Origin of the sequence: Bradyrhizobium genosp. P (assembly GCF_049949265.1) — a bacterium.
In the GTDB taxonomy this organism is placed as follows: domain Bacteria; phylum Pseudomonadota; class Alphaproteobacteria; order Rhizobiales; family Xanthobacteraceae; genus Bradyrhizobium.
Map to the genome: position 1 here is coordinate 5,034,876 of NZ_CP188195.1, position 895,475 is coordinate 5,930,350.

General features: G+C 63.0%; 840 protein-coding genes, 9 tRNA genes and 31 pseudogenes (2 of these 880 cut by a window edge). 402 read left to right on the forward strand and 478 right to left on the reverse strand.

Annotation, left to right across the window (positions count from 1 at the left end; genetic code table 11):
• Nucleotides 1-156: the start of an ABC transporter substrate-binding protein gene (locus ACP2YO_RS24375; RefSeq protein WP_426433633.1), read on the reverse strand. It extends 1,185 nt beyond the left edge of the window; only the first 156 of its 1,341 coding nucleotides appear in the window; its start codon is at nt 154-156; its stop codon lies beyond the left edge, outside the window.
• 400 nt (nt 157-556) lie between these two features.
• Between ACP2YO_RS24375 and ACP2YO_RS24380 the strand changes: the two genes are divergently transcribed.
• Nucleotides 557-1,303, forward strand: a complete 747-nt coding sequence (locus tag ACP2YO_RS24380) for a Spy/CpxP family protein refolding chaperone (RefSeq protein WP_426443301.1) — start codon at nt 557-559, stop codon at nt 1,301-1,303.
• 267 nt (nt 1,304-1,570) lie between these two features.
• Here ACP2YO_RS24380 and ACP2YO_RS24385 read toward each other — a convergent pair whose 3' ends face one another.
• From ACP2YO_RS24385 to ACP2YO_RS24395, 3 genes are read right to left on the reverse strand one after another with little or no spacing between them, the layout of a single operon-like run.
• Nucleotides 1,571-1,972, reverse strand: coding sequence for a VOC family protein (locus tag ACP2YO_RS24385; protein ID WP_426433635.1), 402 nt, complete (start codon nt 1,970-1,972; stop codon nt 1,571-1,573).
• Between the two features lie 24 nt (nt 1,973-1,996).
• Complete coding sequence (locus tag ACP2YO_RS24390) at nt 1,997-3,184, reverse strand: acyl-CoA dehydrogenase family protein (RefSeq protein WP_426433637.1); 1,188 nt, start codon at nt 3,182-3,184, stop codon at nt 1,997-1,999.
• 10 nt (nt 3,185-3,194) lie between these two features.
• Nucleotides 3,195-4,601, reverse strand: coding sequence for an MFS transporter (locus tag ACP2YO_RS24395; RefSeq protein WP_426433639.1), 1,407 nt, complete (start codon nt 4,599-4,601; stop codon nt 3,195-3,197).
• Nucleotides 4,602-4,862: 261 nt separating this feature from the next.
• On the opposite strand from ACP2YO_RS24395, the gene ACP2YO_RS24400 reads away from it, so the two are divergent.
• The gene (locus tag ACP2YO_RS24400; RefSeq protein ID WP_426433641.1) at nt 4,863-5,114 is read left to right on the forward strand and encodes a PilZ domain-containing protein; all 252 of its coding nucleotides are present in this window, start codon (nt 4,863-4,865) and stop codon (nt 5,112-5,114) included.
• Nucleotides 5,115-5,277: 163 nt separating this feature from the next.
• Here ACP2YO_RS24400 and ACP2YO_RS24405 read toward each other — a convergent pair whose 3' ends face one another.
• On the reverse strand, nt 5,278-7,347 hold the full coding sequence (locus ACP2YO_RS24405) for an ATP-dependent helicase (protein WP_426433643.1): 2,070 nt from the start codon (nt 7,345-7,347) through the stop codon (nt 5,278-5,280).
• Between the two features lie 125 nt (nt 7,348-7,472).
• On the opposite strand from ACP2YO_RS24405, the gene ACP2YO_RS24410 reads away from it, so the two are divergent.
• Nucleotides 7,473-7,730, forward strand: a complete 258-nt coding sequence (locus tag ACP2YO_RS24410; protein WP_426433645.1) for a hypothetical protein — start codon at nt 7,473-7,475, stop codon at nt 7,728-7,730.
• Nucleotides 7,731-7,900: 170 nt separating this feature from the next.
• Here the strand turns inward: ACP2YO_RS24410 and ACP2YO_RS24415 are convergent, their stop codons facing one another.
• Both ACP2YO_RS24415 and ACP2YO_RS24420 read right to left on the reverse strand, forming a co-directional pair.
• Nucleotides 7,901-8,155 carry a hypothetical protein gene (locus ACP2YO_RS24415; protein WP_426433647.1) on the reverse strand — a complete coding sequence of 85 codons (255 nt, stop codon included), beginning with the start codon at nt 8,153-8,155 and terminating at the stop codon, nt 7,901-7,903.
• Between the two features lie 48 nt (nt 8,156-8,203).
• On the reverse strand, nt 8,204-8,404 hold the full coding sequence (locus tag ACP2YO_RS24420; RefSeq protein WP_426433649.1) for a DUF3072 domain-containing protein: 201 nt from the start codon (nt 8,402-8,404) through the stop codon (nt 8,204-8,206).
• A gap of 61 nt (nt 8,405-8,465) precedes the next feature.
• On the opposite strand from ACP2YO_RS24420, the gene ACP2YO_RS24425 reads away from it, so the two are divergent.
• The 5 genes from ACP2YO_RS24425 to ACP2YO_RS24445 all read left to right on the forward strand — a co-directional run bounded on the left by ACP2YO_RS24425 (nt 8,466) and on the right by ACP2YO_RS24445 (nt 18,661).
• Nucleotides 8,466-8,771: a hypothetical protein gene (locus ACP2YO_RS24425; protein WP_426433650.1), complete on the forward strand. Its 306-nt coding sequence runs from the start codon at nt 8,466-8,468 to the stop codon at nt 8,769-8,771.
• 170 nt (nt 8,772-8,941) lie between these two features.
• Nucleotides 8,942-9,124 carry a hypothetical protein gene (locus tag ACP2YO_RS24430; RefSeq protein ID WP_426433652.1) on the forward strand — a complete coding sequence of 61 codons (183 nt, stop codon included), beginning with the start codon at nt 8,942-8,944 and terminating at the stop codon, nt 9,122-9,124.
• Nucleotides 9,125-9,429: 305 nt separating this feature from the next.
• Entirely contained in the window at nt 9,430-15,612 is a 6,183-nt protein-coding gene (locus ACP2YO_RS24435) for a HAMP domain-containing protein (RefSeq protein WP_426443302.1), read from the forward strand.
• 16 nt (nt 15,613-15,628) lie between these two features.
• Nucleotides 15,629-17,122, forward strand: a complete 1,494-nt coding sequence (locus ACP2YO_RS24440) for a sensor histidine kinase (RefSeq protein ID WP_426443303.1) — start codon at nt 15,629-15,631, stop codon at nt 17,120-17,122.
• Between the two features lie 195 nt (nt 17,123-17,317).
• On the forward strand, nt 17,318-18,661 hold the full coding sequence (locus tag ACP2YO_RS24445) for a PQQ-dependent sugar dehydrogenase (RefSeq protein WP_426433654.1): 1,344 nt from the start codon (nt 17,318-17,320) through the stop codon (nt 18,659-18,661).
• Between the two features lie 26 nt (nt 18,662-18,687).
• Here ACP2YO_RS24445 and ACP2YO_RS24450 read toward each other — a convergent pair whose 3' ends face one another.
• The 5 genes from ACP2YO_RS24450 to ACP2YO_RS24470 form a co-directional block, all read right to left on the reverse strand.
• Nucleotides 18,688-19,560, reverse strand: coding sequence for an ABC transporter ATP-binding protein (locus tag ACP2YO_RS24450; protein ID WP_426433656.1), 873 nt, complete (start codon nt 19,558-19,560; stop codon nt 18,688-18,690).
• Nucleotides 19,557-20,357 carry an ABC transporter permease gene (locus ACP2YO_RS24455; RefSeq protein WP_426443304.1) on the reverse strand — a complete coding sequence of 267 codons (801 nt, stop codon included), beginning with the start codon at nt 20,355-20,357 and terminating at the stop codon, nt 19,557-19,559. Before ACP2YO_RS24455 ends, ACP2YO_RS24450 begins: the two co-directional genes overlap by 4 nt.
• A gap of 98 nt (nt 20,358-20,455) precedes the next feature.
• Nucleotides 20,456-21,877: an ABC transporter substrate-binding protein gene (locus ACP2YO_RS24460; protein WP_426433658.1), complete on the reverse strand. Its 1,422-nt coding sequence runs from the start codon at nt 21,875-21,877 to the stop codon at nt 20,456-20,458.
• Nucleotides 21,878-22,042: 165 nt separating this feature from the next.
• Nucleotides 22,043-22,822 (reverse strand): Crp/Fnr family transcriptional regulator, encoded by a 780-nt coding sequence (locus ACP2YO_RS24465; protein ID WP_426433660.1) that lies wholly within the window; start codon nt 22,820-22,822, stop codon nt 22,043-22,045.
• Nucleotides 22,823-22,936: 114 nt separating this feature from the next.
• Nucleotides 22,937-23,236 carry a gamma-butyrobetaine hydroxylase-like domain-containing protein gene (locus ACP2YO_RS24470; RefSeq protein WP_426443305.1) on the reverse strand — a complete coding sequence of 100 codons (300 nt, stop codon included), beginning with the start codon at nt 23,234-23,236 and terminating at the stop codon, nt 22,937-22,939.
• Nucleotides 23,237-23,557: 321 nt separating this feature from the next.
• Between ACP2YO_RS24470 and ACP2YO_RS24475 the strand changes: the two genes are divergently transcribed.
• From ACP2YO_RS24475 to fdxA, 4 genes are read left to right on the forward strand one after another with little or no spacing between them, the layout of a single operon-like run.
• Nucleotides 23,558-25,300 (forward strand): fumarate reductase/succinate dehydrogenase flavoprotein subunit, encoded by a 1,743-nt coding sequence (locus tag ACP2YO_RS24475; RefSeq protein WP_426433662.1) that lies wholly within the window; start codon nt 23,558-23,560, stop codon nt 25,298-25,300.
• Between the two features lie 30 nt (nt 25,301-25,330).
• Nucleotides 25,331-25,564 (forward strand): 4Fe-4S dicluster domain-containing protein, encoded by a 234-nt coding sequence (locus tag ACP2YO_RS24480; RefSeq protein WP_426433664.1) that lies wholly within the window; start codon nt 25,331-25,333, stop codon nt 25,562-25,564.
• A 2-nt stretch (nt 25,565-25,566) separates the two neighbouring features.
• Nucleotides 25,567-26,544, forward strand: coding sequence for a HEAT repeat domain-containing protein (locus tag ACP2YO_RS24485; RefSeq protein WP_426433666.1), 978 nt, complete (start codon nt 25,567-25,569; stop codon nt 26,542-26,544).
• A 1-nt stretch (nt 26,545) separates the two neighbouring features.
• A complete protein-coding gene (fdxA, locus tag ACP2YO_RS24490) occupies nt 26,546-26,884 on the forward strand; it encodes a ferredoxin FdxA (RefSeq protein ID WP_426433668.1) in 339 nt (112 codons plus the stop codon).
• Between the two features lie 40 nt (nt 26,885-26,924).
• Here the strand turns inward: fdxA and ACP2YO_RS24495 are convergent, their stop codons facing one another.
• The 3 genes from ACP2YO_RS24495 to ACP2YO_RS24505 all read right to left on the reverse strand — a co-directional run bounded on the left by ACP2YO_RS24495 (nt 26,925) and on the right by ACP2YO_RS24505 (nt 28,062).
• Complete coding sequence (locus ACP2YO_RS24495; protein ID WP_426433670.1) at nt 26,925-27,182, reverse strand: hypothetical protein; 258 nt, start codon at nt 27,180-27,182, stop codon at nt 26,925-26,927.
• Nucleotides 27,183-27,347: 165 nt separating this feature from the next.
• Nucleotides 27,348-27,509, reverse strand: coding sequence for a hypothetical protein (locus ACP2YO_RS24500; protein ID WP_426433672.1), 162 nt, complete (start codon nt 27,507-27,509; stop codon nt 27,348-27,350).
• 76 nt (nt 27,510-27,585) lie between these two features.
• A complete protein-coding gene (locus ACP2YO_RS24505) occupies nt 27,586-28,062 on the reverse strand; it encodes a winged helix-turn-helix transcriptional regulator (protein WP_426433674.1) in 477 nt (158 codons plus the stop codon).
• Nucleotides 28,063-28,215: 153 nt separating this feature from the next.
• Here ACP2YO_RS24505 and ACP2YO_RS24510 point away from each other — a divergent pair, with 153 nt between their 5' ends.
• Nucleotides 28,216-29,136: an alpha/beta fold hydrolase gene (locus tag ACP2YO_RS24510; protein ID WP_426433676.1), complete on the forward strand. Its 921-nt coding sequence runs from the start codon at nt 28,216-28,218 to the stop codon at nt 29,134-29,136.
• A 40-nt stretch (nt 29,137-29,176) separates the two neighbouring features.
• On the opposite strand, the gene ACP2YO_RS24515 is transcribed toward ACP2YO_RS24510, so the two are convergent.
• Nucleotides 29,177-29,266: transfer RNA gene (locus tag ACP2YO_RS24515), tRNA-Ser, on the reverse strand.
• Complete coding sequence (locus ACP2YO_RS24520; RefSeq protein WP_426433678.1) at nt 29,244-29,756, reverse strand: hypothetical protein; 513 nt, start codon at nt 29,754-29,756, stop codon at nt 29,244-29,246. Before ACP2YO_RS24520 ends, ACP2YO_RS24515 begins: the two co-directional genes overlap by 23 nt.
• A gap of 206 nt (nt 29,757-29,962) precedes the next feature.
• Between ACP2YO_RS24520 and ACP2YO_RS24525 the strand changes: the two genes are divergently transcribed.
• The 8 genes from ACP2YO_RS24525 (at nt 29,963) to ACP2YO_RS24560 (ending at nt 33,515) form a co-directional block, all read left to right on the forward strand.
• The gene (locus ACP2YO_RS24525; RefSeq protein ID WP_426433680.1) at nt 29,963-30,307 is read left to right on the forward strand and encodes a hypothetical protein; all 345 of its coding nucleotides are present in this window, start codon (nt 29,963-29,965) and stop codon (nt 30,305-30,307) included.
• A gap of 87 nt (nt 30,308-30,394) precedes the next feature.
• On the forward strand, nt 30,395-30,541 hold the full coding sequence (locus ACP2YO_RS24530; RefSeq protein WP_426433682.1) for a hypothetical protein: 147 nt from the start codon (nt 30,395-30,397) through the stop codon (nt 30,539-30,541).
• A gap of 13 nt (nt 30,542-30,554) precedes the next feature.
• Nucleotides 30,555-30,731 (forward strand): hypothetical protein, encoded by a 177-nt coding sequence (locus tag ACP2YO_RS24535; protein WP_426433684.1) that lies wholly within the window; start codon nt 30,555-30,557, stop codon nt 30,729-30,731.
• A gap of 1 nt (nt 30,732) precedes the next feature.
• Complete coding sequence (locus ACP2YO_RS24540) at nt 30,733-30,939, forward strand: hypothetical protein (RefSeq protein WP_426433686.1); 207 nt, start codon at nt 30,733-30,735, stop codon at nt 30,937-30,939.
• Between the two features lie 113 nt (nt 30,940-31,052).
• Nucleotides 31,053-31,574: a hypothetical protein gene (locus ACP2YO_RS24545; RefSeq protein ID WP_426433688.1), complete on the forward strand. Its 522-nt coding sequence runs from the start codon at nt 31,053-31,055 to the stop codon at nt 31,572-31,574.
• A complete protein-coding gene (locus tag ACP2YO_RS24550) occupies nt 31,565-31,750 on the forward strand; it encodes a hypothetical protein (RefSeq protein ID WP_426433690.1) in 186 nt (61 codons plus the stop codon). The genes ACP2YO_RS24545 and ACP2YO_RS24550 overlap by 10 nt, the downstream gene beginning before the upstream one ends.
• Complete coding sequence (locus tag ACP2YO_RS24555; RefSeq protein WP_426433692.1) at nt 31,750-32,241, forward strand: hypothetical protein; 492 nt, start codon at nt 31,750-31,752, stop codon at nt 32,239-32,241. The genes ACP2YO_RS24550 and ACP2YO_RS24555 overlap by 1 nt, the downstream gene beginning before the upstream one ends.
• Nucleotides 32,242-32,414: 173 nt before the next feature.
• On the forward strand, nt 32,415-33,515 hold the full coding sequence (locus ACP2YO_RS24560) for a RelA/SpoT domain-containing protein (protein WP_426433694.1): 1,101 nt from the start codon (nt 32,415-32,417) through the stop codon (nt 33,513-33,515).
• Nucleotides 33,516-34,035: 520 nt separating this feature from the next.
• On the opposite strand, the gene ACP2YO_RS24565 is transcribed toward ACP2YO_RS24560, so the two are convergent.
• The 4 genes from ACP2YO_RS24565 to ACP2YO_RS24580 all read right to left on the reverse strand — a co-directional run bounded on the left by ACP2YO_RS24565 (nt 34,036) and on the right by ACP2YO_RS24580 (nt 36,755).
• Nucleotides 34,036-34,665, reverse strand: a complete 630-nt coding sequence (locus ACP2YO_RS24565; RefSeq protein ID WP_426433696.1) for an SGNH/GDSL hydrolase family protein — start codon at nt 34,663-34,665, stop codon at nt 34,036-34,038.
• Nucleotides 34,666-34,748: 83 nt separating this feature from the next.
• Nucleotides 34,749-35,024, reverse strand: coding sequence for a hypothetical protein (locus tag ACP2YO_RS24570; RefSeq protein ID WP_426433698.1), 276 nt, complete (start codon nt 35,022-35,024; stop codon nt 34,749-34,751).
• 474 nt (nt 35,025-35,498) lie between these two features.
• Nucleotides 35,499-36,137 (reverse strand): Rha family transcriptional regulator, encoded by a 639-nt coding sequence (locus ACP2YO_RS24575; RefSeq protein ID WP_426433700.1) that lies wholly within the window; start codon nt 36,135-36,137, stop codon nt 35,499-35,501.
• A gap of 465 nt (nt 36,138-36,602) precedes the next feature.
• Nucleotides 36,603-36,755, reverse strand: coding sequence for a hypothetical protein (locus ACP2YO_RS24580; protein WP_426433702.1), 153 nt, complete (start codon nt 36,753-36,755; stop codon nt 36,603-36,605).
• Between the two features lie 352 nt (nt 36,756-37,107).
• On the opposite strand from ACP2YO_RS24580, the gene ACP2YO_RS24585 reads away from it, so the two are divergent.
• Complete coding sequence (locus ACP2YO_RS24585) at nt 37,108-37,344, forward strand: hypothetical protein (protein WP_426433704.1); 237 nt, start codon at nt 37,108-37,110, stop codon at nt 37,342-37,344.
• Nucleotides 37,345-37,394: 50 nt separating this feature from the next.
• On the opposite strand, the gene ACP2YO_RS24590 is transcribed toward ACP2YO_RS24585, so the two are convergent.
• On the reverse strand, nt 37,395-37,697 hold the full coding sequence (locus ACP2YO_RS24590) for a hypothetical protein (protein ID WP_426433706.1): 303 nt from the start codon (nt 37,695-37,697) through the stop codon (nt 37,395-37,397).
• Nucleotides 37,698-39,150: 1,453 nt separating this feature from the next.
• Nucleotides 39,151-39,408: a hypothetical protein gene (locus tag ACP2YO_RS24595; RefSeq protein ID WP_426433708.1), complete on the reverse strand. Its 258-nt coding sequence runs from the start codon at nt 39,406-39,408 to the stop codon at nt 39,151-39,153.
• A 520-nt stretch (nt 39,409-39,928) separates the two neighbouring features.
• On the opposite strand from ACP2YO_RS24595, the gene ACP2YO_RS24600 reads away from it, so the two are divergent.
• Together ACP2YO_RS24600 and ACP2YO_RS24605 are read left to right on the forward strand one after the other, a co-directional pair.
• Nucleotides 39,929-40,741 (forward strand): FkbM family methyltransferase, encoded by an 813-nt coding sequence (locus ACP2YO_RS24600; RefSeq protein ID WP_426443306.1) that lies wholly within the window; start codon nt 39,929-39,931, stop codon nt 40,739-40,741.
• Between the two features lie 785 nt (nt 40,742-41,526).
• The gene (locus tag ACP2YO_RS24605; RefSeq protein ID WP_426433710.1) at nt 41,527-42,459 is read left to right on the forward strand and encodes a septal ring lytic transglycosylase RlpA family protein; all 933 of its coding nucleotides are present in this window, start codon (nt 41,527-41,529) and stop codon (nt 42,457-42,459) included.
• Nucleotides 42,460-42,477: 18 nt separating this feature from the next.
• Here ACP2YO_RS24605 and ACP2YO_RS24610 read toward each other — a convergent pair whose 3' ends face one another.
• Nucleotides 42,478-43,413 carry an alpha/beta fold hydrolase gene (locus ACP2YO_RS24610; RefSeq protein WP_426433712.1) on the reverse strand — a complete coding sequence of 312 codons (936 nt, stop codon included), beginning with the start codon at nt 43,411-43,413 and terminating at the stop codon, nt 42,478-42,480.
• A gap of 163 nt (nt 43,414-43,576) precedes the next feature.
• Here ACP2YO_RS24610 and ACP2YO_RS24615 point away from each other — a divergent pair, with 163 nt between their 5' ends.
• The 8 genes from ACP2YO_RS24615 (at nt 43,577) to ACP2YO_RS24650 (ending at nt 51,503) form a co-directional block, all read left to right on the forward strand.
• Complete coding sequence (locus ACP2YO_RS24615; protein ID WP_426433714.1) at nt 43,577-44,836, forward strand: D-alanyl-D-alanine carboxypeptidase family protein; 1,260 nt, start codon at nt 43,577-43,579, stop codon at nt 44,834-44,836.
• A gap of 1 nt (nt 44,837) precedes the next feature.
• Nucleotides 44,838-45,524 (forward strand): dTMP kinase, encoded by a 687-nt coding sequence (tmk, locus tag ACP2YO_RS24620; protein WP_426433716.1) that lies wholly within the window; start codon nt 44,838-44,840, stop codon nt 45,522-45,524.
• Complete coding sequence (locus ACP2YO_RS24625) at nt 45,521-46,561, forward strand: DNA polymerase III subunit delta' (protein ID WP_426433718.1); 1,041 nt, start codon at nt 45,521-45,523, stop codon at nt 46,559-46,561. Before tmk ends, ACP2YO_RS24625 begins: the two co-directional genes overlap by 4 nt.
• A gap of 57 nt (nt 46,562-46,618) precedes the next feature.
• Nucleotides 46,619-48,571 (forward strand): methionine--tRNA ligase, encoded by a 1,953-nt coding sequence (gene metG, locus ACP2YO_RS24630; protein ID WP_426433720.1) that lies wholly within the window; start codon nt 46,619-46,621, stop codon nt 48,569-48,571.
• Between the two features lie 14 nt (nt 48,572-48,585).
• A complete protein-coding gene (locus ACP2YO_RS24635) occupies nt 48,586-49,377 on the forward strand; it encodes a TatD family hydrolase (protein WP_426433721.1) in 792 nt (263 codons plus the stop codon).
• The gene (locus ACP2YO_RS24640; RefSeq protein ID WP_426433723.1) at nt 49,374-50,180 is read left to right on the forward strand and encodes an MBL fold metallo-hydrolase; all 807 of its coding nucleotides are present in this window, start codon (nt 49,374-49,376) and stop codon (nt 50,178-50,180) included. The genes ACP2YO_RS24635 and ACP2YO_RS24640 overlap by 4 nt, the downstream gene beginning before the upstream one ends.
• Before the next feature lie 116 nt (nt 50,181-50,296).
• The gene (locus ACP2YO_RS24645; protein ID WP_426433725.1) at nt 50,297-51,055 is read left to right on the forward strand and encodes a nitroreductase family protein; all 759 of its coding nucleotides are present in this window, start codon (nt 50,297-50,299) and stop codon (nt 51,053-51,055) included.
• The gene (locus ACP2YO_RS24650) at nt 51,036-51,503 is read left to right on the forward strand and encodes a MarR family winged helix-turn-helix transcriptional regulator (RefSeq protein WP_426433727.1); all 468 of its coding nucleotides are present in this window, start codon (nt 51,036-51,038) and stop codon (nt 51,501-51,503) included. Before ACP2YO_RS24645 ends, ACP2YO_RS24650 begins: the two co-directional genes overlap by 20 nt.
• 7 nt (nt 51,504-51,510) lie before the next feature.
• Here the strand turns inward: ACP2YO_RS24650 and ACP2YO_RS24655 are convergent, their stop codons facing one another.
• From ACP2YO_RS24655 to ACP2YO_RS24670, 4 genes are all read right to left on the reverse strand, one after another.
• The gene (locus ACP2YO_RS24655; protein WP_426433729.1) at nt 51,511-53,160 is read right to left on the reverse strand and encodes an acyl-CoA synthetase; all 1,650 of its coding nucleotides are present in this window, start codon (nt 53,158-53,160) and stop codon (nt 51,511-51,513) included.
• 24 nt (nt 53,161-53,184) lie between these two features.
• The gene (locus ACP2YO_RS24660) at nt 53,185-55,068 is read right to left on the reverse strand and encodes a TRAP transporter large permease subunit (protein WP_426433731.1); all 1,884 of its coding nucleotides are present in this window, start codon (nt 55,066-55,068) and stop codon (nt 53,185-53,187) included.
• Between the two features lie 22 nt (nt 55,069-55,090).
• Complete coding sequence (locus tag ACP2YO_RS24665; protein WP_426433733.1) at nt 55,091-56,110, reverse strand: TRAP transporter substrate-binding protein; 1,020 nt, start codon at nt 56,108-56,110, stop codon at nt 55,091-55,093.
• A gap of 281 nt (nt 56,111-56,391) precedes the next feature.
• The gene (locus ACP2YO_RS24670) at nt 56,392-57,198 is read right to left on the reverse strand and encodes an enoyl-CoA hydratase/isomerase family protein (protein ID WP_426433735.1); all 807 of its coding nucleotides are present in this window, start codon (nt 57,196-57,198) and stop codon (nt 56,392-56,394) included.
• A gap of 88 nt (nt 57,199-57,286) precedes the next feature.
• Here ACP2YO_RS24670 and nthA point away from each other — a divergent pair, with 88 nt between their 5' ends.
• The 4 genes from nthA (at nt 57,287) to ACP2YO_RS24690 (ending at nt 60,503) form a co-directional block, all read left to right on the forward strand.
• Complete coding sequence (gene nthA, locus ACP2YO_RS24675; protein ID WP_426433737.1) at nt 57,287-57,922, forward strand: nitrile hydratase subunit alpha; 636 nt, start codon at nt 57,287-57,289, stop codon at nt 57,920-57,922.
• A complete protein-coding gene (nthB, locus tag ACP2YO_RS24680; protein ID WP_426433739.1) occupies nt 57,919-58,578 on the forward strand; it encodes a nitrile hydratase subunit beta in 660 nt (219 codons plus the stop codon). Before nthA ends, nthB begins: the two co-directional genes overlap by 4 nt.
• Nucleotides 58,578-58,955 carry a nitrile hydratase accessory protein gene (locus ACP2YO_RS24685; RefSeq protein ID WP_426433741.1) on the forward strand — a complete coding sequence of 126 codons (378 nt, stop codon included), beginning with the start codon at nt 58,578-58,580 and terminating at the stop codon, nt 58,953-58,955. Before nthB ends, ACP2YO_RS24685 begins: the two co-directional genes overlap by 1 nt.
• A gap of 333 nt (nt 58,956-59,288) precedes the next feature.
• Nucleotides 59,289-60,503 (forward strand): acyltransferase family protein, encoded by a 1,215-nt coding sequence (locus ACP2YO_RS24690; RefSeq protein WP_426433743.1) that lies wholly within the window; start codon nt 59,289-59,291, stop codon nt 60,501-60,503.
• A 120-nt stretch (nt 60,504-60,623) separates the two neighbouring features.
• Here the strand turns inward: ACP2YO_RS24690 and queC are convergent, their stop codons facing one another.
• Complete coding sequence (queC, locus tag ACP2YO_RS24695) at nt 60,624-61,343, reverse strand: 7-cyano-7-deazaguanine synthase QueC (RefSeq protein WP_426433745.1); 720 nt, start codon at nt 61,341-61,343, stop codon at nt 60,624-60,626.
• Between the two features lie 128 nt (nt 61,344-61,471).
• Here queC and mazG point away from each other — a divergent pair, with 128 nt between their 5' ends.
• Nucleotides 61,472-62,326: a nucleoside triphosphate pyrophosphohydrolase gene (gene mazG / locus ACP2YO_RS24700; protein ID WP_426433747.1), complete on the forward strand. Its 855-nt coding sequence runs from the start codon at nt 61,472-61,474 to the stop codon at nt 62,324-62,326.
• A gap of 172 nt (nt 62,327-62,498) precedes the next feature.
• On the opposite strand, the gene mgtE is transcribed toward mazG, so the two are convergent.
• The 8 genes from mgtE to dusB all read right to left on the reverse strand — a co-directional run bounded on the left by mgtE (nt 62,499) and on the right by dusB (nt 73,679).
• Complete coding sequence (mgtE, locus tag ACP2YO_RS24705; protein WP_426433749.1) at nt 62,499-63,869, reverse strand: magnesium transporter; 1,371 nt, start codon at nt 63,867-63,869, stop codon at nt 62,499-62,501.
• Nucleotides 63,870-64,074: 205 nt separating this feature from the next.
• On the reverse strand, nt 64,075-65,469 hold the full coding sequence (hflX, locus tag ACP2YO_RS24710; RefSeq protein ID WP_426433751.1) for a GTPase HflX: 1,395 nt from the start codon (nt 65,467-65,469) through the stop codon (nt 64,075-64,077).
• A gap of 11 nt (nt 65,470-65,480) precedes the next feature.
• A complete protein-coding gene (gene hfq / locus ACP2YO_RS24715; protein WP_006020546.1) occupies nt 65,481-65,729 on the reverse strand; it encodes an RNA chaperone Hfq in 249 nt (82 codons plus the stop codon).
• A gap of 412 nt (nt 65,730-66,141) precedes the next feature.
• Nucleotides 66,142-67,512 (reverse strand): sigma-54-dependent transcriptional regulator, encoded by a 1,371-nt coding sequence (locus ACP2YO_RS24720; protein WP_426433753.1) that lies wholly within the window; start codon nt 67,510-67,512, stop codon nt 66,142-66,144.
• 18 nt (nt 67,513-67,530) lie between these two features.
• A complete protein-coding gene (locus ACP2YO_RS24725; RefSeq protein ID WP_426433755.1) occupies nt 67,531-69,912 on the reverse strand; it encodes an ATP-binding protein in 2,382 nt (793 codons plus the stop codon).
• A 144-nt stretch (nt 69,913-70,056) separates the two neighbouring features.
• On the reverse strand, nt 70,057-71,499 hold the full coding sequence (gene ntrC / locus ACP2YO_RS24730) for a nitrogen regulation protein NR(I) (RefSeq protein ID WP_426433757.1): 1,443 nt from the start codon (nt 71,497-71,499) through the stop codon (nt 70,057-70,059).
• A gap of 9 nt (nt 71,500-71,508) precedes the next feature.
• Entirely contained in the window at nt 71,509-72,681 is a 1,173-nt protein-coding gene (locus ACP2YO_RS24735; protein WP_426433759.1) for a two-component system sensor histidine kinase NtrB, read from the reverse strand.
• A complete protein-coding gene (gene dusB, locus ACP2YO_RS24740; protein WP_426443307.1) occupies nt 72,678-73,679 on the reverse strand; it encodes a tRNA dihydrouridine synthase DusB in 1,002 nt (333 codons plus the stop codon). Before dusB ends, ACP2YO_RS24735 begins: the two co-directional genes overlap by 4 nt.
• A 287-nt stretch (nt 73,680-73,966) precedes the next feature.
• Between dusB and ACP2YO_RS24745 the strand changes: the two genes are divergently transcribed.
• The 3 genes and pseudogenes from ACP2YO_RS24745 (at nt 73,967) to ACP2YO_RS24755 (ending at nt 76,289) form a co-directional block, all read left to right on the forward strand.
• The gene (locus ACP2YO_RS24745; RefSeq protein ID WP_426433761.1) at nt 73,967-75,178 is read left to right on the forward strand and encodes a bifunctional 2-C-methyl-D-erythritol 4-phosphate cytidylyltransferase/2-C-methyl-D-erythritol 2,4-cyclodiphosphate synthase; all 1,212 of its coding nucleotides are present in this window, start codon (nt 73,967-73,969) and stop codon (nt 75,176-75,178) included.
• Between the two features lies 1 nt (nt 75,179).
• Nucleotides 75,180-75,779: a CinA family protein gene (locus ACP2YO_RS24750; RefSeq protein WP_426433763.1), complete on the forward strand. Its 600-nt coding sequence runs from the start codon at nt 75,180-75,182 to the stop codon at nt 75,777-75,779.
• A 140-nt stretch (nt 75,780-75,919) separates the two neighbouring features.
• Nucleotides 75,920-76,289 (forward strand): annotated as a pseudogene (locus ACP2YO_RS24755) (BA14K family protein).
• 101 nt (nt 76,290-76,390) lie between these two features.
• Here ACP2YO_RS24755 and ACP2YO_RS24760 read toward each other — a convergent pair.
• The 3 genes from ACP2YO_RS24760 to lipA form a co-directional block, all read right to left on the reverse strand.
• On the reverse strand, nt 76,391-76,858 hold the full coding sequence (locus ACP2YO_RS24760) for a type II toxin-antitoxin system RatA family toxin (RefSeq protein ID WP_426433765.1): 468 nt from the start codon (nt 76,856-76,858) through the stop codon (nt 76,391-76,393).
• Nucleotides 76,858-77,097 (reverse strand): hypothetical protein, encoded by a 240-nt coding sequence (locus tag ACP2YO_RS24765; protein WP_426433767.1) that lies wholly within the window; start codon nt 77,095-77,097, stop codon nt 76,858-76,860. Before ACP2YO_RS24765 ends, ACP2YO_RS24760 begins: the two co-directional genes overlap by 1 nt.
• Before the next feature lie 65 nt (nt 77,098-77,162).
• Nucleotides 77,163-78,125 (reverse strand): lipoyl synthase, encoded by a 963-nt coding sequence (gene lipA / locus ACP2YO_RS24770; protein WP_426433769.1) that lies wholly within the window; start codon nt 78,123-78,125, stop codon nt 77,163-77,165.
• Between the two features lie 132 nt (nt 78,126-78,257).
• On the opposite strand from lipA, the gene ACP2YO_RS24775 reads away from it, so the two are divergent.
• Entirely contained in the window at nt 78,258-78,863 is a 606-nt protein-coding gene (locus ACP2YO_RS24775) for a DNA-3-methyladenine glycosylase (RefSeq protein ID WP_426433771.1), read from the forward strand.
• A gap of 43 nt (nt 78,864-78,906) precedes the next feature.
• Here the strand turns inward: ACP2YO_RS24775 and ACP2YO_RS24780 are convergent, their stop codons facing one another.
• The 5 genes from ACP2YO_RS24780 to ACP2YO_RS24800 form a co-directional block, all read right to left on the reverse strand.
• Nucleotides 78,907-81,774 carry a valine--tRNA ligase gene (locus tag ACP2YO_RS24780; protein WP_426433773.1) on the reverse strand — a complete coding sequence of 956 codons (2,868 nt, stop codon included), beginning with the start codon at nt 81,772-81,774 and terminating at the stop codon, nt 78,907-78,909.
• 158 nt (nt 81,775-81,932) lie between these two features.
• Nucleotides 81,933-82,646, reverse strand: a complete 714-nt coding sequence (locus tag ACP2YO_RS24785) for a PopZ family protein (RefSeq protein ID WP_426433775.1) — start codon at nt 82,644-82,646, stop codon at nt 81,933-81,935.
• A gap of 353 nt (nt 82,647-82,999) precedes the next feature.
• Entirely contained in the window at nt 83,000-84,382 is a 1,383-nt protein-coding gene (locus ACP2YO_RS24790; protein WP_426443308.1) for a TolC family outer membrane protein, read from the reverse strand.
• A 212-nt stretch (nt 84,383-84,594) separates the two neighbouring features.
• Entirely contained in the window at nt 84,595-85,260 is a 666-nt protein-coding gene (locus ACP2YO_RS24795; protein ID WP_426433777.1) for a protein-L-isoaspartate O-methyltransferase family protein, read from the reverse strand.
• A 129-nt stretch (nt 85,261-85,389) separates the two neighbouring features.
• Entirely contained in the window at nt 85,390-85,572 is a 183-nt protein-coding gene (locus tag ACP2YO_RS24800) for a hypothetical protein (protein WP_426433779.1), read from the reverse strand.
• A gap of 291 nt (nt 85,573-85,863) precedes the next feature.
• Here ACP2YO_RS24800 and ACP2YO_RS24805 point away from each other — a divergent pair, with 291 nt between their 5' ends.
• The gene (locus ACP2YO_RS24805) at nt 85,864-87,150 is read left to right on the forward strand and encodes a tyrosine-type recombinase/integrase (RefSeq protein WP_426433781.1); all 1,287 of its coding nucleotides are present in this window, start codon (nt 85,864-85,866) and stop codon (nt 87,148-87,150) included.
• A 482-nt stretch (nt 87,151-87,632) separates the two neighbouring features.
• Entirely contained in the window at nt 87,633-87,800 is a 168-nt protein-coding gene (locus ACP2YO_RS24810) for a hypothetical protein (RefSeq protein WP_426433783.1), read from the forward strand.
• 87 nt (nt 87,801-87,887) lie between these two features.
• Here ACP2YO_RS24810 and ACP2YO_RS24815 read toward each other — a convergent pair whose 3' ends face one another.
• Both ACP2YO_RS24815 and ACP2YO_RS24820 read right to left on the reverse strand, forming a co-directional pair.
• A complete protein-coding gene (locus tag ACP2YO_RS24815) occupies nt 87,888-88,394 on the reverse strand; it encodes a hypothetical protein (protein WP_426433785.1) in 507 nt (168 codons plus the stop codon).
• An 840-nt stretch (nt 88,395-89,234) separates the two neighbouring features.
• On the reverse strand, nt 89,235-89,435 hold the full coding sequence (locus ACP2YO_RS24820; RefSeq protein ID WP_426433787.1) for a hypothetical protein: 201 nt from the start codon (nt 89,433-89,435) through the stop codon (nt 89,235-89,237).
• A 42-nt stretch (nt 89,436-89,477) separates the two neighbouring features.
• Here ACP2YO_RS24820 and ACP2YO_RS24825 point away from each other — a divergent pair, with 42 nt between their 5' ends.
• Nucleotides 89,478-89,963: a hypothetical protein gene (locus tag ACP2YO_RS24825; RefSeq protein ID WP_426433789.1), complete on the forward strand. Its 486-nt coding sequence runs from the start codon at nt 89,478-89,480 to the stop codon at nt 89,961-89,963.
• Nucleotides 89,964-90,084: 121 nt separating this feature from the next.
• Here ACP2YO_RS24825 and ACP2YO_RS24830 read toward each other — a convergent pair whose 3' ends face one another.
• Nucleotides 90,085-90,603 carry a hypothetical protein gene (locus tag ACP2YO_RS24830; RefSeq protein WP_426433791.1) on the reverse strand — a complete coding sequence of 173 codons (519 nt, stop codon included), beginning with the start codon at nt 90,601-90,603 and terminating at the stop codon, nt 90,085-90,087.
• A 193-nt stretch (nt 90,604-90,796) separates the two neighbouring features.
• Here ACP2YO_RS24830 and ACP2YO_RS24835 point away from each other — a divergent pair, with 193 nt between their 5' ends.
• The 7 genes from ACP2YO_RS24835 (at nt 90,797) to ACP2YO_RS24865 (ending at nt 96,653) form a co-directional block, all read left to right on the forward strand.
• Nucleotides 90,797-91,384: a hypothetical protein gene (locus tag ACP2YO_RS24835; RefSeq protein WP_426433793.1), complete on the forward strand. Its 588-nt coding sequence runs from the start codon at nt 90,797-90,799 to the stop codon at nt 91,382-91,384.
• A 506-nt stretch (nt 91,385-91,890) separates the two neighbouring features.
• The gene (locus ACP2YO_RS24840; protein ID WP_426433795.1) at nt 91,891-92,277 is read left to right on the forward strand and encodes a transposase; all 387 of its coding nucleotides are present in this window, start codon (nt 91,891-91,893) and stop codon (nt 92,275-92,277) included.
• Nucleotides 92,274-92,618: an IS66 family insertion sequence element accessory protein TnpB gene (gene tnpB, locus ACP2YO_RS24845; protein ID WP_426433797.1), complete on the forward strand. Its 345-nt coding sequence runs from the start codon at nt 92,274-92,276 to the stop codon at nt 92,616-92,618. Before ACP2YO_RS24840 ends, tnpB begins: the two co-directional genes overlap by 4 nt.
• 73 nt (nt 92,619-92,691) lie before the next feature.
• Nucleotides 92,692-94,296, forward strand: coding sequence for an IS66 family transposase (gene tnpC / locus ACP2YO_RS24850; protein WP_426443309.1), 1,605 nt, complete (start codon nt 92,692-92,694; stop codon nt 94,294-94,296).
• Nucleotides 94,297-94,803: 507 nt separating this feature from the next.
• A complete protein-coding gene (locus ACP2YO_RS24855) occupies nt 94,804-95,136 on the forward strand; it encodes a hypothetical protein (RefSeq protein WP_426433799.1) in 333 nt (110 codons plus the stop codon).
• A gap of 293 nt (nt 95,137-95,429) precedes the next feature.
• Complete coding sequence (locus ACP2YO_RS24860; protein ID WP_426433801.1) at nt 95,430-96,179, forward strand: SGNH/GDSL hydrolase family protein; 750 nt, start codon at nt 95,430-95,432, stop codon at nt 96,177-96,179.
• 57 nt (nt 96,180-96,236) lie between these two features.
• Nucleotides 96,237-96,653, forward strand: a complete 417-nt coding sequence (locus tag ACP2YO_RS24865) for a hypothetical protein (protein WP_426433803.1) — start codon at nt 96,237-96,239, stop codon at nt 96,651-96,653.
• Between the two features lie 502 nt (nt 96,654-97,155).
• Here the strand turns inward: ACP2YO_RS24865 and ACP2YO_RS24870 are convergent.
• The 16 genes and pseudogenes from ACP2YO_RS24870 to ACP2YO_RS24945 form a co-directional block, all read right to left on the reverse strand.
• Nucleotides 97,156-97,431, reverse strand: coding sequence for a hypothetical protein (locus ACP2YO_RS24870; RefSeq protein ID WP_426433805.1), 276 nt, complete (start codon nt 97,429-97,431; stop codon nt 97,156-97,158).
• A gap of 271 nt (nt 97,432-97,702) precedes the next feature.
• Complete coding sequence (locus tag ACP2YO_RS24875; RefSeq protein ID WP_426433807.1) at nt 97,703-98,053, reverse strand: P27 family phage terminase small subunit; 351 nt, start codon at nt 98,051-98,053, stop codon at nt 97,703-97,705.
• A 112-nt stretch (nt 98,054-98,165) separates the two neighbouring features.
• Nucleotides 98,166-98,429: pseudogene (locus ACP2YO_RS24880) on the reverse strand (ISAs1 family transposase); the annotation flags it as partial.
• Between the two features lie 264 nt (nt 98,430-98,693).
• A complete protein-coding gene (gene istB, locus ACP2YO_RS24885; RefSeq protein ID WP_426433809.1) occupies nt 98,694-99,437 on the reverse strand; it encodes an IS21-like element helper ATPase IstB in 744 nt (247 codons plus the stop codon).
• A gap of 11 nt (nt 99,438-99,448) precedes the next feature.
• Nucleotides 99,449-100,987, reverse strand: coding sequence for an IS21 family transposase (gene istA / locus ACP2YO_RS24890; protein ID WP_426443134.1), 1,539 nt, complete (start codon nt 100,985-100,987; stop codon nt 99,449-99,451).
• A 204-nt stretch (nt 100,988-101,191) separates the two neighbouring features.
• Nucleotides 101,192-102,028, reverse strand: a pseudogene (locus tag ACP2YO_RS24895) (ISAs1 family transposase); the annotation flags it as partial.
• A 216-nt stretch (nt 102,029-102,244) separates the two neighbouring features.
• Entirely contained in the window at nt 102,245-103,879 is a 1,635-nt protein-coding gene (locus ACP2YO_RS24900; RefSeq protein ID WP_426433811.1) for an AAA family ATPase, read from the reverse strand.
• Nucleotides 103,876-104,043 carry a hypothetical protein gene (locus tag ACP2YO_RS24905; protein WP_426433813.1) on the reverse strand — a complete coding sequence of 56 codons (168 nt, stop codon included), beginning with the start codon at nt 104,041-104,043 and terminating at the stop codon, nt 103,876-103,878. Before ACP2YO_RS24905 ends, ACP2YO_RS24900 begins: the two co-directional genes overlap by 4 nt.
• A gap of 138 nt (nt 104,044-104,181) precedes the next feature.
• Nucleotides 104,182-104,415: a helix-turn-helix transcriptional regulator gene (locus tag ACP2YO_RS24910; RefSeq protein ID WP_426433815.1), complete on the reverse strand. Its 234-nt coding sequence runs from the start codon at nt 104,413-104,415 to the stop codon at nt 104,182-104,184.
• A gap of 384 nt (nt 104,416-104,799) precedes the next feature.
• Nucleotides 104,800-104,874 (reverse strand) — tRNA-Asn (locus ACP2YO_RS24915).
• 268 nt (nt 104,875-105,142) lie between these two features.
• Entirely contained in the window at nt 105,143-105,526 is a 384-nt protein-coding gene (locus tag ACP2YO_RS24920; RefSeq protein ID WP_426433817.1) for a RidA family protein, read from the reverse strand.
• Between the two features lie 22 nt (nt 105,527-105,548).
• Nucleotides 105,549-107,904: pseudogene (locus ACP2YO_RS24925) on the reverse strand (acetamidase/formamidase family protein).
• Nucleotides 107,905-108,029: 125 nt separating this feature from the next.
• Complete coding sequence (locus ACP2YO_RS24930) at nt 108,030-109,271, reverse strand: acetamidase/formamidase family protein (RefSeq protein ID WP_426433819.1); 1,242 nt, start codon at nt 109,269-109,271, stop codon at nt 108,030-108,032.
• Between the two features lie 49 nt (nt 109,272-109,320).
• Nucleotides 109,321-110,949: an amino acid ABC transporter permease/ATP-binding protein gene (locus ACP2YO_RS24935; protein ID WP_426433821.1), complete on the reverse strand. Its 1,629-nt coding sequence runs from the start codon at nt 110,947-110,949 to the stop codon at nt 109,321-109,323.
• On the reverse strand, nt 110,949-111,848 hold the full coding sequence (locus ACP2YO_RS24940) for an ABC transporter substrate-binding protein (protein ID WP_426433823.1): 900 nt from the start codon (nt 111,846-111,848) through the stop codon (nt 110,949-110,951). Before ACP2YO_RS24940 ends, ACP2YO_RS24935 begins: the two co-directional genes overlap by 1 nt.
• A 188-nt stretch (nt 111,849-112,036) precedes the next feature.
• Nucleotides 112,037-112,294 (reverse strand): hypothetical protein, encoded by a 258-nt coding sequence (locus tag ACP2YO_RS24945; RefSeq protein WP_426433825.1) that lies wholly within the window; start codon nt 112,292-112,294, stop codon nt 112,037-112,039.
• Nucleotides 112,295-112,550: 256 nt separating this feature from the next.
• Here ACP2YO_RS24945 and ACP2YO_RS24950 point away from each other — a divergent pair, with 256 nt between their 5' ends.
• The gene (locus tag ACP2YO_RS24950; RefSeq protein WP_426433827.1) at nt 112,551-112,733 is read left to right on the forward strand and encodes a hypothetical protein; all 183 of its coding nucleotides are present in this window, start codon (nt 112,551-112,553) and stop codon (nt 112,731-112,733) included.
• Between the two features lie 43 nt (nt 112,734-112,776).
• On the opposite strand, the gene ACP2YO_RS24955 is transcribed toward ACP2YO_RS24950, so the two are convergent.
• The 3 genes and pseudogenes from ACP2YO_RS24955 to ACP2YO_RS24965 form a co-directional block, all read right to left on the reverse strand.
• Nucleotides 112,777-112,850 (reverse strand) — tRNA-Cys (locus ACP2YO_RS24955).
• A gap of 54 nt (nt 112,851-112,904) precedes the next feature.
• Nucleotides 112,905-113,636: a tRNA-uridine aminocarboxypropyltransferase gene (locus tag ACP2YO_RS24960; protein ID WP_426433829.1), complete on the reverse strand. Its 732-nt coding sequence runs from the start codon at nt 113,634-113,636 to the stop codon at nt 112,905-112,907.
• A gap of 35 nt (nt 113,637-113,671) precedes the next feature.
• Nucleotides 113,672-114,172, reverse strand: a pseudogene (locus tag ACP2YO_RS24965) (efflux RND transporter permease subunit); the annotation flags it as partial.
• Between the two features lie 9 nt (nt 114,173-114,181).
• Here ACP2YO_RS24965 and ACP2YO_RS24970 point away from each other — a divergent pair.
• From ACP2YO_RS24970 to ACP2YO_RS24980, 3 genes are read left to right on the forward strand one after another with little or no spacing between them, the layout of a single operon-like run.
• A complete protein-coding gene (locus tag ACP2YO_RS24970; RefSeq protein WP_426433830.1) occupies nt 114,182-114,361 on the forward strand; it encodes a DUF2177 family protein in 180 nt (59 codons plus the stop codon).
• The gene (locus ACP2YO_RS24975; RefSeq protein WP_426433832.1) at nt 114,358-114,780 is read left to right on the forward strand and encodes a class I SAM-dependent methyltransferase; all 423 of its coding nucleotides are present in this window, start codon (nt 114,358-114,360) and stop codon (nt 114,778-114,780) included. Before ACP2YO_RS24970 ends, ACP2YO_RS24975 begins: the two co-directional genes overlap by 4 nt.
• 46 nt (nt 114,781-114,826) lie before the next feature.
• Nucleotides 114,827-115,861: a cysteine synthase A gene (locus ACP2YO_RS24980; RefSeq protein WP_426433834.1), complete on the forward strand. Its 1,035-nt coding sequence runs from the start codon at nt 114,827-114,829 to the stop codon at nt 115,859-115,861.
• A gap of 67 nt (nt 115,862-115,928) precedes the next feature.
• Here the strand turns inward: ACP2YO_RS24980 and ACP2YO_RS24985 are convergent, their stop codons facing one another.
• The 4 genes from ACP2YO_RS24985 to ACP2YO_RS25000 are packed head-to-tail and all read right to left on the reverse strand — an operon-like array spanning nt 115,929 to nt 120,445.
• Nucleotides 115,929-116,669, reverse strand: a complete 741-nt coding sequence (locus ACP2YO_RS24985; RefSeq protein ID WP_426433836.1) for an amino acid ABC transporter ATP-binding protein — start codon at nt 116,667-116,669, stop codon at nt 115,929-115,931.
• 11 nt (nt 116,670-116,680) lie between these two features.
• A complete protein-coding gene (locus ACP2YO_RS24990) occupies nt 116,681-118,201 on the reverse strand; it encodes an amino acid ABC transporter permease (protein WP_426433838.1) in 1,521 nt (506 codons plus the stop codon).
• Nucleotides 118,198-119,403, reverse strand: coding sequence for an amino acid ABC transporter permease (locus ACP2YO_RS24995; protein ID WP_426433839.1), 1,206 nt, complete (start codon nt 119,401-119,403; stop codon nt 118,198-118,200). Before ACP2YO_RS24995 ends, ACP2YO_RS24990 begins: the two co-directional genes overlap by 4 nt.
• A 25-nt stretch (nt 119,404-119,428) precedes the next feature.
• Nucleotides 119,429-120,445, reverse strand: coding sequence for an amino acid ABC transporter substrate-binding protein (locus ACP2YO_RS25000; protein WP_426433840.1), 1,017 nt, complete (start codon nt 120,443-120,445; stop codon nt 119,429-119,431).
• A gap of 318 nt (nt 120,446-120,763) precedes the next feature.
• On the opposite strand from ACP2YO_RS25000, the gene metC reads away from it, so the two are divergent.
• From metC to ACP2YO_RS25025, 5 genes are all read left to right on the forward strand, one after another.
• Nucleotides 120,764-121,960 (forward strand): cystathionine beta-lyase, encoded by a 1,197-nt coding sequence (gene metC, locus ACP2YO_RS25005; RefSeq protein ID WP_426433841.1) that lies wholly within the window; start codon nt 120,764-120,766, stop codon nt 121,958-121,960.
• A 282-nt stretch (nt 121,961-122,242) separates the two neighbouring features.
• Nucleotides 122,243-123,046 carry a Flp pilus assembly protein CpaB gene (gene cpaB / locus ACP2YO_RS25010; protein WP_426433842.1) on the forward strand — a complete coding sequence of 268 codons (804 nt, stop codon included), beginning with the start codon at nt 122,243-122,245 and terminating at the stop codon, nt 123,044-123,046.
• A 16-nt stretch (nt 123,047-123,062) separates the two neighbouring features.
• Complete coding sequence (locus ACP2YO_RS25015; RefSeq protein ID WP_426443310.1) at nt 123,063-124,538, forward strand: type II and III secretion system protein family protein; 1,476 nt, start codon at nt 123,063-123,065, stop codon at nt 124,536-124,538.
• 27 nt (nt 124,539-124,565) lie between these two features.
• Entirely contained in the window at nt 124,566-125,306 is a 741-nt protein-coding gene (locus ACP2YO_RS25020) for a CpaD family pilus assembly protein (RefSeq protein WP_426433843.1), read from the forward strand.
• On the forward strand, nt 125,303-126,574 hold the full coding sequence (locus ACP2YO_RS25025; RefSeq protein ID WP_426433844.1) for an AAA family ATPase: 1,272 nt from the start codon (nt 125,303-125,305) through the stop codon (nt 126,572-126,574). The genes ACP2YO_RS25020 and ACP2YO_RS25025 overlap by 4 nt, the downstream gene beginning before the upstream one ends.
• A gap of 34 nt (nt 126,575-126,608) precedes the next feature.
• Here the strand turns inward: ACP2YO_RS25025 and ACP2YO_RS25030 are convergent, their stop codons facing one another.
• From ACP2YO_RS25030 to ACP2YO_RS25040, 3 genes are all read right to left on the reverse strand, one after another.
• Nucleotides 126,609-127,433 (reverse strand): tetratricopeptide repeat protein, encoded by an 825-nt coding sequence (locus ACP2YO_RS25030; protein ID WP_426433845.1) that lies wholly within the window; start codon nt 127,431-127,433, stop codon nt 126,609-126,611.
• Between the two features lie 170 nt (nt 127,434-127,603).
• Nucleotides 127,604-127,852, reverse strand: a complete 249-nt coding sequence (locus ACP2YO_RS25035) for a PilZ domain-containing protein (RefSeq protein ID WP_426433846.1) — start codon at nt 127,850-127,852, stop codon at nt 127,604-127,606.
• 212 nt (nt 127,853-128,064) lie between these two features.
• Complete coding sequence (locus ACP2YO_RS25040) at nt 128,065-129,027, reverse strand: M23 family metallopeptidase (protein WP_426433847.1); 963 nt, start codon at nt 129,025-129,027, stop codon at nt 128,065-128,067.
• Nucleotides 129,028-129,396: 369 nt separating this feature from the next.
• On the opposite strand from ACP2YO_RS25040, the gene ACP2YO_RS25045 reads away from it, so the two are divergent.
• Nucleotides 129,397-129,927 carry a hypothetical protein gene (locus tag ACP2YO_RS25045; RefSeq protein ID WP_426433848.1) on the forward strand — a complete coding sequence of 177 codons (531 nt, stop codon included), beginning with the start codon at nt 129,397-129,399 and terminating at the stop codon, nt 129,925-129,927.
• Between the two features lie 136 nt (nt 129,928-130,063).
• Here ACP2YO_RS25045 and ACP2YO_RS25050 read toward each other — a convergent pair whose 3' ends face one another.
• The 6 genes from ACP2YO_RS25050 to ACP2YO_RS25075 form a co-directional block, all read right to left on the reverse strand.
• On the reverse strand, nt 130,064-130,399 hold the full coding sequence (locus tag ACP2YO_RS25050) for a lipid-A-disaccharide synthase N-terminal domain-containing protein (protein WP_426433849.1): 336 nt from the start codon (nt 130,397-130,399) through the stop codon (nt 130,064-130,066).
• On the reverse strand, nt 130,399-131,196 hold the full coding sequence (locus tag ACP2YO_RS25055) for a glycosyltransferase family 2 protein (protein WP_426433850.1): 798 nt from the start codon (nt 131,194-131,196) through the stop codon (nt 130,399-130,401). The genes ACP2YO_RS25050 and ACP2YO_RS25055 overlap by 1 nt, the downstream gene beginning before the upstream one ends.
• A 67-nt stretch (nt 131,197-131,263) precedes the next feature.
• Complete coding sequence (locus ACP2YO_RS25060; protein WP_426433851.1) at nt 131,264-132,103, reverse strand: phosphatase PAP2 family protein; 840 nt, start codon at nt 132,101-132,103, stop codon at nt 131,264-131,266.
• Between the two features lie 7 nt (nt 132,104-132,110).
• The gene (locus tag ACP2YO_RS25065; protein ID WP_426433852.1) at nt 132,111-133,775 is read right to left on the reverse strand and encodes an ArnT family glycosyltransferase; all 1,665 of its coding nucleotides are present in this window, start codon (nt 133,773-133,775) and stop codon (nt 132,111-132,113) included.
• A 142-nt stretch (nt 133,776-133,917) separates the two neighbouring features.
• Entirely contained in the window at nt 133,918-135,975 is a 2,058-nt protein-coding gene (gene pbpC, locus ACP2YO_RS25070) for a penicillin-binding protein 1C (protein WP_426443311.1), read from the reverse strand.
• Between the two features lie 53 nt (nt 135,976-136,028).
• Nucleotides 136,029-141,245, reverse strand: a complete 5,217-nt coding sequence (locus ACP2YO_RS25075) for an alpha-2-macroglobulin family protein (RefSeq protein ID WP_426433853.1) — start codon at nt 141,243-141,245, stop codon at nt 136,029-136,031.
• 279 nt (nt 141,246-141,524) lie between these two features.
• Here ACP2YO_RS25075 and ACP2YO_RS25080 point away from each other — a divergent pair.
• Nucleotides 141,525-141,601, forward strand: a tRNA-Arg gene (locus tag ACP2YO_RS25080).
• A 134-nt stretch (nt 141,602-141,735) separates the two neighbouring features.
• Nucleotides 141,736-142,458 (forward strand): hypothetical protein, encoded by a 723-nt coding sequence (locus ACP2YO_RS25085; RefSeq protein ID WP_426433854.1) that lies wholly within the window; start codon nt 141,736-141,738, stop codon nt 142,456-142,458.
• A gap of 349 nt (nt 142,459-142,807) precedes the next feature.
• Here ACP2YO_RS25085 and ACP2YO_RS25090 read toward each other — a convergent pair whose 3' ends face one another.
• The 3 genes from ACP2YO_RS25090 to ACP2YO_RS25100 form a co-directional block, all read right to left on the reverse strand.
• The gene (locus ACP2YO_RS25090; RefSeq protein ID WP_426433855.1) at nt 142,808-143,278 is read right to left on the reverse strand and encodes a hypothetical protein; all 471 of its coding nucleotides are present in this window, start codon (nt 143,276-143,278) and stop codon (nt 142,808-142,810) included.
• 265 nt (nt 143,279-143,543) lie between these two features.
• Entirely contained in the window at nt 143,544-144,332 is a 789-nt protein-coding gene (locus ACP2YO_RS25095; RefSeq protein WP_426433856.1) for a hypothetical protein, read from the reverse strand.
• 81 nt (nt 144,333-144,413) lie between these two features.
• Nucleotides 144,414-144,707: a hypothetical protein gene (locus ACP2YO_RS25100; protein ID WP_426433857.1), complete on the reverse strand. Its 294-nt coding sequence runs from the start codon at nt 144,705-144,707 to the stop codon at nt 144,414-144,416.
• Nucleotides 144,708-144,848: 141 nt separating this feature from the next.
• On the opposite strand from ACP2YO_RS25100, the gene ACP2YO_RS25105 reads away from it, so the two are divergent.
• The 7 genes and pseudogenes from ACP2YO_RS25105 (at nt 144,849) to ACP2YO_RS25135 (ending at nt 147,391) form a co-directional block, all read left to right on the forward strand.
• Complete coding sequence (locus tag ACP2YO_RS25105) at nt 144,849-145,262, forward strand: hypothetical protein (RefSeq protein WP_426433858.1); 414 nt, start codon at nt 144,849-144,851, stop codon at nt 145,260-145,262.
• 24 nt (nt 145,263-145,286) lie between these two features.
• Nucleotides 145,287-145,601, forward strand: a complete 315-nt coding sequence (locus ACP2YO_RS25110; protein ID WP_426433859.1) for a hypothetical protein — start codon at nt 145,287-145,289, stop codon at nt 145,599-145,601.
• Nucleotides 145,601-145,718: pseudogene (locus ACP2YO_RS25115) on the forward strand (SOS response-associated peptidase); the annotation flags it as partial. The gene ACP2YO_RS25110 and the pseudogene ACP2YO_RS25115, both read left to right, overlap by 1 nt.
• 426 nt (nt 145,719-146,144) lie before the next feature.
• Nucleotides 146,145-146,345, forward strand: a complete 201-nt coding sequence (locus ACP2YO_RS25120; RefSeq protein ID WP_426433860.1) for a hypothetical protein — start codon at nt 146,145-146,147, stop codon at nt 146,343-146,345.
• A 157-nt stretch (nt 146,346-146,502) separates the two neighbouring features.
• The gene (locus tag ACP2YO_RS25125) at nt 146,503-146,658 is read left to right on the forward strand and encodes a hypothetical protein (RefSeq protein ID WP_426433861.1); all 156 of its coding nucleotides are present in this window, start codon (nt 146,503-146,505) and stop codon (nt 146,656-146,658) included.
• A gap of 119 nt (nt 146,659-146,777) precedes the next feature.
• Nucleotides 146,778-147,065 (forward strand): hypothetical protein, encoded by a 288-nt coding sequence (locus ACP2YO_RS25130; RefSeq protein WP_426433862.1) that lies wholly within the window; start codon nt 146,778-146,780, stop codon nt 147,063-147,065.
• Nucleotides 147,062-147,391 (forward strand): SOS response-associated peptidase family protein, encoded by a 330-nt coding sequence (locus tag ACP2YO_RS25135; RefSeq protein ID WP_426443312.1) that lies wholly within the window; start codon nt 147,062-147,064, stop codon nt 147,389-147,391. The genes ACP2YO_RS25130 and ACP2YO_RS25135 overlap by 4 nt, the downstream gene beginning before the upstream one ends.
• A 134-nt stretch (nt 147,392-147,525) precedes the next feature.
• On the opposite strand, the gene ACP2YO_RS25140 is transcribed toward ACP2YO_RS25135, so the two are convergent.
• Together ACP2YO_RS25140 and ACP2YO_RS25145 are read right to left on the reverse strand one after the other, a co-directional pair.
• On the reverse strand, nt 147,526-148,878 hold the full coding sequence (locus ACP2YO_RS25140) for a transposase (protein WP_426433863.1): 1,353 nt from the start codon (nt 148,876-148,878) through the stop codon (nt 147,526-147,528).
• A gap of 557 nt (nt 148,879-149,435) precedes the next feature.
• Entirely contained in the window at nt 149,436-150,734 is a 1,299-nt protein-coding gene (locus tag ACP2YO_RS25145; RefSeq protein WP_426433864.1) for an AlbA family DNA-binding domain-containing protein, read from the reverse strand.
• A gap of 358 nt (nt 150,735-151,092) precedes the next feature.
• On the opposite strand from ACP2YO_RS25145, the gene ACP2YO_RS25150 reads away from it, so the two are divergent.
• Both ACP2YO_RS25150 and ACP2YO_RS25155 read left to right on the forward strand, forming a co-directional pair.
• A complete protein-coding gene (locus ACP2YO_RS25150) occupies nt 151,093-151,953 on the forward strand; it encodes a phosphotransferase (protein ID WP_426433865.1) in 861 nt (286 codons plus the stop codon).
• A 64-nt stretch (nt 151,954-152,017) separates the two neighbouring features.
• Nucleotides 152,018-152,659: a hypothetical protein gene (locus tag ACP2YO_RS25155; RefSeq protein ID WP_426433866.1), complete on the forward strand. Its 642-nt coding sequence runs from the start codon at nt 152,018-152,020 to the stop codon at nt 152,657-152,659.
• Here the strand turns inward: ACP2YO_RS25155 and ACP2YO_RS25160 are convergent.
• A complete protein-coding gene (locus ACP2YO_RS25160) occupies nt 152,604-153,371 on the reverse strand; it encodes a hypothetical protein (protein ID WP_426433867.1) in 768 nt (255 codons plus the stop codon). The two genes, ACP2YO_RS25155 and ACP2YO_RS25160, sit on opposite strands and share 56 nt — an antisense overlap.
• A gap of 123 nt (nt 153,372-153,494) precedes the next feature.
• Here ACP2YO_RS25160 and ACP2YO_RS25165 point away from each other — a divergent pair, with 123 nt between their 5' ends.
• Nucleotides 153,495-153,626, forward strand: a complete 132-nt coding sequence (locus ACP2YO_RS25165; RefSeq protein ID WP_426433868.1) for a hypothetical protein — start codon at nt 153,495-153,497, stop codon at nt 153,624-153,626.
• A 26-nt stretch (nt 153,627-153,652) separates the two neighbouring features.
• On the opposite strand, the gene ACP2YO_RS25170 is transcribed toward ACP2YO_RS25165, so the two are convergent.
• The 4 genes from ACP2YO_RS25170 to ACP2YO_RS25185 form a co-directional block, all read right to left on the reverse strand.
• Nucleotides 153,653-154,645 carry a hypothetical protein gene (locus ACP2YO_RS25170; protein WP_426433869.1) on the reverse strand — a complete coding sequence of 331 codons (993 nt, stop codon included), beginning with the start codon at nt 154,643-154,645 and terminating at the stop codon, nt 153,653-153,655.
• Complete coding sequence (locus ACP2YO_RS25175) at nt 154,623-155,042, reverse strand: hypothetical protein (RefSeq protein WP_426433870.1); 420 nt, start codon at nt 155,040-155,042, stop codon at nt 154,623-154,625. The genes ACP2YO_RS25170 and ACP2YO_RS25175 overlap by 23 nt, the downstream gene beginning before the upstream one ends.
• Before the next feature lie 286 nt (nt 155,043-155,328).
• Complete coding sequence (locus tag ACP2YO_RS25180) at nt 155,329-158,619, reverse strand: hypothetical protein (RefSeq protein WP_426433871.1); 3,291 nt, start codon at nt 158,617-158,619, stop codon at nt 155,329-155,331.
• 88 nt (nt 158,620-158,707) lie between these two features.
• The gene (locus tag ACP2YO_RS25185; protein WP_426433872.1) at nt 158,708-158,935 is read right to left on the reverse strand and encodes a hypothetical protein; all 228 of its coding nucleotides are present in this window, start codon (nt 158,933-158,935) and stop codon (nt 158,708-158,710) included.
• 126 nt (nt 158,936-159,061) lie between these two features.
• Here ACP2YO_RS25185 and ACP2YO_RS25190 point away from each other — a divergent pair, with 126 nt between their 5' ends.
• The 4 genes from ACP2YO_RS25190 (at nt 159,062) to ACP2YO_RS25205 (ending at nt 161,682) form a co-directional block, all read left to right on the forward strand.
• Complete coding sequence (locus tag ACP2YO_RS25190; protein WP_426433873.1) at nt 159,062-159,748, forward strand: hypothetical protein; 687 nt, start codon at nt 159,062-159,064, stop codon at nt 159,746-159,748.
• On the forward strand, nt 159,745-160,083 hold the full coding sequence (locus tag ACP2YO_RS25195; RefSeq protein ID WP_426433874.1) for a hypothetical protein: 339 nt from the start codon (nt 159,745-159,747) through the stop codon (nt 160,081-160,083). Before ACP2YO_RS25190 ends, ACP2YO_RS25195 begins: the two co-directional genes overlap by 4 nt.
• A complete protein-coding gene (locus ACP2YO_RS25200; RefSeq protein WP_426433875.1) occupies nt 160,049-161,140 on the forward strand; it encodes a tyrosine-type recombinase/integrase in 1,092 nt (363 codons plus the stop codon). The genes ACP2YO_RS25195 and ACP2YO_RS25200 overlap by 35 nt, the downstream gene beginning before the upstream one ends.
• Nucleotides 161,141-161,388: 248 nt before the next feature.
• Nucleotides 161,389-161,682: a hypothetical protein gene (locus tag ACP2YO_RS25205; RefSeq protein ID WP_426433876.1), complete on the forward strand. Its 294-nt coding sequence runs from the start codon at nt 161,389-161,391 to the stop codon at nt 161,680-161,682.
• A 448-nt stretch (nt 161,683-162,130) separates the two neighbouring features.
• On the opposite strand, the gene ACP2YO_RS25210 is transcribed toward ACP2YO_RS25205, so the two are convergent.
• Together ACP2YO_RS25210 and ACP2YO_RS25215 are read right to left on the reverse strand one after the other, a co-directional pair.
• Nucleotides 162,131-162,748: a hypothetical protein gene (locus ACP2YO_RS25210; RefSeq protein ID WP_426433877.1), complete on the reverse strand. Its 618-nt coding sequence runs from the start codon at nt 162,746-162,748 to the stop codon at nt 162,131-162,133.
• A 154-nt stretch (nt 162,749-162,902) separates the two neighbouring features.
• A complete protein-coding gene (locus ACP2YO_RS25215; protein ID WP_426433878.1) occupies nt 162,903-163,115 on the reverse strand; it encodes a hypothetical protein in 213 nt (70 codons plus the stop codon).
• A 212-nt stretch (nt 163,116-163,327) separates the two neighbouring features.
• Here ACP2YO_RS25215 and ACP2YO_RS25220 point away from each other — a divergent pair, with 212 nt between their 5' ends.
• Both ACP2YO_RS25220 and ACP2YO_RS25225 read left to right on the forward strand, forming a co-directional pair.
• Nucleotides 163,328-163,633 carry a hypothetical protein gene (locus tag ACP2YO_RS25220; protein WP_426433879.1) on the forward strand — a complete coding sequence of 102 codons (306 nt, stop codon included), beginning with the start codon at nt 163,328-163,330 and terminating at the stop codon, nt 163,631-163,633.
• 329 nt (nt 163,634-163,962) lie between these two features.
• On the forward strand, nt 163,963-164,178 hold the full coding sequence (locus ACP2YO_RS25225; protein WP_426433880.1) for a hypothetical protein: 216 nt from the start codon (nt 163,963-163,965) through the stop codon (nt 164,176-164,178).
• 126 nt (nt 164,179-164,304) lie between these two features.
• Here the strand turns inward: ACP2YO_RS25225 and ACP2YO_RS25230 are convergent, their stop codons facing one another.
• The 4 genes from ACP2YO_RS25230 to ACP2YO_RS25245 all read right to left on the reverse strand — a co-directional run bounded on the left by ACP2YO_RS25230 (nt 164,305) and on the right by ACP2YO_RS25245 (nt 167,322).
• Nucleotides 164,305-164,940: a 2-dehydro-3-deoxy-6-phosphogalactonate aldolase gene (locus ACP2YO_RS25230; RefSeq protein ID WP_426433881.1), complete on the reverse strand. Its 636-nt coding sequence runs from the start codon at nt 164,938-164,940 to the stop codon at nt 164,305-164,307.
• Nucleotides 164,941-164,950: 10 nt separating this feature from the next.
• Nucleotides 164,951-165,865, reverse strand: a complete 915-nt coding sequence (locus ACP2YO_RS25235; RefSeq protein ID WP_426433882.1) for a 2-dehydro-3-deoxygalactonokinase — start codon at nt 165,863-165,865, stop codon at nt 164,951-164,953.
• A 726-nt stretch (nt 165,866-166,591) separates the two neighbouring features.
• Nucleotides 166,592-166,990 carry a hypothetical protein gene (locus tag ACP2YO_RS25240; protein ID WP_426433883.1) on the reverse strand — a complete coding sequence of 133 codons (399 nt, stop codon included), beginning with the start codon at nt 166,988-166,990 and terminating at the stop codon, nt 166,592-166,594.
• A 116-nt stretch (nt 166,991-167,106) separates the two neighbouring features.
• Complete coding sequence (locus ACP2YO_RS25245) at nt 167,107-167,322, reverse strand: hypothetical protein (RefSeq protein ID WP_426433884.1); 216 nt, start codon at nt 167,320-167,322, stop codon at nt 167,107-167,109.
• A 194-nt stretch (nt 167,323-167,516) separates the two neighbouring features.
• Here ACP2YO_RS25245 and ACP2YO_RS25250 point away from each other — a divergent pair, with 194 nt between their 5' ends.
• Entirely contained in the window at nt 167,517-167,690 is a 174-nt protein-coding gene (locus ACP2YO_RS25250) for a hypothetical protein (protein ID WP_426433885.1), read from the forward strand.
• A 23-nt stretch (nt 167,691-167,713) separates the two neighbouring features.
• Here ACP2YO_RS25250 and ACP2YO_RS25255 read toward each other — a convergent pair whose 3' ends face one another.
• Both ACP2YO_RS25255 and ACP2YO_RS25260 read right to left on the reverse strand, forming a co-directional pair.
• Nucleotides 167,714-167,962, reverse strand: a complete 249-nt coding sequence (locus ACP2YO_RS25255; protein ID WP_426433886.1) for a hypothetical protein — start codon at nt 167,960-167,962, stop codon at nt 167,714-167,716.
• A gap of 132 nt (nt 167,963-168,094) precedes the next feature.
• Nucleotides 168,095-168,271 carry a hypothetical protein gene (locus ACP2YO_RS25260; RefSeq protein WP_426433887.1) on the reverse strand — a complete coding sequence of 59 codons (177 nt, stop codon included), beginning with the start codon at nt 168,269-168,271 and terminating at the stop codon, nt 168,095-168,097.
• A gap of 187 nt (nt 168,272-168,458) precedes the next feature.
• On the opposite strand from ACP2YO_RS25260, the gene ACP2YO_RS25265 reads away from it, so the two are divergent.
• Both ACP2YO_RS25265 and ACP2YO_RS25270 read left to right on the forward strand, forming a co-directional pair.
• Nucleotides 168,459-168,698 carry a hypothetical protein gene (locus ACP2YO_RS25265; RefSeq protein ID WP_426433888.1) on the forward strand — a complete coding sequence of 80 codons (240 nt, stop codon included), beginning with the start codon at nt 168,459-168,461 and terminating at the stop codon, nt 168,696-168,698.
• A gap of 204 nt (nt 168,699-168,902) precedes the next feature.
• A complete protein-coding gene (locus ACP2YO_RS25270) occupies nt 168,903-169,259 on the forward strand; it encodes a DUF6481 family protein (RefSeq protein WP_426433889.1) in 357 nt (118 codons plus the stop codon).
• Between the two features lie 59 nt (nt 169,260-169,318).
• Here ACP2YO_RS25270 and ACP2YO_RS25275 read toward each other — a convergent pair whose 3' ends face one another.
• Nucleotides 169,319-169,564, reverse strand: a complete 246-nt coding sequence (locus ACP2YO_RS25275; protein ID WP_426433890.1) for a pentapeptide MXKDX repeat protein — start codon at nt 169,562-169,564, stop codon at nt 169,319-169,321.
• Between the two features lie 349 nt (nt 169,565-169,913).
• Here ACP2YO_RS25275 and dctP point away from each other — a divergent pair, with 349 nt between their 5' ends.
• Genes dctP through ACP2YO_RS25290 form a run of 3 tightly spaced genes read left to right on the forward strand, consistent with a single transcriptional unit; the run spans nt 169,914 to nt 172,842 of the window.
• Nucleotides 169,914-170,936: a TRAP transporter substrate-binding protein DctP gene (gene dctP / locus ACP2YO_RS25280; RefSeq protein ID WP_426433891.1), complete on the forward strand. Its 1,023-nt coding sequence runs from the start codon at nt 169,914-169,916 to the stop codon at nt 170,934-170,936.
• Nucleotides 170,933-171,487 (forward strand): TRAP transporter small permease, encoded by a 555-nt coding sequence (locus ACP2YO_RS25285; RefSeq protein ID WP_426433892.1) that lies wholly within the window; start codon nt 170,933-170,935, stop codon nt 171,485-171,487. Before dctP ends, ACP2YO_RS25285 begins: the two co-directional genes overlap by 4 nt.
• Nucleotides 171,484-172,842 (forward strand): TRAP transporter large permease, encoded by a 1,359-nt coding sequence (locus ACP2YO_RS25290; RefSeq protein ID WP_426433893.1) that lies wholly within the window; start codon nt 171,484-171,486, stop codon nt 172,840-172,842. Before ACP2YO_RS25285 ends, ACP2YO_RS25290 begins: the two co-directional genes overlap by 4 nt.
• A gap of 43 nt (nt 172,843-172,885) precedes the next feature.
• Here ACP2YO_RS25290 and ACP2YO_RS25295 read toward each other — a convergent pair whose 3' ends face one another.
• The 4 genes from ACP2YO_RS25295 to ACP2YO_RS25310 form a co-directional block, all read right to left on the reverse strand.
• Nucleotides 172,886-173,803 (reverse strand): hydroxymethylglutaryl-CoA lyase, encoded by a 918-nt coding sequence (locus ACP2YO_RS25295; protein WP_426433894.1) that lies wholly within the window; start codon nt 173,801-173,803, stop codon nt 172,886-172,888.
• The gene (locus ACP2YO_RS25300) at nt 173,800-175,806 is read right to left on the reverse strand and encodes an acetyl/propionyl/methylcrotonyl-CoA carboxylase subunit alpha (RefSeq protein WP_426433895.1); all 2,007 of its coding nucleotides are present in this window, start codon (nt 175,804-175,806) and stop codon (nt 173,800-173,802) included. The genes ACP2YO_RS25295 and ACP2YO_RS25300 overlap by 4 nt, the downstream gene beginning before the upstream one ends.
• Nucleotides 175,807-175,808: 2 nt before the next feature.
• Nucleotides 175,809-177,413, reverse strand: coding sequence for a carboxyl transferase domain-containing protein (locus ACP2YO_RS25305; protein WP_426433896.1), 1,605 nt, complete (start codon nt 177,411-177,413; stop codon nt 175,809-175,811).
• Between the two features lie 219 nt (nt 177,414-177,632).
• The gene (locus ACP2YO_RS25310) at nt 177,633-178,805 is read right to left on the reverse strand and encodes an isovaleryl-CoA dehydrogenase (RefSeq protein ID WP_426433897.1); all 1,173 of its coding nucleotides are present in this window, start codon (nt 178,803-178,805) and stop codon (nt 177,633-177,635) included.
• Nucleotides 178,806-178,997: 192 nt separating this feature from the next.
• Here ACP2YO_RS25310 and ACP2YO_RS25315 point away from each other — a divergent pair, with 192 nt between their 5' ends.
• Both ACP2YO_RS25315 and ACP2YO_RS25320 read left to right on the forward strand, forming a co-directional pair.
• The gene (locus tag ACP2YO_RS25315; protein WP_426433898.1) at nt 178,998-179,654 is read left to right on the forward strand and encodes a TetR/AcrR family transcriptional regulator; all 657 of its coding nucleotides are present in this window, start codon (nt 178,998-179,000) and stop codon (nt 179,652-179,654) included.
• The gene (locus ACP2YO_RS25320) at nt 179,651-180,148 is read left to right on the forward strand and encodes an Lrp/AsnC family transcriptional regulator (protein ID WP_426433899.1); all 498 of its coding nucleotides are present in this window, start codon (nt 179,651-179,653) and stop codon (nt 180,146-180,148) included. Before ACP2YO_RS25315 ends, ACP2YO_RS25320 begins: the two co-directional genes overlap by 4 nt.
• Before the next feature lie 53 nt (nt 180,149-180,201).
• Here the strand turns inward: ACP2YO_RS25320 and ACP2YO_RS25325 are convergent, their stop codons facing one another.
• A complete protein-coding gene (locus ACP2YO_RS25325) occupies nt 180,202-180,507 on the reverse strand; it encodes an ETC complex I subunit (protein ID WP_426433900.1) in 306 nt (101 codons plus the stop codon).
• Nucleotides 180,508-180,737: 230 nt separating this feature from the next.
• Between ACP2YO_RS25325 and ACP2YO_RS25330 the strand changes: the two genes are divergently transcribed.
• A complete protein-coding gene (locus tag ACP2YO_RS25330; RefSeq protein ID WP_426433901.1) occupies nt 180,738-181,913 on the forward strand; it encodes an OpgC domain-containing protein in 1,176 nt (391 codons plus the stop codon).
• A gap of 40 nt (nt 181,914-181,953) precedes the next feature.
• On the opposite strand, the gene ACP2YO_RS25335 is transcribed toward ACP2YO_RS25330, so the two are convergent.
• Together ACP2YO_RS25335 and ACP2YO_RS25340 are read right to left on the reverse strand one after the other, a co-directional pair.
• Nucleotides 181,954-182,844, reverse strand: coding sequence for a VOC family protein (locus ACP2YO_RS25335; RefSeq protein WP_426433902.1), 891 nt, complete (start codon nt 182,842-182,844; stop codon nt 181,954-181,956).
• Nucleotides 182,834-182,956, reverse strand: a complete 123-nt coding sequence (locus ACP2YO_RS25340; RefSeq protein ID WP_426433903.1) for a hypothetical protein — start codon at nt 182,954-182,956, stop codon at nt 182,834-182,836. Before ACP2YO_RS25340 ends, ACP2YO_RS25335 begins: the two co-directional genes overlap by 11 nt.
• 206 nt (nt 182,957-183,162) lie before the next feature.
• On the opposite strand from ACP2YO_RS25340, the gene ACP2YO_RS25345 reads away from it, so the two are divergent.
• The 3 genes from ACP2YO_RS25345 (at nt 183,163) to ACP2YO_RS25355 (ending at nt 187,566) form a co-directional block, all read left to right on the forward strand.
• Nucleotides 183,163-183,507 carry a hypothetical protein gene (locus tag ACP2YO_RS25345; protein ID WP_426433904.1) on the forward strand — a complete coding sequence of 115 codons (345 nt, stop codon included), beginning with the start codon at nt 183,163-183,165 and terminating at the stop codon, nt 183,505-183,507.
• A 211-nt stretch (nt 183,508-183,718) separates the two neighbouring features.
• Nucleotides 183,719-185,974, forward strand: coding sequence for a TOMM precursor leader peptide-binding protein (locus tag ACP2YO_RS25350; protein ID WP_426433905.1), 2,256 nt, complete (start codon nt 183,719-183,721; stop codon nt 185,972-185,974).
• A 137-nt stretch (nt 185,975-186,111) separates the two neighbouring features.
• The gene (locus tag ACP2YO_RS25355) at nt 186,112-187,566 is read left to right on the forward strand and encodes a SagB/ThcOx family dehydrogenase (RefSeq protein WP_426433906.1); all 1,455 of its coding nucleotides are present in this window, start codon (nt 186,112-186,114) and stop codon (nt 187,564-187,566) included.
• Between the two features lie 24 nt (nt 187,567-187,590).
• Here ACP2YO_RS25355 and ACP2YO_RS25360 read toward each other — a convergent pair whose 3' ends face one another.
• From ACP2YO_RS25360 to ACP2YO_RS25430, 15 genes are all read right to left on the reverse strand, one after another.
• Nucleotides 187,591-188,367: a cyclase family protein gene (locus ACP2YO_RS25360; protein WP_426433907.1), complete on the reverse strand. Its 777-nt coding sequence runs from the start codon at nt 188,365-188,367 to the stop codon at nt 187,591-187,593.
• Nucleotides 188,368-188,835: 468 nt separating this feature from the next.
• The gene (locus tag ACP2YO_RS25365) at nt 188,836-189,072 is read right to left on the reverse strand and encodes a hypothetical protein (protein ID WP_426433908.1); all 237 of its coding nucleotides are present in this window, start codon (nt 189,070-189,072) and stop codon (nt 188,836-188,838) included.
• A 282-nt stretch (nt 189,073-189,354) separates the two neighbouring features.
• Nucleotides 189,355-189,480 carry a hypothetical protein gene (locus tag ACP2YO_RS25370; RefSeq protein WP_426433909.1) on the reverse strand — a complete coding sequence of 42 codons (126 nt, stop codon included), beginning with the start codon at nt 189,478-189,480 and terminating at the stop codon, nt 189,355-189,357.
• Nucleotides 189,481-189,493: 13 nt separating this feature from the next.
• The gene (locus ACP2YO_RS25375) at nt 189,494-190,264 is read right to left on the reverse strand and encodes a hypothetical protein (RefSeq protein ID WP_426433910.1); all 771 of its coding nucleotides are present in this window, start codon (nt 190,262-190,264) and stop codon (nt 189,494-189,496) included.
• 44 nt (nt 190,265-190,308) lie between these two features.
• Nucleotides 190,309-190,527, reverse strand: a complete 219-nt coding sequence (locus tag ACP2YO_RS25380; RefSeq protein ID WP_426433911.1) for a cold shock domain-containing protein — start codon at nt 190,525-190,527, stop codon at nt 190,309-190,311.
• On the reverse strand, nt 190,527-191,048 hold the full coding sequence (locus ACP2YO_RS25385; protein ID WP_426433912.1) for a hypothetical protein: 522 nt from the start codon (nt 191,046-191,048) through the stop codon (nt 190,527-190,529). Before ACP2YO_RS25385 ends, ACP2YO_RS25380 begins: the two co-directional genes overlap by 1 nt.
• 246 nt (nt 191,049-191,294) lie before the next feature.
• Nucleotides 191,295-192,254, reverse strand: a complete 960-nt coding sequence (locus tag ACP2YO_RS25390; protein ID WP_426433913.1) for a hypothetical protein — start codon at nt 192,252-192,254, stop codon at nt 191,295-191,297.
• A 326-nt stretch (nt 192,255-192,580) separates the two neighbouring features.
• Nucleotides 192,581-193,780 carry an AAA family ATPase gene (locus ACP2YO_RS25395; protein ID WP_426433914.1) on the reverse strand — a complete coding sequence of 400 codons (1,200 nt, stop codon included), beginning with the start codon at nt 193,778-193,780 and terminating at the stop codon, nt 192,581-192,583.
• A complete protein-coding gene (locus ACP2YO_RS25400) occupies nt 193,758-194,027 on the reverse strand; it encodes a hypothetical protein (RefSeq protein ID WP_426433915.1) in 270 nt (89 codons plus the stop codon). The genes ACP2YO_RS25395 and ACP2YO_RS25400 overlap by 23 nt, the downstream gene beginning before the upstream one ends.
• Nucleotides 194,028-194,530: 503 nt before the next feature.
• Nucleotides 194,531-194,737, reverse strand: coding sequence for a helix-turn-helix transcriptional regulator (locus tag ACP2YO_RS25405; RefSeq protein ID WP_426433916.1), 207 nt, complete (start codon nt 194,735-194,737; stop codon nt 194,531-194,533).
• A 350-nt stretch (nt 194,738-195,087) separates the two neighbouring features.
• Nucleotides 195,088-195,164 (reverse strand) — tRNA-Pro (locus ACP2YO_RS25410).
• Between the two features lie 66 nt (nt 195,165-195,230).
• Nucleotides 195,231-195,710, reverse strand: coding sequence for a DUF192 domain-containing protein (locus tag ACP2YO_RS25415; protein WP_426433917.1), 480 nt, complete (start codon nt 195,708-195,710; stop codon nt 195,231-195,233).
• A gap of 131 nt (nt 195,711-195,841) precedes the next feature.
• Nucleotides 195,842-196,504 carry a cold-shock protein gene (locus ACP2YO_RS25420; protein WP_426433918.1) on the reverse strand — a complete coding sequence of 221 codons (663 nt, stop codon included), beginning with the start codon at nt 196,502-196,504 and terminating at the stop codon, nt 195,842-195,844.
• A 199-nt stretch (nt 196,505-196,703) separates the two neighbouring features.
• A complete protein-coding gene (locus tag ACP2YO_RS25425; RefSeq protein WP_426443313.1) occupies nt 196,704-197,465 on the reverse strand; it encodes an SIR2 family NAD-dependent protein deacylase in 762 nt (253 codons plus the stop codon).
• A 100-nt stretch (nt 197,466-197,565) separates the two neighbouring features.
• Nucleotides 197,566-197,802: a hypothetical protein gene (locus ACP2YO_RS25430; protein WP_426433919.1), complete on the reverse strand. Its 237-nt coding sequence runs from the start codon at nt 197,800-197,802 to the stop codon at nt 197,566-197,568.
• Between the two features lie 169 nt (nt 197,803-197,971).
• Here ACP2YO_RS25430 and ACP2YO_RS25435 point away from each other — a divergent pair, with 169 nt between their 5' ends.
• The gene (locus ACP2YO_RS25435) at nt 197,972-198,133 is read left to right on the forward strand and encodes a hypothetical protein (RefSeq protein WP_426433920.1); all 162 of its coding nucleotides are present in this window, start codon (nt 197,972-197,974) and stop codon (nt 198,131-198,133) included.
• 111 nt (nt 198,134-198,244) lie between these two features.
• On the opposite strand, the gene ACP2YO_RS25440 is transcribed toward ACP2YO_RS25435, so the two are convergent.
• Together ACP2YO_RS25440 and ACP2YO_RS25445 are read right to left on the reverse strand one after the other, a co-directional pair.
• Entirely contained in the window at nt 198,245-198,544 is a 300-nt protein-coding gene (locus ACP2YO_RS25440) for a hypothetical protein (protein WP_426433921.1), read from the reverse strand.
• Nucleotides 198,545-199,347: 803 nt separating this feature from the next.
• On the reverse strand, nt 199,348-199,695 hold the full coding sequence (locus tag ACP2YO_RS25445; protein ID WP_426433922.1) for a GrlR family regulatory protein: 348 nt from the start codon (nt 199,693-199,695) through the stop codon (nt 199,348-199,350).
• A gap of 337 nt (nt 199,696-200,032) precedes the next feature.
• On the opposite strand from ACP2YO_RS25445, the gene ACP2YO_RS25450 reads away from it, so the two are divergent.
• Nucleotides 200,033-200,485, forward strand: a complete 453-nt coding sequence (locus ACP2YO_RS25450) for a VOC family protein (RefSeq protein ID WP_426433923.1) — start codon at nt 200,033-200,035, stop codon at nt 200,483-200,485.
• A gap of 369 nt (nt 200,486-200,854) precedes the next feature.
• Nucleotides 200,855-201,498, forward strand: a pseudogene (locus ACP2YO_RS25455) (glutathione S-transferase family protein).
• Nucleotides 201,499-201,516: 18 nt separating this feature from the next.
• On the opposite strand, the gene ACP2YO_RS25460 reads toward ACP2YO_RS25455, so the two are convergent.
• Nucleotides 201,517-201,789, reverse strand: coding sequence for a porin (locus ACP2YO_RS25460; protein ID WP_426433924.1), 273 nt, complete (start codon nt 201,787-201,789; stop codon nt 201,517-201,519).
• A 20-nt stretch (nt 201,790-201,809) separates the two neighbouring features.
• Entirely contained in the window at nt 201,810-202,067 is a 258-nt protein-coding gene (locus ACP2YO_RS25465) for a PilZ domain-containing protein (RefSeq protein WP_426433925.1), read from the reverse strand.
• A gap of 236 nt (nt 202,068-202,303) precedes the next feature.
• Here ACP2YO_RS25465 and ACP2YO_RS25470 point away from each other — a divergent pair.
• From ACP2YO_RS25470 to ACP2YO_RS25480, 3 genes are all read left to right on the forward strand, one after another.
• Nucleotides 202,304-202,378: transfer RNA gene (locus ACP2YO_RS25470), tRNA-Glu, on the forward strand.
• A gap of 638 nt (nt 202,379-203,016) precedes the next feature.
• Nucleotides 203,017-203,223, forward strand: a complete 207-nt coding sequence (locus ACP2YO_RS25475) for a hypothetical protein (RefSeq protein ID WP_426433926.1) — start codon at nt 203,017-203,019, stop codon at nt 203,221-203,223.
• A complete protein-coding gene (locus ACP2YO_RS25480; protein ID WP_426433927.1) occupies nt 203,220-203,429 on the forward strand; it encodes a hypothetical protein in 210 nt (69 codons plus the stop codon). The genes ACP2YO_RS25475 and ACP2YO_RS25480 overlap by 4 nt, the downstream gene beginning before the upstream one ends.
• A gap of 1,828 nt (nt 203,430-205,257) precedes the next feature.
• On the opposite strand, the gene ACP2YO_RS25485 is transcribed toward ACP2YO_RS25480, so the two are convergent.
• Complete coding sequence (locus tag ACP2YO_RS25485) at nt 205,258-205,398, reverse strand: hypothetical protein (protein WP_426433928.1); 141 nt, start codon at nt 205,396-205,398, stop codon at nt 205,258-205,260.
• A gap of 10 nt (nt 205,399-205,408) precedes the next feature.
• The gene (locus tag ACP2YO_RS25490) at nt 205,409-205,603 is read right to left on the reverse strand and encodes a hypothetical protein (RefSeq protein ID WP_426433929.1); all 195 of its coding nucleotides are present in this window, start codon (nt 205,601-205,603) and stop codon (nt 205,409-205,411) included.
• A 394-nt stretch (nt 205,604-205,997) separates the two neighbouring features.
• Here ACP2YO_RS25490 and ACP2YO_RS25495 point away from each other — a divergent pair, with 394 nt between their 5' ends.
• Nucleotides 205,998-206,411 (forward strand): hypothetical protein, encoded by a 414-nt coding sequence (locus ACP2YO_RS25495; protein ID WP_426433930.1) that lies wholly within the window; start codon nt 205,998-206,000, stop codon nt 206,409-206,411.
• 135 nt (nt 206,412-206,546) lie between these two features.
• On the opposite strand, the gene ACP2YO_RS25500 is transcribed toward ACP2YO_RS25495, so the two are convergent.
• Nucleotides 206,547-207,368 carry a tyrosine-type recombinase/integrase gene (locus ACP2YO_RS25500; RefSeq protein ID WP_426433931.1) on the reverse strand — a complete coding sequence of 274 codons (822 nt, stop codon included), beginning with the start codon at nt 207,366-207,368 and terminating at the stop codon, nt 206,547-206,549.
• Nucleotides 207,368-207,661, reverse strand: a complete 294-nt coding sequence (locus tag ACP2YO_RS25505) for a hypothetical protein (protein WP_426433932.1) — start codon at nt 207,659-207,661, stop codon at nt 207,368-207,370. The genes ACP2YO_RS25500 and ACP2YO_RS25505 overlap by 1 nt, the downstream gene beginning before the upstream one ends.
• 923 nt (nt 207,662-208,584) lie before the next feature.
• Between ACP2YO_RS25505 and ACP2YO_RS25510 the strand changes: the two genes are divergently transcribed.
• Together ACP2YO_RS25510 and ACP2YO_RS25515 are read left to right on the forward strand one after the other, a co-directional pair.
• Nucleotides 208,585-209,271 carry a hypothetical protein gene (locus tag ACP2YO_RS25510; RefSeq protein ID WP_426433933.1) on the forward strand — a complete coding sequence of 229 codons (687 nt, stop codon included), beginning with the start codon at nt 208,585-208,587 and terminating at the stop codon, nt 209,269-209,271.
• A 542-nt stretch (nt 209,272-209,813) separates the two neighbouring features.
• Nucleotides 209,814-211,238: a hypothetical protein gene (locus tag ACP2YO_RS25515; RefSeq protein WP_426433934.1), complete on the forward strand. Its 1,425-nt coding sequence runs from the start codon at nt 209,814-209,816 to the stop codon at nt 211,236-211,238.
• 36 nt (nt 211,239-211,274) lie between these two features.
• Here the strand turns inward: ACP2YO_RS25515 and ACP2YO_RS25520 are convergent, their stop codons facing one another.
• A complete protein-coding gene (locus ACP2YO_RS25520) occupies nt 211,275-211,622 on the reverse strand; it encodes a hypothetical protein (protein WP_426433935.1) in 348 nt (115 codons plus the stop codon).
• Nucleotides 211,623-211,753: 131 nt separating this feature from the next.
• Between ACP2YO_RS25520 and ACP2YO_RS25525 the strand changes: the two genes are divergently transcribed.
• Entirely contained in the window at nt 211,754-213,004 is a 1,251-nt protein-coding gene (locus tag ACP2YO_RS25525) for a Zn-dependent hydrolase (protein ID WP_426433936.1), read from the forward strand.
• Nucleotides 213,005-213,020: 16 nt separating this feature from the next.
• Here the strand turns inward: ACP2YO_RS25525 and ACP2YO_RS25530 are convergent, their stop codons facing one another.
• Nucleotides 213,021-213,239, reverse strand: a complete 219-nt coding sequence (locus tag ACP2YO_RS25530; RefSeq protein WP_426433937.1) for a DUF2061 domain-containing protein — start codon at nt 213,237-213,239, stop codon at nt 213,021-213,023.
• A gap of 186 nt (nt 213,240-213,425) precedes the next feature.
• Here ACP2YO_RS25530 and ACP2YO_RS25535 point away from each other — a divergent pair, with 186 nt between their 5' ends.
• From ACP2YO_RS25535 to ACP2YO_RS25545, 3 genes are all read left to right on the forward strand, one after another.
• The gene (locus ACP2YO_RS25535) at nt 213,426-214,463 is read left to right on the forward strand and encodes a PrsW family glutamic-type intramembrane protease (protein WP_426433938.1); all 1,038 of its coding nucleotides are present in this window, start codon (nt 213,426-213,428) and stop codon (nt 214,461-214,463) included.
• A 137-nt stretch (nt 214,464-214,600) separates the two neighbouring features.
• A complete protein-coding gene (locus ACP2YO_RS25540) occupies nt 214,601-215,176 on the forward strand; it encodes an HdeD family acid-resistance protein (protein ID WP_426433939.1) in 576 nt (191 codons plus the stop codon).
• Between the two features lie 234 nt (nt 215,177-215,410).
• A complete protein-coding gene (locus tag ACP2YO_RS25545) occupies nt 215,411-216,496 on the forward strand; it encodes a 3-deoxy-7-phosphoheptulonate synthase (RefSeq protein ID WP_426433940.1) in 1,086 nt (361 codons plus the stop codon).
• An 82-nt stretch (nt 216,497-216,578) separates the two neighbouring features.
• Here ACP2YO_RS25545 and ACP2YO_RS25550 read toward each other — a convergent pair whose 3' ends face one another.
• The 3 genes from ACP2YO_RS25550 to epmA all read right to left on the reverse strand — a co-directional run bounded on the left by ACP2YO_RS25550 (nt 216,579) and on the right by epmA (nt 219,168).
• Nucleotides 216,579-216,836: a hypothetical protein gene (locus tag ACP2YO_RS25550; RefSeq protein ID WP_426433941.1), complete on the reverse strand. Its 258-nt coding sequence runs from the start codon at nt 216,834-216,836 to the stop codon at nt 216,579-216,581.
• 191 nt (nt 216,837-217,027) lie between these two features.
• Nucleotides 217,028-218,119, reverse strand: a complete 1,092-nt coding sequence (locus ACP2YO_RS25555) for a lysine-2,3-aminomutase-like protein (RefSeq protein ID WP_426433942.1) — start codon at nt 218,117-218,119, stop codon at nt 217,028-217,030.
• Entirely contained in the window at nt 218,116-219,168 is a 1,053-nt protein-coding gene (gene epmA, locus ACP2YO_RS25560) for an EF-P lysine aminoacylase EpmA (RefSeq protein ID WP_426433943.1), read from the reverse strand. Before epmA ends, ACP2YO_RS25555 begins: the two co-directional genes overlap by 4 nt.
• A gap of 399 nt (nt 219,169-219,567) precedes the next feature.
• Here epmA and efp point away from each other — a divergent pair, with 399 nt between their 5' ends.
• The 3 genes from efp (at nt 219,568) to ACP2YO_RS25575 (ending at nt 223,576) form a co-directional block, all read left to right on the forward strand.
• Nucleotides 219,568-220,134 carry an elongation factor P gene (gene efp, locus ACP2YO_RS25565; RefSeq protein ID WP_426433944.1) on the forward strand — a complete coding sequence of 189 codons (567 nt, stop codon included), beginning with the start codon at nt 219,568-219,570 and terminating at the stop codon, nt 220,132-220,134.
• Between the two features lie 42 nt (nt 220,135-220,176).
• On the forward strand, nt 220,177-221,760 hold the full coding sequence (locus tag ACP2YO_RS25570; RefSeq protein ID WP_426433945.1) for a M23 family peptidase: 1,584 nt from the start codon (nt 220,177-220,179) through the stop codon (nt 221,758-221,760).
• Nucleotides 221,761-222,172: 412 nt separating this feature from the next.
• On the forward strand, nt 222,173-223,576 hold the full coding sequence (locus tag ACP2YO_RS25575; RefSeq protein WP_426433946.1) for an MFS transporter: 1,404 nt from the start codon (nt 222,173-222,175) through the stop codon (nt 223,574-223,576).
• A gap of 18 nt (nt 223,577-223,594) precedes the next feature.
• Here ACP2YO_RS25575 and ACP2YO_RS25580 read toward each other — a convergent pair whose 3' ends face one another.
• Complete coding sequence (locus ACP2YO_RS25580) at nt 223,595-224,104, reverse strand: cupin domain-containing protein (protein ID WP_426433947.1); 510 nt, start codon at nt 224,102-224,104, stop codon at nt 223,595-223,597.
• A 35-nt stretch (nt 224,105-224,139) separates the two neighbouring features.
• Nucleotides 224,140-224,619, reverse strand: a complete 480-nt coding sequence (locus ACP2YO_RS25585) for a carboxymuconolactone decarboxylase family protein (RefSeq protein ID WP_426433948.1) — start codon at nt 224,617-224,619, stop codon at nt 224,140-224,142.
• Nucleotides 224,620-224,723: 104 nt separating this feature from the next.
• On the opposite strand from ACP2YO_RS25585, the gene ACP2YO_RS25590 reads away from it, so the two are divergent.
• Together ACP2YO_RS25590 and ACP2YO_RS25595 are read left to right on the forward strand one after the other, a co-directional pair.
• Nucleotides 224,724-225,287 (forward strand): MarR family winged helix-turn-helix transcriptional regulator, encoded by a 564-nt coding sequence (locus ACP2YO_RS25590; protein WP_426443314.1) that lies wholly within the window; start codon nt 224,724-224,726, stop codon nt 225,285-225,287.
• A gap of 14 nt (nt 225,288-225,301) precedes the next feature.
• Nucleotides 225,302-226,534, forward strand: coding sequence for a lytic murein transglycosylase (locus ACP2YO_RS25595; RefSeq protein ID WP_426433949.1), 1,233 nt, complete (start codon nt 225,302-225,304; stop codon nt 226,532-226,534).
• A gap of 44 nt (nt 226,535-226,578) precedes the next feature.
• Here ACP2YO_RS25595 and ACP2YO_RS25600 read toward each other — a convergent pair whose 3' ends face one another.
• The 10 genes from ACP2YO_RS25600 to ACP2YO_RS25645 all read right to left on the reverse strand — a co-directional run bounded on the left by ACP2YO_RS25600 (nt 226,579) and on the right by ACP2YO_RS25645 (nt 238,156).
• On the reverse strand, nt 226,579-226,824 hold the full coding sequence (locus ACP2YO_RS25600; protein ID WP_426433950.1) for a hypothetical protein: 246 nt from the start codon (nt 226,822-226,824) through the stop codon (nt 226,579-226,581).
• Nucleotides 226,825-227,224: 400 nt separating this feature from the next.
• Nucleotides 227,225-228,173, reverse strand: a protein-coding gene (locus ACP2YO_RS25605; RefSeq protein ID WP_426433951.1) for an IS630 family transposase whose coding sequence is annotated in 2 segments (ribosomal slippage) — nt 227,225-227,836 and nt 227,838-228,173 — 948 coding nt in all. Because the reading frame shifts where the segments join, the coding sequence is not laid out codon by codon here.
• Between the two features lie 119 nt (nt 228,174-228,292).
• Nucleotides 228,293-229,537: an ABC transporter substrate-binding protein gene (locus ACP2YO_RS25610; protein ID WP_426433952.1), complete on the reverse strand. Its 1,245-nt coding sequence runs from the start codon at nt 229,535-229,537 to the stop codon at nt 228,293-228,295.
• Between the two features lie 890 nt (nt 229,538-230,427).
• Complete coding sequence (locus tag ACP2YO_RS25615; protein WP_426433953.1) at nt 230,428-231,237, reverse strand: SDR family NAD(P)-dependent oxidoreductase; 810 nt, start codon at nt 231,235-231,237, stop codon at nt 230,428-230,430.
• An 18-nt stretch (nt 231,238-231,255) separates the two neighbouring features.
• Nucleotides 231,256-233,097: a single-stranded-DNA-specific exonuclease RecJ gene (gene recJ / locus ACP2YO_RS25620; protein WP_426433954.1), complete on the reverse strand. Its 1,842-nt coding sequence runs from the start codon at nt 233,095-233,097 to the stop codon at nt 231,256-231,258.
• Between the two features lie 54 nt (nt 233,098-233,151).
• On the reverse strand, nt 233,152-233,871 hold the full coding sequence (locus tag ACP2YO_RS25625; protein ID WP_426433955.1) for a haloacid dehalogenase type II: 720 nt from the start codon (nt 233,869-233,871) through the stop codon (nt 233,152-233,154).
• Between the two features lie 149 nt (nt 233,872-234,020).
• Entirely contained in the window at nt 234,021-235,019 is a 999-nt protein-coding gene (gene glpX / locus ACP2YO_RS25630; RefSeq protein ID WP_426433956.1) for a class II fructose-bisphosphatase, read from the reverse strand.
• 82 nt (nt 235,020-235,101) lie between these two features.
• On the reverse strand, nt 235,102-236,421 hold the full coding sequence (locus ACP2YO_RS25635; RefSeq protein ID WP_426433957.1) for a homoserine dehydrogenase: 1,320 nt from the start codon (nt 236,419-236,421) through the stop codon (nt 235,102-235,104).
• Between the two features lie 21 nt (nt 236,422-236,442).
• Entirely contained in the window at nt 236,443-237,663 is a 1,221-nt protein-coding gene (locus ACP2YO_RS25640; RefSeq protein WP_426433958.1) for an LL-diaminopimelate aminotransferase, read from the reverse strand.
• A gap of 214 nt (nt 237,664-237,877) precedes the next feature.
• The gene (locus ACP2YO_RS25645; RefSeq protein ID WP_426433959.1) at nt 237,878-238,156 is read right to left on the reverse strand and encodes a hypothetical protein; all 279 of its coding nucleotides are present in this window, start codon (nt 238,154-238,156) and stop codon (nt 237,878-237,880) included.
• Between the two features lie 291 nt (nt 238,157-238,447).
• Between ACP2YO_RS25645 and ACP2YO_RS25650 the strand changes: the two genes are divergently transcribed.
• Nucleotides 238,448-240,256, forward strand: coding sequence for a PHA/PHB synthase family protein (locus tag ACP2YO_RS25650; protein WP_426433960.1), 1,809 nt, complete (start codon nt 238,448-238,450; stop codon nt 240,254-240,256).
• 74 nt (nt 240,257-240,330) lie between these two features.
• A complete protein-coding gene (locus tag ACP2YO_RS25655; RefSeq protein ID WP_426433961.1) occupies nt 240,331-240,729 on the forward strand; it encodes an MAPEG family protein in 399 nt (132 codons plus the stop codon).
• Between the two features lie 43 nt (nt 240,730-240,772).
• Here ACP2YO_RS25655 and ACP2YO_RS25660 read toward each other — a convergent pair whose 3' ends face one another.
• From ACP2YO_RS25660 to ACP2YO_RS25680, 5 genes are all read right to left on the reverse strand, one after another.
• On the reverse strand, nt 240,773-241,366 hold the full coding sequence (locus ACP2YO_RS25660; protein WP_426433962.1) for a class I SAM-dependent methyltransferase: 594 nt from the start codon (nt 241,364-241,366) through the stop codon (nt 240,773-240,775).
• A 14-nt stretch (nt 241,367-241,380) separates the two neighbouring features.
• Nucleotides 241,381-242,427 carry an N-acetyl-gamma-glutamyl-phosphate reductase gene (gene argC, locus ACP2YO_RS25665; protein ID WP_426433963.1) on the reverse strand — a complete coding sequence of 349 codons (1,047 nt, stop codon included), beginning with the start codon at nt 242,425-242,427 and terminating at the stop codon, nt 241,381-241,383.
• On the reverse strand, nt 242,427-243,098 hold the full coding sequence (locus ACP2YO_RS25670) for an FMN-binding negative transcriptional regulator (RefSeq protein ID WP_426433964.1): 672 nt from the start codon (nt 243,096-243,098) through the stop codon (nt 242,427-242,429). The genes argC and ACP2YO_RS25670 overlap by 1 nt, the downstream gene beginning before the upstream one ends.
• A 313-nt stretch (nt 243,099-243,411) precedes the next feature.
• Entirely contained in the window at nt 243,412-244,401 is a 990-nt protein-coding gene (locus ACP2YO_RS25675) for an MBL fold metallo-hydrolase (protein ID WP_426433965.1), read from the reverse strand.
• A 90-nt stretch (nt 244,402-244,491) separates the two neighbouring features.
• The gene (locus ACP2YO_RS25680; protein WP_426433966.1) at nt 244,492-245,022 is read right to left on the reverse strand and encodes a DedA family protein; all 531 of its coding nucleotides are present in this window, start codon (nt 245,020-245,022) and stop codon (nt 244,492-244,494) included.
• Nucleotides 245,023-245,211: 189 nt separating this feature from the next.
• Here ACP2YO_RS25680 and ACP2YO_RS25685 point away from each other — a divergent pair, with 189 nt between their 5' ends.
• From ACP2YO_RS25685 to ACP2YO_RS25705, 5 genes are all read left to right on the forward strand, one after another.
• A complete protein-coding gene (locus tag ACP2YO_RS25685) occupies nt 245,212-245,478 on the forward strand; it encodes a hypothetical protein (protein WP_426433967.1) in 267 nt (88 codons plus the stop codon).
• A 238-nt stretch (nt 245,479-245,716) separates the two neighbouring features.
• On the forward strand, nt 245,717-247,777 hold the full coding sequence (gene parE, locus ACP2YO_RS25690) for a DNA topoisomerase IV subunit B (RefSeq protein WP_426433968.1): 2,061 nt from the start codon (nt 245,717-245,719) through the stop codon (nt 247,775-247,777).
• A gap of 229 nt (nt 247,778-248,006) precedes the next feature.
• Nucleotides 248,007-248,789: an outer membrane protein gene (locus tag ACP2YO_RS25695; protein ID WP_426433969.1), complete on the forward strand. Its 783-nt coding sequence runs from the start codon at nt 248,007-248,009 to the stop codon at nt 248,787-248,789.
• 201 nt (nt 248,790-248,990) lie between these two features.
• Nucleotides 248,991-249,176, forward strand: coding sequence for a hypothetical protein (locus tag ACP2YO_RS25700; protein ID WP_426433970.1), 186 nt, complete (start codon nt 248,991-248,993; stop codon nt 249,174-249,176).
• 43 nt (nt 249,177-249,219) lie between these two features.
• Nucleotides 249,220-249,990: an SDR family NAD(P)-dependent oxidoreductase gene (locus tag ACP2YO_RS25705; protein WP_426433971.1), complete on the forward strand. Its 771-nt coding sequence runs from the start codon at nt 249,220-249,222 to the stop codon at nt 249,988-249,990.
• 62 nt (nt 249,991-250,052) lie between these two features.
• On the opposite strand, the gene ACP2YO_RS25710 is transcribed toward ACP2YO_RS25705, so the two are convergent.
• The 3 genes from ACP2YO_RS25710 to ACP2YO_RS25720 all read right to left on the reverse strand — a co-directional run bounded on the left by ACP2YO_RS25710 (nt 250,053) and on the right by ACP2YO_RS25720 (nt 253,852).
• Entirely contained in the window at nt 250,053-250,829 is a 777-nt protein-coding gene (locus ACP2YO_RS25710; protein ID WP_426433972.1) for an outer membrane protein, read from the reverse strand.
• Nucleotides 250,830-251,031: 202 nt separating this feature from the next.
• Complete coding sequence (locus ACP2YO_RS25715; RefSeq protein ID WP_426433973.1) at nt 251,032-252,282, reverse strand: FAD-dependent oxidoreductase; 1,251 nt, start codon at nt 252,280-252,282, stop codon at nt 251,032-251,034.
• A gap of 70 nt (nt 252,283-252,352) precedes the next feature.
• A complete protein-coding gene (locus ACP2YO_RS25720) occupies nt 252,353-253,852 on the reverse strand; it encodes a caspase family protein (protein ID WP_426433974.1) in 1,500 nt (499 codons plus the stop codon).
• Nucleotides 253,853-254,207: 355 nt separating this feature from the next.
• Here ACP2YO_RS25720 and ACP2YO_RS25725 point away from each other — a divergent pair, with 355 nt between their 5' ends.
• Nucleotides 254,208-255,695: a DEAD/DEAH box helicase gene (locus ACP2YO_RS25725; RefSeq protein WP_426433975.1), complete on the forward strand. Its 1,488-nt coding sequence runs from the start codon at nt 254,208-254,210 to the stop codon at nt 255,693-255,695.
• A 131-nt stretch (nt 255,696-255,826) separates the two neighbouring features.
• Here the strand turns inward: ACP2YO_RS25725 and ACP2YO_RS25730 are convergent, their stop codons facing one another.
• Complete coding sequence (locus ACP2YO_RS25730; protein WP_426433976.1) at nt 255,827-256,402, reverse strand: DUF308 domain-containing protein; 576 nt, start codon at nt 256,400-256,402, stop codon at nt 255,827-255,829.
• A gap of 65 nt (nt 256,403-256,467) precedes the next feature.
• On the reverse strand, nt 256,468-257,079 hold the full coding sequence (locus ACP2YO_RS25735) for a TetR/AcrR family transcriptional regulator (protein ID WP_426433977.1): 612 nt from the start codon (nt 257,077-257,079) through the stop codon (nt 256,468-256,470).
• A gap of 295 nt (nt 257,080-257,374) precedes the next feature.
• On the opposite strand from ACP2YO_RS25735, the gene ACP2YO_RS25740 reads away from it, so the two are divergent.
• Nucleotides 257,375-258,442, forward strand: a complete 1,068-nt coding sequence (locus ACP2YO_RS25740) for a GGDEF domain-containing protein (RefSeq protein ID WP_426433978.1) — start codon at nt 257,375-257,377, stop codon at nt 258,440-258,442.
• Nucleotides 258,443-258,609: 167 nt separating this feature from the next.
• Here ACP2YO_RS25740 and ACP2YO_RS25745 read toward each other — a convergent pair.
• From ACP2YO_RS25745 to ACP2YO_RS25785, 9 genes and pseudogenes are all read right to left on the reverse strand, one after another.
• A pseudogene (locus tag ACP2YO_RS25745) lies at nt 258,610-258,699 on the reverse strand (TfoX/Sxy family protein); the annotation flags it as partial.
• A 30-nt stretch (nt 258,700-258,729) separates the two neighbouring features.
• Complete coding sequence (locus ACP2YO_RS25750) at nt 258,730-259,119, reverse strand: HesB/IscA family protein (RefSeq protein ID WP_426443315.1); 390 nt, start codon at nt 259,117-259,119, stop codon at nt 258,730-258,732.
• Between the two features lie 65 nt (nt 259,120-259,184).
• On the reverse strand, nt 259,185-259,556 hold the full coding sequence (locus ACP2YO_RS25755) for an SUF system Fe-S cluster assembly protein (RefSeq protein ID WP_426433979.1): 372 nt from the start codon (nt 259,554-259,556) through the stop codon (nt 259,185-259,187).
• Entirely contained in the window at nt 259,553-260,800 is a 1,248-nt protein-coding gene (locus ACP2YO_RS25760; RefSeq protein WP_426433980.1) for a cysteine desulfurase, read from the reverse strand. The genes ACP2YO_RS25755 and ACP2YO_RS25760 overlap by 4 nt, the downstream gene beginning before the upstream one ends.
• Nucleotides 260,797-262,119 (reverse strand): Fe-S cluster assembly protein SufD, encoded by a 1,323-nt coding sequence (sufD, locus tag ACP2YO_RS25765; RefSeq protein WP_426433981.1) that lies wholly within the window; start codon nt 262,117-262,119, stop codon nt 260,797-260,799. The genes ACP2YO_RS25760 and sufD overlap by 4 nt, the downstream gene beginning before the upstream one ends.
• A 17-nt stretch (nt 262,120-262,136) precedes the next feature.
• A complete protein-coding gene (sufC, locus tag ACP2YO_RS25770) occupies nt 262,137-262,889 on the reverse strand; it encodes a Fe-S cluster assembly ATPase SufC (RefSeq protein WP_426433982.1) in 753 nt (250 codons plus the stop codon).
• A 59-nt stretch (nt 262,890-262,948) separates the two neighbouring features.
• A complete protein-coding gene (gene sufB / locus ACP2YO_RS25775) occupies nt 262,949-264,445 on the reverse strand; it encodes a Fe-S cluster assembly protein SufB (protein ID WP_426433983.1) in 1,497 nt (498 codons plus the stop codon).
• Between the two features lie 94 nt (nt 264,446-264,539).
• Nucleotides 264,540-265,697 (reverse strand): cysteine desulfurase family protein, encoded by a 1,158-nt coding sequence (locus tag ACP2YO_RS25780; protein WP_426433984.1) that lies wholly within the window; start codon nt 265,695-265,697, stop codon nt 264,540-264,542.
• A gap of 34 nt (nt 265,698-265,731) precedes the next feature.
• Nucleotides 265,732-266,937 carry an acyltransferase family protein gene (locus ACP2YO_RS25785; protein WP_426433985.1) on the reverse strand — a complete coding sequence of 402 codons (1,206 nt, stop codon included), beginning with the start codon at nt 266,935-266,937 and terminating at the stop codon, nt 265,732-265,734.
• A gap of 31 nt (nt 266,938-266,968) precedes the next feature.
• On the opposite strand from ACP2YO_RS25785, the gene ACP2YO_RS25790 reads away from it, so the two are divergent.
• Both ACP2YO_RS25790 and ACP2YO_RS25795 read left to right on the forward strand, forming a co-directional pair.
• Entirely contained in the window at nt 266,969-267,913 is a 945-nt protein-coding gene (locus tag ACP2YO_RS25790; protein ID WP_426433986.1) for a LytTR family DNA-binding domain-containing protein, read from the forward strand.
• A 294-nt stretch (nt 267,914-268,207) separates the two neighbouring features.
• Complete coding sequence (locus ACP2YO_RS25795; RefSeq protein ID WP_066508026.1) at nt 268,208-268,855, forward strand: alpha/beta hydrolase; 648 nt, start codon at nt 268,208-268,210, stop codon at nt 268,853-268,855.
• A gap of 50 nt (nt 268,856-268,905) precedes the next feature.
• On the opposite strand, the gene ACP2YO_RS25800 is transcribed toward ACP2YO_RS25795, so the two are convergent.
• Nucleotides 268,906-269,583 carry a glutathione S-transferase family protein gene (locus ACP2YO_RS25800; protein WP_426433987.1) on the reverse strand — a complete coding sequence of 226 codons (678 nt, stop codon included), beginning with the start codon at nt 269,581-269,583 and terminating at the stop codon, nt 268,906-268,908.
• Nucleotides 269,584-269,665: 82 nt separating this feature from the next.
• Nucleotides 269,666-270,769 carry an anhydro-N-acetylmuramic acid kinase gene (locus ACP2YO_RS25805; RefSeq protein ID WP_426433988.1) on the reverse strand — a complete coding sequence of 368 codons (1,104 nt, stop codon included), beginning with the start codon at nt 270,767-270,769 and terminating at the stop codon, nt 269,666-269,668.
• 150 nt (nt 270,770-270,919) lie between these two features.
• Between ACP2YO_RS25805 and tyrS the strand changes: the two genes are divergently transcribed.
• The 7 genes from tyrS (at nt 270,920) to ACP2YO_RS25840 (ending at nt 279,947) form a co-directional block, all read left to right on the forward strand.
• The gene (tyrS, locus tag ACP2YO_RS25810) at nt 270,920-272,173 is read left to right on the forward strand and encodes a tyrosine--tRNA ligase (RefSeq protein ID WP_426433989.1); all 1,254 of its coding nucleotides are present in this window, start codon (nt 270,920-270,922) and stop codon (nt 272,171-272,173) included.
• Nucleotides 272,174-272,228: 55 nt separating this feature from the next.
• Nucleotides 272,229-273,473: an MFS transporter gene (locus ACP2YO_RS25815; protein WP_426433990.1), complete on the forward strand. Its 1,245-nt coding sequence runs from the start codon at nt 272,229-272,231 to the stop codon at nt 273,471-273,473.
• Nucleotides 273,474-273,629: 156 nt separating this feature from the next.
• Nucleotides 273,630-275,012 carry an MFS transporter gene (locus ACP2YO_RS25820; RefSeq protein WP_426433991.1) on the forward strand — a complete coding sequence of 461 codons (1,383 nt, stop codon included), beginning with the start codon at nt 273,630-273,632 and terminating at the stop codon, nt 275,010-275,012.
• A 515-nt stretch (nt 275,013-275,527) separates the two neighbouring features.
• Nucleotides 275,528-276,988 carry a hypothetical protein gene (locus ACP2YO_RS25825; RefSeq protein ID WP_426433992.1) on the forward strand — a complete coding sequence of 487 codons (1,461 nt, stop codon included), beginning with the start codon at nt 275,528-275,530 and terminating at the stop codon, nt 276,986-276,988.
• 58 nt (nt 276,989-277,046) lie between these two features.
• Complete coding sequence (locus tag ACP2YO_RS25830) at nt 277,047-277,817, forward strand: hypothetical protein (protein ID WP_426433993.1); 771 nt, start codon at nt 277,047-277,049, stop codon at nt 277,815-277,817.
• 4 nt (nt 277,818-277,821) lie between these two features.
• Nucleotides 277,822-278,835: a hypothetical protein gene (locus tag ACP2YO_RS25835; RefSeq protein ID WP_426433994.1), complete on the forward strand. Its 1,014-nt coding sequence runs from the start codon at nt 277,822-277,824 to the stop codon at nt 278,833-278,835.
• A 23-nt stretch (nt 278,836-278,858) separates the two neighbouring features.
• The gene (locus tag ACP2YO_RS25840; protein WP_426433995.1) at nt 278,859-279,947 is read left to right on the forward strand and encodes a hypothetical protein; all 1,089 of its coding nucleotides are present in this window, start codon (nt 278,859-278,861) and stop codon (nt 279,945-279,947) included.
• A 154-nt stretch (nt 279,948-280,101) separates the two neighbouring features.
• Here ACP2YO_RS25840 and ACP2YO_RS25845 read toward each other — a convergent pair whose 3' ends face one another.
• Nucleotides 280,102-283,788: a DUF3971 domain-containing protein gene (locus tag ACP2YO_RS25845; protein ID WP_426433996.1), complete on the reverse strand. Its 3,687-nt coding sequence runs from the start codon at nt 283,786-283,788 to the stop codon at nt 280,102-280,104.
• 228 nt (nt 283,789-284,016) lie between these two features.
• On the opposite strand from ACP2YO_RS25845, the gene ACP2YO_RS25850 reads away from it, so the two are divergent.
• Together ACP2YO_RS25850 and ACP2YO_RS25855 are read left to right on the forward strand one after the other, a co-directional pair.
• Nucleotides 284,017-284,721, forward strand: coding sequence for a redoxin domain-containing protein (locus tag ACP2YO_RS25850; RefSeq protein ID WP_426433997.1), 705 nt, complete (start codon nt 284,017-284,019; stop codon nt 284,719-284,721).
• 99 nt (nt 284,722-284,820) lie between these two features.
• Nucleotides 284,821-286,185, forward strand: coding sequence for a peptidoglycan DD-metalloendopeptidase family protein (locus tag ACP2YO_RS25855; RefSeq protein ID WP_426433998.1), 1,365 nt, complete (start codon nt 284,821-284,823; stop codon nt 286,183-286,185).
• A 318-nt stretch (nt 286,186-286,503) separates the two neighbouring features.
• Here ACP2YO_RS25855 and ACP2YO_RS25860 read toward each other — a convergent pair whose 3' ends face one another.
• A complete protein-coding gene (locus ACP2YO_RS25860) occupies nt 286,504-287,739 on the reverse strand; it encodes an ABC transporter substrate-binding protein (protein ID WP_426433999.1) in 1,236 nt (411 codons plus the stop codon).
• A gap of 160 nt (nt 287,740-287,899) precedes the next feature.
• On the opposite strand from ACP2YO_RS25860, the gene ACP2YO_RS25865 reads away from it, so the two are divergent.
• Complete coding sequence (locus ACP2YO_RS25865; RefSeq protein ID WP_426434000.1) at nt 287,900-290,053, forward strand: carbamoyltransferase C-terminal domain-containing protein; 2,154 nt, start codon at nt 287,900-287,902, stop codon at nt 290,051-290,053.
• Nucleotides 290,054-290,091: 38 nt separating this feature from the next.
• Here ACP2YO_RS25865 and ACP2YO_RS25870 read toward each other — a convergent pair whose 3' ends face one another.
• The 4 genes from ACP2YO_RS25870 to ACP2YO_RS25885 all read right to left on the reverse strand — a co-directional run bounded on the left by ACP2YO_RS25870 (nt 290,092) and on the right by ACP2YO_RS25885 (nt 296,264).
• Nucleotides 290,092-290,961, reverse strand: coding sequence for an NAD(P)-dependent oxidoreductase (locus ACP2YO_RS25870; RefSeq protein WP_426434001.1), 870 nt, complete (start codon nt 290,959-290,961; stop codon nt 290,092-290,094).
• A 3-nt stretch (nt 290,962-290,964) separates the two neighbouring features.
• Nucleotides 290,965-292,096, reverse strand: a protein-coding gene (gene prfB / locus ACP2YO_RS25875) for a peptide chain release factor 2 (RefSeq protein WP_426434002.1) whose coding sequence is annotated in 2 segments (ribosomal slippage) — nt 290,965-292,026 and nt 292,028-292,096 — 1,131 coding nt in all. Because the reading frame shifts where the segments join, the coding sequence is not laid out codon by codon here.
• 106 nt (nt 292,097-292,202) lie between these two features.
• Nucleotides 292,203-294,686: a penicillin-binding protein 1A gene (locus ACP2YO_RS25880; RefSeq protein ID WP_426434003.1), complete on the reverse strand. Its 2,484-nt coding sequence runs from the start codon at nt 294,684-294,686 to the stop codon at nt 292,203-292,205.
• Nucleotides 294,687-294,926: 240 nt separating this feature from the next.
• Nucleotides 294,927-296,264, reverse strand: coding sequence for an N-acetylmuramoyl-L-alanine amidase (locus tag ACP2YO_RS25885; protein ID WP_426434004.1), 1,338 nt, complete (start codon nt 296,262-296,264; stop codon nt 294,927-294,929).
• Nucleotides 296,265-296,966: 702 nt separating this feature from the next.
• Between ACP2YO_RS25885 and ACP2YO_RS25890 the strand changes: the two genes are divergently transcribed.
• Together ACP2YO_RS25890 and ACP2YO_RS25895 are read left to right on the forward strand one after the other, a co-directional pair.
• A complete protein-coding gene (locus ACP2YO_RS25890) occupies nt 296,967-300,089 on the forward strand; it encodes an Rne/Rng family ribonuclease (RefSeq protein WP_426434005.1) in 3,123 nt (1,040 codons plus the stop codon).
• A gap of 65 nt (nt 300,090-300,154) precedes the next feature.
• Nucleotides 300,155-301,388, forward strand: a pseudogene (locus ACP2YO_RS25895) (NAD(P)/FAD-dependent oxidoreductase).
• A gap of 10 nt (nt 301,389-301,398) precedes the next feature.
• On the opposite strand, the gene ACP2YO_RS25900 reads toward ACP2YO_RS25895, so the two are convergent.
• Entirely contained in the window at nt 301,399-302,586 is a 1,188-nt protein-coding gene (locus tag ACP2YO_RS25900) for a pyridoxal phosphate-dependent aminotransferase (RefSeq protein WP_426434006.1), read from the reverse strand.
• A gap of 225 nt (nt 302,587-302,811) precedes the next feature.
• Here ACP2YO_RS25900 and ACP2YO_RS25905 point away from each other — a divergent pair, with 225 nt between their 5' ends.
• From ACP2YO_RS25905 to ACP2YO_RS25945, 9 genes are all read left to right on the forward strand, one after another.
• Nucleotides 302,812-304,218: a M48 family metalloprotease gene (locus ACP2YO_RS25905; RefSeq protein WP_426434007.1), complete on the forward strand. Its 1,407-nt coding sequence runs from the start codon at nt 302,812-302,814 to the stop codon at nt 304,216-304,218.
• An 87-nt stretch (nt 304,219-304,305) separates the two neighbouring features.
• Complete coding sequence (locus ACP2YO_RS25910) at nt 304,306-305,073, forward strand: DsbA family protein (protein WP_426434008.1); 768 nt, start codon at nt 304,306-304,308, stop codon at nt 305,071-305,073.
• A gap of 229 nt (nt 305,074-305,302) precedes the next feature.
• The gene (locus ACP2YO_RS25915; protein WP_426434009.1) at nt 305,303-306,145 is read left to right on the forward strand and encodes a DUF1236 domain-containing protein; all 843 of its coding nucleotides are present in this window, start codon (nt 305,303-305,305) and stop codon (nt 306,143-306,145) included.
• A gap of 288 nt (nt 306,146-306,433) precedes the next feature.
• Nucleotides 306,434-306,919 (forward strand): type II 3-dehydroquinate dehydratase, encoded by a 486-nt coding sequence (aroQ, locus tag ACP2YO_RS25920; RefSeq protein ID WP_426434010.1) that lies wholly within the window; start codon nt 306,434-306,436, stop codon nt 306,917-306,919.
• 51 nt (nt 306,920-306,970) lie between these two features.
• Entirely contained in the window at nt 306,971-307,465 is a 495-nt protein-coding gene (gene accB / locus ACP2YO_RS25925) for an acetyl-CoA carboxylase biotin carboxyl carrier protein (protein ID WP_426434011.1), read from the forward strand.
• A 25-nt stretch (nt 307,466-307,490) separates the two neighbouring features.
• Complete coding sequence (accC, locus tag ACP2YO_RS25930; RefSeq protein ID WP_426434012.1) at nt 307,491-308,849, forward strand: acetyl-CoA carboxylase biotin carboxylase subunit; 1,359 nt, start codon at nt 307,491-307,493, stop codon at nt 308,847-308,849.
• A 100-nt stretch (nt 308,850-308,949) separates the two neighbouring features.
• The gene (locus tag ACP2YO_RS25935) at nt 308,950-310,482 is read left to right on the forward strand and encodes a sensor histidine kinase (RefSeq protein WP_426434013.1); all 1,533 of its coding nucleotides are present in this window, start codon (nt 308,950-308,952) and stop codon (nt 310,480-310,482) included.
• Nucleotides 310,479-310,919, forward strand: coding sequence for a response regulator (locus tag ACP2YO_RS25940; RefSeq protein ID WP_426434014.1), 441 nt, complete (start codon nt 310,479-310,481; stop codon nt 310,917-310,919). The genes ACP2YO_RS25935 and ACP2YO_RS25940 overlap by 4 nt, the downstream gene beginning before the upstream one ends.
• Nucleotides 310,916-312,001, forward strand: coding sequence for a sensor histidine kinase (locus ACP2YO_RS25945; RefSeq protein WP_426434015.1), 1,086 nt, complete (start codon nt 310,916-310,918; stop codon nt 311,999-312,001). Before ACP2YO_RS25940 ends, ACP2YO_RS25945 begins: the two co-directional genes overlap by 4 nt.
• 23 nt (nt 312,002-312,024) lie before the next feature.
• Here ACP2YO_RS25945 and ACP2YO_RS25950 read toward each other — a convergent pair whose 3' ends face one another.
• The 7 genes from ACP2YO_RS25950 to ACP2YO_RS25980 all read right to left on the reverse strand — a co-directional run bounded on the left by ACP2YO_RS25950 (nt 312,025) and on the right by ACP2YO_RS25980 (nt 323,512).
• Entirely contained in the window at nt 312,025-312,351 is a 327-nt protein-coding gene (locus ACP2YO_RS25950; protein ID WP_426434016.1) for a BA14K family protein, read from the reverse strand.
• Between the two features lie 11 nt (nt 312,352-312,362).
• Complete coding sequence (locus tag ACP2YO_RS25955) at nt 312,363-312,677, reverse strand: hypothetical protein (RefSeq protein WP_426434017.1); 315 nt, start codon at nt 312,675-312,677, stop codon at nt 312,363-312,365.
• A gap of 8 nt (nt 312,678-312,685) precedes the next feature.
• On the reverse strand, nt 312,686-314,146 hold the full coding sequence (locus ACP2YO_RS25960) for an efflux transporter outer membrane subunit (protein ID WP_426434018.1): 1,461 nt from the start codon (nt 314,144-314,146) through the stop codon (nt 312,686-312,688).
• Nucleotides 314,147-314,179: 33 nt separating this feature from the next.
• Nucleotides 314,180-317,464, reverse strand: a complete 3,285-nt coding sequence (locus ACP2YO_RS25965; RefSeq protein ID WP_426434019.1) for an efflux RND transporter permease subunit — start codon at nt 317,462-317,464, stop codon at nt 314,180-314,182.
• 3 nt (nt 317,465-317,467) lie between these two features.
• Nucleotides 317,468-320,575 (reverse strand): MdtB/MuxB family multidrug efflux RND transporter permease subunit, encoded by a 3,108-nt coding sequence (locus tag ACP2YO_RS25970; RefSeq protein WP_426434020.1) that lies wholly within the window; start codon nt 320,573-320,575, stop codon nt 317,468-317,470.
• Nucleotides 320,572-321,885: an efflux RND transporter periplasmic adaptor subunit gene (locus ACP2YO_RS25975; RefSeq protein ID WP_426434021.1), complete on the reverse strand. Its 1,314-nt coding sequence runs from the start codon at nt 321,883-321,885 to the stop codon at nt 320,572-320,574. The genes ACP2YO_RS25970 and ACP2YO_RS25975 overlap by 4 nt, the downstream gene beginning before the upstream one ends.
• Before the next feature lie 181 nt (nt 321,886-322,066).
• On the reverse strand, nt 322,067-323,512 hold the full coding sequence (locus tag ACP2YO_RS25980; RefSeq protein WP_426434022.1) for a DASS family sodium-coupled anion symporter: 1,446 nt from the start codon (nt 323,510-323,512) through the stop codon (nt 322,067-322,069).
• Nucleotides 323,513-323,729: 217 nt separating this feature from the next.
• Between ACP2YO_RS25980 and aat the strand changes: the two genes are divergently transcribed.
• Complete coding sequence (aat, locus tag ACP2YO_RS25985) at nt 323,730-324,410, forward strand: leucyl/phenylalanyl-tRNA--protein transferase (protein WP_426434023.1); 681 nt, start codon at nt 323,730-323,732, stop codon at nt 324,408-324,410.
• On the opposite strand, the gene ACP2YO_RS25990 is transcribed toward aat, so the two are convergent.
• Nucleotides 324,407-325,411, reverse strand: coding sequence for a DUF2155 domain-containing protein (locus ACP2YO_RS25990; protein ID WP_426434024.1), 1,005 nt, complete (start codon nt 325,409-325,411; stop codon nt 324,407-324,409). The genes aat and ACP2YO_RS25990 overlap by 4 nt on opposite strands.
• 233 nt (nt 325,412-325,644) lie before the next feature.
• On the opposite strand from ACP2YO_RS25990, the gene ACP2YO_RS25995 reads away from it, so the two are divergent.
• The 4 genes from ACP2YO_RS25995 (at nt 325,645) to ACP2YO_RS26010 (ending at nt 329,316) form a co-directional block, all read left to right on the forward strand.
• A complete protein-coding gene (locus tag ACP2YO_RS25995) occupies nt 325,645-326,424 on the forward strand; it encodes an SDR family NAD(P)-dependent oxidoreductase (protein ID WP_426434025.1) in 780 nt (259 codons plus the stop codon).
• 33 nt (nt 326,425-326,457) lie between these two features.
• Nucleotides 326,458-327,399, forward strand: a complete 942-nt coding sequence (locus tag ACP2YO_RS26000; RefSeq protein WP_426434026.1) for an alpha/beta hydrolase — start codon at nt 326,458-326,460, stop codon at nt 327,397-327,399.
• A 124-nt stretch (nt 327,400-327,523) separates the two neighbouring features.
• The gene (locus ACP2YO_RS26005) at nt 327,524-328,747 is read left to right on the forward strand and encodes a citrate transporter (RefSeq protein ID WP_426434027.1); all 1,224 of its coding nucleotides are present in this window, start codon (nt 327,524-327,526) and stop codon (nt 328,745-328,747) included.
• A 110-nt stretch (nt 328,748-328,857) separates the two neighbouring features.
• Nucleotides 328,858-329,316, forward strand: a complete 459-nt coding sequence (locus ACP2YO_RS26010; protein ID WP_426434028.1) for an AtzH-like domain-containing protein — start codon at nt 328,858-328,860, stop codon at nt 329,314-329,316.
• A 94-nt stretch (nt 329,317-329,410) separates the two neighbouring features.
• On the opposite strand, the gene ACP2YO_RS26015 is transcribed toward ACP2YO_RS26010, so the two are convergent.
• Nucleotides 329,411-330,349, reverse strand: a complete 939-nt coding sequence (locus ACP2YO_RS26015; protein ID WP_426434029.1) for a GlxA family transcriptional regulator — start codon at nt 330,347-330,349, stop codon at nt 329,411-329,413.
• Between the two features lie 109 nt (nt 330,350-330,458).
• Between ACP2YO_RS26015 and ACP2YO_RS26020 the strand changes: the two genes are divergently transcribed.
• A complete protein-coding gene (locus tag ACP2YO_RS26020) occupies nt 330,459-331,148 on the forward strand; it encodes a DJ-1/PfpI family protein (protein ID WP_426434030.1) in 690 nt (229 codons plus the stop codon).
• Between the two features lie 425 nt (nt 331,149-331,573).
• Here ACP2YO_RS26020 and ACP2YO_RS26025 read toward each other — a convergent pair whose 3' ends face one another.
• The gene (locus ACP2YO_RS26025) at nt 331,574-331,984 is read right to left on the reverse strand and encodes an NADH:ubiquinone oxidoreductase subunit NDUFA12 (protein ID WP_426434031.1); all 411 of its coding nucleotides are present in this window, start codon (nt 331,982-331,984) and stop codon (nt 331,574-331,576) included.
• Nucleotides 331,985-332,263: 279 nt separating this feature from the next.
• Between ACP2YO_RS26025 and ACP2YO_RS26030 the strand changes: the two genes are divergently transcribed.
• From ACP2YO_RS26030 to ACP2YO_RS26040, 3 genes are all read left to right on the forward strand, one after another.
• Complete coding sequence (locus ACP2YO_RS26030) at nt 332,264-332,851, forward strand: BA14K family protein (RefSeq protein WP_426434032.1); 588 nt, start codon at nt 332,264-332,266, stop codon at nt 332,849-332,851.
• A 498-nt stretch (nt 332,852-333,349) separates the two neighbouring features.
• Entirely contained in the window at nt 333,350-333,754 is a 405-nt protein-coding gene (locus ACP2YO_RS26035; protein ID WP_426434033.1) for a response regulator, read from the forward strand.
• Between the two features lie 18 nt (nt 333,755-333,772).
• Nucleotides 333,773-336,010 (forward strand): CHASE3 domain-containing protein, encoded by a 2,238-nt coding sequence (locus tag ACP2YO_RS26040; protein WP_426434034.1) that lies wholly within the window; start codon nt 333,773-333,775, stop codon nt 336,008-336,010.
• Nucleotides 336,011-336,032: 22 nt separating this feature from the next.
• Here ACP2YO_RS26040 and ACP2YO_RS26045 read toward each other — a convergent pair whose 3' ends face one another.
• The 4 genes from ACP2YO_RS26045 to ACP2YO_RS26060 all read right to left on the reverse strand — a co-directional run bounded on the left by ACP2YO_RS26045 (nt 336,033) and on the right by ACP2YO_RS26060 (nt 338,256).
• On the reverse strand, nt 336,033-336,449 hold the full coding sequence (locus ACP2YO_RS26045) for a GFA family protein (protein ID WP_426434035.1): 417 nt from the start codon (nt 336,447-336,449) through the stop codon (nt 336,033-336,035).
• 67 nt (nt 336,450-336,516) lie between these two features.
• Nucleotides 336,517-336,981, reverse strand: a complete 465-nt coding sequence (locus ACP2YO_RS26050; RefSeq protein WP_426434036.1) for an SRPBCC family protein — start codon at nt 336,979-336,981, stop codon at nt 336,517-336,519.
• Nucleotides 336,978-337,307: an ArsR/SmtB family transcription factor gene (locus ACP2YO_RS26055; RefSeq protein WP_426434037.1), complete on the reverse strand. Its 330-nt coding sequence runs from the start codon at nt 337,305-337,307 to the stop codon at nt 336,978-336,980. The genes ACP2YO_RS26050 and ACP2YO_RS26055 overlap by 4 nt, the downstream gene beginning before the upstream one ends.
• A gap of 55 nt (nt 337,308-337,362) precedes the next feature.
• Nucleotides 337,363-338,256, reverse strand: a complete 894-nt coding sequence (locus ACP2YO_RS26060; RefSeq protein WP_426434038.1) for a DMT family transporter — start codon at nt 338,254-338,256, stop codon at nt 337,363-337,365.
• 820 nt (nt 338,257-339,076) lie between these two features.
• On the opposite strand from ACP2YO_RS26060, the gene ACP2YO_RS26065 reads away from it, so the two are divergent.
• The 6 genes from ACP2YO_RS26065 (at nt 339,077) to ACP2YO_RS26090 (ending at nt 348,426) form a co-directional block, all read left to right on the forward strand.
• Nucleotides 339,077-342,880 (forward strand): vitamin B12-dependent ribonucleotide reductase, encoded by a 3,804-nt coding sequence (locus ACP2YO_RS26065; protein WP_426434039.1) that lies wholly within the window; start codon nt 339,077-339,079, stop codon nt 342,878-342,880.
• A gap of 359 nt (nt 342,881-343,239) precedes the next feature.
• Nucleotides 343,240-343,446 carry a DUF2188 domain-containing protein gene (locus ACP2YO_RS26070; protein ID WP_426434040.1) on the forward strand — a complete coding sequence of 69 codons (207 nt, stop codon included), beginning with the start codon at nt 343,240-343,242 and terminating at the stop codon, nt 343,444-343,446.
• Nucleotides 343,447-343,524: 78 nt separating this feature from the next.
• Entirely contained in the window at nt 343,525-344,301 is a 777-nt protein-coding gene (locus tag ACP2YO_RS26075) for an ImmA/IrrE family metallo-endopeptidase (RefSeq protein ID WP_426434041.1), read from the forward strand.
• Between the two features lie 161 nt (nt 344,302-344,462).
• Nucleotides 344,463-345,071 (forward strand): DUF6338 family protein, encoded by a 609-nt coding sequence (locus tag ACP2YO_RS26080; RefSeq protein ID WP_426434042.1) that lies wholly within the window; start codon nt 344,463-344,465, stop codon nt 345,069-345,071.
• 2 nt (nt 345,072-345,073) lie between these two features.
• Nucleotides 345,074-345,253 (forward strand): hypothetical protein, encoded by a 180-nt coding sequence (locus tag ACP2YO_RS26085; protein ID WP_426434043.1) that lies wholly within the window; start codon nt 345,074-345,076, stop codon nt 345,251-345,253.
• A 77-nt stretch (nt 345,254-345,330) separates the two neighbouring features.
• Nucleotides 345,331-348,426 carry a DEAD/DEAH box helicase gene (locus tag ACP2YO_RS26090; RefSeq protein ID WP_426434044.1) on the forward strand — a complete coding sequence of 1,032 codons (3,096 nt, stop codon included), beginning with the start codon at nt 345,331-345,333 and terminating at the stop codon, nt 348,424-348,426.
• Between the two features lie 16 nt (nt 348,427-348,442).
• On the opposite strand, the gene ACP2YO_RS26095 is transcribed toward ACP2YO_RS26090, so the two are convergent.
• The 10 genes from ACP2YO_RS26095 to ACP2YO_RS26140 all read right to left on the reverse strand — a co-directional run bounded on the left by ACP2YO_RS26095 (nt 348,443) and on the right by ACP2YO_RS26140 (nt 355,528).
• Nucleotides 348,443-348,826: a hypothetical protein gene (locus ACP2YO_RS26095; protein WP_426434045.1), complete on the reverse strand. Its 384-nt coding sequence runs from the start codon at nt 348,824-348,826 to the stop codon at nt 348,443-348,445.
• Nucleotides 348,799-349,074 (reverse strand): hypothetical protein, encoded by a 276-nt coding sequence (locus ACP2YO_RS26100; RefSeq protein WP_426434046.1) that lies wholly within the window; start codon nt 349,072-349,074, stop codon nt 348,799-348,801. The genes ACP2YO_RS26095 and ACP2YO_RS26100 overlap by 28 nt, the downstream gene beginning before the upstream one ends.
• Nucleotides 349,061-349,426, reverse strand: a complete 366-nt coding sequence (locus ACP2YO_RS26105) for a hypothetical protein (protein WP_426434047.1) — start codon at nt 349,424-349,426, stop codon at nt 349,061-349,063. Before ACP2YO_RS26105 ends, ACP2YO_RS26100 begins: the two co-directional genes overlap by 14 nt.
• 18 nt (nt 349,427-349,444) lie before the next feature.
• Nucleotides 349,445-350,206 carry an IS5 family transposase gene (locus ACP2YO_RS26110; protein WP_426434048.1) on the reverse strand — a complete coding sequence of 254 codons (762 nt, stop codon included), beginning with the start codon at nt 350,204-350,206 and terminating at the stop codon, nt 349,445-349,447.
• A 283-nt stretch (nt 350,207-350,489) separates the two neighbouring features.
• A complete protein-coding gene (gene ltrA, locus ACP2YO_RS26115; RefSeq protein ID WP_426434049.1) occupies nt 350,490-351,728 on the reverse strand; it encodes a group II intron reverse transcriptase/maturase in 1,239 nt (412 codons plus the stop codon).
• Between the two features lie 609 nt (nt 351,729-352,337).
• Nucleotides 352,338-352,505 (reverse strand): hypothetical protein, encoded by a 168-nt coding sequence (locus ACP2YO_RS26120; protein ID WP_426434050.1) that lies wholly within the window; start codon nt 352,503-352,505, stop codon nt 352,338-352,340.
• Complete coding sequence (locus ACP2YO_RS26125; protein WP_426434051.1) at nt 352,502-353,410, reverse strand: DMT family transporter; 909 nt, start codon at nt 353,408-353,410, stop codon at nt 352,502-352,504. The genes ACP2YO_RS26120 and ACP2YO_RS26125 overlap by 4 nt, the downstream gene beginning before the upstream one ends.
• A gap of 291 nt (nt 353,411-353,701) precedes the next feature.
• Nucleotides 353,702-354,157, reverse strand: a complete 456-nt coding sequence (locus ACP2YO_RS26130) for a MaoC family dehydratase (RefSeq protein ID WP_195804748.1) — start codon at nt 354,155-354,157, stop codon at nt 353,702-353,704.
• Between the two features lie 208 nt (nt 354,158-354,365).
• A complete protein-coding gene (locus tag ACP2YO_RS26135) occupies nt 354,366-354,929 on the reverse strand; it encodes a GNAT family N-acetyltransferase (RefSeq protein WP_195798937.1) in 564 nt (187 codons plus the stop codon).
• A gap of 170 nt (nt 354,930-355,099) precedes the next feature.
• Nucleotides 355,100-355,528 carry a PaaI family thioesterase gene (locus ACP2YO_RS26140; RefSeq protein ID WP_246791307.1) on the reverse strand — a complete coding sequence of 143 codons (429 nt, stop codon included), beginning with the start codon at nt 355,526-355,528 and terminating at the stop codon, nt 355,100-355,102.
• 593 nt (nt 355,529-356,121) lie between these two features.
• Here ACP2YO_RS26140 and ACP2YO_RS26145 point away from each other — a divergent pair.
• Entirely contained in the window at nt 356,122-356,433 is a 312-nt protein-coding gene (locus ACP2YO_RS26145; RefSeq protein WP_195798936.1) for an EthD family reductase, read from the forward strand.
• Between the two features lie 140 nt (nt 356,434-356,573).
• Nucleotides 356,574-357,269 (forward strand): winged helix-turn-helix transcriptional regulator, encoded by a 696-nt coding sequence (locus ACP2YO_RS26150; protein WP_027532145.1) that lies wholly within the window; start codon nt 356,574-356,576, stop codon nt 357,267-357,269.
• A gap of 601 nt (nt 357,270-357,870) precedes the next feature.
• On the opposite strand, the gene ACP2YO_RS26155 is transcribed toward ACP2YO_RS26150, so the two are convergent.
• The gene (locus ACP2YO_RS26155; RefSeq protein WP_426434052.1) at nt 357,871-358,317 is read right to left on the reverse strand and encodes a hypothetical protein; all 447 of its coding nucleotides are present in this window, start codon (nt 358,315-358,317) and stop codon (nt 357,871-357,873) included.
• 491 nt (nt 358,318-358,808) lie between these two features.
• Between ACP2YO_RS26155 and ACP2YO_RS26160 the strand changes: the two genes are divergently transcribed.
• Complete coding sequence (locus tag ACP2YO_RS26160; RefSeq protein WP_426434053.1) at nt 358,809-359,165, forward strand: hypothetical protein; 357 nt, start codon at nt 358,809-358,811, stop codon at nt 359,163-359,165.
• A gap of 30 nt (nt 359,166-359,195) precedes the next feature.
• On the opposite strand, the gene ACP2YO_RS26165 is transcribed toward ACP2YO_RS26160, so the two are convergent.
• A complete protein-coding gene (locus ACP2YO_RS26165; RefSeq protein ID WP_426434054.1) occupies nt 359,196-359,981 on the reverse strand; it encodes a protein kinase domain-containing protein in 786 nt (261 codons plus the stop codon).
• A gap of 260 nt (nt 359,982-360,241) precedes the next feature.
• Here ACP2YO_RS26165 and ACP2YO_RS26170 point away from each other — a divergent pair, with 260 nt between their 5' ends.
• Genes ACP2YO_RS26170 through ACP2YO_RS26180 form a run of 3 tightly spaced genes read left to right on the forward strand, consistent with a single transcriptional unit; the run spans nt 360,242 to nt 363,430 of the window.
• The gene (locus ACP2YO_RS26170) at nt 360,242-360,748 is read left to right on the forward strand and encodes a hypothetical protein (RefSeq protein ID WP_426434055.1); all 507 of its coding nucleotides are present in this window, start codon (nt 360,242-360,244) and stop codon (nt 360,746-360,748) included.
• Entirely contained in the window at nt 360,748-361,764 is a 1,017-nt protein-coding gene (locus tag ACP2YO_RS26175; protein WP_426434056.1) for an SIR2 family protein, read from the forward strand. The genes ACP2YO_RS26170 and ACP2YO_RS26175 overlap by 1 nt, the downstream gene beginning before the upstream one ends.
• A gap of 7 nt (nt 361,765-361,771) precedes the next feature.
• Nucleotides 361,772-363,430 (forward strand): hypothetical protein, encoded by a 1,659-nt coding sequence (locus ACP2YO_RS26180; protein WP_426434057.1) that lies wholly within the window; start codon nt 361,772-361,774, stop codon nt 363,428-363,430.
• A gap of 98 nt (nt 363,431-363,528) precedes the next feature.
• Here the strand turns inward: ACP2YO_RS26180 and ACP2YO_RS26185 are convergent, their stop codons facing one another.
• Nucleotides 363,529-364,095, reverse strand: a complete 567-nt coding sequence (locus ACP2YO_RS26185; protein ID WP_426434058.1) for a transcriptional regulator — start codon at nt 364,093-364,095, stop codon at nt 363,529-363,531.
• Nucleotides 364,096-364,488: 393 nt separating this feature from the next.
• Nucleotides 364,489-366,339 carry a DUF7380 domain-containing protein gene (locus tag ACP2YO_RS26190; protein WP_426434059.1) on the reverse strand — a complete coding sequence of 617 codons (1,851 nt, stop codon included), beginning with the start codon at nt 366,337-366,339 and terminating at the stop codon, nt 364,489-364,491.
• Nucleotides 366,340-366,766: 427 nt separating this feature from the next.
• Here ACP2YO_RS26190 and ACP2YO_RS26195 point away from each other — a divergent pair, with 427 nt between their 5' ends.
• The 6 genes from ACP2YO_RS26195 (at nt 366,767) to ACP2YO_RS26220 (ending at nt 373,356) form a co-directional block, all read left to right on the forward strand.
• A complete protein-coding gene (locus ACP2YO_RS26195; protein WP_426434060.1) occupies nt 366,767-367,912 on the forward strand; it encodes a patatin-like phospholipase family protein in 1,146 nt (381 codons plus the stop codon).
• A gap of 77 nt (nt 367,913-367,989) precedes the next feature.
• Nucleotides 367,990-368,970 carry a cyclic GMP-AMP synthase DncV-like nucleotidyltransferase gene (locus ACP2YO_RS26200; RefSeq protein WP_426434061.1) on the forward strand — a complete coding sequence of 327 codons (981 nt, stop codon included), beginning with the start codon at nt 367,990-367,992 and terminating at the stop codon, nt 368,968-368,970.
• On the forward strand, nt 368,963-370,750 hold the full coding sequence (locus ACP2YO_RS26205) for a ThiF family adenylyltransferase (protein WP_426434062.1): 1,788 nt from the start codon (nt 368,963-368,965) through the stop codon (nt 370,748-370,750). The genes ACP2YO_RS26200 and ACP2YO_RS26205 overlap by 8 nt, the downstream gene beginning before the upstream one ends.
• Nucleotides 370,747-371,226 (forward strand): Mov34/MPN/PAD-1 family protein, encoded by a 480-nt coding sequence (locus ACP2YO_RS26210; protein WP_426434063.1) that lies wholly within the window; start codon nt 370,747-370,749, stop codon nt 371,224-371,226. The genes ACP2YO_RS26205 and ACP2YO_RS26210 overlap by 4 nt, the downstream gene beginning before the upstream one ends.
• 224 nt (nt 371,227-371,450) lie before the next feature.
• Entirely contained in the window at nt 371,451-372,110 is a 660-nt protein-coding gene (locus tag ACP2YO_RS26215; RefSeq protein ID WP_426434064.1) for a hypothetical protein, read from the forward strand.
• Between the two features lie 250 nt (nt 372,111-372,360).
• A complete protein-coding gene (locus tag ACP2YO_RS26220) occupies nt 372,361-373,356 on the forward strand; it encodes a hypothetical protein (RefSeq protein WP_426434065.1) in 996 nt (331 codons plus the stop codon).
• A gap of 60 nt (nt 373,357-373,416) precedes the next feature.
• Here the strand turns inward: ACP2YO_RS26220 and ACP2YO_RS26225 are convergent, their stop codons facing one another.
• The 3 genes and pseudogenes from ACP2YO_RS26225 to ACP2YO_RS26235 all read right to left on the reverse strand — a co-directional run bounded on the left by ACP2YO_RS26225 (nt 373,417) and on the right by ACP2YO_RS26235 (nt 375,047).
• On the reverse strand, nt 373,417-373,854 hold the full coding sequence (locus ACP2YO_RS26225) for an SPASM domain-containing protein (protein ID WP_426443316.1): 438 nt from the start codon (nt 373,852-373,854) through the stop codon (nt 373,417-373,419).
• A 363-nt stretch (nt 373,855-374,217) separates the two neighbouring features.
• A pseudogene (locus ACP2YO_RS26230) lies at nt 374,218-374,556 on the reverse strand (radical SAM protein); the annotation flags it as partial.
• Between the two features lie 284 nt (nt 374,557-374,840).
• A complete protein-coding gene (locus ACP2YO_RS26235; protein WP_426434066.1) occupies nt 374,841-375,047 on the reverse strand; it encodes a hypothetical protein in 207 nt (68 codons plus the stop codon).
• Between the two features lie 506 nt (nt 375,048-375,553).
• Here ACP2YO_RS26235 and ACP2YO_RS26240 point away from each other — a divergent pair.
• On the forward strand, nt 375,554-375,910 hold the full coding sequence (locus ACP2YO_RS26240; RefSeq protein ID WP_426434067.1) for a hypothetical protein: 357 nt from the start codon (nt 375,554-375,556) through the stop codon (nt 375,908-375,910).
• Between the two features lie 269 nt (nt 375,911-376,179).
• Here ACP2YO_RS26240 and ACP2YO_RS26245 read toward each other — a convergent pair whose 3' ends face one another.
• Nucleotides 376,180-376,383, reverse strand: a complete 204-nt coding sequence (locus ACP2YO_RS26245; protein ID WP_426434068.1) for a hypothetical protein — start codon at nt 376,381-376,383, stop codon at nt 376,180-376,182.
• On the opposite strand from ACP2YO_RS26245, the gene tkt reads away from it, so the two are divergent.
• The 6 genes from tkt (at nt 376,382) to ACP2YO_RS26275 (ending at nt 381,031) form a co-directional block, all read left to right on the forward strand.
• Nucleotides 376,382-378,427 (forward strand): transketolase, encoded by a 2,046-nt coding sequence (tkt, locus tag ACP2YO_RS26250; RefSeq protein ID WP_426434069.1) that lies wholly within the window; start codon nt 376,382-376,384, stop codon nt 378,425-378,427. The two genes, ACP2YO_RS26245 and tkt, sit on opposite strands and share 2 nt — an antisense overlap.
• A gap of 20 nt (nt 378,428-378,447) precedes the next feature.
• Nucleotides 378,448-378,660, forward strand: a complete 213-nt coding sequence (locus ACP2YO_RS26255; protein ID WP_426434070.1) for a hypothetical protein — start codon at nt 378,448-378,450, stop codon at nt 378,658-378,660.
• A gap of 51 nt (nt 378,661-378,711) precedes the next feature.
• A complete protein-coding gene (locus ACP2YO_RS26260; protein ID WP_426434071.1) occupies nt 378,712-379,155 on the forward strand; it encodes a DUF1810 domain-containing protein in 444 nt (147 codons plus the stop codon).
• A gap of 56 nt (nt 379,156-379,211) precedes the next feature.
• Entirely contained in the window at nt 379,212-380,018 is an 807-nt protein-coding gene (locus ACP2YO_RS26265; RefSeq protein ID WP_426434072.1) for an EcsC family protein, read from the forward strand.
• A 98-nt stretch (nt 380,019-380,116) separates the two neighbouring features.
• Nucleotides 380,117-380,323 (forward strand): hypothetical protein, encoded by a 207-nt coding sequence (locus ACP2YO_RS26270; protein WP_426434073.1) that lies wholly within the window; start codon nt 380,117-380,119, stop codon nt 380,321-380,323.
• Nucleotides 380,324-380,356: 33 nt separating this feature from the next.
• A complete protein-coding gene (locus tag ACP2YO_RS26275; RefSeq protein WP_426434074.1) occupies nt 380,357-381,031 on the forward strand; it encodes an SGNH/GDSL hydrolase family protein in 675 nt (224 codons plus the stop codon).
• Here the strand turns inward: ACP2YO_RS26275 and ACP2YO_RS26280 are convergent.
• Nucleotides 381,028-381,750: a hypothetical protein gene (locus tag ACP2YO_RS26280; RefSeq protein ID WP_426434075.1), complete on the reverse strand. Its 723-nt coding sequence runs from the start codon at nt 381,748-381,750 to the stop codon at nt 381,028-381,030. The genes ACP2YO_RS26275 and ACP2YO_RS26280 overlap by 4 nt on opposite strands.
• Nucleotides 381,751-382,677: 927 nt before the next feature.
• Between ACP2YO_RS26280 and ACP2YO_RS26285 the strand changes: the two genes are divergently transcribed.
• The 8 genes from ACP2YO_RS26285 to ACP2YO_RS26320 all read left to right on the forward strand — a co-directional run bounded on the left by ACP2YO_RS26285 (nt 382,678) and on the right by ACP2YO_RS26320 (nt 395,522).
• Nucleotides 382,678-384,381: an Eco57I restriction-modification methylase domain-containing protein gene (locus tag ACP2YO_RS26285; RefSeq protein ID WP_426434076.1), complete on the forward strand. Its 1,704-nt coding sequence runs from the start codon at nt 382,678-382,680 to the stop codon at nt 384,379-384,381.
• Nucleotides 384,378-386,042, forward strand: coding sequence for a hypothetical protein (locus ACP2YO_RS26290; RefSeq protein WP_426434077.1), 1,665 nt, complete (start codon nt 384,378-384,380; stop codon nt 386,040-386,042). The genes ACP2YO_RS26285 and ACP2YO_RS26290 overlap by 4 nt, the downstream gene beginning before the upstream one ends.
• Nucleotides 385,927-387,081 (forward strand): hypothetical protein, encoded by a 1,155-nt coding sequence (locus ACP2YO_RS26295; protein WP_426434078.1) that lies wholly within the window; start codon nt 385,927-385,929, stop codon nt 387,079-387,081. The genes ACP2YO_RS26290 and ACP2YO_RS26295 overlap by 116 nt, the downstream gene beginning before the upstream one ends.
• The gene (locus ACP2YO_RS26300; protein ID WP_426434079.1) at nt 387,074-388,381 is read left to right on the forward strand and encodes a hypothetical protein; all 1,308 of its coding nucleotides are present in this window, start codon (nt 387,074-387,076) and stop codon (nt 388,379-388,381) included. Before ACP2YO_RS26295 ends, ACP2YO_RS26300 begins: the two co-directional genes overlap by 8 nt.
• Complete coding sequence (locus tag ACP2YO_RS26305) at nt 388,341-391,298, forward strand: DEAD/DEAH box helicase (protein WP_426434080.1); 2,958 nt, start codon at nt 388,341-388,343, stop codon at nt 391,296-391,298. The genes ACP2YO_RS26300 and ACP2YO_RS26305 overlap by 41 nt, the downstream gene beginning before the upstream one ends.
• Nucleotides 391,298-393,538: a hypothetical protein gene (locus ACP2YO_RS26310; protein ID WP_426434081.1), complete on the forward strand. Its 2,241-nt coding sequence runs from the start codon at nt 391,298-391,300 to the stop codon at nt 393,536-393,538. Before ACP2YO_RS26305 ends, ACP2YO_RS26310 begins: the two co-directional genes overlap by 1 nt.
• On the forward strand, nt 393,538-394,365 hold the full coding sequence (locus ACP2YO_RS26315) for a hypothetical protein (protein WP_426434082.1): 828 nt from the start codon (nt 393,538-393,540) through the stop codon (nt 394,363-394,365). The genes ACP2YO_RS26310 and ACP2YO_RS26315 overlap by 1 nt, the downstream gene beginning before the upstream one ends.
• Before the next feature lie 425 nt (nt 394,366-394,790).
• Nucleotides 394,791-395,522, forward strand: coding sequence for a hypothetical protein (locus tag ACP2YO_RS26320; protein ID WP_426434083.1), 732 nt, complete (start codon nt 394,791-394,793; stop codon nt 395,520-395,522).
• A 750-nt stretch (nt 395,523-396,272) separates the two neighbouring features.
• Here ACP2YO_RS26320 and ACP2YO_RS26325 read toward each other — a convergent pair.
• Nucleotides 396,273-397,298 (reverse strand): restriction endonuclease, encoded by a 1,026-nt coding sequence (locus ACP2YO_RS26325; protein ID WP_426434084.1) that lies wholly within the window; start codon nt 397,296-397,298, stop codon nt 396,273-396,275.
• 233 nt (nt 397,299-397,531) lie between these two features.
• A complete protein-coding gene (locus ACP2YO_RS26330) occupies nt 397,532-400,816 on the reverse strand; it encodes a sacsin N-terminal ATP-binding-like domain-containing protein (protein ID WP_426434085.1) in 3,285 nt (1,094 codons plus the stop codon).
• Between the two features lie 286 nt (nt 400,817-401,102).
• Between ACP2YO_RS26330 and ACP2YO_RS26335 the strand changes: the two genes are divergently transcribed.
• Nucleotides 401,103-401,312 carry a hypothetical protein gene (locus tag ACP2YO_RS26335; RefSeq protein ID WP_426434086.1) on the forward strand — a complete coding sequence of 70 codons (210 nt, stop codon included), beginning with the start codon at nt 401,103-401,105 and terminating at the stop codon, nt 401,310-401,312.
• Nucleotides 401,313-401,457: 145 nt separating this feature from the next.
• Here ACP2YO_RS26335 and ACP2YO_RS26340 read toward each other — a convergent pair whose 3' ends face one another.
• From ACP2YO_RS26340 to ACP2YO_RS26360, 5 genes and pseudogenes are all read right to left on the reverse strand, one after another.
• Nucleotides 401,458-401,673, reverse strand: coding sequence for a hypothetical protein (locus ACP2YO_RS26340; protein ID WP_426434087.1), 216 nt, complete (start codon nt 401,671-401,673; stop codon nt 401,458-401,460).
• Nucleotides 401,674-401,699: 26 nt separating this feature from the next.
• Nucleotides 401,700-401,933, reverse strand: coding sequence for a hypothetical protein (locus ACP2YO_RS26345; RefSeq protein WP_426434088.1), 234 nt, complete (start codon nt 401,931-401,933; stop codon nt 401,700-401,702).
• A 219-nt stretch (nt 401,934-402,152) separates the two neighbouring features.
• Entirely contained in the window at nt 402,153-403,109 is a 957-nt protein-coding gene (locus ACP2YO_RS26350) for a L,D-transpeptidase family protein (protein WP_426443317.1), read from the reverse strand.
• Between the two features lie 163 nt (nt 403,110-403,272).
• Nucleotides 403,273-403,507 (reverse strand): annotated as a pseudogene (locus ACP2YO_RS26355) (Ku protein); the annotation flags it as partial.
• Nucleotides 403,508-403,832: 325 nt separating this feature from the next.
• A complete protein-coding gene (locus tag ACP2YO_RS26360; protein ID WP_426434089.1) occupies nt 403,833-404,231 on the reverse strand; it encodes a hypothetical protein in 399 nt (132 codons plus the stop codon).
• Between the two features lie 323 nt (nt 404,232-404,554).
• Here ACP2YO_RS26360 and ACP2YO_RS26365 point away from each other — a divergent pair, with 323 nt between their 5' ends.
• The 11 genes from ACP2YO_RS26365 to ACP2YO_RS26415 all read left to right on the forward strand — a co-directional run bounded on the left by ACP2YO_RS26365 (nt 404,555) and on the right by ACP2YO_RS26415 (nt 417,119).
• Nucleotides 404,555-405,316 carry a hypothetical protein gene (locus ACP2YO_RS26365; RefSeq protein ID WP_426434090.1) on the forward strand — a complete coding sequence of 254 codons (762 nt, stop codon included), beginning with the start codon at nt 404,555-404,557 and terminating at the stop codon, nt 405,314-405,316.
• Between the two features lie 696 nt (nt 405,317-406,012).
• Nucleotides 406,013-406,549 carry a hypothetical protein gene (locus tag ACP2YO_RS26370; protein ID WP_426434091.1) on the forward strand — a complete coding sequence of 179 codons (537 nt, stop codon included), beginning with the start codon at nt 406,013-406,015 and terminating at the stop codon, nt 406,547-406,549.
• Entirely contained in the window at nt 406,542-407,066 is a 525-nt protein-coding gene (locus ACP2YO_RS26375; protein WP_426434092.1) for a hypothetical protein, read from the forward strand. Before ACP2YO_RS26370 ends, ACP2YO_RS26375 begins: the two co-directional genes overlap by 8 nt.
• A 367-nt stretch (nt 407,067-407,433) precedes the next feature.
• Complete coding sequence (locus ACP2YO_RS26380; RefSeq protein WP_426434093.1) at nt 407,434-407,850, forward strand: hypothetical protein; 417 nt, start codon at nt 407,434-407,436, stop codon at nt 407,848-407,850.
• A gap of 92 nt (nt 407,851-407,942) precedes the next feature.
• Nucleotides 407,943-409,769, forward strand: coding sequence for an AAA family ATPase (locus ACP2YO_RS26385; RefSeq protein ID WP_426434094.1), 1,827 nt, complete (start codon nt 407,943-407,945; stop codon nt 409,767-409,769).
• A gap of 329 nt (nt 409,770-410,098) precedes the next feature.
• Nucleotides 410,099-410,779 carry a hypothetical protein gene (locus ACP2YO_RS26390; protein WP_426434095.1) on the forward strand — a complete coding sequence of 227 codons (681 nt, stop codon included), beginning with the start codon at nt 410,099-410,101 and terminating at the stop codon, nt 410,777-410,779.
• A 375-nt stretch (nt 410,780-411,154) separates the two neighbouring features.
• On the forward strand, nt 411,155-412,018 hold the full coding sequence (locus ACP2YO_RS26395) for a TnsA endonuclease N-terminal domain-containing protein (protein WP_426434096.1): 864 nt from the start codon (nt 411,155-411,157) through the stop codon (nt 412,016-412,018).
• Nucleotides 412,015-414,189 carry a hypothetical protein gene (locus ACP2YO_RS26400; protein WP_426434097.1) on the forward strand — a complete coding sequence of 725 codons (2,175 nt, stop codon included), beginning with the start codon at nt 412,015-412,017 and terminating at the stop codon, nt 414,187-414,189. The genes ACP2YO_RS26395 and ACP2YO_RS26400 overlap by 4 nt, the downstream gene beginning before the upstream one ends.
• Nucleotides 414,186-414,473 (forward strand): Mu transposase C-terminal domain-containing protein, encoded by a 288-nt coding sequence (locus ACP2YO_RS26405; protein ID WP_426434098.1) that lies wholly within the window; start codon nt 414,186-414,188, stop codon nt 414,471-414,473. The genes ACP2YO_RS26400 and ACP2YO_RS26405 overlap by 4 nt, the downstream gene beginning before the upstream one ends.
• Nucleotides 414,470-415,579: a TniB family NTP-binding protein gene (locus ACP2YO_RS26410; protein ID WP_426434099.1), complete on the forward strand. Its 1,110-nt coding sequence runs from the start codon at nt 414,470-414,472 to the stop codon at nt 415,577-415,579. Before ACP2YO_RS26405 ends, ACP2YO_RS26410 begins: the two co-directional genes overlap by 4 nt.
• 1 nt (nt 415,580) lies before the next feature.
• On the forward strand, nt 415,581-417,119 hold the full coding sequence (locus ACP2YO_RS26415) for a TniQ family protein (RefSeq protein ID WP_426434100.1): 1,539 nt from the start codon (nt 415,581-415,583) through the stop codon (nt 417,117-417,119).
• 959 nt (nt 417,120-418,078) lie between these two features.
• Here the strand turns inward: ACP2YO_RS26415 and ACP2YO_RS26420 are convergent.
• Complete coding sequence (locus tag ACP2YO_RS26420) at nt 418,079-418,798, reverse strand: transporter substrate-binding domain-containing protein (RefSeq protein WP_426434101.1); 720 nt, start codon at nt 418,796-418,798, stop codon at nt 418,079-418,081.
• A 36-nt stretch (nt 418,799-418,834) separates the two neighbouring features.
• Nucleotides 418,835-420,031, reverse strand: a complete 1,197-nt coding sequence (locus tag ACP2YO_RS26425) for a pyridoxal phosphate-dependent aminotransferase (RefSeq protein ID WP_426434102.1) — start codon at nt 420,029-420,031, stop codon at nt 418,835-418,837.
• Nucleotides 420,032-420,178: 147 nt separating this feature from the next.
• On the opposite strand from ACP2YO_RS26425, the gene ACP2YO_RS26430 reads away from it, so the two are divergent.
• Complete coding sequence (locus tag ACP2YO_RS26430; RefSeq protein WP_426434103.1) at nt 420,179-421,606, forward strand: PLP-dependent aminotransferase family protein; 1,428 nt, start codon at nt 420,179-420,181, stop codon at nt 421,604-421,606.
• Nucleotides 421,607-421,952: 346 nt separating this feature from the next.
• Here ACP2YO_RS26430 and ACP2YO_RS26435 read toward each other — a convergent pair whose 3' ends face one another.
• Nucleotides 421,953-422,999: an acyl-CoA desaturase gene (locus tag ACP2YO_RS26435; RefSeq protein ID WP_426434104.1), complete on the reverse strand. Its 1,047-nt coding sequence runs from the start codon at nt 422,997-422,999 to the stop codon at nt 421,953-421,955.
• A 539-nt stretch (nt 423,000-423,538) separates the two neighbouring features.
• Here ACP2YO_RS26435 and ACP2YO_RS26440 point away from each other — a divergent pair.
• Nucleotides 423,539-425,206 (forward strand): multicopper oxidase family protein, encoded by a 1,668-nt coding sequence (locus ACP2YO_RS26440; protein ID WP_426434105.1) that lies wholly within the window; start codon nt 423,539-423,541, stop codon nt 425,204-425,206.
• Complete coding sequence (locus ACP2YO_RS26445; protein ID WP_426434106.1) at nt 425,203-427,371, forward strand: alkaline phosphatase family protein; 2,169 nt, start codon at nt 425,203-425,205, stop codon at nt 427,369-427,371. The genes ACP2YO_RS26440 and ACP2YO_RS26445 overlap by 4 nt, the downstream gene beginning before the upstream one ends.
• Before the next feature lie 85 nt (nt 427,372-427,456).
• Here ACP2YO_RS26445 and ACP2YO_RS26450 read toward each other — a convergent pair whose 3' ends face one another.
• The 3 genes from ACP2YO_RS26450 to ACP2YO_RS26460 form a co-directional block, all read right to left on the reverse strand.
• Nucleotides 427,457-428,092, reverse strand: a complete 636-nt coding sequence (locus ACP2YO_RS26450) for a hypothetical protein (protein ID WP_426434107.1) — start codon at nt 428,090-428,092, stop codon at nt 427,457-427,459.
• 203 nt (nt 428,093-428,295) lie between these two features.
• On the reverse strand, nt 428,296-429,054 hold the full coding sequence (locus tag ACP2YO_RS26455; protein WP_426434108.1) for an ROK family protein: 759 nt from the start codon (nt 429,052-429,054) through the stop codon (nt 428,296-428,298).
• An 83-nt stretch (nt 429,055-429,137) separates the two neighbouring features.
• Nucleotides 429,138-429,398 carry a PepSY domain-containing protein gene (locus tag ACP2YO_RS26460; RefSeq protein WP_426434109.1) on the reverse strand — a complete coding sequence of 87 codons (261 nt, stop codon included), beginning with the start codon at nt 429,396-429,398 and terminating at the stop codon, nt 429,138-429,140.
• Nucleotides 429,399-429,777: 379 nt separating this feature from the next.
• Here ACP2YO_RS26460 and ACP2YO_RS26465 point away from each other — a divergent pair, with 379 nt between their 5' ends.
• Nucleotides 429,778-430,791, forward strand: coding sequence for an IS5 family transposase (locus tag ACP2YO_RS26465; protein ID WP_426434110.1), 1,014 nt, complete (start codon nt 429,778-429,780; stop codon nt 430,789-430,791).
• Between the two features lie 521 nt (nt 430,792-431,312).
• On the opposite strand, the gene ACP2YO_RS26470 is transcribed toward ACP2YO_RS26465, so the two are convergent.
• Both ACP2YO_RS26470 and ACP2YO_RS26475 read right to left on the reverse strand, forming a co-directional pair.
• Nucleotides 431,313-432,719, reverse strand: a complete 1,407-nt coding sequence (locus ACP2YO_RS26470) for an adenylate/guanylate cyclase domain-containing protein (RefSeq protein WP_426434111.1) — start codon at nt 432,717-432,719, stop codon at nt 431,313-431,315.
• A gap of 548 nt (nt 432,720-433,267) precedes the next feature.
• Nucleotides 433,268-434,188 carry a DMT family transporter gene (locus ACP2YO_RS26475; protein ID WP_426434112.1) on the reverse strand — a complete coding sequence of 307 codons (921 nt, stop codon included), beginning with the start codon at nt 434,186-434,188 and terminating at the stop codon, nt 433,268-433,270.
• Between the two features lie 145 nt (nt 434,189-434,333).
• Between ACP2YO_RS26475 and ACP2YO_RS26480 the strand changes: the two genes are divergently transcribed.
• The 5 genes from ACP2YO_RS26480 (at nt 434,334) to ACP2YO_RS26500 (ending at nt 436,737) form a co-directional block, all read left to right on the forward strand.
• Nucleotides 434,334-434,507, forward strand: a complete 174-nt coding sequence (locus tag ACP2YO_RS26480) for a hypothetical protein (protein ID WP_197086828.1) — start codon at nt 434,334-434,336, stop codon at nt 434,505-434,507.
• 15 nt (nt 434,508-434,522) lie between these two features.
• On the forward strand, nt 434,523-435,392 hold the full coding sequence (pdxY, locus tag ACP2YO_RS26485; protein WP_426434113.1) for a pyridoxal kinase PdxY: 870 nt from the start codon (nt 434,523-434,525) through the stop codon (nt 435,390-435,392).
• 7 nt (nt 435,393-435,399) lie between these two features.
• Entirely contained in the window at nt 435,400-435,744 is a 345-nt protein-coding gene (locus ACP2YO_RS26490; protein ID WP_426434114.1) for a tRNA-binding protein, read from the forward strand.
• 138 nt (nt 435,745-435,882) lie between these two features.
• Nucleotides 435,883-436,113, forward strand: coding sequence for a DUF6894 family protein (locus ACP2YO_RS26495; RefSeq protein ID WP_426434115.1), 231 nt, complete (start codon nt 435,883-435,885; stop codon nt 436,111-436,113).
• A 378-nt stretch (nt 436,114-436,491) separates the two neighbouring features.
• A complete protein-coding gene (locus ACP2YO_RS26500; protein WP_426434116.1) occupies nt 436,492-436,737 on the forward strand; it encodes a DUF6894 family protein in 246 nt (81 codons plus the stop codon).
• On the opposite strand, the gene ACP2YO_RS26505 is transcribed toward ACP2YO_RS26500, so the two are convergent.
• The 4 genes from ACP2YO_RS26505 to ACP2YO_RS26520 all read right to left on the reverse strand — a co-directional run bounded on the left by ACP2YO_RS26505 (nt 436,734) and on the right by ACP2YO_RS26520 (nt 439,049).
• On the reverse strand, nt 436,734-437,609 hold the full coding sequence (locus ACP2YO_RS26505; RefSeq protein WP_426434117.1) for an SDR family oxidoreductase: 876 nt from the start codon (nt 437,607-437,609) through the stop codon (nt 436,734-436,736). The two genes, ACP2YO_RS26500 and ACP2YO_RS26505, sit on opposite strands and share 4 nt — an antisense overlap.
• A gap of 197 nt (nt 437,610-437,806) precedes the next feature.
• Complete coding sequence (locus ACP2YO_RS26510) at nt 437,807-437,992, reverse strand: hypothetical protein (RefSeq protein WP_426434118.1); 186 nt, start codon at nt 437,990-437,992, stop codon at nt 437,807-437,809.
• Nucleotides 437,993-438,100: 108 nt separating this feature from the next.
• The gene (locus tag ACP2YO_RS26515) at nt 438,101-438,280 is read right to left on the reverse strand and encodes a hypothetical protein (RefSeq protein ID WP_044541853.1); all 180 of its coding nucleotides are present in this window, start codon (nt 438,278-438,280) and stop codon (nt 438,101-438,103) included.
• Between the two features lie 184 nt (nt 438,281-438,464).
• Complete coding sequence (locus ACP2YO_RS26520) at nt 438,465-439,049, reverse strand: septal ring lytic transglycosylase RlpA family protein (RefSeq protein WP_426434119.1); 585 nt, start codon at nt 439,047-439,049, stop codon at nt 438,465-438,467.
• A gap of 368 nt (nt 439,050-439,417) precedes the next feature.
• On the opposite strand from ACP2YO_RS26520, the gene ACP2YO_RS26525 reads away from it, so the two are divergent.
• Entirely contained in the window at nt 439,418-440,458 is a 1,041-nt protein-coding gene (locus ACP2YO_RS26525) for a hypothetical protein (protein ID WP_426434120.1), read from the forward strand.
• A gap of 68 nt (nt 440,459-440,526) precedes the next feature.
• Here ACP2YO_RS26525 and ACP2YO_RS26530 read toward each other — a convergent pair whose 3' ends face one another.
• The 3 genes from ACP2YO_RS26530 to ACP2YO_RS26540 form a co-directional block, all read right to left on the reverse strand.
• Nucleotides 440,527-441,156, reverse strand: a complete 630-nt coding sequence (locus ACP2YO_RS26530) for a L,D-transpeptidase (RefSeq protein ID WP_426434121.1) — start codon at nt 441,154-441,156, stop codon at nt 440,527-440,529.
• Nucleotides 441,157-441,386: 230 nt separating this feature from the next.
• Complete coding sequence (locus ACP2YO_RS26535) at nt 441,387-442,169, reverse strand: SDR family NAD(P)-dependent oxidoreductase (protein ID WP_426434122.1); 783 nt, start codon at nt 442,167-442,169, stop codon at nt 441,387-441,389.
• Nucleotides 442,170-442,203: 34 nt separating this feature from the next.
• A complete protein-coding gene (locus ACP2YO_RS26540; RefSeq protein WP_426434123.1) occupies nt 442,204-442,794 on the reverse strand; it encodes an NADPH-dependent FMN reductase in 591 nt (196 codons plus the stop codon).
• 184 nt (nt 442,795-442,978) lie between these two features.
• Here ACP2YO_RS26540 and ACP2YO_RS26545 point away from each other — a divergent pair, with 184 nt between their 5' ends.
• Both ACP2YO_RS26545 and ACP2YO_RS26550 read left to right on the forward strand, forming a co-directional pair.
• Nucleotides 442,979-443,224 (forward strand): hypothetical protein, encoded by a 246-nt coding sequence (locus tag ACP2YO_RS26545; protein ID WP_426434124.1) that lies wholly within the window; start codon nt 442,979-442,981, stop codon nt 443,222-443,224.
• Between the two features lie 171 nt (nt 443,225-443,395).
• Complete coding sequence (locus tag ACP2YO_RS26550) at nt 443,396-445,477, forward strand: methyl-accepting chemotaxis protein (RefSeq protein ID WP_426434125.1); 2,082 nt, start codon at nt 443,396-443,398, stop codon at nt 445,475-445,477.
• Nucleotides 445,478-445,519: 42 nt separating this feature from the next.
• On the opposite strand, the gene ACP2YO_RS26555 is transcribed toward ACP2YO_RS26550, so the two are convergent.
• The 3 genes from ACP2YO_RS26555 to ACP2YO_RS26565 form a co-directional block, all read right to left on the reverse strand.
• Nucleotides 445,520-446,683: an acyl-CoA dehydrogenase family protein gene (locus tag ACP2YO_RS26555; RefSeq protein WP_426434126.1), complete on the reverse strand. Its 1,164-nt coding sequence runs from the start codon at nt 446,681-446,683 to the stop codon at nt 445,520-445,522.
• A gap of 133 nt (nt 446,684-446,816) precedes the next feature.
• Complete coding sequence (locus ACP2YO_RS26560) at nt 446,817-447,722, reverse strand: alpha/beta hydrolase family protein (RefSeq protein ID WP_426434127.1); 906 nt, start codon at nt 447,720-447,722, stop codon at nt 446,817-446,819.
• Between the two features lie 34 nt (nt 447,723-447,756).
• Nucleotides 447,757-448,434, reverse strand: a complete 678-nt coding sequence (locus tag ACP2YO_RS26565) for a nitroreductase (RefSeq protein ID WP_426434128.1) — start codon at nt 448,432-448,434, stop codon at nt 447,757-447,759.
• Between the two features lie 151 nt (nt 448,435-448,585).
• On the opposite strand from ACP2YO_RS26565, the gene ACP2YO_RS26570 reads away from it, so the two are divergent.
• On the forward strand, nt 448,586-448,834 hold the full coding sequence (locus ACP2YO_RS26570; protein ID WP_426434129.1) for a hypothetical protein: 249 nt from the start codon (nt 448,586-448,588) through the stop codon (nt 448,832-448,834).
• A 135-nt stretch (nt 448,835-448,969) separates the two neighbouring features.
• Here the strand turns inward: ACP2YO_RS26570 and ACP2YO_RS26575 are convergent, their stop codons facing one another.
• Nucleotides 448,970-449,215 (reverse strand): PilZ domain-containing protein, encoded by a 246-nt coding sequence (locus ACP2YO_RS26575; RefSeq protein ID WP_426443318.1) that lies wholly within the window; start codon nt 449,213-449,215, stop codon nt 448,970-448,972.
• Between the two features lie 118 nt (nt 449,216-449,333).
• Complete coding sequence (locus ACP2YO_RS26580) at nt 449,334-450,278, reverse strand: helix-turn-helix domain-containing protein (RefSeq protein WP_426434130.1); 945 nt, start codon at nt 450,276-450,278, stop codon at nt 449,334-449,336.
• Between the two features lie 391 nt (nt 450,279-450,669).
• Between ACP2YO_RS26580 and ACP2YO_RS26585 the strand changes: the two are divergent.
• The 3 genes and pseudogenes from ACP2YO_RS26585 to ACP2YO_RS26595 all read left to right on the forward strand — a co-directional run bounded on the left by ACP2YO_RS26585 (nt 450,670) and on the right by ACP2YO_RS26595 (nt 452,239).
• Nucleotides 450,670-451,709, forward strand: a pseudogene (locus tag ACP2YO_RS26585) (DUF2336 domain-containing protein).
• Nucleotides 451,709-452,011 (forward strand): PilZ domain-containing protein, encoded by a 303-nt coding sequence (locus ACP2YO_RS26590; RefSeq protein ID WP_426434131.1) that lies wholly within the window; start codon nt 451,709-451,711, stop codon nt 452,009-452,011. Before ACP2YO_RS26585 ends, ACP2YO_RS26590 begins: the two are co-directional and overlap by 1 nt.
• Before the next feature lie 36 nt (nt 452,012-452,047).
• Nucleotides 452,048-452,239, forward strand: a complete 192-nt coding sequence (locus ACP2YO_RS26595) for a hypothetical protein (RefSeq protein ID WP_426434132.1) — start codon at nt 452,048-452,050, stop codon at nt 452,237-452,239.
• A gap of 103 nt (nt 452,240-452,342) precedes the next feature.
• Here ACP2YO_RS26595 and ACP2YO_RS26600 read toward each other — a convergent pair whose 3' ends face one another.
• Nucleotides 452,343-453,218, reverse strand: a complete 876-nt coding sequence (locus tag ACP2YO_RS26600) for an MBL fold metallo-hydrolase (RefSeq protein WP_426434133.1) — start codon at nt 453,216-453,218, stop codon at nt 452,343-452,345.
• A gap of 167 nt (nt 453,219-453,385) precedes the next feature.
• Between ACP2YO_RS26600 and ACP2YO_RS26605 the strand changes: the two genes are divergently transcribed.
• Nucleotides 453,386-454,018: a DapH/DapD/GlmU-related protein gene (locus tag ACP2YO_RS26605; RefSeq protein ID WP_426434134.1), complete on the forward strand. Its 633-nt coding sequence runs from the start codon at nt 453,386-453,388 to the stop codon at nt 454,016-454,018.
• A gap of 31 nt (nt 454,019-454,049) precedes the next feature.
• Here the strand turns inward: ACP2YO_RS26605 and ACP2YO_RS26610 are convergent, their stop codons facing one another.
• Nucleotides 454,050-455,672, reverse strand: a complete 1,623-nt coding sequence (locus ACP2YO_RS26610; protein WP_426434135.1) for an ABC-F family ATP-binding cassette domain-containing protein — start codon at nt 455,670-455,672, stop codon at nt 454,050-454,052.
• A 159-nt stretch (nt 455,673-455,831) separates the two neighbouring features.
• On the opposite strand from ACP2YO_RS26610, the gene ACP2YO_RS26615 reads away from it, so the two are divergent.
• Nucleotides 455,832-456,275 (forward strand): DMT family transporter, encoded by a 444-nt coding sequence (locus tag ACP2YO_RS26615; protein ID WP_426434136.1) that lies wholly within the window; start codon nt 455,832-455,834, stop codon nt 456,273-456,275.
• A gap of 20 nt (nt 456,276-456,295) precedes the next feature.
• On the opposite strand, the gene ACP2YO_RS26620 is transcribed toward ACP2YO_RS26615, so the two are convergent.
• From ACP2YO_RS26620 to ACP2YO_RS26635, 4 genes are all read right to left on the reverse strand, one after another.
• Complete coding sequence (locus ACP2YO_RS26620) at nt 456,296-457,114, reverse strand: tetratricopeptide repeat protein (protein ID WP_426434137.1); 819 nt, start codon at nt 457,112-457,114, stop codon at nt 456,296-456,298.
• Between the two features lie 32 nt (nt 457,115-457,146).
• Nucleotides 457,147-457,833 carry a substrate-binding domain-containing protein gene (locus tag ACP2YO_RS26625; RefSeq protein ID WP_426434138.1) on the reverse strand — a complete coding sequence of 229 codons (687 nt, stop codon included), beginning with the start codon at nt 457,831-457,833 and terminating at the stop codon, nt 457,147-457,149.
• A 5-nt stretch (nt 457,834-457,838) separates the two neighbouring features.
• Nucleotides 457,839-458,543 (reverse strand): GrlR family regulatory protein, encoded by a 705-nt coding sequence (locus ACP2YO_RS26630; protein ID WP_426434139.1) that lies wholly within the window; start codon nt 458,541-458,543, stop codon nt 457,839-457,841.
• 181 nt (nt 458,544-458,724) lie between these two features.
• Nucleotides 458,725-459,759, reverse strand: coding sequence for a glutamine synthetase beta-grasp domain-containing protein (locus ACP2YO_RS26635; protein WP_426434140.1), 1,035 nt, complete (start codon nt 459,757-459,759; stop codon nt 458,725-458,727).
• A gap of 543 nt (nt 459,760-460,302) precedes the next feature.
• Between ACP2YO_RS26635 and ACP2YO_RS26640 the strand changes: the two genes are divergently transcribed.
• Nucleotides 460,303-460,503, forward strand: a complete 201-nt coding sequence (locus ACP2YO_RS26640) for a DUF2735 domain-containing protein (protein WP_426434141.1) — start codon at nt 460,303-460,305, stop codon at nt 460,501-460,503.
• A 238-nt stretch (nt 460,504-460,741) separates the two neighbouring features.
• On the forward strand, nt 460,742-461,488 hold the full coding sequence (locus ACP2YO_RS26645; RefSeq protein ID WP_426434142.1) for a tyrosine-protein phosphatase: 747 nt from the start codon (nt 460,742-460,744) through the stop codon (nt 461,486-461,488).
• 4 nt (nt 461,489-461,492) lie between these two features.
• On the opposite strand, the gene ACP2YO_RS26650 is transcribed toward ACP2YO_RS26645, so the two are convergent.
• Both ACP2YO_RS26650 and ACP2YO_RS26655 read right to left on the reverse strand, forming a co-directional pair.
• Entirely contained in the window at nt 461,493-461,690 is a 198-nt protein-coding gene (locus tag ACP2YO_RS26650) for a hypothetical protein (RefSeq protein ID WP_044588360.1), read from the reverse strand.
• 102 nt (nt 461,691-461,792) lie between these two features.
• Nucleotides 461,793-462,491: an SGNH/GDSL hydrolase family protein gene (locus tag ACP2YO_RS26655; protein WP_426434143.1), complete on the reverse strand. Its 699-nt coding sequence runs from the start codon at nt 462,489-462,491 to the stop codon at nt 461,793-461,795.
• 124 nt (nt 462,492-462,615) lie between these two features.
• Between ACP2YO_RS26655 and fabG (ACP2YO_RS26660) the strand changes: the two genes are divergently transcribed.
• A complete protein-coding gene (gene fabG / locus ACP2YO_RS26660) occupies nt 462,616-463,296 on the forward strand; it encodes a 3-oxoacyl-ACP reductase FabG (RefSeq protein ID WP_426434144.1) in 681 nt (226 codons plus the stop codon).
• A gap of 256 nt (nt 463,297-463,552) precedes the next feature.
• Nucleotides 463,553-463,806, forward strand: a pseudogene (locus ACP2YO_RS26665) (hypothetical protein).
• Between the two features lie 31 nt (nt 463,807-463,837).
• Here ACP2YO_RS26665 and ACP2YO_RS26670 read toward each other — a convergent pair.
• The gene (locus tag ACP2YO_RS26670; protein ID WP_426434145.1) at nt 463,838-464,146 is read right to left on the reverse strand and encodes a hypothetical protein; all 309 of its coding nucleotides are present in this window, start codon (nt 464,144-464,146) and stop codon (nt 463,838-463,840) included.
• A 52-nt stretch (nt 464,147-464,198) separates the two neighbouring features.
• Nucleotides 464,199-464,543, reverse strand: a complete 345-nt coding sequence (locus ACP2YO_RS26675) for a hypothetical protein (protein ID WP_426434146.1) — start codon at nt 464,541-464,543, stop codon at nt 464,199-464,201.
• A gap of 140 nt (nt 464,544-464,683) precedes the next feature.
• Here ACP2YO_RS26675 and ACP2YO_RS26680 point away from each other — a divergent pair, with 140 nt between their 5' ends.
• The 3 genes from ACP2YO_RS26680 to ACP2YO_RS26690 all read left to right on the forward strand — a co-directional run bounded on the left by ACP2YO_RS26680 (nt 464,684) and on the right by ACP2YO_RS26690 (nt 466,082).
• A complete protein-coding gene (locus tag ACP2YO_RS26680; RefSeq protein WP_426434147.1) occupies nt 464,684-465,370 on the forward strand; it encodes a DUF2161 domain-containing phosphodiesterase in 687 nt (228 codons plus the stop codon).
• A gap of 20 nt (nt 465,371-465,390) precedes the next feature.
• Nucleotides 465,391-465,702, forward strand: a complete 312-nt coding sequence (locus tag ACP2YO_RS26685; RefSeq protein ID WP_426434148.1) for a putative quinol monooxygenase — start codon at nt 465,391-465,393, stop codon at nt 465,700-465,702.
• Nucleotides 465,703-465,779: 77 nt separating this feature from the next.
• Complete coding sequence (locus tag ACP2YO_RS26690) at nt 465,780-466,082, forward strand: hypothetical protein (RefSeq protein WP_426434149.1); 303 nt, start codon at nt 465,780-465,782, stop codon at nt 466,080-466,082.
• 175 nt (nt 466,083-466,257) lie between these two features.
• Here ACP2YO_RS26690 and ACP2YO_RS26695 read toward each other — a convergent pair whose 3' ends face one another.
• Nucleotides 466,258-466,875 carry an N-acetyltransferase family protein gene (locus ACP2YO_RS26695; protein WP_426434150.1) on the reverse strand — a complete coding sequence of 206 codons (618 nt, stop codon included), beginning with the start codon at nt 466,873-466,875 and terminating at the stop codon, nt 466,258-466,260.
• Nucleotides 466,876-467,019: 144 nt separating this feature from the next.
• Nucleotides 467,020-467,418: a PaaI family thioesterase gene (locus ACP2YO_RS26700; protein WP_426434151.1), complete on the reverse strand. Its 399-nt coding sequence runs from the start codon at nt 467,416-467,418 to the stop codon at nt 467,020-467,022.
• Nucleotides 467,419-467,560: 142 nt separating this feature from the next.
• On the opposite strand from ACP2YO_RS26700, the gene ACP2YO_RS26705 reads away from it, so the two are divergent.
• Complete coding sequence (locus tag ACP2YO_RS26705; RefSeq protein WP_426434152.1) at nt 467,561-468,349, forward strand: cobalamin-binding protein; 789 nt, start codon at nt 467,561-467,563, stop codon at nt 468,347-468,349.
• Between the two features lie 90 nt (nt 468,350-468,439).
• Here the strand turns inward: ACP2YO_RS26705 and ACP2YO_RS26710 are convergent, their stop codons facing one another.
• Together ACP2YO_RS26710 and ACP2YO_RS26715 are read right to left on the reverse strand one after the other, a co-directional pair.
• Nucleotides 468,440-469,717 carry an ArgE/DapE family deacylase gene (locus tag ACP2YO_RS26710; protein WP_426434153.1) on the reverse strand — a complete coding sequence of 426 codons (1,278 nt, stop codon included), beginning with the start codon at nt 469,715-469,717 and terminating at the stop codon, nt 468,440-468,442.
• Nucleotides 469,718-469,772: 55 nt separating this feature from the next.
• On the reverse strand, nt 469,773-470,498 hold the full coding sequence (locus tag ACP2YO_RS26715) for a pyridoxamine 5'-phosphate oxidase family protein (RefSeq protein WP_426434154.1): 726 nt from the start codon (nt 470,496-470,498) through the stop codon (nt 469,773-469,775).
• Between the two features lie 73 nt (nt 470,499-470,571).
• Here ACP2YO_RS26715 and ACP2YO_RS26720 point away from each other — a divergent pair, with 73 nt between their 5' ends.
• The 3 genes from ACP2YO_RS26720 to ACP2YO_RS26730 are packed head-to-tail and all read left to right on the forward strand — an operon-like array spanning nt 470,572 to nt 472,585.
• Nucleotides 470,572-472,128, forward strand: coding sequence for a PLP-dependent aminotransferase family protein (locus tag ACP2YO_RS26720; protein ID WP_426434155.1), 1,557 nt, complete (start codon nt 470,572-470,574; stop codon nt 472,126-472,128).
• 44 nt (nt 472,129-472,172) lie between these two features.
• Nucleotides 472,173-472,322: a hypothetical protein gene (locus ACP2YO_RS26725; protein WP_426434156.1), complete on the forward strand. Its 150-nt coding sequence runs from the start codon at nt 472,173-472,175 to the stop codon at nt 472,320-472,322.
• A gap of 11 nt (nt 472,323-472,333) precedes the next feature.
• On the forward strand, nt 472,334-472,585 hold the full coding sequence (locus tag ACP2YO_RS26730; RefSeq protein ID WP_426434157.1) for a DUF6719 family protein: 252 nt from the start codon (nt 472,334-472,336) through the stop codon (nt 472,583-472,585).
• Between the two features lie 66 nt (nt 472,586-472,651).
• On the opposite strand, the gene ACP2YO_RS26735 is transcribed toward ACP2YO_RS26730, so the two are convergent.
• Both ACP2YO_RS26735 and ACP2YO_RS26740 read right to left on the reverse strand, forming a co-directional pair.
• Nucleotides 472,652-473,053, reverse strand: a complete 402-nt coding sequence (locus tag ACP2YO_RS26735) for a hypothetical protein (protein WP_426434158.1) — start codon at nt 473,051-473,053, stop codon at nt 472,652-472,654.
• A 42-nt stretch (nt 473,054-473,095) separates the two neighbouring features.
• Nucleotides 473,096-473,437, reverse strand: a complete 342-nt coding sequence (locus ACP2YO_RS26740) for a hypothetical protein (RefSeq protein WP_426434159.1) — start codon at nt 473,435-473,437, stop codon at nt 473,096-473,098.
• Nucleotides 473,438-473,639: 202 nt separating this feature from the next.
• On the opposite strand from ACP2YO_RS26740, the gene ACP2YO_RS26745 reads away from it, so the two are divergent.
• A complete protein-coding gene (locus ACP2YO_RS26745; RefSeq protein WP_426434160.1) occupies nt 473,640-473,873 on the forward strand; it encodes a hypothetical protein in 234 nt (77 codons plus the stop codon).
• A 43-nt stretch (nt 473,874-473,916) separates the two neighbouring features.
• On the opposite strand, the gene ACP2YO_RS26750 is transcribed toward ACP2YO_RS26745, so the two are convergent.
• Entirely contained in the window at nt 473,917-474,474 is a 558-nt protein-coding gene (locus ACP2YO_RS26750) for a CreA family protein (protein WP_426434161.1), read from the reverse strand.
• 225 nt (nt 474,475-474,699) lie between these two features.
• Here ACP2YO_RS26750 and ACP2YO_RS26755 point away from each other — a divergent pair, with 225 nt between their 5' ends.
• The 4 genes from ACP2YO_RS26755 (at nt 474,700) to ACP2YO_RS26770 (ending at nt 478,940) form a co-directional block, all read left to right on the forward strand.
• Nucleotides 474,700-476,508, forward strand: a complete 1,809-nt coding sequence (locus ACP2YO_RS26755; protein ID WP_426434162.1) for a L,D-transpeptidase family protein — start codon at nt 474,700-474,702, stop codon at nt 476,506-476,508.
• Nucleotides 476,509-476,616: 108 nt separating this feature from the next.
• Entirely contained in the window at nt 476,617-477,186 is a 570-nt protein-coding gene (locus tag ACP2YO_RS26760; RefSeq protein WP_426443319.1) for a glutathione peroxidase, read from the forward strand.
• 162 nt (nt 477,187-477,348) lie between these two features.
• Nucleotides 477,349-478,344, forward strand: a complete 996-nt coding sequence (locus ACP2YO_RS26765; protein ID WP_426434163.1) for a polysaccharide deacetylase family protein — start codon at nt 477,349-477,351, stop codon at nt 478,342-478,344.
• Nucleotides 478,345-478,367: 23 nt separating this feature from the next.
• The gene (locus ACP2YO_RS26770) at nt 478,368-478,940 is read left to right on the forward strand and encodes a dihydrofolate reductase (protein WP_426434164.1); all 573 of its coding nucleotides are present in this window, start codon (nt 478,368-478,370) and stop codon (nt 478,938-478,940) included.
• Here the strand turns inward: ACP2YO_RS26770 and ACP2YO_RS26775 are convergent.
• On the reverse strand, nt 478,925-479,377 hold the full coding sequence (locus tag ACP2YO_RS26775; RefSeq protein ID WP_426434165.1) for a DoxX family protein: 453 nt from the start codon (nt 479,375-479,377) through the stop codon (nt 478,925-478,927). The two genes, ACP2YO_RS26770 and ACP2YO_RS26775, sit on opposite strands and share 16 nt — an antisense overlap.
• Before the next feature lie 100 nt (nt 479,378-479,477).
• The gene (locus ACP2YO_RS26780) at nt 479,478-481,787 is read right to left on the reverse strand and encodes an NADP-dependent malic enzyme (protein WP_426434166.1); all 2,310 of its coding nucleotides are present in this window, start codon (nt 481,785-481,787) and stop codon (nt 479,478-479,480) included.
• 239 nt (nt 481,788-482,026) lie between these two features.
• On the opposite strand from ACP2YO_RS26780, the gene ACP2YO_RS26785 reads away from it, so the two are divergent.
• Nucleotides 482,027-484,009: a hypothetical protein gene (locus ACP2YO_RS26785; protein WP_426434167.1), complete on the forward strand. Its 1,983-nt coding sequence runs from the start codon at nt 482,027-482,029 to the stop codon at nt 484,007-484,009.
• Nucleotides 484,010-484,120: 111 nt separating this feature from the next.
• Here the strand turns inward: ACP2YO_RS26785 and aspS are convergent, their stop codons facing one another.
• Entirely contained in the window at nt 484,121-485,896 is a 1,776-nt protein-coding gene (gene aspS, locus ACP2YO_RS26790) for an aspartate--tRNA ligase (protein WP_426434168.1), read from the reverse strand.
• Nucleotides 485,897-486,089: 193 nt separating this feature from the next.
• Between aspS and ACP2YO_RS26795 the strand changes: the two genes are divergently transcribed.
• A complete protein-coding gene (locus ACP2YO_RS26795; protein ID WP_426434169.1) occupies nt 486,090-487,568 on the forward strand; it encodes a protein adenylyltransferase SelO in 1,479 nt (492 codons plus the stop codon).
• 424 nt (nt 487,569-487,992) lie between these two features.
• On the opposite strand, the pseudogene ACP2YO_RS26800 reads toward ACP2YO_RS26795, so the two are convergent.
• A pseudogene (locus tag ACP2YO_RS26800) lies at nt 487,993-488,277 on the reverse strand (multicopper oxidase domain-containing protein); the annotation flags it as partial.
• A gap of 388 nt (nt 488,278-488,665) precedes the next feature.
• Here ACP2YO_RS26800 and ACP2YO_RS26805 point away from each other — a divergent pair.
• The 4 genes from ACP2YO_RS26805 to rnd all read left to right on the forward strand — a co-directional run bounded on the left by ACP2YO_RS26805 (nt 488,666) and on the right by rnd (nt 494,324).
• A complete protein-coding gene (locus tag ACP2YO_RS26805) occupies nt 488,666-490,117 on the forward strand; it encodes a multicopper oxidase family protein (protein WP_426434170.1) in 1,452 nt (483 codons plus the stop codon).
• Nucleotides 490,118-490,120: 3 nt separating this feature from the next.
• Entirely contained in the window at nt 490,121-491,341 is a 1,221-nt protein-coding gene (chrA, locus tag ACP2YO_RS26810; RefSeq protein ID WP_426434171.1) for a chromate efflux transporter, read from the forward strand.
• A 107-nt stretch (nt 491,342-491,448) separates the two neighbouring features.
• Nucleotides 491,449-492,573: an acyltransferase family protein gene (locus ACP2YO_RS26815; RefSeq protein ID WP_426434172.1), complete on the forward strand. Its 1,125-nt coding sequence runs from the start codon at nt 491,449-491,451 to the stop codon at nt 492,571-492,573.
• A gap of 602 nt (nt 492,574-493,175) precedes the next feature.
• Complete coding sequence (gene rnd / locus ACP2YO_RS26820; RefSeq protein WP_426434173.1) at nt 493,176-494,324, forward strand: ribonuclease D; 1,149 nt, start codon at nt 493,176-493,178, stop codon at nt 494,322-494,324.
• A gap of 1 nt (nt 494,325) precedes the next feature.
• Here the strand turns inward: rnd and ACP2YO_RS26825 are convergent, their stop codons facing one another.
• On the reverse strand, nt 494,326-495,510 hold the full coding sequence (locus ACP2YO_RS26825) for an autotransporter outer membrane beta-barrel domain-containing protein (RefSeq protein WP_426434174.1): 1,185 nt from the start codon (nt 495,508-495,510) through the stop codon (nt 494,326-494,328).
• 471 nt (nt 495,511-495,981) lie between these two features.
• Here ACP2YO_RS26825 and ACP2YO_RS26830 point away from each other — a divergent pair, with 471 nt between their 5' ends.
• Nucleotides 495,982-496,185, forward strand: coding sequence for a cold-shock protein (locus ACP2YO_RS26830; protein WP_024581497.1), 204 nt, complete (start codon nt 495,982-495,984; stop codon nt 496,183-496,185).
• Nucleotides 496,186-496,268: 83 nt separating this feature from the next.
• Here the strand turns inward: ACP2YO_RS26830 and purN are convergent, their stop codons facing one another.
• Both purN and purM read right to left on the reverse strand, forming a co-directional pair.
• Complete coding sequence (gene purN, locus ACP2YO_RS26835; RefSeq protein ID WP_426434175.1) at nt 496,269-496,922, reverse strand: phosphoribosylglycinamide formyltransferase; 654 nt, start codon at nt 496,920-496,922, stop codon at nt 496,269-496,271.
• Nucleotides 496,919-498,004 (reverse strand): phosphoribosylformylglycinamidine cyclo-ligase, encoded by a 1,086-nt coding sequence (gene purM, locus ACP2YO_RS26840; protein ID WP_426434176.1) that lies wholly within the window; start codon nt 498,002-498,004, stop codon nt 496,919-496,921. The genes purN and purM overlap by 4 nt, the downstream gene beginning before the upstream one ends.
• Before the next feature lie 159 nt (nt 498,005-498,163).
• On the opposite strand from purM, the gene ACP2YO_RS26845 reads away from it, so the two are divergent.
• The 4 genes from ACP2YO_RS26845 (at nt 498,164) to ppx (ending at nt 503,384) form a co-directional block, all read left to right on the forward strand.
• Entirely contained in the window at nt 498,164-498,706 is a 543-nt protein-coding gene (locus tag ACP2YO_RS26845; RefSeq protein WP_426434177.1) for a CDP-alcohol phosphatidyltransferase family protein, read from the forward strand.
• A 141-nt stretch (nt 498,707-498,847) separates the two neighbouring features.
• Nucleotides 498,848-499,525 carry a chromosomal replication initiator DnaA gene (locus ACP2YO_RS26850; protein ID WP_426434178.1) on the forward strand — a complete coding sequence of 226 codons (678 nt, stop codon included), beginning with the start codon at nt 498,848-498,850 and terminating at the stop codon, nt 499,523-499,525.
• 136 nt (nt 499,526-499,661) lie between these two features.
• Complete coding sequence (locus ACP2YO_RS26855) at nt 499,662-501,869, forward strand: RNA degradosome polyphosphate kinase (protein WP_426434179.1); 2,208 nt, start codon at nt 499,662-499,664, stop codon at nt 501,867-501,869.
• A gap of 12 nt (nt 501,870-501,881) precedes the next feature.
• Nucleotides 501,882-503,384, forward strand: a complete 1,503-nt coding sequence (ppx, locus tag ACP2YO_RS26860) for an exopolyphosphatase (RefSeq protein ID WP_426434180.1) — start codon at nt 501,882-501,884, stop codon at nt 503,382-503,384.
• A 4-nt stretch (nt 503,385-503,388) separates the two neighbouring features.
• Here the strand turns inward: ppx and ACP2YO_RS26865 are convergent, their stop codons facing one another.
• Together ACP2YO_RS26865 and ndk are read right to left on the reverse strand one after the other, a co-directional pair.
• A complete protein-coding gene (locus ACP2YO_RS26865) occupies nt 503,389-504,228 on the reverse strand; it encodes a TerC family protein (protein ID WP_426434181.1) in 840 nt (279 codons plus the stop codon).
• Nucleotides 504,229-504,341: 113 nt separating this feature from the next.
• Nucleotides 504,342-504,764 carry a nucleoside-diphosphate kinase gene (ndk, locus tag ACP2YO_RS26870; RefSeq protein WP_426434182.1) on the reverse strand — a complete coding sequence of 141 codons (423 nt, stop codon included), beginning with the start codon at nt 504,762-504,764 and terminating at the stop codon, nt 504,342-504,344.
• 341 nt (nt 504,765-505,105) lie between these two features.
• On the opposite strand from ndk, the gene ACP2YO_RS26875 reads away from it, so the two are divergent.
• The 3 genes from ACP2YO_RS26875 (at nt 505,106) to ACP2YO_RS26885 (ending at nt 507,744) form a co-directional block, all read left to right on the forward strand.
• Nucleotides 505,106-505,372, forward strand: a complete 267-nt coding sequence (locus ACP2YO_RS26875; RefSeq protein ID WP_426434183.1) for a sulfur globule protein precursor — start codon at nt 505,106-505,108, stop codon at nt 505,370-505,372.
• A 205-nt stretch (nt 505,373-505,577) separates the two neighbouring features.
• Complete coding sequence (locus tag ACP2YO_RS26880) at nt 505,578-505,754, forward strand: hypothetical protein (protein WP_426434184.1); 177 nt, start codon at nt 505,578-505,580, stop codon at nt 505,752-505,754.
• Nucleotides 505,755-505,881: 127 nt separating this feature from the next.
• Nucleotides 505,882-507,744: an ABC-F family ATP-binding cassette domain-containing protein gene (locus ACP2YO_RS26885; protein WP_426434185.1), complete on the forward strand. Its 1,863-nt coding sequence runs from the start codon at nt 505,882-505,884 to the stop codon at nt 507,742-507,744.
• A 61-nt stretch (nt 507,745-507,805) separates the two neighbouring features.
• Here ACP2YO_RS26885 and ACP2YO_RS26890 read toward each other — a convergent pair whose 3' ends face one another.
• The 3 genes from ACP2YO_RS26890 to ACP2YO_RS26900 all read right to left on the reverse strand — a co-directional run bounded on the left by ACP2YO_RS26890 (nt 507,806) and on the right by ACP2YO_RS26900 (nt 510,451).
• Nucleotides 507,806-508,378, reverse strand: a complete 573-nt coding sequence (locus ACP2YO_RS26890) for a hypothetical protein (protein WP_426434186.1) — start codon at nt 508,376-508,378, stop codon at nt 507,806-507,808.
• 102 nt (nt 508,379-508,480) lie between these two features.
• Nucleotides 508,481-508,933, reverse strand: a complete 453-nt coding sequence (locus ACP2YO_RS26895; RefSeq protein WP_426434187.1) for a DNA polymerase III subunit chi — start codon at nt 508,931-508,933, stop codon at nt 508,481-508,483.
• Between the two features lie 15 nt (nt 508,934-508,948).
• Nucleotides 508,949-510,451 carry a leucyl aminopeptidase gene (locus ACP2YO_RS26900; protein ID WP_426434188.1) on the reverse strand — a complete coding sequence of 501 codons (1,503 nt, stop codon included), beginning with the start codon at nt 510,449-510,451 and terminating at the stop codon, nt 508,949-508,951.
• A gap of 349 nt (nt 510,452-510,800) precedes the next feature.
• Between ACP2YO_RS26900 and lptF the strand changes: the two genes are divergently transcribed.
• From lptF to ACP2YO_RS26945, 9 genes are all read left to right on the forward strand, one after another.
• Complete coding sequence (gene lptF, locus ACP2YO_RS26905) at nt 510,801-511,967, forward strand: LPS export ABC transporter permease LptF (protein ID WP_426434189.1); 1,167 nt, start codon at nt 510,801-510,803, stop codon at nt 511,965-511,967.
• The gene (lptG, locus tag ACP2YO_RS26910) at nt 511,964-513,061 is read left to right on the forward strand and encodes an LPS export ABC transporter permease LptG (protein ID WP_426434190.1); all 1,098 of its coding nucleotides are present in this window, start codon (nt 511,964-511,966) and stop codon (nt 513,059-513,061) included. Before lptF ends, lptG begins: the two co-directional genes overlap by 4 nt.
• Nucleotides 513,062-513,174: 113 nt before the next feature.
• A complete protein-coding gene (locus ACP2YO_RS26915; protein ID WP_426443320.1) occupies nt 513,175-515,547 on the forward strand; it encodes an LPS-assembly protein LptD in 2,373 nt (790 codons plus the stop codon).
• A 71-nt stretch (nt 515,548-515,618) separates the two neighbouring features.
• Nucleotides 515,619-516,566, forward strand: a complete 948-nt coding sequence (locus tag ACP2YO_RS26920; protein ID WP_426434191.1) for a peptidylprolyl isomerase — start codon at nt 515,619-515,621, stop codon at nt 516,564-516,566.
• Nucleotides 516,567-516,583: 17 nt separating this feature from the next.
• Complete coding sequence (pdxA, locus tag ACP2YO_RS26925; RefSeq protein ID WP_426434192.1) at nt 516,584-517,585, forward strand: 4-hydroxythreonine-4-phosphate dehydrogenase PdxA; 1,002 nt, start codon at nt 516,584-516,586, stop codon at nt 517,583-517,585.
• Nucleotides 517,586-518,440, forward strand: coding sequence for a 16S rRNA (adenine(1518)-N(6)/adenine(1519)-N(6))-dimethyltransferase RsmA (gene rsmA, locus ACP2YO_RS26930; protein WP_426434193.1), 855 nt, complete (start codon nt 517,586-517,588; stop codon nt 518,438-518,440).
• A 19-nt stretch (nt 518,441-518,459) separates the two neighbouring features.
• Entirely contained in the window at nt 518,460-519,518 is a 1,059-nt protein-coding gene (locus tag ACP2YO_RS26935; protein ID WP_426434194.1) for an alcohol dehydrogenase, read from the forward strand.
• Between the two features lie 45 nt (nt 519,519-519,563).
• A complete protein-coding gene (locus ACP2YO_RS26940) occupies nt 519,564-520,772 on the forward strand; it encodes an ABC transporter substrate-binding protein (RefSeq protein WP_426434195.1) in 1,209 nt (402 codons plus the stop codon).
• A 197-nt stretch (nt 520,773-520,969) separates the two neighbouring features.
• Entirely contained in the window at nt 520,970-521,950 is a 981-nt protein-coding gene (locus ACP2YO_RS26945; protein WP_426434196.1) for a hypothetical protein, read from the forward strand.
• A 5-nt stretch (nt 521,951-521,955) separates the two neighbouring features.
• On the opposite strand, the gene gmk is transcribed toward ACP2YO_RS26945, so the two are convergent.
• The 9 genes from gmk to ACP2YO_RS26990 all read right to left on the reverse strand — a co-directional run bounded on the left by gmk (nt 521,956) and on the right by ACP2YO_RS26990 (nt 530,537).
• Nucleotides 521,956-522,609, reverse strand: a complete 654-nt coding sequence (gmk, locus tag ACP2YO_RS26950; protein WP_426434197.1) for a guanylate kinase — start codon at nt 522,607-522,609, stop codon at nt 521,956-521,958.
• 3 nt (nt 522,610-522,612) lie between these two features.
• Nucleotides 522,613-523,500, reverse strand: coding sequence for a YicC/YloC family endoribonuclease (locus ACP2YO_RS26955; RefSeq protein ID WP_426434198.1), 888 nt, complete (start codon nt 523,498-523,500; stop codon nt 522,613-522,615).
• A gap of 126 nt (nt 523,501-523,626) precedes the next feature.
• A complete protein-coding gene (gene mltG / locus ACP2YO_RS26960; protein ID WP_426434199.1) occupies nt 523,627-524,886 on the reverse strand; it encodes an endolytic transglycosylase MltG in 1,260 nt (419 codons plus the stop codon).
• A 125-nt stretch (nt 524,887-525,011) separates the two neighbouring features.
• Entirely contained in the window at nt 525,012-526,277 is a 1,266-nt protein-coding gene (gene fabF, locus ACP2YO_RS26965; RefSeq protein WP_426434200.1) for a beta-ketoacyl-ACP synthase II, read from the reverse strand.
• 96 nt (nt 526,278-526,373) lie between these two features.
• The gene (locus tag ACP2YO_RS26970) at nt 526,374-526,613 is read right to left on the reverse strand and encodes an acyl carrier protein (protein WP_011441358.1); all 240 of its coding nucleotides are present in this window, start codon (nt 526,611-526,613) and stop codon (nt 526,374-526,376) included.
• Between the two features lie 288 nt (nt 526,614-526,901).
• On the reverse strand, nt 526,902-527,639 hold the full coding sequence (gene fabG, locus ACP2YO_RS26975) for a 3-oxoacyl-[acyl-carrier-protein] reductase (RefSeq protein WP_426434201.1): 738 nt from the start codon (nt 527,637-527,639) through the stop codon (nt 526,902-526,904).
• 20 nt (nt 527,640-527,659) lie between these two features.
• On the reverse strand, nt 527,660-528,613 hold the full coding sequence (gene fabD / locus ACP2YO_RS26980) for an ACP S-malonyltransferase (protein WP_426434202.1): 954 nt from the start codon (nt 528,611-528,613) through the stop codon (nt 527,660-527,662).
• Nucleotides 528,614-528,810: 197 nt separating this feature from the next.
• The gene (locus tag ACP2YO_RS26985) at nt 528,811-529,836 is read right to left on the reverse strand and encodes a fatty acid desaturase family protein (protein ID WP_426434203.1); all 1,026 of its coding nucleotides are present in this window, start codon (nt 529,834-529,836) and stop codon (nt 528,811-528,813) included.
• Nucleotides 529,833-530,537: a TetR/AcrR family transcriptional regulator C-terminal domain-containing protein gene (locus ACP2YO_RS26990; RefSeq protein ID WP_426434204.1), complete on the reverse strand. Its 705-nt coding sequence runs from the start codon at nt 530,535-530,537 to the stop codon at nt 529,833-529,835. The genes ACP2YO_RS26985 and ACP2YO_RS26990 overlap by 4 nt, the downstream gene beginning before the upstream one ends.
• Nucleotides 530,538-530,886: 349 nt before the next feature.
• Between ACP2YO_RS26990 and rpsF the strand changes: the two genes are divergently transcribed.
• The 4 genes from rpsF to rplI all read left to right on the forward strand — a co-directional run bounded on the left by rpsF (nt 530,887) and on the right by rplI (nt 533,336).
• Complete coding sequence (gene rpsF, locus ACP2YO_RS26995; protein ID WP_426434205.1) at nt 530,887-531,360, forward strand: 30S ribosomal protein S6; 474 nt, start codon at nt 530,887-530,889, stop codon at nt 531,358-531,360.
• A gap of 6 nt (nt 531,361-531,366) precedes the next feature.
• Nucleotides 531,367-531,606 (forward strand): 30S ribosomal protein S18, encoded by a 240-nt coding sequence (rpsR, locus tag ACP2YO_RS27000; RefSeq protein ID WP_044536455.1) that lies wholly within the window; start codon nt 531,367-531,369, stop codon nt 531,604-531,606.
• Between the two features lie 116 nt (nt 531,607-531,722).
• Nucleotides 531,723-532,682 carry a DUF2232 domain-containing protein gene (locus ACP2YO_RS27005; RefSeq protein WP_426434206.1) on the forward strand — a complete coding sequence of 320 codons (960 nt, stop codon included), beginning with the start codon at nt 531,723-531,725 and terminating at the stop codon, nt 532,680-532,682.
• A gap of 51 nt (nt 532,683-532,733) precedes the next feature.
• Nucleotides 532,734-533,336, forward strand: coding sequence for a 50S ribosomal protein L9 (gene rplI / locus ACP2YO_RS27010; RefSeq protein WP_426434207.1), 603 nt, complete (start codon nt 532,734-532,736; stop codon nt 533,334-533,336).
• A 39-nt stretch (nt 533,337-533,375) separates the two neighbouring features.
• Here rplI and ACP2YO_RS27015 read toward each other — a convergent pair whose 3' ends face one another.
• From ACP2YO_RS27015 to ACP2YO_RS27025, 3 genes are all read right to left on the reverse strand, one after another.
• Nucleotides 533,376-533,837 (reverse strand): PaaI family thioesterase, encoded by a 462-nt coding sequence (locus ACP2YO_RS27015; RefSeq protein ID WP_426434208.1) that lies wholly within the window; start codon nt 533,835-533,837, stop codon nt 533,376-533,378.
• On the reverse strand, nt 533,834-534,439 hold the full coding sequence (locus ACP2YO_RS27020) for a TetR/AcrR family transcriptional regulator (protein WP_426434209.1): 606 nt from the start codon (nt 534,437-534,439) through the stop codon (nt 533,834-533,836). The genes ACP2YO_RS27015 and ACP2YO_RS27020 overlap by 4 nt, the downstream gene beginning before the upstream one ends.
• A gap of 91 nt (nt 534,440-534,530) precedes the next feature.
• Nucleotides 534,531-535,526 (reverse strand): hypothetical protein, encoded by a 996-nt coding sequence (locus ACP2YO_RS27025; RefSeq protein WP_426434210.1) that lies wholly within the window; start codon nt 535,524-535,526, stop codon nt 534,531-534,533.
• Between the two features lie 255 nt (nt 535,527-535,781).
• Here ACP2YO_RS27025 and ACP2YO_RS27030 point away from each other — a divergent pair, with 255 nt between their 5' ends.
• Nucleotides 535,782-537,035, forward strand: a complete 1,254-nt coding sequence (locus ACP2YO_RS27030) for a class I SAM-dependent methyltransferase (protein ID WP_426434211.1) — start codon at nt 535,782-535,784, stop codon at nt 537,033-537,035.
• A gap of 125 nt (nt 537,036-537,160) precedes the next feature.
• On the opposite strand, the gene ACP2YO_RS27035 is transcribed toward ACP2YO_RS27030, so the two are convergent.
• Entirely contained in the window at nt 537,161-537,382 is a 222-nt protein-coding gene (locus tag ACP2YO_RS27035; protein WP_426434212.1) for a hypothetical protein, read from the reverse strand.
• A 133-nt stretch (nt 537,383-537,515) separates the two neighbouring features.
• On the opposite strand from ACP2YO_RS27035, the gene ACP2YO_RS27040 reads away from it, so the two are divergent.
• The 5 genes from ACP2YO_RS27040 (at nt 537,516) to ACP2YO_RS27060 (ending at nt 542,632) form a co-directional block, all read left to right on the forward strand.
• Nucleotides 537,516-537,638: a hypothetical protein gene (locus ACP2YO_RS27040; RefSeq protein WP_426434213.1), complete on the forward strand. Its 123-nt coding sequence runs from the start codon at nt 537,516-537,518 to the stop codon at nt 537,636-537,638.
• Nucleotides 537,639-537,926: 288 nt separating this feature from the next.
• Nucleotides 537,927-539,429, forward strand: a complete 1,503-nt coding sequence (locus ACP2YO_RS27045; protein ID WP_426434214.1) for a replicative DNA helicase — start codon at nt 537,927-537,929, stop codon at nt 539,427-539,429.
• A gap of 48 nt (nt 539,430-539,477) precedes the next feature.
• Nucleotides 539,478-540,749: an alanine racemase gene (alr, locus tag ACP2YO_RS27050; RefSeq protein WP_426434215.1), complete on the forward strand. Its 1,272-nt coding sequence runs from the start codon at nt 539,478-539,480 to the stop codon at nt 540,747-540,749.
• A gap of 27 nt (nt 540,750-540,776) precedes the next feature.
• Nucleotides 540,777-541,550, forward strand: a complete 774-nt coding sequence (locus ACP2YO_RS27055; protein WP_426434216.1) for an exodeoxyribonuclease III — start codon at nt 540,777-540,779, stop codon at nt 541,548-541,550.
• Nucleotides 541,551-541,906: 356 nt separating this feature from the next.
• On the forward strand, nt 541,907-542,632 hold the full coding sequence (locus ACP2YO_RS27060; protein WP_426434217.1) for a sulfite exporter TauE/SafE family protein: 726 nt from the start codon (nt 541,907-541,909) through the stop codon (nt 542,630-542,632).
• 17 nt (nt 542,633-542,649) lie between these two features.
• Here the strand turns inward: ACP2YO_RS27060 and ACP2YO_RS27065 are convergent, their stop codons facing one another.
• The gene (locus ACP2YO_RS27065; RefSeq protein ID WP_426434218.1) at nt 542,650-544,095 is read right to left on the reverse strand and encodes a DUF5107 domain-containing protein; all 1,446 of its coding nucleotides are present in this window, start codon (nt 544,093-544,095) and stop codon (nt 542,650-542,652) included.
• A 272-nt stretch (nt 544,096-544,367) separates the two neighbouring features.
• Here ACP2YO_RS27065 and ACP2YO_RS27070 point away from each other — a divergent pair, with 272 nt between their 5' ends.
• A complete protein-coding gene (locus tag ACP2YO_RS27070) occupies nt 544,368-545,195 on the forward strand; it encodes a three-Cys-motif partner protein TcmP (protein WP_426434219.1) in 828 nt (275 codons plus the stop codon).
• Between the two features lie 2 nt (nt 545,196-545,197).
• Here the strand turns inward: ACP2YO_RS27070 and ACP2YO_RS27075 are convergent, their stop codons facing one another.
• Nucleotides 545,198-545,950 carry a DUF5131 family protein gene (locus ACP2YO_RS27075; protein ID WP_426434220.1) on the reverse strand — a complete coding sequence of 251 codons (753 nt, stop codon included), beginning with the start codon at nt 545,948-545,950 and terminating at the stop codon, nt 545,198-545,200.
• Between the two features lie 200 nt (nt 545,951-546,150).
• Between ACP2YO_RS27075 and radA the strand changes: the two genes are divergently transcribed.
• The 3 genes from radA (at nt 546,151) to purF (ending at nt 550,013) form a co-directional block, all read left to right on the forward strand.
• Nucleotides 546,151-547,632 carry a DNA repair protein RadA gene (gene radA, locus ACP2YO_RS27080; protein ID WP_426434221.1) on the forward strand — a complete coding sequence of 494 codons (1,482 nt, stop codon included), beginning with the start codon at nt 546,151-546,153 and terminating at the stop codon, nt 547,630-547,632.
• A gap of 171 nt (nt 547,633-547,803) precedes the next feature.
• Nucleotides 547,804-548,433, forward strand: coding sequence for a CvpA family protein (locus ACP2YO_RS27085; protein WP_426443321.1), 630 nt, complete (start codon nt 547,804-547,806; stop codon nt 548,431-548,433).
• A 35-nt stretch (nt 548,434-548,468) separates the two neighbouring features.
• Nucleotides 548,469-550,013 (forward strand): amidophosphoribosyltransferase, encoded by a 1,545-nt coding sequence (purF, locus tag ACP2YO_RS27090; protein ID WP_426434222.1) that lies wholly within the window; start codon nt 548,469-548,471, stop codon nt 550,011-550,013.
• 290 nt (nt 550,014-550,303) lie between these two features.
• Here the strand turns inward: purF and ACP2YO_RS27095 are convergent, their stop codons facing one another.
• Nucleotides 550,304-551,344 carry an IS110 family transposase gene (locus tag ACP2YO_RS27095; RefSeq protein WP_426434223.1) on the reverse strand — a complete coding sequence of 347 codons (1,041 nt, stop codon included), beginning with the start codon at nt 551,342-551,344 and terminating at the stop codon, nt 550,304-550,306.
• A 193-nt stretch (nt 551,345-551,537) separates the two neighbouring features.
• Here ACP2YO_RS27095 and ACP2YO_RS27100 point away from each other — a divergent pair, with 193 nt between their 5' ends.
• The 3 genes from ACP2YO_RS27100 (at nt 551,538) to ACP2YO_RS27110 (ending at nt 554,979) form a co-directional block, all read left to right on the forward strand.
• Complete coding sequence (locus ACP2YO_RS27100; protein WP_426434224.1) at nt 551,538-552,278, forward strand: SDR family NAD(P)-dependent oxidoreductase; 741 nt, start codon at nt 551,538-551,540, stop codon at nt 552,276-552,278.
• Between the two features lie 190 nt (nt 552,279-552,468).
• Nucleotides 552,469-553,605, forward strand: a complete 1,137-nt coding sequence (locus tag ACP2YO_RS27105; protein WP_426434225.1) for a hypothetical protein — start codon at nt 552,469-552,471, stop codon at nt 553,603-553,605.
• 147 nt (nt 553,606-553,752) lie between these two features.
• Nucleotides 553,753-554,979, forward strand: a complete 1,227-nt coding sequence (locus tag ACP2YO_RS27110; RefSeq protein ID WP_426434226.1) for an ABC transporter substrate-binding protein — start codon at nt 553,753-553,755, stop codon at nt 554,977-554,979.
• A gap of 233 nt (nt 554,980-555,212) precedes the next feature.
• Here ACP2YO_RS27110 and ACP2YO_RS27115 read toward each other — a convergent pair whose 3' ends face one another.
• Genes ACP2YO_RS27115 through ACP2YO_RS27130 form a run of 4 tightly spaced genes read right to left on the reverse strand, consistent with a single transcriptional unit; the run spans nt 555,213 to nt 559,178 of the window.
• Entirely contained in the window at nt 555,213-556,460 is a 1,248-nt protein-coding gene (locus ACP2YO_RS27115) for a TCR/Tet family MFS transporter (protein ID WP_426434227.1), read from the reverse strand.
• Nucleotides 556,457-557,845: a ribosome biogenesis GTPase Der gene (gene der / locus ACP2YO_RS27120; RefSeq protein ID WP_426434228.1), complete on the reverse strand. Its 1,389-nt coding sequence runs from the start codon at nt 557,843-557,845 to the stop codon at nt 556,457-556,459. Before der ends, ACP2YO_RS27115 begins: the two co-directional genes overlap by 4 nt.
• Before the next feature lie 54 nt (nt 557,846-557,899).
• Nucleotides 557,900-558,490 (reverse strand): hypothetical protein, encoded by a 591-nt coding sequence (locus ACP2YO_RS27125; RefSeq protein ID WP_426434229.1) that lies wholly within the window; start codon nt 558,488-558,490, stop codon nt 557,900-557,902.
• Nucleotides 558,491-558,524: 34 nt separating this feature from the next.
• Complete coding sequence (locus ACP2YO_RS27130; RefSeq protein ID WP_426434230.1) at nt 558,525-559,178, reverse strand: tetratricopeptide repeat protein; 654 nt, start codon at nt 559,176-559,178, stop codon at nt 558,525-558,527.
• A 299-nt stretch (nt 559,179-559,477) separates the two neighbouring features.
• Here ACP2YO_RS27130 and ACP2YO_RS27135 point away from each other — a divergent pair, with 299 nt between their 5' ends.
• A complete protein-coding gene (locus tag ACP2YO_RS27135; protein WP_426434231.1) occupies nt 559,478-559,738 on the forward strand; it encodes a hypothetical protein in 261 nt (86 codons plus the stop codon).
• Here ACP2YO_RS27135 and ACP2YO_RS27140 read toward each other — a convergent pair.
• From ACP2YO_RS27140 to ACP2YO_RS27160, 5 genes are all read right to left on the reverse strand, one after another.
• Nucleotides 559,735-561,342, reverse strand: coding sequence for a class I adenylate-forming enzyme family protein (locus ACP2YO_RS27140; RefSeq protein ID WP_426434232.1), 1,608 nt, complete (start codon nt 561,340-561,342; stop codon nt 559,735-559,737). The two genes, ACP2YO_RS27135 and ACP2YO_RS27140, sit on opposite strands and share 4 nt — an antisense overlap.
• A gap of 22 nt (nt 561,343-561,364) precedes the next feature.
• Nucleotides 561,365-562,186, reverse strand: a complete 822-nt coding sequence (panB, locus tag ACP2YO_RS27145; RefSeq protein WP_426434233.1) for a 3-methyl-2-oxobutanoate hydroxymethyltransferase — start codon at nt 562,184-562,186, stop codon at nt 561,365-561,367.
• A 2-nt stretch (nt 562,187-562,188) separates the two neighbouring features.
• Entirely contained in the window at nt 562,189-562,773 is a 585-nt protein-coding gene (locus ACP2YO_RS27150) for an NnrU family protein (RefSeq protein ID WP_426434234.1), read from the reverse strand.
• Nucleotides 562,774-562,854: 81 nt separating this feature from the next.
• On the reverse strand, nt 562,855-563,466 hold the full coding sequence (locus ACP2YO_RS27155) for a hypothetical protein (RefSeq protein ID WP_426434235.1): 612 nt from the start codon (nt 563,464-563,466) through the stop codon (nt 562,855-562,857).
• Between the two features lie 213 nt (nt 563,467-563,679).
• Nucleotides 563,680-565,299, reverse strand: coding sequence for a peptide chain release factor 3 (locus ACP2YO_RS27160; RefSeq protein WP_426434236.1), 1,620 nt, complete (start codon nt 565,297-565,299; stop codon nt 563,680-563,682).
• 146 nt (nt 565,300-565,445) lie between these two features.
• Here ACP2YO_RS27160 and sugE point away from each other — a divergent pair, with 146 nt between their 5' ends.
• On the forward strand, nt 565,446-565,760 hold the full coding sequence (sugE, locus tag ACP2YO_RS27165) for a quaternary ammonium compound efflux SMR transporter SugE (protein WP_426434237.1): 315 nt from the start codon (nt 565,446-565,448) through the stop codon (nt 565,758-565,760).
• Between the two features lie 32 nt (nt 565,761-565,792).
• Here the strand turns inward: sugE and ACP2YO_RS27170 are convergent, their stop codons facing one another.
• From ACP2YO_RS27170 to ACP2YO_RS27190, 5 genes are all read right to left on the reverse strand, one after another.
• The gene (locus ACP2YO_RS27170) at nt 565,793-566,761 is read right to left on the reverse strand and encodes a branched-chain amino acid ABC transporter permease (RefSeq protein WP_426434238.1); all 969 of its coding nucleotides are present in this window, start codon (nt 566,759-566,761) and stop codon (nt 565,793-565,795) included.
• A 1-nt stretch (nt 566,762) separates the two neighbouring features.
• The gene (locus ACP2YO_RS27175; RefSeq protein WP_426434239.1) at nt 566,763-567,626 is read right to left on the reverse strand and encodes a branched-chain amino acid ABC transporter permease; all 864 of its coding nucleotides are present in this window, start codon (nt 567,624-567,626) and stop codon (nt 566,763-566,765) included.
• Nucleotides 567,627-567,690: 64 nt separating this feature from the next.
• Nucleotides 567,691-568,914, reverse strand: coding sequence for an ABC transporter substrate-binding protein (locus ACP2YO_RS27180; protein WP_426434240.1), 1,224 nt, complete (start codon nt 568,912-568,914; stop codon nt 567,691-567,693).
• Nucleotides 568,915-568,944: 30 nt separating this feature from the next.
• Nucleotides 568,945-569,688: an ABC transporter ATP-binding protein gene (locus ACP2YO_RS27185; RefSeq protein ID WP_426434241.1), complete on the reverse strand. Its 744-nt coding sequence runs from the start codon at nt 569,686-569,688 to the stop codon at nt 568,945-568,947.
• Nucleotides 569,681-570,436, reverse strand: a complete 756-nt coding sequence (locus tag ACP2YO_RS27190; protein ID WP_426434242.1) for an ABC transporter ATP-binding protein — start codon at nt 570,434-570,436, stop codon at nt 569,681-569,683. The genes ACP2YO_RS27185 and ACP2YO_RS27190 overlap by 8 nt, the downstream gene beginning before the upstream one ends.
• 341 nt (nt 570,437-570,777) lie before the next feature.
• Between ACP2YO_RS27190 and ACP2YO_RS27195 the strand changes: the two genes are divergently transcribed.
• Nucleotides 570,778-571,380: a PAS domain-containing protein gene (locus tag ACP2YO_RS27195; RefSeq protein ID WP_426434243.1), complete on the forward strand. Its 603-nt coding sequence runs from the start codon at nt 570,778-570,780 to the stop codon at nt 571,378-571,380.
• Between the two features lie 3 nt (nt 571,381-571,383).
• Complete coding sequence (locus ACP2YO_RS27200; protein WP_426434244.1) at nt 571,384-572,001, forward strand: hypothetical protein; 618 nt, start codon at nt 571,384-571,386, stop codon at nt 571,999-572,001.
• On the opposite strand, the gene ACP2YO_RS27205 is transcribed toward ACP2YO_RS27200, so the two are convergent.
• The 4 genes from ACP2YO_RS27205 to ACP2YO_RS27220 all read right to left on the reverse strand — a co-directional run bounded on the left by ACP2YO_RS27205 (nt 571,994) and on the right by ACP2YO_RS27220 (nt 575,632).
• Nucleotides 571,994-572,365 (reverse strand): ArsC family reductase, encoded by a 372-nt coding sequence (locus tag ACP2YO_RS27205; RefSeq protein ID WP_426434245.1) that lies wholly within the window; start codon nt 572,363-572,365, stop codon nt 571,994-571,996. The two genes, ACP2YO_RS27200 and ACP2YO_RS27205, sit on opposite strands and share 8 nt — an antisense overlap.
• Before the next feature lie 104 nt (nt 572,366-572,469).
• Nucleotides 572,470-573,516, reverse strand: a complete 1,047-nt coding sequence (locus ACP2YO_RS27210) for an alpha/beta fold hydrolase (RefSeq protein WP_426434246.1) — start codon at nt 573,514-573,516, stop codon at nt 572,470-572,472.
• Nucleotides 573,517-573,555: 39 nt separating this feature from the next.
• Nucleotides 573,556-574,884: a dicarboxylate/amino acid:cation symporter gene (locus tag ACP2YO_RS27215; RefSeq protein ID WP_426434247.1), complete on the reverse strand. Its 1,329-nt coding sequence runs from the start codon at nt 574,882-574,884 to the stop codon at nt 573,556-573,558.
• Nucleotides 574,885-574,927: 43 nt separating this feature from the next.
• On the reverse strand, nt 574,928-575,632 hold the full coding sequence (locus ACP2YO_RS27220) for a glutathione S-transferase family protein (RefSeq protein ID WP_426434248.1): 705 nt from the start codon (nt 575,630-575,632) through the stop codon (nt 574,928-574,930).
• A gap of 136 nt (nt 575,633-575,768) precedes the next feature.
• On the opposite strand from ACP2YO_RS27220, the gene ACP2YO_RS27225 reads away from it, so the two are divergent.
• Nucleotides 575,769-576,638, forward strand: a complete 870-nt coding sequence (locus tag ACP2YO_RS27225; protein ID WP_426434249.1) for an SDR family oxidoreductase — start codon at nt 575,769-575,771, stop codon at nt 576,636-576,638.
• 107 nt (nt 576,639-576,745) lie between these two features.
• Here ACP2YO_RS27225 and ACP2YO_RS27230 read toward each other — a convergent pair whose 3' ends face one another.
• A complete protein-coding gene (locus ACP2YO_RS27230; protein WP_092113334.1) occupies nt 576,746-577,090 on the reverse strand; it encodes a Lin0512 family protein in 345 nt (114 codons plus the stop codon).
• 1,455 nt (nt 577,091-578,545) lie between these two features.
• On the opposite strand from ACP2YO_RS27230, the pseudogene ACP2YO_RS27235 reads away from it, so the two are divergent.
• Nucleotides 578,546-579,870 (forward strand): annotated as a pseudogene (locus ACP2YO_RS27235) (TROVE domain-containing protein).
• A 160-nt stretch (nt 579,871-580,030) separates the two neighbouring features.
• The gene (locus tag ACP2YO_RS27240; RefSeq protein ID WP_426434250.1) at nt 580,031-581,947 is read left to right on the forward strand and encodes a right-handed parallel beta-helix repeat-containing protein; all 1,917 of its coding nucleotides are present in this window, start codon (nt 580,031-580,033) and stop codon (nt 581,945-581,947) included.
• Nucleotides 581,948-581,976: 29 nt separating this feature from the next.
• Here ACP2YO_RS27240 and ACP2YO_RS27245 read toward each other — a convergent pair whose 3' ends face one another.
• From ACP2YO_RS27245 to ACP2YO_RS27255, 3 genes are all read right to left on the reverse strand, one after another.
• A complete protein-coding gene (locus tag ACP2YO_RS27245; protein ID WP_426434251.1) occupies nt 581,977-582,669 on the reverse strand; it encodes a GNAT family N-acetyltransferase in 693 nt (230 codons plus the stop codon).
• Between the two features lie 76 nt (nt 582,670-582,745).
• A complete protein-coding gene (locus ACP2YO_RS27250; protein WP_426434252.1) occupies nt 582,746-583,393 on the reverse strand; it encodes an O-methyltransferase in 648 nt (215 codons plus the stop codon).
• Nucleotides 583,394-583,419: 26 nt separating this feature from the next.
• Nucleotides 583,420-584,040 carry a PadR family transcriptional regulator gene (locus tag ACP2YO_RS27255; protein ID WP_426434253.1) on the reverse strand — a complete coding sequence of 207 codons (621 nt, stop codon included), beginning with the start codon at nt 584,038-584,040 and terminating at the stop codon, nt 583,420-583,422.
• A 195-nt stretch (nt 584,041-584,235) separates the two neighbouring features.
• On the opposite strand from ACP2YO_RS27255, the gene ACP2YO_RS27260 reads away from it, so the two are divergent.
• Nucleotides 584,236-584,631: an MmcQ/YjbR family DNA-binding protein gene (locus ACP2YO_RS27260; protein ID WP_426443322.1), complete on the forward strand. Its 396-nt coding sequence runs from the start codon at nt 584,236-584,238 to the stop codon at nt 584,629-584,631.
• Here ACP2YO_RS27260 and ACP2YO_RS27265 read toward each other — a convergent pair.
• Nucleotides 584,618-585,583, reverse strand: a complete 966-nt coding sequence (locus tag ACP2YO_RS27265) for a GlxA family transcriptional regulator (protein WP_426434254.1) — start codon at nt 585,581-585,583, stop codon at nt 584,618-584,620. The genes ACP2YO_RS27260 and ACP2YO_RS27265 overlap by 14 nt on opposite strands.
• A gap of 240 nt (nt 585,584-585,823) precedes the next feature.
• Here ACP2YO_RS27265 and ACP2YO_RS27270 point away from each other — a divergent pair, with 240 nt between their 5' ends.
• Both ACP2YO_RS27270 and ACP2YO_RS27275 read left to right on the forward strand, forming a co-directional pair.
• Complete coding sequence (locus ACP2YO_RS27270) at nt 585,824-586,465, forward strand: HD domain-containing protein (RefSeq protein WP_426434255.1); 642 nt, start codon at nt 585,824-585,826, stop codon at nt 586,463-586,465.
• A gap of 30 nt (nt 586,466-586,495) precedes the next feature.
• Complete coding sequence (locus tag ACP2YO_RS27275) at nt 586,496-586,663, forward strand: hypothetical protein (RefSeq protein ID WP_426434256.1); 168 nt, start codon at nt 586,496-586,498, stop codon at nt 586,661-586,663.
• Between the two features lie 44 nt (nt 586,664-586,707).
• On the opposite strand, the gene ACP2YO_RS27280 is transcribed toward ACP2YO_RS27275, so the two are convergent.
• Both ACP2YO_RS27280 and ACP2YO_RS27285 read right to left on the reverse strand, forming a co-directional pair.
• On the reverse strand, nt 586,708-587,277 hold the full coding sequence (locus ACP2YO_RS27280) for a histidine phosphatase family protein (RefSeq protein WP_426434257.1): 570 nt from the start codon (nt 587,275-587,277) through the stop codon (nt 586,708-586,710).
• 185 nt (nt 587,278-587,462) lie between these two features.
• Nucleotides 587,463-587,914, reverse strand: a pseudogene (locus tag ACP2YO_RS27285) (SRPBCC family protein).
• A gap of 76 nt (nt 587,915-587,990) precedes the next feature.
• Here ACP2YO_RS27285 and ACP2YO_RS27290 point away from each other — a divergent pair.
• On the forward strand, nt 587,991-589,082 hold the full coding sequence (locus ACP2YO_RS27290; protein WP_426434258.1) for an adenylate/guanylate cyclase domain-containing protein: 1,092 nt from the start codon (nt 587,991-587,993) through the stop codon (nt 589,080-589,082).
• A 5-nt stretch (nt 589,083-589,087) separates the two neighbouring features.
• Here ACP2YO_RS27290 and ACP2YO_RS27295 read toward each other — a convergent pair whose 3' ends face one another.
• Nucleotides 589,088-589,345 carry a hypothetical protein gene (locus tag ACP2YO_RS27295; RefSeq protein WP_426434259.1) on the reverse strand — a complete coding sequence of 86 codons (258 nt, stop codon included), beginning with the start codon at nt 589,343-589,345 and terminating at the stop codon, nt 589,088-589,090.
• Nucleotides 589,346-589,434: 89 nt separating this feature from the next.
• Between ACP2YO_RS27295 and ACP2YO_RS27300 the strand changes: the two genes are divergently transcribed.
• Nucleotides 589,435-590,655: a helix-turn-helix domain-containing protein gene (locus tag ACP2YO_RS27300; protein WP_426434260.1), complete on the forward strand. Its 1,221-nt coding sequence runs from the start codon at nt 589,435-589,437 to the stop codon at nt 590,653-590,655.
• Between the two features lie 34 nt (nt 590,656-590,689).
• Complete coding sequence (locus tag ACP2YO_RS27305; protein WP_426434261.1) at nt 590,690-591,334, forward strand: DUF5074 domain-containing protein; 645 nt, start codon at nt 590,690-590,692, stop codon at nt 591,332-591,334.
• Nucleotides 591,335-591,382: 48 nt separating this feature from the next.
• On the opposite strand, the gene ACP2YO_RS27310 is transcribed toward ACP2YO_RS27305, so the two are convergent.
• Nucleotides 591,383-592,603 (reverse strand): MFS transporter, encoded by a 1,221-nt coding sequence (locus ACP2YO_RS27310; protein ID WP_426434262.1) that lies wholly within the window; start codon nt 592,601-592,603, stop codon nt 591,383-591,385.
• Between the two features lie 532 nt (nt 592,604-593,135).
• Here ACP2YO_RS27310 and ACP2YO_RS27315 point away from each other — a divergent pair.
• The 3 genes from ACP2YO_RS27315 (at nt 593,136) to ACP2YO_RS27325 (ending at nt 594,652) form a co-directional block, all read left to right on the forward strand.
• Nucleotides 593,136-594,476 (forward strand): RtcB family protein, encoded by a 1,341-nt coding sequence (locus ACP2YO_RS27315; RefSeq protein ID WP_426434263.1) that lies wholly within the window; start codon nt 593,136-593,138, stop codon nt 594,474-594,476.
• Nucleotides 594,477-594,504: 28 nt separating this feature from the next.
• A tRNA-OTHER gene (locus ACP2YO_RS27320) sits at nt 594,505-594,575 on the forward strand.
• Between the two features lie 2 nt (nt 594,576-594,577).
• Nucleotides 594,578-594,652: transfer RNA gene (locus ACP2YO_RS27325), tRNA-Cys, on the forward strand.
• Between the two features lie 13 nt (nt 594,653-594,665).
• On the opposite strand, the gene ACP2YO_RS27330 is transcribed toward ACP2YO_RS27325, so the two are convergent.
• The 3 genes and pseudogenes from ACP2YO_RS27330 to ACP2YO_RS27340 all read right to left on the reverse strand — a co-directional run.
• Nucleotides 594,666-595,217, reverse strand: a complete 552-nt coding sequence (locus tag ACP2YO_RS27330) for a carboxymuconolactone decarboxylase family protein (RefSeq protein ID WP_426434264.1) — start codon at nt 595,215-595,217, stop codon at nt 594,666-594,668.
• 145 nt (nt 595,218-595,362) lie between these two features.
• A complete protein-coding gene (locus ACP2YO_RS27335) occupies nt 595,363-595,704 on the reverse strand; it encodes an EF-hand domain-containing protein (protein WP_426434265.1) in 342 nt (113 codons plus the stop codon).
• Between the two features lie 336 nt (nt 595,705-596,040).
• Nucleotides 596,041-596,301: pseudogene (locus ACP2YO_RS27340) on the reverse strand (transcriptional regulator, SarA/Rot family); the annotation flags it as partial.
• A gap of 53 nt (nt 596,302-596,354) precedes the next feature.
• Between ACP2YO_RS27340 and ACP2YO_RS27345 the strand changes: the two are divergent.
• Complete coding sequence (locus ACP2YO_RS27345; protein WP_426434266.1) at nt 596,355-596,756, forward strand: Ohr family peroxiredoxin; 402 nt, start codon at nt 596,355-596,357, stop codon at nt 596,754-596,756.
• A gap of 115 nt (nt 596,757-596,871) precedes the next feature.
• Nucleotides 596,872-597,291, forward strand: a complete 420-nt coding sequence (locus ACP2YO_RS27350) for a cupin domain-containing protein (RefSeq protein WP_426434267.1) — start codon at nt 596,872-596,874, stop codon at nt 597,289-597,291.
• Here ACP2YO_RS27350 and ACP2YO_RS27355 read toward each other — a convergent pair.
• Together ACP2YO_RS27355 and ACP2YO_RS27360 are read right to left on the reverse strand one after the other, a co-directional pair.
• The gene (locus ACP2YO_RS27355) at nt 597,246-597,560 is read right to left on the reverse strand and encodes a hypothetical protein (RefSeq protein WP_426434268.1); all 315 of its coding nucleotides are present in this window, start codon (nt 597,558-597,560) and stop codon (nt 597,246-597,248) included. The genes ACP2YO_RS27350 and ACP2YO_RS27355 overlap by 46 nt on opposite strands.
• A 51-nt stretch (nt 597,561-597,611) precedes the next feature.
• The gene (locus ACP2YO_RS27360; RefSeq protein ID WP_426434269.1) at nt 597,612-598,157 is read right to left on the reverse strand and encodes an N-acetyltransferase family protein; all 546 of its coding nucleotides are present in this window, start codon (nt 598,155-598,157) and stop codon (nt 597,612-597,614) included.
• 100 nt (nt 598,158-598,257) lie between these two features.
• On the opposite strand from ACP2YO_RS27360, the gene ACP2YO_RS27365 reads away from it, so the two are divergent.
• A complete protein-coding gene (locus ACP2YO_RS27365; protein WP_426434270.1) occupies nt 598,258-599,157 on the forward strand; it encodes a LysR family transcriptional regulator in 900 nt (299 codons plus the stop codon).
• A 28-nt stretch (nt 599,158-599,185) separates the two neighbouring features.
• Here the strand turns inward: ACP2YO_RS27365 and ACP2YO_RS27370 are convergent, their stop codons facing one another.
• The gene (locus tag ACP2YO_RS27370) at nt 599,186-599,992 is read right to left on the reverse strand and encodes a DUF899 domain-containing protein (RefSeq protein ID WP_426434271.1); all 807 of its coding nucleotides are present in this window, start codon (nt 599,990-599,992) and stop codon (nt 599,186-599,188) included.
• A 214-nt stretch (nt 599,993-600,206) separates the two neighbouring features.
• Between ACP2YO_RS27370 and ACP2YO_RS27375 the strand changes: the two genes are divergently transcribed.
• The 3 genes from ACP2YO_RS27375 to ACP2YO_RS27385 all read left to right on the forward strand — a co-directional run bounded on the left by ACP2YO_RS27375 (nt 600,207) and on the right by ACP2YO_RS27385 (nt 603,329).
• Complete coding sequence (locus ACP2YO_RS27375; RefSeq protein WP_426434272.1) at nt 600,207-600,713, forward strand: MarR family winged helix-turn-helix transcriptional regulator; 507 nt, start codon at nt 600,207-600,209, stop codon at nt 600,711-600,713.
• Complete coding sequence (locus ACP2YO_RS27380) at nt 600,710-601,567, forward strand: DMT family transporter (RefSeq protein WP_426434273.1); 858 nt, start codon at nt 600,710-600,712, stop codon at nt 601,565-601,567. Before ACP2YO_RS27375 ends, ACP2YO_RS27380 begins: the two co-directional genes overlap by 4 nt.
• A gap of 151 nt (nt 601,568-601,718) precedes the next feature.
• On the forward strand, nt 601,719-603,329 hold the full coding sequence (locus ACP2YO_RS27385; RefSeq protein WP_426434274.1) for a tetratricopeptide repeat protein: 1,611 nt from the start codon (nt 601,719-601,721) through the stop codon (nt 603,327-603,329).
• Here the strand turns inward: ACP2YO_RS27385 and ACP2YO_RS27390 are convergent.
• Nucleotides 603,290-604,423 (reverse strand): IS630 family transposase, encoded by a 1,134-nt coding sequence (locus ACP2YO_RS27390; RefSeq protein ID WP_426434275.1) that lies wholly within the window; start codon nt 604,421-604,423, stop codon nt 603,290-603,292. The two genes, ACP2YO_RS27385 and ACP2YO_RS27390, sit on opposite strands and share 40 nt — an antisense overlap.
• Before the next feature lie 113 nt (nt 604,424-604,536).
• Between ACP2YO_RS27390 and ACP2YO_RS27395 the strand changes: the two genes are divergently transcribed.
• On the forward strand, nt 604,537-604,743 hold the full coding sequence (locus ACP2YO_RS27395; protein WP_426434276.1) for a LexA family protein: 207 nt from the start codon (nt 604,537-604,539) through the stop codon (nt 604,741-604,743).
• A gap of 56 nt (nt 604,744-604,799) precedes the next feature.
• Here ACP2YO_RS27395 and ACP2YO_RS27400 read toward each other — a convergent pair whose 3' ends face one another.
• Nucleotides 604,800-605,624 carry a class I SAM-dependent methyltransferase gene (locus ACP2YO_RS27400; protein ID WP_426434277.1) on the reverse strand — a complete coding sequence of 275 codons (825 nt, stop codon included), beginning with the start codon at nt 605,622-605,624 and terminating at the stop codon, nt 604,800-604,802.
• 101 nt (nt 605,625-605,725) lie between these two features.
• On the opposite strand from ACP2YO_RS27400, the gene ACP2YO_RS27405 reads away from it, so the two are divergent.
• Nucleotides 605,726-606,670: a LysR substrate-binding domain-containing protein gene (locus tag ACP2YO_RS27405; protein ID WP_426434278.1), complete on the forward strand. Its 945-nt coding sequence runs from the start codon at nt 605,726-605,728 to the stop codon at nt 606,668-606,670.
• A 15-nt stretch (nt 606,671-606,685) separates the two neighbouring features.
• On the opposite strand, the pseudogene ACP2YO_RS27410 reads toward ACP2YO_RS27405, so the two are convergent.
• Nucleotides 606,686-606,874: pseudogene (locus ACP2YO_RS27410) on the reverse strand (6-aminohexanoate hydrolase); the annotation flags it as partial.
• Between the two features lie 324 nt (nt 606,875-607,198).
• Between ACP2YO_RS27410 and ACP2YO_RS27415 the strand changes: the two are divergent.
• The 3 genes from ACP2YO_RS27415 to ACP2YO_RS27425 all read left to right on the forward strand — a co-directional run bounded on the left by ACP2YO_RS27415 (nt 607,199) and on the right by ACP2YO_RS27425 (nt 609,633).
• On the forward strand, nt 607,199-608,071 hold the full coding sequence (locus ACP2YO_RS27415; RefSeq protein ID WP_426443323.1) for a bifunctional helix-turn-helix transcriptional regulator/GNAT family N-acetyltransferase: 873 nt from the start codon (nt 607,199-607,201) through the stop codon (nt 608,069-608,071).
• A 63-nt stretch (nt 608,072-608,134) separates the two neighbouring features.
• A complete protein-coding gene (locus tag ACP2YO_RS27420; protein WP_426434279.1) occupies nt 608,135-608,632 on the forward strand; it encodes a peptide deformylase in 498 nt (165 codons plus the stop codon).
• 362 nt (nt 608,633-608,994) lie between these two features.
• Nucleotides 608,995-609,633, forward strand: a complete 639-nt coding sequence (locus ACP2YO_RS27425) for a glutathione S-transferase family protein (protein WP_426434280.1) — start codon at nt 608,995-608,997, stop codon at nt 609,631-609,633.
• A 233-nt stretch (nt 609,634-609,866) separates the two neighbouring features.
• On the opposite strand, the gene ACP2YO_RS27430 is transcribed toward ACP2YO_RS27425, so the two are convergent.
• Nucleotides 609,867-610,763, reverse strand: a complete 897-nt coding sequence (locus ACP2YO_RS27430; protein ID WP_426434281.1) for a LysR family transcriptional regulator — start codon at nt 610,761-610,763, stop codon at nt 609,867-609,869.
• 286 nt (nt 610,764-611,049) lie between these two features.
• On the opposite strand from ACP2YO_RS27430, the gene ACP2YO_RS27435 reads away from it, so the two are divergent.
• Both ACP2YO_RS27435 and ACP2YO_RS27440 read left to right on the forward strand, forming a co-directional pair.
• On the forward strand, nt 611,050-611,784 hold the full coding sequence (locus tag ACP2YO_RS27435) for an SDR family NAD(P)-dependent oxidoreductase (RefSeq protein ID WP_426434282.1): 735 nt from the start codon (nt 611,050-611,052) through the stop codon (nt 611,782-611,784).
• A gap of 39 nt (nt 611,785-611,823) precedes the next feature.
• A complete protein-coding gene (locus tag ACP2YO_RS27440) occupies nt 611,824-612,423 on the forward strand; it encodes an NADPH-dependent F420 reductase (protein ID WP_426434283.1) in 600 nt (199 codons plus the stop codon).
• A 587-nt stretch (nt 612,424-613,010) separates the two neighbouring features.
• Here the strand turns inward: ACP2YO_RS27440 and ACP2YO_RS27445 are convergent.
• The 3 genes from ACP2YO_RS27445 to ACP2YO_RS27455 form a co-directional block, all read right to left on the reverse strand.
• Nucleotides 613,011-613,235 (reverse strand): hypothetical protein, encoded by a 225-nt coding sequence (locus ACP2YO_RS27445; RefSeq protein ID WP_426434284.1) that lies wholly within the window; start codon nt 613,233-613,235, stop codon nt 613,011-613,013.
• Between the two features lie 195 nt (nt 613,236-613,430).
• Nucleotides 613,431-613,727, reverse strand: coding sequence for a hypothetical protein (locus ACP2YO_RS27450; RefSeq protein ID WP_426434285.1), 297 nt, complete (start codon nt 613,725-613,727; stop codon nt 613,431-613,433).
• Nucleotides 613,728-614,831: 1,104 nt separating this feature from the next.
• A complete protein-coding gene (locus ACP2YO_RS27455) occupies nt 614,832-615,278 on the reverse strand; it encodes a hypothetical protein (RefSeq protein ID WP_426434286.1) in 447 nt (148 codons plus the stop codon).
• Between the two features lie 293 nt (nt 615,279-615,571).
• Between ACP2YO_RS27455 and ACP2YO_RS27460 the strand changes: the two genes are divergently transcribed.
• Together ACP2YO_RS27460 and ACP2YO_RS27465 are read left to right on the forward strand one after the other, a co-directional pair.
• A complete protein-coding gene (locus tag ACP2YO_RS27460) occupies nt 615,572-615,781 on the forward strand; it encodes a hypothetical protein (protein ID WP_426434287.1) in 210 nt (69 codons plus the stop codon).
• A 1,312-nt stretch (nt 615,782-617,093) separates the two neighbouring features.
• A complete protein-coding gene (locus ACP2YO_RS27465; protein ID WP_426434288.1) occupies nt 617,094-617,777 on the forward strand; it encodes a helix-turn-helix domain-containing protein in 684 nt (227 codons plus the stop codon).
• Between the two features lie 733 nt (nt 617,778-618,510).
• Here ACP2YO_RS27465 and ACP2YO_RS27470 read toward each other — a convergent pair.
• The gene (locus ACP2YO_RS27470; RefSeq protein WP_426434289.1) at nt 618,511-618,846 is read right to left on the reverse strand and encodes an alpha/beta hydrolase; all 336 of its coding nucleotides are present in this window, start codon (nt 618,844-618,846) and stop codon (nt 618,511-618,513) included.
• A gap of 163 nt (nt 618,847-619,009) precedes the next feature.
• Here ACP2YO_RS27470 and ACP2YO_RS27475 point away from each other — a divergent pair, with 163 nt between their 5' ends.
• The 4 genes and pseudogenes from ACP2YO_RS27475 (at nt 619,010) to ACP2YO_RS27490 (ending at nt 622,092) form a co-directional block, all read left to right on the forward strand.
• Nucleotides 619,010-619,198 carry a hypothetical protein gene (locus ACP2YO_RS27475; protein WP_426434290.1) on the forward strand — a complete coding sequence of 63 codons (189 nt, stop codon included), beginning with the start codon at nt 619,010-619,012 and terminating at the stop codon, nt 619,196-619,198.
• 645 nt (nt 619,199-619,843) lie between these two features.
• Nucleotides 619,844-620,629: a hypothetical protein gene (locus ACP2YO_RS27480; protein WP_426434291.1), complete on the forward strand. Its 786-nt coding sequence runs from the start codon at nt 619,844-619,846 to the stop codon at nt 620,627-620,629.
• A 56-nt stretch (nt 620,630-620,685) separates the two neighbouring features.
• Nucleotides 620,686-620,805: pseudogene (locus ACP2YO_RS27485) on the forward strand (SOS response-associated peptidase); the annotation flags it as partial.
• Between the two features lie 723 nt (nt 620,806-621,528).
• The gene (locus ACP2YO_RS27490; RefSeq protein WP_426434292.1) at nt 621,529-622,092 is read left to right on the forward strand and encodes an alpha/beta fold hydrolase; all 564 of its coding nucleotides are present in this window, start codon (nt 621,529-621,531) and stop codon (nt 622,090-622,092) included.
• A 211-nt stretch (nt 622,093-622,303) separates the two neighbouring features.
• Here ACP2YO_RS27490 and ltrA (ACP2YO_RS27495) read toward each other — a convergent pair whose 3' ends face one another.
• Nucleotides 622,304-623,542, reverse strand: a complete 1,239-nt coding sequence (gene ltrA / locus ACP2YO_RS27495) for a group II intron reverse transcriptase/maturase (RefSeq protein ID WP_426434049.1) — start codon at nt 623,540-623,542, stop codon at nt 622,304-622,306.
• A 635-nt stretch (nt 623,543-624,177) separates the two neighbouring features.
• Nucleotides 624,178-625,773 carry an EAL domain-containing protein gene (locus ACP2YO_RS27500; protein WP_426434293.1) on the reverse strand — a complete coding sequence of 532 codons (1,596 nt, stop codon included), beginning with the start codon at nt 625,771-625,773 and terminating at the stop codon, nt 624,178-624,180.
• A 722-nt stretch (nt 625,774-626,495) separates the two neighbouring features.
• Here ACP2YO_RS27500 and cax point away from each other — a divergent pair.
• Nucleotides 626,496-627,596, forward strand: coding sequence for a calcium/proton exchanger (gene cax / locus ACP2YO_RS27505; RefSeq protein ID WP_426434294.1), 1,101 nt, complete (start codon nt 626,496-626,498; stop codon nt 627,594-627,596).
• Nucleotides 627,597-628,448: 852 nt separating this feature from the next.
• Here the strand turns inward: cax and ACP2YO_RS27510 are convergent.
• The 4 genes from ACP2YO_RS27510 to ACP2YO_RS27525 all read right to left on the reverse strand — a co-directional run bounded on the left by ACP2YO_RS27510 (nt 628,449) and on the right by ACP2YO_RS27525 (nt 629,868).
• A complete protein-coding gene (locus ACP2YO_RS27510; protein ID WP_426434295.1) occupies nt 628,449-628,658 on the reverse strand; it encodes a hypothetical protein in 210 nt (69 codons plus the stop codon).
• A gap of 19 nt (nt 628,659-628,677) precedes the next feature.
• Nucleotides 628,678-629,289 (reverse strand): hypothetical protein, encoded by a 612-nt coding sequence (locus tag ACP2YO_RS27515; RefSeq protein ID WP_426434296.1) that lies wholly within the window; start codon nt 629,287-629,289, stop codon nt 628,678-628,680.
• 170 nt (nt 629,290-629,459) lie between these two features.
• Complete coding sequence (locus ACP2YO_RS27520; RefSeq protein ID WP_426434297.1) at nt 629,460-629,582, reverse strand: hypothetical protein; 123 nt, start codon at nt 629,580-629,582, stop codon at nt 629,460-629,462.
• A gap of 25 nt (nt 629,583-629,607) precedes the next feature.
• Nucleotides 629,608-629,868: a hypothetical protein gene (locus tag ACP2YO_RS27525; protein WP_426434298.1), complete on the reverse strand. Its 261-nt coding sequence runs from the start codon at nt 629,866-629,868 to the stop codon at nt 629,608-629,610.
• Between the two features lie 233 nt (nt 629,869-630,101).
• Between ACP2YO_RS27525 and istA (ACP2YO_RS27530) the strand changes: the two genes are divergently transcribed.
• Both istA (ACP2YO_RS27530) and ACP2YO_RS27535 read left to right on the forward strand, forming a co-directional pair.
• Entirely contained in the window at nt 630,102-631,640 is a 1,539-nt protein-coding gene (gene istA, locus ACP2YO_RS27530) for an IS21 family transposase (RefSeq protein WP_426443134.1), read from the forward strand.
• 245 nt (nt 631,641-631,885) lie between these two features.
• Nucleotides 631,886-633,286, forward strand: coding sequence for an IS1182 family transposase (locus tag ACP2YO_RS27535; RefSeq protein WP_426439645.1), 1,401 nt, complete (start codon nt 631,886-631,888; stop codon nt 633,284-633,286).
• Between the two features lie 148 nt (nt 633,287-633,434).
• Here ACP2YO_RS27535 and ACP2YO_RS27540 read toward each other — a convergent pair whose 3' ends face one another.
• Together ACP2YO_RS27540 and guaA are read right to left on the reverse strand one after the other, a co-directional pair.
• Entirely contained in the window at nt 633,435-633,626 is a 192-nt protein-coding gene (locus ACP2YO_RS27540) for a hypothetical protein (RefSeq protein ID WP_426434299.1), read from the reverse strand.
• Nucleotides 633,627-634,859: 1,233 nt separating this feature from the next.
• Nucleotides 634,860-636,455 carry a glutamine-hydrolyzing GMP synthase gene (guaA, locus tag ACP2YO_RS27545; protein ID WP_426434300.1) on the reverse strand — a complete coding sequence of 532 codons (1,596 nt, stop codon included), beginning with the start codon at nt 636,453-636,455 and terminating at the stop codon, nt 634,860-634,862.
• Nucleotides 636,456-636,572: 117 nt separating this feature from the next.
• Between guaA and ACP2YO_RS27550 the strand changes: the two are divergent.
• Nucleotides 636,573-636,857: pseudogene (locus ACP2YO_RS27550) on the forward strand (DHCW motif cupin fold protein); the annotation flags it as partial.
• A 161-nt stretch (nt 636,858-637,018) separates the two neighbouring features.
• On the opposite strand, the gene ACP2YO_RS27555 reads toward ACP2YO_RS27550, so the two are convergent.
• Nucleotides 637,019-637,471, reverse strand: a complete 453-nt coding sequence (locus ACP2YO_RS27555) for a winged helix-turn-helix transcriptional regulator (protein WP_426434301.1) — start codon at nt 637,469-637,471, stop codon at nt 637,019-637,021.
• A gap of 108 nt (nt 637,472-637,579) precedes the next feature.
• Here ACP2YO_RS27555 and ACP2YO_RS27560 point away from each other — a divergent pair, with 108 nt between their 5' ends.
• Nucleotides 637,580-638,845 (forward strand): MFS transporter, encoded by a 1,266-nt coding sequence (locus ACP2YO_RS27560; RefSeq protein ID WP_426443324.1) that lies wholly within the window; start codon nt 637,580-637,582, stop codon nt 638,843-638,845.
• A 140-nt stretch (nt 638,846-638,985) separates the two neighbouring features.
• Here the strand turns inward: ACP2YO_RS27560 and ACP2YO_RS27565 are convergent, their stop codons facing one another.
• Together ACP2YO_RS27565 and ACP2YO_RS27570 are read right to left on the reverse strand one after the other, a co-directional pair.
• Nucleotides 638,986-640,284, reverse strand: a complete 1,299-nt coding sequence (locus tag ACP2YO_RS27565) for an RsmB/NOP family class I SAM-dependent RNA methyltransferase (protein ID WP_426434302.1) — start codon at nt 640,282-640,284, stop codon at nt 638,986-638,988.
• 22 nt (nt 640,285-640,306) lie between these two features.
• Complete coding sequence (locus ACP2YO_RS27570; protein WP_426434303.1) at nt 640,307-640,720, reverse strand: MAPEG family protein; 414 nt, start codon at nt 640,718-640,720, stop codon at nt 640,307-640,309.
• Between the two features lie 160 nt (nt 640,721-640,880).
• Here ACP2YO_RS27570 and ACP2YO_RS27575 point away from each other — a divergent pair, with 160 nt between their 5' ends.
• Both ACP2YO_RS27575 and ACP2YO_RS27580 read left to right on the forward strand, forming a co-directional pair.
• Entirely contained in the window at nt 640,881-641,285 is a 405-nt protein-coding gene (locus ACP2YO_RS27575; RefSeq protein ID WP_426434304.1) for a hypothetical protein, read from the forward strand.
• 64 nt (nt 641,286-641,349) lie between these two features.
• Nucleotides 641,350-642,189 (forward strand): metallophosphoesterase family protein, encoded by an 840-nt coding sequence (locus tag ACP2YO_RS27580; RefSeq protein ID WP_426434305.1) that lies wholly within the window; start codon nt 641,350-641,352, stop codon nt 642,187-642,189.
• Nucleotides 642,190-642,214: 25 nt separating this feature from the next.
• Here ACP2YO_RS27580 and ACP2YO_RS27585 read toward each other — a convergent pair whose 3' ends face one another.
• The 4 genes from ACP2YO_RS27585 to ACP2YO_RS27600 all read right to left on the reverse strand — a co-directional run bounded on the left by ACP2YO_RS27585 (nt 642,215) and on the right by ACP2YO_RS27600 (nt 645,818).
• The gene (locus ACP2YO_RS27585) at nt 642,215-642,463 is read right to left on the reverse strand and encodes a hypothetical protein (RefSeq protein ID WP_426434306.1); all 249 of its coding nucleotides are present in this window, start codon (nt 642,461-642,463) and stop codon (nt 642,215-642,217) included.
• 157 nt (nt 642,464-642,620) lie between these two features.
• On the reverse strand, nt 642,621-643,667 hold the full coding sequence (locus ACP2YO_RS27590; RefSeq protein WP_426434307.1) for an NADP-dependent oxidoreductase: 1,047 nt from the start codon (nt 643,665-643,667) through the stop codon (nt 642,621-642,623).
• A 211-nt stretch (nt 643,668-643,878) separates the two neighbouring features.
• Nucleotides 643,879-645,369: an IMP dehydrogenase gene (gene guaB / locus ACP2YO_RS27595; RefSeq protein ID WP_426434308.1), complete on the reverse strand. Its 1,491-nt coding sequence runs from the start codon at nt 645,367-645,369 to the stop codon at nt 643,879-643,881.
• Between the two features lie 203 nt (nt 645,370-645,572).
• On the reverse strand, nt 645,573-645,818 hold the full coding sequence (locus ACP2YO_RS27600) for a hypothetical protein (RefSeq protein WP_426434309.1): 246 nt from the start codon (nt 645,816-645,818) through the stop codon (nt 645,573-645,575).
• Nucleotides 645,819-645,963: 145 nt separating this feature from the next.
• Between ACP2YO_RS27600 and ACP2YO_RS27605 the strand changes: the two genes are divergently transcribed.
• A complete protein-coding gene (locus ACP2YO_RS27605; protein ID WP_426434310.1) occupies nt 645,964-647,451 on the forward strand; it encodes a DHA2 family efflux MFS transporter permease subunit in 1,488 nt (495 codons plus the stop codon).
• Between the two features lie 114 nt (nt 647,452-647,565).
• Here the strand turns inward: ACP2YO_RS27605 and ACP2YO_RS27610 are convergent, their stop codons facing one another.
• A complete protein-coding gene (locus tag ACP2YO_RS27610) occupies nt 647,566-648,267 on the reverse strand; it encodes an RlmE family RNA methyltransferase (protein ID WP_426434311.1) in 702 nt (233 codons plus the stop codon).
• 214 nt (nt 648,268-648,481) lie between these two features.
• The gene (locus ACP2YO_RS27615) at nt 648,482-649,525 is read right to left on the reverse strand and encodes a Ppx/GppA phosphatase family protein (RefSeq protein ID WP_426434312.1); all 1,044 of its coding nucleotides are present in this window, start codon (nt 649,523-649,525) and stop codon (nt 648,482-648,484) included.
• A 200-nt stretch (nt 649,526-649,725) separates the two neighbouring features.
• Here ACP2YO_RS27615 and ACP2YO_RS27620 point away from each other — a divergent pair, with 200 nt between their 5' ends.
• Complete coding sequence (locus ACP2YO_RS27620; RefSeq protein ID WP_426434313.1) at nt 649,726-652,098, forward strand: xanthine dehydrogenase family protein molybdopterin-binding subunit; 2,373 nt, start codon at nt 649,726-649,728, stop codon at nt 652,096-652,098.
• 269 nt (nt 652,099-652,367) lie between these two features.
• On the opposite strand, the gene ACP2YO_RS27625 is transcribed toward ACP2YO_RS27620, so the two are convergent.
• Nucleotides 652,368-652,976 (reverse strand): 2-hydroxychromene-2-carboxylate isomerase, encoded by a 609-nt coding sequence (locus ACP2YO_RS27625; RefSeq protein WP_426434314.1) that lies wholly within the window; start codon nt 652,974-652,976, stop codon nt 652,368-652,370.
• 2 nt (nt 652,977-652,978) lie between these two features.
• Nucleotides 652,979-653,776 (reverse strand): hypothetical protein, encoded by a 798-nt coding sequence (locus ACP2YO_RS27630; protein WP_426434315.1) that lies wholly within the window; start codon nt 653,774-653,776, stop codon nt 652,979-652,981.
• A 135-nt stretch (nt 653,777-653,911) separates the two neighbouring features.
• Here ACP2YO_RS27630 and ACP2YO_RS27635 point away from each other — a divergent pair, with 135 nt between their 5' ends.
• The 3 genes from ACP2YO_RS27635 (at nt 653,912) to ACP2YO_RS27645 (ending at nt 657,440) form a co-directional block, all read left to right on the forward strand.
• Entirely contained in the window at nt 653,912-654,421 is a 510-nt protein-coding gene (locus ACP2YO_RS27635) for a YaiI/YqxD family protein (protein ID WP_426434316.1), read from the forward strand.
• Nucleotides 654,422-654,428: 7 nt separating this feature from the next.
• Complete coding sequence (locus ACP2YO_RS27640; RefSeq protein ID WP_426434317.1) at nt 654,429-656,237, forward strand: ABC-F family ATP-binding cassette domain-containing protein; 1,809 nt, start codon at nt 654,429-654,431, stop codon at nt 656,235-656,237.
• A 123-nt stretch (nt 656,238-656,360) separates the two neighbouring features.
• Nucleotides 656,361-657,440: a D-TA family PLP-dependent enzyme gene (locus ACP2YO_RS27645; RefSeq protein ID WP_426434318.1), complete on the forward strand. Its 1,080-nt coding sequence runs from the start codon at nt 656,361-656,363 to the stop codon at nt 657,438-657,440.
• A 92-nt stretch (nt 657,441-657,532) separates the two neighbouring features.
• On the opposite strand, the gene ACP2YO_RS27650 is transcribed toward ACP2YO_RS27645, so the two are convergent.
• The 8 genes from ACP2YO_RS27650 to ACP2YO_RS27685 form a co-directional block, all read right to left on the reverse strand.
• Nucleotides 657,533-658,750, reverse strand: a complete 1,218-nt coding sequence (locus tag ACP2YO_RS27650) for an NAD(P)/FAD-dependent oxidoreductase (protein WP_426434319.1) — start codon at nt 658,748-658,750, stop codon at nt 657,533-657,535.
• Nucleotides 658,750-659,667: an SDR family NAD(P)-dependent oxidoreductase gene (locus ACP2YO_RS27655; protein ID WP_426434320.1), complete on the reverse strand. Its 918-nt coding sequence runs from the start codon at nt 659,665-659,667 to the stop codon at nt 658,750-658,752. The genes ACP2YO_RS27650 and ACP2YO_RS27655 overlap by 1 nt, the downstream gene beginning before the upstream one ends.
• Nucleotides 659,668-659,790: 123 nt before the next feature.
• On the reverse strand, nt 659,791-660,270 hold the full coding sequence (locus ACP2YO_RS27660) for a MaoC family dehydratase (protein WP_426434321.1): 480 nt from the start codon (nt 660,268-660,270) through the stop codon (nt 659,791-659,793).
• 4 nt (nt 660,271-660,274) lie between these two features.
• A complete protein-coding gene (locus tag ACP2YO_RS27665) occupies nt 660,275-662,005 on the reverse strand; it encodes an AMP-binding protein (protein ID WP_426434322.1) in 1,731 nt (576 codons plus the stop codon).
• Nucleotides 662,006-662,157: 152 nt separating this feature from the next.
• Complete coding sequence (gene mmsB, locus ACP2YO_RS27670) at nt 662,158-663,045, reverse strand: 3-hydroxyisobutyrate dehydrogenase (protein ID WP_426434323.1); 888 nt, start codon at nt 663,043-663,045, stop codon at nt 662,158-662,160.
• Between the two features lie 25 nt (nt 663,046-663,070).
• Nucleotides 663,071-664,153 carry an enoyl-CoA hydratase/isomerase family protein gene (locus tag ACP2YO_RS27675; protein WP_426434324.1) on the reverse strand — a complete coding sequence of 361 codons (1,083 nt, stop codon included), beginning with the start codon at nt 664,151-664,153 and terminating at the stop codon, nt 663,071-663,073.
• On the reverse strand, nt 664,150-665,295 hold the full coding sequence (locus ACP2YO_RS27680; protein ID WP_426443325.1) for an isobutyryl-CoA dehydrogenase: 1,146 nt from the start codon (nt 665,293-665,295) through the stop codon (nt 664,150-664,152). The genes ACP2YO_RS27675 and ACP2YO_RS27680 overlap by 4 nt, the downstream gene beginning before the upstream one ends.
• 121 nt (nt 665,296-665,416) lie before the next feature.
• Nucleotides 665,417-666,913, reverse strand: a complete 1,497-nt coding sequence (locus ACP2YO_RS27685; protein ID WP_426434325.1) for a CoA-acylating methylmalonate-semialdehyde dehydrogenase — start codon at nt 666,911-666,913, stop codon at nt 665,417-665,419.
• Nucleotides 666,914-667,033: 120 nt separating this feature from the next.
• Here ACP2YO_RS27685 and ACP2YO_RS27690 point away from each other — a divergent pair, with 120 nt between their 5' ends.
• Complete coding sequence (locus tag ACP2YO_RS27690) at nt 667,034-667,948, forward strand: LysR family transcriptional regulator (RefSeq protein WP_426434326.1); 915 nt, start codon at nt 667,034-667,036, stop codon at nt 667,946-667,948.
• Between the two features lie 38 nt (nt 667,949-667,986).
• Here the strand turns inward: ACP2YO_RS27690 and ACP2YO_RS27695 are convergent, their stop codons facing one another.
• A complete protein-coding gene (locus ACP2YO_RS27695; protein ID WP_426434327.1) occupies nt 667,987-668,598 on the reverse strand; it encodes a TetR/AcrR family transcriptional regulator in 612 nt (203 codons plus the stop codon).
• Between the two features lie 60 nt (nt 668,599-668,658).
• On the reverse strand, nt 668,659-669,222 hold the full coding sequence (locus ACP2YO_RS27700; RefSeq protein WP_426434328.1) for a PaaI family thioesterase: 564 nt from the start codon (nt 669,220-669,222) through the stop codon (nt 668,659-668,661).
• 125 nt (nt 669,223-669,347) lie between these two features.
• Here ACP2YO_RS27700 and ACP2YO_RS27705 point away from each other — a divergent pair, with 125 nt between their 5' ends.
• On the forward strand, nt 669,348-670,118 hold the full coding sequence (locus ACP2YO_RS27705; protein WP_426434329.1) for an enoyl-CoA hydratase: 771 nt from the start codon (nt 669,348-669,350) through the stop codon (nt 670,116-670,118).
• 667 nt (nt 670,119-670,785) lie between these two features.
• Nucleotides 670,786-673,064 (forward strand): annotated as a pseudogene (locus ACP2YO_RS27710) (FdhF/YdeP family oxidoreductase).
• Between the two features lie 508 nt (nt 673,065-673,572).
• On the opposite strand, the gene ACP2YO_RS27715 reads toward ACP2YO_RS27710, so the two are convergent.
• From ACP2YO_RS27715 to ACP2YO_RS27725, 3 genes are all read right to left on the reverse strand, one after another.
• The gene (locus ACP2YO_RS27715) at nt 673,573-674,835 is read right to left on the reverse strand and encodes an MFS transporter (protein ID WP_426434330.1); all 1,263 of its coding nucleotides are present in this window, start codon (nt 674,833-674,835) and stop codon (nt 673,573-673,575) included.
• 290 nt (nt 674,836-675,125) lie between these two features.
• On the reverse strand, nt 675,126-675,668 hold the full coding sequence (locus ACP2YO_RS27720; protein WP_426434331.1) for a DUF1330 domain-containing protein: 543 nt from the start codon (nt 675,666-675,668) through the stop codon (nt 675,126-675,128).
• Between the two features lie 7 nt (nt 675,669-675,675).
• Complete coding sequence (locus ACP2YO_RS27725; protein WP_426434332.1) at nt 675,676-676,122, reverse strand: GYD domain-containing protein; 447 nt, start codon at nt 676,120-676,122, stop codon at nt 675,676-675,678.
• A 648-nt stretch (nt 676,123-676,770) separates the two neighbouring features.
• Here ACP2YO_RS27725 and ACP2YO_RS27730 point away from each other — a divergent pair.
• Nucleotides 676,771-677,967 carry an acetyl-CoA C-acyltransferase gene (locus ACP2YO_RS27730; protein ID WP_426434333.1) on the forward strand — a complete coding sequence of 399 codons (1,197 nt, stop codon included), beginning with the start codon at nt 676,771-676,773 and terminating at the stop codon, nt 677,965-677,967.
• Between the two features lie 424 nt (nt 677,968-678,391).
• A complete protein-coding gene (locus ACP2YO_RS27735; protein WP_426434334.1) occupies nt 678,392-679,690 on the forward strand; it encodes an MFS transporter in 1,299 nt (432 codons plus the stop codon).
• Between the two features lie 57 nt (nt 679,691-679,747).
• Here the strand turns inward: ACP2YO_RS27735 and ACP2YO_RS27740 are convergent, their stop codons facing one another.
• Entirely contained in the window at nt 679,748-680,530 is a 783-nt protein-coding gene (locus ACP2YO_RS27740) for an acetoacetate decarboxylase (protein WP_426434335.1), read from the reverse strand.
• Between the two features lie 230 nt (nt 680,531-680,760).
• Here ACP2YO_RS27740 and ACP2YO_RS27745 point away from each other — a divergent pair, with 230 nt between their 5' ends.
• Entirely contained in the window at nt 680,761-681,924 is a 1,164-nt protein-coding gene (locus ACP2YO_RS27745) for a patatin-like phospholipase family protein (RefSeq protein ID WP_426434336.1), read from the forward strand.
• A 95-nt stretch (nt 681,925-682,019) separates the two neighbouring features.
• On the opposite strand, the gene ACP2YO_RS27750 is transcribed toward ACP2YO_RS27745, so the two are convergent.
• Nucleotides 682,020-683,579 carry an acyl-CoA carboxylase subunit beta gene (locus ACP2YO_RS27750; protein WP_426434337.1) on the reverse strand — a complete coding sequence of 520 codons (1,560 nt, stop codon included), beginning with the start codon at nt 683,577-683,579 and terminating at the stop codon, nt 682,020-682,022.
• The gene (locus tag ACP2YO_RS27755) at nt 683,509-684,483 is read right to left on the reverse strand and encodes an IclR family transcriptional regulator (protein ID WP_426434338.1); all 975 of its coding nucleotides are present in this window, start codon (nt 684,481-684,483) and stop codon (nt 683,509-683,511) included. The genes ACP2YO_RS27750 and ACP2YO_RS27755 overlap by 71 nt, the downstream gene beginning before the upstream one ends.
• A gap of 130 nt (nt 684,484-684,613) precedes the next feature.
• Between ACP2YO_RS27755 and ACP2YO_RS27760 the strand changes: the two genes are divergently transcribed.
• Nucleotides 684,614-684,835: an acetyl-CoA carboxylase biotin carboxyl carrier protein subunit gene (locus ACP2YO_RS27760; protein ID WP_426434339.1), complete on the forward strand. Its 222-nt coding sequence runs from the start codon at nt 684,614-684,616 to the stop codon at nt 684,833-684,835.
• Nucleotides 684,836-685,126: 291 nt separating this feature from the next.
• Entirely contained in the window at nt 685,127-686,986 is a 1,860-nt protein-coding gene (gene glsA, locus ACP2YO_RS27765) for a glutaminase A (protein ID WP_426434340.1), read from the forward strand.
• 209 nt (nt 686,987-687,195) lie between these two features.
• On the opposite strand, the gene ACP2YO_RS27770 is transcribed toward glsA, so the two are convergent.
• The 14 genes from ACP2YO_RS27770 to ACP2YO_RS27835 all read right to left on the reverse strand — a co-directional run bounded on the left by ACP2YO_RS27770 (nt 687,196) and on the right by ACP2YO_RS27835 (nt 700,689).
• Complete coding sequence (locus ACP2YO_RS27770) at nt 687,196-687,723, reverse strand: carboxymuconolactone decarboxylase family protein (protein ID WP_426434341.1); 528 nt, start codon at nt 687,721-687,723, stop codon at nt 687,196-687,198.
• A 457-nt stretch (nt 687,724-688,180) separates the two neighbouring features.
• Nucleotides 688,181-688,540 (reverse strand): Zn-ribbon domain-containing OB-fold protein, encoded by a 360-nt coding sequence (locus tag ACP2YO_RS27775; protein ID WP_426434342.1) that lies wholly within the window; start codon nt 688,538-688,540, stop codon nt 688,181-688,183.
• On the reverse strand, nt 688,537-689,673 hold the full coding sequence (locus ACP2YO_RS27780) for a thiolase family protein (RefSeq protein WP_426434343.1): 1,137 nt from the start codon (nt 689,671-689,673) through the stop codon (nt 688,537-688,539). Before ACP2YO_RS27780 ends, ACP2YO_RS27775 begins: the two co-directional genes overlap by 4 nt.
• A 1-nt stretch (nt 689,674) precedes the next feature.
• Nucleotides 689,675-690,841 carry an acyl-CoA dehydrogenase family protein gene (locus ACP2YO_RS27785; RefSeq protein ID WP_426434344.1) on the reverse strand — a complete coding sequence of 389 codons (1,167 nt, stop codon included), beginning with the start codon at nt 690,839-690,841 and terminating at the stop codon, nt 689,675-689,677.
• Between the two features lie 11 nt (nt 690,842-690,852).
• The gene (locus ACP2YO_RS27790) at nt 690,853-692,055 is read right to left on the reverse strand and encodes a CaiB/BaiF CoA transferase family protein (protein ID WP_426434345.1); all 1,203 of its coding nucleotides are present in this window, start codon (nt 692,053-692,055) and stop codon (nt 690,853-690,855) included.
• Between the two features lie 139 nt (nt 692,056-692,194).
• A complete protein-coding gene (locus tag ACP2YO_RS27795; protein ID WP_426434346.1) occupies nt 692,195-692,395 on the reverse strand; it encodes a hypothetical protein in 201 nt (66 codons plus the stop codon).
• Between the two features lie 73 nt (nt 692,396-692,468).
• A complete protein-coding gene (locus ACP2YO_RS27800) occupies nt 692,469-693,638 on the reverse strand; it encodes an acetyl-CoA acetyltransferase (protein WP_426434347.1) in 1,170 nt (389 codons plus the stop codon).
• A 43-nt stretch (nt 693,639-693,681) separates the two neighbouring features.
• Nucleotides 693,682-694,332: a bifunctional 4-hydroxy-2-oxoglutarate aldolase/2-dehydro-3-deoxy-phosphogluconate aldolase gene (gene eda / locus ACP2YO_RS27805; protein WP_426434348.1), complete on the reverse strand. Its 651-nt coding sequence runs from the start codon at nt 694,330-694,332 to the stop codon at nt 693,682-693,684.
• Entirely contained in the window at nt 694,329-695,279 is a 951-nt protein-coding gene (locus tag ACP2YO_RS27810; RefSeq protein WP_426434349.1) for a sugar kinase, read from the reverse strand. The genes eda and ACP2YO_RS27810 overlap by 4 nt, the downstream gene beginning before the upstream one ends.
• A 29-nt stretch (nt 695,280-695,308) precedes the next feature.
• On the reverse strand, nt 695,309-696,295 hold the full coding sequence (gene denD / locus ACP2YO_RS27815) for a D-erythronate dehydrogenase (protein WP_426434350.1): 987 nt from the start codon (nt 696,293-696,295) through the stop codon (nt 695,309-695,311).
• Nucleotides 696,296-696,372: 77 nt separating this feature from the next.
• Entirely contained in the window at nt 696,373-697,248 is an 876-nt protein-coding gene (locus ACP2YO_RS27820; RefSeq protein ID WP_426434351.1) for a carbohydrate ABC transporter permease, read from the reverse strand.
• Between the two features lie 2 nt (nt 697,249-697,250).
• Nucleotides 697,251-698,150 (reverse strand): carbohydrate ABC transporter permease, encoded by a 900-nt coding sequence (locus ACP2YO_RS27825; RefSeq protein ID WP_426443326.1) that lies wholly within the window; start codon nt 698,148-698,150, stop codon nt 697,251-697,253.
• A 115-nt stretch (nt 698,151-698,265) separates the two neighbouring features.
• A complete protein-coding gene (locus tag ACP2YO_RS27830) occupies nt 698,266-699,579 on the reverse strand; it encodes an ABC transporter substrate-binding protein (protein ID WP_426434352.1) in 1,314 nt (437 codons plus the stop codon).
• A 48-nt stretch (nt 699,580-699,627) separates the two neighbouring features.
• Nucleotides 699,628-700,689: an ABC transporter ATP-binding protein gene (locus ACP2YO_RS27835; RefSeq protein WP_426434353.1), complete on the reverse strand. Its 1,062-nt coding sequence runs from the start codon at nt 700,687-700,689 to the stop codon at nt 699,628-699,630.
• Between the two features lie 207 nt (nt 700,690-700,896).
• On the opposite strand from ACP2YO_RS27835, the gene ACP2YO_RS27840 reads away from it, so the two are divergent.
• From ACP2YO_RS27840 to ACP2YO_RS27875, 8 genes are all read left to right on the forward strand, one after another.
• Nucleotides 700,897-701,925, forward strand: a complete 1,029-nt coding sequence (locus tag ACP2YO_RS27840; RefSeq protein ID WP_426434354.1) for a LacI family DNA-binding transcriptional regulator — start codon at nt 700,897-700,899, stop codon at nt 701,923-701,925.
• Between the two features lie 201 nt (nt 701,926-702,126).
• Nucleotides 702,127-703,995: an IlvD/Edd family dehydratase gene (locus tag ACP2YO_RS27845; protein WP_426434355.1), complete on the forward strand. Its 1,869-nt coding sequence runs from the start codon at nt 702,127-702,129 to the stop codon at nt 703,993-703,995.
• Between the two features lie 123 nt (nt 703,996-704,118).
• A complete protein-coding gene (locus tag ACP2YO_RS27850) occupies nt 704,119-704,853 on the forward strand; it encodes an SDR family oxidoreductase (RefSeq protein ID WP_426434356.1) in 735 nt (244 codons plus the stop codon).
• Between the two features lie 13 nt (nt 704,854-704,866).
• Nucleotides 704,867-705,613: an SDR family NAD(P)-dependent oxidoreductase gene (locus ACP2YO_RS27855; RefSeq protein ID WP_426434357.1), complete on the forward strand. Its 747-nt coding sequence runs from the start codon at nt 704,867-704,869 to the stop codon at nt 705,611-705,613.
• Nucleotides 705,614-705,627: 14 nt separating this feature from the next.
• On the forward strand, nt 705,628-706,050 hold the full coding sequence (locus ACP2YO_RS27860) for a GFA family protein (protein WP_426434358.1): 423 nt from the start codon (nt 705,628-705,630) through the stop codon (nt 706,048-706,050).
• A gap of 54 nt (nt 706,051-706,104) precedes the next feature.
• Complete coding sequence (locus tag ACP2YO_RS27865) at nt 706,105-706,785, forward strand: site-2 protease family protein (RefSeq protein WP_426434359.1); 681 nt, start codon at nt 706,105-706,107, stop codon at nt 706,783-706,785.
• Between the two features lie 97 nt (nt 706,786-706,882).
• Nucleotides 706,883-707,284 carry a hypothetical protein gene (locus ACP2YO_RS27870; protein ID WP_426443327.1) on the forward strand — a complete coding sequence of 134 codons (402 nt, stop codon included), beginning with the start codon at nt 706,883-706,885 and terminating at the stop codon, nt 707,282-707,284.
• 326 nt (nt 707,285-707,610) lie between these two features.
• Nucleotides 707,611-708,831, forward strand: coding sequence for an ABC transporter substrate-binding protein (locus ACP2YO_RS27875; RefSeq protein WP_426434360.1), 1,221 nt, complete (start codon nt 707,611-707,613; stop codon nt 708,829-708,831).
• A 97-nt stretch (nt 708,832-708,928) separates the two neighbouring features.
• Here the strand turns inward: ACP2YO_RS27875 and ACP2YO_RS27880 are convergent, their stop codons facing one another.
• From ACP2YO_RS27880 to ACP2YO_RS27915, 8 genes are all read right to left on the reverse strand, one after another.
• Nucleotides 708,929-709,720 (reverse strand): TonB family protein, encoded by a 792-nt coding sequence (locus ACP2YO_RS27880; RefSeq protein ID WP_426434361.1) that lies wholly within the window; start codon nt 709,718-709,720, stop codon nt 708,929-708,931.
• A 15-nt stretch (nt 709,721-709,735) separates the two neighbouring features.
• Nucleotides 709,736-710,215, reverse strand: a complete 480-nt coding sequence (gene exbD, locus ACP2YO_RS27885) for a TonB system transport protein ExbD (RefSeq protein WP_426434362.1) — start codon at nt 710,213-710,215, stop codon at nt 709,736-709,738.
• Between the two features lie 3 nt (nt 710,216-710,218).
• Nucleotides 710,219-711,235: a tonB-system energizer ExbB gene (exbB, locus tag ACP2YO_RS27890; RefSeq protein WP_426434363.1), complete on the reverse strand. Its 1,017-nt coding sequence runs from the start codon at nt 711,233-711,235 to the stop codon at nt 710,219-710,221.
• A gap of 119 nt (nt 711,236-711,354) precedes the next feature.
• Entirely contained in the window at nt 711,355-711,771 is a 417-nt protein-coding gene (locus ACP2YO_RS27895) for a DUF2946 domain-containing protein (RefSeq protein WP_426434364.1), read from the reverse strand.
• A gap of 103 nt (nt 711,772-711,874) precedes the next feature.
• Entirely contained in the window at nt 711,875-712,564 is a 690-nt protein-coding gene (locus ACP2YO_RS27900) for a Fe2+-dependent dioxygenase (RefSeq protein WP_426434365.1), read from the reverse strand.
• Nucleotides 712,565-712,575: 11 nt separating this feature from the next.
• Nucleotides 712,576-715,146, reverse strand: coding sequence for a TonB-dependent receptor domain-containing protein (locus ACP2YO_RS27905; RefSeq protein WP_426434366.1), 2,571 nt, complete (start codon nt 715,144-715,146; stop codon nt 712,576-712,578).
• A gap of 259 nt (nt 715,147-715,405) precedes the next feature.
• Nucleotides 715,406-715,645 carry a hypothetical protein gene (locus ACP2YO_RS27910; RefSeq protein ID WP_426434367.1) on the reverse strand — a complete coding sequence of 80 codons (240 nt, stop codon included), beginning with the start codon at nt 715,643-715,645 and terminating at the stop codon, nt 715,406-715,408.
• 124 nt (nt 715,646-715,769) lie between these two features.
• Nucleotides 715,770-716,231, reverse strand: coding sequence for a MarR family winged helix-turn-helix transcriptional regulator (locus ACP2YO_RS27915; RefSeq protein ID WP_426443328.1), 462 nt, complete (start codon nt 716,229-716,231; stop codon nt 715,770-715,772).
• A gap of 181 nt (nt 716,232-716,412) precedes the next feature.
• Between ACP2YO_RS27915 and ACP2YO_RS27920 the strand changes: the two genes are divergently transcribed.
• Genes ACP2YO_RS27920 through ACP2YO_RS27930 form a run of 3 tightly spaced genes read left to right on the forward strand, consistent with a single transcriptional unit; the run spans nt 716,413 to nt 721,355 of the window.
• Nucleotides 716,413-717,594: an efflux RND transporter periplasmic adaptor subunit gene (locus ACP2YO_RS27920; protein WP_426434368.1), complete on the forward strand. Its 1,182-nt coding sequence runs from the start codon at nt 716,413-716,415 to the stop codon at nt 717,592-717,594.
• Complete coding sequence (locus tag ACP2YO_RS27925; RefSeq protein WP_426434369.1) at nt 717,591-720,737, forward strand: efflux RND transporter permease subunit; 3,147 nt, start codon at nt 717,591-717,593, stop codon at nt 720,735-720,737. Before ACP2YO_RS27920 ends, ACP2YO_RS27925 begins: the two co-directional genes overlap by 4 nt.
• 57 nt (nt 720,738-720,794) lie before the next feature.
• Nucleotides 720,795-721,355 carry an invasion associated locus B family protein gene (locus ACP2YO_RS27930; RefSeq protein WP_426434370.1) on the forward strand — a complete coding sequence of 187 codons (561 nt, stop codon included), beginning with the start codon at nt 720,795-720,797 and terminating at the stop codon, nt 721,353-721,355.
• Between the two features lie 162 nt (nt 721,356-721,517).
• On the opposite strand, the gene ACP2YO_RS27935 is transcribed toward ACP2YO_RS27930, so the two are convergent.
• The 6 genes from ACP2YO_RS27935 to ACP2YO_RS27960 all read right to left on the reverse strand — a co-directional run bounded on the left by ACP2YO_RS27935 (nt 721,518) and on the right by ACP2YO_RS27960 (nt 727,864).
• Nucleotides 721,518-722,228, reverse strand: a complete 711-nt coding sequence (locus tag ACP2YO_RS27935) for an ABC transporter ATP-binding protein (RefSeq protein WP_426434371.1) — start codon at nt 722,226-722,228, stop codon at nt 721,518-721,520.
• A gap of 83 nt (nt 722,229-722,311) precedes the next feature.
• Nucleotides 722,312-723,082, reverse strand: coding sequence for an ABC transporter ATP-binding protein (locus ACP2YO_RS27940; protein WP_426434372.1), 771 nt, complete (start codon nt 723,080-723,082; stop codon nt 722,312-722,314).
• Nucleotides 723,072-724,058 (reverse strand): branched-chain amino acid ABC transporter permease, encoded by a 987-nt coding sequence (locus ACP2YO_RS27945; protein ID WP_426434373.1) that lies wholly within the window; start codon nt 724,056-724,058, stop codon nt 723,072-723,074. Before ACP2YO_RS27945 ends, ACP2YO_RS27940 begins: the two co-directional genes overlap by 11 nt.
• Before the next feature lie 8 nt (nt 724,059-724,066).
• Entirely contained in the window at nt 724,067-724,930 is an 864-nt protein-coding gene (locus ACP2YO_RS27950; protein WP_426434374.1) for a branched-chain amino acid ABC transporter permease, read from the reverse strand.
• 83 nt (nt 724,931-725,013) lie between these two features.
• A complete protein-coding gene (locus ACP2YO_RS27955) occupies nt 725,014-726,270 on the reverse strand; it encodes an ABC transporter substrate-binding protein (protein ID WP_426434375.1) in 1,257 nt (418 codons plus the stop codon).
• Between the two features lie 247 nt (nt 726,271-726,517).
• Nucleotides 726,518-727,864, reverse strand: coding sequence for a transporter substrate-binding domain-containing protein (locus ACP2YO_RS27960; protein ID WP_426434376.1), 1,347 nt, complete (start codon nt 727,862-727,864; stop codon nt 726,518-726,520).
• Between the two features lie 130 nt (nt 727,865-727,994).
• On the opposite strand from ACP2YO_RS27960, the gene ACP2YO_RS27965 reads away from it, so the two are divergent.
• Nucleotides 727,995-728,068, forward strand: a tRNA-Gln gene (locus ACP2YO_RS27965).
• Between the two features lie 101 nt (nt 728,069-728,169).
• Here ACP2YO_RS27965 and cyoD read toward each other — a convergent pair.
• The 6 genes and pseudogenes from cyoD to ACP2YO_RS27995 form a co-directional block, all read right to left on the reverse strand.
• Nucleotides 728,170-728,559 (reverse strand): cytochrome o ubiquinol oxidase subunit IV, encoded by a 390-nt coding sequence (gene cyoD, locus ACP2YO_RS27970; protein WP_426434377.1) that lies wholly within the window; start codon nt 728,557-728,559, stop codon nt 728,170-728,172.
• Entirely contained in the window at nt 728,559-729,197 is a 639-nt protein-coding gene (cyoC, locus tag ACP2YO_RS27975) for a cytochrome o ubiquinol oxidase subunit III (RefSeq protein WP_426434378.1), read from the reverse strand. The genes cyoD and cyoC overlap by 1 nt, the downstream gene beginning before the upstream one ends.
• Entirely contained in the window at nt 729,197-731,191 is a 1,995-nt protein-coding gene (gene cyoB, locus ACP2YO_RS27980; RefSeq protein WP_426434379.1) for a cytochrome o ubiquinol oxidase subunit I, read from the reverse strand. Before cyoB ends, cyoC begins: the two co-directional genes overlap by 1 nt.
• Entirely contained in the window at nt 731,191-732,012 is an 822-nt protein-coding gene (gene cyoA / locus ACP2YO_RS27985) for a ubiquinol oxidase subunit II (RefSeq protein WP_426434380.1), read from the reverse strand. The genes cyoB and cyoA overlap by 1 nt, the downstream gene beginning before the upstream one ends.
• Before the next feature lie 190 nt (nt 732,013-732,202).
• Nucleotides 732,203-733,523, reverse strand: a pseudogene (locus tag ACP2YO_RS27990) (PQQ-dependent sugar dehydrogenase).
• A 26-nt stretch (nt 733,524-733,549) separates the two neighbouring features.
• Nucleotides 733,550-734,026, reverse strand: coding sequence for a DUF2231 domain-containing protein (locus tag ACP2YO_RS27995; protein ID WP_426434381.1), 477 nt, complete (start codon nt 734,024-734,026; stop codon nt 733,550-733,552).
• A 361-nt stretch (nt 734,027-734,387) separates the two neighbouring features.
• Between ACP2YO_RS27995 and ACP2YO_RS28000 the strand changes: the two are divergent.
• A pseudogene (locus tag ACP2YO_RS28000) lies at nt 734,388-734,837 on the forward strand (MFS transporter); the annotation flags it as partial.
• A gap of 30 nt (nt 734,838-734,867) precedes the next feature.
• Here the strand turns inward: ACP2YO_RS28000 and ACP2YO_RS28005 are convergent.
• On the reverse strand, nt 734,868-737,360 hold the full coding sequence (locus ACP2YO_RS28005) for a penicillin-binding protein 1A (protein WP_426434382.1): 2,493 nt from the start codon (nt 737,358-737,360) through the stop codon (nt 734,868-734,870).
• Between the two features lie 324 nt (nt 737,361-737,684).
• Between ACP2YO_RS28005 and ACP2YO_RS28010 the strand changes: the two genes are divergently transcribed.
• Nucleotides 737,685-738,113 (forward strand): hypothetical protein, encoded by a 429-nt coding sequence (locus tag ACP2YO_RS28010; protein ID WP_426434383.1) that lies wholly within the window; start codon nt 737,685-737,687, stop codon nt 738,111-738,113.
• Nucleotides 738,114-738,145: 32 nt separating this feature from the next.
• On the opposite strand, the pseudogene ggt reads toward ACP2YO_RS28010, so the two are convergent.
• The 8 genes and pseudogenes from ggt to ACP2YO_RS28050 form a co-directional block, all read right to left on the reverse strand.
• Nucleotides 738,146-739,640, reverse strand: a pseudogene (gene ggt / locus ACP2YO_RS28015) (gamma-glutamyltransferase).
• A gap of 239 nt (nt 739,641-739,879) precedes the next feature.
• Nucleotides 739,880-740,337: pseudogene (locus tag ACP2YO_RS28020) on the reverse strand (ATP-binding cassette domain-containing protein); the annotation flags it as partial.
• Between the two features lie 69 nt (nt 740,338-740,406).
• Nucleotides 740,407-740,712, reverse strand: a complete 306-nt coding sequence (locus ACP2YO_RS28025) for a BA14K family protein (RefSeq protein WP_426434384.1) — start codon at nt 740,710-740,712, stop codon at nt 740,407-740,409.
• A 167-nt stretch (nt 740,713-740,879) separates the two neighbouring features.
• Entirely contained in the window at nt 740,880-741,425 is a 546-nt protein-coding gene (locus tag ACP2YO_RS28030; RefSeq protein WP_426434385.1) for a c-type cytochrome, read from the reverse strand.
• Entirely contained in the window at nt 741,412-742,689 is a 1,278-nt protein-coding gene (gene soxC, locus ACP2YO_RS28035) for a sulfite dehydrogenase (RefSeq protein WP_426434386.1), read from the reverse strand. Before soxC ends, ACP2YO_RS28030 begins: the two co-directional genes overlap by 14 nt.
• Before the next feature lie 126 nt (nt 742,690-742,815).
• Complete coding sequence (locus ACP2YO_RS28040; RefSeq protein WP_426434387.1) at nt 742,816-743,772, reverse strand: catechol 2,3-dioxygenase; 957 nt, start codon at nt 743,770-743,772, stop codon at nt 742,816-742,818.
• Nucleotides 743,773-743,931: 159 nt separating this feature from the next.
• On the reverse strand, nt 743,932-744,117 hold the full coding sequence (locus tag ACP2YO_RS28045; RefSeq protein WP_426434388.1) for a hypothetical protein: 186 nt from the start codon (nt 744,115-744,117) through the stop codon (nt 743,932-743,934).
• Nucleotides 744,118-744,213: 96 nt separating this feature from the next.
• Nucleotides 744,214-745,950: pseudogene (locus tag ACP2YO_RS28050) on the reverse strand (putative bifunctional diguanylate cyclase/phosphodiesterase); the annotation flags it as partial.
• Between the two features lie 262 nt (nt 745,951-746,212).
• Between ACP2YO_RS28050 and ACP2YO_RS28055 the strand changes: the two are divergent.
• The 4 genes from ACP2YO_RS28055 (at nt 746,213) to ACP2YO_RS28070 (ending at nt 749,416) form a co-directional block, all read left to right on the forward strand.
• Nucleotides 746,213-746,392, forward strand: coding sequence for a hypothetical protein (locus tag ACP2YO_RS28055; protein ID WP_426434389.1), 180 nt, complete (start codon nt 746,213-746,215; stop codon nt 746,390-746,392).
• A 166-nt stretch (nt 746,393-746,558) separates the two neighbouring features.
• Entirely contained in the window at nt 746,559-748,253 is a 1,695-nt protein-coding gene (locus ACP2YO_RS28060) for an ATP-binding protein (protein WP_426443329.1), read from the forward strand.
• A gap of 83 nt (nt 748,254-748,336) precedes the next feature.
• Nucleotides 748,337-748,915 (forward strand): peroxidase-related enzyme, encoded by a 579-nt coding sequence (locus ACP2YO_RS28065; RefSeq protein WP_426434390.1) that lies wholly within the window; start codon nt 748,337-748,339, stop codon nt 748,913-748,915.
• A gap of 3 nt (nt 748,916-748,918) precedes the next feature.
• Entirely contained in the window at nt 748,919-749,416 is a 498-nt protein-coding gene (locus tag ACP2YO_RS28070; RefSeq protein WP_426434391.1) for an MgtC/SapB family protein, read from the forward strand.
• On the opposite strand, the gene ACP2YO_RS28075 is transcribed toward ACP2YO_RS28070, so the two are convergent.
• Nucleotides 749,417-750,043 carry a ParB-like protein gene (locus ACP2YO_RS28075; protein ID WP_426434392.1) on the reverse strand — a complete coding sequence of 209 codons (627 nt, stop codon included), beginning with the start codon at nt 750,041-750,043 and terminating at the stop codon, nt 749,417-749,419.
• A 103-nt stretch (nt 750,044-750,146) separates the two neighbouring features.
• On the opposite strand from ACP2YO_RS28075, the gene ACP2YO_RS28080 reads away from it, so the two are divergent.
• The 7 genes from ACP2YO_RS28080 to ACP2YO_RS28110 all read left to right on the forward strand — a co-directional run bounded on the left by ACP2YO_RS28080 (nt 750,147) and on the right by ACP2YO_RS28110 (nt 755,881).
• The gene (locus tag ACP2YO_RS28080) at nt 750,147-751,028 is read left to right on the forward strand and encodes an ion channel (RefSeq protein WP_426434393.1); all 882 of its coding nucleotides are present in this window, start codon (nt 750,147-750,149) and stop codon (nt 751,026-751,028) included.
• An 87-nt stretch (nt 751,029-751,115) separates the two neighbouring features.
• Nucleotides 751,116-751,397, forward strand: a complete 282-nt coding sequence (locus ACP2YO_RS28085; RefSeq protein ID WP_426443330.1) for a hypothetical protein — start codon at nt 751,116-751,118, stop codon at nt 751,395-751,397.
• Nucleotides 751,398-751,638: 241 nt separating this feature from the next.
• A complete protein-coding gene (locus tag ACP2YO_RS28090) occupies nt 751,639-751,944 on the forward strand; it encodes an acyl carrier protein (RefSeq protein WP_426434394.1) in 306 nt (101 codons plus the stop codon).
• A gap of 9 nt (nt 751,945-751,953) precedes the next feature.
• A complete protein-coding gene (locus ACP2YO_RS28095; RefSeq protein ID WP_426434395.1) occupies nt 751,954-752,427 on the forward strand; it encodes a 3-hydroxyacyl-ACP dehydratase FabZ family protein in 474 nt (157 codons plus the stop codon).
• A gap of 8 nt (nt 752,428-752,435) precedes the next feature.
• Nucleotides 752,436-753,620, forward strand: a complete 1,185-nt coding sequence (locus tag ACP2YO_RS28100) for a beta-ketoacyl-ACP synthase (RefSeq protein ID WP_426434396.1) — start codon at nt 752,436-752,438, stop codon at nt 753,618-753,620.
• A 27-nt stretch (nt 753,621-753,647) separates the two neighbouring features.
• The gene (locus ACP2YO_RS28105; protein WP_426434397.1) at nt 753,648-754,925 is read left to right on the forward strand and encodes a beta-ketoacyl-ACP synthase; all 1,278 of its coding nucleotides are present in this window, start codon (nt 753,648-753,650) and stop codon (nt 754,923-754,925) included.
• Between the two features lie 20 nt (nt 754,926-754,945).
• Nucleotides 754,946-755,881 (forward strand): lipid A biosynthesis lauroyl acyltransferase, encoded by a 936-nt coding sequence (locus tag ACP2YO_RS28110; protein WP_426434398.1) that lies wholly within the window; start codon nt 754,946-754,948, stop codon nt 755,879-755,881.
• A gap of 9 nt (nt 755,882-755,890) precedes the next feature.
• Here ACP2YO_RS28110 and ACP2YO_RS28115 read toward each other — a convergent pair whose 3' ends face one another.
• From ACP2YO_RS28115 to ACP2YO_RS28145, 7 genes are all read right to left on the reverse strand, one after another.
• Nucleotides 755,891-756,997 (reverse strand): polyamine ABC transporter substrate-binding protein, encoded by a 1,107-nt coding sequence (locus ACP2YO_RS28115; RefSeq protein ID WP_426434399.1) that lies wholly within the window; start codon nt 756,995-756,997, stop codon nt 755,891-755,893.
• 2 nt (nt 756,998-756,999) lie between these two features.
• Complete coding sequence (locus ACP2YO_RS28120) at nt 757,000-758,169, reverse strand: aminotransferase (protein WP_426434400.1); 1,170 nt, start codon at nt 758,167-758,169, stop codon at nt 757,000-757,002.
• Between the two features lie 8 nt (nt 758,170-758,177).
• A complete protein-coding gene (locus ACP2YO_RS28125) occupies nt 758,178-758,480 on the reverse strand; it encodes a rhodanese-like domain-containing protein (protein ID WP_426443331.1) in 303 nt (100 codons plus the stop codon).
• A 158-nt stretch (nt 758,481-758,638) separates the two neighbouring features.
• Entirely contained in the window at nt 758,639-760,564 is a 1,926-nt protein-coding gene (locus tag ACP2YO_RS28130) for a potassium transporter Kup (protein ID WP_426434401.1), read from the reverse strand.
• Between the two features lie 154 nt (nt 760,565-760,718).
• On the reverse strand, nt 760,719-762,617 hold the full coding sequence (locus ACP2YO_RS28135; RefSeq protein WP_426434402.1) for a potassium transporter Kup: 1,899 nt from the start codon (nt 762,615-762,617) through the stop codon (nt 760,719-760,721).
• 112 nt (nt 762,618-762,729) lie between these two features.
• A complete protein-coding gene (locus ACP2YO_RS28140) occupies nt 762,730-763,560 on the reverse strand; it encodes an OmpA/MotB family protein (protein WP_426434403.1) in 831 nt (276 codons plus the stop codon).
• Between the two features lie 34 nt (nt 763,561-763,594).
• Nucleotides 763,595-764,368, reverse strand: a complete 774-nt coding sequence (locus ACP2YO_RS28145; protein ID WP_426434404.1) for a motility protein A — start codon at nt 764,366-764,368, stop codon at nt 763,595-763,597.
• 275 nt (nt 764,369-764,643) lie between these two features.
• On the opposite strand from ACP2YO_RS28145, the gene ACP2YO_RS28150 reads away from it, so the two are divergent.
• Nucleotides 764,644-765,621, forward strand: coding sequence for an NADPH:quinone oxidoreductase family protein (locus tag ACP2YO_RS28150; protein WP_426434405.1), 978 nt, complete (start codon nt 764,644-764,646; stop codon nt 765,619-765,621).
• Between the two features lie 983 nt (nt 765,622-766,604).
• Nucleotides 766,605-766,838, forward strand: a complete 234-nt coding sequence (locus ACP2YO_RS28155) for a hypothetical protein (protein ID WP_426434406.1) — start codon at nt 766,605-766,607, stop codon at nt 766,836-766,838.
• Between the two features lie 185 nt (nt 766,839-767,023).
• On the opposite strand, the gene ACP2YO_RS28160 is transcribed toward ACP2YO_RS28155, so the two are convergent.
• The 9 genes from ACP2YO_RS28160 to ACP2YO_RS28200 all read right to left on the reverse strand — a co-directional run bounded on the left by ACP2YO_RS28160 (nt 767,024) and on the right by ACP2YO_RS28200 (nt 776,889).
• A complete protein-coding gene (locus ACP2YO_RS28160; RefSeq protein WP_426434407.1) occupies nt 767,024-768,208 on the reverse strand; it encodes a cytochrome P450 in 1,185 nt (394 codons plus the stop codon).
• A 504-nt stretch (nt 768,209-768,712) separates the two neighbouring features.
• The gene (locus ACP2YO_RS28165) at nt 768,713-769,447 is read right to left on the reverse strand and encodes a hypothetical protein (RefSeq protein ID WP_426434408.1); all 735 of its coding nucleotides are present in this window, start codon (nt 769,445-769,447) and stop codon (nt 768,713-768,715) included.
• 469 nt (nt 769,448-769,916) lie between these two features.
• Nucleotides 769,917-770,606, reverse strand: coding sequence for a GntR family transcriptional regulator (locus tag ACP2YO_RS28170; RefSeq protein ID WP_426434409.1), 690 nt, complete (start codon nt 770,604-770,606; stop codon nt 769,917-769,919).
• A 58-nt stretch (nt 770,607-770,664) separates the two neighbouring features.
• Entirely contained in the window at nt 770,665-771,408 is a 744-nt protein-coding gene (locus tag ACP2YO_RS28175) for an aspartate/glutamate racemase family protein (RefSeq protein ID WP_426434410.1), read from the reverse strand.
• Nucleotides 771,409-771,420: 12 nt separating this feature from the next.
• Nucleotides 771,421-772,689: an NAD(P)/FAD-dependent oxidoreductase gene (locus tag ACP2YO_RS28180; protein WP_426434411.1), complete on the reverse strand. Its 1,269-nt coding sequence runs from the start codon at nt 772,687-772,689 to the stop codon at nt 771,421-771,423.
• Nucleotides 772,689-774,353, reverse strand: a complete 1,665-nt coding sequence (locus ACP2YO_RS28185; RefSeq protein ID WP_426434412.1) for a thiamine pyrophosphate-binding protein — start codon at nt 774,351-774,353, stop codon at nt 772,689-772,691. The genes ACP2YO_RS28180 and ACP2YO_RS28185 overlap by 1 nt, the downstream gene beginning before the upstream one ends.
• Nucleotides 774,350-775,576, reverse strand: coding sequence for a pyridoxal phosphate-dependent aminotransferase (locus ACP2YO_RS28190; RefSeq protein ID WP_426434413.1), 1,227 nt, complete (start codon nt 775,574-775,576; stop codon nt 774,350-774,352). Before ACP2YO_RS28190 ends, ACP2YO_RS28185 begins: the two co-directional genes overlap by 4 nt.
• A 16-nt stretch (nt 775,577-775,592) precedes the next feature.
• Nucleotides 775,593-775,946 (reverse strand): RidA family protein, encoded by a 354-nt coding sequence (locus ACP2YO_RS28195; RefSeq protein ID WP_426434414.1) that lies wholly within the window; start codon nt 775,944-775,946, stop codon nt 775,593-775,595.
• A 25-nt stretch (nt 775,947-775,971) separates the two neighbouring features.
• Nucleotides 775,972-776,889, reverse strand: a complete 918-nt coding sequence (locus tag ACP2YO_RS28200) for an NAD(P)-dependent oxidoreductase (protein WP_426434415.1) — start codon at nt 776,887-776,889, stop codon at nt 775,972-775,974.
• A 294-nt stretch (nt 776,890-777,183) separates the two neighbouring features.
• Between ACP2YO_RS28200 and ACP2YO_RS28205 the strand changes: the two genes are divergently transcribed.
• The 3 genes from ACP2YO_RS28205 to ACP2YO_RS28215 are packed head-to-tail and all read left to right on the forward strand — an operon-like array spanning nt 777,184 to nt 779,460.
• Nucleotides 777,184-778,023 carry a transporter substrate-binding domain-containing protein gene (locus ACP2YO_RS28205; RefSeq protein ID WP_426434416.1) on the forward strand — a complete coding sequence of 280 codons (840 nt, stop codon included), beginning with the start codon at nt 777,184-777,186 and terminating at the stop codon, nt 778,021-778,023.
• Nucleotides 778,024-778,030: 7 nt separating this feature from the next.
• Nucleotides 778,031-778,693: an amino acid ABC transporter permease gene (locus tag ACP2YO_RS28210; protein ID WP_426434417.1), complete on the forward strand. Its 663-nt coding sequence runs from the start codon at nt 778,031-778,033 to the stop codon at nt 778,691-778,693.
• Nucleotides 778,690-779,460, forward strand: coding sequence for an amino acid ABC transporter ATP-binding protein (locus ACP2YO_RS28215; protein ID WP_426434418.1), 771 nt, complete (start codon nt 778,690-778,692; stop codon nt 779,458-779,460). Before ACP2YO_RS28210 ends, ACP2YO_RS28215 begins: the two co-directional genes overlap by 4 nt.
• A 19-nt stretch (nt 779,461-779,479) precedes the next feature.
• On the opposite strand, the pseudogene ACP2YO_RS28220 reads toward ACP2YO_RS28215, so the two are convergent.
• From ACP2YO_RS28220 to ACP2YO_RS28240, 5 genes and pseudogenes are all read right to left on the reverse strand, one after another.
• Nucleotides 779,480-780,268 (reverse strand): annotated as a pseudogene (locus tag ACP2YO_RS28220) (acyl-CoA dehydrogenase family protein); the annotation flags it as partial.
• Nucleotides 780,269-780,281: 13 nt separating this feature from the next.
• The gene (locus ACP2YO_RS28225; RefSeq protein ID WP_426434419.1) at nt 780,282-781,109 is read right to left on the reverse strand and encodes an SDR family NAD(P)-dependent oxidoreductase; all 828 of its coding nucleotides are present in this window, start codon (nt 781,107-781,109) and stop codon (nt 780,282-780,284) included.
• A 229-nt stretch (nt 781,110-781,338) separates the two neighbouring features.
• Complete coding sequence (locus ACP2YO_RS28230) at nt 781,339-781,746, reverse strand: MaoC family dehydratase (RefSeq protein ID WP_426434420.1); 408 nt, start codon at nt 781,744-781,746, stop codon at nt 781,339-781,341.
• Entirely contained in the window at nt 781,743-782,198 is a 456-nt protein-coding gene (locus tag ACP2YO_RS28235) for a MaoC family dehydratase N-terminal domain-containing protein (RefSeq protein WP_426434421.1), read from the reverse strand. The genes ACP2YO_RS28230 and ACP2YO_RS28235 overlap by 4 nt, the downstream gene beginning before the upstream one ends.
• A 7-nt stretch (nt 782,199-782,205) precedes the next feature.
• On the reverse strand, nt 782,206-783,390 hold the full coding sequence (locus ACP2YO_RS28240; protein WP_426434422.1) for a lipid-transfer protein: 1,185 nt from the start codon (nt 783,388-783,390) through the stop codon (nt 782,206-782,208).
• Nucleotides 783,391-783,486: 96 nt separating this feature from the next.
• On the opposite strand from ACP2YO_RS28240, the gene ACP2YO_RS28245 reads away from it, so the two are divergent.
• Nucleotides 783,487-784,272 (forward strand): TetR/AcrR family transcriptional regulator, encoded by a 786-nt coding sequence (locus ACP2YO_RS28245; protein ID WP_426434423.1) that lies wholly within the window; start codon nt 783,487-783,489, stop codon nt 784,270-784,272.
• Nucleotides 784,202-785,758, forward strand: coding sequence for an acyl-CoA synthetase (locus ACP2YO_RS28250; RefSeq protein ID WP_426434424.1), 1,557 nt, complete (start codon nt 784,202-784,204; stop codon nt 785,756-785,758). The genes ACP2YO_RS28245 and ACP2YO_RS28250 overlap by 71 nt, the downstream gene beginning before the upstream one ends.
• Nucleotides 785,759-785,938: 180 nt before the next feature.
• Here the strand turns inward: ACP2YO_RS28250 and ACP2YO_RS28255 are convergent, their stop codons facing one another.
• From ACP2YO_RS28255 to ACP2YO_RS28265, 3 genes are read right to left on the reverse strand one after another with little or no spacing between them, the layout of a single operon-like run.
• Complete coding sequence (locus ACP2YO_RS28255; protein ID WP_426434425.1) at nt 785,939-786,670, reverse strand: SDR family NAD(P)-dependent oxidoreductase; 732 nt, start codon at nt 786,668-786,670, stop codon at nt 785,939-785,941.
• Nucleotides 786,663-788,045: a class I adenylate-forming enzyme family protein gene (locus ACP2YO_RS28260; RefSeq protein ID WP_426434426.1), complete on the reverse strand. Its 1,383-nt coding sequence runs from the start codon at nt 788,043-788,045 to the stop codon at nt 786,663-786,665. The genes ACP2YO_RS28255 and ACP2YO_RS28260 overlap by 8 nt, the downstream gene beginning before the upstream one ends.
• Nucleotides 788,032-788,277 (reverse strand): phosphopantetheine-binding protein, encoded by a 246-nt coding sequence (locus ACP2YO_RS28265; protein ID WP_426434427.1) that lies wholly within the window; start codon nt 788,275-788,277, stop codon nt 788,032-788,034. Before ACP2YO_RS28265 ends, ACP2YO_RS28260 begins: the two co-directional genes overlap by 14 nt.
• A 100-nt stretch (nt 788,278-788,377) precedes the next feature.
• Here ACP2YO_RS28265 and ACP2YO_RS28270 point away from each other — a divergent pair, with 100 nt between their 5' ends.
• Complete coding sequence (locus ACP2YO_RS28270) at nt 788,378-789,253, forward strand: acyl-CoA acyltransferase (RefSeq protein ID WP_426434428.1); 876 nt, start codon at nt 788,378-788,380, stop codon at nt 789,251-789,253.
• 9 nt (nt 789,254-789,262) lie between these two features.
• Here the strand turns inward: ACP2YO_RS28270 and ACP2YO_RS28275 are convergent, their stop codons facing one another.
• Complete coding sequence (locus ACP2YO_RS28275) at nt 789,263-791,065, reverse strand: long-chain-acyl-CoA synthetase (protein ID WP_426443332.1); 1,803 nt, start codon at nt 791,063-791,065, stop codon at nt 789,263-789,265.
• Nucleotides 791,066-791,301: 236 nt separating this feature from the next.
• Here ACP2YO_RS28275 and ACP2YO_RS28280 point away from each other — a divergent pair, with 236 nt between their 5' ends.
• A complete protein-coding gene (locus ACP2YO_RS28280) occupies nt 791,302-792,285 on the forward strand; it encodes a Bug family tripartite tricarboxylate transporter substrate binding protein (protein ID WP_426434429.1) in 984 nt (327 codons plus the stop codon).
• Between the two features lie 18 nt (nt 792,286-792,303).
• Here ACP2YO_RS28280 and ACP2YO_RS28285 read toward each other — a convergent pair whose 3' ends face one another.
• From ACP2YO_RS28285 to ACP2YO_RS28305, 5 genes are all read right to left on the reverse strand, one after another.
• Complete coding sequence (locus tag ACP2YO_RS28285; protein ID WP_426434430.1) at nt 792,304-793,125, reverse strand: SDR family NAD(P)-dependent oxidoreductase; 822 nt, start codon at nt 793,123-793,125, stop codon at nt 792,304-792,306.
• A 273-nt stretch (nt 793,126-793,398) separates the two neighbouring features.
• On the reverse strand, nt 793,399-794,118 hold the full coding sequence (locus ACP2YO_RS28290; protein WP_426434431.1) for an RraA family protein: 720 nt from the start codon (nt 794,116-794,118) through the stop codon (nt 793,399-793,401).
• 273 nt (nt 794,119-794,391) lie between these two features.
• Nucleotides 794,392-795,291: a CDP-alcohol phosphatidyltransferase family protein gene (locus ACP2YO_RS28295; protein WP_426434432.1), complete on the reverse strand. Its 900-nt coding sequence runs from the start codon at nt 795,289-795,291 to the stop codon at nt 794,392-794,394.
• Nucleotides 795,292-795,370: 79 nt separating this feature from the next.
• Nucleotides 795,371-796,069, reverse strand: a complete 699-nt coding sequence (locus ACP2YO_RS28300; RefSeq protein ID WP_426434433.1) for a phosphatidylserine decarboxylase — start codon at nt 796,067-796,069, stop codon at nt 795,371-795,373.
• A 53-nt stretch (nt 796,070-796,122) separates the two neighbouring features.
• Nucleotides 796,123-798,111 carry an ABCB family ABC transporter ATP-binding protein/permease gene (locus ACP2YO_RS28305; protein WP_426434434.1) on the reverse strand — a complete coding sequence of 663 codons (1,989 nt, stop codon included), beginning with the start codon at nt 798,109-798,111 and terminating at the stop codon, nt 796,123-796,125.
• 213 nt (nt 798,112-798,324) lie between these two features.
• On the opposite strand from ACP2YO_RS28305, the gene ACP2YO_RS28310 reads away from it, so the two are divergent.
• Entirely contained in the window at nt 798,325-798,960 is a 636-nt protein-coding gene (locus ACP2YO_RS28310; protein WP_426434435.1) for a TIGR00730 family Rossman fold protein, read from the forward strand.
• Nucleotides 798,961-799,038: 78 nt separating this feature from the next.
• Here the strand turns inward: ACP2YO_RS28310 and ACP2YO_RS28315 are convergent, their stop codons facing one another.
• From ACP2YO_RS28315 to cysS, 5 genes are all read right to left on the reverse strand, one after another.
• Nucleotides 799,039-800,076, reverse strand: coding sequence for a GMP reductase (locus ACP2YO_RS28315; protein WP_426434436.1), 1,038 nt, complete (start codon nt 800,074-800,076; stop codon nt 799,039-799,041).
• 87 nt (nt 800,077-800,163) lie between these two features.
• Complete coding sequence (locus ACP2YO_RS28320; RefSeq protein ID WP_426434437.1) at nt 800,164-800,541, reverse strand: VOC family protein; 378 nt, start codon at nt 800,539-800,541, stop codon at nt 800,164-800,166.
• A gap of 130 nt (nt 800,542-800,671) precedes the next feature.
• Nucleotides 800,672-802,270, reverse strand: coding sequence for a citramalate synthase (cimA, locus tag ACP2YO_RS28325; protein ID WP_426434438.1), 1,599 nt, complete (start codon nt 802,268-802,270; stop codon nt 800,672-800,674).
• A complete protein-coding gene (locus ACP2YO_RS28330; RefSeq protein WP_426434439.1) occupies nt 802,267-802,773 on the reverse strand; it encodes a GNAT family N-acetyltransferase in 507 nt (168 codons plus the stop codon). Before ACP2YO_RS28330 ends, cimA begins: the two co-directional genes overlap by 4 nt.
• A complete protein-coding gene (gene cysS, locus ACP2YO_RS28335; protein WP_426434440.1) occupies nt 802,770-804,170 on the reverse strand; it encodes a cysteine--tRNA ligase in 1,401 nt (466 codons plus the stop codon). The genes ACP2YO_RS28330 and cysS overlap by 4 nt, the downstream gene beginning before the upstream one ends.
• A gap of 294 nt (nt 804,171-804,464) precedes the next feature.
• Between cysS and ACP2YO_RS28340 the strand changes: the two genes are divergently transcribed.
• Both ACP2YO_RS28340 and ACP2YO_RS28345 read left to right on the forward strand, forming a co-directional pair.
• A complete protein-coding gene (locus ACP2YO_RS28340) occupies nt 804,465-804,773 on the forward strand; it encodes a hypothetical protein (RefSeq protein WP_426434441.1) in 309 nt (102 codons plus the stop codon).
• A gap of 249 nt (nt 804,774-805,022) precedes the next feature.
• A complete protein-coding gene (locus ACP2YO_RS28345) occupies nt 805,023-806,126 on the forward strand; it encodes a DUF2865 domain-containing protein (protein WP_426434442.1) in 1,104 nt (367 codons plus the stop codon).
• Nucleotides 806,127-806,129: 3 nt separating this feature from the next.
• Here ACP2YO_RS28345 and ACP2YO_RS28350 read toward each other — a convergent pair whose 3' ends face one another.
• The 3 genes from ACP2YO_RS28350 to ACP2YO_RS28360 are packed head-to-tail and all read right to left on the reverse strand — an operon-like array spanning nt 806,130 to nt 809,670.
• Nucleotides 806,130-807,881: an NAD+ synthase gene (locus ACP2YO_RS28350; RefSeq protein ID WP_426434443.1), complete on the reverse strand. Its 1,752-nt coding sequence runs from the start codon at nt 807,879-807,881 to the stop codon at nt 806,130-806,132.
• A gap of 44 nt (nt 807,882-807,925) precedes the next feature.
• Nucleotides 807,926-808,279: a diacylglycerol kinase gene (locus ACP2YO_RS28355; protein WP_426434444.1), complete on the reverse strand. Its 354-nt coding sequence runs from the start codon at nt 808,277-808,279 to the stop codon at nt 807,926-807,928.
• Nucleotides 808,280-808,281: 2 nt separating this feature from the next.
• Nucleotides 808,282-809,670: a class II 3-deoxy-7-phosphoheptulonate synthase gene (locus ACP2YO_RS28360; protein ID WP_426434445.1), complete on the reverse strand. Its 1,389-nt coding sequence runs from the start codon at nt 809,668-809,670 to the stop codon at nt 808,282-808,284.
• A 151-nt stretch (nt 809,671-809,821) separates the two neighbouring features.
• Here ACP2YO_RS28360 and ACP2YO_RS28365 point away from each other — a divergent pair, with 151 nt between their 5' ends.
• Entirely contained in the window at nt 809,822-810,742 is a 921-nt protein-coding gene (locus tag ACP2YO_RS28365; RefSeq protein ID WP_426434446.1) for an alpha/beta fold hydrolase, read from the forward strand.
• 307 nt (nt 810,743-811,049) lie between these two features.
• Here ACP2YO_RS28365 and ACP2YO_RS28370 read toward each other — a convergent pair whose 3' ends face one another.
• From ACP2YO_RS28370 to ACP2YO_RS28400, 7 genes are all read right to left on the reverse strand, one after another.
• Nucleotides 811,050-812,090: an IS110 family transposase gene (locus tag ACP2YO_RS28370; protein ID WP_426434447.1), complete on the reverse strand. Its 1,041-nt coding sequence runs from the start codon at nt 812,088-812,090 to the stop codon at nt 811,050-811,052.
• Between the two features lie 702 nt (nt 812,091-812,792).
• On the reverse strand, nt 812,793-813,146 hold the full coding sequence (locus tag ACP2YO_RS28375) for a cupin domain-containing protein (RefSeq protein WP_426434448.1): 354 nt from the start codon (nt 813,144-813,146) through the stop codon (nt 812,793-812,795).
• A gap of 202 nt (nt 813,147-813,348) precedes the next feature.
• Nucleotides 813,349-813,546: a DUF2934 domain-containing protein gene (locus ACP2YO_RS28380; protein WP_426434449.1), complete on the reverse strand. Its 198-nt coding sequence runs from the start codon at nt 813,544-813,546 to the stop codon at nt 813,349-813,351.
• A gap of 328 nt (nt 813,547-813,874) precedes the next feature.
• Complete coding sequence (gor, locus tag ACP2YO_RS28385; protein ID WP_426434450.1) at nt 813,875-815,260, reverse strand: glutathione-disulfide reductase; 1,386 nt, start codon at nt 815,258-815,260, stop codon at nt 813,875-813,877.
• 53 nt (nt 815,261-815,313) lie between these two features.
• Complete coding sequence (locus tag ACP2YO_RS28390) at nt 815,314-815,850, reverse strand: DUF2059 domain-containing protein (RefSeq protein ID WP_426434451.1); 537 nt, start codon at nt 815,848-815,850, stop codon at nt 815,314-815,316.
• Between the two features lie 22 nt (nt 815,851-815,872).
• The gene (gene rpiA, locus ACP2YO_RS28395; RefSeq protein WP_426434452.1) at nt 815,873-816,571 is read right to left on the reverse strand and encodes a ribose-5-phosphate isomerase RpiA; all 699 of its coding nucleotides are present in this window, start codon (nt 816,569-816,571) and stop codon (nt 815,873-815,875) included.
• 69 nt (nt 816,572-816,640) lie between these two features.
• Nucleotides 816,641-816,874, reverse strand: a complete 234-nt coding sequence (locus tag ACP2YO_RS28400) for a hypothetical protein (RefSeq protein ID WP_426434453.1) — start codon at nt 816,872-816,874, stop codon at nt 816,641-816,643.
• Between ACP2YO_RS28400 and gph the strand changes: the two genes are divergently transcribed.
• The 5 genes from gph (at nt 816,873) to ACP2YO_RS28425 (ending at nt 821,942) form a co-directional block, all read left to right on the forward strand.
• Nucleotides 816,873-817,553 (forward strand): phosphoglycolate phosphatase, encoded by a 681-nt coding sequence (gene gph, locus ACP2YO_RS28405; protein ID WP_426434454.1) that lies wholly within the window; start codon nt 816,873-816,875, stop codon nt 817,551-817,553. The two genes, ACP2YO_RS28400 and gph, sit on opposite strands and share 2 nt — an antisense overlap.
• 163 nt (nt 817,554-817,716) lie before the next feature.
• Entirely contained in the window at nt 817,717-818,229 is a 513-nt protein-coding gene (locus tag ACP2YO_RS28410) for a hypothetical protein (RefSeq protein WP_426434455.1), read from the forward strand.
• Nucleotides 818,230-818,408: 179 nt separating this feature from the next.
• Entirely contained in the window at nt 818,409-819,443 is a 1,035-nt protein-coding gene (moaA, locus tag ACP2YO_RS28415) for a GTP 3',8-cyclase MoaA (RefSeq protein ID WP_426434456.1), read from the forward strand.
• 355 nt (nt 819,444-819,798) lie between these two features.
• Entirely contained in the window at nt 819,799-820,338 is a 540-nt protein-coding gene (locus ACP2YO_RS28420; protein WP_426434457.1) for a TRAP transporter small permease subunit, read from the forward strand.
• The gene (locus tag ACP2YO_RS28425) at nt 820,335-821,942 is read left to right on the forward strand and encodes a TRAP transporter large permease (RefSeq protein ID WP_426434458.1); all 1,608 of its coding nucleotides are present in this window, start codon (nt 820,335-820,337) and stop codon (nt 821,940-821,942) included. Before ACP2YO_RS28420 ends, ACP2YO_RS28425 begins: the two co-directional genes overlap by 4 nt.
• A gap of 74 nt (nt 821,943-822,016) precedes the next feature.
• Here the strand turns inward: ACP2YO_RS28425 and ACP2YO_RS28430 are convergent, their stop codons facing one another.
• Complete coding sequence (locus ACP2YO_RS28430; protein WP_426434459.1) at nt 822,017-823,012, reverse strand: hypothetical protein; 996 nt, start codon at nt 823,010-823,012, stop codon at nt 822,017-822,019.
• A 59-nt stretch (nt 823,013-823,071) separates the two neighbouring features.
• On the reverse strand, nt 823,072-823,956 hold the full coding sequence (locus ACP2YO_RS28435) for a metal ABC transporter substrate-binding protein (RefSeq protein WP_426443333.1): 885 nt from the start codon (nt 823,954-823,956) through the stop codon (nt 823,072-823,074).
• 252 nt (nt 823,957-824,208) lie between these two features.
• Between ACP2YO_RS28435 and ACP2YO_RS28440 the strand changes: the two genes are divergently transcribed.
• Complete coding sequence (locus tag ACP2YO_RS28440; protein WP_426434460.1) at nt 824,209-825,180, forward strand: CobW family GTP-binding protein; 972 nt, start codon at nt 824,209-824,211, stop codon at nt 825,178-825,180.
• A gap of 10 nt (nt 825,181-825,190) precedes the next feature.
• On the forward strand, nt 825,191-825,331 hold the full coding sequence (locus ACP2YO_RS28445) for a hypothetical protein (protein ID WP_426434461.1): 141 nt from the start codon (nt 825,191-825,193) through the stop codon (nt 825,329-825,331).
• 181 nt (nt 825,332-825,512) lie between these two features.
• On the opposite strand, the gene ACP2YO_RS28450 is transcribed toward ACP2YO_RS28445, so the two are convergent.
• Nucleotides 825,513-825,731: a hypothetical protein gene (locus tag ACP2YO_RS28450; protein ID WP_426434462.1), complete on the reverse strand. Its 219-nt coding sequence runs from the start codon at nt 825,729-825,731 to the stop codon at nt 825,513-825,515.
• A 369-nt stretch (nt 825,732-826,100) separates the two neighbouring features.
• On the opposite strand from ACP2YO_RS28450, the gene ACP2YO_RS28455 reads away from it, so the two are divergent.
• Both ACP2YO_RS28455 and ACP2YO_RS28460 read left to right on the forward strand, forming a co-directional pair.
• Nucleotides 826,101-826,742 (forward strand): DUF1007 family protein, encoded by a 642-nt coding sequence (locus ACP2YO_RS28455; RefSeq protein WP_426434463.1) that lies wholly within the window; start codon nt 826,101-826,103, stop codon nt 826,740-826,742.
• Nucleotides 826,739-827,869, forward strand: coding sequence for a nickel/cobalt transporter (locus ACP2YO_RS28460; RefSeq protein WP_426434464.1), 1,131 nt, complete (start codon nt 826,739-826,741; stop codon nt 827,867-827,869). The genes ACP2YO_RS28455 and ACP2YO_RS28460 overlap by 4 nt, the downstream gene beginning before the upstream one ends.
• Nucleotides 827,870-828,091: 222 nt before the next feature.
• On the opposite strand, the gene ACP2YO_RS28465 is transcribed toward ACP2YO_RS28460, so the two are convergent.
• Both ACP2YO_RS28465 and ACP2YO_RS28470 read right to left on the reverse strand, forming a co-directional pair.
• Nucleotides 828,092-829,852, reverse strand: a complete 1,761-nt coding sequence (locus tag ACP2YO_RS28465) for an adenylate/guanylate cyclase domain-containing protein (protein WP_426434465.1) — start codon at nt 829,850-829,852, stop codon at nt 828,092-828,094.
• 190 nt (nt 829,853-830,042) lie between these two features.
• Complete coding sequence (locus tag ACP2YO_RS28470) at nt 830,043-831,374, reverse strand: sensor histidine kinase (RefSeq protein ID WP_426434466.1); 1,332 nt, start codon at nt 831,372-831,374, stop codon at nt 830,043-830,045.
• A 274-nt stretch (nt 831,375-831,648) separates the two neighbouring features.
• Here ACP2YO_RS28470 and ACP2YO_RS28475 point away from each other — a divergent pair, with 274 nt between their 5' ends.
• On the forward strand, nt 831,649-831,879 hold the full coding sequence (locus tag ACP2YO_RS28475; protein WP_426434467.1) for a hypothetical protein: 231 nt from the start codon (nt 831,649-831,651) through the stop codon (nt 831,877-831,879).
• 17 nt (nt 831,880-831,896) lie between these two features.
• On the opposite strand, the gene ACP2YO_RS28480 is transcribed toward ACP2YO_RS28475, so the two are convergent.
• Nucleotides 831,897-832,571 carry a response regulator transcription factor gene (locus ACP2YO_RS28480; RefSeq protein ID WP_426434468.1) on the reverse strand — a complete coding sequence of 225 codons (675 nt, stop codon included), beginning with the start codon at nt 832,569-832,571 and terminating at the stop codon, nt 831,897-831,899.
• A 402-nt stretch (nt 832,572-832,973) separates the two neighbouring features.
• Between ACP2YO_RS28480 and ACP2YO_RS28485 the strand changes: the two genes are divergently transcribed.
• Genes ACP2YO_RS28485 through ACP2YO_RS28500 form a run of 4 tightly spaced genes read left to right on the forward strand, consistent with a single transcriptional unit; the run spans nt 832,974 to nt 839,305 of the window.
• Nucleotides 832,974-834,161, forward strand: coding sequence for an efflux RND transporter periplasmic adaptor subunit (locus ACP2YO_RS28485; protein ID WP_426434469.1), 1,188 nt, complete (start codon nt 832,974-832,976; stop codon nt 834,159-834,161).
• 55 nt (nt 834,162-834,216) lie between these two features.
• Entirely contained in the window at nt 834,217-837,465 is a 3,249-nt protein-coding gene (locus ACP2YO_RS28490) for an efflux RND transporter permease subunit (protein ID WP_426434470.1), read from the forward strand.
• 14 nt (nt 837,466-837,479) lie between these two features.
• Nucleotides 837,480-839,063, forward strand: a complete 1,584-nt coding sequence (locus tag ACP2YO_RS28495) for an efflux transporter outer membrane subunit (RefSeq protein WP_426434471.1) — start codon at nt 837,480-837,482, stop codon at nt 839,061-839,063.
• Between the two features lie 41 nt (nt 839,064-839,104).
• Nucleotides 839,105-839,305, forward strand: a complete 201-nt coding sequence (locus ACP2YO_RS28500) for a hypothetical protein (protein ID WP_426434472.1) — start codon at nt 839,105-839,107, stop codon at nt 839,303-839,305.
• A gap of 194 nt (nt 839,306-839,499) precedes the next feature.
• Here the strand turns inward: ACP2YO_RS28500 and ACP2YO_RS28505 are convergent, their stop codons facing one another.
• The 5 genes from ACP2YO_RS28505 to ACP2YO_RS28525 all read right to left on the reverse strand — a co-directional run bounded on the left by ACP2YO_RS28505 (nt 839,500) and on the right by ACP2YO_RS28525 (nt 844,367).
• Nucleotides 839,500-840,588 carry a TRAP transporter substrate-binding protein gene (locus tag ACP2YO_RS28505; RefSeq protein WP_426434473.1) on the reverse strand — a complete coding sequence of 363 codons (1,089 nt, stop codon included), beginning with the start codon at nt 840,586-840,588 and terminating at the stop codon, nt 839,500-839,502.
• Nucleotides 840,589-840,896: 308 nt separating this feature from the next.
• On the reverse strand, nt 840,897-841,985 hold the full coding sequence (locus tag ACP2YO_RS28510; protein ID WP_426434474.1) for a TRAP transporter substrate-binding protein: 1,089 nt from the start codon (nt 841,983-841,985) through the stop codon (nt 840,897-840,899).
• A gap of 300 nt (nt 841,986-842,285) precedes the next feature.
• Nucleotides 842,286-842,537: a hypothetical protein gene (locus ACP2YO_RS28515; protein WP_426434475.1), complete on the reverse strand. Its 252-nt coding sequence runs from the start codon at nt 842,535-842,537 to the stop codon at nt 842,286-842,288.
• A gap of 198 nt (nt 842,538-842,735) precedes the next feature.
• Entirely contained in the window at nt 842,736-843,872 is a 1,137-nt protein-coding gene (locus tag ACP2YO_RS28520; protein WP_426434476.1) for an Mrp/NBP35 family ATP-binding protein, read from the reverse strand.
• 57 nt (nt 843,873-843,929) lie between these two features.
• Nucleotides 843,930-844,367: a VOC family protein gene (locus ACP2YO_RS28525; protein ID WP_426434477.1), complete on the reverse strand. Its 438-nt coding sequence runs from the start codon at nt 844,365-844,367 to the stop codon at nt 843,930-843,932.
• A 202-nt stretch (nt 844,368-844,569) separates the two neighbouring features.
• Here ACP2YO_RS28525 and ACP2YO_RS28530 point away from each other — a divergent pair, with 202 nt between their 5' ends.
• The 4 genes from ACP2YO_RS28530 to ACP2YO_RS28545 all read left to right on the forward strand — a co-directional run bounded on the left by ACP2YO_RS28530 (nt 844,570) and on the right by ACP2YO_RS28545 (nt 848,240).
• Nucleotides 844,570-845,442 carry an NAD(P)-dependent oxidoreductase gene (locus ACP2YO_RS28530; protein ID WP_426434478.1) on the forward strand — a complete coding sequence of 291 codons (873 nt, stop codon included), beginning with the start codon at nt 844,570-844,572 and terminating at the stop codon, nt 845,440-845,442.
• Between the two features lie 163 nt (nt 845,443-845,605).
• Nucleotides 845,606-847,201, forward strand: coding sequence for a sensor histidine kinase (locus tag ACP2YO_RS28535; RefSeq protein ID WP_426434479.1), 1,596 nt, complete (start codon nt 845,606-845,608; stop codon nt 847,199-847,201).
• Between the two features lie 132 nt (nt 847,202-847,333).
• On the forward strand, nt 847,334-847,537 hold the full coding sequence (locus ACP2YO_RS28540) for a DUF1289 domain-containing protein (RefSeq protein WP_426434480.1): 204 nt from the start codon (nt 847,334-847,336) through the stop codon (nt 847,535-847,537).
• 124 nt (nt 847,538-847,661) lie between these two features.
• A complete protein-coding gene (locus ACP2YO_RS28545; protein ID WP_426434481.1) occupies nt 847,662-848,240 on the forward strand; it encodes a TIGR02281 family clan AA aspartic protease in 579 nt (192 codons plus the stop codon).
• Nucleotides 848,241-848,690: 450 nt separating this feature from the next.
• On the opposite strand, the gene ACP2YO_RS28550 is transcribed toward ACP2YO_RS28545, so the two are convergent.
• The 11 genes and pseudogenes from ACP2YO_RS28550 to ACP2YO_RS28600 form a co-directional block, all read right to left on the reverse strand.
• Nucleotides 848,691-849,416, reverse strand: coding sequence for an ABC transporter ATP-binding protein (locus tag ACP2YO_RS28550; RefSeq protein WP_426434482.1), 726 nt, complete (start codon nt 849,414-849,416; stop codon nt 848,691-848,693).
• Nucleotides 849,413-850,156: an ABC transporter ATP-binding protein gene (locus ACP2YO_RS28555; protein WP_426434483.1), complete on the reverse strand. Its 744-nt coding sequence runs from the start codon at nt 850,154-850,156 to the stop codon at nt 849,413-849,415. The genes ACP2YO_RS28550 and ACP2YO_RS28555 overlap by 4 nt, the downstream gene beginning before the upstream one ends.
• 2 nt (nt 850,157-850,158) lie before the next feature.
• Nucleotides 850,159-851,160 (reverse strand): branched-chain amino acid ABC transporter permease, encoded by a 1,002-nt coding sequence (locus ACP2YO_RS28560; protein WP_426434484.1) that lies wholly within the window; start codon nt 851,158-851,160, stop codon nt 850,159-850,161.
• On the reverse strand, nt 851,157-852,026 hold the full coding sequence (locus ACP2YO_RS28565; protein WP_426434485.1) for a branched-chain amino acid ABC transporter permease: 870 nt from the start codon (nt 852,024-852,026) through the stop codon (nt 851,157-851,159). The genes ACP2YO_RS28560 and ACP2YO_RS28565 overlap by 4 nt, the downstream gene beginning before the upstream one ends.
• Nucleotides 852,027-852,165: 139 nt before the next feature.
• The gene (locus tag ACP2YO_RS28570) at nt 852,166-853,416 is read right to left on the reverse strand and encodes an ABC transporter substrate-binding protein (RefSeq protein ID WP_426434486.1); all 1,251 of its coding nucleotides are present in this window, start codon (nt 853,414-853,416) and stop codon (nt 852,166-852,168) included.
• A 379-nt stretch (nt 853,417-853,795) separates the two neighbouring features.
• Nucleotides 853,796-854,722 carry a cytochrome c oxidase assembly protein gene (locus tag ACP2YO_RS28575; RefSeq protein WP_426434487.1) on the reverse strand — a complete coding sequence of 309 codons (927 nt, stop codon included), beginning with the start codon at nt 854,720-854,722 and terminating at the stop codon, nt 853,796-853,798.
• A 156-nt stretch (nt 854,723-854,878) separates the two neighbouring features.
• Nucleotides 854,879-855,838 carry a tRNA dihydrouridine(20/20a) synthase DusA gene (gene dusA / locus ACP2YO_RS28580; RefSeq protein ID WP_426434488.1) on the reverse strand — a complete coding sequence of 320 codons (960 nt, stop codon included), beginning with the start codon at nt 855,836-855,838 and terminating at the stop codon, nt 854,879-854,881.
• A 669-nt stretch (nt 855,839-856,507) separates the two neighbouring features.
• Nucleotides 856,508-857,485: a PstS family phosphate ABC transporter substrate-binding protein gene (locus tag ACP2YO_RS28585; protein WP_426434489.1), complete on the reverse strand. Its 978-nt coding sequence runs from the start codon at nt 857,483-857,485 to the stop codon at nt 856,508-856,510.
• 231 nt (nt 857,486-857,716) lie between these two features.
• Nucleotides 857,717-858,894: pseudogene (locus tag ACP2YO_RS28590) on the reverse strand (MFS transporter).
• 2 nt (nt 858,895-858,896) lie between these two features.
• Nucleotides 858,897-860,119 (reverse strand): annotated as a pseudogene (locus tag ACP2YO_RS28595) (NAD(P)-binding protein).
• 49 nt (nt 860,120-860,168) lie between these two features.
• Entirely contained in the window at nt 860,169-860,486 is a 318-nt protein-coding gene (locus ACP2YO_RS28600) for an ArsR/SmtB family transcription factor (protein ID WP_426443334.1), read from the reverse strand.
• A gap of 92 nt (nt 860,487-860,578) precedes the next feature.
• Here ACP2YO_RS28600 and ACP2YO_RS28605 point away from each other — a divergent pair, with 92 nt between their 5' ends.
• Nucleotides 860,579-860,743: a DUF1330 domain-containing protein gene (locus ACP2YO_RS28605; protein ID WP_426434490.1), complete on the forward strand. Its 165-nt coding sequence runs from the start codon at nt 860,579-860,581 to the stop codon at nt 860,741-860,743.
• On the opposite strand, the pseudogene ACP2YO_RS28610 reads toward ACP2YO_RS28605, so the two are convergent.
• The 3 genes and pseudogenes from ACP2YO_RS28610 to ACP2YO_RS28620 form a co-directional block, all read right to left on the reverse strand.
• Nucleotides 860,697-861,411, reverse strand: a pseudogene (locus tag ACP2YO_RS28610) (sulfite exporter TauE/SafE family protein). The gene ACP2YO_RS28605 and the pseudogene ACP2YO_RS28610 overlap by 47 nt on opposite strands.
• A gap of 226 nt (nt 861,412-861,637) precedes the next feature.
• Nucleotides 861,638-862,462, reverse strand: coding sequence for a substrate-binding domain-containing protein (locus ACP2YO_RS28615; RefSeq protein ID WP_426434491.1), 825 nt, complete (start codon nt 862,460-862,462; stop codon nt 861,638-861,640).
• Entirely contained in the window at nt 862,459-863,148 is a 690-nt protein-coding gene (locus ACP2YO_RS28620; protein WP_426434492.1) for an ABC transporter permease, read from the reverse strand. Before ACP2YO_RS28620 ends, ACP2YO_RS28615 begins: the two co-directional genes overlap by 4 nt.
• Before the next feature lie 302 nt (nt 863,149-863,450).
• Between ACP2YO_RS28620 and ACP2YO_RS28625 the strand changes: the two genes are divergently transcribed.
• The 7 genes from ACP2YO_RS28625 to glp all read left to right on the forward strand — a co-directional run bounded on the left by ACP2YO_RS28625 (nt 863,451) and on the right by glp (nt 872,068).
• Nucleotides 863,451-863,816, forward strand: a complete 366-nt coding sequence (locus tag ACP2YO_RS28625; protein WP_426434493.1) for an ArsR/SmtB family transcription factor — start codon at nt 863,451-863,453, stop codon at nt 863,814-863,816.
• 56 nt (nt 863,817-863,872) lie between these two features.
• Complete coding sequence (locus tag ACP2YO_RS28630; RefSeq protein ID WP_426434494.1) at nt 863,873-864,754, forward strand: PhnD/SsuA/transferrin family substrate-binding protein; 882 nt, start codon at nt 863,873-863,875, stop codon at nt 864,752-864,754.
• 66 nt (nt 864,755-864,820) lie between these two features.
• A complete protein-coding gene (locus tag ACP2YO_RS28635) occupies nt 864,821-866,194 on the forward strand; it encodes an ATP-binding protein (RefSeq protein ID WP_426434495.1) in 1,374 nt (457 codons plus the stop codon).
• Nucleotides 866,184-867,500 carry a sigma-54-dependent transcriptional regulator gene (locus ACP2YO_RS28640; RefSeq protein ID WP_426434496.1) on the forward strand — a complete coding sequence of 439 codons (1,317 nt, stop codon included), beginning with the start codon at nt 866,184-866,186 and terminating at the stop codon, nt 867,498-867,500. Before ACP2YO_RS28635 ends, ACP2YO_RS28640 begins: the two co-directional genes overlap by 11 nt.
• A gap of 226 nt (nt 867,501-867,726) precedes the next feature.
• A complete protein-coding gene (locus ACP2YO_RS28645; RefSeq protein ID WP_426434497.1) occupies nt 867,727-868,248 on the forward strand; it encodes an arsenate reductase (azurin) small subunit in 522 nt (173 codons plus the stop codon).
• A gap of 13 nt (nt 868,249-868,261) precedes the next feature.
• Nucleotides 868,262-870,724, forward strand: a complete 2,463-nt coding sequence (locus ACP2YO_RS28650) for an arsenate reductase (azurin) large subunit (RefSeq protein WP_426434498.1) — start codon at nt 868,262-868,264, stop codon at nt 870,722-870,724.
• A gap of 57 nt (nt 870,725-870,781) precedes the next feature.
• Entirely contained in the window at nt 870,782-872,068 is a 1,287-nt protein-coding gene (gene glp, locus ACP2YO_RS28655; protein ID WP_426434499.1) for a gephyrin-like molybdotransferase Glp, read from the forward strand.
• Between the two features lie 45 nt (nt 872,069-872,113).
• Here the strand turns inward: glp and ACP2YO_RS28660 are convergent, their stop codons facing one another.
• The gene (locus ACP2YO_RS28660) at nt 872,114-872,986 is read right to left on the reverse strand and encodes a metalloregulator ArsR/SmtB family transcription factor (protein ID WP_426434500.1); all 873 of its coding nucleotides are present in this window, start codon (nt 872,984-872,986) and stop codon (nt 872,114-872,116) included.
• Between the two features lie 287 nt (nt 872,987-873,273).
• Complete coding sequence (gene pstS, locus ACP2YO_RS28665; RefSeq protein ID WP_426434501.1) at nt 873,274-874,290, reverse strand: phosphate ABC transporter substrate-binding protein PstS; 1,017 nt, start codon at nt 874,288-874,290, stop codon at nt 873,274-873,276.
• A 160-nt stretch (nt 874,291-874,450) separates the two neighbouring features.
• Between pstS and ACP2YO_RS28670 the strand changes: the two genes are divergently transcribed.
• From ACP2YO_RS28670 to ACP2YO_RS28700, 7 genes are all read left to right on the forward strand, one after another.
• Entirely contained in the window at nt 874,451-874,984 is a 534-nt protein-coding gene (locus ACP2YO_RS28670) for an arsenate reductase ArsC (RefSeq protein ID WP_426434502.1), read from the forward strand.
• A gap of 11 nt (nt 874,985-874,995) precedes the next feature.
• On the forward strand, nt 874,996-876,039 hold the full coding sequence (locus ACP2YO_RS28675; RefSeq protein WP_426434503.1) for an ArsJ-associated glyceraldehyde-3-phosphate dehydrogenase: 1,044 nt from the start codon (nt 874,996-874,998) through the stop codon (nt 876,037-876,039).
• On the forward strand, nt 876,036-877,301 hold the full coding sequence (gene arsJ / locus ACP2YO_RS28680) for an organoarsenical effux MFS transporter ArsJ (protein ID WP_426434504.1): 1,266 nt from the start codon (nt 876,036-876,038) through the stop codon (nt 877,299-877,301). Before ACP2YO_RS28675 ends, arsJ begins: the two co-directional genes overlap by 4 nt.
• 19 nt (nt 877,302-877,320) lie before the next feature.
• Nucleotides 877,321-877,620 (forward strand): hypothetical protein, encoded by a 300-nt coding sequence (locus ACP2YO_RS28685; protein ID WP_426434505.1) that lies wholly within the window; start codon nt 877,321-877,323, stop codon nt 877,618-877,620.
• A gap of 161 nt (nt 877,621-877,781) precedes the next feature.
• Nucleotides 877,782-878,477: an aquaporin gene (locus tag ACP2YO_RS28690; RefSeq protein WP_426434506.1), complete on the forward strand. Its 696-nt coding sequence runs from the start codon at nt 877,782-877,784 to the stop codon at nt 878,475-878,477.
• Nucleotides 878,474-878,872: an arsenate reductase (glutaredoxin) gene (gene arsC, locus ACP2YO_RS28695; protein ID WP_426434507.1), complete on the forward strand. Its 399-nt coding sequence runs from the start codon at nt 878,474-878,476 to the stop codon at nt 878,870-878,872. The genes ACP2YO_RS28690 and arsC overlap by 4 nt, the downstream gene beginning before the upstream one ends.
• Nucleotides 878,865-879,236 (forward strand): hypothetical protein, encoded by a 372-nt coding sequence (locus ACP2YO_RS28700; RefSeq protein ID WP_426434508.1) that lies wholly within the window; start codon nt 878,865-878,867, stop codon nt 879,234-879,236. Before arsC ends, ACP2YO_RS28700 begins: the two co-directional genes overlap by 8 nt.
• A 255-nt stretch (nt 879,237-879,491) precedes the next feature.
• On the opposite strand, the gene ACP2YO_RS28705 is transcribed toward ACP2YO_RS28700, so the two are convergent.
• Both ACP2YO_RS28705 and ACP2YO_RS28710 read right to left on the reverse strand, forming a co-directional pair.
• A complete protein-coding gene (locus tag ACP2YO_RS28705) occupies nt 879,492-881,381 on the reverse strand; it encodes an AMP-binding protein (RefSeq protein WP_426434509.1) in 1,890 nt (629 codons plus the stop codon).
• Nucleotides 881,382-881,495: 114 nt separating this feature from the next.
• Complete coding sequence (locus ACP2YO_RS28710; protein ID WP_426434510.1) at nt 881,496-882,299, reverse strand: SDR family NAD(P)-dependent oxidoreductase; 804 nt, start codon at nt 882,297-882,299, stop codon at nt 881,496-881,498.
• A 483-nt stretch (nt 882,300-882,782) separates the two neighbouring features.
• Here ACP2YO_RS28710 and ACP2YO_RS28715 point away from each other — a divergent pair, with 483 nt between their 5' ends.
• From ACP2YO_RS28715 to ACP2YO_RS28730, 4 genes and pseudogenes are all read left to right on the forward strand, one after another.
• Nucleotides 882,783-883,559 carry an enoyl-CoA hydratase/isomerase family protein gene (locus tag ACP2YO_RS28715; protein ID WP_426434511.1) on the forward strand — a complete coding sequence of 259 codons (777 nt, stop codon included), beginning with the start codon at nt 882,783-882,785 and terminating at the stop codon, nt 883,557-883,559.
• A gap of 547 nt (nt 883,560-884,106) precedes the next feature.
• A complete protein-coding gene (locus ACP2YO_RS28720; RefSeq protein WP_426434512.1) occupies nt 884,107-885,768 on the forward strand; it encodes a GMC family oxidoreductase in 1,662 nt (553 codons plus the stop codon).
• A gap of 46 nt (nt 885,769-885,814) precedes the next feature.
• A complete protein-coding gene (locus tag ACP2YO_RS28725) occupies nt 885,815-886,786 on the forward strand; it encodes an alpha/beta fold hydrolase (protein ID WP_426443335.1) in 972 nt (323 codons plus the stop codon).
• Nucleotides 886,787-887,007: 221 nt separating this feature from the next.
• A pseudogene (locus ACP2YO_RS28730) lies at nt 887,008-887,397 on the forward strand ((R)-mandelonitrile lyase); the annotation flags it as partial.
• Nucleotides 887,398-887,845: 448 nt separating this feature from the next.
• On the opposite strand, the gene ACP2YO_RS28735 reads toward ACP2YO_RS28730, so the two are convergent.
• Entirely contained in the window at nt 887,846-888,877 is a 1,032-nt protein-coding gene (locus ACP2YO_RS28735; protein ID WP_426434513.1) for a helix-turn-helix domain-containing protein, read from the reverse strand.
• A gap of 424 nt (nt 888,878-889,301) precedes the next feature.
• Between ACP2YO_RS28735 and budA the strand changes: the two genes are divergently transcribed.
• Nucleotides 889,302-890,105 (forward strand): acetolactate decarboxylase, encoded by an 804-nt coding sequence (gene budA, locus ACP2YO_RS28740; protein WP_426434514.1) that lies wholly within the window; start codon nt 889,302-889,304, stop codon nt 890,103-890,105.
• 208 nt (nt 890,106-890,313) lie between these two features.
• On the opposite strand, the gene ACP2YO_RS28745 is transcribed toward budA, so the two are convergent.
• Complete coding sequence (locus ACP2YO_RS28745; RefSeq protein WP_426434515.1) at nt 890,314-891,396, reverse strand: amidohydrolase family protein; 1,083 nt, start codon at nt 891,394-891,396, stop codon at nt 890,314-890,316.
• 438 nt (nt 891,397-891,834) lie between these two features.
• On the opposite strand from ACP2YO_RS28745, the gene ACP2YO_RS28750 reads away from it, so the two are divergent.
• Both ACP2YO_RS28750 and ACP2YO_RS28755 read left to right on the forward strand, forming a co-directional pair.
• Entirely contained in the window at nt 891,835-892,329 is a 495-nt protein-coding gene (locus tag ACP2YO_RS28750; protein ID WP_426434516.1) for a DUF3455 domain-containing protein, read from the forward strand.
• A gap of 293 nt (nt 892,330-892,622) precedes the next feature.
• Nucleotides 892,623-892,904 (forward strand): hypothetical protein, encoded by a 282-nt coding sequence (locus ACP2YO_RS28755; protein WP_426434517.1) that lies wholly within the window; start codon nt 892,623-892,625, stop codon nt 892,902-892,904.
• Nucleotides 892,905-893,304: 400 nt separating this feature from the next.
• Here the strand turns inward: ACP2YO_RS28755 and ACP2YO_RS28760 are convergent, their stop codons facing one another.
• The 3 genes from ACP2YO_RS28760 to ilvC form a co-directional block, all read right to left on the reverse strand.
• A complete protein-coding gene (locus tag ACP2YO_RS28760; RefSeq protein ID WP_426434518.1) occupies nt 893,305-894,606 on the reverse strand; it encodes an MFS transporter in 1,302 nt (433 codons plus the stop codon).
• Nucleotides 894,607-894,974: 368 nt separating this feature from the next.
• A complete protein-coding gene (locus ACP2YO_RS28765; protein ID WP_426434519.1) occupies nt 894,975-895,109 on the reverse strand; it encodes a hypothetical protein in 135 nt (44 codons plus the stop codon).
• A 244-nt stretch (nt 895,110-895,353) separates the two neighbouring features.
• On the reverse strand, nt 895,354-895,475 hold the 3' end of the coding sequence (ilvC, locus tag ACP2YO_RS28770) for a ketol-acid reductoisomerase (protein ID WP_426443336.1). It continues 898 nt past the right edge of the window; the window shows 122 of its 1,020 coding nt (coding positions 899-1,020); its start codon lies beyond the right edge, outside the window — the gene reads right to left on this strand; the stop codon is at nt 895,354-895,356.

Here is an 895,475-nt window from a genome sequence, read left to right on the forward strand (position 1 = left end):
GGCGTCGTTCGCGCCGGGCACCCAGTGATCCCAGAAGCCGATCGACAGCTTTCCGGCAGCGTAGGCACCACGCACATACGGAGCGGTGATGAGCGCGGCCGATGACAGCGCCGTTGCAGCAACAAATTGTCGTCGTGAAAGCTTCCTCCGTGACATGGCGTTCCCTCCCTGGTGAGCCAACGGACAAAAGACTATGGAAATCCCGATGTTATGTTTTTGTGCGTCGCGTTTTCGCGGCAGCGTGAGATTTCATTGTTGCCGATCAGAACAGAATTGCCGGCGTCTGTCGAGAAACCAGATGCTTACGCACCTAGAACTAACGTTGTGGTCAAATCTCGGGCAGCGCGTTTCGTGCGATCCTGCCTTCCGGCGATCTGCAAACATCTTTTGTGACTATGCTGCGTTGCACGCTTGCGACGGGGTGAACTCCCATCGCGCGGACTGCGCGGTTGAGCCGCAGGATGGAAACGATAAAGTCCTGTTACGTCGACGCGTATCCTCGCCCCGCATGGACTCAACTAAACTCAAAACCACCATCGATCATGGAGATCCGATAATGCCCAGCCCGGTAGCGAAGATGCGTGTGCGGTGGAAACTGTGCGTCGCGCTTGGGGCGGCCGCCATCATGCTGCTCGCCGTGCCCCATATCGTCGATGCGCAAATCGTGCAGGGTGTCCAGAACGGGGCACGTGAGGGCAACAAGGCGGCCGGACCGGTCGGCGGTGTCTTGGGCGGCGCCATCGGCGGTGTGGTCGGGGTGGTGACCGGCGTGACAGGTGTGTTCACCGGCAACAACGCCAACCCCAATGCTGCCAACGGCAAGAATCCGCCGTCCCAGCCGGGTGCGCCGGGTGACAAGCAGGGCGCCAAGGGCACCAAGTCGGCCAAAGCCAAGGACAAGGGTGGAAAGCAGGCCGCCGTCCTGACCCAGGAGGGGGCGCCGCAGTTGACGGCCGAGCAGATCGTCGCCAACAGCGACGGCAATATCGAGCGGATCAAGAAGGAGCTGAACCTGACGCCGGATCAGGAGAAGCAGTGGGCCGGTTTCAACAGCGCGATGCACTATCTCGGCCACAACGGCGCCGACCGCCTCAACCTGCGCATCGCGCGTGCCCAGCGCGATCCGCCCGACGACATCATCGAGCAGATGCGCAATGAGGCCCAATTCCTCAACGACCGCGCGGTTGATCAGCGCAACGTCGCCGACGCGGCGGAGCCGTTGTATGCGAGCCTCGACGACAAGCAGAAACAAATCTTCATCAATGAAATGGTCCACCTCAGCCACGAACGCGGGCTCGATTGACGATCCATCGGCGGCGAAGTGGGGACGAATAGCCGGGCCGCCTGGCCCTGGGGTAGGTTAAAGGCGCGGCACCCGGCTATTCTGCCGCAGCGGCGCGGCCCGGCCAATTCGTCATTCAATGTTGAAGAAAAGCGGACCGGATCGCGCCCGAGTGATGGCCGAGTCGAGGCCTTGTCGGGAACCCGGTGACGCGGGCGGCGCACGCTGATCGATCGGCGCTGGGCCGTCCGATCCGTCGCGCGAACGCCGTGTCCCAGCGATGGCCGTTCAGGTCTTCGAAAAGTTCAACTCCACGCCGACGCCATCGGGGTCATAGAGGAATATCTGGATATCGCCGGTGCGCGGCACGATCTGCTCACGGAATTTGACGTGCCTCGCCTGTAGCCGCTTGCGCAGGCCATCGACGTCGGTGGCGGCGAAGGCGATATGGTCGAGGCGGCCGGTGTCCTCATATTTCTTCTCGGTGCCGCGCACCACGATGCCGTCGCGCGGCTTGCGGGTGCCCATCAGATGGACGGTCGCCTGGCCTCCCGAGTAGAGCCAGTAGCCGGGGAAATCGAGCGGCGGGCGATCGCCATTCTCGAGCCCGAGCACGTCGCAATAGAACTCCCTGGTCTTCTCGAGATCCTGTGGCTCGATGGTGAAATGCTGCAGTCCGCCCAATGGCATGGTTGTTCTCCTTGATGTCCTGGATTAGACGAAGGCGAGATCGGCCTCGGCGCCCAGCATCCAGGCGCCGACGGTTTCGAAATGGCTGAGCCGGCCCTGCAGTTGCTGGGTCACGGTATGGATGTCGCGGAAGCGCCGCTCGAGCGGATGGCCATCGAAGATCGCGGTGGCGCCGGCGGCATTGTAGGCGAAATCGACGGCCTCCCTTGCCTTGTGAATGGCATGCGTCGCCGCCATCCGGATGGTCATGCGCTGCGCGACCGTGATGCTGTCGCCCGCAACCAGATCCTTCCAGATGTCGGCCATCGATTGCAGCAGGAAAGCGCGGGCGGAGCGCAGGTTGACCTCGGCCTGAGCCAGGCCCGACTGCACCACCGCATTGTCGCGGATCGGGCTCTTCATGCCGCGCGGCACCTTGTTGCGGGCGACGTCGATGAAAGTGTCGAGCGCGCTGCGCGCTATGCCGCAGGCCACCCCGGCAAAGCCGACCTGATAGCAGGTGTGGTTGCTCATCCGGTACAGCGGACCATCCTCGCGGCACTCGCGGTCGAACTCGCGGGTGATCGAATGATCGGAGCGAACGAAGAAGTCATTCAGCGCGAATTGATCGCTGGCGGTGCCGCGCAAGCCGACCGTGTTCCAGATGTCGGTCCATTCGACGTCTTCGGACCGCACCAGCATGGTGCGTTCGGCCTGTTCGCCATTGGCGTCGCGGAAGGGCGAACCGTCCGCTGCATAGATCGGGCAGTGCGCGCCGAGCCAGGTGGCGTGCCGGCCGCCTGACGCGAACGACCAGACCCCAGTGACGCGGTAGCCGCCTTCGCACGCGATCGCCTTGACCCTCGGGCCGGGGCCCCAGGCGAGCACCGCGCGCGGATCGGCAAAGATCTCCTGCGCGACCGGCAGGTCGAGATAGGCCGCCGACATCGCGCAGCCGCCGGCCTGGCTCAGGCACCATGCCGTCGAGGCGTCGGCCTTGGCGATGCTCTCGATGACGTGGAAGAAGGTCACGGGATCGGTCTCGATCCCGTTCGACGAGCGCGGCAGGAGCAGCCGGAACAATCCGGCCGCGTGCAGCCGGTCGAGCAGATCAGGCGGCAGTCGGCGCGTCGTCTCGATATCGTTGGAGGCGGCTGCAACTGCGCCCCTGACCGCCTCGGCAAGGGCGATCACGTCCTGATCGCCCGCAAGTTCCAGTGAAGATGCACTCATACCGCGTCCTCTAGGCTTGCTTGACCTTCGCGGGGGCCACGACGTCTGCGGCCCCGGTCAGTTCCTTGTCGATCTGCTCGATCGACTTGCCCCGGGTCTCGAGGCCAAAGAAGTAGTAGACGGCGCCCGCCATCAGGAACCAGCAGCCGAGATAGACGAAGGCGGTCGGGATCTGTGTCAGCGGCACGTCCGGCTTGAGGTAGTTGTTCGAGCCGACGATCAGGGCAAGGCCGACCGGACCGATGATCTTGCCGATACCGCCGAAGCCATAGGCCGAGCCCATGCCCGAGGTACGCAGATGCGAAGGCCAGACCTCCGCCGCATAGGGGCCGACGATCGCAAAGCCGCCATCGGCGAAGAAGAACGCGGCAGCCAGCAGCAGCCAGAAGGCGGACATGCCGAACAGCGTCGTGTCGTAGTGATAGCCGGCGATGATCGTAAGCGCACCCGCGCCGAAGCCGAGCAGGCCACCGGCGGTGCGGCGTCCCAACAGCTCCGAGAAATAGGCGAACGAGATGCGGCCGACGAAGCCGGAGATGCTGAGCAGGACCATCATCCTGGAGGCTTCCTGCGGCGAAACCTTGAGGAGCAGCACGAACAGCGAGGGCGCCCACAGCGTGATGCCGTAGACGCCGGTCTGTGCGCCGGCATTGCCAAGCCAGGAGACGATCAGGCTGCGGGGATATTTGAACAGCTCGAGCCAGTTCGACTTGATGATCGGACCGGCATCGGCCGCGCTCGGCAGCGGCAGCTCGGAGGGCTGCATCTGCAGCGCCCAGGCGAGCGACTTGCGGGCCTCCTCGTAGCGTCCCTGCCGGCACAGCCAGCGCGGCGACTCCGGAACCCACAGACGAACCAGCAGCACCAGCAGCGACGGCAACACCCCGATTGCAAACAGCAGCCGCCATTGGTCACTCCCTATCGTACCGCCGAGCACGGCGCCGAGTCCGACGCCGAGCGGGATCACGCAGGTGACGAGCCCGCCGACCCAGCCCCGCTTGTGCGAGGGCATGAACTCCTGGACCAGCGGCAGGTCTACGCAATAGAGCCCGCCGACCCCGGTGCCGACGAAAAAGCGCAGGACGGTCAGATAGACCCAGCCATTGTCGGGCGTAAAATAGAGCAGGCCGGTCGCGATCGAGAAGTTCAGCACCGTGCCGATGAACACGATCCGGCGGCCGATCCGGTCGGCAAGCCAGCCCCAGAGATAGGCGCCGAGGATCGCGCCGACGCCGGAACTCATCAGCACCGTGGCCGACTGGCCGAACGTGAGTTTCCAGGGCCCGACCAGGAAGGCGAGCACGAAGCCGATCAGGAAGTAGTCGAAGAATTCCAGCGCGTCGCCGATGATGGCGGCAGCAAGGATCTTGATCTGGTTCCCGGTCAGAGTCGTCCGGCGATCGAGAATCTCGAACATGGCGTCTCCCCTCGGCGCCTGTTCATTTTTGTCCCGAGCGGGCGTCGCGCCGCCGCACCGCTGATCAGGCAAGGCTATCCTTCCGGTGTCGCGATCGGCAAGCCCGGGCTTGCGCGGGGCTCATCTGCGCGCGGACGATACGGCGCAGCCTTACTGCCGCGCACAAATCGTGGTGCGAAAGCCCGGCGCGATAGGCCGGAGCCGTTGACTAATCCGGGCCAGTCGCCAAGCCTGCGCGAAGACGTTCGAGGGCTGGGTGGGATGGACGAGAAGCGCAAGCATCCGCGAACCGAGGTCAACGAACCCGGCTATGTCTCGTCGGGTGGCTCGGTCATGCCTTGCGTCATCGTGAACATCTCGGCTGAAGGGGCCGCGATCGAAGTCGAGAACCCGGCTTTCGTGCCCCATCGCTTTCGCCTGGTGACGGCGAATGACGCCTCTGAAGTCTACGAGTGCCGGGTGATCTGGACTAAGAAGACCCGGATCGGCGTCAGTTTCGTGGATACGCCTTGAGATCAGCGGGCCGGCAGGAACGGCCAGGCGAACAAAAAGACGGCTCCAGCGCGTCCTCAGGATTACGCGCTGGAGCCGTCTGGGATGGCCGTTTGCCGATTACGAACGTCGCTTCAACTCCGCCGCGGCAAGTTCGTTCCGGCCTTCCGAATTTTTAGGGAGGTCAGCGCCACATGCCGCGCATCCTGGCGCGGATGTCGATCGGTGGGGCGCGGTTGGCCGACGAGGGGCCTGAGGCGGACGCGCGAGGCCAGGTGGTGCGCTCGAACATCGGCAGCAGCCGGTCCGGGATGAAACGGGTGCGCGCGGCGTACATGTGGCGATCGCCCCTGGCGGCCTGGCCATGGACGAAGAAGCGCTGCGGCACCAGAAGGTGCAGATCGTCCTTGGCGCGTGTCATGGCGACATAGAGCAGGCGTCGTTCCTCTTCGAGTTCCGCTGACGTGCCGGCGCCGAGATCGGACGGCATGCAACCGTCGACGACATTGAGCACGTAGACGGACTTCCATTCCTGCCCCTTGGCGGAGTGGATCGTCGACAGGATCAGGTAGTCCTCGTCCAGCAGCGGCACGCCGGCCTGGTCGCTGGTCGCGTCCGGCGGATCGAGCGTGAGCTCGGTAAGGAAGCGCTCACGCGACGAATAACCCGCGGCAATCTGCTCAAGCTGGATCAGGTCGGCGCGGCGGACCTCGCTGTCCTCGTGGATGCGGTCGAGATGCGGCTCGTACCACAGCCGCGCGCGTTCGATGTCGACGGGCCATTCCGAATAGCGGAGGTTTTCGATCGCCTGCACGAACAGCCGCCAGTCATCGCCGGCGCGGGGCGGCGAGGGCAGCGAGGCGAGCGCGGCGATCGGATCGGCGGCCTCCGCCATGCGGTCGAGCACGCGCTGCGCCGAGGCCGGACCGACTCCCGGCAGCAGATGCAGGACGCGAAAACCGGCAACGCGGTCGCGCGGATTGGCGACGAAGCGCAATAGCGACAGCACGTCCTTGACATGCGCGGCGTCGAGGAATTTGAGGCCGCCGAATTTCACGAACGGGATGTTGCGGCGAGTCAGTTCGACCTCCAGCGCTCCGCTGTGCGAGGAGGTGCGAAACAGCACCGCCTGATGCTTCAGCAGCGCACCTTCCTCACGATTGGCCAACACCTGCTCGACCACGTAGCGGGCCTGATCGGCCTCGTCACGGATCGCGACGAGCTGCGGCTGGCGGGTCGAGGCACGGTCGGTCCACAGGTTCTTCGTGAAGCGTTCCTTGGCAAGCGAGATCACGCCGTTGGCGGCCGACAGGATCGGTTGGGTCGAGCGATAGTTGCGGTCGAGCGTGACGATCTCGGCGGCCGGGCTGAATTGATTGGGAAAGTCGAGGATGTTGCGCACGGTCGCGGCGCGGAAGGAATAGATCGACTGCGCGTCGTCGCCCACCACGGTGAGCCCGCGGCCGGCGGGCTTGAGCGCCAGCAGGATCGAGGACTGCAGCCGGTTGGTGTCCTGATATTCGTCGACCATCACGTGATCGAAGCGGCCGCCGATCTCCTCCGCCAGGGCTGCGTCGGTGACCATCTGCGCCCAGTAGAGCAGGAGGTCGTCGTAATCGAGCACGTTCTGCTGCTGCTTGGTCTCGACGTAAGTTGCGAACAGTTGCTTCAATTCGCTGGCCCAGCCCGCGCACCAGGGGAAGAACTGGCCCAGCACCGTTTCGATCGGCATTTCCGTGTTTACACAGCGCGAATAGATCGCAAGGCAGCTGCCCTTGGTCGGAAACCGGCTTTCGGTTCTGGAGAAGCCAAGGTCGTGGCGGACCAGATTCATCAGATCGGCGGAGTCTTCGCGGTCGTGGATCGTGAAGGCGGGATCGAGCCCGATGCGCTCTGAGAATTCGCGCAACAGCCGCGCGCCGATACCGTGAAACGTGCCGGCCCAATTCAGCGCATCCGTCATCACCGAGGCCTTGTCGCCGAGCACGCGCCGCGCGATGCGCTCGACGCGACCCGACATTTCGGCGGCGGCGCGCCGCGAGAAAGTCATCAACAGGATGCGGCGCGGATCGGCGCCGGCGACAATTAGATGGGCGACGCGGTGGGCGAGGGTGTTGGTCTTGCCCGAGCCTGCGCCCGCGATCACCAGCAGCGGCGCGCCAATGGTTCCCTCCGTCCCGACGCCGTGCTCGACCGCGCGGCGCTGTTCGGGATTGAGCGAATCCAGATAGGTTGTGTTGGCAATATCAGGCACGAATCACCCCCGCCTGACGCTAACAGACATGAAGCTAACAGACATGGCGGCGATTGGGACCGATGCGCCGGCGTGGGACGCAGAAATTAGATTGACATTAACGTGGCGCGCGGCACAACCGCGCCATGGGTGATGTATCCACTTCCGACACGCCGCTGAAGGCGACATTCAAGCTGCGGCTGAACGGCGAGACGGCGACGCTTGCGACCGTAGGCCAGGCCTATCGCTTCATCACCAATCTCAGCGCGGTCGAGTGGATGGAGTTCCGGACCTTGCACGGTGATGCCGTCAGCGCGCTCGAGCGGGCGGCCGGCGACGCCATGCTGACGGTGCAGGCGACCAACGCACTGCGCATGCTGTTCGTCCGCGCCAAGCTGCTCTGAATGACTCACAAAGAAATGGGCCGCCTTGGCCCTCCGAGGCGGCCCCAGATGGCGGCAGAAGCGCGATCAGCTTCGAGCCGTGATGTGTACCGCCGTTACCTTGTTTGCGGCCATGACGAAAACGGCCATACGAAACGGCGGTCGATTCGGCTGTAGCAGCAACACCACAGTCAGAGGCCGCCGTCGTCGAGCAGCCGATCGTAGAGCAAAGCCGACCTCAGGTTCATGGTTGCGATCTTGAGGTAGCGCGCCTCGCGCATGGCGTTGTTGAACATCATAATTGCGGTCTTCCAGTGCGACCGTTCGCGCTGGTCCGCGTTCAGCGCGGACAAATAGTCCGCAGCGTCACCGACCGTCTCAAGCGTCCGCCCATTCTTCAATGCGATCGAGAACGCAAGCGGCGATCGCCTCTCCAGTTCCAGCACGTGATGCCCCCCGGGGCAGACGCTGCCCGCGGCCGTGGCGTAGGCGCTTCAGAACGAGTACGCCAGTGCGATCTCCGCCTTCAGGGCGCTGATCCGCCGCTCGGCTTCCTCGAATGTCAGGTCGCGCGCATACTGCCTGGGCTGGTAGGCTTCCTCGGCGAGGCTCCTTAGCCGGGCGGCCTGGGCACGGGTCATCTGCCCGCCGAGACGCTCCGCAACCCCGCCGAATTTCACCGCTGCCATGCTCATGGTTCACCTCGTTGGTCCTATGTTGTATTGACAATATGTTCTATTTTTGTTCTAACACGCCATGGACAACAAGATCAATGAAATTCGACGCAAGATCAGCGCTTTGCGGGCCGAAATGACCTTGATCGAGGCTGCGATCCGGGATCAGATTAATCACGACCTCGACTGCAGCGAGGCATCGTATCGGCTGATGGCGATGCGGGCTGAGGTCGCCGAACTGATCGGCCATTGGAAGGCCGCCGGCGGCGGCGATCGGCTGCCGACCGTCCGCGAACGCCTGAGCCGAAGCCATGCGGAGCGTCCCGTCGCGAAGACGACGCCGAACAAAGACAAGTCCGGGCCGAGCCGCACCAACGTCCGGCTCTGACCGCACAAACTGCAATCAAGAGTTGCGCCACGTCGCATCGGCCGGCATTACCGCGGTTTCCGATCGGGAACCGAGGCGCGGGATCGGCATTGCCTCTGGGTAAGCCGTCGAACTCCATTGCACTGTCCAACGCAATGATCGCCGATCCGACCGCTCCAACGCGGCCATCGATGAATGACGATCGCAGTCCGCTCCTGACGCTGATGTCCTGCATCGGCTGCAGCGTGACGATGCGGCTCGAAGCCTGCTCCCCCGACAGCGAGGGCAAGGACATCCTTCAGTACCGCTGCGGTGAGTGCGGCCGGATCGAGCGGGTACATCTGGTCCGGCGAACCTGGCCACGTCGCTGCTAAACTCGATCGCGCGATAAAGTTCCACCGAATTGGAACTTTATCGTTCGACCGTGGTTATGTCCTGTTCGGCTTTCATCGAGATCATTCATACCGATTTCTCGCTTGATTAGATCACGGGCAGTCATTCTTATGGTTTTGCCGGTTCGCGCGAGTTTGCAGATTCGCCTCCGGTGTGCAGGGGAATTTCCATGACCGATCTCGGCTCCGCACCGCGCGCTCGCACCGAAGGTCGCCGCGCCAAACCACCAAACGGAAATAACGGAAATGCCAATTCCTCGCAGGACCTGCTGCAGTCGCTGCAGGCGATGCGCGCGGGCGATTTTTCGGTTCGCATGCGCGGCGACTATCTCGGTGTCGAGGGCAAGATCGCCGACGCCTTCAACGAGATCGCCGCCGCCAATGAGCGGATGGCCCAGCAGCTCGCGCGCGTCGGCCAGGTCGTCGGCCGCGAGGGACAGACCCGCCAGCGCGTCAACTTCGGGCTCGCCAGCGGCTCCTGGGCCGACATGGAAAGCTCGGTCAACACGCTGATCGACGATCTGCTGTGGCCGACCCGCGAGGTCACCCGTGCGGTCGCCGCGGTGGCGCAGGGCGACCTGCTGCAGACCGTGCAGCTCGATGTCGAGGGCAGGCCGCTGCGCGGCGAATTCCTGCAGTCAGCCAACATCGTCAACACGATGATCAAGCAGCTCTCGGTGTTCACCTCCGAGGTGACGCGCGTGGCGCGCGAGGTCGGCACCGAAGGCAAGCTCGGCGGCCAGGCCCAGGTGCCGGAAGTGACCGGCGTCTGGAAGGACCTGACCGAGAGCGTGAACTCGATGGCCAATAATCTGACCGGCCAGGTCCGCAACATCGCCGAGGTCACGATCGCGGTCGCCAATGGCGACTTGTCCAAGAAGATCACGGTCGACGTCCGCGGCGAAATCCTGCAGCTGAAGGAGGCCATCAACACGATGGTCGATCAGCTTCGCTCCTTCGCTTCGGAAGTGACGCGCGTGGCGCGCGAGGTCGGTACCGACGGCAAGCTCGGCGGCCAGGCGATCGTGCCCGGCGTGGCCGGCACCTGGAAGGATCTGACCGACTCCGTGAACGCGATGTGCGGCAACCTGACCGCTCAGGTGCGCAACATTGCCAACGTGACCACGGCGGTGGCGCGCGGCGACCTCTCGCGCAAGATCACGGTCGATGTGCGCGGCGAAATCCTCGAGTTGAAAGACACCATCAACACGATGGTGGACCAGCTCAATTCCTTTGCCTCGGAAGTGACGCGCGTGGCGCGCGAGGTCGGCACCGAGGGCAAGCTCGGCGGCCAGGCCCAGGTCCCCGGCGTGGCCGGCACCTGGAAGGACTTGACCGACAACGTCAACTTCATGGCCTCGAACCTGACCGCGCAGGTCCGCAACATCGCCGACGTCGCGACCGCGATCGCCGGCGGCGACCTGTCAAAGAAGATCACCGTGAACGTGTCGGGCGAGATCCTTCAACTGAAGGAAACGCTCAACACGATGGTCGACCAGCTCAACGCCTTCGCCTCCGAAGTGACGCGCGTGGCGCGCGAGGTCGGCACCGAAGGCAAGCTTGGCGGCCAGGCCAACGTGCTCGGCGTCGCCGGCACCTGGAAGGATTTGACCGAAAGCGTCAACTCAATGGCGTCGAACCTGACCGCGCAGGTCCGCAACATCGCCGAGGTGACGACGGCGGTTGCCGGCGGCGACCTGTCCAAGAAGATCACGGTCGACGTCCGCGGCGAAATCCTCGAGCTCAAGGACACCATCAACACGATGGTGGACCAGCTCAACGCCTTCGCCGGCGAGGTGACGCGCGTGGCGCGCGAGGTCGGCACCGAAGGCAAGCTCGGCGGCCAGGCGCTGGTGCGCGGCGTGGCCGGCACCTGGAAAGACCTGACCGACAGCGTCAACTCGATGGCCTCGAACTTGACCGGTCAGGTGCGCAACATCGCCGAGGTCGCGACCGCCGTGGCGAAGGGCGACCTGTCGAAGAAGATCACGGTGAATGTGTCGGGCGAAATCCTTCAGCTGAAGGAGACCCTCAATACGATGGTCGACCAGCTCAACGCCTTCGCCGGCGAAGTGACGCGCGTGGCGCGCGAGGTTGGCACCGACGGCAAGCTGGGTGGCCAGGCCCAGGTCACCGGCGTGGCCGGCACCTGGAAGGACCTGACCGACAGCGTCAACTCGATGGCGGGTAACCTGACAGCGCAGGTCCGCAATATCGCGGAAGTGGCGACCGCCATCGCCGGCGGCGACCTGTCTCGCAAGATCACGGTCGACGTCCGCGGCGAGATCCTTCAGCTGAAGGAAACGCTGAACACGATGGTGGACCAGCTCAACCGCTTTGCGGGTGAGGTGACGCGCGTGGCGCGCGAGGTCGGCACCGAGGGACGACTGGGCGGCCAGGCCAATGTGCCCGGCGTCGCCGGCACCTGGAAGGATTTGACCGACAGCGTCAACTCCATGGCCGGCAACCTCACGGCGCAAGTCCGCAACATCGCCGAGGTCACCACGGCCGTGGCGCGCGGCGACCTGTCGCGCAAGATCACCGTCGACGTGAAGGGCGAAATCCTCGAGCTGAAGAACACCATCAACACTATGGTGGATCAGCTCAACGCCTTCGCCGGCGAGGTGACGCGCGTCGCGCGTGAGGTCGGCACCGAAGGCAAGCTCGGCGGACAGGCCGAGGTGCCCGGTGTGGCCGGCACCTGGAAAGACCTCACCGACAACGTCAACTTCATGGCCTCGAACCTGACGGCGCAAGTCCGCAACATCGCCGAGGTCGCGACCGCCATCGCCGGCGGCGACCTGTCCAAGAAGATCACGGTGGACGTGCGCGGCGAGATCCTGCTGCTCAAGGACACCTTGAATACGATGGTCGAGCAGCTTCGCTCGTTCGCCGCCGAAGTGACGCGCGTGGCGCGCGAGGTCGGCACCGAGGGCCGGCTGGGCGGTCAGGCGGTAGTGCCTGGCGTCGGCGGCACCTGGAAGGACCTGACCGACAACGTCAACCTGCTGGCGGCCAACCTCACCACACAGGTCCGCAATATCGCCGAGGTCACCACGGCCGTGGCGCGCGGCGACCTGTCGCGCAAGATCACCGTCGACGTGAAGGGCGAAATCCTCGAGCTGAAGAACACCATCAACACCATGGTGGACCAACTCAACGCCTTCGCCGGCGAGGTCACCCGTGTCGCGCGCGAGGTCGGCACCGAAGGCAAGCTCGGCGGACAGGCCGAGGTGCCCGGCGTCGCGGGCACCTGGAAAGACCTGACCGACACCGTCAACGTGATGGCGGCCAACCTGACCGAGCAGGTGCGCGGCATCGTCAAGGTGGTGACCGCGGTCGCCGACGGCGACCTGAAGCAAAATCTAACAGTGAAGTCGAAGGGCGAGGTGGCCGCGCTCGCCGACACCATCAACAACATGACGGAGACGCTTGCGACCTTCGCCGACCAGGTGACCAGCGTGGCGCGCGAAGTGGGCGTCGAGGGCCGGCTCGGCGGTCAGGCCAATGTGCCCGGCGCGGCCGGCACCTGGAAGGACCTGACCGGCAACGTCAACCTGCTTGCGGCGAACCTGACATCCCAGGTACGCGCCATCGCGGAAGTGGCGACCGCCGTGACCAAGGGCGACCTGACGCGATCGATCCAGGTCGACGTCCGTGGCGAGGTGGCGGAGCTCAAGGACAACATCAACACCATGATCGGCAACCTCCGTCTCACCACGGAGCGCAACACCGAGCAGGACTGGCTGAAGACCAATCTGGCGCGCTTCACCAACATGCTTCAGGGACAGCGCGACCTCGCGACCGTGGGCCGCTTGCTGCTGACCGAGCTTGCGCCACTGATCAACGCCCATATGGGCGTGATCTATCAGGTCGACAATCCGGAGAGTCCGCAACTGCGGCTGCTGTCGGCCTACGCCAATGACACCACCAATCCGCATCCGCAGATCGTGCAGTTTGGCGAGGGGCTGATCGGGCAATGCGCGCTCGACAAGCGCCAGCGCTTCGTCTCGGACATTCCCGGCGATGCCGTGCCGATCAATTCGGCGTTGATACGGGTCATGCCGAAGAATCTGGTCGTGTTTCCGGTGCTGTTCGAGACCCAGGTCAAGGCCGTGATCGAGCTGTCCACGATCGCGTCCTTCACGACGTCGCAAATCACCTTCCTCGAACAGTTGACCGACAGCATCGGCATCGTACTCAACAGCATCGAGGCGACGATGCAGACCGAAGCTCTGCTCAAACAGTCGCAGCAGCTCGCCGGCGAACTTCAGACCCAGCAGAAGGAACTGCAGCAGACCAACGATCAGCTCGAGCAGAAGGCCCAGCAGCTCGCTGAGCGCAACGTCGACGTCGAACGCAAGAACCAGGAAATCGAACAGGCGCGTCGCGCGCTGGAAGAGAAGGCGACCGAGTTGTCGCTGACATCGAAATACAAGTCCGAGTTCCTCGCCAACATGTCGCACGAGCTGCGGACGCCGCTGAATTCGATCCTGATCCTCGGCCAGCAGCTTACCGAAAACGCCGATGGCAATCTGACCGGCAAGCAGGTCGAGTTCGCCCGCACTATTCATGGCGCTGGCACCGACTTGCTCAACCTGATCACCGATATCCTCGATCTCTCCAAGATCGAGTCGGGCACCGTGACGGTCGACGCAGAGGAGATCCTCACGTCGAGCCTGCTCGAGACGGTGGGGCGGCCGTTCCGGCACGAGGCGGAGAACCGCCATCTCTCGTTCGGCATTGATGTCGACGGCAACCTCGCGCGCAGCATGGTCACCGACTCCAAGCGGCTGCAGCAAGTGCTCAAGAACTTGTTGTCGAACGCGTTCAAGTTCACGGCCGAGGGCGGCGTGAAGATGACCGTGTCGGGCGCCATCGGCGGGTGGAGCGCCGAGCATCCGATTCTCAACACCGCGCCCGCGGTCGTGGCCTTCGAGGTGACGGATACCGGCATCGGCATTCCCCAGGACAAGCAGAAGCTGATCTTCGAGGCGTTTCAGCAAGCCGATGCCGGCACCAGCCGCAAATACGGTGGCACCGGCCTTGGCCTTGCCATCAGCCGCGAACTCGCGAGCCTGCTCGGCGGCGAGATCCATCTGCGCAGCGCGCCCGGCAAGGGCAGCACGTTCACGCTATACCTGCCGCTGAAATATTCCGGACCGACCGTGGCGCTTCGTCCGCAGGCCTCGTCGATGGCAATGCCGCACACGGCGGCCCCGTCGCTGCAGGCGTCGTCCACGCAGGAGCGCGTGATCGAGCAGCTGGCGGACGACCGGCTCGATCTCGAACCCGGTGACACACTTCTGTTGATCGTCGAGGACGATCCACACTATGCGCGGGTTCTGGTCGATCTGGCACGTGACAAGGGCTTCAAGGTGCTGGTTGCAAACCACGGCGGGGAGGCGCTCGACCTCGCCAAGCAGTTCCAGCCGAGTGCGGTCTCGCTGGACGTGTTCCTGCCTGACATGCTCGGCTGGACGGTGCTGAGCCAGCTCAAGCACAATCCGCTGACCCGTCACATTCCGGTCCAGATCATCACCCTCGACGAAGACCGGCAGCACGCGCTGGCTCGCGGTGCGTTCTCCTTCGTCAACAAGCCGACCACGACCGAAGGCGTCAGCGCGGCGCTCTCGCAGATCAAGGAATACGCGAGGCCGCGCCGCAAGCGCCTGCTGATCGTCGAGGATAATGCTGCGGAACAGCTCAGCATCAGGGAACTGCTCGGACACGCGGACATCGAGATCCTCACCAGCGACACCGGAGCAGGGGCATTGACGACGCTGCGCGAACATCCCTGTGATTGCGTCGTGCTCGATCTGCGATTGCCCGACATGAGCGGTTTCGAGGTGCTCGACCATATTCGCAAGGACGACACGCTTTCGAATGTTCCTGTCGTGGTGTTCACGGGACGGGAACTTTCGGCGGAGGAGGATGCGGAACTTCACACCATGGCGCGGAGCATCGTCGTCAAGGGCGTTGAATCGCCGGAACGGCTGCTCGATGAAACGTCACTGTTCCTGCACCGTGTGATCACGGAATTGCCCGTCGAAAAACAGAGGATGCTGGAAAAGCTCAATAGTTCCGACGAGGATCTCATTGGCAAGACGGCACTGCTGGTCGACGACGACGCCCGCAACATCTTCGCGCTCTCCAGCGTGCTGGAGCGGCGCGGTATGAAAGTGCTGACTGCGACAACCGGTCACGAGGCGATCTCACTGGTCGAGTCCAATTCGAGGATCGCGATCGTCCTGATGGACATCATGATGCCGCAGATGGACGGTTACCAGACCATCGGCGCGATCAGGCAGAACTCAGCGTTTGCGCGGCTGCCGATCATTGCGCTGACGGCGAAGGCGATGAAGGGCGACCGCGAGAAATGCCTGGAGGCGGGCGCATCCGACTATCTGGCAAAACCCGTCAACACCGAGCAACTGCTGCTCGCCATCCGCATGTGGCTTCACCGCTGATCGGCGATCGATAATGATGGACCACGAAAAGATCAACATTCTTCTGGTCGATGATCAGCCGGCCAAGCTGCTGGCTTACGAGGTCATCCTGAAGGAGCTCGGCGAGAACCTTGTCGTCGCATCGTCGGGCCGCGACGCGCTCGAATTCCTGCTCAAGAACGAAGTCGCGGTCATCCTGGTCGACGTCTGCATGCCCGAGCTCGACGGCTTCGAGCTCGCGGCGATGATCCGTGAGCATCCGCGTTTCCAGAAAACCGCGATGATCTTCATCTCGGCGATCCAGGTCAGCGATATCGACCGGCTTCGCGGCTATGAGATGGGCGCCGTCGACTATGTTCCGGTTCCGGTCGTACCGGAAGTGCTGCGCGCCAAGATCCGCGTGTTCGCCGAACTCTACCGCAAGACCCGCCAACTGGAGCGTCTCAACGCCGAGCTTGAAGATCGCGTGCGTGCGCGCACCGCCGAGCTCGAGCAGTCGACCACGCGCCTCGTCGAAAGTGAAGCCCGTCGCAGCATGGCGATCGCGGCGGGCAAGATGGGGTCGTGGGACTGGGACTGGGTCAACGGTGACTGGATGTGGGACGAGGGCCAGTACAGGATCTTCGGCGTCGATCCCAAGTCCTTCAAACTATCGTCCGACAATATCCAGCGGCTGTTTCACCCCGAGGACGTTGACGAACTTCGGCAGGCCTGGGCCGGCTTTGGCCACGGCATGACGTCATATGAAGCCGAATTCCGGGTGATGCGGCCGGATGGCGAAGTCCGCTGGTGCGTCGGGACGGCCGCGGCCACCAGCGACAGGAACGGCAAGGTGGTGCGGGTGAGCGGCGTGACCGTCGATATCACCGAGCGCAAGCGAGCCGAAGAGCGCCAGAGCCTCCTGACCCGGGAAGTCGATCATCGCGCCAAGAACGCGCTTGCGCTCGCGCAATCAATCGTGCGGCTGACACGCGCGCAGAACATGAACGCCTATGTGCAGGCGGTCGAAGGGCGCATTACCGCACTGGCACGGGTCCATACCGTGCTGTCGCTGTCGAGCTGGCAGGGCGCCGAGATCCGGCGGCTGGTGACCGAGGAAATCGCGCCCTATTTCGAGGCCGGGCAGATCCAGATCGAGGGTGGCGAGGTGCAGTTACAGCCCGCGACTGCGCAAACGTTGGCATTGGCGCTGCACGAGCTCGTCACCAACTCCGCCAAATATGGCAGCCTGTCAGCATTGCCAGGCCGGCTCGCGATCACCTGGGAAGTGCAGGACGAAACGTTGATCCTGGCTTGGGTGGAATCCCGTGGCCCCAAGGTGACCAAGCCGACGCAAAAGGGGTTCGGCACACGAAGCGTCATCGCGAGCATCGAGACGCAGCTTGGCGGACAGGCGGATTTCGATTGGCGGACAGAAGGTCTGATCTGCCGCCTGACCGTTCCTCTCAAGGCCGCCATCCCGGAAGGCGCGACCTACCGCGATCTGGCAAAACCTGAGCGCCAGCCTGGGCACAGTTCCCGAGCCGTGTAGCGATCTCATTTAACTGCAATCGAGCATTGGACCTCGCGGTTAAGAGGTCAACACCAGCGCTTGCCATCCTCGAGCGAACGCCGCGGACGGCGCCTCCACGAGGACATTAAGCCGCAGACGACATTGTGAAGGGAGCCGGCGGCAAATCTGCGCTACCAACGGCCGCAACGACGACGCAATCGCGCGAGAACCAGCATGCGAGGACTGAGCTTTGCGGGCACGAGCATTTTCGTCATCGCGCTCGCTGTGCTGGCCATCGGGCGGTCGAGTGCCGAGCCGGTGTTGAAGGGCACGGAGGCCTTTGGCGACTGGCAGCGCGACAAGCCTGGCACCATCAGGTTGATCACGCCGCAAGACTTGCCGAAGCCCGGCGCCACGGCCTCCAGCAGCAATGCGTCTCGCGTCGTGCCGAGACCGGAATCCGCCGTTCCGCAGGTGCCGGCAGGGTTCAAGATCGAGCTGTTTGCTGCGGGGCTCAGCGGCCCGCGGATCATGCGCACCGCGCCGAACGGAGACATCTTTGTCGCTGAAACCGGGCCCGGCCGCATCCGCATTTTGCGCAGCGCCGACGGCGCCATCAAACCGGTAACCAACGAAATCTACGCCGGCGGCTTGAACAAGCCGTTCGGTATTGCGTTCTTCCCGAGCGGAGACAATCCGCAATGGCTCTACGTCGCCAACACGGACAGCGTCGTCCGCTTCGCCTATCGCAACGGCGACCTCAAGGCGTCGGGGAAACCGGAGACGATCGTTGCCAATCTTCCGCACGGCTACGGCCATTCCACGCGCGACATCGTGTTCACGCCTGACGACAAGCGGATGCTGGTATCGGTCGGTTCCGCCGGTAACGCCGGCGAGGGGCTGGGCCGGCCGGCCGAAGGCATCGAAGCCTGGACCCGTGATCGCGCGCTCGGCGCCGCCTGGGGCTCTGAAACCGATCGCGCCGCCGTGCTCAGCTTCGATCCCGACGGCAAGAAACAGAAACTGTTCGCGACTGGCATCCGCAATTGCGTGGGACTGGCGATCCAGCCCGGGACCGGCACGCCATGGTGCTCGACCAACGAGCGCGACGGCCGCGGCGACAATTTGGTGCCGGACTATGTAACGCGCGTGCGCGAAGGCGCGTTCTACGGATGGCCGTGGTACTACATCGGCGCCAACGAAGATCCTGCACATGTCGGCGAGCGTCCCGACCTGAAGGACAAGGTGACGATCCCCGACGTTCTGTTGCAGCCACACTCGGCCTCGCTCGGCCTGACCTTCTACACCGGAAGCAACTTTCCGCCCGACTACCGCGGCGATGCCTTCGCGGCCGAGCATGGCTCGTGGAATCGATCCAAGCGGACCGGCTACAAGGTCATCCGCATCCGCATGAAGGTTGGCGCGCCGACCGGAGAATATGAGGATTTCGTCACCGGCTTCGTCGTCGCCGACAATAAGGTCTGGGGACGTCCGGTCGGCATTACCGTGGCACACGACGGCGCGCTGCTTGTCTCGGAAGACGGCAACGGCACGATCTGGCGCATCAGCCACAATTAGACGAACCCCAGCGGCGTCGCCGATGCCTAGATCACGTCGGCCAGTGACTGGCCATGCAGCTCGATGTTGAGGCCCTGCATGCCGAGATCGCTGATCTCGCCGCCCATTGCCTTAAGGCTTTCCTCGCGGATCAGCGACATCAGCCCGCGCCGCAAGGCGAGGAATTCCGAGGACATCATCATCGACTGTTGCCGCGGCCGTTCCAGCGGAATCGGAATCTCGGCCTTGATCGAGCCCGGACGCGCCGTCATGCAGTAGACGCGGTCGGACAGGAAGATCGCTTCGTCGATGTCGTGGGTGACGAACAAGACCGAGATCTTCAGCCGCTGCCACATGTTGGTGAGGATCTGCTGCATGATGACGCGCGTCTGCGCGTCGAGTGCGCCGAACGGCTCATCCAGCAGCAACACCTTGGGTCCGGTTGCGAGCGCGCGGACGATGCCGACGCGCTGCTTCATGCCGCCGGACAGCCGCTCCGGATAGTGCTTCTCGAACGCCTCAAGGCCGGCAAGCCCGAGCAGGGTGCGTGCCGCGCGTTCGCGCTGCGACCGTTCCATGCCGCGCATTTTCAGGCCGAATTCGACATTTTCCCGCACCGTCTTCCATGGGAACAGCGAATATTGCTGGAACACCATGCCGCGCTCCGCGCTCGGTCCCTTGACCGGCTCGCCATCGACCGTGATGGTGCCTTCGGTCGGCTTCAGGAAGCCCGCGACCGCGTTCAGGAACGTCGACTTGCCGCAGCCCGAGGGACCCACGATCGAGACGAACTCGCCGGGATTGACATGGATATCCGTGTTGGTGACTGCCGCGACGGAGCCGTCGAGCGTCTCGTAGCTCAACGCAAAGTTCTTGACCTCGATGCGACCACGGACGGGTCTGGTCTCAATCTCGCTCATGTGCGCCCCCAGGGCATAGCGAGCCGTCCAACGGCCCGGATCAGCAAACTCGACGCGAGCCCAAGCACGCCGATCGCGATCATGCCGAGTGCGATATCGGGATACTGGACCAGCGAATACGCTTCCCAGGTGAAGTAGCCAATGCCGTATTGGCCGGAGATCATCTCGGCGGCGATCAGCGAGACCCAAGCGACGCCCATGCCGATCGTCAGCCCGGTGAAGATGTGCGGCAGCGAGGCTGGGAAATAGACCTCGCGGAAGATTGAGGCCTCCTTCGCGCCGAGGCACCGCGCGGCCCGCACCAGCACCGGATCGACCAGCGTCATGCCGTGCAGTGTGTTGACCAGGATCGGGAAGAACGAGCCGAGGAACGTGATGAAGATGATGCTCTGCTCGTTGGTCGGCCATAGCATGATAGCCATCGGCACCCAGGCAATCGCGGGAATCGGACGCAACACTTCCGAGACCGGGAAGACTACCTCATGCACCAGCTTGAAGCGGCCCATCACCAGACCAAGCGGCACGCCGACCAGCGCGGCCAGCGAAAAGCCGAGCAGGATGCGACGGCAACTCAGCACGATGTGCATCAGGAATTGGGGCTCGTGGATCGCTCTGGCGAAGCTGTCATAGACGGCGAGCGGCGAGGGCACGTTGGTGAAACGGACGAAGAACACGACGCGGTATTTGGTCAGGAGATGCCACGCGAGCAGGAACACCATGAGCGACGCGATGCCGATCAACGTCGCGCGGATCCGATCCCTGTTAAGCCGGTACCAGCGGCCGGCGAGCACGCCCATGCTGGCCGTGGCGGCAACGGGCGCTGGAGCCGGCGGCTCCGTCGCAGTCGCCGTAACCACGGCGGGTTCCTCCTGGCGGACAAGTGCGGGGCTGCTGCTCACGTCTTGCCTCCGCCGACCGCCGATTTCACCGCGTCCTCGAATCCCAGGACCTTGCCGCCGCTCTTGGCGGCATAGGCTTCGGCGTCCTTCTTCAGGAGGAACGGCGCAATGTCGCCGCCGCCGACCGCAAAGAAGGCCTGGTCGGCGAACAGCTTGATTCCGCGTGTGGTGTCGAAGACGTAGGTAACGTTGATCTTCTTGCCCTTGGCCTTGAAGTCAGCATAGGCGCCGAGCGTGCAACTGGCGCTGGAGAACGGCAGGATGCCTTCGCCATCGACCCAGACCTCGCCGGATTTGCGCGGTTCAGTGACCGGCTTCTTGCAGAAGGTGTCCTCACCTGAAAGCTCATAGTTCTGCGTGCTGGCGAGCTGCGCGTCGTAGTCGAGCTTCAACTCGGCATAGGCCTTGCGGACGTAGGAATCGTCGACCCATTTCTTCGGATCGAACTCCTTCATGCGCCCCAGATTCTGCAGTACTTTTACGTCGGTCGCGGCGGCATCGATCAAGGCCGGCTTGATGGTCGGATCGGTCGTCATGTTGCCGCTCGGGCCGAGGAAGATGTAGACTACTTCCTTGTTGATACCGGTCCACTCCTGGATCTTCTCGGCAGCCTGTTTCGGGTCTGCGCGCAGCCACTGATTGGCCGCTATGATTGCCTTGATGTAGGCAACCACGACCTCCGGATATTTTTCGGCGAAGTCGGAGCGCACGACCACGCCATGCCAGGTCGGCAGGTTGGTTTCGACGCCGTCAAAGATTTTTCGCGCGTAGCCACGGAACGGCAGCAGCTCGGCGAACGGAACGAAGTCGGCATGCGCGTCGATCTTCTTTTCCTGCAGATTGGTCGAACCGACCTCAGGGCTCTGGCTGACAAGCTGGAAGAAATCGGACGGATAGCCGCGGTCCTGCATCGCCTTCAGCACCATGCCGTGCGCCGCCGAACCGAAGGGAACGCTGACCAGCTTGCCCTTCAAATCGGACAGTTCGTAGTAGGGCGAATCCTTGTGGACGACGATGCCATTGCCCGAGCCCGACATGCTGTAGGCGGCGACCGCGATCAGGCGGCTTTTGCTCTCCGGATTGTTCTCGAAGGTGAAGCCGTTGACGACGAGCGGATAGTCGCCCATCGCGCCGAATTGCAACTTGTTGGCCATCATGCCGTTGGTGACGGGCGGACCGGAGGTGAAGTTCTGCCATTCCAGTTCGAACTTGATGTTGGCGTATTTGCCTGACGTCGGCAGGTATTTCTCGAGCAGATGCAGTTGCCGGATCACGACGCCCGTGGTCACCGTATTGGTCGTGGTGTCCTGGGTGCCGATCCCGATGGTGACGGTCTCCGCGGCCGCGGGGCCGGCAAACATCAGGGCCAGGGCGGTCGCCGACAGCGCGATCGCGCGTGCTGGTACATGGCGGAGCATTCTCATCCTCGCTCGGTTGGATATGCTGATGCCGCCATGATTGGTTGACCCGGTGATCTGGGCAAACGCGGACTTGTCCTCACGGTCGATTAGTTGCCGGGAAAGGGCCGATGCACACCTGTTGGGCAGATTTGCTGCAGGACGCCAATCGGATGAGCACAGGAGTTAGTCTGCCGCCTGACCGCGCATCTCCTCCAGCACATCGGGCCGGCAGACCACGATCTGCGAACGCTTGGTCAGCACGACCTGCTTGTCCTGCATCCGCTTCAGGCTGATCGTGACCCATTGCCTGGTGGCACCGACCATGTGGGCGATATCCGCGTGCGTGAAGGCCGCTGCGATCAGCCTGCCATCGGGATCCTCGACGCCATAGAGGTCCATCAGGTGCAGCAGGAGATGCGCCAGGCGCTGGGTGATCGAACGCGTTCCCAGCATCTGGGCGAGCGCCGAATAGCATTTGCCCTTGAATGTCAGACCCTCGATCAGACCGATTGCCAGATTGGGGATTTCGGCGGCGAGCGTCCGCAGCTCGCGTCCCGGAAGCTGCACGACGGCGCAATTGCTGGCGGCAACGCCGGACCATTGATGCGTGCCGCCCTCGAACACTTCCGGCCCACCAACGAAGTTTCCGACATGCCAATAGGCCAGCGTGATCTCGCGCCCGAGCGGCGAGATGTAGAACACGCGGACGCGGCCGCTCTCGATCAGATAGATGCCGTCATGCTTGGCGCCCTGGCTGAACAAGGTCTGTCCGCGATTGAGCACCTTGCGGCGGCCCGACTTGAGCACGAGTTCACGTTCGCGCAGCGTCAGCTTATCCATCAGCGGTGGCGGGCCGCCGATGGCCTGCTGATTCTCGGTGAGCAGCAGCGAGGTGCCGCCGGGTGTTTTGGCGGTGCCGGGGGGCACGCCGCCGCTGATAGCATTGGCTGCCTGGAGCAACATGACCTGCCTCCGGATCATCTGGAATTGATCCAAAGAGCAGCAAGCTTCATGCCAGACCAAAGGGGGCGAACCACCTCAACGCGAACTAGGAAGACGGCTGAAAGGCCAGCGAAATCAAAGGCTGGCGAGATCGAGAAGGTAGCTCTTCGGATAGATCCCGCGGTTATGGCCGTCCGAGAAGGCGATGTTCAATCCGTAGCCGAGATCGGCCACCTCGACGATGGCGAGGCCCGGAAAACCCAGAGGGAAGCGGTCGTCAAAGCGGGCGCGAAGACAATGTGCGCACTTGCAGGCTGTCCGCAATGTTTCCGCCGACAGCGTGACGCTCTCGCCAAGAGATGTGGCCATGGACAACGAATCCAGCTCGGGACTGACCTCATAGCCTGTCAAAGTCGGTGCCACCGTCATCGTCATCATCTCCACGCGCACAAAATAGGAGAGGAGCGACTGCTGCGATAGCAACTAATTGCGCACAGGACTCAAATAACAAGGACTCGGTTGCGGCGGACCAATCGTGGAGAACGACAGGCCATGAGACTCATGGTGCGGAGGACAAACTCACTTCGCGCGCCCCGAACACGCGAACCGAACTTGCTGTTTTGTTGTTCAACCGGCTGGCTCCGAATTGATCAATTGAACCAAACCTCGCCATTCTCTCGTCAGTGACAACTAATTGCTATCGCACGAGGCAACGCTGAACAAAGCTGCTGCCACGTTGCGAACCAGGAGCTGATGATGGCAATGGACGAGATAGTCGATGGAATGTCGGAGGTTTCCTGCGACGTGCTGGTGATCGGCGGCGGCACCGCCGGTCCGATGGCGGCGTTGAAGGCGAAGCTGAAGAATCCGAAGGCCAACGTCGTTCTGCTCGAGAAGGCGAACGTCAAGCGATCCGGCGCGATCTCGATGGGCATGGACGGGCTGAACAACGCCGTCATTCCCGGCTACGCGACGCCTGAGCAGTACACCAAGGAAATCACCATTGCCAACGACGGCATCGTCGACCAGAAGGCGGTCTATAAATACGCACAGAACTGCTACGGGATCATCGAGGAGCTCGACAGCTTCGGCATCCGTTTCCTCAAGAACGAGAACGGCGACTACGCGGTCAAGAAGGTGCACCACATCGGCACCTATGTGCTACCGATGCCGAATGGCGATACCGTGAAGAAGGCATTGTACCGGCAACTCCGCCGCGCGCGCATCCTGATCTCCAACCGCTACATGGCAACGCGCCTGCTGACTTCGAGCGATGGCCGCGTTGCCGGCGCGATCAGCGTCAACACACGGACCGCCGAATTGCTGGTGATCAAGGCCAAGGCCGTGATCCTCTGCATGGGCGCGGCCGGCCGTCTCGGTCTGCCGACGTCGGGCTACATGTTCGGCACCTACGAGAACGCGGCCAATTCCGGCGACGGTTACGCGATGGCCTATCATGCGGGCGCCGCGCTCGCGAACCTCGAATGCTTCCAGATCAACCCGCTGATCAAGGACTACAACGGCCCGGCCTGCGCCTATGTGGCCGGCCCGTTCGGCGCCTATACCGCCAATAATGAGGGCTCGCGTTTCATTGAGTGCGATTACTGGTCGGGCCAGATGATGCTCGAATTCTACAACGAGCTGTTGTCCGGCAAGGGACCGGTGTTCCTGCAACTCAACCATTTGCACGAGAAGACGATCGAGGAGATCGAATCGACGCTGCACAAGGTCGAGCGACCGACGCGTGGCCTGTTCCAGAAGGGACGAGGCAACGACTACCGCAAGGAGTCGATCGAAATGCACATCTCCGAAATCGGCTTTTGTTCCGGCCACAGTGCTTCCGGCGTCTTTGTCGACGATTTCGCCCGCACCACCGTGCCGGGCCTTTACGCCGCCGGCGACATGGCGAGCGTGCCGCACAATTACATGCTCGGCGCCTTCACCAACGGCGCGGTCGCGGGCACCGATGCGATGGAGTTCGCCGACAATCACGACTTCGCGGATTTCGATGCTGCCGATGTCGTACGCGAGCGCGACCGCGTGATGGCACCGACCAAACGCGACGACGGCATCCCGCCGAACCAGATCGAGTACAAGGCGCGCCGGCTGGTGAACGACTATCTGCAGCCGCCGAAAGTCACCCGCAAGTTCGAGCTCGGTCAGCGCCGCCTCGCCGAAGTGCGTGACGACATGGAGCAGCGCATGATCGCGCGCAACTCCCACGAACTGCTGCGCGCGCTGGAGACCCAATCGATCCTGGATTGCGCCGACATGGCGGCACATGCCTCGCTCTACCGCGAGGAAAGCCGCTGGGGCCTCTATCACCTGCGCACGGATTTTCCGGAGAAGGACAACGAGAACTGGTTCTGCCACACGCTGCTGAGCAAGAGGGACGGCCGTATGACCAGTGAGAAACGTGACGTGCAGCCTTATGTGGTGCCGATCGCGGATGACGAGAAGGACCTCTACGACAAGCAGCGCATCCGCGCCACCGCGTGACGTCAGCCCAAACCGACAGGAGATTGAACGATGCCGCTTGCAACCTATCAGACCTCGGTGCCCGTCGTCGTCGTCGACGCCAAATGCATTGCCGACAAGGGCTGCACCGTCTGCGTCGACGTCTGCCCGCTCGACGTGCTCCGCATCAGCGACATGACCGGCAAGGCCTACATGGCCTATGACGAGTGCTGGTACTGCATGCCCTGCGAAGCGGACTGCCCGACCGGCGCCGTGACCGTCAACATTCCCTATCTGTTGAGGTGATCATGTCGAGCCCGTTCGAATCCTACGACGACCTCGACGATGCCGACGAGCGGCTGCAGGCCGCGGACCCGGCCGAGCGGCGCGTTGCGATCATCGCGCTCGGCCATTCCGGGGATCCGGCCGCCGTCGGGCATCTCGCCGGCATGGTCTCCGATCCGGATGCCGGCGTGCGCCAGCAGGTGGCGATGGCGCTCGGTGAATTCGACGGGCCGGAGAGCGCAATCGCGCTGGTGCAGTTACTGGTCGACCCTGAAAGAATCGTGGCATCAGCCGCGGCCGACAGCCTGGCCGAGCTGAAAGACCCGGTCTGTGCGGACGCCATCCTGCCGCTGGTCAGGCACAGCCACGCCTTCGTCCGGATGGGCGCACTGCGAAGCTTAAAGGAACTGCGGCGCAAGGACACGCTGAAGCCCGCGCTCGAGGCACTGCAGGATAGCGACGCCGCCGTGCGCGTCCAGGCAATCGGCGTGATTGGCTTCCTCAAGCTGGAGGAGTCGATTCCGGCGCTGACCGCGTCGATCAACGACCCCGACGCCCATGTCAGGCGCGCGGCAGTCAGCGCGCTGGCCTTCTCGCAGATGAAATCCGCGGCCGAGTCGATCACCCGAGCGCTCAAGGATGACGACTGGATGGTGCGCGAGATGGCGGCCGAGACCTTGGGGCTCAACGCCAACGGTTCGATCGCCGCAGATCAGCTGATCGAGGCCCTCGCGGACGGATTCTGGCAGGTGCGCCTGAAATCGATCCGCAGCCTCGGCAAGATGAAGATCGACCGCGCGGTGCGTCCGATCGGTGGCTGCATCACCCACGAGCAGGCCAATCTGCGTAAGGAGGCGGCAGCTGCGCTCGGTGAGATCGCTGACCCCGCCGGCGAGCCGTACCTTGCTTTGGTCGCGGGCGACACTGATCCTGAAGTGCGCAAGAACTCGCGCTGGGCGTTGCAGCAGATCGCCGCCCGGAAGGCGAGGGCGGGCACCTGAGATGACCTATGTCGTCACCGAAGCCTGCGTGAAGTGCAAATACACCGACTGCGTCGAGGTGTGTCCGGTCGATTGCTTCTACGAGGGCGAGAACATGCTCGTGATCCATCCCGACGAGTGCATCGACTGCGGGGTGTGCGAGCCCGAATGTCCGGCTGACGCGATCAAGCCGGACACCAAGCAGGGGCTCGAGCCCTGGCTCGCGCTCAACGCCAAATTCGCAGGCCTCTGGCCGAACATCTCCGACCGGAAGGAGCCGCCCGCGGATGCCGACGACTTCCAGGGCGTGGACGGCAAGTTCGAGAAGTTCTTCAGCGAGACCGCGGGCTCAGGCACCTGACGGCAGGTTCGCACCCGAGTGCGAAGCTGAACGCGGATCGCTAGCCCTGGCCATCCTTGAGGCCGTATTCCTCGTAGATGGCGAGGGGATTGGTGTCGGGGAATAGCCTGCACTTGGCCTGTGCGAGATGAAGTGTGACGGCGCCGGCCTCGCATCTGGCCGTCAGGAGCTTCCGGACATCATCCATATGCGCGCGCGGCTGATGCTTCGGCGGAAGCTGCTCGAGCGCAACCAGGGCCGTGGACAAGGCCTCGGTCACCACCCACTCGTCGTGTCCCGTAATTCCCTTTCTCGGCATCACCACACCTCCCGCACCTTGGCGCGCGACATTGTAGCGCACGGAAGGCGGGGGCTGTCATCAGCCAACATGGTCAGGGTGCCGGGAACAGCACGATGTTCGCTGCTCGTAAATGATGCAGGGGGCGGAACTTGGCCGGGCAGTCTGCGCTGGCGGCGAACGCGGCTACGCCGCCACCGCGCCGGTGAGCGACACGCTCAAAATCCGCCACTTCGACGTGTCGAAGAAATAGGTGGCCTTGATGTGCGCGGACGCTGAATCGGGGGCCTGAATCACCGTGTGGAATTTCCGCGTTCCATCACTCAGCGAAATCCGGAATGTCTGCATTGGTCGAACCCTCCACGGCTGGAGCCTGCGGCAACGAGGGTTAATATTTGGTTGTCGACGGAAACGTGCGCGGTGATCACGCCGAATGTTTTTCCGTCTCGGACGATGCCGGCGGCAAACGCACGAATGTATCCTCGGCGCCGAGGATGCGTCCGTCTTGCGCACGAAGCTCCAGCCGTCGGACCGGCAGGCCGGCTTTCTTGTCGATGAGCAGCACATGCGCCTCGTCAGGCTCGAAGAAGAAGTCCTCGCCCCATTGCCGGAGCGCGACAAGGAGGGGAAACAGGCCGCGTCCCTTTTCGGTCAGCACGTACTCCTGGTAGGGGCCGCCGTCGGGAGCAGGCACCGTCTCCATGATGCCATGTGCCAGGAGATTACGGAGCCGGGCCGAGAGGATGTTCTTGGCAAGCCCCAGGCTCTTTTGAAACTCCCCGAATCGTCGCAGTCCATCGAAGGCATCTCGCACGATCAGCAGCGACCACCAGTCGCCGATTGCGTCGAGCGGCCGTGCCACGCCGCATAGGGAGTCCTTGTGGCTCACTCTCTTGGCCATTGCGATCCGCCTGCCGTTGCTCGTTTCGAGTTCTGACTGCCCTCCGTGACGGCCAGCCGGTTGCCACCGTCCTCGACAAATATCGGTTGCAAACTAAAACCTCAAGCAGTAGATGGCGGTTTCAAATTAAAACCACTCACCGTGAGAGCCGCCATGATCCCATCCGAAGCCACATTCGACGGCACGTTTCCGTTCGCGCCGCATTTCACCCGAGCTCCCGGCTTCCAGATGCACTATGCCGACGAGGGGCCGCGGGACTGCGAGGTCGTGCTCTGCCTGCACGGCGAACCGACCTGGGGTTATCTGTTTCGTCGCCTGATCCCGATCTTGAGCACAACCCACCGTGTGGTCGTTCCGGATCACATGGGTTTCGGCAAGAGCGAGACGCCGGCGCATCGGAGCTACTGGCTGCAGGACCACATCGATAATCTGGAGACGTTCGTTCTTGCGCTCGACCTCACCGATATCACTCTCGTGATGCATGATTTCGGTGGCCCGGTCGGCATGGGGCTGGCGGCCCGGCGTCCCGATCGTATCCGCCGCGTCATCTCGGCGAACGGGCCGACGCCGTTCGGCCAGAAGGATCTGTTCGATCGGCTGACGACCAATGCGCTCGTCTCGCCGTGGTTTCAGTGGATCGCAAAGGCTGCGGCAAGCGGTGACCTCGATCCGGTGCTCGGGCAGCTCGGCTTCAACATCCTGAGCACGCTCAAACTCAACGGCTTTGAGAACAACGCCGTCATCGCCGATGCGTGGCTCGCGGCCTACGGCGCGCCGTTCGCGACTCCGGCGGACTGCCTGGGCGCGATCGGATGGGCGAAGGGTTTTGCAACCGGCGCGCACCAATTCGAGACGCCCGATCCCGCCGCCGATCGTGCGATCCGCGGCAAGCCCGGGCTCGCCATCTGGGGCGAGGCGGACCGCACGCTCCAGGGAGAGCAGTTCCTGCCGCTGTTTTCCGAGATCTTTCCGGCCGCACCGGTGAGGCGCCTTGCGGGTGTTGGGCATTACTGTTTTGAGGACGCCCCGGAGGCTGTCGGCAGCTTGATCGCGGACTTCATTCGTCAGACCTGATCGCCGACGGGGTCGTGTGAGGGCGCGGACGGTGAACGAATGGCGGAAGGGGTGGGATTCGAACCCACGGTACCCTTGCGGGCACGCCGGTTTTCAAGACCGGTGCCTTAAACCACTCGGCCACCCTTCCTTCGCAGGAATGTCAGGCACTTAGCGCAGGGGGCGGTCGAACGCAACGCGAACTTGGACCCACGTTGGACCCAAAGCCTATTTTCCCATAAGCCAAGGGCAAAGGCAGCGATGGCGGTCGTAACCAACTCGTTGGCCTTCTTCGACCGCTTCCGCTTGGCATAGTTGCGCAATAGGACTGCGGGATCATCGCCGATCCGCTGGGCCACGGTGTGTACCGGAATGCCGGCGTCGAGTAGGGCGGTCGAGTGAATGCCCCGAAGATCGTGAAACCTGGTCTTCCCGAAGCTGGGCAGGTCGGCCTTTCGGGCCTGCTCGCGCACATAGTCAGTCCGGCGCGCAAATTCCTTTGAGAAGTTGCGTGGGTTACGGGGCTTGGTGAAATCGAAATCTCCGCCGGGATCGGGAAGAGCCGGGAATATCAAGGCACCTGCGCGCAGCCTGATCAGCGAGAGGTCGACCTCGGCGCCGTCCGGTATCACCTGCACCATCGGGCGCACCTGCGCCGGCGCCAGCGGCTTCGCAGCCGGGTCGGGACTTCCATGAGGCCAATCCCCGATCGGTAGGGCATAGCCCCGCCCGTGAGCAGCGCGAAGCTGCGGCGGCACGTGCGGGAGAAGCGCCGCAACCCGCCGGCACCGATCCAGCCGCGGCGCCGGAGCACAGCGCCGAGAAGCTGAAGGTCGGCAAGTACGAGGTGTCGGAAGCCGATCTCGCGACGATGCTGGACCGCCAGTCGCAGGATGATCTCCGCAAGGCCACGCTCCCAGCCTCGCCCAGTGACTACAAGCTCGATCTCCCCGCGGACCTCAAGCTGCCGGGCGGGGTCGAGTATAAGCTGGACGCCAACAATCCCAGCCTGACCGCCTTGAAAAACTGGGCCCACGGAAAGGGGTTCGATCAGGCGACCCTTTCGGAAATTCTCGGCATCTACGCGACCCATGAGGCGCAGAATAACGCCGCGCTCGCCGCCCGGGCTCGCGAAGAAGTCGCCAAGGCCGGCGTGAATGCGCCGCAGCGGGTCGACGCCGTGACGAAGTAGATCACCGTCGAGGTTGGCACCGCCGACGCCAAGCCGATCTGCGCCACGATCGTCACCGACGCACATCTGCGCTTCTACGAAAAGCTGATGCACAAGGCCTCCTCGCAGGGTGCCGCAAGCTTCTCGCAGCAGCACCGCGCCGCGCCCGAAGCGGGCATTCCCGGTTTCGAGAAGATGAGTTTCGAGCAGAAGCGCTATGCGCAGGACCAGCAGGCGGCGCGCCGTGCTCGCTAGGGAGACCTGAAAAATGAAGATCATCCGAACCTCAGCGCCGCCGCCTCCGAAGGAGCGCTCCATCATGCGGTTTGATCCTCCGGCCGCTCCGAAGGTTCGGCCGATGTCGCCGGCCGCTCCGAAGCAGGCGGACCAACTCGATCAGCGCGACCCGGCTGGCGGCATCGATCCGCAGCAGCAGATCTTCTGACGTGGCAACCACCTTCACGCTCAAAATTGATTTGGCTGGCCACGAGCAGCCGCACGCGCCCCAAGCCCATCGCCGGCTGGTCGCGCAGATGCTTGATCAAGCCCGGCAAAGCCTCACGAGTAGCAACACGATGCGCGGAGAGTTGACGATCGCAGCTCCGGGCATGCCGACCAAGACGTTGGGCGGGTGGGAGTTTGTGGACGAATGACCGAGGCGTGTGCGCCCATGCGCAACGGGCGGCGCTTCGCGACCGTCTGGAGCCTTCCACCGAACATCGCGCGGGCATCCGCGTCGCGTGAAGCCAAGCCGCCGCTGCTCGTGGTGAGCGACAGCCCGCCGCCAAACGATCCTGCACCGCCTGGCGCTGAATTCATCGCTGTTGAGGTTACGTCGTATTCGGAATTGATCGCCGGCCTCCGTCAGAAGCTTGCTGCTTTGGGAATTCGCTATTTGGACTTTGACGAGCTTGCAGGCCTTCCCCTCGGAATGACCGGGAAAGCCCTCGGTCCATCTGAGGTGAAGGGGCTCGGAGCCAGAAAATTGTTCGATGCGATCCGGGCCGCTGGCCTTCGGATCAGGCTCGAGGAAGACCCCGAACAGACTGCGAAGATGTCCGAGCGCATCGCCGAAAACTACAATCCGCGGCAGCCGAAGCAGGCGCGGCCGAACAACCGAAACTATGCGCCCAGCGCCTCGTTGATCGACCGCGTCCTACAGCATCTGTCGAACAACACGCCCGGCGGCCTCAAGCTTCTCAATGACGCAGCAAAAACAGCCCGCTCAAATTGGGCGCGCCATGCCTGGCAAGCGCGACACCCGGAAGGGCCAACATCATGTTCGTGATCGACAATGAAACGCTGCTGCGCCGCGATGCGGTCCTGCGACAACTTGAAGGCAAGGCAGCCGTCACCCTTGTCGACGTGATAGCGGCGAGCAAGGTCATCGACTTCGCCGCAGCCCGCGCGCGCCGGCAGCCGGCACCGCACCCTCGCGTGAATAAAACCGACGGGGCGGCCTGATGAGCGCGAGCGAAAATTCCGAAATCAGTCGCCCCAAACCCATATCCGCCAAGGTGCGCGAGGCGATCACGTCGATGGTGACCGGCGACGCGAAGACCATCACGGCCGCCGCCGAGAAGGTAGGGCTGAGCCGGGAACATCTCAGCAGGGAATTGAGCAAGCCCCACATTGACGCCTTCCTGCAGCAGAAGGTGCGCCGCAATCTTGCTGTCGCGACGACGCGGGCGGGAGCCGTAAAGGTCGACCTGCTCGACTCCGACAACGCCATGGTCCGCGATCGCGCCAGTTCGTTTGTGCTCGGCCTCGCCGGCATCGCTCCAGCCTCAACGCCGAGCGTCAACGTCAGCATCGAGGTGAAGGCCGGATACGTCATCGACCTAAGGGATGACCATGATATGCCGCCAAAGGTCATCGACCCCCCGCGCGTCATCGGTCCCGAGCCGATGCGTCAAATCGAGCATGAGACGCAGGGCATTTCATCGACGCGGTGAATGATGGCGCGCCAGTGATCGAGATCGCGAAGGGCGGGAACGCCTGACGCAGGCTCGATGATCGCGACAATCAACATGAGCGTCTTCCGGTTTTAAGCAAACGCTCATCGGCCAACGGCCGGACCTATCAGAAACACCATACCGGCCTTGGGACTTGAGATGAAACTGGAGCTATGCGTGCTCAGACGGCCGGTGCTACCGTGAGTAGCGCGGTTGATTCGATATCGCGATGCGTCGAATTGCGGCGCCTTCATAGGGAGGGGCCTGATGATGATGATTTATGGCTTCCTGAAATGGCTTGGGCAGTTCCAAAACACGCTAAGAAACGGGTCAACTGGGCTGGGCAGATACTCGTCGTTGAGCCACCGGAATTCGTATTCGTCGAGGGCGCCGACGATGACGACCTCGAAGTAAACCAAGACTATTACGCTTGGTCGCAGGAGTATTACGCCGCCCTCGATATCATCAATAATTGGCGCTCTTCGCGCAATTTTCCGCTTAATACGTTCCATATCGGACTAAAGCGAAGGGCCAAGATTATTGATCCGACCGCTATTACCGCTCAGCGAATTAAGCGACTAGCGTCAATCGAGTCGAAGCTGGCTAGATTCCCGACCATGACTCTATCGCAGATGCAGGACATCGGGGGATGTCGCGCCATCGTATCGGAGGCGCGTGATGTGTCGCGGCTCTACGAGAGCTACACTGAAAGCGATCTCAAGCACGCCTTGGCCCAGACTGACAATTATATCGATAACCCGAAGGATTCGGGATATCGCGGGATGCATTTGATCTATCGGTATTACTCCGATAGACGTCAGGATTACAACTCTCTGAAAATCGAGATGCAGCTGCGCTCAAAGCTACAGCATGCTTGGGCCACCGCGGTTGAGACGGTCGGTGCATTCGTCAAGCAGGCTCTTAAATCGAGCGTGGGCGAGCAGGAATGGCTTCGTTTCTTCTCACTGATGGGCGGCGCATTAGCGTTCATGGAAAATACCGCGCCGGTACCTGGCGTTCCCAATGCCTATTCCGATTTAGTTGAAGAGCTACGCGATTACGCGAAAAAACTTGAAGTGTTCAGTCGGCTACAAGCATTTGGCGCGGCTCTCAAGCATTATGAAGGCCTGCAATCCAAAAACGATCACTACTATCTGCTTGAGGTCAATCACACCACACGGCTGCTCAATGTCAGCGGTTTCAAAAGGGATGAATCGGACAAGGCAACTGCAAAATATTTGGAAGTTGAGAAAAAGATAAAAGGTGAGATCTGATGCAGTTCTCGTTTCAGTCGATTCAATGAATTCATTGCGGCAGGCATACCCGAATTACTTCTTAGACACCGGCGTCTTTCTCGCTGTGATGCAGGATATTCTTTCCCCTCCCAAGGTGGCGGCTAAGGGAAAGGTCAAAACAGCTGACACATAGGGCGTTTTGCTTCGTTGATACGATCTTCTTAGATGCCTTGGCCCAGTCGAGCCTGGTTTTCACGACCCCTCATCATTGTCCGAGCACATTCCAAAACCCCCGCGGCAACCGCGGCACCTCTCCATCGTCGGACTTGTTGCAGGCCGGGCAAGGCGCGCCGGCGCCGCCGCAAGTGCAGGCATGCGGACCGGTCCATGGCTGGTCCTGATCGTTCTCACAGACCCAGCCGGTATCCTCGCAACAGATGCAGCGCGCCGTCATGGCAGCGACCTCATCTGCTCGAACAGCTCTTTAACCTCGCTCAGCCGCAGCTTGGTGCCGGCGGGCATGTGGTCCAGCAGCATGTGCCGCGTGCGGACCGCGATCTCACGCATTGCATTCCTTGGAGATCGCCGCTTCGAGCGCGGGCAACCAGGTCTTGTAGCCTTCGGCCGTAAAGTGCTTGCCATCCGACATCTTGGATCCGGATGGCAGTTGAGGGTCGACAAATCGAACGCCGCGAGTCGCCGCGGCTGCCCCGATCGCCGCGTTGGTCTGCGCATCGGCGACCGCGACGGCCATCGGTGGCCTCGTCGATACGAGTTTGACCGTGTCGATGAGGTCGCCGAAATCGCGTTGCGCCGCCGACGATCCGATATCATTCGCCCCAACGGTGAGGACCACCAGGAACGCACCATTCCCGCCGAGCAGGCGGGTGGCCAGCCGGCTTGCTTCCTGAATGGTCTGGCCGCCAACGCCAGCGTTGATGACGGGATGTCCGCAAAGTTGCCTGGGAAGAGGGGCCATTTCGGTCACGCTGTCGCCGAGCACGACGATAGGCGCGGCTGCGTCCGCGAGCGAGGCGCGTATGATGAATTCGCGCACGTCGGCGTGATCGTGAAAGGTATGTTGAGACACCTCGCCAAAGCGTTTGCGCACCCTCTGCAGCTCAGAGAAGGAAGCTACAAAGCCGATCAGAAATACCGTGGCCAGAATCCATGGGAGCGCGCGACGCATGACGCTCCAACTACCATTACGTGCGCAACTCTAGCAACATGCAGCCGCTAGGCCAAAGGAAGCAGGCCAGGGGGCAGCACGCTTCAGCCGACGCCCTTGGCGAAGTTAATCACCTCGCCCCAGTCCAACCGGGTGTCGACCCAACCGACTCTGCCGCAGCCGGTGCGCGCGAGATGCGCCGAGATGTCGTACCAGTCCCATTCCGGCAGATCGGCAAGCTCGAGCCGGCCGTTGTGGTGACAGTTCACGCAATAGACCAGCACCGACTTGAACTGTTTGCCCGACCCAGCGGTGGCCTTACGGTCGACGGGGCCGGTCCAGTAGCGGAGGAAGTGAGCGGGCTTGCGGCGCCAGGGCATGGCGCATGAGAACGCCGCTCGCCGCGGTGCGCAAATTATCAATCCCTTGAGGCTCGGAACGGCGGCGAGCTACTGCGCGTCGTGCCGGATCTCATCAGCTCCGCAGACGCCCGCTCCTGGGCGGCCCGGTAATAGTTCGCTGCGAGCAGTCGGAATGCTTCTCGGGCATCTGCCAACGTACAGCGCTCGGCCTGCTGGAGACAGGTCTGCTCCATCTGCCTGAAGTATTCCTGGCGCGATTGTCCTGCCATCGCTCGCAACTCCCCAATACTCCGCGCACCGTAATATAATACCAAAACGATATGAAGGTTATTTTGTGGGCACCCGAAGAACGCCTGCTAGGCACGAGGTGCCGGGCTAATCCGAACAAGCGGGAGCTGAGAACGGCAACGAACTACTGCGCGTCGTGGGTGTGGATGACTCTGCTCCAAAGAAAACCCGCCGGTTAGGGCGGGTCCTGGAGCGGCTTGGCGCCTATTGGACGGCACCAGGCTCTTTGCTGAATACGTCAGCCGAGGGGATCATGCCCACAAGAGGTAACGGCGCGTCGATGAGATTCCGATAGCTCAGCGCGACATGTCGGACCACCCTCAGCTGATCCGCCGGGTTGGTGATGCTCCGGGCTTCGAGCTGGAGGGTAATTGCGCCCTCGATCTGTATGACCGTATTCAGTTGCTCGGTGGTCAGATGATCGCGGAGGTTCGCCTTCGGCGCCAGCCCCCACCGTTTGCGCAGCTTGGCGGCGGTGCCGCCGTACAGGATCTCGTATATGGCGTCGGTGTTGTTGGTGTAGTGGAACCACTCCGTTGCGCCATGCTCCTTGTACGAATCGGTCGCCGCAACCCGGATTGTCTTCGACCTTCCCCTGGTTTCGGCGTGGATGATCGCTTTCTTCCGAAGCTCAGCCTCCATAAAATTGAAGGCCTGGATATATCGTTCGCGCCAGAACGCCGCCTTCGTTCCACTAAAGCCCATCACCAGCATCGTGAATCCGTCGCGGGTCATCCGAAACATAGGCATTTGTCGGTTCTGCACGGTGGGATATGAGGAGGCCTCAAAATTGAGGGCTCTAAATTCATCAGAGCATTCAAGGGCTTCTATCGCGCGAAGCACATTGTAATGGATCTTGTCGAAATGGTGAGCTACGTCGAGCGAGCTTACGTAGAGTTTGTCCTTTGAACTCCAAGAGGCTCATCGCGTCGAACATCGTGATTTGTTTCGGCTTCGTCTCTGCGTTGGTCATCGTCGCATCTCCTGTAGATGCGACCACGAATTGCTGGACATTCTACGCAGCGGCTGTAAAACAACTCTTGTTAGGGGAGCCGGTCACAGCTTCGTGGCCTGGGTTTCAAATTTGAAGAGCGGACCATTTCGCAGATGGGCCGCTCTTCGGCTTTATGGCACCCTGATTCGGACGCCACGCTCAATTTACCTCATCGTGACTCGCCCGCCATGCACGTCGCGTGCAGCCCCTGCCTTATGCACAGCCAGGAAGCTTAATAGTTCATCAATATCCGCTGGCAGGACCTCGATCTTGGCGGTTGTAGCCCTCCTGCTGCATCCGTGGTTTACCGGGCTCTAGAGCAGCCGATAGCCCATGCCTCCGATCGGTCCCTTGGCGTCCCAATTGAAGTTCGGCCGGACGTCGGCTCCAGGATTGCCGCAGGCACGACAGACGAAGCGCAGCTCGAGGTCGGATAGCCTCACATCGTCCGGCCAGCGGTCCGCCATGAGCGCGACCGAGTGGCTGCACCGATGGTCCGTGCAGTAAATCAGACGGCCCGCACGCCCATTGAGCGCATCTCTCCGAACGTGATTTTCTGAGCTGGCATAGCCCATCAGAGCGACGCTGGCTCGCGAGCGCAAATTATCAATCCCTCGTGGATCGGAACGGCGGCGAGCTACTGCGCGTCGTAGGTGTGGATAAAGCTCGTCGTTGACCGTTGGTGCGCGCCAATCCGGCGGCGCAGTCACAACACCGCGCGCTCCTGGCAAGATCGTATTAACCAGACTCAGCCAAGCTAGATTTAGACATGCGGTCGCAGACGCCAGAAAGGCATCGGGCCATTCGTGGAGACGTGCAGTGGATTACAGCGCGTTCACCGATGCCAGCCTGAAGATGATGTACGAGGCGGTCCGAGGTGCGATCGCAGCGGACGACGAATTCGAGGCCTATGGCGAAGAGCCAAAGTTTCGAGCCCGCACCACTCCCGAGTGGAGGCGACACGCTCGCGATCTCGAATCCGAAATGTTGAAGCGTGGATTATCGATCGACATCATCGACTGGACAAACGGGCAGGCGGAGTTGCCGCTGGCGTAGAACGCCGGTCCCGATCATCTACTCCGGGAACCTTGGTCGGAGACGGGACGTCAAAGCAACGAAGTCGGATCCACTTCATCCACATTAACCAGAAAGACCACGGCGCGATCTCGTGTTGTATTCCGCGCGTCGTAGTAGCGCACCCTTTCGTCTGCATGAGCCAGGCGGATGCGAAGAACTGAGTAATCATCGCAAAGAGGTTTGCCGCTCGAATGAAGGGATTTGAGTTTGGCTTGAACCCTCTCGTCTACAAAAAAGGCCTCTGCCTCGAGATATTTTTTGGCAGCGATAGCTACGATCGGCATACGGTCAGCCTCGACGACAAAAACAGAAATTGAAAAAGTCTCGCTCACTTCTTCGCCTTCAACCCGATCTCGACTAGCCGGCGGATTGCTTCGGAGCGCGCCGGCGTGTCTGCCTGGGCGCCGGCCCATTTGTCGACTGCGGCTCCCACCTCCGGGGGTAAGCGCACGGCTGAAACAGGATGGACACCGCCAACCTTCTTAGGTCGTCCGCGCGATTTTTTGTTTACAGAAATTGATTTCTTCATATTTTCAGTTTACAAAAATTCGAGCCGAGTTGGAAGGTGCAACTTCCCCTCGGCTCTAACCCGAGCCACAAAGGAGTGGATATCCAAATGACCCGAGCTGATCGCGTGCATAGCACGCCACCCACAAGCACGTCTGCAATCCTCGAAGCCAATCCACATCAGGACGGCCCAGCAGAGTCCGCCGACTCATTTTCCTGCCAACCCGCTACCCGACACCGGGCCGAGGAAAGGCCCCTTGGTGACTCTCCCAAGCCCGCTGGCGGCCTGTCGCGCCGTCTCTCAACGGGCCCTCGAGCAGATCGGGGGTGCGGCATGAGCAAAGCTGGTGAATCTCAATCTCGTTGGAGCGAAGCCGAAATAACTTGCGCCCGTAACTTGTTTGCCGAGAAGCAGCCAGATTCTGAATTCCGGCGCATTCTCGGGCGCACAAAAGCAACCTCCCGAGCCAAGCTTTTTCGTAATGATCGCGATCCAAATCACGTTCCGGTCGCGCTCGGACCGCGGAAATTCGCGCCGCCTGAGCCTCGCCACGAGGTTTCGGCGGACCAGTGGGCGCAGGCGAGTTGGAGACTGAATGCGCCTCGTACCCTCTCGGCGTGGCTGTGCGGCGATCCTGCACCGGGGCAAAGCGCCCTCGATAAGCGGTTAGGAGGTCCCAGGTGAAGCGCCGTCGCCGATCGCACCGAACTCGCAACCGGCAGAGGCTCGCGGCACATGCCAGACGGCTGAGGCGGTGACTAAGCAACGAGGCGGGGCCTTCGGTCCGCGCTCACGCCGTCGGTAACGGCCTCAAGCCCGCCGGTTCAACTCGGCGGGTTTCCTTCTGGGCTTTGAGGGAAGCGCCCAGCGGTTGATCCGGCTTTTCAGGCTGATGCTTTTCGGGCTTGGCCGCCTGCGCCGGTCGCGCAAATCTGGCGGCCCACCGCTGTTCGAACTTTCTTTGCAGGTCCCGAGGAACGTCGCACATAACCCACCTCCGGGTTCGCCACTCGACGGGGCCTTAACGCGCGGGGCGCTCTAAAGGTCCCTAAGCGGGGGCGCCCGCCATTGCCCGCCCGCCTCGCAGAGCCCCCAATCCAAAGCCGCGCCGGCGATCGTCCCGCTAGTCCCAAAAAGTTACGCCGCCGGGCTCGAAATACACTGTCCCGGTGGCGCCCTGTTTCAATCTGGGTCCCTGCAATCCCAGGGCCTCAATCCCTGCAACGTCGATGCCCCAACCGTATGACAGCCCGGCGGGGTGATCGGCGGGCGGGTCTTTAATCCGTCCTGAAGATCGCTGCAGAGTCGTAGACCGGCCGCGTTCCCCATCCGGGGAGGGGACGCTGAGTATTTTTGGTCGGCCTTACCTCGTAGCCATCCTGGCCGAAGTGAGACAAGGCTTCGTCCACGACGTCCTGGAACGCGACCCAGCTATCAGTGTTCGCATCCACCGGCTCGATTCTAAAGGCTCGCTCGCTGAGGCGCGTTGCCTTGTGTGCCGGAGATCCTCTGCTCAGACCTTCAAAGTAGCTCATTTTGGATTTCCATCTGCATTGGAGCGACCTGATTGTGGATGCTGCGCGCGATACCAGGCCGCGAAGGCCGGAGTTGTCCTGCAAGAACTTCGCCACAGCCTCGTCCGGCATCTGGCCTGACAGCATGATCGCGCCGCGCTTTTGCCTTTGGACCCAACCTTGGACCCAAACGGCGCAGAACTGGATTGAACCAGTTAGATTAGCTGGACTGAGGGAAAAGGGGATAAGCGCCGGAAAACCCAACACGATCAGACCAGATGAAACGGGGCCTTACGGTCCCGTTCGTCTTTCAAGACCGGTGCCTTAAACCACTCGGCCACCCTTCCTAACCAATATTTTCAAGTGCATAGCGCATGTTCCAAACAGAACAAACAGCAAAATTGGCACCCGATCGGCACCCTGGCGATTCAGCGCCGCGTTGATCGCCGCTGCCGCCTTGCCATCGTCCTTTCTGAACAAATGGGATAGATGCGCAAGTCATATCTGGTTCGGCTGCCCGAGGCGCTTCGAAATCGTGACCATGATCCACGTCGGCCTTATTCCGCCACGATATCCCAATCAATTACGTCCAATCGCTTTCAGGGTGCCGATCAAACTATCCGACCATCTTGGGACGATCGTTTTCATCCTATCAGGACGATCAGATATGAACCCCCAGCTCATCTACGACGTAGGCGTCCATAACGGCGACGACGCCGCTTACTATCTCCACAAGGGCTATAAAGTAGTCGGAGTAGAAGCTAATCCGGAGATAGTCGCCATCTTGCAAAAGCGTTTTGCGGCTCAAATCGCCGACGGCGCGCTTCAACTCGTCGATGTTGGCGTCGCGGAAGAAGAAGGCGAACTGGACTTTTACGTTTGCAACGAGTCCTCGGATTGGAGTTCCTTTAATCCGAACAAGGCCGCAACCGGCGGCAAGACCAATAAGGCTATCAAAGTCAGGACAGCCAAGTTCTTATCGATTCTGCAGGAATACGGCGTGCCGTACTACTGCAAGATTGATATCGAGGGTAACGACAGCATCTGCCTGCAAGGCATCGACCCGCAGGATAAGCCCGCGTACTTGTCGATCGAAATGTCGCATGCGCACGGAGATCGCGATCTCAATAATTTACAGCAGTTAGGGTACCGCCGTTTCAAGATTCTGAGCCAGGCGAACTTTGCCCCAGCCAACCCGCGGGTCGATAGAGTTGCTCGCAGCCTGCCTCGGCAAATAACCTGGCGAATGAGACGGCTTGAAGGGAAATTGCTCGGCAAATTCCGCGATGGGCCATGGGATTTCAAGATGGGAAGTTCCGGGCCATTGGAGACGATCTACCAGGTCGCTGGATGACACCCGACCAGGCGCTAAAGATCTGGCGCTCGCTTCACGATTTGGACAAACGTCACGCGGGGGGCAATTGGTTCGATATCCATGCCGCAGCCTAGCGAGCAGCCGTCTTATCGACCGGCCGGCGCTCCCCCTTGCACCGGATCGCTCAGCTAAACGCGAAGGCCAGCAAGCTCGAGCACAGCAGCACAAGGCTCGCTGCGGTCAGCGTCAGGAAGCCGTCGGAGACAAAATCGTGACTGCGCATGATACACCTGCCTGATCCGATGCTCGTCCGAATTGATTAAAGCTTTCCGAACAGTCGCTCCTGGAAAGAGGTGACGCGTCTTTCCACCTCGGCGGGCCCTCAGGCCCGGTATCGATAGCCTTCCACGGCATGAGCCAAAAAGATGGCTGCACTGACCAGGCCCATAACCGCTGTAACCGTCTCGATCATCGCAAACGTTCCTTTGCGCCCCACGCGGAAGAGAGAACGATTACAGGCTTGCACAGTCAAAAAGATTCAATTGTTGGAATCGAGATCACCCCCCGACTGATGATTTGCTGCAACAGTGTGTCTGATCGCGGGACAGCGGACGTCAAGACAGCCAAGCCTCACACGGTGAAAACTCCGTAGATCAACGGAGGGAGGGACAACCAACCATTCACCACGGCGCGGCTCACCCCATTTCCGCCGTGTTTCGGTTGCGGTATCTTCACTCTCCGGTGCGGAGGTGGGCTGCATCGTGACGAGATGGATGCATATGCCCCGGAGTAGGCGGGCGTCCGGCAGAGTGGTACTTGGGGCAATGGGGACTAGACGGCCAGATTCGATCGTCCGGACGGCGCGCGGCGCCGTCGCCGTGGCCACGTGCCTCGTCCTCGCCAATTGCGCCTCGTCGAACCAGTTCGCGAGCCGCGTCGATCCCAAATACGGCGTCTCCTCGAGCCCGCGGGTTGTGGCGTTCGGCGATCCCGTGCCGAAGGGCGGCGGCACCTACCGGGTCGGCAAGCCCTATGTGGTCGGCGGAGTTACCTATGTACCGGAAGAGGACGTCAATTACCGCGCCGAAGGCATGGCGTCCTGGTACGGCGACGATTTCCACGGCCGCCTGACCGCCAATGGCGAGGTGTTCGACATGGGGTCGCTGACAGCGGCCCATCCGACCTTGCCAATGCCGAGCTATGCCCGTGTCACCAATCTCAGTAACGGCAAATCGCTTGTCGTCCGCGTCAATGATCGCGGCCCATATCACGGCAATCGCCTCATCGACGTCTCGAACAAAGCCGCTGAACTGCTTGAATTCAAAGGCAATGGCGTTGCTCGCGTCCGCGTCGAATATGTCGGCCGGGCACCGCTCGAAGGCTCCGACGACCGCCAACTGATTGCGACCCTGCGCACCGGCACGCCGGCGCCGTCGCCGTCGATGGTACGGGTCGCCTCGGCGCGGCCGTTCGTGCCGGATGTGTCCTCATCGGCTCGCCGGATCCGCGGTGACGTTCCGATGCCCGAAGGCAGGCCGTACAGCCTCGGCAATACCTCGGCCGACTACGCCTCGACCACGGCGACGTCCGAAATGTCCGCTTCAAGCCGCTCGCGAGGCCGTGTCCTGAACAATCCGCGGGAAGTGTCCTACGAGGGCAACGCACAGTATGCCGCGACCCCGAGCCCTGCCTCGGCCAATGTGCCGATCGACGCACGCGGCCCGGCCGAGGTCCTGAGCGGGCGCGGGCTCTACTGAATCAGGCACTTCGTCTGATTACTTGAGAAAAGCGATCAGGGCCGCATTGACCTCGTCGGGCCGTTCCTGCTCGATCCAGTGACCGGCGCCCTCGATGATCAGCTTCTGCTTCAGGTCCGGCAGCACGCGCTCCATGTCGGCGAGCCGTTTGGCGCCGATTAGCCCCGTGATCACGGCGTCGTTTGATCCCGCGATGAACAGCGAGGGTTGATGGATCTGCGCGTCCTGCCAGGGCGCCGTCAGCTCCCAGTTGCGGTCGAGGTTGCGGTACCAGTTCAGGCCGCCGCGGAAGCCGGACTGCGCATAGCCGGCCGTGAACTCGGCGATATCGGCTTCGGTGAGCCAGGCCGGCAACGGCCGGCCGCCCGGCAGATTACCGAGGAAGCCCTTCGCCTCATCGACGAACATCGCGCTTGGGTCGGATACGCCGCGCCCGAGCACCAGGCGCATGGTGTGGGCAATGTCGCGTTCGAACTCGGCTTCCGCGACGCCTGGTGGCTGGAAGTACTGCCAATAGAAATTGGTGATGCCGCTCTCGCGAAGGGTCTGCAGTGGCCGCCCGCGTCCCCGGAATGGCGGCGGAACACTGAGGCCGGCGACCTTGGTGAAGATATCCGGCCGGAAGAGCGCGGCATGCCAGGCCACCGGCGCGCCCCAGTCGTGGCCGACGATCACGGCCTGCTTTTCACCGAGTGCGGCCACCAGCGCGACCATGTCGCCGACCGTATCGAAGATCGTATAGGCGCCGATGTCGGCCGGCGCGCTGGTCCGGCCGAAGCCACGCATATCGGGGGCGGCCACCCGAAAGCCGGCGGCCGCAAGCGCGGCGATCTGGTGCCGCCAGGAATAGGACAGTTCCGGCCAGCCATGGCAGAGCAGGACCAGTGGGCCTTGCCCCGCTTCACGGACGAAGATGTCGATGCCGTTGGCGGAGATGGTGCGTGAGGAAGACATCGCGTTTCCGCCTTGTTTGCCGGTTTTGGTGTCATACGGCTCATTCCAAAGATATGGACGTTCAGCGCGCTCAGCAATCCAACCCGGCCGTGCATAAGCGCAAATACCTCAGTTGTTTGCGGTACTTCTACCTGTTAGAACGCAGCCTTTCAGGACATCGCTGATGGCAGCCCAGACCGCAGTTTCCCGCACGTTCGCCGCTCGCGCCGGGCGTTGCTGGCGCGGCCTGGTCGCGGCCGTCGTGGTGCTCGCCGTCGGCTGCGGCGGGGTTGTTTATGCCGCGAACAACAGCGTCCAGGGCGCCAAGAAGGAAGAGGGCGGCTTCGACGGCGATGCTCCGACCGCCATCCTGGTCGAGGCCACCAGCGGCAGCGTGTTGTTCGAGAAGAACGCCGACGAACTGCGCGCGCCGTCCAGCATGATGAAGCTGATGACGGCCGAGGTGGTGTTCAACGCCATCAAGAACGGCGAAATCAAGCTCACGGACGAGTACCGGATCAGCGAGAACGCCTGGCGCCGGGGCGGGGCGCCGTCCGGTACCTCCACGATGTTCGCGGCAATCAACAGCAAGGTCTCCGTCGACGACCTTCTGCATGGTGCGATCATCCCGAGCGGCAACGACGCCTGCATCGCGCTAGCCGAAGGCATCGCCGGCAACGAGCACACTTTCGCAACGGACTTCATGACCAAGCGCGCACGCGAGCTAGGCATGACCAAATCGACGTTCGGCAATTCCAACGGGCTGCCCGATCCCAGCAACAAGATGACGGTGCGGGAACTCGCGATCCTGGCGCGCTACGTCATCCAGACCTATCCCGACAGGTACAAGCTGTTCGGCGAGAAGGAGTTCACCTGGAACAAGATCCGCCAGCAGAACCGCAATCCGTTGCTGAACGCGATGCCTGGCGCCGACGGATTGAAGACCGGCTACACCAAGGAGGGGGGCTACGGCATGGTCGGCTCGGCCGTACAGAACGACACAAGGCTGATCGTCGTCGTCAACGGTCTCGAGGATTCCGAGGATCGTGCCATTGAAGCCAAGAAGATGCTGGAATGGGGCTTCCGCAGTTTTGAAGCCCGGACGCTGATCGCGGCCAATCAGCCGGTCGGCTACGCCCGGGTGTTCGGCGGCGACAGCCGCTCGGTGAAGCTCGTCAGCCCCGATCCGATCAAGGTGATGGTATCCAAGAATGGCAATGACAAGCTCCTCGCGCGTGTAATCTACAGCGGCCCCGTCAAGGCGCCGATCGCGGCCGGTCAGAAGATCGGCGTGGTCAGGGTCTGGCGCGGCGCCAATGTAGCGATGGAGGCGCCGGTGTTTGCGGCGGACGCCGTCGGCACCGGATCGACGATGCGCCGTGCACTCGACGGCGTCCAGGAACTCGTTATTGGCATGTTCCGGGCCGGTGCCGAGAAGCTCTGACATGGCGGAAACAGCAGTCAAACGGCCGAGCTTGCGCGGTCGCTTCATCACCTTCGAGGGGGGTGAAGGGTCGGGGAAATCAACCCAGATCCGCAAGCTGGCCGAACGTCTCGACACCGCCAAGCTGCGCGCCATCGTGACTCGCGAGCCCGGTGGCTCGCCAGGCGCCGAAATCATTCGGCACCTTGTGCTGTCGGGGATGGGCAAGCTGCTCGGGCCCGACGCCGAGACGCTGCTGTTTGCCGCCGCGCGCGACGATCATGTCCGTACCCTGATCCTGCCCGCGCTCAACCAGGGCGTCTGGGTGCTGTGCGACCGCTTCTTCGATTCCACGCGCGTCTATCAGGGCCGGCTCGGGCAGGTGCTGCCCGGCCTGCTCAATGCCATGCAGCGCGTCACGATCGGGGATCTCAAGCCCGACCTGACCATCATTCTCGACGTGCCAGTCGAGGTCGGCCTGCAACGCGCCGCCGCGCGCCGCGGCAACGCCGCAGCCGATCGTTTCGAGGCGGAGGACGTCAAGTTCCATCAGGACCTGCGTGACGCCTACCGGCAGATCGCAGCGGAAGACCCGCAGCGCTGCGTGCTGATCGATGCCACGGCCGACCCTGACACGGTTGCATCGAAGGTCTGGGCCGCGCTGCGCGAGCACGTGTTGACGTTAAAAGCGGCGGCAAGTTCGGCATGAGCGCGCGCAAGGTCGAACAGGAGATTGCGGTCCGGCATCCGCGCGAGACGTCGGACCTGTTCGGGCATCGCGAGGCGGAAAGCACCTTGCTCAACGCCTATCGCGGCGGGCGCATTCCTCATGCCTGGCTGATCGGCGGCGCGCAGGGGATCGGCAAGGCGACGCTGGCCTATCGCATGGCGCGGTTCGTGCTGGCGTTCCGCAGTCCGACGGCGTCCCAGGTGCAGCAGGCGCCGACATTGCGCGTTGATCCGGCCGACCATGTGGCGCGGCAGATCACCGCCGGTGCACATGGCGGACTGTTGGTGCTGGAGCGAGGGCTCAACGATCGTGGCGTGATGCGGACCGTCATCACGGTCGACGAAACCCGCGAGACCATCTCGTTCTTCGGCTCGACCGCCGCGGTCGACGGCTGGCGCGTCTGCATCGTCGACACCGTCGACGAACTCAATCCGAACGCCGCGAATGCGCTGCTGAAGATCCTCGAGGAGCCGCCGCAGCAATCGCTGTTTCTGCTGGTCAGCCACGCGCCGTCACGGGTGCTGCCGACCATCCTGTCCCGCTGCCGCAAATTGCTGCTGCGGCCGCTGGAGACGGACGACGTCGTACGTAGCGCTGCCACCGCGACCGATATCGCGGCCGACGATCCCGCACTGCTCGAAGCCGCGGCGGCCTCGGAAGGTAGCGTGGGGCGGACGCTATCGCTGCTCGGCGGCGATGCGCTCAAGCTGCAGCAGCGCACCGCTGCGCTGCTCGCGACGCTTCCCAAGGTCGATCCGCGCGAATTGCACGCGCTTGGTGACGCACTCGGCATCAGCGACCGCGTCGCGCTCGCCGCCTTCATCGACGGCATCGATCGCTGGATCAGCGACAAGATGCACACCGGCGACGCCAATGCCAATCTGCCGCGCCTTGCACGGCTGGCGGAGGTATGGGAAAAGATCGTCCGCGCCGCGCGCGATACCGAGGCCTACAATCTGGAGCGCAAGCCGCTGGTTTTCTCGGTGTTTTCGATGCTTGCGGACGCAACCCGATAGACGCTCCGTCTGACCTCTATCCCGACAAACTTGTTTTGATCTGCAAAGGAATCCGTGGTGGCGACCGCCAAGAAGAAATCGTCGAAGCAGAAATCGTCGAAGAAGAAAGCCAAAAAGACGAAGACGTCGACAGTTCGCGCGACCGGGAAAAAGGCCGCAGCCAAGTCGCGCCCAGCGAAGAAGAACAAGCGCGTCGTCAAGAAGGCCAAAAAGGCAAAGGCCGCCAAGAAGGCCGTCAAAAAATCGACGGCTAAGAACGCTCCCAGGAAGACATCAAAGAAGGTCGCGAAGAAAGCCGTCAAGAAAGCTGACAAGGTTACGCCGAAGGCAGCAACCGCGAAGGCTGCTGCGCCGGTGGCCGCGAAGCCGGCTCCGCCGAAGGCTCCTGCCGCCAAGAAGGCCCCGAAAGCCACCCCGGCGCCGAAGCACGCCAAGCCTGCAGCGGCGCTCACATCAGCGCCGGCCGCCGATCGCGGCAACATCTTCTACATCACGACTGCGATCGCCTATCCGAACGGCCAGCCCCACATCGGCCACGCCTACGAGGCGATCGCGACCGACGCGCTGGCACGCTTCCAGCGGCTCGACGGCAAGGACGTATTCTTCCTGACCGGCACGGACGAGCACGGGCAGAAGATGATCCAGACCGCGCAGGGTGAAGGCCTGACGCCGCTCGAACTCGCCACCCGCAACGCCGCGCGTTTCAAGCAGATGGACGAACGGCTCAACGTGTCGTTCGATCGCTTCATCCGCACCTCGGAAGAGCAGCATCATCGCTCGAGCCAGGCGATCTGGCAGCGGATGGCCGACAATGGCGACATCTATATCGATAGCTATGCCGGCTGGTACTCGGTGCGCGACGAGGCTTATTATGCCGAGGATGAGACAGTCGTCGGCGAGGACAATGTCCGTCGCGGTCCGCAGGGTACGCCGGTCGAGTGGGTCGAGGAGAAGAGCTACTTCTTCAAGCTTTCGGCCTACCAGGACAAGCTGTTGCAGCTCTATGAAAACCAGCCTGACTTCGTCGGCCCGGACTCGCGCCGCAACGAAGTCATGAGCTTCGTGAGGGGCGGCCTGAAGGATCTCTCGATCTCGCGCACCACCTTCGATTGGGGCGTCAAGGTCCCCAATGACCCCGAGCACGTGATGTATGTCTGGGTCGACGCCCTGACCAACTACATCACCGGCGTCGGTCACCCCGACGAGAATGATGCGAACTGGCGTTACTGGCCAGCCGACGTGCATATCATCGGCAAGGACATCATCCGCTTCCACGCCGTGTACTGGCCGGCGTTTCTGATGTCGGCCGGCATCGCTGTGCAGAAGCGCGTCTACGCACATGGCTTCCTGTTCAGCAGGGGCGAGAAGATGTCGAAATCAGTCGGCAACGTCGTCGACCCATTCAATCTGGCCGAGCAGTACGGCGTCGACCAGGTGCGCTATTTCTTCCTGCGCGAGGTGCCGTTCGGGCAGGACGGTAACTACAACCATGAGGCCATCGTCGCGCGCATCAATGCCGACCTTGCCAATGATTTCGGCAATCTGGCACAGCGCTCATTGTCGATGATCGCAAAGCAACTCGGCGGCGTGTTGCCGGAGCCTGGCGAGTTCAGCGATAGCGACAAGGCGATCCTGGCGCAGGCCGATGCGATGCTGGAGGCGTCGCGGTCAGCGATGGCGACGCAGCAGATCCATCAATGGCTCAACACGGTCTGGGCGGTGGTCGCCGAAGCCAACCGTTATTTCGCGGGCGAGGCACCATGGGCGCTCGCGAAGACCGATCCTGTCAGGCAGAAGACGGTGCTCTATGTGACGGCCGAAATCGTGCGCCAGATCGCGATCCTGGCGCAACCGGTGATGCCGTCCTCCTGTGCCAGGATGCTCGACAGCCTCGGCATTCCCGAGCAATCGCGCAGCTTTGCGGCACTTGGCGAACGGATCAAGCCAGGCACAATTTTGCCGGCACCGGTCGGCGTGTTCCCGCGCTACGTGGAACCGAAGACCGAATAGGCGGTTCGGACATCATGCTGGTCGACAGTCACTGCCACCTGGATTTTCCTGACTTCGCCGACGATCTCGATGGGATCGTCGGTCGCGCCGAGACGGCCGGGATCGGCCGTATCGTCACGATCTCGACGCGCGTGAAGCGGCTCGGCGGGCTGCTTGCGATCGCCGAGCGCTTTCCGAATGTCTACTGCTCCGTCGGTACCCATCCGCATCATGCCGATGAAGAGGACGGCATTCCCGCCAGCGAGTTGATCGAGCTCACGAAACATCCGAAGGTCGTCGCGCTTGGCGAGGCCGGGCTCGACTATTTCTACGAACATGGCTCGCCCGAGGCGCAGGAACGCGGCTTTCGCGCCCATATCGCCGCAGCTCGCGCCACAGGCCTGCCGCTTGTCATCCATACCCGCGAGGCTGACGAGGATTGCGGCCGCATCCTCGAAGACGAAATGGCGAAGGGACCGTTCGAGGCTGTCCTGCATTGCTATACCGGTGGGCGCGAGCTTGCGATGAAGGCGATCTCGCTCGGGCTGTCGATTTCTTTCACGGGCATCCTGACCTTCAAGAAATCGGACGCGTTGCGCGCGCTGGCGGCTGAGTTGCCTGCCGATCGCATCATGGTCGAGACCGACGCGCCGTATCTCGCGCCGGGCAAATTCCGCGGCAAACGCAACGAGCCGTCCTATGTTGTCGAGGTCGCCAAGGTGCTGGCGGAAACGCGCGGCGTCTCGCTGGAGGAGATTTCGCGGCAGACTACCGAAAATTTCTTCCGGCTGTTCTCGAAAGTGCCGGCGTCGAAGGTTGCTGCATGACACTGACATTGACCATTCTCGGCTGCGGATCCTCGGCCGGCGTACCGCGGCCGGCGCTGGGCTGGGGCGCATGCGATCCCAATAATCCCAGGAACCGGCGCCGCCGCTGCTCGATGATGGCCGAGCGTACGACGGAGCAGGGCACCACACGTGTCGTGATCGACACCGCGCCCGACCTGCGGGAGCAGTTGATCGACGCTGATGTCGAACACATCGACGCGGCGTTCCTGACGCATGAGCATGCCGATCAGACCCATGGTATCGACGATCTGCGCTCGGTCGTGCTGCACCAGCGCCGCCGTATTCCGGTCTACTTCAACATGTCGACCGGCAAGGACATCATGGCCCGGTTTTCGTATTGCTTTATCTCTCCCGAAGGCAGCGACTATCCGCCAATCCTGACCCGGCATTCGATCGAGGCCGGCGAGAGCCGGACGATCGAAGGGAAGGGGGGACCGCTCGAACTCACCGCGTTCCTGGTCCGGCATGGCAATATCCCCGCACTCGGCTACCGCATTGGCGACGCCGCCTACACGCCCGACCTGCACGACATCCCCGAGGAGAGCTGGCCGGCGTTGCAAGATCTCGATCTCTGGATCGTCGACGCCTTGCGCTATGCGCCCCATCCCAGCCATTTCAGCCTCAGTGACGCACTGTCATGGATCGATCGCTTCAAGCCAAGGCGGGCGGTCCTTACCAATCTGCACTCCGACCTCGACTACGAGGTGCTGCAGCAGTCGCTGCCGGCCGGCGTGATCCCGGCCTATGACGGTATGCGCCTGACGCTCGACCAGGCGGGCTGAACACCTCAACAACGGCAAGCTCAATCAATCGGGCCGCGCATGAGGCGTGGCGGTCCCGCGTTGACTTTCTGCGGGGTTGGCATATCGTTATGATCATAACAATAAGGGAGGATCACATGACGGGAGCCGTGGCGAGGCACGATTTCACCGATCGCACGCGATACGACGCGCTGATGGACGTCGTGAAGAACCGACTGACGACGCGAGCATTCGACTCCAGCTACGTGATGCCCGCGGAGCATTACGACATGATCCTGGAGGCGGCGCGGCATGCGCCGTCAGGCGCGAATGCCCAGCCGTGGCACTTCATTGCCGTCACCGATCAGGACCTGAAGAACAAGATCACGGAGTATTTCCGTGAAGAGCAGGTCATGCGTGCCCGGCTCAAGATGAAGTTTCCGACCCCCGACTATCGCGGGCTGGCATCCGCCCCCGGGTTCATCGTCGTCGCCAGCGACTTCCGCTGGGTCAAGGCGTTTCCGGTCCTCAACGACGGGTCCGAGCTCGACAAGATGTACAAGGAGAATGCCGAGCGGATCCTGCTCCAGAGCGTGGCCGCCGCCACGATGTCTGCGCATCTGGCCGCCGCGGCGCTCGGATATAACGTCTGGTGGGTCACCGCGATCGGCCAGGAGAAGGCGCAGCAGGCCATGAAGCCGCTGCTCGGCATTCCCGCGGAGCTATCGGTGCTCGACATCATGTGCTTCGGTCCGCCTGCGAAGGCGCCCTACAAGCGCTGGAAGAAGAGCCTGGCCGACATCAGCAACTGGAACAGGTTCGATGCCTCGCACTTCATGACCGAAGCCCAGATCGACGAATGGGTTTCGACCACGCGCCACAAGGTGATGTACCGGGATGCCGAGAACGTCGACTAAATCAGCCGCACCGGCCGGGCGCGCCGCGTCAGACTACCGGCTGGAGGACCAGGTCGGATTCCTGCTGCGCCGTGCCTACCAGCGCGCGTCGTCCAATCTGGTCGACCGCATCGGGGCCCACGACTTGACGGCTCCGCAATTTGCAACACTGGCCCGGCTCTACGAGCGCGGGGCGCTGTCGCAGAACCTGCTTGGCCGGCTCGTCGCGATGGAGCCCGCCAACATCAGGGATGTCGTGCTGCGGCTGAAGAAGCGGCGCCTCGTTGCGACCCGACGCGATCCGACCGATAAACGGCTGATCCTGATTGATCTGACGTCCGCCGGGGTTTCGCTGGTCGAGCAATTGCTTCCGATCGAAATCGAGTGCACCGCAAAGACGCTGGCGCCGTTCAGCGCCGACGAGAGAAGGCTGCTCTACGACTTGCTCACCCGGTTGGCCGACGGCTGAGAGCCTCTCACGTGGTAATCGCCTTCGCCGAGCCCACCTCGTTGCGCAGCAGGAATTTCTGGATCTTGCCGGTCGAGGTCTTCGGGATCGCGCCGAATACGACCGATTTGGGTGTCTTGAAGCCCGGCATATGCTCGCGGCAATAGGCGATGATCTCGGCCTCGGTTGCCTTGGCGCCGTCCTTCAGCTCGAGGAAGGCGCAGGGCACTTCGCCCCATTTCGGGTCCGGCTTTGCCACGACAGCCGCGAACAGCACGGCTGGATGTCTGTAGAGGACGTCCTCGACCTCAACGGAGGAGACATTCTCGCCGCCGGAGATGATGATGTCCTTGGACCGGTCCTTGATGATGACGTAGCCGTGCTCGTCGAGCACGCCGAGATCGCCGGTGTGAAACCAGCCGCCGGCGAAAGCGTCCTGCGTCGCCTTCTCGTTCTTCAAATAGCCCTTCATCACGATGTTGCCGCGGAACATGACCTCGCCGATGGTCCGGCCATCGCGCGGCACCTCTCGCATGGTCTCGGGATCGAGCACCGTGACGCCTTCCTGCAGCGGATAGGAGACGCCCTGGCGCCGCTTCAACTGTGCGCGCTGGTCGGCTGACAACTCGTCCCAGCCTGGCTGCTCGGCGCAGACGGAGGCGGGGCCATAGACCTCGGTCAGGCCGTAGACATGGGTCAATTTGATGCCGATACGTTCGGCGCCCTCGAGCACCGCGACCGGCGGCGCCGCACCGGCGATCAGCCCGACCACGGACTTTGCCTTGTCATCCTTGGGGGCATCAGGCGCATTGATCAGCGTGTTGTAGACGATCGGCGCACCGCACATGTGGGTGACGCTGTGCTGCGGGATCAGCTCGAAGATCTTTGCCGGATCGACCTTGCGCAGGCAGACGTTGACGCCGGCGGTCGCCGCCACGGTCCAGGGGAAGCACCAGCCGTTGCAATGAAACATCGGTAGCGTCCAGAGATAGACCGGATGCTGGCCGAGATTGCCGGCCAGGATGTTGCTGACCGCGTTCAGATACGCGCCGCGATGGTGCGTCACCACGCCCTTGGGATTGCCCGTCGTGCCGGAGGTGTAGCTCAGCGCGATCGCATCCCATTCGTCGGCCGGTGGCCGTTCGACGAATGCCGGATCGCCTTGCGCGACCGCCGTCTCGTACTCGATCTCGCCGATCCGCTTGCCGCCAGGAAACGCTGCATCATCGACGTCGACGACGAACGGCTTTGCGCCCTTCATCAACGTCAAGGCTTCCGCGATCACGGCGGAAAATTCGGGATCGACAAGGATCATCCTGGCGCCGCCATGCTCGAGCTGGAACGCGATCGACGCCGCGTCCAGACGGATGTTCAGCGCGTTCAGCACCGCGCCGGCCATCGGCACCGCGAAATGGAGCTCGTTCATCGCCGGGAGGTTCGGCAGCATCGCGGCAACCGTGTCGCCATAGCCGATGCCGCGCCCCCCGAGCCAGGACGCAAAGCGCCTGCAGCGCTCGTAGGTCTGCTTCCAGGTGAAGCTGCGGCCTTCGTAGAGCGTGCTGACATGGTCGGGATAGACGGCGGCCGAGCGCGCCAAGAAGCTCAGCGGGGTCAGCGGCACGTAATTGGCCGGCGTCTTGTCCAGCCCGATCGAGTACTGGTTTTGAGCTGCACTCATGGCTCTATCCCATCTGCAAGGTGCTTAGAGGAATCCAATCGATATCCACGGGAAGATGGCGACGATGATCAGGCCGATCAACAGCGCCAGCATGTAACCCCAGATCGGCCGGATACCCTCAGCCGGATCGACGCGCCCGATGGCGCAGGCGGCATAATAGCCGACGCCGAACGGCGGCGCGAATAATCCGATGCCCATCGCCAGGATGATGATCATGGCGTAGTGCACCTCGTGGACGCCGACCTGCCGTGCGATCGGAAACAGCAGCGGTCCGAACAGCACGATCGCAGGTATCCCCTCGAGCACGCTGCCGAGGATCACGAAGGCCAGGATCGAGACCGCGATGAAGCTCGCCGAGCCGCCGGGCAGCCCGGTCATCGAGGCCGCCAGCGCACGCGAGAAACCGGACTGGGTCAGGCCCCAGGCCATGCCGGTCGCGGTGCCAATGATGAAGAGGATGGCGCCCGACAGGCAGGCGGTTTCGATCAGCATCGGCAACAGCCTCCGCCATTTGAATTGGCGGTAGATCAGGAGCCCGATGACGAGTGCGTAAACGATGCCGATGGTCGAAACCTCGGTCGCGGTCGCGATGCCTTCGACCACCGCGTAACGGATCACGAAGGGCAGCGCCAATGCGGGCAGGGCGAATATGAACGCCTGCCCGATCTCGCCAGCCTTGGCACGCTTGACGTGGCTGAGATCCTCGCCGCGGTAGCGCCACCACACCAGCGTCGACAGTGTAATGGCCAGCACGACGCCCGGCAGCAGGCCGCCGGTGAACAGCGCCGAGATCGAGACGCCGGTCACCGAGCCGATGGTGATCAGCACCAAACTCGGCGGAATGGTTTCGGTCTGCGCGCCGGTGGCCGCGAGCAGGGCGACGAGGTCGCCCGATCTCGCACCGCGCTGCTTCATCTCCGGAAACAGAACGGGTGCGACCGCCGCCATGTCCGCGGCCTTCGATCCCGAGATGCCCGACACCAGGTACATGGCGCCGACCAGCACATAATGCAGGCCGCCGCGGACATGCCCCAGCAGGCTGGCAAGGAACGCGACCATGGCGCGCGCCATGCCGGTCATCTCGATCAGCAGGCCGAGGAACACGAACAGCGGCACCGAGAGCAGGATCAGATGGCTCATGCCCTCATCCATCCGGCCGACCAGCACCATCAGCGGTGTCCGCGTGGTCAGCGCGAGATAGCCGAAGATCGCCATGCCGAAGGCAAAGCCGATCGGCGCGCCGGCGAAGACGCAGAAAGCAACCACGCCGACGAAGAAGATGACCAGGTTGAGATTGCCGAGCGGACGCAGCAAGGGCTGCGCGAGCCAGAACAGCCCGATCAACACCGCGACCGTGAGCGCGGCCATCAGCAAGGTCTTGACATCGCCGACCCGCGCCAGACGCAACAGCGCAAACAGCGCCATCAGGCAGGTGCCGATCGGCAACGCTGCCGCCCGCCAAGTGTTGGAAATCTGCAGCGCCGGCGTCGTGATGAAGCTTTCCTCGTAGGCGTATTCGTACGCAGGCCGCAGGATCATGATCAGGAACGCCAGCGCCGCGCAGGTCGCGACGACGTCGAGATAGGCCCACAGCCTGGGTCCCGCGCTCGCGACCAGCGCCGTCATGCGCATATGCTCGCCGCGCCGGAACGCCACTGCGGAGCCCAGCATGGCGAGCCACAGGAACAGGATCGAGGCCAGTTCGTCGGACCAGATCAGCGGCGAATGCAGCACGTAGCGCGAGATCACGCCGGCGAACAGGATCACGACTTCGGCGACGACCAGGATCGCCGCCGGGATCTCCACCAGCATCCCGAGGGCGGCCTCGATGGACCCGAGAACGGAGCGGCGGCGAGGGGGCTGGGACGCCTCGCCGGCCACGGCCGGCGTCATCTCGACATGGGCCATGACAAGACTCCTGCCTGACCGATCAGGACAGCTTGCCGACGGACTTTTCCAGCAGCTCCCACGCCTTCTCGCCGTACTTGCCCTTCCACTCGGCGTAGAAGCCGGCGGCGCGGAGCTTGTCGCGGAACGGTGCGACCTCGGGCTGGTTGAAGACCAGGCCCTTGCCGGTGAGTTCCTGCTTGACCGTGGCGTTGAGCTTCTCGGTGTCCTCGCGCTCCCTAAGTGCCGCCGCATTGACGTTCTTGGTGACGATGGCGCGGATATCGTCCGGCAGCGCCTGCCAGGCACGGCGGTTCATCAGGAACCAGAAGCCGTCCCACATATGGTTGGTCAGCGAGCAGTATTTCTGGACCTCGTACAGCTTCGCCGCCGAGATCAGCGCCAGCGGGTTTTCCTGGCCTTCAACGATCTTGGTCTGCAGCGCCGAATAAACCTCGCTGAAATTGATCGAGGCGGGCGAGGCGTCGAACGCCTTGAACATCGAGGTCCACAGCGGCGACACCGGCACGCGGATCTTGAAACCCTTGAAATCATCGGGCCCGGTGATCGGCTTGGTCGACGACGTGGTCTGGCGGAAACCATTGTCCCAGATCTTGTCCATCACCTCGAGACCGGCCTTGTTGATCTCGCCGCGCACGTAAGCGCCGAGGTCGCCATCCATGGCCTTCCAGACCGTGGGATAATCCGGGAACGCAAACCCGATGCCGTTGATCGAGGCCGCCGGCACCAGGGTCGCCAGGATCAGGCCCGACAGCGTGAAAAACTCGACGCCGCCGGAACGCACCTGGCTCAGCATGTCGGTATCGGAGCCGAGCTGGCTGTTCGGGAACACCTGCAGATCGAACCGTCCTTTGGTTTCGGTCTTGATCGCAGCCGCCATCTCCCGGGCGCGCGCCACGAACGGATGCGACTCCGGCAGGTTGTTGGCGAACTTGTAGCTGAACTCGGCGGTCTGGGCGCGCGCGACGAATGGCGCGCCAACGCCGCCCAGGACGGCAGATGCGGCGGAGACCTTCAGCAGCGTGCGTCGTGAAAAGCTCATTGGTTTCTCCCTCGAGAGGCTTGTTGTTCTTGTGAGATGCCAATCCTATACGGACCTGACGCCGCGGGGTCACCAGCGATCTCTATTCGTGGCAGCGCTTATTGCAGCGTCCGTACGCCGCGGCAATATGGGCTTTCAGATTGTAGATATAAATATTCCATAATATACCTTATGCGAATTAGAGATATCGGCGCGGGGACGACAATCAGGCTGACCCCTTACGGCCAGATCGCGTTCAGAAGCTCCGCCAGCCTGGCGTCCCTTCGATTGCACTGCCGACTTCAGCGCCCTCTGAAGCGTGGTTTTCGCCGCGCCAGGAACGCCTCGACGCCCTCCTTATGATCGTCCGTCAAGCTTGCGAGCGCGAACTGGTCGAGGTCCATATGGCCAGCGAGATCGTCCAGCGCATGCGCGAGCCGATTGACGGTCAGCTTGGTCATCGCAACCGAGATCGGCGGCTGCGCGGCGATCTTGGCCGCAAGCGCCATCGCGGCCTCAACCGATTTGCCTGGAGCGGCCACCTGCTCCACCAGCCCCCACTCGTAGGCCTGCTCGGCTGAAATCCGATCGTCGGCCAGGATCACCGCCTGCTTGGTACGCGCCGGCCCAATCAGATGCAGCATGCGCGGCACGCTCTGCCAGCTCATGTTCATGCCGAGCCCGATCTCCGGCACGCGCATATGGGCGTCGCGCGCCATGATGCGGAAATCCAGCGCCACCGCGAGCGCTACGCCGCCGCCGACACAGAAGCCTTCGATGGCGCCGATCGAGACCTGTTCCATCTCCTGCCAGGCGCGCGTCAGCCGCGGCCCGAGTTTCAAATGCCGGCGCAGCGCGCCCAGATCCATGGTCTGACGCGAACGTCCTTCAGCATCCTTCAGATCGAAGCCGGCGCTGAACGATTTGGCGCCGCCGGTCAGCACGACGACCGAGGTTCCACCGTCATCCTCAAAGCTGCGCGCGGCGTCGGTGAGCTGGCGCAGCGCATCGGGCGACAGCGCGTTGATGCCGTCGCCGCGGTCGAAGCGCACCACGGCGATGCGGCCTTCGGGCCCAAGGCCCTTCTCGATCGTCACATAGTCCGCCATCAAATACCTCCCCTGCTCGCGCCGTTTTGTAGAATGCCGGCAAACCCTTGCCTCGACATAGCACGGCTTCTTCGCCTATCCTGCCCACATGAGCGGACATGATCACGACCATCATCACCACGATCACGACCATTCCGAGTTATCGGAGACCGAACTGCGCGTGCGCGCGCTGGAATCGATCCTGACCGAGAAGGGTTATGTCGAGCCGGCCGCGCTGGACGCCATTGTGCAGGCCTACGAGACGCGGATCGGCCCGCATAACGGCGCTCAGGTCGTTGCCAAGGCGTGGACCGATCCTGCCTTCAAGAAAGCGTTGCTCGCAGACGCCACCAAGGCGGTCGGCACGCTCGGCCATGTCAGCAGGGTCGGCGACCATCTCGTCGCGGTCGAGAATACGCCTGATCGTCACAACATGGTCGTGTGCACGCTCTGCTCCTGTTACCCCTGGGAAATGCTGGGACTGCCACCGGTCTGGTACAAGGCCTCGCCCTATCGCTCGCGCGCGGTCAAGGACCCGCGTGGCGTGCTCGCTGATTTCGACGTGAGCCTGCCGAAGGAGACCGAACTCCGGGTTTGGGATTCGACCGCGGAGACACGCTTTCTGGTGCTGCCGATGCGGCCCGAAGGCACCGAGGGCTGGAGCGAGCAGCAGCTCGCCGAACTGGTGACGCGCGATTCCATGATCGGTACCGGATTTCCGAGGAAGCCGGGAGCGCCGTCTTGAACGGCGTGCACGACATGGGCGGCATGGACGGGTTCGGCAAGGTCGAACCCGAGCCGAACGAGCCGATGTTCCACGAAGTGTGGGAATCGCGGGTGCTGGCCATGGTGCGCGCGATGGGCGCGGCCGGCGCCTTCAACATCGACGCCTCGCGATTCTATCGCGAGACCCTGCCGCCGGACGTCTATCTGTCGAGCTCCTATTACAAGAAATGGCTGCTCGGGCTTGAGGACCTGCTGCTCGACAGAGGCTTTATCGCCAAGGAGGACGTCGCCGCCGGACATGCGGTGATGCCGGCCAAGCCGCTCACGCCCGGCAAGCTTTCCGTCAGCGACGTCGAACGCACGATGGTGCGTGGCAAGTTCGGCCGCTCCGCGCCGGCGCCTGCAAGGTTCAAGGCCGGCGACAAGGTGCGCGCAAAGAATATCCATCCCGCCACCCACACGCGGCTGCCGCGCTACGTGCGCGGCCATATCGGCGTCGTCGAGCGTGACCATGGCTGCCACGTCTTTCCGGACACGGCGGCGAACGACGCCGGCGAGCACCCGCAATGGCTCTACACCGTGGTGTTCGACGGGCGTGAACTCTGGGGGCCGGACTCCGATCCGACGATCAAAATCTCGATCGATGCGTTCGAGCCCTATCTGGAGCCCGCGTGATGGACACAGCCGCCGCCGGCCGCGCCGCCAAGGCCGTGCCGGGTGTTCCGCGCGATGAAGAAGGCCCGGTGTTCCGTGCGCCTTGGGAAGCTCAGGCGTTTGCGATGGCGCTGTCGCTTCATGACCGTGGCCTGTTCACCTGGAGCGAATGGGCCGCAGCCCTCGCCGAACAGATCAAGCGTGCGCAAGCCGCGGGCGATCCCGACACCGGCGAGACCTATTACCAGCACTGGCTGGCCACGCTCGAGCAACTCGTCGCCGCCAAGGGCGTGACGACGCTCGAGACGCTGCACCGCTACCGCGACGCCTGGGACCACGCCGCCGACCGCACGCCGCACGGCAAGCCGATCGAGCTGACGCCGGCGGATTTCGAATAGTCGCATCCCTCCTCCATCATTGCGCGACCGTTGGCCCCTCGCGATGACGCCGGGATCACGTTCCGATTTACGCTTCATACAGCGATAGAGCACGCATTGACGTTCTCGCGACATCCGCGAGACGCATATGCATCTTGCGAATTTTTGCCTGCCACTGGGGCGTCAGGACCACACGACTTCACCGTCCGCCTTGGCGCATGTCGGGCAAATCAGTGCTGGACGCCCTGATCTGAAGGCGGATGGAGCCCATCGGTAGACGGTCGAGGCAAGGCTTTGTTAGCTAACTTGCCACACACTCGATGCCTTTCGTAACCGGGGTCATCGAGCCGTCCCATGCCTGCCTCCCGCATGTCTTATCTCGACGGCCTTCGCGGCATCGCGGCGCTCAACGTCGCCTTGTCGCATTTTGTGATGGCCTTCGATTTCGCAATTTACACCGGGCGCCCCGAACATGCGCAGGGCTCCTGGGAAGTCGCGCTTTCGGCCTACCCGTTTCTGTTCGTCGCGGCGGGCGGCAATTATGCGGTCTGCATCTTCCTCGCGCTGTCAGGATTCGTTCTCGCCAAATCGTTCCAGGGCAGCGATTTGTCGGCGGTTGCGCTGGTCGTGAAGCGTACACTCCGGCTCGGGCTTCCAGTGCTCGCGGCGAGCCTGTTCGGCTGGTTCATCCTGTCGTCAGGACTTGCATTCAACCACGACGCGGCCGCGATTACGCGCTCGACCTGGCTGTCGGGCCAGTTCACGCAACAGCCCAGTCTCGCCGATGCTCTGCTTCAGGCGTGGAACAGCCTGTTGGGCATACCGACGCGCACGAACTCGTATAATTCCGTGCTTTGGACGATGCCGACCGAATTTCTCGGATCGCTTCTGCTGATCGGGATGTTCTCCACGCGCTTGCCGGCCAATCGGCCGCGGTGGGCGGGACTGATCATGCTTGTGCTGGGCACCACGCTCGCGCGCGCCTACATCTCGGTGGTTCTGTTCGGGGCCGCGTTGTATCTTCTCGACGCCCCACGTTTCGCGGCGCGCCTGCGATGGCGGCCGGTCCTTCTGGCATTTATCCTCGCGTTGGGAACGGTCCCGCTCAGCATTGAGCGGTGGCCGATCTGGGACGCGCTGCTCTCGATCACGGCGCTTGTTCCGTTCATTCCGATCATCGCGCCGGGCTTGACTTTTCAGGCCGACGCCTCGATCTGGCACGCGATGTCAGCGGTGATGCTTGTCGCTCTGATCACCGGCTGGCCCGCGGCACAGCGTCTGCTGGCGACGCCGGCCGGCCAGTACCTCGGCCGCATCTCGTTCCCGCTCTATCTGGCGCACATCCCGGTGCTGTTCTCGGTGGCGTGTTCCGTCTTCCTGGTCGCCCATGCCGCGGGGCTTTCCTATGGCACTTCCACCCTGATCAGCCTCACCGCCTATGTGCCGTCGTTCTTGCTCGCGGCCATGCTGTTGGAGAAGGCGGTGGATGAGCCGTCGATACGGCTGGCCGCGAGAGCTGCGAACGCACTCTCCGAGCCGGTCGCGAGGCCAGCAGTGCCGACGGCGTAAGACCGCGGCACGTGTCACGCACTTGCCTTATGCGCACGCGTCACCTGCGCATGGCCGGAATTACTTCGGCCATCGCCGGCGCTCGCATAACGGAGGCATGTCCTTTGCGACCCTCGCGCGCTAGCCGCGCACCTGCGCCGCATATTCCCGCCAGCCCTTCGCCCGCAGCGCGCAGGCCGGGCATTCGCCGCAGCCGTAACCCCAATCGTGCTGCTTGCCGCGCTCACCAAGATAGCAGGTGTGGGAGTGCTCGCGGATCAGGTCGACCAGCCCTGCCCCGCCGAGTTCATCGGCCAGCCGCCAGGTCGCAGCCTTGTCGAGCCACATCAGCGGCGTGTGTAGTTCGAAGTCCTTGGCCATGCCGAGATTGAGCGCCGACTGCAGCGCCTTGATGGTCTCGTCACGGCAATCAGGATAGCCGGAATAATCGGTCTCGCACATGCCGCCGATGATGTGGCGGATGCCGCGGCGATAGGCGAGCGCCGCCGCGAAGGTGAGGAATACGAGATTGCGGCCGGGCACGAAGGTATTCGGCAAGCCGTCCGCGCCCATCGCGATCGCAACGTCGCGGGTCAGCGCGGTGTCGGAGACCTCGGACAAGGTCGGAATCGCGAGCGTATGGCTGTCGCCGAGTTTCGCGGCCCAGTCCGGCCGCAGCGATGTGATGCCGGACAACAGGCGGTCGCGGCATTCGAGTTCGATCGCATGGCGCTGGCCATAGGCAAAACCCAGCATCTCGACGCGGGCAAAGCGCTGCAGGGCCCAGGCCAGGCAAGTGGTGGAATCCTGGCCGCCGGAAAACAGCACCAGCGCGGTCTCGGAATTGATCTGATCGCTCATGAGACGCGATTTAGCACCCTATTTCGCCGTGGCCAATCGGTGGACAGCGCCTCGATTTCGGCGCGTTTGGCTGGGATCGGCGGGGCCGTTTTGGCATAACATTTGTGCCTCTTACACTCCGGTGCCCGATGACCCCTTCCCGCGATATTTCCCGCCTGATCGAGATCATGGCCGCGCTGCGCACGCCGGTGACGGGCTGCCCCTGGGACCTGGAGCAGAATTTCGCGACCATCGCCCCCTATACGATCGAGGAGGCCTACGAGGTGGCCGATGCGATCACGCGGGGCGATTTCGAGGATCTTCGCGACGAGCTCGGCGATCTGCTGCTGCAGGTGGTCTATCACGCCCGCATGGCCGAAGAGCAGAATGCCTTTGCGTTCGGCGACGTCGTCCAGGCGATCACAACGAAGATGATCCGCCGGCATCCGCACGTCTTTGCCGACAAGGACGGCAACATCCAGCCCGCCGGCGTCAAGAGCGCCTGGGAGCGCATCAAGGCCGAAGAAAAGGCCGAACGCGCGGCGCGGCGGCCACCGGAGGAGACCGCGCACACCTCGTTGCTCGCAAGCGTCAAGGCCGGTCTCCCGGCGCTAACGCGCGCCATGGAGCTGCAGCGCAAGGCCTCCACCGTCGGCTTCGACTGGAACGATCCCCGTGCCGTGCTCGCCAAGATCCGCGAGGAGGCCGACGAGATCGAAGCCGCGCTCGACCGTAACGACAGGACGGAGATTGCCGAAGAAACCGGCGACCTGATGTTCGCGCTGGTCAACCTCGCCCGGCACGTCGGCGCCGATCCGGACACAGTGCTGCGCGGCACCAATGCAAAATTCGAGCGGCGCTTTGCCTATATCGAAAAGGCGCTGGCCGCCCGCGGCCGTTCGCTCGACGATGCATCGTTGGACGAAATGGACGCGCTGTGGAATGAGGCGAAGGTCGCAACCACCGCTGTCGTCCCTGCGAAAGCAGGGACCCATACCGCGTGATCTATCGATCAGCTGGCGGTGCTAGTCCCGCGCTTAGGTACGGGCACTTCAAGATAAGGCCGCTCGGAACGCCGAATGTGCACAACAACCGAGGCCGGTGGTTATGGGTCCCTGCTTTCGCAGGGACGACAGTGAGTTTGTGGACTCGGGCGTACCCCTTGCTCACAGATACTCATAGCAGCGTGCCGCGCAGGATCACGGCCGCGACGCCGAAGTAGATGACGAGGCCGGTGACATCGACCAGCGTCGCCACGAAGGGCGCTGATGCGCTCGCGGGGTCGAACCCGATCCGCTTCAGGATGAACGGCAGCATCGATCCTGAGAGCGATCCGAAGGTCACGATGCCGACCAGGGCGGCGCCGACCGTGGCGGCCACCAGGCCCCAATGCGGACCGTAATCGAAGATGCCCAGCGTCTGCCAGAGCGTGATCCTGAGCATGCCGATGAGGCCGAGGATGGCGCCGAGCGCGATGCCCGTCGGCAGTTCGCGCAAGGCCACCCGCCACCAGTCGCGCAAACGGAGCTCGTGCAAGGCCAGCGCGCGGATCAGCAGCGAGGTTGCCTGCGACCCCGAATTGCCGCCCGAGCTCATGATCAGCGGAATGAACAGGGTCAGGACGATCGCCTTCTCCAACTCGCTCTGGAACGTCTGCATGGCGCTCGCAGTCAGCATTTCCGAGAGGAACAGCGCGCAGAGCCAGCCGCCGCGCTTCTTGATCATCTCGAGGAAGCTGATCCGCAAATAGGGCTCGTCGAGCGCTTCCATGCCGCCGAATTTCTGGGCGTCCTCGGTCAATTCCTCGACGATGGTGTCGATCACGTCGTCGACCGTGACAATACCGAGGATATGGCCCGGACCATCGACGACCGCGATCGCGAGCAGATCGTACCGGGAGATCAGCCGTGCCGCCTCCATGCGGTCGGCTTCCGGCGAGATCATCAGCGGACGCCGCGCCGGTGCGGCGGTCAGGACGTTGGCGTGGGGGTCGGCGGAGATCAGACGCCGCAGCGGCACGGCCTGGATCAGAGTCCTCTTCACCGGATCGACCACGAAGATCGAGTAGACGGTCTCGCGGGTGCGCTCGACCATGCGGATATGATGCAGAACCTCGGCGATGGTCCAGGTCGACGGCACGCTCACGAACTCGGTGGTCATGATGCTACCAGCGCTGCGTTCCGGATAGGCCAGCAGCGTCGAGATGGTGGCCCTTGTGTCCGGATTGAGCCGGTTCAGCAAGGTGGTCCGGAGCGGCTCGATCAGCTCCTTGAAGATGTCGGCGGCGCGGTCATCGGAAACGCCGGACAGCAGGGAAACCGCGGTGTCCGTTGGCAGCTCGGCAATGATCTCGCAGGTATTGTCGAGCCCGGGCAGGTCGAGGACCTCGATCGCGCGCTCGGCCGGCAGCGACTGCAGCATCCTGGCGGCGGCCACGGGCTCCTGCGCATTGAGGGCTTCGACGATGTCCGGCGCCCGCTCGTGGGCGAGATCCCCGTGCGGGCCCTCTTGCGTCCCACTGGTTACGACTTCGCCGGAGTTCTGCATCGATCACCCTTGTCTTTGCGCCCAGCAGCGCAATGAACCAAGGCGACGGTAAATTCAAACGGAAAGTGCGGCAGACGGTCGCAAGCCGGCCGTGTCCTGGCGCGGTCGCATTCCAGCAATTGCAGCCCGGCTGAACCTGACTGGTCAAGGCTACCTATCGAGAAGCCTACGTATCGAGACTATGCGTCGAGACCACGCGTCAAGGCTAAGCGTCGCACGGGATGGCGCCGAACCGTGACATCACGATGTCGCGCTTGGTTTCGTCGACGCGGACGGTCATGTCGAAGCGCTCGCCGTGCAGCTCCTTGTTCAGCACCTCGGCATTGCGGTGCAGCCAGCTGATGCCGGCGCCATCGGAGGCGTCGATCGTGAGGTTCAGGGTGATGCGCTTGGCCGCGAGCCGGTCCTCGATCGCGGTCAGCAGCGCATCGATCCCCTCGCCCGTGGCGGCGGAGACGAGGAAGCACGGCCGCTCCGGCGGGCGGCGCGCGGCGATGTTGCGCAAATTGTCGCGCTCCTCGGGATCGAAGCGGTCGATCTTGTTCCAGACCTCGATGATGCGCTGGCCGCCGTCGGCGTCGGGATCGATGCCGAGTTGGCGCAGCACCGCCTCGACGTCGCGCTCCTGCGCTTCCGCATCCTCATGCGAGATGTCGCGGACATGCAGGATGATGTCGGCCTCCAGCACCTCCTCCAGCGTGGCGCGGAACGCGGCTACAAGCTGCGTCGGCAGATTGGAGATGAAGCCGACCGTATCCGACAACATCGCCTTGCCGCCGTGCGGCAGGTTGAGCGAGCGCAAGGTCGGATCGAGCGTGGCGAACAGCATGTCGGCGGCCTGTACGTCGGCGCGGGTCAGCCGGTTGAACAGGGTCGACTTGCCGGCATTGGTGTAGCCGACCAGCGCCACCACGCGGTACGGCACGCGCTGCCGTCCGGCGCGGTGCAGCCGCCGCGTCGCCTGCACCTTCTTCAGCTCGTTCTCGAGCCGCGTAATGCGGTCGCCGATCAGCCGGCGGTCGGCCTCGATCTGGGTCTCGCCGGGACCGCCCATGAAGCCGAAGCCGCCGCGCTGGCGCTCGAGGTGGGTCCAGGACCGCACCAGCCGGCTGCGCTGGTAGTTGAGATGGGCAAGCTCGACCTGCAGCGCGCCTTCCTTGGTCTTGGCGCGGCGGCCGAAGATTTCCAGGATCAGGCCGGTGCGGTCGAGCACCTTGGTGCTCCAGGCCTTCTCGAGGTTGCGCTGCTGGATCGGCGACAACGCGCAATCCATCACCACCAGCTCGACAGCATTGCTGGCGACGAGACCGTTGATTTCCTCGACCTTGCCTTTGCCGAGAAAGGTAGCCGGGCGGAGCTGGCTGATCGGCGCGACGACCTGCTCCACCACCTCAAGGTCGATGGCGCGCGCGAGCCCCGCGGCTTCCTCGATCCGCGCTTCATAGTCGCGGATAGACGAATCCGATTGCGCATCGCCGTCGCCGCGGCGCGTGCGCAAATAGGGGCCGATGACGATCACCCGCCCGGTGCTGCCGTCCCCCGCCGACCCAAGCCGAGACTTGGGACGGTCGGCGCCCCCTTCACGGTTGAAGGGTTCCAATCAGTTCACTCTCAAGCCGGTGCATCCTCGCCGCCTTCGAACAACTGGATCGGAGCGCCAGGCATGATGGTCGAGATCGCGTGCTTGTAGACAAGTTGCGAATGACCGTCGCGCCGGAGCAGCAGGCAGAAATTGTCGAACCAGGTGACAATCCCCTGCAGCTTTACTCCGTTGACCAGAAATATCGTCAGCGGTGTTTTGGTCTTACGAACGTGATTAAGGAAGGTGTCTTGTAGATTTTGTGCGCGGTCTGCCGCCATTGTTTTTGTCCCGCAAGCTTGTGCTTCTTTTTTATTGAACCGGTGTGGCTCTCTGACGGAGCCTCCTCCGGCTGTCCACCTGCCCTGAGATCCCCCTCTGGCAGGTGTAACGGTAGGATTAGAGGCCACGCGCGCTTTTTAGGCAAGCCGGTTCAGGCGCCAGTCCGTATGAACACGGTGGCGATTCTAAGAAAGTGCGGGGAAAGAGATGATTATTCTCAGTTTGGTGGATAAGTCGCCCCTTGCCCGGCCAAACCGCGTTTGACCGGCCATCCGCCGAAAATGCCATGAGGACAATACGGGCCGCTGGAGCGGCCTACCGGAACAGGCCATTGCCACTCGTCGATGACGTCTTGGGTTCAAAGAAGGCCTTTTTCAAAGAAGGCGTTCTTCTAAACAAAGGCCTTGGGGGTCAACCGACCCCCAGCGCCTTCAGCTTGCGATGCAGCGCCGAGCGCTCCATGCCGACGAACTCCGCGGTGCGCGAGATGTTGCCGGAGAAGCGGCTGATCTGGGCGATCAGATAATCACGCTCGAACACCTCACGCGCCTCGCGCAACGGCAGGCCCATAATGTGCTCGCCATTGTTGGAGGTCGGCATCGCGGGCACCATCGAGCCGACGTCCTGCGGCAGCATGTCGGCGGTGATGATCGCCTCCGGCCCGCCGCCGGCCAGGATCATCACCCGCTCGACATTGTTGCGGAGCTGGCGGACGTTGCCGGGCCAGACATGCGATTGCAGCACCGCCATCGCGTCCTGTCCGATCTGCCGTTTCGGCAACCCGGTCGCGCCCGAGATCTGGTCCATGAAGTAGTCGATCAATTCGGGGATATCCTCGCGCCGCTCCGACAGCGGCGGCACCCGGATCGGGACCACCGAAAGACGGTGGTAGAGGTCCTCGCGGAAATGGCCGGCGGCGATCTCCTCCTCGAGATTGCGCGCGGTCGAGGAGACGATGCGGACGTCGACATGCACCTTGGCGGTGCCGCCCTGGCGCTGGAAGGTCTGGTCGACCAGCACGCGCAGGATCTTGTTCTGGGTCTCCCGCGGCATGTCGGCGATCTCGTCGATGAACAGCGTGCCGCCATGGGCCTCCTCGAGCGCCCCCGGCTTGCGCTGCTGCTCAGCGCTCGATCCTTCGATGCCGAACAGCTCGAGCTCCATCCTCTCCGGCGTGATCGCCGCCGCATTGATGACCACGAACGGCCCCTCGGCGCGGCCCGAGGCATGGTGCAGGGTGCGCGCCGCAAGCTCCTTGCCGGAGCCGGAAGGCCCGACGATCAGGATGCGGCTGTTGGCCTTGGCAGCGCGGTCGATGGTCTGGCGAAGCTGGTTCATACAGGCTGAGCGGCCGGTGAGAACGCTAGCCGCGGGAGCGAGTTGCTTGAGTTCCTTCACCTCCCGCTTGAGCCGGGAGGTCTCCAGCGCCCGGGTCGCGACCAGGATCAGGCGGTCCGACTTGAAGGGCTTTTCGATGAAGTCGTAGGCACCGCGCTTGATCGCGGCAACGGCGGTTTCGATGTTTCCGTGTCCGGAGATCATCACCACGGGTAGATCGGCATTGTCCTTCTTGATCTGTTCGAGCAGTTGCAGCCCGTCCAGCTTGGAGCCCTGCAGCCAGATGTCGAGGAAGACCAGCTGCGGACGGCGGTTGGCAATCTCGGCCAACGCCGAATCGCTGTCGCGCGCGGTGCGGGTGCCAAAACCCTCATCGTCCAGGATTCCCGCAACGAGGTCGCGAATATCAGCCTCGTCGTCGACAATAAGAATGTCACTTGCCATGGGGTTACGCCTGCCTTGTCAATCGCCCGTTGCGGCTTTGATTCTTGGTTCATCGTTGGTCGCTTGTGCCGGGTCGCTGGTCGGCTCCCCCGACGGATTTTTTTCAGTACCTGGTTCGATCGCCTCCGGCTTCACGTCCGGTGCGTGCTCCCTATCGCCGGGCTTGTTATCGTCAGGTTCGGCCGCCTTCCCGGTCACGGCAAAGCGCAGCCGCATCCAGGCGCCGCGCTGGCCCTCGCGGAAGTCGGATGCATCCTTGAGTTCGATGCGGCCGCCATGGTCTTCCAGGACGCGGCCGACGATCGCGAGCCCAAGCCCGGTGCCCTTGGCCCGCGTCGTGACATAAGGCTCGAGCAGGCGCGAGCGGGCGACCTTGGGTAGCCCAATGCCGTTGTCGACGACGTCGATGAGGATGTCGTCGTTCTCGCGCTGGGCGACAACATCGATGCGGCCCTTGCCAAGCTCGTCGGCCGGGACCTGCTCGATCGCTTCCGTCGCGTTCTTGATGATGTTGGTCAGCGCCTGCGAGATCAGTCGGCGGTCAAACTGCGCAGGCAGCGGGTCTTGCTTGATGTCCGCTTCGATGTCGAGATCGGGATGGCCGACCTTCATCAGGAATACCGCCTGCTTGACCACGTCGGCGACGTCCTCGCCTTCCATCACCGGCTTGGGCATCCGCGCAAAGCGCGAGAATTCATCGACCATCCGCCTGATGTCGTCGACCTGGCGCACGATGGTGTCGGTGCACTGCTCGAAGATCGACTTGTCCTTCGGCTCGGTGATGGTCTTGCCGAACTTGCGGCGAATACGCTCGGCGGAGAGCTGGATCGGGGTCAGCGGGTTCTTGATCTCGTGGGCGATGCGGCGGGCGACGTCGCCCCAGGCCGAGGTGCGCTGCGCCGACACCAGCTCGGTGATGTCGTCCAGCGTGATGATGTAGCTGTCGCGGGCGTGGCTGGTCTGCTCGGCCGAAATCCGCACCGACAGGTTCCGCTCATGATCATCGCGGTTGATGGTGATCTGGCCCTGCACCAGCCGCTGGGTCCCTTCCCGCGCGGTCTTCATCATGTCGTCGAGCTCGGGCAGCACCTCCGACAGCGGGTGGTCCAGCGTTTCGGATTCGGCGTGCCCGATCAGCTTCTCGGCCGAACGATTGAGGATGCCGATGCTGCCGGAAGCGTCGACGCCGATGATGCCGGCGCTCGCCGAGGACAGCACCGCCTCGATGAAGCGGCGGCGACTGTCGATCAACTCGCTGGCGTTGACGAGCTCGTCGCGCTGGGTGCGGAGCTCCTGCGTCATGTTGTTGAAGGTCTGACCAAGCTGGGCGAGATCGCCCTCGGATCTGACCACGGGCACCTGCACATGCAGATCGCCGGTCGAGACCTGGTTGGCCGCACTCATGATGTTGCGGATCGGCTCGACCAGCCGGTTGGCGAAATTGAGACCGATCAGCACCGAGGCCATCAGGATGGTCAGCGCGATCACCGCGAACATCAGCGCGAAGGTGACCTGGATGCCGAGCCGGCGGGATTCCGTCTGGGCATATTCGGCGACACTCGCCTGGGTTTGTTTCAGCTGGCCAATGACACGCGGATCGAGGACGCGCGCGACATAGAGGAAGGTGTCGTTAAAGCCCCGCAAGCGAACCACCGCCGCAACGTAATTCTGCTCCGGGAAGACCGATATTTCCGGCTTGTTCTCGGCGACGTTGTCGAGCAATTCCTTCGGCGGAGTCACAAAGGACTGCGTCATTTCGATGTCGGCGTTCTGCAGAATGTTGCTGTCCTTGTCGAGCAGCATCGCTCCGGTCAGGTTGCGGGCAGCCGCGCCCACCGTCAGCAACTCCTGAAATGTGCGCCGATCCTGGTCGTAGATCACCCGCGCATTGGAGAGATCGTTGGCCATCGAGAGGATGTCGCCATTGATCAGTTGCGCGTGCTCGTAGGTATAGGCGCGTGCCACGCTCAGCGAATTTTGGATCGCTTCCCGCGTCGGCCCCGAAAACAGCCGGTCGAGGCCGCGGTCAAGGGTGACGTTGGCGATAATGGCAACCAGCACCGCCGGCAGCACCGCGACGATGGAGAACAGGCTGACGATCTGCACATGCAGCCGCGCCGCCGCCCTGCCCCGCCGCCGGGCTTGCAGCACCTTCCAGACCTCCGGGATGATGATCCCGACCAGCAGCAGGATGATCGCCGCGTTGATCAGCAGCAGCGAGTAGACGACCTGCTTGGTCGGTTCGACCGGGGTTAGGCCGCTCAGAACCACAAAGGTGAGGGACGCCGACAGCAGCGCCGTGACCGCCGCAAATGGCGCCAGCCACCTGCGCAAGGGAAACCCCCTCGGCTCGGCCGGCGACGTATCTGACGTTGAAACCGTGGTCTCTGCGCTGGTCATTCCGGCGATGGATCTGAAGGCCTTCGTTCCGCTGAATTAGCGGACTGATGCAATCATATCACAATGTTGCCGAATTGCGACATTTCCACGGCGTGAGGCCAATGTCCCCAGAGCCAATTTACGATGGTACCTGCGTCCGCCGGGCTATCCGCCGCTCCGGTAGACCTGGATATCCAGATCGCGGATCTTCTTGCGCAGCGTGTTGCGGTTCAGGCCGAGCAGATCGGCGGCCCGGATCTGGTTGCCGCGGGTGGCTGCCAGTGCGGCAGTCAGCAGCGGGACCTCGATCTCCTTGAGGATGCGGTGATAGAGCCCCGGCGGCGGCACGCCGTTCGGGAAGCCGGAGAAGTGCGAGGACAGATAGGCCTCGACCGCACCGCCCAGATTGTCGACACCGACCGTGGCATTGCCGCCGGAGGCGACGGCCGGCGGCGCCAGTTCGCCGTCGATCACCGATGAGGTGATAACGTCCTGCGGGTAGAGCGCGGCCAAACGACGCGCCAGGTTTTCCAGCTCGCGGACGTTGCCCGGCCAGCGGTGCTGCTTGAGCCGTTCCAGCGCCTGGCCGTCGAGCTTCTTCGGCGGCAGGCCGTCCTTCTCGGCAAGCGAGAAGAAATGCCTGATCAGATCGGGTAGATCCTCGATGCGCTCGCGCAACGGCGGCAATCGCAGCGGCACCACGTTGAGGCGGAAGAACAGGTCCTCGCGGAACAGGCCCTGCTGGATCAGTATGCGCAGATCCTTGTTGGAGGCGGCGACGATGCGGACGTCGGTCTTGATCGGGGTGCGGCCGCCGACCGTGGTGTATTCGCCCTGCTGCAGCACGCGCAAGAGACGGGTTTGCGCCTCCATCGGCATGTCGCCGATTTCGTCGAGGAACAGCGTGCCGCCTTCGGCCTGCTCGAAGCGGCCCGAGGCGCGGGTGTTGGCGCCGGTGAACGCACCGCGCTCATGGCCGAACAGTTCGGACTCGATGAGGTCGCGCGGGATCGCCGCCATGTTGACCGCGACGAACGGACCGTTGCGGCGCTTGCCGTAATCGTGCAGCGCGCGGGCGACCAGTTCCTTGCCGGTACCCGACTCACCCGAGATCATCACGGTCAGATCGGTCTGCATCAGCCGCGCCAGCACGCGGTAGATCTCCTGCATCGCCGGCGAGCGGCCGACCAGCGGAATTGAATCGAATTCGGAATCATCGGCGGGATTGGCCACCCGCTCCTTCGGTTCGGCCAGCGCACGGCCGACGATGGTGATCAGCTCCTTCAGGTCGAACGGCTTCGGCAAATATTCGTAGGCGCCGCGCTCCGAGGCGCGGATCGCCGTCATGAAGGTGTTCTGCGCACTCATGACGATGACCGGCAAATTGGGCCGCATCTTCTTGATCCGCGGCAACAGGTCGAATGCGTTCTCGTCCGGCATCACCACGTCGGTGATGACGAGATCGCCCTCGCCCTGGCTGACCCAGCGCCACAGCGTCGCGGCGTTACCGGTCAGGCGTACCTCGTAACCGGCGCGCGAGAGTGCCTGGTTCAGGACGGTCCGGATGGCGGTGTCGTCGTCAGCGACAAGTATGCTACCTGCGGGCATTGGTGTTCCTCATCGTGCATTCTGAGCGGCAGGCGACGGCGTACCCGGAACGTCATCGCGGTTGCTGTGGTCATGCTTGGCGGCGCTGTACATAGGCATCAGAACGCGGAACGTGGTCTTCCGTGGCTGTGACTCGCATTCGATGATGCCGCCGTGATCGCCGACGATCTTGGCGACCAGCGCAAGTCCGAGGCCGCTGCCGGTCTGCTTGGTGGTGACGAAGGGATCGAACAGATTGGGCAGCAGATCTTCCGGCACGCCCGAGCCGTTGTCCTTGACGCAGAATTCGAGCGGCAGCGAAACCCGCGATTTCTTGCCGGGGACAGACAGTCTCACACCCGGACGGAACGCCGTGGTGAGCTGGATCTCCGCATCGCTTCCGAGATCGGCAACCGCTTCGGCCGCGTTCTTCACCAGATTGAGGAACACCTGGATCAACTGGTCCTGATTGGCGAGCACCGGCGGCAGCGACGGATCATAATCCTCGATGAAGCGGACGTTGCGAGCGAAACCGGATTGCGCCAGGCGTTTGACGTGGTCGAGCACGGAATGGATGTTGACCGGCCCGCGCGCCACCGGCCGGTCGTCGCCGAACACTTCCATGCGGTCGACCAGCGTGACGATGCGGTCCGCCTCGTCGCAGATCAGCCGCGTCAGCAGCCGGTCTTCGGAGGACGCTTGCTGCTCCAGCAACTGTGCGGCGCCGCGGATTCCGGACAGCGGATTCTTGATCTCGTGGGCGAGCATCGCGGCCAGCGCGATCACCGAGCGCGCCGCGCTGCGATGGGTCAGCTGGCGGTCCATCTTGTCGGCGATGGTGCGCTCCTGCAGCATCACCACGATGTGGCCGGGGCGCTCGGTCAAGGGCGCGACGTGCAGATCGACCTGGCGATCGCCGCCGATGCGCGGCGTACCCAGATCGACCTTGTATTCGTTGACCGGCGACCCCGAGGTCCGCACCTGCTCGATCAACGCCAACAGGGGGCTGCCGAACGGTACTAGTTCCTTCAGCGACTGCCGGCGCAGGAACTGCGTCGATATCTCGAAGAAGGATTCGGCGGCGATGTTGGCATCGACGATCCGTCCGTCGGGCGCCACCAGCAGCACCGGATTGGGCAGTGCATTGAGGATCGCCTCACCGTCGGTGGGCACGGGACGGCGATGTTCAGCGGCTGACGTCATGCGGCAGCACTCCAGGCAAAATCGTCGTAGGCATGTTCGAGCGACCGATGCACGCTGGACGGTTCGTCTGATGTCAGGATCTTCTGCCGCCAGCCTTTCAGCGTCGCCGCCGGTGCGCGGCTGCAGGCGGCCGCGGTCTCGAGCGCCCAGCCGAGATGCTTGCGCGCATGCCTGAGCCCGATCCGCACGCCATAATGGCTGCAGACCTCGTCGTAGAGTGCGCGGATATGGTTGAGCTGCACGGCGAGATCAGGCGCAGCTTCGACGATCCCCGTTTCCAGGCGGCGCCCGATTTGACCGGGCAGCCAGGGCTGCCCCTGTGCACCACGGCCGATCATCACGGCATCCGCACCCGACTTCTCGAGCGCCGAGACGGCCTTGTCGAATGAGGTGATGTCGCCATTGACGACAACGGGGATCGCGACGGCGTCCTTCACCGCGCGCACCGCATTCCAGTCCGCCTCGCCCTTGTAGAACTGACAGCGGGTGCGGCCATGCACGGTGATCATCTGCACGCCGGCGGCCTCAGCGCGGCGGGCCAGGTCCGGTGCATTCAGCAAGCGTTCGTCCCAGCCGAGCCGCATCTTCAGCGTTACTGGCACCTTCACCGCCGATATCGTTGCCTCGATCAGCGTCGCGGCATGGTCGAGGTCGCGCATCAGCGCGGAGCCCGACTGGCCCCCGGTCACGTGGCGTGCCGGACATCCCATGTTGATATCGATAATGTCGGCGCCGGCGCCTTCGGCGATCCGTGCGCCCTCGGCCATCCAGCGGGTCTCGCAGCCCGCGAGTTGAACCACGTGCGGCCCGATTCCCGCCGCCTCGCAGCGCAGCTTCGACATCGGCCTGCCGTTGACCAGGTCGTCGCTGGCGGTCATCTCCGAGACCACAAGACCCGCGCCAAGCACGGCTGCGAGTCGCCGGAAAGGCGCGTCGGTCACGCCGGACATGGGCGCGAGGACAACCCGGTTGAGGATAGCAATATTGCCTATCTTCAATGGGTTACGAGGAATACTTTGCACGCCGGTCACGGCCGTCTCGTCGTTCTGTCGACCACGCCATTGCAGCCGATGTCGTACATGTTGCGCACAAATCTTGTGCAGTCAAGTTTCATGCCTACAGTTTAGACAATTCTAGCATTTGTGCAAGTGCACTGCAACAAAAACTGCTTTTCCCACAGTCATCTGGAAATGCTCTGTTCTTGCACAGCGGTCATGGTAAGGGGCTCTGCGCGGCGGCCTGCCGCCCCTTTCCTCATCCGCAATTCGTCTGACACTGGTTCAAAATGCCGAAGCCCGAGCGTACCGCAGCCATTCTTGTCGCAGCCGGGCGCGGATTGCGCGCCGGCGCAGGTGGGCCGAAGCAATACCGGACGATCGGCGGACAGACCGTGATCTACCGCGCGATGGAGGCTTTCTCCGGGCATCACGACGTGTTTGCCGTTCAGCCCGTGGTCAATCCCGATGACACGGCACTCTTCCAGGAGGCGATTGCTGGCTTGCGTCACCAGGCGCCCACCCCCGGCGGCGCGACCCGCCAGGCCTCCGTGCATGCCGGGCTTGAAGCGCTTGCGGCCGAGAAGCCGGACATCGTGCTGATCCATGACGCCGCGCGGCCCTTCGTTACCCCTGCCGTGATCTCGCGTGCGATCGCCGCCGCCGGCCGCACCGGTGCGGCGATCCCGGTGGTCCCCGTCACCGATACGATCAAGGTCGCCGGCGCGAACGGCGACGTCGAGGCGACCCCGGAGCGCGCGCGTCTAAGGATCGCGCAGACGCCGCAGGCGTTTCGTTTCGACGTGATATTGGAGGCGCATCGCCGCGCCGCGCGCGAGGGCCGCTCCGATTTCACCGACGATGCGGCGCTGGCGGAATGGGCGGGATTGACGGTTGCGACATTTGAAGGTGATCCTGCCAACATGAAACTCACCACACCCGAGGACTTCGTGCGCGAGGAAGCGCGGCTGGCGAGCCAGCTCGGCGACATCAGGACCGGCACCGGCTACGACGTGCACGCCTTCGGCGAGGGCGACCATCTGATGATCTGCGGCGTGCGCGTGGCACACAGTAAAGGCTTCCTGGCCCATTCCGATGGCGACGTCGGACTCCATGCGCTGGTCGACGCCATCCTCGGGGCGCTGGCCGATGGCGATATCGGCTCGCACTTCCCGCCGAGCGACGCCAGGTGGAAGGGTGCCTCCTCCGACCAGTTCCTCAACTATGCCGTTGAGCGCGTCACCGCGCGCGGCGGGCGCATCGCCAACCTCGAAGTGACGCTGATCTGCGAGCGGCCGAAGATCGGCCCGCTGCGCGACACCATGCGAGCCAGGATCGCGGAGATCTCCGGCGTCCATATCTCGCGCGTGGCCGTCAAGGCGACGACCAGCGAGCGGCTCGGCTTCACCGGCCGCGAGGAAGGCATCGCGGCAACCGCGAGCGCGACGATCCGTCTTCCGTGGAGCGATAAAGGTTGGGACGATAAAGGCGGGGGCGCATAACATGGGCGGCAGCGACGCTCGTGCCCTCTCCCGCTCGCTGCTCGACCTGTGCCGGATGCGCAAACTGACCATCGCCACGGCCGAATCCTGCACCGGCGGCCTGGTCGCCGGCGCACTCACCGACATTCCCGGCTCGTCCGACGTGATCGACCGCGGTTTTGTCACTTATTCAAACGAGGCCAAACGGGTGATGCTCGGCGTCAAGGTAGCAACGCTCGAGACATTCGGCGCGGTCAGCAAGGAGACCGCGACCGCGATGGCGATCGGCGCGTTGGAGAAAGCCGGCGTCGACCTTGCGGTCTCCATCACCGGCATCGCCGGCCCCGGCGGCGCGACGCCAGGCAAGCCTGTGGGGCTGGTGCACTTCGCCGTCGCCGCACGCGACGGGCGCATCGTTCACCGCGAGCAGCGCTTTGGCGCGATCGGCCGCAGCGCGGTTCGCCAGCGCTCGGTGGTCGAAGCCTTGCGCATGCTGATGGAACTGGCGCGTCCGCCGCAAGCCGCTAAACCTCGTCGAGAGGCTGTCAGCCGATTACGGCCGCGGGTTGCCCGTTCGCCGCGAAGCCATGTAGCGAAACGCCGGCGGCCGCCGCGTGGATGAGTTGCGTGTGATGAGTCGTCTGCGGCGAATCCCATAGTGCCGTATGTCAACTGCGACGCTGTGACGCCCGTTGAGACGGAACACGGACATGGCTCGGCCGTTTTCCCTTGTTCCAACGACAATCCCACAACAAGGAGAAAATGATGAAGTTGGGAAGTTTGGTCGTGGCCGCCATCACCACCAGCGCCATGACCCTGTCGGCAGTTGCTCCCTCGCTCGGCGCACCGCTCGCTCCGGCGCCGTTGCAGGATCAATCCGCATCGGTCCAGCAGGTGCAGTATCGCCACACCGCGCTACGGTTACCGTGGCGGATATGGCCACCGCCATGGTGGTGGAAACGGCGCCGCCATCATCGGCGGTCTGGCGGCCGGTGCGATCATCGGCGGCGCGATCGCCGCGAGCCAGGCCAAGGCCAACAACGACGCCTATTGCTCCCAGCGTTTCCGCTCCTACGATCCCGGGTCAGGCACCTATCTCTCCAGCAGCGGCGGACGTCGTCCCTGCCCGTAGCCGGGTTTCTCATAGAGATCGTCATTCCGGGGTATCGCGCAGCGATGAATCCGGAATCTCGAGATTCCGGGTTCGATGCTTCGCATCGCCCGGAATGACGGCTAGGTCGACACAGCAGGCTTTCCATAGACCTGATCCGCCCGCTTCTCGAACGCTGCTGCGAACCGCCCAAAAGCGGCGTCGAACATCGAACCCATCAGCATCGCCAGCATCCGGCTCTTGAATTCGTAGGTGAGGTAGAAGCCGACATCGGAATCGGTCTCCGACTTCGGCTCGAAGGTCCAGCGGTTCTCGAGATTGCTGAACGGCCCCCGCAGATACTCGACCAGGATCTTCAGGTTGGGACGGTCGAGCGTCACCTTGCTGGTGAAGGTTTCCCGCACCAGCTTGAACGATACGGTCATGTCGGCCACGACGACCTCGGTGCCATCCTCCTTCGGCGTGCGCTGGCGGATTTTCAGCGAATGGCACAGCGGCACGAATTCCGGATAACGCTCGACGTCGGCGACCAGATCGAACATTTGCGGCGCGGTGTGGCGAACCCGTCGCTTGCTTGAGAATTGCGGCATCAGTGGATACTCGCACGATTCTGCTCGAGCGCGAGATCGTTCAGGTAACCGTCCGCCCGGGCCCGATCGGTGAAGCACAGCAGCGATTGATCGGCGCGCAGGCCCTGGAAATAGGCGAGCAGTGTCGGACAGAACAACCCGTCGATCGACACGATCGAGATGCCCGTGAGACCGGATAGCCGCCGCGCAAACGTCGACTTGCCGGACCCCGACGATCCCATGACCAGAACGCGTTGCATTGGTTCGATCCGGGTCTAGAGCATGATCCGGAAAAGTGTGAAGCGGTTTTCCGAAAAGATCATGCTCAAACAACGCCTCGCGCCACGCGCGCCGCCTGCAGCTTGGCAAAATCCTCGCCGGCGTGATGCGACGAGCGGGTCAGCGGGCTCGCCGACACCATCAGGAAGCCCTTGGTATAGGCGACACGCTCATAGCCCGCGAATTCGTCAGGGGTCACGTAGCGCATCACGGCATGATGCTTGCGCGTCGGCTGCAGATACTGGCCGATGGTCAGGAAGTCGACATCGGCCGAGCGCAGATCGTCCATTACCTGCAACACCTCGTGCCGCTGTTCGCCGAGGCCGACCATGATGCCGGATTTGGTGAAGATGGTCGGATCGATCTCCTTGACTCGCTGCAACAGCCGGATCGAGTGGAAATAGCGCGCGCCGGGACGAACCGTCAGGTAGCCCGACGGCACGGTCTCCAGATTGTGGTTGAACACGTCGGGCTTGGCCGCGACCACGCGCTCCAGCGCGCCTTCCTTGCGCAGGAAGTCCGGCGTCAGGATCTCGATCGTGGTGGTCGGGCAGCGCGCGCGGATAGCGCGGATGGCCTGCGCGAAATGCTCCGCGCCGCCATCGGCGAGATCGTCGCGGTCGACCGACGTGATGACGATGTGGGCTAGCCCCAGCTTGAAGGTCGCTTCGGCGACATGCTCCGGTTCGGAAAGGTCGAGCGCGCCGGGCATGCCGGTCTTGACGTTGCAGAACGCGCAGGCCCGCGTACAGGTGTCCCCCATGATCATGAAGGTGGCGTGCTTCTTGTCCCAGCATTCGCCGATATTGGGGCAGCCCGCCTCCTCGCAGACCGTGACGAGGCCGTTCTCCTTCACGATCTTGCGGGTGTCGGCATAGCCGCGCGTGTTCGGTGCGCGGACCCGGATCCAGTCCGGCTTCGGCGGCGAGACAGCGTCCGGCCGGTTCACCTTTTCGGGGTGACGCGGGCGCAACGGGGTCGTGGAAATGGTATCGACGATGGTGACCATAGGTGCCTGCAAGTCGCGAGAGAGCTTAGCTAATCCGTGTTGGCGCGGCCCGCAACCCGGCTCGTAAAGCCTATCAGAGTGTGCACTATATTGGCACCCTTGGTGCCGTTCCGTCCCGATTCTCACCTCAAAATGGCTCAAAAACCCAAATCGACCACGCCGGCCGCGCCACGGCTCGGCAAGCCGCTGAAACGCTCGTTCTTCGACCGCAGCGTCCATGAGGTTGCGCCCGACCTGATCGGCGCGACGTTCCTGGTCGACGGCGTCGGCGGCATCATCGTCGAGGTCGAAGCCTACCATCACACCGAGCCGGCCGCCCATTCGTACCGCGGACCGACCCCGCGCAATCAGGTGATGTTCGGCCCGCCGGGCTTTTCCTACGTCTACCGCTCCTACGGCATCCACTGGTGCGTCAACTTCGTCTGCGAGCAAGCCGGCTCGGCGAGCGCCGTGCTGATCCGCGCGCTGGAGCCGACCCACGGCCTGGCGGCGATGCGGCGGCGGCGCGGCGTGGGTGACGAACACGCGCTGTGCTCCGGCCCAGGCAAGCTCTGCGAGGCGCTCGGCGTTACGATTGCCCACAGCGAGTTGCCGCTCGACCGCCCGCCGATCGCGCTCTACGCGCGGACCGAAACGCCCGAGATTGCCACCGGGGTGCGGATCGGCCTCACCAAAGCCGTCGACCTGCCCTGGCGCTACGGCGTGAAGGGATCGAAATTCCTCAGCAAGCGGTTTTGAGGATCAGACCTTGCGATGGCGGACGGCCTCGCCGCCGCTGACCCTATGACGCCTGCTTCAACCGCTCCAGCGCCTCGACGATCCTGGCCTTGCGCGCAACGGCCGCCTCGCGCTTTTCCTTCTCTTCCTCGACGATCTCTTCCGGCGCATTGGCGACGAATTTCTCGTTGGAGAGTTTTGCGTCGACGCGCTTGATGTCGGCGTCGGCCTTGGCGGCTTCCTTTTCCAACCGCGCGCGTTCGGCGGCGAGATCGATCACGCCTTTCAGCGGCAGCGAAACGACTTCGCCGCGCACCACGACCTGGACCGCGCCTTCCGGCGGACGATCGGCGAAGGAGATATCGGATAGCCGTGCCAGACGCTTGATGGTGTCGCTCCAGCGCTGCGCGCGATCCCGGGTCTCGTCGGAGGCGTCAGATATCACCAGCGGCGTCAGCGTCGACGGCGGGATATTCATTTCCGCCTTCACCGAGCGCATCGCGGTGACGAGGTCGACCACCCAGCCGATCTCGGCCTCGGCCGCCGGATCGCTGAAATCGTCGGCCGCGGGTTCAATCGAAACGGGCGGGATGATCTCGCCGTTCGGGCCGGCCATCGCCATCGCGGCCAATTGCTCGGCGCTGACAGCGCTCGCCTTGCGCGGCCAGGGCGCGAGCACCAGCAGGCCGTCACGCTTGGCGGTCACCGCCCATAGCTCCTCGGAGATGAAGGGCATGAACGGATGCAGCAGCTTCAGGATCTCGTCGCGCGCCCAGGCGATCATGGCGCGGGTCTCGGACTTGGCCGCGCTCTCCTCGCCCATCAGCACAGGTTTTGCGAGTTCGACCTGCCAGTCGCAGAACACGTTCAGCACAAAGCGGTAGATCGCGCCTGCGGCCTCGTTGAAGCGATGCTGTTCGATCGCCTCGGTCACCTCGCGGGTAACGCGGAAGGTCTCGTGCGCGATCCAGCGGTTCAACGTCTCCTGCGCGCCCTTCGGATCGAAATCATCCGGCTTCACGCATTCGTTCATCTCGGCGAAGCGGCAGGCGTTCCAGAGCTTGGTTGCGAAGTTGCGGTTGATCTCGACCAGATGCGGCGACAGGCGGATGTCGTGACCTTGGGCGGCCTCGCGCGTCAGCGCAAAGCGCAGCGCGTCGGCGCCGTACTCGTCGATTACGCCGAGCGGGTCGATGACGTTGCCCTTCGACTTCGACATCTTGGCGCCCTTTTCGTCCCGGACCAGGCGATGGATGTAGACGGTCGAGAACGGCGCCTCCTTCATGAAATGAAGACCCATCATCATCATCCGGGCGACCCAGAAGAAGATGATGTCGAAGCCCGTCACCAGCGTGTTGGTCGGGTAATAGCGCGTCACCTCCGGCGTGTCGTCCGGCCAGCCGAGCGTCGAGAACGGCCACAGAGCGGACGAGAACCAGGTGTCGAGCACGTCTTCATCTCTGGCGATAAATCCCTCACGCTTGGCCGGGTCGAGCGCCATCTCATGGCCCTGCTCCGGTGTGATGACCTCCTGCTCGACGTAATAACCGAGCGCATTGCCGACCGCCTCGTCCTCGGTCTCGGCGACGAACACCTTGCCGTCGGGCCCGTACCAGGCGGGAATCTGATGGCCCCACCAGAGCTGGCGTGAGATGCACCAGGGCTGGATGTTCTCCATCCACTCGAAATAGGTCTTTCCCCAGTTCTCCGGCACGAACGTTGTTTCGCCTGAGCGCACCGCTGCCATCGCGGGCGCGGCAAGCGTCTTGGCGTCGACGTACCACTGGTCGGTCAGATAGGGCTCAATCACGACGCCGGAGCGGTCGCCATGCGGCACCATGTGGGTGTTCGGTTCGATCCGCTCGAGAAATCCGAAATCGTCCAGCCGCGCCACGATCTTCTTGCGGGCGGCGAAGCGCTCGATCTGGTGAAACTCCGCGGCAAGCTGCGAGGCTCCCTCGGGGAGGCCGCGCAGATAGTCCTCATTGTCGACTAGGTTGAGGCAAGCCTCCCGGTCGAGCACGCTGATCTGCGGCAGGCCGTGGCGCCTGCCGATCTCGAAATCGTTGAAGTCGTGCGCCGGCGTCACCTTGACCGCGCCCGAGCCCTTCTCCGGATCGGAATAATCGTCGGCGACGATCGGAATCCTGCGGCCGACCAGCGGCAGGATGACGTGCTGGCCGACCAGATCGGTGTAGCGCTCGTCGTCAGGATGCACCGCGACCGCGGTGTCGCCGAGCATGGTCTCGGGACGCGTGGTCGCGACCACGATGAAGGTCTTCGGATCATCGGGGCTGAACGTCCTGCCCTCGATCGGATAGCGCAGGTACCAGAGGCTGCCTTTGACCTCGACCTGCTGCACTTCGAGATCGGAGATCGCGGTGAGCAGCTTCGGGTCCCAATTGACCAGCCGCTTGTCCTTGTAGATCAGCCCCTCGCGATGCAGCTCGACGAACACCTTGACGACGGCGCGCGACAGGCCCTCGTCCATGGTGAAGCGCTCGCGCGACCAGTCGCAGGACGCCCCCAGGCGCTTCAACTGATTGACGATGGTGCCGCCGCTCTCCGCCTTCCACTGCCAGACCCGTTCGAGGAACTTGGCGCGGCCCATCTCGCGCCGGCCCGGTTCCTGGCGTTCCATCAACTGGCGCTCGACCACCATCTGGGTCGCGATGCCCGCGTGGTCGGTGCCGGGCTGCCACAGCACGTCGCGACCGCGCATCCGCTCGAAGCGGCACAGGATGTCCTGCAGCGTGTTGTTGAGGGCGTGGCCCATGTGCAGCGAGCCCGTCACGTTTGGCGGCGGGATCACGATGGTGAACGGCGCGGCGTCCTTGCGCTCGGGCCGTCCGGCCTTGAACGCGCCGCTCTCCTCCCAGATGCGGGACATCCGGCTCTCGATATCGGCGGGCTGGTAGTTTTTCTCGATCATGACGATGCGTTGTTGACCCTGGAAACGGCTAGAAAGCCGCCGGAACGCACCAAGTCAACCTGACCGATACGCCGAAGCGGCGAATTATGGCAATTCTGGGTGGCTGAATGAGGGCCGCGGGATCGGCCCTCAGAGAGGCCCCACAGGCCCTTTGGGGGCTACCGGCCGCGGGAAACCCGCTCGATCTCGGCCTTGACGATGCGCTCGACCAGCCCAGGCAAATTGTCGTCGAGCCAGGATTTCAGCATCGGCCGCAGCATCTCCTTGACCAGGTCTTCGAGCGTCCGCGCATTGTTGCTGAGCACGGTGTTGGCCAGCGAGTTGAACGCGGATTCGACCGCCCGCATGGTCGTGCCGGAGATGATCGGCGGCGCCGGCGCGGTTTCGATCGGCGGCGGCTCATAGGACGGTTGCCGGTTCAGCGACCTCGCAGCAGCCGATTCCGTGAATTCAACATCGTCCTGCGGCTCGACCTTCCGGAACGACGGCGCGGGTGCCGGGTCCGGCAATGCCATGTCGTCGGTGAGTTCGAACACGTCGCCATCCGGCTGCGGCGGCCTGATCTCCGCCGCGGGGGTCGCCTCTTCGAGGCTGGCCAACAGCGAATCGATATCGTCCTGGTTGTTGCTTGCAGTGGGCGCCGGCGGTTTCGGCGCGGGCGCAGCGGCGGCCTTCGCGGCTGGCGCCGCCGCCGGAGGGCTCTTCATCGCGGCTTTGGCAGGCTGTGGAGGCTCGACCTTTGGCGGCGGTGCGGTAACCGCCGCAGGTTTTTCGGCGGCGGCCGGCTTCGCCTCGTCGTCGGCAATGATGCGACGGATGGACGCCAGAATCTCCTCCATCGAGGGCTCTTGGACCTTCGCAGGTTGCGTCATCGCCGACTCCACATCGAAACCATTTTACACCAAGCCCCAGAGGATTCGTCGGTTCCGGTAATGCGGGCCGAGATTTTCGTCGCTCGCGCCCGACTTGTCCCCAGATCAAGCCCACCGAATGCTTCGCGCGGGCTCGTGTCGCCCAGGACAGCTCCAGACAACAGCTCCAGACAACAGCTCCAGACATTTGGCGCCGCATCCAGCCACGCCATAGGCCTCGTCGCGAATCGCTTTGCTGCCCCACAAAACGGTATGTCAGGGCAATTATCGATTGCAAGCAAACGGGCCTAGTCTGTGGTCCTGATTGACTCAGAACTGCAGACTAGGCCCGGCAAGCGACGTTGATGTGGCGATTAGCGGCCGTCGGGCGTGCGCACACCGGCCCAGCTGTCACGAACCTGCTGATAGTGCACGCTCGGATCGTAGACGTTGGTCTTCAGATTGAGCACCTGCGGCGACAGCCGGCCGATCGCGCTCAGCACGTTGTAGGACGCGACAACGCGGTCGTGCTGCGCGGTCACCAGCGCGTTGCGGGCGTTGACAAGCGCTTGCTGCGCGTTCAGCACGTCGAGCGTGGTGCGCTGGCCGGCCTTGGCCTCTTCCCTGACGCCGTTCAGCGCGATCTCGGACGCGGTCACCTGCGACTGCGCCGACGTCACCTGCGCCTTGCCGGCGACCAGCTGGCCCCACGCGGTAACGACGTTGGCGCGGGCCTGATCCCGCGTCTGTTCCAGCACCAGACGCTGCTGCGCCAGCGATTCCTTGGACTGCCGGATCAGCGAGTATTCAGTCCCGCCCTGATAGATCGGCACCGTCACATTAACCGTCGCCGCCGCAGTGAAGAGGCGGTTCACCGACAACTGCGACTGGTAGCCTTCACTCACCGCCGCCTGCAACCCAACGGTCGGGAGCAGCGCGCCTTCGGCAACCTTCTGCTGCAGGAAGTTGACGTCGACGCCGAACATCGCGGCCGTCACGCTCGGGTTCTGGGTCAGGCTGAGATCCACGGCGGCGGGAAGCGTCGCCGGCAGGAAACGATCGACCGGCGAGCCCGGCGCAAGATTGTCCGGTTCGTTGCCGATGATGCGGCGGAAGTTCGATCGCGTCGTCGTGAGATTCGACTCCGCGGTCAGCTGCTGGGTTCTGCCGGCCGCGAGTTGCGCCTCGGATTGCGCGACGTCGGTCCGCGTCACTTCGCCGACATTGAAACGGTCCTGGGTCTGCTTCAGCGTCTGCTCGAGCACGCGGGTGTTGCTGCGCTGGACTTCGACGATTGCGGCGTCGCGGAGATAGTCCATATAGATGGTGGCCGCGTTCAAAATCACGGTCTGCTCAAGCACGCGCAATCCCTCGCGCGCAGACGAGACCTGGCTTTCGGCCGCGCGCACCTTGGGCGCGTTCTGCGCGTTGAACAGCGACTGGTTCACCGTCAGGCCTGCACTGGCCGGATTTTGGGTTCCGTGAATCGATGACTTGCTGCCCGTCAACTCCTCGTCGCCATATTGATATCCACCGCTTACAGTCACCGATGCCCTAGGACGGTAGCCCGAGAGCGCCTGCGGAACGTTTTCGTCCGTGGACCGCACCAGCGCACGCTGGGCGTTGAGCTGGGGATTGTTCTGGTAGGACCGCACCAGCGCGGCCTCGATAGTATCGGCGAGAACGGGCACCGGGCCCATCTCCGCCAACAGAAGGACCGCAATCGCAGCCGCGGTGACAACCTTCACCCCACTCATCCCCAGTAATCCATTCATTTTGTAGTCGCCGGCTCCATGAACACGGGCCGGCGCAGTTTCAGACGAAGTGAGTCCTGCCTCACCTTAGTCCGCAGCTAAGTGCAACGGAACCACCCCGCAATGAAACGCGGTGGAAAGTGTTCACATGGGGCAAACGGGCCACACTTCTGATTCAGAACCGGATTTTATCAGCCGCTGCAGCGCACTACCGATCAGAAGACGAAGCTGGGGAGCCGTTCCAATCCGGGCAAAATGGGGGCCGTGGCGTCGAACAATTCGCGATGTCCGAAATCCCCATGGGAATGGGTTACGAGGCTGGCGCGCGGCGGCTGCTCGAGGGCGAAGACGCCGACCAGCCGGCCGCCTTCCTTGAGCTGGCCGTACAGGCCGGTCGGGACGACCTCGGTAGCGCCGTTAAGGACGATCACGTCAAACGGCGCTCCCGACGCATCGCCATCGGCTGCCGGTGCGTTTTTCACGCCGACATTCTGGATGCCGAGCTGGGCGAGCACGGCACTGGCCTTGGCCGCCAAGGCCGGATCGCTCTCGGTCGCACTCACCTGCCCGGCGAACCGCGCCACCACCGCGGCGGCGTACCCGGTCGCGCAACCCACCACCAGCACCCGGTCGGTTTCCTGGATCTCGGCCGCCTGCAGCATTTTGGCGAGCACCGCAGGCTGGATCAGGCAGCGCTTGACCGCACCGTCCTCGGCGACGTCGAGATCGAGATCGAGATAGGCCAGTGCCTGCTTGCCGTCAGGCACGAAGGCCTCGCGCGGCACCATCAACATGGCATCAAGGATTCGCTCATCGGTGACGTCGCTCGGACGCACCTGACCATCGACCATGAACTGGCGCGCGGTCGAAAAACCGGACATTAGCGGGACCCTGCAAGTCGCGCGGCGTTGCCGCTGGAGGAGCTAGAAGAGGGCCATGTTTTGGAACAAGCTCCGCCAAAACGCAACACGCCGTTGGCGCGGGGCGAGCGCCCCGCACGTCGCGTCGGCCTACTCGATCGTGACGGCGAGCCGGCCGATCAGCCGCGCCACTTCATCGAGATGTTCAGAATCATGTTCCTCGACGGCCTTCGCCAGGCGGCGCACGCATTCATCGTCGCTGATCTCGGGAGTGTCGTTGGGAACGAGGGTCGGCTGCGACAGCATCGTCAGGTCGATCAGGTTCACGGACATGCAAAATCACCTCTCAAAACCCGGCGAGGCGCAGCGTCGAGGGCGATTACGTCGATTTGGCGACTAATTTTACCTATCAGGCGCGGACCACGAGCTTGTGATGGGCAATCCAGACTATCGATGGGGCCAGAACTGGCTCCCCGGGCTGGATTTTATTCCTTGTCCATAGTGTTTTTAGCGACAACACAAGATACTGATATCGTTGATATTAAATCAGTTCATTGATCATGCTGTCCATAGCGGTTACTGCTAGCGCATACCCTAAAGTGGGGAAAATGGGGGAAGCTGGCGATGGGGATCCACACTCTAAATGCACTCACAGTGAAGTCGATTGCAGCTAGCAAGGCAACCAAGCTGCGCGACGGCGGCGGCCTCTGGCTGGTGACGAAAGGCAAAGGCCGCTACTGGATTTTCGATTACACTTTTGGCGGAAAGCGGCGCCAAATGGGTGTTGGGCCGCTCCACACCGTAGGCCTCGCCGAGGCTCGCCAGAAGGCCGAGCGCGCGCGCGATCTAATCCGTCAGGGCGTAGACCCGATTGAACGCCGTGCCGTTGCGGCCATCGAGGCGGCTAAGGTGCAGGCCAACATTCTGACGTTCGGCGCTTATGCTGACGGCTATGTCGACGCGGCCGTGAAGGCTGGACGCTGGCGCGGCGCGAAGACCGAAGATCGGTGGCGGAACGTGCTTACCAACCATGCCGCCCTGATCCGGCCCAAGCCGCTCGCCGACATCGGCGTCACCGAAGTTCTGTCAGTTGTCAGGCCGCTTTGGGGCGCGAAGCAGGAAACTGCTCAGAAGCTTCGTGAGGCGATCGAGCGAGTCCTCGATGCAGCCAAGGTTGAAGGCCTTCGCAGCGGCGACAATCCCGCCGCCTGGCGGGGTAACCTCGAGCACGTTCTTCACAAGCCAGACGCCCTCACCCGGGTCACCAACCACCCGGCCATGCCGTGGCGAAGCCTGCCAAGCGCAATGGCTAAGGTCCGCAGCGTGGGGACAATCGGGGCCGCAGCGCTTGAATTCTGTATCCTCACCGCTTCCCGGCCGGGGATGGTACGGCATGCCGTCTGGTCTGAAGTCGACCTTGGCGCCTCTCTTTGGCTCGTACCCCCGCGCCGCATGAAGTCTGGCAAGGAACACCGAGTCCCCCTCTCCGCTCGGGCTTTGGCGATCGTCACCGACATGAAGGCGAAGCGGTTCAACGATTACGTTTTCCCGCGGTTCAAAGCCAAGCGGCCGATGTCGGAGAACACCATGGCCAAGGCGTTCGCCGAGAGCGGCGGCAACGGCTTCACCGTCCACGGCACAGCCCGGTCCTCTTTCCGCGACTGGGTGACTGAGGCAACTCAGTTCGACGGCGATCTTGCTGAGATGGCGCTCGCCCACGCGGTCGGTGATGCGACCTCAAGGTTAGCATCCGGTACACCTCAAGAGCCTACGCGCGGTCGGACGCGCTGGAGAAGCGGCGGGCGCTCATGGATGATTGGAGCGTCCACTGTGCTAGCGAGCCGCGGAAGTAAGACCGGTGCGCGGCCGGCGGCTGAGGGCAGTGGCCGTCTAGTGGAAGGGCGCGACTAACGCGCAGACTGCGGCGACAACTAAAAGTGCCCAAAGAGATGCTGAAACTAGATCAAACGATCCCGTGTTTCCGCCATCCCGTACTAAATCGAAGTGCCACGATTTCTGGTCGTCCCTGTAGGTGTGAAGGCGCATCGAAACACTCCTTCTTCGCAGACTGTGCCACCAATCCGCGACCGGCACGCTAGTTCCCCCCTCGATGAGGTTCGCGATGCAATTTCATGTTCGCTCGCAGGCGCTCTCCCTGTCGGAAGTCGGCTGGGCGCCGTCAGGCATGGGCAGATCTGATTTTAGAAGGCGCGCGGCAGACGGCTGATCTGCTCGTGGGGCCACGGGGGTAAGGACTCCCGCGGCCCGGCGGGGTTTGGGGGACCGTAGTTCTACGGTCTAAGGTACTGATTTGATTTATGTGTTGCCTAGTTCACAAAACAGGAACGTAATGTGTCATATACATGACAGGCGATAGCGATGGAGGTTACCCCATGCTTGCCGAACAGTTCTTTCTCAATTTGGAAACGATCATCTCCCACGCCACTGACTCCGAACCGGCCAACTACCCGGATGGAGCACCCAAGGTGAGAAGCAAAGCGAAGCACATTCCGGTCAAATTGCCGGAAGTCCCGCCGGCAACAAAATCACTGCAGCACTGACGGAAAATAGAACACTCCGCCATTGCTGACGGGGTGCCTCGGCGCGGGCTTGATGGGTACCAAGCAATGACTGGCCGCCAAGCTGGGTTATTCCGCTGCCTGAGCCAGGACCACATCCGCCGAATCCTTGGGAGCGCTGCGCGAGCGCGGGTACTTGAGTGGAGCATCCGGGAAAAGCTTGGAGGCCAGTCGGCTGTCGCAAAAATCATCGAGCTTGAACTCGCGGCGGTCGAGTCCGTGCGTCCGTTCGATCCAAGCAGCCAATCCAGCCGCCCGGCGCCCCATGCGCTCTGACAACTCGTAAAGCTCTTCTTTGGAAGGAGTGCTGTTTTCGTCGAAGTTGTCGGCCTCACAGTGCAGAAAAACGGCCTGCGCGAGTGCCTCCATCGCGGTCGTCGGACGAATGAACGACGTGCTGCGCATGACCTCGTACATTCCTTCGTACTCAGCCCCGCCCTTTCTGGGGGCGAGGTTGTCCTTGTGTTGGAACGTCATCCACAGGTCGCGAAACAGGGCAAGCATCCCCATTCCGGTGGACTGTGGGGTCGCGGATTTCTTGGATGTGGTTTTTGCTTTAGTGTTGATGGTAGCCATGGCGCAGAAGATCCTTTCGCGCTGAGGTTAGGGCCGGTGCGAGATGACAGTCTTGCACCGGCCTGAATTTATGCTAACATAAAATCATGGCTAGTCAAGATAAAAAGATAGCAAAAAAGCGAGGACGTCCCGCTACGGGGACTAGCCCCACAGTTGGCGTCAGGATGCCTCTGGATCTTTTGGCCGACCTAGAGGAATGGCGCGCCTCTCAACGCCCTATCCCAAGCGTACCCGCCGCCATAAGGGCGCTGGTCCGCAAGGCGCTGCGTTAGGCCCTAGACAACTGGCGCCGTACGCGACCCACCCGGCCGGCCTGAAGCGATCCGGCGGGCACGTTGATATCGGATTGAGGACAAAAAAATAGCGGGATTCAAAACGCGAGGATTTCTGGTGCTGCGGATATTATTGAAGACGGGAATCGGGCTTACGAGCCTCGCTGCAGCCGGTTGCTGGCTGATAGCTTCAATAGCCAGGGCTCCAAAGGTCCCTAAATCACCCCCTCAGTACACCGAAGGGTCGTTCCGGGAGGACGAAGGAAAACAGCTCGCCGCAGATCTGCGACTACAAAGTTGGTGGAATTCGGTAGCAGCAGGATGCGCTACAGTTGCAGCCATTCTTTCTGCGATAGACGCGTTTTTCTAGCCGTCCGCGCTCGGCACACCAATCCCAAAATCCTAGTTGCCCTCCCCGCCTCCCGCGATCTACAGTTGAGACGGGCTTTGGGGGATTTCAATGAGACTATTTAAACGCAAAGAGAGCTGGGAACGCACGTTCCGGCTGCGAAGCAACTACGGCGTTTCAAAAGGATTTATGGCCGCACTTTTTTGGCTCTGAGGTGGGTCAGGGCTGCTGTTCAATGCCGGCACGCTGTTCGGGCTCACCGGCAATATTGGCGCCGGAACGTCGGCCTATCTGACGGCAACCTGTCTCGTCTGGATAGGCGGCATGGTGTTGTTCGGTCTCGGCGCCCTGCTCTCTCATACAGACTTTGACGGTGAACGGCCTGTGCAGGCTGATACGGGTGACATTCGGATAGCTCAATGAGGCTGCCGAAGCTCATTACTCGCTGGAAACGGAGACAATATGGACGTGGAAGCGATCGGAAGACCAGAGCAACTAGCCAACTTGCGGTCAGGACAATGCTTTTTTTTCGATTCAGGGTACGGACCGCGGCTCGGAATGCTTTCGCAAGATGAGAGCAATAATGGCTTTCTCGTTTTTGGAAAGCCCGATGAGGATGATCGAGGTCCATGGGTGATTACCGGCGGCCTGCCCCAAACCCTACTGGTGGTCGACGACATTCGTATAAGGACTGATTGGACCAGTCTAGAGAGCGGTGCCGCAGTTGATCTCGGCTCAATAACCAGCGCAGCAGGAAGCTTTTACATGAGGGCTGCGCTGCGAGGAATCGAGACAGCCACAATCAATCTCGTTAGCGGTCTGCTAGAACAGATTCCGTCGAGCGGCGCAGTATTCCACTACACTCGATGGGGCGCGGGGATCATCAGGGATAACAAGTGGCTGTCTCTCGTCGAGTTTCCGTTTAAGAATCCGCCTTCAAGCGACTAGTTGCAATTCGCCGCGACACGCCGCTGGGTGCAACGATCGGCGCGCTACTCGCCTTCGCAATCTACACGCCGCTGGCGATAGGGGCTGTCGGCTGTCGAAAGCTCGACGATCCGATTGGTCGTCATCCTTGCTGTTCTTTGAGCTTGTCATACAGCGGTTCGCAGCCCTGAAGTGTTAGGGAGACGGCCCCTCGCAAGCAGTAAAGGATCGCCGGAATTCCGCCTAGGCCGAGCCAATTGACGTTCTGCGCTGCTCTCAATGCGTCTGAGTCTGGCTCATTTTTGTGTTCTAGGCCTGCATAGTTTCGGACATAATTAATCGCGTCTTTCACCGTTACATCTGTGCCCCTAACCTGCATAAGCGGATGCTTCAGAAATTCGGCCAAATTCATTGTTTTGATAATTTCTGGAGTTGATGGGTGTATCTTCGGATCGTAGTTGATCCTCATTTCGGGGTCAGAATAAATAACGAAACGGAATTTCAGCCGCGTCTTGCGGTTGGCAAGATGAATGAGTGGCGGATCCAGCAAAATTCTACGTAGAGGGCCAACAGATTCGAAAAGATTTTCTTGGGTAGGATTGTCGTGACACTGGACCAACTTCTTATAGTTATAAATGAACAACGCTTCAGGAGTGAACATGACTAGCTCCGCCAAGGGTTGGTCGAGATTGGTTTGCAAGGCTAACGCAAACGACTAGGGCTCACCACCGTAGTTCCCCAGTAGCCACCAGCCGCGTCCGAGCCGAAATGCACCCCATCCGATCTTAATGCATAATTAACGGGGTGGTTACACGCTAAACAGTCTACCTGCACGTGAACAAGCGTTGCTAGTCATGACCGAAAGCGACCTGAAGGCCAAGTTAGACTCGCTCGCTCCCAATGAGACGTTCGATCTCAGTGATCGTGCCTTCGCGGAGATTTTTCCAGGCGGTTCAGACACGCATGCGCGCGAAGCCCTGTGGCACATCGCAACACGCCTAGAGTGCTTATTTGAAAACGGCGGCTCGGAGCACACCGTGCGATTTATCAAGGTAGCGAGAGAGCCAATTTCAGAGAGCGACCGCAAGGCGATTGACCTGTACTATGAATACACAGGTTCGGAAGTCCATCGGCTTTATCCACGGAGCGATGTCGACCGAAGGAGATGGATGGATTCCAAGGACTGGTACAAAAAGGAAAATGTCCCGCTGATAGCTGGCCTGGTCGGGTTCGGTGCAGCAGCGGTCTTACTTACCCCGTTTGGGTGGATCGGTGGCGCGGGCGTTGCTGCGGCGTTTGGCTTCAACAAGCTCAAGAGAGAATGGCGCAAGGAGCGCACGCTAGCTGCATACGGCCGAACCTTCATATTTGACAGGAAGGGGGCCGTAATATGGGCGACTATAGACTCGGGCTTCGGTAGATCGGTGAGCCACAACACATGACATTGAAGCAAAAAGTCCTCAACTGGAATGCAACGTGGAAGTTGTCCGGAGCCGCACCCGAGTGGTGGAAGCGAGTGGCAATTGCGGTGGTGCTTTGGATTTCGCCACCCCATCTGGAAGAATGACCTTCTGAGCAGGCTACTCAAATCCAACCGATCATTTTTCTTTCCTTCCGCGCCCCTACGCGACCTCGCTCGCAACGACCCGCAACCCGCCCCAGCGGCTTCATATGGTCTGCATATGGTCTGCTCCTGAAATTTGACCGCGCACCTAAATTTTGGCCTTCACGCCGTCTTGCCGCCCGAATCGGAATCGTCAATGGGCGCGGTCGGGGCACCAGCGCGTGCTGTCCCGGCATCAAGGCGGTCATGGTCAACTCACAGCTACCCCATGGCCTCGGACGGGGGATCTCTCGTAAGCGTGTAGGTCATCCCACGTAGCGGATGATGTTCGATTGTCAGAGAATCTCCTGGTGATTTGTCCCAGGAGTTCATGAGAGCGAACATATGTCTGATACCAAGAATTTCGAAGTTATCACAGCGGCGGCCGAGCGGCTTTCGGTGAGTCCCGGGCGGAGCTACCGCACCTGGTCGCGGGAGGAGAAGGATCGCATCGTCGGGGAAACGTTTGCGCCGGGGGCGAACGTGTCGGCGATAGCGCGCTGTCATGGGATCGATCCATCGCAGTTGTTTGCGTGGCGACGCAAGGCGCTGGCCTCGGGAATGGTGGCGCCGCTCTCTGGGGCGCGAGACCGAGCGGTTAAGTTCGCGCGCTTTGAGACCATGGCGGGGGAGATGGTGGAAATCGTCATCGGCGATGTCGTGGTGCGCGTTGGTGGAGATGTGGAGGCGGGGCGGCTTGCTGCTGTGATCCGGGCGGTTCGGCAGGCATGATCCCGGCGGGTGTTCAGGTTTACGTGGCCAGCACGCCGGTCGACTTCCGCAAGGGAGCCACGGGTTTGATGGCGCTGGTTCGAGATGGTGGGGCCGACCCCTTCAGCGGAGCACTGTACGTGTTCCGTTCGAAAAGGGCGGATCGGATCAAGGCGGTTTGGTGGGACGGCAGCGGGGTATGCCTGTTTGCCAAGACTCTCGAGGAGTCAAAGTTCTGCTGGCCGAGGATTGCGCCGACCCGGGTGCAGCTGAACCATGCGCAGTTGCTCGCGCTGATTGACGGGCTGGACTGGACGAAGGTGCGTCCGGTGGTTGTGAAGCGCCCAGAAACGGTAGGCTGACAAGCTGCGGCGAATTGAATCAGGGTGCTGAAAAGTTTGGAAGAGTGGCGGCGACTCTGCTGTGATGGCGACGATGACGACGCCCGTTACAGAGCTCCCGACGACGCTTGCCGAAGCCCACGCGCTGATCGTCGCCTTGGCGGAAGAGCGGGCGGCGATCGAGGCCGAGAACAGCCGCATTGCCGCTGCAAACACCGATCTTACGGCGATCAACAAGGCCGCCGATGCGCGGATCGTGGAGCTGACGGCGATCGTCAAAATGCTGGAGCGCACGCTTTACGGCACGCGCTCGGAACGCTTGCGCAGCGACAAGCTGAGCACGGAGCAGATCGCCTTCGTGTTCGAGGAGATTGAGACCGGCGTGTCGGCGGTTGAAGCCGAACTGGCCAAGGCTGGCGGCAAGGACATGCCGAAACGCGTGCCGCGGCCGCGCAAGGAGTTCGGGGCGCATCTGGAGCGGGTGGAGATCGTCATCGAGCCGGAGGTTCCTGCCGGGTGCGAGGGGCTGGAGAAGGTGCTGATCGGCGAGGACGTGTCGAAGCGGCTGGATGTGACGCCGGCGAAGTTCCGCGTGATCGTCACGCGCCGCCCGAAATACGCCTATCGCAACCGCGACGGCGTGGTACAGGCGCCAGCGCCTGCCCATTTGATCGAGAGCGGCCTTCCGACTGAAGCGCTTCTGGCCCAGATTGCCGTCTCCAAATATGCGGACGGGCTGCCGCTTTACCGGCAGGAAGCGATCTACGCCCGCGATCGGGTCGAGCTGGACCGCTCGTTGATGGCGCAGTGGATGGGCAAGGTCGGCTTCGAATTGCAGCCGCTGGCCGACTATGTGCTGGAAAAGGTCAAGCAAGGCGAACGGATCTTCGCCGATGAGACGACCCTGCCAACGCTCGCTCCCGGATCCGGCAAGACGCAAAAGGCCTGGCTGTGGGCTTATGCCCGTGACGACCGGCCGTTTGGCGGCATCGGTCCACCGATGGTCGCTTATCGCTTCGAGGACAGCCGTGGCGGCGAATGCGTCGAGCGCCATCTGGCAGGCTTTGCTGGCATCCTCCAGGTCGATGGCTATGCCGCCTATAATCGGCTCGCCAGGTCGGCGGGCGCCAACGAGGGAGTGCGGCTTGCAGCGTGCTTTGCCCACGTCAGGAGACGGTTCTACGAGCTTCACGTCAACGAGAGCTCGCGCCTGGCGACACAGACCGTCACCACCATGGTCGAGCTGTGGGAGATCGAGGCCGATATCCGCGGCCAGGATCCTGAGACGCGGCTGAATGCGCGCCAGCAAAGGTCCGCCCCCATCGTTGCGGCGCTGTTCGATCTGTGGGAGAAGGAGCTGCCGCGTCTGTCCGGCAAATCCAAGCTCGCCGAGGCGATCCGCTATGCCACATCCAGACGCGCCGCACTCGAGCGCTTTCTGAGCGACGGTCGTATCGAGATCAACTCCAATATCGTCGAGCGGACCATCAGACCCCAGGCAATCACAAGAAAAAATGCGCTCTTCGCGGGTAGCCCTGGTGGCGGCCGCTCCTGGGCGACCATCGCTACGCTTCTGCAGACCGCCAAAATGAACGACGTCGATCCACTCGCCTGGCTCACGCAAACGCTCGAGCGCATCGCGAACCGGTGGCCGATCACTCAGATCGATGCCCTCATGCCGTGGAACTTCAGAGCCTGAACGGCTTCGGCTACACGCTTACGATCTCTCGACTGGTGACGGAGAGCCCGACAGCCTTAACGGCCATCGGGCTCTCCGTTCATTCGCTCACGCCAGCACCCGCCTAGCCTTCGCGTCCCTGACCGTAGCAACAATCTGCCCTGGTAGAAGCGCGTCCCGCTTGGCCAACTCAGCCTTGAGGGCCGCGAGCGTCTGTGCGTCCGCGCTGCCATGGATGGTAATAATTGCTGCCGGCGTTGACGGTGACGCTACCGCCGCTGCGATTTTCCCGGACCGGACCGAATTTCAGCCAAGATCCACCAACCCGCGTCACACATCCGCTAATCGCCAAAACGGCGAGCAGCGCCCGGCCGGAACCAAAGTACGCTTGGCCTGTTAGTCGTGGTCACGCCATTACGGGGAACTCTTATGACTGAACCCTTGACGCCCGCCGATGCTCGGCCGCGATCGGCGCTCCCATTGCTCGTGGCCTTTCTCGCCCTCGTCGTCGCTGGTGGAGCGCTTTGGATGAGCTACAGCAGCGCAAAAAGGTCTACCACTCCGCAAGAACATGCCGAGGTAACGCCGCCTCCAGACCCGGCGATTGACCAAATCAAGCAAACTTTGTCGTCGCTTCAGCAGTCCGTGCACGCGGTTCAATCGGATCAGCAGAAGCTGGAGCAGAAGCTGTCTGCTCAGATTAACGACATCCAGCAGAAGCAAGGCGATTCAAAGCTGCTGTCCGACCAACTAGGTGCGCTCAGTGCGCGAGTTGACTCGCTGGAATCCGCAAAAGCTGAGGCACCCGCTGCGCCGCAACCAGCTCCAACCCAGCAAAGGGCTCGACGTACCAGGCGATAGACCGACATCATAGCAAGACTGCACGATGCATCGCATCCTCTAACTCGACCTTTGGATACGCCGTCAACAGATGCTGGCGCCAGTTATCTTGGCGGTATCGGCGGCGAACTCCTTCGGGCGCCCCTTCCCGACACGACCACGCTTTGACGCCTTCTTAGTTTCGGTACAATTTGTTTCACTACTCTCTTTTCTCAGCTTGGACCTGCTCCCAAATTTCCTGTCGCGCCGGCTGGCGCTGCCTTTCGCAAGGTCGGGGATCTGGGAGATTAGTCGCACGTCTAGTTGCACCACGCATGCGCTCTCGCTATGCCAACATCATGAGGGCGGCGCAAATCATCCTTGGTGTCACGTTAGGTACCACGATATTGGCGTTGGGCGTCACTCTCGCTCAACTGAGACAGACCAAGGCTGAACTAAAGCACCAGGCGAGCACTGGTACGCACGCCCAGATTCGCCAGTGGGTGATCAGGCAGCATCTGATGAGAGCCAAAGATAGCCCTGTCATAGTTCTAGGTGACAGCATCACCGAGGCTGCACCATTGCCTCCAAGCATTTGCGGTCACGTCGTCATCAACGCGGGTGTGGGCGGTGCTAGCGTTGCGAGTACGCTCGCTGCATTTCCGTCCATCTTAGGCGAAGCTCGCAATGGCGAGCAAGGTGGCACGCAAGCGGCACTGATCGTGACGGCACTGGGCACCAATGATGCATACCCAACCACATCGGAGAGCACGTTCCGTGCGAATTATGCACACCTCTTGGAGATTGCGGGGCAACACGCGCAGCACCTAGCTGTTGCTGGTGTGCCCTCGATTGATCCTAAGGGTGCACTTACCGTCGACGCTGGATTGAGCGCGCATGTAGCGGACGGACTCAACAATGCGCTGCCTGCGGTTGCTGCGAGTGCTCATGCGTCGTTTATTGATATGCGAGGTGAAGAGATGAGCACGAATGATGGAGTTCATCTGTCACCCGCAGGTTACGAGCGATGGGCAAGCGTGATGGCTCTCGGCATGGAAAAGGCACTAGAGTGCGCTTCCGATTAGCTGAAGACACGGTAGCCGGGGCAACGCAACATCGTTAAACTTTTACAGGTTGAGGAAATGGGACACACAACTTTACGTGCGATGAAGGCGCCGCAAATACTTTTGGGAGAGGAATTCAATATGGCCGCGCTGGGTGCTTTACTTTTTCTTGTCGGCGTAATCTCGGTGATCTATCCGCTGCGATTCCTCATGATTCCAAACCGGATAGTGGCACTTGGCCTGGTAGTCGTGTCATTCGTGATCATCGGCGCCTCGACCCCATCCGCTACCAATAAGACCGCCAATGCCCCGGCGAAGCCGGTCTATACAAGTAGCGGTGGCTGCAAGACCGACGTCAACGGCGACATGAAGTGCTCGCACTCAACAGAGACAAACTTGTTCGGGTCAACAACCCGATCGACCTCCGAAATGAAATGCGGTCAGAATCGCGTCACGCTCGCCTATGAGTGCAAATCAGAGTCGAGTGCCTACTAACCGGGCCGCACCGTCAATCGTGGCGAATGGTGGCAGGTCGCACGCGGGGTTGCGCACGAAGTTCGGTGTGCTAAACCGCGCTCCTAACAATTGAGGAGCGCCGATTTGGCCAAGCAGAAAAAAGCAATTCGCCGCGTGTGGACGAAGGATGATGTCAAGGAACTGAGATCACATTCGAAAGCGCGGACTCCTGTCACAAAGATATCAAAGCTGACCAAGCGCACGGTGGGTTCCCTAAGGCAGAAGGCCCTATCATTGGGCGTCGGCCTGGGTCATCAACGTTAGTGGAAGGGGAGTGCCCCTCCTGCGCTACAAATTAGTTTGGCTTCAGGGCCTTCGTGGCCCGACGCCTGAAATCTGGTCACCTGACTACTTCGATCTCTATCGAAAGCGTTCGGAGCCGCAAATTTTGTCTACCCACGATTTAACGGACTCTGAGCGCCGTGAGCCGCTGGACAGCCTCGCCCGGAAGTTTCCTCCGCAGGAACTGTACTAACCCAGCCTAAGGCCTGGACTCCCCCATCTCCTCCAGCAGACGCGCCCGCAGTTCGAGCGCGGCGTCGATTGGCTCAGTGTCGCAGCCAATCAGCGAATGCGGCTCGCGATCCAACGGGCAAGCGCGGAATTTCGACCGGCCGAGCGCGGCGGCAAGCCGGATCTTGATGTTGCGAAGTTCGTACGGATCTCTAGTGTCGAGGCCCTGCCTGAACAGCGCGACCGCTTCTGGCGTTATTTGCGGAGAGCGACGCCGCCTGTCTCGTCTCAATCGGGCAGGCATCAGCGAGGCGGTCCGAACTCGGTAAGTGCCCACGGTGGCCCGTAGCGGCCTGGGCCATTTGGGTTTCGGATGGCATAATCCTCAAGAAACGCGCGACCAAACCGCAGCCAGGCAGCACGCGCCTCCTCGCGATCGGGTCGGCCGTCCTTATCTATCGCTATCCCGGCGTAGCGCAGGTCGGAAAAGCCGTCGTATCCTGTCTCGAATACTTCTTGCCAATCATCGAGGCTGGTCGACGGCTTGCGCCTGTCCGCTCGTTTTCGAACAGGCATTAGCGGCGGTTCCCGTAGTCGGCGGTGCGTGGCATTCGCGGCGCCTCCGGGCCATCGGCACCGTCCAAGGCAAGCTCGCGGATCAGGCGGGCGAAAGAGATCCGGGCATTTTGCAGAATACCGACTTCCGGCCGCTCTTTTGGTTGGCCGAAGCGATCGAGAAAAGTCTGACCGTCGCGGTCGAGGACTTCCCGCGCGGTCTGCGCCTGATCCCAACTCTCTGCGGCAAGCGCGAGCAATCGAATGTGGTGCCCATCAAGTTCGTAGTCGCTGACAACCGTATCGAACCACTTTCGAGTAGGGGTGCGAAGGTGTTTCGGTGCAGATGGCGCACCGGTTGGTTTGGCCATCTGGCCCTCCAAATTTTTGTTGAACCGGGGCAGGCCCCATGCGCGTTCGTGTTGGCGGCCGGTCTGGGACGCGGCAATGCCCACACTTTGAGTCGCCCCCCCAGGGGCAGGGCTATCGCATGTGGCCGAGGAGTTCAAAAAGGAAGGCATCGTTCCATCCGGCGCGTTTGAGCTTGCCGCGCAGGGAGACTGTGGTGTCTGGGTGAGCCTGGGCGACGTTGAGGGCCAGGCGGCGAAGCACGGCCAGATTGGCCGGTCCGTTGTCTTTGCGATTGCGAGCAAGATCCTCGTCGAGGGTGACGTCGAGCGGCCAGTGAAGGCTATTTTCGATGCCCCAATGAGCGCGGACGATGCGCAGGACCTCTTTGCGGCTATAGGTGCAGATTCCGATGATCTCGCCCGGGTGTACCGATTTGATCTCGCCCAGGATTCCGAGATGATCTCGCCCACTATTCCAATTTGATGTCGCCCGGGGCGCGAGGCGTTCTGGCTGTCTGGTTTCTGGCATCGGCGAAGCCGCGAGGTCAACCTTGAATCACGGCTTGAAGTCTTCGTTGTCTGTTGCTGCATCTGCTGTGGGCATGTGGGCAACGCACTTCGCGTTGTCCAAGCGCAGCGGCATGTCCACAGCGCCACGGGTTCAGGCCTTCCGGCCGGGTTTGCGGGTTCGCCGCATGCTCTCGCCGTTGAGGTCGATGCGGTGGGCGTTGTGGACCAGGCGGTCGAGGACGGCGTCGGCGTAAGTGGGGTCGCCGATCAGCGCGTGCCATTGATCCACCGGGAGCTGGCTGGTGACGATGGTGGAGCGGCGACCGTAGCGGTCCTCGAGGATCTCCAGGAGGTCGTGGCGGGCCGTGGCATCGAGCGGTTCGAGGCCCCAGTCGTCGAGGATGAGCAGATCGACGCGGCCAAGCGCCCGCAGCAGACGGGAGTGGCGGCCGTCGCCGCGCGCCAAAGCGAGATCGGTGAACAGCCGGGGTGCGCGCTGATAGAGCACAGAGCGATTGTCGCGGCAGGCCTTGTTGCCGAGCGCCGAGGCGAGCCAGCTCTTGCCGACGCCGGAGGGCCCGCAGATCAAAAGGTTGACGTGGTCGTCGATCCATCCGCCTTCGACCAGCATCGTCAAGAGACTGCGGTCGAGGCCGCGCGGGGTGCGATAGTCGATGTCCTCGATGCAGGCCTGCTGGCGCAGCTTGGCGTATTGCAGCCGCTTCGACAGTCGCTTGTCGCGCCGCAATGACGCTTCGCGTTCGAGCAGGAGGGCAAGCCATTCGGCGTGGCCGAGGCTTGCGGCCTCGCCGCCGGCTTCGATGTCGGCAAAGGCCTTGGCCATGCCGTGAAGGCCGAGCGTGTGGAGTTGATCGAGAGTCGGATGATTGAGCAAGACGTGATCTCCTAGTTGTAGTAGCGCGGCCCGCGGATGTTGGGATGAAGGATCGGCGCGTCGTCCGCGGAGCGCTTGGGTGAAGGACGCCGATCGAGATTGTTGGCGAGGATCGACTTGACCGAGCCGTAGGTGCGTGCGCCGATGTCGATCGCCCGCGCGGCGGCGGCATCGAGCCGCTCGTGCCCGTAGGATCGGGCAAGCCGGATGATGCCGAGACAGGCGCGGAAACCCTGTTCCGGATGCGCGCGCTCGTCGAGGATCAGGTCGCAGAGCGCGGCGGTGGCCGGCCCGATCGAGGCTGCGTCCTTGCGGATACGCTCGATGGTCCAGCCGGCGTAGCGCCGATGACTGGAGGCCATGTGCTCCGGCACGGTCGTATGCTTGTGGTTGCCGCTCATGCGCTGATGCGCGGCGATCCGCTCGCCCTTGTGGAAAATCTCGACGGTGCGGGCGGTGAAGCGAACCTCGACCTCGACGCGGACGAAGCGATGCGGAACGCTGTAGTAATGCGCCTCGACCTCGACGTGATAATCGATGCTGACCCGGCAGATCCGCCACTCGGCGAACACGTAAGGGCTCTGCGGCAAGGCCTTTAGCGCGGGCCGGTCGATCTCCTCCAACAGCTTGCGGCGGGTGATGCCGAGCCGTCGGATCGGCCGCTCCTCGTTGAGCCGTATGAGCAGTTCGGCGATCGCCGCGTTGACCTCGGCGAGGCTGTGGAAGATGCGGTGGCGCAGCCGCCCAAGCAGCCAGCGCTCGACCATGAGGACCGCCTGCTCGACCTTCGCCTTGTCCCTCGGCCGTCGCGGTCTGGCCGGCAGAATGGCGATGCCGTAATGCGCCGCCATGTCGGCGTAGCTGCGGTTGATCTGCGGATCGTAGAGGCAGGCCTTGATCACTGCGGTTTTGGTGTTGTCCGGCACCAGCAGCGCCGGCACGCCACCGATCGCCTCGAAGGCGCCGACGTGGCCGCCGATCCAGTCGGCGAGCCCCTGCGTCCAGGTCGCCTGCGCGTAGGTGAAGCTCGATGCGCCGAGCACCGCGACGAAAATTTGCGCGGTGCGCCGCTCGCCGGTCAGCCGGTCGATCACGACCGGCACGCCGTCGCCGGCATAGTCGACGAACAGCTTGTCGCCGGCTGCATGCGACTGGCGCATCGTGACCGACAGCCGGCCTTCCCAGGTGCGGTAGAGTTCGCAGAAACGCGAATAGCGATACCCGCCGGGTTCGCCCGCGATGTACTCCTCCCACAGGATCGACAGCGTCACGTGCTTGCGCCGCAGCTCGCGGTGCACCGCCGCCCAGTCCGGCTCGGATTGCCGGCGATGGCCCCGCCGGGTGCCAGAACCGGCGCCGCCCCCCGCGAACAGCCGGGCCTCCAGGACAGGATCCGTCAGGTCATCGCTCAACGGCCAGGTCAAGCCCGCCGCCTCGAACCGGCGGATCGTCAAACGCACCGTCGACGGCGCCGTTCCCAACCGCCGCGCAATCTCACGGGTCGGCATCCCGGCCGACTTCAATCTGATCACATCGCGCACATGGCGCATCGCAAACCTCTCCGTCGGCATCCAGGTCCCCTTCGCAAAGCCGAAAGGCGGGACCGTAGCGGAGCCAGAAGAGGCCTCGTCACCCCCGGGCGACATCATCCCGGAATGGTGGGCGAGATCATCTCGGAATGGCGGGCGAGATCAAATCGGAACGGTGGGCGACATCATTCCGGAATGGTGGGCGACATCGAGCGGAATCAGCATATAGGGGCGGCTCATCAGGAAGTAGCGCTCGACCGTGTCGTCCTGGCCCCGCTTGCTGGTGATGCGGGCAACAGCTTTGAGGCCTGGAAAGTCGTGCTTCCTGGCCATGTCGGGAGCCGGTGCAACGAGAGCAACACGCTTTTCGTTGCGTCCATGTTCAGCGTCTTTGGTGGTGAGCGAGGTCTTGCCCTTGCGTTTGGCGGCGCGGATTGCGGCTTTGGCATCCTCCAACAGAGTAGGCTGGTTCGCCTTCACCGCCAGCACGTAGTCGCCGCCCCGTTCCACGATCGCCTTGGCCATCGCGCGGTGGCAATGCAGGGCGTCGGCTGTGACCACGCAGCCCTTGAGCTGCAGAAGCGCAAGCAACTGCAGGGCGCCATCGGCTTCGTTGTTGTTCGGCGCCAGCACATTGGCGAGCGCCATGCGCGTCTGCGCCGCCCAGGCGGTCACCATCACCGGCGGCATGTGGCTCTTGCCGCGTTCGTAGCCGCGCCGCAACGCTTTGCCGTCGAGCGCGATCACCCCGCGTGGCCGCTTGATCTTCGCGCCTTGCGCAAAGGCCTTCATGAAGCGCCGAAACGCGACCTCAAACGCCTTCGGGTCAAGCATCCGGAACACCCGACTGAATGTGTCGTGGCTCGGCAGACCGTTCTTAAGCTCCAGCACATCCTGCCAAAGATAGGCCTTCATCCGGGCAAACAGCGCCATGTCGGTGCAACTCGTCGCCCCGCACAGCGTCGCCATCAGCGCGAGGAACAATATCTCGGTCAGGTCATGCAGCGCGTTGTCGGCCCGCGGGTCGGGCAACTCCGAAAAGCATTCCGCAAATCTCTGCATCGGCTGCTCCCTCAAGATCAGGAGCTATCCTCAGAATCCTTTTCTTCCGATTTGGCAACTACTTGCAGGCACGCACATGCGATTCCCCTGCCCTTTAGGGACCCTAAAGGGGGGGGTGGTAGAGGTTGAGCACGTAGCGCGCGCAACTACTTACAAGGGGGGTTGCGCAAGGTTGCGCAGGGTTGCGCAAATTGAAATTTCGGAGGCGATGATTTTTTAAATTGCAACCTCAACGTGCTCAAATGGCTTTCGTTTTAAATGGTCTATGCGGGAGATCTTTACCAGCCGGCCGAGCGCAATCAGGGCGTCGAGAATTGCCTGGACGCGCGTCCTCTCGGCCGTCATCCTCTTGCCGTCGTCCAGACCGATCTCGAGAACGTTGGCGATCTCATTCCCAGCCCAGTTCGTCGACTGGTAATTGTACCGACACTCTCGATTCCTGATGCCGACCAGGATGGCGTCAATCTGCCACTGCTCGATCCCGGCAAGGGCCATCTCCGCACGCTCCTCAGGAGACGCGTCTGGAGCCATCCACCGCTTGACGGCAGGCGCAAATTCCTGAGGCCTGAACGGGCCGTCGCCGTTCCCCAGAGGCACGTTTTCGATGTGATACCAGGCGCCCGCGCCGACCTTGGATAAATTCCCCTTGTCGATCACCGCGTTAAAATACTCGCGACGCAATAACTCTGGGATATTCCACCTCTTGGCCTGCTCTTCGGTCAGCGGATTGATAACGCGCACGATACGCGCCTTGTCCTTTAAGGCACCCCCACCACGGCCTGAATTCGCGGTGACTGGGCCGTCAGACTTCACAACGTGGTGCGCGAGATCAATCGCGCAATTCAGCTTGTCGGCTATCGTAACCCAGAGAGTTGCAACTTGCTGGATCGCCCCGTTGTCGTTCTCGCTTACCCCGTGGGTCGAGACGAAAGGGTCGATAATAATAGCGTCGGGCTGGAATTCTCCACCTACCTGAGCGATCCCCTCGACCACGGGATGATTTATCCGGAAGCCAGTCCTTTTATCTTCCGTCGCAACTACAAAGTTAAACTCGCGGCCACTCGACCACATGAGCCGGTCACCGACATCATCATTAGTAATGCGGTGCAATGCTGCGGCGGTCTCAAATTGGCGCTGGATAAGGTCTGGCGGATCCTCGGTGTTTATATACCAAACTCGAATTTTCTTCTTGTGCCCGACACCCAGTAGATCTCGGCCGGTCACCATGTCCAAAGCTTCAGCAACAAGCAACAATGACTTACCACCACCGCCCGGAGCAAACAGAGTCGAGATGTATTTCCTGACTCGGGTTTTCCCGTACACGAATTCGAGTTGCGGAAGGGTATTTGCACCCATCAGCTTCAAGATCGTTGTCTTGGGGCGGCCATCGCCGGTCGCGTTGTCGTTGGCTGCGACGGGCGACAGGAATGTGTGCATCACCGGGCCGTGCTGCTGGCCATCGTCGTAGTCAGAGCAAATCCGCTCGCCTATAACTTCGCGCACTGTCGCGAGCCCGAATTGCGGATGCTCTACACGGTCTCCAACCGTGAACGGGTTGCCATTGGTGGTCGTGTCAACGGTCTTAGTCGCGAGTACAGTCATTGGTGCATTGGTGCGATGGCTCGTCAATTTGAGTTGGGAAATAGTTGCCTCGGCAATCTGCGCGACTATTGCCGGCGAGAACGAGCATGTTCGGCCACGGTCTGAATTTTGGCCGAACGCGCGATATGTTCCGTCACCAGCCTGAGAGACGCGGATCCCGAATAGTTTGGCACCGTCGATTAGCTCAATGTCGACATGCGCCAGTGTGCTGCCGCCAGGCGGTGCCGGACGGACGGTCAAGATCCTCATTCGTAAATCCTCTCTTCACAGCGCCGCGTGATTCCGCAGATCACGCGCTCGCCGTCTGTCGCGTAGAACACGCGCTCCTCGCGGACGATCACGCGATCTCTCGGCGGATCGTATGGCTGATAGCGCCGCTTAAAATCTGCAACGATCTGCTGTCCTACGGTCACGTTGTCCTCCGCAGTTGAAGTGGTACCTAGTAGTAATATTTTTCTGCCCGAGCACTAAAGCGCGCAGCAACGAAAATATGTTTGGGGTTGCGCCCTCTGGCGCGGTGCCACCTGGCAAAGGCCAGTCGTGCGGGAGTGTTAGGCGGCTACCGCCGCCTTGGCGTTATCGTTGGCGCCACGCGCAGCGATGCGCGCGGAGATCCATTCACTGACTTCAGATTTAACGAATGCAACTCGTCGGTCTCCGAGCGGGACAGCCTCGGGAAAGCGCCCCTCGCTGCGGTATCTGTTCAGCATCGTGCGCGACAGCGAAGTGAGCGCGCATGCGGTCTTCATCGAGACGAGGCATGGCTCGCTTGAGGACGGATTCATAATGTGAGCTTCTGGGATTAATTGCGCTATTCGGCGCGTGGCACCTGCTGCCCATCGGGCCAGTCGTGCTCGCTATTACCTCGGCTCGGGGCCGATGACCGACAAGGCGCCGGTCAGGCTGCCACGGGTGCGCCCACGAATCGCACAAGTCGCCATGGTGTGAACCATACCACATATTGACCATACCGCAACCCAAAACCCGTACATCTGGTAGATTCATTTTTCCGGCACCCAGATATTGCGCCCAAGCCTCCATCAATTCACGCCAAGGCATCCCCTCGCTCAAGGCAATTGGAGTGCGTGCAAAGCGGGGAGACAAAGCGGGGAAGCGTTTTTCGTGTTTTGAAAAAGCGCAATAAAATCAATTCTTTAAGGCAAGCCAATTGGCTCCCCGGGCTGGATTCGAACCAGCGACCATTCGATTAACAGTCGAATGCTCTACCGCTGAGCTACCGAGGAATAGGCGAAACATCTGTTCGCGCGGGCAGCGTATAACAAAGCCTTCCTGCCTTGCAAAGAACCAAATGGCGCCTCCAGCCCAACTTAACAGGGAGCGGAAAGCCGCCGCGGCGCAATGGCTTGCAGGATTTTGGGCGCAAATCGGTGGGGCAACCGGCCTGCCCGGCCATTTACGTTGCGGCGGACTATGAGAAACGGCGCGATGATTCTCCGCCGCGCGACGTCATGAAATCCTGCTGGCAGTCGGCCGCAGAGCGGCGGGAGACCGTCACGGCCTCCGGCACACCAGATCGATCTCGATCAGCGCGTCATAGGCGAGCCCGGTGACGCCGATGCAGGTTCGCGCCGGCAGGCGATCCGGTGGGAAGAACGCCCGGTAGGTCTCGTTCATCGCGGCATAATCTTCCTTGAAACGCGTCAGATAGATCCGCGACATCACGATGTGCTCGAGGCCGAGATCGAGGCCCGCGAGCACGACACGCAAATTCTCCATCACGGCCCTGGTCTGGGCGACGATCCCCTCCGGCAGCACGCCCGGTGCCGACGGCGTATCCGGCATCTGACCGGTCACAAACACGAAACCGTCCGTCTCCACGGCATGGCTGAAGGGCGCGACGGGTTTTGGCCCGCCTGCAATCATGTGGAATTTCACTATCGATCTCCGCTTTATGCGATCAGCCGCCGCTGAACAGCCGTTTGCTCAGGATAGCATGCACGCCCCAATTGCCATCGACCACCTGGGTGACGCCGAAGTCGACCGCCGCGGACATCAGTGCGATCGCCTCATCCTCGCTCAGTCCTCTGACGCTCATCAGGAAGCGGCGCATCTTCCGGAACGCATCCTTCATCGCGAGATCGAGCGAGGACGTTGTATAGACCTCACTCTGCCCCTTCGCCCCGAACTCGGCGAGATAGTTCGGATGGCTGAACCCGGTCAGCACCCAATCTGTCTCGGTCTCGATCAGGGGATAGCTGAGGTCGGCAAAGGGCTGCCCGGTGTGATTGGCTTTCTTGTGCAGGATCACCTGGAACGTCCCCGTCATCGAGCATTCGATCGCGGTGCCGCTGAGTTCGCCGTCGCCCTGCGCCGCATGGGGATCGCCGACCGAGAGCAGCGCGCCCGGCACCGACACGGGTAGATAGACGGCCGAGCCCTTGCCGAGCCGCCAATTGTCGAGATTGCCGCCAAAGTAGGACGGCGGCACCGAGTTCGACGAAATCGACCTCGCGCGGCGCCACCGCGATCACGCCGAAATGCGGCCGCAGCGGAATACGGATACCGTCAAGCACCGCATGGCGGCGCTTGACGCTGCCCGTCGCGACGGGAACGCCGGGATAATCATAGGTGGTGTGCACCACGCCAAACGGGTCGATCTGCGGCTCCCAGCGATAGGAATAGAGCGCACGGGCATGCGGTGCGGCATCCTGATCGAGATCGGCGCCGGCAAATATCTCGTAGATCGTCACAACCTCCCGCGGCTTCGGACCGGCGAGGAATTCGTTGTAGTGATAACCCCACCAAGCCGCGACGCCGGAGCCGAACACGCGGCCCTCAAACTGTGGATTGCGGCTTGGCCGCGGCACGATGTCGAGGATACGCACCTCGAGGACGTCGCCGGGTTGCGCATCCTTGACCGCGATCGGGCCTGTGCAAATGTGCACCCCGAACCCCTCGCCCGCGCCACGCCCGAACACCGATGCATCCATCGGCCCTGCGCCGCGCCGATCGACGTTCTTCCGCTCACCGGTCCAGCCGAAGACGCTTTCGGCACCGGGATCGCCTGATATCATCCGGTCCGGATCATCAGAGGCATGCTGCGTCAGTGTCTCGATCGTGACCGTATCGCCAGAACCGATCTCGGCCTGCGGCGAGAGCGTCCGGCTGAAATAACCCCAATGCACCCGCGACGCTTCGATCGCGATGTAATGGTGGGTTTGTGCGGCGTAACCGGCATCGTTAGCAGCATCAGTCCTGGAAACCAGCGCTGTCCGCTTCGCGGTGGCCGCCGGCTGATGCACGCGCAATTGCGCGAGTGCATCCAGCGGCCAACCGCGTTGTCCCGCCGGCGTCGAGGCCGGCGCTGCGCGCTCGGCCTCCTGCTGCCGGAATTCGCGGGGCGGCAGGCCGAAGCGGTGACGAAACGTGCGGCTGAAATGCGCGGAATCGGCGAAGCCGTAGCGATAGGCAATCTCGGAAATCGACTGGTGCGCTTCTGCCGGATTGGACAGGTCGGCCCAGGCGCGCTGCAACCGGCGCTCGCGAACATAATGGGTGAAATTGTCGCCGACACCTTCGAACAGTTTTTGTAAGTAGCGTTCGGAAATGCCTTCGGCTTGCGCGACGCTGGCCGGTGCAAGATCGGGATCGTCGAGCCGGCGTTCGATGGCTTGGCAAATCCTGTGCAGAATCGCGGCCTGCGACGCGGTATGGCGCGCGTCGGGAGCGGCACCCGCGAGTTGATGCGCGATGGTCAGCAGCAGATCGGCCATCGCCTGCGCAACCGTTGCCCACTCGACGTCGCTGAGCATCTCCAGCGTGCGTGCAGTGGCATCCAGCATGCGTGAGAAGATGTCCGCCAGCCCACCCGGCGCGACCACGCGCGCCTCGCCAAACCGCAGCTTGCCGGGGATCCGGCCGTGCAGCGCTTCCGGCGTCACCGACAGCACGATGGCCCGCATGTCGCGCTGAAACACGACGCTGCAATCCCCGCATCTGGGCAACAGCAGGAGATGTCCGACCGGCACGATGCGGTGGCTGCCGCCATGCCGCAGGATGACGCCGTCGTCGATGGGCAGCAGCGCGATCGGCAAGCCGTCGGCGACTTGCGGCAATGGAGCGACGGTCTGCGACCCTGCGGCAATCCGGGTCAGCGCAATCCCGGGCGCACCGCGGTGCAAGGCGGTGGCATGACCGTCGTAGGAAGTCCCTGCCAAGTCCGGTTGCAGGCCGACCGCGCCCAGCACGTCCCGCCACGCCTCCGGACGGTCGTCCCGTGCATAGGATTCGCTCGTGAACGGACGGAAGTTCATCGCATCGCCCCAATCGGGACCGATCGAAGCAACCCGCGTGCCAGACAAGCCTGTTCCTCCGTCCAAATCGGCGGCGTCAAATCGACGCCAAACGCGGCAGTCAAAACAGGACGTGATTCAATGTCTTAGTCACATCTGAATACTTTTTTCCGGATCGTGCCGTGGACGCCCCAATTGGCATCCACGACTTGGGTGACGCCGAAATCAGCGCCCACCGACATCAAGGAGATCGCCTCATCCTCGCTCAGGCGATGGACCGTCATCAGGAACCTGCGCAGCTTGCGGAACGCGTCGCGCATGGCGCGGTCGAGGCTCGAATGGCTGGCGATCTCGGTCTGTGCGTTCGCACCGAGTTCGGCGAGATAGTTCGGATAGGTGAATCCGTACACCGACCAGGCCTGCTCGGTTTCGAGCATCGGGTGGGTCAGCCCTTCGAGGCTGGTGCCACCGAGATCGTTCTTCTTGTGCAGGACAAACTCGAAATCTCCGGTCAGCGAGGTCTCGATCGCGGTACCGCCGAGCTCACTGTCGCCCTGGGCGGCATGGGGGTCGCCGACCGAGAAAAACGCCCCGGGAACGGCAACCGGATAATACATCCGCGCGCCCTTCCCGATCCGCCAGTCGTCGATGTTGCCGCCGGTGTAACTCGGTGGGATCGAGCTGACGAAATCCGCTTCCGACGGCGCCAGGCCCATGGTGCCGAAATGCAGCCGCGCCGGAACCTTGACGCCGGTCAGGATATTCTCGCGCTTGCGGATCGTTCCGTGATCGACCCGCACGCCGGGATAATCGATGCTCGCATGCACGATGCCATCGGGATCGGTCTGCGGCGTCCAGACGTAGTTATAGACGGCCTTGGCGAACGGTTCGCCCGATGTATCGAGCTCGAAGATGGTGACGACCTCGCGCGGCTTCGGTTCCTCGATCAGGTCGTGGTAGTGAAAGCCCCAGTTCGCCGCGACATTGGAGCCGAAGCAGCGGCCGGCGTGGCACGCGCTGCAACTCGGCCGTGGCCTGATGTCGAGGATGCGCACTTCGAGGACATCGCCCGGTTCGGCATTCTCGATCGCGACCGGACCGGTCAGCAAGTGCACGCCGATGCCTTCGCCGGAGCCGCGGATGAACGGCCCCTCGGTCGGGCCGGAGCCGCGCCGCGCGACGGCCTTGTGCTCACGCGTCCAGTGAAACACGCTTTCGGCGCCCGGATCATCAGCGATCATGCGCTCGTAATCGTCGTTGGCGTGATGGGTCAGCGTTTCGATCGTGGCGCGGTCGCCCGTGCGCAGCGTCAGCGCAGGCTGGACCTTCTTGCTGAAATAGCCCCAGTGAACGGTCGCCGGCGAAACCGGCAGGTTGAAGTGCTTCATGCAAGAGCCTCTTCGATCGATCGGAATATCTGGTCGTAGCCTGTCGAATTCATCTCACTGTCTCCGCCGTTTTCTCGGCGTCCATCATGCTGAGGAAACGCGCCGTAACGGGGTTGCGCGGGTTGGACAGCACCTCGTGCGCCGGTCCTTCCTCCAGGATGGCGCCGCCATTGAGGAAGGCGACTCGGTCAGCCACCTCGTCGGCGAAACGGATCTGGTGGGTCGAGATGATCATGGTGAGCCCATCGTCGACAGCGAGCCGCCGGATCACTTCGAGCACCTCGTTGACGAGTTCGGGGTCGAGCGCAGACGTCGGTTCGTCCAGCAGCAGCACGCTCGGATTTGGCGCGAGCGCGCGTGCAATCGCGACCCGCTGCTGCTGGCCGCCGGACAGATGGCGCGGCAGCGCATCCGCGCGATGGCTCAGGCCAACGCGGTCGAGCAGCTCGCGCGCCCGGCGGTCGGCGTCGACCCGGGTCATGCCATGCACCCAGCGCAGCGGGCCCGCAACGTTCTCCCTGGCCGTCAAATGGCTGAACAGATTGAACTGCTGGAACACCATCCCGACGCCGACGCTGGCGCGCTCATTGGCCACCGCGCGCGGCGACAGCGCCTTGCCGTGTTCCGAGAAGCCAAGGCGGCGGCCACCGACACGAACCGTGCCGGCGTCCCAATCCTCGAGATGGTTGATGCAGCGAAGCAGCGTGCTCTTTCCGGAGCCGCTCGGCCCGAGCAGGGCCACGACCTCGCCGACCCGTACCGTCATGTCGAGGCCGGCGAGCACGGCCTGTGTGCCATAGCGCTTGGCGAGCCCGCTGACTTCGACCGCGACGTTGTTGCGCGCAATGGTGGCGGCGCGCCGGGCGCGATCCTCTCGCGTCAAGGCTCGCGCCGGCGGCAGCGGGATATCCGGCTGCATCGCGACGCCGACATCGACGGCCGGCGCGTTTTTCTCGGCCAGTTCGAGCTTGCTGGCGACGTCAACACGACGCCAGGGCAGATAGTCGGCGAGCTTGCGCTCGCGCGAGGTACGGTCAAGATCGAGCCGCCGCTCCAACGCAAGCTGGATCACACTCACCGCGCCCGTCAGCACGAGATACAGCAGGCCCGAGGCAAAGAAGATCGAGAAGAAATCGAAGGTCGAGGATGCAAGCTGGGTGCTGCGCAGGGTCAATTCCTGCACCGCGATCACGGATGCGAGCGAAGAATTCTTCAGCGCACTGACGGTCTCGTTGCCGAAGGCCGGGATCATGGTGCGGATCGCCTGCGGGGCGATCACCCGCCGCATCAGCACAGACGGCGTCATACCGAGCGCCTGCCCGGCGGCGAGCTGCCCGCGATCGACGCCGAGCACGCCCGCGCGCAGCATCTCGGCGATGAAGGGAGCTTCATTGCAGGCAAGCGCGAGACCGGCCGCGAGAATCGCCGGCAGCTTGATGCCGATGTGCGGCAGCGCATCGTAGGCGAACACCATCTGCAGGATCAGCGGTGTCCCACGGAAGATCACGGTGTAGCCCCGTGCGAACGCTGCCAATAGCCAAAAGCGGCTGAGCTGCATCCACGCGAGAATCAATCCGAGGATCAGTCCGCCGCACAGCCCGAGCGCGGTCACCTGAAGCGTGACCTCGATACCCTCGAGCAGATACGGCAGACTAAGGTAGTGAGCGAACAGCGACATCAATTGACCATCAGAAGGCCCGGTTCCTTGAGGTTATTGGGATCGAGCTCCCACTTCTTGAGCAGTGCCGCCTGGTCGCCGGACTTGTAGATCTCCATCATCACGGCCATCACGGCCTCACGGAATTTCGGCTTGTCCTTCGGCACGGCGACGCCGACCGAATAGGGAATCGTGACCGCGATCGCCTTTTCGAGCTTGTCGGGATAGGCCTTCACGGCGTTATCGACCGTGTTGACGTCGTTGACATAGGTGTCGGCGCGGCCGGCGAGGATAGCCTGGATGCAATTAGCGTTGTTGTCATAGAGCTGCAGCGTCGGCTCCGGCTTGCCGGCGGCCTTGCACTGGGGAATCAGCGCCTGCACCAGCGGGACCTCGACGAAGCCGGTGTTCTCGGCGGCCGCGGCGCCGCACAGCGACAGATTGATGCCGTTGATGCCCTTCGGATTGCCCTTGGCGACCAGCACACCGTCGAACACCTTCGAATAGGTGATGAAATCGGCCGCCTTGGCCCGCTCTTCGGTGGCATAGATGTCCGAGATGACGATGTCGGCCTGCCCGCTCGCCAGCGTGGTGAGCAGCGCTGCGAAGGTCACCGCCTTGTAGGTCAGCTTGAAGCCGAGGCATTCGCCGATCTCCTCGCCGAGATCGATATCGAAGCCGACATATTTGCTGGGATCCTTCGGATCGATCGCTTCATAGCCTGGTGTATGCGGGTTGATGGCATTGACCAGCATCTTGCCTTTCCAGTCCGGATATTTCGCCTGCAAGGCGGCGCATCCGGCAGGCGCAGCTTGCGCGGCGACCGGCGTCAGAAGCCCGGCGGCGACGATTGCGCCCAAAACGGTCAAGCGCACTGAACGTGACGAGCGTCGTGCTTCCTCACAAAGCGATTTCTGCATGTTGGCAGCTCCTTCGAATCTGTCATGGCGAGGGCCATGTTCCAAAACCCGAGGGAAAGGCTACGAGGAACCGCGTCGGGAAAGCTTGTCCCGGGACGTACAAAAAATTGGATCAGCGGGGCCTGCGAATTGGGCAGGCCTGCCCAAGATTCATTCGCAACGCCGGCCAATCTCCGGGCAAGCCATCATCACTGCTCGAACAGCGCCGCGCAGGCCGGGCTCAAATTCGCCTTCTGCCGGCGAAGGCAGGCGGTGATGGCGCGGACGTTGGGGATTTCGCCGGCGCAGAGGCGATAGACATCCGGCGTGCACGCCTTGCGCTGCTCGGGGGTGCCCGGCTCAGCCAACGCCGCCCCGCTTGCGAACAACGTCAGCAGAAGGCCGAGAGCGGATGCGCGACGGGCATGACGCTCGATCGACGATATCTGCTCGAAGCTTTGCTTCATGGTCACGTCTCCCTAAAATCGTTGCGATGCTGGCCGCGAGTGCGGCACGTCAGGGAATTACGCGAACCGTTTTTTGTAGAATGTGATTTTTCTCACACGAAGTCCGGTCAGCCGGACGTAAATTCCGAATGGGGTCAGCAGCAATTCATTAACCTGGGCCGGGCGTCGGCGCTCTTTAGCTAAAATTCGAACGATCGGTTCAATCCACCCACAAGACAGTTTTGCAACCATGCGCTCTCGAACCCCGGAGAGCGCGATGAGCGAAGTCGAATTTGATCTGTTGTTGGACGCCGTGCGAACGGCCGTTGCGCCCATTTCCGAGGAGGTATTTTTGGCCCAGCCCCAGCCCCGAATCCAGCCACCGCCGCGCGCTGCGAACGACAATCGCGCGCCTTGGCCGCTGGTCCCGTTTCCTGAAGGCTGGTATGCCGCCTGCTAAGGCAGCTTCTCATCGATTGGCCGCAAACCGTTGATGAGACAAGTGGAGGCCACGACCAGAATTGAACTGGTGTACACGGTTTTGCAGACCGTTGCGTAACCACTCCGCCACGTGGCCCCACGGGCCGCACTCATATACGGCCTCTCCCCGATAGGCAACCAAGCCGGAGGCTTAGCCCTTCCGGCGCCGGCGGTAATCCTTCTTCTTCGGTTTCGGCGCCAGTTCCGGCATTTTCGCCTGAATCTCCCGAAATCTCGCCAGCATCCGCTCAAAGCTGGCAATCAGCGTTTCCGCGATATCCGGCCGCCTCTCGATCCCTGCCAGCAGCATCGCCGCCGCCTCGATCGTGGACAGGCCGTCGCGCCGCGGTTCCCGGCGCAGATTGCCATAGCGCGAGGGACGTTTGGGACCGAGAATCACCCGCTGGCACTTCAGCATCCAGGCATTGCGCCACCACAGCGCCTTGGCCTGGCTCCAGGTGCCGTCGAGCAGCACGATGCCCTGGATATCGCCGAGGATGGCGCGCTGCCCGGGCTCGACTTCCCCCTTGCGGTTGATGGCGACGATCTCGGCATCGGTCTCGAGGTCCTCGACCTTGGCAGACCCGAGATAGAGCACGGCCCAGCGCGAGGGATCGGCCACTGGCCGACCGAGCGCCTTTGCCAGGCTGGGCCATGACAGGCCGATCCTGACCACGGCGTTCTTGAAATGCCGTGCGGTCAGCCGCGCGGTGCCAAGTCCCCTGTCCTGCTCTTGCGGATGTTGCAGGATCAGCAGCGAGATGCGGCTCTCGATCGGCGTGACGCTGTCGCAGATGCACAGCGGCAGCGGCTTGCCGCAATGCGGGCATTCCGCGACTTCTTCGGTGATCACGCCTGGGTCGGATTCGGTCGGTTGGGACATCGGTCCGCTATACGCCTCGCAACGGCCAATTGAAACTATTCCGCCGGTGCCTGGACCGCTGATGGCGCTGAATGCTGGCGCAGCCGGTCGATCAGGAGATAGATCACCGGCGTCGTGTAGAGGGTGAGGATCTGCGACACGAACAGGCCGCCGATGATGGTGATGCCGAGCGGACGGCGCAGCTCGGTGCCTGGCCCTGAGGCAATCACCAGCGGGATGCCGGCGAACAGCGCGGCCATCGTCGTCATCAGAATGGGTCGGAAGCGCGCCTGGCAGGCCTCGAAGATCGCGTCCCGCGACGACAATCCCTGATGGCGCTCCGCGTCCAGCGCGAAATCGACCATCATGATGCCGTTCTTCTTGACGATGCCGATCAACAGGATAATTCCGACGAAGGCGATCACCGTCAGCGGCGTCTTGGTGACCAGCAGCGCCCCGAGACCGGCCGAGGGCAAGGTCGAGATGATCGTGATCGGATGCGCCAGGCTCTCATAGAGCACGCCGAGCACGATATACATCGCGATCAGCGCGCCCAGACCCCCACAATGATCTATCCCTACGCCTACCTGTCGACGCTCGCGGTCTTCGTGCTTTGCGATATGGTCCGGCTTGGGACCATGGCGAGCCGACCATACCGTCCGACGGTCGGCGACATCCTGTTGGCTTACGTCAACTTGCCTCCAGCAATTGCCTTCTACCTATCGGAATCGTTGAGCGCGAAGTGAAGAACTCCGGACTACGGCTTGTTTCGTCGGTGTTCTTTGCCGACGGCTACGCGCGCACCCTTGCAGAATGGCACGGCCGGTTCATGGATGCGTGGCCGGAGATCGAAGCACTCGGCTTCGACCTCCGCTTCAAGCGGATGTGGGAATACTACCTCGCCTATGCAGGCTCGGTTTTGAGATCGCTGCCCTCAATGTGGGGCTGTACAAGGTCGAGCGATCGTCCTGAGTTGATCGCATCAGGGGTGATCGACGATTTGATGCGGAACGGCGATTTGCAGCAAGATTTGGCCAGATCGCAGCGCTCGCTCAAAACAATCTTCCATTATGCTCTGGCCTACGTAGCAGACTGGCTAACGCAGGTTGTCCCGCCAATTTCGCCGCAATGCAAAAGCCTTCCCCTTTTGCGATGGGCACACTAATTTCCGGCAGAAGCACAACACCGACCGGCAAGAGAATACCCCCGACATGATATTCAACAAAGACGTCATCGAAGCGATCGGCAACACGCCACTGATCAAGCTGAACCGCGCGTCCGAACTGACCGGCTGCACCATTCTCGGCAAGGCCGAGTTCATGAATCCCGGCCAGTCGGTCAAGGACCGCGCCGGCAAATGGATGATCCTGGAAGCCGAGAAGCGGGGTGAACTCAAGCCGGGCGGGCTCGTGGTCGAGTCGACTGCGGGCAATACCGGCATTGGACTGGCAGTCGTCGCGAGCGCGCGCGGCTATCGCACCCTGATCGTCATTCCGGAGACCCAGAGCCAGGAAAAGAAGGACTTCCTGCGACTGTGCGGCGCCGAGCTCGTGGAGGCTCCGGCACTGCCCTTCTCCAACCCGAACAACTACCAGCATCTCGGCAAGCGGCTTGCCGATCAACTCCGCAAGAACGAGCCGAACGGCGTCCTGTTCGCCGACCAGTGGAACAACCTCGACAACGCCAAGGCGCACTACGAATCCACCGGCCCCGAGATCTGGGAGCAGACCGGCGGCAAGCTGGACGGCTTCATCTGCTCCGTCGGCAGCGGCGGCACCCTCGCCGGCATCAGCCGGTATCTGAAGGAGGAGAACCCAAACATCACGACCGCCTGCGCCGATCCACGCGGTGCCGCGATGTACGAGCTGTTCAAGCACGGCGAGCCCAAGGTGACGCCGGGCGGCTCGATCACCGAGGGCATCGGGCTTGGCCGCATCACCCCGATCATCGAGACCGCGAAGGTCGACGATGCGTTCCTGATCCCCGACGAGGAAGCGGTGCCGGTGATCTACGAATTGCTCGAGCACGAGGGACTGTGCCTTGGTGGCTCGACCGGCATCAACGTCGCCGGAGCCATTCGGCTCGCCAGGAAGCTCGGCCCCGGCAAGACCATCGTCACGATCCTCTGCGACTCCGGCGGCCGCTATCAGTCAAAGCTGTTCAATCCGGATTTCATGCGCTCGAAGAACCTGCCGGTGCCGGAATGGCTCGAGAAGCGCACCAAGATCGAGCTGCCGTTCGTTTGAGGCGCGAATAGCGAATGGTGAGTAGCGAATAGCAAAATCCATTCGCCATTCGCTACGCCCTATTCGCTCATCTCAGAATCTGACTCAAGAACAGCTTCGACCGTGCGTGCTGCGGGTTGGCGAAGAATTCCTGCGGCGTGTTGGACTCGATGATCTGGCCGGCGTCCATGAACACGACGCGGTTGGCGACCTCGCGGGCAAAGCCCATTTCGTGGGTCACGACCAGCATGGTCATGCCCTCCTTGGCGAGATCGACCATGGTGTCGAGCACTTCCTTGACCATTTCCGGATCGAGTGCCGAGGTCGGCTCGTCGAACAGCATCACCTTGGGATTCATGGTCAGCGCGCGGGCGATTGCGACGCGCTGCTGCTGACCGCCCGACATCTGGCCGGGAAACTTGTTAGCCTGATGGGGGATCTTGACGCGCTCGAGGAACTTCATCGCGGCCGCCTCGGCATCCTTCTTCGGGATGTTGCGCACCCAGATTGGCGCCAGCGTGCAATTGTCGAGCACGGTCAGATGCGGAAACAGATTAAAGCTCTGGAACACCATGCCGACTTCGCGGCGAACCTCGTCGACGCGGCGCAGGTTCGGGCCGAGATCGATGCCATCGACGACGATCTCGCCTTCCTGGAATTCCTCCAGAGCGTTGATGCAACGGATCAGGGTCGACTTGCCCGAGCCTGATGGGCCGCAAATCACGATGCGCTCGCCCTTGCCGACACCGAGGTTGATGTCGCGCAGCACGTGGAAGTCGCCGTACCACTTGTTGAGGCTGGAGATGTTGACGATCGGATCGGTGGACATAGTAACCCTGTTCAGTTGCGGCGATGGGCGTTGAGCCGGTTTTCGACGAAGAGCGAGTAGCGCGACATTCCAAAGCAGAACACGAAGTAGATCATGCCGGCGAAGGCGAAGCCCGTGAACGCCGTCGTCGGCGTGGTCCAGATCGGATCGGAGAACGACGCGCGCAACGAGCCCAGCAGATCGAACAGCGCGACGATCGACACCAGCGACGTATCCTTGAACAGCGAGATGAAACTGCCGACGATGCCCGGAATGACGTAGCGCAGCGCCTGCGGCAACACGATGAGCGACGTCGTCTTCCACCACGACAGGCCCAAAGCAGATGCGGCCTCCGCCTGCCCGCGCGCTACCGCCGCGAGGCCACCGCGGATCACCTCGGCCATATAGGCGCCCGTAAACAGCGCCACGCCGATCAGGGCACGCAACAGGCCGTCCACGGTGAAATTGCCCGGCACGAACAGCGGCAGCATGTAGGTCGCGAAGAACAGAACCGTGATCAGCGGCACGCCGCGCCAGAATTCGATGAAGGTGATCGAGAATATCCGGATCAGCGGGATGGTCGAGCGGCGGCCCAGTGCAAGTGCGATCCCGATCGGCATCGAGGCGACAATGCCGGTGATGGCGATGACCAGCGTCACCAGAAGGCCACCCCACAGCCGCGTATCGACCAGCGGAAACCCGCCGCGATCGAGCCCCATCAGCTTGATGACGACAGCCAATCCGGCAAACGTCACCAGGCTGCCGATCAACGACCTGCGGCCGGTCCGGACGCCGCCGCCGAGGACAAACAGAGCAACGGAGACGATCACGGCCGTGACGAGAAAATCGCTCCAGAGCGGCTGTGACGAGAGCTGCATCTGATCACGGAGCCAAGTCAGCGGAAAGACCAGCCAATGGATCAAAAGGCCGATCAGGACGATCAGCTTGCCGATCACCCACAGCAGCGGACCGATCGCCGAGGTCTGGCTGACGTTAACCAGGGCCTTACCCGCGTCACTGATGCTCTGCTCGAACAGTTGCAGCAGGCCGGCCGTCCAGCTCACGCCGAAGCCGGCGAAGCCGCCGCCATGCAGCAGGAAGAATGCCACCACCGGAAACGCGAAGAAGAACAGGCCGGAGTTCAGGCCCTTGGCCGGCAGGCGCGGAATCAGCAGCGGCAGCAGCAGCACGGCACCCAGCAGAAAGGTCAGGTTGACGCGCCAGCGCTGGGCTTCCGGATAGAACCCATAGATCAGCTGTGTCAGCTTCGCATGGATGTAGGGCCAGCAGGCGCCGACCTCGTGTCCCGCCTTCTCGGCGAGGCAAGCGGTGCGGTCCTTGCCGATCCAGACCGCGTCGACCAGCAGGAACTTGAGCGCCGGGATGATGATGTACCAGAGCAGCAACAGCCCGAGGATCGTGAGCAGGATGTTGCCCGGCGAGTTCAGGAGGCGCGTACGCACGAAGCCGACGAAGCCGGTGGTCTTCGTCGGCGCCGGACGCTCGGGCACCAGATCCTGCCGAACGTAGGACGCCGCCGTGATGTCCGTCATGCCGCCAGGCTCCGGTTGATGCGCCAGCCATAGATGCTCATGACGGCGCTCGTCGTCAGCGAGAGCAGCAGGTAGACGCCCATCGTCATCGCGATGATCTCGATGGCCTGCCCGGTCTGGCTCACGGCGGTGCCGGCAAAGACCGACACAAGATCCGGATAGCCGATGGCGACCGCAAGCGACGAGTTCTTGGTGAGATTGAGGTACTGGTTGGTCAGCGGCGGCACGATGACGCGCATCGCCTGCGGCACCACGATCAGCCGCAACGTTGTGCCGCGGCTCAAGCCAAGAGACGAACCCGCCTCCATCTGTCCCTTGTGGACCGATATGATGCCGGCGCGGACGATCTCGGCGATGAAGGCCGCCGTGTAGGTCGACAACGCCACCGTCAGCGCAACGAATTCGGGGATGACCCCAGCGCCGCCGGCGAAGTTGAAGCCCTTCAGCTGCGGGAGCTCGAAGGTGAACGGCCGGCCGAAGACCAGCATCGTGACCAGCGGCAGGCCGACGACGAGACCCAGCACATACGGCCAGATCCGGATCATCTGTCCCCGCTGGAACAGTGCGCGCCGCGCGTAGCGCCGCAAGCCCAGCGCCGCAAGGATACCGACCGCGAGCGCGACCAGGAACGGATCGAGCCCCGGCTCACTGATCGGCCGCGGCACGATCAGGCCGCGATTGTTGAGGAAGAACGTACTGAAGATCGAGATGCTCTGCCGCGGCGCCGGCAGCGCCGCCAGCACCGCGAGATACCAGAACAGGATCTGGAACAAGAGCGGCAGGTTCCGGATGATCTCGACATAGATGCCGCCGATCCGCGACAGCAGCCAGTTCGGCGACAACCGGCAGAGCGCCACCGCAAATCCGATCGCGGTGGCGAAGACAATTCCGATCACCGAGACCACCAGCGTGTTCAACAGGCCGACGAAGAACACCCGCCAGTAGGTATCGGAATTGTTGTAGGCGATCAGGCTCTGACTGACGTCAAAGCCCGCATTGTAGTTGAGGAAGCCGAACCCCGACGCAATGTGCTGGGTTTGCAGGTTTGCGTGGGCGTTCGCCACGATCTCATAGGCGATCCACGCCAGGATCGCGGCGAAGCCAATCTGGACGGCCAACCCGTTCCAGCCGGCCTTGCCACCAAGCGCACGCTTCAGCCTGAGGACAAATTGCAGCGGGGGTTTTCGGGGCGCGATGCTCATCGCTGCAGCCGTTGGCTCGGACCGATCAGCGGATCGGAGGCGCGTACTGGATCCCGCCCTTGTTCCAGAGATTGTTGACGCCACGGGCGATTCCGAGCGGCGATCCGGTGCCGACATTGCGCTCGAAGGTTTCGCCGTAATTGCCGACCGCCTTCACGATGCGCACCACCCAGTCCTTGGTGAGGCCGAGCTGTTCGCCGAGATTGCCGTCGGTGCCCAGCACCCGCTTCATCTCCGGCTTGTCGGATTTGAGCATCGCATCGACGTTCTGCTGGGTGATGCCGAGCTCCTCGGCGTTGATCATCGCGAACAGTGTCCATTTCACGATGTCGAACCACTGGTCGTCGCCGTGGCGCACCATCGGCCCCAGCGGTTCCTTGGAGATGATTTCCGGAAGCACGATGTGATCGGCGGGGTTCGCGAGCTTCAGCCGGCTGGCATAGAGCCCGGAGGCGTCGTCGGTGAAGACGTCGCAGCGTCCGGATTCATAGGCCTTGACCGCTTCGTCAATGCTGCCGAACGCGATCACCTCGTACTTCATGTTGTTGCCCTTGAAGAAGTCGGCGAGGTTCTGTTCCGTCGTGGTGCCGGTCTGCACGCAGACCGAGGCGCTGTTCAGCTCGAGCGCCGAATTGACCTTGAGCGACTTCTTCACCATGAAGCCCTGCCCGTCATAATAGGTCACGCCGGTGAAATTGGCGCCGAGCGAGGTGTCGCGCGACACCGTCCAGGTGGTATTGCGCGACAGCACGTCGATTTCGCCGGATTGCAGCGCCGTGAAGCGATCCTTGGCCGACAGCGGCACGAACTTGATCTTGGTCGGGTCGTCGAGCACCGCGGCGGCAATCGCCCGGCAGACGTCGACGTCGATCCCGGTCCAGTTCCCCTTGTCATCGGGTGATGAAAATCCTGGCAGGCCCTGGCTGACGCCACAGGACAGCATGCCCCGGTCCTTGATGGTTTTGAGGGTTTGTGCCGAAGCGGCCTGAACCGACAGGGCAGCGGCGGCAGCAAGGGTGAGAGCCAGGGAAACGCGTTTCATGCGGGGGCCTTTCAAGGTCGTCCGTGGACGTTGCTTTTGATCGCCTGGCGCTCACGGGCCAACCCCATGATCCCCTGCAGCAAAAAATGCTGGTCTGACCGGCAGTTTGACGTGCAAAATGGTCAGGCAAAGGATCGAAGGTCGCGGCAGGCCCCTCAACGTGCGGCGACTGGTAGTTGCGGCGCATCACATAGCGACTGGCGAGCCGGGTCAAGGGGTTGACGTGCGTCTTCTGCGTCTTGTTAGTAACACCCCCCGGCGCGACCCCGTCCTCCCGACGTGTGGCGGCCGCGGCAAAAAGTCTAACGGCTGCGACCCATGACCTCCTCCGACGGCTCCGCCCCCTCCTATCAGCAACATCCCGCAACCCGGCTGGTCACGGCCGGCCGTGACACCAAGGCCCAAAAAGGCTTCGTCAATCCGCCGGTGTTCCATGGCTCGACCGTGCTCTATCCAACCGCCGAAGATCTCCACGCCCATCGCGGCGAATTCACCTATGGCCGCCACGGCAGCCCAACCACCCGGGCGCTGCAGGATGTGCTGATGGCGCTGGAAGGGCCGCAATGCGCCGGCGTCGGCCTTGCGCCGTCCGGGCTGGCTGCCATCAGCACCACCCTGCTCGCGGTGCTGAAGGCCGGCGACCATTTGCTGGTCTGCGACAACGTCTACCGGCCCACGCGCAATTTCTGCACCGGCATGCTGGCGCGCTACGGGATCGAGACCACGTATTTTGATCCCCTGGCCGGCGCCGGTATCGAAACGCTGTTCAAGCCCAACACCCGCGCAGTGCTGGTCGAGGCGCCCGGCTCGCAATCCTTCGAGATGCCCGACGTCCCCGCGATCTCGGCCGTGGCCCATGCCCGCGGCGCGCTCATGATCGACGACAACACCTGGGCGACCCCGCTCTATCACCGCTCGCTCGAGCAGGGCGTCGACATCAGCATGCAGGCCGCGACCAAATATATCGGCGGCCATTCCGACATCATGTTCGGCACCATCTCGGCCAACGCAAAGGCGTGGCCTCTGGTCTCGGAAGGCATCCGCCTGCTCGGCGTTTGCACTGGTCCCGACGACGTCTATCTCGCGCTGCGCGGCGTCCGCACGCTGTCGGTGCGGCTCGCACAGCACCACCGCTCCGCGCTCGACATGGCGCGCTGGCTTGCGTTGCGGCCGGAAGTCGACCGCGTGCTGCATCCTGGCCTCGAAACCGATCCCGGGCACGCCATCTGGAAGCGCGACTTCACCGGCGCTTCCGGCCTGTTCAGCATCGTCCTGAAGCCGGTGCCGCAAGAAGCGGTCAACGCCCTGCTCAACACGGTCAGGCTATTCGGCATGGGCTTTTCCTGGGGCGGCTTCGAGAGCCTCGTCGTCCCGTTCGATTGCAACGACTATCGCACCGCCACCAAATGGGCGCCGGGTGGCCCGGCGCTGCGGCTGCATATCGGGCTCGAGAGTGTCGACGACCTCAAGGCCGACCTCGATCGCGGATTTGCGGCGCTGAAAGCCGCGCTCTGATCCGCGCGCGTTGCGGAGGCGTTAGACGATATTAACCACGGCTGCGCTGCGCGACTTCGCATCGTGATCGGCGCTTCGCGCGTCGATCACAGACCGCCCCCGCGATTTTGCGGGATTGCGACGATGCCGATAACCCGCCGTTCACCATCCCCACCAATCCATTGATCCGCCAAGCCGGCTGGCAAGTTCCCTTACACCTTTGCTGCCGTAGTCATGCTCCCGGGAAGGGCTGTCCGCACCGCAGGTGCGACCGCCGGCTGGCAAAGGCATTCAGACAATCGCATGAAGACGGCACGCATCGTGGTCCTGGCCATCGCCGGCGTCGCAGGCCTCGCGGCCACGTATCTCGCAAGCAGAACCGACAACAACAAACCGGCTCCTGTCGCGACGGTCGTCCAGCTTCCGACCGTCGAGGTGCTGGTGGCCAGGTCCGACATCGGCCTCGGTCAGACGGTCAAGCCGGAAGACGTGCAATGGCAGCGCTGGCCGGCTGAAACCGCGAGCAACGGCTTCATGCGCCAAGACGCCAATGCCGACGCCATGAAGGAGGTCATCGGCGCGATCGCGCGCGCCCCCTTCATCGTGGGCGAACCAATCCGCGAGCAGAAGCTGGTCAAAGCCAACGGCTCCGGCTTCATGGCCGCGATCCTGCCCTCCGGCATGCGGGCGATCTCCACGGAAATCACACCGGAGACCGGCGCCGGCGGATTCATCCTGCCCAACGACCGTGTCGACGTAATCCTGTCCAAACGCGACAAGAATCCCGATCGCGCCGGTTCCGACACCGTCACCACCGAAACGCTGCTGACCAATATCCGCGTGCTCGCGATCGACCAGGCTCCGAAGGAGAAAGACGGCAGCAACTCCCTCGTCGGCAGGACGGCAACCCTTGAACTCAAGCCCGAGCAGGCCGAGACGCTCGCCCGCGCCCGGCAGAGCGGCACCCTGACGCTGGCGCTGCGCAGCATTGCCGACGTCAACAACAATGCGGTCGAGACCGCGACCAACGAACAGGCCCCGAAGCGGGGCGAGAGCATCAGTGTGGTTCGCTTCGGCATCCTCAGCTCTCAGACGACACAGAAGTGATGTGGGGGACTTCGATATGATGTGGGGTGCAAAACAACTGACAGGGCGGACCGGGCTGGTTCGCTTGCTGTCGTTTTCGGCGGTCGCAGCACTAACGCTGGTCCCTACGCTGCCTGCGGCCATCGCGGCAGATTCGGACAAGACCGCTGATGTCGCCGTGACGGACAGCATTCCGGTCAAGACGCGCTTTGTTTCACTCGGCGTCGGCAAGTCGGTGGTGGTCGACCTGCCGCGCGAGGCCAAGGACGTTCTGGTCGCCGACCCCAAGATCGCCAACGCGGTGATCCGCTCGGCGCAGCGCGCCTACATCATCGGCGCCGCCGTCGGCCAGACCAATGTGGTGTTCTTCGACGCCGACGGTGGGCAGGTCGCCTCCTACGACATCGCGATCAAGCGCGATCTCAACGGCATGCGCGCCGCGCTGAAGCAGATGCTGCCGGGCGTCCAGATCGAAGGTGTCGGCGACAGCGTGGTGCTGACCGGCTCGGTGTCGAGCCCGGTCGAAGCCCAGCAGGCCGGCGACATCGCGGCAAAACTGGTCGGCAGCGCCGACAAGGTCGTCAATTCGATCGTGGTGCGCGGCCGCGACCAGGTGATGCTGAAGGTCACCGTCGCCGAAGTGCGACGCGACGTCGTCAAGCAATTGGGCGTCGATCTCGGGGCCAGCATGAACTACGGCACCGCGGCGGTAGTTTTCAACAACAGCAATCCTTTCACCGCAAACAACGGCCCACTGGTCTCGGGCAACGGATTGAGTACGTCGGCACTGACCAAGGCGGGTCTGCCTTCGGTGACCGCGACATTGCGCGCAATGGAGAGCGCCGGCGTGGTGCGGACTCTCGCGGAGCCGAATCTCACGGCAATCTCCGGCGAGTCCGCGACGTTCGTTTCAGGTGGCGAGTTTCCGATTCCGACCGGGGTAACCTGCCAAACGACGACGTCGGGCACGATTGGAAACTGCGTCCAGACGGTCAGCTTCAAGAAATTCGGCATCTCGCTCAATTTCACGCCGGTGGTTCTGTCGGAAGGTCGGATCAGCCTGAAGGTGATGACCGAAGTGTCCGAGGTCTCAATGGACAATGCTTTGACCGGTGGTCAGGGCGGAACGACGATTCCCTCGATCAAGACCCGTCGCGCTGACACCACCCTGGAGGTCCCCTCCGGCGGCTCGATCGCGATGGCGGGTTTGATCCAGAAGCAAACCAAGCAGGCCGTCAACGGAATGCCCGGTGTGGACCAGATCCCGATCTTTGGACAGCTCTTCAGGAGCCAGGACTTCGTCAACGACGAGACCGAACTGATGGTCATCGTGACGCCCTATGTGGTGCGTGCCGTTGCGCAGAAAGATCTGTCCCGTCCGGATGACGGATTTGCTCCAGCCTCCGACGCTCAGTCGGCGCTGCTCGCGCGCATCAATCACATCTATGGCGTCGCCGCTCGTGCCGAGCCGATCGGGGCCACGCCGGTCAATTTCGGCTTCATCATCGACTGACAAGGGCCTTGGGTTGGGGGACGCAAGATGACACGCAATACACAAACCGGGCACATCGGAACGCTGCTGCTGTTCGGGGCTCTCGTGGTCACGGCGACCGCGCTCGGCGGCTGCAACACCACGACCCCTGACGTCGTGACCGGGACCGTGCCCGACGACTATCGACAGCGCCATCCGATCGCGGTCACCGAAGGCGAGCAGTCCATCGTCGTGTTCATCGGCCACGCCCGCGGCAACCTGACCGAGACGCAGCGCGACGACGTCATGGGATTGGCCCGCAGCTGGCGCCGCGAAGGCACCGGGTCGATCGCCGTCGACGTGCCGGCGGATACGCCGAACTCGCGCGCCGCGCAGTCGGTGTACCAGGAGATCCGCGGACTGCTGGCGTCGATGGGCGTGCCCGCCCACGCCATCACCAAGCGGATCTACCACACCGACGATCCTCGCGCGCTCGCCACCGTCCGCCTGAGCTATCCCAAGATGGCAGCGGTCGCCGGTCCGTGCGGGCTGTGGCCGGCCGATCTCGGTCCCAATCTGTACGATCCCGCCTACAACGAGAACAAGGAATATTACAATTTCGGCTGCGCCACCCAGCGCAACCTGGCGGCGATGATCGACAATCCGTCCGACCTCGAACAACCGCGCAGCGAGACCGCCGTCTATGCGCCGCGCCGCGCCATCGCGTTCGACAAATACCGCAAGGGCGTCGCCACCACGACCATCTACCCCGAAACCGACAAGGCCAAACTGAGCGACGCAGGCAAATGAGCGCCCAATCACACGACGAGCAACCGCACGCCAACGATTACATCGCGCCGGCGCCGCGCATTTCGGTGCAGGCCTTCTGCGCCAGTGTCGCGACCGCCGCGACGGCACGCGCCGCTGCCGAGGACCGCCGGCTCGCCAAGGCTCACCTCTCCGTCCATATGGGCGGCATCGCCGCAGCGGTCGATACCTATCACAAGGCTCCGACGCCCAACGTCATTGTGCTTGAGACCGAGCCGGACAAGGATTTCCTCGGCGGCCTCGACGATCTCGCCGGGGTCTGCGATCCCGGCACGCGCGTCGTCGTGCTCGGCAGTCCGAGCGATGTCGCCCCCTATCGCGAACTGGTGCGCCGCGGCGTCAACGACTACGTCGTCGGACCGGTTCAGGTGCTCGATATCGTGCGCTCGATCTGCAGCCTGTTCTCGGCGTCGGAAGCCGTCTCGGTCGGCCGCCTGATCGCGGTCGCCGGAGCCAAGGGCGGCGTCGGCGCATCGACCGTTGCCCACAACGTCGCCTGGGCCATCGCGCGGGATATCGGCCTCGACTCCGTCGTCGTCGATCTCGACCTCGCCTTCGGTACTGCCGGCCTCGATTACAACCAGGATCCGGTGCAGGGCATCGCCAACGCGGTGTTCTCGCCGGAACGGCCCGATACCGCCTACATGGAGCGCCTGCTCTCCAAATGCGGCGACCATCTCAGCCTGCTGGCGGCGCCGGCTACCCTCGATCAGGTCTACGATTTCGGGGCCAACGCGTTCGATGCGATCTTCGACACCATGCGCATGGCCACGTCCTGCATCGTGCTCGACGTCCCGCATCAATGGACCGCCTGGACCAAGCGCGCCCTGGTCGGCGCCGACGACATCCTGATCGTCGCCGAACCTGACCTCGCCAACATGCGCAACGCCAAGAACATGATGACCATGCTGAAGGCGTCGCGCCCAAATGACCGGCCGCCGCTGTACTGCCTCAACCAGGTCGGCATGCCGAAGCGCCCGGAAATCGAGGTCAAGGACTTCGCCAAGACGATCGAGAGCCAGCCGATCGCGACCATTCCGTTCGACTGCCGGCTGTTCGGTGAGGCCGCCAATAACGGCCAGATGATCGCGGAAGTGTCCGCGCGTCACCGCACCACCAAGACCTTCCTGCAGATCGCGCAGCGCCTGACCGGCCGTCCCGACCTCGCCGAACAGCGCGAGTCGTTCCTGTCGCCGATCCTCAAGAAACTGCAGTCGCGTCGCGACGACGGACGCCGGGCCGCGGGATAATCACCGCCGGTTCCGGCGATGTAGCCTCGAAAGCCTAGTCGTTGTGGCGGCTGGCGATCGGAATTTTGTCGGAGTCGGTCCGGCCGCCATCCTTGCGCGACAGAAGCCTCTTCAGCACGGCGACGTTGGCCACGCCCTCATCCGGCGGCAAATCGGCCTTCATGATGGTTTCGGCCTCGGGCTCGCGGCCCTGCAGGCCGACCACGACGGCCAGATTGGTTCGCAAACGCATGTCGCCGGGCGCGTGCGCCCGGGCACGGCGCAGCGTCTCCTCCGCCTTCGGCAGGTCCTTCGACAGCAGGTAGGACAGGCCGAGATTGGAGAGCACCGAAGCCTCGTCCGGCCTGATCTTCAACGCACTCGCGTAGTATTGCCGCGCCTCGTCATGGCGATCGAGCTGATCGAGCACGGCGCCCTGCGCGGACAGGATTCGCCAGTCCGGATCTTCCGGGGTGTGAGCGCGCCCGAGCACGTCGAAGGCCTGCTGGAAATTGCCATTGTCCGCGAGCGCGCGTCCGTAGCCTGCGAGCAGCGCCTTGTTGTTGGGCTGGGCAAGCACCGCCTGCTCCATCACGGCAACCGCCTGCGCCTGCTGGCCGGTGACGCGCAACGCCTTGGCGTATTTCACCGCGGCGTCGACGTCTTTCGGGTTGGCACGGACCCGGTCGCGGTAAGTCTCAAGGTCGCTCCGGGGATCGGCGGAGGCCTGGCTGGACTCCGCCTTGTCGCCCAATGACCCAGTGATGTCAGATGGTCCCGACGTCTGGCACGCGGACAGCCCGATCAGCAGGATCGCCGCCGCGGCCACACCGGCGAGACGGCTCGCACGGCTTATTTGTCGGGATGATTTCTTGGACATCAACGGAGACTCGGAACAGCGAAGGTTCCGGGATGCTCACAGCTTAACCCTAAGTTCGGGTTAAGTTTGGCATTATGTCGCCGTCATACCAATCCGGCCGCGATCACCGGGCGACCCACCGTGATGGTAAGCCGGCCGCTTTTGCGCGCGTCCTGGCATCGAGCCTGCGATCAGTCGACGAACTGGGCACCGAATTCGTGCCCGATCCGCCAGGCCAGACGGCATTGGCGCGGCTGGCTGCCGGAAGAGAGAATAATGGTGAACTCCTCCGGAATCTCGAGATATTCGGCGATCACCTTGACGCCGCCGGACGAGATATCGGTAATCATGCAGTCACGCGGCAGAGAGCCCGTCCCCATCTGAATCTTGGCGACACTTCGGCACACGCGGCGTTCGCTCTTGCGGCGATTTGCAAACATCCTGATCCCCAAGCCTTTGTTGGACAATCTTCGTTGCATCAGTGATAGCGGGGAAAGATTGGGAACTGCCTAGCGGAATGTCTCGCAATTGAGCGGTTGTCTTTCAGCTTCATTTACCGCCGGAGCCCTCCCGTGCTCGAAGCCGCCGGCGAGACCGCGGCCGATCGCGTCAGTCGTCGCCGACCATCGGAACCGGTTGCACTGTGGGATCGCTACGTGGGCGGTTGATGTTCGGAGCCGGAATGGCGCGGTGGAAACGCGGAGGCAGCAGCGAGTTGATCGATGCTGTCGCGATGGCGATCGAAGGCGTCACGGAGATCCCCCTGCAGCACCCGACCGCCTGACAATTTCATCCGGAGAGGATCGACGTTGCGGCCGTTGATCCGCACCTCATAATAGAGATGCGGTCCGGTCGAGAGCCCGGTCGATCCGACATAGGCGATGGTCTGTCCCTGGCGAACGCGGTCGCCAACCTTCAGCCCGTGCGGGACACCAGCGATGTGGGCATAGGTGGTCTCATAGCCACGGTCGTGGAGCACCCTTACATATTTCCCGTAACCGCGTTCGTATCCTACGGTCTCGATGGCGCCGGCGCCCGCTGCCGCAATCGGCGAACCGTAAGGCGCCGCAAAATCGACGCCCTCATGGAACCGGCGGTCACCCAGGATCGGATGAATACGCCAACCGAAACCGTCGCCGAGGCGGCCGCTGACGACCGGCTTGCGCAACAGAAACCTGGTGATGGAATGTCCGTCATCGTCGTAGAAATCCGAGCTGCCATCGTCCGGCGCCGTGAAGCGGTAATACCGCCGCGTCTGCCCGCCCGCCGTCAAATCGACGAAGACCAGTTCGGGTTGGCCAAGTTCGTTGGAGGCATAGATAATCTTGGCCACGTCAGCACCGCCAAGCGGCCCGTCGAGGTCGAAATCGCGGCTGCACAGGCGCGTGAATTCAGCAACGATCGCCTCGTCGACGTGATTTGAGCGTGCAAGCGCGTTAAGCCCGTCACGCAGCGTTTCGCCAGAGACAGACTGTGTGTCGACCGAATCGCGCAGCAATCGCTCGGTCCGCGAGGCGATGTCCGGCTGATCCGGTACGATCGCCTGGTATTGGCCGGCATCCGAGCGACCGACAGCGACAACGCTGGAATCGGCTCGTTCGATTGATACTTTCAAGATGTGGCTGGGCTCCAGGCCGGAGTCCCCGTTCTGTTCGATGACTGTGATTTTCTCGCCACCAGACAGGGTATCTCGGCCGCCTGGCCACGGAAAAGCCGCCAGGATGGCCGGCTCGTCCTCGGTTCCCGCGGCCACCGCGCTCAGAATGGCGGACAGCGTGTCTCCGCTTCTGGCGACAACGACATGTCGACGCGTATCAGACGAGGGAGGCGACTCCGGAAGGACGGTTACGTTGAGTGCCCCCTCGATGGAAGACAGCGGCTGCGGCGCGTCTTCATCGCCAGCATAAGAGCTGACGTTGTTCGGCAGTTCGCGGCGTGACGGGCCGACGCGTATAATGGCCGGCAATTGCGAAAGCAGCGACCCTTGCTGGCTGGCGTCCTGGCTGTTCTCGCCATCTCTCGACGCCTCGCCATGATCTTCCGGTTGTGGATCGGGATCGATCTCAGCGAGCCGCGCCGACACGCGTGTAAACGGGCGGACCGAGCCGGCATCACTCAGTTGCTCAATCCTGATCGCGGAAGCACCGTCCCTGCCGCCGGACCTCCGATCCAACCGGTCACCGCGCCGCTCCTCATCGACAACCTGCCGCGTGAAGCGCTGAAAGGAAACGATCGGCGACATCGCGAATTGAGCGCGGCTGCCAAGTGCTACGCGAATCGCTCCACTCAGCAAGGCTACAGCGGCAACCCCCATCAGAATTGTGCCGGCCATCGAACGGAAGCTAATCGTTCGCCGATCTGGCAGCGCGCTTTCGCCGGTCAGCGGCGGCTCGTCACCCAACAGGACCCCACCCAAGTTCCTCGAATACACGTTCGCTCACCAGCCGCTCACCATCCCGCCGCAGGCGATCGCCGCCTCCCCAGCGGCCTGATCGTCCGCGACGAACCGTCATGACAGATGGCATGCTCGCTGAGGCGATTGTTTGACCGTCGGTCCAATTCGGTCGCAATTGAGGCTGTGCCGATCAATGCCGGCGGTACAGGGAATCCAAAGAAGGCTCGTGTGCCCGCTTGCCGGAGGTCCACGAGGATCAACGGTCGACTGCCTTCGCCTTGCCGCGATTCTTCACGATCAGCATGATGTTGCGGATATATATCAAGGTGGCGAGGCCCTGGCCGAGGATGATCACCGGCTCGCGCTTGGCGAGGCCGTAGACCAGCGTCATCAACCCGCCGCCCATCGAGAAGAACCAGAACGCCATCGGCACCACGCTCTGCCCGGCACGTTCGCTGGAGATCCACTGCACCAGGAAGCGCGCGGTGAACAGCAATTGCGCGACGAGGCCGAACGCCAGCCAGAAATCGAACTTGGCGACGAACACGTCGTACAAATAGGCGTTGAGCGCCTGGCCGTATTGAATCAGCATCACCTTACCTCGGTTACAGCAGGCGCTTCAGCGACGACCGGCACTTCGGTGACATCCGTCACTTCAGTGACGGCCGGCGTCGGCTTCTTGCGGCGGATCAGCCACCACACGCCCATGAGATCCATGATCCCGATCCAGAGCCGGTCGAAGAACCCGTAATTCGACACGCCGGAATGGCGCGGACGGTCAACGACATCGACATAGGCGATCTCGAACCCCTCGCGGCGGACCAGCGCCGGAAGGAAGCGGTGCAGGCCGTCGAAATAGGGCATCGACAGGAACACCTCGCGCGGAAAGGCCTTCAATCCGCAGCCGGTGTCGCGGGTGCCGTCGCTCAAGATCGCGCCGCGCACCACGTTGGCGATGCGCGACTGCATTTTCTTGAAGCCGGTGTCCTTGCGGCCTACCCGCTGGCCCGCGGCTAGGCCGACATGGCCGCCTCCGCTCTCGACCGCCGAGATCAGGTCAGGCAGGAACGCCGGATTGTTCTGTCCGTCACCGTCGAGCGTCGCCACGATCAGCCCACGCGCGGCACGTACCCCGCTACGCACCGCTGCGGATTGGCCTGATGACACGGCGTGGCGAAGTTGCCTGAGATTGGGCCGCTGCGCCATGATCGCGACCAGCCGCTCGGAGGTGGTGTCGGTCGAGCCGTCATTGACGTAGACCATCTCATAGACCCAGCGGCCGTCGAGCGCCGCCGCGATCTCGGCAATCAGCGGCGCGATATTGTCCTCCTCGTTGCGCACCGGCACGACGATGGAAACGGCGACCGGCGTCTGGTCGGGAGCAGGCAATTCGGCACTCGTGGTTGGTGTTGTCAGCGGTTGGAACCGGCCCGATCGGCGCGCCGGGCGATCGCTTTTATGGGGCGAAGGCGCTCCTCGCAACCCTTTTGAGGCGCCCTTCCGTGGGCCCGGCCAACGGCACGATGGTGCCATCGCCACCGATGGCGAAACCAAGGCGGCGGGCGGCGAACCAATAGCGCACGGCCATGGCGCCGATCACGCCGAGCAACGCGCCCGCCACCACATCGCTCGGATGATGGGCGAGCAGCACGAGCCGCGTCGCGATAATCACGAGCGCATAGACGAGCATGACCACGCGCGTCCGCGGCCAAACCGCGGATACCGCAAATGCCAGTGCGAACGCGGTGATCGAATGTCCCGACGGAAAGCTCGAATAGGCTTCGGTGCCCGCGAAATGCTGGAAGTTGAAGGCATTGGCCTTGCCGCCGACAAAGGGTCGGCCGCGGCCCACCATCCATTTGATCAGTTCGCCCACAGCGACCGACAACGCCACCGACAGAAACAGATATTGCAGTCGCGTTCCGAGGCCGAGCAATGTCGCGCGCGCCACGCCGCGTAGCGCCGGCACCGTCAATGCGACCACGATCAGCAAGACACCGAGCGCCCACAACACATGCGAGTCCTTGCCGAAATCGGTCAGGATGCGCGCCCACCAGAGGCTCGGCGTGCCACGCGGTGGCATCAAGCCGATCTCCTCGACATCGAAGGCGTACATCAGCGTGGCGATCACGGCACCGATGATGACGACGAGCAGGAGCACGTGGCGTGCCGAGCGCCGCGCCGCCTCCGCCCGGCGCGAATGCGACGGCGCGCGCACTAGCTGGGCGAACGAGAGCCAGACCAGCGTCAGCAGTCTGCCGAAATAATTCGCGGAGTCCGGGCTTGCTAGCGGCATCGGCAAGTTATTCCGTCCCTTCGGAGCGGAAGATCGCGATCGAGACCGCCTTGCCTTGCGAGATATTGTAGCCCTCGATGCGCTCCGGTGCGTTATAGCGCAGCCCGATTGCTTCGGCACGCTGAACGAAGGCACGCTCCGAGCGCTGCTCGACCAACGCAAAACGGCAAGAGCCCTGCCCCAGGAAATCGGCGGCCCCTGATCCGTCCGTGAGCAGCGTCGAGGTATCAGTCATGAACACGAGGCTCGGCTCGAGGAAGCCGGCCGCTGCGGCTTTCGGACCGACGCAGGTCACGTTACGCAGCGCGCGCGCAACTTCCTGGCTCGGAAACATCGTCGTGAGCCGCGGCAACACCACGCCATAGGTGCCGGCCGCCATCAGCGCCGCCGCGATCACGGCATTGAGCAGCGAGCGCTCGGCGCGGCTGTCCTCGAACAGCCACCAGGCGATCAGCCCGAACACCATCGCGACCGCGAACAACGGCCACGCCGGAAACACCGGCTGATGGATCGCCTTGATCGCACCGACGATCACCAACACCGCGCCGAGCGCAGGGATCGCAAACCACCAGGCTGCGCCGCGCACCAGCCAGGAGGAGCGCGACAGCACGCGCCGTTCCAACGCGCCCGCGGTCAGGATCGCGATCGCCGGATAGAGCGGCAGCACGTAATGCGGCAGCTTGGTCAGAACAGCCTCGAACACGATCCAGGACGGAACGAGCCAGGCCAGCAGAAACTGCGCGCCGGGCTCCCGCCGCGCGCGCCAGATCGCAGGTGCGGCCATGCCGGCGAGCGGCGCGCCGGGCCAGAACGTGATCCAGAACAGGAGCAGATAGACCCCGGGCGGCGCGCCGTGGGATTCCTGCGCCCCGAACTTGCTCAGCATGTCGCCGCCGACCGAGTTGGCGAAGAAGGCATCGCCGGCGCGCAGGAAGATCAGAACGAACCAGGGCAGCACCAGCACCAGCATCCACGTCAGCCCCCAGACCGGGCGCATGCGCCAGAACCATGCGGCGGATTTGTCGAGGAACGCGAGCACCGCGATCGCAAGCGCGACGAACATCAGGATCAGCGGACCCTTGAGCAGGATGCCGCCCGCCAGTGCCGTCCAGAAGATCGCAGGCGGCCCCCATGGCGGACGGGCTGGGTCCTCGCCGCGCTGCCAGGACAAATAGACCCGCGCCATCGCGCCCATCGCCGCGGTGACCGTGAGCAGCAGCATCGCGTCCGTCTTGGCAAGTCGCGCCTCGACCCCGAGCAGCACGCAGCTTGCCATCATCAAGGCGGCCAGCACCGCGCCCTGTCGTGTGACGAAGGCAAGCGCGGTCCAATAGGTCAGCAGCACCGCGCCGATGGCGCCGATCAGCGACGGCACACGGTAGACCCAGATGCGCACCTGGGCGCGTTGCAGCCCGAGCGCGGATGCGGTCTTCAGCGTTGCCGCCTGCAGCCAGTAGATACCAACCGGCTTCTTGTAGCGGACATCGTCCTGGAAGCGGATGTCGACGAAATCGCCGCTTTCGACCATCTGCTTGGTCGCCTGGGCAAAGCGCACCTCGTCGCGGTCAATCGGCGGGATGGTGAAAAAGCCCGGCAGGAACAGCACCAGGCAGGTCAGCGTCAGGAACAGGACCGAACGCCAATGGCTGGCGGTGGCGAACTCGAACGCCATGAACAACCTGCGGTTCGAATGCGCAGGTTTTACAGACGGTTGCCCTGCTCCAAAGCGCCGGGGTTGGAGGCCATCCACCATGGGTTTCGCATACGATGAAACCGCAGCGCAAACAACCATGCAGTTCCGCTTTCCCGCGCCATCATTGCACGCGGATCACAACGGTATCCGCGGCGCCCGTCGCGTCGATCACAGTCACCCTGGCAAAGCCCGGTCCGGGAGGATCGATCAGGCGCTGGCGCCGGCTGTCGATGTCCCCGGCTGAGACACCATTGACAAGCACCGTCAGCGGCAGCACGCCGCCGGCGACCTTGACCGGCATCGCCGCAAAGCGGCCATCTTCCGAATGGTCGACGTCGATGCGCGAGCCGTTCAGCGGGAACTGGATGTGCGGCGCCTGATCGCTGCCGCTGCGAACGAGTTCGCCGAGCGGGCGGAAGCGCCGCAACGGCAGCGGCAGCTTGGCATTGCTCGCGACCAGCACGCCCCGCGGTGGCTTGGGCAGCGCCGCCGGCATCTTGCCGGTGCGCGCGAAGGCATCGAACAGGATCGGCGCTGCGGCGGAGCGGCCGACCAGACCCGGCACCGGCGCGCCGTCCGGACGGCCGACCCAGACGCCGATGGTGATACGGCCGTCGAAGCCGACCGACCAGGCGTCGCGATAGCCGTAGCTGGTGCCGGTCTTGAACGCGATCCGGCCGTGCACGCCGTTCTCCGGCGGCGGTGTGCCGAGCAGGACGTTGCCGACCTGCCAGGCTGCCACCTGATCCATCAGCCGCATGGATTCGCGGTCGTCTTTGGCCTGCACGATCTCGCGCAGCGGCTTCGTGGCGCCGAGCCGCGCCAGCCCGCTATAAAGCTGCGCCAGATCCTGCAGCGTCACGCCGACACCACCGAGCCCCATCGCAAGGCCCGGCACCTCGTCCTTCGGTAGCACGAGATCGGCTCCGGCCTGTTTCAGCCGCGACGCCAGACGGCTTGCACCGACGCGGTCGAGCAACTCGATCGCCGGCACGTTGAGCGAGAATTGCAGCGCCCTGCGCACCGGCACGGTGCCCTGGAACGTCATGTCGAAATTTTCCGGCGCGTAGGTGCCGAAACGGATCGGTCGATCCTCGATCAGGCTGTCCGGGTGGACAAAGCCATCCTCGAAGGCGAGGCCATAGATGAACGGCTTCAGCGTCGAGCCGGGCGAGCGTACCGCGCGGGTCATGTCGACCTGGCCTGCCCGCCGCTCATCGAAATAATCGGCCGAGCCGACCCGTGCGAGCACGTCGCCGGTCGCGTTGTCGACGGCAATGATCGCGACCGAGACGTCCGGCCCCTGCGCGATCGCGCGATCGCGTGCCAGCGCCTCGAGGTTCTTCTGCAGCGTGGCATCGAGCGTCAGCTTGATGACAGGTTGGTCCTTCATGTTCGTAACCGCCTGATCGGCGGAATGCGGCGCCAGGATCGGGATCTGGTTGCGCATCTTCGGCACCGGCACGGCCTTGGCCTGCGCCGCATCCTCGGTCGACACCGCGCCGTCCTCGACCATGCGGTCGAGCACACGGTCGCGCGCGATGTGGGCGGCTTGCGGATAGCGGTCGAGCCGCCGCCGCTCAGGCGATTGCGGCAGCGCCACCAGCAGCGCGGCTTCCGCGAGCGACAGCCGTTTCGGCTCCTTGCCGAAATACCCAATCGAGGCGGCGCGCACGCCCTCGAGATTGCCGCCGAACGGCGCCAGCGCGAGGTAGAGATTGAGGATCTGGTCCTTGGAGAGCTGCCGCTCCAACTCGACCGCGCGCACCATCTGCCGCAGCTTGGCGTAGATCGAGCGCTGGTGGCGCGGCTCCATCAGCCGCGCAAGCTGCATCGTGATGGTCGAGCCGCCGGAGACGATGTGGCCACGGGTGAGAAGCTGGAACGCGGCGCGCGAGAGCGCCAGCGGATCGACGCCGTGATGCTCGTAGAAGCGCTTGTCCTCATAGGCGAACAGCAGTTTCAGATAGCCGGGATCGACCGCGGTCTTGGCGTCAACCGGCAACCGCCAGCGCCCGTCCGCCATCGCATAGGCGCGCAGCAGCTTGCCGTTGCGGTCGATGACCGTGGTCGAGACCTGCTCCGCTTGCGCCAATGGCAGCGGTCCGAGCGAGACGACCCATGTGACGAACACGCTGGTGACGACGACAGCAACGACGACAGCAATGACCGCCGCCATCTTGATCCACTGCCAGCGCGTCGCGTGCGCTGACACTATCGTCCCCGCCTCGCTCATTTCGCCGACTGCACCTCGACGGTGCCGGTGCCGGTGCGGCCGTAGCGCGAGGGATTGTACATGTCCTCGACATAGGCCTGCGGCAGCACGTATTTGCCCGGCGACACCGCGCGCACGACATAGGCGACCGTGAACACCGACTTGTCGTTGGCGGCGCGGTCGATCGCCGCGGTGAAGCGGTCGTCGCGGAACTGGGTGTCCTTGGGCTCGACGCCGTCCTCGATCCAGTCCAGCGTGCCGGAATCGCCTGACGACACCAGATGCGGGTTATCGATCTCGAGCCCGGCCGGGAGATAGTCGGCCACCATGATGTGCCCGAATTCCGGCTTGGCCTCTGTGACCTTCAGCACCACCGCGAAGCGATCGTTCTGTTTGGCCTTGGACACGTCTGCCGGCTTGCCGTCGAGCGTGAAATAGCTGCGCTCGATCTTGAAGCCGTTGGAGGCTGCGGGCTCCGGCGTGACCGGCGAGCCCGGCACCGAGACCACCGCCTGCACCGGTGCGTCGCCGGTGTTGGTGATCTTGAGCGGCTGGCCCGTCATCTCCTCGGCCTTGTAGCTGCGATAGACTGCGGTCTTGACCGATTGGCCGTTGATGTCGAGCCCCATCGTCTCCTTGGCGAGCGCACGCGCCGCCAGCACCATCCACGCATTCTCCTGCGTCGAGGTGTAGGGGGAGAGTCCCCGCGCCGCTTCGACCCGCAGTACGGCCTGCGTCAGCGTCGCGCGCGGCGCGTTGCCTTCGCCGGCGAGCGAGACCAATGCGGCGGCATCGCGCAGCGCCGAGCCATAGTCGACGCGGCCGAACTCGAGCACCGGTTTCGGGTTCAGCGCATCGAGCGCCGCGCCGTAGACCCGCTCGGCCCTCGCCTTGTCGCCGACCAGCGCCAGCGCAGCGGCCAGTTGCGCCTTGGAGATCGGCGTCGCCAGATTGTTCAGCTTGGTGTCGGCGAGATAGCGCAGATCGCCGATCGGGGCTGCGCCATTGCGCGCGAGCACGTAGAGGCCGTAGGCCAGATCGCGGCCGCCGTCCTTCTCCGGTTCGTTGGCGTTGACCACCGAGTTCCTGACACGGTCGAGCGCGCTCTTGAACAACACGTCCGGCACCGCAAAGCCCTTTTCGCGGGCTCGGGTCAGGAAGTCCGTCACATAGGCATCGAGCCAGGCGTCGTCGCCGCCGGCCGACCACAGGCCGAACGAGCCGTTGGAGCCCTGTCGTGCCAGCAGCCGATCGATCGCATCGCGGATGCGCTGGTCGACGGCGGTATCCATCGCGAGATGGGCGCCGGCGGCGAGATCGTTGACATAGAGCAGCGGCAGCGCGCGGCTGGTGATCTGCTCGGAGCAGCCATAGGGGTAGCGGTCGAGCGCTTGCAGGATGCTCGCGGCATCGAGCGCGGTCGACAGGCTCGCCGAGATCGAGACGCTGCCGGTGCCCGGGACGAGGTCGGAGAACATGTCCGACGTCAGGGTCAGGCTCTCGCCCTTCGCCAGCGTGCGGATCGAGCGGCGCGCCAGCACCTGGGTCGCCGGCTTGACGTCGAGCGCATAGTGCCGCGCCAGCATCAGCCCGTTCGGGCCGGATATGTCGACGTCGAACTCGGCGCGTCCGGCGCCACCGGCTTCGAGGCCGAGCGCCAGCAACGAGCGCTGCTTGGCGGCAAGCTTGACGGTCGTGGCCGGGTTGCCCGAGACCTTGACCGGGCCCGACGCCTTGACGCTGACGACATAGTCGCCGGCGGCGCCTTCGACATTGTCGATGTCCATGCTCATGGTGCCCTTGTCACCCGTGAGCAGAAAGCGCGGCAGCGTCGCGGTCAGCACGATCGGATCGCGCACGGTCACGTCGGTCGTGGCGCGGCCGAGCTTGGTCGCGCTCCACGCCACCGCCATCACCCGCGCCGTGCCGGCGAATTCGGGGATGTCGAAGCTCACCTCGGCGGTGCCGTCGGGGCCGACCGTGACAATGCCGGAATAGAGCGCCAGCGGTTTCTGCGTCGGCGGCGAGCCCTGCAGCTCGCCACCGGCGTCGCCTCCACTCCTGATCTGGCCGATGGTGCCCTGCATGCCGTCGATCAATTGCCCATAGAGGTCGCGGATCTCGGCAGTCAGACGGCGCTGGCCGAGATAGTAATCGTCAGGCGCCGGCGGCTTGTAGTTGGTCAGGTTGAGGATGCCGACATCGACCGCGGCCAACACCACCTTGGCGTCCTCGCCCGGATTGAGCCCGCCGAGCTTTACGGGGATCTTCAAGGTCGAACCCGGCCGCACCAGCGCTGGCGGAGATAGCTCGACCGAAAGCGTGCGGGTCTTCTTGTCGATGCCGAACCATTTCAGGCCGATGGCGCGGCCGGGCATGCGCCCGGCGGCGGCATCGAGCGGACGGCGCAGCGTCGTCATCACATAGGCGCCAGTGCCCCAGTCCTTGCCGACGGGAAGCTTGACCTGCTGGGTACCTTCCTTGACCTCTACGCTCTGGGTCATCAGCAGGCGATCGCCGAGCACGTAGACCGAGAGCTTGCCGGCCGTGCGCGTATTGACCGTAACGGTCATGGTGTCGCCGGATGCGTATTCCGGCCGGTCGATCGAGGTCTCCAGCAGATCAGGCGTATCGGCGCTGCCGTCGGAATACCAGCCGACGTCGAACTGCACCGAGGTCAGCGGGCCGTCGGCATCGGTCGATTTGACATCGAGCCGGTAGCGACCGGGCTGCGGCTGGAACGTCAGTCGCATCGCCTTGTCGGCCGCCAGGGTCACGTCGCCATCGGCGACGCGCTTGGTCGATTTGACCGGCTCATAGTCCCACGACGAGTTCTGCCGGTACCACTGGTAGCGCGACTCCAGCTTCAACAGCTCGTAGCGCAGCCCGTCGCGCGGCAATTGCTTGCCGTCGGGGGCGACGAACACGACGTCGAATTCAGCCTTGCCGCCCTCGGCGACGCTCTTGTCACCGAACAGCGGCTTGACGCCGATCAGCGCGGTCGCGGGCGCCACCGGGAGTACGATCTTGCGCTCGACCGAGCGGCCACCGGTCTCCGCCATGCGGATGAAGATCTGGGCCTCTTGCGGCCGGGTCGAGGTCGGCGGCTTATCGAGCTTCACCGGGAAGGTCGCCGCGCCATTGGCGTCCGCTTCGGGGAGGTCCTCGATCGGGGTCCGCTCGTTGCTCGCAGTCTGCTCGTCGTCGACGCCGAATTGGTAGCCGGGATAGCCCGGCCGGCCAGCGGCCGCCGGTGCGACCAGCATGTCGCCTTCGAGCTGTAGACCGGAGGCCGGTGCGCCATACAGGAAATGGCCGTTGACCTGAAGTTCCACCGGAACTTCAGCCTTGATCAGCTTGTCCTTGGCAGTGAGGTCGAATTCGATCCGCTCGGGGATGTAATCCTCGACCATGAAGGTGGTCTCGCCGACCGAATTGCCCTTCGGATCGGTGAACACCCGGACCCGCCAGGTGCCCGACGGCACCGCCGAGTTCAGCGCCACCGACAAACTCCTCCCGCCGGCGCCCTGGTCCGGCAACACGGCGCGGCGGAACTCGACGCCGTCGGGCCGCTCGATCACCATGGTCAGCGGGGTTCCGGTCAGGGCATTGCCCTGCCCGTCGCGCAGCAGCGCGGTGAGATAGACGGTTTCGTTGGAGCGGTAGACGCCGCGCTCGGCATAGACGAAGGCGTCCGCGCCGGTCGGGATCGCCCTTCCAGCGACGCCGCGATCGGTGAGGTCGAAGGCGTTAGACTTCAGGCTGAGAAACGCATAGTCGGCCTTCTCGCTGGTGACCGTCAGCAGCGCCGGCGACAGCCCGCCCTCGCCACGCGCCAGCCCGGATTCGAACAGCACATGGCCGGCCGCGTCGGATTTGCGGGTCGCCAGAATCTCGTTGTTGCGGGCGACCAGCTTCACCTCGGCATTCGCGACCGGCTCGGTCGAGGCCAACGAGTTGACGAAGACGTGGATACCGTCATTGCCGGAGAACGCCGACAGGCCCATGTCTGAGACGATGAACCATTGCGTCGCCAGCGAGGCGTCGTCGTCGCTGCCCGGCCCCTTGGCGGCCGCGGTCATCACATAGACACCCGGAGCGAGGTCGCCGAGCGCCTGGTCGACCGGGAACGCGGTGACGACGTCCTGGTTCAACGTGGTCGCGGTCGCGAGCTCGCCGGACCAAACCTTGACGCCGCGCTGGTCGCCGAGGTCGGAGAGCTGGTAGCGGCTCAGCGAACTCTGGAAGTCGCTATCGATCACCGTGTTGATCAGGTTGCGGTCGCCGATCCGGAACACGTCGATCGTCACCGCCGGCGTGTTGACGCTGACCACCGGGATACCGCGCTGTCCGATCCGCGGCAGCACATAGGCCCGTCCGGTGAAGCGCACGAAGGGCTTGCGGTCGCGGACATAGATGTTGAACTCGGCCGATTTCGGCAAGCTCTCCTTGACGCTGGACGGCAGCCCGGCGCGCAGATTGATGTTGTAGCGCTCGCCATGCTTCAGCCCGTCGACGCAGAGCTGCTTGTCCTCCGCCGATAGTGCCGGCTTGTCGGTGCCGGCCAGCGCGAGGAACGGCGCGAAGTCGACCCGCTTGGCGAGGTCCTCCGAGAACTGGAAGCAGGCCCGCGGCGAGGCGGAGTCGGAATCCACGCTGTAATCGAGCAGCCGGAAGCCGTGCTCGTCGCGCATCTTCTCATACTGGCCGCGCACGTCTGCGACCTCGCGCAGGTCGAGCGACAGGCGCAGCGCATCCAGCGCCGGCCGCCACAGCTTGCGCTCCGACAGCGCTCTTCCGAGCACAGCCAGCGCATCGGCCTCCTCGCCCTGGTTTCCGGCACGCTGATAGGCGATATAGGCCGCGGTCGAGGCGCGCTCCATCAGGAAGGTCTGTTCGCTGGAGCTCGCCGAGCGGATCTGGAAGATGGTTTTCGCCAGCCGCAGCCAGTTGGCGCCGTCCTCCGGCGTCGTAGCGGCGATCTGGCCGAGGATCTGCAGGCCGGAGCGGAAATCGTTGCGCCTGAACGCGGCATCGGCATCGGTCTTGAGCGTCGTCGCTGATTTGTTGACGGCCCCCGCCTCGGTCTTGATCTGGGCCTCGAGCTTGATCGCGGAATCAGCGAGGTCGTCGCGCTTGAACGCCTTGTCCGCGGCCTGGGCCACGCCAACACCAAGGCTGAGGCCAAGCGCCAGCGCGGCGCAAAATGCTGCGGCACGAATCAAACCGACCATGATGGAGCTCCCTGGGCCGCGGGCTTCAGCCGCGTGACAGACAAAAATGCGCGAAAAGGTGACGGAGTGAAGGCGTCAAGATGAACGAACAAGAATGTCGCAGCTCGCATGGCCATATCATCCCTCGCCCGCCCGGCGCCGGACCGGCGCAGCAAGCCGCCTGGCGGACCGCCTCGCACGGTCCCCCACTCGCCTTAGTCGCTTGCCCCCAAATTTCGGTTCGGACGGGCTTGGCAGAAAAGCGGATTTTTCATATTGGCGGTGCTAGAAGACGGCGACGATCCCGTAGCTCAACTGGACAGAGTAGCGGATTTCTACTCCGCGGGTTGCAGGTTCGAATCCTGCCGGGATCGCCAAAGACTTTTTTTATATTTAACTTCAATTACTTAAGTGCAGCATGTCTAACTTTTCAGGATGGTTAGACAACGGCCGCGAAAATCAGATAGCACCCTCATATGATCGACTTGCATTCGACAACCGAGGATGAGTCGTGAACGAAAATAATCGCGCGACACGATCGATTCCATATCGACAGCACCGAGTATTGTTGATCGCCCTATCCTCGCTGTCAGGAGCGGTCACTGCTGGCGCGATGATGACAAGCCTCGGCATTGGCGGCAGCGTCAGGTCAGGATTGATTGGCTTGATTGGTACGCTTGTCGGCAGCGGCATTAGCTTCGGCGCCGTGGCGTTTCACGATGACAGGCGTCAAGCGAACGAGATCAAGGCTATGGAAGCAAGTCTCTATGCCGAGATCGTCGATCGAGTTGCACGATGCGCCAACGATTACATCAAACCATGGAGGAATTTCACGAGAAGGATAGAAAGTGAAGACGCCAAATTTCTACCGTCACTCCCGCTGGTGCTGCCCGCTGTAGCGGGGAAGCTCGGATTGCTCGACGCTGAGATACTGCTCGCCGTGACACAGTTTTATTTTCGCCTCTCTGTTCTAAGAGACGCAATCGAGCTTGTTTCGAAGGAGCCTAAGACGAGTGAAGAATTCCGCTTGCAGCGCGTTGAAATGATCCAAAAACGATTGCTCAGTTGTTTCGGTCCGGCTCTCCGTTCAATGGAATTGCTCGGTGTAGCGGACTACAAAAAGTTCGATCAAGAAGCCGTCAGAGTGTACCCTCATCTAAAAGAGGAGCCGGGTGATTTGCGCCAAATAATCAAGAGATTTGCTGACTTGGCGGCGGAGAAAGATATCGTCTGAAAAGGTAACGAAAAATATCAATCAACGAGCCGTGGCGTAAAACCAACGCCATCCCAGCGCCTCGGCGCGGCGCCCAGGGATGCGTTCGAACCGGCGGCTGGGCTGGCCCCGCTTGTTGCGGCGAATGGTGACAAGAGTTCTCAGGGTGACGATCGCCATGGCTTTAGGCCGGCCGGGATTGGCGGCGATAAGGACGTGTCTGTATCAGCAGCTTTCTTGCGGCTTGGTGCAGCATAGGCGACCACACTGGACCATCGGATGTTCATCAAGCCAAGTTCTGTATCAACAACCACAAACTCCCCTCCGTCGTGCGCAAAGGCTCTTTGAACCGGAACGGAGACGTGACCGTCTACGACATCTGCCTCGGTCCGTTTGTGGTTCCAGAGAAATTCTTTTTGATCATGAAATGACATCCCGCCGACGTAGACTGCCTCCGATCTCTCGACATTTCCTGCCCATGCTTTGGTGCAGGCTGATCAATGCGATCGATTTCGCTGATCCGAAATAACTGCCCCCGAGAGATGGTGGAGGCCTTTAGCACGTCGGCCTGCGCGAGAAGGCGAATAGCTGTCTTCTTGCTAGTCTCTGAGAGAGCGGATTCGAGAAAGCCTAGTACCGCGCTGGCGCCAAACACCCACTCGGGCGATCCAATAAATCCCAATCCGGTCGATACCCCGCCGAGACCCTTTGCTGCCTCCGCACGCATCGCAGCGATCTTCGCGAGTTCGTCGGCAGGATAAAGTCTAATTCCATGTACCTTCAACATTTGTCCTGAAGGGAGTAGGAGCACAATGTGTTCTGAGGAGTCCTGAGCAATCAAGTGGTTCTCCAATGCGGTAAAAAAGGCGCTTTAGATTACGGCCAACACAATCAGGCGCGCGAACATACTAGCAATCGCCCAATTCCGTTAATGCCGACCTGATCTCGGCAACATCGGTCCGCGTCAGGGTGCGGCAGCCGCGCCGCGACCGCGACGGCACCGCGAGCATGCGGGGGCGCGGCGGCAGGATCAGCGAGCGGAGGGCGATGCGGCCGATAGTGGTGAGCGCCGTGGCACAGTTCAGCGAGAGAGCATCCTATTAATGTTACCGCACAATACAAACACCGCCGGAGGCAATCCGGTGCTTTTGGCATTCCGCTAAAGTCCAGAAAATTCCTAATACGTGTCCGTTCTTTTCAAGCGTTGCCGAATCTGAGGGCAAGCGGTCGAGATTCGCCAGCTCGTAATCGAGACATTTCGACATCGTCTCATAAGACGGAGGTTTTGCGCGCTCCGCGACCTTAACGCACGCGTCAGCAAGTTCACGCGGCACGACCGGGAGAGTATAGATCACCTTTTCATACATCTCCTCCTCGAAGACAAGACACTCTCGGTGCCAAAACTCAAAGCTCTGGTCTTCGATTTTCTTAAGTGCCACTTTGTCTCCATCAAGTGTCCTCAACAACCCAGCCTCACTTTCCGCAGTTCCAGTTGCATCCCATTGTTCACGGCTGCAACGACGGATGGAAATCTCGTTGGTTGCTTCCCTCCTTTGAGCGACCTCTGGCTGCGCGGAAGTCGCGTGTTCTGGCGTCGGTTCAGTTGTTGGCTGAACACTTGGCGGCTCGGATCGTTGGGGGGGCGCGGCAGCGCTCAAAGGCACATAGTCCGGGTGCTCCTTGCAATCTTCCGTCCCAAAGCAAGAGGGACGCGCCTTAGCGGCGTCTCCGTTCGACGCAGTTGCGGAGACTTGGCGCTGCGGCGACGGTTCGGTTGCTGTCGCGACGTTGGGCGGCGTCGATAGGTGCGTCCAGATAAAGTACAGAAAGAGGGAGGGAATAACGATAAACCAAGGAAAAGGATTGCGTCCCTTCTGGGGGGCATGACCACTCATTAAAAAATTTCCCTGCGGCGGCCAGCGTGCTGGAAGTTTTCGGATCGTCACTTGCAATTACTTCAAAATATTCCTCTGAAGCTAACCTATTCCAGCAATCTCCGCCAGCGCAGCTCTGATCTCAGCCTCGATCTCGGCAACATCAGCCCGTGACAGATGTAGCAATCGCGCCGCGACCCGGCTCGGCACGGCGAGCATACCAGCGCGCACCGTCCGTAGAATCCCGGACCACTCGGCCTCGACGGCGGCGGCCTCGACCAGTTCGCCGCGCAACCGGGCTGCCTTTAGTCGGTTCAAATCGGCCTTGGGCTGCCGCGAGCCGGGCACGCTGTTTGGACGCTTCAGCGAGCGCCGGAGTGCGGCCGGTCCACCCATGGTGCGGTTTCATCCTCAAAATTTTGCAACGGCCGTCCGCAATTGCCCCTCCATCCCACGACGTGCAGTAGCAGTCCCGCGCATCAATCCCCAACGGATTGATAATTTGCACCGCCGTCAACGCTACGCTTTCATGCGGTCATGGGCACCAAATCACGGGAGACCATCTACGGCGGCTCGGTCCGGGCATCAGCCGAGCAGGCCGCTGAGGCGCGCAGGGTAGCCGACCGTCTAGCTTGCGAAGCCTGGAACAAACGCATGCTCGCCTTCCAAGGGCCAGCGCAGCCATCTCCGGCACTGGGCGACGCGCTCAACGCTGATTATAAGTATCTTGAGGTGAAGTGCCTCGGGTGTGAGACGCATCAGACGGTCGCGCTGGATATCGTGCGCCGACCAAAGGCGACGCCGATCCACGAGCTGGAGCGCTACATGCGCTGCAAGGATTGTTCTGAGGTTCGGGGGTACCCATACAAGCGCAGCCATCTCGTGGCGCTGCGGCCGACGAAGATTTCTGCTAGTAATCCGCCGTCAACATGTTGGCCGGGGAAGCGATAATTTTAAACCCATTGGGAGGCGACAATGAAGAGTTTGGACGTTCAGGACCTCTTGGAATATTCACGCGCCGCAGTAGCAGTTTTACGCACCCTCCAGATCAAAGATGCCACGATGAGCTATTCGGACTTTGCCAGGGCCATCGGCCTGATCGAAAGCCCAGAGGAGAAATGGCAGCCATGGCATCGCCAACAGACCGAAGCGATATTGAAAGCAACTGCCGCTATTGAGCAGAAAGCAGGCAAGAAACTGATGAAACTAGAGTACAAGCGGATCGTTAACAAGATCACTGGACGGTCAGGTGGCGGCATTTCTAAGCAGAGCGCCATCGTTACAACCTGATGTGCAACCCCTATTCAATCACCAACCAACCAAGCCGCCATCCTGGCGCTCTTCCGCGTGATCAATCGCCACGTCGACAACTTGCAGCCGATGTGTCCGGGCATCGTCATGGACCATCCCAGCTAATGAAGCCGATGGTGAGGCGGATGACCTCCGCTCATTTGCTCCAGTCGTTGCTCTAGCTGCTCGTTGAGAAGCATCAGCGCTCTAAGCGCAGTGCGCAGATCACCGTCGCAAGCGGCGACGATCTCGTCAACCGCCAGTTCGTAGTACTGATCAAGAGCAGAGTTGGTGCGTAGGCGTGACATGCGAACAACATACAAACAGAAATCTGTGGATGGTGCGCAAGCGCGTGCATTTTCCCCGCAATTCACAAGTCACGCGGCTTGCACCTTGGTTTGTTTCCGTTTCCAGAACCGCGAAAACTCAAGCGGCAGGCGTTGCACATTTACAACCCGCGCGGACATCCGAGATACTAAGCTGATCGGTCGAGACCGAATTTAATTGACGCCGCTTACTTCAATACAATTTTGCGGGTGAGAAATGTTTGATGTCTATCGCAACGATAAACGTGACTTGCTCGTCCTTAGCAAAGGCTCCGAGATACCCGTGCTTGGCCCTCGGAGCAAATGGCGCAAGAGTAGAAAAAGAGTTCACAAGGTCAGCGACGAGATCAGGTCAGCCGTTCAAAGGCAAGGCTATTACGTCCGGAGCTTGCGGGCCGTCGGCAAAGAGTTGATCTAGGTCGAGTGCGTCGGCGGCTGGTGTCCTTAATATGTAACCTCTACAGCATCACCACCAACCAAGAAGCCCTGCGTGGCTTGCACCGTAATGTCGAGCGGGTGTTTAATCCTGACCGTAAGGATCATCACTGGGGGAAACGGAAGCTAAAGAGGGATCAATGATGATGCCACACAATACTGCCGACATCGCCGCGTACATCGTCGAGCTGACAGAACGAACACCGGCAAAAGATCGAACGATGGAATATTTCGACAGCGCCGTCGAGCGCAAATTCCCCGGTCTCGATCTTGATCAGCTTCAGCGGCGAAATTGAAGGCGGCTGGGCGATGACCGCGTCAAATTTGATCCAATTCATTGGGGCGGATTTCAGAGGTCGGTAATAACTTCACGCCAAGGTTCTCCAATCCACTGGGGCAGCACCGGAGGATCGCAATGAAACACCACCATCATTTGGAGGCGCACGCGCATACCGCGCCAAGGGGCATGTCGATAGAAGCAAAGAAGATCACCGCGCTGGTCGCAGGGCTTCGCAAGTCCGTTTCCGATATCGACAAGGAACGCGCGCGGGCCAAGGACGCTTCCGATCCGGCACTCATGATCACTCTGGATACACGCCGCAACAATCTATTGGTTACTGTTGCCGCGTTTGAAGACCGTCTGTCAGCTATTCAAGGATTGCTTAAACTGAACCGGCGACACGTTGCGCATCGAATGCACTGACAGCATTTCTCGTCGCGCTGAACGACGACCGACCCTTGTTCGCGTTCGCGGGCATCTGGACGACGTTCAACGGAGATCGCGGCACCAAGTCCAAGCCAGTGCCGGGACCACATCAGGTCAATGGTTTTCTCACGACATCCCCGAACGCAATCGTCGAGCCGATCCATCCGAAGGCCATGCCGGTGATTCTGACGACCGACGAGGAGCGTGATGTTTGGATGCGCGCGCCATGGGATGAGGCGAAGGCGTTGCAGCGGCCATTGCCGGATGACGCACTCAAAGTTGTCATGAGAGGCGCGGACAAGGAGGATCGGACGGCAGATTAACGGGCCTTCGGGGAGAAAGCGGACATGCGAAGACCTGTCGGCCATGTCGCCGAATGACCGATTTTGTTGAAAAAGACCGGAAGTAATTCGTCGCAATGACGAGTACTGATGCAGGCGAACGGCTCCGGCTGTTCTTATGCGAGCCTCGGAGTGGGTATCGGGATCAGCTTGGCCATCTTTCGAAGGTTCTGGGCGGTGGCTGCGAGGATGAACTCATCTCGGGCTCCGTTTGGGCCTCGTAAACGTAGACGGTCGAGCCTGAGAATGCGCTTGAGGTGCGCGAACAGCATCTCGATCTTTTTGCGGAGCCGACGCGAGGTGCCTCCTTCCCACGAGCCTGCGATCTGGCGGGCCATGTCGCGAGCGCCCTCATAGATTGAGCGCGGCACCCTCCGTGAAGGCTGCTTGGGGCAACACCGGGATTTCAGTGCGCACCGATCGCAATCGCGCTTGCTGGCCATGTAAAGCATCGTGGCGCCATCATTCACCAGCGTTCCCGTCGTGGTGAGTACGTTGCCGCTGGGACAGCGGTACACGTCACCTGCGTGGTCATAGGTGAAGTCCTCGCGCGAGAATATCCCGTCTGTGCGGACCGACTTGTCGAACACTGTGACGTGTGGCTCGATGCCGTGCTCGTAGACTAACCATCCGAGCATCTCGGCCGAGCCATAGCCGCTGTCGCCAAGGAGTTGGCTCGGATAGAGATCGAACCGTTCGAGCGAGCGCTCAATCATGCGCTTGGCGGCCAAGACCTCAGCCTGCCGGATTGCTGTTGTCGCTTCGACATCGACGATGATCGCATTCTCGATGTCGATCAGGTAGTTCGTCGAGTAGGCGAAGAAGGCTTGGCCGCCGTGCGCTCCCGTCCAGCGCGCCGCCGGATCGGAGGGCGACACAAACTTCGGGGTAACCTCAGTCGCCGCGCCGAAGGCGGCATCGTCGAGGGCAGCCAGATACTCATCGATGGCTCGTCCAGTAGCCTCAGCCGGAAGCCCCTTGTCACCTTCGATCCCCTTCTGTCGATTGGCATCGGCTTTGATCAGGCTCGCATCGACTGCAAATCCGTCCCCACCGACCAGCCGCTCCCTGATGCAGCGGCGCAAGACGCTCTCGAACACACGACGAAACAGATCACTCTGCCGGAAGCGGCCATGCCTGTTCTTGGAGAACGTCGAGTGATCCGGCACCGTCCCATCCAGGCCGAGCCGGCAGAACCACCGGTAGCCCAAATTGAGATGAACCTCATCGCACAGTCGCCGCTCCGATCGGATGCCAAAGCAGTAACCGATCAAGAGCATCCGGATCATGAGCTCGGGATCGATCGAAGGTCGACCGATACTGCTGTAGAAAGGCGCCAGGTCCTGCCTGACCTGATCAAGGTCGACAAATCTATCGATCGACCGGAGCAAGTGGTCGCTGGGGATATGCCTTTCGAGCGAGAACTCATAGAACAACGCAGCCTGTTCGACTTGCCGATGCCCCATCATGATCTTCAGTCCTGCCAATTAGACAGACTGAATCACTGATACCCCTGCGTCGCAACAGCCGTCTTTTTCAACAGAATCGGCCCATACCTGACGTGACCTTAGACGCAGCCAACGTCCGCTCTTAGTACACGGATGACGCTGCATGTGCACGGTAGAACGAGCCCGCAATTCTCCGGTATTGAAGCAGCACCATCAATCGCTAGGATCGCTTTCCGCGGCCTTGGGACCCACCAAGTCCCTGGGTTGAGGGGTGATATTGTCAAAGGAAGAACTCGCCAAAGACGCGGTGGAAATATTCCGGCTTCTACGCGCGCTTCGCGCGATCAGAGACCGGGCGGGAAGACAGCACGTCGTCGAGGTGGTCGAAGCGATGGCGGAGAGCCGAGCGGCACCTGACGATAAAGCCGGTATCGAACGACCCGATTAAGATCGTCGGTCAACCAACTCAATGGTCGTGGTAGCGATTGTGTATCTGCAATGCGGCACGGTCGCCCTCTGCCCCCCATCAATCCCTCCGCAATCCCTATTCAAGCACCGCGCGGACCACGCCCAAGCCCTCAAGGCAGCTTTATCTCAGGCCAGGTTACGCCTAACTCCCACGATGGGTGATAACCGCCCAAATTCCATACGTCTTTGTCCACGGTCATCATTAGCTCGTCGAACGTTTGCGCGTCGCCGATCTCGTAACGTGGGAACGTCGTGCTGCTCACAGGGATTAGAGCGCGAGGCGAAGTCGCGTAACCGATAGTGAGAAGCGGGTCCGAGGTCATCAACTCGACCTCTAGACCAAACTGCTGAACAGGCCGAGAGTTGGCTGCTCTGATCAAAGCCGCAGCATGAACGACACAGGCGACGTTCCAGTGCAACTCCCTCATGTCGAGGTGCCCGTGACGTGGTCTGCCCTTTTCGGGCTGCTTCTGCCAGACGAAACGCTCAATAAGCCCCTCGCTAGTTACCCGGTCAAGTCCAAGACTGTTGGTGCCCTTGAACTCTCGCTCGACAGCCCTGAGCCGAGGTTGCCACACTCGGGTTGTATCAAGGTCCTGCCACCAAAGCTGGCGGATTTGTCCAGTACCGTCGAATGGACGTGTCTCGATTTGATTCAACCACGGTTGTTTCGAAATGTCCGTGAGCGCGAAAGGAGAAAGGGGCCGCGCCGTGACACGGAGCGCCCAGAACCCGACCCACACCCTCGTCGCTCCATGCTCAGTGTCGATGCCTTGGACGCCGATGTATGGATGTGAACGTTGGTGTTCGTGGGGTATCCACGAATGAAATCGGTAGCTGCTCTGCTCAAAGGATTTCTCCGTATCTGCCGCCGAGCGAGTTTTTTGGCGCACCATCTCTTGGATTTCGAGCATGCTCATCGGCTCGGCGCGGTCGTTTCGCCTGACGTAGCAGTGTTTACTCTGTGTGTGCCGATGCGGCGCGAGGTAAGATTCAAGCGTTCGCATTATGATTACGCCGCTCGTGCCATCCTTCTCCGTCACGACCCCCTCGCATTCAAATACCGGCAACTTGGGCTCTACCCGATCGCTGACGGCCTGATGCAATCTAGCCGCCGCTTCCTTGCAGCGGGGGATAGGAAACAGCGGCGGCTTCGCTCGCTTCGTTGCTCCGTCCTCGCCGATACCGACGATGAGCGTCCCACCTAATGTGTTAGCGAAGGCAATGATCTCCTCTGCCAACTCCTCCTTCGCGTCTTCTCCTAGCTTCCCGCCAGTCATCCACGGGTCTGCCCCCTTCTTGGCAGGAAGACCGCGCTTCAACTCGAAGTCTATGGTTTCGGCCGCTTCATCCTCAATGACAGCACGTACTTCGGATGCGACGACTTCTGAGAGGCGTGTGGGAAACATCATTCACCGAATAGTTTGTTATAGCTCAAGATATCGAATCGAACGTTTGAAAGTTGCGATCGTTGCCGGTGACATCAACCTCTGTAGGCTGGCGAATATTGTCGAAGCGCTCGCAATAGAAACGCAATCGCGCTCCAATTTCGCTTTCAATCGGTGCAGCTTCTCGAATTTTTACCTAACGGCTCTCGATGTACGGCGTCTCAGAATAAAGATCAATCTTTCCAAGAAGCGAGTATAAGGATGCCAGCCGTGCATGAAGAACTCAAACTTGGCTAACGTTTCGCCGAGCGCACAGCATCTGGCCGCTAAGTAGGCACTAACCGACCGGACTGAGATCGCTGGACCCCCAGGGAGAACAATGGGCCAATCGCATACCCCACGAGAGGCCGCAGCAGCCAAAGCCGTCGTTCGACTAAGTCACCGCCTTCGCCTCGACCGTGCTTACCCCAATCCCTTGCCCTTGCCCACCCGAAGGCGCATCGCTTTCCAGATTGCGCCACATGTCGTCGCGCGAGCCATTTCCAACGAAGGCAACGCCTTGACCTATATGCGGCAAGAGTTAGACGTCGCACGTTACCTCCTCAAAAATGGTGCCCCAGTTGTCGGACCAAGCGCTGAACTGCCGGAGTGCCCCCACATCGAGGGCGGCTTTGTTTTCACGTTCTGGGAGTTCGTCAAGGATTTGAACGCAGCCGAAGACAATGCCGAGCACGTCGCACTTGCGGCGGATGCGCTGCGACGCGTCCACGAGGGCCTCAATGGGTTTCGGAGCGAGTGGTCGTTGCCGAAATTCTCGGTGCCAATTAACAATTGCCATGACCTGCTGATGCAGGCGGCGTTGACTGGACTCCATGAACGAGATCGCTCTTTCCTGGTGAGTACCTTCGACCATCTTCGCGCTTCAGCGGACAGCCTGTCGATGGACATGAGGCCGATCCACGGCGACGCTCACCTTGGAAATGTGTTCATCACCGCGGATGGCGCGCGCTGGAACGATCTTGAAGATGTCTGCTGCGGTCCACGCGAGTGGGATGTGAGCTGGTTTTACAAGAAAAACGATCTAGCTGTGTTCGAGCCGCTTAACCGCGAGCTTGTCTCGACGCTCCACTACATGCGTAAACTGTGTACAGTTGTCTGGTCTTATCAATCGAATGACCTCGAAAGGCACAAGGCGGCGGAGTGTATTCTCGCGTACCTCAAACAGTCGCGTCTTTTTTGATCCCTTAGAATATCATGATCAACGGCTAGTCTTGAATGCTTTGCACGGCTAAGCGATGGTACAGATGATCGACCTCCAGTCGTTGTGTTCTAAGTTCGCCGCGTCCGTAAAGCGCGGCGACGTTGAGATATACAACGAGTTCAGTCTACAGCATGAGCTAGGCATCTTCCTTCGGACGGAGATTGCGGGCAACAAGGTTCAATTCGAGCGCAACGTCAGTTTCTTTTTCCGCTCGGACGGGCAACCGTTCACGAAGAGAGAGATCGACATCGTCGTCTACTCTCCCAACAAGAGCGATTTGTTGGCAGCCATTGAGTTGAAATATCCTCGCAACGGCCAGTACCCGGAGCAGATGTTCAGCTTTTGTAAGGACATCGCCTTTTGCGAGGAGTTAAGGCGAAGTGGATTTCAGTTTGCTGCTACGGTCATCTTTGCTGACGACCCTCTTTTCTACAAAGGCCCATCCGCCGGCATTTATGGGTATTTCAGAGGCCAAAGGTCGCTTACAGGCGCGATCAAGAAACCCACCGGAAAGCAGCGAGAGGAAGTCACCCTGGCTGGAAAGTATGTCGTGCACTGGAAGCCTGTCACAGGCAGTTTAATGTACACTGTCGTCGAAGCGTCGGCGATCCGAGCACCCGAAGGGAAACTCAGCGCGATTGCAGCTTGGCTATCGCGCGCGCGAGATCGGTTCGACGGGGTGTAAATGACGCAATCGAGCCAATCACACTCTCGCACGAAAGCGGCTCGCGGCCAGCTCGCGCTGGCGCCAATCGAACTCGGCGCTGATGCTCAGCCGCCGCCACCTTCCGCGCCAACACATCCGAGATGACCTCATCGATCTCAGCGCCATCCAACGTGCGGTTCATGCGCAGCGCGGTGCTCAACACGATCAGGACATCGCCATAAGGCATCAGTAAATCGCGCGTGGCGACATCGCAGTGTGCGATCAACGTGTCGATTGCTTGCTCGCTGTGGCAGATCAGCAGGGCAAGCTCGCGGGCCTGCCGGAGATCATCGGCCGGCGGCTCGGGCTCGCCTTCCAGCAATATACGTTCAGCCGCGCGACCGGCCATCAGCTCGACAATCTGACCATAAACGCTGCCGAAAATATCTTCGACCGAGCCGTGATCCTCGCCAGCTTTGGGCATCATCGGCGCAAGGGTCTCGCGGATGTGTGTGGCATCGCCAGTACCATCCTTCAGTGCTTCCATGTGACCTTCACCCCAAACACGGCCGTCATAACCGGGACCGGGATCGACGGTCGCGCCGCCGAGAGAATGACCGAGCAGTCGGGCCGCGACGGCATGCCCAGCCTCGTGCACAGAAATTCGCACATCGGCCTCATACGTGCGGCCGGGCACGGGGCATTCCTGCCCATCATCGTATTCGTCGGAAGGGGCAACTTGATCATTCATAGGCATTCTCCTTGCGGCCACCACGCATCGCGACGAAACGTGGTGGCCGCTCTGCCGGCGGTCCCTTCGCCGAACTGTTACGAACGCTTGCTCATGCGCTCGACCATGCGCTGGCGGGCGCGCATGCGGATCACCGAGGTTTCGCGTTGGGTGCGCGGCATCGCGCGTCGCATCAACCGAGCAATGGAAGCCGGCATACGATTCGCATTGTCCCGGTCGATGATCCAACCATCGATGCGCGACGAGACCTCGTGAGGACTCCAGCCCGGAGGGCCTTTCATTTAATAGCGACCTCGCGATTGATTGTTGACAAAGCCCGGTCCTCGATCAATCGGCTCGAACTCGATGGAATCCGAAACGGTGACCGGGTCCCGCGTGCTAACCGCATCGGCAGCGTCCAGATCGAAACACTGGCGCGGATCAGGATGCTTCGGCCAAGAGTTCAACAGCTTACGGCGCCGCGGATCAGTGACTTCAGCGCCGACGTTGAGTTTCAATGCGCGCTCCGCCAGATCAGGAGGTAAATCGACATCGCTAAATCGACGGACGACGCGCTGGAAGCCGGTCTCGGGGTCGATAAATTTGATGTCGCGCATCGCGAAGAGCCGCGCGAGTGGCAGCTTCGGCTCGGGCACAGAGGCCGACGCCGGAGCCCGCTCGCGCGGGATCGGCGCATCGCCACTCTTGATACGATCCGCTGTAAAGAGCAGTTCTTGCGCGACGAATGCGCCGGCAGCTTCGACCTGACCAACCGCGTTCCGGACATAGTCACTCATCTGCTGGCTCTCGAAATGCCAGTCACCGACATGCATCAAGGCGTCGGCGAGTGCGCGGCCGGCCTGTAGGAAGGTCGGCAGCGCCTCATTGATCACCGCAACCCGACGCGTCACCTTCTCGGCGACCTGTGCGCGTTCAACAGCTGCACGCTCGGCCGTAAGCTTCGCTTCGGCGTCCGCAACCCGCTTCTGCTGTGCCGTGAGGGCGACCTCCCAGCCGCTCAACTTCGAGGTACAGCTATCGAATTCGGCCTGAAGTTCCGCCGCATGCCGTTCATCGGCGATATCACCTTCGAGCGCATGCTCAAGGCGCGCCGCGTTGGCCTTCGCCAGTTCCGCTTGTGCAGCCGAGCGCTTCTCGGACAGCACCTCGGCGCGGTTGCGCGACGACGCGAGATCGGCTTCCAGCTGTTCAATCATGGTCGTCTTTCGCTTGAAAATTCTCATGGCCGTACGATAACGGGATTTGGCGCAATCACTGTGCGGTTGCTGCCGCATCCTGGGCGATTTGATCTCGCTTCTGCCGTGCCAGCCGCATCTCCGCGGATTTTTTGGCTCGCGTCTCGCAAGCAAGGCGAGAGGGCAAGCCCTTGTTCCGCTCGACCCATTCCAGCAGCCGTCGCAGGCTGAACAAGCAGATGCCGCCGCGGCGAATGCCGAGCGGGAATCCTTCAGTGGCAGCGGCTTCGAACCACCGAACCGCCGTGTCCGCTGATTTGCCAATAACGAAGCCGGCTTCATCCGACGACAACATGTCGGCGTCACCAGCATCGACCCAATCGCCTGGGTGCGGATGCCGCGGCGGCATTGCCGCAACCCGCTGCAATATGCTCGCCACCTGTTGCAAAGTGTTCGCCTGTTCGGTCAGAAGATCGGCGATATCGTTGTCGGTCATAGGGATATGTTCTCACGCATTAAACCGTGTAAAAAAATAACGCCTGATCAATGGCTTAGGCGAACGCTGGCGCTGGGACTATGGATCGCGTCCGCGAGACCCACATAGGCGGCCGCAGGTTCCAGGACCCCAGACGGGGAATGCTGGGAAAGAGGGGAATGTTGAAGCAGCAAAAAACACTCCCACCCTTGATCGCCGTTCCTCCTTTCCATTTTTTCCTTCTCAAAATGTCAGGCTGTAAACTTTCCCCTCTTCCCCCCTTTTCCCCCGCTCACCGAGCGATCGATCAGAACGGATCGGGTTCGAAGTCGTCAGGCGAAGCGGAAACCGCCCTCTCCTCTGCGTCTTCCTGCTGCACTTCGACCCTGTAGGCGTTCTCTTGGTGGCCTGCCACCTTGCGCAGGACGGCGACGACATCGCCGTCGATCCATGTGGGCCGGTCCGTCAGGTTCTTCTGAAACAGCTTGCCAATACCCCGGACGGTGAGCTTGTCGATCGGCTTGTCAGTCAGTTCAGCGAGCGCGTCGGCGAGTTCCTGCGCGCGTTCTGCGCTTTCCTCGACGAACGCGTTTGCCGCGTCCAGGGCCAACTTCACTTGGCGCGCCGTGAACGGCTTATCGCGCCAACGCTTTCGTAAGATGCTCAGCACACGGGACGCTGTAGTCGCTTCCTGATCGTCGGCCTCGCCCGCCCGCAGCAGCTCCGAAGAGTTGAAATTGATACCGAGCAAGCCCGCGGCATACTCCACCGGCCACCCGATCGAGGTCCACCAGACCTTGAAGCGAGTCTTGGCGATCTGATCCTTGGGTCGTTGCGAGGCGCCGCCAATCAGGATCGTATAGAAAGCACGCAGGATTTTTGCGCGGTTCGCCTGGCTCCAACTCAACGGATCAGGGTGAACAAAGGATCGATTTTCTGGGTCCGGACGGTCCACCTTCAATGCAATGACGAACGACCGGCTCGCCATCTCGCCGAGCGGCGCGATCGAGTTACCGGTAAAAATCTGGATAGTAGTGGACGCGACGCACTCCACTTTAGAAACACCCAACACGCGGTCGGACGTTTCCGTCGCAGTAAGCGCAGCCTCGATATGCGGGCAACTAATGTTCGAGCCCCGAGCAATGTTGTCCCAGACCAGCGTGGCAACGCCCTGCCGGAGATATGAAAACACGGCCTTTTTCCGCTCCTCCACGCTGTCGGACCAGTTCGCCGCAGTGGCGCGTCGTCCCAGAACAGCAGCGATGATCATGCCAACCAATGTCGTTTTTCCGCCTCCACGCTGGCCAGCAGTCACGAAAAACGCGGGCCGCTCAGGCAACAACGCCCGCTGCAGGATGGTGAGCGCCAGCAGAACCGCCACACACTTGCCTGCCGGGTCGAGCGCAACGTCAACGAGCCAGTCGTTGAGTAAAAATTTGAGCGCATCTTTGATGTTCTCCTCTGTCGGAGGGGTCGTCGGCACGCACGAGCGCAGCACCGGATCGATGCGATGAAACAATCCAGTCTTCCGATCGAGACCGACGCCATCGATCACGCGGCCTGACGGCATCACCAAAGGTGAAGTATTGATTGCGTGAGCGACGGGTATCGCGCTGCTAGGATACTCCATCAGCGCCTTAATAAACGGCGCCGGCAGACATGCAAAATAAGGGCTGTTCTCCCTATTCCTCGCGGTCCAGCACACGAAGTTTTCAACGAGCAGTTCAGTACCCGTCGCGGTCAGTTCAACAAACACGGGCTCCGCAGGCGGTTCAATGATTTCGGCTTCATCATTGAGGGAATTTGCGCCGTCAGACGTAAGCAGATGCAGAGCCCACGGCTGCTTATATTCCACTCGCACCAGAGCGCCCACAGCATTCCGCATCGGCGGTTCATCGCCCTTCGCCTCTGCCAGAACCTCGTCAAGGAACGACACGACCGGCGTAAGTTCTCCATCCGGCTCGGGGCGCGGCCGGACAATCCGGCCTTCAGCTTCGGCCTCCATGGAAGCCTGGTTGGCCTGGACCGCTCGGGTGTTCTGCTCCTTCCTAACTCGGTCCTTGATCGGTTTTTCGCGAACGCCAGTGGTCTTCGACACCAGCTTAACAAAGGCGGAAAGCTCGTCTTCCTCGATCTCGGTTCGACTCAAAATCTCCATCGCGTGATCAACTGTGGCGTCAGCGATCTGCTCGAAAGCTGCTTTTGCAGCCTTAAGATCATACTTGAGTGAATAGATGCTGCGCCCATGGGCAAAGCTATGGATGATCAAGTCACCTTCGGTTCCCATCATGACAAGCGCTTTGCATCGGCCGTAGACGATCCCTTCCATCGGGTCAGCCAACGTTTCGCCAACATAGCGATCGGGATCGGCCAGGACCGCTCCGACGTTGACCGAGCCGATGTGATCAAATTCCAGTTCGACATCGGGGAAAAGCACGCCTTTGTGTCGCGCAGCGACCAGCCGTCGCGCAGTGACAAGCGGCAACCCGGACGCCTTTGAGATTTTCTCTGCAAGTTCACCATCGTGTTTCGTGCGAACCTCGCGCGCAGCCTTATCCAGCGCATTCACACTTTTGTCTTTCGCTTCAGCGAGACGGTGGCGCTCGTATTTACTGAGCGGAGGCCCAGCCCGCACCGTATCGATAGCGACTCCGTCGAAAGCAGCAGGCTGGCGTTTGGTCTGATCCTGCGCCAACGGCGCGACGAGGCGGGGTGCCCCTTCGAAGCACAGGCGCTCACCCGAGCCGACCATGCGATCCACGATGGAACGGTCGAGCAACTGGCCGGCCTTACCGACCATGTGCCAGCCGAAGCCGTTCAACCAACAACGATCGTGGAGCGCTTTGAGGAACCGGTCGATGTCGCCGCCATCTTTAACAAGCACGAAATGATGTGCGCCATTCGAACCAACAATCTGGTCGTTGGTGTCAGTCCGATAGAGGCCGGCGCTCGTGCTGGCTCGGCTGACTCGCGCAGCGCGGGCAAGCTCCGGCGCAACCGACAGGAGCGCGGCCCACATGCCGCCCATCGCGTCGATCTTTGTCTTCAAGTCGTCGGTCATGCCTTTGCTGTCAAAGTCGATCAAAGCCCAAGCGGCAACGCCAGGCAGATAGTCGATGTACCCCTGCGCACGGGCGATGGCCCCCTTCGTCTTGGGGAGATGAGCCTTCGTGGTAACCTTAACGCGGCTCGCGAGGACAGACTTCAAGGCACCAAGTGCGAGCGCCTGGTCGGAACGGCAATTCGCCACGATCTCCGCCAGCGCCGCCGCAGTCGGGACGAACGCGCGTTCAGCCGTGCCGACGGCCATTCGGCATTCCGATCCGTCGCTATGGACCTTACCGTCATTCGTCAGCGAGATAAGCTTCGACATCAGCGCCGGCACATCACGTTTGGTGATCAGCGTGATCTGCGGCTTCATCGTTTCGCCGGCTGATGCCTTGCTGGCCTCAGGTTCAGCACCGGTCGGTTCACCGTTCAGCGGATTGGGATCGAGCGCGTTCGCAGGCACCAACGGCTCGCAGCCAGAGGCAATCACGCGGCGCATCAAATCGCCGCCGGCTTGCGAATAACAATCTTCAGGAATATTCTGCTGCATAACGGCTCCCATCGCCGTGTTAAAAAATGAAAACCCGCTCTCTGGTCGCGCTTAGAGCGGGTTTTCGCGTGTTTGGAGGATGACGCGCTTAGCGGCACGGAGGATCGCTGGACGACTTCGGCGGAGGGCGACCCTCGCGCAGAATCTTCTCCCACGCGGCCGCAGGCACGCGCAGCAGCCGGCCGAAGCTGACGGTCGGGATTTCGCCACGCTCGGCAGCAGCGTAAGCGCCATTGCGGCCCAGGCAAGCCATCCGACCGGCCTCGGGCACGCTGTAAGTCAGCGGCTTGTCATTGTTTTCTTTGAGTTTTTTCATGATACGCTCCATCCCTTTTTGTCTTGGATTATTCAAGACAATACCTGCCCCGCCTTGACTGGCGCAATTGAGGCGTCTAGGTTTGCGTAAGATTGTTAAGACAATTAATTTCCGGCAGGAGGAACGATGACTTCGCGAAAAGTGCGGCCGGCGAAGAAGCGACGAGGTCCTGCCCCGAGGGGTGACTACGCGGGCAAGGCCAAAACCATCAACACGCGAGCTACGCCGGAATTGCGGGACTGGCTCGAAAAAGCCGCGAAAAAGAGCGGCCGTTCGTTGTCGCAGGAAATCGAAACTCGATTGCGCCGGACCTTCCGGGAGGAAGCGGACCTCGCCAAGGAATTTGGCAGCGCCGACGCTGCGCGCGTTTTTCGAGCCATCGCTGTCACGCTGGATATGATCCGGAACCCTGAGAATCCGGACGCGGACTGGCTTCATGATCCTTACGCTTTCGCGCTTGCTTCGGACGCCATCCATCAGATTCTCTATCTGGTGCGGCCTAGGGAAGCGACGAACCCGTTCCTTGCTTATGCGTTCAATGCCGAAGTTAACCCGGCGGAAGTCGCCAGCCAGGAGTGGCGCGACATTGCAAATTCGGACCCGACGCTGCCGTTGGACAACAGTTTGACCTTTAAGCAATGGTTCGCGAGGCACCTCAAGAACACAATTCCTGAAATCGTCGAACGCGCCGGCGAAAGAGCCAACGCGCCAAAAGAAGGAGAGCGCTTGTTTGACGAACCGCCGACGGCTGAAGAAGAGGCTGCGGTGAATCAGTTCTTATCGCGAACCCTGTCGAAGCGAGCTAAGAAGTGAAGGACATTGTCGAGAAAGACCGATGGCAGGCATTCATTCGGTTTGCCGAAAATGGCTGCGTCTCGGATCGCGAGATCGAACGCGATTATGATCCGTGGGCCGCGACCCGGCCGACGAAGCCTAAGCGCTCGCGCAAGCGTCGAATGACAATCGCGCGAACCATGCGACAAGCAAGCGAGGCCGGTGTCGCCGTCGGCAGCGCGACCATGCACGCTGACGGCAGCGTCACGCTGATGTTTGGCGCGCCCTCGCCTGCTGAGAAATCGGAGAAGATCAACCCTTGGGATAAGGTGCTTAAACGTGCCCCGAGCAAAGTCACCCTTGTCAAACGTTAAGCGGTTTTACGACCGTCATGGCAAGTTGCGGCAGGCCTTTCGCGTCAAGGGCCGCAAGCTGGTCCCCCTGTCCGGCAAGTACGGCAGCCCCGAATTCATGGCGGCATATCAAGCCGCCTATTATGACGCGTTCGGCGGCCCTGCCCCGACGCTCGCTGTTGTCCCCAAAACGGTCCGGCGCCCGGTTGACGCCGAAGGCACCATCGACTGGTTGGTCACGCAATATCTGAACTCCGATATGTTTGACGGTCTCTCGATCGACACCAAGAACGGTCGCCGACGTGCGCTTGAAGGCTTTCGCGCAGACCATGGCGCCGAACCTTATGGTGAACTTCAGCCACAGCACATCATCGCGCTGATGGACGACATACCCGGCGGCGCGCATCCTAAGCGAAACTGGCTCAAGCACATCTCGGGCATGTTCCTATTCGCCGAGGAAAAGCGATATCGGATCGACAACCCCTGCCGTGGTTTCAAGCGACCGAAGGCTCCGAAGACGGACGGCTTCCACACTTGGACGGACCGCGAGATTGCGCAGTATCGCGCGCACTGGCCTTATGGCACGGTCCCGCGCCTCGTGATGGAATTGGCCGTTGAGACCTCGGCCCGCCGCGGCGACGTTACCCGCCTCGGTCCCGAGCAGATGGCGAACGGACGGTTTGAATTCCAGCACAACAAGAACGGCGTGGACGTGTCGTTCCCGGTGAGTGACGAATTGCACCGGGCCATCAGCGCCATGCCCAAGACGAACTACGGGACCTTCCTGCATACCAAGGTGGGCGATCCCCGGTCAGCAAAGGCCCTCGGCGGCGATTTCCGCAAATGGTGCGACAAGGCCCGATTGCCGACGCATTGTGGATTGCATGGCCTGCGGAAAGGCTGCTTGCGGATTCTCGCAGAAGCCGGGTGTAACATTCTGGAACTGCAATCCCGCAGCGGCCACCTGACCTTGAGCGAGCTGCAAAAATATATCGACAAGGCCGATAAGCGGTTTGCCGCCGACCGAGCCGCCGAGAAGGTCAAAGCGCATCGCGCGGGCGACCGTAAGGTCGCCTGAACATCACAACCACAAAAGAGCCGCCCTCAGGGCGGCTTTTTTGTTCTCCAAATGGTTAGACAACGGTTCGAATTCCGTTTTGTATTCGTACATGCCTTAAGGCAGGTTAGACAACGTAAGTCATTGATCTCTTATGGGTCTAAATCCTGCCGGGATTGTCATCGCCATGCGTTTAGCCGATTTTTGATCGATTGTTGCTTCGTCAAGGGCCTGGCCCACAGGCTTGGCGCCGACATTTCAAGGCTGTCATGGAAGATTCCGTCCAGATCACTTGCACGCGCTGCAAGAACGTTTTTCGCGATCGGGCCAAGCGGCTGCAGAACGGCTATTCGCGTCAGTGTCCCGCCTGCGAGGTCGTCCTGTTCTTCGACGAAGATTCCCACGACCCGAACATCAAGCGGATGATGCGAACGGCCAAGCGCCTGCGGAAGGAATTGCGTGAGAGCGAAGCCACGCGCCCGAGAAAGGCTCCGGCCGCTGCCCGAACGTCGAGCTCCCGCTCACGATCTAACCCACGGGAGACGGAAGCAGACGACGACTAAGCTTGCGCTCCGACAGGTAAGGCGCCGGAGCGGACCAGCCATCGCTAATCGCCTTCCCCGTAGTGGGTGGCTTGATCCATCCATTGGCGCGTCGCCTCATCGCTCCAGCCGGGGACAGCCACGCGAGGCGCCGAGGCCGCATCCGTAGGCGGCCGCGGACCCGGACGTGCTGCCGCCGGCTGGCGTGTGCGGGGATGATGCACCGTTGCAGCGGTCGCAGAAGCGCACAGCATGAACAACAGGCCAAGTGCCACGACAGAACGCATCGTATTTGCTCCAAACGGTCGAGTTGCCTGCGGCGAGCAAGATAGCTGTGGATCTGACTGACAAGTCAACACAGGAAGCCGGCCGGGAGATGTCCGCTCCGCACCAGCCCTATATGGGGATTACGTAGCACTGCACCTAGCCCAACGCCTCCAATGGACTGTCGATGCTTGGCCATCTCCGGTTACGCAAAGGGATCGAGACCCTTCTGTCGGCAGAGGGTCGGGACGCGCGCGGGATCCCGCTCGGCGCCGTCGGAGCCCGTCGCGGCAATCGCGCCGCCCGTCACGACGCCGTTTTCGATGATGATCGACGCCAGGAATGGCTGCATCCCCCGGTAGGCGCCCTTGCCGTTCCGCACATTGAGCTGAGCGCAGTAATCGAGGGATTGCCGGCCTTCGCCGGGGACCAGGGGAATTCTGGTCCACGTGAATTTCACGCCGTCGGGATTGCTCAGGCTGGCCGAGAACGCATCAGCCAGCGTGGCCCGTTCGGAGACGGTCAAGTCTCGCATAGGTGTTTCTGCCGGCGTTGCCGGCGCGAGCGGCGACATTGGGGACGCGGTCACCTCGGGTGTCGACGCATATTCGGTGGTGGTCGCCGCACACCCGGAGAGGCCAAGAAGCAGGACCAATGCAGCAACCGCCTTTACTGCATGCCGCACCCTGGACACACGCACGCAGCCTCCAAAGCCCGGCAGCACGCCCGGCCGGGATGATCTGTGGCAGGCCATTCGCCTTGACGGATCGATGATGCCGACGGTCAGTCTTTGTTCCAGTTTCCGTTTTGCCGGATCCACCAACCCGACGAACCACTGAGTCCCGAAAACGAGGGCGAGTATCGCATCGCCAGCACCTGCCCGCGGAAGGCGGCGCGGCCCCCAAGACCGGCACGTGAGCACGCCTTATCGCAGCCGCATGGGAGCGGCCCGCGTGACCAGCCGGAAGGCGAGATTATTACCAATGCCAATGCGAGATGATGCTCAAGCCGGGATTGTCAGATGCGCGGCGCAGGGAATGCTGGCTCGCCTCCGGATCAGGCAGAGACATCAACGCCAGAAACCCGGCGGCGACGACGAAAAATGTCAGACCGGTACGTACCATAATCAATTCGTCCTCAAAAAAAGCAGGCCTTATCACGACCCCGTGCGGCAAGGCTTCCGCCTGCATCGGAACCCGCTCGGGGGCATCCTATCGCTCCAATCGCGATAGAGTAATACGAAACCACGGTGACAGTACACTGGACAGTGCCTGGAATGAGCACCTTGCCGTCCGGCGTGTTCGAACGGCAACAATTCCGGCAAGAAGGACCTGTAAAGAAGAGGCCATGTATTGGCTTGCGTGGCTGCACTTTTAGGCCTCCAGGAGCGACCGAGGACATCATGCGGAACCTGAACACCGTCGTGACCAAGCTGAACGATCGATTGCTGAGGCTGGAGGGCGAATTGTTCGTCCTGCGATCGATCGCCAGAGCCGCCCTAACGGCCGGTGACGAGCCCGCCGCCCGAACCCGCACGTTGCTGGAGGGCGCCAGGCTTGCGCTCACCGACGAGGCCGAACGACCACTGGATTCTGCGACCGAGAAATACGTCGCAGCCGCGATCGCGATGGTCGACGAGTTGCTCGAGCATCCCCGCGAGGCCGCACCGCTGTTCAGGGTGATCGACGGCGGCCGACGGGACGATTGAGCATACTGAGATAAGGTCGAACTGGAACGGTGCCGAAGGTTCACCTCTCCCTTGGGAGAGGTCGATTTGCGCAGCAAATCGGGTGAGGGGTTACAGCCTATCGAGAAGCAAGAGCCCTCACCCGACGCTTCGCGCCGACTTCTCCCCGGCGGGGAGAGGTGAACCGAAACCGCCGCGAACCAATTCGACCAAAACTCATCTCGCTTTAGCGCGATCACACGATCGGCACGCATCTGGTGCGATGAAATGCCGGCGGGTTAACCGGCGCTTAAGCTTCACATCACACCTTCAAGAACGATCATCCTTCGACATTGTGAGAAGCCCACAAGATGCCTGTCGTTCTGGAAGTGCGAGATAGCCTGAACCAATTGCTTCCCAAGTATGGCTTCACCCTCGACCCCGGCGGACCCGACGATTACACGGACCTTGCGAGGATCATTCTGCATACCGTGCGCGATAGTGACTGGCGTGCCCACAAGGTGCAGTTTTCGGTCGGCGGACGACCGGTTGGCACCGCGACCTACCGTTCTGGCGACGCCGCCTAAGACTTGCGCTGCATTCGGCGACTGCCTAAAGCGCGATGAGATTGGGTTGAATCGTCATCGCGCTTTAGCTCCTCAGTTTGAGCATGATCTTTCGGAAAACCGCTTCACACTTTTCCGGATCATGCTCTAGCCTGCACCCTGCACGGCCCTGTCATACGCCTCGATCGTCACTTTCGCGCGCGTGACGATCTCAGCAGCCGTCATGCCCGGCTTGTACAGGCTGCTGCCGAGGCCGAACGCATGAATCCCCGCCTTCACATACTCGGCAAAATTTGTCTCGGAGACGCCGCCGACGGCGGCGATCATCAGGTCCGGCGGCAGCACGGCGCGGATGGCGGTGATGCCGGACGGCCCAAGCACACTCGCCGGAAAGAATTTCAGGCCCGCGGCTCCCGCCCTCACCGCCAGCAATGCCTCGGTCGGCGAGAACACGCCGGGCAGCGTGACTATTGAACGCTCTCGCGCGCGCGCCAGCACATCGGCATCGACGTTCGGGGACACCATCAGCCGGCCGCCGACGTCATGGAGACGGTCGACCTGATCAGCCGTCAGCACGGTGCCCGCGCCGATCAGGACATCGGCAGGTGCGCGCTTCACAGCCAACTCGATCGAACGAAACGGCTCCGGCGAATTCAGCGGGATCTCGATGGCCGTCATGCCAGCCTCGATCAGCGCGCTGACGATGCCGTCGGCCTCGTCCGGCCGCACACCGCGCAGGATCGCGACCAGCGGGCGCTTCATCGGGGGAAACGGAATGCTCATGGTTGATCCTTCACATCGTCCAAATCGCCGCCGCGGCCCTGGACAGACCACGACGCACCGCCTCCTCAGCATCGACCGAGTTGAGCGGGATAGAAAGGCTTTCGAGGGCCGGGTGATAGAGCCGCTGCAGCCGTCCCGAGGCAATCAGGGTGACGGCGGTTCGCGGCCCTTGTCCGGCGAGCCCCGCCGCCAGTTCGAGGCCGATCAACGTGCCCGAGATCGTCTCGCGCGCGGCCGATGCGCTGCCGCCGAACAGAAGCTGCCGTGATCGCACCCGAAACAGCAGGTTGGCGGCGAGCGCCGGCGCGGCAAAGGCTTCCGCGACCGCCGACGTGAAGGCATCGGTATCCACGGCGTCGTCGGCGCCATTGACGGCATGCGACAGGATCGTGTCGCTGACAACGGCGCTGAACAGCTCTCCGGTCATGAAGGTCGCAAAGCGCTCGACCGCGCCGCCGTGCACGCGGACCCACTTCGAATGCGTTCCCGGCATGCACACGACGGCCTCATCAGCCGCATCCAGGCCGAGCGCACCGAGCAACTGGGTTTCCTCGCCGCGCATCACGTCGGGTGCGGTAGCATCGCGCTGCGCGATCCCCGGCAGGATCCGGATGTCGCGCGCCTGGTCGGGGACGACAACGGCGCGGTCGAGGATATCGGCAAGGCGCGCCGGCGTGTCGACGTAACCGGCCTCGACCCAACCCTGCCGCGCGCCGGCCATGCCGCAGATCACGACCGGCAGATCGGCCGTCGCAGCGAGCGCGTCGAGATGCGACTGCAGCACGGCCGCAAAGCCGGCTTTGGCGGCCGCCATCATGCCCTCGTCGCTGCGGCGTTCGCCGAGGATGCCGCCGGCACGATCCATCAGCCAGAGCCGGAAGCTGCTGGTTCCCCAGTCGACCGCGACATAGGAAGCTTCGGTCATAGAGTTGCGTCCCACAATCACCAGTTTTCGCGCTTCGACGGCATCGTATCCACCGCGATAAAGCCGTTCAATTCATCGTGCAAGGTCATCGTGCAAGGCAACTTACGCGAATGAAACCCGTCATCCGACCCGACCGGTAGATCAATTCTGTTTCACATTTCCCTCGCCGAACTCTCGATCATTGATTTGCCCGACGGCGCAAGCCCTCTCGTGAAAAATATTTCGGTTTATACGAACGGAAACTCAGTGTATGAATGTGCCCGTCCCACCCGAGTGAGGGGCGAGCGCACGTCACGAACGCGCGGTGGGATGCGGTGGACGCCGATTGCGCAACAGACGAGTGCGCATGAAGCGGACGGTGAAGTCGTGTGGTTCCGACACCCCAGTGGCAGGTGTCTCTCCGCAAGAGCCCAAGGGCCCTCGCGGATGACGGTGACAAGCAAGCCTGGTCTCGCCGGGGAGAGCACGAAGTAAGCCGTAACCCATCGCGCAGGGAAAGCCGGAGTTCCCGGTTACACCTGTGGTCCTACCCCGGTGCTTTTTGTTGCACCGGGCCCATGGGTGCGATCGGCACCCGGCTTTCCCTGCGCCCTCTGCAAGATGAGAGGGCAAACGAAATGCAAAACTCGGGCAAATCATGTCGCGAGAATGCGCGCTCACATCCTCATCGCTGTTTGACAGTTAAATCCCCACCGCATCATTGCGAGCCGCGCAGCGCCGCGGCACTCAGCGCTTATCGAACGGGATGTACTGCTGGTATTCCTTCGGCACGGAGCTGCGATAACGCGCCGGCACGGTACCGCGATCGATCGAGCGGTCGATCTCCTGCTGCCGTGTCATCCGCTTGGCGGGCTTCCTGCTCTTCTTGACCGCAGGCTTCTCGGTCGCAGTGGCTGCGGCCGGCGCCGGCGTCGATGCCGCAGGCGGCGTTGCGGTGGTGGCAGCGGGAGACGTGGCGGCGGGAGGTGTGGCAGCGGGAGGCGCGGCAGCCGCCGGCGGCGCGCTGGCAGCCGCGGGAGGCGCGTCGGTCGCAGGCGCCGCGGTTTGGGCCGAAGCGATGCTTGCAGGCACCGAGATCAACGCAATCAGGGCCGTCGCGGCCATTATTCGAGAAAGCTTTTGCATCTGAAAACTCCAAAGCAGGCCAAGGTTCGCCATAAGGTTCGCCATAACGCGCGCGCCCGTGAAATGCCCGCAGGCTACATCAGCCCGCTGCTCGCGTCAGTGAATGCGCGGATCAATTATTGCGCGCCTTTCAGCGTACAAGAGGTCGTGCACGTCGTTACGTTACCGTGGTCACACTTGATGCAAGCGTTGACGCACTGGTCCATGACCTTGGGATTGAACTGGCTGTAGAGATTGGCGGTGCAGGCGTTGGTCGATCCCGTAACCTCGGTATCGGACCAGCAACCGGACAGGGCAAGCGCCGCGGCACCCAGAATGGCGACCTTGCGCATATGGCCTCCCGCCATGTTCCACCGCAGTAACCTTGACCGGTTACGTTAAGTTCCAGTTTCAATTGCGACCTTATCCGGAAGCAGTATTGCTTATCCACCGGATACTTCCCCAAGGTCCGGGCCCACACCGGCAAGGCCGTCAGGCGATTCTGCCTGGCGGCCTTGTTGCCTAACAATGCGAGGATACAGAGACGATGGCCCGAAAGCCGCGCTGGTCATTCAAGGAGGACCGCCGACTGATGGAACTTGCACGCTCCTCGAAGTCGCTCGAGGACGTCGCCAGGGCCACCGGGCGCTCGCCGGACCGAATCAAGAAGATGGCGATGCGCCTCGGCCTGTCGATCAAGTCGCGAGCCGCCAAGAAGTAAATCGCGGACGGGCGGTACCGGCGCTAGTTTTCCGGCGGGGGGCAGTCGTCCTTGGCCCGCACCGGAATCGCCCCGGTCACGGTGTCGCCGGTGCGGGTGCAGGTGGTGAGCACGAAGGCAACCCGGCTGCATTGCCAATCCGGGCCGAGCGCGGCGCTGGAAACCGGCTCAGGCGACATCACGTTCCAGGACAGCAGCGCCGCCGCTCCAGCAGATGCCACGACCGCCGCGGCCAGCGCGACGCCCTTCCGGGACCACAGCTTGGACTTCATGGCTCGGTTCCTGTCGATGCCTGCGGTCGGCGCGCCCTGCTCCCGCGTGATCGGGATCACAATCCGGGCCGCGCCTGGCGGGCTGCCCCGCCCGCTTCATGTGGGATCCATACCGCACTGCCGCAAGAACCGTCAGCGTGCTGGCTCGATCACGTTACAGTTGGTGCGGCCCGACATCAGGCAGTCCTGCAGCTTGCTCGCCGCCGTCAGGTCATGGGCGAGCCAGAGGCCGACCGCGAGCATTACCGCCGCCACCAACAGTCCCACCAGCGCGCCGCGGCGGCCGCCTCCCTCGTCGGAATTGCTCATGCTCGCATCGGTTCCAAATCACGCCGGCGCTCATCATGGCGGCTTTGCACGGTTGCGTGCGATCAATTCTGCAACAGTCGCGCAATTAAATGCCGAGCCGCCGGCAGCCAGGCCGCTATTCCGTTGCACGCTGCGTCCGCTTGCGAAAAACTGCTGCTTCAGCGAGCGCGTGCAGCGGGGCGTGCCAATGAGCGAACAAGAAACCATCTACGACCACCATCGCTACCGGCGTTTGCTGTCGGAAGCCGTTGACGAGACCAGCCGGCAGCGGCTGATCGACCTGCTGGTGCAGGAAAAGGCGCGCGACAGGCTGGAGGCGCAACGGGCCTCCGACCGGGCCGCGATGACGGCCGATACGGTCGCCAAGGTCCTGGGCTCGAAGGTCCTGGGCCTGAATGGGCGGCGCGAACAGTTCCAGCGTGGTTAGAATTTTCGGCGAATCGCGTCGGTGCCGGCTCACGCTAGCCGACGCGCCCAATAGCATCAATTTCGGGCAATTTGCGGTTCACTCATATCTCCCCTGCTCTGCCGCCCTCGTTCAAGGCTGGCATTTTCCGCGGGCTTCACCTATTGAGACGGCGGACTGAATCCCATCCCCATCACCTGAACAGAAAGCAGCAAGGCTTCCTCTATGAGTGGCTTCAAGGAACCCGGTTTTGCCGACCGCCAGAAAGCGGCCCAGCTGGCGCGGCAGCAGATCCTCAACAAGTTTCGCACCCAGCCGGGGCCTGATGATCCGGCTGTGAAGGCGCGCGCCGAGGAGCGCGCGGCGACCGCCGAACGGCGCGCCAAGGCCAAGGAGGCCCGCGAGGCCGAGAAGGCCGAACAGAAGCGCCTCGAGGAAGAGGCCGCGGCGGCCGAGGCCGCCCGGATCGCCCACGAAAAGGAAGAGGAAGCTGCGAGGCTCGCCGCAGACGAGGCCGACCAGAAGGCCAAGCGCGACGCCCGTTACGCCGCCCGCAAGGAGCGCGGCAAGAAGAAGCGGTAGGCGAATATGCGTCAGGCCCGCCATAATGGCGGGCCTGACGATGATGGCACGGCGACGGATCAGTTCTTCTTCATGGCGTCGTCTTTCTTCATCGCCCCGTCATCCTTCTTCATGGCGTCGTCCTTCTTCATCATGCCATCGTCTTTCTTCATGGCATCCTTGGACGTGGCATCCTTGGACATCGTGTCCTCTTTTTTCATCCCGTCGTCCTTGCCCATCTTGTCCTGAGCGAATGCGGCGGGAGCGAGCACAAGGCTCAGCGAGAGGAGCGCGGCGGAGAGGCCGATGCAGGTCTTGGTGGTCATGGTGGTTCCTTGTGGTCGAATGTGAACGCGACGACTGCCGCTATCTGATCAACGCACGCGGACCATCCGACGTTACCTCAATAACAAACTCTTGAACTGCGGTGCCGCGCGCATCCGGATGATCCCCAGCGCGCAAGAGTTTACAGCGGTTGAACGACGGCGCCGCGTCGTCGGGCCGCAGTGTGCGCCGCGGCAAGCTCGGGACTTGCGCGGGACTTGCCGTCGTGCGTCCGCTCGCACTATCAGGGCGCCTCGAACTATCAGACTAGAGAAGATTCACGCCAAGACCGGCTATGGTGCGCCAAGCGCCGGCCTAACAGCCACTCAAGAAGCTCTTTGGGGAAGAACAATGCTCACACGCCGCCACGTCCTCGCTTCCGCCCTCGCCGCGCCGGCCATCCTGCGGATGGGCACAGGCACCGCGCATGCCGCGACCACGCTGAAGATCTCGCACCAGTTCCCTGGCGGCACGATCGACAAGGGCGACTTCCGCGACCGTCTCTGCCGGATGTTCGCAGCCGAGGTAACAAAACGATCGGGCGGCGAGCTTGCGGCCGAGGTCTATCCGAACTCCTCGCTGATCAAGACCAACGCGCAGTTCTCGGCGATGCGCAAGGGCGCGCTGGATCTCAGCCTGTATCCGATGCCCTATGCCGGCGGTGAACTTCCCGAGACCAATATCGGCCTGATGCCGGGCCTCGTCACGACCTACGACCAGGGCTTGCGCTGGAAGAAGGAGCCGGTCGGCAAGATGCTGTCCGATTTCCTCGCAGACAAGGGCATCCTGCTGATCTCCTGGGTCTGGCAGGCCGGCGGCGTCGCCAGCCGCTCCAGACCGCTGGTGGCGCCGGAAGACGCCAAGGGGCTGAAGGTCCGCGGCGGCTCGCGCGAAATGGACATGGTGCTGCAAACCGCCGGCGCTGCGGTGCTGTCGGTGCCGTCGAACGAGATCTATGCGGCAATGCAGACGGGCGCCTGCGACGCCGGCATCACCTCCTCGACCAGCCTGATCTCGTTCCGGCTCGAGGAGATCGCAAAGTCGCTGACCTCGGGCGCCGGCGCGTCCTATTGGTTCATGCTGGAGCCGCTGATGATGTCGAAGGCGATCTTCGACAAGCTGCCGAAGAACCAGCAGGACATTATCCTGGCGGTCGGCGAGGAGCTGGAAGGCTTCGGCCGCAAGGGCGCGCAAGACGACGACGCCGAGGTTGCCAAGGTCTATGAGAAGGCCGGCGCCAAGGTCAGCGCACTGGACGCGGCCACCGTCGGCAAATGGCGCGACATCGCGCGCGACACCGCTTGGAAGGACTATGGTGCCAAGACGCCGACGGCAGCGAACCTGCTGAAACTCGCAAGCGACGTCGCCGCATGATGCATGGTCCGATCACGGATCAACCCGAAAGCGCGAGCGCTGTCAGCGGCAACGCCGCCGTGGCGGTGCTCGCGCGCGCACTTTCCATCTGCAACAACGTCATCGTGGTGTTCGCTGCGATTGCCCTGATCGCGGCGTGCGTCATCCTGAGCTATAGCGTGCTCGGGCGTGCCGTCTTCCACATGGCGAACTACTGGCAGGACGAGGCCGCCGTGTTCCTTTTGGTCGGCGCCACCTTCATGAGCTCGGCCTATGTGCAGAGCCAGCGCGGCCATGTCAGCATCGAGGCGTTCGTGGGTTTGCTCTCACCCAGAGCGAACGCCATCCGGCTCTGGCTGGTCGATGTCGCGAGCTTCACGTTCTGTTGCTTCTTCGCCTGGAAGTCCTGGACGCTGACGCAGGAGGCCTATGTCGATGGCCAGGTCTCCAACTCGATGTGGTCGCCGCCGCTTGCGATCCCCTATGGGCTGATGGCGCTCGGCATGACCCTGCTCTGTGTGCAGCTCCTGCTGCAGATCATTACCCCGCTGATCGGCGGCGCCCGCCGATGAGCGTCCTTGGAATCGGCATCTCCTACGGGCTTGCCACCCTGCTCGCGATGTTTTCAGGCATGCCGATCGCATTCGCACTGGGTGCGGTCGCCGTCGTGTTCATGGCGATCTACATGCCGGCCGCCTCGCTCGATACGGTGACGCAGAACGTCTACGAGGAGATGGCCTCGATCACGCTACTGTCGATCCCGCTGTTCATCCTGAAAGGTGCCGCGATCGGCAAATCCCGCGCCGGTCAGGATCTCTATTCGGCGCTGCACGCCTGGCTGCATCGCGTGCCCGGCGGTCTCGGCGTCGCCAACGTATTCGCCTGCGCGCTGTTCGCGGCGATGGCGGGCTCCTCGCCTGCGACCTGCTCGGCGATCGGCTCGGCCGGCATCCCCGAGATGCGCAAGCGCGGTTACTCCGGCGGCTTTGCCGCCGGCATCATCGCGGCCGGCGGCACGCTCGGCATCTTGCTGCCGCCGTCGATCACGATGATCCTGTTTGCGGTCGCGGCCGAAAAATCGCTGGGACGGCTGTTCCTCGCCGGCATCGGCCCCGGACTGCTGCTGGTGACGCTGTTCGGGGCCTACGCGGTGTTCCGCTTCCGCAAGGAATATGCCGCCGCTCGCGCCGTCTACGACGCGACCGGCAAGGACGCCGCGATCCTGCAGCACGACGAGTTCACCATGGCTGAACGTTTCAGTGCGCTGCCGCGCGTGCTTCCGTTCGTGCTTCTCTTGACCGGTGTGATGATCGCACTCTATGGCGGCTACGCGACCCCGTCGGAAACCGCAGGCCTCGGCGGCTTGCTGGCGCTCGCACTGATCGCGGTGATCTACAGCGTGTGGCGACCAAGCGACCTGTCGCCGATTCTGAGATCGACCATCCGCGAATCCACCATGCTGATGATGATCATCGGCATGTCGCTGCTCTATTCCTATGTGATGAGCTATTTGCACATCTCGCAGTCGGCGGCGGAAGCGATCGTTGCCATGCACCTGCCACGCTGGGAGCTCTTGTTCTCGATTCTGGTGATGGTGATCGTGCTCGGTTTCTTCCTGCCGCCGGTCTCGATCATCCTGATGACTGCCCCGATCGTGCTGCCGCCGCTCCGCGCCGCCAATTTCGACATCATCTGGTTCGGCATCGTCATGACCATCGTGATGGAGATGGGCCTGATCCACCCGCCGGTCGGCCTGAACATCTTCGTCATCCGCAACGTGGCGCCCGACATTCCCCTCAGCGAGGTGATCTGGGGCACGCTGCCGTTCGTGCTGCTGATGATGTTCGCAGTGCTGATGCTGTGCTTCTTCCCGGAGATTTCGACCTGGTTGCCGAACCTCGTGATGGGGCCGGACGGGAGCCGGTAGATCGGCGAGTGGCGAATAGGGAGTGGCGAATAGACTCCATTCGCTATTCGCTACTCACCATTCGCTTGCGTTTGGCGTTCAGTGCACTCGCGACGCGGCTCACCGGCGGACGACCTAGTAGTTCGGCCATCTCATTCGTGGCGGCGAGAAGCTTCTCCATATCGACGCCAGTCCTGATCCCCATGCCTTCGAGCATGTACACGACATCCTCGGTCGCGACATTGCCGGTCGCGCCGGGCGCATACGGACAACCACCGAGGCCACCGGCGGCGCAATCGATGACCCGGACGCCCTCCTCCATGCCGGCGTAGAGGTTGGCGAGCGCCTGGCCATATGTATCATGGAAGTGCATGGCAAGGTTGGTAGTTGGAATCTCCGAGGCGACAGCTCGCAGCATCTGCCTGGCCTTGAGCGGCGTGCCGACGCCGATGGTGTCGCCGAGCGATATCTCGTAGCAACCGAGATCCCACAGCGTCATGGCGAGATCGGCGACCGCCTTCGGCTTGATCTCGCCGTCGAAGGGACACCCCAGAACGCAGGAAACATAGCCGCGGACCTTGACGCCATCGGCCTTGGCGCGCGCAAGGACCGGCTTAAACCGTTCGATGGACTCTGCAATCGAGCAATTGATATTGGCGCGCGAAAAACCTTCAGATGCGGCCGCGAACACGGAAACGACTTCGGCGCCGGCCCCGCGCGCGGCGTCATAGCCCTTCTCGTTCGGGACCAACACGTGGAATTCCGCGCCCTTGACGTGGCTGACGCCGCGCAGCACCTGATCCGAGCCCGCCATCTGCGGGATCGCTCTGGGCGAAACAAAAGCGCCGACCTCGACGGTGGTGAGCCCGGCCGCAACCAGCGCCTCGACGAACGCAACGCGCGCATCGACGCTGACCGGCGTCTTCTCGTTTTGGAGGCCGTCGCGCGGCCCCATCTCGATGATGCGAACCTGCTCGCTCATGATGCCGCGGCCTCGACCTCAGCAAGCTCGACGCCCTCGCCGACGATATCGCCGACCTTGCATTTGAGCTTCTTCAGCACGCCCGCGTAGGGCGCGCGCAAGGTCTGCTCCATCTTCATGACTTCGAGCGTGAGGATCGGCGCGCCCTTCTCCAGCGTCGCGCCTTCCTCGGCAAGCAGGGCCACCACGGTGCCCGGCAGCGGTGCGACGATCTTGTCTTCGCCGGCCTGCTCCTCGCTCTCGCCGCCGAACGGGTCGATCCAGTGCAGGTCGAAGCGGCCGTTGCGGGTTCGCAGATAGAGTTCGTGGCCTTCGAGGACCGAGGCGACGCGAGATTTGAGGCCATTCAGCGTCACGTCGAAGCCACTGTCGTCGAGCGATGAGATGGTGAAGGCCAGCTCATGCCCGCCGACAGACATGGTCGATGACCCGCTGCCGTAGTGCAGCGTGACGGTCTGCTCGGCGCCGTGGCCTTGCCGGAACGAGAAGACGCGTTGGCGGCGGCCGACCGGCATCCAGCCGAAGGTCTGCCAGGGCGAATTGACGTCGCTCCGTGCGGCTTTCTGCTCGTCGTTGATGATGGCGGCCACCGCCGCGCAAAGCTCGAACTCGCCCGTGGCGCCCTTCTCGGCGGTCAGGTTCTTCAGCTCGCGCTCGATGAAACCGGTATCGATCTTGTTGGCCCTGACGTCGGGATGCGTCACCAGCGCCGACAGGAACGGGATGTTGGTGACGATGCCGCGGACATCGGTCTGCTCCAGCCCGCGGTGGAGCTTCTCGATCGCGCCCTCGCGCGTCGGCGCCCACGCGATCACCTTGGCCAGCATCGCGTCATAGTAAGGCGACACGGCGTCGCCGCTGCGATAGCCAGCATCGATGCGCAGGCCGTCACCTTCCGCCGGTGTCCGCCATGTCTTGATGCGGCCGACCGACGGCATGAAGTTCTTCTGCGGGTTCTCGGCGTAGACGCGGGCCTCGATGGCGTGGCCGTTGAGCTTGATTTCGGCCTGCTTCAGCGGCAGCGCCTCGCCAAAGGCTGTGCGGAGCTGCCATTCGACGAGATCGATGCCGGTGATCAACTCGGTGACGGGATGTTCGACCTGCAGGCGCGTGTTCATCTCGATGAAGAACACGTCGTTGCCGTCGGACACGAATTCAATGGTGCCGGCGCCGACATAGTTGACTGCCCCGGCGGCCTTGCGCGCGGCCTCACAAACAGCTTCGCGTTGGCTGGCATTCAGCGTCGGCGACGGCGCCTCCTCGATCACCTTCTGATGCCGCCGCTGCAGCGTGCATTCGCGCTCCCAGAGCGAGAGCAGATTGCCGTGGCTGTCGCCGATAATCTGCACCTCGATATGCCGAGGATTCTGGACGTATTTCTCGATCAGCATGCGATCGTCGCCGAACGCCGCCTTGGCCTCGCGCTTGGCGCTGACGATCGCAGCCGATAATTCCGCCGCCGAGTTGACCACGCGCATGCCACGGCCGCCGCCGCCAGCGGAAGCCTTCACCAGCACCGGGAAACCGACTCGGTTGGCCGCGTCTGCAAGGGTCGCCTCGTCCTGGGCCGCGCCGTGATAGCCCGGCACCAGCGGCACGCCGGCCTTCTCCATCAACGCCTTGGAGCCCGACTTCGAGCCCATCGCCGTCATCATCTCGGCGGTCGGGCCGACGAACACCAGTCCGGCCTCGAGGCAGGCTTGGGCGAATTCGGCGTTCTCCGAGAGAAAGCCGTAGCCGGGATGCACGGCCTCGGCGCCGGTCTCGCGCGCCGCCGCGATCACGCGTTCGATGTTGAGGTAGCTGTCGCGCGCCCGCGCGGGGCCAAGCAGCACGGCCTCGTCAGCGAGCGCGACATGCAGGGCGTCGCGGTCGGCTTCCGAATAGACGGCAATGGTGCGCAGCCCCATCCGGCGCGCACTACGGATGACACGGCAGGCGATCTCGCCGCGGTTGGCGATCAGAAGCGTCCCGAAGCGCCGGTAGAGTTTTGAGCGGTCCATGGTCACATCCTGAACAAGCCGAATTTCGTCGGTTCGATCGGCGCATTGGCGGCGGCCGACAGGCCTAGCCCGAGCACCAGCCGCGTATCGGCCGGATCGATCACGCCGTCGTCCCAGAGCCGCGCGGTGGCATAATAAGGATTGCCCTGGCTCTCATACTGGGCGCGGATCGGGCTGCGGAACTTGTCCTCCTCCTCCGCCGACCAGGCCTCGCCCTTGGCCTCGATATTGTCGCGGCGGACCTGGCTCAACACCATCGATGCCTGCTCGCCGCCCATCACGGAGATGCGCGCGTTCGGCCACAGCCACAGGAAGCGCGGACTATAGGCCCGGCCGCACATGCCATAATTGCCGGCACCGTAGGAGCCGCCGATCACGACGGTGAATTTCGGCACGCCGGCAGTGGCAACCGCCGTCACCAGCTTGGCGCCGTCGCGCGCGATGCCGCCGGCCTCGTACTTCTTGCCGACCATGAAGCCCGTGATGTTCTGCAAGAACACCAGCGGAATGCCGCGTTGGCAGCACAGTTCGATAAAATGCGTGCCCTTCAGCGAGCTCTCGCTGAACAGGATGCCGTTGTTGGCGATGATGCCGACCGGATAGCCCCAGATATGAGCGAAGCCGCAGATGAGCGTGGTGCCGTAGAGCTTCTTGAATTCGTCGAATTCGGAGCCGTCGACGATCCGCGCGATGATGTCGTGCACGTCGAACGGCTTGCGGCCGTCGGCGGAAACCACGCCGTAGATTTCCTCGGCCGGAAACAGCGGCTGCTGGGGCGCGCGCATGTTGAGCGCCGCGCGGGTCGGCGGCTTCAGGGTGCCGACGATGCGCCGCGCGATGCCGATCGCATGGGCATCGTTCTGGGCGTAGTGGTCGGTCACGCCCGACTGCCGCGAATGGACGTCGGCGCCACCGAGTTCCTCGGCCGTGACAACCTCGCCGGTCGCAGCCTTCACCAGCGGCGGACCGCCGAGGAAGATGGTGCCCTGGTTGCGCACGATGATGCTCTCGTCCGACATGGCAGGCACATAGGCGCCGCCGGCGGTGCAGGAGCCCATCACGATCGCGACCTGCGGAATGCCCTGTGCGGACATCTGCGCCTGGTTGTAGAAGATGCGGCCGAAATGCCGCTCGTCGGGGAAGATCTCGTCCTGCAGCGGCAGGAATGCGCCGCCGGAATCGACCATGTAAACGCAAGGCAGATTGTTCTGCCGCGCAATGTCCTGGGCACGCAGGTGCTTCTTCACCGTCATCGGGTAGTACGTGCCGCCCTTGATGGTGGCGTCGTTGGCGACGATGATGCATTCGCGCCCCGAGATGCGCCCCACCCCTGTCACGACGCTCGCCGAATGCACGTCGCCGCCATAGAGGCCGTTGGCGGCGAGCGGCGACAACTCCAGGAATGCGGTGCCGGGATCGACCAGAAGATCGACGCGATCGCGCGCCAGCATCTTGCCGCGCGAGGTGTGCCGGTTGCGCGAGGCCTCGCCCCCGCCGCCGGCGACCTGATTGAGCTTGTCGCGGAGGTCCGCGACCAGGCCGCGCATCACCTCGGCGTTGCGGGCAAATTCTTGGGATGTGGGATCGATCGTCGAATGAAGCGGCATGTGCGTTGCACGTCTCGTTGGGGTGGCCGATTTGCGAAAAGGTACCGGCGCCGAGGCCTCAAGTCACCTCGCCCCGCCTGCGGGGAGAGGTCGGATCGCATCGAAAGATGCGATCCGGGTGAGGGGGAGCCTCCGCGAAGATCTCTACCACCGTTGATGCGGTGACAGCCCCTCACCCCACCCTCTCCCCGCGAAGAGCGGGGCGAGGGAGAGGAAACACTACGCCGTCTTCGCGAACAGCTCGCGGCCGATCAGCATGCGGCGGATCTCGCTGGTGCCAGCGCCGATCTCGTAGAGTTTTGCGTCGCGCAGCAGACGGCCCGTCGGGTAGTCGTTGATGTAGCCGTTGCCACCGAGCAGCTGGATCGCATCCAGCGCGCATTGGGTGGCCTTCTCGGCGGCATAGAGGATCGCGCCGGCGGCGTCTTCGCGCGTTGTCTCGCCGCGGTCGCAGGCTTTCGCCACCGCATAGACATAGGCACGTGAGGCATTCATCGTGGTGTACATGTCGGCGAGCTTGCCCTGCACCAATTGGAATGCGCCGATCGGCTCGCCGAACTGCTTGCGCTCATGGACGTACGGCAGCACCACGTCCATGCAGGCCTGCATGATGCCGATCGGGCCCGCCGCCAGCACCGCGCGCTCATAGTCCAGCCCGCTCATCAGGACGTTGACGCCGCGGCCGACCTCGGAGAGCACGTTCTCCTCGGGCACCTCGCAATCCTCGAACACCAATTCGCAGGTGTCGGAGCCGCGCATGCCGAGCTTGTCGAGCTTCTGCGCAGTTGAGAACCCCTTCATGCCTTTTTCAATGATGAAGGCGGTGATGCCGCGTGGGCCTGCATTCGGATCGCTCTTGGCATAGACCACCAGCGTCTCGGCGACCGGACCGTTGGTGATCCACATCTTGTTGCCGTTGAGCACAAAGCGGTCGCCCTTCTTCTCGGCGCGGGTCTTCATCGAGACCACGTCGGAGCCGGCTGACGGCTCGGACATCGCGAGGGCGCCGACATGTTCGCCCGAGATCAGTTTCGGCAGATATTTGCGTTTCTGGGCCTCGTTGCCGTTGCGGCGGATCTGGTTGACGCAGAGGTTGGAATGCGCGCCGTAGGCCAGCCCGACCGAGGCCGAGGCGCGCGAGATCTCCTCCACCGCGATGCAGTGCTCGAGATAGCCGAGGCCCGAGCCGCCGTACTCCTCCTCGACCGTGATGCCGTGCAGTCCGAGCGCGCCGATCTTGGGCCAGAGGTCGCGCGGAAACTGATTGCTGCGGTCGATCTCGGCGGCTCGCGGGGCGATCTCGTTGGATGAGAAATCATGCACCGTCTCGCGGATCGCATCCGCGGTTTCGCCAAGGTCGAAATTGAAGACTGCCGCCCGGTTCGAGGCCATGATCCCTCCCAAGGATTCATCTTGCAATTAAACGATCATACGTTTTTTTATTCCCGTCGCAAGCGGTTCTGCTATAGTTCGCGCGTGAATTCCGCAGCGCATTAAATCTACTTGGATTTTGTGCGATAAACATACGGTCGTTTGCTTGTTTCCAGTCGATCCTGACAAGCCAACACCCATCCGAGGCCTCCGATGGCACGCACAATCGGCTCACACGGCCCTACGACGCTGGAGGCAATCCGCAAGGCTGGCGTGCGCCTGATCTTCGAACGCGGTTACGACGCGATGAGCCTGCGCGACCTCGCGGCCGAGGTCGGCATCCAGGCCGGCTCGCTCTACAATCATATCTCAACCAAGCAGGAATTGCTGTTCGATCTGGTGCAGGACCATATCAACGATTTGCTGCGCCAGCTCGACCTCGCTCTGGCGGGCAAGACCGATCCGGTCGAGAAGCTGCGGATTTTCGTCGCCTTCCACGTCACCTACCACATGACCCGCAAGCGCGAGGTCTTCATCGCCAATTCCGAGCTCCGCAGCCTGGAGCCGAAGAACTACGGCGTGGTCGTGGCACTGCGCGGCGCCTATGAGCAGCGGCTGGCACAGATCCTCGCCGACGGGGTATCCGAAGGCGTCTTCGATGTCGTCGACGTCCAGGTCGCCACCTTCGCCATCATCGCGCTGTTGACCGGGCTCTGCACCTGGTACCGCCCCGGGGGCCGGTTGACCAAGGAGGCGATTGTCGCGGCCCATGAGAAGCTGGTGCTATCAGGGGTAGCACCGCAGGCCGTGCCCGGCGATATCAGCAAGGGCGGGAGCCGACGGAGCATCCTGGCCGGTGAGCACCCGTGACGGAGCGTCACCAGCTCGACGACATCGACCTGAAGATCCTGTCCGAGCTGCAGCAGGACGGCCGGATCAGGATCAACGAACTCGCCGCCCGTGTCGGCATCACCGCCCCACCCTGTCTCCGCCGTGTCAGGGCCCTGCGCAGCCTCGGCGTGATCCAGGCGATCCGTGCCACGCTCGACGAACGGCTGCTCGGTTATGAGGTGACGACCTTCGTCCTGATCCAGCTCGATAGCCAGAACCTGGCCGCGATCGAGGCATTCGAGGCCGCCATTGCCGCTGTGCCGCGCTACCTGCAATGCTGGCGGATCTCGGGGGACGCCGACTTCATGCTCAAATGCGTCGCACCTGATGTCAACGACATGCGCCGGCAGCTCCTGCAATTCACAGGTCTGCCCAATGTGCGTAAAATCAGAAGTTTTCCGGTGCTCGGCGTCTCCAAGGACGCCCCGCTGCCGATTCCAGGCAGTCTCGCCGTTCCGAACCTCGCAACCTGATCGCCCCCCGGGCAGTCCCTCGTCGGTCCAAGGACCTAGTGCGTCCAAGGAGCCTAGTGCGTCCAAGGCTCCCAGCGACGGAACGCGAAATTATCCGCATAAGCGATCTGGCGGTGCGCCGAATCCTTCGGCTCGATCACCTTGTAGGCGACGCCCTTCCGCTCGCAATAGGCAATCGCCTCCTCCTTGGTCTCGAAACGGAGCGTTAGCTGCTGCTTCATATCGCCGGATGAGGTCCAGCCCATCAGCGGCTCGACCGTCCGCGGCTGCTCCGGTTCGTAGTCCAGTTGCCATTCCTTGGTCTTGGCACGTCCCGATTGCATCGCGTTTTTGGCGGGCTTAAAAATGCATGCGGTCATGGATGGTCGGGCCCCGTAGGAAGGTGCAACATGGAAGCGATTGAAGGAAACCGCCGGGACAGTATAGAGACACCGTTCAGGGACTTGATCGGTGATTCCCTGTCCTCGGAAGGTACCTTCACCGGACCGGTATAGTCATTCTGCTAGGCTGTGACAATCTGGGCCTCGGGACCGTTCCGCCTACGCGGCGAGGCCTTTTCGAATGCATCACCTCGAAGAAGCGGGACCCCATGGAAATTCACGCTCACCTGCCCGAAAAAGGACGTGACCTCCGGCTCGATCTGTTCCGCGGGATAGCGAACTGGGCGATCTACCTCGATCACATCCCCGACAATATCGTGAACTGGCTCACGACGCGGAATTACGGTTTCAGCGACGCCGCCGACCTCTTCGTCTTCATCTCGGGCTACACGGCCTCGTTCGTCTATGCCCGCATGATGATGGAGCGCGGCTTCATCGTCGGCGCCACGCGGCTGACCAAGCGGGTCTGGCAGCTCTACGTCGCCCACATCATCCTGTTCGTGATCTACATCGCCTCGATCAGCTATCTGGCGCTGCGCTTCGGCGATTCCGAGATGATCAACGAGTTCAACGTCGCCGGCCTCGTCGACAATGCGACCGAGACGCTGCGGCAGGGACTTTTCCTGAAGTTCAAGCCGGTCAATCTCGACGTGCTGCCGCTCTACATCGTGCTGATGGGCCTGTTTCCGCCGGTGCTGTGGTTCATGCTGCGGCAGCCGAACTGGACCATGCTGGCCTCGATCGTGCTGTGGCTGGTCGCGCGGCAGACCGGCTGGAACTTGCCGGCCTACCCGGCCGGCACCTGGTACTTCAATCCATACTGCTGGCAGGTGCTGTTCGTGTTCGGCTCATGGTGCGCGATGGGCGGCGCACGCCAGAACATGCACATCATCAACTCGCGCTACACGCTTTGGTTCTGCGTCGCCTATCTGATTTTCGCGTTGATCATGACGATGGCGGGGCGCTTTCCGGACAGCCTTGGTGCCATGTTCCCGCATTGGCTCTATGCGGAGTTCAACCCGAACGACAAGACCAACCTTGCGCCCTATCGGTTCCTGCACTTCGTGGTCATCACCGTGATGGTGATCCGCTTCATCCCGAAGGACTGGTCGGCGCTGGAGTGGAAGGTGTTCGATCCGGTGATCGTGTGCGGCCAGCAATCGCTCGCGGTATTCTGTGTCGGCGTGTTCCTGTCCTTTGTCGGACATTTCGAGCTGTCGATGAGTTCGGGCTCGCTGTTCGCTCAGATCTTCGTCAGCGTCTCCGGCATCGCGATCATGACGATCGTGGCCTATTACATCTCCTGGTCGAAGCGGCAGGATAAGCCGATCAAGCCGCCGGCAGCGGCAGCCAAACCGTCGGCAGCTTCTGCCAAGGCGGCCTGACTAAAGGCCGCCTGATCAAAGGCCGCCTGACGAAACGGCCTCACTTGCCCGGCGGCCGGCCCTTGCCGGCCGGCCGGTCGCTGCGCCACCTGCCTTGCGACGAGATCCCGTCCCAGGAGCTGGTCCAGCGATATTCGGCGGCCGGTGCCTCCGCTATGCTGTCCTGATTTCGCGCTCCCTGCAGGGCAAATGTAGCGCCCTGCGGGTCGAGACAACGAACGATCCAGCTGCCGTCGGGCAGCTCCAGCGGGCCCTCGTAAATTCGTCCGCCGCCGGTCTTCACCCGCAGCATGGCGGCGTCGACGTCGTCGACGTTGAAATAGTAAAGCCAGAACGGGATCGCCTCGATCGGCCGCTTGTTGAAGATTCCGCCGGCCATCCGCCCGCCGACCGAGAACAACTGATAGGGTTCGGTGGCGGGGACATCGGCCTCAGCCTGCCGCCAGCCAAAGACGTCGCTGTAGAAGGTGAAGGCCTTGCGCCAGTCGGCAGCCAGCAATTCATGCCAGCCGACGCGCGAGGGCGCATCGAGGTCGGCGACTGGTTGCGGTGTGACCTCGAGACCACTGACCAGTCCAAACGTCGCCCGTTGCGGATCCGCGACGATCGAGATACGGCCGATGTTGGTGCCGGTCGGCGGCACATAGACGGCGCCGCCAAGCTTTTGGATTCGGCCGACGGTCGCGTCGATGTCGTCGACGCCGACATAGCCGATCCATCTCGGCATCGCTCCCTGCCGTCTGCCTTCTTCCGGCAGCTCCATCAGGCCGCTTCGCGGGACCTCGCCCGAAGTAAACAGAGTGTAAAGAAGCTCGGGTGTGGAAATGTCCTTCACTTCCCAGCCCAGCACGCCGCCGTAGAAGGTGCTGGCGCCTGCCACGTCCGTGGTCAGCAGTTCGTACCAGGCAAAGCTCGCGCCATCACCCCGCATGCGGATTCCTCGCTTCGTCCCCAGGGTAATCGCAGTGCAGCATGAGCTTTTCGCGCAGCTTGAAATTGTCGATGAAGGCCGCGTCACAGCACCGGCCGCTGATCTCGTTCATCAAGATGAACCCCAGCATGAACAAGAGGATGAACGCACGATGAACAGCATGAATGCATCACGAAACGTCGCGCGACAGCATAGCGAGTCTTGCATGGTCAGATCGTGCAGCGTACAAATACGCAGGGTGGACTCGAGACTTCAGTTTTATCAGGAATGGAGGATGCGACTATGCCACGGGTGAAGCAAGCCCCCAAGCGGAAGCGTGTGACCAAGGCCGCCGTGCCCGCGTTGGGTGCAGCCGGATTGACTCTCTCACTGGTGGGAAGTGCGTCCGCATCGGCAGTGCCGGCGGCGGACCTGCCGCAAACTCATAACTATGGACCGACACAGGCCATCACGCTCGGCGAAGAAGAAATCGCCGACGTCAGCCTGGCGACGTTCCATCTGTTCGACAAGGAACAGGCCGGAGGCCTTATTCAGGAAGCGCGCGGCTGCGGCGGCTGCCGCGGTTGTCGTGGTTGCCGCGGTTGCCGCGGTTGCCGATGCGGCGGCTGCGCCGGTTGCGGCGGCGGCTGCTGCCTGTCGTGGGGCGCCTGCCGCATCTGCTAAGCCAGACAGCATCGCGTTGACCAACATCAATCGTCATGGCCGGGTTCGACACAGGTCGACCCGGCCATTTCATGTTGTCGCCCCTTGATGTTGGTCAATGTGTCATTGCGCGGCTCGCCTTGAGCGCAGCGCGGGACGTTGAGCTCAGCACCTCTTGAGTTCAACCCTCCCCTTCGAAAAAATCGGCCGCAAGCTGTACAGGAACGCTTCTTTGTCCAGAAAATCCGCTCCGCATGCCAACAAGGACGTTTTGCAGTTCGCACCGAATTTCACGGCCTATGTGCTGCCTCCCGATGTCGTCTGCCTGTATTCCGAAGACCGCAAATTCTTTCTGCATGGCGAGCTCTATTGCGCGCTTGCGTCCGCAATCGGCACCAACGGAATCAGCCTCGCCAAGCTCGTCAGCGAGCTCGGGCGAAAATTTCCGTCTGACAAAATCGACGAAGCCATCAAGCGACTACTCGAGCGCGGCTATGTGATCTCGAAATCGCCAACGCGCGGCAGCGCCGTGGAGGGGTTTTGGGCGACCCTCGGCCTGCCCAGCGGGGTCGCCGAGCAAAACCTTCAGAACTGCCGCGTGCGGCTTGAAACGATCGACGTCAGGGGCGCTGCCGAATTGAGCAAGGCGCTGCAGGATCTGGGCGTCCGTGTCGTCAAGACCTCGCCCGACCTCACGGTCACGCTGGTGAACGATTATCTCGATCGGCGGCTGGTTGAACGCAACCAGGAACGCGCGTCCAGCAGGTCTCCCTGGCTGCTGGTCCAGCCTTCCGGCGTGTTTCCCCTGGTCGGCCCCGTCTTCAACCCGGGCGAGACCGCGTGCTGGACCTGCCTGTTCGATCGGATGATCCGCAACCGCGAGGTCAAGGGATTCCTCGATCGCGGCGGAGCCAAGGCCGTCGCCCTCTCTCCGCTCGTGCAGCACACGGTCGGGCAAAGCGCCGTCCAGTTTGCGGCGATCGAGATCGCCAAGGCGATCGCCAGCGGCTTCCGTACCGATCTGCGCAATCACATCGTGAGCCTCGACCTGTTGGGCTCGACGATTGCCAGACACTACGTGGCAGCCCGCCCGCAATGTCCGACCTGTGGCAGCAAGAAGCTGCAAAATCCGCGGCGCGCACCGCAGCCGATCGAATTGGGGCCGGGCGCCAAGCTCTTCATGACCAGCGGCGGCTACCGCACCGTGTCGTCGCGCTCCACGGTGGCGCGGTTCAAGAAGCATGTCAGCCCACTCACCGGCGTGGTGACGCGGCTGGAGCGGATCGAAGTCGATCTGCCGATGAACACCAATTTCTACGCCCAGCATAATTTTTCCGCGCCGGCGCAAAGCGTCGACCAGCTCCGCTCGGGATTGAGCGGCGGCAGTTTCGGCAAGGGCAGCACCGCCGAGCAAGGCGAAGCCAGCGCGCTGATGGAAGCGATCGAGCGCTATTCCGGAATCTTCCAGGGCGACGAGATCCGGGCGCGAAAGCGCTTCACCGACTTTCCGTCTGATGATGCGATCCGTCCCAACGACATCCTGCAGTTCAGCGACGAGCAATACCGCACTCGGGCTCCGCACAACCACGATGACTCCCATCACACTCAACCGGCGCCGGAGCCGTTCGATCCGTCCGCGCGGATCGAATGGTCGCCGGTCTGGTCGCTGCGCGACAAGCGCTTCAGATACATTCCGACCAGCCTGTTGTATTTCTTCCATGATGAGCCAGGGGCCATCTTCGCCGCCGATTCCAACGGCTGTGCGGCCGGCAATACGCGCGAGGAAGCGATCGTCCAGGGCTTCCTCGAACTGATGGAGCGCGATGCTTACGCGATCTGGTGGTACAACCGATCGCAACGGGCCGAAGTCGATCTCAGCCAGTTCGACGATTCCTATGTCCGCGATCTCAAGACCCAACTCGAGGATTCCGGCCGCCGGCTCTGGGTGCTCGATATCACCAGCGATCTCGGCATTCCAACGCACGTCGCGATCGTGCACTGGATGCAGAACGGACAGGAAAACATCGAGTTCGGGTCCGGCTCTCATTTTGATCCCCGCATTGCATTGCTGCGGTCGTTGACGGAGCTGAACCAGTTCCTTTCCATCGGACTGATGGGCGGCGGCAGTGGCGAGAAGCCGAGCCTTGATGGCATCAATCCGCTGCGGCTCGAGCAATATCCATTCCTGATTCCAGGCGCGAACCCGATCATCCCCCCGGCCGCCGCATCAAACGTGCCGCTCGATAACACGCGCGCGCAGGTCGATGCCTGCGTCGACATCGCCGCGCGTGCCGGCATGGATTTCCTCGTCCTCGATCAGACCCGGCCGGACGTCGAGGTTCCCGTGGTCCGGGTGATCGTTCCCGGCATGCGTCATTTCTATCGCCGCTTCGGGCCGGGACGGCTCTATGATGTGCCGGTCAAGCTTGGATTGCGCAATCGTCCGTCGCTGGAAAGCGAACTGACGCCATTCCTGCCGCATACGTAAAGCATGATCCGGAAAAGTGTGAAGCGGCTTTCCCTCGCGACAAACGCGTAGCGTTTGCGCGGAGATCATGCTCAAACAAGGAGCCAAAGCGCGATGACGATTCAACGAAACCTCATCGCGCTTTAGGTGATACTGGCGTGCGCGCGCCTAAGAAAAAGAAATCGCAACCCGCCGCGCCACCGATCCTGTTCGCGCGGCTCAACGCGCAGGTCGTTCTCGAAGCGCTGGCCGACGGGAATGTAGCGGCCCATGTCGACGGCTATGCCGAGCCGCTGGGAACGTTCAGCACCGCGGCAGCAGAGCGCGCCAGAAGATTGCGAGAAGGCCTGGCTCTCCCTTCGCCTGAAGGCGATGCGATCGAGCGAGATGTCGAGCGCTTGATCCGGCAATTGGCGCGGCGCGGCCTCGTGGAATACGGCCTGCGACGCGCACACGGTAGCGATGATTTGGTGGTGATCGAACCGCAGATCCCAGACTACTGGCCGCAGACGCCAAAACTTGGCGATACCACAACGATCGCGCTGTCGCGCTTCGCATACTTGCGGCGGCGCGGCACCGAGATGGTTCTGGAATCACCGCGGGCCGGGGCGCTGTTCAGGATTTGCGATCCAGCAATTGCGGCCCTGCTCGCGATCCTCGCGACCCCGCAGAAGATCAGCCGCATCCGGCGCCGGGATGACTATCCGGGACCGGCCTTGCTCGCGCTGCTGCTGGATTGCCAGATCCTCTTCACGATCGACACGGCAAAACCCGATGCTCTCCGGCAAGCGGAGGGAGATGACGGTCTTGTGCTCTGGGATTTTCACGACCTGCTGTTTCATGCCCGCAGCACGGAAGGCCGGCAGGCCAATCCGCTGGGCGGCCTCTATCCGCACACCGGCCTGATCGCGCCGCTGCCGGCGGTGCGCCCGGCCTGGCCGGGCAAGGTCGTCAAGTTGCAGCAGTTCGACGGGGGCGCCTCGCCGCTCGAAAAACTGCTGCAGGAACGGCATTCGATGCGGGATTTCGACGATGAGAGGCCGGTCACGCTGGCCGAGCTTTCGATGTTTCTCAACGGCGTCGCGCGTATCAGGTCGAGATGGAGCAGCCAGCTCGAATTCGCCGACAACGGTCCTGATATCGAATACACCGGCAGGCCTTATCCCGGGGCGGGCAGCGCCTACGAGCTTGAGCTCTATCTGGCGGTTGCGAATTGCGACGGCCTGGCGCCGGGGTTCTATCACTATGACGCCGATGCGCACGCACTGGCGGCGATCGACGTGCACCCGCACCAGTTCGACGCCATGTTGCAAAGCGCAGAATTCGCCATGGACGCGGCTTCACGGCCGCAGATCCTGATCACGATCGCGGCGCGCTTTGGCCGGATCTCCTGGAAGTACAGCGCCATCGCCTATGCGCTGATCCTCAAGGATGCCGGCGTCCTGACCCAGACGCTGTACCTGATGGCAACCGATCTCGGGCTCGGCGGCTGTGCGATCGGCACCACCAATATCGATCTGTTCGCGAAGATGACCGGGCTGGACTTTCACGTCGAGGGGCCGGTCGGCCAGTTCGCGTTGGGGCGCGGCGGGGAGCCGCCGCCTGCCGGATAGCCCCCTCGCACCCCGTCACGTGACCTAGCCATCAAGGATAGCGACCGCCCTCGTCCAACCGGCGGAGGCGCGCTCGATCTTCACCGGGAAGCACGACACCATGAAGCCGGTCGATGGCAGCTGCTCCAGATTGTGCAGCTTCTCGATGTGGCAGTAGCCGATGTGCCGCCCGGCCTTGTGCCCCTCCCAGATCAGGCTCGCATCCCCGGTCTCGGCATATTTCTTCGCGGTGTAGACGAACGGCGCGTCCCAGCTCCAGCCATCGATGCCGGTCAGCCGCACACCGCGCTCGAGCAGATACATCGTCGCCTCGTAGCCCATGCCGCAGCCGGAGGTGACGTAATCGGGCCTGCCGTATTTGGCGCCGGCGCTGGTGTTGACGACGACGATCTCGAGCGGCGACAGCGTATGGCCGATGCGCTTCAGTTCGGCCTCGACATCATTGGCCGTCGCGACGTAACCGTCGGGCAGATGCCGGAAGTCGAGCTTCACGCCGGGCTGAAAACACCATTCCAGCGGCACTTCATCGATAGTCCAGGACCGCTCACCGCGGTTCATCGTGGGATGGAAGTGCCAGGGCGCATCGAGATGCGTGCCGTTGTGGGTGGAGAGCGAGACCTGCTCGACCGCCCAGCCCTGGCCGTCCGGCAGATCCTCGGCCTTCAGGCCGTCGAAGAATTGCAGCATGCGCGGCAGACCCTGCTGGTGGTCGATGTACTGGACGGTCGGGTGATTACCCGGCGGATCGGCGGGCACGTCATTCTGCAGGGGAACCGAGATATCGATCAGTTTGCGCACCATGGTGTCTCCTCGCCGATTGTTCTTTTGGGGCCCCACCCTGCCAGCCCGCTTGCTCGATCGGCAAGCCACATCCATTCGATTACCAGGTGCCCCGGCGTCAGCACCCAACCCGTCCGCGCTGCGGCAAGCAGCTGAGAATACTTGCTTTCCCTTGAACCTTTCCGGCCGCAAGCGCGACCAACGTACACTGGGGATTTAAGGGCCCAGTAATTCGCGCGGCGTCGTCTGGACGATTATATTCCGTTCAGACGGCGCTGTTGCATTTCACGATACAATCTCTAGTTTATCGCAATGCCGGCAGCGCTGGCCCTTAAATCCCGATTGCTGCCGACAGAAAACCCCGCGCCGCCTTGCGGGGTTTTCCTTGTGGGGATGCCGCAGGTACGCGCTGCTCTCTGGGGGCAGTAGGTTCCAAGCAATCGCCGGGGAAATCGTCGGGGCAGATCAGTTAGCCAAATTGCCGGATGGCTACGTCAACAAAATTGCCGGGATGATGATGAAGCCCTTGGCGTTATAGTCGACTTTGAGGCCCTCTTCCTCAAACTTGCTGAGCAGCTTCGGCGTCGGCACGATGCCGTCCCAGTTGCTGCCTTCGAATTTGTGGCAAATCATCTGCTTATTCCATCCTTGCACCACGCGGCCGTCATACACTCCGGCGCGCTTTCCGAATTCAAACATCTGATCGCAGACGAAGCACCGATACATGCTTTTCGCTCCGTGCAATAAACCCTGAACGGTATCTTCGAAACTCGAACAGGGACATCAAGACCGGCTTGCTCAAGAAGAAGTTCCAGTGCGGCACGCTGACTGTCTTGGTAATCGTGCGGACCAACAATGATCGATCTGATCGGAAGCTTCACTTTCTTGTCGAACATCGTTTTTGGTCGTTCGTAAAGAGCGATATACGGAATAATTTGGCTCGACGAGCGTGATCTAAATTTGATCGGCTTGATCGCTCTCTTTTCATTCTCTTCAGAAGCCCTCGGCCTATTGCACAGCGCAGCTCACGGCTCGGCTCAGTGGCCTGAGTTTTTTTAGTTCCGCTTTTTGTTTCTCAAGCGCAACTGCGGCTTCTTCGAGCAATGCAGCCGTTGATCTATTCTTCTTGGTCATCAGAAATCTCCTACTAAATCAAATTTTGATAATTTGCCGGAAGACGATTACTTGGAATTTTGCTGCCATCGCAGAGGCCTTTTTCAACCGCGTCGTTGACAAGCATTTTTAACGGGCTTGACGTTTCGGCGAGATCGCCAAATGCGGTAATGTTTAGTGTTCTTAGATGACGGCGCCACTCAACCCCGCTCAGCCTCAAATCATTGACGAAGTCATATTGAGCTGCCAACGCGGAATTCAGCGTCAGAGCGGCATCTACGATATCAAGCGCAATATTTTCGTATTCCTTGGCGCGCAGTGCCACCACCTGCTTTGAGTGCTCCTGCCTCGCCCTTTCGATTTCTGGCGCGAGCAAATTAAGAGATTCGGTAATAGCCGCTTGCTCGCTCGCAATCTGGTTATATCGAGCCTCATGCTTCCACGATGGCACGATGGGAGCGATTTCTTCCTTGGGCTCGGGAACGAGATCGCCAACGAGCTTCCGCACGGCCTCTGCCCGCAGCCGCTCAGCATCAGTTGGCTCGGGCTTTTTGGGCGGGGGCTGGTTTTCGGTCGCCCAATTGCTGTTGCGGGCGGCTTCTGCGCCAAGGCTTTCCGTCACGCTGTATTTCACCACACGGTCATGGTTGAACGTGGTCACGTGCGTCGTCATGTTGCCGCCAATCTCGGCACGAAGCTCATCAGAGCGGGCGCGTAGTGCGGCGTTACGCTGCAGGAGGCTGCTATAGTGTGGGGACAGTTTGTCGATAGGATCTTGCGTTGTTAGCTCAGACTTTTTTGGCAAAGTGATTTGCTCCTAATAGTTTGTGTGGATGGGTAGGTTAATGGTTATGCGCTGGGTTCAAACACAGCGACGTCAGCCGCATTGCGCCTGCCGCCTTCGTGCTCCGTGATCCGGAAACTCAGCGGCACACCGATTTTCGGGAACGGAATTCCGACTGCTGTCAGCTGCTCAAGCTTCACGAAAACGTCGTTGCCGCCATCGTCCGGCTGGATGAAGCCAAAGCCGTGCAACAGATTAAAATCTGCAAGCCTGCCGATCGGCATTACTTCGTCCCCTTCAGCATGTGATCGACATCAGCCACCGACTTCCCGGCAAGCTCGCTAGCGATTGCGAATAGCGTTGAGCCGCTAACGCTGACGAGCCGGTCGACGGTTTCCACTTCGGGCAGATCGCCGAACACTGAAGTACGCATTCCGTCAGCGGTCATCACGGAAAGCACTGCATACGGATGATCGGTACAGTGCAACTCCAGCGATGAAAACTTTGGCGGCAACGCGTCAGGTCGCGATAAGGCGTGGGCCAACGCTTCCTCGAAGATGATTTCGTTCGGACCCACCAGCTTGCCGAAACGGGTGACGGCGTTCGGTGCGGCAGACAGGCCCTCGTCGCAGATGGCGACGATCATCATTCTCGCGGCCTCGATCGGCGAGACGTCGGCCCATGGCGGCCCCGAGCTAGTGTGAACGAGGCCGGCCTCGGCTAACCGTTGCGTGAGGTTGGCCAGGCGCGTCGGCCGCACGCCAAGCCGTCGAGCGGCCAGGCTTGAGAATTCGCTTTTGCGCACGGCCTTAGCCCGCGCTCACGGTGACGACGCCCGCGTTATCAGAATCCATTTGATGTTTCCTAAATTTCAGAAATTGTGAGATTGACGGCAAACTAAGCCGGCGCGCAGCGGCATCACGGCTCAATGGCCGCGAAAAAGGACGCCGGCCGAAACCGGCGCCAGGCGGGAGCGCGCAGGCTACAAATTGCAGCCTTCAATAAGTTACGTTCCGAAGCGCCCCGGAGGCAGCACTCCGACCAGAATAATTTACGCTGCCTGCTTTTGCGCATCTGCAAGCGCGCTGAGTGCCCTATCCTGCGCCCTCACCGCCCGTTGCTCGGCCGCCTTGCTGTTGCCCCAACCGCGTTTGGCAGCGATCTCGCGCGCCGTCATGCCATCAAGGGAGTCGCCCAACACGGCCGCGTTATCGCCAAGGCTGGCCCCGATCTTGGGCGCGTCCATGGCCGCAACGATTGCGTTTTCTGCGGCGTCGGGAGCGCCGACAAACGATCCCTCAGTGGCAAGGGCGTTCCTTTTGGTCTTGCCGGCCAGAAAGGATGCACCGCGCGCAACTACTGTCGGGCAATGCTCGGCGGGCGCCAGGCCAACGGTGCGGCGTGCTGCGTCGAATGCGTGCCGGTAGCCAATCCCGAGGCGATCTATCTCCCTACGGCGCATATCGCAGTGGCCGCCCATCGCATCAAGCATGTGGGCGTGGCGCATGCGCCAATAATCGGCGCCGCCGCTGTTGCGCTCGACGTATGTTGACCGCTCCAGAAAGCCCCCAGAACCGCGCAGGGACAGGTGCTGGGCGCTCTCCTCTGCCAACTCGGTTAGTGACCTTCGGCGAGATCCTTTGCTCTGCCGGTAGCCCTCACGCGCGGGAAACCACCGTTCCTCACCATCCTCGGCTAGGACAGCGTCGCCCTTGGCATCGTGCGCGCGCCAGGCCGTAATCCTGCCTCGGCTATCGAACCTTAGGCCGATGTTGCCGGTAGGATCCGGTTTCATACAGGCGCGGGCGATCTCGCCTTCGGTCGGGCGGATTTCGTAAACAGTATCGATCCCGTAACCCTCTGCCACGTCCTCATTGTCGGCATGCTGCGATACCTGATCCGGCCCGGAGAAACGGACCAGGTTGCCAAGGTCTCCGTACCGCCCCGCGCGGCGCAGGCGTGTGATGATCGGCGCGGTATGGTGGTCGGCGTTGTCGTTATCGTGTTTCAATGGTGGCTCCGGAGATGTGCTGGGCCGTCTTGGTGCGGCTCTAATGGGAGAATGGTACGACGGGCGCAACGCGTGGCGTGCGCGCATTGGTTTGGGTTGGCCGCTACCGTGTACCCCTGCTACAGGCGCGTACTGGTGGCCGCTGTGGTGCAGGGGGCGCCTTGAATGCAGAGACAAAAAATGAGGGCGATTATGGTTGGTTCATTGAAGCACGGGTCGTCGCCGGTAATGGGCAGAGTTCGGGATGCCCCCTGTCCCATGGTCAGCCGGTGACGCTCAGTGTACCCCGGTCAGACCGGTCCAAGTGATCAGAATCTAGATTCTAACTATCCTCTCTCTTCTTCATTCTGATCACTCTTACCTAAATATAGTGTCGAGGGACTCTGATCGGTTGGACCACTATGACCGGGGTACAGGTAAGAGTATGTCCCATAGCCGTCTTTCACGACTTCGCCGGCCTTCACCATCTTGAGCAACAGGTGGTTGACGTTGTTTACCTTCATGCCAGCGGCCTCGGCGATCTCTTTGGGAGATAGCTTGGAACGGTAGTTCCCAAGTGCCTCAATGATCTTGCGCCGCTCGTCGGAACGCTTCACGTCATCCGCATTGCCGAGCACGGACCACTTACCACCGTCGAACTTGAGGGCTTTCTCCACCTCCTCCACGTCGCGGCCTCGGCCATATAGCTTGGGTCCGTCTGCGGAGCGGTCCAACACCATGATTGAGTCGGCCGCACCGGTGAGGCCATTGGTTCCCGATATCATTTCGAGTGGGTCGCTGGCCTCCATTTTGCGGACGTGCGTCACCACCACAACGGCAAGCCGGTGCGCGCCGGCATATTGTTGCAGCGGCGAGAGAGCGGCGTAGTCCGCCGCATAGGAGTCCTGGTTACGTCCCTTCGGGGGTCGCACCATGGCGAGTGTGTCCACTACGATAAGGCGCGGATCCTCAGCGCGGGTGCGCCAAGTGTCCAACGCTTCAATCAACCCCTCACCGATTTTCGGCGCCTCGGTCAGAAGCGACAGACGGGACAAGTCGGGCCGCAGTGATTTCAGCCTTGGCAACACTACTCGAAGGCGGTCCTGTAAGCGGCGCTGGTTGTCCTCAAGGGCGAGATAAAATGCGTCACCTTGTTCGCATCTAGCACCGAGCGATAAACCACCGCTCGCCACCGCGACTACCCAGTCTAACGCTAGCCACGATTTGCCAAGTTTTGGCCGTCCCCCAAGGATGGTCAGACCTTCCGCGACGTAGCCCGGAATGACATATTTGATCGGCTCGAATTCCAGACCAAGCAACGTCTGCGCGTCGATGAATGCGGACGGCCGGTTGTCATTGGCCGGTGCGATCTCGACCTCAACAAGCTCGCGTGCGGCGATGGACTGCCTCACAATCCTGAGGATCTCGGGATCGATCTCTTCAAAGGCCGGCGAATCTACGGTCATGCCAATAGGTGGCAGCGTCGTAGGATCTTTGTAGACGAATGGAGTCGCTGTGAAGGGCTTATCGGGCTGCGAGGCGCGCATTGTGCGAAGGTCCGTTCATGGTCATAAATTTCAGGGTAGCGTTGGCAATGGCTTCGATCGCATCGCGATCGAACGCACATGTCCGGCCATGGTCGTTGCTGAGTCCAAACACTCTGAACGAACCGTCTGGAGCGCGCGACACGCGCAGACCGTAGAGTCTGATGCCGGGATCAAATTCTATATCGACATGAGCGATAGCACCTGCAGCCGCACCAGGCCGGGGCGGGCGCAGTTCAATAATTCTCATCTGAATCCTTAAATGTTAGGCAGCGGCGAGGATGATCAAAAGACGACCGGCACCATGAACGGCGCCCCGAGAACGGGATGGGGCTCGAACCTGACATCCCACTGAGGTTTGGGCTTTGGAGCTTGCTGTTGCGGCTTGCTCTTTGTAGTCACGGACTGAGTCTGCATCACGTCCCCCATCGGTTGGCGTATATAGAGTCAGTGGAGTTTTTGCTGGCCTCCACTAAACGGGACGCGAAAAATATGTTGGGGTTGCGCCTTTGGCGCGGTGGCACTCGGCGGGGGGTGGTCGTGCTAGGCGATCCTTGAGTAGCCAAAGGGCCTTGGCTCGGGTTCGCAATTGGATGATGTCGCTCACGCCGCCACCTCCGGCTTGGTGTTGTCGTTGGCGCCGCGAGCGTCGATGCGCGCGGTGGAGCGGGTCGGATGGATAAGATTCGCAATGTGAGATTCCCCAATTAGGGGGGTGACGAGGTATCTCGCCTCGGCCTTGGCCGGTGCGCTCTAGGCGGCCGGCACGTTATCGTTGGCGTCCCAGGTCGATGTCCGCCGCCGCGACAGGATCCAGGCGTCCACATCTTCCGCGCCGTACTTGATGGTGCGGCCGATTTTGAAAAATGCAGGCCCCGTACCGTCGCATCGGCGCTTGGCGAGCGTAGACCGCGACAGGCCGGTCAGGTCGGCGACCTGTTCTAATGTGAGAAGATTCAAGGTGGGCTCCCGAGGGGGAGAAGAGACTGCACCCCGGCTAAAGCCAGTCAGCGCGCCCCGGTTGCGGGTGTTGCCGCTCGTTGCCCGGGTTTATAGCCAGTAGTACGGATTGTTGGCGGTGACACTAAATGCCGCCGCAAATTATTTTTGGTGTCCGTTCGATGCCTGAAGATAGTACGGTCAGACGCAAGCGGTAAAGGGCGGGTGAGACCTATGTCTACCGGAAGGTCTGCCAGATGCATCGTCCAAGGAACATGTATTCCGAGCACCGATTGGACGCCCGGTGGCTACCCGGTGGCGATTCTTTAAATTTGTGGATTTGAGCTTTTGCGCTAAGTAATTGATTTTATTGGTCGGGGCAGCTGGATTCGAACCAACGACCTGCAGTACCCAAAACTGCCGCGCTACCAGGCTGCGCTATACCCCGAGGTTTCCGAGAAGCCATGTCGATACACGCATAAACCGGCGCCAGCAAGGCACCGGTTCAGGCCATTCAATGCCCGTTGAACAGCGGATGCCCGACCCGGTCGCCGGGCCGGATGCCGTATTTCTGCGCGGTCCCCGCCACCACCTCCAGCACGCCCTTCGCCAGCCCGCGCGACGGGATGATCCTGGTCGACAATGGCTCGGTGTTCTCGGCGATCCGCAGGATGCGGCCATCGGCGCGGATGAAGATCATGTCGAGCGAGACATAGGTGTTCTTCATCCACATCGACACTTCCTGCTCCGGCGAGAAGTCGAACAGCATGCCTTTGCTGTCCGCCAGCTCCTTGCGGTACATCAGGCCGGTTTCCTTCTCCTGCTCCGTGGTCGCCATCTCTACCGAGAACACGTGGACGCCTGATTTGGTCACGATCTCGAGCGGCGCGAAGGTTGCGGCCTGCGCGCCGGTACCGGCCAGCGCGCCGAACACGACGACGAGCGAGGCCAATAGCCACGGGCGAAGGCGCCCAACGATGCGATCGAGATTCATGCAGAGATACTCACGCCAGAGAAATTTTCCGGCGGACCGTAACCCGGCGATTGCGCCAAATGCCAGAGCCTTGCAGGCAGCCCGGCGACTCACATTTCCGTCAGGGATGACCGAACGGAGGCGTGTCGGGGCTAGTGCGACGACAGCGCCGACGCACCGCTCTCGGGGTGAATTTCGGCCGCCATCATGCCCTTGGAGCCGGGCCCGAAGCGCACCAGTACATACTGGCCGGGACGCAGCTCGGTCATGCCGAAGCGGCGCAGCGTCTCCATATGGACGAAGATGTCAGGCGATCCCTCCCCGCAGGTCAGGAAGCCGAAGCCACGCAGCCGGTTGAACCACTTGACCTGGGCGCGCTCGAGCCCGCTGGTCGCGGTGACCGTGACGTGAGTCCGCGGCGGCAGCATCTGCGCCGGATGGATCGCGGTCGACTCGTCCATCGAGACGATGCGGAAGGCCTGGTAGCCCTTGGCGCGCTGCACACATTCGACGACGAGGCGCGCACCTTCATAGGCGGTCTGATATCCGTCGCGCCGCAGCACCGTCACGTGCAGCAGCACGTCCGGCCAGCCATTGTCGGGAACGATGAAGCCGTAGCCCTTGGAGGCGTCGAACCATTTGATGACGCCGGCGATTTCAACGAGATTGGCCGCCGCATCGCCAAGGCCGGAGAAGGCCTCGATCGCCGGGTCGCGCGGCATGCCGCTCGCATATTCACCCGGTCCAAGTCTGCTTTGTCCTGACGCACCCGGCGGTCCGCCGAGCTTCTTGGACTCAAATCCGTCCGACCCCATGACCCCGGACCCCACACATCAATTGTAATTTGCCGTCGCTGCGGCGAAGCTTCAACACGCTGCTATCCGACCAACTCACGATAACACTGCGCGAATCTCTCGAATCAAAAGATAACACTCCCGCCTGCGGCGCATAGCTAAAAAAACGAATCTGCCGGGAACTATGAACAGGCTTGCACAGCCGCGAATCAAATAGGCATCAGTTACCTACGAACGGACCGAGCGCCTCACCGATGTCGTGGCGGATCACGAGATCGGCAATTTCGTCCTGATCGGTCGGCTCGTTGTTGATGATCACGAGCCGCGCGCCGCAGTTCTTCGCCATCATCGGAAAGCCCGCAGCCGGCCACACCACCAGCGACGATCCGATCGCCAGAAACAGACCGCAATGCTGCGCGAGTTCCGTCGCACGGTGCATCTCGTCTTCCGGCATCGCCTGCCCGAACGAGATCGTCGCGGTCTTGACGGGATCACCGCAGTCCGCACAGTCGGGCGCACTGCCGCTTGCGTCGAAGCGCCGCTTCACCCACGACAGATCGTACGCCTTGGCGCAGCCGATGCAGCGCGCATAGGTCGTGTTGCCATGAAGTTCGATGACGTCATCGGCCTTGAAGCCCGACGCCTGTTGCAAATTGTCGATGTTCTGGGTGATGATGCCGGGAACCTTGCCGGCACGATAGAGTGCGGCAAGTGCGCGGTGCCCGCGACCGGGCATAGCCGCCGCGAAGGTCGGTTCCATCGCGAAGCGGCGCCGCCATGACTCGTCGCGCGCGTCCTGGCTGGCGACAAATTCGTCGAACGGGATCGGCCGGTTGCGGGTCCAGATCCCGCCGGGCGATCGAAAGTCGGGAATACCGCACTCCGTGGAGATGCCGGCTCCGGTAAAGGGAACGATGGAGGACGCCTCGGCGATCATGTTGCCGAGTTGCTCGACGCCGCTACGCAAGTCCTTTGCAATCACGTCTTTTGCAATCACTGGAAATTGTCCGGTTGGCGGCGCCGACTATAGCACGGTTCAACCGGTCGTGAGATCGAAGCGCGGCGGCGACGCTCCGCATCCATCACGCCGCTTTGGCGACCTGCTCCTTCGGCGGATCGACCTCGTCGCTCTTCCTGACCTTGGCGATCGGCGCCGCCGGCAGTTTCTTCGCCGGCCTTGCATACTGCGCGACCTTGAGAAGCTCGGCTTCGAGTTCCGCCTGCCGCGCGGCAACTTTCTCGTAAAGCTTTTCGGTCGCCTGATCGCGCAGGCTTGCGAGTTCTTCGATGCTCAATGCGTCCAGATCGATCTTTGCCATCGCGGCCTCCCGTTTTCTTTTGGCTAGCGGGAAGCGGTGCGAGCGACAAGGCGGCGCGGACCTGATCCACCGCCTTCGCTTCATCACATTCCTGCAACGCCCGTTCCGCATTGGCGCCCAAATCGCGCACGCCTATGCGCACGGGATAGGACCACAAGCAGGATGAGCGATGACCGAGACGGAAGACAGCCTCGTGCGGGAGCGCGAAGAGATCGCGGCGCGCATTGCCAGCTTCAAGGCGACGCAGGAAAGATTTGAACGCGAACGTCAGGAATATTACGCCAGCACGCTCGGCGAAGCCTGGAGCGGATTTCAGCGCAAGAGAGCTTAGCGCTTAGCGCAAGACAGCTTGCTGGCGCGCGACCGATGCATAGCGCGGGAATTAAAGCGCGACGAGTGTGCAATTGAAAAGCCCGGAGCGATATGCTCCGGGCTCGTCTCGTCACCAGTGACGATAATAGTAGCGGTGCCGATAATACGGACCGCCGTAGTAGGCATACGGTCCGGCACCGTAGTAGCGCGGACCATACGCGTATCCCGGATAATAGCCGCCCCCGTAATAGGGTCCGTAGCCATAGCCATATCCATAAGGTCCGTAGGCGCCCGCAACGCCAGCCGCGATCGCGCCCGCCGCCAGACCGAACGCCAAGCCGGGACCGATACCGCGCGCTTGCGCCGGCGCGCTCAACGTCGTTGCGCCAACCGTCGCGACCGCCGCCAGAACCACCAATGCCTTTCTCATGTACAACCTCCTCGCATTGTTCGGCGTGTAAACGCACGTCCCTGGCGTTGGTTGCAAATCGGCCCAACGGCCTACCGCACGACCCGCGGATCGGATTCTGAACGCGGTATCTTCCGACCTCAGGTACCGCAGCCATGCGATAGCGCAGGTCTACCATCAGTTAGCGCCGGAACAAAAAGACAACCTACGGGTTTAGAGTCGCCGCGAAGCGAGGTTGGCGTCATGCCAGCATGGATGGAACTGCTGCTGAATGTGATGGCCTTTGCCGGCTTCGTCGGCATTGCGACGTATCACAAACATCCGAACGGGAAGCTGCCGGACTGAATAGTCGGCGGCGGCGTTGCCAATTGGCCTTGTGCTAATTGGCCTTGTACTAATTGGCCTTGTGAGGGTCGCCCGCGGTGCGGACCAGCCTGTCCGCCTTCACCAGTACATGGTCCGTTTCTGGCTGCGGCCGGAGCCAAAAGCTGATCGTCACAAAGACCGCGCACAACAGCAGTCCCACCACCAGGACGCGTCGGTGGGTCGGTCGATCCGCACTATGAAACGAAGGCATCATGGCTGTCACCCGCAGCCATCTGTAACGCAACCAGAAGTCGGTGCAACGCGATCCTGCGCTTAACCTAACTGAATAGGGTTATCGCCGCTGCGAAAACGGATCATTGGCATGCGCCGAGGCTGAAAGTCATCCACCACCTTATCCAGATGTTATCCGCAGCAAATCCACAGCCCTGCAAATCGCATTTGCCGAGCAGATTCGGGATCTTGCTGCGCAGCAATCCACAGGCGGGCGGGCGCCGCGGTCAGGCCTCCGCAAGCCACTTCAGGGTGGCCCGGAAACTCAGGCTGCGCGTCCCCACCAGCACGGTGCCGAACGCATCCGCGCCATCAGTTCCGAACGTGCCGGAAAAGCCGCTGTTGACCTCCTGCCCGCCCGACAGCGGCCGGACGAACGGATCCGGAAACGGCGTGTGCTGGTTGGTGCGGAGATGCCCCTTCCAGGTTCCGTCTCCGACCGTGTAGGCGCCGACCGACCAGAAGTGTGGACCACCGCCGATCAGGAGGCCATCGCGCAGGATCAGGATGCCGCTGTCCTGGCCCTTCACGCCATCCGTCATGTACATGTGAACCGAGTAAAGTCCGTTCCTCATCGCTCTCGTCGCCAGCTTCCGGTTGCAGCATTATGACGCGAACCGGGGCGGTTCGCGAGCGGGGCTCCTTGCGGCGATTTTGCACAATCGACAGGGCACCGGTCCGCTGACGACGTGGTACCGCCCGAATCTATATACGGAACGTTAAGTCCCGCGGTGCGCCGCGGGGCGATCACGTCGGGGCTGACGGCCGGAAAGCGAGCTCTGTCCTAATCGTGACCGCACCGGCACCGCGCAAGCACCGCGACACCCTGCCATGACACCCCGTTTGCTGCTATTGAGTGCCCCGAACCGCTCAACCAGACCGTCCCCAGAAAACGCCAGGGAGCCAACAACCATGCGCTATCTCCACACCATGCTGCGCGTCCGCAGCCTCGAGCCGGCGATCAAGTTCTATCAAGACGCGCTGGGGCTGCAGGAAGTGCGCCGCATCGACAACGAGAAGGCCCGCTTCACGCTGGTGTTTCTCTGCGCGCCCGAGGATCTCCACTTGCTCAAGGCGCAGCCGCAGGCCCGCGGCGCACCGCTGGTCGAACTCACCTACAATTGGGACGAGGAGAAGTACGGCGAGGACCGTTATTTCGGCCACCTCGCCTACGAGGTCGATGACATCTATGCGACCTGCGAGAAGCTGATGAAGATGGGCGTCACCATCAATCGTCCGCCGCGCGACGGCAACATGGCCTTCGTCCGCTCGCCCGACCTGCACTCGATCGAGCTGTTGCAGAAGGGCGACCCGAAGCCGCCGGCGGAGCCGTGGACCTCGATGCCGAACACCGGTCACTGGTGAGCTCCGAACAAATTCCTCCGCTGTTTTCGAGCCTGAATAGCGCGCCTTGTATCCATGCGATACCCGGTCCGGATTCACGTTAGGAACCTGATGCTCCCCCGTGACGTTGCCCTTCCATCATGGAGGAGACGACAATGGGAAGAGGACTTTTGCTTTGGCTTTTGGGTGTGCCGATCCCGGTGATCATCCTGTTGTGGTTGTTCTTCGGTCGCTGAATTCGGTTAACCGCTCAGCGCGCTCAGACAACCGACTGAGGTGCAAGAGGCCCTGTCGTTCCGCGGCGGGGCCTCTTTTTTGCACTCGGTACAATTCACCCCGCGCTTTTCCTGCGACACTCCGCTAAGAACGCCGGCAACAGCGGAGAAACGCGTGACTGACAGCAAGCAGCAACTGACGATCTGGGGCCGGGCCAATTCGGTCAACGTGCAGAAAGTGCTCTGGTGCCTGGCCGAGCTCGACCTGCCCTATCAGCGCATCGATGCCGGCATGCAGTTCGGCCAGAACGATCAGCCCGAATATCTTGCGATGAATCCGAATGGCCGCGTGCCGACGCTGGTCGACGGCGACTACGTGTTGTGGGAATCCAATTCGGTAATGCGCTATCTCTGCATGGCCTATGGCGAACGCTCCCCGATCTATCCGCAATCACCGCAGGCGCGCGCCGCGGTCGACCGCTGGCTCGACTGGACGCTGTCGACGCTGCAGCCGGTCGATCGCCCGGTGTTCTGGGCGCGGTGCGCACGCCGCCGGAGAAGCGCGACATGGTGCAGATCCAGAAGGACGTCGACGCGGAAGCCGTGGTGTGGGGCGTTATCGAGGCCCAGGTCGCAACTCGCCGCTTCGTCGAGGGAGATCATTTCACCATCGCTGACGTCGCGATCGGTGCCTTCGCGCGGCGCTGGCTCGGCGTCGACGGCATGAGCAAGCCGAAGCTGCCCAATCTGGAGCGCTGGTTTGGCGAGATCGCGCAGCGGCCGGGATTCGTCCGCTTCGTCGCGCCGCCGATATCCTAAGCCGCAGGCTGGGATCAATCAGCGCCGGGCGGACATGCCTCCATCCACCCGGATGCTGCCGCCAAGCTTGACGCAGGTGTCGGTACCCTCAAGCTTGACGAAGCCCGGTCCGAGCGACGCGCAGGGATTGCTCCGCGCCGTGGTTTTCGATGGCAACGCTTTGCCGGCATCGGTTGGTGTCTGAAGATTCAAGCGGTTGCCCTGCTGGGCGAAAGCGGCAGCTGGAAGCAACACGGCGATGATGGCGAAGGATGTTTTCCGCATCACGCCTTTTATCGCGCGGCGCCCCAACAGACTAGCTCACGAACCGGCTAGCTCACGAATTTGACGCCGCAGGTCTTGCCGCGGCGCCAGACCACTTCGCAGGCCCGACCGGTGCGGGCGTCACGCGAGAATGCCAGCCGCAGCCTGGCGGGCAGCGTGTTGTTGTCTTCGACCGTGATCTTGGCGCCCGACGGCGAGATGTCCTCGACCATGCAGGGCCGCGCGGCAAATCCGCCATCCAGCGTGATCCAACCGGATTGGCGCAACGATTTGCGCACTTCGCGTTTCTTGGTCCCGAAAGCCATCACATCATCCCCAAGGCTCAGCCCTACAGCCGGTAGCTTTACAAAGGGTTGCGGAATCGTCGCGGGTTGCAGCGATCGACGGTCGCGGCAACGGCGCCGGCAAGCCGGTAAAAGGCCCCCCTGAGCGCTTGCCCACCCGGCCAATCGCCACTATACGTTCGCCCGTCGCAGCCGTTGACCGGCTGTGGCCGGGCCGGCGCATCTCACGGGTAACGTATTGATCTGCCGGGAGTTTTGCTCCCTTCGTCTATCGGTTAGGACGCCACCCTTTCACGGTGGAGAGAGCGGTTCGATTCCGCTAGGGAGCGCCATATATATCAATGGCTTGCTCCATCATCCCGCGCAGTGTCCAACAAGTGTCCCATAAACGGGTGTGGACACGCATGATGATCACTGCTTTCCGAAGCCGCCTTAATGGAAACGACCCCAGCGCGGTCGGGCGCGCCGAGGTCGCCATTCCAATGCTCCCGACGGGGTTGGGGAGCGCATGCCGGGAGCAGAGGATCGATTCCTAGCTACTCCGGTTTGTTCCACGGCCCCGCCAGGACTCTGGCGAGGCCGCTGGTGCGGTTTGGCCCGTGCGTGCTCTCGCCCGACCATCGCGGCGGCCTGCACATTGCTCTTGTGAAAGCTCGGGCAAGGAACGGTACTGGCCTGTTTTAACCCCTAGTGGCCTAGTTTGATTTTGACCGTGGCCTGAATTGGTTAGGCCGCGCTCTCAGTAAGACTACCGAGGTGGATAGCTGACCCTACGTCCATATCAAGGAATTTTGTCCCCGCGAACGAACAGCGAAGACCCGAGTTCTCAATGGAGTTCCGAGATCGCGCGGTGGAACGAGGTTTCTGTCCAAACGTTACTAGACATCACCGCGCCGCCCTATGGCTACTATCGGTGATGAGAACGCCCCCGAGTTAGCGCTCCCGCCCAACACTAGCAGGGAGTAGCGCTATGACGAGGCGGCGTCAACTCCGTACCAAGCACAATCAATCACTGGAAGAACGTCTGGCTGATGAGGCAATGCGCCTGCGGGTGCATGCCGATCTGCTTCCGCTTGGCCCCGAGCATGAGGCCATCGTGAAGAAAGGCCGGCAGGCGGACACCACCGCACACTTGAATGAATGGCTGACATCGCCGGGACTGCGACGGGCCCAATGAGCCAAAAGCAACCATTGGCTACCATCATCGTGTCGAATCCGTCGGCCTTCTCGGGCCGAGGCTACGGGATCATCCTCGAATATGCTGATGACGATGCCGCCTTGAGGGCGGCTCAAAAGATTGCTTCAGAAACGGGCCGTAGGGTTACAGTACACGACGAATCTGCGCGACTGATCGGAACCATTCCCGCATCCACGATCCATTGAGGTAAAGGCCGCCGGTGCTGGCCGCCTCTTTCATTATTTGCTCCCCACTTCGCGGCGCCGGCGAGCGAGGAACCAACGCTGATCGCGAGAGTCGAATCCTTACTCTCGGTCCCAGCCCCCAAAGCCCAACCGAGAGAAAACCCTCCACACCGGGTTGGCGGCCTTCGGCGTTCTCCTATCCCGAGCGCCGGGGGTCGTTTGATCACCGTCGGCTTGCGCCGCACCTGGCATGACCCCTGCTGATAGTCAGGTTCTGGGAATTACAGTCCCCCAGTTTGAGACAGGGCGCCGCCGGGACAGTGTATTTCGAGCCCGGCGGCGTATCTTTTGGGACTGGCGAGACAGCCGCCGGCGGTGAGCCGCAGCCGTTGCCTATTCTGTTTCCGATGCGATCGCCGACGGCGCTTCATTGGCAAAGGCCCCTCTTTTGGAACGCCCCGCCATGACTCGGCCGCCTGCTGGTGGCATGTGGCCCCCCGGTCGGGAGTAGCCTAATTTGAATTTAACGGTCAGGTGGCTACGTTACAGGCATGCCATTCGACAGACGAGCGGGAATCGAGACCAGGCTCGCGCGATACCGCCTCGTAGAGCAGCGGCTCGCTGCGGAGCCTGACGCTGCCTCTAACTCTGAATTGAGAGGCTACGCCGAATCATTGTTGATCTAGAACAGCAACTTATTGAACTGGACGGAAAGTGACACCGCCGGCTGGAGCCGCTTCCCAAGCGGAGAACCTTGATGAGCGTGGCAGACGATATCCGGCGCGAGCTGAGATCAAATCCGGGTCAGACTGAATGCGAGCTGGCCGAGCGTCTATTCGGCAAAAGCGGCACCCAGCAACGGATCAACCCGACGTGCCGCAAGCTGGTCGATCGAGGCTGGCTGGTTCGGCAGGGAAAAGGCGGTCCGCTAGATCCATTCACTTATCATCTGCCACAGCGATCGAGGGGGAACGTGGAGCCGTAGCCCCGCGCGTTGCTCTCTCAGCCCGCCGTCGCTCAAGCCCTGTTTTCACAAGTGAACCGACGCTTTTGGCACCGGCTTTGCGCCCGCCGATGTTCTGATGCCGCGATTATCCACCGCTCATCCACAGGTTGGGAGAAACGGATCATGATCGAACACCGTGAATCCCCGCTTCTCCGGTTGTAGTGCGTCTCATTTTCGCAACGCTCGGAGGTTTCATTAACGTTGGACCGCAATTTAGACTCCACTCGACTGCAATGCTGCCTCATTGTAAACTTCGGAGTTCGAGGGGGGCGTTGATGAGTGAAAAGCCAAAAAGGGTCCAAACTGCCACGATGAAGCGAAGGGCGCTCAGACCAAAATTGACCGGAACAACGGCGCAGACAAAGGCGCGGAGCCCGAAGGTCCGCGCCTCGCTTGTCTCACCGCCTCAGCCGCCTGGCATGTGCCGCTAGCCGCTGCCGGTTACGCTTTCGAAGACGTCGACGGCGTTTCATTGGCCGGGCTCCTGGCCGCTCCTACGATCGAGAGCGCTACGCCTCGGCGCCGGATCATGGCACAGCCACGCTGTCAGCGTTCGCGGCGCAAAAGCACGGTGGTTGGCGTCGTCCCAAGCCGACTTCGGAATGACGATGCGCATCTCGACAAGGCATGATGGGAGTTTCACCATCTGCGTCCGCGTTCGCACCCCCGGAATCTGGGCGCTGATCCTTGCCACGCGGGCGAATGCACACCGCTTGGATCGCCCGAGCTGTTTCCTGAACTCGGCGTCGGAAGCTCTGCGTGCCATCAACGCCCAGGCAAGCTCTGTCTCCGCCTCGCTCCAATGAGATTTGCCAGCGCGGTGACGACATGGTCCCAGTGGAATCAGAAAAAACCAACGACGGACGACAGGTCGACGGCCAGAGTGAGCGCCGCAACCAGCGACAGCAATAAGCCGATCGTGCAGAACAGGATGATCGGAACGAGTTCGTGACGAATCAGCCTCGAGATGTAGACGTGTTTCACGTCGGTGCCCTCAATTGACAAGATCGTCAGGCGATGCGGTCGAGGGTTCGGGCGGGCTCATGCAGTTCTCTTCTTTCGAACGAGCTTCGCGACGACGCTCAAAGTATTGCCTCAGCCACAATCCGAGATCGGAAGAGCGGCGAAGCTGAGCATTGAATAGAACTTGGTCCAAATCCTGAAAGCTTGTGCGATTGTCTTCCGACATTGCTTTGCTCCAAAGCTAATTCGGTAGAGACTTTAAGGTTGTCTGCTGCTCACGACCTCAAAACGACACCACAGACACATCAAAGCCGCTCAGAAATGTTTGCCGTGAGTCGAAACATGCGTAGGCGCCAATCAGTAAAACAGTGACGGCCCAAATAGCCAGAATGACCTCGACCTTTTTAAATTGAAGGAAGCCGTAGGCGGTCAAGTATGTGTGGGATGATGGGATGTGATGCTTGGTTGCAATAGTAGTGGGCATGGAAAAGGGCTCCGTTCGAAATGCGGCGGGAAAGAGCCTACGCGCGAAAAGCGCCGACCGATATGATCTATCTCACATTGCGCGTTCTCCGCTTTCGCTTCTGTCAAGCACAACGCGTGCCAATCTCGAGAGTGGCATGACGGCGCGCTGCATCTGTTCCGAGGATACGGGCTGGGTCTGTGAGAACCACCAGGACCAGTCTTGGACCGGTCCCCACGCCTGCGGCGGCGCCGGCGCCGGCGCCTCGCAACTTCAGCACCGCGGGCTCAATACAAAGGTCGCGAAATTCGGGAAAACCATTTCGCGGCCGTACCTCGCCGTGCCCGATCTCGAACGCAGTCTCGAGACGGCTATTCAGCAGTCGCTTTTGTTGATGAGCAATGGGGCCCGATCGAGGAGGCTCGGGCTTGTCGACCAAGCCATCTTTATTTTCGACCAGAAAGCGATGCACCGCGATTCCGACAGCCCACGGATCGATGGGGTCTTCGTAGGCGGGGCTATCGTTGCGCCGGTGTGCAAGGTGCTCCTCGGCGCCGGTGGAGAGCCCTGACAGGGCGCTGGCCAACGTATACAGGGCCGCCTCAAGGCGCTCGATTTCTTCTCGTAGGTTTGCCTTCTATTCGGCCGTTGCAGCGAGAGTAAATAATCGTTCGTCGCAGCGAGCACTCTAGCTTTCACGCGTCCTTTATTTTGAGGAACGGCGCTTAAGATTTGCTCCATCTGGGCTTCGCTGAAGCGATCCAAGCTCATTGGCCACCGAGAGGCGCAACGTTGCCCTGTTCGATCGCGCCAAACTTCGGCGCGCCGGCGCGGATCGCATCAGCCACGTAGCTCGGCGCCAAGTGGCCGTAATGCTTTTCGACCATGCGTCTTCGGTCAGGTGGATGTGGCGCGATTTGCTCGACTTGGATTTCCGGATCGCCACGGTGCCCGAATTGTGACTGAAGTCCGTCACGCGCAGAGTGATCAGTTCGCCGTAGCGCGCGCCTGTCTCAAGGCCTCCCCTGGCCAAGCGTCGGAAATCGACCGCAGAGACGTTGAGAAAACGCACGACCTCGGCAATCTCGAGATACCGCACGCGCGCGGCGTCAACTCCCTTGAATGGCTCAACCGCGCGCCATGCCGCATCGGTCAACGTCTTCCGCTCCCGCCATGCCTTATTCAGTGCAGCCTTGAGGACGGTCAGGATTCGGTTTGAGGTCGACTTGCGACGACGTTGGTGCTCCTCCGGATCGGTGATCTCCTTGAAGCGCTGCTCCTCGCCCTTCTTCACCCGGATGCGCGCGCCTGCCCTGGCAAGGGCATGGTGCCAGCTCTCGATCCTGTCCTTTGTCAGGTCCTTGACTTCGATGTCGCCGAACTCGGGCAAGATGAACGTGTCCGCGGCATACCGGCTGAACTGCGCCGACTTGCGCTTGGCCTCAAGAAATTCGATGTACGCATTGACGGCCGCCTTCACCGTAAGTGGCCCCGTCTTCCCGGCCGCTGTGTTGGCGCGATCGACCATCAACTCGCGCGCTTGGCCTGGGCCTGCGAGAAGCTGAGGATCTTGACGCCGTCGGCGTCTGACAAGTCATCAGCCGGCCCGATCGTCTCGACCTCGTACTTTTGATCGCCGACGTAGCTGCGCACCACCCAGCTACCGGCGCCGCTCTTGAGCCGGCGGTAGCCGATATGAAGCCCCTCCTCCATCACGCGGTAGTGAGGCTTTCCGCGCGGTGGCAGGCGTCGGCGGGCCTCTCGTTTTTCCAGATTCGCATCGCGGACTGTGCGGCCATATGCCACCGCCGAAAGGATCAAAAATGCGTCGTGGCAGGATTCGTTGAATAAATTCAGCTATTTGGACAGGAGTGGATCGCCATGGACGTCTTCTTATCTCTTTCACGGTGGAGAGAGCGGTTCGATTCCGCTAGGGAGCGCCATCGCGCGACCCTCCCTGAAAAATTCGACATAATACCAATAGGTTAAAGATACGGCCCAAACTGTGTTGTACAGTTTGTTGCACGTTGCACAGCGGAAAAGACTTGCTTGTTCTTGTCTTGTTCTCTCTGCTAAGATTTTGGGGCATGGAACACCATCCGACTCTGCTATCTGGTATCTGGCGGCGACTGCAAGGCGCTGAGAAAAGAACTTGGCCGCGCTCGCGCGATGACGACCATCCTCGCCGAGCGATCGATCGACACGCTGCCGTACGCCGCGCGCGGTCGACGTTGCCGCCCTGCCCCACGTCGCGACGACGCTAGCGCAGGGATCCGTCCAACCGCAACTCCCGAGTGCATGCCTGTCTCTGAGGGCGCTCGCCGAGCGCGCGGCTTTTTCCCGAGCGCCACGTTGATTAACCCGTGGTTCTACGACTGTTAAATTCACAACTTTCACGCGAACGTATACAGAATCGAGGACGGGAAAATGTTTTGGATTCTGCATGCTGCCGTTTTGGCGGCGTGGTCAGTCTGCCTTTTCAAGTGGGCTTATCGCAAAGGTTACAGCGCGGGGCACCAGGGCGGCTTGGATGCCGCGTTCAGGTTACTCGACAAAAGCAGCTAGCTGGGCCGCAGACGATGCAGCGGAAATATTGGCTAGTGTTTGCCTGCGCAGTGCCAATTTACTTTGCCTTGGCGACCTGGCTGTCACTCAGACAGGCCCCTCGGCTCGTGGTGCCCGATGCTCGTGGGGAGCGACATGCACTGATGCGACCGTTTATCCCGTTCAATTCCGCGTTTGCGATGACAAGCGTCGATCCATGGTTCGGCGATCTTGCTGACGCGGGCAGGGAACAGGACAACTCGCCTATCATCCTCTACGAGGATGACAAACCGCTCGGCCCCGCTCACACCACGCCCCATTCCGACATCAGCGCGATCGGCCTCGGTCGCTTTTCCCACTGGAAAGGCAATTATTCCGTTTTTGTGTTCTCCTCCAGCGATAACACCGACCCGCGCACCAACGGCCGCAGTTATTGGGCGGTGAAACCGCCAGCACGGGATTCCGGAATCGAGCCGAACGTGCCGGGAGAAAAGTATCATCTCGTTCGACCGTTCAATCACCTCGGAAAATCGCATGTTGCCGTCATAGCCAAGGATCTATGGTTTTCGGACGTCGCAGATGTTGCCGGACAATTCGATTCAAGCTCGCCCGTCCTCATCTATGAGGACGGCAAGCTGCTCGGACCGGCTCACAGCACGCCACATTCCACGATCAGCGACCTTGGCCTTGGTCGCTTTTCGCATTGGAGGAGCGGTGAAACGTCGATGTTCGTATTCTCGTCGAGCAATAATAGTGACCCGGAAACCAACGGCCGCAGTTATTGGGTGGTCAAGCCGGATCAGGCGCGTCAGGCGTGGAGCGGATCGGCCTGCCAGGACTGCAACAACCCCGGTGAAGACGAGAGGCGGCTACCTCCGCAGGACTGAATAAATTCGACCAGGAACGAAGAGACGGCCCAGCCTCCGATCCTGCGATCGGCGCCTGGCGGGGATCGATCGGGAATTCCCAACAAGCGATCAGCGCTTCGACGCAATCGACCAGAAACTCGATCGCCAGTTCGAGCAGTCGCGTCTCTGGCCGCCACGAATAGCTAAACCCTCGCCAAGGTCTACCTCTCGGCACTTTCGGACATGTCGAGCGCACTGTCCAATCGGGGAGCACCACCGCGATAGGCCATCCCCAAGTTTGCCCCGATTTTTCAATGGCTTGCGATAGCAAATGAATCGGTACGGATTATTGCGGGATGCGCCAACAGTTCACAATTGTTAAGGTGCGGTCCCGCCCGGAACACCGTAAAAATCTGCTCTGGATGTTCCCGATTCGCGGATCCGACCCGCGGCTCCCACCTCAACCCGCCCCTCACCTGACCTGCGACTTCCTCATAATGAACGACATTGACGACCATCGACAAGGGGTAGCGTGGTTGCACCCGCCTATGAAAAGGCCATGCCGGCGATCCTGAGCACCGATGAAGAGCGCAACCAACACCGTGCCGCGGCGTAGCAACCTCAACAGCTGGTCCCGCCAACTCGAAGACCCGATCTCCTTGCCCGAGCGTACGCCGCTCGATTCGAAGCGACCCCAGGTCGAAACGTTGACGCGGGCCGTCCTCCTGCTCGCCTTCTTCGGACTGTTGTTTTTTTCCTTCTACAAGGTCTCGTGGATCCAGCCGCTATTCCACGTCGGCTTCAGCGATCGGTGGCTCGCGCTCGCCGTCGTGCCGGTTTGCCTGACCATCGCAATCGGAGCTGCGTTCGTTTTCGCCCGCTTCAGCTTCGGCTATCTGGTCGGCTTCTATCTCTTTGTGATGATGGCGGGCTACTTCTGGCTCAATGCCTTCAGCCTGCTCGACTACGATCACCATCAGGCCCTCATCGCATCAGCGATTTCGATCGTGCTGTTTCTTCTGCCTACTTTGATGGTCCGCGGGGATATCATCCGGCCAGAGCTCTCGGCCGGGGTTTTGAATCGAGCCCCCGACGTCATTCTCGCAATTTCGGTCATCGTGTTGATTTGGTGCGCGCTTGACAACTTCCACATCATCGGCTTCGACGAAATGGAGAAATACAGGGCCATGATCGCCCGCCCGCGCGCTGCTGAATATGCGATAGGCAATATCAACGGCGCCTTGATTCCGTTTGCGCTGGCCTGCGCCTTCATGCGCGACCGGAAGTGGATCGTGGCGGCACTTTGCGTCGTGTCGCTCGCATACTATCCGGTGACGTTCACCAAAACCGCGATCCTCACCGCGCCATTCGTCGTCTTTGTCGCGGCGGTGTCGTTGCGGTTTGAGGCACGGATCGTCGTGATTCTGTCTCTCATGGTACCGCTGATGATCGGGCTCGCAGCGATCGGCGGCAGCGCCAAGCAAGACATCAACTCGTTCCGCCAGATCGTGTTTGGTGTCATGGATTTCCGGTTGCTGGCGATACCGGCGATTTCACTCGATCACTATTTCGATTTCTTCCAGCATCATCCGCACACCTATTTCTGTCAGGTGTCGTTCCTGAAACCCCTGATGACGTGCCCCTACTCCGACCAGCTCGGCGCCCTGATGGCAAACGAGTATCACATCGGCAGCATGAATGCGTCGCTGTTCGCGACGGAGGGCGTTGCGTCGGTTGGACCGCTATGGATGCCGCTGTCCGCGTTGGTCTGCGGGCTGCTCATCGGGGTCGGCAACAAGGTTGCCGCAGGGCTGCCTGTGCGCTTCGTCCTGATTTCCGGCGCGATCGTCCCACACACGCTGTTGAACGTGCCGCTATCGACCACGTTCCTGTCGAACGGATTGGCGCTGTTGATATTGCTCTGGTGGATAACACCGCGCGATCAGGCGACCGATGCCAATGCGATCGTTTCGCCAAATCCCTCTGCGCCAAGTCCCCCTGCGTGAGGGGCGATCTCGCGCCGGGCGAGGTGCGATAACCCGCTAATGATTGGCGACGCTGGCCACTTCCTGGCGGTCGCTCGGCTGCGCGGCCGGCTTGAGGCAGGTGCTGCAGATCACGAGTTTCCGTGCCAGTTGAGCGTCGTCGTCAGCGGTCCGCGGCTGCTGGCTATCCGTCGATTGCGCGACAGCCGGCGAGGCGTTCCGCGCATGCCGTTGCGGCGGCGGAAGGTCGGGATCCCGTCCGGCGCCGTCCCAGGCCAGCGGCCCCGGCGCGGTCGGCGCCGCGGTGCCCATCATTCCGTACTGCGCGTATTGCGCACAGGCACCAAGCGAGATCGGCAGAAGCAGGACCGCGGCCTTGCCCGCCCAGTTCCCGAACGAAGACATGTTCACACTCTCACGCTACTGATGCTGAGACCTAAAAGCAGAACCGCTAAGAAATCGTTTGCCCTGTTGACCGATCGCCGCATCCGGTAAAGACGGTATCGGGGCACAAGCGGCGAAACAGGAGCCCGATCATGTCTGACACCAACGGTCGCTTCGATGGCAGGCGTGTGCTCGCAGACCTCAACGCGCTGCGGGCCTTCGGCGCCTACAAGACCGGTGTGCACAAGCCGACATTTTCGGACGCCCACATCGGCTCGCTCGACTGGCTCGCGCAGCGGCTCCCCGACGCAGGTCTGATCGCGACGATCGACGGGATCGGCAACGTCCTCGGCAGCAGTGCAAAGGCCGGACCGAAGCTGCTCGCGGGCTCGCATCTCGAAAGCCAGAACCATGCGGGCTGGCTCGATGGCCCGCTTGGCGTCATCTATGCGCTAGAAGCCGCGCGCGTGCTCAACTCCGATCCTAGTGTGAACGGCGCGATCGAGGTGGCGGCTTGGTGCGACGAGGAAGGGCATTTCGGCCACTTCCTCGGCAGCCGCTCCTATGTTGGTGCGGTGAGCGAAGCCGACATCGATGCCGCGCGCGACCGCAGCAGCGATCGCACGATGCGGCAGGCGCTGCATGAAACCGGGTTAGCCGGCCGCCCACGCCTGCAGGTCGAGCCGGGACGCCACCTCGGCTATGTCGAGGCCCATATCGAGCAGGGCGAGGCGCTCGAGAGCAGCGGCCTCAAGATCGGCGTCGTGACCTCGATCGTCGGAATCTGGCAATACCGCATCGCATTCACCGGCGAGCAGAACCACGCCGGCACCACGCGGATGGCAATCCGCAAGGACGCGGGTCTCGCGCTCGCGAGATTCTGCGTCGCGATCGACGACAGCTTCCCTGCCCTGTGCGGACCGCGCACGGTGTGGACCACGGGCCGCATCACGCTGGACCCCGGCGCGCCGAGCATCATTCCGGGGGGCGCCGAGATGCTGTTCCAGATCCGCGACGATGATCCCGATGTGGTCGCGCGGCTCGAGGCGCATCTGCACCGGATGGCGGCCGACGTCACGGCATTGGGCCGCTGCGGCGTCGAGGTCGAGCGTATCAGAACCGGTGTTCCCGCGATGATGAATGCCGCGTTCCAGGATGCGATCGAGGCCGCGAGCTCAGGCTTTGCCGGCGGCAAATCGGTGCGAATGCCCAGCGGCGCCGGGCACGACGCCCAGGTCCTTGCCACCATCATGCCGGCAGCCATGCTGTTCGTGCCGTCGATCGGTGGAATCAGCCATCACTGGAGCGAAAACACCGACGACGCCGACATCGTCACGGGCGCCCAGGTCTTTGTCGAAACCTGCCGCCGCTTGCTAGCGCAAGGGGCCGCTGCGCCGCGCTGATCGCTGATCTCAAATCTCAGGCGCGTCGTCCAAACGGAACCACCGCCCAGACGCGCTCATGCGCGTAATACCAGGCGATCTTGGTGACGATTTCGAGCCCGGCGATCGAGCCTGCGATCGCGACCTTGCCGGTCATGAACCAACTGATCGCAAAAGTGTCGAGGGTTCCCAACGTCCGCCAGCTCACGGCCTTGAGAATCGACCGCGCATGAGTCTCCGCTCCACGTAACAGCACCCGGCAACGCCTCCCGTTTAATCAGCAAAGCACATCTACCACGCCGTCTATCGTGCCGCTTGATCATCGCGCTTTAGCCGACCACAGCAAAACGTGAGTTCCGAATACAGGTCCACCGCGACGGACCGTCTTGCAAAGCGCTGGATTTATGGCCATTTTCGTCCAAAGCGAGGTCAGATTTCGTTTATGTGGTTGCTTGGGTCACTTCCGACTGTGATTGGCGTTGCCGCCATCGCACCTGCGTTGCTGGTGCTCTGGCTCGTAATTGCTGCCGACGAGCGCCCCGGGCCACCCGCGCAGGTGTGGCTCGCCTTCGTGCTCGGCGCCGCCAGTATTTCATTGCTGGGTCTGGCGCGGGTGCCGTTCAACGCGCTGCTCGCGATTCCCGGCAATCCCTGGATGACGCAGGCGGTTCGCGCCCTGTTCGGGGTCGCGGCGCCTGAAGAGATCGTCAAGGTCCTCGTCATCGTCGCGATCTCGACGCGGCGCCGTGCCTTCGCCGACCCGATGGATACGGTGGTCTATGGCGCAGCCGCCGGACTTGGCTTTGCCGCCTATGAGAACCTCGCCTATCTCGTCCAGCACAAGGACATGTGGCGCGCGCTCGCTGCGTTGCGCAGCGTCCTGACCGTACCCTTTCATGGTTCACTCGGCGTCATCGCCGGCGCCTATCTTGCGATCGCGCGCTCTGGTGGTGCGCTCGGCGCGCACCGGCATAACCGCGACTGGGCGCGTATCTCGAGCTGGGCGCTCGTGCTGTTCGCGCCGATCGCGCTGCACGCGGCGTTCGATTTTCCGCTCCTTACGCTGCAGCGTAATCCGGACCTCGGTTCGACCACACGGCTGCTGCTGGGGTCGGCGAGTGTGCTGATCGGCTTCTCCTCGATCGGCTTTGCCATAAGGCTGGTACGGCGGGTCGGCAGGCATCACGCGCCGCGCACCGTGCTGGCGCGCGAGCGGCTCAGCCAGTTGCGGCGAATGTGGGCGCTGCTGCTGATCGGCGGCGGCGCAGGCTTTGCCGGTGTCGCCTTCCTGCTCACCTCGCTCCATCACTGGTACGTCAATCCCGAGCGCAATGCCTCGTTCATCCTGGTCCCGATCGGCTTTACGTCGATCCTGATCGGTCTTGCGCTGCTGATCGCAACCACTGCGGTCTACTTTCTCGGCCGCAACCGGATGCGCACGGCGCCCCACGGCTTTTCGTCGGCACCGGGTCAGAGCTAAAGCGTTTTCAAGCGAAGTGGATACCGGTTCGCGTGAAGAAAACGCGTCAAAACTAAAATCTAGAGCCCCGTTCCAATTCCATCGGAACGGAAGCGGCTCTAGGATAGATATTGCGCTCAGGTACCGGGAGAACCGCGATGACCCTTTCCAACGACCTCGACAAGCTGAAGTCGGAGTTGAGCGCCGCGGTCAAGCAGCACTGGAAGGCCTTCCTGTTCGAGGGCATCCTGCTGGTGATCCTCGGCATCGCGGCAGTTATCGTACCGCCGCTGGCGAGCCTCGCCATCACCATCGTCCTCGGCTGGATGTTCCTGATCTCTGGCATCGGCGGGCTGATCGTGACGTTCTGGGCGCGCAACATGCCAGGTTTCTGGTGGTCGCTGATCTCGGCCGCCCTTGCCGTCCTCGCCGGCCTGGTGCTGTTGGCGCGACCCGTCCAGGGCGTGCTGACGCTGACCATCGTGGTCGGCGCCTATTTCGTCGCCGAGGGCGTCGCCACCATCATGTACGCGCTGGAGCATCGCCGCGAATTGTCCGGGCGCTGGTCGTGGCTGCTGATCGCCGGCCTGATGGATATCCTGATCGCGTTCTTCATCATCGCCGGCCTGCCGGGCTCGGCGGAATGGGCGCTCGGTCTGCTGGTCGGCCTCAATCTGATGTTCGGCGGCGCCACCCTGATCGGCATGGCGCTCGCGGCGCGCAGCACCTCATGACCAGATGGATTCGGCGCAGTCGGATTTTGGGTGACAAGCCAAAATCCGTACGCTATAGAGCCGCCCCATGATCACCGTCGCCACCAGCTACTATTGGTACTTTAGCTACGACAGCTCGCTGGCGGCAGGAGGATCACGCTCAATCTAAAGAATTGCAGCATACATCCGAACCAAGCCGCCAGACCTGGCGGCTTTTTTTGTGCCGGCAGGTCCCAATCCCAAGAGGAGCCAGCCGTGTTGAGCACAACAGACGATCTTCGGATCAAGGAACTGAAAGAGCTGAGTACGCCCGAAGAGGTGATGCGGGAGGTCCCGCGCACCCTGACGGCGACTCGGATCGTGATGGGCGCCCGCAACGCCATCCACGCGATCCTGCACGGAACCGATGACCGCCTCCTGGTCGTCGTCGGCCCCTGCTCGATCCACGACCCCGCCGCGGCCGTCGACTACGCCGAGCGCCTCGTCGCCTTGCGCGAGCAGCTCGCCGACCGGCTCGAGATCGTGATGCGCGTCTATTTCGAGAAGCCGCGCACCACCGTCGGCTGGAAAGGCCTGATCAACGATCCCGATCTCGACGGCAGCTTCGACATCAACAAGGGACTGCGCCTGGCCCGCAGCGTGCTGTCGGCGGTGAATAATCTCGGCCTGCCGGCCGGCACCGAATTCCTCGACATGACCACGCCGCAATATATCGCCGATCTCGTCTCGTGGGCGGCGATCGGTGCACGCACCACCGAGAGCCAGATCCATCGCGAGCTGGCGTCGGGATTGTCCTGCCCGGTCGGCTTCAAGAACGGCACCGACGGCGACGTGCGGATCGCGGCGGACGCGGTGAAGTCGGCGTCCCACCCGCACCATTTCATGGCGGTCACCAAGGGCGGCCGATCGGCGATTGCCGCAACCAGCGGCAACGAGGACTGCCACGTCATCCTGCGCGGCGGCCGTACGCCGAACTATGATGCCGCAAGCGTCGAAGCGGCCTCGGGCGAGCTCGGCCGCGCCGGCGTCGCAGCGCGCCTGATGATCGATACCAGCCACGCCAACTCAAGCAAGAAGCCGGAGAACCAGCCGCTGGTGGCCGCCGACATCGCTCGCCAAATCGCGGGCGGCGAAGCGCGCATCGTCGGGGCGATGATCGAGAGCAATCTGGTCGCCGGTCGCCAGGACGTCGTGCCTGATACGCCGCTGACCTATGGCCAGAGCATCACCGACGGCTGCATCGACTGGGATACGACGGTTGCGGTGCTGAATCAGCTAGCGGACGCCGTGGACGCCAGGCGAAGCGCGCGAGGTGGCGGCCTGAAGGAACTCACAGCCTGACGCGGCAAGATGGATTGAGCATTGGATTGAGCGCAAGCAGCGGGGCGCGGGATGTCGCGCTCCGCCTGCCATCTGCCACCGCTCAGCAGCCGCGGCAGATGCTCTTGATCTTCTTGTCGAGCGCGGCGTCTTCCTTGTTCGCCGCGTCGTTCGGATTGCTCAGATTCTTTTCGCTCGGCACCTCGTCGGCCCGCGGCTGACGGTGGCCGACCGGCGCCGGGAGCAGCTGGCCGCCCTTCTGCGCGGTGGACGATCCGCCCTGCGCCCATGCCTGTTGGACCAGGATTTGGGGCACCCCAACCGCAACCACCAATGCCATCGACAAAACTGTTTTCCGCATCTCGCGTCTCCGCTTCTCAGCCCTTTTTATCGCGCCCGTTCCGGGACATCGATGGTCGCGCGGTCGCGCCGCCCCTGTGCTACGCAATCCTGCACCTTCCGTATATCCGCCGCAGCGCCAAGTAGCCAGATTCCCGCGACGACCCAGTGTCACAAAGAATCGGGGCTCTTGCCCTCCGTCCACGGCCCGGCTTACGTTTCAGGCGGATAGACGTGAACGTCACCACAATAATCGACAATACGATACGGCCGTTCCACGATATCTTCACGTTCGCGGGAAATCGGCTGTGACAAATAGGTCGGCCCGATCGGCGCCTTGCCATGGCCGCCCGGAATGTCGAGCACATAATCCGGCTGGCACAGGCCCGAGACGCGCCCGCGCAGGGCGCGCATCAACGCCTGCCCGGCTTCGATCGTGGTACGCAGATGCGCGGTGCCCGGCGCGAGATCGCCGTGATGCAGGTAATAGGGCTTGATCCGGCACTCGACGAACGCCCGCATCAAGGCTACCAGCGTGGCGGAGTCATCATTGACCCCGCGGAGCAGCACGGACTGGCTGACCAGGGGTATCCCGGCGTCCGCGAGGCGCGCGCAGGCTGCGCGAGCCGTCCCGGACAGTTCGCGCGGGTGGTTGGCGTGGATCGCGATCCAGGTCGTCGCGCCGTCGCAGCGCAGCGCCGCGATCATGTCGGCATTGATGCGCTGCGGATCAGCGATAGGCACCCTTGTATGGATGCGGATGATCTTCACATGCTCGATCGCGGCGAGGTCGGACATGATCTCCAACAGTCTTCGCGGTGACAGCATCAAGGGATCGCCGCCGGTCAGGATGACTTCCCAGACCTCGGGGCGCGCGCGGATGTAGTCCAGCGCCGCGCGATAGGCGTCCTCCGACAGGGCCGTGGCCTTGCCCGGACCGACCATTTCGCGGCGGAAGCAGAACCGGCAATACACCGCGCAGACATGGACGAGCTTGAACAGCACCCGGTCGGGATAGCGATGCACGATCCCCGGCACCGGCGAATGCGCGTCGTCGCCGATCGGGTCGGCCATCTCGCCGGGCTGCTCAACAAGCTCTTCGGCGCTCGGCACGAACTGCCGCGCGATTGGATCGTCTGGATCGGCCGCATCTATCAGCGCGACAAGCTCCGGCGTCACCGCGACCGCGTAGCGCGCCGCCACTTTCTCCAGCTCGGCCAGCGCCGAGGCCGGCGCAAGACCGGCTTCGACCAACTCGCGCGGCTGGCGCAGCGTCGCTGCCAGTTTGGGATCGATCCTGTTCATGTCTCTCCTGCAGGCGGTGTCCAGACCACCTGATCAATCCGGGGCGCGCCGCTTGCCAGCATCACCAGCCGGTCGAAACCGAGCGCAACGCCGCTCGCCTCCGGCATCTGGCCGACCGCGGCGAGGAAATCCTCGTCGATCGGATAGCGCTCGCCGTAACGGCGGGCCTTCTCATCCATATCAGCGGTGAAACGATGGCGCTGCTCGGCGGCGTCGGTCAACTCGCCAAAGCCATTGGCGAGCTCGACGCCGCAGGCATAGACCTCGAAGCGCTCCGCCACCCGCGGATCGCCAGCCTTGGTGCGCGCCAGCGCCGCTTCCGGCGACGGATATTCGAACAGCACCGTCAGGCGGCCCTGTCCCAGATTGGGCTCGACATGCTCGACCAGCACCTTGCTGAAGATATCCGACCAGGTGTCGTCATCGGCGATCCGCACCCGCCCGCCCGCGGCCGACGCCAGCGCCGCGCGATCGCCCTCATCGCCGGCGATTGTGGCCAGCAGGTCGATGCCGGCAAAGCGCTGGAAGGCCGCGGCCACCGTCACCAGCTCCGGCTCGGCGAACGGATCGGCCGTCCTGCCGCGGAATGAGAACCGCCCGATCCCGGTCGCCTGCGCGGCGTGGGCGATCACGACGATGGTGTCGGCCATGATGACGTCATAGCCCGCATTGGCGCGGTACCATTCCAGCATGGTGAATTCGGGCAAATGCAGATCGCCGCGCTCGCGGTCGCGGAACACCCGGGCGAACTCGTAGATCTTCGGCTCACCGGCCGCGAGCAGCTTCTTGCAGGCGAACTCCGGCGAGGTGCGCAGATAGCGCGTCGCATGTGAGCCGTCGGCCTGGATCAGGTCCGTGCGGAGAGCATGAAGATGCGTCTCGTTGCCCGGCGAGACCTGGAGGATTCCGGTCTCGACTTCGGCAAAACCCTGCTCCTCGAACCAGGCCCTGAGCGCCTTCGTGATCGCGCGTCGCGCCAGCAGGAACGGTTTGCGGTCGGCATAGCGCGCCGGCGTCCACCAGGGAGAGGAATGGCTTTGCCCAGTCATGACCGCGTAGCCTCCGGTCCTTTGGAATCGACATCAACAAACCCGCCATCCTGTTTAAGAAACAAGTGCAAGCCATTGAAATTCAGCCGATTGATGGCTGCCATAGTCTGACATCTCGTGGGAACGCGCTGGAATTCGTCCCTTCATGTCGAAAGACGCCCGCCTTGTCCATGCGCGCGACCGGCTGAACCTCGCCGGCGGTCCGCGCATCTCGTGCGGACGTCGGGTGCAGATAGGCACGGATCGGGCCGACCGGAACGGTTGGCAACCTGCCGAAATTAGCCGCAAAAGGCTGGCATCTCAGGGACAAATCAGTATGTTGCAGCCCGAAATCGCCGCTATGGCCGAGGGGCTGCCATCCGGTTTGCATCCCCGGCCGTCAAATTCAGGAAAACACCTTTGAAAGTCATCGCCAGCTCTATCCGCAAGGGCAATATCATCGAGCAGGACGGCAAGCTCTATGTGGTCTTGTCCGCCGAAAACATTCACCCGGGCAAGGGCACCCCGGTCAGCCAGATCGAAATGCGCCGCATCGGCGACGGGGTGAAAGTCTCGGAGCGCTACAAGACCACCGATCAGGTCGAGAAGGCCACCGTCGAGGACCACAATTACAATTACCTCTACGAAGACGGCGACGGCTTCCACTTCATGAACGCCGAGAATTACGACCAGGTCCAGGTCTCCAAGGAGATCGTCGGAACGTCGGCGCCCTATCTGCAGGAAAACATGACCGTGAAGCTGTCGATGCACGACGGCAATCCGGTCTCGATCCAGTTGCCCCAGCGCGTGACGCTGGAAGTGAAGGAGACCGAGCCGGTGACAAAGGGCCAGACCGCCTCCTCCTCCTACAAGCCCGCGATCCTCTCCAATGGCGTGCGCACCGGCGTGCCGCCGCATGTTGCCGCCGGCACCCGCATCGTTGTCATGACCGAGGATGGTTCCTACGTTGAACGCGCCAAGGATTGAGCGCAATCTCCCTGGTGATTTGGGGATGGGCCGGGGGCTGCATTGAACAGGAAGGTTGTCAGCTTCGTCAGTTGCTGGCTGGCAGCCCTGCTCTTGCCCCTGCCCGGCGCTTTTGCCGACGAGTTCAGGACGCCGTCGATCTCGGCCATGCGGGTCGAATGGCGCGCCGTGCTCGACCAGCTACGGCTGGAGATCAACGCCCAGCCGGACATCGCCCAAAACTTCACGTTCGCCGGCCAGCGCCGCGTCCCGGCCTCCGATCCACGTTCGACGCCCGCTTTGGTGCAGTTGAGCGCGGTGACGTCAGCGATCTTCCCCGGCATCGCGCGAAGCCCCATTCCGGTGCTGCTGCCGTTCGACACCGCAAGCTATCTCGATGCCCGACGCGGAGGTGCGCCGGACAGTCTGTCGTTGCAGCGCTATCAGGCCGACTTTCGCCCCGCCGATTTCTTCAGTGCCGGCGCGTCCGGCTATGACGCCGTGTTCTCGCTCGAACCGGGCGCCGGCGACGGCATGCCGCCGCGGATCTTTGCAAAGCCGGTCGAGGTGTCAATCTCAGGCTCGATCCTGGTCTACGATCTGGCCGACCGGCTTGGCGGCAAGGGCGAACCGGTCAAGACGCTGGCCACCCAATTCCCCGACATGCGGCGCTTCATCCGGGAAGGCTATGTCCGCTATGCCTTCACCCGCTTCGGCATTCCCTATGTCGTGTCGATCCAGTGCCTCGACAGCACCCCGCGCCCGAAGCGGCTGGCCTGCCGCGAGGCTTATCCCGTCGCCGAACGCTTCCTGAAGGCATTGCGGATCGACGGCGGACAGCCGTCGCGGCCGCGCAGCGACATCGCTTCCGATATCGCCGAACGGCCCGCGGCGCTGTCGCCCGATTTCACCTATCACCCGAGCGGCGACATCATCGCCAACAGTGGCGGGCGCAAGCAGGGCGGCCACGCCGATTTCACCGCCTATTCGCAGATCCGCTTTCCGCTCGAGAAGGTGCCGGCCTTCGCGCACTCGCAGTCGTTCGCCAAGCGCAAGTCGGACGGGCCTGCCGACAGCTATCCCTGGCAGGACAATTTCTGCGAGGCGCGCAGTTTTGAGGTCGGACAATGCGCCAGCGGCTACGGCCATCAGGGCCAGGATATCAAACCCGGCGCCTGTCCGGCGGACAGCAAGGATGGCTGCGGTCCGAGGCAGCAGGCGGTCGTCGCGGTGCGCGACGGCATCGTGATCCGCTCGCCGCAGCAGCAGGCCGCTGCGTTGCAGGTCAACACAAGCACCGAGCATATCCGCTTCCGCTACATGCACATGAACCCGTCTGCGATGGACGCCGACGGCCTGCTCAACGGACGCCGTGTCGCCGAGGGCGAGAAGATCGGCGTGGTCTCGAATTATCTCGATCACCCCAACGGCACGTCGCGGCACCTGCATTTCGACGTGCAGCTGTTCACGCGCGACGGCTGGCTGTGGGTCAATCCCTACACCACGCTGGTGTCGGCCTATGAGCGGCTGATCCGCGGCCGCGGCCGCGAGATCGGGCCGGAGCCCGGCCCCGCAGCCGCCGTGGCCCATGCCCTGCCCGAGGACGTGCTGCGCCATCTCGACACCCAGGAGGGTGGCGGCAATTAGCGCGCATCACACGTCTTGGGATCGTCGGATCCTCAAAGCCTGAACAAACTCTCCGCATTGCCATGCGCGATCCGTGCACGGTCAACGGCGGAGACCGGAATCTGGTCCAGGAACGCGCGTGCCTTGGCCATCGAGGCGTAAGAGGTCGCGGCCCGGGCCATCGAGGAAGCCCGGCGTGGCGAAATGTTCTTCAAGCGTGATGGTGCGCATGGCCTCGATGCTCCACTGCTGTCGGATACCGAAGCTCCCAATGCTCGGGACGAATGGTGGCGATTTTCCGAACGAACCCCAAAGCGGACCACCGCACCGGGTGCACTGCCGCAATTCCGTTTCCTCCGATGTGATGAGTCGCCCCGATGACGGTGCGCGCGTACCCTGTGTCCCTCACCTATAAAAAAATACGGGAGGCCCAATGACGACAATCGACCAGCCCGCTCAAGGGCGCGCCGCGGATATCCTCGCCCGCCTGGATCGGCTCCCGGGCACGCGACATGTCTGGACGTTGATCACGCTGCTCTCGCTCGGCGGCATGTTCGAACTCTACGATCTGTTCATGACCGCTTATGTCGTCCCCGGTCTGATGAAGGCAGGATTGCTCAAGGACGTGTCCATCAGCATCTTCGCCGGACCGGCACTGTTTGTCGCCGCGACCTTCACCGGCCTGTTCATCGGCACCTGTGCGTTCGGCTATGCCGCGGACAGATACGGACGCCGGACGATCTTCACCTATTCGATGCTGTGGTACAGCGCGGCGACATTCGTGATGGCGTTCCAGGATACAGGTCTTGGCGTCAGCCTGTGGCGGCTGATTGCCGGCATCGGCATCGGCGTGGAACTGGTCACGATCGATACTTACGTGTCGGAACTTGTGCCCAAATCGATGCGCGGCCGCGCCTTCGCCTTCAATCAGGGCGTCATGTTCGCGGTGGTGCCGATCGTGGCCTTCATTGCCTACAAACTGGTGCCGATCAGCCCGTTCGGCATCGACGGTTGGCGGTGGGTGGTCTTGATTGGCTCAACCGGCGCCCTGTTTGTCTGGTTCATCCGCCGCTCGGTCCCGGAGAGCCCGCGCTGGCTCATCAATCAGGGACGGCTCGACGAGGCTGACGCGGTCACCACCGCGATCGAGGCGAAAGTCCGACGCGATCTCAATGGCGCGGCACTGGCGACGCCGGGAAGCCATGCCGTGGAGAAAGCCGAGCCGCTGGGACGCTTTGCCGAAATCTTTGAATCACGCTACCGCGGCCGCACCTTCATGCTGATGGTCTTCCAGTTCTTCCAGACCTTCGGTTTCTATGGCTTCGCGGCCTGGGTGCCGACGCTGATCGCGCAACAGACCGGCGTCAATGTCAGCGCAAGCCTGCTCTATTCATTCATCATCGCGATCGCCAACCCATTCGGTCCGTGGCTTGCGATGAGCTTCGCCGACAAGTTCGAGCGGAAGTGGCAGCTGGTCGCCGCCGCCTGCTGCATCGGCATCTTCGGAATAATGTTCTCGTTTCAAAGCGCGATGCCGCTGCTGATCCTGTTCGGCGTGCTGATCACGCTGTCGAACAACATCCTGTCCTACTCGTTCCACAATTATCAGGCCGAGCTGTTCCCGGCGCGGATACGGGCGCGCGCCGTAGGCTTCACCTACTCCCTGAGCCGGCTCAGCGCGATCTTTGCGAGCTTCATCATCGGCTTCTTCCTGCAAACCGCGGGCACCAAGGGCGTCTTCGGATTGATCGCGGGCGCCATGGTCGTCGTGGTCATCGCCATCTCGGTATGGGGCCCGCGCACGCTCGATCGTGAGCTTGAGGAGATCTCGGGATGAGGTAAACCGCCGGCTCAGCTATTCGAGCATCGTGGTCAGCTGCGCGCCCTCGTCCGCCACGAACACCGCGATCAGTTCCGCCGGCTCGGTGCTGCTGGCATTGGCCGAGACGACGTGGGTAGAACCCGGCGGCTCGAAGAAGGACTGACCGACGGTGAAGGTCTCGACCGGCCCGCCGCCGAGCTGGGAGCGGATTTCGCCCTTGGTGATGTAGGCCGTCACCGAACCGGCGTGGCGATGCGGCGGCGTGAAGCCGCCGGGTCCGTACGACACGCGGACCACCGTGACGCGCTTGCCGGGCACATTCGGCAACGCGTGCGAGGTGATGATTTCGACCTTGTTGAGTGCCGATCCCTCCGCGTTCGCAGCGGCGCAGAGCGGCACGATGGCCGAGGAGATCGCGTCCATCGAGATCGGCAACGCCTTGCCGATCGCAAAAGCGCAAGCGAGCCCCGCAACGATTGCGAGCGAGACCGGCCGCGGCGGCCGGACCAATGGAAGAGACAGTGTCGCAGCTATCGACGTCATCGGTTGTTCTCCCTGTTGTTGTTCAAATCCGCCTCTCAAGACGCGGCCGCATTTGCCGCATGCTTACGCGCCGGCGGCGTCCAGCGATAGGCGGCGCCGAACCGGTTCCAGACATTGATCGAGGCGATCGCCGAGGTGAGATAAGTCAGCTCCTGCTCGGAGAATTCCGCGGTTGCCTGCGCATAGACCTCGTCGCTGACGCCGTTCGGAAGCAACGTCAGCGCTTCGGTCCAGGCCAGCGCTGCTCGCTCGCGCGCCGAAAACTGCGGCGCCTCGCGCCACACCACCACGAGGTTGAGCTTGTCCGCGGCAATGCCGAGGCTCTCGCTCTGCAGGATGTGATACTGCACGCAAAAGGCGCAGCCGTTGATCTGCGAGGCGCGTATCTTGACCAGCTCGATCAGTTGCTTGTCGAGGCCGGCCTTCGCCGCGAATTGCCCGAGTGAACGCACGGCGGCGAACACATCAGGCGCGAGCTTCTCGAAATCGGCGTATTCCTTGCGAGCGTGTGACATCGGGTTGGCCTCATATTATCAGAACACTGATATCTTATAAGAGTACTGATATGGTCAGCAAGACCAGGCGATCGAAGAAGGTGAGATCAGGCGGCATGGCCGAAATGCGAAAACACGGAAAATCCGGCGCCGCCGGAAAAAAGCCCGCGAAGCGCCGGACCCGAAAAAAGCCCGCGGCCGGTCGAAAAGCGGTCGCGGTAGATCGCGCCCTCGCCGTCCCGCCGCCGCCCGGCGAGGGCAAACGCGGCGAGCAGGGCTACCTCGGCTATCTGCTCCGCCAGGCCCAGGCCGCCTCGCGGCTCTCGATGGAACGCGCGCTCGCGCGCCTCGGCGTCACCACGCCGCAATTCGTCGTCCTCACCATGCTGAAGGCCTATCCAGGGCTGTCCGGTGCCGATCTGGCGCGGGTTTCGATCCTGACGCCGCAGACCGTCGGCGTGATCATCCGCAACCTCGAGCGCGACGGCGCGATCCGCAAGACGCCGCACCCGGTCCACGGCCGGGCGCTGCAGTGGACGCTGACCCGGCGTGGAAGGCGGCTGCTCGACCAATGCCGCCGCCATGCCAAGACGCTGGAGCGGCGGCTGGCCGCCAGCCTCACGCCCAGGGCGGAACGCGTGATCAGGCGCTGGCTATCAAAAATCGCCACAGATTTGCAGGATAGCTAGCGCATGATCCGGAAATGAAACAGCCTGATTCTCCGAGATCCCCTGCCCGCCGCGTTGTCCTGAAAACAGGGCTTGCGGCCGCTGCGGTGCTCGCCCATCCGCTCGGCGCGCTGGCGGCTGCACCTGCCGGCTTCGACCAGTGGCGTGAGAATTTTCACGGTCGCGCGCTGGCCAAGGGCATTTCGGAGGCGACCTGGAACCGCTGCATGGCGCGGGTCGAGCCGGACATGAGCGTGTTCAAGCAGATGCGCAACCAGCCTGAATTCCACGAGCAGATCTGGCAGTACATCAACCGGCGTGTCTCCGACTGGCGTATCATCCACGGCCGCGAGGCGTTGAAGAAGAACGAAGCGCTGTTTGGCCGGATCGAGCGCGATTTCGGCGTCGAGCGCGGCACGCTGCTCGCGCTGTGGGGCGTTGAATCCGCCTATGGCGATCCGCTGGTGCAGCGGAACCACATGACGCCGGTGTTTCCCTCGCTCGCCGCGCTCGCCTGGAACGAGCCGCGCCGCAAGGCCTATTGGGAGACCGAGCTGATCAACGCGATGAAGATCGTCCAGCGCGGCTGGAGCACGCCCGAGGAGATGAACGGCTCCTGGGCCGGCGCGATGGGGCATTCGCAATGGATGCCGGAGGTGTGGCTCAATGTCGGCTTCGATTATGACGGCGACGGCAAGGTCTCGCCGTTCGGGCGGCCCGACGACGCCCTCGCATCGACCGCGAAATATCTGCTCAATCGCGGCAAGTATCACCGCGGCGAGCATTGGGGCTACGAGGTTCGGGCGCCGGGCGGCTCAAGCGGCAACCGCAGCTACGCGGCGTGGGCAGGCGCCGGCGTGACGCGTGCCAACGGCCAACCGTTCCCGCAGCCGAATGCGTCAGCGCAGCTCTGGATTCCGGAGGCCGGCGGGCCGGCGTTTCTGCTAGGACCGAACTTCTATTCCGTGAAGAGCTACAATCCGTCGATGAATTACGCGCTGGCGATCTGCCATCTCGGCGATCGCTGCCTCGGCGGCCCCGACTTCATCCAGCCCTTCCCCGGCTCAGAGCGCATCCTGACGCTGCCCGAGGTGCAGGAGATGCAGACCCGGCTCACAAAAGCCGGCTTCGACACCGGCGGCACCGACGGCCGTGTCGGCAACGACACCATGCAGGCGATCAAGGACTACCAGACCAAGATGGGCCTGTTGCCCGCCGACGGTTATGGCGGCCTCAAGGTGCTGGCACGGTTGCGCCAGGGCGGATAGCGCAGCGGCATCGCGAACTGACGCTTCTACGATCTACCGCTTTGTCATCTGTTTGCCTTGGACGAGCTTTGGGGCGGCGCGATCCGAACCCCATGCAGGGCCAGTGTTTCAATCATGCGATTCATGAGGCCGGAGGCTTTCGCCTCCTCAATGAACTCGTTGATGTACGCCAGCTGCCCCTCGTGTCCTTTCGGCACGGCCACCGCGGAGTAGAAATCGGCAAAACCATCGCTCAAAACATGGGAACCCGGTAGCGTCGCGGATTGGGCGATCAGGCTGGGCCGGTTCAATGCAACCGCGTTGACGCCCCGGTCCGCAGCAGCTCATTGGCGGCGGCAATGCTGTCGGTCCGGACCAATTCAGCTCGCTTGAGCACGCGGGTCAATTGCAGATCCGACGTATCGCCGCGCGCGACGCCGATCCGAACCCCCGGTTGATCCGCGTCCGCCAAGCGCCCTCATGAAATCAACGAAGCATTGTGCAAATGGTGATTGAGCGGATCGTGCGGTCGTCAGGGAATTGCAGCGCTGAAACGACAGCGTAGGGGCAGCGCCGGCCAATCCAGGCGCTGTTTTATCTGATCAGGGATGCAACCAAATGTTGCAGCACTCCCGACCGAAGCGCAATCCTTAAAACGGACATCGTCGGCAGCTTGGGCAGCCAGTCAACGCGTCATAACCCTAGAGCGTTTCACGATTTGGCGGAAGCATAACCTGCGTTGGCGAAATAGTTGCTGCATTCGCGGGGCTGGATAGTTGCAACAAGGTCGCCGATGTGACGCCAAGTGTCTTCGAGGGTGCGCTTCTGGGCGATGCGCATCCAATGCTTGATTTTAGCAAAGGCCTGCTCGATCGGATTGAGGTCTGGTGAGTAAGGCGGCAGATACCAGAGCCTGGCGCCGGCGCCGCGGATGGCGCGGCGCAGAGCGGCCGACTTATGGCTGCCGAGATTGTCCATGATGACGATGTCGCCCGGCTTGAGAACGGGGATGAGCTGCTGTTCGACGTAAGCTCGGAAGCACTCGCCGTTGATTGGCCCATCGAAGACGCAAGGGGCCGTGAGGCCATCGCAACGCAGAGCGCCGAGAAAGGTCAGCGTTCGCCAGTGGCCGTGCGGGGCAAAACCTCCCACTCGCTCGCCCTTCGGTCCCCATCCGCGCAGCGGGGCCATGCTGGTTTTGATCCAGGTCTCATCGATGAAAACCAGGCGCTGGGGATCCAGGCTGGCCTGCCATGACCGCCAGCGTCGCCTCCGACGCGCAACGTCAGCGCGGGCTTGCTCGAGGGCGAACAGCGTTTTTTTTGAATCGCAGCCCTTCGCGCCGCAGGAATGTCCAGACCGCATTGTGAGAGACCTTGACCCCGCGCGCAGCGAGTTCGTCCTTCAACTTGTGCAGCGTCAGATGCGGTGTCTGGCGAATCCGCTCTTTGATGAACGCGCGGTGCGGTTCCAGCACCGGCTTCCGGTGCCCGCCCATTTTGCCCGGCGCCACTGAGCCGGTCGCCCGGTAGCGCTGCGACCACTTCACTACAGAGGACACTGCAACACCAAACCGTGCCGCCACTATACGGCAGCTCTCGCCAGTTGCCACCGCTGCCACCACGCGCTCTCGCAGGTCATTGGAAAGAGGTCGGCCCATCAGATGCTGGCCCCCAGCCCAGCCAGCATCTTGAATCACAAACCGCCCCTCAGGGGAATCCCTCCCAATTCATCCTAGCCATGAACCGCTCTAGTGGACTACGTCACGCCTGGCCGCGACTATCCCTTCATCGGCCAGATCGCCTCCGCGACCGCGGCCTGCGGCGGAAAAATGGTGACGAACTTGCCGCCTACATATTGCAGCAGCACCGGGTCGGCGTCGTTGTTCTGGCCCATCTCGTCGAACTTGATGCGCCGCCAGGGCATGATGGTCTGCTCCCCCGGAATGTCGGTTGCGGCCAGCGCGTCGCGGATCTTCGCACCCTCGGTCGATTTGGCGCGGTTGATTGCGTCCGCCAGCACCAGAAGGGCCATGAATTCGCGCGAGGTGAGATCGTTGAAATCCTTGCCGGACTTTTGCTTGAACATGGCGTTGATGGTGCCGACCATCGGCCGCTTGGTCGCAAGATCCAGCGAGAAGGTGCTGCGCGAGATCAGGTTCTCGAGCTTGTCGCCAACCGCGTCATAGAGTGCCTTGTCGGAGAAGCCACCGTCCTGCGCCACGATCGCGTTCGCACTGTAGCCGAGTTCGGCCATGGTCTTGATCAGGAGAATGCCATCCGTGGTGTAGCTGGACGGCATCAGCACGTCGACATTGGCGGCCTTGAGCTGCTGCACCTCGGCCGAAAGCGAAGGCGTGTTGGAGCGGTACTTGATGTCGGCCACGATCTTGTAGCCGCGCTCGGCCGCAAGCTTGGCCTGCGCGTTGCCGGAGTCGGTGCCGAAGATCGTATCCTCGTGGAACAGCGACAGCGTCTCGATCCTGGTGCCTTTCTTCTTCATCGCATCGAAGAAGTCGAACATCGCCGCCGAATACATCTCGTCATGCGGTGCTGGGCGGAAGAAGTATTTCAGGCCGCGCCGGTGCAAATTCGGCGAGGAGTTTTCGGCGGAGACAAACGGAATCTGGTAACGCTCGCAGATCTGGCTGACGGTGACGGCAACAGCGCTTTGATAGGTGCCGATGACCGCGCAGACGTTTTCCTGGGTGATCAGGCGCTCGGCCTCGGCGCGACCTTTCTGCGGATCGGATTGATGATCGGCAAAGATCATTTGCAGCCTTGCGCCGCCGAGCCCCGGCAGGCCCGTGCCCTTCGCCAGCGGCAAGTCGAAATTATAGTCGTTGTTGATGATCTCGGCCGCGGTCTCGAACGCTCTTTGTGCGTCGACACCGGTCTGGGCGTTCGCGCCCGACAGCGGGTAAGTGAATCCGATCCGTACGTCGCCGGCGTTCTGCGCCGACGCGGGAAAAGTACTGGCGACAAGCGCTGCCGCGCCGCCCAAAAGAACCGTTCTGCGATCCATGATGTTTCACCTGTCCTCGTCCAAGCGATTCAGACAAACATGCGTCAGTCCACCAAATAGCCTTGCTCGCGGTCGCGCCGCCGTAAGGATGCAGACTGCTCCCTGCAATTCATGTGCCGTGCGGGGTCTGGAGGATGCGAGGGCTCATCAACCTCGCTAGGCGCAATCACTGATTTGCCCGACGAGGCAACCCCTCGCGTCAAAAATATTTCTATTTATCCGAAGCGCAACTCAGTGTATGAATCCGCCTGTCCCACCCGATTGAGGGGCGAGCGCACGTCACGAACGCGCGGTGGGATGCGGTGGACGCGGATTGCGCAACAGACGAGTGCGCATGAGGCGGACGGCGAAGTCGTGCAGGCCTGACGCCCTAGTGGCAGGTGTCCTGTCAGCGAGAGACTGAGGTCTCTTGCTGACGGCGGTGACAAGCAAGCCCAGTCTCACCGGGGAGAGCACGTATAAGCCGTAACCCATCGCGCAGGGAAAGCCGGAGTTCCCGGTTACACCTGTGGTCCTACCCCGGTGCTTTTTGTTGCACCGGGCCCATGGGTGCGATCGGCACCCGGCTTTCCCTGCGCCCTCTTCAAGATGAGAGGGCAAACGAAATCCAAAGCTCGGACAAATCATGTCGCGAGAACGCGCAGCCACACCCCACCGCTGTCATCGCCCGCGAAAGCGGGCGACCCAGTACGCCGCGGCCCATCAACTCAATCACAACCGTCTCTGGAATACTGGATCGCCCGGTCAAGCCGGGCGACGACACCGCAGCTAGCCGCTTGAGACCCGAATCCAACCGTCATTGCGAGCGAAGCGAAGCAATCCATCTCTCCGGTTGCGGTGGAATGAATTGCTTCGTCGCTATCGCTCCTTGCAACGACGAACGAAGGCGCTCACGCCCGCCGCATCACGCCGCCGGCATTCATGCCGCCGTCGATCACGAGCTCGGTGCCGGTCACATAGCGCGACGCATCCGAGGCCAGATACAGCACGCCCTGCGCGATCTCCATCGCCTGCCCTGCACGCGCCAGCGGAGTCGCGAATTTCGCACGCTCCTCGGGATCAATCGGCGCGTTCTGGCCGGCACCGGTGGCGCCGGTCGGAATCTTGCCCCAGATCGGCGTATCGATGATGCCGGGATGCACCGAGTTGACGCGGATGCCGTCGCCGATCTGGGCGCACTCCATCGCGATCGACTTGGCAAACAGACGCACGCCACCCTTGGTCGCGCTGTAGCCGGACAGGTTCGCCGCGCCGCGCAGGCCCGCCAGCGACGACATCATGATGATCGAGCCGCCGCCATGCTTGCGCATCAGCGGCAGGCAGTGCTTCACCGACAGGAACACGCCGTCGAGATTGATCGCGGTCTGCCGCCGCCAATCCTTCAGCGTCATGTCGACGATCGAGGGCACCGCGATACCGATGCCGGCGTTCGAGACCATGACATCGAGGCGGCCAAACCGTTTGCCGATCTCTGCAACGATTTCGGCCCAGCGCTCCTCGCTGGTGACGTCCTGCTGCAGGAAGGTCACATCACCGCCGGCCTTCTTGAGTCGCGCCGCGAGCTCCGGTCCACTCAACTCGTCGATATCGGTCGCGACAACCATCGCGCCTTCTTGGGCGAGCAATTCCACGATCGCCGCGCCGATACCCGACGCGCCTCCGGTCACCAGCGCGACCTTGCCCTGAACCTGTCCAGACATTTTCACTCCCAATTTTTCTTATCGGATGACCGCCGGGCCCTGATCCGGCACCGCGACATCGTGCACACGGAATTGCACACGTTCGGTGCCTTGCCAACGGTCGACCGCGAGAGAGCCCGCCACATGCAATTGCTGACCGCGATTTTGCGTCAAGGCGTTACCGAGCTTCTGCCCGATCGAGCGGAATGCGATACCGTTGACGATGGAACCGTCGCCGGACTTGAAGCGCAGCCGCAAATGCGCCTGCCCGACCTCATCGGCATAGACCAGCTGATGCGACGGCAGCGCGATCACCGGCTCCGGATTGGCGCTGCCGAAGGGCCCGGCGCGATTGAGCGTTGCGGCAAATTCCGGCGTCACCGCGCGCGCGCTTACCGCGCCGTCGATGAACAGCTCGTTCTCGTGGCGCGAATTGGCCACGTCGGCGGCGAGCGCGTTCTCCAGGAAGGCGCGGAATTCGGCGAGCTTCTCCTTGCGCAAGGTCACGCCGGCCGCCATCGCGTGGCCGCCGCCCTTCATCAGGAGGCCATCGTGCACCGCCTGCCGCACCGCCTTGCCGATATCGACGCCGCCGATCGAGCGGCCCGAGCCGGTGCCGATGCCGCCCGGCTCGAGCGCGATCGCAAACGCCGGCCGCGCGAATTTCTCCTTCAGCCGCGCCGCCACCAGGCCGACCACGCCGGGATGCCAGCCTTCGGCTGCGGTGACGATCACCGCGCCCTTGTCCTCGAGCCCGAGCGAGGCCAGCGCCTCGGCCTCGGCCTGCGCCTCGGCCGCCTGCTCGATCAGGCGCCGCTCGCCGTTGAGGCGGTCGAGTTCGGCCGCGATCCGTGCAGCCTCGGAGACATCGCCCTCGAGCAGCAGGCGGACGCCGAGATCGGCGCGCCCGATGCGGCCGCCGGCGTTGATGCGCGGCCCGAGCATGAAGCCGAGATGCCAGGCTTCGGGCGGGCCATTGAGCCGCGCCACATCCATCAGCGCGGTATGGCCGACATGGTCGCGCCGGCGCATCGCGATCAGACCCTTGGCCACGAAGGCGCGATTGAGCCCGGTCAGCGGCGCGACGTCGGCGACAGTACCAAGTGCGACATGATGCAGCATGCCGAGCAGATCCGGCTCCGGCCTCTCGCTGGTCCAGAACCCGCGCTGGCGCAGGTCGCGATTCACGGCCACCAGTGTCACCAGCACGAGGCCGACGGCCGCGAGATGGCCGAGCCCGGAAAGGTCGTCGGCGCGGTTCGGATTGACGAGCGCGTCAACCACGGGAATCTCGTCGCCGGTCTGATGGTGATCGATGACGACGACCGACATCCCGAGCCTCTTTGCTTCCGCCAACGGCTCGATGCTCGTGGTGCCGCAGTCGACGGTGACAAGCAACGTTGCGCCCTTCGCCGCCAGCGCGCGCACCGCGTCGGTGTTCGGTCCGTAGCCTTCGAAGATGCGGTCGGGAATGTAAATCAGCGGATCGAGCCCGCAATGGCGCAAATGCCAGGCGAGCAACGCCGCCGAGGTCGCGCCGTCGACGTCATAGTCGCCGAAGATCGCGACCTTTTCGCCGCGCACCGCGGCATCCGCGATGCGTTTGGCCGCAGCCTCCATGTCGGTCACGGTGTGGGGATCGGGCATCAGCTTGCGGATGGTTGGATCGAGGAAATCCTGTACAGCATCGAGCTCGACGCCCCGCCCCGCCAGCACCCGCGCCAGCATCTCCGGCAATTGATAGCGCTGGACGATGGCAAGCGCCCGCGCCGCGCCGCGCGCATCCAGCCGGTCGCGCCAGAGTTTTCCGGTCAACGACCGCGCCACGCCGAGAAACGCCGGCGGCGCCTCGACGGGGAATGCGGATGCGTGGAGTGTCATGATCCCTTCCAGCCAGGCCGGAATCGTAGCGCTTTAATGAGTCGCAGGCCAGCGCTAGCAGCCCATTCGGTCGGCTATCCCACCGAAATCCTTGGCAACGACGTCCCAGTCGCCCTTGGCCTCGAAATCGTACTTCTGCAGGGGGCCGTATTCGGTCGGGCGCGCCACGAAGGCCGTCTTCAGGCCGAGTTTCTGCGCGGCCTTGAGGTCGTGATTATGCGCAGCCGCCATCATCACCTGCTCCGGCGCCAGGCAGAGCAGCTTGGCGGCACCGAGATAGGTCTCCGGATCGGGCTTGTAGTGCTCGAACAGCTCGGCCGACATGATCAAATCCCACGGCAGGCCGGCGAACTTCGCCATGTCGGTGAGCAGCGCGACGTTGCCGTTCGACAGCGGCGAGATGATGTATTTCGTCTTCAGCCGCGTCAGGCCCGCGACGCTGTCGGACCACGGATGCAGGCGGTGCCAGCCCATCGTCAGATGGTGCAGGTCGGCTTCGGTCAGCCCCTTGATTTCCTGCTGCGCGACCAGCTTCTCCAGCGACTGACGGTGCAACGTGTCGAGGATGACATAGCCGTTTTGCGGATTCTTCCGCACTTCGTCCATCGAGGCGGCATAGACCGCGCGCCAGCCATCGACCAGAGCGGTCCAGTCGGCCTTGATGCCTGATGTCTCCGACCATTTGGCGAAATCGTTGATCAGGCTGGTGCGCCAGTCGACCACGGTTCCGAACACGTCGAAGACGATCGCCTTGACCCCGGAAATATCTGACATGGTCGTCTCCCTGTTTCTTATTGTTGTCTGTCATCCCGTCGTTCCGGGATGGTGCGCAGCACCAGACCCGGAACCTCGAGATTTCTCAGATGTGCAATCGCACATCAAAGTTCGCATCTGACGATGCGCCCCCGAATGACGCTGTCCGCCTAGTCGAGATGGAATTTCTCGAGCTGACGATGCTCGGCCTTGATGTAGCGCACGGTGCCGGTGACGGAACGCATCACGACCGTTTCGGTCTCGATCACGTCCTTCTTGAACTTCACGCCAGAGAGCAGCGAACCTGTCGTGACGCCGGTCGCGGCGAACAGGCAGTCGCCCCTTGCCAGGTCCTCGATGCCGTAGATCATCTTCGGGTCGGTCACGCCCATCTTGTGCGCGCGTTCACGCTTCTCCTCGCTGTCGAGGATCAGGCGACATTGCATCTGGCCGCCGATGCAGCGCAGCGCCACTGCCGCGAGCACGCCCTCGGGCGCGCCGCCGGTGCCGATATACATGTCGACACCGGTATCATCGGGGGTCGCGCAGTGAATGACGCCGGCGACATCGCCATCCGTGATCAGACGCACCGCAGCACCCGTCGAGCGCACGCTGTTGATGATGTCGGCGTGACGCGGACGGTCGAGCACCAGCACGGTGATGGCGGAGGGATCGACGCCCTTCGCCTTGGCGAGACGGCGGACGTTATCGTGCGGCGGGGCGTCGAGCTCGATCACGTTCTTGGCAAAGCCCGGACCGATCGCGATCTTCTGCATGTAGACGTCGGGCGCATGCAGCAGCGTGCCGCCGTCGGCCATCGCCATGGTGGCGATCGAGCCGGGCATGTTCTTGGCGCAGAGCGTGGTGCCTTCGAGCGGATCGACCGCGATGTCGACCCTCGGACCGGCATTGAGCCCGACCTTCTCGCCGATGAAAAGCATCGGCGCCTCGTCGCGCTCGCCCTCGCCGATTACGATCGTGCCTTCGATCGGCAGCTTGTTGAGCTCGCGCCGCATCGCGTCGACCGCGGCCTTGTCGGCGGCCTTTTCCTGGCCGTGGCCGCGCAGCCGCGCGGCCGACACTGCCGCGCGCTCCGTCACCCGCACGATTTCAAGCGTCAGGATGCGCTCGAGCAACATCTGCGGCGGGACGGAAATATGGGTCGACATGGCGTGCTCCTTAAGCCTTGCGGACGGGTCATCCTGCCCGCACCGCATCAATCATTTCGCGCCCGACCCGTTCGGCCGCGCGCTAGTTTTTCTCGATCCGGATCACCTGCGGCCGGCCGCTGATGACCTTGTCGCGCTGCACTGCGGCCAACGCGCGATGCACCGCATCCTCGCTGGTCGCATAGGTAATCAAAATGACCGGAACTGGTGAAGGTTTTTTGGCCGCACCGTTCACATCAACGCCATCCGGATGCCGCTGCACGATGGATTCCAGTGATATCTTCTGTTCCGCGAGCCGGGTGGCGATAGTTGCGGCAGTACCTGCCAGATCACGCGCCATGAGGCGGATATAATAGCCACCCTCGTGACGTTCCATCGGCGCCTTGATGGTGTCGCGCAACCGCTCCACCGGACGCCCGAACGGCTTGGCCCGGATGCCGCGTGCGACATCGGCGATGTCGGCGACCACGGCGGAGGCGGTTGCTGCACTGCCCGCGCCGGGGCCGACCAGTGTGATCGGAGGAATGCCCTCGCCGTCGATCGTCACCGCATTGGTGACGCCCATCACCTGGGCGATCGACGACGATTTCGGCACCATGGTCGGATGCACGCGCTGCTCGATTCCCTTGGCGGTGCGCACGGCCACGCCGAGCAGCTTGACGCGGTAGCCGAGTTCTTCGGCGGCGCGCAGATCCTCCGGCGTGATCGAGGAGATGCCTTCGACATAGACGGCGCTTTGCGCGACCTTGGTCCCGAAGGCGAGGCTGGCCAGGATCGCAAGCTTCTGTGCGGTGTCGTGACCGTCGACGTCAAAGGACGGATTGGCTTCGGCGTAGCCGAGGCGCTGGGCATCCTTGAGACACTCGGCGAACGACAGGCCCTCCTGCTCCATCCGCGTCAGGATGTAGTTGCAGGTGCCGTTGAGGATGCCATAGACGCGATTGATACTGGTACCGGCCAGCCCCTCGCGCAGCGTCTTGACGACCGGGATGGCGGCACCAACGGCGGCCTCGAAATTCAACGCACCGCCATGGCTCTCCGCAGCGTGCGCGAGACGCAGGCCATGCTTGGCGATCAGCGCCTTGTTGGCGGTGACGACGGATTTGCCGGCCTTCAACGCGGTCTCGATCGCGGCGAAAGCGGGATCGCCGGCGCCGCCCATCAATTCGACGAAGCAGTCGATATTGGGATCCTCGGCGAGCGCCTGCGGGCTCTTGGCCCATTCGACGCCGCGCAGGTCGAGGCCGCGCTTCTTGGCTTTGGAGCGCGCGGTGACGGCAACGACGCGTACGCCGCGGCCACAGCGCTCGGACAGCACGCGTCCCTGCGCTTCGATCAGGCGGACGACATCGGCACCGACGGTGCCGAGCCCCGCTATGCCCACTTTCAGCGGTGCGACCATGAGATTAAGGACCTGGAGGGATTAGCGTCGATTGGCGAGAGGAACCACGTTGTGCAACGTTTCGATGCCGCTTTCAAGGAAGCGGCGCACGCCGCGCGCGGCCTGCCGGATCCGCTGTTCGTTCTCCACCATCGCGATGCGGACAAAACCTTCGCCATGCTCGCCGAAGGCGACGCCGGGCGATACCACGACGCCGGATTTCTCCACCAGCAGCGTTGCGAACTGCATGCTGCCGACGGCCTCGAATTCCTTCGGCAGCGGCGCCCAGGCAAACATCGAGGCCTGCGGCGGCGGAATCTCCCAGCCGGCACGGCCGAACGATTCCACCAGCGCATCGCGGCGCTTCCGGTAGGTATCGCGCATCTCGCGGATGCAGTCGTCGGGGCCATTGAGCGCTGCGGTCGCCGCCACCTGTACCGGCGTGAAGGCGCCGTAATCGAGATAGGATTTCACGCGCGCGAGTGCTGCGATGATGCGGTCGTTGCCGACCGCAAAGCCCATACGCCAGCCAGCCATCGAGAACGTCTTCGACATCGAGGTGAATTCGACGGTGACATCGATCGCGCCGGGCACCTGCAGCACCGACGGCGGCGGATTGTTGTCGTCGAAATAGACCTCGGCGTAGGCGAGATCCGACAGGATGAAGATGTCGTGCTTCTTCGCGAACGCGACGAGGTCCTTGTAGAAATCGAGGTCCGCGACATAGGCGGTCGGGTTCGACGGATAGCAGACGATCAGCGCGATCGGCTTCGGGATCGAATGGACGATCGCCCGCTCGACGGCTTCGAAGAATTGCGGCGTCGGCTCCGAAGGCACCGAACGAATCACGCCACCCGCCATCAGGAAGCCGAAGGCATGGATCGGATAGCTCGGATTGGGACACAGCACCACGTCGCCCGGCGCGGTGATCGCCTGCGCAACGTTGGCAAACCCTTCCTTCGAGCCGAGGGTGGCAACGACCTGCGTGTCCGGACTGAGTTTGACGCCGAAACGGCGCGCATAATAGGCGGCCTGGGCCTTGCGCAGGCCGTTGATGCCGCGCGAGGCCGAGTAGCGGTCGGTCCGCGGCTTGCCGAGTGTTTCCTTCAGTTTCTCGATCACATGGGCCGGGGTCGGCAGGTCCGGGTTCCCCATCCCCATATCGATGATGTCGGCCCCGGCATTGCGCGCGGCCGCCTTGGCCTGGTTGACCTTTTCGAAGACGTAAGGCGGCAGACGGCGAATGCGGTAAAAATCTTCCATGGGACCCTTGCTCCGACAACCGGCACGCCAAAATCGACCCCCTCGCCGATGTCCTGAAGCTGGACTCGGCTTCGTTCAGAACTCACACCAAATCAATGACTTAGAGCGAATTCAGGTGCACAGATCGGGGGTCGGCGACCGGATATGCGGTTGAATTGAGGTTCTTTTAGCACGGACACCCGGCCGCGCCAGCCGTAGATGCCCTTCTCGAGGCTTACTTGCCCGATCCATTCTGGGCCGCGGCGGTCTCCTGGCGGTCCCGCGCGGCCTTCAGCTCGGCCTCGAGCTTGGCCTGGTCGGCAGGCTTCATCGCCTGTTCGCTGCGGTCGGGCGGTAGATCGTGAACCGGCAGGTAGCCGGTTGGCTCCTTCCGCGCAGGCGTGTCGGCTACCCCGGGCAAATCCGCAACCGTGCTCGCGCAACCGCTCAGCGTCGCCATCGACGCGAGCAAGATTGCGGCTGCAAGGCCCCTCATCATCCGATCAATCGGCATCCGCCGAAAAGTCCCCAACAAGCTGGCGCACAAGGCGCACATCGCCGACACGGGTCGCACTGGTACGAGCCTTGCAGCATCCCCGCTGCGCTAATTCTCGCTTTGGCCGTTCAAACCATTGTCGCCCGAAACGATTAAAGCAGGAACACCAAATGCGACCCCTGAGGCTTCAATATGTCAGAACTAATATTTTTTTGTCGCAGTGCAACAGAGAGAAACATCGGATTTTGACCTGTTGTCATTCCGCACCGCGCGATGACGTCCACGAAACGAAGCGATAATGTCCCTGAGATGAGCAACGTCAGTACTGAAGCCCAGGCCGCCCCCAAATTCAACGCCGAAGCGTTCGCTATGAACATCGCCCGTGCGATGGAAAGCAGCGGTCAGGCGCTTGCGGCCTATCTGAAGCCGCGCCAGACCGGTGAAGTCCGCGACAAGCCCCCGAACGAGCTCGGCGAGGTCATCAAGACCTTCAGCGTGATCGCCGAATACTGGCTGTCCGACAAGGAGCGCGCTTCTGATCTGCAGACCAAGCTAGGCAAGGAATATCTTGATCTCTGGGGCGCGGCGGTCCGCCGCATGGCCGGCGAAGCCGATGCCAAGCCGGCCATCGAGCCGGCACCGCGCGACAAGCGCTTCCAGGACCCCGAGTGGAAGTCGAACCAGTTCTTCGACTTCGTGCTTCAGCTCTACTTGCTCACGTCGAAATGGGCGCAGGAGCTGGTTCACAATGCCGACGGGATCGATCCGCACACCCGCAAGAAGGCAGAATTCTACGTCCAGCAAATCGCCAATGCGCTCGCGCCGTCGAATTTCGTCCTGACCAATCCGGAACTGCTGCGCACGACCGTCGAATCCAGCGGCGATAATCTGGTTCGCGGCATGAAGATGCTGGCCGAGGATATCGAGGCCGGCCACGGCACGTTGCGCATCCGCCAGTCCGATCCAAGCAATCTTCAGGTCGGCGTCAACATGGCGACGACACCGGGCAAGGTGATCTACCAGAACGCGCTGATGCAGCTGATCCAGTATTCGCCGGCAACGGAAAGCGTGCTGCGCACGCCGCTCCTGATCGTGCCGCCGTGGATCAACAAGTTCTACATCCTCGATCTCCGGCCCGAGAAATCCTACGTCAAATGGTGCGTCGACCAGGGCATCACGGTGTTCGTGATCTCATGGGTCAATCCGGACAAGGAGCTCGGCAAGAAGACCTGGGCCGACTACATGACCGAAGGCCCGCTTACCGCGATGGACGTGATCGAGAAGATCACCGGCGAGATGAAGGTTCACACCGCCGGCTATTGCGTCGGCGGCACCATGCTTGCCTCGACGCTGGCCTATCTCGCGGAGAAGCGCCGCCAGCGGGTGACCTCGGCGACGTTCTTTGCAGCGCAGGTCGACTTTACCCAGGCGGGCGATCTCCTGGTGTTCGTCGACGAAGACCAGATCTCGGCGCTGGAACGCGACATGCAGGAATCCGGCGTGCTCGAGGGCAGCAAGATGGCGATGGCCTTCAACATGCTGCGCTCGAACGACCTGATCTGGTCCTACGTCGTGAACAACTATCTGAAGGGCCAGCCGCCCTCCTCGTTCGACCTGCTGCACTGGAACTCGGATGCGACCCGGATGCCGGCGTCGAATCACTCCTACTATCTGCGCAACTGCTACCTGGAGAACCGGCTGTCGACCGGCACGATGGTGCTCGACAACACGCTGCTCGATCTGTCGAAGGTCAAGGTTCCGGTCTACAACCTCGCCACGCGCGAGGACCACATCGCGCCGGCGGAATCGGTGCTTTACGGTTCGCAGTTCTTCGGCGGCCCGGTGAAATATGTGCTGTCCGGCTCCGGCCATATCGCGGGCGTGGTCAATCCGCCGGCGTCGAAGAAGTATCAGTACTGGACCAATGACAACATCAAGGACGTCAAGCTTGCCGACTGGCTGAAGAACGCCGAGGAGCACAAGGGCTCGTGGTGGCCCGACTGGCGGGAATGGCTGGAAAACCTCGATGCCGAGAAGGTCTCGGCCCGCGCGGTGGGCTCGCCCGACGTGCCACCACTCGAAGATGCCCCAGGCAGCTATGTCCGCGTCCGCGCGTAGCGCGCGGCCGCCCTCTCCGCTATAAGCAGATCGTCCCGGCGGGTCGGGAATCGAAATCAGTTGAGGGGGAGACGATGACGCGTGAACTGTTCTGGCTGTCGCTGACGGTGATCCTGACCGGACTGCTGTGGGTCCCCTATGTCCTCAACCGCTGCCAGGTCCGCGGCCTCGGTGGCGCCATGGCCAATCCCGCGCGCAATGCCAAGCCGCATGCAGAATGGGCAACGCGGCTGATGTTCGCCCACGACAATGCCGTCGAGAACCTCGTCGTGTTCGCGCCCTTGGTGCTGATCCTCAACGCGGCCGACTATTCAACCAAATGGACCGTGCTGGCCTGCGCCGTCTATTTCTGGGCCCGCGTCGCGCATCTGATCGTCTACACGCTCGGCCTGCCGGTGTTCCGCACGCTGGCGTTCACGGTCGGCTTCATCGCCCAGGCCGTACTGGCACTGGCGATCTTCAAGATCGTCTGAGCTTGCGAATTCCCGCCGGCCGCGGCAACAGCCGCGCCGGCCCCTACCCGGCGCCCTTTCGCACCACGACATGCAGCATGGTCGCAGGTGCCTCGTCAAAGCTCTTGATCTCGCTGGTGTCAGATGACAATTGCGTCCACGCGCCTGACGATGCGTAGGTCGCCAGCAGCCAGTCCGGCGAGGGATAGTTGTAGTAGCGGCCGATACTGTCGCGGCCGTCGTCGTGGCCGATCTTGTAGCTTGCGTAGAACAGGCCCGATGGCTTCATCGCGCGGTGGATCCGCGTGAAAACGCCGGCCAATTCATCGCGCGGAACATGCAGCAGACACGCGCTGGCCCAGACGCCGTCATAGGCCTCCTGCTCGTCGAGTTCGTCGAACAGCATCGCTTCAACCGGATGGCCGAGACGCTGCGCGGCAACCGCGGCCATCTCGGGCGAACCGTCGGTCGCGCGCAGCACAAAACCCTCGGCGAGCATCACTGCGGCATGATTGCCTGCGCCGCAGCCGAGTTCGAGGATCGCACCGCGCGGCGGCAACAGACCGAGAAAGGCCTTGAGCCGGGTCGACGGAGCTTTCGCCCACCCGGCATAGGCCTCGGCATTGCGCCGGTAGAATTGCAATGTGTCCTCGTCCACGACGACCACCCCACTCACGGAAACAGCGCGATCTGCTCCAGTCCGGTGGTTTCAGGCAGGCCGAACATCAGGTTCATGTTCTGGATCGCCTGTCCGGCCGAGCCCTTCACGAGATTGTCGAGCGTCGAGAGCACGATGGCGCGGTTCTTGATCCGGTCGGCGACGACGCCGATCTGGACGTAGTTCGAACCACGCACGTTCTGCGTCTGTGGCAACACGCCCTTCTTCGCCACATATACGAACGGCTCGTTGGCGTAGGCCTTTTCAAGTTCGGCCCGCAAATCGTCCGGCGTTGCCCCGTTGAGATTGACATAGGATGTGCAGAACTCACCCCGCGCCATCGGAATGAGATGCGGCGTGAAGTTCACCGTCACAGCCGAGCCAGCGGCTACGCCGATCTCCTGCTCGATCTCCGCCGAGTGTCGATGGGTGCCGACCGAATAGGGCGACAATCCCTCGCCGGCCTCGCTGAACAGCGTGCTCTGTTTCAGTCCGCGTCCGGCGCCGGTGACGCCCGACTTGGCGTCGATGATGATATCGTGGACGTCGATCAGCTTTGCCTTCGCCAGCGGAACCAGCGCCAGCAGCGCCGCCGTCGGATAGCAGCCGGGACAGGCCACCAGCCGCGCGGCCGTGATCGTCTCCCGGTAGAGTTCGGTCAGCCCATAGACGGCCTCGCCCTGCAATTCGAGCGCCCGGTGCTCATGGCCGTACCATTGCGCGTAGCTGTCCTTGTTGCGCAGCCGGAAATCTGCGGACATGTCGAGGATCTTGATTCTGGGATTGGCTTTCAGCACTGCGGCGATGATCTCCTGCGTCGTCCCGTGCGGCAGTCCGCAGAACACGGCATCGAGCTGCGTCCAGTCGACCTTTTCCCATTCCACGAGTTTTGGCAGGTCGAGCATGAAGAAGTGCGGAAACACCTCGCTCATCGCCTTGCCGGCATGGGTATTGGCGGTAAGCGCGGTGATTTCGGCATTCGGGTGCCGCGCCAGCAGGCGCACCGCGTCGGCGCCGGTGTAGCCGGACGCGCCCAAAATGCCGATTTTCTTCTTCGTCATCATACGCTCCTTTCAAGCGTAGTCGTTTCGGTTTGTATCGTTGCGAAAGCCTGCGGGCGAACCTCGCGCATCAAACCCGCGATGTGCCGGGCACCGGCGTCGGCTTGCAAAGCGAGCGTGTTGCCGATCGCAGCAAAGTCGGCGTCGGATTTGTGCTGGTTCAGCTTGAAGCTGCCCTCCACCTCTTCCACCGTCATCTCAAAGCCCACGATCGCCTTCTTCATGGCCTCCAGCCGCGCAGCCGTCATCTTGCCTGATGTCCAGGGCTTCTTCGGCAATAACCGCTCCTCGAACTTGGCGCTCAGCGTATCGATCTGCATGGCGAGTTCATCGTCCGACAAGGTTCGCACCGGTCCGGTCAAGTGCACGGCCTGATAGAGCCAGGTCGGCACCTGATCCAGCGACACATACCAGTCAGCCGACACATAGGCATCCGCGCCGTTGACGGCCAGCAGCCAGGACGGACCGCCTGCCAGCTTTACCAGCGGATTGTGACGGGCGACATGAAACAGCGCCCGCGGCGTGCCGTCGTCGCCGTAGCTCAGGTAGAACGGCAGCCCGGAGGCAATCGGCTTGGCGCCGTCCCACGCGCAGGCGATGCCGAAACCGCGCGCTTCCGCAAAGGCGAGGCTTGCGGCACGGTCGGGCTTGAATACCGGTGGCGTATACATGGTCGTAACTCCCAAAGTGACATAGCAGCCGCCAGGTCGGACCGCGGGTCTTTTTTGGGAGAGCGCCGCGGGAGGAGATCCGGCGGCAGAGGCGATGGTCTAAACGCGAACGACCGCCCATACCGCAGAGGTACGGCGGCGGGCGATGATGATGGTCGCGGCGTTGATCATGGGCGCGGCTATACGGCCGCGCCCGCGTGGCGTCAAGGTTTGGTTTGGTCATTCCGGGGCGATGCGTAGCATCGAACCCGGTATCTCGCGCCACAAACCTCTAGATTCCGGGTTCGCGCTTCGCGCGCCCCGGAATGACGACCTAGATCACCGGATTCCAGGAAGCCGGCACGACGCGGTAGCCGTTGCCGTCCTTCACGACGTTGCCGAGCCCCGGGAACGGATAGTGGAAGCCCTGCACCTGGAGCCGCTCAGCAACCACCATGTCGTAGATACGGCGACGGGTCTTCTCGGCCACGTCGCCATCCTGATCGAAGAACGCATGCCAGCCCGGATTGGTCGCGAACAGGTTCGGGTTGTTGGTGACGTCGGACTGGATGAAGACCTTAGCTGACCCGGATGCCAGCACATAGGAGGTGTGGCCCGGCGTATGGCCGATCGTCTCGACCGAGGTCAGGCCAGGCACGATCTCCTTGCCCCATTCATAGGGCCTGACCTTCTTCTTCAGGCCGGCCTCGAAGATATTGCGGTTGTTCCTGAACAGGCCCTGCATGCGCCCGGCCGCCGCCCGGCTCATCTCGCCGTCGTCCATCCAAAACTTCCATTCGGTCGCGGGCACCAGCACTTCAGCATTCGGAAATGCCGGCTTACCCTCGGCCGTCAGAAGGCCGTTCACATGGTCGGTGTGGAAGTGCGAGATCACGACGATGTCGACGTTCCCGGCATCGAATCCGGCAGCCGCCATGTTGTCCGCGAATAGGCCACTAGCGCCCTTGCTGCTGGCCTTCGACAGTGCGCCGTTGCCGGTGTCGATCACGACCAGCTTGCCGCCGGTGTTGAGCACGAGCGGCGCGAAGTAGATCGTCATCATGTCGCGCGGCATGAACGCCTTCTCAAGCGCTGCGTTCACATCTTCCCTCCTGGCATTGGGGATGAAGGAATCCTCAAGCTTGAAGACGTTCTTGCCATCGGACACCACGGTGACCTGGATGTCGCCGACCTTGTAGCGATAGAAGCTCGGCGCTTGCTTGTCGGCCATCGGAGCCGCAGCGCTGGCCGAACGGGCGGGCAGAAGCGGCGCGGCAGCGATCCCGGCAACACCGGCAAGAGCGTGACGTCGTGTCAGTTCCATCTGATGTCCTCCCAGTGAAACGCGGTAACGGCAGTCCCGTCCCGCTTGTATGGTTTTCGGCGCTAACCCCCGCGCCTTGGGGTTATTCCTTTATACCACCCGCCACATCCATTCGACGATCTGCGCGATGACATCACCGAACAGCAACAGCGCGGCCGACCAGAGCAACGCCGAAACGAAATTGGCGATCTGGAATTGCCAGTACGACATCTCGAAGATGCCGGCGGCGAGCGGCACGGAGGCGCGCAGCGGGCCGAAGAAGCGTCCGATGAAGATGCTGGGCACACCCCAGGTCCTGACGAACGCCTCGCCGCGCGGCAGGATCTCCGGATAGCGCGATAGCGGCCACATCTGCGCGACCTGCTCCTTGTAGCGATAGCCGAACCAGTAGGAGACCCAGTCGCCAAGCGCAGCCCCGATGCCGCCGGCGATCCAGACCGGCCAGAAGCTGATCCCGCTGACGCCGATCAGTGCGCCGATCGCGACCAGTGCGCCCCATGCCGGTATCAGGAGCGAGATGAAGGCAAGCGACTCGCCGAACGCAAGCAGCAAGACGATCGGAGCGGCCCAGGCCTGGTGATGGCGCACGAATTCGGCCAGGGCGCGCGCAAAATCTTCCATCTCGTTGAGTGCCTTCCCGCTCCGTTGACGGCATTGAATGAACCTTTTCGCAGGCTCTTAGTCCAAGAAGAGGTAAGCCAGCCCGTTGCGTGACATCAAGTCACAATGGCGGGGATTGGACGTGATTTCTCACAGGCCCTCGCCGTCCGGGCCGGCTCGCATCCACTCACAAGGCGAAGGAAAGACTGGATGATCGGACCGATGATGATGTGCGTAGGCGTTGTTGTGCTCTTGTTCGGAATGCTCGCGGGCATCGCCATGGGAATCCGGCAGGACTTCGCGTTGGCATCGGCGCATGCACATCTCAATCTCGTCGGCGGCGTGCTGCTGTTCCTGTTCGGCCTCATTATCGGCTTGTTCCCGCCGCGGGCACCACACGGCTGGCGAAGCTCCAGGGCAGCCTCCACATCGCCGGGGCGATCCTGTTCCCGGCGGGGATTGCGATCGTCACCCTGAATGGGCATGCCTTCGAGGCGGTCGTTATCGTGGGGTCGCTGCTGGTCGCTGCCGCCATGGCCCTGTTCACGATCATTGTGTTCCGCACCTCGCGGGCGTAAGCGCGGGTTCCTATTTACGGGACGGCCGGACTGGGGCATCCCCGCCACCAGCCTTCCCGCCCTTTCGCAGTCTATCCGTGGCATAGTCAGAAGAACCGATTCGCCGCAACCCAGTCTTGCGTGGCACCTGAAGAAACATGTCAAAACCACTGAAATCAAACACCAAAAGCAAATCAGATGAAGATCTGTTCGGAGCTCCGGAGTCGAAGGGCCGCGCGCCGCTAAAGGTCGCGGCCCGATCCGGAGGGGCTGCCGAGGACGGCTATACGGCGGCTGACATCGAGGTGCTGGAAGGGCTCGAGCCGGTCCGCCGGCGGCCGGGCATGTATATCGGCGGCACCGACGAGAAGGCGTTGCATCACCTGTTCGCGGAAGTGATCGACAACTCGATGGACGAGGCGCTCGCCGGCCACGCCACCTTCATCGAGGTGGAGGTGACCACCGATGGCTTCCTGACCGTCACCGACAACGGTCGCGGCATTCCGGTCGACCCGCATCCGAAATTCCCGAAGAAGTCGGCGCTCGAAGTCATCATGTGCACGCTGCACTCCGGCGGCAAGTTCGACTCCAAGGTCTACGAGACCTCGGGCGGCCTGCACGGCGTCGGCGTTTCCGTGGTCAACGCGCTGTCCTCGCGGCTCGAGGTCGAGGTCGCGCGCAGCCAGAAGCTCTATCGCATGAGCTTTGAACGCGGCCATCCCAAGGGCAAGCTCGAAGACCTCGGCAAGATCAACAACCGTCGCGGCACGCGCATCCGCTTCAAGCCGGACACCGATATTTTCGGTGCCAAGGCGACGTTCAAGCCGCAGCGCCTGTTCAAGATGACGCGCTCGAAGGCCTATCTGTTCGGCGGCGTCGAGATCCGTTGGCACTGCGATCCGGAGCTGCTGAAGGGCGTCGAGGATGTGCCGGCCGAGGCGACCTTCCATTTCCCTGGCGGCCTGAAGGACTATCTCGGCGCGGCGATCCACGCCGACACGCTGGTGCATCAGGACATCTTCTCCGGCAAGTCGGGCCGCAGCGGGGCGCACGGCGCCTGCGAATGGGCGGTAGCCTGGACTGCGGACGCTGACGGCTTCTTGTCGTCCTACACCAACACGGTGCCGACGCCCGACGGCGGCACCCATGAATCGGGCTTGCGCAGTGCGCTATTGCGCGGTCTGAAGGACCATGCCGAACGCGCCGGCCAGGGCAAGCGCGCCGCCTCGATCACCTCGGAAGACGTGATGGTAGGCGCAGCCGTCATGCTCTCGGTATTCGTGCGCGAGCCTGAATTCCAGGGCCAGACCAAGGACCGCCTCGCCACTGCGGAAGCGCAGCGCATCGTCGAACAGGCGATGAAGGATCCGTTCGACCATTGGCTTTCGGGTAATCCGAACCAAGCCAACCGGCTCCTGGACTTCGTGGTCGATCGTGCCGAGGAGCGGCTGCGCCGCCGCCAGGAAAAGGAGACTGCGCGAAAGACCGCCGGCAAGAAGCTGCGTCTCCCCGGCAAGCTCACCGACTGCTCCAGCGCCGGCACGGAAGAATCGGAGCTGTTTATCGTCGAGGGCGACTCGGCCGGTGGTACCGCCAAGCAGGCACGCAACCGCGAGACCCAGGCGATCCTTCCCTTGCGCGGCAAGATTCTCAACGTCGCTTCCGCCGGCAAAGACAAACTCACTGCCAATGCCCAGTTGGCCGACCTCGTTCAAGCTCTCGGCTGCGGCACACTTGCGCATTACCGCGAAGAGGATCTGCGCTATTCCCGCATCATCATCATGACCGACGCCGATGTCGACGGCGCGCATATCGCATCGCTCCTGATTACCTTCTTCTACCGGCAGATGCAGCCGCTGATTGATCAAGGTCATCTCTATCTCGCGGTACCACCGCTCTATAAGCTCACCCACGGCACCAAAACGGTGTACGCCCGCGACGATGCCCACAGGGATGAGCTGCTCAAGAGCGAATTCCACGCCAACGCCAAGGTCGAGATCGGCCGTTTCAAAGGCCTCGGCGAAATGAACCCGGCGCAGCTCAAGGAAACCACCATGGATCGGGCCACGCGCACGATGCTGCGCGTGAAGCTGCTGACCGAAGACCGCGAGGGCACCGCCGATTCTGTCGAGCGGCTGATGGGCACCAAGGCCGAAGCCCGCTTTGCCTTCATTTCCGACAAGGCTGAATTCGCGAATGACGATCTACTTGACGTCTAGTCACAACCCGCTGATTTCAGTTATCTTTCCGGGCCGCCCCGACTTTTCTGGGCGGCCTTTACTCGCTTTTGGGGAGAGCACGGCTCGTTTTCGTTTTCAGGCGGTTGTGTCCCACCCGCAACAGCATTTCCGGAAGAACTACGTATAGTCTCGGACATGAGTTCGGGAATCGGTGCCAACGCGCCCCAGTCGAGCGACCCGCTAGAACGCTAAAGTCGAGGATTTGGATATGAAGAAGTTTTTGCTCGCTCTGACCGCGGTTGCTGCGATGACGGCATCGGCCTCGGCGGCTGATTTGGCCGCCCGCCCCTACACCAAGGCTCCGATGTTGCCGGCGCCCCCGAGCTGGACTGGCTTCTACATCTCCGGCGGCGGCGGCGGCGGTATCTGGGATGCCGACACCGGCGTTCAGGCGACCGTTGGCGGCGCGCCGATCCTCGGCTTCAACCAGCGCCAGGGCGGCGATGGCTGGTTCGGCACCGTCGGTGCCGGCTACGACTGGCAGCTCAACCAGAGCTGGGTTTTCGGTATTCTTGCTGACGGCCAATTCGGTAGCCTCAAGGGCACCATTCAGGATCAGGGTCCGTTCGCCGCCGGCAATATCAAGAACGACTACTCCTATGCCGCTGGTGTTCGCCTCGGTTATCTGGTTGCGCCGAACGTTCTCTCGTATGTCAACGCGGGTTATTCGGACTCCCACTGGAAGGGCACCACGTTGTTCAACACCGGCACCGGCACGGCGATTGGATCGACCAACGGCTTCGATCGCTCGGGCTGGTTCGTCGGCGGCGGCGTCGAGAACAACCTGAACATCTTCGGCTTCACCGCGCCGGGCTGGTTCATGAAGACCGAATATCGTTCGGCCTTCTACGACACCAAGAACATCACCGAGTTCGGAGCCGCAGTGGGCGGAGGCACCCGCGACATCAACTTCAAGCCTTACGTGCAGACCATCAGCACCTCGCTGGTCTACCGCTTCAACTGGAGCGGCCCGGTCGTCGCCAAGTACTGATCCCTGCTGAACCGCAGAACAAAAGCCCCGGCATTGCCCGGGGCTTTTTTTGTTGCCGATAGCATTCTCGAGCGAAGTGGATACGATTGGGGTTTGCCGGTCAGCGCGGCATCGTATCCGGTCGAGAGCGGTCGGCGCTCTTGCAACGGTTTCCTGAACTCTGCGTTGGCCCGCGGGACACATCATCTGAAGGCGCTGACAATGGCGCGGTTACTGTCGGTTCTCGGGCTGATTGCCCTCGTGATCGGGCTACTCTGGATCGGCCAGGGCCTCGGGGTGATCGCCTGGCCGGCGTCAAGCTTCATGATCAACCAGATCCAATGGTCGGAATATGGCGCAGCCCTCGGCGCCGTCGGCCTGATCCTGATCTGGCAGAGCCGACGCTGATCGGGCACTCTGTGCTTGCCTTCAACCAAAGCGGACAACAACAATGAAAAACGGACTGTTCGACGTCACCGGTAAAGTCGCGGTTGTCACCGGCGGTAATGGCGGTATCGGGCTCGGCATGGCGCGCGGCCTTGCGGACGCCGGAGCCGGCATTGCCGTGGTCGGACGCAACGAGGCGAAATCAGCGGCGGCCGTCGAGGATCTCAGACAGCGCGGCGTCGAGGCGATCGCCGTGACGACCGACGTGACTGACACGTCAGCGGTCACCGCCATGGTCGACCGGGTCGTCAAGGAACTCGGCCGGATCGACATCCTCATCAACAATGCCGGCATGAGCATCCGCAAGCCGCCTCACGAGCTGGAGCTCGAGGAGTGGAGCAAGGTGATCGACACCAACCTCACCAGCGCGTTCGTGTGCTCGAAGGCGGCCTATCCGGCGCTGAAGGCGTCCGGCCATGGCAAGGTCATCAATATCGGCTCGATGATGTCGATCTTCGGCGCGAGCTTCGCGCCGGCCTATGCCGCGAGCAAGGGCGGCATCGTGCAGTTCTCCCGCGCCTGCGCCAATGCCTGGGCGCCCGACAATATCCAGGTCAACGCCATCCTTCCCGGCTGGATCGACACCGACCTGACGAAAGGCGCGCGCCAGCAGGTGGCCGGCCTCCACGAGCGCGTGCTCGCGCGCACGCCGGCCGCGCGCTGGGGCGCGATCGACGACTTCGCGGGGATCGCCGTGTTCCTGGCGTCTTCAGCGTCCGACTTCGTGACCGGCACCGCCATTCCGGTCGACGGCGGCTACTCGATCATGGTGTAGGTTCGAAACACGCAAAAGCCCCGGCAATGCCGGGGCTTCACGTCTAAGATGAACACCAGGGCTCAGTAGCGCGCAACCAGCGGCGCACCGAACTTGTAGCTCAGGCGAACGACGGCTGACTGGATGTCGCGCGGACCCGCGCTGAAGGCGTAGGTCGCCGGCGCAGCGGTGCCGGCGAGTTCAACGTTCTTCTTCTCGAACGAGGCGTAGTCGTATTCGACACCGACGATCCAGTTCTGCGTGATGCCGTATTCCCAACCCGCGCCGACGGTCCAGCCGTTCTGCCAGCTGGTCTGGCTGCCCGAGCCCGTAGCCGGCGGCGTCGTGTCGACGACCGACAAGCGGTTGTTCACCCCTGCGTAGCCGCCCTTCACATAGAACAAATTATTCTGCACGGCGAGGCCGGCACGGGCCGTGACAGTCGCCATCCAGTCCGCGCGCCAACTGAAGCGATCGTCAGCTGCACCGAACACGTTGTTGACGAGCGTGCCTCGGTTGTCGAGGCCGGCGAGCGTGCCCTCAAGACCAAACACCCAATTGTTGGCCTGCCAGTTGTAGCCGATCTGGCCACCACCGAACACGCCGCTCCCGCGCTGCCGGAAGCCCTGTCCCGGCCTGAGATCGCCGAACAATGTGGTGTTGGCAGTGTTGGTCCATTCCTGGTTGGTCCAGGAGCCGCCGACGTTGCCGCCGACATAGAAGCCGGCCCAGTTGTAGATCGACGCAATGTAAGCCGGCGCCTTCGTATAGGGACCGGCGGCGAGATCGGCGGCCGAAGCGGCGCAGATACCGAGTGCGGTCGTGACGGTGAGCGCGGCAATTAGTTTGGCATGAGACATGGTGGCACCCCCAAGGTTGTCTGATGGGTGCCAGCATTCCCCGAGAGACCCTTACCAAAAGAAAACCGGCCGAGCCGGCGACGCAGAATCGGCAGAGGCCGATCTCGAATCTTCTCCGCCGTTGCAACCACGCAACTTCTAAGAGTTATTTTAAGCGGCTGTTATCCTTGATGGATTCTTTATCTTCTGCGCAGCTCGCCTGTCAGCTTTGAGCCGGTGAATGCACGTGCTCAGGCCGCGCACCGACACCGACGAAGCGCGCGATAAGTCCCTGCAGCCACGGCACAGCGGTAACCACCCGCATAGCAAACGGCACCCTCAGCGGTCGATCGCCCGATTTGAGCGCCACCGTGATGATGTTGTTCTGCGCGATCACCTGAATCCGCTGGGTCACACGCACCGGAAGTTCGCGCCGACGCCTGACTGCGTCGAGTTCTTCTTCCGACGGGCAATCGTGGACGAGCTTCGCCGCCAGGAGATTTGCAGTCGCGACCGCATCCTGCACCGCCAGATTGACACCGACGCCGCCGACCGGCGACATCGCATGTGCGGCGTCGCCGATGCACAGCAAGCCGGGCCGCGTCCAGCGCGTCAAGCGGTTGATCGCGACCGTGAGCAATTTGACATCGTCAAAACTCTTCACCTCGGCGATGCCGGCCTTGAGAACCGGCGCCATCCGCACCACGTCGTCCAGCAGCGCCGGCAGCCCCCTCGCCTTCACCGCGTCGTATTGTCCCTTGGCGATGACAAAGGCGCACTGCCAGTAGTCGCCGCGATCAAACGTCACCATCATCTTGCCCGGCTCGACGCGGGCAAACAGGTTCTCCGTCTCATCCGGGCGCCGCCCGACGCGAAACCAAAGCACATCCATCGGCGCGCCGATTTCCTCGACTGCAAGACCGGCGCGATCACGCACGGTGGAGTGGCGGCCGTCGCAAGCGATCGTGAGGTCAGCCTCGATATCAATCGGGCCATCCGGCGTCTGCGCGCGGACACCCGTGACGGTGTCGCCCTGCCGGATCAGATCGGTCGCCTCGGTGCTCATCATCACCTTGAGCAATGGAAAACGCTTGCCGCTCTCGCGCAGGAAATTGAGGAAGTCCCACTGCGGCATCATTGCAATGAACGGATATTTGACATTGACGCGGCTGAGATCGGCAATCCGCACCTTCGTGCCGCCGAACATGCCATCGAGCTTCTGCAATTCCTGATGCTTGAGCTTTAAAAAGCCGTCGATCAACCCGAGCTCATCCATCACCTGCAAGGTCGATGGGTGCACGGTATCGCCACGGAAGTCGCGGAAGAAATCGGCGTGCTTCTCCAGCACCACGACATCGATCCCGGCACGTCCGAGCAGGTAGCCAAGCATCATCCCGGCCGGTCCGCCGCCGACCACGCAGCAACGGACCTTCATGGTCCGCGCTGTCGGTCCCTCCGGATCTACTGCATCCATGACGCAATCCTCATCGTCCAACCGAGCCTAGGTCTGGAGTGTAACGCCGATCGGACAAGAAGGATGCAAGCTATCGCCGGAACGTCTTGGTCTCCGACACGCTGCCGTCGCGATAGGTCAGTTCGACCGAGATCGATTTGGTCTGCGGCGCGAGCTTCAGATAGGGCTGCGCATCCGACGGGATCGCACCCGGGTCCCGCACATCGCAGGCCGGCATCTTCAGCACCTTGTCCGGAACCGCCGTGTCGACGCCGATACGTACCTCACGGATTGCGCAGCGATACGACATCAGGTGTGTGTAGTAGACCAGCAGGCCGTTGAACTCGCGGAACGACAGCCAGCTCGTCGCGGTCATGTCGAGGATCTTGCGCTGGTCGCGGATCAGCGCCGCTTCCGGGTCGAACCTGATCGGAAATGGCCCCTGCATCTCGCCCTGCGCGTCGACATAGCGAAGCTGGATCGTGCCCGCGGGCGCGTCGGCCGGCAATTCGATCGACAGGTTGGGCATCCGCTTGCGGGTGCGCGGATCGAGCGTGTCGATGAAGCCGGTTTCGCGGAAATCGCCGCCTTCACCCATTCGCCACGAAATCCCGAGCGCCGGGTCGGCGATCGAGACCACCACGGTCCAGCCGCCATTGTGACGCGAGAAGCTCGCGATCGGCGCATTGACGGCGTCTTCCCTGGGCAGCCTCGGCACTGACACCGGCGGCAGCGCCGCCACCTGTTGCGGCGGCGCGGCAGGCTTGGCCGCATCGGCCTGCCCCTCTGCCGGCCCCTTGGCCATCCCGTTGAGGAAGACGTCATCGACCATCTGGTCGAAATAGACCGGGATTTGTTTGTGCTGCACGGTCTCGGCCATCTCGCTGACCTGCCGCCGCGTCCGTTGCGCGACCTGTACGAGGTTCTCGCCGGGCTGCAACAGTTCCTTGGCAAAGGTCCGCGTGAACACCGAATTGGGATTGGCGTCGTCGTTGGACAGACGGTCGAGCGCGGTCTGGCGCGGCCCCGCCGAAAACACCGAGAACACGCCCTCGGGCAACTGCATCATCGGCGCCAGCCCGCCGCCGCCCGCGACGGCACGGGTGCCGGCGCGCTCGAATGGATTGTTGCGACAGGCGTCGAACACCAGGATCGAGGTGCGCGCCCTCTTGTTCTGCAGCCGCTCGATGATGCGGTCGGCGAGCACTGAGGCGTCGCGCACCAGCTCTTCCTGCCCTTCGGTGGCGGCCGGCACGTCGGTCGGCAGCAGGAAGTTCTGGCCCGCGATCTCGAAGCCGTGGCCGGCATAGAAAAAGAACGCGGTGTCGCCGGGTTCGACCGCGCGGTCAAAGGCAAGCAGCGTTTCGGAGAAGGCCTGGCGATTCAAATTCTCGGCCACCATGACGCTGAAACCAAGCTGCTTCAGCGTGTCGCCCATGGTGCGGGCGTCGTTGACCGCCTTCTGCAGCTTCGGCACGTTCTTGTAGTCGTTGTTGCCGATCACGAGCGCGACACGGTTCTCGGCGTGGGCGGGCACAGCCAATGCGATCAATGCAGCCGCGATGAGCGTTGCCGAAAGCCAGCGCGTCATCCTGTTCCCCGCCTGCACGGCATTGTCATGGCGCGTGCGACCGCCGGATAATAGTCGGATCAGTTGTTTCATCGGTTCACGACGACTCATTTGACCGGAAAATGACGAAGCGGCGCTTATTTGTGCGAAAACATTAAGCTTTTTCGACCGCGGGACCGGTTCCAAGATTGACTTTGTTGGTTTCGACCCTATGTTCCGGTCTCAACGCGGCCTCGGATCGAAGCGCGATTCGTTAGGTTTGCCGCCCGTCAGCGTCACTCAGAGCCCCCGAGCTTTTTAGAAGCCAGCCGTTTCGGGGCCGAACGCGACAGCCTTATACCTTCGATTCCGAACGGCGGTATCGACCAGAGGCTCAATGTCCTTTTCCAATCTAGGCCTTTCCGACAAGGTCCTCGCCGCAGTCGCGGCCACCGGTTACACCACCCCCACCCCCATCCAGGATCAGGCGATCCCCCACGTTCTGGCCCGCCGTGACGTCCTCGGCATCGCCCAGACCGGCACCGGCAAGACCGCCGCCTTTGTCCTCCCGATGCTCACTTTGCTCGAGAAGGGCCGCGCCAGGGCCCGAATGCCCCGCACCCTCATCCTCGAGCCGACCCGCGAACTCGCCGCGCAGGTGAAGGAGCAATTCGACAAATACGGCGCCGGCCAGAAGCTCAACGTCGCGCTGCTGATCGGCGGCGTCTCGTTCGGCGACCAGGATACCAAGCTGACGCGCGGCGTCGACGTGCTGATCGCAACGCCCGGCCGCCTGCTCGATCACACCGAACGCGGCGGATTGCTGCTCACCGGTGTCGAGCTTCTGGTGATCGACGAAGCCGACCGCATGCTCGACATGGGGTTCATCCCCGACATCGAACGCATCTGCAAGCTGGTCCCCTTTACACGGCAGACGCTGTTTTTCACCGCCACGATGCCCCCGGAAATCAGCCGCATCACCGAGGCCTTCCTGCATAATCCGGCGCGGATAGAGGTCTCCAAGCCCGCGACGACCGCCGTCACCGTGACCCAGTTGCAGGTCCCCGCCGGTCGCGAAGCGCATGACAAGCGCGAAATCCTCCGCCGCCTGCTGCGCGAGGCCAAGGACCTCAACAACGCGCTCATCTTCTGCAATCGCAAGCGCGAAGTCGCGGTCCTTCACAAATCGCTGCAGAAGCACGGCTTCAGCGTCGGCGCGCTGCACGGCGACATGGATCAGTCCGCCCGTACGGCCGCGCTCGATCGGTTCCGCAAGGGCGAGATTCCGCTGCTGGTCGCCTCCGACGTCGCCGCGCGCGGCCTCGATATTCCGGCGGTCAGCCACGTCTTCAATTTCGACGTACCGCACCACCCCGACGATTATGTACACCGCATTGGCCGTACCGGCCGCGCCGGACGCAGCGGTACCGCGATCTCCATTGTCACCTCGCTCGACACCAAGTCGATGGCTGCGATCGAAAAGCTGATCGGCCAGCAGATTCCCCGTGCCGAGGGTGACTACTCCGCTCCCAGTGCAGCTTCCGACTCGTCCGAGGCACCGCGCCGCTCGCGCAGCCGCGATGGTTCGCGCGACGGAGCCCGCGGCGATCGCAAGCCGCGCCGCGAGCGCGAACCACGTCGAGACCGCGAGCCGCGTCAAGATCGCGAGCCGCGTCAGGAGCACGAGGCGCGTCCCGCCGAGGAGCCGCGTCACGAGCGCGAACCACGCCAGGGCCGCAACAAAGCGCCGCAGGCACCAGCGCCGCATGTGCCGTCGATCGGCCGCAGCGAGCCGCAGCGGCGACAGCGCGAGGCGGACCATGAACCCGCCGATCATTCGCATCTGCCGGCCTTCTTGCTGCGCCCGGTACGCGCGCGCGTCTGAGATCTGAACTTTGATCTGACCGGCGTCCGGGCGACGCCGGTGTGCCCGGCAACGGATTTGGAGGTCAGGGGATGCGCTCGCGGCAGCGCGACCAGCCCGATCGGGTCGGTGATGGCTTAAGACGACGGGCCTTATGCAGCCCTCCGCCGCAATTGGCTCACGCTCAGCCACACCGCTGAAACCAGGAAGTAGAAGGCGCCTACTGCGGCATAGCCGGCCACGTTGCTGATGGATGGCGGCAACGGCATCCGCGCCTGCACGACGAAAAACGTGCCTGCCAGCGCTGATTGCCCGCCGCTCAGGATCATCGCCCACTGCGCACCGTAGCTCTTCCAACGGCGAACTGCGGTGCCCAGTTGAAGCAGCCCAGACAGGATCGCCCAGACGCCGAACGCCCCGAGCACCCAATTCATGCTCATCTCCAGCGCAAGAACGACCGCGAGCGTTGCCGCCACACTGACCACGACGTTGATGGCCTGCGTGCGATTCTGTCCCAATCCTCCGTTGCGCGATGCGTCGACAAAATTGGCGAGCGCATCCCATGCGGGATAGGCGACGAGCAAGACCGCCGCGATCACCCAGGAACTCTGTCCCACCGTAAAGGCAGCCGCCACCCAGACAGCCGAGAACGCTGTCCTAGCGAAGTAATAGAGCTTGAGCCATTGTTCCTGGCTGGCGCGAGAAAGATCACCATTGTGAAGCGTCATTAGATATCCTTTCGACTAGTAGGTAGCCTCTCGCGACGAATGTCGCAGGGCGATCACCGCTGTGGTTATTTGAGATCCAGGACCGTATCCGGAGGGCGGCGCGCGGCGAGCCGCTCCAGGAGCGGGCCTGTCACGACGCCGAATATCTTCGGATCGCCATAGGCCCGCGCCGAAAGCATCGCGCCGTGAACCGCCGCCATGAACGCTTCAGCCTCGACACGAGGGCTACTCATCAGTTGAAGTTGGCCGCGCCGCGCGCCGCGCTCCAGCACCGATGTCAGCCACGCTGACAGGGAGCGGAAATGCGCCCGGACCTCCAGGCCAACTTCCTCGGGCAGAGCGGGGAGCTGGCTTGCCAGCAGCGCGCAGACACAGAACGAGGCGCTGGCATCGGCGATGCAGGATTCCCAATACGCAGCGTAGAACCCAAGCTGTTCGAGCGGATCGGATACCTGGAGTTCGAGATTCGCAATCCCCGCTTCAGCTTCTTCCCGATACCGCGCAACCAGCGTTCGGACCAGATCGACCTTGCTTGGGAAATGGTGATGGATGCTCGCCTTACGAATCCCGACCACATCGGCGATGTCGGCATAGCTGAAACCGTCGTATCCGCCAGCGACGATCAGAGAACGCGCGCAAGCCAGGATGTCGTCAGACGTGGTCGATAAGTTGCTCATGCCATTGTCTACCTTCTAGTAGGACGTCAGTCAAGTTCTCCCTTATGATCCGAGGGACAGCGCTACGGCATAGACCGAGTTCCAATCTTCATTGTTGCTCGACCCGCCAGGCGAAAGCTTGCGAAACCTGCGTCCGATAACGACGCCGTCGTGAGCATTCCGCGGTAATCGAGGCCGGCGTCCCCCGGTTCCACTGTTTACCTTGCCTTCACTCTCGTCCCGTACCCTTGGCCCGATAATTTTAGTTATTTGCTGCTGGACAATATCCGGCGCCGCTCGCATTGGGGACGTAACAGTGGTCAAACTGCTGGACGAACACGAACGCACGTTGGCTTTTGCCGAAGTTGCGCTTGGTCAAATCCGGTCTCTTCGGCAGACCGCTGTCCCCCGCAACTACGAAATTTGGTACGTCTACGCGACCGGATACAACGCTCCCCTCAACAAGATCATCAACGAAACGCTGGCGCGCTGCGGCAAGCTGAGCGAATCCGATCTCGAGCAGATCTACGAAACCTACCTGTCGCACATCAAGACATCCGACCGTATCGACAAGGTCGGCGCCCGCGTCATCGGCGAGATCGATGACGTCATCAAGCTGATCACCGAAGCGCTCGGTGTGTCCTTGAGCTACGATGCAAGCCTGGTCGGCGCCAGCGACAAGCTCGCGACCGCCACGACCCACGATCAGATCAAGGCGGTTGTCGAGAGCCTGGCCAAGTCGACGCACGAGATGCGCGAGACCAACATGGCGCTGGAGAACCGGCTCGCGCTGTCAAAGTCCGAGATCAGTGACCTGCAGCATAGTCTGGAGGCGATCCGCGCCGAGAGCCTGACCGATCCGCTCACCGGTCTCGGCAACCGGAAATATTTCGACCGATCGCTGGAGATGGCGGTGCAGACTGCGCTTGCCAGCGGCGAGCCATTATCGCTCCTGATGTTCGACATCGACCACTTCAAGTCGTTCAACGACTCCTATGGCCACCTCACCGGCGACCAGGTGCTGCGGCTGGTGGCGCAGTCGCTGAAACAGACCATCAAGGGCCAGGACATCACCGCCCGCTACGGCGGCGAGGAATTTGCGGTCGTGCTGCCCAACACCGCGCTGCGCCAGGCGCTGACGGTCGCCGACCACATCCGCCGCGCCGTGATGGCCAAGGAACTGAAGAAGAAGTCCACCGGCGAGATCCTCGGCCGTGTCACCATCTCGGTCGGCGTATCCATGCTGAAGCCGGGCGACGACACCGACTCGCTGATCGAGCGCGCCGATGCCTGCCTGTACGCCGCCAAACGCGCCGGCCGCAACCGCGTGATCTGCGAAGCCGATCCGGAATACAACGCCGAGACGCAGACCCGCGTGGCGTGATCTGCTTTGTAGGGTGGGCAAAGGCGCGCAAGCGCCGTGCCCACCATTTCTAGCGGGATCGAGTTCGGTGGGCACGCTTCGCTTTGCCCACCCTACGATTCTTGTTGGCCGTCGCAATCTTCTTGGGGGTAGCTTTCTTCGCGGGCGCCTTTTTCGCAGCAGCCTTCGTCAGCGGAGATGCCGTAGCCAGAAAACATCCGGCGCAGCGTGACCGGCCCGAAATCGGCAAAAAGGTCGATCAGGAATTCGCGGTCCATCATAAGGGCCGACTACCGTGGCAGAGGAAACTAGACCTCGGCCGGCTTGAGCTGCACCGACTCGCCGCAGCCGCAAGCCGAGATCTGGTTCGGGTTGTTGAACACGAACTGGGCCTGCATCTTGTCGGCCTTGTAGTCCATCTCGGTGCCGAGCAGGAACAGTACGGCCTTGGGCTCGACCAGGATCTTCACGCCCTTGTCTTCGACCACTTCGTCGGTCGGGCGGATATCATGGGCATATTCGACAGTGTAGGACTGCCCGGCGCAGCCGCCGTTCTTGATGCCGACGCGCAGGCCGACGATCTCGGAATCGGCGCGCTGGGTGAGCTCCGTGATCCGTTCCGCGGCGGCGTCAGTCAGTTTCATGACCTGCGGGCGCGGCCGCCTTGGCTTGGCTGAAATCGGAGAAGCTTGTGTCATGTCATTCATGTGGGCAGTCCCCGCAGCAAATCAATTGCCGATCCTAAGTCCGATCCACTAACGCATCACCACATATTAAGGACGAGGCGCGCCTCGTCCGACATGCGATCCGGCGTCCAGGCCGGATCCCACACCAAATTGACGTTGACGACGCCGACACCGGGGACGCTCGCCACGGCGTTCTCTACCATCGTCGGCAGCTCGCCCGCTGCCGGGCAGTTCGGCGTGGTCAGCGTCATCAGGATGTCGACGGCGCGATCGTCCTTGAGGTCGACCTTGTAGATCAGACCGAGTTCGTAGATGTCGGCCGGGATTTCCGGGTCGAACACCGTCTTCAGCGCGGCGACGATTTCGCCGCCCAGGCGCTCGGTCTCCTCCGCCGGCAGCGCCGAGGTGGTTTCCATGTTGGCAGTCTTGACTTCGGCCGTATCGGTCATGCGAACAATTCCCGCGCCTTGATCAGCGCCTGCGCCAGATGGTCGACTTCTTCCCTGGTATTATACATCCCGAATGACGCGCGGCAGGTCGCCGTGACATTGAACCGCTCTAAAAGCGGCATCACGCAATGGGTGCCGGCGCGCACCGCAATACCCTGACGGTCGATCACCGTCGCGACGTCGTGGGGATGCGCGCCCTTCATCTCGAAGGAGATCACCGGACCCTTGTTGCGGGCGGTGCCGATCAGCCTCAGCGAGTTGATCTCGCGCAGCCGCTGCTGGGCATAGGTAAGCAGGTCGTGCTCGTGGGCTGCGATGCGGTCCTTGCCGATCGAATTGACATAATCGATGGCGGCGCCGAGCCCGATCGCTTCCACGATCGGCGGGGTGCCGGCTTCGAACTTGTGCGGCGGATCGCCATAAGTGACCCAGTCCTTGGCGACTTCGCGGATCATCTCGCCCCCACCGTTGAACGGGCGCATCGCGACCAGATGCTCGTGCTTGGCATAGAGCGCGCCGATGCCGGTCGGTCCGTAGACCTTGTGGCCGGTGAAAGCGTAGAAATCGCAGTCGAGGTCCTGCACGTCGACCGGCAGATGCACGGCACCCTGCGCGCCGTCGACCAGCACCGGAATGCCGCGGGCGTGCGCCAGCCTGATGACCTCCTTGACCGGCACCAGCGTGCCGAGGGCGTTCGACATCTGGGTGATCGCAACAATCTTGGTGCGCGGCGTCAGGAGTTTTTCGAACTCCTCGATCAGGAAATTGCCCTCATCGTCGACCGGCGCCCACTTGATGACAGCGCCGTGGCGTTCCCGCAGGAAATGCCAGGGCACGATGTTGGAGTGGTGCTCCATGATCGAGAGGACGATCTCGTCACCCTCTTTGACGTTGGGTTCGCCCCAGGACGACGCCACCAGGTTGATCGCCTCGGTGACGTTGCGGGTGAAGACGATCTCCTCATTGCGGCGGGCATTGACGAACTTCGCCACCTTGCCGCGGGCGCCTTCATAGGCCTCCGTCGCGGCATTCGCGAGGTAATGCAGGCCGCGATGGACGTTGGCGTACTCGCTCTTATAGGCTTCCGTCATGCGGTCGAGCACCGCGTTCGGCTTCTGCGCCGAGGCCGCGTTGTCGAGATAGACCAGCGGCTTGCCGTAGACCTGCATGGCCAGTGCTGGAAAATCCTGCCGGACGCGGGCGACGTCGTACGCACCGTTGCTGACTGCCGGATGCGTGCTCATGCCCTCGCCTCCAGCCAGCGCCGTGCGGCTGCGATTGCGACCTCACGCAAGGTGTCGCTGACGATGGTCTCGATCGCCTCGCCGACAAAAGCCTGGATCAGAAGCGCCTGAGCTTCCTTCTCCGGCAGTCCGCGGGCGCGCATGTAGAACAGCAGGCTCTCGTCGAGCGCGCCGGTGGTCGCACCGTGGCCGCAGGTGACGTCGTCGGCGAAGATCTCGAGTTCCGGCTTGTTGTCGGCTTCCGCCTCGTCGGAGAGCAACAGCGCGCGGGTCATCATCTTGGCGTCGGTCTTCTGGGCATGCGGACGGACGATGATGCGACCCTGGAACACCGAATGCGCACGGTCGTCGACCACGGCGCGGAAGATCTCGCGGCTGTCGCAATGCGGCACCGCGTGATCCATGAACAGCGTGGTGTCGGCGTGCTGCTTGCCGTTGATCAGATTGACGCCATTGGTCTCGACCTTCGAGCCCTCGCCGGCGCACGTCACCGTGGGCTGGTAACGGCTGACATGGGCGCCCGTGGTCATCGCGAAGGTGTTGAAATGCGCGTGTGCGCCAAGCGTGACCGTGGCGGAGGAGATGTTGAAGGCGTCGCTTGCGTCCTCGACCAGGCGGACATGATCGAGCCGCGCATTGTCGCCGATCGCAACGATCAGCCCGTCATGGGTCTGGTAGGCCTTGGCGCCGTCGGCGGCGAGATAGCTCTCCACCAGCGTCGCGCCGGTGTCGCGGCCGAGCCGCAGCAGCGAGCGCGTAAACATCGCGGCCGGTGTGGCGCTTGATGCCACGTGGACGATGTGCAGCGGCCGGGTAAGCACCGTGCCGTCGGCGACGTCGATGACGAAGCCATCGGTCGCCATCGCGCCGTTCAACGCGATCATGGGATTGGAATTGTCCGACGCAAACGCCTGCACCGACAGCGCGCCGTCGCCGGCGTCCAGTATCTCGCGCAGCGGCCGGATGCTGAGCCCCTTCTCGAGATTGCCGAGATCAGACAGATCAGGCGCGAAGGCGCCGTCGACGAGGACCAGGCGGCGCACGCCGTCGATCGCCTGCAGCTTCGCAGCCGCCGCGGCACGGTTGAGCGCTGTGGCGTCCGGCGCCGGCGCGAGCGGCAGTACTTCGCGCATCAGCGCGCGCAGATCGGTGTATTTCCAATCCTCGATCCGGCGATGCGGCAGACCAACGCGCTCATAGGCAACGAACGCCTGGCGCCGCTGCTCGGCGATCTCGCCCTTGCCCGGCAGACGGTCGCTCACGAGGGCGAATGCATCGCCCAGCGCACGCCCGGTCTCGGTCTTTGCAACAACGTTCATCACAGATCGGTCCTTCGTCAGGCAGCGTCTTCGAACTGCGCGTAACCCAACTCTTCCAGCTCGAGTGCCAGCTCCTTGCCGCCGCTTTTGACGACCCGGCCCTTCGACATCACGTGCACGACATCGGGCACGATGTAATTCAAGAGACGCTGATAGTGGGTGATCACGACCATCGCACGCTCCGGCGAGCGCAGCGCGTTGACGCCGTCGGCCGCGATCCGCAGCGCGTCGATGTCGAGGCCGGAATCCATTTCGTCGAGGATGCAGACGGCCGGCTCGAACAGCGCCATCTGCAGGATCTCGTTGCGCTTCTTCTCGCCGCCGGAGAAGCCGACATTGACGCCGCGCTTCAGCATGTCCTGCGGGATGTTCAGCGACTTGGCGACCTCGCGAACCTTCTTGAGGAACGCCGGCGACGACATCTCGTCCTCGCCGCGCGCCTTGCGCTGCGCGTTCAGTGCCGCATGCAGGAAGTTCCAGGTGGTGACGCCGGGTATCTCGACCGGATACTGGAACGCCAGGAACACGCCCTTCGCGGCACGCTCATTGGGCGCCATCTCCAGCAGGTCCTGGCCCTTGAACAGCACCTGCCCGCCGGTGACTTCATAGCCCGGCTTGCCGGCGATGACGTGGGAGAGCGTCGATTTGCCGGAGCCGTTCGGCCCCATGATCGCATGGACCTCGCCCGGGTTCACCGTGAGCGACAACCCGTGGAGGATCTCACGCTCCTCGACGCGGACTTTCAGATCTTTCACTTCAAGCAATGGCATCACAATCTTCCTGAGCATCATCCCGAGGCGCGTCATTCGCGACCCTTGGCGGGATGGATTTAACCAACCGAACCTTCAAGGCTGATCGAGATCAGCTTCTGCGCTTCCACCGCGAACTCCATCGGCAGTTGCTGCAGCACATCTTTCACGAAGCCGTTGACGACGAGGCCGACGGCTTCCTCTTGGCTGAGCCCGCGCTGGATGCAGTAGAACAGCACGTCCTCTGAGATTTTCGAGGTCGTGGCCTCATGCTCGAACGTCGCAGACGAATTCTTGGCTTCGACGTACGGCACTGTATGCGCGCCGCATTTGTCGCCGATCAGAAGCGAGTCGCACGCGGTGTAGTTGCGCGCGCCGGTCGCCTTGCGATGGGCGCTGACCAGGCCGCGATAGGTGTTCTGCGATTTGCCGGCGGCGATGCCTTTGGAGATGATCCGGCTCGACGTGTTCTTGCCGAGGTGGATCATCTTGGTGCCGCTATCGACCTGCTGAAAGCCATTCGAGATCGCGATCGAGTAGAACTCGCCGCTCGAATTGTCGCCGCGCAGGATGCAGCTCGGATATTTCCAGGTAATCGCCGAGCCGGTCTCGACCTGGGTCCAGGAGATCTTCGAATTCCTACCCCGGCAGTCGCCGCGCTTGGTGACGAAATTGTAGATGCCGCCCTTGCCTTCCGAATTGCCAGGGTACCAGTTCTGCACCGTCGAATATTTGATCTCGGCATCGTCGAGCGTGACGAGTTCGACCACGGCGGCGTGCAGCTGGTTCTCGTCGCGCTGCGGCGCGGTGCAGCCTTCGAGATAGGAGACGTAGGCGCCCTTGTCGGCGATGATCAGCGTGCGCTCAAACTGGCCGGTGTTGCGCTCGTTGATGCGGAAATAGGTCGACAGCTCCATCGGGCAGCGCACGCCCGGCGGCACGTAGACGAACGAACCGTCGGAAAACACCGCCGAGTTAAGCGTCGCGAAATAGTTGTCAGACGTCGGCACCACGGTGCCGAGATATTTCTTCACGAGCTCGGGATGCTCGCGGATCGCCTCGGAGATCGGCATGAAGATCACGCCGGCGGCCTTCAATTCCTTCTGGAAGGTGGTCGCGACGGAAACCGAATCGAACACGGCGTCGACCGCGATCTTGCGGTTGGCCGATGGCGCGCCACCCGGCGGCGATTCGACGCCTTCCAGGATCGCGACCTCGCGCAGGGGAATGCCGAGCTTCTCGTAGGTCTTCAGGATTTCCGGATCGATCTCGTCGATCGACGACAGTGTCTTCTTCGGCTTCGGCGCCGAGTAGTAATAGAGATCCTGGTAGTCGATCTTGGGATAGTTGACCCGGGCCCAGGTCGGCTCGGTCATGGTCAGCCAGCGGCGGAATGCCTCCAGGCGCCATTCCAGCATCCAGGCGGGCTCATTCTTCTTTGCAGAGATGAACCGTACTGTGTCTTCCGACAATCCCTTAGGGGCCTTGTCGGATTCGATCAGCGTCTCAAACCCATATCGATACTGGTCGACGTCGATGCGCCGGACGCGCTCGACCGTCTCTTGTACAGCAGGCATTCAATCCTCCGCTCGCGGTTTCAAGGACCGCGGTGGATCATAGTTCAGAATTGTCTATCACGATGCTTTGGGGATGAAACAGGCTTAGAACGGTTCAAGCCGTGTTTCGTCGCTCTCCCTTAACTAGGGTATCGGCGAGCTTTCGCCAAGCCTTGAGGGCCAAATCCACGTCTGTGTCCGTGGTAGACCAGCCAAGACTGAGCCGCACCGCTCCCTGCGCCACGTCTGAGTGGTATCCCATTGCCGCCAGCACATGAGATGGCTGTACCTTGCCCGAGGAGCAGGCGGAGCCGGAGGAGACAGCCACCCCGGCGAGGTCGAATCCGATAACCGCCGTCTCGGCCCTCATCCCCGACACGGTGAATAGAACGGTATTTGGCAACCTCTTGGCCTCGTCCGAGAAGACAATCAGGCCCGGCGTCTCCCGGAGTCCGTGCTCCAGACGGTCCCGCAAACCCCTCATCCTGACGGCATCGGCCTTCAGCGCCGCCATTGCCGCCCTGGCAGCCGCGCCAAAGGCGGAAATGCCGGCGACATTCTCCGTCCCTGCCCGCCGCCCAAGCTCCTGCCCGCCGCCACGCAGCAGCGCCTCCAGCCCCTCCACGCCCTCGGCGAGGACGAGCGCCCCGACGCCCTTCGGACCGCCGATCTTGTGCGCCGACAGGGTCAGCAGATCCGCCTGCGTCGTGCCGAGATCGAACGGGATCTTTCCGAACGCCTGGATGGCGTCGACATGCACCAGCCCGCCGGCCGCATGGACGATCCCGGCGACGTCGGCCACCGGCTGGATCGCGCCGGTCTCGTTGTTCGCCAGCATCACCGACACCAGCGCGGGCGGACCGTCGGCCAGCAGCGCGCGCAGATGACCAAGATCGACCACGCCGGCGCGCGTCACGTTAATTGTCCCGACTGCGTCAGCCGCAAACCGTCCGCCCGCCGACACCGAGGGGTGTTCGACCGCCGAGACCAGCAGCCGCGTCACCGGAGCGCTGGCGCCGCGCCGCAAGCCCGGGGTCAGCGCCAGCGCATTGGCCTCGGTTCCCCCCGACAAAAACACCACGTCCTGCGGCCCTGCCCCAACGACCTGTGCGATCGCACCGCGGGCATCTTCAACCAGCCGGCGCGCCTTGCGGCCCTCGCTGTGCACCGACGACGGGTTGCCGCTCAGCTCCCACGCAGCAACCATCGCCGCCTTCGCCTCGGGGCGAAGCGGCGTGGTGGCATTCCAGTCGAGATAGACGCGGTTCAACATGCGGCCGTCTTAGCACCTTTTGCGAAACGTCCCATCATTCCGCAGGCTGCTCGCGCGTGGTCAGCACCTCCGGTGCAGACGCCATTTTCAGTCCGAACAGCGGCCGCAGGATGTTGACGCGCCGGATGATCTCGTAGCTCAGCGCACAAGTCGCAGCCGTCCCCGCAATCACAATCGAGGCCTCCAGCCAGGCCGGCAGGCCTTGTCCGCGCAGCGCGTGAGCGATCACGATGATCGCGGTCTGATGCACGATGTAATACGGAAAGATCGCGTCGGTCAGGTAGCGGCGCACGGCCGTATCAGCCGTGAGCCAGCGCCTGGCGAAGCCGAGCGCGGCCACGATGCAGAACCACTGATAGGTGCCATAGGCGAAGCCGCCATAGATCTTCAGCGGCAGTCCGCTGTGTCGGGTCGACAGCAGCACCAGGAATGACACAAACAAGGCGATCACAAGCAACAGTGCCGGCCAGCGCTGCCGCTCGATGCTCTCCCACACGGCGCCGGCGCGAGCCAGCCCAAAGCCGAACAGGAAGACCGTCGCAAACTGCGCGTGATCGTACCAATCGCCGAACAGGGCGTGCGTCATAGGAAAGTTCGGATAGAGCAGCAGCCGATAGGCCGCAAACAGCAGCGGCGGCAGCACCAGCACCCGCACACCGGCGAGAGCCCAGGCGAGCACGCCCTCGAACCAGCCAAGCAGGCCGGGCAGCACCATCAACACGCCGCCGAGCGCAATGGTGTAGACCCAGAGATAGACCACAAACCAGAGATGGTTCCAGGTCGGCTGCACGATGCAGGGGGTCGGGCAGAACTGCGTCCCGAACGCGAGATAGTGCCGCAGGTAGAAATCAACGAAACCGGCGGGATAGCCGAGAGCTTCGACGATCTGGAGATAGGATTGTGGCGGCACGATCACCAACATGCCGAACAGCAGCGGGATCAGCAGCCGCACTGACCGCGACCGCAGCAGCGGCACCAGCGCGTATTTTTTCAACATGAACCGCGTGGCCACGCCCGACACCAGGAACAGCAAGGCGAGCCGCCACGGATTGAGCACGATCATCAGCGGCTCCAGCGCCGTGATCCGATGGTCGCTCTTGATATGGAACCCCCAGGACACGTAGAGCATCCCGACGTGATAGAAGATCAGCAGGCCGAACGCCGAAATCCTAACCCAATCGAGATCGACCCGCCGTTCCGACATGGCGTAGGACGATTGTGATATAGTTTGCTGCGTCATTTGCTTGATCCCGTGTTGCGCTGATAACCGCATGTCCGACGTCAAAAATGCCCCTGAAAGCCCGGCCGTCGAGCCGGTTTGGGATCAGAACCGGACCTCCTGGGATGACACGACGCCGTCCGGGACGAGCGGTTGGCTGCGCGGGATTGCCGGTCGGGACCGCCGGCTCTTCGCAGCGGTCGCGCTGATCTCGCTCGCGACCGGCATCGTCAACGCGCTGTCGACTGCGCAGGACGTGGCCTGGCGCGGAGGCGCCTACGATCTCCGGACACCGCTGCTCTGGGAAACCTCCAGCGTTGCCATGATTGTCCTGCTGGCCCCCATCCTGTTTGTCGCTGTATGGCGGTTACGCCGCTCCTCGACCTGGGCGCAGCGCATCGGACTGGCGGCGGCGGCCATCATCGTCTTCTCGACGCTGCACATCGCGGGAATGGTGGCCATCCGCAAGGTCGCGATGTGGCTGGCCGGAGGGTCCTACGACTTCCGCCTCTCGGTCACCACATTGCTCTACGAGTTTCGCAAGGACCTCGTCACCTGCCTGCTGATCGGCGCCATCGTCTGGCTGATCGACAGCCGTCGCGAAGCGCAACAGACCCAGCGACAATTGGCGTCGGCCGCTTCGCCACAGGCGCTGCCGGACACCATCTGGCTGCGGGACGGCACGACGCGCATCCGGATCGAGCCACGCGATCTGGTCTGGGTCAGTTCGGCCGGAAACTACGTCGAATACAGTCTCGCGAATGGCAGCAGCCATCTGGTCCGCGGCACGCTGGCCGCAGCCGAGGCGGAGCTTGGGCGATTCAAACTCGCACGCGTCCACCGCACCCGGCTGGTCAATCTCGATCGCGTGACCGGCGTGGAATTGAAGCCGTCGGGCGATTTCGAGCTGAGCTGCGACAACGGGCAGGTGATTCAGGGCAGCCGACGTTATCGAAGCGCGATTGCCGGTTTCGATCGGATACATTCCGCAAGCTGAGCCGCCTCGCCAACGGCTCCTCCGCGCGATTCCCTACTTTTTCCCAGACGATCAATAAGTTATGGCTGCACCGCGGTTTCGATGCTGGAGCCGACGGGCGCACAAAATCCTTGATTTTTGCCCCACCGCTCATGCTAGAAGGCGGCCTCAAAGTTTGACTGCGCCCTGTGGGGCATCGTCCAGCCGACGCCGATCACCCTTTCGATGAGCTGCTTTGTCTGCCGCAAGCCGATGAAGTCAGCCCACATCCGGTTGATGCGTATGGATCAATCGAGGGATCAATAAGGGATCACGATGCCTGAAGTTATTTTCACCGGCCCTGCTGGCCGCCTCGAAGGCCGTTACCATCCGGCCAAGCAGAAGAACGCGCCGATCGCGATGATCCTGCATCCGCATCCGCAGTTTCACGGCACGATGAACCACCAGATCGTCTACCAGTGCTACTATGCGTTCGCGCATCGCGGCTTCTCGGTGCTGCGTTTCAATTTCCGCGGCGTCGGCCGCAGCCAGGGCTCGTTCGATCACGGCACCGGTGAATTGTCTGACGCCGCAAGCGCGCTCGACTGGGCGCAGGCGATCAACCCGGAGGCGCGCGCCTGCTGGGTTGCGGGATTCTCGTTCGGCGCCTGGATCGGCATGCAGCTCCTGATGCGCCGGCCGGAGGTCGAGGGCTTCATCTCGATCGCGCCGCCCGCCAATCTCTACGACTTCTCGTTCCTCGCGCCCTGCCCGTCGTCGGGCCTGATTGTGCATGGCGACAAGGACGCCGTAGTGCCGCCCAAGGACGTCAACACGCTGGTCGAGAAGCTGAAGACCCAGAAGGGCATCGTGATCGATCAGCAGATCATCCCCGGCGCCAACCACTTCTTCGACGGCAAGCTCGAGCCGCTGATGGAGACCGTGACCGGCTATCTCGACATGCGTCTCGCCAACGTGCGTTGAACGCGAACGTTAGCCCGGATGAAGCGCAGCGCAATCCGGGCTACGGTTCTCTACGCCGCGAGCTTCAGCAGATGTGCGTCGTATCGCACTAGGAACGCGCGCAGCAGGTTCGGGTAATCTGGCGAAACGGCGCTGCGCACGCTCGGCCGCTGCGCCAGCGCCGCACGCCATATCAGCAGCTTCGGCGTATCGGCAAAAACAGCGAGATCGGCGAGTTCGTCGAACACGTCGAAATAGCGGAAGATCGGCGCGAACACCGCGTCCACCAAGCTAAAGTTCTGACCAGCGAAGAACGGGCCCGCGCCGAGCGCCGCCTCGACCCGCGCGAACTTTGCGGCCACCGCCTGCCGCTTACTCTCGAACATCGCGGCATCGGTGGTGGTTTCAAGTCCCCAGAGATCGCCAAGAATAGCCGAGCCGAACTCCATCCAGCCGCGATGCCCGGCGCGAACCAGCGCATCTTGCGGATGGAGCTTCGCGCCTCCTTGCGTCTCCTCGATGTATTCGCAGATCACGTTGCTCTCGAATAGCGCGACCTCCCTGCCATCGTCACCAGTCACGACCAGCACCGGCACCTTGCCGAGCGGCGAGATCTTGAGGAACCAGTCGGGCTTGTTGGCGAGATCGATGTCGATCCGCTCGAACGGAACGCCCTTCTCTGACAGTGCGATCGCAGCGCGTTGCACATAGGGGCAAAGCTTGTGGCTGATCAGCTTCAGGGCGGGCACGGTGAACCTCGTATTTAATGCATATGCATTTAATTACATGCATCTGCATTGAACTGTCAAGGTAGATGCATTTGCATCTATCTCACGGCCGCGCGATGATGCCTCCGGTCATGGGCATCGGCACCCCCGTGGTGGCGGGATAGCTCAGCGGCAGGCCCTTCAGGCCGCGCGCGGCGAGGAAGCCGAAGGCCTGGGCTTCGATTGCATCCGACGCCCAGCCGAGCGTTCCGGCGGCCTCGACGGTTGCCGGCGCCAGCCGCTCGCGCAGCATCCGCATCATGGTGAGATTGGAGGCGCCGCCGCCGGCAACAATCCAGCTCTTCGGCGGTTTCGGCAGCAGCGGCACGATGCGGGCGATCGCGGCCGCGGTGAAGGCCGTCAGCGTCGCGGCACCGTCGGCCGGCGCGACGGCACCGAGCCTGAGGCTCGCAAAATCATTGCGGTCGAGCGATTTCGGCGGCGACAGCGAAAAGAACGGCAGCTTCAGAGCCTGCGCAATCCAGGCCTCATCGGCCCGACCCTGCGCCGCGAAGCGGCCCTCGGTGTCGAACGGCTGATGCATCTCGCGGAACATGAAGTCGTCGAGCAGCGCATTGCCGGGTCCGGTGTCGCAGGCGATCAGCGTGTCCGTGCCGTCGATGTAGGTGATGTTGGAGACGCCGCCGATATTGATCACGACGATCGGCCCGTCGCGGTTCAGCGATTGCGCCAGCGCGCGGTGATAGACCGGCACGAACGGCGCGCCCTGCCCGCCGGCGTCGACGTCGGCGGCGCGGAAATCATGCATCACCGGGATGTGGATCGCCTTGGCGAGCGCCGGACCATCACCAATTTGCACCGTCAGCTTCCGCTCGGGGCGGTGCAACACGGTCTGGCCATGGAACCCGACGATGTCGATATCCTGGCAGGAGATCCGGTTCTGCGCGGTGAAGGTAGCGACGGCCTCGGCATGGGCGACGGTGACGATTTGTTCGGCCTGCCGCAGGATCCCCGGCCGCGCGTTGCGCTGCGGCAGATGAACGGCTTCCGTCAGTGCCTGCCGCAGCAGACTGCGCTCGCCCTCGGTATAGGGCCGGTACCCCGACGGTCCGAACGCCTTGACCTGGCGGCCGTCGGTCTCGATCAGCGCGACGTCGACCCCGTCGAGCGAGGTCCCGCTCATGAGTCCAAGTGCCGTCAGCATCATGGTGGTAGCGCTCCGGCCGGAACCGCCGGCTTGTATCAAACAAGTACATCCTATAATGCCACAGCGCGTCCGGCTGCGGCAGCCCTTACGCCAAGGTTCCGCAAATAGATGCAAAAACCGTAAAACAAGAATGATCTCGGTCGCAGACAAATGACGGCATTTAAATCGGATTTCCTTAATACTTTACAGGAACGCGGCTTCATCCACCAATGCTCCGATTTCGAGGGGCTCGACGCGCTTGCCGCGAAGGGCGAAGCGACCGCCTATGTCGGCTATGACTGCACCGCGCCGTCGCTGCACATCGGCAACTTCCTCACCATGATGATGCTGTACTGGTTGCAGCAGAGCGGGAACAAGCCGATCACGCTGATGGGCGGCGGCACCACGATGGTCGGCGACCCCTCCGGCAAGGACGAGAGCCGCGCGATCCGCACGATCGCGGAGATCGAAGCCAACAAGGCCTCGATCCGCGGCGTGTTCGCCAAGGTGCTGCGCTATGGCGACGGGCACGCCGACGCGATCATGCTCGACAACGCCGAGTGGCTGACGAAGTTGAACTGGATCGAGATGCTGCGCGACATCGGCCGGCATTTCTCCGTCAACCGCATGCTGACGATGGATTCGGTGCGGCTCCGGCTCGAGCGCGAGCAGGAGATGAGCTTCATCGAGTTCAACTACATGGTCTGCCAGGCCTACGACTTCGTCGAGCTGTCGCGCCGCGTCGGCTGCAAGTTGCAGATGGGCGGTTCCGACCAATGGGGCAACATCGTCAACGGCGTCGATCTCGGCCGCCGCATGGGCACGCCGCAACTGTTCGCGCTGACCACGCCGCTGCTCACCACCGCCTCCGGCGACAAGATGGGCAAGACGGCCAAGGGCGCGGTGTGGCTCAACGCCGATCAGTTCTCGCCCTACGATTTCTGGCAATACTGGCGCAATGTCGAGGATGCCGACGTCATCAAGTTCCTCAAGCTGTTCACGATCCTGCCGATCAGCGAAATCAATAAGCTTGCGGCGCTCGGGGGCAGCGAGATCAACGAGGCCAAGAAGGTGCTGGCGACCGAAGCGACCGCCCTGCTCCACGGCCGCGACGCCGCCGTTGAGGCCGCCGAAACCGCGCGCCGCACGTTCGAAGAAGGCGCACTGGCCGAGACGTTGCCGACCGTGGAAATTCCGCGCGGCGAATTTGACGCGGGCATCGGCGTGCTCGCGGCCTTCGTCAAGGCCGAGCTCGTTGCGTCCAACGGCGAAGCGCGGCGCCAGATCAAGGGCGGCGGACTGCGCGTCAATGACGCCGCCGTCACCGACGAGAAGATGCTGCTGACATCAGCCAATCTCACGCCGGAGGGCGTCGTCAAGCTGTCGCTCGGCAAGAAGCGCCACGTCCTGCTCAAGCCTGCATAGGCGCATTCGGATTTGTCGGTTGTAGGGGCTGGCGAAAGCGCGCTCCCTGCATCCGATGGACCAGACCACGCCCCGAGACGACACAATCGCGACGCCGAAGCAGGCGCGCATCGCGTTGAGTGTCCTGGCGCTCTGCTTCGTATTCTCCGTGCTCGGCCGCGGCCTCAGCGACAGCTTCACGGTGTTCCTGAAGCCGATCTCGGAAAGTTTCGGCTGGGATCGCGCAGAGGCGGTGTCGGTCTATTCTCTTGCGTGGCTGGCCAGCGGTTTGACCGCGCCGCTGGTCGGGCGCCTGTTCGACCGGGCCGGCCCGCGTGCGGTTTATGCGCTTGGGCTCTTGCTGCTGGGCTGCGCGTTCCTCGGCGCGGCACATGCGCGGGCGCTCTGGCAATTCCAGCTCAGCGTCGGCCTCTGCGTCGGCTTCGGCACCGCACTGATTGGCAATGTGTCGAACTCGATCCTGCTCGGCCGCTGGTTCGGACCACGGCTTCCGACCGCGATGGCCGTGATGTATTCGGCAATGGGCGGCGGCTTGCTAGTGCTGCTGCCGCTCTCGCAGGTCCTGATCGAGCGGTTCGGCTGGCGCAATGCCTATCAGGTGTTCGGCATATCAGCGCTTTGCCTGCTCGCGCCGCTGATGTTGCTGCCGTGGCGGCTGCTCGCGGGCGGCTCGCCGCATGTCGTCAAGAAAGCCGGAACCGGCTTGGCCGACGAAGGCTGGACGCTGCTCAGCGCGATGCGACACCACGCCTTCTGGGCGCTGTTCTCCACCTTCTTCTTCACCGCGGTCGCAATGTACGCGCTGACAGCGCAGATCGTCGCCTACCTGATCGACGTCGGTTTTTCGCCGCTGCAGGCAGCCACCGCCTGGGGATTTAGCGGCGTTGCCCTGATCGTCGGCATGCTCGGCGTCTCCACGCTCGACGGCATCATCGGCCGCCGGCCGTCGGTCCTGTTCAGCTACGGCGTTTCGATCGTCGGCATCGTCCTGCTTTGGCTGTTGCAGTGGTATCCGAACCACTGGCTGCTCGCCGGCTTCGTGATCTGCTTCGGCAGCATGATCGGTTCGCGCGGCCCGCTGATCACCGCGACCGCCCTCAAAATCTTCCGCGGCGAACGCGTCGGCACCATCTACGGCACGATCATGATCGGCAGCGGCCTCGGCTCGGCACTGGGCTCATGGGGCGGCGGCCTGATCCACGACTGGACCCACGGCTACAACCCGTTGATCGTATTCGCGCTCGTCAACGTGGTGCTGGGATTGATCCCGTTCCTGGTGGTGCCTGCGCTGCGGCGCTGAACCGGGGCATTGCGCCTGCTTTTGCTCCGCCGAGTCTCCAGACATCATCCGAAGGCCTGCTGACACCATGCTGTCAGCAGGCTTGGCGTGTGAGGACGCCTAGCGAGCGCTTGATTTTGGACGATGTATTTTGAATCCCGACCGCGCAGGGACGGCATGCACGATCGTACATCCGAAGTGAAACAAGACCGATCGGCCCTCGTCACGTTTGCTCTTGGCCTGGGCACCTTCCTGACGCTGTTCGACGTGACCGCGGTCGTGGTCGCTCTGCCCGGAATCGCCAAGAACCTCGAATTTTCGGTCGCCGGCGCTGCCTGGGTGATCGACGCTTACAGCCTCGCCTTCACGGGAGCGCTGGTCGCCTCCGGCGCGCTTGCCGATCGCTTCGGTCGCCGCCGTTCGATGCTGGCCGGCAACGCCGTGTTTCTCGTTGCGTCGATCGCGTGCGGCGTGGCGACGAATGGCCAGATGCTGCTGGCTGCACGCGCCGTGCAAGGGATCGGAGCGGCCTTCATGGTCACGGGTGCAATCGCGCTTGTCGCCGGCGCATTTCCTGACCTCGATCGACGGGCTCGGACATTCGGCACCATCGGGATCATTTCCGGCGTCGCCATGGCACTGGGCCCGCCGCTCGGCGGCCTGCTCGCCTCGTGGTTCGGTTGGCGCTGGATATTCCACGCCAACATTCCCTTCTGCATCGCGCTGGCCCTCGCCGTGCCCCAACTTGTGGCGGAGACGCGCGCGCCGAGCCAACGTCCGCTCGACCCTGTCGGCGTGGTGTTGCTGACGATATCGCTGGGCCTGGCGATCGAGGCGCTGCTTCGGCGCGACGACACGCTGGCCCAGAGATTCTCGCTCCTCGCCGGCGGCGCCACGGTGGCGATCCTGTTCGGCTTGCAGCAATGGCGCAGTCCGCACCCCGTCTTCGATCCCCGCGTGTTCGCGACGCCGGTGATGATCGCGGTCGGTGCACTGTTGACGGCTATTCAGTTCGGCTATTGGGCCGTGCTGGTCTATTTGCCGCTGTTCCTGGTCGCCAGTTTGTCTCTCGGCGTGGAGATGGCGGGCATGGCGCTGCTTGCAGCAACAGTGCCAATGCTCCTGATCCCGCTGCTGGGTGGTCGCTTTGTGACACGGTGGGGATGGCGACGCTTCTTCATCGTTGCGTTCGCCATCCTCGCCATAGGCGACGGATTGCTTGTCCTGGCTGCTCTCGCCGGCGACACGATGACATGCACGGCTGCTACATTCGGGGGCATGCTCACGATCGGTGTTGGAGCGGCGCTCGCGAACCCGCAAATGTCGAACATCGTCCTGGCGCTCACACCATCCGCGCAAGCCGGAATGGCTTCGGCGGCGACGATGATCGTGCGTCAGGCCGGCTTCGCCGTCAGCATCGCCGCCTTGGGCGCAGCGCTTGCGACGACCGATACGGCAGCAGCGTTCGCGGCACCATTTTCGCTGGGGGCGTTGATCTCGCTCTGCGCCGTGATCGTGGCGCTGGTCCTGCTTCCGGCGAAGTCGCCGTCGGCGCGCTAAACTAGCGGGCTGTTGAAAACGCCGAAGGGAACCGGCTTCCCTGCGCCGTTTGGATACCGCCCGCTCCCCGTCGGCCCGGCAAGCCTGGCAAGCTCAACACCAAGAAGCTCTGTCTGCCTTATGCGGAACGGGCGTCTGACCGTGCGCAAGCGTGGTGGCGGCACGGGCCGTCCCCACAGCAGTGCAGTGCTGGTGTTCGCAGGCCCCTTCGGATTTGCTCTTCGAATCTGATTTTCGGCGAACCTGGTAGCGCATCCCCACCTCGGCCACATTGGGGAGCGAAAGTGACTTAGAGCGATCGGGTGACCGCCTGGAAGACCACAGTAGCCTATGCCACGGCTCGCAATCCCGCTAGGAGTTGCCACCACGACTGGGCATCAGTCGCCGCGGATAGGGCCCGTGCACCACCTATACTCCATCCCGACGAATCAGGCAGTTGAGATCATGCGGTTCGGCGTGATCGCAAAGTCGAGGCAACGGGTTGCCGCAACGCCAGGTACTAACTGCAGACCGAGATGACCATGAGCGCCCCCGGAACCCGCCCATCTGCCATTGCGCGTATTCGGGCGTTGTTGAATCAACCTACCCATTCCTATCGCCCCGCGACCACAGTTTTTCTCGACCTGAACGTGGATCGTGTCGGAGAGCAGTTGCAGCTCGCCGCACGTGGAAGTGAACGCGGCTCGCAGAACCGTCCGACGGCCGATGGGCAAACCCTGGATGACGTCGAACATCAGGTGGTCGAAAGAATAGAGGCGCACAAACAGGATTCACATTCCATCTATCTCGATCAACTCCACATCTATGACGAACGCATAACGGCCTTGAGCTTCGAAGAGCGCTTTGCGACCATCCAGCAAGCTGCGCCTGAAGCGGTCGGTGATTTCCGTGCTGAAGCCACCGTCGGGCGTGATGAGCTGTTTGTCCTGCGTCGTCGCCTCAATGAATCCGAGATCGAGCGCGAGCGCTTTCGCGCGCGTCACCGTATCGAGCGTCCAGCGCGCCTTGCGAGCCCCGGCAAGGTCATTCTGAAGATCGGCGTGCTTGCCATCCTGTTCATTATCGAGGTGGTCATCAACGGCAGCTTTCTCGCGAAGGCCAACGTCGGCGGTCTGCTCGGAGGCGCGGCGCAAGCCGTCACATTCGCCGCGCTGAATATCATTGCCAGCTTCTTCTGGGGGATGGTGCTGATAAGGCTTGTAAACCGTCGCAACTACTTCTTGAAGCTGATCGGCTCCCTGTCGTTCCTTGCCTACATCACGTTTGCGGTGGCGCTTAACCTGACGCTTTCAAATCTTCGCGAGATTCCGCCCGACGTCAGTGTCAGTGGCAACGTCGGCCAGGAGGTTCTGCATCGAATGCTTACAACGCCATACGCGTTGACCGATATCAATTCCTGGGTTTTCTTCAGCATCGGCCTTATCTTTTCGCTGATCGCGATGGCAGATGGCCTGCTGTTTTCCGACCCTTACATCGGCTATGCGGGCCTCGAGCGGCGGTGGATCGAAGCGACCAGACAGTTTTCCGATGCCAGAAGTGAACTGATCGAACGGCTTCGGGATATTCGCGAAGACGCAACTGAAACCATGAACGAGGCCGCGCGCGACCTCTCTGTTCGACGGAGCGAATTTGATTCCCTTTTACAGGGGCGCGCACGTCTCGCCCAACGTTTCAGCCAGCATCAAAATCAGATCGAACAGGCGTGTCGCGCATTGCTCGAAATCTATCGCGAAGCAAACCGACGGGCGCGCTCCAGCCCGGCTCCGGATTATTTTGCAAAAGCCTATACCATGGAACGCATCAGCTATACCGGTGCGGAACCGGAGTCCGGCGCGCGTGAGAATCTTCGACAAATGATAGCGGAAACCCAGGAGCTGCTGAGCCGGCAGATCAAGGCCATTCACGACGCCTTCGACAACGCCGTACGCACTTATCGCGAGATCGACGAGCTGTTGCCGGAGAAGAAGAATGTCTAGACGGCGTCCGAGGCAACGGAGCGCGCCGGGCTTCGGCTGGTCGGGAGTTGGCGGTGTCTTGCTCCTCCTGCTGGCGATCGTATCCGGCGGAGCTCTCGCCTATTTCTACCTCTCGACGCCTGCGCGACCGATCCTCGACGCTCAGAGCCTCTGTCCCGTCAGCGGCCCGCAAGGCATCACGGTCGTTTTGGTCGATACTTCGGATGATCTCTCCGAGACGACGCAGCGGGAAGTCCTGGGTCAGCTCGACGACATGATCACGACGCTTCCACCGTTTTACAAGCTCGACATCCGGGTTCTTGATATCGCAGGCGTTCGCAGCCGTTCGCTGTTCTCAAAATGCAATCCCGGCGACGGTGCGGGCTTGAGCGAGTGGACCGACAATCCGCGTATCGCCCGCTTGAGATGGATCGAGGATTTTCGAAAACCTGCCGCGGATGCGGTGAAGAACAGCATTGCAGCTGCGAAAGCGAAAAGCTCGCCGATCATGGCTGCCATCCAGGACATCGCCATCGACGATTTTTCCAGCGCGGCGAGCCAGAACGTCAGAAAAACGCTCTACGTGATTTCTGACATGATCGAATTCACCCCCGACTATAGCCAGTATCCCCGTGCGGGAGATCTTTCGTTTCAACGCTACAAGCAGTCTCCGGCCTTCCTGAAGTTTCGCACCGACCTGCACGGCGCGACCGTCATCATCCGTTACGTGAACCGGCAGCCAAACGGCCAGCCTTTGGTTGACGGCGCGAAGCACATAGAGTTCTGGAAAGACTGGATCGAGGACAACCGGGGTATATTTGGGGGAGCGAAGCGGCTCCAGGGAGCTTAACAACGTGGCCGCCAACAGAGCAATACCCAGCCTGCCACCCGGCCTGGTCAATGGCCTGTTGTTCTTTGCAGTGGTCATAGTCGGCAGCGGCTACATCATCTTCTCCAAGCTTAACGGCTTTGATGCCCTGGCGGTGACTGCGGTTCCCGTTCTGGTCATGATCGGATATGCCGTCCTGCTCGGGGCGCGACCGTTCCGGCTGCGTGATGATCAGTCGGGTGACAATCTCTACTACATGGGTTTCCTGTTTACGCTGACGAGTTTGGCGGTTTCGCTCTATCAATTTTCTGCGGCCGGCTCTGCCGAGCAGATCGTTCAGAACTTCGGTATCGCCATTGCTTCTACGATTGCGGGCATCACGCTACGTATCTTCTTCAACCAGATGCGCCGCGATCCGATCGAGGTCGAAGCGACGGCGCGGCTGGAGCTGGCGGAAGCCTCGCGGCGAGTGAAGCGCGAACTTGAGAGTGCCATCCTCGAATTCGGCTATTTTCGCCGCATGACCCAGCAATCGGTCAGCGACGCAGTGGACGAAGCGCGCGAGAGCATCGGCAGCGCACGCGAGAAGCTGGCTGGCGAGATCGAGAAGTTCGTCCTTGCCAAGGGCCGGCCCTTCGAGGATGCATCCAAACGGTCCTCTGAAACGCTCGACAGCATGAACGAAAGGACCGTTCAGATCCTCGAGGTATCCAGGCACTTGGTCCAAGAAGGCGAACAGCTCGCAAAAAGTACGGCCAGCGTCGTCAAGGCAATCGACTCGCTTCTGGCGCAGCTTGGATCGCTGCAAGCTCCGGGCAAAACTGTTGAGACCAACCTGGCGCCGATGATCGAGAGCCTGACGCGAGCGGTCGATTCGCTCTACAAGAGCGGAGAGACACAGTCCGAGAATATCGACATCAGTCTCAGGCAAACCCACAGCGTCGTCGTCGCCGTCAACCAGCTGTTGCAGGAAATACGGACTTTTGAAACGACGCGTTCTGACTCGGCGCCGTGGAGTGTGCGGCGCCGCGACGGATAGTCCCTGAATAGGCGAGTTTGGTCATGAACGGGCAAATACTTCGGCAGCGCTCTTCGTACCGGCAAGGTCTGGTCCTCGGTCTTACCATGGCCGAAATCATGATCTTGCTGGTGTTTTGCCTGTTGATCGCGATGGCAACATTCTTGAAGAGGGAAGAGACCAAACGTATCGCTGCCGAGCAGGAGCTTCAGCAGCAGAGGCTTCAAAATGAACGCGATCGTGGCGTCGTCGCTGCGCTTCGCGAGAGTGCTGCTCTCGCCGAAAAACTTGAGAGCGTGTCCGGCATCAGCGATCCCAAGGCGATTGACCAGTACTGGCGTGAACTTGTGAACAGTCGGGCGGTCGTGACGGACATCGAGAAGGGCGGCCTGTCGATGCAGCAGCTGCGTGAGGGTATGGCGACCGTCGCAATGCTCCGCGCAAACCACATTGATGTAGATGCGGCCATTCGTGATTCAGAGACCGTTGCCGCGATCAACCGCGCGATGACGACGCCCGGACAACCGCCTGTCTCGACGCAACTCATCCTCGATACCATTGCGCGAGGGTTGGCAGGCGCGGGGCCGACCGGCCATCAGTGGCCTCCCATTATCAGGATGAGCGAAGCCGATGGCTATTTCTTTAAATCCGGAAGTGCCGAGCTGTCGGCGGCTTTTCGCGGCACGCTGGTCAACACAACGCCCCGCGAGATACTGAACTACATCCAGAAGTACGACGTTGATGTGATCGAGGTCGTCGGCCACACTGACGAACGGCCGATCGGGATGCGCCAGTACTCCAATCTCGATCGAGACCTTCCGTCGGTTCTGGACAACACCGCCAACGTTGGCAGTCTTATTCCTGCAGACAACGCGGGACTTGGGCTGGCTCGCGCGGTCGCGGTTGTGAGCGTATTGCGCCAGAGCCCTCTGCTGGCCGGATACAAATTGCTGCCGTTGTCCGGTGCGCAACTGACGAATACCGATGAGACGCTGGCGATATCGGGGTCACCCGGAGATATTCAGCAACGACGGCGCATCGAAATTCGCTTGCGCAAGTCCGTCCCTCCCGAAGCGACCCCTACCGACGCGACAACAGACATCGGACCTGCGTCAATCGCCGTGCCGCCGTAGAGCATGATCCGAAAAAGTGTGAAGCGGTTTTCCCTCGCGACAAACGCGAAGCGTTTGCGCGGAGATCATGCCCAAGCAAGAAGCTAAGGCGCGATGATAATTCGAACCGATCTCATCGCGCTTTAGGCGATATCCGCATCGATCGTAGCTCAGACTAATTATTGGTCGGCGGCAGCTCGGTCGGGCTGGATGGATTGAAGTCAAATATCTTGCGCGACAGCCCGGGCGCGAGAGCCGAAATCGGGTTGACGCGCAGCACCGGCGCGCTCGGCGTGCCGACGACTTCGTAAGTGACGCCGATCAGGCCTTCGTCGCTGCCGGCGCCGAGGAAAATCCCGAAGAAGGGAATCTGACCGAACATGTTGTTCAGCCCGTACATCGGAATGAAAGTGCCGTTCATCCGCACCTGGCTGCCGACATAATCGATACTGCCCTGGATGGTTGCGCCGATGCTTGGTCCCTTGACGACGCCCTTGCGGATCGTGAGCTGACCGCTCTGACGCGTGAACTCGGCTTGCAGCGCAGAAAACGCGATGCCGTTCTGCGTGCTGACCGGACCGCCGGCGACGGCGCGGTCGAGCTGAGCTTCACCCTTCACCGCGAAATCGCGGATATTGATGTAGCCTTCCTTCGGGCCCGCATCGGGCGTCGGCGGCTCCATTGCAAGCGTGAGCTGGCCGCCGACCACCTTCGAATAGGTGTCGATGAAACGCAGGAACGCGCCGGCGTCGGCGGTCTGCAGGTAGATCACCTCGTGTCCCTGCTGACGGCCGCGCATGTCGACGCTCACGGGCGTATCCCGTCCGACCTTGCCACCCAGCGCGAACGCCTTCACGAAGCCGTTGCGGCGCGACATCTTGGCATCGACGCTGCGGATCGCCTCGCCATTGAAGCCCGCCACCGCGCCGAGCTTGACGTCGATATCGAAGTCGATGTTCTTTGTCTTGCTCTTGGCGTCGCTGTCACGGCCGGAGATCGCCGATTTCAGGAAGCCGCGGCCATCGAAGACGTCGCCGCGCATCGTCACCTTCACCACGCCGTCCGGCCCGCGATCGGCCCGCAGCGAAGTCTTGTCGCCCTCGGAAGGCGCATAGACCGGGAAGTTCGCATTCATGAGGTCGCCGTTCGGGTCGACCTCGATAGCGCCCTTGATCGAGACGCCGCCGCCCTCGACCACGATATCCTCGAACCGGGTCGACTGCGGCTTCGGCACCACGTTGAAGGTCGCCTTGCTCGCCCTGCCGGATGCCTTGACCCAGCCGGGTAGGATGTTGTCGAGCTTCAACGCGGTCAGGTCGGCTTCGACACCCATCTTGGTGCCGTTGTCGCCGCTGCCGATCTTGCCGGTCAGCTTGACCGGGATCGCGCCTGAGACCGCCGGACCGAAATCGAGACCGAGCCGCGCGCGGCTCGCGTCATCCAGCGTTGCCTGCAGCTTGACGTCGGCATCGCCATCGGCCGGCTTGCGATAGTCGAGCGACGCCGCCTGGCCGTTGATCTTGACGTCGCCCTTGACCTGAAAACCGGCGTTGCTGGCAATCACCTTCAGCGTATTGGCCTCGAGCTTCTGGTTCATGACCAGCTTGTCGACCGCGACACCGGCGATATCAGCGGTGACGGAATAGACCGTATCGGCCTTGGTCAGTTCGCCTTTCACCGGCATGCCGAGATTGATGATCGCCGACACGTTGCCCTTGCTGGCATTGGGATCGATCGGCGGCCCCGAGAGATCGCTGAGGCGGTCTGAGGCAAGGATTTCCGCAGCCGCCGGCACCGGGCAGTCGACCCGGAACTTGACCTTCGCGGGCGACGGCTTTGGCGCCATGTCGGGCACCTCGAAGGTGAAATCCGACAGCGTGATCTTGCGGCCCGCCGGCGTGTCGGCGATGCCCTGGCCGATATTCACGGTCGCGGTGCGGCCGGTCACCCTGGCCTTCAGGTCGGCATCATGCACCGCGGGCATCCCGTCGACCGGGCGCACCGTGACGCCGGATGCGACGATGTTGACCGAGAGACCGTCGTCCGGAATTGGCGGCCCCTTGCGGGACAGGTTGTGCACCGGCGAATTGACGCCGACATCAATGCGCTGGAGCGTGCCGCGCTCGATCCGTTCGATCACCCATTCGCGCACCTCGGGCACGATGATGGTCGGCCACATCCGTTTCAGGGCGGACGCCGACATCGGCGTGCCGGCGAACCCGAGTTGCAGCCGCGCCTCGCCGGAATAGTCGATACTGCCGGTTCCGGCGACGCCGATCTCACCATTGCTGATGTCGGCCTGGGTCAGCAGCACTTTCTTCTTCTCGGTGTCGAAGCGGAACGCGACGTTGATGCGGTTGAAGATCAGCGGCGGCTCGTTGTCGATCCCGGCCAACACGATGGTGCCGCCCGACAAGCCCGCCTGCCAGTCGGTGACATTGTCGTTCGGGGGCTCGAGATGGCCGAGCAGCGTGATCCGGTTGGCGCCCGAGACGATCTTGATCGGCGCCAGCAGCACGCGCCGTCCGGCATCCCACTCGACGCTCATCTCCGCCGAATCGAGCGCCATCGGATAGCTCGGCGTATCGGTGTCGAGGATGTTGCCGGCCCCCGTGGTGACCTTGCCACGGAAATAGGTCGGCACGCCGTCGCGGCCGAGTTCGCCCTTGAGTTCGCCCGATAGCTGCAGGTCGGCGGTATAGGTGAGGTCCTTGGTCCTGAGCGCGAGCAGGATGTCGCTGGCGGAGACCTTGTCGGCCTTGATGTCGACCGAGCGCACGCCATCCGTCTGCGGCCCGACCAGCACGCGCACCGACCAGGGTTTGGCGCCCTCCTCGCCGAAGCTCAGTGCGACGCCGCCGCCGCTCGGCCGCCGCAGGCTCAGGCTGATATTCTCAAAGCTCCATTTGTTGCCGCGCTGCTGATCGTCGACGACGAGATTGCCGTTCTTCAGGCCGATCTCGTTGAGGTTCTGGCCGTCGAGGCCGGTCAGGCTGAGGCTGTCGAGCCAGTCGAGACCTGCGAGCAGGCCGTTCTGGGCCGGCAGCTCGGATAGTGCGGCCGTGGCGCTCTCGGGCGCGGCGGCCGGCGGTACGGCAGGCGCGGGTCGCGGGAATGTCGGGGCCAACCCCGCTTCCTTCTTGGAAGCCACGCCGGTGGCAATCGGCTTTGCGGTGTCACCGGCGGAGACCGTCACATAGCCGTCCGGCGTGATGCGCACGGACAGTTCTGCGTCGACCAGATTGAGGCTCTCCGCCCGCAATTGGCCCATGAGCAACGCTGTTCCCGACAACCGCACCTCGGCCTTCGGCGCGCTCGCGACGATCGCGTGGTCGCGGTCGCGGACGATGATGTCGCGGATCCGCACCGCGATCCTGATGCGGCCGGCGCGTTCGATCTGGGTTCCGCCGACCTCGACGGTATTACCGTGACCGATGTTTTCCTCGATCGCCGCTGCAAGCCATGGCGTCGCCATCTCGAGATTGATCGGACCGGCGCCGAGCCGCCACCACAGCGCGCCGAAGCTGACCGCGAAAATCACCACCAGCACCGCGAGGACCAGGCCGATGCGTCGCAGCCAGCGCCCGCCGTTCAGCCAGCGCTGCAGGCCGGCGCAGAAATCGGTAAAGCGATGAATATTGGTATTGGAACGCGCGAGCAGCCGCCGCGCGCGGTGGCCCGCCGCTTCGTCCTGATCGTCCCACCCGGCCTGATCTTCCCATTGCGAGAATTCGGCCTCGGCGCGCGGGTTTGGCCCCTGCGGCGGCGTAATCCTGGCCATTGCCTCTCGGTGCTGGCGGTGAGTTTGATCGCCGCCATCGGGACGCCCGTCGATTCGTATCGAGCGCTCCTGTGCCGGCATCGCGGCGTGTCCCTAGTTTACAGTGTTAATCGCTGGCCGACCCAAGAAAGGACGAAAGCAACCAATCAAAAGCCTGCTCAACGAGCGGACGGATAACGCGTCGAATTCCTTGTAACCATACTCCGAGGCCATCAGACTTGCCCAGCGGCGGATGCGAATCCTGCCGCCGCGAATGAGACCCGCAATACCCCAATGGTTGAGCCGCGGAAAGCGACGAAAGGAAGGCGTATGTCCAAGAAAACGCGCAAGAAATCCTCCAACACAACCGGAAAGCGGGCCGCAACAAAAATTGCTCGCAGCGCAGGCATCGGCACAGGGAGGTCCGCGGCGAAAACCCGCAAGGCGGCTGTCAAAACGTCGAGCAAGACATCGAGCAAGGCCGCCGAGACCGATAAGGCCAAAGCCTCGCACAAGGCTCCCTCGAAACCGTTAAAGCCCAAACCGGCGGCCGCGACCAAATCTGGCGCGGGAGTTCTGGCCGAAGGCGCCCAAGCCCCCTCCTTCAATCTGCCGCGCGACGGCGGCGGCAATGTCTCGCTCAAGGACTTCGCTGGCAGCAAGCTCGTGCTGTTCTTCTATCCTCGCGCCGACACCCCGGGCTGCACCCGGGAGGCGATCGACTTCACCCGGCTGAACCAGGCCTTCACGGACGCCGGTGCCGTGGTGCTCGGCATATCCGCGGATACGGTTAAGGCACAGGAGTCGTTTCGAAACAAACACCAATTGTCCGTCCCTCTGATCTCGGATGAGACGCATCAGATGCTGGAGGCGTACGGCGCCTGGGGCGAAAAATCCATGTATGGCAAGACCTTCATGGGAATTATTCGCACGACGGTTGTGGTGGATTCGGAAGGAAAGGTCGCCCGAATCTGGCGCCATGTGAAGGTTGACGGCCATGCCGACCAGGTGCTTGAGGCGGTCCGGTCGCTCTAACTGGAGAGACTCCGTTTCCAAAAAATTAACCATGGAAAGGTCAAATCGCTCCGCAAACTAGCCGTACGGAACTTGGTCCGACCGGCCGCGGGAGTGCCGATGTCGAGCCGGTCCGGTCATCATCTCGAATACGCCAAACACCATCATCCACAGGACCATGGCCGAGCCGCGCCACGCCGTACGGCGGCCCATTCCGCGCCGGGAGCTCCGGCTGCGGCAGCCTCGGGGGCCGGCTATACCATCGCGCATGCCGGCAAGCAGGTCCGGTTCGGACCGGTTGTGTTCTGGATTGCGGTCGGCACCGTGGTCATGCTCGGCATGTGGTCGGCGGCGACCGCCACCTATTTCGCGTTCCGCGACGACGTCCTGACCCGGCTGATCGCCCGCCAGGCCGAAATGCAATACGCCTATGAAGACCGCATCGCGGAACTCCGCGCCAAGGTCGATCGCACCACCGGCCGCCAGCTGCTGGACCAGGAGCAGTTCGACCAGAAGCTCGACCAGATCATGCGCCGCCAGTCCGCGCTGGAATCGCGTGCCACCGCGCTCGGCACCATCCCGGACGCTGCGGTCACCGGATCGATCAAGCCGCAGGGCCATGCTGACGCTGCGCCGTCGTCGGGTACGCCAAAGCCGTCGCCGATCAGCGACACCGTGATCTTCGTGGCGCCGCCGGATCGCGAGGCGCGTCTGGAATCGCGCGCGCCGTTGACTGCGAAGGCGCAGCCGAGCCAGTTCGCCAAGGTCCAGGGCGTCGACAACGCCATCGTCCGCCTGCAGACCTCGCTCGACCAGGTCGAGCGGCGCCAGCTCGCCGCGCTCTCGTCGGTCGAGGACGGCATCGATTCGCGGGTGCGTCGGATGCGCGGCGTGATCAGCGATCTCGGCCTCAACATGGCCCAGCTCGAGGCGGCGACGCCGCGCGCTGGCATGGGCGGACCGTTCGTGCCGGTCAAGCTTCCGGCCGATGCCGGTGCGTTCGAGCGCCAGCTCTATCGCATCAACATCAACCGCGCCCAGATGCAGCGTCTGAACCAGACCCTGGCGCTGGTGCCGTATCGCAAGCCCGTTGTCGGCGAGGTCGAATTCACCAGCGGCTTCGGCGTGCGAACCGATCCGTTCCTCGGCCGCCCGGCGATGCACACCGGCCTCGACTTCCGCGCCTCCACCGGCGATCCCGTCCGCGTCACCGCCAACGGCAAGGTGGTGTCGGCGGGGTGGGCCGGCGGCTATGGCCGCATGGTCGAGGTCGACCATGGCAACGGCCTCTCCACCCGCTACGGCCATCTCTCCGAGATCAACGTCAAGGTCGGCGAGGTCGTGAAGATCGGCCAGGTGATCGGCGAGGTCGGTTCGACCGGCCGCTCCACCGGCCCGCATCTGCACTATGAAACCCGCATCGACGGCGAGGCGGTCGATCCGCAGAAATTCTTGCGCGCCGGTGTCCGCCTGAGCGCCGGCTGAGACTTCTCGCGGCGACGCCCGAGCTGCGGCGCGTCCGCAAGGAATAGGCATCGCCCCTGGCACTGATTTGCCCGACGGCGCAAGCGGCTGCGGCAAAAATATTCTGATTTTCGGAAGCGCAGCTAAATGCTGTGGATATGGCCGTCCCACCCGATTGAGGGGCGAGCGCACGTCACGAACGCGCGGTGGTGCGGTGGACGCCGATCATGCGAGAGACGAACGCGTGTGAGGCGGACGGCGAAGTCGTGCAGGCCTGACGCCCTGGTGGAAGGTGTCCCTCGCAAGACGCGTAGCCGGACTCGCATGATCGGCAAACGGCTACCTCGTTGCCTCGTGCCCGACCTCGCCGGTAATGACGTCGCCGAACAGTTCCCAGGCCTCGCCGTTGAACTTCATCAGCTGCATCTGCTCGATCGGAAAGTAGTCATCCGGCCCGGTGTTGACCATGACGCCGGGCAGCATCAGGTCGGAGTGAAAGTTCTTCAGATTGGCCGCCTGCTTCATGACATTCTCGCGCGTGAGATTGTCGCCGCACTGCTTCAGCACCTGCACCATGGCCTCCGCCTCGGTGTAGCCATAGACATTGTTGGCGTTGGTCTTGTCGCCGTCCGGATAATATTTGTCCATGAAGCTGCGCCAGCGCATGACGGCCGGATCCTTGTCCCAGGTCGGATCGGTCGGGTCCTTGAGATAGGCCGTCGAGATGATGCCCTTGGAGTATTCAAGCCCCGCCGGCTTCAGCACCGAGGCGACCGAGGTCGCGGTGTTGGCGAGAAAGAATTTCGGCTTCCAGCCGAGCTCGCCAACCTTGCGGATCGCCTGCGCCGAGCCCTTCGGGGCGGCCCAGGAGAAGAAGATGTCCGCACCCGAATCGTGCAGCGCGACGATCTGGGAATCGATCGAGGGGTCGCTGACCTCGTAGGATTTGTCGGCGATGATCATATTGGCCTTGTCGCCAAGCCCGTCCTTCAGGCCCTTGACCTGATCCTTGCCGGCATCGTCGTTCTGCCAGAACACCGCGATCTTGCTGTTGGGAAAGTTGTCTCTGATGTACTTGGCGTAGATCCGCCCTTCGCTCTGGTAGTTGGGCTGGAAACCCATCGTCCAGGGGAAGTTCTTCGGGTCGCCAAATTTAGTGCCTCCGGAAGCGACGAAGAGCTGCGGCACCTTTTTGGCATTCATGTATTTCATGATCGCCGCGTTGGACGGCGTGCCGAGCGGCTGGAAGATCAGCAGCACCTCGTCGCTCTCGACGAGCTTGCGCGCCTGTTCGATCGCCTTCGGCGGCGAATAGCTGTCGTCGTAGCTGATGAAGTTGATCTTGCGGCCGTTGATGCCGCCCTGGTCGTTGATCATCCTGAAGAACGCGGCCTCGGTCTTGCCGATCACGCCGTAGGACGACGCCGGGCCGCTGTACGGCATGATATTGCCGATCTTGATTTCGGTATCGGTCGCGCCGGGATCGTAGCCCTTCTGTGCAAACGCCGCAGTCGCGATCAATGCAGCATTTGCGAAGGCCGAGATCGCGACAATATATGGGCAACGAACTGGCATCATTTCCTCCCGATTTCTGTCGTTGGTTTTGACGACAAGTCTCGCAAGTCGTGCATGTGCTTGCAAGCACCGGGTTTTTTCGCCGGACGAAACGGCGTTGTTGCCTGGCGTGATTTGTGTTTGATGATTTATCGGGGACTCACGAGTCGAGGCGGTCTGATTGCCTAAGCGGAAAATACGTATCGGTCCGCGCCATCCGCGCCTCGCGGCTGCCGGTTACGAACTGACGCGCAGGGTCACCGAATTCGCGATGGAACGCCGTGGCCTGCACAAGGCGAACAGCGACTATGCGAAACGCACGCTCGCCTCGATCCGGGAACGGCTGCAGCGTGGCGAGACCGTGTACATCGCAGGGCTCGCCGGTCCCGGGATGCACAACACCGGCGTGGCGCTGGTCGAGGTCACGCAAAGCGAGGGCCCGCGACTGATCGTCAACAACGAGGAAGAGCGCTTCTCCGGCAACAAGCACACCACCGAATATCCGCAAGCGTCGCTGCACGACATGCGCGAAGTGCTGCGGCGAATGGGTCGCGATATCGGCGATATCGCAGCCTTTGTCACGACGTGGGATTATCTGGCGCTGTTGCCGATGCTGATCCGGACGTCGTTGGAGGAAGCGCCCGCCAGCCTGAAACTGCTGCACGCGCCGATCTCGCCCGCGATCAGGCTGCGCCAGCTGGACCAGGTGCGCCGCCTGTCGCCCAAGCTCGGCCGCGAGTTCGGCCTTGCCGAACCCTTGCCGCTGATCTGCATGCCGCATCACGACAACCACGCCTGGTTCTCGTTCGCGGCCTCACCTTTCGCCGACCACCACGGACCGGTCGCGATCGGCGTGCTCGACGGCACCGGCGATGCCGGTTCGATCTCGCTCTATGTTGCCGAGAACGGCGAGATGAAGCAGCTCTACTGCAACGACAGCCTGTTCGACTCGCTCGGCGCTTTCTACAGCGTGATCTCGTCCAGTCAGGGCGGCTGGACCTGGCTGTCCAGCGAAGGTCGCTACATGGGCGCCGCCGCCTGGGGCGACATGAATCGCGCCACCAATCCATATTATCAACGGCTGAAGGAGGTGCTGCAGCTCGGTCCTGACGGCAAGGTGCACCTCAATCGCGAGATGGCGAACTGGTATTGCGATCCGGTCGACAATCCCTACAAGGCGCCCCTGATCGAGATCCTCGGCCCGCCGCTGCGGGAAGACCAGCTCTGGAATCCCGACGCCATGCTGCGGGTGGAGGACATCCACCACCGTCCCGATACCAAGGATCGGCTCGACAAGGCCGCCGCGACGCAAATGGTCTTCGAGGACGCGATGATCCATGTGGTCGATCATCTGTTGCGCATCACCGGCACGGATCGCTTGATACTGACCGGCGGCGTTGCACTGAACGCGCTCGCCAATATGCGTCTGCTCGAGCATTTCGACGAGGCCTGGTTCGCGGCGGCGCAGCAGCGCAAGACGCGCCTTCATTTGTGGGTGCCGCCGGTGCCCGGCGATCCCGGCGTGCCGATCGGCGCGGCATGGCTGTTCTCGCACATGGCCGGCGCACCGCGCGGCAAGCCGCTGTCGCACGCATTCTATTGCGGCCTGCCGCCGACGCATGACGACATCACGGCGGCGCTGAAGGCCGACGATGTCGCCTCCATCGGGATCGGCAGCATCGTAACGCCGGAGGGACGCGACGCGATTGCGGACCTGATGGCCTTCATGGTCGCCCAAGGCGGCGTGATCGCGATCTACCAGGGTGCCGCGGAGACCGGCCCGCGCGCGCTCGGTCACCGTTCGATCCTGGCAAACCCCTGCGATCCCGAGGTGCGCGAGCGGCTGAACGAGCGCGTCAAATACCGCGAGGCGATCCGCCCGCTGGCGCCGATGGCGACACTGGAGGCCGCACGCGACTATTTTGTGCTGGAAGATGGCGCCTCCGACGACGGCTACAACGCGTATTACTACATGGTGCTGACGGCGCATTCGAAGCCGCAGGCGCGCGAGAAGATTCCAGCGGTGGTGCATGCCGACGGCACCGGCCGGATCCAGGTCGTGAGACCCGACGACGATCCCCTCACCTACGCTTATCTGAAGGCGCTCGGCCGCCGCATCGGCATCGAGATGTCGGTCAATACGTCGTTCAATGTCGCCGGTCCGATCGCGCAGACGCCGGCCCAGGCGATGGACACGCTGCGCCGCTCCAACGGGCTCGATGTGGTGGTGCTGGTCGCCGACGACGGTGTCGCCTACGCCGCCTGGCACGGCGGCGCGCGCGACAGCGGACGCTTTACGGGCTGGTATGCGGACTGGAAGAAGTCGCGCGGCTGATGCATGTCAGCGAGAGCCGACGTTGCGAACATTTCAACCTATTTCGGCCGCGACACGATCTCGATCATCTGGCCTTCGTCGGCATCGGGCGCATGGGACTTCGCCTTGTCATACGCCGCAAGTGCCGCGCGGCTGACGGGTACGTCAGGCAGCAACGTCTCGGCCAGCCGCACCGCGTAGGCGGCGTCCTTGTGGCGCAGTGCAGCGGTAAACGACGCGCCGGAGAAGTCGCGGGCGACCATCCGCTTGGAATGCCGGATCACTTGCGGGCTCGCGATCGCGCCGGTTCCAAGCGCTTCCGCCACCAGCTTCATGTCGAGGCCGGCCTGCTCGGCCATCGCGACGCCTTCGGCGAGGCTCGCGATCTGCACCGCGCCGATCAGGTTGTTGATCAGCTTGAACACCGTTCCGGTACCGACGGCGCCGAAATGACGGATCGTGCTGCCGATCGGTGCCAAAAACGGCTTGGCCTTGTCGAGATCGGCCGGTTCGGCGCCCACCAGCAGCGTCAGCTTGCCGGCGGCCGCCGCCTCCGGCAGTCCGGTGACCGGACAATCGATGTAGATCAGCCCGCGGCTGCGCAACTCACGCGCCATGTCGAGCGTGTGCTGATACGACACCGTCGAGCACTCGATTGCGAGCGTGCCGGCCTTCATGGTCGCAGCAGCCCCGTCCTTGGTCAGCCACACCGCGCGCGAGGCCTCGTCGTCGGCCACCATGGTGATAACAGCATCGGCGTCGATGGCAGCATCTTCCGGCGAGGTCGCCCATTGTGCGCCGAGCGCAATCAGGCCTTCCGCCTTCGCCTTGCTGCGATTCCACACCGCGACGGTGAAGCCCGCATCGAGGTAGCGGCCGGCCATGCCATGGCCCATCCGCCCCAATCCGATGAAGCCAACGCGTTGCATGGGCTAATCCACATCCTCGACTGCGCCGGGCCCTGTCCCGAAAGCGCGCTGCGCCAGCGTCGCGGCCATGAACTCGTCGAGATCACCGTCGAGCACGCCCGAGGTATCCGATGTCTGCACGCCGGTGCGCAGGTCCTTGACCATCTGATAGGGTTGCAGAACGTAGGAGCGGATCTGGTGGCCCCAACCGATATCGGTCTTGGCGGCCTGATCGGCGGCGGCCTGCGCCTCGCGCTTCTTCAATTCGATCTCATAGAGCCGGGCGCGCAGCATGTCCCACGCCTGCGCGCGGTTCTTGTGCTGCGAGCGGCCGGCCTGGCAGACCACGGCCACGCCGGTCGGAATATGCGTCAGCCGCACCGCGGATTCGGTCTTGTTGACGTGCTGCCCGCCGGCGCCGCCCGACCGCATGGTGTCGGTGCGTACGTCGGATTCCTTGATGTCGATCTTGATCGAGTCGTCGACGACCGGAAAAATCGCCACGCTGGAAAACGATGTGTGCCGGCGCGCGTTGGAATCATACGGCGAGATCCGCACCAGCCGGTGCACGCCCGCCTCGGTCTTCAACCAGCCATAGGCATTGTGACCGCTGATCTGGATGGTCGCGGATTTGATGCCGGCCTCTTCGCCCTGGGTCTCTTCGAGATATTCGATCTTGAAACCGTGCTTCTCGGCCCAGCGCGTGTACATGCGCAGCAGCATCTCGGCCCAATCCTGGCTTTCGGTGCCGCCGGCGCCGGCGTGGACCTCGAGATAGGAATCGAACCGGTCGGCCTCGCCCGACAGCAGAGCTTCGAGCTCGCGGCGGGCGACTTCCTTCTTGAGCGCCTTGAGCGCGGCCTCGGCTTCCGCCACCACGGCTGCGTCGTTCTCGGCCTCACCGAGTTCGATCATACCGATATTGTCGTCAAGTTCTCGCTCGACCTTGCCGATACCGGAAAGCGAGTCCTCCAATGAGGTGCGCTCCTGCATCAGCTTTTGGGCCTTCTGGGGGTCGTTCCAGAGATTGGGATCTTCAGCGAGCTTGTTCAGCTCGGCGAGGCGCGCCGTCGATTGATCGACGTCAAAGATGCCTCCTCAGCAGCCCGACTGACTGCTTGATCTCTTCAACAAGGCGTTCGATTTCGGCGCGCATGGCTCTTCAATTGTCCGGTGCAATGGTTGCGAGGGATGTAGCGAGGGGCGGGGCAAAGCGCAATCGGCTCAGCCGCGCTGTCCCGGTGATTTGGCCCGAAGGCGCGCTAATACAATCCGCCGGTTCCGGGGCGCATGAACAGACCCGTATCAGGCTGCTGCCCCTGCGATGGCTGCGGCCCGCGGCCATCGGCGTCGGCGACGCTGGACGAATAGCCCTCCGGCGGCGCCGTGCCCGGCTTGAACGCCTCCAGGATGGTGTTGCCGCCCCCGCCCGGGCCCACCCGCGTGCCGGTCTTGGAATCGACGCGGATCAGCTTGATGCCGGCCGGAATCTTGAATGGCGTGGCCGGCTTGTCGACGAGCGCGAGCTTCATGAAGTCCCGGGCGATCGGAGCCGCGGTATGACCCGCCTGCGCCGTTCTGCCAAGCGAGCGCGGCTTGTCGTAGCCGAGATAGAGACCGATCACGAGGTCCGACGAAAAGCCGACGAACCAGAGGTCCTTGGCGTCGTTGGTGGTGCCGGTCTTGCCAGCGATCGGCTTGCCGACATCGCGCATGACGGTCGCGGTGCCGCGCTGAACCACGCCCTCCATCATCGAGGTGATCTGATAGGCGGTCATGGGATCGAGCACCTGCTCGCGGCGGTCGATCAGTTGCGGCTCGGGCTGGCTCTTCCAGCCGCCGGGCGCGTCGCAGCCGCGGCATTCACGCTGGTCGTGCTTGAAGATGGTGTGGCCGTAGCGATCCTGGATGCGATCGATCAGCGTCGCCTTCACACGGCGCCCGCCATTGGCGAACATCGAATAGGCCGTGACCATGCGCATGACGGTGGTTTCGCCGGCGCCGAGCGCATAGGAGAGATAGTTCGGCAGTTCGTCATAGACGCCGAAGCGCTTGGCGTACTCACCGATCAGCGGCATCCCGATATCCTGCGCCAGCCGCACCGTCACCGTGTTGAGCGAATGCGTCAGCGCGTTGCGCAAGGTGGTCGGTCCGTAATAGTGACCGGTGGAGAAGTTTTCCGGACGCCAGACGCCGCCGCCCTGCCCCTGGTCGATTTCGATCGGGCCGTCGACGATGATGCTCGACGGCGTATAGCCATTGTCCAGCGCCGCCGAATAGACCAGCGGCTTGAACGCCGAGCCGGGCTGCCGGTAGGCTTGGGTCGCGCGGTTGAACTGGCTCTGATCGAACGAGAAGCCGCCGACCATCGCGAGCACGCGGCCGGTCCATGGATCCATTGCGATCATGGCGCCCGAGATTTCAGGCAATTGCCGCAAGCGATACTGGCCGTCGACCGCGTTGCCGTCCTTGTTCACCAGCGGATCGGCATAGATGACATCGCCGGGCTGCAACACCTGCGAGACGGCCGTCGGCGTCTTGCCCTTGCTCCTCGCCCAACGCACGCCATCCATCGTGACGATGCCGGTCTGCCGGTCCTTGCTGACCGCACCGCCAAGCTCACGGCCCGGCTGGAAGCCGATCCGCGCCGACTGGTCGCTGGTCTCCAGCACGACAGCCATCCGCCACGGCGAGATGTCGGAGAGCGACTTGAGGTCGGCGAGCTTGACACCCCAATCGCCGGAAACGTCGAGCTTCTGTATCGCGCCGCGCCAGCCCTGCGCCTCGTCATAGTTGACAAGACCGGCGGCCATGGTCTTGCGCGCCATGACCTGGATTTTCGGATCGAGCGTTGTGCGGACCGACAGGCCGCCCTCATAGAGCTTCTTTTCGCCGTAGCGTTCGAAGATGTCGCGGCGGACTTCCTCGGCGAAATATTCGCCGGCGAAGATGTGAGCTCCGTTAGAGCGGTTGGTGACAACAAGCGGATCCTTGCGCGCCGTGTCGGCATCCGCCTGCTTGATCCAGCCGTTTTCGAGGAGACGATCGATCACGTAATTGCGGCGCTCGATCGCGCGGTCGCGGTTGCGCACCGGATGCAGCGCTGCTGGTGCCTTCGGCAGCGACGCCAGATACGCGGCTTCCGCGACCGTCAGTTCGTTGACCGACTTGTCGAAATACACCAGCGACGCCGCGGCAATGCCGTAGGCGCCGAGCCCGAGATAGATTTCGTTCAAATAGAGCTCGAGGATCCGATCCTTGGAATAGGCGCGCTCGATGCGCATCGCGAGCAAGGCTTCCTTGATCTTGCGCGCGAACGAGACTTCATTGGTCAACAGGAAGTTCTTTGCAACCTGCTGGGTGATCGTCGAGGCGCCCTGCGGGCGGCGGTTGGAGCCGTAGTTCTGCGCATAAAGAAGCGCGGCGCGAGCCATGCCCTGGTAGTCGATGCCGCCGTGCTCGTAGAAGTTCTTGTCTTCGGCGGCGAGGAACGCGTTGATCACAAGCTTCGGCACCGCCTGGATCGGCAGATAGAGCCGCCGCTCCTTGGAGTATTCGCCGAGCAGCGCGCCGTCGGCCGCATGCACGCGCGTCATCACGGGCGGCTCATAGTCCTGCAGCTGCGAATAGTCCGGCAGGTCCTTGGAGAAGTGCCAGATCGCGCCCGCCACGCCGGCGACCCCGACCAGGAACAGGACGGTTCCGGCGGCGAACAAGAATCCCATGAACCGCACAAGCAGGCGCATTATCGAAGTTCCGTTCCTACCCGTTGGCGCTCGGTTCTCAGAAGCGCCGGTCCTAACGTGCGAAGCGTCTCACGCAACGAAGCCTGGGCGCAACAAGCCACCGTCGCGCATGCCGAATATACAAAAGCCGTCAGAACAATATGGTCGATTCCGAAGCTCTGCGGTCGGTTTTCTATACCGTCGCAGCTGTGGCCAAACTAGGGCTTCCGTTGCGCGATCCGCCCTTTCACCCAGCCGATTTCACTTGGTCGGTCCGGCAGTTGCCAGCCTCTTGGCGAAAAACGCATCGATCGCCTCGGCCATCGAGCCGACGGTCTTGTTGCGCCAGCTCTCCGAGGTCAGGTGCCCAAGATCATCCTTGTTGGAGACATAGCCGAGTTCGACCAGGACCGACGGAACATCGGGCGCCTTGAGCACCCGGAAGCCCGCCGATTTCAGCGGGTTCTTGTGCATCCTGGCCGACGTCTTCATCTCGGTCATCAGGAGATGGGCGAAGCGGTTCGAGAAGGTCTTGGTTTCGCGCTGCGCCAGGTCAATCAGGATGTCGGCAACCTCGGTCGGCTCCTCGGTGAGGTTCACGCCGCCGATGGCGTCGGCCTTGTTTTCCGTCTCGGCCAGCCGCTCGGCCTCTGCGTCGGAGGCCTTGTCCGACAGCGTATAGATTGTGGCGCCCTGCGCATCGCCCTCGCGGCGGGGCAAGGCGTCTGCGTGAATCGAGACGAACAGCGCCGCCGACTGGGTGCGTGCCACCTTCACCCGGTCGTCGAGCGGGATAAAGGTGTCGTCGGTCCGGGTCATGACGACGCGGTACTTGCCGGTCTTCTCGATCCGGTCGCGCAAGGCGAGGCCGAATCCCAGGACCAGGTTCTTCTCCATCTGGTCGCCGGACTGGGTGCCGTTGTCGATACCGCCATGGCCGGGGTCGATCACGATCAGCGGGCGCTGGTCCGGAACCGCTGGTGGCGTCAGCGCTGCGGTCGTGGCCGGCGGGACCACCGCGGCATTGGCGTCGGCGATCGCCGGCTTGAGATCAGGCCGGCTCTCCGGCGCAAGCGACTGCACGAATGCGGTGCGGTCGACCTCCTCGAACTCCAGCACCAGCCGCGGCGGCTGGCCATTGGCGGCGTCGAGCACGTAGGAATTGGCGATCTTCGCCGGGCCGGTGAGATCGAACACGATTCGGGAGCCGCCGGGCATCACGAGGCCATAGCGGAATGCCTTGACCAGTCCCCGGCCTGTCGCACCGGCGCCGGCCGCGAGCTGGAAAGTGACCTGGGGAATGTCCACAACGACTCGGTAGGGGTCGGCCAGCGGAAAGGCTCGAAACTCGATTTTCCGGTCGAGGTCGAGGATGAATTGGGTCTGCTTGCCGTCGCCGGCGAGTCGCGCATCGGAAGCGACCGGCAAGCTCGGGGTGGCGGCGGGAGCGGCTTCGACGGGCGCCGTTTTGATGGAAGCGGCGTCGACGGTCTTGGGCATCTCGGCAGCGCTCGGACCGGTCGGCTGGGCGCACACCAATGCTGCGGCGCACAATAGGCCGCATCCCAGCAAAACACGGTGATTCGCGCGATTCGCCACGGACTCGGTGCCTCCCAAGCAGCGTCTTACCCGATTAGAACCACACGGTTAATCGTGCCTTAATGACGCAAAAGCGAAAAGGATCGAGTGTTGCCCTGCCGCGACGCTTCCCTTGCACGTGGCGGTCAATCCACGTATGTACGGAATGCTGACGGCTAGTACTCCCGGTTGTGTCGCGTTCAGCCTCCCGGTGCAACGGTGGAACTTTCGATCCCGAAGGGTCCAACGTGTTTTTCCGATCCCCTCCGCAGCCAGCGCCGCGCGCGGCTGACAAGGAGGGGCGGTTTCGAGCCCGAGCGGCGTCCAGTCCCAGGCACTCTCGCCAGAGGGACGGTTTGAGACACGGCATAACTGATTATCCGGTCCCTCGGGGCCTCGATATGCGATGGCCGGCAGGCGCTTCGGCGCTGCGCTGGGCTTTCAGCAAAAGATACGGCGGTATTTCTCGCCGCCACCATGTTTAGACGGGCCGACGCTTAATGCGCCAGACTGTATTGCCGACCAGGATCCCCGAGACGACCGCGCTGACGCGAGGCGAAAGCTTCGCCCGGCGCATCGTACCGGTGGGCTCCCGCTCGGCTCTGCGCCTCAAGACGCGTTTTGGCCTTCCCCTCACCCCCGAATCAGGTGGACCGTCGCGTCACCGGGCCGCGCAGCTTGCGCGCGCCCTGCACCGCGCCCGCCGCCGTCAAGAGCCCCAAAATGCCCAACAAGATGTTGATCGATGCCACCCACCCGGAAGAGACCCGGGTCGTAGTGGTCCGCGGCAATCGAGTCGAAGAGTTTGATTTCGAGACCGCCCAGCGCAAACAACTGCGCGGCAATATTTACCTCGCCAAAGTCACGCGGGTAGAGCCGTCACTGCAGGCCGCCTTCATTGAATATGGCGGCAATCGTCACGGCTTCCTCGCCTTCAGCGAAATCCATCCCGACTACTACCAGATCCCGGTCGCCGACCGTCAGGCACTGATCGAAGCCGACGAGCGCGCGCACCGCGAGGCCGAGGAAGAGCACGAGAACCGCGGCCACCACCGTCGCCGTTCTCGCCATCGCAACGCCCGCCGCCGCGGCCAGGGCGATCGGGTGCAGAGCGAGGTGGTCGAGGGCGCCGGCCTCGACCCGCAGGCGCCGCAGCCGCATGAGGGCCACGAACATTCTGTCGACGCCGAGCATCATGAGCACGACGTGGCCGCCCACGAGGGCCATGAGCATGCGGCGCACGACCACGGGCATGGCGATCACAGCCATGACGATCACGGCCATGATGACCATGACCATGACCACGAGCATCATGACCACGAGCATGAGCACCAACCTGCCCCGGCCGTGAGCGAGGCGCCGTCCGATGACGGGCAGCCTGATCCCGTTGCTGCGGTGGTGGAGGCGTCCATTGCGTTCGCCGTGCCTGATACCGTCGAGGTCGTCGAAATCAACCATGAGCCTGAGCGGGCGCATGAGGAACAGGCCGAGGAAAACGCAGCCCACGCCGATGACGCGCCGCATACGGCCCATGCTGACGAAGTTCATGCGACCGGCGACGACCACGTCGCGGCCGAGCACGTCTCTGGGGACGCAGCCGCATCCCAGGGCGAGCATGGCGACGAAGCGAACGACGATGAAGACGATGACGAAGACGGCGAGGAAGAGGAAGTCGTCGAGTCCGTCGGCGGCGACGATGTGCTCGAGGAGGTTCCGGAACGCGCGTTCCGCCCGCGCCGCCAGTACAAGATCCAGGAAGTCATCAAGCGCCGCCAGGTGATGCTGGTCCAGGTCGTCAAGGAAGAACGTGGCAACAAGGGCGCCGCACTCACCACCTATTTGTCGCTCGCCGGCCGCTATGCCGTGCTGATGCCGAACACCGCGCGTGGTGGCGGCATCAGCCGCAAGATCACGTCCGCCCAGGACCGTTCGCGGCTGAAGGAAGTGGTTCAGGACCTCGACGTGCCCGAGGGCATGGGCATCATCCTGCGCACCGCCGGCGCCGCCCGCAGCAAGCCCGAGATCAAGCGCGACTTCGAATATTTGATCCGGATGTGGGAAACCGTGCGTGATCTGACGCTGAAGTCGCAGGCGCCGAGCCTCGTCTACGAGGAGGGCTCGCTGATCAAGCGTTCGCTGCGCGATCTCTACAACAAGGAGATCGACGAGATCCAGGTGGCGGGCGAGCCCGGCTACCGCGAGGCGCGCGATTTCATGAAGATGCTGATGCCGGCCAATGTGCGCGCGGTGAAGCTCTATGGCGACGGCCAGCCGCTGTTCTCGCGCATGGGCGTCGAGAGCCAGCTGGATGCGATGTTCTCGCCGACCGTGCAGTTGCGCTCCGGCGGCTACATCGTCATCAACCAGACCGAAGCGCTGGTCTCGATCGACGTCAACTCGGGACGGGCCACGCGCGAGCACCATATCGAGGACACCGCGCTCAAGACCAATCTGGAGGCGGCGGAGGAAGTCGCCCGGCAGTTGCGCTTGCGCGATCTCGCCGGCCTGATCGTCATCGACTTCATCGACATGGACGAGAAGCGCAACAACCGTGCGGTCGAGCGCAAACTGTCCGATTGCCTGCGCCAGGACCGGGCGCGGATCCAGGTCGGCCGGATCTCGCATTTCGGCCTGCTGGAGATGTCGCGCCAGCGCATCCGCGCCAGCGTGCTGGAGAGTTCGACCGAGCCCTGCCCGCAATGCGGCGGCTCGGGCCACGTCCGTTCGGTCTCGTCAGTGGCGCTGCAGCTTCTGCGCGGCATCGAGGAAATCCTGATGAAGGGGGCGACCCACAATCTCGTGGTCCGCACGCGGACCGATGTCGCGCTCTACGTGCTCAATCACAAGCGCGGTCATCTGCGCGATCTCGAAAACGCCTTCAAGGTTTCGCTGGCGGTGGTCGCCGATGCCACGGTGAGCGCCCAGCAGTCCTACATCATCGATCGCGGCGAACAGGTGCATACGCTCGAAGCGGCCAAGGCGCTGCTGGCGGCGCAAGCCGCTGCGACGCCGGGGCAGCCCGACGAGCCCGATGACGAGGAGGAACCGTTCGAATACGAGGCCGAGGTCGAAACCGAGGAGACCGAGGGCCTTGCCGACGACCAGGCGGCCGGTGAAGAAGCCGGCGCCGAGGGCGAAGGCGATGGTCAGCGCCGCAACAAACGGCGCCGTCGGCGGCGTGGTCGCACAGGTAGCGGAGGCGAAGCGCGCGAAGGTGGCCAGCCGCCGCGCGAGGACGGTGATGCTCCGCTCATGCATGTGGTGCCCGAAGGTACCGAAGCGGTCGTAGCCGAGGATGCCGAAGGCGACGAGGACGAAGGCGACGAACAGCAGGCTTTTGCCCGCGGCGATCAGGGAGCCAATGGCGAACGTCGCCCGCGCCGCCGCGGACGTCGTGGCGGCCGCCGCCGGCGTGGTGGACCGGAAGAAGGTCTCGCGGGATCGATCGCCGATGAGCTCGGGCCAACGTCGGCACCGGAAGTCGTTGGCGCAGTCGCCGACTTCGATGGTCATTCGGCGGAGGCTGCCCCGTCCCTCGTGGAGCCCGAGCCGATGGCACCGCCGCCCGAATTCCAGCCCGCAGAGCCGGCACCTGCCGAGGCCGCCGCAGCGCCGGAGGAAACCCAGGCCGAAGCCGAGCGTGCCGCGCGGCGCCGTTCGACCGTGCGCGAAAAGGTCAGCTTCATGACCAGTCCGCAGCCTGAGCCTCTGGCTCCCGCGCTGGTCGAAAACCCGGCTGAGCCGTCTCCCGCCCCGGCTCCGGCGGCCGAGCCCGCATCGGCTGCCGCCGCCGAGGCTCCGGCCCGCAAGGGCTGGTGGTCGCGGCGCTTCGGCGGCGGCGAATAGGAATCCACGACAAGTAAAAGCGCCCGGTTCAAGCCGGGCGTTTTTTTATTGGAGAACAGGTCTCAATGCAGAGCGCGATCGTTCTTGGCGGCGGCATGGTGGGCGTCAGCACGGCGCTGCACTTGCGGCGCCGCGGCTGGTCGGTCACGCTGGTCGACCGCAAGGAGCCCGGCCGGGAGACCAGCTACGGCAATGCCGGGATCATCCAGAGCGAGGCGGTCCGGCCCTACCCGATGCCACGCGATCTCGCCACGCTTGCCAGGATCGCGGCCGGCCGCACCAACGACGTGCGCTATCGCCTGGCGTCGCTGCCCCAGCACGCCGGTCCACTGCTGCGATATTGGTGGCACTCCACCCCCGAGCGGCACCGCGAAGCCACCGCCGCCTGGGCGCGCCTGATTGCCTACGCAACGGCGGAACACGACACCCTCATCCGCGAGGCCCACGCCGACAATTTGATCCGCCGCGCGGGTTATCGCCTGCTTCACCGCGACCCGGCGGCGCTGGAGCGTGCGATTGCGGCCGCGGAAGAGAACCAGCGCGAATACGGCGTGAAGTTTCGCGTCCTTGATGGCAGCGAGCTCGCCAGGGCCGAACCGATCCTGCGCGACGACCTGCCCGGTGCCATCCACTGGCTCGAACCCTGGACCGTGTCGGATCCCGGCGGCCTCGTCTCGGCCTACGCCGGACTGTTCGAGCGCCTCGGCGGCACGCTGCTGCGTGGAGATGCGCAAACGCTGACCGAGACCTCGTCCGGTTGGTCGCTCGATACCGACGGTGGACGTATCGACGCCGCCAACGTGGTCGTCGCGCTCGGGCCCTGGTCGCCCCAATTGCTACGCAGATTCGGTTACCGGATCCCGCTGGTGCGCAAGCGCGGCTACCACATGCATTATCACGGTGGCCGCTCGCTCGATCTGCCGCTGGTCGATACCGCGATGGGCTATGCAATGGCGCCGATGGCCAAGGGAATCCGCATTACCACCGGCGCGGAACTGACGAGCCCCGATGCTCCGGCCACGCCCATTCAGCTTGGCCATGCAGAAGCCGCCGCGCGAGGTCTGCTCGAGATCGGGACCCGAGTTCGAACCCGAGCCGTGGTTCGGCACGCGCCCCTGCACGACCGACATGCTGCCGGTGCTCGGGCCTGCGCCACGCCATCGCGGGCTGTGGACGAATTTCGGCCACGGCCATCAGGGCTTCACGCTCGGCCCTGCAACGGCACGGCTGCTCGCCGAAATGATGAACGGCGAGGCCCCCTCCGTGGACGCCTCGCCGTATCGGCCGGATCGGTTCTGAAGATTGCGGGCTATTTGAGCCAATGCGCGATCCGCGCAACCGCTTCCTGCATCTCCGCGGCCGAGCGCGCGTAGGAAAAACGGACGAAAGCGCGGCCGTGGATCGGATCGAAATCGACGCCCGGGGTCGCGGCGACGTGCGTCTTCTCGAGCATCTCGCTGGCGAATGCGAAGCTGTCGGAGGTGAAGTCGGACACATCGGCGTAGAGATAGAACGCGCCATCCGCCGGCAGGAATTTGGTCAGGCCCGCCTTCGGTAGGCCCTCGATCAGGATGCGGCGGTTCTCCTGATAGCCGCGCTTGATCGCTTCCATCTCCTCGCGGCCCTCGAACGCGGATTCGGCGGCGATCTGCGATAGCGTCGGCACCGAGATCGAGAGATTCTGCTGCAGCCGCTCGATCGGCCGCACCAGTACGTCCGGCGCCACCATCCAGCCGACGCGCCAGCCCGTCATGCAGAAATATTTCGAGAACGAGTTGATCACGAGCGCCCGCGGCGACAGTTCGGCGGCGGTCACCGCCGGGAAGGCATAGTCGAGCCCGTGATAGATTTCGTCGGAGATGAAGCGGATGCCGGCACTGTCGGCGGCGGCCATCAGGCTCGACAGCGCCTCGCGCGACATCATCGTGCCGGTCGGGTTGGCGGGGCTGCCGACCAGGACGCCTTTCAGCGGCGCCTTGCGATGGGCCGCGAGCAGCGCCTCGCCGGTCAGCGCATGGCGCGTCTCATGTGAGGTTTCGATCAGCACCGGCTCGCAGCCGAGCGCGGTCAGGATGTGCCGGTAAGGCGGATAGCCCGGGACGGTGACCGCCACTCGGTCGCCCGGCTCGAACATCGCGAGGAACGCCAGGATGAAGCCACCTGATGAGCCCGTGGTCACGATGATGCGCTCGGCATCCACCGCGCAGCGATACGTGTCGCGATAATGACGGGCGATGCGCGCGCGCAACGAGGGAATTCCGAGCGCTGAGGTATAGTCGATCCGCCCGTCCTGCAGCGCGGCCTGCGCTGCCGCGATCGCCGGCTTCGGCGCTGACGCGGCAGGCTGACCAACCTCCATGTGGATGACGCGGCCGCCAGCGGCCTCGATCCGCGCCGCCGCGGCCATCACGTCCATCACCATGAAGGGCGGAACATCGCTCCGCGTGGACGCCGTCAACAGGCCGGTTGCGTGGTCTCTCAGTGTCGCGTCGGGCATGGATATCTGCTATTTGGATGGCCGCGGCCGAATTAGGGTTCCCGCACCGGTTACCGCCCCAGACTGGCCGCATTCGGTGGCTTCTTATAACGTTTTCGGGCTGAGTGAATACCGGTTCGCGTGAACAAAAACCGCAAAACCAAGAGACTGCGCCGTGCTTCTGATCTAATTCAGGGCCGGAATCGGGTTCGCCTATCCGTAGCCGTGCACCGCCAGTAGATGCCCATGCTGTTCCGCCATACGCTTCGCACCAGGACGTCCAAACTGACCGCGCTCGTCACGGCGGTCGCGCTTGCATTCGGCCCGATGGCCACCGCGCATGCGCAGGACTCCAGGGGGCCGCCGGTGCTGCGCGACACCGAGTCCGAGCAGCTGCTGCGCGAATACACCCGCCCGGTCCTGCGCGCCGCGGGCCTGGAGAAGCAGAACATCCAGATCGTGATCATCAACGAGAGCGCGTTCAACGCGTTCGTCGCCGATGGGCGCCGCATCTTCGTGAATTATGGCGCGCTGCTGCAGTCGGAGACGCCGAACCAGATCATCGGCGTTCTGGCGCACGAAACCGGCCATTTGGCCGGCGGCCACCTCGCCAAACTCCACGAACAGCTGGCGCAGGCGCAGACGCAAATGATCATCGCCATGCTGCTCGGCGTCGGCGCCATCGCCGCAGGCTCGCGCGGCGGCGCCGACAATGGTCTTTCCAGTGCGGGCGCGGCTGCGATCTCGGCCCCGCAGTCCGTCATCCAGCGCTCGCTGCTGTCCTACCAGCGCCAGCAGGAAGAGAACGCCGATCGCGCCGGCGTCAAGTTCCTGACCGCGACCGGGCAGTCCGCAAAGGGCATGTACGACACGTTCAAGCGCTTCAGCGACGAGGGCCTGTTCGCCGTGCGCGGCGCCGACCCCTATCTGCAGTCGCACCCGATGGCGGTCGAGCGCGTCGCGGCGCTGGAAGTCCTCGCGCACTCCAGCCCATACTGGGACAAGAAGGACGATCCCGCGCTGCAGCTCCGCCACGACATGATGCGCGCCAAGATCTCCGGTTTCATGGAGCGGCAGGACACCGTCTACCGCCGCTATCCACTCAGCAACACCAGCCTGCCGGCGCGCTATGCGCGGGCCATCACGACCTACCTGCACGGCGACCTGCGCTCGGCGATCGCGCAGATCGACGGCCTGATCCAGGTACAGCCCAACAACCCGTACTTCTATGAATTGCGCGGCCAGGCCCTGCTCGAAGGCGGCCGGCCGGCTGAAGCGATCGCGCCACTACGCCGGGCCGTGCAACTCTCCAGCAACGCGCCGCTGATCGAGATGATGCTCGGCCAGGCGCTCGTCGCCTCCGACAACAAGGCCTTTACGGACGAGGCGATCAACACGCTGCGCGCCGCCGTGGCACGCGAGCCCGAGGCGCCGCTTGGCTACACCCAGCTCGCGATGGCCTATGGCCGCAAAGGCGACTACGCGCAGGCGGATCTGGCGTCCGCGCAGGCCGCCTATCTCCGTGGCGACAACAAGACCGCCCGCGACCTTGCGTCGCGCGCCAAGACCCGGTTTGCGATCGGCACTCCCGGCTGGGTCAAAGCTGACGACATTGTGAGCGCCAGGCCCATGTCGGGCCAGAAAAACAACTAGAAATAAACCTCAGTTCCATACAACGATCACCGAAACTGGCCCGCGGCGCCGCCGTATTTCGAACTCCGCCGAACAAGGATTATCCCCATGCGAACGCTCCGCCTTCTTGCCCCTGCCCTGGTCGCGCTCGCCCTTTGCGGCGCGCCGCTTCCGGCATCCGCCCAAAGCTTCTCCGACACCCAGCGCGGCGACATCGAGACCATCGTGCGCAACTACCTGATCGCGCACCCTGAGGTGCTCGAGGAGGCGATGAACGAGCTGAGCAAGCGCCAGGCGGCGGCTGAAGCCGAGAAGCACGAACAAAGCGTCGCCAAGAATGCCGACACCATCTTCAACTCGCCGCGCGGCGTGATGCTCGGCAACAAGGACGGCGACGTCACCTTCGTCGAGTTCTTCGATTACAATTGCGGCTACTGCAAGCGCGCGATGTCCGACATGATGGACCTGATGAAATCGGATCCCAAGCTGAAGGTCGTGCTGAAGGAATTCCCGGTGCTGAGCCAAGGCTCGGTCGAGGCCGCGCAGGTCGCGGTCGCCGTCCGCATGCAGGACCCGACCGGCAAGAAGTATCTCGAGTTTCATCAGAAGCTGCTGGGCGGCCACGGCGCCGCCGACAAGGCCCGCGCGCTCGCGGTTGCCAAGGACGTCGGTCTCGACATGACGAGACTCGAGAAGGACATGGCGAGCCCGGAAGCGAAGGCGACCATCGAGGAGAACTTCCGCCTCGCCGAATCCATGGGCATGAACGGCACGCCGAGCTATGTGATCGGCAAGCAGGTCGTGGTCGGCGCGGTCGGCCTCGAGAGCCTCAGGGAGAAGATCGGTGTCGCCCGCTGCGGCAAGGCGACCTGCTGATCGACACTACGGCGAGATACCCTTCCCTGAACAATCCGGCTGCGGCGCAGCCGGATTTTTTGTTGGCCAAAGCGGAGAGCCATCTCACGCGCATGCGCCGTTGAATCACGTGCACGTTTATCCCGTATTCATAAAACAAACCGCGGGGAACCCGAACATCGCTAGGAACATCGCGCATATTTTGCCGTTGTCGGCGCGGGCAATGCTGACAATGAGGAGGAATACTACGATGTCTAACCGTTTTCTGATTTCGGTCGCTGCTGCGGCTCTGATCGCTGGTACGGGCTTCGCCAATGCGCAGGGCGCGTCTAAGGAATCGCCGGCGGCCGGCGGCGGCGCGGCCATGGAGCACAATGCACCGTCCGGTGGCGCATCTTCGGGTTCGATGGAGCGTGAGTCCGGCGGCATGAAAGGCGCCGAGTCGACCAAGAGCAGTCCCTCGGGCATGAAGGCTGAATCTGGCGACAAGGCCGGTGCCGCCACCAAGGGCGCGCAGGATAACACCCAGAAGTCGAAGAGCATGAGCTCAGAGAATGAAGGCGCGCGCGACAAGGCCGGTGCCGACAAGGCTGGTGCCAAGGAGATGAAGGCCGAAGGCCGCGAGAAGGACATGAAGTCTGAAGGCCGCGAGAAGAACGGCAACATGAACGCGGAAAGCCGCGAAGGTCGCGATCGCACCAACGCCGCGGAGAGCCGCGAGAAGAATGGCGCCGCAACCAACCAGAACGCGCAGACCAAGAGCTCGACCGACACCAACCGGGCGCAGGCGAACGATCGCTCGAAGACCACGACGGGTAACGCCGCGACCTCGGCCACCGCGGCTCCGCCGGCGGAGAAGCGCAGTCAGATCTCGACCGCGATCAAGTCGGAGCATGTGTCGGAAGTTACCAATGTGAACTTCGACGTGTCGGTGGGCACCCGCGTGCCGACCGACGTTCACTTCTATCCGTTGCCGGAACGGGTCGTGACGATCTATCCGGAATGGCGCGGCTATGACTTCATCCTGGTCCACGGACGCTACGTGATCGTGCAGCCCGAGACGCACGAGATCGTCTACATCATCGAGGGCTAAGTTCGGCCTCGAGGCGAAGGGGACACAGAGTCCCTTTGCTGGATCAACCAACCCCGCCCTTTTGGGCGGGGTTTTGCCGTCTGCCCCACGCCAGCCGAGGATCGCCCGGACGGGGCCCCAGCGCGGCTTCTGCGGAACTTGGTTAATCAGCATTTTCCGAGGGTTACAGCAGCCATCTGACAGGACAGACGAGGCTGTTGATGACTTTCCCAAGCCACCTAAAGGCTTCCCCTTGGGCCGGTTGTTACCTATAACCCGGCCCACTTCTCCCCTTCGCCGGAACCTGGAATGGCTGCTGCCGGAACGATCTATGTACTGAACGGCCCGAACCTCAATCTGTTGGGGACGCGCGAGCCGGAGACCTACGGCCACGCCACCCTTGCCGACGTCGAGAAGCTGTGCGCGGAAACCGCCAGGCGGTTTGGCCTCGCCGCCGATTGCCGGCAGTCTAACCGCGAGGGCGAACTGATCGATTTCATCCATGAGGCCCACGCAAAGAAGGCGGTCGGCATCGTCATCAACGCCGGCGGCTATTCCCATACCTCGATCGCGCTGCACGACGCGCTGGTGGCAGTGAAGATCCCCGCCGTCGAAGTCCATGTCAGCAACATCCATGCCCGCGAGAGCTTCCGGCACCATTCGTTCACTGCTAAAGCCGCGTTCGCGTCGCTTTGCGGCTTCGGCGTCGATGGCTACCGGCTCGCGATCATGGGCCTCGCCGCCAGGATCGGTGCCAAGATGGATGTCAAGATCGATGTCAAGGCAAAGACTTAATCGCCCATTCTGACGTTTCCCGTCACCAGAGATAGATTCCGGATCAAGATCATGGCGCGCCAGCCAGACGACAAATCAGCCGCAAAATCCAAGAACGAGTTGACGAGCGACGACAGCGCGCTCATTCGCGAGCTTGCGCTGCTGCTCGCCGAAACCAATCTCACCGAGATCGAGATCGAACGCGCCGGCCTGCGCGTGCGTGTCGCGCGCAATATCACTATCGCCGCCTCCATGCCGACCGCCACTGTACCGGCGGTTGCCCTGGCCGCTGCGGCGCCGGCGGCTGCAGTTGCGGCCGATCTCGCAAAACACCCGGGCGTCGTTCCCTCGCCGATGGTCGGCACCGCCTATTGGGCGCCGGAACCTGGCGCCAAGCCGTTCATTGAAGTCGGCTCGAAAGTGTCGGCCGGCCAGACACTCCTGATCATCGAGGCGATGAAGACGATGAACCAGATTCCGTCACCGCGCGCCGGCACGGTGACGCAGATTCTCATCGAGGACGGCCAGCCGGTCGAATTCGGCGAGCCGCTGGTAATCATTGAGTAGAACGTCAACGTCAGGCGGCGCTGCGATGTTCGACAAGATCCTGATAGCCAATCGCGGCGAGATCGCACTTCGCGTGCTGCGCGCCTGCAAGGAGCTTGGCATCTCCACCGTCGCGGTGCACTCCACCGCCGACGCCGACGCCATGCATGTGCGGCTCGCCGATGAGAGCGTGTGCATCGGGCCGCCGCCGTCGAAGGACTCCTATCTCAACGTGCCGGCGCTGCTCGCGGCCTGCGAGATCACCGGCGCGGATGCCGTGCATCCCGGCTATGGCTTCCTGTCCGAGAACGCGCGCTTCGCCGAGATCCTCGCCGATCACAATCTGCATTTCATCGGGCCGAAGGCCGAGCATATCCGCCTGATGGGCGACAAGATCGAGGCCAAGAAGACCGCCAAACGGCTCGGCATTCCGGTCGTCCCGGGCTCCGACGGCGGGGTCGGCCCCGACGACGACGCGGCGGCGATCGCAAAGGCCATCGGCTTCCCGGTGCTGGTCAAGGCTGCCGCCGGCGGCGGCGGCCGCGGCATGAAGGTCGCCCAGACCGAGGCCGATCTGGCGCTGGCGCTGTCGACCGCGGCCAACGAGGCCAGGTCGGCCTTCGGCGACGCCTCGGTCTATCTGGAGAAATACCTGCAGAAGCCGCGCCACATCGAAATCCAGATTCTCGGCGACGGCCGCGGCGGCGCCATCCATCTCGGCGAACGCGACTGCTCGCTGCAGCGCCGCCACCAGAAGGTCTGGGAAGAAGGCCCCTCGCCGGTGCTCGCCGCAGCCGCGCGCGCCAGGATCGGCGAGACCTGCGCCAAGGCGATGCGGGACATGAAGTATCTCGGCGTCGGCACCATCGAATTCCTCTACGAGGACGGCGAGTTCTACTTCATCGAAATGAACACGCGTATCCAGGTCGAGCATCCCGTCACCGAGAGCATCACCGACATCGACCTCGTGCTGGAGCAGATCCGGATCGCCGCCGGTGGCGAATTGCCGGCGCGGCAGGACGAGATTGCGATCATCGGCCACGCCATCGAATGCCGCATCAATGCGGAGAATCCGCAGACCTTCCGTCCTTCGCCCGGACGGATCACGCAATTCCATCCGCCGGGCGGCCTCGGCGTACGGATCGATTCGGCGGTCTACCAGGGCTACGTGATCCCGCCCTATTACGATTCGCTGGTCGGCAAGCTGATCGTGCACGGCAAGACCCGCGGCGAATGCCTGATGCGGCTGCGCCGGGCGCTGGACGAGATGGTGGTCGACGGGATCGAGACGACACTGCCGCTGTTTCGCGCGCTGGTCCGCGAGCCCGACATCATCGAAGGCGACTACCACATCCACTGGCTGGAGCAGTACCTCGCCGGCCAGCCCGATGACACCAAGAAATAATTCGTCCACCCTGTGGAACCAGATGCCCGCTCACGCGTATCGTAGGGTTGTAAGCTTTCCACGGGGACGCATTGAACTCCATTGATTTAGCGAGACTGTCGTGACGCCGGTTTCACGACGTCGCAGCGCGTTGCCCATCCTGCTGCTCTCGGCGGGATTTTTGGTGCTGGTCGCGGTCAGCGTGGCCTCGGTGGTGCTGGTCAACAGGGCGCGCGAGGACAACGCCTGGGTCGTTCATACCGTTGAGGTCGAGGGTCAGCTCGCGAACCTGCTGCTCGAAGTCCGCCGCGCCGAAAGCGCCACCAGGGCGTATTTGCTGACGTCGGCACCGCAATACCTGACTGAGTACCAGGCCGCGGCGGCGGGCATCCCGCTCGCCCTGGACCATCTTCTCAAGCTGACTGTCGACAATCCGGCGCAAATTGCGAGCGGCGCCAGGCTAAAGGCCGCGATCGAAAAACGGCTGTCCGAATTCGCGCTCAGCATCGACCGCGTCAAGAACAACGACGTGGCCACCAGCATCGCCGTCCTGCGTAACACCACGTCAGCCGACGCCATGGACGCGATCGGGCCGATCGCCCGCGATATGCGTACCGAAGAGGAACGCCTGTTTGATATCCGCAGGACGACCGCGGACAAGACCCAGGTGCTGGCCTCCTCGGTCACCATCGCGGGCTCCTGCATGGTGCTGGCGCTCGCCGGCTTCGCGATCGTGCTGCTGCGGCAATCCTCAGGCGCCCGCGACGAGGCCGAGGCCAGGCTGCGTGACGCCAACGCCAATCTCGAAAGCACCGTCGACGAGCGCACAGCGGACCTGCGCGAGGCCAACGAGGAGATCCAGCGCTTCGCCTATATCGTGAGCCACGATCTGCGCTCGCCGCTGGTCAATATCATGGGCTTCACCAGCGAACTGGAGGAACTGCGCGGCGACATCTTCAAGCGCATCGCCACGCTCAATCGCTCAACGTCGCTCGCGCCGGCGATGCCGGATGACGCCACCGATACCGCCGAGCCCGAACTCGAAGGATCCGACAAGCAGCTCTCGGATGATTTCTCCGAGTCGCTCGGCTTCATCAAATCCTCGATCGCCAAGATGGACCGGCTGATTACCGCGATCCTCAATCTCACCCGCGAAGGCCGCCGCGAGTTCAAGCCGGAGCGGGTCGACGTCCGCGAGCTGATCGAGAGCATCGTCAAGACGGTCGCACATCAGGCGGCGGAAGGCAGCGCCGAAATCCGTCTCGGCGGCGCGCTGCCGAACCTCGTCAGCGACCGCCTCGCACTGGAGCAGATTTTCTCCAATCTGATCGACAACGCGCTGAAATACCTCAAAAACGGCGTTCCCGGCGCGATTTCGGTCGAGGGCCGCACCAAGCTCGGCTTTGCGATTTTCGAGATCAAGGACAACGGCCGCGGCATCGATCCGAAGGACCATCAGCGCATCTTCGACCTGTTCCGCCGAGCGGGAACCCAGGACAAGCCAGGACAAGGCATCGGATTAGCCCATGTCCGCGCACTTGTGCGCAGACTCGGCGGCACCATGTCGGTAGCATCGGAACTTCACAACGGCAGCACGTTCACGATAACACTGCCCATCAATTGGACAGGCAAGAACCGGGATAAAGAGTCATGAGCGATCCAGTCACCATCATCATGATCGAGGACGATGAGGGCCATGCTCGGCTGATTGAGCGGAATATCCGGCGATCGGGCGTCAACAACGAGATCGTTCCGTTCACGAACGGTACAGAGGCCGTCAATTATCTGTTCGGCACCAACGGGACCGGGTCCGCACGCGAGGGTCAGGCCCTGTTGATCCTGCTTGATCTCAATCTGCCCGACATGACCGGCATCGACATCCTGAAGCGGGTAAAGGAGAACAAGTATCTGAAGGCGACGCCGGTGGTGGTGCTGACCACGACGGACGACTCCCACGAGATCAAGCGCTGCTACGAACTCGGTTGCAACGTCTACATTACCAAGCCGGTGAATTACGAGAGCTTCGCCAACGCAATTCGCCAACTCGGCCTGTTCTTCTCCGTCATTCAGGTTCCGCCAGCCGCCCTATGACCAGCGCGACGCCGACACTGCTTTATATCGACGACGACCCGGGGCTGGCGCGCCTGGTCGACCGCGGGCTGACGCGTGCAGGCTTCAAGGTCGTGCATGCCGCGAGCGGCCAGGACGGTCTTGAGCGTCTGGCCAAAGGCGGCATCGACGTCGTCGCGCTCGACCAGTACATGCCGGGCCTCGACGGACTGGAGACGCTTCAGGAGATCCTCAAGATAGCGGACGCACCGCCGGTGGTGTTCGTCACCGCTTCGCAGGACTCCGCGATCGCCGTGACCGCGCTCAAGGCCGGCGCGGCGGATTATCTGGTCAAGGATGTCAGAGGCGAGTTCATCCCCCTGCTCCAGGTCGCGGTCAACGGCGCGATCCGGCGGGCGGAGATCCTGAGGGCGCGCGACGAGGCGGAGGCCGAGGTGCACGCCTCGCGCGACCGCTACGCCGCGCTGGCCGCGGAGCGCGAGGTGCTGCTGCGCGAGGTCAACCACCGGGTCGGCAATTCGCTGCAGATCATCGCCTCGCTGCTACATCTGCAGGCCAACTCCGCGAGCGAGAGCGACGTCAAGGCGGCCCTCACCAACGCCATGGGCCGCGTCGCTGCGGTCGCGCAGGTCCACCGACGCCTCTACACCTCGCAGGACTTCAAGACGGTGATGCTCAACCAGTATCTCGGGTCGCTGCTCGAGGATCTGCGGCGATCGGCCGAAGGCAACAAGATGTCGCGGCTGACGCTGAAGGCCGAGCCGGTCGAAATCGACCCCGACCGTGCGGTCGCGATCGGCATCATCGTCAATGAGCTGGTGATGAACGCGGTGAAATACGCCTATCCCGACGGTGCCGGCCCGATCCATGTCGAGCTGAAACCGCAAGGCGACGATCTGCAGCTCGCGATCAGCGATGATGGGGTCGGATTTGGCGATACGATCGATCCGCGCGGTACCGGCATGGGTCAGCGCATCGTGACGGCGATGGCCGCCAAGCTCAATGCCACCGTCGAGCGCGATCCCGCCCACACTGGCACAAGAATGCTGGTTCGTTTCCGCCGCGTCGTGACCGCGCCACAGAGCAGCGTGGCGGCGAAATAAACTCGCCCTCCCCGAGGGCTTCCTCAGTCGTGATGAACCCGGTGCCGCCGTGTCCTGTGCGGGCCGCAATCCCGGCACGGCGCACCGAAGACCACCTGCGACGGATAAGGCCGCGCGGAGCGCCAGGGCGTCGCCCCGAACAAGCCCGCCGCGCCGAAGCCGGCGCTGAACGGGTCGGCGGCAAAATTGCCGGGAAAATAGCCGTTGGTTGGAAAATCGCGGTCGTCGTCCCTGCCGTCGAACGACCAGCCGCTGGTGTATCCGTAACGCAACGGACGCTCCTGCGCGGATGACGCGCTCACCGAGAGCGCGACGCCGATGCCGGCGAGCAGGATCTTCGCTGCGGTCATGGTTGCGATCCTCATGGCCGAATGGTCCCCCAGTCGCCCTTCCAGCCGATCAGATGCCCCTTGCCGAATTCCAGATAGAGCCCGTCGCTTCGGTTCGACAATATGCTTCCCCTGACATTGGGCAGCGCGAGAAACAGCTCGTCGCCGCGGCGGCCGCGGACGTACGTCAAGGGCACCCCGAGCACCTGGCTGGCCTGGTCGATCGTCATGCCGAAGGTCAGGGGAATGCTGTTGGGCGCACGCTGTTGCTGTGCCCGGGTCGGGCCTGACGAAACGCTCAGCGCAATGACAAGGCCGACGGCCACATCTGCCAAAAACCGTTGCATGACCGACCTCATTGCAGCGCCGCCAAGGTACCGGCCGGCGTCCAGCCGCCACCAAGCGCCTGGAACAGGCTGCTCGCGGCGAGCAATTTGTTGAGCCTGACCGTGACTAGGTTGTTTTCGGCCGTAAACAGGGTCTGCTGAGTTTGCAGCACCGTGATGAGATTGACCGTGCCGCCGCGCAGCTGGGTTTCCGCGACCTCGAAAGCTTTCCGCGAACTGGTCACCACGTCGACCTGAAGGCGCTCCTGCAGCGTGAACTTCTGCAGCGCAATCAGCGCCCTTTCGACGTCGGCGAACGCCGACAGCACAGCCTTGCGATAGGCCTGCAGGTTCTGAAGTTGCTGGCCCTTGGCGAGCTTGAGCTGGCTCTCGAGCAGGAAGCCGTCGAACACCGGCTGCGTCAGCCCGGCCGCGAGCGTATAGAACCAGGCCCCCGGCCCGAACAGCGTGGCGAGCGCCGCGCTCTGGAAGCCGGTCGTGCCGGTGAGCTGGATCTGCGGGAAGAACGCCGCGCGCGCCGCTTCGACGCTGAAATTGGAGGATGCAAGCTGCGCCTCGGCCTCGCGGATGTCGGGCCGCTGGTAGAGCAGTTCCGACGGCAGCCCCGGCGTCACGCGCGGGACCACAATCTGGGTGGTGCTGCCGCCCCGCACGGTGAAGTTGGCCGGCGCGCGCGCCACCAGCAGGGCCAGCGCGGCGATACTCTGTCCCACTGTCACCTCGAGCGGCGGGATCGCCGCGCGCTGGGTCGCAACCAGCGCCTCCTGTTGCGACAGGTCGAGCTGCGAGGCCGTGCCGCCGGCGAACTCCGATTTGATCAGCGTGAGGATGCGTTCGGCCGCGGCCAGGTCGCGGCGGGTGACCTTGATCTGGTCCTGCGCCGCGAGCACCTGGAAATAGGTGTTGGCGACGGTCGCCATCGTGGTCAACGCGACCACCTCGCGATTGTAACGGGAGCCGGTGGCGCTCTCCTCGGACGCTGCCAGTGTCGCACGGTTCTTGCCCCAGAAATCCACGATGTAGCTCGCGCTCAGCCCGAGACTGAACTGCGAAAACGCCCCGCTGCTGCCGCTCGATCCACCCGACAGATGCTCGCGTTGAGCATTTGCCGTGCCGCTGACCGACGGCAGCAGCGCAGCGCCGGATACGCCGACATTCGCGTCAGCCTGCGCGATCTGGGCGATCGCGACCGCGATGTCGAGATTATAGAGCTGCGCGGATTCCATCAGCCCGGTCAGTTCTGCGGAGCGAAAGCCGCGCCACCAGGCAAGCGCCGGAACCGCCGCATCGGCGTCGCCTTTCGCGGCGGTCCGATAACTGGCCGGTACTTCGAGATTGAGCTCAGGCCGCTCCGATCCGAGAATGCAGCCGGACAGGCCGAGCCCGACGCCGACGACCATCACGAGCGTGGGCCGCTTGCCGAGACGCAACGTCCGCAAACGCGAATACCAGGCGGATTTCCGCGCCATCTGAAAGCTTCGCAACGCAGTAACTCTCGGCATTTACTCGCCCGGTTGAAGTGAAGACCCCGGCACCCGCGGTGCGCCACCACGGCGCGCGCGCTGGGCCCACAAGCGGAACCGGTCGAGATAGAGGTAAATGACCGGCGTCGTATAGAGCGTCAGAACCTGACTGAGGATCAGGCCGCCGACAATGGCGATGCCGAGCGGCTGGCGCAGTTCGCCGCCGTCGCCCATGCCGACCGCCAGCGGCACGGCGCCGAGCAGTGCAGCCATCGTCGTCATCATGATCGGACGGAAGCGCAGCAGGCACGCCTCGCGAATGGCCTCGAGCGGCTCCAGCCCGCGCCCGCGTTCCGCCTCGAGGGCAAAGTCGATCATCATGATGGCGTTCTTCTTCACAATACCGATCAGCAGAATGACGCCGATCAGCGCCATGATACTGAAGTCGGTCTTGAATACCATCAGCGCCAGCAAGGCGCCCACGCCAGCGGAGGGCAATGTGGACAAAATCGTCAGCGGATGGATGTAGCTCTCATACAGCACGCCCAGCACGATATAGATGGTCACCAGCGCCGCCAGGATCAGGAACGGCTGGTTGCTGAGGGAATCCTGGAACGCCTTGGCGGTGCCCTGGAAAGTCCCACGGACTGTGGCCGGAACGCCGATCCGGTTCATGGCGGCGTCGATGCTGCGGACCGCGTCGCTCAGCGAGACGTTCGGCGGCAAATTGAACGAGATGGTGCTGGCGACCAGCAGACCCTGGTGATTGACTCCCAATGGGGTCGACCCCTGCTTGAAACCGGCCACGGCCGAGAGCGGAATCATCGTCTCACTGGTGGTGGCGACGGCCGACCCGGTCGAGGCCACGCCCTTCCCCGTCGAGCCGATCGAGTTGGTGGCGAGGTTGCGCGCGGCCTGGGCGTTGGCGGCGCTGGCCGCGCCCGAAGTTCCGGGCGCCACCACCGTACCTGCCACCGCGTTGGTCGCCTGCGACCCCCCGACCGATCCGCCCGATGTGCTGACATAGACGTCCTTCAGCGTCTCCGGGTTTTGCCAGTAGCGCGGCGCGACCTCCATGATGACGTGGTACTGGTTGCGCGCGACATAGATCGTCGAGACCTGGCGCTGGCCGAACGCGTCATAGAGCGTATTGTCGATCTGGCTGACGGTGACGCCGAGCCGGGCCGCCGCGTCCCGGTCGATCACGAGATCGGACTCCAGGCCCTTGTTCTGCTGGTCGCTGTTGACGTCGGCCAGGTTCCGATCCTGCTGGAGGGCCGCCGTGATCTTCGGCGCCCATTCATTGAGTTCCTCCAGCGACGATCCCTGCAGCGTATACTGATATTGCGCGTTGGAGGCCCTGCCCCCGATGCGGATGTCCTGTACCGCCTGCAGGAACAGGGTTGCGCCTGGAACAACCGCCATCGTACGCCGCAGCCGTGCGATGACCTGATCTATCGGTACGCGCTCGCCACGCGGCTTCAGAGACACGAACATGAAGCCGGAATTGGTCTGACCGCCACCGGTGAACCCGACCGCCGTTTCGACGGCCGGATCATTTTTGACGATGGTGACGAACTGGGTCAGCTTCTGCTGCATCAGCTGGAAGGAAATGCTTTGATCGGCCTGGATCGAGCCGACCAGCCGCCCCGTATCCTGTTGCGGGAAGAAGCCCTTCGGGATCACGCTATAGAGATAGAAATTCAGGCCCAGCACAGCGGCGAGGACCAGCATCACCGACGCAGGATGCTCCAACGCGGCGGTCAGCGTTCTGCGGTAGAAATCCAGCATCGCCTCGAAAAAGCGCTCGCTCGCCAAGTATAGCCGCCCATGCCCCTCCCCGGTCTCGGGCTTGAGCAGGACCGCGCACATCATCGGCGTCGTCGCAAGCGACACCGCGAGCGAAATCAGGATCGAGATCGAGATCGTCATCGCGAATTCGCGGAACAGCCGGCCGACAATGCCTCCCATCAACAGGATCGGGATGAACACCGCGATCAGCGAGATGCTCATCGACAGCACGGTAAAGCCGACCTCGTTGGCGCCCTTGAGCGCGGCCTGAAGCGGGCTCAACCCGTCCTCGATGTAGCGGGTGACGTTCTCCAGCACGACGATGGCGTCGTCGACCACGAAGCCGGTCGCCACCGTCAGCGCCATCAGCGACAGATTGTCGAGACTGTAGCCGATCAGATACATCGCCCCGAAAGTCGCGACCAGCGACACCGAGACCGCAACCACCGGAATGAACGTCGCGCGCACATTGCGCAGGAACGCGAACACCACGATGATGACCAGAATCACGGCGAGGATGAGGGTCCGCTCGACGTCCCGCAGCGAGGTGCGGATGGTCGTGGAACGGTCGACCGCCAGCCCGATGTCGATTGCCGGCGACACCGAGGCCTTGAGCTGCGGCATCAGCCCCTTCACCAAATCGACAGTGCTGATGATGTTTGCGTTCGGCTGCCGATAGAGGATGATCAGGACTGCAGGCTTTCCGTTGGCAAGGCCGGCATTGCGCAGGTTCTCGACGCCATCGGTCACCTCGCCGACGTCGGACAGGTGCACTGCCGCGCCGTTGCGGTAGGCCACGATCAGCGATTTGTAATCGTCCGCCTTGTTAGCCTGGTCGTTGGCGTAAACCTGGTAGCGTTGCTCGCCGACGTCGATCCCGCCCTTCGGGCTGTGCGCATTGGCGCTCGACAGCGCGGCGCGAACGTCCTCGAGCCCGATGGCATATTTGTAAAGCGCTTGCGGAATCAGATCGACCCGCACCGCCGGCAGCGAACTGCCGCCCACCACCACTTCGCCGATGCCTTCGACCTGCGACAGCTTCTGCGCCAGCACCGTGGAAGCCGCGTCATAGAGATCGCCGCGCGTCAGCGTATCCGACGTCAGGGTCAGGATCAGGATCGGCGCGTCGGCGGGGTTGACCTTCCGGTAGGTCGGATTGCTGCGCAGGCTGGTCGGAAGGTCGGCGCGCGCCGCATTGATCGCGGCCTGCACGTCGCGCGCGGCGCCGTTGATGTCGCGGTTGAGCCCGAACTGCAGCGTGATGCGGGTCGTGCCGACCGAGCTCGATGACGTCATCTCGGTGACGTCGGCAATCTGGCCGAGATGCCGCTCCAGCGGGCTAGCGACCGTCGTCGCGACGTCCTGCGGACTGGCGCCGGGCAACGTGGCCTGCACCGAGATGGTCGGAAAATCCACCTGCGGCAGCGGTGACACCGGCAGCTTGAAGAAGGCGATGGCGCCGGCCGCCGCGAGCCCGAAGGTCAGCAGCGTCGTTGCGACCGGCCGGCGGATGAAGGGGGTTGACGGGCCCATGGCTCAATGCGACCCGCTCGCCTCACCGACCTCGCCCGCGCGCCCGGCAAATCTGATCGCAAGGCGATCGAACCAGAGATAGATCACCGGCGTCGTGAACAGGGTCAGCAACTGGCTCACCAACAGGCCGCCGACGATGGAGATGCCGAGCGGATGCCGCAATTCGGAGCCCGCGCCGGTGCCGATCATCAGCGGCAGCGCGCCGAGCACCGCGGCCATCGTCGTCATGATGATCGGCCGGAAGCGCAGCAGGCAGGCCTGGTAGATCGCCTCGCGCGGCGGCTTGCCCTCGTTGCGCTCGGCATCGAGCGCGAAGTCGATCATCATGATCGCGTTCTTCTTCACGATGCCGATCAACAGGATGATGCCGATGATCGCGACGATGGTGAGGTCCTGCCCCGCCATGATCAGCGCCAGCAGCGCGCCGATGCCGGCCGAAGGCAGCGTCGACAGGATCGTGAGCGGATGGATGAAGCTCTCATAGAGCACGCCGAGCACGATATAGACCGTGATGATCGCCGCCAGGATCAGGAACAGCTGGTTGGAGAGCGACGACTGGAACGCCAGCGCGGCACCCTGGAAGCTCGTGATGACGCCGAGCGGCTGGTTGATGTCGATCTGAGCCTGCTTGATCGCGGTCACCGCGTCGCCCAGCGCGGCGCCCGGCGCGAGGTTGAACGACACCGTCGCCGACGGGAATTGCCCGAGATGCGAGACCTGCAACGGCGCGGTTTCCTCGCGCATTTTCGCCAGGACCGACAGCCGCACCGGAGTGGTGCCGACGGATGACGGCAGGTAGATCGAGTCCAGCGATTGCAGCGAGTTCTGCAGGGCCGGATCGGCCTCCAGGATCACGCGGTACTGGTTCGAATTAGTGAAGACGGTCGAGACGATGCGCTGGCCATAGGAGTTGTACAGCGCGTTGTCGATGGTCGCCGGCGTGATGCCGAACCGGGCCGCCTGGTCGCGATCGATCTGGACGAACACCGACAACCCCTGCGCGGAGATGTCGCTTGCGACATCGCTGAATTCGGGCAACTGGGACAGTTTGTCGACAAGCTTCGGCGTCCACGCCGCAAGCTCAACCGGATCGGCATCCTGCAGGATGAACTGGTACTGCGTCTTGCTCACCGTTCCTTCGATGGTGAGGTCCTGGACCGGCTGCATATAGAGCGTGATGCCGGTCAGCGACGCGGTGCTCGCCTTGATCCTGTTCATGACGGCCGTAATGCCGGCCTTCCGCTGCTCATGCGGCTTCAGGTTGATCAGGATCCGACCGCTGTTGAGCGTGGTGTTGGTGCCGTCGACGCCGATGAAGGACGACAGGCTCTCGACGTCGGGATCCTTCAGGATCACGCTTGCGAGCTGCTGCTGGCGCTCGGCCATCGCGGCATAGGACACCGATTGCGGCGCCTCCGAGATCGCCTGGATCACGCCGGTGTCCTGCAGCGGAAAGAAGCCCTTGGGGATGATGATGTAAAGCCACGCGGTCAGGCCGAAGGTGGCCAGCGCGATCAGCAGCACGAAGCTCTGGCGATCCAGCACCCAGTTCAGCATCCGGCCATAGATCGCGATGACGTGGTCGAATCCTTCGCGGCTGAGCCGCTGGAACGTGTTTTCGTGCGACGCGTCCTCCGGCTTCAGCATTTTGGCGCAGGCCATCGGCACCAGCGTCAGCGACACCACGGCGGAGATCAGGATCGTGACCGACAGCGTGATGGCGAATTCACGGAACAGTCGACCGACCACATCGCCCATGAACAACAGCGGAATCAGCACCGCAATCAGCGACACCGTCAGCGAGATGATGGTGAAGCCGATCTGCTCGGAACCGCGCAGCGCGGCCTGCAACGGCGACTCGCCCTCCTCGATGTAGCGGGAAATGTTCTCGATCACGACGATGGCGTCGTCGACCACGAAGCCGGTCGCCACCGTGAGCGCCATCAGCGACAAATTGTTCAGGCTGAAGCCGAACAAATACATCGCCCCCAACGTGCCGACCAGCGATAGCGGCACCGAGAGGCTCGGGATCAGGGTGGCGCGGGTCGAGCGCAGGAACACGAAGATCACCAACACCACCAGCACCACCGCTAGCGTCAGCTCGTATTCGACGTCCTGGACCGAGGCCCGGATCGTCACGGTGCGGTCGGTCAGGATGTCGAGATCGATCGCCGCCGGCAGCGTGGCCTGCAACTGCGGCAGCAGCGCCTTGATGCCCTCGACCACCGAAATGACGTTGGCACCGGGCTGACGCTGGATGTTGAGAATGATCGCCGGCGTCTCGTTCATCCAGGCGCCGAGCTTGTCGTTCTGCGCGCCGTCGATGACGTTGCCGACATCGCTGAGGCGGACCGGCGAACCGTTCTTGTAGGCGACGATCAGCGATTTGTAGTCGCTGGCGTTGCGGATCTGGTCGTTGGCGTTGATGGTGTAGGCGCGCATCGCGCCGTCGAAATTGCCCTTCGGCGTGTTGACATTGGCGTTGCCGAGGGTGGTGCGGAGATCGTCGATATTCAGGCCATAGGCGGCGAGCTTGCGGATGTCAGCCTGGATGCGCACCGCGGGGCGTTGGCCGCCGCTGATGCTGACGAGGCCGACGCCGGGAAGCTGCGAGATCTTCTGCGCCAGCCGCGTATCGACGAAATCCTCGACCTGCGTCAGCGGCATGGTCTTCGACGTCAGACCAAGCGTCAGGATCGGCGCATCGGCCGGATTGACCTTGGCATAGATCGGCGGCGCCGGCAGATCCGACGGCAGCAGGTTGCCGGCGGCGTTGATCGCGGCCTGCACCTCCTGCTCCGCGACATCGAGCGAGATCGACAAGCCGAACTGCAGCGTGATGACGGAGGAGCCGGCCGAGCTCACCGAACTCATCTGGTTCAGGTTCGGCATCTGGCCGAACTGCACCTCGAGCGGCGCCGTCACCGACGACGTCATCACGTCCGGGCTGGCGCCGGGATAGAAGGTCTGCACCTGAATGGTGGGATAATCGACCTCAGGAAGCGCAGCGACCGGGAGGAATCTGAACGCCAGCATGCCCGACAGCATGATGGCGATCATCAGCAGGGTCGTCGCCACCGGCCGCAGGATAAATGGCCGCGACGGGTTCATTGCTTCTGCCCGTCCTCGGAGCGATTGCGCTTGCCGCCTCCCGCCTTGTCGGGATCAGCCCCCTTCGCGGCTCCGTTCCCCGCTCCGTTCGCTGTTCCCTTGGCCGCAGCGGCCGGATTTGCCGCGTCCGCGGCGGAGCGAACGATCACCTTCGCCCCCTCGCGCAGCTTGTCGGCGCCGTCGATCACGATGCGATCGCCGGGTGCAATTCCCGAAACCACCTCGACCCGATCGCCGTCGGTGACGCCGAGCTTGACCGGCTTGACCGAGACGGTGCTGTCGGCGTTCACGAGATAGACGAAGGTGCCGGGAACGCCGCGCTGGATGCCGGCCGTCGACATCGTCGTGACATCCTTGTGCGTGTCGAGCAGTAGGCGAATGTTGACGAACTGGTTCGGATAGAGCGTGCGTTTGTCGTTCTCGAACTGGGCGCGCAGCTTGATCGTGCCGGTGGTCGGATCAATCTGGCTGTCGAAGGTCTGCAGCGATCCGTCGGCAAGCTTGTTTATGCCGGTGCGGTCATAGGCCGACGCCGGCAGCACCGCGCCCTCATGCAGCCGCTTGGCGACCGCCTGCAGATTGTCCTCCGGCAACGTGAACAGCACACTGATCGGCTCCAACTGCGTGATCACAACGAGGCCGTTGGTGTCGCCCGGCGTGACGTAATTGCCCAGATCCACCTGGCGCAACCCGACGCGGCCGTTGATTGGCGACACGATGTGGCAATACTGCAAATTCACTTGCGCCGACTGCACCGCGGCGCGGTCGGCTTCGACAGTGCCTTGATCCTGTGCCACCAGCGCGATCTGGGTATCGAGCGTCTGGTGCGGCACCGCGTTCTGCGCGGCGAGGCCCTGATAGCGCGTGAGATCGACCTGAGCACCCTTCAGGATCGCTTCGTCGCGGGCCAGGTTTCCCTTGGCCTGGGCCAGCGTCGCCTCATAGGGGCGTGAATCGATCTCGGCGATCAGGTCGCCTTTCTTGACCTCATCGCCCTCCTTGAAATCGATCTTCATCAGATAGCCGCTGATCTGGCTTCTGATCGTCACCGTCGCGAGCGACGCCACCGTGCCGAGCGCATTCAGATTAATGCCGATGTCGCCCTTGCCGACGGTCTCCGGCACGATCGACATCGGTCCACTGTTACGCCCGCCGTTGGCCGGCTGCGGCGCACCCTGTTGCCGCGTCCACCAAACGATGCCGGCGAGCAACAGCAACACGACAAGCGTGGTCAGGATGACCCGGCCGCGCGACGACCGCCTGGTCTGTTCGGGCTCGAGAATCGACGGGTGTTTTAGCTGCTGGTCCATAAGGTGCCCACAAAGAAGAGCGAATGAGCTCGCGCGGTTCTCTATGTCCCCTGAAACCGCGCGCGCCACACTCTAGGGAGCATTTTGAACGCTTCCGGTAGACAAAGCGCGTTAACAATCGGAAAGGATGATACCCGATCTGCGGCCGATCGCTGCTCTTCACGCCGGATTGTACTGGAGTTTACCCGATCGTCTGTAGCCAAGGCAACACTATCAGCAACAATCCGGCAAAGTAGATCACGCCAAAGATCAGCCCGAATCTCCAGAAGTCGCCCTTCCCGATATAGCCGCTGCCATAATACATCGGCGCCGGTCCGGTCGCGTAGGGCGAGATCACGCCCATCAGCCCGAGCGAATAAACGCACAGCAGCGTCAGCGTCGGCACCGACAGGCCGGGAATGCCGGAGCCGACGGCGAGTACCACCGGCAGCACCGCTGCCGCATGCGAGGTGATGCTCGAGAAGAAATAGTGCACCCAGAAGAAGAACGAGACCAGCAGGATCATGCCTGCGAGCGGCGACATTCCGGCGAGCGCCCTGGCGTAGCCCTCCGCCACCCATTTGATGAAGCCGATATCGTTCAAGCCCGACGACAGCGTGAGCAGCGAAGTGAAATAGAAGAACACTTCCCACGCGCTTTTCTCGGCGACGATGTCCTCGAACGCGATCACGCCGGTGACCAGCATCAGCGAGATCACCACGAACACTACTGTGGTCGCGTTGATGAAGTTGGATCCGAGCAGCGGCAGGCTGATATTGGGATTGGAGCCGCAGATCCAGAAGAACATCGCCAGCAGCACCAGCGCGGCCATGATCCATTCCTGGCGCGACGGCGGCCCCATCGCTGCAAGCTCGCCCCGGCTCCACGTCACGATCTCCGGGCTTTGCTTGATCTCCGGGCGGCAGATCACATAGCTCAACAGCGGCACCAGCAGCAGCAGAAGCAGGCCGAGCGGCACGAAGCCGATGAACCACTGCGACCAGCCGACATCGACATTGACGAGCTTCTTGGCGATCGAAAGCGCCGCCGCGTTCGGTGCCAGCGCGGTGAGGAACAGCGAACTCGTCACCGCCGTGGTCGCAAATGCCGTCCACATCACGAAGGTGCCGATCTTGCCCGCGGTCGGACCGGGTTCGGAGCCATAGATGCGCGGGATGTTGCTGACGATCGGATAGATCGTGCCGCCCGAGCGCGCGGTGTTGGACGGTGTCGCCGGCGCCAGCACCAGATCGGAGAGCGCGACCGCATAGCCAAGCCCGATGGTACTGCGGCCGAGCGTCCGCACCAGCAGCAGCGCGAGGCGGCGGCCGAGCCCGCTCTTGCGGTAGCCGATCGAGAACACGAACGCGCCGACGATCAGCCACACCGTGCTCTCCGAGAAGCCGCCGAGCATCCAGCGCAGCGACCTGTTCGGGTCGTGCTCGACATAGCCGCCGACGCCGGCGACCGTCAGCCCGATCAGGCCGACCGCGCCGACCGGCATCGATTCCAGGATCAAGCCGACGATGACGGCGGCGAACACTGCAAAATAGTGCCACTGATCCACGTTCAGCCCCGCCGGCACCGGGATCAGATAGATCGCCAGCCAGACCGCCAGCGGCGCAAGCGTCCTCCATGACATCTTCATGCAGCGTCGCCCTCACGTATTTTGGGTGTTAGGCTTGATTGTCGGGCGCGTGGCCGCCACGTTCTTCGTGGCAACGTAGCACAGCGTCGCAGCATGGCTCGATAGCCTGCAGCCTGGCGGCGTGGCTTTTGGAGGAACTTGTGCGTCCCGTCAACACCGCGCGACTGTCGGCCGCGGCCCATCGCAAGGCAGGGCGCGCTTTGCTATTCTCGGTCGTATGACGTCACGCGACTCCGTCTCTTCCGAGATCACGCCTGAGGTGCTGCTGCGCGCCTATGCCTGCGGCATCTTCCCGATGGCCGAGAGCTCCGACGATCCGACCTTGTTCTGGGTCGAGCCTGAGCTGCGCGGCGTGCTTCCGCTCGACGGCTTCCGCATCGCCTCGCGGCTGGCGCGCACCGTGCGCTCGGACGCATTCACCGTCACCGTCGACACCGCGTTCAAGGCCGTGATCGCCGGCTGCGCGGCGCCGCAGCCGGGCCGTGACGATACCTGGATCAACAAGCGCATCTACGACCTCTATGTCGGATTGAATAAGCTCGGCCATTGCCACAGCGTCGAGGTCTGGCAGGACGGCGACCTGGTCGGCGGGCTCTATGGCGTCAGCCTCGGCCGCGCTTTCTTCGGGGAAAGCATGTTTCATACCGCGCGCGACGCCTCGAAGGTCGCGCTGGTGCACCTCGTCGCGCGCCTGATCGCGGGCGGCTTCGAGCTGCTCGACACGCAATATGTGACCGAGCATCTGAAGACCTTCGGCGCGGTCGAAATCCCGCGCCGCCGCTATCGTGCGCTGCTCGACCGGGCGATATCTGGCACACCGGCAGAGTTCCGCACGCTCGACGCCACACAACCGATCAAGGGCGCCGACGCGCTGGCCATCATCGCCGCGCGCGGTTAGTTCCCGAACAGTCCACCGAACAAGCCACCCGGCCGCTGCTGCTGTGGCGGCGGAGCTGGCTGCTGCTGGAATTGTGGCTGCGGCGGCGGCCGCGGCGCCGCCTGCCTGGGCGCCGGCGGACGCTTCTGCGCCACCGGCGGTGGCGCCGTCGGCTGCTTCGGCGGATCGGGCGCTGCGGTTACGATGGTCTGGTCCGGACCTTTACAGTCGGTCAGCCAGATATCGTAGATCGGATGCTCGACGCCGTGCAGGCCCGGACTTGCCGCGAACATCCAGCCCGAGAATATCCGTTTCACCTCGCCCTGCAGCGTGATCTCGTCGACCTCGACGAAGGCATCGGTGTTGGTGGCTTCGGTCGAGGGCCGTGTGTAGCAGGCATCGGTCTTCACCCGCAGCGCGCCGAACTGCACGGTCTCGCCGATATCCTCGTCGAAATTGATGATGCGCCCGGTGATCTTGTCGAGGCCGGAGAAGCTCGCCTTCTTGTTGGTGATCTTGGTCGACGGCGGCTCGGTGACGACCTCATCGCCCGGCTGCAGCGTCGCGGCAGGCGGCGGTGTGCCCGGCGGCTGCGGCGCGCCCTTGGGCTGACGCTGCCCCGGCGGCAGGCCAGGCAACGGGTTCTGGCCGGGCGGCGCGTTGGCGACGGCCGGTCCGCCCGGCTGCGGCGGCTGGACCGCGATCCCGGGCTGGGTGTTCTGGGGAACGCCAGGCGGCGGCGCCAAGGGCTGCGATTGCACGCTGCCAAGCGGCGGCACGGTCTGGGCCGGCGGCAACGGCCGTGTCGGTGGGGGCAACAGCCGGCCGCGCGGCAGTTCCGGCACTTCCTCGTCGTCGTCGCTGGGTGGCTGGACCTGTCCGCCACGCGGAATCGAGCCCGGCGGGCGCGGCGCAGGATCGGAGAAAATCGTGCCGATCTGCGCGCGCGCGGGCGGCGCAAGCGCGACAGTTGAGGCGGCGACAATGGCCGCAAAGCCAGTCAGGGCAATGGTTCGGAACATCTCGCGCGGCTTAAACAGGCGAATCGGGCTCGTCACAAGTGTACCTTTATCGGCCGCTCGCAGGAGCACCGGTTAACACGCCGAATACGGCGGGGAAAGGGCGGTTTGCCGCCCTCCCCAGCCACTGGTCAGCCTCCGGGACACGTGGGATAGTTCGTGGGCTGAAGCGGCGCGGCCACGCGTGCAAACGAGGATAATCCGGACCAAACCGGACCAGCGAGAGGAAACCAACCATGCCCGATCGTATCCGTCTCGATGGCCGGGTCGCCGTCGTCACCGGGGCTGCCGGCGTCATCGGAACCGCCACGCTCCGTCTGCTTGCGGAGCGCGGTGCGCGAATTGTCGCAGTCGACCGCCGCGAGGCCGACCTCAAGGCCGCCATCAAGGATCTGCCGGCCTCGGCGGAGGCCCTCGCCGTGGCTGCCGACGTCACGAGTGAGGACGAGGTCAGGGATTATGTCCGGTCGGCCGTCGACAGGTTCGGCACCATCGACGCCTTCTATAACAACGCCGGCATCGAGGGCGATATCAAGCCGCTGCACGAATATTCGCTGGAGAGCTTTCGCCGCGTGCTCGACGTCAATGTGGTCGGCGTCTTCCTCGGCATGAAGCATGTGCTGCCTGTCATGCTGAAGCAGAACAAGGGCAGCATCATCAACACCGCTTCGATCGCGGGCCTGATGGGATCGCCGCTGATCGCGGTCTACAGCGCGAGCAAGCACGCGGTGATCGGACTGACCAAGAGCGCGGCCTGGGAATGCACCGGCACCGGCGTCCGCGTCAACTGCGTCTGCCCCGGCATGATCGACAGCCGGATGCTGAGCACGATCCTGCAGGGCCGCTCGGGCGGCAACGCGCCGCCGCCGACCGAGAAGATCGTCGACCGAATCCCGGCGCGCCGGCTCGGGCTGGCCAGCGAGGTCGCCTCGATCGTCGCCTTCCTCGCCTCCGACGAAGCCAGCTACGTCTCCGGCTCCGCCTACACGGTCGATGGCGGCCGCACGGCTGCCTGACGCTTCAATCCAACATCAAGCAAGGTCTTGCCAATGCCGGTCGTTCTCGATCCCGATGCCGCCGCCGTCTACAAGGCGTTCCAGGAAGCTGGCCGCCCCGCCTATGAAACGCTGACCGCACCGGAAGCGCGCGAATATTATCGGGCCGCCCGCATCGTCAGTAATCCTGAACCGCCGGTGCTTGAATCGAGCAAGCCGCTCGCGATCCCTGCCCCGCATGGCACGATCCCGGCGCGCATCTACACGCCGAAGACGTTGCGCAAGAGCAATGGACTTGCGCCGTGCCTGGTGTTCTTCCACGGCGGCGGCTGGGTGATCGGCGATCTCGATACCCATGAGGTGGTTTGCCAGAAGCTTGCGCATGAGGGCGAGTTGATCGTGATCTCCGTCGACTATCGGCTGGCGCCCGAGCACAGATTTCCCGCCGCGGTCGACGACGCCGTCACCGCGACGAGATGGGTCGCCGCCAATGCAACGGACCTCAGTATCGATGCGTCACGCCTGATCGTCGGCGGCGACAGCGCCGGCGGCAACCTTGCAGCCGTCGTCGCGCTCACCGCACGCGATGGCGGACCGAAACTGGCCGGACAGTTGCTGATCTATCCCGCGACAGACTTTGCGCGACAACATCCCTCGCACCGGGAGCCCGAGACCAGCGTCCTGCTGACCCATTCCGTGATCGGCTGGTTCGCCAACCACTATCTCGGCGACGCCGACGGCAGCGACTGGCGCGTCTCGCCGGCCCGCGCGAAAAGCTTCGCCGGACTGCCGGCGGCCTATGTGTTGACGGCTGGCGCCGACCCGTTGCGCGACGAAGGCGACGAATACGCGAAATTTCTCAAGGACGCCGGCGTCGGCGTGACCTACCGCCATTTCCCGGGCCAGTTCCATGGCTTCTTCACCATGGGCAAGCTGCTCAAGCAGGCCAATGTCGCGGTGTCAGAAATCAGCGCTTGGCTGAAGACCGTGACGTGAGACCGGCCCGGAGCGAAATGGAGGCGTGCTTGCGGCGTTAGCGCGCCTTGAACTTCCTGGCCGGCTCGGGATAGTGCACCAGCGCGTTGCGTGCGCCCTGCCGCCACCAGTCCCCGAGATCGCCTTGCTCACTCCTGTTGCCATCTACGGCATTTCGTTTGATTTCATCCTGTTCGGACTGACGCTGCTCGGCGTCGCACTGTTCCATCATCACACGCTCGCTGTGGCGTTGACGGGGCTTGCGGCGATCGTCGCGTACAAATTGCTGTTCACCGGTTTTGCGGCATTCGGTCCGGGCTTGCCCGGCCTCGTGCACCACATGCAGCACGAGTGGGTCACGCTCGCCAATCTGTTCCTGCTGTTGATGGGATTTGCGCTGTTATCGCGGCATTTCGAGGACAGCCGGATTCCCGACGAGATGCCGGCGTTGCTGCCCGACGACTGGAAGGGCGGCGTGCTGTTGCTAGCGCTGATCTTCGTGCTGTCGGCGTTCCTCGACAACATCGCGGCGGCGCTGATCGGCGGCACCGTCGCCCGCCATGTTTTCCAGGGCCGGGTTCACATCGGCTACCTCGCCGCGATCGTCGCCGCCGCCAATGCCGGCGGCGCGGGCAGCGTCGTCGGCGACACCACGACGACCATGATGTGGATCGCCGGGATCAGCCCGCTCACGGTGCTGGACGCCTATGTCGCGGCCGTGGTCGCGATGCTGGCGCTGGCGGTGCCGGCGTCGCTCCAACAGCAGCGCTATTCACCGATCCTCAGAAAAGCGCCGTCCGGCATCCGCATCGACTGGACGCGCGTGGCGATCGTGGCGGCCATCCTGCTGGCTGCGATGGCCGCCAATGTGACCGCCAATCTGAAATTTCCGACCCTCCTCGACGCGTTTCCGGTGCTCGGGGCAGCGGTCTGGCTGGCCCTCCTGCTCACCGCGTGGCTGCGGCGGCCAGACTGGTCGGTGATGCCTGAAACGTTCAAGGGCACTGTGTTCCTGCTTGCGCTGGTGACGGCGGCGTCGATGATGCCGGTGGAGACATTGCCCGCCGCGGCGTGGCAAACCGCACTCGGCCTCGGCTTCGTCTCCGCGGTGTTCGACAACATTCCCCTGACCGCGCTGGCGCTCAAGCAAGGCGGCTACGACTGGGGCTTCCTCGCCTACGCAGTCGGCTTTGGCGGATCGATGATCTGGTTCGGTTCATCCGCCGGCGTCGCGGTGTCGAACATGTATCCGGAAGCCAAGTCGGTGGTGAGGTGGATCACCCAGGGCTGGCCGATCATTATCGCCTATGTCGCCGGGTTCTTCGTGATGCTCGCCGTGCTCGGCTGGCATCCCGACGCACCGCACTGAAATCTCCGCGCCGCCGCCAATCTCACCCGCGCGTTGATGACGACCTGCGAGCGGGCTACATTCGCGCTGATACTTAAGCCGATTAAACCGATTACCGGGGGAATTCCACCATGACGAAGCGCAATTTCTGCATGTCCGTTGCCCTCGCTGCCTCTCTTGTCCTGCTGATCGCAAGTTTGCCATCCTCGGCTGCCCCTGCGGACGATGTCGTCTCCGCGGCGCTGCAGAAGTGGTCGGATGCGTTCGCAAAGAAGGATTGGAACGCAATGAGCAGCCTCTATTCGAAAGATACGCTGTTCTACGGCTCTACACCGCCCCTCTATAGGGGACTGGATGGCGTCAAAGCCTATTTTGCTGCGCTGCCGCCGATGGTTGGCGCCACGGTCGCATTCAAGGATCTGGTGGTCGTTCCGATCGGATCTGATCTCATCAATATCGCAGGCATCGTCACGTTCGCCGTTCCCGGAGCGCCGGCGGCCTTTGTCTTTCGGATCACCCAGAGCTACGTCAACGAGGACGGCGCCTGGAAGATCGTGAGCCACCATGTCTCGCACGTAGATCCGCATTAGGTCGCAGGATCCGATCGACAGCCTGGACATCCGCTTCTGAGCCGATTGCCGTCAGCGTCAAGCCCGTCGGCGTTTCCGGGTTTATGAGCCACGTCTACCCCGCCCTCGCCGCCCGCCTCAGCGATTGCGGCGGCTGGCCGAAGGCGCGGATGAAGGCGCGGCGCATCCGCTCGGGATCGCGGAAGCCGGTGATCTCGGCGACGCGCTCGATGGCTTCGCCCGACGACTGCACGCGCTGCCGCGCCACCTCGATCCGCAGCCGCTCCACCGCCTTCGACGGCGTGGTGCCGGTCTCGGCGATGAAGGCGCGGGTGAAATGCCGCGAGCTCATGCCGGCCTTGTCGGCGAGATCCTCGACTGTCAGCGGCGCATCGAGGTTTTCCCGTGCCCAGGCAAGCAGCGGCCCGAAGCGGCCGTTCGGCGCCTTCAATTCCAGCAGCAACGAGAATTGCGACTGCCCGCCGCTGCGGCGATGGTAGAGCACGAGCTGCCGCGCGGTGCTCTGCGCGATGTCCTCGCCGTAATCCTCCGCGATCATCGCGAGCGACAGGTCGATGCCGGCAGAGATGCCCGCCGAACTCCAGATGTTGCCGTCGCGGACGTAGATCTGATCGGGCTCGAGCTTGACGTTCGGATAGGCCTTCACGAAATGCGGCGTGCGCTGCCAGTGCGTGGTGGCGCGGCGGCCATCGAGCAGGCCTGCCTCGGCCAGCACATAGGCGCCCGAGCAGACGCTGGCGACCCGCACCCCGCGACCCGCCAGACGCCGCACGAACGCCAGCGTGGTCGGACAGGTCGCCGGCGTCCGCACGCCGTTGCCGCCGGCGATGATCAGGGTCGTGATCGCCGCTGACGGCCTCAGTCCGCGGGCGAGCATCTCGACGCCGGATGAACTGCGCACCGGCCCCGCCTTCAGCGCCAGCGTCCTGATCGCAGGCGCATTGTTGGCAAGGCGCGCGGCGATCTCGAACGCTGCGATGGGACCTGCCGCATCGAGCAACTGGAAGTCGGGAAAGATCAGGACACCGATCATGGTCAAATCCTTCAGGGGCGCCATGTCCCAAAACGAGGGAAATATGGCATTTTGGACGAAAGGCCATCATGCCATGGTGGTTCCGTCAAGCGCTATTTGGAGGCTATCGATGTCGACGTCCCTGCAGATCGGACTGCTCGTATTCCCGAAGGTGACGCAGCTCGACCTCACCGGTCCGCTGCAAGTGTTCTCCTCGGTCCCCGGCGCCACGGTGCATCTGATCTGGAAGCGCATCGAGCCGGTCGCAACCGATTCCGTGATGGTACTGACGCCGACCACGACCTTTACCGACTGCCCGCAACTCGACGTGATCTGCGTGCCCGGCGGCATGGGCACCGACGACATGGTCGGCGACGAGGACATGCTCGCCTTCCTGCGCGAGCAGGCGGCGGGCGCCAAATATGTCACCTCGGTCTGCACGGGATCGCTGGTGCTCGGCGCCGCGGGCCTCCTGAAAGGCTACCGCGCCACCACCCATTGGAGCGCGATCGATTTCCTCGCAGGCTTCGGCGCGATCCCGACCAAGACCCGCGTCTGCGTCGACCGCAACCGCTTCACCGGCGGCGGCGTCACCGCCGGAATCGATTTCGCGCTGACGCTGGTGTCGGAGCTGGTCGACCGCAAGACCGCGGAAGCGATCCAACTGCGGCTCGAATATAATCCGGCGCCGCCGTTCAACGCCGGCTCACCCGACACCGCCCCGGCGGAAGTACTGGCGTTCATGAAGGAGCGCGGCGCCCCAGCGCAGGCGCGCCGCAGCGAACTGATGGGCCGCGCCGCCGCACGGCTCACGCCGTAGCGCGCAATCCGCGCAAATAGAAAAAGGCCGCCTGGTTTCCCAGGCGGCCTTTCCTGTCTCACGGTGGCTTCACATTAGCGGGCGATTTCAAGACGTCTGCACCAGGGGCCTATCTCCCGGCCGCGTCCTACTCGGAAGCCGCTGCTCATCGGGACAGTCGCGAACTGGAGCCCGATCCGACGCGATGGTCTCCCATCTCCGTAAGATGTATCATTGAGCCGCGAAGGCGCTGACAGCGCAAGCGGACAGGCGTGCGCACGCCTCTGCTATCCCCGCTGTTACCGTTGTTCACAGGCGCGTGTGCACTGCCACAGGCGCGTGTACGCTGCCACAGGCGCGTGTGCGCTGCCACAGACGCGTGTACGCTGCCACAGGCATATGTGCGCTGCACGCGGACGCGCGCGCCAATCCTCAACGGCGGATGATCAGTTTCCGGGCGTCCAGGCGTGATAGTCGCCGGTTGCCTTGGGGCGGCGGCCGCTTGCCAATGTCGAGCCGGACGGACGGTAAGCGTTCGGCGTGCCGGTCATGTTCGGCACATGCGGCTTTTCCCATTCCCGCACGATGTGGTTCTGCTCGGTCGGCGGCACGTCGGTCGTGTGGTGAATCCAGCCGTGCCAGCCCGGCGGGATCCGCGTGGCCTCGGCATAGCCATTGTAGACCACCCAGCGCCGCTCGAAATGCAGCGTCGGGTCGATCTTGCCGCCCTTCGTGCGATAGTAGCGATTGCCCTGCTCGTCGGTGCCGACCAGCTCGCCGTAGCGCGAGGTCCACAATTGCGTGCCAAAGGTCTGGCCGTTCCACCAAGTGAAGACTTTGAGCAGGAACTGTTTCATGGGCGGCCGGTCGTTGGTTCGAGGCAGGTTCGAGGCAGTCTCGCTCTGATGCCACCTGAATCCCCAAATGTCCAGTTGCCGGCCGAACGGCGCCGCCGCCCGGTGACGCCGGGCCAGGATACCGCCTTTAGGCGACCAAACGACGCGGCCGGCGGCTCTCGCGTTCACCGGCCATACATACGCCGCCTGCCACGCAAAGTTGACGCACAATCAATGTGCGGTACGGGAACGTCTGACCTCAGCAAAGGTTAGACATCATCCGTTTTCATGGAGTCCAAAATGATCAATCTGAAGGTTTTGAGCACCGCTGCGGCATTGGCGCTTGCGCTGCCGCTGGTGCTGCCGAGTGCAAGCTTCGCCCAAAGCCCGCTGCACAGAGGCCCCGGCGGCGGCCCCGGTGCGGTCGCTAGGCCGGGCGGTGGCGGTGGCGGTGGTGGCGGCTTCCGCGGCACCGCGGGACCGGGCGGTATTCATGTCGGAGGCGTCCCAGGCGGTGGCGGGGCTGTGGCTGGCGGCGGCTTCCGCGGTGGCGGTGGCGGCGGTGGCCGGGTCGGCTGGAACGGCGGCGGCGGTGACCATTGGCACGGCGGCGGCTATCGTCACGGCGGCGGCTTCTGGCCCGGTGCGGTTGCCGGCGCAGTGGTTGGCGGCGCGATCGCGGCCAACGGCTATTACGGCCCCGGCTATGGCTACGGCTCGGGTTATTATGACGACAGCTACGGCTACTACGATGACGACAGCGCTCCTGTCGCGGTCGAAGCAGTTCCGGACGGCGACCAAAGTTACTGCATCCAGCGCTTCAGGTCGTACGATCCGGCTTCAGGCACCTATCTCGGCAATGACGGCCTGCGGCACCCCTGCCCGTAAAGAACGGGTCGGAATTCCCGATTCTCAAAGGGCGGCGCTTGCGCCGCCTTTTTTCATGCGCGCAGGTGTCATCGCCAATGCGGCAATGGCTGCCAAGCCAAGAGGCGCGATGAGAGTGTTGAGACCAGCGCGGCGCAACGCTCATCGCGGCGCGAGCGCGACGAGCCCGAGTCCAATCGCGCGGCCACTCCGTCAGCAGCAATTCCATGATCAGAAAATTGAGGTCTCCGTCGATCGAGGCCACAACAGCGAATGCGAGGCCGATCGACAACATCGGGGCACGGCCGACAACGGGAACTGTGGTCATGCAATTGTAACCAGGACCTGCAATGAGCGGGTGGACAAATGCCGGTGATGTGGCACGACTAGCTGGGATTATGCTTGTCATGAAACAACATATGCACTCTATCATACAGACTATCAGTCCCCGTTCCGCCTTAATCACCCAACGGGCCAAGCGCGTCGCCGGCACGCGAAGCCCACTGAAGAGGAAGCACCGTGCCGCGCGTTCTCGTGGTCGATGACGACCCGATGGTTTGTGTTGCCATCGAGGTCTGTCTGCAGCGTCAGGGCTTCGAAGTCACCGTCGCCGACGGCGGTGAAGCCGGCATGCGTGCGCTCGAAAACGCGAACTTCGACGTGATGCTGGTCGACGTCTTCATGCCGCATATGCGCGGCTTCGAGGCGATCCGCGTGTTCCACGAGCGCGCTCCCGATATTCCCGTCATCGCGATGTCCGGCTATGCTTTTGCCAATGCCGACCGTGCGCCGGATTTCCTGCGGATGACGATCGAGCTCGGCGCGTCGGCCTGCCTGCGCAAGCCGTTCACGCCGCAGGCGCTGATTGCCGCGATCAACGATTGCCTCGCCAAGTCCCCTTCGTCCGCTCGCCTCTCGAAATAATCGCTCAGACCGGCGTCAATGGCTTCCCAACGTCTCATCCTCGGCAGCGGCCTCGCGATCCTGCTCATCATCAGTGCGGCGTCGATCGGGCTCGACGTCAAGTCGCGCGATGAGATTGAAGCGCTCGATCGCTCGCTCCTCGTCCTCAAGAAGATCAACGACATGCGGCCGTTGCTGCACGTCACCGAGAGCGCGGCGCGCGGCTTCGCGCTGACGGGAGAAGCCTCCTTCACCGATCAATATCGCGAGGCGAGCACGGCCCTCACCTCCGCATTCGACGGCCTGCTCGTGGCGGTGAAGGACGATCCGGCCGAGGCGCATTTGCTCGGGGACGCGAAGGCACAGGTCGATCGCGGCATCGCGCTCGGCGCCGAGCTGATCAGGTTGCGCAGTAGCGGCGACGCAGCCGGCGCCGCGGCGCTGATCTCCGGAGGTGAAAGCCGCGCGCTGATGGACAGCATCGGTGCCGCGCTCGAGCGGATCGTCGCCGAAGAGCGCCGGCTGCTCGCGGTCCGCAGCGAGCAGTCGAAAGCCAACGGCCGCCTGCTGCTGGCCATTGACCTCGCCGGCGTCGTGCTGATCCTGGTGCTGGCGACCGTGCTGACGCTGACGACCCGGCGATCCCGCCGCGAACTCCAGCAATCGCTGAGCGCGACGCAGGCGACGAACCTGTCGCTCGAGGCCAAGGTAGCCGAACGCACCAAGGATCTCGGCACCGCCCTCGAAGAGCTTCGCCACTCCACCGCCGTGATGGAGACCACCTTCCGCAGCATGGCCGAGGCGGTGCTGGTGATCGACACCGCCGGTACCGTGCTGCTCGCCAACCCGGCCGCCGGGAAGATGCTGCGATACAAGCCCGGCATGTCGGTCCAGATACTGCGCGCGCTCAGCAATGTGTTTCAGGCCGACGGCATCGCGCCGATGGCGGTCGACGACATGCCGTCAAACAGGGCGCTGCGCGGCGAGGAATTCGACGGATTGGAGTTCATCGCCCGTCCCGTCCGCGGCGCCCCTCAAATCCACCTCGTGGTCTCCGGCCGCCCGCTGCGCGACGGCGAAGGTCACATCACGGGGGCGGCGCTGGTCTATCATGACATCACCGCCTCGCGCGAAACCGAGCACAAGCTGCAGCAGTCGCAGAAGCTCGACGCGATCGGCAAGCTGACCGGCGGCGTCGCGCACGACTTCAACAACATGCTCACGATCATCACCGGCACCACGGAGACGCTGGTCGAGAGCCTGCACGGCCAGCCGCAGCTCGCAAGGACCGCCGAGCTGATCGACCGCGCCGCCGAGCGCTGCCGCGAACTGATCCAGCATCTGCTTGCTTTCGCCCGCCGCCAGCCGCTGGAGCCGCGCACCGTCGACGTCAACGGCACCGTGCAGGACATCGCCAAGCTGCTGCGTCCGACGCTTGGCGAGCAGATCGAGATCAATTCGGTGCTCGCGCCCGACGTCCCCAACGCCCATATCGACCCGTCGCAGCTCGCCAACTCGCTGCTCAACATGGCGATCAACGCGCGCGACGCGATGCCCGACGGCGGCAAGCTGCTGTTCGAGACCAGCAACATCGTGCTGGACGACGCCTATGCGACGGCCAATCCCGACGTCGCTCCCGGCCGCTATATTCTGCTTGCGGTCAGCGACACCGGCACCGGCATGTCGCAGGCGGTGCAGGACAAGGTGTTCGATCCGTTCTTCACCACCAAGGAGGTCGGCAAGGGCACAGGCCTCGGCATGAGCATGGTCTACGGCTTCGTCAAGCAATCCGGCGGCCACATCAAGATCTATAGCGAGCAAGGCCACGGCACCACGATCAAGCTCTATCTGCCGCTCGCCCGCGGCCAGGTTGCGGCGGAGCCGTCCGCGCCGGCGCCGGTGCCGCGCGGCAGCGAGATCATCCTGATCGTGGAGGACGACGCGCTGGTGCGCAATTACGTCACCGCGCAACTCGGAAGCCTCGGCTACAAGACGATCGCCGTCCCCGACAGCCGCGCCGCGCTGGCGGTGGTGGACAAGGGAGAGAAATTCGACCTGCTGTTCACCGACGTCATCATGCCCGGCGGCATGAATGGCCGGCAGCTCGCTGACGAGGTCGCGAAGCGGCGGCCGGGCATCAAGGTGCTCTACACCTCAGGCTATACCGAGAACGCCATCGTGCATCACGGCAGGCTCGATCCCGACGTGCTGCTGCTGGCCAAACCGTACCGCAAGTCGCAACTCGCGCGGATGATCCAGCAGGCGCTGACGGATTGATCGGGCACGAGCCCCGCTTGCTTCACATCGGCGGCATCTTCTCGAATTTCGGCACCGCCGGATCGAGCCGGTCCCAGGCATGACCGCGCATCGTATACGTCGCCATCTGCGGCTCGTATCGGCCGGGATCGTCAAGGCTCGCCGCGTGAATGGTGAAGAGATCAGGCATGGCCGAGAAGGTCAGATAGACCGGCGACCCGCAGGAGGGGCAGAAGCCGCGCGTCTTCACGTTCCCGCTGTCGCCGATCATGTCGCGATGCGTGGCTTCGCCCTCAAGCTTCACCGCCTCCCTGCTCGGGAAGGTCAGATAGGATCCGTGCCCGGTGCCGCTCGTGCTCTGGCAGTCGCGGCACTGGCAGTCGTTCATCGCAATCGGCTCAGCCGAGATTTCATAGCGGATCGCGCCGCAGGCGCAGCCGCCGGTGTAAGGCTTGCTCATGTCCGTCTCCTAATAAAGCTCTCGCTCCCAATGAAGCATTGCACTGGTCACGACGACTTGCGTCGCGTCAGTCGTTGCCGCCGGCGATTGCGCCAATGTTCTGGACGACCTTCTTCCAGCCTTCGCTCATGCTCCTGAAGGCAGCGTCGTTCTTCGACCGGACGAAACCGGAATGGACGAGGCGGAGCCGCGTGCCATTTTCGACCTTGGACAGGATGAAGGTGACCACGGTGTCGAGCTGCGAGCCGTATCCGACGTTTCCCTCATGGCCGCCTTTCCAGGCATAGGCAAAACGTTCGTTCGGCTTCACCTCCAGCACCCGGCAGTGAATGGTGCCGTCCCACGCGCCGGCCGGCTTGGTCTGGTAGGTGAAGTGTTTGCCTTCGACTGGCTCGAAGCCGGCCGGCATCATCAGCCAGCGGCCCATCAAACCGGCCGTGGTCAGCGTCTTCCAGATCGTCTCCGGCGGATGCGGGAAAACCTCGTCGACCACGATCTCTTGCGTGTCGGGCTTCAATGCGGCGTCGCTCATGGATCGATTTCCTTCAGCAGTGTTCTGAGATTGGCGAAGCGTTCGCGCCAGAAGACGCCGTAATGGCTCATCCAGTCGACCAGCGGCTCGAGGCCTTCCGGCTGGGCGCGGTAAAAGACTTTGCGACCTTCCGGGCGCTCGGCGACCAGGCCGGCCTGCTTCAGGGCCTTGAGGTGCTGAGAAATCGCGCCCTGCGTCACGCCGCTGCCTCGCGTCAGTTCGACGACGGTGATCTCGTCTGCGCTGGCGACCCGCTCAAACACGGCCCGCCGCGTGGGGTCGGCAAGTGCACGCATGACGGCGTTGATGGGAACGGCTTCGGTCATGGCAAATCAATAGCTATCGCTAATTGATTAGTCAATGCTAATTATTTTAACGCCGCTATCTCGTCGCCAGCACGACGCCGAACAGCGTGAAAACGAGCGCCACGATCTGGGTCGGGCCCAACGGCTCGTGCAGCGCGATGGCCGAGGCCACGACGCCGATCACGGGCACCGCCATGGTGCCGATCGCCGCCACCGAGGCCGGCAGGCGGGCGAGCGCGGCGAACCAGGAGACATAGGCGATGCAGAACTGGATCACGGTCGAATAGACCAGCAGCCACCAGCCGACCGTCGTCACCCGGTCGAGATGGGTGGTCTCGACCAGCACGCCCACGATCGCGACCGGGACGCAGCCGAGCCCGATCTGCCAGGCCGCCGCCGGAATCGGCGGCATCGAGAGCGGATATTTCTTCGCCAGCACCGTGCCGAGCGCAAAGCCGAACGCGCCGCCGAGCGCCATGAGGATGCCGGGCAGCTTCTCCATGCTCCCACTCATGCCATTGCCGCCCATGATCGCGGCGAGGCCGGCGAAAGCCATCGCCAGCGCCATCGTGCGCAACAGCGTCGGCCGCTCGCCGAGCACCGGCCACGCCAGCAGCGAGGCCCACACCGGCATCGTGTAGGCGATCAGCGCGGCTTCGCTGGCGGGCAGCCACAGCAGCGCGAGCCCCATCAGCACCATCCAGCCGGTGACATTGAGCACCGCATACAGCGCGAGCCGCGGCCACAGCCGTGGCTCGACGGCCAGACTCTGCGAACGGAGCAGCGCCAGCACCGCGAGCAGCGCCGCGCCAATGACGCCGGTGGTGCCGCGCAAGGTCAGCGGCGGCAGTTCACCGATCAGGAACTTGGTCACGGGCCAGTTGAACCCCCAGCCCACCGAGGTGATGGCGAGGAACATCAGGCCAGCGGGCGCAAGGCGCGCCCGCGCAGGCGATTTCAAAACTGTCATGGGACCCGGCAGGGATCTGGAATCAGCTATCACCTTGCCCGTGATTTTGTCGCGCGACCATCACGCGGCCGACATGCCTGATCCATGCTTTGCCCGTAGCCTTACGTGAGTCCCTAAAAATCAATCCGCCGGGGCGGATAAATAGTTCGCCTGTGAACAGCGGGGCGAAGCTTCGATCCACAGCCCAAACGAGATTTTTTTGGCTTGGGAATCCCTGAGGACTCACCGATACTTGGGGCCATCACAGGCGCGGCATCGCCCCCTGTTATCCCCCTCTTTCCACCATATTTAGTGTTTGATTCAGAAACTCGTACTAGTCCTTGACGGGCGCAACGGACTTGGCCTAGTTTTCTGCCTGTTCGGCGCGAGTGTGTTTGATGGGTCCCCGCCGGTCGCTCCCACAAGGGTTCCAAAATGACCACTCCGCCAGGCCCCTTGGGGCCGCGGGTGAAGGGTTTGTCTGCCCTGATTTTGGACCATGTCCGGGGCGCCAAACGGGCCGAACAGGGCTCGAAAACGAGAGGCCGGGACCGGCCCGCAAAGAAGCGTACGCGTGATGTGTCCGCGTGAAGCGTTGGGGCGTTGAATGCATGGCCTGGCAGGCCCGGATCTCCGGACCGGCCGAGGACGTGCCGCCGCAAGAGCCGGTCACCAGCCGGATCGCGCGGATCGAGAGAAACAGGCCGGGACCACCGGCTGAGCTGCGAATGACGGGAGGGCGAGTCGATCTCGCCTATTCCGGAGTTCGCTCAAGGAAAACATCACCGGCAAACTCGCGAGAAACGCGGGACCGGGCAGAGAAGAAGAGACGGGGCCGACCATGCGAATCGAACGACGCAACACCACCAGCGGACAATCCCCCTACGCCGGGATGAATTTCAGGCTGACCACATCGGAGATCCGAAATCCCGACGGCTCGGTCGTGTTCCGGGCCGAGAACGTCGAGGTCCCCGATTTCTGGTCGCAGGTCGCCTCTGACGTGCTGGCGCAGAAGTACTTCCGCAAAGCGGGCGTCGCCGCGCGGCTGAAGAAGGTCGAGGAAGAGACCGTGCCGTCCTGGCTGTGGCGCTCGGTGCCCGACACCGAGGCGCTGGCGCTTCTCCCGGAGAACGAGCGCATTGTCGGCGAGACCTCGGCAAAGCAGGTGTTCGATCGCCTCGCCGGCTGCTGGACCTATTGGGGCTGGAAGGGCGGCTATTTCTCGAGCGAAGAAGATGCCCTCGCCTTCTCCGACGAACTGCGCTTCCAACTGGCAAAGCAGATGGTCGCGCCGAACTCGCCGCAATGGTTCAACACCGGGCTGCATTGGGCCTACGGCGTCGATGGTCCCGGCCAGGGCCACTATTACGTCGATCCCTTCACCGGCAAGCTGACCAAATCGAAATCCGCCTACGAGCATCCGCAGCCGCATGCCTGCTTCATCCAGGGCGTCGGTGACGACCTCGTCAACGAGGGCGGCATCATGGACCTCTGGGTCCGCGAGGCGCGCCTGTTCAAGTATGGTTCCGGCACCGGCTCCAACTTCTCGCGGCTGCGCGGCGAAGGTGAAAGGCTGTCCGGCGGCGGCCGCTCGTCCGGCCTGATGAGCTTCCTCAAGATCGGCGACCGCGCGGCGGGCGCGATCAAGAGCGGCGGCACCACGCGCCGCGCGGCCAAGATGGTGGTGGTCGACGTCGATCACCCCGATATCGAGACCTATATCGACTGGAAGGTGAAGGAGGAGCAGAAGGTTGCCGCGCTCGTCACCGGCTCCAAGATCAACCAGAAGCATCTCAAGGCCGTGATGAAGGCCTGCGTGAACTGTGAAGGTTCAGGCGACGACTGCTTCGACCCCGAGAAGAACCCGGCGCTCCGCCGCGAGATCAAGCTCGCGCGCCGCAGCCTGGTGCCCGACAACTACATCAAGCGGGTGATCCAGTTTGCCAAGCAGGGCTACAAGGACATCCAGTTCGACGTCTACGACACCGACTGGGATTCGGAGGCGTATCTGACCGTCTCCGGCCAGAACTCCAACAATTCGGTCTCGCTGAAGGACGATTTCCTCCGCGCTGTCGAGACCGACGGCGACTGGAACCTGATCGGCCGCACCACCAGGAAAGTGACGAAAACGCTGAAGGCGCGCGACCTCTGGGAGAAGATCGGCCACGCCGCCTGGGCCTCCGCCGATCCGGGCCTGCACTTCAACACCACGATGAACGACTGGCACACCTGCAAGGCGTCCGGCGACATCCGCGCGTCCAATCCGTGCTCGGAATACATGTTCCTCGACGACACCGCGTGCAACCTCGCCTCCGCGAACCTCCTCACCTTCTACACCCCCTCCCATCCCTCCCCCGCAGGCGGGGGAGGGATGGGTGGGGGCCGCTTCGACATCGAGTCCTACGAGCACCTCTGCCGGCTCTGGACCATCGTGCTGGAAATCTCGGTCATGATGGCCCAGTTCCCGTCGAAGGCCATTGCCGAACTGTCCTACGAATTCCGCACGCTCGGCCTCGGCTTCGCCAATATCGGCGGTCTCCTGATGACCATGGGCCTGCCGTATGACTCGAAGGAAGGCCGCTCGCTCTGCGGCGCGCTGACCGCTGTGATGACCGGCATCGCCTACAAGACCTCGGCCGAGATGGCGGCTGAACTCGGCACCTTCCCCGGCTACAAGAAGAACGCCCAGCACATGCTGCGCGTGATCCGCAACCACCGCCGCGCCGCCCACGGTGAAAGCCGCGGCTATGAGGCGCTTGCCGTCAATCCGGTGGCGCTCGACCATGCCTCGTGCCCGCAGGCCGACATCGTCAGCCACGCCAGGCTCGCCTGGGACGATGCGCTGGCGCTCGGCGAACAGCACGGCTATCGCAACGCGCAGACCACGGTGGTGGCGCCGACTGGCACCATCGGCCTCGTGATGGATTGCGACACCACCGGCATCGAGCCTGATTTCGCGCTGGTGAAATTCAAGAAGCTCGCCGGCGGCGGCTACTTCAAGATCATCAACCGGGCGGTGCCGGCGGCCCTGCGCGCGCTCGGCTATCGCGAGAGCGAGATCGCCGAGATCGAGGCCTACGCCGTCGGCCACGGCTCGCTGTCGAATGCTCCCGGCATCAACGCCTCGACCTTGAAGACGAAGGGCTTCACGGATGAGGCCATTGCAAAAGTCGAGAAGGCGCTGCCGACCGCGTTCGACATCAAGTTCGCCTTCAACAAGTGGACCTTCGGCGAAGACTTCATCCGCGATACGCTTGGCATCAGCGCGGAAGCGATCGCGGCCCCCGGCTTCGACCTGCTTGCCGCCGTCGGTTTCGGCAAGCGCGAGATCGAGGCCGCCAACGTCCACATCTGCGGCGCGATGACGGTCGAAGGCGCCCCGCATCTGAAGGCCGAGCACTACCCGGTGTTCGACTGCGCCAATCCCTGCGGCAAAATTGGAAAACGCTATCTCTCGGTCGATAGCCACATAAGGATGATGGCGGCGTCACAGCCGTTCATCTCGGGCGCGATCTCCAAGACCATCAATATGCCGAACGACGCCACGGTGGAGGACTGCAAGTCCGCTTATCTTTTGTCGTGGAAGCTCGCGCTGAAGGCCAACGCGCTCTACCGCGACGGATCGAAACTGTCGCAGCCGCTCAACTCGCAGCTCATCTCCGATGAGGACGACGAAGAGGATGCGGTCGAGTCACTCTACGAGAAGCCGATGGCGGCGCGCACCGCGCAGGTCTCGGAGAAGATCGTCGAGAAGCTGGTCGAGCGCATCGTCGTGATGCGCGAGCGCGAGAAGATGCCGGATCGCCGCAAGGGCTACACCCAGAAGGCGGTGGTCGGCGGCCACAAGGTCTATTTGCGCACCGGCGAATATGACGACGGCCGGATCGGCGAGATCTTCATCGACATGCACAAGGAGGGCGCAGCACTGCGCTCGTTCATCAACAATTTTGCGATCGCGGTCTCGCTCGGTCTCCAGTACGGCGTGCCGCTGGAGGAATATGTCGACGCCTTCACCTTCACCCGCTTCGAGCCGGCGGGCCCGGTGCAGGGCAACGACAGCATCAAATACGCGACCTCGATCCTCGACTATGTCTTCCGCGAGCTTGCGGTGAGCTACATGAGCCGCTTCGACCTCGCCCATGTCGATCCCACCGAGAGCAATTTCGACGCGCTCGGCAAGGGCGTCGGGGAAGGCAAGGATCCGGACAACCAGGGCCAGCAGGCAACGAAGTACCTGTCGAAGGGCCTGACCCGCTCGCGCACCGACAACCTCGTCATCATGCGCGGCGGCTCGGCCGCGGTGAGCGCGAACTCCGACCAGGCCCCCTCGGGCGGCTCCCGCGTCACCTCGCTGGCCTCGCACGGCACAAGCGCGCGCGGCGTCTCCGACACCCTGGAAGGCGCCGTCGCGCTGAAGCAGGAAGTGAGCCACGACCTCTCGCCGACCGAGAAGCTCGAAGCCCTGCAATGGACCAAGGCCGGCACCGCAGCCGCCGCAGCACCCAGCAAGGCCGAACGCCGCGCCGAAGCCAAGGCAAAAGGCTACGAAGGCGAGATGTGCTCGGAGTGCGGCAACTTCACACTGGTGCGGAATGGGACGTGCATGAAGTGCGATACGTGCGGGTCGACGACGGGGTGTTCGTGAGCACCTAGACAAGTGTAACGCACCCCAAAAGACTGCATTCCACCCCAATTAATCGCGCGATGCACCCCAATTAGGTGCATCGCGCGATACAACCGGAAGACGATAGCGGGATGCCGGGTTTATGTCGAACATCTCGGACACAAGCACAAGGGATTGTTTTCGCTTCGATTTTTCCGATCACGCGACCGGGTCCGGCGGCAATAGGTCCGAAGAATCGCCTTGCACCCCAAAAGGATGTTCCGGGGGCTTTTCTCGCCCCCGGCGCTACGAAAACCCCGTGTTTTGCTGGGATTTCGCACGACCAGGCCCGCTAGATCGGGCCGACCGTCCTCGCCCGGCCGGCGAGCATGGAGGCCGAAATGGCTGACAAGAGGACCTACGTCGAACGGAGACCGCAAGGCGACTACGCGGTTCGGAGAGCAAACTCGGAGCGCGCCAGCGCGGTGCTGCCGACGCAAGCGGAAGCCATCGAGCGGGCGCGGGAATTGGGCCCAGGGGTTTCGCCCCATGTCGAGCGGGTCCGAAACACTACCGGCGGTTCGCCCGACAAATGGCGGAAGCCGTAGCGTCAAGCGCACTGGATCGAGCGAACATTGTTGGTCAACGGGCTATTTTGGGGGGAATAGCCGGACGGGGCTGAAAAGATGTCTGACGAGGATTACAAAGACGTACCGCGCAAGAACTCGGAAGTGCGTGCCTTGGCGGCGCAGCTCCGCTCCTTCTTCGGTGTCGCAGACACCGAGCACGTCGACGTCATCGACTGCGCCAGCCGCCGCGAGATTTGGACGGTCAAAGGCGTCAAACCGTTACGGCTCGACATCGTCTCGGACGACAAGATGGCAGGTAATGCCGGTCTGACGAGCTACGACGGACACACCATCGTCATTCAGATATCGAGGCGGATCCGTCACGACGCATTTCTCGGGGACGGATACGCGCGCAACACGATCGCGCACGAATTTGGTCACGCGGTGATGCACTTCGAGAAGCTCTCCGCCGGAGCCGTCATGGCCCGGAAGACCAACCGCAACGTCACACCCAAGTGGATATCGGCCTATGAGTTGGCCGAGCATCACGCCCGCGTCTTCGCGCCCGCCTTCCTGATCAACGACGCCGTCGCACGCACGCTGAATTCCGTCGACGAGATTTCCGTGCGCTTCGGCGTGAGCCGACAGTCGGCCGAGATCTACTTCGACCAGTTACAGTCCGAGAAAGATCGTGCCGCGTCGGCCGAACACGTCCGCCGGACGGCTGATGAAGTCATCAGATCCATGTCGCCGAAGCCGCCGGCGCCAACCTTCATGAAGGACTGCTGCTCGGTCTGCAACCGGCAGACGGTCTTTCCGGTGGGCCACAAGTTCATGTGCCAGACCTGCGACACGATCTACGATCGCTTTCAGGACGGCGACTTGGCCGAATAGGAATTCGACGGTGCGCGGCGTCGTTTCTTGGCGCCGCGTAATGGCGTTTCGAACGAATCGTGAATCAACTCAGGAAGGCAAATGGCTTGAGCTGATTGTAGAAATCCCGGCGACGATGTCACGACGTCGCTCCGAATCGCGACCGACGATAGGAGGATGCGGTGCCGGATCTGAAGAGCGTCGAATCTGTCTACTTGGTGCTCGGCTTCATCGTGCCTGGCATGATAATCACGCTCGTCCGCGCGCAATTCTTTACCGGAAGAGTGCGTTCGCTATCGGAAAACGTGGTGAGCTACCTCGCCCTGACTGTACTCTATTATGGTCTCGCCGCGCCGCTCGTCGAATACGTTCTCTCGATCCAGGAGCCTGGCCGCGCGAAGATCTTCGCGTGGCTGGCGTTGATAATCGTGCTTCCCGCGGTCATCGGCTTTGCGCTCGGAATTCTCGGTCAAAACGACATCTTCCGGCGGCTCCTGCACTCCTTCGGAGTCAACCCGGTCCACGCCACCCCTTCCGCATGGGACTACGCATTCGCCCGCTTGCGCGGCGACCATTTCGTGATGGTGACGCTTTCCGACGGTTCGACCGTCAGCGGCATCTACGGCAACCATTCTTTCGCATCGTCGGATCCGACCGAACGCGACCTCTTTCTCCAGGAAATCTACGATCTGGATGGCGACTCCTGGAAAAAACGGCCCGAACAACTCGCCATCCTCATCCCCTCGAAAGAGATTAAGCACGTCCAAATCTGGAATCCCAAAGGAGTCTGACGATGTCGCGCACGAACGACGGTTACAAGCCCGCCCCGCCGCCCAGCCTCAGCAACAAGGGTTATCAGCCCGCCGCGATCCACCAGCCGCTGAATCCGCAGGGAGGACATCAACCTGGGACCGGTTCGACGCCCGCCGTGCCCACCACGGGCAGCGGGGTCAAACCGCCGTCCAAATCATAAGCAAAGCGGGCGCAACGCCCCGCCTCGTCGACAGCGTGTCGAACGAAACGGCAAGACCGAACGGAGTGAGGTAAGTCATGGCGTTCCGTGGATTGTTCATCGGCATCGATCGCTATCGGTCGCCTGCCATCGGCGAGTTGAGCTGCGCGCGGCGCGACGCCACGGCGCTGGATGCGCTGTTCGCCGATACGTTGGGCGGCAACTCGCGTCTGCTGACTGACGCGGACGCCACCCGCGCGGCGATCGAATCCGAATTCGCCTCGCTCGCGGACTGCGATGGCGACGACACGGTCGTCATCGGATTCTCCGGACACGGATCGGAGACGCACGAACTGATACCGCACGACGCCGACCCCAGAGATCTGTCGACCACGGCCGTGCCGCTCGATCTGCTCCAGGAATGGTTCAGCCGCATTCCGGCCCGGCGGCTCGTCTTCTTCCTGGACTGCTGCTTCTCGGGCGGCCTGGGTTCGAAGGTTCTACAGACCGACGTCAAACCGCGCGATCTCAGGTCGGCCGAAGTCAAACTCGACCAGATCGCCGGCGACGGAAGGCTGATATTCACCGCTTCCCGGTCCGACGAACCCGCATACGAAAACGTCAAGCACGGCCACGGATTCTTGACCCTCTTCCTCATCGAGGCCCTAAGGGGCGCGGTTGAGGTCACGCTCGGCTCGCGAATCCCCGTCTATCGGCTTCTCGATCACGTCTCAGCCCGTGTTTCTGCGGCAGCCGCCCAGTTCGGCCTGCAGCAGCATCCGACCATGAAGGGAAAGATCGAAGGCGATCTGCACTGGCCCATCTTCACCGAAGGCCAACGTTTCGCCGCGGCCTTTCCGGACCGTCGCGCATCGGCGGTCACCGGCGACCTGACGAGCCTGCAGGCCGCCGGCTTCCCCCAGCAACTCGTCGAAGCATGGGCGAAGGCCATCCCATCGCTGAACGCCCTGCAGATATCGGCGATCAACGACTACGGCGTCCTCAATGGCGAGCATCTTGTCGTCTCCGCGCCGACCTCGAGCGGCAAGACCATGGTCGGCGAACTCGCGGCGTTGCGAGCCGTACTCGATCGGCGACGTGCGATCTTCCTGCTGCCGCTCAAGGCCCTCGTCGCCGACAAGCGCCGGCACTTCAACTCGGTCTACGGATCGTTCGGGATCCGCACCGTGGAGGCGACCGGCGAGACCGACGACATATCGCCGGTCCTGCGCGGGAAATACGACGTGGCCCTGCTGACCTACGAGAAGTTCGCCGCCATCGCCCTCACATTCCCGCATGTGCTGGCCGGCGCCGGCGTCGTGGTCATCGACGAGGCGCAGATGATCGCCGACGAGAGCCGAGGCGCCAACCTGGAATTCCTGCTGACGCTCATCAGGATGCGACGGCGCGAGGGCATCGAACCGCAGACGATCGCCCTGTCGGCGGTCATCGGAGACACGAACGGCCTCGAAGGTTGGCTGGGCGGCCGGCTGCTACGCCGCACGGAACGACCCGTGCCGCTCGACGAAGGCGTGCTGCGCGCCGACGGCACGTTCCGTTTCGTCGATCCGGCCACGGGAGCCGAAAAGGTCGAGGGGCCCATCATCCGGCAGGAATACCGCAAGGGGACGAGCCAGGACTGGGTCGTGCCGCTCGTCCGGCTCTTGGTGAGCAAGGGGCAGCAGATCATCGTCTTCAGAGAGATCAAGGGACAAGCGCGAGGTACCGCGGGATACCTGGCCGAAGAGCTCGGCCTTCCGGCGGCGCAGGCGGCACTCGACCAGTTGCCGGCCGCCGACGCGTCGCTGGCGAACGCCGATCTCCGCAAGGCGCTGGCGGGTGGCGTGGCATTCCATCACGCCGACCTGATGCCGGAAGAACGCCGTGTGATCGAGGAGGAATTCCGTCGCCCCGGCTCCGGGCTGCGCGTGATCGCGGCGACGACGACGCTCGCGATGGGCGTCAACACGCCCGCCTCGTCGGTCGTGATCGTCGGACTGATGCATCCGGGCGACGAGCCCTATTCAGTGGCGGAGTACAAGAACTTGGTCGGCCGCGCCGGACGGCTTGGCTTCGCGGAGAAAGGAACGTCCTATCTGCTGGCGACCGATCCCCGGGCCGAATACGACTTCTGGAATCGCTACGTAACGAAGACGCCGGAAGACCTCGTCTCCAAATTCCTCGACGCCACGACCGACCCGAGGTCGCTAATCGTGCGCGTGGTCACCTCGCTCAGCCGCCTGAGCCCCAAAGGCGTGTCGAGCGAGGCCATCGTCGAATTTCTGGAGTCGAGCTTCGGCGCGTTTCAGGCCGCGAGAACGCACGTGGGTTGGAAGTGGGATCGCAACGATCTCTTCAGTGCCCTGCACGATCTGGAGAGTAACGGCCTGATCTCGAATGCGGCCGGCCTCTACGTGCTCACCGATCTCGGCCGCCTTGCCGGCGAGAGCGCGACCGAGGTTACGTCGATCGTCAGGCTCGTCGAATGCCTGCGTCAGATTCCGGCCGGGCAACTCACGGACCCCGACCTGATCGCCGCCACGCAGATCACGGTCGAACTGGACGACCTGCTCTTTCCGATCAACAAAAAGAGCACGCAGAAGGAGCCCCAATTCTGGGTGAACGAGCTGCGGTCGCAACTGACGGGCGGTGCCGCGCTCAGCGCATTCCGCAGGGAGGTGCAGGATTCCCACACGTCAACGATCCGGGCGAAGAAAGCCGTGTCCTGTCTGCTGTTCGTGTCCGGACGTCCGATGTCGGACATCGAGCGAATCATCGGCCAGTTCGGCGGTGCCTTCGGTGGTGCGTCCGGTCCAATCAGAAGCGTCGCCAACAGAACGTCCGACCTGGTGGCGACGACGGGCAGGGTCGCCGAGATCCTCAATCCTGAGCTCGACCTAGAGGACCGCGTCGGGCGGCTCGCGTTACGGCTTACCCTAGGCATCCCCGCCACTGCGGTCGATCTCGCGCGCGAGGCCGGCGCCGAACTTCTCCGCGGCGACTACTGCGCCCTGGCGAAGGCGAATCTGACCGACGAGGCGGCGATCACCGCGGCGCCGAACACGGCGCTTCTCGCCTGCCTCGGTAACGACGTTTACAAGGTGAAGATCGTACATGACGCGGCGGCAGCGATGAAGCAGCGGCAACAGGCCACGCCAATCACCGCCCCGGTGCTTGAACCATACGTAGGCTGAGAGTCGGACGGCACCTTCAATGCCTCAACCCCTCCCCGGGTGACGAGCCCCGATAGTACTTATCGAGATGGCGGAGCGACATGAGCATCGCCTTTGCGATGAACCCATCGTTCGACATCTCTCGAAAATTCGTCGCGTACCCGGAAATGCCCTTCCTTTCGCTGGGAAAGGTTCGCCGAACGATACTGTCCAGATTACCACCCCAATCCCACGGTCCGAATGTCTGCGCGGCCGACGGCTCTTCCGACCGATTAGAAGGAAGCAGCGGCAGGAGCCAGGCGTAGATCGAGGCGACATCACTGCTGCTTGCGGTCATCCGCAGGACGCGCATCGGACGCCCCGCCATGACCTCGATGCCGCAAAAATTAAGATTCAAAGACAGACCGGCGTACGCTGCCATCCCCGGCGCAGCCTGGACACCATCTCACGGCCGACGATCTCTGAGAGAAAGTCTCTGTCCATGTCGAGCAGAATGGCCTCCCTGACGACGTCGGCGTTGAAGCCGACGCAGCCCTCCTGGGGAAATCGAAGCATCAGGTTGCTCGCTTGAAACTTTACCGTGGAGTTCCAGTATTCGTCGGAAATGCCGCGCAGCAGAAGGGCGATGTCTGCTCGGCCATCGGTACGGGCATCATCAGCTTGCGGCATCGCACGGTCCGAAGATTCGCTCGCGGCCATCGGAATGGTCCGACCGCCGGCCGAAAGTGGTCAGCTTGGCAACGTCACGGCGATCGACGACAGCGTCGCTCACCAAGCCGAACCGGCCCTTGCGCCCGAGTAACAGTCCGAAACCTGCGAAAACGTGCGAGCCGCCAAGGCGAAACGCTTCATCAACGTCCTTGAGCTCCTCGGCGACATAGACGGCATCGCCCGACGGCATGTATGCCACGCGGACGAGTTTGGCACCTTCGTATCTGCTCCGGAGGTCGTGCCAAACCTCCGGCACGCGCGTCTCCGACACCTGGCGCTCGAACGGATCGATGTATATCGCGCGGACCATCCTTTTCGACGCCCTGCCCTAGGGCGTGGACTCATAAGCGCGTAGCCAAATCCGAATGGCTGCGAGCTTGATGAACGCAAGGTAGTTGGCCGCGAGTTTGTCATATCGCGTGGCGACCCGCCGACATTGCTTGATCCGGTTGAAGAACCGCTCGACCAGATTGCGTGCACGGTAGAGATAGGGGCTAAAGCAGATGGGATCTTTGCGGTTAGATTTCGGTGGAATATTGGCCCATGCACCGCGCTGACCGGCAAATTCTCTGATCCAATCTGCATCGTATCCACGATCAGCGAGCAACATAGCCCCTGATTTCATATCAGATAGCAGCTCGGTGACGAGCCGATTGTCATGGGCCTCACCGGTCGTCAGTTCGAGGCGAACGGGCAATCCGTTAGTATCGACGCAGGCATGTATTTTGGTCGTTAACCCGCCTCTCGACCGGCCCATCAGCCTTGTTTCGCCACCTCCCGCGCAACCGCCATGCTGGTGGACGCGGACAATTGAAGTGTCGATCATCTGGACGGAGCTATCATGGGCTTCGGCGAAAGCCTCCATGATCAAGTCCCAGATGCCAGCCATTCGCCAACGAACGAACCGGTTGTAGCAGGTCGTGTAGGGCCCAAAGCCCTCCGGCAGATCGCGCCATGGTGCGCCTGACCGCAATACCCAGAAGATGCCGTTGAGGACCCGTCGGTCGTTGACCCTCGGCACGCCGCGCGACTTGTTCGGAAGGAACGGGCTGATGGCAGTCCATTCAAAATCCGTGAGTTCATATCTCATGATTCGAGGCTCCGGTTCGGAAATCTTAAATCACGCCTATCCCGTTCTCCGCAAGGTCGATTTCAGGTCCGAAATGGACCGGAAAAGCGGACATGCAGCAGATATGTCAAAAGCGACACGAATGGTAGAGTCGAGATGTGGCGCGGTGGCTTTAGGCTGAACATATCTGTTGCCGCCTCTTTCGTCTGGCGGTGCCTTAGTGGTTCAACCATGACTCCGTTTCCACATCCCGCTCATCGAACCGGACGGGCGAATCTCTCGCATCCGGCTCTCGGACAAGACTTCACGCCTTCACCCACGGCACGTCGCGCCCACGCGCAGTTAAGCGTACGAGCCCGAAGTGCCCGTAGAGGTGCGAGAGTGGATAAGTCCCGCCCTTGCGTCGCCTAACTTTGTGCTTGATGCGCAACCACCGGCGCAACCGCACAGCTGTGTAGTTGTCGATCGCTCGATACGCCTTGTTGACGGTGCCTACGTTGAAGTAGTTGGCCCATCCGCGTAGCGTGCGGTTCAACTTGCCCACTAGCTCTGTGGTTTCTTGCCATGTCCCCGATCGGTCGGTCAGCGCGTGGACGTTCTCGACCATGCGCTTAATGCTCTTCTTTGATGGCCGGTAACCCAGGCGTGCCTGGCCGGTCCTCGCTGAGTACATCCGCCCGAACGAGTAACCCAAGAAGTCGAACTCCCCTTCCGGGACCTTGCAGATTCGTGTCTTCTCCTCGTTGACCGTGAGCTTCAGCTTTCTCATAATCTCGCGCAGTCGCTGCAAGGCTTCTTCGGCTTTGCCTCTCCGGCACAGGATCACAAGGTCGTCGGCGTAGGTCACGATGCGAGAGCCGAGGCTTTGTTCCAGCCCGAGCATCTTCCATCCCAGCACGAACCGGCGCATGTAGAGATTTGCCAGCAATGGTGAGATCGGTGAACCTTGCGGGATGCCGCGCCGGTTGTCCCGGGCTTCGGTCGTACGTGTCTTCCTTCCTCGATCGTCGGTTTCTTCCACGGGGCATTCCAACCACATCTTGATCAGATGCAGCACGCGCCGATCAACAATCCGGCGCGCTACCGACTTTAGAAGTTCGGTATGCGGAATGCTCCCGAAGTAGTCCGCGAGGTCGGCGTCAACGACTTCCGGGTGGCTTCGGAACAGCCGCGCTTCCACTTCGACCACCGCCTGTTGGGCATTGCGCCCGGGACGGTAAGCGTACTGCTCTGGTGGAAGGTCGGCTTCAAAGATCGGTTCCAGCACCAGCATCACTGCTGTCATGCAGACCCGATCCCGCAGGGTTGAGATGCCCAGCGGCCTGAGTTTGCCGTTGGCCTTCGGGATGAACACTCTTCTGATGGGGTCCGGTCGGTAAGTCTCCTGCCTGAGCGCAAGCGCCAGTTCGCCAAGCCACCGCTGCACCCCATACGCGTCGATGCCCGCAAAATCTTGCCCATCCACGCCCGGTGCGCCCTTGTTGGAGCGGCACTGGGCATAGGCATGGGCCAGGATGTCCTCGCGGCTGATCTTGTCGTACAAGGCATAGAAGCGATAGCCGGCTTCTGCCTTCGCTTTCGCGTGCAACGCCGTCTGCAGCTTCTGAACACTTTTCGGAGTTGATAGGTTGCCCAATCTCCAGGTCCCTCACTACGTCTTGCGTTCGTCTTGAACTGAGGTCCCTTCCCTCCCCCGGCATTACCCGGCTTCAGCGGTACTGCGAACCTCTCCGTCTCCCCAGGGCGCCCGGCCTGTCCCTCACGGGCATCCGGTTGATCATCCCTGACCACGTCCTGGGGTCTCCCGTGTTGCGTACGCTTTCCTTGTGTACATGCTGTCGCCACTACCCCGGCGCAGCGGCTGGGCGTACTGCTTCGCTCATTCACCCAGCCGTATCAGCCTTCCCCGAAAGGGTTGTCGGGTCGGCCTGCGCATCGTCCTTTTCGAGGCTTGCTCGGCGTTTACTCGCGTTACGGCCTGCACACTCGCGCTGTCACCGTATATCGTGACACGCTAACCAGAGGCTTCAGCCATTTCGTTACCTCCATGACTGCTCCGGTTGCTTCCGGCTGGAGCGGTTGCCGGGTGGGACTTGCACCCACTGGAAAGCGCCGCCTTTTCACGGCGCACACCCCAAGCTGACTTCGGCGATCACCGCCTGCCGCGAATTGGAGCGACAAGCAATTCAAAATGAATCAAAAAAGTTGCGGCTGTTGCGTCTGTGGGTTTGCGTCGCTGCGCGCTTAAGCAGCCGGGCTCGGCGATTCGGAAAGCCAAGGCGTTGACCGAAACCGACATGCCGGCGGCGCGGTCCATCATCTGCGTCCCCGCAACTCCAGTGCCACCCCTCCAAGTGTCAGCACGAATGCGCAGATTTCCCGGAAACCTAGCGCTTCACCGAGAATCGCAGTGGCAGACAGCGCGCCGACAACCGGGACCAGTAGAAGCCCGGTCGATGCCGTCGCTGCGGGAACACGCTCAAGGGCAGCGAACCACGAGAGATAACAGAGAGCCATGGAACACACCGCCTGGTAGGCGAGCCCGCCTGCTCCAGCGAAGCTCAGCGGCCTGATCTCCGACCCGTTGAGGGTCAAGCCAACGACGATCATCGCCGCCGAACCGAGGCCGATCTGCCACGCGGTTGAGACCATCGGCGGCAGTGGAATAGGCGCCCGGGAGGTGACCGCGCCCAGGGCGAACAGGATGGCCGCGGCAAGGGCGAGCGCCACGCCCGGAAAGGTTTCGATCCCGCCTCCAAAATTCGCCCCCATAAGGAGGACCAATCCGGCCATGCCGAGGCACAGGGCGATCACACTTCGCAGCCTGGGGCGCTCCCCATGGATCAGCCAGGCGAGCAACGTCGCCCAGATCGGCATGGAGTAAGTCAGCAGCGCAGCTTGTGCCACCGTAAGCCACAGCAGCGCCAGGGCTGTGAAGCCCATAGGGGCGAACACATTAGTCGCTGCCCCGAGGGCGAGCCGCGGCGCCAGGCTGCGCGAGGGTAAGAGGTTCTGTCCCCGCACCACCGCGATGATGGCAAGGCCGAGCGCGGCAGCCAGCCCGGCGCAACCGCGGGCGAACAGCGGCGGCCAATCGTGCATGGCGAGCTTCATCGTGGGCCAGCCGAGGCCCCAACCAACGGCGGTCGCGACCACAAGCAGCAGGCCCCAAGCGTGCGAGCGGATAGCGCGATTGCATTTGTTCAACGGGGTATTGGGCGTCATTTCGGTCTCTGCTGCAGTTCGGAACATAGTCAGTGCGGCCGCCGCACAGCCGGCCATATTGGGCTTCCCTCGGCCGGTCGGCCCATAGGACGCGGAAAGATTGAGCCGCCCGCCGGTAATGATCGACCGCAGCCGAAGGGTAGCCGCCGGGCGCAGCCTCGCTGGCCCTTGCGTCAGACGGCCGGTCTCCGCCGCGTCGAATCCGACAAGGCGATAGGTGACGCCCACAAGGGCTACGGTGTTCCCGTCATCCCGCGGACCCTTGGGCGCCTCGATCGCCTCACCGCGCGTCTAGATCGCTTTCGGCCGACACGGCACAAAACCAATCGGAGTGAAAGTGTAAACCGCGTCGCCGTTCTGATTGTAAGCAATCCACTTGATCAAAACGGTGCCTTGAGGCTTGGACTTGGAAGGCGTGAGGCCAACAACTTCGCCTTCGACGAACAGGATATCGCCGGGTCTCACCGGCATCATCCAGCGAAGACCGTCAACTCCGAGACCAATGAGGGGATGAGGACCAAACGGACGAGTTTGAACCGCAAGGCTCATTGCTATGGCAGCGGTGTGCCATCCCGATGCTGCGAGGCCTTTGAAAATCGTTTTTTGCGCAGCGTCATCGTCTAGATGAAATGGCTGCGGATCGAACTTGGCCGCGAACTGCTTGATATCGTGCTCGGAGACTTGGACAGTTCCACTTTTGAAGCGCATTCCCAAAGACAAATCCTCGAACCACTCGATCATCGCCAGTCCCTCAAATCACTGTGGGGCGTGGCCGATTGGTCCCGGCCATCGACCTCGCTTGACGGTATTGTCGCGTATCGCTGCCCGCCGACCCCGCCTCCCAAATTTGCCCCCATAAGGAGGACCAATCCGGCCAGCCCGAGGCACAGGGCGATCACACTTCGCAGCCTGGGGCGCTTGCATTTGTTCAACGTCGTAAAAGGGGTATCGGGCGTCATTTCGGTCTCTGCTGCAGCGGCGCCAGTCTCTTTTCAAGCCGCATTACGCCCAGCGCGTCGAGACTCGCAGAAATCTTGAAGCCAGCTTTTGCTGCCACCGCCAGCATTTTCTTATTACTAGCAAATGTCTGAGCCGTTATCTGACGAACGCCGGCCTCTGACGCGAAGCGTTCAAGTCTGCCCAAGAGCAGTTTTGCGAGGCCGTTACCCTGCCAGGAGTCGGCCACCGATACCGCAAATTCTGCTGACGAGGCGTCGGCCGCTCGAACATAGCGCGCCTCTCCAATTACGACTTCGCAGCCATCGACGAAGACTTCGGCAACGAGCGCGACATGATTGGCATAGTCAACCTGCGTGAATTGCCGCAACAGTTCGGAAGACAGTCCATTGACAGGATGCATGAACCGACTGCACCGCGCGTCAGCAGAGAGACTATGGAAGAACGCGTTCAGAAGTTCCCGATCCTGCGGCAAGACAGGCCGGATAACGACACGTTCGCCAGCAGTCAGACGTACCACGTCGATCAATTCGGCAGGATAACGCTGGATTTGGTAAGCCATTCTTCAATCGCTCGAGGCCGCACGTCGAATCGTGCCGGGTGCGCCACACCGGCAGCTCACGTCGGAATGGAAGCCCAAGAAAAATTGCTCCGTCTGCGACCGACGGCGGAGCCGATCGACGGACACCACTCCGGACGGAGCCGGGTTACGGCGTAGCCGACGACTGCCAATCACGCTTTCGGCCACAGGACCAATTGCGTGTTGCGAAAGTAAGCGATTGCGACGCCATCGGCCTCGCGGCGCACTTCGGCGTCCCACACTTGCGTGGTACGTCCTTTATGTATCGGACGCGCGGTACAGATCACGATGCCCTCGCGTGTCGTTCCGATTAGGTTGCTCTTGAGCTCAACGGTGGTGAAACTACTGGCGCCGGCCGGAAGGCCGCGCAGAGTCCCGTAACCACAGCAGGTGTCAGCGAGTGACGTCACGGTGCCGGCGTGCAGATAGCCATGCCAGGCGACGACGGCGCGGCTTACCTCAAGCGTCGCGACAACTTCATCAGCCTCTACTTTACGAAAGCGCATCCCAAGGAGACCGGGGAGATAATCGGCGCCGGCTGCGTTCCAGGCGTCCAGTGTTTCGGGGATCTTGATATCCATTGATCTGCTCTCCTGAAATGATGCGCGGCAAGCAACGAGAGCCATGCACCGAAAAATGTCCTCGATTCCTATGTAGGCCGTTCGAGGATATTATCGCTCCGAAATGCTGGCGCGTTGGGTGCGTAATCCGGACCGCTTCGCCAAGATTTCTGGCGCTGACGCCGTGGGGCGAAGAACATGTCACCGGCAGAGACGCGCCGGTCGAAATCATTGATCGTCAAGGAAAGCCTCTAAGTGTACGCCTGATCGACAGTGAGGGTGAAACCGTACTATTGACCGCCGCCACGCTGAGACTGAGGAAGCCGAAGCGATAGGCATTCCCACGCTGGCCGCAGCAACGCGGAAGACGCGTCGTAACATCCTGTTCGCCCGCACGAAGCGACGGAGCGGAACGACGGTGGACTCGGGCGACATCGTTTGCCGCCTATTCGTCGCGATAGCGGCTTCCGAGACGACCGGGCGGCTCGGTCTCGCGTGGCGACGCCACACCCGGGCGGCGTTCAACGAGCAGGTCAGAATTCCATACCCCACAGACAACGCCGGCCAATCCATACTCTGTCGCAACTTCACTCATGGTTAGGAAGGAACGCACCATGTCGGCTCATCTCCTCATTATCTATCCTATCCCCAAAGACGCCGTGGCTTTTGAGCGCGCCTATCACGACGAGCATCTTCCCTACGCCGGCCCGAGACTCATCGGCGCGACAGGTGTCGCCACCAAGCGCGTGGTCGGGCCGGCGTTTGCGCCACCGCCCTACCATTGGATGTCCGATGTAAGCTTTCCGACGATCGATGCACTGAAAAGCTGTGCAACGTCCAAAGGCGGCAAGGAAGCCCTGGAGCACGCCGCGTCGATCAGTTCCGGCGGCGCGCCGACGATCATCGTCGTCACCGACGAAACTTAATGCTCGTCGCGACACACTCCAACAGGCGCGAGGAGCCAACGCGTGGCCCGCTCAAACTCTGCTTTCGTTAGCCACATCGCGGGCGTTGGGGTACGGATTCCGGACCTGTGCAACTCGGCCATACGTGGTAGTCTGCCGCGATGGCCGGGTATGGACAGTTTTGCTCGATCGCGCGCGCCCATGAAGTCTTGGGTGGACGCTGGACGCTGCTTGTGGTGCGGGAACTGCTCTGCGGGAGCCGACGCTTCAACGACATTCGCCGAGGCATTCCTCGCATCTCCAAAACCATGTTGTCGGAGAGGCTCCAGGAACTGATCGCTATCGGCGCAGTCGAGCGCCACGATGGAAACTCGGGGCCGGAATATGAACTCACGGCGTCGGGGAAGGAGATCAGCTCCGTCGTCATGGCCTTGGGCACATGGGGTCAGCGCTTCCTGCCGCGTCAGTCCGAGAAGGAAAATCTCGACGCGGAGCCGCTGTTCGTCGATATGCAGCGGCGCGTGCGGAGCGATGCGCTCCCCGCTCGACCGATCGTCGTTCGGTTCGAGATCGACGCTATGAAGCCCCGCTTTCTGCTGCTCAAAGCATCCGAAATATCTTTTTGTCTGGTGAACCCCGGGTTCCCCGAGCCATTGCTCGTGCGCGCAAAGCTACCAGTTCTAGTTGCGTGGTGGCGGGGGGACGTCAGCTTCATCGAAGCGAAACGGCTGGGGCTCGAGCTTTCTGGAAAGCGCGATCTGGCCCGCGCGTTTCCGACATGGTTCGATCGGTATCTTTTCGCGGATGTATTGCCGGTCGACGCCAGGTCTCAGCCTCGACGAGCGGCAGCATTTTGAGCGAGGGCAGGTCAAGAACGGTGCCGATGAGCCAGTCGAGGAGTGGCGAATGTCCAACGCCCCGACTGAGCGCCACCGCCAGATATTGGTCTAACTCGCTCATTTATCACACGCGCGTTGGACTCTCTCCTTTCCGCATGAGGAACTGAGAGAACCCAATCGGGCAAGACCAGCACACCTTATCTAAGTTCCAATGCTTGGTCTCAAATTCCACCGAGTGATCGCCTAAAGCAATCTGCATGATCCGTCTTGCGTCAGCCTCGTCCGGAATTGGCCGATATTGTTGCAAAAGTGGAAAATCGAACTGCCGTAAAAATCTCGCGAAAGTTGATATCGAGGCCTCTCCGCTGCTGCATCGGCTTTCAGTGCCATTACGGGGATCCGAGATCGATCTTGGATCAGTCGATATGGTCCCTCACGTCGTCGCGCGCAAAGCGCATCAGCGGTTCTAAGAATTTCTGTTCAACGTTCCAAAAAGACTTTTGCAACAACATCGGCCCTTTTCGGACCTTTTGGGATGTCCGGTTTGAGTCCGCAAAGCGCCGGGTAGCGGACATGAGCCAAGCCGCGCTCGCGAGCCTCGATTTTATGAGTACACACCCTAGTTGAACGAACGGGCTTCGCAGGAATCCAGACGCCGAGCTGCCGTGTCTTGCTTGACCCAATGCTTCGTCAAGTAGAGACAAAGCAGATCGTCGACAGTTCCCAGCTTGCGAGATCCGCCGGTCACGGCTTCGTAGCAATGCACGTCGCCGCCGGGCTCGATCCAGGCATAATCATTGCCGTCGCCCAGCTTATTGTCCTTGAAGTAGCGTTCAAGGTGAGTTTGCGAACGAGGGCTTAAATGAAGCGCTGGCTCCAGCAGGATCTTTCGATTGCGATCGATCGAATTCCAGCGACGCACGTTCTCCAGCGAATCTTGGACGGCCACATCGGCCGCATTGAGTTCAAGATCGACCACGATCTCGCCCGCATACTTAATCGCGTTGACAAGATCATCGAACAGGCCGCGAAACCTGTTCCGAGCGTAAACGCCATACTGAAGCATGACCGATCTCCCGAGCCGCAAACCGGGCGAACTACTGTTCCTACGTCGTAAGCGTCCAATCTTCGGCGTTCGCCTGTTGACGTCTGCCATTCAGCTGGGACAAGTCGCCGAAAAGCAAGAGCGCAAGCGCGCTCTCCGCATCTTTCTTCAGATCCGACGTTTGTGAGCAAGGGGGATCAGGCGGATCGAAGATGCTTACCGCTTTCCCGCTGCCACATTGGCAAATGAAAGGGCAATGAGATCGCCCCACCACATGGGTGCCTCTCGTCCGCAAGGACATGCGCCGGACCGCGATCATTAGTTCTTGCGTGGGGACCCACGTGCTGGTCTGGATACCCGCCTAGCTGGCCTTTGCGCCGACGATAGATCCCTTCTTGGACATCGTAGAAATGGCCTCTCAAGTCGATGCTTGACACCACGGGACTTCATACCCACATGGCCCTGCCCCCTAACGCTAGGATGGCTGCAGTAAACGATTTTCAGGAGTGAGAATGGCCTCGGTACGTAGCGCAGCCCGGATCGCCCGGGCTACCGAATTGCGGAATCTCGCCGTCGACTTGGTTGCCTTGCGAGGCGCCATGACCGATGCCAGTGACGGTGACAAGACCATTGAAGTCATGATGTTCGAGAATGATCGTCTTGCCATACTCTACAAGACGCCGAGGCTGAGGTTGAGCACCGGCGGCGCTCCAGCTCAGTTCCAACCCAAGGGTTTCATGGTCGACGTCTGGTTCGACGGCCATAAGACCATGTCCATCCAGTGGGACCACGAGGAACCTATAGACGTCTTCGTATTTAGGCCGGGCGAATGGGAAGCCTCGATCGAAAAGGCGCTGTCGGAAATCTGATGACGATAGCTGGGCTTTTAGGGGCAGCCCCTACTCTTCGGTTATTGGCGGGGACGGCGGATGGTAGACTTGTCGAATCGTCCCAGCCTCAACCCCTAACCCGTCGAGAACGTCCTTGAAGTAGGCACACCTCAGCACAGGACTTTCGCGAGTGGCATAGGGAATTGTCTGGTCCATCGCCCAGTCCTTCGACTTAAACGGCTCAATTATTTGAGTGAAGGTCTTGTAGACGATTCGCCAATGCCTGCTTTCAGAGGCTTCCTTTCCTGCGAACAGCGACGTCCCAAAATCGAGAAGCTTGGTTTTGGTGTAAGAGCCGTGTTGGTCCTGCAGCCGAATAACCATGACGTTCCCCGGATGTGCGTCACCATGATGTACAGTCTCGGTGGTGGTGTTCTGGATGGCATCAATGTACTGGGCTGCCAGGCACCAACGATTAAAAAGATTATCCGACGCTTTAAGTTCATTGGCCAAGGTGTGACCGTATATCCTCTCCATTGAAGAATACAGGAAGCCACCCTCCACTTCTGCGTCATAGACCATCGCGACCCATTTAGGGTCTGACGCTGCCAACTTCTGCGCTTCCTCAATTCCCTGCCTAACCTTGTCTCTTTTGTCGGTGTCTCTCAGTTTCATCCACACCTTTACTGCGCGTGGCTGATTCAACAATCGATGACGCGCATCAAGCACGACGCCATTCGCCCCATCGCCGAGCACGTCAGTTATCTCGAAGCGTTCTATTGGCTCGTCGCGGAGGTGAAGCTTGCCATCCTTAACGACAACGTCCTTTGAAAAGGTCGCGCTGAAGCCGTTCATGATTTCGAACTAATCCTATCGATGAGAACGGTAAGCAATTTCAAGCGACTGGCAAGGCGGGCCGTACTTTTGTGACGCCAAATCCGTACCCGCATCTACCTATGCACGCACTTTCGACCCCTGCCCCACTCCGTCCTGATAATTCCGCTATTTTTCGCCATCTCAACCTGCAGTAAAACGCACCTTTTGAAGGTTGAGAATCGATGAGTTGGCCCCGTTATCAGTTCGCCCCGGCTGAATGCGTGCATGCGCTAGGGGTCGTGAGTATCAATTATGCGCGGTTCGAACTGACCCACGTTTGGATGCTTGCGGCGGTCGCAAACCTCCAAGAGCGCCAGACCGCGGTCGTTTCAGCCCGGACGAACCCGAGCGACCGGGGCCGCCTCATCGAAACGTTTATGAGCCACGTTGATTGGCCGGATGATGCGGCGGTGGCGACGAAGCACTACCTTAAGGCTATGGGTATTTTGACGACGAATCGCAACTTGCTGGTTCACTCGAATATGGTCGAGGCTTGGCAGAACAAGACGGCCATTTATTCGGTTTCTCGTCAGGGCAGCACCAGCGTCATCCAATCCTCTCTCGAGGATATCAGGCAGGTTGCCGACGACCTGAACGAATACTTCGACTTCGGCCACAAGCTGTCCAATTACATCGCGACCAACATCCATCATGCGGCTCTCGAAGAAGGCATGTTTGCGATTTCGCAGATTCCTGCCTTGCCGCCCATTCCCGTCCATCTTGATCCCGCCCAGCGGAAGAAATGATGATCCCCCATATTTTGCTGACCGGCGCCGGCTTCTCCTACAACTGGGGCGGATACCTCGCGAGCGAGGCGTTCGAATACCTATTGGGCGTCACCGAGAACGACGAGGATCTTCGCAAGGTCCTGTGGGCTGACCAGAACCGAGGCTTTGAGGCTACCCTTGCCCGGTTGAGGCAGGAGTTCGAGGAGAACTACACGCCGCAGGTGGAACAGGACCTGCGCAACATGACCACCGCTGTCCGGCGCATGTTTGGCGATATGTGGCTGGCCTTTAGCCAATCGAAGTTCGACGAGGCGTTTGAAGACCCGCGGCTTGGCGTCATTCGCTTTCTCACCCGGTTCGACGCGATTTTCACGCTTAATCAAGATACTTTGCTTGAGACCCATTACCTGCCGGTGGTGACCGACACCGATTTTGCGAAGAACACCTATCAGGGTCCGCGGAACGTCGGGGCCTATCGTCCTGGGCTGGTGCCGGCCATGGACACCCTGACGTTTGGCTCCCTCGCTTCTCGAATTCCTCTGTTCAAGGCCGGCGACGACTTTTCGCCCACGCGTAATCTACAGCCATATTACAAGCTGCACGGCTCGATCGATATAAAGGACGGTCGGGACATGATGCTGATCTTGGGCGGGTATAAAGAAGCCGACATCGGCAAACAACCGCTTCTTGAATCCTATCACGCGCAATTCGAGTGGTGGCTTAACATGCCGATGGCCCGCCTCATGGTGATTGGCTACAGCTTTGCCGACGCCCATATCAACCGGGTGATCTTCAACGCCATCGAAAAGCGCGGCCTCAAGCTGTTCCTGATTGGACCTGACGGCGCAAAGACCATCGGCTCCAATCCGGCCCTACCGCTCAATCCCCGGCAGCAGATCAAGGAAGCAATCGTTGGCGCTTCCAGACGATCGATTCGGAACACGTTGTCAGGCCGGGACATGGTGGAGCTGATGAAAATCGAGCGCTTCTTCCATGACGGCCGAATGGCCATCACCCGAATTCCCGCCCTTTAGGTGATCCATGGCTGAAAAAGAAAAGCCAACAGCCCTCGTCTTGCTCCGCAAGGAAATCATCCGCTTTCTCAAGGACCCAACTCCGGAGGTACTTTGCATCCGTGGTAAATGGGGTGTTGGGAAGACCTACACGTGGGAGAGCTTGCTCAAAGAGGTGGGCAAGGATGTTGCCCTCCAGTCGTACTCCTACGTCTCGTTGTTCGGGCTCGATACCCTCGACCGCTTCAAACTCTCGACTTTCGAGAATGTCATTCCGATGGCGAGCATTGCCACGGGCCCGACGATGGAGACGTTGGGCGAAAATCTCAAATCGTTCGGCACGAAGGTTCTCGGCGTCATCAAGCCAGGTCTTACCACCATCGCCGAGCAGGCCGCATTCCTGTCAGTTCGCAATTACATCATCTGCATAGATGATGTTGAGCGCAAGGGCGAGAAGCTTCGGGTGATCGACATCCTCGGGCTCGTTTCCCTCCTCAAGGAGCGGCGTAAATGCAAAATCGCCCTCATCCTGAATGAAGATGAACTGGACAAAACCGGTGATCGTCAAGCCTTCGATAGATACAGCGAGAAGGTCATAGATACCTCCCTGCTGTTTGAACCCACGTCGGCGGAGGCGTGCCAGATCGCCTTCAAGGGAACCGAGATCTCCGACGAATTGATGCGGGAGAATTGCCAGAAGCTTGAAATCGCCAACATCCGCATCCTCAAGAAGATCGAGCGGCTGGTAAACGACGCGCGGCCTCTCCTCACGGGGTTTGACCCGCGTGTCTTGCCCCAAGCGGTCTCAAGTCTAGTTCTCTTCGGCTGGTGCGTTTACGCCAAGCAGGACGAGCTGCTGCAATACACGCTCAACGAACGCTACAAGTCCCGCTATGCGCTCAACGAGCGAAAGCTCACCGAGGACCAGAAGAAGCTAGACGATCTACTAGAGGCCTATCCTTTCGGACTGGTGGATACCTTCGACCGCGTTCTGCTGGATGGCATCCAGAAAGGTTTCATCGATAGCGACAAGCTCCTCGAAGAAGCTAAGAAGCTGGACGACAACTACAAGAACGAGAGCCTGCGCCACGCCGTCCAGGGACCTTGGGACGCCTACCGAGATTCGTTCGACGATAACATGGATGAGGTTTGCAAAGGCCTCATCCACGCGGTGAAGACCTACCCTTACCATACGCCGGTCAACTACGTGGACGGCGCGATCATGTTCCTCAAGCGTATGGGCAAACCTGCAGATGCTCAGCAGGTGCTCGACGATTGGCTGGAGGCCAATAAGGACCAGCCTCGCGGGTTCTACGATATTCGGAGCGGGGCTTTCTCGGTTCAGGACCCCGACCTGCGGACGGCCATTACCAACCGGTACAACTCCTATGCGGACACCCGAGAGCCAGCGGAGGTACTTTTTAAGATCGCCAAGGACCACGGCTGGAACGAGGAGGACATCGCCCTCTTGTCGAAGATAACCCCCGACGAATTCTATGTGATGTTCAAGCGGCTTCGAGGCCTGGAGCTGCGGTCGGTGATCAAAAAGGCACTCGAGCTCGGACGCCAAGGAGCCGATCCGGCTTACGCCGCCATAGGAGCAAATGCACTCGCCGCGCTGACCAAGCTGCGCGGCGAATCTGCAATCAACGAGCAGCGCGTGTCAGGCCTGTATCAGGTACCCTAGAAGCTCCCCCAAGCCCAAGCAGCCACGCTGGCATAGGCAGAAGTCATTATGGCTCCAACCCGCGAGGTCGAGAACGAGCCGAACATGGACTCTGTTATCTAACCCTTCACAACCGATGCCAGCGACGATTTCCACCCGCCCCGCGTCAACCGGCACTTACCGACTTCGTGAGGCCGGTTGAGCAGAGCAATGAGAACCATCATCGCTCCCGACATGAATTTCCTTCGGGCGTCGCCATCTTTGTCTCGCTCGGGCACCAAGAGATTGTTGCAGAGCGCCTTCACGCTGTCAGTGTTGAAGTTCATCTCGACCTCATGCGCGAAGCGATTTCGTACCTTGCGTAGTGTCTCGCATTGCTGAGCTTCGTGGTCAGTGATGAGCCCCATGGCAAGGCATCCAGCTATCCGCGTGCTGAAGCTGCCGAACGGCGCGTTGAAACCTGACAGAAGCGCCTTGGCGCTGGCGTTCTCGATGAGGAACGCGGCCAACGTGTCCATGAGCAACTTGTCCAGAAAGGACGTTGCGACCAAGGCCACGCCGCGGTCGGTTTCCTTGTTCAGCTCCTGAAGCGCAGCCAAAAATCCCTTGAAGTGCGGGTCGTTCTCCCAAATCTCATCCCGGGCAATAGCGTAGGCGTCAAGCCATTCAGGGGCGTTCTCGTTCAAGGCAACCTCCAAGCAGCTAGAATATTTTTCTCGGGCTTATTTTTTAGCCCAAGAATATTTTTTTCGGGGTTCTTTCTAACGCCAAGAAGGAGTTTTCAAACGAAGCACGTCGGTCCAAAACCGGCGCGCTTCCCTTTTTCAGCAGCGTCTTCATCTTCGCAACGCCTGCGCTCCCAGCCGCCTGGTGCAACCGGTCCGCGCTCTGGGCAGCATCGGCTGCCACCTCTCGACTCCAGCCGAGCTAGGGCGCGATGGGCATCGTTAGGCTGCGCTTGCACGAGAAGGACCTCGAGCCCATGTTTCGCGCGGCGAAATGCGAGGATGCCGGCGCTCAACGTCCCCTTCGGAGCGGATGTCCGCTCTGACGCCTTTGCCATTATGTCTCGCCTGGCGCTACCGCCCCGGCTCCTCGATCGCAAGGCCGGGACGTACGAACTCATCCCATCGGGTCGAAAGTGGCAGGCAACAGACGCGATAGAGCAGCCAGCAGGCGTAGATGACGTCCGCGGAGTAGCACTGCCCCTCCGAGAGCTGTCCATGAGCGACGTCGTGGCGGAGCGTCGGACCCGGCTGGAGGTTGAAGATGCGGTTCAACTCGTCGAGAAGCGGCTCGCCCACCATCTCGAGCAGGTCGCTGCGGTGATTGGCGATGATCGCATCGAGGCTGCGGTCCTCTTCGGTCGCGTCGTCCCGACGTTTGGTCGGATCGGCTCCGCGCGACTTCAGGATGTGACGCAGGCTCGCCTCCAATTGCGGGATCAGAAGATAGGCGGCCGACGCGAAGTCGCCCTGGAAGAAGCGGGCGAACCCGAGCGCGTAGAGCGGGGCCTGAAGCCGTGACACGAACGGCGACACTCCGACGATCGGTCGGAAATGCCGCTCCTCGATCGCGATCGATTGGGCGATCAGAGACCGCACGGGATCGATGCTGTTGGCAACCACATCGGCGCGGCGATGCGATTCCGCCTGGGAAATCATGCGCAGATACCAATCTTCCGGCGGCTCTCCCCTGCCGGCGTCGGAGGTGTGGACGATCGTCCTGCCTTCGTCGTCGACGTGCTTGCCGCCCATCATGCCGCTGAACGGCTCGCGCTCGGCCCGCGCCCGCGCATGTGCCTTAAGGTCATCGATCTTCGGCGACGCCGCTAGGAACGCGAAGGAGTGCAGCGCGGTCGACAGATCCATCGGTACGAACAGATCGAGGATCCGGTCTCGCTCGACCGGGTCGACGATGTCGACCACGAAAGTCCCCATCTCCCGCATCGACGCGCGCTGCAGTCTCCGTAGCTCGAATTCGAGTTCTTCCTCCAGCGCAGCGGCCTCGTCGCATTTTATCTGACGCAAGCGCATCAGCGCATCCATGACCCAGGACGCCTTCGCGCCCGCCTGGCTGCACTGGTCGCGCATCCTAAGCATCTGGTGGACGGCGCCGAGTTGGCAGCGCCGCTCGCTATCCGCGTCGCCCGTGCGGCCATACAAGTAGCCGGCGTAGTCAAGCGCCATCTGAACAGCGTGCGGAACAAGCGTCTGGTTCGCGTCCGCGACCGCCTCGAGGTCGACCGCCGCCTGTCGCTTGTCGATCAGGCCGTAGTCGACGCAAAGCTGGGCGAGCCGGCTGAAGACGACGGGCTGCGCCTCTTGCCGGGCCTGCCTATACAGGCCGGTGAGCGTCGAAATCAGCCGGTCGGAATGCGGCGCTTTGCCTTTCTTCGTCGCCGACGAAATTTGCAGCGCACGATGCGCCCGTGTCTGTGCGTCGATCAGGTTGCGGCCGTCGATGGGAACAAAAGCTTTCAGCGAACCGCTCATCAGACCCTCGATGCAGTCGCAATAAGCGTCGATGGCGATTCCTGCCACGGCCGCCTTGCGCCGATCGCTCGTCCAGACGACGTCCGCGACGCGGGCCCGCATCGCAGGGTGTCGGATCTTCGGCAGAACGGTCTCCAGGACATCTGCCTGACGTCCGCGGATGTCGCTCGGAATCATGGTGCGCAAGTCTGCCCGTTGCGCGCCTGGGCCGAACTTGTCGCCGGGATCCGAAGGCCTGAGATGAATCCCGGCGACAGCGGACAGCAGAAGATAGACGTCCTTGGCCGGAGATGCGGCGACCGCGGATGCTTGTCCGTAGGCCATCGCGATTGCCGGCATGCTCACCTGGTCGACCGCGGCAATGGGCGCGTTCAAGTCACAGGCTAAGAACGCCGCCAACTCGACGACCGGCACCTGCGTTCCTTGCTCGGCCATTCAAATCTCCCCGAAGGATCGGTAGAGCGGCTTGTTCGACGGCCGGCGACGGGCTTGTAAATGTTGGATCGACTTTCGTCCGGACGCAGGCCACCCACATGGCCTGCGGACGGAGAAAATCAAGCTCTTACGGCCTCTTAAAGGTGGCTTCTCAACCGACACCTGATCGCTCATGGCGTGGTCCGCCTACTGCAGGTTGAATCGCGCTAAGAAGCGCGCCCGATTCGAGCCATTTCAAGATGTAGTGGCCAAAACAATTTGACTGTCAACATCTTGAATTCACGGCAGCAAGTCCCATCTACACGCGCTGTGCCCGAAATGTGGGCAACGCTGTCGGCCTTGGGGGCCCAATGCGGTTCACGAAAGAGAAGTCGCGCGCGCCGGCGGCGCGCCAACTATCCGGTCCCGCCGACCGGCCGGTGGGCTCATGACCTACGGTCGACCTTTCCGCGTCCTGAGCCTGGACGGCGGCGGCATGCGCGGCACGTACACCGCGACCTACCTGGATCGCGTCGCGACGACGTTCGCGCGGCGCAGGAAGCTCGATTCTCTTGATATAGGCAAGGGGTTCGATCTGATCGTCGGCACCAGCACCGGCGCGATCATCGGCTGCGCCCTCGCCGTCGGACGGCCGCTTTCCGAGGTCGTCGCCCTCTATCGCAAGCACGGTCCCAAGATTTTCTCGAAAAAGCTCCCCTCCGGCTTGGCCGGTGTGGCTCCCGATCTGCTGTCGCGGAAACGAGCCCTCAAGGCGGGCGAGGCCAAATTGCTCGGCGCGCTCGTCGGTACCATCGGCGAGGAGACCATGGCTGAAGTCTACAAACGGCGCGGCATCGCGCTGGCCTTTTCCGCCGTGGAAATGAGCCAGCATCGGGCATGGGTTTTCAAGACGCCCCATTTTGCCGGCACCAACCATCGCGACGACAACTACCGCCTAGCTGACGTCTGCCTGGCGTCCTCGGCCGCACCGCTCTATCGCTCGTTGGCCGCGATCGATCAGCCGGACGGCGGCGACGGCACCCCCTTCAACGTCTTCGCCGATGGTGGACTGTGGGCCAACAACCCGGTCCTGCTGGGCCTGATCGAAGCCCTCGACGTGGCCGAGGCCGGTCGCGAGATCCAGATATTCTCGCTCGGAACGTGCCCCGTGCCGCAAGGCGAGCAGATACCGAGAGGCGACCGGCACCGCGGCCTTCCGGAATGGAAGTTCGGCGGTAATGCCGCGAGCCTGTCGGTCGATGCGCAGGAATTCGCCTTTGACCATATGGCGCGGAAACTAACCAGGCACGTGAACCGCAAGTGCAGCATCGTGCGCTTCCCGCACGACAAGGTGCCGGCGACGCTGGTGCCCTATCTCTTGCTCGACGACACACGCGAAGAGGCCATGAACGCGCTGATCACCCAGGCGCGGACCGACGCCGACATGACCAACAGCAAGTGTGCCTACCGCGACACCGATCCGGAGGCGGAGCTGATCTGCTCGCTGTTCGAAACCACCCCTCCCCTTGAAGAGCCGCCGGCCGCTCGGCGATCGAGGGACACCGATACCGCGGCCGCGAGCCGATCGAGGTGACCATGTACGATTGTTCAGACGATGTTCTCGCATACCACGACGACGAGGTGACGCTCCCCAGCGGGGAGCGGACCGCAATGAGAAAGCGGCGCGACGCCAACCGCGAGCGCCTGAAGAAAGGCTTGTCGGAGGCCAAGAAGCCTGCGCCGCTCCAGTTCAAGTCGCAGGGCAGCTACGCCATGAGGACGATGACGCAGCATCCCGACAACGACTATGACATCGACGACGGCGTCTATTTCACAAAGGAGGATCTGGTGGGCGAACGCGGCGCCGAGATGACCGCGCTTCAGGCGCGTCAGATGGTGCGCGATGCCGTCGACGACGGAGGCTTCAAGACGCCGCCGGAAGTACGCAACAACTGCGTGCGCGTCCACTATGAGGCAGGATATCACGTCGACCTGCCCGTCTACCATAGGGTCACAACCAAAGAAGTGTTCGGCAACGAGTCCCACTTCTATGAACTCGCCAGCACCGACTGGAAGCGGTCGGATGCGCGCGAGGTGACGGCGTGGTTCGAGAAGGAAAACGACGCGCAGAGCCCGGACACCGAAAACGGGCGCCAGCTTCGGCGCGTCGTCCGTGAGATCAAGAAGTACGGCAGAAGCCGGTCGAGCTGGAAGGCCCAGATTCTCAGCGGCTTCGGCATCACCAAGCTTGTCACCGAGTGCTTCCGCGGCGACGCCGGTCGCGAGGACAAGGCGCTGCACGACACGATGAAGGCCATCCGTGACCGACTGAAGTGGAATCTGGTGGTGCAGCACCCGGTGACGCCGGGCGATACTATCACCAAGGGCAACGAGGATCCCAAGGCCAAATTCCTGCGCGAAAAGCTGGACGAGGCCTTGGCCAACCTGGCTCCCCTCTTCGACAGCGACTGCGACAGGCAGGCAGCGCTGAAGTGTTGGGACAAGGTGTACGCCACCGAGTTCTTCAGCGACCGTCATGAGCCGGTCAGCAAGGCGTCAAGCAGCGTTGCGGCGCCGGCGCTCGCAGGTCTGTTCTCCGGCAAGGAGCCGCAGGTGGCTGTCCGCAAGGATGGCGGCGGTCGGTATGCCTGATCGCGTGCCGCAGCCACCATCCTTCGAGGATGCGCTCCTCATGGTCGAGGACCGCATCCGGCGGAAGTTGGGTGGCTTCGAGCGCCTCGACAGGCAGGCTCTTCGCAAGTACGCGGCCCGGCAGCCGGCGGCCGGATGGCGGCTGATGGTGCCGACGCCGGAAGGAGAACGGCGCCTCGACGTGGTCGTGCCCCGACAATTCCCGTTCGCGCTCCCACGCGTGGCCTTCGTCGGCCCGTCTATGTTCCTGAAATGGGCGCACTTCGAAAGAGACGGGATCCTTTGCCTCGACGGCGAGGGATTCGATGTCGAGCGGCCCGGTGCCGTAGTCGCCGACCGCATCGCGTCGGCTTGCCGGCTCATCGGCGAATGCGAGCGCGGCGAGCGGGACGGCGACTTCGCCGACGAGTTCCTCTCCTATTGGGGGCAGGCGTCCAACGACGAGGGCGTTCCGGTTTATAGCCTTCTGCCGCCGGCCGGTCCGTCGAGGCTGGTGCGAGTCTGGCGCGGCAAGCGGTTCGTGCTTGTCGCGGACGACGACGAGGCGATCGCAGTGTGGCTGAAGAACCGCTACGGCACGGCCAACATCAAGACCCAGGCAGGCGCGCTGCTTTGGCTCGATCGGCCGCCGCTGCCAGCGGACTTCCCGAAAAGCGGCACCGCGGTTCGCGGGCTGGCAGCGGAAGCTGGCCTCACGGACGAGCTCTTATGCCAATTGGTGATGCAGGACGCGAACGGCGCCACTCTGCTGGTAGGGGTCGACACGCCGGTCGGACCTGCCCTCGCCTCGGCGTGGGTCCCTCACCCGACCGAGCGCGGACGCTCGACCCTCGGTGACGGCTTCAGGAACAAGCTGGTGCCGGCGCAGATCGCGCTCGGGCGCTATTTCGGCGGCATCCCGATCAAGCGCGCGAGCGTCGATCGGGCCGACGCGGCCTGGATTCACGGTCGCGGGGCAAACCCGAAGTTCGATCGCTTCCGACGCGCGAAGGTCGCTATCGTCGGATGCGGCTCGGTCGGCGCTGCCGTCGCCATCCTGCTCGCGCAGTCGGGCATCGGCCATTTCGTTTTCATCGATCCGGAACGGCTCGCCTGGGCCAACATCGGCCGGCATCCGCTGGGCGCCCCCTACGTCGGATCTCACAAATGCGTCGGGCTGGCCCAGAAGATCCGGACCGATTTCCCCCACGTGGCCTCCGTCGACGCGATCGCGCGTGACATCGAAAGCGTCATCATGGAAGAGCCCGCCGCCCTCGCAGATTGCGATGTCGTCGTCTCGGCGACCGGTTCGTGGGCGACAGAAGCCTTCCTCGATATGTGGCACGTCGGCTCGAAATTCCAGGGGCCGGTGATCTACGGCTGGACCGAAGCGCATGCGGCGGCGGGGCACGCCGTCACGATCGCCAAGAACGGTCAACGGTTCCGCGCAGGCTTTGATGCTTGCGGCAAGCCTCATCTGCGGGTGACTGAATGGTCCGGACCGACGACGCTGCGGGAGCCAGCTTGCGGTGCGGTCTTCCAACCCTACGGGGCAGTCGAATTGTCGTTTACCATCGCCAAGATCGCCGAGGTGGTGCTTCGAGCGCTGGATCGCGAGATCCGCGCGTCCTCGCATGGCCTCTGGATCGGTCGGTCAGGACCCCTCAGGGCCGCGGGCGGCGACTGGAGCTCGCCCTGGCGATCCATGACGGGCTTTCGCGACGAGGGAGGATACGTCATCGAGTTACCTTGGCCCAGCGCGGCCGCCCTGGCCGTGGTCGTTGCCGAGGCAGCCGAATGATTGTCTACCCGATCGGTCGTTCGGGACAGGCGCTGATATTCACGAACCCCGTCGTCGAGACCTTCTCCAAGCACAGACAACTGCGTTTCTGGCAGCGTGAAGCCGGAGGCCAACTGTTCGGGCGTTTCCACGCGTCGAGGATCGAGGTCGTCGAGGCGACCGGCCCGCGGAGAACGGATCGGCGAACCCGCACGTCCTATGTGCCCGACAGACGAGCCGAACAGCGCGAGATCGATGACCGCTTCGGTCTCGGCCTGCATTTCCTGGGGGATTGGCACACCCATCCCGAGAGGATCCCGCTCCCCTCTAATCCCGACGTCACCAGCCTCGACGACACCGTTCGCAGGTCTGCCCACGCCATGCTGGCCTTCGTTCTTGTGGTCGTAGGTCAGCTACCGGCGCCTGAAGGACTACACGTCTCCCTCTTCCGCGGCGACGGCTTCCCCCATGTGCTGAGGCCGGTCGGCGGAGCTTGAGTGCCGCCGCGGCATCGCCACCTTTGTACGGAAGAGTGCACGTATCCAGCCAGGCCTAACGACATGTGCACGCCGCAAATCACGCCTATGACGGTAGCTGCGGGTTCGGAGGAGACACCGGCGGCGGTCGTCGCCGCTGGGGAAGCGTCTCGCATTTCGCGCTGAATTACTCAGCCCCGTCCTTCGGTTGGTCCCGCGATAGCGGCGGGACTGTCGAGAGCTACGTGAATCCGAACGCCCACTGTCCGGTATGTGGCAGCTCGGTCTTCTTCTACCGGAGCCCGTATAACGGGCGCGTGTTCTTCGACGATCTGGGCTGGCCATGGCCGAAGCATTGCTGCACGGACAATCGCGGAGAACCCCGTCGGGCGACCCGCAATTCGATCGTGCCGAAGTCAGCGCATGAGTCCGGCTGGCACCGGGAGGGTTGGAACCCGCTCCTTTCGCCACGCGTGGCTCTGGAGGGCGACCGTTGTGCCGTCCGGGGCGATTTCGACGATGCCTTCGTCGATTTGCTCCTGCCGGCGGGCTCCGGGGTCGACCGCGAGAGTCCCGTTCTGCTTAAGCGGCTTCATTCTCACGTCTTCCGGATCACCTGTCTCGCCTCCGATCCGGGGTCGACAAAGACGGTCGAGACCGTGGCTTTCGATAGACGGCTGACCGGTGCCGGCGATGACGCCGCACGGCGCGCTGCGGACGGCGACCCTGTCGGCCTCCAGGCAATCGGTAGCTTTCTGCTCTGGGAACTCGACGATCCGGCGGCGGCCCGCCCTTACCTGCATGCTGCTGCAGCGGGCGGAAGCCTAGACGCCACCATCGACCTGTTAGTGGTCGCTTTGTTCGAGGCATCGCCCGCAGCGGCCGCCGCCCGCCGCGCGGCCTAATTAGCACTCTGGGCGAAATAAACGGATCGGCCCCGGCGATCTAGCCGGGATAGTGGCCGCCTCGTCGGCGTAGATGGTGCGTAGAAGAAGGCGACCAGGCGCCTTCCCCCCGCCTCTAAGGAGGGTTCGAACACCTCTGGAAGGCGCCTTGCCGCCGACGACGTAAGCAACGACCAATTGCATGCGTGCATGCCTCTTGTCGTGCAAGTATCGATTGAGCGAGACTGCGCCTTTTCAGGAGGTGGTTTGAGTGGACGCAATCGTCTTTCTGAAGGGCTTGCCGGCCGTCCTCGGAATCGTCGGTTTCTTCGTCTATCTGTGGGCGGGCCAGTACCGGATCGGCGGCGATCTGATGAAGGGCGTCGTCGAGAAGCTTCGAGCCGCGCCCAACGTGGACATCAAGGACTACGCGTCCCTCACACCTGCGCGCATCGGACAGTTGATCGAGCGCGACACCACCGTCCGCAGCGCGGTGAACGAGCAGGACGTCCGACTCATCCGCCTCGTCGTCATCCTGCACAACGTGGTGACGGTCATCGTTCTCCTGGTCTGTGCGGCACTCGTCGGGTTAGGCATATGGCTTATCGCCAAACCCGAACCGCTTTCGATCGTCGTTCGGCCTCCCGTCGCCGCACGGGCCGGAGCCGACGCCTTGACTGATCTAGATGCCGTCAAGGTCGAATGGGACGCGAAGGGAGCGACTGAAAGCGTCAGCGTCTTCCTCGAAAACGTGGACACGAACGGTCGCACCGTCAAGAAAGCGGTCTTGGCCGACGTTCGGAGCGTTACCTTCAGTGCGGAGGAGTTGCACGACGTTGCCAGCAATCGCAAGTATCGAGGCAAGAACCGCGTGCGCTCTGTCGTCGAGTGGAGCGGCCAGGCCACCCGATCGGACATCGCCGATATTCTTGTAGGCATAAAATACAGACTGATGATCGGCGGAAAGCTTGTGACGCCCCAGGGCGGCCGATCGATCAATACCTTGGTAGCCACTATCGACGACAGCACCGAACAGATGCCCCGAGACTACTGCTTTGCCGTGGATTTTGCGGGCTGGAGCCGCTCGGGCTCCGCGCTGGTGGCTCCGCTCAAGGCCTGCAACGCGAAACCCGAGGTCAACTTGCCCTTCCTCCAACAGGTCGAATGGAACCGCCCACCCGGCCTGGTTCTCAACGAACCCTTGGCGGACCGACCCCTCGCGCGACTGTGCATCACGGCGCCACAGCGTCCCGACAGCGATTGTTGATGGACGTTGCACGGAGAGCCGTTCCGACGTCGAGCATTTCAGGTCCAAGCTAGATCGGGGTCACGCCTCGGGCGAACTCGCTCGGAACTGGTTGGCCTCGGTGAAACTGAAAGCGCTTTCCTCGAGGGCCACCCCAAATTGCCAGGCGATCTTCTGCGGAAGGGCCTTTCGCCAGTACAAACTCTGCTCATGCAGGGAATGCGAATTGCCCTCAAGATGATTTTTTGGACAGCCGCCCCAGCAGACTGGCAGGAACGAGCAGCGGCTGCAATTCGGTTGGAGCGTCGGATCGAAACCGGTCCACCAATCGGCATCACGGCCGGGCGTCATTTCGCCCCTCGCGTCGCGGAAGGCGACGGGGCGGTTCTTCTCGCCGACCTGAAGCCCGCATCGGTAGTGGTTGCCATCTGCTCCGATCACGATTGAGTCGTCCGCAAGAGCCGCGCACACCGAGGTTCTCGGCAGAGGATATTGCGAGCGGGTCGTCGTCTCGTCCAACGTCGTTTCGTGCGGCACAATCTGGCGCGACCGTTCGCGGAGCCTCTCGAACTCCTCCTCTGTGAGTTTCGTGCGGCTCAGGAATGCGGCACGCTCCGAAAAGTCGGATATCCGGGCGAGCTGGAAGATGCACGGATACGGTCTGTCGAACCAGCCTCGATCTCTGCAGAAGGCAATGAATCCTTCAAGATCGCCCTGATTTCCGTGGTCGGCGTTGAACCTCAGGTCGACACGCACAATGTCGAGCAACTCATCGACCACTGCGACCGCCTGCTCGAACGAAGAAACGGACGGATCCGGCGCCCTTCCCTTTCGATATCGCCGTCTCTTGTCATGGTTGGCTTTGAGCCCGTCGAAGGATATCTGCACCTGCCGAATGCGGTGCCGCCGGACGAAGCCGCCGATATCATCGGGCCAGCATGTCCCGTTCGAGATCACCGAGGCGGAGTAGCTGACGCCGATTTCCGCGCAGAGCGCCTGGAGCGGTCCGGACGCGGCATCGATGAAATCGATGTTGAGGAGTGGTTCGCCGCCGTACCAGTCGACGTGAAGGCTGTCTTTGCCAGACGCTGCCAGACGCTGTCGGGTCCACCCGACTATCGCTGGAACGTCTCTCTCGGCGAGAGCATCGCGGGTTCTTTCCTCGTAGCAATAGTAGCAACCAAGGTTGCAGTCCTGCGTCGTCGTAAGCGTGAGAACCATCGGGGTGCGACCACGCGCGCGCCAATAGCGCTCGCGGACTACGGCGAGTTCATCGGAGGCCTGGTCGACGAGAAACCCTCCCCGGCGCAGCGTAGCGAGAAGCGCACCCGGAATTGCGTTGGCTGACACGCTCCGCGGAGGACCGCAGAGTAGCCGCGCAAGCTCGCGCGCATCCTTGCCTGACAGGCGGACGGAGGCTCCAGAGCACGCGTTGTACAACACGCTGTCATCGCCGATCGGAACGCAGAAGCTATAGCGGGACGATCGCAGGCGGTGCCGTGCGGTCACTTGTCGATGTCGATGATGGCAAGGCACATTCCGGTGCCGTACCCGCAAAGTCGCGCTCCGACACGGCCGGCCTTCTTGAGATCCGGAGTGATGGTTTCGACCTGCACGACATGCAGCTTGCCGGGCCGGGCCTTCAACTTGACGTCCTTGTTGTCGGAGACGATCAGACTCACTTTCGGCTTTTTGGCCGGCTTGCGCGCCATGGCGACCTCCCGTCTGTTTTTGCTAACAACCTATGGTGGCACATTATTTGCGCTCGTCAAGTCCATTAAGACGCGACGGGAGCTCGGCACGCGGCTTAACAGGTTCGAGGCACTATCCTTCCCTTCGCGGAACGGTCCTTGAAAGACCTCTGTACCTTATTAGGGACGCTATCGGGCTATCCAGATGATCCACGGCACGCGCAACGGATCCGCTGGAAGCCGGCGGATTATCGCAGGCTGGCCGGTTCTGCCGATTGGAGTCTGGGCCATCACTAGGGCGCCGGCCCCGCTCCATCGGGTCGGTCGTGACTGTGCGGCGGCGGGGTTTGGGCCCTACGAACTCGCAGGAAGAAGGGTGCCGTCCCGAAGGCACCTGAGCTCGACGGTCGACCGGAAAACCAACCTCCGGCCGAGGTGTTGAGGCGGGTCAAAATAATTGCGCCCTTAGTCTTGAAACCAGTCTGGGAGTGGATAAATGGCCTCATCCTCAATTTCGGAGTGGTCAGATGATGCTGATGATGCGCCGTCCAAGTCCAAAGGATAATACATGGGTCATTGATGTTGCGATGCTGGATGTCCCCCGCGGTATGCATTTGGTAGCTGTCGACGCCGGCACAGGCAGCGAGTTGGTCAACGAACCGGTCCCAAGAAGCGAGGGGGGTCCTGAAGCTGTTCTCGGACGTGCCTTCAAAACGTTGGGCAAACCAGCTCAAGCAGTGACGGACCGGTCCGATGTGTTTGCCACTGATCGCTTCAGCGCATTTTTGGCGTCCTTTGGCGTGGCGCACATCATTGTCGGCTCGCTTAGGCCTGATCAGAGAAATGCGGTTGAGCGGCATTTGAGGCGCAAAGCCCGATCTTAAAGGGTTCGGCGTGATTTCTCTGGCCGTTACGCCTGGCCTGATCCCGTACGATGGGCGGTGGTCGACTACCGGACCCGGATACCCGATCGAAATCCGATCGTATGCCCAGTCTTTCGTGAGCTCTTTGACCTGCTTCACCATCGATTTCGCGGACAAGCCGGGGCCGGACACAAACTCGCGCTGATCCGCGTTTTGTCCGTCATGACCTTCACATGGGACCGCCGACGTCGATCGACAGGATGGCGTTTGCGACCTGCGGGCATTCGCCTTCATGTTTTCGCTTCCTCGGCCCCGCCCGTCGGACGGGTTGATTTCTGCAATGCTTCGAGCACGCTCCGCCCGCTCCCTTCATCTTCCCTTATCGGACCAGATGTGTACGCCAACGCCGGAACGAATCCGAGCCCTGCGGCTTTGAAGCTCGCAACCGCAAAACGTACATCGATGCCCACGCCGAACAAGGAGCCGATAGTCATGGCTGACGCCGCTCCAACTCAGACCATCAAGTCGGTTCCAAAGCCCCGCGACCAGCATCTTCGGGACATGGCCGATTGCATCCGTTTTCTCTCGATGGATGCCGTCCAGCACGCCAAAAGCGGCCATCCCGGCGCCCCGATGGGCATGGCAGACATCGCGACCGTCCTGTTCAGGGATTTCATGCAGTTCGACGCGGCCGATCCGCACTGGTTTGACCGAGACCGGTTCGTGCTGTCGAACGGCCACGCCTCGATGCTCCTTTACAGCCTGCTTTATCTGACGGGCTTCGAGGACATGACCCTGGACCAGTTGAAGCGCTTCCGGCAGATCGACAGCAAGACGGCCGGTCACCCCGAATACAAGCACGCTGACGGCATCGAAACGACGACCGGTCCGCTTGGCCAGGGCATCGCCAATTTGGTGGGCTTCGCCCTCGCCGAACGCATCCTGAACGCCTCGTTCGGCGACGAACTCTGCAACCATTTCACCTATGTGTTCATGGGCGACGGCTGCCTGATGGAAGGCGTCAGCGAGGAGGCGATCTCGATGGCGGGCCACTACAAGCTCGGCCACCTGATCGCGTTCTGGGACAACAACTCGATTACGATCGACGGCCCTACCCGGCTGGCGGTCTCCGACACGGAAATCGAGCGCTTTCGGGCTTCCGGCTGGCACGTCCAGGAGATCGATGGACACGACACCGATGCGATCCGGGACGCGATAACCGCCGCCCGCGCCGTCACCAACAAGCCGTCCCTGATCGCCTGCAAGACCATCATCGGGTTCGGATTCCCGACCAAGGCCGGCACCGAGAAGGCCCATAGCGACGCGCCGGGAGAAGACGAGATCGCCGGCGCCCGCAAGATTCTCGCCTGGGATTCACCGCCTTTCGTGATCCCCGAACCGCTGCTGCGCGAGTGGCGCGAGATTGGCACCAAGGGCCGCAAAGCACGCATGGCCTGGGCAGATCGCGTCAAGGCGGCCCCTGCCGACTTACGTTCGGAGTTCGAGCGACGCAACGACGGCAAGCTGCCGCCGGACTGGCAGAAAGCCATCGCCGCGGCCCGCGCCGAGCTCCTTGCCAGCGGCAAGGAAGTGGCCACGCGCGCCGCAAGCGGTACCGTCCTCAACCACGTGGCTGCGGCCATTCCGGAGCTGCTCGGCGGGTCCGCCGATCTGACGACTTCCAACAACACCAAGGCCAAGGGCATGGTCGAGATCAAGCCCGGCGAATATGGCGGCTCCTATATGCATTACGGTGTGCGGGAACATGGCATGGCCGCGGCCATGAACGGCATCGCACTGCACGGCGGATTGATCCCTTACGGAGGCACCTTCTTGTGTTTCTCGGACTACTGCCGCCCCTCGATCCGCCTCGCGGCCATGATGCAGGTCCGGACGATCTTCGTCATGACGCACGATTCCATCGGTCTCGGCGAAGACGGTCCGACCCATCAGCCCGTCGAGCAGCTCGCGGCGCTGCGAGCTATCCCCCATCTTGCTCTCTATCGGCCGGGCGATCCGATCGAGACCGCCGAATGCTGGGAGGCGATTCTGAACACGCCCCGCCAGGCCGCCCTGCTCGCCCTGTCCCGGCAGCCGATGCCTCTGCTGCGGCGCGAGCTTGCCACAGAGAACAAGTCGGCCAGAGGCGGCTACGTGCTGCAGGAAGCGGAAGGCGGCGAGCGCAGGCTCACGATCTTGAGCACCGGCTCGGAACTCCACTTCGCAGTCCAGGCACGCGAAATCCTCCAGAAGGAGGGTGTACCGACGGCCGTGGTGTCCATGCCGTGCCGGCTGTTGTTCGAACAGCAGGACGCCGCTTACAGGAAGGCCGTGCTCGGCAAGACGCGCGCGCGCGTCGCGGTGGAAGCCGCCGTCGAACTCGGGTGGGATCGCTACATCGGCCTCGAGGGCCGTTTCGTCGGGATGCATTCCTTCGGGGCGTCCGGAAAGATCGCCGACGTCTACAAGAAGTTCGACATCAATACTGAAGCGGTGGTGCGTGCCGCGCGGGAGACGCTTGCGGAAGCCACCGCCTAGGCAGGGAGATCGTGTCTTGAATGGGTGCCGGCGTCGTAGATCCGGATCTGAAGCATCGGAAAACGCCGCTTCAGTTCGATCGCGCCAAGCTCAGCACCTTCCTTGGTGCTGAATTCGGCCTTGAGGCGTCCGTCGATCTCGATCGCGAAACCTGTTTTGGGCAATTCGGTCGTTCTACCTGGCATTCGAAACCCGTTATCATTGGCGTCAAATCGCGCATCTGGTTACGGTGAGTCCGGCATTGGCCACAAGGCCGGTCCGACGGTTGTGGAAAGTATAGCCGCGTGAGCGATTCGTTCGATCTCCGCCGTTTCGTGGACGCCCAGGAGCCGGTTTATCGACAGGTCGTCGAGGAGCTGTCGCACGGCCGCAAGCGCACGCATTGGATGTGGTTCGTCTTTCCCCAGATCGCCGGCCTCGGTTCGAGCGCCATGGCGCAACGCTTTGCGATCGGCTCGCGTGCGGAAGCGGTCGCCTACGTGGAGCACGGACTGCTTGGACCGCGCCTGATCGAATGCACGCAGCTCGTAATGACGGCGAGCGAAAAGACGATAACCGACATCTTTGGGTCGCCAGACGACATGAAATTCCGGTCGTGCATGACGTTGTTCGATGCTGTATCGCAGCAAGGGGTTTTCGCCGAGGCGCTCGCGGCCTTCTATCCGGGCGGAAAGGATCGCGCGACGCTGGCGATCTTGGGAGGTGCGAGGCCGCGCCCGGGCGAGTAGTGCGGGAACCCGACCAGCGTACGTTCGTTTTTCATCTCACTCATGGATATTTGAAATTGTCGTTGCAGGAAACCGCTGAAATCACGAACGAAGATCGGGAGGCGCTGCGCGGCGCGGTCAAGGCGCTCGAGCATCCCAGTCTCGCCGGCAGACTGACCAACCTGGTCGGCAAGCCCGTCGAGTTGATCGCGTCTGCCCTGCCCTCTGCCGCCTCCACGGCGATCACGGCGGCCACCTCAAAGGGGCTCGAGGCGGCGCTAAAGGTCGCCCTGCGCACGCTTCCGTCATCATCTTCTTCGCATTCAGAGCTACTGCACCGGGCGCTCGCGACCGCTTCGGGCGCCGCAGGCGGGACGTTTGGACTGGCAGCGCTTCCGGTCGAACTGCCTGTATCGACCGTCATCATGCTGCGGTCGATCGCCGACATCGCAAAGAGCGAAGGCGAAGACCTTGCGGATCCGGAGACCAGCCTCGCCTGCGTCGAGGTCTTCGCGTTGGGCGGCCGGGCCGGGTCGACCGACGCTTCTGAAAGCGGCTATTTCGCCGTCCGGAGCGTCCTCGCGAAGACCGTCTCCGAGGCCGCCCGCTTCATCGCAGAGCGCGGGTTCATCAGGGAAGGCGCTCCGGTCGTCTTGAAGTTCGTCACGCAGGTGGCTTCGCGTTTCGGCCTCGTGGTCACGCAGAAAGTTGCCGCGCAAGCGCTTCCCGTCGTCGGCGCCGTCGGCGGTGCCGCAGTCAACTATGCGTTCATGGAGCATTTCCAGGAGATCGCGCACGGCCATTTTACGGTGCGCCGGCTTGAGAGGATCTACGGCCAGGACAGGGTCAGGGCCGAATACGGCCTGATGGCCGGCGAGCTTTAGGAATTGCCATTCCTGCTTGATTGTCTTGCATCCTAGGCGGAAGCGGTCCGAGATGAGACCGAGTAGACCGACTTTCTCACCGGCGTTGCCCCAAAATCATGATCGGCCTGAGCGGTAAGACCGGCAAGATCATTGCCGACAGCGCCATCGCCCTTCCGGCAGGGTTCGACGCGGGGCTGGTTAAGTTCAACTCAAACGTCGATCACTCCGAGATCTGGAAAGAAGCGTACGCCTACTCCCCCTGCCGGCGAAATGTGCGCCGGATGTTCGTTGTAGCAAGAGCGTTCGACGGCGTTGCGCGATAGTGCTACGAATGCTTACCATGCGGAGTATTCAAGATGGTTTCGCGAACACTTCTGGTCGAGGGCTCAAGCACCAGCTCGCTGGATGGCGGGCTGCCGCAGACGCCTGTCACCCCCTACCATGTAATCTACATGTCCGACCCGGCTGCTATCAACCCACCGATCGCGCACACGAACTTTGCGACAGGTGGAGAAACCTTAGCTGACATCAGCAAGCGCGCGCCAGACGTAATAACGGCGTTCGCTGCCCCACCGACTGTGAACGTTTTGACGCTTCAACTGGGACAGAACGATTTTATCGGTGGCGGTCCCTACGCCAACAACGTGGTGGGATGGATAGCCGACGTTGAAACGCTGATCGGCAGGTATCGGGCCGCCGTGAACAAGCTCGTTAAAATAGGTCTCACGACTCAAAACCCTCGGAACGATCCGACGTTTCTCGGCACCAGGCCAGCGGTGAACGCCGCCATTCGGACACTCGTGAAGAATGGCGTGGCCGATTTCCTTATCGACTGGGCAATCGACCCGACATATTCGCACGACGCCGACGTGACAAATCCCGCCAAATACCCGGATGGCACCCATCCCTCCCAGGCCAACCAGAACAACATGGAGGCACTTTACTATCGGGTTGCATTGGATGAGCTTTCTGCTTCTTGGAAGGAGCAACGGACGCTGCCAAAATCGTCGCCGAAATCGCGATGGCCTTAGCTTTCCGGATCGGCATCCAGTCCCCGCAAAGGTGGTCCAGCCTTCATCGCCGCGCTCGTAAAAAAGCTCTGGATGTCCCTGACTTTCTTGTTTTCGGTAGTGGTGAGGGTCGCATACTTGTCTGCGGGCAGGCAAAATTTTGCATGGTTCACGAGACCGTGGAAATCACCGTCCATCACCTGACCTCGAAATTTCTGTTCGACAGTCAGGAATGACGCTCCGCCGTCTCTCCATCCTGACAACAGCGTATCGCGCGTCGCCGTGGGGTAGCCTTCCCTTAAGGTACTGAGGACCAGGTCGTCGACCTTTTGCCGGAGCGTATTGCTCCAGCCAGTGATGTATTCCTCGATCAGCATTCCCGATTTGGCGATCGAAGCCGCAGCGTCGGAGACGCTTTTTGCAATGAATTCGACGAGCGCGCCGACCGTATTGCCGAATACGTTGGTGATCAGATCCGGCGGACGGAGCGTCTTTTGCCCTGCCATCGTCTGGTTGAACCGGGCAGCGATCTGGACGAGCGCCTCCTCGCTCGCGATGCCCCAAAGCCTCAGCGGATCCTTCTCGGAGATCGGCGAGTCCTTTGGCAAGGCTGCCGAAACGTTAAGGATTTCGAACACCCATTGAGCCGCGGCGGACCGGGCCTCGACTGCGTTTTGCGCGCGCGCTGCGGTCGACAAAGGGTTGCCCGGCGGCGTTGCACCTTCCGCTTCGTCAGCCATGATCCCCCTCTCCCCGAAGACCAAACGAAAATCTAGGTCGACCCCATTCGTTCACAATTCGTGGTTGCAATCAATGCCGGTCTGAAATCGCGGCCACTAGCAATGCAATTTCGACCGGCAGAAGCGCCAGAGCCAAGTATTTGCGACTTGACGCCGGCGGGTCGTTCTCGCTCGTAAGCGCGTGGCAATCATCCCGCCGAGCGGCTGATGTGCCGGCCGGCAGCGACGCACAGAAACGGCAAAACGAGTGACAGGCTCTCAGTCCAGATTGCTAGTTGTCGGCTCACGGGTCTGCTGGCGCGATGACAAGAACGACCAGGCCGCCGTCACCGAGGCGAACTGGTCTGGAGTGACCTTGAAGTGGGACAATCGGAGCCAGCAATCCATCATGCACAACGACATGGGAGCTGTTGGCATCATGTCCGGAAAATGATCGCAATGGCCAAACCGAAATCCAATGAGGCGTCGGCAGAAATCAGGTGCTCCGGCTGCGACGGCACCGGATTTCCGACCGTGGCGCAGCCGGCCAAGTCCGGACGTAGAATCTACCCGGCGCCCTGCAAGCAGTGTTCCGGAAAGGGACGAGTTAAGGTCGCCTAGGCTGGCCAAGCGGGGGAATTTGCGGCTCGCCGCGGTAGCCCCGCCGCAGAGCTCAATACCTGCGGCTGGCACGAGATAGCCTCCATAACCAAAGGAATGATCAACGCTTCGCTGGGCGCACTACACTTTGCCCAACGCTTTCCTGAAGAAAACTGGATTAGTCGCGAGACTGTTGACTCATGCCGGTTGAGCTGCAGGTAATCCATGCAATCGGTCGACACGCCGACTAACAGGACGCCTCTCCGCGACAAGTTGCGGTGGACACACCCCAAAACCTCTGTTTGTTTTGGCGAGGCAGTATATATTGAGCTTGGTCTGGGAGGATGGATGACTGCCGAAGTAATGCGTCTCGCCATCAGGGAGATGCCCCCCGAAAGCATACGAACGCTTATCCGAGCCACCGTTTCGGCGATTGAAGCTTCGTTCAACACGATCGACCGCCTCCAATCTCGGACGCGACTGTCCCTGGCGTTATCGCTTCTTGAAACCGGTGCTGTGAAAACCGGTCGATTTGAAAGACCTACGGCTGCGCTTGCCGCCGGGTTGGCGCAGCTCGGTGTCGATGACCGACACTATTGGATAAGCACCTTCTTCACGCTTCTTATGAGCGTATCGCTCCGCCGCGAAAAGGCGACCTATTTCACTCCGCCGCCCGTCGTCCGGCATCTCATCGACCAGGCAGAAAAGGCCGGTCTCGACCTGAAAACGGCGCGCGTGATCGATCCGGCCGCCGGGGGCGCCGCGTTCGTTTCCAGTCTGGCCGGCCGAATGACCGAACTAGGCTGCAGCGTCGAAGACATCCGGTGCCGGATTTCGGGCATCGAAATCGACCGCCATTTGGCTCTGCTCGGAGAGGCGCTGCTGTGCGACCGGCTCGGTGAAACGTATGGCGATGGTGGCGCGGGAAAGCTTATCCGTATCGGAGATTCCCTGACCGTCGAAGAGGCCGCGAGTTACGATGCCGTTTTTGTTAACCCGCCGTACGGCAGGATCATGGGCCTGCCAGGAGCGATCCCGCCTGAATGGCTTACCTTCTCTGCGCCGGGCCATATCAATAGATACGCCTTGTTTATGGATCTCGCGTTCCGAATGGCAAAGCCAGGCGGCCTGGTCGCGACGGTGTCGCCCTCGAGTTTCATTTCCGGCCCGCTTTTTGGGCGGCTCCGGGAGTACATCCGCGCACGGGCGGAGGTGGTCCGGATCGACGTGCTGGAGCGAAAGGACGTCTTCCATGACGTTCAACAGGACGCCTGCGTTGCGATCTTCCAGATGCGATCCGGCGGCATGCAGAACGTGAGTGGTTTTTCCCCAAAATTCGGACGCCTTGATCGTAACTGGAGCCACATGGAAGCGGGCGCTGTTGCCGCCGCCAACGGGGAATTGAGTTCGCCCTGGGTCCTTCCCAGTCAAGACGGTCATGACGGTGGCGCACTTGAACGCTGCACCGCCAGGCTGAGCGATTACGGTGTCAGTCCCAAGGCCGGCTATTTCGTTTGGAATCGCGAACAGGACCGTCTGCAGTGCGGAAGGAAATTCGGCACGGCGTACCCGTTATTTTGGGCGCAAAACGTCAAGCCCGGGAGGCCGTGCATGCCGTCGAGCAAAAAAGGGGCCGGCATCGATTTCGTCAAATTCGACGCCGTCCACGCCGGGATCATCCGTCGCCCATCGATTATTCTGCAGCGGACGACCAACAGCAAACAGCCCCGCCGCCTGATCGCAGCGACGATACCGCGGAAGGTCCTGAAGAAACACAAGGGCTTCGTAAGCGAAAATCATACGATTCTTCTCGTTCCGGAAGGCCGCGCAAATCTTTCGCTGCTCTGCAAGCTCCTCAACACCAATGCCGTCGACAGGAGGTTTCGGCGTATCGGCGGAACGCAGAACGTTTCTATCGAGTCTTTACGCAATCTGCCGCTTCCAGCACAGCAGCATCTGCGAAAAGCGATGATGACCACGGACGATTTCGAAGCTGCCGTGGAGTCCGCGTATGGGATGTCGGCGGCCGCCGCCGAGAGCAAGGCGGCATGAAGACCAGAGATAAGAACCCCAAGTTCGGAGGAATCGACAGAAACCTCGATCCGCTGGCCAGACAGGAGAAATCCCGGGCGCGGGCGCAGCGCATCCGCGAGCTCCTACAGGCCAGCCAGTCGCCTGTCGCTCCCGCCCAGTTGATTCGACCCGGGATCTCCACGCCCACGACGACGCGTTACGCGACAACCGCGGACCCCACATCGTGGCTGCCGCCGGACGCCGGTCGCCCGCTGCTCGAAGCCGCATTCGATTGCCTCAAGGATTCCGCAGACCGTGCCATCATGGCCTGGCCTTCGAAGCCCGGAGGTGCCTTCGTTGCCGCGTGCGTCTTTTTGAGGGAGGCCCGAGCGTCGGGGCGTCTCGCTCACGCGACCGTCGGCTATTGGCCGTGGCGCGAGGGCGCGACACGTGCTGCACGATCAGTTCTCGTCAACCCCGACGATATCGTCCAAGCTTCGCGCCATGCTTACAACGACCGGCGAAATTCCGAATGGGCAAACGCTGCCCTATCCCACAATTCGCTCTGCATGCTCGAGATACGGCTGCAGGATCTCGTCGGCAGTCGCACCGCAGCCGCACACCACAGCATCAAAAACATTATTGTGCGCAGCGCCACCCTTCTCGAAACCACATGCGTCTTCGCGCCTACCCGCGAAAAAGGCACGCGCGCGTTCCAGCCCGCTCCCGACCAGGTGCTGCGCCGCGTGAGAAAATACACGTCAATGGGAGAACCCCGAGCGGGACTCGTCGAACATGTCGAGGCAATCGGCGATCCGGACCGTTCACCATTCGCGCTGCTCGGGCTGCCACCCGCGAACAATCCGGACGGCCTCACACGTTTTCTCGACTGTACCCGGACCAAACAACACGGGCTGGACCTGATAATCGCCGATCTCACGCGGGTCGGCAGATCGGAGATTCAGGACCACTGGGAAAAGCGATTGGAAGCGCTGCTTTCCGCATTGGACGATTCCGGTGGGAGGCGACCCGGCGTCCTGGTCATCACCGAGGAATCATTCATTCAACGCCGCGCGTTCCGTATCCTGAAAAGCCACGCTGAAACGCGACGCCCGAAAAGGAAGGCCCACCAACTCGGTGTCTACCTCGAGCAGCCGACGCTGTTCGGGCCGGCCGCGGTACTGCCAACCGAGATGCCACCCATCACATTCCAGGCCGACATCAAGGACGCATCTCTGGCCCCGTTACGCCGTCAACTCGTCGCCCTCGGCCAACGCATGCGCGAGGCCGGCACAGCACACGGAGCGGAGGCCGTATCTCGGGCGCTGGCGTTTGTCAGGCGTTGCGCGTCCTTGCCAATGGGGCTGCGTGAGGCCCGCGAGACGGCGGAGATCCTGTATGACGCCGACGACGATGCGGATGCGTCGGTCCGGGCCATGTTCCTTCCGAAGATGGCGCTGGCGGAGCTTTCCGCCTTCGGCGAACTGTTCCCGGCCTTCGCGTCCGAGGCGGCGTCGGCCGCCGCGACTGTAGAAGCCAAGGTCGTCACGTGGAACGGAGAACTCTCCGGTCGCCGCAAAACTTATGGAATTGCTGGCAGAGCCCTCGCTCAACGCTCCGACGACGGTGCTCGCCCTGCCCGACCGACGCATCGTCGAGGTTTTCATCGCCTCGGACCGGGGCATCCATTGCCGTTGTGATGTCGTAGACCATAAAACACTTGCCGCTCATCTGTCAGCACGCAATCCGCAGCACGTGGTCGTCGTGGGACCCACGCCGGAAGCGGTGCGGACGTTGCTGGTCACGCGATGCGCACCGACATCCGTGCTGCTGCTCGGCGACGCCGCGGGGAGCGCGCTTCTATCAGCCGAGCTAGGCTCGCTCGAAGCCATCTCTGCCTTCTCGTCATTCGCGGCGCGCGCTAAATCGATCGTTGCGGCGCTTCGCCGCGGCGGCTCAGACGAAACCCTCGACATGGCCGAGGCCGAATTCCGCGTATCGGCGGTCGTCCGGGAGAATGAAGTCGATCTCACGCAGGCGGACGAGACTTACCGAGGAGATGTGGTCCGGATCACGATGCAAAGCGGTATCCGGCTCGACTACAGGCCGGGCGGAGAGATACTGTTGCTTTCGCCGGGAGAAGCGCGGCCGTTCGAGCGCATCCAAGCCCGCCAAGTTCAGGCCGGGTATCGCATCCTCGTCCTCGACGCTTCCATACGGGAGCCGATACGGCTGGCCATCGCGGGGTCTCGAAAGAGCCGCCAAGAATTAGAGCGCTACCATGCTCATATTGCGAAGATCCGGACGACCGAACCCGGCGGATCGCTGGCCGAGAAGGCGCGGAACGTCCTGGCGCGCATGCAATCGGTTGACCGGTCAACCGGCAACGAGATTCACAACATAGTTCGATGGTTGAATGCGGATGCGACGCCCGTATCGCATCAAGGTGCGCGCGCCCCGGGCGCCGCGCGCGACTGGCCACGGTTCGTGGCGTTCATGAATGCCGTCGGCGTGGAAAAGACCTTGGCCGAACTCTACTGGAAAGTCGCAGTCCTTCCCTCTCGCTCGTACCGCGCACAGGAGGGCCATCTCTTCAATCAGCGCGTCGTCCAATTCGTGCTCGACCCCGAGTCGACAGACATGTGGAAATCCATGCAGGGGCTCTGGCAGCAGGTCATGGAGTCCGTGGACGACGTCGTCGACGTCACGTTCACGTCCGCCGGAGATGAAAATGTCTGAGTCGCAAGCCCTCGAAGGCATGTCCTGGGATCAACGCCAGGAGTTGAAGGAAGCGGTCTGCGATGCGGTGCTGGAGCGAGCCCGCCAGGTCGTTACGGGCGACGGGATCTACGGGTCCGTAATCCTGAACGAGCGGCCGTCGAGAAAACTATCAAGCGGTTTCGTGCTGCCGCGGCTTGATGTGGATGGCGACGACGAGTCCAGCGACATCAGGATCGCCACGCACGGCCTGGACTTCCGCATCCGGCCGGGAGGGGCCGGCGAAATTGTCGTCTTGCCGGCATTCCACGTGTACGTCAGAGCGCTGCCCACGGCCGATGAGATGTTTGCCCGGGACGGTTGGTTGATCCCCCAGGCGGATTTCAATCCAGCCGCCAAGACTTGGATCAGGGACGCCATCAATGCGCGATCCCGGGCAGAAATTCCTCAAGGCACGCCCTCAGCCGAACGAGCACGCCTTCGTGCGGTGATATCGCGTGAAGTACACATCGCGATGGGGGTGGGCGTCCCGCAAAATGCGGCGCCGCCGGTCGGAAACGACGATGACGTCGACGGGGCGGATGCAAATCCACCGCCTCCGCCCGCCCGCGATCGGCTGCGCATCCCCAACGCGCTTTCGCGGCGCTACGACATACCCATGAAATGGATCAGGCTTGCGGTCCACGCGGGACCATTAACGCTTCCCCTTCCCTGCGTTCCGGCAGTTTGGGAACGCGCGGCAGCCGGATACAAGACAATAATGCAGAGCGCGATCCAGACCGCCTATGACGACTGGATATCATCGGACCGCGGGAGAGAGAACGCTTGGCGGGCAATCAGTCCTCCGTCGGATGCCTTCTGGTCACGCGAAGGCTGGGATCGATTTTTGACCGTTGCGAGAGCTGCGGCCGTCCAACCAGCGGACCTGATACCGACCTTTGATGTTCAGTTACTTGTTCAGGCACTGCCAGACCCGCTGATTGCCGACGCTTTCTCCGTCCGTGTCGCCATCGAAAATCTTCGCGAGTCCGACGAGAAGCTGGAATTCGGGCTGTATGGGGTGTCGTTGGCGTTAGGTGTTCCGGAAGAAACGCTCGGTCCGATGCGAACTCGAGCGGGTCCGGCGCAGCTATCACCTCGCCGGATTCATGACCATGCCGGCAATCGGTGTGAACGGCGGCGTCGTCGATCTCGGGACAAACGCCGGAATGCGGCAGCTGCAGACAACGTGGATGCCCCGCTACGTGCTGCCACGCACAAGGGCGACCGAGCTACCGTCGGTGCCGACGACGTACACGGTACTCGCTTCCGAGCAGAATGATGTCGGCCGCATTTCGTCGCTGTCCGACGCCATGGACGCGTGGATCGGGACCGTGGCGAGCGGTACCAATCTTTCCGACCTGGGGGAAGAAGGTGACGAGGCAGACGAAGCGGCACAGCGCACGCGATTCGAGGACGATCTGCAGGCGTGGCGAAGAGAGTCCGGGCGAATCCGGAAAGGCATCAATCTGCTCTCGGCATCGCAGTTGGCATGGCGATCATCTCCACGCTCGTCCAAGGCGATCCCCTACAGGGCATGGCTTCTGCTGAACCGTTCATTCGCGAGCGCAAATCCGGCGACACAGGGACAACAGCCGGGTTGGCGTCTGTTCCAACTTGCATTTGTGCTCGCACATGTTCCTACGCTGGCGTCCCGCGTCCCCGATTTCGCGGCGGACTTCGACGCCAGTTTCGACGAAGACTCTGCCAGCTTGCTCTACATGGCGACCGGCGGTGGCAAAACTGAAGCATTTTTCGGCGTTTTGGTTTTTACGCTGTTTCTGGACCGGCTCCGCGGCAAACACCGCGGCGTCACCGCAATGATGCACTATCCGCTGCGCCTTCTGACCGTTCAGCAGGCCCAGCGCCTGGCTAGACTGCTGGCCAAGGCGGAAATGATCCGACGGCGCGAAGGCGTCGGCGGTTCTCCGTTCGAGATCGGTTTTTGGGTGGGAGGCGCCAACACGCCCAACGCCACCGAAAGGCCGCCGGGGACCGTCTCGGAGCCTATGCGGTGCATCCCCCTGTCCGGAACGCCGCGTGCAGCGGACGAGGACGCGCTTCGCACAAGTCAGCAGAAGAATGACCGGGAATATGTCGTCGCCAACGAGTCGTGGAACAAGCTGCCGGAATGTCCCTTCTGCAATTCGGGCATCGAGACCGGCCTGCGCCTTTTTCCCACAAGGCATCACCGGCTGGGCATCGTCTGTCAGAACGCCGCTTGCGAATGGAACGTCAACGTACGCGCGACCGACGGTGATCGCGAGCCGCTGCCGTTCCTTTTGGCGGACACGGACATTTACCGTGCCGCCCCGTCGGTGTTGCTCGGCACGATCGACAAACTCGCGCTGCTTGGTCAAAATATCCACACGATCGACCGCGTTGCAGGCATGTTCGGGATGGCCCGCCAAGTGCAAGGCGGCGCTGACGGACTGCTGCACATGGTCAGCGGCCCACTTGCCGCAGCGCCGACGCCAGCCGGCTACGAACACGTAGCGCCATCCTACGAAGACGGCGCCGAGATCTTTGTTGATCCCTTTCCGAGCCTGATTGTCCAGGACGAGATACATCTGCTGGAAGAAAGCCTCGGCACGTTCGGTGGTATTTTTGAGACGGCACTGTTCGAGTGGCTGACCCAACTCGCAACCCTGCTCGGCGACAGAGTGAGCCAGATTCCCGGAGCGCCTGGCCGGCCCCGCCTGCCGCATGTTATCGGTGCGACGGCAACGGCAGCGGACATCGCAAAGCACGCAAGAGCCCTCTACCAAAAACAAGTGGTTCAATTTCCACATCCGGGACCCGCGCTGCACGAAGGGTTCTACACCCGCATGGCCGCGTTTCAGGCGGGCGACGAGGCCGAACGGGCGCGAGCGACGTCCGGGAACACGCCAGCAAGCCGCGAGCGCGCCGCCCCCTGGGGGCGTGTCTACGCTAGTCTTATGACAAACGGCCGCCTTCATACCGTCACGACGCTTTCAATCCTTGCGGCGCACGCCGCAACCATAACGAGGTGGCAACGCGACCTGAGTTCGCCCGATGCTGCTCGCCGGCAACGCGCCGCGGGCGAGATGTTGTCTTCCGTCTCAGCCGCTCCTTGGTCAGACCGCCGCGCGGCTGCCATTCGGCAAGCGAGCGCGGAGGGACGTTTCGACAGGCTGGCCGAACTGGTCGATCTTCACCGGATCGAACTCACGTATGTGACGAACAAGAAGGGTGGCGATCAGATCCTTTCGGCTCTTGAGACCGAAGTCCGCGAAATCCATGCTGCGATGGGCGATGAGTATGCTTTGGGCGGTTTCTCGATGGAGCTGATTTCCGGCGGCGTCGACATCGGCAGAATCCAGTCGGTGATACGCCGCGCGGAAGAGCCATTCGATCCGATGAGCGGCGACATCTCGACGGCGCTGCGCGGCATCGTCGCCACATCCGCTATCTCCCACGGTGTCGACGTTGAGTTCTTCAATGCCATGGCGTTTGCCGGTATGCCGTCCGACATCGCCGAATACATTCAGGCATCGTCGCGCGTCGGCCGCATCCATGTCGGGTTCTCCCTGCTGGTGCCGACGCCGCAGACGCGGCGCGACAGATTCGTCGTAGAGGTCCATGAATCCTTCCATCGCCTTCTCGAACGGATGATTTCGCCGCCGGCCATCGAAAGATGGGCGGACCGGGCGATCGAACGCACCATTCCCTCGCTTGTGCAGACATGGCTGGCGGGTATCCGTCACAATGAGCGTTTCGTAGCGGCAGCTGCCGGAGACAAGGGGAACATTACGCTGCCTTCGACCGTCGAAGGCGCGGCAAGACTGCTGCGCGACAGGCGCAGTTTCGACGACTGCGTCGCATTCGTCACCACCGCTATCGGCGTAGGCGCTCCCACCGGCGCGCCCAACAATCCCGAGTACTACGGAGACCTCGTTGCCACCCAGGTGCAGCAGATCAGGGCGGTCATCGACAGCAACGATTATGTGGGGCGGCTGGAGGACTTCTGGAGCGCACGGAATACCGGGTTGGCGCGTCCGATGACAAGTCTCCGCGATGTCGACGCGCAGGGCAAGATCCAAGCCTCCGACAGGTCTCAAAAGAACCAGCATCTGACCTGGGAAGAGGTCTCGGAAGCCATGGCGATGATCCGCAACCGAGGGGGCGGGTACGGGCGGCGTAGCGCGAGCAGCGAGCTGGACACCGGAGCCGACTGATGAATGCACCCCGTCCTCCTTCGATGCAGAGATCGCGCGGCCAGCTCGCCGGTGCCTACGCTCCGCACAGCCTCTTCACCTTCGAGGGCGGGCTGGGCGCGTGCATGGCACTTCCCAGTTCAGGCAATCGTTCCGCAGACGACGAACTACGCAGTGTCACGCAGAGGATGATCAGCGAGCAGATACAGGAATATTTTGAAGCGTGGGCGCTGCGCGCCTCGCGCGGTTTGAACCTGAATCATCCGATCGACCTGACGCTGGCTGTCGACGGACGCGTCGTCAACAACGGCACCGTACGCGTCCGATTGGGAGACCTAGCCTTCCAGATCCCCGATCACGTCGGCTATGTGCCATTTCCGTTGTCGTTTGCGTGCACCCGCTGCGGGCTGCACCGGCAATGCGACCGCGTGGAGAGGCTGTCAGCCGAGGCAGCCAAGTTCAGGCGCGCCTGCCCCGCCGGTGCAGACAATTGCGCCAACGACTGGCAGCAGCTCGATGTCGTCATGGCGCATTGGTCCGGAGACATCGAACCGGTGTCGCCCAACTTCCGCTACTGGTCGACCGCCGCGGGCCAGGTCCAGGAGCTCGGCAGATGCAGTTCGTGTGAATCGACACGTTTCTATCTCCGACGACCGCCCGGCCCCCTCGCCGGCTGGCAGTTCGAATGCGTCGAATGCCGCTTTCCCCGACAAATTCTTCAGAGAGACCTGAAGACACTCGAAGTTCTCGGCCCCCTCACGACCCAGGGCCAGGCGATCTATGCCGAGATCAACATGGAGCCTGTCTCATACCGGGCATCGGCTGCGTACTATCCCCACGGAGACCGGCTTTTGGTCTTCGATCAAGACCAATACGTGCAGTTGCTCGCTGCAGCGCAGACCGCCCAACTGTCCGGTTTCCTCGCGACCCAATATGGCTATCCGCCCACGCAGCTCGATGATGCGGAGAAGGAACGGCTACTGCGCGCTGCGGGACGCGGCACTCAGTGGGACAACTACTTCAGAATCCGCGCGTTGCTCGCGATGCTGGAAGGAACGCCCAACATTCCTGCCGAATACCTTCAGGCTCAAAAAGAGGAAATGAAGGCGCGAGAGGAGGAATGGAATGCGACGGTATTTGCCGGGCACCAGCAGGCGGTGGATGGGATTGCGCGCGCCTGCTTCGATAGGGCGGAATACGTCCGCCGCTTCGATCCGGTCCGGATGGCGATCGAACATCGAACCCTTACCGAAGAGAGGCTTTCCGGACGGCAGATGCCGGATGGCAAGGATGTCTCTGTCGACGTCACCATCCTAGACGACTTCCTGTTCCCGGACGGCCTGGGGGTTGAACAACGCCAAAGGTTATTGGAGGAAGTCCGGCTGCGGCGGGACCTGCTCGGAATCGAAGACATGCGCCTCATCCGCGATGTCCGCGTATGCGAATACACCTTTGCCTACACGCGGACATCTCCAACGCCGACGGTCAAGAGAGATAAAGCCGGCAACGCCGAGATGCCTGTAAGGCTTCGATTGTTCGACAAGGTCTCGATCGGCGACACTGCCCGCCACCCGGTGCTTTGCCTGGTTCAGTCCAACGAAGGTTTTTACGTCAAACTCAATGAGGAATGCGTACTCCGCTGGCTCGACGCCAACGGGATCCAACCGGTCGCGGCTCCCGACGGGGTCCGCCTCGGCGGACGGCTCATCGAAGAATTCGCGAGACTGAATGCTGATCCCGACACGCGCTTTTCGCGGTTTCTCGACGAATACCGCCGCGAGCGCGCGATACCCCGTTCGGCTTACCCCTTCGTCTACACGCTTCTGCACACCATGGCTCACCACCTGATCGACGTGTCCGCCTCCATGTCGGGCCTCGATCTCGGGTCATTCGGCGAGCACGTCTTCGTGCCGGATCTCGCATTTCTAGTCTATCGCCGCGGAATGACGATGGACCTTGGCAACCTGTCTTCGATGTGGCGGGACCGCGGAGACCCCATCTTCGGCAACGAAGTCCTGGACCAAATGGTCGACCCCGTCAGCCTCCGGTGCGGCTCGGAGAGCATCTGCAATCATCGTGGGGGTGCCTGCCCGGATTGCGTGCTCATTCCGGAGAACGCCTGCCTTACGCGAAACGAATTGCTTTCGCGCTCGGTGCTGATCGGACGCGGTGTTCCGCGGTGGGATGCCACGGCCCAACCCCTGGCCGGCTATTATGAAATTGCACGGCAGTTCGTGACCGAACGGACGGGCGGCGGCTGATGAATTCGGCCCTGGGGGCATCGTTGGCCCGCTCACTCGTTGTATCACTTGCTGCGGACTGCGGAGTTGCCGCCGATCTAGCGCGACTGGTCGCGGACCGGGCGGGCGGAACGATCGATGCAGACAGCGTCGCGTTCGCATCGCGCCCCGCGCTGGTGCGTGTGGCGACGGACTTCGTTCAACGGCGCTGGCTGACGACGGTGCCGAACGGATGGCGCGTAGGTCCGCTCTCAATACCAACCGGAGTTGTGCCGTTCCTGGAGGGTGCTGCGGCCATGCGGGCCAACGATCCGGATAAAGAGACATCGACTGCGGTCGTCACGATGCCGCCTGCTCCCAGCGCCATAGCCGCCGCACTGCCGATGTACGGTTTGGCATATGCTTCGCTGGTCTCGACGCGTGATGCGCTGCAGACCATCGCTGAAAATGCCGTCGATAGCCTTACCGTCATGACGCCTTTCCTGAACGAGGATGGGCTGACGTTCGTCCTGTCGCTCTTCGAGCTCACGCGTGCCAAGACACGGAATCTCATCGTACGACAAATGGGCGAAGCAAGACGCACAGTCCTCGATCATGCGGCGGAAGTCGCCGCCGCCAGCATCACATGTTTCGACTACACGATACAAGCTACCGGTGGATTCGAGACGTTCCACGCCAAGGTCGCGCTTGCCGACAGCGGTTATGCGTATGTCGGGAGCGCCAACATGACGTTGTTTTCCCGCCACTCCATGGAGCTGGGCGTTCTCGTTGAAGGCCGCGCAGCGCGTGTGATCGCCAACGTTGTCCGGGCAGTCACGAAAATCGCTCGCCCAATCCCGCTGGGGTGAGCGCCAAAGGTCTTTAGCTATGGCGATCCACAACGTCCGCTACCTGATTCAGCCGGCATCCGCCTGTCCGGCAGAATTGAAGAACAGTTTAGGCTTCCCAAAGGATACCTGCGAGGTCGACACTGACTTCGTCGCAAGATGTGCGATCGGCGAAATTCTGCAGACCAGCAAGAATTCGGCGCCTGTAGTCGCACTTTTCGACGAACTCCTGACCCCAAGTGGCACTGAACTCATTTGGAAAGGCCGCGGTCCCGGACGCGGCATTGAAATGCGGCGAGCGTTTTCCGGGCTTTTCGGCCGTTTCTTTGCGCGTGCATATCTACAGCGGTACCATGGCTTCACATGGTTCGTGCCGATCGACGGTAGTCCAACGATCCTTTCGGATAGGGCTAGGATCGTTCAGAAGCTCGAATTCGTCTGCCGAAATGCCGGACTGGTTCTGTGCCCAGCCGGGCCAGGTGGCGGTGGCCGAAGCCAAAGGATCGCACCGGCGAGGCAATGCAACAGCGAAGACGTTGCCTGGTCCCCTGAAAACGGCGAATGGACAGATCGCCGGCATGGTGCTCGAGATCCGGAGCTTCGTCGGTGGCGGCGTCGAGAGATGGACCGCCCGGAGTGTGAAGGGTTGGGCGGTAATGTCGCGATGGGGCGTCGAGGAACCCGACCGAGGTGCTTTCCAATACGTCCTCGATCCGTCCACCGACGGGGAGCCTCTCTCCGAAGATGACCGCGAGCACGTAGTGCAGGATGTGGCACGTCTTCACGTTGCTCAAATGTTGGAGGGGATGGGGTACTCCGATCTCTCGGCCGAATTCGGAGTAGCCGGAATCGGGGACGCCGCGCGGCCGCGGCTGACGGCCACGATCGAGATCGAAGACGAGCCGCCCACCGAATATTTGGGGGCGGTGATTGGTCCTTTCGGGCTGCTTCCGATGACGTTGGATGAGGCGCGAGCGGCCGCGGCCACGCTGCCGCCAGAACTTGCGAGCCAAATTCGGTTTGTCGGAATGGAGATCGACAACATTCGCCGACTGAGGGATCTGACTGCCCTCAAACCGCGCCACACACGAGAAATGGCGGACGGAACCAGCGTCGGGCCCGACGGCCTGGTTTTCGCGCCGATCGACAGAGTTCTCCCGCTGCAAACCGAAATTTGAACCGTCACTACTCTGAGCCCTATCGGCGCTGATACAAAACCCATTCCCACAGGCAGCCGCGAACGATTTCTCCACCACCGCGAGATTGTCACTCACAACCTGGGTGTCTGGGCGTTTTATGGCGTCCTTCCCGTGCCGGAAGAGCATTTACCTTCAGGCTATTTTGCCTTCAGTTAACCCAAGCCGATGCCCTAGCTTGTGTCGCGGCCCCGAACTTTGACCCCTTTCGGCTTCCAACATTGACCCCAGCGTAGCGGCAAATTCGAGAATGCGTTTGCGAACTTAGGGTGCACGAGGTGGGGTCAGCCTTGGGCGCCGATTGGGGGTCAAAAGCCAAGCCGATTAACACCCTAGCTTAAAAACCAGTGCCAATAACCAAATCCTACTCCTCCAACCATAGCCAGACTCTGCGCAATAGTTTGGCTGCCTTCGAACGATTGGGATCGCCTTCCGGATGCGGTCGGCGTCGATCGGCAACGGTTGTTCGCTGACGGGTTGAGATGCTTGCGAAGGCGGCCGGACGTCGAGCGTGAGGAAAATGAGCAATGGGGCAGCTATCGCAGCCGCGACTTGTGCCTTGCGTGGATCAACGCTTTCATTGCCGGGCGGCCCGAGGCGGACATAGTGGGATGATTGAATCGTCAGCCCGGAATGATTCCGCATCACCATCGCCGGATGGCCGCCTTCAATCCATCGCGCAGGCCCCATTGGGACGCCGTAAGCAGGCCCGCGACTGCTAACCTTTGCTTCTCAAGTTTCGGGTTCAACCAAAAGCCAAATGCGCTTCAGCGGCAATTCCGCTTGCAACTCTTCGGATAGATTTTCGAAATTCTTTTGAAGTGCCGCGACAAGATCGCCTGCATCCCATAAGCGGACTTCGAAGAAAAGTTGCCGAGCCTCACGAACGACCGAGTCCTTAAAGCCTGACCAAGACACTATGAGCCCGTGATCCGCGCCGAAGCGCGGCATGACCCCTTGAAGCTCTCGCAAGACACTAACATCGGCAGGCGTGGCGCCCGATTTTACTTGCACTGCAATTCGCGGCTGTCCGAATCCCATCGGACCGGTCCCTGCAATGATATCGACACCGCCGTCCGCTCCCGGCTTGGCGACTTGGACCTGATAGCCTTCCGCGGTCAAAATCCCTCCGACTAGGCGCGCGAGTTCATGTCCCAGAAAATTCTTGCCGATAAACTTGGTAATTTGATCAGCCGCGAATTGCTCAAGATCAACCTCACCGCCGTCTTCAGGGTCAGCCGGTTCGAAATCGGCGATTGGCTTCTCGACCTTTTTCGGCGACTGCCCTTGCACCATTGCGATAAGGCGTTCCTCAGCATTATTTCGCCGCGCTTGGAAGACGGCCAATGTGGCACCGAGCGTGTATAGAATATCTTGATCGACTTCCGAACGAGGCAGATCGGTTCGAACCCATTTTACGTTGCGCTGATGCTTCGCTCCGATAGGCGCATCGGGCACGTAATGATAAGGGCCGACGATGCGTCCGACCGCTATTGCGGAGCGCGATGTCAGCGGAACGGCGACCCAATCGTTGTTTTGAATACGCTCTTTAAACGCCCATAATTCGCCGGCCCAAACTCGCTGCGAGCCCAACGAAGCGTCGTCATAGGTTTTTTGGACGTGGGCAAGCATCGCCTCTTTGGTCGAAATGGCTGATAGATCGCCGACCTTTTCCCATCCGATAACGACGGCATTGCTTTCAACCGTGTAGTCTTCGTTGACGCCGTGCTTGCCCGCTCTGACGACCCAAAACGCCATTTTGTATCTTCCCCCGTTTCTACCAGCCTCTCACAACCTTGGCGCATGGACAATGCCGCGCACCCGGATTGACGCGTGGCAGCGCGCGAGCGGCCGACCATGGGAAACGACCTTAATGCTTACGAGGGAATAGACGACATGAGTTTCGCTTGGGTCGACGGACTTCGTCGCCGGCGCTCCCTGACGACTAACAAAATCACCCGGTGGCTGGAGCCTCGGCCGATTTTGGCAGACTATGCGTCCTTCAAATCGCCTGCAAAGGCCGCGCGGACCCATTCGTCGAACCCCAGTCCCGATTCCCAAATGTCGGCTCCCACTGCGTACCGCAACGCGGTTGCATTTCGAACGGGAATATCACTTGCCTCGGCATCCTCGACGAACGAAAGCGTCGCCCCTATCGGAATATGCGTGCCCGGCACCAGCCGGCAGAGCGGCGAGACCGCGCTCGCAGTCCATTCTACATCGTGGATGTCGGTGGGATAGCCGCGCAGGTCGACCACGCAAAGCACGAAGACGTCGGGTTCCGCGGCGCAGGTCGAAGCTTGAAGCGGTGTAAGCCGAGGCTCGCCCGTCGTCGTGGTCTTGACCTCGACTTTGTATTCGGCGACTTGGAATCGAGAGGAGATATCTTCGGAATCGTCCCCATCCACCGCTACGAGAAAGTCATAGCCGTAGTCGTCCGGGTCGACGTTAAGGCCCTTGGCTTCCAAAGCCTCCAACACGCCCTGTTGAACGGCAAGGCCGAGCTTTCTCAAGAGGTTGACGTTCCGCTGGCGCGCATGCGCCTTTACGGCCAATTCTTCGATGAACTGAGAGTTTCCACCGACCACTTCGACGATTCTGGCCAGGCTGTCTCGGAGCCGCTGACGGGCTTCCTCGTCGCTTGCGGCGGCGAGCAAACGTACGTCGAGGGCATCGAGCCCGAAGTGCCGGACCAAGAGCTCGGCGCCAGATGGGTTGCTTTGAAGCCACGACGGATCGAGCAGGTCCGCGACGAGAGCCGTGGTGGCCGGATGATGTACGACCTCCCCATCCTCCTCCTCCGGAATCCATGGTTTGCTTCGCAGATCGCTCAGCCATAGCGAAGGCGTCAAGGAGACGGTCTTTTCCCCGTTTGCCGTCTTGACCGGCAGTTCGACGGTCGCGCGCCACGAAGCATCGGTGGGCGCGACGAAGCACACCACCAATCCAAGCAGCGCCCGCGCCCGTTCTCGCGTCGTTCTGCAGTATTGGATCAGTTCGGGTTCCAGTAGAGCGATCTGAGAGAGCTTCGCCTCGCGCAGGACGCAACCTGCGACCTGTTCCGACTCAACGGCGATCGGTTTCAGTCCCCGCTCCGGAATCTCCTCGCGCTCGACGGTCGTCAGCAGGCCCGAATGCGCGATACCCCACGCGGAGAGCGCGTCCAACAACTCTTGACCTCGTTCGGCATAGCGCTCGTCCAGGAGACGTCCCGGTGGATATGCCGCCACGAAAGCGCGCGCGGCTTCCGGCCATGATGACACCGGTAGGATCATGGTTCGGCGCCGACCTGGCTTGTACGCCGAACCATCCGCAGCGAGCACCGGAATCTTCCATGCCGCGTTCTCCGCGGCCCTTCCCGCCGTGGCCCAAAGGTGAAGCAAAAGTTCGATGCTCGCGTCTACGGTCGTCTCCCTCTCGTCCGGAACCTTTTGGTCGTCCGGCAAGGAGACGGAGAGTTGTTGCAAGAGGCCGCCGACCGCCTCTTCCTCGACGAGCTCCCCGTCCGTGGCTTCGCTTACCGTAAACAGACCTGCGGAGAGGTCCAGCGAAGCAAGATTCTCGACAAGTCGTTCGTCGAGAAGTCGCGCCTCGACGTCGAGCCCTATGCCGGCGGATATCCGCTTGGTCCGTTCGGTCACGCCGCCATCGATTTTGAGTTCGTCGGCATCGCGCAGCATGCCGTGTTGATCAGGCACGAGATGATGGACATGGGATTTCGTTATGCCGACGTCCCTCCATGTCTTGCCGACGGCATCGAAGTAGCGCGACAGCCATTCGATCGGATCTCCATCCACCTTAAGCTCGCTTAGTTCCTTGACATCCTCGCGGGCTCGTTCTCCGATAGTCTCGAGGTCAATCCATGAAACTCGGACGCCGAGCTTTTCCCAACCCTCGACGACTTCGGACCATCCTTCGGACACGGTTCGGTCCGGCGGGTCGGCTTCGGTACAACCCGCCGCAAGCTCCCAGAGGTCGTCGTAGCTCGGCCCCGATTCAGGACGACGAATGAAATCCGCATACCGCTCGTCGCCAGTGTCATCGGAGCACGGAACCTTGCCGCCTCGTGCCGTGCGGATCAGAGGCAGTTCCGATAGTTTCCGAGCCGCCGTGGACAGGACATCCGTCCATACTTTGACTGTCGATTCCCCGTGGATATCCGCCGGCAGTTCAAGTTGCGCGATCCGGTACCCGTTCGTCCAATCTTCCGTGTTCGCTTGTGTCACCAGATTTGGAAGCGCGGCGAACGCATCCCGAAGGGGCCGTTCCTGCTCGCCGGTCACATAGATCGTCCGTCTCTCCTGTTCCACGTCGAACAGTCCGTCGACGATCATCCAACCGGGAAGCGACGGACCGCCGAGAAGCGGAAGCTGCCGAAATATGGCGGACAGGTTGCCTGGCTTCTGGACTTCCCACGCGTCGCCCTCCCGGGCGAGCGCGACCACGATAGCCCCCTTCGAGGAGAAACCTGACGTCGCCCGGACGACGCGCCAATCGCGCCGATTACCGTCGCCAGCAAACCGCGATACCCGATACTCGGCTGGCTTGTTCGAAAACATGCGCGACTTGGACGAGGAGGTGAGCCGCCAGGCTGTCTCGCGCTCGCCGCGCCGGATGGTGATTTCGCCGAGACGCCGGCAGGTGGCGAAAAGATACGGTAGGGCTTCTTCCAACGCGTCGAGGCCCGCCAGAGCGATCTTCTCGTCATCCACGACGTACTCGAAGCATGCGGTCGGCTCCCCATCGAGGCTCGCCACGAGACGCGTATGTCTCAATGACTGCTGCGAGTCTTGGACGTTTTTCAGGAGCAGTTCTTCGTCGTTCGGCCTGTCCAGATCGACTTCGAAGCCGCGATATTTGCCGTCCACTTCGAGAATGCCGCGTACGCGAACTTGCTCAGAGAGCACGTGCGTGACGAGAAAACCGGTTCCGAATCGCCCGGTCGTCTCGGTAGACATGAAGTCCTTGCTGGATCCGCCGGTAAGAAGGGCGGCGAACTCGTCCATCGTGAAGGGAGCAGCATCGTGCTCGAAGCGCAGGAGGCCGTCGGTGAAGTCGAAAACGAGGCTGATACCCTCGCGGCCCGCACGTGCCCCGGCATCGTGGGCGTTTTGGATCAGTTCGAAAGGCCACCGCCTTGACGAGGTATCCGGGTCGCTCGTCGCCGCGAGAACCTTGGTACGAATGCGAAGGGCGATCGCCTTATAGATCTTTTCGTTGACCGTCTCTTCGAGCCGAGCAACGAGATCCAGCCCCACGTCGGATACTTCATCCACCGGCTTCCCCCGATCCCGCCTTCCCCGGGTCTCACTCTAGGCCGACGCGCTCCGCTTGGACATCGATTCGTTCGCGCGCGCCGATCCCGCTGCGGCCACCCGCAATACCGTCCTGCGAGTGAAATTCTGGATGCGAGACCACCTCAAGCGGAATCGTGGAAGCAGTCAGCGCGCGCCGCATCCAGGGCCGGGACGACTCGTCCGAGCGCATGCGACGCAGGCGTGACCTTGACGGCGCCGTCCGGGATGTACTGTAGTTCCGCCTGTAGTGCTGTGGGGTTGGGCTATGAGCGAAGACTTCTATAAGCAGCAGGCGCAGCGCGCCCGCGATCTGGCCGCGATCGCCGATCCGTTTACTCGGAAACGATTGCTCGATCTCGCCGAGCGGTATGATGTACGGGGCGGAAATCCGTCGCGGGCATCCAGGGTGATCGAACGGCCGCGGCCGATCCCGCGCGCGGATCGGGCAAATTATGAGAAGCCGGTCCAGACATGAACCCGGAGGCAAAGCCGCCGGTCGAGGTCAAGTGCGACGCCTGCGAAGGTTCAGGATCGGCGCCGACCCGTGAGCCAGAGCCCGGCCGAAGGATCTATCCGGGTCGATGCAAGAAGTGTGGCGGCAAGGGACGGATCACCACCACCTAGCCTTGCTTCAGCACGTTTTTGACCTCCCGCACGGGCCAGTTTTCACCCTCGGGAATCGCCCGCACCTTGGCGCCGGCGCCGATCAGCACGTGCGAGCCGAGATCGTCTTCGGCCGCGGCGACGGTGATTTCCGTCTCAGGCTCCCAGTTCAGCGTAAGGTCCAGATCGCCGGGAAATATCTGCCATCGCGAGCCGTCGTCCAGTTCGACCAAGTGGCTTTCGGAATGGGACCGGATCCTCATCGCCTTGGCACTTCCGCCTGCCTCTCGAGCGATTTCAGATGCTCCAGTCCGGAGACGACCAGCCGGTGCTCGTCCGTCTCTCCCTCCGCAATGAGGCCGAAGATATGGTCTGTCAGAGTCTTGCGCGCCTGCACGAGAACGGCGTGGTCGCGCTCCCTGAAGTGCTCGAACACCTCCATCGCCCGCTCGATGGCGGAAGGAGCTACGGCACTTTCGATGACGTCGGTCATGCCGCGATAACCGCGCTCATGCGGGCCGGTTCCCTCGGGGATGCGCGACGGCTCCGGCGGCGGACGACTTCTGGGGGCCGGAACTAAGCGTTCGAATTGCTTGGGTTCTGCTTGTTGGCTTGACGGTGGCGGATGCGCAGGCGGTGGCGGTGCCGACTGGGCCGTGTCCGGCCGTGTGGCCGGCAACGCCATTGGGGCGCGGCCTGGCAGGGCGAGTCCTCAATCATCGACGAACGCGACTGGCGTGCCCTTCGAAACCTTCTCGGCGACGCGCTGGGCATCCCAGTTCGTTAGCCGGACGCATCCGTGCGACTCCGATTTCGACACCTTTCCGGGGAATGGGGTGCCATGAATGCCGTATCCCTCGCCCGAGAGGTTGATCCAGACAGTGCCGACCGGATTGTTCGGGCCAGGCTTGATGGTGAACGGCTTGCGGGTATGGACGCCCTTGAAGTGATAGGCCGGGTTGTAATGGTAGATCGGATTTCGGTCGATCTCGGTTACCTTCAGCGAACCGGAGGGGGACGGCTTCTCCTCACTGCCGACCGTCGCTGGATAGAATCCGATCAGAGCGTTCGACTTATCGAAAAGCTTCACCGTCTGCCGGTTCTTGTCTACTTCGATCCTGTCCGCCTTCTCCGGATTCTGGTCGGTACCGCTGTCTACCACGACGATCGTCTCTCCCACCCGCTCTAGATGCACGCCCGGATTCATGGCGATGAGTAGATCCTCGCTCATGTGAAATTTTTCAGCCAGACCTTCCCGCGGGCTCGTGTAGGCGAGCTTGGGGATGTCCTTCATGTCCTCCATTTTGGTCGGCAGCTTACGAAGGAACGGACCGGCGACGTCCTTTTCTTCGATGGCGTATCTGGCGATTACCGGCCGGTCATCTGTCGCAAGTTTGTTCCAGACGTCATCAGTGACCTCATCCGATTCCGGCAGCCCCTGCGCTTTTTCGTAAGCTCGCAGCGCCTTCTTGGCGTTGTCTCCAAACTTGCCGTCGATCTCGCCCGGCGAGAAGTGGGCCCTGTCGAGGAGGACCTGCAGCCGGACGCCTGCCGGCGTCGGCTTCTCGTTGGATAACGTCTTGTTCGAGGGAACGGAAGAATTGATCGAGGCCGCCGTGAGATCGGCGCCGAGCGCGGATCCTGTTGGGCTTGCAATCATGAAGCCCATCAAGAGAACTGCCACGCAATAGGGCTTCATGTCCGCGATTCCACGTCGCCAGGAAGAGCACTCTGACAAACGGGCGGCCCGCCCCTCTGTTCCGCCTTTTAGCCGAGTGGGAAGCGAAGAATTGCTTCGGCCGCCGGGAAGCTCGCAGGCGTCATTGAGAGAGGCGAACGGACTCCATGGCGACGTTCTCGAGCTCCTCCTTGGTCACCTCGACGAAGGTGTCGGTGTCGACTTTGTAGCCCTTGACGATGTCCTCGTTCGCGACCTCTTCGCCGGTATCGGCATCGACCTTGGCGTACTTGATAGGTTGCCGGGTCGAGCGCGACGGGACAGATGACGGGGGAAAGGCGCAGGAAGCCTTTCCAATTCCCGCGGGGAGCGTTGGTACAACGCTCCAAAAGACGTGGACTTCGGTCTTAAGACGAACAGGCCGACCTGGTTCCGACATCGCCCCAAGTTATATCGGAGGACGGCTCAACCAAATCTAGATTCGACTGGAAAACCGTTCAGACGCTGTAATCTTTCGCGCCATAGGTTGGATGACATCACGCGACAGATTTCTCTGCGTAGAAAGGACAGCCCTTCTCCAAGATCCTCGCTGACGTCGAGATACCAAGCCCTCGGCGATACCGTGCAGTTAACAGAGGAGAATTGAACTGTCGGCTTGTCTGCAGTGATGTACCCCGAGAACCAGCCGAACGTATCGTCCGCGGGATGGCGGAACTAATCGCTCTTTTGCTTGCGGCGTTTTTTGAGCCACGCTTCGACCAATTCTTCGATGATGATGTAGGCTGGGCGCCCCTCGGCCATGGCCTGACGCTTCAGCTCCCTGATATTTTTCCGTGACATGTAAACCAGTACCTGGCGGCGCTCCCCTCGCACCACCGGCGTTTCATCTGATTTCTTCGCCTTCCCGCGGCGGCTCAGAAACGCTTCGACCAACTCCTCGACGATGTCGGAAACCGGGCGGCGATCGTAGATCGCAAAGTCCTTCATATCGTCGATATTCTTCGGCCACATGTACACCAGCATCTGGAGGCGCCCGTCGCGTCCGACGCGGGACGCCTTGGGCTCCTCCCCTGGTCTATCTGCCCGCTTCTTCGGCGGCTTCGTTCGATCCATTCGAATTATCCTAGAACGGTTCGCGGAAGCACGGATGAACCACCGGCGCGCCCGAATACACCCGCATAGAGCTCAAATAACACAAATCATGGGCGGAAAACTCGGCGATCTAGGTCGTCCACAGCTATTTCACAATCCTAATATCTTACTATTTTACTATCTAGCTATCTTGACTCCTATGCGAGAATGACCATAACTCCGTTCCATCATCGTGGCGTCACCGTATGGAGCTTCGACATGACTGACGAGAACAACGAAACGAAGCCGAGCCTGGCGCCCGCCCGCTTCGCAGTCCTTTCGTCGGTCAATCGTCGAGTTTTTCCATGCATTCCCGTGTCGCGCGTTCCCCAGCGAGCTTCCAAAGCGTAAAATCGTCCGCTCTCGTCCCGGTCGTCAGCGCGCTGCGGCTGGACTTCCTCCTGCAGTCGGCGCTGGATCCGTCTGTCGATGAGATCGACTACGTACAGAGTACGGTGATTTCAGGCTGCCGCGTTCGCCTCGACCTTCCGATCGTCGTCCGGAAGCGGGTGCGGTTCGCAGTCGACATCGTTGACGACCATCCGCTGCGTACCGTGGATGATGAGGGCCTGTCGCTCCTCGCCGTTCAGGACCTCGGCCTGGAGGTTCTCGAGCTTTGTCGCGACGATATCGATCGCGACCCCATCGCCGACAACGCTCGCCGCGTCTGGCGCCATGTCGATTACGAAGTCTGTTTCGACGACGAGACCGCGGCTCTTCACGCGCTATCGGAGCAAAGCCTCGCGCTGGATCGGCTGACGGCGATGACGGGTGTTTCCGCCGAGGCGGTGTTCGCGCTCGCCTGCGCCGATCTCGTGATCCTGGATATTGAAAGCCACCCTCTCTTTTCCGGCACCATGGTGAGCGTCAACCCGCGCCATATGTCTCGGAGCGCACGGCTGCGGGCGGCGGCGGCGCAGTACCATGGACGCTCGTTCCCCAACACGCCGCTGGTCGACGCCGATTGCCCGCGCAGTGAAGCCTTACGCGAGCGGGTCACGGCTCGTGATCGGTGCGCCGTTGCCGATTCCGACACGTGGGTCTTCGATCTGGAGAACCCGTCGTGATCGTGTGGACGCTATCGGACAAACACCTGGAGACGACCGCAAAGGGCGCGTGGGATCTGCCGCCCATCTACTCCCGGCCGCGCTACGACGTTCTCATCGGAGGGGCAGCGCTCGGAATATCGGGATATGGACCCTGTTTTCACTCGCTAGATTTGAGGTGCGCTCATGGATGCGGACGACAGTTCGAACGAACTTCCCCCGACTGTCATGGCCTGCTCCCAAGAGGGCAAAACCCGATGCGACGGACCCGTCGACAAGCATCGGCCATCGAGTCCGCAAAGACAAAGAGGGCACCGCACCAGGGCGGCCTCGTCCGCGACGCTCTTATCCAAAACGCGTTCGCTCCAGATGACGGAGCGATTGGGTACGTCGGCACGGCGGCCGCGGGGACGCGAGAGATAGACGCCACTGCGCTTACCGTCGCCGGAGACGACCGCTCCTTCTGTCTGGACGTCGTTCCTACGCGCCCATGGTCGGTCGAAGTGGATAGCCTCCCCGATCGCGCCCTTCGCGAACCCGGCGTTACGCCGTTCGAGCGTTTCGTCGCCCGGAGCCGGAGCGAGCTGAGGCTGCTTTCGGCGTGGACTGTAGCCCGCCCACAAAATCCGTTTTCTCACATGTCTTTTCGCATTGGCAAGCTCGCACGGAAGACACCCACCGAACCGCCGCGAGCAGGGAACTGGGAGGCGTAAAGCGATGACTTGGCAAGAGAAGCTCATCCGGAGATATCCGAACATTTTCGTGCGCTCGTACCGCAGCGTGCCGTTCGCACCTGGCTATCCAAGATGTCACGATGGCTGGCAGGATGTCGTCACTCGGCTCGTCGAGCGCGTGGCCGCAGCGGCGAGCGACGGCACGGTCTACTTCACGCACATGGTCGCGGAGCACGGCGCGTTGCGCGTCCATTGGAACAGCAGAACCGAAATCGCGCAGCGAGTTGCCGTCGACATCGAGGAAGCCGTCGCTCTCGCTGAGGCCCGCTCTCTCTCGACCTGTATCGAATGCGGGGCCGAGGGGCGCCTGTTCGCAAGCGATTTTCGTATCTACCCGGCCTGCAAGGCTCACGAGAAAGGCACTCCCGTGCCGATCGTCTCCGGATTTCACGAAGTATTCGTCAAACGCGGGATCGTGAGAAGCCGCCCTGCCCTCGTCTACGTCAGATATGATTGGGCATCGGACACCTTCGTCCACGCTCCGCCCGAAAGCGTTGTAAAGGGATCGCGTCATGGCTGACCGCGTGCGGGACTGGCGAGCCGATCTGGTGGCAGCCTACTCCGATCTGTTCGATCCGACGGCGGGCGATCCGCCGACCGCGCGAGGCTGGCCTTATGTGGACGAAGGCTGGCGCGACCTGCTTGAGCGCGCGTGCGTCCGGATCCGGACTGCCGTCCAGGCCGACGGCGGATCGCTCCACGTCACGCAAATCATGGAGAAATACGGGACTTTAAGATTTTACTGGGCGGGCTCGCTCTCTCCCGAGGCAAACGCGAGGGTCGAGGAAGCGATCGACCTCGCAGAGGCCCGGAGCGCGGTCACCTGCGAGATCTGCGGAGAGCCGGGCGTGCTTTACGGCGGCCGCTGGGTGACGACCCGCTGCGCCAACCACGCCGAAGGCCGTCGGCCGGTCCAGAGCGAGCCGGGCGACCAGATTTACGTTTTCGAGCGAGTCGTTGGAAACCGTCAGGACGTCCTGCATCGCCGGTACGACCGCGAGGGCGACGGCTTCATCGACGTCACCGAGGAGAAGTGAGATGGCGGGCACCGATTGGCGGCAGGATCACATGCTGGGGCAACCGCGTCTCGATGAGATGCCGACGAGATCCTCGATGGGCTCATCCAGGGCTGGGCCGGGATGAGGCTCCAACTGACGAGGATTGCCGACGTGTGCCTTTCGACCCGCGGGAAGCTCTTTTCACGACTGAATGGATGGACTAATGCACATCGAAAGAAGAAGTGAACGCGTCGGCCGCGTCGAGCAATTTGCTTCGCCGAAATGCGGTCAAGGCGCCGTCCCGCTGCGCCATCATCTCGTGAGAGATGCGCTTGTACAAGCGGCGCTCGACCCGACAGTTCGCTCGATCGAATACCTGTCGGAGATCCGGACCGCGCCTGCGACGATGAAAGTCGACGCCATCGCGATCGTACGCGACGGCATCCGCTACTCTTTGGACGTCGTCGAAGCCAGGCCCCGCCAGTCCATAGCCCATCGCTTGATCGTCGCGCAGGCACTCCTCGAACTCGGGCTTCGTCCACTGGTCCGAACGGAGTCCGACATCATCCGCGAGCCACGCCGCACGAACGCGAGGACCGTCTGGGAATATGCCGGTCGCCCGATCGAAATCGGCCTCCGGTTGCAGATCCTCGGCGCGCTGACGGACGACGGCGCGATGCCGCTTGCCGATCTATTGAATCGCCTGCGGAGCAACCGCGATCCGGCGACGGCAGTGATGGCTCTCGCGTGCGCCGATCTCGTCGAACTGGATTTGGTCTCGGCGCCGCTCGGTCCAAGGACCATGACGAGGCTGCGCGAGTGAGTTTCCGAGACCTGCGTCCCATCGAGGAAGTCGAAGTTCCGGAGAGTCTCGAAATGCCTTCGCACGACAAGCGGCGACCCGCGGATGCGATCATGAATGCCGCATTCGAAGAAATCCTGACTCCGCCCTTGAGACGTGCTCTCGACGGAAAGGCGGCGATCGCTCTTGTCTTGATCGCACCGACCGCGGCCTGGGTAGCCTCCCTTCAGGCATACTGGAAGCAGCGCTTCGGAGACCGCTGGCACATATTCGCTCGCGACGGCTCGCTCAGGTTCGAGCACAAGAGTTCGGTTGGAAACTCGACCGTATCGAGCCTTCTAGCGGAAGGGCGGCCGGTGATCGGCATCGCCGCATCGCCCGACATCCTTCCGACTGCGCTGACGACGAGCGCGGATCATACGGTGCGGTTGCCGGCGCCGAATGCTGCGGTCCTGCGGAGGGCTCTGGAAAGCCATCTCGGTAAGAACGTGCCCACAGAACTGCCTCCGGCGATCGGCATCGGATTGGACTTCCATGATCTGATCGCCGCGTTCCGCCCTGGTTCCACATCTCGCCAGATCATCAATCGGATCGCGCGCGCCACCGAACGGCTCATCGAGCCCGACGGCGGCGAGCGCCTGCCTTCGATGCAGACGGCATTTGAGTACGGAGCTGCGCGCTTGTGGGCAATGGACCTCGCACAAGACGTGGCTGACTATCGTGCTGGACGCTTAAGTAGCTGGACGCAACTTTCACGCGCTCTGGTTGTGTTTGGAGAAACAGGCACGGGGAAGACCACTTTCGCCAAAATGGTAGCTAAATACCTCAATCTTCCCATTTTCATTTTTTCTATAGCTGATCTCTTCGGAAATTCTGATGGAGCGCTGGGAGGCGTCGTCCAAGCGACGAATTCCGTGTTTGCGCGCGCGGCTTCCGCCGGCTGCTGTGTCACCGTGCTGGATGAACTAGACGCTCTTCCAAACCGCGCCACGCTTGACGCGCGAGGTCGTGACTGGTGGCTACCTGTAGTTACAAATTTTATGGTCAAGCTGGATTTCGCGCGAAACTTGCCGATCATCTTTATTGCAACTACAAATTACATCAACCGTGTTGACTCCGCGTTGCTTCGCCCGGGCCGGTTCGAGAGATCGATCGAGATTCGCCGGCCGGACCTCGCCGGCACCAACAGTATTCTCGGTCACCATATGCCGGAGCTCAGCGGGGCCGACATAGCGGAACTGGGACGGCTATTGCAGGGATCGACGGGCGCCGAGCTGATGTCGGTTGCACGCGATGCGCGCCGGATAGCTCGACGCGAGGAGCGTGCTCTGCGCGCCGATGACGTGATGGCGGTCGCGCTTCCGGACGAGAAGATGCCGCCGACGAGGTTGCGTCGCATCTGCGTGCATGAGGCCGCCCATGCCATCGGTATCCTCGTCCTGGGTTGCGGCAAGCTACGCGGCATCATCGTCCGCACGCACGGCGGCGCGGCCGGACGGACGATGACAGACCATGACGACAACGACTTGCCGACTCCAAGCGACTTCGAGGCCCGCGTCGTCACGACCTTGTGCGGAAGCGTCGCCGAGCGCCTGCTGATCGGAGAAGCATCCGTGGGCAGCGGACTTGATCGGCAGAGCGACAAAGCGGTCGCCACGCGGCTGATCGCATCCCTACATGCGTCAGGTTTCGGCGGCGAGTTGACCTTCACGTCCGACCAGAAGAGCGCCCTCAAGGCCGTTTCGCGCGACAAGTCCCTGCGCCGGCGCGTCGAGGCCGATCTTGTTCGCTTGGAGAAGAAGGCCGTCCGGCTCGTCCAGCGCAATCGGCGCGCGATCCTGGCAGTCGCGGATGCGCTCGCCGAGACGCGTTATCTGTCTGGTGAAACGATCCGGCTTTTGTTCGAGGACAATAGCCGTTCGCCGAGCTCGAAATCGTAGTCGAATGTTGGAGGTTTAGATGCTTCGCGTGACTGTGGAGATAATCCCTGGAGGCTTCGAGCCGGCGAGACGTATTATAGGTTTGCTCAGGATATCGAACGACTCTGATCTGGCACGCGTCTCGAACTACCGGGTCGAGGTCCTTGAGGCCGCCAATTATCTGACCGGTAGTCCTGCCCGGGCCGGCGGATGCCGCGTCGAGCATCACGACCGGCATCAATCCGTATGGACACTCGTCGAACGCGCCGCGGCTGCAGCGCGCACTGCCGAATTCATCTAGCTGTAGACGGAGAACTCTTGTCATGTCGCATCCGCCCACGTTACCGGTGTTGTTCACCTCGGCGAAAACGTCGCGACCGATCAGGGTCGACGACATCGCATCGCGTGATGCTCTGATCAGGGCAAGTCTCGATCCGACGATACGTGCGATCGAGAGTTCGCCGGATCCTGCGTCCGCTGGCACGCCGAAAGCTACTATCGTCGTCCGTGACGACGGCCGCTTTGAATACGGCGTCGACCAAGACGAGGGAGAGCCGTACCGCCGCCACCTGCCCGCGCTCATCCTCACCAGACGTGAACTCTATCGAGAACCGCTGTTCTCCAACGACCGCCTGATCTGGTCGTACAAAGAACGCCGCGTATCGAACGGCCTCCGTTTCCAAATGCTCCACGCGCTGGCCGTCGAGGGTCCTATGACCTTGGGCGATCTGATTTCGGCCGTCCGAATTCCGCGCAGATCGATGGCGGCTGCTTTCGCGATGGCTTGCGCCGATCTGGTTGAGCTCGACGATCTGGCTTCTAGACCCGTCGGCGCCGACACCGTCATCAGGTGCCGTTCGGAGTTCGGTTACGAGGCCGGACGGGGTCGCGCCGGACCACCTGGGCGCGGGTGTCTAGCCCGGTCCGGCGGATCGAAGTTTTCCGCGCACGATTTGTTGATCGGGCCGCTTCCTGGAGGCGTGCCGTCAACAGATTTTGCAAATCAAGCGAAATCTTCGCGCGTGGCATAGCGCGGCCGGCCATTCGGTGAGGCAAGCAAGGACAGCACCCCGACCTCGATCAACCCAATCACCGCGGCCTCGCAGCGCGGTTCAAACCATCGATTGATGCGGCCACGTTCGCGACCGACAGGAGATCGGAGAAAAAATCAAGCCAAATATTTTCTAAGCGATTCACCGGACAGCGCTTTTTCAGATTCCGCTGGCCCAGTCCCGCCCCGGAGAGTCAAGCTGGTTGCCGAACGTACGGAGGTCGAATGGCACATCTCGCGTAGTACACCGGAGAACGGAAACTGATTAGCAGTCAGCTCCCGTTCTCCGATCTCGATATTCCAGGCGGAAGAGTCCGACCGACAACAGAAGGATTCTCTCCGAAACTCTCGCGCTTTGCAAGCGACGTTTTGCGCGTCGCCCGAGAACGCACGTCTATCGACGGGCGAAGGAGAAACCTTGTCCATCCGGCGATCCAACAATCGCGCAAACATCGGGAAAGCCGCAGCGAAAGCGAAGCGCGGCCGTCGGCGCGCGAATCCCGATAGCAGGTGGCGTCGAAAGGTGCACCCTCTCATCAAGGGCGCCGAGGCGCGAAAGATCCGGACCGGCCGTCAGGATCACTACGTCGGCGACGTGCCGATGACCCGCTTGAACGGCAAGCTGGTCAGCGGCGACAGTATGCTCGAGATCGACGCTCTCTTCCTGCTCGACTACGACGGTGGATACGCGGATGTCGTCGCCCAGCCGTTCAGGATCGACATCGAAGTACGCGGCCGCGTTCGTCGTTGGACGCCCGACTTCCTCATCGTGAAGAAAGCGGCCCGCAACGTTCTTGTAGAGGTCAAAGTCCTCTCGTGGCTGTATCATCGCGATCCGGCCAAGGCCGCCCTCGCCCGCGCTCGCATCCACGCGATCGAGACCGCATGCGCCCAGCGCGGCTGCTCGTTCATGCTGCTCACGGAGGACGAGATCCGCGTCGAGCCGCGGCTTTACAACGCCCGGATCGCACACCGACACAACGGCGCGCACGTCCCGAACGCGTCCGTTGTCATTGGTCTCTCCGCGATGGCGGCCGCGCCGGACACCCTGACGATCGAAGAGTTCGCCTATCTGATTGCGCCGCTCCATCCGATCCAAGCCCTCGGCCTCGCGGTCCGCCTCGAGCGCCTTGGTCACCTCCGCATCGATCGGCGCACCCGCTATTCCCTGGCTTCGAGCATCACGAAGACGGCTGCCGGCAAGGGGAGCGTCGAATGAAAATGCGGTTCATTCTAGGCGGTCTCATCCGCCTGTTCGGGCGCCGCTATATCGTAGGCGGCTTCGCCGACGGATACTGGCACTTCACGCCGGACGACCCGAACGACAAGCATGCGCGCCCGCAGCGGTACACGCCGCAGGCGGTCCGCTCGTTGACGCGGCAGATGAAGCTCACGTCCGAAGGCGTGTACCAGGCCCTCACCTCCAACGTTCGAGAGGCGCTGACCCGCGACTTCGGCACCTTCACGAAGGTCGAGGTCGAGAGCGCGTTCAAGAAGTATCCGTTCGTCAAGGAAATCGACGATCTTCAAGCCCTGTACCATGACAAGATCAAGGTGCTGCCTGAGCTGATAAAGCGGGTCAATGGGGATAAGGACAAGACAAAAGACCCGTTTCCGAGCGACGAGTTGCCGACCAAACGCCAGGTCATCGGCTGGTACGTGACTTGGATTTCCGCTGGCCGCGACATTCGCGCGCTCGTCGATTTCCACAGCAAGAAGGGCAACAGGAAGTCCCGGCTTGAGGACTGGGAGCGAGAGGAAATCAATTTCGCCATCGACGAGATGTATAATGTCGACATCCGTGGATCTGAAGACGCCACGTGGCGGCGGGCGCGGGATCGGATTCTCCTCCGGGCACGCGCCGAAAGCCTGACGACTTCGGCGCACAAACACGGCACCAAGGAAGTGCTGGGTAAGAACGCGATCGCGCGTGAGCTCGTGAAGCGCGAGGCGTATGCTCTCATCGCCAACCGCTTCAACAAGTGGAAGGCAGACAACGCATTTCGCAATCTCGGGGTCGGGCCGCCGGGCGATTTCTCGAGTTCCGACTGGGAAGTCGACCATACCCCCATGGACGTGATCCTGCGCCACGCGGGCACGGGCGCGCTTCTGGGCCGGGCGTATCTGACCGCGATCATCGATCGCTACAGCCGCATTATCGTCGGGTTCGAGATCAGCTTCGCGCCGCCGAGCTGGGTGAGCGTCATGGCCGCGCTGCGCGTGGCCGTGATGCCGAAGGAAAGTTTCCTCGCGTCCCTGGGCGGCGGTTTCGAGTTCACATGGGATGTATACGGTCCTTGCGTTCGACTGTGGGGCGACAACGGTCGCGAATTCCGGTCGGAATCGATGCGGGCGACGTGCGCCGTCCTCAACGTGACACAGATGGATCTCCCGCGGGCGCGCGGGGATCTGAAGGGGAAGATCGAATCGTGGTTTCGGACGCAGACCCGAGAACTCACGCATCTGCTGCCCGGCACGACCCGATCGAACGTAATCGACCGCGGTGAGTACAACTCCGAAGGCAATGCCATTCTGACTTTGTCGGCCCTCAAGAAGATCGCTGCGATCTGGATCGTCGACATCTACAATCAGCAGAAGCATTCGACCACGAACGAGCCTCCGTCCGACAGGTATCTCCGCGGGCTCGAAATCGGCGGACAGGCTCCCGCCCCCTCCCCTGAACTCATCGCGCCCATTACAGGGCTGGTCGTCAGGCGGACGCTCTCCCGCGCAGGGATTCGTTACAACCGGCTCCGCTGGAATTCGAATGCCTTCTCGGCACTCCTGAACCGGGTCGGCCTCGGCGCGAATGTAATGATCCGCATCGATCCGTTGGACTTGAAGAAAGCCTACGCACTGGACGAGGAGACCAACGATTGGGTCGAGGGCGACTGTTTGAGCGAGACGGAAGTGGAACAGTACACCCTCGCTCAGTACGAGCACATCAAAAAGGAACTCGGCGAGATCGACGTCTACGACGAGGAGCGCGGGCTCAAAATGGCTCGCGCGTATCAGAGGATCCTCGACATCGTCGAGGAGAGTACACCGAAGGACAAGGTCGTGGCTAGGAAAGTCTCCCGTTTCGTCAGCGAAGGGCGAAAGCCCACCGAGCATGTGCATCAATCCCGTAACGATCCCGACGAGAGTGAGCGTCCGCCAATCGGGCACGTCATTACCGAAGCCGGGCCCAAAGCGGATCCGCCCGACGCACGCGGTCCGCACCGCGAGCAGGTTCTGCCGAACCCCTGGCTCGAGCCGCGATTTTCTCCCGAGCGCCGGGAGTCGCCTGTTTCACCGACGACGATGCCGAATGGGGGCACGGCATCGCCCGTTCCATCAGCCCCCCTTTCCGGGCGGCACCGCCCTATAATCCATAAGGCAGACATATGACCAAAACCAAGCACGTGACGATCGAACGTCGGCTGTTCCGCAACGGGGTCGTAGTCCATGGTATCCGGTATCAGTCGCCGGTCCTGCAGCAGCTGCGCGAGCAGTTTGGCACGGCGTCGGTCCGGGTACAGCAGCCGGATCCCGAAGACGTCAGACAGGTTCTCGTGTGGCACCCTGGTCGCTCCGCCTGGATTAAGGTGCCGCTCGCGGAATTCGAGCGGTTGGCCACGCAAGCCGAGATCGACGAATTGGCTTTCGACCTTTATACGCGAAAACGCCGATGAGTACCGAACAAGACCTTCCATGGAAGGCCAAATCCGGATCCGTTCGGCGACAGCACATCGGTCAATACGTCGCGTTCACGCCGGGCCTGATGCGCGCCATGTCGGTCATAGGCGACCTGTGGGACTCCTGGAATGAAACGCCCGAGGGTGAAATCTCTTTCATCCAGGGAGAGACTCGCGCGGGAAAAACCACCGCGCTGGACGAATTCATCATCGCCAAGCATGCTAAGTTTGCCGCAGCCTATGAGGGCCGGGCGGGCTTCGAGGTGCAGCCACTCGGACCCGACCCGGCTTTTTGGGCCATCGAGATAAAGACGCCGAACGGCTGGTTGCGGCCCATCGTAAAGGTGCAGGTTCCCAAAAAGCCGAGGTACAAGGCTCTCTTCGCGAGCGTACTCTCGACGATGGGCATCAAAAAGATCCCTGAGAGGATGAACACGCAGGACCGCCTCGATCTTCTAACGACGCAACTGCGCGAGCAACAGACGCGCATCATGGCTTTCGATGAGTGCCACCACATTTCCGAGTACAAGGATCCGGAAGGCACGTACGATGCTGGGGACGTGTTCAAGATCGTGGCGAAATGCGGACGCGCCGGCGTGATCTGCTGCGGTTTGCCGCACATGATGGAGTTGGTGGACGCTAACCCACAAGTTCAGGAATGCGAGCGGGAGCGCTACACCGTTGGCCCCTTCGCTCTCGACCTGTCCCCTGGGTCGGACTTGAAGCAATTCATGACCGACCTGAATCTGCGGCTTCCGTTCGACGAACCTTCCTGCCTCGATGAGGACGATGTGGTGCTTCGGATCGCGCTCCTGCGCAACGGCTACACCGGCCGCATCGCGAAATTCGTTCATCAGGTCACAGCCTATGCGGTCTCGATCGGAGCGAGCCGCGTCGGTGTTCCGACGTTGGAGTCCTTCCTCCGCGTCAAGAAGAGCATTCCCGACGACTTGAACATCTTTCTCATGAGCCGCGACGCCGCAGCGAATTATCCTGCCATCGTGGAGAAGGCCCGCCGGGACCGCATCGTTCAGGCCGAGAACCGTCGCGCCAGGCAGGCCGCTCAGAAGCGGGTGAAGACCGCGTTCGGTGCGAGAATGTAGCATGGCGCCGGTCGACAAATCCTACTCGCCCCTTCCCAGGTGGATCACGCCGGCGCCCTTCGAGCCGCCGCACGGCTGCCTCCTGAGACTGGCCGAGTGCAACGGTCTTCGCGGAACTCAGGAGGTCCGTCATTTCACGGGCCTGAACGTCGGCAGCATCAGAACCGGCAAAGATCTCGAACAGCTCGCGGCGGTACTGCATTGCGATGTCGAAGAACTCAGGGCCAATGCAACCATTCACAAGAACAACGCGCGCGCCGTCGTCGGCTTCCACGTGCTGCGCCCGGACGCAGATCTGACGCGCCTGTCTGTGCGCCGCGTCTGCCCGGCCTGCCTGATTGAGTCCAGCCACCATCGCGTCTGGTGGGATTGGTCGTTCGTGTCAACCTGCCCGTCCCACTCCTGCATGCTAGTCGATCGCTGCAGTTGCGGAAATGGCCTCTCCTGGGCGGATGGCTCGGTCACCAAATGTCGCGAGTGCGATGAAGGAGACGTGCGAAAAATCGTGATCGAACCTGCGCATCCACGGATGACGGCTCCCGATCGATGGGCCATTGACCGCTTCGTTGGCGCAGGCGAGTTCGCCATTGAGCTCTTGGATGGCGTGCCTCTTGGTTATGCGGCCGAGTTGGTGAAGCGTATAGGCACGCTCGACCTATTCGGCTATCGCGCTACTTGGCCGCAACTGGCGGGTGCCGAGGAGATTCGTAATGTGCGAGCGCGGGGATTTGAGCTTGTTGCCTCAGGAACCATAGAGATCGCATTGGAGCACGCTTACGAGGGCTATCAAAGCATTTCCGCAGACCCGGCGCCTTCCCTTTCCCGCATGTATGGTTGGTTTTACCAGTGGTTCCAGAGCAATGGGGGCGCGAGACTCTTTCACCGTATGGGCGAGAGACTGCTCAAACACGCCTCGAGCAAGATTCAGGTGACGCGACGCGCCTTCCATGGTCTAGGGCGCCCCAGTACCGGACCGGTGACTCTTTCAGAAGCGGCGTCGATGGCCAAGATTCGGACCGGAACGATGCGCAAACTGCTGACGATAGAGGGATTGATCCGGTCGGAACAAAAAAAGGGAGTTCCGGTCCTTGTGGAACGCGCGATCGCCGAGCGCGTAGCGTGGGACATCGCGGAGTCCTTGACCCTTTCAGGTCTGGAGAACCATCTCGGGCTAGGTCGCAAGGCCCTGCTTAAACTGGTTCGAAGCGGACTCATCCCCACGTGGGTCACGGGAGGCTTCAGGGGACAACACAGCTACATTTTTCGCAAGGCAGAGATCGCCATGTGGTTCGAGGATCTCTTAGGGAAACCGCCGACGCTCGAGGTCCCACCGGCCGACGCAGTTTGCGTGGCAGACGCGTTCGTCACTTGCCTAATCCCCGCCACAGTGCTCGTCTGCGCGATAGGCCGACGCGAAATCTCGGTGCTCGGCATTTGCGGTAAACGACGCAATTTCAAAAGCGCGCTCGTCAAATGCGCTGATGTTCTCGAATATAAAGTCAAAATCGGGGCGGCCGCAGCCCATTCCAAGCGCGAATAGTATCAATTGAGCTCGGCACCCCATGCCGCCTTGATCGCCCCTGTATCAAGTCAGTTGGCCGAGCGCCGCGTAGGAGCGGTCGTGCACACACGCGCACTTCCGCCGGCACACAAGTGTGCCACTCATGCGTGTATAATCGCGATCGAGTTACATACATTTGGGGTGCGAACCCCCGGCTCCAACATCGAATTGGGGTGCATACGGAAATCTTTTGGGGTGCGATGTGACGGTTTTGCTGAGGTTTTCTGGCATGCCAACGGTGGCTTTTGTGATGCGCAACAACAAGGACTGTCATGCCGGGCTTGACTTGGGCATCCGCCAAAGGGCGACCGAAAGGCCGCCCTTTTTGCTGCGTGTTTTCTGCGCTACTGTACAACTTTAGATCGATCGGAGGCAAAGCATGGCTGAGACCGACGCTATTGAAGCATACGATGCGCTGGTTAGTTGGCTTAGGAAGAACAAGCTGAACATCCATTGATAGAATTACGGTGACAGTGCTGGACTGCACCCCGTGAGTGAGACACGCTAATTTCTGTGACAGGGCTATTTTGCATCTTGGGTTTAAGCGTTTTGGGGAATTACGGTGACAGTGCACTCAACTACCTGGACCTGAACGTCATCACCGCTTCCGGCTGCGGAAATCAATCCGCTTTTGTATCGTAACGTCGCGGTGTCGACAGCCCCTGCCCCGCCTGCGCAAATCGACCTCTCCACGCTGGGCAGAGGTCGACCAGAATGGCAACCCGTGAGAGGGCTGGGCCCCTGGCCTGGAATTACGGTGACAGTGCACTCAATTGATGCTCGGGCATCGTCGCCCGCATCATGCTGTATGAGCCGCGTTGCTCGGGATCGTTGTCCCCAATGATTCGCACGGCGTCACCGAACTGCAACGACCGCCTCTCTTTTGTTCCACCATAATTTCCCGGCTCGCCAGGCGTCGTGAAGGCTATCGATCGAGGCTACTCCCTCGCGATCACGCCGTCGATCTCCGCCGGCGTAAGGCCATATTTCGCGACGCGCGCCCGATGATCCGGGGTGCCGAGATAGCGGCGGAGCTCTGCGTTTACCGCCTGGAGCAGATTGGGACTGCTTTTGCTGAACGAGAAACCGCCGATCAGTTCGGCTCCTGATTTGCCCGCATCGACATCCACCGCGCCCAGCGCGGGATTGGCGGCGGCTGCGGTACGGTTGCCGAGCGCGGTAGCAGCAAAGGCGTCGATCCTTCCCGCCATCATCGCGGCGATGGCCTCAGGTTGATCCTTGAAAAGCACGATCTGATCATCCCGGACGCCTGCAGCCTTCGCGGAATCGACCTGCACCTGGGCCGGGATAAGCCCCAGTCGCGCATCGCTGCGCGCCGCCACAGCCTGGTAGCTCGTCAACGCCTTCGGATTGCCCGACCGGACGAGGAACCCGTCGCCGATTGTCCAGACCGGCACGCTGAAATCCACCTGCAGATTGCGTACCGGCGTGATGAAAATCGGCACATTCATGTCCCAGTGCCCTTCCTGCACGCCAGGCAGGAATTCCGCGAACGACGTCCGGTGATAGTCGATCGAAGATACGCCGATCGCGCGCAGCACAACCTCCGCCAGTTCGATGTCGGCGCCGGTCGGGCGTCCATCGTCTCCGGTCCAGTAAAATGGCGGCTCTTCGATATAGGCAATTCTGACTTTCATGGCTTCGCTCGCGATCGGGTGTTGAATGATCAGGCGTTAGACAGCGGCGGCATCGAGCGCTGACGAGAGTGCGGAGAGCGCTGGCCCGAGACGGTCCGGCGGCAGGTAGCCGAACCCGAGCCGGAAGACTCGGTCGCTCTCGCCGAACCAGGTTCCAGAGGCGAGCTGCAGGTCATGGCGAGGCAACAGCCGCCAGAAGCGCGAGACCGCGGCATCGTCGAGGGCTTCGGAGCGAAGGCGCAGGCAACACAACGCGCCGGCATCCGGCCGCACCCATTCGATGCGGTCGCGCTCGGCCTCGCACCAGCTTGCCAGCTCCGCGATGGCGCTGGCCAGCAGCTTGCGTCTCGGCGCAAGCACTTGCTCCCGATTGCGCAACAGTGCCGCCGCCAGCGTCTCGTCGAGCACCGAGCCCGAAATCACGGTGTTCATCTTGGCGACGGTCAATCGCGCAAGGAGATCGGCGTCGGCCACCGTGAGCCAGCCTGTCCGCAGTCCTGGCGCACCAAGCGCCTTCGAAATCGACGCGCCGGTGACGATACGCGGATCGAGCCCGGCGAAGCTGTCGGCCGCGGGCGTGTCACCATAGGTCGCCTCCCGATAGGTTTCGTCGATGAAGAGCAACGCTTGCGGTGACCGCTTCTCCATCAGCGCCAGCAGCTTCTCAACAACGGCACGAGGCGTCTGGACCCCGCTCGGGTTCTGCGGCGACGCGACACTGACCAGCTTCGTCTTCGATGACAGGCTGGCCTCCACGCGATCGAGATCGAGCCGATAGCCGCCCTCGAACGATAGTGCGACTTCACGGACGATCGCGCCGGCGCCGACCAGGCTATCGCGGCTGGGCGGGAAGCAGGGCGTCACGAGAACCGCCTCATCGCCGGCCCGGCAGAGCTCGAGCGCGAGAAGAAAGATGCCGAGCGCAGTGCCCTGCGTGGTGACGATGTGATCCGCCGGGAGCTTGCATGCGTTGGCTATGGCTTCGCGCAGATCGGGCGCACCGGCGGATTTTCCGTAGCCGAGCTTCAGGTCGCGGAGGGAATCGAGCCCGGCGAGGTCCAGGACCTCGCCGACGGTTAGATCCTGCGAGGTGCTCTCCGCGAGGTTGTGGGGACGGTTCACGTCGAGCAGCGTGATGATCTCGTTGTAAGGGAAGCGTCCACGCCAGTCGCGGGACGGCAGATCATCATCGGATGGGAGCGTCCGCGTAGGGCCGCCATGGTGCGTATTCATGGGACTCTCCCACAGGTTGGCGGGTGCATTCATAAGACTCAAGGCATCACCATAACAGACACAGTATTTGCCTATTCGGACCAGCACAGTCTGTTGAAGATCAGCCGGACGGCGCTATGCTGGTGTATCCCCTTTTTGCGAGTTCTCATGGACGCCCCGTCGACCTATCGATACGAACAACTGGCCGATCTGATCACAGGCATGATCGGCAACGGGACACTTGCACAGGGCACCCGTGTCCCTTCGGTACGTGCACTGAGCAAGCAGCACGGTGTCAGCATCTCGACAGCCTTGCAGACCTATCGGACGCTGGAGGATCGCGGCGTCCTGGTCGCCCGGCCGCAGTCCGGCTTCTACGTCGCGGCGGTGCAACGCGGCATGCTCGGCCTGCCATCCACCTCGCCTCGTTCCGCGAAGGCTTCGGCGGTCTCGATCAGCGGCGCGGTCGCAGCGCTGCTGCAGCATTCGTCGAACCGCGCATTCATGCCTTTCGGCTGCGCCGTGCCCGACGGGGACTTGCTGGCATCGAAGCGGCTCGACCTGATGCTCTCGCGCGCGGCGCGCCGACACGGCACGCAACACAATGTCTATGGTCCTCCGCAGGGGGAGTTGATCCTGCGCGGCGAGATCGCCAAACGGGCGATGCGCGTCGGGCACATGCTGTCGCCCGACGACATTGTGATCACGAGCGGCTGCACCGAGGCGCTGACGCTTGCCCTCTCGGCGGTGGCCAAGCCAGGAGACACGATCGCCGTGGAGGCTCCTACCTACATGGGTCTGCTCCACACGCTCGAAGTGCTCGGACTGAAGGCCTTGGAACTGCCGGTTGATCCCGTCCACGGCATCGACATCGAGGCGGTCGCGCAGTTGCTCGACACGGAACGGGTGGCCGCCTGCGCGCTGTCCTCATGCTTCAACAACCCGCTCGGCTCGATGATGGCCGAAGCCGACAAGCGGGCGCTCCTTGCCGTGCTTGCGCGGCACGATGTCCCGCTCATCGAGGACGATGTCTATGGCGACCTCTATTTCGGCCGCGAGAGGCCGAAGCCCTTCATCGCGCTCGATGGCGGCGCCAACACGATCTATTGCAGTTCCTTCTCGAAGAGCCTGGCGCCCGGCTACCGGGTCGGCTGGGTCGCGGCCGGCGCCCGCACGCGGCGCGTGGTCGAACGCAAACTTGCCTTCAGCCTCTGTGGTGCCGTCTTGCCCCAGGTCGCGCTCGCGGAGTTCCTGGCCAGCGGCGCCTATGACGCACACCTGCGGAGCGTTCGCCGCCTCTTTCAGGACAACCTTGCGCAGATGGCAAGAGCGATCGCGGCGAGCTTCCCAACCGAGACGAAGATGAGCCGACCAGCCGGCGGTTTCGTCCTCTGGCTCGAGTTGCCGGGAGGTTTTGACTTACGCGGGCTTTTCGACGCGGCGATCGATCAAGGCATCTGCTTTGCGCCTGGCGATGTCTTCTCAGCCAGCCGGCGCTTTCGCAATTGCTTGCGCCTGAGCGCCGGGCATGGCTGGAACGATCGCATTGAGGACGGCATCCGTCGTCTGGGCCGGCTCGCATGCGAATTGATGTGAGCCAAGCCCTGGCGATTGGTGCGGTCAGCCCGTAGCACGGGTGGAGCGAAGCGATGCCCATCGCTTGTTGCGCAAGAGTTGATGGGTATCGCTTCGCTGCACCCATCCTGCGGCTATCGAGGGCGGCGCTCGCAGTATTTCGGAATATTAGAAGAATATCGCTGATTTGCCTGACGTGTCAAGTTGCCTGGTCGAACGCCGTCCGCCGCCGGCTACTTTGCATGGGGTTGTTTTCGATATTTTGGCAACGCGCCCCTGCGACGGCGAGGCGCGCCGAGGTTGCAGTCAAACGCGGTCGGCTTCGTCAGCGGACGAGCGGGCCGGCTTCCGGGAAGAGCGGGCAGGTCTACCTTCCGGACGGGCGAAGGTCTTCCGTGACGCGGTCGAATGGGTCCTGGATGGCGACGGCCCCAAGGCCGTCCTGCTGCGTATCTGGCGATCGGGACTGTCGACCGGCGCCGGCCGCGAAGATGTCGTGGACGAGGCCGAGTTTGCCAAGCCCCAAAATAATCAGGCCGTTGATGTCGATCTCGTACCAGGCGTGCGAAATGTAGGCGTCCCGCGGAAACCGATGATGGTTGTTGTGCAGCCCTTCACCGAAGGTGAGGATCGTGGTCACCAACTCGTTGGTCGTGCCGTCGTTGAGATCGAAGCGGCGGTAGCCGTAGCGACCGTCGCTATGGCAGACCGAGTTGACCAGCGAGGTGGCCATGGTCATGACGTAGCTGCGGAACAGGCCAGCGAACAACACGCAGCCGATCATCGCGTGCACGCCGCCGAGCGCGTAGCCGAGGGCGCCCGGAATGATCACCGCCGAGATCGCGTACCAGTACCAGCGTGTCCTGGTGAAGAACATGGCGATCGGGTCGGCCAGAATATCCTTGGCGTAGTATTCGGCATCGGTGGTCTGTCGGTCCCACACCCAGCCGCCTTGCGCATGCGACATCCCCTTGGCGAAGCTGACATGGCGGTTGCCGGCGCCGTCGTAGTAAGGGCTGTGGACATCGCCGGGCTTGTCGGCGTGAAGATGGTGCCGGCGATGATTGGAGACCCATTTGAGCACCGAGCCCTGCACCGCCATCGTGGCCATCGCGGCGAATAACGTCCGCATGACCGGACCGCAGCGGAAGCTGCGGTGGACGAAGTAGCGATGCATGAAGCCGATGCCGACCGTGCTGAGCGCGAACGTGCCGGCGAAGACGGAAATCTCCACCCAGCCGATGCCTTGCGTGAATGCCCAGACCAGCGCCGCGATCGAACCTGCGACCATAAAGCCGAACGCGACATAGGAATCGCGAAACTTGGCGTCTACCACCGGGCCTTCGAGAAGCACACCTGGTGGCATTTTCTGATCAGCGCCTTCCGCCGACACCACCCCCTGAATTGCGGTCATTTCAGCTGATCCATTCCAAAATTGACTGTTCTGAGACGCACCGTACAGACGCGGGTTATCCCGAGCAAGGACCCGATCGGCCGCGGGAGTGCGGAGCGAACTTGAAAAGACGCGGTCAGTGACCCCATAGGATGGGTGGAGCGAAGCGATACCCATCGCTTGTCGCGCGGGAGTTGGATGGGTATCGCCTATCGCGCAAGAGTTGATGGGGCGTTGCACGCAGCAGTGCTGTTTCTTTCGCACGACGCTTAGTGCGCAACACCACGAAGTCACCCGCGCGTCATTCGCCCGTAAGAAAGCCCGCACATCATACCAATGAACTTGGTGGCGTGGGGGGTCGATGCGGGATGTCGGATCGTGATGCTCATTCGCATCGATGGTTTCTCGGCGTCGGCCGTGGTCGTGTGGCGCAAGCGGTGTCGGCCGGCTTGTTTGTCGCCGTTCTGTTCGTGCTTGCGGTATCGCAAGGAACGCCCGGCCTGACCCGTGAGCAAGCCCTGCCGCGTGCAGCTTGCGCTCAGCCACAACCTGGAAGCGCAGTGACGGAACCGAAAGATCTTCGGAGTCGTGACGGTGTCCTGCAAGTCGACCTCAGCATCACCGATCAGAAGCAGCCTGATGGTTCCACCCGCTACTGTTACCTGACGCCCGACGGCACGCTGTCTCCAACACTGCGGCTCAATCCCGGCGATCTGCTGGTCCTGCGATTCACAAACAATCTGATCGACTTGGTCGCGACGGATACCAGCGGAACCAGCCCCGAAAATCAGGCGATCGCAGGACCAATCTGCACGTCGAAGAAAACGGCGGATCCGTGCGGCGGCGGCGCCATGACGGAGGTTTCATCCAACCTGCACTTCCACGGAATGACGGTGGCGCCGGTGTGCCATCAGGACGACGTGATGAAAACCTCGATCCAGCCCGGCGATCCGCCGTTCGAGTACCGCGTTCGCATTCCCTCCGACGCGGCACCCGGCCTCTATTGGTACCACCCGCATATTCACGGTTACAGCAAGGCGCAGGTGCTCGGCGGTGCCTACGGCGCGCTGATCGTCGAAGGCCTCGAGAGGGCAAATCCCGCGGTGGCGGGCCTGCCCGAGCGCGTGTTGACGATCGGCGATCAGGAACTGCTCAATCCCGATGCCTCGCCATCGAAGTCCGAACCTGTCGTCCCCCCAACGCTGATCGATCGCGACGGCGACGCGGGCAACAACGGCACCGGTTTCGGCAAGCCCGCGAAGGACTTATCCATTAACCGCGTGCCCGTCCCCTATCCGGACTATCCGCCGGCGTCGATCACGATGAAACCGGGCAAGCGCGAAGTCTGGCGCGTTCTCAATGCTTCCGCGATCACCTATCTCAATCTCGCCGTCCTGTTCCGGCGGATGCCGCAGCGCCTCGGCATCATCGCAATCGACGGCGTCCCGATCAAATTCAACGGCAGCCCGGCGCCCGAGATCGCGTGGGTCGATCACATCGGCATTCCGCCTGGCGCGCGAGCCGAGTTCATCGTTGACGGTCCGCCGCCTGGCGTGCCGGCGCTGCTGGTCACGCGGACGGTCGATACCGGTCCGGACGGCGAAAACGATCCCAACCGCGCCCTCGCCACCATCGTCGCCGCGGCTGATGCCCCCGACACCGGCGCGACATTGCCGTCCAATCCCAGGCCGCTGCCACCGGCAACGATGCCCTGGGTCGGCAGCGTCGCTCCGGTGCGCGTGCGGAAGCTGTATTTCTCCGAGCGGCCACAGAATCCGAACGATCCCAAGAGCCCCACCGCGTTTTTCATTACGGTGGACGGCCAGGCGCCGAAGCCGTTCGACATGAATTCCGACGTGCCTGACATCGTGGTCAAGCAAGGCGACGTCGAGGATTGGATCATCGAAAACCGCTCGGCGGAGCTGCATGATTTCCACATCCACCAACTGCACTTCCAGCTGATCGACTGGTCCGGCCTGCCGGTCAAAGAGCCGTTTCTGCGCGATACGGTCAACGTCCCCTACTACAACGGCCGCATGCTGCAGTATCCGACCGTGCGGCTGCGCATGGACTTTCGCAATCCGAACATCGTCGGCACCTTTGTCTATCACTGTCACGTCCTGGAGCATGAGGACGGCGGCATGATGGGCAGAATACGCGTCGAGCCGGCGAACACCGTAGTTCACGTCGAGTCGTCAAACCAAACGAGCAAAGGAGCACCACTATGACGCGACCTAAGCCTAAATCCCGCTTCCTCAACAGCTGCTGCATGGGACTGAGCGTACTCGCGCTGGGACAATTCACGCTCGCACCGGTTCTTGCCGATGATGGGCAAGACCATGGCGATCGCCACCCCACGCATTCACCCATCAAGCACGTTATCGTCATCATCGGCGAGAACCGCAGCTTCGATCACGTGTTCGCCACTTACGTGCCGAAGAAGTCCGGGGAGCACGTCGACAACCTGCTCTCCCGAGGCGCCATCAAGCTGGATGCCAACAAGAACGCTATTCCAGGACCCCACTTCGCTTCGGTCCATCAGCTGGCTGCGCAGGATAACGGTTCGACTGACGCGTTCCTGCTGAGCCCGCCGAAGATGCCTTTCCCCAACGACCAGCTGCCCGCCCCGCTGGTCGGCGGCCCCAAGGTCGCCTACTTTCCTAACAAGTGCGGCACCGCCACGCCGATCACGCAATGCGAGGCGAGCCTCGATCTGGCGCAGCAGTCGGAAACCGGGTTGGATCCGAGCTACTATCAGTTCCTGCTGAGCGGTGGCACCGGCCAGACCTCAAAGACACCCGACCAGCGCATCAGCAACGTCAACACCTTGCCGGCCGGACCATTTCAGCTGACCAACGGCAACACTTTCACCTATGACGCCTACGCAGCCAGCCCGGTGCATCGTTTCTACCAGATGTGGCAGCAGTTGAATTGCAGCCACTCAGCCGCCAGCCGGGACAATCCCTCGGGCTGCAACGGCGGCCTGTTCGCGTGGGTCGAAGTGACCGTGGGTGCGGGGGCAAATGGCGCCGCGCAGCCCGCGAACTTCAGCACCGAGTACTCGGCGACCGCAACGACCACCGGCGAAGGCTCGACGGCGCTTGGCTTCTACAACGTTCAAAAAGGCGATGTGCCGTATTTCACAAAGCTGGTGGACAAGTACGCGATGAGCGACAACTTCCACCAGTCGGTCAATGGCGGCACCGGCGCCAACCACATCATGTTCGGCCACGCCGATGCGCTCTGGTTCAGCGGCCCTGACGGCAAGCCGGCCGTTCCGCCGAACGGCCAGGTGGTCTTCTCCCCCGGCCCTGACGCGGGCGTCGTCCATGAATTGGAAAACCCGAATCCGGCACCCGGCACCAACAACTGGTACACGGAGGACGGTTACGGCAACAGCGGCAACGCGGGCTCTCCGCCGCCCTATTCCACGGCTGCGGTCTCCGGAGGCGGCTCGTACAGCAATTGCTCCGATCCCTCGCAGCCCGGGGTCGGGCCGATCCTGGACTACCTCAGATCACACCAGCGTCCGATCGACGCGCGCTGCGAATCCAACCACTACTATCTCTTGAACAACTATAACCCCGGTTATTTCGGCAACGGCAACAACGCCTACACCGACACCAATCCGGCCAATACGCCGTTTACAATTCCGCCATCGTCGACACCGAGCATCGGCGACAGCCTCAACGCCAAACATGTTTCCTGGAAATACTATGGCGACCAGTGGAACAGCTACGTCAACGATCCGTACCAGCTCAATTATGGTACGCCCGGACCGCAAGCCGATGAGTATTGCAACATCTGCAATCCGTTCCAGTACGACACCTCCATCATGTCGCATCCGGATCAGGTGGCCGCGCACATTCAGGACTCGGTGAACCTGTACTCGGACATCGCCAACAAGACGCTGCCTGCGGTTTCGATCGTCAAGCCGAGCGGTTACACCGACGGTCACCCCGCATCGTCCAAGCTCAATCTGTTCGAAGGCTTCACCAAGAAGATCGTCGATCAGGTGGCGGCCTCGCCTTACGCCAACGACACCGCCATCTTCATTACCTTCGACGAAGGCGGCGGCTACTTCAACTCGGGCTATGTGCAAGCGCTCGACTTCTTCGGCGACGGAACCCGCATCCCGCTGATCGTTGTCTCGCCGTTGGCGAAGCCTGGATACATCTCGCACGAATACTCCGATCACGTCTCGATCATCAAATTCATCGAGCGTAACTGGGATTTGCAGCCGATTACGCAGCGTAGCCGCGACAACTTCCCGAACCCGGTCGCCGATCCCAATAATCCCTATGTGCCGGTGAACTCACCGGCGATCAGCGATCTGTTCGACTTCTTCAGCTTTGATCATGACCATGATCATGATGGGGGTCACGGGAACTGATTGAAGGCAACGTCAACGATAGACGCGAAATACAATGCCCCTGGGAGGTTTCTCCCAGGGGCATTTTCGCGGCTTGAGCGCGTTCCTAATGACGGTTGCCGGGCCGAGCCGGCGGGTCCGCGGGGATTTCGGCTACCGCGCTATCGGTCCGTGCGCGCACCGGCCCGGCGCCACTTGCACCGGGCAGCGGCAGGCTGACTATTGTGGTCTGCTGGCCCCGCTCCAGGGTCACCTCGCGGCCCTGGACCGAACGGAGCCTCCAGCCCTGATAGTCTTCGCCGATTTTCAGGCGCAGCGCCGCCTTGGTAGGCTGATCGATAAAAATCCCGAAACTCTGATCGCCGCCGATAATCGTGCCGACCAGCGAAAGTTGCAGACGCTCGTCCCTCGCTGGTTCCGGCGGCGGGAGCGCTTTCGCCGCCGGCACCGACGCGACAGCGGATGGCGGGGGCCGCCGCGATGGTGAAAAGATCGGCCGCTCGCGCGTGCTCGACAATGTCCCCAACGGGATCGCCCAGAGCGGATTTCCACTGGGCGGCGTGCGTCCAACGGCTGCAGGAGCCCCTGGCGAATCCGAGGGCGACGCCGCGAACAGCTTGTCAGCGCCGCCTGGCGTATCCGCATCGGGGGCAGACATGTCGCTCGGCAGCGCCGAGATCGAAGCGGGAACGCCGAGCACAGCTACCATCAGAAGAGTAAGCCTGACGACCGGTCTTCGCATCGCTTCAGCCCTCGTTACATCGCACCTTCCATTGCCCGGAAACTATTACAAGCGGAATATGCAACGTGCCATCGCCCGACGCGTCACGCCAACACGCGAAAAGAGGGAGTCGAGCCCGTAGAATGGGTGGAGCGCAGCGATACCCATCGCTTGTTGCGCAAGAATTGATGGGTATCGCTTCGCTCCACCCATCCTACAAACTGCTAGCGCCGCACGCCGGACGATTTGACCGTCCCCTTCTTCCACATCCGAAACCCACCCTCAAACGCATTCGCATTATCGCCGAACCGCACCTTCTTCGGCGGGTTGTCGACCTTCTCCGCATTACCTCCGCCGAGCACGACGTAGTCGGGCTCCAGCGCGGCGAACAGCCGCGCGATGACGTCGTCGACGGCCTTGCGCCATTTCTTCTTGCCGTGACGCGCAAGACCAGCGGCGCCGACATAGTCCTCGAAGGTTTTGCCGTTGCGGTATGGCAGATGGCCAAGTTCCATCGGCTCGGAAATGCCGTCGACGATCATCGCGGAGCCCAAGCCCGTTCCGAGGCCGAGAAACAGCATGCGGCCGCCCTGGTAGCTGCCGATCGCCTGCATCAGCGCGTCGTTGACGACCTTGGTCGGGCGGCCAAAGGCCTCCTCGAAGTCGAAGCCGGCCCAGCCACGGCCGAGATTGTAGGGCTCCCTCAAGGGGCGGTTGTGGACGACTGGCCCGGGATATCCGACCGAGATGACGTCGTAGGACCAGTCCTTGGTCAGTTCCTGGACCTTCTGCACCATGTCCTTGGCCGACAGACCGGGCCCGGACTCGAACTCGCGCCTGACACGTTCCCGGTCGGTCATCACCTTGACGTGCGTTCCGCCGATGTCGATCGACAGCACCGCTCGCCGGGATGTGCGCTTCCTGGTCTTCTTCGTTTTCTTGTTTGTTTTCCTGTTCGTTTTCTTCTTCGCTTTCTTGGCCATGGTCTCGCGCCATATTAAGGGAGCGCATCAAAGATGCGCCCCCTCGTCAAGGCAAGCGAAAAACGCTGGGCCAAGTGAGCCGATTACCAGCTCCGATCGACGTTGCGCACCTCACCGGTCTGCGCATCGACATCGACCTGCATCCAGCGGCCGAAGCCGTCGCGGCCCTCGATCTCCCACTCGTCGCCGAGGAACTGCGTGTCCGATACCGTCATGATGCCAAGCTGGTTCGCTACGCCGATCGCGGCCTGCATCGACATCTGATCGCCGGTATCATAGGCGAAGGTCGGCGTCGCCGCGCCGAGCGCGAGGACTGCAGCGATGGGAAGGATGAATTTTCGCATGGATCACTCCTGTCGAACGTTGAGCTGTTGCGCGGCATAGAACGAGCGAGAAGCGCAATCCGTTCCGGCTGCTGACATCACAAACCGATGCGAAATTTTCCGATGTTGCGGCGATTTGGTGGCGATCCCGACGCAGTCACGCCGTAGCTTTGTTCCCCATACGACTCCATTTCGTTCGCGAAGAACGAATCGGAATCGAGAAAATCGGCGCGGCGCAAAGCTTAACAACACGTTTGCTTCAACTCGTTGCACAGACGAACGAGCGCTAAATGAAGTCAGCGGTCCGGCCGCAAACTCGATGCACCTCTCCCGCTTGCGAGGGCTTTGCGTAAAGGCGAATCTGCGATTCTCTAAGACCGAGCTGAACATGGAGCTGGGGATGGCGTATCGGCAGGTTGGGCAAGCGAGCTTCGCAGATGCGCTGGCGTCGCGGCGGGGGAAAGGGGGTGCGGTGCTGAGGCGGATTTGCGAGCTGGTCGATTGGGCGGCGATCGAGCGCGTGCTGCGCGGCCTCCCGGAACCGGAGCGTGGCGCGCCGCCCTATCCGCGGCTGGTGATGTTTAAGGCGCTGCTGTTGCAGCAATGGTACGGGCTGTCCGATCCGGAGCTGGAAGAAGCGCTCGATGACCGGACCTCGTTCCGAGAATTCTGCGGCTTTGTGCTCGGTGACGAGACGCCCGACCACACGACGATCTGGCGCTTCCGCGAAGCTTTGCAGCAGGCCAGTCTGGACGAGACGCTGTTCTCCGAGATCCTGCGCCAGATCGACGCGCGCGGGCTGGTGCTGCGCCGAGGCACATTGATCGATGCCAGCCTGATCCCGTCGGCGGTGAAGCCGCCGAAGCCACCGAAGGAGCCACTGCCGCCCGGCCCGGACGGGCGCGCGCCGAGCAAGCTGGTCAACAGCGAGCGCGATGCGGATGCGCGATGGACCAAGAAGGGTGGCAAGCGGTACTTCGGCTACAAGGCGCATGTCGGCGTCGACCAGAGCTCGGCGATCATCCGTCGCAGCAAGCTGACCGACGCCGCGGTCAACGACACGGTGCCGGCCGACGAGTTGATCAGCGGTGACGAGAAGGCGGTTTACGCCGACCAAGCCTATGACAAGCACGAGCGCCGCGCCGGGCTCGCGGCCCGGGGCATCAAGCCGCGGCTGATGTTCCGGCCCAACAAGCATCATGCCCTGACCGAGCGACAGAAGCGCTTCAACGATGCCGTGGGACGGCGCCGCGCGCCGGTCGAGCAAGTCTTCGCGCGCCTCAAGGGCGTCTACGGCTGGGCCCGCGCTCGCTATCTGGGCCTGGCACGCAACCACACTCATCTGCGCCTTCTCTGCCTGGCCATGAACCTCAAACGATGGGCAATATTGCGCCCAATCGGAGTTCCGGCATGACCGCCGCTCCGCAATACTGTCGATCGGCTGGGCAAACGAGGCCGTACATCCTCGCGCGCCGTCCAAGAGCAAGCAAAAAAATCCCTGATACAGGCCCTCACTCCCGCAGAGGCGATTGCGCAAAGCCCTCGCTTGCGGGGGAGGTCGTCACGCGAAGCGTGGCGGGTGGGGGCTATCTCCACAACGTGACTCGCGGAGAGAGCCCCCACCCCCACCCTCCCCCGCAAGCGCCCGCAAGCGGGAGAGGGAGCGCAGTTTTCTTTGCCGCGACATCGCATGCTTCTCGTCACCCAAGGACGACACGTTCTCCATCCGACTCCATTTTGTTCGCAAAGAACGAATCGGAATCGAACAAATCAACGCGTGCCGATTCTTAACAACGCGTTTGCACGAGGTCTAACGCCTCGTATTTCGTAGCCCGGATGAGCGTAGCGATATCCGGGGCCGCTCTCTCCGCAGACCCGCATGTCGCGGAGCCTGTCATCGGGCGCGCATTCGCGCGACCCGTTGGCTCATGCGGGCTACGATATCTCGTAGACCGACACCTTGTCGGCGATGCCGCTCAGCGCCACGGTTCGGCGGGTTGGCGTCAGCCCGTGGGCCTCGAGCAAGATCCGGGTCTCGCTGTTCTCCACCACCGATTCCGTCACCACGATCGAGCGTGAGGCGGCAAGGCCCTGGACGCGCGAGGCGACGTTCACGGTCTGGCCGAAATAGTCCTGCTGGCCGTTGAGGGTGACTGCAAGGCATGACCCTTCGTGGATGCCCATCTTCAGGCGCAGGCTTTGATGCTGGCGCTCGGCGCCGAGATCGCTCATCGCCTCGCGCATGCGGATCGCGGCGGCAATGGCGCGGTCGGGGGTTTCGAATGTCGCCATCACGGCATCGCCGATGGTCTTGACGATGGCGCCGCGTTCGGAGGCGATGATCTCCTGCAGCAGCCGGAAATGCTCGTTGACGAGATCGAACGCGACGAGGTCGCCGACCCGGTCGTAGAGCGCGGTGGAGTCCTTGAGGTCGCTGAACAGGAAGGTCAGGCTCAGGATCTTGAGCCGTTGGCCGAACGCCAGCGTGTCGGTCCGGTAGAGATCGCGGAACGTCTGGTTGGTGAGCAGCCGCTTGGCCGTGAGAATGGGCTTGCGTCGGGTCAGCAGGTCGTCCAGCGCCTGGCTCGCCACCCAGACCGCCGGCAACACGCGATCGTCGGTGCGGTTTTCCAGCGTGAGCCGCAGCGGCCCGGGGCGCAAGATGACGGTCTCGACGGGAAGCTGGGCCTTGTTGAAGGTCACCGAAAGATTCTGGCGCTGGCTCGCCTCCTCGCCTTTGACATCGAGGAACTGCGCGGCATGCGTCACCGGATCGAACACGATCAGCGTGCCCTCCGGCACCTGCATGGACAGGATGGCCCGTTCCCCTGGCGGCAGGTCGACGGTTTCGAGCGTGACCTCGCGCAGCACCTTCTCCAGATCGTCGGGAAGATTGATCGCCGAGCTCCAGAACACCTGGCGATAATAGTCGGCGACCGACAATCGGTCCGGACTATGCGCCGCGATCTTGCGCAGGCGCGGGCTGACCGTGAAGGTCACCTCGACCAGATTGTCGAGCGTCGTCTCATAGCCCGCGGCGCAGAACCCGCAGCTATATTGCGTGCTGGTCAGCGTCTTCAGGGTCTTGTTGGCGGAGAGCACGCCGGCGCAACTCGGGCACATCACGCTCCATGTCATCTCCAGCATGCCGAGCCCGACCGCATGCAATAGCCCCGCGATCACCCGCTCCTCGTCGATCCCGGCTTTGGCCGCAAGATCAAGCGCGTTCATCCTGTTCAATGCATGATCCGGGGCTTTCAGCACCATGCGCTCGAGCATCTCGACGACGGGTCCGTCGGCCGACTGACGCAGTGCCCCAAACAAAGTCTCAGTTTCGCTCATGCGACAAATGTTGCATGAAAGCAGACCCGGCGGAAGTCCGCTCGCCCATCAACTCTACGTAGCGCCAAGCTGCCACCTGCCGCCATGCGGCCGGGCGATGGTGTATAGATATCCCCGTCTCACCCGATGAGAGGGGCGTTGCGCACGTCGCGAACGCGCGGTGGGATGCGGTGGACGCGCAGCTTGCGAAGACGAGCGCAAGGCTGACGCGGACGGTGAAGTCGTGTGGTCCTGACGCCCCAGTGGCCGGTGTCGATTTTCCGAGAAGCTCACACTTCCCGGGAATGACGGTGGCAAAAAAGCCCGGTCTCGCCGAGGAGAGCACGAAGTAAGCCGTAACCCATCGCGCAGGGAGCGCCGGGTTGTTTCCGGTTACACCTGTGGTCCTACCCCGGTGCTTTTTGTTGCACCGGGCCCATGGGTGCAATCGGCACCCCGCTTTCCCTGCGCCCTCTGCAAGATGAGGGCGGAACGAAATGCAAAGCTCGGACAAATCATGTCGCGAGATCGCGGAGGCGCGATCGATCGATGTACCGTCGATGTCGCAGCTATCGTTGCCGTTGCGCGAGATAAAACCCCGTCAGCACCGTGACCAGTCCCGCCGCCTGCAAGCCGGTTGGCGGCTCGCCGAGCACAAGCCAGCCGACCAGCACCGTCAATGCGGGCACGATGGCGGGAAAGATGGCGGCGCGCGCGACGCCGAGGATCTGGATCGACGCCGCGAACAGATAGAGCGCCGCAGGGCCGGCAAGGATGCCCTGCGCCAGCGCCTGCAACGCGTTTTCCGGCCAGCCGATCGCAGCCAGCCTGGCCAGCCCTCCGGTCGCCACATAGACCGGCAGCAGCGCGAGCGACAGCACATTGATGACGGCAGTCGCGGAGAAGGCGGAGACGCGCCAGAAGCGCAGCAACGTGCCGAAGCCCGCGAACATCAATCCGGTCAGCACGAAGATCAGGTCACCCTGCACGCCGCTCGCGCCGATTTGGCTGATCGACTCGGCTCCGATCACCACGAGGCCACCGACAATGACGAGGGCGCCGACCAGGCGCGACGGCGAGATGCGCTCCTTCAGGAACGCCGCGGCCAGCAACAGGGCCCCGAGCGTCGCACAGGACGGCTGGATGACGCTGCCATGCCCAAGCGGCACGAACAGGAAGCCGGTATAGCTGATGATGGCCATCACGGGCCCGCCCAGCACCATCAGCGCCAGCCCCCGGCCCCATCCGATGCCGCAGAGATTGCCAATCCCGGCGCGCAGCACCACCGGCAGGAATGCCAGGCCCGACCACAGGAAGCGGTGCATCAAGAGGTCCACTGGCTGGAAGCCGATCTTCAGGGCATGGCGCGTTGCCACAAAACCGAGCGCCCAGAACAGCGCTGCGCCAAGGCCGCAGGCAACCCCGAGCAGGGCCGCCTTGGTCTCCAATTCTTGGGTCGGAATTTCGGCGCCACCGGCCAGCTGGGTCATGACGGACGCTTACGTCAGCACCCGCGGCCGATCAACCCACGGACATGCAGGGCTCGTAGGGCGAATGAGCGGAGCGCAATCCGCCGTTCACTCGCATCGGCCGGTGGGTTACGCTGCGTCGACGCCACGCAGCGAAGGGGTTCCCATGAACGGCAACAGATATTACGGCGTTCGCGTCGAAGGCGCGAAATATGGCGTCGGCTTCGGTTCGGCGCTGGCGATCGCGATCTCCTACACCAAGAACCACTCGATCCTGTGGGCGATCATCCACGGCATCCTGAGCTGGATCTACGTGATCTATGCCGCGTTGTTCGGCTAACGCTGCGTAGCCCGCATGACCGTCATCTCCATCCAGTCGCAGGTCGCATGGGGCCATGTCGGCAACAGCGCGGCGGTCTTCCCGATGCAGTTGCACGGCATCGACGTGATCGCCGTGCCGACCACGCTGCTCAGCAACCGGCCGGGCTACGACACCATTCGCGGCCGGGTGCTCGATGTGCAACTGGTCGCCGATCTCTTGCGCGGGATCGAGGAGCGCGGCGCGCCGGACGATGCGAAAGTCATCCTGTCGGGTTATCTCGGCTCGGCCGACATCGGCTCGGAGGTTGCCGAGTTCGTTGCCCGCGCCAAGGCGAACAATCCCTCCGTCCTCTATTGCTGCGATCCCGTGCTCGGCGATCGCGACGACGGCCTGTTCGTACGATTGGACATCCCGCCGCTGGTGCGCGACGATCTGTGCCCGCTCGCCGACATCATCACCCCCAACCATTTCGAGCTCGAATGGCTGTGCGGCGCGCCGGCCAAGACGATCGGCGCTGTCATCGCGCTGGCCCGCACCTTGATCGCGCGCGGGCCGTCGACGGTTGTCGTCACCAGCGCCGAACTCGCCGGTTCGCCCGGCGACGTCATCGAGACCCTCGCGATCGAACGCAGCCATGCCTGGCGCGTGCGCACACCAAGGTTGCCGATCAGTCCGAACGGCACCGGCGATCTCTTTGCCGCCCTGTTCGTCGCCGCCCGCGTGCGCGGATCGGAGACGCCCGCTGCGCTCAGCCACGCCGCATCCGCCATCTTCGCAGTGCTGGAGCGCACTGCACTGAGGGGCACCGAGGAAATGCGCATCGTCGAAAGCGCCGCGGAGATGGTTCATCCGACGCGCAGGTTCGAGGCGGTAGCCGTGGACGACCGGACCACCAAGCCATGAGGACCCGATGTCTCCCTTGAAGCCGCAAGCCACTTACGACGACTTCGCCCGGTTGGATATTCGCATCGGCAAGGTCATGGAGGTCCAGCCGTTTCCGCGCGCGCGCAATCCGTCCTGGAAGGTCGGCGTCGATGTCGGCACTGACCGGATCATGTGGTCGAGCGCGCAGATCACCAATTATGAGCCTGCGGCGCTGCTCGGCTCGCTGGTAGTCTGCGTCTGCAATCTGGGAGCGAAGAACATCGCGGGTTTCACCTCGGAACTCCTGATCCTCGGTGCGAAGAATGCGGACGGACAGGTGATCGTGCTCGGCCCGCGCAGCGAGGTTGCAATCGGTGAGGCGATTTTTTGAGGTCACGTCATTATCACGACCAGTTGATTCAAATGATGTGGATTCCCCGTAGTTTACCGATGGGGGATCACCCGGATTCTCGGCAAGGCTGCGCGCTGCTATTTCAGCGCGCGAGAATCGCCTCATGGGAATCAACACATGACCGCCCTTTATTTCCACTGCTCCGACGACGAACACGTCCTGCTGGACCGCAAGGGCGCTGCCATGAACATCTCGGAAGCACGCGAGCATGCCGAACAACTGGTGCGCACGTACGTCATGACCCCGAGCGCAGAGGACTGGCGCAACTGGATCCTGCACGTCACCGACGATCTCGGAACCGAGATTTTCGAGCTGCCCTTTACCGCCGTGCTCGGCCAGTTGCACTGAGACGCACACATGCCGTCAGCACCATCCTCATTGACGTCGTCTTCATTGACGCCGTTGCGCCGCCATCTCAACGCGCTGCGTGCGCTGATCGAAAGCGTCTGCAATCCTTACCGGCCGGAGCGGCATTACATGCGCGGGCCGGGCCCGAAATGGCGCGCGAGGCACCAGCTGCGCGAGTCGGATTAACGAAATGGTGCGGCGAATCTCCGGTGAACTACGGACACGCTGCACATTCACGCATCACGCACGGTCCTGCTGCACATCGATTTTGCGCCGATAGCTCGACGATTGTGCGCGATGCGTCTTAGGGAACCGTCGACTCAGTGTTATCCTGTACTGCATACCGAAAGTAAGAAAACTTCGGCGGAGAATTTCGGAATGCCGTACTACAAATTCGATCTCGTCGTGGACGAAGAGTTCCGCAATCAGGGAACCATCATCCTCGAAGACCTTCACGTCGCCTCCGATCGTGCCGATCAGCTCGCCGACGAGCTGTCGCAGGTGAAGCCCGAGCTGAAGGCGCGCGGCTGCGCGGTGCGCGTCACCGATGCCGACAACAGGGAGCTCTATCGCACGCCGCTCGATCCGCTGCCGCGATGGCGCAAAATGCCGGAGAGCGCCTAGACCGGCCCCTCGCCGCTCGCCCGCAGCGCCGTCAGTCCCTCCCGATAGGTCGGGTACCGCAGCGCGATGCCGAGTTCGTCCTTGATCAGCGCATTCCGTACGCGCTTGTTCTCGCCATAGAAGCTCCGCCCCACCGGCGTGAGATCGGCTTGCTCGAACGGAATCTCGGGCGGCGGAGCAAGGCCGCAGAGTTGCGCGGCGAAGCCGACGACATCCTGCGGCGACGCGGGTTCGTCGTCGCTGAGATTGTAGACGGCGCCGGCGCGCGGGCGCTTCAGCGACGCTTCGATGATTGCAGCGATGTCGGCGACATGGATGCGATTGAAGACCTGGCCCGGCTTGACGATCCGGCGCGCCGTGCCTGCTGCCAGTTGCGCAAGCTGGTTACGACCGGGGCCATAGATCCCGGCCAATCGAAAGAGATGCACAGCCTTGCTGCGCGCCGCACCGAAACCGAGCCACGCCAGCTCCGCCTCCGCCCTGATCCGCGAGCGGCCCTCGCGCGGCGCAACCGGCGTCGTTTCAACGACCCAGCCGCCGGCGTGGTCGCCATAGACGCCAACCGTCGAGAGATAGCCGATCCAGCGCAGCCGCGGCGCCGCGGCGATTGCCTCACCAAAGGCCGCGAGCACGCGATCCCCGCCCTGATCCGGCGGGATCGACACCAGGATCGCATCGCTGGCGGCAATCTCATCCGCAATCGCGGGATCGCGGTAGCCCTCCGATAACAGCCTGGCGTGGATGCCGCTCCGCGCCAGCAGATCGGCCTTTGCCTGTGTCCGCACCGTCGCCGCAATCTCGGCGCCCGCTCCGCGTAGACGCTCGGCAATGGCCTGCGCCGAATAGCCGTAGCCGAAGACCAGAAGCTTCATCGGAAACGCGGATGTCCCACGTCGTCGAGCGAAAGGGCCATGGCGAATTCCCCAGTGAAATTTGTCTGCTGCTTGCCGCGGCAGAGTTCCCGGAATCCATGGCGAAGGCAAGCAACGGCAAAACGGAGATCGCAAGAGAAATCATCCACCGGACCCGCCCGCTGGATCACTTGGTCAACCTTGTTGCCGCCCGGTCTTCAGCCCTGATGCGGCCCGCGCATCAGCTTCATGGCATCCTCGACGTGACGCCATTCTTTGGCTTCCTCGGTCTCGCCCTTGCTTTCGCAAGCCACGGCATTGTGCGCGGCATGGGCAATCGCCTGTTGGCCGTGCTCGTCGAGCATCCGCCGCGCGATCATGTGGATTTGCATCTCAGACATCATGGCGTTCTCCTCGCGTGGTTTCCGCCGAGTCCACCGGACATCTGATCGGATGTCCCGCGTGCCACCAATCAAACCGCTGGACGAGACATCTTGTTCCACACACGCGCGTCACGCCGCCAAAAGCTTGTCGAACTCCTCAGGCGGGTAGGATTTGCCGTCCTTGTCGGTGATTACCACCTGCCATCCTTCGCTCGCCCAAACCCTCGCCTTCGCGACGATGAGCCAGGTGCTTTCCCGTTCGACCCTGACCGTTTCGTTGTCGCGTTCTGCGACCATCTTGTAAGCCAACGCTCCATCCCCTCCGACGATACCGGTTCCTGCCCTGTGTTGGCAGCGCCATTGGGCCGCAATTCGCCGCGAGCGTGACAATTTGGTGAAGCTGCGTGCCCAGCGAACGCAAAGGCTCAGCGCGCGGTCGCGCCTACGTCCGCTTGCGCCGGTCACGCGGACCAACAGGATGAAAGCGTGTCAGCTACTCGACGACATCAAGCCGGACGTTTGCGACCCCCTTGCCGACCATGCCAAGCGACTGCGCCGCCGAATAGGAAACGTCGACGATCCGCCCGGGTACGTAGGGGCCGCGGTCATTGACGCGCACCGTCACCGAACGGCCGGTCTTGACGTCGGTGACGCGCAGCTTGGTCCCGAACGGCAATGTCGGATGTGCGGCGGTCAATTCGTGTCCGTCGAATTTTTCACCACTCGCCGTCTGCTGCCCCTCGCTGTAAAAGCTCGCGAGCCCTCGCGATGCGATCTTGGTGTCACCCGCGTTCCTGCGCGACGCGGATGGCGTGTGCCTGTGCGCGACTGCGACACGCGTCCGTGGCGGCGACGAGGCGGCGCGCGTCGGCTCGATCGACGCTTGCCGGCTCGCGAGCGCCGGCGAGCGCTCGCTGACAACAGAGGATTGGGCGCAGGCCCCGAGCGATGCGGCGCCGATCACGACGGCAAACAGGCGGAGCGCATTTCGTGGACGAGCCGACAAGCACGAGGGCGCAGCACTGCATGTGCAGAGTTTGACGCCGACATCCGAACGAACAATACCGTCGCGTGACATGTTGCACCCCCAACTCGCGCCCCAGCCCAAGCCGAAAGATCAACATCCGCCTATCAGCCGAATCCAATCGGGGCGGAACGGAGGCGGGATGCGGCAAGACGCAGCTCCGACGGTGCGATTTCCGTTCGAGTGTGTTGATTGAGCCACAACCACCACGGGTCATCGGCCGCGGGGGCCAGGAAATGCGGCTCCAATTCCGGTTCCCGAAACACCCCAACCTCTCCACCCTCTCGCCATGCTTTGGTCAAACCGGACTGGAGTGGTGGGGAAAGGGCCAAGTGTCGATACAGGACGTAAACGCGCCGGCCGCCCATTGCGGTTTGACCTTGGACTGAAAACGGGGACCGCCAATGCAATCGACACTGTCCATGAAAGACACCGATCCGCACGATATTTTCGCGATCGAGCCTGACTTCGGGCCGCGCCCTAACACCGCCGCCCCCACACTCGCACCGGCAGGCACGGGATCGCCAGAACACCGCGAGCCGCATTTCGGTCCGAGCGCCGTGCCCCCATCGTCTGTCCCGCCGGTCGCGCCCGCTCCTCCAGCTGCACCAATGTATCGCGCCGCCGCGACCCACGACATCAGGCTCGACGATGTCCTGCACGATCGCGCTCCGCCCCGCCCCAACAGATGGGCGGTCCGCGCGTTCTGGTTTGTGTTTGCGATCGTCAGCGCCATGGGTGCCGCGGCCTGGCAACATTACGGTGATCGCGCCAGGCAATTGGTAGCGGAGTGGACGCCGCAGGTCGCGCTGCTGTCATCGCTGATTCCGGGCAAGGCTGCGTCTACTCCTGACAAGGCTGCGCCCACTCCTGACAAAGCTGCGCCCGCTCCTGAACAGGCACCGCCCGCGGCCCAAGCAGCGACCGCCGATCAGCCGGCAGCAGAGACGGCACCGGCCGCTCCGCCACAGGACGTCGCCGCAGCAACACCCGCACCGGCCGCTGCACCGGCTCCCGCAGCCGCGCCTGCTGCGGTCGTCGCTCCGGCAGCGGCCACCGTCGCACCGGATCAAACACAGTTGCTGCAGTCGATGGCGCGCGACCTCGCGTCGATGGGACAGCAGGTCGAGCAGCTCAAGACCAGTGTCGCCCAGCTCAAGGCGAGCCAGGATCAGTTGGCCCAGCGTGTCGCAAGAACGACTGAGACCAGGGTGACGCCGCGCCCGCGCGCCACAACGCCGCCGCACGCGGCTGTTGTACCGCCGCCGGTCCGCCGCCCAACGCAGGCATACATCCCGCCGCCACCTCCGGTGTCAACCGGGCGGGCCGCGGTCGCGCCGCTGCCGGCAGTCGCTGCACCTGCGCCGTTACCCCGGACTGTTGCGCCAGCGCCGCCGCAATCCGCCGTTGTTGACGCCGATGATGACGGCCCGGTGGTGCGTCCGCCGATGCCGTTGCGTTGAAATCGACTTGAGGCGCGGATGCGGGAAACCGTTAGTCCGCCGCGACCTTGCCGCCGACCGATCGGGAATTACGCGCTCTGACCGGGCGGCAGCACGACTACCGTGGCTCCGGGCTTGACCCGCTGATAGAGGTCGATGACATCGGCATTGTTCATGCGGATGCAGCCGGACGAAATCGCCTGCCCGATATATTCGGGCTGGTTGGTGCCGTGGATGCGATAGAGCGTGTCCTTGTTGCCCTGGTAGAGATAGATGCCGCGCGCGCCAAGCGGATTGGCCGGGCCGCCCGGAACGCGAGCCGGATACGGTCCGAGCCGCGCCTGGATTTCGGGCGTCGGAACCCAGTCCGGCCATTCCGCCAGCCGACCAACAGTCGCGACGCCGGAGAAGGCCATCGCCTCTTCGCCGACCGCAACGCCGTAGCGGATCGCCTTGCCGTCGGGCAGCACGTAGTAGAGATAACGCGCGTCGGTATCGACCAGGATCGTGCCCGGCTGTTCGCGACGTTGGAAGTCGACGATGTGGCGCTGAAACTGCTCGGGGATGCTCGCTTGCGCGTAAGGCGGATTCGCCAGCAGCTGCCGGTCCCGCGATGTCATGGCGACGTCCGTCACCGGCGAGAGCGTCGCCTGCATGCAGCCGCCGAGTGCGAGCGATCCCAACAGCACCGCCGCCAGCCCCAACTTCGACACGATCATTCTCCCCTGCGTCAACCTGCGTCACATGCTGCCGAAATCGTGCTGAAATCGTGGCAGCGCCGCGTGGAACACGTCTGTTTGATCAGCACCGTCAAAGCCTGCGTCTCAACGGTCACGGTGAGTTCCCGCGAACGCCGGCCTTGCAAAAAAGCGTCGGAAACATTGGGCTCCTGCAGAAGACATAGGAGACTCGGGGGCGACATCAGAGCGAAGGAGTAGACGCCTGCATCTCAGTCCAGCTCCGGCGGCGCGAACCAGTTGGTCAGCGAAAGGCCGCCGTCGACCACGATCGATGCGCCGGTGACGTATGCAGAGAGCTTGTTCGACAATACCGCGAGCGCCGTCGGCGCGAGATCCTCGGCGTGCCCGAGCCGGCCGAGCGGAATGTGTTTTGCAAGCGCGGGATCGGCGACGAAGCCGCCGGCTGCGATCGCGCCGGGCACCAGTGCGTTGACACGGATACCATAGCGGCCCCACGTCTTGGCGAGCTCCTTCACCAACATCGCCATGCCGGCCTTCGCGGTCGAGTAATGCGGCAGATTGCGCGGCGTGCCGGCGTGCAGCGAGGTCAGCAGCAGGAACGAGCCCGGAGTCTTCGCTGCGATCAGCTTACGCGCCAGTTCGCGCGACAGATGAAAGCCGGCGTCAAGATTGACCGCATGCATCTGCTGCCAGGTGTCCGTATCGACCGCCATCGCGTGATCAGCCTCGCGGCGCGGCGGCGAGGCGCTGTGGACAAAATGGGTCACCTGCCCGAGTGCCGATTGCGCATGCGCCAGCAGCGCGTCGCAGGCCTCGCGCCTGGCGAGATCACCGATCCAGGGCACCGCGAGTTCAGGGCGCGGCGCGACCTTGATCGCGGCCACGACCCTGTCCTCGTGCAGATCGGCAAACATCGTGCGCACCCCCTCGCCGACCAGGGCCTGCGCGATCGCGCGGCCGATGCCGCTGCCCGCACCGGTCACCAGGGCTGCCTCGCGGATGGGATCGAAGGGTAAATCGAAGAGGCTCATGATCTCTGAATTCCCAAACCGCTGCGCCCGGACCTCAATACGGCGGCGCCTTGCGCGCCCGCTGGGCCTTGGCCGCCTCGATCCACCACGCGAAATCGTCGGCAAAGCGCGGAAAGGCGTGCTCCAATGCCTTGCCGCCATCACCGATCGGCTTGCCGTCGGCCGACAAGGTCTGTGCGATCGGACCCGCGGCGATTGTGCTGGAAATCACCACCATGCCCATCTCCGATAGCGTGCCGTGCCAGGCAGTCGCTGCGCGCGCGCCGGCGAACCGGCCGGCCGAATAGCTCGCGATCGCGGCCGGCCGCCAGAACCATTCTTCGAGGAAATGATCGGTAAGGTTCTTCAAGCCGGGCTGGATGCCCCAATTGTATTCGCCGGTGACGAACAGGAAGCCGTCGGCGCCGCGGATTTTTCCGGCGAGCGTCTCGAGTGCCGCGGGCGCCTGCCCCTTGGGATATTCCTTGTACATCCGATCCAGCATCGGCAGGCCGATTTCCCTGGCGTCAATCAGTTCGACATCGTCGCCGCGCGCACGAAGGCTTTCGACCACGAAATGGGCGAGCCGAATCCCCATCCGGTCGGAACGATAGGAGCCGTAGAGAACGAGAATGCGGTGGGTCATGATGCCCGATACTACCATAGTCGCACAGGCGCGGTCCTGCGAAGCGTCGCATATTCGCAAGCGTTAACGGGCCCACCCGCCTGTTTTCCGGCCATTAAGCAATCCCCCATCGTTCGTCCGCCGCGGCCCAAAATCGCCGGATTCGTCTCCAGATATAGCCCCGCTTCGAGAAGGAGAGCCCGACATGCGGATCGCAAGGCTGGTTTTCGCAGGTTCGCTCGCAGCTTTTGCTGCGGTTGCCACCCCTGCGCTGGCGAAGAGTTCCGACCACCAGAAGACCGACGACAAATCCAGCGCGTCCGCCAGCTGCCAGGCCTATCAGCAGACGGCCGACGGCAGCTGGACACAGTTGCCCTGCGGTGAGATGGGCACGAACGGTTCGACGCAGCATCGCACCACGACCAAGAGCGCCGAGGGAGACGAGCACTGAGGTCAGAACCCTCGTCCACGCCGGCACGGGCGGCGACGAGCCGGATTCGACTTTCGGCGGAGATGGGCGAGCCCGCGCTGCGCCGGCGCGGTCCCGCATCGTAAACCCATGTTTAATGCGCACCCGGTACGGTTGAGGCTCCCATACCCCTCTCGTCACGGCGCACATCCCATGAAAATCGGCACTCTCCTGACGGCTGCGATCGTCTCGCTGTCCGCGGTCGGCGGCGGTCTCGCAGCCTATGTCGCGGTCACCAAGTACCAGACGATGGACAAGGTTTCGATCGCGCAAAGCCGGCTCGAAATCGTCCGCGCCGTCGGCGATATCCCGCGCAACATGAACCCGGAGCGCGGCTACGCCACCAACCTGATGATGGGCAGTGGCGCGATCGAGCAGAAGCAGATGGCCGAGCTCGACAGGCTGCGCCAGTTGACCGACAGCGCACTCGCCAAGGTCAACCAGGTGCGCGCCACGCTGCCGGGATCGCTCGACGATGGCGAAGCGATCGCGGGCGCAATCGACGCGCTGAAGATCAAGTTTGGCGCGCTGCGCGACGCGATCGAGAAGGCGATCGCGGCCCCGGCCGACGCCCGCCGGGCCGCCGCCACCAGGATCGTCGCCGACAATTCGGTCTTCAACGCCGGCGTGACCACGCTGCTCGACGAGCAGGTCCGGCGGCTCGCGGGCCTCGACGGCAATGCCTACCGCCAGGCCAATTACGCCAACGTCGCCTGGACGCTGCGCGACATCGGCGGCCTCAATGCCAGCCTGCACAAGGCGCTGGTCGGCGCCAAGCGCGCCGCGACCGAGCCCGAGAAGCTGGAGCTGTTCCGCAGTACCGGCCGGACCGAGCAGATCCTCTCGACGCTGCAGGAACTGCGCAACAATCCGGCGACACCGGCAAATGTCACGGCGGCGCTCGGCAAGATGCAATCCGACTATGTCGAGCGCTTCGGCAAGTCCTTGAAGCTCGCCAAGGAAGGCGCGGTGTCGGGCAAATACGAGCTGGACGTCGACACTTATTTCGTCGAATCCCAAGTCGGCCTGGCCGCCATCATCGCCGTGCGAGACGCCTTCTACGACAACGCCGAACAGGGGCTCACCGCCGCCTATTCGTCGGCGCGCATCAGCTTCGTGATTGCGCTGATCGGGCTTATCGCCGTCGCGGCTGCGAGCGCCGGCCTGATCGTTGTGGTCCGCCGCCGCATCCTGACCCCGATCGCCGCCCTTACCGGCCGCATGTCGCGCCTGGCCGCCGGCGATGTCGCCGAGGCAATCCCGGGCGCCGCGCGCCATGACGAGATCGGCGCGATGGCCGCCGCCGTGCAGGTGTTCAAGGACAACAGGATCGAAGCCGATCGCCTCGCTAGCGAGAAGGAAGCCGAGAGCGACGTCAAGATGCGCCGCGCCCGCGTGCTCGACGACCTCACCCGCGCCTTCGAGATGAAGGTCACCGAGCTCGTCGGCGGCCTGTCGGCAGCCTCGTCGGTGATGGAACAGACCGCACAATCGATGTCGTCCACAGCGGCCATGACCAACCGCCAGGCCTCCATCGTCGCTGCTGCCTCCGAGCAGACCTCGACCAACGTGCAGACGGTCGCGAGCGCGACCGAAGAGCTGACCTCTTCGATTTCCGAGATCGCCCGCCAGGTCTCGACCTCGACCGAAATCGCCGCCCGCGCGGTCGACCACGCCCGCCGCACCGGCGACACCGCCCGCTCGCTCGCCGAGGGGGCGCAGAAGATCGGCGACGTCGTGACCCTGATCCAGAACATCGCGGCGCAAACCAATTTGCTCGCGCTCAACGCCACCATCGAGGCGGCACGCGCCGGCGAAGCCGGCCGCGGCTTTGCCGTCGTCGCCTCCGAAGTGAAGTCGCTCGCCGGCCAGACCGCAAAGGCGACGACCGAGATCTCCGAGCAGATCGCCGCGATCCAGGCCGCCAGCGACGAGACCGTCACCGCGATCCAGAACGTCGTCGATGTCATCACCGAGATCGACCAGATCGGCACCGCCATTGCCGCCGCGATCGAGGAACAGGGCTCGGCGACCAAGGAGATCGCGCGCAGCGTCCAGGAGGCCGCGCGCGGCACGCAGGAGGTCAATTCCAACATCTCCGGCGTCCAGCGCGCAGCCGACGACACCGGCGCCGCGGCAACGCAGGTGCTGGGCGCGGCCGAACAGCTCTCATCGCAATCGAAGGACCTCGCCGGCCAGGTCAATCACTTCCTGTCCGACGTGCGTGCTGCCTGAGATCGCAGGGGAATTGCCCCCGCGCAGACAACGGCGGAAGCGTCAGCCGCCCCGCAAGCCGAGCACCCGGCGGGCGATCGCCTGGCGATGGACTTCGCTCGGGCCTTCGTACATCCGCATCAACCGCGCCTTCTGCCAGAGCGCATTGAGCGGTAATTCCAGCGTCATGCCGAGCGCGCCGAGCGTCTGCATGGCGTGGTCGCAAGCCTCATAGGCCATTTCGGTGGCGAACACCTTGATCATCGACGCCTCGTGCCTGATGTCCTCGCCGCGATCGGTCTTGTCGGCGGCGTCGCGCACCATCAGCCGGCAGGCATGCATGCGCGTCGACATGTCGGCGATCCACCACTGGATCGCCTGGCGATCGGCGAGGTTGACGCCGAAGGTCTCACGCTGTTTGGCGTGCTCGCACAACATGTCGAGCGCGCGCCTGGTGATGCCGACGCAGGTCGATCCCATCTCGAGCCGGCGTGTGCGCAGGCGAAGCTGCATCGGCGCGTAGCCCTTCCCGACCTCGCCGAGCACGGAGTCCTTCGGGATGCGGCAGTCCTCGAACACGATCTCATAGGTCGAACCGCCGCCAAGCATCGGGATTTCGCGCTCGACGATGAAGCCCGGGGTGCCCTTCTCGACGATGAAGGAGGTGATGCCACCCTGCCGCTGGTCGCCGCCGACGCGCGCCATCACGATGATGAAGTCGGCGGCGCGCGCGTTGCTGATCCAGATCTTGCGGCCGTTCAGCACCCACTGCTCGCCGTCGAGCACCGCGCGCGTCTTCATGCCGGCCGGATCGCCGCCGGCGCCCGGCTCGGAGATCGCGATCGCCGATGTCATCCGGCCCTCGATATAGGGCTGCAGATATTTCTTCTTCTGCGCCTCGGTGCCGACCGCCTGCAGCATACGCAAATTCGGCGAGTCCGGCGGCAGCACGAACGGCACGCAACTGCGACCGAGTTCTTCGTGCACTGCGGCCATGGTGTGCGTCGGCAGATCGTGACCGCCGAGATCCTCGGGCGCATCGAGACCCCACAAGCCCAGTTCCTTCGACACGTCGCGTAGCCGCTTGCGCTGCTCGGTGGTCAATTCGGGATGATCGCTGCCGGGCAGTTTCGATTTCAAATATTGCGGCTCGAGCGGGATGAGTTCGCGATCGACGAATTTTGCGACCGTCTCGCGGATCATGGCTGTTTGTTCGTCATCGCTCATCTGATGTCCTCGCCTGTGCTGTCGTGTTTCGAAATCACTAGCGCACTTTAGATCGGCGGAGACAGCACAAAATGCGCGCGCGGCTTCACGAGCGCGCGTTTCATAAAGCGGAATTCGATATCCCGCGACGCGGTCAGCGGCCGCGCAACTGCGCCGGCCGTGGTGGCATGTCGAGCAATCGATCGCGCTGCACGAGGCCGTTTTCCCCGAGGAAGCGGTCGACGATCGGCGCCCAGATCGCGGTCCCGTTTTCACTGAACAGATAGTGTCCGTCACTGGCGAATGGCGGCGTGCGAACCAGCGTGAGATTGCCGCCGGCCTCGGTGAACGCGCTCGTCATCCGCCCCACCAATCGCGGTCCGAAGAAATGGTCGTTCTCGGCGGATACCCATAGCAAGGGGATGCGCGACAACCGACCAAACTGCGCGAACGCCTCGACCAGCTTGTCCTCGTTGCACACCTTGTCAGGGCCGCTCGATCCACGCCCTGGCGCGAACACGATCGCGGCACCGAGGCTCGTGGATCGTCCCGCCAACGCCACCGTGGCAAAGCCGCCGGCCGACCGGCCGACGCTGACATACTTGGTCCGGCTGACATAGGGCTGCTTCATCATATAGACGGCCGCGGCCGCGATGTCGCCCGCGCCGGCGCGCCCGGCGCGCTCGTAGTCGGGATTGCTGCAAGGCCCGTAGGTCTCGGCCCAACCGGCTTTCGACGCACCATAGCCGCGGCGCAGGACGGCCACCGCGACCCAACCCCGGCGTGCGAACTCGGCGGCCTGCGCCCACATCCCATACGGGCTCATCGCCGGTCGGTCCTCCGCCGAGCGCGGCGAGCCGTGGTTGATCATCGCGAGCGGATGCGGCTGCCCATCGTCGGGCCGCAGCACGATCGCGTCGAGCACGACGATGGCATCTCCGGACATCCCGGCGTTCGGCACCAGGATCTGCATTTCATCGAGCCGGACGCCTGCTGCCCGACCGGGCGCGACCGAGCCAGCGAAGGCGAACAGCGTCGCCGCGCACACGATGCGGAGCATTTGGCAATGTCGCATCGGCCCGAACTCCCCTGCCTCAGTCGGCAAAGCCGACGTAACGGACAAAGTCGCTGTTGTCCTCCCGATCCGACCGTACCGCGTTGGCGGCAAAGCCGTCGTCGGGATAGCCCATCGCGACGCAGGTCATGATCACCTGGTCTTCCGGGATATTGGCGACCTCGCGCACGATGTCCGAGCGCATGATACCCTGGCCGTTGATCACGCTGCCGAGCCCGCGATCCCAGGCCGCCAGAACGATGCCGTAGCAGAGCGCGCCGAGGTCGAAATGGCAGACCGCGCCGGGATCGAGGACCCGGTCATAGGCCAGCACCAGCGACACCGGGGCGTCGAACTGGCGGAAGCCACGCAGCACCCAATCCTGCCGCATCGGCTTGTCGTCGCGCTCAATCCCCATGGCGCCGAACAGCTTCTTGGCAATGTCGACCTGGCGCCCGCGGTGGACGCCCTGGTACTCGCCATGGCTGACAATGTCGCGCTTCGCCTTGGCGCCGGCGATCATCTCCTCCATGTTGCGCCGCCGAACCTCCTCCAGCGGCGCCCCGGTCAGGACATGGACGTGCCAGGGCTGGGTGTTCATTGAGGACGGCGCCCGCTTGGCGACCTCGATGATCTCCTCCACGGTCGCCCGAGAGACCGGCTGCTTCTTGAACCCGCGCACGCTTTTGCGTGTCTGTACCAGCGTCTCAAAGTCCATGTCGCACCGCCTCCGTTTTGTTCCACGCTGAATGCGGGGAATTTTCTCCGCCATTCGGCTATTTTATCGGCAAAATCCGCCATGGGAACTTGATCGGTTCAAGAATCCGATATCCAATCCCGCCACTGGTTTGGCCTAGGGAGAGACCCAAATGAAGCGGATTTTGTTGGCTGCCATCATCGCGACCTTTGCAGCCGGCTCGGCATTTGCCCAGGACGCGTCCTGCGAAACAAAAGCCGTCGGCAAGGACGGCAAGGCGCTCGCCGGAGCGGCAAAGACCTCGTTCATGAAGAAGTGCACCACTGACACCTGCGAGACCAAGGCGGTCGGCTCGGACGGCAAGAAGCTCGCAGGGGCTGCCAAGAACTCGTTCATGAAGAAGTGCCAGAGCGGCGCCTGAGCCCCTCGCCGCCCACTCCGCGATATCGTCAATCGAGACAAACCTTCGGGGCGCGTGCCAGCGCGACCCGAAGGAATTCAAGAGGCTTGCCTCCGTACTCTCCTTTTGACCGTTCGCAAGAACGAGACGCTGAAGTCAGAACGAGACGCCGACGAGCAGCCCCCTGCTCCAGACGCGCCGGCAACGTTTCCTGATGTTGCCATGAAACATTTCGAAACGTTCTGGTAGCTTAACGGCCTTCTGCAGCTCAATGCAGGCGCCACCGGCGGAATAATCCACCAGCCTGCACTCGATCAGCGGCGTCTTCGGTTCGAGCAGAAGCTTGACCGAACTAGACACACAACCTGTTGGACGAACACGCGCAAATCGCCGGGGATGCATCACCAATGCCTTCGAGTGGACCGGACACCATGCTCACCGGCCGCCGTTAAAATTCCGTGCAGGCCTGTTGTTGCTGACCTTGTCAGCCGGCCGAAGGCCGGCCGGCTTGCGCGAGGCGTCAGGACGAACGCGATGCCGCCAGCGTCTCCGACGGCGATTCACCGAACTGCGAGCGGTAGGTCCGGGAGAAGTCGCTTAGGTGCCAGAAGCCGTACGCCAAGGCGCAAGCCTTGACGCTATGCGCGCCGCCAAGGAGTTGCTGGCGTACCAGCCAGAGCCGACGCAAGCGCAGGTAACGATGCAGGCTCATGCCTCGAAATCGCTTGATGGCATCATGCAGGGTGCGCACGGACACGCCAATCTGCCTGGCAAGGTCGCCGCTGTAGATCGGGTGGGCCACATCGCCGGCGAGCACGGCTCGGGCGTCGTTGAAGACCTTGAACTGACGCATCGCGTTGACCCGCCGCGTCCACTCGGACGGAACGATCCCGGCGAAGGCGTCGTCGATCGCTGCAAGCAGGGATTCCTTGATCGCGGTGCCAGTGGCGACGGCATCGGTTGCCGCGGCCTGTTGTGACGTGACCAATAGCGCCTGCCGTACCACCTCACGGAGCCGATCCTGCGCCGGCTCGCTGATCTCGTGGATGCTGAATTTGACGATGGAATTGGGCCAACCGCGATCGACGATCTCGGGCGTAAAGACGATCGAGGTGTACTTGCGCGATGTCCGCTCGACTGTCGTGAAGAAGGCGCCGCCATTGCCGATGACAAGCGCCGCACGATCGCGTTCGGCGCCGTTGAACCGGATCGGAACGCCGTCGTCCATCGTGAAACCGATTGCTGTGGTACCGTGCGCGAACTGCGCGTCGATGATCCGCGGAAACGATTGCGTGTAGTTGATATCGCATCCCGGCAGATTGAGGATCACCTGCTCGGCCGAAATCCTTCGGGCAAGCGGAGTGAAATCCGCGTCCAGGTTTCTGATCGAACTCCGGAATGCGTCGACATCGTCAAATCTAAAGACTCTCGGCACAAGCAATGGTGCCGTCGAACCATTGTCCATCTGAAGCGATCTTGAAACTTAATGCCTGCCGCCCGCGCTCTCGCGCGCCGGCACCATCGATTGCATTCAGGCTCCGCTACCGAAGCCTACGAATCATCCAACAAACTCAATGAGGTAGTTGCGGCGCAATACACGGCTCAGGCAATGTCACAAAACTACGCCACTGCCGATTTTCGATAACGTTTGACGGGATTTCCACCATACCGAGCATTTGTCCCCATAAAATTTGATGAGGGTATTAATATTCAGAGAGCAAACTGACTTGGGGAACAGTGTCGTTCCCTGTCGCGGAGTATTTTTAGGTGCCGCAATGACTGGCATTGCCTCGACCGACCTTATTGCTGAACTTGACCATGTTTTGAAAGCCGGCCCGCCAGACCGCCGAATGCGGATGTTGCGGCAAGTGGCCAGCCTTTTTCTGGAAGACGCTCACCGGCTTAACGACCAACATATCGGCGTGTTCGATGACGTGCTGGTCCGTTTGACGGAAGACGGTGAGCTGCGGACACTGACGACTCTCAGCCGCGCCCTCGCCGACTCCCGCCTGGTGCCGAAGGAGCTGGCACGGCGCCTTGCCAATCATGATGATGCCGACGTAGCGGCTCCGATCCTGCGCAACTGCGACTGCATCCCTGATGCCGATCTGATCGACATCGCCTGGGTGCGCGCCGAAGAACACCTTTGCGCAATCGCCGTGCGGAAGAACGTCCCCGATGAGCTTACCGATGTCTTGCTGATGCGGGGGGACAGCAGCGTGCTTCGCAAGCTGGCAAGCAATCCCGGTACGAAGTTTACCAGCTCCGGCTTTGCCATGCTCATAGATACCGCAGAGCGCGATGAGGACATCGCCTGCTCGCTGGTAGCGCGCAACGACCTGCCGCCCGGAGCACTTGGCAACCTCATCGCGAGATGCTCGGCACGCCTCCAGGTCAAACTCCTCAAGATCGCGCCTCCGCCGTCGCAGAACGCGATCCGGACGGCAATCGATGCCAGCGCGGCCGCGCGCGCCCAACCAAAGCCGCCCGTCGTGATCGACTATACCGAAGCGAAGGCGACAGTTATGGCGCTCAACAATTCGGGCCAATTGACGATTCCAGCGTCAATCGTTTCGCGGTGAGACGCGAGTACCACAATGTTGTCGCCGCACTGGCGCAACTGGCGGCGGTGCCGACCGAGACGATCGAGGCGCTCACGGACTCCGCCGAGATCCACGGGCTCGTCATCGCCTGCCGGGCTGCGCGGCTGAACTGGAACACGACGGCGGCCATCATCAACAACCGGAAGGCTGCGCTGACGATCTCGCAACAGGAACTTGAGCTTGCCCGGGAGAGGTTTGAAGCCATGCCACTCTCGAACGCGCAGCGCACCGTGCGGTTTGGCTCGTTCAATGATTTGACCGCAGCGCCGTCGGTCGCACTGCGGAGGCCATGATGGCCTACGGAGACCGCAAGGCGGAGCGCGTCCGGCTGGACACCCGCCACCCCGTAAACCTGATGGGAGTAGACGGTACCTGGCATCGCAGTTGCGTCCTGCTCGATGTCTCCCAGAGCGGCGCGCGGCTCGAAGTCGAGGGAACGCTGGAAGTGCTGCGGGCGCACGAATTCTTCCTCGTGCTGTCATCGCGGGGGTTGGCCTTTCGCCGCTGCGAGCTGATCCGTGTCGACGGCACCGAGGTCGGCGTGAGGTTCATCGAGGAAAAAAAGAAGAAGGGACATCCCGGCATTCCAAAATGAGGACTGGCGGAATCCATCAACCTGAGGGGAACGACTATGCAGAAAGTAACGAATGTCACGGTCTCGACAGAGACCATCGAGCCGCTGCGGGGGGTCGTTGAGATCGATTGCGCCGGAGCGGTCGCGAAGTTCGAGATCAACGAGGATCTCGCGCATCAGCTTTGCAGCGGCCTCGATCGGTTTCTCACCCAGGTCACGTGCCGGCCGCGCCTGGTCCGGCTTGCGTGAAACACTCCTCGCACCGGCCAAGCTGACTTCCGTCTGCGATATCCTCGGAGGCACCGACGCGTATTCTTCACGCGAACCGGTATCCACTTCGCTTGAAAACGCTCTAGTCACGCCTGAACCGATAGTCGAAGCGGTCGCCGTCCGCCCTGATCAGGCCGACGGTCGGGGTCGGGAAATGAATCGGCAGGATCAGCGTGTCGGTCTCCGCAACCGAGGCAAAGAACTTCCGTCGCGATACGGCCGACTGTTTCGGGTCCCAATCCGGTTTGGCCGACCAGTCCGGCTCGCGGCACTGGATCACGTGGTGCATCAGGTCGCCGGCAACCACGGCGCGCTGGCCCTTCGAGAAGATGTTGACACAGCAATGGCACGGCGAGTGCCCGGGTGTCGGCGTCAGCGTGACGGTGTCGTCGAGCGCATAGTCGTCATCGACCAGCAGCGCCTGCCCGGCCTCGACAATCGGCAGGCAATTGTCGCGAAACACCGTGCCCGGCGGGTTGGCGCTCTTGGCATTTTCGGTCTCCCAGGCCGCATATTCGCTTTGGTGGAAGACGTATTTGGCGTTCGGGAACGTCGGCACCCAGCGCCCGTCGCGCAGGGTCGTGTTCCAGCCGGTGTGGTCGATATGCAGATGAGTGCAGAACACGTAGTCGATCTGCTCAAAGGAGATTCCGAGCGCGAACAGCTCGTTGCGCCAGCGTTCCTTGCCCGGGAAGTCGAACGGCGGCGGATGGCCCTTGTCCTCGCCGGTACAGGTGTCGACCAGGATGGTGTAGCGCGGGGTGCGGACCACGAAGGTCTGATAGGTGATCACCATCAGACCGCGCGCGGCGTCGAACACCTCGGGCTCCATCGTCCGCAGATGATGCCTGAACACGGCATCGTCATAGGCCGGGAAGAAATCCTGCGGCCGCCGCCACGGTCCCTCGCGCTCGATCACTGCGTCGATCGTGATGTCGCCGATCCTGATCTGCTTCATGGCCGTTCCGCTCCCGTCTTTTCCGCAGAGCGTAATCGGCAGCGCGGAGCCGGACAAGCTGGCCACACTAAAGGGCCAGGTTCGCAGCCAAGACCGCCCTCCCCTTGCGCACCCGACATGATAAATACCGCTCGGCCCTAACTGGTCGCCGGATCAAGGACAATCACATGGATCAATCGAACCCGCCACGCCCCAAGCTCGCCGAAACCTTTATCGAGCCTACGGTAAAACTGCGGGAGGTAGCGGTCGGCCGTTGCTGCGAGATCCTTGGTGACACATCGCTCGAATACACCGAACTCGGCGATTATTCCTACCTCGGTCAAGGCTGCATGGTCGCCGATGCACAAATTGGCCGGTTCTGCGCCATTGCGGCACAGGTCCGCATCGGAGCGCCCAATCATCCGCTCGACCGGCCCTCGCAACATCGATTTACCTATTGCCCGGAATACTACACGGCCTCCGCGCAACGGGATCATGACTTCTTCCAGCATCGACGCGCCGATCGCGTCGTGATCGGAAACGACGTCTGGATCGGTCATGCCGTCATTATATTACCTGGAGTGACCGTGGGAGACGGCGCCGTGCTGGCGGCAGGCGCCGTCGTTTCGCGCGATGTCGCGCCCTACACGATCGTCGGCGGCGTGCCGGCGCGGCAGATCCGGGAGCGCTTCAATCGCAACATCGCGGCTCAGCTGTCGCAGATCGCTTGGTGGAATTGGCCCCCGGAAACCATCTGGGAGCGCCTGCCGGAATTCCAGTCGGGAGATGTCGAAGCCTTTTGCAAGCGCTGGAAAGCGTGACGGCAAACGATCGCCGCATCCGCGTCTGCCTTCAGCTCCGCAATCCCGGCGCCTCGTGTCCAGTGCGCGCGACGTATTCGGTGTAGCCGCCGCCGAATTGGTGGATGCCCTCCGGCGTCAGCTCCAGTACGCGGTTGGAGAGTGCGGCGAGGAAATGCCGGTCGTGCGAGACGAACAGCATGGTGCCCTCGAATTCGCTGAGCGCATTGATCAGCATCTCCTTGGTTGCGAGATCGAGATGGTTGGTCGGCTCGTCGAGCACCAGGAAGTTCGGCGGATCGAACAGCATCTTCGCCATCACGAGCCGCGCCTTCTCGCCGCCCGACAGCACCCGGCATCTCTTCTCGACATCGTCGCCGGAAAAGCCGAAACAGCCGGCGAGCGCACGCAAGCTGCCCTGGCCGGCCTGCGGAAACGCATCCTCGAGTGACTGGAACACAGTGCGCTCGCCGTCGAGCAGGTCCATCGCATGCTGGGCGAAGTAGCCCATCTTGACGCTGCCGCCGATCGCCACCGAGCCGTCATCCGGCTCGGTCGAGCCCGCCACCAGCTTCAGCAATGTCGACTTACCGGCGCCGTTGACGCCCATCACGCACCAACGCTCCCTGCGGCGGATCATGAAGTCGAGCCCGTCATAGATGCGCTTGCTGCCATAGCCCTTGTGGACGCTCTTCAGGCTGACGACGTCCTCGCCGGAACGCGGCGCCGGCAGGAAGTCGAACGCCACCGTCTGCCGCCGCCGCGGCGGCTCGACGCGCTCGATCTTGTCGAGCTTCTTGACCCGGCTCTGTACCTGAGCGGCATGGGAGGCGCGCGCCTTGAAGCGCTCGATGAACTTGATCTCCTTCGCCAGCATCGCCTGCTGGCGCTCGAACTGCGCCTGCTGCTGCTTGTCGCTCAGCGCGCGCTGCTGCTCGTAGAATTCGTAGTCCCCGGAATAGCTGGTGAGCTGGCCGCCGTCGATCTCGACCACCTTGTTGATGATGCGGTTGATGAACTCGCGGTCATGCGAGGTCATCAGGAGCGCGCCCTCATAACCCTTCAGGAACTGCTCGAGCCAGATCAGGCTTTCGAGATCGAGATGGTTGCTCGGCTCGTCGAGCAACATCACGTCGGGCCGCATCAGGAGGATGCGCGCTAGCGCCACGCGCATCTTCCAGCCGCCGGAGAGCTTTCCGACATCGCCCTCCATCATCTCCTGGCTGAAGCCCAGGCCCGACAGCGCCTCGCGCGCGCGGCCGTCCAGCGCATAGCCATCGAGCTCCTCGAAGCGGTGCTGCACCTCGCCATAACGCGTGATGATATCGTCCATCTCGTCGGCCTTGTCGGGGTCGGCCATCGCGGCCTCGAGTTCCCTGAGTTCGGCTGCGACCTCGCTGACGGGACCCGCCCCGTCCATCACCTCGGCGACCGCGCTGCGGCCCGACATTTCGCCGACATCCTGGCTGAAATAGCCGATCGAGATGCCCCGATCGAGCGAGACCTGGCCCTCATCGGGCACGTCCTGGCCCGATATCATCCGGAACAGCGAGGTCTTGCCGGAACCGTTCGGGCCGACAAGGCCGATCTTCTCGCCCTTCTGCAGCGCTGCGGACGCTTCGATGAAGAGGATCTGGTGGCCGACTTGCTTTGAAACGTTGTCGAGGCGGATCATGACACTTGCGGGGAATCGAGAGGTTGCGGCCTCTTATTCGATCTGGAGCCCCGGTGGAAGCCCATTCGATGCGTTCCGTGCCGTGCTGACGTGCATGCTCGCCATTGCCAATCTACACGGACCCGGAATACTCCGCCGATCGGTCTTTTGGGGCTTCACATGCAAGTCTGGCTTCTCTCTCTGCTCGCGCTCGGCGCCGGCATCAGCGTGTCCGTTCAGCAGGTCCTGAACGGCAATCTGCGCGCTGCCTTGAACTCGCCGGCCTGGGCCGGATTCGTCAGCTATCTCGGCGGCCTGCTGACGATGGTGGCCGTCCTCCTGGTGCTGCGCGAACCCGTGCCGTCGTGGAAACTGGTGACGGCAACACCGTGGTGGGCCTGGAGCGGCGGTTTCCTGGGCGGTGTGTTCATCCTGCTGATGATCCTGTTGCTGCCCTCGCTCGGAGCTGCGACCCTGCTGGCGCTGATCGTCGCCGGTCAGATGCTCGCAGGCATTGCGATGGACCACTTCGGCGTCTTCGGGCTGACGCCGCATCCTGTGTCAGTTTCACGACTGATCGGCATTGCGCTCGTGATCGGCGGCGTTTTGCTCATCAAGGATTGAAGCGGGCGCGGACGCACGCTCTAGAAGCAGAGATTGGTCACCGCGTTGCCGCGCTTGTCCTTGATGACGTATGGACAGCGGGCGCGCTCCAGCGCCTTCTTGGCGTCTTCGTCGCCGAGTGCCGCGGCGCGTTCATAATAGGCCTTCGCGGTGTCGCTATCCTTCGGACCGCCGCGACCGGCCATCGCGAAAGCGCCCATCCGTTCCAGTGCGCCGGGATGGTTTTGCGCGGCGGCTTTCTCAAACAATGCGCGTGCTGCGGCGTCGTCCTGCGCGCCGCCCTTGCCGTCCGCCAGCATCATGCCGAGCTGATATTGTGCCTCGGCATTGGTCTCCGCAGCCTTGCCGAGCAATTCGCGCGCCCGCGCCGGATCGGATGCCACACTGCCGCCAAGGGCCGCGAGATTGCTGACACCGCGTGCATTGCCGGCCTGCGCCGCACGCTCGAATAACTGGCGGGCCTGCGCCTCGTCCTTGGCAACGCCGGTGCCGGTGCCGTAGAGCACGCCGAGCTCGACCATTGCCGAGGTCGAGCCCTTGTCGGAGGCCTTGCGCCAGGCGGCAGCCGCCTCCGCGGTCTGGTGGTTGGCGGCGTAGGCGCGGCCAAGCTGGTACATCGCGCGGCGCGACGATTTCGCCGCGACCGCGCAATATTTGATCGCGGTCGGGATGTCCGACGACGCGATCTGAGGCACGCCCTTGGCATCGGCCGGCTTGTCGGGATCGGTGGGATCGGCGGCGACGCGGTCGCACAACACGAGATCGGCCGATTGCGCATGGGCGAGCACGGGCGCGGACAATATCGCGGCGACGGCGAGTGCATGGAACGGTTTGATCATGGGCGGCAGGTTGCGTCGGCGGGCCGGCAAATTCAAGGCTCGAGCCCAGTCTCCCGCAGCACCGGCGCAACCTCGGCCGAGGCCAAATAACGCAGCAGGTGATCGGCGGCATCGGCGTTCGCCGCCCCCATCATCCGGCCGGCGGAGAACACCGCCGGCGTCTGCAAGTTCAGCGGAATGGGACCAACGACCTCGATACCGTCGACCTGCTTCAGCTCGCTGATCTGCTGGACCGCCAAATCCGCATCGCCGGTGACGAGCTTTTCCGCGGTGAAGCCCGCAGGGATAATCACCGCGCGTGCGTTGATCTCGGCGGCAATGCCGAGCCGCACGATCAGCTGCGCGAACAGAATACCGCTGGCCCCGAGCCGCGAATAGGCGACCGCCCGCGCGCCGAGCAGCGTTGCGCGCAACGCGGCTTCGGACGCGATATCGGGATGCGCCTCACCTGCTCTCACCGCGAGGCCGACATAGGAGCGCGCGAGATCGACGCAGCTCTCCGGGGCAACGCGGCCCTCGGCGATCATCTCGTCGAGCCCTTCACGGGTCAGGATCACGAGATCGGCCTCCTCGCCGCCGCGCAGGCGCTCGAGCAGCGCCAGCGTCGGCGCGAAATCGGCATCGATCCAGACACCGCTCGTTGCCCGGTAGGCTTCCGCGAGCCGCGCGACGGCGCCCTTCAATGCCAGCGTCGAGAGTACGCGAACTGAATCGTCCATCGGAGTTACGCTCGCCGCATCAGCTTGAGTTCCGCCGTGAGGCGGAGGCTGCGCTTGCCGGCGAGCGCGGTGGCGTCAAGCACGGCCCCCTCCGCATCGCAGGTGCCGGCAAAGCCGATGCCGACCTCGTGGCCGCCGAAGATCGTGTTCTCGCCCATCGCGGACGTATGCTCCTGATTCAGGATATGGCCCTTCCAGCGGCCATTCTCGGAGGTGTAGGTGCCGAGATAGTAGAAGAACGCGTCGCCGCCGAGGATCCGGCCGTTGTTGAGCAGCACCACGCCGGTAAGGCTGCCATCGACCCCGTCGAGCAAGCGGATGTGGATCGAATAAAGGCCGTTGGCGATGCAGCCCTCGCCGACACCGCCGGCGATCGGCATTTCGTCCGCGGTGATCGGCGTCATCACCGAGGAAAAGGGCGCGCCGGGCAATTCCTTCAGTTCGCCCTTGAAGCCGTAGAGATCGCCATTCAGCCTGCCTCTCGCGATCAGCGTTGCATCATCGGTGCCGGCCAGCGCGCGATAGTTCGGATCGGGGTTGTGGCGGACGGTCTTGATCTCGACCGTGATCTCGTCGCCATCCCTCTGGTAGGTGCCGATATGGGCGAAGGCCGAGTTGCCGCCAAGCATTTTGCCGTCGCCGACATACATCACGCTGCGGCCGACGGCGCCGCCGAGTTCAAAACGAACCTTGTAAAACCCCTCGAACAAGTGCCGTGTCCCCGGCAGCGCAATAATACAACCGTTGTCTAGCGTGGTTCATAACGCAGCGAAACCGCTTTCCGTGTGAGGCCGCACACAAGCAGTGTCGTTAAAATGCAAAAGTCCGCCAAGCTTTCGCTTGGCGGACCGGATTGCGATACCAGACGCTGCCGTCCGGCCTAACCAGGTCTTAGGCCGCAGCCTTCGCGCCGGTCGGCACCTCGGAAATGGTCTTCAGGATCTGCGACGCGATCTGGTAGGGGTCGCCCTGAGAGTTCGGGCGGCGGTCTTCCAGATAGCCCTTGTAGCCATTGTTGGCGAAGGAGTGCGGAACGCGGATCGAAGCGCCGCGGTCGGCAATGCCATAGCTGAACTTGTTCCAGGGCGCGGTCTCGTGCTTGCCAGTCAGACGCTTGTCGTTGTCAGGCCCGTAAACCGAGATGTGGTCCATGATGTTCTTCTCAAAGGCCGACATCAGCTGCTCGAAGTACTCCTTGCCGCCGACTTCGCGCATGTACTTGGTCGAGAAGTTGGCGTGCATGCCGGAGCCGTTCCAGTCGGTGTCGCCGAGCGGCTTGCAGTGGAATTCGATGTCGATGCCGTAGGTCTCGGTGAGGCGCAGCATCAGGTAGCGGGCCATCCACATCTGGTCAGCGGCGGTCTTGGAGCCCTTGCCGAAGATCTGGAATTCCCACTGGCCCTTCGCCACTTCGGCGTTGATGCCTTCGTGGTTGATGCCGGCGGCGAGACAGAGGTTGAGGTGTTCTTCCACGATCTTGCGTGCGACGCTGCCGACGTTCGAGTAGCCGACGCCGGTGTAGTACGGGCCCTGCGGCGCCGGATAACCGTCGGACGGGAAGCCAAGCGGCCGGCCATCCTTGTAGAAGAAGTATTCCTGCTCGAAGCCGAACCAGGCGCCTTCGTCGTCCAGAATGGTGGCGCGCTTGTTCGAGCCATGCGGCGTCTTGCCGTCGGGCATCATGACTTCGCACATCACCAGCGCACCGTTTTCACGTGCGGCGTCGGGATACACCGCGACCGGCTTCAGCACGCAGTCAGAGCTGTGGCCTTCAGCCTGCTGGGTGGACGAGCCATCGAAGCCCCAGAGCGGAAGCTGTTCGAGGGTTGGGAACGACGCGAATTCCTTGATCTGCGTCTTGCCGCGCAGGCTCGGCGTCGGCGTATATCCGTCGAGCCAGATATACTCGAGCTTGTACTTGGTCATTGAACCTCTCTGTTGATGATGCAAAAACGTGAAGGACCGAAAGCCAGTCGGCCGCCGCACGTGTACCCGGCCACCATCGGCCAGCTACTACCCAAGCAATTAAAATGCCAGTCGCTGCAGTGCGGCACTCGCCCAACTCACTAATGTCCACAGCGGACATTGCATTTTCTGGTGCGACATAGGAGCGCGGCTGGCATGCGTTTTGGGCAGTCAGATTCCGCTTTCCCACGTCCGGGAGCGCCCGATTCTCCGGCAAAACCGGCCGACGGCGTTCCGCCGATTAAAGCCGTGGCAGCGGCGCGGGATAGTTCACCTTCGGCCTGCCGGCGGCCAGCAACCATCAGCCCGGCCCAAGCGTTGGTCATCTGCATACTGCCTCGCAGGAGGCAAACGCGAACTTGCCTACAGATTAAACAGAATGTGACCGCTTCTTAGTCACCTTGCACCTCTGCGGTCGTCGGCCGATATCCAAAAGACGGTAACCGCACACGAAGGAGTCGGGCGCACCATGGTGGTTCGGATTCCCGACCAAGGAGATTTGAGATGATGAACACAGGCCTAAACGAGGGATCTGCAAAGATCTATCAATTCCCGGCCGGAGGCCGCGCGGCTCTCGGCGGACGTCGCTACAACGACGCCAGGACGGCGCTCGAACTTGCGGCGCAGGTGCAAACCTCGAGCTGCAACGACAGCTGGTACCATCAGGCGGCGATCGAGGAAGCCAAGCCGGGCCGGGATCACTGATGCCGGCGCGATCGAGAGGCCTAACGCGCAGGATACATCAGGCTGCGTCGGAGCAGTAAGCAAGGGTCGGAACCAAGGTTTCGGCCCTTTTTTCATGTCGGGTTGAGGCTGTCACCGGTTGCCCTGCCGAAGGCGACCAACAGCGCTCGCAGGATTAAGTCATATTCTCCCACCGAGAGGCCAGCTATAGACCAGTCTCGCGTCAAGTCCGCGACGATGTGAGCACAGGTTGAATCCAATGTCAGAAGCCCCGGCCCGCCATCTCAATCTCTCCGGCGCCAGCAATTTCCGCGATCTCGGCGGCTATCAGGCGCGCGATGGCCGCACCCTGCGCTGGCGGCAAATATTCCGTTCCAACCATCTTGCCCATCTGACCGAACCTGACATCGCGGTGGTGCGCGGGCTCGGAGTCAAAAGCGCATTCGACTTCCGCGGCGTCACCGAGCGCGCCGAGGCGCTGTGCGGCATGGCCGACGTCACGGTGCATTCGCTGCCCGTCGAGCCCACCGTCGTGGCCGCGCTGCGCGCGATCGCCGCGAGCGGCCGGCCGCTATCGAAGGCCGATGCGGTCGAGGTGATGCTGGATTCGTACCGCGGCTATGTGCAGGACAACACGCCGCGCTACCGCGCGCTGTTTGCCCATCTGCTCGAAGACCGCGCGCCGCTCGTGATCCATTGCACCGCCGGCAAGGACCGCACCGGCTTTGCCTGCGCGCTGATCCTGCACGCGCTCGGCGTGTCCGACGAAGTGATCGCGGACGACTATCTCCTGACCAACCAGTTCTACAAGCGCGATCCGTCCGCCAGCACCGAGCTTCCCGACGACGTCAAGCAGGTGCTCGGCGCCGTGCAGCCCTTGTTCCTGCATGCTGCGTTTGAGGCGATCGACGCCGATTACGGCAACCTCGACGGCTATTTCCGCGATGGCCTCGGGCTCGGACAGGCCGAGCGCAAGGCACTTGAAGGCCGCTATTTGCAGGCCTGACGGCTCAGGCCGCGGCCTCGAGCTCCGCGTCGAGATCGGCGATGACGTCCTCGAATGCCGAGATCGCCTGCTGGATCGCGGCGATCTGCATCAATTCCCAACTGCCCACCGGCCCGTTGCGGTTCTGCAGCGCCACCACGAGGTCGCGCCGCTGCTCCTTAAGCTGAACAAGCGGTAAACCGTGATCCGGAAGATATCCCATAACGAACCCCTGCCTTGGTCGGAGTTCGCTTCTAGCGGAAGGATTCTGCGATCGACTTACAGAACTGCCACAAATTTTACCGATCGCGCAACACCCGTAGTCTTACGTGATCGCCTCGCGCGTCACGGCCTCGTTGATCGCCTCGAATAACGCCCGGGTCACGCAGCCGGTCGCCCATTCGCCGGTGTGAAGAAACGGATCGTGGCCGTCGTCGAGTTCAGCAAGTGAAATCCCATCCTTGATCCATTGTTTCATCAGCGCAAAACGGCGAAACAAGTTGACTTGCTTGTCGGCGGCGACCTCAGCGATCATCGACATGTATTTGTCGGCGCGTTCGGCCTTCTTGTCGATCGCTTGGGTATATTGGGAATCCATGACCACGACGTCGAGTTGCAGCGCAGTGAGCACGTCGAGTCCTGCCTCGAACGTGGCTTGCACCTCATCGAAAACGTAGCCGTCTTTATAGACGGCGTTGGTGCCGACCTGCCAGATCACCAGCGCTGGCGCCTCGGTAACGACATCGGACTCGATGCGCGAAAATTCTTCCGGCGCTTCCTGCCCGCCGACTCCGCGGTTGATCACATCGATCAACCGGCCGAAGAACTGCTTCTCGCTCCGCAACAGCGTTTCGAGCCTCGGCGGAAACGGCATAACTCCGTCGGGGGCGCCCGCGGTCGATGACGATCCGAACGCCACCACCTTGATCTTGCGTTGGCGCTTGAGCGCCTTCGCGAAATGCGGCAAGCCGCGCCGGAACTTGACGATATCGAGATGCGTATTGCATGGCCTCGGGTCGGGCATCACAAACATCCTTTGCGCGAATGAATTGAACAATACCAGCAATAGGTAGCGAAATTCGCGCCATTGCAAATGAAATCCGCCTGATCATAGTGGGCGCCTGCTTCTTGCCTGTACGGAGACCACCATGAACGGAAAAGTCATCGCCATCACCGGCGCCCTTGGCGCACTCGGCAAGGTGGTCGCCGAACAAGCACTGGCGCGCGGCGCACGCGTCGCCGGAATCGATTATGCGGCTTCGTCGGTTGCGGCGACACCTGACCGCATCGAGCTCGGCGGCGTCGATCTCACCGACGCGGCAGGCGCCAAGTCTGCCATCGACAAGGTGGCCGCGCATTTCGGCCGGCTCGACGCGCTGGTCAACATCGCCGGCGGCTTCACCTTCGAAGCGGCGGCCGACGGCGAACCTGCGACTTGGCAGCGCATGTACGCGATGAACGTGATGACCGCGCTGAACGCATCGCGTGCGGCGATCCCGCATCTCACTGCGGCCGGCGCCGGACGCATCATCAATATCGGCGCGCTGGGCGCGTTGCAGGCCGCTGCCGGCATGGGCCCCTATGCCGCCTCGAAGGCCGGCGTGCATCGCCTGACCGAGGCACTCGCGGCCGAGTTGAAGGGCAAGGTCACGGTCAACGCCGTGCTGCCCTCGATCATCGACACCGCAGCCAACCGCGCCGCGATGCCGAAAGCCGACATCTCCAAATGGGTGACGCCGAAGGAGCTGGCCGACGTGATCCTGTTCCTCGCCGGCGCCGCCGCCAGCGCCGTCACCGGCGCGCTGCTGCCGGTCAACGGGCGGGTTTAGGCGTTCGACGTCTTTCTGAATGCCTTTTCGCTCCGCGTTGCACGTGTTATATTTGAGACATGACTACCGCTGAAGACCTTGAGAAGGCTGTCGAACAGTTGCCACCGCGTGAGCTGGCACGGTTTCGCGCGTGGTTCGAAACGTTCGACGCTGATCGTTTCGATGCCGCGATCGAGCGTGACGCTAGTTCCGGGAGGCTGGACGCTTTGGCCGATGAGGCTCTCGCGGCCCATCGCGCCGGAAAATCCCGCGACTTGTGAAACATTCCGCGTCGCCTGGATTCTGGGCTACTTACGAGGCCTTACCGTCTCCGATCCGCGAACTTGCCGACGCAAATTTTGAGCTGCTGAAACGCAACCCGCGCCACCCTTCCTGCAATTCAAGAAGGTCGGGCGGTTTTGGTCGGCCAGGGTCGGCCTGCGCTATCGGGCGTTAGCCGTCGAAACTGACGGCAGGTATCTCTGGTTCTGGATCGGCTCCCATGCCGACTATGATCGTTTGATCCGGTAGTTTTCCTTCGTCTCTGCCGGTCCTGCCGCCCTCAACTCGGAATCAAAAGTCTAAGCACCGCGCGAAAGCGGATGCTGCGCTTGCCGGCGAGCGCGGTGGCTTCGCCCTGCGCACCGTCCCCGTCGTAGGTGCCGGTGAAGCCGATGCCGACGTCGCGGCCACCGAACACCGGGCGCTCGCCGCGGCTCGGCGTGTGCTCGTGGTTGATCAACTCGCCCTTCCAGCGGCCGTTGGCGCTCTCATAGGCACCGAGATAATCGAAAAGCGCATCGTCGCCGCGGATGCTGCCGTTATGGAGCACCATGAGGCCGGTGTTGCCGGCGTCGATACCGTCGAGCATGCGGATGGTCAGCGAATAGAGGCCGTTGGCGATGCCATCGGCGCCGGCGCGCTCAATCCGGGATCAAGAGCCGCAGCTTCGACTTGAAGCGGATGCTCTGCTTGCCGGCGAGCGCAATACCGTCGCCTTCGGCAGTCGCGTCGGTATAGGTGCCGGTAAATCCGATCGTGACGACCTTGCGTTCCCACACCGGCCGCTCGCCGTAGGTCGGCGAATGTTCCTGGTTGGTGACCTCGCCCTTCCACTTGCCGTCGGCGGCGGTGTAGCTGCCGAAAGCGTAGAAGAATGAATCGCCGCCGCGCATCTGGCCGTCACGCAACACCATGACGCCCTGGTTGCCGCCAGTTACGCCGTCGAGAAAGTCGATGGTGATGTGATAGAGCCCGTTCCTGATCATGGAAATCGTTGCGCCTTCCCGTCAGCAACAATAGCCGTTCATGAGGACGTTGAGCAAACCCGGTCGACGTCAGCGGGGGCGATCCGCGCTATGCTGCTGCGGATTGAGTCGCGGCCCCAGGCGCCGCCGGAGCCTGCCCGTTGGAAACCGCGCTTTATCTGCCTGTCAAACGCTTCCTCGAAAAGCTCGGCTTCACGGTCAAGGGCGAGGTCGGCGGCTGCGATCTCGTTGCGCTGAGCGCTGGCGATCCGCCAGTCGTCGTGATCGGGGAACTCAAGCTCGCCTTCAATCTCGAGCTGATCCTGCAGGCGGTCGATCGCGCCGGGGCTGCCGACGAGGTCTGGATCGCCGCAAAAATCTCGATCCGCGGCAAGGGCCGCGAGAGCGACGCGCGCTACCGCAATCTGTGCCGCCGGCTCGGCTTCGGCATGCTCGGCGTCAGCACAACGGGCGATGTCGAGGTGCTGGTGAAGCCGCCGACCGCCGCACCGCGCCGCAATCCGAAGAAACGCTCGCGCCTGATCGCCGAGCATCGCAAGCGCAAGGGCGATCCCGTCCTCGGCGGCTCGACCCGGGCGCCGATCATGACCGCCTATCGGCAGCAGGCGCTGGCCTGCGCCTCGGCGCTTGCGAACGGCCCGCGCAAGGTCCGCGACCTGCGCGCCGATTTTCCGGACGCCGGCAAGATCCTGTTGCACAATGTCTATGGCTGGTTTGATCGCGCCGAGCTCGGCATCTATGTGCTGACCGATGCCGGGCGCGCGGCGCTGAAGCGCTGGCCGCAGCAGCCGGTGGATTTTTCAGGGGCAGCGGAAGCCGCACCTTAGGGACGAACAAGGGGGACGGAATGATCCTTGTGACCGGCAGCGTGACCGCCCGCCCCGACAGCTTTGACGAGGTGCGGCGGCTCAGCCTCGAACATGTGCACCGTTCGCGCGCAGAGCCCGGCTGCATCTCGCATGCCGTCCATATCGACTGCGAGAACCCGCTCCGGCTGGTATTTTTCGAGCAATGGGCCGACCTGGCTGTCCTGCAGGCCCATTTCGCGGTGCCGGCCACCCGCGAATTCGTGCTCGCGCTGCGGTCGCTCGCTGCATCTGCGGTACCTATCGAGCTTTACGACGGTCACAAGATCGAGAGACTCGGGACGCATGGCTGAAATGCCACATCGATTTCATATTGCAATGCAACATTGAGCCACTTACGTATCACCCGCGATTCAGAAACGAGGCGGCGATGAGCGGAGACTGGAACACCAAGTACGGCACAAGGCGCGTGCGGCATGATCCACCGACGCTGGAGGAGGCAATCTTCGCGGCCGTCGGCATCACCGATGACGTGCAAGGCCAGGCCGAGATCGCGTCCGCCCTGATGGGCCTGCCCTATGAAGAGGTGCTGGCCGAGGTCAAGAAGACCGCGCGCGTCAGCGCCCGCACCGGCACGGCAACCCGGGTGATCGCCGGCGAACAGGGTGCACAGCGCTCTATCGTGGTCGAGCGCCGCGTGGTCCGCCGCTTTGCGGCCCGCACCGGTACCTGACACCGAACCGATTGATGAAAACAAAAGGGCAATTCGCTGAGCGAATTGCCCTTTGGTCGTTTGTAGCGGTCGCCTTAGAGCGTTTTCGAGCGAAGTGGACGCCGGTTCGCGTGAAGAAAACGCGTCAAACAGAATTTAGAGCTTCGGTTCTGATTCAATCAGAACCGAAAATGCTCTAGGCGGCCCGGCCCCAGCCGGACATCTGCATCAGCATCCGCCAATAGGCACGGTTCATGTCGGCGATCGCGCGCACGGCCTCGACCGGCGAGACCGCGGGCGGCACCGGTTCGCTCTGGCTCTGCTCGGTCAGATCGATGCTGCCGGTGGATTCGCCGTGACGGAAGGTCAGGTGTGCGCCGAACTTGCTGGCGAGCGCCCGCATCGCGTCGTTCTGCGCGCCGGTGGTGATGCGCAGGTTGCTGTAGCCCTTGGCGCGCGCCTCGACGATCAGCTTGCGAAACAGAATGCTGCCGACGCCCTTGCGCCGCACCGACCGCTCCACGCTGAACGCGATCTCGGGCTGGGCGTCGGGCGACTGCTCCGGCGGATGCAATTCGGCCGCGCCGCGGACGACGCCGTCCTCGACATAAGCGATGATGACGGTGCCGTCATTGGCGCACCGCTCGGCATAGCGACGGATGAAACTGTCATCGATGAAGCCATGAAAGCGATCATGGCGGCTGGTTCGGTCCAGTCTTAAAAGATGATCGCGCAGCAGAGGCAATTCCTCCTGCTGACGCAGAGTCCGTACGGTGCCCTTGGCAGGCGTCGAACTGATAGAATCGTGGTTCATTCCATAACTCCTCTTGGTAGCCCTCGAGGAGGCGTCGTGTCCCTAGCACACCTATATTGTGCATCGCACAATGTAATTCAAGTCTTTAGATTCATTTAAATGACCCATGAGGTGATTTGGAAATCATATGATTGATGATGACTATCATAATACCAGTTGGGTCTGCGTGACGACAGCGACCAGCTTGCCATCTTCCGTCTCCAGCCGGGTCTGCCAGACTTGGGTCCGCCGCCCCCGGTGAACCGGCGTCGCTGACGCGATGACCGTGGTCCCCTCCTTGGCGCCGCCGATGAAGTTAGTCTTGCTCTCCAGTGTCGTGGTGCCCTTGGCATCCTCCGGCAGGTTGATCACGGTGGCCGCCGCGCCGACCGAATCCGCGAACGCCATCACCGCGCCGCCATGGATGGTGTGGTTGAGGGTGCAGAGCTCCGGCCGCACCACCATCCGGGCGACCACGCGATCCCTGTCGGCCGCGATGAAGGTGACGCCCTTCAGTTCCGCGAATGGCATCTTCATCGACTGGATTTTTTCGAGCGGCGTCATGGGCTCTCCCTGTTGTTTCTTCAAAGCTGTTCCCTGGCATGATGGATTGCCTGACCGAGCCCGGCAATGACGTCCGAGGTCATGGCGGCAATGACGTCATGGCTGCCGTGACAATGTGCCGCCGAGTCGGCATACCGTCCCCATGCGCGACTTCCCTCCCCGCCGGATCGTCTGCCTGACCGAAGAGACCGTCGAGACGCTGTATCTGCTCGGTGAGCAGGACCGCGTCGTCGGCGTCTCCGGCTACGCAGTGCGGCCGCCTCAAGTGCGCCGCGAGAAGCCGCGCGTCGCCGCCTTCATCTCCGCGGACATTCCAAAAATCCTCGCGCTGGCGCCCGATCTGGTGCTCGCGTTCTCCGACCTGCAGGCCGACATCGTCGCCGATCTGGTTCGATCAGGCGTCGCCGTCCATGTCTTCAACCAGCGCGACCTGGCCGGCATCTTTGCGATGATCCGCACCCTCGGCGCCATCGTCGGCGCCGCGGAGCGTGCCGAGCGGCTCGCGCAGGACCTCGAGCACAGGCTTGCGGCGATCGCCTCGACGCCGCGTGCGGCACCGCGGCCAAAAGTCTATTTCGAGGAATGGGACGATCCCCTGATCAGCGGCATCGGCTGGGTCTCCGAGCTGATCGAGATCGCCGGCGGCGAGGACGCGTTGCCGCATTTGCGCGTTCACAAGGCGGCCAAGGACCGCATCATCGCACCAGACGTCGTGCGCGACACCATGCCCGACGTCATCCTGGCGTCCTGGTGCGGCAAGAAGGTCGTGCCCGAACGTATCCGCAAGCGGGACGGCTGGAGCGAAATTCCGGCCGTACGCAACGACCGCATCGTCGAGATCAAGTCGACGATCATCCTGCAGCCGGGACCGGCTGCGCTGACGGATGGGCTGGATGCAATCGTCAAGGCGCTGTGGCCTGAGAATTCGTAGGGTGGGCAAAAGCGCCAAGCGCCGTGCCCACCATCCACGCCGTGCTCGCGATGGTGGGCACGCTACGCTTTGCCCACCCTACGCAGCTGACTACGCCTTCTCCACCCCGCACCATTCCGCGATGAATAGCGCGGTCGCTTTCGTCGACTTGCGCAGCGAGTCCAGATCGACATATTCGTTGAAGCCGTGCATCGCCGCACCGTTGGCGCCGAAGCAGAGGCTCGGGATGTTGTAGTTCAGTCCGTAGAAGCGCGTGTCGGTCAGCGCGGTGAAGGCGCGGTCTTCCACCGCGCCTCCATAGACCGCATGATGCGCGTTGGCGAAGGCGGCTTCCGGCGCTTCGGAATTCACCAGCTCATAGCCTTCCGACAGGAAGCCGGACCATTCCACCTGCGGCGGATTGTTGGAGAGGAAACGGTGATCGCGCGCCGCAGCCGAGACGCGGGCCAGAATCTCTTTCTGGCATTCCGACACCGACCAGCCCGGCAGAACCGCGATGCGGCAATCGACGTCGCACCAGGCCGGCACGCTGGAGGCCCAGTCGCCGCCCTTGATGATGCCGGGATTGAAATTGATGGGATGGTTGACGTCCTTGAAATGGCGGTCAGCCTTGGCGCGCTCGTTCCAGGCGATCTCGAGCTGCTCCAGCGCGTGGATCAAATGATACGCCGCCATGATCGCATTCGAGCCGGCGCCCGCCTCGAACACATGGACGGGAAAGCCGCGCACCTTCAGGCGAAACCAGATCACGCCGACCTGCGAGCGGATCATCGTGCCGTTGGTCGGCTCCGGGATGAAGCAGGCATCGGCGCGGTAGCCACGCTGCAACGTCGAAAGCGCGCCGACGCCGGTGCTCTCCTCCTCGATGACCGACTGGAAATGGATCCGCGCCGTCGGCTTGAGCCCGGCCTTCTTGATCGCATCAAGTGCGTAAAGTGCACCGATGGTGCCTGACTTCATGTCGCAAGCGCCGCGGCCGTACATCTTGCCGTCCTTGATGACGGGATCGAATGGCGGCGTCGCCCACATCTCGAGCGGGCCGGTCGGCACCACGTCGCAGTGCCCCTGCAGGATCAGCGATTTGCCGCCATTGGTGGCCGGACGATAAGTACCGACCACGCTGCGCGCCTTTGAGAAATCATGCTCGATCGGGCCAAAGCCGCGCAGATCCTTCAGGTCACCGACGTTGATGTGCCAGTCGTCGACCTCATAGCCGCGCTCGCGCAGCAGATCGCTGATCATGTCCTGGCACGGCCCCTCGGCGCCGCGGGTGGAGGGGATCGCGACGAAGGCCTGGGTGGTCGCGAGCTGCGCATCGAACCCTTCGTCAACGGCAGCAAGGATTCGTTGTTGCGTATCGGCAGTCATGCAGCAGCTCCGTCAGGGGGATGTCAGATGGCGGGAGCGCCACCGTAGCCCGATTTCAGCCGGCCGGGTATTCCGCAAAATAGGCCTCCCGCAATGCATCTTCGAGCAGGCGGCCTTCGGAATAACCATCGAGCGTCGCCGGCCGCGTCACGCCGTCGAGCAGCCGCGGGCATGGCTCCGGCGCGCCGATCACGGTCCGTACCGGGATGCGCTCGGCGTAGATCGGCAACTCGTAATCCTCGTCGTCGTCGGCAACGCCCTTGGAGCGAACCTTCGCCGACGCCTCTTCGATCTCCATCGCGATGAACGAGGTCGCCTTGATCTCCTGCTTGTTGCTCGGCCTCAAGCTCGCGGTGCGGTCGGGAAAGAATCGGTCGACCATCGCGACAACGGCGCGCTGCTTCTCCTCGGGATCGGTGACGATGTAGGCGCTGCCGAACGCCATCACCGCGCGATAATCGGCCGAGTGATTGAAGCCGCAACGCGCCAGCACCAGGCTGTCGAGATGGGCGACCGTCAGGCACACAAGCTGTCCCTCCGACTGGTTCTCCAGCATCCGGCTCGCGCTGGAGCCGTGCCAGTAGAGCTTGGTGCCCTCGCGCCAGAAGAAGGTCGGCGTGCAATAGGGCTGGCCGTCGATCACATAGGACACGTGGCACAGCATCGAGGCGTCGAGGATCTTGTGCACGGTCTCATGGTCGTAGAAACCGCGGTCGTGGCGGCGCTTCACCCGGTTGCGGGACGACAGCGGATAAGTGGGAGTGGATGCGCCTTCAGTCACGGCAATGCCTCGCAAGAGTTGGGATCTGATTGCAGTTGTAGCGGCCAATTTGGTCTGCGATAGTGCCAATTCCATGCGAAAAATTCCGACCAAATTGCGCAAGTCCTCGTCAGCCAAGTCTTCACCAGCCAAGTCCTGGCCACCCAAGACCTCGCCAGCCAAGGCCGAGCTGCCGCTCGATCTCGCTGGTCCCCACGTCACGCAAGGCGCGGCGTCCCAGCACCGGCTCTATCAGGCGCTGTGCCACGCCATCGTCGGCGGCATCGTCAAGCCCGGCGAACCGCTGCCGCCGTCGCGCACGCTCGCCAGGCAGACCGGCTTCCGCCGCAACGCCGTCACCACGGCCTATGAGCGGCTGATCGCCGACGGCTTTGCGGTCGCAACCACGGGCTCCGGCACCTTCGTCGCCGCGCGCATCCCGGCGCTGGCCACAGCAGCGCGCAAGACCAGGATCATGATCGAGCCGCCGCAGCACAGCGCGCTGTCGCTCGGCTGCACGCATATCGACGCCCGCGCGTTGCAACGCTTTCGCGCCTTTGCCGGCCGCCGCTTACGCGCCTTCGGCTCCGAGCACCTCCATTACGGCGACCCCCGGGGTAGCAGTGAGTTGCGCGCCGCGATTGCCGACCATCTGTTGTCGGCGCGCGGGCTGCGTTGCGACCCCGATCAAATCATGCTGGCGTCGGGCACGCTGCACGCGCTGCGCGTCGTGCTCGGCGCGATCCTCAGGCCCGGCGACCGGGTATGGTGCGAGGATCCCGGCTATCCCGCCGCACGGCGCGCGATCGAGCATTGCGGCTATCGTCCCGTCCCGGTGCCGGTCGATGCGTCGGGCATTCGCGTCCCCAGGGGGCGCGCATCGGCACCGGAGGCGCGCGCTGCCTATGTCACACCGTCGCATCAGTTTCCGCTCGGTGTGCAGATGTCGATGCCGCGCCGGCTCGAACTGCTCGACTGGGCCAAGGACGCCGGCGCCTTCGTGTTCGAGGACGATTACGACAGCGAGTTCCGCTACGACGGCGCGCCGCTATTGTCGCTCGCGGGCATCGATCATCTCCGCCGCGTGATCTACATGGGCACCTTCGCCAAGACGTTATTTCCGGGATTGCGAATCGGCTACTGCGCCCTGCCCGAGCAACTGATCGGACAGGTCGCGGCGGCGCGCGCCGCGCTCGACCGCTTTCCTGGCACGCTGATGGAAGGCGCGGTCGCTGATATGCTGAATTCCGGCGCCTTCGCCGCCAATCTGCGCAAGGCGCGCAAACTCTATCGCGACGCGCGCGACGTGCTGGCGTCGACGCTGGCTGTGGTCTCCGAAGGGGAACTCACGGTTCCAGTTCCGTCGCAAGGCTTGCATCTCGTGGCGCGACTCGATCCCTCGACCGATCCGCTCGTTGCGTCGGAGGCGAAAGCGGCCGCCGGCGTCGGCGGCTGGTTGCTCGCCGAGACCTATCACCGCGCTCCCCCGCTGCCGGGATTCGTACTGGGATTCTCCGGCCATCCGGTTCCACAACTCGTCGCATCGGCGGAACAATTGGCAAAGGCCTCGCTGGCTGCGCTGCGCGCCCGCCGCAAATCATCCAAGCCCGCGCGCATGCGGCCGCGCCCTATGAGAATCGGCACCGCCTGACTAAGGTCGCCGCGTTCAATCGGCGTCATCGCGGGAGATACCGGATGCCAAATCGCAACGTCCTGTATCTGATCATCGGCGCGTTGATCGTCGTGGTCGGCGTGCTCGGCTACAACGTCTATCAGTCGAAGAAGCAGCCCGAGGGCTTGCAGATCAATGTCGGCCCGAATGGGCTCAAGATCCAGAACAAGTGAGGGAGACCGCGATGCGGCGAACGGGATTTGGCGCGTTGTTCGGCGCTCTCGCACTTGTCGCAACGGCCATTAGCGCCTCGGCGCAACAGGCCCAGGCCGTCTCCCACGAGCGCGACATCGTCGATCTGCGCGTCGGTCAGCGCGTGATGGTCGATGACGGATCGTGCCCGGCGGGGAAAATCAAGCTGGTCACCGGTGCGCAGCTCAACCAGAACGGCGTGGTGCGCACGATCACCTGCGTGCCGCGGTTCGCCAAGAAATAGAAGTAAAAATAGCGCCCCGCGCTTGCGCCGGGCGCCTCTCCCATCATCGCTTCAAGAACGCGCTACTCAGTTCGTCGACGTCGACGGCTCGAACATGCATTGCAGCGTCGGCTTGGCGATCTTGGTGAAGGTCGGGCCGATCTCCGATTGCTTGGACGGCGGCACCCACTCGGTTTCGATCGTCGGCACGCCGGTCTCGCTGATGCCGCGCAGCACTGCCTGGCGCAGGTCGGCGTCCTCGACCGCGGCAGCAGCATGGTCATGGAGGCAGCCGCAAACCGCCTCCGGATGCGCCCAGCGCCCCTCCATGTGAGGAACGCACTGGCGCACGAATTCGTCGCGGTGATCGGGCATCTTGAACAGCGAACGGAGCTGAACCGACTCGAGCGGAAGTTGGGATTGGGCCTCCGCGGCACCGGCCAGAGCGAACGAAGCCAAGATCACCACGGAACAGATACGAAGCGACATGAGGGGCCTTTACCGGCAATTCTTTTGGTTGACTTGTCGCAGTCAGTTCGCAGCCACGACCATGGGCGTCGCGGTCACGATTGGCGAGCCGTTATAAGAGAAGGTGCCGACGCCGGGCAAACCATTGCCCGCGGAACCCGCCAGCGAAGGACCGGCCATCAGGAAGGCAAAGGCGAGGATGAAGCTGACGGTCCGCATTTGGCTGTCTCCGGCATTTCGATCGGCGTCACCGCCGTTTGTTGACGATTTGATAACGACGTGGCGTTTCCGGAGTTCTGCGCCAAAAGTGAAAAATGGTTTCGTCGCGTCGAGAATTGTTTCGTGAGCGACCGCCTGACGAAACATTGACCAAAAAAAGCCAAGCGATTTCAGTGGCGCCGCCACAACGATCGATCCGAGTCTCCCGAAACCCGAGCCGAACGCTGGCGATGGGAGGCGCGGCTGCTTTCTTAACTTTCCTCTGATGAGACGGGCTGCAGCGCAGCAATGCCGGTCGTGAACCGCGCCAAGGTTCCGGTCGACCTACGCGAACACCGTGCAACCATCGTCGTGGTGGCACGTTGTGGTAATCCCAATCCAACGAAGGATGTCAGTCGTGGGCAATGGCAACATGGGTGTTGGCAAGAACTCCGCGACCCGCAAGCCCGGCCAGCAACAGATGGCCGGCGCGATGTCGCAACAGGGCGCCCATGTCATGGGCGACAATGAATGCGCCCCGCAGAAGCTGGTCCGGCTGGTGGGGTGCCGCGACGCCAATGTCCAGCCCGAACGCGCCGGCTTCGACTTCCGTGCCAAGCAGTTCGGGCGGGTCAAAAGCTAGCCTGCGCACCGGCTAAAGTTCGCAGCCTAACCATCTGTGTTGGCTACTGAAAAAATTCGCCGCACTTCTGCACGTTGGCGTCGGCTGCTCCCCAGGGCATGATCGGTACCGACGAGGTTGAATTCTTGGGCGAGCCTTCGATCAGCCTGTCCGAATAGACCATGTAGACCAGCACGTTACGCTTGGTGTCGCAACCACGGACGATCTGCATCTTCTTGAAAAACAGCGAGCGGCGTTTGCTGAACATGTCGTCGCCCTGGCTCATCTTGTCCTTGAAGTGGATCGGCCCGATCTGACTGCAAGCCAACGAAATATCTGAGACTTCTTCGGCCAGGCCGAGCCATCCCTTGAAGCCGCCCTTTTCCGGCACCGTGAAGTGACAGGCGACGCCCTCCACCTCGGGGTCGTCGATGCCGTAGGTCGCAAGCTTGTCGTTGGGGCTCACCCATTTGAACACCGTCGAGCGGCGGAAGATCAGGTCCGGGTCGTCAGCCGCGGCCGCCGGAGCCGCCTGTCCCAGGGCCAAAGCCAACAGCAGCAACGCATATCCCCACCGAGACAGAACGTGGACGTCACATAAGCTCACACTTCTCGATGTCATAAAGATCTCCGGTGGATAGTCGCCGCCTATGTAGTGTGCAAAAGCCGCCCCCGGAAGGCGCTAACAGGTTGGTGATGTCAGCCGCCGCTTTAACCTTATGTGAGGCTTTTTTGCTACGCTTTGCGCGAAAATCACGCGATCACGCAGGGGTTAGGACCCTTATGCTGGTGAACGTGTTTTCCGTCTGCAACAACCAACAGATTAGTCTGGACTGGGATTCGGAATATGCGCGCAAGCGGACGTCGGATTTCGATTTTTGATTTCGCCAATGAGCGGTTTTGGCAGTTTGCGGTTTTGACCGCGGCGGGCACGATCGGCGCTTCCGCGCCGGCCAACGCCGCGCTCTACTATTGGAATGGGGACTCGGGCTACTACACCCAGCCCGAGCCGATGCCTCAGCCGCACCGGCAGAAGGCGCGGCGCAATCCGGCCAAAAAGGACGCCGCGATCGAGAAGGAAACCGGTGCCAAGCCGCAGGGCCCGTTGATCATCAACGTCTCGATCGACCAGCAGCGGGTACGCATCTACGACGACAACGGCCTGTACGCCGAGAGCCCGGTGTCGACGGGCATGAAGGGGCATTTGACCCCGATGGGCGTCTTCAGCGTCATTCAGAAGCAGAAATACCACCGGTCCAACATCTATAGCGGCGCGCCGATGCCGTACATGCAGCGCATCACCTGGTCGGGCATCGCCATGCACGCTGGTGTGTTGCCCGGCTATGCCGCCTCCCACGGCTGCATCCGCATGCCGACGGCGTTCGCGGTCAAGATGTACAACTGGACCAGGATGGGCGCCCGCGTGATCGTCACGCCCGGCACGATCTCTCCGGAGAGTTTCTCGCATCCGCTACTCGTGACGCAGCGGGTCGTACCGCAACCGGTCGCTAACGATCTTCCGAAGGGCGATGCGCCGCTTGGCGTGAAGGGCGACAAGGGCGCGGACAAGCCGGAAACCAGCCTCGAGCTGCGCTCGACCGTCGGTCACGTCGAACCGGCCTCGCTGCGCGACAACACCCATACCGCGGATGCCAGCGGCGCGATGCCGGCCGCCAGTGCGTCCGCCACGATGTCGGATGCTGCCGGCGACGCGGTCGCGACCAAGTCCGAGGACACGGTCAAGAACGACGCGAAACCGGGGCGGCAAGCGACCGCGGACAAGGGCGAGACCGTTGCAACCAAAGCCAAGCCGGCCGAGTCAAAGCCCGCCGATGCCGCGAGCGAGAGCAACGCGGCCGCCGCCGACAAGACCGTCGGCGACGCACTGGGCACAGTAAGCTCCGACGTCGCGAAGACCGAAGTCTCCGCGAGCGACCATGTGAAGGCCGAAGCCAAAGCTGATGAGCCAAAGGCCGACGCGGCCAAATCTGACACGTCCAAATCTGACACGTCCAAATCTGACGCAGCCAAGTCTGACGCAGCCAAGTCTGACGCAGCCAAGTCCGACACGACCAAGGATGCAGCCAAGACCCCCGACAAGGCCGCAGCCAAGTCCGCCGAGTTGGTGAAGGCCGCCGATGCACCGGACGCGAAGAAGGATTCGACGCGGCTGCCGGCGCTGGCAAAGGCCGATGTGCCGAAGCGCACCGGCCAGATCGCGGTCTACATCAGCCGCAAGGATTCCAAGCTCTATGTGCGGCAGAACTTCGCGCCGCTGTTCGACGCACCGGTGACGATCGCGGCGAGCGATCGTCCCTTGGGCACGCATGTGTTCACCGCGGAAGCCGACAAGTCCGACGCGAATGTTCTGCACTGGTCGGTGGTCACGCTGCCGACCCGCAATATCGCGCGGATCAACAATGAAGAACGTGCCTCGCGCCGCCACAAGATGGCGGGCGCCGCTGAAGTCGAGGCGAAGCCGCAGCCTGCCGTGAACAGCCCGGCCGAGGCGCTAGACCGCATCACCATTCCCGCCGACACGATGGCGCGGATCTCGGAAATGCTGGGCACCGGCGGATCGATCATCGTCTCCGACCTCGGCGTGAACCAGGGCGAGACCGGCGAAGGCACCGACTTCATCGTGCCACTGCGCTAGCTGCGGCAGCCGTCGTCGTCGCACGCGGTGCCTGCATAACGGCTTGTTGAAAGCCGCGGCTATGCGGACTGCACTATCATGTCGGACACATCCGCCAGGGACATGACCATGATCGACCGCAGGACACTGATCATGGCAGGGCTAGCAGCGGCAGCCGGATTGCGCGCCGCGCGCGCCCAGCAGCCTGCGATGAGCCGGATCACGGCGTACGCTTTCTCGTTCCCGGCGCTGGCAGGCGGCGACATCCGCCTCGCCGACTATGCCGGCCATCCCCTGATGATCGTGAACACCGCCTCGCTCTGCGGCTTCACCCCGCAATATGCCGGGCTGCAGGACCTGTGGACCGAATTCCGCGATCGCGGCTTCGTCATCATCGGCGTCCCCTCTAATGATTTCGGCGCTCAGGAGCCCGGCGGCCCGACCGAGATCGCGGAGACGGCACAGCACCAATACGGCGTCACCTTCCCGATCGCAGCCAAGGCGGTCGTCAAGGGCGCGAATGCGCATCCGTTCTACCGCTGGGCCGCCGAGGCGCGGCCGAAGGACGTACCGCGCTGGAACTTTCACAAATACCTGATCGGCCGCGATGGCACCGTCGCCGACGTCTTTTCGGAGAAAATCGAGCCCACCGACACAAGGATCAAGACCGTAATTGCACGGACTCTGGCGGCAGCCTGAACGATAATCCTCGGAATTAACTCATCCATGGAGGATTTGGACACAGGGCCGCCACCTTCGTTGCCTTGGCGTCGCCGATCCGACTAGGGTACTATCAGTTGGGGGTGAGCGGCCTGGTTACGGCGACGCCGGCACCGGGAGCGGATTAGCAAGGAACACACCATGCGCATTGCGACAGGCCTGATTTTCGCGGGGACGGTGTCGTTGCTCGCCTCGAGCGCAGCGTGGTCGCAGACGGCGCCAGCCAAGGGCGCCGTGGCCGCACCAGCAGCCGCACCACAAGTAGCAGCCCCCGCACCTGCGACCGCAGCCCCGGCGCGCACCGCCGCAGCGCCGGTCCCGCCGCAGCAACCCCCGCAGCCGGCCCGCGCCGCCTGCAACAATCCGAATGCGCTCGGCGTCGCCCGCACCGTCGAGATCGACACCACGGGTGGCCCGGGCTTCGGCTTCGAACATTTCAAGCAGCTCGACTTCCTGCGCGACCACGAAGTCGTGCTGACCTTTGACGACGGTCCGTGGCCGGTCAACACGCCGGCGGTGCTCAAGGCGCTCGCCGACGAATGCACCACCGGCATCTTCTTCCCGATCGGCAAGCACGCGACCTACCATCCGGAAATCCTGCGGCAGGTCTATGCCGCCGGCCACACGGTCGGCTCGCACACCTGGTCGCACGAGAATCTGAACAACAAGAAGCTGACCGAGGATCAAAGGAAGGAAGAAATCGAGCGCGGACTAGCCGCAATCAAATGGGCGCTCGAAGTCTCACCCGCGCCATTCTTCCGCTTTCCGGCGCTGCAGCATCCGCCGGAGATGGTGACCTATCTCGGCACCCGCAACATCGCGATCTTCTCCTGCGACCTCGACTCCTTCGACTTCAAGTCGAAAAATCCGCAGCAGGTGATCGACACCGTGATGAAGAAGCTCGGCAAGCTCGGCAAGGGCATCATCCTGATGCACGATTTCCAGAAGCACACCGCGGAGGCGCTGCCTACGCTGCTGACGCAATTGAAGGCCGGCGGCTACAAGGTGGTTGCGATGCGCGCGAAATTCCCGGCGACGGTGCTGCCGCAATACGAGCAGGAGCTCGCCAAGGACGTCCAGCTGCCGACGGTGAGCTCGCGGCCGGTCGATAGCGTCGTCACCACGGTCAACCAGTAAGCCGCTCGCGGACCACAAGACGCGTGCCGGCGCTGCGAATCGAGGGTTATGTCATCGTCTCCGCCGACGGGCGGCTGGCGAATGCGCATAACGCGATGCCCGACGATCTCAAGGTCGAGGGCGACAAGCGGTTCTTTACCGCAGCCCTCGACCGCGCCGACCTGGTGGTGCACGGCCGCCACTCGGGGGAAGAACAGCCTGATGCCCCGAAGCGCCGGCGCATCATCCTGACCCGCAAGGTCCGGGCCACCGCGCCCGACCCGGCCAATCCGAAGGCGCTGTTGTGGAATCCCGCCGGCTGCTCCTTCGAGGCGGCAAGCCGCGAAGCCGGCGTCACGTCGGGCACGGTCGCGATCATCGGCGGGCCCAACGTGTTCGGCATGTTCATGGACCGCTACGACACGTTCTGGCTGTCGGTCGTGCCAGGCGTGCAGATCCCGGACGGCGAGCCGTGCTTCCCCGGCGTCCCTGCCCGCACCCCGCAGCAGGTGCTCGCGGCCCATGGCCTGCGGGCTGGCGAACCACAACTGATCGACGCCGCGCATGATGTCAGCGTGACGCCGTGGCGGCGTGACGCGACCTACACGTCCCCGTAGGCGGGATCGGTCCTGCGGGGGCCGCGCCCGTAGCCGGCGATGATGAACAGCGCGCCGATCAGCGAGAGGTTCTTCAACGCATCGATCAGCGTCTTGGCGTTGTCGGGCGCCGCCTGATTCCAGAAATCATGGAAGTAGAAGGTCGCAAAGCAGATGAAGATGATCAGCAGGATCGCGAAGAACCGCGCCAGCACGTTCACCGCAATCATCAGCCCTGAAAGAATCTCGAAGCTGCCGATCGTGATCGCCAGCAGTTGCATGAACGGCATGCCGACGAAGGTTTCGATCTGCTGCGTATAGGGCGCGATGACGGCGGGAATGACCACTTTGGCCGTGAGCATGTCGGCGCTCGCCTGAATGCCGAACAGCTTGGTCGCCCCCGAATAGATAAACAGCACCGCGAACAAAACGCGCCCGAAAGTAATGAACGCTGGCATGGGTCGGCCTCACTGGATTGCGGAAATCAGACGATGCAGGCGGAACGATTATGGTCGTTCCGCCTGCTCCGATCAAATCGAATCCATCTCGTCCGACCGCTTAGGCAAACAGCGTCGGCTGCGCGCGGCCGGCCCGCTCCTGGGCTTCGACCGCGGCGACCGCGGTCATGTTGAGGATGCCGCGCGCCGTCACCGACGGGGTGAGGATATGCGCCGGGCGCGCCGGGCCGATCAGGATCGGCCCGACCGGCAAGGCATCCGCCAGCGACTTGATCATCTGGTAGGCGATGTTGGCGGCATCGAGATTCGGCATCATCAGGACGTTGGCCTCGCCCTCCAGCTTGGAGTGCGGCAACACCAGTCTGCGCGCCACCGCCGACAGTGCGGTGTCGCCTTGCATTTCGCCGTCGGCCTCGATCTCCGGGTGCTTCTCCTTCAGGAGCTGGGTGGCGCGGCGCATCTTGCGCGAGGAGTTGGTATCATAGCTGCCGAAGTCGGAATGTGACACGAAGGCGATCCGCGGCTTGAACGCGAAACGCTGGACGTGGATCGCCGCCAGCGACGCCACTTCTGCCAACTCCTCCGCGCTCGGATTCGGCCGCACCTGGGTGTCGGCGATGAAATGGGCGCCCTTGGTGGTGATCATCAGCGACAACGCGGCATAATCGCTGATCCCCGGCTGGAATCCGATGATCTCGCGGACATGGCGCAGATGGCTCATGTAGCGGCCCTCGACGCCGCACAGCATGGCGTCGGCCTCGCCGCGCGACACCGCGAGTGCCGCGATGACCGTGTTGTTGGTGCGGACCACCGTGCGCGCAGCCTCCGGCGTGACGCCGCGCCGGCCGGCGACGTCGATATAGGACTGCACATAGGAGCGGTAGCGCGGGTCGTCCTCGGGATTGACCAGGTCGAAATCGCGGCCGGCCTTGATCGACAGGCCAAAGCGCTGGATCCGGGCCTCGACCACCGACGGACGCCCGACCAGGATCGGCCGCGCCAGCTTCTCCTCCAGCACCACCTGGGTTGCGCGCAGCACGCGCTCGTCCTCGCCTTCTGCGTAGATCACCCGCACCGGCTGGGTCTTCGCCTTGGCGAACACCGGCTTCATGGTGAGGCCGGAGCGGAACGCGAAGCGCTCGAGCTCCGTGGTATATTCGTCGAAATCCGTAATCGGCCGGGTCGCGACGCCCGATTCCATCGCGGCCTTGGCCACCGCCGGTGCGATGCGTAGGATCAGGCGCGGGTCGAACGGGCTCGGGATCAGCGAGCCCGGGCCGAACCCCTGCGTTTCGCCGGTATCAAAACCATGGGCCACCGCGTCCGACGGCGGATCGCGTGCAAGCTGGGCGATCGCGTCGACCGCGGCATGCTTCATCGCCTCGTTGATCGCCGTCGCCCCGACATCGAGCGCACCGCGAAAGATGAAGGGGAAGCAGAGCACATTGTTGACCTGGTTCGGGAAGTCCGACCGCCCCGTGCAGATCATGGCGTCGGGCCGCGCCGCGCGCGCCTCGTCCGGCATGATCTCAGGGTCCGGGTTGGCAAGCGCCATCACGAGCGGATGGTCCGCCATCCGCTTGACCATGTCGGGCTTCAGCACGTTCGGCGCCGACAGGCCGAGGAAGATATCGGCCCCGCCGATCACGTCGCCAAGCACGCGCGCCTCGGTCTTCTGGGTATAGACCGCCTTCCAGCGGTCCATCGTGGTGTTGCGGCCGTCATAGACCACGCCGTCGATGTCGCAGACCCAGATGTTCTTGCGCTGCGCACCCATCGACACCAGCAAATTCAGGCAGGCGATCGCCGCCGCGCCGGCGCCGGAGCAGACAATCTTGACGTCGGAGAGCTGCTTGCCGTTGAGCAGCAGGGCGTTGGTGATCGCGGCCGCGACGATGATGGCGGTGCCATGCTGGTCGTCGTGGAATACCGGGATCTTCATCCGCTCCTTGAGCTGGGTCTCGATCTCGAAGCACTCGGGACCGCGGATGTCTTCGAGATTGATGCCGCCAAAGGTCGGCTCCAGCGCCGCCACCGTCTCGACCACCCGCTCGATGGTGTTGGCGTTGATCTCGATGTCGAACACGTCGATGCCGGCGAACTTCTTGAACAGCACCGCCTTGCCTTCCATCACCGGCTTCGAGGCCAGCGGGCCGATATTGCCGAGACCGAGCACCGCGGTGCCGTTCGAGACCACCGCGACCAGATTGGCGCGCGCGGTCAAGGTCGCCGCTTCCGCCGGGTTGTTGGCGATCTCGGTGCAGGCGGCCGCCACGCCCGGCGAGTAAGCCAGCGCCAGATCGCGCTGGTTGGCGAGCGGCTTGATCGCCTGGATCTCGAGCTTGCCCGGCCGCGGCAGGCGGTGATAGGCGAGCGCAGCTTTATGAAGTTCCTCAGACGATGACGACATACGTGCTCCCGCGTTTCCGACCCTGAAGTGCTGTTCTATGCTAGTCCAAGTGCGTCAGTTGTCCGGCAAATCGAGCCGGATGTGAAGCACGCCCAACGGCTTGGATGCAATATTCGATAACGTCCCCGTCAACAGGCCACCGGCAGGCAGGCTGGCCAAGGCCGCATCACCCCTTACTCTCCCCGGTCATTGGGCCGGGAATAGCAATTTTATGCTCGGCGTGATCCGGAGTTGACTGAATGAAGAAAATTCTACTGGGCCTGATCGCCGTCGTCTTCATCGCGGTGGGAGGCTTCTTCGGCTTCGACTTCTATCTGCAGCATCGGGTCAAGGCTGAGGTCGAGGCGGCGTTCGAGCAAATCCGCGCCACCGGTGCCAAGGCTGATCATGGCAAGGTCACGTTCGATCTGCGGAGCCGCACCGTGACGGTCGCAGACATTGTCAGCGAGTTGGCCACCCAACCTCCGGTCAGTATCAAGATCGCCAGCTTCACGGCCTCGGGCGTCCGGCAGGGCGACGCATCGCGATTTTCCGCAGATAATATCGAGGTCACCGATGTCGAGGTCGGCGCGGCAGCGCCCGGCCAGACGATCGCGGGCCTGACCTACAAATTGCCGCGGATAGCGGTGAAAGACTATTCCGGGCCCGCCGGTCCCCGGCAGCTGCCGGCGTCGTCGTCCCTGCTGGATCTGTACCGGTTCGGGTTCGAGCAGCTGGCAAGCATCAGCGCGACATCGGTCACCGTACCGGGCATGACGGGTACGATCCATTTCGGCCCGGACATGCATAATGAAAGCGGCGAGTTCACGTATTCGGGCCTTGCCCTAGAGAACATCAAGGACGGCAAGATCAGCTCCATCAAGACGGACGGGGTCACCTTCGCTGTCGATTCGCAGCCAGCGGGCAAACCGGTCAGGATCACCGGCAATGTCGCCGACATCGTCGCGTCCGATGTCGATGTCGGCGCGATGGCCGCCATCTTCGATCCGGGCAAGGCCAACGACGACAGGGAATACCGCGCCTATCGGCACATCTCGGCCGGTCCTTATATCATCAGCTCCACGCAAGGCGTCAACATGCGGATCGATGGCATGACCATCGACGATGTCGCTCTCAGGCCGTCGCGGATGCAACTCCCGGCGTTGATGGCGATGATGCCGGCGGCCGGCGCCGCGCCGCCGACGCCTGCGCAAGCGCGCGAGCTGATGGAAAAGGTAGCCACCCTCTATGAGGGCATCCGGATCGGAAATGCCGAACTGCAGGGACTCTCGATCGATACGCCGCAAGGCCCGGTCAAGCTTGCGTCGATGCGGTTCAACTTCGAGAACGGCAAGATCGGCGAAATGGCCTTCGAGGGCCTCGATGCGCAGGCCCCGAAGGGTCCGGTCAAGCTCGGACGCTTCGTGCTGAAATCGCTCGACATCTCCGGCTTGATGCGCCTGGCCGCGCAGTTCTCCGCGCAAAAGCCGTCGGCCGAGCAGGCGCTTGCGCTGTTGCCGTTGATCGAAGGCGCCGAGGTCAAAGGCCTCGTCGCGCCCTACAAGAACACGGGAAAACCGGTCAATATCGATGTCCTCAGTCTGGACTGGGGCCAGTTCGTCGGACCGATCCCGAGCAAGCTGCACCTGATCGCGAAAATGTCGGGACCACTCGATGCGACCGGCCCCAGCCAGCAAATACTCGCGGCAGCCGGACTGGACAGGATAACGATCGATGCCGATCTCGGCGCAGCATGGACCGAGGCGTCACGCTCGTTTGTTCTTGAGCCGGTGAAGCTCGACATCGGCAGCCTTGTGAATGCGTCGGCCCGGGTCTCACTCGCCAACGTGCCGCGCGAGCTGTTCTCGGCCAACCCGCTGCAGGCCGCAGGCATGGCGGCTCAGCTCGAAGTCGGGACAATCGAGTTCACGGTGCACTATTTGGGCGGCGTCGATCTCGCCATCGGCACCTTGTCGCAGACCCGGAGCATCAGCCGCGACGACGCGCGGCGCGCCATCCTCGACGGCATCAAAGCGCAAGGCGACGCGATCGGCACGACGAATCCCGATGCCAGCGCCTTGCTGGCCGCCATCAGCAGCCTTGTCGATGCCCCGGGGCAGACGCTCGTCATCAAGCTGACCCCGCTCGCCAAGGTGCCGGCGGCTCAGATGATGCAGCTCTTGAAAACCGATCCGCCATCGGCGTTCGCCCAATTCAAGATCGAGGCCTCGACCGGGCTGTGATGCTCCCGCAGCCCGGATGAAGCGAAGCGAAATCCGGGGCAGTCCCTGAAGCGGCGAGAGCACGTCCCGGATTTCGCTGCGCTCCATCCTCTACGTTGCTTGCTTCGCCATCTACCCCTTGTTCGGCAGGTTGACCCGGATATGCAGCTCCTTGAGCTGCTTGGCCGAGGCGTCCGACGGCGCGCCCATCAGCAGGTCCATGGCTTGCTGGTTCATCGGGAATAGCGAGATTTCCCGCAGATTGTTGGTGCCGCACAACAGCATCACGATGCGGTCGAGGCCGGCCGCCATGCCGCCATGCGGCGGCGCGCCGTACTGGAAGGCACGGTACATGCCGCCGAAGCGGTCGACGACTTCCTGCTCGCCATAGCCCGCGATCTCGAACGCCTTCACCATCGCTTCCGGCTTGTGGTTGCGGATGCCGCCGGAGGCGATCTCGTAGCCGTTGCAGGCGATGTCGTACTGGAACGCCTTGATATCAAGCGGATCCTGCGTTGTCAGCGCGTCGAGGCCGCCTTGCGGCATCGAGAACGGGTTGTGCGAGAAGTCGACCTTCTTGTTCTCCTCGTCATACTCGTACATCGGGAAGTCGACGATCCAGGCAAGCTCGAACCGATCCTTGTCGATCTGGTTCAGCTCCTCGCCGAGTTTCGTTCGTGCGAGACCTGCGAACTTCCAGAACTTCTCGGGATCGCCGGCGACGAAGAACGCCGCGTCACCCTCCTTCAGGCCGAGCTGGTCGCGGATCGCCGCGGTCCGTTCAGCGCCGATGTTGTTCGCCAAGGGACCCGCGCCCTCGCCGCCCTCGCGCCACATGATGTAGCCGAGGCCGGGCTGGCCTTCGCCCTGCGCCCACGAGTTCATGCGATCGCAGAAGGCGCGGCTGCCGCCACCGGTGCCCGGGATCGCCCAGACCTGGTTCTTCGGGTCTTCCAGCATCCGCGCGAACACCTTGAAGCCGGAGCCGCGAAAATGCTCGGAGACCTCCTGCATCACGATCTTGTTGCGCAGGTCGGGCTTGTCGGAGCCGTATTTGCGCACCGCTTCGGCAAACGGGATCCGCGGCCAGTTCTTGGTGACCGGCTTACCCTTGGCAAAATCCTCGAACACGCCGGTGATGACGGGCTCCATCGCCGCGAACACGTCGTCCTGTGTGACAAAGCTCATCTCGACGTCGAGCTGATAGAACTCGCCCGGCAGGCGGTCGGCACGCGGGTCCTCGTCGCGGAAACACGGCGCGATCTGAAAGTAGCGATCGAAGCCCGACATCATCAAGAGCTGCTTGTACTGCTGCGGCGCCTGCGGCAGCGCGTAGAACTTGCCGGGATGGATGCGCGACGGCACCAGGAAGTCGCGCGCGCCCTCCGGCGAGGATGCCGTCAGGATCGGCGTCTGGAATTCGAAGAAGCCCTGCTCCTTCATCCGCTTGCGCATGGAATCGACGACCGCGCCGCGGGTCATGATGTTCTGGTGCAGTTTCTCGCGACGCAGGTCGAGGAAACGGTACTTAAGCCTGATGTCCTCGGGATATTCCTGCTCGCCGAACACCGGCAGCGGCAGCTCGGCAGCGGGGCCGAGCACCTCGATCTCCTTGATGTAGACCTCGATCTGACCAGTCGGCAGTTCCGCGTTCTCGGTACCACCAGGACGGCGGCGCACCTTGCCGTCGATCCGCACCACCCACTCCGAGCGGAACTTCTCGACCTCGGCGAACGCCGGCGAATCCGGATCGGCCACGCACTGGGTGATGCCGTAATGGTCGCGCAAATCGAGGAACAGCACGCCGCCATGGTCCCGGACACGATGGACCCAGCCTGACAGACGGGCCGTCTGGTCGATATCGCTCTCTCGAAGCGCGCCGCATGTGTGTGACCGGTAGCGATGCATGGTAGTCCCAAAAACTGATGTGTCGGATGAGAATCGGCAGCCCAAAGGCCTGTACCGAGATTGCGGAGGGTTTACCCGACGAGGCCCGGTGCGGCAACCAAGGGAACGGCCGGTTTTGGCCCGAAACCGCACATTTTCAGGCCACCCGGCGTGAAGGGTTTGCCTATTCGCACCTTCGGCCTATCTTTCCGACATGACCATCCATTTCCCGTTCCAGAACACCTATTCGGCGCTGCCGGCGAACTTTTTCGCCCGGGTCGCGCCGACCCCGGTGGCAAGCCCCCGGCTGATCAAGCTGAACCGGCCGCTGGCCGTCCAACTCGGGCTCGACCCGGATCTGCTGTCGACATCAGAGGGCGCCGAGATCCTCGCCGGAAAACGCGTCCCTGACGGCGCCGACCCGATCGCCATGGCCTATGCCGGTCACCAGTTCGGGCACTTTGTTCCACAATTGGGGGATGGCCGCGCCATCCTGCTCGGCGAGGTCATCGACAAGGATGGCGTCCGCCGCGACATTCAGCTCAAGGGATCTGGCCCGACCCCGTTCTCCCGCCGCGGCGATGGCCGCGCCGCGCTGGGTCCGGTGCTGCGCGAATACATCGTCAGCGAGGCGATGTTCGCGCTTGGCATTCCGACCACGCGATCGCTGGCCGCCGTGATCACCGGCGAGCCCATCATGCGCGAGACGGTGCTGCCTGGTGCGGTGCTGACACGTGTGGCCTCGAGCCACATCCGCGTCGGCACGTTCCAGTTCTTCGCCGCGCGCGGTGACACCGACGGCATCCGCGCGCTCGCCGACCACGCCATCGCCAGGCACTATCCGCATGTGAGGGACACCGAGCGTCCCTACCACGCCCTGCTCGCCGGCGTCGTGGCGCGGCAGGCCGAGTTGGTGGCACGCTGGCTCCTGGTCGGCTTCATCCACGGCGTGATGAACACCGACAACTCCTCGATCTCCGGCGAGACCATCGATTACGGCCCCTGCGCCTTCCTCGACGCCTACAACCCGGCGCAGGTATTTTCCTCGATCGACGAGATGGGCCGCTACGCCTATGCCAACCAGCCACGCATCGCGCTGTGGAATCTGACCCGGCTCGCCGAGTGCCTGCTGCCGTTGTTGTCAGACGACAAGGACCAGGCGATCGAACAGGCGCAGACGATCCTCGGCGAATTCCCGGAACAGTTCACTACGGCCTATCAGGCCGGTCTGCGCAGCAAGATCGGCCTGTTCACTGCGCGCGACGGTGACGAGGCCCTGATCCAGGACCTGCTCGACTCGATGGCGAAGAACGAGGCCGACTTCACGCTGACCTTCCGCCAGCTCGGCCATGCCGCGGGCGATGAGGCGAGCGTTGCCGACGTTCGTGCGCAGTTCACGGACCACGCGGCCTTCGACGAATGGGCCAAGCGCTGGCACGAGCGCATCTCGCTGGAGCCGCAGGCACCAGCCGAGCGCAAGGCCGCGATGCTCGCGGTCAACCCCGCCTTCATCCCGCGCAACCATCGCATCGAGGCGGTGATCCAGGCGGCCGTAAACAACGACGACTATGCGCCGTTCGAGGAGCTGCTGACAGTGCTGGCGAAGCCTTATCAGGATCAGCCCGAGTACGCGGCCTACGCCGAACCTCCGCTGCCGGAGCAGCGCGTCACGCAGACGTTCTGCGGGACGTAAAACATCGGACTGTAGGATGGGTGGAGCGCAGCGATACCCATCGACATGCATCGGACAGGCGGACAGGCGGTGATGGGTTTCGCTTCGCTCTACCCATCCTACGCACTGCGTCCATGGCCCCGTCGTGAGCATTAACTCACCTTCCACCATGCTCGGAGCCCGGCCGCGGTAACCATAAGGTTTAACACCCCGTCAACGAACCCCGAACAAGTCTAACGGTTTGGTAATGGGGGAGAATGACCCGTGGACGCGTTTGCATTTGAATTCCTGGGAATGGCGATGATTGCGCTGTGCCTCGTGGTGCTGGCGATGCCGGCAGCGCGCCGGCCGTCGAAGGTTCGCCACGAGTGAGCACGAAATCACCAGCGGGATTAACTTTCCCGCCTCTTGTCCAATTCGGGACGTCGTATCAGCCGCAGGTGTACTATCCCATCATGCCCGCATCTTCGTGTTCGAGGATGTGGCAATGGTACATGAAGGGGTGCTCGCGCGTGGCGGGCTGAGTGAACTTGACCAGCAACTTCGCCTTCCCCTCCACAAAGACGACATCTTTCCAACCCGCAAGATGCACGGGTGGCGGGGCACCATCCAAAGTAAGAATGCGGAACATGGCGCCGTGGACATGGAACGGATGCGGCATGCCGACAGAGACGATCTCCCATATCTCCGTCGTACCTAACTTGGTCTCGACATCGATCCGGTTCGGATCGTGCAAGCGTCCGTTGATCCCGATCAATGCTGGCAGGTTTGGACGCGTGGCGACCCGCTGAAGCCCTCAGCTTAACCGAATTGTTCTGGCTGGCCGCGTCGATCAGCAGCGGAATGGGCAGATGCCCGCCCGACGGTGTGATTTCGCCGAAGCTTGATCGTGAATCGACCAGAGCTGCCGCTGCGACTGTTCCCGCGCCGGCTGCGAATGAGCGACGTGTCAGCATGGCGCGCCTCGTGGGCAACGAATGATTGGCGGACATCCGATCCTGTTTCGGATCATTTGGCTTGCGCAGACGCTCTTTGCTCGATTACCGATATCGGAAGTCGATAGCGAAGGCCAACAGTGTCGTTCCATCGCCGCTTCAAGAAGTCGGGAGGCCTTTCCTATGATCGACCGCCGCGCTCTTCTGGCCTATGGCGCCATGCTTCCACTGCTCGGTTCGCCGTCGCGCGCCGTGCGGGCCGCTGAACCGGCCGCTCCGGAGAAGGCCGACTATACCTTGCGGATTGCGACGGGCCTGGCCGAACTCGCACCGGGGCACATCATCTCGACCACGCTCTACAATGGCCAGTTTCCCGGTCCCTTGCTGCGCTTCAAGGAAGGCCGGCGCACGGTGGTGGACGTCTACAACGACACGGATACAGCCGAGCTGGTACACTGGCATGGCCAGATGATTCCGAGCGATGTCGACGGCGCCGCTGAGGAAGGCTCCCCTTACATCCCGCCGCACAGCATGCGCCGGATCGCGTTCGAGCCCAAGCCCGCCGGATTCCGCTTCTATCACACACATGTCGTAGCCGGCGGCGACCTCAATCGCGGCACCTACACCGGCCAGGTCGGACCGGTCTATATTGAGCCCAAGAACGAGCCCGGAGCCTACGATCGGGAGGTGTTCCTGGTGCTCAAGGAATGCGAACCGTCCTTCAGCCGCGGCGGCGACATGGCAATGGATTTTCTGGCCGGCGAGCCGATCAAGGAGCTTGAGGAGATTGGAAAGAAGGCCGACGAAGAGGCCAAGGAAAAGACGAAGGGATACGAAGTCGGCTACGAGCTATTCTCGATCAACGGAAAGATGCTCGGACATGGCGAACCCATCCGCGTCACGCAGGGCGAGCGCATGCTGCTACACGTGCTGAACGGCAGCGCTGGCGAAATCCGCAGCCTGGCGTTGCCGGGACACACTTTCAAGGTCGTCGCCCTTGACGGAAATCCCGTGCCGACGCCCCGGAACGCGCCGGTACTATGGCTGGGTACGGCAGAGCGAATCTCGGCCATCATCGAGATGAACCATCCGGGAGTATGGGTCATGGGCGACCTGGCCGACGACGACCGCAATCGCGGTATGGGAATCGTCGTCGAATACGCCGGCGCCAAGGGCAAACCGCAATGGGCGAAGCCGAAGCCGTTCCGCTGGGACTACACGCAGTTCGGCAAGGCCGACACGATGCCTGTTAAGCCCGACGAGACGATGGAGTTCCTCATCGTCAAGCACAACGCCGCACTGAACGGCTTCAACCAGTGGACGCTCAACGGCGAGGCGTTCTCGATGGAGACGATGAAGCCGATGTACATGGTGCGTGATGGACGACGCTATCGCCTGAAATTCCGCAACGCCAGCGACGACATCCACCCGTTGCACTTGCACCGGCACAGCTTCGAACTGGTACGGGCCGGCGGCAAACCGACTGCCGGCGTCCTCAAGGACGTGGTGATGCTCGGTGGCTTTCAGGAGATCGAATTCGATTTCGTAGCCGACAATCCGGGTACGACGCTGTTCCACTGCCACCAGCAATTGCATATGGACTTCGGGTTCATGGCCCTGTTCGACTACGCGTGACGCATGAGTATCACCGACGACAAGACGACCGTCCCTGTTCGCAGCGGCTCGCCGCTGGAGGTTCTGCGCATCTTCCTCGGGCTCGGGCTGACCTGCTTCGGCGGCCCGATCGCCCACATCGGATATTTCCGTGACGAGTTCGTCGTGCGCCGCAAGTGGATCGATGAACACGCCTATGTCGACCTGGTCGGTCTGTGCCAGTTCCTGCCGGGCCCCGCCAGCAGCCAGGTCGGCTTCTCGATCGGGCTGATGCGGGCCGGCTACCTGGGCGCCCTTGCCGCCTGGACCGGCTTCACGCTGCCGTCGGCCGTGGCGCTCGTCCTGTTCGCCTATGGTGCCGGCGCCCTGAGCGGTCCGGTCGGGGCCGGCCTGCTGCGCGGACTGAAGCTGACCGCGGTCGCTATCGTGGCGCAGGCCGTCTGGGGCATGGCGCGGAACCTTTGCCCGGACCGCGCGCGTGCATCGATCGCGGTGATGTCGGCGCTGATCATTCTTTTCAGCACGGCATCGATCGCCCAGATCGGAGCGATCGTCCTTGGCGGCCTTGCCGGCCTGTGGCTTTGCCGTGGCGAGTCGCCAGCGCCGTCCGGACATGTCGAAATTCCGGTGTCGCGGACCGTCGGTCTGATAACCCTCGGGACGTTCTTCATCCTGCTGGCGGGGCTTCCCGCGTTGCGCGGCCTGACTGGATCCACGGGCGTCGCTCTGTTCGACGCCTTCTACCGCTCCGGCGCGCTCGTCTTCGGCGGAGGGCACGTCGTGCTGCCTCTCCTGCGCGAAGCTTTCGTTGCGCCGGGATGGCTGAGCGACGATGCCTTCCTGGCCGGCTATGGGGCCGCCCAGGCCGTGCCGGGCCCGCTTTTCACCTTCGCGGCCTACCTCGGCACGGTGGTCTCTGCAGAACCGCGCGGGCTGGCCGGCGCAGCGCTTGGCCTCGTCGGCATCTTCCTGCCCGGGATACTAGCCCTGCTCGGCGCCCTACCATTCTGGGACTCGTTCCGGAAGCGCGTCGGCGCTCAGGCCGTGATGCAAGGCGTCAACGCGGCAGTGGTCGGAGTATTGGGCGCAGCGCTATATGATCCGGTATGGACGACGACCGTGCATTCGCCACGGGATTTCGGCATTGCGCTGGTCGGGTTCGTTCTGTTGATCGTGTGGCGCGCCCCTCCACTCGTCGTCGTTGCTTTCAGCGCCGCCGCCGGCGTCGCAATGGCGCTGATCTGACCACCAGGCGCGCAAAAGGGGCCCCGATAAACCGCAATTTCGATTGTCTCGTTAAATCGATCTTCAACGATAATGCCGAGAGTTCCCGGTCTATCTGGAGATCGCAAGTGGACCAGAACCGGCCGGATTCTTCGCGAGTTCCCGTACTCGACCTGTTGCGCGTAGCCGCCGTAGCCAGCGTCATCCTGTATCATTACGGCTTCTGGGGCCCCGCGGCGCACGGGGGTCCGCAGGTCGCCATGTCCGTGTTCGCCCCGATCGCCCAATATGGCTTCCTGGGCGTGCCGGTGTTCTTCGCGATCAGCGGCTTCGTCATCGCCTACTCGGCCGAAGGCAGGACGCCAATCGGGTTTGCCATCGCGCGCTTCAGCCGCATCTATCCGACGTTCCTGATCTACATGACGCTCACCTTCGCCGTGACACTGCTCCTGGGAGGCGCGCATTTCGACGTGACATGGCGGCAATGGCTGGGGAACCTCGGCATCGCCGCGCCCATGTTCGGCGAGTTTTACATGGACGATGCCTATTGGTCGCTGGTCATCGAGGTGATGTTCTACGTCTGGGTCGCGGCGTTCCTCGCGCTCGGCATCTTTCCGCGGCGGATCGACGTGCTGATCGTGGCGTGGCTCGCCATCACCTTCACCAACGAGCTGACGCTCGATGCCCCGATCTTCGAGAAGGTGTTCATCGCCGACGACAGCGGCTTCTTCGCCGTCGGCCTCCTGATCTACGAGCACTATCGCGGACGCCGCGATGCGCGGCTCTACGGTCTGCTCGCACTGGCGATCGGAACGGCGGCGTTCCAGGCGGTCCACAAGCTGGAGCGGCTCGGCGTCCACACCCACGGCAGCTTCGATCCCCGAATCGTTGTCGCGATCTGCGTCGTCTCGCTCGGCATCGTGTTCCTGGCTACTCGCATCAAGTCCGTCCCACTGTCGGCAAGCCTCGTCATCGCTGCGGGCGGAATCACCTATCCGCTCTACCTTCTGCATATGCAACTCGGCTACGTGATCCTGCTCGCGATAGCGCCCGAACGACAGCACGCCGTTTGGACCGCGATCGTCGTGATCGGTGTGGTCTTGCTGGCATGGTTTGTCTGGCGCGTCCTCGAACGATCCGCGCATGAATTCACGAGGGTCAAGCTGACGATGTTCGCATCGCGGCTTGGATGGCCTTTGCGCGTTCGGCGCATCAGCGCGGCGGCGGGCATCGGTCCGGCCGCCAAGCCGTAACGCCGCACAGCACTGATTTGCCCGACGGCGCAAGCCCTCGCTGCAAAAATATTTCGTTTTATCAGAAATGAAAATTGGTGTATGAATCCGTTCGTCTCATCCGATTGAGGGGCGCTTCGCGGTCGTCACGAGTGTTGCGGTGAGATGCGGTGGACGCCGATGTCATGATTGACGATCGTGGCAGATAGCGGACGGCGAAGTCGTGCAGGCCTGACGCCCTAGTGGCAGGTGTCCTGTCAGCGAGGGACTAAAGTCCGTGCTGATGGCGGTGACAAGCAAGCCCAGTCTCACCGGGGAGAGCACGTATAAGCCGTAACCCATCGCGCAGGGAAAGCCGGGTTGTTCCGGTTACACCTGTGGTCCTACCCCGGTGCTTTTTGTTGCACCGGGCCCATGGGTGCAATCGGCACCCGGCTTTCCCTGCGCCCTCTACCAAGTGAGAGGGTGAAAAGACAGGAAACCTCGGACGCAATCGCGCCGCGAGAGCGCGAAGGCGTGCAAAAGGCCCAGTTCTGCCTCATATGCAGAGCCAAAATCCCAGCAGGACCCTTGACATAGCAGCCCTTTCGGCCGAACGCGTTGTTAAGCGTTATGGACAGTTCATGGATCTGATTACCACCAACTCCGACCTTGCGGCCGTCTGCGGCCGCCTCGCCCAACACAAGGTCATCACCGTCGACACCGAGTTTCTGCGGGAGACGACCTACTATCCGCTGCTCTGCGTCGTGCAGATGGCGAGCGCGGATGAAGCCGTCGTGGTCGACGCGCTGGCGCCGGGGATCGACCTCAAGCCGTTGTTCGAACTGATGTCGAACGAAGCGGTACTCAAGGTGTTCCACGCGGCACGGCAGGACATCGAGATCGTCTGGCATCTCTCGGGCACCATTCCGCATCCGATCTTCGACACTCAGGTCGCCGCCATGGTGCTCGGCTATGGCGACAGCATTGCCTATGACCAACTCGTCGACCGCGTCACCGGCCACCGACCGGACAAGACCCACCGCTTCACCGACTGGTCACGCCGGCCGCTGAGCCAGGAGCAGGTTCACTACGCCGTCTCCGACGTCACCCATCTGCGCGACGTCTTTGCCGCGCTCGACGCCGACCTGAAGAAGCGCGACCGCAGCGACTGGGTCAGCGAGGAGATGGAGGTCCTGACCTCGCCGAACACCTACGACTTCCATCCCGAGCGAGCCTGGGAGCGGCTCAAGACCCGTGTGCGCAAGCCGCGGGAGCTCGCGGTGCTGATCGAGGTCGCGGCCTGGCGCGAACAGGAAGCGCAGAGCCGCGACGTGCCGCGCTCGCGCGTGCTGAAGGACGATGCGGTCGGCGATATCGCAACCCATGCGCCGACCTCGCTGGAGAAGCTCGCCAATCTGCGCTCGCTGCCGAAAGGCTTTGACCGCTCGAAATGGGGCAGCGACATCGTCGCCGCCGTGCAGCGCGGCCTGGCGCGCGATCAGGCCACGCTGCCGAAGCTGGAAAAGCCGCGCAACAATTCCAATGGTGCCGCGACCGTCGAGCTGTTGAAGGTGCTGTTGCGCATGACTTCGGAGCGGCACGCGGTGGCGAGCAAGGTGATTGCCACCGTCGACGATCTCGAGCAGATCGCCGCCGACGATCACGCCGATGTCGGCGCCCTGCACGGCTGGCGGCGCGAACTGTTCGGTGAAGCGGCGCTGAAGCTGAAGCGCGGCGAAGTCGCGCTCGCGATCGACAAGGGCCGCGTGGTGCGGGTCGATCGGGCGTAGCTCACCACTTCACCTCAAACCCGACGGTTCCCTGATGCGACTGCATCGCGGCGCGGAACTTGGCGTCGTAATTGACATAGATGCGCGCCGTCGAGGTCAGGCTGAGCGACGCCGCGGCGCCGGCGTCGGCGCCGTACTGGCTCTCGCCGATGCCTTGCAGCGTGAGGCTCTGGGTGCCGAGCGTGACCGTCGTATCGCTGAAGTTCTGCACGAGATTGTCGACGAATTTGCCGTAGGCGGAGAGATCGAGAATCTTCTGGTCGAAGATCCAGTAGTGCCCGACCTCGGCGCCGAGCAGCAGGCGCATCCGGTCGACGGTGGATGCGGTGGCCGACACCGGATCGAGGCCACCCGTCTCCTGGTACGATCCGGTCCGCGCGTGGACGTATTCCAGCGCGCCCTTCGGGATCAGCCGGCTCTGGTCCTTGTCGATGTAATAGCTGAGCTCGCTGATCACGCCATCGAGCTGCGCGTGGTAGCCCGCGATCGCAAGGCCGAAGCCGGTGTCGCGGCTGGAGTTGATCTTGCCGAAGCCGTGCACGAGCGCGACCGCCCAGGTCCACGGCCCCTTGTCGAGCGAGGCGTTGAAGCCGAACTGGGTGAGATCGAGCGTTGCCGACTGCAGCGCCAGCGGCACGTCGATGTCGGTGTGGCTCTGGTCGATCGAGAAGCCGATGTTGACGCCGGGCGCGACGCGCGCCCCGATCCCGGCGACGCCGCCCCAGGTCTTCCTGGTGTCGCCGACATAGCTGCCGACGGCGCCGTCGGTCATCGAGAGGCCGTAGCCTTCGGCCCAGCTGCGATAGACCGGGCCGTCCGTGCTCTCCGACGCTCCGCCGCCGCCGGGATTATTGCGCGACGTCCGGTTGAGGCTGTTGGTCGCCTGGTTGATCTGGCGCTCCAGGAAGTTGCTGCCGAGATTGGTGGCGGTTGACCCGGCCGAGACATTGGCGTTGATCATCGTAGGCGTCGGGCTCGGACTCGGGGTCGGCGTCGGCGTCGGCGTCGGCGGTATAGGTGTGGCTGTCGGTGTTGGCGTGGGGGTTGGAGTTAGTGTCGGCGTTGGCGTGGGTGTCAGAGTGGGGGTCGGGGTCGGTGTTTGCGCCTGCGCCGACACCGCCGCCGCGACGGCAAACAGCACGGCGAGTGCCATCACCCGCGCCAGCGCCCCGACGGCGCCGGTCATTCCTGCTCGCGAACGGCGCGGTGAGCGGCCCATGCCTTCAATGTCCAGGGAGCCGCGCAAAACTTAAGGGAATGTGGAAATCCGGTTCGGCCCTGCCCGATTTGTTCCCAGTTGACGCCAAGCGTCAATCCGCCGGGCCATCGGCCGACGGCCGAACGCGCCGCGTTGTTGTTGATCTGCCACAGGTTGTGGCGGCACGACATCGATCCGCAGGAATCAGCCGGAGGCTTGCTAACGCGCGATTTTCGTGTTGCAATCCCTTCACAATCGGAATGCGGCCGTTCGACTGTGCGTTTCGCGACGTTGATATCCAAGGCTTCGAGAGAAGAGATTTCGAACTTGAAGACTTTGGGCTTGAAGGCTCGGGACTTGAAGACTCGGGAATTGAACAGACACCGGGAAGCCCGTTTGTGGCGTGGCACGTGCAAAACGTGGCCGCGTCTTTTTTGTATCTAAACTGGGAGAGAGGCGATGCCGAAGGGTACCGTCAAGTGGTTCAACCCGACCAAAGGTTACGGGTTCATCAAGCCGGCCGTCGGAGACAAGGATGTGTTCGTTCACATCTCTGCCGTCGAGCGCGCCGGGCTCTCGACGCTCAACGAAAACCAGACCGTCGAGTACGACCTGGTCGAGAACCGCGGCAAGGCATCGGCGGAAAACCTCAAGGTGCACTAAACGCCGGCGCTGTCCGCGCTGTCAGTGCTGACATCTCCCCCGGTCGCATCACCTCCGGGGGATTTCCTTCGCGCGCCGGTGCCCTAGCTCGCCGCCGGCGCCACCAGCGTGCCGTCGGATGCAGCGCTTCCCAGCGTCCTGCAGAGATCGCCTTGCAGCCTCAGCCTGCCGCTTGCCAGCAGCCGCAGCGCCTCGGGGTAGATGCGATGCTCGATTCCGATGACGCGCGCAGCGAGCGTCTCGGGCGTGTCGTCATCGGCCACGGTGACGGCGCCCTGCATCACGATCGGCCCGGCGTCGGTCTCCGGGATGACGAAATGCACCGTCGCGCCGGAAAGCTTCACGCCGGCGCGCAGCGCCTGGCCATGCGGATCGAGGCCGGGAAAGCATGGCAGCAGCGACGGATGAATATTGAGCATCCGGCCGTACCAGGCTCGCGCGAACTCTGCGGTGAACAGCCGCATGAAGCCGCCGAGACAGATCAGTTCGACCTGCTTCTCGTCGAGCACCTGCTTCAGCACCGCCTCGAAGCCGGCGCGATCCTTGCCGAACGGCTTGCTCTCGATCACGGCGGTCGGAACGCCGCTGGCAGCCGCCCGCTCCAGCCCCGCAGCGCTAGCGCGATTGGAGATCACGACCGCGATCTCGGCCGGAAAACCCGGCGCCTTGGCGGCCTCGATCAGCGCCGCCATGTTGGAGCCGCGGCCGGAAATCAGGATGGCGACACGGCGTTTCATCGCGAGAGATCGAGGTGACCGTTATAGACCACGCGATGTTCGCCCAAATGATCGCCCTGGGCCTCGATCACCTCGCCGAGCATTGCCACGGTCTCGCCGCCGGCGGTGAAAACCTCCGCCACCTGGTCGACCGCGTCGGCCTTGACGATTGCGATCATGCCGATACCGCAGTTGAAGGTGCGCAACAGTTCGAGCTCGGCGATGCCGCCCTGCGCAGCCAGCCATTTGAACACCGGCAGCACCGGCAACCGTGCGAGATCGATGCCGACGCCGAGGTGCTTCGGCAGCACGCGCGGGATGTTGTCGGTAAAGCCGCCGCCGGTGATATGGGCGAGCCCCTTGACCGCGCCGGTCTCGCGGACCGCGCGCAGGCAGGATTTCACATAGAGCCGCGTCGGCGTCAGCAGTGCCGCGCCAAGCGTCATCACGGGCGAGAACGGGGCCGGTGCGTCGTAGCCAAGACCGGATTGCTCGACGATCTTGCGCACCAGCGAATAGCCGTTGGAATGCACACCCGAGGATGCGAGACCAATCACCGCGTCGCCCGCCGCGATATCGGCGCTCGGCAGCAAGGTACCGCGCTCGGCGGCGCCGACGGCAAAACCGCCGAGGTCGTAATCGCCATCCTTGTAGAGGCCCGGCATCTCCGCGGTCTCGCCGCCGATCAGCGCGCACCCGGATTCGCGGCAGCCCTCGGCAATGCCGGCGACGATCGAGGCCGTAGCCTCGGGGTCAAGCTTGCCGCAGGCGAAATAGTCGAGGAAGAACAGCGGTTCGGCGCCCTGCACGACGAGGTCATTGACCGACATCGCCACCAGGTCGATGCCGATGCCGCCATGGATGCCGGTTTCAATCGCGATCTTGAGCTTGGTGCCGACACCATCGGTCGCGGCCACCAGAACCGGATCCTTGAAGCCCGCCGCCTTGAGGTCGAACAGGCCGCCGAAGCCGCCGATCTCCGCATCTGCGCCGGGGCGTGCGGTCGCCCGCACCATCGGCTTGATCAGATCGACCAGACGATTGCCGGCATCGATATCGACGCCCGAATCCGCGTAAGTGAGCCCGTTGTTGCGCTCGGTCATGCCCAATTCCAGATGATCAGGGGCTGGTTACGAGGAATTCCGCCCCCGCGCAATGGCTCGCGGCGCCCTCGCCGCGATACTATGTAGATAACACCCGGCCACTGCTACCAAGAGCCGGATATCGAGTAAAATCAGGCTCCTAGCCGGGAAGCGACCAAGTTGAGTATTCCGAACATCATCACCCTCGGCCGCATCATTTTGGTGCCGGTGATCGTCTGGGCCATCGTCTCCAGCCAGATGGAGATCGCGTTTGCGATCTTCGTGATCGCCGGCGTCAGCGACGCGGTCGACGGCTTCCTGGCCAAGCGCTTCAACATGACGAGCGAGCTTGGCGCCCTGCTCGATCCCCTCGCCGACAAGGCGTTGCTGGTTTCAATCTATGTCGCGCTCGGGATCTGGGGCGCGGTGCCGCGCTGGATCGTGATCCTCGTGGTGTCGCGCGATATCATGATCGTTTCCGCCGTGATTGTGTCATGGTTGTTCGACAAGCCGGTTGAAATGAAGCCGCTGATGGTGTCGAAGCTGAATACGGTGGCGCAGGTCGCATTCGCGGCGCTGGTGCTGGCCTCGCTCGGGTTCGGCTTCCGGCCACATCCCTATGACCTGATCCTGATGGGATTCGTCACGGTCTTTACGTTGGTTTCCGTGTCCCTCTACCTCGTGGAATGGGTGCGGCACATGGGCACGATCGAAGCGCGATAGAGCATGATCCGGAAAAGTGGAAGCCGGTTTTCCCTCGCGACAAACGCAAAGCGTTTGCGCGGAGATCATGCTCAAACAACGAAATGAGATCATGATGCGATTTCTCGTAATCGCATCATGATCGATGGTTTGGAGACTTGTGTGGCAGGTAGCGTTCAACCTCGTCAATTGGCCTTGGCGTTGCCGCACGAGGAGAGACTGACCCGCGACGATTTCCTCGATGGCCCGGCCAACGAAGCGGCGCTGACGCTGATCGACCGCTGGCCCGACTGGCCGAACCGCATCATGCTGCTGGTCGGACCGGAAGGTTCCGGCAAGAGCCATCTCGCCGCGATCTGGGCCGATTTGGCCGGCGCGCGCGCGACCTCGGCGCATGCACTGACCCCGGATGCGGTGCCCGGCGCGCTCGCAACCGGCGCGCTGGTGGTCGAAGACCTGCGGCCATCGGATTTCGACGAGCGCGCGATGTTTCATCTGATGAATCTCGCGCGCCAGGACGATGCCTTCGTCCTGATCACGGCGCGCATCCCGCCGTCCGCCTTCGAGATCGACCTGCGCGACCTTCGCTCGCGGCTGCGCGCGGTCCCGACGGTGACGCTGCTGGCGCCCGACGACCTGGTGTTCCGCGGCCTGATCCTGAAATTCTGCGCCGACCGTCAGATGACGGTGGACGAGTCTGTCGTGACCTACCTGACCAACCGAATCGAGCGCTCCTACGCTGCCGTCCGGCAGGCGGTCGAACTGCTGGATACCGAGGCGTTGCGGCTGGGCCGGCCGGTGACGCGGGTGCTGGCGGCTGAACTGCTGCGCGATGCCTGAAGCGGTCTCCGCACGGCTTGACGACGGAAGCTTACGGAACGTCAATGTCATCGAAACGTCATCGCAATATCACATGGTTTGTGCGCCCTTCCGCTAGACCGCCCGGGCTCCCCGATTCGGATTGGATCAACACTTGATGGACTCGTCGCAAGTAACTGAAATAAAAGACAAAGAGACGGACGTCCCGGCCGTCTCCGCGATCGCGTCCAGCCCCGAGCGGTTCATCAATCGAGAGCTCTCCTGGCTCCATTTCAATCGCCGGGTGCTCGAGGAATCCGTCAATTCCGGCCACCCCGTGATGGAGCGCGTCCGCTTCCTGTCGATATCGGCCAATAATCTTGATGAGTTCTTCATGGTCCGCGTCGCCGGCATCAAGGCGCAGGTCCGCGAGGGGATACCGGAGCGCAGCCCGGACGGGCTCACTCCGTCGGAACAGCTCGTCATGATCAACAAGAACGTGTCAGAACTCGCCTCGGACCAGCAGGCGATCTGGAGCGACTTGCGCACGATCCTGTCCGGGGCCGGCATTCAGCTCATCGACGGGCGCGACGTCACCAAGTCCGAGCGGACCTGGATCGAGGATCACTTCCTACACAACATCTTCCCGCTGCTGACGCCGCTGGCGATCGATCCGGCCCACCCGTTCCCGTTCATTCCGAATCTCGGTTTCACCGTGGCGCTGCATCTGGCGCGGGTCTCCGACGGCAAGCCGATGAACGCGCTGATCCGCATGCCCGGCAAGATCGACCGCTTCATCCGTATCCCTACCGCGAAGGAAGGCGGCGCGGTGCGGCTGATCACGCTGGAACAGGCGACCGGCCTGTTCATCGGCCGGCTGTTCCCCGGCTACACCGTCAAGGGCCAGGGCGCGTTTCGGATCATCAGAGATTCCGAACTCGAAATCGAGGAAGAGGCCGAAGACCTCGTCCGCCTGTTCGAGACCGCGCTCAAACGGCGCCGCCGCGGATCGGTGATCCGCCTCGAAATCGAGGCCAAGATGCCGGAAGAGCTGCGCAGCTTCGTGCAGCGCGCGCTGTCGGCGGCGGACGACGAGGTTTTCCTGGTCGACGGCGTGCTGGCGATGAACGAGCTGTCGCAGCTCACCCGTCTCGATCGCCCGGACCTTGAATTCCCGTCCTATGTGCCGCGCCACCCCGAGCGCGTGCGCGACCATGGCGGCGACATCTTCGCTGCCATCCGGCAGAAGGATCTCGTGGTCCATCACCCCTATGAATCCTTCGACGTCGTCGTCCAGTTCCTGCAGCAGGCGGCGCGCGACCCCGATGTCGTCGCGATCAAGCAGACGCTTTATCGCACCTCGAACAACTCGCCGATCGTGCGCGCGCTGGCGGATGCCGCCGAAGCCGGCAAATCGGTGACCGCGCTGATCGAGCTCAAGGCGCGCTTCGACGAGGAGGCGAATATCCGCTGGGCCCGCGACCTCGAGCGCGCCGGCGTGCAGGTCGTCTACGGCTTCATCGAGCTGAAGACGCACGCCAAGCTTTCGATGGTGGTGCGCCGCGAGGGCGGCAATCTCACCACCTATGTCCACACCGGCACCGGCAACTACCATCCGGTCACCGCGCGCATCTACACCGACGTCTCCTATTTCACCTCGGACCCGATCATCGGCCGCGACGCCGCGCGGGTGTTCAACTACATCACCGGCTATGCCGAGCCGAGCGACATCGAGAAGATGGCGGTGTCGCCGCTGACGTTGCGCAAGCGGATCATCGAACATATCCATGGCGAGATCGCACATGTTAGCCATGGTCGGCCGGGCACGATCTGGATGAAGATGAACGCGCTGGTCGACCCCGACATCATCGACGCGCTGTACGAAGCCTCACAGGCCGGCGTCTCGATTGATCTCGTGGTGCGCGGCATCTGCTGCCTGCGGCCCGGCCTGCCCGGACTATCGGAGAACATCCGCGTCAAATCGATCATCGGCCGCTTCCTGGAGCACGGCCGAATCTACTGCTTCGGCATGGGACAAGGCCTGCCGAGCGCAAAAGCTGCTGTGTATATCTCGTCGGCCGACATGATGCCGCGGAACCTCGACCGCCGTGTCGAAGTTCTCTGCCCGCTGCAAAATCCCACGGTGCATCAGCAGGTTCTCGAACAGATCATGGTCGCCAACCTGAAGGACACCGAGCAGAGCTGGCAATTGTTGCCGGATGGATCGTCAACGCGTATGAAGGCCGCGAAAGGCGAAGAGCCTTTCAACCTGCACAACTACTTCATGACAAATCCGAGTCTGTCCGGCCGTGGCAAATCTCTCAAGGAATCCTCGCCGCGCCGGCTCACGCGTCGCAACGAACGCCAGCAGCCGTCGTCGTCATAAGGGAACTTCACGGTGAAGCGACCGCGGAAGCGCGCTGCGAGCGTCGCTGTCATCGATATCGGCTCAAACTCGGTCCGTCTCGTCGTGTACGAGGCGATGGCGCGCAATCTCGTCACCATCTTCAACGAGAAGGCGCTGTGCGGGCTCGGCCGCGAAGTGCAGACCACCGGCCTGCTCGCGACCGATGCCGTCAACAAGGCGCTCACCGCACTCCGCCGCTTTCGTGCGCTGTGCAAGATCCAGCAAGTCGGCCGCGTCTACGCGATCGCGACCGCGGCCTGCCGTGATGCCAAGAACGGTGCCGATTTCATCGCCCAGGCCGAACGCATCTGCGGCACAAAAATCGAGATTCTCTCCGGACCACGTGAAGCAAAACTCTCGGCGCTCGGTGTCGTCTCCGGCGTGCACAACCCGAACGGCATCGTCGGCGATCTCGGCGGCGGCTCGCTCGAATTGATCGATGTGAGAGGCAATCGCGTGCGCAGCGGCGTAACGTTGCCGCTCGGCAGCCTTGCGCTGCAGGACCTCTCGCACAAATCGCTCAAACGGGCCGAACGTATCGTCAAGAACGAGTTGCTCGGCGTCGCCCAGCTCAAGGCCGGCCGCGGCCGCACTTTCTATGCGGTCGGCGGCACCTGGCGCGCGCTGGCGCGTATCCACATCATCCAGAGCGGCTATCCGCTGAAGGTGATGCACGGCTATTCGATTCCGGCGGCCGACGCGCTCGACTTCGCGCAGCGGCTGCGCCGGCTCGCAGCCACCAACCTGCTCGCCAATATCGAGGCGGTCGCCGACGCGCGGCGACCGCTGCTCAGCTATGCCGCGCTGGTGCTCGAATACATCATTCGTGTCGCGCAGCCGAAGACCATCGTGTTCTCGACCTTCGGCGTGCGCGAAGGCTTGCTGTACGAGATGCTGCCGCAAACCGAGCGTGCCAAGGACGGCCTGGTCTGCGCCGCGCAGAACCTCAACGAATTGCTGTCGCGCTCGGCCCGCCACGCCCAGGAATTGAGCGCCTGGACCGACCGGCTGGTCCGCGTCGTGAAACTGCGCGAGACCGCGGACGATCGCCGGCTGCGCCACGTCGCCTGCCTGTTGTCCGATATCGGCTGGCGGGTGCATCCCGATCATCGCGGCGAGGAAACCCTCAGCCTGATCATGAACGGCAATTTCGGTTCGATCACGCACCAGGGCCGCGCCTTCGTCGCGCTCTCGGTGTTCTATCGATACGCCGGCCTGAGCGAGGGGAACGAGCCGCCGCTGCAGATCCGCGCGCTGGTGACACCGGCGATGGACGAGCGCGCCCGCGTGCTCGGCGCCGCGTTCCGCGTCGCACACCTGATCTCGGCGGCGCGCACCGGCGTGCTGTCGGCAACCCATTTCCGGACCGAGGGCCGCAAGCTGATGCTGGTGTTCGAGCACCGGATGGTCGATTTGGTCGCCGACCGCGTCGGCAGCCGGTTCAAGCAATTGGCGCGGCTGGTCGGGCGATCCGGCTCGATCGTGCGCCGCTAACCAGTTACGCCGCCTTGGCGGCGCGCTTGGCTTTGCGCAACGCGAGGCGGCGCCAGATCGATCCCGCGATCAGCACCACGATGATGCCAAGCGCAGCAAGCAGCATTTCGCCGCCGTTGCCGCCATGGCCGAATTGCGGCGTCATGCCGACCGCCGCCAGCCAGGAATCGAGCTTGGCGCCGAGCGGGCTCGCGAACAGCGCCTCGAGCTTCGGATGCACGACCGGATCGGTCGCGATGACGTCACCTGCGATCCAGCCGAGCAGCGCGGCACCGGCCCAGACCAGGATCGGCAATTTGTTGAGCAGCGTCATGATCAGCGCGGCGCCGGCAACGATCAGCGGAACACTGATCGCTAGTCCCAACACGAGGAGCGGCACGCTGCCATTGGCGGCGGCCGCCACCGCGATCACGTTGTCGAGGCTCATCACGATGTCGGCGACGACGACGATCTGCACCGCCGCCCACAGATGCGAGGCCGCATCCACGCTGTCCTCGTCCTCCTGCTCCGGCACCAGCAGCTTGGCGGCGATCACGATCAGCGCCAGTCCGCCGACGAGCTTCAGGTAAGGCAGCTCCATCAGGCTGGCGACGATGCCGGTGAAGATGACACGCAGCAGCACTGCAGCCGCCGCGCCGAAGATCATGCCCCAGAGGCGTTGGCGCGGGGCCAAACCGCGGCAGGCGAGCGCGATCACGAGCGCGTTGTCGCCCGACAGGAGGACGTTGATCCAGATGATCTTGCCGACGGCGACCCAGAAGGTCGGCGTCGCCATCTCGTTCTTGAAGTCGGTGAAGAATGCGCCGATGTGCGCGGGATCAAAGATCTGCCACAACCAGTCCACAGCGAATCCTATTGGGCCTTGCGGCCACCCCTGGCGGCGATCGCCCGCCGCTCCCGTCATCTATCTGGGCACGGTCTCTTCGGAAGACCAGTACCCACCTTCCGGATCGTGCGTCAGCCGACGATTTCGTTGCCGGAGAAGAACTGCGCGATCTCGAGCGCGGCCGTCTCCGCGGCGTCCGAACCGTGCACCGAGTTCTCGCCGATCGACTTCGCGTAGAGCTTGCGGATGGTGCCTTCGGCCGCCTTCGACGGATCGGTCGCACCCATCACGTCGCGATATTTGAGGATCGCGCCCTCACCTTCCAGCACCTGGACCACGACCGGGCCCGAGGTCATGAAGTCGACCAGTTCGCCGAAGAACGGACGCGCCTTGTGGACCGCATAGAAGGCCTCGGCCTGACCGCGGGTCATGCTGATGCGCTTCTGCGCGACGATCCGCAGTCCAGCCTTCTCGATCACCGCGTTGACGGCACCGGTCAGGTTGCGCTCGGTGGCATCGGGCTTGATAATCGAAAAGGTGCGTTCAATCGCCATGATTTCGTCCTTGCAAAGGCTGGTTGGGAGTTGCCGGGGCTTATATCGGCGCGGTGCGGTGACGGCAAGCGACCCTGTGACGCGTGAGCCGTTAGTTTTGATGCCTTCTCGTGACGAAATCCGGCGCGGCAGCGCCGATTGCCGGCTCCCGCCAAATTACGACGATTTCACGAAGGTGAACCCATTCTGTCAGCGCCATGCCACTGGCGTTCAGCTCCGGCCGCCTAGGCTCTCCATCGATCGGACGCCTTGCCGGCCCTTCCGCAAGCCGCACATGACGTCCCGGGAAACGATGTCACCGCGGGCGCTTCGATGCGCGCCCAAACCTCGAGGAGACGATCATGTTACGCAAACTCTCGCTTGCTGCAGTTGCCGCCGTTTCGCTGGGTGCGGCCGCGCTGGCCCCGACCTCCGCCTCTGCCTGGGGTGGATGGCACGGCGGCTGGCATGGTGGCTGGCACGGTGGTTGGGGCGGCCCGCGCGTCGTCATCGGTGGTCCTGCCTATTACGGCGGCTACGGTTATGGCTATGGCGGCGGCTGCTATGTGCGGCGCGTGGTTCCGACCCCTTGGGGTCCCCGCTGGCGGCTCGTTAACCGCTGCTACTGATTTGACGACCCTCCCCTGACTTCAACAGCCCCGGCCATCGTGCCGGGGCTTTTTTTGCATCCGCCGGAACCTGTCCCCGTAGGCCGGCTACCTCAGCGCGAACGCATAACGGGCTCCTGAGCGGAAACTAAATTCGGGGTCGCGACTTGATATGTCACAAATTCAATCGAACCGCGCGAGGGGGGAACTCGCCAAGAGACATGTCATGACGCCCAGCCAAACCAACAGCGATTACGACCAGATCGATCGCAAGACCTCTCGCCAAATCTGCGACGCCGTTGGCGAACGGCTGCAACAGAACATGCGCCCGGAGCCCTCACTCTCGCCTCGTCTGCAGCAGCTCGTGGACGAATTGCGTCGGCGCGAGAACGATCGCCGCTAGATCCTTCGTTCGGGGCCGATATTCGGCTCAAGACGCGTTTTCCGAGAAGCGCCAGATTTCTCCGCGAGGCGCCAGATTTTGCAAGCAGATGGGTTGCGTTTGGCGGCGGGTCCGGTGACAACGCTGCATGCTCACCATCACCGGCATCTCGATCCGGATCGCCGGACGGCTGTTGATCGATCACAGTTCCGTGCAGATCATACCCGGCGCACGCGTCGGATTTGTCGGCCGCAACGGGGTCGGCAAGTCGACGCTGTTTCATGCCATCCGCGGCGACCTCCCGACCGAGAACGGCAGCATCACGATCCCGCCGCGCTGGCGGATCGGCAGCCTCGCGCAGGAAGCACCTGATGGCCCCGAGAGCCTGATCGCCGTCGTGCTGAAGGCCGATCTCGAACGCGATGCTCTGCTGCACGAGGCCGAGACGGCGCAGGATCCGCATCGGATCGCCGAGATTCAGACCCGGCTGATCGACATCGACGCGCACTCGGCACCGGCCCGTGCCGCCGCGATCCTCTCAGGCCTCGGATTCTCGACAACCGACCAGGCGCGGCCTTGCGCCGAATTTTCCGGCGGCTGGCGTATGCGCGTCGCACTCGCCGCCACGCTGTTCTCGGCGCCCGATCTGCTGCTGCTGGACGAGCCGACTAACTATCTCGATCTCGAAGGCACGCTGTGGCTGGAGAATCACCTCGCCAACTATCCGCGCACGGTGATCGTCATCAGCCACGACCGCGACCTGCTGGACACGTCGGTCGATCAGATCCTGCACCTCGATCGCGGCAAACTGACGCTTTACAAAGGCACCTATTCCTCGTTCGAGGAGCAGCGCGCCTCACGCGAAATGCTCGATGCCAAGCATGCCAAGCGGCAAGCCGATGAGCGCAAGCGCCTGCAGGCCTTTGTCGACCGCTTCAAGGCCAAGGCCTCGAAGGCACGGCAGGCACAGTCTCGCGTGAAGATGCTGGAGCGGATGAAGCCGGTCACCGCGCTGGTGACGCAGGACGTCCGCGAGATTTCATTCCCGACACCCGAGAAACTGCTGTCGCCACCGATCATCGCGGTCGATGACGTCGCGGTCGGCTACGAGGCAAGCAAGCCCGTGCTCAATCGCGTGACGCTGCGCATCGATACCGACGACCGCATCGCACTGCTCGGCGCCAACGGCAATGGCAAGTCGACGCTGGTCAAGCTGCTGGCGGGCAAGCTGGCGCCGTTCTCAGGCACGATCACGCGCGCGGACAAGCTGTCGGTCGGCTACTTCGCCCAGCATCAGGTCGATGAGCTCAATCTCGACGCCTCGCCCTATGACCATATCCGCAAGCTGATGCCCGATGCGCCCGAGACCAAGGTTCGCGGCCGGGTCGGCGCGATCGGCTTTTCCGGAAAGGCCGGAGATACGCTGGTGCAGAGCCTCTCGGGAGGTGAAAAGGCGCGGCTGCTGCTCGGGCTTGCGACTTTCTTCGGCCCGAACATGATCATCCTCGACGAGCCGACCAACCATCTCGACATCGACAGCCGCGCCGCGCTGGCCGAGGCCATCAACGAATTTCCCGGCGCCATCATCATGGTCTCGCACGACCGCTATCTGATCGAGGCCTGCGCCGACCGGCTGTGGATCGTCGCCAACCAGACCGTGATGGCGTATGACGGCGATCTCGACGAATACCGAAAGATGGTGCTGTCAGCCAGCGGTAGCCGGCCGGCGTCACGCGAGCGCGTCAAGGAGACCCCCCGGTCCGAGCGCAGCAGGAGCGAAAGGCGCGCTCCGCCCAAACAACGGATCGCGCAGGCGGAGGCCGAGATCGAGCGCATCAACGGCATCATCGCCAAGATCGACACCGCGCTGGCGCTCCCCGATATCTTCACGCGCGATCCAAAGCAGGCGGCGCAACTTACCAAGGCACGCTCCGGCGCCGAAAGCGCATTGCAGCGCGCCGAGGAAGAGTGGCTGGAGGCGAGCGCCGAATATGACGAAGCGGCGAATTAGAACGCAGTGAAGTGTCTCGTTTCGGTCGGAAGGGAGCGATTCCGGTTTTCGGGACCGCGCCTTACCCTTGCGAGGCTGTTGCGGGTTTTTTCTTCTTCTTCGGCTTTGCGACCTTCGGCTCCGGCTCAGGATCCGCGCCGCGCTCAATCGACGACAGCCGTCCACCCGTGAAGGTATAGATGCCGGCACGCGAGCCACGCGACCAGGTGACGACCGCGACGCGTCGACCGCCTGAACCGTTGGAAAGATTCACGCTGTCAGGCGCACCGATGCCGCGCACGACGTCACATTCGGTGTGGCCGAGCGCGACCGTACCGCCCGTAGGCAGGGGTTGCGGCGCTCCGGCGGCGCCTCCCGCAAGTGCGTTCGCATCGGCGGCACCGGGTGGCGGTCCCATGCCCGGACATCCCCCGTCCGCGCTCACGAGATCGTCGTTGGTCACCGGCTTATCAGGTGTCAAAGGTGGCGCTTCGATCGAGATATTGCGGATGAAAACCCGACCGGGATGCGAAAACCAATCCGCATCGCGCGAGAACACGTCGGACGCGCTCGAGCAGCCGGCAAGGCCGGGCGCAAGCACGAGCAGCGCCAGCAGCGACTTTCGACTGAATGTTCCGTCCCGCACGATCGACAAGGCTCCTACCCCTACGCGTAAGGGGTTGTCCGAACATCACTTTGCGGCATGACCGTGGCCCGCCCCAAGAAACCTCGAATTATCATTAATTGCCGGATATCGCTATTGGCGCCGCTGCCAACGCCCCCGTTCGTCGGTCTGCCAATAGGTGACCGCGAAGCCCCGTGCTTTGCAAGCGGTCCAATTCTCCCGGGCCGCGGCGACCGCATCGGGATCGTCGCCGTTGAACACGAGAATCACCCGCTCATAGCTGTCGCAATCGGCCGGCAGCGCCGCATTGTCGATCAGGAACCGGACATTGGCCCGGTTCGGATTGTCCTCCTCGATCGAGAGAATGATCGGCTGGTCCTGCGCGTCGCCGACACGCCAGATCGCGTGCGGCAGGAACGAATCGTCGCTGTAGGTCCACAAATGCGCATCGAGCGTCTCGGCGCGCTCCTGTGAGGTCGATTGCACGACCACGCGCCAACCGCGCTCGAGCGACTTCTCGAGCAGCGGCGGCAGCACGCTTTCCAGCGCCATGTTCTGCAGATGGTAGAACAGAACCTCGGTCATGCCCGGACAGCCGCCTCACTTCTTCGATTCATAATACTCCGAGACGAGGCGTTCGAGCAGACGGACGCCATAACCGGAGCCCCAGCTCTGGTTGATCTCGGTTTTCGGCGCCCCCATCGCGGTGCCCGCGATGTCGAGATGGGCCCATGGCGTGCCGTCGACGAAGCGCTGCAGGAACTGGGCCGCCGTGATCGAGCCGCCGTTGCGGCCGCCGGTGTTCTTCATGTCGGCGAATTGCGAGTCGATCTGCTTGTCATATTCAGGGCCGAGCGGCATCCGCCAGACTCTCTCGCCCGTTTCCAGTCCCACCTTGGCGAGGCGTTCAGCGAGCTCGTCATTGTTGGAGAACAGGCCGGCGTGATCGGTGCCGAGTGCGACCATGATCGCGCCGGTCAGGGTTGCGAGATCGACCATGAATTTCGGCTTGAACTTCTTCGCGACGTACCAGAGCACGTCGGCGAGCACCAGGCGCCCTTCGGCGTCGGTGTTGATGATCTCGATGGTCTGGCCGGACATCGAGGTGACGATGTCGCCGGGACGCTGCGCGTTACCGTCCGGCATGTTCTCGACGAGACCGATGGCGCCGACCGCGTTGACGCGCGCCTTGCGCGCCGCGAGCGCATGCATCAGCCCGACCACGCAGGCCGCGCCGCCCATGTCACCCTTCATATCCTCCATGCCGCCCGCCGACTTGATGGAGATGCCACCGGTGTCGAAGCAGACGCCCTTGCCGACGAACGCGACCGGCGTCTCGTTTTTCTTGCCCCCGTTCCAGCGCATGATGACGGTGCGGCCAGGTCGCACCGATCCTTGCGCGACGCCAAGCAGCGCACCCATGCCGAGCTTGGTCATTGCCTTGACGTCAAGCACCTCGACAGTGACGCCGAGCTTGCGGAGCTGGCTGGCGCGGCGCGCGAACTCCTCGGGATAAAGCACGTTCGGCGGCTCGTTGACGAGTTCACGCGCCAGGTTGACGCCATCGACGATGTGCGCATCGGGCGCAAACGCCTTTTTTGCGGCGCCGGCGTCATCCACCGCGACCGAGACTTCGGCCCGCACCGCGTCGTTCTCGCCGTCCTTCTTCTTGGTCTTGTAGCGGTCGAACTTGTAGGCGCGCAGCCGGACACCGGTCGCGATCGCGGCCGCCTGGTCCGCTGTCATCGCCGCATCGGGCAATTCGGCAATGACGGTCATGGCATGGCTGCCGGCGTTGAGCTTACCGGCCATCACGCCGCCGAACTTGAGAAAATCCTTCTCCTTGAGATCGGACGGCTTGCCGACGCCGATCACGATCAGGCGGTCGGCCTTGAGCCCGTCCGGCGCCAGGATGTCCAGTGCCGCGCCACTTTTGCCCTTGAACTGGTTGGCGGCTGCAGCCCGCTTGATCGTCTCGGAGGCCGTTCCCAGCGCCTTCCGGGTTGCCGTCCCCAGCTTCAATTGCTCGTCGCAAAAGGCGACCAGAATGCCGCGAACGGGCGCGGACAGTGGGACAAAGCCGACCTTGACGGCGTCGGACATGGGCGAATCCTCCAGAATTCAGGGTGTTGTCCGGAACCGTGCAACGGTCCTGCGGCACTCGGGATGCGGGTTGCGAATGGCGGTCCGGAGCGATCCGGACTGGGCTTGGGTGCACTATGGCCTGCCCGCCGCACCGCTGCCAAGCGCCAGCGTGGCGGGAAGGCCACAAGGACGAATAATTAACCATATGTAAAGGACGCCTTGGCTCGGCCATTTTGTTGACGGATCAAAGGGATGCTAGTGTGAGAGTGAAGCCGGACTGATCTGCGGCTCGACCATAGGGGAACCCGCTTGCCGGGGTTGGTCGAATCCGTGCGTTTGGGGGCGCCAAGGGGGTCGTGCGGGTGTGATGGGGTCGATCGACAAGTACATCTTCAAAACGACCCTGTCGTCGTTTGCGCTTGTGCTGGTCAGCCTCACCGGCGTGATCTGGATTACGCAGGCCTTGCGCGGCATCGACCTGATGACGAGCCAGGGTCAGACCATCCTCACCTTCCTCGGCATCACCAGCCTCGTGATCCCGGCACTGGTCCTGATCATCGCCCCGATCGCGCTGATGATCGCAATCTCGCATACGCTGAACAAGCTCGCGACCGATTCCGAGATCATCGTGATGAACGCGGCGGGGTTCTCGCCGTTCCGGCTGTTTCGGCCATTCTTCTTCGCCACCTGTGTGGTGGCGGCGATGGTCGCCTTCATCGGCGCCTATCTTGCACCCGACGGCATGCGGCGAATCAAGCAATGGGACGCCGAGATCACCGCCGACGTGCTGACCAACATCCTGCAACCCGGCCGCTTCGCCCAGCTCGACCAGAATCTCACGATTCGGATCCGCGAGCGTCTGCCGGGCGGCGTGCTCGGCGGCATCTTCGTCGACGATCGCCGCGATCCGCAGGAGCGCGTCTCCATCATCGCCGACCACGGCACCGTGCTGAAGAACGACCAGGGCTCATATCTCGTGCTCGAGGACGGCAATCTGGAGCGATTCGAGGTCGGCAAGCGCGATCCTGCGCTGGTCGCGTTCCAGCGCTACGCCTTCGACATGTCGAAATTCTCGCAAGGCCGCGACGTCACGCTCGGCATTCGCGAGCGCTATATGTGGGAACTGCTGTGGCCTGACGAAAATGATCCGGTCTATCAGCAGCTGTCCGGCCAGTTCCGCGCCGAGCTGCATGACCGCTTCATGGCGCCGATCTATCCGTTCGCGTTCGCCGCGCTCACCTTCGCATTCCTGGGAGCGCCGCGGACCACGCGCCAGAGCCGCAATTTCTCGATCGGCGGCTCGGTGTTCGCCGTGTTCGGTCTGCGCATGGTGGGCTTCGCCTGCTCGGTCATCACGGTGAAGACGCCGGTGGCCGCGCTGGTGCAGTATCTGATGCTGTTCGGCGGCATTGCCATCGGTCTCTGGATGATCGTCGGCGGCGTCGTCGTCGAGCCGCCGGCCGCGCTGATCGAACAGATCAACCGAAATAACGAGCGCATTGCGCGCTTCTTCCGACGGCCGGCAACCGCATGAGCATGGTCACAAATACGCTCGGGCGCTATTTCGCCGGCCGCTTCGTGGTCTCGGCGGTAGGCGTGTTCGCGGGCATCTTCGTGCTGCTGGTGCTGGTCGATTACATCGAGATGGTGCGCAAGACCTCGGGGCTCGTCGACGCCTCGGCCATCACCGTGGCGGAGACCTCGCTGTTCCGTGTGCCGCAGCTGCTCGAGAAGCTGATGCCGTTTTGCGTGCTGATCGGCGCCATGACCTGCTATCTTGGTCTGTCGCGCAAGCTGGAGCTCGTGGTGGCGCGCGCCGCCGGCGTCTCGGCCTGGCAATTCATCTCACCCGCCCTTGTCAGCGCGATCCTGCTCGGCGTCATCGCGACCACCACCTACAATCCGATCTCTGCGAATCTGCGCGAGCTCTCCAAACGGATGGAAGCCGAACTGTTCGGCTCGGCGCCGGGCGGCGGCATCCAGGACGCATCCGGATTCTGGCTGAACCAGATCAATGACGAAGGCCAGGCGATCATCAACGCCGCGCGTAGCGAGCAACAAGGCGTGCGACTGACCGGCCTGACCGTTTTCCGATTCGATCCGGCGCTGCAGTTCAAGGAGCGAATCGAGGCGCGCGAGGCGACGCTCGAAGACGGGCACTGGGTGTTCACGGGAGTACGCAGATACACCCTCGACAAGCCCCCGGTTGACCAAGATTCGTTCTCCCTAACCACCACCCTCACCCCGGCCCAGGTTCGCAACAGTTTTTCCACTCCCGAAACTGTGTCCTTTTGGCAACTACCGAACTACATCCGCTCGTCGGAGAGTTCAGGCTTCGCGACCGCCGGCTATCGTTTGCAGTATCACAAGCTCATCGCGCAGCCATTTTTGCTGGCTGCGATGGTGATGTTGGCGGCTTCTGTGAGCCTCCGCTTCTTCCGGATGGGCGGCGTGCAGAAGATGGTTTTGAGTGGCGTGGGTGCAGGCTTTCTGCTCTACGTTCTGTCGAAAGTGACTGAGGATTTGAGCAAGGCTGAGTTGATGCATCCCATCGCTGCGGCGTGGTTGCCTGTCGTTGTGGGCGGCCTCACCGGATTCTTGGCCTTGCTGTATCAGGAGGACGGGTAGTGGCAGACGTCGCCGCCCGCCAGTTGAGGTCGTCTGTGTTCGGACGGCGCAGTGTGCTGCGCCGTCATCGCAGCCGCGTGGCCGCGCTCTGCGCCACGCTCCTCGTCGCGTTTATCCTCGGCACACTCGGTGTTGCCGCGCCGACGCCCGCTGCCGCGCAGGGCTTCACCTACAATCCGCGCCCGCCAAAGCCGCCTCACCCGCCGGCCAAGAATGACGGGCAGATGCTGGTCCAGGCCACCGAGGTCGATTACGACTACAACAACAGCCGCATCTCGGCCGTCGGCAACGTGCAGATGTTCTACAACGGCACCAGCGTTGAGGCCGACAAGGTTATCTACGACCAGAAGACCAAGCGCCTTCATGCCGAGGGCAACATCCGCATGACCGATGCGGAAGGCAAGATCACCTACGCCAACATCGTGGATCTCAGCGACGACTACCGCGATGGTTTCGTCGATTCGCTGCGCGTCGATACCGAGGACGCGACGCGCATGGCGGCGACCCGCGCCGATCGCTCCAGCGGCAATTACACGGTGTTCGACAACGGCGTTTATACCGCCTGCGCGCCCTGTAAGGACGACCCGAAGAAGCCGCCGCTCTGGCAGGTAAAGGGCGCGCGCATCATCCATGACCAAGCGGAGAAGATGCTCTATTTCGAGAACGCTCGGATCGAATTCTTCGGCGTCCCGTTGGCCTATATTCCCTTCTTCTCGACGCCAGATCCGACCGTGAAACGCAAGAGCGGCTTCCTGATGCCGATCTTCTCCGAATATTCGGCCTACGGCTACGGCGTCGAAATCCCCTATTACTTCGCGCTTGCGCCCGACTTCGACGCGACGTTCAATCCGCGCATCACGTCAAAGCAGGGCGTCCTGCTTCAGGGCGAATTCCGCCAGCGCCTGTCGAACGGCTCCTACCAGGTCCGCCTCTACGGCATCGACCAGGCCGACCCCGGCGCCTACGCCGGCCTGCCTGGCGATCGCCAGTTCCGTGGCGGCGTCGAGACCAAGGGTCAGTTCGCGCTGAACGACAAGTGGACGTGGGGCTGGGATGGCGTCGCGCTGTCCGATTACTACTTCATGTCCGACTATAGGCTAGCCCAGTACAAGGATCCGTTTGGGTCGTTCATGGCGCTGCCGACGGAAGCCATCTCGCAGCTCTATCTGACCGGCGTCGGCAACCGCAGCTTCTTCGACGCGCGTGCGATCTATTACCTCAGCTTCTCCGGCAACCAGGGCCAGGTTCCGGTCATCGCTCCTGTGATCGACTACAACAACGTCATCAACAGCCCGGTCCTGGGTGGCGAGTTCAGCTACAAGACGAACTTCACCAACCTGACCCGCGACACCGCAGTGTTCGATGCGATCACGGCGGCCTCCAATGCCAGCGGTCTGTGCGGGCTCGCATCGGCCGATCCGCTCGGTCGCGTGCCGTCGCAGTGCCTGTTGCGCGGCATGCCGGGTACTTACACCCGCCTGACGGCCGAAGCGCAGTGGCGCAAATCGTACACCGACCCGTTCGGCGAGATCTGGACGCCGTTCGTCAGCGTCCGCGGCGACGCGATCAACGCTGACATCTCGAATCAGCCCGGCGTTTCCAACTTCTTGCCGGTCGGCGACACCCAGACCGTCCGCCTGATGCCGACCGTCGGCTTCGAATATCGCTACCCCTTCATCAACGTCCAGCCGTGGGGCACGACCACGATCGAGCCGATTGCGCAGGTCATCATCCGACCCAACGAGCCCAACGCCGGCAAGCTTCCGAACGAAGACGCGCAAAGCCTGGTGTTCGACACCAGCAACCTGTTCTCGGTCGACAAGTTTTCCGGCTATGACCGTGTGGAAGGCGGCAGCCGCGCCAATGTCGGCGTACAGGCCACCACGCAATTCGATCACGGCGGCAGCATCAAGGCGGTGTTCGGGCAGTCCTACCAGCTGTTCGGGCTGAACTCGTTCGCGGTCACCGACGTCACCAACACCGGCGTCGATTCGGGCTTGCAAAATGCGGCATCGGACTATGTCGCAAGCCTCGCCTATTCGCCCAACAGGACCTATACGTTCAGCGTGCGCGCGCGCATGGACGAGGCGACGTGGAATATCAACCGGTTCGAGGCCCAGGGAACTGCCAACTTCGACCGCTGGTCAGTCAGCGTGATGTATGGCGACTATGCGGCACAGCCGGAACTCGGATATCTGACTCGTCGCGAAGGCATTCTCGCCAGCGGATCGGTCAAGGTGGCGACAAACTGGGTGGTCCAGGGTGCGGCGCGCTGGGACCTTGAAGCGAACAAAATCAACCAGTATGTGATCGGCGCGGGTTACGTCGACGACTGTTTCGTGCTGGCCGCCAACTATGTCACCTCCTATACTTACCAGGCGGGCACCACGCCGCCCGTTCTCAGCCACGCGTTCATGTTCCAGATCGGCCTGCGGACCATCGCGCAAACCTCGGCGACGAGCAGCACGGCCGGCGGCGTCCAGTAGCGTGGAACCGGCCTTGGAGCGCGCGCGTGTCGCAGCTCCAGCTTGAATGGGTTTAAACGGCTGATATGACAATGACGACCGCTAGCCTGCCAACGCGCCGCTATTTGCTCCTGCTGAGTTCCCTGCTGGCCCTGGCCCTCCTGCTCGCAGGCGGCGCACGGCTACACGCTCAGACCATCGCCGTCATGGTCAATGGCGAACCCATCACCAGTTTCGATATCGAGCAGCGCGGCAAGCTGAACACCCTGACCACCGGCAAGCCCCCGGATCGACAAGCCATTCTCAACGACCTCATCGACGAGAAGGTGAAGATCAAGGAAGCCAAGAAGTACAGTGTCGATCCCGGCGTCAGCGACATCGACCAGGCCTATGGCGGGATGGCGCAGCGGATGCGCCTCTCCGGCGATCAGCTCACCAAGGTGCTGGAAGGCAAGGGCATTCGGCCGGATACGTTGAAGCAACGTATCAGGGCCGACATGGTGTGGACCGCGCTGATACGCGGGCGCTTCAAGGAGAGCCTGCAGATCGGCGAAAAGGCCGTTGCCGCCGCGGCGGAGCAGACCGGCGAGAAAACCGAAGCCGACGCTTTCGAATACCGGATGCAGCCGATCGTCCTGATTGTGCCGCGCGGCGCACCGCAGTCCGAGTTTGAAACACGGCGCAAGGAAGCGGACACCCTGCGCGAACGCGTGACCACCTGCGAGGAAGCCAACTCCTACTTCAAGTCGATGCGCAACGCGGCGATCCGCGAAATCGTCGTGAAGACTTCGGCCGACCTTCCGCAGCCGCTGCGCGACGTGCTGGACAAGACCCCGATCGGCCATCTGACCGCTCCCGAGATCACCAAGCAGGGAGTTGAAATGGTCGCGCTCTGCGACCGGAAAGCCACAACGGTGGATACGCCGAAGAAGCGCGAGATCCGCGACAAGATGTACGCGGATAAGTACGAGGCGAAGTCGAAAGCCTACCTGCAGGAAATCCGCAGGGCCGCGATGATCGAATACCCGGGCGCGAAATGACCGACTATCTTTGACGCATGGCAAAACCCCTCGCGCTGACATCCGGCGAGCCCGCGGGCATCGGACCCGACATCACTCTCGCCGCTTGGCTACGGCGCCGCGAACTCGATCTCCCGCCATTCTATCTGCTCGGCGATCGCGCGTTCCTTGCCGAACGTGCGAAGACGCTTGGGATCACCATCGAGCTTGCCGACGTCAGCGCCGAGGAAGCGGCCACGGCATTTGCGCGCGCCCTGCCGGTGGTCGCAACCGGCCAGTCGGCAACGGCGCGGGCGGGGACGCCCGACGAGACGAGTGCCGCCGCCGCGATGGCCTCGATCCGCCAGGCGGTCACCGATGTCATGTCCGGCAAGGCCAGCGCCGTCGTCACCAATCCGATCGCCAAGAGCGTGCTCTATCGCGCCGGCTTCCGGCATCCCGGCCACACCGAATTTCTGGCCGAACTCGCTGCCAATGGCGGGCGGACGCCGCAGCCGGTCATGATGCTGTGGTCGCCGACACTCGCCGTCGTCCCGGTGACGATCCATCTTTCGGTCCGCGAGGCGCTGGCGCAACTATCGACGGACCTGATCGTGTCGACGGCGCGCATCGTGGTCTCGGATATGAAAGCGCGGTTTGGCCTCGCGGGGCCGCGCCTTGCCATATCGGGCCTCAACCCCCATGCCGGCGAAGACGGCACGCTTGGCGTGGAAGACATCGAGGTCATCGCGCCGGCCGTCGAGATCCTGCGCCGTGAAGGGATTGCCGCCAGAGGCCCGCTCCCGGCGGACACCATGTTTCACGACACCGCGCGCAGGACTTATGACTGCGCGATCTGCATGTATCACGACCAGGCGCTGATCCCGATCAAGACCGTCGCGTTCGAGGACGCGGTCAACGTCACGCTGGGACTGCCGTTCATCCGGACCTCGCCCGATCACGGGACGGCATTCGACATCGCCGGAACCGGCAAGGCCAATCCCTCGAGCCTGATCGCCGCGTTGCGGCTCGCCGCGCGCATGGCCGCGGCGCAGCGGTAGATGAGCGCTATCGACGACCTGCCGCCGCTGCGCGACGTCATTCGCGAACATGCACTGTCGGCGCGCAAGTCGCTTGGCCAGAACTTCCTGCTCGACCTCAACCTCACCGCGCGAATCGCGCGCGCCGCCGGCCCGCTTGAGGACTCCACGGTGATCGAAGTCGGGCCCGGCCCCGGCGGATTGACGCGTGCGCTGCTCGCGCTCGGCGCCAAACGTGTCATCGCAATCGAGCGCGACGAGCGCGCGATTGCCGCGCTCGATTATGTCGTCAAGCGCTATCCGGGCCGCATCGAGATCGTGCACGGCGACGCGCAGCGCTTTGATCCACGTCCCTATCTTGATGGCGGGAAAGCGAAGATCGTTGCCAACCTGCCCTACAACATCGCGACCCAGCTGCTCATCGACTGGCTGTCGATCGAGCCGTGGCCGCCCTGGTACGACACGATGGTGTTGATGTTCCAGCGCGAGGTCGCCGAGCGCATCGTCGCCCATGAGGACGAGGAGGCCTATGGCCGGCTTGCGGTGCTCGCCAACTGGCGCGCCGAGACCAAGATCCTGTTCGACATCTCGCCGGCGGCGTTCGTGCCCCAGCCGAAGGTCACGTCCTCGGTGGTACGATTGATACCGCGCGCGGCGCCCGAACCGTGTAACCGTCGCATGCTCGAGCAGGTGGCGGCCGCGGCTTTCGGGCAGCGCCGCAAGATGCTGCGCCAGAGCCTGAAATCGCTGTCCGCCGATCCCGAGCGGCTCGCGGCCGCCGCCCATGTTGACGCCACGCGGCGCGCCGAAACCGTTCCGGTCGCGGGCTTTGTTGCCATGGCCCGGGAATTGGCCGATATACGGTCCATAAAATAGACCATCAGGAGAAAACGTAATGGCGCGCATGGTTCGCCAATCCCTCGTCAAGTTCGATGCGCCGCTGTGCGAAACCATCGTCGACACGCCGAAGCCGCGGGGGCGCGAGGTGCTGGTGCGAATCGAGCGCTGCGGCCTGTGCCATTCCGATCTCCACATCCAGGACGGCTATGCCGATCTCGGCGGCGGAAAGAAGCTCGACACCACGCGCGGCATGATCCTGCCCTTCACGCTCGGCCACGAGATCGCCGGCGTCGTCGAAGAGGTCGGCCCCGATGCGCCGAAGGACCTGATCGGTACCAGGAAGGCCGTATTCCCCTGGATCGGCTGCGGCCAGTGCCGCGACTGCCTCAACGGCGATGAGAATCTGTGCGTCAAGCAGCGCTTCCTCGGTGTCTCCATCGACGGCGGCTTTGCAACCCATGTGCTGGTGCCCGACGCAAAATACCTGCTCGACTACGATCCGCTGCCGGTCAACCAGGCCGCGACGTTGATGTGCTCGGGCGTCACGGCCTACGGCGCATTGAAGCGGCTGGTCGATCGTCCGCGCCAGCGCAATCTGCTGCTGATCGGCCTCGGCGGCGTCGGGATGATGGGCCTGTCGTTCGCGCAGGCGATGTTCAAGCAGAACATCGCGGTGGCTGATCTCAGCCCCGCCGCGCGCGAGACCGCGCTCAAGAACGGCGCCGCGGTCGCCTACGATCCGGCGGAGCCGGACGTGGTCAAGCGCATGCTGAAAGAGAGCGAAGGCGGCTTCGACGGCGTGGTCGACTTCGCCGGCAACGAAAAGTCGATGGCGTTCGCGGTGTCGACGGTGGCGCGCGGCGGCAAGATCGTGGTCTCCGGCCTGATGGGCGGCAATTTCAGCTTGCCGATGGTGCAATGGGTCTACAAGCGCATGACCATCGAAGGATTCATGGTGGGAACGCTGGCCGAAGCCCAGGAGTTGATGGCGCTCGCGCGCGCCGGCAAGATCAAGCCGACGCCGATGAAGGAAGAGCCGCTGGCCGACGTCCAGAAATGGATCGATGAGTTGCGGGCCGGAAAAGTCGTGGGACGCATCGTCTTGAAGAACTGACGAAGACGTCCCGCCGGCCTCACCCGACAAACTGGGGAGGCGTGCATGAGGAAGCGTTCGACGATCACGGCAGGGGCTGCGCTCGCGCTTGCCCTCGCCGCCACACCGGCGCCTGCGCAAACGCATTACGGGCCTGGCGTCACCGACAAGGAAATCAAGATCGGGACCACGACGCCCTACAGTGGTCCCGCATCGGCCTATGCGGCGGGCGCTATCTCGATCACCGCCTATTTCGCGATGATCAATGATCAGGGCGGCATCAACGGCCGGAAGATCAACTTCATCAGCCTCGACGACGCCTACAGCCCGCCCAAGACGGTCGAGCAGATCCGCCGCCTGATCGAGAGCGACGAGGTGCTGTTCCTCGTCAACCCGGTCGGCACCGCGACCAACATGGCGGTGGTCAAATACATCAACCAGAAGCAGGTGCCGCATCTCTTCGTCGGATCGGGCGCGACCATCTTCAACGATCCCGAGCATTATCCGTGGACGATGAGTTGGACGCCGCACTACGCGTCCGAAGGCGAGATCTACGCCAAATACATACTGTCGACGCTGTCAGACGCGAAGATCGGCATCCTCGCGCAGAACGACGATCTCGGCCGCGACTACGTGATGGGCTTCAAGCGCGGGCTCGGCGACAAGGCGTCGACGATGATCGTGTCGCAGCAAGCCTACAACACCAGCGACCCCACCGTGGATTCGCAGATCGTGTCGCTGAAGGCCTCGGGCGCCAATGTGCTGTTGATCGCCTCGGTGCCCAAATTCGCCGCACAGGCCATCCGCAAGGCTTATGACATCGACTGGCATCCGCAGGAATTCCTCTCCAGCGTCGGCTCCTCGATCGCGGGCGCGATCCGTCCGGCAGGGTTCGAGGCGGCCAAGGGCCTGATCTCGGCGGCGTACCAGAAGGATCCAGCCGATCCGCAGTGGAAGGACGATCCGGCCATGAAGGCCTGGAACGTCTGGATGGACACCTACAATCCGCACGTGGACAAGAGCGATTACTACGCACCCTACGGCTACAACATCGGCTACGCCGTGGCGCAGATCCTCAAGCAGTGCGGCAACGACCTGACGCGCGAGAACATCATGAAGCAGGCCTCCCATCTCGACATGGAGCTGCCGCTGCTGCTGCCGGGAATCCGGCTGCGAACCTCTCCGACCGACCTTCGGCCGATCAAGCAGATGCGGCTGGTCCGCTTCAACGGCGAGCGCTACGTGCTGTTCAGCGACGTGATCGAGAGCAATTAGTTCGATCCTGGGAAACAATCCGCGACACCTACTCTGCCGCGGCTCGGGAACCTTTGGCCGCCGGCGCGCCGCAATTGCCGCGGCCGGCGAGCCCCAATTAAGCCCAACCCGCTCCGGATTTGCGGCGCATTGCGACCCAACTCTTTACCGAGATTGGGGTCGCCAGCGTTTGTGTAAAGAAATTACCGGGGACGCGTATGTCAAATCGTTCAGTAAAATTTGCCGCGGCGCTCGTCGCTAGTCTCTTGGCCGGCGCCAATTTCACCGCCGTTGCCCAGACCGCCGCCAAGACAGCGGATACCAAGACAGCGGATACCAAGACAGCAGACAATTGCCTGTCCGGCCCGAAGGGAACCGCGCCGGCGGGAAGCCACTGGTACTACCACCTCGACCGCGCGACCAAGAAGCAGTGCTGGTATGTCGGTGAGGCCAAGAACAAGGCGGCGAGGACCGCAACGGCGCAGCAACCGACTGCACCCGTGCCCGACGCTTCGGCAGCGGACGCCGCGCAGCCGCAGCCCCCAATGCGCAAGTCCCTCGCCGACGCACACGCCGAGGTTGCCTCGCCGCCGGCAACTGACGCGGTGGCAGCCACCGATGTCAGCAACACAAGCAGCCCGGCCCCCGATGCCAGCGCAGCCGCCATGCCTGCCGAGACGACCGCGTCACCCTCGCCGGTGGCAGCCCGCTGGTTCGATGCGTCAAGCATGGGCGGATCGAACGGCCAGCGGCTCGCGGCCAACGCTCCGCCGCCTGCCGTCGCGCAGGCCGATGCGACGCCACAAGTGACCACGGCCGCACCGGTTGCGCCCGCCGCGGCGGAAGCCCCCGCAGAGAAAACGTCATCGTCGACCCAGATGCTGCTGATCGTCATGGTCAGCGCACTGGCGCTGGCGGGCGTGGTCAGTGCTCTCGTGTTCCGGCTGACGCGTACGCGTTCACCGCCCTACCAGATCGACGGCGAGTGGCGCGCGCCGTGGGATTCCATCAACAGCGAGCGCGCGCTGCCGATCTCTCCGCGCCGGGAGCGACCGATTCGGCTGTCCGACGCGCCACCGCGCCGTGCCGAACCGCAGATTCCGCGTCGCACGCCGGTACGTGATCCGGTGCAGAGCGAGGACAGCGATCGGCAGGTCAAGGAGATGCTGCAGCGGCTTGCCCGCAGTGCGACGAACTGAGGCGGCTACGGCTCGAGCTGGCGCTGCAGGCCGCGCACAAATTCGGTAAGGCCGGTACGTCGCTCCCGCTTCAGCCGCTCGGCCTTCAGGATCGACTGCACCTCGGCGAAGGCGTCGTCGACGTTCTGGTTGACGACGATGTAGTCATATTCGGCCCAGTGGCTCAGCTCGTGGGTGGCGCGGTTCATCCGCCCACGAATGACCTCCTCGGAGTCCTGCGCGCGGGTGTGCAGCCGCTTTTCGAGATCGGCGGCGGATGGCGGCAGGATGAAGACGCTGACCACGTCGGCGCGGGCCTTCTCGCGCAATTGCTGGGTGCCCTGCCAGTCGATATCGAACAGCACATCCTGGCCGGCTGACAGCGCGGTCTCGACCGGCAGCCGCGGCGTGCCGTAGCGATTGTCGAACACGGTCGCCCATTCGAGCAGTTCGCCCTGCGTGGCCATCGCCTCGAACTTCCCCTGGTCGACGAAGAAATAGTCGCGGCCGTTGACCTCGCCTGGCCGCTTCGGCCGCGTGGTCGCAGACACCGACATCTTCAGCCCCGGCATGCGATCGATCAGCATGCGCGACAGCGTCGTCTTGCCGGCGCCCGAGGGCGACGACAGGACGAACATCAGTCCGCGCCGATCAACGCCGTCAAAACCCTGCGCCGTCATCGCTCACTCCAGATTCTGGACCTGCTCGCGGAATTGCTCGACTACGTTCTTCATCTCGAGGCCGGTATTGGTCAGCTCGATATCGTTCGATTTCGAGCAGCACGTGTTGACCTCGCGATTGAACTCCTGCGCCAGGAAATCAAGCCGCCGACCGACCGGACCGCCCTTGCCGATCATGTCGCGCGCCTGCGCGACATGCGAGGCGATGCGGTCGAGTTCCTCGCGGATATCGGCCTTGGTGGCGATCAGGATCGCTTCCTGGCTGAGCCGGTCGGCATCGAAGCGATCCGAGGTTTCCAGCAGCGCTGCGATCTGTTCGGCAAGCCGGGCCTTGATCGCTTCGGGCTTGCGGCCGGGGGCCGCCTCGGCGCGCTTGGCGAGCCGTTCGATCTCGTCCATCCGCTGCATCAGGATCTGGCCAAGGGCCGCGCCCTCGCGGTTGCGCATCACGACGAGCTCGGCGAGCGCGACCTCGAAGGCCGTCGCGGCCGCGGCGCGCGCCGCCTTGTCGTCTTCCTCGCTGCTTTCGGGTTCGACCACCTCGATGACGCCCTTGATGCCGAGCAGGCCATCGATGCTGGGCGCCACCGCGTCGATCCGTTGCGCAAGCAGGCCGGCAACGTCCACCACCGCGGCCAGCACGTCCTCGTTGATACGGATCGTCTGCGCCGCACCGGTGCGCTTGACGCTGAGATTGGCATAGACCGTGCCGCGCGACAGCACCTCGCCGGCACGCTTCTTGGCCAAGGCCTCCAGCTCATCCCACCCCGGCGGCATCCGCAGCCGCAGGTCAAAGCCCTTGGCGTTGACCGATTTCAGCTCCCACTCGAACGTATAGGGGCCGCTCGCGCCATGGCTTCGCGCAAAGCCGGTCATGCTCGATAGCGCCATCGCGTTAACTCTCCAACAGAAGGATATGAGACTCGCCTCAAGCCTCCGGGACTCGCTTGGGCCCCTGGGACCTTAAAACGGAATCCGTGAAAGTGGAATTACGTCCCACTTATGCGAAAGCGGAGGTCAGCGCTGCACCACCGGCGGCGACGGGCTCTGCTGGGCGGCGCCCTGGCGACCGCCACGCGGAGGTTTCTTCTGATTCGTCGGCTTTGGCGGCGTGGCCGCCGTGGGACTGGTATCGGCCGCTGCGGGCGCCGCCGCGGCTGGCGGCGGATCATCCGCGGGCTCGACGGTATCGTTCTGGATCTGCTTTTCCATGGTGCGCAGCTTGGCGACGTTCTTGGCGTGCTGGTCGTAGGTTTCGGTAAAGGCGTGACCGCCGGTACCGTCAGCAACAAAGAACAGGTCGCGCGTGCGCGCGGGGTTGGCGGTCGCCTCCAGCGAGGCGCGGCCGGGATTGGCGATCGGGCCGGGTGGCAGCCCGTCGATCACATAGGTGTTGTACGGCGACGGCTGGGTGATCTCACTACGCTTGATCGGGCGGCCCAGCGTGCCCTTGCCGCCGACCAGTCCATAGATGATGGTCGGATCGGATTGCAGCTTCATCTTCTGCCGCATGCGGTTGACGAAGACAGCGGCGACGCGGCTGCGCTCGTCGGCCCGGCCGGTCTCCTTCTCGACGATCGAAGCCAGCGTCACGAGTTGGTCCGGCGACTTCAACGGCGTGTCTGAGTTGCGGCGGTCCCAGATTTCGGCGAGCACGCGCTTCTGCGCTTGCTGCATGCGCTGGATCACCTGATCTCGCGTGGTGCCGCGCGGGAACTTGTAGGTCTCCGGCAACAGCGTTCCCTCGCGCGGGATTTCGCGGACCGAGCCCGTAAAGATGTCGTTGTCGGAAAGCCGCGATACGATCTGCTCGGAGGTTAGACCTTCCGGAATGGTGACGGCGTGCTGCACCACCTTGCCCTCGACGATGGTGGCGATGACGTCGCGCAGGCTCGCATTCTTCTGGAACGAATACTCGCCGGGCTTGAGGTCGGAGCTTGCCTTCAGCGCAAACACGCTACCGATGAATATCCAGGGATTGACGTTGATCACGCCCTCGCGCGAGAGCACGTCGGCGATGTCGCGCTTGCCGGCACGGGCCGGGATGTTGACGACCTTGTCTTCCTGCAGCGGCCCGGGCGCTTCCAGGGTTTGCTTGCCGTAGTAATACGCCGCTCCGGCGCCGATCATCAGAATGATCAGGAGGGTGAAGATGGCGTTGCCCACGATCACGAACGGATTGCGGGCACGATCGGAACGCTTCGGCGGCGGTGGAACCTGCTCGGGCTCCAACGCAGCACGCGGACTCCTTGGCGAAATGGGCGGCCTCTCACTCATCGATGCAAACCAAATCCTGCCGGTTCAATCGTGGCCGGACAAACCCTGCCCCGCCAATAGCATACGCCCGCTCTTAGGAGTCACCGCTGAATACGGCAAAACGGTGGACTAGCTCGAAACAACGACTAATTCGCGATACGCTGCATGATCACGGAGGCGTTGGTGCCTCCGAAACCGAACGAATTGGACAACACCGCGTTGACCTCGCGCTTGCGCGAGGTGTGAGGCACCAGATCAATCGCCGTTTGGACCGACGGATGGTCGAGATTGATGGTCGGCGGCACGACATTATCGCGAATCGCAAGAATCGCGAAGATCGCCTCGATCGCACCGGCAGCGCCGAGCAGATGTCCGGTCGCCGATTTGGTCGACGACATCGAGACCTTCGAGGCTGCATTGCCGAGCAGGCGTTCGACCGCGCCGAGTTCGATCTCGTCGCCGACCTGCGTCGAGGTGCCGTGGGCGTTGATATAGTCGATGTCCGACGGCGAGAGGCCGGCCCGCTTCAGCGCCATGCGCATGCTGCGGAAGCCGCCCTCGCCATCGGGTGACGGCGAGGTGATGTGATAGGCGTCGCCCGAAAGACCATAGCCGGTCACCTCGGCGTAGATCTTCGCGCCGCGGTTCTTCGCGTGCTCATACTCTTCGAGCACCACGATGCCGGCGCCCTCACCCATCACAAAGCCATCGCGGTCCTTGTCGTAGGGGCGCGATGCCTTTTGCGGCGTCTCGTTGAAGCCGGTGGAGAGCGCGCGCGCCGCGCAGAAGCCGGCAATGCCGATCCGGCTGATCGGCGATTCGGCGCCGCCCGCCACCATCACGTCGGCATCGCCGAGCGCGATCAGCCGCGCGCCGTCGCCGATCGCATGCGCGCCGGTCGAGCACGCGGTGACAATCGAATGATTCGGCCCCTTGAGGCCATGCGCGATCGAGACATAGCCCGATGCCAGGTTGATCAGGCGGCCGGGAATGAAGAATGGCGAGACCTTGCGCGGCCCGCGCTCCTTGAGAATAATCGCGGTCTCGGCGATGCCCGAAAGGCCGCCGATGCCGGAGCCGATCATCGTGCCGCTCGCGCATTTGTCGTCTTCGGTCCCGGGATGCCAGTTGGCATCGTCGAGCGCCTGCTTGGCCGCGCACATCGCGAAGATGATGAAGTCGTCGACCTTGCGCTGGTCCTTCGGCTCCATCCACTGATCGGGATTGAAGGTACCGTCCGAGCCATCGCCGCGCGGCACGGGACAGGCGATCTTGCTCGGCAGGTCGGACACCTCGAAGGTATCGATCTTCGTCGCGCCGCTTTGTCCCGCAAGAATACGCGCCCAAGTTGCGTCAACGCCACAGCCGAGCGGTGTAACCATGCCCAGCCCCGTGACGACAACTCGCCTCATCTCAGTATCTCCGGCCCGGAACGGGCGGCCAATAGTAAGAAACCGGGGGACCGTTCGACAACGGTCCGTCCGGCTCCGTCAACTTCGCAAAAGGCGTCAGCTCTTAGCGTTCTTCTCAAGAAACTTCGTCGCATCGCCGACGGTCAGAATCGTTTCCGCGGCATCATCGGGGATCTCGCAGCCGAATTCTTCCTCGAAGGCCATCACGAGCTCGACGGTGTCGAGACTGTCGGCGCCAAGGTCATCGATGAAACTTGCGCCATCGACCACCTTTTCGGGTTCGACACCGAGATGTTCGACCACAATCTTCTTAACCCGCTCGCCAATCTCACTCATCGTTCAACCTCGTTGTTCCATTGGACCCGACCCCAAGACGATACGAGCCATCGTGGTCGTCTCGATTTCTCAATCGCGCATAGTCTTGATTCGACCCGGTCGTAGCCGACTAAGCCCCGGCGAACGGCAGGCGTAGCCACGCCAATATACAGGGTTTCAAAATCCTGCAATGGCGTTCTTTGCCCATCCGTGGAGGGTTCAGCTATCATACTTCCCAAGCCTTGACTACACGCCTGAACCGGCTCCCGAAAACGGCGTTTCGCCGCATTGCGAGAGCCAGCAATAAGCTCAAATCATAGCCATTCCACCATTGACGTGAATCGTCTGTCCGGTGACGTAGCCGCCTTCGTTGGAGGCCAGATAGACCGCCGCGGCAGCGATATCCTCAGGCATTCCGAGCCGCGCTGCAGGAACCTTCGCCAGGATGGTCTCGCGCTGCTTGTCGTTGAGCGCGTCCGTCATCGGCGTCTTGATGAAGCCCGGCGCGATGCAATTGGCGGTCACGCCGCGCTTGGCATATTCGGCGCCCAGCGTCTTGATCAGACCGATGATGCCGGCCTTCGAGGCGGTGTAATTGCCCTGCCCCGGATTGCCGGTGACGCCAACGATCGAGGTGATCGCGATGATCCGGCCGAATCGCTTGCGCATCATCAGTTTCGTCGCGGCGCGTGTGAGGCGGAAGGTCGCGGTCAGGTTGACCGCGATGACGTCATCCCAATCCTCGTCGCGCAGCTGCACGAACAGATTGTCGCGGGTGATGCCGGCGTTGGCGATGAGGATGTCGACCTGTCCCATCGCCTTTTCCGCCGCGGGCACCAGGGCCTCGACGTCGTCCTTGCTGGAGAGATTGCAGGGCAGCACGTGAACGCGCTCGCCAAGCTTCGCGGCAAAGCCATCCAGCACCTCGCGCCGCGTGCCTGAAATCGCGACGGTTGCGCCCTGCGCGTGCAGCGCCTGGGCGATCGCGCCGCCGATGCCGCCGGTTGCACCCGTGACGAGCGCCGTCTTGCCAGTCAAATCGAACATCAAAGTCTCCTCTCGGCGGCTTACGCCGAAGCTGCCAACGCGTCCTTGGCCGCGGCAATATCGTTGGGACCGCTGACGGACACACCGACCGCGCCGTCCGTGATGCGCTTGACCAGCCCGCTCAGCACCTTGCCGGCGCCAATCTCGAAGAACCGCGTCACACCCTGACCTGCCATATAGGCGACCGACTCGCGCCAGCGCACGGTGCCCGTGACCTGTTCGATCAGGCGGCGGCGGATCTCGTCGGGATCCGATATCGCGGAGGCCAGCACGTTGGAGACGAGCGGCACCGCGGGCGCCTTGATGGTGACGCCGGCCAACGCCTCCGCCATCGCGTCCGCCGCCGGCTGCATCAGCTTGCAGTGGAAAGGTGCCGATACCGGCAACAGCATTGCGCGCTTGGCGCCCTTGGTTTTGGCGATCTCCACGGCGCGATCGACGGCGGCCTTGTCGCCGGACACCACGACCTGCCCGCCGCCATTGTCGTTGGCGGCCTGGCAGACCTGCCCCTGGGCAGCCTCGCTGGCGACCGCTACAGCTGCCTCGTAATCGAGTCCGAGCAGCGCGGCCATCGCACCGGCGCCGACCGGCACCGCCTTCTGCATGGTAAGGCCACGGGTGCGCAGCAGCCGCGCGGTGTCGCTGATCGTCAGGCTGCCGGCCGCGGCCAGCGCCGAATACTCGCCAAGCGAGTGCCCGGCGACGAAGGCCGCATCACGCCCAACCGAGAAGCCGGCTTCGCTCTCCAGCACACGCAAGGTCGCGATCGAAACCGCCATCAGGGCCGGCTGCGCGTTCTCGGTAAGCTGCAGCGTCTCGCCCGGTCCGTCCCAGATGATGGCCGTCAGCTTCTCGCCCAGCGCGGAATCGACCTCGTCGAACACCTCCTTGGCGACCGGAAAAGCCTCGGCCAGGGCCTTGCCCATCCCGACCGCCTGCGAGCCCTGCCCGGGAAACGTAAATGCTGCCGTCATCGGCGCTCCCTACCTTGTTGAGCGTGATCTTCGCGCAAACGCCTTGCGCCTGTCGCCGGGGAAAACGGTGCCCGCGTGGCGCGAAAAGCGCATCGGCGGGTCCGGACCAAGCCCTGGACCGGGCCGTAAGACACCGATGAAGGCCGCCATGTCAAGCCGCGCCGGCGGAACTCTGGGGTTGCCGGGCTGTCTTCCGGCTAGAACCCGCCGGCATTCTGGTCGGCATTGACCTCGCCGCCAGCTTGCGCCCGGCGCGCGCTGTTGACCACTTGCCCAGGGCGATCCTCGCGGTTGGGCCTGGCGGTCGCGAGCCGCAGCACGGCGGCGTAGCCCGGCTGCACTTCCATCCGGTCGGCGTGGCGACTCCTGCTCAGGATGCGGTGGACGCGCGGCAGGTTGTAACAGGGCACATAGAACAGCAAATGATGCTCGAGATGATAGTTCACGTAATAGGGCGCGATGAACAGGCGCTCGAGGACATTGGCGTGCGTGGTGCGGGTATTGCGCAAGGGGTCGGAGCTGTCGGGTACGACCGCATGTTCGGCGATGTTGCGAATGCGGGTGATCACCATCATCCAGGTCAGTAGCGGCACCAGCCACAGCAAAGGATAGGCCCACCACACGCCGGCAGCGGCGAGGCCGGCGAACAGCGCTGCATTGGTCAGACATTGCGGCCCGAGCTTCTCCCGGAAATGCGCGGCGCGCCGCGACATCGGCCATTGCTTCGGCCCGATTGCATTGAGCAGTTGCGCCTTGCGCTGCTGATAGCCGGTCCGTCCCGTGATATCGCGCAAGAATTTGCGACGATAGCTCATCCGCGTGATCGGAAACGGCGCCGACAGCACGAGATCGGGATCATCCTCCTGCTGCGTCCGCGCGTGATGCTGCAGGTGATAGCGGCGATAGCCGCGGGTCTCGGCGAAAACTGGATAAGCGCAGAACCATTGGCTCAGCGTCAGATTGGTCTTTTCATTGGCCGATAAGCAGCCATGTGCACCGTCATGCATCAGGATCGCAAGGCCGAGTTGGCGCGAGCCGATGATCGCGACGGCGAGCAAATAGGTCAGCGGGTTCGGCCACCAGGCGACCAGCGCGATCGCGCCCAGGATCAGCACCCATGCATGCGCGATCAGGGCTGCGCCCTTCCAGGTCGTGCGCTGCCGGACCGCAATCAGTTCATCCTCGGTCAGGAAATCGCGGGCACGCATGCGAAGCGCGGTCATGATGCAGTCTCCTCGTCTGGTGACGTTGCAGCGCCACGCTCGCCGACCAGGCGCAGGCGCGTCCCGTCATTTGCAGATGTTGCCGCGGCCTGTTCGCCGAGTACCCGCAGCATCTCGGTTGTGAGTTCGTCCGGCGATCGGCCCATGGCGTAACCCTCGACGATCACGCCGATCGCGACCGCCCAGAACCTGCGCGAGGTTGCGTCGGGGTCGCGCAGCGAGCGCCAGCCGTGGCGCTCGATCTGGCCGGCATAGGCCCGCAGTCCCTCGCCATGCAGCCGCTCGATGGTGCGTTCGACCAGCGGCGCCAGATCCTGCCGACGCCGGGTCAACGTCAGCGCCTCCGCGAAGAAGGCGACCGAATCGGTCGCGGTCACAGTCTCCACCAGCGCGCGGGTATAATCGCGCGGGGTGCTGGCCTGTAGCGCGGCCTGCTCGGCCGCGCGCGCCACATAAAGCATGTCGCGGCAGGCGGCTTCGACGAACAGCGCCTCCTTGGTCCGGAAGTAATAGGTGATCTGGCTCGGAAAGGCGTCCGCCGCGGCGGCGATATCCGAGATCGACGTGCCGGAGAGCCCGCGTTCCCTGAACAGCCGGCTGGCGTCATCGAGCAGCGTCGAGCGCATCTTGCGCCCCGCCGACCGCGTCGCTCGCGCCGTGTGCTTCGGGTCAGGCATCTGGCTGCCGGTCTCCGGACTCATGGTCGTCCTCCATCTTTATTTGTATGATATACAAACAATGAAATCAACCTGGAATTGGCAAGCTGAGCGGCCTACGAGGGTTCGGAGGAGCCTGCCCGCACAAATTGAACTTACGAGGCAGGCCGAGAATGCTTGCCATTCCGCCCAAAATCCGTATAAACCGCGCCATCCGTGGGGTCCCGGCCGGGAGCTGAACGGACGGTCTCAGCAAATCACCCGTTGATTTTGATGTGGCAGGGCCAGTCGGCCCGTCGTCCCGTGCTTCCGCCTTCTGAGCAACATCGAGTCCTTTCCGAAGGTCTCGAAGGGCTTGTCGCTGGGCTCCGCGCCAACACAGGAAAGGACACCCATGGCTCTCTACGAGCATGTTTTCCTCGCGCGTCAGGACGCGAGCACCCAGCAGGTGGAAGAACTGACAGCCCAGATGACGGGAATCGTCGAACAGGGGGGCGGCAAGGTCACCAAGACCGAGAATTGGGGCGTGCGCTCCCTCACCTACCGCATGAACAAGAACCGCAAGGCGCATTTCGTGCTGATGAACATCGACGCACCGTCGGCTGTCGTCACCGAGATCGAGCGCCAGGAGCGGATCAGCGAAGACGTCATCCGCTATCTCACCGTGCGCGTCGAAGAGCATGAGGAAGGCCCGTCGGCGATGATGCGCAAGGCGGATCGCGACCGCGAGCGGGATGACCGCGGCGGTGGCTTCCGCGGCGACCGCGAAGGCGGTTTCCGTGGCGATCGTGATCGCGATGGCGGCGGCTTCCGCGGCGATCGTGGCCCGCGCCGTCCGCGCGAAGAAGAAGCAGCGACCGAGGAGTAATGAATCATGGCTGAAGCTGGTGCCCGTCGCCCATTTTTCCGTCGCCGCAAGTCCTGTCCGTTCACGGGCGCGAATGCGCCCAAGATCGACTACAAGGACTCCAAGCTCCTGATGCGCTACGTGTCCGAGCGCGGCAAGATCGTGCCGAGCCGCATCACGGCCGTCTCGGCCAAGAAGCAGCGTGAACTCGCCCGCGCCATCAAGCGCTCGCGTTTCCTTGGCCTCTTGCCCTACGTTATCAGGTAATCGCTGGCACGCGCCGCCGGCCGCTCATCTACATAAGGCTTCCGGGTCGTCCGGTCGCCGATGGTTGGGGTTCTCGAAGGGGGACCTCTAACCGCTCGAAAGGAGCGGGACAGCTGATGATCGCAATATTCCTCATGGCCATTGCGGCCGGCGCTGCGTCGGCGCTGATGTTCGCCTCGATCGTTTCGGGCGCGATGATCTCGCTGCTGTTGTTCTATCTTGCGCCGCTGCCGCTGATGGTGACGGCGCTCGGCTGGGGACCGCTTGCCGCCACGATCGGCGGCATCGCGGCGGCCGCGAGCCTCGGCGCGATCTTCGGGCTCCCCTATTGCGTTGCCTTTGCCGTGATGGTCGCCCTGCCCAGCTGGTGGCTCGGCCATCTCGCGCTGCTCGGCCGCCCGATCGCCAGCGAGGCCGCCGAACCGGCTCCGCCCCAGTTCGAATGGTATCCAGTCGGCCGCATCCTGCTTTGGGTCGCGGCATTTGCTGTCCTTACCACGACCGGCGCGCTTCTCGCGCTCGGCTCAGATGCCGAGACGATCACCGCCACGTTGCGGCACGGCCTGCTCAAGGTCTTCACCACCGACGACGAGCAGACCAGCGCGGATATCGAGCGGGTCGTCGGCTGGATCGTAGTCGTCGCGCCGATCGCCGCGACGATGGTCGCGATGGTGACACTGACGCTGAATCTGTGGCTCGCAGGCAAGGTGACGCAGACCTCGGGGCGGCTGCACCGGCCGTGGCCGGAACTCCGAAGCACCGGGCTGCCGCCGATGACCCTGGTTGCGCTGCTGGTGGCGCTCGGCCTCTGTTTCGTTGGCGGCACGATCGCCATGCTGGCCCAGATCATCGCGACCGCGCTGACGATCGCCTACGCATTCGTCGGCTTTGCCGTGCTGCACACGCTGACGCTGTCGCTCACCAGCCGCAGCTTCTGGCTGGCCGGCATGTACACCGTCACCATCGTGTTCGGCTGGCCAATCGCCGCGATGGTCGCGCTGGGCATCGCCGACGCCCTGTTCGGACTGCGGCAGCGCTATTGGCGCAGCAGACCGCCGCCGCTGCCCGCATCCTGAAATTCGATCCAACCACCCAATCCAGTACTTAACATTTAAAGGAGAACGAAAATGGAAGTCATTCTACTGGAACGCGTTGCCAAGCTTGGCCAGATGGGCGAAGTCGTCCGCGTCAAGGACGGGTTTGCCCGCAACTTCTTGCTCAAGCGCGGCAAGGCGCTGCGCGCCACCGAAGCGAACCGCGCCAGGTACGACGGCATGAAGTCCGAGCTTGAGGCCAACAACATCAAGGCCAAGGGCGAAGCCAGCAAGGTCGCCGAGAAGATCAACGGCCGCGACGTCATCATCATCCGCCAGGCCTCCGAAACCGGCCAGCTGTTCGGCTCGGTCTCGGTGCGCGACATCGTCGACGCGCTGGCCGCAGACGGTGTCACGGTTTCGCGTCCGCAGGTCTGGCTGGATTCGCCGATCAAGGTGATCGGCCAGCAGAAGGTGACGGTCGCCGTTCATCCGGAGGTCGAGACCAGCATCACCGTGACGGTCGCCCGCTCCGCCGACGAAGCCGATCGCATCAAGCGTGGCGAGGACATCTCGACCCGCCAGGAAGACCAGGACGCCGCCGCCGAAGCACTCGCCGCCGCCGGCGAATTCTTCGATCCGGAAGCCCAGCAGGACGACGACGCCGAGCCGGCTCCGGAGGCGGAAGAGAAGTAAGCGCATCACTATCCTTCGACCGACTGAAGCCCGGCCTGATCAGGCCGGGCTTTGGATTCGTGCCGCCGCTTCGTCGTCCAGCATCGCGATCGACGCCAATGCGGTGGCGGTGTGCTTTTCCTTGCCATCGATCACGCAGAATACGTCGGCCGCGACCACCGCGACCTGGCGTCCCGGCTTGATCACCCGCGCCCGGCAGATCAGGCGATCGCCGGACGCCGGCGACAGCAAATTCAACTTGTATTCCGCCGTCAGCGCCGGCTGCCCGCGCGACGTTGCGGCCGCGATCGTGGTGGCATTGTCGACGAGAAACGCTGTCACCCCACCGTGAAACAGGCCGTGCTGCTGCAACAGCTCGGGCCGCCGGTCGACCGCCAGCGTGCAGGCGCCGCGCGACAATTCCGCCAATTCCGCGCCGACATGGCCCATGAAGCCCTGCCGGCCGACATTGGCGCGAATCCGTGCCGCGATCGGTGCAAAATCCGTATCGGTTTCGGTCATGACGCCCCTCCTGCTATTCCCTGTGCGCCCGGCGCCACCACCGCGCGGATCGCGCAGGCAATCAGCGTCTCGACCTGGTCGCGCGGATCGCTGCGGTCGCGGCCTGACAGATAGGCGCGGCAGAAGATCTGCGCCGGTCCGATGATCTGGCTGAAGAACAGGATCGCGCTCATTGGCAGCAATTCGCCGCGCGCCAGCAGCGGCGCCCGCCAGCGCTCGATGCCTTCGGCGAGCCGCGAATTCTCGGCGCGCTGGGCGCCGCGCACCTCGTCGCTCCATTCGCTGCGCGAAATCTCGAACAGGAAGCGCGCCTCGCGCCTGAAGGTCACGACCCATTCGAGATGAGCGTGGATCAGCCGCGCAACGCCTTCGCTCGCGCCACATTTGTCGTCGACCGCGGACACGATCGCGGCGTGGTAACCCTGCAGGATCCCGAGGAACAGGGTTCCGGCGAGCTCCTTCTTCGACGCGAAGAAATGGAAGAAGCTGCCATTGGAGGCCCGTGCCCGGGTTCGGATCGCGGCAACGGTCGCGCCCTCGAACCCGTCCTGGTCAAACACCGCCAGTCCCGCGGCCAATAGATCCTCGCGCGCTGTGGTCACCCGGCTGCCCTCCGCCTAGATCATAACTCTAGAGTTTTACTCTAGTTGACGTCAAGCGTTGGCGTGGACTCTGGCGGCTCGGCATTGGCGACTACCTTGAGGTCGGCGGTTCCGGCGGACCGGCCGGCGCGACGGCAGCCGGCGGGGGTGGCGCGTTTACCGTCAGCGGCCGCGGCGCTGGCGAAGCGGCCGCAACCGGCTGAGGTGCGGCAGGTGCCGGGGAGGCAGCCGGGGCCACGGTCGCGGCCGGAGGTGCCGGCGTGACCGGGGGAACCGGATCCGAGCGCAGCGGGGCTTGCTCGCTGCCGGCGCCCTCTTTGGGGGCATCCACCTTTGCACTGTCCGACTTGTCGGGCCTGGCGCTCGGTGGCTTTTCGGCCTCGCCTTTGGCGGCAGGCTCCGTCTTGGCGGACTGGGCCTTGGAATCGTCAGCGGGCGTCTCGCCCTTCGTCGCATCGTCGGGCTTCTCCTCGACCGGCTTGCGGCGCCGGCCGAGCTTGTGGCGTGATGGCTTGCCCTCGCCTGCGGCTTCCGGCGTTTGACCATCCGCCGGCGCGGCGCCTTCCGGCGTCTCGCTCGGGCGCGCCAGGCGCCTGCCCTTGCGGCCCGGGTGTCCCTCGGCCGGGTTCAGCCCGTCCGCGTCAGGCTTTGCGGCCTCTTGCGGCGCCGCAGCCGGATGCTGTCGGCGGCTCGGGCGCTCGGCCTGCTCTGGCGAAGCCGATTGCGTGGCTTCCTGCCCGGCTTCCTTGCTGCCTTCTTTCCCCCCCTCTCTGCGGCCCTTGGCGCCTTTCGGCTGATCCTTGGCCTGGTAGCGCGGATCGTTGGCGCCGTTCGAGATCAGATAGGACGCAAGCACCGAGGCCATGTCGCTCGAGGTCGTATAATGCTGGCGCAGGAAGCCCGGCAGCGACGAGGCCGGCACGGTTTTCAGAAGGCCGCGCGGGCCCTTGTGGCACGCCGTGCAGGCGCCGGAAAATATCTGGGAGGGGCTTTTGCCGGCCTCGAGGTTTTGTGCGTGCGCTGATCCTGCCGACAGGCAGCCAATCAGAAGCATCACCGTTGCCAGACTGAGGGCTCGGCTCGACATTCCCTAGGTCTCCAGATCAGAAAAAATTGCCGCGGCGCATCGTGGACCGGTCGCGGCGGTCACCTTGTAGCCGATTATCATGCGAATGGAAGCGCATCCGTGACGCCTCCACGTTATTGTCACATTTCGGAATATCGGCTTTGACGACAACGCAATACCGCATTCCAAAACCACGCTTATGTTTCCGATGGGGACACGTTGGAAGAACTCCGGCAGTGTCAGGCGCAAGCAGCTTGCCGTTCCGTTGGTGTTACGATGGATCGATTGTTGCGATATTTCCTGGGGCGGTTCATCCGCCGCGGTTCGATGACATTCACGACCGCGAGCGGGATGAGATTCACCTGCGGTGACGGCAGCGGTGTTCCGGTTGCCGCACGTTTCCTGACCACTTCGGCCGAAACCCGCATCCTCCTCGATCCCGAACTCTATCTCGGCGAAGCTTTTATGGACGGCTCTTTCGTGGTGGAGCAAGGCACCATCGCGGATGCACTGGCGATCCTGATGGGTCAGGCGAGAATGCTGCCGAACTTTGCCCGGCTGCAAGCCTGGCTGCGCTTTCTCGGACGGCGCGCCCAACAGCTCAATCTGCGCGGCAAGTCGAGGACCAATGTCGCCAGTCACTACGATCTCGACGGCCGCCTGTACTCGCTCTTCCTCGACGCGGACAAGCAATACAGCTGCGCCTATTTCGAAACGCCTGACGCGACGCTGGATGACGCCCAGCTCGCCAAGAAGCGTCACCTCGCCGCCAAACTCATGATCCGGCCCGGCGACAGCATCCTCGACATCGGCTCCGGCTGGGGCGGCCTCGGAATTTATCTCGCCGAGATGACGGGGGCTAACGTGACCGGCGTCACGCTGTCGACCGAGCAGTTTCAGATTTCCAACGCCCGCGCGGCTGAACGGAACGTGGCGCCCTCGGCGCGTTTCGTGCTGCAGGACTATCGCGATATCCCCGGGCCGTTCGACCGCATCGTCTCGGTCGGCATGTTCGAGCATGTCGGGGTCGCCTTCTACGAGACTTTCTTCAAGCGCTGTGCCGAACTCCTCAGCGAGAACGGTGTCATGATGCTGCATTCGATCGGCCGCTCGACCGGACCTGATGTCACCAGCCCCTGGATCAGGAAATACATCTTCCCCGGCGGCTACATTCCGGCGCTGTCGGAAGTCATGCCCGCGATCGAGAAGGCCGGCCTCCTGATCTGCGACATGGAGATCCTGCGGCTGCACTATGCCGAGACGCTGAAGGCGTGGCGCGACCGCTTCATGGCGCGGCGCGAGGAAGCCGTCCGGCTTTATGATGAGCGTTTTGCCCGGATGTGGGAGTTCTATCTGGCCGCGTCGGAGATGTCGTTCCGCGTGCAAAACATGATGAACTTCCAACTCCAGCTCACCAAGCGCCAAGGCGTTGTGCCGATCACCCGCGACTACATCATGCACGAGGAAGCAAGTTTGCGGGCCAAGGAGCAGAATGCCGCCCAGCCGCGGCTGCGGCTCGCTGGCGAGTAGGTCCGGCGAAAAGCGCAATGCTGGAGCCATTCCCTCCGTTCCTATGGAGCCGGAACGAAGCGCGAAATTGTTGATCTGGCGCGATTTTCTGACGGGAAGCAGTATCCGCTTCGCTCGAAAGCGGTCTAGTTCCGGAGGCTGTAGGCCGAGCCGTATTGGGCGAACGCGCTCGACGGCCGCGCCAGATGGGCCGTAACGGCCGAGATCAGCTCGGCATCGCAGGGAACGGTCCGGAGTTCCGGACGGGCGACCCGTTCCATGGCGTCGATCAGCGACGACAGCCAGCGCCGGTCCAGGCTGTCCGCCTGCCCGACCTGAAACCGCGATGTCTGAAACTCCCGAGCCATCACTACCGTATCTCGTCTGAGCGGGATCAACCCGGAAACCGTCCGGGAGTTCCCGCGACCATGCCGCAAATAAAATGCGGCTGATGTGATCTGCTTCACAGAGGCCCCGTCCGGACTGTCGTAGTGGTCCGGAATGGCCCCAGAAACGTACCAGACGATGTTGGATCCACAGCGCGATATCGCGACCGATTATGTACTGATCGCAACCGGCGTTGCCGCCGCCTTGATCGCGCTTGCCTTCCTCATCCTGGTCTGAGGACGCGACGCGAACCGCCCCCTCACCTCTCCGTGTGTCCGGCGCGCGAAAAGGTTCAGGCCGATTCGCGCTTTTATCGGTGACGTCGCTGGACGGTGACGCGCTGCCCGGCTTTGGACCAAACCTCGTCAAGCGGAATGCATCGGGCGGTTCGGGATTCAAACCCTGCGTTGTGTGAATCGTGCATAAGGCACATCCGTCCTTTCGCTTCATGTCGGGCTGGCGCTTGATCGCCGGCCCATATCCGAAAATCCCAGTAACGACGAAATCAGAAGAATAAGCTCGTCCATGGCCTTGATTGATTCGAACGTCCACAAGCTCGCACCCGACGCCGGAACACCGGCCTTTCGCAGTGCGCCGCACAACATCGAAGCGGAACAGAGCCTTCTGGGCGCGATCCTGGTCAACAATGACGCTTTCTACCGGGTGTCGGACTTCCTGGAGGCGAAACACTTCTTCGAGCCCCTGCACCAGACCATCTATGAGACCGCGAGCTCGCTGATCCGGATGGGCAAGGTGGCAACGCCCGTCACCCTGAAGACCTTCCTGCCGGCCGATACCGACATCGGCGGCATGACGGTGAGCCAATACCTCGCCCGCCTGGCCGCTGAAGCGACCACCATCATCAACGCCCAGGACTACGGCCGTACCGTCTATGACCTCAGCCTGCGCCGCGACCTGATCCGGATCGGCGAGGACATCGTCAACGTCGCCTTCGACGCGCCAGTCGATTTTGCTCCGCGCGCGCAGATCGAGGACGCCGAGCGGCAGCTCTACGGCCTTGCCGAGACCGGTCGCTATGACGGCGGCTTCCAGCGTTTCTCGCAGGCGCTCACGGTTGCCGTCGACATGGCGGCCAAGGCGTTCCAGCGCGACGGCAAACTGTCGGGGGTCTCGACCGGCCTGCGCGACCTCGACACCAAGATGGGTGGATTGCAGCAGTCCGACCTCATCATCCTCGCCGGCCGTCCCGGCATGGGCAAGACTTCGCTCGCCACCAACATCGCCTACAACATAGCCCGAGCCTATCAGGGCGAGGTGCAGGCGGACGGCACCACCAAGGCGGTCAACGGTGGCGCGGTCGGCTTCTTCTCCTGCGAAATGAGCGGCGAGCAGCTCGCCACCCGTATTCTCGCCGAGCGCACCGGCATTCCCTCGAGCTCGATCCGCCGCGGCGGCATCTCTGAACTGGACTTCGAGAAGATCCGCGACTGCTCGATCGAGCTGCAGTCGCTGCCCTTCTATGTCGACGAAACCGGCGGCCTGTCGATCTCGCAGCTCACCGCGCGCGCCCGCCGGCTCAAGCGCCAGAAGGGCCTTGACCTGATCGTGATCGACTACATCCAGCTCTTGCAGGGCTCGGGCAAGCGCGGCACCGAGAACCGCGTCCAGGAAATCACCGAGATCACCACCAATCTGAAGGCGTTGGCCAAGGAATTGAACGTCCCGATCATCGCTCTGTCGCAGCTCTCGCGTCAGGTCGAAAACCGCGAGGACAAGCGGCCGCAGCTCTCCGACCTGCGTGAATCCGGCTCGATCGAGCAGGACGCCGACGTCGTGCTGTTCGTGTATCGCGAGGAATACTACCTCGCCAACAAGGAGCCGCGCCCCGGCACCGCGGAGCACGCGACATGGCAACTTGAAATGGAGCGGGCGCTCGGCAAGGCCGAAGTCATCATCGGCAAGCAGCGCCACGGCCCGACCGGCACCGTCGAACTGCACTTCGAAGCCAGCGTGACGCGATTCGGTGACCTCGTGCCCGATGGCCAGGTTCCGGATCGCGGTTACTGACCAGGGGACGCGGTTGAACGAGCGAAGCCGCGCGCGTAGAACTGACACATGAACATCGTGACCGACGCGAAAGCGCAATTGACGCCCGAAGCCAACCTGATGGCGGCCCATCCGACCGCCACCGGTATCCTGACCGTCGACCTCGACGCCGTCGTCGCCAACTGGCGCAAGCTCGAAAAGACCGCGGTGCCGGCCGAATGCGCTGCGGTGGTAAAGGCCAACGCCTATGGCTGTGGCGCCGAGCAGGTCACGCGTGCGCTCGCCAATGCCGGCTGCAAGACCTTCTTCGTCGCCACGGTCGAGGAAGCTGCCATCGTGCGCGCGGCGGCGCCGACCGCGACGGTGTACTCGCTCAGTGGCTTCTTCCAGAATTCCGGCGACGCCTACGCCAAGATCGACTGCAAGCCTGTCATCGGCGATCTCAACGAACTCGCCGAATGGGACGTGTTCTGCCGCCGCTCGGGCTGGTCCGGCGGCGCCGCTGTTCATATCGACACCGGCATGAACCGGCTCGGGCTTACGGTCACCGAGGCCCAGGGCATCATCCCGCGCATCAATGCCGGCGACCATGGCATCACGCTGGTGATGAGCCACCTCACCTCCGCCGAGCTGCTCAACAATCCCGCCAATGCCAAGCAGCTTTCGGCGTTCCGTGAAATCGCGAGCCTGTTCACGGGCGTGCCGGCTTCGCTTGCGAACTCCTCCGGCGTCTTCCTCGGCGGCCAGTTCCAGTTCGAGCTGGTGCGGCCGGGCTGCGCGCTCTACGGCGTCAACCCGACGCCGGAAGCCGACAACCCGATGCAGCAGGTCGTCGACCTCAAGGCGCGCATCGTGCAAATCCGCAACATCGACCGCGGCGAGACCGTGGGCTATGGCGGCACCTGGACCGCGCGGCGGCCGACCCGCCTTGCTATCGTCGCCGCCGGCTATGCCGATGGCTATTTCCGCGCGGCAAGCGCCAATGACGGCACCCGCGGCGCCGAGGTCGTGGTCGCCGGCAAGCGCTGTCCGATTGCGGGGCGCATCTCGATGGACCTGATCGCGGTCGACATCACCGATCTCGAGAAGAATGCCGTGCGGCGCGGCCACATGGTGACGCTGATCGGCGAAGGCATCACCGTCGACGAGGTCGCGCATCATTTCGGCACTATCGGCTATGAGGTGCTGACCAGCCTCGGCCGCCGCTTCCTGCGCATCTACAAGGGCGGCAATGCCGTCGCTGAAAAGGTCGACGCGGTTGCCAAGGACGAGAAGAACGAGACGGTCGCCGCGCCGGCCGCACCGCCGCCTTTGCCCGAGCAAATGCCGGCATCGAGCTGACCGAAGGCTCCGCGATCGCATACCCCAATGAAGATCGCGACCTTCAACATCAACAGCATCAACCGCCGCTTGCCGAACCTGTTGCGCTGGCTGCGCGCCGCGAAGCCCGATGTCGTCAGCCTGCAGGAGCTCAAGGCCTCCGACGCCGAGTTTCCGCTGGCCGCGATCGAAAAGGCCGGTTACGGCGCGGTGTGGCGCGGACAGAAGACCTGGAACGGCGTCGCCATTCTCGCGCGCAAGGCCGAGCCGGTCCTGATCCGCACCGCCCTGCCCGGCGACCGCAACGACCAGGACGCGCGTTACATCGAAGCCGCGGTGCGCGGCATCGTCGTCACCAGCCTTTATTTGCCGAACGGCAATCCGCAGCCTGGGCCGAAATTCGACTATAAGCTCGCCCGGTTCAAGCGGCTGCGCGCGCACGCGGCAAAGCTGCTCAAGCAGGATGTCCCGGTCGTGCTTGCCGGCGACTACAATGTCGCGCCCACCGCGCGCGAAATCTACCCGACGCGTTCCTGGGACAAGGACGCGCTGATCCAGCCGAAAAGCCGCGCAGCATTCAAGGCGCTGGTCGACCAGGGCTGGTGCGACGCGATCCGCGAATTGCATCCGGACATGCCGATGTTCACCTTCTGGGACTACAAGCGCAATCGCTGGCCGCGCGATGCCGGTCTGCGGCTCGATCATCTCCTGCTCAGCCCCGCGCTGACGCCGCGGCTCGCGAAAGCCGGTGTGGACCGAGATATCCGCGGCGAAGAAGGAGCGAGCGATCACGCGCCGGCGTGGGTGGTGTTGAAGTCGTGAGATGCTGCGCTCCAACCGCGCTGTCGTCCCGGCAAGACCCGCGCCACCGCCGTCGTCCCGGAAGGCCGCAGGGCTATCGCATATGGCACTCATGGCTTCTGCAACTGACATGTCCACGTCGTCGTGGCCGGGACAAGCCGGGCGAGCCATGGAACGTGGGCTCGCGGGGCGAGCCATGGAACGTGGGCTGATAGCCATATGTGATAGCCTGCCGTCGCAGGGGCGCACTGCCAAAATACCGAAAACAACCCCATGCAAAGTAGCCGGCGGCTGCCGGCGTTCGGCACGACAATTTGACACGCCGAGGCTGGGCAAATCAGTGGCATGGGGCGTCACCATCGCTTCGGAGCGCGCAGATGGGCTTTGTCTTCGTCCTCATCGTCGGCCTGATCGCCGGCACCATCTCCGGCATCGTCGGCACCGGCTCGTCGATCATGCTGATGCCGGTGCTGATCTATCAATTCGGGCCGAAGCAGGCGGTGCCGATCATGGCGGTCGCAGCCGTAATGGCCAACCTGTCGCGCATCCTGGCGTGGTGGCGCGAGGTCGACTGGCGCGCCTGCGCCGCCTACTCGGTAACCGGAATCCCTGCGGCCGCGCTCGGCGCGCGGACGCTGCTCGCCCTGCCCTCGCACGTGGTCGACGCCGCGATCGGCGTGTTCCTGATCGCAATGGTGCCGGTACGGCACTGGCTGGTGCGGCACGAGCTGAAAGCCAATCTCTGGCATCTGGCGATCGGCGGCGCCGTCATCGGCTATCTCACCGGCATCGTGGTCTCGACCGGCCCGCTCAGCGTGCCGCTGTTTCTGTTCTATGGCCTTTCCAAGGGCGCGTTTCTCGCCACCGAAGCGGCAAGCTCGCTCGGGCTCTACCTCAGCAAGTCAGTCACCTTCGAGCACTTCGGCGCGCTGACATCGGACGTCGCACTGAAAGGCCTGATCGCCGGCGCCTCGCTGATGTCGGGCGCCTTCATCGCCAAGCGCTTCGTGCTGCATCTCAAGCCGGAGGTGTTTCGCCTGTTGATGGACGGCATCATGCTCGCCGCCGGCGCGTCGCTGCTGTGGTCGGCGGCGACGTCCTAGGCTCGGAGAGCGACAATCTATTTGACGTTCGTCTCGGCCGCGATCAGCTCCTTACCCTCAGCGGTGCGGATCGTCAGCCGCACCCGATCGCCGCTGCCGCCAGAGGGAAGCGGCGCGGAAACACGATTTCCGTTCTTCGGATCGGCCGTCACCGTATCGTCGAACACGACAGCATCGCCGCGCATCAGCATGACCCGTAACGGCGCAGTCGGCGCGATGCTGAAGAACTGAAGGTTCACACGGGATGTATCAGTCGAGAGATTGACCAGGATGTTCTCGTTCGCCTGCGTCACGTCGCTCATGCCGACGGTCGGGCTGTAGGTTTCAGCGACAGACATTTCGTCGAGCGCGGCAAGCTGCGCGGTGTGGAAGAACTGGTCTGACACACCGGCCCACAACTCGACATAAGGCTGCGCTTCGGTCGGCGCCTTGCGGGGGTCGGCTGCGCTGGTGAACGCGGAAAATCCCCACGTCCACATTTTCAGGCCTCGCGTCACCTTGTTGTCGGCGATGCGGATGATGCCCTCTTCATTGTCGTGGTTGATCACGCCCCAGAAATTGCCGCCCTGCATGTCGGGCGCGGCATAGGCGATGCCCATCGACGGCCAGTTCTTAAAGGCGCGCAGCTTTTCGAAACGATAGGTGTCTGGGCCGGCGCGGGCGTCGCCCTCGGCAATGTTCGTCGACCAGGCGGGCGTGGTGTAGGTCGTAACGGGCGCGATGATCTCGGCGCCTGCGGTGGTCCCGGGATTGTTCGGGTCGGAGCCCGGTGCAAGCGTGGTGCAGGTCCAGTACTCGTAGTCGATCGGTTTGGCTTGCGTGTTCTTCAGCACCACGCGCACATCGAGCGCGGCACGACCGGCCTTCAGCGTGACATAGCTGGTCGCCTCGATGCCGGTCTCGCCGGTGAACCGCTTCGGTGCGGCGGAATAGGCGAAATCGTCCTTCAGCGACATCGCCACCGTCACCTCGGATTCCGTCTGCGTCACCACCCGGAAATCCCACGGCTTCAACCAGGTGCGGCCATGCTCGGGATCGGGAAAGGTCGGGAAGATGCCGCCATACACCATCAGCCAGTCATAGTAGAAATTCCCGGCCTTCATCCCGTAGGGCACGCCCACTTTGGTGCGATAGAGTTGTTCGTGACCGGTCGGCTTGTAGATGATGGACAGTATCCGCCCGCCGAACTCGGGCACCAGCGTCACCTTCAGATAGCGGTTCTCAAGCACGTGGGTGTGGAACGTGCGGTCGACGATGACCGATTTGTCGAGGGAGCCGTCGACGAAGCCGTTGTCCGCCGTGGTCGCGTATTTGACGGTGCTCCAGGCGATTGTGGACTCGGTCAGCGAAACGCTGTCAGGCGAGGGCGACGCCGCGTGAACGGTGGCGTGAGGCGTGCAGACTGCCGAAACCAGCGCAATGGCGAAACAGACGCGAACGGGACGGACAGCAAGACTTGCCATTGACGTTGCCTTCGAACGGGAGCGGCAATTCTAGTCTATCAACGCTTCCAGGGACATGCGCGCGAGGCGCCTAACTTCGCCAAGCCTGCGCAGCTCGGGCGCTGGACCGGCGCGCGACCACGACCGCACGGGATGCGGAGGCTTTGTCGCCTTTAGTTTAAGCAATCGGCGGTTGAAAAGTACATCGAACGATAGCTAAGCTGATCGGACCTTCGCGCAACAAGCTGCTCGCGAAACATTCTATGCCGAGCGGCAAACGATGATTGGCGTCCGTGGCGGTATCATTTAAGTTTGATGAGGTTGGAATCTGGTCTGAGCTAAAGCTCGAGATCGTTGAAAAATACGGATCAGCCTATACGAGCGCCTTTGCCAACCAGAAAGGTTTGAAGAAACTCTACGTCGACGCTTTCAGTGGCGCCGGCGTCCACATCTCAAAGCGAAGTGGTGGACCGATCGACGGCAGCCCAGCGCGTGCGTTAAAAACGACGCCCCCCTTCGATGGTTTCTTTTTCATCGATATGGACGCACACAAAACAGCGCACTTAAGACGGCTGTGTGCCAATCGCGGTGACGTCCATATCGAAACAGGCGACGCTTCCAAATATCTCACGCAGGTCCTTCTGCCAACGATCAGATACGAGCACTTCAAGCGAGCGCTCTGCCTCTTTGATCCCTACGGTCTTCACTTGGAATGGAGCGCGATGGAGATGGCAGGCCAGTCTCACGCCGTTGACATGTTTCTGAACTTCCCAGTGATGGACATGAATAGGAATGCGATTTGGCGGAACCCCGATGCCGTTCCGAGGGATGGCATAGATCGGATGAACCGCTTTTGGGGCGACGAAACTTGGAGAGAAACGGCCTACGCAGAACATCCGCAAGGCAACTTGTTCGGTGCACCAGACATCGTAAAGCAAAGCAATGAGGCTATCGTACGCGCTTTTCAGGAAAGGCTGCGCAAAGTAGCTGGATTCCAGTTCGTCCCTGAGCCCTTGCCGATGAAAAACAGTACCAACGCGGTTGTGTACTACTTATTCTTTGCTTCACAGAAGCCGGTTGCGCAAAAGATCATCGAGGGAATCTTTAATAAATACCGATGAGACTACGGCCGTAAATCAGGCATCTCATCGTATGTCTTGCCGTTCAGTACACGACCGGCGGCTTTCTTGTTTTTTCCACCCCATTGTTTGAAGAAGAAAGCCGTTCCAGAAGCACGGCACATCGCCTCGATCTCGTCGACCCATTCAGGTCGCATCTCGCGAGCGCGCGGGCCGCTTTCTCCACCGACGATCGCCCAGTGGATGTCGGTCAGATCGCCTTCCGCTACGGACCCGATCAAGGGCTCAAGGGAAACAAACCTGACCGCAGCAGGCACCTGCCGGATCGCGTCCAGACGAGCGAGGACACGATTATCTTCAACGCTGGTGCCGAGCCAGACGTTCGGGAGGATTTCGAACTGTCTTTGAGCCAGAACCATAGCCATGCGCTCGGGACGCTTTGTAAGGATTTGATAGGTGTGTCGGGATGTGTCCTTCATGACGTCCCAAACCCGAGCAATGAATTCAATCGGAACGTCATCGTGAAACAAATCGGACATTGAATTCACAAACACCTTTCGCGGCTTCGACCACGTCTTGGGTGTGTCCAGCGATGCGTAATCCAAACGAATCTTACCGGTCCATACGGCACGTTTTCCACTTTTCCGGGTCAGACCGCGGTACTTCTGAGTGCCCATTGCCTCAAGCCTTGCCGCCATTCGCATCGCGTAGCAGTTCGTACAGCCTGCGGTGAGTACGGTGCAGCCGGCCACAGGATTCCAAGTTGCGTCAGTCCACTCGATTGATGTCTCAGCCATTGGATTCTCCCAACTCAACTTGGATGTGGCGCGTGCAAGCAAGGTAACGAAAACTTCTTACCCAAGGATTCCTGTCGCCTTCCGAACCCTTTGACGTGGGGAGGAAATCAGGTTAAAGAACAAAATAAGAACGATCAAGCTAGCGCCACGCGTTGCTGGCCACGTATATGACAAGCCGCTTCCTCTCAATTGATTCCCCAATGGCCAAATCCACCCTCTCCTTTGTCTGCCAGAACTGCGGCGCGGCGTATAATCGCTGGCAAGGCAAGTGCGAGTCCTGCGGCGAGTGGAATACGCTGGCCGAGGAAGACGCCACCGGCTCGGTGCCGGTCTCGATCCGCTCCAGGCGCAAGGGGCGGACGTTCGCGCTGGAAAGCCTGACCGGCAAAAGCCAGGATGCCCCGCGCACCTCCTCCGGCATGGCCGAACTCGATCGCGTCACCGGCGGCGGTTTCGTGCGCGGCTCGGTGCTTTTGGTCGGCGGCGATCCCGGTATCGGCAAATCGACGCTGCTGACCCAGGCCACCAGCATGATGGCGCGCGCCGGGCATCGCGCGGTCTACATATCGGGCGAAGAGGCGGTGGCGCAGGTGCGGCTGCGGGCCGAGCGGCTGGGGCTCGCTGATGCGCCGGTGCAGCTGGCAGCCGAGACCTCGGTCGAGGACATCGTCTCGACGCTCTCGGAAGGCGCCGTGCCGCGCCTGATCGTGATCGATTCGATCCAGACCATGTGGACCGACACGGTGGAATCGGCGCCCGGCACCGTGACCCAGGTCCGCGCCTCCGCGCAGGCGCTGATACGATTTGCCAAGAAGACCGGCGCCGCGATCATCCTGGTCGGCCACGTCACCAAGGACGGCCAGATCGCCGGCCCCCGCGTGGTCGAGCACATGGTCGACGCCGTGCTGTCGTTCGAGGGCGAAGGCTCGCAACAATTCCGCATCCTGCGCGCGGTGAAGAACCGCTTTGGCGCGACCGACGAGATCGGGGTGTTCGAGATGACGGGGCTGGGCCTGCGCGAAGTCACCAACCCCTCCGAATTGTTCCTGTCTGAACGTGACCAAGGAAGCCCCGGCACAGCGGTGTTTGCCGGCATCGAGGGCACCCGCCCGGTGCTGGTCGAATTGCAGGCATTGGTGGCGCCGACCTCGCTCGGCACGCCCCGGCGCGCCGTGGTCGGCTGGGATCCGAGCCGGCTGTCGATGGTGCTGGCGGTGCTGGAGGCCCATTGCGGGGTGAAGCTCTCTGGGCACGACGTGTACCTCAATGTCGCCGGCGGCCTGCGCATTCAGGAACCCGCAGCCGACATGGCCGCGGCCGCGGCGCTGGTGTCGTCGCTGGTGAACGCACAGTTGCCGACGGATGCGGTCTATTTCGGCGAGATTTCGCTCTCCGGCGCGGTCCGCCCGGTGGCGCAGACGTCGGCGAGGCTGAAGGAAGCCGCCAAGCTCGGCTTCGGCCGCGCCATCCTGCCCGAATCGGCCCGTGGCGACGTCGGCGGCGATGCCGGTCTCATCCTCAACAGCGTCGGCAATCTGACCACTTTGGTTGCCGAAATCGCCGCGCGCGGGACCCCTCGGGGCGGTCGGGGTACGCCAAGAGGCGACCAGGCGGCGTCACGGGAGCCTGAAGCGACTGAGAAAAATGCCACACCGGCCCGATTCCGTCGCGAGAACAGCTAAAGCGGCGTGACGTATCAGCGCCCCGCCGCTATACATCCGCCGCGCGGGAAAGGTTGCCGTCCGGCCTTGCCGGATGCGCCCGACGCGCTTCAGTTAGGACGGCACCGAGTTTGCCGATTCGCGAGAGCTTTAAACAGCGTACCTGAACGTACCAGCGGACCTGACCAGCCGATGCCGATAACGATACTCGATCTCGTCCTGCTCGGGGTGATGCTGATCTCGGGCCTGCTTGCCATGGTGCGCGGCTTCATGCGCGAGATCCTGTCGATCGCCGCCTGGGGCGCCGCGGCGCTGGTCACGCTGTATGCTTTCTCGAAGCTGCTGCCGACCGCCAAGACTTATTTCAACAACGACACGATCGCAGCGGCGGTCGTGGTGGCCGGCGTCTTCATCGGCACCCTGATCGTGGTCTCCATCATCACGGTGCGGATTTCAGACATGATCCTGGATTCGCGGATCGGCGCGCTCGACCGCACCCTCGGCTTCCTGTTCGGCCTCGCCCGCGGCCTGCTGATCGTGGTCGTGGCGTTCATGTTCTTCAGCTGGCTGGTCCCGGACAAGCAACGGCCCGACTGGGTGACCGGGGCGAAATCCCGGGTGGTGCTGCAAGGAACCGGGGATTGGCTGATGTCGCTCTTGCCTGACGACCCCGAGAACACCATCTTAAAGAAATTCAAAAAGAATAAGCCCGACGATGATTTTGCCGATACCGATCAGGCCGCGCCTGCGTCGGGCGACGGCTATAGCAAACCCGCTCGCGACAGCCTCAAAAAGCTGATCGAGAAACCGGCGGGCCAGTAACTTTTGGGTCTGACTTGGGGCCCCAACCAGAGGCGATGAACGAGATGCAAGCCAGTTCCGATCACGCCGACCAACTGGACCTCGCCCTCGGCCCGATCGAATTGCGGGATGATCTCCAACGCCCTGATCTGGACCTCGATCTGGACGGGGACACGCTGCGCGAGGAATGCGGGGTGTTCGGCATCTTCGGCCACCCTGAGGCCGCCGCCATCACCGCGCTCGGATTGCACGCCCTTCAGCATCGCGGCCAGGAAGCCGCCGGCATCGTCTCCTTCGACGGCTCCCGCTTCCACTCGGAGCGCCGCCTCGGCCTGGTCGGCGACACCTTCTCCCGCCGCGAGGTGATCGAGCGCCTGCCCGGCAATGCCGCGGTCGGCCATGTCCGCTACTCCACGACCGGCGCGACCATCCTGCGCAACGTGCAGCCGCTGTTCGCCGAACTGAACGCCGGCGGTTTCGCGGTCGGCCACAACGGCAATCTCACCAACGGTCTCACCCTGCGCCGCGAACTGGTGAAGGGCGGCGCGATGATGCAGTCGACCACCGACACCGAGGTGATCCTGCATCTGGTGGCGCAGTCCAAGCGTTCCCGCTTCGTCGACCGCTTCATCGAATCGCTGCGCGCGATCGAGGGGGCCTACGCACTGGTGGCGCTGACCAACAAGAAGCTGATCGGCGCGCGCGATCCGCTCGGCATCCGCCCGCTGGTGCTCGGCGATCTCGACGGCCGCCCGATCCTGACCTCGGAGACCTGCGCGCTCGACATGATCGGCGCCAAATACGTCCGCGACGTCGAACCCGGCGAGATCATCGTGTTCGACGAGAGCGGCGCGCACAGCCACAAGCCGTTCCCGCCGAAGCCGCCGCGGCCCTGCATCTTCGAATACATCTATTTCTCGCGGCCGGATTCGATCGTTGGCGGCCGCTCGGTCTATGACGTCCGCAAGGCGTTCGGTGCCCAGCTCGCCCGCGAGAGCCATCCCGAGGTCGACGTCGTCGTTCCGGTGCCGGACTCCGGCGTGCCCGCCGCGGTCGGCTACAGCCAGTTCTCCGGCGTGCCGTTCGAGCTCGGCATTATCCGCAACCACTATGTCGGCCGCACCTTCATCCAGCCGACCCAGAGCGTGCGCGAGCTCGGCGTGCGGATGAAGCATTCGGCCAACCGCGCCGCGATCGAAGGCAAGCGCATCATCCTGATCGACGATTCGCTGGTGCGCGGCACCACCTCGATGAAGATCGTGCGCATGATGCGCGATGCCGGCGCCCGCGAGGTGCATTTCCGCCTCGCCTCGCCGCCGATCCTCTATCCTGATTATTACGGCATCGATCTGCCCGACCGCGGCGGCCTGCTGGCAGCGACCCATTCGGTCGAGGAGATGCGCGAGATCATCGGCGCGGATTCGCTGGCCTTCCTGTCGATCGACGGCATGTACCGCGCGATGGGCTATCCCGGCCGCGATCCGGCGAACCCAAGGTTCTCCGACCATTGCTTCACCGGCACCTATCCGACCCACCTCACCGATCACAGCGAAGTCGAGCCGCAGCCGCGGCAATTATCGCTGCTGGCCGAGGCGAGCTGACACCTGTGTCGTCCCGGCGAAAGCCGGGACCCATATGTGGACGGCCCCCGTGGCACAAGAGCTTTTTGAGCGGATCGGATCGCTTGCATCCATATGTCCGGCCTTTTGAGTGCGATCGGATGGATCGCTGGCCAAGATGGTTTGCGCGATGCGAGTTCCAAACAACCACGCGGCCTGTTGACGGCCGATGGGTCCCACGGACTGTCTCGCATCGTTGCTCGATCGATCGCTCCATCTGCTCCTGCAGCTCCGGGTCGGCTGACGAGCGAGCCCGCCAGCCGGCCAATCTGTTAGACGGCGACTGCCGCGGTGGCATTGATCCGTGCGGCGTCATAACTCTCGCCGGTCGCCATCAGCTTCCAGGCGATGCGGGCCACCTTGTTGGCGAGCGCCACGGCGGCAAGCTTCGGTGGCTTGCGCTTGATCAGGGCCAGCAGCCAGCGCGAGTGATGGCCGCGCCCGCGTCTGGCCTGCTGGATGACCGCCGTTGCCCCGATCACCAGCAGGCGGCGCAGGTCCTCGTCGCCCGCCCGCGTGATCCTGCCAAGCCTGGTTTTGCCGGCGGTGGAGTGATCCTGGGGGGTGAGGCCGAGCCAGGCTGCGAAGTGACGGCCGGAGCGGAAAGCATGGGGATCGGGTGTCTTCATCACGAGCGTCGTTGCAACGATCGGCCCGACAGAAGGGATCTGCGCCAGACGCCGGCCCACGGCGTCGGAGCGGTGCCAGGCCATCAATCTGGCTTCGATCTCCTGCAGCTCGCCCACGAGTCTGGTGTAGTCGCGGCCCAGCACCGTAAACAGCTCGCGTGCCAGGGCAGGAAGCGTCTCGTCCTGCGCAATCCGCGCCAGCAGCGGCTCGATCTTGTCGGTCCCTTGGGCCCCGATCAGGCCAAACTCCGCCGCATGGCCGCGGATCATATTGCCGAGCTGGGTGCGCCGGGCGATCAATCCAGCGCGGACACCCGTCAGCATCAGCGCGGCCTGCTGCTCGACCGTCTTGACCGGCGCGAACCGCATGCTCGGCCGGCTCATCGCTTCACACAGCGCCTCCGCATCCCGACCGTCGTTCTTGTTCCGCGACACATAGGGCTTCACCAATTGCGGCGCCATCAACTTCACCTCGTGGCCCAGCTTGCGAAGCTCCCGTGCCCAATGGTGCGAGGCCCCGCAGGCCTCCATCCCGATCACGGTCGGCGGCAACTTGGCGAAGAACTCCAGCACCTGCTTGCGCGCAAGCTTCTTGCGCAACACAGGCTGTTCCGCCGCATCAACCCCATGCAGTACAAAAATATACTTCGACGTATCCATTCCAATGCGGATAATCTCTCTCACGGACGGCTCCCTTGTCTGAGATTTGCAACAACCTCATTCTGGCACACTGATGCCGTAGGGGGCCGTCCACACCATCAACCACCAGCCTGCGTGGCCGGGGCAGTATTAGACACGAACACCGTCTCCCATCATAACCGTCACGGCGTATGGGTCCCGGCTTTCGCCGGGACGACGATTTGCTAGAGCCCCTTCCATGACAAAACCCCTCGCTTCCCGTATCGCCCTCGTGACCGGCGCCTCGCGCGGGATTGGCTATGCCACGGCGGTGGCGCTGGCCAAGGCCGGTGCGCATGTCGTGGCGGTGGCGCGCACCCTAGGTGGCCTGGAAGAGCTCGACGACGAGATCAGGAAGCACGGCGGCAGCGCCACGCTGGTGCCGCTGACCCTCACCGATTATGAGGGCATCGCCCGCCTCGGCCTCGCGCTGCATGAGCGCCACGGCAAGCTCGACATCCTCGTCGGCAATGCCGGCGTCCCCGGTCCTTCCTCGCCGCTCGGCCATATCGAATTGAAGCCGTGGAACGACGTGATGGCGCTCAACGTCACCGCGAACTTCCAGCTGATCCGCTGCATGGACCCATTGCTGAAGCAGTCCGACGCCGGCCGCGCGGTGTTCGTGACCTCGGGCGCCGCCCACAAGGCCAACGCCTATCTCGGCCCCTATGCGGCGTCGAAAGCCGCGTTGGAGGCGCTGGTGCGCTCCTGGGCCAATGAGACCGCGAACACGAAGATGCGGGTGAACCTGTTCAGCCCCGGCCCGATCCGCACGAGGATGCGCGCCACAGTATTTCCCGGCGAAGACCCGATGACGCTCGACACGCCCGACATGGCCGCCGATTTCATCCTGCCGATGTGCTCGCCCGACTGGACCGAGACCGGCAAGCTCTACGACTACAAGGCACGTGCGCTGAAGGAATTCCAGCCGCCGGCGTGAGGCGCGGCGTTCTCTCCGCCGTCATTGCGAGCGAAGCGAAGCAATCCATGGCTCAGCATATGCGGAGCGACGGATTGCTTCGTCGCTACACTCCTCGCAATGACGGCGAGACGATTGACTCCCCTGTCGCCCCACGATTGACTGCCCTCCCCAGCGGCTCACCCGCCAAGAAAAATCACGGGAGGCATTCATGACGCCGACGCTCAATCGTGCGCGCTCCACACTGTCCGGATTGATTTTCTCCGCCTGCGTTGCATCGCTCGCCCTCTTCGTCCAGCCCGCGTCCGCTCACGCCGGCGACATCCCGACCTTCGCAGTCGATGCCTCCTGGCCGAAGCAGCTCCCGAACAATTGGATCATCGGCCAGATCGGCGGCATCACGGTCGACTGGCAGGGACATATCTGGGTGATCCACCGCCCGCGCTCGCTGACCGATGCCGAGAAGGCGGCCACGCTTAATCCACCGCGCGCAAAATGCTGCGTGCCGGCGCCGCCGGTGCTGGAGTTCGACGTCGACGGCAATCTGCTGCGGTCCTGGGGCGGTCCCGGCGACGGCTATCAATGGGTCGGCCGCGAGCACGGCATTACGGTCGACGAGCGCGGCTTCGTCTGGATCGGCGGCAATGCCGACGACGACAGCGCGATCCTGAAGTTCACGCTCGACGGCAACTATCTCGGACAGATCGGCAAGATCGCGCCGCGCACCAACAGCAACGACACCACGCAGCTCGGCAAGCCCGCTGCGATAGCGATCGACAAGGCGGCCGACGAACTCTACGTCGCCGACGGCTACGGCAACCGCCGCGTCATCGTGTTCGACGCCACCACGCTGGCCTACAAGCGGCTGTGGGGCGGCTATGGCAAGACGCCCAACGATGACAAGCAACCGCCCTACAATCCCGCCGCGCCGGTGCAGCAGCAGTTCGGCAATCCCGTGCATTGCATCCAGATCGCCGATGACGGGCTGGTCTATGTCTGCGATCGCAGCCAGGACCGCATCCAGGTGTTCAAGAAGGACGGCAGCTTCGTGAAGGAGTTCTTCTACGAGAAGGGCACCCTCGGCGACGGTGCGGTGTTCGATCTCGCGCTGTGGCCCGATCCGAAGCAGACCTATCTGCTGAATGCGGACGGCGCCAACAACGAGATCCGCGTCATCAAACGCGACGACGGCAGCGTGGTCGGCACGTTCGGCCACACCGGCCGCAATGCCGGGCAATTCGCCCTGCTGCATGTCATGGCGGTCGATCAGAAAGGCAACGTCTATACCGGTGAGGTCGAGGGCAAGCGCATCCAGAAGTTCAAGCTCACTTCGAATGCCCTGAAATAAGGCACGCGCCGGATGACGCTTCGACGCAGCTTCTCCGGCTTTATGCGGATTGCCGCTTGTCCCCGGACGGGGTAAGCGGGAACCCAACCGGCAAAGGGCTCCATCTCAAGAGGGCCGTCCGGGGACATTCACAGGGAGGGACTTCTCATGACGACGACGCTCGCGCGGCGCTACGCCGTGCTTTTCGCCTGCGCCGCTTTCAGCGTTGCGGCGCCTGCCTTTGCTCAGGACAAGAACGTCAAGATCGGCGTGCTCAACGACATGTCGGGTCTCTATGCCGACATTGGCGGCCCGAACTCGGTGGCCGCGGCCAATATGGCGGTGGAGGACTCCGGCCTGCTCGCCAAGGGCTGGAAGATCGAGGTCCTCAGCGGCGATCACCAGAACAAACCCGACGTCGGCGTCAACATCGCGCGCCAGTGGATCGACAACGAGAAGGTCGACATGATCACCGATACGCCGAACTCCGGCGTTGCGCTCGCCGTGAGCAATCTGGTGAAGGAGAAGAACTCCATCATGCTCAACTCGGGCGCGGCGACCGCCGACCTGACCGGCAAGGCCTGCAACGCCAACACGATCTCCTACACCTTCGACACCTATATGCTCGCCACCGGCACCGGCAAGGCGCTGACCAAAGCCGGCGGAGACAGCTGGTTCTTCCTTACGGCCGACTACGCCTTCGGCCATGCGCTGGAGCGCGACACCTCGGCGGTCGTCACCGCCAACGGCGGCAAGGTGCTCGGCGGGGTCAAGCACCCGCTCAACACCGCTGATTTCTCCTCCTTCCTGCTGCAGGCGCAGGCCTCCAAAGCCAAGATCATCGGGCTGGCCAATGCCGGCGGCGACACCACCAACGCGATCAAGCAGGCCTCCGAATTCGGCGTCACCGCAGGCGGCCAGAAGCTTGCCGCGCTGTTGCTGTTCGTCAACGACGTGCATGCGCTGGGCCTGAAGATCGCGCAGGGCCTCACCTTCACCGAGTCGTTCTACTGGGACATGAACGACCAGACCCGGGCCTGGTCGAAGCGCTTCCAGACGCGCTCGCCGAAGAACTCGATGCCCTCGATGACGGTCGCCGGCGTCTATGCGGGCGTGCTGCATTATTTGAAGGCGCTCGACGCGATGGGCGGCAATCCGCATGACGGCGCCAAGGTGGTCGCCAAGATGAAGGAGATCCCGACCGACGATCCGCTGTTCGGCAAGGGCCCGCTGCGGATCGACGGCCGCCGCATCATCCCGGCCTATCTGTTCGAGGTGAAGAAGCCGGAAGAGTCGAAATATCCGTGGGACTATTACAAGCTGATCGCCACGATCTCGCCGGAAGACGCCGCCAAGCCGCTGGAGGCCAGCGACTGCCCGCTGGTGAAGAAGTAAACGGCGTTACTTCATCGGGTCGCGCGGAATGCGAGTGACGCTTTCGCGCGACGCAACGAATTCGATGTCGTCCCGGGCGAGCGAAGCGCGACCCGGGACCCCATAACCACCGATGGTTATCATTGTGCAGCGCTGGGGCCACGGCAAACTTCGAGACTCTATCCTGTGGTTATGGATCCCCTGCTTTCGCAGGGACAACAAGGTGGATGGGGCTCGGCTAATTCCTAGCCACGCTACGCTTTCGTTGCGGCCGTCGCCCGCACCGCGATCACCAGCGCGAGCAGCAACAACGCGCCCGCCAGATAGAACGGCGCGCCGGGCATTTTCAGCGGCGCGCTATCGCCGATGAACCAGGCGAAGGTCAGCGTGAACAGGAACGGGCCGATCAGCTCCGAGACGCTCTGCACGCTGGAGATTGCGCCCTGCAACCGGCCCTGCTGATCCGGCGCGACGAGCTGCGTCGTCAGCGCCTGGATCGCGGCGCCCGAGATGCCCCATAGCGCCATCACGGGAATGCCGATCCAGAACAGATGGCCGGTCGGTGCCGCGCCGAAGATCAGGAAGCCGGCCGCGCCGGAGACAAGACCGAGGAACAACGCCTTGCGCTCGCCCAGGTGCTTGACGATCGGGCCGATCGCCGCGCCCTGCACGACCATCGCACAAAGGCCGACCAGCGCGAGCGTCCCGCCGACCGTGGCGGTGCCCCAGCCATACCGATAGGTGGCATAGAGCACGAACGTCGAGGGCAGCACGACATGGGCGAGCTGGGCGAAGAAATTCGCCAGCGACAGGCCGGCGAGCGTTCGGTTCGAGCGCAACAGATGCAGCGCGCCGATTGGATTGGCGCTCTTCCATTTGAACGGCGAGCGGCGCTCCGGCGGCAGCGACTCCGGCAGGATGAACAACCCGTAGAGACCATTGGCGAAGCTCAAGCCTCCGGCGACCCAGAACGGCAGCCGCGGATCGATCTGGCCGAGCAGGCCGCCCAATGCGGGCCCGAGGATGAAACCTGCGCCGAAAGCGACGCCGATCTTGCCGAACATCGCGGCGCGCTGCTCCGGCGCGGTGACGTCGGCAACATAGGCGAACGATGTCGAGATGCTGGCCGAGGTGATGCCCGAGATCATTCGCCCGATGAACAGCCAGCTCAGCGTTGGCGCCAGGGCCATCACGACATAGTCGGCGGCAAGGCCGAAGTTCGACACCAGCACCACCGGCCGGCGGCCGAAGCGGTCCGACAATGCGCCGAGGACCGGCGAGAAGACAAACTGCATCAGCGCCCAGATCGTGCCGAACAGGCCGAAGATGCGCGCCGCGTTCGCGGTGTCGTTGTCGACGAAACCCTCGATCAGTTTCGGCAGGATCGGAATGATGATGCCGAGCGCGAGCATATCCAGCAGCAGGGTGATGAAGATGAAGATCACCGCGCCGCCACGCGCCTGCGGGACAGCCGCAGTGTCAGCCCCCGCCTCTCCGCTCATGACGGCCGCTTGCGCTTGTGGGCGAACGGATTGGCCTTCTCGCGCAGCGTGATCCTGATCGGCGTGCCCGGCAGATCGAAGCCCTCGCGCAGCGAGTTGGTGAGGTAGCGCAGATAGGATTGCGGGATGGCATCGGCGCGCGAGCAGAACAGGACAAAGCTCGGCGGCCGCGCCTTGTTCTGGGTGATGTAGTTCAGCTTCAGCCGGCGGCCCGAGACGGCGGGCGGCGGACTGGCCTGGATCGCCTGCTCGAACCAGCGATTGAGCGCCGCGGTCGGCACGCGCCGGTTCCAGACCGCGTAGGCCTCCTGGATCGCCGTCATCAGGCGGTCGATGCCCTCGCCCATCAGGCCTGAGACGGCAACGACAGGGGCGCCCTTGACCTGCGGCAGCAGGTGGTCGACATCGACGCGCAGCGCCGAAATCAGGTTGGGTTTGCGCTCGACGAGATCCCATTTGTTGACGGCGAGCACGAGCGCGCGCCCTTCCCGCTCGATCAGGTCGGCGATCCGCAGATCCTGCTCCTCGAACTTGTTCTGCGCATCCATGACCAGCACGACGACCTCGGCGAAGCGCACGGCGCGCAGCGCGTCGGCCACCGACAGCTTTTCCAGCTTCTCCTCGATCCGCGAGCGGCGGCGCAGACCCGCGGTATCGAACACCCGGAACTGACGCCCCTGCCAGGTGATCTCGACCGCGATGGCATCGCGCGTGGTGCCGGCCTCCGGGCTGGTCAGCAGGCGCTCCTCGCCGAGCAGATGGTTGATCAGCGTCGACTTGCCGGCATTGGGCCGGCCGACGATGGCGACGCGGATCGGGCGCTGCGCGATCTCCTCGTCCGACATCTCATCGTCGTCGTATTCGATGATCTCGTCGTCCACCTCGATCGGCTCCGGCATCAGCGCGCTGAGCGCGTCGCGGAGGTCGACCAAGCCCTCGCCATGTTCGGCCGAAATCTGGATGGGATCGCCGAGGCCGAGCGCGTAGGACTCCATCGCGCCGATCTCGCCATGCTTGCCTTCGGCCTTGTTGGCGACCAGCACCACCGGCTTGTTGGCGCGGCGAGCGAAATCGGCGAAGGCGCGGTCGGTCGGGGTCAGGCCGGCGCGGGCGTCGACCACGAACATCAGCGCGTCGGCGAGCGCGATCGCGGTCTCGGTCTGCTCCTGCATCCGTGCCGTCAGCGAGCCCTTGGCGCCCTCGTCGAGGCCGGCGGTGTCGATGATGGTGAATTCGAGATCATAGAGCCGCGCCTCGCCCTCGCGACGGTCGCGGGTCACGCCGGGTACGTCATCGACCAGCGCGAGCTTCTGGCCGACCAGCCGGTTGAACAGCGTCGACTTGCCGACATTGGGCCGGCCGATAATGGCAATCGTAAAAGACATGGATTATCCAGGCGCTGCATCGGCAGCGCGCGTCAAACGAATTGAAACAGAATCCTAACGGCTAAACGAGCCGCTCGGCACCGGCGCAGGGAACGGCGCGGCGGATTGTTGCGTGGTCTGCGCCGGGGCCGCCGGCTGCGCGGCGGGTTGCTGCGCCTGCTGGTCGGCGGCGGGTGGCGCGGTGGTGCGGCGGCGAACGATCTTTTTCTTCTGCTTGGGCTCCGGCGGCAGCGCGGCAGGCCCGCCCTCTTCGGGCGCCACGGCAGCGTCGGGAGCGGCGCCCTGAGCTGCGGGCTGCTCGGTGCTCGCGGTGGCAGGAGCGGGCTTGGGCTTGTGCTTCTTCGCCGCCTTGGGCGGTTCGGGCGGCGGCGCAGCCGCGGCGGTCGCGGCAGCGTCCGGCGGCGGGTTGAGCTGGTCCTGCTGCTGCGCGCCCTTGTACAGATCCTTCGGCACGCCCTGCTCAAGACCGGGCACCCCCTCGGGGAACACCGGCTTGCGATCGCCGGGCAGCTTCTTCTTGGTGTCGAGGAAGTCGAGCAGATCGGAGGGGTCGAAATTGGCTATGCCGCCGCCACCGCAGCCCGCCAGCGCGCTGCAAAGCGAGACGAGGATTGCGGCTGCGATCAAGCGTTGCGAGCGGCGCATGGTCGATCTTTCACTCAACTAAAGGTTTCGCCGGTTAGCTTTTGGCGACCGGCGGCAGCAAGGCCTGCACCGCCTCGGCGCGCGAGCGCAGGCTCTGCGGCGTGTCGCCGTCATTGGCAATCTGATCGAGCCATTGCCGCGCAGCGGTAGCATCGTTGGCGTGCCAGGCCGACAGCGCGAGCATTTCGCGTGCGGTATGACGGAAGGTCGAGTCCTTGGCGGTCGCGGGTTCGAGGCGCTGCAGCATGTTCGGATAGGTCGTGGTATCCATCACGAGCTGCGCGGCGCGGATCCGCGCCAGATCCTGCTCGGGTGCGCCGACGCTGCGGTCGGCCGCGATGTCGTCATACAGCTTCGCGGCGGCCTGCTGGTCGCGGGGCGCGACCTCTGCGGCCATGCGCAGCCGCGCCAGCATGCGATAGCCCGATGGCGCCTTGGCGGCGAGTTCGGCGAAGGCGGCTTCCGCCTCGGCATGCTTGTTCTGCTCGGACAATTCAGCCGCGCGGTCGAATGCCGCACCGGCCTCGGCGGCCTTCTTGCCCTCGATATATTGGTAGCCGCGCCAGCCGCCGACGCCCGCAACGACCAGGATCGCTACGGCGATGATCAAAAGCGAGTATCTGTCCCACAGCCGCTTGAGCTGATCGCGACGGACCTCCTCGTCGACTTCATCAAATAATTCAGACACTTAAGTCTATCCCATCCCCTCGCGGCCGCAACCAACGGCCGGGCTCGGCCCACACCCGATCCCCACGTCACGGCGGCGTTACCCTAACGATATGGCGGTGGCAAGGCAAAGCGAGGCGGATCAAAGCGTTAACGGTGGCGGCTTGGACATCGAGCACTTGCGGATCAACCAGCTCCAGGCCGGCAGGCTTATCAAAGTCTCGCCCCCGCCAGATCCGGTTCCGCTCCACCTGGTGCCTTCCAATCGACGACGGCCCAGCATAGTGTCCGGACACAACGCAAGATTGCTAAGGGAAAGCGATGCCCATACTCAATTACGTCAGTCAGAATTCGACAACCGTCAACGTGTCCTATGCAGACATGCCCGTCGGTGCGGACGTGGTATTTGTCGACAAGACCTCCGGGAAGACGACCGCGCCGGTGAATGACAATGCGATCGCCGCGGGCGGCAATGGGCAGGCCGCCATCGAAATTCCAGGCCTGACCAATGGCGACTATTGTTTGCTCGCCCAGAAGGCCGGCACATTTCTCGCGCAGACGGTGACGTTCGCGCTCGCTTAGGCGAGCCCCGCTCGGGCCACATCAAGCGCCTCCCGCAACTGTCGCTTGATCACCTTGCCGTTGGCGTTGCGCGGCAGCGGGTCGGATGTCAGCGCCATGGTCTCCGGCACCTTGTAGTCCGACAGCCGCTCGGCGCACCAGGCGCGTAGCGCCTCGGCCTCGACCGTTGCGCGCGTCACGATCACGGCGTGAACGCGCTCGCCCAGCACCGGGCACGGCTTTGCGATGATCGCGCTCTCGATCACCGCAGGATGGCCTGACAGCACCGACTCGACCTCGGCGGAATAGATCTTCAACCCGCCGCGGTTGATCATGTCCTTCTGGCGGTCGAACACGCGGACAAAGTTTTCCGCATCGATCGAGCCGAGGTCGCCGGAATGCCAGAAGCCGGCGGTGAAGCTTTCCGCTGACGCCTTCGGATTGTTCCAGTAGCCCTTGATGACGGAGGCGCTGCGGATCCAGAGTTCGCCGATCTCGCCGCGCGGCAGCTCACGGCCGTTCGGCCCCATGGCGATGATCTCGGCGCCGGGGCACGGCAGGCCGACGCTGTCGATATGGGAGGCGGTCAGTTCGCCCGGCATCAGGGTCGAGGGCGACGTGGTCTCGGTCGCGCCATAGCAGTTGGCGAGCTTGAGCCCGGGAATCCTGGCGTCGAGCCGCTCGATGGTGGCGACCGGCATCGGTGCCCCGCCGAAGCCGCCGATGCGCCAGCTGGAGAGGTCGTAGCTGTCGAAGTCCGGCTGCAACAGGCAGAGATTGTACATCGCCGGCACCATCACCGTGTAGGTGACACGTTCGCGCGCGGCGACCTTGAGATATTCGGCGGCCTTGAACTCCGGCATAATGATCAGCGCGCCGGCGCAGCGGACCATGGTCGTGACGTTGGCAACAGCGCCGGTGACATGGGCGAGCGGCACCGCGGCGATCGAGCGATCCACCTGCGTCAGCTTCAGGGTCGATACGAACACCATCGAGGAGTGGATGATGTTGCAATGGGCGAGCATCGCGCCCTTGGGCTTGCCCGTGGTGCCTGACGTGTAGAGGATCATCGCAATGTCCTCCTCCCTCACCTCCGCGGGCGCCGGTGCCGGCGCATGGTCGAGCAAGCCAGCGAATTGCGACGCACCGTCGTCGCTGACGAAGATGCGATGCCTCACGTCGGGAATATCGGCGGCGTCAGGTAGGCGCCCGGCGAGTGCCGCCTCATGGACCAGGAGCCTGGCGCCGCAATCGGTCAGCACATAGGCGATCTCCGGCTTCTGCTGGCGTGTCGACAGCAACACCGTCACCAGCCCGGCATGGGCGGCGGCGAACATCGTCAGCACAAACTCGATGCGGTTGCCGAGCAGGATCGCGACGCGGTCGCCACGTTGCAAGCCGAGCTTGTCGAAACCTGCCGCCACCTTCGCCGACAGCTCGGCGACCTCGCGCCAGGTCATGCGCGTGTCGCCGCAAATCAGCGCCTCGCCGTCGCCATTCTGTGCGACGGCTTGCGCAACCATCGCCCACAGGCTCTCCGGCCGATCCACGAAGGCCGGTACGACGCGGTCGCCGAACCGCGGCTCGAGCCGCATCGGCGGCAGGGAATGCTGCGACCAGTCCATCCTAGTGCCGTCTCCTGCCCTGTCAGCTCTTCTTCATGTCGTAGACGTGCTCGGGTCCGGGAAAGGCGCGGCTCTTCACGTCACGCGCGTAACCGGCGACCGCTTCCTCGATCGCCGGACCGAGATTGCCGTAGCGGCGCACGAATTTCGGCGCTCGCGGCGACAGGCCGAGCATGTCCTCGAGCACCAGCACCTGACCGTCGCAGGCCACGCTCGCGCCGATGCCGATGGTCGGCACCGCGATCGATTGCGTGATCTTGCGCGCCAGCGGCTCGGCGACGGCCTCGACCACGATCGAGAAGGCGCCGGCATCGGCAATCGCCTTGGCGTCGTTCTCGATCGGCGCCCAGTTTGCCTCCTCGCGGCCTTGCGCGCGGAATGAGCCGAGCGTGTTGATCGATTGCGGCGTCAGCCCGATATGGCCCATCACCGGAATGCCGCGCCCGGTCAGGAACTCGACCGTCTCTGCCATCCGCACACCGCCCTCCAGCTTGACGGCGCCGCACAGCGTTTCCTTCATGATCCGCACCGCCGAATAGAACGCCTGCTCCTTGGAGCCCTCGTAGGAGCCGAACGGCATGTCCACCACAACGAGCGCCGCTTGCGAGCCGCGCATCACCGCACGCCCCTGCAGGATCATCATGTCGAGCGTGACGGGCACCGTGGTCTCGAAGCCGTGCATGACGTTGCCGAGGCTGTCGCCGACCAGGATGGCGTCGCAGTGACGATCGACCAGCGCCGCGGTGTGCGCGTGGTATGAGGTCAGCATCACGATCGGCTCGCCGTTCTTGCGGGCCCGGAGATCGGGTGCGGTCTTGCGCCTGATGGCGGATTGAACGGACATTGTCAGGCTCCCATCACAGGCACGCCGATCACGACCGGATGGAACGCAAACGCCAGCGCCAGATAAGCGACGACACCGACCGCGATCGCGATCAGGTCGTTGGTTAGCCCGCCCACCGGGATCGGCGGCGCGCCGGCATCCGCGCGGCGCTTCAGCGAGATGCGGTCGTAGACCGCCCAGCCGAGAAACGAGCCGAACAGGATGATCGAGCCGAGGTCGCCATTGGCGAGCAGGTGCGCGGCCGCCCACAGCTTGACGCCCGCCAGCATCGGATGCTTCAGCGTGGTGTAGATGCGGCCGCGGATATAGGACGCCGTCACCAGGATGACGGCCGGCAGCATCAGCGCCACCGTGATGTGCTTGAACGCGGTCGGCGGCGTCCAGACGTCGATCCAGCCGGTGGCGCGGTAATGGGCAAAGCCCCAGACGATCAGCGCGAGGCCTGCGACGGACACCAGCGAATAGACGCCCTTGTAGGCGCCCTCACCCATCGCATTCACCAAGCTCGCGCGCAGCTCGCGCCGGGTGGTGAGCACGTGGACGCCGAGGAACAGCACGAGACCCAGGATCATGACCAGCAGTCCCACGATATTCCTCCCCGATGTCCTTGCTGCCTTCGCGTATCACCTTCGGGCGACGGAGCGCAATGCGTCAGGCCTATGTCAGGGTCACGGCTTTTCGGCCTGCTTGGCGAGTTCGCGATTGTCGACATAGCGGATCATGATCGGGCGGCCGGCGATCGCGCCGCCCAGCCCGCCGGTGAATTTCAGCGGCAGGCAGGCGTCGAGCGAGGCATTGATCGCATTCAGATAGGTCGTGCGGGTGTCCATCGGCACGCCTGACGTGGCGAACGTCATCCGCGGCGCGCCGATCATCTCGCCCGACCGTTTGAAGCTGAACCGCACCGACATCTGCATGCCCTCGTGCGCGTTGTCGGCCGGCGGCGGCGACCAGCAGGTGCGCAGCGCGGCGAAGAGATCGCCGATGGTATCGAGGTCATGGTCCGGCTTCTGGTACTTGGCGGCCTGCCCCTCGGGCGGCACGGTGAGGATCGTGAGCTGCAGATTTTCGCCGTACGGGTAATCCATCTCGGGGAGACACGGCCCGTGATTGAACACGCCGCAATAGGACGGCGTGCAGGGCCCGTCCTCGAGCACGCTGCACGGCGTGTGCGCGAACGGCACCGGATTGAGCTGATGCCGCTCCTGCGCATGCACGGCGGTCGCGAGACCTATGGCCAGCACAGCAAAGGCGAGGCAAATGGCAAGGCGTCGGAGCATGCAAGCGGGCCCTGAATGCGTTGCCAAGAGAATGGTACCGCAGCCGGATCGCATCAAGCGGGGCCACGTTCACTTCCTCGCGCGGTCAAAAATTCCGCTGTCATCGCCCGGCTTGACCGGGCGACCCAGTATTCCAGAGACGGTTGTGATAACCTGAGAGGTCCCGGCGTACTGGGTCCCCCGGTCAAGCCGGGGGACGACACCGAGAATGCCTCACGCCTTCTTCTTCACGTCCTTGACGTTGGAGAAGGTGATGCCCTCGGCGCGCTCACGGGTATAGCCGAGATAGAACTCGTTCTTGGCCATGAACACGGGATCGCCGTCGACGTCGTCGGCGATGCCGGAATTGTTGGCGGCGATGAACGCCTCCAGCTTCTTCTTGTCGTCGGAGGAGACCCAGCGCGCGAGCTGGAATTCCGAGACCTCGAACTCGACCGGCAGCGAATATTCGGCGTCGAGCCGCGCCTTGAGCACATCGAGCTGCAGCGGGCCGACCACGCCGACCAGCGCCGGCGCGCCGTCACGCGGTCGGAACACCTGCACGACGCCCTCTTCCGACATCTGCTGCAGGGCTTCCTTCAGCTTCTTCGCCTTCATCGCATCCGTCAGCCGCACGCGGCGGACGATTTCGGGGGCGAAGCTCGGCACGCCGACGAAAGTCAAATCCTCGCCCTCGGTCAGGGTGTCGCCGATCCGCAGCGTGCCGTGGTTGGGGATGCCGACGACGTCGCCGGCAAAGGCCTCATCCGCCACCGAGCGGTCCTGGGCGAAGAAGAATTGCGGGCTCGACAGGCTCATGTTCTTGCCGGTGCGCACCAGCTTGGCCTTCATGCCGCGGATCAGTTTGCCCGAGCACAGCCGCGCGAACGCGATGCGGTCGCGATGGTTCGGATCCATGTTGGCCTGGATCTTGAACACGAAGGCGCTCATGCGCGGCTCAGCTGCCTCGACCTTGCGCAGATTGGACTCCTGCGCGCGCGGCGCGGGCGCGAACTTGCCGAGGCCCTCCAGCAAATCGCCGACGCCGAAATTGCGCAATGCGCTGCCGAAATAGACCGGCGTCAGATGGCCCTCGCGGAACGCCGCGACTTCGAACGGCTTGCAGGCCTCCGAGGCCAGCGCGAGCTCTTCCTTGACCTCGCCGACGTCGAGATTGGGATTGCGCTTCGCGAGATCGGCGATATCGATCTGCTCGGCCTGCCCGGTCTTGGCACCGCCGCCTTCGAGCAGCCGCACGCCGCCACTGACGACGTCATAGGTGCCGAGGAAGTCACGGCCGCGGCCGACCGGCCAGGTCATCGGCGTAGTGTCGAGCGCCAGCGTCTTCTCGATCTCGTCCAAGAGATCGAAGGTGTCGCGGCTCTCGCGGTCCATCTTGTTGATGAAAGTGATGATCGGGATGTCCCGGAGCCGACAGACCTCGAACAGCTTTCGCGTGCGCGCCTCGATGCCTTTTGCCGCGTCGATCACCATGACCGCGGAATCGACCGCGGTCAGCGTGCGATAGGTGTCTTCCGAGAAGTCCTCATGGCCCGGCGTGTCCAGCAGGTTGAACACGAGCTCGTTGAACTCGAAGGTCATCACCGAGGTGACGACCGAGATGCCGCGCTCGCGCTCGATCTTCATCCAGTCCGAACGCGTGTTGCGCCGCTCGCCCTTGGCCTTGACTTGGCCCGCGAGATTGATCGCGCCGCCGAACAACAGCAGCTTTTCGGTCAGCGTGGTCTTGCCGGCGTCGGGATGCGAGATGATCGCAAACGTGCGGCGTCGCGCCACTTCCTCTGCGAGCGGCGAACGGGGCGGCGATTCGGCTGAAATAGCGGTATCGGACATAGCGGGGCAGCGTTTGGCAGGGAAAACGGGCGCAATCAAGGGCGTTTTGTCGCAAGGCGGAATGGCCCGGGAAGGTACGAGAAGGACGACCTTCACCTCACGACATCACCTGCGGGGACGACCCTGCCTTATCCGGAGGGTTCGTTATGGCATGGGCCATCTTGTTCGTCGCTGGTCTGCTCGAGATCGGCTGGGCCATTGGGCTGAAATACACCGAAGGTTTCTCACGGCTGCTGCCGTCGGCGCTGACGCTGGTGGCGATGGCCGGCAGCGTCATCCTGCTCGGCGTCGCGCTCAAGACCCTGCCGATCGGAACCGCCTATGCGGTCTGGACCGGGATCGGCGCCGTCGGCACCGCGGCGCTCGGCATCATCCTGTTCGGCGAACCGGCGACCGCGATGCGCCTCGCCAGCATCGGGCTGATCGTCGCCGGCATCGCCGGGTTGAAGCTGGTAGGCTGATCAGCGAAGGACCCCGCTGTTAGCCGCCTGCCCTACAGCGACCGCCGGAAAAAATGCCCGATCTCGCCGATGATACCACGGCGGAACGTCAGCACGCAGACGACGAAGACCGCGCCCTGGATCACCGTCACCCATTGCCCGAGACCGGACAGATATTGCTGCATGGCGACAATGATGAAAGCGCCAACCACCGGGCCAAACACGGTGCCGAGCCCACCGACCAGCGTCATCAGCACGATTTGCCCGGACATCGCCACTTCGACGTCCGTCAACGATGCATTTTGCGCGACGAACACCTTCAGCGAGCCGGCCAATCCTGCCAGCGTTCCCGACAGGATATAGGCGAGCAGCTTGTACTGATCGGTCTTGTAGCCGAGCGATACGGCGCGCGGCTCATTCTCCCGGATCGATTTGAGGACTTCGCCAAACGGCGAGTTGATGGTCCGGTAGATCAGGAGGAAGCCGCCGAGGAAGCCGGCCAACACGACGTAATAGAGCACCGTCGGCTTGGAGAGGTCGAAAACGCCGAACAGATGGCCCTGCGGGATGCCCTGGATGCCGTCTTCGCCGTGGGTGAAGGGCGCCTGCACATAGATGAAGTATAGCAGCTGCGACAGCGCCAGCGTGATCATCGCAAAGTAGATGCCCTGACGTCGAATGGCGACCAGTCCGGTGATGACGCCAAGTGCCGCGGCGGCCGCGGTACCGGTCAATATTCCAAGCTCCGGCGGAAGACCCCAGACTTTGAGGGCGTGTGCCGTGACATAGCCGGCCGTGCCCAGAAACATGGCATGGCCGAACGACAACAATCCGCCGTAGCCGATCAGGAGATTGAAGGCGCAGGCCAGCAGCGCAAAGCACAGCGCCTGCATGACGAAGAACGGGTAGATGCCGGTCAACGGCACGATCGCAAGCAACACCGTCATGATGCCAAACGCGATCATCTCGTCGTGGACGCCGCGCGAGGTCACCGGAATTGAGTCGTCAGTCATCGCCGTCATGTCAGGCCGCCCGTCCCGTTAGTCCTGTGGGCTTCACCAGCAGCACCAGCACCATCAGCACGAACACTACGGTGTTGGAGGCTTCCGGATAGAAGTATTTCGTCAGTCCCTCGATCACGCCGAGCGCAAAGCCGGTGATGATCGATCCCATGATCGACCCCATGCCGCCGATCACCACCACCGCGAACACCACGATGATGACGTTCTCGCCCATCAGCGGCCGCACCTGGTTGATCGGCGCCGACAGGACGCCGGCAAGCGCGGCAAGCCCAACGCCTAGGCCGTAGGTCAGCGTGATCATGCGTGGCACGTTGATGCCGAAGGCGCGGACCAGGGTCGGGTTTTCGGTAGCGGCACGCAGGTAGGCGCCGAGCCGGGTACGTTCGATCAGGTACCAGGTCCCAAGACAGACGATCAGCGAGAAGATCACCACCCAGGCGCGATAGATCGGCAGATACATGAAACCGAGGTTCATGCCGCCCTTGAGTGTGTCGGGGATCGAATAGGGCAACCCGGAGGAGCCGAAGTAATTCTGAAATACGCCCTGGATGATCAGCGCCAGCCCGAAGGTCAGGAGCAGCCCGTAGAGATGGTCGAGCCCGGCCAGCCATTGCAGCATGGTGCGCTCGAGGATCATGCCGAAGATGCCCACGATGATCGGCGCGAGGAGCAGCGCCCACCAGTAATTGATGCCGCCAAGATTGAGCAGGAAATACGCCACGAAGGCGCCCATCATGTAGAGCGCGCCATGCGCGAAATTGATGATGTTGAGCATGCCGAAGATCACGGCGAGCCCCAGACTGAGCAGCGCGTAGAACGAGCCGTTGATCAGTCCCACCAGAAGCTGTGCGTAAAGAGCCTGCATCGATTTTAGCTTTCGCTACCTGGATGAAGCCCGCCGGTCACGCCTTGACCGGCGGGCATGATCGTCATTTCTTCAGCAATGCGCACGTGCTCTTGGCGAGCGGCGTGAAGGCCTCGTCGGCCGGGATCGTGGCCATCAGCTTGTAGTAATCCCAGGGTCCCTTGGACTCTTCCGGCGACTTCACCTCGAACAGATAGGCCGGATGAATGGCGCGCCCATTGGGCTCGATGCTGCCCTTGCCGAACAGCGGATCGTCGGTCGGGATATCCTTCATCTTGGCCACCACCTTGGCGCCATCATGCGGGTTGCCGCCGAGTGCTTCGAGCGCTTTCAGATAATGTAGCGTGCCCGCATACACCCCTGCCTGCGCCATGGTCGGCATCGCATGCGTCTTCATCCGCGCCTGGAAGCGCTTGGAGAACGCACGGGTCTGGTCGTTCATGTCCCAGTAGAAGGTTTCGGTCAGGTTGAGGCCCTTGGCCGTGCTCAGACCGAGCGAATGGATGTCCGAGATGAACATCAACAGGCCAGCCAGCTTCTGTCCGCCCGCGGTCAGTCCGAATTCGGCGGCCTGCTTGATCGCGTTGGTGGTGTCGCCGCCGGCATTGGCAAGGCCGACGACCTTCGCCTTGGAGGCTTGGGCCTGCAGCAGGAAGGAGGAGAAGTCTGCGGTGTTGAGCGGATGCTTGACGCCGCCGACCACCTTGCCGCCCGCCGCCTCGACCGCCGCCGTCGTATCGCGCTCGAGGGCCGCGCCGAAGGCATAGTCGGCCGTGACGAAGAACCAGGTGTTGCCGCCGGCCTTGGTCAGGGCGGTACCCGTCCCGTGCGCCAGCATATACGTATCGAAGGTCCAGTGAACGGTGTTCGGCGTGCACTGCGCGTTGGTGAGGTCGGAGGTGCCCGCGGCGGAATCAATCAGGACCCCGTTCTTTTCCTTCACGAGATTGCTGACGGCCAGCGCAACGCCCGAATTGGGCACGTCGACGATCGCGTCAACCTTCTCGACGTCGAACCATTGCCGCGCAATGTTGACGCCGACGTCGGGCTTGTTGAGATGATCACCTGAAATGACGTCGATCTTCCAGCCCTTCCCGGTCAGGCCGGAATCCTCGACCGCCATCTGGGCGGCAAGCGTCGATCCGGGGCCGCCGAGATCGGCGTACAGCCCGGATTGATCGGACAGCGAGCCGATTTTGACGACCTTGTCCTGCGCCAAGGCAAGCCCGGTGCCCGCCAGGGTCAATGCCGTGCCCAATAGTAACGACGTAAAAGACTTCATCCTCATGAGTTCCTCACTTCCTGCTTTTTTTCTGTTTTAGACGCCGAGATAGGTATGCAATTTGTCCATATTGGCCGACAGCTCGGAATTCGCGAAGCCGTCGATTACCTTGCCGTGCTCGACAATGTAGTAGCGGTCGGCAACAGTGGAGGCGAAGCGGAAATTCTGCTCGACGAGAAGGATCGTGAATCCTTCCGACTTCAGCCGCGCAATGGTGTGGCCGATCTGCTGGATGATGACGGGCGCGAGCCCTTCGGTCGGCTCGTCCAGCATCAGGAAGCGCGCACCGGTGCGCAGGATGCGCGCGATCGCCAGCATCTGCTGCTCACCGCCCGAGAGCTTGGTGCCCTGGCTGAAGAGCCGCTCCTTCAGGTTCGGAAACAGCGTGAAGATCTGATCGAGCGACAGGCCGCCGGCGCGCACCACCGGCGGCAGCATCAGGTTCTCGCGCACGTCGAGGCTCGAGAAGATGCCGCGCTCCTCCGGGCAGAACGCGATACCCATTCGCGCAATCCTGTCGGACGTGGCGCGAATGATCTCCTGGTTGTCGAAGCGGATCGAGCCGGAGCGCTTGCCGATGATGCCCATCACCGACTTCAGCGTGGTGGTCTTGCCGGCACCATTGCGGCCGAGCAGCGTCACCACCTCGCCGGCCCTGACGCTGAAATTGATGCCGTGAAGGATGTGGGATTCGCCGTACCAGGCCTGCAGATCCTTGACCGAGAGCACCTCGGCGCCGGTGACCGTCGCGGGAGCGTCCGCCAGTTTCGCCTCAGCCATGACCCGCTCCCAGATAGGCTTCCTTCACCCGCTCGTCCTTGGAGAGGTCGGCGTAGTTGCCCTCCGCCAGCACCTGTCCGCGCGTCAGCACGGTGATGATGTCGGAAAGATTGGCCACGACCGAGAGGTTATGTTCGACCATCAGGATGGTGTACTTGACCGAAATGCGCTTGATCAGCGCGGCGATCTTGTCGATATCCTCGTGACCCATGCCGGCCATCGGCTCGTCGAGCAGCATCATCTCGGGGTCGAGTGCGAGCGTCGTTGCAATTTCAAGTGCGCGCTTGCGGCCATAGGGCATTTCGACGGCCGGCGTATTGGCGAATTCGCTCAAACCGACATCGTTCAGGAGCTCTTGGGCGCGGCTGTTGTAGCGGTCCAGCACGCTCTTGGAGCGCCAGAAATCGAACGACGAACCGTGCTGGCGCTGCAGCGCCACGCGGACATTCTCGAGCGCAGTCAGATGCGGAAAGACCGCCGAGATCTGGAACGAGCGCACCAGCCCGAGGCGCGCCACATCCGCTGGCGCCATCGCCGTGATGTCCTGCCCCTTGTAGCGGATCTGGCCTCCCGTCGGCTTCAGGAATTTGGTCAGCAGGTTGAAACAGGTGGTCTTGCCGGCGCCATTGGGCCCGATCAACGCGTGAATATGACCGCGACGCACTTTCAGCGCGACGTCGCGAACGGCAAAGAAACCCGCGAATTCCTTGGTTAATCCGCTGGTTTCGAGAATGAACTCATCGGCCAAATAGATTTCCCCCATACGCCATCGCTGCGAGGCCTCTCGCCGCGTAGCCAGTTTTTTCATGCCCGACAGGTTGTCCGAACGTCTTGGAAACCGTCCCGAGCCTGCCGCCTCCGGGCCGGAATATGCCGTCATCCGCGGCAGTTAGGCAAGGTAGAAAGCTGTGCAGTGCGGCATCGGCAATACCGGTTCCGGTTGATCCTTAGTCGAATAGCATCCGGCCAACGCTTCGCGCGCCGGAAAGCGGCCGTTAACGGTGTTTTGCCCCGTTCCGGTGCTTTCATAGAATATTTCCGTCTGTGGCAGAGGCTCCGGCGGTTTGGACAGAGAAGCGGGACCTTCCCTTGCAGTTCGAGAGCGCCAATCCGTCGGTCGTCAAGTCGATCAGGCAACGTGATTTCCTGAACACGTGGCTGAGACTCTATGCCCGCGAGCAGGTCATTCCGCGGATGGAGGAGTATCAGCCGGAGCGGATCGAGGAAGATCTGCCGGACCTGGTGTTCTTCACGGTCGATACGACGACTCAGCCGGCACAGCTGACGATCCAGAGCGACGGCACCCGGATGTCGAATGCCTACGGACACACCGGCAAGGGCCGCCTGCTCGACGACTATCTCGGGCCGCGGCTCGCGCCGATCGTGATGCCGGTCTACCACGAATGCATCGCCCGCCGCCTTCCTGCCTACACAATCGCCGATATCGATGACGTCTATGGCCATGTCGTCGCCTATGAGCGGCTGCTGCTGCCGTTCTCGGATGGCGGGCCGGTCACTCATCTGATCGCGTCACTGAAGACGATCAGCGCAGATGGCAGCTTCGAAATCCGCAATCTGATGCGCGGTAACGACAGGCTGCCTGAGCCCAGGCTGCGCGCCATCATCGATCGCGACCTGTTCCATCGTGCCCCCGGTCGCATCCCGTTCGGGGATGTGCTTGAATTCGGCTAGAAGATGGAATTCGCAAGTGCCGATCCATCGGTGATCAAATCGATCACGCAGCGCGTCCTGTTGAACGCCTGGCTGCGCGCATTGCGGCAGCCGAATGCGCTTCCGCTGCTCTGCGACTTTCATTCCGACGGTACGACGGACGAGCGAGCCGACATGATGGGGTTCGATGTGGTCGGCAGCGGCGATGCCGCCCGCTTCCTGATCATGCAGGAAGGCGCCCGGCTGACCACCGCCTATGGCAACGAGCACGTCGATCCGGCGCGGCGGACCAACCGCTATCTGGACGACGCGATCGGCCCGCAGCGTTACGCCGGTGTCATCCTGTCGTATCGCGCGTGCCTGGCACGAAGGCGTCCGACCTACACGGTTGCGACGGTGCAGGACGCCGACGGCAAGGACGTCTCCTATGAACGGCTGCTGCTGCCGTTCGGGCGCGGCGACACGGTCGAGCAGCTGATCGGCTCCTACAAGGCGATCAGCATCGAAGGCGGCTTCACGCTCAACAATCTGATGGGCGTGACGCCGAAGGCCGTGCCGGTCGTCGTCGTCAGGGCCGTGATCGATCGCAGCTTCGTCCCGTTACAGCGTTCGTCGGAGTTCGATACGGCCGAACTCATCTAGCCTTCTTCCGCGCCTTCGCCGGCACTTCCTTGGCGTAAGTGTCCGGCCTAAAGCCGACCACGCGCTTGGACCCGAGATCGAGCACCGGACGCTTGATCATCGACGGCTGGTCGGCCATCAGCGCCAGCGCCTTGCGCTCGTTCAATGCCTCCTTGTCGCCGTCGGGCAGCTTCCTGAAGGTGGTCCCGGCGCGATTGAGCAGCGTCTCCCAGCCGACTTCGCCGCTCCACTGCTTGAGCTTGTCCTTGGCGATGCCTGATGCCTTGTAGTCGTGAAAATCGTAGGCGACGCCGTGATCGTCGAGCCAGGCCCGCGCCTTCTTCATGGTGTCGCAGTTCTTGATTCCGTAGATTGTGATGGTCAATGCCGTTCCCCGCATGCGTTGCGCCGGGAAATTAGCCCCGCAGCGACGCCTGCGCCAGATCGGACCGTGGCGGTCTCCACATCGACGTTACCGCGCCTCCGCTCTCAGGCCCGAGAGACGTCGATGACGGCCTGGGCGAACGCCTTGGGTGCCTCCTGCGGCAAATTGTGACCGATGCCGCCGGTCACGAGCCGGTGCTCATAGTGGCCGGAGAACTTCTTGGCGTAGGCTGCGGGCTCCGGATGCGGCGCGCCGTTGGCATCGCCTTCCATCGTGATGGTCGGAATTGCGATGACCGGTGCCTGGGCAAGCGTCCTCTCGAACGCATCGAACTTCGATTCGCCTTCGGCGACGTCGAGCCGCCAGCGATAATTGTGGATCACGATGTCGACGTGATCAGGATTGTCGAACGCTGTAGCGCTACGATCGAAGGTGGCGTCGTCGAAATTCCACTTCGGTGAGGCGATCTGCCAGATCAGCTTGTTGAAGTCGTGCCGATTCTTGGCGTAGCCCTCGCGGCCGCGCTCGGTGGCGAAATAGAACTGGTACCACCATTGCAGCTCGGCCTTCGGCGGCAGCGGCATCTTGCCGGCCTGCTGGCTGCCGATCAGATAGCCGCTCACCGACACCATGGCCCTGCAGCGTTCCGGCCAGAGCACCGCCATGATATTGGCGGTCCGCGCACCCCAATCGTAACCGCCAAGCACGGCCTTCTCGATCTTCAATGCATCCATCAGCGCGATGATGTCCGTGGCAACCGCTACCGGCTGACCGCTGCGCATCGTGTCACCGGAGAGGAAGCGCGTGGTGCCGTAGCCGCGCAGATGCGGCACGATCACGCGGTAACCGGCCTCAGCCAGCGCCGGCGCCACGTCGGCGTAGCTGTGGATGTCGTAGGGCCAGCCGTGCAGCAGGATGACGGCGGGACCGGAGGTCGGGCCCATCTCGACGTAACCGACATTGAGCACGCCGGCATCGATCTGCTTCACCGGGCCGAGCGAGGTATGCGCGCCCGTCTTGATCGCGGGCAACGTCGCCTTGGCGGCGGACTGCGCGTGCGCCGGTGCGATGATGCCGAAGCCGGTGGCGGCGAGCGTCCCGCCGGCGACGCCAAGGAAGCGACGGCGTTGCCGATTGATGGATTGCGACATGGCGATCTCCTGCGTCCGGTGTCGGCGTGCCGGATTTACTTACCCGGCTCCGCCCGGCTCCAGCGCCTCACCGAGCTCGATCGGATGCGCCATGGTCTGGTGCAGTGCGTCCTTGTCGAGTTCGCCCTCCGACAGGCTGATCACCACGCAGGCAACGCCGTTGCCGATCAGATTGGTCAGCGCGCGGCACTCGCTCATGAACTTGTCGATGCCGACCAGGATCGCGATCGACTGGATCGGAATGTCAGGCACGATCGACAGCGTTGCGGCGAGCGTGATGAAGCCCGCGCCGGTGACGCCCGAAGCGCCCTTCGAGGTGATCATGGCGATGCCGAGAATGCCGAGCTCTTGCCAGATCGTCAGATGGGTGTTGGTGGCCTGCGCCAGGAACAACGTCGCCAGCGTCATGTAGATGTTGGTGCCGTCAAGATTGAAGCTGTAGCCGGTCGGGATCACGAGGCCGACCACCGAGCGCGAGGCGCCGAGATGCTCCATCTTCTGGATCATCTGCGGCAGCACGGTCTCGGACGAAGAGGTGCCGAGCACGATCAACAGCTCATCCTTGATATAGGCGATGAAGCGGATGATCGAGAAGCCGGCGAGCCGCGCGATCGCCCCCAGCACGATCAGCACGAACAGCACGCTGGTGAGATAGAAGGTGGCGATCAGCGCCGCCAGGTTCACAAGCGAGCCGAGACCGTAGGCGCCGACCGTGAACGCCATGGCGCCGAAGGCGCCGAGCGGCGCGACGCGGACGATCATGCGGATGATGCCGAAGAACATCTGGGCGGCCTTGTCGATCGCCGCGGCGATCGGCTCGCCGGATTTGCGCATCAGCGCGATGGCGAAACCGGAGAGGATCGAGATCAGCAGCACTTGCAACAGGTCGCCACGCGACAACGCGCCGAGATAGCTGTCCGGAATGATCGCCATCAGATGGGCGACGATGCCGTCTGCCTTCGCCTGGGTGACGTAGGTCGCGACCGACTTCGGATCGATCGTGGCGGGATCGATGTTGAAGCCGCGGCCCGGCTGCAGCACCTCGCCGACCAGAAGGCCGAACGCAAGCGCGACCGTCGACACCATCTCGAAATAGACCAGCGCCTTCAACCCGACCCGGCCGACGCGCTTGAGATCGCCCATCGAGGAGATTCCGTGCACGACGGTGCAGAAGATCACGGGCGCGATCATCATCTTGATCAGCGCGATGAAGCCGTCGCCGAGCGGCTTCAACGCCTTGCCAAGATCGGGATAGAAATGTCCGATCAGGACGCCTGCGAAGATTGCGATCAGCACCTGGATGTACAGAATCTTGTACCAGGGTTGATGATGTGGCCGGACAACCGGCTTGATCGCGTCTGTGGTCATGAAGTCCCCCCGACTGACAGTTATGATTTTTACGATGCCGTAGTCACGGCCGCTTTGGAATATTCAGCCCGCGCTCCACCGCCGGCCGCTTGAGGCCGCGTTCGAGCCAGGCTGAAACATGCTTGAACTGGTCGAACCCGACGAGTTCGCCGGCGCCGTAGAATCCGTTGAGATTGCGCACCCAGCCGATCATCGAGATGTCGGCGATGGAGTAGTCGTCGTCCATGAACCATTGCCGCCCCGCAAGGTGCGTCTCCATCACCCCGAGCAGGCGCTTGGACTCGGCGACGTAGCGCTGCAGCGGCCGCTTGTCCTCATAATCCTTGCCAGCGAATTTGTGGAAGAAGCCGACCTGACCAAACATCGGCCCGATGCCGCCCATCTGGAAATGAACCCACTGGATCGTCTTGTAGCGGCGCGCCGGGTCCGCGGGCAACAGCTGGCCGGTCTTCTCGGCCAGGTACTGCAGGATGGCGCCAGATTCGAACAGTGGCAGCGGCTTGCCGCCGGGACCGTCGGGATCGAGGATGGCCGGGATTTTACCATTCGGGTTCAGCGAAAGGAATTCCGGTGTCTTCTGGTCGTCCGTGTTGAAGTCGACGAGATGAACCTCATAGGGCAGCCCGATCTCCTCGAGCATGATCGAGACCTTCACCCCGTTCGGCGTCGGCAGCGAATAGAGTTGCAGGCGATCCGGCTGCTGGGCTGGCCAGCGCCTGGTGATGGGGAAGGCTGACAGGTCGGTCATATCGACGATCTTTGCGTGGTTGTTGTCGGCTGGACTTTTCGTTTGAGCATGGTCTGTTCGGAAAACCGGTGCCCACTTTTCCGGATCATGCTCTAATGTACGGACCCCGCTGCAAGCCGCAAGGGCCGTGCCGACCATGAACGATGACCCAACGCCCGTAAAGCTCGGCCTCTCCGACGACGAACTCGCGGCCCACCCGACCGTATTCGCGGCCGAGGCGCTGGCCGGTCATGTGGTCGTCATCTCCGGGGGCGCCGGCGGCATCGGACGTGCGATCGCCTTTCTGTTTGCGCGGCTCGGCGCTGATGTCGTCGTGGTCGGCCGCAACAGCGACAAGCTGAATTCGCTTGTCGGCGACCTCGGGCGCCGTGGCCTGAAAGCATCCGCGCATGTCGCCGACATCAAGGACGCCGACGCCGTCAACGCGATGTTCGATGCCACATGGGCTGCGCACGGCCGCGTCGATATCCTGGTCAACAGCGCCGGCGGGCAGTTTCCGCAGGCCGCGATCGATTTTTCCACCAAGGGCTGGAATGCGGTCATCAACACCAACCTCAATGGCACCTGGTACATGATGCAGGCCGCGGCGCAGCGCTGGCGTAACCGGAAAGCGCCCGGCAGCATCGTCAACATCGTCGTGGTCACGACCCACGGCCTTTACGGCATCGCACACACGATCGCGGCGCGGTCCGGCGTGATCGGGCTGTCGCGCGCGCTCGCGGTCGAATGGGCGCCGCTCAACATTCGCGTCAACTGCATCGCCCCCGGGGCGATCGAAACCGAAGGATGGAACGTCTACCCTGAGCATGCGCGGGCCGCCTATCCGCGCTCCAACCCGATGATGCGACCAGGTTCGCCCTGGGACATCGCCGAGGCCAGCGTCTATCTCGCCGGCCCCTCCGGCAAATTCATCACCGGCGAGACGCTGACCGTGGACGGCGGCGGCCAGCATTGGGGCGAGACCTGGACCACCGGCAAGCCGGATTATTTCAAGGGCGACGATTGACATCATCGAAGATTGTAGGGTGGCAAAGGCGGGGCCCTTCGCACCGTGCCACCATTCAACATGGTGCTCGCGATGGTGGGCACGCTTTGCCTTGCTCACCCTAGGGATCATTTGCCGTCGTCGAAACTGACAATGACAGCGGCGTTCGCGATGAGGATCGGATCATTGCCGAGATCCGACGGGATTTCGAGCCCGCCCGCGATCGCCTTCACCGTCTTGGTGCCGTAGGGCAGTTCTTTGGCAACCGCATCGGTATCGACCGCCTCCGGATTCGGCACGGCGATCGTGACATCGACGAACATGTCGTTCGCCGTCTTGCCGAGCATGCGGAAGAAGCCGAGGCTGGAGTGGCGGATCGCATCCGAAACAGCCCGCTTGGCGGCCTTGGTGGCGTCGCGGCCGTGAACATCGACGCCCATGCCCATTTCGGTGATACAGCGCACGCGTGTCATGAGAATTCCCTGTTGTCGTTGGCGTGAAGGACTTCCTCCTCCATCGTCCGCGGCGACAGCGACGTCAAGTCATGCGTTCGCGATCTCGCGGCAAAATGAGCCCGAGCTTTGCTCCTCGTTTGCCCTCTTATCATGGAGGGCGCAGGGAAAGCCGGGTGCCGATCGCACCCATGGGCCCGGTGCAACAACCAAACCGTGTCCGCTTCGCTCTGGCGCGCTGCCAGCTTCACGGACAGCAGGGGCGATTGCACGAGGAGCAGTATCCCTGTTGACATCCGAACAGACTGGGCGTATTTCCCGCGGCCTTCGCGAGCAGTTGCGTTCGCGATCAAACATGAGCCCGACTGATGCACACCGGATTTGAAAAATCCCGCCAACTATCGAACGGCCTTCGGCCGATCGATAGCTCACGCCCGGCTCATGGGAGCGATCTCGCCTAACACGAGGTCGATAGTCCGCATCACGTGGACCCTCCCGAGCCAGCCGCTCCGGAGGGTTTTTTGTTGTCCGAAGCACGGCTCATTCGAACTGCCCGGCGAGAAGCCGGAACGGGAGACCCGGATCCCGGGGCTCGCGCGAAGACGCGTGTGCCCAAGTGCGCGGGGCCTGTCAGAGGGAACGAGGCGATGAGCCGGATACCGATGGCAGAGCGAACTCCAAGGAGTTCGCAATGTGCGGCGCGTCGATAGCGCCGCGTTAGATATTCCATGGTTGGCCGCATCTTCGCGGCCCAACCGACGCTGGTGGTGAAGATCTCGGATACTTCGCGCCATGGTGAAAGCGGGTTCGACTCCCGCCTTTGACGCACGCACCGGGGAGCGGCCTCGCGAGGTTCGCACGCGCCCCGGCACGGTCTTGCTCCGCAAGGATGATCCGTGTTGCGTCACTGATCAAAACCGATATCGCCTGTTCCCCAGCGTACCCATCAATGGCCGGCGTTGTTACGCCGGCCAGGCGGTGGTGAAGATGTCTGTTACTTCGGTAGAGCGCCGATCGCTTGCGGTCGGAGGTCGCGGGTTCAAATCCCGCCGGCAGCAATGCCGTAGCTCAGTCACTTGCTCTTCGGAGCGGCAACAGCATCACCTGTTCCCCGCCTACCCTCTCCACGGTCCGTGGTGAAGATCGCTGTTACATCGTTTGAACCACGAGAGGTCGCGGGTTCGAATCCCGCCCGGCGTCGTATGCGCCGGTAGCTCAGCGGTAGAGCGCTACTCGGCCGGCAGAGCACCTGCCGGTTGGGGTCTCAGCAATCGCATGTTCCCGGATCGTGGTTCTAGAAATGCCGGTGGTGAAGAGCGCTGTTACTTCGCTAATCGCAAGGTCGAGGGTTCGAATCCCTCCGGACGCAAGTCCGTAGCTCAGTGGTAGAGCATGCGAAGCCCGCAAGGGCAGTCCAGCCTCGCCTGTTCCCCGGCACCCGTTTTCAATCCATACTCAACCCAAGAGGAGGCCATCATGGTCACGATCAACAAGATCGTGCGCGCTCTCACCCGTGAGGGCGCGCGCGGAAAGCGCTTCACGCCCGAGATGGAGCTGCGGCGCGCGCTGATGAACTGCCTCCTCTGGGAGGACCAGTTCTACGAGGACGGGGTTGCGATCGCCGATCGCATCAAGGCGCTGGTGCCGAAGGTCGAGCCCGCGCGTGTGGCCAATCTCGCCATCGCCGCGCGCGAGGTCATGAAGCTGCGGCATGCGCCGCTGCTGGTGATCCGCGAGATGGCGCGGCACGAGAAGCACCGCGCGTTGGTCGCCGACACAATCGCTCGGGTGATCCAGCGCCCGGACGAGATGACGGAGCTGCTTGCAATCTACTGGGCGGATGCGCTCGGACCGTTGCAGCAGCGCAAGCGTCAGCCCGTCTCGGCGCAGGTCAAGAAGGGCCTGGCACGGGCGCTCACCAAGTTCGACGCCTACCAGCTTGCGAAGTACGATCGCGACGGCGCGGTGCGCATCAAGGACGTGTTGTTCCTGGTGCACGCCAAGCCGAAGGACGCCACGCAGGAGAAGGTGTGGAAGCAGCTCGTCGACGGCGAGCTGGCCTCGCCCGATACCTGGGAGGTGTCGCTCTCGTCCGGCAAGGACAAGCGCGGGACCTTCGAGCGGCTGATCGCCGAGAACAAGCTCGGCGGGCTGGCGCTGCTCCGCAACCTGCGCCTGATGCAGAAGGCGGAGGTGCCGCGCCGAACCATCGCGGACGCGATCGAGGCGATGCGGACGGACCGCGTCCTGCCCTACCGCTTCATCACGGCGGCGCGCTACGCGCCGGACTTCGAGCCCGAGCTCGAGGCCGCAATGCTGAAGTCGGTCAAGGACTACGCGCGGCTTGACGGCCGCACGCGGCTCCTGATCGACGTGTCGGGATCGATGTTCACCCCGCTCTCGGCACAGTCGGAGATGACGCGGGCGGAGGCGGCATGCGGCCTTGCGATCCTCGCCCGCGAGGTCTGCGACGGGGTGGAGATCTTCACGTTCAGCAATGAGGTCGTGAAGCTGCCGCCGCGCCGTGGCTTCGCACTGCGCGATGCGATCATCGGCTCGCAGCCGCACGGTGGCACCTATCTCGGCAAGGCCGTGACGGAGATCGACCGCAAGGGCGATCGCCTGATCGTCTTTACCGACGAGCAGAGCCACGACCAGGTGCCCGCCCCCAAGGGACGCGGATACATGGTCAATGTGGCGTCGTATCGCACGGCGTCGGCCACGGGCCGTGGACGCGGGTCGACGGCTTCTCCGAGGCCGTCATCGCCTGGATCGAAGCGTCGGAACAGACGGTGCATTGATTTGCATCAGACAACAACGGGCCCGGACACGCGCGTCGCGTGCCCGGGCCCATTTTTTGAGTTTAGTCACAAGACGCCCGCGGTCGCCGCACCCTTCGTTCGGCTGCGGTTCATCCGGGCAGGCGGATAGTTCCAACCGCAATACCGGACGGAGCCTCGCATGTTACAGCTCAGCCGCCGGCGGGCCCTGACGCTCGCCACCTGTTTCGTCGCAAGCCCCCTGCTCGGCTCCGAGAGCCGCGCCGAACAGACGCCGGTTCCGGGCGCGGCCAGTTTCGAGATGGCGACCTTCACCGCGACGTCAGGCGGCGATGCCGACGCCGCCTTTGCCAAGGCGCTGGCGGCGATCGCCAAGGCGGCGGCTGATGCCGCCAAGGCCGGGCCGGTGCATATCGTGCTCAACCTCGAGAAGAACGCCAGCTACCGGATCAAACGGCCACTCGCGTTCAAGGGGCTGCACGGCTTCGAACTCAACGGCAATGGCGCGCAACTGATCAATACCGCGCGCACCGGGACGCTCGCGATCTCAGGCTGCAACCATCTCACGGTGCGCGATCTCGCCATCGACTACGACCCGCTGCCGTTCATCCAAGGCACCATCGCCGCCTTCGACAAGCCAGCGATCGAGATTACGGTGAAGGTCGATCCCGGCTATCCCGACGATGCTGCGCTGCTCGCCACCATCACGGACGGGTTCTTCAAGGTGATGGACCGGCACAACCGCGCGCTGAAGACCGGCGCGAGGGATTTCCTCTCGCCGGCCCACGTGACGCGCCTTAGTGACGGGCTGATCAAGGTGCATCTGGCGTGGGGCGCGAATGACCGTTTCCCGAGCCAGTTGCCGATCGCCATCGGCGACGTGGTCGCGATCTCCAACAGCGGCGCGACCGCGATCGGGATCGACTCCAGCGTTGCGACGAGCCTGATCGACGTGAAGTTGATGGCCTCGCCGGGCATGGGGATATTGGAGAACGGCGGCGAAGGCTCGATGCTGCTGCAAAAGGTCTCGGTCGTTCCGGGCCCCCGGCCGAAGGGAGCTGCGACCGACCGCCTGATCTCGACCAATTCGGACGGCTCGCATTTCACCGCGGTCGCCTTCGGCCCGACCTTTGAGGATTGCAGCTTCGCCAACACTTCCGACGACGCCATCAACGTGCACGGCTTCTACTATTACGTCGTGGCTAAACCGGCGCCTCGGCGCGTCCTACTCAGCCCGAAATGGGACATCGGGCTTTTAGCCGGCGACGACGTCGAGAGCTGCGACCATGCGACCTTCCGCTCGCTCGGGCGAAGCAAGGCAGAGCAACTGACCAAGCGCCACGCGCCCGAATTGAAGGCGAAGATCGCCCAGCTCTGGAAAAACCGCAGCCCGACCACCCAGCCGGACCTGATCTACGACGTCGTGCTGCAACAGGACCTGCCGCTGAAGGTCGGCGACGCCGTCTCCTCGCTGACCCATATCGGATCCGGCGCCACCGTGCTGCGTTGCAGTTTCCACGCCTGCGGCCGCGTGCTGATGAAGGCGCCGAACGTCATTGTCGAGAACTGCCAGTTCACGTTCGCGACCGGGGTCGCGCTGCAGGCGGGAAGCGATATCGGATTCTGGTCGGAGTCCGGGTTTGCCGACAACCTCGCGTTCCGCAACAACCGCTTCAGCCATTGCGTCAACGGCGCCAATGAACTGACCGACGGCAGCGGTGTGCTCGGCACAATCTATGTCGGCATGGTCGCGCCCGAAGGCGTCAGGGGATTTCCGGACAATGTCCAGAACCGGCGCGTCATCATCGAGGGCAACCACATCGACAATTCCTTCATCTACGCGATCTTCGTCAGCAATGCCGACGGCGTGAAGATATCCGGCAACCAGATCGGCCAGACCTTTGTCCGCGGCAATACGTTTGGGGCGGGCGGGCTTTACGGCATCAAGCCGAACAGCGCGATCTATGTCGGCCGCAGCAGGAACGTCGAAATCAGCAACAACATCGCCGCGCGCGGCCGGATCGCGACCAATGCGGTCGCGATCGATCCCACCTGCGACAAGCACACGGTGCATCTCGCCAACAACCGGCTGGCATGAGCCGACGCGACGACCGGTTCACTTCGCCCTCACCCCTGCTTCTGCAACACTGTGATGTGCAGACGGCAGCGAATCTCCATCCCCTGGCGCCGGTACAGCGCGATCGCCGACGCGTTGCTGCTGAAGACATGCAGGAAGGGAATCTCTCCCCGCGCCACGATCTGGCGTGAGACCGCCGACAGCAGCGCCTGCGCATAGCCGCGGCCGCGGTGAGCTGGATGCACGCAGACCGCCGTCATCTCGGTGTAATTGCCCGGCTTCATCCGCTCGCCGGTCATCGCCACCAGTTCGCTGTCGACGCGGATGCCGAGGAAGGTGCCGAGTTCGTGCGTTCGCGCGCCGAACGGGCCCGGCTTGGTCAATTCCGTCAACGCCATCATGGCCGGAACATCTGCCGCGCCGAGCGTGACGATCTCGACACCGGACAGCGAGGACTCAGCCGGCGTGCCGATCATCTGCTCGCCGGTCTCGGCCAGCAGGACCTTGAACGCCGGGGGCGCGGTGACGGCCTCAGGCGTGAACAGCACCGCGATCTCCGGCCCCGACAGCAAATCGCCGAGCGCGGCAAAGCTATTCTCCGACATGTCAACCATATCGGCGAACGGCGCGATCTCGACCGGAAAGCGGCGCGCGGCGGCGCCGCCTTCCGCCAGGGCCCGCTGCCGGGTGGTTAGCGCACTCCAGATCGGATGATCCAGCGGATGGGACGATGATGCTGACATGCGGTGCTTCGCTCCCGTTTTGCTGGGAGCAGAGCAGCAACCGTCAGCGAAATCCAGTCCCGGCGGCGTGCCTGATTCACGCCACCTTCAGGCATAGCTCCGTGCCGCCTTTCAGCGGCAGCGTGATCGACAGGAAGCCGTTCTTGGGATCGCGCACGAACTCCAGGAAATCCGGCTCGGCATTGTCGTTCATGACATAGCCGCCGACCCGCAATTGCGGGGCAACGATCTCGATCACCTGGCGCGCCAGTGTTGGCCCGGTATCACCCGGCCAGCCATCGATCAGGATGAAATCCACGGGGACGCCGAGATCGCGCAGCGTCTCGCGTGCATCGCCCTCGCGGATCTCGGCATAGTCGGCAACGCCAGCGTCGGTGAGGTTGCGCTTGGCGGTCGCGACCTTGGCCGGCACGATCTCCGAGCCGATCACGGTGCCGCCGCCATTGTCGCGTACCGCGGCGGCGAAATAGAGCGTCGACATCCCGATCGAGGTCGCGAATTCGGCGACACGCTTGGCGCCGATGCCGCGACACAGCAGATAGATCAGCTCGCCCTGCTCGGGGTGGATCGAGAAGCCCTGCTCGGCATAGGCGTGCGGATCACGGCTGCCGGAACCACCGCGCGGCCCACCGCCGGCAGGCCTGCTGCGCGCGGCCTGCAGCCGATCGATGACGGCGGTGACGCGTGGGTCGGCAATCGCACTGTGCGGTCGATCGTCAGACATGACATGTCTCCTTCGGTGCGACGGCGTCACTGCTGCAGGATCTCGGCGGCAGCGCGCTCCAGGATTTTTGCGACGCGCCGCGCCTCGGCAGCGTCAGAGCCATGCTTGGCGCGCAGCGCGCGCTTTAGCGCATGGCGGGCACGGTGCAGATCGTCGGACGGGTCGCCATCGATATCGCCGGCGCCGGCGAAGGCTTCGCGCACCTCCTCCATGCGGCGGCCGATGCGCGACAGCGCCTCGAGGATGGCATCCGCCGTGGCACGGTTCTCGGCCAGATGCGCCTTGCCCTGCTCGGTGATGCTGTAGAGCTTTCGCGCGGCATCCTGGGTGATGCTGGCGTGGCCGATCTCCTCGAGATAAGTCAGCGCCGGATAGATCACGCCCGGGCTCGGGCTGTAGAAGCCGTCGGAACGCTCCTCGATCAATTTGATCAGCTCATAGCCATGCGCGGGGCGTTCGCCGAGCAGCGCCAGGATCACGAGCTGCAGGTCCTGCGACGAGAGCCGCCGGGAGCCTGGAAAGTCGCGGCCGCCGCCGCGCCCGAAAAAGCCGTGGCCGCCGCGGCCAAAGCGCTGATGCCGTCCGCCATGCCGGCCCATGGCGAAAATTCCAAACCGGAAGCCGTCGTCGTCTCGATTTCTAAACATGGTTACCTCGTTCATAAAACATATCTTACGATATATTTTGAGATGCTCTTTCTGCCAACCCACGTTTTCGTGAACGCCTACCCGCCGACCGCGCCCGGCCAACTCGGCGGGCGGCCTTTGACCGCGACATCAGGCTTGTCGGCATTCGCGCAGCCGGCCTATGGCTTGAGGCCGGTCTCCAATTCCCGCGATGTCATGCGCCCGAAGACGTTCGAAACCCATTGTCTGCACCTCCCCGCCACCACCAAGGTGGTGCAGTGGGAAGGCACGTCGGTGTTCAAGGTCGGCGACAAGATGTTCGCGCTATCAGGCGGCTTCATCGAGCGATCCGGCGGCTTCATGTTCAAGACCTCGACCATGGCCTTTCAGCTCCTGATCGAGCAGGGTTTCGCGCGACCGGCGCCGTACCTCGCGCGCGCCAAATGGGTGCAGTTGGTCGGCAACAGCGCCCTGCCCGACGCCGAGCTCAAGGCCTATCTCGACCAGGCGCATGCGCTGATCGCCGCGAAGCTGACGCGCAAATCGCGCAAGGCACTCGGGTTGGAAGACGCTGGGCCTGGACTGACCGGCCGCGCGATCAGACCTTCCTGAAGCTCGACCGGTATTGCGCCGGCGATACGCCGAGCCGCTCGCTGAACACAATGCGCATGCGGTCCGCGGAGCCGAAGCCGCAGTCAAAGGCCACAGCCTTCAAGGGCCGGTCGCTGCCCTCGAGCAGCCGCCGCGCCGCATCGATCCGCGCGCGCTCGACGAATTCGTGCGGCGTGAGACCCGTCTCCTGCGCGAAGGCGCGGCCGAAATTGCGCACGCTCATGCCGACGATTTCGGCCAGCGACTGCAGCGTATGCCGCGCGCCGACATGCTGCATGACCTGGGCCTGCGCCCGTGCAATCGGCGAATCCTCGTCGACCGGTGCCGTCAGATAAGGACTGAACTGGGACTGGCCGCCCTGGCGCTGCGCCACCACGACCAGCCGTTTTGCGACCGCGACCGCAACCTGCGGACCATGCCGCTCGCCGACCAGGGCGAGCCCAAGATCGATGCCGGCCGTCACGCCCGCCGATGTCATCAGCCGCCCGTCGCGGATGTAGATACGGTCGTGCATCACCTCGGCGGCCGGAAAACGCGCGGCAAGGTGCGCCGCGTTCTGCCAATGGGTCGTCACCTTGTGGCCGTCGAGCAGCCCCGCATGGCCGAGCGCGAAGGCGCCGGTGCAGATCGAGCCGTAGAGCCCGGCACGCGCCGATGCCCAACGCAGCCACTGCATCATCGCGGCATCCGGCGCAGCGTCAGGCAGTGCCGGACCACCGGCAACCAGGACGATGTCGAAGGCCTCCTGTGCATCGTCAAAGCTGAGATCGGCCGCCATCTTCATGCCGTTCGAGGCCCGCAACGGCGCGCAGTCGACCGCGACCAGAACCGTCTCGTAGCCGTCGCCTCCGGCCACAAAGCCGTTGGTCTCAGCAAACACGTCGACCGGGCCCGCGACATCGAGCGCCTGTACGCCATCGTGGATTGCGATCGCGACCCTCTGAACAGCCATCCCTTTTTCTTGCCCTTTTTCTTGCCCTCTCCTTGTCCACCCGCTGCCCTGCTGGCGCAAAACGACGTGCCGATGGCCCAATCCGGCGGCGCGCGATCGTTGCGGCCGGCGGCCAAAACGGGCGACAAAGCGCTTAACGGATCGCGTCGTCAGGCGGTCCGAACACACCGCAGAGTTGGACCGCCGGACGCGTGTTTTCACGCCACGGCATCGTCTTGCCACATCAAGGAGCATCTTGAAATGACCGAGATCATCGCCGGTATCCGTGTCCCCGACAGCGCCATGGCTCGCGCCGCCACGCAGCTCGTCCGCGATACCGAGGACGACCTGCTCTACAATCACAGCCGCCGCGTGTTCTTCTGGGGCGCGCTGACCGGCAATCGCCGCGAGCTGAAGTTCGATCCCGAGCTGCTCTATATCGGTGCCATGTTCCACGACATGGGGCTGACCGAGGCGCATGCGAGCCGCGATCTGCGTTTCGAGGTCGATGGCGCCAACGCCGCGCGCACCTTCCTCAAGAGCTATCGTGTGCCGGAGCGCGACATCGAGGACGTCTGGACCTCGATCGCGCTGCACACCACGCCAGGCGTTCCCGAACACATGCGGCCCACCATCGCGCTGGTGACCGCCGGTGTCGAGATGGACGTGCTCGGCATCGCCTATGACGATTTCTCGCACGAGCACCGCGACCATGTCTGCGCGCATCATCCGCGCGAGGCAAACTTCAAGGAAAACATCATCGATCACTTCGCCAACGGCATCATCCGAAAGCCGCTGACCACCTTCGGCAACGTCAAGGCCGACGTGTTGGCGCTGAAGGACCCGACCTACAGCCGAGTGAATTTCTGCTCAATCATCCTCGGCTCGAAATGGCCGGGATGACGCAACGCCAGGAACTAACGGGAGACGACCATGACCATCGCCATCAAGACAGGCTACGCCGACACCGAACGCGCAAGTAGCGCGGAAGACAATTTGCGTATCGATGACCATCCGATCCGAGCAGATTATTGGCTCGCCGTCGCGCTCGAGGACAGCTTTCCCTGCAGCGACCCGATCTCGTCGATGCGCATCGATTGAAACGCGGCGGGCATCTCGACCAACCGGATACGCCGCTCGCCTCGCTATCCGAGCGGCGTGTCGGAATCGACTGACAGCAATTTCGGAAACAGTTCCCTGAACGCGAACTTGTCGTCGCCCTTGGCACGGTCGAAGCGCAGCACGACGTCGAAGCGGCTGCCTTCCCATTTGGTCGGCGGGGTGCCCTTGCTGACCGGGATCAGCGGAAGGATGTCGGCGATGATCGACTTGTGCTCCCAACACAGCAGCACGACGCCGTTCAATGCCAGCAGCGCGGGGACGAGTTGCGGCTCGGAACCCTTGGCGAAGCTTTCGTTCGGCGTCAGCTTCCGCCGCGCGGCGAGCGCCGAGATCGTCTCGGCCGGCCGGCGGCTTGGCGGCTGGTTGGGTTCATTGTCGGGTCCCGGCGTCGCGGCATAGATGGCGTCAGGCTTGACATAGTCGCCCTTGGTGAGGTCGGTGCCGAACAGCGCCGCCCAAGCCCCGGCGCGCTGCCAGCCGCGGATCACCAGCGATTCCGTGTCGGACGCGCCATCCGTCATGAGACCAGGCCCCGGCCAGACGTCTCCGGGCTTCTCGGCGTGGCGAATGATGAAAAGCGTGAGCGCATCCATGTCGACCTCGCGGCAAAAGCGTTGGCATTTGGAAATATCGTAGGCCGCGCCGATCCTATCGAAGCTATTTCCGTCATACAATCAAAACAGGGTGTAGGATATATTATCTATCTAAGGGTGTTTACCGCGACCCGCAACCAACGCCGCCCGTGGCGGCGCCACTCCCTTCACGGACGATCTCCAGCCTAGTGCGCCGGGCCGCTGTCAGGACCGGGATCCTGGCCTGTGGCCGAGCCCGCGAGCCGGTCGAGATAATGGGCCCAGCCCTTGTCGTGGCTTGCGCACTGCGCTGCGTTCGGCAGGCCGCTATGGGTCATGCGCAAAAGCGTGCCGCTGTCCTTGTCGATCAGGTCGATCTCGATCAGGCTCGATCCCGGCGGCATCTCTTCGCCGCCCTCCCAGCCGAAACTGTAGGCGAGACGATGCACCGGCACGACTTCGCGGAACGCGCCACGCGCGGTCCGCGCGTGGTCGCCAGCGACGCCCTTGAGATAGAAGAGTCCGCCCGGGTGCAACTCGGTCGATGCTTCGAGACCCATCCAGCTCACGATCTTCTGCGGATCGGTCAGGAAGGCGAACACGGTGCCGGCGGAGCGGCGATCTGGATCTCGCGTTTTACGATGAAGGCTTCGGTCATCGATCATCCTCCCATGGCGATCTGGTGATGGGGATAGCGCGTGACAAGGCCAGTGCGTCAACCCCATGATGGGCTGATGCAGTTGTCTTCGACGCTGACCTGGCTGGTCGACGCCGCCGCCGAGACCGCGGGCGCCAACCGGTTGCTGGCGGAACTCGGTGCCCACCTGCTTGTGGATGGCCTGCCGCTCGCCGGCGGCGCGCTGACGCTCCAGGTTCCGCATCCGCTGATCGCGAGGCGCACTTGGCTGTGGCAGGCGAATAATGGCGATGTCATCGAAGCCCTGGGCTTCGCGCCGCAGGAGGCATTCACGGTGCCGGATGCGGGCCCTTCCGGCGATGCCGGCCGGCGCTGGCTTCACGGGCTTGCACAGGGCCCGGTGCATGAAGACATGATCGGATCGCGGCCGGATGGGCCGACGCTCAGCTGGATCGGAACGCGCCCGTTCACCAACGACGAGACCGATCGATTGTGCCAAGCCGCGCGTTTTGCTGCGGCACCGCTGGCAGCCCTCACCGCGCGTGCCACGTTGATCGCGGCGCTGGAGGCCTATCTCGGCCGGCGCAGCGCAGCACGCGTGCTGGCATCCCCGTTGCGACGCAACACCGGCGAGACCATTCAGGCCGCTCTGCTCTATGCCGATTTGCGCGGCTTCACGGCGCTCTCCGAAAACCATCCGCCGGCCGAGGTGATCGCGGCACTCGACGCCTGGTTCGATCGCATCGCCGGCGCGATCCATGCCTTCGGCGGCGAGGTGCTGAAATTCATCGGCGACGGTCTGCTCGCGATCTTTCCGGTCACGACAGGCGCGCGCAGTGCATGCGAGGCAGCGCTGCGCGCAGTGTCGGCCGCGCGTGTCGGAATGACACATCTCGATGCCGCGCGCCGCAAGCAGGGGCTGCCGCCGCTGCCATTCGGCGCGGCGCTGCATCTCGGCGAAGTGCACTGGGGCAATATCGGCGCCGCCGACCGGCTGGACTTCACGGCGATCGGCTCTGCCGTCAATCTCGTCAGCCGGCTCGAAGGGTTGTGCAAGCCGCTGGAGCAGACGGTGCTGGTCTCGGGTGTGCTCGCCGCCGAGACCGAGATGCCGCTGGTCGCGCTCGGCATGCATGAACTGCGCGGCATCGCGCTGCCATGCGCCGTCTTCACGCTGCCGAACGATTGACCCGGTCATCGGATGAGCCGCAGCCACGGCGCCAGATGGAACGCGCTCATCAGCGCATACATCGGAACCATGCCGCCAAGCGAAAACGGTCCCTGCATGGTTGCGCAGAGCATGTCGGCGGGTCCGATGGCGGCGATCAGCGCCATGACCGCGAAGGTCGGAGCTGCCGCCAGCGCGAGAAAGCGCGCCACGACATGGCCATATCCGCCGAACCGTGTCGCAAGCCAATCCTGGCGTGTTCCGATTCCGCGGTCGGTCATCATTCGATCTCCGTGGACGTGGCGTTTCCCGTCATGTGCTAGGCTAGGACCGGACCGCGGAGGGCGAGAGTGACAAGTGTGTCGGGATTCGCATGGACTCGCTGATCACGGCTGCGGCGCGCGCGCTCGCGGCGGGTGATCTCCTCGGCGCACTGAAACGGGTGGGCTTGCGCGACGACGCGCCGGCGCTGGCGATACGTGGCATCGCGATGGCCCGGCTCGGCGATTTTGTCCGCGCGAAGGATCTGCTGAAGCGCGCCGGCCGGGCCTTCGGCCCGCGCGAAGCTGTCGCCCGCGCGCGCTGCATCGTCGCCGAGGCCGAGATCGCGCTGGTCTTGCGCGACCTCGGCTTTCCGGCCAGGACGCTGGCGGCTGCTCGCGCAGCGCTCGAGGCGCATGGCGATCGGCTCAATGCCGCGCATGCCGCCTGTCTCGAGATCCGCCGCCTGCTCCTGATTGGGCATCTCGATGAAGCCGAGCGTATGCTCGCCGACCTCGACCCGACGCCTCTCCCTGCCGCCTTGCGGGTCGGCCACGAGCTCGTCACCGCAGGGATCGCGATGCGGCGGCTGCGGACCAAGCCCGCGCGCGAGGCGCTCGCTCGCGCCGATTCCGCCGCGCGCCGCGCCGGCATCGGCGCACTGGCGGCCGAAGTGGAACGCGCCGCGCACCTGTTGACCGTGCCCGCGGCACGCCTGATCGGGAAAGGCGGCGAGCGGGCGCTGCGGCTCGACGAGGTCGAGGCCGTGATGGCCTCCAAGGCGCTCGTCATCGACGCCATCACATATGTCGTACGCGACGCACGCACCGAGATCTCGCTGACCCGGCGGCCCGTGCTGTTCGCGCTGGCCCGTGCGCTCGGCGAAGCGTGGCCGAACGACGCGGCGCGCGGCGCGCTGATTGCGCGGGCGTTTCGCGGCAAGCACGCCGATGAATCGCATCGCGCGCGGCTGCGGGTCGAGATCGGGCGGCTGCGCCGGGCGCTGCGGCCGCTAGCCGATCTGCGCGCGACCCTGGACGGTTTCGTGCTGAAACCGCACGGCCGGCGCGATGTCGTGGTGCTGGCGCGCCCGGTCGAGGAGGAACATGCCGCAGTGCTCGCCTTCCTCGCCGATGGCGAGGCATGGTCGAGCTCGGCGTTATCGCTTGCGCTCGGCGCCAGCCAGCGCACCGTGCAGCGCGCGCTCGACACGCTGGCCGCTTCAGGCAAGGTGCAATCCTATGGCCGCGCCCGGGCGCGCCGCTGGATGATGCCGATGGTGCCGGGATTCACGACGGCCTTGTTACTCCCTGCCCCGCTGCCGAACGGCTAGCATCACACCGCAATCGAGAGAACAGGAGCGGAGCATGAAAAGGTCGGCGGCCCATATCGTCAGGGAATACGCCTTCGAGGGGGTCGAGAGCGTGCACGGCGTCACCTTCGACGGCGAGCAGGTCTGGTTCGGCGCCGGCGACCGCATGATCGCCTTCGATCCCGAGAGCGGCAAGACCACCCGCACGATCGAGGTCGCGTCGCATGCCGGCACCGCCTTCGACGGCACATGCCTCTATCAGATCGCCGAGGACCGTATCCAGAAGGTCGATCCGCATACCGGGCGCGTGATATCCACCATCCCCTCGCCCGGCGGCGGCCGCGATTCCGGCCTCGCCTGGGCCGAAGGCGCGCTCTGGGTCGGACAGTATCGTGACCGCAAGATCGTCCAGATCGATCCGGAGACCGGCACGATCCTGCGCACCATCGAGTCCAACCGCTTCGTCACCGGCGTCACCTGGGTCGACGGCGAACTCTGGCACGGCACCTGGGAAGCCGACACCAGCGACGTGCGGCGCATCGATCCGCAATCCGGCGAGGTCCTGGAACAGCTCGAGATGCCTGAGGGAGCCAAGGTCTCCGGACTGGAGTCCGACGGTCGCGACCGGTTCTTCTGCGGGGCCGGCAGCACGAAGAACAAGGTGCGCGCGATCGCGCGGCCGAAGCGAAGCCGCGCGTGATGCGCATGAGGTGATCCGCACCGGGCGGATCACCTCCATGTCAAAGCCTTACGCCGGCGCTGCCACGGCTGCGGGCCGCGCAGCCGCCGGGAACGGCCTGAAGGTCATCATGATCAGGAAGGCCCCGAGACCGACGGCCCAGGATCCGACATAGAGCCACGTGTAGCTCGCAAAGGTGTCGTAGATCAGGCCGCCGGCCAGCGGTCCGGTCGCCATGCCGAGGCTGCCGGCCATCGCGGTGCCGCCGATCACGGTGCCCATCATCCGCAGCGGGAAGTTCTCGCGCACCAGCACGGAATAGAGCGGCATGGTGCCGGCATAGATGAAGCCGAACATCGCCGCCACCGTGTAGAACGCGGCGAGCTCGCGCACGAAGACGTAGCCGAGCGCGCCGAACGCCTGCGCCAGCAGACCGAACACCAGCACGTTCTTGGCGCCGAAACGGTCGCCGAGCAGGCCGAAGGCGATGCGGCCGCCCATGCCGGCAAGGCCTTCGACGCTGTAGATCGTGACCGCCGCGATCATCGGGATGCCGCAGGTGATCGCGTAGCTCACGGTATGGATGATCGGCCCCGAATGGGTGGCGCAGCAGAAGAAGTTGGTTGCGATCAGGGTCATGAATTGCGGCGAGCGTAGCGCCTGCGCCAGCGACATCGCCGGCTCGCCGCTCGCGGACGCCGCGGAGGCGTGGTCGTTCTGCAGCGCGGGCGCGCGGCGCACCAGGAACGAGACCGGGATCATGATGGCGGCGACGACACCGGAGACGATCAGCATCGAGGTCCGCCAGTCATGGCTAGTGACGAGCCATGCCGCGAACGGCGACATCGTCATCGGCGCCATTCCCATGCCCGCCGACACCAGCGAGACGGCGAGGCTGCGATGGGTGTCGAACCACCCGGTGACGCAGGCCATCATCGGCGCGAAGATCGCGGCACAGGATGCGCCGACCAGCACGCCGAACGTGAACTGAAATGCCAGCAACGACGGCGCCCGGCTCGCCAGCGCGAGACTCGCCGCCAGCACGACCGATCCGGTCAGCACCACCGGGAGCGGCCCGAGCCGGTCAGATAGCGTGCCCCAGATCATGCTGGTGCAAGCCATCGCCAGGAAGCCGATCGTCATGGCGCTGGAAATGCCGGTCACCGACCATCCGGTCTCCCGCGCCATCGGTTGCAGGAACACCGGCAGCGAAAACATGCCGCCAATCGCGACGCAGCCCAACAGCCCTCCGGCCGCGACGATCACCCAGCGATAGTGAGAATTGCTCATTCCTGATCTCCCAGTGAGCTTGGTCTGGGTGGAAGACGAACGGGGTGCGGCGGAACCGACAGCCGATTGTAGCGCTGGCTCACTTTTTTGCGAGACCGTAGCCGACGGACAACCACGGTCAGCGCTTGATCGCATCGCATCCGCGCATCGCTCGCAACGCCGGCACCGCGATAGCCGCCTCTCCGCGCCCACTTGACATTCAGAGGTTGCAGGCGTATTTCCGCGGCCCTCGCGAGCGCCATGCCCGCGACTGAATGCGAGCGAACCTGTGATACTGAAACCGCAACACGGACACGAATGCCTCCGCAGACTATCCATCTGTCTACGGCCGAACGTCTATGCATGCCCGGTTCATGGGAGTGGTCTCGCTTAAGCGCGATCGACAATCCGTACTTACGGACCCTCCCGAGCCAGCCGCTTCGGAGGGTTTTTTGTTGCCCGCGCGCGGCCTGCTCGACCTCCGGCAAAGATAACCTCGAAGCCTCTGCCTGAACCGTTTCACGTTCAGGCATGTTCAGCAGGAAACAAGACCATGCGACGAGCTGATCCCTATCAGGAACGTGCCCGCGAGCTCTGCCTCGCTGCCGGCGTTGATCCGGATTCCCGTGTCGGCGAAGGCCGCGGCCAGCCGGCCTGGTGCCTGTATCGCGATGCTGCCCGCAAGGAGAAGCTGGCGCGCGAGGCCGATGCGGCCTCCGCCGAGATCGCGATGCTGCGCCAGCAGGAAGAGCGTTTCAAGAACGCGCCGATGAAGGTGTTCGGCGAACACGACGCGGCGACCATCGCGCAGATGCGTAACTGCATGGCGGTCGGCAATGTCGTGTCCGGCGTGATCTGCGCGGACGGCCACCTCGGCTACGCCCAGCCTGTCGGCGGCGTGATTGCCTATGAGAAGCAGATCAGCATCTCCGGCGTCGGATTCGACATCGGTTGCGGCAACATGGCCGCGCGGCTCGACGTCCGCTTCGACGACATCAGTGCGATCGCCCCGACGATCATTCGCGACGTTGCGAAGGTGATTTCCTTCGGCATCGGCCGAAGAAACGTCGAGACGGTGGAGCACGCGCTGTTCGACGATGGCGACGCGTGGCGCGAGAGCGACATGGAGGCGTATCGACAGAAGGCCGTCGGCCAGCTCGGCACGGTCGGCTCCGGGAACCACTATGTCGACCTGATGCGTGACGAGGCCGGTTTCGTCTGGATCGGCGTCCATTTCGGAAGCCGCGGACTCGGGCACACCAGCGCGACCCGCTACCTCAAGGCTGCCGGCGGCAAGGATGGGATGAATGTCCCGCCCGCGATCGTCGACGAGGATTCCGAACTCGGGCGTCGCTACATCGCGGCGATGCAGCTCGCGGGCCGATACTCCTATGCCGGCCGCGAATGGGTCGTGGAGCGGGTTCGCCGGATCATCGGCGGACAGGTGACCGAGTCCGTGCACAACCACCACAACTACGCCTGGCGGGAAACGCATGGCGGCAAGGACCTGTGGGTGGTGCGCAAGGGCGCAACGCCGGCCTTTCCCGGTCAGAAGGGATTCGTCGGCGGGTCGATGGGCGATGATGCCGTCATTCTCGAGGGCGTCGATAGTCCGGAAGCCAAGGCCTCGCTGTACTCGACCGTGCACGGCGCCGGCCGGTTGTTCGGCCGCAATGAAGCGAAGCGCCGGTTCACGCGCGAGGAGATGGACCGATGGCTGAACGAGCGCGGCGTCACCCTGATCGGCGCCGATCTCGACGAAAGCCCGATGGCCTATCGGCGCCTGCCCGACGTGCTCGCCCAGCACGCCGGAACGGTGAAGGTGCTGCACACGTTGCGGCCCTTTGCCGTCGCGATGGCGGGTGAAGGCGAGTTCGATCCATTCAAGGACTAGGACGAGGCGTACGCGCCTCGCCGCCGCTGCCTCTTGGCTCAGTTGCCAGACCGCCCGGTTCTGAACGGGCGGTCCGCGGTTCAAGCCCGCGAGAGGCTGCCGGTGCGGTGGCGAAATGGGAACGCTGCGGTCTGCAAAACCGCCATGAGCCGGTTCGATCCCGGCCCGCATCTCCAACGTCAGCCCCCCTCACTCCGCGGCCTCGCGCTGCGGAACGCCCTGCTCGATGTCGAGTTGCAGGATATCGTTGAAGCGGTTGAATGCGCCGCACAGTGCGATCCGCCAGGTCAATTCGACGATCTGCGCTTCCGAAAAATGCTCGCGGAGGCGCTCGAAGATCTCGTCGCGCGTCTTGTTCCAGTTGTTGGTGACGGCGATCGCGTATTCGACGACGAGCTTGTCGACGGCATCGAGCTCGGGATGATCCTTGTAGTCGAGCAGCCGTTCGGCGCCCGCCTCCGTGACGCCCTGGATCGCGAGCTTCGGGGCATGGTGCGAGACGCAATAGTCGCACTTGTTCAACAGCGACACCGTCACCAGCGCGAGCTCGAGATGGCGCTTCTTGACCGCCGCTTCGTCAGCGAGATCCACCAATAGCGACCACATATGCCTGAAGATCGGCGGCCGGTGCGCCATCACCCCGGCCTGGTTCTCGAACGCGCCATAGGTCGTCATCTTGTCCCACAGCGGCTGGAGCGCGGGCGGCAAATCGTCTCTCGTCTTGATGGACACGCGTGACATGGATCTTACCTCTGAGCGGAATGGCATCGGCGCAGCCTGCCTCCGTTCGCTGGCTGCCGCAAGCCGCGGCATTGCAGACGTCACGCGAAGAAACGGCGCAGCTCCGCGGCGACATGCGCCGGCATATCCCCGGACCGACTTAAGGTCAGAACTTCTTGCCTTTGCTTGGCCGCTTCTGCTCGGTTCCGGTGTCCTTGAGCTCATCTGGCGTCACGCGGCAGTCGCCGTTCTTGTCGTATTGCAGAATGAATTCGCTCCGCTTCTCGACGAACTCGCTGCGCGTTATCTTGCCGTCCTGATTTTCGTCGAAATAGCCGAAGTCGGCGTCGGCAAGCGCACTGCCGACCCGACGAACAACATCGAACTCCGCAGGCGTAAGATTTCCGTCGCGGTTACGATCGGCCCGATCAAACACCCGCCCGAGATAACCTTTCCACTCGTCGCAGGTGTAAACGCCATCACGATTGGCATCCCAGCTCTCGGCCATGCTGGCCGGCGAACGATCCCGGCCCGAGGGCGGCCGCGACGAACCCTGATCCGACGAAGCCGTCTGCGCCGATGCAAAGGGAATCGTGGTGCAGAGCAAGCTCACCGTTGCGATCATTCCACAGATAGATGCCGAGCTTCCGCGCAAAATGTTGCCTCCTCGTCGCCGTCCTGAAGTCAGCGGGAGTTGTCGGTTCGCCGTGGCGAAAATGCGGAAGGACGCGGCGCGGATACAGGTCGTTACAATTTGGACCGGTGCGTTTCTCGCGCGACGCAATGTTGTTGATCGAACAGCGATCGCAAGGAGCACTCCGGTGGAATAGCTGGCGCGCCGGGATCACTCCTCCTCCGCTTCGTGCTTCACCGCACGCAACAGATTGTCGCGCAGCCTGACGACGCCCTTCTGCACAACCGCAAACTCGTCCCCCAATCCGCAGGCCCCGATCACCGACGCGCCGAGGTCCGACTCGAGCAGGCGGCGGCCGGCCGGCGTGAGGCTCAGCCGCACCTGGCGCTCGTCCGCCGGATCGCGGACGCGGCGGATATAGCCGCTCTGCTCCAGCTTCTTCAGGATCGGCGTCAGCGTGTTGGATTCCAGGACGCATCCGATTAGATCGGATACGATATAACTCCAACCGAAAGGAATTCGCCATGACTGCCACTGCAAAGGTTCTCTTCACCGGAAAGACCCACGTCACCGCCGGCCCCAACGGCGCCGCCCATTCCCGCGACGGCTTCCTCGACATCAAGCTGCCGCAGCCACACCCGGCCGCGGAAAACCTGTTCGCCGCCGCCTGGTCGGCCTGCTACATCGGCGCGATCCAGCTCGCCGCGACACAGCGTAAGGTCAAGCTGCCGAGCGAGCCCGAGGTCGACGCCGAAATCGATCTGAATTTGGCGGGCAGCGATTTCTTCCTGCGCGCACGCCTCAACGTCCACGTTCCCGGCGTCGAGCGCGAGGTCGCCCAGCAACTGATCGAGGCCGCGCATGGCATCTGCCCCTACTCCAAGGCCGTCCACGGCAACATCGATGTGACGACCACGCTCGTCTGACACGATCAGGTAACCGCATGACAAGCCGACCTGGCTCGACATCCTCAACGCCGACCGGCCGCTCGCCGGTCGGGTCCGCGCAGGTCGGCGACGTCAAGGACATCAGGAGTTCAACATGAGCAACATTTTTGCAAAAACGACGCGGGCGCTCGCGATTGCCACGCTGGTCGCCGGAAGCCTACTGGCCCTGCCGGCAGCACAGGCGCAGCAGCCGGCCGGCATCAAGCGAACGGACTTGCAACGCCACGACCTCAGCGCGCCCGGACGCGAAGCCGTCCAGGTGCGAGTCGACATCGAACCCGGCATGGCGTTCGGCCGCCACACCCATCCCGGTGAAGAGATCATCTATGTGCTCGCGGGCACGCTGGAATATGACATCGACGGCAAGCCGCCGGCGACGCTGAAGGCCGGCGACGTGCTGTTCATTCCGGCCGGAACGATCCATGCGGCAAAGAACGTCGGCAATGTCACCGCCAGCGAGCTTGCGACCTACATCGTCGAAAAGGACAAGCCGCTGCTGACCCTGGTCAAGTAGCACCCGGCGTAGGCAAACAAAGCGACACGCCAGCCGAAATGCTCTGAAAGAATGTGTCCGAGCGGCCAGAACACGGTGGCGGCCAATCCACCGAACAATGTGATCTCGGACATGGCGCGTCGCGCCTCCGGTCCGCCGATCCGGGCCAGTGCCGCGAAGGCGGCGTCATACAGCGTCAGCCGCATGCCGAGACCAAGGACGATCCACGAAACATAATAGGTCGCGACCTGATGCGAGACGGCAAGACCGGCACATCCGACGGCATTCATCAACGCGCCGACGACCATGACATCCCGGCCGCCCGATCAACTGCGCGGCTCCTAGACCGACGACGGAGGTGCGTCGCCGCCCGGACCAAGCGGGCGCTGCATCAGCACGGTGTCGACCCATTGCCCTAGCTTGAAGCCGACCGATCGCAACGTGCCGACCGGCTCGAAGCCCATGCGGCGATGCAGCGCGATCGATCCGGCGTTGCCGCTGTTGCCGATCACGGCCAGCATTTGCCGCCAGGGTCCAGCTTCGGCGCGCGCGATCAGGGCCTGGAGCAGCGCCGCGCCGAGACGGCGGCCACGCAGCGCCTCCGACACGTACACCGAGTCCTCGATCGTATGGCGATAGGCCGGCCGCGGCCGATACGATGTCGCGTAGGCGTAGCCGGCCACCCGTCCGTCGATGTCGGCGACGAGATACGGCAATCCTGCCGCCAGCACGGCGTCGCGGCGCCCGAGCATCTCGTCCACCGTCGGGGGCACCTCTTCGAAGGTTGCCAGCCCGTTCAACACGTGATGCGCGTAGATGCGCTGCACATCCGCCATGTCGGCCTCCATCGCGTCGCGGATCACAATGCCGTTGATGTCTCCAGTCATGCCGTCTCTCTGCCAAGGCCGTCAGCGTTGCCCCAGCATGCCGGATCGCGTTATATAAGTGAAGCTTTGATAGCCTATGCGATGCATAAGAGATACTTTGATGAAGAGCCTCAATCTGGATTACCTGGAGAGCTTCCGCATCGTGATCGAGAGCGGCACCTTCTCGGCCGCGGCCGAACGACTGCAGCTCACGCAGCCGGCGGTAAGCCTGCAGGTGCGCCAGCTCGAGAAGAACCTCAACGCGACCTTGATCGAGCGCGTCGGACGAAAAGCGCGACCGACCGCCGCCGGAGCGGCGTTGTTGGACCACGCGCAGCAGATCGACGCCGCCGTTGCATCGGCCGTCGACGCTGTCGCGCAGCAGACGACCGGAACGGCGGGGCGTGTGCGGCTCGGCACTGGCGCGACCGCATGCATCTTCCTGTTGCCGCCGATCCTCAAGGAGTTGCGGACGGCGCTTCCCTCGCTCGAGATCACTGTCACGACGGGCAACACCGCTGACGTCGCCAAGGCGGTCGAGGACAATACGATCGACATCGGGCTGGTCACGCTGCCGGTGTCCGGGCGCAGCTTCGAGATCACGCCGGTCATGAATGACGAGTTCGTGCTGATTGCGCCGTACGACATGGCGCTGCCGGCGCGGATCACGCCGGCCGTGTTGGCGACCAGGCCAGTCGTCCTGTTCGAGCCCGGCGGCAACACGCGGCGCACCGCGGACGAATGGCTGGCGCGCGGCGGCGTCTCGCTGAAGCCGTTGATGTCGCTCGGCAGCGTCGAGGCGATCAAGGAGATGGTGCGGGCCGGGCTCGGATGCGCCATTCTGCCAGGCATGGCGGTGACTGCGAAGAACAAGCCACGCGACTTGGTGGTCAGGTCGCTGTTGCCGAAACTCTACCGCCGGCTCGCCGTGGTGATCCGCCGCGACAAGCGCCTCGATCGCGGGCTGAGAAAGACCTTATCCGCGCTGAAAACGATCTCGACGAAGGACGACGATCGATAGGGAGGACGCTACGCGCCCTCCCCGCGCCCTATGATGTTGACTTGCGTTCTTCTTCAGCGATCTTGCGGAACGCGGCGACGCCGGCGTCCGTCACGGAGGCCCACTTTGCGTTCGGCGTAGCCTCGGCATCATAATTGTCGTGCCAGTTCCACCATTTATAAGGCGGGCTCTGCGGGTAACCCTTGGGCGAGTCCTCCCAGACCTCCTGACGCCCGAGCGGCGTGATGTCGAGATAGCTCCAGACGGTTCCCATCGCCTCATCGCCGCGGCTGTTGATGAGGTAGCTGCGGAAGATCTGCTCGCCGTCGCGGACGAACACGTTGTGGCCATGCCATTCGCCGACGCCGAAATCCGCGTCGAAACTGTCCGTGATCGTGTACCAGGGCATCACCCAGTCCATCCGCCTCTTCAGCCGAGCGATGTCCTCCTGCGGCGCGCGCGAGGCATAGACGAGCGTGGTGCCGCGCTGATTCAGATGAGACAGATGACTGACCTGATCGGCGCCGAGCGAGCAACCGCGGCAGGCGTGATCGGGCCAGCCGAACACCCCGGGTTCGAAAAAGGCGCGATAGACGATCAGTTGCCGGCGGTCCTCGAACAGATCGAGCAGGCTCACTCTGCCATCAGGTCCTTCGAACGCGTACGCCTTCTCGACCGCCATCCACGGCATCCGCCGCCGTTCGGCGGCGAGCGCATCGCGCGCGCGCATCAGCGCTTTCTCCTTCACCAGCATCTCCAGACGCGCCGCCTCCCAGGCCTCTCGGGACACGATCGGCGGGGTGTGTATCGCGCCCTGTCCGGTGTTGCGGTCGTTTTCGGGTGATTTGCTTGTCATGATCTCAATCTCCGAATGGGACAAAACGCCGGGGCGAAAGCGCAGTTCCATCGCCGCCGGTCGCTCGTCGTTGGTCATGGCCCAACTTGGCGCAGCGGCAGCCGATGGTGGGAGTGACAAGTGTGTCGGGATTTTTCGCGCGTGCCCGGCACTCCCTTCCTCTCATCGTTGCAAATTGCTTGCATATTGCAACTACCTGTGTGAGCCTCCGGCCATGAGACAAACCGCGACTGCCCCCGACGATGATCTGAAGCTCAGCGCCTGGCTTCCGTATCGCCTGTTCCTCGTCGCAGCGCAGGTCGCACGCCCGCTCGAAGGCTTCTACAGCGAGACCTTCGGATTGAGCCAGGCCGGCTGGCGCATCCTCGCGGTCATCGCCGAACGCGACGGCGCCAATGCCTCCGAGATCGGGCGCGCCTGCGCGCTCGATCCGTTCTCGGTGAGCCGCGGCATCGGCCAGCTCGCCGAACTGGGCTTCGCCGTGCGGCGACCGGGCAAGAGCGATCGGCGCTTCGCTGCCGTCAGCATCACGCGGAGCGGCCGGGCCGCTTTCAACAGGATCGCCGCACTGGGCAGCGCGATCGAGGCGCGACTGCTCGCACGCCTGTCCGGGGCCGAGCGCGCGACGTTGGGCTCCGCTCTCACCCGGCTCGAATCTGAAAGCACGCGCATCGACGCCGGCGGATGGCGCGCTTTGCTCGATGACACCGCCGCCTCATGACGGCCCTCCTGTTCGGGCTGACCGCGATGCTCTGGGGCGGCGGTGCGCTGGCCACCGCAATGCAGGCCGGCGTGACACCGGCGCCCTGGTCGGTGGCACTGCGCATGGCACTTGCCGGCCTCATCCTGCTTGGGTTCGGATTGATCCGCGGCATCCCGCTTGCGATCCCCTCCCGAGACCGGGCGGCCGTGGCGCTGCAGGGCCTGCTGTTCTTTTCCGTCGCCTTCGTTGCCTTCTATGAAGCGACCGCGCGGATGCCGAGCGGCCTTGCGGCGCTGGTGTTGTCGACGTCGTCACTGTTCGCGGCCCTGATCGCGCGCGCAGCGCTCGGCGCCTCGATTTCCTCAGGCTTCGTCTGGGGCGCGCTCTGCGGCATCGTCGGATTGGCCATCATCTTCGTGCCTGGCGTCACCGCGCCGGGTGCGACGCCGCTTGCCGGCTTCGCCTGGGCACTCGTCGCGGCCATCGCGACCGGCGCGGGGACGACGATCGGTGCACGCAATCAGCGCGCGGGCCTGCCTGTCGTCGCCGTGCTGGGATGGGGCGCGCTGGTCGGAGCAACCGCGAGCGCGCTCTGGGCCGCGGCGACGGGCGCAACCTTCGCGGTCGACGTGTCGGTGCCCTATCTCGCGAGCTTCCTCTATCTCGCGGTCGCGGCGTCCTGCATCACCTTCATGCTCTATTTCGAGCTGGTGCGCCGGCTCGGTCCCGGCCGCGCGGCCTACACGCTCGCCTTGGTGCCGCTCGTCGCGCTCGTGCTATCAGCGTTGTTTGAGCACTTGTCGCTGGGCTGGCCTGTTCTTGCCGGCGCCGTGGCGATCCTGCTCGGCAACGTGCTGGTGCTGTCGCGATAACGCGAGGCGCCGAGAAGATGCTATTTTTCCCGCTGTGAGTTGATTCGTAGGCGGCAGCTTTCGGATCGCCTCGATCTGGCTGCTCCCGGAAGACGGTCCTTTGCCGGCAGGTTTGAAGAACACATCTGGGCGGGTACCGAACCTGCATCGCATGCAGCGGAAGGCGTATGGCGCCTTTCAACAGGGCGATTTCGACAAGACCGAACGGCTTTGCGCCGGGATACTCGAACATCGGCCTGATGATTTCGACGCGCTTCATTTGCTGGGGCTGCTCAATTTCGAGCGTCGGCACATGGTGGAGGCGCTCCGCTTTCTCGCAGCTGCGCTCAGGGCCGATCCCGGTTCTTCGGATGCGATGTCGAATTTGGGGCTCGCGCTGCACACCGCCGGACATTACGACGAGGCGATCTCGCATTTTCGCAGCGCGCTGCAACTGGTGCCGGATCATCCGGAGATTCTCTACAATCTCGGCAACTCCTGGCTGGCGCTCGGTCGCTTCCATGAAGCGGAGGCCAGCTTTGCCGCCGCGCTCGCAAGCAAGCCCGATCACGTCGGCGCACTGGTCAACCGGGGCAACGCGTTCTTGAGGCTGAACGAGCCGGTCAGAGCGTTGGCGAGCTACGATGCCGCGCTGGCGGCGATGCCCGGTCATCCGCAGATCCTGACCAACCGCGGTCACACCCTTCGCCGGCTCGACCGGCCCCTCGAAGCGCTGGTGGACTTCAGGGCAGCGCTGGTCGCCGCTCCCGAATTCGCCGAGGCCCATTTCGAAGCCGCGATGGCGCATCTGACGTTGGGCGATTTCGATGCCGGCTGGACGGCGTATCAACGGCGCTGGCAGACCGGAGCATTTGCCCGGCAGCGCCGGGAATTCCGGGCGCCGCTGTGGCTGGGTCACGAGCCGGTCGAGGGCAAGACCATTCTGCTGCACGCCGAACAGGGTCTTGGCGATACCATCCAGTTCATTCGCTATGCGCCGTTGCTGGCGAGCCGCGGTGCCAACATCATCTGCGAAGTCCATGCAGAGTTGCGACCGCTGTTGTCGCAGCTCGACGGCGTGAGCGTGATCGCTGCCGGCGAGCCGCTTCCCGCCTTCGATCTGCACTGTCCGTTGCTCAGCCTGCCGCTCGCATTCAAAACGCAGGTCGAGAGCATCCCGGCATCCGTCCCGTATCTCGCCGCACCCGCGGAGCGCATCGAATACTGGCGAAACCGCTTGCCGCCGGGCCGTCCGCGCGCCGGTTTTGTCTGGTCCGGCTCGTCGACCCACAAGAACGACGCCAACCGATCGATTCCGCTGGCACGCCTGTCTCAGCTGTTCGAGACGCCGGCCATGCAATGCATCAGCCTGCAGAGTGAGATGCGCGGCGCGGACCGTGACGTTTTGCGCAATCTTCCGAACCTGCTCCACCTCGGCGACGAACTCGGCGATTTCACCGACACGGCGGCCATCATCTCGCTGCTCGATGTCGTCATCTCGGTCGATACGGCGGTTGCGCATCTGGCGGGAGCACTGGGCAAGCCGGTCGTGATCCTGCTTCCCCACGCCGCAGATTTCCGCTGGATGCGCCATCGCGCCGATACGCCCTGGTATCCGACCGCGAAGCTGCTCCGGCAGCCCGCCTTTGGCGACTGGGACAGTGTGATCGCGCGTCTGCACGACGAGCTGCATCCTGCGCATGCGGCGACGTCGGTGGCGAGGGCTTGGTCCGTACTAGTGGTCTACCACAGTGATTTTGACTCTTTGGCGGTGGCTGGATAGGCGCGGCCGAGTTTGGCGCGGGCTTTGTCGGTTGTGAACATCCATTTGATTCGGGCTCGGGTTTTATTTCGCCGCCGTTGCCATGCTGTGATCTCATTTCGGAGCCTTTTGGGGTCGTCGATGCGGCGGCCGAGACACTGGCGCTGAAGCACGCTGATCTCGCACTCAACCATGTTGAGCCAACTGGCGTGCTTCGGGGTGTAGTGGAATTCGAGGCGGCACAGGATGCGTCGGGCCTCGGCGGGCGCGAAGGCCTCATACAGCGCCCCAGGCTTATGGATCGACAAATTGTCCTGCACGACACGGATGCAGGCGGCGTCGGGATAATGGACGTCGACGAGCTCACGCATGCAGTGGGCGTAGTCCACGGCGGCGCGGCGGTCGGTGAGCTTGACGTTGCGCCAGCCCCGATACGGATCGAAGGTGACGAAGAGATTGACGGTGCCGTTGCGGCGATACTCGTAATCGTAGCGCTCGCGCTGTCCCGGTTGGGCCGGGACCGGCTGGCGCACCTCGCCGATCAGCTGGACGGGGGTCTCGTCGAAGCAGACCAGCGGCCGGGCGGGATCCGGCGTCTCGGCGTAGAGATCGAGCACGTCCTCCATGCGGGCGACGTATTCGCCGTCGACATGGGGAATGCACCACATGTCCCTGCGCCATGGTTTGAGGTCGTTCTCGGCCAGCCGGCGACGCACGGTCTCGCCCGACAGGCTGTCGTGATCGGTGAGCTTGACCATCGTGTCGGCCAGCAGCGTCAGCGTCCAGCGTTTGCGGCCGGCAGGCGGCTTGGCGCATGCCGTCGCCACCAGCAGGGCCTCCTCCTTTCCGGTCAGCTTGCGCTCTGCGCCCGGACGCGGCTCCTCACTCAAGGCCCGCTCCAGATTGCCTTCCACGAAGCGGCGCTTGGTCCGGCTGACGGTGGAAAGGCTGACACTCACGGTCCGGGCAATCTCCTCGTCGCTGCGGCCCCTATCGGCCGCCAGCAAAATCTGCGCCCGCTTGAGCTTGCGGGCGGCGTGCTTGCCGCCGCCGAGCATCGCCGTCAGTTCGTCGCGCTCGGCTTGGCTCAATTCGACCCGATAACGTACATTCATGCTTTGCCTCCTTGTCGGAGGCCGGGACGAATTGATCCATGAGTTAAAAATCAGGCGCGCGCTTAACCGAGAAGCAGGGTCACTACCTCGCTTTCATCCATACCTATTCGTACATGTTCGGACAGCCGCCCGCCGAAGCCGACATTCAGCGCCATTTCCGCGTCAGCCCGCCGTCAGTCCACCAAATGATCGTCACCCTCGAACGAAACGGTTTCATTCGCCGTCAGCCCGGCGTTCCCCGAAGCATCGAGATTCTCCTGCCACCCGAAAACTTGCCGATCCTCGAATGGCTCGGCATCAAAACGTCAAAATCACTGTGATGAACCACTAGGCTGACGACGCAGCAGGAAATGGAACGCCGCGACGTGCGTGATCATCAGCAGCGCGCGGCCTCGAACACCGCGGTCAGGATGCCGAGCCGCCCTTCCATGAGATTTCGGCCCAAATTCGCGGACAGCTGCGCGAAATCGGGTCCCATCACCACACCGAGGTTTGGCGACGGCGGCGGCGGCGATGCGCGCATTTGCGTGATCCACGCCCTGGCGGCCTCAGTGCTGTCCTGCCACACCAGCGCATGAAATCCTGCCGCTTCGATCGCCTCGCGTGTCGCCGCTTCTGTCAGGAGAAAGCTCGTCGCCGGCGTTCGCGCCCACGGCACGGGATAGTGCGGATCGCCGCTGTTCAACACGACGTCATAGGTCGCAAATCTGCCGCCCGACTTCAGCACGCGATGGATTTCGCGGTAGAGCCGCGTCCGGTCGGAGATGTTCATCGCCACATGCTGCAGCAACACCGCGTCGAAGCGGCCGTCGTCAAAGGGAAGCTCCAGCGCACTCGCGGTCTGGAATGACACCTGCTCGCTCTGGCCCGTGCGCGCCGTCAGATAGCGCGCGGCATCCACGAAGGGATCGCTGAGGTCGACGCCCGTCACCCGGCAGCCGCAGGTCGCAGCCAGAATGCGCGCCGGTCCGCCGACGCCCGATCCGACATCAAGCACCGACATCTCGGCACTGATCCCGGCCAATTCGGCAAGCTCGGCGGTTGCCGCAAGCCCGCGGGTGTGGAACTGGTCGAGCGACCCCAGTTGCTCTGGCGTGAGCTGTTGGTCCTCCGAGCCGAAGCCCATGAGCGCCGTCTTCAGCCGGTCGGTCAGGCCGGTCGCGCGATAGTGGTCGCGCACTTCATCAAGGGCATCGGTCATCGCAGGTCTCCTTTTGGCAGCTTTCCTTTGGCCTTCAGGCTGTCGGGGACTGATGTGGACCGCTTTCCGCGAGCAACTATCCACGATAATGTCGACGGGCCATGAAGCAGAACTTCACAGTCAGGCAGGGCGCGCTCGACGGCGTCGAGGCGTTCCTGAGCGTGGCCCGACACCGCAGTTTCCGCAAAGCGGCGGCGGAGCTCGGGGTGACGCCGTCGGCGATCAGCCAGGCGGTCCGCACGCTCGAAGCGCGAATCGGCGCGGCACTTTTCATCCGCACGACGCGCAGTGTCGGGCTGAGCGAAGCCGGCGAACGATTTCACGCGCGCGCCAAGCCCGCCTTCGAGGAGCTGGTCGCGGCAAGCCGGGTCGCGCGCGACCTCGGCCAGCGGCCTTCGGGGCTGTTGCGCCTCACGGTGCCGCGGTCGGTGGTGCCGATCCTGCTGGAGCCGCTGATCGCATCGTTCTGCCGGGCCTATCCCGAGGTCGAGGTGGAGATCTCCGCGAACGAGCAATTGGTCGACCTCGCGGCGGGAGGGTTCGACGCCGGCGTCAGAATGGGCCAGTTCGTCGCCGCAGACATGGTTGCGCTGCCGCTCTCGCCGCCCTTCCCCTTCATGGTCGTCGGCAGCCCCGACTATCTGCGCCGGCGCGGGAAGCCCGAGCGTATCGACGACCTCCGCCAGCATGACTGCTTGCGCATCCGCCGTAGCAACGGGTCGGTCGCCCCGTGGTCCTTTGTCAGCGGCAACCAGCCGATCGAGGCGATCGTCTCCGGACCGCTGATCGCCTACGATTTTCCCACCCTTGTTGGCGCCGCCGTGGAGGACATGGGGCTTGCGCAAACCCCGGCGCCGATCGCCGCAGGGCCGCTGAAGGCCGGCAAGCTGGTGCAGGTGTTGGCGCCGTTCGCAACGATGACGCCGGGTGTGTTTCTCTACTATCCCAGCCGCCATCAGATGATGCCGAAACTGCGCGCCTTCATCGATCACGTGAAGAGCCGATCGCGCGCGGCCAACAAGGCCCGAAGCCAGAAAACGCGCTGACGCGGCCCGCCACACTCACCCTCCCGCGATCAGCTCTTTTGCCAGCGCCATGCAGGCCGGCAGCGTTACCGGGTCGTTGGCAGCGTTGCCGGCTGATGGGTGCGAGGCGTAGCGCGCGATCACCATCTCGGCTTTCGGATCGATGTAGATGCCCTGGCCATGAACGCCGCGCGCCATATAGGCGCCGTGCGCATTGTGCGACACATTGCTCCAGGCCCAGCGCAACTCAGGAAAGCTACGAAACGAGCCGTTCTGGAAGCTGATGGTGCGGTCCGGCCGCGGCGGAAAGCCCTTCATCCAGCCGAGCGTCTGCGGATCGGACTCGGTAGCGGTCGGGGTTGATTGGCTGGGGGCTGACACAACGGACATCAAGGAGGCTCCAGAGGGAACGGTGCGGATGTCGTATCATGCGGCAGCAGGACGGACATCCCGCGTTTGCGCCGGGGTGACCCTCGCCACGCCGGGCAAATCGGTGATTGGCGCGTCAGTCGATTGACGATGACAAAATACCTGACTAAAGTCAGATATATGCTCGACCCCGTTTCCCGCGTCCGTCGTTTCAACCGTGCCGTGACCTCAGCCGTCGGCGCGCTCGATACGTCGTTTCTCGGCCGCGGCCGGCCGCTGGGGGCGGCGCGCGTGCTGAATGCGATCGGGCATGGGCGCTCTGATGTGAGCGATATCAGGGATTATCTCGGCCTCGATTCCGGCCTGATGAGCCGTCTGTTGCGCAGCCTCGAAGACGAAGGGCTGATCGAGACCACGGCGCACAAGGACGACGCGCGACGTCGCATCATCAGGCTGACGCCGGCCGGCCGGCGCGAGTTCAACGCCTATGAAGCGATCTCCAACCGGCAGGCCGAGGACTTCCTCGCCCGCCACGCGCAGCGCGAGGCCCTGCTCGCCGCGATGGACATGATCGCCTCGGCGCTCGGGCACGACGGCACGGCTTTGCATGAGGTGGACCCGCGCAGCGACGAGGCGCGCTATTGCCTCGGCGCGTACTACGCCGAGTTGGCGCGACGCTTCAGCCACGGGTTCGACGTCAAGCTGTCGCGCGACCCCGACGCCAAGGACATGGTGCGCCCGCGCGGCACATTCATCGTGGCGATGTCGGACGGCCTGCCGCTCGGCTGCGTCGGGCTGAAAGGCAGCGGGGCTGAAATGGCGGAGATCAAGCGGCTCTGGGTCGCTCCATCCGCGCGTGGCCTCGGCCTCGGCCGGCGGCTGATGGACGCCGCCGAGAGCGCCGCGCGCGAACTCGGCATCGCGGTGTTGCGGCTCGACACCAACAGCGCGCTGGCGGAAGCCGGCCAACTCTACCGCAAGAGCGGCTGGACCGAAATCCCCCGCTTCAACGACGACCCCTACCCTGATTTGTTTTTCGAAAAACGTCTCTAAGCGCCGTGCATCGACGGAATGCGCGTGTTGTCCGGCGCCATGCGCTGGCCTAAGACGCTTCTCATGACCATCCGCCCGATCGTCCGCTATCCCGACCCAAGGCTCGCGCTCCCGGCGCAGCCCGTCACCGTGTTCGACGACGCGCTGCGCGAGTTGGCGCGCGACCTGCTGGAGACCCTGCACGCCGCACCCGGCATCGGCATCACCCCGCCGCATATCGGCGTCTCCTTGCGGGTGGTGGTGCTCGACCTCGACCCCGTCAATGGCGCGCGGACCTACGTCAATCCGGAGATCATCTGGGCCTCGCCCGAGATGATCATGCATCAGGAAGGCAGCGTCTCGATGCCCGGCGTCAACGACGACATCCAACGTCATGCGCGGATCCGGATCAGCTATCAGGACGTTGATGGCAACGCGCAGACCGAAGAATTGAGCGGGCTGCGCGCGGTTTGTCATCAGCACGAGATCGATCAGTTGAATGGGGTGTTCTGGATCAAGCGGCTGTCGCGGTTGAAGCGGGAGCGGCTGATCAAGCGGTTTGAGAAGGTGTCGCGGAGTTAGTTCGCGGGGCGTGAATGACGAAAGCGAACCCCACCCTGAGGAATACCGCTCGATGAGAGGATGTCGTGGATTATGCCTACGCTAGCTAGTCCACCATACGGGCGACAGGCAACTACCGCCCGTCATTGTTTGAAACAAAGCTCAATGCTTGACAGGTTTTGCTGAGTTACCCGTCAGGTTGATTTGTCGCATCCAATCCAGAGCGTTTCGAGCGAAGTGGATACCGGTTCGCCTGAACAAAACGCGTCAAAACAAAAACCTGGAGCTTCGGTTCTGATTTAATCAGAACGGAACTCCAGGCCGGTTGTCGGAAGTCGCGCGGATCGTTCGTCCTTGGGAGGCCTAACGCGTGGAGAGAACCAATGACCGTCACCATTACCGCCTTCGAACGGTCGCCCGATGGCGGCAAGGGACTGGCGCGCGACACGCGCGTTCGCTGGGCGCTCGAGGAAGTGGGCCAACCCTACGAGATCCGCCTGGTTTCATTCAGTGCGATGAAGGAGCCTGCACATCTGGCGCTGCATCCGTTCGGCCAGATCCCGCCCCTTGAGGAAGGCGATCTCGCGCTGTTCGAGACCGGCGCGATCGTATTCTATCTCGCCGAGCGTCATACGGGCCTGCTGCCCGACGATGCCAATGCCCGCGCCCGCGCGATCACCTGGATGTTCGCCGCGCTCAACACCGTGGAGCCGCCGATCCTCCACCTCGTAACCGCCAGGATTCTGGAAAGCGATAAGCCGTGGAGCAAGGACCGCCTGCCCCTCGTCATGGATCGCGTCCGCGACCGTTTGAGGCAACTTTCCGCGCGTCTCGGCGATGCCGAGTGGCTCGATGGCGCGTTCAGCGCGGGCGACCTGATGATGGTGTCGGTGCTGCTCAGGCTGAGATTGTCCGGCATTCTGGACGAATATCCTGATCTCGCCGCCTATGTCGCCCGCGGCGAAGCGCGGCCTGCGTACAAGAGGGCTTTCGAGGCTCAACTGGCGGTCAATGCCGGGTGAGCCACTCACCGGGTCAGGTAGCCCGCATGAGCAAAAGCGACATGCGGGAGTAAGCTGCGCGCCCTGATGGACAGTCCCAGATATCGCTGCGCTCATCCCATCTACGCTTGCTCGTTTTCAATTGCCGACTTTGACCAAGCCAGGACGAATGAAGCTTTCGGCCGCCACGACGATCGCGTCTTCGCGCGAACGTGGAGCCAACCCGGCAAGCATCGCCGACGACCTGTCGCGCGTCAGTCGCGCGATACGGAAAGTCCCGCGAGAAGCGGAGCGTATGCGGCGAGCCTGCGGGATACGAACTCAGTGAAGAGCCGCACGCGCTTCGTCTTGCGAGACTCCCCCTGCGTGAGAAGCCAGAGCGTTCCGTACATGTGCAGGTCGGTGCCCGGCACCCTTACCAGCAGGGGGTCGGCATCTCCGACGAAGCACGGCAGTGTCGTGATCCCGAGCCCTTGCCGTACTGCAACGAGTTGCGTCCCGGCGTCCGTGGTCCTGAACGGAACCCCGGTGGTGCGAACCTCGCCCTCGCTGGCCCAATCCGGAATTCCATGAATGCTTATGACGATCCACCGGATGGGATCAGGCGCGCCCGCACGCCAAGCGGCTAGTCGATCGCGCGACATGTAGACGCCGCCGAACAGCTCCGGTCCCTTCAGGCCGTGAAGATTGAGCGGCAGGGTTTTGCGGTCGTAGACGACGCGGATGGCGACGTCGGCCTGTCGGTTGGTCAGATTTGCCAACTCGCCGGACGACAAGATGTCCATCTCGATGTCCGGATGCAGACGCGCGAAATCGGCGAAGTCCGGCATCAGCAGATGTGTCGCGAGGGGCGGTGCCAGCGTCACCCGCAGAAGCCCGCGCACGCTCTGGTCGCGCCCGAAGACGCGCGTCTCCAGCAGGTGCGACGACGCTTCCATCTGGTCCGCGAACTCGAGGACCTCCTCGCCCGCAGCCGTCAGGCGGTAGCCCGAAGGCAGCTTTTCGAACATGTGCACTCCGAGGCGTTCCTCGAGCTGGGCGATGCGTCGCAGCACGGTCGAGTGGTTCACACCAAGGCGCTCGGCGGCAGCCCGCACCGAGCCGCCGCGCGCGACAGCAAGAAAGTGGCGAACGTCATCCCAGTCGATCATGGTGCAATCCGGCACCGCGGAGTGCGCCTTCCAAACCCCGTGTCCAATACCATCGAATAACGTCTCGTCCTCCGGACAAGTGGGGCGGCGACTTTGGCGCCTGGGCGTCGCTCGCCGCGCACACCGCATGCGGTGGCTGAAGTTACTAGCTCGCCTGGTTCGATTTTGCACCACCGATGTGCGCGCTTCCGCACTGAACGCCCGACGCGGCCGGACCCATTTCAGCCTCGACACCGCCCCCGGACGAATGCTTGGGGGCAACTGAGGAAGGCCGAAAGGAGAAGTCATGGGAAAGCTTGAGGGCAAGGTTGCAGTCATTACGGGTGGATCGAGCGGCATGGCGCTGGCGAGCGCCAAGCGGTTCGTTGAAGAAGGCGCTTATGTTTTCGTAACAGGCCGGAGGCAGGAGGTACTCAACGAGGCCGTCAAGCTGATTGGCCGGAACGTGACCGGCGTGCGCGGCGACGCGGCCAATCTCGACGACCTCGACCGTCTGTTCGACACGGTCAAGCGGGAAAAGGGCAGGATCGACGTGCTGTACGCGAGCGCCGGCACGGGCGAAGCCGTCCCACTGGGCGAGATTACCGAGCAGCATTTCGATGCGACCTTCGGCCTGAATACGCGCGGCACGCTGTTTGCGGTTCAGAAGGCGTTGCCGCTGTTCAAAGATGGCGGATCGATCTTCATGACGGGGTCCGTTGCTTCGGTGAAAGGTTTTCCTGGTTACAGCGTGTATGCGGCGAGCAAGGCGGCGTTGCACGCATTCGCACGCGGGTGGCTCAACGAATTGAAGGACAGGAATATCCGGGTGAACGTGCTGCACCCGGGGCCGATCGCCACACCGATGCAGGACCAGGTTCTCACCGAGGAAGCGAAGCGGATGTTCGAATCCCTGATCCCGCGGGGAAAGATGGGTCGTCCTGAGGAAATTGCGGCGGCCGCGCTGTTTCTCGCTTCAGAGGATTCGAGGTTCGTGAATGGGGTGGAGTTGTCTGTCGACGGCGGCTTGTCGGCCATCTGAAAGGCCGGAATCAATATCAACACAGATCGGAGAAGCATGATGAGCTATGCAATCGTAGGATTCGGTAAGGTAGGCCAGGCCCTCGCCCACGCCTTCGCCCGTAAAAACATCGACGTGACCGTTGCGAGTCGCCGGCCACCCGAGGCGTTGGCGCCGCAGGCCCGGGCGATTGGACCCACGGTCGTCGCCAGGTCGCTGCGGGATGCGCTCGAGGCCGACACGATCATCCTGGCGGTCCCGTTCGCCGAGCATCGCGAGGTTGCGAAGGCCCTGCCAAGCTGGAAAGGCAAGACGATCATCGACGCGATGAACGCGTTAGTTCCCCTTGAAGAGCTGGACGGTCTCCTGTCCTCCGCCTTCGTCGCGAAGGCGTTCACCGGCGCCAGGCTCGTGAAAGGCTTCAATCACCTGATTGCGGCCAAACTGGCTGCCGATCCGATCGTCGAGGGCGGCCACCGGGTCGTCTTTCTGTCTGGTGACGACGAGGACGCGACCGCTCCCGTGGCGGCCCTGGCCAAACAACTCGGGTTCGCACCCGTCAAGCTGGGCAAGCTCAACGAGGGTGGCGCGCTGGTGCACGCACGCGGCCGCGTCTGGGGCCAGCTCATCTTCCAGGATTTGTTCAGGAAGGAGCAGTAATCGATCTACAAAGGCTTTCACTTCAACATTGAACAGGAGCGCCGCGAATATCCGCTGACCCACACCTTCAATCGATGGCTGGAAGCGTCCTGGAACACGACTGCGGTTGCGGCACGCTAACCCTCATGGCGAGGTTAGGGGTGCATTGCCAAAATATCGAAAACAACCCCATGCAAAGTAGCCGGCGGCGGACGGCGTTCGACCAGGCTACTTGACTCGTCGGGCAAATCAGCGATATTATTCTAATATTCCGAAATTTATCAAACGCTACCGCCGTCACCGCAAGCGGCAGAGGGCTCGGCCCCATCGCGGTTCTATTCGACCTCGACAGCAGGATGAGGTCAGATTGAATCGGTTTGGCCGCAGGTTCGATTCACCTCTCCCCCGCGGGGAGAGGTGAATCTCTAGCGACCCAATCCCTAGTGTCACAAGGAACCGAGTGGACTAACTCCAAGAACATAGGTAGTTTCTACAGTCTATTACAATCTTTAGGTGCCGCTTATGGAAGGCATAATTTTGAGCGACTTAAATCCCACATTCTACCCCTGTCCGTGTCGCGAAGCTTTAATATTGCGCGGACCGAATGGTTACTTGTTGCAGTTGAGATCAGCGAGGAATTCGACCAATGCCCTTGCGGCCAAGATATTAAGGAACACTGTTATATCCGCAATCGCCTGGACGGCAACGAGACCTATGTCGGGAACGTCTGTATCAACCGCTTCATTCAAATCGACACCGGAAACCTCTTTCACGGCCTGAAGCGGATCGCACAAGACCTCACCGCGAATGCGAACAACGACCTGATCGAACACGCATATCGTATGGGCTATCTCTATGGTGAGAAAGAATACACGTTCCTAAAGCAGACCATGCGAAAAAGGCACCTTTCTACTGCACAGACTGGGACGGCATCGTCACTCGCATTAGTCTGTCGCTCCGAGGCAGAGGGTAGGCGAGATTCCTCGACCGAGATGGGAGCGACACCGCTCGATCGGAGCCTCAAGTGCTCACGCGATTCCTTCCGGCATCCTTGGCCCGGTACAAAGCCGCGTCTGCTCGGGCGAGGACATCGTCGCGCTCAGTAGGACCGTGAATGCATCGTTTTCGGCGTGGCAGGTTTCTCCGTTATGGCCCCCCACCGAGGCGCGGCCGTCCGCTTCCTCGAGGCGGTCGGTCTCGTCGATCGCGGCCAAGTGGACCGCATGGGCCGTCCTGTGATCGACGAGCACAGCAAAGACCGGGTCGGCAGCAGCCTCCGTGGTAGCCGGCAGCGCGGCAGGCAGGACCGCAATCCCTGCCAGCATAAGGCGGCGCGATAGGCCGCCAGCGGGCTTGCGAAAGTCGCTGAGGGGTCTTCCTTCGGGCGGGTGTTGGGGGAGCGGGTGGGTGGCTGAACGAATCGACGGACTCCGCTGTGCCGTCCTGATTTGGATTGGCTTCTAGTATTGCAGACGTGTTTGTGGGTGGCGTGCTATGCACGCGATCAGCTTCGATCATGTTGCCCTTCGTGGTTGAGGTTAGGGCCGAGCGCTGCAGAGGCCGCTCCCGGATGATGCGCTCAAGATCGTGATGCGAGGGCCGGACAAGGAAGATCGGGCTACGGCATGAGGGGCACCCGATGCCCTTGTCGGCCAGCTCCTAACCCTCCCGCAGTGGGAACAACGTTCCGGGGGATTGCGTTCTTCGGTGGTGGCAGGCGCAATCGGACGCTTTTGATGCACGGATATACGGCATACGTCCTCAGCCCCGACGACCGCATCCTGTGGCGTGTTGACCTTTTCTGCGGCAACGACGACGACGCACGAGAGCAAGCCCAATATCTAGCGACCGGCGACCAGCCGGTGGAGCTTTGGGATGTGCCCGGAAGATTGGAAAGTTCGGGCCGTCACTACACTAAAACTTTCGTTCGGCCGCGGAGCTTCAGCGGGTTAGGAACGATCTCGCGACGTATGCCGTTGAGTCGCTGCTTAAGGTTGCAGACCGAGCGTGTACCGACGTGGAAGCCCCAGTCTCACTCCCGTGGGGCTGGGGCTCTCCCGCGGCGGTCAGGGCTTCGCTGAAAGCCGGGGTACACGGACCCGATGCCCGATCAAAAAAACGAAAGTTTTCGCGGTCCAGTCGAGCTGTGGCGCGTCCTTGTCGCGATAGGAGCCACGGCCGCGGTCGGGTTTAGCGCCTACTTCGTTCTTCGGCTTGTTGTTGCGAGCGTCTGAGGTGGCCGCACCGCGCCCCCGACATTGGGCAATTGCGCAAGACGGCGCATGCGCTCAGAATGGCTTCCACCAAGCAGAGCGGCCATTCAGCTCAAAACGCCCTTCATCGCTGCACCTGAAAAAGCCAGCGCAACCACTTCCGCGATCCAGGTTTCAGGCGCGTGAAGCCACTCCAATATCGCGGCATGCAGAATATCAGGGCGATGGACATAATTCGCTCGAAGGATGAAATCCCTCGCTGCCCCCCTCCACGCCTCTGATCAATTCCAACTCGCAGCCCTTCAGACGCGACAGGCTGGAGGCTTCCCGGTCGACCATTCTCGGACTGTTGCCGCCGGCCGTCGCTTTATTCGCCAACTCTTTGATAAATGCGCTCTCGACCGATCCAAACTCGGAATGTCGAATGTCTTGGAGCACCCGCATCATGAAAAACGGAGCACCGATCTGGCGGCAGAAGGAAATTGCCTCAACGAAATAGCTTCGTCCCAAATTGTCGTCGATAGCCTCGACGTAGGTCCGACCCGGATTCCAGTGGCTGATGACCCGGGGCCCGTCCCCCGCTGATTTGGGCGGGGCGCATTCCACAAAACTCGGGAAATACGCCGGCATCGCAGGCTGGGATACTCCCGGGGTGTGGAGCATTATTGGCTCCTGCCTTGAATGGAATTGAAGAGAGTGGCGGCCAAATTCCGCCGGAGATAGTTCGCCAGGATAATCTTTTCGTGTGTCGCAACTGCGGGCTTCACTCGGGTCTTTGTGAAGCGGTGACACGCGTTGGAGGGCCTAGCAAATCGTGCGCGAGCGGCGTTGCCTGCGGGGCCAGGATCTCGAAAGTGCGCGCCTGGTGTGTCGGTGGCGCTGTCATCAGGCGACGGGCTGCGGCTAGAAGGGCCAACAGCAGACCGACCGCAGCCATAAAATAGAACAGGCCGTCGATGCTGAAGCGCGCCATCACACTGGTGCCGATCAACGGGCCAAGGATCGAGCCTAGCCCGCTGACCAGGATAAGCCGGGCCGCTCACTGCAACAACCTGATCGGCTGGCATTTGGTCGTGTGCGTTGGCGACACAGACCGGGTACAGAGTCGACATGCAGCCATCGAGCAGCGCAGCGGCGGACACGAGCCCGCCAAGCACAGCGAATAGCAAGAAGGTCGCGATCGTCTCGCGTGCGATGCCTTCATCCTGCATCCACGCGGGAACGAGCGAGTAGAAACTGGCGCTGACCAGCCCGCTCACCATGCACCCCGGCGACGGCGACAGGCGCTGCGCGAGACAATTGGCCGAACGGCAGCGAAGTCGAGGCGATCCCGCGAGGCGGTTCGGCCCGCGTCGTGCTCACGATCACCAGCGCCACAGCGAACAGGACAGCGATTGCATTGAATGGGTCTGCCGTTTCGACCTTGGCGTGGCCGATAAGCAGCTGTCCCAACGCAAGAGCGAGGAACGTGCCAAACATGTAAGCTGAGAAGACCCTCCCGCGCTGAGTTGGCTCGGCCTTGGCGTTGCGCCCAACTCTCGGTGGCGATGAAAAGACGAGAGCAACCAAAACCGATGGCAGCACGCAGGATCGACCAAGCCAGCGGCCCCTCCAGCAGCGGCATGGCCGCGGTCGCGGCGACCACCATTCCTGCGAGGGCGGCATAGGCGCGGATGTGCCCGACCCGTTCGATGATCCGTTCGCAACGCAACGCGCCCAGTGTGAAGCCGGCGAAATAGCTGCTGAGCACTAAACCAGTTGTGGTCGGCCCGAAGTCCTCGATCCGACACGCAAGGAGATGAAGGTACCGAAGAAACCGTTGGCGAGCTGGATGATACTCGTCGCAAGGATCAGGATCCCGACCTGCGCTAGCAACGACTTCGACCGCATTAGCTTTCTCCCTTGCTACAACTTTGACGATTCAGGCGCTCGAGCCAGAACAATCTGCGGCGATCGAGTCGTGGCCGTCGAGTTCATCGTTAGCCCCGATGGGTGGATCCGAAAAATCGGCAAGATATCCCAACTTTGCAAGTGACCGATACCACGGCCAGCAAAGGCAACATAGTCGTGCACCGGCTTGCGTGAAACCCGAGGGTCTTGAAGGCAACCGCGCGCAATTCCGTCCTTCAAGATAACACAGGCGCATTGGCAAGAGGCCGCCAACGGAGGCGCTAATTGAGGTAACGCCGCCGTAGCTTCCTGATGATCTCTCGCAGGTCGTTCGCATACTCCTCGATCACCTGCCGAATTTCTTCTGAGCGCGACGACTTGATTGTCGGCGCTTCTTTATCCGGACGCGGTCCTTCCGGTGTAGGCTTCATGCCTCAACGGTCGGCGAGAGCCACAAATGGACCATTGAGCTAAATCAAAGGTTGCAACACCGACCATCATTTGCCTCCCTGTCCTTAGGTACAATGGTCCAACATATGGCTTTGGTGGTAGATAAACTTAGGCGGGCGTAAGTTGAGGAGTTGACCTGTGATTGTGCGCATGACGACCGACCCGACGCCCCGCCCCAATTCGCTCCGTGACCTCGGCATGACGAGCGATTCAAATCCAATCGTCAATTTAAACGAATTTCCGTACAAACAAGGCACTGAGATCTACGGCGAACAGGAACCCGCCGTATACGTCTACCAAGTCAAGTCTGGTGCAGTGCGAAGCTACAAGCTGCTCTCCGACGGCCGCCGCCAGATTGGCGCGTTTCACCTCGCCGGCGACATTTTCGGACTGGAAAACGGTGGTGTACACCGGTTTACGGCTGAGGCGATCGTCGACACCACCGTTCGCCTGGTAAAGCGGCAGAGTCTCGAGTTGGCTGCCGAGAGCGATGCGCTGGTAGCTCGCAACCTTCTCAGGATGACCACAAGCAGCCTCGAACACGCGGAAGACCACATGCTCCTCCTCGGTCGCAAGACGTCGCTCGAACGTGTCGCCGCTTTCCTGATCGAGATGGACAAACGTCTGCCGGCTGCCGGTGTCATGGCGCTGCCGATGTGCCGCCGCGACATTGCCGATTATCTCGGCCTGACTCTTGAAACGGTGTCACGGGCGCTATCGCAGCTACACCATTTGGATGTCCTCGGGTTCGTCGGCAATAGCCAGCGCCAGATTGTGCTCTTGGATCGGAATAGGCTCGCCGGCCTCGACCTGCAGAACTAAAATGCCGAGGAATCGCCTTGGGGTCTAAAGGCGAAGTCGCAGCCGGTCTGCTCCACTTCCGTTCTGCCCGAGAACGGCCATCGCCCATCGTGCTCGGCATGAAAAGCGCCCAAAGGGCGACATCGCCAAACCTTGACGACTTCCGCTTCACCACACTGTCGGACTGAACACTTAGTAATGGTGATGGTGGTAATAGCCACGCCGATACGCCCGCCGATGCACTCTCCGGTTGACGCCAGCAACACTGCCTGGTGTTAGGGGCCGCCCTATTCGGGCGTACGCACTGTCCAACGATACCGACAAGCTCTTCTCTTGCGACCACTGAACCGAAATTGGGGCGGCGCACAATATCGCGGCTCCCACCAGGATCCCTCCAAGCTTGCTCATCTTTTTCACGAAATTCTCCTTTGCCAATAGTCCGGAGTCTGCGTACGAGATTTCCGGATTTTCGCACTTGATCCAGATCAAGCGGGTATAATTGCTCGATCTATCAAAGCACGGCTGCCCGTCTCGGGCGAAACCGAACGTCCAGTTTGGGTCAATCGCCACCGAAATGCCACGTCCGACTAATCGCGCCCAGAGACAGTTTAATGATTGGCATTGCCTGCCCTAGTCGTGTTTCCGCCAGTTCCTGACCCTCGGCAAGCCGACGTTCGATCATTCCCACGACAGATGTCACACTGTCGAAACGCTCTCGAATGAGAGTCGCCTTGCAGGTGCGTCAGGTCGAATACTAAAATCTTCTCGCGCCCAAAGGCGCTCTTGTACGGCTCCTCCTCCAGATTGACGTCGCCCAGCCGCGTTGCACCTCCCGATAATCGTCTTGCGAAAGGAATAATGCGAAGCGGGGGCGAGCATTGCCCATTTGTTGCATTTGCTCGCGGAAATTAAAGGCGTCCACATCGGGAGCCACCAATAACACGTTTTTTACCTTTGCGCCGATTAAGCCGGTGCGCATCGACCGGGATCGCAGCGCTTCCAGCGTAGGCAGACATCCCATCGAATGGCAAAGCAACGTGATCGCTCGCACATTGGGATCGAGCGCGATTGTATCGATCAATTGATCCAACGGGCCGCTCGACTGACCTGCGCTTTCGCGATCGGAGGCTGCATCCCCCGCTCCCGACAATTTGACGGCCAACTTAATGAAACCGTCACTTTGGCATTGATTCCTGCATGTAACGCTCGCTGGAATTAGCGCGAAAGCACCTCCAAGAACAAAGGGGGCGTACATGGAAGAGCGAAAGATCGCGATGTTGCGCGCGCATGAGCAAAACATCGAGCGTTACCAAGAACTGCTGCGTACAAAGCTCAACGACGTCGAGATGCACTTCATCGAACGCCGTCTGTCCGAAGAACGTTTCGCCATCCACATGCTAAAATTTATGAACCGGGAGGAAGCCTCAGTGAGGCCCCTCTGAAGATTAGTTTCCTAGACTGGAGACTGCAAACCGGGCGATTGCAACCAATCCGTCATGTGCGCTGCGGCTTCTTTCTGCCGCGCCCTACGGATCAGGGCTTCGCGCTCGTGACTAGATTATCGGCGTTTCTTCTGCTGTGCGTCGGCGTGCAGATCATGATTACCGGGGCGGTCGAGGTTGCCCGTTCCATTCTGGAAACCCCGCCCCGCGTCTAGTGCCTCTCGGTTGTCGAGCTCCTCCCACTCAAGCAATAGTCACGTAAGAAGAGACTGTGCCGTTGAACCGTACCCGAACGCGCGCCCGCGCGGTCAGGATCTCAGCAAGCGCGGTTTCCGGCGGGAAACATCGGACCCCTGACGAACCAAGCCAGAGCCGAATGTCGGGTGATCGGGCGTATGAAATGGCAAGTCTCGGTCAGGTCTGTATCTCGAAGTCAAATGCCTTGGCTGCGAAACGCATCAGACCGTCGCGCTCGATATCGTGCGAAGAATTAAGGCCCGATCAGCGCGGACGGCAACTGAAGATTGCCACGTCGAAACCAATTTCGCACAGTTTAGTTGCCTGACAATACCGACGCCGCGCGGCGGGGCGCGGCCCGCTCCTCGTCATTCCCGAACCGGCTGCACCTGCGGAGGGAACCCGATCATGAATAATACCGTGGTCATTGGGCTTATCGTCTTGGGCGCTCTCCTCGCTGGGGCATTCGCTGGCGTGAAGGTCAGAGATCGCTTGCCAAAGCATCACCTGACGGACGAGACAAAAAGCCTTGTATCGATGTCAACGGCGGTGGTTGCCACCCTTTCGGCGTTGGTGCTCGGGCTCCTTATCTCCAACGCCAACACAAGGTTTACCCGGCTCGGCGGGGAAGTGACGGGGCTATCGGCGCAAATCCTCCGATTGGACCACGTGTTACGGCGATACGGGGCCGATGCGGAACCCGCGCGGAACATGCTTCTACAGTATGCCGAGCATAAGGCGGCCGATCTGTTTCCCTCCGATCGCGCCGATGTGCACCTCAGCAATCCGGCGACCTACGAACTACTCCAACGGGCGGAGGACATGCTGCTTACCTTGAAACCTGCCAATCCCCGCGATCAATGGTGGTTAACTCAGGCTATGACCCTTGCGGCCAAGATTGGAGACACACGATGGCTGCTTGCCCAGCAGATTGGGCAGGGAACGCCAAAAGCGTTCGTCGCTCTCCTCGTCTTTTGGCTGGCGTTGCTGTTCGCCAGTTTTGGTCTTTTTGCGCCGCCCAACTTGACGTCGGCGGTCACCTTGATGTTGTGCGCGCTGGCTGTGGCCGGTGCAGTTGCAATGTTCCTCGAACTGGAGCAGGGCTTTGGAGGTCTCGTCCGTATCTCACCTGAGCCGATGCGCCAGGCAGTCGAAACCTTGCAGACCGAACCGAGCAACCAAAATGCACCTTAGCGCCACGTCGCGCCGTTCGTCCGCTGACGCGTTTACACAAAGTCCCGCCTTTGCGGCGCGACGTCTGGCTGCGCCCGCCGTGGGATGAGGCCAAGGCGCTGCAGCGCCCGTTGCCGGCCGATGCACTGAAGATCGTCGCACGCGGTACTGACAAGGAAGACAAGGCCGCGGCATGAGAAACACCGCCTTAACGGGTAGTTCGGAATTGCAGTTGCCCGTGGCATTTTCAGTTTTAACCATATCGATCGTCGTGCGGATTTGGCCGACGCCGCATCCCGACCAATGAGTATCGCGCGATGGGATCGCCGTTCGCCACCCTGGAGCGACGGTCCTGCCCAGATTCGCATAATCTCTCGCGCTGGGTCAGCTAGAAGCAAAAATCATAGAGAGCAGGAACACGGCCACGACGGCCTTCCAGCCGATTGACGTGGCGAAAGCCCTAACCTGCGTCGGCATCGAACCTCCTTCCCGACTGTACTTCCGGCCGGCCGGGATACCGTCCTTGATATAAATCAAACAAACTGCGCCCGAACCTAAAGGGGTAACTTTCCGTACGACAAGCACGGCGGAGAGGAGAAGCAAATGTCAGGAAACTTTTTGCGAATTATTTCCTTAGCTTTGGCGTGTGTCGCGGCGGTTGTTTCGTCTGCCTCGGCAGCGGACCGCCCGCAGGTACAGGCGGTTCGGGAGGAAACTTGGGTTTTGATGACTCCTCTGCCCACGTTCGCCTACGTAGTGAGACCAGTCGGCGGAGGCCCATATCCTCTCCTCATCATGAACCATGGCATTTCTGGCGACCCCCAGCAGCGTGGCTTCTTCCCGCTTGTCGAGTATCGAGACGCGGCACTTTGGTTTGCATGGCGCGGCTATTTTGTGGTCTCCCGGTGAGATACGGTAGCGTGTCAATCGACCGGCCGGAGCAAGGACTGTTTAGCCTCTACTTCGCAAGCGTTGGGGATTGTAACAAGCCCAACTTCCGCTGGCCGGGGCTGATGATTGCGACCCTGAATCAGTGGGTAATCGAATTCATGGAAAAGGAAGCGCCCGTCGCGCCGGGGAAGGCCATCGTGGTTGGCCAATCAGGTGGCGGATGGGGAGCCATCGCCCTGTCCAGCCTGAACCCGTCATCGATCAAAGCGATCATCACCTTTGAAGCAGGCCGAGGCGGACGAGCCGATGGTAAGCCGAACAACAATTGCGCGCCCGACAAGCTCGTCGAAGCAACGCGCGATTTCGGTAAAACATCCCGCATTCCAATGCTTTGGATTTACACGGAGAACGACACATACTTTGGCCCGGACTTGGCGAAACGAATGCACGAGGCATTTACAGCAGCAGGAGGGAATGCGCAGTTTCAAATGCTCCCACCGTTTGGAAGCGACGGCCACTTCTTGATCGATGCGGCTGAAGCCATCCCAATATGGTCCCCTCTGGTAAGCCGGTTCCTCGACGAGCATCAATGAATAACCTCGCGACTTCCGTTGTTGGCCCACAGCCCGTTTTTACACAGCCTGGGTAGAGTCGAGATGTGGCGCGGTGGCTTTAGGCTGAACATATCTGTTGCCGCCTCTTTCGTCTGGCGGTGCCTTAGTGGTTCAACCATGACTCCGTTTCCACATCCCGCTCATCGAACCGGACGGGCGAATCTCTCGCATCCGGCTCTCGGACAAGACTTCACGCCTTCACCCACGGCACGTCGCGCCCACGCGCAGTTAAGCGTACGAGCCCGAAGTGCCCGTAGAGGTGCGAGAGTGGATAAGTCCCGCCCTTGCGTCGCCTAACTTTGTGCTTGATGCGCAACCACCGGCGCAACCGCACAGCTGTGTAGTTGTCGATCGCTCGATACGCCTTGTTGACGGTGCCTACGTTGAAGTAGTTGGCCCATCCGCGTAGCGTGCGGTTCAACTTGCCCACTAGCTCTGTGGTTTCTTGCCATGTCCCCGATCGGTCGGTCAGCGCGTGGACGTTCTCGACCATGCGCTTAATGCTCTTCTTTGATGGCCGGTAACCCAGGCGTGCCTGGCCGGTCCTCGCTGAGTACATCCGCCCGAACGAGTAACCCAAGAAGTCGAACTCCCCTTCCGGGACCTTGCAGATTCGTGTCTTCTCCTCGTTGACCGTGAGCTTCAGCTTTCTCATAATCTCGCGCAGTCGCTGCAAGGCTTCTTCGGCTTTGCCTCTCCGGCACAGGATCACAAGGTCGTCGGCGTAGGTCACGATGCGAGAGCCGAGGCTTTGTTCCAGCCCGAGCATCTTCCATCCCAGCACGAACCGGCGCATGTAGAGATTTGCCAGCAATGGTGAGATCGGTGAACCTTGCGGGATGCCGCGCCGGTTGTCCCGGGCTTCGGTCGTACGTGTCTTCCTTCCTCGATCGTCGGTTTCTTCCACGGGGCATTCCAACCACATCTTGATCAGATGCAGCACGCGCCGATCAACAATCCGGCGCGCTACCGACTTTAGAAGTTCGGTATGCGGAATGCTCCCGAAGTAGTCCGCGAGGTCGGCGTCAACGACTTCCGGGTGGCTTCGGAACAGCCGCGCTTCCACTTCGACCACCGCCTGTTGGGCATTGCGCCCGGGACGGTAAGCGTACTGCTCTGGTGGAAGGTCGGCTTCAAAGATCGGTTCCAGCACCAGCATCACTGCTGTCATGCAGACCCGATCCCGCAGGGTTGAGATGCCCAGCGGCCTGAGTTTGCCGTTGGCCTTCGGGATGAACACTCTTCTGATGGGGTCCGGTCGGTAAGTCTCCTGCCTGAGCGCAAGCGCCAGTTCGCCAAGCCACCGCTGCACCCCATACGCGTCGATGCCCGCAAAATCTTGCCCATCCACGCCCGGTGCGCCCTTGTTGGAGCGGCACTGGGCATAGGCATGGGCCAGGATGTCCTCGCGGCTGATCTTGTCGTACAAGGCATAGAAGCGATAGCCGGCTTCTGCCTTCGCTTTCGCGTGCAACGCCGTCTGCAGCTTCTGAACACTTTTCGGAGTTGATAGGTTGCCCAATCTCCAGGTCCCTCACTACGTCTTGCGTTCGTCTTGAACTGAGGTCCCTTCCCTCCCCCGGCATTACCCGGCTTCAGCGGTACTGCGAACCTCTCCGTCTCCCCAGGGCGCCCGGCCTGTCCCTCACGGGCATCCGGTTGACCATCCCTGACCACGTCCTGGGGTCTCCCGTGTTGCGTACGCTTTCCTTGTGTACATGCTGTCGCCACTACCCCGGCGCAGCGGCTGGGCGTACTGCTTCGCTCATTCACCCAGCCGTATCAGCCTTCCCCGAAAGGGTTGTCGGGTCGGCCTGCGCATCGTCCTTTTCGAGGCTTGCTCGGCGTTTACTCGCGTTACGGCCTGCACACTCGCGCTGTCACCGTATATCGTGACACGCTAACCAGAGGCTTCAGCCATTTCGTTACCTCCATGACTGCTCCGGTTGCTTCCGGCTGGAGCGGTTGCCGGGTGGGACTTGCACCCACTGGAAAGCGCCGCCTTTTCACGGCGCACACCCGGAACGGACATCGCCAGCCTCGTTGTATTGAAAGCGAAATCGATCATCCCGTCGACTTTCGAACGGTCTTCGATTCGATCGGGTTTGCAGTGTTATTATTTCTTTGGCGATGGAAAGTCACGAAGTCCGGCAAGGCTAGCGCCTTGGAGAACAGCCAGCCTTGCGCAAACTCGACCTGATGAACACGCAGGAAGCTCGCCTGGACTTCGGTCTCGACACCTTCGGCGATGATCTGCAGGTTCAGCGTCTTTGCCATGTCGATGATGTGCGAGATCACGGAACTGGTCGCTGTATTCTTGCCGATCGAATCGACAAAGGACTTGTCGATCTTAAGCGCATCCAGCGGTAATCCCTGCAGATACTGAAGGCTCGAATAGCCGGTTCCAAAGTCATCGATCGCTACTGCGTGACCGAGTTGCCGCGCGAGGGTAATCGTTGCGCGCGCGGAATCGATATCCATGAACCCGCGCTCGGTGGCTTCGAGCCAAATTTGCTGTGGCTCGATACCAGTTCGCTCAAGCGCGCGCGTGATCACAGGCAAGATCCTCCCGGTCTTGATGTCGGCCGCGCTGATGTTGATCGCCACATGCAAGGAGCGATAGGCAAGAAAATGCTTATTGAGATCGGCCACCACAATGCCAATCACCTGGTCGGTGATCGGCATGATCAGGCCGGTATCTTCCGCGAGTGGGATGAACAGGTCTGGTCGCACCAACGATCCATCCGGTCGGCGCCAGCGCACCAGCGCCTCACCTCCAATACAGCGACCCGTCCTGAGTTCCACGATTGGTTGGTAGTGAACCACGAACTCGCGATTCTGAATTGCAATCTCGAGTTCGCCTCTCGGCGAGAGCCTTCTGTGAGAAAACCAGATCACGATGCCCACGATAAATAAGGCGAGACACGCGCCGATCGGCAACAACATAAGCTGCTCGCGGCGCAGGTTGGGTAACAAACCGTCGCGCGGCGCGATGGCAATCGCCATCCAGCCATTGGCCCTTGATACTGCGAATAGCTCCCGCTCATTCATGCCATTGCGCCGTTGGTCCAGGATAGTTCGCAACAGCCGTGGATCTGGACTGTTCAGTGCGCTGATCAGCGCGCCATCGTCGCTTGCAATGGCAAGCTGCATGCCGGGATCCACGATTACGTCGACGAAGCGCAACGGGTCAACCAACGCATTGTAAGATTGGTACTGAAGCGCCATCAACGGCTTCGCCTTTGTTACGAGCGGCCGCATCCGGATGGTGACCTCGATTCCGTTGTCGGTAGTGTAGTCGCCGCGCTGGTAGGGAACCTCGCCTTCGGTCCTGCCCCACGAGGTGCATTTGAGTTGACCGCGTTCAAAGTAACCGATCTCCTCGACCGTCGGCGTGTCCATCGCGAGTCGGCGCATCTCGGCAATATGGTCGGGCGAACACGGTTCGCCGCGGAATTCGACCATTGTACGTAGTGCCCCGCTGATTTCGTTGAGCGATCTGTTCGCTCTCGTGATCGCGCGGTTGGCGAATGTAGATAGCCGCTGCTGCTCGGCTTCAACCGCGAGAGTCCAGGATACGTAGGCCACTGCGGCGATCGGCATTGCCGCGCCGAACGCGCCGAGCAGAATTGCGATAGCGATGATGCGCGAACGCCTCATGTTCAAACCTCGCGCCATCGATCGTCTGATGACCCGGCAATGATAGGGCGGCAAAGTGGGTGCGAGGTAAATCCAATGACGAGAAACTATTGGACGGTTGTAACCCTTCGTTAAGCGGGTGTTGCCGGCGTTCTCACCGATCCGGAGGTGCATTCCCTGGTCAACGGGCGGGTGTAATTGAATAGCGTTGGTTCTTCCCCTGTTGGCCAAGCGGACAAGTAACCGGCGTTCACGAACGTCTGCTCTTGAACCTCTAGCAGTTATGCCGGTGAGGCTTTGGGAATCCCGGGAAGCGCCTCAAGCTGGGAGCCACTCCGGTCGCCCGAGTGCACCGCGGCAAATCCGGCTTGTCCAAACGAGGTCCTGAGGGCCTCACCTCGGGATGCACAGGAACCACACGCTCAGAGGAGTCCGTCTTGACGCGTTTGCCCTGCGCACGCTCAACGATGAAGTAGAGGAGCGGCACGACGGTCTCGGCGTCCGTCTGCACATTGGCAGCGGTGATGCTTCCCAGTTCCGATTAGCCATGGCTCCGCGCTATTTACGTTCCGAGTGACATCCTCCACTCGCGAACCAAAAAGGGATTACGCCATCGGCGACCGACCTAACAGGCGATCCTTTGCCGTTCCAAGCCCTGATCGCCCGGCCCCATTGAGCCAGATCAACATTCAGCCCGCCCCCCTCCCCGATCTTCCTGCCCTTGCATGCGCCAAGGGGGCACCATGAAATCTCTGCTTAAGGAAATCCGGTACAATCCGTTGCTCTGGTTGCTCATCGTCGTGCCGATCGTGCTGGTGGCCGAAAAGGCGGCGCCGGAGGCGCATACAGCTCTATTCGTGCTCGCGGTCCTTGCCATCGTGCCGCTGGCAGCACTTCTCAGTCACGCGACCGAGGCCGTCGCCGCCAAGACGGGCGATGCGGTCGGCGGCCTGCTGAACGCGACGCTCGGCAACCTCACCGAGCTGATCATCGCCGTGACCGCGCTTCGTGCGGGCCAATACATGCTGGTGAAGGCGTCGATCGCGGGCGCAGTCGTCACCAACGCACTGTTCATGCTGGGCGCCTCCTTCCTGATCGGCGGTCTGCGCTACCATGTCCAGGAATATAACCGCGCCGGCGGCCGGCTCTATTCGGCGCTGCTCCTGATGGCGACCGTCGCACTCCTCGCCCCCTCCGCGGTTGCCGAGCTTGATCTGGCCCAGGGCGAAGTCGTCACGCAAAAGCTCAGCGCTGGCGTCGCCGTGCTGCTCATCACCGCCTATGGCCTCGGCCTCGTGTTCTCGCTCCACACCCACAAGGAATTTTTTGCGAGCGAGGAGCACGGCGAAGCGGAAGCGCACTGGCCGATCGGCCTTGCGGTCGGCACGCTTCTGGTCGTCACTGTGCTGGTCGCGCTTGTGAGCGAGATCTTTGTGGAATCCGTGCAGAAGGCGGCGGAAACATTCGGGATGAGCCCGGCCTTCGTCGGCTTCATCATCGTCTCGATCGTCGGTGCCGCGGCCGAGATGGCCGTGGCCTTCTCTGCCGCGCGCAAGAACCGCCTCGACATGAGCGTTTCGATCGCGCTCGGCAGCGCCTCGCAGATCGCACTGTTCGTGGCGCCGGCGCTGGTGCTGCTCAGCTATGTCGTGGGTCCGGCGCCGATGAACCTGCAGTTCTGGCCGGGTGCGGTGACCATGGTGATGATCTCGGCCGTCATGGCCACCTTCATCACCAACAGCGGGCGCTCGGCATGGTTCATCGGCGTCCTGCTCGTTTTCATCTACGCTATCTTCGCCATGACGCTCTACGTCGTGCCGCCAGCGACGCAAGGACCGGGATGAATCACGTAAGGCGCTACCTGCCCCGGCCTTTGATTAGGCCAACGGGAATGCGTGCGGCCTTTGCTTCGACGGCAGTATTCGTGGGCATCGGGCACATGATCGGGATCGAGGTTGAGATTTCGATACTGTAGAGCGAACAGCCTGCCTACGAGCAGCTTCAGTGATGCGACTGTAACTCTAAGATCATAATTCTCGCCGCCAACCGCCATAGCATGCGCTCCAATTCTGCAGCCCGGATCGGCAAAATGCTCCCGCAACCGAAGGGCGAGCGCAAGCGTCAATTGCCTTCCTTATCAAGCGTGTTGCGAAGCCCGCGGGGGCAGTTTTGGCACTTCGCCATCATCCGGTTTGTTGAAGGCCGGACAGGCCGTGCCTGCGCTCCCGGACGAGCGGCCTCGTTTTTACAAGCAAGGCGCACGCGTGGTTGAACAGAAGATTGATCGTACCGCGAAAGCAATTGCCCTGCTACGTTTCGCGGAAGACGGGCATTTGAACGAACATCGCGAGGTTGACGACGTCGATTCATCTGAAATTTTCACGAAGCCTTTCGAAACTCCCGTAGCTTTACGGACGTTTCCGGTCGTGCGAGTGAGAACCGCACATAGTTTATGGTAGTCGTTGACCATTGGTTGCGAACGTCCATTGCTTACACCCGCTCATTACGTCTAGAGGAACTGCATTGCTTACACATTTTTGTTGCGGATAGAATAATGCGCAAGATGATCATATTGGCCGCGCCTATCGTGGCGCTTGCCTGCGTCTCGGCTCTGTGGCCAACGGCGCACCCCGATGTAGATCGCCTCGGCGACAGCGTTTACGAAACGATCTGGCTGTGGCGCGTTCCGGCTTACGTCAATAATCCAGCTTGGCATGTTCGCTGGAGTTGGAGCGATCCACTTCACGCACAGGCGCGGTGTTGCCGAGCATTGCCGCACCCTGCTTCCGGACCGGACGAGCATTTGCGAATCGCGCCATCAGCCGGTCAACGGCCAGCGTGGCTGACTGGTTAGCCAGCAGCGACGCCCGGTCGCAAAAGGGCGCGCAAGAAAAGCATAACGCCATGCCATGATCCGTTGCAGGATCAGCGGGAAATGACGCGCGTTCCGGAGGGCCATGTGCGCCGGTCCCCGACCGGACTGGCACCAATTTCCCACCCCGCTCCTCCCCAGATCGCGTCAACGACGCCAAGTTCGCCCGTACGGTCTGATACAAAGAATATGTTCGGGACGGAATTGGTCTCCAACGCACCTTGTTCGCCCTTGGCCTGCAGCCTCAAGAGACACCAAACGTCGGCCAGGTTGATTTCATGCCGACCGCCCAATTTGGCGATGATTTCCCGATCGTTTGAGGGGCTCTTCAAGAAGTACGTTTGGAGTGATGCAAGGCTTCCGGCCTCGACCTTGCCTGCGAACCGGCGCACGAAGGTTGCACCGAGCCAGGAAATCATGACCTCGGCCGTCGGCGCGATGTCTTCCTTGAAATGTTCCCGAGCGACGAATTGCTCGGCATGCGGAATTGCCGATGTTGATGACGGATCGAATGGTTCACCGGCTTTCCGAGGCGGAGTGCATTCAAGCTTAAGAGCTGGAACAATCCTCGCGCTATCCGACTTGTTCTCATCTGCCTCTGCGTTGAAGCCCCACACCGGCAGAAAGAACAAAACCAGACATACGTTGAGGCTTAAGCGGCGCATTTTTTTGTTTCCTTGAATCTGCTCCTGCAAAAAACAAGGTAAACTGTCGATTGCAGTTGTAAATCAAAGAATAGATTTCTGGTTAAGGATAAAAAGCAATCTAAAGTTGATTACAAATACAATATCAATACTACTAAATATTTATAAAAAGCAGCCCTTCTACTGAATCATCACGTCGCACGTACCGTTTTAACGTTGCCTGTCCAGCCTTTGCCAGTTGTTTTCTGCGGGCGTGAGCTATTCTTCGGCAAGCCGGTGATGTAGGTGGCGGCATCGTGCAGCGTGCCGAGCACGCGCCCGTCCGGTAACTCGATCGGGTCATCGCGCTGGCAATCGATAGCCCAAGCCGCCGGCCGGTCCCTTGGCGTTCCAACTGAAGTTCGGCCGGATGTCGGCGCCACGCTTGCCGCAGGCGCCACAGACGAAGCGCGGCTCAAGGTTGGACAGCCTCACATCGTCGGGCCAGCGGTCCGCCATGAGCGCGACCGAGTGGCTGCACCGGTGGTCCGAGCAGTAAACCAGCACGCCCCGCACGCCCATCGAGCGCATGTCGCCAAACGTGATTTTCTGAGCCGGCATGGGCCAATCAAAGCGACGCCGGCTCGCGAGTGCTGATTCCGCTCGATGTCGCCCACCATTCCGGAATGATGTCGCCCACCGTTCCGATTTGATCTCGCCCGCCATTCCGAGATGATCTCGCCCACCATTCCGGGATGATGTCGCCCGGGGGTGACGAGGCCTCTTCTGGCTCCGCTACGGTCCCGCCTTTCGGCTTTGCGAAGGGGACCTGGATGCCGACGGAGAGGTTTGCGATGCGCCATGTGCGCGATGTGATCAGATTGAAGTCGGCCGGGATGCCGACCCGTGAGATTGCGCGGCGGTTGGGAACGGCGCCGTCGACGGTGCGTTTGACGATCCGCCGGTTCGAGGCGGCGGGCTTGACCTGGCCGTTGAGCGATGACCTGACGGATCCTGTCCTGGAGGCCCGGCTGTTCGCGGGGGGCGGCGCCGGTTCTGGCACCCGGCGGGGCCATCGCCGGCAATCCGAGCCGGACTGGGCGGCGGTGCACCGCGAGCTGCGGCGCAAGCACGTGACGCTGTCGATCCTGTGGGAGGAGTACATCGCGGGCGAACCCGGCGGGTATCGCTATTCGCGTTTCTGCGAACTCTACCGCACCTGGGAAGGCCGGCTGTCGGTCACGATGCGCCAGTCGCATGCAGCCGGCGACAAGCTGTTCGTCGACTATGCCGGCGACGGCGTGCCGGTCGTGATCGACCGGCTGACCGGCGAGCGGCGCACCGCGCAAATTTTCGTCGCGGTGCTCGGCGCATCGAGCTTCACCTACGCGCAGGCGACCTGGACGCAGGGGCTCGCCGACTGGATCGGCGGCCACGTCGGCGCCTTCGAGGCGATCGGTGGCGTGCCGGCGCTGCTGGTGCCGGACAACACCAAAACCGCAGTGATCAAGGCCTGCCTCTACGATCCGCAGATCAACCGCAGCTACGCCGACATGGCGGCGCATTACGGCATCGCCATTCTGCCGGCCAGACCGCGACGGCCGAGGGACAAGGCGAAGGTCGAGCAGGCGGTCCTCATGGTCGAGCGCTGGCTGCTTGGACGGCTGCGCCACCGCATCTTCCACAGCCTCGCCGAGGTCAACGCGGCGATCGCCGAACTGCTCATACGGCTCAACGAGGAGCGGCCGATCCGACGGCTCGGCATCACCCGCCGCAAGCTGTTGGAGGAGATCGACCGGCCCGCGCTAAAGGCCTTGCCGCAGAGCCCTTACGTGTTCGCCGAGTGGCGGATCTGCCGGGTCAGCATCGATTATCACGTCGAGGTCGAGGCGCATTACTACAGCGTTCCGCATCGCTTCGTCCGCGTCGAGGTCGAGGTTCGCTTCACCGCCCGCACCGTCGAGATTTTCCACAAGGGCGAGCGGATCGCCGCGCATCAGCGCATGAGCGGCAACCACAAGCATACGACCGTGCCGGAGCACATGGCCTCCAGTCATCGGCGCTACGCCGGCTGGACCATCGAGCGTATCCGCAAGGACGCAGCCTCGATCGGGCCGGCCACCGCCGCGCTCTGCGACCTGATCCTCGACGAGCGCGCGCATCCGGAACAGGGTTTCCGCGCCTGTCTCGGCATCATCCGGCTTGCCCGATCCTACGGGCACGAGCGGCTCGATGCCGCCGCCGCGCGGGCGATCGACATCGGCGCACGCACCTACGGCTCGGTCAAGTCGATCCTCGCCAACAATCTCGATCGGCGTCCTTCACCCAAGCGCTCCGCGGACGACGCGCCGATCCTTCATCCCAACATCCGCGGGCCGCGCTACTACAACTAGGAGATCACGTCTTGCTCAATCATCCGACTCTCGATCAACTCCACACGCTCGGCCTTCACGGCATGGCCAAGGCCTTTGCCGACATCGAAGCCGGCGGCGAGGCCGCAAGCCTCGGCCACGCCGAATGGCTTGAACGGCCAGCTTGGCGCGTCCGTTCTACCCCGGATTGTGTTGCAAAACTCCGGTTGAGGCGACTCGCGAACCGTGATTCCGTTGGTTTGAGACAGCATTTGCGGGAGCAGCGGATGTTAGGGCGGCAGGCGAGCGGTCAGGGCCAGTTCTTTTACTCCTTTGATCTCGACAGGGTGGTGCCGCCTGATCATCTGGTCCGGCAAATCGACGGTTTGCTCGACCTGAGTTGGGTGCACAACGAGCTCGCTCCATTCTACTCGCACACTGGCCGGCCTTCGATTGATCCGGTGCTCATGATCCGGATGCTGATTGTGGGCTACGTATTTGCGCTTCGTTCCGAGCGCCGGCTCTGCGCTGAGGTCCAAGTCAATCTGGCCTACAGATGGTTTTGCAAGCTCGGCATCGAGGACCATATCCCTGATCACTCAGTGTTCTGCCGGGCGCGGCGCGAACGCTTCCGTGAGAGCGATGCCTTACGCCGGGTTTTTGAGGGTGTAGTGGCGCTGTGTATTTCAGCGGGGCTGGTTGGAGGCGAGGCGTTCTCGGTCGATGCGAGCCTGATCAAGGCAGATGTGAACAGGACCAGGCGGCTCCCCGGCGACCAGCCTATTACCTGGCCAAAGGCGGAGGAAGCATCCCATGCGGTTCGCGAGTACATCGCAGCGCTTGATGCCGCCAACAGCGATAAGGACGGTGATGAGGACGGTGGCGGTTCAAGTGAAGGCAGCCATCGACGCAAGCCTCCCAAAGAAGTCTCGCTCACCGATCCGCAAGCAACATGGGTTGCGAGGCCAGGCGTGGACCCCTTCTTTGCTTATGATGCGAACTATTTGATCGACAACAAGGCCGGGATCATCCTCGATGCGGTAGGCACGCGCGCGAACCGTGCGGTTGAGATTGCTGTCACCCAGACCATGGTGGACCGTGTTGAGCGTCGCTTCGATCTGCGACCCCAGAGGCTGGCAGGCGACACGGCTTACGGCGCGGTAAGGCTGCTCAAATGGCTGGTGGATCGCAAGATCACGCCGCACGTTCCGGTGTGGGACAAGTCGGCACGCCCCGATGGCACCTTTAGTCGAGCCGACTTCGCCTTCAATCAGAAGCGCAATGTCTACGTTTGTCCGGGTGGCGCGGAGTTGACCAGCACCGGCAATATCGATCAAGGTCACATCGTCTACTACAGGGCCAGCAAGAGCGACTGCTCTGGCTGCGCCTTGAAGCCCAAATGCACGACGGCGGTCGTGCGAAAAATTACCCGCGACCTCAACGAAGATGTGCGCGATCGTGTCCGTGCGCTGGCCAATACGGAAGCCTTCCAGCAATCGCGCCGCGAGCGCAAAAAGGTCGAGATGCGGTTTGCTCATATGAAACGCATTCTCAGGCTCGACCGGCTTCGGCTGCGGGGCTTGAATGGCGTCAGGGACGAAGTGCTGCTCACAGCCACGGCGCAGAACCTGAGGCGACTGGCCAAGCTAATCTGCCGTCCCCCGCCACCTCTGGCAGTCGCGTGCTGAACATCCACAAGCAAAACGGAAACCGCCGACACCACCGTACCAAAAGGAACCGCCAAAACTCAAAAGCCAAGCTCGCCCCCAAGACAGAAACGAGTTTTGCAACACAATCCCCCGACAAGCAGACACGGCGAGCGCGTCGCGCTAAGACTTAAGGAGCTGGCCTCGGCCCGAACAGAGGAATGACCTGGCCATCGGCCGCCCGGATCACCGCCCGTGCCATCTCCATCGGGTCGAACCTGAGGTCGGCCACCGCCTCGGCCACGCCCTGGCGATGCAGCTCCTGGACGATCGCCTCAGTCACCTTCATCAGCCTGCCAATTTCGGCGGTGCTGTCGGACATGGACATGGCCTCGGTTATACCGAGAGCATATCCTCGACACGGCGGACGTTAGGAACGATTTGTTCGGGCAGGAATCGACTCGCCGCCCCCGGACCGCACCCCCTTATCCCGGGGTCATGTCCCTCCAAGGACAGGCCCCAGTGCCAAACCACTGGGGCCACCTTTGCGGGTGCCAATCAACCTCTTCGGACAATGCAAATTCGCTACTGCCACATGCTTACACACACTTTCACCTTGACACCATCAATCCGGCGAGTCTGCTGCCTCTTTGAAGCGTTGAGCCTCTTCTGCTAGCCGTTGTTCAAAGGTCTTCTCGTGTTTGATCCGTCTGCGCTGTTGATCCATTGGGTCCTCTCCAGCCCTTGCTCCTTGCCCGCGGGCAATTAAAGACCTTTTGGGGTCGGGCGTCAGTCCGGTGGCCGACAAAGATCGGGCTGCTGCAGCGGATTGTGGGTTTCGTCAAGGCCCCGCCGCTCGAGCCGCGGCGACTTCATACATCACAGGGACACTGCATACATCACAGGGACACTGCGCGAGCTAATGGGAGGATAGGAGTGTGGACACTGGGAGCTGCGCGCTTGCTCTAAAACAGGCTGTGAATAAGCTCCGAAGCGGGACCCCTGCCGAAACCGCGCCAACCAATTGAATCAGCTAAGGAAGCCAACAGCGAGGTGGGGTCCCGATCGGCGCCGATCGGGACCCCACCTCAAATGAAATTCCTGGTGAAGTATCAATGCATCGAGGCTGATCAGGGCGGGGTCCCACTTCGGTGCTGGTCCACATACATTGTCACCGACCAGAAACCGGGCGGGACCGGCTCCAGGTAATGCATCGCGTTCGTGAAGTTGATGGTGTGACGCGAACATACATGCCGTCCCGATCCGCAACTTTATAGGTTTTCTCGCGTGGTTTCAGAGCCTTAAGTGCAACGTCCGTCAGCATTCCTACCGTCTCCAAAAAAGTACCGTCAGTGCTTTTTCGGAGGCTCGCAACAGAGAATTCACAGTGAATTCAAATCTTTAAGCCAAAAAAAGTACCGTCACGAGCCTCATTTCCCGTGACGGTACTTTCAAAGATTCGGCCGAGCAAGATGTCGAGGCCCGTCAATCGGTCTGGCAGAGCCAAACTTTGCGTGTCGATAGATCGCGGCAGTAAAAATACGAATTTGTTTTTTGTTTCAGCTGCTTATGGCGTAACATAGCGTATATCCGGATACGCTCGGTTGGGCCTGAATCATTCCCACTCAATCGTCCCAGGCGGCTTAGACGTCACGTCGTACACCACCCTGTTGACGCCCTTCACCTCGTTGATGATGCGGGTGGCGGTCTCGGCCAGGAACTTCATGTCGAACTGGTAGAAATCCGCGGTCATGCCGTCGGTCGAGGTGACGGCGCGGAGGCCGACGACGAAGTCGTAGGTGCGGCCGTCGCCCATCACGCCGACCGTTTTCACCGGCAGCAGCACCGCAAAGGCCTGCCAGATCGCATCGTAGAGGCCGTGCTTGCGGATTTGGTCGATATAGACCGCATCCGCGTTGCGGAGGATGTCGAGCTTTTCCCTGGTGATGTCGCCGGGGCAGCGGATGGCGAGGCCGGGGCCCGGGAACGGGTGGCGGCCGACGAAGACGTCCGGCAGGCCGAGCTCGCGGCCGAGCACGCGGACCTCGTCCTTGAACAGCTCGCGCAACGGCTCGACCAGCTTCATGTTCATGCGATCGGGCAAGCCGCCGACATTGTGGTGCGACTTGATGGTGACGGATGGTCCGCCGGTGAAGGAGACGCTTTCGATCACGTCGGGGTAGAGCGTACCCTGCGCCAAAAATTCAGCGCCGCCGATTTTCTTTGCCTCGGCGTCGAACACGTCGATGAACAAACGCCCGATGGTCTTGCGCTTGGCCTCGGGATCGGTGACGCCTGCGAGCTCGCCGAGAAATTGCTTCGACGCATCCACATGCACCAGCGGGATGTTGTAGTGATGGCGGAACAGGTCGACGACGGTCTTGGCCTCATCGAGGCGCAGCAGGCCGTGATCGACGAACACGCAGGTGAGCTGGTCGCCGATCGCCTCGTGGATCAGCACTGCGGCGACGGCGGAATCGACGCCGCCGGAGAGGCCGCAGATCACCTTGCCCTTGCCGACTTGGGCGCGGATCTTCTCGATCGCCTCCTCGCGGAAGGCGCGCATGGTCCAGTCGCCGGTCAGCCCTGCGACCTTGCGGACGAAATTGCGGATCAGTATTGCGCCGTCGGGCGTGTGCGCCACTTCGGGGTGGAACATCAGGCCGTAATATTTGCGCTTCTCGTCCTGGATGATGGCGAACGGCGCATTCGGCGAGGTGCCGGCCACCGAGAAGCCTGGCGGCATTTTGGTGATGCGGTCGCCATGGCTCATCCACACCTGGTGCTTTTCGCCCAGGCTCCAGACGCCGTCGAACAGGCCGCTATCCGTCTTCACCTCGACATCGGCGCGGCCGAACTCGCGGTGGTGGCCGCCCTCGACCTCGCCGCCGAGCTGGGCTGCCAGGGTCATCTGGCCGTAGCAGATGCCGAGCACGGGAACGCCGGATTCGAAGATCAGTTGCGGCGCGCGCGGCGAGCCCGCCTCGTGCACCGATTCCGGGCCGCCGGAGAGGATCACCGCCTTCGGCTTCATCTCCCTGAAGGCGGCTTCGGCCTTCTGGAACGGGACGATCTCGGAATAGACGCCCATTTCGCGAACGCGGCGGGCGATCAGTTGCGTCACCTGGCTGCCGAAATCGACAATCAGAATCTTGTCATGCGCCGAGGCCACTGATGGCGTCGACTCGCTGGATTTTGGTGCGGCTGTCATGGCAAGCAAATACGCGACACCGCCCGCCCCCGCAACCGCGCGGCGGGCCGCGCCCACATTCTTCTTTGGGCATGGACATGATGATATATGTCAGTATTATTGACATAATTTGGCTGCGAGCCGACGGTCCACACCGGCGAAACCGGCCAGGCGCTGTGGCGCACGCTCGATATCGGCGATGTCAGGGTGCGGATGGTCGAATATTCGCCGGGTTATCTCGCCGATCACTGGTGCGATCGCGGCCATGTGCTCTTTGTCGTGCAGGGCGAGCTCGACACCGAATTGCGCGACGGCCGGAGGTTCACGCTGACATCAGGCATGAGCTATCAGGTGTCGGATTTCGGCGACGCCGCGCACCGCTCGTCGACGAAGGCAGGCGCGACGCTGTTTATTGTGGATTGAGGCACCTGCCCTTTCACGTCACCCTGAGGAGGTCGCGAAGCGACCGTCTCGAAGGGCGACGGCCCGGCTCCATCCCATCCTTCGAGGCTCGCAAGTGCTCGCGCCTCAGGATGACGCCAAGGCTTGGGGATGCCGCCCACGCGTTGGCTGTTGCACGCCACTCACCGCTTCCGCGCGGCGACTTTCCTCACACTCGTGTCGGACCAAGTCAGCGCCCGTCCCGCCTTCGACGGCAGCATTAGTCGTCCGACCGGCTGCCCCGCCTGATCCAGCAGCACCGAATGCGCTTCGCCGCGCGCGAAGAGATGCGCCTCGCCCCACTGCCGCAGGCTGACCACGACCGGGAACAGGTCGCGGCCCCTCTTCGTCAGCGCGTATTCCTGATAGGCGCTGCCGTCTGAAGCCGGCACGACTTCCAACACGTCAAACTCGACCAGCTTGCGCAGCCGCGCGGTCAGCATGCCCTTGGCGATGCCGAGGTTCTTCTGGAAATCGCCGAACCGGCGCAAGCCGTCGAACGCGTCGCGGACGATCAGCAGCGACCACCAGTCGCCGATCGCATCCAGCGCGCGCGCCACCGGGCACTCGGCCTTGGCAAATCCGGTCCGCTTCATCGCGCCGTCCTCTCCCGATCACAAATCGATCCGGTCTTAAAATAGGACTAGACAGCGCCTGACGCAACTGGTCTCATTATAATACCAGATTGAGCGGAGGCTATGATGATGAACCACGACGCGATCAAGGCTGCACAGGCCAACCCCGGCGACTCCGACAACAGCAGGCTGTCGTCCGCGGTCGTCCAGCTGTTTGCGGTCGCGTGCGGCCTGAGCGTCGCCAACATCTATTTCGCCCAGCCGCTGCTCGACACCATGGCGCAGGATCTCGGCATCGACCCCGCCGCGATCGGTATCGTCGTGACGCTGACCCAGATCGGCTACGCGTTCGGCCTGGTGCTGATCGTGCCGCTCGGCGACCTCGTGGATCGGCGCCGGCTGATCGTCGGCCAGACCGTGCTGTCGGCGATCGCGCTCGCCATCGTAGGCTTGGCGCCGAACGCCGCGATGGTGCTGGCAGGCATGGTGCTGGTCGGGCTGCTGGCGGTCGTGATCCAGGTGCTGGTTGCCTTCGCCGCGACATCGGCAACTCCGGCCGAACGCGGCCGCACCATCGGGACCGTCACGTCAGGCGTCGTGTCGGGCATCCTGCTCGCCCGCTTCGTCTCCGGCGCGCTGGCCGATCTCGGCGGATGGCGCGTGGTCTACCTGACCTCGGCTGTGCTCACGCTAATTCTGGCCGGCCTGCTCGCCCGCGCCCTGCCGCGGCAACAACCGAGGCCCAAGGAAAAGGAGATGGCCGGCTCGTCCTATGCAAAGCTGTTGCGCTCGACATTTGCGCTGTTCGTCGAGGAGCCGATCCTGCGCGAGCGCGCCGTGTTCGCGCTTCTGATCTTCGCAAGCTTCAGCGTGTTCTGGAGCTCGATTGTGCTACCGCTCGCAAGCCCGCCGTTGTCGCTGTCGCACACCACGATCGGCATGCTCGGGATCGCCGGCCTCGCAGGTGCTCTGGCAGCGCGCAACTCGGGCCGCCTCGCCGATCGCGGCTGGGGACAACGCACTACAGGATTGTCGCTGCTGCTGATGCTCGCAGGCTGGGTGCCGATCGCCTGCCTGCACACCTCGCTATGGCTGGTGGTGGCCGGCGTCGTGATGATCGACTTCGCGGTGCAGGCCATCCATGTGACCAATCAGAGCCTGATCGTCGCCGCGCGCCCCGACGCGGCAAGCCGCCTGGTCGGCGGCTACATGGTGTTCTACTCGATCGGCAGCGCTACAGGCGCGATCGCCTCGACCGCGGTCTATGCGACCGCCGGCTGGAGCGGCGTCTGCGTGCTCGGCGCAGGGATCAGCGGATGTGCGCTGCTGTTTTGGGTCATCGTGGTGAGCCGGACGCCAGTGCCTGCGGGCGCGGCGTATGAGTGCGGGCGCTAGATTACCGATCTCACCCGTCATTGCGAGCGAAGCGAAGCAATCCATCGTGCCGCATCTGCGGAAGCCTAGATTGCTTCGTCGCTTCAGCGCAAAATTGCTCTGCAATTTGTCGCGAGCTTCTCGCAATGACGGAGGAAAGCTCACGCCTTCTTCAGCACCGACACGAAAAACCCGTCCGTCCCGGTCCGGCGCGGCGTCATCAGCCAGCCTTCGTCGGATCGCAGCGCGGCGTTGGCAAAATCCTCGGCCTTGTCCCACAGCACGCTCGCCGTCTGCTCCGGCGGCTGGATCGAAAATTCCGGATGACGCGCGATGAAGGCCTGGACCTGTCCGCCGTTCTCGTCCGGCAGCACCGAACAGGTGATGTAGGCGATCCGACCGCCCGGCTTGACCAGCGGCGCGGCGCGGTCGAGCGCCGCGGCCTGGTCCTTCAGCCGCACCTCGAGCGCGCCGGGACGCATCCGCCATTTGGCATCGGGATTGCGGCGCCAGGTGCCGGTGCCGGTGCAGGGCGCGTCGATCAGCACGAGGTCGGCCGAGGCCTTGATGTCGGACAGCACTTCGGCCTCGCCGCGCGGCGTGCGCACGTCGCAATTATGCACGCCGGCGCGCGACAGCCGCTCGTGGATCGGCGCGAGCTGGCGCTTGTCATGATCGGTCGCGATCAGCCGGCCCTTGCCCTGCATCTGCGCCGCGAGCGCCAGCGTCTTGCCGCCGGCGCCGGCGCAGAGGTCGATCACCTGCTCGCCGGGTTTGACGGCCGACAGCAGCGCTGCAAGCTGCGAGCCCTCGTCCTGGACTTCGATGGCGCCCTTGATGAAATCCTCTTCGGCATGGATGCCGGGATTGCGCGCGTCGGCGCCGAGTTCGATGCGCAAGCCGAGCGGCGACCACGGCGTCTCCCTGGCGCCGAGATGCGCCAGCCGTGGCAGGATCTTCTCGCGCGTGGCGTTCAGCGTGTTGACGCGCAGATCAAGCGGGGCACGGCTCGCCATCGCGGTCGCCTCCGCGACCCGATCGTCGCCGAACATTTTTGCCAGATAGGGATCGAGCCATTCCGGGTAATCGCCGGCGATATGGGCGGGCGCGTCGGTGAGCGCGCGCGAGGTCAGCGCAGCGCGCTCGGCCTCGGTCAGCGGCTGTGGCGCAAAGCGGCCGCCGTCGCAGAGCGCTGCGATGGTGTCGGCATCGAGGCCGCGCTCGAGCTTGAGCATGCCGAGCACGCGGGCACGGGCGCTATCATCGTCAATCAGATACGCCGCCGAGGATTGGCGGCGCAGCACATCCCAGATCAGGCCGGAGATCGCGGCGCGGTCGCCGGAGCCGGCATAGCGGTGCGCGGTGCCCCATTCCTTCAGCGCCTTCGCGGCAGGAATGCGTTGCGTGTCGATGGTGTCGATCAGCTCGATAGCGGCGGAGAGCCGGGCAGCGGGGGTCATTGATATCTTTCGGTTGGACGCGTCAGATCAGCAGCAGCATCTTGAGCGCGAAATAAAGCCACATCGCCGCCAGCACCAGCACGCCGGCAAACCAGGCGAGCGAGCGCGGCCGGACGTCGTTGGATGTGACGAAGACGCCGGCATGGGCAAAGCGCGTCACCACGAACACCCAGGACATCAGCACGATGAAGAGGTCGGCATGGCGCAGCGGGAGTGCCAATGCAATCAGAATGTAGAACAGGACCGGGAGTTCGAACTGATCGGCGAAGCAGTTGCCGAGCTGGCTGTCGCGGACCGGTTCGCGCAACGCGATATTCCCCATCCTCGCCCGGCCGATGGAGAGCCCGCGACCGCGCGCCGTCGCCATTCCGAACAAAAGCACGAAGGTGAGCCCAATCTGGATGAAGATAGGTAACAGAACCATTTGAATAGACATCATAATCTCCCTTAAGCCGAAACGTCGCACGGCCTCTTGGCCACACCGCTTGCCCCTGACAATGAAGGTGCCGCTGGAACGGCTTGAACCACAATCCGGGCTGCGTGACCAACTCACAGGAGTTTTGCTGGTTTCAGCCCCAACGCCCTGCGGGTGCGCGATGAATATCACCTCTCCGATCCTCGCCAGCGTGGCCCACGCGGCCGCCTTCCTCGACGATTCCCAGACCTCGCTGCTCCAGGCGATCGCGCCGGGCCCGGGCTGGTTCGACGACAACCCGGATGGGGGGCTCGGTGTGGCGATGTCGGGCCTTGCCGGGGTCGCCGCCGCCCTTGCCGTCGCGATCCTCCTCTCGATCTATTTCCGCACCGGCTATCGCTCGACGAGCGACATGCTCAGGCACGGCCTCGCCGCAGCGCTGGTGCTCGGACTGATCGCGTTCGTGGTCTACGACATGGGGCACTCGGCCCTCGCCTATCTCGGGCTCAACGCCGCGACCACCGCGGTCGAATTCGGGACCTGCCTGTCCAAGACAGAGATGAAGGCGGGGATGATTGCGATTTGATCCTGAGGTGGCGTCATCGTTCCGACTCCGGGCCGGCCTATGATCGCCCCGAAAGGATCGATGCATGGCCCAATTTCGTCTGACGCAAATTTCCGACACCCACCTCGCCCGCCGTCACACGCTCCTCACCGACAATTTCCACCGCGTCAGCGAGCATATCGACGCGAAGCGCCCCGATCTCGTACTCAACTCAGGCGACGTCGCCTTCGACGGACCGACCAGCCGCGACGATCTGGTGTTCGCCAAGGAACTACACAGAGCGCTGCCGGTCGATTGCCTCTATCTGCCTGGCAATCACGACATAGGTGACAACCCGACCGCGGTCGACGCGGCGCCAAAGCAGCTCCCCACCGAAGCCACCCGCAAGGCGTTCACCGACCTGATCGGCGAGGACCGCTGGCACTTCGATGCCGCCGGCTGGTGCTTCATCGGCCTCAATTCGCTGATCATGAACACCGGTCTCGACAGCGAAGCCGAGCAGTTCGACTGGCTCGCCACGCAGTTCGACAAGGCCGTCGGCAAGCCGGTCGCGCTGTTCCTGCACAAGCCGCTCTATCTCGATGTGCCCTACGATGCCGAGCAGGAGGCGACCTCGTTCCGCTACGTGCCGCAGCCGGCACGCCGGCGCCTGATTGAGATGTTCGGCAAGGTCGACTGGCGGCTGGTCGGCAGCGGCCATGTCCACCAGCGCCGCGACTATACCTTCGAGCATGTCCGCCACGTCTGGGCGCCCTCGGTGGGCTTCATCGTTCCTGACGCGAGGCAGGAGCTGATCGGCATCAAGGAAACCGGCCTGGTCGAATACCGCTTCCAGCCCGACAGTTTCGAGGTGCGCCACGTCAGGGCGCCGGGTCAGGTCGATGTCGACCTCGACATGCTGCTCGGCAAGGAGCCGGCGGCCTGAGCGAAGTTACATCTGCGCGGCGTCACTACGTCCGCGCGGCGTCGTTCAGATCCTGCTTGATGACCGCGAGCAGCGTCTGCAGCGAGTCCTTGCTGGTGCGTTGTGGTGCCGGCGGCGCCGACCGCACGGGAGGCATCGCGAAAGCGGGCCCGGCACCGGGCTCCTCCTCCACGAATTTTCCATGCAACACGTCGTCGCGGCGGCCCATGGCGAACATCGTCGCCCAATAGCCGACCGCCAGAACGATTACGCCTAAAATAACCAGTTCAAACATGGCTACACACCTGAAATTGGCGCATCAAAATATTGATGTATTGATTCAATGCCTTCGGTTCCCGGTCAAGCAAATGGGGGCCAAAAGCCCCCAAAAGCTTGACGTTGTGGCGTTTTTGATACGTCGCTGCGCGGAATGGGACCTTTATGCCCCAATTTCAGGCCCGGTCCGGCCCGACCCGGACCAGCTGCTTGCCGAAATTGGCGCCCTTGAGCAGGCCCATGAAGGCCTCGGGCGCGCTGTCGAGCCCCTCGGTCACGCACTCCTTGTGCTTGATCTTGCCTTCGCGCACCCACTGCGACATGTCGCGGAGGAAGTCACCGTGGCGGGCGGCAAAGTCGCTGACGATGAAGCCGCGGAAGGTCAGCCGCTTGGTCAGGATGCTGCGCATGAAGGCACCCGCCCAGGTCGGCGCATGAGCCTGGGTGTCGTTGTAATGCGCGATCAGGCCACAGACCGGCACACGTGCGAACGCATTGAGCAGCGGGAACACCGCGTCGAATACCGCACCGCCGACATTCTCGAAATAGACGTCGATGCCTTTCGGGCAGGCTTCCTTGAGCTTGGCGGCAAGGTTCGGATCGCGGTGATCGAGGCACTCGTCGAAACCGAGCTCGTTCTTGACGTAGTCGCATTTGTCCTTGCCGCCGGCGATGCCGACCGCACGCGCGCCCTTGATTCTCGCGATCTGCCCGACCGCCGAACCGACGGCGCCGGATGCGGCGGCGACCACCACGGTCTCGCCCGCCTGCGGCTTGCCGATGTCGAGCAGCCCCGTATAGGCGGTCATGCCGGGCATGCCGAGCACGCCGACCGCGGTCGAGATCGGCGCGATGGCCGGATCGATCTTGGCGAGCGCCTTGCCGTCGGACAGCGCATGGGTCTGCCAGCCCGCGCGCGACAGCACGATATCGCCCTTGGCGAAGCCCGGATTGTTCGAGGCAATCACCTCGCTGACCGTGCCGCCCTCCATCACACCGCCGATCGGCACCGGCTGCGCATAGGACGGACCGTCGCTCATGCGCCCGCGCATGTAGGGATCGAGCGACAGCCAGACGGTGCGCAGCAGCACCTGCCCGTCACCCGGCACCGGCGGTGTGTAGTCTTCGACCCGGAAGTCGGAGGCCTTGGGCTCGCCGTGGGGACGGGAGGCGAGAACGACGCGCTTTCCTTGGGCGTTTCCTTGGGCGTTTCCTTGGGACATGGGATTTCCTCTGCTCGTTAATTCATGGCGCGAACGTAGTCATGCAATCCGTCTCCCCGCAAGGGAGACGGATTTTGTTGTTTCGCGCAGAGCTGTTTGAAATGTTGTTTGAAATGACGGGCGTCATCTCGGGGGGACGCTGATGCCGCATCTCACTCCGTCATTCCGGGTTCGCGCCGTCGACGCGCCCCCGGAATGTCCCGGAGAAAACTTACACCCCGCCCGGATAGTTCGGGGCTTCGCGGGTGATCGTCACGTCGTGGACGTGGCTTTCGCGCAGGCCGGCGCCGGTGATGCGGACGAACTCGGCCTTCTCGTGGAAGTCCTGGATATTCTTCGCACCGACATAACCCATCGCTGCCCTGAGACCGCCGGCGAGCTGGTGCATGACATTGCTGACCGGGCCCTTGTAGGGCACCTGGCCCTCGATGCCTTCGGGCACGAGCTTCAGCGTGTCCTTGATGTCCTGCTGGAAGTAACGATCAGCCGAGCCACGCGCCATCGCGCCGACCGAGCCCATGCCGCGATAGGCCTTGTAGGAGCGGCCCTGCCACAGGAACACCTCGCCGGGCGTCTCGTCGGTGCCGGCGAGCAGCGAGCCGACCATCGCGATGTCGGCGCCGGCCGCCAGCGCCTTGGCGAGGTCGCCGGAATATTTGATGCCGCCGTCGGCGATCACAGGCACGTTGGCCTTCTTGGCAGCTGCGACCGCATCCATGATCGCGGTGAGCTGCGGCACGCCGACGCCGGCGACGATGCGCGTGGTGCAGATCGAGCCGGGGCCGATGCCGACCTTGATGCAATCTGCACCCGCATCGATCAGCGCCTGCGCGCCGCTTTCGGTCGCGACATTGCCGGCGACGACCTGGACGGCGTTGGACAGCCGCTTGATGCGGTTGACCGCGGCAAGCACATGCCTGGAATGGCCGTGCGCGGTATCGACCACGACGACGTCGACGCCGGCATCGATCAACCGCTCGGTCCGCTCATATCCGGTCTCGCCGACCGTCGTGGCCGCGGCGACCCGCAGGCGGCCCTGCGCGTCCTTGCAGGCCAGCGGATGCGCGACCGCCTTTTCCATGTCCTTGACGGTGATCAGGCCGACGCAGCGATACTGATCGTCGACGACGACGAGCTTCTCGATGCGGTGGTGGTGCAGCAGCCGCTTGGCCTCGTCCTGGCCGACGCCCTCGCGCACCGTGACGAGGTTTTCGTGCGTCATCAGCTCCGACACCTTCTGCCTGGGATCGGTGGCGAAGCGCACGTCGCGGTTGGTCAGGATGCCGACCAGCTTGCCGGGCACGTTCTTGGCCCCGCCGGTGACGACCGGAATGCCCGAGATGCCGTGATCCTTCATCAGCGTCAGCGCATCCGACAGCGTGGCGTCGGGAGCGATGGTCAGCGGATTGACCACCATGCCGGATTCGAACTTCTTCACCTGCCGCACCTGCGCGGCCTGGCCCTCCGGATCGAAGTTGCGATGGATGACGCCGAGGCCGCCGGCCTGCGCCATCGCGATCGCCATGCGCGCCTCGGTGACGGTGTCCATCGCCGAAGCAATGATCGGGATGTTGAGCGGGATCGCGCGGGTGATGCGGGAGCGAATGTCGGCTTCCGAGGGGAGCACGTCCGACAGGCCGGGCTTCAGCAGCACATCGTCGAACGTGAAGGCTTCGCGGATCGCCTGAATTCCCGTGGCCATTGCCAACTCCTTTCGGCGGCCTCAAGCCGCTGCAATCTTACGGATAAGCGCCATCTGCGGCGACGCTGGCTGCGTCACCGTCGAATCGGCGCCCATCGATGGGGTTGACGGCGGTCGATAGCATGAAGGCATGACGAATCAAAGTGTTTGCCAGCCATGCACAGGCTTTTTACGGGGCCGATTCAGCTGCTACGGCAGCCTGTCTAGCGATATCCCTGCGGCGGCCCATGCCGGCGGATCGCCTCGACCACCTCCCGGTGGCGCCGGTCCTCGCGCCTCATGTGGACCGCGATCACCGCATGGGCAGACGGCACCAGCAGCAATACGTGAAAAAACAGCCCGAAAATCGCGCAAAACACGATCAGGACCAGATTGAAGATCGCCGCGAACGGCTGTCCGTTGAGGAGCAGCCCGATCGGCGGCAACAAAGCGGCAAGGACGTAGATCACGGCACACCTTCAGGCGCCGGCGGGGCGGATGCATACCAGCGTCACGCTGGATTTAGGTGGTTTGTCCCGTTCCGCAATAGCGCCTGCGACGGCAGGATGATACAGCGCCCTCGCCCGCCTTTTTCAGCACAGCCGCCCCATTTTGATGAACAAAACACGCCTGATCCCGCTCATCGTGGCCACCGCCCTGTTTATGGAAAACATGGATTCCACGGTGATTGCGACCTCCCTGCCCGCCATCGCTGCCGATATCGGCACCAGCCCGCTGACGCTGAAGCTCGCCATCACGTCCTATTTGCTGTCGCTTGCGGTGTTCATCCCGGCAAGCGGCTGGACCGCAGACCGTTTTGGCGCACGCATCGTGTTTGCCGGCGCCGTCGCCGTGTTCATGCTGGGCTCGATCGGCTGTGCGCTGTCGTCCTCGGTGACCGATTTCGTGTTCGCCCGCATCCTGCAGGGCCTGGGCGGCGCGATGATGACGCCGGTCGGGCGGCTCGTGCTGTTACGCTCGGTCGACAAGAGCGCGCTGGTCAATGCGATGGCCTGGGTGACCGTGCCTGCGCTGATCGGACCGGTGATCGGGCCGCCGCTCGGCGGCTTCATCACCACCTATTTCTCCTGGCACTGGATCTTCCTGATCAATATCCCGATCGGGCTGCTCGGCATCTTCATGGCGCTGAAGTATATCGACCCGATCAGGAGCGAAGACCCTGAGCGCTTCGATCTGTATGGGCTGGTGCTGGCCGGCATTGGCCTCGCCGGTATCGCGTTCGGGCTTTCGGTCGCAGGCCTCAATCTGCTGCCGTGGTCGATCGTCGCCGCGCTGGTCGGGGTCGGCACGGTCTCGATGACGCTCTATGTCATTCACGCGCGGCGCACCGGTTCGCCGGTGCTCGATTTCGGGCTGCTGCGGCTGCCGACCATGCGCGCCGCCATCATCGGCGGCTTCATGTTCCGGCTCGGCATCGGCGCGCTGCCGTTCCTGCTGCCGCTGTTGATGCAGGTTGGCTTCGGGCTGTCGCCATTCCAGTCCGGCCTTGTGACCTTCGCCTCCGCTGTCGGCGCCATGGGCATGAAGACGCTGGCCGCGCGCATCATCCGCGCCTTCGGCTTCCGCAACATGATGACCGTCAACGCCGTCGTCAGTTCGGTCTTCCTGGCCGCCTGCGCGCTGTTCACGGTGACGACGCCGCTGCTGCTGATCTTCATCATCCTGGTGGTCGGCGGCTTCTTCCGTTCGCTGCAATTCACCGCGATCAATACCGTGGCCTATGCGGAGATCGAGCCGACGCAGATGAGCCGCGCCACCACGCTGGTCAGCGTCAACCAGCAGCTCGCGGTGTCCGCCGGCGTCGCGGTCGGCGCGTTCTGCGTCGAAACCACGCTGGCGCTGCACCACCAAACCGAGCTTTCGGCCGGCGTGTTCGGGCCGGCCTTCATCGTGGTCTCCCTGATCTCGGCGGCGTCGGCCTGGTCGTTCCGGCAGATGCCCGTCGATGCCGGCAACGAAATCTCCGGCCGCAAGGCGATCGAGATGTCGAGCCGCAAGGGTGCCGCAAAGGGCGCCGCCACCGCCGCCGTCAAGCACGCGACGGAAGACACGCAAGACGCGCGGGATCAGCGGCTGGGGTAGCGGTCGGCCCTGACCCGTCATTGCGAGCCAACGGGTCGCGCGAATGCGCGCCCGATGACAGGCTCCGCGAAGCAATCCATGCCTCCACTTGCGGCGCCATGGATTGCTTCGTCGCTACGCTCCTCGCAATGACGGCTGTTGCTGCCCGCGAAACCCCGTCGCCAGCACGTAGCGCTCGGAGGAATCCTGCCGGCTTGCAGACGGCTTGACGTGGCGCACGGTGGCGAAGTCGCGCTTGAGCTGTGTGAGAAGCTCGGCCTCCGCACCACTCTGGAAAACCTTGGCCAGGAACGATCCGCCCGGATTGAGCACCTCGCAAGCGAAGTGGGCGGCGGTCTCGACCAGGCCGATGATGCGGAGCTGGTCGGTCTTGCGATGGCCCGTGGTGTTGGCGGCCATGTCGGACATCACGAAATCGGCGCGGCCGCCCATCATCGCGATCAGTTTTTCCGGCGCATCGTGATCGAGGAAGTCGAGCTGGGCGAAGGTGACGCCGGGGATCTCGCCCATCTCGAGCAAATCGATCGCGACCACCTTGCCCTTGCCGTCGGCCGCACCGGTGCGCTTGGCGGCGATCTGGCTCCAGCCGCCGGGCGCGGCACCAAGATCGACGATCGTCATGCCGGGCTTCAGCAGGCGATATTTGTCGTCGATCTCGAGCAGCTTGAAGGCCGCGCGCGAGCGAAAGCCCATCGCCTTGGCCTTGGCGACGTAGGGATCGTTGAGCTGGCGCTCGAGCCAGAGTTTTGACGACAGCTTACGCTTGCCGCCGCTCTTGACCGTGACGTGCAGCCGCCCGGTGGTGTCTTTCGCCATGATGCTTCTTGCGTCTCGGTGTTTCTTCCCCCTCGCCCCGCTCTTGCGGGGAGAGGGCATAGGCGGCCTTTCGGCCGCCGTTCTTAAAAAGCGTGAGGGGCTGCCTCCGCAATCAAGGTGAGAGATGCGCGCGCGGAGAGTCCCCCTCACCCGGATTGCATCTGGCGATGCAAACCGGCCTCTCCCCGCAAGCGGGGCGAGGCAAGGGACCCCTCTAGCACGCCCGCAGCGCGCCGTCCTCGCGCATCATCTCGACCAGCATGCCCTCGCGCAGGCCGCGATCGGCGACCCGGAGCCGTGGCAGCGGGAACGCAGCCCGGATGGCGTCGAGGATGGCGCAGCCCGCCAGCACTAGGTCGGCGCGCTCGACGCTGATGCAGTTGCTTTGGACACGCTCCTCGTAGCTCATGCCGAGCAGCTTCTGGATCGTCGCCGTCACGTCTGCATCGTTCATCCAGATGCCGTCGATGCGGCGGCGGTCGTAGCGCGGCAGATTGAGGAACACGCCGGCGAGCGTGGTCACGGTGCCTGATGTGCCGAGCATGTGCATGCCGCGCAGGTCGGTGCCGTGCTCGGCCGCGAACGGCGCGACATGCCGCGCGACTTCGTCGATCATCCGCGCATACAATTCCCGCGTGACGTTCTTGCCGCCGAAATGCTCGGCCAGCGTGACGACGCCGAGCGGGATCGACATCCACGCCTTGATGCGCGGCGCCCCGTTCGGCGTGTCCGGATCACGCTCGATCCGCACCAGTTCGGTCGAGCCGCCGCCGATGTCGAACAGGATGGCGCCGCGCCCCCTGGGATCGAGCAGCGGTGAGCAGCCGATCACGGCGAGCGTCGCCTCGGTTTCGCGGTCGATCACCTCGAGCTTGATGCCGGTCTCGGCGGCGACCCGGGCACGGAAACTCTCCGCATTGCCGGCGGCGCGGCAGGCCTCGGTGGCGATCAGCCGCAGCCGGCGCGCCTTGCGATAGCGGATCTTGTCGCTGCAAATGCTGAGCGCGACAATTGCGCGGTCGATCGCGGCGTCGCTGATGGAACCGGTCGCGGCGATGCCCTCGCCGAGCCGGATGATCCGCGAGAACGAGTCGACGACGCGGAACCCGTCGCCGCACGGACTGGCGATCAGGAGCCGGCAGTTGTTGGTGCCAAGATCGAGCGCGGCGTAAACGCCCGCATCGGCGCCTGCCGCAGCCAACCCCGGCGGGACCTCGCCGGCCGCAAGGCCGTCGCAAAGCCGCACTTCCTCATTCATCAAAACTGTCTTTCCGTGGGGCCGGAACGCGGCCCGCCGAAGAATTTCCGTTCACGGAAACTTTAGCAGCGCCAAGGGTCTGCGCAACAGCCGTTCACATTGGGACCATGCCCAATCGGGCGTTGTCGTTAAGGGGAGCGTGCGTTATCTGGTCGATACCCCTAAACCGGCGCAAATCCCGGCATTTCAGGTCATTTCCGATGCAAGATCATACGTCGCCCGCCTCGCTTGAAAACGCTATTGCACTGCAAAAATACGGTGTCGGACAGCCCGTGCGCCGCAAGGAGGACGATACGCTGGTGCGCGGCAAGGGCCGATACACCGACGATTTCTCGCTGCCCGGGCAGGCCTGGTGCTGGATGGTGCGCTCCTCCCATGCCCACGGAATCATCAAGGGCATCGACACCGCGGCCGCCAAGGCGATGCCTGGAGTGCTCGGGGTCTGGACCGGCACTGATCTGGCCGCCGCGGGCTATAATCCCTTCACCTGCGGGCTGCCGCTGAAGAGCCGCGACGGCTCGGCCCTGCTGCAGACCAACCGCCCGGCGCTTGCGACCGACAAGGTGCGCTTCGTCGGCGATCCCATCGCCTTCGTGGTCGCGGAGACCGCGGCACAGGCGCGCGATGCGGCCGAAGCCGTCGAACTGGACATCGAGCCGCTGCCGGCGGTGACGGATGCCGCCGAGGCGGCCAGGCCCGGCGCGCCGCAGCTCTACGACAACATCCCCAACAATGTCGCGCTCGACTATCACTATGGCGATACGGCCAAGGTCGAGGCCGCGTTCGCCAGCGCCGCGCATGTCACCAAGCTCGACATCGTCAACACCCGCGTCGCCGTCGTCTCGATGGAGCCGCGCGTCGCGCTGGCGCATTATGACAAGACCGCCGAGCGCTTCACGCTGCAGGTGCCGACCCAGGGCGTCTCCGGCAACAAGGCGATCCTTGCCAAGCTGCTCAATGTGCCGCCGGAGAAGGTGCGCATCCTGACCGCCAATGTCGGCGGCTCCTTTGGAATGAAGAACCTCAACTATCCCGAATACACCTGCATCTCGCATGCGGCGAAGCAATTGGGCCGCCCGGTGAAGTGGCTGGATGAGCGTTCGACCAGCTTCCTCTCCGATAGCCAGGGCCGCGCGCAACTGATCCATGCCGAGCTGGCACTTGATGCCGACGGCAAGTTCCTCGCGGTGCGCCTCTCGGGCTACGGCAATCTCGGCGCCTATATCACCGGCGTCTCGCCGGGCCCGCTGTCGCTCAATACCGGCAAGAACCTCCCCAGCGTCTATCGCACGCCGGTGATCGCCGTCGATATCAAGACGGTGCTGACCAACACCACGCTGATGGGCGCCTATCGCGGCGCCGGCCGGCCCGAGGCCAATTACTACATGGAGCGGCTGATCGACACCGCGGCCGACGAGATGGGCATCAACCGTCTCACCTTGCGCAAGCGCAATTTCATCAAGCCGTCGCAACTGCCCTTCCCGGCCGCGTCTGGAGTCACCTATGACAGCGGCGACTTCGCAGGCGTGTTCCAGAAGGCGCTGGAGATCTCCGACTACGAGAACTTCGCCAAGCGCCGGAAAGAGAGCAAGAAGAACGGCAAACTCCGCGGCATCGCTGTCGGCTCCTATCTCGAGGTCACCGCGCCGCCGAGTGGCGAACTCGGCAAGATCACCTTCGAGCCGGATGGGTCAGTGAAGCTCACGACCGGCACGCTCGACTACGGCCAGGGCCATGCCACGCCGTTCGCGCAGGTGCTGTCCGCGCGGCTCGGCGTACCCTTTGAGCGGATCACGCTCGAACAGGGCGACAGCGATCTGGTCCGCTTCGGCAACGGCACCGGCGGCTCGCGCTCGATCACCGCGACCGGACAGGCAATCGTCGAGGCGTCCGCGCTGGTGGTCGAGAAAGGCAAGAAGGCCGCAGCCCAAATGCTGGAGGCCTCCGAGGCCGACATCGAGTTCGGCGACGGCCGCTTCACCATCGCCGGCACCGACCGCTCGATCGGCATCATGGAGCTCGCCGAGCGCATGCGCGAGGGCAAGATGCCCGAGGGCACGCCCGAGAGTCTCGATGTCGACCACGCTACCAAGGAGACGGCGTCGACCTTCCCGAACGGCTGTCACGTCGCCGAGGTCGAGATCGATCCTGATACCGGCGTGACGCAGATCGTGCGTTATTTCGCGGTCAACGATTTCGGCACCGTGGTCAATCCGATGATCGTCGCCGGCCAGTTGCACGGCGGGGTCGTGCAGGGCATCGGACAGGCGCTGATGGAGGAAGTGAGCTACGACGAAAGCGGCCAGCCGATCACCGGCTCGTTCATGGACTACGCCCTGCCGCGTGCCGGCGACGTCCCGCCGATGGAAGTCGGCGACCATCCGTCGCCAGCGAAATCGAACCCGCTCGGCACCAAGGGCTGTGGCGAAGCCGGCTGCGCCGGCAGCCTGGTCTGCCTCGTGAACGCGGTGGTGGACGCACTGTCGGACTACGGCATCAAGCACATCAACATGCCCTTGACGCCGGAACGCGTCTGGCGCGCGATCCAGGACGCGAGGGCGAACGCGGCGTAAGGCACCGTTGATGCCACAAACAAAAGTGTCGTCACCCGCGAATGCGGGTGACCCAGTATTCCAGAGGCAGTAGTTATAGAGCCGAGAAGCCGCGGCGTACTGGATCCCCCGCATGCGCGGAGGATGACAGTTGTGGGTGGGTGTGAGGGCTCGCCCCAATCCACCTTCGTCATACGCAGGCTCGACCCGCGTATCCATCAAGCTTCGCAGGACTCTCTCAAAGAGGATGGATTGCCGGGTCAAGCCCGGCAATGGCAGGGTCGGTAAACCTACGCCATCATCTTCAACGCGCGATCGAGCAGATCCAACCGATCCTGACCCCAGAAAATTTCACCGGAAGGCAGCACATAGCTCGGCGCGCCGAAGACGCCCGCCTTCAGAGCTTCCTGTGTGAACTGCTCATAAAGCGCATCAAGTTCCGCATCCGATGGGCTGACGGCCCGCAACGCCTCAACGTCGAGACCGGCGCGTTGTGCGGCCGAGGCCATGACAGCCGGGTCGGCAAACGACTCCTCGCGCTCCCAAATCGCGCGTCCCAATTCCAGCGACAATTTGTGGGCGTCCCTGCCTTGCAGGCTGGCTGCGATCACGAGGCGCGTCGCTGCCACTTCATCGCTGGGGAAGTGTTTGGGTTCGACATTGAGCGGAAGCTCCCTCACCTCGCGCCAGCGCTTGAGCTCCACCATGCGGTAAGCCTGGCGCTCCGGCGAACGTTTCGGCAGCGGCAGTCCGCCGGTCTGCTCGAAGATGGGACCGAACTTGGCGGGCTTGACGTTGACTTCAGCGCCATGGCGGCGCGCAATCTCGGCGAACGGCGCACTGCCGATATAGGTCCAGGGCGAGTTCAGTGACAAATAATAGTCGATGGTGATGGACATGATTACGCCGCCGCCTGCTCGCGCGGCTGGGTGATGGCGATGTGCCAGCAATGTGCCAGCGGCGTTGTGCCGTTGGCGAGTACCAGCGCGTCGAGTTCGACGAAGCGGTGGCCCTTCTTGTCGTAATTGCCGGTGACTTTCGCCCGCGCCGTCAGCTCATCGCCGATTTTGGTCGCCGAGAACAGCTGCATGCGGGTGCCGACGTGAATCCAGGGGCCGAGGATCGCGTTATCGACCAGCACCTTGTTCATCACCCGCGGCAGCAGGCCGGGATGGCCGAGGCCTTCGCGGAGGTAGATCGGATCGGTCTCCCTGATGTCGGCAAGATACTCCTTCGCGGCATCGCCAGACCAATCGCGCGGGATAGTGCCGAGCCATGCACCGGTTTCGTAGGACGAGTGGCTCACCGGCTTGCGTTCCGCGACGGCCGCGACCTGCTTGTAGTGCTTGATCGACACTGCCGGCGCTGAAACCGGCAGCGTTGCGCTGCCCGTCGCACAGAGCTCACCGCGGCTATGCACTTCGATTGCGAGCACACCACCGCTCTGCCTGCCCGTCAGCTCGGCAGTCTCGCCGTCATAAACCGGCTTCACGAACCGCGCCTCGATATGGCCACGTTCGAGAAAGTCGCGGCCCCATCGCTCGACCGGCAGGTGCATCATGTAGGCCATGACATCGACGCCGGGCACGAGCCCGCCGGAAAAGCCGAACTTCCGCGCCACCGTATCATCGTGGATCTTGTTCTCGGACAGCTTAGAGGTGTTGTAGGCCGAGACGCGGTAGATTTGCTGGGCCGCCATCGGTTTTCCCTTATTTCGCTGATTTTTCCAGCGACAATGGTAGTCGAACAAAGAGGCATAGCAAGCCTCTCGTTTTGCTCGCAATTTTCCGCGTCATGGAGTACATGCGGGGCGCGCGCCCCAATTGTTGAATCGATGACTGAAACCCCGACTGAAACCCCTGCAACCACCCGCATTTATATCGACGCCGACGCCTGCCCGGTGAAGGACGAGATCTACCGCGTCGCGATCCGCCTCGGCGTCCCCGTCAGCGTGGTCGCGGGCAATTTCATCCGCGTGCCGCAGGATCCGCTGATCGAGCGCATCGCCGCCGGTTCGGGCATGGATGCCGCCGACGACTGGATCGCGGAACGTGCCCATGAGGGCGACGTCGTGATCACATCGGACATTCCGCTGGCGAGCCGCTGCGTCAAGGCCGGCGCCGAGGTGATCGCGCCGAACGGAAAACCATTCACGGAGCAATCGATCGGCATGACGCTCGCGGTGCGCAATTTGATGACCGATTTGCGCTCGTCGGGCGAAGTCACCGGTGGGCCGAAATCCTACTCGCCGCGCGACCGCTCAACCTTCCTCGCGACGCTCGACCAGACCGTCCGCCGCATCCAGCGCCGCCGCGCGGATCAGGCGGCGGCGAGCCAGAATTGAAGCAAACATGCCGCCACCGCTGATCCAGTTGAAAGATATCGCGCTGACGTTTGGCGGCACGCCGTTGCTGGCCGGTGTCGAGCTTTCCGTCTCCACCGGCGAGCGGGTCTGCCTGATCGGCCGCAACGGCTCCGGCAAATCGACACTGCTCAAGATCGCGGCCGGCCTTGTCGAACCCGATCGCGGCAACCGCTTTGTGCAGCCCGGAGCCACGATCCGCTATCTGCCGCAGGAGCCGGACTTTTCGGGCTTTGCGACGACACTCGCCTATGTCGAGGCCGGGCTCAATCCGGGCGACGACCACTATCAGGCGCGCTATCTGGTGGAGCAGCTCGGCCTCAGCGGCAACGAAGATCCCGCCCATATCTCGGGCGGCGAGGCCCGGCGCACCGCGCTGGCGCGGGTGCTGGCACCGTCGCCCGATATTCTGCTGCTGGACGAACCGACCAACCATCTCGATCTCACCACCATCGAATGGCTGGAAGGCGAACTGGCCAGCCGCCGCTGCGCGCTGGTCCTCATCAGCCATGACCGCCGCTTCCTCTCCAACCTGTCGCGCTCGACCGCGTGGCTCGACCGTGGCCAGATCAAGCAGATCGACCGCGGCTTTTCCGCCTTCGAATCCTGGCGCGACGAAGTGCTGGCCGAGGAAGAACGCGACCAGCACAAGCTCGACCGCAAGATCGTCAACGAGGAGCATTGGCTGCGTTACGGCGTCTCCGGCCGCCGCAAGCGCAACGTCAAGCGGCTCGGTAATCTGCATGCGCTGCGCGACCAGCGCCGGACCTATCGTGGCGCGACCGGCAATGCCAACCTCGCCGCCGCCGAAGCCGACAAATCCGGCAAGCTGGTGATCGAGGCCAAGAACATCAGCAAATCCTTCGGCGATCGCGGAATCGTCGACGGATTCTCGATCCGGGTCCAGCGCGGCGATCGCATCGGCATCGTCGGTCCGAACGGCGCCGGCAAGACCACGTTGATCGACATGCTGACCGGCGGCAGCCCGCCCGATAGCGGCAGCATCCGGCTGGGCGCCAACATCGAGATGGCGACGCTGGACCAGCATCGCGAAAGCCTCGATCCCAAGTCGACGCTGGCCGATGCCCTCACCGGCGGCGGCACCGACCATGTCATGATCGGCGGCAAGCCGAAGCATGTGGTCAGCTACATGAAGGACTTCCTGTTCGCGCAGGAGCAGATGCGTACGCCGCTGGAGGTGTTGTCCGGCGGCGAGCGCGGCCGGCTGATGCTGGCGCGGTCGCTCGCCAAGGCGTCCAATCTGCTGGTGCTGGACGAACCGACCAACGACCTCGATCTCGAAACCCTCGATGTCCTCGAGGAGATGCTCGGCGATTATGAGGGTACCGTGATCCTGATCAGCCATGACCGCGACTTCCTCGACCGTGTCGTGACCTCGGTGATCGCCCCCGAGGGCGACGGCCGCTGGATCGAATATGCCGGCGGCTACACCGACATGCTGGCGCAGCGCGGCGCCGATCTGAAGCGCGAGGCGGTGAAGGTCGCCGAGGAAAAGCGGGAATCGTCAAGAACCGCGACACCGTCAAGCGCGCCGAAGCGCCGGCTGAACTTCAACGAAAAACATGCGCTGGACACGCTGCCGAAGACGATCGCAAAACTGCAGGCGGATATCGCCAAGCATCAGCGCTTTCTGGACGATCCGGACCTCTACAAGAAGGATCGCAAGAAATTCGATTCCGCGTCGGACGCGCTGACGAAAGCGCAGAAGGAATTGGCCGAGGCGGAAGACAAGTGGCTCGAACTCGAAGTGCTGCGCGAAGAAATCGAACAGGCGTAGGATGATGTTCGCCGTCATTGCGAGGAGCGCAGCGACGAAGCAATCCATGCATCAGCGTACGCCGACAGATGGATTGCTTCGCTTCGCTCGCAATGACGAGAACGCTGAAATGGAGACGACCTCATGACCACGCCCCTCGCCGCCAAGATCGCCCGCGAATACGGCACGCCCTGCGCCGTCATCGACATGGACAGGGTCGAGCGCAACATCGCGCGCATCCAGGCGGCTTGCGATTCAGCCGGCGTCGCCAACCGTCCCCACATCAAGACGCACAAGAATCCGACGCTGGCGCAGATGCAGATCAAGGCCGGTGCGCACGGCATCACGTGCCAGAAGCTCGGCGAGGCCGAGATCATGGCCGATAGCGGGATCGACAACATCCTGATCAGCTACAATCTTCTCGGCGACGAGAAGATGGCGCGGCTCGGCGCGCTGCAAGCAAAAGCCAACATGACCGTCGCAGCCGACAATGCCGTCGTGGTCGGCGACCTGCCGAAGGCTGCCGCTGCGTCCGGCCGGCCGCTTTCGGTCGTGGTCGAATGCGACACCGGGCGCAAACGGGCCGGCGTCGAGACGCCGGCCGAGGCGATTGCGCTGGCGCGCGAGATCGCCGGCTCGAAGGGACTGACCTTTGCAGGCTTCATGCTCTACCCGACCGAGACCGGCTGGGCGGACGCGCAGAAATTCTATGACGAAGCTCTCGCCGGCGTCCGCGCGCACGGACTCGATGCTGCGATCGTCTCGACCGGCGGCACGCCGAACCTCAAGAATCTCGGCAAACTGAAGGGCGGCACCGAGCACCGCTTCGGCACCTATATCTACAACGACCGCATGCAGGTCGCGGCTGGAGTAGCCACCTGGGATGACTGCGCGCTCAATATCTACTCCACCGTCGTCAGCCGCGCCGGCCCCGAACGCGGCATCCTCGATGCCGGCTCCAAGACGCTGACATCTGACACCGGCGGCCTCGAAGGCCATGGACTGATCCTCGAACATCCCGAGGCCAAGATCGCCCGCTTTGCCGAGGAGCACGGCTTCCTCGACCTCTCGCGCAGCAATACGCGGCCCAATGTCGGCGATGTCGTGCGGATCGTGCCCAATCACGTCTGCGTCGTCGTCAACATGATGGACGAGGTCGTGATGGTGCGCGGTGACGATATCCTCGGCACGCTGCCGGTCGCCGCAAGGGGCAAGCTAAGGTAGCCTCGATCCCGTAGGATGGGTGGAGCGCAGCGATACCCATCATGTCGCCGCACGGTTAGAAAGTCGATGGGTATCGCTTCGCTCCACCCATCCTACGAAGTGAGCCACCTCAATGCGCCCTTCCCCGCGGCGACGCCGGTTGCGAAGGACGCCTGCAACAGATAGCCGCCGGTCGGCGCTTCCCAATCAAGCATCTCGCCGGCGGCGAAGACACCGGGCAGACGGCGTAGCATGAAGTTGTCGTCGAGCTCCTCGAACGCGATCCCGCCCGCGGTCGAGATCGCGCGCGCGATCGGGGCGACACCGGTCAGCTGCACCGGAATGGCGTTGATCAGTTGCGCGAGTTCGGCCGGCGAGAATGATGCCAGCGGCCGGCCGGACGCGATGGCCACCTCCTGCATCAGGCCGATGCCAACCGGCGACACCTGCGCCGCCTTGCGCAGGAAATTCGCCAGCGACTGCCGGCCGCGGTTGCCCGACAGGCGTGTGGTCAGGTCGGCGGCGTCGAGGTCCGGCCGCAGCGCGATCTCAAGTGTCGCCTGCCCGATACCCAGCACCGCCTCGCGCAACTCCGCCGACAGTGCGTAGATGGCGCCGCCTTCGATCCCGGTGCGGGTGATCATGGCTTCGCCGCGGACGCTGTGCGCACCGACCGTCAGCGCCACGCCTTTGAGCGGCTGGCCCTCGAAGCGGTCGCGAAATACGTCTGACCATTCGACCTTGAAGCCGGAATTGGCCGGTCGCAGCTTTGAGATGGTAACCCCTTTCGCAGCGAGAGTCGCCGTCCACACGCCGTCCGAGCCAAGCCGCGGCCAGCTTGCGCCGCCGAGCGCGAGAACGGTCGCGTCAGGTTTGGCAACGCGCGGACCAGCTGGCGTTGCAAACAGCAGTCCACTGGACTCGTCCCATCCAATCCAGCGGTGCCGGAACGCGAACTGCACGCCCGCGGCATCGAGCCGTCGCAGCCAGGCGCGCAGCAAGGGCGAGGCCTTGAAGGCCTTTGGAAACACACGGCCACTCGAGCCGACGAAGGTCGGTTGCCCAAGCGCATCACTCCAGTCGCGCAACGCCTGTGGAGGGAATGCCTTGATAGAAGCGTCCAGCCGCGGCGTCGCCTCACGATAGCGTGGAAGAAAGTCGGCCAGCTGCTCGCTGTGGGTGAGATTGAGCCCGCCCCGGCCAGCCATCAGAAATTTGCGCCCGGCCGACGGCATCGCGTCGTAGACGGTGACGTTTGCTCCACCTTGCACGAGCATCTCCGCCGCCATCAGGCCGGCAGGTCCGGCACCGATGACGGCGGCATGCTTCATCAAAGCTTGATGCCTGCCCGCGCCGCGGCTTGCGCCACGTACTTCTGCGTCTGCTCGAACGCGCCCTGCAGCGCCTTCGCGGTCGACATGTCGCCGATCGCGGCGAAATTCGCTGCGATCGCGTCGGGTGTCCAGTCCGACTGCGGCAGGTTGACGCCTTCGGTCTCCAGCACCTTGATGACGGCGAACGAGCCGGCGCCGGCGCCCATGATGGTGCGGGTCGGCGCGTCCTCGCTGAGCAGGAATTCGACCGCCGGCGTAATCGCTTCCGGCTTCATCAACTGAAGCGCCTGCGGCGGCAGCAGCTCTTCGGTCATACGGGTCGCCGCCGTCGGCGAAACCGTGTTGACCTTGATGTTGTTCTTGCGGCCCTCTTCAGCGAGCACGTTCATCAGGCCTACCATGCCGGCTTTCGCTGCGCCGTAATTGGCCTGGCCGAAATTGCCGAACAGGCCCGACGACGAGGTCGTCAGCACGATGCGGCCGTAATTGCGCTCGCGCATGCCGGCCCACACCGCCTTGCAGCAGTAGAACGTGCCGGTGAGATGCACGTCGAGCACCTTGGCCCAGTCGGCGACTTCCATCTTGGTAAACGACTTGTCGCGCAGGATGCCGGCATTGGCGCACAACAGATCGACGCTGCCCCACTCCCTGGTGGCGCGCTCGACCATCGCGGTGACCTGCTCGAAGTTCGAGACGTCGGCGCCATCGGCCATCGCGGTGCCGCCCGCTTTGCGGATCTCCTCGACCACGGTCTCGGCCGGCGACAGCGAGCCGCCGGTGCCGTCGCGCGCGCCGCCGAAATCATTGACCACGACCTTGGCGCCACGGCTGGCGAGCCCTAGCGCATGCGCCCGTCCCAGACCATTGCCCGCGCCGGTGACGATAGCGACGCGTCCGTCAAACCTGATTGCCATGATTACGATTCCCGGATGTGGATTCTCTCGTCATGCCCGGGCTTGACCCGGGCATCCATCAAAAGGATGGCCCTTCTTAAGGAGATGGATGGCCGGGTCAAGCCCGGCCATGACGGGCCTAGCCTACCTGAAATAGATCAGGCCGAGCCAGTCGGCGACCAGCGCGGGCTTTTCTTCGCCCTCGATCTCGACGGTGACATTGGTGCGCGACTGCAATTCGTTCGGCTTGCGCATTTTGGCTTCCGCCAGCACGAAGCGGCCACGGACGCGCTTGCCTGACTTGACCGGCGAGATGAAGCGCAACTTGTCGAAGCCGTAATTGACGCCCATCGCGGTGCCCTCCACGACCGGCATCACCTCGTACGACATGATTGACAGCAGCGACATCGTGAGGAAGCCATGCGCGATCGTGGTGCCAAACTCGGTTTCCTTCTTGGCGCGCTCGGGATCGACGTGGATGAACTGATGGTCCTCGATCACGTCGGCATAGGTGTTGATGCGGCCCTGATCGACCAGGTGCCATGAGGACACGCCGATCTCCTTGCCGACCATGCCCTGGTAGGTTTCCAGCGACACCGGCGGCTTCTTCCAGACTTCGTTCATTTCGCTAGCTCTCCGATCCCGACGTCCGCACTTTCTGCAGCTCCGGGAATTCTTCCTCGCGGAACTCTTGTCCGCGCAACGCATCCCCGCGATTATCGTCATGCTCGAGTCTGCGCAACTGCACGCGGCGGATTTTTCCCGAAATCGTCTTCGGCAGCTCGGTGACGAGCTCGAGCTTGCGGATGCGCTTGAATGGCGCCAGGCGCGTGTGCAGATGCTTGAAGATCGACAGCGCCGTCTCCGGCGTGCGCTCGACACCGGCAATTAGCAGCACATAAGCCTTCGGAATCGCGAGCCGGATCGGGTCAGGACTCGGCACCACGGCGGCCTCGGCGACTGAATCGTGCTCGAGCAGTATGCTCTCCAGCTCGAACGGCGAGATGCGGTAATCCGACGATTTGAAGACGTCGTCGGTGCGGCCGACGAAGGTCAGATAGCCCTCGTCATCGGTGAACACGACGTCGCCGCTGCGATAAATGTCGCCATCGGCGCCGCCGAGCTTGCCGTCGCTCTCATAGCCCTGCATCAGGCCTGCCGGCCGGTCGGCACCCAGCAGCAACGATACCTCGCCTTCGCTCGCGGCTTGGCCGTCATTGTCTGACACCTGCACGCGATAGCCCGGCAGCGGGCGGCCCATCGAGCCGACCTTCACCTTCTGGCCCGGCGAATTGCCGGCAAGCGCGGTGGTCTCGGTCTGGCCGTAGCCGTCGCGGATGGTCAGGCCCCAGGCCGCCTTGACCTGGTCGATGACTTCGGGGTTCAGCGGCTCGCCGGCGCCGCAGACCTCGCGCAACGACATCTTGAAACTGGCGAGTTGCTCCTGGATGAACATGCGCCACACCGTCGGCGGCGCGCACAAGGTGGTGACGCCGCAACGGCCGATGGTTGATAGCAATCCCTTGGCGTCGAAGCGCGGCTGGTTGACCACGAACACGCATGCGCCGGCATTCCACGGCGCAAAGAAGCAGCTCCAGGCATGCTTGGCCCAGCCCGGAGAAGAGATATTGAGATGGACGTCGCCGGGCAGCAAGCCGATCCAGTACATGGTCGAAAGATGGCCGACCGGATAGCTGCGCTGGCTGTGCCGCACCAGCTTCGGCTTTGCGGTCGTGCCCGACGTGAAATAGAGCAGCATCGGGTCGTCGGCCTTGGTCGGACCGTCAGGCGTAAAGCTCTCGGACGCCTTGGCCGCGTCCTCGAACGGCAACCAGCCATCATTGGGCTGCGTCGCGCCAACCACGATGCGCACGAGCTTCTCGCTGCCCAGGCCCTTGAACTTCGCGACCTGATCCTGGGTTGCAACGACCGCCTGCGCCTTGCCGCGGTCGAGCCGGTCGCGCAATTCGTCCGGTGTCAGCAGCGTGGTTGCGGGGATCACGACGACACCGAGCTTGATCGCCGCCAGCATGGTCTCCCACAGCGGGACGACATTGCCGAGCAGCAGCAGCAAATGATCGCCGCGCTTCAGCCCCTGCGCACGCAGGAAGTTCGCGACCTGGTTGGAGCGGTGCGACAGCGCGGCGAAGGAGAGTTTTATCTCCTTGTTGGCGGCGGCGTCGACGATCCATAGCGCCGGCCGGTCGCGGCTGTCAGGGTCGTGCGCCAACTCGGCGTCGAACCAATCGAGTGCCCAGTTGAAGGGAACCGGATCGGGCCAGCGGAAATCCTTCACCGCGGCATCGTAGTCGGTGCGGTGCTTGAGCAGAAAGGCGCGTGCGTCTTGAAATGTTGTCATCCGGCTTCACCACATTCGATGGCGTCATCCCCGCGCAACGCGTTCGCGTTGTCGCTGGAGGAGCCGCAGAGCGGCGTCTCGAAGGATGGCCACAGACACCGTCTCTTCATCCTTCGAGGCTCGCTCCGCTCGCACCTCAGGGATGACGGCGATCACTTTGGGGCAAGTTGCCTAACGTGCTGGATAATTCCGGAAAAGTCGACCCCGCCGTTCCCCTCCGCGTCGAAGGCCCTGTAAAGTTCCTGCGCATGCTTGCCGAGCGGTGTGGCGGCACCGGCAGCCTTGGCCGCGTCCTGCGCCAAGGTCAGGTCCTTCACCATCAGATTGGACGCGAAGCCGGGCTTGTAGTCGTTGTTCGCCGGCGAGGTCGGCACCGGGCCGGGAACCGGGCAATAGGTGGTGAGCGACCAGCACTGGCCCGACGAAGTCGAGGCGACGTCGAACAGTGCCTGGTGCGACAGGCCGAGCTTTTCGGCAAGCGCAAAAGCCTCGCCGACCGCGATCATGGAAATGCCGAGGATCATGTTGTTGCAGATCTTGGCCGCCTGCCCCGCGCCGGCACCGCCGCAATGCACGATCTTCTTGCCCATGTTGACGAGCACCGGCTGGGCCGCGGCAAACGCCTTGTCCTCGCCGCCGCACATGAAGGTCAAGGTCGCACCCTTGGCGCCGCCGGTGCCGCCGGACACCGGCGCGTCGACCGAGGCGATGCCGTGCTTGGCGGCAACCGCGTGCGCCTGCTTGGCGCTTTCGACGTCGATGGTCGAGCAGTCGATGATCAGCGTACCCCTGGTCATATGCGGGAGGACTTCGTTCCAGACACCAAGCACATGCTTGCCGGCCGGCAGCATGCTGATGACGACATCGGCGCCCTTCACGGCGGCAGCGCTGCTTTCGGCAATCGCGGCACCATCGCTCTTGGCCTGATCGCGCGACGCCGCGACCAGATCGAACGCGGTCACCTTGTGGCCGGCCTTGACCAGATTGGCCGCCATCGGCCCACCCATATTGCCGAGCCCGATGAATGCGATGTGTGCCATGGGAAGTCCTCCGCTTGCGACGTTTCTATTTGCTGTCAGGAAATGTCAGTTCGTCGGTACCGATCCCGGCGAAGTACGGCGCGATCATCCCAGGCGTCACGTCCTCGATTTGCGCCGGCGACCATTTGGGGTTGCGGTCCTTGTCGATCACGGCGGCACGCACGCCCTCGCGGAAGTCGTCGCTGGCGAACACCTCCAGCGCGGCGCGATACTCCCGCACCAGGCACTCTTCCAGGGTCGCCGTCTTGCGCGCCAGACGCAGCAGCTTCAGCGTCACCACCATGCCGCGCGGCGATTTTTCACCCAGTGTCTTCAAGGTCGCCTGCGCGAGCTCCGATCCATCGTCCTTCAGCGCAGCGATGATGTCTTCCATCCGGTCATGCGCGAACCAGCCGTCGATCCTGGCCTGCTGGGCTGCGACAGGTCCGGCCTTCTCGCCAGTAGCAAAGCCGCCGATCAGCTTGTCGATGTCAGCTGATGTCGTGCCTCGGTCGACCCCGGTCAGCGCCTCACGCAGTGCGGCGAGCTTCGCGCTCGGCACCACGGCATCGGCAAACTTCGCGCAGATCGCGTCAGGGCCGTTCATCGTCGTGCCGGTCAGGCCGAAATAAGTCCCGATCTCGCCCGGCGAACGCGACAGCAGATAGGTGCCGCCGACATCGGGGAAGAAGCCGAGGCCGACCTCGGGCATCGCGAGTTTTGTTCGCTCCGTCACCACGCGATGGCGGCTGTGCGCCGAGAGGCCGACGCCGCCCCCCATCACGATGCCGTCCATAAAGGCGACATACGGCTTTGGAAATTTCTTGATCCGCGCGTTGAGGATGTACTCGTCGCGCCACAGGATCTTGCCGAGGTCGCCTCGCACCTTGGAGCTTTCCCAGAGCGCGCGGATATCGCCGCCGGCGCAGAGGCCACGCTCGCCGGCGCCCTCCAGCACGATCACCGCAACATCAGGATCGGCCTCGAAGGCATCGAGCGCTCTGTCGATGTCGTGGAACATCTCCAGCGTCACGGCATTGATCGCCTTCGGGCGGTTCAGGCGGATAATACCGGCCGAGCCTTCCCTGCGCACGATCAGATCGCCCTCAGCGACAACCGCATCATTCATCGCGCGCCCTCGATCAGCTTGCGCGACACGATCAGCCGCATGATTTCATTGGTGCCTTCGAGGATCTGGTGCACGCGCAGATCGCGCACGATCTTCTCGACGCCGTATTCGCTTAAGTAACCGTAACCGCCGTGCAGTTGCAGCGCCTGGTTGGCGACCTCGAAGCCGACATCGGTGCCGAAGCGTTTTGCCATTGCGCAGAGCATGCCCGCATCGGCATCCTTGCGGTCGAGGGCTGCGGCGGCGCGCCAGACGAAGGTGCGCGCGGCTTCCAGTTCGGTCGCCATGTCCGCGATCTTGAATTGCAGCGCCTGGAATTCGTCGAGGCGCTTGCCGAAGGCCTTGCGGTCCTTCATGTAGGCCAGCGACTTGTCGAGTGCGGCCTGCGCGCCACCGAGCGAGCATGCCGCGATATTGATGCGGCCGCCGTCGAGGCCGGCCATCGCGATCTTGAAGCCGATGCCCTCGTCGCCGAGCCGGTTCTCGACCGGTACGCGGGCATTCTCGAACACCACCGCGCGGGTCGGCTGTGCGTTCCAGCCCATCTTGCGCTCGTTGGCGCCGAACAACACGCCCGGTGTCTTGCCGTCGACCACCAGCGTCGAGATGCCGCCGGGGCCATCGCCGCCAGTCCGCACCATCGCCACCAGCAGGTCGGTGCTGCCGGCACCGGAAATGAACTGCTTCTGGCCGTTGAGCACGTAATGATCGCCGTCGCGCACCGCGCGGGTGCGCAAGGCGGCGGCGTCGGAGCCGGCGCCGGGCTCGGTGAGGCAATAGCTCGCGATCAGCTCCATGGTGCAGAGCTTCGGCAGCCATCTGTGGCGCTGGGTGTCGTTGCCGAAGGCATCGATCATCCAGGACGCCATGTTGTGGATCGAGATGAAAGCTGACGTGGTCGGGCACCCCGTCGCCAGCGCCTCGAAGATCAGCGCCGCATCGAAGCGCGTCATCGCGGAGCCGCCGACATCATCCTTGATGTAGATGCCGCCGATGCCGAGGCTTGCGGCCTCGCGCATCACCTCGACAGGGAAATGCTTGGTCTCGTCCCATTCGAGCGCATGCGGCGCGATCTTCTCCGCCGCAAACGCCCGCGCCATGTCGCGAATCGCGATCTGGTCCTCGTTGAGAGCGAACTGCATCTCGCCGCCTACCCTTGTCACCCCGTCGTCATTGCGAGCGAAGCGAGGCAATCCACATCTCCGCACAGGGAAAGAATGGATTGCTTCGTCGCTGCGCTCCTCGCAATGACGGCTGTGGAAATCACTTCATTGTCGGGATCGAGAACTCCGCACCGTCCTTGACGCCTGACGGCCAGCGCGAAGTCACCGTCTTGGTCTTGGTGTAGAAGCGGACCGAGTCCGGGCCATGCTGGTTGAGATCGCCGAAGCCCGACTTCTTCCAGCCGCCGAAGGTGTAATAAGCGATCGGCACCGGGATCGGCACGTTGATGCCGACCATACCGACATTGACCTTGGCCGCGAAGTCGCGCGCGGTGTCGCCGTCACGGGTGAAGATCGCAACGCCGTTGCCGTAATCATGCTCCGACGGCAGCGCCAGCGCCTCGTGGTAGTCGTGGGCGCGGACCACCGTGAGCACCGGACCGAAGATCTCTTCCTTGTAGATCCGCATGTCCTTGGTGACGTTGTCGAACAGCGAACCACCGAGATAGAAGCCCTTCTCATAGCCCTGCATCTTGAAGCCGCGGCCGTCGACCGCGAGCGTCGCGCCCTCCTTGATGCCGATGTCGATGTAGCCCTTCACCTTCTCGACCGCCTCGCGGGTGACCAGCGGGCCGTAATCCGCCGACGGGTCGACCGAGGTGCCGATCTTGAGCGATTCCACGCGCGGGATCAGCTTTTCCATCAGTCGGTCAGCGGTGGTCTTGCCGACGGGGACGGCGACCGAGACCGCCATGCAGCGCTCGCCGGCCGAGCCGTAGCCGGCGCCGATCAGCGCATCGACGGTCTGGTCCATGTCGGCGTCGGGCATCACGATGGCGTGGTTCTTGGCGCCGCCGAAGCACTGGCAGCGCTTGCCGGTTTGCGCCGCGCGCTCGTAGATGTATTGCGCGATCGGGGTCGAGCCGACGAAGCCGATCGCCTTGATATCGGGATCGTCGAGAATGGCGTCGACCGCTTCCTTGTCGCCGTTGACGACATTGAGAATGCCGGCCGGCAGTCCCGCCTCGATCATCAACTGGGCAAGCGCCATCGGCACGCCGGGATCACGCTCGGAGGGCTTCAGGATGAACGCGTTGCCGCAGGCGATGGCCGGCGCGAACTTCCACATCGGGATCATCGCCGGGAAATTGAACGGCGTGATGCCGGAGACGACGCCGAGCGGCTGCCGCATGGAATAGATGTCGATGCCGGGGCCGGCGCCTTCGGTGTACTCGCCCTTCATCAGATGCGGGATGCCGCAGGCGAACTCAGCGACTTCAAGTCCGCGCTGGATGTCACCCTTGGCGTCGGGAACGGTCTTGCCGTGCTCGCGCGCCAACAGCTCGGCCAGCTTGTCGTAATCGCGCTGCACCAGCTCGACGAACTTCATCATGACGCGAGCGCGGCGCTGCGGGTTGGTCGCGGCCCATTCGCCCTGCGCGGCCTTGGCATTTTCAACCGCAGCGCGGACTTCCGCCTTGGACGCCAGCGCCACCTTGCCCTGGACCTCGCCGGTCATCGGCTCGAAGACGTCGGCCGTGCGGCCCGACGTGCCCTTGACCTCTTTGCCACCGATGAAATGTCCGATTGAGCGCATGGATAACCTCCCTTAAGGACCTGAATCGCCAGCGTGAGCGGCGAGACCGCTTTACAAACTCTATTGACCCTGCATTTTATAGGATACAAGTCCGATAAATTGCACCATAGATGTGCGGAAATGCTGGATCAAGGCGGCGGCACGATCGACTGGGACGACTTCCGCTTCGTGCTTGCGATCGTGCGCGGCGGGTCGGTGTCCTCAGCCGCCAGGCAGCTCGGCGTCGATCATGCCACAGTGATCCGGCGTGTCGACCGGCTGGAACATCACCTGTCCGCAAAACTGTTTGATCGCCGCAAGACCGGCTATCTGCTTACCGAGGCCGGCCAGCGCGTCGCCGACAGTGCCGAGGCGATGGAATCCACGATTGTGGCCAACCAGGAGGCGGTCGGCGGCTCGCGCGCGCATTTGACCGGCACGGTGCGGATCGGCGCGCCCGACGGATTCGGCAGCCACTTCCTGGCCTCGCGGCTGGTGAAATTCACCGAGCGGTATCCCGATCTCGATTTGCAACTCGTCGCCACCGCGCGGCTGTTCTCGCTCTCCAAGCGCGAGGCCGACATCGCGATCAGCCTGACTATGCCGAAGGAAGGCCGCATCGTCGGCCGCAAGCTGCTCGACTACACGCTCGGGCTCTATGCCGCCCCCTCCTATCTCGCACAGGCCCCCGACATCGCCGCGCGTGCCGACCTGCCACGGCACCGCTTCGTCGGTTACATCGAGGAGCTGCTGTTCACGCCCGAGTTGGACTATCTGCCGCAGGTCTCGCCGAAGATTTCTGCAAAATTCCGCAGCGCCAATCTGATCGCGCAGCTCAACGCCACGATCGCGGGCTTCGGCATCGCGGTGCTGCCGCACTTCATGGCGACGGCGCATCCGGAGCTGCATCCCGTGCTGCCGGACGAGGTGCGGATATCCCGCACCTTCTGGCTCCTGATGCACGCCGACAGCAAGGACCTCGCGCGCATCCGCGCCGTGGCCGATTACATCTATGAGACGGTCGAAGCCGAGCGAGCGCTGTTCGCGGGAGCGTAAAATCTCACCGTCATCCCGGCGAAGGGGAAATGGCCGTCCTAATTCACCTTCTTCTTCGCCGGCGCCTTCGCCGCAGCCGCACGTCCCAGCACGGCCTCGCGGCCCGAGCCGAGGATTTCGTCCGACAGTTCGCCGTTACCCGCGATCCGCGACATCACGATGGTACCCATCATGGTCGCCAGCGTCGCCATCGCCTGCTTGCGGGCGGTTTTGCGCGGCACGTCGAGGATCTGGTCGGCCATCATGTCGATCATCTGCTCGAGCTTGAGCGCGAACGCCTTGCGGGTCTTTGGGGTCTCGCGCACGATCTCGGCGCCGAGCGACGGCACCGCGCAGCCATGGCCGGGTTCGTCGCGATGGGTCGCGGTCAGGTACGTATCGACGATGGTCGCAAGCCGCTTCTCGGGCGGCACCTCCTCGGCGACCTTGCGCCAGCGCTCGGTGGAGCGATCCATCGCATAGGAGAACGCCTCGATCACCAGCGCCTCGCGCGAATCGAAATGTGCGTAGAAGCCACCATGGGTCAGGCCGGCCTCTTTCATCAAATCGGCGACGCCGATGCCGTGCGCACCCTTTTCGCGCAGCCGTACCGCGGCCTTGCGCACGATCCGCGCATGGGTTTCCTGCTTGTGTTCTTTCGAATAGCGCATACTGCTCTCATGGAATGTTTCCAATCATATAATAGCAGGTTTGCGCCGGAAAAGCTGCAGTTATTTCGTTTTTTCCTGTGTCGTGTCCTGTTTCCTGGGTTCCCCGCCGATCATGGAAAACGTCGCGGTGGCATGCACGGCGAGACTGCCCCTGCCGTCGCGGACGAAGCCTTCGGCGTAGCTGGTCTGGCGGCCGAGCTTGATGACCTTGCCCTCGGCGCTGACGGTTCCCGAGCGCAGCGAGAGCGGCCGCAGATAGGTCAGCTTGAGATCGAGGGTGACGGAGGTCTGCCCCGCCGGCAGCACGGTCGAGATCGCGCAGCCCATCGCGGTGTCGAGCAGCGCAGCCGCGGTCGCGCCGTGCATCAGGCCGATGGTGCTCTCCAGGCTCTCGTGCGGATCAAGTTCCATCACGATCCGCTCAGGCTCGATAATCCTCATCCGGAAGCCGATCAGTTTGGCCATCGGCGGCGGCGGCAACCGGCCGTCGCGGATCGCGCACATCGCCTCCATGCCCGACATCGCCATCGCGGCCTTGGCGGCCGGTCCCGGCGCCTGCCACTCGACGACACGCACGCGGAGCAAATCGGGCGAGAACAAGTCGATCGTGTCGGCTGAGGTCATGACGGCTCCATTTATATGATGAATATAATTCTATTGCAGCGCACGCGACCGCGCAACCGCCGTCTCTTGACAGGCACCTGCTTTGTCCGGGAAGTGGCGCGATCAATTCCCTGCGAGACCCTTCCATGGACATGCTCAATCCCCATTGCGGTATCGACCGCGATATCAGAGGCGTCGTTCGCCTGACGATCTGCAATGCCGGCAAGCTGAACATTCTGAGTTCTGACGTGACCAATGGCGTGCGCGAGGGCTTTGAGCACCTCGCCTCGAAGCGCGACATCCGCGTGGTGATCCTCGCCGGCGAGAGCGAGAAGAGCATGATCGGCGGCGCCGACATCAAGGAGATGGCGAAGCTCGAGCAAAGGACCGCCGAGCAGTTCATCAGCCGCCTGCGCGACCTCTGCGAGGCCGTGCGAAAATTCCCGGCGCCGGTCATCGCCCGCCTGCCCGGCTGGTGCCTCGGCGGCGGCCTCGAGGTTGCGGCGGCCTGCGACGTCAGGATCGCGGCGCATGATGCGATGTTCGGCATGCCCGAGGTTCGCGTCGGCATCCCCTCGGTGATCCACGCCGCATTGCTGCCGCGGCTGATCGGCTGGGGCCGCGCGCGCTGGCTGATGATGACGGCGGAGAACATCGATGCGTCAACCGCGCTCGCCTGGGGCCTGGTCGACACGGTCGCAAAGCCCGGCGGCCTCGATGCGGCCGTCGAGCACACCGTGCAGGCGCTGCTGGAATGCGGCCCCGAGGCGCTGCGCATCCAGAAGGACCTGCTGCGGCAATGGGAAGAGCTGCCGCTGACCGAGTCGGTCAATCTGAGCGTCGGCGTGTTCGGGCAATCCTTCCTGACCGGCGAGCCGCAGCGGCAGATGCAGGGGTTCCTGGATCGGAAGCGGTAGTCGTCACCTCGTGGCCCGGATGCTAGCGGATCTAATCCGTCGTCCGCTTGCGGTGAGGTTCAACCACCGATAGTTTGCATCTGTTAGCTCGCCAAAGCCTGGCCGACGCAGAGAACGTGGGGTGACGTCAATGAAAGTGGCAGCGGTTGCAGTGTCTTCGTTCATTGCAGCACTCATATTGGCGGTAACGCTGATCGCTCAGTCGTCAGCCAGAACCGATCCCAATGAAACGGATGAGATCGTTGCCTTTCCCGCCTGGTCAACACACCGACCATCCGTTCTCAAGGAAACGAGAAGCACGGCGAAAACCAGACTGGCGTTATGCGCCACCACCAGCAGCAAATGCGGCCCGACCTATCAGTTTGTGTGCTGTCCGCACTTGAGTTGCACGGGCGGCGTCTGTGTTCCTCGGTAGCCGTTACCGTTAGGCTATACTTGCTCACGCGGGCGGACGGTCTCGATGACACTATCGAGACAGACTTGGCCTGACAGACTGTTGACCGCAGCACCCAGCCTAATAGTCTAGACTCGATCGCGAGACGGTTGCTTCAAATCGAGAACGTCGATCGGTGCGCGCTGGTCTCGCAGATGTCTGCCCAACACTAAACGATCAATAAGCCTCGGGAAGAACGCACGAGGTCATTATCTTACAGCTGCAGGAGGACATATGGTCCAAAAGCGCGACGTTCCCGGTATCCGGCCCTACGACGCCCCGGCGGGCGGCTGGGGCGCCCTCAAAGCGACCGCGATAGCCGTTCGCGACCAGATGGAGCTGGTCGACGCGCCGATCACGCTGCTGCGCACCAACAAGCCGGACGGCTTCGATTGTCCGGGCTGCGCATGGCCGGACAAGGAGCACACCTCCACTTTCCAGTTCTGCGAGAACGGCGCCAAGGCCGTGACCTGGGAAGCGACCAGCAAACGCACGACCCCGCAGTTCTTTGCCGACCACACCGTCACCGAGTTGCTCGGCTGGAGCGACTTCCATCTGGAGAACGAGGGGCGCCTGACCGACCCCATGGTCTACGACGCCGCGACCGATACCTACCAGCCCGTCGCATGGGACGACGCCTTCGCGCGGATCGGCGAGAGCCTCCGCAGCCTGCCGGATCCCAACATGGCCGAATTCTACACCTCCGGCCGCGCGTCCAACGAGGCGGCCTTCCTGTTTTCGATCTTCGCGCGCGAATACGGCAGCAACAATTTCCCCGACTGCTCCAACATGTGCCACGAGGCGACCAGCGTCGGCCTGCCGCAATCGATCGGCATCGGCAAGGGCACGGTGTCGCTGGATGATTTCGACCATTGCGAACTGATCATCGCGATGGGCCACAACCCCGGCACCAATCATCCGCGCATGATGGGTACCCTGTGGGAGGTCTCGCGCCGCGGCGCGCCGATCATCGTCTTCAATCCGCTGCGCGAACGCGCGCTGGAGCGCTTCGCCGATCCGCAAGACCCGATCGAGATGGCGACCTTCAGCTCGACACGCATCGCCTCGACCTATTATCAGCCGAGGGTCGGCGCCGACGCCGCGGTGCTGAAGGGCATCATGAAGGCGCTGCTCGAGCAGGATGCGGTCACGCACGATGTGCTCGATCATGCCTTCATCGCCGAGCACACCAACGGCTTTGCCGCGTTCGCCGCCGATCTCGGCGCGACGGCATGGGACTCGATCGAGGCGGTCTCCGGCTTCAGCCGCGCCCAGCTCGGTGAGGTCGCCCCGCCTATGCCAAATCCAATGCCACCATCATCACCTACGGCATGGGCATCACCCAGCACAGCCGCGGCACCGACAATGTCCAGCAGATCGCAAACCTGCTGCTGCTGAAGGGCAATTTCGGCAAGCCGGGCGCCGGCATCTGCCCGTTGCGCGGCCACTCCAACGTGCAGGGCAATCGTACCGTCGGCATTACCGAAAAGCCCAACATCCCGATGTTCGAGGGTATCGAACGCACCTTTGGCTTCAAGCCGCCGCGGCATCAAGGCCATGACTCGGTTGCCGCGATGGAGGCGATCGACGCCGGGCGATCCAAGGTCCTGATCTGTCTCGGCGGCAATTTTGCCATTGCGCTGCCCGACCCCGAGCGTTGCGCCTCCGGCATGCGCAAGCTCGAGCTTGCCGTACATCTGGGGACCAAGCTCAACCGCTCGCATCTCTTGATCGGCAAGCAATCGATTATCCTGCCGGTGCTGGGGCGCACCGAGCGCGACATCCAGGCCTCGGGTCCGCAGGCCATCACGGTCGAAGACTCCATGACGATGGTGCACGCCTCGCGCGGCAAGCTCAGCCCGGCTTCCGAGCAGCTTCGTTCGGAATCGGCCATCGTCGCCGGCATGGCGATGGCGACCTTGCCGGCGAGCAAGGTGCCGTGGACCGAGCTGATCGCCGATTACGACCGCATCCGCGACGCTATCGAGGGCGTGTTCCCCGACTTCAAGGATTACAACGCGCGCATCCGGATTCCCGGCGGCTTTCGCCTGCCGCTGCCGCCGACCGAGCGCAAGTGGACGACGCCATCCGGCAAGGCCGAATTCCTGATCTTCGAGGGCCTGGAGGAGGACCCGGTGCTGACCGACAAGACCGTCCTCAAGCTCACCACCATCCGCAGCCACGATCAGTACAACACCACGATCTACGGACTGAACGACCGCTATCGCGGCGTGTTCGGCCGCCGCGACGTGCTGTTCGCGAACGCGGATGATCTGGCCGGATTAGGCCTCGCCCATGGCGATCTCGTCGAGATCACGACGGCGCTGCCCTCGGGCGAACCGCGGCGTCTCACCCTCACCGCCATCGTCTACGAGATCGCGCGCGGGTCGGTCGCGGCCTATTATCCGGAAGCCAACGGGCTGGTGCCGCTCGACTATCACGACAAGGAAAGCGGCACGCCGTCGTACAAGTCGGTGCCGGTGCGTATCCGCCGCGCCCCTGAGGCCGCGTAACGGCTTCAGCAGTTGGCGGACGAGACCACACTCGCAGCCCGGATGAGCGCGGCGAAATCCGCGGCACGTCGTCCGCGCATCGTTGCGAGAATGGCTCGCCGCAAGCATGTGTGACCATGGGCACGGACGATCCTCCCCTGCAGCTTAGTATCGCGCCGTCATGCAGGGTGGAGCTTGCTCGCCCGACTTTTGCGACGGAGGCGGTATATGCGCAACATGCTTCTGATTGCTGCCCTGGTTCTGGACTCGGCGGCCGCCCAGGCAGCGGATCCGCACGCCGTGACGTTGGCCTCCGCCAGCGCTCCGGTCGCTGTGCCGCGGCCCACGACGCCTCCTACACCGCAAGCCACCGCTCCGTCTCAGCCGCAACCTCCGCTCGTGAGGCACTGCACGACCCTGGACGGCAAGAACTTCGAGTGGCATTTCCCGAATGTACCGTTTGCAGTCCTGAACTGCTCCTGAGGCGACGTGTGGCATATGGCTGACAGTTCGTAGCCCGCTATCCTCCTCACCGCGCATTCGCCGGCGCGTGCAGCGGCCAGAGATCGGCGCGCCAGTGCAGCGCGATCGCCAGCATCGCAAGGAAGCCTGCCGCCGCAAACAGCGTGCCGGTCGCGGAATAGCCGATCAGGTCGATCAGGCTGCCCGCCGCGAGCAGGCCGAGCGGCAGGCCGTAGATCACCATCATGCGCACCCCCATCACGCGGCCGCGGAGATGGGCGCTGGCGTTGCGCATCAGCATCACGGCCGCCGAGATCATCGACATGCTCTGCGCGATGCCGGCGAGCACGAGGCAGGCCATCGCGACCGGCATGGTCCTGAGCTCGACGAACACCAGCAGCATGGCGTACCAGGCCAGCGTCGCGCCGATCAGCAGCCGGGCGATCCGCACACCGCCGGCCAGGCTGAGCGTGATCGATCCGATCAGCGAACCCACCGCGAAGCTCGCGGAGAGATAGCCGAGCCCGGTCTGGTCAGTGTGAAAGATGTCGCGCGCCACGTAAGGCAGCAATCCGTTGGTCAGGGGAAATGCGGTGAGATTGGCCAGGAACGCGACGCAGAGCGCAGCCCGCATGCCCGGGCCATTCCAGGCATAGACGATGCCCTCCCTGAGGTCCCGCAACAGCGTCGAGCCGGGCGGATCGTTCACCGCGTGACCGGCGTCGCCGACGGATTGTTCCGGGCGGTGCATGCAAAGCATCAGGACGGCCGCCGCGAAATAGAAACAGGCGATCGCCACATAGACGTAACCGATGCCGAGTGCTGCGAACAATCCGGCACCGGTCAGCGCGCCGGCGATGCGCGCGCTATCCTGCGTCGTGCGCGCCAGGCTGATGGCACCGACCAATATCTCCGATGGCATGATGTCAGCGAGCAGCGCGCCGCGCACGCCGAGATCCGACGGGCGGATCAGCCCCATGATCGCGACGATGATCATGACGTTCACGGGCGCCAGATGGCCCGACAGCGCCAGCGTCATGATGGTCGCGGAGAGCGCCGTATAGGCAAAGCGCATCGCGGCCAGCAGATCGCGATGCCCGACGCGGTCGCCGACCATCCCAAGCACCGGCGCGATCAGCGTCCCGACATATTGCAGCGATGCGAGCACGGTCAAAAGCAGCACCGAGCCGGTCTCGACCATAATGTACCAGCCGAGCACCAGCGTTTCGACCTCGAACGCCCAGGAGGTCAGCAGGTCGGACGGCCATTGAAATCGATAGCTGCGGATGCGGAATGGCGCGAGCGCGGACCTCCGCGCAAGCCCGCTCAAGACGCGATGACGCGTTTCACGGCGTTTCCCTGCCCTTTTCTTGATTCTTCTGGGAAAACTTCCCTGTTTTGGCAAGGTAGCGCTGACGATGCCCGTGTCAATCAAAACCGCCGCATGCTGCCATGCGCCTTCGTAAACGAGATACGGTCATCGAGCCGAGTGCCAGGGCACAAGCGCGGGATCACAGCAGTGCCGAGCGTCTATTTTCTCGGCCTGCCTTGGCTGTGCGGGAGGAAGAAGGCCGCCCGCGAAGACGGCCTTCCAATCTGACATGCCGACTGTTCGACTGGCTATTGCGGCACTCCCTCGACGGTGTAGGTCCGGAATTTCGCTAGCTTGTCGCGAAGCGGCAGGAGGTCTTTGAAGGCCGCGGAATCGCGATAGGCTTTGATCTGCTCAACGCTATCCCATCGCTGGATAACAATGCGCGATTTCGGCGGCTCTCCTTCGATTGTCGTGGTTTTGCCGCCAGCGGCAAGGAATTTGCCGCCGGCCGCCTTGATGGCAGCTTGAGCCTTCGGGGCATAGTCCTTCACATAGGACTCCAGGTTCGTGGGCTCGATTTCTACCACCTGATATACCGGCGGCTTGGCTTGGGCATGGAGACCCTGGACCGCGACCGCACCGAGTCCGAAGCCAGCGAGCATCGCCAATGTCATTGAATAATAAGTTTTCATGACCGTTTTTCCCTGAGAATTGAAAAACAATCGGCCGTACTGGATCGCACGACCGTGCGCTTGCGAATACAAATAGCACCGGCAAAAAAACGTCGGTCTGTTGAAGCCGAGGGTATGGCGAAGCTGCCGTTCGTCCGCGAGCCGCAGCCTCGCCATCCAGATCTCAGCTGCCGGGCGGGCTATAGGAGGGGCGCAGCTTGACCGCGTTCTGGCGGACCTGCTTGATCTCGTCCTGCGTGAAGAGCCGCGTCAGCTTCACGTTCTGCAGTGTCCCGGCAGTGACGGTCAGCCCGGAGATGGCGGGCGCCGTGCTCGGATCGGGCACGTCGAAAATGACCATGACGCCCGGACCGTCTGCTGCAACGCTGTACATCGACACCAGCTTTCCGCCGGCCGCTTCAATGACTTTGCGCGCGGCCTCCTGGCGGTTGGTCGCGGGGTTTTCCAGAATGGCGTTGAGAGCGCGTGGCGTATATTGCCCGGTGAGACAAAAATGCATGGCATGCTCCTTCTGGGTTTTGTGAAAACGAGTTTTCCGTGCCGACCCGGAGAGGTCGACACGTTCGCCGCATCCGAAAATGTTGAAAGTACACTGCCCTGCCGTGGGCATGGCGCTGCCATGACTATCGGGATTTCGGCACGTCCCGTGGCGGCTCTGCTGGAAGCTTACATCAGCTGCCCGCCGTGCGAAAGAGCATAAGCAACGCGGGGCCGCGACATGCGGACTGGGCATCCCCTCCATTATTGGAGATATGAACCTGCGATGGATGACCGACTGGGCTCCCACGCCGAAACTCCCAATCACTGATTGCCCGACGTGGCAATCCTCTGCCTCAAAAAATATTTCGCTTTATCAGAAATAAAAATCAGTGTATGAATTCCCCCGTCCCACCCGATCGAGGGGCGAGCGCACGTCACGAACGCGCGGTGGAGAGGGCGGAACGAAATCCAAAGCTCGGGCAGATCATGTCGCGAGAACGCGCAACTACGCCCACCGCTGTCATCGCCCGGCTTGACCCGGCCGACCCAGTACGCCGCGGCCCATCGGCTCAAGCACGACTATCTCTGGAATACTGGATCGCCCGGTCAAGCCGGGCGACGACACCGAACATGGGACCAAGGCATTTGCGCCCAGAGAAAGCGCTCCCATTCCAAATCATGTGAACACGACAATTTATCATGCGGGTTGCGTTTTTTGCGTCGCATCATATGATGAATATAATCCAATAGAATCTCCGGCATTCAAGGGAGTCCCGCCATGACATCCAGTCCCGATCCCGTCGTCATCCTTTCCGCTGCACGCACCCCGCTCGGCCGTTTCATGGGGGAACTTACGCCGTTCGCCGCGCACAAACTCGGGTCTCATGTGATCGGCGCGGCCCTGGAACGCGCCAAACTGGCGCCTGAGCGCATCGATGAAGTATTCATGGGCAATGTGCTGCCGGCCGGCCAGGGCCAGGCCCCTGCCCGCCAGGCCGCGCGCGGCGCCAAACTACCCGACGCCACCGGCGCCACCACGGTCAACAAGGTCTGCGGTTCCGGCATGAAGGCGACCATGCTCGCCCACGACATCATCAAGGCCGGTTCGGCCGAGATCGTGCTGTCCGGCGGCATGGAGAGCATGAGCAACGCGCCGTATCTGCTGCAGAAGGCACGCGGCGGCTATCGCGCCGGCCACGACCGCATCATCGACCACATGATGATGGACGGGCTGGAGGACGCCTATGAAACGGGACGCTCGATGGGCGATTTCGGCGAGGCCACCGCCGAGGCCTACCAGTTCACCCGCGCCGACCAGGACACCTACGCGATGGAGACGCTGAGCCGCGCCCGCAAGGCGGTCGAGGGCGGCGCATTCAAGGCGGAGATCGCGCCGATCACGCTGCAAGAGAAGGCCGGCCCGCGCGTCATCGCCAATGACGAGCATCCGCTGAAGGTCGATCCGGCCAAGATCCCCGGGCTGAAGCCGGCGTTCCGCGCCAACGGCACCATCACGCCGGCCGCCTCCTCGGCCAATGCCGATGGCGCCGCGGCGCTGATCCTCGCCCGGCGCTCGCTCGCCGACCGCGACGGGCTGCCGGTGCTGGCCGAGATCAAGGGCCACGCCACCCACAGCCAGGAACCGCAATGGTTCACCACCGCGCCGATCCCGGCGATCAGAAAACTGCTCGACAAGGTCGGCTGGAGCGTCGGTGATGTCGATTTGTTCGAGATCAACGAGGCGTTCGCGGTGGTGGCGATGGCGGCGCAGCGCGACCTCGGCATTCCCAGGGACAAGCTCAATATCAATGGCGGCGCCTGCGCGCTCGGCCACCCGATCGGTGCCACCGGCGCGAGGCTGATCGTGACGCTGCTGCACGCGCTGGAGGCACAGGGCCTGAAGCGCGGTGTCGCCGCGCTGTGCATCGGCGGCGGCGAAGCCACCGCGATCGCGGTCGAGCGGGTCACGCATTAGAGCGGGCTGACGTTAGGTTGAATCGGTCCGGCCGCAGACACGGCGCACCTCTCCCGCTTGCGGGGGTCGAGACGAGCGAAGCTCGCTCTTAGGTCGCATCGCATCGAAAGATGCGGTGCGGGTGGGGGCTCTCTCCGCTCGATGATTCTGACTCGTGGAGAGAGCCCCCACCCCAGCCCTCCCCGCAAGCGGGTCTACAGCATTCACACATCGAGGTTGAAGACTGGAAGGATGTCTGATTCCGTATCGTCCAATTGGATCGCAAGCGGGAGAGGGAGCGCAGCGTCTTCGCGGTTGCCATTCTCGTCACGCTCCAGCTGGCTTTCCGAGTCTGAAAACGAGGGAACCACGTCATTTTAGACGTGGCTCGCTCGTGCTATGCTGTGCATCTCGAATTGATTTCCTGTCGGACATCTGGAGCCCAATGATCTCGAACTGGCTTGCTGCAACCCTCGCCCGCCGCAACATCCATTACGGCTGGGTGATGGTCGGCGTGACTTTCCTTGCCGCGCTGATCTCGGCCGGCACCGTCGGTGCGCCCGGCGTCTTCATCGTGCCGCTGCAGAAGGAGTTCGGCTGGTCCACCGCCGAGATTTCCTCGGCGCTGTCGATCCGCTTCATCCTGTTCGGGCTGATGGCGCCGTTCGCCGCCGCCTTGATGAACCGCTACGGTCTGCGCAACGTGACGCTGGCGGCGCAGCTGATCGTGGTGTCGGGCCTCGTCGCCTCGCTGTTCATGACCAAGGTTTGGCAGTTGGTCCTGCTGTGGGGCGTCGTGATCGGGATCGGCACCGGCATGACGGCGCTGGTGCTCGGCGCGACCATCGCCGCACGATGGTTCGCGGCGCGCCGCGGCCTCGTGGTCGGCATTCTCACCGCGAGTGTCGCGACCGGGCAACTCGCCTTCCTGCCGTTGATCGCCACCCTGACCGACCGCTATGGCTGGCGCGTGGCGCTGGCGATGGTCTGCGTCGCGCTCGGCATCGCCGCCTTTGCCGTGCTGATGGTGATGCGTGACCGGCCGAGCGATGTCGGCCTACGCCCGTTCGGCGATGAAGGCACCGCGCCCTTGCCCGCGCCGCCGCCGGCCAATGCGCCGATCATAGCCGCCGCGCTCGGCACGCTCCGCGAGTCCTCGAAATCATCCGTGTTCTGGATCCTGTTCGCGACCTTCTTCATCTGCGGGGCCTCGACCAACGGCCTGGTCCAGGTCCATTTGATCCCGATGTGTCTCGACTACGGCATCCCGCAGGTGCAGGCCGCAAGCCTGCTCGCCGCGATGGGCATCTTCGATTTCTTCGGCACCATCATCTCGGGCTGGCTGTCGGACCGCTTCGATAATCGCAGGCTGCTTTGCTGGTATTACGGCCTGCGCGGGCTGTCGCTGGTCTGGCTGCCGTTCTCGGACTTCTCGTTCTACGGTCTCTCGGTGTTTGCGATGTTCTACGGGCTCGACTGGATCGCGACCGTGCCGCCGACGGTGCGGCTGACCGCGCAGCGCTTCGGCGCCGAGCGTGCCAATCTGGTGTTCGGCTGGATCTTTGCCGGCCATCAGCTTGGCGCCGGTGCCGCCGCGTTCGGCGCGGGCCTGTCACGCACACTCTATGCGAGCTATTTGCCGGCGTTCTTCATCGCGGGCGCGCTCTGCATCTTCGCCTCCGGGATCGTGCTGGCGATCTCGCGACCGCAGCCGCAACCACGGGCGAAACCGGTCACGGCCTGAAGAAAATGGCGCGCAACATGGCTGCGCGCCATCAGTCGTTCCGGGTAACGTCGGTTATTATTCCGCAGCGAGGCCGGTCGGCGCAGCCTCGTCGGCTTGCTTGTTGTAGTCGTGCACGACGCGGCCGAACGGCAGCGTCAGGTCGGCGATATAATGATGCGCGCCGATAACGCGCTTGACCGGGAAGTCCGCGACCGGCGCATTGACGTGCGGCACCAGATGCAGCCGGCCGGGCCCGATCCACGAGCCCTTGACGACGATGTCGGTGAGGTTGATCGCGACCAGCTGGCAGATTTCCAGATGGCCATCGACGCCGGGGATCATCTTCAGATTCACTTGCGTCTTCGACAGCGTGGCGCGGGTGACGTCGCCGTTGCCGGCCATCGCCTCGTGCTTGTAGCCCATTGTGCCCATGGCGACGAGCTGGCCGGCATATTCCAGCGTGCCGGTCAGCGTGTCCTTGACGATCTCGAGCTTCGGATGGGCATATTTCTTCGGAAAGCCCCAGATCTCGCGGCCGGCCGCGATCGGCGGATCGTCATCGAGATACATCTGGCAGACGAAATTGACGTCCTCGCCGTGCAGCTTGGCCGGGATGACGAGGCCGGACTCGGTGTAGCTGCCGAAGCCGGAGCTGTCGGGCATCTTGATCCATTCGTAGTGCACGATCGGGTCTGCGATCGGCTCCAGCGGCTCGGGCAGGCCGGCGCGGATCAGGTCCGGATCGGTCTCATAGGTGATGACGAGGAATTCGCGGTCGACGAAACGATAGGGTCCGGCCGGATAGCTCGGACCAGCGGCCGGCATCGACGGAAGCTTAAGCAGATCTTCCCTGCGCATCGCAAAATCCCCCTGTTTGGAAATATTGACCGGAGGCTAGCGGCCGAGATTGACGGCGATGTGAGGGATTTCCGTCAGCCACGTGACCTGCGCCGCGTGACCTGCGTTTTGCGGAGAGGCCAACGCTAACCATGCAGGCAAACGCGCCAGATGCACGACGCGCCGGCCGCGGCTTGTCATCACGGCGTCATGCCTGCGCTGAATTCTCGCCGCAAATTGGAGTACCGGTCATGGACGCGCGATCCCCTCATTCCGACGATATCGACCACCAGATGCCAGGCTGGCGGCCCGAAGGGTGCAATCGCGTCGCGCTGGTACTGCAGGGCGGCGGGGCGCTCGGCGCCTACCAGGCCGGTGTCTATCAGGCGCTGCACGAGGTGGGTATCGAGCCGGATTGGGTCTGCGGCGTCTCGATCGGCGCGATCAACTCGGCGCTCATCGCGGGCAATCCGCCCGAGAAGCGGCTGGAGCGGCTGCATACCTTCTGGGACCGCATTACCAGCCGCAAGATCTGGCACTACACGCCCGACGGCGACATTTTCCGCCAGGCCCGCAACTTCACCAGTTCATGGATGACGACGACGCTGGGGCAACCCGGCTTCTTCACCCCGCATCAAACCAATCCATGGTTCAGTCCGACCGGTTCGCGCACCGCGACCAGCTACTACGACACCGTGCCCTTACGCGAGTCGCTGCTCGAGCTGGTCGATTTCGACCGCATCAACTCCAAGAAGATGCGCTTCGCGGTCGGCGCCGTGAACGTGCTCTCAGGCAATTTCATCTATTTCGACAATGCCCATGACGAGATCATCCCGGAACACATCATGGCGAGCGGCGCGCTGCCGCCGGCGCTGCCGATGGTCAAGGTCGGCACCGATCATTTCTGGGATGGCGGCATCGTCTCCAACACGCCGCTGCAGCATCTGCTCGACCAGGAGGACAACGCCAACTCGCTGGTGTTCCAGGTCGACCTGTTCTCGGCCCGCGGCACGCTACCGCGCGACATCCAGGACGTGATGGCCCGCCACAAGGACATCATGTATTCGTCGCGCACCCGCTACAACACCGACGTCTACCGCAAGACCTACAGCCTGCGCACCGCCCTGCACAACGCGCTGGCGAAGATCCCCGACGATCAACTGTCGGAGGACGAGCGCCAGCTCAAGAAATCGAACAGCACGCTGCCCGGGATCACGCTGCTGCAACTGATCTATCAGCAGAAGGCCTATGAGGGCGACGCCAAGGACCACGAATTCTCCGGCACCTCGATGCGTGAGCACTGGGCGAGTGGACACGAGGACACCAAGCGCTCGCTGAAGCGGCGGGACTGGATCAAGATGCCCGAGAACGGCATGGGCATCGTGATCCACGACGTGCATCGCGAGACGGATTAGGTGGATGTCGTTCCGGGGCATGCGAAGCATGAACCCGGAACCTCGAGATTCCGGGTTCGGTCCTGCGGACCGCCCCGGAATGACAACGTCACAAGCTACGGCCGCGTGGACATATTGCTCGGCGGGCCTGCTTTGCGGATCGGTTCGGCCAGACGCGCGAACTCGCAGAGCAGCGAGCGGGTCTTGCGAGGGTCGATCACCTCCTCGACCCAGAACTTCTCGGCCGAGCGGAACGGCGAGCGCAGCTTGTTGAGGCGATCCTCGATCTCGCGCAGTTTCGCCGCGGGATCCGCCGCCACCTCGATCTCGGCGCGATACGCCGCCTCGATGCCGCCTTCCAGCGGCAGCGAGCCCCAATAGGCCGACGGCCAGGCGTAGCGCATCGAGAAGCGGTTGGCCGGCTGATGCACCACGCCGGCGACACCGAAGGCGTTGCGGATGATGATGGTGCACCAGGGCACCGTGCTCTGGTTGACCGCCGTCATCGCGCGCACGCCGTGGCGGATGGTGGCGGACTTCTCCGCCTCGAGCCCGATCATGAAGCCGGAGCAATCCATCAGATAGACCACCGGCAGATGGAAGGTCTCGGCGAAGTCGACCCAGCGCACCACCTTCTGGCAGGCATCCGCAGTCCAGGAGCCGCCATAGTGGAAGGGATCGCTCGCCAGCAGCAGCACCGCCCTGCCCTCGATCCGCGCCAGGCCCGTGATAACCGGCCGTCCGAAATTGGCCGCCACCTCGAAGAACGAGCCCTTGTCGACGACCGCCTCGATAATGGGGCGCATCTTGTAGACCTGCCGCCGGTTGCGCGGCACCGCCTTCAACAGCGAATCCTCTGCACGTTCCGGATCGTCGGTGCAGGGGATGGTCGGCGGCAGTTCATAGACCGACGACGGCAGATAGGAGAGGAAGCGCCGTGCGTACTCAAACGCCTCCTCTTCGGTATCGACGGCCTGGTCGATCGCGCCGGCGCGGGTCTGGATGTCGGCGCCGCCGAGCTCCTGCTTGGTCAAATCCTGGCCGAGGCGCTTCACCACCGGCGGTCCGGCAACGAACATCGCGGAGCTCTTGGTCATGACGGAATAATGGGTCGCCGCCAGGCGCGCGGCGCCGAGACCGGCGACCGAGCCGAGGCCGAGCCCGACCACCGGCACGCGCGCCAGATTGGCGGTCGTGTACCAGTACCAGCGCGTGCCGCCGACGCCGCCGGGCAGATTGGCAGCGCCCCTGGTCTCGATCGTCTTGACCGAGCCGCCGCCGCCGGAGCCCTCGATCACTCGGATGATCGGCAGGCGGAAGTCATGCGCCATCTCCTCCGCCATCAGCGGCTTGGCGGAAATCGATGCGTCCGCCGATCCGCCGCGCACGGTGAAATCGTCGCCGACCACGACCACGGTGCGGCCATCGACCCTGGCGCGGCCGAACACACAGTTCGCCGGCGTCAGATGCTTGAGTTCGTTGTTCTCGTCGTATTCGGCGATGCCGGAGATGGCACCGATCTCGTGGAAGCTCTGCTTGTCTACCAGCCCGTCGATACGCTCGCGGACGGTGAGCCGACCCTGGTCGCGTTGCCGCTTGACCTTGTCAACGCCTCCCATCTCCCGCGCGAACGCTTCGCGCCGGGCGAGGTCGTCGAGTTCCGGCTTCCAGTTCATTCATCGCCTCCGTCTTGATGATTTTATTGTTGTTATGGACGCTCACCGGAGGCGACTTTCGCTCGATCCGATTGTGGAAGATGTCGCCGTCGGCGCCTTCGAGCAGGCTGCCGACCGCGGCCGCGAGGTCGACGATGTGCGGCGCGACCTCCTTGTGCAGCCGCTTCTCGTCATACATCGCCGAGAGCAGGCCGATGGTGGTCACCACATAGGTCTGATATTGCGGCGACCAGAGCGGCACCGCGACGCCGTTGATATGCGGGCTCCACAGGCCGCAGGCGACGACGTAGCCGTGCTCGCGCAGATGACGGCGATTAGCCTCGATCCGCGGCGTGAGCATCTTTGCGCCATCGGGCATATTGCCCTCCATCTCGGCGATCAGCGCGTCGCCGAGCACCGGATCCAGTGCAGCAGTGTAGGCATGGCCGGCGGCTGTCGTCGCCATCGAGATGCGGCTGCCGGTGGCTTCGTGCAGCCCCAGCGCGTTCGCGGCGCGTGCGAATTCGAGATAGACCATTTGATAGCGGTCGGGGATGACGAAGCCCACGGTGCCGGGGAGTTGGTCGGCGACGTCCTGCAGACGCAGCCGGATCAGATTGCGAAGCTGCAACCCCTTCATCATCGTCGTGCTCATCGCCACAGCGCTCGGGCCGATGCGATACTTCTGATCGCGCGGCAGATAGACGAGCTGTCCCATCCGCGTCAGCGTGTGCGTCAAACGCGACACCGTCGAACGCGGCAGGCCGCAGCGATTGGCGATTTCGAGATTGCCGAGCCGCGCCTCGTGCCCCTCGAAGCACCGCAACACATCAAAGGCGCGCGACACCACCTGGATGACATCGCCATCGCCTGTCTCGCTGGCGAGCATTCCCTGCCGGCTAAGCCGTTCCGAGCGCCGTCCCATATTGTTTCGCTCCGTTCCGTGCTGCGGAATAAAATTCCACTTGCAGATGAAGCTACCTCAGGCAATCTGCCGCCACAACAAAAAGCCGTTCGCCGGATGAAATTTCCGCAAGACGGTATCGGAGAGTGGAATGCCAGAGATCAAGGTCGTGACCGAAGTCGCCGGGCGCGTTTGCGCGCTTCCCGTTCAGGCCGGCAGCAGCATCGGCGACGGTGACGAAATCGCGTTCGTCGAAGCCATGAAGATGGAAATACCTGTTACCTCGACGGCAGCAGGCAAAATCAAGTCGATTCTGGTCAAGATCGACGATGTCATTGCCGAAGGCCAGGCGGTTGCGATCGTCGAGACCTGACAGCAGTCGTCCCGCCTCCCCGCGCGGTCCTCCCTTCGCAAATGCTGGCTCCCGGATCGCCTCATCTTTCGAGGGACGCGGCGTCGTCAGCTGTTTCGTTTTCGAAACAATTCCAGCGCAGAAGTTTCGCATTATGAAACAAATAGCGAGCGATCGCTCGCTTGGCTGCCGCCTCGGTTCGAGACCGATGACCGTCGAATCTCGGCCCCCAATCTGACCAGCCTGCCTTGCGCCAAATGTCAGGGCGCACTCGGTTGCGCGCGCGCGGATTGCGTTGCACAACAGGAGGCGATGAAACGATCGCCTCCGCCCGTCACCGCCACCACCACGGCCTGGACCAGCTCGAAGCCGCCGCTGCTGCGGTTTCTGCACGCCTGCTACGCCGACTTCCTGCCTGAGATCGGGGGCGCCGTTGCCGACTACATCCCCGAGCTCGGCAAGGCCGATCCTGCACATTTTGGTATCAGCCTCGCGACCCTCGACGGCCATGTCTACGAGGTCGGCGACACCAAGATCCCCTTCACCATCCAGTCGATGTCGAAGCCGTTCGTGTTTGCGCTGGCGCTGGACACGCTGGGCGCCGAACGGGTGGAAAGCGTGATCGGTGTCGAGCCATCGGGCGACCCCTTCAACTCGATCCGGCTCAACGCGGACAACCATCCCTTCAACCCGATGGTCAATGCCGGCGCGATCGCCTGCTCCGGGCTGATCCATACGGCCAAGGGCGACGATGCGTTCGACTACATCCGGCAGGCGCTCGGCCGCTTCGCCGGCCGCGAGCTTGGCGTCGACGAAGCGGTCTTTGCGTCCGAGAGCGCGACCGGTGACCGCAACCGGGCGATCGGCTATCTGCTGCGCACCAACGGCGTGATCACCGAAAACGTCCCGGCGGTGCTGGCCGTCTATTTCCGGCAATGCGCCATCCTCGTTACCGCGCGCGACACCGCCGTGATGGCGGCGACGCTCGCCAACCGCGGCATCAATCCGCTGACCGGTCAGCAGGTGGTGACGCCCTATGCCATCTCCCGGACGCTCTCGGTGATGACGTCATCAGGCATGTACGACTATGCCGGCGAATGGATTTATCGCGTCGGCATCCCCGCCAAGAGCGGCGTCGGCGGCGGCATCCTGGCGGCGTTGCCGGCGCGGCTCGGACTTGGCAGCTATTCGCCGAACCTTGACAAGCACGGCAACAGTGTGCGCGGCATCAAGGTCTGCGAAGCGCTGTCGGCGCATTACGACCTGCACATGCTCAACCGCAGCGACGACGCTCGCCACAGCATCATCGCCGACTACAATATCGGCAAGAATCCGTCGCGGCGCGTCCGCCGGCCGCAGGAGCAGGAGATCCTGGCCAGGCATTTCCAGGAGGTGCGCGTGATCGAGCTGGTCGGCACGCTGTCGCTCTCCAATGTGGATTACGTGTCGCGCCGTCTCGGCGGCGGGCCGCGTCCGGAGTTCGTGATCTTCGATCTGCGCCGCGTCACCGCAACGACGCGCGCCGGGGCGCGTCTGGTGGGCGAAGCCTTCAAGGACCTGGCCGAGCTCGGCGTCACCGTGATTTTATCAGGCATCAAGCGGACGTCGCGGGAATGGACCACCATCAGCGAATGGACCAGCCGGCTCGGCAATATCAGGGATTTCTATCTGCTCGACACCGCGATCGAATGGGCAGAGGACCAGATCGTCTACCGCTATGGCGGCTCAATCGACTTCTTCGAGACCACCGAACTCTCCGAGCAGCCTCTGCTGGCCGGGTTGAGCGAGGAGGAGTTGTCTGACCTCGCCTCGCTCAGCACGGTCAGGACGTATCAGCCGAACGAGAAGATCCTCGCGGCCGGCGACATGGCTACCTCGCTATTCTTCCTGCGCAGCGGCGTGGTCCATGTCACCCTGCCCGACGGCATCCGGCTCGCGACCTTGACCGCCGGCATGGCGTTCGGCGAGATGGCGCTGCTGGAGCCAAAGCGCTCCGCCGATGTGCTGGCCGACATGTCGGCGACCGCCTATGAGGTGGCGATCCGCGATTTCGAGCGCTTCAGCAAACAGTACCCCCGCGCCGGTGAACGCATCATGCGCAACCTTGCGCAACTGCTCGCGGACCGCCTGATCGTCGCGAATGCGAAGGTGGATCTGCTGACGTCGGGCTAACTCTTCTCCCTCACCCCGCTCTTGCGGAGTCGAGACGAACGAAGTTCGCTCTTGGAGGGTTGGGGTGAGGCGTTGTTTCCGCAAACTCAGCAGCAGTTGGACTCGCGGAGGCTCCCCCTCACCCGGAGCGCATTCCGCTTCGCTGCATGCTCTCCGGCCCCTCCCCGCAGGCGGGGCGAGGCGAAGAGAGGGCGCCGCGAGGCTGGAGATCAGCTCACCACTTCGGTCACGGGCTGCAGGTCGATCTCGAACGTCTCAAGGAATTTCGACGTCATGATGTAGAAGCCGACCGAGAGCTGAAGTTCGATCAGCGCTGCCGGCGTCAGCTTCGAAGCGATCGCCTTGAAGGTCGCATCCGTCGGTTTCTTCAGCTTGACGATCTCGTCGGTGAAGGCGAGCGCCGCGCGCTGCACCTCGTCGAAGCAGGCAGCTTGCTGCCAGTTTTCCAGCGCGGCGTTCTGCTCGTCGGTGACGCCGACATTCTTGCCGATGCGCTTGTGCGCCACGATCTCGTAGGGCGCCTCGCAAAGAATGCCGGTGCGCGTGATCGCAAGCTCGCGCACGATCGGATCGAGTTCGCCCTTGTGGCGGATCGCGCCGCCGAGCCGGCAATACTGCTCAAAATAGCTCGGCGAATGCGCCATCATGCGAAAGATGTTGGCGTTGCGGTTCTTGTCGAGGATCTCGCGGGTGCGCGGGCTTGCTGCTGCGGGATCGGAGTAATCGATGCGGGCCATTTCCTAACCTTGATCATGTTATCGTTTCTGTCGGGTTCCAAACAGTAGCCGTCGCCCGTCGCGGGAGCAACACGACTGAGTCAAATTGCCGCCGTAATGCTGTTCAACCTTGAGAAGGTCGATATTCGCTGAGTGGGGACTCATCAAAAGCGAATGCTCGACGCGGGGTGTTCCGAGTACAAAATCTGGCCGTCTTGCGCGTTGTCGCGCAACGATGAGTCACGCCCGGGTCTAGGGGAAACGCATGAAGGAAGCCACCAAGAGGGCGGCCTCGGAGGCGCTTGCGCAAATGCTGGCGGTGACGGCAATGCTCGTCATCGCCAGCGTTGTGCTCTATTGGCGGTGATTGCCGTCTGGTAACGCGTAAAGGTCGTCATTGCGAGGAGCGCAGCGACGAAGCAATCCATGCTCCCCCGTCCAGCCATGGATTGCTTCGCTTCGCTCGCAATGACGGGCGTTATTTCGCCTTGGCGAAGTAGGGAACCAGCCGTTCCGCGAATTGCATGAAGCGCGCGGCGACCTTGTCGCCGATGGCGAGATCATGGTCGCCATGGGCCATCATGCGGAACCCTTCGTCGGTGTCGACCAGCACGATGTTGTAGGGCACATGCGCTCGCGTCTCCGGCGTGGCGGCGCGGCAGACCAAAGAGGTCGCGTACACCGTCCCTGCCCCGCTCGCCCGATGCTCGGTCAGATCAGGTGAGCCGCAGGCGGCGCAGAAGCTGCGGCGGAAATATTGCCGGGCGCCGCAGGCGCTGCAGGCCTGATAGACGATCGCTCCCGCGCCCTTGGTCCAGTCGGCGATTGGTCCGCTCATCGCACACGCTCCAGGAACATGCTGACATGCGACGACAGCACACCGCCGTCGCCATGCAGCAGCGCGACCGAGGCATCGCGCACCTGGCGATTGCCGGCCCGTCCCGTCATCTGCAGATGGGTCTCGACCAGATGCGCCATCGCCCCGCCGACGCCGCAATGGCCATAGCTGAGCAGGCCGCCATGGGTGTTGAGCGGCATCTCGCCATCACCATTGAAATAGCCGGCGCGCACCCGCGCCGCAGCCTCGCCGCGTTTGGCTAGGCCGAGATCTTCCAGCAGCATCGCGAGCGTGATGGTGAAGCTGTCATAGACCGCGGCGTAGCGAACGTCCGAGGTCGCGATACCCGACGCCTCCCTCGCTTTCGCAATTGAGATCTCCGCGCCGAGTTCGCTCAGCGCGGGCGCTGCCGTGACATGCTGATGGGTATGCGCCTGGGCACAGCCGCGGATGCCAACCCGCCTGTCGCCGGTCGCCTCACGGCTGATCACGAACGCCGCGCCGCCATCGGACACCGGGCAGCAGTCCAACAGCTTGAGTGGCATCGCCACCGGCTTCGACGCCATCACATCGGCCACCGTGATCGGCTCGTGGAACTGGGCGCCGGGATGCATCAGCGCGTGCTTTCGCATCAACACGGCGAACTCCGCAAGGTCTTCTTGCGTCACGCCATACTCATGCATGTAGCGCGTTGCGACCAAGCCGTAATAGGCCGGGATCGTCGGCCCCAGCGTCACCTCGTAGTCGGGATGGCCGACCTGGGCGAGTGCCTGGATCGAGGCGTCGCGGCTCTGCCCGGTCAGCCGGTTCTCGCCGCCGACCACCAGCACGTGCCTGGCCACGCCGGCGTCGACGAGATGATGCGCGAGCATGGTCATCGCGAGCCCGGTGGCGCCGCCGACCTGCACCGCATGGGCGTAAGCCGGCCGAATGCCGAAATGCTCGGCGAACACGGTCGCCAGCATGATGTGCGGCGAGACGGTGGAATAGCCGCAGAGGATCCCGTCGATCTCCGCGCGCTTCAGTCCGGCATCTGATATCGCAAGCTCGGCCGCCTTGCTCATCAGGTCGAGCGAGGACGAACCTTCATGCTTGCCATAGGACGTGAGACCGACACCGGTGACGAAGCTCATCTCAATACGACTTCGGAAGGCCAAGCACCTTCTCGCCGATGAAGCTGAGGATGAGCTGCGGGCTGATCGGCGCGATGCGTGGGATCAGCGATTCCCGCAAATAGCGCTCGACGTGATACTCCTTGGCATAGCCGAAGCCGCCATGGGTCATCACCGCCTGTTCGCAGGCGTGGAAGCCGGCTTCGGCCGCGAGATATTTGGCGGCGTTGGCCGCGGGACCGCACGGCAGGTTCTGGTCGTATTGCCAGCCGGCGCGCAGCACCATCAGCCAGGCGGCCTCGAGCTCCATCCAGCACTTCGCGAGCGGATGCTGGATCGCCTGGTTCATGCCGATCGGACGGTTGAACACGATGCGGCCCTTGGCGTACTCCGAGGCCCGCTTCAGTGCGATCTGGCCGAGGCCGACGGCTTCGGCCGCGATCAGGATGCGCTCGGGATTCATGCCGTGCAGGATGTATTCGAAGCCGCGGCCTTCCTCGCCGATGCGATCTTCCACCGGGATTTCAAAATTCTCAAAGAACAATTCGTTTGAGTCGACGGACTTGCGGCCCATCTTCTCGATCTCGTGCACGGTTACGCGCTTCTTGTCGAAATCGGTGTAGAACAGGCTGAGGCCGTGCGTCGGACTTCGCACCTCCTCCAGCGAGGTGGTGCGCGCCAGCAGCAGGATCTTGTTGGCGACCTGCGCGGTCGATATCCACACCTTCTGGCCGTTGACGACGTATTTGTCACCCTGGCGCACCGCGCGGGTCTTGAGCTGCGTGGTGTTGAGGCCAGTGTTGGGCTCAGTGACCGCGAAGCAGGATTTGTCGCGGCCGTCGATGATCGGCGGCAGCATGCGATGGCACTGCTCCTTGGTGCCGAACACCACGACCGGATTGAGCCCGAATACATTCATGTGCACGGCCGACGCGCCGGACATGCCGGCGCCCGATTCCGAGATCGTGCGCATCATGATCGCGGCATCGGTGATGCCGAGACCGGAGCCGCCAAATTCCTCGGGGATGCAGATGCCGAGCCAGCCGGCGTCGGCCAGCGCGCGGTGGAAGTCGGCCGGGTAACCGCCCTCCTTGTCCTTCTTCAGCCAGTAGGCATCGTCGAAGCGCGAGCAGATCTTCCCGATGGCATCGCGGATCGATTCCTGGTTGGCCGAGAGTGCGAAATCCATGAGAGCGGTCCTTAAATGTTTTGCGCAAGTTTGGTGACGCCGTCGCGCTCCATCGCGGAGATGTCGTCGGCGGAGAAACCCGCTTCCCGCAGGATCTCCTCGCCGTGCTGGCCGAGCCGCGGCGCCAGCCGCTGCGGCTCCGCCTTGGTCTCCGACCACCGCGCCGACACCTTCATGTTGCGGATGCGGCCCTCGGTCGGATGTTCCGTGACCGGAAACACATCTGTCGCGACGATGTGCGGATCCTGCAACAGAGTTTCGAGATCGTGCATCGGCATCACGGGCACGTCGGCCTTTTCGAGAATCTCGTTCCACTCGGCCGTGGTCCTGGTTAACAGGATGCGCGCGAGTTCGGCGTAAACAACGTCGATATTGGTGGCGCGGCCGGAGAAGGTCGCGAATTTCGGATTGCTGCGGAGATCGTCGCGGCCGGTGGCCTTGAAGAAATTCTCCCACTGCTTGTCGTTGTAGACGATCACGCAGATATAGCCGTCCGAGGTCTTGTAGGGCCGCCGATCCGGCGAGAGATGCCGCGCGTAGCCACCCTTGTCGAGCGGCGGATCGTAGGTCAGCCCGCCCATGTGGTCGCCCATCACGAAGCCGGCCATGGTCTCGAACATCGGAATGTCGACGCGCTGGCCCTGCCCGGTCCGGCCGCGATGCACGAGGCTTGCGCAGATCGCGCCGACCGCGGTGAGGCCCACGATGCGATCGACCAGCGCGTTCGGCACATAGCGCGGCACACCGTCGGATGTCTGCGCCATCAGCGCCGGCAACGCAGTTGCGCCCTGGATCAGATCGTCATAGGCGGGCTTGGCGGCGTAAGGCCCCTCCTGGCCGAAGCCGAATACGCCGGCATAGACCAACCGTGGATTGATCTTGGAGACGACGTCGTAGCCGAGCTGCAGCCGCGCCATTGCCTGCGGCCGCACATTGTAGACCAGCACATCGGCCTTCGCGATCAGCCGCAGCACGGCCTCGCGCCCCGCTGGCTTCTTCAGATCAAGACAGATCGAGCGCTTGCTGCGGTTGGTGTTGAGGAACACCGGTCCCATGCCGGGGTGCCGCGTCGGCCCGATCTGTCGCGTCACGTCGCCATCGGGCGATTCCACCTTGATGACGTCAGCGCCGTAATCACCGAGCATCTGGGTGGCATAGGGCCCCATCAGCACGGTCGTCATGTCCACGACCTTGATGCCCTGTAGTGGTCCCATCGTCCTGTGCGCTCCCGGCTGTTCTGGTTGATGACCTAGTAACGGGAGGTTTTCGTAGAGATCAAGCTGCGCCCGGCGTATGGGCGTATGCGTGCCGGCGTCGATTAAGGCTCTGGTCGATCCAGGACGCGCGTAGGGACTACTGCCCCGGCAGAGCCTCGCGGGCCTTCAACAGCTTCTCCAATTCCTCGTTCTGCTGTTCCAGGCGCTCGGAGATGCGCTCCTCGACCTCAGCGCCCGCAGCACCGGCGGCCTGCTCGATCAGTTGCCGGATATTGTCGCGCAGGACCGCGATGCGATCATTCAGTTCCGGCAGCGACAAAAAGCTCTCGTTTCCCATGGTGCAGTCTCCAGCGCAGCAAGAGTGGCGGGCACGGCGCAGTTGCGCCTTTGCCCACCCTACACTGTCTTCATCACTTCGCGGGCTCGAGGATCGACACGTAATTGGCGACCGCGGCGCCGCCCATGTTGAAGATGCCCGCGAGCTGCGGGTTCTTGAGCTGCATGCCCTCGGGCGCCTTGCCGGTGAGCTGCATCGCGCTCATGACGTGCATGGAGACGCCGGTCGCGCCGATCGGGTGCCCCTTGGCCTTCAGGCCGCCGGACGGATTAACCGGCAGCTTGCCGTCCTTCTGGGTCCAGCCTTCCAGAATCGCGCGCGCGCCCTGCCCCTTCGGCGTCAGGCCCATCGCTTCATATTCGATCAGCTCGGCGACTGTGAAGCAGTCATGGGTTTCGACAAAAGAGAGATCGGAGAGCTGCAGGCCGCCCTTCTGCAGCGCGCGCTGCCAGGCGGTGGTGCAGCCTTCGAACTGCAGGATGTCGCGCTTGGACATCGGCAGGAAATCCTGCGCGTGCGCTGTGGCACGGACGTTGACCGCCTTGCCCATGGCCTTGGCGGTTTCGGCGTCGGTCAGCACCAGCGCGGCGGCGCCGTCTGACACCAGCGAGCAGTCGGTCCGTTTCAGCGGGCCGGCCACGTAGGGATTCTTTTCGCTCTCGGCGCGGCAGAACTCGAAGCCAAAGTCCTTGCGCATCTGCGCATAGGGATTGGCGACGCCGTTCTTGTGGTTCTTGGCCGCGATCATCGCCAGCGCGTCGGACTGGTCGCCGTACTTCTGGAAGTAGCTCTGCGCGATCTTGCCGAACACGCCGGCGAAGCCGCCGACGGTGTCGCCGTCCTCCGGCAGGTACGATGCCTTCAAGAGGTTCTTGCCGATCTCCGGCCCCGGCGTCCTGGTCATCTGCTCGACGCCGACCACCAGCACGATCTTCGCTGCTCCAGCTTCGATGGCGCGGATACCCTGGTGCACGGCCGCGGAACCCGTGGCGCAGGCATTTTCCACGCGCGTCGTCGGCTTGAAGCGCAGCGCCGGATTGGCCTGGAGCACCAGCGAGGCGGTAAAGTCCTGCGGCGAGAAGCCCGCGTTGAAATGGCCGAGCATGATCTCGTCGACATCACCGGCGGCAATGCCGGCATCGGCCAGCGCCTCATTGGCAACCTTGACGACGAGGCTTTCGACGGTTTCCGCGTCAAATTTCCCGAAGGGCGTGTGCGCCCAACCGACGATGCTGGCTGTCATGGCCGTTCTCCCTGTTCGTGTTCGAGATTTATGTAACCCATCTTCAGGCCGCTTTCAGCGATTTCATCGCCCGCGCGCACATGGCGGTTATGCCGGCCCAGTTGCCGGCGCGGATGTCGGAGGCGGGGCAGAGCCAGGAACCGCCGACCGCCAGCACGTTCGGCTCGGCGAGCCAGGTTGCCGCATTGGCCTCGCCAATACCGCCGGTCGGGCAAACCCTGACGTTCGGAAACGGCCCGGCCAGTGCCCGCAGTGCCTTGATACCGCCGGCCTGTTCGGCCGGGAAGAATTTGACGACATCGAAGCCGTGCGCCAGCGCCTGCATCAACTCGGACGCGGTGGCGATACCCGGTGCGAACGGCAGCCGGCTGGCCGCGGCGGCCTTCAACAGCTCCGGCGTCGCGCCGGGGCTGATACCGAATTTGGCGCCGAGCGCTTCGGCGCGGGCCAGATCGTCGCCGCTGAGGATGGTGCCGATCCCGACGATCGCATCGGGAACCTCGGCAATCACAGCCTTGGCCGCCTCGATCGCGACCGGCGTGCGCAGCGTCACTTCGAGCGTCCGTACACCGCCGGCGACGAGTGCTTTCGCGAGCGGCACCGCGTCCTCCAGCCGGTCGATGGTCAGCACCGGGATCACGGTGGCTTGGCGGATCAGCTCGGCGATCTGGTCCTGTTTTGATGTCGGTGTCATTGGGAGGCCTTGCGGGATGGCCGTGGCGCCTTCTTCGGCGGCATGGCGTAGCGGGGAATGATCGCGCCGGGATAACCCACCACGACGCCGGCGAGGCGATGGCCGGCGCGGGCTGCGTCCTCGGGCTCGGCGCCGCCGAGCCGCGCGGCGAGATAGGCGGCGGCAAAGCTGTCGCCTGCCGCCGTGGTGTCGACCACCGGCTTGGTCAGTGGCTCCGCTCTCACCTCGCTCGACCCGCCGGCATGGCGCAGGATGCACGTTGGCTCGGCGAGTTTCAGGACCACCTCGGGGCTGGAGATGCCCGCGAGCAGCGCCGTTTTGCTTTCGTCGGGATAGAGCGGCGCCAGATCTTCGATCGAGGCGAGCACGATGTCCGCTCCCTCAAACGCGCTGCTGAAGACCCTGCGCGCGACATTGAGATCCGGCCAGCCGCGGGCACGGAAATTGGTGTCGAACGCAAACCGGGTGCCGAGCAGCCGCGCGCGCTTCAGCGCTGTCATCAATCGTTCCCGTCCATCATCGCGCAGGATCGAGAGCGTGATCGCCGAGAGGTAGACGACATCATAGGTCGCGAGCGAATTCAGGATGACGTCGGTATCAGGCAAATCCATCAGGCTGCGCGCGGCGGCGCTCTCGCGCCAGTGGAAGAAGCGCCGCTCGCCGTTGTCGTCGGTCTGGATCAGATAGAGCCCCGGCAGCTTGCCCGGCAGCCTTGCGACACGCTTTGTACCAATGCCTTCAGCGGCCCAACCCGCGATCATCTCATCACTCAGCGCGTCGTCGCCGAGCGCGGTGATGTAATCGACGTCGGCGCCAAGCCGGGACAGATAGACGGCGGTGTTGAGCGTGTCGCCGCCATAGCCGCGCGAGTAAAGCGCGCCGGCCTGGCCGCCCGGGGCCTGGCGCAGTTCGATCATGCATTCGCCGATACAGGCAACCCTGGTCATCTCAAGAGCCGCGTTCGCCTGGACCTAACTCAAGCCGCGAACTTGCCGCCGAGTTCGTCCTCGATGTGGATGCGGATGATGTCGTCAAAAGTCTTCTCGGCCGTCGTGAAGCCGAGCTTGAGCGCGCGGTCGGTGACGAAATCACGCGGCCATCCGGAGACGATGCTGATGATGGTCGGATCAGGCACCCGCTTGATGCGCGCGATGACGTTCTTGCCGGCCACGCGGTCGAGCGCCGCGATCTGCTCGCCGACGGTGACGGACATCCCGGGCATGCTGAGGTTGCGCCGCGGGCCCATCGCATTTAGATCCATCGTGCCGGCATGGATCAGAAAGCCGACCGCCGATTTCGGCGAGGCGTGCCAGTGCCGCACGTCCTCGGAGACCGGCAGGACGGCTTCCTCGCCCACCAGCGGCTCGCGGATGATATTGGAGAAAAAGCCGGACGCCGCCTTGTTCGGCTTGCCGGGCCGCACGCAGATCGTCGGCAGCCGGATCGAGATGCCGTCGAGCAGGCCCTTGCGGCTGTAATCGTTGATCAGCAGTTCGCAGATCGATTTCTGCGTGCCGTAGCTGGTCAGCGGCGTATGGAAGAACTCATCGCCGATCTTCTCCGGGAACGGCGCGCCGAACACCGCGATCGAGGACGTGAACACCAGCCGCGGCTTGTAGCCACCACCGGCCGCGCGGATCGCTTCGATCAGATGGCGGGTGCCGTCGAGGTTGATCCGGTAGCCCTTGTCGAACTCGGCCTCCGCCTCGCCCGACACGATCGCGGCGAGATGGAAGATCACCTCCGGCCGCTCGGCGATCAACGGCGCCGCGGCGCCCGCATCGGCGAAGTCGGAGGCGACGACCTTGACCGGGATGGGGGCGTTCGCGGGCTTGGTCGGCGCGACCACATCCTGCAGCGTCATTTTGGTGATGTCGTGACTGCCGAGGCGACCGTCGCGCAAGAGACGTTCGGTGAGCTTGCGGCCGACCATGCCGGCGGCGCCGAGGATGAGAACGTGCAAAAGCCTACTCCTTCTTATTTGGCTTCTTATTGGCCGGAACGCGCCGCCTCGGGCGCGTCCTCATGGCAGGCCCGCGATTATTCCTTCACGGCACCGGTCATGGCCGACACATAGTACTCCACGAAGAAGGAATAAAGGATAACTACGGGGACCGACCCGGTTAGCGCCGCCGCCATCAGCGCGCCCCAATGATAGACGTCGCCGTTGACGAGCTCGGTAATTGCGCCGACCGGAATCGTCTTGTTTTCGGACGAGGAGATAAAGGTCAGCGCGTAGATGAATTCGTTCCACGACAACGTGAAGGCGAAAATGCCGGCGGAGATCACTCCGGGAAGCGACAATGGCAGCGTGATCTTGGTCAGGATCTGCAGCCGCGTCGCCCCGTCGATCAGCGCGCATTCCTCGAGCTCGTAGGGGATGGTGCGGAAATATCCCATCAACAACCAAGTGCAGAACGGGATCAGGAAGGTCGGATAGGTCAGGATCAGCGCCAGATTTCCGTCGAACAGACCGAGCTGGAACACGATCGCGGCCAGCGGAATGAACAGGATCGATGGTGGAACCAGATAGCCGAGGAAGATCGCAAGTCCGACATAGCGCGAGCCCTTGTAGCGGAGACGTTCGATCGCATAGGCCGCACAGACGCTGGCGAACAGCGAGATGAATGTCGAGGACACCGAAACGATCACGGTGTTCCACATCCATTGCGGATAGTCGGTCTCCAGGAACAGCTTCTTGACGTGTTCCAGGGTCGGATGCGCGATCCAGAACGGATTGAACTTCTCGTAGTCGTACATCTCCGCGTCGGGCTTGAAGGTCGTGACGACCATCCAGTAGAACGGGAACAGCAGGAAGAACATGATCAAGCCGAGCGGAAGATAGACGCGCACGATCCGCCGCGGCAGGCTCTCCAGGTAGGACATTCCGACGCTTTGGTCGTCCACGGTGGTCATGGTCAGTCCCTCCCGCCCTGCTGCCAGCGGGTACGCTGAAGGCCAAAAAAGCTCAGCAGGATCGCGGCAACCAGGAACGGGATCATCGCGTTCGAGATCGCCGCCCCCTCGCCGAGATTGCCGCCGGTGATCGCGCGCTGGAACGACAGCGTCGCCATCAGATGCGTGGCGTTGATCGGTCCGCCCCGCGTGATGGTGTAGATGAGCTGGAAGTCGGTGAAGGTCATCAGCACCGAGAACGTCATGACCACCGCGATGATCGGCGACAGCATCGGCAGCGTGATATGTCGGAAGCGCTGCCAGTTGGTGGCGCCGTCGAGATTGGCCGCCTCATAGAGCGAGGGAGAGATGGTCTGCAGGCCCGCGAGCAGCGTGATCGCCACGAAGGGCACGCCGCGCCAGATGTTGGCAACCACAACCGACCAGCGCGCGTTCCAGGGGTCGCCGAGGAATTCGATGTATCGCGTAATCAAGCCGGCCTTCACTAGCACCCAGGAAATGATCGAGAACTGGCTGTCATAGATCCACCAGAACGCGATCGCGGACAACACCGTCGGCACCACGAACGGCAACAGCACGATCGCCCTGACCATCGACTTGAACGGCAGCCGCTCGTTGAGCAGCAGCGCCAGGTAAAGTCCGACCGCGAATTTCACGGCGCTCGCGGTCACCGTGTAGAAAATCGTGTTGAACACCGAGAGCCAGAACACGGAGTCCTTCGCGAGCGAGACGAAGTTCGCCATGCCGATGAAGCGTCCGGCGCCGCCGATCTTGGTATCGGTCATCCCGAGCCAGAAACCCAGCGCGAGGGGATAGGCCAGGAAAAGAACGAGGATGGTGATTGCCGGCACCATGAACATCGCGCCCAGGAAGTGTCGACTTTGGAACGCGCTGGACCACATGCTGGTGCGTTTGATCGTCGCAACACTGGGCTCGGCCAGAATTGCCATGCCGGACTCTCCCTGACGGATGGTGGCGGCGTCCAGCAATCAGGCTGGACGCCGTCGGAGCAGCGAATCAGACTTGGTAGTAGCGCTTGGCGCGCTCGGCAGCCCGCGCTGCCGCTTCCTTCGGCGTCACCGAACCGGAGGCTGCTTCCGCGAACATGTCGACCACGACGAAATCGCCCATCACGGCGGCCGAAGCGTAGCCGAGATCACCGGCAAAGCCGTTGTCGATGCAGCGCTTCAGGCAGTCGCGGTACGGCGTGATCTTGGGGTCCGACGTCCAGACCGGATTGTCGTTGTAGGCCGGCAGCGGCGGCGAGACGTAGCCGTTGGAGGAGACCTCCCAGGCATCGTAGTTTGCCTTGTCCCACATGAACTTGATGTATTCCTTCACCGCCTTGGGGTACTTGGAATATTTGTAGCCGTAGGCGACCAGCACGTTCTGCTGCTCGGTCGGATGGCCGACTGGGCCGATCGGCATCGGCGCGTGGTCCATATCCTTGGCGATCTCCTGCTGCTTCGGATCAGGCGAGTTCTTGCCGACCGTCCAGATCGAAATGCCGTTCAGGGTCAGGCTGAGCTCGCCGGCAAGGAATGCCTTGTTGTTGTTGGAGTCGTTCCACGACAACACGCCCGGGATGAAGGTCTGATAGAGCTGCTTGACATATTCGAGCGCAGCAACCGTCTCCGGGGAGTCAATCACGACCTCGTTCTTCTCGTTGACGACCTTGCCGCCATGCGCCCACAGCGCCCATTGGCACCAGCCGTTGGCGTCGCCTGTGGCATGGCCTAGCGCAAAGCCGGCCGGCGTGTTGTTCTTCTTCAGGGCCTGGCAAAGCTTGAGGAAGCCGGCCGTGTCCTTGGGGAATTCCTCGAAGCCGGCCGCCTTCATGTGGCTGATGCGGTAGTTCAGGCAGCCACCGGTCGCGCCTTGCGGGATCGCAATCCAGCCATTGCCCTTCTTGCCGTATTTCTCCGCGACCGGATACCAGCCGCCATACTGGGCGCCGAGATAGTCGGCAACGTCGGTGACGTCGATCAGCTTGTCCGGGAATTTGTGGGGATCGTCGAGCGTGCCGAGGATCAGATCCGGGCCGGCGCCGACATTGGCCGCGACCGCGGCCTTCGGCCGGATGTCTTCCCAGCTCTCGGCTTCGAGCTTCACCTTGACGCCGGTCGTTTCGGAGAACTTTTTGGTGAGCTCGGCGAATTTGTCGTACTCCGCCTGAATAAACTGCTTCCAGCGCAGCACCCGGATGGAGGCGTTGGGCTCGGGCGTATTGGTCCAGGTCGCGGCACGCGCCGAGACGATTCCCGGACCTGCCAGAACGGCCGTAGCGCCAAGGCCGGCCTTGAGGACATCGCGCCTGTTGAAATCGCTCATTGTTCTCTCCCTAAATTTTTGTGTTTGTATTGGTTGGGTTTTGCTTCGCTACAGGCGTTTGCCGGTCGCATCGTCGAACAGATGGACGAGCGAAGGGTCCGGCTTGAGCCGGACCTTATCACCCGGATTGAACAAATGTCGTTCGCGGAACACCGCGACGACCTGCTGGCCGCCGAGCTTGGCGAACACCTGCGTCTCCGAGCCGGTCGGCTCGACCACGACGATCTCGGCCTCCGCGCCATCGTCGGCGATGGTGAAATGTTCGGGACGCACGCCGTAGACTGCGGGCTTGCCGTCGGAATTGGCCGGCGCCGATTTCAGCGGCAGCTTGACGCCGTTCGGCCCCTCGAAATAGGCGGAGCCGTTGACCTTGACGTTGCCTTTCAGGAAATTCATCGCGGGCGAGCCGATGAAGCCGGCGACGAACTGATTTTCCGGAGTGTCGTAGAGTTCGAGCGGCGAACCCATCTGCTCGACGATGCCGTCATGCATCACCACGATCTTGTCGGCCATCGTCATGGCCTCGATCTGGTCGTGGGTGACGTAAACAGTGGTGGTGCGCAGCCGCTGATGCAGTTCCTTGATCTCGGTGCGCATCGCGACCCGCAGCTTGGCGTCGAGGTTCGACAGCGGCTCGTCGAACAGGAACACCTGGGGATCGCGCACGATGGCGCGACCCATCGCGACACGCTGGCGCTGGCCGCCGGACAATTGCCGGGGGTAGCGGTCGAGCAGCGGCGTCAGCGCCAGGATTTCCGCGGCGCGCTTGACGCCGCTCGAGATCTCCTCGGCCTTGGCGCCGCGCAGCTTGAGCGAGAAGCCCATATTGTCGGCGACCGTCATGTGCGGATAGAGAGCGTAGTTCTGGAACACCATCGCAATGTCGCGCTCTTTGGGCTGGACATTGTTGACGACGCGGTCGCCGATCGAGATCGTGCCGGAGGTGATGTTCTCCAACCCTGCGAGCATCCGCAGCAGAGTCGACTTGCCGCAGCCGGAGGGACCGACCAGAACGACGAATTCGCCGTCCTCGATCGGGATCGACACGCCGTGCAGGACTTCGAAATTGCCGAACGATTTGCGCACGTCGCGAATCTGGACCGACGACATCCACTTCCCTCCCTCAAGGTTCCCGGCGGCGTACGACGAGTGCCGCCACCGCTCTGTTTTGTTCCGGCCGCGCTGGTTGCGCGGCTCGTTTGGACTGACGTTATTGTCCGCAGTTTAAACGGTTTTGGCAATCGTTCGATTAGCAACGCTTTGGTAGCGCTGTCAATATTAGTTTATCACCAGCAATGCCTGTGATATGAGCGGCAAATGGCCCGAAAGCGCATCATGCCAGGGAAGGTCCGGCTCACCGAAGTCGCCAAGCTCGCCGGTGTCAGCCCGATCACGGCGTCGCGCTTCTTCAGAAATCCGGAAGCGCTCTCGATCGGCAAGCGCGCGCGGGTCGAGAGTGCGGCAAGAGAGCTCGGCTACGTCCCCAACCTCGCCGCGCGTGCGCTCGCCTCGCAGCGGACCGAGGTGATCGGTGTCCTGATCCCCTCGCTGACCAATAACGTGTTCGCCGACGTGCTGCGCGGCATCTATGACGCGCTCGACGGCAGCCGCTACTCAATCCAGCTCGCCAACACCCGCTACAGCATCCTGCAGGAAGAGCGCCTGCTGCGCCTGTTTCTGGCACAGAAGCCCGCCGGGCTCATCGTGACCGGCATCAACCAGACCGCGGATTCCCGCGCCGTCATGGAAACCGTCGATTGCCCGATCGTCCAGATCATGGAGACCGGCGCTGCCCCGGTCGACATGATGATCGGATTCTCGCATTTTGACGCTGGAAAGGCCGCAATCTCCCATCTGCTCGCGCAGGGCTATCGCAGGATAGGCCTCGTCGGAGCGCGCATGGACCCGCGGGTGCAGCGGCGGCTCGACGGCTACCGCTCTGCGATGACCGACGCCGGGCTGTTCGATGAGCGTCTGATCCTCACCACGGCAATACCGACCTCGGTCACGCTCGGCGGTACGCTGTTCGGCGACCTGCTTGCCAAGGCACCGGACATCGACGCCGTGTTCTGCGTCAACGACGACCTCGCGCTCGGCGCGCTGTTCGAATGCAAGCGCCGGCACATGGCGGTGCCGGAGCAGATCGCGATCGTCGGCTTCAACGATCTCGAATTCATGGCATCGAGCGAGCCGACGCTGAGCAGCGTGCGCACCAACCGATACGAAATGGGCAGGGACGCTGCCATGATGGTGCTCGAGACGCTGGAGGGACGCCGGCCGGCCGCACCGGTGGTCGATCTCGGCTTCAGTGTCATCGAACGGCAAAGCTCGGCGCGGCGAACCTGACATCGATCAGACATCCAACCGTCACAGGAGCGTAAAAGTGACAAAATGATAGCGCAACCAAAGACCTTCAACTAAGGTCCAATTCCTCGGTGACGACACCTGTGCGTGATCGCTCCGATTTGTAATGCGCGACAATTTGCGCAAGGTAGAAACGAGAGCCCTTGAACGGGCCGAAGCCAGTTTGCATTGCGGGAGAAACCAATGACAAAACCCCACACCAACGGGCACGCCGCCGCAGGCCAAGAGAACAGAGAGAACACCCAGGACCACAGCCAGAACAAGGGCAAGGGTCGCAAGCTCCGGTCCCTGGAGTGGTTCAACAACCCGCACAATCCGGGCATGACCGCGCTCTATCTCGAGCGCTACCTCAATTACGGCCTGACCCGCGAGGAATTGCAGTCGGGCAAGCCGATCATCGGCATTGCCCAGACCGGCAATGATCTGTCGCCCTGCAACCGGCATCACCTCGAGCTGGCGCATCGGGTTCGCGAGGGCATCCGCGCCGCCGGCGGCATCGCGATGGAGTTTCCGACCCATCCGATCCAGGAAACCGGCAAGCGCCCGACCGCAGCGCTCGATCGTAACCTCGCCTATCTCGGCCTGGTCGAGATCCTGTTCGGCTATCCGCTCGACGGCGTGGTGCTGACCACCGGCTGCGACAAGACCACGCCGGCCTGCATGATGGCAGCCGCGACCGTCAATTTGCCGGCGATCGTGCTGTCGGGCGGTCCGATGCTCAACGGCTGGCACGACGGCCAGCGCACAGGATCCGGCACCATCGTCTGGAAATCGCGCGAGCGGCTCGCCGCCGGCGAGATCGATTATGAGGAGTTCATGGCGATCGTGGCTTCTTCCGCGCCCTCGGTCGGCCACTGCAACACGATGGGCACTGCCTCGACGATGAACTCGCTCGCCGAAGCCCTGGGCTTCTCGCTGCCGGGCTGCGCGGCGATCCCGGCGCCGTATCGCGAGCGCGGCCAGATCGCCTATGAGACCGGCAAGCGTATCGTCGACATGGTCTGGGAAGATTTGAAGCCCTCGGATTTCCTGACCCGCCAGGCATTCGAGAACTGCATCGTGGTCAACTCGGCGATCGGCGGCTCGACCAATGCGCCGATCCATATCAATGCGCTGGCGCGCCATGTTGGCGTCGAGCTGTCGATCGACGACTGGCAGACATACGGCCACGACGTGCCGCTGCTGGTGAACATGCAGCCGGCCGGATTCTACCTCGGCGAGGAATATCACCGCGCCGGCGGCGTGCCTTCCGTGATGCGCGAGCTGATGAAGCACAAGCGCATCCACGAGAACGCCCTCACCGTCAACGGCCACACCATGGGCGAGAACTGCAAGGACGCGCCTGTCCCCGACAGCGACGTGATCTGGAGCTACGACAAGCCGCTGGTAACGGACGCCGGCTTCCTTGTCTTGCGCGGCAATCTCTTTGATTCCGCGATCATGAAGACCAGCGTGATATCAAAGGAATTCCGCGAGCGTTATCTCTCCAATCCGAAGGACCTCAACGCCTTCGAGGGCCGCGCCATCGTGTTCGAGGGGCCGGAGGACTATCACCACCGCATCGAGGATCCGGCGCTCGAGATCGACGAGCACTGCGTGCTGTTCGTCCGCGGTACCGGCCCGATCGGCTATCCCGGCGGCGCCGAGGTCGTGAACATGCAACCGCCGGCGGCGCTGATCAAACGCGGCATCCTGGCCCTGCCCTGCATCGGCGATGGCCGCCAATCCGGCACGTCGGGCTCGCCCTCGATCCTCAACGCATCGCCGGAAGCCGCCGCCGACGGCGGGCTTGCGATCCTCAAGACCGGCGACAAGGTACGCATCGACCTCAACAAGGGCAGCGCCAATATCCTGATCTCGGAGGACGAGCTGCGCACCCGCCGCGCCGAGCTCAAGGCCAAGGGCGGCTTCCCCTACCCGGCGAACCAGACGCCGTGGCAGGAGCTCTACCGACAGACCGTCGGCCAGCAGTCGACCGGCGCCTGCCTCGAACTCGCGACGCGCTACCACGACATCGCCGGCACGGTCGGCGTCGCCCGCGATAACCACTGACGCACCGTCATTGCGAGCGAAACGAAGCAATCCATTTTGCCACCGCGGAGGCATGGATTGCTTCGTCGCTTCGCTCCTCGCAATGACGAAGCAAAGATCTAGACCAACTGCAGGGAGAATTGAATGTCAGACCGCCTGAAGGGCAAACGCGCATTCGTGACGGCGGCGGCCGTCGGCATCGGGCGCGCATGCGCGCTGGCCTTTGCCCGCGAGGGCGCCACCGTGTTCGCGACCGATATCGACGAAGCCAAGCTCGCCGCGCTCAAGGGTGAAGGCGTTGCCGAGGTCGCCAAACTCGACGTGCGCAACAGCGCTGCGGTGGAAGCGATGGCCAAGCGCGCCGGCAGGACCGACATCCTGCTCAATGCCGCGGGCTTCGTGCATCACGGTACCGCGCTCGAATGCTCGGACGACGACTGGGATTTCTCCTTCGACCTCAACGTCAAGTCGATGCACCGCACGACACGGGCGTTCCTGCCGGGAATGCTCGCGCAAGGCCATGGTGCCATTGTCAATATCTCCTCCGCTGCGGGTGCGGTGAAGGCAGCGCCGAACCGCTACGTCTACAGCGCGACCAAGGCTGCGGTCGCGGCGCTGACGCGTTCGGTCGCGGCCGACTTCATCGCCAAGGGCATCCGCTGCAATTGCATCTGTCCCGGCACCATCGAGACGCCCTCGATGCTGGAGCGCGCCGCCGCCGCCGGTCCGCAGGGACGTGAGATGTTCGTCGCGCGCCAGCCGATGGGCCGGCTCGGCACCGCCGACGAAATCGCCATGCTCGCGGTCTATCTCGCAAGCGACGAGAGCGCATTCACCACCGGCGTCGCGCACGTGATCGACGGCGGCTGGACACTTTGATCGGGAGACGAGCATGAACAAGATCGATCTCAACGGCCGCTGTGCCGTCGTCACCGGGGGTGCACAAGGGTTCGGCCGCGCCATCACCGAGCGCTTTGTTGCTTCCGGCGCCAAAGTCGCGATCTGGGACTTCGACCAGCCGCTGGCCGAAAGGACCGCCAAGACGATCGGCGACAACGTCACGGCGATCAAGGTCGACGTCACCGATCTTGCTGCCGTCGACGCCGCGCGCGATGCGACACTGAAGGCACTCGGCAAGATCGACATTCTGGTCAACAATGCCGGCATCGCTGGTGTCAACAAGCCGGTCTGGGAAACCGATCTCGATGAATGGCGCAAGGTGTTGCGCATCAATCTCGACGGCCCCTTCATCGTCTGCAAATCAATCGTGCCCGTCATGATCGGCCAGAAATACGGCCGCATCGTCAACATCGCCTCGATCGCCGGCAAGGAAGGCAATCCAAATGCCGCGCATTATTCGTCGTCCAAGGCCGGCCTGATCGCACTGACCAAGTCGCTCGGCAAGGAGCTCGCGCAACACGACATCCTCGTCAACGCGGTGACGCCGGCTGCCGCGAAGACGGCGATCTTCGACCAGATGACCCAGCAGCATATCGACTTCATGCTGTCGAAAATCCCGAAGGCCCGCTTCGTGCTAGTCGAGGAGCTTGCCGCGATGGTCTCCTGGCTGGCGTCGGAAGATTGCGCCTTCTCGACCGGCGCGGTGTTCGACATCTCCGGCGGTCGCGCGACCTACTAGACCAGGGTTGGCCGATGGCAGAGCGGACGATCCGAGAAGGTGGCTGTCTGTGCGGTGCGGTCCGCTTCAAGGCGGAAGGCGAGCCGCTGAACGTCCGGGTCTGCCATTGCCGGATTTGCCAGAAGGCGATGGGCTCGCCGTTCTTTGCCCGCGCGCAATTCGACCAGCGCGCGCTGACGATCGAGGGCGAGACTGCCTGTTATCGCTCTTCCGAAGCGATCGAGCGGGTGTTTTGCCAGGTGTGCGGCACCGGGCTATTCTCGCGGCGCATCAACGGAACCTTGATCGGCGTCGCGCTGGCCGCGTTCGACGACCGTAACGCGCTTGCCCCGACCGAACACATCTGGGCCGCCGAGAAGCTCGATTGGATCTGCATCGACGACGGCCTGCGGCAATATCCCGGGACCGTTCCGCCACCCGCCTCTGGAAAGAGGTAAGCAAATCCGTGCTAGCTTGACCGCCCAATCCCGAGCCAACCGAGGCGGCACGCATTGAACATCTCTCTCTATGGCGTCTCCGTCTGGGTGCTGCCGCTGATCATCGCCATTACCTTCCATGAGGCCGCGCACGGCTTTGTCGCGCACCGGCTCGGCGACAACACCGCCTGGCAGCTCGGCCGCGTCACCTTCAACCCGCTGAAGCACATCGATCCGTTCGGCACGATCATCCTGCCCGCCGTGCTACTGCTGGCGCAATCACCGTTCCTGTTCGGCTACGCCAAGCCGGTGCCGGTAAACTTCCGCAACCTCAATCACCCAAGGCTCGACATGGTCTGGGTCGCGCTGGCGGGCCCAGTGACCAATATCATCCTGGCGACCGCGGCGGCGCTGGCATTCCACGCGCTGCCATACGTGCCGGCAAATGCCGCGCAATGGACTGCGGATAATCTGAAAAACGCGTTTTTCATCAACATCGTGCTCGCAATCTTCAACATGATGCCGATCCCGCCGCTGGATGGGGGCCGGGTCGCGGTCGGGCTGTTGCCGCGACCGCTGGCCATGCCGCTGGCCCGGCTGGAGCCCTACGGCATGCTGATCCTGATCGGGCTGTTGATCCTGCTGCCGATGATTGGAGCCCGCTTCGGCCTAAATCTTGATGTTATTTCCACAATACTGCGGACACTGACCGGCTATGTGATCCAGGCCCTTCTCCTGATAACCGGAAACACATAGCTTGTTTTGGGCATGATCCGGTCGGGATATCGGTGTCTACTGTTATGAATCGTGCGCTGGGGAACACGTCGAGGCCATGGTGATCAAAGCTGCCGATATGCTGATTGCACGACGCGCCGACACCCGCGCGCGGGCCGACTTTGCAACCTGGCGGATGATGGCCAAGCTGAACGGCGCATCTGCCCTGCCCCCGGAAGCGCAGAATTTCCTGGCCAGCTACAGGAGACTGCTGGAGCAGAGGGGTGAGGCTGAGGCCACCGAGGCGACCATCCAGCAGATGTACCGCAGCTACTATGCCGAGATGGGCGGCGCCGGCGCGGCGCCGGAGGTTCCGGCCCGGTCGCGCGAACCGGTCACCGACACCGGAAACGTCACTGCCTTCCGCCGCCTGCCCGCCAAGCCGAAGTCCGGCCCGAACGCCAAGCGTCCGCTGCCGGTAGCGCTGATCTTCGCCTGCCTTGTCGTGGTCTACGTCGCGATCCGGTATTACTGGCGGTAGCCAGTCTCGGCGCCGTTGCAATCGGCGCGACTTTCAATCCCGTCATTCTGAGGGGCGTCAACCGGTCCGCGCGAAGCGCGGCCCGATGATAAACCCCGCGCGTCTCGAGGGATGCACGGCCCCGCTGATAGCCGTCGTGCTTCGAGACAGCCGCGAAGCGACCTCTTCAGCATGACGGGATAAGCCGCGATCGCCTCACCCCAGGCACCCGCCCCACGGAATATCTAACCTTCGGACGTACGGCCGCGTCCGCCTAGGCGGAGAACCGAATGCCGGGCATAGTAACAATACAAATCAATTAGCTCACAAGGGCATTTGGAGGGGAAATGAAGCGTTCGATTGCGGCGTTGGCTTTGACCACGAGCCTGGCGTTTGCCGGCAGCGCGCTGGCGCAGACGATGGACAAGGTCGCTAAGGTAGGAGCGCTCGGCGACCAATCCGGCCTATACCAGGACATCGGCGGACCGGGCTCGGTCGTCGCGGCGCAGATGGCGATCGAGGATTCCGGGCTGCTCGCCAAGGGTTGGAAGATCGACCTCATCTCGGCCGATCATCAGAACAAGCCCGACGTCGCCGTCAATATCGGCAAGCAGTGGATCGACGTCGAGAAGGTCGACGTGTTCGTCGATCTCGCCGCCTCCAATGTCGGGCTTGCCATCGCCAATCTCGCCAAGGAGAAGAACGTCGTCAACCTGAACTCCGGCTCGGGCTCCTCCGACCTCACCGGCTCGCAATGCACGCCGAACACGGTGCACTGGGCCTACGACACCTACATGCTTGCCAACGGCACCGGCAAGGCCCTGGTCAAATCCGGTGGCGACACCTGGTTCTTCATCTCGGCAGACTATGCCTTCGGCCAGGCGCTCGAGCGCGACACGACCGCGGCGGTCACGTCAAGCGGCGGCAAGGTGCTCGGCAGCGTCAAGCATCCGCTCAACACCGCCGACTTCTCGTCCTTCCTGCTGCAGGCGCAGAGCTCCAAAGCCAAGGTCATCGGCCTTGCCAACGCCGGCGGCGACACCACCAACGCGATCAAGCAGGCGGCCGAATTCGGCATCGTTACCGGCGGCCAGAAGCTTGCGGGCATGCTGCTGTTCATCACCGACGTGAACGCGCTCGGCCTCAACATCGCGCAGGGCCTGAACTTCACCGAAAGCTTCTACTGGGACATGAACGACCAGACCCGCGCCTTCTCCAAACGCTTCATGGAGCGGTTCAAGAAGAACCCGCCGACCATGGTGCAGGCCGGCGTCTATTCGTCACTGATCCACTATTTCAAGGCACTGGAGGCACTCGGCGGAAATCCGCATGATGGCCGCGCCGTCGTCGCCAAGATGAAGGAGCTGCCGACAGACGATCCGCTCTTCGGCAAGGGCTCGATCCGCGCCGATGGACGCAAGATCCACCCGGCCTATCTGTTCGAGGTGAAGAAACCGTCCGAGTCGAAATATCCGTGGGACTATTACAAGCTCGTCGCGACGATCCCCGCGGACGAAGCTTTTTTGCCGCTGGACAAGAGCGTCTGCCCGCTCGTGAAGAAGAACTGATTGCCGTCATTCCCGGGTTTGCGAAGCGAGAACTACGATGCGCTATTGCGCGTCATGGTTCTCGACTGCGCCGCGCCGGATGACCGAATGCGGAGCTTCAGCTCTTGCCCTTGACGCGGAAGATCACCGGCAGCGTGAAGCTCAGGCCTTCGTCGGCGACGAGCGGCGGCGGCGGCGGAACGGGATCGGAGCGCTTGATCATCGCCAACGCGGCTTGGTCAAACGCGGCGTCGCCCGACCCTTTCTCGATCGCCGTATCGAGCACATGGCCGAGCCGGTCGAGCGTAAAGCGGACATAGATCTCGGCCGATTTGAGCGCACGGTCGGCAGGATATTTCTTGTGCTTGTCGAGATGCGCCATCAGCTCCTTCTGCCAGGTGGCGCGCACGCGGCGTGCCGTCTCGCCTGTGCCGATCACAGGCGCGACCGATTTCTGGCCCTCCGGAATCACCTCCGAACTCGGCGTCGCGGTCGCCTCGGCCGCGATCGACTCCTGCGAGGCGGCGGTCTGCACTGCGGCGACCTTTTCCTCTTCTTCCTTCGGCTTCTTGTTGTCGTTCTCGGTCACCACCCGATCGGCGTCCTCGGTCTCGGTCGGCGTGTCCTTTGGCAGATCGGTTTCCTTCACCTCGGTCTTCTGCTCGGCGACCTGTGGCGAGGCAACCGAGGCGTCGGTATCGGGACCGGGCGGCAGATCGGTCGCCTCGCGATGCACGGCAGCGAGTTCGACACCCACTTCGATCGCCGACGCACCAAGCGCGTCGTCGTCGGGCTCCTCGGCCTTCAGACTTGTGAGCGCCAGCGCGGCGCCGCCGAGATGGAGCGCAAGCGCGATCACCGCGGCAGATACCCACAGTGTCCGGGACGGCTTCTGTTCGAGATCGGACATCGGATCAGGCCTTCGTCAAGGGCTCGGTGTCGCCGGCGCGCCCGTCGCCGGCGCGCCCTGCGCCGCCGCATCCGGAACCCCTTCCAGCGTCACCAGCTTGATCTTGGAATAGCCGCCCGCGCGCAGCATTTCCAGCACGTCCATCAGCTCGCCATAGGGAACCGCACGGTCCGCGCGCAGGAAGATGAACTTGTCCTTGCTCATATCGGCCATGCCGTCGAGCGTGCGCACCAGATCGATCCGCTTGACCATGTTCTCGCCGATCGCGACCGCGAGGTCCGGCTTGATGCTGACATAGGTCGGCTTGTCCGGCTTCTTCGTCGGCGTCGCCGTCGAGGTGGGCAAGTCGATCGGCAAGTCGACGGTCGAGAGCGGCGCGGCCACCATGAAGATGATCAGCAGCACCAGCATCACGTCGATGAACGGGGTGACGTTGATCTCGTGCGATTCGGCGAACTCGTCGTCGGTATCGTTCTCTGCGAGCGAAACTGCCATCGCCTACTCCGCTGCCGCGGCGCGTGCGCGAGGAACGTCGCCATGGGTGCGATCGAGATCGCGCGACAACAACCGTCCGGCAGCGCCTGAAGCGCGGCTAACCAGTTCCAGGTAACCCTTCGTAACGCGCGAGAAGTGGTTGTAGACGATGACGGCAGGGATCGCCGCAACCAGGCCGATCGCGGTTGCCAGCAGCGCTTCCGCGATGCCCGGCGCGACCACGGCAAGGTTCGTGGTTTGCGACTTCGAAATGCCGATGAAGCTGTTCATGATGCCCCAGACGGTGCCGAACAGGCCGACGAAGGGCGACGTCGCGCCGATCGTGGCGAGCAGGCCCATGCCGAGCCGGATACGACGGGCCTCGGAGCGCATGATCTCGGCGAAGCTCGATGCCGCGCGCTCCTTGATGCCGCTGTCGCCGGAAATCCCGGCCGACAGCCGTCCCTCGCGCATCGCAGCCGCGATGAAGGACGACAGCACGCTGCCTTTGGCGCCGAGCGCGAACTGCGCTTCCGCCAACGACCGCGCCTCACTGATCTTGGCCAGCGCGCCGCGCAGCTTGCTCTGGACCACGGTCAACTCGATCATCTTGGCGATGAAGATGGTCCAGGTGACGAGCGAGGCGAAGGCAAGGCCGATCATGACTGCTTTGACGATGACGTCGGCCGACATGAACATCGTCCACGGCGACAGCTCGTGCATGCCGGTGATGGTGGACTTCAACGGCTTGCTCTCGCTGTCGGCTGGTAGCGCGATCGCCTGCGGCGCAGGCTCTCCGGACGGCGCGGCACCAGGCACGGCCGAGGGCGCGGCAGCGGGCGATGCGGGCGCCGGCGCCGCGGCCACCGGAGCGGTCTGCGCTTGCGTCGGCGCAGGAGCCTGCTGCGGCGCGGGAGCCGCCGGCTGTTGCGCGGGTGTTTGTCGTACGGGTGTCTGTTGTGCCGACAAAGGCGATGCGAACGACAGCATCGCCAGTGCCAGGATCAAACAAGGGATCGCTCGAAACAGTGACATATTCATACTTCGGCCCGGGAACTGGATCATTCAATCATGGCGTACGCATCAGGTCAGTTGCGGCTGGTACCCGATGCCGAGATAGCAGCCGCGACGCATCATCGCGCCGATACCGGCCGTCGCTGTCAGACGACCGGCGGTGCCCGAGGCTGGAACGCGGCGTCGACGCAATTCAGATCGACCGACGTAGCGTTGGTGATCAAATAAGCGAACCCGGCAGCCTGACGCGCCGGCAGCAAGGGCGGTGTCGCCGATAGCGGCGCGTTGGCAAGCACCAGCATGGCGCAGATCGGACAATCATCGGCAAGGCCATCATTGGAATGATGGCCCGAGGGCGTCTTCGAGCGAACTGACAAGGTTGCAATCGCATGCCAGGCGCCGCGCGCATCCATCGCGGTCACATGAACAACATGCCGCGCTACGCTCGGCGCTGCCTGCGCATGGTTTGCGTGGATATGTCCGAACGACAGCACAAACTGGATCGCGAGCGCGAAAAGCGCGAGCCGCGAACCCTGTCTGACGTTTGCTCGGAACCACTTCATGTCGACGTGTGCCTCGACCGGGACGTCAGCCGATATGCCCGACCACCCGATGTTACAGTATAACACCCTTATAACACCCTTGGGCCAGCACCTAGCGAAGTCTTCATACTTCGGCCCAGTGGCGGATCAGGTTGTGATAGATGCCGGTCAATTTGACCGTTTCAGGGTCATCGCGCCCCAGCCGCTCCACCAGGGCCTGGATCGCGGTATCGAGATCGAAGATCAGGCTGCGCGCGTGGGCATCCCGTATCATGCTCTGCAGCCAGAAAAAAGACGCAACCCGCGTCCCCCTTGTGACCGGCGTGACCAGATGCAAACTGGACGCAGGATAAAGCACCAGATCGCCCGCCGGTAGCTTGATTTCATGGGATCCGTAGAGATCCTCGATCACCAGCTCGCCGCCGTCGTACTCCTCCGGCTCCGATAAAAACAGCGTGACCGACAGGTCGGTACGGATCCGCAAACCCGTCAGCTGGTCCCCGCGCACCGCGTTGTCGACATGCAGGCCGAAATGGTGCCCGTCGCTGGCGGCATAGCGGTTGAACAGAGGCGGAAAGATTCTCAGCGGGATCGCCGCCGAGATGAACAGGGGACAGGCCGTCAGTGCGGATAGAACGCGGTTGCCGAGCTGCCGCGCAGCCTCGCTGTCGGGCGGCAGTTGCTCATTGCGCTTGACCAGCGCGGAGGCCGCGCCGGCGGTCGAGCGGCCGTCTTCCCAGTCGCTCGCATCCATGATGCGGCGGAGGTCCGCCACATCAGCCTTGGTCAGCACATTCGGAACGCAAATCAGCATCGCATCGACAATCAGTACCTCGCCGAGAGCATGAACGCCGCCGTACGGCCGGGCGCTTCCAGAACGAACGGCGTCGCACTCTGATACAGCGCGTTGTAGTAGAGCTTGTTGAAGATGTTGTTCACGAACAGCTTCGCGGTCCAGTTCTTGTCGATCTTCGCCTCCACGAAGGTATCGAAGCGCCAGAAGCTCGGCAGCGACGTGCCCTGGTTCGCGGCCAGCAACGTGCCGCCGTAAATCTTGGAACGATAGACCGCCTGTCCACCGACCTCCCACCTGTCGTCGATCTGGTATTTGCTAAGCAGGCTGAACGACTGATTGGCGGTGTTGGCAAGCGGCAAGCCGACGTTGGTGCTGTACAGCGCGGTGTTGGCTGGCGGAACCAGCGACTTCGTCACCTCCGACTTCATCAGGACGAGGCCGCCGAACACGCTCCATTTGTCGGTGATCTTGCCGGTGACCTCAAGGTCCACGCCGCGGATTTGATAGGCTGCGCCAGCGGTGACGCAGGAAACCGTGCCCACCGATCCAGGCGGAATAGGGCAAGTCGGGTTTGTCGCACTGGCGTTCACCGACTCACGCGCGTTGGTGACATCGGTCTGGAACAGCGCGCCGCTCACGAGCAGATGACGGTCGAACAACTCCCATTTGTTGCCGACCTCGATCGCCGTGTTCTTCATCGGCCCAAAGATCTGGTTCGGGTTGCCGTTGAGGACGGGCGCAAGTCCCCCGTAGTTCGCGCTGGTGCCGTCAAACTCCGAACCTACCGGGTCCGACGACGTCGCATAGGCGACATAGACGCTGGTGATCGGCAGCGGCTTCAACGTGAGGCCCAAATTGAAGTTCGGCAGTCCGAAGTCGGCGGCTTGCGCCCCAAAGGTGTTCGCGACGCCGCCCACCGTGGCGTAACCGCTGCTTTTGATGTTGTAGTCGTCGTAGCGGATACCACCGTTGAGGATGACGAAATCGCGGTAGTTGACCGAGTCCATCAAGTAGACGGCCGTCGTGTCGATGGCGATTTGCGTCGGGAGTCCCGTGAGCGCCGGCGTCGTCGAGTATGGCGCGAACGTGAATTGGGGATTGAGCGCATTGACGCCGGTGAAAGACCCGGTACCCGGATTGTTGGAGCCAACCAGTTCCGACGCCAGCCCGGTATATTTGTCGATGCTGGAGACTTCTCTGGAGACTTCGACTCCGCCGAGCAGTGTGTGGTGCCAGTCACCGGTCTCGAACTTGTACGTTGCCTCGCTCTGGTTGGCGACGACCTGGGTCGGCTGGTAGCGGCTCTGCGGATTTGTGGAGATCGTCCAGTTCGCCGGATTGCCGCTGGTCGTTACGGGCGATTCCGGAATCGTGCCGATGTAATTCAGCAGCGACTGCGAGGCACGAACCTTGTCGGTCAGGATCAAGTCGGGAGTGACATGGACTTCGGTGTTGACCGTGGCCATGTCCTGATGGACTTCGTAAAAATCACGATTCACTGCACCATAGAAGGTATTGCGATTGCTGCCATAATCCGGCATTGGACCGCCGGCCGTGGTGGTAAAGACCTGAGAGCCCGATCCAGTGGATCCCGGCCGGTAATACGGCACGCCGAAGTCCGGCAGTCCGTGAACGTCGGTGTGAACGTAATCTGCGGTGATCTTCACTGCATCGATCGGCTTGTAGGTGAACGCGACAAAACCGCCGCTGTGATCGTCCTTGGCGAAGCTTCGGCCGGCAATGTTGGAATTCTGGAATACGCCACCGGCGCGAACCGCGAATGTCGGACTGATCACCTGATTGACGTCGAGGGTCACGCGCTCGCCAGGGTCAGTCGAGTACGTGGCATCCATGTTGTAGAATGACTTCTCGGTGCTCGCCTGCTTGGTGACGATGTTGATCGCACCACCCGTCGTGCCGCGGCCGGCGAACGACGACCCTGGCCCGCGCAGGATCTCGATCTGCTCGGTGAAGAAGTTCTCGCGGACGCTGACGCCGGAATCGCGCACACCGTCGACGAAGATGTCGTTGCGGGTATCGAAGCCGCGGATGAAGAAGCGATCGCCGAAGGCGTTGCCACCCTCACCCGTGCCGAGCGTCACGCCGGCGGTATTCAAGACCGCCTGCTTCAACGAGGTCGCGTTCTCGTCCGCCAGAACTTCCTTGCTCAACACCGTGACCGTCTTCGGCGTGTTCAGGAGCGGCTCGGGAAATTTGCCCGACGCCTGAATGTGGTCGACCTTGTAGGGCGCAGCCGCATCCGCATAGGGGTTGCGGTCGGCGGCAAGACCGCCGGCATTCGGGAACGGCACCGGCGCTTGCTGTGTCTGCTGGCTGCGGCGCGCGGCGCGGCGCAGCGCGGTGCGGGCGCGAACCTGCGCTGGCGAAGGCTGAGACGCGGCAGGACGCAGGCGAGCGACCGGGGCATCGACCGTTACCGGCGGGAGGTTGGACTGCTGCGCTTCGGCTCCGGAAAACGTTGCCACCGCGATCAGGCCTGCGACCGCGGAAACCTTCGTACCGGAATAAACTGTTTGATCGCTGGCCGAGCCAATCGCCGGGTCGAAACGCAGTGACCGCGGCGCCTTCACCATGTTCATTTCAACGCCCCCAAAAAGCAGTCAGTCGAAGTGCGACGAACTGTCTCTATCGGTTACAGAGCGTGAAATTTTGGGTCAATGCGATCGTCGCAACAGCGCGCTTGAATCGCCCTAATTCAAAGCGATTCTAATCTGCAGTCTGAAATCGCTCTAAGATATTTGTAATCGTTCTAATAACGATTCTAAAAAGTTCACGAGCCGGTTTCGGCAACTCCACAGGCACCGGTCGATGTGTACCGACCGCTTCAGGGATAGCCGATCACTCGGTGCTCGGCGGCTTCATCAGCGAAAATAACTCATCGACAGTCCGCTGCGCAACCTGCCGCACGCGCTCGGTGTTCTCCATGCCGGCGATGTTGACGCCGTTGACGACGGCCCTGATCTCGTCGCGGAAGTCGGTGAGGAAGCGCAGCGGGTCACGCTGCTCGTTCGCGACGCGCGCAATCAACCCGGTAACAAGAATCTGACACGCCATCATGCGCCCGTTCAATTCATCCATCGCCGCATCCTCGTCTCGCTACACCGATGCGCGATATGAACGACATCATGCCGCGTTTCAACCGCGCCGCATGGGTTGCGTGGCATGTCAGGATCGAAATCCGCGTAGCGCGACGAGGCGCGTGCTATTTCGCGGCGATGCTCCCGGGTCCCTCGCCGAGAGTCTTGATGCGGTCCTTGACCTCACGAAGGGTGGCGAGCCCGCTTTCGACATGCTTGGCCGGCACGTCGCGCAGCACGTCGATTGCGATTGCGTCGCGCAAACTGTCGAGGTCATCGACGAGCTGTCGTCCGCTCCTGGTCAGGAAAAGACGGTTAGCGCGGCGGTCCCTCGGATCGGGCCGCCTTTCCAACAGGCCATGCTCGACGAGACGATCGAGCAGCCGCACCAGCGAGATCGGCTGCAGCTCGAGGACATCAGCGAGATCGACCTGCGAGAGCCCCTCCTGCTCGCGCAGGCGGAACAGCACGATCCACTGGGCCCGGGTTGTCCCTCGCGCCTTGGCGCGATGATCGATATAGTTGCGCAGCAGTCGCGAACTTTCGACGAGCTGGGCAATGAACTGGCGTTTGAGATCAAGCGACATAGGGGTCACCGGAGCGTTTCCCAAGGCGACTATTTCTACTTATTGCTAACCTAAACCTTTCCAAATGTTTAGGATTCTCAAGTCGTAGTGTGTTTACACATTAAGTGCACGCATATTATATCCGCAAGCTCTGGGAACCATTTCGATCACCCATTATTGCTTGCACAACCCAAGAGCCTGCATGTCCAAGTCACGAACTATCGGTTGGGTCCTGCTGATCGCCGCGGTCGGCGCGGCGGGTTATTTTGGCTGGCAGAAACACACAGACGACAAACTGGCTGCCGAAGCCGCGCAGAAGCGCGCTGCGGTGCAGCCGGCGGTCCAGGTGAAGATTGCGCCGGTCGAAAAGGCCGATTTCCCGGTTTACCTGCTCGGCCTCGGCACCGTGCAGGCCTTCAACACCGTCCAGGTCCGCACCCGGGTCGACGGCCAGATCACCAAGATTGCGTTCAAGGAAGGTCAATCCGTCAAGTCTGGCGATACGCTGGTCGAGATCGATCCACGGCCGTATCGGGCCGCGCTTGACCAGGCCAAGGCCAAGAAGGTCCAGGACGAGGCCAACCTCGCCAATGCCAATCTCGACCTGCAGCGCTTCACCAAGCTCGGCGAATTCGCCACGCGCCAGCAGCTCGATACGCAGCGCTCCACCGTGGCCCAGCTGACCGCCCAGATCGTCGGGGATGACGCCGCCATCCTGAACACGCAGACCCAGCTCGATTACGCGACCGTGAAATCCCCGATCGACGGAGTGGTCGGCCTGCGACTGGTCGATATCGGCAACATCGTCAACGCCGCGACCCAGACCGCGATCGTGTCGATCACCCAGATCGAGCCGATCACGGTGATTTTCACCGCGCCCGAGGACCAGTTGCCTGATATCAAGGCAGCTCTTGCCGTGGCGCCGCCCAAGGCCATTGCCCTGTCGACCGACGGCAAGCGGGTCCTGTCCACCGGCACCCTGGCGCTGATCAATAACCAGGTCGACACCACGAGCGGGACTATTCGGCTGAAGGCGGTGTTCGACAATAAGGACCATGCGCTGTGGCCGGGCCAATCGGTCTCGACCCGGCTCCTGGTCAAGACCTTGAAAGATGCCACCGTCGTCCCTGATGACGCAGTGCAACATGGAACTGACGGCCTGTATGCGTTTTCGGTCAACCAGGAGAACAAGGCTGAGCTTCGCAAGATCAAGGTCAGCCAGTCTGTCGATGGCAAGTCGGTGATCGACGACGGCCTGTCGCCGGGACAACAGGTGATCACCGCGGGCCAGTACAAGGTTTCGCCGGGAACCCTGGTGACCACGGCGGTGGCGAGTTCGGATCAGCCCAAGGACCAGCTCGAGGCGAAGGTTACGCAGGAATGAGCGACGGAATTTCCGCACCATTCATTCGCTTCCCCATCGGCACGTCGCTGCTGATGGCCGGCATCCTCTTTGTCGGCCTGGTCGCCTATCCGCTGCTGCCGGTGGCGCCGCTGCCGCAGGTCGACTTTCCGACCATCCAGATCACCGCGTCGCTGCCGGGCGGCAGCCCGGAGACAATGGCAACCTCGGTCGCCCAGCCGCTGGAACGCCAGTTCGCGCAGATTCCGGGCATCGCGCAGATGACCTCGACGAGCTATCTGGGGACCGCGTCGGTCACCATCCAGTTCGACCTCAACCGCAGCATCGACGGCGCCGCCAACGACGTGCAGGGTGCGATCAACGCGGCAAGCGGCCAGTTGCCCAAGACCCTCCCCTCGCCGCCGACCTATCGCAAGGTGAACCCGGCGGATTCGCCGATCATGCTGCTGTCGGCAACCTCCGACACGCTGCCGCTGATCACGGTCAGTGATGCCGTCGACGCCGGGCTTGCCCAGCAGATCAGCCAGGTTTCCGGCGTCGCGCAGGTCATCATCGGCGGCCAGCAGAAGCCCTCCGTGCGCGTCCAGATCGACCCGGCCAAGCTGGTGGCAAAGGGCCTGTCGCTGGAGGACGTCCGCAACGCGATCAACATCGCGACCGTCGACAGTCCCAAGGGCAATATCGACGGCGACACCCGGGCCTACACCATCTACGCCAACGACCAATTGCTGAAGGCGGCCCCCTGGAACGACGTCATCATTGCCTATCGCAATGGCGGGCCATTGCGGATCCGCGACATCGGCAAGGCGGTCGACGCGGCGGAAGACGCCAAGCAGGCCGCCTGGGCCAACGGCAAGCGCGGCGTGTTCCTCGTCGTCTTCAAGCAGCCCGGCGCCAACGTCATCGACACCGTCGACAAGATCAAGGCCTCACTGCCGCGCCTCGTCGCCGCCATTCCGCCCGCCATCAAGATCGACGTCATCAGCGACCGCACCACGACGATCCGAGCAGCAGTGGAAGACGTCCAGTCCACTCTGCTCCTGACCATTTTCCTGGTGGTCATGGTGATCTTCGTCTTCTTGCGCAGCTTCTGGGCGACCGTGATCCCCGCGGTCACCGTCCCGTTGGCCCTGCTCGGCGCCTGCGCGCTGATGTGGATATTCGGCTACACGCTCGACAATTTGTCGCTCATGGCGCTGACGATCGCGGTCGGCTTCGTCGTCGACGACGCCATCGTGATGCTGGAGAACATCAGCCGCTACATCGAGGAGGGCGAGAGGCCGCTTGCTGCCGCCTTCAAAGGCTCGAAGGAGATCGGATTTACCATCGTTTCGATCAGCGTCTCGCTGGTCGCGGTGCTGATTCCGCTGCTCTTGATGGGTGGAATTATCGGCCGCCTGTTCCGCGAGTTTGCGGTCGTGCTGGCGATGACGATCTTCGTGTCGATGATCGTGTCCCTGACGCTCACGCCGATGATGGCATCCCGCTTCCTGCGTGCCCACAATGAAGAAAGGCACGGCCGGCTATATAAGCTGAGCGAGCGCGGGTTCGACGCGATGCTGCGCGGCTATGAAAGCGTGCTGGACCTCGCCTTGCGCTGGAAGTTCACGACGCTGATGATCTTCTTCGCGACGCTCGCGCTGTCGGTCTACATGTTCGTGATCATCCCGAAGGGCTTCTTCCCGCAGCAGGACAACGGCCTGATCACGGCGACCTCGGAAGCCAGCCAGGACATCTCCTTCGTCGACATGAAGCGGAAACAGGAGGCGCTCGGCCAGATCGTGATGCAGGATCCCGCCGTTGCGACGGTCGCGATGGCAATCGGCGGCAGCGGCCGCGCCGGCAACAACGGCAACCTGTTCATCACGCTCAAGCCGCTGAAGGACCGCGATGCCAACGCGCAGCAGGTCATCGCGCGGCTGCGGCCGAAGCTGGAGAAGGTTCAAGGCGCCCGGCTGTTCATGCAGGCGGCGCAGGACGTTCGCCTCGGCGGCCGCCCGACCCGCACTCAGTTCGAATTCACATTGCAGGACTCCAACCTCTCCGAGCTGAACGAATGGGCTCCGAAGATCCTGGGCAAGATGCAGACCCTGCCGGAGCTGCGCGACGTCGCCACCGACCAGCAGACCAACGGCACCACGCTCGAGCTGCAGATCAACCGTGACACCGCCTCGCGCTACGGCATCCAGCCGCAGTTGATCGACGACACCCTCTACGACGCGTTCGGCCAGCGCCAGGTGACGCAGTACTTCACCCAGCTCAACAGCTACCACGTCATCCTCGAAGTGCTGCCGGAGCTGCAGGGTTCGATCGACACGCTGAACAATATCTACATCAAGTCGCCGCTGACCGGTGATCAGGTGCCGCTATCGACGTTTGCGAAATGGACCAGCGTGCCGGTGCGGCCGCTATCGATCAGCCATCAGGGCCAGTTCCCGGCGATCACCATCTCCTTCAATCTTGCCCAGGGCGTAGCCCTCGGCCAGGCGACGCAAGCGGTGTCGAAGGCAATGGCCGAACTCGGCGCGCCGCCGACGCTGAGTTCGAGCTTCCAGGGTACCGCACAGGCGTTCCAGCAATCGCTGTCGACCGTGCCGCTATTGATTCTGGCCGCGCTGGTGGTCGTCTACCTGATCCTCGGCATTCTCTACGAAAGCTACATCCACCCGATCACGATCCTGTCCACCCTACCCTCGGCCGGCGTCGGCGCGCTGGCGATCCTGATGGCGGCCGGCTTCGACTTCAGCCTGATCGCGCTGATCGGCATCGTCCTCCTGATCGGCATCGTGAAGAAGAACGGCATCATGATGGTCGACTTCGCGATCGCCGCCGAACGCGATCAGCACCTGGAGCCGGCGGCCGCGATCCGCCAGGCCGCCCTGCGCCGCTTCCGCCCGATCATGATGACGACGATGGCCGCCATGCTCGGCGGCGTGCCGCTGATGCTCGGCACCGGCACCGGCTCGGAAATTCGCCAGCCGCTCGGCTACGCCATGGTCGGCGGCCTGCTCGTCAGCCAGGCGCTGACGCTGTTCACGACGCCCGTCGTCTATCTCTATCTGGACCGCCTCTCCAACGCCTTCGCGAACTGGGGCCGCTCGTCGCGTCCCGATGACGAAACCCATGACGGCGAGGATGGTGCGGTCAAGCAAGCCGCCGAGTGACTTGACTTTGCCCTTCCGACGGCACATCCGAAAGGCGTTGGTTTCGGAGTAGCCGCCGTGAAGACTGCCGCAAAGTCGTTGTTCATTCTGTTTGCTGTGTTCGGCGCGACCGGCCTCGGTCACGCCCAGAACCCCAAGGGCAAGACCCCACCCGCGCCAGCGGCCGCTCCCTCCCCCGCCACCCCGCATGCCGATGCCGCGCCCGCCGCCAATCCCGGCTGGGTCGCACGCTGCACCTCTGCAAGCCGCGACGCGCCGCTCGAATGCGCGATGGAGCAAACCGCCGTTCTCAGCAAGACCGGCCAGCTCGTCGTGCTGGTCAATATCCGCGTCCCCGGCGACACCCGCGCGCCCGTCGCGCTGATCCAGCTGCCGCTCGGGCTGAACCTCCCGATGGGCGCCAAGCTGCAGGTCGACGAGGGCAAGCCCGTCGACGTGCAGGTGCAAACCTGCGAGGCGCGCGGCTGCTACATCACCGCCCCGATCGGCGCCGACATCCTCGCTGCGCTGAAATCGGGCAAGCAGTTGAAGGTGTCGTTCCAGACCCTCAACAAGGAAACGATCAGCATCCCGATGCCGCTGGCCGATTTCGCGACGGTGTACGAGAAGATCAAGTAGGCGCCACGCTCTCGATCCGCGACAGGCAGATGGAGAGGCAGCTGGCTGATTGCCCGTTGAAAGCCTACGCCCCTACCCCGTAGTGGAGCGAAGCGATACCCATCAAACACGCAGCGCAAAGTGATGGGTATCGCTGCGCTCCACCCATCCTACGATGATGGCCTACGCTCCCAAATACACCTTCTGTACCTGCGGATCCTCGGCGAGCGCGGCCGCCGTGCCCGACAGCACGCTCTTGCCGACCTGCAATACTGTTGCAAAGTCGGACACCTCCAGCGCGAGTTCGATCGACTGTTCGGCGAGCAGGATGGTCAGGCCCTCGCGATGCAGGCGGCCGAAGGTCTCGTACATGGACTCGACCACTGCGGGCGCCAGGCCCAGCGACGGCTCGTCCAGCATCAGGAGCTTTGGGTCGCTCATCAGCGCGCGGCCGACGGCAAGCATCTGCCGCTCGCCGCCGGACATGGTGCCGGCGCGCTGGGTACGGCGCTCCTTCAGGCGTGGGAAGATCTCGTAGACGCGATCGAGCAGCGTCCTCGCGCGGGATCTGTCGCGCAACGGCGTGGCGCCGAGCAGAAGATTGTTCTCGACGCTTTGCTGCACGAACAGCCGCCAGCCCTCCGGAGACAGCGCGAGCCCCTTGCGTACGATCGCGAATGCGCTCTGCCCCGCGATCTCCTCGCCGGCGAAGCGGATCGTACCGGCATGCGCTGGAATCAGGCCCGCGATCGCATTCAGCGTCGTGGTCTTGCCGCCGCCATTGGAGCCGAGCAGCGCGACCACGCTGCCCTGCGGCACCTCCAGCGACACGTCGGAGACGCCGATCAGATCGCCGTAGCGCACCTCTAGGTGTTCGATCTTCAGGAGTGGCATGGAGCCGTTTCCGGCTCCAGATTCTTGCTTTGACGCGTTTTCTTGACGCGAACCAGTACCCACTTCGCTCGAAGACGCTTTGCTCATGTGGCGGGGCCGCCCATGAGCTCGATCGGGGTGTGGCCGGCGGTGACCTTGGCGGCGGCACGGGTCCCGAGATAGGCGGCGATAACAGCGGAATTCGAGGTCACCTCCCGCGGCGTGCCATGGGCGATCTCCTTGCCCTGGTGGAACACCATGACCCGGCTCGCCAGCGACATGATCACTTCCATGATGTGCTCGACGATCACGAGCGTGATGCCGGAGCGATGGATGTCGCGGACGAGATCGATCGCAAGCTGCACCTCACGCAATGTGAGGCCGGCCATGGCCTCGTCGAGCAGCAGCACCTTTGGTTCGGTCGCAAGCGCACGCGCGATCTCGAGCCGCTTGCGGCCGGGCGTGCCGAGCGAGCGCGCCGGCGCGTCCGCCAACGGCTCCATGCCGACGCGTGCCAGCACGGCGCGTGCCTTCACTTCGGCCGCGGCGCGATGGGAGGTGCGCAGGAAGGCGCCGATCATGACGTTCTCCAGAACCGTCATGCCCTCGAAGGTCTGCGGCACCTGGAAGGTGCGCGCCAGCCCGAGCCGCGCCCTCGCCTCCGGCGTCGCGCGGGTGATGTCCGCTCCCTCGAACAGCACCTTGCCTGATGTCGTCTGCAGATCGCCGGTCAGGCAGTTGAAGAAGGTCGATTTGCCGGCCCCGTTTGGGCCGATCAGACCGAGGATATCGCCCTGCTGCAGCGTGACGCTCGCAGCGTCCACCGCCTTGAAGCTGCCGAAAGCCTTGGTGATGTCGCGCGCCTCAAGGAGCATTGGCGGCCCCCTTGGCTGCCGCATCCTTGGCCGACCGCTGCCACACCCGTGTGATCAGCGGCAGCAACCCACCCGGCTGGAAACGCGAGATCAATACGATGATCGCCCCATACAGCACGAAGGTGAGGCCCGCGCCCTTTGCGCCGAGCCAGCTGTTGGAGAGCTCCTCCAACGGCACCAGGATCGCGGCCCCGACCAGTGGCCCGAACAGCAGCCCGGCGCCTCCGAGCGCCGCCATGATCAGGATCTTCACGGAAATCAGGATGCCGAGGCCGGAGTCCGGATCGACGAAGCCGAACATCATGGCATAGAGCGCGCCGGCGACCGCCGTCAGTCCGGCGCTCAGCATGTAGGCGTAGAGCTTGGTGCGCGCCGCCGGTGCGCCGAGCGAACGTGCCGCGCGCTCGGAATCCTTGATCGCCCGCAGATAAAATCCCATCCGGCTGTTGGCCATCCACCAGGTGATGCCAAGCGTGACCGCGAGCACGATCAGGAACAGATAGTAGTAAGGCAGCGCCGAGACAAAAGAGAGATCGAACACATTGCGCGGCACCGTCGGGCCGCTGAGGCCGACAGCCGCGCCGAGATAGTCGGTGTTGATCACGATGAGCCGCGCAAGTTCAGCGACCGCGATCGTCGCCATGCTGAAATAGTGCCCGGACAGTCTGAGCGTCGGCCCGCCGATCACGGCAGCAACGATGACCGCAAAAGCGAACCCCACCGGAATGCCAACCAGCGGTGACAGGCCGAAATGCGCGTAGGCCCCCATCGCCGCGTAGGCGCCGCAGCCAAAGAACACGACGTGTCCGACCGAGACCTGGCCGGCGTAGCCACCGATGATGTTCCAGGCGGATGCGGCGATCGCATAGAGCAGCACCAGCGCGCCGAGGCGCTGCTGGAACGGCGTCGACAGCAGCAACGGATAGGCGATCACGATCGCCAGCAGCACCGATGGCCAGATCAGGTGCCGCATCATGCCTTGTATCATGCCTTGCCCATCAGCCCCTGCGGCCGGAACCACAGGAAGAGCAGGAACATCGTGTAGACGACGATGTCCTTGTAGACGGCTCCGATCAGATAGCCGGACACCGACTCGATGACGCCGATCAGAAGCCCCGCGACCAGCGCGCCGGGCACGCTGCCGAAGCCGCCGAGCGACACCGTGACGAAGGCGACGATGCCGAGCGTCTCGCCGACGGTCGGCACGATGTAGAAGAAGGTCGCGATCAGCGCGCCGGCAAGCCCGGTCGCGCCGGCCGCGATCGCCCAGGCGATCGCCTGCATGCTGTCGGGGCGGATTCCCATCAATTGCGCCGCGGTGGAATCCTCGGCCACCGCCAGCATCTTCGATCCGAGCGAGGTGCGCGTCAGCAGCAGATGCAGGCCGAGCGTGACCAGCAATGCGACCACGCCGGCGAGCAGGCGGGAGGCCTCGATGCGGATGCCGAAGAAGTCGAAGGTGCCGCCGACGATGTTCTGCGGCAGTGACTGGAAATTCGCGCCGAACCACCAGAACACCGAGTAACGCAGCAGCAGCGCGAGCCCGAAGGTGCCGAGGATCTGCGCCAGCATCGGCCCCTTCATGATGTGGCGGATCAGGCTGAAATAGACGATGACACCGACGGTCGCGAGCACCAGTGTCGCGGCCGGCGCGCCGGCTGCGGGCCCGACGCCGAACAGCGTGAACACCACCAACGCCACATACATGCCGAGCATGACGAAATCGCCATGGGCGAAATTGACGATGTTCATCATGCCCCAGACCAGCGTCAGGCCTGAGGAGAACAGCGCATAGACGGCTCCGAGCAGAAGTCCGCCGACGATCACCTGCACAAGAATGAAAGACATGAGCCCCGCGTCATTGCGAGCCGGAGGTTTGCGTCTGATACAATCAGCAAAGGGCGGGACGTCGCATCCCGCCCTCCATGTTCTCACCAGCCCTTGTACGGCAGGACCGGCGGCTTCACGGCATTGGCCTTCGGCCATACCGCGACGTAATTCTCGCCGTCAGGCTCGAGCTGGATGATCAGGCCGGAGGCCAGCATGTTCTGGCCCTTGTCGTCGAACTTGACGCCGCGATAGCCGATCATCAATTGCTCGGGCTTCAGGTCGGTCGCCTTCAGCGCCGCCTGGATCTTGGCGGGTTCGGTCGAGCCGGCGCGGTCGATCGCATCGAGCAGCACGAACAGGCCTTGCATCTGCCGCGCGACGGTGTCGTCCATCTCCTCGCCGCTCTTCTTCTTGTACATGTCGGCGATGATCGCGCTTGGAGAGTCCTTCGGGCCGACGCTCCATGACGAGCGGTTGAAGACGCCCTGTGAGAGCTTGCCGACCGCCTTCAGGAACGACGGATCGGAATAGCCGGCGTCGTCGGCGAGCAGGATCGCGGGCTTGTAATCCTGGGCCTGCATCGTCTTGGCGAACAGGATCGCATCCGACGTGTAGGAGATCATGATCACGACGTCGGGCTTCTTCTCCTTGAGCTGCAGCACCTGGCCCTGCACGTCTGTTGCGTTCGAGGGATAGGCAATGTCGAGCGCGATGCCGATGCCCTTTTCCTTGAAGGTGGACGTGATCACGTTGGCGACCGAGGTGCCGTATTCGGTGTTGTCGTGCACCAGCGCGATGGAGTCGGTCTTGCCGCCGGCCGCCTTCATGTCGGTCAGGAAATCGTAGTAGATCTTGGCGAAATCAGACGCGACCGGCGTCGTACGGAAAAACCATTTGAAGCCGCGCTCGGTCAGATTGGCCGCCACCGACTCGCCGTTGACAAAGGGAATGCCGTATTTCTCGGCGATTGCGCTCGCGGTCAGCGTGATGCCGGACTGGTAGGCGCCGGTCAGCGCCACCACCTTCTCTTCCGTGATCAGGCGCAGCGTCTGGTTCTGCCCGGTCGCGGGGCTGCCCTGGTTGTCGGCGATCGCGACGTCGACCTTGGCACCACCGAGGCCGGCGAGGCCCGCATTCTTGGCGAGCGGGAAATTGCCGAGCTCGGGGTGGGCGTTGTTGACGATATCCATGACCACGTCGAAGGCGGCCTTGACGTGGGTGCCGATGCTGGCGGCGCCGCCGCTCATCGGAAACACTGCGCCGATCTTGACGGTCTTGTCCTGCGCAAGCGCGCTGGAGGCCAACCCCATCGAGATCGCGGCCGCGGAAAGCAGCGCGACAAACCTTGAAAATCTCATATGAACGTCTCCGTGGATCCCGCCCGTAACCGGGCTGTCGTCATGGCCAGGAAACGTCCGGCGCAGCGCCGCCGCCTCCCCCTTGTTGTTCTTGGTGTACCAGCATCGCATGGCCCTCCGGACCCGGCAAGTTAAGTGGCCGCCGGATGCGATCGCTTCCGACTAAAGTCGCTGCAACGGAAATGTGCAGCGGCGCGCTTCGCACGCATCACGCGCGCATATGGTTGGGTGCGCCGGATGCCGCGTCTCACGGGCCGAAATAGGTGTCTTCGACAGACCGCCATTCCGGGCTCGCAGTGACGATGGTCAGCGCGCGATCGAGCGGCCGCTTCAACGCCGAATTCATCGGCAGCGCAAACGCCATATAGGCAGGAGCCATAACGCCGTGCGGGGGCGAAATTGCATCGGCAAAGCGCGCCTTCGCGAGATATTGCAACGCACCAATACTGTTGACGACGGCATCCACCTTTCCTGAGGCAACGGCGTTGAGGGCGTCGGGGAGATTTTCGAATTTCTGATACGCGAGGCGCTGGTCGTCGAGATATTCAGCGCCCGACGAAGCTGTTACGGCGCCGAGTCGTTTGCCCGCGAGGTCACTGGTGCGGTTCGCGACGATGCCTTCGACCCGGCTCACGGTGATGCGCGCGATCAAATTGGTTGTCAGCAGGGAGACCAGCACGAGGCTTCCGACCATCCAGAGGACGGCAAGCGCACGGCCCAGATGTGTTTTCGGAGTTTTGTCGCCATAACCGACCGTGGTCATCGTCACCACGGCCCAATACACGCCCTCATGCCACGATGTCACGGCCGATGCGGCCTCCGATGTGTTGTCCTTGGAACGGGATCGCTCGAACCACCACATCAGCACGCCAATCACCGCCAGCAGCACAAGGATGGCGACGATCAACTCACCAAGCTCGCCGGCGGCCGTGCCGTACTCATGGAATGCGGATGCAGCGTCTGTTCGCTTGGCGAAGACAGCGGCGGCCCCAGAGCGATGGGTGGGATATGAGAAGTCGACCCGCGTAAGGCGTTCGGGCGTAATCGTGATGGCCCCGATCCCGACATCGTAAGCATGCCCCTCCAGCCCCGACAGCACGTCGTCCATCCGCGAAACCAGCGTCAGGTCGTACTGCCAGTGGCGATCCTCCGCGACGCGACGCCAGAGATCGACGCTCGCCCCCGTGAACAGCCCGTCGTGATCCCGCCCGCCGTAAGGCTCGACATCATAGACCGCGACGTGCAGGGGTGCTGTCGTGCCCGGCTCTGCTGCCATCGCCGCACTGGCGAGCACGCAAATAACGAGCGAACAAAGCGCCGCCCGTGCGGCACCAAGGCGACCGGCAATGTCGCGGCAACAGATGAAATGAACAAAAAACATACGACACGATAGCGCGCGTCGATGACGGATTTTGCCCCGGCGGAGGAGCAGAGCTTGAGCCGTCAGGATTGAGCGTGAGCGCAGGTGGCTACGCCGCGAGCCCACTAATGCGCGCGGCGTGGCCACATCGTCCCGCTGCCCGAGCGTACCTGGCGGCACAAGGGTCCAAAACCCGGCGTCGCGGCGGCCGATTTGCCCCCAATCCGCCGCCATCAATGCTTGCCAAGTCCCGGACCGAGCGAGTAGAAGGACCCCACTCGCGCGAGGCGCTGATTTGCAGCCGCCCTCGCCGCAAAGGTTGCCCGGTCATCTATCTAAGCTGCTGATGCCGTTGAGCAATTTTTGGGGAATGGTGTAACGGTAGCACAACAGACTCTGACTCTGTTTGTCTTGGTTCGAATCCAGGTTCCCCAGCCAGCTTTGGTGATCACGCCAACCACCTCATCCGCACCGGCTTACGCCGCAGACCGCTTGACGGCGGGTGGCGGCGACATCGGCTCTCGCCAACCACCTGTCCGTTACCGCTGCATCTGCATGATCTGATCCATCGGCATCATGTTCGCATTCAGATTGGCCATGATCCAGAGCGAGCCGCCGATCACGAGGATGACGATCAGGACACCGAAGGCCAGCGCCATCACGTTGTTGGTGTTGTCGGGTCCTGTCGTGATGTGCAGGAAGAACACCAGGTGCACGCCCATCTGGGCGATCGCAAGCACGATGATCGCGACGGGGATGCTGGGCTGCCACACCAGATCGGTGCCGGCGATGAAGAACGACGTTGCAGTCAGCAGGATCGCAAGGCCGAGGCCCACAACGTAACCGAGGATCCGGGTCCGGACGTGGCCTTCGCCTTCATCGCCCGGCGCGACGTCGCTCGTGTGAGATTCCAGGGACTGATCGCTCATTAACCGGCTCCGAGCAGGTAGACCACCGAGAACACCGCCACCCAGATGATGTCGAGTGCGTGCCAGAACAGCGCGAAACATACGATGCGACGCTGGATATCGGCCCGAAACCCCTTGGCCGTGACCTGCGCCATCATCGTCAGCAGCCACAGTATACCCGCCGACACATGCAGGCCGTGACATCCGACGAGGGTAAAGAAGGACGAGAGGAAAGCGCTGCGCGACGGTCCGGCGCCGCGGGCAACCAGGCTCGCGAATTCCCGAAACTCGAGTGTGAGGAACGCCAGGCCCAGCGCGCAGGTCAGCGCCATGGCCAGCTGGAACAGCGTCGTCTCGCGCTCATCGGCGGCGATGCTGGCCATTCCGCAGGTGAAGCTCGACAGCAGCAGGAATCCGGTCTCGGCCGCGACCGAGCGAAGATCGAACAGCTCGGATCCCTTCGGCCCGCCATCGGTCTGCCCCGACAGAACCGCATAGGCCGCAAAGAAGCAGGAGAACATCACGATGTCGCTGAGCAGGAAGATCCAGAAGCCGTAGGCGGTGACGATCCGCTTCGGCGCAGGCCCGGCATGCTCCGCCGCGGCGTCCAGGCCACGCAACTGATGCGGATCGGCGCTTGCAATTGCCGCTGTCGCCATCACGCTGCTCCACTTATCAAGGCGCGCCGCTCTGCGAGATTGGCCTGGTCGATCCGCGCCACATCATCAGCCGCGATGACGTACTCATCGTGGTCGCGCCAGGCAAAGGCGACGAAGGTCGCGAAGGCGCCTAGCATCCCGGCCACGACCATCCACCAGATGTGCCAGATCAGCGCGAACCCCATCACGGTCGCGAAAAACGCACAGATAAATCCGGTCGGCGAGTTCCGCGGCATCTCGATGTCTTTGTAATCCGGACTGTTGTCGCTCATACCCTGGCGCCTTGCCCGCTCCTTCATCGACCAATAGGCGTCCGACCCGCCGACGTCGGGCGTGACGGCAAAATTGAACACCGGCGGCGGCGACGCGGTTGCCCATTCAAGCGATCTTCCATCCCAGGGATCGCCGGTGCGGTCGCGCAATTCATCGCGATGGCGAATGCTGACCACGAGCTGCGCGATCTGGAACCCGATCCCGGCGAGAATGATGAGGGCACCGACCGACGCGAGCAGCAGCCATGGACGCCATTCCGGCACGTCGTAGTGCTGCATGCGGCGCGTCATGCCGAGCAGGCCAACGACGTAGAGCGGCATGAACGCCACGTAGAATCCGATAAGCCAGCACCAGAACGCAGCCTTGCCGAGGCCCTCGTGCAGGCGAAAGCCGAACGCCTTCGGAAACCAGTAGGTGTAGCCGGCGAACGCGCCGAACAGCACGCCGCCGATGATTACGTTGTGGAAATGCGCCACCAGGAACAGGCTGTTGTGCAGCAGGAAGTCGGCCGGCGGCACCGCAACCAGAACGCCGGTGAGACCGCCGAGCAGGAAGGTGACCATGAAGCCGATCGACCACAGCATCGGTGACGTGAAGCGGACGCGCCCCCCATACATGGTGAACAGCCAATTATAGATCTTCACACCGGTCGGAACCGCGATGATCATGCTGGCGATGCCGAAGATCGCGTTGACGTTCGGCCCGGCGCCCATCGTGAAGAAATGGTGCAGCCACACCATGAACGAGATGACGCAGATCGCCATGGTCGCCAGCACCATCGACCGGTAACCGAACAGCGCCTTGCCGGAAAACGTCGACACGACCTCGGAGAAAATCCCGAATGCCGGCAGCACGAGGATGTAAACCTCGGGATGTCCCCATGCCCAGATCAGGTTCATGAACATCATGACATTGCCGCCGCCTTCATTGGTGAAGAAATGGAAGCCGAGGTAACGGTCGAGGATCAGCATCGCCAACGTCGCAGTCAGGATCGGAAACGCCGCGACGATCAGCAGGTTCGAGGCCAGCGTCGTCCAGCAGAACATCGGCATGCGCAGATAGTTCATGCCCCTGGTGCGCAGCTTCAGCACCGTGGTGACAAGGTTGATGCCGGCCACCAGCGTTCCAACGCCGGAGATTTCCAGCGACCAGAGATAATAGTCGACGCCGACGCCCGGCGAATAGGTCATCTCCGACAATGGCGGATAGGGCAGCCATCCGGTCCGCGCGAACTCGCCGATCACGAGCGAGAGATTGACCAGCAGCGCGCCGGTCGCGGTCAGCCAGAAGCCGACCGAATTGAGGGTCGGAAACGCGACATCGCGGACGCCGAGCTGCAACGGCACGACGAGGTTCATCAGCCCGATCACGAACGGCATGGCGACGAAGAAGATCATGATCGTGCCATGCGCCGAGAAGATCTGATTGTAATGCTCGGGCGGCAGATAGCCCTGCGAGTGCAACGCCACCGCCTGCTGCCCCCGCATCATCAACGCATCGGCAAAGCCGCGCAGCAGCATGACCGAGGCAAGCAGCGTGTACATCACGCCGATCCGCTTGTGATCGACGCTGGTGATCCACTCCCGCCAGAGATATGGCAGGTGGCCCCTCACCACGACCCAGAGCAGCACGGCCAGGATCACCACCAGCACCACTGCGCCGGTGGCCAACGGTATCGGCTGGTCGATCGGGATGGCCGACCAGCTCAGCTTGCCGAACATCAGTGGCTCCGTGGTGAGACTTCGGCCTGCTGGTCCAGTGACGGACCGGGCGCAGGCGGAATATGCTGGGTGGCCACCGCCTGGAACAGCAAGGGATCATCCAGCCGGTAGGTAATCTGTCCGTCGCCGGTCGATTGCCGCGCCAGCTTGTTGTAGCTCTCGGCGTTGAGGGCCTGGCCGCTGCCGGCCGCCTTCCCGACCCAGTTCGTGAACGACAGCTGCGGCACCACGTGGACGTCGAACATCATGCCGGGAAAGCCGTCGCCGCTGAAATGCGAAGACAACCCCTGATAGGTGCCCTCATTATCCGCACGAAGGTGCAGACGCGTCACCATCCCGTTCATGGTGTAGATCATGCTGCCGAACTGCGGGATGAAGAACGCGTTCATGACGCTCGACGACGTCAATTCAAATTGTAGCGGAGACCCGACCGGCACCGTCAGCGCATTGAGGCTGGCAACCCGCTGATCGGGATAGATGAACAGCCATTTCCAATCGAGCGAGACCACCTGGATCCTGAGCGGCGGCCCTGTCCCCTCCACCGGGCGGCCCGGATCCAGCTCATGCGCCCCGATCCAGGCGACACCGCCGAGCAGGATGATGGTGAGCGCGGGGATCGCCCAGACCACCAATTCGAGCCGGCCGGAATACTCCCAATCCGGCAGGTACTGCGCGCGCTGGTTGGAGGAGCGATACCACCAGGCGAAACCGAGGATGGCTGCGATCGTAGGCAGCACGATCGCAAGCATGATGGCGACGGAATCCACCAGGATCGTCCGTTCCGCCGCGCCGATAGGTCCTTGGGGATCAAGAATGTTCATCGCGAGATGATGCCATCTGAAACCGCGTCGACCGTGACGTGATCGAAACCTAGCGGTTCTCAAGGCAGACGCAAGTCATTTTGGCGGATCGGGAAGCCGAACCGCTTTACTTCAAATTTTCAATTCGATCCTACTCGCGCAACAAACAACGACACCGCCGTTCCGGCCACGGCCACCATCGGTCTTTCGTTCACCGGCTTGTCGCAGTGACGCGCCAGACTGTGTTGCCGACATCGTCGGCGATCAGAAGCCCGCCCGATTTGTCGATCGCCAATCCGACCGGACGGCCGCGCGACTTCTCGTCCTTGCTCAGGAATCCGGTCACGACATCCTGCGCGGTGCCATTTGGATGCCCGTCGGCGAACGGTACGAACACGACCTTGTAACCGTTGAGCTGCGGCCGATCCCAGCTTCCATGTTCGCCAACGAATGCGCCGCCGCGATAAGACGCCGGCAGCGCAGCATCGCCACTGGTGAACGCGAGGCCCAGCGGCGCGACGTGCGAACTGAGCGCGTAGTCCGGCGCGATCGCCTTCGCCACCAGATCGGGACGCTGAGGCTGCACCCGCGGGTCGACGTTCTGGCCGTAATAGCTGTAAGGCCAGCCGTAGAACGAGCCGTCCTTGACCGACGTCATGTAGTCCGGAACGAGATTGGGGCCGATCTCATCGCGCTCGTTCACGACCGCCCATAGCGCATGGCTTTGCGGCTCGAAGGTCAGCCCGTTCGGATTGCGCAGTCCGCTTGCGAAGATCCGCGATCGGCCGGTTGCACGGTCGACTTCCCAGATCGCCGCGCGATTCTTTTCGGCCTCGATGCCGTTCTCGGTGATGTTGCTGTTCGATCCCACGCCGACATACAGCAGCGAGCCGTCCGGGCTGGCGACCAGGCTCTTGGTCCAGTGATGATCGATCGGTCCGCCCGGCAGCGGCGTCAAGGTCTGTCCGGGTGATGTGATCTTGGTATCCCCGGTGTGATAGGAATAGCGAACGATCGCATCGGTATTCGCAACGTACAGGTCCTCGCCGACCAACGCGACGCCGAATGGCGACTTGAGATGATCGAGGAACACACTCTGCACCTCCGGCTTGCCATCACCATTAGCGTCGCGCAGCAGCGTGATCCGATTGCTTTCTCCGGTATCGCCGCCCGACGTCGCCCATGACTCCACCCATTTCATGATGAAGTCCTTGGGCCGCTTGATCGGCTCGGTACCCGGCGCCTTCGAACTCGACGACGAGGACGTCCCCGTTGGGAAGCACGTAGAGAGAGCGCGGATGCTGCAGACCGGTAGCCAGCGCATTGACCTGAAGGCCGTCAGGCACCGTCGGCTTCTCGCCCTGCTGCCATCCCACGACCGCCGCGATATGCATCGGCGGAATCAAATATTGCTGCTGCGCCGGCAGATCGGGATGAGCACCTATCTGGGTTGTCGGATCGGGCGCCGTCTCGTCGCACCCCGCCAAGCACAACACGGCCAACACACCGGCCGCAAGCCGAACATGACGCATCTCGATGAAACCGGTGATCGCAGGCATCAATCCGCAACTCCCACCCGATGGCGATAGACCATTTCCCCACCGAGCCATCCCGTGAACAGCATCACGAGCACGGTGAGCGCGGAGAGCACCAATCCCGTGGGAACGACCGAGGTCCAGGCGTCGCGGCTGTGAACGAACGAATTGAACAAGGCGAGCAGCAGAACCACCACATTCCCGATCATGTGGTACCAGGCCGGCGCCAACCTGCGGACGCCGCGGCTACCAAGCAGATCGATCAGGCCGGCAAGGGCCGCAAGCCCGCCCATGATCAGGCCGGCAAACAACAGCCACGCGGAAAAATCGGCCCACATCATCTCGGCGGTCCGCCAATAGGCGATGTCGGTGAGAAGCGCGCCGACGAAACACACGATCGGAAATGGCACCAGCATCGCATGGATGGGATGCAGCGCGATCCGCGCCGTCGAATGCGGATTTGGCAGACGGGTGGCCGCTGCTGACGTGGTCTCTTGCATTCAGAACCTCCAAGACGAGCCGTCAACGGCCCGCCTATAGCGAGGTTCCTAAGGCGCAGCGAGCAAGCAGGAACGAACACGTGAGGACGATGTCGGGACATCGTCACGATCGGAGCGCAGGCCGCTCCCAATCGTTTGATGGGCCGTTCGAGCGCGCTGATGTTCGGACCCAAGTCCGCCTTGTGGCGTTTGTTCCCGCGACTGCACGTACTTGCCACTTCGCAAAACACAGGGAGTTCCGCTCGATACGAACGAGCGCCAGACCATGACCAGCCGCAGAATCAAAAAACCCGACATCACGAGGCCTCTGTGGGCGTTGCTTGCATTGAATTTCTTCATGGCGGACATGCAGTCCAGAATTGGTCTCATGGACGGTCCAGGCGTTGTGGCGACCACGATCGTTGTCGCCCAGGGCGTTATGGTGATCATGTCGGTCGTCGGCATGCACGCTGCCGAGCGCCGGAATTTCTGGCCGGTTTTGCTCGCGTCATTTCTCGCCCTGCCGGTGCGTGGCGTGCTGGCGTATTTCCTGTCCGGCTGGTGGGGCGTATTTCCGGTGCAGATTCTCGATGGCATCGGCGCGGGCCTGCAAAGCGTGGCCGTCCCCGGTGTCGTGGCGCGCACCCTCAATGGCACGGGACGCATCAATCTCGGTCAGGGCGCTGTGATCACCATCCAGGGGATTGGCGCCTCACTCAGTCCAGCCCTTGGCGGCTGGATCGCGCAATGGGTCGGCTATCAGCTCGCATTCCTGGGCGTTCTCTCGGTCGCGCTCTGGGTTTCGCTGCGCCGTGTCGTGGACAAATATTGAACTTGGCGGGCCCCGTAGGGACTCAAAGCGTCAATACAGCCCGCCCGTCCCCGATCGCATCACCGCGCGATCTGCGTCCGGCGAAATCCCGGCCTGCGTCCCGTCGATCACATCGGTGCCTGCGACGAGATCGTTGCTTGGTGGCGCCTGACCCGGCTTGAAGGCTTCGAGGATGACGCCTGATGTCTCGCCGGGCCCGGCTCGCGCACCGGTCTTGGCCACGACGCGAACCAGCCTGATGCCGGGTGGTATCTTGAACGGAACGGGCGGCTTGTCGGCCAGCGCCAGCTTCATGAAGTCGCGCGCGATCGGCGCCGCCGTATGACCGGCCTGCGCATTTCTGCCGAGAGAGCGCGGCTTGTCGTAGCCGACATAGAGCGTGACCACGAGATCGGGCGAGAACCCGGAGAACCACAGATCCTTGGCCTCGTTACTGGTGCCGGTCTTGCCGGCGATCGGCTTGCCGACCTCCTTCAGCGCGATACCGGTGCCGGCCTGCACCACCCCCTCCATCAATTCGGTGATCTGGTAGGCGGTCATCGGGTCGAGCACCTGCTCGCGGCGGTCGACCAGCTGCGGCTCGGGCTGGTTCTTCCATCCCTCCGGCGCGTCGCAACCGCGGCATTCGCGCTGGTCGTGCTTGAAGATGGTGTGGCCATAGCGGTCCTGGATGCGGTCGATCAGCGTCGCCTTCACGCGACGGCCACCATTAGCGATCATCGAATACGCGGTCGCCATCCGCATGACCGTGGTCTCGCCGGCGCCCAACGCGTAGGAGAGGTAGTTCGGCAATTCGTCATAGACGCCGAAGCGCTTGGCGTATTCGCCGATCAGCGGCATGCCGATCTCCTGCGCGAGCCGCACCGTGACGGTGTTGAGCGACAGCCGCAGCGCGTTGCGCAGCGTGACTTGCCCCTGGTATTTGCCAGTGGAGAAGTTCTCCGGACGCCAGACACCACCCCCCTGCCCGAGGTCGATCTCGATCGGCGCGTCGATCATCATCGTCGAGCCGGTGTAGCCATTGTCCAGCGCCGAGGAATAGACGATCGGCTTGAACGTCGAACCGGGCTGCCGGTAAGCCTGGGTGGCGCGGTTGAACTGACTCTGATCGAACGAGAAGCCGCCGACCATCGCGAGCACGCGGCCGGTCCGCGGATCCATCGCCACCATCGCGCCTGAAATCTCGGGAATCTGGCGCAGCCGATACTGGCCTTCGACGATGTGGCCATCCTTGGTGTAGAGCGGATCGGCGTAGATCACGTCGCCGGGCTGCAGCACCTGCGCCACCGATGACGGCGTCCTGCCCTTCTGAGGTCCGGAGACCGCCCTCGCCCATCGCACGCCGTCGAGCGGAACGAGGCCGATCTCGCGCTGCTTGCTGACGGCGCCGCCGAGTTCGCGGCCCGGCTGGAGGCCGATCCGCGCCGACTGATCGTTGCTCTCCAGCACCACGGCCATGCGCCAGGGCGAGATGTCCGTCAGCGACTTGATTTCAGCGAGCGGCACGCCCCAGTCGCCGGAAACATCGAGCTTCTGAATCGCGCCGCGATAGCCCTGCTGCTCGTCATAGTTCACGAGGCCCGCCACCATGGTCTTGCGCGCCATCACCTGGATCTTCGGATCGAGCGTGGTGCGGACCGACAGGCCGCCCTCATACAGCTTCTTCTCGCCATAGCGCTCGAAGATGTCGCGGCGGACCTCCTCGGAGAAGTATTCGCCGGCGAAGGTGTGCGCGCCGCTGCTGCGGGTGGTGACGGTGAGCGGCTCCTTGCGGGCCTTGTCGGCATCGGCCGCGGTGATCCAGCCATTTTCCTGCAGGCGGTCGATCACATAATTGCGCCGCTCGATGGCGCGCGCCCGGTTGCGCACCGGATGCAGGCTTGCCGGCATCTTCGGCAGCGCCGCCAGATACGCCGCTTCCGCGATCGTCAGCTCGTTCACCGGTTTATCGAAATAGACCAGCGATGCCGCCGCGATGCCATAGGCGCCAAGGCCGAGATAGATTTCGTTGAGATAGAGCTCGAGGATCTTGTCCTTGGAATAGGTCCGCTCGATCCGCATCGCCAGCAAGGCTTCCTTGATCTTGCGGGAGAACGACACTTCGTTGGTCAGCAGGAAGTTCTTGGCGACCTGCTGGGTGATGGTGGACGCGCCCTGCGGGCGGCGGTTGGAACCGTAGTTCTGGATGTAGGCCAGGCCGGCGCGCGCCATGCCGGAATAATCGATGCCGCCGTGCTCGTAGAAATTCTTGTCCTCGGCCGCCAGGAAGCTGTTGATCACGAGCTTCGGCACCGCCTGGATCGGCAGATAAAGCCTGCGCTCCTTGGCGAATTCACCGAGCAACGAACCGTCGACCGCATGCACGCGGGTCATCACTGGCGGCTCGTAGTTCTGAAGCTGCGAGTAGTCGGGCAGATCCTTGGAGAAATGCCAGAGCAGCCCGGCGATACCTGCCACGCTGACCAGGAACACGACGGTTCCTGCCGCGAACAAGAATCCGAAAAATCGCACCAGAAATCGCATTGACCAGTTCCCATGGCGAACGCGCGGCTCCTTCTGAGCCCGCTGCCTGCCACATCGTGGTCCCGTATATCGATCGCTCCGCGTGCCCGCAATTCGATGCGGGAGAATTAAAGCGGGCCGGACGCCAAACTTATGCCATAGAGCCCGGCTCGCACCCGGGCCCAAATCAGCGCGGCCGCTGCCGTGGGGCTGCGGCGTCGACGTCCGCCCACCCTGGGCGCCCGGAGACCATTCGGTTGTACTGGGTCAACGGTACCCTTAACCAGCCGTTAACCATGACGGCCGCATCTTGTTACCTATAGTTTATTCGCGGCGAGCTAACACATGGCACAGCGCGGTTTTAGAAGACCATTTTTACCCGACGAGAACGTCCTTGGACTGCCGAGGACGGCTGCACCAAGTGCGGGCTCGCAGGCTCTCGACCTCGTCTATCAGGCTGCGGACTTGTTCCGGAACATCGAGGACAGGGTTCGCGCAACCGAGATGCGGGCCGATGCCGCCGAGCGCGCGCAGTTCGACATCATCAGCACCACCGAGCGCAAGCTGAGAGACGCTTCCAAGGCACTGGAAGAGGCGCAAAAGCGCATCCAGACCCAGCAGGACCAGTTGGCGGCACTCGAATTTCGCGCCCAGACGGCCGAAACCGAGTCACTTGAGGCCAGACGGACGCTAGCGCAGGTCGAGGACGCCATTCGCAGACGGCTGCTCCTCACAGGCGGTCCGGCAGACAACGGTTCGACGGCTGCCGCCTGATAAGAAGCCCATCCTGCCGGCCGCGATGACGATCAGTAGCCGTCAGCTAGTCCGCTGTTGCGGCGCGGATCGTTGGCCCCATAGAAGCGATTATTGCCGATCGGCTTGCCGTTGAGCGACGGCGCGCCGATGATAATGACCGCCAGATGATTGGCCGGCTGCGGTGGGCCGAACTTGTGGCCCATCCCTTCCAGGATCTTCCGGGTATCGGGCGACAATGTGTAGTCCTCCACATTGGTCAGGTCCGGGAGCCACTGCTGGTGGAAGCGCGGCATGTCCACGGCCTCCTGCGCGTTCATGCCGTAGTCGATGGCGTTGATCATCGTCAGCAGCACGGCCGTGATGATGCGGCTGCCGCCGGGCGTGCCGACGACCATGACCGGCTTGCCATCTTTCGTCACGATGGTCGGGCTCATCGAGGATAGCGGACGCTTGCCGGGAGCGATGGCGTTGGCCTCGCCCTGCACCAGGCCATAGAGGTTCGGCACGCCGATCTTGGCAGTGAAGTCGTCCATTTCATCGTTCAGCAGGACGCCGGTCTTGGCCGCCGTCACCTTGGCGCCGAACCAGTCGTTCAGCGTGTAGGTGACCGACACCGCGTTGCCATCCTTGTCGGCGATCGAATAATGCGTGGTGTTGCTGCCTTCATGTGGCGCAACGCCCGGCTTGATGTCCCTGGACGCGCCGGCCTTGGCCGGATCGATCACGGCACGAATCTTCGCGGCGTAATTCTTGTCGAGCAGGCGGTCGAGCGGGTTCTTCACGAAGTCCGGATCGCCGAGATAGCTGTTGCGGTCGACATAGGCGTGACGCATCGCCTCGATCTGGTAGTGCACAGCCTGCGCGGAGTGATAGCCCAGATCCTTGAGCGGATAGCCCTCCAGGATGTTCAGCATCTCGCAGATGACCACGCCACCCGAGCTCGGCGGCGGCGCGGAGACCACGTGATAGCCACGGTAATCGCATTCGACCGGCGCAAGCTCGCGGACCTTGTAATTGTCGAGGTCCTCCTGCGTCAGCAGGCCCTTGCCGGCCTGGCTCGAAGCGACGATGGCGGCGCCGACCCAGCCCTTGTAGAAGCCGTCGGTGCCCCGCTTTGAGATCTCGCGCAGGGTCTCGGCGAGTTCATGCTGCGTCAGCCGATCACCGACCTGGAACGGCTTGCCGTTGTTGAGGAAGATGGCGGCCGAGGCCGCATCGTCCTTGAAATCATCGGTTGCCGTTTGCAGCAAGGCGATGTCGCCCTGGTCCAGCACGAAGCCATCCTCGGCGAGTTGCAGCGCCGGCGCGGTCGAGATACATGTTGGCGGTGGCGCCCTTCGGCGCCATTTCGCGGAAATCGAGGAAGGTCTTGCGGCCGTCGGCGAGCTGGATGGTCATGAAGCCACCGCCGCCGAGATTGCCGGCGGCCGGATAGGCGACGGCGAGCGCGTATCCCACCGCGACCGCCGCGTCGACGGCGTTGCCGCCCCGCTTCAGCACGTCGACGCCGACCTGCGCGGCCAGATGCTGGGCCGCAACCACCATCCCGTTCTCGGCGGCGACCGGTGCCACCGACGCCGCGTGGCCAGGCGCAGCGGCGGTGATGCCGACAGATACGATCGCGGCGGCGATCCACCGCGCGCTCATCCCTGGATTTTGCATTGAAACTCTCCCGGACAACGCCGATTGTTGCGGCGCATAATGCGATTTGAGCGCGGAAGCCTAACAGGCTGCGCGCTCGTGCACCACAGCCTCGTCAGATTGCCCTGTCCGTGGAAGTCACGTCAGCCCGACGCCCGCGCGTTCTCCGGCCCTGCAAAATCCAGCACCGGCGCCGCCGCAAGCAGGGCCCTGGTGTAGTCATGCTGGGGATGATCGAACACGTCGTCGCGCGAGCCCTGCTCACGATGCGGCCGCCCTGCATCACCACGACGCGGTCGGCGACCTGCTCGACGGCGGCGAGATCGTGGCTGATGAACAGAAAAGCAAAGCCGTATTGCGTTTGCAGCCGCTCGAACAATTTCAGCACCTGGGCCTGGATCGTCATGTCGAGCGCGGAGACCGGCTCGTCCGCCACCACAAAGGATGGATGCCGCACGATCGCGCGGGCGATGGCGATGCGCTGGCGCTGTCCGCCCGACAGCTCATGCGGCCAGCGCTGCGCGAAGCCGGCAAGCCCGACCTCGTCGAGCATGGCGGCGACGCGGCGGTCGCGCTCGCCGGACGCGAGGTCCTGCGAAAGCAGGGACGACAGATGATGTTGAGGCGCGCCGCCTCTCCTACCCACGCGCGATCCCGCGGCGCCGGCCGATTACTGGCAGCCATGCCGGTGGCCGTCGCGGCCGAGGAAGGTGCCGGTCGCGGGATCGAACGAATGGTAGCGTGCGCAGGCCGACGGCATCGTCGGAGCGATGGCGCCGTAGGCGTTGGCCGGATCGCTGTGGCGCTGAGCCGCCAATTGCTGTTCACCCCATGGCGTCAGGGCGCCGCCGTCGATCGCGCTGCGCCCGGGATTCTGCGCGTCAAATGCCGCCGGCTCCGACATCTGGGCCACGGCTGGTGTGAACATCACGCCTTGCAGCAGCACTGCGGCCGCAATCATCTTGAGTCCGGTCATATGACATCTCCGTTGCGTCGGTCCCAGGACGACGTTGCCGCCCTCTCACATCAAGGACCGATCGGGTGAGACGGAAATTCCGGCCGCAGAGAGAGACATGGTCACAATGCCGCGACGTGGCCGCGGCGACCCATTGCCGCCGCGACACAGGGCGTCCCGGCGAGGCCCTAGTGGTCATGCACATCGGGCCGCGGATCGCCGACAAAGCCGTCGCGGTTCGGCATCTTGACGGCGGCAAGCGATTTGGCATCGAGCACGGCGCTGGCCGAAACGACACCGTTGAGGCTGAGGATGTAGGCGGACACCGCGTAGACATCGTCATTGCGCAGCGACTGCGGCGCGTTCTGCGGCATCGCCCGCCTGATGTAGTCGAACAGCGTCGAGGCATAGGGCCAGTAGCTGCCGACGGTGCGGATCGGCTTCGGGCTCGCCAGCGTGCCCTGCCCGCCGACCAAGCGGTCACCGATGCCGCCCTGCCCGTTGTCGCCATGACATGCCCCGCATTGCTCGCTGAACACGACGCGGCCGCGCTCGACGCTGCCGCTACCCGGCGGCAAATTGGATCCGTCGCGGCCGATGTCGATGTTCCAGCCGGCGATCTCCGCAGGCGTCGCGGCCCGCCCGATGCCGTAGCGCTCCGCCGCCTGTGCGGCGACACCGATAGCCATGATCGCGCAGGTCACAAGCGCAGCCTTGAGGTCAAGCCTGGCCATTGCTCACCTCGCCGTTCGCATCGATCCGCCACGGCCAGATCGCGTTGTTGTGGTAGAAGGAATTGAGCCCGCGCACCGCGACCAGTTCGGCGAGCGTTGGCTGGATGTATCCGGTCTCGTCGATGGCGCGGCTCTGGATCATCGCAGGCGTCCCGTCCCAATGCCAGGGCACGCGGAAACGCGTCAACGCGCGCGTCAGCACCGGCTCCTGGAGCGCCGCGTCCTGCCAGCTTTTGCCGGCATCGACCGAGACCTCCACGCGCCTGATCTTGCCGTGGCCGCTCCAGGCAATCCCGGTGATCTCGTGAAAGCCCTGCGTGGTCAACTTCTGCCCGCCCGAGGGGCGCGTGATGATCGACTTGGCTTCCATCGTGAAGGTGAATTCGCGCGAGGTGCCGTCCGGCATCGGGTCGGTGTATTTCGAGGTTTCCTCGCGCGAATAAGCTGGCTCGGCCGCGACCTTGAGCCGGCGCAGCCATTTCACATTCATGTTGCCCTCGAAGCCGGGCACCAGCAGCCGCAGCGGATAGCCCTGCTGCGGACGCAACCGTTCGCCGTTCTGGCTGTAGACCAGCATGGCGTCGTCGAGGCACTTCTCGATCGGAATGCTGCGCGTCAACGCGGCGGCATCGGCACCCTCGGCCACGATCCATTTCGCTCCCGGCTGCGGGCCAGCCTCATCAAGCACTGTCTTCAGCGGCACGCCGGTCCATTCGGCGCAGCTCACGAGGCCGACGAGGTCGGATGCCGTCTTGCCATAGGGCTTGGTATAGGCCGGATTGCCGGAGCACTCGATGAAATGGATGCGCGATTGCGACGGGAAGCGGCGGATGTCGTCCATCGTGAACACCAGCGGACGGTCGACCATGCCGTGCAGCATCAACCGGTGCTCGGCCGGATCGATGGTCGGCACGCCGCCATGGTGACGCTCGTAGAACAGCCCGTTCGGCGTAATGATGCCGTCGAGGTCCTGCAGCGGCGAACGGCTCGCGGCCGAGATGTATTGCGGCAGCGTCTTCGAGATATTCTTGACGACGGCTTTCTCATGGATCGACGGCGTGCCGTAAGGCTGGCTGCCCATCGGATCGCCGGGTGCCTTCATCCATTCGGGCACATTGGGTGGAAGATTGCTCTCGGACTCGGCAAGTGCGTTTGTGCCAGCGAGACCTGCCATCGCAGAACCGCTTGCCAAAGCCGCACCCGCCTGAAGGAAATGCCTGCGAGACGCCTCTCGCACGCGCTTGTCCGTCGTCTGTTCGCTCATCGACGTTTTCCTCTGACGTTCGTGTCGTCGGTGCAACTAACACCAAACGCCCGAGGCCGTGCAATGATCCAACGCAAGGCCGTCCATCAACTGCCCGCGATGGTTGGTATCTTCCGGCGTGGCGGCTTAGCCCGTCACCGGCGGCGTGCCATGGGTGTGGAACGACTCGATCGTCTTCAACCCCCACGCCTGTCCCTTCTTGCGCTCCTCCTCGGTCCACACGATCGGCTTCCAGTCCGGCGCGAGGATCAGGCGCGCGCCGGCATTGGCGACCTCGACGCGGTTACCGCCGGGCTCGTAGACATAGAGGAAGAATGTCTGCTGGATCGCGTGCTTGTGCGGCCCGGTCTCGATATGCACGCCGTTCTCCAGAAAGATATCGGCGGCGCGCAGGATCTCCTCGCGGCTGTCGAGCGCATAGGTGACGTGGTGGAAGCGGCCCGTCTTGCCGTAATGGTCGCGCGTATAGGCGAAGTCGTAGCTCTTGTTCGACATCGTCATCCACATCGCCGCTTCGGTACCGTCATTCAATACGATCTGCTCGGTGGTTCGGCAGCCGAGATAGTTTTCGAAGAACAGACGGTTGGCCTTGATATCGACCGCGAGGCAGTTGAGATGGTCGAGCCGGCGGACGTTGACGCCGCGCGCCGGAAAGCGCTGCGCCTGGTTCTTCAGCGCCGGCTTGAGTTCGGGCGGCGCCTGGTACCACTCGGTCTCGTAATAAAGCTCGACGACATGGCCGTCGGGATCGCGGCAGCGAAACGCCGGCCCCTGCCCCATGTCGCCGTCTACCCACCCGATATCGAAGCCAGAGCCCTTCAGCGCCGCAACGCGGCGCTCCAGCGCCTGCTGGCTGCGGGCACGCAGCGCCATATGCTCCATCCCCGATGTCTTCGCGGCCGTGAGCTTGAGCGAATAGCGCTCATAGTCATCCCAGCCGCGCAGATAGACCGACTCGTCCTTGCGACCGCTGACCGTCATGCCCATGACGTCGACGAAGAATGCCAGGCTCTCGTCCGGCTTCGGCGTCAGCAGCTCCATATGACCGAGATGGGCGAGATCGAAGATCGGTTCCGGCTGCATGGGGCAATCTCCTGCCGCGGCGACACCAAACGGACGTGGCAAGCCATCGTTCAGGCGAGCAGACGCGTCACGTGTCTATTTGTACTACTGTACAAGAGATTAGGTCCCGTCAACAAATTATTGGGTTGGCACCGGACGCTGAAGGAGTGGGACCCGCGCTCAGCCTCGCGACATCATGATGGGCACCGGCGCGTATGGCCGGAACGCGGTCGCCGATATCGTCAGCGCGACGGCGAGCGCGCATACCACCCAGAGCTTCATCCGCGCCGTCCGACGGTCGGTCATCGGCAGCACGAAGAAGAACGTCATCGCAAGAACGAGAAGCGCGTTGACGAGATAGTACATGGCGGAGCCCTCTTGTTGCGCGGATACAAGATGGCGGGCCGTCGCACCATATTCCGTGGCCAATATCACATTAGCAGGAGCGGCCGCAGCCGGCCGTCAGGCGACCGAGGCGGCTTTCTCGCAGTGCGACGACAACAGCTTCCGGATCTCGACTGCCGGGACCGGCCGGCTGAACAGATAGCCCTGCATTTCGGTGCAGCCGAGAATGCGCAGCAGGTTGCGTTGCTGCTCGGTCTCGACGCCCTCGGCGGTGGTGGTCATATCGCTGGCCGCCGCGATGTTCACGACAGCCTGGACGATCGTGGACGACGCGCCCGTGACGGCGAGATCCTTGATGAAGGCGCGATCGATCTTGATCTTGTCGAACGGAAAGCGCTGCAGATAGCTCAGCGAGGAGTAGCCGGTGCCGAAATCGTCGAGCGCGATGCGAACCCCGAGATCTCGCAACTGATGCAGGACATCGAGCGCGGCCTCGTCGTCGCGGATCAGTACCGCCTCGGTGATCTCGAGCTCGAGCCGCGAGGCCGGAAGCCCCGACGCCGCGAGTGCAGCGGCGACGTGCAGCGCCAGCGTCTCGCTCTTGAACTGGATCGGGGACACGTTGACCGCGACACTGATGTGATCCGGCCAGTTCACCGCTTCCTGGCAGGCGGTATTGAGCACCCAGTGGCCGAGATCGTTGATCAGGCCGGTATCCTCCGCCACGGGAATGAAATCCGCGGGCGAGATGGTGCCGCGTTCCGGATGGCGCCAGCGCAGCAGCGCTTCGCAACAGCTGACCCTGCCGTCCTCAAGATGCAGCAGGGGTTGATAGTGAAGCTCGAAGCCGCCGTCGGCGATCGCCTGACGCAAATCGAGCTCCAGGCTGCGGCGCGCCATGGCGCGCGCGTCCATGCCGGTCTCGAAGAACCGGTAGGTGCGGCGGCCGTCGCTCTTTGCCCCGTAAAGCGCGAGGTCGGCGTTGCGCAGCAATTGATCGATGTCGAGACCGTCGCCGGGTGCGAGCGCGATGCCGATGCTTGCATCGGTGGTGATCAGATGTCCGTTGCAATCGATCGGCTGGCGGATGGCCTGATAGATCGCGGCAAGCAGCTGCATGGTTTCGGTGTGACTGCGGATCGGGGTCTGAATCACGGCAAACTCGTCGCCGCCGAGCCGTGCCGCGACATCGGCATCCGTGAGGCAGGAGCGCAGGCGATCGGCGATCGCCTTGAGCAGCGCATCGCCAACCGGATGACCGAGCGCATCGTTGACGCCCTTGAATTCGTCGATGTCGACATACATGACGGCCAGTTGCTCGCCTGGCTGGATAGCCTTCAGCGCCAGCTCCAGCCGTTCGCGGAACAGCACGCGGTTCGGCAGATCGGTCAACGCATCGTAATGCGCCATATGGGCGATCTTCTCTTCGGCGCGGGTGCGCGCGGTGATGTCCTCGATCGTCGCCACCCATCCACCCTGTGGCAACGGCTTGTTGACGATCTCGATGGCACGCCCACCCGGCGCCTGTGTCAGCTGGCGCGTTCCCTTGCCAAGCTCCACATTGCGGATGATGGCATTGCAGAACTCGTCGACATCGCCGTCGAACGAGCCGGTCTCCTGGCGGTGCTCAATCAGCCGCTGCATGGTACAGCCCGGTTTGGCCACGTCGGACGAGAGGCCGAACATGTCGATGTAGGGCTGGTTGCAGATGATGATGCGCGCCGACGCGTCGTAGAGAACGAGTCCCTGCGGAATGTTGTTCACGGCGGTCGAGAGATTACGGCGCTCGATCGCGAGCCGCTCGTCCGAGACCTGATGCCGCTTCAGCACCAGGAAGACAATGACGGCCAGGATCACGACGGCCGCCATCAACAGCCCTTCGCGCACGCTCCAGCCCGCGGTCGCGCTTCCGAGCAGGCTACCGACCAACATGCCTGCGCAGAAGGCAAGCCCCTTGGTCGAGCCGGTATCGGTATTCTCTGGCGATGGATTGCGGTCTTCGATGCTTACGCTCACGCTGATCTCTCCCCGAGCGCGGCATCGTTACCCAGCACAAATGGAAAGGGCGTTACAACTCGCGGTTAGCAATCGGTTACAAGATACCACAGGATAACGTGTGGTAAATCGCATCGGGCATCCGTTGATTAACGATCGGGCAGTGCTCTCCTTGGACATGGTGAATTCCGCGTTAACGGGAGAATCGTCAAATCAGTTGCCGTTCGCGCCGGAAAGCCACGATTTCGCCGCCGAAGCGCAGCAGTCGGCGGTGCTGCCGCCCATGACCAAGAAACCCTGACCCGGAAGGTGCAGATTTAGCCGATCCGGAACCGCAACGACTTAACGCTTTTTCCAGCCCCGCCGCATCATATTAGTCTGGAATTTCTCAGAACAGCCAGGCCGCAACCGTGACATCCTTCGGACGTGTGATCTCTGTGCGCGGCTCGCAGGCCCGGGTCGGCCTGATGGCCGCCGGCCAGACGCCGCTCTCGGAGGTGCGTGCGACCGTCGGCCGGTTCGTCAGCATCCGCTGCACAACCTCGGTCATCGTTGCCATGATCACCGAAGTGTCGTGCGAGGACCTGCACGAATCCGACACCTACATCGCAACCGCCTCGGTTGACCTGCTCGGCGAAATCCTCGGCGGCGAGCGGCCGAAGTTTCAGCGCGGCGTCACCAACTATCCGACCATCGGCGACGGCGTCGAGCTGATCACCAGTCAGGAGCTGCGCACGGTGTACGCGCCGAGCGGCTCGGACCAGATCAATGTCGGCACGCTGCAGCAGGACCGCTCGATCGTCGCCTATGTCGACGTCGAGGAAATGCTCTCCAAGCACTTCGCGGTGCTCGGCTCGACCGGCGTCGGCAAATCGACCGGCGTGTCGCTGCTGCTCAACGAGATCCTGAAGTCGCGGCCGAGCCTGCGCATCTTCCTGCTCGACGTGCACAATGAATACGGCCGCTGCTTCGGCGATCGCGCGCAGGTGCTCAACCCGCGGAACCTGAAGCTGCCGTTCTGGCTGTTCAACTTCGAAGAGATCGTCGACGTACTGTTCGGCGGCCGCCCCGGCGTACCCGAAGAGCTCGACATTCTCGCCGAAGTGATTCCGATCGCGAAGGGCCTCTATACCCAGTACCAGAACTCCGACCGGGTCGGCCTCGGGCTGAAGCGCGTCGATCCGAGGCAGGTCGGCTACACCGTCGATACGCCGGTGCCCTACCGCCTCGTCGACCTGATCTCGCTGATCGACGAGCGCATGGGCAAGCTGGAGAACCGGTCCTCGCGCATCATTTATCACAAGCTGATCTCGCGCATCGATGCGGTACGCAACGATCCGCGCTACGCCTTCATGTTCGACAACGCCAATGTCGGCGGCGACACCATGGCGGAAGTGATCAGTTACCTGTTCCGCCTGCCCGCCAACGGCAAGCCGATGACCATCATGCAGCTCGCCGGCTTCCCCGCCGAGGTTGTCGACTCCGTGGTGTCGGTGCTGTGCCGCATGGCGTTCGATTTCGGGCTGTGGAGCGACGGCGTCTCGCCGATGCTGTTCGTCTGCGAGGAAGCGCACCGCTACGCTTCCGCCGACCGCAACATCGGGTTCGGGCCGACCCGCAAGGCGGTGTCGCGGATCGCCAAGGAAGGCCGCAAATACGGCGTCTATCTCGGCCTCATCACCCAGCGTCCGGCCGAGCTCGACGCGACCATCATCTCCCAGTGCAACACGCTGTTCACGATGCGCCTTGCCAACGACCGCGACCAGGCGTTGCTGCGCTCCGCGGTCTCGGACGCCGCCGCCAATCTGCTGTCCTTCGTGCCCTCGCTCGGCACCCGCGAGGTCTTGGCGTTCGGCGAAGGCGTGGCGCTGCCGACGCGGCTGCGCTTCAAGGAGGTGCCGCCGCATCAATTGCCGCGCGGCGAAGCCACCATTGCCACGGTGCCGTCGGTCACCGCCGGCCATGACATGCACTTCGTCAGTGCCGTGCTGGAACGCTGGCGCGGCGCGACCTCGCATCGCGACAGCGCAACAGCCAACGACGTCGGCATCAACGACCGCGCGCCGCCGCGCCCGATGGCGCCCGTGGAAGCTCCGATGCTGCAGCCCTCATTGGGGCTCGATCCGGATCGCTTCTCGCTGCTGAAGAAGCCGCTGCGCTAGGCGCCGACGCGGCTTGCGCCGAATCTGCCATCGACTATGGTTTCGCCCGACGCCGCATTCCTGCGGCATGCCGGAACCTTCTCATGACGCAGCCGACCGCAAAACGCTTTGCCACGCCCGCCCTCGACAAGCTCCCCGAGGACATCCGCACCCGCATCCTTGCCGTGCAGGAAAAATCCGGCTTCGTGCCGAACGTATTTCTGTCGCTGGCCTATCGTCCCGACGAGTTTCGCGCGTTCTTCGCCTATCATGACGCGCTGATGGAGAAGGACAGCGGGCTGACCAAGGCCGAGCGCGAGATGATCGTGGTGGCGACCAGTGCCGCCAACCAGTGCCAGTATTGCGTGATCGCCCATGGCGCGATCCTGCGCATCCGCGCCAAGAATCCGCAGATCGCCGACCAGATCGCGGTCAACTACCGCAAGGCCGACATCACACCGCGGCAGCACGCGATGCTCGACTTCGCGATGAAGGTGAGCCGCGCGGCGGAGGAGGTCTCGGAGACAGACTTCGCTGCCCTTGCCGCCCACGGCTTCAGCGACGACGACATCTGGGACATTGCGGCGGTGGCAGCGTTCTTCGCGCTTTCGAACCGGATGGCGAATGTCACCGCGATGCGCCCGAACGACGAGTTCTACATGCTCGGGCGACAGCCGAAATAGGGGGTGGCATCGGTGCACTGGAGCGAGATCATCCTGCGGCTCGGCGTCGCCACGCTCGCCGGAGGCGCGATCGGGCTCGACCGCGATTTGCGCGGCAAGCCGATCGGCCTGAAGACGCTCGGTCTGGTCAGCCTCTCTACGGCGATGGTCGTGCTGCTTGCCGTACAGTCCGTCGAGCCTGACAAGCTCACCGACGCCACCAGCCGTGTTATCCAGGGGGTACTGACCGGCATCGGATTTCTGGGCGCCGGCGTGATCGTCCGGCAGGGCGATCGTCTGCGGGTCCGCGGCCTGACCAGCGCGGCGTGCGTCCTGTTCGCCGCCTGCATCGGAATCGTCTGCGGCGCCGGTCAGTGGCCGATCGTCGTCACGGCACTCGTTCTGGCATTCCTGCTGCTGACTTGCGGAAAATCCGCGGAGCGGCGGTTGCATCGCGCATTGGGTGGCAAGGAAGACCCGCGGGAGCCGGACGCGGGTCCTCCGCCCACGCCTTCCGGTTGATCAGTCGTCGTCCGCCGGGCCGCACCAACCGGGCAGATAGGTCGCGTCCTTGCCACGTCCGAGCGCCAATCCCCGCTCCAGCGCCTTGGCGAAATTGTTCTCCACCATCTTGCGCGGGATATGCCGGCGCAGGAAGTCGGCCCACAGGAATTCGCTGAACGGCGTCGTGTCCTTGGCGAAGCCGCCGGCGCGGCGCATCTCGCCGGCGAGGCTGCGGAATGGATCATCCTTGAGATCCTTGATCGATCTCGGAATGTCCTTGAAGTGGCGGCGCTCGCCCTTGGAGTCGTAGGGATAGACCCAGCGCTTGTTGTCCATGACGCCCCAGAACACGTTGCGCTCGACCATCGTGAGGTCACCGATCACGGTAACCAGGATGTCCTTGACGCCCTCCTCGTGGAGCGCCCGGGCCATGTGATGGTGATCGACCACGTAGTAGCGATCGTCGGGGCCATGGACCACCGGGATCATGTGCTTGCCCAACAGCTCGGCACGCTTCTTGTTCGACGTGTGCTCGCGCCAGCGCTTTCGCTTCTCCTTCACCTCCTGCATCCCGACCGTCATCTGGGTCGGCCGCAGCGACAGGATGGGGACCGGCTTCACGTAGGGTTCGCGCGTATGGGCCATGATCTGAACTCCCGTTTGACCGCTGCTCTGCAATAGGTTCAATGGGTTCCATTATGACATGATGTTGCAGACCGGTGAAAGAGCCCGCGTTGAGTTGGATGGAATGGCTGGAAGAATAAGCGATCGCGCCAAAGGCCGCCTGGTTCGCCTCGGCAACCGCGAGGTGGTGACCGAGGGACTGGAGCTCAGTTTTTGGGCCGATATCAGCCATCGCTGCATGACGGCCTCGTGGCCGTCCTTTATTGGCGGTGCAGCATTGGTGTTCATCGTCTTCAATGCCTTCTTCGCGCTGCTCTATTGGGTCGGCAATCAGCCAATCGCCAACGTGCCCGGCGGCCAGTACGTCGACTACCTCTATTTCAGCATTGAAACACTCTCGACCGCCGGATACGGCGACATGCATCCGCAGACGCATTACGGACACTTCATTGCGGCCGTCGAGCTGTTCACCGGCATCTTCTCGATGTCGCTGATGACCGGACTGATCTTCTCCCGCTTCTCGCGGCCAAGCGCCCGCCTGCTGTTCGCCGACAACCCCGTGATCTCGAACCATGAGGGCCAGCGGACGCTGATGATCCGTCTTGCCAATGAGCGGCACAACATCATCGCCAACGCCAATGCGCGGCTGTGGCTGTTCAAGAATGGCGTCAGCAAGGAAGGCATGGCGTATCGCCGGTTCTTTGAATTGCCACTCGTGAGCAGCGAAAGCCCGGCGCTCGCGCTGAGCTGGACGTTGTTTCATACCATCGACCAGGACAGCCCGCTCCGTGGCCTCGAGGCCGCGGATCTAGCGGCCGTCAATGCCGGGCTCGGCGTGATCGTATCGGGCTACGACGACGTTGCAGCGCAAACGGTGCATGCGCGAAAGTCGTACGAATATTCCGATATCCGCATCGGCCATCGCTACGCCGAGATACTCAAGGCGACCGACGACGGTCGCCTCAGGATCGACTACAGCCGGTTCCACGAGACGATCGAGGGATGAATACCACCTCTGCGCGCACCAAGATTTTAGGTGTGACGCGCAACGAACATGCTAAACAAGGGCGGCGACGCGACCGGACTGACAGCAGTGAAAACGCAGCGGCCAATCACCTCGGATAGCGAGCACGTGGTGCTCAAATTCCGGCCGCGTACCTCGGCACAGCCGCCCGGCAAGCGCGAGGAGCCGATCCGCCCGGCCCGTCCTGCGCCGGTCGCCAATGACCTTTCCCGCTACGAGAAGCCGCGCGGCGAGCCGGACGATTTCCGCCAGCGCATGCTCGCCAATGTCGCCGCCTTCGCCTTTACTGTCGCACTGACCGCGATCGGCATCTGGCTCGCCATGAGCATCGCCGACCTGCGCAAGACTTAGGACTGCCTGGCCATGGGCCGCCGCGACTGCGCGAAGATTTCAGTGATGCCGCGAAGCTAGGCTGGTCGGAACCCTGCTCAAAAACCGCCCTCTTCGGGCCGGCCAAGCTCCATTGAACTAACGGCCCTGCTCCGATATACGGGCACTCGACTCCGGCGGGGGGAATTGGGCATTCCGGGACAACGCGCCCGCCTCCCCCAAGCCGTCCCGGATTTATCTCCAATATATCAAAGGCTTAATGATGTCTTCCACCTACGATCAGATCGCCAACATTATCGCGGAGACCTGCGACATCCCGCGCGACACGATCAAGCCGGAGAGCCACGCCATCGATGATCTGGGGATCGACAGCCTCGACTTCCTCGACATCGCCTTTGCCATCGACAAGGCCTTTGGAATCAAGATGCCGCTCGAAAAGTGGACCCAGGAGGTCAACGACGGCAAGGCGACGACGGAGCAGTACTTCGTGCTGAAGAACCTTGCCGACCGTATCGATGAGCTGGTTGCGGCCAAGAACGCGGCCGCGGGAACGAGCACGGGCTCGTAATCGCCCACCATGGACCTCGACTATTTCAAACTGATCGATCGCATCGTCGACCTCAATCTCGACGCGAAGACGATCACGGTCGAAGCACAGGTTCCTACTGCGCATACCATCTTCGAGGGGCATTTTCCGGGCTTTCCAATCATGCCCGGCGTGCTGCTGACCGAAGCGATGGCGCAGAGTTCGGGATGGCTCCTGCTCGGGCTGTTGAAGTTCGAACGCATGCCATTCCTGGCAATCGTCAAGGAAGCCAAGATGCGCGGCTTCGTCAGTCCCGGTCAGTTACTGACGATCGACGCAAAGCTCGAGCACGAAGGTTCTGGCTTTGCCGTCACAAAGGTAAAGGGGCGCGTCGGCAAGGAGGTGAAGTGCAGCGCTGAGCTGACCTTCGGCCTTTCTCCTTTCCCCGATCCCGCCTTCCGCGTCTACATGGACGCGATGGCCGAGAAGATAAGCTTCCCGCTGCAGGCAATACCCCAAGGCTGAAACTGAATATGGTTGAACCGAAAGAAGTCTGGATCACCGGAATCGGCCTGCTCTCCTCGCTTGGCGAAGGATTGGACGCGCATTGGGAGGCGTTGGGCGCCAAGCGTGTCAATGTCGACGAGACCAAGCTCGCGCCCTACGTCATCCATCCGATCGCCCCGATCAGCTTCGACGCCCAGATTCCGAAGAAGGGCGACCAGCGCCAGATGGAGACATGGCAGCGCATCGGCACCTATGCTGCCGGCCTCGCGCTCGATTCCGCCGGCGTCAAAGGCAATCAGGAAGTTCTGTCCCGGATGGACATGATCATCGCGGCCGGCGGCGGCGAGCGCGATCTCAAGGTCGACATGGCGATCATGAACGCCGACGCGCAGGGCAACTCGGAGCCGGGTTTCCTCAACGAGAAGCTGATGAACGAGCTGCGCCCGACGCTGTTCCTGGCGCAGCTCTCCAACCTGCTCGCCGGCAATATCGCGATCGTTCACGGCGTGTGCGGGACCTCGCGGACCTTCATGGGCGAAGAAGCCTCGAGCATCGACGCCGCACGCATCGCGGTCGCCCGCATCGGAGCCGGCCAGAGCGATATCGCGCTGGTCGGCGCCGCCCATAATGGCGATCGCGGCGACCTCCTGATGCTCTATCAGTTCGGCAATTTCAGCCTGACGGGCCGGCATGTGCCGGTCTGGGGCCGCAAGGACCGGCCGGGCTTGGCGCTCGGCTCCGTCGGCGCGTTCCTGGTGATTGAATCGCGCGAGCATGCCGAGGCCCGCGGCGCGAAGCCGTACGCGAAGCTGACCAAGGTGGTCGCCGACCTCGCCAAGCGCAAGCAGCCCGGCGCGGTGACGAAGTCGCTGGAGGCGATGTGGCCGCAGCTCGGCGTCAGCGACGACGGCGTCCTGATCACGGGCGCGACCGGCGCCGAACCCGCCACTGCCGAAGAGCGTGCCTTCCTGGACGAGCATCCCGGCCTGGCGGTGCGCGCCACCGGAACGACCTTCGGCCACACCGTCGAGGCGCAGTTTCCGCTCGGGCTCGCGCTGGCCGCGCTGTCGATCTCACGCGGAGCGCTTTATCCGGCCAACAACTCGACCGGGTTCGAGGTTGAAAAGGCCGGCGCGCCAACCCAGATTGTGGTGACGGGGGTCGGTCACTGGCAGGGCGAAGGCATGGCCCTGGTCGAGGCCGTAAAGTAAGTCCGGCGCAGCACCGACGGGGAAACCATGACAGCACCACGCGATAAATTCGGCCGGCCGATCGTTGTCGTGACCGGCATGGGAATCGTGACATCGCTCGGCGCCGGCAAGACCGACAACTGGACTCGCCTGACGGCCGGCCAATCCGGCATCAAGACGGTCACGCGTTTTCCGATCGACGGCATGAAGACGACGATGGCCGGCGCGGTCGATTTCGTCACCGTCGAGCCGTTCTCTTCGACCGAACTGTCCGAGCGCCTCGCCGTGATGGCGACCGAAGAAGCGCTCGAGCAATCCGGCATCGGCAGCAAGGGTGACTTCCCGGGACCGCTGTTCCTGGCGGTCGCTCCGGTCGAGAGCGAATGGCCACAACGACTTGAGGTCGCGCGTGCCGTCGAGAAACGAGACTTCGGAATCATCGACTACCTGGCGGCCTGCGGTAACGGCCAGTTCACCCATTTTCACCGCCGCTTCACATTCGGCTCGGTCGCGCTTCATCTCGCCGACACCTTCGGCACCAAGGGATCTCCGATTTCGCTGTCGACGGCCTGCGCGTCCGGCGCGACCGCCATCCAGCTCGGCGTCGAAGCGATCCGCCGCGGCGAAGCCGATGCGGCGCTGTGCATCGCGACCGACGGCTCAGTCAATCCCGAAGCCATGGTGCGCTTCTCGCTGCTGTCTGCCCTCTCCACTCAGAACAATCCGCCGCAGGGCGCTTCGAAGCCATTCTCGAAGAACCGCGACGGTTTCGTGATGGCCGAAGGCGCCGGCACGCTGGTGCTGGAGAGCTACGACGCGGCGATGGCCCGCGGCGCGCGGATCCTCGGCGTCGTCGCCGGCTGCGGCGAGCTCACCGATTCCTTCCACCGCACCCGTTCGAGCCCGGATGGCAAGCCGGCGATCGGCTGCGTGCGCAAGACGCTCGCGGACGCGGGCATGGAGCCGAGCCAGATCGACCACATCAACGCGCACGGCACCTCGACACCGGAAAACGACAAGATGGAGTATCTGGCGACCTCGGCGGTGTTCGGCGAACACACGCCGAACATCCCGGTGTCGTCCAACAAGTCGGCGGTCGGCCACACCATCTCGGCGGCCGGCGCCGTCGAAGCGATCTACTCACTGCTCACACTCGAGCATCAGCGGATTCCGCCGACCATCAATTACGAGGTGCCCGATCCCGCGATTCCGTTCGACGTGGTCGGCAACAACGCGCGCGACGCACGCGTTACCGCCGTGATGTCGAACTCGTTCGGCTTCGGTGGGCAAAATGCCTCGCTGATCTTGACGCGCGAACCGGCCTAGGCCGGTTCTCGCTTCGCGCGATGAAACGTCTGCTCCTTCGTACCAAGGCGCGCCTGCGCGACGCCACCAAACCCGCCACCGAAGCGGCGGTCGGCGCTTTGACGGTCGGCCTGTTGCGAACCACGCGCTATTTCGATCCCGACAAGACCGCGAAATTCTTCGGCCGGCTTACACACTTCATCGGCCGCAGGCTGCGCGAGGATCGCATCGGTCGCGAGAACCTCAAGGCCGCCTTCCCCGAAAAGTCGCCGGAGGAGATCGAGCAAATCCTCACCGGGGTCTGGAACAATCTCGGGCGGCTCGGCGCCGAGTTCGCTCATCTCGACCATATCTGGGACCACGACCCCAAGCATCCCGAACAACCAAGCCGCGTCGAATTCTCCGGGCGCAGCAAGGAACTGTTCGACCAACTGCGCGACGACGGCAAGCCTGCGCTTTTCTTTGCGGCGCATCTGGGCAATTGGGAGTTGCCCGCGCTCGCTGCGGTCGCCCACGGGCTCGATGCTGCGATCCTGTTCCGTCGGCCGAATATCGAATCCGCCGATCGCGCCATCGAACGCATCCGCCAGGTCAAGATGGGCACGCTGATCCCGGCCGGCCGCGATGCGCCGTTCAAGCTCGGGCAGGCGCTGCAGAACGGCCAGCACGTCGCGATGCTGGTCGACCAGTATTTGACCAACGGCGTTCCCGTCACCTTCTTCGGCCGCAAGACCACCGCCAATCCGCTGCTGGCGCGGCTGCGCCGGCAGGTCGAGTGCCCGATCCACGGCACGCGGATCATCCGCTTGCCTGACGGCCGCTTCCGCGGTGAGGTGTCGGAGGAAGTGAAACCGGTGTTCGATGCCTCCGGCGAGATCGACATCCAGGGCACGATGCAGGCGGTCACCGATGTCGTCGAGAGCTGGGTCCGCGAATATCCGGATCAATGGCTCTGGCTGCACCGGCGCTGGCGATGATGCTTCGCGTCACTTCCCCGTCTTCACGCGGGTCCAGAGGCGATTGATGATCCGCTGCGTGGCGGGATCGCGCGCCATGATCACGAACAGCTTCTGCTGCATCGCCTCGTCGGGATAGATGTTCTTGTCGTCGAGGATCTTCGGGTCGATCAGCTTCTGGCTCGCCAGATTGCCGTTGGCATAGGACAGGAAGTTCGAGTTCTTCGCCGCGACGTCGGGACGGTAGAGATAGTTGATCAGCTCATAGGCCTCAGCGACGTTCTTCGCATCCGCTGGGATCGCGAGATTGTCGAAGAACATCTGCGCGCCCTCCTTCGGGACGGTGTAGCCGATCTCGACCCCGGTCTTGGCCTCCGCCGCGCGGCTGCGCGCCTGCATGATGTCGCCCGACCACCCGACCACGAAGCAGATCTCGCCCGAAGCCAGCGCGCCGAGGTATTCGGATGAGTGGAATTTGCGGACATAGGGCCGGATCTTGATGACCAGATCGGCCGCCTTTTCCAGGTCGGCCTGCCTGGTCGAATTCGGATCGAGCCCGAGATAGCTCAACGCCGCCGGCAGGATGTCGTCGGCAGAGTCCAGCATGTGGATGCCGCAATCCTTGAACTTGGCGAGGTTCTCCGGCTTGAACACCATGTCCCAGCTGTCGATCTTGGCGTCGGGACCGAGGATCTGCCGCGCCATCTTGACGTTGTAGCCGATGCCGGTGGTGCCCCACATGTAGCTGGCGCCGTAATTGTTGCCGGGATCGTAGGTTGCCAGCTGCTTCGTCACCACCGGCCAGGCGTTGGCGAGGTTGGGCAGCTTCGACTTGTCGAGACTCAAGAACACTTTCGCGGTGATCTGGCGTTGCAGGAAATAGCCGGTCGGCACCACGACGTCGTAGCCCGACTTGCCGGCAAGCAACCGCGTCTCCAGCGTCTCGTTGGCGTCGAAGGTGTCGTAGACGACCTTGATGCCGGTCTCCTTGGTGAAGTCCTCCAGGACTCCCGGCGCCATATAGTTCGACCAGTTGTAGAAATTGACCGTGCGCTCCTCCGCACCGGCGGAGAAAGAGAACAGCAGAACCGCGGTCGCGACACCGATCAGGCTGACGTACCGGCCCTGCTTTCTCATCCTTACCTCTTCCGACGGTGGACCGCATCCGACAGACGCTCCAGCGCGGTATCGAGCGTGGAGTCTTTCTTGGAAAAACAAAACCGCACAACCGACGTCACCGCATCCTGCTCATAGAATGCGGACACGGGAATTGCCGCGACCTTGTAGTCCTGGACGATGCGCCAGCAAAACTCCGCGTCGGTCTCGTTGAGCCCGAGCGGCGACAGATCCACGGTGAGGAAGTAGGTCCCCTGCGATTTCAGGACCGGGAAGCCGATGCTTTCCAGCCCCTTCGTGAGGCGGTCGCGGCTACGCGCCATATCCCTGCGCATATCGAGGAAATAGTCGTCCGGCTTGTTGAGGCCGTAAGCGACGGCAGCCTGCAGATTGGGCGCCGTGGTAAACGTGAGAAACTGGTGCACCTTGGCGGCCACGCGCAACATCGGCGGCGCGGCACAGACGAAACCGATCTTCCATCCGGTCAGCGAGAAGATCTTGCCGGCGCTGCCAATCTTGATGGTGCGATCGCGCATCCCCGGGATCGTGATCAGCGGGATGTGCTCGCGGCCGTCGAAGACCACGTGCTCCCAGACCTCGTCACAGATCGCGACGCTGTCGAACTCCTGGCAGAACCGCGCCAATAATTCGAGGTCTTCGCGCGGATAGACCACCGCGGCCGGGTTGAGCGGATTGTTGAACAGCACCGCCTTGGTCTTGTGATTGAAGGCGCTCCGCAGCATCTCCTCGTTCAGCCGCCAGTGCGGCGGCTCGAGACGCAGCAGCCGCGGAATGCCGCCGGCCTGCCGAATGATCGGGAGATAGGAATCATAGACCGGCTGAAACACGATCACTTCGTCACCGGGCTCGACAACAGCAAGGATGGCGGAGGTCAACGCCTCGGTGCCGCCCGACGTCACCATCACCTCGGTCATCGGATCGAGGCTGAGCCCGTGCCAGCGTCCATAGTGCGACGCGATCGCCTGCCGGAGTTCCGGAATGCCCATCATCGACGGGTACTGGTTGTAGCCGTTCAGCGTGGCATCCGCGGCGGCGCGCCGGATGTCCTCCGGTCCGGGATCGTCGGGAAAGCCCTGGCCGAGATTGATGGCGTTGTTGTCGCGCGCAGCCTGCGACATCGCCTCGAAGATCGTCACGGGAAGGTCTGCGAAGACCTTGTTCATGGACGTCATGGCGGAAATCAGCCGCCCGTCTTGGTCGGCAATCCCGCAGCCTTCCAGCCGATGATGCCGCCTGCGAGATGCTTGTCATAGGGCAGACCCGCGGCCTGGGCCGCCAGCGACGCCGTCACTGAGCGCTTGCCCGAGCGACAGGCGAACACCACCTGCCTTCCTTTCGGATCGGGAATATCGGAGGGGTCGAAGGTCGACAGCGGCACCACAACGCCATCGGGATAAGCCTCGACGGCGACCTCATTCGGCTCGCGGACATCGACCAGGAGATAGCGCCCGTCGGCTATTCCCTTCGACACCTCGTCCGGCATCAAATCTTCTACCTTGTGGTCCGCCACGGAAAAATCCTCCCAACACGCGATTGGCCAGCGTCACGCCCCTGCCAGTCCGGCTGCAAAGTCGCCTCTCGCGCGGAGAAAATCAAGCGTCACAAACGGGTTACGGCCCTGCGAAGAGCTAGATCGTGACTTTAGATCGTGACTTGCGTGCCGACCTCGACCACCCGGCCGGTCGGAATCTGGAAATAGTCGGTGGCGTCGTTGGACGCGCGGCTCAGCGCGATGAACAGGTGGTCCTGCCAGCGCGGCATGCCGGAATGCGCCGCCGGCTTCAGCGCGCGGCGGGACAGGAAGAACGAGGTCGACATGATGTCGAACTGCCAGCCGAGCTTGCGGGCGATCGCCAGCGTCTTCGGCACGTTCGGCGATTCCATGAAGCCGAATTTCAGGGTCACCCTGGAGAAGGTCGCGCTCAGCTGTTCCATCCGCACGCGCTCAGACGGGTCGATGCGCGGCGTCGGCGCGGTCTCGATGGTGAGGATGACGTTCTTCTCGTGCAGCACCTTGTAGTGCTTGAGGCTGTGCATCAGCGCGGTCGGCGCGCTGACGGGATCGCTGGTCAGGAACACCGCGGTGCCCGAGACCCGCTGCGGCGGCCGCTTTTCCAGCATCGCGACGAGATCGGCGAGCGGGAATTCCAGCTTGCGCGACTTCTCGAACAACAGCCGGCTGCCATGACGCCAAGTGTACATCATGACGATCATCACAGCACCGAGCGCGAGCGGCACCCAGCCGCCCTCCCAGACCTTGAGCAGGTTGGCGGCGAGGAAGGTCAGGTCGAGGAACAGGAACGGTGCGATCAGTGCAGCGGCCGCGAACGGCGACCATCTCCAGACCCGCCAGATCACGACAAACCCCATCATGGCCGTCACGACCATGGTGCCCGTGACCGAGATGCCGTAGGCCGAGGCCAGCGCACTGGAGGAACGGAACATCAGCACCAGCAGGATCACCGCGATGAACAGCAGCCGGTTGACGCGAGGAATGTAGATCTGCCCGGAATGCGCTTCCGAGGTGTGGCGGATTTCAAAGCGCGGCAACAGGCCGAGCTGGATCGCCTGCCGCGTCAACGAATAGGCGCCGGTGATCACGGCTTGGCTCGCGATCACGGTCGCCAGGGTGGCAAGCGCGACCATCGGGATCAGCGCCCAGTCCGGGAACATCAGGAAGAATGGATTCTCGATCGCCTTGGGATCGGCAAGGACGAGCGCGGTCTGTCCCATATAGTTGACCGCCAGTGACGGCAGTACGATGAACAGCCACGCGGTCTGGATCGGACGCTTGCCGAAATGGCCGAGGTCGGCATAGAGCGCCTCCGCGCCCGTCACGGCGAGGAACACCGCCCCCAGCGTGACGAAGCCGATCACGCCATGATGGACCATGAACAACACCGCGTGGATCGGATTGAGCGCATACAGCACCTCGGGATGCCGCACGATCTGCGGCAGCGCCGCGACCGCGATCACCGCGAACCACACGCACATCACGGGTCCGAAGAAGGCCGCGACGCGCGCGGTGCCGCGCGACTGCACCGAGAACAGCACGGCCAGGATGATCACAGTGAGCGGGACGACGTAGGGGTCGAAGGTCGAGGTGACGAGCTTGATACCTTCGATCGCCGACAGCACCGACAGCGCCGGTGTGATGACGGCGTCGCCGTAGAACAACGCGCCGCTGATGATGCCGAGCAGCACGATCGCGCCGGCCCCCCTGGTGACCGCGCGCTGTGCCAGCGCCATCAGCGCCAGCGTCCCGCCCTCGCCGTGGTTGTCGGCGCGGAGCAGGATCACGACATATTTGAGCGTGACGACGATGATCAGCGCCCACAGGATCAGCGAGAGCACGCCGAGCACCGCATGCGCCATCGGCTCCGCCTCGGAGCCGCTGGCCGCGACGACGGCTTCGCGCAGCGCATAAAGGGGGCTGGTGCCGATGTCGCCATAGACGACCCCGATGCTGCCGAGCATCAGAGCCTTGAAGCCTGCGGTGGAATGCGCCTCGCCATGCCCATTGGCCGCCGGCGTTTCCGCCGCGGTGATCGCACTCTCGGATGACATGGAAAGACGCGCCTTTACCTTCTACCGCACTGCACAACACAGAGTGGCAGGCCTATACTCCCGGCCTGAATGCATAGGTTAGCACGGATTCAGGCCTCCGGCATGCATTTCACGCATGGATGGGGATACCTTCGTTTATGATTCCATTGCAACATCAAATGGTTACCTGCGTACCCACTTCCACGACCCGGCCGGTCGGGATCTGGAAATAATCGGTGGCATCGTTGGCGGACCGGCTCATCGCGATGAACAGGTGGTCCTGCCACTGCGGCATGCCCGATTGGGCTGATGGTTTCAGCGAACGGCGCGACACGAAGAACGACGTCGCCATGATGTCGAACTGCCAGCCGAGTTTGCGCGCCACCGCGAGCGCCTTCGGCACGTTCGGCGACTCCATGAAGCCGAAGCGGAGCCGCACCGTCGAGAACTTGTCGCTGATCTTCTCCATGTGCACGCGCTCGGAGAGATCGACGCGCGGGGTTTGCGCGGTCTCGATGGTCAGGATCACATTGTGCTCGTGCAGTACCTTGTTGTGCTTGAGATTGTGCAGCAACGCAGTCGGCACGAAGTTCGGATCGCTGGTGAGGAACACCGCGGTGCCCTTGACGACGTGCGGCGGCCGCTTCTCCAGGCTCTTGATCAGGTCGCGCAGCGGCACCTCGGTGCGGCGGGTCTTGGCGATCAGGATCGCGGCGCCACGCCGCCAGGTCCAGATCATCGTCGCCATGATCGCACCGAACAGCAGCGGCACCCAGGCGCCTTCAAACAGCTTCAGCAGATTGGCGCTGAAGAAGGTGATGTCGATGACGACGAACGGCAGGATCAACGCCGCCGCGGACGCCACGCGCCAGTTCCACAGCTTCCAGATCACGATGAAGCCCATGATGCCGTCGGCGACCATGGTCGTTGAGACGGCGATGCCGTAGGCGGAGGCCAACCCGCTCGAGGTGCGGAACAAGAGCACCAGCAGCAGCACACCGATCAGCAGCAGGCGATTGACGCGCGGCAGATAGATCTGGCCGGCGTGGGTCTCCGACGTGTAGCGGACCTCGAAGCGCGGCAACAGCCCGAGTTGCACCGCCTGGCGGATCAGCGAATAGGCGCCGGTGATCACCGCCTGGCTCGCGATCACGGTCGCGGCCGTGGCGAGCCCGATCAACGGCAGCAGCAGCACATCCGGCACCATGCGATAGAACGAGTTCTCGATGGCCGCCGGATCGGTCAACACCAGCGCGCCCTGCCCGAAATAGTTCAGCAGCAGCGAGGGCAGCACGAAGAACAGCCAACCGGACTGGATCGGCTTGCGGCCGAAATGGCCGAGATCCGCATACAGCGCCTCGCCGCCGGTCACCGCGAGGAACACCGCGCCCAGCGTCACCAGGCCGATGGTGCCGTGGCTCAGCAGGAACTGGATCGCGTAATAGGGATTGATCGCCGCCAGCACCGACGGATCGTCCATGATGTGCACGATCCCCAGCGTCGCCAGCGAGGCAAACCACACCACCATGACCGGTCCGAAGGCGGAGGCGACGCGGGCGGTGCCGTGGCTCTGCACCGAGAACAGCAGGACCAGGATCAGGATCGTCAGCGGCACGACATAATGCTCGAGATGCGGCGTCGCGAGCTTGAGGCCTTCGACCGCCGACAGCACCGAGATCGCCGGCGTGATCATGGAATCGCCGATGAACATCGAGGCGCCGATCACGCCGAGCGCCAGAAGCGGCCAGCTCCGGCGTCCGATCGCGCGCTGGCCGAGCGCCATCAGCGACAGCGTCCCGCCCTCGCCATTGTTGTCGGCGCGCAGCAGCAGCAGCACGTATTTCGCGGTGACGACGGTGAACAGCGCCCACAGGATCAGGCTGAGCACGCCGAGCACCATGATCCGGGTGACCGGCTGGCCGTGCGCGGCGCCGCCGACCGCCTCGCGGAATGCATAGAGCGGCGAAGTTCCGATATCGCCGAACACCACCCCGATGCTGCCCAGCGTCAGGGCCCAGAAGCCCGAGGTGGCCTGCCCCTCCTGGGCTTCGGTGGATGTGACGCTGACCGCCATGACAGGTTGGAACGCGCTATTGGTTGATTTGATCCGCGCGCGGCTATCGACGCTTCCGCGCAGACTGTCAACCGAGCACAAGGTCACGTCACGGTAGCATGGTAATCGGCACTTACGGCTTCAGATCCGGCGGCAGCGGCGGATTTTCCCGCATCAGCGTGATGGTGACGCGACGATTCGCCGGCAACGTCGGATCGTCGGGAAACAGCGGCTGGCCATCGGCTTTGCCCGACACCGCGAAGATATGGGCCGACGGCAATCCCTCCCGCTCCAGGATCTGCCGCACGGCATTGGCGCGGTCCGCGGACAGGTCGAAGGCGTCGTAATCGCCGCGCGCCGGCACGAAGCCTGCGGCCGTATGCCCCACGATCGAGACCCGCAGCGGCGTCGCCTTCAGCGGCGCGGCGAGCTTCTGGATCAGCCGGCGGGTGCGGTCATACGGCACCTTCGACCCGTCGGCGAACATCGAGCGGCCATCCTGGTCGACGATCTCGAGGTTGAGGCCCTCGTTGGTCTCCTCGAACATGATGTTCTTGGAAATCTCGGTCAGCTCCGGCATGTCCTGCAGCGCTTGCCGAAGTGAGGCCGAGGCGAGCGCGAATTCGCGGTCGATCTTCAGCCGCGCGCCGTTGAGCTGGCTGCGCTCCTGCTCGTCCGGCGTCGGATTGGCGGAGGATTCCTCCGGCGAGATGTGATCGACATTCTTCAGCTTCGGCCGCGTCGGCAGGCCGTCGGATTCCACGATGCCGGAATAGCGCACGTTGGTCTGCACGCCGAAGGCGTCGCGCATCGAGCCCGCGACGATCTTCAGCTTGTTGTTGTCCATGGTGGAGAAGGCGACGAGCATCACGAAGAAGCTCATCATCAGACCCATCAGGTCCGCGAACGTCACGAACCAGCCGTGACCTCCGCCATGTGCATCGCCGCGCTTTTTCTTCGCCATCGATCAAGCTTCCTGGACGCGCCTGCCACTGACCTCAGGCCGGGACCGGCTCGCCTTCCTCGTGGCGATGCTTTTCCGGCAGATAGGCCAGCAGCATTTCGCGGACCAGCGCCGGGCTCTTGGAATCGCGGATCATCAGGATGCCGTCGATAATCAGCGTGCGGTTGGTCTCCTCGTCGAGCAGCTTGCCATGCAGCTTGTCGGCGATCGGCAGACAGAACAGGTTCGCGACCAGCGCGCCATAGAGCGTAGCGAGCAGCGCGGTCGCCATGAACGGGCCGAGCTTGGAGGGGTCGGTCATGTTGGCGAACATCTGCACCATGCCGATCAGCGTACCGATCATGCCGAACGCCGGCGCGCAGTCGCCGATCGCGCGGTAGATCTTGCTGCCCTCGTCGAGATGCATGAGGAAATTGTCGCGGTCGCGCTCCAGATTGTCGCGGATGAATTCGAGGTCGTAACCGTCGGCGACGTAGCGGATGCCCTTGGCGAGGAAAGGCTCTGACGTCTCGACCTTTTCGAGGCCGACCGGACCCTGCTTGCGGGCGATCTCGGCGATGCGGGCGAGCTCGTCGACGAGGTCGCGGGCCGACAGCCGGCTCATGGTGAAGGCAAACTTGGCGCCCAGCGGCAGGCCGTGCAGCATCACGCCGAGCGGGAAGCGGATCATGGTCGCCGAGATCGAACCGCCGAAGATGATGATCATGGCGTGTTCGGAGATGAACATGTGCACGTCGCCGCCCAGGAGCATCATCACCGCGATAACGGCGAAACCGGCCAGCAACCCGGCGCCTGTCATGATATCCATGGGAGACTCCAACGCGAACGCAACACCCGCCTGTCCTGGACGGCGCGCGGTCCAAGGCGGATCACGCGGAAAAACCCTAACGTTAATGCCATTAAGGACGAGTTACCGAATTCGGTAGGGATAACAACGGGTAAACGCTCTGCTTCTCGCGATGTCGTTGAAGATGCTGGTTTTCCGCATCGAACGCGGCCACGGCATGCGCAAAAACCCTCCCCGTAGAACACCGGACATGAGATAGCTCTCCGCTGAGGAAACAAGCCAACGGGAAGCACAGGATGAAGGCGGTTGTCGTCGAGCAATATGCGCCGGTCGATCAGATCGGGCTGAAGGAGATCGCCACGCCCGACCCCGGGCTTGGGCAAATCCGCGTCCGGGTGCACGCCGCGAGCATCGGCTTCGTCGATGGATTGAAGGTCGAGGGCCGCTACCAGACCAAGGATACCCTGCCCTTTACGCCCGGCGCGGAGTTCGGCGGCGTGGTCGACGAGGTGGCCAACGACGTCACCAGTGTCACGCCGGGGATGCGGGTGATGGGCGCGGCGCGCTCGGGCGCGCTGGCGGAATATATCACCGTGCCGGCCGCCGCCGTCGAGATCATGCCTGACAGCCTGTCGATGGAGTCTGCTGCCGCCTTCCGCACCAACTACCTCACCGCGCTCTATGCGCTCGGCGAGCGCGGTACGCTCCGCCCCGGCGAGCAGTTGCTCGTGCTCGGCGCGGCCGGCGGCACCGGCATCGCCGCGATCCAGATCGGCAAGTTGCTCGGCGCCCGGGTCATCGCCGCCGCCTCGACGGAAGCGAAGCGCAAATTCGCCGCGAGCTTCGGCGCCGACGCCGTCATCGACTACACCAGGGCCGACTGGCGTGACGCGCTGAAGGAAGCGACCGGTGGTCATGGCGCCGACGTGATCTTCGATCCGGTCGGTGGCGAGGTGTCGGTGCAGGCGTTCCGCTCGATCGCCTGGAACGGGCGGCATCTTGTGGTCGGCTTTGCCGCGGGCTCCATCCCCGCGCTGCCGTTCAATCTGCCGCTCCTGAAGGGCGGCCTCCTGATCGGTGTCGATGCGGCCCAGATCGCACGCCGCGAGCCTGCGGCGCAGGCGCGCGTGATGACGCAATTGTCGGCCTGGCTGAATGACGGCAAGCTTGTGCCGGTCGTCGGCCAAGTGTTCGCGTTCGAGGATTTCCGCGCGGCGTTCAAGACCATGCAAACCCGCGCCGCGCTGGGCAAGATGGTGGTAAGGATTGGTTGAGGGCGGCACAGCTACCAATTCCCTGATCCCTGGCCAAACCCACGGTGTCGTCGCCCAGCTTGACCGGGCGATCCAGTATTCCAGAGACGGTTGTGCGGCGTACTGGGTCGCCCGGTCCCAGTGCGCAATTGCGCACAAGGCCGGGCGATGACAGTTGTAGATGAGGTGCGGTTTCACGTCCTCGCGACATGATTTGTCCGAGGCTTGCATTTCGTTTGCCCTCTCATCTTGCAGAGGGCGCAGGGAAAGCCGGGTGCCGATCGCACCCATGGGCCCGGTGCAACAAAAAGCACCGGGGTAGGACCACAGGTGTAACCGGGAACTCCGGCTTTCCCTGCGCGATGGGTTACGGCTTATACGTGCTCTCCCCGGTGAGACTGGGCTCTTTTGTCACCGCCATCAGCAAGAGACGTCAGTCTCTTGTGACAGGACACCTGCCACTAGGGCGTCAGGCCTGCACGACTTCGCCGTCCGCCTCATGCGCACTCGTCTGTTGCGCAATCCGCGTCCACCGCATCCCACCGCGCGTTCGTGACGTGCGCTCGCCCCTCAATCGGGTGGGACGGGGGATTCATACACTGAGTTGCCCTTCTGATAAATAGAAATATTTTTATCGAGAGGGCTTGACCGGTTTTGACTGAGTTGCCCGTCGGGGCGGTTTGTCGCATGCGGCACAGCTGAATTTGACTTGCGCCCCCCGGTCCGAACCGACGTAGCGCAGGCGACGTCACTTCGCTTGGAACCAACGACGCGCCGACGCATTGTCATTTCACCCATCGGTTGAGAGATCGCTTGCTGCCCGCATCGGTAATTCGTTCCGGTCCGGAGTGTGCCGCGTTGCCTCTGCCGGCGGGCACTGGTCTCCGTATTCTCCAAACCTATGTTGCACCTCAAGGCGTTTCCAACTTGTGTCAGGTACCGGACAGTCAGAGTTCGACAAGACGTCAGACCGCGAGCCAGCCATCGCTGCCAGAGACGACGCGATGAAGACTGACAAGGCCATCTGGTACGTCTCCTTTGCGCTGAAAGACGCCGACGCCGGACACCAGCGCTTCGCACGACAGACGCAAACCTTCGCAAAAGAAGAAGAGGCAAAGGCGTTCGCGCGTACCCTGCTCGATCGAACCAACATTATCAGCGCCGGGACGCTCAATCCGCACGTCCCAAGGCGCGTGATCGCGCCGGCCGCGATCATGGACTGGATCGGCGATCGCTGAGGCATAATGAGATCAGGCCGTGCACTCATAAATCGCGGCTCGATGTCCGCTGTTCGGTGCTTTGCAGACTCAAACAGGGCATCGCCTCAGGTCCCCAAAAAAAGCCAATAGGCGACATCCCGAAGTTATTCAATCGCCTCGCCAGCTTGCGCGGTGACCAGGACCGGTGAGAAGGAACTATGGTCCTATTGCAGGAGAAGCGGCAGATTGAGCGGGCCGCGGAAACCGAATCCGCGCCAGCGCACGCTCGCGGGATCAGGCAAGGCCATGTTGGGGAAGCGCTCGAACAGCATGGGGAGCAGGATGAGGCCGACGGTGCGCCGCGACAGGTGCGCGCCCGCGCAATGATGCGGGCCGTTGCCAAAGGCCTGGTGAGGATTGGGCTCGCGCAGGCCGTTGTAGTTCTCGCCATCTTCGAAGACGTCCTCGTCTCTGTTGGCCGACGCCTGGATCGTCATCACGGTGTCGCCCTTCGGGATGAAGCAGCCGCGAATCTCCGTGTCCTCCATAACGAACCGTGAACTTGCCTGGATCGGCGCTACCCACCGCACCCCTTCCTCAAAGGCGGAGCGCCATTTGCCGCCTGCACGCACGGCTTCAAGCTGATCAGGATTGGTGAGCAGCCCGTAGAGAATCGTCAGCAGGGCGTCGCGCGGCTCGTTGATGCCGCCGCCGATCGCGATCTTTACATTGGCGATCATCTGGCTTTCTGGAATCGGGTTCTTCGCGTTCACCATGAAGGAGAGCGCTGAGGAATCCGGCTCGGCCCGCACGCGTTCGGCGTTGGCACGGATACATCTGTCCATCTCCGCATTGGCGATGTCGGTCGCTTCGAAAGGCCCCGGCGTCCAACCGAAATTGCCGGCGCCGTCGATCAGCGTCTGCGACCATCGCTGCATGTCCTCATCGCTGGCGTCCGGAACGCCCATCACATGCGCCAGAATCCGCGCGGCAAGCGGTCCCGCGAGGGCGGGAAAGACATCGACCACCTCGCCGCGAGGCAGCCGGTCAAGATACGCCGCGGCCAGTTTCGCATACAACGGCGCCCAGTCGGTTTCGATCGTCTTGGGCATCAAGGCCGGCATCATCGCCATGCGTTCGGACCGGTGCTCGTCGTGGTCCTTGCGCATCAGCGTACGCGCGCGAAAGGCGCGCTCCATCGGCGTGTTCGGATCGTTGGAACTGAACAACGCCGCGTTGTCCTTCACGTCTTTGGTGTCGGCGGCCCTGGTGAGGAAGGTGCGCCCCACGGATTTGACCCGTAATACGGGCGCTTCGCGTCTGAGGCGCCGGTAGATCGGATAAGGATCGCGCGTGAGTTGCTCGATCGTGATGGTCTCGTCGAGGGGGGCCAGGCCCGCGGTCGGCATAGTGCGATCCTATTAGCTGCAGGCCAGTATGCGCCGAGATGAAGCTTAATGGCCGGCGCGAAACATGACAACCCCGGCGTCCGCCGCACGCCGACGCCGGACACCAGCGCTTCGCACGACAGACGCAGACCTTCGCAAAAGAAGAAGAGGCAAAGGCGTTCGCGCGTGCCCTGCTCGATCGAACGGACATTATCAGCGCCGGCACGCTCAATCCGCACGTCCCAACGCGCGTGATCGCGCCAACTGCGATTATGGACTGGATCGGCGATCGCTAAGACATGATGAGATCAGGCCGTGTACTCATAAATCGCGGCTCGATCCATGACCGCTATTCGGCGCTTTGCAGACTCAAACCGGACGTCTCCTCAGGTCCGAAAAGGGCCAAAACCGGACTCAGTGAGACCAAGCCGCCTTCTGCAAGCAAACATCAGCGACCAATGAGCGGCTCGGGCGCGCTCCGTGAGCGCGTCGGGCCTATTTCTATTAGCTTCTCGCGCTTTGTGTTCACCATGGCGCGAACGTTACTTCCTTTCCACGTTCCTTGTCAGGCACAGCCTCCTTGGACCGCACGAACACAAAGCGGGAAATCGCGGATACTTCCGCGTCTGGCCTGCCATCCTGGCCTATGAGGGCAAGACCCGCTCCGCTATTGGCTATGGTTAAAATGACCGGCTCGCCGCTCCACGTCATGATTGGCTCCATTCCAACAACGAGAAATTCACCGATGGGTTGATCAACATACTGAAGCCGCAACTGCGGACCGACCTCTGCTGTCGCAAATCCAAAACCGAGTTTCCGAGCGCGCGCGTAAAGCGCGGCCAGGGGCACGGTGTGGGCTGTAAAGCCGAGTTCGACGGCCGATACGGCGACCAGTTCCACGCTTGCTTTTGTACTGACGGTAAAGGCGGGTCGAGCGAGAATTTCCGCGGCCAGTCCTCCAATGTTGCAACCAGCTGCGTCCAACGCGAGACGAAGGGCGAAAGAATCCATGAAAGTGCCCAGTTCAATTCTCTTCCACACCGCGACATCGGCCGCGGATTTGATCAAGACTTTCGGCGCCTCAGAAGGTTTTCTGAGAAGCAACTTGTCGTGCGAGACATCACGTGCTGCGCATTGAGCCCTGGCTTCACTCGCGGGTTGGAGCATGCACGCCGCGCACAGCGTCACGAAAATGAGAAGGCCGCGATGTGGTGTTCTCGAATATTGGCCGGATGCGGGGAAATTGGTTTCCTGTCCCATGGCAACCTCTCTTGCACAGGGCACGTATGGATAATCAGAAAATTGCTTCAGTATTCGTCGAAGGCCCGCTTCGTCGAGGGGCTCGTAAGGTAGGTCCCATTCGCCACACGAAGGTTCAAGCGAGCATACGAATCTCAGGAGAGATCGGGCAACAACATCTCAGGAGAGATCGGGCAACGACGTTGACCGAATTGGTGTTTGCGACAGCTCACGAGCTTGTTGAAGCCAGTGGCGCCAGTGCAATTTAACCGCGTACGTGCGTGCGACTGCCCATGATCGCTTCGGGTCGTTCGCGACGATTTCGCTATATCTCGGATAGGTCCGCGATCAGTTGCATCTCAGACCGCCAGTTCAACGTTGCAAACCTCTGGATATGCGTGATTCAAGCTCGCGAACCGGAGCCTCGAATTGTCAGATGTGAATTGACGGACCTTGAGTGGACGGCCATTAGGCAATGGCTCGCCTCTGATCAGGTCGCCCCGGACCGCGCCGCCGGCATGTAGATCTGGGCATAGCCTTCCTTGATCGCCGAGGTGATGCGGTCGAGGCGGCGGTCGATATGCTTCTCGAGCACGGAGACGCAGGTCTCCTCGTCGCGCGCCTTCAATCCCTCGACGACGGCGCGATGTTCGGCCTGGGTGTTGGAGCGGTTGATGCGGTCCATGTCGATCCAGCGCACGAAACGAATCCGCGCATTGACGTTGCGCAGCACGCGCAGCATCTCGGCGTTACCAGACATCGCCATCAGCCGCTCGTGGAAGGTCTCGTCAAGCTCGACCAGTTCGACGGACGAACGTTCCCCGGGATCGGGACCGGTGGCTTGCAGGAAGGCCAGCAGCGCGTCGATGTCCTCATCCCCAGCGCGCTTGATCGCGAGCCGGACCGAGGCGATCTCCAGCGACTTGCGCAGTTCATAGAGATCGAAGATCTCATGCGCGTCGAGCTCGCGGCAGAAGAAGCCCTTGCCCGGCATGAAGCGAAGGAAACCCTCGGTGTTGAGCCGGTTCAGCGCCTCGCGCAGCGGCGTGCGGCTGACGCCGAGCCGTTTCGCCAACTCTCCCTCGTTCAGCCGCTCACCCGGCTTGAACTCATAGCTGATCGCCATCGCCTTGAGCTGCTCATAGACGCGGTCGACGATGCTGTCTGAGCTGATGTCCAAGTTGATACCCGCTTGGCTCTTCACGGTTGAAGGGAATCGAGATTGCTACACGATACTATCATCCAAAGGCACGCGGGCGCAGGCCGGCATGAAACCAGGTGATCATGGAATAGATGTCGTAGACGGGAAGCCCGACTTCGGCCTGCAACGCAGCGGCGTAAGGCGGCATGTTGGTGCATTCGAGCACGATGGCGCCGACCTCGGGATGGCGGGCGACCAGTTCTTTGCCGGCCTCGACGACATCGCGTTCGGCCAGGGCGATGTCCATGTCGTCCTTCTCGGCCTTGATCAGCACGCGGAAGAATTCCTTGCCGTGCTCGGTGCCGACCAGCGGGGTATCAAGCGGCACGCCGGCGCCCTCGAGATGGGCCGGCGACAGGGTCGAGCCCGACACCGTGACGAGACCGACGCGCTTGCCCGGCGGCAGCGTCGCCTGCACCCATGGCACCTGCATCAGGGACGAGGTCGCGACCGGCACGCCGACGGCGGCCGCCAGTTCCTTCTGGAACAGCGCGAGGAAGCCGCAATTGGTGGTGAGCGCCTCGGCGCCGAGCCGCACCAGATCCTTCGCAGCGTCGATGAAGTCAGGCAGCAGGCCGGCCGCGCCCTCGAGCACGACCTTCTCGGGCGACGCCCCGCTCACCACACGATAGAGCACCGGGAACGGCCAGGTGGTGCCGTTGCCCATGTCGCCGGGAATCCGGGGAAACCGCGCCTCCAGCATCAGGATGCCGAGCGGCGCGCCATAGAGCGCCTTGCCGCCGCGGGCGATACGAGAAGGAGAATTCGCAGGATACGTCATGGCGTCGATGCCTCAGAGGAAACGGGAGGGTGCGAAAGGCCCCAGCGGGATTTCCGCCGGCTTGCCGCTGAGCAGTTGCGCAACCAGCCGGCCGGTGCGGGCCGAGCCGACCAAGCCGACATGGCCGTGGCCGAACGCATAGACCACATCGCGCGTGGCGCGCGCATAGCCGATGCAGGGACGGCCGTCTGGCATGCTCGGGCGATGGCCGAACCAGGTTTTGATGCGCGAGGCCGGAATATTCTTCGGCAGCTTCGGGAACATGCTGAACAGATGGTCGCGCAGGATCTCGGCGCGCTTCCAGTTCGGCGCGGCGTCGAGGCCGGCGATCTCAACGGTGCCGGCGGCGCGCAGGCCCTTGTCGGTCCAGTTGACGACCATTTTTGCATCCGAGGCCATCATCGAATTGCGCGGCCCGGACTTCGGATTCTCGATCATCACATGATAACCGCGTTCGGTCTCGAGCGGCAGCGGATCGCCGATCGACGCGCTGAGCTGCTTCGAGCGCGCACCCGCGGCGACGACGGCGGCATCGCACGCGATCTCGCCGGTGTCGGTAACGACAGCGACGAGCTTGTTGCCATCAAGCCTGAGGCCGGTCGCCTTGGCGGCGACGCGCACGGCACCCTGGGCGATCGCGTGAGCCGCGAGCGCCGCGACATAGCTGCCAGGATCGCGGCAACGCCCCGCCTCCTCCACCACGACGCCGAATTTGTAGCGCGGGTCGAGATCGGGCTCGCGCTGCCGCATCTCGTCTTGGTCCAGCTCGAGCCATTCGATGCCGACACGCTTGCGGATGCGCCAGCCCAGATCGCCGTCGAACGGCGCGCGCGAGGGATACACATGCATCACCCCGCGACGCTCGATCAGCTCGGGCACGCCGGCTTCATCAGCCAGTTGCTTGTGCAATTGCGGCGCGTCCTTGAGGAGATCGCGCAGCGCCCGCGCCGTGGTCTCGACCTGCGCCTCGGTCCAGCTCGACAGCAGATACTTGATCAGCCAGGGCAAAGCCTTCGGCAGATAGGACCAGCGGATCGCAAGCGGTCCCATCGGGTCCATCAGATAACCCGGGACTTTCTTCCAGGTACCGGGCTCGGCCGGCGGGATCACCGAATGCGAGGATAGCCAACCCGCATTGCCGTAGCTCGCCGCCTGCGTGCCACCGGGCTCGCCGGGATCGATCAGCGTGACGCGATGCCCCTCGCGCAGCGCCTCGATGGCGCTGATCACGCCGACTGCGCCAGCGCCGATGATCGCAACGTGGCGGCCCGTGGCTGTCATCAGCGCTTGGCCTCTTCGGGCACGAAGTCCTTGCCCACCGACATCGCGCGGGGATCGACCAGGCAGTGCAGGATCGCGGGCTTGCCGGAGGCGAGCGCGCGCTCGAAGGCGGGTGCGAAATCTTCGGTGCGCTCGACCCGTTCGCCGTGACCACCGAACGCCTTGGCGTACAGCGCGAAGTCCGGGTTCTTCAACTGCGTGCCGACGACGCGGCCAGGATAGTCGCGCTCCTGGTGCATGCGGATGGTGCCGTATTGCCCGTTGTCGATCACGACGACGATCAGCGCCGCGTCATATTGCACGGCGGTGGCAAACTCCTGCCCGTTCATCAGGAAACAGCCGTCACCGGCAAACGCGACGACGACGCGATCGGGAAACTGCCGCTTGGCCAGCACCGCCGCCGGCACGCCATAGCCCATCGAACCCGAGGTCGGCGCAAGCTGGGCGGCGAAGCTATGGAAGCGATGGTGGCGATGAATCCAGCCGGCATAATTGCCGGCGCCGTTGCAGACGATGGCGTCCTTCGGCAGCCGGTCGCGCAGCCAGGTCACGACCTGCCCGTACTGGAATGCGCCCGGCAGTTCGCGCGGCTTGTCGGTCCAGGCCAGATAATCCGCATGCGCCTTCGCAGCTTCGCCGTTCCAGGCCGGAGCGGCAGCAGGCTTCAGCGTCTCGACGGCGGCGGCGAACGCGGCCGGCGTGGCCTGGATCGCGAGCGCCGGCTGATAGACGCGGCCGAGCTCTTCGGAGCCGGGATGAACATGGATGAGCTTCTGGCTCGGCACCGGAATGTCGAACAGGGTGTAGGACGACGACGGCATTTCCGACATGCGGCCACCGATCAGGAGAATGACGTCGGCGCCGGTGATGCGATCCTTCAGCTTCGGGCTTGGACCGATGCCGAGATCGCCGGCATAATGTGAATGATCGGCGTCGAACAACGAGGCGCGGCGGAACGAGGTAGTCACAGGCAGATCGAAGCGCTCGGCAAAGCGCGCGATGCCCTTGGCGGCATCAGCGGTCCAGGCTGAGCCGCCGAGAACCACGATCGGCGCCTTGGCGCTCGCCAGCATCGCACCGAGGCGTTCGAGATCTGACGGCGCCGGCCAGCTCACGGCCGGCTCGATCCGCGGGGCATCGGAAACCGCGGCGGTCTCGGTCAGCATGTTCTCCGGCAGCGCGATCACGACGGGACCGGGGCGCCCCTGCAACGCGATGCGGAAGGCGCGTGCGACGAGTTCAGGGATGCGGTCCGGTGCATCGATCTCGACCGCCCATTTCGCCATGGTGCCGAACACCGCCTTGTAATCGAGCTCCTGGAACGCCTCGCGCTCGCGCATGCCGGTGTCGACCTGGCCGACGAACAGGATCATCGGGGTCGAATCCTGCATTGCGATGTGCACGCCATGGGCGGCGTTGGTCGAGCCGGGACCGCGGGTGACGAAGCAGATGCCGGGACGTCCCGTGAGCTTGCCATAGGCCTCGGCCATCATCGCAGCTCCGCCCTCGGCGCGGCAGATCACGACGTCGATCGGGCTGTCATGCAGCGCGTCGAGCGCCGCGAGGTAGCTTTCGCCCGGCACGCAGGTGACGCGCTCGACGCCTTGCGCGACGAGCTGGTCGATGAGGATCTGGCCCCCGGTGCGGGCGTTACTTTTGTTCATGACAGCTCCCTGCAGGCTTTGGCGATGCGGCTCAGCGCCTCGCGCAGATTTTGTTCCGAGGTTGCGTAGGACAGACGAAAATACGGCGCAAGGCCGAAGCAGCTGCCGGGGACCACGGCCACGTCATGCTGCTCCAGCAAATAGCGGCAAAAGGCGGCATCGCTGTCGATTTGCACGCCACCGGGCGTCCGCCGCCCGATCAGGCCAACGCAGCTTGCGAAGGTATAGAATGCGCCCTCCGGCCGGCGGCAGCTCACGCCATCGATCGCGTTCAGCGCGTCGACCACGAGGTCGCGGCGGCGCTGGAAGGCGTCGCGGCGTTCGATCAGGATGCCTTGCGGCCCGGTCAGCGCCGCTATCGCCGCCGCCTGGCTCACCGACGACGGATTGGTCGTGCTCTGGCTTTGCACTACGGCCATCGCCGCGATCAGCTCGTGGGGACCGCCGCCATAGCCGACACGCCAGCCGGTCATCGCATAGGCTTTTGAAACCCCGTTGACGGTGAGCGTCCGCGACTTCAGGCCGGGTTCGAGCGCAGCGGCCGTGACGAAGGGCATGCCGTCATAGGTCAGATGCTCGTAGATATCGTCGGCCATCAGCCAGACCTGCGGATGACGTATCAGCACGTCCAGGATCGGCCGAAGCTGCGCCGCCGAATACGCCGCCCCGGTCGGATTCGACGGCGAATTCAGCAGCAGCCAGCGCGTCCGCGGCGTGATCGCGCGTTCGAGATCGGCGGGATCCAGGCGAAAGCCGTTGTCCTCGCGGCACAGCACGTCGACCGGCGTGCCGTCGGCGATCTTCACCATGTCGGCGTAGCTTGTCCAATAGGGTGCTGCGAGGATGACCTCGTCGCCCGGACTGAGAGTGGCCATGAACGCGTTGTGGATCACCTGCTTGGCGCCGGCGCCGGCGGTGATCTCGTCGCTGGCGTAATCGACGCCGTTCTCGCGGCGGAATTTCTCCGAGATCGCGGCCTTCAGCTCGAGCGTGCCGTCGAGGATCGTGTATTTGGTCTGGCCGGCGCGGATCGCCCGTTCGGCAGCGGCCTTGACATGGTCGGGCGTGTCAAAATCGGGTTCGCCGGCGCCAAGCACGATCACCGGCCGCCCTTCCCGCTTCAGCCGTTGCGCTGTCGCGCCGATCTTGAGGATCTCGGACACGCCGATCGCGCCGATGCGCCGGGCGGGGCGGAAGCTCGATGGCGTTTCCTGGACGGTCACGGCGCGCTCCGATGCATCAGCGGCGCGCCGCTGTTACGATAACCTCGATGCGGTAGGCGGGATCGGCGAGCTCGACCTTGCCGCAAGCGCGGGTCGGCGCATTGCCCGGCACCACCCAGGCGTCATAGACCGCGTTCATCGCGTCGAAATCGTCCATGGTCTTGAGCCAGACCTGCACGCTGAGCAGGCGCGACTTGTCGGTGCCGGCGCGGGCCAGCATGTCGTCGACCTTGGCGAGCGCTTCGTGCGTCTGCTGCGCAATGTCTGCGGACTTGGTGTCGGCGACCTGGCCGGCGAGGAAGACGAGATCGCCGAACACGCTGGCGCGGCTGCGGCGCGCGTTCTGGTCGATGCGGGTGATGTCAGACATGCGGGATTTCCTGGTTGCGTATGAATCAGCGGCCGGTCGCGATGATGCGGCGGCAATGCTCGAGCGCGGCGCCGATCAGATTGTCGCTCGCCTCAGGCGTGCGGAACGCCGAATGCGCCGACAGCGTCACGTTCGGCAGCGTGGTGAGCACGTGGCCGGCCGGCAGCGGCTCGACGGTGAAGACGTCGAGGCCGGCATGGGCGATGTGGCCGGATCGCAAGCCGTCGATCATGGCGTCCTCGTCGACCAGCGCACCGCGCGCGGTGTTGATCAGGATGGCGCCGGGACGCATTGCGGCGATGCGATCGCGGGAGAGAAAGCCCTTGGTGTCGTCGCTGAGCAGCAGATGCAGCGAGACGACATGGCTCTCGGCGAGCAGTTTTTCGAGCGGCACGAACTCGACACCCGGATGCGACTTCGCGGTCCGGTTCCAGGCCAGCACCTTCATGCCGCAGCCGAGCGCCATGCGCGCAGCTTCCGCGGCGATGCCGCCGAAGCCGATCAGGCCGAGCGTCTTGCCGGTGAGCTGCATCGCGTCGCGGCGCAGCCAGTTGCCGGCGCGCATGCCTCGATCCATCTCGCCGAAGCTTTTCGACGACGCCCACATCAGTGCAATCGCACATTCGGCCACAGCCGTGTCGCCATAGCCCTTGATGGTATGGACGGCGATACCGTGCTGGCTCAGCTCGTCCGGATTCATGTAGCTGCGCGCGCCGGTGCCGAGGAAGACGATGTGCTTGAGACCGCTGCATTTGGCGGCGACGGCTGTTGGTACCGCTGTGTGATCGACGATCATGATCTCGGCGCCGTCGAGCAGGCCGGGCAGATCGTCGGGCTTGATGCCGGCGTTGCGGTTGATGGCGACGGGCAGGCCTTGCGAGCCCAGCAGCTTTTCAGTGACGGCCGCCAGCGTGTCGTTGGCATCGACGAATAGAGCGCGCAACGGACCTCTCCTTCCAATCATGAACAAAGGCAGCGGCGGGTCACCGCCCAAGCGGTGGGCGACTATCCGAAAGCCGCACTTGACTGCGTTCAATCTTGTATTCAGCATTGAATGCGGTTGGCAACCCCTTCAGCGGAGGATTTTCGCCGACCGCCTGAAGGCCTGCCGACCGATTGGGCATTCCATGACTCTGCCGCTCAAACGGTCAGCAAGTTAACATACTGGATTGCATTTTATCCTGAATACAGAAATAGTCCAGCTCGGAACGCTGAACTCATCCGCGAGAGGACCGACATGAATCGCAGGGACGCACTCACCACCGTGGCGCTGGCAGGCGCCGCCGCGATTGCCACGACCGCATCAGCCAAGGCCGATACCGCGCCGGAATCCACGCTCGCGCGCATCAAGAAGAGCGGCGTGCTGCGGGTCGCCGTGATCGTCGGTCAGGAGCCCTACTTCCACAAGGATCTCGCCAGCGGCCAGTGGTCGGGCGCCTGCATCGACATGGCCAACGACATCGCCTCCAAGCTCAGCGCCAAGGTCGAGACGCTGGAATCCACCTGGGGCAACCAGATCCTCGATCTGCAGGGCGGCAAGGTCGACCTCGCCTTCGCCGTGAACCCGACGCCGGAGCGCTCGCTGGTCATCGATTTCTCCACGCCGATTCTGGTGCACTCCTTCACCGTCATCACCAAGAAGGGTTTTGCCAAGCCGCAGACCTGGGCTGAGATCAACAAGCCCGAGGTGAAGATCGCGGTCGACATCGGATCGACGCACGAGACGATCGCGCGCCGCTATTGCCCGAAGGCGACGATCCTGGGCTTCAAGAACCGCGACGAGGCGATCCTGGCGGTCGCCACCGGCCGCGCCGACTGCAACGTGTCGCTGGCGGTGCTCGCGGTGTCGACGCTGAAGAAGAACCCCAATCTTGGCGAGCTCGCGATCCCGCGTCCGGTGCTGACGCTGCCGACCAACATGGGTATCCGCGCCGACGCCGATCGCCGCTACAAGGATTTCCTCAGCGCCTGGGCCGACTACAACCGTTCGCTCGGCCAGACCCGCGAATGGATGCTGAAGGGGTTCGAGTCGGTTGGCCTCGCCCCGGACGACATCCCCCCGGAAGTGCAGTTCTGACGCGCCGATGTACGTCTGGGATTTCGCGGCGCTCAAGCCCTACTGGCCGCTGATTTGGCAGGGCCTGCTGGTCACCATCTTCTATACCGTGACAACAGTGGTCACGGGGCTCGTGATCGGGCTCGTCGTCGGCATCCTGCGCACCAATTCGCCGCGCTGGATCACGATGCCGCTGCGATTCTACATCGAGGTGTTCCGCTGCACCCCGCTGCTGGTGCAGTTGGTCTGGGTCTACTACGCCCTGCCCGTACTGATCGGCGTCGATATGTCGCCAGCGATGGCCTGCTTCCTCGCACTGTCGCTCTACGCCGGTTCGTTCTATGCCGAGATCTTCCGCGGCGGTATCGAGGCCGTTGATAAAGGCCAGTGGGAGGCCGGGCGCGCCATCGGCATGCGGCGCGGCAAGATCTTCCGGCGCATCGTGCTGCCGCAGGCGATCCAGGTGATGATCCCCTCCTTCATCAACCAGACCATCATGCAATTGAAGAACACCTCGCTGGTCTCGGTGGTCGCGGTCGGCGACCTGCTCTACCAGGGCTCGGTGATCACGGCGACGAGCTACCGGCCACTCGAGGTCTACACCGCGATCGCGGTGCTGTATTTCGTCGTGCTGTTTCCGCTCACTTTGGTCGCCGATCAGATCGAGCTCAGGCTGGGAGCGCACCGATGACCGCAAACGGCGCGACGCTGGCCGCGAGCAACATCCACAAGGCGTTCGGCGACAACCTTGTGCTGAAGGGCGCCTCGCTTGCGGTCTCGCGCGGCGAGGTGGTAACCTTGATCGGCGCCAGCGGCTCCGGCAAGTCGACCTTCCTGCGCTGCCTCAATCTGCTTGAAATGCCGCAACAGGGCGAGCTTGCGATCGGCCCCCACCGCTTCGCGTTCGGCACCGGCCTGCGGGCCCCTGGCGACATCAAGCTCGCGCAACTACGCCAGAACGTCGGCATGGTGTTCCAGCACTTCAACCTGTTCCCGCACATGTCGGTGCTGCGCAATCTCACCGAGGGTCCTGTGCAGGTGAAAGGCATGTCGCAGGCCGAGGCCAACGCGCTCGGCCGCGATCTCCTCGCCAAGGTCGGCCTCGCCGACAAGGCCGATGCCTATCCGAGTCGGCTGTCCGGCGGCCAGAAGCAGCGCGTCGCGATCGCGCGCGCGCTCGCGATGAAGCCGGACGTGATGCTGTTCGACGAGCCGACCTCCGCGCTCGACCCCGAACTCGTCGGCGAGGTGCTGGCCGTGATCCGCAACCTCGCCGCCGAAGGCATGACCATGGTGCTGGTGACGCACGAGATGGCCTTTGCGGCCGACGTGTCGAGCCGGGTCGGTTTCATGAATGACGGCGTCATGGCGGAGGTCGGAACTGCCGAAGAGATCATCCGCCAGCCGAAGAGCGAGCGGCTGAAGGCGTTTCTCAGCCGGTTTCACGAGGCAAGGTAGGCTGCGCCCGCCTCCTCCCCCGGACCGCGCGCTCCATCGAGGCGACCGCGCCGACCGCAAGCGACAGCCGCTCCTGCGGCAATTGCTGCATCAGTTGCGCGAAGCCGTTGCCTTCCTCCTGGCCGAGCAGATTCTCCGGCGGGACCGTGACATTGTCGAAGAACAATTCAGACGTGTCCGAGGCGTGCAGACCGATCTTGTCGAGGTTGCGCCCACGCCGGTAGCCCTCGGCGCTAACAGTCTCCACCACGATCAGCGAGATGCCTTTTGACCCTGCGCCGCCGGTGCGCGCGACCACGATGACGAGGTCGGCGGCGTGGCCGTTGGTGACGAAAGTCTTCTGGCCGTTGATGACGTAGGAATTGCCTTGTTTCCTGGCGGTGGTCTTGACGGCTTGCAGATCGGAGCCGGTGCCCGGCTCGGTCATCGCGATGGCGCCGACCATCTCGCCGGACGCCATCTTCGGCAGCCAGCGCTGCTTCTGCTCCTCCGAACCGTAATTGAGGATGTAGTGCGCAACGATCGCACTGTGCACGGAGACGCCGGTGGTCAGCTCCGGCACGGTGCTCTCGAGATCGTCGAGCACGGCGGCGTCATAGGCAAAGGTGGTGCCGAGACCGCCATAGGCCTCCGGCACGCTCGGGAGCAGCGCGCCCATCTCGCCGAGGGCGCGCCAGGCGGAGCGGTCGACCAACTTCTGCTCGCGCCATTTCTCGGCGTGTGGCGCCAAGTCCTTGGCGAGGAATTTGCGGAACTGATCGCGGAACGTATCCAGTTCCTCGGTCATCCAGGACGATCGGTAGTGCATCATGCCACCAATATCAGATGAGAAGACCGCCGCCGGCGACGATCACCTGACCGCTGATGTAGTTCGATTCCGGGCTGCAAAACAGGTAGACCGCGTCCGCCGCCTCTTCCGGCGTGCCGCCGCGGCCGAGCGGGATCATCCGGCTCATCGCCTCCAGCATCTGCGGCTGCACGCCGACCTTGATGTCGCGGCCGGCTACGTCGATGGTCTTCTGCTGGGTCTCGATCGGCTGGGTCAGGCGGGTGTTGATCAGGCCGAAGGCGACGCAATTGACGTTGACCTTGTAGCGGCCCCACTCCTTGCACATCGTACGCGTCAGCCCGATCAGCGACGCTTTCGCGGAGGAGTAGCTGGCCTGCCCGGCATTGCCGTAGAGGCCGGCGATCGAGGAGATGTTGACGACCTTGCGGAACACCTCGCGGCCGGCCTCGGCCTCCTTCTTCGCCATCACCCGGATCGGCTCGGAGGCCGCCCGCAGCAGCCGGAACGGCGCGACGAGATGAACGTCGAGCATCGCCTGGAACTGCTCGTCACTCATCTTCTGGATCGTCGAGTCCCAAGTGTAGCCGGCATTGTTGACGATGATGTCGAGCCCGCCGAAGCGATCGATGGCGGCGCCAACGAAGCGATCGGCAAAGCCCGTCTCGGTGACGCTGCCATTGACCGCGATCGCCTCGCCACTCGCGGCATTGATCTCGGCGGCAACCGCATCACCGGGCTCGACGTCGAGATCATTGACCACGACCTTGGCGCCTTCGCTTGCAAGCTTCAGCGCAATCGCCCGTCCGATGCCGCGGCCCGAACCGGACACGAGCGCGACTTTGCCTTGAAGTTTCGACATGAGTTCTCCCTCAAAAACACAGTTGAGATTGCGGCCTGCTTCGCCTCGCCCCGCTTGCGGGGAGAGGCCGGAACGCATCGTCAGATGCGTTCCGGGTGAGGGGGAGTCTCCGCGAATCCATCTGTCGCTGTTTGTGCGGTGACAGCCCCTCACCCCAACCCTCTCCCCGCAAGAGCGGGGCGAGGGAGCGCAATCCCGTCGCGGTCGGTATTCGCCCCATCCAATCCCGCTACAGCGCAATCACCGCTTCGCCGGCGAGCTTGATCTCACCGTTCTGATCTTTTGTGGTCAGCGCGAGCTTCGCGCGCCTCTCGCCTTGATGCTCAATCAGCTCGGTCACCATGCCCTCACAGGTCAGCCTCGCCCCGAGCTGCGTGATCGCGGCAAACCGCGTCGAGAATGAGCGGATGCGCGACGGCGCCACGGCGTCCGTCAGCGCCTGGCCGAGATAGCCCATCACCAGCATGCCGTGCGAGAACACGTCAGGGAATCCGGCCTCCTTGGCAAAATCGACGTCGACATGGATCGGATTGTGGTCGCCCGAGGCGCCGCAATAGAGCGCGAGGCGGTGGCGGGTGATCGGCGGAAACTCCTTGTGGACGAGGCGCTCGCCGATCGATGGGGAGTTACCGCTCATGACGGCCTCGCATTGCGCACCACCACCGTGCGCGAGGTATCGGCGACGTGGACGTCGTGCTGGTTGGTGACTGATGTCTCGATCACGATCAGCGTCATCGCGCCGCCCTTCTTGTCGGTGACACCGGTGACGCGCGGCTTGAACGTCAGGGTGTCGCCGACGACGACCGGCGCGTGATAGTCGAACCGCTGCTCACCATGCAGCACGCGGGCGAGATCGATGCCGAGCGCATTCAGGAATTCGAACGGTTCGGCCGCGTCCATCATTTCGAGGCAGAACAGATAGGTCGGCGGCACGGGCGTCGCCGCATAACCGGCGCCGCGTGCCGCCCCGTCGTCACGATAGAGCGGGTTTGTCTCGCCGAGCGTATCGAGGAAGAAGCGCAGCCGCCCCGGCTCGACACGCGCGGTGACGGGCGTAAACATACGCCCGACAGCGGATTGATCGACCATGGCGGCCTCAGACGCGTTCGTAGAGTGTCACGACGCAGGCGCCGCCGAGGCCGAGATTGTGCTGCAGGCCGAGCCGCGCGCCCTCGACCTGCGTGGTCGCAGCCGTGCCACGCAACTGCCGGGTCAGCTCGTAGCACTGCGCCAGACCGGTGGCGCCGAGCGGATGGCCCTTAGACAGCAGGCCGCCGGACGGGTTGGTCACGATCTTGCCGCCATAGCTGTTGTCGCCATCGTCGATGAAACGGGACGCCTCGCCCTGCCCGCACAGGCCGAGCCCCTCATAGGTGATCAGCTCGTTGTGGGCGAAGCAGTCGTGCAGCTCGACGACGTCGATATCCCCGGGGCCGATGCCGGCGGCTTCATAGACCTTGTTGGCGGCATCGTGCGTCATGTCGTAGCCGACCACCTGCATCATGTCGCGGGCGCCGAAGGTCGACGGCGTGTCTGTCGTCATCGCCTGCGCCGCAATGCGGACGTTCTTGTTGAGGCCGTGCTGGTCCGCGAATTTCTCCGACACCAGGATCGCCGCCGCGCCGCCGCAGGTCGGCGGGCACGCCATCAGCCGCGTCATCACGCCCGGCCAGATCACCTGATCGTTCATGACATCGTCGGCGGTGACTTCCTTGCGGAACAGCGCCAGCGGATTGTTCTTGGCATGGCGGCTCGCCTTCGCCCGCACCTTGGCGAACGCGGAGAGCGGCGTGCCGTATTTTGTCATGTGGCTCAAGCCCGCGCCGCCGAAATAGCGTAGCGCCAGCGGCACGCCGGGCGCATCGACGAGCTTGTCGGCCGCCGCGTCGAAATCGTCGAAGGCGCTGGGACGATCGGTGAAGACGGCGCCGAGCGCGCCGGGCTTCATCTGCTCGAAGCCGAGCGCCATCACGCAATCGGCCGCGCCCGACTCGATCGCCTGCCGCGCCAGGAACAGCGCCGTCGAGCCGGTCGAACAGTTGTTGTTGACGTTGACGATCGGGATGCCGGTCATGCCGACCGGATAGAGCGCGCGCTGCCCGCAGGTGGAGTCGCCATAGACGTAGCCGACATAGGCCTGCTGCACCTTGCCGTAGTCGAGACCGGCATCGGCCAGCGCGAGCTTCGCGGCTTCCGCCCCCATCACATGATACGGCGCATTGGCGCCGGGCTTGACGAACGGGATCATGCCGACCCCAGCAACGTAGGTGTGTGACGTCATCGCTGTCCTCCCGGAAATTACCTGCTGGACTATTTATTACCCATGGGTAATATACGGGACCGTCTCCTGAGTCAATGCGACGACAGCCTCAACCCCATGGACGCCCGCTCGCCCTCCGCCAACCAGCAATCGCCCTGGCTGCCCTTCGAAACCCGCCGCCGCGCCCGCGACGAGAAGCGCGAGGCGGTGCTGCGCACGGCCGTCGCCCTGTTCCTCGAAAAGGGCTACCACCGCACCACCCTGAACGACGTTGCCGAACGGTTGAACATCACCAAGCCCGCGCTCTACAATTACTTCGGCGGCAAGGACGAGATCCTGTTCGAATGCTGGGCGATCGGCAACGAGCGCGTTGACGACTGCATCACCGAGATCGCGGGCGCTGGCGGCACGGGCCTTGCGAAGCTGCGCAGACTGATTGTCCGCTATGCCGAGGTGATGACAACGGATTACGGCAAAAGCCTCGTTCGCTTCGATGTCCGCGATCTCACTGAGCACAACCGCAAGGTCGTCAACACGGCGAAGAAGAAGATCGATCTCGCCTTCCGCGATTACATCAGCGACGGCATCGCAGACGGCACGATCAGGCCGTGCGATCCAAAGCTGTCGGCCTTCGCGATCGCGGGCTCCTTGAACTGGATCGGCCACTGGTTCCAGCCCGGCGGCCCGATGACCGGAGCAGCCGTCGCCGAGGAATTCGCGATCCGCCTGACCGAAGGCATCGCCACGACGACAACACGCAAAGCAACCGTTCCGGCTGCACGGAAGGCGGACAAACCGCCTCGCAAGGGAAACGCACCAAGGGAGGATCAGGGTGAACATCACGCACGGACTGCGGCGCGCGCTGCAGGTCAATCCAAACGGGCTCGCGGTCGTCTGCGGTGAGCGGCGGCGCAATTGGGGCGAGGTCGGCGTACGCGTCGCCCGCCTCGCCGCCGCGATCCGCTCGCTCGGCGCCAACGATGGCGACCGGGTCGCGATCCTCTCGCTGAACTCCGACCGTTATCTCGAGCTCTATCTGGCAGTCGGCTGGGCCGGCGCGGTGATCGTACCGCTGAACATCCGCTGGTCCCAGCTAGAGAACGAAGATGCCATGCGCGATTGCCGCGCAACGATCCTGTTCGTCGACAAGGCGTTTGCGCCGGTTGGCGCGGCGCTGGCCAAGGCCATCTCCGGCCTCAAGCTGATCTATGCCGACGAAGGCGACACGCCGGCCGGCATGGAGAATTACGAGACTCTGATCGCGCGCAGCCAGCCGATTCCGGACGCGATGCGCTCCCGCGACGACCTCGCCGGCATCTTCTATACCGGCGGTACCACCGGCCGCTCCAAGGGCGTGATGCTGAGCCACGGTAATCTCATGGCCAACGCGCTGAACGCACTCGGCGAAGGCTTGTGGCCGAGCAGCACGATCTATCTGCACGCGGCGCCGATGTTCCACCTCGCCAACGGCGCGGCGATGTATTCGGTGCTGCTGTCCGGCGGCTCCAATGTCGTGATCCAGGGCTTTACGCCTGACGGCGTCGCGTCCGCCGTGCAGAAGGAACGCGTCACCGACGTGCTGCTGGTGCCGACCATGATCCAGATGCTCGTCGATCACCCGACGCTCGGAAACTACGACCTGTCGTCACTGAAGCGGATCTCATATGGCGCCTCCGTGATCAGCGACGCCGTTCTGATGCGCGGCATGAAGGCGCTGCCCCACATCGAGTTCACCCAGTGCTACGGCATGACCGAGCTGTCGCCGATCGCGACGGTGCTGCACTGGAAGGAACATATCGGCGACGGCCGCGCCAAGGGCCGGCATCGCGGCGCCGGCCGCGCCACGCTCGGTTGCGAGATCAAGATCGTCGATGCCGACGACAAAATGGTGCCGCTAGGCACCGTCGGCGAGATCGCGGTGCACGGCGACGTCGTGATGATAGGCTATTGGGAACGACCGGAAGAGACCGCGCGCGCGGTGATCGACGGCTGGATGCACACCGGCGACGGCGGCTACATGGACGCCGACGGCTTTGTCTATGTCGTCGACCGCGTCAAGGACATGATCATCTCCGGCGGAGAGAACGTCTATTCGGCCGAGGTCGAGAACGCGCTGGCCCAGCATCCGGCGGTGGCACAATGCGCCGTGATCGGCATCCCGAGCGAGCGCTGGGGCGAGCAGGTCCATGCCGTCGTCGTGATGAAGAGCGGTGCCGGCGCCACGCCGGCGGAGCTGATGGAGCACTGCAAAACGCTGATCGCCGGCTACAAATGTCCGCGCAGCGTCGATATTACCACCACACCGCTGCCGCTCTCCGGCGCCGGCAAGATATTGAAGCGCGAGCTCCGCAGGCCATATTGGGAGAATCGGGAGCGGCGCGTGAGCTGAAGCGCGTCTTGTAGATGTTGGGGCGCAAGCTCGCGATCCAGTCATTTCGGGGCATGCGAAGCATGAACTATAGTGCGCGATTGCGCACCTGAGAATCTCGAGATTCTCCGATGCGCAATTGCGCATCGTAGTTCGGTCCTGCGGACCGCCCCGAAATGACGGTGTCTGAAAACGGCCGCCCTAAGCCGTATTCCCGGCGTCGATGACGTGCACGGTACCGGTGATGTTGGTACCGCCCTCGCCCAGCAGGAACTCGACCATGGCCGCGACATCGTCCGGTTTCGCAAGCCGGCGCAGGGCACTGCGGCCCGCGATGCGCTCGCGATCGCCCTCGCTCAGGCTGCTGGTCAGATCGGTGTCGATGAAGCCGGGTGCGATCGCGTTCACGGTGATGCCGAGCTGTCCGACCTCGCGCGCCAGCGACCGGGTGAAGCCGGTGGCGGCTGCCTTGGTCGCGCCATAGACCGACAGGCCCTTGTAGCCGGTGGTCGCAATGATCGACGACATGTTGATGATGCGCCCGCCGCCGTCGGCCATCATCTGCCGCGCGATGTATTTGGTCAGGATGATCGGCGAGAGCACGTTCAGCCGGACCAGCGCCTCGATCTGGCTGTTGTGCATGGTCGCGAGCAGGCCCTCGGTGCCGACGCCGGCATTGTTGACCAGGCCGAAGATCGCGCCGAACTCGCCACGCAATTCCTTGGCGAAGGCAGGAATGGCGTCGACCTCACTGAGATCGAACGCCTTGAAGCAGATCTCGCCGGCATTGGTTGCGGCCGCGACGATGGCGTCGTCGAGCTCAGCACCTCCACGCCGCGCCACCGCGATCACGCGATAGCCACCGGCAGCGAGGCGGCGGGCGATGGCCAATCCGATCCCTCGGCTTGCTCCGGTGACGAGTACACTACGCATCTGACCGTGCCAGCTTTCCGGCCGCCGTCACCGCCAATGACGGTACGAAGCGCACGACGGCAGGGACCTTATGCGGCTCCAGCGCCGCCCGGCATGCCGCGAGGACGCCGTCGCGCACCGCGTCGGATCCCTCGGGCGCCTCCCCTTCGGCCAGCACAATATCGGCCGCGACGACCGCGCCGGTGATCGGGCTCCGTCGCGCCCGCGCGCGCGACATGCGCACGCCGGGATGGCCGTTGATCACGGCCTCGATCTCCTCGGGATGAACCTTGCGTCCCCCGATATTGATGATGCCGCCGCGCCGGCCGACGAAGTAACAGCGGCCGTTGCGGACCTCCACCATGTCGCCGGTGTCGACAAAGCCGTCCGCGTCGGTCAGGTCAGGGATATCGGCGCCGACATAGCCGGTCGCGACGCGCTTCGAGCGGATGCGCAGCGAGCCGTCCTCGATCTTCATGTCGACGCCGTCGCGGCCGTAACCGAGCATCGCCTCGGGAAAGCCTTCGAGGCCGTCATTGACGGCGAAGCCAACGCCCGCCTCCGTCGATGCATAGGCATGCCCGACCGATGCCGCAGGAAACGCCTGCTTGAGAGCGTCGAGGATGGCCTGATCCGCGATCTCGCCGGACAACCGCACATAGCGCGGCCCGAAACCAACCGTTGCGCCGCTCATCAACAGCTTGCGCCAATGCGTCGGCGTGCCGGAGATGTGGCTGACGGCGCGCGCATTCAGACGGGCGACCCAATCAACCATCGACTCCAGGGGATCCGACAGCACCATCGAGCCGCCGCCGATCACGGCGCGGAGCAATATCTGCAAGCCGCCGTAGCGGCGAATATCGTAGAAAGTCGCCCAGACCGGCGAAACCGGCGCGAGCGTGTCGGCGATGATGGCGCCGGCCAGGCCCTCGAGGGTGTGGCTGACGATCTTGGGCACTCCCGACGTGCCCGACGTCAGCATCAACCACTCCGTCACGCAGACCGTCGCAACTGGCAGCGATGCCGTCTGCGGCTCTGCCGTCACCGCAAAGGTTTCGATACCGCTGTCCGTCCAGCGCGCCGGGTTGTCGGACACCACGGCGTCGATCGCGGCGGTCTTCACCAGGGCTGCGAGATGATCGGGACTGACATCCGACGGCAACAGCAACATCCGTCGCGCGATGCCGTCGATTTCGGCGAGCGCAAGCGCGGATTGAAGCTGGCTGTCAAGATCAAGCAATATGGAACGGCCGGCGAGCCTGGCGAGCGATCCGCCAAGCCAGGTCCGACCAGCCATTCCGGTCAGGGACAGCTCGCGATGCGCATCTGAAATCACCCTGCCCGCAGGCGCAGGGCCGAGATAGTCGCGCAGTGCCCGAATCTCAGGCCGGGACATTCTCATACGCCCTGACGAAGTCGCCTATCGTGAGGGGAAACGACACCTCGTCGGAGATCGTGAATGGATCGAGCCCGAGCTCATCCTCGAGCCGCGCGACCAGGATCGCAAAGCCGAGCGAATCAAGGCCGGTGTGGTGCAGCGGCAAATCGTCGTCGAGCGGCGGCAGCATGACGTTCTGCTCGCGTGCGACCTGCTGCAATTCTGCAATAATCTTTAACCTTATCGACATCGGCTCTTTTGCTTTCGGTGCCAGCTGTGAGAAGAAGATAGGCCGGTCCGCGACAATTTTCTGCGTCTTTGGCGGACTTATTGCACGCCTTGGTAAACCGATGGCTAGCCAACGTCCCCGCATTCGGGAGATCACCGAGCAGGATCTCGACGCCGTCGGCGATTTGCTGACGCGAGGATTCGTGCACCGGCCGCGCGGCTACTGGATGCGCGGCCTGCAACGGCAGGCGGCGCGCGGCGTGCCGCCCGGTGCGCCGCGTTTCGGATATTTGATGGAACAGGATGGACAAGTCGTTGGCTGTCTCCTCCTGATCTGCGGATACAAGACGATCGATGGCGCGATCGCGGAGACCTGCAACGTCTCGAGCTGGTATGTCGATCCCGCATTCCGCAACTTCGCGGCGCTGTTCGCCTCGATGGTGCAGAAGCGCAAGCACGTGACCTACTTCAACATCACGCCGATACGGCCGACCTGGCCGATTCTCGAAGCGCAGGGTTATGTCAGCTACTGCAGCGGCCTGTATTTCTCGCTGCCGTGGCTGTCGTGGCACGGTGCCACGATGTCGGTCGAGCGCGTGACCGGCGGCCGCGCACCGGTCGATGGCCTGAGCGCTGATGACGCCGCCATGCTGCGGCGTCATGCCGAGTACTGCAATCTGAGCCTGGTCTGCCGCGGTGGCGGGCGGACCATGCCGTTCATCTTCCTTCCCTTGCGCAAGCGGCGCGGCATCATCCCGATGCCCGGCGTGCAGCTCGCCTACTGCCCGTCGATCGCCGATTTCGCGGCCAGCGCCGGCGCACTTGGGCGCTATCTTTTGTTGCGCGGCAAGCCGGTCGTGATCCTCGACGCCAACGGCGCTCTCCCCGGCATTCCCGGACATTACAGCGAGGCGCACGGCAGGAAATATTTCAGGGGACCACACCGGCCGCAGCTCGGCGATCTCACTGACACCGAACTCGCGATCTATGGGCTTTAACTTGGCCGGCTAGAGCCGCAGCGTGCCGTTGACGATGTCCGCAAAGCTCGCGCCATCGAGCGGCCGATAGGTCGCGACTGCGGCGTCACGGTAGAACAGACGGTCGCTGACGAGGGCGGGATCGAAGCCGTCGCTCACGAGCTCGGTACGCTTCTGCTTGAACGTCTCCGTGACCTCGAGCCTGTCGCGGATACGAATGAGGACCGGCTGGGCGTAGGACGGCAGCCGATTGGCAAGATGGCCATACAAGACCGCGATCTCGAAGCTCTCGTCGACGGCGATCGCGGCCATTCCGGCGCGGCCGTCGGCGCCTGGAATCGCGACGCCGTAGCTGACGGCATCGGTGACGCCGGGACAGGCCAGCATGGCCGCACTCACTTCCGACGTGGCGACGTTTTCTCCCTTCCAGCGAAACGTATCGCCCAGGCGATCGACGAAATGGAAATAGCCGGCGCGGTCGAGCCGCATCATGTCGCCGGTACGGAACCAGGCATCATCGGCCGCGAACACATTGCGCAGGATTTTCTTCTCGGTCTCGGCGATGTCCGTGTAGCCCTCGAAGCGGCCGCCACGCTCCGCCTTCGATCCGATGCGTCCGATCGCTTCGCCCGCCTCATCAGGCGCGCATGGCACGCACCACCCTTCGGGCGAGCGCAGTGGCGCGCCGTCGGTGTCGAGGCGGATGATCGCCGCCGGAAAGCGATGCTTGAGGAACGGGGGGATGCGGCCGATGGCGCCCGGCCTGCCCTCGACATTGTAGAGCGAGAAATTGCCCTCGGTCGCGGCGTAGAATTCCAGGATCTGTGGAATGCCGAAGCGCGCCTGGAACGCCTCCCAGATGTCGCCGGCGAGGCCGTTCCCGCAGGCGAGCCGCAGCCGGTGCGTCCGCTCGCCTTCGGCTGGCGGTGATTTGAGAAGGAAGCGGCAGAGCTCGCCGATATACTGGAACACGCTACAATCCCAGCGCGCGATATCCTGCCAAAACCGGCTCGCGGAGAATTTCTCCGATATCACGACCGATCCGCCTGCGCTCAGCATGCTGCAGGGAGCCACGACGCCGCCGACGCTGTGATAGAGCGGCAGGCAGTCGTAGAGGCGATCGGTGGCTGTCGCCTCCATCAGGCCTTCGAACCAGCGGCCCCAGGTCAGCACGCGGCGATGGTTGACATTGGCGGCTTTGGGCAGCCCGGTGGTGCCCGAGGTGTAGATCATCAATGCGCGATGATCGATAGTGACCGCACGGCGTTCCGCTGCCGACAGCAGGCCGTCATCGTATCCGGCCAATGCCTCGGCAAGATCGGCCTCATCGCGGCTGCCATGCAGCCAGAGCCTTGGCAGGCGCGCGAGATGTGCTGCGGCGCCATCGAACGCGTCGCGCAACTCGGCCGCGACGATCAGGTGCTTCGCGCCGGAAACATCGATGCAATGGGCGAGCGATCGGCCGACAAGATTGGTGTTGATCAGCGCCACCACCACACCGACGCGGCTGAGCCCGAGCCAGGCCGCGAGATACTCCGGCCGGTTCGGCATCAACAGGCCGACACACTCCCCGACCGCGATGTCGTGCGCCAGCGCCCAGCGCGCATAGCGGTTGATGCGCGCGGCGAGCTCACGATAAATGAAGCTCTCGCGGTCCGACAGCAGGCAGGCCTGTGCGGGGCGTCGCTCGGCCCATTCGTCGATCAGATCGGCAAACAGGCGCTGCGGCTCTGCATCGATCCGTGCGGTCAGCTCGATCGCCTTGAGCCAGCGTCTGGCTGATGACGACGACTTGCCTGCCGTGCTGCTGGCTCGATCCGGGATTGATATCATCACATCAGCGCTGCTTGATCCCTTGGCTATAGTCGCGGTTCGGCCTGAGAACGTTAATGGCAATGGTTAAGCACGGCAGCGCAGGTCGCATCACGCATGTTTGATTAATTTCGAAGGGGCCGGTTGCCCCTCGATTTCCCCGGTTCACGCCATGCCGCCTTTACCAAGACCCCGAGAAGGGCGTGCGGCGCCCATCAAGGCGACGTATGTGCAGAGAGCAAAGGGAGCAGCCCATCATGATCGCGCGCAGAGCGTTCGTCGTCTCGATGTTCGGTGCCGCCTGCCTCGCCGCTACGGCACGCTGCAATCGGGCCTTCGCGAATGCCGCCTATCCGGCGCAGCCGGTGCGCTGGATCGTGCCCTATGCCGCCGGCGGCGCCACTGACGTGCTGTCGCGGGTGATCTGCCAGCGCCTGACCGAGCGGCTCGGATATCCCTTCGTGGTCGAGAACAAGCCCGGCGCGGGCAGCAGCGTCGGAACCGAAGCCGTGATCAATTCGGCACCGGACGGCTACACGCTGCTGCTGACCAGCACGGCGAACGCCATCAACGCCTCGTTCGATCCAACCATCCATTTCGACTTCAGCAAGAGCATCGCGCCCGTCGCGGGCGTTGCCCGGATTCCGCTGGTGCTCGTCGTCAACAATGATCTGCCGGTGCACAATATCGCGGAGCTCATCACATACGCGAAGGCCAATCCCGGCAAGCTCAGCGTCGGATCGTCAGGCGTCGGGACGTCGCTGCATCTGTCCGGCACATTGTTCAACGCGATGGCCGGCGTCGATCTCGTCCACATTCCCTATCGCGGCTCGGCGCCCGGACTGACCGACCTGATGTCCGGGCAGATCCAGGCGATGTTCGACAACGTCACGTCCTCCTTCGAGCTGGTTCGCTCCGGCAAGCTCCGCGCCCTCGGCGTGACGACGAAAGATCGCTCGGCGACGCTGCCCGATGTGCCACCGATATCGGACGTGCTGCCCGGCTACGAGACCAGTTCATTCTATGGCGTCGGCGCGCCGGCCGGCACGCCGAAGGAGATCGTCGACCTGCTCAACCGCGAGATCAACGTCGCCCTCGCCGATCCCGCGATCAAGAAGCAGATCGTCAAGCTCGGCGCGATTCCGATTGCCGGCGATGCCGAGACGTTCGGCGGAATGCTCGCCGCCGAGACCGAGCGCTGGCGCAAGATCGTCGCCTTGGCCGGCCAGAAGGCGCGTTGAGACCGGCGGCCAGGCCGTTCAGGACACTCCCGTCAGCTTCAGGCTCACTGCCCGCAGCCGCTTCCGCGCATCGGCATCATAGGCCTGCGGATTGGCGCGCGCCTCGTTCATGCCGTTGAAGAACAACCCGCTCCTTTCAGCGACATCGTCGCCGTATACCAGACGCAGGATGGCGTCGCCGCCCTGCTCCACGGTCGAGATCGGGGTGGCGCCGCTGGCGCGCACCATCGTTGTATTCATGTAGGTCGCCGGATGCAGCGAATTGACGGTCACGCCCGTGCCCTGCAACTGTTCGGCGAGATCAATCGTGAACATGATCTGCGACAGCTTACTCTGCCCATAGGCCCGGCCGCCGCTGTAGTTCCGCGTTATCATCACGTCGTCGAAATCGATCGGGTGCTGGCCGATCGACGCCACGTTGACGATACGCGCCGGCGCGGCCGCCTTCAGCCGCGGCAGCAGCAGGTGCACGAGCAAGAAGCCGGCGAGATAGTTCACCGCAAAGCGCAGTTCGTGGCCGTCCTTGCTGGTCTGCCGTGCCGGACCTTCGCTTTGTGTGCCGATCCCGGCATTGCTGATGAGGACATCGAGGCGCTCCTGATCGGCGAGCACCGCCTCGGCGAATTCGCCGACCTCGGCGAGCGAGGAAAGATCGGCCTGATAGAACATCGGCTCGGCGCCGCCCGCCCGCTTGATCTCGTTGGCCAGCATCTGTGCGCGCGCCGTATCGCGGCCGTGAATCAGGACCCTGGCGCCGTCGGCCGCAAGTCTCAAAGCGACGTAACGGCCGACCCCATCGGTCGAACCGGTGATCAATACGGTCTTGCCATCCATCTTCATTGCAACGGTCCTTTGGTCGTTCCCCTGCGCCGCCGCAAAGATAATACGCCGCACGGAGATTGCCACGGCTGGTTTTCCGCCCGACTACCGCACAGAATGCGATGGTGCCGAGCAACGCAGGTCGCCCGAGCGCACCTGATTTCCGCCGAACATCGCTGTCGAGATGATCGTTCGGGATCTCCGACGTCGCGAGGATTGTGTCGGCGAGACCGCCAAAACAAAACGGCGGGCTATCCAGCCCGCCGTTTGACAATCTGACGAGACGCGTCCGTCTCAGTGGATTTCCGCCGAGCGCTTCAGGGCTTCCTTCAGCTTCTCAAGCGTGAAATCCTTCGAGCGCGCGATCTCCAGGATTGGCGTTTCGCGGCGGCCGCATAGTTCGGCGGCTTCGGGCAGCTTTGCGGCAATCTCGTAGGGGATCACGATCGCACCGTGATAATCGGCGTGGATCAGGTCGTCGGAGCGCACCGTCATCCCGGCGACACGGACTTCGCCGCCAAAGCTTTCAGCATGCACCCACGCGTGCGACGGACCGATCGAGCCGGCCAGCGCCTGGAAGCCGGGGGCCCATTGCGGGATGTCGCGGATCGAGCCGTCGGTGATGACGCCGAGGCAGCCGAGCGCCTTGTGCACATTGCTCTGCACCTCGCCCCAGAACGCGCCGTAGCCGACGTCCGGACCGTCGATGTCCTGGATCACGGAGATGCGCGGGCCGAAGCCGGTGCCGACATATTCGTAATAGTCGATGCGGCGCTTCGACTGCTCTTCGGCCGATAGGCCGGACTTCAGCACCGAGCGGATCGCAACCGTGCGGGCATAGCCGACGATCGGCGGCAGCGTCGGAAACGGACAAATCAGCGGCTTCACCGTGTAGCCGATCAGGCGGCGCTCCGGCGCCACGACCTCCATCGCGTTGCAGATCGTCGGCGTGTCATAGCGCGCCAGCGCTTCGAGAACGGACGCAGGAAGCGGGGCTGAAGCGGATGTCGTCACGGCGTTTCTCTCCTGATCTTTTGGCGTTCGCGGGCCGGTCTCCGCCTATAGCCGAGATCGGACGCGAACCCAACCGAGGGAACGCTCATGGCTGATATCTGCGCGAGGATTCATGCAGCTCTATCACCGTCACCCTGAGGAGGCCGCGAAGCGGCCGTCTCGAAGGGCCGACGGCCCCGCTTGTGGCCGTACATCCTTCGAGGCTCGCAAGAGCTCGCACCTCAGGATGACGGTGAAGCCGTTGCGCGGGGATGACGGGTCAGTTCGGCGCGTTCAGTGCAGGTGCGTCGGACGGTTGTCCTGGTCGGTGTCGGTGTCGGTGTCGGTGTCGGTGTCCGCGACCTGCGGCGCGTACGCGGACGCTGGGACCGGCGCAGATGCACTCGCCGCCCGCTCCTGCGCGGTAAGGTTGCGCTCCTGGTCGCGATAGGACTTCCAGCCCCAGGGCAGGCTGATCAGATAGAGCACCGAACCGGCCGACAGGATGTGCCAGGGGTAGCCAATCAAAAGCGCAACGAAGAACACCACCGAGACGAACACCGGCAGCACCATCTCCGGTGGCACACGCATCTTCACCGTCTTGCCGGAGAACACCGGCAGCCGCGACACCATCAGGAAGGCGATCAGCAGTGTGTAGAACGCGGTCAGCGTCGCCGGCGGCATCGGCACGCCGAGGAAGGCCAGATAGATCGGCAGCAGCGCCGTCACCGCGCCGGCTGGTGCCGGCACGCCGGTGAAATAATTGGCGGCAAAGGCCGGTTTGTTCGGATCGTCGATCGAGGCGTTGAAGCGAGCAAGACGCAGGCCACCCGAAATCGCGAATACCATCGCAGCGATCCAGCCGCCATTGTTCAGCTCATGCAGCTGCCAGAAATACAGGATCAGGCCAGGCGCGACGCCGAAATTGACGAAGTCGGCGAGGCTGTCGAGCTCGGCGCCGAACTTCGACTGGCCCTTGATCATGCGCGCGACGCGGCCGTCGATGCCGTCAAGCACGGCGGCGAACACGATCGCACCAACCGCAAGCTCCATCCGCCCTTCCGTCGACAGCCGGATCGCGGTCAGGCCGGCGCAGATTGCCAGCAGCGTGATCATGTTCGGCACGAGCATGCGCACCGGAATCGGGCGGAACCGGCGGCGGCGATATTCGGGAGAGTTGGGATCTATCGGCATCATGATCAGCTAATATAGCAAGCAACGCCGTGCTCCGCCATTGCGGCGGGAACCGGCTGATTGGCCCCAGAAAACACAGTTAATCGGCGCGGAACGTCCGCCCGGGATCGGCGCCATGGAAATCCGCCAATATGGTCTCGCCGGCGATCGCCGTCTGGCCCTCGGACACCAGCGCCTTGGTGCCTTCAGGGAGATAAACGTCGAGTCGCGAGCCGAAGCGGATCAGGCCGAAACGCTCACCGGCGCCGATCGACTGCCCCTCCTTGACGAAGCAGACGATGCGCCGTGCCACCAGCCCCGCGATCTGAACCACGCCAATCCGGCCGTTCGGCATCGAGATCACCAGCGAGTTGCGCTCATTGTCCTCGCTCGCCTTGTCGAGTTCGGCGTTGATGAAGGCGCCCGGCCGATAGGCGATACGGTCGATACGGCCGGCCACCGGGCTGCGGTTCACATGGCAGTTGAACACGCTCATGAAGATCGAGACCCGTGGCAGCGGCTTGTCGCCGAGGCCGAGTTCGGCCGGTGGCAGCGCCTGCACCACCATCGAGACGCGGCCATCGGCCGGCGACACCACGATGCCGTCACGCACCGGCGTCACCCTGACGGGATCGCGGAAGAACAGCGCGCACCAGATCGTCAGCAGCGTGCCGATCCAGCCCAGCGGGGTCCAGATCCAGAACAGGATCAGGCTCGCCAATGCGAAGCCGCCGATGAACGGATAGCCCTCGGGATGGATCGGGGGAATCTGCGCGCGGATGGAGTTGGCGATCGACATCAAAGCTCGCTCAAGAGTTTCCCGCCCCTCTGGCGGGAGGGGTCCTACTTCGACTATTCCGCGGCGGTCGGCAAGGGCTTCTCGACCGTGATTGGGGCCGAATCCTCGGCCATCTCGGCAACAGCCGGCGGCAGGCGGTTCGGCGCCTCGTCCCCGTCGTCGATCTGCGAAAGCCTTTCGCGAGCCGCTTCGGCCTCGCGCTGCCTGTTCCACATGCTGGCATACAGCCCGCCCGAGGCCAAAAGCTGCGCATGGGTGCCGCGCTCGGCGATCCAGCCCTGGTCCAGCACGATGATCTCGTCGGCGCCGACGATGGTCGACAGACGGTGCGCGATGACAAGCGAGGTGCGGTTGCGCGAGACGCGCTCGAGCGCCCCCTGGATCTCGTGCTCGGTGTGGCTGTCGAGCGCCGACGTCGCTTCATCGAGTACGAGAATCGGCGGCGCCTTCAGCACGGTGCGCGCGATGGCGACGCGTTGCTTCTCGCCGCCGGACAGCTTTAGCCCGCGCTCGCCGACCTGGGTTTCATACCCCTTCGGCGACATCCGGATGAAATTGTCGATCTGTGCCAGCCGCGCCGCCTCCTCCACCTCCGCATCGCTGGCACCCCAGCGGCCATAGCGGATGTTGTAGCGGATGGTGTCGTTGAACAGCACGGTGTCCTGCGGCACCATGCCGATCGCCGATCGCAGCGAAGCCTGCGTGACCGACTTGATGTCCTGGCCGTCGATCAGGATGCGGCCGCAGGACACGTCATAGAGCCGGAATAGCAGCCGGGAGATCGTCGACTTGCCGGCGCCGGAGGGGCCGACGATGGCGACCGTCTTGCCGGCCGGCACCTCGAAATTGAGGCCCTTCAGGATCGGCCTGTCGGGCTCGTAGGCGAAGCGGACGTCCTCGAAGCGGACGCTGCCCGCGGAGACGACGAGCGGCCTGGCGCCCGGCGCATCCTTCACTTCGGCATCGCGCGCCAGCACCTCGAACATCTTCTCGATGTCGATGATCGCCTGTTTGATCTCACGATAGACCATGCCCATGAAATTCAGCGGCTGGTAGAGCTGGATCATCATCGAGTTGATCAGCACGAAATCGCCGACCGTGTGGGTGCCGTTGCGGATGCCGAACGCGCACATCAGCATGGTTGCGGTCAGCCCCGCGGTGAAGATGATCGCCTGTCCGGTGTTGAGCAACGCCAGCGACGTGTAGGTCTTCACACTGGCCTGCTCGTAGCGCTCCATCGAGCGGTCGTAGCGCTGTGCCTCGCGCTCCTCCGCGCCGAAATATTTCACGGTCTCGTAGTTGAGCAGCGAGTCAATCGCCTTGGTGTTCGCCTCGGTGTCGGAATCGTTCATCTTGCGGCGAATCTCGATCCGCCATTGGGTCGCGATGTAGGTGAAGTACATGAACACCACGACCGTCATCAGCACCGCCAGCACGTAGCGCCAGTCGAACTGCCACAGCAAAACCGCCGCCAACAACCCGACCTCGACGAAGGTCGGGATCAGCTGCAGGATCACCATCCGCACGATGGTCTCGATGCCGGTGCGGCCGCGCTCGAGGACGCGGGTCAGGCCGCCGGTCTTGCGTTCGAGATGGAAGCGCAGCGACAGCTCATGCATGTGCACGAAAGTGATGTAGGCGAGCCGCCGCACCGCATGCATGGCGACACTGGCGAAGATGCCGTCGCGCCATTGCGTCAGCACCGCCATGATGATGCGCACCGCACCGTAGCCAATCGTCATCAGCACCGGAGAGGCGATCAGCCACATCATCCAGTTCGACGGCGCAACCGGCGCAGACCCGGTGCCGTTCAGCGCATCGATCGCCCATTTGAATGTGAACGGCACCGACAGCGTCGCGAGCTTCGCGAACAGCAACAGCACCATCGACCAGACGACCCGCATCTTCAAATCGGCACGATCGCCCGGCCAGATATAGGGCCAGAGATGGACGAGCGTCCCGAACAGCGTCGCTCTCTCTGCGGCCGACATCACCGCCGCAGGCGGCTCGACCGCGGGCAAATGCGGGGGCGGAGGCGTCATCGGGCGCCCGCCGGGACCGGGACGGCGCGCCGCCTCGCCGTCACATCTTTTCCATGGTTCGACATTCAGCCCGTCATATAGATTGTTTGAATGCAGCGTACAGGCTTGTGACGAAAATCTTTCGCGATTCGCGGGAATTTACGGGATTTTTCGGCTCTCAATCCCCATATCCGTCTCTTGACGCTATTTACGTTGCAGTGCCACATGGATCGCATGGATCAAATCAAAACCACCCCTATCAAAACCAACCCTATCAAAACCGTCTGTGTCTATTGCGGCTCCGGCCCCGGCAACAATCCCCGCTTCGTCGAGGCCGCCATGGCCCTCGGCAAGACCTTTGCCGAGAACAACATCCGGCTGGTCTATGGCGGCGGCTCGTACGGGTTGATGGGCGCGGTTGCCAAATCCGCGCTCGACCATGGCGGCATCGTGACCGGCATCATCCCGGAATTCCTGATGTCGCACGAAAATGCCCTGAAGCGCGTTCAGGAAATGATCGTTACACCCGACATGCATGAGCGCAAACGGCTGATGTTCGAGCGCTCCGATGCATTCGTCGCGCTGCCCGGCGGGATCGGGACACTGGAGGAATTGATCGAGCAGCTGACATGGCAGCAGCTCGGCCGTCACGCCAAGCCGATCCTCCTCACCAACATCGACGGCTTCTGGGAGCCGCTACTCGCGTTGCTGGCGCACATGCGCAGCAACGGATTCATCAGGCCCAATCTCGAGGTCGATGTGTTGAAGGCCGAACGCGTCGAGGACATCCTGCCTCGTCTGCGCGCCGCCGCGGCCAACATACCTGCGGGACGCGGAACGATTGCGCCGGAGCTGGCGCGGAAGCTGTGATCAGCTTTGCGCGATACATGCGGTTGGCTCCAGCTGCTTATTTTGATCTGCTTCCTTCACAGATCGGAAGCGCTGCGCTCAGCCGTAAACCGTATTCCGCTGGGCGGTCACCAGGACAAACGTCGTTCGCTTGGTCACCTCCTTGAGGTTCTCGGCGCCAATATATGTCATGGCGGACCTTAGCCCGCCGGCGATCGTTGTGAGCGTCTCCCTTACTTCGCCCCTGAACGGTACCGTCACCGTCTTGCCCTCGGCGGCGCGATAGTTTGCGACACCGCCATGATACTTCTTCATCGCCGTCTCGGATGACATTCCATAGAACACCATCTTCGATATCTGCTGGCCGTCCACCAACTCATGAACGACCTCTCCGGCGCACTCCGTATGTCCGGCCAGCATCCCTCCGAGCATGACAAAGTCAGCTCCACCCCCGATCGCCTTCACGATGTCGCCCGGCACCACGCAACCTCCGTCCGAGCAAACCTGGCCCTTCAGGCCGTGCGCCGCGTCCGCACATTCGATCACCGCCGACAATTGCGGAAAGCCGACGCCGGTCAGGTCCCGCGTCGTGCAGACCGATCCGGAGCCAATTCCGATGCGAACGATGTCCGCACCAGCGAGTATCAAGGCTTCCGTCATCTCCGCAGTCACGACCGTTCCGGCCATGATCACGGCTTTTGGATTTTCCGACCGGAGCCTTGCGACTGCATCGAGGAATTGCTCGGTGTATCCGTTGGCGACGTCGATGCTGATCATCGGCACCGCGACCTCTGCCTTCACCGCGGCGAGCTTTTCCCAGTCCGCCGATGACGACCCCACCGTGAAAAAGGCATTGCGGGATGCTTCGGATCTGAAGAAGTCGACGAGATGCTCCGCTGGATAGTATTTGTGCAGCGCAACCATGGCTTTGACCTTACTCAAAGCGGCGGCCATCTCAAACGTGCCGATGGTGTCCATATTCGACGCGATCAGGGGAAATCCGGTCCACTCGGTCCCGGCATGAAGAAACCGAAATGTTCTCTCGATGTTTGCCTCTGATCTCGACGTCAGAACCGAGCGCTTTGGCCTGATCAAGACGTCCCGGAAATCCAACTTGATGTCTGTTTCGATGTGCATACCAATTCTCCACTCAGACAGACTTAATCAGCAAAGCCACCGATCGCAAACCCGGGCGTTCCTTCGATCTGGGACTTTAACCCCATGTCAGTCCGGTGGGAATGTCACAGCCTCGATGCGGTTGCCGTCGGGGTCGAGGACAAAGGCGGCGTAGTAGCGCACGCGGTCATGCGGACGCAGGCCGGGCGCGCCGTCCGAGCGGCCGCCTGCGGCGAGCGCGGCGGCATGGAAGGCGTCGACCTCCGCGGTGGTTTTCGCGCGCAGGCAGATATGGGTGCCGCTCTCGTGCGGCACCGGCGGCATCGACGCGCGTAAATTGATCCAGAATTCGGGATAGGCCTTGCCGAACCCGACCGTCGCCGGCCGCGTCACGAGGCGGCTCAGGCCGAGCGCGGCCAGCATCGCCTCATAGAACCGCGCGGCGCGTTCGAGGTCGCTGACACCGACGGAGACGTGGTCGATCATGACATCTGGCCCCAGTTGTCATTCCGGGATGGTCCGAAGGACCAGACCCGGAATCTCGAGATTCCCCGATGCGCAATTGCGCATCTGAGATTCGCGTCTTCGACGCGCCCCGGAATGACGTGTTAGTCAGTTAAGCCGGCGCGCCCGACTTCACCAGCTTGTAGATCACCGAATCCATCAGCGCCTGGAAAGAGGCGTCGATGATGTTCGGCGACACCCCGACCGTGATCCACTTCTCGCCGCTCTCGTCCTCGCTCTCGATCAGCACGCGCGTGACCGCGCCGGTGCCGCCATTTAGGATACGCACGCGGTAATCGATCAGCTTCAGCCCGTCGATGTATTTCTGGTATTTGCCGAGATCCTTGCGCAGCGCGACGTCGAGCGCATTGACCGGACCGTTACCCTCGGCGGCCGAGATCAGCCGCTCGCCGTCGACATCGACCTTCACCACCGCGAGCGCCACCGTGACGCGCTGGCCGTTGGCGTTGTAGCGCTGCTCGACATTGACGTCGAACTGCTCGACCTTGAAATATTCCGGGACCTTGCCGAGCGTGCGCCTTGCCAGCAGATCGAACGAGGCATTGGCGGATTCATAGGCGAAACCCGCCGCTTCGCGCTCCTTCAACTCCTCAACGAGGCGCGTCAGCCGCGGATCGCTCTTATCATAGGCGATGCCGGCGCGATCGAGTTCGGCGATCACGTTGGAGCGGCCGGCCTGGTCGGACACCAGCACCTTGCGGTGATTGCCGACAGTGTCGGGCGACACGTGCTCGTAGGTCTGCGGATCCTTCATCACTGCGGAAGCATGGATGCCGGTCTTGGTGACGAAGGCGCTCTCGCCGACGTAAGGCGCATGGCGATCGGGCGCGCGGTTCAGCATGTCGTCGAGCGTGCGCGACACCTTCATCAAGGTCGCCATCTTCTCCGCGGTGACGCCGATCTCGAACTTGCCGGAAAACTCCTGTTTCAGCCGCAAGGTCGGGATCAGCGAACAGAGATTGGCGTTGCCGCAGCGCTCGCCGAGCCCGTTCAGCGTGCCCTGGATCTGCCGCGCACCGGCGCGCACGGCGGCCAGCGAATTGGCCACCGCCTGCTCGGTGTCATTATGGGCATGAATGCCGAGGTTTTCGCCCGGCACGTGCCTGGCGACATCGCCGACGATGGTCTCGATCTCATGCGGCATGGTGCCGCCATTGGTGTCGCACAGCACCACCCAGCGCGCACCGGACTCATAGGCCGCCTTCGCACAGGCGAGCGCGAAGTCGCGGTTCTCCTTGTAGCCGTCGAAGAAGTGCTCGCAGTCGACCATCACCTCACGGCCGAGCGCCTTGGCCGCTGCGACGCTGTCGCGGATCGAGGCGAGGTTCTCCTCATTGGTGGTCTCGAGCGCGACGCGGACCTGATAGGCGGAGGACTTTGCGACGAAGCAGATCGCATCCGCCTTGGCCTCGAGGATGCCGGCAAGACCCGGATCGTTCGACGTAGAGCGCCCCGGCCGGCGCGTCATGCCGAACGCGGTGAAGCGCGCGTGGCCGAAGTCCGGCTTCTTGCTGAAGAACTCGCTGTCGGTCGGATTGGCGCCGGGATAGCCGCCCTCGACATAGTCGATGCCGAGCTCGTCCAGCATCCGAGCGATCACCTGCTTGTCCTGCAGCGTGAAGTCGACGCCGTTGGTCTGCGCGCCGTCGCGCAGCGTGGTGTCGAACAGATAGAGGCGTTCGCGGCTCATGCTTGGCCTCCCTGCGGCGCGGCACCGTCGAGCTTCTTCTGCATCGTGGTGTTGGCGAGCCATTCGCCCTTGATCGTGACGGTGTTGCGCTGCTGCGCGACGTAGCCGCGCTTGCCGAAGAAATCCAGCGCGGTATCGCTGGCGTCCACCTTCAGGGTCTTGGCGCCGCGCCCGCCCGCGATCCTCTCCAGCGCGTCGCACAGCGTACTCGCCACACCCTGCCCCGCCGCACTCGGATGCACATAGAGCATATCGATGTGGTCGGGTCCTTTCAGCGAGGCGAAACCGACCGGCGCGCCCTGCAGCGTCGCAACCAGCGTGAGCTGCCCGGCGAGCTTCTTGCCGAAGGCCTCCTCATCATCGCCCACGGCAGCCCAGGCTTCCTGTTGCGCCTCGCTGTAATCATCGCCGGTCAGATCCATGATCGACGCGGCGAAGATCGCAGCCAGCAGCGGCGTATCCTCGGGGAGGAACGGACGCAGCGCGGGTGCGGAACGGCTCATCGCGCGATCTCCCAGGTGGTGCCTTCCTTGGAGTCCTTGATCACGACGCCCATCGCGGCGAGCTGGTCGCGGATACGATCGGACTCCTTGAAGTCCTTGCGTGCCCGCGCCGCGGTGCGTTCGGCGATCAGCGCTTCAACGACACCGGCATCCACGCCGCTCGCCTGCTGCTTACGACCCTTCCATGCAGCCGCGCTCTCCGACAGGAAGCCAAGCAACCGCAGTGAACCGGCGAACTCCTTGCGGCTCTGCTCATTGTCTGAGGCCACATTGCGCAGGCTATGCAGCACCGCCATCGCTTGTGCCGTGTTGAGGTCGTCGTACAACGCCTCGAGCATCGCCGGCGACGGCGGACCGGGTTCGGCATCGGCTGCGATATCATACCAGTCGTCGAGCGTCTTCGCAGCCTCTTCCGCGCTCTTGAGAGTCCAGTCGAGCGGCGAACGGTAGTGCGTCCTCAACATGCTGAGCCGCAACACCTCGCCCGGCCAATCGGCCAGGAGATCGCGAATCGTGAAGAAGTTGCCGAGCGACTTCGACATCTTCTCGCTTTCGATCTGCAGGAAGCCGTTGTGCATCCAGACATTGGCCATGCGATCGGAGTTGAATGCGCAGCAGGTCTGCGCGAGCTCGTTCTCATGGTGCGGGAACACCAGGTCGATGCCCCCGCCATGGATATCGAATTTCTCGCCGAGATGCTTCCAGGCCATCGCCGAGCACTCGATGTGCCAGCCCGGACGTCCCTCGACTGCAATGCCGGCCGGCGACGGCCATGACGGCTCGCCCGGCTTCGACGGCTTCCACAGCACGAAATCGGTGTTGTCGCGTTTGTAGGGCGCGACGTCGACGCGGGCGCCGGCGATCATCTCGTCGAGCGAGCGCTTCGACAGCGCGCCGTAGCGCGGCAGCGTCGAATTGGCCGCATTCATCGCCTGCGGCGAGAACAGCACGTGATCCTCCGCGACGTAGGCGAAGCCGCCGGCAACCAGTTTCTCGATGATCGCGCGCATCTCCGGGATGTGCTCGGTCGCGCGCGGCTGCACTGTCGGCGGCAAGCAGCCCAGCGCGCTGACGTCGTCCTGGTATTGCCGATAGGTCAGTTCGGTGACCTTGCGGATCGCCTCGTTCAGGGGCACGCCGGGATAATCCCGCGCCGCGCGAACGTTGATCTTGTCGTCGACGTCGGTGATGTTGCGGACATAGGTCACGTGGTCGGCGCCATAACGATGGCGCAGCACGCGGAACAGCACGTCGAATACAACAGCGGCGCGGCCGTTGCCGATATGGGCGAAGTCGTAGACCGTCGGTCCGCAGGCATACATGCGGACGTTATTGGCATCGAGCGGCACGAACGGCCGCTTCTCCCGGGTCAACGTATCGTAAAGGCGCAATTCCATGGATATCCGTCCCTTGCGGCCGGGCGTCCAATGATCTCAGGATGATTGAGAAAAGACGGCCTCAGCCAGCGAATCGCTAGCTCATAATCTCGCGGCAAATGCTGCAGATGGCGAGGTGGCCGTTCATGGTTCCATCATGTCTCATGGCCCCTCCATGGCGTCAAGGGGCGGCTTTCGGGCTTTTGTACGCCCACGGGCGCAAAATCAGCATCAAGCCCCTCATGGTTAATCATTATTAAGGATTTGGGCGTATCTCGTGGGGCAGCGGATTCCCCGCGCTTTCATCGGTGCACCATGCGGCCCATTTCAGCATTGATTGCCTGCACGTCCCTCCTGATGGCCACGGCGGTGCTCGCCGACAGCCGCGTTTTCATCATCGCCAACCAGGCCGACGGCTACGGCATCGACCAGTGCCTGGCACGCGGCGACAAATGCGGCGTGTCCGCCGCCCGCGCCTATTGCCAATCACACGATTTTGCACAGGCCTCGAACTTCCGCCGCGTCGATCCCGACGAGATCACGGGCGCGGTTCCGCACCCTGCGAACCAGAAATGCAGCGGAAACAGTTGCGGCGAATACGTCGCCATCACCTGCCAGCGCTGAACTCCTCCCAAGCGGCTGGTCGAGCCCGGCTTTTTGCCACATCGGCGCCCCGGAAACGACGTGACGCTGCCCCGAGAAAAGGCTATTGCAGGCCCGCCTCGGCCGCGCGCTCTGGCGTTCGCCGCCGCGCGGCATCGTTGTTAATGGCTGGATATGCCCCATACCCCCACTCTTCGTTCGTCCCCATGTCGTTCGTCCCCATGTCGTTCGTCCCCATGTCGTTCGTCCCTATGGCTTTTGACCTGCGCCGTGCTTGCCGGCATCGCGCTGCCTGCTACGAGCGCGTTCGCGCAGACGAATCAGGGACCGCCCGGAGGGCCGCCGCCACAGCAAGGGGCGGCGCAAACCAACCCGATCTGCGGCCGGCTCGAGGGACAGTTGGCGACGATTGACCGCGGTGGCGGCAGCGGCGACCCGGCCAAGGACGACCAGATCCGTCGCTATCAGGACGCCGCCGCCAAGCAGCAGGCCGAACTCGATCGCGTGACGTCGCAGGCCCGGCGCATGGGATGCGACAGTTCCGGCTTCTTCTCGCTGTTCAACAACAATTCGGCGCAGTGCGGACCGGTCAACAACCAGATCCAGCAGATGCGCGGCAATCTCGACCAGATGACCGCGAACCTCGAGCGTCTGCGCACCGGCGGCCTCGGCGGCGCCGACCGCGAGAACCAGCGCCACTCGGTGCTGATCGCGCTCGCGCAGAACAATTGCGGCCCGCAATATGCGGCCGCGGCGCGCGGACCCGGCAACTTCCTCGACAATCTGTTCGGCGGCGGCAACAACAACCCGCTGCCACCGCCCAGCGCCGATTACAGCGCTCCGTCCGGCACCTTCCGCACCGTCTGCGTCCGCACCTGCGACGGCGCCTATTTCCCGGTCTCGTTCGCGACCGTGCAGGCGCGGTTTGCCGCCGACGAGCAGGTCTGCAAGGCGCAGTGCCCAGCCGCCGAGGCCAGCCTGTTCGCCTATCGCAACCCCGGCGAAGACATCAACCAGGCGGTGTCGATCAACGGCCAACCTTACTCCTCGCTGCCGAACGCGTTCAAATACCGCACCGAGTTCAATCCGTCCTGCTCCTGCAAGCCGGCCGGCCAGAGCTGGGCGGAGGCGCTGAAAGCCGTCGACGACAAGGCCTCGGTCGAGCAGCAGGGCGACATCATCGTCACCGAAGAGAGCGCCAAGAAGATGCAGCAGCGCGCTCAACAGCAGGGGACCAAAGCGACCGGCAAGAAGGGCGCGCCGGCCGCGGTGCAGCAGCAACCCGCCGCGGCCGACACCACGACTCCTGCCCCGCCGTCCAGTGACAAGCAGATCCGCACCGTCGGCCCGACCTTCATTCCGCCGAAGCAGTAGCGCTCACCCCTCAAAAGCTTCCACCGAGGCGCGTGAAGCGCGCGTGACCAGCGTGTCGTCCGGCTCGGGCAATGGCTTGCCGGTATCGCGGAAGCGGTTGGTGATGGGATAGCGGCGGTCGCGGCCAAAATTCTTGCGCGTGACCTTGACGCCCGGCGCGGCCTGCCGGCGCTTGTATTCGGCGATGTTGAGCAGGCGATCGACGCGGGTCACCACGTCGCGGTCAAAGCCGGCGGCGACGATCGCAGCCAGCGGCTCCTCGCGCTCGACCAGCCGTTCGAGGATCGCATCCAGCACCTCGTAGGGCGGCAACGAATCCTGGTCGGTCTGGTTCTCGCGCAACTCCGCGGTCGGCGGGCGGACGATGATGTTGATCGGGATCACCTCGCCCGATGGGCCGAGCGCGCCGTCCGGCTTCCAGGAATTGCGCAGCGACGACAGGCGGAACACTTCGGTCTTGTAGAGATCCTTGATCGGGTTGAAGCCGCCGTTCATGTCGCCATAGAGCGTGGCGTAGCCGACCGACATTTCCGACTTGTTGCCCGTGGTCACTACCATCGCGCCTGTTTTGTTGGAGATCGCCATCAGCAGCGTGCCGCGGGCGCGCGCCTGCAGATTCTCCTCGGTGATGTCGCGCTCCAGCCCCTCGAACACCGGCGCGAGAATCTTCTCGAACCCGTTCACGGCATCTGCGATCGGCAGGATCTCGTAGCGAATGCCGAGCGCGGCGGCGAGCTTGGCAGCATCGTCGAGCGACACCTGCGCGGTATAGCGGAACGGCAGCATCACGCCGCGCACCTTGTCGGCCCCGAGCGCGTCGACCGCGATCGCCGCACACAGCGCCGAATCGATCCCGCCGGAGACCCCGAGCAGCACGCCGGGAAAACCGGTCTTGCGGACATAGTCGCGCAAGCCGAGCACGCAGGCCGCGTAGTCGGCCTTGTCGCCCTCGACGACCTCAGCGATCGGTCCATCGCAGCGCCAGCCGTCCGCTGTCTTGTGCCATGACAGCGTCGTGATGCTCTCCTCGAACGCCGGAAGCTGTGCCGCCACCGACAGGTCGGCATTCAGCGAGAAGGAGGCGCCGTCGAAGATCAGCTCGTCCTGGCCGCCGATCTCGTTGAGGTAGATCAGCGGCAATCCGCTCTCGGTGACCCGCGCCACCACGATCGACAGCCGCAAATCGTTCTTGTCGCGCGCGTAAGGCGAGCCGTTCGGCACGATGAGGATTTCGGCGCCGGTCTCCGCCAGGCACTCGACGACGTTCTCGTATTCCTCTGACTCCTCGAGCCAGATGTCCTCGCAAATGGGAACCCCGACCCGCACGCCGCGCACCGTCACCGGGCCCGAGGCCGGGCCGCGGGCGAACAGGCGCTTTTCGTCGAACACGCCGTAATTCGGCAGGTTGGCCTTGAAACGAAGTGCCGCGATGCGCCCCTCGTCGAGCAGCGCGCAGGCATTGTAGAGCTTGCCGTCCTCGACCCAGGGCGTGCCGATCAGGACCGCCGGACCGCCATCGGAGGTCTCGCGCGCCAGTTCCTCGATCGCGACGCGGCAGGCCGACTGGAACGCGGGCTTGAGGACCAGATCTTCCGGCGGATAGCCGGCGATGAACAGCTCCGAGAACACCACCAGATCGGCGCCATCGGCTTTCGCCTTCTCGCGCGCGGCGCGCGCCTTGCTGGCATTGCCGGTGACGTCACCGACGGTCGGATTGAGTTGCGCCAGGGTGATCTTGATCTGTTGTTCGCTCATATCGCTATGTTGCCCCGCACAACAGCCAACTTCAATGTCCGCCTTCAGAACGCGCCCATGCGTTCGGCGAGGGCGAACAGCCAGAACAACCCGGCCATGACCAGCGCGACGCCGACCGCGGCCGAGCCCATGTCCTTGACCCGCCCGATCTGGGGATCATGGTCGGTGGTCAGGCGATCGGAGAGCTTCTCGATCGCGGTGTTGAGCAGCTCGATCACCAGCACCAGCACGACGGTCGCAACCAGCTCGACGCAGCGCATCACGGTGGCGCCGACCAGCCAGGCCAGCGGCACCGAGAGCACCAGCGCCACCACCTCTTCGCGGATCGCCTGCTCCGAGCGAATGGCGAAAGCCAGCCCGTTGCGCGAGTTGATCGTCGCCCGCCAGAACCTCAGCAAGGTCACAGCCCCGCAGCGACCGGCATCGGTGTGGTCTTGCCCACGCGATCCTGCTTGAGCAGCTCGGCGATCAGGAAGGCCATATCGATCGACTGTTCGGCGTTCAGGCGCGGATCGCAGACCGTGTGATAGCGGTCGTTGAGATCCTCGTCGGTGATGGCACGCGCGCCGCCGATGCATTCGGTGACGTCCTGCCCGGTCATTTCCAGATGCACGCCGCCGGCATGCGTCCCTTCGGCGGCATGGATCGCAAAGAACGACTTCACCTCAGACAGCACGCGGTCGAACGGGCGGGTCTTGTAGCCCGAGGTCGACGTGATGGTGTTGCCGTGCATCGGATCGCACGACCACACCACCTTGCGCCCTTCCCGCTGCACGGCGCGGATCAGGCCCGGCAGATGGTCCCCGACCTTGTCGGAGCCGAAGCGGTTGATCAGCGTCAGCCGTCCCGGCTCGTTGTCCGGGCTCAGCACGTCGATCAGCTTCAACAACTCGTCCGGCTTCAGCGACGGGCCGCATTTCAAACCGATCGGGTTCTTGATGCCGCGGAAATATTCGACATGGCCGTGGTCGAGCTGGCGGGTGCGATCGCCGATCCAGATCATGTGGCCGGAGGTCGCGTACCAGTCGCCGGTCGTGGAATCGACCCGGGTGAAGGCCTGCTCGTAGCCGAGCAGCAGCGCTTCATGGCTGGTGTAGAAATCGGTGGCGCGCAGCTCGGGATGGCTTTCGAGATCGAGCCCGCAGGCGCGCATGAAATTCAGCGCGTCGGAGATGCGATCGGCCAGTTCCTTGTAGCGGCGCGACTGCGGCGAGTCCTTCAGGAAGCCAAGCATCCACTGATGCACGCTACCGAGATTGGCAAAACCGCCGGTGGCGAAGGCGCGCAACAGATTGAGCGTCGCCGCCGATTGCCGGTACGCCATCAGTTGGCGCTGCGGATCGGGAATGCGCGCTTCCGGCGTGAACGCAATGTCGTTGATGATGTCGCCACGATAGCTCGGCAGCTCGACGCCGTCGATCTTTTCGGTGTTGGACGAGCGCGGCTTTGCGAACTGGCCGGCGATGCGGCCCACCTTCACCACCGGCAGCGCGCCGGCATAGGTCATCACCACCGCCATCTGCAGCAGCACGCGGAAGAAGTCGCGGATGTTGTTGGCGCCGTGCTCGGCAAAGCTCTCGGCGCAGTCGCCGCCCTGCAGCAGGAAGGCTTCGCCCGCGGCGACCCGGGCCAGCGACTTCTTCAGGTTGCGCGCTTCGCCGGCGAACACCAGCGGCGGAAAGGTCGCAAGCTGGGCCTCGACATCGGCCAGTGCCTTGGCATTGGGATAATCAGGGACCTGCAACACCTTCTTGGAGCGCCAGCTATCGGGTGTCCACCGCTCGGACATGAGGTCAACTCCTGAGCAAAAACCGCAACTTATCGACGGTCGAGGAAAGGCCCGGGTTATACACAGGCTCCCCGGACCCCGCTAGAAGGATTCCTGCAATTCCGTCAACCTCTTGCGAGAACAGCCGAATTCGCATTTGCTGAAGCATAACATGGATGCTGGGGGAAATGCCGTGACCGGGGCGGCGCTGGACGACGTTTTTAGCGACGACATTGTCGTGCCTGCGGCCGACGGCTTTCCGCTCGGCGCGACGCTGTTCCTGCCCCGCGGCGCCAAGCGTCACGCCGTGCTGATCAACTCGGCCACCGCCGTTCCCCGCAAACTCTATCGCGGCTTTGCCGGCTACCTCGCCCGCCGCGGCTGCGCGGTCCTGACCTACGACTATCGCGGCACCGGCGACTCCCGGCAAAAAGCGCTGACCGGCTACAACCAGCCGAAATCGCTGGTCGGCTTCAAGGCCACCATGGCCGACTGGGCCGCGCTCGACATCACCGCCACCGTGAGCTGGATGCGCGAGCGCTACCGAAATGTGCCGTTCGCCTATGTCGGCCATTCCTTTGGCGGCCAGGCACTCGGGCTGCTGCCCAACAACGCCGACATTCCGCGCGCGCTCCTGATCGCGGCGCAGGCCGGCTATTGGAAGCTGATGACGCCGCCCGAGCGCTACCGCGTCTTTGTGCTGTTGAACGGCGGCCTGCCGCTGACCCGCGCGCTCGGCTACATGCCGGCCTGGGCCGGCCTCGGCATGGACCTGCCGAAAGGCGTGTTCGAGCAATGGACGCGCTGGGTGATGTCGCCGCGCTATCTGCTCGACGACGCCACGCTCACCGCACGCGACAATTTTCCGAAATTCAAGGGCGCCCTGCGCGCGCTTGCGATGACCGACGATCCCTGGGCGACGCGCCCTGCGGTCGACTTGCTGTGCTCGGCCTTCACGTCTGCCAAGCCCGACATCATCTCGATCAGCCCGCCGGACATCGGCGCGAACCATATCGGCCATCTCGGCTTCTTCCGCAGCGAGCACCGCGACACGCTGTGGCGCGGCGCTGCGGAATGGATTGAGGCGGAGTAGTAGCGGTAGCAATCTCCCACCGCCGTCGCCCTGGCGAAAGCCAGCACCCATATGTGGACGGCCCCCGTGGCACAAGAGCTTTTTGAGCGGATCGGATCGCTTGCATCCATATGTCCGGCCTTTTGAGTGCGATCGGATGGATCGCTGGCCAAGATGGTTTGCGCGATGCGAGTTCCAAACAACCACGCGGCCTGTTGACGGCCGATGGGTCCTACGGACTGTCTCGCATCGTTGCTCGATCGATCGCTCCATCTGCTCCTGCAGCTCCGGGTCGGCTGACGAGCGAGCCCGCCAGCCGGCCAATCTGTTAGACGGCGACTGCCGCGGTGGCATTGATCCGTGCGGCGTCATAACTCTCGCCGGTCGCCATCAGCTTCCAGGCGATGCGGGCCACCTTGTTGGCGAGCGCCACGGCGGCAAGCTTCGGTGGCTTGCGCTTGATCAGGGCCAGCAGCCAGCGCGAGTGATGGCCGCGCCCGCGTCTGGCCTGCTGGATGACCGCCGTTGCCCCGATCACCAGCAGGCGGCGCAGGTCCTCGTCGCCCGCCCGCGTGATCTTGCCAAGCCTGGTTTTGCCGGCGGTGGAGTGATCCTGGGGGGTGAGGCCGAGCCAGGCTGCGAAGTGACGGCCGGAGCGGAAAGCATGGGGATCGGGTGTCTTCATCACGAGCGTCGTTGCAACGATCGGCCCGACAGAAGGGATCTGCGCCAGACGCCGGCCCACGGCGTCGGAGCGGTGCCAGGCCATCAATCTGGCTTCGATCTCCTGCAGCTCGCCCACGAGTCTGGTGTAGTCGCGGCCCAGCACCGTAAACAGCTCGCGTGCCAGGGCAGGAAGCGTCTCGTCCTGCGCAATCCGCGCCAGCAGCGGCTCGATCTTGTCGGTCCCTTGGGCCCCGATCAGGCCAAACTCCGCCGCATGGCCGCGGATCATATTGCCGAGCTGGGTGCGCCGGGCGATCAATCCAGCGCGGACACCCGTCAGCATCAGCGCGGCCTGCTGCTCGACCGTCTTGACCGGCACGAACCGCATGCTCGGCCGGCTCATCGCTTCACACAGCGCCTCCGCATCCCGACCGTCGTTCTTGTTCCGCGACACATAGGGCTTCACCAATTGCGGCGCCATCAACTTCACCTCGTGGCCCAGCTTGCGAAGCTCCCGTGCCCAATGGTGCGAGGCCCCACAGGCCTCCATCCCGATCACGGTCGGCGGCAACTTGGCGAAGAACTCCAGCACCTGCTTGCGCGCAAGCTTCTTGCGCAACACAGGCTGTTCCGCCGCATCAACCCCATGCAGCACAAAAATATACTTCGACGTATCCATTCCAATGCGGATAATCTCTCTCACGGACGGCTCCCTTGTCTGAGATTTGCAACAACCTCATTCTGGCACACTGATGCCGTAGGGGGCCGTCCACACCATCAACCACCGACATTTGTTGTGAAAGGGACTGTGGGCCCGGCGGCGCGCACCAATTCGCATTTGGGGCAATGGGTCCTGGCGTGCGCCAGGACGACAGTGAATGTGTGGCGCGATTCAACTTCAAGACTCGCGAATTCTCGTTCTCGCGACACGATTTGCCCGAGCTTTGCATTTCGTTTGCCCTCTCATCTTGTAGAGGGCGCAGGGAAAGCCGGGTGCCGATCGCACCCATGGGCCCCGTGCAACAAAAAGCACGGGGGGTAGGACCACAGGTGTAACCGGGAACTCCGGCTTTCCCTGCGCGATGGTTTACGGCTTATACGTGCTCTCCCCGGTGAGACTGGGCTCTTTTGTCACCGCCGTCAGCAAGAGACGTCAGTCTCTCGCTGACAGGACACCTGCCACTAGGGCGTCAGGCCTGCACGATTTCGCCGTCCGCCTCATGCGCACTCGTCAGTTGCGCAATCCGCGTCCACCGCATCCCACCGCGCGTTCGTGACGTGCGCTCGCCCCTCAATCGGGTGGGATGGACAAATCTATAGCACTGAGTTGCGCTTCTGAAAATCAGAATATTTTTCGCATGAGGCCTTGCGCCGTCGGGCAAATCAGTGCCAAGGGCGCTTTGCCTCACACAACCTTGCGCGGCGCCGCCGTCTCCACATTCCCCGTGTTCGGTGTCCCGGTCGGCTCGATCAGCAGCAGATGCACCTCCTCCCGTGCGACGGGACGATGCTCGACGCCTTTCGGCACGATGTACATCTGGCCTTCTCGCAGCGTGACGGTGCGGTCGCGCATCTGGATGTCGAGCACGCCCTTCAGGACGAGGAAGAAGTCGTCGGTGTCGTCGTGCTTGTGCCAGACGAACTCGCCCTTCACCTTCACGACCATGACGTCGCAGGCGTTGAACTGCGCAACAGTGCGTGGTGACCAATGATCGGAGAATGTGGACAGTTTTTCGTTGAGATCGATCGCATCGCTCATCGGCGCCTCCGCTTTTGTGGCTGAAAGCATACCAGCAATCCGCGACGCCCGCGCTGAGTGCCGGAACAGCGGCTCCACGTTCGGCGATCCGCGTCCCCCGGCGCCAGACCACCGTCAGACGACAAAGGACCCCGAAGCTGTCCTCGGGGCCCTGTGCTTGATGTCACTACGGCTCGTTCGGTGACCGCTGCCGGTTCACCCCTTACTGCAACTGGGCGGGCCTGCGGTGCCCGTTCAGCCCGGGAGGCGCCTCGCCATTGGCGCCGTTCTTGCCATTCTCCCGGAGCAGTTCCTTTTCGGCCTGGTACCACAGGGTATCCATCTGGCCATAGGGTTCACCAGCCTGCTTCCAGAGTTCGTAGGCTCGGGTGCGGATTTGCTCCTCGGTTGGACCAGTCATGCGCGGCTCCCTCATTCAACAAATCTGTTCTGAGAAATGGAATCGCTGCCGTTCGGACCCCGGCATTATCGTTCCGCACTCGCCGTGCGGCAATACCGCGAACACCCGGGCCCCCACGCAGCTATTCGGTTCGTGGAGGCAACTTCCGGGCCACCGCAAGGTTCCAAACAGGTGCTAGGCGTCTAACGCTAACGCTCACCGGTATCCAGCGGCACCGGCGCCGGGCTGCCTGAATTGTCACGGAGATTGCCCCAGCTCTCAGGCTTTGGGGCGCTGAGCCAACCGAAGGTCGCGAAAGCCGCGCCCCATGGGGCCCGCTAGGCAGTCCCTACTCGGCCGCCTGCCTTGCATGCCGCGTCGTCGGCGTGCGCATCGTCACCAGTTCTTCCGCCGCGGTCGGATGCAGTGCGATGGTGGCGTCGAAATCCGCTTTTGTCGCCTTCATCTTCACGGCGATCGCGACCACTTGGGTGATCTCAGCGGCGGCCTCGCCGACGATGTGGCAGCCGAGTATGCGGTCGTTCGTGCCGTCGACCACGAGCTTCATCAGCACCCTGGTGTCGCGGCCGGACATCGTCGCCTTGATCGGGCGGAAATCGGCCTTGTAGATGTCGACGTGGGAAAACTGCGCCCGCGCCTCTTCCTCGGTCAGGCCGACCGTGCCGACCTCGGGCTGCGAGAACACCGCGGTCGGGATCGTGGCGTGATCGACCTCCACGGGGCGCTTGCCGAACACGGTGTCGGCGAAGGCGTGGCCCTCGCGGATCGCGACCGGAGTCAAATTGGTGCGATGGGTCACGTCGCCGATCGCGTAGATGTTCGGCACCGAGGTCTTCGACCAGCCGTCGACCTGGATGCCGCCATTGGCCGGATTGATGGCAACGCCGGCGGTCTCGAGGCCGAGATTGGCGACGTTGGGATGCCGGCCGATCGCGAACATCACCTGGTCGGAGGCGATGCTCGAGCCAGTGGACAGATGCGTGGTGAAATCCTTGCCGTGCTTGTCGATCTTGGCGACCGTGCAGCCGGTGATGATGGTGATGCCGCGCTTCTCCATCTCGGCGCGGACGTGCTTGCGGACGTCCTCGTCGAAGCCGCGCAGGATATTGTCGCCGCGATAGATCACCGTGACGTCGGAGCCGAAGCCGGCGAAGATGCCGGCGAATTCCAGCGCGATGTAGCCGCCGCCCTGGATCACGATCCGCTTCGGCAGCTCTTTCAGGTGAAAGGCCTCGTTCGAGGAGATCACATGGTCGATGCCGGGAATGGCGGGCCCGTGATTGGGCGCGCCGCCGGTCGCGATCAGGATATACTTCGCCGTCACCTTCTCGCCGGTGCCGAGCCGCAGCGTGTGGGCGTCCTCCAGCACCGCGCGGGTCTTCACCACCCTGGCGCCCGATTTCTCGACATTGCTGGTGTAGATGCCCTCGAGGCGGCCGATCTCCTTGTCCTTGTTGGCGACCAGCGTCGCCCAGTCGAACGAGACCTGTCCAATGGTCCAGCCGAAGCCGGCGGCATCCGCGATCTCGTCGTGGACATGGCTGCCCATGACGAACAGCTTCTTCGGCACGCAGCCGCGGATCACGCAGGTGCCGCCCATCCGGTACTCTTCGGCGACCATGACCCTGGCGCCATACCCGGCGGCGATTCGAGCGGCACGAACCCCGCCCGAACCGCCACCGATGACAAACAGGTCGACGTCAAACTCCGCCATGGCAGCCCTCTTTGCTTCTCCCTCGCCCAAGCCGGGCGAGGTAACAGGCAACGCTAGTTGCCGATGTCCTTGCCGCGCTTCTTCATCTCGGCCTTGAACTGGGAATTGACCAGCACACCGAACTGCTGCGCCCATTGCTGCATATAGGTCAGCGAACCGTTAATTGCCTTGGGCTCGGCGACCAGAAGCTTCTGGCCGAGCGGCGACTTGTAGAACGCCACCAGGTCCTTCAACTCCTGCTCGGTGAACTCGCTGGCGTAGATCTGCGCCATGCCCTCGCCGATCTCCTTCTCACGGCCGGCATAGGTCTTGGCGACGATGATCGCGACCTCGTCGAGGTCCTTCTGATAGTTGAGGTACTGCTGCAGCAGGCCGGTCTTGGTCTTCTCGATGATGCCCGGAACCGCGCCGGCATACATGACCGCGACGTTCTTCATCGCCAGGATCTCCTTGGCGGACGCGATCGCCGCAGGGCTCGACGGCTTGACGGTGGGCGCTGCCGGCTGCTGTTGCGCCATCGCCGGCGCGGTCACCAGCGCCAGTCCAACGGCCAGGGTCGCAGCCGACAAAAGTCCCGAGAAACGCTTCATTCCAGTCTCCTTGCTTGCGGCGTTATCGCCGTTCAACAACCCGAATTCCCTGTGCGCCGGCCAGAACGGCGCTCGTGCCCAGCCCGATGAACAGGCCGTGTTCGACCACGCCCGGGATCACGCTGAGCAAACCGGCCAGGCGCGGCGGATCGCCGATCCGGCCAAGATGCGCATCGATGATCCAGTGGCCGCCATCGGTGACGAAAACGTGACCGTCCTTGCCGTGCCGGATAACCATTTGGCCGGACACGCCTGACAGCGCGAAGGCGCGCACCATCGCGGCCTGAGTCGCGGCGAGCCCGAACGGAACGACCTCGACCGGCAGCGGAAAGCGGCCGAGCACGTCGACCCATTTGCTCTCATCAGCGATCACGATCATTCGATCACTGGCGCTTGCCACGATCTTCTCGCGCAGCAGCGCACCGCCGCCGCCTTTGATCAGGTTCAGCGCGGGATCGATCTCGTCGGCTCCGTCAATGGTGAGGTCGAGATGATCGATCTCGTCCAGGGTGGTCAGCGGAACGCCGCAGCGGATCGCATCTGCGCGGGTCGCTTCCGAGGTCGGCACCCCCACGACCGTCATGCCGGCACGGACCTTCTCGCCGAGCAGCTCGACGAAATGCTTGGCGGTCGAACCGGTGCCGAGCCCGAGCTTCATGCCGTCGCGCACCTCTTCGAGCGCGCGTGCCGCCGCCTGGCGTTTCAGTGCGTCCATATCCACGTGCCGAGCAAGCCCCTGTCCTGGCGCCGTGCCGGGGCATCCGATCCGCCCCGCCCGGCGGGCGCATGTCTAGCCTCGTTTTGCCGGCAGGAACAGCACCAACGCGAGCCTGTCCAAGACGTAATCCAGGTCCTCTCGGCAAGGGTGGTCATCCAGCCCGATTCCACTGGCCGCACCGGTGACAAAAGCGGTCTTTCCGGCCAGTTCCCGCATCGCAGCCTTCCCCAATTCTCGCCATTTCTTGCAGCGGGTCAGCATCTTCTCTTGCATCGCGGCGCGCTGCCCGATAGCGAAAAGCGTCATGCCCTCTTCCTCTCCCCCCATCGTCGTGTTCGATCTCGACGGCACACTCGTCGACACCGCGCCCGACCTGATCAGCGCGCTGAATTATTTGCTCGATCGCGAAGGCCTGCCGCCGGTGCCGCTCGCCTCGGCGCGCAACATGATCGGCGCCGGTGCGCGCAAGCTGATCGAGCGCGGGCTGGAGGTGGAGGGACGCGCGGTCAGTGTCGCCGAACTCGACCGCATGACCAAAGACTTCGTCGGGTATTACGCAGATCACATCGCCGACGGCTCACGCCCGTTCGACGGACTGGAAGCCGCGCTCGACCGGCTCGAAGCGCAGGGCCATCGTTTTGCGGTCTGCACCAACAAGCTGGAGTGGCTGTCGAAACTGCTGCTCGACCGCCTCGGCCTCACTCCGCGCTTTGCGGCGATCTGCGGCGCCGACACGTTCGGGGTCGCAAAACCGGATCCCGCATTCCTGCGCGAAACGGTCGCCCGCGCCGGCGGCCGCCTTCCGGATGCGATCATGGTCGGCGATGCCGGGACCGATGTCGGGGTGGCGCGGCGGGCCGGGGTCCCCGTCATCGGCGTCGATTTCGGCTATACCGACGTTCCCATGGTGGACCTCAAACCGGATCGGCTGATCAGCCATATGGCCGATCTGCCGGACGCGGTGGCGAGCCTCAGGAAGCTCTAAGCCAAACGCAAGTAATTGATATTGCTTGTAGATATATAGGTATGCGAATATCTCGTTAACCATCCTTTAACGAACAGGCCTCGCGCGGTTGCGCCTCTGTTCCGACAATCCTATGGTCCGCTTTGGGGATTGTGGCAGTTAGCCGCAGTGTAGAGTGTGGATCATGCGTCGTGTCATCGCGATTGCGGTCGCCGGAATGAGTTTGGGCGGCTGCTCCTCGTTTTCGTTGGATTACTTCAAATCTGCACCGCCGCCGATGCAGGTGCAGCTGGATTCGCAGCCCCAGGGCGCGGATGCCGTGACCTCGCTCGGGCCGGGCTGCAAGACGCCCTGCTCGGTGTCGATCCCGGCGCCGGAAAGCGGCTTCTCGGTCACCTTCAATATGCCGAAGTTCGAGCCGGCGAACGTTCCTGTGACGGTGACCCGCACGCCGGGCGACTTCACCACACCGGCGACGACTGTGCTCAACCCGAGCCCGGTGTTCGCGCAGCTGCAGCCTGCCGGCCCGCCGCCGCGCGCGCACAAGCCGATGCGGCCGAAGCGGAAGAAGCCCAGGCCCGCGGCAGCTCCCGCAGCCGGCGCTCCGCCGGCTCCGGCCGGCTCGGCGTTCCCCGATCCGAACGCTCCTCCGCCGCCTGCCGCAGCGCCTCCGCCGCCAGCCGCGCCGCCGCGCTAAGGAACCGATTGCACTGCACAAGAGCCCGGCCCCACCGCCGGGCTCTTGGTCTTTTCGCGGGCTCGCGGATGCAGGACCGGTGATGTCGCCTGCCTATCATGCGATAGCGATTTGGCATGTTGCGGATCATTCCAACGAACGCATTGTGAGCGCATGCCAAGATGCCTAGATTGCGTTCTATGAGCGGATCCACGCAAACCCTGTCCGAGTCCCTGTTCCGTCCGATGACCGATCCGTTCGGGCGGACGATCCGTTATTTGCGCGTCTCCGTCACCGACCGCTGCGACCTGCGCTGCTTCTACTGCATGTCGGAGGACATGACCTTCCTGCCGAAGGCCGATCTGCTCACCCTGGAAGAGCTCGATCGGCTCTGTTCGGCGTTCATCGCAAAGGGCGTGCGCAAGATCCGCCTCACCGGCGGCGAGCCGCTGGTCCGCCGCAACGTGATGGGGCTGATGCGTTCGCTGTCGCGTCATCTGAGGAGCGGCGCGCTCGATGAACTGACGCTGACCACCAACGGCTCGCAGCTCGCGCGCTTTGCGCAGGAGCTCGCCGATTGCGGCGTCCGCCGCGTCAACGTCTCGCTCGACACGCTGGATGCGGCCAAGTTCCGCACCATCACCCGCTGGGGTGACATCGACAAGGTGCTCGCGGGCATCGAGGCCGCGCGCGCCGCAGGGCTCGCGGTCAAGATCAACGCGGTCGCGCTGAAGAACATCAACGAGGACGAGATCCCCGCGCTGATGCAGTGGGCGCACGGCAAGGGGATGGCGCTGACCTTGATCGAGGTGATGCCGATGGGCGACGTCGGCGAGGGACGCATCGATCAATACGTGCCGCTGTCGCTGCTGCGCGCGCGGCTCGAGAAGCAATACACCCTGACCGATCTCGCCGACGATACCGGCGGCCCGGCCCGCTATGTCCTGATAGCCGAGACCGGCGGCAAGCTCGGCTTCATCACGCCGATGACCCATAATTTCTGCGAATCGTGCAACCGCGTGCGCATCACCTGTACTGGCACGCTGCATACCTGCCTCGGCCACGAGGATGCCTCCGACCTGCGCAGGCCGCTGCGGGCCTCTACCGACAACGACATGCTCTCGGCCGCGATCGACCGCGCGATCGGGCTGAAGCCGAAGGGGCACGATTTCATCATCGATCGCCGCCACAACCGCCCGAGCGTCAGCCGCCACATGAGCGTGACCGGCGGCTAGTTCCCCGCGCCTCCCCGACGCCTTTGCCTCCCATTGGCCGCCCCCTGACCAGCCCGTGGCCGCCAGCCGATTTACCAAGGCGGGACAACGGTTTGGCCTTCAGTCAATTTGCCCATTTTCCGATTGACGGCGTACCACGTCGCTGATTTGGTGCCCCGGCTTTCACGCTGGCCGGTCAGACAGGCCGCTGCCCGACAGGCGCAGCCAACAACGGCGGAAGCGGATTTCGGGGGTGGACGACCGTTTTGCAACTGCTCCTGGAAAGTGAGCCGTGGCTCCGTGCGCGTTCGCGCGGCGGCCTGACGATGCTTGGCAAGATATTCGGCGCGCGCGCGGCGCGGCCGCGGAGACCGTGATGCGTCCAATGTTGGCTCTCAGTGCGGCCATCGACCGGCTCAACGAGAAGATCGGCTATATCTGCAACCTGCTGGTGCTGCTCGCCTGCCTGGTCAGTGCCGGCAACGCGATGATCCGCTACGCGTTCAGCTACTCGTCGAACGGCTGGCTCGAGGCGCAGTGGTACATGTTCGCCATTCTCGTGATGTTCGGTGCCTCCTACACGTTCAAGCGCAACGAGCATGTGCGCGTCGAAATCATGTATCTGATGCTGTCCGAACGCGGCCAGCTCTGGCTCGACCTGATCGGCACGCTGTTCTTCCTGATCCCGTCCTGCCTGCTGCTCGCCTATCTGTCCTGGCCGTTCTTCTACCAGGCCTATGTGGTCAGCGAGACCAGCGGCAACGCCGGCGGCCTGATCCGCTGGCCGATCAAGTTCGTTATCCCGTCCGGCTTCGTGATGCTCGCGTTGCAAGGCGTCTCAGAGGTGATCAAGCGGATCGCCGCGCTGCAGGGCTACGTGACCATCGACGCGAAGTACGAGAGGCCGACGCAATGACGATTACGCTCGAGATGATGCCGCCCTTGATGTTCGGCGGCCTGATCATAGCGATGCTGATCGGCTATCCGGTGGCGTTCACGCTCGCCGCGGTCGGCCTGTCGTTCGGATTCCTCGCCATCCACCTCGGCTTCTTCGACCTCAACTTCCTGCAGGCGATCCCGGGCCGCATTTTCGGCAGCGTGCTCTCCAACGAGCTGCTGCTCGCGATCCCGTTCTTCACCTTCATGGGCGCGATATTGGAGAGGTGCGGACTGGCCGAGGACATGCTGGATTCGATGGGCCAGCTGTTCGGCCCTATCAGAGGCGGCCTCGGCTATTCCGTGATCATCGTCGGCTTCATCCTCGGCGCCATCACCGGCACGGTGGCGGCGCAGGTCATCGCCATGGCGCTGATCTCGATGCCGGTGATGATCCGCTACGGCTACAACATCCGCTACGTCACCGGCGTGCTGGCCGCCTCCGGCACCATCACGCAGCTGGTGCCGCCGTCGCTGGTGCTGATCGTGCTCGCCGATCAGCTCGGCAAGTCGGTCGGCGACATGTATCTCGGCGCATGGGGTCCGTCGGTGTTCCAGATCCTGCTGTTCGCCGGCTACACCTTCCTGCTCAGCATTATCAAGCCGAGCCATTTGCCGGCGGTGCCGAAGGATGCGCGCACGCTGACCGGCTGGGCACTGTGGAAGAAGTGCCTGCTCGGCATCATCCCCTCAGCGGTGCTGATCTTCGTCGTGCTCGGCACCATGATGATGGGCCTTGCGACCCCGACCGAGGCCGGCGCCATGGGCGCGGTCGGCGCGATCGTGCTGGCCGCCATCCATCACAAGGATTTCAGCGCCACCGGACGCAAGATGTTGATCGCAGGCGTGATCGCGGGCGGCATCGGCACCATCGTGGCGATGCTCTACACCGAGAACCTGATCTTCAAGCTGGCATTCGCGATCACCTATATCGCGGTGGTCTGGATCTGCCTCGAGGCGGTGCGGATTCCGGACCTGCGCGACCTGATCAAGCAGGGCTACGAGACCACCATGCGCATCACCTGCATGGTCACCTTCATCCTGATCGGATCGACCTGCTTCTCGGTGGTGTTCCTCGGGGTATCAGGCGGCGTGTGGCTGGAGCATCTGCTGACATCGCTGCCCGGCGGCGTCTGGGGCTTCCTGATCTTCATCAACCTCTTCATCTTCTTCCTGGCGTTCTTCCTCGATTTCTTCGAGATCGCCTTCATCATCCTGCCGATGATCGCCCCGATAGCGCAGAAGGTGCTGGCGCCGGTGGTCGGCCCTGATGCCGCGCTGATCTGGTTCGGCGTGATGCTCTGCGTCAACATGCAGACCTCGTTCCTGCATCCGCCGTTCGGATTTGCGCTGTTCTATTTGCGCGGCGTGGCGCCGAAGGAAGTGAAGAGCTCCGACATCTATTGGGGCGCGATGCCCTGGATCGGCCTGCAGGCGATCATGGTGATCCTGGTGATCGCATTCCCGATCACTGTCACCGGGCTGCTCGACAAGCCGGTCAATGTCGACCTCGACAAGGTCAAGATCGAAGTGCCGCAGATCGACCTGCCCCCGCTCGATTTCGGGCCGCCACCGAAGCAGTAGCGCGGAACCATGATCCGAACCCGAAGGGGCCGCGTCATCTTGAGCCCGAGTACCGCGACAGCAGGTCGACTTCATCACCGCTTGCAAATCGGCGTTGATCCTTGCATCGGTGCCGGATGATCTTTCTTGTACTCGGCGAGGATCGGTTCGAGGTTTCCCTTTGGCCAAAATTTCGGAGCGCGTATTTCCTTCAGGCAGGAAGCATTCCAATATAATCCCGCGGCCGACAGCGGCCGGCCCGCGGCCGCCGCTCGCGCGACGGCGTCGACGTCGGCGGCGTCAGGATAGATGTAGAGCGTCGTAGGATTGTCCTTCGCGAGCGCGATGATCTGCCCGGCGTCCGACGGCGACCAACTGGTACAGCCGTTGCTGCGGCCGCCGGCGTAACTCACCAGCGTCCCGAACGGAACGTAACCGTCGTGGTTTGCGTACGGACTGCGCGGATCCTTTCGAAGACAGACGCTCCGCAGTAATTCAGCAGGATGTCCGCCGATCTCGCGCTGCCTCGCGTTTGCGGTCTCGCCTTCGCCGTCAAACTGAACGAAGGAGCGTATCAAAACCGAGTCTTGTTTCGTTGAGACGCGATAATAGCCTTTGAAAGACGTTTTCGTCTCGCCTGTCACGTAGGCTCCGCCGGCCGTCAATTCCGAATCCATCGCATTGCTGAAGTTCTTCGCACACCGTCTTCCGTTTGCGAAATCCGCGATACCTTTCAGATTGCGACCGCCGCCGTGACCCGCCGAAATCGCACGAAACGTGCGGTCGGACTCGCAGATAACGTAAAACCGGCCCCCTAATTTGCCTTCGCTTGCATCGTTGGGACGCGTGGCGTCCATGGCGAAGTAGCATGGATTTTTGACAGCGCCTTCGCTGACTTTTTTCAGGTAAAGCGCGCGCGCCTTCCGCAAGACCGGTTGCGCGATTTGACCTTCGCCTTCGCCGACATGAGGCCGCAGCCAAGCCGGAACGTCCGATGGCTGCTCCGCGGCAAGAGAAAACGTCGACGCCATGACGGCGATGACCATGATGAAAAGGTTGGCGATAGTCAGGAGGGAGGGTCTCAACCGCACGGATCAATTCTCCTATTGACGCCTAGCCCAGCGCCGGGTCATGCGATCTGAAAGGCACGCTACTCCGCAAGGGCGCTCGCAATCGTCCTGACGTTATGCCTGACCATGTCGATGTAGCTGGGAGCATCGCCTTTCTCGTTGGTCAGACTATCCGAATACAGCGTTCCACCGATCGCGGCACCAGTCTCGGAGGCAATTTGGCGCATCAGCCTGGGGTCGCTGACGTTCTCCAGGAAAACCGCAGGGATCTTCTCTTTCTGGATTTGCGCGATGATGCTTGCGATATCCCGCGCGCTCGGCTCGGTTTCGGTCGAAACGCCCTGGGGCGCCAGGAAGGTGATGTCGTAAGCGGCGGCGAAATAGCCAAAGGCGTCGTGGGTTGAAATAACCTTGCGCCGCTCGGCCGGAATCCGCGCGACCGTCTCGCGAACCTCGCGATCGAGCGTTTCCAGTCTGGCCAGATAGGCCGACGCGCCGGCTCGGTATATCGCAGCGTTGGCGGGGTCGGCGGCTCCCATGGCGTCCCGGATATTGGCAACATAGATCTCGGCGTTCGCAATGGACTGCCAGGCGTGCGGATCCAATGACCCTGCGCCGCGATCACGATTCAGGATATCGCCTGCCGTAACCGTACGCGGCACGATGCCGTGCGTTGCGACGACGGTGGTCGCGTTGCTGCCGGATGATTTGATGAGCCGCGGTAGCCAACCCTCCAGGCCCAGGCCATTGACGATTACCAGTCCGGCATTCCTGATCGCCTCCGCATCGGCGGGCGTCGGCATGTAGACGTGGACGTCACCGTTGGCACCGACGAGGGTGGTCACGTCGACCCGATCACCACCGACGTTCCTGGCGAAGTCGCCGAGGATCGAGAATGTCGCCACCACCTTCAGCTTCGTCGTTACTTGCTGCGCGGAAGCGGGCAAGATCGCCGGCGCCGCCATAAGGCCTGCCAAAATCAGCAGCCGAAGCCGCAGAAACCAGACCTTCTGCTTCGACAGGGAGATACCGCGCGGCGAATGAGGGGCCATTCCCGCATCTGACGTGCGTTGATCCATTTCTTGCCTTTGCATCGCCACGAAATATATGTAATGTTATAACATTGCAATGCGAGTGGCAACGAGTTCGCCGACATCACTTTGCATCACGTTGCCAAGGCGTCTTCTACCCGCGAAGCGCGAAGAGGAAACAACACCATGTCCGATGCTGCACCCCGGATTCCCGTTACGGTCCTGACCGGCTATCTCGGCTCCGGCAAGACGACGTTGCTGAACCGCATTCTCACCGAGACACATGGCAAGCGGTTTGCCGTGATCGTGAACGAATTCGGAGAGATCGGTATCGACAACGATCTCATCGTCGACGCGGACGAGGAGATTTTCGAGATGAACAACGGCTGCATCTGCTGCACGGTTCGGGGCGACCTCATTCGCATCATCGCGGGCCTGATGCGGCGCAGCCGAGCTTTCGACGGCATTGTCATCGAGACGACCGGGCTCGCCGATCCCGCCCCGGTGGCGCAAACCTTTTTTGTCGACGAAGACGTCCGCCGCAAGACGAAGCTCGACGCCATCGTCACCGTCGCGGATGCCAGACATCTGCTCGAACAGATCGACCGGGCCCCGGAAGCGCAGGAACAACTCGCGTTCGCCGATGTCGTTCTCCTTAACAAGGTCGATCTTGTCGATGCTGGCGGCTTGGCAACAGTCGAGCGTCGCATCAAAAGCATTAACCCGTATGCGAAGATTCACAGAACGGAGCGCTGCGGCATCGATCTCGCCCAGGTACTGGCGCGAGACGCCTTCAATCTCGAGCGGATTCTCGACGTCGAACCGGGATTTCTCACCGAAGAACACGCGCACGAGCACGACGACAGCATCGGCAGCCTGTCCCTGGTCGCGGATCGACCGCTGAAGCCCAACAGGTTTGTGTCATGGATTCAAGATGTGACCCAACGCTACGGGACGGACATCCTGCGCATGAAGGGCATCGCCTCGATCGAGGACGACGACCGGCAGTTCGTGGTTCAGAGCGTCCACATGCTCGTTGAAGGCGGAAGTCAGCGTCCCTGGAAGGATCAGGAGCCACGCCAGACGCGGCTTGTTTTCATCGGACGTGACTTGCCGAAAGAGGAGCTGCGGCAAGGCTTCGAAGCCTGTTGCGCCTGAGGGAGCGCAGATGGGCAAGATCGTGGGATTTGTTTCGAAATCCGAACGCGAGCGGATTCGCCTGGTTCGCGAAGCCCGGGCGATATATGACAGCATCTTTCCACCGAGCGACGCGATCGATGAGCGCCCGGTGAGCAAACCGCAAGGCTGACGCAGCCGGACGGGACCGGGCTGTTCCACCGAAAAGACACATCCGGCGCATGACGCGGCGCTCTTAGCCCCTCGATCGCCATATTCTCCGCGTCCATTGCACGCGTTCGGCCGATGGCGATGGTTTCGAGCGTCCGGACGTCAGAAGGGAGACGGCTCTGGCAAGCGCAAGGATGATGGTGTCACGGGCCTTCGCCCGGCGATGCGGAGCCTGTCTCGCGCTGGCGGCGCTGATGCTGCAGCTCGCGCTGTCGTTTGCTCACGTCCACAAGCATGATCTCGGCGTCGATCTCGGCGTCTCCGCCGGTGTTTCCCCGGATGTCGCGAGAGTGGAGCACGCTCGCTCGCAATGGCAGACCGTCGAGCGGAATCCATCGGGGCTGGCCGATGACGAAGACCATTGCACGATCTGCTTCTCGAGCTTCCTGCTGGGGAATTCGTCGATACCGGATGCATCGGCAAGGCCACCTTTGCCCGAATGGGGTAGCCTCGATCGTTCGCCCACCTCCGTTTCGGATATCGTATTTCAGCCGCGCCGTGCGGCATTCCTGTCCCGCGCACCCCCTGCCGGTTGACACCTGCTATCGATGTCCCGCGCGCCGCAGGACATCGCGAGGATGTCCACGACGTCGTCTGCTCATTGCTGATCGCCGGCCAGGACCAGATGCCGCCGGTTCAGCGCAGGCCTCTTCGGTTCTAGCGCATCCGAAATCGCTGCGCCTGCCTCTTGCGGGCGTTTACTCCGGTTTCCATTGATCCGGCAAATGGTCATGCCAAAACACATTTGGTGCTACTTCTGCGCAATGCTCCTGCTGGCTGTGTCCGTCCAGCGCGCGGAGGCGCATCCCCATGTCTGGGTCACGTTCCATAGCGAAGTGCTCTACGCCGCCGACGGCACCATGACGGGCGTCCGTCACGCCTGGACCTTCGACGACATGTTCTCCGCCTATGCGCTTCAGGGCATCCATCACGCCAAAAAGGGACAGTATACGCGGGAGGAACTGGCCTCGCTCGCCCAGACCAACGTGGATTCCCTGAAAGAGTACGCCTACTTCACCTATGCCCGCGGCGACGGCAAGAAGCTCAAATTCGCCGGTCCGGTCGACTATTGGCTCGAATACAAGGACGCCACCCTCACCCTGCACTTCACCTTGCCTCTGAAAACAGCCGCCTCGGCCAAGGCCATGCAGATCGAGGTCTATGATCCCACGATCTTCGTGGATTTCGAATTCGCCAAGGACAAGCCGGTTTCCTTGAGCGGCGCGCCGCAATGTGTGGCGACCTATGATCTTCCCCACCAGCCGACCGCATCCGAGCAGTCGAAGCTCAGCGAGCTAGACATCGTGCCGCTTGATGCTTCCAGCACTTACGGAGAGATGTTCGCCAACAAGATCCAGGTGAAGTGCCCATGACGATATTGCGCAAGGTTTCCCTGACTGCGCTGGCGGTGATCCTGATTGGTTGCGCGAGCGGTATCGTGTCGGCATGGGCCGGGCCGTTCGGCGCGCCTCATGCGATAACAACGTCCTCATCGGGGCTGATGGGCTGGATCTTTGCCGAACAGGCCGCCTTCTATCGTTCGCTGTCGGGCTTCATCCGCGCCTCCAAGGAGAACGGGGCTGCGATGTGGGAGCTGTTCGGCGTCTCGTTTGTCTACGGCATCTTCCATGCCGTAGGTCCCGGGCACGGCAAGGCCGTGATCTCGTCCTATCTCGTCGCCAACGAAGAAACCTGGCGCCGTGGCGTCGTCTTGTCGTTTGCATCCGCGGGCATCCAGGCGGTCGTGGCCATCATCATCGTGGCCATCGCGGCCGTGCTGCTTGGCGCAACAGCCAAGGCGATCGGACTGACCGTCCATCTGGTCGAGATTTTGAGCTATGCTCTGGTCATCCTGATCGGCTTGCGGCTTCTCTTTGTCAAAGGCCGCGGCCTCCTGATCGCCGGCAGCGAGCTCAGTTGGCGCGAAGCACCAAGGCTCGCTTTCGCAACGGTTCCAGCTGTCGCGACCTTGCGCGCGAAAGGCCTTCAGCTGCCGGAGCGGCGGCTCGGTGCGATGGCCATGCGCGGCGGGCAATGCCATGTCGATGGCTGCACCGCGCACGCGCACAGCTTTCATTGCCATGACGTTTATGAGCACCATGAATCGGCCTGGGGCCACGCCCATGGACCCGAGCCGGCCGCGCTCGCCGGCGCCGGCGGCTGGCGTCGGGGGCTCACCGCGGTCGTCGCAGTGGGTTTGAGGCCCTGCTCCGGCGCAATCATCGTCCTGATCTTCGCGCTCGCCCAGGACCTGCTCTGGACCGGGGTGGGCGCAACGCTGATCATGGGATTGGGCACGGCCGTGACGGTCGCGGCAATCGCCACGCTGGCGGTCAGCGCACGCAACTTCGCAAGTCGCATCGCCGGAACGCGCGCGGGGCTCGGCATGTTCGCGATGCGCACGATCGAGGTCGGCGCCGCAGCGCTCATCGTCGCATTTGGTGTCCTGCTGCTGGCGGGTTACATGGCCAGCGAGCAGCTCTGGATGTTCACCGGATAGACGTCGCGTCCAAATCGGGTCCACCCTGAAAGCTGACCTCCCACGAGGCCGCGATCCGGCTCCGCCTTGGCAAGGTGGAAGCTTACGGTGAACTGCGCGCCACCCTCGGGCGGGTTCTCGGCCGCGCCACGCTCCGTCCCGCAGTTCGGGTCATCTTGCGCGCTGGCGTACCGCAGGATGTCGGTTCCAGGCCAACTTAGGACGTCATCACCGGCGGGACAATCAGCCCGGCACGCCCGCTTCCCGAAGGGCCGCGATCATTTGATTGCGCATCTCCAATGAGCGGGCGGGAAACGCCTCGCCCGCGTCGGCCGCTCGAAAGTCGGGCTGCAACTTCAGCAGCCGCGCGGCCGCCTGTTGGGCCTCCGTCGGCCATCCGGCAGCAATCGCGTTCACGATGTAGGCGACGAGCGTATGAGCGCTCACGACGACCTGGATCGATTTCGTCGCGGACAGGCAACCGTCTTCGTATCGACGAAGGCTGAAGAATGCGAACGAACTTCCGTTCCAGGCAGATACACGCAATGGGTCAAGTGGACTTAGCCGGATCATCCGGTCGAAGCTCTCGATCGAGCTGTCCGCCTCACCGCACATCATGGTGACCCATCCGCGACTATACCAGGCGACCGCGAGATTCGGATTGAGTGCGACGGCCTCCTCGACCATGGACGCACCGCGGTCATATTCGCGGCCAAGATAGGTCAGCACATGACCCGATCTGGCCAATGTAAAGGCGTCATCGTTTCCCACCCTCGAGGCCATATTCGCCATCCGAATGGCTTCAGCGCGCCTTTCGGCAGTCAAAGGCAGGCCGCTGATCCCTTGTTCGAACATCAAGGTCGACGCAGCCATCGCGTAAGCGGGTCCGTATTCGGGATCCTGTTCATAGGCCTTGCTGAAAAGCGCGCGGGCCTCGGCAAAGCTACCCTTGGTCGTGAGCGCCATGCCCCGCAGGAAGTGATCGTAGCTATCGAGGTTGTCGGTCGGTTTCTGCCTTGCCCGCTCGATCTCGGCTTGCTCGAGTTTCGGAGCAATCAAACCCACGACGCTGCTGGTAACCCGATCTTGCAGGTCGAACACGTCCTCGAGCGCACCGTCGAATTTGTCCGCCCATAAATGCCTGTCCGTCGCAGCCTCGATCAGTTGCCCGGTGATGCGAACGCGATTGCCCGATTTTCTGACGCTTCCCTCAAGCACGTAGCGTACGCCGAGTTCGCGACCGACTTGCCTGATGTCGACCGACTTGCCCTTGTAAGTGAAGCTCGAATTGCGAGCGATCACGAACAAGGACTTGAATCGCGACAGCGCGGTGATGATGTCCTCCACCATGCCGTCGGCGAAATATTCCTGCTCGGGATCGCCGCTCATATTCTGGAACGGCAGCACGGCGATCGAGGGCTTGTCGGGGAGTTGCAACGGCTTTTTGGCTTCGCCGGAAGAAACTGCCGCCGCCGAAATCTTCGTCATCTCACCCGGCCGTACTGCGTAGATGCGAATGGGTCGTGCGATATTCTTGACTTGCTGCTCGCCGCGATCCTCGAAAGCCGCCTTGATCTTGCCGTCGACTTCGCTGTGGATTTTCCCCGATATCAGTATTCCTCCGGGATCACAGAGAGCCTCGAGCCGCGCGGCTATGTTGACGCCTTCGCCATAGACGTCGCCGCTATCTTCCACGATCACATCGCCGAGGTTGAGACCGATGCGAATCCTGAGCGGACCCGGATCATTGCTCAGATCGCTCTGGATGGCGATTGCGCACCGTAGAGCCGCGATTGGGCTGGCAAATTCAACCAGGAAGCCGTCGCCGGTGGTCTTGATCAACCGTCCCTGGTGTTCGGACAGACGAGGCTCTATCAGCTCGCGCCGCAACCGCCCAACACGGGCATAGGTGCCCTCCTCGTCGCGTTCCATCTGCGACGAAAAGCCGACGACATCAGCGGCCAGAATGGCCGCCAGTCTCCGTTGGACCTGCTCGTTGACCAACTGGCTCCCTTTCCAGGAAATTCCCCGACATCAAACCATGCCGATGGCTATCGGGCTAGGTCGAATGTCTCAGTTGGGTCTAAATCCGAAGACCTCGGGTTGAGCACACCCGATCTGCTGTGCTCTCGGCAGCGCTCCCCGTCCGGCCATTTATGAATCCACGCCTTCGTCCGCGCGCCGCGGCTCTCCTTCACGAAACCGCAGCCGTCTCCGCTTCTGCGAGGTGGAAGCTGAGCGTGAATTGCGCGCCGCCCTCCGGCAGATTCTCCACCGCGATCGTCGCGGCGTGGTCGTCCACCACGCCCTGCACGATCGAAAGTCCGAGGCCGGCGCCGTCGGTGCGGCGGCGGTCGCCGCGCCAGAAACGCTGGAAGATCAGGCCCTGCTCGCCCGGCGAAATGCCCGGCCCGCAGTCGCGCACCCGCACCGAGCCGTCGTCGCGCACCTCGACGTCGACGGAGGTATCGTCCGCGGTGTACTTGATGGCATTCTCCGCCAGATTGAAGATCGCCCGCTGCAGCATTTCCGCATTGCCCTTGACCTGCACGGGGCCGTCGGCGCCGCGTAGCGCGATGTCCTTCTGCTGGGCCAACGCATAGGGCGCGATCGAGCCGACCACCTCGGCGCAGACCGCGCGCAGATCCGCGGTCTCGCCGGGATCGAGCACCAGCGTGTCGAGCTCGGCGATCTCGAGCAGCTGGTTGACGATGCGGCCCATGCTCTCGATGTCGGCATGGAGCTCCTTGGTGCCCTTGCCCGCCTCCAGCGTCTCGATCCGCGTTCGCAGGATCGTCAGCGGCGTGCGCAGTTGATGCGCCGCGTCGGCCGTGAACTGGCGCTGCACGTGAAAGCCCTCCTCGAGCCGGTCGAAGGCCTGGTTGACCGCCGTCACCAACGGCAGGATCTCGCTCGGAATCCGCTCCGTCGGCAGCCGGATGCCGGTCCGTTCCGGTCCGATATTCCTGGCCTCCTCGGAGGCCTGCAGCAGCGGAATCACGGCGCGACGGAAGATCACGATGTCGGCGGCGAGCAGGATCAGCAGGATCGGGATCGTGATCCACCCGACCCGCCGGAAGAAATTGCTGACGATGTCGTCGATGATGACGTCGCGATGCGACAGGTCTTCGGCGACATGGATGCGCACCGTCTGGCCGCCGACGTCTTCGGTGACGCTTGAGCCGGAAATCGTGCCGGATACGGCCTGCTTCCGAGGCCCGTCACGGTGCGACGAAAATAGCACATGGCCGTCGGCATCGAAGACGTCGTACCGATAGCGGCCATAGGCGTCGGAATAGAGGCCCTTCAGACTCTCGGGAAGGTTCAGAACCACCTTGCCGTCGGGACCGACCGAAAGGCTCTCGCCGAGCACACCGGCCTGGTCGCGCATCGCATCGCGATGCAACTGGTTGATCTCCGAATTCAGCAGCCATAGCAGGATTAGCGGCAGGAACACCGCAGCGACCGCGACCGCGACGATATGCAGGAACACGATCCGCGACGTCAGCGACTTGAAGCGGAACACGCTATTTCTCCTATCCAATCGCGTTGTATACCAACATCGCGCACTCGTTCCATCGAATTCCGGCTCGCAAGCATGGCTTGTAAGCTGGTCGTCAGGTTCTCGTCGTACGATCCTGCGGGCTTGCGCATGGACAGACCGGCTCACAGCAACGTTGTTGCTCGGTTTCGGTCCGTTCGAGCAGAGCAGCAATGCCCGCCTCGTGGGAATTCGTTGGCGCCATTCTTATCTGCGTAGGACCACAGGAAACCCGTTCAACATCGTCCGTTGCACGCCTATGAGCATCAACGCCGCTCGCTGGATCGCCTTCATTTCCGCATGCATCGCGAGCGTGCTTGCGTTGCAAGTTGCGCTGGCTCTTGGCCTCTTTGCATGGAATGGAGAGCCGAATGCGATCGTGGATCTTGCCACCCAGTCGCGGGAGGCCGGCGTTGCGGCGATTGCCGGAACCGTGTCGGTCATCGCGCAAATCGTCGTCAAGGCGTCCCGATCAGACAAGCATAATTAGTTCTGATCCAGATCTGATCATTTCTCCTCGGCCATCAGGTAGCCAACGCCGCGGATGGTATGGATCATGATCTTGGCATTGTGCTCGGCGAGCAGTTTACGCAGCCGCGACACGTAAACCTCGACAGCATTCGAGGCGACTTCGCCTGCCAGCCCGAAAATGTGGTCCTCGACGTTCTTCTTCGGCACCACCCGCCCCTGCCGCCGCAGCAGGATCTCCAGCACCGACGTCTCGCGGGCGGAAAAGACCCGCGGCATGCCGTCGATGAAGACCTGACGGCTTTCGGTATCGTAGACCAGATTGGCGAGGTTGAGCGAGGAGCCTAGCAACTGGCCGGGACGGCGCAGGATCGCCTCCAGCCGCGCCACGAGTTCTTCCAGCGCGAACGGCTTTGCCAGATAGTCGTCGGCACCGCTGCGCAGGCCGCTGACCCGATCCCGCAGTCCGTTGCGTGCGGTCAGCACCATCACGGGCAACGGGTCCATCTTGCGGCGGAGCTCCGACAGCACCGACAGGCCGTCGCCGTCGGGCAGACCGAGATCGAGGATCATGGCAGCGTAGCCGACGCTGCTTAGCGCGTCGCGGGCCTCGGCAACGCTGTGCACGACATCGGCGGTGTATCCCGCCGCCATCAATCCGTTCGCGATGAGGCGCGACAATTCGACGTTATCCTCGACGATCAGAAGGCGCATCGTAACAGTCCTGTCACCGGCGGAGCCGGCCCCTGTTCGCACACTTGAGTGCCATAGGCCAGCGACGTGAAAATTCGCCGATAGATCGCATTTGGGCATCGCGCGGAGCAAACGACGCGCATTTCGGCAGATCGTATCGTACGCCCAGCGCACGCTATGTTTTTGTTATGCCCAGCTCCGCCGCACCCACAAAAAATAGATGAAAGCGCCCGTGCCGCAACCGAAATTCGTTCGCGCCCGCGCCGTTGTACAAGGCAATGTAAGGTTGGCGTAAGCTGGTCCTGATAACACGTGCCCGGCCTCACTGAGACCGATGTCCTCACCGCACGATGCGGCAAGGTCTCCCGGTCCTCGCGCGGCCTCTCCAGATCTCGGCGAATCGGGCAGGCGATGTCGTTTCGAATGAAATATACAGGTTACGTGGCGATCCCGGTGCTGGCTGCGATCCTTGCAGGTGCATGGCTGCTGACGCGCAGCGATGGCCTCGAGAGCGCCAAGGCGACCGAGACCAAGACGATTCAGGACGTCAACCTCGAAGAGCAATATGTCGAGCTGACCGACAAGCAGGCTGCCACCATGAAAGTCTTGGCCGCAGAGCAGCGGTCCTTCAGAACGCTGAAGAATGCGGTCGGCTCGATCGACTTCAACCAGAACATGCTGGTGCAGGCCTTTACCCCGAATCCGGGCAAGATCGTCGACACGTTCTTCAATATCGGCGACGAGGTGAAGAAGGGCGACCCGCTGTTCACCATCGACAGCCCCGACCTGCTGAACGCGGAGTCGGCGCTGCTCGCCGCGGCCGGCGTGCTCGAGTTGCAGACTAGGACCCTAGCCCGCGTCAAGCAGCTGCTCAAGACCGGCGGCGGCGCGCAGAAGGACGTCGATCAGTCCACCTCGGATCAGCAGACCGCCGAAGGCAACTTCAAGGCCGCGCGCGACGCCGTCCGGATCTTCGGCAAGACCGACGTCGACATTGATCGCATCGTCGCCGACCGCAAGGTCGATTCCATCCTGATCGTCCCCAGCACGATCTCGGGCCGGATCATCGCGCGCAACGCCGCGCCGGGTCTCTTCGTGCAACCCGGCAACGCGCCGGCGCCCTACTCACTCGCGGACATCTCGACAATGTGGATGATTGCCAACGTGATCGAGACTGACGCGCCCTCCTACAAGATCGGCCAACCGGTCGAGGTGCAGGTGCCCGCCTATCCGAACGAGGTGTTTCGCGGACGGGTGACGACACTCGGACTCAACATCGACCCGAATTCGCATCGGCTGCTGGTGCGTTCGGTGATCGATGATCCCCAGCACAAGCTGCGTGCCGGCATGCTGGCGAGTTTCACCATCGAAACCCAGCCGCCGAAGACGTCGGTCAGTGTCCCGACCGACGCCATCGTGCGCGAGGGCGACGGAACGATGACGGTGTGGGTCACGACCGATAGCCGCCGGTTCAACCGGCGCTCGGTGAAGATCGGAATGGAGCAGGACGGCTGGCGCCAGATCCTCGATGGCCTTAACCCTGGTGATAAGGTCGCCTCCACCGGCGCGATCTTCCTCAGCAACAAATTCGCCAACGCCGCCTCGGGATAAACACGGCTTGCGACACTAGCCGTGCCCTTCACCGTTCAAGACCAAGTGCAGTCCATTGATCAAGAGCATCCTTCAGTTCGGTCTGACCCGAAGCGCCGTCATCGTGCTCGGACTCGCCGTGTTTTGCGCCGCCGGCTTCGCTGCGTTCAGCAAGCTGAACATCGAGGCTTATCCGAATCCGGCGCCCGTGATCCTCGAGATCACGGCGCAGGCCGCCGGCCTCTCCGCCGAGGAGATGGAGAAATACTACACGATCCCGATGGAAGTCGGCCTTTACCCGACGCCCGGCGTCATCAACATCCGCTCGACCTCGTTCTACGGCCTATCCTTCGTGCGGGTCACCTTCAAATACGGCGTCGACTATTATTTCGGGCTCACGCAGGCGACCAACAGCCTCACCCAGAACGTCCAGCTGCCCGGCAATCAAGTCCCGCAAATCCAGCAGTCGAGCCTGGTCGGTGAGATCTACCGCTACCAGCTCGTCGGTCCGCCGAATTTCGGTCTGACCAATCTCAGGACGTTGCAGGACTACGTCGTCACCCGCCGGCTGATGACGATACCGGGCGTGGTGCAGATCAACTCCTGGGGCGGCACCACCAAACAATTCAACGTCGACGCCGACCTCGACAAACTCGAGGCCTACAACATCACCGTGCCGCAACTGATCAGCGCGCTCGGCAACGCCAACGTCAATGTCGGCGGTCGCGAGATTGCGATCGGCCAGCAATCCGTCAACATCCGCGGCATCGGCCTGATCAATTCCGGCGGCGAAGACGACGTCACCAAGGGCTACAAGGTCCAGGACATCGAGAACATAGTCCTGACCCAGTCGAACGGATTGCCGATCCAGATCAAGGACGTCGCCAAGGTCTCGGTCGGCTATGTGCCGCGGCTCGGCATCGCCGGAAAGGACAAGGATGACGACGTGGCCGCGGCGATCGTGGTCATGGGACGAACGCAGCACACCAACGACATCGTCCCCAAGGTCGAGGAGGAGGTCGCGAAGATGAACAGCGACGGCACCCTTCCTGCCGGTGTCAAGATCGTCCCCTATTACGATCGCACCTCGCTGGTCAGCGTGACCACCCATACGGTGCTGCACAATCTGGTGTTCGGCTGCGTTCTGGTGTTCGTGATCCAATGGGTCTTCCTGGGCGATCTGCGCAGCGCGCTGATCGTCAGCGCCAACATCCCGTTCGCGCTGTTCTTCGCCATCATCATCCTGGTGCTGCAGGGCGAGGACGCCAATTTGCTGTCGCTCGGCGCGGTCGATTTCGGCATCATCGTCGATTCCGCCGTCATCATGATGGAGAACATCTTCCGCAACTTCCAATCCGCGCCCGAGAACCGACTGCGCGTACTGCAACAGCTTGCTGCCGGTTATTGGGGAAGCGATCCGACCGGGACCGCGAATGGCCAGGCCGCGCCGGGCTGGACCGAACGGCTGCGCATGATTTTCGTCAGCGCATTGCAGGTCGACAAGGCGGTGTTCTTCACTGCCGCTATTACGGTCACCGCCTTCGTACCGCTGTTCACCATGCAGGGCGTCGAAGGCCAGATCTTCGGACCGATGGCGCGAACCTATGGCTATGCGCTCGCCGGCGCGCTGCTGGCGACCTTCACGGTGACGCCGGTGCTGGCATCGTTGCTGCTGCCGAAGCACATCGAGGAAACTGAAACCATCATCGTGCGCGCGCTGCGCCGGTCCTACACCCCGGTGCTGCGCTGGTCGCTGGGGCACGTGAAGATCGCGGTGCTGGCCGGCATCGTCTTCCTTGGCATCAGCACGCTGGCGGCGAGCCGGCTCGGCAGCGAGTTCCTTCCCGCGCTCGAGGAAGGCAATTTCTGGATCCGCGCCTCGATGCCGCCGACCATGTCGCTCGACGCCGGCACCGAGTCGACCCGGAAGATGCGCGAGATCCTGTTGCGTCACCCCGAGATCATCACGGTAGTGTCGCAGCACGGCCGTCCCGACAATGGCAGCGACGCCTCGCCATTTTCGAATGTCGAGCTGTTCGCGCCGATCAAGCCGTTCGACGAATGGCCGCCGGGCCTGACCAAGGAAAAACTCACCGAGGAACTGCAGAAGGAATTCGACGACGAAATGCCCGGCGTCACCTTCAATTTCTCGCAGTATATTCAGGACAATGTCGAGGAGGCGTTGTCCGGCGTCAAGGGCGCGAACTCGATCAAGATCATCGGCCCCAATCTCGACGTGCTCGAGCAGCTCGCGACCAAGGTTTCGCTGGAGATGGCCAAGATTCGCGGCGTCGCCGACCTTGGCACCTTCCACGTGGTCGGGCAGCCCAACCTCAACATCCGCGTCAACCGGGAGAAGGCCGCGCGTTACGGCCTCAACACCGGCGACGTCACCACCGTGGTGCAGGCGGCGCTTGGCGGCACCAGCGCGACGACGGTGCTGGAGGCCGACCGGCAGTTCGGCGTGGTGGTTCGGCTCGATCCGAAGTTCCGCCAGAGCATCGACACCGTGCGCGACATCAAGGTCGCCTATTCGACGCCATCGGGCGCCAACGCCTACATTCCGTTGAGCGAGCTCGCCGACATCTCGCTCGATACCGGCGCGTCGTTCATCTATCGCGAGCGCAGCCAGCGCTACATCCCGATCAAGTTCAGCGTGCGCGGCCGCGATCTCGGCAGCACGGTGACGGAAGCGCAGGCGAAGATCGCCGAGGCGGTGCCATTGCCCACCGGCTACCGGATGATCTGGTCAGGCGAGTTCGACAATCTCGAATCCGCCAAGGCGCGACTGATGATCGTCGTGCCGGTAACGCTGCTGTTGATCTTCGTGCTGCTCTACAGCCTGTTCAATTCGCTGCGCGACAGTCTGCTGGCGCTGGCCGGCATTCCCTTCGCCGTCGGCGGCGGCCTGATCGCGCTGTACCTCGCCGGGCTCGATTTCTCGATCTCGGCCGCGATCGGCTTCATCTCGCTGTTCGGCGTCGCGGTGATGGACGGCATCCTGAACATCACCTATTTCCGCGAGCTGCGGGCCTCGGGCCTCAGCATCGCGGAGGCGGTATTCAACGGCGCCGAGCAGCGCATGCGTCCGATGTTGATGACGGCATTGTCCGCCGGTGTTGGCCTGTTCCCGGCCGCGCTGTCGCACGGTATCGGCAGTCAGGTGCAGCGGCCGCTTGCCACCGTCGTGGTCGGCGGCATGTTCATCGGACCGCTGCTGCTATTGATTGTCGCACCGGCGCTGCGCAAGATATTCCTGTCGCGCGAGCCTGCCGCCTCTCCCGAAGAGGCGCCCGCCACGGCGCCATCAGAAACAGCGCATTGAGAGGCGCCCCGCAAATGCACGCCTTCAGCGCAAAATTCTCTCACCATGCGGCCGCCGCCGCGATGCGCGGGCTGGCCACCGGCGTCGGCGCGCTGATGCTCGCAAGCTGCGCCGTCGGCCCCAATTTCTCATCGCCGCCCGCCCCCGATGTCGCAGGCTACACGCCGGAGAAGTTGCAGCCGCATGGTTCCGATCCGACCGGCCCGCGCGTGGCGGGACAGCGCTTCGTCAACGGCGCCGACATCCCGACGCGCTGGTGGGCGGCCTTCCGGTCCACGTCGCTCGACGAGCTGATCAAGATGTCGGTCGAGCACAACCCTACCCTGCAGTCGGCCGAGGCCTCGATCAGAATCGCGCAATACAACGCGTTGGCCCAGCGGGGGCTTTTCTTCCCGCAGATCGGCGCAGACTACGCGCCCTCCCAGCAGCAAATTTCCGGTGCCTCGGGTTCGGGCCCGGGTGGACAGTTTCCGTCGGTATTTTCCCTCCATACCGCGCAATTGAACGTCAGTTTCGTTCCGGATATTTGGGGCCAGAATGTTCGCGCCGTCGAAAGTCTTGACGCAATATCCGAGCAGCAACTGTTCCAGCTGGAAGCAGCCTATCTCACGCTGACTGCCAACGTCGTCACCGCGGCGATCCAGGAAGCATCACTTCGCGGTCAGATTGCTGCGATCCAGCGCGTTGTGAAGATTGAACGCGGTATTCTGGAGATCGTGAAGAATCAGTTCAATGCAGGCAGCGCCGCCCAGGTCGACGTGCTGGGGCAGGAGGCCGCGCTGGCCCAGTCCGAACAGCTCCTGCCGCCGCTCGAAAAGCAGCTCGCCGTTCAGCGTGACCTCCTCACCTCGCTTGCCGGGCAGTTCTCCGCGGACGAAATCCTGCAAAAGTTCACGCTCAACAGGCTGACACTACCCGCAAATCTGCCGGTGAGCCTGCCAAGCAAGATGATACGCCAGCGTCCGGACGTCAGGGCCGCGGAGGCGCTGCTGCACTCGGCGAACGCACTGGTCGGGGTGTCGATCGCGGCGCGACTGCCCAACGTTACGATTACCGGAAATGCTGGAGCCGCTGCCTTCAGCCTGGCCGAGCTGTTCACGCCAGGCACCAGCTTCTATGTCATCGGGGCAAGTATGACCCAGCCGCTCTTCGATGGCCTGACGCTTTACCACAAGCAAAAGGCCGCAGAGGCCGGTGTGGACCAGGCCGACGCACTCTATCGGCAGGCTGTCATCACGGCGATACAGAACGTCGCCGACGCTTTACGCAGTTTGCAGGCCGACGCACGTGCCTTGCAAGCTGCGGTCAAGGCCGAGCTCGCCGCGAAGGCAAGTCTCGACATCATTCAGAAGCAGCTCGCTCTCGGGCAAGTCAATCAGGTGGTCGTGCTCAACGCCCAGCAAGTATATCTGACGGCTGCGGTCGTCCGCGTTCAGGCCCAGGCGACGCGCCTCTCGGACACCGCGGCCCTGTTCATGGCGCTCGGCGGCGGCTGGCCGACAAACTGCGCGTCCGACGACTGGCGCAAATGTGCCTTGGAGGACGTGCCTGACACCTCCGTGCAGCAGATCAGCGAAGCCGGGAAAGTCGCCCGCTAACAAGCGCCGTACGTGGTTATTCAACTGCAGGAGCCCCGCAAATGAAAAACACACTCACAATCGCGGCTATTCTCTTGGCGATCTGGACGGGATCCGCGGCCGCACAAAGCGCAGTCGGCGGTCCGAAAAAGCAAAGCAATCTCGGCGGGCCCAACGTCCAGAAAAATCCGGTGGTTCGAACTACTCCGGGTGGAGCAGCAACTCTCCCACCATCACCGCCAAAGCAAGCGAAAAAGAAATAGCGGTACCTTTCCTCAATCGAGTTGGACCTCCTGATTCACCATGAGGCCCGAACGACCGGTAGCTTCGCAAGCGTGACGATAGGACGACGATGAAACACACAACGCTTCTGTTTCTCATCGCTGCAGCCTTGCCCCTGATGGTGTCGGAAGTCTGCGCGGCGCCTGTTCATGCCGCTCACGACGGAAAGGCGCGATCAGCTCTGCGCGTGGCGCGCCATGAAATTGTCGTAGCCGACTTCGGCGACCTGGAACCACTGGTAGCCGGTGCTGGAATAGGCCGTCAGTGAGTCCAGAACCTTCTTGAAGTTGGCATTGCCGGCCGCAACCTCGGCGTGGAGCTCCCTTGCCGCCTTGAGGCTCGCCTCCATGATCGGCGGTGAGAAGCCGTGCAGCTTGGCGCCGCCGGCGAGCAGCTTCTTCAATGCGGTCGGATTCACCGTGTCGTATTTCGCCATCATCCAGTTGTTGGCGAGATGTCCGGCCTGCTCGAGAACGCTCTGATAGTATTTCGGCAGCGCATTCCATTTGTCGAGGTTGATCATCGCCAGCAGCATCGGGCCGCCTTCCCACCAGCCGGGATAATAGTAATGCGGCGCGACCTTGTAGAGGCCGAGCTTCTCGTCGTCATAGGGACCGACCCACTCCGCCGCATCGATGGTGCCCTTCTCGAGTGCCGGATAGATGTCGCCGCCGGCGAGCTGCTGCGGCACGCAGCCAAGCTTCTGCATCACGCGTCCGGCAAAGCCGCCGATACGGAATTTGAGGCCGTTCAGATCGTCGACGGTGTTGATCTCCTTGCGGAACCAGCCGCCCATCTGGCAGCCGGTGTTGCCGGCCAGCAGCGAGGTGACGTTATAGCCTTTGTAGAACTCGTTGAGCAGCTCCTTGCCGCCGCCGAACATGTACCAGGCCTGGTTGAGGCGCGAGTTCGGCCCGAACGGCACCGACGAGCCGAACGTGAAGGTCGGGTCCTTGCCGAAATAGTAATAGGACGCGGTGTGCCCCATCTCGACCGTGCCGTTCTGCACGGCGTCGAGCACCTGCAGGCCGGGCACGATTTCGCCGGCGGCGAAGGTCTGGATCTGGAATTTGTTGTCGGTTGCTTCGCCGACCACCTTGGCCATGATCTCGGCGCCGCCATGCAACGTATCGAGCGATTTCGGCCAGCTCGTGGTCATGCGCCATTTGAGCTCGGGCATCGACTGCGCGATCGCGGGCGCCGCAACCGTGGCCGCACCTGCAACGCCTAAACCCGTGACCTTGATGAAATCTCTTCGCTTCATAAGAGCCCTCCCCTTTTTGGTTGTGTCGTCAGGACGCCGACTGTTTCGTCAACGCGCCCACTTTGTCTTGTTTTGGCCGTCATGATCGATGACCGATCAGGCGCCGCCTCCGTGCCGAGGCTTGGGTCCGAGCATGGAACATCCGTCACCTGAGCGCCAGACGCAAAAAGCCCGGCCTTCTCGCGAAGGCCGGGCTACTTAAGTCGAACCTTGGAAGGCTTCGGTTCTGATTACATCAGAACCGATTCTTGTTTTGACGCGTTTCTTCACGCGAACCCGGATCCACTTCGCTCGAAAACGCTATGGCTCTACCCGCGGGTGCGCGAGCGGATCATGAAGCTGTCGAAGGTGTATTCGGCGACCTGCCACCACAGATACTGGTCGGACCGGTAGGCCTGCATGGCGTCGATCGACTTCTTGAAGTCGGCGTTCTTCGCCGAGATCTCGGACCACAGCTCGTTGGTCGCCTTGAGGCAGGCCTCGAGCACTTCGTTGGTGAACGGACGAAGCTGCGTGCCGCCGGCGACGAGGCGCTTCAGGGCCGAGGGGTTCTGCATGTCGTAACGCGCCGCCATCCAGGTGTTGGCGTTGGCCATCCCGTTGGCCAGGATCGCCTGGTAGTTCTTTGGCAGCGCATTCCACTTTTCGAGGTTGCAGAAAGCGTGCACCATCGGGCCGCCTTCCCAGAAGCCCGGATAGTAGTAGTACTTCGCGACTTTCTGGAAGCCGAGCTTCTCGTCGTCATACGGACCGACCCATTCGGCAGCATCGATGGTGCCCTTTTCGAGCGCCGGATAGATGTCGCCGCCGGCGAGCTGCTGCGGCACCACGCCGACCTTCTGCAGCACCTGGCCGGCAATGCCGCCGATGCGGAATTTAAGGCCGGACATGTCGGCAACCGTCTTGATCTCCTTACGGAACCAGCCGCCCATCTGGGTGCCGGTGTTCCCGCAGGGGAAGCCGATCACGCCGAACTTCTTGAAGAACTCGTTGCCGAGCTCCATGCCACCCCCCTGGTACCACCAGGAATTCTGCATGCGCGCGTTGAGACCGAACGGTACCGAGGCGTAGATCGCAAACGTCGGATCCTTGCCGACATAGTAGTAGGACACGGTGTGGCACAGCTCGACGGTGCCGTTCGAGGTCGCGTCCAGCGCCTGCAGGCCGGGTACGATTTCGCCGGCCGCGAACACCTGGATCTGGAACTTGTTGTCGGTCATTTCGGCGACGTATTTCGCGAGCTGGTCGCCGGCGCCATAGATGGTGTCAAGCGACTTCGGGAAGCTCGAGGTCATGCGCCACTTGATTTCAGGCGAGGACTGCGCGATCGCCGGCGAGGCAACGGCCGTCGCGGCAGCACCGGCAGCAGAAACTTTCAGAAAATCACGACGCTTCATCGTAAGGCATCTCCTTGAGGGACGTTTCCCGGTGTCCGCAAGCGTTTCCTCCCGCAGCACGGCTGCCGGGGCGCTCTCGCTGGGGCCATTTAACACGGAAGTTGCTGCTCGGAAACGCGACAATGGCATGACCGCGCCGATTAAACGAAAGTCTGATGAGGCCGCAATTGCGCGGGAAAAACCCGTTCAGGCCGCGGCGATAACGCCCTCGCGCTGCTCGTCGAACCCGGCACCGATCGCGCGGTAAATCGCCGCGTGCAGACCGTCCGGCTCACTCGCGAGCACCGGATGAGCCACCAATCAGCGCCGCGTCGCCGCCCTCGCCTTCTTGGCTTTGGTGGCCAAATGTCGCCCGCGCCGGATCCAGCTCTGCGCTGTGGTGAAGCTGATGCCGAACATCTTTGCGACCGTCGCCGCGGCTTCACCCAGCGAGTTGGATTTCTTCGCAACGTTGAACGCCGTACGAGAGGCCTCCTCGCGCTTGTCCCGCGTGAGGTGCTTGCGCTCTTTCTCTTTCTTGACTTCCCGCTTTGCTTCGCGTGCCGCTGCCATGTTGATCGTCGCCTCACGGCCCTTCCGGAATCTCGACCTCACCCGGGACTCACGGAGTGGCCTGATTCCGCGATGTCCCGACAAACATACAGGCTGGAAGCGATCCGGCAATCGTTCCTGGCGACAGTTTCTGTGCAGAAAGGCCGCTTTGGCGCCTGATCCCCGGAGCCTGTCGGCCTGCCACGATAACAGGCAGCCTCAGCCCGCGGCGATGACGCCCTCGAGCTGCTCGCGGACCTTGGCGCCGATCGCGCGGTAGATCGCCGCGTGCGGGCCGTCCGGCTCGCTTTCGACCACCGGATTTCCGGAATCCGAGGTGGCGCGGATCGCCATGTGCAAGGGGACCTCTCCGAGGAACGGCACCCCGAGCCGCTCGGCCTCGTGGCGGGCGCCGCCGTGGCCGAAAATGTCCGAGCGCGTGCCGCAATGCGGGCACTGGAAGTAGCTCATGTTCTCGACGATGCCGAGCACGGGCACGTTGACCTTCTTGAACATCGCCAATCCCCGCCGTGCGTCGATCAGCGAGAGGTCCTGCGGCGTCGAGACGATGACGGCGCCCTTTAGCGGGACGTTCTGTGCCAGCGTGAGCTGGGCGTCGCCGGTGCCGGGCGGCATGTCGACGACCAGCACGTCGAGCGTGCCCCAGGCGACGTCGCGCAGCATCTGCGTGATCGCCGACATCACCATCGGCCCGCGCCAGATCATCGCGGTGTCCTCCTCGACCAGGAAGCCGATCGACATGATCGACAGGCCGAAGCGGTTGAGCGGAATCATCTTCTTGTCGTCGCCGAGCTGCGGCTTGTCGCGAATGCCGGTCAGCCGCGGCACCGACGGCCCGTAGATATCGGCATCGAGCAGCCCGACGCGCAGGCCGAGATCGCGCAAGCCGAGTGCGAGGTTGAGCGCGGTGGTCGACTTGCCGACCCCGCCCTTGCCGGAGGCGACCGCGATGATCGCGGAGATCCCGGGGATCTCGGCCTGCCGCGCCATCGGCGAAGCGGCGCCGGCCGGCTGCGGGTGGCGGTGGGCCGATGCCGGCTGCACGCCTCCGGCCGGACGCGGCGGCGGCGCGGCCGCAGCACCGCCCGCCCTGCGTTCGGCAGTCAGCGCGATCATCGCGACGCTGACGCCGGGGATTGCACGCACGGCCGTTTCGGCCTGCGCACGCACGCTTTCCCAGGCGCGAGCTTCCGCAGCGTCGACATTGATCGAGAAGAACACCTTGCCGTCGGTGACCGTGATCGCCGACAGCACATTGGCGTTGGTTAGGGCTGTGCCGCGCGGCGACATCACCTTGGCGAGGCACTCGAGGACCTGTTGCTGCGTCACGCTCACCGCGCATCTCCTGGAAAGTTCAAGAGACGACCCATTAGAGCGTTGCGGCGCAAAAGGCTACCTCGCTCCGACGTCATCCCGGCGCTCGGACGGGGCCGCGCCGCCCACTTCCTTGGCAGCCTCGTAGTTCAGCTCGATCATGACCCCGTTGGGGTCGTCGACGAAGATCTGCCAGAGATCGCCGCCGGGAACCTGGCGCGAGTCGAATGCCATGCCCTTGGACTCCAGGCGCGTCTTCATTCCGGCAAAGCCCTGGCTGGCGAAGGCGACATGATGGACAACGCCGGAATCCGGCTTTTGCGCCTCGTCGGTCTTCGAAATATCGACCAGATGCACCACCGCCTTGCCCTCGCTGTACATCCACGCCCCGGGAAAGGCGAAGTTCGGCCGGGCGCCCTTTTCGAGGCCCAGAACGTCCTCATAGAACCGGACCGTATCGGCGAGATTCCGGGTCCGGATATTGAAATGATCGAGCACACCCACGCTCACGCCCATGCGATACACTCCCTTTTTTGTGAAGTTCTTTTGGTGGCCTGATCCTACCACAAAACCGCCTGATACCACCCAACGAAGCCGTTGCCCTCGGCTGCGCAGGGGGTATGGTGCGGCTCCCCTGATGGAAGGTATGCCCGGCCGCCCGGCCCTGCCGGCGTGGCTTTGAGGGGCGATTACCAAGACAGATAACAAGGTAACAGACATGGCTAAAGTCGCTTTTCTCGGTCTCGGCGTGATGGGTTTCCCGATGGCGGGACACCTCGTGAAAAAAGGCGGCCATGAGGTCACCGTGTACAACCGGACCGCGGCAAAGGCGAAGGAATGGGCCGACAAGTTCGGCGGCAAGACCGCGGCGACGCCGAAGGCGGCGGCCGAAGGTCAGGATTTCGTGATGTGCTGCGTCGGCAACGACCACGACCTGCGCGCGGTTACGATCGGCCCCGACGGCGCGTTCGCCGGCATGAAGAAGGGCGCGACCTTCGTCGACCACACCACCGCTTCCGCCGAGGTCGCCCGCGAGCTTGACGCCGCCGCCACCAAGGCAGGCTTCAAATTCGTCGACGCCCCGGTGTCCGGCGGCCAGGCCGGTGCCGAGAACGGCGCGCTGACGGTGATGTGCGGCGGTGCCGAAGACGCCTATGCCGGTGCCGAGCCGATCATCACCGGCGCCTATGCGCGGATGTGCAAATTGCTCGGACCGGCAGGTGCCGGCCAACTGACCAAGATGGTCAACCAGATCTGCATCGCCGGCCTGGTTCAGGGCCTGTCGGAGGGCATCCACTTCGCCAAGAAGAGTGGCCTCGACGTCGCCGCCGTGATCGAAACCATCTCCAAGGGTGCCGCGCAGTCCTGGCAGATGGAGAATCGCTACAAGACCATGAACGAGGGCAAGTACGATTTCGGCTTCGCGGTCGAGTGGATGCGCAAGGACCTCTCGATTGCGCTCGCGGAAGCCCGCCGCAACGGCGCCACCCTGCCCGCCACCGCCCTTGTGGACCAGTTCTATGCCGAGGTCGAGAAGATGGGCGGCAAGCGCTGGGACACGTCGAGTCTGCTGGCCCGGCTGCAGCGCTAGTTATCTCCCTCGCCCTGCTCTTGCGGGGCGAGGTACTTGAAAGGTTAATTTAACCTCGCGTTAAGGGCTTTCTTTAGCTCTTTAAGGCATCGCTTAAGGATTTGAGAGCACAGATAGACAATGCAAAAGCTCGCGCGGTTCGCGAGCGGGGTTTGTGTTGTTTATGAGTGATTCCGCTGAAAAGCCTGAAGTTGTAGTGCTTCCGGCAGGACCTCAGCTGGCCGCGCCGGTGAAGAGCCGGCGCGCAGCCCAGCAGCGCGTGCGCGAGGCGCGGGATCGGTTAACGTCAACCAGCGGAACCCGCCCCGCCTTCGACGCCGAGCTGCTCCGGCAATACGCCCAGACCCGGATGTCGGCGTCCTATGTCGTCATGCTGCTGGTGGTTGCAACCGGCCTCCTGTTTGGCCTGTGGATGCAGCCGACCATCGCGGCGGCCTGGACCGTCGGCATGCTCTGCGTCCATGCCGCCATCATCCGCGCCTGCTCCCGTTTCCTGGCCGAGCAGCCCTCGCTCGCGGCGACCCGCAAATGGCGGACACGCTTCGTGCTGCTCGATCTGCTCTACGGCCTGTGCTGGACCGCGATCCTGATCCATCCCGCCGGCCGCGACCTCGCCTCCAACACGCTGATGATGTTCCTGATGCTGCTGGTGATCGCGGTGTCCAGCATGCTGGCCGCGAGCCTGCCGATCGCAGCACTTGCGGCGACCGTCCCGGTGACGGTGGCGATCGCGCTCGATCTCTCGCTGAACGGCGGGTTCGATAATTATGTGCTGGCGCTGCTTGCGTTGGCCGCCGAAGGCTATTTCGCCCTGCTCGCCCACCGCCTGCATTCGACTACGTTGGCGACGCTGGAGGCCCGCGCGGAAAAGGATGCGCTGATCGGCGAGCTGGAACAGGCCAAGGCGATCTCGGACGAAGCGCGGCACCGCGCCGAATCCGCCAACGTCGCCAAGTCGCGCTTCCTCGCCCAGATGAGCCACGAGCTGCGGACGCCGCTAAACGCAATCCTCGGCTTCTCCGAGGTGATGAAGAGCGAAATCTTCGGCGCGCATGCGGTGCCGGTGTACAAGGAATACTCCGCCGACGTCCATAATTCCGGCGTGCACCTGCTCAATCTGATCAACGAGATCCTCGATTTGTCCCGGATCGAGGCTGGCCGCTACGAACTGAACGAGGAGGCTGTCGCGCTGGTGCATGTCGTCGCCGACTGCCACCATCTGTTGAAGCTGCGCGCCTCCAGCCGGGGCATCACCATCCACGAGGTGTTTGAGCACGGCATGCCGCGGATCTGGGGCGACGAGCGCGCCGTCCGCCAGGTCGTGCTCAACCTGCTTTCCAACTCGATCAAGTTCACCCCGCAGGGCGGCGAGATCTGGCTCAAGGTCGGTTGGACCGCGTCCGGCGGGCAATATCTGAGCGTCAAGGACACCGGAAGCGGCATCGCCGAGGACGAGATCCCGATCGTGCTGGCCTCGTTCGGGCAAGGTTCCAACTCGATCAAGTCGGCGGAACAGGGCGCCGGGCTCGGGCTGCCGATCGCCAAGAGCCTGATCGACATGCATGGCGGCACCTTCACGCTGAAGTCGAAACTGCGCATCGGCACCGAGGTGATCGTCACCTTCCCGCCGGAGCGAGTGATGAGCGCACTGGCGCCGATGGTGGAGGAAGCGCCGCCGGTGCAGCCGGAGTCCACGGCGGGTGCCGACCGCAAGAGCGTTCGCCGCAAATCGATCATGAGTGCCGGCACCGGATTGTAGGTTAAAGCATGATCCGGAAAAGTGTGAAGCGGTTTTCCGAAGAGACCATGCTCAAACGAGACGCTAAAGCGCCCAATCTCATTGCGCTTTAGCGGGTTGCAGAAGCGACTGAAACCGTTCAACACTTCAGGAATGAGCCAAGACACGCCGTGTATCGCAGTCTGCATGATGGACCCCAGGACCAAGCTTTGCTTCGGATGCGGGCGAACGCTTCCGGAGATCGCGCGCTGGCACAAGATGGACAGCGCGGAACGTCTGGCTGTCATGGCGACGTTGCCCGAGCGCATGGCGGAGGCCGGACTCGAGCGCATGGAGCCGCGTCCGAAACGCGCCTAGAGCCTCTCCCGTTCCGATGGAACGGGGCTCTAGATTTTTGTTTTGACGCGTTTTCTTCACGCGAACCGGTATCCACTTCGCTCGAAAACGCTTTAAGCGCTCCTTCCATGCGAAGAGGTGCGCCGTGAGTCGCATCCTCCTCATCGTCCTGCTGCTGATGGCGACCGCCGGCGCGGTCGTCACCTATGGCGACCCTGATCAGATTGCGCGCGCCAGGGACAACATCTGGCAAATTTTCGGCCACAACGTTGCGCCCCCCGCCCCTGTGCCCGCGGTGCAGATCACACGCAGCCAGGGCGGCGAGTTCGCGTTCCGCGCCAAGATCAACGGTGTCACCGCACCGATGGTGATCGACACCGGCGCGACCTCGGTCGTGCTCACCTGGGAGACGGCGAAGGCGATCGGGCTGCCGACCGAAATGCTCGAATACAATGTCGATCTCGAAACCGCCGGCGGTCACACCAAGGCGGCACGGCTGACGCTCGATCGGCTCGCCGTCGGCAAGCTGGTCGAGAAATCGGTGCCGGCGCTGGTGGTGCAGCGCGGGCAGATGAAGACCAACCTGCTCGGCATGAGCTTCCTCGATCGGCTCGAAAGCTGGGGCGTGCGCGCCGACAAGCTGATGCTGAATGGCTACCCCGACGTCACCGGCAGCATCAGTGCCACAAGCCGCAATCGGCACCCGCATACGGCCATCGACTAAAGCGAGATGAGCTTTGGTCGAATCGGTTCGCGGCGGTTTTGGTTCACCTCTCCCCGGCGGGGAGAGGTCGGCGCGAAGCCGGTGAGGGCTCTTGTTTCTTGATAGACCGTAACCCCTCACCCGATTTGCTGCGCAAATCGACCTCTCCCAAGGGAGAGGTGAACCTTCGACGCCGTTTGAGCTCGATCTAAACTCATCATGCTTTAGCGCCGCGCGGTCAGCCTCGCGGCACGCCGAGGCGGCGCTCGCGCGAGCCTCGGACTGCCAAGCTCAGGCTTTCAAGCTTCAGACTTTCAAGCTTAGACTCGGCTCTGATGGAAGCGATAGAGCAGGACGCCCATCGTGATTGCGACAATCACGTAGAATACGACGGCATCGGCGTTGGGATGTCCTTCGACGAAAGTGAGCATCATTCCCTCCTGGCTGTGAAGATTGCGATCATGATTTGGGCTAGTGGTCGCTCGTGGCCCATTCCTTCGCGCTGGCGCCGGCCATCGAGCGGACGCGCTCCTCGTCATTTGCGAGCTCGGCGGCGCTGCCGCTGTAGATGATGGCACCGTCGTCCAGCACATAGGCGCGGTCGGCGACGGCGAGGCTGACACGAACGTTCTGCTCGACCAGCAGCACCGAGATCCCCTCCTTGCGCATAGCCTGAATGATTTGAAAGACCTCCTTGACGATCAGAGGGGCTAGTCCCTGGCTCGGCTCGTCGAGCAGAAGAAGCTTTGGATTGAGCAGCAACGCTCGCGCGATCGAAAGCATCTCCTGCTCGCCGCCGGAGAGCTGGCGGCCAAGATTGTGCCGCCGCTCCGCAAGGCGCGGAAAGGTATCGAACACGCGCTTGGTGGTCCACGGGCCGGGCCGCGCGACCGGAACCAGCAAATTGTCCTCAACCGTCAAATTGGCGAAGATCTTGCGACCTTCCGGCACGTAGCCGACGCCAAGTGCCGCCACCCGATAGGGTGACATCCGGGTCGCGTCCGTCCCGAACAGCATCACATTGCCGTCACGCGGCGGGGTCAGTCCCATGATGCTCCGGAGAGTTGTCGTCTTGCCGGCACCATTGCGGCCAAGAAGCACGACGATCTCGCCCTCGTTCACCGTCAGGCCGACATTGTGAAGGATGTGGCTCTTGCCGTAGAACGTTTGCAGCCCCGCGATCTTCAGCGGCGTCATTGGCTCTCTCCGAGATAGGCTGCCTGCACGGCTTCCGAGGCTGCGATCTCGTCTGGCCTCCCCTCGGCCAACAGACCGCCCTGATCGAGCACCGTGATGTAATCGGCGAGGTGAAACACCACGCGCATGTCGTGCTCGATCAGCACGATGGTGTAATTCCTTTCCTTGTGCAGGCGGCGAATGAGAGCCGTGATCTCATACGTCTCCTGGTCACCCATGCCGGCGGTCGGTTCATCGAGCAGCAACAGACGCGGAAGCTGCGCCAGCGCCATCGCGATCTCGGTGGTCCTCTGGTCACCATGGGAGAGTTCGCCCACCAGCCGGTCTGCCTTGCCGGAGAGCCCCACGAGCGCCAGCATTTCGGCTGCGACGTCGTTGGCAAGCTTGGCGTCGGCGCGATTCGGCAGCATGCGCAACGTCTGGCCTGCGGCGACTTCGGCCGCGGTGAGCACGTTCTCGTGGACGGTCAGTTCCGGAAACACCTCTGTGATCTGGAACGTGCGTCCCATCCCGAGTCCGACCCGCAGATGCGCCGGCACCTGTGTCACGTCCTTGCCTTGAAACAGGATCGATCCCTTGGTCGGGGGAAAGTAGCCGCTGATCATGTTGAAGAAGGTCGTCTTGCCCGCCCCGTTCGGGCCGATGATGGCGCGCAGTTCGCCCATCTTGACCGACATCGACACGTCCTTCACGGCGACCAGATTGCCAAAACGTTTCGTGATGTTGCGAATCTCGAGCATGGTCACACCGATCCGCGCATGCGCCGCATGCCGAGCAAGCCGCGCGGGAAGAACAGCACGACCAGCACGAAAATCGCGCCGACAAAGGACATCCAGTTCACGGTCATCGACGAGATGTAGTCCTGCAGCACCACGAACACGGCCGCACCGACCAGCGGCCCCCAGAACGTTCGCATGCCGCCCATCACGCACATCACGACGAAATAACCTGAAAGCGTGTAGTGTAAGGCCAGCGGATCGGCAAAATTGTTGAGCAGCGCATAGAGCGTGCCCGCAAGCGCGGTGAAGAAGCAGGAGATCGAGAACGACAGCCAGATCTGGCGTTCGACAGGGATCGCCAGAAAGCGCGCCCGACGCTCATTCTCCCGGATCGCCCGCAAGGTATGACCGAACGGCGACCGGAGCAGAAGGCCCATCAGCGCCACGGCAACGGCGAACACGGCGAGCAGGAAGAAATAGAATTTATTGCCTTCGGTGATGTCGAACGACAACCGGCCAAATCCGATCGGCTCGCGATGAAAATCGCGTAAGCCATCAAAGCCGCCGGTGAAATCGTTCCAGCTATAGGCGAGGTAGTACCAGAGCTGCCCGAATGCGATCGTGCACATCGCAAAGTAAACGCCACGGCGGCGCACGATCAGAAGGCCGAACAGGGTACCGGCCAATCCGCCGAGCAGCGTTCCCAGCAGCATGGCGAGCGGAGTGCTGTGTGCGAGATATCGCAACGTTAGGCCGGCGCCATAGGCGCCGAGCCCGAAATAGGCGGCGTGGCCAAAACTGAGGACGCCGGTGAAGCCCAGCAACAGGTTCAGGCCCGTCGCAGCTAACCCGAAGACCAGCACCCGCCCGGCGAGCGCGGTGTAACCGCCGAGCATCGGGAGCCAATAGGGAACCGCGATCAGAACGGCCCAGACGACGACGAGCAAGACCCATCGCGGAACGGCTGGTTCCCGCTTTGCCCCGACCGTCGCGGCGGCCACGCTCGCGCCGACGTCGGTGCTCATGCCATCATTCCTTCCTCGCCCATCAGGCCTCGCGGACGAACAAGGAGCACGATCATCATGATCGCATAGATCACCGCCTCACTCGCAGTGGGAAAGAAGACCGTCGTGAGCGCCGCCGCCACCCCGATCAGCAGCCCGCCGAACAGCGTGCCGATCAAGCTGCCGACACCACCGACGATGATCGCGATGAAGCTCGGCATCAGCAGGTCGTCGCCCATGTTGGGATTGAGGCCGATTTGCCCGGCCGCAAGCACCCCGCTCAGTCCCGCCAGCAGGCAGCCGAGCGCGAAGTTGAACGTCCGCAACAGGCTGATGTTGACCCCGAGCGACGCCACCGTCTCGAGGTCGAGCGTGCCTGCACGGATGCGTACGCCGACCCGCGTGTAGCGCAGGAATGCGAACAATCCGAGCACCGCGACGATGACGACCGCGACCATGAAGACGCGATACCAGGTGATGAAGAACAAGGTGGGGCTGATCGGTTGCGACAGATAGTCGGGCAATCCGAGCGGCAGTCCATTCGGTCCCCAGATATAGCGGGCGGCATCCTGCATCACGAAGGCAAATCCGAACGTGAGCAACAGGCTGTAGACCGGATCCCGGTTGTAGACCCGCCGGATCATCAACCGCTCGACCGCAAGACCGATCAGCGCCGTGATCAGCGGCGAGACCAGCAACGCGCCCCAGTAACCCAGCGCCGGCGACAACGTGAAAGCAAGATAGCCGCCGAGCGCCAGGAAGTTGCCGTGGGCGAAGTTGATGACGTTGCTGAGATTGAGGATCAGCGACAAGCCCAGCGCCATCAGCACGTAGAATGCACCGATGATGAGACCATTGGTGACGTTGAACAATATGACCTGGAACATCCCGCCCTCGGTGCTGCCGATTTTTCAGCTCTAGAGCTTCGGTTCTGATTGAATCAGAACCGAAGCTCTAGATTCTTGTTTTGACGCGTTTTCTTCACGCGAACCGGTGTCCACTTCGCTCGAAAACGCTCTAGGTCCGTCAGGACGGCTCCACCATTTTGCAACCGGTGTCCGCCACCGAGCCCGCGGCCTGGTCGCCCGGGACGAGCGCTGCGGTCGTGAAGACGTCGTCCGGTGCAGATTTGGGCGGATGCACTTCCCCGACGAAAATGTTCGGCATCAGCTCATGATCTCCGGCGCGGTAGCGCACCTTTCCCGGCTGCAACGCAACGTCCGGCGGTAGCTCGAGATCCTCGAGCGCCTTCGCCAGTTTCGGGCCTTCCAGCGATTTCGCCTTCTCCGCCGCAATCCGGACCGTATGCATCGCGACATGCCCGAACCAGTCGCGCGCGGACGGCGTCTTCTTGGTTGCCGCGCGGTAATCGCTCACGAACTTGACGACCTCGGGCATGTCGGGCTGATTCCACCACCACTCCATGGTCCACCAACCGGCCTGCGCGTCGGGCGGACATCCCTTGATGCTTTCCAGCTCGAACAGCGCACCGCCGAGGGCCATTTCCTTCTGCATTCCGAATTGCGTGAACTGCTTCATGCAATTGATCTGCGTCAGGCCGCCCATGTTGTTGAGCAGGACGTTCGGTTTGTAGGCCTTCGCCTTGATCAGCGTCGCGGAGAAATCGGTGTTGTTGATCGGGAGCATGTCGCCCTCGAACGTACCGCCGGCCTTCGCGAGCGCCTTTACGAAGGCGTCCTGCAAGGTGTGACCATATGCATAGTCCGGCGTAATGAAGAACCACTTCTTGCCGAACTTCTTCACCAACTCAGGCGTGACCGCGTTGGCATCCATCGTGGTGGTGTTGCAGATGCGGAACACGTTCCATTTGCAGTTCGTGCCGGTGATCGGATCGGTGTGACCGCCGGGAACAATGTGAAACACCTTCTTCTCGTTGGTCACCTGCGACATCGCATAGGCAATGCCGGAATTCACGTCGCCGAGGATGACGGCGACATTGTCGCGATCGATCAGTTTTCGGGTCTTCTGCACGCCGGTGCCGACGTCGTTCGCGGAATCTTCGACGAGGAGCTGAACCTGGCGGCCCAGAATCCCGCCCTTCTTGTTGATTTCGGCCTCGGCGTATCGGGCGCCATCGACCTCGCTTTGCGCCAGCGCGGACAGCACTCCGGTCAGGGGATTGACCATTCCGATCTTGACCGGCTCGTCGGCAAGCGACTTGACGATGAAGGGCGCGCCGATCGCCTGGCTGCCGGCCAGAGCAATTCCGGACTTGATGAGCGCGCGACGATTGATCGACCATCGAATCGTAGCCATTCCAGACCTCCCGGTTTTGTCGTTTTTTCGCTGACGTTATTGCATCAAGACAAAGTCACTCCTGCCGACCCGATGACCGCAAAGAGATTTCCATCTCAGAGATCTGGGGCGATTTGACATCGCTGTTTGGAATTGGGCGCGCGAGACGGCTCTCTCTATTCTTCCTGCATCGCAGGAAGCGGTTGCCGCGGCGCTCCGGTGCGGCAGGATGCCCCACTCCTCCTGCAGCACAAATCCACAATTCGTCTAACCGTGATGCGGCCTGTCGCTCCCAGAGCGGGCGGCTCGCTGCCGCGCAGCATTTTGATGCTCGCAGAGCAACATCGCATCATGCCCGGAAGACTATTGACCGGGTGAAGGCCGCAGCAACTGAATTGCCTTAATACTCGCCGCTTGGCGCGGCCGCCTTCACCTTGATCGGATCGCGGTGCTGCTGGCTCGCTTGCTGCAGATACGCGACGATGTCGCGGCGAGACGGAGCATCGAGCACACGAACCGGCATGCGTACGCCAGGCACGAATTTCTTGGGGTCGGCCAGCCACTGATCGAGATTGTCGGTCGACCAGGTGAGGCCCGCGCTCGCCAGCGCGGGTGAATAGTGGTAGCCGGAGGCCGAGCCGGCCCGGCGGCCGACCACCCCGCCGAGCATGGGCCCGGTCTTGTTGCTATCGATCGCGTGACACGCGGTGCACCGCTCGGTGAAAAGCTGCTCGCCATGGACGGCATCCGGCGCGGCGTTGGGCTCGAACCGCGCAAGATTCTTGGCCTGATCGGGGTTCACTGAACGCAGCAAGGTATAGCTGAGCGTGATCGTATCGACGTGGGCATCGTCGGAATCTTGCGCAAACGCCGTATCGACGTAGAACACGACGGGCATTTCGACTTTCTGATGCGGATCGAGGCGTTCCTCGTTGAAACAGAAGCATTGGATCTTGTTGAAATAGGCACCGCTGGTTTCCGGGGTGACGTTGAACGTCGCATGCGCAACGATCGATTCATTGCTGAGATTTTCGGCGCTGAAGAACACCAGCTTTTGTTCACCGAGATGGACTGTTACCGAGCGCTGCTCAGGCTCGAAGCGCCACGGCAAATTCGGCGCAACATTGCTGTCAAACGCAACCGTCACGGTTCTCTCTGAAGTGGTGGTCGGGTCAGAATAGGCCCGCTGCGTCGTTCCGCCGTATCCGGTCGCCCCGCAGAATGCGCGGTAAAGCTGCGGCGCATAGGCCACCAGACCGAACATGATGCCGAGGACGACAAAGCAGGGCAGTAGAACGTTCAGGTTTCCCCGGGACTTTGGCGCCATCGTCACTTCCTCGTGCTGGCTGCCCCCGCCGCCAGCCGTGGTGTAAACCTATGAAGTGTTGTCGTCCACTGGGACAACAAGCCAAATCTCCGGCGTTTCATTCAGTGACAACGGGTCGTGGCCGTAAGGTCGAGATTGTGCTCGAACGGCGTCCGCTCAGGCGGCGATCGACACCGCCGCGCGTTCGTCGACCAGCGCAATCGCATCGCGCAGCACGTCTGCGCCCGCGCCGGGCTTGACGCCGTTCTCCGCCAGATGGCGGCGGAACGCGCGTGCGCCGGGGACGCCGTGGAATGCGCCGACGAAATGCCGCGTGATGGCATGCAGCCGCGTCCCCTGCGCCAGCTGCGCCTCGATGTAGGGCATCATCGCCGCGAACACGTCCTTCATCGTGGCGTGTGGCGCCACCTCGCCAAACAAATCAGGGTCGACCGCGAGCAGCCGCCACGGCTCCTGATAGGCCGCCCGCCCCAACATGACGCCATCAACGTGCGACAGGTGCTGCTTGGCCTCGGCCAGGCTCGTGATGCCGCCATTGATGATGATGGGCACCTCCGGCAACGCCGCCTTGAGGCGGTAGACGCGGTCGTAATCGAGCGGCGGGATGTCGCGGTTCTCCTTCGGCGACAAACCGTTGAGCCAGGCCTTGCGGGCATGCACAACCAGCGCATCCGCACTGGCAGCGATCACGCCCCGCGCCAACACGTCGAGCGCAATTTCGGGATCCTGATCGTCGATGCCGATCCGGCATTTCACCGTGACCGGAATTTTCACAGCCCGCTTCATCGCCGCGACGCCGTCGGCAACCAGCGCCGGCTCGGCCATCAGGCAGGCGCCGAAGCGGCCATCCTTCACGCGATCGGAAGGACAACCGACATTGAGATTGATCTCGTCATAGCCGAAATCCTCGCCAATGACAGCGGCAGTGGCGAGATCGCGCGGATCGGAGCCACCGAGCTGCAGCGCCACCGGATGCTCGCTCATGTCGAACCCGAGCAGCCGCGCCCGATCACCGCGGATCACCGCGCCGGTCGTCAGCATCTCGGTATAAAGCCGCGCCCGCCGCGACATCAGGCGATGGAAGACGCGGCAATGCCGGTCGGTCCAATCCATCATGGGCGCGACACTGAAGCGTCGACCTAAGTTATTGTTTTCACTTGAATTATGGGAAATAGTCGCCTCTTCTTATGTTTGGACCGACAAAGGATCGAAGCGTTTTAACTAAGAGATTTTCCTTTCTTTTCAAAGCGTTGAAATCACCGATTTGCCGGCATGGTCCCTGACGTCACCTGGTTCGGTACAGCATTGCAGTACTGGTAACGGTCAAGCTGTACCGAGCTCCTCGGTCGACAATTCCGGCGTGGGGATCCAACAAGCGATCACAATATCTGCTTAGCGCTGCGCTTCGCACACGCCTAGACCCACCAAGCTTCGATCGTAGATTCGGCGGGCGCATCGCACGAAAAGGTCATGTCAGGGCGTATCTTCCGGCCGATCCCAAGCTGCGAAGGTTTAGGCGCCTCATTCGCGCGAGCAAGCAACCCTCGCAAGGAAGATCAATCCCTCCTTGATCATCGATGATACCTGTTCGGCGCGGTGACCACGAACACCCTTGGTCGCCCCAGTAGGCGGCCTCTTCATTATCCGCGCGATCCACGATCGTCAGCATACCGTTGTCGGCATCGTGCAGAAGAGCGAATGCCGCCGCGCACCTCCCCTAACATCCGATGACGGTACGCACCGAAGAGATGGATAATGCAGGCAAGATGCGTCCCTGGGACGGGATCAATGCGACGGGCTCGAAATTCCCAATTTTCTAAGTTCCTGCTCGCGAATATCGTTTGCGATCGGGAAGAAGCCACCTTTTTCAGTTTGGATCTGCCCATCCTTGGACAAGATATATTTTATGAATTCGCTGCGCAGGGGATCGAGTGGCTGGTCAGGCTTCTTGTTCAGATAAATATAGAGGTAGCGAGCTAGCGGGTATTTGCCTGAATAGGTTGCTTCCTCGGACGTATCAAAGCATTGCCCACCCTGCACGGCGGACAGCGGAACAGTGCGCACCCCTTCGGTCTTGTATCCGATTCCGGAATAGCCGATCGCGAACCGGTCGTTCGCGACGTTTTGGACTACGGCTTCCGAACCGGGCTGCAGCTTGACGTCTTTTTTGTAGTCTCCACTGTACAGTGCCATCTCCTGAAAGAACGCGTAGGTACCCGATAGTTCGTTGCGGCCGTAGACAATTATGGGTTTGGCGGCCCACTCTCCCGTCAAGCCTGCGTCGCCCCACAGGGCAATATCCGGCCCGAAAGCCGCAACACGGGAGGATGAGAAAATCCGGTTCAATTGGGCTATCGACAAGCACGGGATCGGATTTGCCTTATTGACGTAGACCGCCAACGCATCGACCGCGACGCGAAACTGTAGGACCGGATAGCCGTACTTTGTTTTGAACGCGTCAAGCTCCACGCTGTTCATGGGGCGGGACATCGGCGCGAATTGAGCCGCTCCCTCAAGCAGTGCGGGCGGCGCGGTCGCCGAGCCCTTGGCATCGACATCGATTTTGACGCCGGGATAAACAGCCATGAACCCTGTGGCCCACAACTCCATTTCGTTTTTGAGCGTATCAGAGCCGACCGACTTCAGAGAGCCAGCGGTACCCTGCATCGGAACATAGTTCGGGAGTTGCTGATCCAAGGCATAAGCGCTGGTGTAGCCGACACATTGTGCCATTAACGCGACCGCAAACAATCTTGCGCTCATGGAACACCCCTTCGCTGTGCCTTGTTGTCGAACTGTCGAGACTTATCGACATAATATGTAATCGGTCTTCGTGATGTTTCCATGACAGCCGCGACAGCGATTAAATGTGAAAAACCAACGGCCGTTGTGGATGATCATCGGGGCAGCAGTGGCCTCGCTCACGGTCTCGGCAATGGGGCCAGCGACATATCTCTGAGCCGCACACGGGTACGCCGCTGTTGCTGGCGACAATCACTTCGTCGGCGATACAGCTTCCGCGGCTTGATGATGCCCGTGCGGTAACAACATCAGAGCCAGCAACGCCGACAAACTCAGAACGGACGAAACCGCAACCACGCCGCGCCCCATCGATTCGATCAGTAGACCGAACCCCAGAGGGGCCAGCGCTTGCGCGATGCGCGAGGGCGCCCCGATGAGACCGAGCCGGTAGGCATAGTTTTCCGGACCGAAGATGGCCAGCGGCAGGGTGCCGCGCGCGATCGTCAGGATGCCGTTTCCGGCGCCGTGCAGGAGCGCAAACGCCGCCGCGGCGCCTCCTCCGAAAATGCCGATGACGCAGGCCCCAATGGGGTGGGTAATGCAGGCGAGACGTGTCGAGAACAGCGGGTGAAATCTGCTCAACGTGCTGGCTTCGAGAATGCGCGCCGCCACCTGTGCCGGTCCGATCATCATGCCAGCGAACACGCCTGCGCCGGCGTAGCACCGAATGCCTCCACGATGCGCGGCAGATGGGCCGCCATCGCTGAGGTCACCGTCCAGGCTGCGGCGAAGGCGAACGACAGCAGCACCATCGTGCGATCGATCGGGATATGCGGTTTGACGACGGGGCCGACGGTCCGCCGCTCCGGTACCGTCGCGGGCAGTAGCAACATGTTGAGCGGAAGTCCGATCAGCATATGCGCGGCGGCCCAGGCGAAGCACATTTCCCGCCATCCGATGGTCTCGAGACCGAGCGTGCTGAGGGGCCAACCGACGGTGCTGGCAACGCCAGCGATCAGCGTGATGCCGGTGATGGCCTTGCGGGCGTTATCGCCGTAGATACGACCGAGTGCGCCGAACGCCGCATCGTAGAGTCCGAGACCCATGCCGATCCCAAGCAGCAGCCAGGCGCTGGACATCATCCACACCGAGGTCGACGCGCCAAGCAACGCGAGCCCCGCAGCCAGGATGATGTTGGACGCCGCCAGCACCTGGCGGCCGCCGACGCGGTCGATCTGTCGGCCGACCCGGGGGCCCAGCAATCCGGATATCACCAGCGATCCGGAGAATGCCGCGAAGAACCAATTGGTCGAAATGCCGAGGTCGCGCGCGATCGGATCCGCAAGAATAGCCGGCAGGTAGTAGCACGACGCCCACGCGAGCGTAGTCGTGCCCAGCCCGACGATGACAGGCAATTGACGGTCGTTCATGTTTACGAACATCCGCATCCCGACTTGCCGACAGCCTTGGCGTCGGCGTCTTGCACGCAACAAGCATCTACGCTTGCGGGCGCCGGACCTCCGCAGCATCCAGACGCGGACGCTCCGCCCTCCACGCCGCCGCGTGTGCAGACGCCGGTCTCGGGCAGTTCCAGTTCGACGCGTTCCGACGCTTCCCGGTCGCCGGCAATGTCGGCGGCGATTGAGCGCACCTGTTCATAGCCCGTGATCATAAGGAAGGTCGGCGCCCGGCCGTAGCTCTTCATGCCGGCGAAATAAAAACCCGGTTCATGTTGCGCCAGCTCGCGGGCGCCATGCGGCCAGACCGTTCCACAGCTACGCTCGTTTGGGTCAGTCAGCGGCGCAAGTGCGATAGGGCATTCGATCGCAGAATCAAGCTGGATGCGAAGCTCACGCAGAAAGTTGAAATCCGGACGAACTCCCGTGGCGACGATAAGTTCATCGGCTACGACGTTGCGGCCACAGCAAGCCGATCCAGCCGCAATCCTCAGCCGTTCGCCGTCAATGCTTACGTGGGTGGTGCGGAATGCCGGCTCGACCCTGATCTTGCCTGCGGCGACCAATGCCGCGAAGACAGATCCAAGTTCTCCACGAGCTGCCAGTTTGTCGTTGGCGCCGCCGCCGAAGGCTTTTGCCGGATTGTCGCCACGCAGCAGCCAAACGACGTCGGTTCCGGGTGCCTGACCCTCAACTCGGCCAAGTCGGTCAGAGTCCCTATCGCTGAGTGGGAAGCGTCGATGACCGCGTTAGCGCGGACCACCCTTTCTCCCAGACCTCCAGTATAAGCCGTATTTCGATATCGAATTTCGAAGGGCGCGTCTTCGCGGCCCTTGGTCTTCAGTCTGTCGAAGCCTCGGCGGCTTATGCCGGTGACCTCGCTCGAAGTCAGGATGTGATCCTTCAGCGGAGTCTTCGCGGCAAGCGGATCCAGAAATCGCTCAAGCAATTCGGCGCCAGTCGGGTAGACGTGCGGGTCCAGCGAATTCCAGCCCGTGGCGTCGAGCAATCGCGCGGCCGCTTTATCAACATTGTACTCCCAGGGCGAGAAGAGTTGGACGTGCTGCCACTGGCGTACGGCATGACCGGCAGAAGTGCCAGATTCGAGAACGATAGGCGTCATTCCTCGTTCCATGACGTGAGCCGCAGCGGCCAATCCCACCGGCCCCGCTCCCACAATCGCAACGTTCTTGGTCATTTCATACTCCTGTATTTCCAGAATGTTCGAATTATTGATCCCAAAAACTCTAAGCGGCGGACTTTGTATCGTCGCATTCCGTCTCGTCTGCGCAGCACTCCGCGACGAGGAAATCGACCAGGCCCTGCATGGCGTCGTGGTTGGCATGGCAGACGAGCGTCGCTGCTTCTCGCACCTGGGAAACTAAGCCGACGAACACCAACGATTTTATGTGATGGGAGAGCGTCGATGGAGCGACCTTGAGCTTCTCCTGCAGACGGCCGACCGGCATGCCCGCCCGCCCTGCCCGAACGAGGGCGCGATAGATCCTGAGCCGCGTCGGATTACCGAGGGCTTCGAGGCGCGACGCTGCTTCGTCTATTCTCATAGCCTTCTGTATGAATCGGGCCAGCCGACCTGCCAACTATATTTCTAGAATTATCGAAACAAAAAAACTGCTACTCTCGTTGATCGGTGGTGATGTTTGAATTTCCCACGATGGAAGCCATCCACGCCTTCTGGGACTCCCCCGACTGTGTGCCGATAAAGAAACTGCGCGAGGGTGCAGCTACCGCTGGGCATTTCCCGGGTGTGAAGGCTAACCGAAATCAAGAAGCTGGATACCGGCCGCCAGCAGAATGGTAGCGAGAACGTATCGTGTAGCGGTTTGGGAGAGCCACCTCAGGCCGATCACTGTTCCGATGATCGCGCCGCCCAATACCGCCAAACCGTACAGGACGAAGTGAGACGAGGGAAACTGCCCGGCAAGAAGGACGCCGATCAGGCCAACGGCTGAGTTGGCCAAGATGAAGGGTGCGGATAGGGCGGCGGTTTGCTTCGGAGAAGCCCAGTGAAGGGCGATGAGCGTCGGCGCCAGGAACGCCTCCGACGCCGGTGAGGCCCGAGATCAGTCCAACGACGGCCCCCACGCTCACGCCGCCCCATAGCGGGCATTCGTGATCCAGAGGGGCTGCACCGCCGCGACGCAAGACCATCGCGGCGCCGGCCAGAAGCAGCACGACGCCCGTCGTCGTCTTGTAGACGCGTTCGTCCAGCACGATAAATCCGCCGACGAGCGCCGTCGGTAGCGACGAAAGCAGAAACGGCCGCAGCTTTCTCCAATCGACTACTTTTTCGCGGTTGAAGACCCACGTCGAGTATGCAGCGGCCAAGATGTTGAGCGCCAGCGCCGTAGGCCGCATCTCTGTCGACGGAAAGGTGGCAAATGCCATCAACGCCAGAAACGCCGTTCCGCCCGCTTGGCCTACGGTCGCATAGAGTAGCGAGATGATGCCGAAGAACAGAGCGAGCAAGCGCAGGCCCCCAAGGCCGGAATGAGGCTATTTGGGCAGTGCCCGCGGACTGCTGGCGAGCCTTAGCGGATTAGAACAAGAATTCCTGCGGAGTCATCCTTAGAAAAAAAGCGGCTCGACGCGAGCCGTAAGTCACGCGCCGACCCTAGCCGAACGAGGTCCAGGGCTACTGAACAGTCGGCTCGGCTACCTCAAGGTTAAACCTTTGGCCCAAAGTTGGAAGATATCACTTTGGCGAGCCGGCAGAAGGGTTGAACAATTTCTGACGGTTCACCTGATACGCGCCGATGGCTTGCTGGCCTTCGGATGAAACCAGCCAATCCGCAAATACCTTGGCGATCGCAAGCTTTGCGCCCGCATGTTTTTGCGGACTCAATTCGATCACGTCGTAACGATTGGTCAGGCGCGGGTCGCCCTCGATGGCGACGACCAGCGGTCCTTTGTTATTGAAACTGAGCCACGTGCCACGGTCGGAAAGGGTGTAGGCATCCATCGCGCTCGCCGCATTGAGGGCTTGGCCCATGCCGCCGCCGATGTCCCGATACCACTTTTCCTTGTTGAGGGTATCCGGCGTTTGACCGGCAATTTTCCAAAGCCGCAGCTCCGCCGCATTCGTACCGCTCTTGTCGCCACGCGAAACGAATGGCGCTTGGGCCGATGCAATAGATTTCAAGGCTGCGACGCTATCATTGCCGCCCTTTACATGCGCAGGGTCGGCGGAAGGCCCAACGATGATAAAGTCGTTCCAGGCGATTTGCCGCCGCGTTGAGCCGTGGCCTTCATCCATGAACTGTTGTTCGGCTTCTGGATCGTGAACCAGCAAGAGATCGGCATCGCCCCTGCGCGCGGTGTCGAGCGCCTTGCCCGTGCCCTGCGCAACCACGTTGACCGTAATGCCTGTCTTGGCTGTGAACTGAGGAACAATGTCAGCCAACAGCCCGGAGGCTTCGACCGAAGTCGTCGATGCCAGAACGATGGATTGTTCGGCGGCCGAACCGGCATGGATCGTGCCGATGGTCGCGATAAGCGCCAATACAAACCGGATTTTCATACTTCGTCGCTACCCGCTGTTCTTGCCGGTCCCGCCAATGCGAAGACCGTCGCGCTGATCGAGATACTTATGCCAACCAATACCGCTCCAAGTGCCAGCGCCAGCGCCAGATCTCCTTGACTTGTTTGCAGTGCAATAGCCGTCGTCATCGTTCTGGTCAGCCCGCGGATGTTGCCGCCGACAAGGATCACCGCCCCGACTTCCGAGACGGTTCGACCGAGCCCGGCCAAAACGGCTGTCACAAGGTCGGCGCGAATAATCATCAGGATTTGCGGAACAGCCTGCAATCGGGTCGCGCCGTCGCTGGTCAGCTCGTCGTCATAGCGCGCCCAGGCCCGTTCGCTGGCGCGATGCACCAGCGCGGTGATAATCGGAATTGCAAGGATCGTCTGTGCGATCACCATGGCGGTCGGGGTGAAGAGCAATTCAAGAAAGCCGAGCGGTCCCGAACGAGAAAGCGCCAGGTACAAAATCAACCCGACGACAACCGGCGGCAGACCGAAAAACGCATTGATCAGAATCACAACCAGCCGCCGTCCGCGAAACGAAAAAATCGCGAGCATAGTCCCGAGGGGTAGACTGGCCGCCGCCGCGACCGCCGTCGCCGCCAGGCTGACGCCAATCGAAAGTCCGACAATCTCTAGGAAATCGTACAACCGACAGGCCTTCCAGGCAGAGAATTTCAACGGTAGCCGCCACAATGCCGTCGGTGCAACCCGCTTCGTTCTTCTGTAAATCCACAAACCTCGCAAACCTATGGCGGCAGCGGCACCTTGCCTTATACGTGGTGAGTTGAACCCACAGATCGCGCCCGGCGATGTCGCCTATTGGCGGCACTTTTCAGACCTCAGGGGATGTCTGGTTTGAGTCCGCAAAGCGCCGGATAGCAGACATGGGTCAAGCCGCGCTCGCGAACTAAGCCCCAGAAGGAGCCTCCAAGTCGAAAGTCGGATTTGACAAGCAGCAGTATATCGACAAATCTGGAAATATGGAGAACATTCAGGCTGTCGACGTTCTCGGAGCCTTGGCCCAGTTGACGCGATTGCGCGCTTATCGGGCCCTCCTTAGCCGCGAGCCAGATGGGATCTCCGCTGGGGAGCTGGCGCATGTGATCGAGGTCCCGCAGAATACCCTGTCCGCGCATCTTTCCGTGATGTCGAACGCCGGCTTGGTAACCGCCGAGCGGCGCAGCCGTTCGATCATCTACCGCGCAGACGTACAGGCGTTCCAGAGGGTCGCCCTATTTCTACTTGAGGATTGCTGCCGCGGGCGGCCGGAAATCTGTGCCCCCGTCATCAAAAGTTTGAAGCGCGGCCGCTCGGCCGCCAAGGAGATTTCAAGACTGACGAAATAGCTGCCGAGCCGCCGGGCATTTGGCCAACGGCGCTCGGCTCCGAAGGAGCACGAAGTATGTCGTCCCCTCGAACCGAACGTCCCACGCGCCGCACGCTGCTGTCCCTTGGCGTCGGCTCAATATTAAGCCCGCACATTGCCCGTTTCGCGAACGCGAGCGAACCGACGATCCAGTTCGGACTAACCCCGGTATTCCTCACATCCGATCTCGAACTCTTGGGGCGCCTGCAATCCTACCTGCAGCGCGCCACGAACATGCCGGTAACACTCGTCAACCGGCGTACGTACCAGGAGATCACCGCGCTGTTGACGTCCGGCCAATTGGACGCGGCGTGGATCTGCGGTTTCCCGTTCGTCGCCCATCGCTCCGAATTGCAGCTTCTGGCCGTCCCACTCTGGCATCAGAAGCCACTCTACCAATCGTACCTTATCGTCGACCGCGACCGTGTCGGAGGCAGTATTGATGACTTGCGGGGCGATATCCATGCATTCTCTGATCCCGACTCGAACTCGGGCTTTCTCGTCACGCGAGTCGAGATGGCACAACGCGGCCTTCGCCCAGAGACCTTCTTCGCGAAAACCTTCTTTACTTACGGACATCGGGACGTCATCCGAGCCGTCGCATCGGGACTTGCGGGTTCCGGATCGGTCGACGGTTACGTTTACGACGTTGTCAACGAATTGGAGCCCGAACTCACCTCTCGAACCCGAATCCTCCGACCTTCGGAGTGGTTGGGGTTTCCGCCCGTGGCTGCTCCGCGTAGCCCGTCTGATCCGTCCCGGACAGAAGCCGTCGGACGAGCCTTGATCCGAATGAACGAGGATCCGGAAGGGCTAGCCGTGCTGCGGATGCTTCGGCTGGACGGTTTTGCCGCTGAGGATCCGAGCATCTTCGACACCATCAGCGCGAAGGCCGCACTTGTCGCCGCCGAAGGGTGACGTATGAAATTCATACCCCTCAGATCATGGCCCGTCACCATCAAGGTTCCGCTCGCGGTAGTGGTCATGATGATGCTCGTCGGCCTGGTTCTGTCCGAACGTGTCCTCGCGCGTCTCACCGAGATGCAGCAGAATCACCTCGTCGAACTTTCGCAGAGCTATCTGGACGGATTGTCATCCGCTAGCGCGCCCTCGATATTGCGTGAGGACAATTGGGAAGTGTACGATGCGATCGCGCGTGCACAGGAGATCAACAAAGGTCTTCATCCGCTCGAAACCGTGATTACAAACGGGGACGGAGCGGTCATCGCCGCCTCCGATCCTAAGCTGCATCCTATCGGCACGGGATTTTCCGCCGACGATAGCATGAAAACGAAGGCGTTTAGCTTCACTGCCGGGGAGGATACCGCCAAGGCGATGCGAACGCTATCGTATCCGGGACGGGTCGCCGGGATCATTTATGCGACGTTCGATACAAGGCATCTTGCAGCCGAACGCCGCGACGTGCTGATGGCCCTTGCGCTCACCAACGGCGCGCTGACGGTCCTCCTGGCAGCAGTCGGCTGGCTATTGGTCACGCATATGATGCGCCCCGTGGAAATCCTGTCCGAACATCTCGGTGTCGCGCGTGAGACACTGGCCGTCCCGATCCCGGACGACGTAGTCCAGAAGACCAAGGGCGAGTTCGGGCATCTATTCCGAGGCTACAACGGATTGGTGAGGTCGATGAGGGAGCGCGAAGATCTCGGCAAACGCCTCGCCGAGGAAGAGCGTCTCGGAAGTCTCGGACGACTTGCGTCCGCGGTGGCGCATGAAATCAATAATCCACTGGGCGGGCTCTTCAACGCTCTTTCCACTTTGAGAACGCACGGTCATTCGGAGAATGTTCGCGTCAACAGCTTGGGACTGCTGGAACGGGGACTGAATGGCATTCGGGATGTCGTAAGAACCACGTTGGCCGTGTACCGCACGGACAGCGAGCCCAGGGATCTCACGCCCGCCGACATTGATGATCTTGGGATGCTGGTCGCTCCGGAGGGACGGCGGAAGTTCGTCTCGGTACGAATCGACAATCGCCTCAAAGGGACAGTCCCTGTTGCCAGTACACCGATCCGCCAAGCGTTGCTAAACCTGCTGCTCAACGCGGTCGCTGCGGCTCCGGAGGGCACATCCGTCGACGCGGCGGTCGGCAATGATGATCTTGCTCTGGAAATCATCGTGTCCGATCACGGAGGGGGCATGCCCGACTCCGCGTCGGCTGTTCTCACATCCGGATATGGGCCGGCCCCGATCGAGGGCGGTGGTCTGGGCTTATGGACGACAGGACGGCTCGTCTCCGGCATGGGCGGACGCATCGAAATCCAAAACCTTGCTCCGGCCGGAACGTCGGTGAAACTGGTCATCCCAATTCCTCATGCGGAGTTGTCCGATGTTGCATAGTGATCGGACGATCGGGCTCGTCGAAGACGACCCGATCATGGGCGAAAGCCTGGTACAGAGGCTTGCGCTCGAGGGCGTGACCGTCAAATGGTGGCAACGGGGCCGTGACGCGATCGAAGACATCTCCCGCAGCAAGTTTGAAGCCATCGTGTGCGACATCCGCCTTCCCGACCTCGATGGCGAGGAACTGTTCAGGAAAGCCGCTCGTTCGCCCCTCGTCCCGCCGTTCCTCTTCATCACCGGCTACGGTGATATCGATCAGGCTGTGAGGCTCATGAGGGCCGGGGCTGCGGATTATGTCTTGAAGCCGTTCGACCTCGACCACTTCCTGCTACGTCTCGGTGAATTGATGCGGCCAAGCGGCCGGCAAAGTACGAACGCGCTCGGTCTGTCGCCGTCGATGAGAGCCCTTGAGGCGTTGCTGCAGCGGGTGGCGAAGCTCAATTCGACGGTCATGATCACCGGTGAGACTGGTAGCGGCAAGGAGGTTGCGGCCCGCTTTCTTCATGCATCGGGCCGCGGGGATCGACCGTTCATAGCCGTCAACTGCGCGGCCATTCCCGCCGACCTTTTGGAAAGCGAATTGCTCGGTCATGAGAAGGGAGCCTTTACCGGCGCTACCCAAAGGCATCTCGGTTATGCAGAGCGTGCCGGTGATGGAGTTCTCTTCCTGGACGAGATCGGCGAGTTGCGGGCGGATCTTCAAGCGAAGCTACTGAGGCTCATCGAAGACAAGACATTCTATCGGCTGGGCGGTGAGCGTCCTATCGCGTTCAAGGGGCGTCTCGTCGTCGCCACCAACGCGGATCTCCAGAAGGAAGTCGAAGCCGGTCGTTTCCGCGAGGATCTATACTACCGGATCAACGTGGTGACGGTTCGTGTTCCCCCGCTGCGGGATCGCCCGGAAGACATTCCGTGGCTCATGGAGAAGTTCTTCGCCGAGACCAGCGTCCGGATGGACTCCGAACTGCGGGGCATTAGCGCTCTCGCCGAGGAAGCCGCCCTCACCTACCATTGGCCGGGGAATGTGAGGGAACTCCGCAACAGGATCGAAAGAGCGGTAGCGTTGGGTCTCGGGCTGTGGGTCATGCCGGGTGACATGTTTCCGGAGCAAGGCGAAGACGGTGCGCCGCCGGAGTTCCTGCCTTCGCTGGAAGACGCGCGCCAGAGCGCTGAGAAACGCCACATCCTGCGCGCGTTGGCGTCAACCAACGGTGAGATTGGGGCCACCTCGAAACTGCTGGGCATTGGGCGGACCACGCTCTGGGATAAGATGCGGCGACTGGGATTGAATACGGACGCCTGAGGGAGAACCTTACCGTTCAAACCACACAACTGGTGGGTGTCAGTCGGGATTCCGAACCAACGGCAGTGCACCATGTTCGGATTTCCGAACCGATCCAGCGCGGACGAGATGGCGTAGGATCAAGAAACCTAAGCTTTTCATCAGACTCTGCAGATGGCCTGCCTTCTGCAAGGTGTCTCCTGTCCGATGGGACAAACAGAACCAATGATCTGGGGAGATCACCGAAATGAAAAGATGCGACAATCTTGTCGACGTTGGCCGTCGACATTTCCTCAGCGGCGCCGGCGCCATGACGGCCGCCGCAGCCGCAGTAACGGTGCTTCCGGCGGAAGCGAAGGCAGACAACACAGCCGCACTGGTGAAGTATCCCTCAAATCGCCTGGCGAACCTCAAGGACCTCAAGACCAACGAGCCGTTCCAGGTCAGCTATCCGGATGGGGATGCGCCGGGGGTGTTGATCAAACTGGGGCAAAAGGTCCCCGGCGGCGCGGGTCCCGACGGCGACATCGTCGGCTTCACAACGACCTGCCCGCACAAGGGCTTTCCCCTCAGCTATCACGCAGCCGACAAGACGATGAATTGTCCGGGCCACTATTCCCGCTTCGATTGCGAGAATGGAGGTCAGCAGGTGTGGGGACAAGCCACACAAAATCTTCCGCAGTACGTGCTCCGGATCGACGACAAGGGCGACGTCTACGCCGAAGGCGTGGACGAGCTTCTGTATGGCCGCCTGTCCAACGTCCTCTGAGGGAGATCACACCATGTCCTACAAGCGCCAGATCGGCCGCCTGCCCATCGTTCCTGCGGACGCCAAGGAACATAACGTCGTCTGCCACTACTGCATCGTTGGTTGCGGCTACAAGGCCTATACCTGGGATACGCGATACGAAGGCGGCCCCGCACCCGCCAACAACAAATTCGGCGTGGACCTTTCGAAGCAGCAGGAGGCCGAGACTGCGGCCTGGTACGCACCTTCGATGTACAACATCGTCAAACAGGACGGCCGCGACGTCCACATCGTGATCAAGCCGGACAAGGATTGCGTGGTGAATTCCGGCCTCGGATCGCCGCGCGGGGCCCGCATCGCGGAAATGAGCTACTCGCGCCAGCGCAATACGCAATTGCAGCGATTGACCGATCCGCTTGTGTGGCGTTACGGCCAGCTTCAGCCGACAAGTTGGGACGATGCGCTGGATCTCGTGGCGCGAGTGACCGCTGGCGTTATCGCCGACCAGGGCGAGGACGGATTGTTCGTGTCGGCGTTCGATCACGGCGGTGCAGGTGGCGGATATGAAAACACCTGGGGTACTGGAAAGCTCTATTTCGGCGCCATGAAGATCAAGAACATCCGAATCCACAACCGCCCGGCCTACAACTCCGAAGTCCACGGCACGCGCGACATGGGCGTGGGCGAGCTCAACAACTGCTACGAAGATGCCGAGCTTGCCGACACCATCGTCGCGGTCGGCACCAACGCGCTCGAGACGCAGACCAACTACTTCCTGAACCACTGGATCCCGAACCTGCGCGGCACCTCGATCGACAAGAAGAAAAAGGAGTTTGGGAACGAGGCGGTGGAGCGCGGCCGCATCGTGATCGTGGATCCGCGACGCACGGTCACCGTCAACGCCTGCGAAGTCGAAGCGGGCAAGGAGAACGTGCTTCACCTCGCGATCAATTCGGGCTCCGACCTGATGCTGTTTAACGCCTGGCTGACCTATGCCGCAGACAAGGGCTGGGTCGACAAGCCGTTCATCGCGGCTTCGACCAAGGATTTCGACAAGGCGGTCGCCGCCAACAAGGTTTCGGTCGCGGACGCAGCCAAAACCACCGGTCTCAGCGAGGCCGACATCGTCAAGGCCATCACATGGATCGCCGAGCCGAAGGCCGGCGGCGCCCGCCGCAGGACGATGTTCTCCTACGAAAAGGGCCTGATCTGGGGCAACGATAACTACCGGACCAACCAGTCTCTGGTGAATCTGGCGCTCGCGACCGGCAACATCGGCCGGCCCGGCGGCGGCTGCGTGCGGATGGGAGGTCATCAGGAAGGATACTCCCGCCCATCGGATGCGCACGTCGGAAAGCCCGCCGCCTACGTTGACCAACTGCTGATCGGCGGCAAGGGCGGCGTTCATCACATCTGGGCGTGCGACCACTACAAGACCACGCTCAACGCGATGGAATTCAAGCAGGTCTATAAGAAGCGGACGGACATCGTGAAGGATGCGATGAACGCCGTCGCCTATGGGGATCGACCCGCAATGGTGAAAGCCATTGTCGATGCCATCAAGAAAGGCGGCCTGTTCGCGGTGGACGTGGACATCGTGCCGACCAAGATCGGTCAAGCATGTCACGTCATCCTGCCAGCAGCTACGTCGGGAGAGATGAACCTGACATCAATGAACGGCGAACGGCGCATGCGGCTGACGGAGCGCTATATGGACCCTCCCGGCAACGCCATGCCGGACTGCCTGATCGCGGCGCGCATCGCCAACAACATGGAACGGGTATTCCGCGAAATGGGAAAGGCTGATATCGCCGACAAGTTCAAGGGCTTCGATTGGAAGACCGAAGAAGACGCCTTCATGGACGGCTATCACGGTCATGAAAAGGGTGGCGAGTTCGTCACCTATGAACGCCTGAAGGCTATGGGAACAAATGGCTTCCAGGAACCCGCAAGCAGCTACGCCGACGGCAAGATTGTCGGGACGAAGCGTCTCTTTGCCGACGGCAAGTTCAACAAGCCGGACGGGAAAGCCGTCTTTGCCGAAACGAAATGGCGCGGCCTTCAGGCGGCGGGCAAGCAGGCCGAGAAGGACAAGTTCGCGTTCCTAATCAACAACGGACGCGCCAACATGGTCTGGCAGAGTGCGTATCTCGACGTCGACAACGAACTCGTCATGGACCGGTGGCCCTACCCGTTCATTGAAATGAATCCGCAGGACATGTCGGATCTGAAGCTCAAGAACGGCGATCTGGTCGAAATCTACAACGACAACGGTTCAACCCAGGCCATGGCTTACCCGACGCCGTCGGCGAAGCGCAAGCAGGCTTTCATGCTGTTCGCGTTCCCGACCGGCGTGCAGGGCAATGTCGTTTCAAAAGGGGTGAACGAGTTGATTATCCCCAACTACAAGCAGACCTGGGGTAACATCCGCAAAATCTCGGATGCACCGGAAGGGGTCCGTCACTTGACGTTCAAGTCGAAGGAATACTCGACCTGACGCCCCCCGGGGAGCGCATACGCGCTCCCCGGCCCTCTTGATCGGCGGAATCTTTCAATGAATGTTCGACCGGATCTCGCGACGGCGCGCGCCTTCGACGACTGCCTCGCCCACGCTACACTTATGTCTCCAACCGTCGCGCGCGGCGTCGTGCTCGACGGCGTCGGCGAAATAGCCGGCACTGAAACGACACTTCTAACCGGACTGCTCGGGAGGGTCGCGGCGACGGACATCCTTTCCGAGGTCGCGCTACCCCGCTTCGACAACTCCGCTGTCGACGGCTTCGCTCTGCACGCAGATGATCTCCGCCGGCCATCGCCGCTAACCCTCAAGATCGTCGGGAAGACCGCTGCGGGACATACGATGGCTGGCACCCTCCGGCCGGGCAACACGGTCAGGATACTGACCGGCGCCCGGGTCCCGGATGGCGCTGCGGCCATCGTGCTGGAAGAGCGCAGCACACGACATTTGGCCGGTGTGACCTTCCACTTCCTGCCTGATTACGGTGCAAACATCCGCGGGCGTGGCGAGGACGTGTCGACCGGTACGATCGTCGTGGCGAAGGGAACAGTCTTCGACGGAAGGCACATTGCCATTCTTGCTGCGTCCGGCAACGCTCGGGCCTGTACAAAGCGCAAGCTCCGGGTTGGAGTTCTCTCAACCGGAGATGAATTGATCGAAGCCGGCAACGAAGTCGGCCCCAACTCGATCGTCGACACCAACGGACCAATGCTTCGCTCGCTTCTCACGTCCGAGGCCATCGCCGTTTCTGACCTCGGCATCGTACCGGATGAGCGGGAGGCCGTCGCCAGAACGATGCTCGACGCCGCGTCCCACCTGGACCTATTGATTACCTCCGGGGGTGTGGCCGGCAGCGACGCCGATCATGTCGCCGGAGCTATCATCGATGCCGGAGGGCGATGTGAAACCCTAAAGCTTGCGCTACGCCCTGGAAAACCAATCGGCAGAGGCTCCGTGGGTAGGATGCAGGTGCTTGCCCTCCCCGGCAACCCGGTTGCTGCACTGGTCAACTTCCTACTCTTCGGACGCCCCCTCATCCGGAGAATGTTGGGGGCTACTGAAGTTTCGACAATGCAATATTCCGCGCGAACTGCGGAGAGCTTTGTTCATAAGGTCGGGCGCACCGAATTTGTACTGGCGAAAGTGGATGGTTTTGGTCCCGATGGGATCGTTCGCATCGGAAAGCTTGGTCGTGGCGGCTCTGCTCGACTGTTACCACTGGTAAACGCCGACGGCTTTGCCGAAATCGGTGCCGAACTAGGAAACGTCGCCGAGAACAGTCTGGTGAACTATCACCCTTTTTCGATGCCTCTCGCACTTTAGACAACCTGGAAGTGTCAATCCTCGATAGCGCGGGTTGAAGTTCGGCTATGCAGCCTGTGGCGCCGACAAGGTTGCCTCCGTCGCGCCCTCCATCCGGCCAATGGAGGCGAGCTCCCGCTTGAGACTGGCGAGATCCAGCTTTTCGACCGGAAGGTTCACGAGCGCCGTCAACCGGGCGGTTAGCCGCCGATAAGTGGCAAGAAAGGCGGCGCGCTGAACGTCTTTGGTGCCCTTTACGACTGCGGGGTCCGGAATTCCCCAGTGCGCCTGCAAAGGGTGCCCCGGCCAAAACGGGCATTCCTCGCCCGCTGCGGCGTCGCAGACGGTGACGACGAAATCCATTACGGTCGCGCGCTTACCTGCGAACTCATTCCAGCTTTTCGAACGCAGGTGCCCCGTTTCGTAGCCAAGACTGTCAAGAAGCTCGACGGCTAGGCGATGCGGTCGCTCCTGCGGACGGCTCCCCGCCGAGTAGGCACGGAAGCGGCCGGCCCCCTCACGGTTCAGAATCGACTCTGCGATGATGGAGCGAGCCGAATTGCCCGAACACAGCACCAGCACGTTGTAGCCCTTGGAACTCTCCGCCGCGGGACGTCGTTGCGGGAATGCTTCGTCGTCGCCCGAGGACTGCATCTCGCCGAGCATGACGTCGAACAGGCTTCCGATCTTACCGGACTTCGCCGCGTAGATAATCGACCGGCCTTCGCGCCGGCTTGTGAGAAGACCCGCCCGCTCAAGTTGGGAAAGGTGCGTCGACATCGTGTTGTGGGGCACGGCGAGGAGGCGGGCCACATCGCCGGCCGGCAGGCCATAGGGAAGATAGCGCGCTAACAGCCTGAACGCCTCAAGCCGCGTCGGCTGAGCCAGGCTGGCGAACATCTCCACGGCGTCGTCGGTCGTAAACAGATCTGGCTTCATATCGATGGGTCGCTTTCCCGGGGAATAACGCATCCGTCGAAGATAGTGGACGCGTTGAATCCTGCAACAGACATAAAGGAGCGGCATGCCACGGGCTGTCTCCACCCGGGCTCGGATTACGCAGGCCCAATATACCGTATCGCCAATAAAGAAGCCGCTGGACGCAGCCAACGTCAGGGGCTTAATCGCTCACTGACGAAGAGCGTCGCGGCGAAACCGCGCAAGTGCCCTCTCACCCGTGCGAGTGACGCGAAGTCGATCCGGCCGGGCATGCTGGCATTTCTGCATTAAGCCCCGAAATCGCTCTTCCAGTATCTTTCAATCTTCTCGATCAAGGAGACCGGCAGTGGCACGTAATTGAGCGCGCCCGCGTCAGCCTGCCCGTTCTCCAGGGACCATCTGAAGAAGTCGAGCGCGATCTTCGCGCGGCCGTGGTCCTTCGGTTGTTTCGGCATCAGGACAAACGACGTCGCCGTGATCGGATACGCGTTTTCGCCGGGAGCGTCGGTCATGATCCGATAGAAGTCCTGGGTGTTTTCCCACGCGGCGCTCGCTGCGGCGGCCTGGAAGGTCTCGGCTCCCGGCTGGACGAAGCGTCCCGCATGATTCTGAACCAAGCCATAAGCTAGTTTGTTCTTGATCGCGTAGGCATATTCTACGTAGCTGACGGAGTTCTTGGCCAGGACCACGTATGCGGCGACGCCTTCGTTGCCCTTGCCGCCCACTCCCGTGGGCCATTCGACCGCCACTCCCTCCCCCACTTTTTCCTTCCACTCGGGACTGACCTTGGAAAGGTAGTTCGCGAAGTTGAAGGTGGTGCCCGAACCGTCGGTGCGATGAACGACGGTGATCGGCGCATCCGGCAGCGCGAGATCGGGATTCAGCCTCTTGAGGGCGGGATCATCCCAATTCTTGATCTTGCCCAGGAAAATATCCGCGAGGACACTTCCGGTGAACCGCAGCCGACCAGGGCCAATCCCCTCGATGTTCACCACCGGTACGACACCGCCGATGACCAGCGGGAATTGACCGAGGCCGGCTTTAACCAGTTGATCCGGCCGCAGCGGCATATCGGAGGCGCCGAAATCGACCGCACCTGCCTTCACCTGCTGCAATCCAGCTCCGGAACCGTTCGATTGGTAATTGACCTTATCGCCCGTCTTGGCCTGGTACTCCGTCGCCCACTTCGAAAGTATCGGAAAAACGAACGTTGACCCGGAGCCATTGGTCTCGCCCGCGTGCAGCGGCGAGGTCATCGCCATGACCAGCCCCACCATCGCGGGAACCCAAATTCGCTTGCCCATTGGCCGTCTCCGCCGTATATGTCTGTATGTCTCGACATATAGGATCAGATTGACGCGAACGTGACAAGAGCTTTGTGGAACGCTGATCTGGGACCGCCGCGACACGGGCAGAAGAGGAAGCCCGAGAATTGTGGTCACCTGCCGATGGAGAAGACGGAAAATGGCCGACACGTTCGCTCCCGATGTCGTGACACCAGCGTTCAACGTGCTCTTTCTCTGCACGCAAAATTCCGCTCGCTCGATCATGGCGGAAGCCATCCTCGAGCAGATCGGGAAGGGAAAATTCCACGCATACTCCGCGGGCTCCGAACCGGCTCGGGCGCCACTTCCGGAGGTTCTGGATCGTCTTCGCAAACTAGGACACGATGTGGGCCGTCTCCGCTGCAAGTCCCTGGACGAATTCACGCGCCCGCAGGCGCCCAGAATGGATTTCATCATTGCGCTCTGTGACACGCCGCAGGGACAGTTCTGTCCCGACGTCGACAGCCGTTTCGTTACGGGTGCATGGCCGCTTCCCGATCCCGCCAAGTTCACGGGCTCGGCGCCGGAAAAAACCACTCTGCTCAACGAACTCTACGCGATGATCCGTCGGCGAATCGAGATCTTCACCAGCCTTCCGTTTGCCTCGCTCGACAGGATGGCCCTCAAAGCCCGTCTCGACGAGATCGGCGGTAGCAACCGCCTCTCCCCCTAGAAGGAACAACAATGAAAGTCGGAATCAACGGCATGGGCCGTATCGGGCGGCTGGCCCTCCGCGCAGCATTCGGTGGCATGCACCGGCCCGAAGGCGATCCCCGCAGGTCCAATCGACTTGATGTCATCCACGTCAATGAACTCAAGGGCGGTATTGACGCGACGGCGCACCTCATCGAGTTCGACAGCATCCATGGCCGATGGCACGAAAAGATCGGCGTGAATGACGGCACCATGATTGGAATCGGCTCTCACCAGATCGGTTTCAGCGAAGCGGCCGACCCGTCCGAGGTGCCTTGGGGGGATCTGGGCTGCGATGTGGTCCTCGAATGTACCGGCAAATTCGTCAAGTCGGACCGGCTGCAGTCTTACTTCGATCGCGGCGTCAAACGCGTCATCGTCGCAGCACCAGTCAAAGACGAGGGTGCGCTGAACATCGTCGTCGGCGTCAACGACAAGCTCTACGATCCGGAGCGCCACAAACTCTTGACCGCGGCGTCCTGCACCACGAACTGTCTTGCGCCAGTGGTCAAGGTGATCCATGAAGCCATCGGAATCCGCCACGGCCTGATTACGACGATCCACAATCCCACCAACACCAACGTCGTCGTTGACGCGCCGCACAAAGACCTCCGGCGGGCTCGCTCGGCGATGCTGTCCATGCAGCCCACGACGACCGGAAGTGCGACTGCGATCTCGCTCATCTATCCGGAACTGAAGGGCAAGCTGAACGGTCATGCCGTCCGCGTGCCCGTACTCAACGCCAGCCTTACCGACTGTGTCTTCGAAGTCGCGCGGGAGACGACCGCGCCCGAAGTCAACAAGCTGTTCGAGGGCGCGGAGAAGACCATGCTCGCGGGAATCCTGGGGATCGAACATCGGCCCCTGGTCTCGGTCGATTACGCGAACGATACGCGTAGTTCGATCGTCGACGCACAAAGCACGATGGTGACCGACGGCACGCTGCTTAAAGTCTACGCGTGGTACGACAACGAGGTCGGTTATGCGTGCCGAATGGTCGATCTCGCCAACATCGTCTGGAGGGCGGGCCTATGACATCGACAGCCAGAAACTATTTGATCGTAACGGCCTCTTACTGGGGCTTCACGCTCGTCGACGGCGCGCTGCGGATGCTCGTCCTCTTCCACTTCTTCCGGCTTGGATACACCCCCTTCACGCTGGCCTTCCTCTTTCTGCTGTACGAGGCGGCCGGGGTCGCCGCAAACCTCGCGGGCGGCTATTTCGCGTCGCGCTTCGGGATTCCGCGCATGCTCGCGATCGGACAGATACTCCAGATCGGCGGCCTGTTGATGCTGTCGGCGCTCGATCCGAGATGGGGTGTCGTGGCGTCCGTGACATGGGTCGTGATCGCTCAGGGCATCGCGGGAGTAGCCAAGGACCTGACGAAGACCGCCTCGAAGTCGGCGATCAAGGCAACGTCCGCCGACGGAAACAGTCAGTTGTTCCGCTGGGTCGCCTGGTTCACGGGTTCGAAGAACGCGATGAAGGGAGTGGGATTTTTCGTCGGCGGCCTGCTGCTACAGCTCGTCGGATTCAGATACGCCCTCTGGCTGATGGCCGCGCTGCTCGGCATCGTATTCGTCGCGGGGCTGGTGCTGCTTCCACGAAATCTCGGAAAGGCGAAATCCTCCAAGACCATTCGGGAGCTCTTCGCTAAGACCCGCAGCATCAATCTCCTCGCCGCTGCGCGGGTTTTCATGTTCGGCGCGCGCGACGTCTGGTTCGTAGTAGGACTACCCGTGTTTCTCTACGGCCGTGGCTGGCACTTCATGGAGGTCGCGGGCTTTCTCGCGGCGTGGACCATCGCCTACGGCGGCATTCAGGCGATAGCGCCCACGATGGTCCGCCGAAGCACCGACGGGCTAAGCCGGGAGATCCCGGCCGCTCATCTTTGGGCTGCCATTCTCGCGGCGGTGCCCATTGTGCTCGCGATAGCGATGCAACTTTTCTCGGTGTCTCGTCCGGATCTGATGTTGATGGTGGGGCTTGCGCTGTTCGGTCTGCCGTTCGCCGTCAACTCGTCCCTCCATTCCTACCTGATCCTTGCTTATGCCGGATCAGAAAAAGCGGCCGAAGACGTCGGCTTCTATTACGCTGCGAACGCCGCGGGGCGCCTCCTTGGGATCACGCTTTCCGGCGTTCTATATCAGCTTGCAGGCATCGAGGGTTGCCTCGCGGGCTCGGCGGCGATGCTTCTCCTCTGTTGGGCCATCACCTATGCCCTGCCCCTCACCGCGGGCTCAACTGCTCCGGCCGAGAACGTACCGGCGGTGGATGCGTCGAGATCACACGCCTAAACGAGCAAGGAATGGATCAATGCTTTGGACGACCACCAGCCTTTGCATCCAGATCGTTGCTGGATTCGCCGGTGCTCACATCGCGGCCGCGGTCGTCCACGACCACGCCTTCGGATTTTGGGGACACACGATCGTCGGCTTAGTTGCCGGCGTCGTGGGAGGGTACTTCCTGCAGACATACGCGGTCACGGTGGTAACGGGAAGCGGGAGCCTCAACGAGGTCAGGCCTGCGGATGTCTACGTCCTGCAAGCCGTGACTGGCGCGGCGTTGGGCGGCATTTGCATGATGGCCGTCGGTATGGTCTATGCGCGCCGGTGAATCCCTTCGTCGCGGCGTCGCCTCTTTCGGAAGGATCGGTTCTGCGGCGACTTAGCAAGCCAAATCATGCTGTCCAGCAAGGGAAGTGCTGATGCCTGCCCTCTTTTGCGATATTGTTCTTACCAGCAACGGCGATTGGGCTTTTGCATCGGGTATGTCTCATGTCTTTTGATCTAAGCCGAAGGCTTGCAGCCGAATTTCTCGGGACGCTGCTGCTCGTTGCAACCGTCGTCGGCTCCGGCATCATGGCCGAGAGTCTGACAAAGGACGTCGCCCTGGCCCTATTGGGTAACACGCTGCCGACCGGAGCGATACTCGTCGTGCTGATCACGTTGTTCGGCCCGATATCGGGTGCGCACTTCAATCCGGCCGTCTCTGCCGTATTCGCGCTGCGCGGCGAGCTGCCGGTGCGGGAAGCGGCACTTTACGCAGGAGTGCAGGTCGTCGGTGGAATTGCCGGTACGCTGGTCGCGCACGGCATGTTTGCGTTGCCGTTGATCGACATGTCGCTGAAGGCACGCACCGGCGGCGCCCAGTGGTTCTCCGAAGGGGTCGCAACGTTCGGTCTTCTCGTCACGATCCTCGCTGGCGTGCGATTTGCGAAGCCATCCGTTCCGTGGCTGGTCGGCCTGTATATCACCGCGGCATACTGGTTCACCGCATCGACGTCGTTCGCCAATCCCGCGGTGGCGATCGCGCGTTCGCTGACGAACACGTTCTCCGGAATCCGGCCGGCCGACCTGCCGGGCTTCATCTTCGCCCAGTTCGTTGGAGCTATCTTGGGTCTCTTCGTGACCTCTTGGCTGCTGCGTCCGGATCCCGCCGCTTTCCCGATCTCAGAGGAGGCAAAGCTTTGAGCGTTACGATCTACCACAATCCCGACTGCGGCACCTCGCGCAACACGCTTGCCATGATCCGGCAGAGCGGCGAGGAGCCGACCGTCATCGAATACCTGAAGACACCACCGACCCGTGAACGCCTGAAAGAACTGATCGCCGCAATGCGAATTCCGGTGCGTGCGCTTTTGCGCAAGAAAGGCACACCCTACGCGGAATTGGGCCTCGGCGATTCGACTTTGACCGACGACGCCCTCCTCGATGCGATGATGGCGCATCCGATCCTGATCAACCGTCCGATCGTCGTGTCGCCGAAGGGCGTGCGGCTTTGCCGGCCGTCGGAGACGGTGTTGGACCTGTTGCCGGCCCGCATCGGCCGCTTCGTCAAAGAAGACGGCGAAGTGGTCGATGGTTGAAGAGGCCCTCCCAAACGTTGATCCGGCTGCTTTTTCCGCGCCGAACTCTTCCCTATTGAGGGCGGCGCCGTCGCTATACAAGCCTCGCATCCTGTTGCTGTACGGATCGCTGCGCCAGCGCTCCTTCAGCCGCTTTATGACGCAAGAAGCGGCGCGGCTTCTGGAAGCCTTCGGCGAGTTCGATGATTCCGGCCGCATGAAGCCGTCTCCCTACTACGACCGCGTCGTCGACGTCATGGAAGAATTGATGAAGTTCACGTTGCTGACGCGCGATGTCTCAGCCTATCTGACGGACCGTTACAGTGAGCGCAAAGAGGATGCCGAAAAGCTGTCCGAACGTTTGCGCCTGTCGCAGGCCGATTAGGGTTGCGCCCTTGGTTTGTCGCACCCGCCGCCACCATTCCTATTCGAGGGTGCTGCCCATCGGCAGCCGATCCGAATATTTCAGATCCACCATTGCCCTCGGCAAACGGCGTGCATGCTGCTTTCGGATCGTCCATCTTCTTTGGTTCTTCCCACGTATGATAGAACGCAGCCCCGACATACGGCTTAAACCCGCCCTCGAATTGGGCTGCAACCGCGCCACGCATGAGCATGAGCGTGACATGGGGAACGTGGGTCACGCAGCCCCGGAATTCGCTGTTATCGACGCTCGTGGACGGGGATGAAGGCGAATGATGTGCGGCGAATATCCTTTGCCGTAAAGCGCAGCCAAAACCGCCGCGCGGTTCTTCAGAACCGCGCGTTGATTGATGTATGCCTTGTCAGTGATTTCACCCGCCGCTAATGACGGTGGCTCGGTCTGGACGGCAACGGCCGATATCCGCTCGCTCGTTCCCGCAGCAAGGTTATGTTCGTTCAAGACATGACGGATGTATCCTGCAACGCCGGAGTCCGCGACGAGGCTTTCGACGCTCGCATCAGCTATCGAACTGGCGGCGTGCGCTCTCGCACGGTCCGGATTGAGCCAAACCAGTGCGACGAGCGTATCGTGGCCCTCACCGGCAATGACCAGGTCCTGCAACACGCCGCCCATCCGGTTCAGGATGGCTGCGCGAAGGTTGCCCGCGAGCACCCATGTGCCGTTGGCAATCTTGAAGTTCTCGGAGAGCCGACCTGAAAATCTCAAGCCGCGGGATGGATCGGCGGGATCGATGAAAGTGACGGTATCGCCCGTCCGGTAGAAACCCTCCTCGTCGAACGCTGCTGCTGACAGTTCCGGCATTCCGAGATAGCCGGGCATGACGTTCGGCCCGCGCACGCGGACCTCCAAGGCGTCCATCGCCGGAACCAGTTTAAGTTCGACACCCGGCGCCGGCAGACCGACCTCGCCGGGACCTTCGCACGGACGATAGGAGATGCATATGGTCGGCGCAGTTTCCGTGCTGCCGTAGCCGGACATGATCGGAATGCGTTCGCCTCTGGCTTCGACCGCAAGCTCTTGAAGTTTCATCATCACGGGCGCCGAAATCGCCGCGCCGGCGAACACCATTCGCTCGAGACGATGAAAGAACATGCGTTTCAGAACGGGATCCTTGCTAAGGGCCACGCACAGCAGCGCGTAACCGGCCGGCACACTATGATAAGAGGTAGGGCCGATGTCCTGTAAATTGGAAACCGTCCGGTGAAACGCGTCGGGGGTCGGGCTCCCGTCATCAATGTAGAGTGATCCACCGTCCTTCAGGATTCCGTTGAGATTGACGTTGCAACCCAGGGTGTGATGCCATGGCAGCCAATCCAACCGGACCGGCGGACGCGAGGCTGGCATCACCTGAGCAATCATCTGCAGCGAACTCGACATCATCCGATGAGTGTTGATCACGCCTTTTGGAGATCCGGTCGATCCCGACGTGAACAGGATTCTTCCGACTGTATCCGGTCGGAGCGCAGCGAATGCCGCATCGAATGCGCGATCCGGCGTTGCATCGAAAAGCTCCGCCAGCGGAGTGACATCAGCGACCGGCTCGAACGTCACCCATTCGGCCTGCCCAAAGCTGGAAACGCCGCGGGCCCGCAAATAGGGATCGGCCTTCTGCGCGAAGACGAACTTCGGCTTGAGAACCTTGGCGATCTCCTCGATACGGCCAAGGCCACCGGGCAGAAGACTGTACCTCGGAGAAATCGGCGCCACTTGCAGACCGACCGACATTGCACCGAACTGCATGACTGCGTTCTCGATGGAATTTCCAGACAGGATGGCCAGCGTATCGCCAGGCAACCCGCCGCGATTCAGCAACGCCTGCCCCACCGATCGCACTCGAGACCAAAATTCCAGATAAGTGATCGGTTGCCACGCGTGACCGTCGTTTCGTTGTGCGAGAAAACAGCGGTTCGGCGATACCGCCGCCCAGTGCGGGAGAAAAGAGCAAATTGTCCCGCTTGTCTCCCCGAGTTTGATCCTGGATTTCAGCACCAACGTGCCGCCTTCCCTCGTTGTCAGTTCGACATCGGTCGACGGCGCAGGCATCGAACAATATGGCACTTTGGCGAGATAATCGGCGGAGGTCATCACGAACGTTCTCCTTTTTTGCAAACCAACTCGCGAAGCGTTGTACTGCGATGGCGGCATACCGCGGACGGTCCCGCGTCAGACCCCGATCTCCGCGGGGTGGAGTGCCGGCGGCTAATGCGAAGCCTCAGTTAAGCGCGCGGCCGGTTCGGCGTGGGACAAGTTTGGCAGCAGTGCCTGCAGCCCTGCCTCGTAAGTGCTCCAGTGCGCCACGTTCGGCAGCGATGGCAGCGTGGCGAACTCGCCTTGGTCGAGGCCGACAAGTGCCGCGTCGACCAAGGCCGTGGCCGGCATCACCACCTCGCCGGGCATTTGCTTGAGTGGCGTGTCAGTCGTCACCCAGAGGTCCGTTGCCGTGATGCCCGGCAGCACGACCTGGACGCGCACACCGCTCTCCGCCAGCTCATGTTTCAGCGACCGGCTAAAGGCCAGGACAAACGCCTTGGAAGCACCGTAGACGCCGTTGAAGATCCACGGGGCCAGCGCGACGGCCGAGGCGATATTGATGATCGTGCCGCGACCACGCTCGACGAAGCCGGGGGCGGCCGCGTAAGTGAGGCGGGTCAGAGCATCGACGTTCAGCGCAATCACCTCGATCATTCTGTCGACGTCGGCCTGCAGAAGGGAAGCAGTCGAAGCGACGCCGGCGTTGTTGACGAGGGTGGTGATCCGCTTGTCGGTCCGCAGCACGGCCTCGACCTTTGCGAGATCCTTGCGCTTGATCAGATCGGCGGCGATCACCTCGACCTTGCGGCCGGTCTCGCCGGTGATCTTGTCAGCCAGCCTCCGCAGACGGTCGAACCTGCGCGCCACCAGAATGAGGTCATAGCCGCGCTTGGCCAAGCGGTCGGCGTAGATGGCGCCGATGCCCGACGAAGCGCCGGTGATCAGCGCGAAACCTTTGATTGCTTGGCTCATCGTGATTCCTGATCTTTGCTTCAGCATTGGTGAATGTGGACGATCGGAGATCGGCCGTCATGAGCCCCAGACGCACTTTTACTGGCACTGGCGCGCACTGTTGCCGGCCAAGCGTTGAGCGGAGCCTGATCTGGTTTTGCCTGTGGCATTTGGAACCAGCGCGGAGCCGACCGTGGTGAGAACCGGCTTCTGCTTCGGCTTCCCCGCGCCGATCACTGGGTGGTCTGAGACAACTCCGATCTTGCAGCAAAGTGGCCGCGACTCGGTAAGCGAACAAACTCCGGCGGGCGCCGCTGCATTACTTAATTGCTCCGCGACGTGGGATCGTAAGATCAAGTCAGCAAGCGAGACCAGACAGGTCGGGAAATCGGTCAACAGGCCGCAAGCGATCCAACTCCGATCAGCAAAGCCGGATCCGACTCCGGTCAACGCGCGGGCGGCGAACAGTGCGCGCCAGTACGGCTGAACGTGCGTCATAGGCTGATGACGGCCAAACTCCGATTGCCCACATTAACCGACGATGAAGGCGAGATCAGGAGACAGAGAGATGAGCCAAGACACCAAGAAGGCCCAGTCATGTTGAACACTCGCCGGCAGGGACAAGTTGCCATTCTCACCATCGATCGTTCGAACCGGCGCAATGCGCTAGGGAGCGAATTGATCCATGCGCTTGCAACGGCACTCGTCGAGCTACAGGACGATTCAGGTGCTGCCGCGATCGTCATATCGGGGACCGCCCCGGGCTTTTGCGCCGGTAGCGACCTCAAAGAACTCGCGGCCATGACGGTCCCGCAAATGTGCCATTACGAGGCCGAGACCGCGCGGATCGCGCGCTTGATCGGCTTCATTGAAAAGCCGGTTGTCGCCGCGGTGAGTGGCTTCGCGCTGGGCGGAGGCATCGGTCTTGCCGCCGCATGCGACCTGATCGTGACGCACGCCGAATGCCGCTGGCATATGCCGGAGGTACCCAGCGGCTGGTTGCCGCCGTGGGGGCTAGAAGCGATTAGCCAGCGCATGGGCCCGGTTGCAGCGCACGCGGCATCGACGTCAGGCGCGATATTCTCGAAAGAATGGAGCTCTCTCCGGCAAGGATGCTCGACCCGATGCCTTTCATGCGGGATGAGCTATTCGTCCAAGGAAGAGTTCGCCGCTCTCCACCGCTATCCGAGGATGTTCAAGCCGAGGATGTTCAAGCGCTTCTCGACTACTACCACATCCGATGATTGGCATCACCTCGCCGTGCATGTGGAAAAACGGTAGAGGCGATGGTGTAACAGAGCTGCGATTTCGCCCGCACGTCGCAATTGAACCACGAAGAGTGGACCGCTTTGCTCCGGTCCACGTGTGGAGGCGACCACCGAGTGGTCAAACCCGACACTCTTGTTGGTTAGATGCACCGACTCCGCGCTTATGGGATCGCGGCAGCCCGCATCATTCATGACGGCTTTGCAGATCCGAATTTCGGCCCCACGAGATTGCCGCCGAAACTGGCATCTCGCTGCGCTATCTTCAGACGCTCTTCACAGCGCGCGGTTTGACCTGCACTGATTCTTTCGCAACTACACTCATTTCGCACGAGAATTTCGGCATCGGTTCGGTCACGCCCCAGGCGCGCATTCAAGAGGACTGGTCGCTGTGGCGATCGAGCGGTGCGTGCCAGTACCGGTGAAAGTGCGTCATAGGCTGATGACGGCCAAACTCCGATTGCCCACATTAACCGACGATGAAGGCAGATCAGTTCTGGAGACCATTGGCACGCCAATCGTGCACCTGCCCCCGCGAACGAGAACCTGTGGAGTGATTGAGCATGGATACCAAAGACGAGACGTTCGGCGAGTTTGATTACATCGTGATCGGCGCGGGAAGCGCGGGTTGCGTCATCTCGAACCGGCTGAGCGCCGACGCTCGCAACAGGGTGCTTTTGCTCGAGGCCGGCGGCAACGACGACTACATCTGGATCCATATCCCGGTTGGCTATTTGTACACCATGGGCGATCCCCGGATGGATTGGTGCTTCACGACCGAAGTGGAAGCCCACGCTGGGAACAAGCCAATGCATTATCCGCGCGGTCGTGTGCTGGGCGGCTCCTCGTCAATCAACGGCATGATCTACAATCGAGGCGAGCGCGCCGACTACGACGGCTGGCGTCAGGCGGGGAACGTCGGCTGGGCCTGGGACGACGTCCTGCCCTATTTCATCAAGTCCGAGGATTATTTCGCCGGACCCGATGAGTTTCACGGCGCTGGCGGTGAGCTGCGTGTCGAGGAACAACGGCTTCACTGGGACCTACTGGAGGCTTTCCGCGACGCCGCCGCCCAGTACGGAATCCCAAAAGTTGACGACCCCAACCGCGGCGACATCACCGGCTCCTGCTATTTTTTGGTGACCCAGAAGCACGGCTGGCGGTGGAGCGCGGCGAGCGCCTTTTTGCGCCCAGTTCTCCATCGTCCGAACCTGCGACTGCAAACTCATGCTCTCGTGCGCCGCGTCGTGATCCATAACGGCCGCGCCGTTGGTGTCGAGTTCGAGACCAATGGACAGAGCTACATCGCCTGGGCCCGCGGCGAGGTCGTGCTGTCTGGCGGCGCGGTGGGATCGCCAGCGATCCTGGAGTGGTCCGGCATCGGGAATGGCAAGCGCCTGAACGCTCTTGGGATCGAGACAGTCCGACACCTGCCGGGCGTCGGCGAGAATCTCCAGGACCACCTTCAGATCCGCTGCGCCTACAAGGTCGTGGGCGCCGAGACGCTGAACACCGAAGCCAGCTCCCTCTGGGGCAAAGCCAGGATCGGTCTGGAGTACGTGCTCAGTCGTTCCGGGCCCATGTCCATGGCGCCCAGCCAGCTTGGCATCTATGCCAAGTCGGATCCGCGCTTCGCCACGCCCAACCTTCAATACTTCGTTCAGCCACTCAGCCTCGCTGCGTTCGGCGGCGATCTCGACCCATTCCCGGCCTTCACCGCGAGCGTCGCCAACGTCCGTCCGGACAGCCGAGGCACCGTTCACGTCCGCTCCTCTGACCCAACGGAGGCGCCTGTCATCCACCCGAACTTTCTCTCCACGGAGAGTGACCGGATCGTGGCGGTCGAGTCCGTTCGCCTCACCCGTCGGATCGTTGAGAAGCCCGCCATGGCGCGCTTTAGCCCAACCGAGTTCCGTCCGGGGCCGGCGATCCAGCGAGACGACGATATCGTACGGGCGGCCGGCGACATCTCCCACACCGCCTTTCACCCCGTCGGCACGGCTGCGATGGGCCAAGGCCTGAACGCGGTCGTCGACCACGAGCTGCGGGTCCGTGGCGTGGACCGCCTGCGCGTCGCGGATGCGTCGATCATGCCGGCCATCACAAGCGGCAATACGAACGCGCCGTGCATCATGATCGGCGAAAAGGCTGCCGCCATGATCCTGGAGGCCGCCCAACGGGCGACACCCCGATCCGCAATCCGCCAGCCCGTAACGGCGGACTGAGCACCACCAGGCGAATGTCCAACCAAAAAGGAGAACGACAATGGAGATCACACATCGGAAGGTCGAGGCGAACGGCATCCGCATCCATCTGGCGGAGATGGGCGAAGGGCCGCTGGTGGTCCTCTGCCACGGGTTTCCGGAATCCTGGTACTCCTGGCGGTCGCAGCTGAGGGCGTTGGCAGACGCCGGCTATCATGCGGTCGCGCCGGACATGCGCGGCTACGGAGAGACCGACCGCCCCGAGGAGATCGAGAAATACACGCTCTTTCATCTGGTCGGCGATATGGTCGGCGCTATCGACGCGCTGGGCGCCGGTCAGGCCGCCATCGTCGGCCATGACTGGGGCGCCACGGTCGCCTGGCACGCCGCCCTTTTTCGGCCGGACCGCTTTCGCGGAGTCGTGGGCCTCAGCGTGCCGTTTCGGCCGCGCGGGCCGGCGCGGCCCACCAGCGCCATGCCGCAGACCGAGACGTCGCTCTTCTACCAGCTCTATTTCCAGCAACCGGGCGTCGCGGAGGCGGAGCTCGAGCCCGACCCGCGCGCCGCCCACCGCCGCGGGCTCTTTTCCCTCTCGGGCGACGCGCTGCGGCCGGAGAACACGTCCGGCCCCGATTCGATGGCCATGGTTCCGAGAACCGGCGGCTTCCTCACACGAATGGTCGATCCGGACCGCCTGCCGGCCTGGCTGACCGAGGCGGACATCGACTTCTATGCCCGCGAACTCGCGCGCACGGGCTTCCGCGGCGGCCTCAACTGGTATCGCAACATCGACCGCAACTGGGAGCTGATGGCGCCCTTCGCCGGATTGCGCGTGACAGTCCCCGCGCTCTATGTCGCAGGCGACCGCGACCTCGTGGTCAATTTTCCCGGCGCGCAGCAGCTCATCGCCAACCTGAAAACTTTCGTCCCAAATCTCCGCGAAACGATCATGCTGCCAGGCTGCGGCCACTGGACACAGCAGGAGCGCCCGGCCGAGGTCAATGAGGCGATCATCCGATTCCTGCGCGAGTTGGGGTGAAAGGGCCTTCACACGAGCCGCGCGGGCGTAACAGCGGATTGAGCACCAGCAGGAGGACAGAACGGTGGCCCTCCTTCGCTTCGATATTCTCGAGGGCCACGGTGATCAGGAGGTCGCCGCACTGCCCGACGCCACCCATCGTGTAATGGTGGGGGCTTCCACGCGGTTCAGCGCGACCGTCAACAGAATGGTCGAATGTTCAACCAAAGAGGAGAACAATAATGGAGATAAGGCAAAGCGGTTCGCAGCCTTCCCGCAAAGGGTCGGCCGACTGGTTCACCGGAACAGTGCGCATGGATCCGCTGTTCAGCCGACCCGCTCCAGCCCGCGTGACTGGTGTCCTGGTTACCTTCGAGCCTGGCGCACGCACGGCGTGGCACACGCATCCGCTCGGTCAGACCTTGATCGTCATGTCCGGCCGCGGCTCGGTTCAGCGTGATGGCGGTGCAATTGAGGAGATCCGACCAGGTGATGTGATCTGGTTCGCGCCCGGCGAGAAGCACTGGCATGGGGCCACGCCAGCCACGGCCATGAGCCATATCGCCATCCAAGAACAGCTCAACGGCTCGTACGCCGACTGGATGGAACACGTAACCGACGCTCAATACCGGCAAGGGGCGCAGGCCCAAACGCAGAAGCCGGCGGTCGGGAGCGATCAGGTGTACTGGGTGCTCACGCTCGCCGTCGATCAGATGGACAAGTTCAAGGCGCTGATTCGGAAGTTTGTGGCTGCGACAGACAAGGAGACGGGCGCGGTGCAGTACGAATACAATATCGGCGACGATCAGAAGACGGTCGATATCTACGAACGCTACATCGATTCAAAGGCGGCCATGTACCACGTGGAAAAAACGTTCAGGCCGTTATCGAAGGAGTTCCTCGCTTTGGCCAAGCCCACTCGCTGGGTGATCTATGGCACGCCGTCGAACGAATTAAAGCAGGCGATCGCGGCCTTCCACCCAATCTACATGACACCGTTCGACGGGTTCATCAGGTAACGGGATCGGCTTTGGATCACACCTGGGGAGCTTGCGAATACGCCGTGGGCCTGGCCTAGGTCTACGGCGACGTGCGGCCGGCGCCGGCGCGCGCTATCCGGGTCCCGCTGGCACAGCTTCCTCCCAGGTGGGCGCCCGGTGTGTAACCGAACCGATCCCGGAATCTTCTTGCGAAATGGGTGTAGTCGCGAAAGCCGCAGGCGTACGCAATTTCGCTGAGACGCTGACCTGTGGCGTGTGACGTCCGGCGTGCCAGCAGGCCCGCGGCGTGGTCCAAACGAATGGAATAGATCAATTCGCTGCATGTGCAGCCGCGCGCCGTCAGCAGCTTCTGGACGTAGCGCAGCGAAATCCCCGTTTCGGCCGCCACTTGTGCAGGACCGAAGTCCGGATCCGCACAGCGATGGTTTATGACGCGGCGGATGCGGGCGAACAGTCGATCCGCATGACGAGAGACGGGCCCCGGATTGGACGGCGCAAACAGGGCGCCAAGGAGGTCGTAGAGGGCGAGCCGCATGTGCGGACAGGGCGGTGCGGCTGTGGATTCTTCGGCTCCGACACCGTCGAGAACGAGCTGACGGAGGGCCCGCGCGGCCACGGTTCCGCCGCACGCACTTAAGCAAGTCTGCGGCTCGAATCCGAAATGGGAAATCAGCGACTGCCGCGGCAGATAAATGGAAAGCCACCGCGAGCCGCTTTCAAACAAGCGCATCGAGAGCCGCGCCCCGTCCATGAGTGCAACATCTCCCGCTCCGATTTGCACAGTGTGCTCGTTCTGTGTCAGCGCGCACTGGCCAGCGACCTGAAATACTGCACCGTACCAATCCGTGTTAGCGAGAACATCGCGGCGCCGGCGCGCGAATCCGTTGATGGTGCCGGCATGATCCACCGCCGCCGCAAGCCCCCATTGGACCTTGAATGCGGCTGCCGCGATCCCGTAAACGCTTCGTGGACATATCCAACCGGCAAAAGCATGACGGTCGCTGACGTGGTACTCGCCTCCGCTCGTCGCGCGGACCAAAACCGTCCACTCATCGAGGTTCAATTGCGGACTGCCGACGAAATTACAACTTTGTTCCACGATCCGCTCCATTCGCAGAAACTTCAGAAACCCGGCGGCGTGGCTTTAACTAAATGCCCCGCGCATGAGTTGCAGTACCAATACGAAAATGTGTTCCGGAATTGATGTAGGTCAAGGAACAAAGACTATCGCGGGGGCACCCATCTGAACCTGTTCGAGCGGAACAATGCGCATTCCTCGCGAAAGGTTATGACCTGGGCCGGCGACATGAGCCAGCCGGCGCTTTGCTGCCCGGCGAGGTACGGCCGGCCTCACTCTGAGGACATGGTCGCGCCAGCACCGGAACAGTGCGCGCTCGCACCCGGTGAAAGTGCGCCTTGGGCTCACCACGTCCGACCTCTGTCGATCTAAAAATCGCTTGCGAGATCGAGCCGCGGCGTAATGGCGGGAGAGTGACTCGAGGTATCGCGGCGGACTAGCGATAGGAGCAGGCATTATGATGGACGTGGTCACGTCAATAAGACTGAGCTTTCCAACGGCCCTTTTGATCGCTTGGCCTACGCTGGCGCTCGTCACGTTCGCCGTTGGTGCTTCGCCCGCGCGAGCTGGGGAAGCATACCAGGTCGCCACTATCTCCAGCCTGCTCGCTGGCGGCTATGATGGCAACACCACCGTCGATGAGATGCTGCGCCATGGCGACTTTGGATTGGGCACCTTCAATGGGGTGGACGGCGAGATGATGGTGCTCGATGGTCGGGTCTACCGCGGGACGACCGACGGTCGCGCCCATTTGGTCGCGAGGTCGGAGCAGACCCCGTTTGCCGTCGTAGTTGATTTTCACCCGCAAGCATCTATGCCGATTGCCGCCGGACAATCGCTGCAGCAACTGCAAGCTGCACTTGATGCGCTGCCTTACAGCCTTTCGCGGGTCCTTGCAGTTCGCATCGACGGTCAATTCCAATCTGTTCAGATACGCAGCGAGCCAAAGCAAATACCACCCTATCGTCCGCTGGCAGAGGTGATTAAGGAAAAGCAGGTCGTTAATACACTCACGGAAGTGGGCGGCACCCTGATCGGCTTTCGGTTTCCGGCGGCGGCAAGCTCCGTCAACGTGGCGGGCTGGCATTTCCATTTTCTGACCTCCGACAAGGCCTGGGGCGGTCACGTCTTGACGCTCACCACCGGCGCGGGCCGGGCCTTGGTCCAGGAAATTTCCGACCTACGAATCCGTTTCCCGGCGCAGGCTCCTGGCTCGAGCGCCAGCGCGGAAGCCGTCAAGGCGGTGGAGCAACCGCGCTGAATATCTGAATATGTCGCTCGAGCGCAACTCATCAACGCGCCGGCGATGGCGACGCTGACCAGGCTCACGCCCGCTCTCAAAATCATCTACGGGACCAACGGCTGGGAGCGATGTCTGATGGAGAATGGTTATGTTGTCTAAAACGATGATCGCGTTGTTGACCGTAGTGGGGCAGGCCGCAGAAGAACGTAGCGACCTCCCCTTGCCTCTAGCTTCGAAGTCGCGGAAGGAGTCGTTTGGCATTGCCGCTGCCGATGGAGTCCAATTCGGCGGATGACAGATCTGCTTCTTCCAAAGCCTTGAACTGACCCAGGCCGAAATAAGGATAGTCGGTACCATAGGTGATTTGAGACGCCGGCACGAGCTTGGTCAGAGCCGCCATCGTTGGTGCGCTGGTGGCATTGGCGGTATCGTAATTGAGCCGCCGCAGTTCACCGAAGATCCCTTCGGGTGCGAACTCTTTCACATTCGGGCGCTGTCCATAGAAGGCGTCGAGTCGACCTGCCATCATCGGAATTGTGCCGCCGGCGTGCGAGAATAGCCACCGGATTCCGCGCCAGCGTGCAAGACCGCCAGAGAGGAGCAAGCTGGTGACGCAGCGCGTCGTGTCATGAGGAACTTCAATGACCGCAGGAAACGTGCCGACGCTGAGGGTACCGCAACAATTGGCAACAAGCGGATGCACGTAGACGACGGCGCCGCGCCGATTGAGTTCATCGAACACCGGTTTGTATTTGCTGTCGCCCAGCCACCTGTCCCCGTAGTTCGACTGAAGACCGATACCGTCCGCCTTCAATGTGTCGAGCGCATATTCGATCTCCTTGAGCGTTAGATCGATGTCGATCATCGACAGCGTCGCGAACAGGCCAAAACGGCTGGGCTTCTCGCGCATCCAGTCGGCGGCATAGTGATTGCAGTCGTGGGCCATTCGGCTGGCGCGCTCGGCATCGAGATCGAACCAGACGCCAGGGGTCGATGCGATCGACAACACCGCGGTTCGGATGCCCGCCTCGTCCATTGCTTCGATTGCCTTGCTTTTGGACCAGGCAACCTGAGAGGGGAAGTGCGGAACTCCGTGTGCATCTTCCCATTCGAGCCACGCCTTCTGGTAGGTCGGTGGAAAGAAGTGGTGATGGGTGTCGATCAGCGTTGCGATCGGCGCAGCTGCTGACGGCGTCGCTGGCAAAGCGGCAGTCAAGCCAAGCGCTGCGGCACCGCCGATGAAGCCCCGCCGCGACAAATAACAGCACGAACAGGTACCAGACCGGAGACTGGCGAATGCGTTGGTCATGTAGCCTCCTAGGGCACCGCTCTGCACATATTGATTAGGTACGAGCCGCGATCTCACGTGACTCCATCATCGAAACGCCGGCAACGGACGCGGATGAGCGCGTCGGCGTCGTAGGGTTGGCCAAGGTCGAGAACGCCTTCAGACCCGGCTGTCTCCATTTCGCCATTAGCGCTTTATGGAAGTGGCGTGTTGCGAAACTATTGCTGTCCGGTCCTATTGAGTTACGCCTGCAATATGCGCGGCCGTCGAGTTTCCGATGTAACGGAATCCATCGGTGCCGACATGTCTCTGCAATCTGCAGAGACGAAACTGACGTGCATCTATTCACGAGCCTTGATGGGCAATGCGATGCTGACCCAACCGACGGCAATTCTCCCGCAAGTCAGTGCTCGCGGCGGCGCACGGGATCGAACGGCTTGCATTTGCAAAGGATAACCCATGTTCGCCCGCTTCCTATTCAGCTTTGCTGGTCTTTCGCTTTCTGCGGTTTCCGCGTTAGCTCAGGACATTCCGGCCAAACTTGTGCCTCCCCAGCCGAGACATTTGGTCGGCGAGTACATCGCGAAAGGTGTTCAGATATACGTCTGCACCGTCAAGGGGAGCGCAAGCGAATGGGAATTCAAGGCCCCCGAGGCCGAGCTCATCGACGCGCAGGGCGAACTGTTCGCTAGGCACTATGCTGGCCCAACCTGGGAGGCTCGCGACGGCTCCAAGGTCGTCGGCAAGATTTTGGCGAGCGGGCCGGCTCCGAACGCGAGCGCAATCCCCTGGCTGCTCTTGTCGGCAAACTCCTCGGGATCGGGCGTACTTGCCGGCACGCGTTTCATCCAACGTTTCGATACGTCTGGCGGAGTCGGCCCGACCGGTGCGTGTTTGACGGCAGGAACAGAGCGCCGTACCGAGTACAGCGCTCACTACATCTTCTACAAGTGATTGACCGGGCACCGAAAGGTGTCGACGACCTTGAAGGCCAGGATTTGACCCGGTTGGTTGGGGCCTTCTGCGGTAGGCAACGCCCATCAGGAACGTCCTCAATCTCACAAACAGATGTGATCGGCTGTCCCACCCGATCTCCAGAAGTGTGATGGACATCCTGTGGGTTTGGCGCGCAATCGACACCACCTCTTCAACGGTCGGCGTCGGCCAACTGCTAACTCCCAATCAAGACCGGACACATTGCTACGATCGACGCCGACATCGTCGTAAACAAAGGAACTGGAGCAACAATGAAAAATCTGAGAACTCTGAGTGCAGCGGTCGCGCTTGCCGCGATGCTGCCGCTGGCAACGCTGAGCCCTAGCCTTGCGGAAGGACGCGGCCCCGGCCCTTGCACCCCGCCGGACGGCTACGCTGTTGGCGCGGCCGGACCCGCAATGAACGGCGGCCAGCTGATGGCCGGCGTAGGCCAATGCCAGCGCATTGGCAGCTGGCATCCACACTATGGTGCCAGCGCCTATACGGCGGGTGCCGCGCCAAGCAATCCATATTACGGCGGACCTGACTACTAAGACGCCAGACCGGATCATTGGGACGGCGATGTGCGCCCGCGACACCGGTTCAGTCGCGGGCGCCGGTAGAATGAGATCACCGGCCAGAGGCGATGGCGTCAGCCCCGAATGAACCGTGCTCGTGATCCACCTCTCCCGCGGGGCCATCGCAGGGGCGCGCTGCCACAATTTCGAAAACAACCCCATGCAAAGTAGCCGGCGGCTGCCGGCGTTCGTCACGTGGGCAAGGCGCGGAGCGGAAAGTACTTGACGCGATGGCCTTCGAGTTTGGCCCTTTATTCCGCGGTACGATCATTTGCGCTTAGCGCACGAGCCTCGACCGATGGTGTAAACGGTCCGAGTGCAGGAATTCAGCCCGGCTATCACTCGCACGTAGCGATTACAGCACCGAACGTTGGATTTACCAGACAGAACCACCATCAGGCCGCAGTCGCGACGACTGCCGCGCCAAGACCGCCACCCCCGTCAGGAGGCCGACGGCGTCGACGATCAGCAGGTAATGCAGATGCGCCATCGGATCGAAGCGCAGGCCGAATATCACGACGGCCGGCGTGAGCCCTCCAAAGACCGCCCAGGCGAGGTTGTAAGAGAAGGACACGCCAGTAAATCTTACCGCCGAGGGAAAGCTCTCGACCATCACATAAGGCACGGCCACAATGACACCGGCCGAGAGGCCGGCCAATGTGTAGAGCTGCAGCAGCCAGCCGGGATGGGCGGCAAGCTGGCTGAATAACAGATATGTAACCAGACCGAGCAGCACGCTGCCAGCGATCAGGAAGCGGCCGCCGCCCATCCAGTCGATGATCGGGCCAGCGGCAAGGAGGCCAAAAAGGAGGCCCACGGTCGACACCGTGTTGGCCTGCAGCGCTGTCTCGGCCGGAAGGTGGTAGACCGTCTGAAGCAATGTGGGCGTCATCAAGAGCAGCACGACGTTCGTGGCGGCGAGCAGCCATCCCAAGGCGATCGAGAGCATGACCCCGATGCGATGCTCTCGGAGCACGATGCCGACCGGCAGTCGGGTCGCGACAGCGTTCCGATGCTGCAAGGCCCGGAAGATCGGCGTCTCGGCCAGATATCGGCGAAGAAATAGCGAGACAAGGCCAGCGCCGCCGCCGATCAAGAAGGGCAGGCGCCACCCGTAATTCCGGACGTCGGCTTGTGTCAGACCGGCATTGACGGCAACAGCGGTCAGCGAGCCAATGAGAATGCCGAGTGCCACACCGCTGGTTAGGACGCCGCAGGCCAGGCCCATCCGATTCGGGGGAACATGTTCGGTGACGAACGTCCAGGCGCCCGGCACTTCGCCGCCGATCGCAGCACCTTGCACTAGGCGCAGCAACAGCAGCAGCACAGGCGCCGCGATGCCGATGCTCGAATAAGTCGGCATCGCGGCAATGCCAAACGATGACACGACCATCAGTTGCACGGTCAGCATGAACGTCCGCTTGCGGCCGAAGATATCACCGTAATGGGCGAACACGATGCCGCCGAGCGGGCGCACCATATATCCGGCCGCGAAGATGCCGAACGTTTGCAGCTCTGCGATCCATTGCGGGATCTCGTGCGGGAAAAATAACGCGCCAATGGGCTTTACGAAGAAGGCAAAAATAACAAAGTCATAATATTCAAGCGCGGTGCTCAAGGTCGATATCAGGATCATCAGAAGCGGCACCCGGCCAGGTGGATCGGCTGGTTCGCCCAAGCTGGCTCGGCCATTGGTTACATGGTCCGGGGAAATGGTCGTGATTCTTCTCGCCATGTCAGTTGATCTCTCTTGCGGAGCTATCTCTTCGCGACGCGCCGGCCGTTCGCCGCCGCGCGAGGGTTTGGCTTCAGAACCGAGGGCGAGCGCTCTCATCTTCGGCAATCAGTCTCTCCAGCGCTCTGCGGTCAACCTTGCTCAGCGCGTTGCGCGGCAACGCATCGATCACCTGAAGTCCTTCGGGAACCTTATAAGGTGCAAGGCGCTTCGCGAGGCGAAGATCGTGCGTGCTGCATCAACGCTTCGGCAAGGACCGTCATTGGGATCTCCTATGATCATTAGGTGATTCCAAAGCTACTCGGGACCCGCTACCGAGCGATTTCATTCCAGGAGTAAACGACTGCGGCAGTAGCACGGCCGAATGAAGAAAGCTCATCTTGCTCGTCGTCGACGATGCTGCCGTTCGCAAAGCCGTGCATGAAACTGATTGCTGTCGCCGGCATGGCGTGCGCCTCTTTGCATCGACGCGAGACCTTCTGAAAGCAAACTGCCGGACAGACCCGCTGCTTGATTTTCGAGGTTCGGATGCGCTGATCTGAGCGGCTTCGATCTAGTCTGATTTTTGTCCGCCTGTGCCGGCCAGGTTGGCCCTGAGCCGGTGATGTTTTCCGGCCGAGAGAGATCGACTACGGGCCGATTGTTTGCTGTCATGATTGTACCGGGGAGATCTTGGAAGCGGTAGCAGGGTCAGTTCCTGTTACGATCGACCAAAGCTCCGTTTTTGATCCACGGCATCATGGCGCGCAACCGTTCACCGACCGCCTCGATGCTGTGAGACGACATCTTTCGGCGCATGGCCTTGAAGTTGG

What these genes read in the sequence shown, in the direction of transcription:
- ACP2YO_RS25300 (WP_426433895.1), bottom strand. Translation starts at nt 175,806, where the DNA reads ATGGACCGCTCAAAACTCTACCGGCGCTTCGGGACGCTTCTGATCGCC.
- ACP2YO_RS26155 (WP_426434052.1), bottom strand. Translation starts at nt 358,317, where the DNA reads ATGCTTCAGTATGGCGTTTACGCTCGGAACAGGTTTCGCGGCCTGTTC.
- mltG (WP_426434199.1), bottom strand. Translation starts at nt 524,886, where the DNA reads ATGAGTGAGAGGCCGCCCATTTCGCCAAGGAGTCCGCGTGCTGCGTTG.
- ACP2YO_RS24480 (WP_426433664.1), top strand. Translation starts at nt 25,331, where the DNA reads ATGCCGCTTGCAACCTATCAGACCTCGGTGCCCGTCGTCGTCGTCGAC.
- ACP2YO_RS25035 (WP_426433846.1), bottom strand. Translation starts at nt 127,852, where the DNA reads ATGTTTGCAAATCGCCGCAAGAGCGAACGCCGCGTGTGCCGAAGTGTC.
- ACP2YO_RS25750 (WP_426443315.1), bottom strand. Translation starts at nt 259,119, where the DNA reads ATGACACAAGCTTCTCCGATTTCAGCCAAGCCAAGGCGGCCGCGCCCG.
- ACP2YO_RS24460 (WP_426433658.1), bottom strand. Translation starts at nt 21,877, where the DNA reads ATGCTCCGCCATGTACCAGCACGCGCGATCGCGCTGTCGGCGACCGCC.
- ACP2YO_RS27925 (WP_426434369.1), top strand. Translation starts at nt 717,591, where the DNA reads ATGAGCGACGGAATTTCCGCACCATTCATTCGCTTCCCCATCGGCACG.
- ACP2YO_RS27750 (WP_426434337.1), bottom strand. Translation starts at nt 683,579, where the DNA reads ATGAACTGGAAGCCGGAACTCGACGACCTCGCCCGGCGCGAAGCGTTC.
- ACP2YO_RS26385 (WP_426434094.1), top strand. Translation starts at nt 407,943, where the DNA reads ATGAATGCCGCATTCGAAGAAATCCTGACTCCGCCCTTGAGACGTGCT.
- ACP2YO_RS27435 (WP_426434282.1), top strand. Translation starts at nt 611,050, where the DNA reads ATGGGAAAGCTTGAGGGCAAGGTTGCAGTCATTACGGGTGGATCGAGC.
- ACP2YO_RS26920 (WP_426434191.1), top strand. Translation starts at nt 515,619, where the DNA reads ATGACGACCGCTAGCCTGCCAACGCGCCGCTATTTGCTCCTGCTGAGT.
- ACP2YO_RS27950 (WP_426434374.1), bottom strand. Translation starts at nt 724,930, where the DNA reads ATGTCTTTCATTCTTGTGCAGGTGATCGTCGGCGGACTTCTGCTCGGA.
- ACP2YO_RS25995 (WP_426434025.1), top strand. Translation starts at nt 325,645, where the DNA reads ATGCCCGATCGTATCCGTCTCGATGGCCGGGTCGCCGTCGTCACCGGG.
- ACP2YO_RS28275 (WP_426443332.1), bottom strand. Translation starts at nt 791,065, where the DNA reads ATGATATCAATCCCGGATCGAGCCAGCAGCACGGCAGGCAAGTCGTCG.
- ACP2YO_RS25510 (WP_426433933.1), top strand. Translation starts at nt 208,585, where the DNA reads ATGACAAGCGTCGATCCATGGTTCGGCGATCTTGCTGACGCGGGCAGG.
- ACP2YO_RS26315 (WP_426434082.1), top strand. Translation starts at nt 393,538, where the DNA reads ATGAATTCGGCCCTGGGGGCATCGTTGGCCCGCTCACTCGTTGTATCA.
- ACP2YO_RS28360 (WP_426434445.1), bottom strand. Translation starts at nt 809,670, where the DNA reads ATGTCCGAGCGGTGGACACCCGATAGCTGGCGCTCCAAGAAGGTGTTG.
- ACP2YO_RS28500 (WP_426434472.1), top strand. Translation starts at nt 839,105, where the DNA reads ATGAAAAACACACTCACAATCGCGGCTATTCTCTTGGCGATCTGGACG.
- ACP2YO_RS27455 (WP_426434286.1), bottom strand. Translation starts at nt 615,278, where the DNA reads ATGCTCCACACCCCGGGAGTATCCCAGCCTGCGATGCCGGCGTATTTC.
- ACP2YO_RS26255 (WP_426434070.1), top strand. Translation starts at nt 378,448, where the DNA reads ATGGGTGCCGGCGTCGTAGATCCGGATCTGAAGCATCGGAAAACGCCG.
- ACP2YO_RS24945 (WP_426433825.1), bottom strand. Translation starts at nt 112,294, where the DNA reads ATGAAGCAAAGCTTCGAGCAGATATCGTCGATCGAGCGTCATGCCCGT.
- ACP2YO_RS24485 (WP_426433666.1), top strand. Translation starts at nt 25,567, where the DNA reads ATGTCGAGCCCGTTCGAATCCTACGACGACCTCGACGATGCCGACGAG.
- ACP2YO_RS26475 (WP_426434112.1), bottom strand. Translation starts at nt 434,188, where the DNA reads ATGACCCAGCTGGCCGGTGGCGCCGAAATTCCGACCCAAGAATTGGAG.
- ACP2YO_RS27720 (WP_426434331.1), bottom strand. Translation starts at nt 675,668, where the DNA reads ATGGCGAGGCTGCGGCTCGCGGACGAACGGCAGCTTCGCCATACCCTC.
- ACP2YO_RS25050 (WP_426433849.1), bottom strand. Translation starts at nt 130,399, where the DNA reads ATGCTGATTCAATACGGCCAGGCGCTCAACGCCTATTTGTACGACGTG.
- ACP2YO_RS25465 (WP_426433925.1), bottom strand. Translation starts at nt 202,067, where the DNA reads ATGGCTTTCGGGACCAAGAAACGCGAAGTGCGCAAATCGTTGCGCCAA.
- ACP2YO_RS26780 (WP_426434166.1), bottom strand. Translation starts at nt 481,787, where the DNA reads ATGTCGTCATCGTCTGAGGAACTTCATAAAGCTGCGCTCGCCTATCAC.
- ACP2YO_RS28450 (WP_426434462.1), bottom strand. Translation starts at nt 825,731, where the DNA reads ATGGTCTTCGTCATCGGCCAGCCCCGATGGATTCCGCTCGACGGTCTG.
- ACP2YO_RS24985 (WP_426433836.1), bottom strand. Translation starts at nt 116,669, where the DNA reads ATGTCCACCGATCCGATCGTCAACATCTCCAGCCTCAACAAGTGGTAC.
- ACP2YO_RS26700 (WP_426434151.1), bottom strand. Translation starts at nt 467,418, where the DNA reads ATGACGCCGCTCGAAAAAATCCAGTCGATGAAGATGCCATTCGCGGAA.
- ACP2YO_RS25730 (WP_426433976.1), bottom strand. Translation starts at nt 256,402, where the DNA reads ATGACGCTTCACAATGGTGATCTTTCTCGCGCCAGCCAGGAACAATGG.
- ACP2YO_RS26020 (WP_426434030.1), top strand. Translation starts at nt 330,459, where the DNA reads ATGTCGACGTCCCTGCAGATCGGACTGCTCGTATTCCCGAAGGTGACG.
- ACP2YO_RS28180 (WP_426434411.1), bottom strand. Translation starts at nt 772,689, where the DNA reads ATGACAGCCACGGGCCGCCACGTTGCGATCATCGGCGCTGGCGCAGTC.
- ACP2YO_RS27345 (WP_426434266.1), top strand. Translation starts at nt 596,355, where the DNA reads ATGACTGCCACTGCAAAGGTTCTCTTCACCGGAAAGACCCACGTCACC.
- ACP2YO_RS27005 (WP_426434206.1), top strand. Translation starts at nt 531,723, where the DNA reads ATGATCGCAATATTCCTCATGGCCATTGCGGCCGGCGCTGCGTCGGCG.
- ACP2YO_RS26985 (WP_426434203.1), bottom strand. Translation starts at nt 529,836, where the DNA reads ATGACCGCGCTTCGCATGCGTGCCCGCGATTTCCTGACCGAGGATGAA.
- ACP2YO_RS25855 (WP_426433998.1), top strand. Translation starts at nt 284,821, where the DNA reads ATGTCGAGCCGGTCCGGTCATCATCTCGAATACGCCAAACACCATCAT.
- ACP2YO_RS26505 (WP_426434117.1), bottom strand. Translation starts at nt 437,609, where the DNA reads ATGAAGCTTCTGGTCTTCGGCTACGGCTATTCGGCGCAGGCCATTGCC.
- ACP2YO_RS25140 (WP_426433863.1), bottom strand. Translation starts at nt 148,878, where the DNA reads ATGATGGGGCATCGGCAAGTCGAACAGGCTGCGTTGTTCTATGAGTTC.
- ACP2YO_RS26370 (WP_426434091.1), top strand. Translation starts at nt 406,013, where the DNA reads ATGACTTGGCAAGAGAAGCTCATCCGGAGATATCCGAACATTTTCGTG.
- ACP2YO_RS26200 (WP_426434061.1), top strand. Translation starts at nt 367,990, where the DNA reads ATGAGAAAGCGGCGCGACGCCAACCGCGAGCGCCTGAAGAAAGGCTTG.
- ACP2YO_RS28480 (WP_426434468.1), bottom strand. Translation starts at nt 832,571, where the DNA reads ATGCGCCTTCTGATCGTCGAGGATAACGTCGAATTGTCGCGCCTCATC.
- ACP2YO_RS27065 (WP_426434218.1), bottom strand. Translation starts at nt 544,095, where the DNA reads ATGGCAAGTCTTGCTGTCCGTCCCGTTCGCGTCTGTTTCGCCATTGCG.
- ACP2YO_RS27585 (WP_426434306.1), bottom strand. Translation starts at nt 642,463, where the DNA reads ATGTTTGAACTGGTTATTTTAGGCGTAATCGTTCTGGCGGTCGGCTAT.
- ACP2YO_RS28650 (WP_426434498.1), top strand. Translation starts at nt 868,262, where the DNA reads ATGTCCTACAAGCGCCAGATCGGCCGCCTGCCCATCGTTCCTGCGGAC.
- ACP2YO_RS26360 (WP_426434089.1), bottom strand. Translation starts at nt 404,231, where the DNA reads ATGGATCGAACGAAGCCGCCGAAGAAGCGGGCAGATAGACCAGGGGAG.
- ACP2YO_RS27610 (WP_426434311.1), bottom strand. Translation starts at nt 648,267, where the DNA reads ATGGCGAAAGACACCACCGGGCGGCTGCACGTCACGGTCAAGAGCGGC.
- ACP2YO_RS24610 (WP_426433712.1), bottom strand. Translation starts at nt 43,413, where the DNA reads ATGTCTTCCTCACGCACCATCTCCGCCAACGGCATCGACATCTTCGTC.
- ACP2YO_RS25945 (WP_426434015.1), top strand. Translation starts at nt 310,916, where the DNA reads ATGACCAGCGCGACGCCGACACTGCTTTATATCGACGACGACCCGGGG.
- ACP2YO_RS26095 (WP_426434045.1), bottom strand. Translation starts at nt 348,826, where the DNA reads ATGGCAGCGTACGCCGGTCTGTCTTTGAATCTTAATTTTTGCGGCATC.
- ACP2YO_RS28705 (WP_426434509.1), bottom strand. Translation starts at nt 881,381, where the DNA reads ATGACCTCCGCCGATTATCTCGCCAAAGTGCCATATTGTTCGATGCCT.
- ACP2YO_RS25380 (WP_426433911.1), bottom strand. Translation starts at nt 190,527, where the DNA reads ATGCCGATCGGCAGGCTTGCAGATTTTAATCTGTTGCACGGCTTTGGC.
- ACP2YO_RS27870 (WP_426443327.1), top strand. Translation starts at nt 706,883, where the DNA reads ATGCTGATTGCACGACGCGCCGACACCCGCGCGCGGGCCGACTTTGCA.
- ACP2YO_RS25525 (WP_426433936.1), top strand. Translation starts at nt 211,754, where the DNA reads ATGTCTGACACCAACGGTCGCTTCGATGGCAGGCGTGTGCTCGCAGAC.
- ACP2YO_RS26710 (WP_426434153.1), bottom strand. Translation starts at nt 469,717, where the DNA reads ATGACTGCCGATACGCAACAACGAATCCTTGCTGCCGTTGACGAAGGG.
- ntrC (WP_426433757.1), bottom strand. Translation starts at nt 71,499, where the DNA reads ATGCCCGCAGGTAGCATACTTGTCGCTGACGACGACACCGCCATCCGG.
- ACP2YO_RS26545 (WP_426434124.1), top strand. Translation starts at nt 442,979, where the DNA reads ATGCGGATCGCAAGGCTGGTTTTCGCAGGTTCGCTCGCAGCTTTTGCT.
- ACP2YO_RS25515 (WP_426433934.1), top strand. Translation starts at nt 209,814, where the DNA reads ATGAAGAGCGCAACCAACACCGTGCCGCGGCGTAGCAACCTCAACAGC.
- ACP2YO_RS27790 (WP_426434345.1), bottom strand. Translation starts at nt 692,055, where the DNA reads ATGGGACCACTACAGGGCATCAAGGTCGTGGACATGACGACCGTGCTG.
- ACP2YO_RS28205 (WP_426434416.1), top strand. Translation starts at nt 777,184, where the DNA reads ATGAATCGCAGGGACGCACTCACCACCGTGGCGCTGGCAGGCGCCGCC.
- ACP2YO_RS26895 (WP_426434187.1), bottom strand. Translation starts at nt 508,933, where the DNA reads ATGACCGAGGTTCTGTTCTACCATCTGCAGAACATGGCGCTGGAAAGC.
- ACP2YO_RS26300 (WP_426434079.1), top strand. Translation starts at nt 387,074, where the DNA reads ATGTCTGAGTCGCAAGCCCTCGAAGGCATGTCCTGGGATCAACGCCAG.
- ACP2YO_RS26420 (WP_426434101.1), bottom strand. Translation starts at nt 418,798, where the DNA reads ATGAAAGTCAGAATTGCCTATATCGAAGAGCCGCCATTTTACTGGACC.
- ACP2YO_RS25840 (WP_426433995.1), top strand. Translation starts at nt 278,859, where the DNA reads ATGAACGGGCAAATACTTCGGCAGCGCTCTTCGTACCGGCAAGGTCTG.
- ACP2YO_RS27540 (WP_426434299.1), bottom strand. Translation starts at nt 633,626, where the DNA reads ATGTCCGACAGCACCGCCGAAATTGGCAGGCTGATGAAGGTGACTGAG.
- ACP2YO_RS27525 (WP_426434298.1), bottom strand. Translation starts at nt 629,868, where the DNA reads ATGCCGGCTCAGAAAATCACGTTTGGCGACATGCGCTCGATGGGCGTG.
- ACP2YO_RS27570 (WP_426434303.1), bottom strand. Translation starts at nt 640,720, where the DNA reads ATGTCTATTCAAATGGTTCTGTTACCTATCTTCATCCAGATTGGGCTC.
- ACP2YO_RS25645 (WP_426433959.1), bottom strand. Translation starts at nt 238,156, where the DNA reads ATGCCGATTGATCGGATGATGAGGGGCCTTGCAGCCGCAATCTTGCTC.
- ACP2YO_RS27905 (WP_426434366.1), bottom strand. Translation starts at nt 715,146, where the DNA reads ATGAACATGGTGAAGGCGCCGCGGTCACTGCGTTTCGACCCGGCGATT.
- ACP2YO_RS28630 (WP_426434494.1), top strand. Translation starts at nt 863,873, where the DNA reads ATGTCGTCCCCTCGAACCGAACGTCCCACGCGCCGCACGCTGCTGTCC.
- ACP2YO_RS25340 (WP_426433903.1), bottom strand. Translation starts at nt 182,956, where the DNA reads ATGAACGAGATCAGCGGCCGGTGCTGTGACGCGGCCTTCATCGACAAT.
- ACP2YO_RS24745 (WP_426433761.1), top strand. Translation starts at nt 73,967, where the DNA reads ATGCCGAAGCCCGAGCGTACCGCAGCCATTCTTGTCGCAGCCGGGCGC.
- ACP2YO_RS27510 (WP_426434295.1), bottom strand. Translation starts at nt 628,658, where the DNA reads ATGGCGTTATGCTTTTCTTGCGCGCCCTTTTGCGACCGGGCGTCGCTG.
- ACP2YO_RS26565 (WP_426434128.1), bottom strand. Translation starts at nt 448,434, where the DNA reads ATGGACTTTGAGACGCTGGTACAGACACGCAAAAGCGTGCGCGGGTTC.
- ACP2YO_RS28030 (WP_426434385.1), bottom strand. Translation starts at nt 741,425, where the DNA reads ATGGCCAGGCTTGACCTCAAGGCTGCGCTTGTGACCTGCGCGATCATG.
- ACP2YO_RS25295 (WP_426433894.1), bottom strand. Translation starts at nt 173,803, where the DNA reads ATGAGCGAGCAGGTTCGCATCATCGAGATGGGGCCGCGCGACGGCCTC.
- ACP2YO_RS26045 (WP_426434035.1), bottom strand. Translation starts at nt 336,449, where the DNA reads ATGAGCAAGCCTTACACCGGCGGCTGCGCCTGCGGCGCGATCCGCTAT.
- ACP2YO_RS27475 (WP_426434290.1), top strand. Translation starts at nt 619,010, where the DNA reads ATGGAAGAGCGAAAGATCGCGATGTTGCGCGCGCATGAGCAAAACATC.
- cimA (WP_426434438.1), bottom strand. Translation starts at nt 802,270, where the DNA reads ATGAGCCGCGAACGCCTCTATCTGTTCGACACCACGCTGCGCGACGGC.
- ACP2YO_RS27310 (WP_426434262.1), bottom strand. Translation starts at nt 592,603, where the DNA reads ATGAGCAATTCTCACTATCGCTGGGTGATCGTCGCGGCCGGAGGGCTG.
- ACP2YO_RS26050 (WP_426434036.1), bottom strand. Translation starts at nt 336,981, where the DNA reads ATGAGCGACGCCGCATTGAAGCCCGACACGCAAGAGATCGTGGTCGAC.
- ACP2YO_RS25900 (WP_426434006.1), bottom strand. Translation starts at nt 302,586, where the DNA reads ATGCCCGACGCGACACTGAGAGACCACGCAACCGGCCTGTTGACGGCG.
- ACP2YO_RS28150 (WP_426434405.1), top strand. Translation starts at nt 764,644, where the DNA reads ATGAAGGCGGTTGTCGTCGAGCAATATGCGCCGGTCGATCAGATCGGG.
- ACP2YO_RS28585 (WP_426434489.1), bottom strand. Translation starts at nt 857,485, where the DNA reads ATGAGCGCAAGATTGTTTGCGGTCGCGTTAATGGCACAATGTGTCGGC.
- ACP2YO_RS25585 (WP_426433948.1), bottom strand. Translation starts at nt 224,619, where the DNA reads ATGTCACACGCTCGCAAGGAATACGCCGATTTCGAGAAGCTCGCGCCT.
- ACP2YO_RS28025 (WP_426434384.1), bottom strand. Translation starts at nt 740,712, where the DNA reads ATGACCGGACTCAAGATGATTGCGGCCGCAGTGCTGCTGCAAGGCGTG.
- ACP2YO_RS26540 (WP_426434123.1), bottom strand. Translation starts at nt 442,794, where the DNA reads ATGACCCACCGCATTCTCGTTCTCTACGGCTCCTATCGTTCCGACCGG.
- ACP2YO_RS25495 (WP_426433930.1), top strand. Translation starts at nt 205,998, where the DNA reads ATGACGGCGCGCTGCATCTGTTCCGAGGATACGGGCTGGGTCTGTGAG.
- ACP2YO_RS26605 (WP_426434134.1), top strand. Translation starts at nt 453,386, where the DNA reads ATGGATCAATCGAACCCGCCACGCCCCAAGCTCGCCGAAACCTTTATC.
- ACP2YO_RS24520 (WP_426433678.1), bottom strand. Translation starts at nt 29,756, where the DNA reads ATGGTGCAGGTGATACCGGACGGCGCCGAGGTCGACCTCTCGCTGATC.
- ACP2YO_RS25400 (WP_426433915.1), bottom strand. Translation starts at nt 194,027, where the DNA reads ATGAGAATTATTGAACTGCGCCCGCCCCGGCCTGGTGCGGCTGCAGGT.
- ACP2YO_RS27705 (WP_426434329.1), top strand. Translation starts at nt 669,348, where the DNA reads ATGGACATGCTCAATCCCCATTGCGGTATCGACCGCGATATCAGAGGC.
- ACP2YO_RS24735 (WP_426433759.1), bottom strand. Translation starts at nt 72,681, where the DNA reads ATGACGTCAGCCGCTGAACATCGCCGTCCCGTGCCCACCGACGGTGAG.
- ACP2YO_RS25790 (WP_426433986.1), top strand. Translation starts at nt 266,969, where the DNA reads ATGTCCGACGTCAAAAATGCCCCTGAAAGCCCGGCCGTCGAGCCGGTT.
- ACP2YO_RS26465 (WP_426434110.1), top strand. Translation starts at nt 429,778, where the DNA reads ATGGCGTATCGGCAGGTTGGGCAAGCGAGCTTCGCAGATGCGCTGGCG.
- panB (WP_426434233.1), bottom strand. Translation starts at nt 562,186, where the DNA reads ATGTCCGTTCAATCCGCCATCAGGCGCAAGACCGCACCCGATCTCCGG.
- ACP2YO_RS25650 (WP_426433960.1), top strand. Translation starts at nt 238,448, where the DNA reads ATGAGCAACGTCAGTACTGAAGCCCAGGCCGCCCCCAAATTCAACGCC.
- ACP2YO_RS26575 (WP_426443318.1), bottom strand. Translation starts at nt 449,215, where the DNA reads ATGCATCCCCGGCGATTTGCGCGTGTTCGTCCAACAGGTTGTGTGTCT.
- ACP2YO_RS27210 (WP_426434246.1), bottom strand. Translation starts at nt 573,516, where the DNA reads ATGTCGCAATCCATCAATCGGCAACGCCGTCGCTTCCTTGGCGTCGCC.
- ACP2YO_RS25845 (WP_426433996.1), bottom strand. Translation starts at nt 283,788, where the DNA reads ATGCCGGCACAGGAGCGCTCGATACGAATCGACGGGCGTCCCGATGGC.
- mmsB (WP_426434323.1), bottom strand. Translation starts at nt 663,045, where the DNA reads ATGGCACACATCGCATTCATCGGGCTCGGCAATATGGGTGGGCCGATG.
- ACP2YO_RS28410 (WP_426434455.1), top strand. Translation starts at nt 817,717, where the DNA reads ATGCGTCGTGTCATCGCGATTGCGGTCGCCGGAATGAGTTTGGGCGGC.
- ACP2YO_RS24790 (WP_426443308.1), bottom strand. Translation starts at nt 84,382, where the DNA reads ATGAGTGGGGTGAAGGTTGTCACCGCGGCTGCGATTGCGGTCCTTCTG.
- ACP2YO_RS25755 (WP_426433979.1), bottom strand. Translation starts at nt 259,556, where the DNA reads ATGACCGATACGGCCGAAGTCAAGACTGCCAACATGGAAACCACCTCG.
- ACP2YO_RS24385 (WP_426433635.1), bottom strand. Translation starts at nt 1,972, where the DNA reads ATGCCATTGGGCGGACTGCAGCATTTCACCATCGAGCCACAGGATCTC.
- ACP2YO_RS24725 (WP_426433755.1), bottom strand. Translation starts at nt 69,912, where the DNA reads ATGACCAGCGCAGAGACCACGGTTTCAACGTCAGATACGTCGCCGGCC.
- ACP2YO_RS24470 (WP_426443305.1), bottom strand. Translation starts at nt 23,236, where the DNA reads ATGACGATGACGGTGGCACCGACTTTGACAGGCTATGAGGTCAGTCCC.
- ACP2YO_RS25240 (WP_426433883.1), bottom strand. Translation starts at nt 166,990, where the DNA reads ATGCAAAAGCTTTCTCGAATAATGGCCGCGACGGCCCTGATTGCGTTG.
- eda (WP_426434348.1), bottom strand. Translation starts at nt 694,332, where the DNA reads ATGACACCGACATCAAAACAGGACCAGATCGCCGAGCTGATCCGCCAA.
- rplI (WP_426434207.1), top strand. Translation starts at nt 532,734, where the DNA reads ATGGAAGTCATTCTACTGGAACGCGTTGCCAAGCTTGGCCAGATGGGC.
- ACP2YO_RS26100 (WP_426434046.1), bottom strand. Translation starts at nt 349,074, where the DNA reads ATGCCGCAAGCTGATGATGCCCGTACCGATGGCCGAGCAGACATCGCC.
- ACP2YO_RS25255 (WP_426433886.1), bottom strand. Translation starts at nt 167,962, where the DNA reads ATGAAGTCCAAGCTGTGGTCCCGGAAGGGCGTCGCGCTGGCCGCGGCG.
- ACP2YO_RS25075 (WP_426433853.1), bottom strand. Translation starts at nt 141,245, where the DNA reads ATGGTCGGTTTGATTCGTGCCGCAGCATTTTGCGCCGCGCTGGCGCTT.
- ACP2YO_RS25500 (WP_426433931.1), bottom strand. Translation starts at nt 207,368, where the DNA reads ATGGTCGATCGCGCCAACACAGCGGCCGGGAAGACGGGGCCACTTACG.
- cpaB (WP_426433842.1), top strand. Translation starts at nt 122,243, where the DNA reads ATGAAGACGGCACGCATCGTGGTCCTGGCCATCGCCGGCGTCGCAGGC.
- ACP2YO_RS25235 (WP_426433882.1), bottom strand. Translation starts at nt 165,865, where the DNA reads ATGACCGAAGCTTCCTATGTCGCGGTCGACTGGGGAACCAGCAGCTTC.
- ACP2YO_RS26990 (WP_426434204.1), bottom strand. Translation starts at nt 530,537, where the DNA reads ATGAGTCCGGAGACCGGCAGCCAGATGCCTGACCCGAAGCACACGGCG.
- ACP2YO_RS26335 (WP_426434086.1), top strand. Translation starts at nt 401,103, where the DNA reads ATGAGCGAAGACTTCTATAAGCAGCAGGCGCAGCGCGCCCGCGATCTG.
- ACP2YO_RS24430 (WP_426433652.1), top strand. Translation starts at nt 8,942, where the DNA reads ATGAATGACGATCGCAGTCCGCTCCTGACGCTGATGTCCTGCATCGGC.
- ACP2YO_RS28720 (WP_426434512.1), top strand. Translation starts at nt 884,107, where the DNA reads ATGGATACCAAAGACGAGACGTTCGGCGAGTTTGATTACATCGTGATC.
- ACP2YO_RS25850 (WP_426433997.1), top strand. Translation starts at nt 284,017, where the DNA reads ATGTCCAAGAAAACGCGCAAGAAATCCTCCAACACAACCGGAAAGCGG.
- ACP2YO_RS26955 (WP_426434198.1), bottom strand. Translation starts at nt 523,500, where the DNA reads ATGGCGCTATCGAGCATGACCGGCTTTGCGCGAAGCCATGGCGCGAGC.
- ACP2YO_RS24400 (WP_426433641.1), top strand. Translation starts at nt 4,863, where the DNA reads ATGGACGAGAAGCGCAAGCATCCGCGAACCGAGGTCAACGAACCCGGC.
- ACP2YO_RS27615 (WP_426434312.1), bottom strand. Translation starts at nt 649,525, where the DNA reads ATGAATGAGGAAGTGCGGCTTTGCGACGGCCTTGCGGCCGGCGAGGTC.
- ACP2YO_RS24795 (WP_426433777.1), bottom strand. Translation starts at nt 85,260, where the DNA reads ATGTCCGGTTTTTCGACCGCGCGCCAGTTCATGGTCGATGGTCAGGTG.
- istA (WP_426443134.1), bottom strand. Translation starts at nt 100,987, where the DNA reads ATGCGCCATGTGCGCGATGTGATCAGATTGAAGTCGGCCGGGATGCCG.
- ACP2YO_RS28670 (WP_426434502.1), top strand. Translation starts at nt 874,451, where the DNA reads ATGGCCGACACGTTCGCTCCCGATGTCGTGACACCAGCGTTCAACGTG.
- ACP2YO_RS24855 (WP_426433799.1), top strand. Translation starts at nt 94,804, where the DNA reads ATGAGCTACAGCAGCGCAAAAAGGTCTACCACTCCGCAAGAACATGCC.
- accB (WP_426434011.1), top strand. Translation starts at nt 306,971, where the DNA reads ATGGCGCGCCAGCCAGACGACAAATCAGCCGCAAAATCCAAGAACGAG.
- ACP2YO_RS25715 (WP_426433973.1), bottom strand. Translation starts at nt 252,282, where the DNA reads ATGGATGCAGTAGATCCGGAGGGACCGACAGCGCGGACCATGAAGGTC.
- ACP2YO_RS25360 (WP_426433907.1), bottom strand. Translation starts at nt 188,367, where the DNA reads ATGGTGCGCAAACTGATCGATATCTCGGTTCCCCTGCAGAATGACGTG.
- ACP2YO_RS24670 (WP_426433735.1), bottom strand. Translation starts at nt 57,198, where the DNA reads ATGGCGGACTATGTGACGATCGAGAAGGGCCTTGGGCCCGAAGGCCGC.
- ACP2YO_RS24425 (WP_426433650.1), top strand. Translation starts at nt 8,466, where the DNA reads ATGGACAACAAGATCAATGAAATTCGACGCAAGATCAGCGCTTTGCGG.
- ACP2YO_RS25330 (WP_426433901.1), top strand. Translation starts at nt 180,738, where the DNA reads ATGGAAATTCACGCTCACCTGCCCGAAAAAGGACGTGACCTCCGGCTC.
- ACP2YO_RS28745 (WP_426434515.1), bottom strand. Translation starts at nt 891,396, where the DNA reads ATGACCAACGCATTCGCCAGTCTCCGGTCTGGTACCTGTTCGTGCTGT.
- ACP2YO_RS27115 (WP_426434227.1), bottom strand. Translation starts at nt 556,460, where the DNA reads ATGAGCGGAGAGGCGGGGGCTGACACTGCGGCTGTCCCGCAGGCGCGT.
- ACP2YO_RS26900 (WP_426434188.1), bottom strand. Translation starts at nt 510,451, where the DNA reads ATGTCCGACGCCGTCAAGGTCGGCTTTGTCCCACTGTCCGCGCCCGTT.
- ACP2YO_RS26625 (WP_426434138.1), bottom strand. Translation starts at nt 457,833, where the DNA reads ATGGACGATTCAGTTCGCGTACTCTCGACGCTGGCATTGAAGGGCGCC.
- ACP2YO_RS27730 (WP_426434333.1), top strand. Translation starts at nt 676,771, where the DNA reads ATGACATCCAGTCCCGATCCCGTCGTCATCCTTTCCGCTGCACGCACC.
- ACP2YO_RS25065 (WP_426433852.1), bottom strand. Translation starts at nt 133,775, where the DNA reads ATGGCGTTCGAGTTCGCCACCGCCAGCCATTGGCGTTCGGTCCTGTTC.
- ACP2YO_RS28505 (WP_426434473.1), bottom strand. Translation starts at nt 840,588, where the DNA reads ATGAAGCGAAGAGATTTCATCAAGGTCACGGGTTTAGGCGTTGCAGGT.
- ACP2YO_RS24875 (WP_426433807.1), bottom strand. Translation starts at nt 98,053, where the DNA reads ATGGCCAAACCAACCGGTGCGCCATCTGCACCGAAACACCTTCGCACC.
- ACP2YO_RS25760 (WP_426433980.1), bottom strand. Translation starts at nt 260,800, where the DNA reads ATGAGCACGCATCCGGCAGTCAGCAACGGTGCGTACGACGTCGCCCGC.
- budA (WP_426434514.1), top strand. Translation starts at nt 889,302, where the DNA reads ATGATGGACGTGGTCACGTCAATAAGACTGAGCTTTCCAACGGCCCTT.
- ACP2YO_RS27860 (WP_426434358.1), top strand. Translation starts at nt 705,628, where the DNA reads ATGGCAGAGCGGACGATCCGAGAAGGTGGCTGTCTGTGCGGTGCGGTC.
- ACP2YO_RS26120 (WP_426434050.1), bottom strand. Translation starts at nt 352,505, where the DNA reads ATGATGGACCGCGCCGCCGGCATGTCGGTTTCGGTCAACGCCTTGGCT.
- tkt (WP_426434069.1), top strand. Translation starts at nt 376,382, where the DNA reads ATGGCTGACGCCGCTCCAACTCAGACCATCAAGTCGGTTCCAAAGCCC.
- ACP2YO_RS25700 (WP_426433970.1), top strand. Translation starts at nt 248,991, where the DNA reads ATGGCGCGGTTACTGTCGGTTCTCGGGCTGATTGCCCTCGTGATCGGG.
- ACP2YO_RS26495 (WP_426434115.1), top strand. Translation starts at nt 435,883, where the DNA reads ATGACCGCCCTTTATTTCCACTGCTCCGACGACGAACACGTCCTGCTG.
- ACP2YO_RS26165 (WP_426434054.1), bottom strand. Translation starts at nt 359,981, where the DNA reads ATGAACGGCTTCAGCGCGACCTTTTCAAAGGACGTTGTCGTTAAGGAT.
- ACP2YO_RS25990 (WP_426434024.1), bottom strand. Translation starts at nt 325,411, where the DNA reads ATGTTCCGAACCATTGCCCTGACTGGCTTTGCGGCCATTGTCGCCGCC.
- glp (WP_426434499.1), top strand. Translation starts at nt 870,782, where the DNA reads ATGAATGTTCGACCGGATCTCGCGACGGCGCGCGCCTTCGACGACTGC.
- ACP2YO_RS28530 (WP_426434478.1), top strand. Translation starts at nt 844,570, where the DNA reads ATGGCTAAAGTCGCTTTTCTCGGTCTCGGCGTGATGGGTTTCCCGATG.
- ACP2YO_RS27060 (WP_426434217.1), top strand. Translation starts at nt 541,907, where the DNA reads ATGGGCTTTGTCTTCGTCCTCATCGTCGGCCTGATCGCCGGCACCATC.
- ACP2YO_RS27535 (WP_426439645.1), top strand. Translation starts at nt 631,886, where the DNA reads ATGTTAGGGCGGCAGGCGAGCGGTCAGGGCCAGTTCTTTTACTCCTTT.
- ACP2YO_RS27055 (WP_426434216.1), top strand. Translation starts at nt 540,777, where the DNA reads ATGAAGATCGCGACCTTCAACATCAACAGCATCAACCGCCGCTTGCCG.
- ACP2YO_RS26205 (WP_426434062.1), top strand. Translation starts at nt 368,963, where the DNA reads ATGCCTGATCGCGTGCCGCAGCCACCATCCTTCGAGGATGCGCTCCTC.
- ACP2YO_RS28750 (WP_426434516.1), top strand. Translation starts at nt 891,835, where the DNA reads ATGTTCGCCCGCTTCCTATTCAGCTTTGCTGGTCTTTCGCTTTCTGCG.
- ACP2YO_RS25275 (WP_426433890.1), bottom strand. Translation starts at nt 169,564, where the DNA reads ATGACCACCAAGACCTGCATCGGCCTCTCCGCCGCGCTCCTCTCGCTG.
- ACP2YO_RS27430 (WP_426434281.1), bottom strand. Translation starts at nt 610,763, where the DNA reads ATGATCGACTGGGATGACGTTCGCCACTTTCTTGCTGTCGCGCGCGGC.
- ACP2YO_RS27480 (WP_426434291.1), top strand. Translation starts at nt 619,844, where the DNA reads ATGAATAATACCGTGGTCATTGGGCTTATCGTCTTGGGCGCTCTCCTC.
- ACP2YO_RS27225 (WP_426434249.1), top strand. Translation starts at nt 575,769, where the DNA reads ATGAACGATGACCCAACGCCCGTAAAGCTCGGCCTCTCCGACGACGAA.
- ACP2YO_RS25795 (WP_066508026.1), top strand. Translation starts at nt 268,208, where the DNA reads ATGCCTGAAGTTATTTTCACCGGCCCTGCTGGCCGCCTCGAAGGCCGT.
- ACP2YO_RS25110 (WP_426433859.1), top strand. Translation starts at nt 145,287, where the DNA reads ATGAAGAGTTTGGACGTTCAGGACCTCTTGGAATATTCACGCGCCGCA.
- ACP2YO_RS28125 (WP_426443331.1), bottom strand. Translation starts at nt 758,480, where the DNA reads ATGCCGGACGAGGTGTCGAAGGGAATAGCCGACGGGCGCTATCTCCTG.
- ACP2YO_RS26210 (WP_426434063.1), top strand. Translation starts at nt 370,747, where the DNA reads ATGATTGTCTACCCGATCGGTCGTTCGGGACAGGCGCTGATATTCACG.
- ACP2YO_RS28295 (WP_426434432.1), bottom strand. Translation starts at nt 795,291, where the DNA reads ATGCCGATAGATCCCAACTCTCCCGAATATCGCCGCCGCCGGTTCCGC.
- pbpC (WP_426443311.1), bottom strand. Translation starts at nt 135,975, where the DNA reads ATGGCGGCGGTCATTGCTGTCGTCGTTGCTGTCGTCGTCACCAGCGTG.
- ACP2YO_RS27500 (WP_426434293.1), bottom strand. Translation starts at nt 625,773, where the DNA reads ATGAGGCGTTCGCGCATCATCGCTATCGCAATTCTGCTCGGCGCGTTC.
- ACP2YO_RS28140 (WP_426434403.1), bottom strand. Translation starts at nt 763,560, where the DNA reads ATGGCGAAGAAAAAGCGCGGCGATGCACATGGCGGAGGTCACGGCTGG.
- ACP2YO_RS28245 (WP_426434423.1), top strand. Translation starts at nt 783,487, where the DNA reads ATGGACGCCCGCTCGCCCTCCGCCAACCAGCAATCGCCCTGGCTGCCC.
- ACP2YO_RS28640 (WP_426434496.1), top strand. Translation starts at nt 866,184, where the DNA reads ATGTTGCATAGTGATCGGACGATCGGGCTCGTCGAAGACGACCCGATC.
- ACP2YO_RS26675 (WP_426434146.1), bottom strand. Translation starts at nt 464,543, where the DNA reads ATGATCAGGAACGGGCTCTATCACATCACCATCGACTTTCTCGACGGC.
- ACP2YO_RS27880 (WP_426434361.1), bottom strand. Translation starts at nt 709,720, where the DNA reads ATGTCCGATCTCGAACAGAAGCCGTCCCGGACACTGTGGGTATCTGCC.
- ACP2YO_RS28090 (WP_426434394.1), top strand. Translation starts at nt 751,639, where the DNA reads ATGTCTTCCACCTACGATCAGATCGCCAACATTATCGCGGAGACCTGC.
- ACP2YO_RS27835 (WP_426434353.1), bottom strand. Translation starts at nt 700,689, where the DNA reads ATGTCGTCGGTCCAGATTCGCGACGTGCGCAAATCGTTCGGCAATTTC.
- ACP2YO_RS24390 (WP_426433637.1), bottom strand. Translation starts at nt 3,184, where the DNA reads ATGAGTGCATCTTCACTGGAACTTGCGGGCGATCAGGACGTGATCGCC.
- ACP2YO_RS26145 (WP_195798936.1), top strand. Translation starts at nt 356,122, where the DNA reads ATGTCGGCTCATCTCCTCATTATCTATCCTATCCCCAAAGACGCCGTG.
- ACP2YO_RS26345 (WP_426434088.1), bottom strand. Translation starts at nt 401,933, where the DNA reads ATGACCGACGTCATCGAAAGTGCCGTAGCTCCTTCCGCCATCGAGCGG.
- ACP2YO_RS26695 (WP_426434150.1), bottom strand. Translation starts at nt 466,875, where the DNA reads ATGAACCACGATTCTATCAGTTCGACGCCTGCCAAGGGCACCGTACGG.
- ACP2YO_RS28095 (WP_426434395.1), top strand. Translation starts at nt 751,954, where the DNA reads ATGGACCTCGACTATTTCAAACTGATCGATCGCATCGTCGACCTCAAT.
- ACP2YO_RS25030 (WP_426433845.1), bottom strand. Translation starts at nt 127,433, where the DNA reads ATGTCCAAGAAATCATCCCGACAAATAAGCCGTGCGAGCCGTCTCGCC.
- radA (WP_426434221.1), top strand. Translation starts at nt 546,151, where the DNA reads ATGGCCAAATCCACCCTCTCCTTTGTCTGCCAGAACTGCGGCGCGGCG.
- ACP2YO_RS27315 (WP_426434263.1), top strand. Translation starts at nt 593,136, where the DNA reads ATGCGACGAGCTGATCCCTATCAGGAACGTGCCCGCGAGCTCTGCCTC.
- ACP2YO_RS25520 (WP_426433935.1), bottom strand. Translation starts at nt 211,622, where the DNA reads ATGTCTTCGTTCGGGAACTGGGCGGGCAAGGCCGCGGTCCTGCTTCTG.
- ACP2YO_RS25535 (WP_426433938.1), top strand. Translation starts at nt 213,426, where the DNA reads ATGTGGTTGCTTGGGTCACTTCCGACTGTGATTGGCGTTGCCGCCATC.
- tyrS (WP_426433989.1), top strand. Translation starts at nt 270,920, where the DNA reads ATGACGGCATTTAAATCGGATTTCCTTAATACTTTACAGGAACGCGGC.
- pdxA (WP_426434192.1), top strand. Translation starts at nt 516,584, where the DNA reads ATGGCAAAACCCCTCGCGCTGACATCCGGCGAGCCCGCGGGCATCGGA.
- ACP2YO_RS24825 (WP_426433789.1), top strand. Translation starts at nt 89,478, where the DNA reads ATGGACGTGGAAGCGATCGGAAGACCAGAGCAACTAGCCAACTTGCGG.
- ACP2YO_RS28755 (WP_426434517.1), top strand. Translation starts at nt 892,623, where the DNA reads ATGAAAAATCTGAGAACTCTGAGTGCAGCGGTCGCGCTTGCCGCGATG.
- ACP2YO_RS26650 (WP_044588360.1), bottom strand. Translation starts at nt 461,690, where the DNA reads ATGGGATATCTTCCGGATCACGGTTTACCGCTTGTTCAGCTTAAGGAG.
- ACP2YO_RS27795 (WP_426434346.1), bottom strand. Translation starts at nt 692,395, where the DNA reads ATGGGAAACGAGAGCTTTTTGTCGCTGCCGGAACTGAATGATCGCATC.
- ACP2YO_RS28605 (WP_426434490.1), top strand. Translation starts at nt 860,579, where the DNA reads ATGTTTGAATTTCCCACGATGGAAGCCATCCACGCCTTCTGGGACTCC.
- ACP2YO_RS25890 (WP_426434005.1), top strand. Translation starts at nt 296,967, where the DNA reads ATGCCCAACAAGATGTTGATCGATGCCACCCACCCGGAAGAGACCCGG.
- ACP2YO_RS25160 (WP_426433867.1), bottom strand. Translation starts at nt 153,371, where the DNA reads ATGAATGATCAAGTTGCCCCTTCCGACGAATACGATGATGGGCAGGAA.
- ACP2YO_RS25610 (WP_426433952.1), bottom strand. Translation starts at nt 229,537, where the DNA reads ATGGATCGCAGAACGGTTCTTTTGGGCGGCGCGGCAGCGCTTGTCGCC.
- ACP2YO_RS25025 (WP_426433844.1), top strand. Translation starts at nt 125,303, where the DNA reads ATGAGCGCCCAATCACACGACGAGCAACCGCACGCCAACGATTACATC.
- ACP2YO_RS28195 (WP_426434414.1), bottom strand. Translation starts at nt 775,946, where the DNA reads ATGTCTGACATCACCCGCATCGACCAGAACGCGCGCCGCAGCCGCGCC.
- guaB (WP_426434308.1), bottom strand. Translation starts at nt 645,369, where the DNA reads ATGGCCACGGGAATTCAGGCGATCCGCGAAGCCTTCACGTTCGACGAT.
- ACP2YO_RS26110 (WP_426434048.1), bottom strand. Translation starts at nt 350,206, where the DNA reads ATGAGATATGAACTCACGGATTTTGAATGGACTGCCATCAGCCCGTTC.
- chrA (WP_426434171.1), top strand. Translation starts at nt 490,121, where the DNA reads ATGAGTATCACCGACGACAAGACGACCGTCCCTGTTCGCAGCGGCTCG.
- ACP2YO_RS24760 (WP_426433765.1), bottom strand. Translation starts at nt 76,858, where the DNA reads ATGCCGCAATTCTCAAGCAAGCGACGGGTTCGCCACACCGCGCCGCAA.
- ACP2YO_RS25270 (WP_426433889.1), top strand. Translation starts at nt 168,903, where the DNA reads ATGAGTGGCTTCAAGGAACCCGGTTTTGCCGACCGCCAGAAAGCGGCC.
- ACP2YO_RS28165 (WP_426434408.1), bottom strand. Translation starts at nt 769,447, where the DNA reads ATGGGACAGGAAACCAATTTCCCCGCATCCGGCCAATATTCGAGAACA.
- ACP2YO_RS26775 (WP_426434165.1), bottom strand. Translation starts at nt 479,377, where the DNA reads ATGCCAGCGTTCATTACTTTCGGGCGCGTTTTGTTCGCGGTGCTGTTT.
- ACP2YO_RS25230 (WP_426433881.1), bottom strand. Translation starts at nt 164,940, where the DNA reads ATGAGCATTCCGTTTCCCCCGATGAAGCGCCCGCTGGTCGCGATCCTG.
- ACP2YO_RS26085 (WP_426434043.1), top strand. Translation starts at nt 345,074, where the DNA reads ATGTCGCGCACGAACGACGGTTACAAGCCCGCCCCGCCGCCCAGCCTC.
- ACP2YO_RS25225 (WP_426433880.1), top strand. Translation starts at nt 163,963, where the DNA reads ATGCCTGTCGTTCTGGAAGTGCGAGATAGCCTGAACCAATTGCTTCCC.
- ACP2YO_RS27690 (WP_426434326.1), top strand. Translation starts at nt 667,034, where the DNA reads ATGCTGGATCAAGGCGGCGGCACGATCGACTGGGACGACTTCCGCTTC.
- ACP2YO_RS25325 (WP_426433900.1), bottom strand. Translation starts at nt 180,507, where the DNA reads ATGACCGCATGCATTTTTAAGCCCGCCAAAAACGCGATGCAATCGGGA.
- ACP2YO_RS28475 (WP_426434467.1), top strand. Translation starts at nt 831,649, where the DNA reads ATGAGCATCAACGCCGCTCGCTGGATCGCCTTCATTTCCGCATGCATC.
- ACP2YO_RS28215 (WP_426434418.1), top strand. Translation starts at nt 778,690, where the DNA reads ATGACCGCAAACGGCGCGACGCTGGCCGCGAGCAACATCCACAAGGCG.
- ACP2YO_RS26520 (WP_426434119.1), bottom strand. Translation starts at nt 439,049, where the DNA reads ATGTCACGCGACGGTATTGTTCGTTCGGATGTCGGCGTCAAACTCTGC.
- ACP2YO_RS27960 (WP_426434376.1), bottom strand. Translation starts at nt 727,864, where the DNA reads ATGGCGGCGGATTGGGGGCAAATCGGCCGCCGCGACGCCGGGTTTTGG.
- ACP2YO_RS25475 (WP_426433926.1), top strand. Translation starts at nt 203,017, where the DNA reads ATGACGAGGCGGCGTCAACTCCGTACCAAGCACAATCAATCACTGGAA.
- ACP2YO_RS27675 (WP_426434324.1), bottom strand. Translation starts at nt 664,153, where the DNA reads ATGAATGATGCGGTTGTCGCTGAGGGCGATCTGATCGTGCGCAGGGAA.
- ACP2YO_RS28075 (WP_426434392.1), bottom strand. Translation starts at nt 750,043, where the DNA reads ATGGCCCATACGCGCGAACCCTACGTGAAGCCGGTCCCCATCCTGTCG.
- soxC (WP_426434386.1), bottom strand. Translation starts at nt 742,689, where the DNA reads ATGAGCGAACAGACGACGGACAAGCGCGTGCGAGAGGCGTCTCGCAGG.
- ACP2YO_RS24380 (WP_426443301.1), top strand. Translation starts at nt 557, where the DNA reads ATGCCCAGCCCGGTAGCGAAGATGCGTGTGCGGTGGAAACTGTGCGTC.
- purF (WP_426434222.1), top strand. Translation starts at nt 548,469, where the DNA reads ATGAACGAGATGCAAGCCAGTTCCGATCACGCCGACCAACTGGACCTC.
- ACP2YO_RS27910 (WP_426434367.1), bottom strand. Translation starts at nt 715,645, where the DNA reads ATGGATGAATTGAACGGGCGCATGATGGCGTGTCAGATTCTTGTTACC.
- ACP2YO_RS28710 (WP_426434510.1), bottom strand. Translation starts at nt 882,299, where the DNA reads ATGAGCCAAGCAATCAAAGGTTTCGCGCTGATCACCGGCGCTTCGTCG.
- der (WP_426434228.1), bottom strand. Translation starts at nt 557,845, where the DNA reads ATGTCTTTTACGATTGCCATTATCGGCCGGCCCAATGTCGGCAAGTCG.
- ACP2YO_RS28110 (WP_426434398.1), top strand. Translation starts at nt 754,946, where the DNA reads ATGAAACGTCTGCTCCTTCGTACCAAGGCGCGCCTGCGCGACGCCACC.
- ACP2YO_RS25250 (WP_426433885.1), top strand. Translation starts at nt 167,517, where the DNA reads ATGGCCCGAAAGCCGCGCTGGTCATTCAAGGAGGACCGCCGACTGATG.
- ACP2YO_RS28255 (WP_426434425.1), bottom strand. Translation starts at nt 786,670, where the DNA reads ATGCGTAGTGTACTCGTCACCGGAGCAAGCCGAGGGATCGGATTGGCC.
- ACP2YO_RS26795 (WP_426434169.1), top strand. Translation starts at nt 486,090, where the DNA reads ATGACCATCCATTTCCCGTTCCAGAACACCTATTCGGCGCTGCCGGCG.
- tnpB (WP_426433797.1), top strand. Translation starts at nt 92,274, where the DNA reads ATGATCCCGGCGGGTGTTCAGGTTTACGTGGCCAGCACGCCGGTCGAC.
- ACP2YO_RS25285 (WP_426433892.1), top strand. Translation starts at nt 170,933, where the DNA reads ATGATGCATGGTCCGATCACGGATCAACCCGAAAGCGCGAGCGCTGTC.
- ACP2YO_RS25100 (WP_426433857.1), bottom strand. Translation starts at nt 144,707, where the DNA reads ATGGGTGGACCGGCCGCACTCCGGCGCTCGCTGAAGCGTCCAAACAGC.
- ACP2YO_RS25910 (WP_426434008.1), top strand. Translation starts at nt 304,306, where the DNA reads ATGCGAACGCTCCGCCTTCTTGCCCCTGCCCTGGTCGCGCTCGCCCTT.
- ACP2YO_RS24445 (WP_426433654.1), top strand. Translation starts at nt 17,318, where the DNA reads ATGCGAGGACTGAGCTTTGCGGGCACGAGCATTTTCGTCATCGCGCTC.
- ACP2YO_RS24495 (WP_426433670.1), bottom strand. Translation starts at nt 27,182, where the DNA reads ATGCCGAGAAAGGGAATTACGGGACACGACGAGTGGGTGGTGACCGAG.
- ACP2YO_RS25490 (WP_426433929.1), bottom strand. Translation starts at nt 205,603, where the DNA reads ATGTCGGAAGACAATCGCACAAGCTTTCAGGATTTGGACCAAGTTCTA.
- ACP2YO_RS27775 (WP_426434342.1), bottom strand. Translation starts at nt 688,540, where the DNA reads ATGAGCGGACCAATCGCCGACTGGACCAAGGGCGCGGGAGCGATCGTC.
- ACP2YO_RS26640 (WP_426434141.1), top strand. Translation starts at nt 460,303, where the DNA reads ATGATGAACACAGGCCTAAACGAGGGATCTGCAAAGATCTATCAATTC.
- ACP2YO_RS25000 (WP_426433840.1), bottom strand. Translation starts at nt 120,445, where the DNA reads ATGAAACGCGTTTCCCTGGCTCTCACCCTTGCTGCCGCCGCTGCCCTG.
- ACP2YO_RS24930 (WP_426433819.1), bottom strand. Translation starts at nt 109,271, where the DNA reads ATGAAGCACTTCAACCTGCCGGTTTCGCCGGCGACCGTTCACTGGGGC.
- ACP2YO_RS26270 (WP_426434073.1), top strand. Translation starts at nt 380,117, where the DNA reads ATGATCGGCCTGAGCGGTAAGACCGGCAAGATCATTGCCGACAGCGCC.
- ACP2YO_RS26595 (WP_426434132.1), top strand. Translation starts at nt 452,048, where the DNA reads ATGCAGAAAGTAACGAATGTCACGGTCTCGACAGAGACCATCGAGCCG.
- ACP2YO_RS28340 (WP_426434441.1), top strand. Translation starts at nt 804,465, where the DNA reads ATGCGGCCCATTTCAGCATTGATTGCCTGCACGTCCCTCCTGATGGCC.
- ACP2YO_RS27590 (WP_426434307.1), bottom strand. Translation starts at nt 643,667, where the DNA reads ATGTCCCAAGGAAACGCCCAAGGAAACGCCCAAGGAAAGCGCGTCGTT.
- ACP2YO_RS26570 (WP_426434129.1), top strand. Translation starts at nt 448,586, where the DNA reads ATGAAGCGGATTTTGTTGGCTGCCATCATCGCGACCTTTGCAGCCGGC.
- ACP2YO_RS24805 (WP_426433781.1), top strand. Translation starts at nt 85,864, where the DNA reads ATGGGGATCCACACTCTAAATGCACTCACAGTGAAGTCGATTGCAGCT.
- metC (WP_426433841.1), top strand. Translation starts at nt 120,764, where the DNA reads ATGACCTCCTCCGACGGCTCCGCCCCCTCCTATCAGCAACATCCCGCA.
- ACP2YO_RS26235 (WP_426434066.1), bottom strand. Translation starts at nt 375,047, where the DNA reads ATGGCGCGCAAGCCGGCCAAAAAGCCGAAAGTGAGTCTGATCGTCTCC.
- ACP2YO_RS26885 (WP_426434185.1), top strand. Translation starts at nt 505,882, where the DNA reads ATGCTCACCATCACCGGCATCTCGATCCGGATCGCCGGACGGCTGTTG.
- ACP2YO_RS26430 (WP_426434103.1), top strand. Translation starts at nt 420,179, where the DNA reads ATGGACGCCCCGTCGACCTATCGATACGAACAACTGGCCGATCTGATC.
- ACP2YO_RS26525 (WP_426434120.1), top strand. Translation starts at nt 439,418, where the DNA reads ATGAAAGACACCGATCCGCACGATATTTTCGCGATCGAGCCTGACTTC.
- ACP2YO_RS24605 (WP_426433710.1), top strand. Translation starts at nt 41,527, where the DNA reads ATGGGGACTAGACGGCCAGATTCGATCGTCCGGACGGCGCGCGGCGCC.
- cyoD (WP_426434377.1), bottom strand. Translation starts at nt 728,559, where the DNA reads ATGAGCGATCAGTCCCTGGAATCTCACACGAGCGACGTCGCGCCGGGC.
- ACP2YO_RS26580 (WP_426434130.1), bottom strand. Translation starts at nt 450,278, where the DNA reads ATGGACAATGGTTCGACGGCACCATTGCTTGTGCCGAGAGTCTTTAGA.
- ACP2YO_RS28160 (WP_426434407.1), bottom strand. Translation starts at nt 768,208, where the DNA reads ATGCCGACCGCGGGCCTGGCCCCCCTCGACGAGACCATCACGATCGAG.
- ACP2YO_RS26140 (WP_246791307.1), bottom strand. Translation starts at nt 355,528, where the DNA reads ATGGATATCAAGATCCCCGAAACACTGGACGCCTGGAACGCAGCCGGC.
- ACP2YO_RS25670 (WP_426433964.1), bottom strand. Translation starts at nt 243,098, where the DNA reads ATGTATACGCCACCGGTATTCAAGCCCGACCGTGCCGCAAGCCTCGCC.
- ACP2YO_RS27645 (WP_426434318.1), top strand. Translation starts at nt 656,361, where the DNA reads ATGACCACGCCCCTCGCCGCCAAGATCGCCCGCGAATACGGCACGCCC.
- ACP2YO_RS27385 (WP_426434274.1), top strand. Translation starts at nt 601,719, where the DNA reads ATGCAGCGGAAGGCGTATGGCGCCTTTCAACAGGGCGATTTCGACAAG.
- ACP2YO_RS27740 (WP_426434335.1), bottom strand. Translation starts at nt 680,530, where the DNA reads ATGCGCAGGGAAGATCTGCTTAAGCTTCCGTCGATGCCGGCCGCTGGT.
- ACP2YO_RS28105 (WP_426434397.1), top strand. Translation starts at nt 753,648, where the DNA reads ATGACAGCACCACGCGATAAATTCGGCCGGCCGATCGTTGTCGTGACC.
- ACP2YO_RS26460 (WP_426434109.1), bottom strand. Translation starts at nt 429,398, where the DNA reads ATGCGAAAATTCATCCTTCCCATCGCTGCAGTCCTCGCGCTCGGCGCG.
- ACP2YO_RS26015 (WP_426434029.1), bottom strand. Translation starts at nt 330,349, where the DNA reads ATGATCGGTGTCCTGATCTTTCCCGACTTCCAGTTGCTCGATGCGGCA.
- ACP2YO_RS26455 (WP_426434108.1), bottom strand. Translation starts at nt 429,054, where the DNA reads ATGGCCAAGAAAGCGAAGAAGAAAACGAACAGGAAAACAAACAAGAAA.
- ACP2YO_RS27035 (WP_426434212.1), bottom strand. Translation starts at nt 537,382, where the DNA reads ATGGCTCGGGAGTTTCAGACATCGCGGTTTCAGGTCGGGCAGGCGGAC.
- ACP2YO_RS26510 (WP_426434118.1), bottom strand. Translation starts at nt 437,992, where the DNA reads ATGATGTCTGAGATGCAAATCCACATGATCGCGCGGCGGATGCTCGAC.
- ACP2YO_RS27460 (WP_426434287.1), top strand. Translation starts at nt 615,572, where the DNA reads ATGCTGAAGCGCGCCATCACACTGGTGCCGATCAACGGGCCAAGGATC.
- ACP2YO_RS28080 (WP_426434393.1), top strand. Translation starts at nt 750,147, where the DNA reads ATGGCTGGAAGAATAAGCGATCGCGCCAAAGGCCGCCTGGTTCGCCTC.
- ACP2YO_RS24555 (WP_426433692.1), top strand. Translation starts at nt 31,750, where the DNA reads ATGAGCGCGAGCGAAAATTCCGAAATCAGTCGCCCCAAACCCATATCC.
- ACP2YO_RS25980 (WP_426434022.1), bottom strand. Translation starts at nt 323,512, where the DNA reads ATGAAGATGTCATGGAGGACGCTTGCGCCGCTGGCGGTCTGGCTGGCG.
- ACP2YO_RS25170 (WP_426433869.1), bottom strand. Translation starts at nt 154,645, where the DNA reads ATGCGGCAGCAACCGCACAGTGATTGCGCCAAATCCCGTTATCGTACG.
- ACP2YO_RS28550 (WP_426434482.1), bottom strand. Translation starts at nt 849,416, where the DNA reads ATGACGCCGCTGAAGATCGCGGGGCTGCAAACGTTCTACGGCAAGAGC.
- ACP2YO_RS28765 (WP_426434519.1), bottom strand. Translation starts at nt 895,109, where the DNA reads ATGCCGGCGACAGCAATCAGTTTCATGCACGGCTTTGCGAACGGCAGC.
- ACP2YO_RS27635 (WP_426434316.1), top strand. Translation starts at nt 653,912, where the DNA reads ATGACTGAAACCCCGACTGAAACCCCTGCAACCACCCGCATTTATATC.
- ACP2YO_RS24510 (WP_426433676.1), top strand. Translation starts at nt 28,216, where the DNA reads ATGATCCCATCCGAAGCCACATTCGACGGCACGTTTCCGTTCGCGCCG.
- ACP2YO_RS27660 (WP_426434321.1), bottom strand. Translation starts at nt 660,270, where the DNA reads ATGAACGAAGTCTGGAAGAAGCCGCCGGTGTCGCTGGAAACCTACCAG.
- ACP2YO_RS28045 (WP_426434388.1), bottom strand. Translation starts at nt 744,117, where the DNA reads ATGTACTATCTCGTCAACGCGCTTCTCGTTCTTGCGATGACGTTCTTC.
- cyoA (WP_426434380.1), bottom strand. Translation starts at nt 732,012, where the DNA reads ATGAACATTCTTGATCCCCAAGGACCTATCGGCGCGGCGGAACGGACG.
- ndk (WP_426434182.1), bottom strand. Translation starts at nt 504,764, where the DNA reads ATGGCGATTGAACGCACCTTTTCGATTATCAAGCCCGATGCCACCGAG.
- ACP2YO_RS27875 (WP_426434360.1), top strand. Translation starts at nt 707,611, where the DNA reads ATGAAGCGTTCGATTGCGGCGTTGGCTTTGACCACGAGCCTGGCGTTT.
- ACP2YO_RS27330 (WP_426434264.1), bottom strand. Translation starts at nt 595,217, where the DNA reads ATGTCACGCGTGTCCATCAAGACGAGAGACGATTTGCCGCCCGCGCTC.
- ACP2YO_RS27695 (WP_426434327.1), bottom strand. Translation starts at nt 668,598, where the DNA reads ATGCGCTATTCGAAAGAACACAAGCAGGAAACCCATGCGCGGATCGTG.
- epmA (WP_426433943.1), bottom strand. Translation starts at nt 219,168, where the DNA reads ATGACTGGGCAAAGCCATTCCTCTCCCTGGTGGACGCCGGCGCGCTAT.
- purN (WP_426434175.1), bottom strand. Translation starts at nt 496,922, where the DNA reads ATGAAACGCCGTGTCGCCATCCTGATTTCCGGCCGCGGCTCCAACATG.
- ACP2YO_RS25105 (WP_426433858.1), top strand. Translation starts at nt 144,849, where the DNA reads ATGGGCACCAAATCACGGGAGACCATCTACGGCGGCTCGGTCCGGGCA.
- ACP2YO_RS28135 (WP_426434402.1), bottom strand. Translation starts at nt 762,617, where the DNA reads ATGGCGGTCAGCGTCACATCCACCGAAGCCCAGGAGGGGCAGGCCACC.
- ACP2YO_RS28065 (WP_426434390.1), top strand. Translation starts at nt 748,337, where the DNA reads ATGACGCAGCCGACCGCAAAACGCTTTGCCACGCCCGCCCTCGACAAG.
- ACP2YO_RS27230 (WP_092113334.1), bottom strand. Translation starts at nt 577,090, where the DNA reads ATGACACGCGTGCGCTGTATCACCGAAATGGGCATGGGCGTCGATGTT.
- ACP2YO_RS26060 (WP_426434038.1), bottom strand. Translation starts at nt 338,256, where the DNA reads ATGACAGTTTTGAAATCGCCTGCGCGGGCGCGCCTTGCGCCCGCTGGC.
- ACP2YO_RS26670 (WP_426434145.1), bottom strand. Translation starts at nt 464,146, where the DNA reads ATGCTCGACGGTATCGACGCCGGCAACACCGGCCTCATGGTGCTCCAT.
- ACP2YO_RS26365 (WP_426434090.1), top strand. Translation starts at nt 404,555, where the DNA reads ATGCATTCCCGTGTCGCGCGTTCCCCAGCGAGCTTCCAAAGCGTAAAA.
- exbD (WP_426434362.1), bottom strand. Translation starts at nt 710,215, where the DNA reads ATGGCAGTTTCGCTCGCAGAGAACGATACCGACGACGAGTTCGCCGAA.
- ACP2YO_RS27360 (WP_426434269.1), bottom strand. Translation starts at nt 598,157, where the DNA reads ATGACTGGAGACATCAACGGCATTGTGATCCGCGACGCGATGGAGGCC.
- ACP2YO_RS27955 (WP_426434375.1), bottom strand. Translation starts at nt 726,270, where the DNA reads ATGAGATTTTCAAGGTTTGTCGCGCTGCTTTCCGCGGCCGCGATCTCG.
- ACP2YO_RS25595 (WP_426433949.1), top strand. Translation starts at nt 225,302, where the DNA reads ATGAAACAGCCTGATTCTCCGAGATCCCCTGCCCGCCGCGTTGTCCTG.
- ACP2YO_RS25315 (WP_426433898.1), top strand. Translation starts at nt 178,998, where the DNA reads ATGGCACGCACAATCGGCTCACACGGCCCTACGACGCTGGAGGCAATC.
- ACP2YO_RS28175 (WP_426434410.1), bottom strand. Translation starts at nt 771,408, where the DNA reads ATGACGTATCCTGCGAATTCTCCTTCTCGTATCGCCCGCGGCGGCAAG.
- ACP2YO_RS27935 (WP_426434371.1), bottom strand. Translation starts at nt 722,228, where the DNA reads ATGCCACTCCTGAAGATCGAACACCTAGAGGTGCGCTACGGCGATCTG.
- ACP2YO_RS27820 (WP_426434351.1), bottom strand. Translation starts at nt 697,248, where the DNA reads ATGACCACCGTGGACGACCAAAGCGTCGGAATGTCCTACCTGGAGAGC.
- ACP2YO_RS27365 (WP_426434270.1), top strand. Translation starts at nt 598,258, where the DNA reads ATGAAGAGCCTCAATCTGGATTACCTGGAGAGCTTCCGCATCGTGATC.
- pdxY (WP_426434113.1), top strand. Translation starts at nt 434,523, where the DNA reads ATGACCGTCATCTCCATCCAGTCGCAGGTCGCATGGGGCCATGTCGGC.
- ACP2YO_RS26490 (WP_426434114.1), top strand. Translation starts at nt 435,400, where the DNA reads ATGTCTCCCTTGAAGCCGCAAGCCACTTACGACGACTTCGCCCGGTTG.
- ACP2YO_RS24970 (WP_426433830.1), top strand. Translation starts at nt 114,182, where the DNA reads ATGATCTATCCCTACGCCTACCTGTCGACGCTCGCGGTCTTCGTGCTT.
- ACP2YO_RS26725 (WP_426434156.1), top strand. Translation starts at nt 472,173, where the DNA reads ATGCCAAATCGCAACGTCCTGTATCTGATCATCGGCGCGTTGATCGTC.
- ACP2YO_RS25625 (WP_426433955.1), bottom strand. Translation starts at nt 233,871, where the DNA reads ATGTCAGATATTTCCGGGGTCAAGGCGATCGTCTTCGACGTGTTCGGA.
- ACP2YO_RS28715 (WP_426434511.1), top strand. Translation starts at nt 882,783, where the DNA reads ATGACGGCCAAACTCCGATTGCCCACATTAACCGACGATGAAGGCGAG.
- istA (WP_426443134.1), top strand. Translation starts at nt 630,102, where the DNA reads ATGCGCCATGTGCGCGATGTGATCAGATTGAAGTCGGCCGGGATGCCG.
- ACP2YO_RS25685 (WP_426433967.1), top strand. Translation starts at nt 245,212, where the DNA reads ATGATCGGACCGATGATGATGTGCGTAGGCGTTGTTGTGCTCTTGTTC.
- ACP2YO_RS26125 (WP_426434051.1), bottom strand. Translation starts at nt 353,410, where the DNA reads ATGACGCCCAATACCCCGTTGAACAAATGCAATCGCGCTATCCGCTCG.
- ACP2YO_RS25245 (WP_426433884.1), bottom strand. Translation starts at nt 167,322, where the DNA reads ATGCGCAAGGTCGCCATTCTGGGTGCCGCGGCGCTTGCCCTGTCCGGT.
- ACP2YO_RS28690 (WP_426434506.1), top strand. Translation starts at nt 877,782, where the DNA reads ATGTCTTTTGATCTAAGCCGAAGGCTTGCAGCCGAATTTCTCGGGACG.
- ACP2YO_RS24980 (WP_426433834.1), top strand. Translation starts at nt 114,827, where the DNA reads ATGATATTCAACAAAGACGTCATCGAAGCGATCGGCAACACGCCACTG.
- ACP2YO_RS25205 (WP_426433876.1), top strand. Translation starts at nt 161,389, where the DNA reads ATGGAAGATTCCGTCCAGATCACTTGCACGCGCTGCAAGAACGTTTTT.
- ACP2YO_RS28300 (WP_426434433.1), bottom strand. Translation starts at nt 796,069, where the DNA reads ATGTCGATCGCCAACTCCATCCGCGCGCAGATTCCCCCGATCCATCCC.
- ACP2YO_RS27265 (WP_426434254.1), bottom strand. Translation starts at nt 585,583, where the DNA reads ATGGCTGTTCAGAGGGTCGCGATCGCAATCCACGATGGCGTACAGGCG.
- mgtE (WP_426433749.1), bottom strand. Translation starts at nt 63,869, where the DNA reads ATGCAGAACTCCGGCGAAGTCGTAACCAGTGGGACGCAAGAGGGCCCG.
- ACP2YO_RS26090 (WP_426434044.1), top strand. Translation starts at nt 345,331, where the DNA reads ATGGCGTTCCGTGGATTGTTCATCGGCATCGATCGCTATCGGTCGCCT.
- ACP2YO_RS27995 (WP_426434381.1), bottom strand. Translation starts at nt 734,026, where the DNA reads ATGCAAGAGACCACGTCAGCAGCGGCCACCCGTCTGCCAAATCCGCAT.
- ACP2YO_RS26030 (WP_426434032.1), top strand. Translation starts at nt 332,264, where the DNA reads ATGATCAATCTGAAGGTTTTGAGCACCGCTGCGGCATTGGCGCTTGCG.
- ACP2YO_RS25720 (WP_426433974.1), bottom strand. Translation starts at nt 253,852, where the DNA reads ATGACGCGCTGGCTTTCGGCAACGCTCATCGCGGCTGCATTGATCGCA.
- ACP2YO_RS24870 (WP_426433805.1), bottom strand. Translation starts at nt 97,431, where the DNA reads ATGCCTGCCCGATTGAGACGAGACAGGCGGCGTCGCTCTCCGCAAATA.
- ACP2YO_RS25905 (WP_426434007.1), top strand. Translation starts at nt 302,812, where the DNA reads ATGCTGTTCCGCCATACGCTTCGCACCAGGACGTCCAAACTGACCGCG.
- ACP2YO_RS27015 (WP_426434208.1), bottom strand. Translation starts at nt 533,837, where the DNA reads ATGACCGAAACCGATACGGATTTTGCACCGATCGCGGCACGGATTCGC.
- ACP2YO_RS27940 (WP_426434372.1), bottom strand. Translation starts at nt 723,082, where the DNA reads ATGCTCCTTGAGGCGCGCGACATCACCAAGGCTTTCGGCAGCTTCAAG.
- ACP2YO_RS28555 (WP_426434483.1), bottom strand. Translation starts at nt 850,156, where the DNA reads ATGCTCGAGATTCGCAACATCACGAAACGTTTTGGCAATCTGGTCGCC.
- ACP2YO_RS24655 (WP_426433729.1), bottom strand. Translation starts at nt 53,160, where the DNA reads ATGAGTGCAGCTCAAAACCAGTACTCGATCGGGCTGGACAAGACGCCG.
- ACP2YO_RS24995 (WP_426433839.1), bottom strand. Translation starts at nt 119,403, where the DNA reads ATGAGCATCGCGCCCCGAAAACCCCCGCTGCAATTTGTCCTCAGGCTG.
- ACP2YO_RS28130 (WP_426434401.1), bottom strand. Translation starts at nt 760,564, where the DNA reads ATGTCATCCGAGAGTGCGATCACCGCGGCGGAAACGCCGGCGGCCAAT.
- ACP2YO_RS25550 (WP_426433941.1), bottom strand. Translation starts at nt 216,836, where the DNA reads ATGCGGAAAACAGTTTTGTCGATGGCATTGGTGGTTGCGGTTGGGGTG.
- ACP2YO_RS28155 (WP_426434406.1), top strand. Translation starts at nt 766,605, where the DNA reads ATGAAGACTGACAAGGCCATCTGGTACGTCTCCTTTGCGCTGAAAGAC.
- ACP2YO_RS27180 (WP_426434240.1), bottom strand. Translation starts at nt 568,914, where the DNA reads ATGAGGATGAAGTCTTTTACGTCGTTACTATTGGGCACGGCATTGACC.
- ACP2YO_RS24750 (WP_426433763.1), top strand. Translation starts at nt 75,180, where the DNA reads ATGGGCGGCAGCGACGCTCGTGCCCTCTCCCGCTCGCTGCTCGACCTG.
- ACP2YO_RS26435 (WP_426434104.1), bottom strand. Translation starts at nt 422,999, where the DNA reads ATGACCGCAATTCAGGGGGTGGTGTCGGCGGAAGGCGCTGATCAGAAA.
- ACP2YO_RS24960 (WP_426433829.1), bottom strand. Translation starts at nt 113,636, where the DNA reads ATGTCCCAACCGACCGAATCCGACCCAGGCGTGATCACCGAAGAAGTC.
- ACP2YO_RS27335 (WP_426434265.1), bottom strand. Translation starts at nt 595,704, where the DNA reads ATGGCCGAGAGCTGGGATGCCAATCGTGATGGCGTTTACACCTGCGAC.
- ACP2YO_RS25220 (WP_426433879.1), top strand. Translation starts at nt 163,328, where the DNA reads ATGCGGAACCTGAACACCGTCGTGACCAAGCTGAACGATCGATTGCTG.
- ACP2YO_RS25710 (WP_426433972.1), bottom strand. Translation starts at nt 250,829, where the DNA reads ATGTCTCATGCCAAACTAATTGCCGCGCTCACCGTCACGACCGCACTC.
- ACP2YO_RS27405 (WP_426434278.1), top strand. Translation starts at nt 605,726, where the DNA reads ATGAAGCAGAACTTCACAGTCAGGCAGGGCGCGCTCGACGGCGTCGAG.
- ACP2YO_RS27125 (WP_426434229.1), bottom strand. Translation starts at nt 558,490, where the DNA reads ATGCGCCGCTCGCAACGCTTGATCGCAGCCGCAATCCTCGTCTCGCTT.
- ACP2YO_RS25940 (WP_426434014.1), top strand. Translation starts at nt 310,479, where the DNA reads ATGAGCGATCCAGTCACCATCATCATGATCGAGGACGATGAGGGCCAT.
- ACP2YO_RS26105 (WP_426434047.1), bottom strand. Translation starts at nt 349,426, where the DNA reads ATGGTCCGCGCGATATACATCGATCCGTTCGAGCGCCAGGTGTCGGAG.
- ACP2YO_RS26550 (WP_426434125.1), top strand. Translation starts at nt 443,396, where the DNA reads ATGAAAATCGGCACTCTCCTGACGGCTGCGATCGTCTCGCTGTCCGCG.
- ACP2YO_RS26410 (WP_426434099.1), top strand. Translation starts at nt 414,470, where the DNA reads ATGAGTACCGAACAAGACCTTCCATGGAAGGCCAAATCCGGATCCGTT.
- ACP2YO_RS25215 (WP_426433878.1), bottom strand. Translation starts at nt 163,115, where the DNA reads ATGCAGGCGGAAGCCTTGCCGCACGGGGTCGTGATAAGGCCTGCTTTT.
- ACP2YO_RS27275 (WP_426434256.1), top strand. Translation starts at nt 586,496, where the DNA reads ATGACCATCGCCATCAAGACAGGCTACGCCGACACCGAACGCGCAAGT.
- ACP2YO_RS27105 (WP_426434225.1), top strand. Translation starts at nt 552,469, where the DNA reads ATGACGCCGACGCTCAATCGTGCGCGCTCCACACTGTCCGGATTGATT.
- cax (WP_426434294.1), top strand. Translation starts at nt 626,496, where the DNA reads ATGAAATCTCTGCTTAAGGAAATCCGGTACAATCCGTTGCTCTGGTTG.
- ACP2YO_RS26400 (WP_426434097.1), top strand. Translation starts at nt 412,015, where the DNA reads ATGAAAATGCGGTTCATTCTAGGCGGTCTCATCCGCCTGTTCGGGCGC.
- ACP2YO_RS27850 (WP_426434356.1), top strand. Translation starts at nt 704,119, where the DNA reads ATGTCAGACCGCCTGAAGGGCAAACGCGCATTCGTGACGGCGGCGGCC.
- ACP2YO_RS24765 (WP_426433767.1), bottom strand. Translation starts at nt 77,097, where the DNA reads ATGCAACGCGTTCTGGTCATGGGATCGTCGGGGTCCGGCAAGTCGACG.
- fabF (WP_426434200.1), bottom strand. Translation starts at nt 526,277, where the DNA reads ATGAGGCGAGTTGTCGTCACGGGGCTGGGCATGGTTACACCGCTCGGC.
- ACP2YO_RS26320 (WP_426434083.1), top strand. Translation starts at nt 394,791, where the DNA reads ATGCCGGACTGGTTCTGTGCCCAGCCGGGCCAGGTGGCGGTGGCCGAA.
- ACP2YO_RS26190 (WP_426434059.1), bottom strand. Translation starts at nt 366,339, where the DNA reads ATGGCCGAGCAAGGAACGCAGGTGCCGGTCGTCGAGTTGGCGGCGTTC.
- ACP2YO_RS25260 (WP_426433887.1), bottom strand. Translation starts at nt 168,271, where the DNA reads ATGAGCAATTCCGACGAGGGAGGCGGCCGCCGCGGCGCGCTGGTGGGA.
- ACP2YO_RS26620 (WP_426434137.1), bottom strand. Translation starts at nt 457,114, where the DNA reads ATGATCAAACCGTTCCATGCACTCGCCGTCGCCGCGATATTGTCCGCG.
- cysS (WP_426434440.1), bottom strand. Translation starts at nt 804,170, where the DNA reads ATGGAATTGCGCCTTTACGATACGTTGACCCGGGAGAAGCGGCCGTTC.
- ACP2YO_RS25165 (WP_426433868.1), top strand. Translation starts at nt 153,495, where the DNA reads ATGCGGATCACCGAGGTTTCGCGTTGGGTGCGCGGCATCGCGCGTCGC.
- ACP2YO_RS24660 (WP_426433731.1), bottom strand. Translation starts at nt 55,068, where the DNA reads ATGGCCCATGTCGAGATGACGCCGGCCGTGGCCGGCGAGGCGTCCCAG.
- ACP2YO_RS26280 (WP_426434075.1), bottom strand. Translation starts at nt 381,750, where the DNA reads ATGGCTGACGAAGCGGAAGGTGCAACGCCGCCGGGCAACCCTTTGTCG.
- ACP2YO_RS28365 (WP_426434446.1), top strand. Translation starts at nt 809,822, where the DNA reads ATGGATGCTGGGGGAAATGCCGTGACCGGGGCGGCGCTGGACGACGTT.
- ACP2YO_RS24775 (WP_426433771.1), top strand. Translation starts at nt 78,258, where the DNA reads ATGGCTCAAAAACCCAAATCGACCACGCCGGCCGCGCCACGGCTCGGC.
- ACP2YO_RS25780 (WP_426433984.1), bottom strand. Translation starts at nt 265,697, where the DNA reads ATGTTGAACCGCGTCTATCTCGACTGGAATGCCACCACGCCGCTTCGC.
- ACP2YO_RS24395 (WP_426433639.1), bottom strand. Translation starts at nt 4,601, where the DNA reads ATGTTCGAGATTCTCGATCGCCGGACGACTCTGACCGGGAACCAGATC.
- ACP2YO_RS26350 (WP_426443317.1), bottom strand. Translation starts at nt 403,109, where the DNA reads ATGGGCTTCATGATTGCAAGCCCAACAGGATCCGCGCTCGGCGCCGAT.
- ACP2YO_RS27160 (WP_426434236.1), bottom strand. Translation starts at nt 565,299, where the DNA reads ATGTCCGATACCGCTATTTCAGCCGAATCGCCGCCCCGTTCGCCGCTC.
- ACP2YO_RS25955 (WP_426434017.1), bottom strand. Translation starts at nt 312,677, where the DNA reads ATGCAACGGTTTTTGGCAGATGTGGCCGTCGGCCTTGTCATTGCGCTG.
- ACP2YO_RS25185 (WP_426433872.1), bottom strand. Translation starts at nt 158,935, where the DNA reads ATGAAAAAACTCAAAGAAAACAATGACAAGCCGCTGACTTACAGCGTG.
- ACP2YO_RS26310 (WP_426434081.1), top strand. Translation starts at nt 391,298, where the DNA reads ATGAATGCACCCCGTCCTCCTTCGATGCAGAGATCGCGCGGCCAGCTC.
- ACP2YO_RS25655 (WP_426433961.1), top strand. Translation starts at nt 240,331, where the DNA reads ATGACGCGTGAACTGTTCTGGCTGTCGCTGACGGTGATCCTGACCGGA.
- exbB (WP_426434363.1), bottom strand. Translation starts at nt 711,235, where the DNA reads ATGAATATGTCACTGTTTCGAGCGATCCCTTGTTTGATCCTGGCACTG.
- ACP2YO_RS24900 (WP_426433811.1), bottom strand. Translation starts at nt 103,879, where the DNA reads ATGAGGATCTTGACCGTCCGTCCGGCACCGCCTGGCGGCAGCACACTG.
- ACP2YO_RS24940 (WP_426433823.1), bottom strand. Translation starts at nt 111,848, where the DNA reads ATGCAGAAATCGCTTTGTGAGGAAGCACGACGCTCGTCACGTTCAGTG.
- ACP2YO_RS24420 (WP_426433649.1), bottom strand. Translation starts at nt 8,404, where the DNA reads ATGAGCATGGCAGCGGTGAAATTCGGCGGGGTTGCGGAGCGTCTCGGC.
- ACP2YO_RS27175 (WP_426434239.1), bottom strand. Translation starts at nt 567,626, where the DNA reads ATGCAGGCTCTTTACGCACAGCTTCTGGTGGGACTGATCAACGGCTCG.
- ACP2YO_RS28315 (WP_426434436.1), bottom strand. Translation starts at nt 800,076, where the DNA reads ATGCACATCGAAACAGACATCAAGTTGGATTTCCGGGACGTCTTGATC.
- ACP2YO_RS25915 (WP_426434009.1), top strand. Translation starts at nt 305,303, where the DNA reads ATGTCTAACCGTTTTCTGATTTCGGTCGCTGCTGCGGCTCTGATCGCT.
- ACP2YO_RS26705 (WP_426434152.1), top strand. Translation starts at nt 467,561, where the DNA reads ATGCGCGACTTCCCTCCCCGCCGGATCGTCTGCCTGACCGAAGAGACC.
- ACP2YO_RS25680 (WP_426433966.1), bottom strand. Translation starts at nt 245,022, where the DNA reads ATGGAAGATTTTGCGCGCGCCCTGGCCGAATTCGTGCGCCATCACCAG.
- ACP2YO_RS25430 (WP_426433919.1), bottom strand. Translation starts at nt 197,802, where the DNA reads ATGGCAAAGATCGATCTGGACGCATTGAGCATCGAAGAACTCGCAAGC.
- ACP2YO_RS27810 (WP_426434349.1), bottom strand. Translation starts at nt 695,279, where the DNA reads ATGACCAGGGTTGCCTGTATCGGCGAATGCATGATCGAACTGCGCCAG.
- ACP2YO_RS27415 (WP_426443323.1), top strand. Translation starts at nt 607,199, where the DNA reads ATGCTCGACCCCGTTTCCCGCGTCCGTCGTTTCAACCGTGCCGTGACC.
- ACP2YO_RS26290 (WP_426434077.1), top strand. Translation starts at nt 384,378, where the DNA reads ATGAAGACCAGAGATAAGAACCCCAAGTTCGGAGGAATCGACAGAAAC.
- ACP2YO_RS26500 (WP_426434116.1), top strand. Translation starts at nt 436,492, where the DNA reads ATGCCGTACTACAAATTCGATCTCGTCGTGGACGAAGAGTTCCGCAAT.
- ACP2YO_RS27440 (WP_426434283.1), top strand. Translation starts at nt 611,824, where the DNA reads ATGAGCTATGCAATCGTAGGATTCGGTAAGGTAGGCCAGGCCCTCGCC.
- ACP2YO_RS25480 (WP_426433927.1), top strand. Translation starts at nt 203,220, where the DNA reads ATGAGCCAAAAGCAACCATTGGCTACCATCATCGTGTCGAATCCGTCG.
- ACP2YO_RS27945 (WP_426434373.1), bottom strand. Translation starts at nt 724,058, where the DNA reads ATGATGCGGCACCTGATCTGGCCATCGGTGCTGCTGGCGATCGTGATC.
- glpX (WP_426433956.1), bottom strand. Translation starts at nt 235,019, where the DNA reads ATGTCGACCCATATTTCCGTCCCGCCGCAGATGTTGCTCGAGCGCATC.
- ACP2YO_RS24785 (WP_426433775.1), bottom strand. Translation starts at nt 82,646, where the DNA reads ATGACGCAACCTGCGAAGGTCCAAGAGCCCTCGATGGAGGAGATTCTG.
- ACP2YO_RS28600 (WP_426443334.1), bottom strand. Translation starts at nt 860,486, where the DNA reads ATGAGAATAGACGAAGCAGCGTCGCGCCTCGAAGCCCTCGGTAATCCG.
- ACP2YO_RS27760 (WP_426434339.1), top strand. Translation starts at nt 684,614, where the DNA reads ATGCCAGAGATCAAGGTCGTGACCGAAGTCGCCGGGCGCGTTTGCGCG.
- ACP2YO_RS28225 (WP_426434419.1), bottom strand. Translation starts at nt 781,109, where the DNA reads ATGTCGAAACTTCAAGGCAAAGTCGCGCTCGTGTCCGGTTCGGGCCGC.
- ACP2YO_RS28675 (WP_426434503.1), top strand. Translation starts at nt 874,996, where the DNA reads ATGAAAGTCGGAATCAACGGCATGGGCCGTATCGGGCGGCTGGCCCTC.
- ACP2YO_RS28270 (WP_426434428.1), top strand. Translation starts at nt 788,378, where the DNA reads ATGGCTAGCCAACGTCCCCGCATTCGGGAGATCACCGAGCAGGATCTC.
- ACP2YO_RS28235 (WP_426434421.1), bottom strand. Translation starts at nt 782,198, where the DNA reads ATGGTCGATCAATCCGCTGTCGGGCGTATGTTTACGCCCGTCACCGCG.
- sufB (WP_426433983.1), bottom strand. Translation starts at nt 264,445, where the DNA reads ATGCCTGCTGTACAAGAGACGGTCGAGCGCGTCCGGCGCATCGACGTC.
- ACP2YO_RS26600 (WP_426434133.1), bottom strand. Translation starts at nt 453,218, where the DNA reads ATGAAGCAGATCAGGATCGGCGACATCACGATCGACGCAGTGATCGAG.
- ACP2YO_RS28460 (WP_426434464.1), top strand. Translation starts at nt 826,739, where the DNA reads ATGACGATATTGCGCAAGGTTTCCCTGACTGCGCTGGCGGTGATCCTG.
- ACP2YO_RS26610 (WP_426434135.1), bottom strand. Translation starts at nt 455,672, where the DNA reads ATGATCCGCCTCGACAACGTTTCAAAGCAAGTCGGCCACCAGATCCTC.
- ACP2YO_RS24440 (WP_426443303.1), top strand. Translation starts at nt 15,629, where the DNA reads ATGGACCACGAAAAGATCAACATTCTTCTGGTCGATGATCAGCCGGCC.
- ACP2YO_RS28145 (WP_426434404.1), bottom strand. Translation starts at nt 764,368, where the DNA reads ATGGATATCATGACAGGCGCCGGGTTGCTGGCCGGTTTCGCCGTTATC.
- ACP2YO_RS26070 (WP_426434040.1), top strand. Translation starts at nt 343,240, where the DNA reads ATGGCTGACAAGAGGACCTACGTCGAACGGAGACCGCAAGGCGACTAC.
- ACP2YO_RS25145 (WP_426433864.1), bottom strand. Translation starts at nt 150,734, where the DNA reads ATGTTTCCCACACGCCTCTCAGAAGTCGTCGCATCCGAAGTACGTGCT.
- ACP2YO_RS27390 (WP_426434275.1), bottom strand. Translation starts at nt 604,423, where the DNA reads ATGAATGTACGTTATCGGGTCGAATTGAGCCAAGCCGAGCGCGACGAA.
- ACP2YO_RS25450 (WP_426433923.1), top strand. Translation starts at nt 200,033, where the DNA reads ATGCGCTATCTCCACACCATGCTGCGCGTCCGCAGCCTCGAGCCGGCG.
- ACP2YO_RS26945 (WP_426434196.1), top strand. Translation starts at nt 520,970, where the DNA reads ATGTCAAATCGTTCAGTAAAATTTGCCGCGGCGCTCGTCGCTAGTCTC.
- ACP2YO_RS25735 (WP_426433977.1), bottom strand. Translation starts at nt 257,079, where the DNA reads ATGAGCAACTTATCGACCACGTCTGACGACATCCTGGCTTGCGCGCGT.
- ACP2YO_RS28265 (WP_426434427.1), bottom strand. Translation starts at nt 788,277, where the DNA reads ATGTCGATAAGGTTAAAGATTATTGCAGAATTGCAGCAGGTCGCACGC.
- ACP2YO_RS24580 (WP_426433702.1), bottom strand. Translation starts at nt 36,755, where the DNA reads ATGGCGGACCGCTGGCCGGACGATGTGAGGCTATCCGACCTCGAGCTG.
- sufD (WP_426433981.1), bottom strand. Translation starts at nt 262,119, where the DNA reads ATGAACGTTGTTGCAAAGACCGAGACCGGGCGTGCGCTGGGCGATGCA.
- ACP2YO_RS25120 (WP_426433860.1), top strand. Translation starts at nt 146,145, where the DNA reads ATGTTTGATGTCTATCGCAACGATAAACGTGACTTGCTCGTCCTTAGC.
- rnd (WP_426434173.1), top strand. Translation starts at nt 493,176, where the DNA reads ATGGATCTGATTACCACCAACTCCGACCTTGCGGCCGTCTGCGGCCGC.
- ACP2YO_RS25060 (WP_426433851.1), bottom strand. Translation starts at nt 132,103, where the DNA reads ATGCCGCTAGCAAGCCCGGACTCCGCGAATTATTTCGGCAGACTGCTG.
- ACP2YO_RS24505 (WP_426433674.1), bottom strand. Translation starts at nt 28,062, where the DNA reads ATGGCCAAGAGAGTGAGCCACAAGGACTCCCTATGCGGCGTGGCACGG.
- ACP2YO_RS25635 (WP_426433957.1), bottom strand. Translation starts at nt 236,421, where the DNA reads ATGGTCGCACCGCTGAAAGTGGGCATAGCGGGGCTCGGCACCGTCGGT.
- ACP2YO_RS26735 (WP_426434158.1), bottom strand. Translation starts at nt 473,053, where the DNA reads ATGTCGCTTCGTATCTGTTCCGTGGTGATCTTGGCTTCGTTCGCTCTG.
- lptF (WP_426434189.1), top strand. Translation starts at nt 510,801, where the DNA reads ATGGGGTCGATCGACAAGTACATCTTCAAAACGACCCTGTCGTCGTTT.
- ACP2YO_RS26380 (WP_426434093.1), top strand. Translation starts at nt 407,434, where the DNA reads ATGAAAGTCGACGCCATCGCGATCGTACGCGACGGCATCCGCTACTCT.
- ACP2YO_RS24645 (WP_426433725.1), top strand. Translation starts at nt 50,297, where the DNA reads ATGACGGGAGCCGTGGCGAGGCACGATTTCACCGATCGCACGCGATAC.
- ACP2YO_RS28115 (WP_426434399.1), bottom strand. Translation starts at nt 756,997, where the DNA reads ATGAGAAAGCAGGGCCGGTACGTCAGCCTGATCGGTGTCGCGACCGCG.
- alr (WP_426434215.1), top strand. Translation starts at nt 539,478, where the DNA reads ATGAACATCGTGACCGACGCGAAAGCGCAATTGACGCCCGAAGCCAAC.
- ACP2YO_RS27300 (WP_426434260.1), top strand. Translation starts at nt 589,435, where the DNA reads ATGGACTCGCTGATCACGGCTGCGGCGCGCGCGCTCGCGGCGGGTGAT.
- ACP2YO_RS25290 (WP_426433893.1), top strand. Translation starts at nt 171,484, where the DNA reads ATGAGCGTCCTTGGAATCGGCATCTCCTACGGGCTTGCCACCCTGCTC.
- ACP2YO_RS25095 (WP_426433856.1), bottom strand. Translation starts at nt 144,332, where the DNA reads ATGAGTGGTCATGCCCCCCAGAAGGGACGCAATCCTTTTCCTTGGTTT.
- ACP2YO_RS28305 (WP_426434434.1), bottom strand. Translation starts at nt 798,111, where the DNA reads ATGACGCCTCCGCCCCCGCATTTGCCCGCGGTCGAGCCGCCTGCGGCG.
- ACP2YO_RS24840 (WP_426433795.1), top strand. Translation starts at nt 91,891, where the DNA reads ATGTCTGATACCAAGAATTTCGAAGTTATCACAGCGGCGGCCGAGCGG.
- ACP2YO_RS27620 (WP_426434313.1), top strand. Translation starts at nt 649,726, where the DNA reads ATGCAAGATCATACGTCGCCCGCCTCGCTTGAAAACGCTATTGCACTG.
- ACP2YO_RS26450 (WP_426434107.1), bottom strand. Translation starts at nt 428,092, where the DNA reads ATGCGAAGACCGGTCGTCAGGCTTACTCTTCTGATGGTAGCTGTGCTC.
- ACP2YO_RS28380 (WP_426434449.1), bottom strand. Translation starts at nt 813,546, where the DNA reads ATGACTGGTCCAACCGAGGAGCAAATCCGCACCCGAGCCTACGAACTC.
- ACP2YO_RS28565 (WP_426434485.1), bottom strand. Translation starts at nt 852,026, where the DNA reads ATGTTCCAGGTCATATTGTTCAACGTCACCAATGGTCTCATCATCGGT.
- ACP2YO_RS27400 (WP_426434277.1), bottom strand. Translation starts at nt 605,624, where the DNA reads ATGACCGATGCCCTTGATGAAGTGCGCGACCACTATCGCGCGACCGGC.
- ACP2YO_RS28005 (WP_426434382.1), bottom strand. Translation starts at nt 737,360, where the DNA reads ATGCGATTTCTGGTGCGATTTTTCGGATTCTTGTTCGCGGCAGGAACC.
- ACP2YO_RS28280 (WP_426434429.1), top strand. Translation starts at nt 791,302, where the DNA reads ATGATCGCGCGCAGAGCGTTCGTCGTCTCGATGTTCGGTGCCGCCTGC.
- ACP2YO_RS28615 (WP_426434491.1), bottom strand. Translation starts at nt 862,462, where the DNA reads ATGAAAATCCGGTTTGTATTGGCGCTTATCGCGACCATCGGCACGATC.
- ACP2YO_RS26720 (WP_426434155.1), top strand. Translation starts at nt 470,572, where the DNA reads ATGCGAAAAATTCCGACCAAATTGCGCAAGTCCTCGTCAGCCAAGTCT.
- gor (WP_426434450.1), bottom strand. Translation starts at nt 815,260, where the DNA reads ATGGCGGAGTTTGACGTCGACCTGTTTGTCATCGGTGGCGGTTCGGGC.
- ACP2YO_RS27685 (WP_426434325.1), bottom strand. Translation starts at nt 666,913, where the DNA reads ATGCGCTCAATCGGACATTTCATCGGTGGCAAAGAGGTCAAGGGCACG.
- lptG (WP_426434190.1), top strand. Translation starts at nt 511,964, where the DNA reads ATGAGCATGGTCACAAATACGCTCGGGCGCTATTTCGCCGGCCGCTTC.
- ACP2YO_RS24570 (WP_426433698.1), bottom strand. Translation starts at nt 35,024, where the DNA reads ATGCCCTGGCGCCGCAAGCCCGCTCACTTCCTCCGCTACTGGACCGGC.
- ACP2YO_RS25695 (WP_426433969.1), top strand. Translation starts at nt 248,007, where the DNA reads ATGAAGAAGTTTTTGCTCGCTCTGACCGCGGTTGCTGCGATGACGGCA.
- rsmA (WP_426434193.1), top strand. Translation starts at nt 517,586, where the DNA reads ATGAGCGCTATCGACGACCTGCCGCCGCTGCGCGACGTCATTCGCGAA.
- accC (WP_426434012.1), top strand. Translation starts at nt 307,491, where the DNA reads ATGTTCGACAAGATCCTGATAGCCAATCGCGGCGAGATCGCACTTCGC.
- fabG (WP_426434144.1), top strand. Translation starts at nt 462,616, where the DNA reads ATGAACGGAAAAGTCATCGCCATCACCGGCGCCCTTGGCGCACTCGGC.
- ACP2YO_RS25335 (WP_426433902.1), bottom strand. Translation starts at nt 182,844, where the DNA reads ATGCGGGGTGATGGCGCGAGCTTTGCCTGGTACGAACTGCTGACCACG.
- ACP2YO_RS26655 (WP_426434143.1), bottom strand. Translation starts at nt 462,491, where the DNA reads ATGCCCGACCCGAGGCCATGCAATACGCATCTCGATATCGTCAAGTTC.
- ACP2YO_RS27220 (WP_426434248.1), bottom strand. Translation starts at nt 575,632, where the DNA reads ATGACCGACCTGTCAGCCTTCCCCATCACCAGGCGCTGGCCAGCCCAG.
- ACP2YO_RS24465 (WP_426433660.1), bottom strand. Translation starts at nt 22,822, where the DNA reads ATGTTGCTCCAGGCAGCCAATGCTATCAGCGGCGGCGTGCCCCCCGGC.
- ACP2YO_RS24450 (WP_426433656.1), bottom strand. Translation starts at nt 19,560, where the DNA reads ATGAGCGAGATTGAGACCAGACCCGTCCGTGGTCGCATCGAGGTCAAG.
- ACP2YO_RS27700 (WP_426434328.1), bottom strand. Translation starts at nt 669,222, where the DNA reads ATGACCTCAGCCGACACGATCGACTTGTTCTCGCCCGATTTGCTCCGC.
- ACP2YO_RS26560 (WP_426434127.1), bottom strand. Translation starts at nt 447,722, where the DNA reads ATGCTCCGCATCGTGTGCGCGGCGACGCTGTTCGCCTTCGCTGGCTCG.
- ACP2YO_RS28510 (WP_426434474.1), bottom strand. Translation starts at nt 841,985, where the DNA reads ATGAAGCGTCGTGATTTTCTGAAAGTTTCTGCTGCCGGTGCTGCCGCG.
- ACP2YO_RS28540 (WP_426434480.1), top strand. Translation starts at nt 847,334, where the DNA reads ATGAGCCAAGACACGCCGTGTATCGCAGTCTGCATGATGGACCCCAGG.
- ACP2YO_RS25705 (WP_426433971.1), top strand. Translation starts at nt 249,220, where the DNA reads ATGAAAAACGGACTGTTCGACGTCACCGGTAAAGTCGCGGTTGTCACC.
- ACP2YO_RS27855 (WP_426434357.1), top strand. Translation starts at nt 704,867, where the DNA reads ATGAACAAGATCGATCTCAACGGCCGCTGTGCCGTCGTCACCGGGGGT.
- ACP2YO_RS25725 (WP_426433975.1), top strand. Translation starts at nt 254,208, where the DNA reads ATGTCCTTTTCCAATCTAGGCCTTTCCGACAAGGTCCTCGCCGCAGTC.
- ACP2YO_RS26175 (WP_426434056.1), top strand. Translation starts at nt 360,748, where the DNA reads ATGATCCCCCATATTTTGCTGACCGGCGCCGGCTTCTCCTACAACTGG.
- ACP2YO_RS24455 (WP_426443304.1), bottom strand. Translation starts at nt 20,357, where the DNA reads ATGGGCGTGCTCGCCGGCCGCTGGTACCGGCTTAACAGGGATCGGATC.
- ACP2YO_RS28685 (WP_426434505.1), top strand. Translation starts at nt 877,321, where the DNA reads ATGCTTTGGACGACCACCAGCCTTTGCATCCAGATCGTTGCTGGATTC.
- ACP2YO_RS25805 (WP_426433988.1), bottom strand. Translation starts at nt 270,769, where the DNA reads ATGATGCTGACGGCACTTGGACTCATGAGCGGGACCTCGCTCGACGGG.
- rpsR (WP_044536455.1), top strand. Translation starts at nt 531,367, where the DNA reads ATGGCTGAAGCTGGTGCCCGTCGCCCATTTTTCCGTCGCCGCAAGTCC.
- ACP2YO_RS26745 (WP_426434160.1), top strand. Translation starts at nt 473,640, where the DNA reads ATGTCAGTCGTGGGCAATGGCAACATGGGTGTTGGCAAGAACTCCGCG.
- ACP2YO_RS25960 (WP_426434018.1), bottom strand. Translation starts at nt 314,146, where the DNA reads ATGGCGCGGAAATCCGCCTGGTATTCGCGTTTGCGGACGTTGCGTCTC.
- ACP2YO_RS25970 (WP_426434020.1), bottom strand. Translation starts at nt 320,575, where the DNA reads ATGAACCCGTCGCGGCCATTTATCCTGCGGCCGGTGGCGACGACCCTG.
- ACP2YO_RS27755 (WP_426434338.1), bottom strand. Translation starts at nt 684,483, where the DNA reads ATGGGACGGCGCTCGGAACGGCTTAGCCGGCAGGGAATGCTCGCCAGC.
- ACP2YO_RS26075 (WP_426434041.1), top strand. Translation starts at nt 343,525, where the DNA reads ATGTCTGACGAGGATTACAAAGACGTACCGCGCAAGAACTCGGAAGTG.
- ACP2YO_RS28635 (WP_426434495.1), top strand. Translation starts at nt 864,821, where the DNA reads ATGATGATGCTCGTCGGCCTGGTTCTGTCCGAACGTGTCCTCGCGCGT.
- ACP2YO_RS27900 (WP_426434365.1), bottom strand. Translation starts at nt 712,564, where the DNA reads ATGCTGATTTGCGTTCCGAATGTGCTGACCAAGGCTGATGTGGCGGAC.
- ACP2YO_RS26690 (WP_426434149.1), top strand. Translation starts at nt 465,780, where the DNA reads ATGAGCGGAGACTGGAACACCAAGTACGGCACAAGGCGCGTGCGGCAT.
- ACP2YO_RS28390 (WP_426434451.1), bottom strand. Translation starts at nt 815,850, where the DNA reads ATGAAGCGTTTCTCGGGACTTTTGTCGGCTGCGACCCTGGCCGTTGGA.
- ACP2YO_RS26855 (WP_426434179.1), top strand. Translation starts at nt 499,662, where the DNA reads ATGGACTCGTCGCAAGTAACTGAAATAAAAGACAAAGAGACGGACGTC.
- ACP2YO_RS27680 (WP_426443325.1), bottom strand. Translation starts at nt 665,295, where the DNA reads ATGCAGTTCGCTCTCAACGAGGACCAGATCGCGATTCGCGACATGGCG.
- queC (WP_426433745.1), bottom strand. Translation starts at nt 61,343, where the DNA reads ATGAGCGATCAGATCAATTCCGAGACCGCGCTGGTGCTGTTTTCCGGC.
- ACP2YO_RS27100 (WP_426434224.1), top strand. Translation starts at nt 551,538, where the DNA reads ATGACAAAACCCCTCGCTTCCCGTATCGCCCTCGTGACCGGCGCCTCG.
- ACP2YO_RS27640 (WP_426434317.1), top strand. Translation starts at nt 654,429, where the DNA reads ATGCCGCCACCGCTGATCCAGTTGAAAGATATCGCGCTGACGTTTGGC.
- ACP2YO_RS28445 (WP_426434461.1), top strand. Translation starts at nt 825,191, where the DNA reads ATGGGCAAGATCGTGGGATTTGTTTCGAAATCCGAACGCGAGCGGATT.
- ACP2YO_RS27305 (WP_426434261.1), top strand. Translation starts at nt 590,690, where the DNA reads ATGAAAAGGTCGGCGGCCCATATCGTCAGGGAATACGCCTTCGAGGGG.
- ACP2YO_RS25950 (WP_426434016.1), bottom strand. Translation starts at nt 312,351, where the DNA reads ATGACCGCAGCGAAGATCCTGCTCGCCGGCATCGGCGTCGCGCTCTCG.
- ACP2YO_RS27280 (WP_426434257.1), bottom strand. Translation starts at nt 587,277, where the DNA reads ATGGATGCGCTCACGCTTTTCATCATTCGCCACGCCGAGAAGCCCGGA.
- ACP2YO_RS25305 (WP_426433896.1), bottom strand. Translation starts at nt 177,413, where the DNA reads ATGCCGCTTCATTCGACGATCGATCCCACATCCCAAGAATTTGCCCGC.
- ACP2YO_RS25785 (WP_426433985.1), bottom strand. Translation starts at nt 266,937, where the DNA reads ATGACGCAGCAAACTATATCACAATCGTCCTACGCCATGTCGGAACGG.
- ACP2YO_RS27375 (WP_426434272.1), top strand. Translation starts at nt 600,207, where the DNA reads ATGAGACAAACCGCGACTGCCCCCGACGATGATCTGAAGCTCAGCGCC.
- ACP2YO_RS26375 (WP_426434092.1), top strand. Translation starts at nt 406,542, where the DNA reads ATGGCTGACCGCGTGCGGGACTGGCGAGCCGATCTGGTGGCAGCCTAC.
- ACP2YO_RS25590 (WP_426443314.1), top strand. Translation starts at nt 224,724, where the DNA reads ATGCGAAAACACGGAAAATCCGGCGCCGCCGGAAAAAAGCCCGCGAAG.
- sufC (WP_426433982.1), bottom strand. Translation starts at nt 262,889, where the DNA reads ATGCCATTGCTTGAAGTGAAAGATCTGAAAGTCCGCGTCGAGGAGCGT.
- ACP2YO_RS25175 (WP_426433870.1), bottom strand. Translation starts at nt 155,042, where the DNA reads ATGACCGACAACGATATCGCCGATCTTCTGACCGAACAGGCGAACACT.
- ACP2YO_RS28515 (WP_426434475.1), bottom strand. Translation starts at nt 842,537, where the DNA reads ATGGCAGCGGCACGCGAAGCAAAGCGGGAAGTCAAGAAAGAGAAAGAG.
- ACP2YO_RS25155 (WP_426433866.1), top strand. Translation starts at nt 152,018, where the DNA reads ATGATCGACCTCCAGTCGTTGTGTTCTAAGTTCGCCGCGTCCGTAAAG.
- ACP2YO_RS27185 (WP_426434241.1), bottom strand. Translation starts at nt 569,688, where the DNA reads ATGGCTGAGGCGAAACTGGCGGACGCTCCCGCGACGGTCACCGGCGCC.
- ACP2YO_RS24800 (WP_426433779.1), bottom strand. Translation starts at nt 85,572, where the DNA reads ATGTCCGTGAACCTGATCGACCTGACGATGCTGTCGCAGCCGACCCTC.
- ACP2YO_RS28455 (WP_426434463.1), top strand. Translation starts at nt 826,101, where the DNA reads ATGCCAAAACACATTTGGTGCTACTTCTGCGCAATGCTCCTGCTGGCT.
- ACP2YO_RS27200 (WP_426434244.1), top strand. Translation starts at nt 571,384, where the DNA reads ATGGAATTCGCAAGTGCCGATCCATCGGTGATCAAATCGATCACGCAG.
- ACP2YO_RS26135 (WP_195798937.1), bottom strand. Translation starts at nt 354,929, where the DNA reads ATGGCTTACCAAATCCAGCGTTATCCTGCCGAATTGATCGACGTGGTA.
- ACP2YO_RS25555 (WP_426433942.1), bottom strand. Translation starts at nt 218,119, where the DNA reads ATGAACAGGATCGATCCCAAACTGGCAGCGACGCTGCGCCAGCCGCGC.
- ACP2YO_RS25365 (WP_426433908.1), bottom strand. Translation starts at nt 189,072, where the DNA reads ATGTATCGGTGCTTCGTCTGCGATCAGATGTTTGAATTCGGAAAGCGC.
- ACP2YO_RS27135 (WP_426434231.1), top strand. Translation starts at nt 559,478, where the DNA reads ATGCCCATACTCAATTACGTCAGTCAGAATTCGACAACCGTCAACGTG.
- recJ (WP_426433954.1), bottom strand. Translation starts at nt 233,097, where the DNA reads ATGACACTCCACGCATCCGCATTCCCCGTCGAGGCGCCGCCGGCGTTT.
- purM (WP_426434176.1), bottom strand. Translation starts at nt 498,004, where the DNA reads ATGACCGAGCGCAACAACGGGCTCACTTACGCGGATTCGGGCGTCGAT.
- ACP2YO_RS27895 (WP_426434364.1), bottom strand. Translation starts at nt 711,771, where the DNA reads ATGAAGTGGTTCCGAGCAAACGTCAGACAGGGTTCGCGGCTCGCGCTT.
- gph (WP_426434454.1), top strand. Translation starts at nt 816,873, where the DNA reads ATGCCCTCTTCCTCTCCCCCCATCGTCGTGTTCGATCTCGACGGCACA.
- ACP2YO_RS27770 (WP_426434341.1), bottom strand. Translation starts at nt 687,723, where the DNA reads ATGGCCCGCATCGATTACTCCGATCCCGCAGCAGCAAGCCCGCGCACC.
- ACP2YO_RS27920 (WP_426434368.1), top strand. Translation starts at nt 716,413, where the DNA reads ATGTCCAAGTCACGAACTATCGGTTGGGTCCTGCTGATCGCCGCGGTC.
- ACP2YO_RS26150 (WP_027532145.1), top strand. Translation starts at nt 356,574, where the DNA reads ATGGCCGGGTATGGACAGTTTTGCTCGATCGCGCGCGCCCATGAAGTC.
- ACP2YO_RS26245 (WP_426434068.1), bottom strand. Translation starts at nt 376,383, where the DNA reads ATGACTATCGGCTCCTTGTTCGGCGTGGGCATCGATGTACGTTTTGCG.
- rpsF (WP_426434205.1), top strand. Translation starts at nt 530,887, where the DNA reads ATGGCTCTCTACGAGCATGTTTTCCTCGCGCGTCAGGACGCGAGCACC.
- ACP2YO_RS24910 (WP_426433815.1), bottom strand. Translation starts at nt 104,415, where the DNA reads ATGAATCCGTCCTCAAGCGAGCCATGCCTCGTCTCGATGAAGACCGCA.
- ACP2YO_RS28240 (WP_426434422.1), bottom strand. Translation starts at nt 783,390, where the DNA reads ATGACGTCACACACCTACGTTGCTGGGGTCGGCATGATCCCGTTCGTC.
- ACP2YO_RS28330 (WP_426434439.1), bottom strand. Translation starts at nt 802,773, where the DNA reads ATGAGCCGTTCCGCACCCGCGCTGCGTCCGTTCCTCCCCGAGGATACG.
- ACP2YO_RS28440 (WP_426434460.1), top strand. Translation starts at nt 824,209, where the DNA reads ATGTCCGATGCTGCACCCCGGATTCCCGTTACGGTCCTGACCGGCTAT.
- ACP2YO_RS26760 (WP_426443319.1), top strand. Translation starts at nt 476,617, where the DNA reads ATGATCGACCGCAGGACACTGATCATGGCAGGGCTAGCAGCGGCAGCC.
- ACP2YO_RS25815 (WP_426433990.1), top strand. Translation starts at nt 272,229, where the DNA reads ATGGACCAGACCACGCCCCGAGACGACACAATCGCGACGCCGAAGCAG.
- guaA (WP_426434300.1), bottom strand. Translation starts at nt 636,455, where the DNA reads ATGACAGCCGCACCAAAATCCAGCGAGTCGACGCCATCAGTGGCCTCG.
- ACP2YO_RS24860 (WP_426433801.1), top strand. Translation starts at nt 95,430, where the DNA reads ATGCGCTCTCGCTATGCCAACATCATGAGGGCGGCGCAAATCATCCTT.
- ACP2YO_RS25310 (WP_426433897.1), bottom strand. Translation starts at nt 178,805, where the DNA reads ATGGCCTCGAACCGGGCGGCAGTCTTCAATTTCGACCTTGGCGAAACC.
- cyoC (WP_426434378.1), bottom strand. Translation starts at nt 729,197, where the DNA reads ATGGCGACAGCGGCAATTGCAAGCGCCGATCCGCATCAGTTGCGTGGC.
- ACP2YO_RS26685 (WP_426434148.1), top strand. Translation starts at nt 465,391, where the DNA reads ATGATCCTTGTGACCGGCAGCGTGACCGCCCGCCCCGACAGCTTTGAC.
- ACP2YO_RS27845 (WP_426434355.1), top strand. Translation starts at nt 702,127, where the DNA reads ATGACAAAACCCCACACCAACGGGCACGCCGCCGCAGGCCAAGAGAAC.
- ACP2YO_RS28435 (WP_426443333.1), bottom strand. Translation starts at nt 823,956, where the DNA reads ATGGCGGCGCCGGCGATCTTGCCCGCTTCCGCGCAGCAAGTAACGACG.
- ACP2YO_RS25440 (WP_426433921.1), bottom strand. Translation starts at nt 198,544, where the DNA reads ATGAGAAAGGCATTGGTGGTTCTGGCGGCGGTCGCGACGGTTGGCGCA.
- ACP2YO_RS24830 (WP_426433791.1), bottom strand. Translation starts at nt 90,603, where the DNA reads ATGTTCACTCCTGAAGCGTTGTTCATTTATAACTATAAGAAGTTGGTC.
- ACP2YO_RS25825 (WP_426433992.1), top strand. Translation starts at nt 275,528, where the DNA reads ATGACCATGAGCGCCCCCGGAACCCGCCCATCTGCCATTGCGCGTATT.
- ACP2YO_RS28700 (WP_426434508.1), top strand. Translation starts at nt 878,865, where the DNA reads ATGGTTGAAGAGGCCCTCCCAAACGTTGATCCGGCTGCTTTTTCCGCG.
- ACP2YO_RS27245 (WP_426434251.1), bottom strand. Translation starts at nt 582,669, where the DNA reads ATGTCAGCATCATCGTCCCATCCGCTGGATCATCCGATCTGGAGTGCG.
- ACP2YO_RS26480 (WP_197086828.1), top strand. Translation starts at nt 434,334, where the DNA reads ATGAACGGCAACAGATATTACGGCGTTCGCGTCGAAGGCGCGAAATAT.
- ACP2YO_RS27370 (WP_426434271.1), bottom strand. Translation starts at nt 599,992, where the DNA reads ATGACAAGCAAATCACCCGAAAACGACCGCAACACCGGACAGGGCGCG.
- ACP2YO_RS28735 (WP_426434513.1), bottom strand. Translation starts at nt 888,877, where the DNA reads ATGGAGCGGATCGTGGAACAAAGTTGTAATTTCGTCGGCAGTCCGCAA.
- ACP2YO_RS26275 (WP_426434074.1), top strand. Translation starts at nt 380,357, where the DNA reads ATGGTTTCGCGAACACTTCTGGTCGAGGGCTCAAGCACCAGCTCGCTG.
- ACP2YO_RS27270 (WP_426434255.1), top strand. Translation starts at nt 585,824, where the DNA reads ATGACCGAGATCATCGCCGGTATCCGTGTCCCCGACAGCGCCATGGCT.
- ACP2YO_RS27380 (WP_426434273.1), top strand. Translation starts at nt 600,710, where the DNA reads ATGACGGCCCTCCTGTTCGGGCTGACCGCGATGCTCTGGGGCGGCGGT.
- ACP2YO_RS28040 (WP_426434387.1), bottom strand. Translation starts at nt 743,772, where the DNA reads ATGCAGCCGGAACCGATCTTCGATCTCGCCCATCTCGGTCATATGGAG.
- ACP2YO_RS28260 (WP_426434426.1), bottom strand. Translation starts at nt 788,045, where the DNA reads ATGTCCCGGCCTGAGATTCGGGCACTGCGCGACTATCTCGGCCCTGCG.
- ACP2YO_RS25445 (WP_426433922.1), bottom strand. Translation starts at nt 199,695, where the DNA reads ATGAGGAACGGACTTTACTCGGTTCACATGTACATGACGGATGGCGTG.
- ACP2YO_RS25435 (WP_426433920.1), top strand. Translation starts at nt 197,972, where the DNA reads ATGACCGAGACGGAAGACAGCCTCGTGCGGGAGCGCGAAGAGATCGCG.
- ACP2YO_RS24600 (WP_426443306.1), top strand. Translation starts at nt 39,929, where the DNA reads ATGATCCACGTCGGCCTTATTCCGCCACGATATCCCAATCAATTACGT.
- ACP2YO_RS28525 (WP_426434477.1), bottom strand. Translation starts at nt 844,367, where the DNA reads ATGGGCGTGAGCGTGGGTGTGCTCGATCATTTCAATATCCGGACCCGG.
- ACP2YO_RS25540 (WP_426433939.1), top strand. Translation starts at nt 214,601, where the DNA reads ATGACCCTTTCCAACGACCTCGACAAGCTGAAGTCGGAGTTGAGCGCC.
- ACP2YO_RS25870 (WP_426434001.1), bottom strand. Translation starts at nt 290,961, where the DNA reads ATGCAACGCGTTGGCTTCATCGGATTGGGGCGGATGGGCCATGGCATG.
- ACP2YO_RS28375 (WP_426434448.1), bottom strand. Translation starts at nt 813,146, where the DNA reads ATGAGCGATGCGATCGATCTCAACGAAAAACTGTCCACATTCTCCGAT.
- ACP2YO_RS27560 (WP_426443324.1), top strand. Translation starts at nt 637,580, where the DNA reads ATGAACCACGACGCGATCAAGGCTGCACAGGCCAACCCCGGCGACTCC.
- ACP2YO_RS24650 (WP_426433727.1), top strand. Translation starts at nt 51,036, where the DNA reads ATGCCGAGAACGTCGACTAAATCAGCCGCACCGGCCGGGCGCGCCGCG.
- ACP2YO_RS28185 (WP_426434412.1), bottom strand. Translation starts at nt 774,353, where the DNA reads ATGAACAAAAGTAACGCCCGCACCGGGGGCCAGATCCTCATCGACCAG.
- parE (WP_426433968.1), top strand. Translation starts at nt 245,717, where the DNA reads ATGTCAAAACCACTGAAATCAAACACCAAAAGCAAATCAGATGAAGAT.
- ACP2YO_RS26180 (WP_426434057.1), top strand. Translation starts at nt 361,772, where the DNA reads ATGGCTGAAAAAGAAAAGCCAACAGCCCTCGTCTTGCTCCGCAAGGAA.
- gmk (WP_426434197.1), bottom strand. Translation starts at nt 522,609, where the DNA reads ATGACGGCGCAGGGTTTTGACGGCGTTGATCGGCGCGGACTGATGTTC.
- ACP2YO_RS26755 (WP_426434162.1), top strand. Translation starts at nt 474,700, where the DNA reads ATGCGCGCAAGCGGACGTCGGATTTCGATTTTTGATTTCGCCAATGAG.
- ACP2YO_RS26025 (WP_426434031.1), bottom strand. Translation starts at nt 331,984, where the DNA reads ATGAAACAGTTCCTGCTCAAAGTCTTCACTTGGTGGAACGGCCAGACC.
- ACP2YO_RS24550 (WP_426433690.1), top strand. Translation starts at nt 31,565, where the DNA reads ATGTTCGTGATCGACAATGAAACGCTGCTGCGCCGCGATGCGGTCCTG.
- ACP2YO_RS24950 (WP_426433827.1), top strand. Translation starts at nt 112,551, where the DNA reads ATGAGCGAAGTCGAATTTGATCTGTTGTTGGACGCCGTGCGAACGGCC.
- ACP2YO_RS26645 (WP_426434142.1), top strand. Translation starts at nt 460,742, where the DNA reads ATGTCAGAAGCCCCGGCCCGCCATCTCAATCTCTCCGGCGCCAGCAAT.
- tnpC (WP_426443309.1), top strand. Translation starts at nt 92,692, where the DNA reads ATGACGACGCCCGTTACAGAGCTCCCGACGACGCTTGCCGAAGCCCAC.
- ACP2YO_RS26195 (WP_426434060.1), top strand. Translation starts at nt 366,767, where the DNA reads ATGACCTACGGTCGACCTTTCCGCGTCCTGAGCCTGGACGGCGGCGGC.
- ACP2YO_RS24410 (WP_426433645.1), top strand. Translation starts at nt 7,473, where the DNA reads ATGGGTGATGTATCCACTTCCGACACGCCGCTGAAGGCGACATTCAAG.
- arsJ (WP_426434504.1), top strand. Translation starts at nt 876,036, where the DNA reads ATGACATCGACAGCCAGAAACTATTTGATCGTAACGGCCTCTTACTGG.
- ACP2YO_RS26055 (WP_426434037.1), bottom strand. Translation starts at nt 337,307, where the DNA reads ATGACCGAAGCCGTTCCCATCAACGCCGTCATGCGTGCACTTGCCGAC.
- ACP2YO_RS26425 (WP_426434102.1), bottom strand. Translation starts at nt 420,031, where the DNA reads ATGAATACGCACCATGGCGGCCCTACGCGGACGCTCCCATCCGATGAT.
- ACP2YO_RS24560 (WP_426433694.1), top strand. Translation starts at nt 32,415, where the DNA reads ATGCGTGCTCAGACGGCCGGTGCTACCGTGAGTAGCGCGGTTGATTCG.
- ACP2YO_RS27450 (WP_426434285.1), bottom strand. Translation starts at nt 613,727, where the DNA reads ATGCTGGCAGGGATTGCGGTCCTGCCTGCCGCGCTGCCGGCTACCACG.
- ACP2YO_RS24500 (WP_426433672.1), bottom strand. Translation starts at nt 27,509, where the DNA reads ATGCAGACATTCCGGATTTCGCTGAGTGATGGAACGCGGAAATTCCAC.
- ACP2YO_RS27215 (WP_426434247.1), bottom strand. Translation starts at nt 574,884, where the DNA reads ATGACCACAGACGCGATCAAGCCGGTTGTCCGGCCACATCATCAACCC.
- ACP2YO_RS27800 (WP_426434347.1), bottom strand. Translation starts at nt 693,638, where the DNA reads ATGACAGCCAGCATCGTCGGTTGGGCGCACACGCCCTTCGGGAAATTT.
- ACP2YO_RS26535 (WP_426434122.1), bottom strand. Translation starts at nt 442,169, where the DNA reads ATGAGCCTCTTCGATTTACCCTTCGATCCCATCCGCGAGGCAGCCCTG.
- ACP2YO_RS24935 (WP_426433821.1), bottom strand. Translation starts at nt 110,949, where the DNA reads ATGTCGCTGTTCGCTCACTACCTTAGTCTGCCGTATCTGCTCGAGGGT.
- ACP2YO_RS28425 (WP_426434458.1), top strand. Translation starts at nt 820,335, where the DNA reads ATGACGATTACGCTCGAGATGATGCCGCCCTTGATGTTCGGCGGCCTG.
- ACP2YO_RS27515 (WP_426434296.1), bottom strand. Translation starts at nt 629,289, where the DNA reads ATGCGCCGCTTAAGCCTCAACGTATGTCTGGTTTTGTTCTTTCTGCCG.
- ACP2YO_RS26935 (WP_426434194.1), top strand. Translation starts at nt 518,460, where the DNA reads ATGGCGCGCATGGTTCGCCAATCCCTCGTCAAGTTCGATGCGCCGCTG.
- fabD (WP_426434202.1), bottom strand. Translation starts at nt 528,613, where the DNA reads ATGACGGCAGCATTTACGTTTCCCGGGCAGGGCTCGCAGGCGGTCGGG.
- ACP2YO_RS25860 (WP_426433999.1), bottom strand. Translation starts at nt 287,739, where the DNA reads ATGCCAGTTCGTTGCCCATATATTGTCGCGATCTCGGCCTTCGCAAAT.
- ACP2YO_RS27745 (WP_426434336.1), top strand. Translation starts at nt 680,761, where the DNA reads ATGGACGCGCGATCCCCTCATTCCGACGATATCGACCACCAGATGCCA.
- ACP2YO_RS24475 (WP_426433662.1), top strand. Translation starts at nt 23,558, where the DNA reads ATGGCAATGGACGAGATAGTCGATGGAATGTCGGAGGTTTCCTGCGAC.
- ACP2YO_RS24690 (WP_426433743.1), top strand. Translation starts at nt 59,289, where the DNA reads ATGCCTGCCTCCCGCATGTCTTATCTCGACGGCCTTCGCGGCATCGCG.
- ACP2YO_RS28230 (WP_426434420.1), bottom strand. Translation starts at nt 781,746, where the DNA reads ATGAGCGGTAACTCCCCATCGATCGGCGAGCGCCTCGTCCACAAGGAG.
- ACP2YO_RS27075 (WP_426434220.1), bottom strand. Translation starts at nt 545,950, where the DNA reads ATGGCTGAGACATCAATCGAGTGGACTGACGCAACTTGGAATCCTGTG.
- aroQ (WP_426434010.1), top strand. Translation starts at nt 306,434, where the DNA reads ATGGCTGCTGCCGGAACGATCTATGTACTGAACGGCCCGAACCTCAAT.
- ACP2YO_RS25130 (WP_426433862.1), top strand. Translation starts at nt 146,778, where the DNA reads ATGAAACACCACCATCATTTGGAGGCGCACGCGCATACCGCGCCAAGG.
- mazG (WP_426433747.1), top strand. Translation starts at nt 61,472, where the DNA reads ATGACCCCTTCCCGCGATATTTCCCGCCTGATCGAGATCATGGCCGCG.
- ACP2YO_RS28350 (WP_426434443.1), bottom strand. Translation starts at nt 807,881, where the DNA reads ATGAGCGAACAACAGATCAAGATCACCCTGGCGCAACTCAATCCGACC.
- ACP2YO_RS27565 (WP_426434302.1), bottom strand. Translation starts at nt 640,284, where the DNA reads ATGACCCCCGCTGCCCGGCTCTCCGCCGCTATCGAGCTGATCGACACC.
- ACP2YO_RS27030 (WP_426434211.1), top strand. Translation starts at nt 535,782, where the DNA reads ATGGATCGATTGTTGCGATATTTCCTGGGGCGGTTCATCCGCCGCGGT.
- ACP2YO_RS24810 (WP_426433783.1), top strand. Translation starts at nt 87,633, where the DNA reads ATGCTTGCCGAACAGTTCTTTCTCAATTTGGAAACGATCATCTCCCAC.
- ACP2YO_RS24780 (WP_426433773.1), bottom strand. Translation starts at nt 81,774, where the DNA reads ATGATCGAGAAAAACTACCAGCCCGCCGATATCGAGAGCCGGATGTCC.
- ACP2YO_RS27395 (WP_426434276.1), top strand. Translation starts at nt 604,537, where the DNA reads ATGTTCGGACAGCCGCCCGCCGAAGCCGACATTCAGCGCCATTTCCGC.
- sugE (WP_426434237.1), top strand. Translation starts at nt 565,446, where the DNA reads ATGGCATGGGCCATCTTGTTCGTCGCTGGTCTGCTCGAGATCGGCTGG.
- fdxA (WP_426433668.1), top strand. Translation starts at nt 26,546, where the DNA reads ATGACCTATGTCGTCACCGAAGCCTGCGTGAAGTGCAAATACACCGAC.
- ACP2YO_RS27630 (WP_426434315.1), bottom strand. Translation starts at nt 653,776, where the DNA reads ATGGCGGCCCAGCAAATCTACCGCGTCTCGGCCTACAACACCTCTAAG.
- ACP2YO_RS26295 (WP_426434078.1), top strand. Translation starts at nt 385,927, where the DNA reads ATGGAATTGCTGGCAGAGCCCTCGCTCAACGCTCCGACGACGGTGCTC.
- ACP2YO_RS27555 (WP_426434301.1), bottom strand. Translation starts at nt 637,471, where the DNA reads ATGAAGCGGACCGGATTTGCCAAGGCCGAGTGCCCGGTGGCGCGCGCG.
- ACP2YO_RS26415 (WP_426434100.1), top strand. Translation starts at nt 415,581, where the DNA reads ATGGCGCCGGTCGACAAATCCTACTCGCCCCTTCCCAGGTGGATCACG.
- ACP2YO_RS24865 (WP_426433803.1), top strand. Translation starts at nt 96,237, where the DNA reads ATGGGACACACAACTTTACGTGCGATGAAGGCGCCGCAAATACTTTTG.
- ACP2YO_RS26065 (WP_426434039.1), top strand. Translation starts at nt 339,077, where the DNA reads ATGCGAATCGAACGACGCAACACCACCAGCGGACAATCCCCCTACGCC.
- pstS (WP_426434501.1), bottom strand. Translation starts at nt 874,290, where the DNA reads ATGGGCAAGCGAATTTGGGTTCCCGCGATGGTGGGGCTGGTCATGGCG.
- ACP2YO_RS28645 (WP_426434497.1), top strand. Translation starts at nt 867,727, where the DNA reads ATGAAAAGATGCGACAATCTTGTCGACGTTGGCCGTCGACATTTCCTC.
- ACP2YO_RS27655 (WP_426434320.1), bottom strand. Translation starts at nt 659,667, where the DNA reads ATGGCAATCAGGTTTGACGGACGCGTCGCTATCGTCACCGGCGCGGGC.
- ACP2YO_RS26160 (WP_426434053.1), top strand. Translation starts at nt 358,809, where the DNA reads ATGGCCTCGGTACGTAGCGCAGCCCGGATCGCCCGGGCTACCGAATTG.
- aspS (WP_426434168.1), bottom strand. Translation starts at nt 485,896, where the DNA reads ATGCATCGCTACCGGTCACACACATGCGGCGCGCTTCGAGAGAGCGAT.
- ACP2YO_RS26635 (WP_426434140.1), bottom strand. Translation starts at nt 459,759, where the DNA reads ATGACCAAGTACAAGCTCGAGTATATCTGGCTCGACGGATATACGCCG.
- ACP2YO_RS28120 (WP_426434400.1), bottom strand. Translation starts at nt 758,169, where the DNA reads ATGACGTCCATGAACAAGGTCTTCGCAGACCTTCCCGTGACGATCTTC.
- ACP2YO_RS27155 (WP_426434235.1), bottom strand. Translation starts at nt 563,466, where the DNA reads ATGCTCCGACGCCTTGCCATTTGCCTCGCCTTTGCTGTGCTGGCCATA.
- ACP2YO_RS27290 (WP_426434258.1), top strand. Translation starts at nt 587,991, where the DNA reads ATGCAGTTGTCTTCGACGCTGACCTGGCTGGTCGACGCCGCCGCCGAG.
- ACP2YO_RS25675 (WP_426433965.1), bottom strand. Translation starts at nt 244,401, where the DNA reads ATGGAACTGACACGACGTCACGCTCTTGCCGGTGTTGCCGGGATCGCT.
- ACP2YO_RS27295 (WP_426434259.1), bottom strand. Translation starts at nt 589,345, where the DNA reads ATGATGACCGACCGCGGAATCGGAACACGCCAGGATTGGCTTGCGACA.
- ACP2YO_RS28310 (WP_426434435.1), top strand. Translation starts at nt 798,325, where the DNA reads ATGGATCAAATCAAAACCACCCCTATCAAAACCAACCCTATCAAAACC.
- ACP2YO_RS24665 (WP_426433733.1), bottom strand. Translation starts at nt 56,110, where the DNA reads ATGAGCTTTTCACGACGCACGCTGCTGAAGGTCTCCGCCGCATCTGCC.
- ACP2YO_RS26555 (WP_426434126.1), bottom strand. Translation starts at nt 446,683, where the DNA reads ATGAGCGATGACGAACAAACAGCCATGATCCGCGAGACGGTCGCAAAA.
- ACP2YO_RS27725 (WP_426434332.1), bottom strand. Translation starts at nt 676,122, where the DNA reads ATGCCCACGGCAGGGCAGTGTACTTTCAACATTTTCGGATGCGGCGAA.
- ACP2YO_RS28535 (WP_426434479.1), top strand. Translation starts at nt 845,606, where the DNA reads ATGAGTGATTCCGCTGAAAAGCCTGAAGTTGTAGTGCTTCCGGCAGGA.
- dusA (WP_426434488.1), bottom strand. Translation starts at nt 855,838, where the DNA reads ATGATGGATTGGACCGACCGGCATTGCCGCGTCTTCCATCGCCTGATG.
- ACP2YO_RS27425 (WP_426434280.1), top strand. Translation starts at nt 608,995, where the DNA reads ATGACCGTCACCATTACCGCCTTCGAACGGTCGCCCGATGGCGGCAAG.
- ACP2YO_RS24435 (WP_426443302.1), top strand. Translation starts at nt 9,430, where the DNA reads ATGCGCGCGGGCGATTTTTCGGTTCGCATGCGCGGCGACTATCTCGGT.
- ACP2YO_RS25150 (WP_426433865.1), top strand. Translation starts at nt 151,093, where the DNA reads ATGGGCCAATCGCATACCCCACGAGAGGCCGCAGCAGCCAAAGCCGTC.
- fabG (WP_426434201.1), bottom strand. Translation starts at nt 527,639, where the DNA reads ATGTTCGATTTGACTGGCAAGACGGCGCTCGTCACGGGTGCAACCGGC.
- ACP2YO_RS27110 (WP_426434226.1), top strand. Translation starts at nt 553,753, where the DNA reads ATGACGACGACGCTCGCGCGGCGCTACGCCGTGCTTTTCGCCTGCGCC.
- ACP2YO_RS25180 (WP_426433871.1), bottom strand. Translation starts at nt 158,619, where the DNA reads ATGCAGCAGAATATTCCTGAAGATTGTTATTCGCAAGCCGGCGGCGAT.
- ACP2YO_RS28420 (WP_426434457.1), top strand. Translation starts at nt 819,799, where the DNA reads ATGCGTCCAATGTTGGCTCTCAGTGCGGCCATCGACCGGCTCAACGAG.
- ACP2YO_RS24615 (WP_426433714.1), top strand. Translation starts at nt 43,577, where the DNA reads ATGGCAGCCCAGACCGCAGTTTCCCGCACGTTCGCCGCTCGCGCCGGG.
- ACP2YO_RS28060 (WP_426443329.1), top strand. Translation starts at nt 746,559, where the DNA reads ATGGCCGCCGGCCAGACGCCGCTCTCGGAGGTGCGTGCGACCGTCGGC.
- ACP2YO_RS26730 (WP_426434157.1), top strand. Translation starts at nt 472,334, where the DNA reads ATGCGGCGAACGGGATTTGGCGCGTTGTTCGGCGCTCTCGCACTTGTC.
- ACP2YO_RS27040 (WP_426434213.1), top strand. Translation starts at nt 537,516, where the DNA reads ATGGCCCCAGAAACGTACCAGACGATGTTGGATCCACAGCGCGATATC.
- ACP2YO_RS27735 (WP_426434334.1), top strand. Translation starts at nt 678,392, where the DNA reads ATGATCTCGAACTGGCTTGCTGCAACCCTCGCCCGCCGCAACATCCAT.
- ACP2YO_RS25965 (WP_426434019.1), bottom strand. Translation starts at nt 317,464, where the DNA reads ATGGGCCCGTCAACCCCCTTCATCCGCCGGCCGGTCGCAACGACGCTG.
- ACP2YO_RS27605 (WP_426434310.1), top strand. Translation starts at nt 645,964, where the DNA reads ATGAACAAAACACGCCTGATCCCGCTCATCGTGGCCACCGCCCTGTTT.
- ACP2YO_RS26880 (WP_426434184.1), top strand. Translation starts at nt 505,578, where the DNA reads ATGACGCCCAGCCAAACCAACAGCGATTACGACCAGATCGATCGCAAG.
- ACP2YO_RS26970 (WP_011441358.1), bottom strand. Translation starts at nt 526,613, where the DNA reads ATGAGTGAGATTGGCGAGCGGGTTAAGAAGATTGTGGTCGAACATCTC.
- ACP2YO_RS26040 (WP_426434034.1), top strand. Translation starts at nt 333,773, where the DNA reads ATGGCTTCCCAACGTCTCATCCTCGGCAGCGGCCTCGCGATCCTGCTC.
- ACP2YO_RS27355 (WP_426434268.1), bottom strand. Translation starts at nt 597,560, where the DNA reads ATGAATGCCGTCGGATGTGCCGGTCTTGCCGTCTCGCATCAGGTCGCG.
- ACP2YO_RS24990 (WP_426433838.1), bottom strand. Translation starts at nt 118,201, where the DNA reads ATGACGGACATCACGGCGGCGTCCTACGTTCGGCAGGATCTGGTGCCC.
- ACP2YO_RS27255 (WP_426434253.1), bottom strand. Translation starts at nt 584,040, where the DNA reads ATGTTTAGAAATCGAGACGACGACGGCTTCCGGTTTGGAATTTTCGCC.
- ACP2YO_RS25640 (WP_426433958.1), bottom strand. Translation starts at nt 237,663, where the DNA reads ATGGAAGATTTTTACCGCATTCGCCGTCTGCCGCCTTACGTCTTCGAA.
- ACP2YO_RS27025 (WP_426434210.1), bottom strand. Translation starts at nt 535,526, where the DNA reads ATGTCGAGCCGAGCCCTCAGTCTGGCAACGGTGATGCTTCTGATTGGC.
- ACP2YO_RS27650 (WP_426434319.1), bottom strand. Translation starts at nt 658,750, where the DNA reads ATGAAGCATGCCGCCGTCATCGGTGCCGGACCTGCCGGCCTGATGGCG.
- ACP2YO_RS27915 (WP_426443328.1), bottom strand. Translation starts at nt 716,231, where the DNA reads ATGTCGCTTGATCTCAAACGCCAGTTCATTGCCCAGCTCGTCGAAAGT.
- ACP2YO_RS26325 (WP_426434084.1), bottom strand. Translation starts at nt 397,298, where the DNA reads ATGGCGTTTTGGGTCGTCAGAGCGGGCAAGCACGGCGTCAACGAAGAC.
- ACP2YO_RS26285 (WP_426434076.1), top strand. Translation starts at nt 382,678, where the DNA reads ATGACTGCCGAAGTAATGCGTCTCGCCATCAGGGAGATGCCCCCCGAA.
- ACP2YO_RS28100 (WP_426434396.1), top strand. Translation starts at nt 752,436, where the DNA reads ATGGTTGAACCGAAAGAAGTCTGGATCACCGGAATCGGCCTGCTCTCC.
- ACP2YO_RS27580 (WP_426434305.1), top strand. Translation starts at nt 641,350, where the DNA reads ATGGCCCAATTTCGTCTGACGCAAATTTCCGACACCCACCTCGCCCGC.
- ACP2YO_RS27780 (WP_426434343.1), bottom strand. Translation starts at nt 689,673, where the DNA reads ATGAGCTTCGTCACCGGTGTCGGTCTCACGTCCTATGGCAAGCATGAA.
- ACP2YO_RS24535 (WP_426433684.1), top strand. Translation starts at nt 30,555, where the DNA reads ATGAAGATCATCCGAACCTCAGCGCCGCCGCCTCCGAAGGAGCGCTCC.
- ACP2YO_RS25580 (WP_426433947.1), bottom strand. Translation starts at nt 224,104, where the DNA reads ATGACGTCGATAGCTGCGACACTGTCTCTTCCATTGGTCCGGCCGCCG.
- ACP2YO_RS26805 (WP_426434170.1), top strand. Translation starts at nt 488,666, where the DNA reads ATGATCGACCGCCGCGCTCTTCTGGCCTATGGCGCCATGCTTCCACTG.
- ACP2YO_RS25420 (WP_426433918.1), bottom strand. Translation starts at nt 196,504, where the DNA reads ATGGGGTCGGACGGATTTGAGTCCAAGAAGCTCGGCGGACCGCCGGGT.
- ACP2YO_RS24565 (WP_426433696.1), bottom strand. Translation starts at nt 34,665, where the DNA reads ATGCGTCGCGCGCTCCCATGGATTCTGGCCACGGTATTTCTGATCGGC.
- ACP2YO_RS27260 (WP_426443322.1), top strand. Translation starts at nt 584,236, where the DNA reads ATGCGCCCGAAGACGTTCGAAACCCATTGTCTGCACCTCCCCGCCACC.
- ACP2YO_RS25125 (WP_426433861.1), top strand. Translation starts at nt 146,503, where the DNA reads ATGATGATGCCACACAATACTGCCGACATCGCCGCGTACATCGTCGAG.
- ACP2YO_RS26825 (WP_426434174.1), bottom strand. Translation starts at nt 495,510, where the DNA reads ATGACCGGCGCCGTCGGGGCGCTGGCGCGGGTGATGGCACTCGCCGTG.
- ACP2YO_RS27825 (WP_426443326.1), bottom strand. Translation starts at nt 698,150, where the DNA reads ATGTGGTCCAGCGCGTTCCAAAGTCGACACTTCCTGGGCGCGATGTTC.
- ACP2YO_RS25265 (WP_426433888.1), top strand. Translation starts at nt 168,459, where the DNA reads ATGAGCGAACAAGAAACCATCTACGACCACCATCGCTACCGGCGTTTG.
- ACP2YO_RS25575 (WP_426433946.1), top strand. Translation starts at nt 222,173, where the DNA reads ATGACGACAATCGACCAGCCCGCTCAAGGGCGCGCCGCGGATATCCTC.
- ACP2YO_RS26785 (WP_426434167.1), top strand. Translation starts at nt 482,027, where the DNA reads ATGAAGAAAATTCTACTGGGCCTGATCGCCGTCGTCTTCATCGCGGTG.
- ACP2YO_RS28210 (WP_426434417.1), top strand. Translation starts at nt 778,031, where the DNA reads ATGTACGTCTGGGATTTCGCGGCGCTCAAGCCCTACTGGCCGCTGATT.
- ACP2YO_RS26470 (WP_426434111.1), bottom strand. Translation starts at nt 432,719, where the DNA reads ATGAGCGAAACTGAGACTTTGTTTGGGGCACTGCGTCAGTCGGCCGAC.
- dctP (WP_426433891.1), top strand. Translation starts at nt 169,914, where the DNA reads ATGCTCACACGCCGCCACGTCCTCGCTTCCGCCCTCGCCGCGCCGGCC.
- ACP2YO_RS26445 (WP_426434106.1), top strand. Translation starts at nt 425,203, where the DNA reads ATGACGCGACCTAAGCCTAAATCCCGCTTCCTCAACAGCTGCTGCATG.
- ACP2YO_RS27170 (WP_426434238.1), bottom strand. Translation starts at nt 566,761, where the DNA reads ATGACGGCGATGACTGACGACTCAATTCCGGTGACCTCGCGCGGCGTC.
- ACP2YO_RS24835 (WP_426433793.1), top strand. Translation starts at nt 90,797, where the DNA reads ATGACCGAAAGCGACCTGAAGGCCAAGTTAGACTCGCTCGCTCCCAAT.
- nthA (WP_426433737.1), top strand. Translation starts at nt 57,287, where the DNA reads ATGAGCGGACATGATCACGACCATCATCACCACGATCACGACCATTCC.
- ACP2YO_RS28320 (WP_426434437.1), bottom strand. Translation starts at nt 800,541, where the DNA reads ATGATCGACCACGTCTCCGTCGGTGTCAGCGACCTCGAACGCGCCGCG.
- ACP2YO_RS24530 (WP_426433682.1), top strand. Translation starts at nt 30,395, where the DNA reads ATGCACAAGGCCTCCTCGCAGGGTGCCGCAAGCTTCTCGCAGCAGCAC.
- ACP2YO_RS27085 (WP_426443321.1), top strand. Translation starts at nt 547,804, where the DNA reads ATGCCGATAACGATACTCGATCTCGTCCTGCTCGGGGTGATGCTGATC.
- ACP2YO_RS27250 (WP_426434252.1), bottom strand. Translation starts at nt 583,393, where the DNA reads ATGTCTGACGATCGACCGCACAGTGCGATTGCCGACCCACGCGTCACC.
- ACP2YO_RS24815 (WP_426433785.1), bottom strand. Translation starts at nt 88,394, where the DNA reads ATGGCTACCATCAACACTAAAGCAAAAACCACATCCAAGAAATCCGCG.
- cyoB (WP_426434379.1), bottom strand. Translation starts at nt 731,191, where the DNA reads ATGTTCGGCAAGCTGAGCTGGTCGGCCATCCCGATCGACCAGCCGATA.
- ACP2YO_RS27240 (WP_426434250.1), top strand. Translation starts at nt 580,031, where the DNA reads ATGTTACAGCTCAGCCGCCGGCGGGCCCTGACGCTCGCCACCTGTTTC.
- ACP2YO_RS24595 (WP_426433708.1), bottom strand. Translation starts at nt 39,408, where the DNA reads ATGAGCTACTTTGAAGGTCTGAGCAGAGGATCTCCGGCACACAAGGCA.
- ACP2YO_RS27140 (WP_426434232.1), bottom strand. Translation starts at nt 561,342, where the DNA reads ATGGACTGGTCGCAGCATTCCCTGCCGCCGATGCGGCTCGAGCCGCGG.
- argC (WP_426433963.1), bottom strand. Translation starts at nt 242,427, where the DNA reads ATGACGAAGAAGAAAATCGGCATTTTGGGCGCGTCCGGCTACACCGGC.
- ACP2YO_RS26830 (WP_024581497.1), top strand. Translation starts at nt 495,982, where the DNA reads ATGCCGAAGGGTACCGTCAAGTGGTTCAACCCGACCAAAGGTTACGGG.
- hfq (WP_006020546.1), bottom strand. Translation starts at nt 65,729, where the DNA reads ATGGCGGCAGACCGCGCACAAAATCTACAAGACACCTTCCTTAATCAC.
- ACP2YO_RS27420 (WP_426434279.1), top strand. Translation starts at nt 608,135, where the DNA reads ATGACCATCCGCCCGATCGTCCGCTATCCCGACCCAAGGCTCGCGCTC.
- ACP2YO_RS25415 (WP_426433917.1), bottom strand. Translation starts at nt 195,710, where the DNA reads ATGAATCTCGATCGCATCGTTGGGCGCCTTCGCCCGTGGCTATTGGCC.
- ACP2YO_RS28485 (WP_426434469.1), top strand. Translation starts at nt 832,974, where the DNA reads ATGAAATATACAGGTTACGTGGCGATCCCGGTGCTGGCTGCGATCCTT.
- ACP2YO_RS28570 (WP_426434486.1), bottom strand. Translation starts at nt 853,416, where the DNA reads ATGGCTACGATTCGATGGTCGATCAATCGTCGCGCGCTCATCAAGTCC.
- ACP2YO_RS26530 (WP_426434121.1), bottom strand. Translation starts at nt 441,156, where the DNA reads ATGATCGTGTCGAAGTTGGGGCTGGCGGCGGTGCTGTTGGGATCGCTC.
- ACP2YO_RS26875 (WP_426434183.1), top strand. Translation starts at nt 505,106, where the DNA reads ATGTTACGCAAACTCTCGCTTGCTGCAGTTGCCGCCGTTTCGCTGGGT.
- ACP2YO_RS27625 (WP_426434314.1), bottom strand. Translation starts at nt 652,976, where the DNA reads ATGTCCATCACCATCGACTATTATTTGTCACTGAACTCGCCCTGGACC.
- aat (WP_426434023.1), top strand. Translation starts at nt 323,730, where the DNA reads ATGACGTCACGCGACTCCGTCTCTTCCGAGATCACGCCTGAGGTGCTG.
- lipA (WP_426433769.1), bottom strand. Translation starts at nt 78,125, where the DNA reads ATGGTCACCATCGTCGATACCATTTCCACGACCCCGTTGCGCCCGCGT.
- ACP2YO_RS25820 (WP_426433991.1), top strand. Translation starts at nt 273,630, where the DNA reads ATGCACGATCGTACATCCGAAGTGAAACAAGACCGATCGGCCCTCGTC.
- glsA (WP_426434340.1), top strand. Translation starts at nt 685,127, where the DNA reads ATGAAACGATCGCCTCCGCCCGTCACCGCCACCACCACGGCCTGGACC.
- ACP2YO_RS27830 (WP_426434352.1), bottom strand. Translation starts at nt 699,579, where the DNA reads ATGAGCGATTTCAACAGGCGCGATGTCCTCAAGGCCGGCCTTGGCGCT.
- ACP2YO_RS24685 (WP_426433741.1), top strand. Translation starts at nt 58,578, where the DNA reads ATGGACACAGCCGCCGCCGGCCGCGCCGCCAAGGCCGTGCCGGGTGTT.
- ACP2YO_RS24720 (WP_426433753.1), bottom strand. Translation starts at nt 67,512, where the DNA reads ATGGCAAGTGACATTCTTATTGTCGACGACGAGGCTGATATTCGCGAC.
- ACP2YO_RS24640 (WP_426433723.1), top strand. Translation starts at nt 49,374, where the DNA reads ATGACACTGACATTGACCATTCTCGGCTGCGGATCCTCGGCCGGCGTA.
- ACP2YO_RS26590 (WP_426434131.1), top strand. Translation starts at nt 451,709, where the DNA reads ATGGCCTACGGAGACCGCAAGGCGGAGCGCGTCCGGCTGGACACCCGC.
- ACP2YO_RS25020 (WP_426433843.1), top strand. Translation starts at nt 124,566, where the DNA reads ATGACACGCAATACACAAACCGGGCACATCGGAACGCTGCTGCTGTTC.
- ACP2YO_RS25880 (WP_426434003.1), bottom strand. Translation starts at nt 294,686, where the DNA reads ATGCGCCTGCTTGTGCGGTTCATGGGATTCTTGTTCGCCGCCGGAACC.
- ACP2YO_RS27785 (WP_426434344.1), bottom strand. Translation starts at nt 690,841, where the DNA reads ATGGATTTCGCACTCTCGGCCAACCAGGAATCGATCCGCGATGCCATC.
- ACP2YO_RS26000 (WP_426434026.1), top strand. Translation starts at nt 326,458, where the DNA reads ATGCCGGTCGTTCTCGATCCCGATGCCGCCGCCGTCTACAAGGCGTTC.
- ACP2YO_RS25190 (WP_426433873.1), top strand. Translation starts at nt 159,062, where the DNA reads ATGACTTCGCGAAAAGTGCGGCCGGCGAAGAAGCGACGAGGTCCTGCC.
- ACP2YO_RS24625 (WP_426433718.1), top strand. Translation starts at nt 45,521, where the DNA reads ATGAGCGCGCGCAAGGTCGAACAGGAGATTGCGGTCCGGCATCCGCGC.
- tmk (WP_426433716.1), top strand. Translation starts at nt 44,838, where the DNA reads ATGGCGGAAACAGCAGTCAAACGGCCGAGCTTGCGCGGTCGCTTCATC.
- ACP2YO_RS28285 (WP_426434430.1), bottom strand. Translation starts at nt 793,125, where the DNA reads ATGAAGATGGATGGCAAGACCGTATTGATCACCGGTTCGACCGATGGG.
- ACP2YO_RS25015 (WP_426443310.1), top strand. Translation starts at nt 123,063, where the DNA reads ATGATGTGGGGTGCAAAACAACTGACAGGGCGGACCGGGCTGGTTCGC.
- ACP2YO_RS25615 (WP_426433953.1), bottom strand. Translation starts at nt 231,237, where the DNA reads ATGTCTGGACAGGTTCAGGGCAAGGTCGCGCTGGTGACCGGAGGCGCG.
- ACP2YO_RS28660 (WP_426434500.1), bottom strand. Translation starts at nt 872,986, where the DNA reads ATGAAGCCAGATCTGTTTACGACCGACGACGCCGTGGAGATGTTCGCC.
- ACP2YO_RS26765 (WP_426434163.1), top strand. Translation starts at nt 477,349, where the DNA reads ATGCGCATTGCGACAGGCCTGATTTTCGCGGGGACGGTGTCGTTGCTC.
- ACP2YO_RS25975 (WP_426434021.1), bottom strand. Translation starts at nt 321,885, where the DNA reads ATGGACCAGCAGCTAAAACACCCGTCGATTCTCGAGCCCGAACAGACC.
- ACP2YO_RS28495 (WP_426434471.1), top strand. Translation starts at nt 837,480, where the DNA reads ATGCACGCCTTCAGCGCAAAATTCTCTCACCATGCGGCCGCCGCCGCG.
- ACP2YO_RS27045 (WP_426434214.1), top strand. Translation starts at nt 537,927, where the DNA reads ATGGCCTTGATTGATTCGAACGTCCACAAGCTCGCACCCGACGCCGGA.
- ACP2YO_RS26240 (WP_426434067.1), top strand. Translation starts at nt 375,554, where the DNA reads ATGATGCTGATGATGCGCCGTCCAAGTCCAAAGGATAATACATGGGTC.
- ACP2YO_RS26940 (WP_426434195.1), top strand. Translation starts at nt 519,564, where the DNA reads ATGAGGAAGCGTTCGACGATCACGGCAGGGGCTGCGCTCGCGCTTGCC.
- ACP2YO_RS25370 (WP_426433909.1), bottom strand. Translation starts at nt 189,480, where the DNA reads ATGACCAAGAAGAATAGATCAACGGCTGCATTGCTCGAAGAAGCCGCA.
- moaA (WP_426434456.1), top strand. Translation starts at nt 818,409, where the DNA reads ATGAGCGGATCCACGCAAACCCTGTCCGAGTCCCTGTTCCGTCCGATG.
- ACP2YO_RS27350 (WP_426434267.1), top strand. Translation starts at nt 596,872, where the DNA reads ATGAGCAACATTTTTGCAAAAACGACGCGGGCGCTCGCGATTGCCACG.
- ACP2YO_RS26010 (WP_426434028.1), top strand. Translation starts at nt 328,858, where the DNA reads ATGACGAAGCGCAATTTCTGCATGTCCGTTGCCCTCGCTGCCTCTCTT.
- ACP2YO_RS27665 (WP_426434322.1), bottom strand. Translation starts at nt 662,005, where the DNA reads ATGACAACATTTCAAGACGCACGCGCCTTTCTGCTCAAGCACCGCACC.
- ACP2YO_RS28560 (WP_426434484.1), bottom strand. Translation starts at nt 851,160, where the DNA reads ATGAGCACCGACGTCGGCGCGAGCGTGGCCGCCGCGACGGTCGGGGCA.
- ACP2YO_RS28400 (WP_426434453.1), bottom strand. Translation starts at nt 816,874, where the DNA reads ATGACGCTTTTCGCTATCGGGCAGCGCGCCGCGATGCAAGAGAAGATG.
- ACP2YO_RS28575 (WP_426434487.1), bottom strand. Translation starts at nt 854,722, where the DNA reads ATGGCGCCAAAGTCCCGGGGAAACCTGAACGTTCTACTGCCCTGCTTT.
- ACP2YO_RS26615 (WP_426434136.1), top strand. Translation starts at nt 455,832, where the DNA reads ATGCAAGTCTGGCTTCTCTCTCTGCTCGCGCTCGGCGCCGGCATCAGC.
- ACP2YO_RS27840 (WP_426434354.1), top strand. Translation starts at nt 700,897, where the DNA reads ATGGCCCGAAAGCGCATCATGCCAGGGAAGGTCCGGCTCACCGAAGTC.
- ACP2YO_RS27575 (WP_426434304.1), top strand. Translation starts at nt 640,881, where the DNA reads ATGAATATCACCTCTCCGATCCTCGCCAGCGTGGCCCACGCGGCCGCC.
- ACP2YO_RS28010 (WP_426434383.1), top strand. Translation starts at nt 737,685, where the DNA reads ATGGCACAGCGCGGTTTTAGAAGACCATTTTTACCCGACGAGAACGTC.
- ACP2YO_RS25395 (WP_426433914.1), bottom strand. Translation starts at nt 193,780, where the DNA reads ATGCGCGCCTCGCAGCCCGATAAGCCCTTCACAGCGACTCCATTCGTC.
- ACP2YO_RS26750 (WP_426434161.1), bottom strand. Translation starts at nt 474,474, where the DNA reads ATGACATCGAGAAGTGTGAGCTTATGTGACGTCCACGTTCTGTCTCGG.
- ACP2YO_RS26405 (WP_426434098.1), top strand. Translation starts at nt 414,186, where the DNA reads ATGACCAAAACCAAGCACGTGACGATCGAACGTCGGCTGTTCCGCAAC.
- ACP2YO_RS24635 (WP_426433721.1), top strand. Translation starts at nt 48,586, where the DNA reads ATGCTGGTCGACAGTCACTGCCACCTGGATTTTCCTGACTTCGCCGAC.
- ACP2YO_RS28625 (WP_426434493.1), top strand. Translation starts at nt 863,451, where the DNA reads ATGGAGAACATTCAGGCTGTCGACGTTCTCGGAGCCTTGGCCCAGTTG.